The organism is Citrobacter sp. Cf072, assembly GCF_030334485.1.
Classification (GTDB): Bacteria; Pseudomonadota; Gammaproteobacteria; order Enterobacterales; family Enterobacteriaceae; genus Citrobacter; species Citrobacter freundii.
Genome location: NZ_JAOWDX010000047.1, coordinates 1 through 689,622, shown reverse-complemented (window position 1 = coordinate 689,622; position 689,622 = coordinate 1). Strand labels below are relative to the sequence as shown.

Below are 689,622 nucleotides of genomic sequence, written 5' to 3'. Positions count from 1 at the left end.
GCCCCAAATTCTTCCTATTCGGGAAGGATGAGAAGCTTCGACCAAGGTTCGATTCGAGCGTTAGCGAGAAAGCGTTGCCGCAGGCAACGACCCGAAGGGCGAAGCGCGCAGCGCTGAGTAATCCTTCCCCCACCACCATCACTTCATAAAGCACCAACACAAAATCAATCTGCAATGCCCCAAATTCTTCCTATTCGGGAAGGATGAGAAGCTTCGACCAAGGTTCGATTCGAGCGTTAGCGAGAAAGCGTTGCCGTAGGCAACGACCCGAAGGGCGAAGCGCGCAGCGCTAAGTAATCCTTCCCCCACCACCATCACTTCATAAAGCACCAACACAAAATCAATCTGCAATGCCCTTTATTTGCCTGATGCGCTGTGCTTATCAGACCTACAAACTCGACACATGCCCACAAATTGCCTGATGCACTACGCAGGCCTACGGCGCTCGCTTAAACCTGCGTAGGCTGGATAAGGCGCTTGCGCCGCCATCCGGCAAACAGACATAAAAAAACCCCGCCGAAGCAGGGTTTATCTTTCACAGAAATACGATTAGTGACGTGCACGAACAATCTGGTATTTGCGTGTCAGATATTCGACAGGGACGCTCCAGATGTGTACCAGACGCGAGAATGGGAACAACAGGAACAGCGTCATACCCAGCACAAGGTGCACACGGAAAATAAATGCGACGCCATCCAGATACTGAGACGCTCCGCCATGGAAGGTCACCACTGTCTGCGCCCAGTTCACCAGCTTCATCATCTCGCTGCCGTCCATATGCTGGGCGGAGAACGGAATGGTCAGCAGACCCAGCGCACACTGGATAACCAACAGAGAGAGGATCAGAATATCCGCTCCGGTGGTGGTGGCCCGCACTCGTGGGCTGAACAAACGACGTTTCAACAGCAGTACACCGCCAATCAGACACATTACGCCACTGGCGCCACCCGCGAACATCGCCATCTTTTGTTTCACTTCAAGCGGCAGCCACGCTTCATACATCCAGTGCGGCGTTAACATACCCAAGAAGTGCCCGGCAAAAATCCCCAGGATCCCGATGTGAAACAGGTTTGACGCCAGGTTCATCCCTTTGCGATCCAACATCTGACTGGAGGCCGCACGCCACGTATACTGCCCGTAGTCATAACGCAGCCAACTGCCGATCAGAAAGACAGAACCCGCGATGTACGGATAGATGTCAAAGAAGAACGTATTCAGGAAGTGCATTAGTGCTGTCCTCCGGTGGTGATATTCAGATACTGCGGCGCAACGGCCCCGGCAAAACGACGCTGGTGAGCGGAGATTTCCGACTCGCCACACCCCTGATCGGCGAAGAATTTTACCTGCTCTTCTTCCCAGACCGCATCCAGCGCTTGTGGGGTATCATCACGGGCTTCATCCGCAATTTTTTCAGCCACTTTATCGCTGTCGATAACGGTATTCGCCAGTTTTAACAGCAAATCGAACAGTACTGCATAACGGCTTCCACGCTGCTGCAAACGAGCGCTGAGCAAAGCCAGGATCGGCGCGATATCCTGCAAGCCACCTAGCGCTTCGCTTTTCGGCAGTTGCGCAAGATATTCCAGATACAACGGCAGATGATCGGGAAGTTCGCGGCTGTCGAGCTGCAAACCGTGCTGTTCATACTGTGCCATCAGGTCAACCATTGCCTGACCGCGATCGCGGGATTCGCCGTGTACATGTTCAAACAGCAGCAGCGAGGTGGCACGGCCACGATCAAACAGTTCGCTGTAACTTGCCTGCACATCCAGCACGTCTTGCGCGATTAGATCGCGCAGGAAAACGCCCAGAGTCTGGGCATCCTCTTTATCCAGGTTCTCAGATGACGCGAGTGCATCGAAAAGTTCCTGCTGATGCTGCCACAGGGCAGCATCCGGGTACTCGAGCAAACGCGAAACAATGACGAGTTCAATCATTGGTGCGGCTCCGTTTTGCTGGTCACATCGACAGCGTCGATGCGGCGGCTGTTGAACAGATTGAATTTAGTATCAGAACCGTGGCAACCGTCACCGAAGGTAAAGCCACAACCGCTTTTCTCCGGGAACGCGTCACGCGCCAGTTCACGATGGCTGCTCGGTACCACGAAACGATCTTCGTAGTTCGCGATCGCCAGATAACGATACATTTCCTGTGCCTGCGCTTCGCTCAAGCCCACCTCTTCCAGCGCACGGGTATCGACTTTACCGTCAACGGTTTCCGTACGTTTGTAGTGACGCATTGCCAGCATACGTTTCAGCGCCAACAGCACCGGCTGAGTATCGCCTGCGGTCAGCAGGTTCGCCAGGTACTGAACCGGGATACGCAGACTGTCAACGTCCGGCAGTATACCGTTGCTGCCCAGCTCGCCCGCATCGGCGGCAGACTGAATCGGTGACAATGGCGGCACGTACCAAACCATCGGCAATGTGCGGTATTCCGGATGCAGCGGCAGCGCCAACTTCCAGTCCATCGCCATTTTATAAACCGGAGACTGCTGGGCGGCATCGATAACGCTCATCGGAATACCATCTTTTAGCGCTTGTTCAATAACAGCCGGATCGTTCGGATCGAGGAACACGTCCAGTTGACGCTGGTACAGATCTTTCTCATGCTCGGTGCTTGCCGCGCTTTCAATCGCATCCGCGTCATACAGCAGTACGCCGAGGTAACGGATACGACCGACGCAGGTTTCGGAACACACAGTCGGCTGACCGGCTTCAATACGTGGATAGCAGAAAATGCACTTCTCTGACTTACCGCTCTTCCAGTTGAAGTAGATTTTTTTATACGGGCAACCGGTGATGCACATACGCCAGCCGCGGCATTTGTCCTGATCGATCAGCACGATGCCATCTTCTTCACGCTTGTAGATGGCACCGCTCGGGCAAGTCGCCACGCACGCCGGGTTAAGGCAGTGCTCGCACAGACGCGGCAAATACATCATGAAGGTATTTTCGAACTGACCGTACATCGCCTTCTGCATGTTCTCGAAATTTTTGTCTTTCGCCAGCTTCTCGAACTCACCGCCGAGGTCATCTTCCCAGTTCGGACCTTTGGTGATTTTATCCATACGCTGACCGGTGATCAGCGAGCGCGGACGGGCAATCGGCTGCGCTTTGCTGTCTGCCGGGGTGTTGTGCAGAGTCTGGTAATCGAAGTCAAACGGTTCGTAGTAGTCATCAATACCTGGCAAATGCGGGTTAGCAAAAATTTTACCCAGCAGCAGCGCTTTGTTACCCATGCGCGGCACCAGCTTACCGTTGATTTTACGGATCCAACCGCCCTTCCATTTTTCCTGGTTTTCCCAATCAGTTGGGAAGCCAGTACCCGGCTTGGTTTCAACGTTGTTAAACCAGGCATACTCCGCACCTTCACGGCTGGTCCAGACGTTTTTACAGGTTACTGAACAGGTGTGGCAACCGATGCACTTATCGAGATTCAGCACCATGCCGACTTGTGAACGAATTTTCATTTTACGCTCTCCTGTACCTGGTCATTGCCTTCGCCATCCAACCAGTCAATGTTCTTCATCTTACGAACCACCACGAACTCATCACGGTTCGAACCTACGGTGCCGTAGTAGTTAAAGCCGTAGGCCAGGTGGGCATAACCACCAATCATGTGCGTCGGTTTCGGTGTGATACGGGTCACCGAGTTATGGATCCCGCCGCGCTGCTCGGTAATCTCCGACCCCGGAATATTCACAATACGTTCCTGGGCGTGGTACATCATGGTCATCCCGGCCGGGACACGTTGACTCACAACCGCACGAGCGGTGAGTGCCCCGTTACTGTTAAAGACTTCGATCCAGTCGTTATCCTCGATACCCAGATCTTTCGCATCCGCTTCGCTCATCCACACGATCGGACCGCCGCGACCTAACGTCAGCATCAGCAGGTTATCGCTGTAGGTGGAGTGGATACCCCACTTCTGGTGTGGCGTCAGGAAGTTGAGCGCTTTTTCTGGGTTACCATTTGATTTCTCGCCCATCACCTCTTTCACCGAACGAGTATCAATTGGTGGGCGGTAAACCAGCAGGCTTTCACCGAAGTCTCGCATCCACTGATGATCCTGATACAGCTGCTGGCGACCAGTCAGCGTACGCCATGGGATCAGCTCGTGAACGTTGGTGTAACCGGCGTTGTAAGAAACATGTTCATCTTCCAGTCCTGACCAGGTCGGGCTGGAGATAATTTTGCGCGGCTGCGCCTGAATATCGCGGAAGCGGATTTTCTCGTCTTCTTTATTCAGCGCCAGATGCGTATGGTCACGGCCGGTAAATTCACTCAGCGCAGCCCAGGCTTTCACCGCCACCTGACCGTTGGTTTCCGGTGCCAGGGTGAGGATCATCTCAGCGGCATCAATCGCCGTATTCAGCATCGGCTGGCCTTTTGCCGGGCCTTCAGCCTTGGTGTAGTTGAGTTTACGCAGCAGGTCCATTTCGCTCTGGGTGTTCCAGGCAATCCCTTTCCCGCCGTTCCCGACTTTATCCATCAGTGGGCCGATGGACGTGAAGCGTTCGTAGGTTGCCGGGTAATCACGCTCAACTGTCATGATGTGTGGCGCGGTAACGCCTGGAATCAGATCGCATTCGCCTTTCTTCCAGTCTTTAACATCCAACGGCTGCGCCAGTTCGGCGGCCGAGTCGTGCTGGATAGGCAGCGTCACTACGTCAGTTTCTTTGCCAAGGTGGCCCACGCAAACTTCAGAGAATTTCTTGGCGATAGCCTTGTAGATTTCCCAGTCGCTCTTCGATTCCCAGGCTGGATCAACGGCGGCAGACAACGGGTGAATAAACGGATGCATATCCGAGGTATTCATATCGTCTTTTTCATACCAGGTGGCGGTCGGCAGCACGATGTCGGAGTACAGACAGGTGCTCGACAGACGGAAGTCCAGGGTAACGACCAGATCCAGCTTGCCGTCCAGTCCGTTATCCTGCCATTCCACTTCTTCTGGCTTCACGCCCCCCTGTTTACCCAGATCCAGCCCCTGAATACCATGTTCAGTACCCAGCAGATACTTCAGCATGTACTCGTGGCCTTTACCGGAAGAGCCGAGCAGGTTAGAACGCCAGATAAACAGGTTACGCGGATGGTTTTTACCGTTCTCTGGTTGTTCAGCCGCAAAGCGAATAGAACCTTCCTTCAGAGATTTAACGGTGTAATCCACCGGTGTCATCCCGACTTTTTCTGCCTCACGCGCAATGTACAGCGGGTTAGTACCTAACTGCGGCGCAGATGGCAACCAGCCCATACGTTCAGCGCGAACGTTAAAGTCAATCAAATGACCACTGTAGCGGGATTTGTCTGCCATCGGGGACAGCAGTTCCTGTGCCGTAACCGTCTCATAGCGCCATTGGCTGGAGTGGTTATAGAAATAGGACGTACTGTTCATGTGACGCGCCGGACGCTGCCAGTCAAGGCCAAACGCCAGCGGCTGCCAACCGGTCTGCGGACGCAGTTTTTCCTGACCCACATAGTGGGCCCAACCGCCGCCGCTCTGACCGACGCAGCCGCAGAACACCAGCATGTTAATCAGACCACGATAGTTCATATCGAGGTGGTACCAGTGGTTCAGACCCGCGCCAACAATAATCATTGAGCGGCCGTGCGTTTTATCTGCGTTATCGGCAAATTCACGGGCAATACGCACGATCTGAGCGCGCGATACGCCAGTGATTTTCTCTGCCCATGCCGGGGTATACGCTTTGATATCGTCGTAACTGGAGGCGCAGTTTTCATCGTTCAGACCGCGTTCCAGACCGTAGTTGGCCATGGTCAGATCATAAACGGTCGTCACCAGCGCAGTAGAGCCATCGGCCAGTTGCAGGCGTTTTACCGGCAGTTTGTGCAGCAGAACATTTTCCAGTTCAACTTTGCTAAAGTGCTCGGTACCTTCACCGCCAAAATACGGGAAGCCGACTTCAGCGATGTCGTCCTGGCTGCCCAACAGGCTGAGCTGCAGTTCGGTTTCGTTACCGGACGTGCCGTCGCGCTGCTCGAGGTTCCATTTACCTTTTTCACCCCAGCGGAAACCAATTGAACCGTTTGGCGCAACCATTTCGCCGTCGGTATTGATGGCAACGGTTTTCCACTCGGGATTATTTTCCTGACCCAGGGAGTCAACCAGATCGGCGGCACGCAGCATACGACCCGCCGCATAATACCCGTCACGCTCTTCGAGCATCACCAGCATCGGGAAGTCGGTGTAACGACGCACGTAGTCGGTGAAGTATTGGCTCGGGTTATCAAGGTGGAACTCGCGTAGCATGACGTGGCCCATTGCCAGCGCCATTGCGGCATCGGTACCCTGCTTCGGAGCCAGCCACAGATCGCAGAGTTTAGCGATTTCAGCGTAATCCGGGGTAATGGCGACCGTTTTAGTCCCTTTGTAGCGAACTTCCGTGAAGAAGTGCGCATCTGGGGTACGGGTCTGCGGAACGTTTGAACCCCAGGCGATAATGTAACTGGAGTTATACCAGTCGGCAGATTCCGGAACGTCAGTCTGCTCACCCCAGGTCTGCGGAGACGCAGGCGGCAAGTCACAGTACCAATCGTAGAAGCTCAGACAGGTGCCGCCAATCAGCGACAGATATCGTGCACCGGAGGCGTAGGAAACCATCGACATCGCAGGGATCGGTGAGAAGCCCGCCACGCGGTCAGGACCGTAGGTTTTAACGGTGTAAACGTTAGAAGCGGCAATCAGCTCATTCACTTCCTGCCAGGAAGAACGCACGAAACCACCACGACCACGCGCTTGTTTGAAGCTTTTTGCTTTATCGGCGTCTTCGATGATGGAGGCCCATGCGTCTACCGGATCGCTGTGCAGTCTTTTCGCTTCACGCCACATTTTCATCAGGCGTTTGCGCATCAGCGGGTATTTCAGACGGTTAGCGCTGTAGAGATACCAGGAATAGCTTGCACCACGAGGGCAACCACGAGGCTCGTGGTTTGGCAGGTCCGGACGGGTACGCGGATAATCGGTTTGCTGGGTTTCCCAGGTCACCAGACCATTTTTCACATAGATTTTCCAGCTGCATGAGCCAGTGCAGTTTACCCCGTGGGTTGAACGCACGATTTTGTCATGCTGCCAACGCTGGCGGTATCCGTCCTCCCAGTCCCTGTTGGTATTGAGAAGCTGGCCATGCCCATCGGCAAAGGTTTCGCCCTTCTGCTTGAAGTAGCGAAACCGGTCCAGGAATTTACTCATCGGTTTTCTCCTGTAGGAGCCTGACGGCTCTCTGATAAATCGACATTGCTTGATTGAGAGCGAAGGTAACGCTCTGAAAGGGCGTGAGAATTGATAACGATCAAGGCAGGCAGGGATGAAAAATGAGGGTTGGTTTTTACATACCCCCAAAGTGGGATACTGACAATTAACGTAATAAATTGAATTTAAAGGTTTTTTAATAATTCAATTATCATGCAAATGTTAAATTCTTTATAAGTGGGTATTAAGGGGTATCCCCCCTGCTAGCAGGTTGCGTACGCCGTTCTCACAGGCTGTTGTCATGCCACAATATAAAAGTATGTTGTAACTAATTACAGTAAAAAAAAGCGCGGTCTAACACCGCGCAATGGATAATCAACTTACACTTCATCCTTCAAACTGCTTCGCGTTGGCTGCGTTCGTTCTCCCCAGTCACTTACTTCTGTTAGCTCCTGGGGATTTCTCACTTGCCGCCTTGATGCAGTTAGAATGATTTTGTGTATACCACTTTTTTACTTTTTAGAATGACGTCCGTATACCGCCCAGGTGATAACCACACAAGCGACATAGAAGATCAGAAATACTTTCATCGCACCGACCGGAGAACCGGTTAATGCCAGGGACGTGCCAAATGCTTTCGGGATAAAGAAGCCGCCGATCGCACCAATAGCAGAGATAAAGCCCAACGCTGCCGCCGTATCGGTTGCCGCCTCGCGCATCGCTTTCTCTTCTGAACCACCTTCAGCTTTCACTCTGTCCATCGTCAGTTTTCGGAAGATTACGGAGATCATCTGGAAGGTTGAACCACTCCCCAGTCCGGCCGTCAGGAACAACGCCAGGAACACAGCGAAGAAGGCAATGAAGTTGCCGCCGACACCGTTTGATGGCAGCGTCAGGAACAGTAAGGCACTGAAAATAGCCATCAGAATAAAGTTCACCAGCGTGACGCGGGTCCCGCCCAGACGGTCAGAGATTGCGCCGCCCGCAGAACGCGCCAACGCACCAATGAACGGGCCAAAGAAGGCGTAATGCAGGATCTGCACCTCAGGGAACTGCGTTTTCGACAGCATCGCGAAACCGGCAGAGAAACCGATAAAGGAACCGAAGGTCGCCAGATATAGCAGGCTCATAATCCACAAATGCCCGCGTTTCAGCACCGGCAATTGCTCTTTCAGCGAGGCTTTGGAGGTTGCCAGTTCGTTCATACCGAACCATGCGGCCAGCGTGAAAATAGCGAGGAACGGCACCCAAATCCATGCAGCGTTTGCCAGATACAGCTGCGTGCCATCCGGTTGTTCAACCCCGTGGCTACCAAATGCGGCAAAGATTGACAATGAAACCACCAGCGGCGCGACCAACTGCATCACGCTGACGCCCATGTTGCCCAGGCCACCATTCAGACCCAGCGCGCCGCCCTGTTTCTGTTTTGGAAAGAAGAAGCTGATGTTTGCCATACTGGACGCAAAGTTCGCACCAGCGAAGCCGCACAGCAGGGAGATAATAATAAAGGTACTAAACGGCGTGGAGGTATCCTGCACCGCAAAACCTAACCATACGCAAGGAATGATCAGGATGCCGGTGCTAAATGCCGTCCAGCGACGTCCACCAAACAGGGGGACCATAAAGGAGTACGGAACACGCAGCAGCGCGCCGGACACCGAAGGTAATGCCGTCAGCATGAACAGCTGCTCAGTGGTGAAATCAAATCCGACTTTCGGTAAGTTCACCGCCACGGCGCTAAATAACATCCACACGCAAAACGCCAGCAGCAAGCAAGGGACGGAAATCCACAGGTTACGGCTGGCGATTCGTTGACCACGCTGCTGCCAGAAGGCGGGATCTTCCGGTCGCCATTCGGTAATTACAGCTCCAGATGCCCTTTCCGGGGCAGATGAGTGACTCATAGACACCTCTGATACTTGTTTCGATGCCTGCAACATTAGGGTTTACAGCTGGAGGTAAGTTGATATAAATCAAAGGAAAAGGTGTCATTATTCATGCCTAAAATTTATTATTACCCTTAATGAGTACATAACTTCGGTAAAAAAGATGTGGTTTTTCACGCTTCTGTCGCCCCCTACTCCCCGTCGCCCAGGATCTCTCCCTCCACTGGCAATTAAGAGGTAGCCCGTTTGAGGTATGGGTATACTCCAGTGTATCGCCGAGAATAACGCCACTGCCTGCAGCAGAATCGTCATTCAATAAGGTTTTCTGTTCGACGAAAACCCGAAGGAACAAGTCACCATGTTTAAACGTTGTCTCTCCCCGCTTACGCTGGTCAACCAGGTGGCGCTGATTGTTTTATTGTCCACAGCCATCGGCGTGGCGGGTATGGCTGTCTCCGGCTGGCTGGTTCAGGGCGTTCAGGGTAGCGCCCATGCAATCAACAAAGCGGGATCGCTGCGCATGCAGAGTTATCGCCTGCTGGCTGCCGTACCACTGGACGCTAGCGATCAACCGCTGCTGGATGAAATGGAGCAAACGGCGTTTAGCCCGGAGTTGACGCGGGCCGCAAAACGAGACGGACAACAGGCGCAGTTAAAAGCATTACAGGATTACTGGCACACTGAACTTGCGCCGGGACTTGCGCATGCGCAAACGCCTGATGCGGTAGCGCAGGATGTGACGCGCTTTGTGGGCGGACTGGATAAATTGGTCACCGCCTTTGACCATACCACCGAATTACGCATTGAACGCGTCGTCCTGCTGCATCGCCTGATGGCCGTATTTATGGCATTGCTGCTGGTTTTCACCATTATCTGGCTGCGCGTGCGCCTGTTAGAGCCGTGGAAACAGCTGCTATCGATGGCGCGAGCCGTCAGCCAGCGTGATTTTACCCAACGCGCGCATATCAGCGGTCGTAATGAGATGGCGGCTCTGGGTTCGGCGCTAAATAATATGTCGGAAGAACTGGCCGAAAGTTACGCTGTGCTGGAACAGCGAGTACAGGAGAAAACGGCGGGGCTGGAGCACAAAAATCAGATTCTTTCTTTCCTGTGGCAAGCTAACCGCCGCCTGCACTCTCAGGTGCCGTTGTGCGAACGCCTCTCTCCGGTACTGAATGGTTTGCAAAATTTGACCTTGCTGCATGATATTGAGCTCCGGGTTTACGACCTGGAAGATGAAGACAATCATCAGGAATTTACCTGTCAGTCAAATGCCAGCTGTGATGAGAAAGGTTGCCATCTGTGTCCTCGCGGAACGCTGCCCGCGATTGACGGCGGGATTACATTGAAGTGGCGGCTGACCGATGCGCATACCCAGTATGGTATTCTGCTCGCCACCTTGCCGAACGGACGCCATCTCAGCCACGATCAGCAGCAGCTGGTTGATACTCTGGTTGAGCAACTGACCGCAACGCTTGCGCTCGACAGGCATCAGGAGCGTCAACAGCAGTTGATTGTGATGGAAGAGCGTGCCACCATTGCGCGCGAACTTCATGATTCTATTGCACAATCGCTCTCTTGTATGAAGATGCAGGTTAGCTGTTTACAGATGCAGGGCGATGCGCTTTCAGATAACTGTCGCGAGTTGCTCAGCCAGATTCGTAACGAGCTAAATGCTTCATGGGCACAACTGCGAGAACTGTTAACCACCTTCCGTTTACAGCTCACGGAACCTGGATTACGACCGGCGCTGGAAGCCAGCTGTCAGGAGTACAGCGCCCGTTTTGGATTTACGGTTAAGCTGGATTATCAGCTACCGCCACGCCTGGTCCCTTCGCATCAGGCGATTCACCTGCTACAAATTGCGCGCGAAGCCCTGAGCAACGCACTTAAACACTCTCAGGCCAATGAAGTGGTCGTGACGGTGGTGCAAAATGGCAAGCAGGTCAAACTGACAGTGCAAGATAACGGCTGCGGCGTACCGGAAAACGCCGAACGCAGTAACCACTACGGCATGATAATAATGCGCGACCGCGCGCAGAGCTTGCGCGGCGATTGCCGCGTACGCCGTCGCGAGACGGGCGGTACTGAAGTTGCTGTCACTTTTATTCCCGAAACAAACTTCACAGAAGTCCAAGGAGATACCCATGAGTAATCTGGAACCGGCAACTATCCTGTTGATCGACGATCATCCGATGCTGAGAACCGGTGTAAAACAGCTTGTCAGCATGGCGCCCGATATTACCGTTGTCGGCGAAGCCAGCAATGGTGAGCAGGGTATCGAGCTGGCTGAATCCCTTGATCCTGATCTGATCCTGCTTGATCTCAACATGCCCGGCATGAACGGTCTGGAAACCCTCGATAAGCTGCGTGAAAAATCATTGTCGGGCCGCATCGTTGTGTTTAGCGTATCCAATCATGAAGAAGATGTGGTTACCGCACTGAAGCGTGGTGCCGACGGTTACCTGCTGAAAGATATGGAGCCGGAAGATTTACTGAAAGCATTGCAGCAGGCTGCCGCTGGTGAAATGGTGCTGAGCGAAGCCTTAACCCCGGTTCTGGCCGCCAGCCTGCGCGCCAATCGCGCAACGTCCGACCGTGATGTTACTCAACTGACGCCGCGCGAACGCGATATTCTTAAACTCATCGCCCAGGGTCTGCCTAATAAGATGATCGCCCGCCGCCTCGACATCACCGAAAGCACAGTAAAAGTTCACGTGAAGCATATGCTGAAGAAAATGAAGCTCAAATCACGCGTTGAAGCCGCGGTATGGGTGCACCAGGAACGCATTTTCTGATAACGCGCTCATGCGTCATTGTTAACGAGGATCATTTTCCGAAACGGTAATAAACGGTTCGGTCAGTGATAGCGTGATCTCATTGGAAGAGACACGCTGGCCCTGCTCATCTTCTACCACCACAGACAACCGCCAGCGGTTTGTCGCACCTTCTCTGTTGTCCCACTTCGGCATAATAATCGTCCAACCCTGAGCGCTTCGGCTATTGCTGCCCGCCGTTAAGCTCAACGCCTGAGTATCACCTTGCCATGCCAGACGACGGATCCCATGCAAACTACGCACCTGCACCTTCAACGCCACCGTCTCACCAGGCTTGAGATCCCAGGGTGGCGTGGCCAAAAATACCGACAGTGTTTTACGCTGGCGATACTCCAGCGTCGGCAGATTGTTACGTTGTGGATCGTCATAACGACTGCCGCGCAGCGATCAGCTGTTTGCCACCTCGCTTACCATCAGCTGTTTTTTTAGCGGCACACCAAAACGATAATTTAGCGTTAATCCGAGGTTATTCTGACTGACGCCATTTTCACCCTGCTTATGCTGTGCTGTCACGGTGATCAGCGGCACCGGCGTATAGCTCAATCCCAGATTCACCGCCACAGGATTGTGGTACCCGGTTCCGGAATGAAACAGATCCACCTGGTCACCAAAATACTGCTCCACGCTGACGCTGGTATTGAGATGTTGATAGAACGGCATGCGCATTTGCGCGGTCAGGTCGTATCCCCGGGCCATCCGTTGTTCTTGAGTTGCAAAACGATCCTGCCAGGAGGACAACGGTTGATAGTAATTAGCAGATAAACGAAGGTATTCACCCCACGCCTCTGCCCCCACGCCTCCCCGAGGCAGATTCTCATCAAGCAGGTTGTCATAAAAGGTGTTGTAACCCAGTAACCAACCGTCACGAACCCAGCGCTGCCCAATCCCCGCATTACTGACCAGGCCTCCGTCCTGTTGCGTCAGCCCCAACTGGCTCCAGGTGAGATAACGTTGATTGTCCTGCCACGGGATAAACCAACTTCCCCGACTCCCGGTAAAGCTGCCTTCGTTATCCACCTGCAACCCGACGCTGGCGTTTCCCCAGGGAGAGAGCCAGGATTCCAGTTGCTGATTCACCTGTTCGCTGACCCTGTCGCGCACCTGGCCAAACGCAAACTGCTTCGCCTGTTCACCGGTATCAAGCCCGTTATCGGTCATGCTGGCTTCCCCAAACGCTTTGACCATTTCGGCAAAGTGCTTTTCACCTGCCCGCGACTCCGGCGCCATACCAAGATCGGGCAAGCCATCACTATTGTTATCGAAAGGGTTTTCCGCCTGGTGAATAAATGACGATTGCGCGCTGGCAGTACCGCCTGCCAACGGCAAGAGTGCAAATACAGCGAGAGATAAATAAATATTACGGCTCAAATCGTTAGTGGTTTCTTATATCTATTAGCCACAGAGGCATACTTATCTTAAACCATAACGTCTTCAGTATTGATTTTCAGCCCTTCCTTCCTTTTTCGGCATTATCCTGGCATCTAGAAATAGGTGTAACATACGTGTCAGTTTTTAACGCTCACATGCAGCAAAAGGAGTAAAAATGCAAAAGATAGTGATCGTCGCGAACGGTGCAGCCTATGGAAGCGAATCGTTATTTAACAGCCTACGTCTGGCTATCGCCTTGCGCGAGCAGGAAGAGGATCTCGATCTGCGTTTGTTTTTAATGTCGGACGCGGTAACCGCGGGATTGCGTGGTCAAAAACCCGCGGAAGGATACAATATTCAGCAAATGCTGGAGATTCTGACGGCGCAAAATGTGCCGGTCAAACTGTGCAAAACCTGCACCGATGGCCGTGGAATCACCACGCTGCCGTTAATTGACGGAGTAGCCGTCGGCACGCTGGTTGAACTGGCTCAATGGACGCTGGCTGCAGATAAAGTGCTGACCTTCTGATACACCGCTTTCAGGCAAGCACACTGAAAGTGTCGATAATTTCCGGATTTAATCGTAGATGGGCGCGGTTGCGTTGAACGTTAGCACGCCCTTTCAATCCTTTTGAGGGATTTTGTCACTTTTGTTTAATCGTTATGCCATTTTTTGATCAAAATCAGCATCCCGTTGCTCCCCCTTTGGTGTTATGCAATGAGTGAAATGTGAACAACATCACGCAGCACTTTCGACAGAAAGTACGTTGTTTTCAAGAACGGGGTGAAAAATGGCATTAGTGAAGGCAAGTTTAAAGTTATTTGGTGGCGATACGGTGGTTGTGCGCTGTTCCGAGCGCTGTCACATCCATCTGATGAGCGAGAAAAATCACGTCAAAGACACGCAGTCCGACATCTTAAGCGTGCAGGATCGTGATAACGCATGGTTGACCGTGCCCTACACCGGCATCTGGAATGTGCTGATCGACAGCCACAGCCAGTCGCTAGAGCATTCAATAAGTTATATTGCAGCCTAAGCGTTAATTGCCCGAAAAGCGCCTGGCTTTCGGGCATTCAGTTCCCGGCTGGATTCAGGCAAACCCTGGCCGCATAACGCCTTCCGGCAGATTCTCTCCCAACAATCGTTTGACCGTGATCACCAGATCGTTAAGACAGTCATCCTGCATCCCCAACTTGACCAGCTCTTGTTCCAGCGAGAACAAATACTGGGCGTTGGTGCCTAAAGGTCCGCTCGCCGCAGCGATAAGCGGCGCAATCACCTGCGCGCGCGTGTCTGACTCAAACAGCGGGTGGCGAGGATCCATAATAAAGACCAGCGCGTTCACCGTCCGACCATCATCCAGCGCCAACTGGCACCAGGTGGGCAGATAGCATCCGGTGATCATTTCACGCTTCCACAGTAAAGAAAGCTCTTGTTCGAGCGATGCGTTAGGTAAGCGGTAGGCTACACCGGTAGTGCGTCCGCCCTCTTTCAAGGCCAACATGCGTCCTGGCTGACCCGCCGTTCCTCGCCCCGCCGTCAGGCGCAGGCAAAAAGCACGGTGCCAGCCAACTAACGTCCCGGTACAGGACTCATCAAACTCTAAGGCCGGATTCCACATCAACGATCCATAACCGAAGATCCACACCGGTCCATCATCGGGTCGGCAAGCAAGCGTGGCCGCCAGTGAGGCTGCCCGTTGTTCCGCTGACCAGAGTAGTGATTCTTCAATAGCACCAAATGCCGTCTTACAGTCGGCATTCAATAAAAAATCACGCGTTAACACCTTACACCTCCGCCACTGCTGCTTCCCTGCGACAACTTTTTTGACGCCTTCCGGGCTTTTTTACTGCTCATTTTGAAACCAATAGCTGGACAATAGGCAATTCGCCGCTAGCTTGCAAGGCAACAAAGCGTCAACGGCACTTTATATCCTCTCGCGTTGCTAAGCTCTGCACTATCATTTGTATCAGTAGTATCAGCAATTTTTGTTGACGTTAAAATCTAATGCTTTGTTATTTAAATACTCTATAAACAAGATATGCAATTTTATCCGCTTGGATGCAAAAATTGGTCCATGCCGTAAAATTACGTAAAACTAGATCGGAAATACCGAAAGATCTGTTATTTTTTACATTCTTTAATACTTTTATAATTATAAATACCTGCAGAGATGGAGAATTAGTTCAATGACACAAGTACATGAGGCGGTAAAAACCCGCCACAAGGAGACCTCTCTCGTCTTCCCGATTTTGGCGCTGGTAGTCCTGTTCTTCTGGGGGAGCAGTCAGTCACTACCAGTGGTCATCGGTATTAATGCGCTGGCCCTTATTGGTATATTAAGCAGCGCATTCAGCGTTGTCCGTCATGCGGATGTATTAGCACATCGACTTGGCGAACCCTACGGGTCACTGATCCTCAGCCTGTCCGTCGTTATTCTCGAAGTCAGCTTAATCTCCGCATTAATGGCGACCGGTGATGCTGCACCTACGCTCATGCGCGACACGTTGTACTCAATCATTATGATCGTCACCGGCGGTCTGGTCGGTTTTTCATTACTATTGGGTGGCCGTAAATTTGCTACTCAGTATATGAATCTGTTTGGTATTAAACAGTATTTAATTGCCCTGTTCCCACTGGCCATTATTGTACTGGTGTTCCCAATGGCTTTACCGGGAGCGAATTTCACTACCGCCCAGGCGCTGCTGGTAGCATTAATTTCTGCAGCGATGTACGGCGTATTTTTACTGATTCAAACCAAAACGCACCAAAGCCTGTTCATTTACGAGCATGAAGATGAAGGCGACGATGACGACCCGCATCACGGCAAGCCATCAGCGCACAGCAATATGTGGCACGCCGCCTGGCTTATCATTCATCTGATCGCCGTTATTGCCGTAACCAAGATGAACGCCAGCCCACTGGAGACCTTGCTGACTGAACTGAATGCCCCAGTGGCCTTTACCGGTTTCCTGGTTGCGTTACTCATCCTCTCTCCTGAAGGGCTGGGCGCGCTGAAAGCGGTTCTGAGCAATCAGGTACAGCGGGCGATGAATTTGTTCTTCGGTTCAGTATTAGCCACTATTTCACTCACCGTACCAGTGGTGACGCTGATCGCATGGGCAACCGGGAATGATTTGGTGTTTGCGCTGGGCGCGCCAGAGATGATTGTGATGGTTTCTTCACTGGTACTGTGCCATATCTCTTTCTCCACCGGACGCACCAATGTGCTTAACGGTGCGGCACATCTGGCGCTGTTTATCGCCTATCTGATGACGATATTTGCCTGATGAAAAAAGCCGGACACCGACATAACTTGTCGGGTCCGGCTTCTTATTTCCTTTCGTATACCTGATAAGCGCAAGCTCTATCAGGCACACAAAATGAATTAGTTCTCAGTATCCAGCTCGTCGAAGCTTTTCACCAGGTCATCAATCGCTTTAATCTGCGTCAGGAACTGTTCCAGTTTTGCCAGCGGCAGCGCGGATGGGCCATCGCATTTCGCATTGGCTGGATCCGGATGCGCTTCAATAAACAGACCCGCCAGACCTACCGCCATACCGGCGCGAGCCAGTTCGGTAACCTGCGCACGACGACCGCCGCTTGCTGCGCCAAACGGATCACGGCATTGCAGCGCATGGGTAACGTCAAAAATCACCGGTGAGTTGCCGGAGACTTTCTTCATCACGCTGAAGCCCAGCATGTCTACAACCAGGTTGTCATAACCAAAGTTCGCGCCACGGTCGCACAGAATAACCTTATCGTTACCACCTTCATGGAATTTATCCACGATATTGCCCATCTGGCCAGGGCTTACGAACTGCGGTTTCTTCACGTTGATAACGGCACCGGTTTTCGCCATCGCTTCCACCAGATCGGTCTGACGCGCGAGGAATGCCGGCAGCTGAATCACATCCACCACGTCAGCAACAGGCTGCGCCTGGCTGGCTTCGTGAACGTCGGTGATCACTTTTACGCCAAAAGTCTGCTTCAGTTCCTGGAAGATTTTCATCCCTTCTTCAAGGCCCGGTCCACGGTAAGAGTGGATGGAAGAACGGTTGGCTTTATCAAAGGAGGCTTTGAACACGTAAGGGATACCCAGCTTTTGAGTAACGGTTACGTAGTGCTCACAAATGCGCATCGCCAGATCGCGGGATTCCAGCACGTTCATTCCGCCAAACAGCACGAACGGCAGGTCATTTGCCACGTTGATGTCGCCAATGCTAACCACTTTTTGTTTCATAGGATCGCCTTAAACGGTAGGTAAAGTGTCATTAATCAATGCAATACAATTTGCTTGTGCGAAATAGTATTAATCTGCGCACGAATCATTTCGCTGATCGGGTCTTCCGGACACTGCTCAACGAAATAACTTAAATCGGTCAGCGCAACATGTTCACACTCAAGCTGCGCGTAGATTAATCCACGATCGCGTATTTCATACGGATCTTCAGGATTAAACTGTAATAGTGCTTCGCTGGCACGCAGCGCCAGCTCCATTTGCCGCTCTTCCATCAGCGATGATTTCAGCGTGTCGAGCAGCTTGCGGATTACTTCTGCATTATCCGCCTCATCCAGGTCTTCGTTAAACAGCTCCGCGACCGGGCTGATATTCCCCTTCAGCCACACTTCCAGCGTGTGCTCATTTAACGTTTCGCCATTGAACGGATTGATTAGCCACATTTCGCCATCGAGCGATTCAATACGCAGGATGAGTTGTGTCGGGAAAATCACCGGCACCAACGGTAGCTCCAGTCGGTTGGCAATCCACAACAAGATAGCGCCCAGAGATACAGCGCTGCCCTGACGATTTTTCAGTACCTGGTCAAGCCATAATGCATCAGAAAGACGATAGACGCCGTGGGTATCCGTAAACCCCCATTCGCCGTAAAAAAGTGCCAGCAGTTTTTCCAGTTGCTCATCCTGAGACAGGAGCTGGCTAATTTCTTCTTGCGCCAGACTAACCAGACGTTCCAGTTCGTCATACACAGTTTGTGTTGGAAAATCCAGACGGATAGACTCCGACGCCAGGATCATCCCATCACACAATGGCGCTTTATTAAATTCGAAATCAGCTAACGACCTCATGCTTACCCCAGTAACGGTATTTTTGTGGTGGCGAGTTTAATGATGATGTACAGCACCACCAGCGCCAGCGGAAATGCGACTAATCGCGCCTGCTGACTGCGCGCCCGACGATAATCGAGCGCAATAAAACCCAAAACGATGTAAATGATAACCCCAAACAGCTTTTCAGTCAGCCATGTCCCGTGCTCAGTGAATGGCAGGATGTGCGCTTTAACCATTAACGTTATGCCGCTGAGTAATAAAACGGTATCGACAACCGGCGGCACGATGCGCGTCCAGCGCGCGCAGGCAAGGCGCGAGTCGGTGTAACGCCACCAAAAACGCAGCGTTAACAGACCAACTGAAAGCGCAATGCTGATGAGATGGACGTTGAGTAACACGCTGAAAGTACTCATGATGGGATGCGTCCAAGCGTAATTCGCTCGTTGCCGCCATAGTCGCGGCAGGTTTCAACCGCCTGGTAACCGGCATGAGTATAGGCGTCGCGGACTGCCTGTCCTTGCTGCCAGCCGTGCTCCAGCAACAAATAGCCGCCGGGCGTTAGCATGTGTCGAGACTCGTCAATGATATGCACGATATCCGCCATACCCTGCTCACCCGCCACCAGTGCCGATAGCGGCTCAAAACGTACATCGCCAAGCGCCAGGTGCGGGTCCTGTTCGTCGATATACGGCGGATTGCTGACAATCATGTCAAACTGCTGCCCCTGCAAAGCACTGAACCAGTCGCTTTGCAGCACACAAACATTGTCGATGGCCAGATGCTGTTTGTTGCGAGTTGCCAGCGCCACGGCATCAGGCATGCGGTCAACCGCGGTCACCGCGCAATCCGGACGCTCAGTTGCCAGCGCCAGCGCAATGGCGCCCGTACCGGTTCCCAAATCGAGAATACGACACGCAGAGGCAGGCAGACGAGCCAGCGCCTGCTCAACAAGACACTCAGTATCCGGGCGTGGAATAAGCGTAGCCGGAGAGACAAACAGCGGCAGCGACCAGAACTCGCGCACGCCGGTCAGATGTGCCACTGGCTCACCCCGCTGACGGCGTTCCAGTAATGTATCGAGCCGTTGACGCTGCGCCTCGGTTAACACCGTTTCGCCGAACGCCAGAATAAAGGTGCGCCCCTTACCGGTGACAAACTCGAGTAAAATCTCGGCGTCGCGGCGCGGGCTTTCGCTTGCCTGTAATTGGCTTATCGCTTCACGCAGCCAGTGCTGATAATCCATTAATCCTGCTCGGACAACGCCGCCAGTTGGTCGGCCTGGTATTCCTGGACAATCGGCTCAATCAGCATATCCAGTTTGCCTTCCATCGCTTCATCCAGACGGTAGAGCGTCAGGTTAATGCGGTGATCGGTCACACGACCCTGCGGGAAGTTATAGGTGCGGTTACGATCGCTGCGATCGCCGCTGCCCAACAGGTTACGACGTTCAGAGGCTTCCGCCTGTTGACGTCTTGCCACTTCGGCGGCACGAATTCGCGCCTCCAGCACCGACATCGCTTTGGCTTTGTTTTTATGCTGTGAACGTTCGTCCTGGCATTCCACTACGATACCGGTCGGTAAGTGGGTAATACGGATTGCGGAGTCTGTGGTGTTAACGTGCTGACCGCCCGCGCCTGATGAACGGAAGGTATCAATACGCAGATCGGCCGGGTTGATATCCGGCAGTTCGGCATCCGGCAGTTCCGGCATGACAGCGACCGTACAGGCAGAAGTATGAATACGCCCCTGCGATTCCGTCGCAGGTACGCGCTGCACGCGATGGCCGCCGGACTCAAACTTCAGTCGCCCGTAAACGCCTTCGCCGCTAATCTTGGCAATGACTTCTTTAAACCCGCCATGTTCGCCTTCGCTGGCGCTCATGATCTCTACCCGCCAGCGACGCGATTCAGCGTAACGGCTGTACATGCGGAACAGATCGCCGGCAAACAGCGCCGCTTCATCACTACCGGTTCCCGCACGCACTTCGAGGAAAGCGTTACGTTCGTCATCGGGGTCTTTAGGTAACAGCAGGACCTGCAGATGCTGTTCCAGCTGCTCGCATTTCTCTTTTGCTTCGCGCAGTTCATCCTGCGCCATTTCACGCATTTCAGGATCGTCGAGCATCATCTGAGCCGTCTCGATATCTTCCTGAACCTGTTGCCAGTCCGTAAAACAGCGAGAGACATCGCTTAATTGCGCATATTCGCGCGACAGCGCACGAAAGCGATCCTGGTCTGCGATAGTACCCGCATCACCGAGCAGCGCCTGAACTTCTTCATGGCGTTCATGCAGGGCTTCCAGTTTGGCAACGATAGAAGGCTTCATAGGCGTAAATGCACCCTGTAAAAAATAAGATTGGTGTGCTGCTACTCCAGCCCGAGGCTGTCGCGCAGAATATTCAGGCGTTCACTATCCCCGTCACGGGCAGCCTGTTGAAGTGATTTGGTTGGTGCATGGATCAGGCGGTTGGTCAGTTTCCAGGCCAAATCCTGCATAATGGCTTGCGCATCACCACCCTGTTGAAGAGCGGCCAACGCTTTAGCGGTCAGTTCATCACGGATCTGTTCTGACTGACTGCGATACTCGCGGATAGTGTCGCTTGCGCCCTGGGCGCGTAGCCAGGCCATAAACTCGCTGGCTTCCTGCTCCACAATCGTTTCGGCTTCCACCGCCGCCGCTTTGCGCTGGGCCAGGTTATGCGAAATGATGCTTTGCAGGTCATCAACGCTGTACAGATAGGCGTTAGACAATTTACCCACTTCCGGCTCGACATCGCGCGGTACGGCGATATCCACCAGTAACATAGGCTGATTGCGACGGTTTTTAAGCGCGCGTTCCACCATTCCTTTACCGATAATCGGCAGCGGACTGGCAGTAGAACTGATAATGATATCGGCATCCTGCAAACGCGCGTCGATATCACTCAGTGAAATCACCTCGGCGCCGACTTCATCCGCCAGCACCTGCGCACGCTCGCGCGTACGGTTGGCGATGATCATCTTCTTCACTTTATGCTCGCGCAAGTGTCGCGCTACCAGTTCGATGGTTTCGCCCGCACCGACTAACAGCACGGTTACCGTTGAGAGCGATTCAAATATCTGCCGCGCCAGAGTACAGGCGGCAAACGCCACCGACACGGCGCTGGCACCGATGTCAGTTTCTGTACGTACACGTTTAGCAACAGAGAATGATTTCTGGAACATGCGCTCCAGCGCACTGGCGTTCTGGTGGCCTTTTTGCGAATCCGCAAATGCTTTTTTCACCTGCCCCAAAATTTGCGGTTCACCGAGCACCAGTGAATCCAGCCCACTGGCAACGCGCATCAAATGACTGACGGCGTCGTTGTCCTGGTGCCAGTACAGGCTATTACGCAGGTCTTCTTCATTGAGGTTATGGTATTCGCACAGCCAGCGAATCAGCGCTTCTCGCAGGTTATCCTGCTCTTCCACGCTGAGGTAAATCTCTGTGCGGTTACACGTCGACAGCACTACCCCGCCCTGCACCATTGGCAGCGCTTGCAGGCTGTCCAGCGCCTGATCGAGCGTATCCGGCGAAAACGTTACGCGTTCTCGCAGCGATACAGGTGCCGTTTTATGGTTAATACCAAGCGCTAAAAGGGTCATGTGTGCGGGAATAGTACCAGCGTTGATAAGGTTAGACTGGGTGCATCATACAGGATGCGTGCGGTCAATAAAAGAGACTGCCCCCTTTTGGAGTAATAGCTTAGTGCACAAATTTAAGCGATTTAAGATAACTTGAACGTAGACGATGTCTGATGGCGGCGCTAGCATTAAGAGTTATAACTGCAACGTATCTCAAGGATTTGTCATCATTATGACCCTGCCTGATTTTCGCCTGATTCGCCTACTGCCCCTTGCGGCCCTGGTTCTTAGTGCCTGTACCCTCAACGCGCCGAAAGGTCCCGGCAAAAGCCCCGATTCCCCGCAGTGGCGCCAGCACCAGCAGGAAGTACGCGCCCTGAACCAATATCAGACGCGCGGTGCGTTTGCCTATATTTCCGATCAACAGAAAGTGTATGCCCGCTTTTTCTGGCAGCAAACCGGTCAGGATCGCTATCGTCTCCTGCTGACCAACCCACTGGGCAGCACTGAACTGGAACTCAATGCGCAGCCGGGCAACGTCGAACTGGTCGATAACAAAGGCAAGCACTACACTGCCGACGACGCTGAAGAGATGATCGGCAAACTGACTGGCATGCCTATCCCATTGAATAGCCTGCGCCAGTGGATCCTTGGTCTGCCGGGAGATGCCACCGATTACAAACTCGATGATCAATACCGTCTAAGTGAAGTGAACTACAGCAAAGACGGTAAAAACTGGAAAGTGGTCTATAGCGGCTACGACAGCAAAACCCAGCCAGCGATGCCGGCAAACATGGAGCTGTCGGACGGCTCCCAGCGTATTAAGCTGAAAATGGACAACTGGATTGTGAAATGATGACTCATTGGCCCTCTCCGGCAAAACTGAATCTGTTTTTATACATCACCGGGCAACGTGCGGACGGTTACCACTCGCTGCAAACGCTATTTCAGTTTCTTGATTATGGCGACACGATAGATATTGCGCTGCGTGGCGACGGCGAAATTCGCCTGTTAACCCCGGTGGAAGGCGTTGCGCACGAAGACAACCTGATCGTCCGTGCGGCACGTTTGCTGATGAAGGTAGCATCTGAAAGCAATCGCCTTCCCAAAGGGAGCGGTGCGGACATCAGTATCGACAAACGCCTGCCGATGGGTGGCGGCCTCGGCGGTGGTTCATCAAATGCGGCAACCGTTCTGGTGGCGCTTAACCATCTCTGGCAGTGTGGACTTTCGATTGATGAACTGGCGGCACTCGGTTTAACCCTAGGGGCGGATGTTCCCGTGTTCGTGCGCGGCCATGCGGCCTTTGCCGAAGGTGTTGGAGAAATTCTGACGCCGGTCGAGCCTGAAGAAAAGTGGTATCTGGTTGCTCACCCGGGAGTCAGCATTCCGACACCGGTGATTTTTAACGATCCCGACCTCCCGCGCAACACGCCAAAAAGGTCAATAAAAACGTTACTAAAATGTGAATTCGGCAATGATTGCGAGGTTATCGCAAGAAAACGTTTTCGCGAGGTTGATGCGGCGCTTTCCTGGCTGTTAGAATACGCGCCGTCGCGCCTGACTGGTACAGGGGCTTGTGTCTTTGCTGAATTTGACACTGAGTCTCGTGCTCGCCAGGTGCTTGAGCAAGCCCCGGAATGGCTCAAAGGCTTTGTGGCGAAAGGCGTCAACCTCTCCCCATTGCACAGAGCGTTACTCTAAATCCTTCTGGTTTCAGGAAGATGGCGAAATGACGAACCGCCAGGAGCATACAAAAGTATGTGACTGATGTGAGGAATTAATGCCAGCGAACATGAAACACGAAGGATAACGAGTAAGCCGGGCAAGCTGAGTTGCGGTGACAACGTCACCCTGTTCCAGACGTTGCATCGCGCTCTTTAATACACCGCATGGAGAGGATACTGCCTGGCCCGCACAGTTTTCGGCAGATTCTTTCCACCAATGGACGCATGCCTGAGGTTCTTCTCGTGCCTGATATGAAGCTTTTTGCTGGTAACGCCACCCCGGAACTAGCACAACGTATTGCCAACCGCCTGTACACTTCACTCGGCGACGCCGCTGTAGGTCGCTTTAGCGACGGCGAAGTCAGCGTACAAATTAATGAAAATGTACGCGGTGGTGATATTTTCATCATCCAGTCCACTTGTGCCCCTACTAACGACAACCTGATGGAATTGGTCGTTATGGTTGATGCGCTGCGCCGTGCTTCCGCAGGCCGTATCACCGCCGTTATTCCTTACTTCGGCTATGCACGTCAGGATCGTCGCGTACGTTCCGCTCGTGTACCGATTACCGCTAAAGTCGTCGCTGATTTCCTGTCCAGCGTTGGCGTTGACCGCGTCCTCACCGTTGACCTGCATGCTGAACAGATCCAGGGCTTCTTCGATGTACCGGTTGATAACGTATTCGGTAGCCCGATCCTGTTAGAAGACATGCTGCAGCTGAACCTGGACAACCCGATTGTGGTTTCTCCAGATATCGGTGGCGTCGTGCGTGCCCGCGCTATCGCTAAACTGCTGAACGATACCGATATGGCTATCATCGACAAACGTCGCCCGCGTGCGAACGTTTCTCAGGTGATGCACATTATTGGTGACGTTGCAGGTCGTGACTGCGTGCTGGTTGATGACATGATCGATACCGGCGGTACGCTGTGCAAAGCAGCAGAAGCACTGAAAGAACGTGGTGCAAAACGCGTATTTGCTTACGCAACCCACCCGATCTTCTCAGGTAATGCGGCAAACAACCTGCGCAACTCTGTTATTGATGAAGTCGTTGTCTGTGACACCATTCCACTGACTGACGAAATCAAAGCACTGCCAAACGTGCGTACATTGACCCTGTCGGGTATGCTGGCCGAAGCGATTCGTCGTATCAGCAACGAAGAATCCATCTCTGCTATGTTCGAGCATTAATCGAGCCCGGCTCAAAAACCCGCTGCGGCGGGTTTTTTTATCTGTAATATTTATTTGTATGACTTTTGCCTCCTTCACCTGCCATTCAGTTGACAGATGATGCGCCCATGGATGAAACATTATTGTGAACAGATTATTTTCCTCACATGTGATGCCTTTCCGCGCCCTCATCGACGCTTGTTGGAAAGAAAAATATACTGCTTCCCGCTTCACCCGCGACCTGATCGCCGGGATAACGGTTGGGATCATTGCCATTCCACTGGCGATGGCGCTGGCAATAGGCAGTGGCGTTGCTCCGCAGTACGGTCTGTATACCTCAGCCGTTGCTGGGATTGTTATCGCCCTTACCGGGGGCTCGCGCTTTAGCGTATCTGGCCCAACCGCCGCCTTCGTGGTGATTCTGTATCCGGTGTCGCAACAGTTTGGGCTGGCAGGCCTGCTGGTTGCCACGCTCATGTCCGGGATATTCCTGATCCTTTTCGGCCTCGCCCGCTTTGGTCGTTTGATCGAATATATTCCGGTCTCCGTGACGTTAGGTTTTACCTCAGGTATCGGTATCACCATCGGTACTATGCAGATTAAAGATTTTCTCGGCCTGCAAATGACCCACGTGCCAGAGCACTATTTGCAGAAGGTGGGCGCGCTATTTATGGCTTTGCCGACCATCAACGTGGGTGATGCCGCGATTGGCGTGGTGACACTGGGGATCCTGATTTTCTGGCCGCGTTTGGGTATCCGATTACCGGGCCACCTTCCCGCACTCCTGGCAGGCTGTGCGGTAATGGGTATCGTGAACCTGACCGGCGGCCATGTCGCCACCATCGGATCTCAGTTCCACTATATTCTGGCTGACGGCTCGCAGGGCAATGGTATCCCACAGTTGCTGCCGCAACTGGTATTACCGTGGAATATGCCAGAGTCAAACTTTACTCTGAGCTGGAGCTCGTTACAGGCGCTGTTACCGGCAGCCTTCTCGATGGCAATGCTCGGGGCGATCGAATCTCTGCTGTGCGCCGTCGTACTCGATGGGATGACCGGCACCAAACACAAAGCTAACAGTGAGCTGATTGGTCAGGGACTGGGCAACATCGTCGCACCGTTCTTTGGCGGTATCACCGCCACGGCGGCAATTGCCCGTTCTGCGGCAAACGTCCGCGCGGGTGCAACATCGCCAATCTCAGCGGTTATCCATGCGATTCTGGTGATCCTAGCCCTGTTGGTGCTTGCACCGCTGCTTTCCTGGTTACCGCTTTCCGCCATGGCCGCCCTGCTGCTAATGGTGGCATGGAACATGAGTGAAGCGCATAAAGTGGTGGATTTGCTGCGTCATGCGCCGAAAGACGACATCATCGTTATGCTGATGTGTATGTCGCTGACGGTGCTGTTCGATATGGTTATCGCCATCAGCGTCGGTATCGTTCTTGCATCTCTACTGTTTATGCGTCGTATTGCGCGCATGACGCGTCTGGCGCCGGTCAACGTAGACGTACCGGACGATGTGCTGGTGTTGCGCGTCATTGGCCCGCTATTCTTTGCCGCGGCGGAAGGATTATTTACCGATCTCGAGTCGCGTATTGAAGGTAAACGCATCGTAGTCTTGAAGTGGGACGCGGTCCCGGTACTGGATGCCGGTGGTCTGGACGCTTTCCAGCGTTTTGTGAAAAAACTGCCTGAAGGCTGCGAGCTGCGGGTATCTAACCTGGAATTTCAGCCGCTGCGCACCATGGCGCGCGCGGGTATTCAGCCGATCCCCGGTCGTCTGGCATTTTTCCCGAATAAAGACGCCGCTTTAGCGGATATTAAATAGCAAAAAGGCTCCCGTGAACGGGAGCCTTTTTATTGCCGGATGCGGTTCGCTTATCCGGCCCACAAAACCCAAACATTGCACCGAACCCGTAGGCCCGGTAAACGCAGTGCCACCGGGCAATTACGCGTTTAAAATGCTCAATGCCGTTGCCTTAACGCTGGCCAGCAGGACTTTCACATCCTCCAGGCACACCGTCGGGTTCAGCAGCGTCAGCTTCAGGCAGGTGATGCCATCCGCTTCGGTCACGCCGACGTTGGCGCTACCGGAAGCCAGCAGCACGTCGCCAATACGCTGGTTCAGCAGCGCAACGAACGCCATATCATCGCTTTCAGGACGGAAGCGGAACAGCACGCTTGCCAGCTGTGGTTCCATCACCAGTTCAAGATGCGACTGGGTTTTGACAAACTCAGCAACATCACGCGCCAGCGTTACGCCATTATCAATGATTTCGGCATACTGCTTTTTGCCCAGCGCTTCGAGGCCCATCCACAGCTTCAGCGCATCGAAACGACGCGTGGTCTGCAGCGACTTCGATACCAGGTTTGGTACGCCAGCCTCTTCATCGAAATCAGAGTTCAGGTACGCCGCCTGGTAACGCATCAGCTCGTAGTGGCGCGCATCTTTTAACAGGAACGCACCGCAGCTGATGGTCTGGAAGAACTGCTTGTGGAAATCCAGCGTCACGGAATCTGCCAGCTCAAGGCCGTTGAGGAAGTGACGATACTGCTCAGAAAGCAGTAACGCCCCGCCCCATGCCGCATCCACGTGCATCCAGATCTGATGTTCTGCCGCCAGCGTCGCAATATCCGCTAACGGATCGATGGCGCCCGCATCTGTCGTGCCAGCCGTCGCGACAATGGCCATCACCTGCTCGCCGTTGGCTTTCGCCTGGGCCAGCTTGTCTTTCAGGTCAGCCAGATCCATGCGTGAAAACGCATCGGTCTTCACCTGGGTGACGGAGCGGTAACCCAGCCCCATTAACGCCATGTTCTTCTGCACGGAAAAGTGCGCGCTTTCAGAGCAGAACACTTTAATTTTGCTCAGATCACCGGTCAGACCATCTTGCTGAATGGAATGTCCCTTGCGAGCGAAGAAGGCATCGCGCGCCAGCATCAGGCCCATCAGGTTACTCTGGGTGCCGCCGCTGGTGAATACGCCCGCATCGCCTGCCGCATAACCCACCTGCTCACGAAGCCATTCGATCAGTTTGATCTCAATGATCGTGGCCGACGGGCTTTGGTCCCAGGAGTCCATACTCTGGTTAGTGGCGTTGATCAGCACTTCCGCCGCCTGGCTAATCACCAGACTTGGGCAGTGCAGGTGCGCCACGCACTGAGCATGGTGAACCAACAGGCTGTCTTTGAGAAAGTATTCAACCGCACGCTCAATAGCGGCCTGGTTGCCCAGACCCTGAGACGTAAAATTCAGGTTGATACGTTCACGCAGTTGCTCAACGGTTTTGCCCTGATACATCTCAGGCTGCTTCAACCATTCAACGACCGCTTGCGTACTCTGCTCGATAGCGTCCTGATAGGCGGCGATGCTTTGCGCCGAGCCGGACAGAATCGGGTTTACGTCTGACATTCGATCCAACTCCGTTTAAACCGGCTTCACGCCAGCGCCCAGCAGGGCGTTTTCGAATTTATCGAGGAAAATTTCCAGCTCAGCGTTGGTGATCAGCAGAGACGGCAGCAGACGCAGCACGCAGCCGTTGCGGCCACCACGCTCCAGAATCAGCCCGTTTTCGAAGCATTTCTTCTGCAGCAACGCGGACAGCTCGCCATCAGCCGGGTAGCAACCCATGTGATCCTGCGCTTCGTTCGGATTCACGATTTCCAGGCCGATCATCAGGCCCAGACCACGCACCTGGCCGATAACCGGGTAGCGTTTCTGCAGGTCAGCCAGTTTGCCTTTCAGCCATTCGCCCTGGGCGGCAACTTTATCGGCAATCTTGTCGTCTTTGAGGATCTTCAGCGTTGTCAGACCGGTCGCCATCGCCAGTTGGTTGCCGCGGAAGGTGCCAGTGTGGTGGCCCGGAGCCCACGCATCGAATTGCTTTTTAATGCCCAGTATCGCCAGTGGCAGACCGCCGCCAACCGCTTTGGACATCACGATGATATCAGGTTCAATACCGGCGTGTTCGAAGGCGAACAGTTTACCGGTACGTGCAAATCCAGCCTGAACTTCATCGATGATCAGCAGAATGCCGTGTTCCTGAGTCACTTTACGAATGCGTTGCAGCCATTCGACCGGAGCCGGATTCACGCCACCTTCGCCCTGCACCGCTTCGAGGATTACGGCAGCCGGTTTACGCACGCCGCTTTCAACGTCGTTGATCAGGTTTTCGAAGTAGTAGGTTAATGCTTTGACGCCAGCGTCGCCGCCGATACCCAGCGGGCAACGGTACTGATGTGGATACGGCATAAACTGCACTTCCGCCATCATATTGCTGACCGCTTCTTTCGGCGACAGGTTGCCGGTCACGGACAGCGCGCCGTGGGTCATCCCGTGGTAGCCGCCGGAGAAACTAATGATGCTGGAACGGCCGGTCACTTTCTTCGCCAGCTTCAGCGCCGCTTCAACAGCATCTGCACCGGACGGACCGGTGAACTGCAGGCAATATTCTTTGCCCTGGCCCGGTAATAAGGACAGTAAATATGATGAGAATTCATCTTTTAATGGGGTAGTAAGATCAAGCGTATGTAACGGTAAGCCGCTTGTGATGACACTTTGAATGCTCTGCAGCACTTCAGGATGGTTATGACCAAGCGCCAGGGTTCCGGCACCTGCCAGGCAATCAAGATATTGATTATTTTCTACATCAGTAATCCAGACGCCCTGCGCTTTAGCGATTGCTAATGGCAGTTTACGTGGATAGCTGCGGACATTAGATTCAAACTCAGCCTGTCTTGCTAAAAAGGTATCATTGCTCTGTGGTAATGAATTAGCACTTAAAGTATCAATACGGACTTTATCCGTCATCATATCACTCCTACAACCAGGTGTAGATTAACGCCTGATTGAATAAATGGTTATAAGGATTACCTGTAAAAAAGCGCGGCTAATATATGTTGTTTTAGCTTGGGACTCAATCATTTATTTTTAGACGTCTCAAATAAGCATTTTTTCCTTAAATTTCAGCGCACAACCTTCTTCAATCATTACTAAATCCTAAACAAATATAGCTATTAAATTAACAATACTGTAGCCAATTGCAGCGCTTACGATGTTATAAAAACCATGAGATTTTCATGTTTTTATTATTTTTTTACACGTTTTTACCATTAATAATGTAGGCGCTTTCTTGTTACGACATGATTTTTCACTTATTTGCCTATAAATCGAATAAAAAAGTCGATCCCTTAATATAAATCACTTAGTATGGCGCGCTTATTTGCAGGCTTTGTAAATAAAATTAATGCGCAGCACCCGGTAACGCGTACAGGCGACACTCGTTATCGACAACAGGTATACCCTGGGTTGTCAGCAGAAATGTTCGCGGGCGGACATTTCGTAAGGCGAACTTTGTTCCCTTATGCCGAGAATGAAAATTTTCTAGCCATACTTTTATGGCGCCCTGATATGAGATTGTTATGACTCGCATTTATCCACCATCCGTCGTTGCCAAATTTGGCGGCACCAGCGTCGCTGATTTTGATGCGATGAACCGAAGCGCCAGCATTGTCCTTGCTGATCAAGATGTCCGTTTAGTCGTTTTGTCTGCTTCAGCAGGCGTGACAAACTTACTGGTCGAGCTTTCTGAAGGTCTGGAAACGCATCAACAATTAGATAAGCTTGAGACTTTACGCGCCATCCAATACAAAATTATTTCCCGCCTGAAGCAGCCTTCCGTTATCAGCACGGAAATCGATAATCTTCTCAACAACATACAGCGTCTTGCACAAACGGCGATGGTTTCACCGTCTGATGCGTTAAGCGATGAATTAGTCAGCCATGGCGAGCTGATGTCCTCACTACTGTTTACTGAAGTCTTACGTGAACGGCAGGCCGAGGCCGGGTGGTTTGATGCCCGCAGCGTGATGCGTACTAACGCGAACTTCGGCTGCGCCGAACCCGAGCTTGGCACACTGCACCACCAGGTGGAGACTCACCTGCGCCCTCGTCTTGAGCAAGCGATTATGGTGACTCAGGGATTTATCGGGCGAGATGCCGCAGGACACACCACAACGCTTGGACGCGGCGGTAGTGATTACACGGCTACGCTTCTCGGTGAGGCACTTCACGCCACACGCGTTGACATCTGGACCGACGTCGCAGGGATCTACACCACCGACCCACGCATTGCACCGCGGGCCAAACGAATCGACCATATCTCATTTTCCGAGGCCAGCGATATGGCCGCCTACGGTGCGAAGGTCCTCCACCCGGCTACGCTACTCCCGGCAATGCGTAAAAGCATTCCGGTCTTTGTTGGCTCAAGTAAGGATACTGCCGCCGGAGGTACGTTGGTGCACAACACCACCGATAATCCACCTCGCTATCGTGCGATCGCCGTGCGTCGTAAACAGACGCTGTTGAGGTTACACAGTCTGGAGAAGCAACCTTCCTGCTCTTTCCTGGCGCAGTCCTTCGCCATTTTAGCTCGCCACGCGGTTACGGTGGATTTGGTTACAACCTCAGAGAATAGTATTGCGCTGGTGCTGGACGCCACTCATGCAACCTCAGGTGAAGACCATGTGCTGACCACCGCATTGTTTACCGCATTATCCTCCCACTGTCGTGTAGAAGTGGAAACCGGGCTGGCGTTGGTCACTTTGGTGGGGAATCAACTCACACAGGCTGCGGGAGTTTGCAAAGACGTTTTTGCCTGGCTTGAAGAGCATACGGTACGAATGATTTGCCATGGAGCATCGAACGACAACCTGTGCATCCTGTTACCGGCTGACGATGCAGATAGCGCGGTTAGAGCATTACATTACCGATTATTCGAATAATTCTTCTCTTATTCTGTCGCATCCAGTTTAAGCAATGATCATGAACAAGCAGAGCCCTGGTTTTATAACCAAGGCTCTTCATTCTGACCCCCGCCCTTTCAACAGAGGGAGGATTTAGTTATGACGGTGATTGGTGTCACCACGACGACAGCGTTTGTCATAATGACGTACCCACCAGTAACGGTCACTGATTTGTTCGTGTCCACCCACTCTGGCACCTGCTAACCAGAGAATACCGCCAACAAAAATACTGAGCACCGCACCATGTGCGAAAAACTGCGGCAGATTAAATTGCGGCAACTGGTTTAAAATTGAATAACCCACACCCACAACCATTACCACCAACCCTAAAGCCATGAGCACGTTACCGAGTAGCGAAGCGTTTTTGCGTTTCATGTGTCACCTCCGGAACTTTGGGTTGTTACAGGGAATACCCCTAATCCTTATGTGTAAAGTATAGACAACACTGCCGTTCGCAAGTGCGGGAGCGATCACAATTACAAACACTCATGCAACAAAACTTTACAAATAAGCCACTGAACATACTCATTTTCTAATAGTCCACTTGTGCAATTATTCAGCTTTTGGCGATAAGCACGCAGTTTTTTGTCAAGCGCACCGTCAGACAGTAAACTACACGTCGTTTATCGAAACACTCAGGACAAAACACGTGGCGATTAAATTGATTGTCGGCCTGGCGAACCCCGGCGCAGAGTATGCGGCAACGCGACACAACGCAGGCGCATGGTATGTCGATCTACTGGCAGAGAGATTACGCGCCCCCCTGCGCGATGAGCCGAAATTCTTCGGTTACACCTCCCGAGTAACGCTTGAAGGTGAAGACGTCCGTCTGCTGGTACCGACCACATTTATGAATCTTAGCGGCAAGGCCGTCGGTGCGATGGCCAGTTTTTATCGTATCAACCCCGATGAAATTTTGGTCGCGCACGATGAATTAGACCTGCCTCCTGGCGTGGCCAAATTTAAGCTTGGCGGCGGTCATGGCGGACATAATGGCCTGAAAGACATCATTAGCAAATTAGGTAATAACCCCAACTTTCATCGTTTACGCGTTGGAATTGGCCATCCGGGCGATAAAAACAAAGTTGTCGGATTTGTTTTAGGCAAACCGCCTGTTTCAGAACAGAAGTTAATTGATGAAGCGATTGACGAAGCGGCACGTTGTACCGAGATTTTGTTCAAAGATGGCCTGACCAAAGCTACGAGCCGGTTACACACCTTTAAAGCGCAATAAGCAGTGATGTGCGGCATTTTTCTCGCGTGCTGTGTATAATAGGCAAAGTTATTTACATTTCTACAATCTGTTTTCCATAACAGGTTGAATATCAAAAGATTAAGGTGATTTAAACATGGGATTCAAATGCGGTATCGTCGGTTTGCCAAACGTAGGCAAATCCACCCTGTTCAACGCGCTCACAAAAGCGGGTATTGAAGCGGCAAACTTCCCGTTCTGTACTATCGAGCCGAACACGGGTGTTGTCCCGATGCCCGATCCGCGTCTGGATCAGCTGGCCGAAATCGTCAAACCACAGCGTATCCTACCTACAACGATGGAATTCGTCGACATTGCCGGTCTGGTAAAAGGCGCGTCCAAAGGCGAAGGTCTGGGTAACCAATTCCTGACCAACATCCGTGAAACCGAAGCGATCGGCCACGTTGTACGCTGCTTTGAAAACGACAACATCATCCACGTTAATAACAAAGTGGATCCGGCTGACGACATCGAGGTTATCAATACCGAGCTGGCGTTGTCCGACCTCGACACCTGTGAGCGCGCTATCCATCGTGTGCAGAAGAAGGCAAAAGGCGGCGACAAAGACGCTAAAGCAGAACTGGCTGCGCTGGAAAAATGCCTGCCAAAGCTGGAAAACGCCGGCATGCTGCGCGCGCTGAAAACGCTGACTGACGAAGACAAAGCGGCCATCAAATACCTGAGCTTCCTGACCCTGAAGCCAACCATGTATATCGCTAACGTCAACGAAGACGGTTTTGAGAACAACCCGTACCTCGACAAAGTGCGCGAAATCGCGGCTGCCGAAGGTTCTGTTGTGGTTGCCGTTTGTGCTGCCGTTGAAGCTGATATTGCAGAACTCGATGATGCTGACCGTGAAGAATTCATGGCTGAAATGGGTCTGGAAGAGCCGGGCCTGAACCGCGTTATCCGTGCTGGTTACGAATTGCTGAACCTGCAGACCTACTTCACCGCTGGCGTGAAAGAAGTCCGTGCATGGACCATTCCTGTCGGTGCCACGGCTCCGCAGGCAGCCGGTAAAATTCATACCGACTTCGAGAAAGGCTTTATCCGCGCACAAACCATCGCGTTTGAAGATTTCATCACTTATAAAGGTGAGCAAGGTGCGAAAGAAGCTGGGAAAATGCGTGCCGAAGGTAAGGACTATATCGTCAAAGATGGCGATATCATGAACTTCCTGTTCAACGTCTAAGCCGTTTCTATTGTCTCATGCGATCTCAGTGAATCGCATGAAAAATGGAAAACCCCATAAAATCCACGCAATTGCGTGGATTTTTTATTTCATAGCATCTCAGTGGTTCCCGCTGTTGTGCATCTGAAAGTTGGCACCAAACACGATGACCAAAAAGGCTGAGCTACTTTGGCAAAGCAGTAGTTGCCACGTGAACGTACTCATATTGAGGCGCGCGGAAGCCAGGGGCTGTCTACCCGCACGGTATCGCGGTGATCGAGCCCCTGGATAAGATGCAGTGCACTGAGACGGCCAATTTCATAATGCGGCAGCTGTACTGTGGATAGCGGCGGCAAAAACAGCTCGCCGGTGCCTACCATGTTGTCATAGCCCAGTACGGCAACATCCTGCGGAATGCGCAGCCCTCGCCCCAGCAAGACCTGGTAGATAACAAAAGCCACGCGGTCGTTACCGCATACCACCGCATCAAACATCGGACGCGTGCCACTCAGGTAATGCCCGGCAATCTCCGCCGCATCAATATGGTGACTCTCGCCCGCCGGAAGATAGTGGTGGAACATGGCATCAGGGTCGACGCCCGCTTCACGACAGGCGCGCTCCATTCCCGCCCGGCGGCGATCGGTGGCCACAATCCCTTTTGGCAGGTGGATACACAGCAGCCGACGGTAGCCTGCGGCCAACAGCGCTTTCACGCCAAGGTATTGCCCTTGCTCATCATCAGGAATATAGGTGGGAAAAGGGCCACTGATGCTTTCGCAGTTCGCCAGCACGCAGTGATACTTATGCAGCTTTTCCGGCACGGGAACCTGACGCAGCCCCATCGCGGTGTAGATAATGCCGTCAGGGCGATGCGCCAACAGCAGATCAACCATTTTCTCTGGCTGGTCATTGCTGAACATATTCACCACAAAGCTATTCCAACCGTGCGCCCGCGCCGTCTCTTCGATAGAGAGCGTTATCTCCACGGAAAATGGCGTGGTCATGGTGTCCAGCGCTAACACCCCGATAGTGTTAGCCGTGGTTTTCGCGCCACGAATTTTTTTCGCGGAGAGATCGGAGACATACCCCAGCGCATCTACCGCTTCCATCACCTTTTTATAGGTTTCTGGCCGCAATCGTTCGGGCTCGTTAATCGCTCGCGATACGGTCATTAACGAGACGTTAGCCCGTTGCGCCACATCCTTTAAAGATGCCATACCCTCTCCTTTGACGGCGTTCACCCTTCCGGGTCTGAAAATGCGATCTTGATAACACCCGCAAAATGTTAACGTTAACTTTTGTGATTAACATCGATATTACCATCAATTCCGCGAGAAAACCGAGAATGTTAACGTTATCTTTTGCTCAATTCACTTACAGGGACAAGCAAATGACGTCACTACTTTCCAAAGCCAACGAAGCCTTAAGCCAGCAGAAAGACCTTGTAAACCCGCGCTGGTATCCACGCTATCACCTCGCCCCTCCGGCGGGCTGGATGAATGACCCTAACGGCCTGTCCTGGTTTGATGGTTACTACCATGCGTTCTATCAGCACTATCCGTGGCAGCCGGTCTGGGGACCAATGCACTGGGGCCATGCGCGCAGCCGCGATATGGTGAACTGGGAGCACTTACCCATCGCACTGGCACCAGAAGGGCCGGAAGATAAAGACGGCTGTTTTTCCGGTTCAGCGGTGGTTGAAGGCAATAAGCTGGCCCTTATCTACACCGGACACAAGTTTGACGGCGAGGCGAAAGAGGAAAACCTGTATCAGGTACAGTGCCTGGCCACCAGCACCGACGGGATTCACTTTGAACGCCAGGGCATGATTATGGATACCCCGCGAGGCGTACACCATTTTCGCGATCCGAAAGTCTGGCAAGAGGGAGACAGCTGGTACATGGTGGTGGGTGCCCGGGTCGATGACGTAGGCGAAGTACAGCTCTATCGCTCGCAGGATCTACAGCACTGGCAGCTTGCCAGCACGCTCGGCAGGGCCGATGACGGCATGGGCTACATGTGGGAGTGCCCGGACCTCTTCCCACTGAACGATAAGCTCGTCTTCATGTTCTCGCCGCAGGGCATCGCCGCGGACGGATACGATTACCGTAACCTGTTCCAGAGCGGCTATATGGTCGGCGAATGGCAGGATAACCATCAGTTCCACGTTACCCAACCCTTCCAGGAGATGGATCACGGGCATGATTTTTACGCCCCTCAGTCATTTATCACTCCGGACGGTCGCCGCGTGGTGATCGGCTGGCTGTCGATGTGGGAATCGCCAATGCCAGAACAAGCCGACGGCTGGGCGGGCATGCTTACTCTTCCCCGGGAAGTGACGCTCGATGCAGATCTGCGGCTGCGCATGAACCCGGTCAAAGAGCTGGAGGCATTACGCGGTCAGCTTCATGTCTGGCCGGTCAGTGACCTGAACAATCGCACCCTGATGGTAGAAGAACAGGCGCACGCTCTCGAAGTCGAACTGAGCTTCGATATCGCCCGCAGCCATGCTGAACAGTATGGCATCGCGCTGGGTGACGGGCTGCGCGTCTTCGTCGATACCCAGGCTCAGCGTCTGGTGCTGGATCGTCGCTACCCGCAGCATGGTCTCTCTGGTTATCGCAGCGTGCCGCTGCCAGTTGGTGACCTGCTGGATCTGCGCTTATTTATTGACAGCTCCTCGGTAGAGGTATTTGTCAATCACGGTGAATATACCCTTAGCAGTCGTATTTATCCTGAACCGGACGATCGCCAACTGACCTTATTTAGCCAGAACGGACATGCCATTTTTAATAACGGGCATGCCTGGCCGCTCGCCGCCAATTAACCACCCGTCTCACTGCTTTGGGGAAAAATAATGACAATCTGGACGCTCGGAGATGCCGTGGTGGATTTGCTACCGCGCGACAATATGCAGTTTGAAGCCTGTGCGGGAGGCGCGCCCTTCAATGTGGCCATCGGCGTCGCCCGCCTCGGCCATGACAGCGGCTTTATCGGCCGTGTGGGCAATGACACTTTTGGCCGCTTTCTGCATCAGACGCTGGTAACAGCGCAGGTGGATACAGGAAGTCTGGAGTTTGATGCACAACAGCACACCAGTACCGTACTGGTTTCACTGGCTCCCAACGGTGAGCGGCAGTTTGAGTTTTTAGTTAATCCGTCTGCCGATCAATTTCTCAGCCCGGCGAGTCTGCCCGACTTTGGTGCCGATATTCTGCACTTCTGCTCGCTGGCGCTGGTCGCCCCTGACTGCCGCGCCACCCTCACCCAGGCAATGGCCGCATTGCGACAGGCCGGCGGTACGCTGAGCTTTGACATCAATCTGCGTCCGCAGATGTGGAGCAACGAGATGCAGATGTTTGACCTTGTCAGCGAGTTTGCCCGGCAGAGCGACATTCTGAAGATGTCGGAAGAAGAGCTGCTGTGGCTAACACAAACTGACTGTCTTAGTAGCGCCTGCGAACGCCTGGCTGATTTTCCCGCACGCCTGAAAATCATCACCCGCGGCGCCGATGGCGCAATCGCTTTCTGGCAAAACCATAGGCTGACTTTAAGCGGCTATCACGTCGACAGCATCGATACCACCGGCGCCGGTGATGCCTTTATGGCCGGGCTGCTGGCGGCACTCGCCGGAGAAAGCTGGCCCACATCGACGTCAACGCTACTTCCGCTTATCGAGCAGGCCAGCGCTTGTGGTGCTCTGGCGACTACCCGGCGTGGCGCGCTAAGCGCGTTTCCCGACAGCCAACACCTGAGCAGCTTTATTCAGTCGCAACCGTCGCTACGGAGAACGATCACCCCGTAATAAAGCGCACTCGTTACGTCGTATCAGAAAGACCTTACAATGACCTGATCTGGATTGGAAAAATCATGAAGATAAATATGCCGTTCAGTAATGATAAATATCGATACTCATCCGGGTATCTGCTCTTTTTCTTTGCCGCCTGGTCGTTGTGGTGGTCTTTTTATGCAATATGGCTAAAAAATAAACTTGGCCTGTCCGGAACGGAGCTGGGAATGCTGTATGCCGTAAACCAGTTTTTCAGCATGCTGTTTATGCTGGGCTACGGTTTTCTGCAGGATAAGCTCGGTACCCGCAAACCCCTTATCTGGATGATGGGGACTGTCATCACGCTCAGCGGTCCGTTCCTGATTTATGTTTATGAACCGCTGCTGGTCTCCAACTTCAAGCTTGGCATGGTGCTAGGCGCCATTTTCTTTGGCCTTGGCTATCTCGCCGGTTGCGGTCTGGTGGAAAGCTTCGTCGAGAAAGTGAGCCGTAAATTCAACTTTGAATTCGGCACTGCTCGTTTCTGGGGATCGCTTGGCTACGCCGCAGGGACTTTTGTTGGCGGTATCTTCTTCAGCATCAACCCACACATTAACTTCTGGTGCGTGTCGGTCATGGGGGTGTTATTCCTGGTGATTAACGTGGTGTTCAAAACCGACGCACCGGCCCCGGCATCCACGGATACACGTTCGCCCGAGCCAGACGCGCTGACCCGAAAGGATTTTCTCACCATCTTTAAAGATTCGCAGTTCTGGTTTTTCGTTATCTTTGTCGTCGGCACCTGGTCGTTCTATAGCATCTACGATCAGCAGATGTTCCCGGTGTTTTACGCCAGCTTATTTGACGATCCCGAACTGGCACCACGCGTATACGGCTACCTCAACTCGGTACAAGTCTTTATGGAGGCCGTCGGTATGGCGCTGGTTCCGTTCCTGATTAACCGCATCGGGCCTAAATCCGCATTGCTGCTGGGTGGAACAATCATGACCTGTCGAATCCTGGGTTCAGCACTGTTCACCGATATATATATTATCTCCTTGATTAAAATGCTCCATGCGCTGGAGGTCCCACTGTTTGTTATTTCAGTGTTTAAATTCAGCGTAGCGAATTTTGATAAGCGCCTGTCGTCAACGATATATCTTATTGGCTTCAATATCGCCAGTTCCATTGGCATCATCGTGCTGTCACTGCCTGTCGGTAAGTTGTTTGATAAAGTGGGCTATCAGGAAATCTTCCTGATTATGGCGAGCATCGTGGTAATAACACTAATATTTGGCTACTTCTCGCTGAGTAAAAAGCATCATCAGCAGAAGGGTATCAATGAACTGGTGACAGAATAGCGAAGTTTTATTAATATCGCGACAGGGCCATTAGCCCTGTCGTACCCTTCAACAGTAAGTACGAACTGTCGATTTACTCAGGCATGTTCCAGCCAGTTGCGGAATATTTGCGCTCGCAGTATTCCCTGAAAATCAATCAGCCCAGAACAACCAAGCTTTTTGATCAGATTCTGCCTGGCCTGGTAAATCGTTTTTAAGTGTAGATTTAACAATGCGGATATCTCAAAAATAGTTCGACCTTCTCCTAACTGCGTTAAAATATATTTATCTCTCGCGGTTAATGAGATATTTGAATCCGATTGATTCTCGTGATTACCACCAGCACGAGTAATATCAATAATAAATTGTTTGATTGAAGCAACTCCGATATCTACTGGTAGTCTGTAAAGCGAAACATCATTAAGATACTGATACAAATGACCATCAATCAGCAATACCAGACGATGCGTTTTCAGATTGTAATTTTGCTTTTTTACCGCCTCAAAGTGATTCGCGGTAAAGAATACAAGTCGCGCCTTGTCATCTTCAAAAACGATATCTGCAAGAATATTCTTTAACCCTTGCCTGATAAAAATATCATCAATCCATAACTCTGCGTTTAGAGTATGTTCCTGAACGATGTTCATCATTATGGCCTCAATGAAAAATCATAATTGATTTAGAGGGGTGCTATGTATAGTCTTAATCCAAAAAATGCTTAGCATAAGGGCTTTCAGCATATAACAAGGGTACTGTACATATTTTGTTAATATGAAGACTTATTAAACATCGTCAGCTGTGTAGCGCAATACTATTTCCAGGGTTTTTCTGATAACATCTGCCTGAATAACGTCAACCGTTGACTCCAGAGAACCAATCAGGCTTAAAATGATGTTTTTATTATTAACATTATCACCTGCAAGAATTACATTTGTTACCGCCTGCCCCAATACCACAGACTCATCTGCTAATAGCTCACCTGCATTATGGAAGTAACTTGATAAAGCTTTATCCGTCATTACGTTGTGGACATTAATTTCATGGAGCATGGTAACCTCGCTTGTATAGTCTGGAAGATTATCTTTAATGTAATTTAGGGTTTTTGCTGGCACTGAATGCACTCTCATCTCTGGTTTTATCCGGTTTTCTGCTTATTTTCTCCGGATTAATGTTTGTAAAATCATTGATAACGCTGTCAATTAATTGCTTGCGTGTGCCATCTATTTCACTGGCCTGCATAAGTCGCAATTGCTTAATCACTGCAGCTAACGAAACGTCTCTATGCATTCGCAGAATTTCCAGCACAGCCAAACCTGTAATTTCATGTTTCAAGCGTTCACTATCAGTTTTCTTCATAACGCCTTCACTACTTACCCCTATCATATAAGGGGTTTATTTTATTCAAAGAGCAGGCCAATTAACGCATTGTAATGTTTTTGTTCTTTCTCCCCTGATGCTTTTTCAAGACGACACAAAAGCTTAGTGCAAAGTGATTTGCGGTTCAGATTACGTCCATCTTTGAGTATCTCAGTGACGATTTCTCCCAATGTTTCCTGTTGAGTTGGCAGATGCGCCTTCGCAAAGTAACGAGAAATCGCGCTTGCAGTATCAGTGCGAACGTTATGCTGCTGCATGTCATGCTCCTGTATCAAAATGCTGGTGAATATTAAGTTTTATAACAGTAGCAAAGTTGTACCAAAAATGTGTACAACAAGATTAATTTGTTTTTACCAAAATGTGCTAAATAATATAAATCAATTACTTATAATTGTATCGATTGATATAAACATTAGGATCACTGTACAAATCACGTCGTAACATGGCTAAATTTCATCTTAATCAGACCGTTCAATTGTGAAGTTAAAGTTAGAATAATGTATTAAAATCAGGACATAACCTGGGTTGTCTGATACTGTCATATATCTTCCTCTCCCTTATTCCCGGACTGTCCATGCTCACGACCATTATTTACCGCAGCCATCTACGTGATGACGCCCCCATCAAAGCGCTTGAGGATATGGTGACAGCCGCAAATATCAAAAACAGGCGATCTGATGTTACGGGAATCTTACTCTTTAACGGTCACCACTTTTTCCAACTGCTTGAAGGCCCTGAGGAGCAGGTAAAAGAGATTTATTGTTGTATTTGTAACGATCCACGGCACCACAATATCGTTGAGCTGATGTGTGATTACGCTCCTGCGAGAAGATTCGGAAAAGTGGGAATGGAGTTATTTGATCTACAAAAACATGAACGCAATGACGTTCTGCAAGCTGTGCTGAATAAGGGAACATCAAAATTTCAGCTCACCTATGATGACAGGGCGTTACAGTTTTTCCGCACATTTGTCCTTGCGACGGAAAAATCGAGCTATTTTGAAATACCAGCGCCGGATTGCTGGAGTTTTATTGCCGACAACTCTTGTACTCTCCTGGGTGAAAACACACTCCCATCCGATATAGATTTCAGCTTTGCTTTTCAACCAATTATCGATCCTATGTCGCAACGCGTCATTGCCCTGGAAGCACTTATTCGTGGTAGAGACGGTGAAACGCCCGCAACTTATTTTGACAACTTAAATCCTGAGGAACTGTATACCGCGGATCTGCAGAGCAAAAAGACTGCTTTTGCAATGGCAAGCGCACTGGGACTTAACGACAAAATGCTGTCAGTCAATCTGCTCCCCATGACCCTGGTAAACAAACCCAATGCAGTCAGCTTTCTTATAAACGAAATCGCTGCGCACGGGCTAGTGCCTGAACAAATCATTGTAGAGTTTACCGAAAGTGAAGTTATTTCTCGCTTTGATACGTTCGCGCAGGCCGTGAAGTCACTCAAGGCTGCGGGGATCTGTGTGGCGATAGATCATTTTGGGGCAGGTTTTGCCGGGCTTCAGCTTCTGTCTCGTTTTCAACCCGACCGAATTAAGATAAGCCGCGAGCTGATCACGGATGTGCATAAAAGTGGACCGCGGCAGGCTATCATTCAGGCAATTATCAAATGCTGCGCGTCACTGGAAATTATGATTTCCGCAGTCGGCGTTGAAAAACCCGAAGAGTGGATGTGGCTTGAATCCGCGGGCATTGAAATCTTCCAGGGTAACCTTTTTGCACAAGCCTGCCTGAATGGTATTCCATCTGTTGCATGGCCAGAGAAAAATGATTTCTCAGCGTCAAAATAACTAACGCATTGTTATAAATCAACAATCACCACAACCGCCCTCATGCTGAACATAAAAAAACAGCATTTACTCCTTGTATGATAGTAAAGTAAATCTTAATTTTGCTAAAATCTTATATATGTTTTGTACAATTTGATGAATGTTGTACAAAGTAGCAGGAACCGCATATCGGTGACGGAGAATCAGGAGTGTCCGGGGGAACTATGGCTTATTACAGCATTGGGGATGTCGCAGAACGTTGCGGTATAAATCCTGTCACCCTTCGGGCATGGCAACGACGTTACGGTTTACTCAAACCTCAACGCAGTGAAGGTGGCCACCGACTCTTTGATGAAGAAGATATTCAGCGTATTGAAGAAATAAAACGTTGGATTAGCAATGGCATACCTGTTGGCAAAGTTAAGGCATTGCTGGAAACCAGTATCCGTCAAGCTGACGACGACTGGAATCAATTACAAGAAGAGATGATGAGCATTCTTCGCATGGCGCATCCACCGAAGCTGCGAGCCAAAATTACCGCACTCGGTCGCGTTCATCCCGTAGATGCGCTGATTGATCACGTTTATCTTCCCGTACGTCAACGGCTGATACTTGACCATAATACATCCCGCATAATGAACAGCATGCTTGATGGCGCATTGATTGAATATGTTGCAACACTGCTGTCTGAAACGCGGCGCAAGTCAGGAAAGGATGCTCTGCTGATGGCCTGGGATGTTGAAGACAGAACCCGTCTGTGGCTCGAAGCCTGGCGTTTATCGCAATCTGGTTGGCATATTGCCGTTCTGGCTGAACCCATTGAATCGCCAAGACCTGAACTTTTCCCTGGGCAAACGCTTTTTGTCTGGACCGGTATCGCGCCAACCCGCAGACAAAATGAACTGCTACAACACTGGAATGAGCAAGGTTATAAGGTCATTTTCCACAGCCCGTAGCCATTACGTAATACGTGTAAGATAAATCATACAACTCTCATTTTTTGGGTGGTTATTTTGAGTACCATCCAAGGAATATGTTGCCCCCTATTCTCCTGACTTAACACCCGCTATAGCATAAAAATAAAACAACATACTCACCCGTTGGTATTATTTTTTTGTCGACGACATCACCTTTTTCCTAAGTAAAATTCATTAGATCAACTGGCGTACACCTAATACTTATTCTAGGGTTAAATTATGTCTTCTTGCGCCACATTATTGTTTTTCTAAAGTAATAAATGTGGTTATTTGAAAAAGGTAAAGGATATGGCTCTAGTCTTAGACAAACGCTTAATTCTTTGTTGCTGCGCCTTTTCCATTATCTCTGTGGCAAATGCAGCAACCGTTAACGGAACATTTCAGGTGCTGATGACGATTCAAAAGGCCTGTACCGTGACTGCGGGTTCGGCTTCAAATATCACACTTGGTCCGGTGAATACCACGGCGACAAACACCAGTGCAAGCAACACTATTTCAATTAATTGCTCAAAAACCACGCCCTATTTTATCGGCCTGGCGCCGTCGGCTGCCAATGGAGGGACGACGACGGGCTCGGGCGCTATGTCCTCTGTGGCTAACGCTGCCACCAATACCGATAAAGTGCCCTATCAGCTAAATCGCACGTCAGCAACAGGTCCGGTATGGGGAAATACCGCCACCGACACCGCACCTGGGAATGGCGTAGCAGCGACAGGGACCGGTCTGGTGCAAACTTTTACTGTTTATGCCACCGCACCGAGCGCCAACTTCACTCCTGACGACTATGCCGACACGGTAACGGTTAACGTTAACTACTAACTTCAGGAAGCTAAATGAGAGTAAAACTGCCTGTTAAGCAGTGTGCCTGCGCATGCCTGCTAGGGATGGTTGCGAGCGCCAACCTTGCCACCGCCAGTGGGCTGCAAATAGCCCCGGTCACGTTAACGTTGCAAGCGACGCAAAATGCCGATGGTATCTGGCTGAGTAACGCAGGTGAAAATGTGCTCAATGCCCAGGTTCGGGTTTTTCGCTGGAGTCAAAGTGCTTATGACAACAAACTTTCCCCCTCTCAGGGGCTGGTGATAAGCCCGCCGATGTTGGCATTAGCCCCTGGAGAACGTCAGTTGATTCGAGTTATTCGCACAAGCCCTCCCTCGGCACATGCCGAAGACGCTTATCGTTTGTCGATAGATGAGTTACCGCCTGCAAAAGTTGAAAAAAATAAGCTTCAGTTTGTGCTGCATTATTCCGTTCCCGTTTTCATTCAGCCAACATCAGCGGCACAAACGCAGGCAAAACTGCAATGGAAATTACAACAACTGGATGGCAAAAAATTTATTGAAGTCAGTAATCAGGGAAATGGGCATGCACAGTTATCTGCTGCAACATTTATAAGCCCTGACGGTACTAAAAAAGTCATTACACCCGGACTATTAGGCTACGTTTTACCAGGCTCAACAATGCGCTGGATAGTCTCCCCGTCGGCCAGTAATAACCATTATGGCGGGAAAATTGAAGTCACAATCAATGGCCAAAAAACAGTACAAGATCTGTAACAGACTCTGGCTTCTGGTGAAATATTGCTTTCTCAATGGAGTATTAATATCGGGAATGGTTTGCGCACAAACGCTGAATAATAACCAGAGTGAGAATGGTGTTATTAATAGCACCTCACAAATTACGGGAGTCGATTTGTATCTCGATGTCACCTTGAATGGGAATCCCGTTGGGCTGGTACATTTTGGCTACGATAATGGAAAGCTTTATGCGGGAGCTGATACCCTGAGTAAAATGGGCTTTCGCTTTGCTCCAGACGCCACTAACGCCGTCTGCCTGAACGATATCCCCCAGCTAACCATTGACTACAACGTTCAGTTGCAAACGCTCTCGCTTACTGCGCCACTTAGTTCACTCGATCTTGCCACCACGCAGCTTAACTCGCCTACCGAAACCGCGCCAACGGCAACAACATCACGCGGAGCGCTGCTCAATTATGATATCTATACCCAGCAGGGGGATGAGAGCGCAATAAATACCTTCAGTGAACTTCGCGCCTTCAATGCTGCCGGCGTGCTCAGCACCACCCAGTTGACGCAGTACTCCACTGAGGAATACGCCGATAACAGCTTTGAGCGCCTTGATACCAGCTGGCGTACCTCATTTCCTGATACGATGTTGGCGTTAACCGTTGGCGATACCCTGACAAGCTCACTCATCTGGTCCCGACCTACGCGTATTGGCGGCATTCAGATAGGCACCGATTTTGGTTTACAGCCCTATATGCCAACCACCCCGCTCCCTGCATATCTGGGATCCGCGACGTTGCCATCAAACGTTGAGCTGTACGTGGACGGTGTCAGGTACTACAACGGAGAAGTCCCCGCAGGTAGTTTTCAGATCAACACCATGCCTAACATCAGCGGCGCGGGAACGGGTCAGGTGATGATGACAGACGCGCTGGGCAGAACGAGCGTACAAAATTTCTCGTTCTACAACGATCAACAACTCCTGCGGGAAGGATTAACCGCCTGGTCGGCAGAATTGGGCACGGTACGCGAAAATTATGGTTATTCCTCTTTTGATTATGCCAGCGCACCGGTATTGAGCGCTACATGGCGTCGCGGGTTTAGCAATACGTTGACCGCCGGGGCTCACGCGGAAACCAGCGATGGACTGATTAACGCAGGCTTCAGTAACGACTGGATCCCGGGAACCCGCAGCGGCACATTTTCGACATCACTTGCCGCAAGTAGCGATTCAGGGCAGAACGGATTTCTGTACAGTTTTGGTTATCGTTGGTCCGGCGAACGGTTTAATTTCAGTACCAGTACCACGGCAACTTCTGGCGATTACCGCGATGTCGCCACCCATTATGGTGAGCCGCCCCCAACGCTTAACAGCAACACGGTCATTGGCTATTCGCTGGAATCTGTCGGAAATGTCAGCCTGAGTTACCTGCAGTTTCGTTATCCACACGAAAATGCGGTGCGCTACGCTAACGCCAGCTGGTTCAAATCCGTTACAGACAACATCTCACTGAATGCCGGATTCAACCAGAACATTGACGATAACCGCGATCGCAGTCTCTATCTGATGGTAACGATTACCACTGATAACAATCTGAGCGCCAGCAGCACGCTACAACGCACCAACGATGAAACCGGCTATCAGCTCAACGCCAGCAAGACGCCACCTGCCGACGGCGGTTGGGGCTGGAATCTGGCCGCCAGTCAGCAGGCTTCCCGACAAAGTGGCCTGGGAGAAGTAGGATATCTGGGGCGTTATGGTAAAGCGTACGCGGGATTCAGCCGTTTACCAGATAACCATTACGGCTACGCAGGCGCAACCGGATCGCTGGTGACCATGGGAGGCGGCTTGTTTGCAGCCAGGGAAATCAACAATGGTTTTGCCGTCGTCTCAACTGACGGCGTGCCAGATGTTCCAGTCAAATTGCAAAATAACCTGATTGGTCGCAGCGATGACCAGGGACTACTGCTGGTCACGCCGCTCAACAGTTATCAAAAAAACCTGATCAGTATTGACCCGATGGATCTCCCCACCAATATGCGGATCGCACGCGTTGAGACGAATGCCACGCCTGCCGATCGTTCCGGCACTTTGGTTAGTTTTGGCATCACCCCCGTACGTGCTGCGCAGGTTATCCTCGTCGACAATCAGGGTAAGCCAATTCCTGAAGGCAGCATGGCTTACGCCATCAACGGAAAAGGACAGTCGTCTGTCGTTGGCTTTGATGGGATGACCTGGTTCGACACCCTGGAGCAGCACAACACGCTGCGCGTTGATACGGACACCGGTAGTTGTCGCGTGCAATTTGACTATCCCGTGTCAGCAAAGGGGATTATGCAAATAGGCCCACTGGTTTGTCGCCCACACTAACAGGAGTACGTTCATGAGGTTAAGACATCTGCTTCTCATCGCTGCCGTACTTTTTTGTCCGGCTATTAGCCATGCGGTTACCTGTTCGGTGAGCAATGTGCAACCCATAAATTTAGGTTCGGTCAATCCACTGTCTGCAACAGGCGCAACGTCATCAATGACGTTCAGTTACACCTGCACCAAAGAGCTTGGTGACGCGCTGGCAGGGATCAATCTCTGTTTTAATATTGGCGCCTCGGCCGTCAGCGGCCAGGTGACACCGCGAAATATGTCATTAAGCGGAACGCCTGCCAGTACACTGGCATACCAGCTTTACCAGGATAGCGGGCGCACCAAAGTTTGGGGCAGCCAGTATCAGTCGGGAACCACTTTTCCCATGGTACAGCTTAACCTGCTGAATCTGACGCCAGTGACGGGTTCACTCACGGTATCGGCGCAGATCGTCACACCACAAACCGCAGCCGTCCCCGGAAATTATCAGGATAACTATACGACGGCAACAGCCCTTGTCACTCTCAATCCCGGATTGCTTTTCCCGCCAACAACCTGTGGCGATACGGTTGCCGCCAGGCTGCCTTTCACCGTATCGGCGACCGTAAGCAAACAGTGCAATATCACCTCTGCAACCGATATTAGCTTTGCGCCAGCCAGGGCAACCGGGCGTAACCTTACGGCTTCAAATACCGTGGGCGTAGCATGTTCCAATAACACGCCTTACACCATCGGGCTTCAGCCCTCCAACGGAAATACGGCAGGCAGCGGCGTGATGGCGGGCACGGGGTCAAATACGGATAAAGTCCCCTACCAGCTTAGTTCGACGCCAGGTCCTTCCGGTACGGTCTGGGGCAATACATCACTCAATACCGTCGCGGGCAACGGTACGGGGACAACAACTACCTACCCGGTTTACGCCACCGTCCCCAGCGCGAACTACACGCCAGACAACTATGCCGATACCGTTACCATCGCCGTGACCTACTGACCTCATCTTAACCGCAATAAAGCAAATACATTTTGTTATCAAATTATTTACTTTTAGAGGTGCGTCATAAATCTAACAAATTACGATTTTTATATATTCTGCATATTAAATTACGCACCCTGCAAAACAACCCAGATACAAGCAAAAAAAAGAATAACTATTCAATCGCAAGTTAAAGCCCATACTAATCATGGCGATAATTCGTGCTGGCCGGGCAGGCCCTTCTATGAAAAAAATGTTAAATTTAGGTTTATATGGTGAGATTCACTGTATACCACGGCCAAATTAAGAACATATTACTTTTATAACTAAGGTTTATCATGGATAAGTTATCTTACGCTTCAGATAGCAGCACATCTGCCTGGAATACCTACCTGCAACAAATCGAGCGTGTGGCCCCTTACCTGGGCGAACTTTCCCATTGGGTGGATACCCTGCGCCACCCAAAACGCGCGCTGATTGTCGACATCCCGGTGCAGATGGATGACGGCACTATCCGTCATTTTGAAGGGTATCGCGTGCAACATAACCTCTCCCGCGGGCCGGGCAAAGGCGGTGTGCGTTATCATCCTGATGTTGATCTTAATGAAGTGATGGCCCTGTCCGCATGGATGACCATCAAATGCGCAGCGTTGAACCTGCCGTACGGCGGTGCCAAAGGTGGAGTGCGCGTCGATCCGTTCTCGCTGTCTGAAGGCGAACTGGAGCGTTTAACGCGTCGTTATACCAGCGAAATCGGCATTATCATTGGGCCGCAGAAAGACATTCCTGCGCCGGATGTAGGTACTAACGGAAAAGTCATGGCCTGGATGATGGATACCTACTCCATGAACCACGGCACCACCGTGACCAGCGTGGTCACCGGTAAACCTATTCACCTTGGCGGTTCATTAGGTCGTGATAAAGCCACCGGTCGCGGCGTTTTCGTCAGCGGTCTGGAAGTCGCGCGCCGTGCCAACATCGAAGTTGAAGGTGCTCGCGTTGCAGTGCAAGGTTTTGGTAATGTCGGCAGCGAAGCAGCCCGACTGTTCGCGGCAGCTGGTGCACGCGTAGTCGCGATTCAGGATCACACCGCTACGCTGTTTAACTCCACAGGTATCGACATGACCGCGTTGTCTGCCTGGCAGTTAGAGCACAAACAGATTGCCGGTTTCCCGGGCGCTGAAACCATCGCCAGCGAGGCCTTCTGGAGCCTGGATATGGATATTCTTATTCCGGCCGCGCTCGAGGGTCAGATCACCCGTCACCGTGCGGAAACCTTGAACTGTAAACTGGTACTTGAAGGCGCTAACGGCCCAACCTATCCGGATGCCGATGATGTGCTGGCAAGCCGTGGTATCGTGGTTGTGCCTGACGTGGTCTGTAACGCCGGCGGCGTAACCGTCAGCTACTTCGAATGGGTTCAGGATATGGCAAGCTTCTTCTGGAGTGAAGAAGAGATCAACAATCGCATGGACAAAATTATGACTGATGCGATGGTGCATGTTTGGGAAAAAGCAGCTGAGAAATCCTGCTCCCTGCGTACCGCAGCCTACATCGTTGCCTGCGAACGCATTCTGCTGGCACGAAAAGATCGCGGAATTTATCCGGGTTAACGCCGAAATCGACCATGCCTACAAACCACCTGTTCTGCAGGTGGTTTGTTTTCCATAAAAAATCGTTCAAAAACTTTCCGCACAAATACCGCCCGACCTCTCACTTTCGCTGTTTTATGCACCATGACGTTCCAATACGGAACATTATTATGCTGCTATGTTTCGTATTGAAACGCTCTTCACAGCAATTTTCTTTTGCATACCCGTGTGCAAAATTACCTTATCGGCAGCGAGCGGTCGCCGTAGCGTTGTACAAACCGATACCCTACATCAGATGCCTGCCCGAATTTGGCAGCCATCCAGGACTGTCTGCGGAGCATAAATAATGAAAAAATTGATCAACCGTGTTGAAGACGTACTGAATGAACAACTCGCCGGACTGGCGAAAGCGTATCCTTCCCTGGCACTGCATCAGGACCCAGTGTATGTCACCCGCGCAGATGCACCGGTGATGGGCAAAGTGGCGCTGCTTTCCGGCGGCGGCAGCGGGCACGAGCCTATGCATTGCGGCTACATTGGTCAGGGCATGCTCTCCGGTGCCTGCCCGGGTGAGATTTTTACCTCCCCCACGCCGGATAAAATGTTCGAATGCGCCATGCAAATTGATGGCGGCGAAGGCGTGCTGCTGATAATCAAAAATTATACCGGCGACATTCTTAATTTCGAAACCGCTACCGAGCTGCTGCACGAAAGCGGCGTCAAAGTCACCACCATGGTGGTGGATGACGATGTGGCGGTGAAAGACAGTTTGTATACCGCCGGACGTCGTGGTGTGGCTAATACCGTATTGATCGAAAAACTGGTCGGCGCGGCCGCCGAACGCGGTGACTCGCTGGAAGCCTGTGCGGCGCTGGGTCGTAAGCTGAATAACCAGGGCCACTCCATTGGCATAGCCATTGGCGCCTGTACCGTTCCTGCAGCCGGACAACCGTCGTTCACGTTACAGGATAACGAGATGGAGTTTGGCGTAGGTATCCACGGGGAACCGGGCATTGACCGCCGCACCTTCACCTCTCTCGATCAGACCGTTGATGAAATGTTCGATACCCTGCTGGAAAACGGTAACTACAGCCGTACGCTCCGCCACTGGGACAACGTCCAGGGCGCGTGGCATGAAGGTAAAGAAAGCAAGCGCGCGTTACAAAGTGGCGATCGGGTTATTGCGCTGGTCAATAATCTCGGTGCGACGCCGTTGTCTGAACTCTTCGGCGTGTATAACCGCCTCGAAAGCCGTTGCCAGGATGCAGGCATCGTCATTGAGCGCAACCTGATCGGTTCTTACTGTACCTCTCTGGATATGACCGGCTTCTCCATCACCCTGTTACAGGTGGATGACGAAACGCTGAACTTATGGGATGCACCGGTTCACACCCCTGCTCTCAACTGGGGTAAATAAGGAGATTCATGATGTCCCTCAACAGAACACAGATTGTTAATTGGCTCTATCGCTGCGGTGAGATATTCACCACTGAAAGTGATTTTCTCACCGGACTTGACCGGGAGATCGGCGATGCCGACCACGGTCTGAACATGCATCGTGGTTTCAGCAAAGTCGTTGAAAAGCTGCCTTCCATCGCGGACAAAGACATCGGCTTTATTTTGAAAAACACCGGTATGGTGCTGCTCTCAAGCGTCGGCGGGGCCAGTGGACCGCTGTTTGGCACGTTTTTTATCCGCGCCGCCCAGGTGACTCAGGCTCATCAAAGCCTGACGCTTGAAGAGCTGTATCAAATGATTCGTGATGGTGCAGAAGGTGTGATTAGCCGCGGTAAGGCTGAACCTGGCGATAAAACCATGTGCGATGTCTGGCTGCCGGTAGTGGAGTCTTTACGCCAGTCATGCGAACAGAAGCTGAGCGTCCAGGCAGCTCTGGAAGCGGCAAGCCAACAAGCGGAAGTCGCAGCGCAAAGCACCATCACCATGCAGGCTCGCAAAGGCCGCGCCAGCTATCTAGGTGAGCGCAGCATTGGGCATCAGGATCCCGGCGCAACGTCGGTCATGTTTATGATGCAAATGCTGGCTCAGGCGTCCAGAGAGTAAGGATAAAGCGATGGTAAACCTGGTTATTGTTTCTCACAGCGCCCAACTGGGCGAAGGCGTCGGCGTGCTGGCCCGGCAGATGTTAATGGGTGATGGTTGCAAAATCGCCATTGCCGCAGGCATTGACGATCCTGAGAATCCGATTGGCACCGATCCGATTAAGGTGATGGAAGCCATCGAGTCCGTGGCCGATACGGACCACGTGCTGGTGATGATGGATATCGGTAGTGCATTACTGAGTGCGGAAACCGCGCTGGAACTGCTCGACCCTAACATTGCCGCCAAAGTGCGTTTGTGCGCAGCACCACTGGTTGAAGGCACACTGGCCGCGACGGTTAGCGCCGCCGCAGGTGCTGATATCGATCGGGTTATCCGTGATGCCATGAACGCCCTCGACGCCAAATGTGAACAACTGGGTTTACCTTCGCCATCCGCAGCGAAACCCGCATCCGCAGAACTGTCTCCCGACGCTGATGCCCGTTCTGTTGCCATTGTGGTGAAAAACCCTAACGGCATCCACGTCCGCCCGGCTTCGCGGCTGGTTTCTGCGTTGTCTGGTTTTAACGCCGACATGTGGCTGGAGAAAAACGGCAAGTGTGTGGTCCCTGATAGCCTGAATCAAATAGCCCTGCTGCAGGTACGCTGTAATGACACGCTACGCCTGATTGCTAAGGGCGAACAGGCAGAGGATGCGCTGGCCGCATTTAAACAGTTGGCGGCAGAGAATTTTGGTGAATCGCTCGAGCCCGCGCATACTGATAACAAGGCAACTCTGGCTCCCTCAAAAGTCACGGGGACGGCATTTTGTCACACGCCGTTCTCGCCAAAGGTAAACCCGCAGTCCGCCGCATCACTGCAGGCTGAGCAGCAGCGATTACAGACCGCCATCCAAAGTACGCTGAACGATCTGAGCAAACTCACCGCTCTTGCTGAAGAACGATATTCCGCAGATATCGCCGCCATCTTCTCCGGTCACCACACGCTGTTGGACGATCCTGAACTGTTTGAAATGGCCTGCGATGTAATGCGTGAAAAACAATGCAGCGCCGCCTGGGCCTGGCATCAGGTGCTGAGCGATCTCAGCCAGCAGTATTTACAGCTCGATGACCCTTATCTGCAGGCGCGATACATTGATATTGAAGATTTGCTGTCTCGTTCACTGCAACATTTGACGGGAGAGAGCGCACAAATTCCCGCGTTCTTGCGCCCCACTATCCTGGTCGCTGATGTCATTTATCCGTCTACGGTACTGCAACTCGATCCGAAGACCATCAAAGGTATCTGCCTGCGGGACGGCAGCGAAGCCTCTCATCCGGCGATTATCGCTCGTGAAATGGGTCTGTGCTGGATGTGTCAGCAAGGCGCTGCTCTCGATAGCATAAAGATGGGCGATACTCTGACCATTGACTGTGTCACACAGCGGATAACCCGCGCAAACTGATACCGAAGCACACCCTTTTCGACAAAGGGTGTGCTTCTTCCCTATTCGCGTCGGGAAATGTCTGTTTGTTCGCAAAATGGGGTGTCGATCACGCGCAACGGTCGATCCTGAACTAAGGTTTTCTCATGGTAAATGCCGCTACTTCGGCACACCGCTAAGGAGATTAACCGATGATAACGCCTGCAACTCGCCATCCAGGCCTGCTTTCTGTTGCAATAAAACTGACTCTCGCCAGTACCTTTTTTGCCCTTTCCTCTTTTGCCGTCAATGCAGAAGACGCGCCAGCCGCTACACCGCAGCCGCCAGATATCCTGCTTGGACCTCTGTTTAACGATGTACAAACGGCTAAACTGTTTCCAGACCAGAAAACCTTTGCTGACGCAGTTCCTAACAGCGATCCTCTCATGATCCTTGCCGATTACCGGATGCAGAAAAATCAGTCCGGATTCGACTTACGCCATTTTGTGGAGGTGAATTTCACCTTGCCGAAAGAAGGCGAGAAATACGTTCCCCCGGCCGGGCAATCATTACGCGAACATATTGACGGACTGTGGCCGGTCCTCACCCGCTCGACAACTGACGCTGAAAAATGGGACTCGCTACTGCCACTTCCAGAGCCGTATGTGGTGCCTGGCGGGCGTTTTCGCGAAATATATTATTGGGACAGCTATTTCACCATGCTGGGGCTTGCCGAAAGCAATCACTGGGATAAGGTCTCGGATATGGTGGCAAACTTCGCTTACGAGATTGATTCCTGGGGACACATTCCTAACGGCAATCGCACCTACTACCTGAGCCGTTCGCAACCGCCGTTCTTTGCCTTTATGGTTGAACTGCTGGCGCAGCACGACGGGAATGACGCGCTGAAAAAATACCTCCCACAGATGCTCAAAGAGTACAGTTACTGGATGGAAGGTGTCGAAACACTCCAGCCCGGTCAGCAAAATAAGCGTGTGGTTAAACTGGATGACGGTACCATTTTGAACCGCTACTGGGATGACCGCGATACGCCGAGGCCAGAGTCCTGGGTAGAGGATATCGCCACCGCTAAAAGCAACCCAAATCGCCCTGCCACAGAAATCTACCGCGACCTGCGTTCAGCGGCTGCGTCCGGCTGGGATTTTAGCTCCCGCTGGATGGACAATCCTAATCAGCTGGGCACTCTGCGCACCACCAGCATCGTTCCAGTCGATCTCAATGCGTTGATGTACAAAATGGAAAAAATGATCGCCCTCGCCAGCAAGGCTGCCGGTGATGATGCCAAAGCGGCGCAGTACGATGGCTTCGCTAATGCCCGACAAAAAGGGATCGAAAAGTACCTGTGGAACGACAAAGAAGGCTGGTATGCCGACTACGATCTGAAAAGCCATAAAGTACGCAATCAGCTCACGGCCGCCGCCCTGTTCCCGCTGTATGTCAATGCGGCGGCAAAAGATCGCGCCGGTAAAGTCGCCATAGCCACCCAGGCACATCTGCTGCAACCGGGCGGCCTTGCTACCACGTCGGTGAAAAGCGGCCAGCAGTGGGATGCCCCCAACGGCTGGGCCCCGCTCCAGTGGGTCGCAGCATCCGGGTTACAGAATTACGGTCAGGATAACGTTGCGATGGATGTGACCTGGCGATTCCTTACCAATGTGCAGCACACCTACGATCGAGAGAAAAAGCTGGTTGAAAAATATGACGTGAGCACCACCGGCACCGGCGGTGGTGGCGGGGAATATCCATTGCAGGATGGTTTTGGCTGGACCAACGGCGTCACGCTAAAAATGCTTGACCTGATCTGCGCCAAAGAGAAGCCCTGTGACAGCGTACCCGCATCGCGGCCAACACCGACAAGTACACCACCAGCCGAGCCTAAAAAACAGACTCAACCGACGCCATAACATCATTACCTGAGCCGTTTTACTCCCCGAATCCGCGCTTCGTCGCGGATTTTTCTGTCATATTTTTCGCTATTTAAGCTGCCTCTATCCCCTCTAGCCCTTATGGGGTATCCGGTGTTTTCATCCGCGAGAATTTGATTCTGAACATGTTTTTATTCGATGTATATGTAAATATATAGCGAATTTGTAACCTTCAGGATACTGATAATGGCACTGACAAGACGGATGTTTGCCCAACTCGTGGCATCTGCACTGCTGCTACGCCATCTTCCCGCATTGGCGCAAACGCCGCTAACCGTTGCCGTTGGAGGCTCGCCAGGGCCGAATATAACCCAACGCGTGGTCAGCGCGGGGGCGCCCGCTGACATGCTGCTGCTGGCCGTCGCGCCGGAAAAACTGGTAGGGCTTTCCTCCTTTGATTTATCTCACCAGACCGCCATCCCGTTCCACGATGATATTCGGGCATTGCCGAAACTGGGCAGGCTGGCAGGACGCGCCAGTACCCTATCACTTGAAGCGTTACTGGCGCTTAAACCCGACCTGGTTGTTGACTGCGGCAATGCCGATGAAACCTGGCTTTCTCAGGCCAGACAAGTGAGCGCACAAACTCACATTCCCTGGCTGCTGATTAACGGCGAACTGCGCCATACCCCAGAACAGTTGCGCGCAGCCGGTGAAGCATTGGGCATCGTCTCGCGTACTGCAATGCAGGCCGCGCTGGCCCGTCGATTTATCGATAATGCAATAGCTTTCTCGCATACAGCTGCAGCGAATCTGCGTTTTTATGCCGCGCGCGGTGCCAGAGGACTGGAGACAGGTTTACAAGGTTCTTTGCATACCGAAGCGGCAGAACTGCTGGGGCTACAGAATGTGGCGCACATCCCCGGAAGACAGGGGCTCACACAGGTTTCAATGGAAAATCTGCTCAGTTGGCAGCCCGATATTATTTTGGTGCAGGATGCGATGACAGCGCAGCACCTACGAGAAGATCCGATCTGGCAAGGGGTCAAAGCGGTTGCTGACCGGCGCATTCTGTTTCTCAGCGGTCTGCCGTTTGGCTGGTTGGATGCACCTCCTGGCATCAACCGTTTACTGGGGTTACGCCGCCTGCACGCCTGGCTTGAACCGCAGGTTAACAAGAGCTTTAAAGCCGATATGCAGCGCTACAGCGAACTGTTCTGGCATACCACGCTAAGCGATGCACAGTATCAACGTCTGGTGGCAGTCTGATGAAAACATCTACCCTCGGTTTTCTGATGATTGCTGCGGTGGTGCTTTGCGCGAGCGTCGCTGCGGTATCGGGCGCGTACCGCCTGGATGCGCAACAGGTTGTGAATCTTATTACAGGTACTGATGACGTCCCGATGCAGGACAAAATCGTCTTCTGGCAAATCCGCCTGCCGCGCATTCTGGCTGCATTGCTGCTCGGCGCGGCGCTGGCAGGCGCAGGAACCACCTATCAGGGCATGTTCCGCAACCCGCTAGTCTCACCGGATATCCTCGGCGTGGCGGCGGGTGCCGGTTTAGGTGCCTGTACGGCAATCCTGTTTGGATTACCGATCCTGTTTATTCAACTGTATGCGTTCACGGGTGGTTTATTCGTGGTCGCCGGTGTCTGGTTGATTACCCGGCGAGTCAAGCGCCACGACCCGGTGTTAACGCTGGTGCTGGTCGGGATTGCGCTGGGCACGGTATGCGGCGCGGGAATTTCACTCATCAAAACGCTGGCCGACCCGTATACCCAACTTCCCTCCATCACTTTCTGGCTGCTCGGCGGTTTATCAACGATTACGCTGCACGATCTGTGGTTCTCGGCACCGCTGATCTTGGCAGGACTGGTCCCGCTATTGCTGCTGCGCTGGCGCATGAACCTGCTCACCCTTTCGGATGATGAAGCACGATCGCTTGGCATCAACGTCGCCCGACTACGTCTGGGACTGATCGTCTGCGCAACGTTAATCACCGCCTGCACCGTCGCCATCGCGGGCATCATCGGCTGGATTGGGCTGGTTGTGCCACATATCGGCCGACTCCTCAGTGGCAATAACCACCAGCAACTACTGCCGGTTTCCATGGGAGTCGGCGCCATTTTGCTGCTGCTCACCGATACCCTCGCCCGTACGCTGAGCAGCACGGAAATTCCGCTGGGGATCCTGACTGCATTTATTGGCGCACCGTTCTTTTTGCTGCTTTTGCTGCGAGGAAATCGACCATGACGCTATTAATCGTGCGCCAGGCGTCGCTGGGATACCACAGTCAACAGCCCGTGCTACGCGATGTCTCCTTTCAGGTTCCGCCCGGCTCCGTCTGTTGTCTGCTTGGTGCCAACGGTAGCGGAAAAACCACCCTGATGCGCACCATTCTCGGCGTTCTTTCGCCGCTTCACGGTGACATTCTTCTTGATGGCATCGCCATAAATCATCTCAACGATCGGCAACGCGCCGCCGCTATCGCCTGGGTTCCTCAGGCGCATGACGGCGCATTTGCCTTCACTGCGCTGGACATGGTGATGATGGGGCTGGCCCCGCAACTGGCGGCATTTGCGGTTCCCGGGGCTAAAGAACACGAAATTGCTCATCAACAACTGGCGATGCTGGGGATCTCTCACCTGGCGCCCCGGCGCTGGAACACTCTGAGCGGCGGAGAGCGCCAACTGGTATTGATTGCCCGCGCTCTGGCGCAACGTCCGCGCCTTTTGTTGCTGGATGAACCCGCTTCCAGCCTGGATTTTGGGCATCAGATCCGTCTGCTCGACACGCTGGTGACGCTGAAAAATTCGGGTATGGCCCTGCTGATGTCTACGCATCATCCGTTGCACGCCCGGGCAATCGCCGACAGCGTGGTACGCGTTGAACCGAACGGTGAGGTGTCGCAGGGGCTTCCTGAACACCAGCTCGCCACCGATCGCCTGGCTGCACTGTATCACGTTACACCGTCACAAATTGCCCACCACCTCTTTGGCTCTCACAATTAAGGAATAAGAATGCTCATTGACGACATTGATTTTGCCGATCTTTACCGTAAACAGTTACAACTGGCGAACAGAACCGAGAAAAAGCCGGAGCACTGGGATAAACGTGCGGAAAAAATGGCGGAGAATTGCGCCTCATTAACCGACAGCTATTTGCTACAGCTGTTGGGGAAAATCGACCTGCAAGGAGCGGAGTCACTATTTGATATGGGCTGCGGTCCCGGTACGGTCTCGCTGGCGCTGGCTAAAAAGATACCAATAATTTACGGCGTAGATTACAGCCAGGGAATGCTGAGCGTTGCTGCCCGCCGCGCTGTGCAAATGAACGCCCGTCACGTACAGTGAGTGCAGCGGGCCTGGGAAGAACACTGGGATGATTTACCCCAGTGCGATATCGCCGTCGCCTCGCGCTCTACGCTGGTTGCCGATATGCGCCAGGCAATGACCAAACTGAATAATCAGGCCCGGCTGCGGGTTTACACCACCCATCTCGTCAGTTCATCTTTCGTTTCCCCCTCCATTCAACGTGCGCTGGGCCGCGAGGTGATTGAGCTTCCCAACTATATCTATGCGCTTAATGTCCTGTATCAGATGGGGATCCACGCGCACGTCGATTTTATCCGCGGCCCCAACTGTCAGCAGGACAACAGTACCTGGACGCGCTTTCTGGAAAACGTGCGCTGGAGTATGGGCGAACTAAGCGCCGACGAGGTCGAACGTCTGGAAACCTGGTATCAGCAGCAGGATCCACGCGCGATTGCCCCCGCCAGCCGTGACTGGGCGCTTATCTGGTGGGACAGTGTGCCGCGGGAGGCGCTGCGATGATCTACTTTTCGCAGGCGCAAACCGACGCGCTGCTGCTGGAAGATATTCAGGGCGGCGATCTGACTACCCGCGCGTTGGGAATTGGCGCACAGCCCGGCGTTATGGAGTTTTACCATCGCCAGGGTGGGTGCGTTAGCGGCACCGCTGTTGCCAGACAAATGCTGACATCATTGGGCATAACCGTCAGCGATATTATGGCCGATGGCGAACGAGCGAGCGCGGGACAGAGAATAATTTGTGCGCACGGAAATGCGGCGGCACTACATCAGGGCTGGAAAGCGGTACAAAACGTTCTGGAGTGGAGCTGCGGAGTTTCGGGCTATCTTGAGAGCATGTTGAGCCAACTGCGCCAACGCTATCCTGATGGGCAGATTGCCTGCACCCGCAAAGCCATTCCCGGCACGCGTTCGTTGGCGACTCAGGCAATACTCGCTGCCGGGGGCATTATTCATCGCGGAGGATGCGCCGAAACGGTGCTGCTGTTCGCTAATCACCGCCGTTTTCTTACCAACCCAAACGACTGGACAAACGCGGTTGCGCGCTTACGCAGCCATGCGCCAGAAAAAAAGATCGTCGTCGAAGCGGATACGCCAGATGAAGCATTAGCCGCGCTACGCGCCGCGCCCGATGTTCTGCAACTCGACAAATTCACCCCTGAGCAGGCGACAGACATTGCCCGTCAGGCACCTTCACTGGCCCCTCATTGCACGCTGGCGCTGACTGGCGGCATTACCCTCGCCTCGCTGGCGAGTTATCTCGACTGTGGCATCAGGCTCTTTATCACTTCCGCACCTTATTACGCTCCACCTGCGGATATCAAAGTTAGCCTGAGCCCGGACGCACGTGGCATATAACATTAAAAAATGGACTAACAATAATGAATTTCAACAAAAGTTGTCTTTACACAGCCCTGTCGTTTGCTTTCGCGCACAGTGCTTTTGCTGGGCAAGAAAGCGAAACCATGACCGTCTGGTCAAGCCCGGCCTCTGCGGCAACCACTACGGTTCTCGGCCAGGAAACGATCCAACAGTTGGATAAACAAAACGTGGCGCAGGCGCTAAGCGTCGTCCCCGGCGTGGTGCTGCAAAAGTCGGGCAACCGCAATGAGCAGCAGGTGAAAGTACGCGGTTTTGACAGCCGTCAGGTTCCCGTCTTTTTTGACGGTGTGCCGGTGTACATCCCCTATGACGGCAACCTCGATTTAGGCCGTTTTCTGACATCCGATATCGCTTCAGTTGAAGTATCCAAAGGCTACTCATCTCTGCTACAAGGGCCTAACCAGATGGGCGGTGCCATTAATATCACCACCAAAAAGCCCACCAAACCAATTGAAGGCAGCATCGGTTATCGCCAGGGCTGGAGTCGTAGCAAAGACAACGCTCACGATATGCACGCTTCATTTGGCGCCAGTAACGATCTGGGTTACATTCAGCTCAGCGGCAGCCAGTTGAAGCAGGATTTCCTTGGCTTACCGCACGGCGTGGACAATCCGGTTGCGGGTAGTCACGGCAAGATTGCCAACTCGTCCGCCGATGATAAACGCGGCATCGTGAAGCTGGGCTTTACCCCTCGCGGCGATGATGAATATGTCCTGACCTATATTAATCAGGACGGTGAAAAAGATAACCCACCATATGCCGGAACCAGCAGTCAGAAATCACGCTACTGGCAATGGCCACAGTACGATAAAGAGAGCTATTACTATCAGGGCACCACCCATCTGGGCGATCGTTTCACTCTGAAAAGCCGTCTGTATCGCGATACCTTTGAAAATACGTTGATGATGTACAACTCGCTTGCCGATCTGAAAAACAAAAAAGGCAACTACAGTCATTATTCAGACTATAGCGATGGAGCTGGCCTGCAGCTCGCTGCGGATATGCGTGAAAACGACCTGCTCTCTTTCGCCGTAAACTGGAAGGATGATGTTCACCGCGAGAAAGGCGCACCGAATGCGGCTTACGACCGTTACGAAGACCGCACCTGGTCTGTTGCCAGTGAATATCAGTGGGCGGCGGCGGATAATGTCGATGTAGTGGCGGGAATAAGCTATGACTGGCGCGACAGTCTGGAAGGCATGAAGCACGAAAAAAATGGTAGCGTCACCCACTATGATGACAACAATCAGTCGGCCTTCAACTGGCAGATGATGACCAAATATCACTTCGAAAATGCAGACACATTAGCGCTTTCCTATTCTGACAGAACGCGTTTCCCTACGTTGAAAGAACGCTACACGACCTCAAAACCGGCCTATAACCAGGTGGCGCTGGTCAATCCGCAGCTTAAACCTGAACGCGCCCGCAGCGTGGATCTGACCTGGAATGGGTCACTTAGTCAGAACTGGGGATTCGAAGCCAGCGTGTATTACAACCGCATCAGCGACGCCATCCTTTCACACAATATTGATGCCGACACCATTCAGAATCAGAACAGCGGCCGGGTGGATTACACCGGTCTGGATGCAGGCGTTAAAGGTAAAGTCTTTGATATACTGGATGTGGGTCTGAGCTACGGCCTTATTCATGCAGACGTCAAACGCAGCGACATCGGCAAGATTACCGACCTGCCAACGCAAACCCTGACTGCCTGGATGACGCTGAAGCCATGGGATCCGCTCAGTATTACGCTGTCAGAAGAGGCCCGTTCGTCGAGCTATAGCAATAGCGACGGCTCACAGAAAGCCGCTGGTTTCGCCATTACCCATTTACGCGCTGACTACGCCATCGGTCACGGATTCAGCGTTAACGCGTCGGTCAATAACCTGTTCGATACGCAGTACGTTTATAGTGAAGGATTTATTGAAGAAGGCCGTAATTACTGGGCGGGGATTGAGTATCAGTTCTGACTTAGCAATACAGAGAAACGGCCCCCGCGGGGGCCGTTCGATTAATCTCGCCGCACCAGTCGGAAGACACCCAGCACAACAATCGCGCCGACCACGGCCACCAGGAAGCTGTGGAGATTAAACCCGCTGACATCGCCGCCGATACCAAACATCGTTGCCAGCCATCCACCGACCACAGCACCGACAACACCGAGAATACAGGTCAGGATAAATCCACCGCCATCGCGCCCCGGCATAATCAGTTTGGCGATAACCCCCGCAATCAGACCAAAAATAATCCAGGCAATAATTCCCATTTTCAGGCCCTCTTTCCAGTGAACGCACGCGCAAGACATTCTTGCGCCAGCCTTTAAAGTATAGGCAAACCATCGCTATATGCTGTTTTCACGCAGACTTAATTCATTGGCGTTGGTAAAAAATTTCATCCATTTGTATTAAGTTCCGTTGATTGATGCCGATAATCCAACGACAAACCAGGCATCCGGGAGTCATTAGGTGTGAGTAACTACAATGAGCAGTTCCTGAAGCAAAATCCGTTAGCGGTGTTAGGTGTACTTCGGGACTTAAAATCGCAGCAGGTTCCACTGCGTATCTCCTGGTCGGGCGGCCAGTTCATCAGCAAAGTTCTGGCCGTCAGCCCGGACGAGCTGGTCATGGATTTTGGTAGCCAGGAATATGAAAACCAGGCCGTACAGCGGGCCAGTCAGATCTCGATTATCGCCGAAACGCAGGGAGCCAAAGTAGAATTCACCCTGCCACAGTTAAAAAAAGGTGAGTATCAGCAACTGCCAGCGTTTATTTCATCCTTGCCGCCTTCCCTATGGTTTGTTCAGCGTCGGGAATATTTCCGCATCGGCGCTCCGCTGCATCCTCCCTATCGCTGCACGGCAAAAATGCCGGACAACAGCACGCTGTGCTTTCGCTTATTCGATTTGTCGCTTGGCGGTATGGGCGGGCTGTTAGAAACGGCAAAACCAGAAGGACTGGTAGAAGGTATACGCTTCGCGCAGGTTGAACTGAACATGGAACAATGGGGGGTGTATCACGTTGACGCCCAGCTTATTTCCATTAGCGAACGCAAAGTTATCGACAGTAAAAACGAAACCATTACCACTCCCCGCCTGAGCTTTCGTTTTCTCAACGTCGGCCCGGCGGTGGAGCGGAACTTACAGCGGATTATTTTTTCCCTTGAGCGCGAGGCCCGGGAAAAGTCGAACAAAGTGCGCGATTAACATCACCTGAATTACATTACATCCAGCGCTTGCTGAAGCTTCCAGATATAGCGCGGAGCTTGCGGCGCCGGATGATTGTCCGCAACATGTTCAATAAATTCATCCGGGCTGAGATCGTTGATCTTATTGATGGCTTTCTTCCTGTCGGAAGAGAACGTTCGCAGCAATGCTCCCGCTCCGTTAGCGTACGATACTACCAGCGCATACTGCATCACCTGTGGATCCTCAATCCCTGCCAGCGGCCCGGTCTCCAGAATGCTCAGGTATGCGGCCCCCATGGAGATATTGCGTTCGGGGTTTTTCAACTCGCTGGTCGACGGCTCTCCGCTCCATCCCATGCGACGATAAACATCGCGGCCTGAAGTCGAGGCTTTTAACTGCATCAGACCAATCGCATTAGACTTACTGACCGCATTCGGATTACCGCCTGATTCAATGGCAATAATAGCGGTAATCAATTGTGGACTGACACCCCAGGCCGCACCGGCTTTTTCACTAATCGGCATCCATTGCATTGCGCGTTTAACCGGAACTTCAGCATTCCACGGCGGGTTTTTGTAATCATGTTTTGAACTACAGCCCGCAAGTAATACAACCAAAAAAGCAAACCATCTCAATTTCACGTCATCTATCCTTATAGCCGGAACCTGTCGCTGAGGTGACAACGACATACCTACGCGGCATGATATACATTTGGTTTTAGTTGTAGCAAGGAAATGCCATGTCCCGGTTTCACTTAATTGCCCCGTCGGGCTACTGTATCAATCAGCAGGCTGCGTTACGTGGGCTTGCACGTCTTACTGAGGCCGGTCATCAGGTCGACAATTCAGCGGTCATTGCGCGCCGCTGCCAGCGTTTTGCGGGTACAGAGGCAGAAAGGCTTGCTGATGTGAACTCGCTCGTTAATCTGAAAACCCCCGATACCATTGTGATGGCGGTACGTGGCGGCTATGGCGCGAGCCGTTTACTGGAAGATATTGACTGGCAAGGGCTGGCAGCCCGCCAGCAACAAGATCCGCTGCTGCTGTGCGGGCACAGCGATTTTACGGCGATCCAGTGTGGTCTACTGGCTCAAGGGAATGTGATTAGCTTCAGCGGCCCGATGCTGGCGGCCAACTTCGGTGCCGAGGAGATAAACGCATTCACCGAGCACCATTTCTGGCAAGCATTGCGTAATGCCCAATTCACCCTCGAATGGCAGGGTGACGGTCCGCAGTGCGCGACTGAAGGTACACTGTGGGGCGGAAATCTGGCGATGATCATTTCGCTGATGGGTACACCGTGGATGCCGGCCATCAAAAACGGCATTTTGGTGCTGGAAGACATTAACGAGCATCCATTCCGTGTCGAGCGCATGCTGCTGCAGCTGTACCACGCGGGAATACTGGCCCAGCAAAACGCCATTATCCTCGGCAGTTTTAGCGGCAGCGCGCCGAATGATTACGACGCTGGTTACAATCTTGATTCAGTTTGTGATTTTCTGCGCACCAGACTGTCCGTTCCGTTGATCGGCGGCCTCGATTTTGGCCATGAACAACGCACTGTCACCCTGCCGTTGGGAGCCAGAGCGGTGCTGAAAAACGATAAAAACAGCACTCAGCTCACCTTAAGTGGGCATCCGGTACTAAAATCGTAAAAAAAGCGGCTAATAGGGCTAAGTAAAACGCTGTTTCTGTCGTTATTATGGTAGGGTTTATTAATACGAAACAGCGTAATTCAGGAGTAACCGAACGTTGGATGCCGCAGCAATTATTAGCCTTTTCATTTTGGGTTCCGTTCTCGTCACCTGCAGTATCTTACTCAGTTCATTCTCATCACGTCTCGGTATCCCAATTCTGGTGATATTTCTCGCTATCGGTATGTTAGCGGGTGTGGATGGTATTGGCGGCATACCTTTCGATAACTATCCTTTCGCCTACATGGTGAGTAACCTGGCACTGGCGGTTATCCTACTCGACGGCGGCATGCGCACTCAGGCCAGCTCTTTTCGCGTTGCGTTAGGCCCGGCGCTATCGTTGGCGACGGTCGGTGTGCTGATTACTTCCGGACTCACTGGCATGATGGCCGCGTGGCTGTTTCATCTGGATCTTATCGAAGGGCTGCTGATTGGCGCGATTGTTGGTTCAACTGACGCCGCGGCGGTCTTCTCCCTGCTTGGCGGTAAGGGGCTTAACGAACGCGTTGGCTCTACGCTGGAAATTGAATCCGGTAGTAATGACCCGATGGCCGTGTTTTTGACCATCACACTCATCGCCATGATCCAAAATCACGAGACCGGTTTAAGCTGGATGTTCGCGGTGCACATTATCCAGCAGTTTGGCTTAGGAATCGTTATCGGTCTTGGCGGTGGATATATGCTCCAGCAGATGATTAACCGCATTTCTCTGCCTGCCGGACTGTATCCACTCTTGGCGTTAAGCGGTGGGATCCTGATTTTTGCCCTGACCACTGCGCTGGAAGGCAGCGGTATTCTGGCGGTTTATCTGTGTGGTTTCCTGCTGGGTAATCGCCCCATCCGCAACCGATTTGGTATTCTGCAAAACTTCGACGGTCTGGCCTGGCTGGCGCAAATCGCCATGTTCCTGGTGCTTGGACTGCTGGTTACGCCGTCCGACCTGCTGCCTATCGCAATCCCTGCGCTGATTTTGTCTGCGTGGATGATATTCATTGCCCGCCCGCTTTCGGTCTTCGCCGGACTGCTACCGTTTCGTGGCTTTAATCTGCGTGAGCGTATTTTCATCAGTTGGGTGGGGTTGCGCGGCGCGGTGCCGATCATCCTCGCCGTCTTCCCAATGATGGCGGGCCTGGAGAACGCGCGCCTGTTCTTTAACGTCGCCTTCTTCGTGGTACTGATCTCGTTGCTGTTTCAGGGAACGTCACTTTCGTGGGCCGCGAAAAAAGCCAAAGTGGTGGTCCCTCCCGTCGGCTGGCCCGTTTCGCGCATTGGTCTCGATATTCACCCAGATAACCCGTGGGAGCAGTTTGTTTATCAGCTCAGCGCAGATAAGTGGTGTGTGGGTGCCGCGCTGCGCGACCTGCATATGCCGGAAGAAACGCGAATAGCCGCCCTGTTTCGTGACAACGTGCTGTTTCACCCCTCCGGCAGTACGCGTCTGCGCGAAGGCGACGTATTGTGTGTTATTGGTCGCGAACGCGATCTCCCGGCTCTCGGCAAGCTATTCAGCCAGTCACCACCGGTGTCGTTAGACCAGCGCTTCTTCGGTGATTTTATTCTTGAAGCCAGCGCGAAATATGCCGATGTGGCGCTGATTTATGGTCTGGATGATGGCACAGAGTATCGTGATAAGCAGCAAACGCTGGGTGAAATTGTCCAGCATCTGCTTGGTGCCGCGCCGGTCGTCGGTGACCAGGTGGAATTCGCTGGCATGATCTGGACGGTGGCCGAGAAGGAAGATAATGCAGTGCTGAAGGTCGGTGTTCGCGTTGCTGAAGACGAGGATGAGTAAAGCGGATGATGTTTGCCGGGTGGCGGCAGCGCCTTACCCGGCCTGTAAAATGCACTGAATCTACAGGCCCGATCAGCGCAGCGCCATCAGGCAACCCCATAAATGTTACACCGTCACAACCGGTACGCGCAGCGCCAAAGAACACATCAACTCGTAGCCCACCGTTCCTGCTGAGGTAGCTACATCGTCAATTTTAATCTCTTTGCCCCACAGCTCTACCGGTGTCCCGATCCCTGCCTGCGGGCACGGTGTCAGATCTACCGCCAGCATATCCATTGAGACTGTCCCTACCGTCCCGGTACGTACACCGTCCACCAGCACAGGCGTTCCGCTTGGCGCATGGCGCGGATAACCGTCTGCATAGCCGGTAGCCACTATTCCGATGCGCTGCTCGCCGCTGGCGGTGTAACGGCCACCGTAACCCACCCGATCGCCAGCTTTCAGCGTTTGTATGCCGATTATCTCGCTGCTCAGAGTCATCACTGGCTTCAGGCCGGTATTGGCGATGTCCCGCCATTGTCCCGAAGGTGACGCGCCATACAAAATAATGCCCGGACGAACCCAGTCATAATGCGCTTCAGGGTGCCACAGCGTGGCGGCCGAATTCGACAGTGACCGTCTGCACTCCAGTCCTTCTGTTGCCAGCGCAATACGCGCCATTGCTTCCTGGATACCTTCCGGGTGCTCTGCATCTGCAAAATGCGACATCAGCGTCATTTCGCCGACGTTGGGCATCGCCCGCAGCTGTTGCCAGACCGTTGGAACTCTTTCCGGTAAAAACCCAAGCCGGTTCATACCGCTGTTCACCTTCAGGTAAACGTCGAGCGGAGCCTTGAGGCGCGCATTCTGCAATGCTTTTAGCTGCCAGTTACTGTGTACACAGGTGGTCAGTCGATAATTGTCATATACCGTCAGGTCTTCAGCGTGGAAAAAACCCTCCAGCATGAGTATCGGGCCTTTCCATCCGCGCTCGCGCAGGGTTATCGCCTCTTCAAGATTGAGCATGGCAAAACCATCGGTTGTGCCCAGCGCATTCCAGACGCGTTCAATGCCGTGTCCATATGCATTGGCTTTCACCACCGACCAGACGCGAGCGTCCGGCGCTGCCTGGCGGGTAATGGTCAGATTTTGTTTCAACGCCTGCAGGTCAATGCTGGCCAGTATCGGGCGGGTCATCTCACGTCCTTATCAGTTATGTGCGCCATGTAAATGCCGTGGACGAGAGGGGGTAAACCCCGGACTGTAACGCGCCACGCTCAGATCGTCATAAGGTATGGCTGGCGTACGGCCAGAAAGGATATCGCTCAGCAACTGACCGGAACCGCAGGCCATGGTCCAGCCCAGCGTGCCGTGGCCGGTATTGAGCAGCAGATTCTTAAAGCGGGTGCGCCCCACCACCGGCGTACCGTCCGGCGTCATCGGACGAAGTCCGGTCCAGAAGGTTGCCTGCTCCACATGACCACCGCGCGGGAAGAGATCGCGTACGACCATTTCCAGCGTTTCACGACGAGGTTGTAGCAGCTCTGTATTAAAACCGACAATCTCCGCCATGCCGCCAACCCGAATACGATTGTCAAAGCGGGTAATAGCGATTTTGTAGGTTTCATCAAGGATAGTAGAAACCGGCGCGCCATCGTCTTGCGCTACCGGAATAGTCAACGAATAGCCTTTGAGCGGATAGACCGGGATATCAACGATCCCTTTCAGCATCGCCGTGGAGTACGACCCAAACGCCATCACATAGGCATCGGCTTTGATAATCTCTTCGCCGCACTGGACGCCATAAATCTGCTCACCATCGCTCAGCAGCTTATCGACCGGGGTGTTAAAGCGAAATTTAACGCCCGCCTGCTCCGCCATCTGCGCCAGACGCTGGGTAAACAACTGGCAGTCGCCGGTTTCATCATTCGGTAAACGCAGACCGCCGGTCAGTTTGTGCGCCACTTCTGCCAATGCCGGTTCGACTTCCGCCAGACGATTTGCTTCCAGGAGCTGATATGGCACGCCAGCGTCTTCGAGCACGGCGATGTCGCGAGTGGCGTTCTCATACTGTTGAGCGGTACGGAACAGTTGCAGGGTTCCGCCCTGACGTCCTTCATACTCAATACCGGTAGAGGCGCGCAGCGCTTTCAGACAATCACGGCTGTATTCCGCCAGTCGCACCATGCGCCCTTTATTTTCCATGTAGTGGCTGGTGTCGCAGTTGCGCAGCATCTGCCACATCCATTTCAACTGGAACTGGGTTCCGTCAAGACGAACGGCCAGCGGAGCGTGGCGCTGAAACATCCATTTGATTGCTTTAAGCGGTACGCCTGGTGCCGCCCATGGTGCCGCATAACCTGGAGATATTTGCCCCGCGTTCGCCGCACTGGTTTCCAGCGCCGGACCGGGCTCACGATCAATGACGGTGACATCGTGTCCAGCCTGACTTAAGTACCAGGCGCTGGTCACGCCAACGACACCACTTCCCAGTATGACAACTCGCATAGCCACTCCGTTAACAGTAAAAGAACAATCATCTAATTACATCTTGATAACTCAGTTGAAAATATTATTCAACATATGGCTTTTTTATGGTGACTTATCTCACATATAGCGGTGATGGCGGGGAACTCTCTGCTTTGGCATCTCCTGCTGTGCGTTATTTTTATCCAGCATAAAATTTTGCGGCAATGCCGTTTTTCAACGCCTCGCTAACGAGAAATCGCAAAGAAAAAATTTCTGCCGCAGCACGTTTTTTAACACCATGATCTATGCTTGAAATGAGGTACTCCAGACAGAGAGTGCCGCCAACAATGAGGGTGCGCGAATGGCTACGATTGATTCCATGAACAAGGACAGCACACGGTTAAGCGATGGACCCGACTGGACGTTTGATCTGTTGGATGTCTATCTGGCAGAGATAGACCGCGTGGCGAAACTCTACAGACTGGATACCTACCCGCACCAAATCGAGGTGATCACCTCCGAACAGATGATGGACGCTTACTCCAGCGTCGGGATGCCGATCAACTATCCTCACTGGTCGTTTGGTAAAAAGTTTATTGAAACCGAGCGCTTGTATAAGCATGGTCAGCAGGGACTGGCCTATGAGATTGTTATCAACTCCAATCCGTGTATCGCGTATCTGATGGAGGAGAACACCATCACCATGCAGGCGCTGGTGATGGCGCATGCCTGCTACGGACACAACTCCTTCTTCAAAAACAACTACCTGTTTCGTAGCTGGACGGATGCCAGTTCCATCGTCGATTACCTAATCTTCGCACGAAACTATATAACCCAGTGTGAAGAACGCTACGGGGTGGATGAAGTCGAAAAGCTCCTCGACTCCTGCCATGCGCTGATGAACTACGGCGTTGACCGTTACAAACGCCCGCAAAAAATCTCCCTACAGGAAGAGAAAGCCCGGCAGAAAAGTCGTGAAGAGTATCTGCAAAGTCAGGTCAATATGTTGTGGCGCACGCTGCCGAAGAAAGAGGAAGAGAAAACCATTTCCGAAGCGCGGCGATATCCTTCCGAGCCGCAAGAAAACCTGCTGTATTTTATGGAAAAAAACGCGCCGCTACTGGAGTCCTGGCAGCGTGAGGTGTTACGCATTGTACGCAAGGTCAGCCAGTATTTTTATCCGCAGAAACAGACGCAGGTGATGAACGAGGGCTGGGCCACTTTCTGGCATTACACCATCCTGAACCACCTTTATGATGAAGGTAAAGTCACCGAACGGTTTATGCTGGAGTTTCTGCATAGCCATACCAATGTGGTATTTCAGCCACCCTACAACAGCCCGTGGTATAGCGGGATAAACCCTTATGCCCTAGGGTTTGCCATGTTCCAGGATATCAAACGTATTTGTCAGTCGCCGACCGAGGAGGACAAATACTGGTTCCCGGATATAGCGGGTTCCGACTGGCTGGAAACCCTGCATTTCGCGATGCGCGATTTCAAAGATGAGAGTTTTATCAGCCAGTTCCTGTCACCGAAGGTAATGCGCGATTTCCGCCTGTTCACCGTGCTGGACGACGATCGTCACAACTATCTGGAGATTTCTGCGATTCATAACGAGGAAGGATATCGTGAGATCCGCAACAGGTTGTCGTCGCAATACAACCTGAGCAACCTGGAGCCGAATATTCAAATCTGGAATGTCGATCTGCGTGGCGACCGTTCGCTCACCTTGCGCTATATTCCGCATAACCGCGCACCGTTGGATAAAGGACGCAAAGAAGTGCTCAAGCATGTACACCGGCTTTGGGGTTTTGATGTGATGCTGGAGCAGCAGAATGAAGATGGCAGCGTGGAGCTGTTGGAGCGTTGTCCGCCAAGGATGAACGGTCTGTAAATCTTATTGCCTGAGGCGGTGTAAACACCTTATCCGGCCTACGAAGTGCATGCTTTGTAGGCCGGATAAGACGCTTTGGCGTCGCCATCCGGCTTTGAGCGATTAACGGCCCTGAATCGCCAAATCGCCCGGCAGATTTTTCTGCATACGATGCCAAATCTCGCCACTGTCGTGACCGTAGCGGCGCACCGTTTCATACACCTGCTCATGAGCACCCTGCTCGCAGAGTTCTGACAGCTTGTGGTAGAAGCTCAGCGCCAGCGCGCGCGCTTCCGGGTTGGCAAAATAATGGCGACCAATGCGGGTATATAATCCTTTCATACCGTTAAGGATCAAACCGTAAATCGGATTGCCGGAGGCAAATGCCAGACCGCGAAAAATGTTATAGTCCAGATCGGCAAATGCGTCAGCGTGGTCAGCCACCTGATTTGCCGTCGCCAGAACCTCCTGTGCTTTATCAGGATGCTGGCGAAACGCAGTACGAACAAAGATCGTCGAAATATTGGTACGCACAGACAGCAGATTATCAATCAGCTGCGGGACACTCTCGTGATCGAGGCGCGCCAGCGTTTCAAGAATATTCAGCCCGGAGGTTTCCCAGAAGTTATTTACCTTCGTCGGTTTGCCGTGTTGAATGGTCAACCAGCCATCTCGCGCCAGACGCTGCAATACTTCGCGTAGCGTGGTACGTGTCACCCCAATAAGTTCGGAGAGTTCACGTTCAGCGGGCAAAATAGTGCCAGGTGGGAAGCGGTTATTCCAGATACTTTCAATGATGTACTCTTCCGCGAACCCAGCCGGGCTTTGCGCCTTAATGACCATAGTAAAAATTCCATTACACAGCAAAACATAGTTACACACATCATACCAGATGGGTATCTTAGCTGATAGCTGACGCAATGAAGAAAAAGTGGATCAAGGCTTCATTTTCCAAATAACGCTACAATACAGCCAACCTTGCCAGTCTTGTGAATAGCTTGCCTGTACTCCCTCCTCCCGCTAAGCTTTGCGGTCAAACATAAAAATATGATTTCATTTTTAAAGGTAGGGAAATCACCATGGAGCTATCATGGGGCCGCGCGATGTGGCGCAATTTTTTAGGTCAATCACCAGACTGGTACAAACTTGCACTGCTTGTCTTCTTAGTCGTTAACCCGATTATTTTTTTCATCAACCCTTTTATCGCCGGCTGGTTGCTGGTGGCCGAGTTCATTTTCACGCTGGCGATGGCGTTAAAATGCTACCCACTGCTGCCTGGCGGGCTGTTGGCTATCGAAGCTGTCATTATTGGTATGACCAGCGCCACACATGTTCGTGAAGAGGTTGCCGCAAACCTTGAGGTGTTATTGCTGCTGATGTTTATGGTGGCAGGCATCTACTTTATGAAGCAGTTGCTACTGTTTATTTTCACGCGTCTGCTACTCACTATTCGCTCCAAAACGCTGCTGTCGCTGGCATTTTGTGTTGCGGCCGCTTTCCTCTCGGCGTTCCTTGATGCGCTGACCGTCGTGGCCGTGGTAATCAGCGTTGCGGTCGGTTTTTATGGCATCTACCATCGCGTTGCCTCTTCCCGCGCGGAAGACAACAACATGCTCGATGACAGCCATATCGATCAGCACAATAAGGTCGTTCTTGAGCAGTTCCGTGGTTTTCTGCGTAGCCTGATGATGCACGCGGGTGTCGGTACGGCGTTAGGCGGCGTGATGACCATGGTGGGCGAGCCACAAAACCTGATTATCGCCAAAGCGGCTGGCTGGCATTTTGGCGACTTCTTCCTACGCATGTCGCCGGTTACCGTCCCAGTACTGATTTGCGGCCTGTTAACCTGTGTACTGGTCGAGAAATTGCGCTGGTTTGGCTATGGCGAAACGCTGCCGGAGACCGTCCGTGATGTCCTGCAACAGTTTGACGATCAGAGCCGCCAGCAACGTACCCGCCAGGACAAAATCAAACTGATTGTCCAGGCTATTATTGGCGTCTGGCTGGTAGTTGCGTTGGCCCTGCATCTGGCAGAAGTCGGATTGATCGGTTTGTCGGTCATCATTCTGGCAACCTCCTTGACGGGAGTCACCGACGAACATGCGATAGGTAAAGCCTTTACCGAGTCGCTGCCCTTCACCGCCCTGCTGACCGTGTTCTTCTCTGTTGTTGCGGTGATTATCGATCAACAGCTCTTTTCGCCGATCATTCAGTTTGTATTGCAATCCTCCGAACATGCCCAACTGACGCTGTTCTACCTCTTCAATGGCCTGCTGTCTTCTATTTCTGATAACGTATTTGTCGGCACCATTTACATTAACGAGGCCAAAGCCGCGCTGGAACAGGGGACCATCAGCCTCAATCAGTATGAGCTGTTAGCGGTGGCGATCAATACCGGGACCAACCTGCCTTCGGTGGCAACTCCGAACGGCCAGGCTGCATTCCTGTTCCTGCTGACCTCTGCACTGGCGCCGTTAATTCGCCTCTCGTATGGTCGCATGGTGTGGATGGCTCTGCCTTATACTCTCGTCCTGACGCTCGTCGGTCTGCTTTGCGTCGAGTTCACGCTTGTCCCGGTGACCGAGTGGATGACCCAAACGGGCTGGTTAGCTACACTTTCATAACAATTAACCGGGCAAATCACTGCCCGGTTTGACTTTTTGCATGATAATTATCCGATTACGCAAATTTTCAATTCCCGCTAGTGGCGCATAAAGTGAATTGGTTTAAACTGCGGTCTCTACGCATGTTGCAGGGAAATGATTATGTTGCGATTTTTAAACCAGTGCTCCCGAGGTCGTGGGGCATGGTTATTGTTGGCGTTAACCGCCTTTGCGCTGGAGCTCGTTGCGCTGTGGTTCCAGCACGTCATGCTGCTAAAACCTTGCGTGTTGTGTATTTACGAACGTAGCGCATTATTTGGCGTGATGGGTGCAGGGCTGGTGGGTGCTATTGCACCAAAAACACCGCTGCGCTATGTGGCGATGATAATCTGGATTTACAGTGCCTGGCGCGGACTTCAGTTAGCATATGAGCACACCATGATTCAGCTGCACCCGTCCCCGTTTATGACCTGTGATTTTGCCGCACGCTTCCCAAGCTGGCTGCCACTGGACAAATGGCTGCCGCAGGTGTTTTTAGCGTCCGGTGACTGTGCTGAGCGCCAGTGGTCTTTTTTAACCCTGGAAATGCCGCAGTGGCTGTTGGGGATCTTCGCCGCCTACCTGGTAGTCGGCGTGCTGGTGGTGATAGCACAGCCGTTCAAACCGAAAAAACGTGACCTCTTCGGTCGCTAACAGAGACGCTCCTTCGGGAGCGTTTTTTTTGGCTTAAATTCATTGCCTGCTGGCATCTATAAGATGTATATTAAATACATCTTATAGATGCCACACCAAGGAGATGTCTTATGTCCCATTTACGCATCCCGGCAAACTGGAAAGTTAAACGCTCTACTCCCTTCTTTACCAAAGACAATGTCCCCGCAGCACTTCTTTCTCACCATAACACTGCAGCAGGCGTTTTTGGCCAGCTTTGTGTGATGGAAGGTACGGTAACGTATTACGGTTTTGCCAATGAAGACGCAAAAGAGCCTGAAGTAAAAGTGGTGATTAATGCCGGTCAGTTCGCGACCAGCCCGCCGCAGTACTGGCATCGCGTTGAATTAAGCGACGACGCCCAATTCAACATCAACTTCTGGGTTGAAGATGACAACCATGGAGATGAGATGTATCAGGCGAAAAAGTCTTAAGCCCTTACACCTGCTAATCGATGGGCGGCTTAGTCCGCCCATGAAGGTTTGTTCAAAATATGGTCCTGCCAGTCACGCACTTCCGATTCTTTCACCGCAATATGACGTACTGAAATACGCTCGCCGTGCATTGCCGCTTTGGACCCCGTCAGCAGTGGATGCCACTCCGGCAGCCCTTTACCTTCCGCTAACAGACGATAAGCACAGGTCATCGGCAGCCATTCAAAGGTAGGCAGATTATCGCGCGTCAGTTTGATACAGTCAGGCTCGTACTCGAATCGGCGTTCGTAATTACGGCATTGACAGGTTTTGATATTGAGCTGCTTACACGCGACGTTGGTAAAATAAATTTCGTCGGTGTCTTCATCCATCAGCTTATGCAGGCAGCATTGACCACACCCGTCACATAATGACTCCCACTCGGCATCGGTCATTTCATCCAGGGTTTTACTTTGCCAGAAAGGTATGTCGCTCATCAGGGTATCCGCTATTACAATAAAGCTGCACCTTATAACCAGTCTGGCACGCTGATGCAAGTTTTGCCGCCCGAAAAGGCGGCAAGAAGAGATTACAGCACGCGTGTCGTCAGCGTTTGACCATGAAAACTGATGGCCAGCTCATCACCGCTGTTTAACGGCCCAACACCTGCTGGCGTCCCCGTCAACACAACATCGCCCGCTTTGAGGGTAAAGAAACGGCTCATATAGGCAATCAAAGGAACGATTTGATGGATCATATCCGCCGTGGAGCCGTGCTGGCGTGTTTCACCGTTGACCGTTAACCCCAGCATCGTATCCTGCGGATCGCCGTTAAACTCGGCCACCGGAATAAAACCCGACAGCGGACAAGAGTTATCAAAACCCTTCGCTTTTTCCCACGGCTGCCCCGCTTTCTTCATTTTGCCCTGAATATCACGCAAGGTCAGATCCAACGCGACGCCATAGCCCGCGATGGCTTTGCGCACATGTTCTTCCGTCGCCTGACGTAGGGTCGCGCCAATCAGTACCGCCAGCTCAACTTCATGATGAACTGAACCCATATCAGATGGGATCACCAGCGGCTGGCGCAAATCGCACAGCGCAGTTTCCGGTTTGATAAACAACACCGGCTCTTCCGGAGGGGTTCCACCCATCTCTTTAATATGGTTGGCATAGTTACTCCCTACGCAAACCACCTTACTCACCGGATAATCCAGCAGAGCACCATGCCAGTTATGATGTTGATACATTATTTTCCCCTAACGTAGTTATCGATTTCAGGTACTGCATCGATGGGGCGTGCTGCTGCCGGATGCAGTTTAACGTTTAGCGTCTGGTGTATTTTGTTTCGCCGCAGCCAGATGCTGTTTAAGTAAATCTTCTGGCGGTGGTGGTATTTGTAAATAATAGCCCTGCTCGGTGAGTGCCTGTTTTACTTTTTCCAGATCGGCATTAACGAGCTTTTTACGGCCATCAAGCGGCAACATCATTGCCAGCGTCGGCTGACCAAATCCTTTCATCAGTTCTTCAGGAACTCGCGAGAAATCGTCTTTTTTTTCGACATATAAATAGGTCTGGTCACGTTTACTGCTTCGGTAGATCACACAAAACATATCTTTTACTCTGAATTCACGGAATGGTGGCTTGCCTCAATATAATACTGACTATAACATGCCTTATAGTCTTCGGAATATCACCCCGCGCTGGGGATGATAAATAGCAAATTGAGTAAGGCCAGGATGTCAAACACGCCAATCGAGCTTAAAGGCAGTAGCTTCACCTTATCAGTGGTTCACTTACATGAAGCAGAACCCGAGGTTATTCGTCAGGCGTTGGAAGACAAAATCGCGCAGGCACCTGCTTTTTTAAAACATGCTCCCGTCGTGGTTAACGTGAGTGGTCTTGAAAGCCCGGTAAACTGGTCAGCGTTGCAGAAAGTTGTCGCGTCTACTGGATTGCGAATTATCGGCGTTAGCGGATGCAAAGACGCCAGACTCAAGGCTGAAATCGACGAAATGGGTCTTCCTTTACTGACTGAAGGTAAAGAAAAAGCTATTCGTCCTGCGCCTGTTGAGGCCCCGGCTCACGTCGCTCCGCCGCAAAACGTTACTCCCATCACAAAAACACGATTAATAAATGTGCCGGTTCGTTCCGGTCAGCGCATTTATGCACCACAATGTGATCTGATTGTTACAAGCCACGTCAGTGCAGGCGCAGAGCTTATCGCTGATGGCAATATTCATGTTTATGGAATGATGAGAGGCCGTGCGTTGGCAGGCGCTAGCGGTGATCGGGAAGCGCAAATTTTTTGTACCCATCTGACGGCAGAACTGGTGTCTATCGCAGGTGTTTATTGGCTGAGTGATAAAATCCCAGCAGAATTTTATGGCAAAGCGGCACGTCTGCAATTAGCAGAGAACGCTTTGACAGTTCAACCGTTGAATTGATCCCTTTTTAACAAGGAATTTCTATGGCACGCATTATTGTTGTTACTTCGGGTAAAGGGGGCGTTGGCAAAACCACCTCCAGCGCGGCCATCGCTACAGGTTTGGCCCAGAAGGGAAAGAAAACTGTCGTTATTGATTTTGATATCGGCCTGCGTAACCTTGATCTGATTATGGGTTGTGAACGCCGCGTCGTTTATGACTTCGTCAACGTTATTCAGGGCGATGCGTCGTTAAATCAGGCGTTAATCAAAGATAAGCGTACCGAAAATCTCTTTATTCTTCCGGCCTCACAGACTCGCGATAAAGACGCGCTGACGCGTGAAGGCGTCGCGAAAGTTCTGGACGACCTGAAAACGATGGAATTCGACTTCATTGTCTGCGACTCTCCGGCGGGTATTGAAACCGGTGCGCTGATGGCCCTGTATTTTGCCGATGAAGCGATAATCACCACTAACCCGGAAGTTTCCTCTGTACGTGACTCTGACCGTATTCTGGGTATTCTGGCGTCGAAATCTCGTCGTGCGGAAAACGGTGAAGATCCGATTAAAGAGCATTTGTTGCTGACGCGCTACAACCCTGGCCGCGTAAATAAAGGTGACATGCTGAGCATGGAAGACGTACTGGAAATTCTGCGAATCAAGCTGGTTGGCGTGATTCCTGAAGATCAGTCAGTCCTGCGCGCGTCTAACCAGGGTGAGCCGGTTATTCTCGACATCAATGCTGATGCCGGTAAAGCCTATGCTGATACCGTAGACCGTCTGTTGGGAGAAGAACGTCCTTTCCGCTTCATTGAAGAAGAGAAGAAAGGTTTCCTCAAACGCCTGTTCGGAGGATAAGTTATGGCATTACTGGATTTTTTTCTCTCGCGGAAAAAGAGCACAGCGAACATCGCTAAAGAGCGACTGCAGATTATTGTTGCGGAACGCCGTCGTAGTGACGCCGAGCCACATTATTTACCGCAGTTGAGGAAAGATATTCTCGAGGTTATCTGCAAGTATGTACAAATTGATCCTGAAATGGTGACCGTACAGCTTGAGCAAAAAGACGGCGATATTTCTATCCTCGAACTTAACGTGACATTACCTGAAGCCGAAGAATCTAAATAACGGCTTTGCTCAGAGAGTCATCGTTACAAAAAAGGCAGATTATTCTGCCTTTTTTATTTTCTGTTTCTTGCCAACCTGTTGCACTTTTATTCCAAAGTAAACTTTGGATAGTTTTCGGTAAAATAGCGGCGCAAATACTCGACCGTAATACGGATTTTTGCCGACGTCGCCAGCCGGGAAACATACACCGCCCAAATATTTGCTGGTTGATAATACTCGGGCAATATGTGTATCAAGTTTCCGCTGGCAATGTTGTCGCAAACGTCCCACCATGACCGCAGGGCTATTCCCTGCCCATCAAGGCACCACTGATGTACCACTTCGCCATGATTAGACGACAGAGGCCCCGTAACTTTAATCGAATGCGCGCCCTCTTTATTGCGCATTTGCCAGATACCAAACGGATGGTCGCGCTCTTTGATGACCAGACAAGGAAGAGTGGCAAGATCGTTGAGTTGCTTCGGCGTCCCATGCTGCGTCAAAAATTCCGGCGAGGCGCACAAAATACGGTAGTTAGTCGCGAGCTTGCGGGCAATCAGGTTCGGCGCGATATCATCCCCGATACGAATATCAAGATCGATGCCCTCATTCACCATATCCACCAGACGATCTTCAACATCGAACCTCAGTTCTAACTGCGGGTACTCTTTTGCCAGCGCAGACAGCGCCGGAGCCACCACCCGGCGGCCAAAACCAAAGCTACTAATTATACGCAGCATCCCCCGCGGAACCTGCCTGGCATCAGAAAGCTCGTCCATCATTTGATCTACATCCTGTAGGATCCGCAGCGCCCATTCGTAGATCCGCTCCCCCTCTTCCGTGATTGTTACGCGCCGCGTTGTTCGATGCAGCAGCACTACATTCAGCGTTTGCTCCAGCAGGGCAACGCGCTTACTGATAAAAGCCGGTGATACGCCCAGTTCCTCGGCAACGGTGGCAAATCCTGCACGACGGGCAACCAGCATAAAGACGCGTAAATCATTTAGCAGCGGCAGATTATTCATGATCTGTGTTTTATGTTTCACCAGTTAGGGGGATTAACTATTAATCAGTCAATTATAGGATAAGGAGAAAGTCAATTTTGATGGCGCACAAGTGAGAGCTGCTATGAAGAAAACCTGGCGTATCGCCGCTATCCCCGGAGATGGCATTGGTAAAGAAGTCCTGCCTGAGGGCATTCATGTGTTGCAGGCAGCCGCCGAGCGTTGGGGGTTGTCGCTCAGCTTTGAGCAAATGGAATGGGCCAGCTGCGAATACTACGCCCATCACGGCAAGATGATGCCCGATGACTGGCATGAGCAGTTGCAATCCTTCGATGCTATCTATTTTGGCGCGGTTGGCTGGCCGGACACCGTGCCTGACCACATCTCATTATGGGGTTCGCTGCTTAAGTTTCGCCGCGAATTCGACCAGTACGTCAACCTGCGACCGGTGCGCCTGTTTCCGGGAGTTCCTTGCCCACTGGTTGGCAAGCAGCCTGGCGACATTGATTTCTACGTCGTACGCGAAAACACCGAGGGAGAATACTCTGCCCTCGGCGGACGCGTGAGCGAAGGTACTGAACACGAGATGGTGATCCAGGAGTCGGTCTTCACCCGCCGTGGCGTCGACCGAATTTTGCGTTTTGCCTTTGAACTGGCACAAAGTCGACCACGCAAAACGTTGACTTCGGCGACCAAATCCAATGGGCTGGCCATCAGCATGCCCTACTGGGATGAACGCGTCGAAGCGATGGCGTCACACTATCCTGAGATCCGCTGGGATAAACAGCATATTGATATTCTGTGCGCCCGCTTTGTCATGCAGCCTGAGCGATTTGACGTCGTGGTTGCTTCCAACCTGTTTGGTGACATCCTCTCCGATCTCGGTCCAGCCTGTACCGGAACGATTGGCATTGCGCCTTCTGCCAACTTAAATCCGGAACGCACCTTCCCGTCCCTGTTCGAGCCGGTACACGGTTCGGCCCCGGATATCTACGGTCAGAATATCGCCAACCCTATAGCGACTATCTGGGCTGGAGCCATGATGCTCGACTTCCTTGGCAACGGTGATGCCAACTATAAAGCCGCCCACGACGGTATTCTGGCGGCAATTGAGCAGGTCATTGCCAGCGGCCCGAAAACGCCAGATATGAAAGGCTTCGCCACCACCCAACAGGTAGGTGAAGCCATTCGTCAGGCACTGTGTCGCTAACGCGAATCCGATTAAAAACGGGAGCCCAGCTCCCGTTTTTTTAGGTTTTCTACTGTGGGTATCCTTGCAGCAGCGCGTTGAGTCGTTCTGCCATCAACTCGCCCCGCCAACCGGAAATCAGCTCCGGTAGAGTCTGCTGTGACTTTAATTTCCAGTGCCAGTTGAGTAGCTGGTTGATTTGACGGCGTGAAGCCAGCAGCTCGACGCTAAGATTATGTTCCGCACTCACTTCAGCAACCAGCGTCTTAATGGCTTTGAACGCCTTGCGATAGCCTGGCATATCCATCAAATTCAGCAGCGGCTGCGGCAGCGACTCTTCCGGTAAGGCCTGTGCCTTTTCTACCAGGGAGATCAGCGTCTTGCCGTGGAAGCGAATTTCGCTCCCGGAAAGTCCCAGACTATCCAGCTCGCCCAGACTGCCCGGCATATAACGAGCGACCGACCACAGATGTTCTTCACGCACCACAAAGTTCACCGCCAGATCGCGCTCACGTGCTTTACGCAGTCGCCAGTCGGCAAGCAGTTGCAGGCAGGCCAACTGACGGGTACGCAGCTGCCAGGCGTTGGTGATGTCGCGCCATGCGTCTTCAGGCGCCAGAACCTCCTGGCGACGCTGCTGCATTAAGCGACATTCGTCCAGTGCGGCTGGCAGCCAGCCGCTGGCTTCAGTTTCGACCATCAGTTTTGTGGTGATCGGTAATAGATACCAGACATCAGCCGCCGCGTACTCACACTGACGCTCGGTCAGCGGTCTGGCCAGCCAGTCAGTACGCGACTCGCTTTTGTCGAGCGCCACGCCCGTAAACTCTTCCACCATCGCGGCAAAACCCCACGACAGCGGACGACCGCAAAAAGCAGCCAGAATTTGTGTATCAATCAACGGCTGCGGCAGTTCGCCAAAAGTGTTGAGAAATACTTCCAGATCTTCGCTACCTGCATGTAGGAATTTGGTGATGGCAGTATCACGCAGAATATCACGCAGCGGCGACCAGTCGGTGATCCCCTGCGGATCAATCAGAGCAACGTGTTTGCCATCAAACAGCTGGATCAGCCCCAACTGCGGATAATAGGTACGCGTGCGAACAAATTCTGTATCCAGGGCTATCGCCGGAAATTCACGGACGGCTTCGCACAGCGTGGCCAACGCGTCGTCCGTGGTGATCATTTGATAATTCAAATCGTGCTCTCTTAGGTTTGCGCCAAAAAAAACGCCGGATTACCCGGCGTTTTCTGCTGGCTGACTTAACGCTCAGCCTTTATTGTCCACTTTGGCGCGCGCTTCGTCACGTAATTCTCGTCGCAAAATTTTACCGACGTTAGATTTCGGCAACTCATCGCGAAACTCCACCAGCTTCGGTACTTTATAGCCCGTCAGGTGACGACGACAGAAAGTGACCAGCGCTTCATCGGTTAACGAGGCGTCTTTCTTCACCACGAAAATTTTCACCGCTTCACCGCTGCTGCCGGACGGAACACCAACCGCAGCCACTTCCTGCACGCCAGGATGTTGCATAACCACGTCTTCAATTTCGTTCGGATAGACGTTAAAGCCGGACACGAGGATCATGTCCTTCTTACGATCGACAATACGCAGGAAACCTTCATCATCCATCACTGCAATATCGCCGGTGTGCAGCCAGCCGTCTTTGACGATTTCGTCAGTGGCGTCTGGTCGCTGCCAGTAGCCCAGCATCACCTGCGGGCCTTTCACGCAGAGCTCCCCCGGTTCTCCCGGCGGCACTTCGTTGTCGTCGTCGTCCACCAGCTTGACCTCGGTGGAAGGCACCGGTAACCCGATACTGCCGCTGTGGTAGTCGATATCGTGAGGGTTGACGCTTACCAACGGCGCGCACTCCGTCAGGCCGTAGCCTTCCAGCAGATACTGACCTGTCAGCTTCACCCAACGTTCAGCTACCGCCTGTTGAACCGGCATTCCGCCGCCTGCCGAGAGGTGGAGTGAAGAGAAATCCAGTTGCTGGAACTCTTTGTTATTCAGCAGCGCGTTAAACAACGTATTGACACCGGTCATCGCGGTAAATGGATACTTCGCCAGCTCTTTTACCAGCCCCGGAATATCACGCGGGTTAGTAATCAGCAGGTTTTGACCACCTAGCTCAATAAACAGCAGGCAGTTCATCGTTAGCGCAAAAATGTGATACAGCGGTAGGGCCGTTACCACCAGTTCTTTACCCGGATGCAGCAACGGGCCATAGGTGGCATTAACCTGCTCCAGGTTAGCCAGCATGTTGCGGTGTGTAAGCATCGCGCCTTTCGCCACGCCGGTTGTCCCGCCAGTATATTGCAGGAACGCCAAATCTTCCGACACGACTTCGGGCTTCACATACTGCATGCGATAACCGTTTTGCAGCGCACTGCGAAACGAGATGGCATCCGGCAGGTGATATTTCGGCACCAGACGCTTGATATACTTGACGACGAAGTTAACCAGCGTCCCTTTGGCGGTGGACAGCTGATCGCCCATACGCGTCAGGATCACGTGTTGCACAGACGTTTTGTCGACTACTTTTTCCAGCGTGTGGGCAAAGTTAGATACGATGACAATTGCCGACGCGCCGCTATCGTTGAGCTGATGTTCCAGCTCGCGAGGCGTGTACAGCGGGTTCACGTTCACGACAATCATGCCGGCACGTAAAATCCCAAACAGTGCGACCGGATATTGCAGCAAATTCGGCATCATCAGCGCGACGCGATCGCCCTTTTTCAGCCCGAGCCCCTGTTGCAAATAAGCGGCAAACGCACGGCTACGCTCTTCAAGCTTGCGGAAGGTCATCACCTCCCCCATGTTTACAAACGCGGGCTGATCGGCATACCGTCTTACTGAGTGTTCAAAGAGTTCCACCAGGGATTGATAACGGTCAGGATTGATCTCCGCAGGAACACCAGCGGGATAACGGTTAAGCCAAACCTTTTTCAATACATCACCTCTAAAATGCGTATTCGTCGTCATCACAACCCCAGGCAATAAACAAACTGTTAACATAATATTAACTCAGCGTACCAGTTTGTTTATTACACAACGACAAGGTTGCGAAGCACGTCACTATTTATTTTTCTTATATCCACGTTAATGCAGAAACAGCGGACGGGCCGCTGTTTCTTTTACCAATAAAACAAAGAGTTACTCTGTCACTATGGTCTGAACCTGTGCCGGGCCGGGATTGTACCAGCCCCATCCACCATAGCCACCGTAAGGCCAGCCACGCGCACCGTAGAACCAGGGGTCGATAGGCTGAGGCGGCATGACAATCTGCTGAGTAATATGCCAGCGTTTATAACCGGTTACCTGCATCAGCATGAATTTATACGGCGTATTACCTATTTTTCCGTCCACCGTACCGCTAATCGGGCCGACGACGGTGACCAGTTGCCCGCGAAAGTCCACCGGGTCGAGGAAGCCATTTACATCAGCATATATACGCCCGCGAGAGGCTTCACCCAGCACTGGACGCGCACCGCTATCGAGCGGAACGGTGGCAATTTCCAGACGGGATTTTCCCTGCTGGTTCTGAATGTCCACCACTTTGCCACCAAAACGCGCTTCCTGTCCGACATACAGCTGCGGCGCATTCATCACCCGCACCAGATCCTGCTGCGGCATCGGGCTCGAACCTTTAATCGCATCCGGGATGGTGACGCAGCCGCTAAGCATTAACGCCAAGGCCCCCGCCAACACACCTTTCAATAACTGCTTTTGCACCGCCATATTGCGACTCCCTTTTCTTAGCTTCTGCCCCGGCCTGTTCACAATGCTGTGCACCGACGTCTATGAAAATTAACCGGGGATGTACTACTAAGATTCATTCTTTACCGGGAAGTTTCTTCCACGCCACGGTGTTACGTAAATAAACCGGTTCCGCGTGTTCGACCGCTACGGTCTTACCCGCAGCCAGCATTTGCGCGGCGACAGGCAGCATATCTTCAGCCGCAGGAAGCAGCACGTCACCATCGCTGAGCGTCAGACCGCTGTCTTTACCAAGCTCAGGCCAGGCTGGCCAGCCCGTCCCAACAGTTACCCACTCGCCAGAAAGCTGCAGTAAACGCTCATGTACCTGCTCGGGGGTTAACACCGCTTCGGTTTCTTCACCGTGCCAGTTGCCGTTGTCATCACGCTGGTATTCGGCCCAGTAGACTTCGCCCATTCGCGCATCAATCGCCGCCAGTACACGAGTCGCGCCCGACTTACGCCAGGCGCCCTGCGCCATGGTCGCCAGGGTGGAGACGCCGATCATCGGTAAGTTTGCGCCTAACGCCAGCCCCTGAGCAATGCCAATACCGATACGCACGCCGGTGAAACTGCCGGGACCGCGACCAAACGCCAGGGCGTCGATATCGGTTAACGTGAGATCGCCAGCGGCCAGGATTTCCTGAACCATCGGTAAAATTCGTTGGGTGTGTTCTCGTGGGCAAAGCTCAAAGTGAGCCTTGATAGTACCGTCATTCCACAGGGCAACAGAGCACGCCTCTGTGGCGGTATCGATAGCCAGAATTCGCATGGGTGTTTGTGATCAGATCAATAAATTTGGCGCGCATCTTACCACACTCCGTAACAAATTACTCAGTCGTTGGTATGGCAAGAAAGCGAACCGCGCGAGCTATGTCACGCGTCCGCGGCGCAGGAGGAAGACTCGCCAGGAAGGTGGCGCCGTATGGCCGCATAACCAGACGATTGTCGCAAATCACCAGCACGCCGCGATCGTCGGCATCACGTATCAGACGCCCTACCCCCTGCTTCAGGGTGATTACCGCATCCGGCAACTGGACGTCTTCAAACGGATCGCCGCCGCGCAGTCGACAATCCTCCATTCGGGCTTTTAACAGCGGGTCGTCCGGCGAGGTAAACGGCAGTTTGTCGATTATCACCAGCGACAGCGTATCACCGCGCACGTCCACGCCTTCCCAGAAGCTGCTGGTGGCAACCAGTAGCGCATTACCTGCGCTGACAAACTGCTGTAACAGTTGCCCTTTACTGGTTTCGCCCTGCAGCAGAACGGGAAGCGTCATGGTGGCGCGGAATTGTTCCGCCAGATCGCGCATCATCGCGTGCGAAGTGCACAGCATAAAGCAGCGACCGTTGTTCGCTTCAATAATAGGTCGCAGCATGGATGCTAACTGGCGTGCAGCCCCCGGCTGGTTGGTTTGCGGGAGATTACGCGGCACGCATAGCAGCGCCTGGCGCGTGTAATCAAATGGACTCGGCAATAACATCGACTCGGCATCTTCAATCCCCAACCTCGCGGTGAAATGATGAAGGTCATCGTTTACCGACAACGTCGCGGAAGTAAAAATCCAGCAGCCCGGCTTTTGTTCCATCACTTCTTTGAATTTATCCGCCACAGTGAGCGGCGTCAGCGCGAGAGTGAAATGGCGGGAGGTGCATTCATACCAGTAGCTGAAGCCTGGCTGGTTGATCTCTTTCAGACGCTTCAGGCGCGCACGGTAAAGTGTGGCGCGTTCAAACGCGGCATCCAGCAACGCCGAACGCCCAAGAGACAGCTTCGCCACGTCATAACATAGCTCCAGCGTGTCATCGAGCAGCAAAAACGCGCGTTGTACGCGCTGGTCGGCCAGCAGTTCCCGCAGGTTTCCGCGATAGCCCGGCTCACCAAGTTGCAAGCGGAAGTCCTGAGCGCTTTGTGCAAGGCGATCGGCGCACTTTTGCAACTGCTGAGTGTCTTTCAGCTCGGTGCGATAGGCAATGGTGATGTCTTTCGCCAGGTCTAACAGCTGGCGACTGGAGAGCGATTGACCAAAGTACTGGCTGGCGATATCCGGTAGCTGATGCGCTTCATCGAAGATCATTACATCAGCTTCCGGGATCAGTTCGCCAAACCCGCTCTCTTTTACCACCATATCAGCGAGAAACAGATGGTGGTTAACCACGACGACATCCGCATCCATCGCTTTTTTACGCGCTTTCACGACAAAACACTCTTTATACAGCGGGCAGTCGCTGCCCAGACAGTTGTCATTAGTGCTGGTGACCAACGGCCAGGCCTGAGAGTCTTCCGCCACGCTGACGCAGGTGCTGATGTCCCCATCAAGGGTTTGATTTGACCAGGAGCGCAGCAGGATGACGTCGCTTAACGTTTGTACCGGCAAGTCACCACCCGCGAGTGCCTGCTGTTCGAGACGTTCAAGGCACAGATAGTTTGAACGCCCTTTCAGCAGCGCCAGTTTACCGGTGAACTTTAGTGCCTTAGCGACGGTCGGGAGATCGCGGCTGTATAGCTGATCCTGCAACGCCTTCGAGCCCGTGGAGACAATGACCTTCTTTCCGGCACGCAGCGCTGGGGCAAGATAAGCATAGGTTTTACCCGTCCCGGTTCCGGCTTCTACCACCAACGGTTGTGATTTTTCGATGGCATGACTGACGGCGATGGCCATCTGCCGCTGTGGTTCTCGCGGTTTAAAACCCGGTATTGCTTTAGCCAACTGACCGTCTGCTGCAAAATCGTCCGTCACACTACCCCCTGTTCATTTGAACAGGGATTATGTCAGGCCAGCAGCTCTTTCGCCAGTTGAAGAGGTGACGTGGGCACAACATTATGGCAGTCTTGGCGCAACCCAAAGCCATTTGAAAACACGTAAATGAGGAATGATTTATGACGATTGTGCGCATTGATGCCGAAGCGCGTTGGTCCGACGTGGTTATCCACAACAACACGCTGTATTACACTGGCGTGCCGGAAAATCTGGATGCAGACGCTTTTGAGCAAACGGCAAATACGCTGGCGCAAATTGATGCGGTGCTGGAAAAACAAGGCAGCAACAAGTCACGTATTCTTGATGCCACCCTGTTTTTGGCAGACAAAAACGATTTTGCCGCCATGAACAAAGCCTGGGACGCGTGGGTTGTTGCGGGTCACGCGCCGGTACGTTGTACCGTTCAAGCCGGGTTGATGAACCCGAAATACAAAGTTGAGATTAAGATTATCGCTGCAGTTTAAGCGGCGTTATTCGTCCTCATCTTCAAAACGCGCCACGATCCGCTCGCCGGTATGACTGGCGCGTAACTCTTCAGCAACAAGAGCAATGGCTTGTCCGCTGCTCATCCCCTGCGACATCAGCTCCTGAATACGCTCTACCGCTTTTTGCTGCTGCTCATGACTGAGTGAAGGTAAACCTGCAAACATTGTTAACTCCTGCTAAATTGTCTGCGCTAATTATTTCATGCTACCGGGCAGTTAGCCAGTAGAGTAGCAACGAGTCAGGACTGATGAAGACGTTATCTCCCGCAGTAATCACATTACCCTGGCGTCAGGACGCCGCTGAACGCTATTTTTCGACATTAAGCCATCTGCCCTGGGCGATGCTGCTGCATTCGGGTCAAGCCGACCATCCGCATAACCGCTTTGATATTCTGGTGGCGGATCCCGTCACCACGCTTGTTACGCGAGCTACAGAGACCGTAGTGCAGGACGGGCACGCAACCTCGCGCTCGCTTGATGATCCCATGACGGTATTACATTCCGCACTAACCGCACACAAGATTCACCCCGAATATCACCCCGACCTGCCGTTTCAGGGCGGTGCGTTAGGTCTGTTTGGCTACGATCTTGGCCGACGCTTCGAATCTCTGCCCACTATTGCAGAGCGCGATATTACGCTACCGGATATGGCCGTTGGCATTTACGACTGGGCACTGATTGTCGATCACCAGTTGCAGACCGTATCGCTGCTCAGCCATACCGATGTCGAGGCTCGCCTGAAATGGCTCGACGCGCAACAACCGCCAACGCGTGAGCCGTTTACATTAACTTCGGCGTGGCAGTCTAATATGAGCCGTGCTCAGTACGGCGAAAAATTCCGCCGGGTGCAGGATTATCTGCACAGCGGTGACTGTTACCAGGTCAATCTTGCCCAGCGTTTTCAGGCGCATTACCAGGGCGATGAGTGGCAGGCATTTGTCACTCTCAATCACGCCAACCGCGCCCCGTTTAGTGCATTTATTCGTCTTGAGGAAGGTGCAATCCTCAGCCTTTCGCCGGAACGATTTATTCTGCTGGAAAACCAGCACATCCAGACGCGTCCGATTAAAGGCACGCTACCGAGGCTTGAAGATACCGATGCCGATCGTGAGCAGGCCCGGCGACTGGCGAATTCGCCGAAGGATCGTGCGGAAAACCTGATGATCGTCGATTTGATGCGTAATGATATTGGCCGCGTTGCCGTACCGGGTTCGGTACAGGTTCCGGAGCTGTTTATCGTCGAACCGTTCCCTGCCGTTCATCATTTGGTCAGCACCATTACCGCACGTCTGCCAGAGTCATTATACGCCACCGATCTGTTACGCGCCGCCTTCCCCGGCGGCTCTATTACCGGCGCGCCGAAAGTGCGGGCGATGGAAATTATCGACGAACTTGAGCCGCAAAGACGCAACGCCTGGTGCGGCAGCATTGGTTATCTGAGCTTTTGCGGCAATATGGATACCAGCATTACCATTCGCACGCTGACAGCCACAAACGGACAAATTTATTGCTCCGCAGGCGGTGGTATTGTTGCAGACAGTCAGGAAGACGCTGAATATCAGGAAACATTTGATAAAGTGAATCGCATTTTGCACCAACTGGAGAATTGACACGTGGAATACAGCAGCCTGACGCTTGATGATTTTTTATCGCGCTTTCAACTCCTGCGCCCGCAGGTCAATCATGCCGCGTTAAACCAGCGCCAGGCCGCCGTACTGATCCCCGTCGTGCGTCGCCCACAGCCGGGGTTGCTGTTAACCCAGCGTTCCGTTCACCTGCGCAAGCACGCCGGACAGGTCGCATTCCCCGGTGGGGCGGTGGATAGCAGTGATGCCTCATTAATTGCCGCCGCCCTTCGCGAAGCACAGGAGGAGGTGGCGATCCCACCTTCATGCGTAGAAGTGATTGGCGTTCTGCCGCCTGTCGACAGCGTGACCGGTTTCCAGGTCACCCCAGTGGTAGGCATTATCCCGCCTAATCTGCCGTATCGCGCCAGTGAAGATGAAGTTTCCGCAGTGTTCGAAATGCCGCTGGCCCAGGCCCTGCATTTAGGTCGTTACCACCCGTTGGATATTTACCGTCGTGGCGATTCACATCGCGTATGGCTTTCCTGGTATGAGCAATATTTCGTCTGGGGAATGACTGCCGGAATAATTCGTGAGCTGGCGCTGCAAATTGGCGTCAAGCCCTGACTATACTTATCTTTACGCACACAATAGACAACTTGAAACTCAGGTCACAACATTAGTAAAACCGCGGTTATCTATTAGTTTAATTCATGTGAATAGTTAAGCCGATCGCCGCGTTCCCTCTTACACTATGCGCAGTTATAACATCGTTACTGGAAAGCCCAGTCGCCCTGTAGGAGTATTATCGTGATTAGTCTATTCGACATGTTTAAGGTGGGGATTGGTCCCTCATCTTCCCATACCGTAGGGCCTATGAAGGCGGGTAAACAGTTCGTCGATGACCTGGTCGAAAAAGGATTACTGGACAGCGTTACTCGTGTCGCCGTCGACGTGTATGGTTCACTGTCGCTCACGGGTAAAGGTCACCACACCGATATCGCCATTATTATGGGTCTGGCGGGCAATGAGCCTGCTACCGTGGATATTGATAGCATCCCCGGATTTATCCGCGACGTAGAAACGCGTGGACGCCTGCTGCTTGCGCAGGGTCAGCACGAAGTGGATTTCCCGCAGAATGAAGGGATGCGTTTTCACAACGGCAACCTGCCGCTGCATGAAAACGGAATGCAGATCCATGCGTACAATGGCGAAACCGTCATTTATAGCAAAACCTACTACTCAATCGGCGGTGGATTCATCGTTGATGAAGAACATTTTGGTCAGGATGCCTCGGGCGAGGTCAGCGTGCCTTATCCGTTCAAATCCGCTACTGAAATGCTGGAATATTGCAACAGCACCGGCCTGTCTCTCTCTGGCATGGCAATGCAGAACGAACTTGCGCTGCACAGTAAAAAAGAGATTGAAGAGTATTTTGGCCACGTCTGGCAAACCATGCAGGCATGTATCGATCGTGGCATGAACACCGAAGGTGTGTTGCCGGGTCCGCTGCGCGTTCCTCGCCGAGCTTCAGCCCTGCGTCGTATGCTGGTTTCCAGCGATAAGCTGTCTAACGATCCAATGAACGTGATCGACTGGGTGAACATGTTTGCGTTGGCCGTTAACGAAGAAAATGCCGCGGGCGGTCGCGTAGTGACAGCGCCAACCAACGGTGCCTGCGGTATCGTGCCTGCGGTACTGGCCTATTACGATCATTTCATTGAGTCCGTTAGCCCGGATATCTATACACGCTATTTCCTGGCGGCCGGTGCGATTGGCGCGTTGTACAAAATGAACGCCTCTATCTCTGGTGCAGAAGTAGGTTGTCAGGGTGAAGTGGGCGTAGCCTGCTCCATGGCTGCCGCGGGTCTGGCTGAACTGTTAGGCGCAAGCCCGGAGCAGGTGTGTGTTGCTGCTGAAATTGGCATGGAACATAACCTCGGGTTAACCTGCGATCCGGTTGCCGGTCAGGTACAGGTTCCGTGCATTGAGCGTAACGCAATTGCTTCAGTGAAGGCGATCAACGCTGCGCGTATGGCAATGCGCCGTACCAGCGCGCCGCGCGTCTCGCTGGATAAAGTCATTGAGACTATGTACGAAACGGGTAAAGACATGAACGCCAAATACCGCGAAACGTCACGCGGTGGCCTGGCAATCAAAGTTCAATGTGACTAATACTTAATTTTCGCCCATCTGCAACGGATGGGCGAATTTACCCCCTCTCCCTCGTCTACTGTAATTTTCCCCACTACACTTGCTCTGTTGCTGTTGGCTTCTGTGACCAACGGCTTATCGGGCGGCCCGCATGCAAACAGCACAACGGATCATTAAAAATTATCGCCGGAATCGCTTAATCGTCTGCACAGTATGTGCACTACTGACGCTCATCCTCACATTAACTGTCCGATTTATTTCGGAGCGTAATTTAAATCACCGAAATATCGTCACCTTTGCCAACCATGCTGTAGAAGAACTGGATGACGTGCTTTTACCCTTGCAGACCGGACGGGACGTATTGCTGCCGTTGATTGGCCTCCCCTGCTCAGTGGCGCGTTTACCCTTAAGCAAACATGCCGCAAGGTTGCAAACGGTGCGTTCTATTAATCTGATTCAAAGCGGGATCCTCTATTGCTCCAGCATTTTTGGTTATCGTAATGTTCCCATTAGTCAACTGCAGCCCGAATTACCCAGCAAGGAACCGCAACTGCTGCTGTCTACCGACCATTCGTTGATTAAAGGCAGTCCGATTCTGACTCAGTGGTATCCGTCTTCTGCCGATGGTGAAGATGGCGTACTGGAAATCGTCAATATTGACTTATTGTCGTCTATGTTGCTTGAACCCCAGCCGCCGCAGATCACCGATGCCAGCTTAACCGTTGGTAATCGGCATCTACTGTATGATCAAGGTGTTGTCGATACTCTGCCTAAGCTAAATGATGAAAAACGCTACCAGCTTTCATCTCAACATTTTCCGTTTACCATTAGCGTCACCGGCCCTGGTCCCAGTGAGTTGGCGGTAAAACACCTGCCAACACAGCTGCCGCTGGCGGTGATCCTAAGTTTATTAGTGGGTTATCTGGCATGGCTGGCTACCGCCAGCAGAATGAGTTTCTCATGGGAGATTAATCTGGCCCTTGCTGCTCGGGAATTCGAACTATTTTGCCAGCCGCTGCTTAATGCGCAAACCCAGCAATGCATGGGCGTGGAAATCCTTTTACGCTGGAATAACCCACGCCAGGGTTGGATCTCTCCGGAAGTGTTTATTCCCATCGCTGAGGAGCACAACCTGATTGTACCGCTTACCCGCCATGTCATCGCAGAAACCATTCAGCAACGACATGTTTTCCCGATGAGCAGCCAGTTTCATATTGGGATTAATGTCGCCGCCAGCCATTTTCGTAATGGCACGTTGCTAAAAGATCTTAATCAGTACTGGTTCAGCCAGCACCCAATCCAGCAATTGGTTATCGAACTGACCGAACGCGATGCGTTACTGGATGTGGATTATCGGGTCGTACGCGAATTAAATCGGCTTGGCGTAAAACTGGCGATTGATGATTTCGGTACCGGCAATAGCTCGCTCTCCTGGCTGGAAAAGCTCCGCCCGGATGTGCTGAAGATCGATAAATCATTTACTTCGGCAATAGGAACAGACGCCGTGAACTCAACCGTCACAGACATCATTATCGCTTTGGGGAAAAAATTGAATATAGAACTGGTGGCGGAAGGCGTTGAAACACAGGCGCAAGCTCAGCATTTGCGCCGACACGGCGTACATTTATTGCAAGGTTTTCTGTATGCCAAGCCAATGCCGCTGCGCGATTTTCCAAAATGGCTGGCGGGCAGCACGCCGCCGCCCACCCGGCATAACGGGAGACACAGTATGCCCGTCATGCCGTTTCGCTAAACCCGGTTACTCGTCTTCGTCGTGAGCGGGTTGTTCTTTAACAATGCGAACTAAATCCACACGATAGTCATTCGCTTCGACAATCGTAATGCTCAGCGGTGCGACCTCGATAACATCACCTACACGAGGAATATGGCCGTTAGCCGCAATGACTAAACCTGCCACCGTAGCGATGTCTTCGTCTTCATTCACTAACGTATCCACGTCCAGCGCCTGTTGCAACGCATGCAGATCGGTACCGCCTTTGACCAACCAACCGCCTGCATCAGCTATAATTTCAGGCGTTTCATCGGCATCAGGGAATTCACCGGCGATGGCTTCTAATACATCCAGCGGCGTGACCAGACCCTGTACTACGCCAAACTCGTTTGTGACGATAACGAAGCTACCGCGGGCACGACGCAGAACGCCTAACAGATTGATCGGGTCCAGCGTTTCCGGAACAACAATAGCCGGAGAAGCAGAGGCAATCGCCGCCACATCCACACCGTCTTCCAGCGCCACCAGCAGCTCTTTAGCACGCACGATACCGATGATTTCATCCAGTTCACCACGACATACCGGGAACAGGCTATGAGGTGACGAAAGCAACTGCTCGCGAATTTCCTCCACGCTCAGGTCTGCATCAACCCAGCTAATCTCCCCACGAGGCGTCATAATGCCGCGTAATGAACGCGACGCCAAAGAGAGGACGCCGTTGATCATATAGCGTTCTTCTTCTACAAATGCGCCTTCCGGGACGGGAACCGGTACCGGATTGTCGGATTCCATCTGCACGCTGGCCTGACGTTTACCGCCCATCAGACGGAGAATCGCATCGGCAGTACGCGCACGCAATGGCAGCGTCGACTGGTGGCGAATAAAGTTACGACGGGCAATCTGGTTAAACAGCTCAATGATGATTGAGAAGCCAATCGCCGCATACAGATAGCCTTTCGGAATGTGGAAGCCAAACCCTTCGGCAACCAGACTCAGACCAATCATCAACAGGAAGCTCAGACACAGCACCACCACCGTCGGGTGTTGGTTCACAAATCGGGTCAACGGCTTAGAGGCCAACAGCATCACGGCCATGGCAATCACTACTGCCGCCATCATCACTGGCAGATGGTTGACCATACCGACCGCCGTAATCACAGCATCCAGCGAGAACACTGCATCGAGGATGACAATCTGCGTTACGACAACCCAAAAGCTCGCATACCCTTTCGTCTGCCCGGTATCATGTTCACGGTTTTCCAGCCGCTCATGCAGCTCTGTCGTAGCCTTGAACAAGAGGAAGATACCCCCCAGCAGCATAATCAGATCGCGCCCCGAGAACGCATAGTCCATTACCGTGAACAGCGGCTTTGTCAGCGTCACCATCCACGAAATCACGGACAACAGGCCCAGACGCATAATCAGTGCCAGCGACAAACCGATTAAACGCGCTTTATCTCGCTGTTTCGGCGGCAGCTTATCAGCCAGGATCGCAATGAAGACCAGGTTATCAATACCCAGAACAATTTCAAGAACGACAAGCGTGAGCAAACCCACCCAAATCTGCGGGTCCATTAATAATTCCATGACAAGCTCCTGCTTAAGGAATGACCAAACTGCGCGCTGAGGATCTCAGGCGTGAAAGCGATATGCAGAGAAAATTTGTGGCAAAAAGTGCCAATCTGACAGGCTTGATACGGCCTGAAGGTGAAATGACGTCGGTGACGATCCATATGGTGGGCTACTGCCCTATACTCCTGAGTAATTAAACAGATGCTAAACATAACAGAGAGAAGCGGTTTTTAGCAAAGATTTACCTTCCTTTGCAATAAGTTGTTTCGGAGATATTTTACCCTTCGAAATTTCTTTTAATCGGAAGTTAAATTACGGATCTTCATCACATAAAATATTTTTTTCGATATCTAAAATAATTCACGAAAATCATAGGTTTTTCTTTGTAACCCTTATCTGAATCGATTCGATTGCGGACGACGATTCAAATACATCTTCACGTTGATGTGTTAACGATAATAAAGGAGGTAGCAAGTGACCATTGCTATTGTAATAGGCACACATGGTTGGGCTGCAGAGCAGTTACTTAAGACGGCAGAAATGCTGTTAGGCGAGCAGGAAAATGTCGGCTGGATAGATTTCGTTCCAGGCGAAAATGCCGAAACGCTGATCGAAAAGTACAACGCTCAGTTGGCAAAACTCGATACCAGTAAAGGCGTGCTGTTTCTCGTTGACACATGGGGAGGCAGCCCGTTTAACGCTGCAAGCCGCATTGTCGTCGATAAAGAGCATTACGAAGTTATCGCCGGTGTGAACATTCCCATGCTGGTTGAAACCTTCATGGCGCGTGATGACAACCCAAGCTTTGATGAATTAGTGGCACTGGCCGTTGAAACTGGTAGCGAAGGCGTGAAAGCGCTGAAAGCCAAACCGGTTGAGAAAGCCGCTCCTGCCCCAGTAGCAGCACCCAAAGCAGCAGCTCCCGCCAAACCGATGGGTCCGAACGATTATATGCAGATCGGCCTGGCGCGTATTGATGACCGTTTAATCCATGGTCAGGTGGCAACTCGCTGGACCAAAGAAACCAACGTAACACGCATTATCGTCGTCAGTGATGAAGTTGCCGCCGATACCGTGCGTAAAACGCTGCTGACTCAGGTAGCACCTCCGGGTGTGACAGCGCATGTGGTTGATGTCGCGAAAATGATCCGCGTCTACAACAACCCTAAATATGCAGGTGAGCGTGTGATGCTGTTGTTCACCAACCCAACCGACGTAGAACGTATCGTTGAAGGTGGTGTGAAAATTACCTCCGTAAACATTGGCGGTATGGCTTTCCGTCAGGGTAAAACGCAGGTAAACAACGCAATTTCTGTCGATGACAAAGACATCGAAGCCTTCAAGAAACTCAACGAACGCGGTATTGAGCTTGAGGCACGTAAGGTTTCTACCGATCAGAAACTGAAAATGATGGATTTGATTGCCAAGGTGAAATAATTCCCTGGCATTTACTTAGTTTTCACACTTAAGTCTGTATAGCAATAGGAGAAGTACAATGGAGATTACCACTCTTCAGATTGTGCTGGTGTTCATCGTCGCATGTATCGCGGGTATGGAGTCGGTACTCGATGAATTTCAGTTCCACCGTCCGTTGGTGGCCTGTACGCTGATTGGCGCCGTTCTCGGGGACATGAAAACCGGTATTATCATCGGTGGTACCCTGGAAATGATCGCCCTGGGCTGGATGAACATCGGTGCTGCGGTTGCACCAGATGCGGCACTGGCCTCAATTATCTCTACCGTTCTGGTTATCGCAGGTCACCAAAGCATTGGTGCCGGTATCGCGCTGGCTATCCCACTGGCAGCTGCAGGCCAGGTACTGACCATTATCGTTCGTACTATCACCGTAGCATTCCAGCACGCAGCGGATAAGGCGGCCGAAAACGGTAACCTGACAGCACTCTCCTGGCTGCATGTATCCTCTCTGTTCCTGCAGGCTATGCGTATCGCTATCCCAGCGGTAATCGTAGCGATTTCTGTTGGTACCAGTGAAGTTCAGAGCATGCTTAACGCCATTCCGGAAGTCGTGACCGGCGGTCTGAACATCGCAGGCGGTATGATCGTGGTGGTTGGTTATGCGATGGTCATCAACATGATGCGCGCAGGCTACCTGATGCCATTCTTCTACCTCGGCTTCGTCACCGCGGCATTTACTAACTTCAACCTGGTTGCTCTGGGTGTGATTGGCGCAGTAATGGCGATCCTCTACATTCAGCTGAGCCCGAAATATAACCGCGTAGCCGGTGCACCTGCTGCGGCGGCTGGCAATAACGATCTCGATAACGAACTGGACTAGCAGGTGAGCGAAATGGTTGATATGACTAAAACTACCACCGAGAAAAAACTCACTCCGAGTGACATTCGTGGCGTGTTCATTCGTTCTAACCTGTTTCAGGGTTCATGGAACTTCGAACGTATGCAGGCGCTGGGTTTCTGTTTCTCCATGGTGCCGGCTATCCGCCGCTTGTACCCGGAAAACAACGACGCACGTAAGCAAGCGATTAAGCGTCACCTGGAATTCTTTAACACCCATCCGTACGTAGCGGCTCCAGTACTGGGCGTTACGCTGGCGATGGAAGAACAGCGTGCAAACGGCGCAGAGATTGACGATGGTGCCATCAACGGTATCAAAGTTGGTCTGATGGGTCCGCTGGCAGGCGTCGGCGACCCGATCTTCTGGGGTACCGTTCGCCCAGTATTCGCCGCGCTCGGCGCAGGTATCGCGATGAGCGGCAGCCTGCTGGGGCCATTGCTGTTCTTCGTTCTGTTTAACCTGGTTCGTCTGGCAACCCGTTATTACGGTGTGGCATATGGCTACCGTAAAGGTGTCGATATCGTTAAAGATATGGGCGGCGGCTTCCTGCAGAAACTGACTGAGGGGGCGTCAATCCTCGGCCTGTTTGTCATGGGGGCATTGGTTAACAAGTGGACGCACGTAAACATTCCACTGGTGGTTTCTACTATCACCGGTCAGGATGGTCAGACTCGTGTTACCACTGTGCAGACTATCCTTGACCAGCTGATGCCGGGTCTGGTTCCTCTGCTGCTGACATTCGCCTGTATGTGGCTGCTGCGTAAGAAAGTGAACCCGCTGTGGATCATCGTTGGCTTCTTCGTCATCGGTATCGCGGGCTACGCTGTCGGACTGCTCGGCCTGTAAAACTGTTGTACATCACCGGGGGCTTGCCCCCGGTTTTTCTATTTAGAGGGTTGAGGATTCATGACTATCACGGACCTGGTGCTGGTTCTATTTATCTTTTCGCTGCTGGCGTATGCCATTTACGATCAGTTCATCATGCCCCGCCGTAATGGCCCTACTCTGCTTACTGTCGCCCTGCTTCCCCGCAGCAGAGTCGACAGCGTTATCTTCCTTGGCCTGGTAGCTATTCTTATCTACAACAACATCACCAGCCACGGGGCGCAATTTACCACATGGTTATTATGTGCACTGGTATTGATGGGTTTGTATCTGTTCTGGATCCGTACGCCAAAAATCATCTTCAAGCAGAAAGGCTTTTTCTTCGCCAACGTCTGGATTGAATATAACCGCATTAAAGAGATGAATTTATCTGAAGACGGTGTATTGGTGATGCAATTAGAACATCGAAGATTGTTGATTCGTGTACGAAATATAGATGATCTTGAGAAAATATATAAACTATTAATTTCAAATCAATAGCTTACAAATATAGCCTGAACTATGTTTTTATATATCAGTGTAAAAACAAACATAGCCAAGGCTATATTTCACTGTCCTCAATGTTATTTATTTTAACGTTTTATTTATAAATAAATCTAAATGAAAATCGTTTTCAACTAGAAGTCAAATATTATTTCTGCGTTTCTTGTTTTATATTCTCAAAATATGTTAAGGTTGCGCCCGTCGTTGGGGAGTAGCCGATTTCCAGACTCCGGAAATGTACGTGTCAACATACTCGTTGAAAAACGTGGCACGTACGGACTGAACTTACAGGTTCAGTCAGGCGAGACCATAGGCACATCAACTGCAATGCATATTTGAATGGCGCTGTATTTACAGTGATTCCAGCCTGTATGCATGGTTACTGGGGGCAGTGATGTGTTTTATGGATACCCCGGTCAGGACGCTGTTATGAATCTCACCGCTACCGTTCTTCTCGCTTTCGGCATGTCGATGGATGCTTTCGCCGCATCAATTGGCAAAGGCGCCACCCTGCATAAACCCAAATTTTCTGAAGCATTGCGCACCGGACTGATATTCGGCGCAGTTGAAACGCTTACGCCACTGATTGGCTGGGGCATGGGGATGCTGGCCAGCAAATTCGTGTTGGAGTGGAACCATTGGATCGCCTTCATTCTGCTGATCTTTTTAGGCGGGCGAATGATAATCGAAGGTTTTCGCGACAACGGCGATGAAGAGGAAGAACCGCAGCGCCGCCACGGTTTCTGGCTGCTGGTTACCACCGCCATTGCCACCAGTCTCGACGCAATGGCCGTCGGGGTGGGTCTGGCTTTCCTGCAGGTCAACATTATTGCTACAGCGCTGGCCATCGGCTGCGCCACATTGATTATGTCCACGCTCGGCATGATGATTGGTCGTTTCATTGGCCCAATGCTGGGCAAACGAGCTGAAATTTTGGGTGGGGTGGTGCTGATTGGTATCGGTGCCCAGATCCTCTGGGCACACTTCCACGGTTAATTCAGACGCTGCCAGACATGAATACTAAAGTCGGTCTGGCAGTCAAACGTCGTTTTCCCCGCTAACGTTTCCCACACTTCCGGCTTTGCCCGCCAGGCGAACGGCGTCATTTGCAGTAACGCAACGGCCTCGCTGCCCTGAAGCTGCATCTGATATCCCAGCGCAATGCTCTGTTGCAGAACAAAACCGTCCAGTTGCTCAGTATGGGGCGCATGCAAACGCACCTCATCATAAATCAGCCCTTTCAGTTCCATTAAATGGCGTGGTCCCGGCGTGGCGGTGATCACCCATCCACCCGGTTTAACCACGCGAGCCAGCTCTTGCGCTTTACAGGGCGCATAGATCCGGATGATGGCATCCATTGACTCGTCTGCGAACGGCAGACGATGGCTGGAGGCAACGCAAAAGATCACCTGCGGATAGCGTCTGGCTGCGGCTTTAATTGCCACTTTGGATACGTCAAGACCAAAGGTTGTACAGCCCGCCAGCGCGTCGGCAAACGCATGGGTGTAATACCCTTCCCCACAGCCAATATCCAGGATCGCTGCATCTTCTGAATTCGACTTTTCTTTAAGCACATTCACAATCGCATCACGCAACGGTTGATAGTGCCCAGCATCAAGAAATGCCCGTCTGGCTTGCATCATTTCAGCGCTATCACCCGGATCGCGCGACCGCTTATGCTGAACCGGCAATAAGTTGACATACCCTTCTTTCGCCACGTCAAACTGGTGCCGCCCGGGGCAGACAAAACTGTTATTCGCTTGAGTAAGAGGCTGGTGGCAAAGAGGACAGGAAAACGACATGACAACTCCGGCAGGTGACTTAAGGGCGCAAGTGTAACGCGTATTGCGCCCTGGGAAAATAACTTACAACGATGGCGAGGATACGTTGCTGCCGTGCATCACCAGCAGATGATCGGAGTCGGCAGGCATGCCATCTGGTTTAACGTTCTCCAGACGCAGGACATCACCCATTATCTGGCTGAAGACAGGCGCAGAGACAGCCCCACCATAATAAGCACTGTTTTGCGGATTATTGATGACGACCACCAGTGCAAATTTCGGGTCGCTCGCTGGCGCAACGCCTGCCGTGTAGGCCACGTATTTATCGACATACTTACCGTCATCACCAATTTTCTTTGCCGTTCCTGTTTTAACCGCCACGCGATAATCTCTGACCGCGGCTTTAGTTCCCCCACCACCGGGTAACGCGACGCTTTCCATCATATGTTCAACCTGGTGAACCAGCGCCTCCGGCATCACTCTGGTACCGATTACCGGCGGGTCAATACGGGTAATCGAAAGGGGTCGATAGATACCAAAACTACCAATGGTTGCATATACGTGCGCCAACTGCAGCGGCGTTACCATTAATCCATAGCCGAATGCAAAGGTCGCGCGATCCAAATCGCTCCAGTAGCGGCGTTGAGGCATTAAACCGCTACTTTCACCGGTTAATCCCAGTCCGGTTGGATCGCCAAAACCAAAGCTCTTATAGGTATCCAGCAACTTTTGAACAGGCATAGCCAGTGAAAGGTGCGACACGCCGGTATCGCTCGATTTCTGCAAAATTCCGGTCAACGACAGCTCCGGGTAAAATCCGACGTCGCGAATGCGATGTCCATCAAGGTAAAAAGGATGGGTATCAATCACGCTGTCCGGTTGTACTATCCCCTGCTGGAGTGCAGTCATGATCACCAGCGGTTTAACGGTTGAACCGGGTTCAAACGTATCGCTTATTGCACGGTTACGAAAATCATCCAGTACCGCGCCCTCACGGTTATTGGGGTTGAAGTCAGGAAAGCTTGCCATGGACAGTATTTCACCGGTAGCAATGTTGACCAGCACTGCGGCTCCTGATTCCGCTTTATTCCACGTAACGGCATTGTCCAACGCATCTTCGGTGACCGTCTGCAGGCGCTCATCGATGCTGAGCTGTAATTGGTGTGCAGGAACAGGCGTGACTTCGGTGATATTCTCGATTACATGGCCAAATTTGTCTTTACGTACCAGACGGGAGCCAGGTTTACCCATCAACTGGTTATTAAAGCTTTTTTCCAGCCCTTCAATGCCTTGTCCATCAATGTTGGTAAAACCTATGAGATTCGCCGCTACGTGGCCTGCAGGATAGAACCGGCGGGATTCCTCGCGCAGGTTAATGCCCGGGAGATTAAGATCATCGACCCACTCAGCCTGCTGAGGGGAAATTTGTCGTGCCAGGTAAATAAAACGTCCGCCAGGATTACTGTTAACGCGTTCCGCCAGCGTACTCAGTGACAGATGCAGAGCCCTTGCCAGAGCCTGCCACCGTTCGTTATAACCCACGCCTCCCTTGCTGATGATGGTCTTAGGATCGGCCCATACCGCGTTAACCGGAACACTTACCGCCAGTGGTCGCCCTTCTCTGTCGGTAATCATCCCGCGCGGCGAGCCAATAGTTACCTCACGTAATGAACGCATGTCTTCCTGTTTCACCAGACTCGTCGGCGTGACAATTTGCAGCCATGCAACCCGACCCAGCAGCAATCCCAGACTCAATAATATTGCCACACAAAGCAGGGCAAAACGTACGGGAGTAAAATTGCGCGCGTCGCCGTCGTTTTTCTTTTTCACCTGATCTCCAGCAAGATAGTTTTTCAGGTGTCTGATTTAACGAGAAATGTCGTAAGAAAGCGGGGAAAACTATGCTACGAACATCACGCCTTTGCAACAAAGCGCTAATGGGAGGGCATTTAGAAATATTTAGACGTATTTTGAATTAAAAAGCCCCGCATAGGCGAGGCTTTATATCTGAGATGGTTGCGCATATGCGCTTCAAATCAGTGGTGTCGATCAGATAGCTGTTACGTTAACAGCAGCCGGACCTTTCTGGCCGTCCTGAATTTCGAACTCAACGTTCTGGCCTTCAGCCAGAGTTTTGAAGCCGTTACCCTGGATAGCGGAGAAGTGTACGAACACGTCTTTGCTGCCATCTGCCGGAGTAATGAAACCAAAACCTTTAGACTCGTTGAACCACTTAACTTGACCTTTAATCTTTGCCATTTGCAAAATTCCTTAGAGTATTTTCTTCGCCCGCAGGCATAACATAGATAAAACTGAGACATTACTGCTTGAGGCACTAATATAAGGTTCGGCAGAGAAGCGGTATTCAACGTCAACGTGTTTACTCAGGACTTCTTTACTGAAAATGCCACACATAAACAGAACTGTACCTCGTTTAACCCAAAACGTGTTATCACATACAACGTTAATAATGGCAAGCCATTTTTAAACGTGTCTCGATCGGTCGCACAAATCCTGTCGTTCATCAAACAGCAACTGCACAGTTATGCGCCACACCGAGTAGTGTTATATTCCCGCCGCTCGCCCCATCCCCCGCCAGGCTTGCACCATAGCCGGGACATTTCTACCATAGCTCAATAGCTTCGGTTGTTCCAGATTAGCTGTTACAGGGTGTGCTGAATATCATTTTTTATGCTTAGTAATGCATAAAATGTCACAAGCGTAAAAATGAGATCTGCCTTCTGCTTTTGCACCAAAATAATGAAAGAATGATGACAATGCACAAAAAAAGTAAGAGAAACGTTTCGCTGTTAATAAAACGATCACTATCACAAAAATGACATAATCATATTTTTATCGTATGGGAAATTATATTTATATCAGACCGGGGATAAGATATTAATTGGCTGGAGCATCTGAAAATACTGAGTTAACATGAGAATCAGAGTGCTAATTACACGACATGTGCAGAAGAAAATAATCTGGCATGTTGGCGACAGGATGAAACATCTGAGAACGTAAGCAACAGATCCTCACCCTGTCATACCGTTTTTACCGCTCAGCTACCAGGCGGATGATGTCATCATCTTCGTCTTTCGCTGTGACCACAGCAGGCTCTGCCGCTTTTTCAGGTTCGTTAGCTTCACAAAGGCGACGGAGCAATGCGTTCTGTCTTTTTTGTTGATCTAACAATGCTTCAAGCAGCTCAATCTGCTCATTAGTACGCGAACTTGCCCTATTGACGAAAAACCACAGTACAAGCCCGACAACCAGAATCACCACCGATACAGCCAAAGACGCCAAACTCAACGCGCCAGAATTCAAAACTTCGTTCATTTCACCACCTCAATGTAGACAGCGTAGTTTACCACTGCCGCACAAGAAGGTAATCAACTGTGGCAAAAATGCGCTTACCAGGGAATAAATTTATTAATGGCACAAATACCGCTGAAAAATTGTACATCCTGATCGCACATGATGTTGAACACTTGCGCCCACATCAGTATGCATACCAGCACGACAACTATCAGCACTACCCAGCGAATTTTTTTCACTCCAGCTCCACTCTTCGAATCAACATCTTATGCCTATAAATTATCATGCGTTACCTAAACCCAGCGTTAACTGTATCGGCATTCAATCTTTTTAGGAATGATTCACTTGTTTCATCCCATGTACAGGCTAATCTAATAATAACGAGAAAAGATAAGAGGTTGTAATGCGTCTGTTAATCCGCGCTATTGTGTTGTTAGCTCTGGTTTGGATCGGTTTATTACTGAGCGGCTACGGAATTTTGATTGGAAGTAAGGAGAATGCAGCGGGCCTGGGCTTGCAATGCCAATATCTGACCGCACGCGGAACCAGCACCGCGCAATACGTCCACACAGACAGCGGTATCATTGGCCTGTCGGATTGCCCCTTGTTAAGAAAAAGCACCGTCATTATTGATAACGGTTAATATAGCAGCAATACATCCGCAACGTTATTTGCACCAACTAACATTATGACTGTTCATAAAAAACCCCAGATACAAAAATACCTGGGGTTTTTACGTTGACGCTATTACATCAGATTAGAACGGATAGTCGTTATAACCCATTTGTTCTGAAATTTTACGCGCAGCCGTATGCAACATCGCCACATACTCGTGCAAACGTTCTTCTGAGAAACGCAGCGTCGGGAATGAAATACTCAAGCCTGCAATCACTACACCGAAACGGTCAAACACCGGTACACCGATGCAGCGCAGACCTTCTTCCTGTTCTTCGTTATCTTCACCGTAGCCCTGCTCGCGTACTTTATCCAGCAATACCAGCAGCTCATCAGTATTGGTAATAGTACGGTCGGTGCTGCGCTTGTACTCGATACCATCCAGAATCTGCTTCACTTCATCGCGGTCACGCCATGCCAGCAAAACTTTACCGATAGCTGTGCTGTACAGCGGATTACGGCGACCTACGCGAGAATACATGCGCAGATTGTACATAGAGTCGATTTTATGGATGTAGACGATGCTGTCTTCATCCAGTGCACCAAGGTGCACTGTCTCTTTGGTCAGGCGCGAAAGTTCGCGCATCTGAATATCAGCGCTACGGATAAGATCGACGTTTTGTAATGCGCGAGCACCCAGCTCGAATAGTTTCAGGGTCAGTGAGTATTTCTCAGACTCCCCTTCTTGTGCCACATAACCCAGCGTTTTCATGGTCTGCAAAAAGCGATAAACGGTGCTTTTTGACATCATGACGCGTTGCGACAACTCGGTAATACCAATTTCGCGCTCTTCACCCAGCGCCTGCAGAATGCCAAAAACCTTCAGCACGGAAGATACAGAATCGGGTTGTTTATCCAGATCTGCGATTGCCATTTATCACCCCTTTCGAGTGTTTTATAAAAATCAGAACCGGTTTTTATTATAATTTCACGTATCAGCCCTCGCAATCGCTCTTTGCTTACTTAGTTACAAATCTGCGACCTAACGCCTGAATATCAATGCTAAAATTATTATTCTCATCATAAATTCCAACAGTATTGACTTCCTATGGAAAAAACTCAGACCGATGGTCTGCCATTGCCCCAGCGATATGGCGCAATTTTAACCATTGTTATTGGCATCTCTATGGCAGTACTCGACGGCGCAATAGCAAACGTTGCCCTCCCCACTATCGCCACCGATCTTCAGGCCTCACCCGCCAGCTCAATCTGGATTGTGAACGCCTACCAAATTGCGATCGTTGTTTCGCTGTTATCGCTCTCTTTTTTAGGTGATATGTTTGGCTACCGACGCATTTATAAGTGTGGTCTGGTCGTGTTTCTGTTGGCATCGCTGTTTTGTGCCTTGTCAGACTCGCTGCATATGCTGACGTTAGCGCGCGTGGCTCAGGGTTTTGGCGGCGCGGCGCTGATGAGCGTTAATACGGCATTGATCCGACTCATTTATCCTCAGCGCCAGCTTGGCCGCGGGATGGGTATTAACTCCTTTATCGTGGCTGTATCCTCGGCAGCGGGTCCGACTATTGCGGCGGCAATTCTTTCTATTGCCTCGTGGAAATGGCTATTTCTGATTAACGTTCCATTGGGGATCATCGCCCTGCTGCTGGCTATGCGTTTTTTGCCACCCAATTCATCACGTAGCAATAAACCGCGCTTTGATCTGCCCAGCGCAATAATGAACGCCTTAACATTCGGTTTGTTGATCACGGCACTCAGCGGATTTGCGCAGGGACAGTCACTAAAACTGATTGGTGCTGAACTTGTGGGGCTTCTCGTGGTAGGTTTTTTCTTTATCCGCCGCCAGCTCGCATTGCCAGTACCGTTATTACCGGTTGATCTACTACGCATTCCGCTGTTTTCACTCTCTATTTGCACCTCAATCTGTTCATTCAGCGCACAAATGCTGGCGATGGTTTCACTGCCCTTTTTTATGCAAACGGTTCTCGGACGCAGCGAAGTTGAAACGGGCCTGCTGCTGACGCCGTGGCCGCTGGCAACCATGGTGATGGCCCCACTAGCGGGATATTTGATTGAACGTGTTCATGCAGGTCTGCTTGGCGCGCTGGGCATGGCAGTAATGGCGTGTGGGCTGTTTTCGCTGGTGTTACTGCCCACATCACCTTCCGATTTTAATATCATCTGGCCAATGATTTTGTGTGGTGCAGGTTTTGGCTTGTTCCAGTCACCGAACAACCACACTATCATCACCTCCGCGCCGCGAGATCGTAGCGGAGGCGCGAGCGGTATGCTCGGAACGGCGCGCTTACTGGGTCAGAGTACCGGGGCCGCACTGGTTGCGCTGATGCTAAATCAGTTTGGTGACAGTGGAACGCACGTCTCGCTGATAACAGCGGGTATTCTGGCTTCGCTGGCCGCAATCGTAAGTGGCTTACGTATTACACAACCGCGGGTTCAGTCATAAAAAAAGCGCGTCTGTCGACGCGCTTTTTGTTGTTGTCTGCTGCAGATTATTTCAGGTACTCACCGCTGCGCAGCGCTTCAATACGTTTGTCCAACGGGGGGTGAGTCATAAACAGCTCACTCAACGATTTGGATTTACCATTGATGCAGAACGCCATCATACTGGTCGCTTCCTGCGGCTCATAGCTGGTTTTCAGGCGCTGCAGCGCGGCGATCATTTTTTCACGACCCACCAGTTTTGCAGAACCGGCATCCGCATGGAATTCACGATGACGTGAGAACCACATGGTAATGATGCTCGCCAGAATACCAAACACCAGTTCCAGCACCGTTGCCACCGCAAAGTAGATCAACGGGTTACCGTTGCTACCCTCACCCTCATCACGGTTTCCGCCCATAAAGCCAGCGGCAATTTGCGCCAGAATACGTGAGATAAAGATAACGAAGGTGTTTACTACCCCCTGAATGAGCGTCATGGTCACCATATCGCCATTGGCAATGTGGCTGATCTCATGCGCGATAACCGCTTCGGCTTCATCTGGGCTCATGTTTTGCAACAGGCCAGTACTTACAGCCACCAGCGAGGCATCCCGGCGGGCACCGGTCGCAAACGCGTTTATATCTGGCGCGTGGTAGATTGCAACCTGTGGCATAGCGATCCCGGCCTGGCGGGCCTGATTCGCAACTGTATTCATCAGCCAGCGTTCTCTTTCATTGCGAGGCTGTTCGATCACTTCCCCGCCAACGGACTTTAACGCCATCCATTTGGACATCAGCAGCGAAATGAAGGAACCACCAAAACCAAACAGCAGTGCCATGATCAACAAGCCTTGAACGCTGCTTGACTGGATCCCTGTCAGGCTCAATACCAGCCCGAAAACGACCATCACAGCCAGGTTCGTCAGCAGGAAGAGCGCGATTCGCATCATAATTTTCTTTTAACCTCAATTTAACAAAACGCACTATGCGATTACCCATATCGTATGGGTCTTATGACTATTTTCAAGCATCCATAGGTGCTAAGTCACCAGAAAGACACAACTTTACATTTTATCGTATCAGGCTGACGTCTTCATGCACTTGTTAAAAAAACAGGCACAATTTCTTGTGCCTGTTCGAGGTTATTGACTGGTTGCGGGCTGTTCCGCTGGCTTCTCTTTCTCAAGATGCGCCAGGTCGAGCGCGATTTTTACCGTTTCATCCAGGTACGGATCCGGCTCCTGGTAATCCTTCGGCAGATCGTCCAGTTTCTTCAATGGCGGCTTGCCTTCACGTTTAAACCGATCGTTGATACGCGCCAGACGCATTGCGTCATCTTCGTTATTCTCTTTTTCACGCTGAGCGTAATTCAGAGAAGCGATGTTGCGTTTATCCTTCATCGCATTGAAACGCGCAATGTCCTTCATGATGTACTGGAACTCAGGATCGTTCGCAATACGTGCATTGTGCTCTTTCAGCAATTCAGGTCCGAACGGCGTCAGATTATCTGACTTAGTGTAGGTCGCAGCATCAATGCTGTCCCACGGCAGTGCGTTATCTTCAAACTTCTCGCCGGTTTCAGTTTCTTCATTACCTGTCGGCATGATGATATCCGGCGTAACGCCCTTACGCTGCGTGCTGCCACCGTTTACGCGGTAGAATTTCTGGATCGTATACTGAACAGAGCCCAGCGCAGGCCATTCCGGACGCAGCATCTGATCGTAAATACGGTTCAGGGAGCGATACTGCTGGACAGTGCCTTTCCCAAAGGTTGGTTCACCAACGATCAACGCTCGGCCATAATCCTGCATTGCCGCCGCGAAAATCTCTGATGCTGAGGCGCTGAAGCGATCGACCAATACCACCAGCGGGCCTTTGTAGTACACAACGCCGTCGGTATCGCTGTCTTCACGCACTTTACCGTTATTATCACGAACCTGAACCACCGGGCCGGAAGGAATGAACAGACCGGAAAGCGAAACCGCTTCAGTCAGTGCTCCACCACCGTTGGTACGCAGATCGATGATAATACTGCTGACATTTTGTTTTTCCAGTTTCTGCAGTTGGACTTTGACATCATCAGTCAGACCTACATAGAAGCCAGGAATATCCAGTACGCCAACTTTTTCTTTACCAACGGTTTTCACGGACATTTTCACGGCGCGGTCTTCGAGACGAATACGTTCACGCGTTAGCGTCACGGTGCGCGTCTTGGTACCTTTACCGGCAGGCAGAATTTCAAGGCGTACCTTGCTGCCTTTAGGTCCTTTGATCAGTGCCACGACGTCATCCAGACGCCAGCCAATCACATCAACCATGCCCTTGCCTGTCTGCCCGACGCCGACAATACGATCGCCAACGCTGATCGACTTGCTCTTGGCTGCCGGACCACCTGCCACCATTGAGTTAATGACGGTGTAGTCATCATCCATTTGCAGAACCGCGCCAATACCTTCCAAAGACAAGCTCATTTCAGTATTGAACTGCTCGGTATTGCGCGGAGAGAGATAGTTAGTATGCGGGTCGATTTCACGGGCGAACGCTGTCATCGCCAGTGAGAACACATCTTCGCTGTTGGTCTGCGCCAGACGGCGAATCGCAAATTTGTAGCGGCGCGTCAGCGTTTCGCGAATTTCCGCATCGGTTTTACCGGTCAGCTTCAGGCTGAGTTCGTCAAATTTAACCTTACCGTCCCACAGTGCATTTAGCTCTGCTTCGCTCTTCGGCCACGGCGCTTTGCTTCGGTCGAGGTTAAACGTGTCGTTACCGGTAAAATCCATCGGACGTGCCAGTACGCTTAATGCGTACTGATAACGTTCAAATCGGCGTTTTTGCGCCAGATTATAGAGATCGTAAAAGACATCCAGCTTGCCGGTGCGTAGTTCATCGCCGAGGACCGTTTTCTTTTTTGCATACTGTTCGATATCGCTCGCCAACAGCACATTGTGGCTGTAGTCGAGCAAATTCAAATAGCGGTCAAAAATTTTTGCCGAAAACGCCTGATCCAGATCGAACTGGCGATAGTGTGATCGCGTAAAACGCGACGTCACACGTTCGCTTACCGTCGCATGCTGGGTTTCTTCCTTTAAAACGGGGATTTGATCGGCACGCGTGATGTCTTCCACAGCAAGTGCCTGGCCTGCTAATGCAAGCAGACCAGCTAACGCAGTAAGCCTAAAAAAAGTGTTCATGCCAGGCCTGGCCTCCGTTTCAGAACACCAGGTGTTCTGCGCGTACAATCAAAGACATACCCGAATTCAGCTGTACACGGACGCCATCTTTGGTGATTTCTAATACGGTGGCATCCATCGCATTATTTCCTGCTTTCACCTTCAGAGACTGCCCTACCGTCAGTACTGAAATATCAGATACCGGGGTATGCTGTTCTTCGCGAGGAGCACGCGGTGCTTTTGCTGCTGGTTTTTCAGCGCGAGGTTTACGCTCTGCACCTTCTTTACGACGCGGTGCAGGACGCGGCTTACGCTCGCGACGCGGTGCGCCTTCTTTTTCACCGGCAGCAGCTGCCGCTTCGCGTTTTTTCGCCTGTTGCTCTGCGCGTTGCGCCTGAACACGGGCTTTAGCTTCTTCCAGCTGTTTGCGCGCATGTTCAACATGTTGTTCATCCAGCTCACCACAAGGGTTGCCGTCGAGATCAACACGCGTTGCGCCCAATTTAACGCCGTACAGATAGCGCCAGCTTGAAGTATAGAGACGTAAGGCTGAACGGAGCTGAGTCTTGCTGAGGTTCATTTCGCCCTCAACACGCTCTACCAGATCCTGAAAAATGCCAATTTTCAGTGGGCGCGCTTCGCCTTCCGCACTAAAACACTGCGGGAAGCGTTCGGCCAGAAACGCGATGACTTCTTTACTACTATTCAACTTAGGTTGATTTTCCATGAAATTTCCTGATTACAACGGACGTAGCCAACAAGCGCAGGCATGAACAGGCGACATTATAATGACGTCATCAGTAATTGCTACGTTATCCGTTGATTATCCTGCGACGTGCGCAAAGAATTTTTTGTAATCCGTCGTTGCAAGCACGGTTTCAAGCTGTGCCACCAGTGTACGCAGACCTTGTTCATCTTCCTCAGTAAAGCGGCCAAACGCCGTGCTATCGATATCCAGCACGCCGATTATCTGATTTTCGACGGTGATTGGCAGGACGATTTCAGCGTTGCTGGCGGCATCACAAGCAATGTGCCCATCAAAAGCATGTACGTCCTCAATACGCTGAACCTGGTTCTGCGCCACTGCTGTACCGCACACACCACGCCCTACCGGGATCCGCACGCAGGCAATTTTGCCCTGGAAGGGACCAAGCACCAGCGTATCGTCCTCAAGCAGGTAAAAACCGGCCCAGTTCACTTCTGCAAGACGCTCGTACAACAATGCGCTGGTATTCGCCAGCGTTGCCAGAAAACTGGTTTCACCTGCCATCAATGCCTGAAAATCACGGTTCAGATCCGTGTATAGCTCTATTTTGTTCATTATGTAATCACTTAGTTGTCTTACTTAAAACTGCAGCCTACTAAAATAAACATTAAATGCGTTAATGCTCAAGATCATTCCCGTCATGAGTTAAGATAACATTACTTCAACAATTTGATTCGCGATACATGGCCTTAACGACACCACGCATCACGCCAACTAAAAAAATAGCCATCAGGTCCATCGGTGAGGCACTACCTCGTGCACATTATCATCGCTGCCCTGAATGTGACCTGATATTTAGCTTGCCTAAAATGCGTTCGCACCAAAGTGCCTTTTGCCCACGCTGCCAGGCAAAAATTCGCGACGGACGCGACTGGTCATTAACGCGACTGGCGGCAATGGCTTTCACCATGTTGCTGCTGATGCCCTTTGCCTGGGGAGAGCCACTCCTGCACATCTATTTATTAGGCGTGCGCATTGATGCCAATGTTATGCAAGGCATCTGGCAAATGACCCGACAAGGTGACCCCCTCACTGCTTCTTTCGTGCTTTTTTGCGTCGCTGGCGCGCCGCTAATTCTCGTGACCTCAATTGCTTATCTGTGGTTTGGCAATATTCTTGGGATGAACCTGCGCCCGGTGCTGCTGATGCTGGAAAGGCTCAAAGAGTGGGTGATGCTCGATATCTATCTTGTGGGCATTGGCGTCGCGTCAATCAAAGTTCAGGACTATGCATTTTTGCAACCCGGTGTGGGGCTGTTTGCTTTTATTGCGCTGGTGATCCTCAGTATTTTGACGCTGTCGCACCTCAACGTAGAGCAGCTTTGGGACCGATTTTACCCGCAAAGACCAGCCCGTCGCCCTGATGAAAAGCTCCGCGTCTGCCTCGGTTGTCACTTTACAGGTTATCCGGACGCTCGGGGTCGCTGCCCTCGTTGCCATATCCCGCTGCGCTGGCGCAGGAATCAAAGTATCCAAAAGTGTTGGGCGGCGCTACTGGCCTCGATTGTCCTGCTTTTGCCTGCTAATCTGCTGCCCATCTCGGTAATTTATGTCAACGGTGGTAGGCAGGAAGACACTATCCTGTCAGGCATAATGTCTTTGGCAAACAGCAACGTCGGCGTGGCGGCGATCGTTTTTATCGCCAGTATTCTGGTGCCATTCACCAAAGTGATTGTGATGTTTACGTTGCTCATCAGCATCCATTTTAACTGCGAGCAAGGATTGCGTACCCGCATAAAACTGCTGCGTATGGTGACCTGGATTGGCCGCTGGTCGATGCTGGATCTCTTTGTTATCGCTTTAACCATGTCGCTGATTAATCGCGATCAGATACTTGCTTTTACTATGGGACCGGCTGCGTTTTATTTCGGCGCGGCGGTAATATTGACTATTCTTGCTGTGGAATGGCTGGACAGCCGCTTACTTTGGGATGCACATGAGTCAGGAAACGCCCGCTTCGCAGACTGAAGCGCAGATTAAAACAAAACGCCGTATCTCTCCGTTCTGGCTGCTGCCGTTCATTGCACTGATGATCGCAGGATGGCTTATCTGGGGAAGCTATGAAGATCGCGGCAATACCGTAACCATTGACTTCATGTCCGCGGACGGCATTGTACCAGGACGCACGCCCGTTCGTTATCAGGGCGTTGAAGTGGGCACGGTGCAGGATATCAACCTCAGCAAAGATCTGCGTAAAATTGAAGTCCGCGTCAGCATCAAATCGAGCATGAAAGATGCACTGCGCAAAGATACCCAGTTCTGGCTGGTCACGCCGAAAGCGTCGCTGGCCGGAGTTTCGGGTCTGGATGCGTTGGTTGGTGGTAACTATATCGGCATGATGCCCGGAACCGGCGAGGAAGAAGATCATTTCGTTGCCCTCGACACGCAGCCCAAATACCGTCTGGATAATGGCGATTTGATGCTGCATCTGCGGGCGCCTGACCTCGGTTCGCTCAATAGCGGTTCGCTGGTTTATTTCCGTAAGATTCCGGTGGGCCGGGTGTATGACTACACTATCAACCCCAACAATCAGGGCGTAACTATCGACGTGCTGATTGAACGTCGGTTTACCAATCTGGTGAAAAAAGGCAGCCGCTTCTGGAACGTCTCCGGTGTGAATGCGGATGTCAGCCTCAGCGGCGCGAAGATCAAACTGGAGAGTCTGGCCGCGCTGGTCAATGGCGCCATTGCTTTTGATTCGCCTGAAGACTCAAAACCCGCCGCAGCCGACGACACGTTTGGTTTATATCAGGATCTCGCGCACAGCCAGCGCGGGGTGATCGTCAAGCTTGACTTACCCAGCGGGGACGGACTCAAAGCTGGCTCAACATCGCTGATGTATCAAGGATTACAAGTCGGCCAACTCACCAAACTGGATTTAAATCCAGGCGGTAAAGTGACTGGAGAAATGACGGTCGACCCCAGCGTCGTAACGCTGCTGCGCGACAACACGCGGATTGAATTACACAGCCCTAAATTATCGTTAAACGATGCCAATCTCAGCTCACTGCTGACGGGTAAAACGTTTGAACTGGTCCCCGGCGAAGGCGAGCCGCGTAGCCAGTTTGTGGTTATCCCCGCAGAGAAGTCGTTGTTACACGATCCAGGGGTCATGACATTTACGCTCACCGCACCGGAAAGTTACGGTATTGATGCTGGCCAGCCGCTGATTCTCCACGGCGTACAGGTCGGTCAGGTGATTGAGCGCACGCTTTCCAGCAAAGGCGTTTCATTTACCGTTGCCATCGAACCGCAGCATCGTGACCTGGTGCAAGGTGACAGTAAGTTCGTGGTCAACAGCCGCGTGGACGTCAAAGTCGGACTTGATGGCGTGGAGTTCCTTGGCGCCAGCGCCAGCGAGTGGCTCAGCGGCGGCATTCGTATTTTGCCCGGTACGAAGGGGGAAATGAAAAAAAGCTACCCGCTTTATGCCAACCTGGAAAAAGCAATTGAAAACAGCCTGAGCGATCTGCCAACCACCACGGTCAGCCTGAGCGCCGAAACGCTGCCTGATGTGCAGGCCGGCTCGGTGGTTCTATACCGCAAATTCGAGGTCGGTGAAGTGATCAGCGTTCGTCCTCGCGCCGATGCGTTTGATATCGATCTGCATATTAAACCGGAATATCGCAACCTGTTGACCAGCAACAGCGTGTTCTGGGCCGAAGGCGGAGCAAAAGTTCAGCTTAACGGCAGCGGATTAACCGTACAGGCATCTCCCCTTTCACGCGCGCTCAAAGGGGCAATTAGCTTCGATAATTTAAGCGGTGCCAGCGCCAGCCAACGCAAAGGCGACAAGCGCATTCTGTATGCTTCGGAAACCGCCGCGCGTGCGGTAGGCGGCCAGATAACGCTGCATGCGTTCGATGCCGGTAAACTCGCTGCTGGCATGCCGATTCGCTACCTGGGAATCGATATCGGCCAGATTCAGACGCTTGAGCTGATCACCGCCCGTAACGAAGTGCAGGCAAAAGCGGTTCTGTACCCGGAATACGTGCAGACCTTCGCGCGAAGCGGTACCCGTTTCTCCGTGATCACCCCGCAAATTTCGGCAGCTGGCGTGGAGCATCTGGATACAATCCTGCAGCCGTACATCAACGTTGAACCCGGACGCGGTAATCCGCGACGTGATTTTGAGCTGCAGGAAGCCACCATTACCGACTCTCGTTACCTCGATGGTCTGAGTATTGTGGTGGAAGCACCGGAAGCAGGTTCGCTGAATATCGGAACCCCGGTTTTGTTCAGAGGTATTGAAGTGGGGACCGTCACCGGGCTGACGCTGGGCTCGCTTTCCGATCGTGTGATGGTTGCCATGCGCATTAGCCAGCGCTATCAGCATCTGGTGCGCAACAACTCCGTGTTCTGGCTGGCATCCGGCTACAATCTTGACTTCGGCCTGACCGGCGGTGTCGTGAAGACCGGTACCTTCAATCAGTTCATCCGCGGCGGCATCGCCTTCGCGACTCCACCAGGCACACCGCTGGCTCCTAAAGCGCAGGCAGGTAAACACTTCCTGTTGCTCGAAAGCGAACCGAAAGAGTGGCGTGAATGGGGAACCGCCCTGCCACGATAATCTCTCCACTTGCTCCGGCGTACTCGCGCCGGAGCACTTATGCTACACTGCGCACCTGTTTTTTTGCCGGTGGTACCAAGTGGCTTATTTTCCCGACGCCTTTCTGACTAAAATGCGTGAAGCAATGCCTTCCACGCTCTCATTCGATGATTTTCTCGCTGCCTGTCAGCGCCCGTTGCGCCGCAGCATTCGCGTCAATACGCTGAAAATCTCCGTTGCCGATTTCCTCACACTGACAGCACCTTACAACTGGTCTCTCACTCCGGTTCCCTGGTGTGCTGAAGGTTTCTGGATCGAACGCGATGAAGAAGAGTCAGTGCCGCTCGGTAGCACAGCAGAACATTTAAGCGGCCTGTTTTATATTCAGGAAGCCAGCTCAATGCTGCCAGTCGCTGCGCTGTTTGCCGAAGGCAATACCCCGGAACGCGTAATGGATGTCGCGGCAGCCCCTGGCTCCAAAACCACGCAAATTGCCGCAAAAATGAATAATCGAGGCGCCATTCTGGCGAATGAATTTTCTGCCAGTCGCGTCAAAGTTCTGCATGCCAATATCAGCCGTTGCGGGATAGCCAACGTCGCCCTGACCCATTTTGACGGACGAGTATTTGGCGCTGCGTTGCCGGAATCATTTGATGCCATATTGCTCGACGCCCCGTGTTCCGGGGAAGGCGTAGTGCGTAAAGACCCCGATGCGCTAAAAAACTGGTCGCCAGAAAGTAATCTGGAAATTGCCGCAACTCAGCGCGAACTGCTCGACAGCGCCTTTCACGCTCTGCGCCCCGGCGGTACGTTGGTTTACTCCACCTGTACACTTAACCGTGACGAAAATGAAAACGTCATGCAGTGGTTGATTGAAACCTACCCGGACGCCGTCGAGTTTTTACCACTCGGCGATTTATTTCCACAGGCCGAACGCGCTCTGACGCCGGAAGGATTCCTGCATGTGTTTCCGCAAATTTACGATTGCGAAGGTTTCTTCGTTGCGCGTTTGCGCAAAACAGCCGCCATCCCTCCACTACCTGCGCCGACATATAAAGTCGGTAACTTCCCGTTTAGCCCGCTGAAAGGACGCGAGTCCGCGCTTGTCGCGCAAGCCGCGAGCGCTTGTGGACTGCAGTGGGAAGATAATTTACGCCTGTGGCAGCGCGATAAAGAGATTTGGCTATTCCCAACAGAAATTGAGCCACTGATCGGCAAAGTCCGCTTTTCCCGACTCGGCGTCAAATTAGCGGAAACGCACAATAAAGGCTACCGCTGGCAGCATGAAGCCGTCATCGCGTTCGCCAACCCAAATCACAGCAATGCGTTTGAACTGACGCTTGCCGAAGCTGAAGAGTGGTACCGCGGCCGGGATGTCTACCCACAAGCCACACCGACGAGTGACGACGTACTGGTTACATTCCAGCATCAGCCTATCGGTCTGGCAAAACGTATTGGATCGCGACTGAAGAATAGCTACCCACGCGATCTTGTCCGGGATGGCAAACTCTTTACGGGATAACGCACGTTTTTACTGGCGCTTTTGCTAACGTTGACTACGCTGAAAAATGGACGACCTAACTGGTCGTACCACAATTAGCAAATTAACGGAGAGCACGATGATGAAAACCAGTGTGCGCATTGGCGCTTTTGAAATCGACGACGCCGAGTTACATGGCGAATCGCCGGGGGACCGAACGTTAACCATTCCGTGTAAATCCGACCCGGATTTATGTATGCAACTGGATGCCTGGGATGCCGATACCAGCGTCCCGGCCCTGTTGAACGGAGAACATTCAGTACTATTTCGCGAACACTACGATCGTAAGTCAGATGCCTGGATCATGCGCCTTGCCTGATTCAAAAAGAACCCGTCGCCAGACGGGTTATTTCTTGGTTAATTTCCCTCATCTATCAACATCTTCTACACTACAGCTATGGCTTTACCATTTGAGGATGGAATGTTCACGCTGGTTCTTTTTGTGTGCTACCTGGATGGCGGTTGTGAAGATATCGTGGTTGATGTCTACAAAACTGAGCAGCAGTGCCTGATATCGATGGACGATCAACGTATTCGTAACGGAGGGTGTTTACCCGCGGATGACTACATTGATAGTTTCTGGCACCCGGCCCAGGAATACAGCGATTTTTGATTATTGCAGTTGTACCAGCGTTAACTCGCCGCCAAATACAGCACCGGTATCAATATAATGCAGATTCTCGCGATCCAGCCGATGGAGCAACGGCGTGTGGCCAAACCAAAAGTGATCCGCGCCGCGAATCCCACAACCGTTGTTCATTAGCCTCGAACGATCCCACAGCACACGCTGTAAATCGATCTTTTTTAGCCACAGATAATCATCATCCGGGTAATCGGCATGAGCAATAACGTGTATGCCGTTTTGACAATGCAGCTCCAGAATCCAGGGTAATTGCCAACACTCTTCAAGAGCGAATTTCGCTGCCGGTTGCTCCGCCTGCGCATACCACGAGCCACCATTCATTAACCACATGAATTTATCCCCCGTCGCCAGCGCGTCCAGCGCCATCTGTTCATGATTCCCCCTGACCGCGACAATCCAGCGTTTACGCAATAATTTCAGGCAACGCAAACTGTCTGGTCCACGGTCAATAACATCCCCCACTGAAACCAGCAGATCCTGCCAGGGATCAAAACGGTACTGGCGCAGTTTAGCCATCAGTATCGAGAAGCAGCCGTGGATATCCCCAACCACCCAGACGTGACGCCACTGCGTACCGTCGATTCGTTGATAGATATTGTCAGGTCGTCCCATGTCGCCTCCAGAGTACAAGGATACCTGATTATAATTTTAGCAATGATGGTAAAAAAGCCTGGACGATCGTGGGCAGGAGTATGGTATGGTTTACGGAGAATGCAGCATGCGATAAACCGTGTTTTGCCCTGGATGGCATCGCATTCGCCACATAAAAAGAGACCGAATACGATTCCTGTATTCGGTCCAGGGAAATGGCTCTTGGGAGAGAGCCGTGCGCTAAAAGTTGGCATTAATGCAGGCTAAGTTACCCTGCCATTTAAGAATAGATGACAGCGCCAGGTTTTCCAGTCCGCGACTAAAGTGGCCGGAAAAAAAGGACGTTTGTTACGCATCTAAACGCAAAAACCGCAAGTTCTCGTGCGAGATCCTTGCGGTTTTTTATTGGAAATCAGAGCGCTACATCTGACAATTAGCAGAGCTTTTCTGCACGCTCCACAAACGGTGCCAGGCTCATTTTTTCGCCCGGTTTCGCCGGGTCATCAATCTGGATAATCTCGATCGGCTTTGCCGTGGTTTTTCCGCTCTCCACCTGCTGTCTGGCAACATCATTCAACGGGTATTGCACCAGCGTACTGGGATTGATGACATACAGCGCGTTACCCGGGCGGCAGGTCAGCATCACCTCTTCCCGATTAAACGCCCACTTATCTTTGCCAACCTCAAAACGGCTGACGGTAATGACCTGCGGCGCAGCCAGCGCGGCTCCGGAGCTTGCCAGGAGTAATAAAGAGATAATGATTTTTTTCATGCGTTTCGCCAGTCCATCAATCAGAAAGGTTCAAGGGTTGCGAACAGGCTGACAATTGCCAGCACAACGGCTCCTATACCCCATTCCAGCTTGGTCATCCAAATAAAATAGAGAGTCATGCCGCGGTTATCCTGCCGCATGCGTGGTACCAGAACATACCGATTCACCAGCGCAATCGCCACCATTAGCATGACCAGAGCACCTTTTAACAAAAGTAGTCGCCCGTAAGCCATGTGCCAGGGAACAGAAAAACCGACAATAAACAGCGCATTCATAATACCGGTAAGTAAAACACCGATAACAAAAAGATGCCCATAGCGTGAGAAGCGCATCATGGTACAAATGGCAGGTTCCCGCCAGCGACCTTGCGCCATTCGCATACAGTAAAGTACGGGTAGCAGGCCACCGAACCAGGCGGCGGCGCATATCAGATGCAAGGCATGGTTAACCTGCTGGATTGCCCCAGTAATACCACTATGCAGCGTCGCATGCCCGACGCCAGCCAGCAAAATAAACTGCGCAATCGTCAGCATTAACAGCCGTCGCGGCATGCTACGCGGTACGATAATAACCACCACCAGAGTGACCAGCGCGAGGATAATCTGCCATAACCAGACGCCGCCAAACTGCGTTTGCAACACCGCGCCCCATACATCTGTAGAGATAACATCCCGCCAGCCTGAGCCCATTAACCCACCCTGGATCGCCAGCATCAGCGTCGCGCTGATAAAGCTCCACGTTGCGGCATGCCGTTGCAGACGCAAAAAACGACGCATCATTAAACGACGAACCGAAACGGGAGCAAGCCATGCGCCGTAAAGCGCCACCAGCATCAACGTGGTAAAATGGATAAACCGTAATGCAACCCAGGTAAATGCCAGCATCGGTTATTTCACGCTAAAGGTATATTGCCCCTTCGTCTTGTGACCATCCACGGAAACAACGTGCCAGTCGACCGTATATTTTCCAGCTTCAAGTGTTTGATCAAGCGGAACAATCAGCTGTGTTTTGTCCTGCTCACTGCGTGACGCCTTACCCGTTTTGATCTGTTCTTTGTTTGGACCTGTCAGCGTTGCGCCGCTGAATCCCGGCTCTACGCCTTCAGAAAAATTCAGCGTCAACGCCTGAGGAGATGCCGCAACCTCGGCATTAGCCGCCGGGCTTTGTTTTGTGAGGTGGGCATGCGCCAGGGCGGCGGGCGTTGCCAGCACGCTGGCGAGTACGATGAGAGCGCTGCGAAGCATAGATGCAGATGAAGCCATTTCAACTATTCCTTTTTGTTATGTCTAATCTATAGAGAATAACCTTCTACAATGATCGAGTCGAGAATCATCATTTCGGTCTTGCCATTAATGCACACTCTTAGTAACTTTGCGCGCCGAAAGACAGAGAAAAGGAGAAGCCCATGAACATCAATCTGGCCAAACTTGAGCAAGCGGAAATGGATAAGGTCAATGTCGATCTGGCTGCCGCGGGAGTGGCATTCAAGGAGCGATACAACATGCCGGTTGTTGCCGAAGTTGTTGAACGCGAACAGCCCGAACATTTACGCGACTGGTTTCGCGAAAGACTCATCGCGCACCGACTGGCATCCGTTTCCCTTTCACGTTTACCTTACGAGCCTAAAGTTAAATAAAACTTATACTACGTTACGATTCCTTACATGATGGCTGCTACAGTATAAGTATATTCTTAATCTATACTTTCAGGATGATTGTAGACACTATGAAAAGGAAATCATTATGTCACACTGGAAAATCGCAGCAGCGCAGTACGAACCTCTTCACACCTCAGTTACCGAGCATGTCGCACATCACCTGCAATTCATTCAGGCAGCCGCCCAATGCCAATGTGAATTGCTGGTCTTTCCTTCCCTCTCCTTGTTAGGTTGTGTTGATGAACATGACGCGCTTCCTGCCCCACCCGATGAAGCGCTGTTAGAACCTCTCGCCCATGCCGCCGTGACTTATCGTATGACAATCATTGCGGGACTACCGGTGGAACATAACAACCGGTTCGTAAAAGGCATCGCGCTCTTTTCTCCCTGGATGACCTCGCCCTTAACGTTTCATCAAAGTCACGGAGCCTGTATCGCCAGACAGCAAAATGCCATTAGCGTAGTGGATAGCCAACCGGAAGGAATCGATATCGACCCGGCTTACTCCCTGTTCACGAGCAGTCAGTCCATTAGCGAACCCGAATTGCTCTCCTCCACATCTCGTCTACAGAGTTTCTCGCATAAGTTTGCCATAGCTGTATTAATGGCCAATGCGCGTGGCAGCAGCGCGTTATGGGATGAGCGAGGCCGATTGATTGTTCGCGCAGACAGCGGTTCTTTGCTGTTAACCGGTCAACGCACGCCACGGGGTTGGCAAGGTGATATCATTCCATTACGCTAGTCGTTTTGGGTCAGGAGCATGGCATGTTGCGCATAATAGATACAGAAACCTGTGGTCTACAGGGAGGCATTGTTGAAATTGCTTCTGTCGATGTGGTTGACGGAAAAATAGTCAACCCAATGAGCCACCTGGTACGCCCTGACCGCCCCATCAGCCCACAGGCGATGGCTATCCATCGCATTACTGAAGCAATGGTGGCCGATAAGCCGTGGATTGAAGACATCATCCCGCAGTATTACGGCAGCGAGTGGTACGTGGCGCACAATGCCAGCTTTGACCGCCGCGTATTACCCGATATGCCCGGGGAGTGGATTTGCACCATGAAGCTCTCCCGTCGTTTGTGGCCGGGGATCAAATACAGCAACATGGCGCTGTATAAATCGCGCAAGCTGAGCGTACAGACGCCAGCGGGTCTCCACCATCACCGAGCCCTGTACGACTGCTACATCACTGCTGCACTTCTGATCGACATCATGCAGACGTCAGGCTGGACAGCCGATCAAATGGTCGATATTACCGGCCGTCCCGCGTTACTCACTACTTTCACTTTTGGTAAGTACCGCGGAAAACCGGTATCAGAAGTGGCTGAACGCGATCCGGGCTATCTGCGCTGGTTATTTAATAACCTTGATAATATGAGCCCGGAACTGCGATTAACGCTAAAACACTATTTGGATCACGCCTGAGCAGGCAGTGTTCCCTGCGCCAGTCCAATCAAAAAAGCGTACTCAAGAGCCACACCTTCGTAAGATTTAAAACGCCCGGATTTACCGCCGTGTCCGGAATCCATATCCGTGCAAAGTAGCAGCAAATGATCGTCCGTTTTCAGCTCACGCAGTTTTGCCACCCATTTTGCTGGTTCCCAGTATTGCACCTGGGAATCGTGTAATCCCGTCGTGACCAGCAGATGCGGATACGCCTGCGCGGTTACATTGTCATACGGACTGTAGCTTTTCATATAGGTGTAATACTCTTCGTCCTGCGGATTACCCCACTCTTCAAACTCACCGGTCGTCAGGGGAATTGATTCATCCAGCATTGTGGTCAGCACATCGACAAACGGCACCTGAGCAATAACACCATGGAAGCGTTCCGGGCGCTCATTAATGGCGACGCCCATTAACATGCCCCCGGCGCTTCCTCCCATGCCATAACATAACTCAGGCGCGCCATAGCCCATTTTTAGCAGCGCATCACAGACGTCGAGGTAATCATTAAAGGTATTTTTCTTGCGCAGAAACTTACCGTCCTCGTACCACTGTTGTCCTAATTCACCACCGCCACGCACATGGGCAATGGCGTAAACAAAGCCGCGATCCAGTAAGCTTAAACGGCTGCTGCTGAAATCGGCATCCATGCTGGCGCCATATGACCCATAGCCATAAACCAGTAACGGATTTTTTCCTTTCAGGAAATACTTTTGATGATAAACCAGCGAAACCGGAACCTCAGTGCCATCACGTGCCGTTATCCATACGTGTTCGCTACGGTAATTCGCCGCATCAAATCCGGGGACCTCCGTCTGCTTAAGCACACGACGTTCCCCGGTGTCCATATCCAGTTCAAACAATGTGTCCGGGGTAGTCATGGAGGAATAGCCATAGCGCAGGCGCGATGTCTCCGGTTCTGGATTATAGGCAAGCCAGGTCACATATGCCGGATCGTCAAAGGCGATCCCGACCACTTCGCGCGTTTTACGATTAATCTGCCGCAGGCTGGTTAAGCCCCGCTGACGCTCTTCTACCACCAGCCAGTCGGTGAATAACGTAAAGCCCTCCAGCATCACGTTGTCACGCGGTGGGATCAGCGTCTCCCAGGCTTGCTCATCACGAACACGGGTACGGTACAGGCCGAAATTTTTCCCCTGACGGTTGGAGCGCAGATAAAAATTGTGCTGATAGTGATCGAGACTGTATTCGTGGTCTTTGCGTCGCGCTAAAAAGACCAACGGTTCGGCATCTGCCAGTTCTGCATCAAGCAACAAAACTTCACTGGTGGTCGCACTGGCAATGTGGATAACCACATAATGCAATGATGTGGTTTTATGCAGACTGACATAAAACATGTCATCGGCTTCTTCATACACCAGCTCATCCAGTGACGATGGCGAGCCGACTGTATGTCGCCAGACCTGATACGGCAATAACGTCGTTTCGTGCTTGCGCACGTAATAGAAAGTCTGAGAATCATTCGCCCATACCAAATCCGCTTCGACGTTTTCCAGCACTTCCGGATACCAGTTGCCGCTTTGCAGGTTGCGAAAACGCACGCCATATTGCCGGCGAGAGAGATAATCTTCGGCCAGTGCCATGATGGTGTTATCCGGTGATATCGCCAGTCCTCCCAGCGTATAAAACTCGCTGTGTGCCGCGCGCTGGTTCCCATCCAATAGAGTATCCCAATCATCCCACTCTTCACTGAAGGCAGACTGACGCTGATAAATGGCATATTCGCACCCCGGTTCATAAATATGCCGGTAGCGATAACCATTCTTCACATAGGGGGCAGAAGCATCCTGAGGTGGGATGCGGTCGATAATCTCTTTCAGGACGCGATCCTGCAAAGCCTGCTGCGAGGCCATAATCTGACGGCCATACGCATTTTCTTGTTGCAGATAATCCAGCACTTCTGGCTGCGAGCGAGTGTCATCTCGCAACCAGTAATAATTATCAACACGAGTATCGCCATGCTGCGTCATGGCGTGGGGAATACGAGAAGCTTTTGGTAGCATGTCATTGTTCTTTTGCTTAAACATCCTATAAGGGTGGCAAAAGACAGCAATGATGCAAGCGAAACATGCGCCTTAGTGGTAAGTAATTAACCCGGTAACGCCTGTTTTTGTTCCTTGAGATCCTGTTCAATGCCTTCACGAACATCCTGCGGGATCTTCAACGCATCGCCCAGCGCATTGAGATAACTACGCTCCATAAAGTGGTCGATATCAATCGCCGCACAGCTGAGGAAGTAAATTTCTAGCGCTTCTTCTTCGTTACGGATCCCATGCGCCAGACGCTGAGGGTCTAACGGTTGTTCTATGGCGCGTTCAATCAGAATGCGGCCCTGCTCTTCCACGCCCGCTTCACGGAGCTGCTGCTCAATAGCGCTACGTTCTTTGGCATCAATATGGCCATCGCTTTTCGCCGCAAAAACCAGCGCCAGAATCAGGCGTTCGGTTCGCTCATCCAGCGGTGAGCTTTGTGCACCAAACTGCGGCTCATCCTGATGCGCTGCGCGAACTTTATCCTTGTACTTGTTCCATAACACAGTCCCGGCAACCGCGCCGCCGCCCACCAGAAGCGCGCTGGTGCCGTATTTACTGAGTAATTTACGAGAAGATTTGTTGGCAACCAGTAATCCTGCCAGACCGCCTAACGCGCCTGGAACCAGAAGTTTACTCAGCCCTTGCTCGCCAGAAGATGACGCGGAGGAACCCTTTTGCCCAAGAAGAGATTGTAGTTGATTTAGCCAGTTAGCCATTTTGCCCCTCAAGTACAGACGAATAATCATCAAAGCGTACCCGAGGGGATGTCAGGAAGTGTTCAGGTCATCAAAAGATGTGCAAATACCTCCGTTACTGCGGCTGATACTCCGCTGTTCCGGCTTTGCAGTCGACTTTTACCTGATAGTGAATATCCGCACTTTTACCGCGAACCGTCAGGGGAACTGACCATTTCCCGTCTTTGCCCGTAATATCGGGCGTGTTTACCCAGGCGACAGGATCGGCTTGCCCGACGCGCTTTTGATCGTCAGCCCAGCGCGCAATGCGATTTTGTTGATAATCACGTTTCACGCTCGCCGCAATACCGTTAGCGTCCAGTCCCTCACACTTGGGGAACTGGACGTTTTTGCTTTCCATATTTGCCGCAAATACAGATACGCTGGCAGACAGCAGCAGCAGGCTCAATAACGTTCTTTTTTTATACATTCTTTTCTCCTTAATCTCCCCTTCGTCATTCAGATTGCCTCTAGCAACGTGAAGTAACGTCAGGGATTGCACAATGATTCAGGGAAAAGCATGGTACAAAACGTCAGGAGCGCAAGTCGTTTCAGGCAGCCTGAGTATCATCCCCAGCGTGCGCATCGTTTTCGACAGCCTGCGGCGAAGGAAGCTTGCCATTTTTCAGAATGGCGCTCAGCACATCTTTTTGCTCAGCCAGCCACAGGGAAAGCGCTTCGCGCTGCTCGTCTTCAAGCGCTACCGGCGATTGCTCCAGCCATGTATCGAGCAGATCTGCTGTATCCAGCATTTTGTCATACGCATCGGCTTCCTTTTTGCTGGTAAACGACATTTTTTCCTCACCTTCCCGAATGACTACGTATTTAACTTCAACCGCCATTTTGCAGCCTCTTAAATTAACTGTATTTATGTACAGTATATTCTTTTTAAGCCCTGAAATCAACCTGGTAATAAAGACAGACGCAAACGTTTTCGTATATACTGCGCCCAGATAAAACAGGGGATTAATTTATGACGTTATTAGGCACAGCGCTGCGTCCAGCAGCAACGCGAGTGATGTTATTAGGTTCGGGAGAACTGGGTAAAGAAGTAGCAATTGAATGTCAACGCCTGGGTGTGGAAGTCATTGCCGTGGATCGTTACCCCGACGCGCCAGCCATGCACGTTGCCCATCGCTCATACATTATCAACATGCTGGATGGCGAAGCATTACGCCAGCTCGTCGAGCGTGAAAAACCACATTATATCGTGCCGGAAATTGAGGCGATCGCCACGGATATGCTGGTAAAACTGGAGCAGGAAGGCCAGCGTGTTGTGCCATGTGCAAGAGCAACGCAACTGACCATGAACCGGGAAGGAATCCGTCGCCTCGCCGCCGAAGAATTGTCTCTACCGACCTCTTCTTACCGCTTTGCTGACAGTGAAGTCCGCTTTCGCGAAGCCGTCGCTGAAATCGGCTACCCTTGCATCGTGAAACCGGTAATGAGTTCATCCGGTAAAGGACAAAGCTTTATCCGTTCAGCCGATCAGCTCGCTGCAGCCTGGGACTATGCTCAACAGGGCGGTCGGGCTGGTGCCGGACGCGTTATCGTCGAAGGCGTAGTGAATTTTGATTTTGAAATCACCCTGCTAACCGTTAGCGCCGTTGATGGCGTGCATTTCTGCGCGCCGGTTGGACATCGACAGGAAGATGGCGATTATCGCGAGTCCTGGCAGCCGCAACAGATGAGTGAACTGGCGCTGGCGCGCGCGCAGGAGATTGCCCGCAAGGTGGTTCTGGCGCTGGGTGGTCACGGACTGTTTGGCGTGGAGCTGTTTGTCTGCGGTGATGAGGTGATTTTCAGCGAAGTCTCCCCTCGCCCTCACGACACGGGTATGGTGACCTTAATTTCGCAGGATCTGTCTGAGTTTGCCCTGCACGTACGTGCATTTCTCGGTCTGCCCGTTGGCGAAATCCGCCAGTATGGGCCTTCTGCTTCCGCTGTTATTCTGCCGCAACTTACCAGTCAGAATATCACGTTTGATAACGTGCAGGCCGCTGTAGGTGCGGGTATGCAAGTTAGGTTCTTTGGCAAACCGGAAATCGACGGGAGCCGTCGTCTGGGCGTTGTGCTGGCCGCAGCACAGAGCATTGAAGATGCGGTGATACGCGCGAAAGACGCGGCCGCACAGGTGAAAGTTACTGGATAAAAAAACGGGCCGAATGGCCCGTTACAGATTCCCATGCCCGGTAGTGATTACCGGGCATTTTGCGCAATTATTGCTTCGCGCCTTCAACAGCCTCACGAGCCAGTTTGGTAATGCGATCGTAATCACCTGCTTCCAGCGCATCTGCCGGAACCAGCCAGGAACCACCGATGCACAGCACGCTTTTCAGTGCCAGGTAGTCGCGGTAATTCGCTGGAGAGATCCCACCGGTTGGGCAGAAACGGACCTGTGAGAACGGACCCGCAATCGCCTGCAGCGCTTTAGTACCGCCATTTGCTTCAGCAGGGAAGAATTTGAACTCTTTCAAACCGTAGTCCATACCCAGCATCAGTTCAGACACGGTGCTGATACCAGGGATCAACGGAATAGTGCCTTCAGTTGCGGCTTTCAGCAACGGCTCGGTCAGACCCGGACTGATAGCAAACTGTGCACCGGCTTCGGTAACTTCAGCCAGCTGTTGTGGATTCAGTACAGTACCTGCACCAACGATAGCGTCCGGAACTTCTTTTGCGATCGCGCGAATGGCATCCATCGCACATGCGGTACGTAGGGTCACTTCCAGAACGCGCACGCCGCCTGCAACCAGCGCTTTTGCCATCGGCACGGCGTGTTCCAGTTTATTAACCACGATAACCGGTACAACCGGGCCAGTGGTCAGGATTGCTTCTGCACTTGTCTTCCAGTTTTTCATCAGAGTTTTCTCTCGCCTGATTACAAAATAAGTCTTAAAAAGTGATACAGGTTGCGCCCTGTTCCGCACCGGACAGCTTTTCACGCAACGCGCTGAACATTTCACGGCCTGTGCCCACGCGCGATGCGCTGAGGTCAGGAATATGAGGCTGACGAGAAGCAAGTTCCTCTTCATCAACCAGCAGCGTCAATTCACCTGTCTGTCCATTCACACGAATGATGTCGCCATCGCGTACTTTTGCCAGCAGCCCGCCATCATAGGCTTCTGGGGTTACATGGATTGCTGAAGGCACTTTACCTGAAGCACCTGAAAGTCGTCCATCGGTAACTAACGCAATTTTGAAACAACGGTCCAATAATACACCAAGTGGCGGCATGAGTTTATGTAATTCTGGCATTCCGTTTGCTTTTGGTCCCTGATGGCGCACAACTACTACGCAATCACGGTCGAGCAGTCCCGCATCGAAGGCAGGCAATACATCATGCTGACTTTCGAAAACAACCGCGGGCGCTTCAATCACCTGATTTTCTACCGGTACCGCCGACGTTTTCATCACTGCGCGGCCGAGGTTTCCACTCAGCACTTTGGTGCCGCCGTGGTGGGAGAAAGGCTGGTCAAAGGTGGCTATCACGTTGCTGTCCAGCGACTTCGCCGCACCTTCACGCCAGTCCAGCTCACCCTCGTTGAGCCAAGGCTCCATGGTGTAGCGCGATAAACCAAACCCGGCAACGGTGTTCACATCTTCATGCAGCAGACCCGCGTTAAGCAGTTCGCGCATTAACACCGGCACGCCACCCGCCGCCTGGAAGTGGTTAATGTCTGCCGGACCATTCGGGTACAGACGCGCCATCAGCGGCACAATATCGGACAGATCGGAGAAGTCGTCCCAGTTAATCAGAATACCGGCTGCGCGCGCCATCGCGACCAGGTGCATTGTATGGTTAGTGGAGCCCCCGGTCGCCAGCAGCGCGACAATACCGTTGACCACTACTTTTTCATCGATCATTTTACCGATCGGCATCCATTCATTGCCGTTGCCGGTCAGACGCGTTACCTGACGAGCCGCAGCGGCGGTCAACGCTTCGCGCAGCGGCGCATCCGGGTGCACGAATGAGGAGCCTGGCAGTTGCATCCCCATAAACTCCACCACCATCTGGTTGGTGTTTGCCGTGCCATAGAACGTACAGGTACCCGGTGCGTGATAAGACGCAGCTTCGGATTCAAGCAGCGCCATACGATCGACTTTACCTTCAGCATACAACTGACGGATACGCACTTTTTCTTTGTTCGCCAGACCACTCGCCATCGGGCCGGAGGGAATAAAGATCGAAGGCAGATGACCAAATGACAGTGCCGCCATCACCAGACCCGGGACAATTTTGTCGCACACGCCAAGGAATAACGCGCCGTCGAACATATTATGTGAGAGGCCCACAGCAGCCGACATAGCAATCACTTCGCGACTCAACAGCGAAAGCTCCATCCCATCCTGTCCCTGGGTCACACCGTCGCACATCGCAGGAACACCGCCAGCAACCTGGCCTACCGCATTGGCTTCATGCAGCGCTTTACGAATGATGTCCGGGTAATGCTCGTACGGCTGATGTGCGGAAAGCATGTCGTTATAGGAGGTAATGATCGCGATATTGTTACGCAGCATGCTTTTCAGCGAAGCCTTGTCATCCGGCTGGCAGGCAGCAAAACCATGCGCCAGGTTACCGCACGCCAGTTGTGAACGATGAACGGTAGTCGATTTCGCTTGTTCAATACGGGCAAGGTAGGCGGAACGTGTGTCGCGAGAACGTTCGACGATACGTTGTGTTACGCGTAACAAATTCGGATTCATAGAGGCTCCTAAAATTTATCTGTCAGAGCGTTGGAAAAACAATGTGTTTCAGTTGGGTTAAAAACAGCTGAATCGCTTGTTAGCCGTAGCTCAGGGGCAAAATCGTTTCAGGCAGTGTAATAAAAAAAGCCCCGCGGGTGAATCCACGCGAGGCTTAAAAGTGCAAAAATTATTCTACAATCTGTGTTAGATCATGTTACCGGTAAAATAACACCTATGGGCTAGATGATATTTTACTCGAATTCGTTCCAGGAACGACCATCACGGGTAATCATGGCCACAGAGGCAACCGGTCCCCAAGTCCCGGCCTGATAAGGCTTCGGCGCGTCGTTGTCCATTGCCCAGGCTTCGGTAATAGAGTCGACCCACTTCCATGCTTCTTCAACTTCATCTCGACGCACAAACAGCGCCTGAATGCCGCGCATCGTTTCAAGCAGCAGACGCTCATAAGCGTCGGCCAGATGTGTTTGGTTGAAGGTTTCGGAGTAGCTCAGATCAAGTTTGGTAATTTGCAGGTTATGCTTGTGATCCAGACCCGGTACTTTGTTCAGTACCTGGATATCGACACCTTCATCAGGCTGCAAACGGATGGTCAGCTTGTTCTGTGGCAGGTCCTGCCAGGATTCTCTGAACAGGTTCAGCTCAGGCGTTTTGAAGTAAACCACGACTTCAGAGCACTTGGTCGGTAAACGTTTACCGGTACGCAGGTAGAATGGAACACCCGCCCAGCGCCAGTTATCGATATCCACACGGATTGCCACAAACGTTTCCGTGTTGCTGCTCTTGTTGGCACCTTCTTCTTCCAGGTATCCCGGAACTTTTTTGCCCTGGGCAAAACCGGCGGTGTACTGACCGCGAACCGTTTTTTCTCGCACGTTCGAACGATCGATGCGACGCAGTGATTTCAGTACCTTCACTTTTTCATCACGGATGCTGTCAGCGCTCAGATCGGACGGTGGAGACATCGCGATCATGCATAGGATTTGCAGCAGGTGGTTCTGGATCATGTCGCGCATCTGACCGGCCTGGTCGAAGTAGCCCCAACGCCCTTCAATGCCCACTTCTTCCGCCACGGTAATTTCTACGTGATCGATAGTGCGGTTATCCCAGTTGTTCACAAACAGGGAGTTGGCAAAACGCAGTGCCAACAGGTTCAGTACCGTCTCTTTGCCGAGATAGTGGTCGATGCGGTAAACTTGGCACTCTTCGAAATACTCGCCGACCTGATCGTTGATTTCGCGCGATGTTGCCAGTGACGTTCCTAACGGTTTTTCCATCACCACGCGGGCAGGCTTCGCATTCAGCTTTGCTTCACCCAAGCCTTTGCAGATTGCGCCAAAAGTGCTTGGTGGCATCGCGAAATAGTTAATAGTGGTACGTGATTTCTGATCCAGCATTTCACCCAGACGGCTAAATGCGGCGGTATCATTGACGTCCAGATTACAAAACTCCAGACGACCGCTGAGGGTCTCCCATAAACCTTCATCGATTTTTTCTTTCATGAAGGTTTCGAGCGCTTCGCGCACAACCTTGGTATAAGCTGCTTTGTCCCAGTCGGCACGCCCAACCCCAATGATACGGGTTTCCGGGTTAATCTGGCCGGCCTTTTCCAGTTGATACAGGGAAGGCAGCAATTTCCGTCGCGCCAGGTCGCCCTTCGCACCGAAAATGACCAGGTCACATGCCTGGGCTGTTTGCGTTACCGCCATGTCATTCTCCTCAATTAAGTGCCTGGTGCTTTTGCCAGACACTGGTTGTAATTTTATTACAGTGCACTGTACTGCTTTTACGTGAATCCGGAAACCGTAAACGCTTATCCAGCCGTGCTGTTACCGCGAACAGCCGCTTTATTGGCGTATAACCCATCAAAATGGATAAAAAAGTCGTATTTTTCGTACCCATGACGAAGTATGAAAATCCGACTCCGATCATGTAATGAAAAAAAACAACAACTATTCTGTCCATTTTGCCCCGTTGCTGCATTAGCAGGGGTAATATCTATACACTAAATTGTGTATCGGTTTCCCCGTATCGCTGAAATCGTTTTTGCCCATGACCCATGAGTCTACCTACATCATGAATATGCTGGAAAAAATCCAGTTAAAACTGGAACATTTGAGCAAGTCAGAGCGTAAAGTCGCCGACATTATTCTTGCCTCTCCCGAGCGGGCAATCCATTCAAGCATCGCCGCACTTGCTGTAGAAGCGAATGTCAGCGAGCCAACGGTGAACCGTTTTTGTCGCAGCATGGACACCCGCGGCTTTCCTGATTTTAAACTGCATCTGGCGCAAAGTCTGGCAAATGGCACCCCTTATGTTAATCGCAATGTGGATGAGGATGACAGCGTAGAATCTTACACGGGGAAAATCTTCGAGTCAGCGATGGCAAGCCTCGACCACGTTCGCCAGTCGCTGGATAACGCGGCGGTAAACCGGGCGGTAGATTTATTAACCCAGGCGAAGAAAATTGCCTTCTTTGGTTTAGGTTCTTCCGCCGCGGTAGCGCATGACGCGATGAATAAATTTTTCCGCTTTAACGTGCCGGTAATTTATTCCGACGATATTGTTCTGCAACGCATGAGTTGTATGAATTGTAGCGACGACGACGTCATTGTGCTTATTTCTCATACCGGAAGAACCAAAAGTCTGGTTGAACTGGCGCAGTTAGCGCGGGAAAACGATGCCATGGTTATCGCCCTCACCTCTCCCGGTACGCCACTGGCGCGGGAAGCCACGCTGGCAATTACCCTCGATGTACCGGAAGATACTGACATTTATATGCCCATGGTCTCTCGACTTGCTCAACTGACCGTGATAGATGTGCTGGCTACAGGATTTACTTTGCGCCGAGGGGCAAAATTTAGAGATAACTTGAAGCGTGTCAAGGAAGCGCTCAAGGAATCGCGTTTTGATAAAGAATTACTCATCAAGAGTGATGACCGCTAAAAGCAATAACAATGTTCTACCCTTTTATCATCCGGGTTGTTCATTTACCGTTAATGTTTGAGAACGGCCGGATCAATGTTCACGCAACACCAAGTTGTTTCAGTCAACGGAGTATTACATGTCCAGAAGGCTTCGCAGAACCAAAATCGTTACCACGTTAGGCCCGGCAACTGACCGCGATAACAACCTTGAGAAGATTATCGCCGCGGGTGCGAACGTCGTACGTATGAACTTTTCCCACGGCTCTCCAGAAGATCACAAACTGCGGGCGGATAAAGTCCGTGAAATTGCCGCAAAACTGGGACGTCATGTAGCTATTTTGGGTGACCTGCAGGGACCTAAAATCCGCGTATCCACCTTTAAAGAAGGTAAAGTATTTCTTAACGTTGGCGACAAGTTCCTGTTAGACGCCAACCTCGGCAAAGGCGAAGGCGACAAAGAAAAAGTCGGTATTGATTATAAAGGGCTGCCTGCTGACGTCGTGCCTGGCGATATCCTGCTGCTCGACGACGGTCGCGTACAGCTTAAGGTGCTGGAAGTTCAGGGCATGAAAGTCTTCACCGAAGTCACCGTCGGTGGCCCGCTATCCAATAACAAGGGCATCAACAAACTGGGCGGCGGTCTCTCTGCTGAAGCCCTGACCGAAAAAGACAAAGCCGACATCATTACCGCAGCACAAATCAGCGTTGACTATCTGGCTGTCTCCTTCCCGCGCTGCGGCGAAGATCTGAATTATGCCCGCCGTCTGGCGCGCGATGCCGGTTGCGATGCGAAAATTGTCGCCAAAGTAGAACGTGCAGAAGCCGTCTGCGACCAGAATGCGATGGATGACATCATCCTGGCTTCTGACGTAGTGATGGTAGCCCGTGGCGACCTGGGTGTTGAAATCGGTGACCCTGAGCTGGTAGGTATTCAGAAAGCGTTGATTCGTCGCGCGCGCCAGCTGAACCGTGCGGTCATCACCGCTACGCAGATGATGGAGTCGATGATTACCAACCCAATGCCGACTCGTGCGGAAGTGATGGATGTGGCTAACGCCGTCCTCGACGGCACCGATGCCGTGATGCTCTCTGCAGAAACAGCAGCAGGTCAGTACCCGGCGGAAACCGTCGCGGCAATGGCGCGCGTCTGTCTCGGCGCTGAAAAGATCCCGAGCATCAACGTCTCTAAACACCGCCTTGACGTGCAGTTTGATAACGTTGAAGAAGCGATTGCGATGTCAGCGATGTACGCTGCTAACCACCTGAAAGGAGTCACCGCTATCATTGCAATGACGGAGTCTGGTCGCACTGCGCTGATGACTTCTCGTATCAGTTCCGGCCTGCCGATTTTCGCGATGTCTCGTCATGAGCGTACGCTGAATCTGACCTCCCTGTACCGCGGTGTCACCCCGGTTCACTTCGACAGCGAAACTGACGGCGTCGTTGCCGCCAATGAAGCGGTGAACCTGCTGCGCGATAAAGGCTACCTGGTTTCTGGTGACCTGGTGATCGTGACCCAGGGCGATGTGATGAGCACCATTGGCTCAACCAACACCACGCGTATTCTGACCGTAGAATAAGTCGCTTAAATGTAAAAAAGCCTCTCGTTTGAGAGGCTTTTTTTTATTTCTTCGGATAGAGATCTTTGCGCTTATAGGGCTCAATCTCGCCGGGTTTACGCGTCTTAAGCAGTTTCAGAATCCAGGTGTATTGTTCGACATGAGGCGTGACAAAAATCTCCACCTCTTCGTTCATCCGTCTGGCAATGGTGTGGTCATCCGCCGTCAGGATGTCATCCATCGGTGGACGAACATGGATCGTCAGGCGGTGCGTTCTCCCATCGTATACGGGGAAAAGCGGTACCACGCGCGCGTGGCAGACCTTCATCAGACGTCCAATCGCCGGTAACGTTGCTTTATAGGTAGCAAAAAAATCAACAAACTCGCTGTGTTCAGGTCCATGGTCCTGATCCGGCAGGTAGTATCCCCAATATCCCTGACGGACAGACTGAATAAACGGTTTGATGCCATCATTACGCGCATGCAAACGACCACCAAAGCGACGGCGTACCGTGTTCCAGACGTAATCGAATACCGGGTTCCCCTGATTGTGGAACATCGCAGCCATTTTCTGTCCCTGGGATGCCATCAGCATCGCCGGGATATCTACCCCCCAGCCATGTGGAACGAGAAAAATAACTTTTTCATCGTTGCGCCGCATCTCTTCGATGATTTCCAGGCCCTGCCAGTCAACCCGACTCTGAATTTTCTCCGGGCCACGTATTGCTAATTCAGCCATCATGACCATCGCCTGAGGCGCAGTTGCATACATATCATCAACAATGGCTTCACGCTCAGCTTCGCTACGTTCAGGAAAGCAGAGGGATAAATTGATCAATGCTCTGCGACGGGAACTTTTTCCCAGTCTTCCGGCGAGCCGTCCGAGTTTTGCCAGAATAGGATCACGAAATGCTGCCGGCGTTAACGCAATACCAGCTATCGCCGCCCCCCCCAGCCAGGCGCCCCAGTAGCGCGGATGGCGAAATGATTTGTGAAACTCAGGGATATACTCAATATTCTTTTTTTTCGTTTCCATGCTCTTCCAGTGTCTGGTGCCGCGAAAAGTAAATCTGCTGATAGTGTAGCGGCGCACCGTGCGCCGTACAAAATAAAAAAGCCGGCACGCATAGCGTACCGGCTTTGTCAGTGTACTAATTAATCAAAACGTAGCTGAGGCATAACCTCTTTCACCTGCGCCAGGTAATCGGTGCGATCCGAGCCGGTCAGACCCTCTGTACGCGGCAGTTTCGCCGTCAAAGGGTTCACGGCCTGCTGGTTAACCCATACTTCATAGTGCAGATGCGGCCCCGTTGAACGCCCGGTGTTACCTGACAGCGCGATACGATCGCCACGTTTCACTTTTTGACCTGGTTTCACCAACAGCTTACGCAGGTGCATATAACGCGTGGTGTAGGTGCGACCATGACGAACCGCAACATAGTATCCGGCAGCGCCGCTACGCTTCGCTACAACCACTTCACCATCGCCCACCGACAGTACCGGCGTCCCCTGCGGCATCGCAAAGTCGACACCTTTGTGCGGCGCTACGCGTCCAGTCACCGGATTCAGGCGACGCGGGTTAAAGTTCGAGGAAATACGGAACTGTTTCGCCGTCGGGAAACGCATGAAGCCTTTCGCCAGCCCGGTACCATTACGGTCATAGAACTTACCGTCTGCTGCACGGATAGCATAATAGTCTTTGCCTTCAGAACGTAAACGCACGCCCAGCAGTTGGCTTTGCTCGCGCTTGCCGTCCAGCATTTCGCGAGACATCAGCACCGAGAACTCATCACCTTTTTTCAGTTTGCGGAAATCCATCTGCCACTGCATGGCCTTAATCACTGCGCTGATTTCAGAGCTGGTCAGCCCGGCATCTTTGGCGCTGGCGACGAAGCTTCCGCCCACCGTGCCTTTGATACGACTGTTAACCCAATCGCCCTGTTGCATTTCGCTGCTCATTTTGAAACCCGTCGCAGTGCGATCGTAAGTACGGGTTTCACGGCGGGATACTTCCCAGGTCAGACGCTGCAGGTCACCTTCCGCGCTTAAGGTCCAGGAAAGCTGCTGACCAATTTTCAGATTACGCAGCTCTTTATCGGAAGCAGCGAGTTGACTGATATCGCCCATATCGATGCCGTACTGATTCAGAATACTGCTCAGCGTATCGCCAGTGGAGACGACATACTCATGCACACCAGCTTCACCAGACGTTTTGTCATCCAGTTCATCCTGCGGAATGGCTTCGTCTTCCTGTGCAGCCTGATCAATAGGTTCGCTTGCCTCAGGCAACAGTGAACGAATCTCGCTTTTTTCCAGCTCGATAGTTTTAACGATGGGTGCAGAATCGGGATGGTAAACATAAGGCCGCCAGACGGCGACGGCCAATGTCAGTACGGTAAGCGACCCCAGCATAACGCGATGGGGTCGCGGCAGATTATTAAATGCCAGAGCGACAGAGCGGGCTATCTGTTGCACGTATTCACTTCCTCATTAATCTCCTTTCAGGCAGCTCGCATACTGGTTGGCTAATTGGTTCAAAAACGCTGAATAGCTTGTTTTACCCAGTTTGATATTCGTACCGAGCGGATCCAACGTTCCCATTCGAACGGATGTCCCTCTCGCGACGGCTTCAACGACCGCTGGCCTGAACTGTGGCTCAGCAAAAACGCAGGTTGCTTTTTGCTCAACCAACTGTGTTCTTATTTCATGTAAACGCTGCGCACCAGGTTGAATCTCAGGGTTCACGGTAAAGTGACCAAGCGGTGTTAGTCCGTAGTGTTTTTCGTAGTAGCCATAGGCGTCATGAAAAACGAAATAACCTTTTCCCTTGAGCGGTGCGAGCTCGTTACCTACCTGCTTATCGGTTGCGGCTAATTGTGCCTCAAAATCCTTCAGGTTGGCGTCAAGTTTGGCTCGACTTTGCGGCATAAGTTCCACTAATTTTTCATGGATTGCAACCGCTGAGGCCCGCGCTATCTCTGGAGAAAGCCAAAGATGCATGTTGTAATCGCCGTGATGGTGATGCTCGTCACTTTTTTCACTGCCAGCATCATTGTGTCCATGATCGTCATCGTCGTCGTCAGCACCTTTTATGAGTAACGGTTTCACGTCATTGAGCTGCGCAATCGTTACCTGTTTCGCGTTAGGAATATTCTTGACTGACTTTTCCATAAACGCTTCCATCTCAGGTCCAATCCAAACGACTAAGTCCGCGCCCTGTAAGCGTTTTACGTCTGATGGACGCAGTGAATAGTCATGTTCGGAAGCCCCGTCTGGCAGCAAAACCTCAGTGTCTGTTACCCCGTCCGCAATGGCCGAAGCAATAAATCCCAGCGGCTTGAGCGAGGCCACCACAGCAGCATTTGCTGCCTGTGTTGCACTACCCCAAAGAGCAGCGGATAATGCTGCGAAAAGAAGCGTATTTTTATGTAACATAATGCGACCAATCATCGTAATGAATGTAAGAAATGTGATATTATAACATTCTATAACTTCTGCAAGACTAAAATTGATATGACGACTTTGGTTTCACTGGAAAATGTCTCGGTCTCTTATGGTCAACGCCGCGTCCTGTCTGACGTATCGCTTGAACTTCGACCCGGTAAAATTTTAACGCTTCTCGGCCCGAATGGTGCCGGGAAGTCTACGCTGGTGCGCGTTGTATTAGGACTGGTAGCGGCTGATGAGGGAGTTATCAAGCGTAATGGCCAATTGCGGATTGGCTATGTACCGCAAAAACTGTACCTCGATACTACGCTTCCGCTGACGGTAAGTCGGTTTATGCGCTTACGTCCCGGCACCAAAAAAGAGGATATCCTTCCGGCACTGAAGCGCGTTCAGGCCGGACATCTGATGAATGCGCCGATGCAAAAGCTCTCTGGCGGGGAAACGCAACGCGTCCTGTTAGCCCGTGCTTTATTGAATAAACCTCAGCTACTGGTGCTCGATGAGCCGACCCAGGGCGTGGATGTCAATGGGCAGGTCGCACTGTACGACCTTATCGACCAGTTGCGACGTGAACTGGATTGCGCCGTACTGATGGTTTCCCATGACCTGCATCTGGTGATGGCCAAAACCGATGAAGTACTGTGCCTGAACCATCATATTTGCTGTTCCGGTGCGCCGGAAGTGGTTTCCATGCACCCGGAATTCATCTCAATGTTCGGACAACGCGGCGCCGAACAACTCGGAATTTACCGTCATAATCACAATCACCGCCACGATTTACAGGGTCGTATCGTCTTACGCCGGGGAAATGGTCACTCATGATTGAATTGTTATTACCCGGTTGGTTAGCCGGGATCATGCTGGCCTGTGCTGCTGGCCCACTCGGCTCGTTTGTGGTCTGGCGTCGAATGTCTTATTTCGGTGATACGCTGGCCCACGCTTCACTGCTGGGAGTCGCCTTTGGCCTGCTGCTGGATGTAAACCCTTTCTATGCGGTTATCGCCGTCACTTTGTTGCTGGCTGGCGGTCTGGTATGGCTTGAAAAGCGCCCTCACCTCGCGATCGATACCTTACTGGGCATTATGGCGCATAGTGCATTGTCGCTGGGGCTGGTTGTCGTCAGCCTGATGTCCAACATCCGTGTGGATCTGATGGCTTACCTGTTTGGTGATTTGCTCGCCGTGACGCCTGAAGATCTTATCTCCATCGCCATCGGCGTGGTTATTGTTCTGGCGATTCTGTTCTGGCAGTGGCGTAACCTGCTGTCGATGACCATCAGTCCGGATCTGGCATTTGTCGATGGCGTGAAGCTGCAACGCGTGAAGCTGCTGCTGATGCTGGTTACGGCGTTAACGATTGGCGTGGCGATGAAGTTTGTCGGGGCGTTGATTATCACCTCGCTGCTTATTATCCCTGCGGCGACCGCCCGTCGCTTTGCCCGTACGCCGGAACAGATGGCAGGAGTTGCCGTTGGTGTGGGAATGATAGCGGTTACAGGCGGGTTGACCTTCTCGGCCTTCTATGACACCCCGGCAGGTCCCTCCGTGGTGCTGTGTGCCGCACTGCTGTTTATTTTCAGCATGATGAAAAAACAAGCGAGCTAAGCATGCGTTGCCCGGTGGCGCTGCGCTTACCGGGCCTACAAAATCGCCCAGGCCTGGTGAGCGTAGCGACATCATGCATTAAGGCATTTGTGGCGGCGTAATGCCAAAATGGTTCCAGGCGCGCACGGTTGCCATACGTCCACGCGGCGTACGCTGCAGAAAACCTTGCTGAATCAGATATGGCTCAAGCACGTCCTCAATGGTTTCACGCTCTTCCCCGATCGCCGCAGCCAGGTTATCCAGTCCGACCGGTCCGCCAAAGAATTTGTCGATAACCGCCAGCAGCAACTTACGGTCCATATAATCAAATCCTTCCGCATCCACATTGAGCATATCCAGCGCCTGAGCGGCGATATCTGCTGAAATCGTGCCGTCATGCTTCACTTCGGCGAAATCACGTACCCGGCGTAATAAGCGGTTGGCAATACGCGGCGTACCGCGGGCGCGGCGTGCCACTTCCAGCGCGCCTTCATCGCTCATTTCCAGGCCCATAAAACGCGCACTGCGTCCTACAATGTGCTGCAGGTCAGCCACCTGATAGAATTCCAGGCGCTGTACAATACCAAAACGATCACGTAACGGAGACGTTAACGACCCGGCGCGCGTCGTCGCCCCGATTAGCGTAAACGGCGGCAGATCGATCTTGATCGAACGTGCAGCCGGTCCTTCACCAATCATGATATCCAGCTGATAATCTTCCATCGCCGGATACAGCACCTCTTCCACCACCGGTGAAAGACGATGGATTTCATCGATAAACAGCACATCATGGGGTTCAAGGTTGGTAAGCATTGCCGCCAGGTCACCCGCTTTTTCCAGTACCGGACCGGACGTGGTGCGCAGATTAACGCCCATTTCATTGGCGACAATATTGGCAAGCGTGGTTTTACCAAGACCTGGAGGACCGAAAATCAGCAGGTGATCGAGAGCGTCACCACGCAGCTTCGCCGCCTGGATAAAAATCTCCATTTGCGAACGGACCTGAGGCTGGCCAATATACTCTTCCAGCAATTTAGGGCGGATCGCACGATCCACCAGGTCTTCAGGGGTCGTGCTGACAGCCGAAATCAGGCGATCTGCTTCAATCATCCTTTACCTCACAATGCCGCGCGAAGCGCTTCACGAATCAGGGTTTCACTGCTGGCATCAGGGCGGGCAATTTTGCTCACCATGCGGCTGGCTTCTTGTGGTTTATAGCCCAACGCCACCAGCGCAGCAACCGCTTCCTGCTCGGCGTCGTCCGATGTCGGACTGGCCGGAGAGGTCAGAACCAGATCCGCCGCCGGGGTAAAGAGGTCACCATGCAGACCTTTAAAGCGGTCTTTCATTTCAACAATCAAACGCTCTGCGGTTTTCTTACCAATGCCCGGTAATTTCACTAACGCGCCAAGCTCTTCGCGCTCAACGGCATTAACAAACTGCTGCGCAGACATTCCGGAGAGGATCGCCAGCGCCAGCTTCGGCCCCACGCCATTGGTTTTGATTAACTCTTTAAACAGCGTGCGCTCTTGCTTGTTGTTAAAGCCATACAGCAGTTGAGCGTCTTCACGCACCACAAAATGGGTGAAGATAATCGCTTCCTGCCCGGCTTCCGGCAACTCGTAGAAACAGGTCATCGGCATATGCACTTCATAGCCTACCCCACCCGTTTCCAGAAGGACCAGCGGGGGTTGTTTTTCAATAATGATGCCTCTGAGTCTGCCTATCACGTGACGCTCCTGCGTTAAGGGCTAAAAGGTAATGCGCTATAATAAAAAAAGGCTGGATAGATATCCAGCCTCATTTGTCACTAACGTAATCGACCTCGCGCCAGATTCAGCCTCGACTCGCTCATTTGCATGGCATTCTGACTGACATGGCAGTGGGTAATAGCTATCGCCAGCGCATCCGCGGCATCCGCTTGCGGATTCGCCGGGAGTTTTAGCAGCGTGCGCACCATATGCTGGACCTGGCTTTTTTCCGCACTACCGATCCCCACCACAGTCTGTTTTACCTGGCGGGCCGCGTATTCAAAGACCGGTAGATCCTGATTGGTCGCCGCAACGATTGCCACGCCGCGTGCCTGTCCAAGCTTTAGCGCCGAGTCAGCGTTCTTCGCCATAAAGACCTGCTCAATGGCAAAATAGTCCGGCTGGAACTGGGTGATGATTTCCGTCACGCCCGCGTAAATTAACTTCAGACGTGACGGGAGATCGTCGACTTTGGTGCGGATACAACCGCTGCCGAGGTAGGTCAGCTGTCTGCCGACCTGACGAATAACGCCATAACCGGTGATGCGCGACCCCGGGTCAATGCCGAGAATGATAGACATCACGCACCTCCTGTCAGGTTGCGGTACAGCCACCTCATTCTAAGGTAGCTGCAACCTCATCAGAGATCTCGCCGTTATGGTAAACTTCCTGCACGTCGTCGCAGTCTTCCAGCATATCGATCAGACGCAACAACTTCGGCGCTGTTTCTGCATCCATATCTGCTTTGGTGGATGGAATCATAGACACTTCAGCCGCGTCCGCTTTCAGACCCGCCGCTTCCAGCGCGTCACGCACTTTACCCATCTCTTCCCACGCGGTGTAAACGTCAATTGCGCCGTCGTCGAAGGTCACCACGTCTTCAGCACCTGCTTCCAGCGCCGCTTCCATGATGGCGTCTTCGTCGCCTTGTTCAAAGGAGATCACGCCTTTTTTGCTGAACAGGTAAGCCACGGAACCGTCGGTACCGAGGTTGCCGCCCGTTTTCGTGAACGCGTGACGCACTTCCGCAACAGTACGGTTACGGTTGTCAGACAGACATTCAATCATAACGGCTGTACCGCCAGGACCATAACCTTCATAGATGATGGTTTCCATGTTGGAATCTTCATCACCACCCACACCGCGCGCGATTGCACGGTTCAGGGTGTCACGGGTCATGTTGTTAGCCAGCGCTTTATCAACCGCTGCACGCAGACGCGGGTTAGCGTCCGGATCGCCGCCGCCGAGTTTTGCCGCCGTCACCAGCTCACGAATTATTTTGGTGAAAATTTTACCGCGTTTAGCATCCTGCGCTGCTTTACGGTGTCTGGTGTTGGCCCATTTACTATGACCTGCCATAAATAATATCTCCAAAAAGCGCGCCTTTTCAGGCGACGTTAATTACAAACTCTTCAATCGCCTGCCGGTTACTCCACGACTTGGTTAATTGGGCGGCTTCAACCGCATTAACCCAACGATAGGTCAGATGTTCGGTGAACACGATCTCTCGTTCTGAGGGAAGTGCCAGGCAAAACCAGGACTCAGTATTTCGTTCAATTCCCGGTGCATAGCGATGACGTAAATGGCTAAAAATCTCAAACTCCACCGTGCGCTGACAGTCAATTAAGGTCAGTTGCTCAGATGCAACATCAATGGCGACCTCTTCCTTTACTTCGCGCATAGCGGCTTGCGACGCGGTTTCACCCTCTTCAAGGCTGCCGGTGACCGACTGCCAGAAATCAGGATCGTCGCGTCGCTGTAACATCAGCACTCTCCCGGTGTCCTTTGCATAAATCACGACTAACACCGAGACAGGCTGTTTGTATCTCATATCAGTTATTCTCGGCCTTCTTAACAACCTGAATGCTCAGTTCCGCCAGCGCAGCTTCGTTGGCAAAGCTCGGCGCTTCAGTCATCAGACACGCTGCAGCAGTGGTTTTCGGGAAAGCAATAACGTCACGAATGTTGTCAGTACCGGTCAGCAGCATAGTCAGACGGTCCAGACCGAACGCCAGGCCCGCATGCGGTGGTGTACCATATTTTAGCGCATCCAGCAGGAACCCGAATTTCTCACGCTGCTCTTGCTCGTTAATGCCCAGAATACCGAATACGGTCTGCTGCATGTCGCCGTTGTGAATACGCACGGAACCGCCGCCCACTTCGTAGCCGTTGATAACCATATCGTATGCGTTAGCAACCGCGTCTTCCGGCGCAGCTTTCAGCTCAGCGGCCGTCATATCTTTCGGCGCGGTGAACGGGTGGTGCATTGCGGTCAGTCCGCCTTCACCATCGTCTTCAAACATTGGGAAGTCGATAACCCACAGCGGCGCCCATTTGGCTTCGTCGGTAATGTTCAGGTCTTTACCCAGTTTCAGACGCAGCGCGCCCATCGCGTCGGCAACCACTTTCTTGTTGTCGGCACCGAAGAAAATCATGTCGCCGTCTTGCGCACCGGTACGCGCCAGAATCGCTTCCACGATTTCTGCGTTCAGGAACTTAGCAACCGGGCTGGTGATACCTTCCAGACCTTTCGCACGCTCGTTGACTTTGATGTAAGCCAGACCTTTCGCGCCGTAAATCTTAATAAAGTTACCGTAATCGTCAATTTGCTTACGGCTCAGTGCGGCACCGCCCGGTACACGCAGAGCAGCTACGCGGCCTTTCGCATCGTTTGCCGGACCAGAGAACACTGCGAACTCAACGTCTTTCACCAGATCGGCAACGTCAACCAGCTCCATCGGGTTACGCAGGTCTGGTTTATCAGAACCGTAACGACGCTCAGCTTCGGCAAAGGTCATGATCGGGAAATCACCCAGATCCACCCCTTTAACTTCCAGCCACAGATTACGCACCAGCGCTTCCATCACTTCACGCACCTGCGGTGCGGTCATGAAGGAAGTCTCAACGTCGATCTGGGTAAATTCAGGCTGACGGTCAGCACGTAAGTCTTCATCACGGAAGCATTTTACGATCTGATAGTAGCGGTCAAAGCCAGACATCATCAGCAGTTGTTTAAACAACTGAGGTGATTGCGGCAGCGCGTAGAATTTACCTTTATGTACGCGAGAAGGTACCAGGTAATCGCGCGCGCCTTCCGGCGTCGCTTTGGTCAGCATCGGTGTTTCAATGTCGAGGAAGCCGTGGTCGTCCATAAAACGACGCACCAGACTGGTAATTTTGGCACGCGTTTTCAGGCGCTGCGCCATTTCAGGGCGACGCAGATCTAAATAGCGATACTTCAGTCGCGCTTCTTCGGTGTTGACGTGGTTAGAGTCCAACGGCAGCGAGTCTGAACGGTTGATGATGGTCAGATCGGAGGCCAGCACTTCAATTTCGCCCGTCGCCATCTCGGCGTTGACGTTTTTCGCGTCACGCGCACGCACGGTGCCCGTAACCTGGATGCAGAACTCATTACGCAGTTCGGAGGCCAGCTTTAACGCGTCCGCACGGTCCGGATCGAAAAATACCTGCACGATACCTTCGCGGTCGCGCATATCGATAAAGATCAGGCTACCAAGATCACGACGACGGTTGACCCAACCACACAGAGTCACCTGCTGCCCCTCGTGGGACAGACGTAGCTGTCCGCAATATTCTGTACGCATGAGATATCCCTTAACTTTGCCGCAGGCGGATTGTCACCTGTCTCGCAGATGACGAAGTCGCAGCTTTAGCTGAATGTCACAACTGAATGAAAAAAGGCGGCTATTATACTGGAAATTCTGCCGCACGATAAGAGCCTACTGGGATAGACTCTTAGTCCGGTACTGACTGTACGCCTGTTTCCTGGACGGGCATTGCGTAATCTCACAAAAAATAACAAAAATTGTCGCCCCTTTCACACTGATTCGCGCTTAAGGTGTAACGGAATTCTATTTTTTACTGGAGTGAACATGCTGGAACTGAACGCAAAAACAACTGCCCTTGTCGTGATTGACTTACAGGAAGGGATCCTGCCTTTCGCTGGCGGACCTCATACGGCACACACTGTGGTTGCCCGCGCCGCGCAGTTGGCGGAAAAATTCCGTACCCACGGTTCCCCGGTGGTAATGGTGCGCGTCGGGTGGTCTGACGATTACGCCGAAGCGCTGAAACAACCAGTAGATGCTCAGACTCCAGCAAAAGCGTTGCCCGAAAACTGGTGGAATTACCCGGCTGCTCTGGGTAAATGCACCAGCGATCTCGAAGTAACCAAACGCCAGTGGGGCGCGTTCTACGGCACCGATCTGGAATTACAGCTGCGTCGCCGGGGTATCGATACCATCGTCCTGTGCGGCATCTCTACGAACATTGGCGTTGAGTCGACGGCGCGAAATGCGTGGGAGCTGGGTTTCAGTCTTATCATTGCAGAGGATGCCTGTAGCGCCGCCAGTGCTGAACAACACCAGGGCAGCATGACGCACATTTTCCCCCGCATTGCGCGCGTTCGCAGCGTGGAGGAGATTTTGCAAGCGCTATGATCTATATCGGTTTACCCCAATGGTCGCATCCAAAATGGGTGCGTTTGGGGATCACAAGCCTTGAAGAGTATGCCCGCCACTTTAACTGCGTGGAGGGCAATACCACGCTGTATGCGCTGCCTAAAGCCGATATTGTTGCCCGCTGGCAGGCACAGACCACCGATACGTTTCGATTTTGTTTTAAGTTTCCGGCGACCATTTCGCATAAGGCCGCGCTGCGTAATTGTGATGACCTGGTACAGGAATTTTTTATGCGCATGTCGCCGCTGGAATCGCGCATTGGACAATACTGGCTGCAATTACCCGCGACTTTTAGCCCACGCGACCTGCCTGCCCTGTGGCAGTTTCTCGATGCGCTCCCCAAATGCTTTACCTACGGTGTGGAAGTTCGCCATCCAGACTTCTTTGCCAAAGGCGAAGCCGAACAGCTATTTAATCGCGGGTTACACGAGCGTGGAGTAAACCGGGTGATTCTGGACAGCCGCCCGGTACATGCCGCAATCCCACATACCGAAGCGATACGTGACGCCCAGCGCAAGAAACCGAAGGTTCCGGTGCATGCGGTGGTGACGGCAAACCATCCGATGGTACGCTTTATCGGTAGCGATGATATGGCACAAAACAGCGCGCTTTTTGCCGTCTGGCTGACCAAGCTGTCGCTATGGCATCACACCACGACGCCGTATCTGTTTTTGCATACGCCGGACATCGCGCAGGCCCCGGAGCTTGTTGATACACTATGGTCAGATTTACGCAGTGCTCTGCCAGAGATCGGATCAGCACCGTCTATTCCACAGCAATCTTCTCTTTTCTGAAAATGCCACCTATCATAGTCAAGGCCATCAGCCATTTTAAAAGGGAGTTTGTATGGTAAGCGCGCTTTATGCCGTATTGGGTGCGTTATTGTTAATAAAGTTCTCCTTTGACGTTGTTCGCCTGCGCATGCAATATCGCGTTGCCTATGGCGATGGAGGTTTTAGCGAACTGCAAAGCGCTATCCGCATTCACGGTAACGCGGTGGAATATATTCCCGTCGCGTTAGTGCTGCTGTTATTTATGGAAATGAACGGCGCAGAGACGTGGATGGTGCATCTTTGCGGGCTGATGTTGATTGCCGGACGTCTGATGCATTATTACGGATTCCACCATCGGCTTTTCCGCTGGCGCCGTTCAGGCATGAGCGCAACCTGGTGTTCGCTGTTGCTAATGGTGCTGGCGAATCTTTGGTATATGCCCTGGGAGTTGGTTTTCTCCCTGCATTAGCGCACAATACGCCACTTTATTTTTCCCGGATTTTTACGTTATGTCTCACCGCGACACGCTTTTTTCTGCGCCTATCGCCAGTCTGGGTGACTGGACCTTTGATGAACGGGTAGCTGAAGTCTTCCCGGATATGATCCAGCGTTCCGTTCCTGGCTATTCCAATATTATTTCTATGATTGGCATGCTGGCCGAACGTTTCGTACAACCCAACACGCAGGTCTACGATCTGGGCTGTTCTCTGGGCGCGGCGACGCTCTCGGTGCGTCGCAATATTCATCACGAGAATTGCAAAATTATTGCTGTCGATAACTCCCCGGCGATGGTTGAGCGCTGCCGTCGTCACATCGACGCTTATAAAGCACCGACTCCGGTTGAGGTTGTCGAAGGCGATATTCGCAACATTACTATCGAAAATGCCTCGATGGTGGTGCTGAATTTTACCCTGCAATTCCTTGAGCCACCTGAGCGCCAGGCGTTGTTGGATAAGATTTATCAGGGGCTGAATCCCGGTGGCGCGTTGGTGCTATCTGAAAAATTTAGCTTCGAAGACGCGAACGTAGGCGAGTTGCTGTTCAACATGCACCACGACTTCAAACGAGCCAATGGCTATAGCGAACTGGAAATCAGCCAGAAGCGCAGCATGCTGGAGAACGTGATGCTCACCGACTCGGTCGAAACGCACAAAGCGCGACTGCATCAGGCCGGCTTTGAGCACAGTGAGTTGTGGTTCCAGTGCTTCAACTTTGGCTCTCTGGTGGCGTTGAAAGCTGAGGTTAGCGCATGATCGATTTTGGTAACTTTTATCAGTTGATTGCCAAAAATCATCTGTCCCATTGGCTGGAAACACTTCCGGCGCAAATCGCTGCCTGGCAGCGCGATCAGCACGGTCTTTTTAAACAATGGTCAAACGCCGTCGAGTTTCTGCCCGAGCTAACGCCGCATCGTCTGGACTTACTGCACAGCGTTACCGCAGAAAGCAAAGAGCCGCTCAGCGAAGGTCAGCTTAAACGCATAGACACCCTGATGCGTAACCTGATGCCATGGCGTAAAGGACCGTACTCGCTGTACGGCGTCAACATCGATACCGAATGGCGTTCCGACTGGAAGTGGGATCGCGTCCTGCCGCACTTGTCTGATCTCACCGGACGTACCATTCTTGATGTCGGCTGCGGCAGTGGCTATCACATGTGGCGCATGATTGGCGCGGGCGCACATCTGGCGGTCGGTATCGACCCGACCCAACTGTTCCTGTGCCAGTTTGAGGCGGTGCGTAAACTGCTGGGCAATGACCAGCGCGCGCATCTGCTGCCGCTGGGTATTGAACAGCTTCCGGCGCTCAACGCCTTTGATACCGTATTCTCCATGGGCGTGCTTTATCACCGCCGCTCGCCGCTGGAACACCTGTGGCAGTTAAAGGATCAGTTGGTTAAAGATGGCGAACTGGTACTGGAAACGCTGGTCGTCGAAGGCGATGAAAATACCGTGCTGGTGCCGGGCGATCGCTACGCCCAGATGCGTAACGTTTACTTTATCCCGTCTGCACTGGCGCTAAAAAACTGGCTGGAAAAATGCGGGTTTGTTGATGTGCGCATTGCCGACGTATGTGTGACCACTACCGAAGAACAGCGCCGCACCGAATGGATGATTACCGAATCGCTGGCCGACTTCCTTGACCCGAACGACCACAGCAAGACGGTGGAAGGCTACCCCGCCCCACTGCGTGCGGTATTGATTGCGCGTAAACCGTAGTCATTTTTGTCAAATGACTATTACGTATAGCACCATTTCTCCAAAATAGTTCGGTTTGCAACAAGGCGGCGACGCAGCAAATCCCTGGGAGCGTAGATAACTACGTGACCGGGGTGAGCGAGGAAAGCCAACACAGTTGCAGACCGAAATATGCAGGAGAAGGAGAAAAAAAGGCCCCTGTTGAAATTGCAGGGGCCTGGTACGAGCAAGCATCATATTGGGCGACATGATGCAACGGTAAAATCAGCTGGCCTGATGGTGTGCAATGATTGCTTTCATTTCAGCAACCGCCGCCCCGTCTACCGCATAGCGAGAATACTCATCCGCCTGCGCATCCGAAGACATCGACAACCCCGAATTGCGATAACGCATTGGTGAAGCCAGCCATACTCCGGCAGAACTGTGGACGTCCTGCACCCCAGCATCAAGGAACAGGGACAAATTCGAGGCGCGAACCCCCGCTCCGGCCATAATGATTGGAGCACCAGGCTGCGTAATAAGTTCCATTATTTTTGTTAAACCTTGCGCCGCATCTGATTTTTGCCCGGAGGTGAGTACTCTGGCGATGCCCAAATCAGCTAATTTTTTAAGCGTATTGAGTGGGTTAGCACACATATCAAAGGCACGATGAAAAGTGACTTGCAGTGAACCGGCGGCGATCATTATTTTCTCCATGCGCGGCATATCGACATCGCCATCCGCATCTAAAATGCCGGTCACCAGCCCTGAGAACCCTAGTTCTCTGACCATCGCTATATCATCCAGCATTGCAGCGAATTCACCTTCGGTGTAACAAAAGTCGCCTCCACGTGGACGAATAATGGGATTGACGGGAATCGAAATGTGCTGGCGAACAGAACGCAAGACGCCCAGTGAAGGCGTTAAGCCCCCTTCTTTGGGTGCCGAGCAAAGCTCAATACGATCCGCGCCGTTTTGCTGCGCCGTGCGCGCGCACTCCATGCTGTAACAGCAGATTTCCAGTATAGTCATGCTCACTCCTGACGTTCGCTTGCCACAATGGTTTCAATCGACCACGGGTGGAATTTTATCGTCACGCTACCATCGCTAACCGCCAGCGTCGGATTCGGTAAACGTTCACGTTCTCCTTTTGGCGAGCTGGTTTTCACAAATATACCAGGTTGACTCAGACCGTGATCGGAAAGCAGCGCCAGCGCTCGCGCATTCAGAGTTTGTGCCTCACCCGGCAGAACAATTTCAATATGTTCCCAGCCTTCATGTGGGTAACGTTTTTCGCCCGGCCACGGCAGTTCGACGATGGAAAATTGCCAATGTTGCACACAAACCGGCTCATGCAGTTTAAAAAGACAAATAGGTCTGCCGTTAATGATGTTTTCTGACAACAATTCACCGCACTGTTCAAACCCGCGACGCCAGCGTTCTGCAGTGGTATTTTGATGGCAACGCAAGGAAATGTGATCGGCTTCCAGGCCTGTGATATCCAGCCCAAGACGGGTAGAAAGTTCCGTTAATGCCTGCGTGAAATGCGGTAAATCTGCAGAAATATCCTGTAGTTCTGCAACGGTTTGCCAGTTCGCCATATTAAAAGCTCATATCCATGTTCAAAGTCGCTAATTTACTCTGTTGCGCTGCGCCATCCAACCGCTGTTTTCTCCGAACACATCATGGATAAATTTATGCCATTGCATGGTTTATATTTCAGGCTACTGGCGGTACACACAATGCTGACGGCAACGGGCATTTGCAGTATACTCCCGCCCTTAATTCTTAAACTGGTGCGGTGAATTTTAGGCCGCTTCATAAATGTAAGGTATTCCGGTGAATATTCAGGCTCTTCTCTCAGAAAAAGTCAGTCAGGCCATGATTGCTGCAGGCGCGCCTGCAGATTGCGAACCACAGGTTCGTCAGTCAGCAAAAGTACAGTTCGGCGACTATCAAGCTAACGGCATGATGGCTGTCGCTAAAAAACTGGGTATGGCGCCGCGACAACTGGCTGAGCAGGTGCTGACTCATCTGGATCTCAACGGGATTGCCAGCAAAGTTGAAATTGCAGGCCCGGGCTTTATCAACATTTTTCTCGACCCAGCATTTCTGGCGCAGCACGTTCAGCAGGCGCTGGCTTCCGATCGTCTGGGCGTCACCCAACCGACTAAACAAACCGTCGTGGTTGACTACTCCGCGCCTAACGTAGCGAAAGAGATGCACGTTGGTCACCTGCGTTCCACCATCATCGGTGACGCGGCGGTGCGTACGCTGGAATTCCTCGGTCACAAGGTTATCCGCGCCAACCACGTCGGTGACTGGGGTACTCAGTTCGGTATGCTCATCGCATGGCTGGAAAAACAGCAGCAGGAAAATGCCGGAGAGATGGCGCTGGCTGACCTGGAAGGTTTCTACCGTGACGCGAAAAAACATTACGACGAAGATGAAGCCTTCGCGGAACGCGCCCGTAGCTATGTCGTGAAGCTGCAAGGCGGCGACGAATACTTCCGTGAGATGTGGCGTAAACTGGTCGACATTACCATGTCGCAGAACCAGTTAACCTACGATCGCCTCAACGTTACCCTGACCCGTGACGACGTCATGGGCGAGAGCCTGTACAACCCGATGCTGCCTGGCATCGTGGCCGATCTCAAAGCCAAAGGCCTGGCTGTTGAAAGCGAAGGCGCTACCGTCGTATTCCTTGATGAGTATAAAAACAAGGAAGGCGAACCGATGGGCGTTATCATTCAGAAGAAAGATGGCGGCTATCTCTACACCACAACCGACATCGCCTGTGCCAAGTATCGTTACGAAACCCTGCATGCCGATCGCGTACTGTATTACATCGACTCTCGTCAGCATCAGCACTTAATGCAGGCCTGGACCATCGTACGTAAAGCTGGTTATGTGCCGGATTCGGTGCCGCTGGAACACCACATGTTCGGTATGATGCTGGGCAAAGACGGTAAACCGTTCAAAACCCGCGCTGGCGGCACGGTTAAACTGGCCGATCTGCTGGATGAAGCGCTGGAGCGCGCACGTCGTCTGGTCGCGGAGAAGAACCCGGACATGCCTGCCGATGAGCTGGAAAAGCTGGCAAATGCGGTCGGTATCGGCGCGGTGAAATACGCGGATCTGTCCAAAAACCGTACCACCGACTACATCTTCGACTGGGACAACATGCTGGCATTCGAAGGCAATACCGCGCCGTACATGCAGTATGCTTACACCCGCGTACTGTCCGTATTCCGTAAAGCGGATATCGACGAAAGCGCGCTGGCAAATGCGCAGGTGATTATCAACGAAGATCGCGAGGCTCAGCTGGCGGCGCGTCTACTGCAGTTTGAAGAAACGCTGACCGTCGTTGCACGTGAAGGTACACCGCACGTGATGTGTGCTTACCTGTACGACGTTGCCGGTCTGTTCTCCGGCTTCTACGAGCACTGCCCTATCCTCAGCGCTGAAAACGAAGAGATTCGTAACAGCCGGCTGAAACTGGCACAGCTGACGGCGAAAACCCTGAAGCTTGGTCTGGATACACTGGGTATCGAAACCGTAGAACGTATGTAATTACCTCAAGTAATGTGAAAGCCCGCGCTATGTCGCGGGCTTTTTTATTTTCCCTGACCCGTTCTCATAGGCAGCACAATCAGGCCTACGAGAAGCGGCGACGTTCACTGTAATTTGTAACAACCCACAAGGAATGACACATTTCCCTAGAGATATGGAACATTTTTTGCCTGTCATCCCGTTTAAGCCTCCGTATCATTAGGCGGCGAATTAATCGGGTACGGGTCAATGACATTCAGAGATTTTGAGGCGGAAGAAAAACTCTTTCAGCGGCGTGTGTTGGTGGCCTTTGGCCTGGTGGTCATCTGTTTTGGCATCCTGATTTACAATCTGTATAACTTACAAATCTGTCAGCACCAGTATTACACCACCCGGTCGAATGCAAACGACATCAAAATGCTACCCGTCGCCCCCACACGTGGCATGATTTACGATCGCAACGGCATCCCGCTGGTGCGCAACGTCACCTGGTACGATATTTCCGTTACGCCTTATAAAATCAGCGATATGAATGCGTTGATCCAGCAGCTCACGCCCATCGTTGACCTGACTCCTGATGATATTGATCAGTTTCGCCATGAGCTAAAAGCCAGCAGCCGCTATCGTCCGGTCGTGCTAAAAAATGCGCTTACCGATGTGGAAATCGCCCGTTTCTCGGTAAATCAGTTTCATTTTAGCGGCGTAAACATCAATAGCTACGAAGACCGCCAGTATCCCTATGGCGCGGCGCTGGCACATGTCCTTGGCTATGTTTCAAAAATCAATGACAACGACCTGAAAGCACTGGATCAAAAGGGTCAGGCAGAGAACTACGCCGCCGATCACAATATCGGTAAGCAAGGAATTGAGCGCTATTACGAAAATGAACTGCATGGAAAGACCGGTTATCAGGAGGTGGAAGTAGATAACCACGGACGCATCGTACGCCTGATCAAAGATGTGCCGCCCGTTGCCGGTAAAGATATCCATTTGACGCTGGATTTACATTTACAGCAATATATTGAGAGCTTGTTGGCTGGCCAGCGTGCCGCCGTTTTGGTTGAAGATCCACACGACGTTTCTGTACTGGCGATGGTCTCAAACCCCAGCTATGACCCTAATCCGTTTGTCAAAGGCATTAGCTATCAGGACTATAACAAGCTACTCCAGGATAAAGACCTGCCATTAATCAACCGCGTCACACAGGGATTATACCCCCCCGCTTCAACAGTCAAACCGTATATGGCGATGTCAGCATTACTAAACGGTGTGATCACGCCGCAGACCAGTTTCTTCGGTGCTCCTACCTGGACGCTACCCGGCACCGAGCGACATTACCGTGACTGGAAAAAAACAGGCCACGGTATGCTGGATGTCACCAAAGCGATAGAAGAGTCTGCCGATACGTTCTTCTATCAGGTAGCGTATATGATGGGGATCGACCGGATTAACAGCATGCTCAGCCAGTTTGGTTACGGTAAACCGACCGGCATCGATCTTGATGAGGAGTATAACGGCCTGCTCCCGAGCCGTGAATGGAAGCAAAAAGTGCATAAAAAAGCCTGGTATCAGGGGGATACTATCTCAGTTGGCATCGGCCAGGGCTACTGGATTGCCACTCCTATCCAGATGGTCAAAGCCATGGTCGCACTGATTAACAACGGCAAGGTTATCGTCCCTCACCTGCTACTCGATGAAGAAAATGGCAAAACCTTCACGCCGTATCAGGCTCCAGAAGCACCGTCACAAATCGCCTCAGCCTCGTCACCCTACTGGGGACTGGTGCGTCAGGCGATGTTCGGCATGGCGAATGAACCAAATGGTACAGGTTATAAGTTCTTTCACACCGCACCTTACGGCATTGCGGCGAAAAGCGGCACCTCGCAGGTCTTTAGTCTGAAAGAAAATCAGACCTACAATGCGAAGATGATCCCTGTCCGCTTGCGCGACCACGTGTTCTATACCGCATTTGCGCCCTATAAGAACCCGAAGGTCGCGGTGGCGTTAATTCTGGAAAACGGCGGCAGCGATGGTGTCACCGCCGCGCCGGTTATGCGTCAAATCATGGATCATCTCTTTGCCCCGCAGGACAACACGGTACACACAGTGACGACTCAACCATCGGGTCCGATAGCGGTAGCGCCATCGAATACCGATATCAAAAATACTTACGCAAGTATTCGGTAAGACACAGCATCGCCATCGCTTGTCCGTAAGGCATAGAAGTCCGAGGGATGTTGCGGTAGAAATCGAGATTGTGTCCCATCCCGGTACCAAACGAGGTGTGCAGCAGTTCACCTTCCGGTGAAATATGCTGCACAATGCCACGAATGGCTTTTTCGGCCACCAGCGTATACTCTTGCCCAACATAGCGTTTACGTACAGCTTTGAGGATCCCATAAGCAAATCCGGCAGTTGCCGATGCTTCCAGATACGACTGCGGGTCGTCCAGCAAGGTATGCCACAACCCACTTTCATCCTGGCATTTCGCCAGCGCCGCGATTTGTGCGTTCAGGACCTGAACCAGATAGCGGTGAACGGCATTGTTTTCTGGTAAATCAAGTAATTCGAGGAAGTCCGGGATCACGATAGTTAACCAACTGTTGCCACGCGCCCAGCGGGCATTGGCAAAGTTATGATTTCCTTCATAGCTCCAGCCGTGGAACCACAGCCCCGTGTCTTTATCCATCAGGTTTTGCACGTGCAGCAGGAACTGATACGTTGCCTCTTCGATGTAGTCAGGGCGATTGAGTAACTTGCCAATCTTCGCCAGCGGTAAAACCGTCATCATCAGCGTGTCATCCCACATCTGCTGGTGGTTTTCTTCCGCCAGCGTAATGTGTTGCATACCGCCGAACTCGGTACGCGGCATCTCATGCATTGCCCACTCAGCCCAGCAGTCGAGCCACGGTAGATACGCTGGATTACGCGTCTCTTCATAGCGATACGCCAACGTTAAAAATGGCGCCATGGTGTTAACGTTTTTGGTGGTTGCACCTTCAGCAAAGCGATCGGCAAACCAGCTATCGATGATATCGCGCATCGTTTCATCACCGGTTTGCAGATAGTACTGATACATCCCGTACAAGCCGACGCCGTGGGTCCACTCCCATCCCGCCCAGCCTTTGGTATCAATTACGCGTCCATCGTCCAGACGCAGCAAGAACTCACCAGTTTCGTCATGAATATTGACCAGGTTATGCGTCACCTTTTTGATCAGCGTTTTTAATTCATCCCTGGCAATAAAATGTTCTGGCTGGCGCAACAACGGGCTATGTTTAACCGGGTAAACAATCATTTACTTAACCTCTGTCAATGTCGGATTCAATGCTGTGACCTGCCCCTGTTGCGGCGCAGCAGCTGTATTTGGGAGGCCCCGCAATCCTCGCTTTGACAATGGGCATCCTTATAAGGGCACAGTAAAAGCAAACAGGAAGTGAAACCTTTCTATTTCTGCCAGAAGGGTTCGTGGAATGGCAACAATACAAAGAGTCCGGCAACGTACGTCACTTATTTTATAAAACTGCGTTTCTATTTAATTGAATGAGAGACTGGAATGTTGAAACAACCAGCAGTTTCAACTGCTGGTCTGAATGACGGAGGGTGTTAACGGTAGTTCACAATCACCTGATTGCTCTGAATGCGTAACGCGGGGATCAGGCGACCACCGCCGGGGACTTCCCAGACAAAATGCATCGGTTCAATGGCCGGAACATTATTGAACCCGTTGGTGGTCCCACTTTGCCCGTCCAGCTCGACACAACGGGACTGAGAACATAAACGTACCCGCAGACCTGCGGGCGTGGGGCCATTCAGCTCATAGCGCCAGGCTACCAGCGTCATTAAGCCTGAGACCGGCTGGCCAGGAACCAAAGGCTCAGACGAGGCTGACTGGCCACGGTGATTTAAGGTGATCCCCATACCGCTTGCCTGCCAGGCCCCTTCTCCGGCGGCCTGCGCCACCAGAGGAAAAAACAACAACCACAGTAACTTGCGCATTATTTACCTCCAATGGTCGCTGTCATGCGGATATGGCGGTTATCGGAAAGCTCCATGTTCGATAACACCACCAACTGCGGGATGCTGCGACGTAAAAACCGCGCCAGCAGCGGACGCAACGCGTGATTAACCAGCAAGACCGGCGGCGCGCCCAACATTTCCTGCCGGGACAGCGCTTCCTGTGTTTGGGCCAGCAGGCGGTCTGCAAGCCCAGGCTCCAGGCCACCCCCCCCCTGCAGCGCTTGCAGCAGCAAACGCTCGAGCGGAGTATCAAGACCGATAACCTGAACCTCTTCATTACCAGGGAACCACTGCTGAGTGATGGCGCGTCCCAACGCAACACGGACGACCGCGGTAAGCTCATGCGGATCGCTTTGCAGCGGCGCATGTTCCGCCAGCGTTTCAAGAATGGTGCGCATATCACGAATCGGTACTTTCTCGTCCAGTAAGTTCTGCAGCACTTTATGCAGCGTGGTGAGCGTCACAACGCCCGGCACCAGATCTTCCGTCAGCTTTGGCATTTCCTGCGACACTCGATCCAGTAACTGCTGCGCTTCCTGACGGCCAAACAGCTCAGCGGCAAACTGGCCAATCAGGTGATTTAGATGCGTAGCGACAACTGTACTGGCTTCAACCACCGTAAAGCCCTGAATCTGCGCCTGTTCCTTCAATGCGCTTTCAATCCAGATAGCGTCCAGTCCGAAAGCCGGATCGACCGTTTTCTCGCCCGGCAGCGACCCGGCAGCAGTACCCGGGTTAATGGCCAGCCAGCGTCCCGGATAGGCATCACCGCTGCCAATTTCTACCCCTTTCATCAAAATTCGATAGCGGGCCGGCTGCAGATCCATATTGTCACGGATGTGTACCACCGGCGGCAGGAAGCCCATATCCTGAGCGAATTTCTTACGAATACTGCGAATTCGCCCCAGTAACTCGCCATCCTGCTGAAAGTCCACCATTGGGATCAGGCGATAACCTACCTCCATTCCCAGCGAATCTTCCAACTGCACGTCGTTCCACGTGGCTTCCACCACGGAGTTGTTTTCCGGCATTTTCACCGGCTGCGGTTCATCTGGCACTTTTTGCTCACGACCGCGCATCCACCAGGCCAGGCCCAGCAATGCGGCAGTAAACATCAGAAACACCAGGTTCGGCATGCCCGGAACCAGGCCCAAAAGTCCAAGTACCGCCGCACTGAGCAACATGACACTAGGATTGCTGAACAGTTGGGTCACCATCTGTTCGCCTACGTCCTGGTCGGTACTCACGCGGGTCACGATAACGCCCGCCGCGGTAGAGATAACCAGCGCAGGAATTTGTGCCACCAGCCCGTCACCGATGGTCAGCAGGGTATAACTTTCCGCAGCGCTGCCCATGCTCATACCATGCTGCAACACCCCAACTAACAGACCGCCGACTACGTTGATCACCATGATCAAAATACCGGCAATGGCGTCTCCACGGACGAATTTACTCGCACCGTCCATTGAGCCGTAAAAATCCGCTTCCTGGGTCACTTCCGAGCGTCGTTTTTTAGCTTCATCTTCGCCAATCAGACCGGCATTCAAATCCGCATCAATCGCCATCTGCTTGCCGGGCATACCATCCAGCACGAAGCGCGCGCCAACCTCGGCGATACGCCCTGCACCTTTGGTGATTACCATAAAGTTAATGATGACGAGAATCACGAAGACCACGATGCCGATCGCAAAGTTACCGCCCACCAGGAAGTGACCAAAAGCTTCAACCACCTTCCCCGCCGCCGCCGCGCCGGTGTGTCCTTCCATCAAAATGATACGGGTCGACGCAACGTTCAGCGCCAGGCGTAATAATGTGGTAAACAGCAAAATCGTCGGGAATGCGGCAAATTCCAGCGTACGCTGGGTGAACATCGCCACCAGCAGCACCATGATCGACAGCGCAATGTTAAATGTGAACAGCAAATCGAGGACGAAAGCCGGCAGCGGCAGCACCATCATCGACAGGATCAGCAGGATGAGGATCGGTCCGGCAAGGATTTGCCATTGCGTGGATTTCAGGTTGCTGGGCAGACGCAGCATCGCGACCAGATTAGCCATCAGTATTCTTCTCGTTCATGAAATCCAGTGCTTCAGGCACCGGAAGGTTTTCAGGTTGTGGTGGACGTTTGCCGCCAGCCAGACGCCAGCGTTTTAGCTGCCATACCCATGCCAGCACTTCGGCAACGGCGGCATATAATTGACCCGGTATTTGCTGACCAATTTCAGCATGGCGATAGAGCGCACGCGCCAGTGGCGGCGCTTCTAACGTAGGGACACGGTGCTCTGCGCCAATTTCACGAATGCGCAGCGCAACCAGCCCGGCCCCCTTAGCGACAACTTTCGGCGCACTCATTTTGTTCTCGTCATACTTCAACGCCACTGAGTAGTGCGTAGGGTTAGTGACAATAACGTCTGCTTTTGGTACATCCGCCATCATGCGACGCTGAGCGGCCGCGCGCTGCATTTGGCGAATTTTGCCCTTAACGTGCGGGTCACCTTCGCTTTGCTTAAATTCGTCACGGATATCCTGGCGCGACATGCGCAGCTTTTTCAGATGGCTGTAGATCTGGAAAAAAACGTCGAATCCCACCATCGGAATGACGCCAAGCACCACCAACAACGCGCACATGCCGACTAAATCCAGGGCGTTGCCCATCGCCGTAATCGGAGATTCCGCCATCAGCCGCATCATCTCTGGCCACTTGTGCCAGAGATAAAACCCGGCCACGCTGCCCACTAACGTCGACTTCAGTATCGCTTTGAGCAGTTCTGCGCCGGTTTGCGCGGAAAACATGCGTTTTATGCCCGGCAACGGATTCAGCTTAGAGAATTTGGGTTGCAGGGATTTACCGCTGAAAATCAAGCCGCCAAGCATCACCGGGGAGATTAATGCCACCAGAACGACGCCGGTAATCAACGGCAACAGCGCAATCATCGCGTCTTTAATCAGCAGGATGATTTGGCTGAGGATCAGGTTTGGATCGTTGACCATACTGTGGTCAAAACGTAATCCGGCCGACAGCATACCGGCCAGCCTGCGGGCAAGCGACTCCCCGCCAATCCAGATAATGCACACGCCCACCAGCAAAATAAGTAGTGAGGTTAGCTCTTTGGATCGGGGGATCTGCCCTTCTTCCCGCGCTTTTTCAAGTCGGTGGGGTGTGGGGGCTTCTGTTTTGTCGTCGTCGCTTTCTTCTGCCACGCATCAGACCCTGGATAGAGATATAGGCGAGAATGATGCCAGAACAGCTATCCAGCAATGGGAAGAGTAAGCGGTAAAAAAGACGGGATTTATGGCTTTAAGCAGAATTGCGCGTAAGCCGGATGAGAGGCCCACGCCTCACATCCGGCAAATACTCATCAGAACCCGAGGCTATCCAGCAGGTCGTCAACCTGATCCTGGCTTGCCACTACGCCAGCTTTCGAGGCGTCAACCTGCGGGCCGTTCAGCAAGCTTTCGTTTTCACGTTTAGGACGAGCGCCCTGTTCCGGTATGTTTTCCAACAGAACCATCAACAGCTGACGTTCAATTTCCTGGATAACATCCATCATGCGCTTGATGACCTGTCCGGTGAGATCCTGGAAATCCTGCGCCATCATGATGTCCAGCAACTGGGCATTGGTAAAGCTGGTATGTCCGGGCACATCACCAAGGAACTGACGGGTATCGGTGACCAGTTCACGAGCGTCTGACAGTTCGATCGGATTTTCGAACCATTCATCCCAGCGTTTGGTCAGGTCTTTGGCCCCTTTTTCCATCGCGTCCTGGTGCGGCTGCGAAGCTTCGACGCTGTTCAGCGCGCGCTCTGCCGCCTGAGCGGTCATCTGTACAACGTAATCGAGACGATCGCGGGCATCGGGAATTGCTTCTGCCGCTTCGGCAATAGCCTGATCCAGCCCCAGTTCACGCAGGCTGTCGCGCAGCATTCGGGTCAAACTGCCGATGCGCGCGATGATGTCCCCTGCAGAGTGTTCGTCAGCAGGTTTAATTTGTGGTTGCATCATCATCACACCCTCACATGCCCAGTTTCTCAAAGATTTTATTCAGTTTTTCTTCCAGCGTCGCCGCCGTGAACGGTTTCACGACATAGCCACTGGCGCCTGCCTGTGCCGCCGCAATGATGTTCTCTTTTTTCGCTTCTGCCGTGACCATCAGCACCGGCAGAGAAGCCATCCCACCATCTGCACGGATGGTTTTCAGCAGTTCCAGTCCATCCATGTTCGGCATGTTCCAGTCAGAAATAACAAAACCGAATCCCCCTGCCTGCAGCTTGTTCAGCGCATCCACGCCATCTTCAGCCTCTTCAACATTGTTGAATCCCAGCTCTTTAAGCAGGTTACGCACGATGCGACGCATGGTGGAAAAGTCATCCACAACCAAAAACTTAAGCTCTTTATCCGCCATAAAAATAAACTCCTGATTCAAATACGTATTGCCTGTCCGGCACTAATTTTCACCAGCATTTGCTGGCTCACCTGGCTAAGATCGACCACTTCGCTTACGCCACCCATATTGATGGCCTCGCGCGGCATGCCGAACACCACACAACTTGCTTCGTTTTGCGCAATGGTCCAGGCACCCGCCTGGTTCATCGCTAGCATTCCGGCTGCGCCATCGTTGCCCATACCGGTCAGGATCACCCCAACGGCATTACGCCCCGCATGCTTCGCCACCGAATGAAACAGCACATCCACTGAGGGCCGGTGCCGGTTTACCGGCGGACCGTCATGAATTTTGATTTGATAGTTCGCGCCGCTGCGCGCCAGCTCCATATGCTTGTCGCCAGGCGCGATATACGCATGCCCAGGGAGAACGCGCTCTCCGTCCTCTGCCTCTTTCACGGTAATCTGACACAGTTTGTTCAGACGTTCGGCGAACGATCGGGTAAATCCTGGCGGCATATGCTGGGTAATAAGAATACCGGGACTTGAAAGCGGCAATGGCTGGAGTACATGGCGAATTGCCTCTGTTCCTCCGGTTGAGGCGCCGATGACCAGCAGTTTTTCTGAACTGAGTAATGGCCCCGATTTCAAGGTCGTCGGTGCCGCCAAGGGTTTGTGGGCGGCCAGTTTTGCCCGCGATGCGGTGCGGATTTTCTCCGCAATCATCTCGCTATACGCCAGCATTCCTTCGCGGATCCCCAACTGAGGCTTGGTGACAAAGTCAATCGCCCCCAGTTCCAGGGCCCGCAGCGTGACCTCAGAACCTTTACCGGTCAGTGAAGAAACCATAACCACCGGCATCGGACGCAGGCGCATCAACTTCTCAAGGAAATCGAGGCCGTCCATGCGCGGCATTTCCACGTCCAGCGTCAGGACGTCGGGATTGTATTTTTTGATTAAATCCCGGGCGACCAACGGATCCGGCGCCGTCGCCACCATTTCCATATCACTGTGGCTGTTAATAATTTCGGTCATGATTTGACGCATCAATGCAGAATCATCTACCGACAACACCCTGATTTTACTCATGCTTTATCCTTACCTGGCGCATGCGCATACACGGTCTGTCCACGCAGGCTAAACTCGCGCACAAGGTTGCTAAAGTTTTCTGAATGACCTGCAAACAGCAGTCCGTCAGGTTTAAGAAGTGGAACAAAACGGTGCAAAATGTCCTGCTGCGTCGTTTTATCGAAATAGATCATCACGTTACGGCAAAATATGGCATCAAAAGGGCCTGGCACGTTGTACTGCTTATCCAGTAAATTGACGCTGGAAAATTCAACATGACCTGCCAGTTCCTGCCGAACGCGTACCAGCCCTTCATGCGGACCGGTACCGCGCATGAAATAACGCTGCAACTGCTGGGGTGACAGCGTCTTTAGCTCATCGAGGCGGTAAATGCCGTTTCTGGCCTTTTCCAGCACTTCGGTATCAATGTCGCTGGCAAAAACGCGCCAGCGGCCCGGTGCCATACCTAAGGTATCGGCAAGCGTAATCGCAATGCTGTAGGGCTCTTCTCCGGTTGATGCCGCCGCGCTCCAGACGCGGTATTCACCGCTGCGCCGACGAGCATGATCTGACAGCACCGGAAAATGATGCCCTTCGCGAAAAAATGCGGTCAGGTTGGTAGTCAGGGAGTTAATAAAAGCTTGCCACTCAGCACTGTTCTGGTTAGCTTCCAGCATGCTGAGATAGCGACCAAAGTCATCCAGCCCCAGGGTACGCAAACGGCGGACCAGGCGGTTATAAACCATGTCCCGCTTATGGTCGGCCAGTACGATCCCCGCACGCTGGTAGATTAATTGACATATCCGACGAAAATGCGCGTCAGACAGCGCGAGGCGCTGTGTCATCTGTAACAATAATGACGTTTGCCCGGTGGGCAGAGATGATGTCATAGCGCCTTCTCAATCACATTCAGGATACAACGGACGCAACCTGCGGCTGCGCCAACTCTTGTTTTGCTACGGTTTGCTCTTCAAGCTTGAAAAATGCGACACAGGCGGAAAGATTATCGGCCTGTGTGGCGAGTTGTCCGGTGGCGGATGCGGCTTCTTCCACCAGCCCGGCGTTTTGCTGCGTCACTGAGTCCATCTGGCTGACGGCCTGCGCCACCTGCTCAATGCCTCTGCGCTGTTCATCGGATGCCGAGGCAATCTCGCCCATTATGTCGTTAACCCGGGTCACCGAACTGACAATTTCCGTCATCGTGCGCGACGCCATATCCACCAGTTGCGAGCCCTGATGCACCCGGGTGACTGACTCCTCAATGAGCCCCTTAATTTCTTTCGCCGCCTGCGCGCTACGGCTTGCCAGATTACGCACTTCACCAGCGACGACGGCAAAACCACGCCCTTGCTCCCCTGCCCTGGCGGCCTCGACCGCGGCATTCAACGCCAGGATATTGGTCTGGAAGGCAATGCTGTCAATCACGCCGATGATGTCGCCGATTTTCTGCGAGCTGGCAGAAATCTCATGCATGGTGCTGGCAACCCGGGACGTCTGCTCGCCACCTTTATGCGCTGTGTCTGCCGCACTTTTGGCGATCCCTGACGCCTGGCGCGCGTTATCAGCGTTCTGGCCGACAGTGGCGGTAAGTTGTTCCATGCTGGCTGCCGTTTGTGCCAGCGCGGCCGCCTGCTGTTCGGTTCGCGAAGATAAATCGTTATTGCCCATCGCGATTTCTGAAATACCGCTATGCATGGCTGAGCTGCCCTGACGAACGTCATTTACTGTTTCGCGTAATGCCTTTTGCATCTTCTGCAGGCTGGCAAAAATGGCCGAGATCTCATTGCGCCCATAAACCGCTACTGGCCGTGCCAGATTCCCCGCGGCAATACTGTCGAAATGGCTGCCAATAATCGCCAGCGGCTGAACAATCATCTTGCGTGACCAGAACAGCGCACCGCTGGTGAGCAGTGCTGCCAGGACCACCATGGTGGCGAAAATCACCCCCGACATATGGTAATTGCGCTGACTCTGCTCTCCTGCCGTTTGCAACACGCGGTCGATGTTGCTCTGCCACGCATTCACATTCGCATCAAAAGCATCTTGAGCCGCCTGCACCGGCGCGGTCAGAAAATCTGACAGCTGATTGTTTTCAAGCCAGGTGGCCTGATGCGCGAGATCGCTGTGCCACTGGTTGAAACTTTTCTCCGTCGCGCTAAACAGCGCCTTGCCTTGTTCCGTCGAATCCGACGTCGCCATAAAGCGTTTAAACATCAATTCAGACTGCGCCAGGCTGTCGCGCGCAAGAGTCATCAGGGTTTTGATGTCCTCTGGCGGATAGCTCAGGGCGGTCAGCGTCCCTGCCTTATTAAGGGCCGTACTGGCCTGTAATAACACAGCGCGGGTTTGGGCCAGCGCAGCGCGTTGCTGATTACTCCGTTCGACCTGATTCAGGTTCTGAAAACCGTCCCGAAATGCCCAGAAGGACAAGCCATTACTGCCAATCTGCAAAACACCGCAGAGGATTAAAATCAAAAACAGCGTGGTCGAAATTCGAATACGATTAAACATCAACGCTCCCATCAGGCGGCACTGGCCGCGGTTTAACTGTCAGTCAAAATGTTTCCCAATTCGTATCTTGTTCAATGCTCTGGCGCGGATAGGAGGCGCTCGGCGCTGCAGGTAATCGTGTATCGCGTGGTTTTGTCGAGGCCGGACGTGACGCAAGGCGGAAAGTCGATACCGACTGCGTCAGGCGACTGGCCTGTTCTTCAAGAGCGGCCGCTGCGGCAGCCGATTCCTGTACCAAAGAGGCGTTCTGCTGCGTAACGCGATCCATTTCAGAGACCGCGAGCGCAACCTGATCAATCCCCCGGCTTTGCTCGTCGGAGGCCGAGGCAATCTCACCCATGATATCGGTCACCCGCGTCACGGCATTGACGATGTCGTTCATCGTTTCCCCAGCGCTTTCTACCAGTACAGAACCGGTATCAACCCGGGAAACGGAATCTTCAATCAATGCTTTAATCTCTTTCGCCGCCTGCGCACTGCGGCTTGCCAGATTACGCACTTCGCCCGCCACCACGGCAAAGCCGCGGCCTTGCTCACCGGCGCGTGCAGCTTCAACCGCCGCGTTCAGTGCGAGAATGTTGGTCTGAAAGGCAATGCCATCGATGACGCTAATAATGTCGGCAATTTTCTTCGAGCTATCGGCAATTTCGTGCATGGTGTTCACCACGCTATCAACCACTTTGCCGCCATGCTGCGCGGTGTCCGAGGCGCTTTTCGCCAGTTGCGAGGCCTGACGCGCGTTGTCCGCGTTTTGCTTCACGGTTGCGGTCAGCTGTTCCATGCTGGCTGCGGTTTCTTCCAGCGCTGACGCCTGCTGTTCCGTACGAGATGAGAGATCCGTGTTTCCGCTGGCAATTTCGCTGGTACCAGAATAAATCGCATCAGAGCCTTCACGCACCAGAGTGACGGTTTCCGTCAGCGAGCGCTGCATATGATCAACCGTACTGGCCAGCTCGCCGATTTCGTTACGACCACTAACGGCGAGAGTTGCGGTCAGGTTACCGCTGGCGATTTCCCGAATATGGGCAATAACACGGGACAGAGGATTAAGCAGGGTATGACGGATGCCGTACCAGACCACCACCAGAATCAGCACCAGCACCACGGCCAGCACGCCAAGCTGCCATTGGGCGAAATGGTAATCCCGCGCGCTTTGATCAAATGCCTGAACGTAAAGCTTTTCGCTAACGCTGGCGTACTTGCCCAGCGCCTCGCCGAGCGCGTTTTGCATTCCCTGCGTAGGCTGCGCAAAGTAGGCGTCCATATTGCCGCTTTCCAGAAACTGAACCAGTTCTGCCAAGGCCGCATGGTACTGCTGATATTTTTCCTCAATGTTGCCGCTGGCTTCTGCCATTTCCGGCAACGGTGTGATGTTTTTAAATTTTGCGTAATGCGTTTCAGCCTGTGCCAGCGATGCTTTCGCATTCTTCAGCAGATCGTTTTTGGCGCTGCTTTGCTGGTTGGACGCATCCATCATCATGCGCGCAGAAGAACGGCTTAAATTGATTCGTGTTTGCAGCATCAGATCCCATGTTGAGGTGAGTTCACTTTGCTGCTGTCGAAGATCGTTAGAAATAACAAAACTTTGCTGATTCTGCTGCAATGAAGAAAACAACAGACCACCGGAAACAAGCTGTAGCAGTGCGAAAACCCCCAGCACCATCATCAGCATTGTGACAACGCGGATACGGTTAAACATAAGGCACCTTCCTGAAAACGAGTTATCAACGTTATCGGCAGTGGCTGAGATAACTTTACGTTTGCAAAAAGGAAATCCTGAAGGGATGTGAAGCCTGGCGAGGGGAAGGTAAAACGGGTGTGCAGCAACTACAAATTATTCACATAAAAACACCATAATTATCATGCAAATAACATTCATACTCATCGGTGTGCACGGCCAGATTGGCTGAAATACACTTTTTTGTGTGATTGAGATCACACATACGCATCGTAAATACCACAACAAAATGGATAAAAAATTAAAAAAAGTTGTATCCGTTTACGCTTTAATCCAATTTATATGATGAATACTTCGTTACCACTTAATAAGTATAAAAAATGAGTAACCGATCAATAAATGTTAAATCCTTACTGAGGGCTTTTTAGTGGCAAATGCAAACAAACTCACGTTGTTTATCGTGATCTTCATGCTGGCGGGGATCCTGTCGGGTGCGGTGATCCACTCTTATGCCTCCCCCGGCGTTGTGACCGCCTGGGCCGATAATATTACGCTTCTCACCGACATCTTTTTACGTCTGATTAAGATGGTGATTGCGCCTTTAGTATTCAGCACCCTGACCGTTGGTATTATGCGCCTGGGGGAAACGTCCACCATCGGTCGCGTGGGCGGCAAAGCGATGGTCTGGTTTATCAGCTCTTCTGTATTGTCTATTCTGGTCGGTCTGTTTGTGGTTTCCCTTGAGCAACCCGGGAGCGGGTTAAACCTTACGATCCCGCTGGAAGCCACCGACACCGGTCTGGCCGTAGGCGGCATGAGCCTGAAAGGTTTTCTGACACATACCATTCCAACCAGCATAGCCGGGGCAATGGCTAACAATGAGATCCTGCAAATCGTGGTGTTCTCAATGTTCTTCGGTATTGGTGGAGCATCGCTCGGAGAGAAATTTAACGCTCCGCTGGTTGCCGCGCTGGATGTGGTTTCCCACATTATGCTGAAGGTGACCGGCTACGTGATGTACGTCGCGCCGCTGGCAATTTTTGCCGCCATCTCTTCCGTAATCTCTACCCAGGGTCTGGGGATCCTGCTTAACTATGCATCGTTTATCGGCGGCTACTATGTGGCGATTTTGCTGACCTGCCTGGTTCTGTTGGCGGTGGGTTATGTCATGCTGAAAAAAGAGGTATTTCGCCTGGTGAGCATGCTGAAAGACCCGGTTCTGGTCGCATTCACCACCAGCAGCTCTGAGGCCGCTTATCCGAAAACGCTGGAGCAATTAACTAAATTTGGCTGCTCACCCAACATCGTGTCATTCGTGCTGCCTATCGGTTATTCGTTTAACCTGGTCGGTTCCATGGTCTACTGTTCATTTGCCTCCATGTTTATCGCGCAGGCCTATAATATTCACCTCTCTTTCGCAGAAATCACCGTCCTGATGCTGACGCTGATGCTGGCGTCCAAAGGAATTGCAGGTGTGCCACGTTCAGCACTGGTGGTGCTGGCGGCAACCATCCCAAGCTTCAATATTCCGGTTGCCGGAATTCTGCTACTGATGGGAATTGACCACTTCCTGGATATGGGACGTTCAGCAATCAACGTATTAGGTAACGGGATTGCAACGGCGATGCTGGCGCAGGATGAAGGTTTACTGGAAGAAGAACCTGAGCTGGTTGAGCGGGAAGCGTAAGAAGGAAATCTGCCGAATACGCTACGCTAATCCGGCCTACAACAGCAACCATTGTAGGCCGGATGAGTTATGACGATTATGCGACGTGGGAAGCGGCAATATCCAGCAGCGCCATTTCTTCGCTGTTCAGCAGCTTCTCAATGTTGACCAGAATCAGCATCCGGTCACCCAGCGCACCCAATCCCGTCAAATATTCCGTCGACAGCGTGACCGCAAACTCCGGTGCCGGACGGATTTGATCCGTTGTCAGAGACAGCACATCCGAAACGCCATCCACCACAATCCCAACCACCCGCTGACCCAGGTTCAGCACAATCACCACGGTGTTTTCGTTGTAATCCACATCGCTCTGGCTAAATTTCACGCGCAGGTCGACGATAGGCACAATCACACCACGCAGGTTCGTGACGCCTTTGATAAACGCAGGCGTGTTAGCGATGCGCGTCACCTGATCATAACCACGGATTTCCTGCACTTTCAGGATATCGATACCGTACTCTTCATCCCCCAGCGTAAACACGAGGAATTCCTGACCTGACGGTTCGCCGGCCAGTTTAGTTACATTACTCATACCGGTCATATTCTTCCCTTCTCACTCAATCAGGCGGCTGTGATCGCCACACGTTGTTCGCGGTTTAATCCCTGCAATGCAGAGACATCGACAATCAGCGCGACGCTGCCGTCGCCGAGGATCGTTGCTGCAGAAATACCTGGCACTTTGCGGTAGTTGCTTTCCAGGTTTTTGACCACTACCTGGTGTTGACCAATTAATTGATCGACCAGCAGCGCATAGCGACGCCCTGCACTTTGTAAAATAACCACAATGCCCTGAGTCGCTTCAGTTTTAGCGCCTTCAACCTCAAAGACTTTCCACAACTCAACCAGCGGTAAATATTCGCCACGCACTTCCAGAACGCGTTCGCCTCCGGCCAACGGATGGAGATCTTCTTCGCGCGGTTGCAGCGATTCCATAACGGCATTTAGTGGCAGAATGAAGACCTCATCCGCCACGCGCACGGACATCCCGTCGAGGATCGCCAGCGTCAGCGGCAGCAGAATGCGAATAGTGGTCCCCTGTCCCTGTTTGGACTGGATCTCAACATGGCCGCCCATCTCCTGGATATTTCGCTTCACCACATCCATACCCACGCCGCGTCCGGAGACATCCGTCACCTGTTCGGCGGTCGAAAAGCCTGGAGCGAAGATCAACATACCCACTTCGTCATCGCTCATGTTTTCGTGGATCGGCATGCCCTGGGAGATAGCTTTGGCCAGGATACGTTCGCGGTTCAGGCCAGCGCCATCATCGGTCACTTCAATACAAATATTCCCACCCTGGTGCTCGGCGGAAAGCGTCAGATTGCCGATTGGGCTTTTGCCGGATTCAAGGCGTTTTTCCGGCAGTTCGATACCATGGTCGAGGCTGTTACGCACCAGGTGCGTCAACGGATCGATGATGCGTTCAATCAGGCTCTTATCGAGTTCGGTTGAGCTACCTACCTGCGTCAGCTCGACCTGTTTACCCAGCTTACCGGCCAGATCGCGTACCAAACGAGGGAAACGACTGAACACATACTCCATTGGCATCATACGAATCGACATCACCGACTCTTGCAAATCGCGGGCGTTACGTTGTAACTGACCCATACTGGTGATGAGATCGCCATGATTGACGGGATCCAGTTCGTTAGAGCGCTGAGCCAGCATCGACTGGGTGATCACCAACTCACCGACCAGGTTAATGAGCTGATCGACCTTCTCAACCGCTACGCGGATGCTGGTCGACTCGCTGGCGCGGGCTGGTTTTTCACGCTCCGCGCGCCCATGTGGCGCTTCACTGGCGGCGGCTTTCACCGCTGGCGCAACGGCAATCGGCTGCGGCTTCGCGACAACGGCTACCTCTTCAGTTTCAACAGCCGCGGGCGCTGCGCTGACGGTTTCGAATTCAATTTGGTCAGCTTCAATGACAAAGCAGAGTACCGCAATGATGTCATCTTCTGCGAGGTTGCCATCAAGCGTAGCTGACAGCGTGTCGCTTCCTTTTACCACATCGGTTAAGGTCGCCAGATTCCCCAGTTCCTCTTCCAGCAAATCCACTTCGCTGGCTTTCAGACGCGAGAGAGTAATGCGTTTTTTACTCTCTTCACTGGCGAGTTCAGGCTTTGCAACCGCCTCTTCCTGCATAGAGGTGCTATCAACAACGCTCAGTTTTGCTGAGTTGACAACTGACGGTGCGGTTTCACCTTTCGCTTCGAGCGCTAACTGCCGTAACGCCTGGCAAATGTACTCAAAACTGTCGGCATCAGGCTCCACTGAGCTTTTATAGGCGTCGAGCTGTTCCTGCATAATATCTTTCGTTTCCAAAAACAGGTTGATAATGTCGGCATTGAGCTGCATCTCGCCACGCCGCGCTTCATCCAGCAGGTTTTCCATCAGATGGGTCGTTTCCTGCAAAATGGTAAAGCCGAAGGTGCCCGCCCCGCCTTTAATCGAGTGCGCTGCACGAAAAATGGCATTCAGCTGTTCGGAGTCCGGGGCTTCAGGAACCAAATCAAGAAGGTGTTGCTCCATATCAGCCAACAGTTCGTCAGCTTCATCAAAAAATGTCTGATAAAAATCGCTAATATCCATGCTCACGCTATCACCTCGGATTGGCTGGTGGCGATGTGGGAACGCTTACCGGCGGGAGTTCCGCTGGCCGTTGTAAGACACTTACCGGCTCATTCTGGCTTTCAGCGTTTTCATGCAAAATGGCCTCTTCTGCCTGCTTATTGAGAACCAGCAGGCTAATACGGCGGTTGATAGCGTCTTCAGGACCGCGATCGCTCAGACGCATCGTGGCGGCCATACCTACCACACGTAATACTTTTCCATCATCCAGACCGCCGCTAACCAGCTCGCGACGCGATGCATTTGCGCGATCGGCAGACAATTCCCAGTTGCTGTATCCTTTCTCACCATTCGCGTAAGGATAATCATCCGTGTGACCGGAAAGGCTGATCCGGTTAGGGATCCCGTTGAGCACTGGTGCAATCGCGCGCAGGATATCGCGCATGTACGGCTCAACTTCAGCACTACCGGTCTTAAACATTGGGCGATTCTGACTGTCGATAATCTGTATCCGCAGCCCTTCCTGAACTAAATCAATCTTTAAATGCGGACGCAGCGCTCGCAGTTTGGGATCGGATTCAATCAGTTGATCGAGATCGCCACGAAGTTTGCTCAAGCGGCTCTGTTCCATACGTTTTCTCAGGTCATCAATATTCGGCTGCTTGTTCACCTCACCCTGCTGCTGGGTGTAATCATCCCCGCCGCCTGGAATCGGGCTTTGGCTATTCGAAATACGATTTCCCCCGGTCACCGCGGTGGCCAGCGGTGTACGGAAATATTCGGCAATCTGGATCAATTCTTTAGGGCTGGATATAGAAATGAGCCACATCACCAGAAAGAAGGCCATCATCGCGGTCATAAAATCGGCGTAGGCGATTTTCCACGAGCCATGCGCCCCACCACCGTGATTCTTATGTTTGCGTCGCTTTACAACGATAATGGGATGGGCCTGATTTTTCATGCGTCCTCGGTCGTCTGTTGCGCAGTTGGATTTCTCACCGCACGAACATGTTCTTCCAGTTCGATAAACGAAGGACGTTCGCTGGAGTACAGAGTCTTACGACCGAATTCAACGGCAATCGGCGGCGCGTAGCCATTCAGATTGGAGAGCAGCGTTATCTTCACGCACTGCATCATTTTGGTTGTTTCAGCGCTTTTCTGGCGCAGAACGCTGGCAAGCGGAGAAATAAATCCATAGGCCAGCAAAATACCGAGGAATGTTCCCACCATCGCATGCGCAATCAACGCCCCCAACTCTGCTGCCGGGCGATCGGCAGAAGCCAGTGCATGCACAACACCCATAACGGCCGCGACGATCCCGAATGCCGGCAGTGAGTCGCCGACCATCGCCAGACTATTCGCCGGAACTTCGGCCTCACTCTCATGAGTCTCAATTTCTTCGTCCATCAGCGCTTCAATTTCAAACGTATTCATATTGCCGCTGATAATCAGGCGTAGATAATCGACAATAAAATCAAGCATTACGGCATCGGCAAGAATGCGCGGATAGCTAGCGAAGATTTCACTTTCTTTTGGGTTTTCGATGTCGCGCTCAAGCGAGAACATGCCCTGTTGACGTGACTTGGCCATCAGGCGATACAGGAGCGCCAGCAGATCCATATACATCGCTTTGGTGTATTTCGAACGACGGAAAAGCAACGGGATCGCTTTCATCGTCCCTTTGATGGCTTTCCCATTATTGCCGACGATGAATGCCCCAATACCCGCGCCACCGATAATCACCAGCTCAGCCGGTTGATAGAGTGCCCCAAGGTGTCCGCCGGTCATCATGTAACCGCCGAAAACTGTACCAATAACAACCAGGTAACCTAATAAGATAAGCACGACATCATCCTTTCGCAATTGACTATGACAGGATGCGCAGTCGGGCAATTAACGTAAGGTCAGGACAAAAAAAAGCAGCGGTAATCGCTTACCGCTGCTGGAGTGTTCATCCACACCGTATCAGTTAAACAGCCTGTTCGATCTGTTCATCCAGCAGTTGTGGAATAATATCGGCAGCATTCTGGGAAAGTTTACGTCTTTTTACGGCCCTTGATGGCGGCTGGCATAAACTACAGGCAAAGCTGCCTGCGGGTTGGTGTGCATGGGTGATAAAATTCCCACCGCAACAATTGCATAGGGACAACTCCAGCAATCCGCTGTCGACAAATCGTACCAGCGTCCACGCGCGAGTTAACGCCAGCAATGGCCCTTCTTCAGGCTGCGGACACTGCTCAAGATATAACCGATACGCCTTAATTACGGCATCCACGCCGCTACAGAGACCCGTTTTGAGCAGGAATTGCCATGCATTGCAAAACATCGACGCATGAATATTTTGTTCCCACGTCATAAACCAGTCGGTGGAAAACGGGAGCATCCCTTTTGGCGGAGGACTACCGCGTAATTCTTTGTACAGCTTGATTAATCGACCACGGCTTAATTGCGTTTCGCTTTCCAGCATTTGCAAACGGGCGCCCAATGTGATTAATTCCATTGCCAACTGGATATCACGCGCTTCCTGAACAATGCTTTTTTCGCTCATCATCAAGCCCTTTTCTTACGTGCTGCATCATCGATGTCGCTTAACAGGCGTGTGGAAAGCATAATACCAGTATGGATTTGCTGAAGATCGTCAACGCGGGAGTCTTGCGTCAGGCGAGTAACAGTCTGGTGATCGTCGAAACGGAAATGACATACCAGTTGGTTTGTTTCGGCCAGTTTGACCATTTGAGGAAGTGTTAATGTTGCCAACGTGTCCGCCATTTCCTCGCTGATACCAAGGCGAAACATCGCAGATGCTTTGTCCTGAACGATCAAACGCTGTGCAAGCAATAAATATGACAAATTGATGTCATAAATGTGTTTCAGCAACTCGGATGTATGCATTATTTGCATCCATAATAACCAACATTGTTTTCATGCGGTAAAACCGCACCCCGTGATGTCGCCGGGAAGGCCCGGTAAAAAAAAGCAAAAGGTCAAATACATAGCAACGTAACGACACTTACGCGTCGTCTAAACATTCCCTTTTAAGAAGGCAGCGTCCCTTACAAGCTCACATCAATTCTTACAAATGTCTAAGATTTTTCCTAATTCGACGCAACTCTACCCGCCGTCAGTTACACATACAACGGAGCTATGCTGCGAATTTAAAGAATATGTGATCAAGATCACATAAACCAGCCAAACACTTAACATAAATCCATCAGCGTGGCTTTTACTTTGTTTATTTCTTAACCTTCCATTATCCATTTCGATTCCTGATGTACGAATATTCTTGCAATAAAAGCGAATAGTATTATATTCACGACCGTTAATATCACGCCATGAAATAGCGAGCTGGATCACATATTTAACTCAAAAAACTTTTTTAATTAAATACTTTATAAACAATGACTTAAATATTTAGAGCGATTAATTAATACCGCGATGTGACGACCTTGCAAATGTTAATGTATGTTTATTTTTTATTAACACATTGTTTTCATTAGCCGTGGGTTTTACTTAAGTTACCTGAACATATCTGCAACCAATATGAATCGATTATTCTATTTATAAGAATAATTAATGAATAATCATGATGACATTCACACTATGAAGGAAGGAAACGTTGCAGTATGGAGTAAGCTGAGTAAAGCTGAGTAAAGCTGAAAAGCCCTCTCATAATTCTTGAAAAAAAGGAGCGAGTTATGAGCTATTCGCACATTCTTGTTGCTGTTGCCGCCACCCCTGAAAGTCAGCAGTTGTTAGACAAGGCGGTTTCTATCGCTCGCCCTGTCAACGCCCGAATTAGCCTGATTACACTGGTCTCAGACCCCGAACTTTATAACCAGTTTGCTGCCCCCATGCTGGAAGACCTGCGTGAAGTCATGCAGGAAGAAACTCAGGATTTTATCGACAAACTTAGCAAAGAAGCAGAATACCCCATTGAGCATACCTTTATTACCTATGGGGCTCTGAATGAACATATCCTAGATGTATGCCGCAAATACGCTATTGATCTGGTCATTTACGGCAACCATAACCACAGTTTTTTTTCACGCGCTTCCTGTTCCGCGAAAAGCGTGATTCATACCAGCCAGGTGGACGTTCTTCTGGTTCCGCTAGCCGGAGATTAATACACAGCGCCAGGACTTCATGCGAGTTTAGAACAGGATGAAATATTGTCTGGCAGTTGGCATTGACTCCGACGCGGCGTGACTGCTTTAAGATCACTAATGAACGTCGCCTGCCAGTTGTCGATATCGTTTTTAACGATAGTCTCAAGCATTTCAGCGTGGCGCGAAATGCGTTCGGTAAGTGGCATCGTCAGCGCCTGGTTTAATGCGCTTGCCACTTCATCCCGGTCATAAGGATTAACAATAAGCGCAGAGGTTAGCTCATTCGCCGCCCCGGCAAATTGCGATAAAACCAGCACGCCAGGGTTAGCAGGATCCTGTGCGGCCACAAACTCTTTCGCCACCAGGTTCATACCATCGCGCAACGGGGTCACCAATCCTACGTCAGAGTAGCGGAAGATCTTCATCAGCAATTTACGATCAAAATACTGGTTCAGATAGTAAAGCGGCGTCCAGCCCAGTTGCCCATATTTGCCGTTGATTCGCCCAGCTTCTGTTTCCAGTTGGTGGCGAATATCCTGATAGGCCTGCACCTCTTCACGCGAGGTCGGCGCTATCTGCGTATAGCGAATTTTACCGTGGTGCTGCGGATAATGTTCCAGTAAGGCCTCGTAGGCCTGAAAGCGCTCCGGCAAGCCTTTGGAGTAATCCAGACGCTCCACGGAGAAAATATTCTGCACATTTTTAAGCTCCGCTTTTAGCTGCGCCAGTTTTGGCGGCAGCGGTCCGGACGCCTGCCGTGCAATCTCATCAGGTTCGATACCGATGGGATAGACCTGAGTGCGAAACGCTTTTCCCCATGCCAGATGCTGCTTATCTTTATGCGTGGACATCCGAGTCTGGGCTGCGAGACAGTCCAGAAAAGCCTGGCGATCGTTTTCAGTCTGAAAACCAAGCAAATCAAAATCACACATTTGCTCAAGTAGCGCCAGATGTGGAGGGAGCGCATTAAAAATTTCCGGCGTCGGAAAAGGAATATGCAGGAAAAAACCGATGCGGTTATTCACACCGCGCTTACGTAACTCGCAGGCAAACGGCAACAGATGGTAATCATGAATCCAGATGATGTCGTCATCGCCAAGCAGCGGCAGAAGTTTATCTACCAGTAAGGCATTAACCCGTTGGTAGCCTTCCCAGGCAGAGCGCTGAAACTGAACTAAATCCAGTCGATAGTGAAATGCGGGCCATAAAACCGCATTTGAAAACTGGCAGTAATACTCTTCGTAATCTTGCTCACTCAAATTAAACGAGGCCCAGGTGATATTGCCACGCGTGACTTTTTTTAACGGTTTATCCTCATTACCTGTATCACCACTCCAGCCAAACCACAGACCACCAGCAGCTTTTAACGCGCCCAGTACACCGACCGCGAGCCCACCCGCGCTCCCTTTGTCATCTGGTGAGGCGATACGATTAGATACTACGACTAAACGACTCATAGCCACCTCTTCTGTTATTCGTTGCTTTCGATTCTTGCTGCGAAGAGTTAATTTGCTCCAGCCAGCGCCAGACATCCCTGACGCCATCCAGACGCCATGTCGCCTGCGTCGGCCCGCTCCCCACCTTCACGGAAATACCGCCAGCGCGGTTAACCACAGCAAATCCTGTTTCATCTGTCAGATCATCACCGAAAAACACAGGGATCCGGCCAGCAAAAGGCGCTTCCTGCATAAATGCAGCTATCGCGTCGCCTTTATTGCTGCCCTTAGGCTTTATTTCCACGACACATTTTCCGTGCTGCAGAGCAAGCTGCGGCCATCTGCGCGTGATGCGTTCAGCCAGGGTAATCAGCGCAGCTTCGTGTTCGGGTGCCTGACGATAGTGCAACGCGAAAGCCATACCTTTGGTTTCCAGCGTTGTCCCCGGTAACGTCACTAACGCTGCGTGTAATAAAGCCCCAGCTTCACGCTCGATACCTTCAGGCAGGTGTACTATGTGCGTTTGACCATTGATGTCACGGCGTTCTGCCCCATGCACTCCGGCAAGCGGAAAACGAAACGGAGTAGTGAGTGCGTCAAGCTCAACCATTGAGCGCCCTGAAATCAATGCCAGCGCATCCGCATTATGCGTCGCTAACTGTTGTAAACATTGCAGGATTGCCTTAGGGACAACGACCTGGTCGGGAAAGGGTTTAATCTCAGCAAGTGTCCCATCGAGATCAAAAAAGTAAGCACAGTTTACAGATTGTTCAGGGGGTAAGATCAGTGATGCTGTCACCCGGTTATCCTCCTCATCATGGTCAGAACGCCACGCGGATCGCGGCGTATAGATGATGTATGACGGATATAAGTATAGACAGTGTGACCATGCTCGCCATTTGGAAAAACAATCGCCAGCCGGGTAGCGGCTGGCGATGGGCAGAAGCTAGACTAAAAAGTTAGGGTTTAAATCATCAAACGGTACGCTTCGCTTTTTGCTTGTAACGGTCGAAGATCACCGCCGCCAGCAGGATGAGGCCACGTACCACATACTGCGCGAACGGAGAGATATTCAGCAGGTTCATCGCATTCTCAACCGTACCCAGGATCAACACCCCGGCCACCACATATGAGATTTTTCCGATGCCACCTTTAAGCGAAACGCCCCCTAACACGCAGGCTGAAATCACGATCAACTCATAACCAATTGAGGTCATTGGCTGGCCGCTGGTCATACGCGATGCGAGGATAATCCCGGCAATGGCGGATACCAGACCGGAAAGAATAAAGATAATAATCTTGGTACGAACAACCGGAACCCCTGCCAGGCGCGCCGCCTCTTCATTGCCCCCAATGGCCAGCGTATTACGACCAAACGTGGTTTTGTTCAGCAGTAAACCAAAGACAATAAAACAAACGACAGTGATCCAGATAGGCGCAGGCAGACCAAACCAGTTAGCATAACCGAGTGTAAAGAAACGCTCGTCTTCAATCCCGACTGCCTTACCGTCGGAGATAATATAAGCCAGACCACGTACAATCTGCATCGTCGCAAGAGTAGTGATCAGGGCGTTAATTTTTAACCGCGCAATCACGAACCCATTCACCAGGCCACACAGAATACCGAGCAGCAGTCCGGCAGCCACGCCAATCCACAAACTTTCAGTCATGTTAATGACTACGGCAGTGGTAACACCAGCACAAGCAATCACAGATGCGACAGACAGGTCGAAATCACCGGATGCCAAGCAAAACAGCATCCCACACGCGACCATACCCGACATCGATACTGCCAGCCCCAGTCCCTTCATATTGATGAAGGTGGCAAAGTTTGGCACAAACAGGGAACAAACGAGGAACAGCACGGCGAACACCACCAGCATACCGTATTGATCCCAAATGCGGCCCAGATTTAGCGCCGACTTCGCTGCGCCAGAACCCGATGTAGAAACGGAAGACATCATACTCTCCTTATTCAGGCTACAGCCTGGCTGACTTTAGGCATAGCAAGGCTCAACGCCTGGCGCTCATCCGCCTGTTCATGAAGTAACTCACCGGCAATTTCGCCTTCTCTCATCACTACAATACGGTCGGCGACACCGAGCACTTCTGGCAGGTCACTGGAAGCAAACAATACGGCCACACCGCGCGCTGCGAGGGCATAAATCACGTTGTAAATTTCATGCTTGGCGCCTACATCAATGCCGCGTGTAGGCTCATCCAACAAAATCACCTTCATCTCTTCCGATAACCAACGACCGAGGATAGCCTTCTGTTGATTACCGCCGGAGAGATTCATGATCAGTTGCTCTGCACCCGGTGTTTTGATGTTGAGTGAACGAATATGGTGATCGGCATTGGTCTCTTCCCAGCCGTTGTTGATCACGCATCCCCCCAGAACATGCTTACGTCGTGCACTAATGTTGATGTTGTTGCGCACTGAATGGACCGGAATGATCCCTTCGGCTTTGCGATCCTCCGGGCACAGCATCATCCCTGCTTCAATGGCATGGCTTGGTTTACGGATATCGATAGGCTGTTCATCAATAAATACCTGGCCCGCCGTGATACGCGTACCACCGAACAGTCCTTTCATTAATTCGCTACGTCCGGCCCCCACCAGGCCAAACAGCCCGACAATTTCACCGCTTCGCACGGATAAACTGATTGGCGTACGCACGCCCGGGGCTTTTACTTCATGCAACCGCAGACGCTCTGTGCCATACGGTCTGGATTTCCAGCCATAGATATCCCCGAGGTCGCGCCCGACCATCGCCTGCACCAGCGCGTCGTGATCGACCTGCTGCATATCCGTGAACGTTTTGACGTAATGACCATCTTTAAACACAGTGATGGCATCGCTGAGAGCAAAAATCTCCTCCATACGGTGCGAAACGTACAGAATGATGCGTCCTTCGTTGCGCAGCTCACGGATGACACGAAACAGATTCTCAATCTCGCGAGCCGACAGGGAGCTGGTTGGTTCATCAAAGGCGATAATTTTGGCATTTCGCGCCAGCGCTTTTGCAATCTCTACCATCTGCCACTGACCAATGGAGAGGTATTTCAATGGAGTATCGGGATCGATATCCATTCCCAGATGCTTCAGCTGGATTCCTGCTTCATAGTTCAGCAGCGAGCGGTTCACAATCCCGCCTTTGTGCGGTAACTGCCCTAAATAAATATTCTCGGCAACGGTCATTTCCGGGACGAGATGCAGTTCCTGATAAATAATGGCGACGCCGGCGTTGAGCGCGGCAGTGGTATCCGCGAAGGAAACTTCCTGTCCGCGGATCGTCAATGATCCCGTCGTTGGCGCATAGTTACCGCTGAGAATTTTTAAGAGTGTTGATTTCCCGGCGCCATTTTCGCCCATCAGCGCATGCACCTGTCCGGCATAGCAGTCGAAACTGATATCCGTCAGCGCCTTAACGCCGGGGAACGTTTTGCCAATGCCGCGAAATGAGAGATACGGGGTAGACTGTTGCATAACGTCTCCGTGAGTCAGATCTTTATGCCGGAGGGGGGCTTTGCCTCATCCGGCCTTCTGAGGACGCAATTCGTAGGCCGGATAAGACGCGTTGACGTCGCATCCGGCATTTGTGTTACTTACCGCCTAAGCCTTTCTTCGCCAGCTCTTCTTTGAAGTTATCGCGGGTAATCAGCACCACATCCGTCACTTCAGTGAATGCCGGTGGCTCTGCACCTTTCGTTACCCAGTTGTAGAGCATTTCACTGGACTTGTAGCCGTGAACGTCCGGGCTTGGCAGCAGTGAACCGTAGAACCCGGTCGCTTCGCCTTTAGACAGTTCGCTTACTGCGTCAACGCCGTTGATACCAATACCAATTACGTTTGGTGCTTTGAAGCCCTGCCCTTCGGTCGCACGTACGCCGCCCAGCACGGTATTGTCGTTCATACCGACAATCAGCCAGTGTTTGACTTCAGGATGCTGAACCAGCATAGAGTTAGCGGCATCGAATGCGCCGGGGATATCATTTGATTTAGTCGGGACCTGATAGATCTGTTTTTCCGGGAAGCCAGCGGCTTTAAGCGCTTCCATTGAACCAGAAGTACGACGACGTGCGGTATCCAGTTCGTTGGCTGTAATGGCCATTACGGCGGTGGATTTCACATCCCAACCGCGTTTTTGCATCTCCTTGTACAGCTCCTGGCCCTGGCGCTCACCAATTTTGGTTGCCGCCATCATCACCAGCGGTACGGTATCCATCGGTTTACCTTTGGCGTTGGCAAACTGGTCATCGACGGCAATGACTTTCATATCGTAGCCACGCGCCTTAGCCATAATGGCTGGCCCCAGTTTTGGGTCTGGCGTACAAATAACAAACCCTTTTGCTCCACTTGCCGCCAGGCTGTCGATGGCGTTAAGGGTTTTCTCACCATCCGGGACGGCAATTTTAATCACCTCAAAACCAAGGTCTTTACCGGCTTTATCGGCAAATTTCCATTCAGTCTGGAACCACGGTTCTTCCGGCTGTTTGACCAGGAAACCGAGCTTCATGGATTCAGCGATAGCGGATTGTGACATAATGGCCGCCAGACCGATGGCAGCCAGCGCTTTAGTGAATTTGTGCATGGTTAACTCCAGCTTTAACGTTCTTTTTATGTAGGATAAAATCAGACGATTTTTTGTAATTCGGACGTAAAACAAGGCATTACCTTTTATTGATAAGATCAATGCCAGTGCTGAGAGTATTTGTAGCGGGAAATTGATTCTCCATAAGAGAGCGGCATCACACCACAGAATTACAGTAATTGCGTACATAAATTCAGCGGGAAATGACATAAAAAAACGCGGTTTTGTCGACGGGAAAAAAGAGGAATAGCAGATTAGTCCATAACGTCAGCCAACGAATCCTTGTTCCCGAATACCGGAGTATTCGGGAAAATGATTACCATCGGTAATAAATGTGATCAGCGTGATCGCGAACCGGAATATCATCTCCCAATAGACGCGCCGCAAGCGTCAATGCAAAATCGAAAATATGCCCTAACCCTTTACCGCAAATCAGGTTGCCATCTTCCACAATCGGCGCATCGATATATTCCCCATCCGTTACGTTTTGCCACAGATCCCCCGAACACACGTAGCGACGCCCCTTCAGCAGGCCGTTGCCACCCAGCACGCGCGCAGCCGCGGAACACACCGGGCAAATGAGTTTTCCTGCCTCGTCATGGCGAGCGATAAACTGGATGACAGCCTTACTGGCGGCAAGATTAACGCTGCCCTGCGGCCCGCCCGGTAACACAACGGCATCGTAAAGATCCGTCTGACGCGCAGCCAGCGTGCTGTCCGTCACCATCGGCACGTCATGATAGCTCACCACCGCACGGGACTCGGCGCAGGCCAGTGTTTCAACTTCGATCTGCAGGCGGCGCAGAATATCAATGGTAACAATGGCTTCCGCCTCTTCAAAACCAGGTGCCAGTAGCACGGCAACCTTTTTCATACACACTCCTCGATTTTTCCAAATACACCAAACCATAAATGCCGAATCATTCAGGCGCTTAACTTTATTAATTTCCACAAAACTGATCTGGCGCAAAAAATTAGCCAGCAGATAACGTTCACCGACACGTCCCGATAATGAAATTTCTCCATCCCAAGGCCGGATAATCATCCGGTGAGAGACAATACCTGATTGTGAAATTCCATTTCGTGATATGAAACATCATTTCAATATTAATGCTTGGATTTAATCCCATAAATATCAATCTCTTATATTCACACCACTTATATACACAAGCAGAAAAATCACTAATATTGTTATGACAATATGTAAAAAATCATAAATACGCAGATTTAAGGATTTTCTTAAGTCGGAACAGGAGTTATGCTGAATCTCGATCGGGAGCGAATATAATTCGTGATCACTAAAGGACCGGCGGAACGGATTTATTCTGCTAACAGTTTTAATTGTACGTAGAGGTGATGTGTAGCGGCAGCCCGTTGCACTGACGTAAGTAACGTACATCCCCCTTTCTGGAAATAAGGATATTGATATGGCTGCAGTTGGAATTGTTCATAAACTCAACACACAAATGAACCTCGAGTTCTACGCATCGAATCTTTACCTGCATCTCAGTGAATGGTGTTACGAACACAGCCTGACTGGCACCGCAACCTTTCTACGCACTCAGGCACAATGTAACGTGACTCAAATGATGCGTATGTTCAATTTTATGAAAAGCGCCGGGGCTAACCCCATCGTCAAGGCAATTGATGTTCCGGGTGATGAACTAACTTCTCTTGAAGAACTGTTTCAGAAAACGCTGGATGAATACCAACAGCGTTACAGCAAGCTATCACGCTTGACCAATGAAGCAGAAGCCTTGAATGATGCAACAACCATTGATTTTCTTCACGATCTGGAAAAAGAGCAGCAGCAGGATGGCGTGCTGTTACAGACGATTCTTGATGAAGTCCGCAGCGCTAAACGTGCGGGACTGTGCATGGCGCAAACCGATAAGCATCTGCTGAACGTCGTGAACTATCAACATCACTAATCTTCAATTTTCATCATGTTAATGCCGGATAACGATGCGACGCACCTTATCCGGCTGGTGCTTAATTTTCTCTACGCTCACGCCTCTCATTCTGCGAGGCGCAAAAAAACCTTTCTAAAACCTGAAACAACGGTTTATTTTAGTGAGATTCATTCTGCGGCGTGAATTTCAACTCGATCAAGGCAACTGCTTTTTGTATTGCGCGCATAGTAACCGGATCGGCGCCCGCAGGATGGCTGGAGAAATCGATGCTTTTCAGTTGGCTGGACATTTTCTCCCGCACTTCTACTGGGGCAATAACATCAAGAACATCCAGAATCTGCTTGATAACCAGCTGACAGGCAACAACGTCCGAGAGCAGTTCCTGATCGGCATTCAGTGTTTGGGACATAGTGAGCTCCTTATAGAAAGGTCGTCATAGTACCTATTCAACGAACGAAACGATAGCCGCGCATGCATTACGAATGCGCTGGAAAATAAAAATAGATCCAGTCAGTTTCTTTTGAGATGGCAAGCACAACATGAGTGAACATTTAGCGGTTGAGAACAAACGCGGTCTATCCCCGGCTGCATTACTTGTTGCCGGGGCTTTCTTTATGGAGTTTATTGACGGCACGGTGATTGCCACCGCACTGCCCGACATGGCGAAGAGTTTTGCCGTGCAAGCGGTAGACCTGAACATAGGTATCAGCGCCTATCTGATCACCCTCGCGGTGCTGATTCCCGCCAGCGGCTGGATTGCGGATCGCTTCGGCGCCCGAAAGGTGTTTACCCTGGCGCTGGCGATATTTACTCTCGCCTCGGTTTTATGCGGTTTTTCCGAAAGCCTTGAGAGCTTTGTCGCCATGCGAATCTTACAGGGTGTAGGTGGCGCGCTAATGGTTCCGGTTGGCCGACTTGCGGTATTGCGTACCACGCCTAAACATCAGTTGATCACCGCTATTGCGACCCTGACCTGGCCCGCGTTAGTCGCCCCCATCATTGGCCCTCCCCTTGGCGGATTCATTACCAGCTATGCCAACTGGCGTTGGATCTTCTTCATCAATGTACCGCTCGGGATACTGGCGATTGCGCTGGCGCTACGTTTTATCCCGGATATTCATGACAACGAGCGCCGCCCATTTGATATAACGGGATTTATCGCAACCTCTGTTGCGATGGTAAGCCTGGTGTATGCCATGGAGTTACTGGGAACCCAACAGCCTCAGGGCTGGCTGACCGCCGGACTTTTGGCGCTAGGAACAGTGACATTTCTGTTTGCCCTGCATCATTTTCGTCGCGCCGCATGGCCAATGATTCGCCTTGATGCCATGAACGTCCCTACTTTTCGCGTCACCATGTATGGCGGATCGCTGTTTCGTGCCTCTATCAGCGCCGTGCCGTTTCTGCTGCCGTTAATGTTTCAGGTAGGTTTTGGCATGAACGCTTTTCACGCGGGTTCGCTGGTGCTGGCGGTATTTGTGGGCAATCTGACGATTAAACCGGCCACCACACCGTTGATACGTTGGCTGGGCTTTAAGAAACTGCTGTTGATTAACGGTGCGCTTAACGTTCTGGCGCTGCTGGCCTGTGCATTAATTACGCCGCAGACTCCCGTGTGGGTTATTTTGCTGGTGTTGTATCTGGGCGGTGTGTTCCGCTCAATTCAGTTTACCGGCGTCAGCACGCTTGCCTTCGCGGACGTCCCCGCGGCACAAATGAGCTACGCTAATACGCTGTTCAGTACAGCGACACAATTAGCGGTAGGATTGGGCATTTCTTTAGCCGCTATTGGGATCCGCATTGGCGATGTGGTGAGTGAAAGGCTGGCATTGGGCAATATTCCAGGGATCAGTTTCCGGCTGGCCTTTGTCGCTATTGCCATTATTTGTCTGGTAGGTATGGTGGATTCGCTGCGACTCACCCGTGATGCAGGAAGTGCAGTATCGAACAAGAACAAGTAGCCCGGAGGGTGAACGCTGCCGGGCCAACAGGATTTAGCCAATTACCTCGCGTACAAACGCTTCGATTGCTTTGTCCTGGCAGTTTTCAAAGAAGCACTGCTGGAAGCGCGGGCCCGATACAGCGGTTTTCACCAGCTCAGGATCGATAGCGCGCAGCGTGTCCAGATAATTTTCTTTTACTACAGCCGCTTTCACCTGATTCAGAATACCGGCGTTACGCACCTGCGGCTCTTTACGCTCCGGTGGGTAGCCTTCGCCGTTACGCCCGGTGAACGCTTTTTCAAACATATAGCGCACATTCAGCTCAGCACCCCAGCCAAAACCTTTGGCGAATGCCAGAGAAAGCGCGTTGCCGTTGTTGATCTGAGAGAACAAGAACGCATCTGCAGGATCGAGGCAATAACCACACACCACACCCGGATGGATATTCAGTGACATCATTGCCCCCTGGCCCGTGCCGCAACCGGTGACCACGAAATCAACCGCTTTGGAATTAAGCAGGATGCTGGCCATAATTCCTAAATGGATGTAGGTCAGATGATGATCATTTTCATCGCTCATCCCAACGTTATAGACCGGAAAACCTTTCTCATCCGCAACGGCTTTAAGCTCGTTATGGATGATGGCGTTTTTGCTTGCCTGGCTGTTTTCCATCATCAATGCAATTTTCATTCTGTACTCTCCTGAATGCGCTGCGGTAGCCCGCTGAAAGTCATAACATTCAGCCACATTACTATTTTGCAATCACACTTTCAAATTTAATGAAATTTAGTTTTAAAAAACAAAGTTGCGCTCACATTCTTGTCTGAACAGTTCAGAATTGCCTCAAACGAATGACCTCGTTGTGATTAATCACAGGTGATCTTCGGGCTATTCAAGCCATTGATGAGGGCCTCTGTATGCCATGATAGTGTATCTTCGAACTTTCAGAGCGATCTCATGAAGACCTTTATCCTAGCGCTTTTGCCGCTCGTGCTGACAGGATGCACAATTACAAAACAGGCGCAGGTCAGCGAAGCCAGCGCCATCACTGGTGTGGTTCGCCTGACTTATAATCAGGCCATGTTACAAACAGCACGTACCGATGACTACGTTACCCAAGGGACAGCCACCAAAGAGTGTCAGCGCCTGGGCTATGCCAGCGCTGAAGCGTTTGGTCAGCCGGTGTCAACCTGCAGCGTATATGCAGGCTCTCTGTGCTTAAATACCAAAATTACACTCGCCTGGCAGTGTCATGGTGTCGCAGTATCGCAATCCCCCTCATTCAATTATTAATATTTCCGACCAGCACATTTTTGCTGGTCTTTTAGCACTTTATTATTTATATCCCCCGCTTAATATCGTTAATGCGTTTTATTCCCATTCGCATTTTTAATAAATAAATTTATTATTTTACCTTTTGCAAATAATTAAATAACAAATTATAGTGACGCCACGTCAATATATAATAATGTTTGTGGAGCAGAACCATGCTGAAAACAGAAATGATCGACCAACTGAATGAGCAAATGAATCTTGAATTATATTCATCTCTGCTCTACCAACAGATGAGCGCGTGGTGCAGCTATCACAGCTTCGAAGGTGCCGCCGCGTTTTTGCGCCGTCACGCTCAGGAAGAGATGACGCACATGCAGCGTCTGTTCGATTACCTGACCGATACCGGCAGCTTGCCGCGTATTAATACCGTTTCTTCCCCTTTTGCTGAATATGCGTCTCTGGATGAACTGTTCCGTGTCACTTACGAACACGAGCAGCTGATCACCCAGAAAATTAATGAGCTGGCACACGCGGCAATGACCCACCAGGATTATCCAACCTTTAATTTCCTGCAATGGTATGTTGCCGAGCAGCATGAAGAAGAGAAATTATTTAAATCTGTTATTGATAAGCTGTCGCTGGCAGGGAAAAGCGGCGAAGGTCTTTATTTCATCGATAAAGAACTGGCTACGCTTGATACGCAGAATTAATATTTTGGGGTAATGAAGGCAACCCGCCATCATTACCCATTAAAATCAGTGACGGCAGATCTTGCTTTCGTGCGTAGAGAAGCCGTCTTCTTTTGCAATAAACTTTCCCTTCGCCGCTAAAAACGCCACCAGCTCGCCTGCCGTCATATCTGACGCGGAACAAGTGTGAAAACGCGCCTGCTCGCCGAAACGTGCCGTAATCGCCGCTTCAAGGCTGGCATTTGAATACTGCTCGCCAGATTCAATCATCATGTTGAGCACTTCGTGACCGTGAATAGATTCCATACTACCTCCTCAATAAAGACCGTAGCCTAATGTGAACCGCACGGCGCTGCTTTGCGCTAACGCAGGTTTATCCGCAGATAAATGTCATTTGTTATACATCTTAATGGTCAAAAACATCGTAAACATTAATGTACAACCATTGTAACGGCGATTTGACGAACATAGCGTTTTGCCTTAACCTGCGCCGCAGATATAACCGTTGATTATCTCTGGGACAGAGGAAAGCGTGAAAAACAGAACCCTGGGTAGTATTTTTATCGTGGCGGGAACCACGATTGGTGCCGGTATGTTGGCAATGCCGTTGGCTGCGGCAGGCGTGGGGTTTAGCGTCACGTTGGTATTGTTAGTCAGTCTTTGGGCGTTGATGTGCTACACCGCGCTGCTGCTGCTTGAAGTATATCAACATGTCCCGGCAGACACCGGGCTGGGTACACTGGCAAAACGTTATCTTGGTCGTTACGGACAATGGTTAACGGGCTTTAGCATGATGTTTTTAATGTATGCCCTGACGGCGGCGTACATCAGTGGTGCAGGTGAACTGCTGGCCTCCAGCATCAGCGACTGGACCGGAACAAATATATCTCCGACAACAGGCGTACTGCTGTTCACCTTTGTTGCCGGTGGCGTGGTTTGTGTTGGGACCTCGCTGGTTGATCTGTTCAACCGTCTGCTATTCAGCGCCAAGATAATCTTCCTGGTAGCGATGCTGGCTCTGTTAATGCCGCATATCCATAAAGTGAACCTGCTTACGCTGCCGCTGCAACAGGGGCTGGCGCTCTCCGCAATCCCGGTCATCTTCACCTCGTTCGGTTTTCACGGCAGTGTTCCCAGTATCGTCAGCTATATGAACGGTAACATCCGTAAACTGCGTTGGGTGTTTATTACGGGTAGCGCTATTCCACTGGTCGCCTATATCTTCTGGCAACTGGCGACGCTTGGCAGCATTAACTCGACAACGTTCATGGGGCTTTTAGCCAACCACGCAGGCTTAAACGGCTTATTGCAGGCATTGCGTGAAGTCGTGGCTTCGCCGCACGTCGAACTGGCGGTACATCTGTTTGCCGACCTCGCGCTGGCAACCTCTTTCCTCGGCGTTGCATTGGGATTATTTGACTACCTGGCTGACCTCTTCCAGCGCCGCAATACCGTAGCGGGAAGAATGCAAACCGGCGTGGTGACCTTCCTGCCGCCGCTGGCATTCGCGCTGTTCTATCCGCGTGGTTTTGTCATGGCATTAGGGTATGCGGGCGTTGCCCTGGCGGTGCTGGCGCTGCTCATTCCCTCGATGCTGGCCTGGCAGAGCAGAAAACATAATCCGCAGCCCAACTACCGCGTAGCCGGCGGTGCTCCGGCGCTGGCACTGGTATTTTTGTGCGGCATTGTGGTGATAGCAGTACAGTTTTCTATTGCAGCAGGATTACTACCAGAAGTAGGTTAAAACAAAGGGGCTTTCGCCCCTTTCTGTTAATGCAAACAGCACTGCTTATATTTCTTGCCGCTGCCACAGGGGCAAGGGTCATTGCGCCCTACTTTGGCATCCACTTTCACCGGTACTTTGACCGGCGTTTCCTGAGGATGCGCCATCCAGTAAGCATGCAGATCCAGCGCAGCCAGGCGGATGGCATCGACGCTCTCTTCAAACGCCTCAGGTGTCAATTTCTCAACCACCGCAAAGTTCTCTTCCGTACCGTGCAGCGCAATAGCCTCAAGTGCTGGTTTTAACGTGTCCGGTAACGCGGACCAGTCTGACAGTGCAACGCCGCGCATATAACCAAAGCACCACTCTTCAACGATGGTCAGTTCATGATCGTCAATTTCACGCAAACCAAACAACGGCTCAAACTGCTCAGGATATTCATCCAGACGATCGGCCGTATCCGCCATATGTTGAAACGCCAGGTTCATGAAACGCGTCATTTCTTTTTCGGAGGACCAGCGAGGGACATACTGCGCGCCCCCCCAAATAGCGACCAGCCACTGCTCTGGTTCAATTTCATACGGTGAACTCAGCACCGCCGTCAGCAAACCATCCAGTTCTGACACATCCAGAATAGCCTTGTCTGTATTGTACTTAGTCAGTACATCATCCAGCCATTCCAGTTCGCTCTCGTTTAATGGTCCCGTTTTCATAACGCTTTTCCTTAGTCAAAAAATCTTGCCTGTGATCATCCTACATGGCTGGAGGGATAACAGATACAAATGGGCATATGCGGCATACAGTAGCCGCCTGTTCAGGTTAACAGGAAACGAGGGGAATTCCGGAAGTTAACGCACAAAAGAGAACACGAAGCCGCCGAGCATCATACCGGGAAAACACAATAAAACCACCCGCAGGTGATTTACTGTTGTTCAATGCGGTTGAGCGTTGCGGTATAGCCCGTTTTCGCTACCGCATTAAGTAAAGTATCAGTTGGGAAACCTTCTGGCACAATCGCTTCTGCTTGTCGGGTTTTTAGGGAGGACTTTGCTTTAATCACGCCGTCGGTTTCACGTAGCGCCTGATTGACCGAAATAACGCATAGCGAGCAGGTCATATTTTGTATATCCAGCACCACTTTTTGATTGGTCGCCAGAGCCCACAGCGGCAGCAACAAGCATGCAACTAATGTGAAGATTTTCATTCAAATACCTCATAAAACCAGGCAACGAGCGTTGGATAAAATAGCACCGGCAAAATCAACGCCAGCGCGCACCAGTAGAGAACGCGCGCTTGCTTCAGAGTTAGCCACCCGGAGCACCACAGCCGCCTGGAGAAATAGAGCCGCCAGAAAACATGCAATAATAAGCCCAATGACACCAGCATCAAGGGAATTCGCAAAAACTCAAACTGGGTGAAAACAGCAAAGCTCGCCGCCGAAATACCAAACAGCAGGTAGAGCAGCGGTCCAACGCAGCATAAGCCCGCGGTGACGGCAGCTACCGCAGCCGTCAACAGGGTGAGTCCCGCCCCTTTAGCGTTGTTCTGTGGCGACATAGCTGTAGGAGAACGCTTTAGGATCGTAGAAATTGATCGGATCGCCATCGACTTCAGCGTAAGGATAGCCAAAGTTGTTCATGGCTCCCTGCTCCGTTGCCGGATACAGCTCGAAATCACGCCCGTAGTTGAATCCAACCCAGTTCATTTCCCAGTTACCAAACAGGTAAGTGTTTACCGCCTGGACATCGGCGTCCTGATGCGATTTTTTCTCTGCAAGACGCATTTTGGTCACATCAGCAGGATCGCAAGGTAACCAACCGTAACCGGCCAGATAGAACTCGGCACGACAATGTTGCCCACCGCTCACATCAGCAACGCCTGCGCTGTCTGCTTTGCCAAAAGCACTTTTCGAGTAACGTTCGAGCTTATTGGCTTTGCCCAGACGGATACCAAACAGTTCGCGCGCCGGAATGCCGCTGGCCCGCGCCAGAGCCACAAAAACGGAGCTCATGTCGGTGCATTTTCCTTTGAGCTTACCGCTTTTTAAGATCTCCGCTACATCCCCCGTGCCGCAGCCGATAACGTCGTTATCGCGCTCCATATGGCTACTCACCCACTCGTAAATCAGGCGTGCTTTTTTCAGCGGATCCTGCTCATTACCGGTGATTTTACGTGCGGTTTCCAGAACCAGCCCATCAACTGGGGTATGTGCTGTCGGCAAAAGGTACGGTTTTACATCCAGCGGGTAAATAATCTGCTCCGGCGCTTGCCAGGTTTTCAACGCGTCCTGCTTCAGCGGTTCCCAGTCGGCGGTTTCAATGTCGATATCAACGTTCATCAACAGTTCGCCCTGCGAGTCAGGCCAGGTGGCAAACAGCGTTTTCGCGCCATAAGTATTATTAGTGGTGACATACGCTTGCTTATAGTTTCCGCTAAAGGCAAGCGCCGTCATTTGTTGAAACGCGGTATCTACAGGAAGCGGGATCCACAGTTTCACTACACCGTTCGAGCCCTTAGGAGGGTTAAGTTTATAGGTCTGGGATAACACAAAGCGCCGACGCGCGACTGGTGCAACGGATGGCTCAGCGGCGTGAACCGTCTGACTAATAACCGCAGGACCGACTAAACCGGCGGCCGAAAGGAGAACGCTATTTTTGAGAAATTGTCGACGTTGCATTGCTGTCTGTCCATGTTGTAAGAGTTGAGCTACGGCTAAGAAGGTAAAAACCGTATACGATCATCACAGCAGACAGACGCTGACATAAAAAGGTGAGCCGATGGAGGTTATTCATCAATAACAGACCTGTTAACTGTGAATGAAATAAGATACTACAAGGTCGCTATTAAGCCATTTACAGGCAAAAAAGTACAGCAGTGAGCGGATATCAATCTGCCAGCCCCCTTCTTATGAAACAAACTCAGCGTAAATCCTGTCTATATTTAACTGCAGCCATAGCGGAAACAACCCTACCCCTAAATCCCGTTTCTTATCTTTGGAGGACATAAAAATGGCAATGAGAATACTGTCTATCGATGGTGGCGGGATCAGAGGCATCCTTCCGGGTATGCTACTTGTGGCACTGGAGAAGAAATTGCAGGATATATCACAAAATCCTGCCGCCAGAATTGCGGATTACTTCGATCTCGTTGCCGGTACCAGTACCGGGGCCATTCTGTGTTCTGCTTACGTTTGCCCTGATGCGAAAGGAAAGCCCAAGTTCTCCGCTCAGGAAGCCGTCAATTTCTATCTTCAGGATGGGGATGAAATTTTTGATGTCGGCGTCTGGAAAACAATCAGTTCACTGGGTGGTGCTAGCGATGAAAAATATTCTGCAAAGGAGCTGGAGAGGGTATTAAAAACAGCATTTGGTGAAACAAAAATCAGTGAATTATTAAGACCAACCTGCTTTGTTTCTTATGACGTGAGCAGTCGTCTTCCTGTTATTTTCAAACAACACTCCGCCCTCGCCAAGAATCGGGACTTCCTGGTCAGGGATGCTTTACGGGGTACCTCAGCAGCTCCCACCTATTTCGAGGCAGCGCGTATTTATTCATTACCCCCGGTACCCGAAAAATTTGTCCTGGTTGATGGCGGTGTGGTGGCAAACGACCCGGCACTCTGCGCCTATTCCGAAGCGATTAAATTCAGTAATGTCGCTGGCATTAAGGATATGATTATTGTCTCACTGGGCACCGGCAAGAAATTGCAGGGGTATTCTTATTCCGAAGTTAAGGACTGGGGCCCCTTTGGCTGGGCAAAACCAGCTATTGATATCGCGCTAGAGGGGGGGCCACAGATGACCGCGTATTATCTGCAACAAATTGCCTCAACGGTAAAAAACTCTAAATACTACAGAATTCAGCCTGAACTATACGGCGCCGATCCAACGCTGGATAACGCATCGCGTGAAAACTTAGAACTTCTGCGCAAGGCAGGCCTACAAAATGCCGCCGTGTATGATAAGAAATTGACTGAGATCGCTAAGTTATTAATCAGTAGTGGAGGCAATTTTAAATATCAGGACGCTAATTAATCCTCAACGCTGACTGAACTCAAAATATATGTACATTCGTTGCCAGCTTACGGGCTAACCCTCTGGCCCCTTCGCGCATGACCGTATCGTGATTCCAGCGAAAAACGGGTGCCGCCAGCGGGGCCAGGTAATTCATCCAACGAATCGTGGTGCGAACATTCCAGTCATATCTGACGATGGTCTCAGCGCCACTGGCAGAAAAATACCACACACCTCGCCCTTCTACCGCCCCACTGGCTTGTCCCTCAAGCAGCGAGCAAGGCAGAATATTTAACACGTTGATGTCAAAGGTTAAGCGATAGGGAAGCGCTCCTTTCCAGGTATAACGATGCAGCGCCCCAATGCCCTGTACATCACCTTTTTTAATTTCAACAATGCGTTCCAGACTTTCCCACCATTCAGGCCACTGATCGGGATGAGAAAAAACATCCCATACCTCCTGAATAGAAGCCTCAACCCGCCAGACGGTGGAAAACTGATAGTCAGCCATAATACAGCCTCCTTCAGGGTGAGAAGAAATTGGCAGGAAAACGGATATTAATGACAAAAGCATCCAGAAGCACAGTTTCTAATCGCTGCCCATCTGGCGCATAGCTGATCACTTTGGCAGGGAGTCCGTGATAATTATCCAGCCAGACGTCATAGCGGTGAACACCATCAACCACCATTGTTCCAGGCCCAACCACAGATACGTGCGTCGTCGCCCGTCCTGCAAGGTTTTCCTTACCAACAGTGGTCATTGTCCCTTCGCGTTGCAGATGACGAATATTGCCCAACAACACGCCGATATCAGAGTGATCCACCCGATGACCACGCTCATCCTGGATCAATGAATTAGTAGGCGACAGGTGCAAAATGGGCAAAGAACCCACACCAAATGGCCATAACGTCACTTTACCGCTGACAGGATTAAAGATAAGCACCGCTCCTGAATGCGGTTGGGTAAAATCCATCCGCACATACCCAGGCTTTTGAAAGCTATAGCCAATAATTTTGCTTTCATCGGATGGCGACGAAGAGCGCATCATGACCTGATAAGATGTCAGGTTATTAAATGACTGTTGAGAAAATGCGATGGGATCCATAGACCAGGCATTCTGCGAAAAGATATTCCCTTTTTCCACCGAATATGCTGCACAACTAAAGGTGAGCAATGCTGCGAACATGACTATCGGAGAAGATGAAATGTTCATAGCTGCCCCCTGAACCAGCGCGATTGGCAAACAGGAGTTATCACCTGCCGACTGTTTTTATTATAGTTCTTAACTGCGCGGCACTACTCTTCCGGCCCCTCAGACTCAGTATGGACAGCAGGTTTAAATTATTGGTTTTCTTTTCAGTTGAGATGACAACATAAAGCTATACTTTAATAGCCATACTTTTAATAGGTATTAATCATGAAACTGCCATCGGTATTTTCATGCACCGTTCTCATATTACTGCTGCTGTCGTCATCTTCTGCCACATCCAGCACGTTACAAAACCAGGCCGTCAGAGAGCAAGAGTTAAGCGCGGCACTTCAAGCCGGTAATGGCGTGATCATCATTGGCGGGACAGATGATTTCGTTTTCACGTTCAGGGCACGAAACCGAATCCACAGACACCTGGCGATACAGGATGGCTTTGGCGATCCCATCCTGATGAATGGTTTCCAGGACCACAACTATAATCCCGCCCGCGATGGTTTTATCAACAACCCTGCCCGAGGGGGCTTTTTGTTTAACGCGCCGATTCGGCGATAGATTGATGTGCAATAGTGAGTTCTATGCTTGTAAAAAACAGGCACAAAAAAACCACCCGTAGGTGGTTTCACGACACTGCTTATTGCTTTGATTATTCTGTTCTTTCCCATGGTACCCGGAGTGGGACTTGAACCCACACAGCGCGAACGCCGAGGGATTTTAAATCCCTTGTGTCTACCGATTCCACCATCCGGGCTCGGGAAGAAATTGGAGGCGCGTTCCGGAGTCGAACCGGACTAGACGGATTTGCAATCCGCTACATAACCGCTTTGCTAACGCGCCGAAATCTTCTGGCTTTTCAGCCGACATCCGCTATTGCCGATGTCTCTAATTTGGAGCGGGAAACGAGACTCGAACTCGCGACCCCGACCTTGGCAAGGTCGTGCTCTACCAACTGAGCTATTCCCGCATCACCAAGTAACTTTGTTAATCACTTGATTTTGTTATCGTCTGGCAATCAGTGCTGCCGTTCGATGCGTTGCATTCTACTTACCTGACGCAATGAGTCAACGATATTTTTCACCACTAACGATCGTTTGCTGAAATTTGCGTCGAAACGATCACTGATCAAGCAAATCTCCACGTGCAGCGCTCAAATACTGGAACATTGACCACAAAGTCAGTATCGCGGCGACGAAGAAAAGTGCGATCCCAGCATACTCAACCCAGATATTTGGACGCCACAGCAGCCAGGCCAGTGCAGCCATTTGTGAAGTGGTTTTCACTTTACCAATCCAGGATACGGCTACGCTGCTGCGTTTACCCAGTTCGGCCATCCATTCACGTAGTGCAGAGATGATGATTTCACGCGCAATCATTGTTGCAGCGGGGAGCGTCACCCACCAGCTGTGGTAATGCTCTGTCACCAGTACCATCGCAATAGCTACCAGCACTTTATCAGCGACCGGATCGAGGAAGGCGCCAAAACGCGTGCTTTGGTTCCAGCGGCGAGCCAGAAAACCGTCAAACCAGTCTGTGACCGCTGCGATACAGAAGATCAGCGCACAAACAAAGGGAGCCCAGGTGAATGGCAGGTAAAAAGCCAATACAAAGAATGGGATCAGGATGACGCGAAACAGCGTGAGCAACGTAGGGATATTAAATTGCATATGACGGATAACTATCTGTTGTCAGTGAAATTACCCCTATGTTGCTACAGAGGGCCTAATGTTTCAACGAGTAGAAGATCTTTTCTGCCAGAGCTTGCGAAATACCCGGCACTTTTGCAATTTCTTCGATACTTGCATTACGAAGACCTTGCAAACCTCCCATATATTTCAACAACATCTGGCGACGCTTCGGCCCGACACCTTCGATGGTCTCAAGCGTGCTGGTACTTTTCACTTTCGCCCGCTTTTTACGATGCCCGCTAATCGCATGATCGTGAGATTCATCGCGGATATGCTGGATAACGTGTAATGCAGGCGAATCCGGCGGCAGACTAAAGCCCTCACCTTCCGGCTCAAAGAACAGTGTTTCCAGACCGGCTTTACGATCGGCCCCTTTTGCCACCCCCAGCAAGAGTGGGTGCTGTTTGTCCCAGGGAACGTCCAGTTCAGCAAAAACGGCTTTCGCCTGCCCTAACTGACCTTTACCGCCGTCGATCAATATGACGTCCGGAATCTTACTTTCTTCAATCGCCTTACCATAACGCCGACGTAAAACCTGATTCATCGCCGCATAATCATCACCCGGCGTAATGCCGGTAATATTGTAACGCCGATATTCTGCACGCAGCGGGCCATTGGCATCAAAAACCACGCAGGAGGCTACCGTCTGCTCCCCCATCGTATGGCTAATGTCGAAGCACTCCATACGCTTCACCGCAGGTAACTTCAATACGGAGGCCAGCGCCGTCAGACGTTGCGTAATCGTCGACTGCTGAGAAAGTTTCGTGGTGAGCGCCACTGCCGCGTTGGTCCGCGCCAGCTTCAGATAACGCGCGCGATCCCCTCGCGGTTTCGTCTGCACGTTAATCTTCCGTCCGGCCAGTTCAGACAGAGAGTCTGCCAGCAGGGTTTTATCGCTAAGATTGAAATCGAGCAGGATCTCCCCGGGTAAGGTACGCATCTGGCTCCCCTGCAGATAAAACTGCCCGACAAAGGTTTCGACGACCTCGCCGAGTTCCGTACCACCGGGTACTTTAGGGAAATAGCTGCGGCTGCCCAGCACTTTACCCTGGCGAATAAACAGAACGTGCACACAGGCCATGCCGGCGTCAAACGCCACGCCAATGACGTCCAGATCGTCTCCGGTGTTAGAGACAAACTGTTTTTCGGTCACGCGGCGTACGGCCTGGATTTGGTCACGAATTCGCGCAGCCTCTTCAAATTCGAGATTTTGGCTGGCCTTTTCCATGCGGGTGATCAGCTGTGTTAATACCTGATCGTCTTTTCCGGACAGGAACAGACGAACATACTCGACTTGCTGAGCATACTCTTCCTCGCTCACCAGACCCGCGACACACGGGCCGAGACAGCGGCCAATCTGATATTGCAGACAAGGTCGAGAACGGTTGCGATAAACGCTGTTTTCGCACTGGCGGATAGGGAATATTTTCTGCAACAGCGCCAACGTTTCACGCACCGCATAACCGTTAGGGAACGGTCCAAAGTACTCGCCTTTGGCATGCTTTGCCCCACGATGCATCGCCAGACGCGGGTGGGTATCGCCGCTAAGGAATATAAAGGGGTAGGATTTATCATCACGCAGCAATACGTTATAACGCGGCTGATATAGCTTGATGTAGTTGTGCTCAAGCAATAACGCTTCGGTTTCAGTATGCGTTACCGTGACATCAATCTGCTGGATTTGCGCGACCAGCGCTTCGGTCTTGCGTGACGCAAGATTACTACGGAAGTAGCTGGAAAGCCTTTTTTTCAGGTCTTTCGCTTTCCCGACATAGATAACCGTTCCGGCGGTATCATACATACGATAGACGCCGGGCTGGCTGGTCACGGTTTTCAGGAACGCTTTGGCATCAAACTGATCTGTCACTGGCTTGCTAATGTCTCCGCATTACACAGGCCATGGCGAATTGCCAGGTGAGTCAGCTCTACATCGCCATGAATGTTTAATTTACTGAACATTCGATAGCGATAGCTGTTCACCGTTTTAGGACTAAGATTCAGTTGCTCTGAGATCTCATTAACCTTCTGACCTTTGGTGATCATCAGCATAATCTGCAACTCGCGTTCAGACAAACTGGCAAACGGGGTTTCCGTTTTCTCAGGCTCAATCTGGCTGAGCGCCATTTGCTGAGCGATATCGGAGGCAATGTACCGTTGCCCGGAAAAAACCGAACGAATCGCACTCACTACTTCCTGGGGGGCAGCGCCTTTGCTGAGATACCCTGCGGCCCCTGCCTGCATAACTTTTGCAGGTAATGGGTTTTCGGTGTGTACCGTCAACATGATCACTTTAATGTCTGCCGTGGAACGCGCAATTTTGCGGGTTGCTTCCAGACCGCCAATACCGGGCATATTCATATCCATCAGCACAACATCAACGGAATTTGAGCGGCACCATTTTACCGCATCTTCACCGCAGCACGCTTCGCCGACAACTTTTATGCCTTTTATATCTTCCAGAATGCGTCGTATCCCTGCGCGCACCAGTTCGTGGTCATCAACAAGAAAAACGTTGATCAAAGGAATATCTCCAGAATAGGGATAACGCTACCGATAGTTAATCGGTCCTATGTTAACGGGTTTTATCTCAACTTTGAAATGTAAAAAACGCCCGACTTTCGATTTTGCTCTCGTTTTTGGAAATTAGATTGTACGACGAGTGGAAACTTTCAGTACTGGTAACCTTTTGCCACGGTTATATCTGTGTAGCTGTTTCATAATGGTGACAAAAAGATCATATTCCTTCGCTGAATGCAAACCAGGCAGTCAAAGTTGTAACAATAATTAACGAGGAAAATACTCGAAATAAACAACATGTGGAGAAAATATATGCACTGCAACATGTTGTTTATTTTAATGTCCACAACATTGGTCCGCGCAAAAAACAACCACAGATATTTTTAGCCTCGCTTATGGTATACTCCGCCGCCTTAAGATTTGACATCGCACTTTTTCATTGAAACATAACGAGGAAAATAAATGAGTACGCCTGACTTTTCCACTGCTGAGAATAACCAGGAACTGGCCAATGAAGTCACCTGCCTGAAAGCCATGTTAACGCTGATGCTGCAGGCAATGGGTCAAGCCGATGCAGGCCGCGTGATTCTTAAAATGGAAAAACAGCTCGCGCTGATTGAAGATCAATCACAGGCTGCGGTATTTTCCAACACGGTTAAGCAAATTAAACAAGCTTACCGCCAGTAATAAGAAACCGGCTGATAGCAATGCTCTCAGCCGGTTTTGCGTCTGACACTCAGAACGATAATTTACTCAGATAAGCCCGGTTGCCGCGGCATAACAGGCTATCTGCGTTTTGTTTGGCGCATTGAATTTCTTTTGCATATTCTTCTGGTGGAAGTTCACGGTATTTTCAGAAATCGACAGAATGATGGCTATCTCTGAAGAGGTCTTCCCTTCTGCCGTCCATTTCAATATTTCCTTTTCCCGCTTGCTAAAACGCATCTCTGGCGCCATAACCATGTCATCTTCCAGCCGCGTCAGTACAGACAGACTTTCCCGTACCAGAAGCTGCATCCTGAGCTCCACTTCATCGCTCGCAAGACGACTGTTACGGATACTTGCACGCGATACAGATAAAAAGCCCAACGCCCGGTTAGGCAACATTAAGCATTGCGTCATCCCTTTGCGTAAACCGTGATTGCGCGCGGCGTCCCACAAAGGTTGCGCATCGCGAAAAAGTGTATCGTTCCAGGGTAAATGCCCCTGGCTGAAGTTTTCAGGTTTCAGCACCGGATCAATAGCAAAATAATTTTCGGACTGATAATGCGCCACCCATGCTTTGGGATAGGTCGTATGAAGTGACGTTTTAGGTCGGGTAAAAGGTACCGGATGACGAACACAGAGCGCGTAGAAATCAAACTCTAAGTGCTGCGTCTGTTGTTGTAATTCCGTATAGACATCCTCTGCCGTCGCCATTTCCTGAAAGCGTAACAGCATGCTCCGTCGCCAGGTGAAGAAATCAAGATCCTGCATACTAAGTGGTAATGCCCCTGAGATTGATAATCATCCAAACATATGAAACAAGCTAACACATAAATGTATTTTATATATGCAAATTATCGGACAAATGAACAATTACTTGAGTATTACTCAACAGCGGAAGGAAGTAACAGAATCAAATGTTAATAATAAAGCAATAGTTATAAATAGTTATGCGAAGAGCACTCGCCAGAAACAATCCCGGCGAGTGCCATATTCACTATTTATTGCATCAAAAACTTTTCAAGAAACTGACGGGTACGTGGCTGCTGCGGATGCGTGAATAAGGACTTTGCTGGTCCCTGCTCGACTATCCGTCCTTGATCCATAAATATCGCTCTATCGGCGACATCGCGAGCAAAGCTCATTTCATGCGTCACAATTACCATGGTGCGTTTTTCCTGCGCCAGTTGGCGGATGGTATTAAGTACCTCGCCAACCAGTTCAGGATCAAGCGCGGAGGTCGGTTCATCAAAAAGAATAACCTCAGGTCGCATCGCCAGCGCTCGGGCAATCGCTACGCGCTGCTGCTGTCCACCCGATAAACGCCGCGGATAGCTGGTTTCTTTACCTGCCAGCCCGACTTTCGCCAGCAATTCACGCGCACGAGCTGTCGCTTCAGCTTTTGGTTCACCTTTGACTATCACCGGCCCTTCAATAATGTTTTCCAGCACTGTCCGATGGGGAAACAAATTAAAGTTCTGGAACACAAAACCGACGTGCTGGCGTAACTGACGAATCAGCCCTTTCTGCTGGGTCAACGAACGCGCGGTATCAATGGTAATCTCACCCACTTTAATGGTGCCCGCCTCCGGTTGCTCCAGCAAATTAATGCTACGCAGCAGCGTGGTTTTGCCCGATCCGCTCGGCCCGATAATCGCTACTACTTCACCAGGTTTGACGTCAAGATCGATCCCATGCAGCACCGTTTGCCCATGAAATTTTTTGACCAGGTTTCTGACTTCGATAGCACTCATTTCGGCTCTCTCTCCTGGCGGTTCAGTTGTTCTTCAAAATAGTTTTGCAGCGCAGAAAGCACCGTCGCCATCACCCAGTAAATCAACGAGGCCGCCAGATACATCGTAAAGACTTCCAACGTACGCGAGGTAATCAGCTGCGCCTGACGGAACAGTTCCGGTACCTGAATAGTGGCGGCCAAAGAGGTATCTTTCACCAGACTGATAAAGCTGTTGCTCAGCGGCGGCAACGCAACGCGCGCAGCCTGCGGCAGGATTGCCCGACGCATGGTCTGCCAGCGCGTCATACCAATACTGGCACCCGCCTCCCACTGTCCTTTGTCGATGGAAGAGATTGCCGCACGCAGGGTTTCCGCAGCGTAGGCGGCTGTATTAAGCGACAAGCCAATCATCGCCGCCGGGATGGGATCAAGCTCAATTCCAAACTGCGGCAGACCGTAATAAATCATAAACAGCTGGGCAATCAACGGCGTTCCGCGAAAGATAGAGATATAAAAACGCGCCAGCCAGCGCACAGGCAGCAGCGGCGACAGACGCATCAACGCCAGGATAAACCCCAGCACGAGGCCAAAAAACATCCCGCCGATACTCAGTTGCAGCGTAAAAACCGCGCCTTTGAGCAGATACGGCAGGGAATCAATTACCAGTTGGATACTTTCATGCATTAGCGTTTTTCGACCTGGTTGTTACACGTGAGGATGGTAGGCAAACAGTGCAGGCGCCCCACCGGTATGAATAAAGAGGATTGGCCCTTCATCTTTGAAGCGCTTCTGGCTGATGCCGTCAATCAAACCCGCCATCGCCTTACCGGTATACACCGGATCCAACAAAATGCCTTCGAGGCGCGCCAGCAGTTTTACCGCCTCCATGCCCTCTTCGTTTGGCGTACCGTAGCCCGGCGCATAATAATCATCCCATAACAGGATATCCGCTGAGGCCGTCAGTTCCAGTTCACGGGCAATATCCTGCTGCAACGTGACAACTTTGGTTTTTTGATCGGCGACGCTGCGCGAAACGGTCACGCCGATAAGCTCGACGTCTGGCATCAGTTGTTCCAGGCCCACGGCCAGTCCGGCATGCGTTCCCGCACTGCCCGATGCGACCACCACGGAAGAGAGCGAAACGGCCCCTTCACACTGCTGGGTAATTTCCAGCGCGCTTTCCACATAACCCATCGCCCCCAGAGCATTAGAGCCCCCAACCGGGATCACATACGGGCGGAACCCTTGCGCTTCAATGCGCGTCGCCAGCTCCTGCAACTGCGCATTCGGATCGGTCAGCGCGTCACACATTTCGATCTGCGTATTAAACAGATCCAACAGCAGACGGTTGCCATTGGTGAGATAGTTTTCCGCCGTGGTGCCAATCGGATTTTCCAACAGCGCCACGCAGTGCAGGCCAAGCTTAGCCGCTACCGCCGCCGTCTGGCGAACATGGTTAGACTGGATGGCACCCGCGGTTATCAGCGTATCTGCGCCTTCACGCAGCGCGTCTGCGGCCAGAAACTCCAGCTTACGCAGCTTATTGCCGCCCATGGCCATCGGCGTGACGTCATCGCGTTTGATGAAAATATCGCGCCCGAGGTGGTCGGATAAACGTGGAAGATATTCGAGCGGCGTTGGCGCGCCAATAAATTCCAGACGTGGAAAGCGCGTTAAGTTATGCAGCGGCATACAGCCTCCGGTATTCGTTGTTGTGATGTTCTTTTTATTATGCACGCTCAGGCGCAATGAAATAAAAAAAGGCGCTGTTAAAGGCGCCTTTTTTTCAGCGGATGACGATTATTTCGTCACATCCGCTCCAAACCATTTTTCAGACAGGGCTTTCAGCGTACCGTCTTTTTGCATTTCAGCAATGGCCGCATCAACCGCTTTCAGCAGATCTTCATTGCCTTTACGCAGCGCCACGCCGGACTCCTGGCGGGAGAACGCTTCACCGGTCACAGCCAGCGTATCCTTGGTTTTCTTGACCAGATCCAGCGCAGCCAGACGGTCAACCAGAATGGCGTCGATACGGCCTACACGCAGATCCTGGTATTTGGTCGGGTCATCATCATAGGTACGAATATCCACGCCCTGCACGTTCTGGCGCAGCCACTCTTCATAGTTGGTGCCCAGACCAACGCCGACTTTTTTACCTTTCAGATCGGCAGCGGTCTTAATAACGCCTTCATTGCCTTTTTTCACCAGCGCCTGAATACCAGAAACCGTATACGGGGTAGAGAAATCGTATTTTTTCTTACGTTCGTCAGAGATGGTCACCTGGTTGATGACCACATCAATGCGCTTGGAATCAAGAGAGGCCAGCATACCGTCCCACTTGGTCGGCTTCAGGTTAGCTTTCACCCCAAGGTGCTTGGCCAGTTCCTCAGCGAATTCCACTTCGAAACCGGTCAGCTTGCCGTCATCGCCCTGAAAACTAAACGGGGGATAGGTCCCTTCCAGGCCCACCAGCAGCGTGCCGCGCTCTTTAACTTTATTTAACAGACCTTCATCTGCATAAGTCTTTACGCTCATTCCGGCGACAAGTGCAACAGCCATTACACCCATCAGAGCCTGACGTCCCAGAAGTGCTAATTTCATAGTTACCCCGAATATTGTCATTAGTGACTATCATTTATGACTACAGTGTAAAACGTTTGCTGTGATCCACAAACACGACTCTGTTACACCTTATTCGTTTTTAATATATATCAGAACTGGCTGTCCAGGAGGATTTCTGCATATGCCCTATATGCGTATGGGCTTTAAACTGCTCATACTTACGTAAGGCGATGCGGTAATTGTTGGTGCTGGTTTCCGGCAGCCACGGGGCAAGGTTTTCGTCGAGGAACCCTTCCTGTAGCAGATCGTGAGAGATATTTTGTTCGGTCAGGTGATTCCCGAGGCGACGCAGACGGACAACGTATTCACGTACCGTACCGTGACTCATTTCTGTCTGCTCAAATAAAAACTGTTTAAAACCGATAATATCGAAAAAGTCGCTCTGCTCTTTGCAATGCAAATCACCGCAAAAACGACACAGTGCCACCCACTCTTTTTTCTCCTGCTCCCACTCGGCTTCATCCAACAAAGTGTCCAGGCGGGCGATGGCGATTTTATTCACAATTTGCCCGCGACGAACCAGCGTGATCCTGTCGAGCAACTTAAAGCAATGGGCGCAATGCGTCTGGCTGTGTTTGAAATCTTTGAGGTAGCGGCTTAGAGGCCGTCTTTTTGATTGCTGCACCGTCATGAGAACTCCTGGTAGTCAATTCGTAATGCGGCATTGTTCAGGGGTAATAATGTACCCCTATAGCTTACCCAGCTTGGTGCGTAGACGTTTGATGGCCTGACTGTGCAACTGGCTGACCCGTGATTCCCCGACTTCCAGTACTGCGCCAATCTCTTTCAGATTCAGCTCTTCCTGGTAGTACAGCGTTAACACCAGCTTTTCGCGCTCCGGCAACGCCTCGATCGCGTCCATCACGCGCTGGCGGAGGTTACCCTCAAGAAGCTGTTGTAACGGGTTTTCCTGCTGATGTTCTTCCGTCACCAGCTCAATACTATCGCCATGCTCTTCCCGCCACTCGTCATAAGAGAAGAGTTGGCTGTTATTGGTATCGAGCAACATCTGACGATACTCTTGCACAGGAATAGCCAGACGCGCCGCCACTTCGGTTTCCGTCGCGTTGCGCCCTAATTCCTGCTCCAGTTGTCCCATCGCCTGTGCCACTTCGCGAGCATTGCGCCGAACGCTACGCGGCACCCAATCCCGGCTACGTAGTTCGTCCAGCATTGCCCCACGAATACGCTGCACTGCGTAAGTGGTAAATGCCGTTCCTTGCAAAGCGTCATATCGGTCAACGGCATTCAATAACCCGATGCCGCCCGCTTGTAGCAGGTCATCCAGTTCTACGCTCGCCGGCAAACGCACCTGAAGGCGCAATGCTTCGTGACGCACCAACGGTACATAACGCTGCCACAGCGAGTGTTTATCCATTACACCTTCAGCGGTATACAGTGAATTCACGATAAACAGCCCTGCGTTAAATGAGTTATCGGCATGATTATCCGTTTCTGCAGGGGTTTTAATTGGGTGAATAGTGGGTGAAATGGGGGGTTATTTGGGGGTTACGGGTAAAGCTAAATGTAAAAAACCCCGCCGGAGCGGGGTTTGCGCAGTAAGCGTAAATTAACGCAGCAGAGACAGAACGTTCTGCGTGGTCTGGTTAGCCTGTGCCAGTACAGAAGTACCTGCCTGTTGCAGAATGTTTGCACGAGACATGTTGGACACTTCGGTCGCGTAGTCAGCATCTTCGATACGGCTACGGGCTTCAGACAGGTTGTTTACGGTGTTACCCAGGTTGGTAATGGTAGAGTTGAAACGGTTCTGTACCGCACCCAGGTCGGAACGCAGGTCAGCAACTTTCGCCAGTGCCGCGTCGATTTTAGCCAGCGGGCTATCAGTTTTGGTGGTAGCCACTTCGTTCAGAGCTGCACCTGATTTGAAGTCGTGACCTTTAACGCTGGAGGCCAGGTACTGTTTACCAGCAACAGTTGCCACTTCAGTTTTGCCGTTCACACCACCAAACTGCACCGCTGCCTTCTGAGAAACACCAGCAGCATCCGTATAATCAACTGTTTTAGCGGTGATAGTACCGGTTTTAGCATCGTAATCAGCAGCGTAGTATTTGCCGTTGTTTTCCAGTGCATAACCGCCATCAATTGCTTTGCCGTTTTTGTCTTCAAAAGACATTTTAACCAGCGTGGTGTTACCCGCGGTAGCACCTGCAACGCCAGCACCAACTAAAGCTGTTGCTGCTGCAGTAGTGTCTGGTTTAGTGGCAGCGACGTCCACAACCTGGTTCTTAGTCACTGTTTTAGTATCAGCCAGGGTTACTGTATTTTCTTTAGCGCCAATAGTAACGGCAGTACCAGCAACAGTAGCTTTATACATCCCGTTACCAGCAGATGAACCGGTTACGTTAACGTAATAACTGCCATCTTTTTCATTAAACTGGACAGTTGCTGTACCCGTTGCACCGGTACCACCAGTAGCCGTGTCAATATCGGCACCAGTAATCGCAGCAAAGGTATCTGTACCATCTTTATAGGTTGCAGCAGTACCAACAGCAGTTGCTTTAGTGGTGTAAGCATCCTGCACGCTCAGGCTATCCAGACCCAGCGTTTTGGAGTTGATTTCTTTCAGATTGATATCGATGGTTTCGCCATCGTTGGCACCGACCTGGATGGTCAGGGTGTTGTCTTTCGCCAGCACTTTCACGCCGTTGAACTGGGTCTGACCGGATACGCGGTCGATTTCGTTCAGACGCTGAGTGATTTCAGCCTGGATGGAGTCGAGGTCAGACTGGGAGTTAGTACCAGTAGAAGACTGAACCGCCAGCTCACGAACACGCTGCAGGTTGTTGTTGATTTCAGACAGAGAACCTTCAGTGGTCTGCGCGATGGAGATACCATCGTTGGCGTTACGGGACGCCTGAGTCAGACCTTTGATGTTAGAGGTGAAGCGGTTAGCAATCGCCTGACCAGCAGCATCATCTTTCGCGCTGTTGATACGCAGACCAGAGGACAGACGCTCGATAGCGGAGCTCAGAGAAGACTGAGATTTGTTCAGGTTATTCTGGGTCAACAGCGACAGGCTGTTTGTATTGATGACTTGTGCCATGATCTTTTCCTTATCAATTACAACTTGATGTTATTGGGCTGTTGCCCACGGTTTCTCACCGTAACCCTTGTATCGGCACCTTAATTTCGAACTTTAGAAAATTTTTACTTTCCGTCGTTTTTTTTCTTAGCCGCTGAAATACCCTCTATATGCACCACTATTCCGCGCATTATTTTTGCAAAACTATTATTAAACTTTGCGCGCAGATTGCCGATAAAGCGGTTAACTACTGTTTGCAATCACAAGGAATTAGGCATGCCTTCATTTACATCACTGGGCGTTGGTTCGAACTTACCGCTGGATACATTGCTGACAAACTTAACCACTGCTGAGAAAAAGCGTTTAACGCCGATTACCCAGCAGCAGAGCGCTAACACCTCGCGTCTGACCGCGTATGGCACGCTGAAAAGTGCATTAGAAAAATTTCAGACGGCGAACACCGCACTAAACAGTGCCGATCTGTTTAAAAGCACCACAGCCACCAGCAGCACAGAAGATTTAAAAGTCAGTACCACCGCAGGCGCTGCTCCAGGGAAATACACCGTCAGCGTCACTCAACTGGCGCAAGCACAGTCATTATCGACTACGGCAAAAATTACCTCGACTAAAGAACAGTTAGGCGATACCAGCGTCGATGAACGTACGATTACGATTTCGCAGCCAGGCCGTAAAGAACCACTGGAAATCAAATTAGGCAAAGGTGAAACCTCTCTGGAGGATATTCGTGATGCCATTAACGACGCGGACAGCGGTATTTCCGCCAGCCTGGTGAAGGTTAAAGAAGGCGACTACCAATTGGTGTTAACCGCAGAAAGCGGCACTGAAAGCGAAATGACCATCTCAGTATCAAATGATTCGAAACTGAGCGATTTACTGTCCTATGACAGCAAAGCGGGCAGTGGGAAAATGAAGCAACTGGTCGGGGCGCAAAATGCGCAATTGACCGTCAACGGCATTGATATTGAACGTCAAAGCAATACCGTAACTGACGCACCGCAGGGCATCACGCTCCAACTAACCAAAGAAGTAAAAGATGCGTCGATCACTGTAACAAAAAGTGATGAAAAGGCCACAACGGCAATTAAGGCCTGGGTAGAAGCCTATAACTCGCTGGTGGATACCTTTGGCACGCTGACTAAATATAAAGAAGTAGAACCGGGTGAAGCGGCCAGCGCAGACAACGGCGCGTTACTGGGTGATAGCGTTCTCCGTACCATTCAAAACGGCATTCGCGCGCCATTTGCTAACAGCGGCAGCGAATCCCCGTTTAAAACCATGTCTGAGATCGGCATTACGCAGGACGGTGGTACCGGCAAGCTAAAAATCGATGAAGAAAAGCTGGCTAAAGCTCTGAAAGATAATACCGCTGCCACTCGCGAACTGTTGGTTGGCGACGGCAAAGAGACCGGTATTACCACTAAGATTGCCACCGAAGTAAAAAGCTATCTGGCCGATGACGGCATTATCGATAATGCGCAAGACAATATTAACGCCAACCTGAAACTGCTGACTAAGCAGTATCTGACCGTAAGCAACAGTATTGATGAAGTCGTGGCACGTTATAAAGCCCAGTTTACCCAACTGGATTCCATGATGAGTAAGCTGAACAGCACCAGTACGTATTTGGGTCAACAATTTGCTGCGATGAGTAATTCCTGATAACACGAGGTAAGCATGTACACCGCGAGCGGTACCAAAGCCTATGCACAGATCAGTGTGGAAAGCGCCGTAATGAGCGCCAACCCACATCAGTTGATCGAAATGTTGTTTGATGGCGCGAACAGCGCCCTGGTGCGCGCTCGCCTGTTTATGCAGCAGGGTGATATCGTCGCCAAAGGTGAAGCGTTAAGTAAAGCCATCAATATTATTGATAATGGCCTGAAAGCCGGCCTGGACCACGAAAAAGGGGGAGAACTCGCCACCAATCTCTCTTCATTGTATGACTATATGGTTCGCCGTTTACTGCACGCTAATCTGAATAATGATTGTCAAGCCATTGAAGAAGTCGAAGGGTTACTCGGCAACATTGCGGATGCCTGGAAACAGATCTCACCGAACGCGTCGTCCCAGGAGTCTCGTTAATGACCTCAGCCGTGGAGTTTATCAACCGTTGGCAGCGCATCGCGCTACTCAGTCACTCGTTGCTGGAACTGGCGCAGCGCGGTGAATGGGACCTTTTACTGGAACAGGAAGTTACCTATCTGCAAAGTATTGAAGTGGTCATGGAAGAGCAAACTCCACCGGGCATTACGCGAAGTATTCAGGACTTAGTCGCCGGGTACATTAAACAGACGCTGGATAACGAGCAACTGCTCAAAACATTATTGCAGCAACGCCTCGATGAACTCAGCAATCTTATCGGTCAGTCGACGCGCCAAAAGACGTTGAATAACGCCTATGGCCGTCTTTCCGGCATGCTGTTAGTCCCCGACGCCCCCACTGCCCCACAATAATTTCCCGTCTCGTCTGAATTATCTTCCATACTCCAGAGGTCGGCCAAACGACTTCTGGAGCACGGAAGATGAAAAATCCCACGTTATTGCAGTACTTCCACTGGTATTACCCTGATGGCGGTCAACTCTGGCCCGAACTTGCCGAACGCGCAGGCGGACTCAATGATATCGGCATCAATATGGTATGGCTGCCTCCCGCCTATAAAGGCGCGTCCGGCGGCTATTCCGTTGGCTACGACTCCTACGATCTGTTTGATCTGGGCGAATTCGACCAAAAGGGAACCGTCGCCACCAAATACGGCGATAAAAACCAGCTGCTGGCGGCGATTGACGCGCTGAAACACAATGATATTGCCGTACTGCTGGACGTGGTGGTTAACCACAAAATGGGCGCGGATGAGAAAGAAAAGATCCGCGTCCAACGGGTTAACGCCGAGGATCGCACGCAAATAGACGATGAGATTATCGAATGCGAAGGCTGGACGCGCTACACCTTCCCTGCCCGCGCAGGCCAGTACTCGCAATTCATTTGGGATTTCAAATGCTTCAGCGGCATTGACCATATAGAGAATCCCACCGAAGACGGCATTTTCAAAATCGTTAACGATTACACCGGCGAAGGCTGGAACGATCAGGTTGATGATGAGTTGGGTAATTTTGATTATCTGATGGGAGAAAATATCGATTTTCGTAATCACGCCGTCACCGAGGAAATCAAATACTGGGCGCGCTGGGTGATGGATCAAACCCATTGCGACGGCTTTCGCCTGGATGCCGTCAAGCACATTCCGGCCTGGTTTTATAAAGAGTGGATTGAGCACGTGCAGGAAGTCGCGCCAAAACCGCTGTTTATCGTCGCGGAATACTGGTCCCACGAAGTCGATAAGCTACAAACCTACATCAACCAGGTAGAGGGGAAAACCATGCTGTTCGACGCCCCCCTACAGATGAAGTTTCACGAAGCGTCCCGTCAGGGCCGCGATTATGACATGAGCCAGATTTTCACCGACACCCTGGTAGAAGCCGATCCGTTTCATGCCGTCACGCTGGTGGCCAATCACGACACCCAACCTTTACAGGCACTCGAAGCCCCTGTCGAGCCGTGGTTTAAGCCGCTGGCCTATGCGCTGATCTTGCTGCGTGAAAATGGCGTACCGTCGGTGTTTTACCCTGACCTCTACGGAGCGCATTACGAAGACACCGGCGGCGATGGCGAAACCTATCCTATCGACATGCCGATCATTGAACAGCTTGATGAACTGATCCTCGCGCGCCAGCGCTTCGCACACGGGGTACAGACACTCTTTTTCGATCATCCTAACTGTATCGCTTTTAGCCGCAGCGGAACGGACGACGATCCCGGCTGTGTGGTTGTTCTGTCTAACGGCGATGACGGGGAAAAGACCATCAATCTCGGCGCGAATTACGGCAATAAAACCTGGCGTGACTATCTGGGAAATCGCGAGGAAAGCGTAGTCACCGATGAAAACGGCGAAGCAACGTTTTATTGTAACGGCGGGAGCGTCAGCGTGTGGGTCATTGAAGAAGTGATATAAAACTCAACCCCGGTGGCCATGGGCTACCGGGGCATACGGTTTATGGCAGCGGTGTGGCCAGCGGCGTTTTCTTTAACGCATCAGCACATTCCTGCGTCGGGCGATCGACCCGTTGCAGCGTCATACCGTCATATTCCAGCGTATTGCCTTCGCGTTCGATCTCATACAGCTCGCGTTTCACCGTCACGTTGGTGAGATCGCCAGAGAGCATCGTCAGTTTCCCCGGCAGCGCGATCACCCGCTGCCACTGGCGACAATCCAGCGTATCGCCCTCTTTCGTTATCACCAGGCTGGCAATCGCTTCCGGGCTTACCAGACTGCGTTGCGGACCTTTTGACTGCCAGTATCCTTCCAGACCGGCTGGCGCTGGCGTTTTCACCACGTCGTTATAATTTTCTACTTCGGCGCATCCGGTAAGCGCCAGAAATACACCAACGATTGCTAATTTTTTCATCATTCATCCTGCATGCGAAGAAAATGGGATTGTGGCATTAAAGGCCTGATGTCGCCAGCCTTTCGGCAGCGTTGAGAAAGATTGATCCAGACGGTATTACCTCTTATTACTCATAGTCAAAAATTATGAACGGTGTAGTATCCACACTTCTTGTTACATACCTTCTGAGTTCAGAGGCGCAACGCATGTCATGGCAACACTTCAAACAGGCCTGGTTAATTAAATTTTGGGCCCCCGCCCCTGCGGTCATCGCAGCGGGTATTCTCTCCACTTATTATTTCGGCATTACGGGAACCTTCTGGGCCGTTACCGGTGAATTCACCCGTTGGGGTGGGCAAATCCTGCAACTGTTTGGCGTGCACGCCGAAGAGTGGGGATACTACAAGCTGATTCATCTCGAAGGCTCGCCCCTGACCCGCATTGACGGCATGATGATCCTCGGTATGTTCGGTGGCTGTTTTGCTGCCGCACTGTGGGCTAACAACGTCAAGTTACGCATGCCGCGCAGTCGGGTGCGCATTATGCAGGCGATAGTCGGCGGGATGATCGCCGGATTCGGCGCCCGGCTCGCGATGGGCTGCAACCTGGCCGCATTCTTCACCGGCATTCCACAGTTCTCGCTACATGCCTGGTTTTTCGCGCTGGCAACGGCAATCGGCTCATGGTTTGGCGCACGCTTTACCCTGCTGCCGATGTTTCGTATTCCGGTCAAAATGCAGAAAGTCTCCGCCGCTTCGCCGTTGACGCAAAAGCCGGATCAGGCCCGTCGCCGTTTCCGCCTTGGCATGCTGGTGTTTATCGGCATGATCGGCTGGGCGCTGCTCACCGCGATGGATAAACCCAAGCTCGGTCTGGCGATGCTATTTGGCGTTGGGTTCGGTCTGCTGATCGAACGGGCGCAAATCTGCTTCACCTCCGCCTTCCGCGACCTGTGGATTTCCGGTCGCACCCATATGGCAAAAGCGATCATCTTCGGGATGGCAGTCAGCGCCATCGGTATCTTTAGCTACGTGCAACTGGGCGTCGAGCCTAAAATCATGTGGGCGGGTCCAAATGCGGTGATCGGCGGCTTGCTGTTCGGCTTTGGCATCGTTTTAGCGGGCGGATGTGAAACCGGCTGGATGTACCGCGCCGTTGAAGGCCAGGTGCATTACTGGTGGGTTGGTCTGGGCAACGTTATTGGCTCGACCATTCTGGCCTACTACTGGGATGATTTTGCTCCCGCGCTTGCCACCAACTGGGACAAAGTGAATCTGCTCAACACCTTCGGTCCGCTCGGTGGTCTGCTGGTAACCTATCTGCTGTTGTTTGCCGCGCTGATGCTCATTATCGGCTGGGAAAAACGCTTCTTCCGTCGCGCAGGACTGACGCCTGCCAAGGAGTCTGTATGAAAAATATCGTGCCTGATTATCGCCTCGATATGGTCGGCGAACCGTGTCCATACCCGGCTGTCGCCACGCTGGAAGCGATGCCGCAATTGAAGAAAGGTGAAATTCTGGAAGTGGTGAGCGATTGCCCGCAGTCAATCAACAATATTCCACTGGATGCGCGTAATCACGGCTATACGGTGCTGGATATTCAGCAGGATGGCCCAACGATCCGCTATTTGATTCAGAAGTAATGCGATTCTCCCGTTGCCTGGCGCGGCGGGAGAATGTTCAGTGACTAAACATGCCTCGACATCAGGTGCATGACTTTGCGCTCCCGCCTTTGTTTCCTCTACTTAACATCACAGGTCGATCGTTCCATTCTCAGATGGTAAACTGTCGGACTCTAAGAATTCGCTGATTTTTATAATGTTTAAACTATTCGCAAAGTACACATCAATAGGGGTCATCAACACGATGATTCACTGGATTGTCTTTGCTATATGCATATACGGACTGCACACCGGACAAGCTCTCGGTAATTTTTCTGGTTTCCTCGTGGCGGTATCGTTCAGCTTCTTTGCAAACGCAAGATTCACTTTCAAGTCATCGACTACAACCATGCGCTACATGCTCTATGTTGGCTTCATGGGCACACTCAGCGCTGCTGTAGGATTGTGTGCTGATAAGTCAGGTATGGCACCTATCATCACTTTAATCTTATTCTCAGCCATCAGTTTGGTATGCGGTTTCATTTATTCTAAGTTCATTGTCTTTAGGGATGCGAAATGAAAATATCTTTGGTCGTTCCGGTCTTTAACGAAGAGGACGCGATACTAATTTTCTATAAAAATGTTCGCGAATTTGAAGAACTCAAAAAGCATGATGTAGAAATCGTATTCATCAATGACGGAAGCAAAGACGCAACAGAATCAATGATCAACGCGCTTGCGATATCTGATAAGCTCGTGGTTCCTGTTTCATTTACCCGTAATTTTGGAAAAGAGCCAGCCATATGCGCGGGGCTTGACTATGCCACTGGTGAAGCCGTCATTCCGATTGATGTTGACCTACAAGATCCCATTGACGTTATTCCGGCCATGATAGAGAAATGGCAGTCAGGTGCAGATATTGTACTGGCAAAGCGTTCTGACCGCTCTACAGATGGGAAACTAAAGCGTAAAACCGCTGAATGGTTTTATAAATTACACAATAAAATCAGTGACCCCAAAATAGAAGAGAACGTTGGCGACTTTAGACTCCTGTCCCGCCATGTAGTAGAGAACATAAAACTCATGCCAGAACGTAACCTATTTATGAAAGGCATTCTGAGCTGGGTTGGTGGTCGTACTGATGTCGTCGAATACACACGAGCCGGGCGTATTGCGGGCAACTCAAAATTTAACGGTTGGAAATTGTGGAATCTCGCACTAGAGGGCATTACCAGTTTTTCGACGTTTCCACTCCGGATTTGGACTTACATTGGTTTTTTTGTCGCTGCTTTATCCTTCTTGTACGGAGCGTGGATGATTGCCGATAAAATATTTTGGGGAAACCCGGTGGCGGGATATCCATCTATTATTGTTTCTATTCTCTTCCTTGGTGGTGTTCAGCTAATTGGAATAGGTGTGTTAGGAGAGTACATAGGCAGAATATACATCGAAAGCAAGCAACGTCCACGCTATATAGTTAAAAAACAAGATGGAAATAAAAATGTTCTCTAAACTCGACAAGAAATTACTCTTAATTTACTCAGGACTGGCTCTATTATTCATCTATCCTTTAATACAAGCTGGAATATACTATAGGGACGACTTAGATAGATCCATAAGTGGGTATTATGGTTGGCGTGGCTTAGGCCGTCCTTTTGCAGATATTTTAGCAAGATTTTTTTCTGCAAGTGGTCATTACAATCTTGACTTATTTCCGTACACGATGCTCGCGTCCTGTGTATTTTTAGGTGCATCTTCACTTGCGCTCAGTAAACATTTGATCAGATCAGATGTTGCAAATGCAAAAATGGTTGCCGCACTTTTAATATTCAATCCATTCATTCTGCAAAATATCTCTTATCGATACGATAGTTTGGGAATGTCTATCGCTTTTTTCCTTGCAGTAATTGCGTATACATATTCAAATAAAAATTTGGCACTAGAGATTGCGACAAAACTAATATCAGGAGTATTAGCTTTAACATTGTATCAGCCATGTGCAAACGTTTTTATTGGTTTACTTGCTATTGACGTAATAATTATAGCGATAAAACAACACGTAAAAGTCAAAGAATTCGTAATCTTTTTATTCAAGAAAACAATTCTTTTTTTATCGTTTTACATTATCTATATACTTTTCCTTTCTCCAAAAAACAACTCTCGTGCAGAGCTAATACCTTTGGATAAAGGAGGATTGGATTACCTCATAGGAACATTAGCTTCTTTAAAAGCGTTAGTCCTTTCTTATCTTTATCATCCGGTTTACATCTATTTCGCAATCCCGATATTAATATGCTGTGTTTTTATGTTCATTTCCTATCGCGCACGCATAGGAAATATCGTGTCTTTTATTCTATATGGGGCCATTTCCTTTTTAATATTTATTGTGTCTCTTATGGGGCCAACCATATTGCTTCAGGATGCACCTGTACTTCCACGTACTTTAGTTTCCTTTTCAGTTATAATGGTTATAATTGCTATACCAATCATGCATTTTGCCCCTCGCCTCAAATATGCAGCACTGATTCCTGTTATTGCCTCACTTGCCTTTAGCGCTCAACTGGGCAACACAATGAAAGCACAACAAGAATATGAAGATTTTGTTTTCAACATGATTGCGCAGGATATTGCAAATCATAAGAACATCGTTTCGATTGGGACTGTAGGCCAGTTAAATGCAAATGAAAGAGCAAAACTGATAATAGAAAACAAACCGCTTGTAGGTCATTTCGTTTTTCCAGCCACTGAGTTTTTAGCATCCTTCCAATTAATTAACAAAGGATTATTACAAACACAGCATGGTTATAGTGATGTGCAAGAAAACAAAAATAAACTGGCTAATATGATAAGCAAAGGAATCAAACCGGTATCCTCTAACCAGTATTACTCATTATTTATTTCAGATAACACCGCCATAGTCTTTTTGGGGAAATACAATAATTAGCTATTACGAGCCCTCATACTGAAATTTGAGGGCTTTTTATTCGGCAAGATGGGATTCATGACGACGGCTCAGCATCAGGCATACCTTACGGTACATACAGGAAACTTCACTGAGATAAAATGCCGGGAGTTTGACCGATGTGATGTGCATCCATGCACTTTTATATTAAACCGCAGATTTAGGTTAGTGAACCTACACCTGCATCGACATCACTTCCTGGTAGGCCGACACCAGTTTGTTACGCACCTGAATACCCATCTGCATCGAGACCGACGCTTTTTGCATATCGGTCATCACATCATTTAACGCAATACCCGGTTCACCGAGGGTAAATTTCTCAGCCTGCGTACGGGACGCGGTTTGCACATCGCTGATTCGGTCTAACGCCGCATGCAGCTGACCGGCAAAACTCACGGTCGGTTGTGGCTGCATATCCTGCATTTTTGCTGACATCGCCGTGGCCTGTAACTGGCTGATGACCCCTTCAATCCCCTGTATTGCCGACATTCTGATCCCCTGGATGATTTTTTACTTAGCTGAGATTACCAGTTAGTCAATAAGATAAAGGCGTTAAATAACGATAAAAAACCACGGTTTTTAACGCATAGAAAAATTCGAAACCGCAAATAATGAGACCGTCAATTTTTCGAGTTTGCTGACCCGGGAGTGAGTCTTGTTCCACTTTGCAAAAAACGCCGTCCACGATAAGCCACGAGGTGCGAGATGAGTGCGACAGCATCGACTGCAACCCAGCTTAAACCTCTCGAGTGGTTAAACCGCCTGCGCGCGAATCCCAGAATTCCTCTGATTGTGGCGGGAGCCGCTGCCGTCGCTATCATCGTGGCTATGGTCCTGTGGGCCAAAACACCTGACTACCGCACACTGTTCAGCAACCTATCCGATCAGGATGGTGGCGCGATTGTCACCCAACTGACGCAGATGAACGTTCCCTATCGTTTTACTGAGGGAAGCGGTGCTATAGAAGTTCCTGCCGATAAAGTTCACGAATTGCGATTACGTCTGGCACAACAAGGTCTGCCGAAGGGCGGCGCCGTTGGCTTTGAGCTGCTGGACCAGGAAAAGTTTGGTATTAGCCAGTTTAGCGAGCAGGTCAACTACCAGCGTGCGCTGGAAGGTGAATTAGCCAGTACCATTGAAACGCTGGGACCGGTAAAACGCGCCCGCGTGCATCTGGCAATGCCAAAACCGTCGCTGTTTGTGCGTGAGCAAAAAGCACCTTCAGCCTCCGTGACCGTTAACCTTGAACCTGGCCGCGCACTGGATGAAGGTCAAATCAGTGCGGTCACGCATCTGGTTTCCAGCGCTGTTGCAGGCTTGCCGCCGGGTAACGTTACGCTGGTCGACCAGGCGGGTCATCTGTTAACTCAGTCGAACACCAGCAGCCGCGATCTTAACGATGCGCAGTTGAAATACGCCAGCGATGTCGAAGGGCGCGTTCAACGTCGTATCGAATCGATCCTGTCGCCGATTGTCGGCAACGGTAACGTACATGCGCAGGTCACCGCGCAACTGGATTTTGCTAATAAAGAGCAAACCGAAGAACAGTACCGTCCAAACGGTGATGATTCCCAGGCCGTGCTGCGTTCACGCCAGTTAAACGTCAGCGAGCAGATCGGTAGCGGAGCGCCAGGCGGCGTACCGGGCGCATTGTCTAATCAACCAGCACCGGCTAATACCGCGCCAATCGCCACCCCTCCGGCTAATCAGCAAAATGCGCAAACCGCGCAAACGGCAAATAACAACAATAATGCTGGTCCACGCAGTACGCAGCGTAATGAAACCAGCAACTATGAAGTCGACCGTACCATTCGCCACACCAAAATGAACGTCGGCGATGTGCAGCGTCTCTCGGTTGCAGTGGTGGTCAACTATAAAACGTTGCCGGACGGTAAACCGCTGCCGTTAACCGCAGATCAGATGAAACAGATTGAGGACCTGACCCGCGAAGCGATGGGCTTCTCCGACAAACGTGGCGATACCCTGAACGTGGTGAACTCTCCGTTCACGGCGACCGACGATTCCATAGGTGAGCTGCCGTTCTGGAAACAGCAGGTCTTTATTGAACAGTTGATGACCGCAGGCCGTTGGTTGCTGGTGCTGCTTGTTGCCTGGATCCTGTGGCGTAAGGCTGTTCGCCCGCAGTTGGTTCGCCGCAGCGAAGAAGCAAAAGCGGTACAGGAACAAACGCGTATCCGTCAGGAAACCGAAGAAGCGGTAGAAGTTCGCCTCAGCAAAGACGAACAAACCCAGCAGCGTCGTACGAATCAACGTCTGGGTGCAGAAGTGATGAGCCAGCGTATTCGTGAAATGTCAGATAACGATCCGCGCGTCGTGGCGCTGGTCATTCGCCAGTGGATGAGTAACGATCATGAGTAATGCCCTTACCGGTACCGATAAAAGCGTCATCCTGCTGATGACCATTGGCGAAGATCGCGCGGCTGAGGTATTTAAACACCTTTCCACGCGCGAAGTTCAGGCGCTCAGTACAGCGATGGCGAACGTACGCCAGATCTCCAACAAACAGTTGACGGAAGTGCTGGCCGAGTTTGAGCAAGAAGCAGAACAATTTGCCGCGCTGAATATCAACGCCAACGAATATCTGCGCTCCGTGCTGGTGAAAGCGCTGGGCGAGGAACGCGCCTCCAGCCTGCTGGAAGATATTCTGGAAACCCGCGATACCACCAGCGGCATTGAAACGCTCAACTTTATGGAGCCACAAAGCGCCGCCGACCTTATCCGCGACGAGCATCCACAGATTATCGCCACCATTCTGGTGCACCTCAAACGGGGCCAGGCCGCCGATATTCTGGCGCTGTTCGACGAGCGTTTACGTCACGACGTGATGCTGCGTATCGCCACCTTCGGCGGCGTGCAGCCTGCCGCGCTGGCAGAACTGACCGAGGTACTGAACGGTCTGCTCGATGGTCAGAACCTCAAGCGCAGCAAAATGGGCGGCGTGAGAACGGCAGCAGAAATTATCAACCTGATGAAAACCCAGCAGGAAGAAGCGGTTATTACCGCCGTACGCGAATTCGACGGCGAGCTGGCACAGAAAATTATCGACGAGATGTTCCTGTTCGAAAACCTGGTGGACGTCGACGATCGCAGTATCCAGCGCCTGTTGCAGGAAGTGGATTCCGAATCGCTGCTGATTGCCCTGAAAGGTGCCGAACAGCCGCTACGCGAGAAGTTCCTGCGCAACATGTCGCAACGTGCTGCCGATATTCTGCGCGACGACCTTGCCAACCGCGGCCCGGTGCGTTTGTCGCAAGTGGAAAACGAACAGAAAGCCATTCTGCTTATTGTGCGTCGTCTGGCGGAAACCGGCGAGATGGTGATAGGCAGCGGCGAGGATACCTATGTCTAACGAACTGCCGTGGAAAGTCTGGACTCCGGACGACCTCGCCCCACCGATGGCGGAGTTCGTACTGGCCGACCACAGCGAAACGCCGCTGTCAGAAGAAGCTGAAGAGCCACAGCTTTCCGCAGAGCAACAGCTTGAACAGCAGCTCGCACAGCTGCAAATGCAGGCCCATGAGCAAGGGTATAACGCGGGGCTGGCGGAAGGTCGACAGAAAGGTCACGAACAAGGCTATCAGGAAGGTCTGAGCCAGGGGCTGGAGCAAGGCCAGAACCAGGCGCGAGCACAGCATGCGCCGATCCATGCCCGCATGCAGCAGCTGGTGAGTGAGTTTCAGAATACGCTGGACGCGCTGGATAGCGTCATTGCCTCGCGACTGATGCAAATGGCGCTGGAAGCTGCGCGTCAGGTGATTGGTCAGACGCCAATCGTGGATAACGCGGCGCTGATTAAGCAAATCCAACAGTTATTGCAACAGGAACCGCTGTTTAGCGGTAAACCGCAGCTGCGCGTACATCCGGACGATCTCCAGCGTGTGGAGGAGATGCTCGGTGCCACTCTCAGCCTGCACGGCTGGCGGCTACGCGGCGATCCCACGCTGCATCACGGCGGTTGTAAAGTCTCAGCTGATGAAGGCGATCTGGATGCCAGCGTCGCCACGCGCTGGCAAGAACTCTGCCGTCTGGCAGCGCCGGGGGTCGTGTAATGACCACTCGCCTGACTCGCTGGCTCAATACGCTGGACAACTTCGAAGAGAAAATGTCACTGCTGCCTGCGGTGCGTCGTTATGGTCGCCTGACCCGCGCAACCGGGCTGGTGCTGGAAGCCACGGGGTTACAGCTGCCGCTCGGTGCCACCTGCGTCATTGAACGTCAGGACGGCAATGAAACCCAGGAGGTCGAAAGCGAAGTCGTGGGCTTTAACGGTCAACGTCTGTTTCTGATGCCGCTCGAAGAAGTCGAAGGCGTTCTGCCCGGCGCACGCGTATACGCGAAGAACATTGCCGGAGAAGGTCTGCAAAGCGGGAAGCAATTACCGCTTGGCCCTGCTCTGCTGGGTCGTGTGCTGGACGGTAGCGGCAAACCGCTCGACGGACTGCCCGCCCCGGATACCACCGAAACCGGCGCGCTGATTACACCGCCGTTTAACCCGCTGCAACGGACCGCAATTGAACACGTCCTGGATACCGGCGTACGCCCCATCAACGCGTTGTTAACCGTTGGCCGCGGCCAGCGTATGGGGCTTTTCGCAGGTTCCGGCGTCGGTAAAAGCGTCCTGCTCGGCATGATGGCGCGCTATACCCAGGCCGATGTTATCGTCGTGGGTCTGATTGGCGAGCGTGGTCGCGAAGTTAAAGATTTTATTGAAAATATTCTCGGCGCTGACGGTCGCGCACGCTCGGTAGTGATTGCCGCTCCGGCGGACGTCTCGCCGCTGTTACGTATGCAAGGTGCGGCCTACGCCACGCGCATCGCCGAAGATTTTCGCGATCGCGGACTGCATGTATTGCTGATTATGGACTCCCTCACCCGCTACGCGATGGCACAACGTGAGATAGCCCTGGCGATCGGCGAGCCACCGGCAACCAAAGGTTATCCACCCTCAGTATTCGCTAAGTTACCGGCGCTGGTCGAACGGGCCGGTAACGGTATCCATGGAGGCGGTTCAGTTACCGCGTTTTATACGGTACTGACCGAGGGTGACGACCAACAGGACCCGATTGCCGATTCCGCGCGCGCGATTCTGGACGGTCACATTGTGCTGTCTCGTCATCTGGCCGAGGCGGGTCACTATCCGGCCATCGATATTGAAGCCTCGATCAGCCGTGCCATGACCGCGCTCATTAGTGAAAAACACTATGCACGGGTGCGTAACTTTAAACAGTTGCTGTCCAGTTTCCAGCGTAACCGCGATCTGGTCAGCGTGGGGGCGTATGCCAAAGGCAGCGATCCGATGCTGGATAAAGCCATCGCCTTATGGCCGCAGCTGGAAGCATTCTTACAGCAAGGTATTTTTGAACGGGCTGACTGGGAAGATTCTCTACAAGCTTTGGAACTGATTTTCCCTGGTGTGTGATTAAGCAGGAGAGCATAGGTCATGGCACAACATGGTGCATTAGCAACATTGAAAGACCTGGCTGAAAAAGAGGTAGATGACGCTGCTGTCTTATTGGGAGAGATGCGTCGTGGCTGTCAGCAGGCGGAAGAACAGTTAAAAATGCTGATCGATTATCAGCATGAGTATCGCAACAATCTGAATACCGATATGGGCCAGGGTATTACCAGCAATCGCTGGATCAATTACCAACAATTTATTCAGACGCTGGAAAAAGCGATTGAGCAACATCGCCAACAGCTCAATCAATGGACACAGAAAGTAGACCAGGCATTGAACAGTTGGCGCGACAAAAAACAACGATTACAGGCGTGGCAGACGTTGCAGGACAGACAAACCTCGGCGGCGTTACTGGCCGAAAACCGTCTGGATCAGAAAAAAATGGATGAATTTGCTCAGCGCGCAGCTATGAGGAAACCCGAATGATTACTTTACCCCAACTGATTACCACCGACACCGATGTAGCCGCAGGTCTTCAGTCAGGCAAAGCGGTAGATTCACCCGAGGATTTTTTAGCGCTACTGGCTGGCGCATTAGGTGCGGGCGACGCACAAGGTAAAGACGCCCCGCTGTCGCTTGCCGACTTACAGGCGGCCAGCAGTAAGCTGCAAAAAGGGTTGCTGCAAAAAAATGGCGATGCCACACCGTCGGTCAAATTAACCGATCTGCTGGCGCAACAGGAGCTGCAAACCGAGACTTCTCTTGCCGACATGACTGACGCTCAGCAACTGTTGTCCGCTCTCACGCCTTCACTGAAAGCGAATGCCCTGACGACACTGGGCAAAGTCGCTCAGCAGGACGAAAAAAACACTACGCTGAGTGATGACGATCTCGCCAACCTGAGCGCGTTGTTCGCCATGCTGCCAGGACAACCACTGGCTACGCCTGCCGTCGACAGCGCACCAGCCCCTGTTGATGCGGCGCTTTCCGCATTGTCACGAGGCGCGGTACACGGCGCGGCGACTGATAATGCAGACGAATTACTGCCGGGCGATGCCAAAAAAGGCAAAGCGGATGTCACGATTGCTGGCGGTGGTGCTAATCAGGCAAACAATCCAACATTAACCCCGCTGACGGCAGCAGTGAACGCCAGAGCTGAAATCGACAGCACCCCGTCACCGACCAGCATTGGCATGACTGTGGCCCCGCTAAGTGGTCCACAAACACACGCACAACCGTTACCGACGGCCGCGCCGGTGTTAAGCGCTCCGTTAGGTAGCCATGAATGGCAGCAATCGCTGAGCCAGCACGTCACCTTGTTCACGCGCCAGGGCCAGCAAAGCGCAGAGCTGCGTCTGCATCCGCAGGACCTGGGTCAGGTACATATTTCGCTCAAGCTGGACGATAACCTCGCACAGTTACAAATGGTTTCACCGCACAGTCACGTGCGCGCCGCACTGGAAGCCGCATTACCGATGCTGCGTACACAGTTGGCTGAAAGCGGGATCCAACTGGGGCAAAGCAACATCAGCAGTGAAAGCTTCGCTGGCCATCAGCAGTCTTCCGGACAGCAACAGCAGTCTGGTCGCGCTCAAGGACAAGACATTTTTGCCGCTGAAGATGACGCAATACTGGCAACCCCAGCCTCGCTGCAAGCCGCTGCCCGCGGCAATGGCGCAGTAGACATCTTCGCCTAACGCCAGAGGTAGCATGATTATCCGCGTCTTTTCCACGCTTTGTCGTGGACAGGACACGGGATAATCAGCCCATAAGCTGTACCGAAACAGGAAGCCCGTATCTGATGACTGACTCCGCGATTAACAAAAAAAGTAAACGCGCTATTTGGATCCCTCTGCTGGTATTAATTACCCTCGCCGCCTGCGCAACTGCAGGTTATAGCTACTGGCGCATGCAGCAGCAGCCTTCCGCCAGCGTCAAAGCGGAACCGGCTCCACCGCCAGCCCCGGTGTTCTTTGCGCTGGATACCTTTACCGTCAATCTGGGTGATGCAGACCGTGTGCTGTATATCGGTATCACACTGCGCATGAAAGATGAGGCGACACGTTCACGTCTTAACGAATATCTGCCGGAAGTGCGCAGCCGCTTGCTGCTGCTATTTTCTCGTCAGAATGCGGCCACACTCGCCACCGAGGAAGGTAAGCAACAGCTGATTACCGCCATCAAAGAGACGCTGGCGACTCCGCTTGTTGTTGGGCAACCGAAACAGGTTGTCACCGACGTTCTTTATACAGCTTTTATTCTGCGGTAAAGACATGGGCGACAGTATTCTTTCTCAGGCAGAAATCGACGCATTGCTGAACGGCGATAGCGAAACCAAAGACGAACCAATTTCAGGTATCGCAAAAGAAAGCGATATTCGTCCTTATGATCCCAACACTCAGCGTCGCGTAGTACGTGAGCGTTTACAGGCGTTGGAGATCATTAACGAACGCTTCGCGCGCCAGTTCCGTATGGGGTTATTTAACCTGTTGCGCCGTAGCCCAGATATTACCGTGGGGGCGATCCGTATCCAGCCTTACCACGAATTTGCGCGCAACTTACCGGTTCCGACCAACCTGAACTTAATCCACCTGAAGCCGCTGCGCGGTACGGGTCTGGTGGTGTTCTCACCAAGTCTGGTATTTATCGCCGTAGACAACCTGTTCGGTGGTGACGGTCGTTTCCCGACGAAAGTGGAAGGCCGCGAATTTACGCACACGGAACAGCGCGTTATCAACCGCATGCTGAAGCTGGCGCTGGAAAGCTACAGCGACGCGTGGAAGGCCATCAACCCGCTGGAAGTGGAATACGTCCGTTCCGAGATGCAGGTGAAATTTACCAATATCACCACCTCCCCGAACGATATTGTGGTGAACACCCCGTTCCACGTTGAAATTGGCAACCTGACCGGTGAATTTAACATCTGTCTGCCATTCAGCATGATTGAGCCGTTGCGTGAGCTGCTGGTGAATCCGCCGCTGGAAAACTCGCGTAATGAAGATCAGAACTGGCGCAATAATCTGGTGCGTCAGGTTCAGCATTCTGAGCTGGAGCTGGTGGCAAACTTTGCCGACATTCCGCTGCGGCTATCCCAGATTTTAAAACTGAAACCCGGCGATGTACTGCCGATTGAAAAACCCGACCGCATTATTGCTCATGTGGACGGCGTGCCTGTGCTGACCAGCCAGTATGGCACTGTAAACGGTCAGTATGCGTTACGCGTAGAACATCTGATAAACCCGATTTTGAATTCGCTGAATGAGGAACAGCCCAAATGAGTGATATGAATAATCCGTCCGATGAGAACACTGGCGCATTGGACGATCTGTGGGCTGACGCGTTAAACGAGCAAAAAACCACGCCCACCAAAAGTGCGGCCGATGCGGTATTCCAGCAGTTAGGTGGCGGCGACGTCAGCGGTGCTTTGCAGGACATCGACCTGATCATGGACATTCCGGTCAAACTGACCGTCGAACTGGGCCGTACCCGCATGACCATCAAAGAGCTGCTGCGCCTGACGCAGGGGTCGGTTGTCGCACTGGATGGTCTGGCAGGCGAACCGCTGGATATCCTGATCAACGGTTATCTGATTGCCCAGGGCGAAGTCGTCGTGGTCGCGGATAAATACGGTGTGCGTATCACTGACATTATCACCCCGTCTGAACGTATGCGCCGTCTGAGCCGTTAATCATGAATACCCAGGCTACCGTTTCTCAACCCGCCGCCGTTCCCGGTTCACCGCTGGTGCAGGTAAGCGGCGCGCTGCTCGGGATCATCGTCTTGATCCTGGCGGTGGCCTGGGTCATTAAACGTCTGGGATTTGCCCCCAAAAGTGCCGGTACTCGCGGGCTGAAAGTCGCAGCCAGCACCTCATTGGGTCCACGTGAGCGCGTGGTGATTGTCGAGGTCGAAGATGCCCGTCTGGTACTGGGTGTCACAGCCTCGCAGATTAACGTCCTGCACACCCTGCCCCCGGCACCTGCCGATGCAGAAGAAAAAACGGCCTCCCCTGCGGATTTCCAGGCCATGATGAAGAGTTTGCTTAAGCGTCCTGGGAGATCCTGATGCGCCGTTTGTTATCCCTCACGCTGGCAGGCTTGTGGCTTTTCAGTCCCGTTGCCCTCGCCCAACTCCCGGGTCTGGTTAGTCAGCCATTGCCGGGCGGCGGACAAAGCTGGTCTTTGCCCGTGCAGACACTGGTGTTCATCACCTCGCTGACGTTCCTGCCTGCAATTTTGCTGATGATGACCAGCTTCACCCGCATCATCATTGTTTTCGGTCTCCTGCGAAATGCGCTGGGTACCCCCTCTGCACCACCTAACCAGGTGCTACTGGGCCTGGCGCTCTTTTTGACCTTTTTCATCATGTCGCCGGTGATCGATAAAATCTACGTCGACGCATATCAACCGTTCAGCGAAGAGAAGATCTCCATGCAGGAAGCTATGGAGAAAGGCGCCCAGCCGCTGCGTGAGTTTATGTTGCGCCAGACCCGTGAAGCCGATCTGGCCCTCTTCGCGCGCTTAGCAAACAGCGGTCCATTACAGGGACCAGAAGCCGTGCCGATGCGAATTTTGCTACCCGCTTATGTCACCAGTGAGTTGAAAACAGCATTCCAGATAGGTTTTACCATTTTTATTCCGTTTCTGATTATCGACCTGGTGATCGCCAGCGTACTGATGGCGCTCGGGATGATGATGGTACCGCCAGCCACAATCGCGTTGCCGTTTAAGCTGATGCTGTTTGTGTTGGTAGACGGTTGGCAGCTACTTGTCGGCTCGCTAGCACAAAGCTTTTACAGTTAGAGGCGCGAAATGACTCCTGAATCGGTCATGATGATGGGCACAGAGGCGATGAAAGTCGCCCTGGCCCTTGCTGCGCCTTTGCTGTTGGTCGCTCTCGTCACAGGTCTTATCATCAGTATTCTGCAGGCGGCGACCCAGATTAACGAAATGACGCTGTCCTTCATTCCCAAAATTGTCGCGGTGTTTATTGCCATCATTGTTGCTGGCCCGTGGATGCTTAACCTGCTGCTCGACTACGTGCGTACGCTGTTCAGCAATATCCCCTACATCATCGGGTAGACAACGTTATGTTGCAGGTGACCAGCGTTGAGTGGCTCCACTGGCTGAATTTATACTTCTGGCCTTTGCTGCGCATACTGGCGCTCATCTCAACGGCCCCCATCCTCAGTGAACGAGCCATCCCCAAACGGGTAAAGCTGGGGCTGGGGTTGATGATAACCGTCGTTATCGCCCCGTCAATTCCCGCCGTTGACGTCCCCATCTTTTCGATCGGCGCACTATGGCAGGCAATGCAACAAATCCTGATCGGTATCGCTTTAGGCTTCACCATGCAGTTTGCGTTTGCCGCGGTACGTACCGCCGGGGAATTAATTGGCCTGCAAATGGGCCTTTCCTTCGCGACGTTCTTCGATCCCGGTAGCCGTCTGAATATGCCGGTTCTGGCACGACTGATCGACATGCTCGCCATGCTGCTGTTCCTGACCTTTAACGGTCATTTATGGCTGATTTCGCTGCTGGTAGATACTTTTCATACTCTGCCCATCGGTGGCAATCCGGTGAACAGCAATGCGTTTCTCGCGCTGGCACGGGCGGGCAGCCTGATTTTCCTCAACGGGCTAATGCTGGCCCTGCCGGTAATGACGCTGCTACTCACGCTGAACCTCGCACTTGGTTTGTTAAATCGCATGGCGCCACAGCTGTCGGTTTTCGTCATCGGCTTTCCTCTCACTCTGACCGTAGGTATTTCACTGATGGCGGCGCTAATGCCATTAATTGCGCCATTCTGCGAACGATTATTCAGTGAGATTTTTAATTTACTGGCCGATATCGTTAGCGAAATGCCTGGAAAATAATAACCCTTAATTTTTATCCTGTTTTACTAAGGATTGTCCTAATTTTAAAAAGTGACAACATCCACCAGGATATCTCTGTCGCGGCTTATTTGTTTTTGCCTCACTCACATAACGCAACATTCACTTTACTTTAAGATGTTTCCTGGCAAATTATACGCAACTTTACGGGATAGTAAATTCGCCTGAAAAACAGCGAAAGCGTCATCTTGGGTCGTTATTATTCCGTTTAGTTGTGATGAAATAATCAGGTAAGGGGAATTATCGTTACGCATTGAGTGAGGGTATGCCATGTCAACGATTATTATGGATTTATGCAGTTACACCCGACTAGGGTTAACCGGGTATCTGGTAAGTCGGGGAGTGAAAAAAAGGGAAATCAACAACATTTCCAACGTTGATGAACTCAGTCTCGCCTGTGTCTCTCAACAACCCGCTGTGGTGTTTATTAATGAGGACTGCTTTATCCACGATCCTGCTAATAGCCAGCAAATAAAGCAAATCATTAATCAGCATCCCAGCACATTATTTATTGTGTTTATGGCAATTGCCAACGTGCATTTTGATGAATATCTACTCGTCAGAAAAAACTTATTGATTAGTTCTAAATCGATTAAACCTGACTCACTGGATAAACTACTTGGCGATATTCTGAAAAAAGAAGTAGATATTGCTATTGATGTGAATCTGCCGACATTATCATTAAGTCGAACCGAATCCAGCATGCTGCGTATGTGGATGGAGGGTCAGGGAACAATACAGATATCGGATCAAATGAATATCAAAGCCAAGACGGTGTCATCCCATAAGGGGAATATAAAACGAAAGATTAAGACGCATAATAAGCAAGTTATCTATCACGTGGTGAGACTTACGGATAACGTCACCAATGGTATCTTTGTGAATATGCGCTAAGACGTTCTGACTGGTGGCGACTCCACCAGTCAGAATCAAACAGCGGAACTCATCTCACTCCACTTTTTCCACAAAGATACCATCCTGATGACCTGATTCATTAAAGAACCAGATACCGAGCGGGTAGTCTTCCAGCGAAACCAGGTACATGGTGCCTTCACTAAACTCTTCGATTGCCAGTACCACGCCCGGTCGACGAGGACCGCCGTCCGTTTTGACTGTGACCCGATCATTCACCTTCATAGTTTTCCTCCTGTGGCTTTGTGCCAGTGTAGAACAAATTCCTTTTTCTGGCAGCGCTCTGCACGCGCGATTGCGGGTTTTATCGACGGTCTATACTTAAGTTGTGCGTATCTGATGTTTGGGTACGCTCCCCCGGTATCCTTAACGGTTGAGAGGTATGAGGATGAAAACCGCGAAAGAGTACAGCGATACGGCCAAACGTGAAGTCAGCGTCGATGTCGACGCGCTGCTAAAGGCAATCAACGAAATCTGCGAGAGTGAAATTCATCGCAGCCAGGATGACCCGGAGCGCGTTAGCGTCGACGGCCGAGATTACCATACATGGCATGAACTGGCCGACGCGTTCGAGCTTGATATCCATGACTTTAGCGTATCGGAGATCAATCGCTGACTGAGGGCGAAAAAAATCCCGGCCCTTATCGGGTCGGGATCAAGCTTGCTTATGCAAGAAGCACTTGTAAATTCGTTACACCAGAAAATCTGATGTGAACCAAACCTTATCTGCAATTTTTTTGCCTGACAAGTAAATAATTCTCACAAAAATGATAAATATAACTAATGGGTGAGAGATCACCAGGTTACGGTCGAGTCAAATGTTCAGGCATCCTGACAGAGCTGTCTTCGCTCGCCCGGCACCACCAGTTCATCTTCACGGAATGCTTCCCGTTTAACGCCAAAGCCGTCGTACCAGCGACACTCCACCATTCCGCTGGCATACCCGGTAACGATCATACGTGGGCCACCCTCTTTGGAGGTGACTTCCTCACTGACAGAAAAGACCATACCTGCCTCCTGTATCAAGAGAAACCTTTACACCTTAGATGACAAAGAGGCGTTTTGCATAATCAGTCCTGTAACAATTAGTGCGAAACTCCGCGCAGTCTGGCGACAGCTTTCACCAGCAGAACGACAATCCCACCGATGATAAAGCCGAGCACCAGGTTAAGCAGGGTCGGAAGCATTAGCGAAATCAATGTACTTTGCTGTTGAGCAAAATGTTCAATCGCATGATGCAGCGGTGATATTCCGTGTACCACAATACCGCCCCCCACCAAAAACATCGCCAATGTACCGACCACAGAAAGTGTTTTCATCAGCCAGGGAGCAACCACCAACAACCCTTTCCCCAGCGACTGGGCAAGTTGGCTACGTTTTTCTGCCAGCCAGTACCCGATGTCGTCAAGCTTAACGATAATCCCGACCAGGCCATACACGCCCACGGTCACCACTAACGAGATACCCGATAACACCAACACCTGATTCAGCAAAGGTGCATCCGCTACAATACCCAGCGTAATCGCAACAATCTCGGCAGACAAAATGAAGTCAGTACGTATTGCCCCTTTGATTTTATCTTTCTCAAAGGTGAGTGGATCCTGTGCGGCCAGAGCAGCCAGACGCTGCTGACGCTCTTCCGGGCTTTCTTTGTGCTTACGCGCCTCCAGGGTATGCAGAACCTTTTCTACCCCTTCAAAACAGAGAAACGCCCCACCTACCATTAATAATGGGGTGATCGCCCAGGGAATAAATGCGCTTATCAATAGCGCCAACGGTACAAGGATAACTTTGTTTACAAACGACCCCTTCGCCACGCTCCAGACCACCGGGAGTTCACGGTTCGCCCGCACGCCCGATACCTGCTGCGCATTAAGCGACAGGTCATCTCCCAGCACGCCCGCGGTTTTTTTCGCGGCCAATTTTCCCATCACTGATATATCATCCAGCAGCGTGGCGATATCATCGAGTAAGGTTAGTAAGCTACTTCCTGCCAAAATTTTGACCCTCAATATTATTTTTTTGCAGTCATAAGTATGAAGTAAAACACGCCATGCTGAAACTGACCTTTCTGGTCAACAAGTTTTTAACATCGACACGTAATTATAAATCTCGCCAGTAAGATAGTTTTGACATTTACTATGTTGCACCTTTTTATTTCTACCGTGAGGGATTATGCGTTTCAGGCAATTGTTACCGCTTTTCAGTGCGCTATTCGCGCTGTACATCATTTGGGGTTCCACGTACTTCGTTATTCGCATTGGTGTTGAAAGCTGGCCGCCGTTAATGATGGCAGCCGTACGTTTTCTCTCTGCGGGAATTTTATTAACAAGTTTTTTACTTATTCGCGGGCATAAGCTCCCCCCCTTACGCTTAATCCTGAACGCCGCGTTAATTGGTATCCTGCTGTTGGCTGTGGGTAATGGACTGGTCACCGTCGCCGAACATCAAAATGTCCCTTCCGGTATTGCCGCCGTGGTGGTCGCCACCGTCCCGCTATTTACGCTGTGTTTTAGCCACTTTTTTGGCATCAAAACGCGCAAACTGGAATGGTTGGGGATAGCGATTGGGCTCGCAGGGATCATCATGCTGAACAGCGGAGGCAATTTAAGTGGCAATCCGTGGGGCGCTATTTTAATCCTGATCGGTTCGATAAGCTGGGCATTTGGCTCGGTGTACGGTTCACGCATTACGCTACCCGTTGGCATGATGGCCGGAGCCATTGAAATGTTAGCAGCCGGTATTGTGCTGATGTGCGCATCGTTACTCTCCGGGGAAAAACTGACCACCATGCCAACATTTTCAGGCTTTATGGCGGTGGCTTACCTGGCCCTGTTTGGCTCCATTATTGCCATTAATGCGTATATGTTCTTGATCCGCAATGTCAGCCCGGCGCTAGCCACCAGCTATGCCTACGTCAATCCGGTTGTTGCGGTGCTGTTAGGTACCGGTCTGGGGGGAGAAAGACTAGCCCCTATCGAATGGCTGGCGCTCGGCGTGATCGTGTTTGCTGTGGTGCTGGTAACGTTGGGGAAATACCTGTTCCCTGTTAAAGCGGATGCCGTCGCGAGTTCGTCGGAAAAGACATTACAGTAAATGAATACCGAGAGTGTCGATCTGCGCGGTGTCGCCACCGCCGCAGATCCACTCGATGACACGTTCAGATAACGCTTCATCATCCAGCTTTTCGCGACCACGCAGAGCGCACTCCCAGACAATCAGTACGCGCCAGCCAAGAACCTGCAATTTTTCACAATCCCGCGCATCGCGTTGGACATTTTTGCCTATTTTTTCCAGCCAGAATTCCGTTCGTGTCGCGGGGACTTTAAACAAATAGCAATTGTGGTGGTGCCAGAAACAACCGTGAGTAAAAATCACACAATGATAATCATCCACCACAAAATCGGGGCGACCGGGTAACGTCGCATCCTGCACGCGAAACGTTACCCCCTGCTCTGTCAGCACGCTGGCAAGGCGTTTTTCAATTGCGGTATCGCGGGTGGCTATCGCCCGCATATTTTTACTGCGTGTTGCTTTATCGTGAACGTCTGCCATGCAGGTTCTCTTTCTCGCGAATAGCAACTGCCTGCCTGATTTTTGGCTCCAGCAGCCTGGCCACCGCCGCAAATGCCGGAACGATCACCGAATTACCAAACTGGCGATAAGCCTGAGTATCTGACACGGGGATCCTGAACTGATAGCCTTGCGGAGATTCAAACCCCATCAGGCGCGCGCACTCTCTGGGCGTAAGTCTGCGTGGGCGGTGTCGCTGATTCTGCGGATCGTCAAAATCTTTTTCACCCAGCGCCATATCCCAGCCACGGTCAATCAGGATCTCCGCCCCATCCTTATAATAACGCGCAGATAATGTGCGCGTTACGCTATCAGGGTTACCGGGATACACCATGCCATAGCCAAATCCATTTCCCCGCGCCTGATGCTTTTTCGCATAGCGGTAGAGGTATTTCCACAGCACCGGCGTCAGCACATATTTCGCATCGACGTTCGGCTCAAGCAGTTCCGCCAGGGTAGTACGCCGCTGCGGATAACGCGTGACAATATCCCGCAGCGTGAAGTCTGATTTCAAATTCAGATCGCGTCGGAAGCCGACAAGCACGATACGTTCGCGATGTTGAGGCAAAAAATGTTGCCCATCGATAATTTTCGGATCATCCGGACCGTTATCTGCCGCATCTGCCACGTCATACCCCAGCTCGTCCAGCGTCTGCATAATGATGCGAAACGTTTTGCCTTGATCGTGACTCTTCAGGTTTTTGACGTTTTCGAGCACAAATATTGCAGGTCGACGAGCGTCGATAATGCGCACCACGTCAAAAAAAAGTGTGCCTTGTGTATCACAGGCAAAACCGTGGGCCCGCCCTAACGCATTTTTCTTTGACACCCCGGCCAGGGAGAAGGGCTGACAAGGAAATCCCGCCAGCAGTACATCGTGTTCTGGAATGTGCTGGCGAATATGTTCTGCCGCCTGCTGGTCGCTCACCCCATCCTGATGGCTCAGCGTGACATCACGAATATCTTCATTAAAGTGATGCTGGAAGGGATCGCAATAGTTGTTCGCTTTGTAGGTACGCACCGCATGCTTGTTCCACTCGCTGGTAAACACGCACTGCCCACCAATTGCCTCAAAGCCGCGACGAATCCCGCCAATGCCGGCAAACAGATCGATAAATCGAAAGGCATAATGCGGATGATGCGCAGGTGGCGTCGGCAGCAAGGAATTCAGATAAGTAAACTCATTGTCGCTGAGGCGATGCCATGTTTCGTTCGCCACCACTCGCTTAAAGATGGCCGGACTCCAGCGGTTCTCGCCAACACCGTTCAGATAAGCAACCAGGGTTTTCACGTCATATATTTCAAGCAACTTAGCCAAAATCACCTGCGCGGCGGCCTTGTTATCATCTGTCATCGGGTTCATGGAGCCTGCTACTGAAAAATTATCCTGCATACATTTAACCGGCCGAAATGGATAACCGACAGATTAACATAAAATAGTGCGGTTGACGTTGCGGCTGTACTGCCGACTAACGTGCTTTAAAGGGTTGAATCGCGTCAAGATCCAGCATTTCATACTCTCCTTTTAACTCCGCACTCAGCTTCGCCATATACGTCAGTAAGAAGTCAGCATTATGCTGCGCTAAATGTCGTCCTTGTTCAGTTTGCATCGTCGACGGCAACGTCAATAACTTGGTCTGGAAGTGATCGAGCGCGTACTGTTTGTCGTCAAGGCCACGCTGGCGGGCAAACGGATCTTCCGCATCAAATAGCGCCACGCCTAACGCACCAGACACAGCAAATACGCGCGCTAGACCGATAGCCCCCAACGCCTCAAGCCGGTCCGCATCCTGCACGATTTTCGCTTCAAGGGTTTCTGGTGCAATTTTGGCGCTAAAACTGTGCGCCTCGATGGCATGGCACACGGCAGGTATTCTTTGTTGTGGAAAATCCGGAAAATCGCGCATCAAAATGCGACGCGTTTCCAGAGCTGCCAGTACCGACGAACGATGACGCTCAGGATGGTTCTTTGGCAGGCTGACGAGATCATGGAAGTAGCACGCGGTCAACACCACTAGCCAGTCTACAGTAGCATCTGTACTCAGCTTTTGCGCCGTCATCCACACACGACGAAAGTGAAAGATGTCATGCGCAGCATCTTGTCCGGAATGGTTATCAGCTAACCAAGCTTCAAATTGCGACTGCCAGTCGTGCAGTTTCATGCTATCTCCCTTTGTAGAAAGAAAATCACCTTAGCAACAATTTTCATTGCAAACCACTGCCTGCCCCATTACATAATTAACTTTTATTATCGCACCAAAAACAAAATCCACATGAATTTATAGAAACCATAATATCAATATCAACAACTATATTATATGAATAACAAAAACAAATACTCCGCACAAATAAAATTCAAGTTTCAAATAAATAACTAGATATACATAAAATATTGATTAAAAATGATTTATGTGACAAATAACAATTTATCCAACATATATTTTTAGTTATAAAAACACATCAATGAAACATTTAGAAATATTTTAAATACATTTGTTACATGTTATATTTTAAATTAAATGAACTTCATAGATAGTATCCAAATGTAGTTGCTTGGATAGTACTACATATTCATTTTAATTATCATGCAAAGGGAATACATAATGAAAAGAAAAGTATTGGCACTGCTTCTCCCTGCTTTATTAGCTGCAGGCGCAGCAAATGCGGCTGAAATCTATAATAAAAACGGCAATAAACTGGATCTGTATGGAAAAGTCGATGGTCTGCGTTATTTCTCTGATGATGCAGGCAGCGACGGCGACATGACCTATGCGCGTCTGGGCTTTAAGGGCGAAACGCAGATCAACGATATGCTGACTGGCTATGGTCAGTGGGAATATAACATTCAGGCCAACGGTACCGAAGGTGACAAAGGCGATTCATGGACTCGTCTGGCCTTTGCCGGTTTAGGTTTTGGTCAAAACGGTACTTTCGACTACGGTCGTAACTACGGCGTCGTGTACGACGTTGAGGCCTGGACCGATATGCTGCCAGAATTCGGTGGTGATACCTACACTCAGACCGACTTTACATGCTGGGCCGTACCAACGGCGTTGCTACCTATCGTAATAAAGGCTTCTTTGGTCAGGTTGATGGCCTGAACTTTGCCCTGCAGTATCAGGGTAATAATGAAAATGGTGACAGTCGGTGGAGTGGTCAGGAAGGTTCCGGTAACAGTGAAGGCCGCAAACTGGCGAAAGAAAACGGCGACGGTTTCGGTATGTCTACTTCCTATGACTTCGACTTCGGTTTAAGCCTCGGTGCGGCATACTCCGCATCTGACCGTACCGACTCTCAAGTTGCTCGCGGTTACCAGGACGGTATGAACAAGCGCAATAACTACGCTGGCGGCGAAACAGCTGAAGCCTGGACTGTTGGCGCGAAGTATGACGCTAACAACGTTTACCTGGCAGCCATGTATGCAGAAACCCGCAATATGACCTATTACGGCGGCGGCAACGGCGAGAATAATGGTGGCATTGCTAACCAAACCCAGAACTTTGAAGTTGTGGCTCAGTATCAGTTCGATTTCGGTCTGCGTCCATCCATCGCTTACCTGCAGTCTAAAGGCAAGGATTTAGGTGGTCAGGAAGTGAGCCATGGTAACTGGCGTTACGTCGACAAAGATCTGGTCAAATATGTTGAAGTGGGTATGACTTACTACTTCAACAAAAACATGTCCACCTACGTTGATTATAAAATCAACCTGCTGGACGAAGACGACAGCTTCTATGAAAGCAATGGTATCGCAACTGACGACATCGTTGCCGTTGGTTTAGTCTACCAGTTCTAATTACGACAAAAATACGCAAGCCCGCTTCATACCAAGCGGGCTTTTTCACCGCACAGGGATAAGCTCTGCTAACAGCGCCAGATATCCGACATTCTTTTAGAATTAATGCGGGGAAGATTTTGAAAAAATATTGATAACCAGAACCCCAGCGCAAATCAGGAACATGCCTGCGATCGCCGGGAAATCCAGCTTTTGCCCACTTACCAACCAGCCCAAAAGGCTGATTAATACGATTCCAGCACCAGACCAAATTGCGTACGCAATACCCGTTGGAATCGTCGACAGCGTCTGAGCGAGAAGATAAAAAGCAGTGCAGTAGCACACAATGGTTGCGACAGATGGCCATAGACGTGTAAACCCGTCAGAGAACTTCATCAGGGTTGTACCTATTACTTCAGCTACAATGGCCCCGGCAAGGAAAATGTATGAATTCAAAATCTGGCCCCATGTGACAATCTAAGATAATTATCGTATCACAAAGGGTTAAGTGAGTTTATCCAAAACAAGTCGTGGGCATAACCCCAACAAATATTGCAATCTTGTCACCGTCTTGTGCGCCCGCTCATCGCTCAAAGATAACTGTCAGATTTATTCTCGAGGCTTGTTGCTAATTTCTCTAACGGCCTGGTTTCTGGGGCTATCTTCTTCTAGCATAAAAGCCAAAATAACGTTAGCTACCCTGCCCCTGGTTTAACTTTGAGCCGCAGGAAAAAAACTTGATAGAAACGAGAAAGGACAAACAACTATTCTCAGATCACAAAACTGAACGCCAGGTTGCGGTTTATGACAGAAAAGTGAAAATTTCCCCCACACTGGATCTTCCAGTATTGGGCAAATCAGAACATGATGATGGCGAGCTTTATACTAAACGAATATACCGACACTATACCAAGTGTGACATGAGTCGTTGAAAGGAATTGAGCTAAGTGTTTGAATAGTGGCGGAGAGAGGGGGATTTGAACCCCCGGTAGAGTTGCCCCTACTCCGGTTTTCGAGACCGGTCCATTCAGCCGCTCTGGCATCTCTCCGTTTTGGCGGTTGCCATGATGCCAGGTAATTTGGCATTTTAACAGACCCCGTTCCGTCAATTTCGTTCAAGTGACGAGTTTGCGAGCAAAACGATGATTAAGTGGCCCTGGAAAGAGCAAGAAACAACCCGGAGTGACGACTGGCCGTGGGACGACGCCCAGGCTATTCCTCTTCTGGTGAATCTCACCGAGCAAGAACAAGCCAGACTTATCGCCCTGGCCGAGCGCTTTTTACAGCAAAAAAGATTGGTAGCGCTTCAGGGGTTTGAACTTGACCCACTAAAAAGTGCGCGCATTGCGCTACTTTTCTGTTTGCCTGTCCTGGAATTAGGGGTCGAGTGGCTCGACGGGTTTCATGAAGTTCTCATCTACCCTGCCCCGTTTGTCGTTGACGATGAATGGGAAGACGATATTGGGCTGGTGCATAATCAACGGGTTGTACAGTCCGGGCAGAGCTGGCAGCAAGGTCCGATAATCCTTAACTGGCTCGACATTCAGGATTCTTTTGATGCCTCCGGCTTTAATCTGATCATCCATGAAGTGGCACATAAGCTTGATATGCGTAATGGCGACCGCGCCAGCGGTATTCCGGCGATCCCTCTGCGAGATATTGCCGGTTGGGAGCACGACCTGTATGCCGCAATGAATAACATTCAGGATGAAATTGATCTGGTCGGTGAAACCGCGTGCAGTATAGATGCTTACGCAGCAACCGACCCGGCCGAATGCTTTGCCGTTCTTTCGGAGTATTTCTTCAGTGCTCCTGAATTATTTGCGCCACGTTTTCCGGCCTTATGGCAGCGTTTTATTCAGTTTTACCGCCAGAACCCCATGGAGCGGTTACGCGATACCCGCTAAGATGGTCATTATCGCTCACCAAATGTGCATTAACGCTGAATTTGAAGATTAATTAAGCAATTGAAATGACGCGCTAATTTTACTGTTGACACCTCATGGTGAGGTCAGTAATATGCGCCTCGTTCACACGATTCCTCTGTAGTTCAGTCGGTAGAACGGCGGACTGTTAATCCGTATGTCACTGGTTCGAGTCCAGTCAGAGGAGCCATATTTAAGAAGCCTGCTTAGGAAACTAAGCAGGCTTTTTGCTTTTCGGTCGCTATAAAATCCCCTCTCATAAGCACCCTGCCTGCTCTGCACCCCGTTACATGCCGCATCACAACGTTGATTAAAGTTATGTAAATGTAAATCGTTTAAACTTTGCAATTATTGTAAGTGCTAGTGATTATCATTTATTGTACGCGAGCCAAAGGAACGAGCCCTCGCTCGGTTCACTGTACGTTCCAATTACTCTGGGATATAAACGATGAATTCTCTGCCTCGCGCCGGACTGCGCCGTATCACACTTGCCTCTTCCCTGGTCTTCTCAGTTAGCCTACCGGCTTTCGCTCAGGAAACGTTAACGCTCTATACCACCCGTGAACCAGGTCTGATCCAGCCTTTGCTTGATAGCTGGACCAAAACCAGCGGCATCAAAGTCAGTACGGTCTATATCAAGGACGGTATGCTTGAGCGCGTTAAAGCTGAAGGTAAAAATTCACCTGCCGACCTGCTGATGACCGTCGATGCCGGTAATCTCATTGATTTAGTGGAAGCGGGTGTAACTCAGCCAGTAGAGTCAGAAGCACTGAAAACCGCTATTCCGGCTAATCTGCGCGGTGCAGATAATCAGTGGTTTGCGCTATCGATGCGTGCCCGCGTGCTGTATGCCGAGAAGTCACTGCCAATCGATAACTGGCATTACGAAAAACTCGCCAGCCCTGAGTACAAAGGTAAAGTCTGTATTCGTTCCGGACAGCACCCGTATAACACGGCGCTGATCGCCGCAATGATTGCTCATCACGGCGAAGCAAAGACCGAAGAATGGCTGCGCGGTGTGAAAGCTAACCTGGCGCGTAAAGCTACTGGTGGCGATCGCGATGTTGCTCGCGATATCCTCGGCGGCATTTGCGATATTGGTCTCGCCAACTCCTATTACGTCGGCCATATGAAAAATGCCAAAGAAGGCAGCGATGCGCGTCAATGGGGCGATGCGATTAAAGTCGTTAAACCTACCTTTGAAAATGGCGGTACACACGTCAACATCAGTGGTGCAGCTGTAGCCCGCTATGCGCCAAATAAAGCCGATGCCGTTAAGCTGATGGAATATCTGGTTTCAGCACCTGCCCAACAGCAGTATGCGAAAGCGAACTTCGAATACCCGGTACTGAAAGGCGTGACGCTTGACCCGGTTATCAACGCAACTATTGGCGAAATCGACGTCGATAAAACACCATTAACCGAAATCGTTAAATATCGTAAACAAGCTAGTCTGCTGGTAGATAAAGTTGGATTCGATCAATAAACCTCTGCAGTTTCCGACGTTACGCGGCCTGGTTTCCGGGCCGCAGTCATTATTAACGCCGCTACATCTTGGCGCACTGTGCGTAGCGCTTGGCGTTCTGACACCGATCATTGCGCTGATTTGGCAGGCTACCCAGGCCGATTTATCTCACTGGGATAATCTCCTGACGTATGTACTACCTGCCGCACTAAAAAATACCGTGCTGTTATTAGCCGGTGTCGCGGTGATGGTCGGCGTGATTGGCGTAGGCAGCGCATGGGCGGTAACGGCATGGGATTTCCCCGGACGTAAAATACTTAGCTGGGCGTTACTGTTGCCGCTGGCGATGCCGACCTACATTGTGGCCTTTGCGTGGCTTGATCTGCTGCATCCGATTGGCCCCCTGCAAACCTTTATCCGTTTTTTACTGGGTTTTGACAGCCCAAGACAGTTCCGTCTGCCAGATTTACGCTCACTTTCCGGCGCAATCATCCTACTCGGATTGGTGCTTTACCCATACGTGTATCTGACAACCCGTGCCATGTTTATTAGCCAACCGGCCCATTTACTGGAAGCCGCACGCACACTGGGATGCAGCGCGACCGGAACCTTCTTTCGTGTTGCATTGCCCATGGCCCGTCCGGCACTGGCCGTTGGGATCAGCCTGGCACTACTGGAAACGCTCAACGATATCGGCGCATCGGAGTTTCTCGGGGTACAGACGTTAACCGTTACCGTGTACACCACATGGATCTCGCGTTCTGATTTATCTGCCGCGGCACAAATTGCCTGCATGATGCTGATGTTTATATTCCTTATTCTGACGCTGGAATTTTATGGTCGCAGAAAACAAGGATTCAGCAGTCGCAGCCTGCGGGAAATTCAACCTACGCGCGTGCAGGGCTGGCGTGGCTGGCTGCTCGGTGGTGTTATTTCACTGCCTGTCCTGCTGGGTTTTCTGGCTCCGGTTCTGTTTTTAATGTGGGAAAGCGCCAAACGCATAGGTGATGAGAATCCGCTTTCCTCTTCGTTACTGTCAGCATTACAAAATACGCTATCGCTGGCGGCGGGAACCACGCTGGTGGTGGTTTGCGTCAGTATGTTAGTGGCCTGGAGCGCGCGTCATAGCGCCGCCGACAATGCCATGCCAGGATTTCGTCGCGGCGTGATGCGTCTGGCTTCTTTAGGCTATGCAGTCCCCGGCACAATTCTGGCAATTGGTTTTTTGACCCCCGCCATGGCGGTCGACCGCTGGCTGGCCGATTTACTGGATGTTCGTGGTCTGCCGCTGATGTCCGCCGGGATCCTGCTGGTAATTTGTTGTGCCATGCGATTCCAGGCGATTGCCATTGGCGCACTGGATTCTGGTCTGGGCCGTATCCCCCCCTCGCTGGAACAGGCGTCTCGTCTGTTGGGTGAGAATGGCGCGGGGACGTTTGCACGGGTCCATTTTCCCCTGCTGCGCCCAGCGTTAGTCAGCAGTGCCCTGCTGGTTTTTGCCGATGCCATGAAAGAACTGCCAACAACGTTGCTTTTGCGCCCGGTCAATTTCGAAACGCTGGCAACATTGTTGTATGCGGAAGCCGCCCGTGGAACCTATGAAGAAGGTGCTATCGCCGCGCTAATGATTGTTTTAGCTGGCACGCTACCGGTTATTTTGTTGGTGCGTCACCAAATGACTCGCCGTGGTTAAGAGAGCAACAATGTCAGAAATTGCATTACGACTCCAGGATGTACACGTTACTTATGGCAACAGCCAGCAATCGGTACTGAGCGGATTTTCAATGTCGGTACATAAAGGTGAAATCGCCTGTCTGCTGGGCGCTTCAGGCTGCGGGAAAACCACGGTGCTACGCGCAGTTGCCGGATTTGAACGCCTGCAAAACGGAGAGATCTATGTGTCACAGCGCCGTGTTGCCGGTCCCGGCATTCATCTGCCACCGGAAAAACGTCATGTCGGCATGGTCTTCCAGGAATATGCGTTATTCCCCCATCTGACCGCGCAGCAAAATGTGGCCTTTGGATTGCGTCGCATGCCGCGTGAGGAACAACAGGCCAGAGTGACTGAGCTGCTGAAAATGGTGGAGTTACACAGCCATGCCAACCGCTATCCGCATGAGCTTTCCGGCGGGCAACAACAGCGTATCGCCCTTGCGCGCGCGTTGGCGCCACATCCGGAAATCCTGTTGCTCGATGAACCCTTCTCCAGCCTTGATAAGCGCACACGTGAACGTCTTGGCAACGAGGTACGGGATATTTTGCGCGCAGCCGGGCAAACGGCGCTGTTGGTTACCCACAGTGAACACGAAGCTCAACTAATGGCAGACCATATTGGCGTGGTAAAAATGGGGCAGTATCAAATAAAAAAAGCGACCCATCCGAACTGAAGGTCACCGGGGTCGCCCTGAAAATTAATAATGTTTCTGTACCAGGCTGATGTTCACCGGCATACCGGAACGTCTTTCCAGTGCCTGGTTCCCACGGCTCACATCCACGTCATTCCCGCTGATAAAGGTACGCAGAGCGGGAGTGACTGGCAAAGGTACCTTTCTGTCAGACTCGTATTCCGAACGATTTCGTGACAGCGGCTCATGTACTTCCACCCAGCGACTACCGTCCGGCTCTTCGCTGTATTTCACCGGTCGGTCAATTAATTGTACACGGGTCCCTACAGGCACCGTATCAAACAGGTACTTGATGTCGTCATTCCGCAAACGGATACACCCCTGGCTTACCCGCAGACCAATACCGAAATTGGCATTTGTCCCGTGAATGGCATAAAGCCTGCCGATATAAATTGCATACAGGCCCATCGGATTTTCTGGCCCGGCAGGAACAAATGCTGGCAAGCTTTCCCCGCGAGCGGCGTATTCGCGTCGGGTATTTGGCGTCGGTGTCCAGCTTGGTGCTTCCTGCTTACGCTCTACCGCCGTCACCCAGTTGCGCGGCGTTTCTCTACCCGCCTGACCAATGCCAATGGGTAAAACCTCAACCGTATTGCTGCCAGCAGGATAATAGTAAAGCCGCATCTCGGCGACGTTGATGACAATCCCCTCGCGTACGGTATCCGGTAATATCAGTTGCTGCGGCACAACCAGCGTTGAACCCGATTTAGGCAGAAAAACATCGACGCCCGGATTGGCTTCAAGCATATTGCTCAACCCCTGCCCGTACTGAGCGGCAAATGCCTCCAGCGGCTTGGTATTACCTGGTGGAATCGTAATAGTCAAAGGGCTACCCACCAGGCGACTGCCCTCTGGCGGCAGTGGATAACTTACCGCCTGCGCGCCCTGACTCGCAAGCAGCATAATGAGTGAACAAAGCAGTTTTACACGACGCATCTTTTTCCTTTCCTTCGTCGCAGCAGATATCCGTTAATTATAGCTTTTATTATCTGTTTTAGTGGGTTACGACATATTTGCGCATAAAAAAACCTCGCCAACAGGCGAGGTTCAGGTTGAGCGGTAACTACGCTTCCTTACCATCCGGAAGCACGATGTTACTGGCGGCTAACTGCCCCATATTGTTGTACATCGCACAAGCAGCCTCAACAATTGGCATCGCCAACGCGGCCCCACTGCCTTCGCCCAAACGCATCCCCATATTCAGATACGGATCCAATTCAAGATGCGCCAGCGCGGTACGGGCGCCCTTCTCAGCGGAGAAATGTGACGGGATTAGGTAGGGTTTAATTTGTGGTGCAATCTGGCAGGCCGCCAGCGCAGCAGAATAAGAAAGAAAACCATCCAGCACGACCGGCAGGCCGCAGGAGGCCGCCCCCAACATTACCCCTGCCATGCCGACAAGATCGAACCCACCAACTTTAGCCAGCACATCGACACCGTCATGGCGATCCGGCTGATTGACGGCAATTGCCCGACGCACAACGTCTACCTTATTCCCCACCCGAGAAAGAGGAAGGTTAGCGCCAATACCCACGACTTCCTCAGCATCACTGCCGGTAAGCACGCTAACAATGGCCGCCGCAGGTGTAGTATTTGCCATACCAAGCTCACCGACACCAAACAGCGTCACACCGTCTTTGGCCAGTTCATGGGTATAGCGAATGACTTCCAGCAACAGCTCCTCGGCCTGCGAACGGCTCATTGCCGGGCCTTCGGCTATATTGCCGCAGCCGCGTGCCACACGCATATTCACCACGCCGGGAATAGGTTCAGCATCAATCCCCACATCTATCACATGGACCTTCGCCCCCGCCTGAGCGGCGAGGACGCAGACGCCGGTCGTTCCACGCGTCATATTGGCAGCCTGTATAGCCGTGACAACTTTAGGTGAAACGGCAACCCCTTCATCCCACACGCCGTGATCGGCGCACATCACCAGCATCGCTTTGCCATTCACATGCGGCACACCCTTCAGGCCAGGCATCCCGGCCAATTGCACGGCGAGAGATTCGAGTCGCCCCAAGCTTCCCGGCGGCTTAAGCAAACCGTCGATATGCTGCTGCGCGCGCAGCATCGCGGCACTGTCAGGTAATGGGATCGCGCGGTGTAAAGAGGTTAAAGTCTGCATAAGGGTTCCAGTATGTGGGCTGACTCAGAGCAGAGCCAGCAAGAAAATCAACTCGCCAAGTTCAATGGCAGCGCCCAGCGTATCGCCGGTTTGCCCACCCAACGTGCGTTTTAATAACTGCCCAAGAATAAAAATCGCCACCATTGTGACAACCAGCGCTGCCACGCCGCGCATGCCGGGAAGCAGCACGGCGGCAAGGATCGCCGCCAATCCCAACGTAACGCAGGTTTGACGCCCGGTGACTTTACCAATAAAAACGTTGCCCAGCCCTTCTTCGCGGGCATAGCGATGCCGATACATCAGCAACACCGCCGTTCCTCGCCCGGCGACACATGCCGCCGCCAGCGCAGCCAGCATCGGCGTGCCACGCAAAGCCAGTTCGCTCACCACCAGCACCTTCGCCAGTAAAACGAAAATTAACGCCAGTCCACCGTGGGTTCCCAGACGACTGTCGCGCATGATTTCCAGCATCCGCTCGCGTCGACGCGCCGAAAATATGCCGTCACAGGTATCCGCCAGACCATCCAGATGAAATCCCCCGGTCAATAACGCCAGCGTCAGCACCGCAAAAAGGGCGGCCAACGGTATACCGCACCAGGTCTGGAGCGCCATGAAGACCAGCCCCGTCAACCCTCCCAACACGACGCCAATCAGGGGGAACATCACAATACCGCGGGAATAGTGCTCGAAATCCAGTCCTTGCGACCAGCGAGCAGGAACGGGCAAGCGACTGATAAAAGAGAGCATTGCCCAGAACAACTTACTCATTTAATTTTGACTCCAATTCCTGATACCACCAGCCAGACCTCATCAGCCGCCGCCGCCAGTCGCTGGTTCACGCGTCCTGCAATATCACGAAAATGCCGCGCCAGACGGTTCTCCGGCACAATCCCCATTCCCACTTCGTTAGTGACCAACACGATCTTTGCCGGGCAGCGCTGACAGGCTGCAATCAGCGAACGGATTTCACCTTCGATAGACTGCTCCATCGCCGCGTAATCCCAGCTATCCGGATCGCTGTCACCGCCCAGAGCAAACAGCAGGTTGGTCACCATCGTAGTGATGCATTCAAGCAGAATGGCTTCCTGAGGATCGTTCGCTGCCGTGATCAGTTCATCAAGATGTTGCCAACGTTCGGCTGTACGCCAGTGCGCAGGACGTCCATCGCGATGATGCTGAATTCGCGCAGCCATCTCCTCATCAAAAATCTGCGAAGTCGCAATATACAAAACGTTTGGGGAATCAGCGATCAGCGCTTCCGCATGCCGACTCTTACCGCTTCGCGCGCCGCCAGTAACCAGAATCATCATACTGGCTCCCGGTGTTGCTGCATGATGGTATAAATTTTCTCAATATCGATGTGTTGCCGCATCGCATCCGCCAGCAGATCAAACTGCTGCGATTTATATTGCGCGTAATGGAAGGTGGAATCCAGCGGAGCTAACCCTTTACGTTCTCGCAGGCCATTGACCAACGCACGGGTGAAATCATCGCTGTCGAAAAGACCGTGAAGATAGGTGCCGAACGCCAGACCATCCGCAGTGACCGCGCCGTCAACCACGTTGCCGCCGTCTTTGTGCAACGTCATCACCGACTGACATTCATCGGTTAATGCTGTTTCGCCCATATGAATTTCATAACCGCGAACGGATAGCCCCGCCGTGCCCGCCAGCCAGTCAGGCAGCGATGAGGACATTTGCCCCTCAACCAGGGTCGTGGTTTTGTGCTGGGCAAAATGGGTTACGGTATTGAGCAAGCCCAGCCCCGGCAGCGTACCGAGTCCTGACTCCACTTCATCAATGATGGTATCGCCGAGCATTTGATAACCGCCGCAAATCCCCACCACCGGTACGTTATTACGATGCAATTGCACGACGCCATGCGCCATCCCGCTTTCACGCAGCCACACCAGATCGCCAAGGGTATTTTTGCTGCCGGGCAAAATCACCAGATCGGCCCCCGCCAGCTCTTCAGGCTGGCGAACATAGCGCACACGCACATCCGGCTGCGCAGCAAGCGCATTGAAATCCGTAAAGTTAGAAATGTGCGGTATTTGCACAACGGCGATGTCGATGTCGCGTTTATCAGTGCGCAAATACTTGCCCTTTTGCAGCGCAACGCCATCTTCATCTTCCAGATCAACATCCAGCCATGGCATCACGCCCAGCACCGGAACACCGGTCAGCGCTTCAATTTGCTCGATACCGGAGTGCAGCAGCGTCACATCACCGCGAAACTTATTGATGATCACCCCTTTTACGCGTGCGCGTTCGTGATCGTGCAACAGCGCCAGCGTGCCGTAAATGGAGGCGAATACCCCACCACGATCGATATCCGCCACCAAAACGACAGGGCACTGCGCCATTTCTGCCATGCCCATATTGACGATATCGCGATCGCGCAGGTTAATCTCTGCCGGGCTCCCCGCACCTTCCAGCACCAGCACATCGAACTCCTGCGCCAGGCTGTTATAAACTGACAGGATCTGTTCCCGCAGACGTGGTTTGTACTCGTGGTAACTCACCGCGTCCATATCCGTCGCTACTTTGCCCATCAGCACTACCTGCGCTTTGCGATCGCTGGTCGGTTTAAGCAGAACCGGGTTCATACGCACATCTGGCGTAATACCTGCGGCTTCAGCCTGAAAAATTTGCGCGCGGCCCATTTCTTTTCCCTCTGGCGTAATGCCAGAGTTCAGCGCCATGTTCTGCGATTTGAACGGTGCGGTATGCAGTCCATCCTGATAAAAAATACGACACAGCCCGGCGACCAATACGCTTTTACCCACATCAGATGCCGTTCCCTGCAACATTATTGCCTGCGTCATGACGCCTCCTTCAGTGCGTTCTCTCGCATACAGCTAAAAAATTCAGCCTCTGTTTTACACAGCGGGAAGCCCAACTCGGTATGCAGCTTCACCAGCCAGGGCTGAGTTAATCCCGCTTGTTCAATAAGATCCGTACGGGCGAAAACGTCACCTGGCGTGCCGTGCGTGAGTACTTCGCCCCGGCGTAAAACGTACACCGCATCGCTGACTTCATAGATAAGATCGATATCATGGCTTGAAATTACGACATGGTTTCCTTGCGCTACGATGCGTTTGATAATCTCAATCATCTGCGTGCGGCCTGACGGGTCGAGGCCCGCAGTAGGTTCATCCAGCAGCAGATACTGCGCCTGCAACACCAACGCCCCGGCTATCGCTACGCGTTTTTTTTGCCCATGGCTTAAACACTGAATGGGCTGATGGCGAAAATGCTGGGCGTCGACCAGCGTAAGCGCATCTTCCACGCGTCGGGCGATTTCAGCCTCATCCACCCCGAGATTGCGCAGGCTAAAGGCGATATCGCTGTCGATATCGGTATAAAAAATTTGCTGATCGGGGTCCTGAAATACCGTTGCCACCTGTTGACGCAGCGCCAGCAGGCCGCGTTTACTGTAATCCAGCGGTTTGCCCTGCCACATCACCGCGCCTTGCTGTGGGCGCAATAAGCCACTCAGGTTCATAAACAGCGTGGATTTCCCGCAACCATTAGCGCCTACCAACCCGGTGACGGCATGCGTAGAAAAATCCAGCGTTAGCCCTTTGAGGATCGGGTCATCCTGATAGCGAAACCAAAGCGCTGAGGTGGCAAGCATACTTTTCCTTACAGGTGAAAATCACCCTGATAAAGTTTGATATCCAGTGTGGTGGTCATTTGCTGGTAGCGGATCAACACGCGAGTGAACAGCAATCCCACCAGCATTGCCAGAGAGCGGTAGCCCAACGGCAAGCTACGATAACCAAAACGCAGCGTTTGTGCGCGGTGAATAGCCAGCGCCTCGTCTAACAGAATAAAAATAAACCGCCAGGTCAGCAGGATCTGCTCAGTTAGCAGGCGAGGAACGTGCGCGCGTTTGAGTAGGATAATTAATTGCGGAAACGGCAGATTCAGTACCAGCCAGAAGGTTGCCGCCAGCGCTGCAAGGCTGCGCCAGAATGTTTCATTCGCTGTCACCAGACCTGGTGCGCTGATCCCCAACCAGTAACTTCCCACAGGTATGCTGGCCAACAGCGTCTGTGGATCGCGGCTGATGCTAAACAGGATGGTCACTACGCCAACCGCCAGAAAACCAAACGGTAATGCCATCCAACGGCACCAGCGCCAGAAGGAAATACGCAGCAGCCAGCAGCTCAGCGCGGCAATCAATAACAGCTCAATACCCTGCCCCAACGGGGGCAGAGTAAACGCCAGAATCATCATCACCAGCCAGAGCAGAAATTTCCGCACTGGCGAGACATGAACCCAACGGCTTTGATAGCTAAGCCTGTCAAGTCCGGTCATCACGGCGTTGCCTGCCCTTGGTATAACCCAGAATATAGAAAATCACGGCTGCGCCCAGCGATCCCTGAAGTGTAAACAGCAGACTTTCAATTTCACCGCTTGCCGGTTCATACAGCGGCTGGAACCAGGGTTCATAATGCGGGGCAATAGCCTGAATCTGACTCTCCGCCTCACCGTCTGAACCGCCGTACTCTCCACCGTGGTTGATAAAGAACGGCAGGATCACCAGCGCCACTACCATGCCCAATATAATCAGCGTCTTTTTCATCGTTAATGTCCTTGTGCGGTTATTAACTGGCGTTTGGTTAGCTGATCGTAAATCAGCACGGTGAGTAACCCTTCCGCAATCGCGATTGGGATCTGCGTCAGACAGAAAATCCCCATGAACTTAATGATTGAACCGGTAGCGCCAGCAGAGGGATCCGGGAACGCCACGCCCAGCTGTACCGACGTCACGAAATAGGTGACGAGATCCGCCAGCATCGCGCACAAGAAGACGCAAACATCACGACGCAGCCCTGCACGGCAGGCCATTTTCCACACCATGTAACCCACTACCGGGCCAATTACCGCCATCGACATGCCGTTCGCGCCAAGCGTCGTTAAACCACCGTGTGCCAGCAGCAGTGCCTGGAACAGCAGAACGATCGCCCCGAGGATGGCCACTACGCCAGGTCCAAACAGGATAACTGCCAGGCCTACGCCGGTAGGGTGTGAACAACTTCCGGTAACGGAAGGAATTTTCAGCGCCGACAGCACAAAAATAAAGGCGCCGCACAGTGCCAGTAAAACTTTCTGGTGGTTATCTTCCTGCACGATTTGGCGCAAGCGCACCAGACCGTACCACAGGCAGGGTAAAAACAGCAGCCACCATGCCAGCGCCCACATCGGCGGCAAGAAGCCTTCCATAATGTGCATGGCGAACGCTTGCTCAGGAACAATCATCAGTAATAGCGCCGCAGCCAACCCGCTGAAAGACAGCTGTTTTAGCTGTTGTTCAAGCTTCATTGTGCATACTCCCACTGTTTGTTGACCAGAATGGTCGAGAAATAAGGCAGCGGCTGATCGTCGCTCACCTCATCGAGATGACGCCAGCACTGTTCACCTGGCAGCGTGGCTTCAGACATCATTAATGCGCAGCCCAACAAACCTTCTTGTTGCAGCAGCGCTTTGATACGCGCAAAACGACCGTACACTTTCATCAACACCAGGCTGTCATGCTGCTTTAACGCCTGCTGAATTTCAGCTTCCGGCGCGGTACAGGAGACCACTGCCAGCGATTGTTGCTCCATGGCGAGCGGGGTTTTCGAACGCGCGGCAATCGCAGCGAAAGAAGTCACGCCCGGGACGATTTCTAACCAGTCAGGCGAACCAATGCGCTGCAGTAAAAAGACCCAGGTACTGAACAGCATGGCGTCGCCGAGCGTAATAAAACCTACTTTTTTTCCAGCTTCGACTTCCTGAACCAGCGCGGTTGCAACCTCATCCCAGACGGCCTCTTTTTCCGCGCTGTCGGCACTCATGGGAAAATGGCAGCAGCGGACCTCGGTCTGCTCGCCGATATACTCCCGTACAATCGACAGCGCCAGGCTATCGCCGCCTTTACGCCCGGCAGGCGCATAGAGAATATCCAGCATGCCCAGCGTACGTGCAGCACGTACGGTGATCAGATCGGAAGCGCCAGGTCCGGTGCTTAATGCGTACAGTTTCCCGCTCATGCTGCTTCCTCCAGCGCCACATTAAGCGCCTGCTGTAAATGTGCCACGAACATGGCGCGAACCGCCGGATTCTCACCCAGTCCACTGAGCCATGGCGTAGCCTTTATCCCGGCCGCATTGAACAATGTTTTCCACGAATCATCTTCGTCAGAGGCCATATCATTGATGGCATGGTCACCAGCAACTAACATCAGCGGCATCAGATGCACCGCCGTCACCCCTTCCTGAGATAAACTTTCAATCAGCACATCTACTTCCGGATAGCTTTCCACCGCCCCAACCCGCGCCGGAAAGCGCTGCGCCGTCATCATATGGTCGAGACAGGCATAGGCGGCAAAGGCATGATGGCTGGCGCCGTGTCCCATAAACACCACTTTTTCATTTTCTCTAAGCGTCGGCATTTGCTGTTGCAGCGCCAGCATCAGCTGGGCGTAATCTTCATGGCTGCTCAGTAGCGGTACACCCAACGTCAGGCGTGAAAACAGCGGACGCATACTTTGCACTTCGCGGACAATTTTTTCGTATTCGTCGCCATTGATAATGTGCAGCGACTGAATAGCCACATCCTGATACCCCTGCTCCGCCAGTTTTTGCAGCGCCTGCAGCGGTGTGTCGATTTCAATGCCGTCACGCTGCTTGAGCTTGCGGATAATCATCCCGGAGGTAAACGCCCGGAACAGGTCGCGATCAGGGCAACTGGCTGCGAGATCGCGCTCACAGGCCACAATATTTTTTTCACAGGTGTCGTGATAGCTGGTGCCAAAGCTGACCACCAGAAGCGCCTTTTTCATCTCTAACTCCTTAAGCCGCGGCCAGCCAGCGCGTTAAACGCGCCGCAAAGGCGGCCTGACTTTCCAGTAACTCGTCTCCCGTCACCAACGGTGCCGGACGTGTAATCACGATGCAGGGGATACCGGCATCCAGACAGGGTTGAACTTTTTCCTGATAACCACCTTCAGCGCCTGAAGCCTTAGTGATCACCACATCAGCCTGACACTGGCGATAAAACGCGGCGTTGAACTCGGCGCTAAACGGCCCACACAGTGCGAAGATTTCACCGACGCCAAATCCCAGATCCGCGCATTGCTGAATGACCTCAGGAACAGGCAGAACACGCGCCAGCAGCGTTTTTTCAGGCAACCCTTCGCGCCAGGTGGCCAGATCTTTACTACCGGTCGTCAGCAGCACGCGATCGCCGAAGCGTCGCGCCACCTCACAGGCTTGCGGAATACTTTGTACGGTATAAAGCTGCGGGTGAGTTAATCCGCTCAACTGCTCAGGGCGCTGGTAGCGGCTCAGCAGTACGCCCGCCGCTTCGCAGGCATTCATAATGTTGCGACTCACCACCTCGGCGTACGGATGCGAGGCATCGATCACCCAGCGCGTCTGATTTTCCTGCAGCCAGGCAATCATTTGCTCGCGTTCCAGACGCCCGCAGCGCACCTGGCCTTTGATGTCTCCCGCCAGCTGCTTTCCCGTCGGGGTCGCAACGGACAGGGTGTAGGCCACGTTTGCTGCATCCAGTTGCTGGCACAGCATGCGCGCGTCGCTGGTGCCGCCCATGACCAGCACATCACCATAATTCACAGCACATAACCTCGTGGCGTGATCATCAGGCCGTCCTGAACATAGGTTGTTTTATTGCCCACGATCACAAGACTGGTCATATCAACCGGCTCAAAGTCCATTTCACCCAGCGTGGTCAGCCATTTTTCCTGCTTTTTACGTCCGGCTGACTTCACAATACCAACCGGCGTTTGTGCGCTCTTGCTGGCAGATAACAGCTCAAATGCGCGCGCCAGATGTCCTTCGCGACCCCGACTGCGTGGGTTGTAGAAACAGATAACAAAATCGGCCTCACCGGCGGCAACGATGCGTTTTTCGATAACCGGCCACGGCGTTAACAGATCGCTTAAGCTGATGTGGCAGAAATCGTGCATCAACGGCGCACCCAGCAAAGAGGCGGCGGCAATGCTGGCGGTCATCCCTGGGATTAGCCTGACCCCAACGTCCAGCTTTTGCTTGCTGACCAGTTCGAGCACCAGCCCGGCCATACCGTAAATCCCCGCGTCACCGCTGCTGATCAGCGCCACGTTGTGCCCCGCCTGCGCCAGTTCGATCGCCGCCTGACAGCGTTCAATCTCTTTGCACATCCCGGTTTTGATCACCTGCTTGTCGCCAGTGAACGCTTTTACCAGATGGGTGTAGGTTTTATAGCCCACGATGATTTCCGCTGCCTGCAGTGCTTCAACGGCTTCCATGGTCATCATTGCCTGCGAGCCAGGGCCAATTCCAATTACGCTTAACATCAGTGTGAAACTCCCAAAGTGATAGTGACGCCCTGTTCTCGCAGGGTCTCGCCTAACAGTTGTCCGTGGCTCAACAGCCAGGCTGCAGGACCAGAAACGCTTCCTGTACCCACCGTTTTGCGAACAAACGATGAGGCCGGAAAACGGTGCTCATGCTCACGCAGCGCGTCAGCAGTAAAGGTTTCGAAAGGAACGCGGCAGCATGAAGCCAGTTGGATAAGTCCCTGTTCATCTTTTTTCAGCGTGATGCTGCCAATCGCTTTTAGCGCCAGCGGATCGAGCTGTTGGGCTTCGAGTTGGCGGGCAAGCAGCGCAGCCAGCAGCGGGAACGGCGTATCACGGCGACAACCAATTCCGGCCACAACCCGCTGCGGCACCAGCTTCCAGTGCGGAACAGGCAGCTCAGGTAAATTGGTGCGTAAGGTGATGCACACCAAAGCATCCAGTTCAGGGAGTTGGTTGAGATCGGTGACCGTAATAAATCCGCGCCGGTCGCAATGGCTGACATCCTGCGTCAGTTCGTCATCCCACCACAGCCCAACCCGCTTATTGCTGACCAACATCTGATTGACGATCTTCACCGCCGAACGGAAATCACTCATTCGGGCATTCAGTTGAAATGCCAGCGTATCCAGTGCCGCCATATCGTTCACATCCGTCGCGGTGGTGATAACCGGGTCGGCACCCAACATGCCCGCCAGATAACGAGCCAACGCATTAGCACCGCCCGCATGACCGGAGAGCAGGCTGATGACATGCTGGGCACGTTCATCAATGACCACCACCGCCGGATCGCAAAACTTGTCGTTGACCAGCGGGGCCAGTACGCGCACCGCAATGCCGGTCGCCCCGATAAAAATCAGCGCCGAATAATTCGTAAACGCTTCGCGAGCGGTATTCGCAAAGCCGTTTTCGAAGGGAATAAACCCCTCCTCCAGCAGCTTTTCACTGGTAAAACAGGTAACCGGCAGCATAGCTGCCAGACGTTTCGCCAGCACAACGCCGCCAGGAGTCAGGCAAAAAAGCGCAATTGACTCAGGCTTTACGGTATTCATGGCTAAAGTCCGCCGCATAGAGTTTGGAGTAGTGATACTCCGAGCCCAGGAAATTACCGACCAGAATAAGGGCCGTTTTACGGATGCCAGCATCGCGAACCTTGTCGCCAATATCCGCCAGGGTCCCGCGCACGGTCTGGCTTTCCGGCCAGGTCGCTTTATAGATCACCGCTACGGGCGTGGTCGCCGGATAGCCGCCTTCAATCAGACGCTCAGCCACCCGATGAATACGCTGGACGGAAAGATATATCGCCATTGATGTCTGGTGGCTGGCAAAAGACTCCAGCTGTTCACGCTCTGGTACCGGGGTGCGGCCTTCCAGGCGCGTAATGATCAGGCTCTGTGACACTTCGGGCACGGTATACTCAACACCCAGCTCCGCCGCCGCGCCGAGGAACGCGCTGACGCCGGGCACCACCTGCCAGTCAATCCCGCGTTTGGTCAGCTCCTCGCCCTGCTCGCGCACGGAACCATACAACGAGACATCGCCGGTTTGCAGACGCACAACGGTCTTACCCGCTTTCACTCCGGCTTCCATCAGATCAAGGATCTGCTCCAGATGCAGTTCGGCACTGTCGTGACATTCAGCACCAGCAGGGCAATACTCCAGCAGTTCGGTGTTAATCAGCGATCCGGCGTAGATAACAACCTGCGCCTGTTGCAGCAACCGGTAACCTTTGAGGGTAATCAGCTCGCGATCGCCAGGACCTGCGCCAACAAACCACACGCTACGGGGATCAAAAATCTCAGACATGGTTTCCTTCCTTCTGACAGGCGATAACAAATACGGGGTTATTCGGTTTAAAATAGTGACCACTGCCAAGCGCGGTAAGCGAGGAAACCTGTAGCTGCAGGCAATCCACTCCCTGTACGCCAAGATGGTCCAGATGTGTTAGCGCGGTGTTGAGGTTTTCCTGGAGGATAAATGTCATCACCAAACGCCCTGCGGGATGCAATTGACGCATCGACCAGTCAATCAGGTCGGTCAGATGACCACCGCTGCCGCCCATAAAAATGGCATCGGCTTTTTCCGCGATGGTCATGGGAGCAACGCCGGGAAAAATATCGATATTTGCGCAGGCAAAATGCTGGCGGTTTTCATCCAACAACCTGAGCGCCGCCGGGTTACGTTCGATGGCCGTTACACGTAATCCGGGATATTGCAACGCCGCCTCTATCGACACGCTGCCGGTTCCGGCGCCTATATCAATCAGGTGACTGGCGCGGTGTAATTCAAGTTTTGAGAGGGCAAGTGCGCGTACCGCTTCTTTGGTCATCGGCACTTTCTCTCCACGCAGAAACAGCTCATCTTTCATCGAGGATCACCACTGCATTCATGTCATAGTCGGCGTTAACTTCACGCACAGGCAGGAAATGGATCTTTTCGTTTTCCATCGCCAGGTTTTCGCCAATCACCATCCAGCGATGCCCCTTGCCTCGGGCAATGAGCTGCTGCGCGATTTCACGCGGGCCACACAGCGCATCAGTCACCATCGCTACCTTGTTATGTCGCGCCAGCTCATCAAAACAGACGCTGCGGCCATGGCTACTGGTCAGCCACATATCGTTCATATCAATACCGGACTGCGCACACAGGTACTGCACCGCACTAATGCCGGGAATAATCCGCACATTCTCAATACCAAAATGCGCCACCATGCGCGTCCCGATGCCGTAAAACAGCGGATCGCCAGATGCCAGTACCACAACATGCTTCTCCTGGTGCGCGCTAATCCAGCTCAGGAGTTCCGGGATATTGGCGCCAAGAGCAAACTGTTCACCGGCAAAATCCGTGAATTGCTGCAAATGCCGCTTTCCACCGACCAGAACATCCGCCGCCGCGACCGCTTCACGTGCCGCAGGCGTCATCAAATGCAAACCGGCGGGGCCCATCCCTACAACGGTTAACATTGCATCTCCTCAGCAATTTCTGCGACCGGACGATTACTGCCAAGAACCTGATTATCAAAGGAAAACATGATGGCATCGCAGGTCGGCGGATTTTTGGTAAAGCGCAATGTTTGCAGAACACGCATACAAATGCGCTGAGCCAGATGGTCATAAATGTGCTGGAAACCGTATGCGTCGATATGTTCCATCGCCGCTTCGGTGGTATCGCACTCGCTGACCAGCGTCAGCAGCTCCAGCGGTGCGCCAAGTAATGCGAGGTGGGCCACCAGCGTTTCCATGCGGGCATCGGCAATATGGCTATGGGTATGGAAGATCCCCGCCGCGATTTTGACGAGCTTACCGGGATGTCCCACCAGCACAATTTGCCGGAATCCAAGACGTACGGCTTCTTCAATCATGTAGCCGACAAAGTTGCTCATGGTGACCACAACCTGGGTGTCGATACCCATCTGCTCGCGCACAAAACGCTCGCCGTGGTTTCCCGGCACCAGTACGACACGCTCCAGCCCAGCCGCCCGCTTAATTTCCAGCTCCAGCGACAGAGAACGTTTCCAGCTCTCTTCCGACATCGGCGTGACAATACCCGTGGTGCCGATAATCGAAATGCCGCCCAGAATGCCAAGGCGGGAGTTGTAGGTTTTTTGCGCCCGTTCTTCACCTTCTGGCGCGAAGATTTCAATCTGCGCCCCACGATTTGGGCCAATCGCTTCGCGGACGGCAGATTCAATGGTCTGGCGAGGTGTACGGTTAATCGCCGAACTACCGACCGGTAGGCCAATCCCTTTGCGGGTTACCGTACCAACCCCTTCACCGCCCTGTAAGGCAATCACGCCACTATCGTCTAACGTCACGCGCGCAAAAATCAGCATCCCATGTGTGGCGTCCACATCATCACCACCGTCTTTGCGGATGGCGGCTATCGCCTGCTGCCCTTCGATATGTGGCGACTCAACGTTCAGGCACAACGTCACCCCGGAAGGCGTGACGATGGAAACCTGATGGATGAGGTGTTGGCGCAATACCATCAACGCTGCCACTTTTGCCGCCGCCGTGGCGCACGATCCCGTGGTATATCCTTTACGCAGCGCTTTACCGTTGTGCCACACCGGCGTATCGAAGGCCTCGCTCATCGCGCCCCCTGCATGTGATAAAGCATGGCGTTGACGATAGCGGCAGCGACATTACTCCCCCCTTTACGGCCTAACGCGGCAATGGCGGGCAACTTGCTTTGGGTCAAGGCATCTTTCGACTCTTCTGCACCAACGAACCCGACCGGTACGCCAACCACACCGCTGACAGCGACATCATGCTCAAGCAGGCGAAACAGCGCTGTCGGCGCGTTGCCAAAGACAAACAGCTTTTCCCCCTCTTCCTTCACCGCAATGTCGACAGCAGCCATGGACCGGGTAATACCCTGCTCTTTTGCCGTACGCACAACCCTCGGGTCACTGATGTAACAGCGGCATTCACCGCCGAATTTTGCCAGCAGCGTTTTATTGATCCCGGAAAGCGCCATCGTGGTGTCGGTATAAATCACGCTCGAACGGCTAAGCGCCGCACAAAACTGCTCCAGCACATCACTGGAAAACCACAGAATGTCCAGCCAGTCGAAATCTGCCGTCGTGTGAATGACCCGCTTGATAATGGCTTCATGTAACGGACTGGCAAACTGATAGTCCGGACGGGTTTCACGGATGATCTCGCCAATAATGTCGAAACTTTTGGCTTCAATCGCCTGGGGTTGCTGGATATATTGCATTATGTTGTCCTCAGGCTACACCGGCCCACAGCCACCGCAGCGCAATAAACAGCGCCAGTGCCAGCGTCGATGCCACCCACATCAGTCGAATCGTATGGGAAATGTCGTCTACCGAAATGTCGCGTTGTGCATCACCGATCCACGGTTTCTCAACGCGCTCGCCAAAGTAGTCATTAGGACCACCCAGACGAATGCCTAATGCCCCGGCTACGGATGCCTCTGACCACGCGCAGTTTGGGCTGCTGTGGTTGTAGCGATCGCGCCAGCCAATCTGTAAAGCTCGCGAGCCGTCTTTACGGCATAAAAATGCCGCCACGCCCAGCAGCAGCCAGCTCAGTCTTGCAGGAATAAAGTTCGCGACATCGTCCAGACGCGCGCTGACCATACCGATAGCGCGGTATTTTTCATGTTTGTAGCCCACCATGGAGTCAAGGGTGTTTACCGCTTTGTAGGCCATCGCCAGGGGCGCACCGCCGAGAAGGAGAAAGAACAGCGGCGCGATAATGCCGTCGACGGTGTTTTCAGCCACGGTTTCCACCACCGCGCGATTGATCTGTTGCGGTTGCAGTTGCGAGGTATCACGCCCCACTATCCACGACAGTTTTTCCCGACTCGCGGCAAGGTCACCGGCCCGTAGAGGACGTTCGACATCCTGTGCGGCATTCGCCAGGCATCGCCCGGCCAGCACGGTAAAGATCATCCATACCTCTACCACCCAACCCAACCAGGGATGAACAGATTTTGCCAGTACCAGCACGCCCCAGGACGCAGCCCAGGTCAGACCAACCACCACAATCCACATCACCGCGCCACCAATGCGCAGCGCACGGTCGCTATGACAATAACGCCGAATAATTCGCTGCACTGCAGAAATCAGATTGCCAATCCAGCGCACCGGATGCGGCCAGTTCTGCGGATCGCCGATGATAAAATCAAGCAGCCAGGCAACACACCACGCAAGGATCGTCATAGCGCGCTCCTCGCGGCTGTCAGCCAGTGGTTAAGCATCTGCGGACGTTGAGCAAAATGAACGTGTAGATAGCTGGCGAAGGTGTTTCCGACCTGCCAGCCGCCGGACCAGGCTTGCAGCGTTTTACCATCGCGCACTTTGCGACAGTTCATCACCGCTGGCGTTTCAGGGGTAAAATCGGAATAGTGGAATTCATGCCCGCGCAGCACTTCCCCTTCTGCTGCTAACAATGTTTGCTGCGCGGCCTGCGCTTCGCAGTAGCCAAATCGGGTCAGACGTTTTCCCATTTTGCTGTGGCCGGGAATGATATCCGCCATCAGCCAGGTATCGCCGTTACTGTCCTCAAGCGAACTGCCGAGATACATCAGCCCCCCACACTCTGCGTAAATCGCGACGCCACGTTGATGCGCCGCTCGCAGTTGCTTCAGCATCGAGACATTGCGAGCCAGCGCCGCAGCGTGTAGCTCAGGATATCCGCCACCTAACCAGATCATCTGACAGTCGGGTAAGCAGGTGTCGTGCAACGGGCTAAAACGAACAATATTAAGCCCCGTACGTTCCAGCAGCGTAATGTTGTCCGGGTAGTAGAAGTTGAAGGCTTCGTCATCGGCAATTGCAAGCGTTAGCCCTGCTCCAGCATCTGCGGCAGGCAGCGCGGGCCATTCGCCAGCAGGAAGATTGGTTGACTGGCTTAATGTCAGCAGTGCGTCAATAGCAAGGGTTTGCTCCAGCGTGGCAGCAAACTCCTGCCACGGTTGCTGATTGATAACCGACTCACGTGCGGTGACTAAACCCAAATGTCGTTCGGGAAGGGCAACCCCATCCATACGGGGTACGTAACCTAAGACGGGTACATCGCAGTAACGTTCGATTGCGACTTTCAGTAACTGGTAATGCGTTTCGCTGTTAACCCGATTAACAATAACGCCGGCGATGTTCAGGGTGGGATCAAAATGCTGAAAACCCATTACCGTTGCGGCGATTGAGGTGGAAACAGCTTTGCCATCAACCAGTAAGATGACCGGACAGCCTAACTGTTTAGCCATCGCGGCGGTGCTGCAGTAGTTTGGGTCGGTACCATAGCCGTCATACAGCCCCATCACACCTTCAATAACGGCGATATCCGCATGTCGCATCTGCTCGTTGAATAGAGCGTTCAGCGTGGGGGCGGGAAGCATGAAGCTATCAAGATTGCGGGAAGCGGTACCGCATACCGCTGTATGCCAACCGGTATCAAGGTAATCAGGCCCCACTTTGCAAGGCTGGACGCGCAAACCGCGTTTTTTCAACAAGCTCAACAAGCCCAGCGTCACCGTGGTTTTACCACAGCCGCTTCCGGTACCTGCAAGAACAAATGCGTGAAAATTGGCCGCCATACCCTGATCCTGTTCAGGGTGGTAGGGGTGTAGAGATACCCAGTCTCTCGACTGTATGCATCTGAACCACCCACTTCCCACCGAAGTTGTTGGTAGTCACTGACAGGCAGGTCTTCTGGCTTAGCGTCATCCTCACCCGTCCTTCCCAATCTTGCGATCAGTGGTCCATACGGGGTCGTCAGCATCACAGCAGCGGGGGCTGCGGGGGATTCTCACCCCCTTCCCTACCACAAATGTGGCAAACCTGTCAGTTCAAGAGCCTGGTTAATTAAGCTCTCTGTTATGAGGTAAATTCACGACCTCATGACAATAATTCAGTTTAATATCTTTCCAAATTCATTCAGCCAATTTCCTGGCCTTTTCCCACATATTCATACGTTCACTTTTTGAATGAAAGTATCAGCTAAGAATAAAGAAAGTCATTCACACAGACACTGTATCTCATCACAAAAATAAAAACTGGTGCAGTTTATCCCTCTAATACCATTATTTTGTTGCGCTATGACAATTTATTGGCAGCTGTCATTATTTTTCATTTTATAATGACGGGCATAGCACCACATATCAAAAATCGGCAATAGCAAAATATTGCTATTTAAGCGGACTCTCCACGTGAAATGACATTAATTTGCTGGCGAAATGCCTGCGGCGTAACCTGATACGTTTGACGGAACACTTTGCAAAAATAGCTGGTTTGCGAAAAGCCTAAATTACGCGCAATGCTGGCTATGCTCCAGTCACTGTGGCAAAGCAACTCTTTGGCACTTGCCATTCTCTGTTGGTTTACCCATGCGTTAAAACCGATACCCTGATATTTTTTGAACAATTTGCTGAAATAGTACGGGCTAAGGAAAACATGAGAGGCAACATCTTCCAGACGTAGCTCGTCTGATAAATGTGCATCAATATAGCGCAGGGCTTTTTTCATTTTACTGTCATGCGGATTGGTACTGCGGTTAGCGCGTACAGGTTCTGACTGCTGCGGGTTATCTTTGATAACAACAAAATTGAGTTGTTTCTTAAGGCAATTTTCGACGATGAGCTTGAGTAAATCCGCTGAGGCAATGACTCGAGAATAGTCCATCTCAGGTACATTACGGAACTCGTTGACCAGCTCTGGATCGGCTTGCCAGCGGTCATCGACGTTCAGAATATCAACGAGGCCTACATCGTTACTTAAGCGTACTTGTCCACAAAGCACAAACCCTACCAGGTGTCCCGCGATGACCAGCGGAATTGAGAAATCGGTAAGCCCGGCATGGCAGCGATAAATGCAGGGCTGATCGGACTTAGAGGCTTCCAACCCGCCACAGCGGTCGCTCATACGACAACGCGTACTATGCTGAGGATGCTGGCGCATCAACTGGCAAAAAGGAGTGAAATTAAAAAGCTCAGAAATTTCATCACCGTGAATATTGACAACCACAACAGCCAGACTGGTGGCCTGTGCAAAATCCTGTGCGATTTTATTAATGAGTTCTGAGTTCAGGGCACTCGCAGAAATCATGATAAAACCTCTCAGTTAATTTATTGTTATAAATAAAACATATTATTCACACATTCATTTTCATCTCGCGATCCAGCGCTCTGATGAAAGTCAGCATTGAACATAACAAAAGTCTCCCATTCTTGGGAGACTTTTTAAGCCGTTCAGGAAACCGGATCACGAAAACAGTTTTTACCTTTCAATAATAAACATCTTTCATGAAGCTAGCTCTCGTTTTCCTCCAACTTACACGAATTACACGGTAAATTTTTGCCAATAAAATAACGATAAATTGCTGCGCCCGCACAGGCGCCGATGATGGGAGCCACAATCGGCACGATGAAATAAGGGATATCGCGCCCGCCGGTCATCGCAACATCACCCCACCCGGCCATCCAGGCAAACAATTTAGGACCAAAATCACGTGCCGGGTTCATCGCAAAGCCGGTAAGTGGGCCGGTTGATGCGCCGATAACAGCAACCAGAATACCAATCAACAGTGGTGCCAGAGGGCCTTTGGGAACGCCGTTACCGTCGTCCGTTAGCGCCATAATCATCCCCATCAGAATGGAGGTAATCACCACTTCGACCAGTGCGGCCTGCCAGACACTCAGTGCGGCGGCAGGATACGTGCTAAAAATACTGGCAAGTTGCAGGCTTTCCAGACTGCCGCGTACCATTTGGTGGGCTGATTCATATTCAATAAATAAACTGCCGTACAACAAATAGGCCAGCATAGCGCCACCAAAGGCACCCGCTATCTGAGCGACAGAATAAGGCAGTACTTTACGGCCAGGAAAACAGGCAAACAACCAAAGTGCGATGGTAATAGCGGGATTGAGATGGGCCCCAGAAATCCCGGCTGTCAGGTAAACTGCAAGCGAGATCCCCAAGCCCCATATGATACAGATCTCCCACAATCCCAAACTGGCACCCGCGACCTTCAGGGCGCTCAGGCACCCAATACCAAAAAACAAAAATAGCCCGGTACCCAAAAACTCAGCAATACATTGCGCTCTTAGTGAATCGTTCATTGTGACACCTTCTAAGCAGAGTTCGTGTCTTTACCAGCGGACTCCTTGCTGGCAGGAAGGTTACTTCAAGACTTACTATAAAAATCTGTATCGGCAAATTGTTGGCAATCTGCAAGCGACATACCCTTAAAAATCGTGTTGTGATAGCAAATTTTTGCTATCACCTTTATTAAAACAGGCGACAAAACGTGGATTCACCCAATTAAAAGTACATTTTCAAAATAATAAAATATTGCGAACAGCAGAATTCCATTTTCAAACGATCATCACAATTTCATTTTTCTCGCATAGCAAATGATATTTAAACTGTCACTCAGAAAAGTGTAAATATGGAATTAACATAACCAAATAGTCATATCGATTAAGATTAAAATAACCAATAAAAACATAGCATTACAATAACTCACAGCAATTTTATCTCACCGTTACCCCACTATTTTTTCACTCTTACTTTCAACTCAGCCATTCTTTTTCCTCGCTTCTTTTTATAGTCATGAAAATCGGGACAACCCAGGCGAGGTCTTTATGCAACAAGAAGCGTTAGGAATGGTAGAAACCAAAGGCTTAACTGCAGCCATAGAGGCCGCAGATGCAATGGTGAAGTCAGCCAATGTAATGCTGGTCGGCTACGAAAAAATTGGTTCGGGGCTGGTAACAGTTATTGTCCGCGGCGATGTCGGCGCAGTCAAAGCAGCAACAGATGCCGGTGCCGCCGCAGCCCGTAATGTGGGAGAAGTGAAAGCCGTACACGTTATCCCACGCCCGCATACCGATGTAGAAAAAATCTTACCGAAGGGAATTAGCTAATGAGCAGCAATGAACTGGTTGAACAGATCATGGCGCAGGTGATTGCTCGTGTGGCAACGCCAGAACAGCAGGCTATCCCAGAAAATAATCACCCAACACGAGAAACGGCTATGGCAGAGAAAAGCTGCAGTTTAACGGAGTTTGTCGGTACCGCGATTGGCGACACCGTCGGTCTGGTAATCGCCAACGTAGACAGTGCCCTACTGGACGCAATGAAACTTGAAAAACGCTATCGCTCCATTGGCATCCTTGGCGCCCGTACTGGCGCAGGCCCGCACATCATGGCCGCCGATGAAGCGGTGAAAGCCACCAATACTGAAGTCGTCAGTATTGAGTTACCACGTGATACCAAAGGCGGCGCAGGTCATGGCTCGCTGATTATCCTTGGCGGCAACGATGTTTCCGACGTGAAACGCGGCATTGAAGTCGCACTGAAAGAACTGGATCGCACCTTTGGCGACGTTTATGCCAACGAAGCCGGTCACATCGAAATGCAGTACACCGCACGCGCCAGCTACGCACTGGAAAAAGCCTTTGGCGCACCGATTGGTCGTGCCTGTGGCGTCATCGTCGGCGCACCAGCATCCGTTGGTGTCCTGATGGCTGATACTGCCCTGAAATCCGCCAACGTGGAAGTTGTGGCTTACAGCTCCCCTGCTCATGGCACCAGCTTCAGTAACGAAGCCATTCTGGTTATTTCGGGTGACTCTGGCGCTGTTCGTCAGGCTGTTATCTCCGCCCGTGAAATCGGTAAAACCGTACTCGGGACCCTCGGCTCAGAGCCGAAAAACGATCGTCCGTCCTACATCTGATATCAGTGAGGCTGATTCATGAGATCGAAAAGATTTGAAGCACTGGCGAAGCGCCCTGTGAATCAGGATGGCTTCGTTAAGGAGTGGATCGAAGAAGGCTTCATTGCGATGGAAAGCCCGAACGACCCCAAACCGTCGATTAAAATCGTCAACGGTACAGTCACTGAACTGGACGGTAAATCCGCCAGTGAATTTGACTTAATCGACCATTTCATTGCCCGCTACGGCATTAACCTGGCGCGCGCTGAAGAAGTCATGGCGATGGATTCGGTCAAACTGGCCAATATGCTTTGCGATCCCAACGTGAAGCGCAAAGACATTGTGCCGCTGACCACCGCAATGACGCCGGCAAAAATCGTCGAAGTCGTATCCCATATGAACGTCGTTGAGATGATGATGGCCATGCAGAAAATGCGTGCTCGTCGTACACCATCTCAACAAGCGCACGTCACTAATGTCAAAGATAACCCCGTGCAAATTGCCGCTGATGCCGCTGAAGGCGCATGGCGCGGGTTTGACGAACAGGAAACGACCGTTGCCGTTGCGCGTTATGCGCCATTTAACGCCATTGCGCTGTTAGTCGGCTCACAGGTTGGACGCCCGGGCGTGTTAACTCAGTGTTCTCTGGAAGAAGCAACCGAACTCAAACTCGGGATGCTAGGCCACACTTGCTACGCTGAAACCATCTCCGTCTATGGTACTGAACCCGTCTTTACCGACGGCGATGACACGCCATGGTCTAAAGGCTTCCTCGCCTCGTCCTACGCATCCCGTGGTCTGAAAATGCGCTTTACCTCCGGCTCTGGTTCAGAAGTTCAGATGGGTTACGCCGAAGGCAAATCGATGCTTTATCTGGAAGCCCGCTGTATTTACATCACCAAAGCTGCTGGCGTACAGGGTCTGCAAAACGGTTCCGTAAGCTGCATCGGAGTCCCTTCCGCCGTGCCGTCAGGAATTCGTGCAGTGCTGGCTGAAAACCTGATCTGCTCCTCTCTGGATCTGGAATGCGCCTCCAGCAACGACCAAACCTTTACCCACTCGGATATGCGTCGTACTGCGCGTCTGCTGATGCAGTTCCTGCCGGGTACTGACTTCATTTCTTCTGGTTATTCCGCAGTGCCGAACTACGACAACATGTTTGCGGGTTCGAACGAGGATGCTGAAGATTTTGACGACTACAACGTTCTCCAGCGTGACCTGAAAGTAGACGGTGGTCTGCGCCCGGTTCGTGAAGAAGACGTTATCGCCATTCGTAACAAAGCGGCGCGTGCGCTGCAGGCCGTCTTTGCCGGGATGGGATTACCGCCAATCACTGATGAAGAAGTGGAAGCGGCGACCTACGCCCACGGTTCGAAAGATATGCCGGAACGTAACATCGTTGAAGATATCAAGTTTGCACAAGAGATCATCAACAAAAACCGTAACGGTCTGGAAGTGGTGAAAGCCCTTGCTCAGGGCGGATTTACCGATGTCGCTCAGGACATGCTCAACATCCAGAAAGCCAAGTTAACCGGGGATTACCTGCATACCTCCGCCATTATCGTTGGCGACGGACAGGTGCTATCCGCTGTCAATGATGTTAACGACTATGCCGGTCCGGCAACAGGTTATCGCCTGCAAGGCGAACGCTGGGAAGAGATCAAAAACATCCCTGGCGCACTTGATCCCAACGAGCTTGGCTAAGGGGTGAAAAATGGAAATTAATGAAAAACTGCTGCGCCAGATAATTGAAGATGTGTTGTCTGAAATGCAGACCAGCGACAAACCCGTCTCTTTCCGCGCATCTACAGCGGCAAGCGCACCTCAGGCTGCTGCGGCACAGGGCGACAGCTTTCTGACCGAGATTGGTGAAGCCAAACAAGGCCAGCAACAGGACGAAGTGATTATTGCCGTAGGGCCGGCGTTTGGCCTGTCACAAACCGTCAATATTGTAGGGATCCCGCATAAGAATATCTTGCGCGAAGTGATTGCCGGTATTGAAGAAGAAGGCATTAAAGCGCGCGTTATCCGCTGCTTTAAATCCTCCGATGTGGCGTTTGTTGCCGTTGAGGGTAACCGTCTGAGCGGTTCCGGGATCTCTATCGGTATCCAGTCAAAAGGCACGACGGTTATCCACCAGCAGGGGTTACCGCCGCTTTCAAACCTGGAGCTGTTCCCTCAGGCACCGCTTCTGACGCTGGAAACCTATCGTCAGATCGGTAAAAACGCCGCGCGTTATGCCAAGCGTGAATCTCCGCAACCGGTCCCGACTCTGAATGACCAGATGGCTCGTCCTAAGTACCAGGCGAAATCAGCCATTCTGCACATTAAAGAGACCAAATACGTTGTGACAGGCAAAAACCCGCAGGAACTGCGCGTGACGCTTTGATAAAGGATACCTCCATGAATACCGACGCAATTGAATCGATGGTTCGGGATGTGTTGAGCCGGATGAACAGCCTGCAAGGCGAGTCCGCGACTCCGCCCGCGGCGAGTTCATCAGCACATACCGCGAAAGTCACGGATTACCCTCTCGCGAATAAACATCCTGAGTGGGTAAAAACTGCGACCAACAAAACGCTGGACGACTTCACGCTTGAAAATGTTCTGAGCAACAAAGTGACCGCGCAGGACATGCGCATCACTCCTGAAACACTGCGCCTCCAGGCGGAAATCGCCAAAGATGCCGGACGTGACAGGCTGGCGATGAACTTTGAGCGCGCTGCCGAGCTAACCGCTGTTCCTGACGATCGCATTCTTGAGATCTACAACGCGCTGCGCCCGTACCGCTCAACAAAAGATGAGCTGATGGCTATCGCCGACGATCTCGAAAATCGTTATCAGGCAAAAATCTGTGCAGCTTTCGTTCGTGAAGCGGCAGCGCTGTACGTTGAGCGTAAAAAACTCAAAGGCGACGACTAACTCAGGGACAGGATCATGCGATATATAGCTGGCATTGACATAGGTAACTCATCAACGGAAGTCGCTCTGGCTACTCTGGATGAGTCTGGCGTGCTGAGCATCACCGGCAGCGCGCTGGCAGAAACCACCGGAATTAAGGGCACATTACGTAATGTGTTTGGCATTCAGGAGGCCCTTACGCTGGCGGCAAAAAACGCCGGTATCAATGTCAGCGATATTTCGCTCATCCGTATTAACGAAGCCACCCCGGTCATTGGCGACGTGGCGATGGAAACAATAACCGAAACCATCATCACTGAATCCACCATGATCGGCCATAACCCTAAAACACCGGGCGGTGTCGGGTTAGGCGTGGGCGTCACTATTACGCCGGAAGACCTTCTCAGTCGCCCGGCGGATACGCCCTATATTCTGGTGGTGTCATCGGCATTTGATTTCGCCGATGTTGCTACGATGATTAATGCCTCCGTCCGTGCCGGATACCAGTTGACTGGTGTTATTTTGCAGCAGGACGATGGTGTGTTGGTCAGTAATCGTCTGACTCATTCCCTGCCCATAGTCGATGAAGTCCTTCATATTGATCGTATCCCGTTGGGGATGCTGGCTGCCATTGAGGTCGCCGTACCAGGAAAGGTTATTGAAACGCTTTCTAACCCCTACGGTATTGCAACTGTCTTTGGCCTCAATGCCGATGAGACTAAAAACATTGTTCCGATGGCACGGGCGCTGATCGGCAACCGTTCAGCCGTGGTGGTGAAAACGCCGTCAGGTGATGTGAAAGCGCGAGCGATTCCTGCCGGAAATCTGGAGCTACAGTCTCAGGGTCGTACAGTACGGGTCGACGTTGCAGCGGGCGCCGAAGCGATTATGAAAGCGGTTGGTGAATGCCCGAAACTGGATAACGTTACTGGAGAAGCTGGCACCAATATTGGCGGCATGCTGGAGCATGTGCGCCAGACGATGGCTGAATTAACCAATAAACCCAGTCATGAAATTTTTATTCAGGATCTGCTGGCGGTCGATACCTCGGTTCCTGTCAGCGTGACGGGTGGACTTGCCGGTGAGTTCTCGCTGGAACAGGCTGTCGGCATAGCCTCCATGGTGAAATCAGACCGCCTGCAAATGGCGATGATTGCCCAGGAGATCACGCAAAAGCTCAACATTGACGTCCAGGTTGGCGGGGCCGAAGCCGAAGCTGCCATTCTGGGGGCCTTAACTACTCCGGGCACCACGCGACCACTGGCTATTCTGGACCTCGGCGCGGGTTCAACCGACGCTTCTATCATCAATCCTAAGGGCGAAATTATTGCCACGCACCTGGCGGGTGCAGGCGATATGGTCACGATGATCATTGCCCGTGAACTGGGTCTGGATGACCGTTACCTCGCGGAAGAGATTAAAAAGTATCCGTTGGCGAAAGTTGAGAGCTTGTTCCATCTTCGCCACGAAGACGGCAGCGTTCAGTTCTTCCCTACGCCTCTCCCGCCAACGGTTTTTGCGCGCGTGTGCGTAGTGAAGCCCGATGAACTGGTGCCACTGCCGGGTGAACTGGCGCTGGAGAAAATACGGGCCATTCGTCGAAGTGCTAAGGAACGCGTTTTCGTTACTAACGCACTCAGAGCGCTACGTCAGGTGAGTCCGACGGGGAACATTCGGGATATTCCCTTTGTGGTACTGGTTGGCGGCTCATCCCTGGATTTTGAAGTTCCGCAGCTGGTCACCGATGCTCTGGCGCATTATCGACTGGTTGCCGGACGCGGCAATATTCGTGGTACCGAAGGTCCGCGCAATGCGGTTGCAACAGGGCTGATTCTCTCCTGGCATAAGGCATTCGCTCATGGAAAGTAATCTCACCACGCCAGCCATCGTTATCTTCACCAGTGCTGACTGCGCTGACGTCTGGAATGACGTACTGCTGGGTATTGAAGAAGAAGGGATCCCCTTTGTGATTCAGGAGAATGACTCAACTGACGTTATCCACAACGCATGGTTGGCCGCCTGCCAATCACCATTGCTGGTTGGTATTGGCTGTAGCCGTGAAAAACTGGTCGTGCACTACAAAAACTTACCCTCATCAGCACCGCTTTTTACGCTGACGTATCAACAAAATAGCCACGATCGCCGCAGCATTGGTAACAACGCTGCGCGGCTGGTTAAAGGCATTCCGTTCCGGGAATGCCACTCATAACCCACAGGAGAAAAGCAGTATGAATAACGCACTGGGACTGGTTGAAACAAAAGGGCTTGTCGGCGCTATTGAAGCCGCTGATGCCATGGTGAAATCCGCAAACGTGCAGTTGGTTGGTTACGAAAAAATCGGCTCTGGCCTGATCACCGTTATGGTTCGCGGTGATGTCGGCGCGGTGAAAGCAGCCGTAGATGCTGGAAGCGCAGCCGCAAGCGCCGTTGGCGAGGTGAAATCCTGCCACGTTATCCCGCGTCCGCACAGCGACGTTGAAGCCATTTTACCTAAATCCGCATAAGTCGTTGCAACCAAGGAGCACAGCGTGAAGCAATCACTGGGATTACTTGAAGTTAGTGGTCTGGCATTAGCCATCAGTTGCGCGGACGTCATGGCGAAAGCCGCCTCCATCACGCTGGTGGGCCTCGAAAAAACCAACGGCTCAGGCTGGACGGTGATCAAGATAATCGGGGATGTGGCCTCCGTCCAGGCGGCCATTTCCACCGGTGTCAGTTTCGCTGACCAGCGAGATGGACTGGTGGCTCACAAAGTCATTTCCAGACCCGGGGACGGGATCCTGTCGCATAGTGTTGTCCTGGAGCCTGAACCAACGCCCGAACCCATACCAGCCATACCGCATGAAGAGATAATTGTAGACCATGCGGCACCCGAAGCGCCTCAAGATGCAGAATTGATTAGCTGCAATTTGTGTCTTGATCCTGCCTGCCCTCGCCAAAAAGGTGAGCCGCGCACACTTTGTCTTCACTCCGGCAAACGAGGTGAAGCGTGATGGATAAACAGCAACTGGAAACCACTGTCGCTAAGGTTCTGGATGAAATGCGCGAGCGCCCGATTCCGCTGGGGATCTCTAATCGGCATATTCATCTGTGCGCTGAAGATTACGGTCGCTTGTTTCCCAATCACCCAATTAGTGAGAAAAAAGAGCTGCTGCAGCCAGGGCAATATGCAGCAGAGCAGACTGTCACGCTGGTGGGGCCAAAAGGTCAGTTAAAAAATGTGCGTTTACTCGGTCCGCTGCGCAATACCAGCCAGGTCGAAATTTCCCGTACTGACGCCCGCACGTTGGGAATTGCTGCTCCGCTGCGGATGTCGGGCAATATTCAGGGCACACCCGGTGTTCGTCTTGTCAGCCCATTTGCTGAACTGGACTTAGCATCCGGGGTGATCGTTGCCCAACGGCATATCCATATGTCGCCGCTCGATGCTCTGATTCTGCGAGTTTCCCATGGTGATAAAGTCTCGGTCGCCATTAATGGCGATGAACGTCGACTGATTTTCGATAACGTCGCCGTACGCGTTTCGCCGGATATGCGCCTCGAAATGCATATCGATACAGACGAAGCCAATGCTGCAGGCGCTGATAATCCCCAGGCATTCGCCACACTGGTGACCTCACGATGAACAACGAACTGCTGCAACGCATTATCGAGGAGGTTGTTTCCCGATTAAAAAAACGCGCGGAAAGCACGCTCACTCTTAGCGTCGCGCAGTTACGGGAAATCGATTCACGGACAGTATGCTGCCAGTACTCGTCGCTCCATCTCCAGCAAGTGGACCTGCCATTACTGGAGCAAATTGCCGAAGGCTGCCCAGTCAACATGTCGGTGGTAACGATTCACGACGTGCTGGCATGCGGAGTCCGCGTGAAGATTTCACTACAACACCGATTGTTACCCGCAATCCCCGTGAAAAAACTAGCGCGTCTGCCGCTGGAATTCAGTGACGAACTGGGGCGAATCATCTTTTTGCATCCTGAGAAGCTTCTCAGCTATGCCGACGTCGCCCAATTGAGGGATGGCGTACTGGTGCTACGCCGTCGATGTGTCGTGACGGCTCTGGCTCAGGAAGCTGTCAGTCTGCGAAATGTCCAACTAATTAAGCAGGAGTGAGCTATGCATCTGGCACGGGTTACAGGCGTTGTGGTTTCCACGCAAAAATCTCCATCACTGGTGGGAAAAAAACTGTTGCTGGTACGTCGGGTAAGTGCTGACGGAGAGCTTCCTGCGTCTCCAGTGAGTGGAGATGAAGTCGCTGTTGATTCTGTCGGCGCGGGGACCGGCGAACTGGTATTACTCAGCAGCGGGTCCAGCGCCAGACACGTTTTCTCCGGCCCTAATGAGGCCATTGATCTGGCTATCGTCGGCATTGTCGACACGCTTTCTCGTTAGGAGGAACTATGGCGATTTATACCCGCACAGGTGATGCCGGAACAACAGCCCTATTTACCGGACAGCGCGTGAGCAAAACGCATCCGCGCGTGGAAGCCTACGGTACGCTGGACGAACTGAATGCGGCGCTTAGCCTGTGCGTTTGCGCGGCGAAAAACCCTCAGCACCGGCAGTTACTTGATAATATCCAGCTGCAGCTTTTTTGGTTCAGCGCCGAACTGGCAAGCGAAAGCGAAGAACCGACGCCAGAGCAGCGCTACATCAGCTCAGAAGAAATTGCGGCACTGGAAGCTGCCATCGATATCGCAATGGGAAGAGTACCGCCCCTGCGCAGCTTTATTTTACCAGGCCGCAGCGAAGCCGCCAGCCGACTGCACTTTGCCCGAACTCTGACACGCCGCGCAGAGAGACGACTGGTCGAGCTGTCCACCGAGATCTCCGTCAGACACGTGCTGATGCGTTATATCAACCGCCTGTCCGACTGCTTATATGCGCTTGCACGAGCAGAAGATCATGACGCCCATCAAAACGAAATCATTGAGAAAGTGGCTGAGCGCTATCTCGCTGCCGTTCAACCACCAGCCACAAAGGAGCCGACTATGTCTCTGTCTTTTCAGGAGCTCCACCAACTCACTCGCGCTGCGGTGACGAGAGCAGAAGAACTTCAGGTTCCGGTCGTCATTAGTATTGTTGATGCGAATGGGACCCAAACGGTGGCCTGGCGCATGCCTGACGCATTACTCGTGAGTAGCGAACTGGCACCGAAAAAAGCCTGGACTGCCGTGGCGATGAAAACCGCCACTCATGAGCTGACATCAGTAGTACAACCAGGCGCCGCGCTTTACGGTCTGGAAAGCCATATGCAGGGAAAAGTCGTCACCTTCGGTGGCGGGTACGCATTATGGCGTGAGGGTTTACTCCTCGGGGGTCTTGGCATCAGCGGAGGAAGCGTTGAACAGGATATGGACATTGCAGAAACGGCCATTGCGGCGATTAACGTGAGAACACATCAATGAATACTTCAGAACTTGAAACCCTTATTCGTAACATTTTGAGTGAGCAACTCGCCCCGGCAAAAGCAGAAGTTAAGGGTAACGGTATTTTTCCGTCCGTTGGCGAAGCGATCGATGCCGCTCATCAGGCTTTTCTGCGTTACCAGCAATGTCCATTGAAAACCCGCAGCGCCATCATAAACGCCCTACGCGAAGAACTGACGCCTCATCTTGCTTCACTGGCCGCTGAGAGCGCTGCCGAAACGGGTATGGGCAACAAAGAGGATAAGTTCCTTAAAAATAAAGCCGCGCTGGACAACACTCCGGGTATCGAAGATCTCACCACCACGGCGCTAACCGGCGATGGCGGTATGGTGTTATTCGAGTATTCACCGTTTGGCGTGATTGGTTCTGTCGCCCCCAGTACTAATCCGACAGAGACCATTATTAACAACAGCATCAGCATGCTGGCGGCAGGGAATAGCGTTTACTTCAGTCCGCATCCGGGTGCTAAAAAGGTTTCACTCAAGCTGATTGCCATGATTGAAGATATCGCTTTCCGTTGCTGCGGAATTCGTAATCTTGTCGTCACTGTCACAGAACCCACTTTTGAGGCTACCCAGCAGATGATGGCGCACCCTAAAATCGCAGTTCTGGCGATTACCGGTGGCCCAGGCATTGTTGCTATGGGCATGAAAAGCGGGAAAAAAGTCATCGGCGCAGGTGCAGGAAATCCACCCTGCATTGTTGATGAAACGGCTGACCTGGTTAAGGCGGCGGAAGATATCATCAATGGCGCATCCTTTGATTACAACCTCCCCTGCATTGCTGAGAAGAGCCTGATTGTTGTTGATGCCGTTGCCGAACGACTGGTTCAACAGATGCAGTCTTTTGGTGCGATGCTTCTCAATAGAGAAGAGGTAGACAAACTGCGAGCCGTCTGTCTACCAGAAGGCATAGCCAATAAAAAACTGGTAGGTAAAAGCCCGGCAACCTTACTGGAAGCAGCAGGAATACCAGTTCCGGCAAAAGCACCTCGATTACTGATAGGCATCGTCCAGGCGGACGACCCGTGGGTTACCAGCGAGCAACTGATGCCAATGCTCCCCGTCGTAACGGTGAGCGATTTTGATAGTGCATTAACGTTGGCCCTGAAGGTTGAAGAGGGATTGCATCACACGGCCATTATGCATTCGCAAAATGTGTCACGTTTGAACCTTGCCGCGCGCACGCTTCAGACCTCCATCTTTGTGAAAAATGGCCCCTCTTACGCCGGGATCGGCGTTGGTGGTGAAGGCTTTACAACCTTCACTATTGCGACGCCAACCGGTGAAGGAACAACATCTGCGCGCACTTTCGCACGCTCTCGTCGTTGCGTGCTAACAAACGGTTTTTCTATTCGTTAATGGGGCCGTTATGAATAGCTTTTCACTGCAAACTCGATTGTACAGCGGCCAGGGAAGTCTGGATGTGCTCAAGCGCTTCACGAATAAGCATATCTGGATTATTTGCGATGGTTTTCTCGCGCGTTCTCCCCTGATTGAAAAGCTGCGCAACGCTCTGCCAGCGGATAACCGCATCAGCATTTTCAGAGATATCACCCCCGATCCCACCATCAGCACTGTAGTTCAAGGGATTGCACAAATGCAGTCCCTGCGGCCGGACATCGTGATGGGTTTTGGTGGCGGCTCAGCACTGGACGCCGCAAAAGCCATCGTCTGGTTCAGCCGCCAGTTCGGTATTGAAATTGAAACCTGTGTCGCAATTCCCACTACCAGCGGTACGGGCTCCGAGGTAACCAGCGCCTGCGTGATTAGCGATCCGGATAAAGGCATTAAATATCCATTGTTTAATAATGCGCTTTATCCAGACATGGCCATCCTTGACCCAACGCTGGTCGTCAGCGTACCGCCAGCCATAACCGCGAATACCGGCATGGACGTGTTAACGCATGCGTTGGAGGCATACGTGTCCACGAAGGCCAGCGACTTCACCGATGCACTAGCTGAAAAAGCGGCTCAAATCGTCTTCCAGTATCTGCCTGTCGCCGTCAGCAAAGGCGAATGCCTGGCAACCAGAGGGAAAATGCACAATGCGTCAACGCTCGCGGGAATGGCATTTAGTCAGGCTGGACTGGGGATCAATCATGCGATTGCCCATCAGTTGGGCGGTCAGTTTCATCTGCCACACGGACTTGCCAATGCGCTGCTGCTGACCCATGTCATTCATTTTAATGCTCGCGATCCGCGGGCTGCGAAGCGCTATGCCCGTTTCGCTAAAGCCTGCCATTTATGCCCGGATAACGCGAACGATACAGCGGCATTGAATGCGCTCATTCATCATATCGAGCTACTCAAAAAACAGTGTGCGTTGCCTTCTTTAGTTGACGCGTTTAAAGACGGAAAGCAAGCCTGGTCGCAACGTATCCCGTCGATGGTTCAGGCCGCGCTGGCTGATGTCACGCTGCAAACCAATCCTCGTGTTGCCGACGCCAGTGCCATGCAGGAACTGCTTGAGGAATTATTATGAAGACAGCCATGACGGCAGAGTCCACGCTCTATGATGCGCAGACAATTCGCGAACGCGTTCGCGCAGCGGGTGTTGTCGGAGCCGGAGGCGCAGGCTTTCCTGCTCACGTAAAATTACAGGCGCAGGTCGATACTTTTCTGGTCAATGCGGCTGAATGTGAGCCAATGCTGAAAGTTGACCAGCAGTTGATGGCCGTCCAGGCTGAGCGACTTATCCACGGCGTTCAATATGCCATGACGGCTACCGGAGCCAGTTCCGGAATTATTGCGCTCAAAGAGAAATACCAACAGGCTATCAATGCATTAACGCCCCTTCTGCCTGCCGGGATCCGCTTACATATTTTGCCCGATGTCTACCCGGCAGGTGACGAGGTTCTGACCATCTGGATGGCAACAGGCCGGAGAGTTCCGCCTGCCGCGCTGCCTGTCAGCGTCGGCGTAGTGGTTAATAACGTCCAGACAGTGCTCAACATCGCGAGAGCAGTTGAGCAGCAGTACCCGGTTACGCGTCGTACCTTGACCGTTAACGGCGCAGTCGCCAGTCCCATCACACTCACAGTCCCTATCGGAATGTCTTTACGTGACGTTCTGGCGCTGGCCGGGGGTGCAACCGTTGACGATCCCGGCTTTATTAACGGTGGTCCGATGATGGGCGGCCTGATTACTTCACTGGATACCCCAGTCAGCAAGACCACCGGGGGCCTGCTGGTTTTGCCTAAATCTCATGCGTTGATTCAGCGGCGGATGCAGGATGAACGTACCGTGCTTTCCGTTGCAAAAACCGTTTGCGAGCAGTGCCGTTTGTGTACGGATTTGTGCCCAAGGCATTTGATCGGTCATGAATTATCCCCGCATCTGCTGGTTCGTGCGGTTAATTATCAGCAGGCAGCCACGCCGCAATTGCTGCTCACGGCCCTGACCTGCTCAGAATGCAATGTGTGTGAAAGCGTTGCCTGCCCAGTTGGGATTTCGCCGATGCGAATCAACCGCATGCTTAAACGCGAGCTGCGGGCGCTCAACCATCGTTATGAAGGGCCGCTAAATCCTGAGGATGAAATGGCGAAGTACCGGCTGATCCCGGTTAAGCGCCTTATTACCAAACTGGGCCTTAGCGACTGGTATCACGATGCGCCACTGGCTGAGACTGACTACTCCACAGACAAAACGACGCTGTTGTTACGCCAGCATATAGGTGCCAGCGCTATCCCATGTGTAGAACAAGGCGAACGCGTTGTTCGCGGTCAATGCGTTGCCGATGTGCCGTCCGGTGCATTAGGCGCGCCTGTTCACGCCAGTATTGACGGTATTGTCAGCGAAATCACTGAGCAATCCATCACGGTAATAAGAGGTTAATCATGTCTCAGGCTATAGGGATTTTAGAACTCACCAGCATTGCCAAAGGAATGGAAGCTGGCGATGCCATGTTAAAAAGCGCGAATGTGAATTTACTGGTCAGCAAGACCATCTGCCCGGGAAAATTTCTACTCATGCTCGGTGGTGACGTAGGTGCCGTACAACAGGCGATTGCCACTGGAACATCTCTTGCTGGCGATATGCTCGTTGATAGTCTGGTACTCCCCAACATTCATGCCAGCGTACTCCCCGCAATCAGCGGACTAAACAGCGTAGATAAGCGCCAGGCAGTTGGTATTGTCGAAACATGGAGCGTTGCTGCCTGCATCTGCGCCGCCGACAGGGCGGTTAAAGCCTCCAACGTCACGCTGGTCCGCGTCCATATGGCATTTGGTATTGGCGGCAAGTGCTACATGGTCGTTGCCGGCGATGTATCCGATGTGAATAACGCGGTAACGGTTGCCAGTGAAAGTGCGGGTGAAAAAGGCCTGCTGGTTTACCGCTCGGTCATTCCTCGCCCGCATGAAAGCATGTGGCGACAGATGGTGGAGGGATAATGGAAAGGCAACCCACCACGGATCGAATGATTCAGGAATATGTACCTGGCAAACAGGTCACATTAGCGCATCTTATCGCTAATCCGGGTAAGGATTTGTTCAAGAAACTGGGATTACCTGATTCGGTTTCTGCGATCGGTATTCTGACCATTACCCCTAGCGAAGCCTCAATCATCGCCTGTGATATCGCCACGAAATCAGGGGCGGTAGAGATTGGTTTTCTCGACCGGTTTACCGGCGCGGTGGTACTGACGGGCGATGTTTCAGCCGTTGAGTACGCGCTGAAACAGGTAACCCGAACGCTGGGCGAAATGATGCGTTTTACCGCGTGTCCCATCACCCGGACGTAATCTCATGAAACGTATCATGCTAATTGGTCCCAGCCAGTGCGGTAAAACGTCGCTCACGCAGTGCATGCGCGGAGAGGTGCTCCACTATCAGAAGACCCAGGCCATAGTCTGGTCTCCTACGACAATAGACACACCGGGTGAATATCTTGAGAACCGCTGCCTGTACAGTGCGCTGCTGGTCAGCGCCTGTGAAGCGGACATTATTGCGCTGGTACTCAATGCTGACGCGCCGTGGTCACCATTTTCTCCCGGTTTTACCGGACCAATGAACCGACCCGTTATTGGCCTCATTACCAAAGCCGATTTAGCCAACCCGCAGCGTATTTCTCTTGTGGAGAGCTGGTTAGTTCAGGCTGGCGCGCAAAAAGTATTTGTCACCAGCGCGCTGGAGAATACCGGGGTCGATGAGATGTTCATTTTTCTGAATGCAAAGGAACCTTCATGTCTCACAAAATAATGGCCATTAATGCAGGTAGTTCCTCGCTTAAGTTTCAACTACTGGCGATGCCGCAGGGTGAAATGATCTGCCAGGGGTTGATAGAACGTATCGGTTTGTCTGATGCACAGGTCACCCTAAAAACACCAGCGCAGAAATGGCAGGAGACTTTGCCTGTAGCAGATCACCGTGAAGCCGTAACGTTGCTTCTGGAAAAACTGCTCAACCACCACATTATCAGCAGTCTGGAAGAGATCGACGGCGTGGGCCACCGCGTCGCACACGGCGGGGAATCCTTTAAAGACTCCGCCCTGGTAACTGATGAAACGCTGGCAGAAATCGAGCGCCTCGCGGAACTGGCTCCTCTGCATAACCCAGTAAATGCGTTGGGGATCGCGGTATTCCGCCAGCTATTGCCCAAAACGCCAGCCGTTGCAGTGTTCGACACCGCGTTTCATCAAACGCTTGATGAGCCTTCTTTCATCTATCCCCTGCCCTGGCGTTACTATGTCGAGTTGGGTATTCGTCGTTACGGTTTTCATGGTACCAGCCACAAATACGTTAGCTCACAGCTTGCTGAAAAACTGGGTGTGCCACTCAGCGCCCTGCGCGTTGTTTGTTGTCATCTGGGCAACGGCAGCAGCATCTGCGCGATCAAAGGCGGACAATCGGTGAATACGTCAATGGGCTTTACACCACAGTCTGGCGTGATGATGGGCACGCGAAGTGGCGATATTGATCCATCCATTTTGCCCTGGATAGCCCTGCGAGAAGGCAAAACACCCCAGCAGCTCAACCAATTGCTCAACAATGAGTCCGGATTGCTCGGTGTTTCTGGCATCTCACCTGACTACCGCGACGTTGAACATGCCGCAGATACGGGCAATCACCAGGCTGCGCTGGCGTTGACGCTTTTTGCTGAGCGCATTCGTGCCACCATTGGTAGCTATATTATGCAGATGGGCGGTCTGGATGCCCTGGTGTTTACCGGTGGTATTGGCGAAAACTCCGCACGGGCGCGCGCTGCGATTTGCCGTAACCTGAATTTCCTGGGTCTGGCCGTTGATGAGGAAAAAAATCAGCGTAATGCCACCTTCATTCAAACGGAAAATGCGATGGTCAAAGTAGCAGTGATTAATACCAATGAAGAGCTAATGATTGCGCAAGACGTTATGCGTTTAGCGATATCTGAAACTGTGACATTGGGCATTCCTGCATAATACTGCCGCACCGCAAATTGCGGCAAATCATGGTAATAGCGCGATCGCCATGACACTATGCGCCGAGGATTGCTGATCACATAGGTGAAGACGTGGCTGTTGCGCAATGTCCCGCATCGTGCGGAGAACTTATCCAGGGCTGGATTCTGGGCAGTGAGAAATTGGTCTCCTGCCCGGTTGAATGGTATAGCACCGTTGAGGTCACTTCAGGTTCACCGCTGACAGATGAACGTCCACTTTCGCGGGCAATGGTTGAGAGGTTATTGCTGCACTGGCAATACCCGGCACACATGAGTCAGGATATCCGAATAGATGTCCAGTCAACCATTCCTGTCGCTAAAGGGATGGCCAGCAGCACAGCGGATATCGCCGCCACGGCAATCGCCACGGCACAGTATCTGGGGCATCAGCTAGACGAATCCACTCTGGCGCAGCTTTGCGTTTCGCTGGAACCTACCGACAGCACCGTTTTCCGCCAGCTTACGCTGTTCGATCATAACGACGCCTCCACGCAAATTGCCTGTGAATCCCAGCCACAACTCGATCTGCTGGTTCTCGAAAGCCCGGAAACCTTGCTTACTGCTGATTATCACCGTACTCCACGTCAGTCAGGGCTACTGGCGGGCGCCCCAGCTCTGAAACGCGCATGGGAAAAGGTACAGGAAGCCTGTATCAGTCAAAACCCTTATCGGATGGGCGAAGCCGCCACGCTGAGCGCGATCGCCAGCCAGTTGCTGTTACCTAAACCAGATTTTGATTCACTATTAGCACTGGTAGAAGAATGTGATTTATACGGCGTCAACGTCGCGCACAGCGGCAGCGTCGTCGGTCTGATGCTCGACAGAAGGCGTCATGATGTGGACTACATTAAATGGATGCTGACGCAGAAAAAATTGACAGTGCACTGGCCGGAACAACATTTGTTGCGGATGGTAACTGGCGGGGTCGAACTGCAATAAGGGCCGCCGCTAAGCAGCGACCCAAACGAGCATAAAATCGTTACTCAGCTTTCGCATCGGCGTTTTTCACTTCGCCCATCGCTTTCAGCTTTTTAGAGATGTCGCGGCGCTCTTTAGAGATCTCAGCGTTTTTGATGATGTAATCATCAACACGATCTTCATAATCGCTTTTCATGCTGGCGATAATGCCCTGAATCGCTTCCACGCTCATTCCAGGCTTGATGTAGTCGCTCAGGTTGTCCAACAGCAGAACGCGTTTCTGGTTGTCACGGATCTTTTTCTCAACGTCCTGAATTTCACGTTGCAGTTTGTTTTTACGACGGAACAGACGAACAAATTCCAGCACGTCCTGGAAAGAAGGCTTGGTAGTTTCCATTTTTACACCCCTGATAATGTGAGATTCGGATTCGTTAAAACAACGGCTAAAGTGGGTCAACATTACTTTCATGCCCGCCATACTTCAAGTTGCATCTGCATCGACAATGCATGGTTGAAACCTGAATTATCGAGGGTAAAGCCATTGCAGTTACCAATGGTTTTAGCCTTTTTCAGTATCATACCTCTAATCTTTGCTGAATCGAAGCAGCAGTAGAACCTATCGCCTCATCTGCTCTTTATTTGCGCAGCGCGCGACAGATTAAATGTGAGAGCAACTCCAGCTGTCGCGCCATTTCCATGTTCAACCAAACGTAGCCGTGAATGGGCGTTTCTGCGACATTATCGCCTTTATGCTCAGCAATGAGCTGACGCAACTCCGCCACGGTGTCATTGAGCTTTTCCGTATTGGCAAGCACCGGCTGCGGATTTCCTTCGTACAAGGCGTGGGTTATGGTCAGTAGCGCCTGCTGCGTCCTGAGCTGAGTTTCACGCAAAGTTTGTGCATTCAGCATGACAAAATGGCTGGTGCGGCTGGCCCAAAGCGCATTAATTTGCAGCTCAAGCATGCAGACCAGATTGCGGTTAACCGTTTGAATAGCCTCAAAAATGGATTTTTGAATACGGGTTTCTTTACTGGCGGGAACGATGAGTCCGCGCATTTTGACAACGTCGCTTAAGAGCTGCTGTAAATGCTTCTCAAGCCGCGGTTGCTCAAGCAAATTAGGGGATAGCGCGGCCTGATACACCCGATTGTATCCCGTCACACAATGTGCCAATTGGATACGCCAGTGTATAAATGCCCGCTGCGGCCAGATGCCAGTAAACAGCATCGCCAGTAACGAACCCAAAATAACGTCGCCACCGCGCCATAACGCGGTATTCATATCTCCGGCAGGCGCCCCCACGACCACGGCAAGCGTAATGCCAATCAGCAGCGCCTGATACGGCCTTTTACCCAACGCCAACCAGCCACAGAGGAACATCGCCACCGCGCACCAGATCAGCATTAGCGGAAGCGAAAAGAGTTCCAGACGCAGGGCAATCAATCCAAGCACCGAGCCCAGGATCGTTCCGCCTATACGCTCAAACGCTCTGGGAACAACGTTACCCCAAAAAGAAATTGGCCCCATAATCACCACCAGCGTGATCAGAGGCCATGTACCTTCGGGAATGTTTAACAGGCGTACCAACAGAAAAGTAAGAAGAAACGCCAGCGCAATGCGAATGCCATGCACCACACGATAATGACGATACAAACGAATTTCAAAAGGACTCAGCGACTTATCTGCACGCACTCATGCACTCCGTCAGGGAATAGCAAAGAAGCGAATTGTACCTGTTTTTACGGTGAAAACATCATCCTGATGACCAGGACATTCATCCTGATTTACACCAAAAACAGTTACTTCAACTGTACCGGCACGTACATTTCAATGTCCCAGTAACCGTCCTCCATGCCGTTGTTCAGATAAACTTCAAAACAGGGTTTAGCGGCTATCGCATACGTCGAATCCTGCATCAGGCGCTCAAAAAACTGATACCACGGCGTCGCGAAGTCATGATTTTCAACGCGCGCAACGGCTATAGCATAGTCGCCACCTGCCAGCTCGGTCTGGATCACCCCTTCACTGTTTTCCGGGATCTCAAAACCTTCAGGCACAGACACCACGGTATCACAACGCAGTTTTTCCGCCGGAACAACGTCAGGATTGTCGTAATAAACGGCTATCCATTCCAGCGGTACGATCTGCTTACCGTCGACCCACATCATTAACTGTTCGAAACCTTGCTTTACCGTTTGTTCCCACGGTCCAACCATATGGAAACCGGCAATTATGCGTTTCTCGACCTGCTTTATCTCGTACTCCATATAACCTCCGTTATTACACTGTATTTATATACAGTGTAATTTTTAGGTATGACGGCCACAAGGAATCAGTGATTATTATGTGAGCAGATTCGCACTCTTGCCATTCAGGCACATCAGGAAAAACTACGCCTTATGGCGGAAGTAATCGCTCAGACGCGAGAAGACGCCACCTTCGTTGACAGACTCCAGCGTAACCAGAGGCCAGTGCGCCACCAGTTTATCCCGATCGTAGAGTTCAATTTCCCCCACACGTTGATGGGCAGCGATGGGGGCGACCAGTTCTTTCTTATCAAGAACATATTTTGCCTTGATATTCGCGACTTCGGCTTTAGGCAGGGCCATCCAGAAATCCTGCTCTGTGCCAAGGCTAATTTTTTCTTTATCGCCATACCAGATCCGTTCAATACCGACCTGCTTACCGCTACGTAAAACCTGCACGGTATCGAAGTTCTTTTGTCCCCATTGCAGCAGTTTTCTCGCCTGGGCTTCACGTCCTTTCGCACTCTCCGCCCCCATCACAACCGCAATCAGGCGGCGCTGCCCATCAACAGCAGAAGCAATCAGGTTGAATCCAGCGCCGGAGGTATGTCCAGTCTTCAGACCGTCGACGTTCATGGTTTTATCCCACAACAAACCGTTACGGTTTTGCTGCGTGATTCCGTTCCAGGTAAGGCTTTTTTCACTGTACATATGGTAGAAATCCGGCTCTCCATGGATGATAGCTCGCGACAGAACGGCCAGATCGTAAGCTGAGCTATGCTGACCTGGCGCATCCAGACCATGTACCGTTTCAAAATGCGTGTCACGCAGGTTCAGCTTTTGCACATAGTTGTTCATCATCGCGACAAACTGTGGCTGCCCTCCGGCGATGTAATCCGCCAGCGCCACACAGGCATCATTACCGGAATCAACAATTAACCCGCGACTCAGGTCGCGCACAGAAACGCGATCCCCTTCTTTCAGGAACATTAAGGATGAACCGACGAATACCGGATTATCTTTCGCCCAGGCGTCGCGCCCAACGGTGACAATATCTGTCGGACTAATACGCTTGCTGTCGATTGCGCGATCGACAACATAGCCAGTCATCAGCTTGGTCAGGCTGGCAGGGTTGCGCTGCTGGTGTTCATTTCCGGCTGTCAGGATTTGGCCCGTGGTGTAATCCATTAATACCCACGCTCCGGCATTAATCGCAGGTGGCTGTGGGGAAAAGCTTACGACCTCGGTCGCGTACGCGGGCGAAAAACTCATCGCAAAGAGTGAAGCGGCAATAAACAAACGGCGTTTCAACAGCATGTCCTCAGGAAATGGAAAAATAGCCGTTCTTTTTACGGAAGTTCTGGCGAACAAACATGGATAAATTGCAAGAAAATGTGACATAAGGCACATTTTCTTGCTGTAAGGAAAGGTTTTCAGATATCAACCGCGGCGGGCATTAGCCTTTGCGCGGTGCTGTATCTGCGTGATGGCTGCGATGACGATGATAGCCATCTATCATGCTGCGGAAAATTTGCCCCGGTGTGTCACCCAGCGTGCACAGGTAAATATGTGCACAGATGAACAGTAAGCCGACAATCGCCAACACCATATGCAGCACCAGCATCACAGGCCCTGCCCCTATTACCTGCGGGTAGAGACATAACAACCCGGTAATGATCAACAGCGGAACCAGCGCATACATGATGGCCAGATAAGCCAACTGTTGTAGCGGGTTAAATTTACTCTCTGCCGTTGCTGCAAACGGGTGCGGCTCACCTTTCATGATGCCATACAGATAAAAGCGCGTTTGCAACAAGCAGCGTGATATCAACCCGTTAAACTTCACCCGATAATGACAACCGTTGCCGCTGGTTGCGTTGATTAGCACAAAACCAACCCAGAAGGCCAACAGGGCGAAACCGCACCAGGTATGTACCTGCACCATCAATACCACCGGTCCGACAGAGAAGTGTCCAAACAGGCCACTCAGCAGAAGCAGGATAAAAAGCAGCGCATTACCCCAGTGCCAGCGGCGAACTGCCAGCGAATAGAGGTAATCCCGATGTTCTTCTCCAGTTGCTGTTTTGGGTGACAACATCCGACGTAACAGCGCGTGTATAACCAGGCCCGCAATCATCAGCACAATAACAACGCCTGCATAAATGAGCCACAGCGGCCAGTAGTCCGGCGCATAGTTAAGCTCTGCTCCCCAGATAGAATTCATGCTTTACCCTCCTGATGGATCTCTTTACGCCGATAAACACTCACCGGGCCGCTACGCGTATCCTGCTGGCGATAAACCTCTTTTTGATTTATCCAGTGCTGAATTTCCGGGTCGTCACGACGACCAAATTTCAGCGCATCTGTCGGGCAAACGGAAACGCAGGCGGGCGATTGTCCAGTCTCCAGTCGGGTATCTGCACAGAAGTTACATTTGTCGGCAATTCCCGTTTGCGGATTGAGATAACGGACGTGGAACGGACAAGCGGCAACGCAATAGTCACAGCCAATACAGCGAGACTTATCCACTTGCACAATGCCATTTTCGTCGCGAAATGACGCACCGGTCGGACAAACGCTGACACACGGCGCATCTTCACAATGCTGACAGGAAACGCGAACAAACTGGAAGTGGGATAGCACCTCGGGTTCATGTTCGGGTGAACGGATCTGCACCTGTAGACGGCTAAATCCCTCTGGCACGTCATTCAAAACTTTGCAGGCAACCGTACATGCCTGACAGCCGATACAGCGTTTCTCGTCATGCAGCATGACATAAGGGTTTGTTGCTTGATTCATGATGTTCTCCTTTCTCATGCCCGACGAAGCGTAACGCCAGCGGTGTGCACCACTGTACCGGAAACCGGACTGGTGACATGCGGAAGCAAATTACCGCAATGGATACCGTGCGTTGTCGCCGCGGTTTTGGCTCCCGCCTTGGCGCCAAACCCCATATAAACAAACAGCGTATCGGGCCGAATTCCGGCGGTGACCAGCGCTTTGCCTTTTTCTTTACCGGTCGCATTCTCCAGCCAGATGTCATCGCCGCTTTTGATGCCTTTTTCACGGGCCGTTTGCGGGTGGATCCACACCGCGTTGTCCCACATCAACTCACTAAGCAGTGGCACGTATTGCGTCGCACCGTTGGTATGAACCGCCACTTTTCCCTGGATAAAATAGAGCTCACTGTCGCCTTTGAGCGCAAAATTGCGCGCGCGCGGAATACCGTAGCCAGGCAGGAGCGTTTCCAGCTCTTCAGAATAAAGTTCTATTTTTCCTGACGGAGATTTAAAGCGCAGTTGCTCGCCATAGGTACCATCGCTGTCAACCGCCACCGCGCCCGGATAGCGTTCCACAAACTGACGCACCGCTTCAGGTTCACGCAGCAGTAACGGAACACCCCACTCCCGATACCCTTTCTCACGCAGTTCAGCAGACAGCGCATGATCGCCATTAAGCTGGTATAACTGACGCGTTTGCATATCCTGCCATGGGTAGAATTGCCCAAGGCCTAACTGCACGGCCAGCTCTTTCCAGATTTGCCAGCTTGGACGCGCATCACCAATAGGTTCTACTACCTGCTGGCGCAGGGCATAAGCTGGGTTCAGACCCGACATGTCTGAAACTTCTTCATCGCGCTCAAGGTAAGTACATTCAGGCAAAAGGTAGTCGGCATACGCCGCGCTTTCGCTTAGATAGACATCACAACTGACCACAAGGTCGAGCTGTTCAACGGTTTTGACCAGATCCGGTCGGCAGGTAACGGTTTGGAAAGGGTTGTGTCGGGACATAATCCATCCCTTCACCGGATAAGGCGTCTGGTTTAACACAGCATCAATGATGCTTTGCACCACACCACCGCCCGCCGCGATGTACTTAAACTGCGGGGCTACCAGATCGATACGCTGCGCCGTTGGCTTGGGTAATTTGACATCGGGTTTTGCCAGCACCGGAGCGACCTTCTCTCCGGCCAGCTTATTATAAGTTGCCGCCGCTTTTTTCTGGTATAAACCGCCTTCACGCTCAATATTGCCAAGCAGCACATTGAGGGTAAAAATCATGCGCCGCATATCAATTTCTTCTTGCGAGAACGTCGCACGATGGCCCGGGCTGACGATAGCATGAGGCGCGCAGGCGGCCATTTCTCGGGTGACCCGAACAATGACATCAGCAGGCACATCAGCTTGCTTTTGCGCCCATTCCGGCGTGGTCTCTTGTACTGCTTCTGCCAGTTGGTCAAACCCTGTGGTGTAGCGCGCAACGAAGTCCGCGTCATACAATTTTTCATTGATCATGACGTGACACATGGCCATCAACACCGGCAAGTCGCCGCCCGGTTTGAGCGCATGCCATTCATCCGCCTTGCTGGAGAAGACGGACAGACGAGGGTCGAAGCTGACCATTTTTGCGCCCTTTTCCTGCGCCATCATCAGTTCATGCGTTTCGGCAACCTCAATTCCTTCATAAAGGTTGTGACCAAAAGAGACCATATAACGGGTATTGGCGATATCCATGGCCAAATCGCCGCCCATCATCACTTTGGCGGCAATCGATTTTCCGGCCGGGCATGTCGACGCGTGCGTAAAGGTGTTTGGCGATCCGAAAGCCGTCGCCAGTTGAAATAAATGCCCTGAAAGCGAACCGGATTTAGAAGAAAACACGACGCCCTGAGGACCATGTTGCGTTTTGATTGCCGTCATTTTTTCGGCAATTTCTTTATACGCTTGTTCCCAGCTAATAACCTGCCATTCTCCGCTCCCGCGAGGTCCTGTGCGTTTCATGGGTTTAACAATGCGATGAGGGTCGTTGACCAGGCTAACGCCGCTGCCGCCACGAGCGCAGACACGCGTGCCTTGTTGAGGAGCATTAGGGTTCCCTTGAATAAAAACCGTTTTGTTATTAATTACCTGCGCCTGTATCGGGCAACGATAAGAACACATTTCACACAAACTTGGCGTCAGGGATGTTTTCCCTTTGATACTCTCAGGAGAATTTCGTGCCAGTGCGCCTGGCGGAAAACTGCCTATCGCACAGGCTGAACAGCCTATACCCACTCCTCGCAAAAAATTACGCCGACTAATGCTCATATAACCTCCTGTTATTAGATATATCCAATGATTATATGGCGTTTAGAATATTTATTTTTTACATCAATCACATTTCATTACAATGCATGACAGCGAATTGACACAAATAAAAACTCTTTGTTTATAAAAGACTTTTAAAGTTTCCAGAACACAATAAAAGAAGAAGAAAATAACAATAATGGTTATCAATTAGATTGTTTACAAATCCGCAACTCCAAGATATTTTATTTCCGTAATTTATTTTAACAGTGCGGAATTTATTTATTAATTCTATAAAAGTCCTGTTTATCTCAACTTTATTGCGTACACAATCCAGCTTCGATAATACCATAGCTGATTATCTCACTATTTTTTGGTATTCTTGGACGAGCGCTAAATTGATCCCGGACATAACTGAACAATGAATGACGGCAAGCAGCAACCTGGTTTTCTCTTCCACGATTACGAGACCTTTGGCACCCATCCGGCGCTGGACAGACCCGCGCAATTTGCGGCTATCCGCACAGATAATGATTTCAACATCATCGGTGAACCAGAAGTCTTTTATTGCAAACCCGCGGACGATTATCTGCCGCAGCCTGAGGCGGTGTTGATTACGGGTATCACACCGCAGGAAGCACGTGAAAAGGGAGAGAATGAAGCCGCTTTTGCTGCGCGCATCCACGCCCTGTTCACCGTGCCGAAAACCTGTATCCTGGGCTATAACAACGTGCGCTTCGATGATGAGGTGACGCGCAACATCCTGTATCGCAATTTCTACGATCCCTATGCCTGGAGTTGGCAGAACGATAATTCGCGTTGGGATCTGCTGGATGTGATGCGCGCCTGCTATGCCCTGCGCCCTGAAGGCATTAACTGGCCGGAAAACGACGACGGCTTACCCAGCTTCCGCCTGGAGCATTTGACTAAAGCCAACGGTATTGAGCATGCCAATGCTCACGATGCGATGGCGGACGTATACGCCACGATCGCAATGGCGCAATTAGTGAAGTCGCGCCAGCCGCGTCTGTTTGATTATCTCTACAGCCATCGTAATAAGCACAAGCTGGCCGCACTGGTTGATGTCCCGCAAATGAAACCGCTGGTCCATGTCTCTGGTATGTTCGGCGCATGGCGCGGTAACACCAGTTGGGTGGCGCCATTGGCGTGGCATCCGGAGAATCGTAACGCAGTTATTATGGTCGACTTAGCTGGTGATATTTCGCCGCTGCTCGAACTCGACAGCGACGCCCTGCGCGAGCGGCTCTACACGTCTAAAGCGGATCTGGGTGATAACCCGGCCGTACCGGTTAAATTGGTGCACATCAACAAATGCCCGGTACTGGCACAGGCGAATACCCTGCGTCCGGAAGACGCCGACCGTCTTGGCATTAACCGCCAGCATTGTCTGGATAATCTTAAAGTTCTGCGCGAAAACCCGCAGATACGCGACAAAGTGGTCGCGATCTTTGCCGATGCGGAACCCTTTACACCATCAGATAACGTGGATGCCCAACTGTACAACGGCTTTTTCAGCGATGCTGACCGTGCAGCGATGAAAATCGTTCTGGAAACCGAACCACGCAATTTACCGGCGCTGGGTATCTCCTTTGTCGATAAGCGCATTGAAAAACTGTTGTTTAATTACCGTGCACGTAACTTCCCGGGAACGCTGGACGAAGCTGAACAGCAGCGCTGGCTGGACCATCGTCGCCAGGTATTCACACCGGAGTTTTTGCAAAATTACGCCAATGAATTGCAGCTATTGAGCCAGCAATATGCGGATAACAAAGAAAAGTTGATGCTGCTGAAATCACTCTGGCAGTATGCCGAAGAGATTGTATAAATCCCACGTATAAAAAAACGGAGAACATGTCTCCGTTTTTTTTCAGCTAAATGCAGTTATTACGCGATATCTTCGTCGTACTGTGGGACCGGGTTGCGGAAGCTTTTGGTCACGCAAGCAAGGTAGATCAGACCGATACCCGCCCAGATCAGGCCCAGAACCATTGAGCTTTCTTCTAGGTTCACCCACAGCGCGCCAACGGTCAGCGCACCGCACATTGGCAGGAACAGGTACTGGAAGTGATCTTTCAGCGTCTTGTTACGCTTCTCACGGATCCAGAACTGGGAGATTACCGACAGGTTAACGAAGGTAAATGCCACCAGCGCACCAAAGTTAATCAGCGCCGTCGCCATCACCAGGTCGAAGTTGATTGCCAACAGAGCAATCGCCCCAACCAGAATGATGTTCATGGACGGAGTACGCCATTTCGGGTGTACATAACCGAAGAAGCTTTTCGGGAATACGCCGTCACGACCCATCACGTACATCAGACGCGCAACGCCTGCATGCGCCGCCATACCGGACGCCAGTACGGTAATGGTAGAGAAAATCAGCGCGCCGACCTGGAAGAACTTACCGGCAACATACAGCATGATTTCCGGCTGCGAAGCATCTGGATCCTTAAAGCGCGAAATATCCGGGAAGTACAACTGCAGCAGATAGGTGGAGACGATAAAGATCAGGCCACCAATCAGCGCAGTCAGGAAAATCGCACGCGGGATCACGCGCTCAGCGTCTTTGGTTTCTTCTGACAGGTTGCTGATACCGTCAAAACCGGTGAACGAGAAGCACAGGATGGTCGCACCGGTGATCATCGGGATCACGTGCGCATCACCGGACCAGAATGGACGACTGCTCGCCAGCGTACCGGCACCTTCCCCTTCGAACACGCCATAAACGACCATGCCGAGGATCACCGCAATCAGCACCACCTGCAACAACACGATCACGGTGTTGAAATTCGCAACGGATTTAAGGCTGCGCAGGTTGAAGGCTGTCATAAAGGCCACCAGCGCCACCACGAACATCCAGGATGGAATCGAGGGCACCAGCGCTTCAAAATAAATTTTCGCTAACAGAATGTTGATCATCGGGGCGAACAGGTAGTCCAGCAGTGATGACCAACCCACCATAAAGCCAACTGTCGGGCTAATGGATTTCTGGGCGTAAGTGTAGGCAGAGCCTGCAGACGGATAGCGGCGTACCAGTTTACCGTAGCTCAGTGCGGTAAAAAGGATGGCGATCAGTGCAAAGGCGTAAGCTGTCGGGACGTGACCATCGGTCATTCCTGATACGATACCGAATGTATCGAACAGCGTCATCGGCTGCATATAGGCAAGGCCCATCATGACAACCGGAACCAGCGTAAGCGTTTTACGTAATTCCACGCGAGAGGTGTTTGGAGTAGCGTTATGCGACATGGTTATCCCCCATTACGGCGAAAACCGTCGCGTAAGCAAAAAATTGCCCCATTTTTTGTTAATCCTCAGCGACAACAACTGTCGATTTTTAAGTAAGTATCTATCCGGTACGAAGCCCGGCCTCTTTTATGAATGATTGGTTTGATGCAAAAAAATAACCGACGCGTATTAAAACGTCGGTTAATGTCATTTTTTGCAAGCGGCGTATTTTGCACTAAATTGGGGAGAAATAACAAGAGATTGAAGTGGCCACAAAAGAATATTTTTTCTTAACTGATTGATTTGTCAGCAGCCGTTTTAACATACACCCCCGCAATAGCACTATTTGCTAAAATTTCATCTCGCCACCAGGCACTGGCCAACCCGGCGGTCTGTTCATTCCAGCCTATCCACACGGGTTCAAGGACAATTTGCGCAACCACTTTTTTCTCAATCAGTGCGCCGCTCTCCAGAAATCGCTGCGCCAGATAGCGCGGAATATAGCCACATCCCAGGCCGCTGATTTGTAGTTCCAGCTTGGTTTTGAAGTCAAAAACGGTAATGGCTTCCTGATCGTCAAGCACCTGAGAACCTGAGACATTGGCATGCTGCGCATTGTCGCCCACTACAATGGCGCGAAAACGGCGAATAGTGCGACGATTTAACGGTTCCTGTTCCTGCGCCAGCGGGTGATGCGGCGCAACCACAAACACCTGTTCCAGAACCCCCAGCCGTGCAAAGCCAAATTCGCTCGCTGCAGGGGGTTCATGCATGGCACCGACAATAATATCCGCCCGGCCCTGAATTAGGGCATCCCATGAGCCGCCCAGCACGCCATTGATAAATTTCAGACGCGTCACGCTGTGGTGTTGATAGAAAGACTCGATGAGTGGGGCCAGCAATGAAAAGGGAAAGGTATCATCTACGCCAATAACCAGTTCATTCTCCCAGCCTTCGTGTAGTTTAATGGCCTGCTTTTCGAGTTCACGGACGGTATGCAGCACCTCCCGCCCCTTTTCCAGCAGCATCTGTCCGGTGCGGGTGAACTTAGCCCGGTGCCCGCTGCGATCGAGTATCTGAATATTAAGATCGCTTTCCAGCTTATGGACGGTGTAGCTAAGCGCAGACGGCGTCTTAAATAATTTTGCCGACGCCGCCGCGAAACTGCCCTCTTTTTCTAAGGCATCGAGGATGATAAGAACGTCCAGCAGTGGTTTCATACTCGCCCCCTGGCGGTATACAGCGGCACTCTGCTGGCTTGTCACTCCATCGGCATCACCAGCGGATCAGGATACTGGTACTCAAACCCAAGCTCATTACAAATACGGTTGCCATCAATGACTTTACCTTTACCGTTATCCGTACCGTCGCGAAATTCCGGCGGCTCCATCCCCAACTGGCGGGCCATCTGCGGATAGAACACGTTACGCGCCGGATGCATAGGCGCACATATATTATAGATGTGTCCCCCTTTAGGCGCTTGCAGCAGTAACGTGATGGCAGAAACCACATCGTCCAGATGCACCAGATTGACGCCATGATGTCCGTCTGGCGCCGTCTTGCCGGCAAAGAAGCGACCAGGATGTCTTCCCGGACCAACTAACCCGGCCAGACGCAAAATATCCACCGACGTGCCAGGTAAATTGTGCAACCAGTCTTCAAGTTCTTTCAGAACACGACCACTTACCGTGACCGGATTACGCGGCGTCCCCTCTTTCACTGTTCCTTGAACGTCACCATAGACTGACGTAGAACTGGTAAAAATAATCCGAGGGATCCGATACGCCAGCGCGCTGTCGACCAGTTCCTGCATTGCCTGCAGGTAAAATGCTTCCCCAGGACCGCTACGGCGTGCAGGCAGCGTAATAACCAACGCATCGGCGTCCATCAGTGCGTCGAGATCGTCAGCCTCACAGACCAGTTCAGGTTCCAGGCGCAGCGAGTAACTCTCGATACCGCTCATGCGGGCCGCTTCCACCCCATCCAATGTGGTTTTGCTGCCGGTAACCTGCCAGCCTCTCGCCGCCAGCGACATGGCTAACGGCATGCCTAACCAACCTAATCCGACAATTGCGACCTTTTTCATGCCTTCTCTCCTGACTTTTGGCCTATAACGCAAGGCTACGCCAGCCCACGGTGGCTGACAATTCATAGTATCAATATGAAATGAATTAATGATCAAAAAAAGCCCTTGCTTTCCGTAGCTAAAGTGGTTTAGGTTAAAAGACATCAAATGAATAAACATTCATCGAGAAAATTTATGACACGCGCTCAATTCAAACACCATCATCACCATCATCCTGACTAGTCTTTCAGGCGATGTGTGCTGGGAGACATTTAAATCTTCCAGCGGTGCATGAGCGTATGAGAAAGCCCCCGGAAGATTTCTTCCGGGGGCTTTTTTTTGTGCGTGACCCAAACTGATTCAGACAGGATAACGAGGAATAAAGAATGTTAGACAACACCCGTTTACGCATAGCTATGCAGAAATCTGGCCGTTTAAGCGATGATTCACGCGAATTGCTGGCCCGTTGCGGCATTAAAATTAATCTTCACACCCAGCGCCTGATTGCAATGGCAGAGAATATGCCTATCGATATTCTGCGCGTACGTGATGACGATATCCCGGGTCTGGTGATGGATGGCGTTGTTGACCTCGGCATCATCGGGGAAAACGTTCTCGAAGAGGAACTGCTCAACCGCCGCGCACAGGGTGAAGACCCTCGCTATTTTACCCTGCGCCGTCTTGACTTCGGCGGCTGCCGTCTCTCGCTGGCTACCCCGGTTGATGAAGCCTGGGATGGCCCGGCAGCGCTGAACGGTAAGCGTATCGCTACCTCTTACCCACACCTGCTCAAACGCTATCTCGATCAGAAAGGGGTGTCGTTTAAATCCTGTCTGTTGAATGGCTCTGTAGAAGTCGCACCTCGTGCAGGCCTGGCAGATGCGATTTGCGATCTGGTGTCCACCGGCGCAACGCTTGAAGCCAACGGTCTGCGTGAAGTGGAAGTCATTTACCGCTCTAAAGCCTGCCTGATTCAGCGCGACGGCGAAATGGCCGAAGCCAAGCAACAACTGATCGACAAACTGCTGACCCGTATCCAGGGGGTGATTCAGGCACGCGAATCCAAATACATTATGATGCACGCGCCGAGCGAGCGTCTGGACGAAGTTATCGCCCTGCTGCCTGGCGCTGAGCGCCCGACCATTCTGCCGCTGGCCGGCGACCAGCAGCGTGTTGCCATGCACATGGTCAGCAGCGAAACCCTGTTCTGGGAAACAATGGAAAAACTGAAAGCGCTCGGTGCCAGCTCAATTCTGGTGCTGCCAATTGAGAAGATGATGGAGTGATAGCCATGAGCTTCAATACCCTGATTGACTGGAATAGCTGTAGCCCCGAGCAGCAACGCGAACTGCTGATGCGCCCGGCTATTTCCGCCTCGAAAAGCATCAGCCGTACGGTGGCCGAGATCCTTGAGAACGTCAAAAATAACGGCGACCGGGCGCTCCGTGAATACAGCGCGAAGTTTGATAAAACCGAGGTCGGCGCGCTGCGCGTCACCGAGGAAGAAATCCAGCAAGCCAGTAGTCGCCTGAGCGACGAACTGAAACAAGCTATGCAGGCGGCGGTGCGTAATATTGATACTTTCCACACCGCGCAGATCCTGCCGCCGGTGGATATCGAAACTCAGCCGGGTGTGCGCTGCCAGCAGGTTACCCGCCCTATCGCTTCCGTGGGCCTGTATATTCCTGGAGGTTCGGCGCCGCTGTTCTCTACCGTATTAATGCTGGCGACCCCGGCGCGCATCGCCGGCTGCAAAAAAGTGGTGTTGTGCTCACCGCCGCCGATTGCCGATGAAATTCTCTACGCCGCGCAGCTGTGTGGTGTAAAAGAGGTGTTTAATGTGGGCGGCGCGCAGGCTATTGCCGCGCTGGCGTTGGGCACCGAATCCATTCCTAAGGTCGATAAAATCTTCGGGCCGGGCAATGCGTATGTGACCGAAGCCAAACGTCAGGTCAGCCAGCGTCTTGACGGCGCGGCCATCGACATGCCTGCTGGTCCGTCCGAAGTGCTGGTTATCGCCGACAGCGGCGCAACGCCAGATTTTGTCGCCTCCGACCTGCTCTCTCAGGCCGAGCACGGCCCGGACTCGCAGGTGATCCTGCTGACGCCGGACGCTAAGCTTGCCGAAGGCGTGGCCGAAGCCGTTGAACGCCAGCTCGCTGAGCTTTCCCGCGCTGAGACCGCCCGCCAGGCGCTCAGTGCCAGTCGGCTGATTATCGCCAAAGATCTGGCGCAGTGCGTGGCCATTTCTAACGCCTACGGTCCGGAACACCTGATTATTCAGACCCGCAACGCACGTGAACTGGTTGATGAGATCACCAGCGCCGGTTCGGTGTTCCTCGGCGACTGGTCGCCGGAATCCGCAGGCGACTACGCTTCCGGTACCAACCACGTGCTGCCAACCTACGGTTATACCGCAACCTGTTCCAGTCTGGGGCTCGCTGATTTCCAGAAACGCATGACCGTACAGGAATTAACACCACAAGGTTTCTCTGCGCTGGCCGCCACCATTGAAACCCTGGCCGCGGCTGAGCTACTGACCGCCCACAAAAATGCCGTTACCCTGCGCGTTAACGCCCTGAAGGAGCAAGCATGAGCACTGACAACTTTCTCAGCGTCACTGATTTAGCCCGTAAGAATGTTCGCGAATTAACGCCCTATCAGTCTGCCCGTCGTCTCGGCGGTAACGGCGATGTCTGGCTCAACGCGAATGAATATCCCACCGCCGTGGAGTTCCATCTCAGTCAACAAACGCTGAACCGCTACCCGGAGTGTCAGCCGAAAGCGGTGATTGAGAATTACGCGCAGTATGCTGGCGTCAAACCGGAGCAGGTGCTGGTCAGCCGCGGCGCAGATGAAGGGATCGAGCTGCTGGTGCGCGCGTTTTGCGAACCCGGTAAAGATGCCATTCTCTACTGCCCGCCGACTTACGGCATGTACAGCGTCAGCGCCGAAACGATTGGCGTCGAATGCCGCACCGTTCCGACCCTTGAAAACTGGCAGCTGGATTTGCAAGGCATCGCGGACAAGATTGATGGCGTGAAGGTGGTCTACGTTTGCAGCCCTAATAACCCAACCGGCCAGTTGATTAACCCGCAGGAGCTGCGTTCACTGCTCGAAATGACGCAGGGTAAAGCTATTGTGGTCGCTGATGAGGCCTATATTGAGTTTTGCCCGCAAGCCACGCTGGCAGGCTGGCTGTCTGAGTATCCGCATCTGGTGATATTACGCACGTTGTCAAAAGCGTTTGCTCTCGCCGGTTTACGCTGCGGGTTTACGCTGGCGAATGAAGAGGTTATCAATCTGCTGTTAAAGGTGATTGCCCCTTACCCACTCTCTACGCCGGTGGCAGATATCGCCGCCCAAGCCCTGACGCCGCAAGGGATTTCCGCCATGCGTAAACGCGTAGAGCAGATCCTGGAAGAGCGTCAGTATCTGGTAGATAACCTGAAAACGATTCGCTGTGTAGAACAGGTTTTCGACTCTGAAACCAACTATGTTCTGGCGCGCTTCACCGCATCAAGTAGCGTATTTAAATCTTTGTGGGATCAGGGCATTATCTTACGAGATCAGAATAAACAACCTTCGTTAAGCGGCTGCCTGCGAATTACTGTCGGAACCCGTGAAGAGAGCCAGCGCGTCATTGACGCCTTACGTGCGGAGCAAGTATGAGCCAGAAGTATCTTTTTATTGACCGTGATGGAACCCTGATTTCCGAACCGCCGAGTGACTTTCAGGTCGATCGCTTTGACAAACTCGCCTTCGAGCCGGAAGTTGTTCCCGTTTTGCTGAAACTGCAAAAAGCAGGTTTTAAGCTGGTTATGATCACTAACCAGGATGGACTCGGAACGCAGAGTTTCCCACAGGCTGATTTTGACGGTCCGCATAACCTGATGATGCAAATTTTCACCTCTCAGGGTGTGACATTTGATGAGGTACTGATTTGCCCGCACCTGCCAGCGGACGAGTGCGATTGCCGTAAGCCAAAAGTGAAGCTGGTTGAACAGTATCTGGTTGAACAGGCCATGGATATGGCGAACAGCTACGTCATTGGCGACCGGGCGACCGATATTCAGCTCGCTGAAAACATGGGCATTAGCGGATTGCGTTACCATCGCGACACCCTGAACTGGGTGATGATCGGCGAGCAGCTGACCAAACGTGACCGCTACGCGCACGTTGAGCGTAATACCAAAGAAACGCAGATTGACGTCAAAGTCTGGCTGGACCGCGAAGGTCAAAGCAAAATCAACACAGGCGTTGGCTTCTTTGACCACATGCTGGACCAAATCGCCACCCATGGCGGTTTTCGCATGGAGATAGCCGTCAAGGGCGATCTATATATAGACGATCACCACACCGTTGAAGATACCGGTCTGGCGCTGGGTGAAGCTTTAAAGCTGGCATTAGGCGATAAACGCGGCATCAATCGTTTTGGTTTTGTGCTGCCGATGGACGAGTGCCTGGCGCGTTGCGCACTGGATATCTCCGGCCGCCCGCACCTGGAATACCGCGCGGAGTTTACCTACCAGCGTGTTGGCGATCTGAGCACAGAGATGATCGAACACTTCTTCCGCTCACTCTCTTACACCATGGGCGTCACCCTGCACCTGAAAACCAAAGGCAAAAATGACCACCACAGAGTGGAAAGTCTTTTTAAAGCCTTTGGTCGTACGTTGCGTCAGGCGATTCGCGTCGAAGGCGACACGCTGCCCTCTTCAAAAGGAGTGCTGTAATGGACGTGGTGATTCTGGACACCGGCTGCGCCAACCTGCACTCGGTAAAATCCGCCGTCGCACGCCATGGATACGATCCTGTTGTCAGCCGCGACCCGGACGTAGTGCTGCGAGCCGATAAGCTGTTTCTGCCAGGCGTCGGTACCGCCCAGGCGGCGATGGACCAGTTGCACGAACGTGAACTGATTGAGCTGATCAAAGCCTGTACGCAACCAGTGCTGGGGATCTGCTTAGGCATGCAACTGCTTGGTCGTCGCAGTGAAGAGAGTAACGGCGTATCCCTGCTGGGCATTATTGAGCAGGATGTCCCGAAGATGACCGATTTCGGTCTGCCGCTGCCGCACATGGGCTGGAATCGCGTCTATCCACAAGCGGGAAATCGTCTGTTCCAGGGCATTGAAGATGGCGCATATTTCTACTTTGTACACAGCTACGCTATGCCGGTAAACCCGTGGACCATCGCCCAGTGCAATTACGGCGAACCGTTTACCGCGGCAGTACAAAAAGACAATTTCTTTGGCGTACAGTTTCACCCGGAACGTTCGGGCGCGGCTGGGGCGCAGTTGCTGAAAAACTTTCTGGAGATGTAATGATTATTCCGGCATTAGATTTAATCGACGGCACGGTAGTGCGTCTTCATCAGGGCGATTACGCAACGCAACGTGATTACGGCAACGATCCGCTCCCCCGTTTGCAGGATTACGCCGCCCAGGGTGCCGAAGTACTGCACCTGGTTGATTTAACCGGCGCGAAAGACCCGGCGCTGCGCCAGCTCCCGCTGATTAAAACGCTGGTCGCTGGCGTCAACGTTCCAGTGCAGGTTGGCGGCGGCGTGCGTACCGAAGCGGATATTGAAGCGCTGCTTAACGCTGGTGTTGCACGTGTAGTGGTGGGTTCGACGGCGGTAAAATCTCCCGAAGTCGTCAAGAACTGGTTTGCCCGTTTTGGTGCCGACGCGCTGGTGCTGGCACTGGACGTTCGTATTGACGAGCGCGGGAACAAACAGGTGGCGGTTAGCGGCTGGCAGGAAGATTCCGGGGTTTCACTGGAAGAACTGGTTGAGACCTATTTACCCGTCGGCCTGAAACACGTGCTGTGCACCGATATTTCCCGCGACGGTACGCTGGCAGGTTCAAACGTCGCGCTTTATGAAGAAGTGTGCGCCAAATATCCGCAAGTGGCGTTTCAGTCATCTGGTGGTATTGGTGGAATCGAGGACGTAGCGGCCCTGCGCGGGACCGGTGTTCGTGGTGTTATCGTCGGACGAGCCTTGCTGGAAGGTAAGTTCACCGTTGAGGAGGCCATTCAATGCTGGCAAAACGCATAATTCCTTGTCTGGACGTCCGCGATGGGCAGGTAGTAAAAGGCGTTCAGTTCCGCAATCACGAGATTATTGGCGACATTGTCCCACTGGCAAAACGCTATGCCGATGAAGGCGCAGATGAACTGGTGTTCTACGATATCACCGCTTCCAGCGATGGCCGCGTAGTGGATAAAAGCTGGGTATCACGCGTGGCGGAAGTGATCGATATTCCGTTCTGTGTTGCCGGTGGCATTAAATCCATCGACGATGCGGCACGTATCCTCTCTTTCGGGGCGGACAAAATCTCCATCAACTCCCCGGCGCTGGCCGAACCGGAACTTATCACCCGTCTGGCGGATCGCTTTGGCGTGCAGTGCATCGTGGTGGGCATTGATACGTGGTATGACGTCGAAACCGGCAAATATCACGTTAATCAGTATACCGGGGATGAAAGCCGTACCCGCGTCACGCAATGGGAAACACTGGACTGGGTGCAGGAAGTCCAAAAACGCGGCGCGGGCGAAATCGTCCTGAACATGATGAATCAGGACGGCGTACGTAACGGTTATGACCTGGAACAGTTGAAAAAAGTACGTGACGTTTGTCACGTCCCGCTGATTGCCTCCGGCGGCGCGGGCACCATGGAACACTTTCTCGAAGCCTTCCGGGATGCCGACGTTGACGGCGCGCTTGCCGCCTCCGTCTTCCACAAGCAAATCATCAATATTGGCGAATTAAAAGCGTACCTGGCAACACAGGGCGTGGAGATCAGGATATGTTAACGAAGCAACAATGCCGCGAGCTGGACTGGGAAAAAACCGACGGGCTGATGCCAGTCGTCGTGCAGCATGCGGTTTCCGGTGAGGTGCTGATGCTGGGTTATATGAACCCGGAAGCGCTGGATAAAACGCTCGAAAGCGGCAAAGTGACCTTTTTCTCGCGGACCAAGCAGCGCCTGTGGACCAAAGGAGAGACCTCAGGTCACTTCCTGAATGTGGTGAGCATTGCGCCTGACTGCGACAACGACACTCTGCTAGTGCTGGTTAACCCGATTGGCCCGACCTGCCATAAAGGGACTTCAAGCTGCTTTGGCGACGCCAGCCACCAGTGGCTGTTCCTGTATCAGCTTGAGCAACTGCTGGCCGAACGTAAAACCGCTGACCCAGCCAGTTCCTACACCGCGAAACTGTATGCCAGCGGCACCAAACGCATCGCACAGAAAGTGGGTGAAGAAGGCGTAGAAACCGCGCTGGCTGCGACGGTGAACGACCGCTTTGAGCTGACAAACGAAGCCTCTGATCTGATGTATCACCTGCTGGTGCTGCTGCAGGATCAGGACCTTGACCTGACGACGGTGATTGAGAATTTACGTAAGCGTCATCAGTAAGTTGCAGAGCAGATATGAAAAAACCGGGCACTGCCCGGTTTTTTGTTGTCAGGTTCAGGTTTACTCTGCTTTTGCGTTGTAACCACGCAGAGCATTTCGCCCCAGCACCACGCCAGCCCCAATCATCCCGCCGAGCAGAACCGCCAGCACCAAGGTAATCGCTTTTTTCGGACTGTCACGACGAACCGGTAACGTTGGTTTCATCACGTAGCGGTAGGCGTGTAACTCAGCCCCATCAAGCTTAAGGCTTTTAATATCCAACAGTTTTTGTTTTGTCTGGAAATAATTGTCAGATAATATCAACGGACGCGTAGATTCGTGCTCAATCATGGACTTCAGGGCATCGCTACCCAACAGGAACATGCTGTCCTGCGTAACATCCTGAGTTTGCTGAATCTGCGGCTTGGTCACACCCGCCTGCACTGCATACCGCAGCGCTTCCTGGATTTGCTTGATTCGCAGATCTTTTTGCTCCTGAGCGACCACTTCCTGAGTTTTCAGAGAGTCTTGCAACGTAGTTGTTTGCAATTTGATGTTATCAACCAGGTCAAGTTCCAGCTCTTTGGCAACCTTTTCATCTGTTTGTTGAATGTATTTGGCGAGTTGACGCTGAGCGTCTTCTGGTGAGCCACCCACATAAGAAACCGCCAACGGTAATGGTTGCCCTTTTACAGACTGCTCAATCGATAGTTTTTCAGGCTTTTCCTGATTATCCAGCGTTTCCGCCAATGCAGAAAATGACGTGCTAAAACGGCCAATCACGTTTGCCTGTAACTCAGTAACCTTAGGGGCGCTGACACCATACAACACGTTGAGGGCGTTGTTATATGTGGCTATCTGACCAACATCCGGTTGAGTGATAATTGCTGTAGAGGTCCATTTCTCCTTAGCAACTGCCAGATAGCCCACAGCAAGCACTATGGCAATAACAATCGCAATAACGATTGTTACTTTCCCGCGCCACAACTGTACTAGTAAATCAATCAGATCAATCTGTTCCGGATCATGACTGCTCCCGGACATGTTGTTATCACTTACAGACATAGAAACCCTAGATAAGGAAAGACTTAAACTGGGATTAGTTTAGCTATAAATTGAGGCAATGCCATAGGATTAATGATAAAAAAATCAAATTGTTTGAGGGATTTTGATTGGTATTTCAATCACTACTGAAAATCAATACGATTAAACAAAAGTGTAAATACTCAAAGAACACTTTCATGAGCAAAAAAACAGCAATAATCAGATTTCATGCCCGCCAATCGTTGCACTTTACAATTCATTTTAATGAATTCATGTCGTGAATACTTACCGTCTAACCAGTAAAGATGGTAAGCGTAAAAAATATAACAATTAGCTTTTTTACCATCTAACGGTATCATTCCACTTTTTAGTAGCGCCTGTTGGTGCTTGGCTATTATTTAGCCAAAAAGAGGAATAAACATGAAATACCTGGTTACGGGTGCCGCTGGTTTCATCGGCTTCCACGTTAGCAAACGCCTCCTTGAGGCTGGCCATCAAGTAGTCGGTATTGATAATCTGAACGATTACTACGACGTCAGCCTTAAGCAGGCTCGTCTGGCGTTACTGGTACATCCCGGTTTCCATTTTCATAAGATTGATTTAGCCGACCGGGAAGGCATGGCTTCGCTCTTCGCATCAGAGCATTTTGAACGCGTAATTCATCTCGCCGCCCAGGCTGGCGTACGTTATTCACTCGAAAACCCGCATGCCTATGCAGACTCAAATCTCACAGGCTTTCTGAACATACTGGAAGGGTGTCGCCATAATAAAATTCAGCATTTACTCTATGCCTCATCCAGTTCAGTTTACGGCCTGAATCGCAAAATGCCTTTCTCTACGGATGATTCCGTCGATCATCCCGTGTCGCTGTATGCAGCAACCAAAAAAGCCAACGAGCTGATGGCTCATACTTATTCCCACCTGTACGGATTGCCCACCACCGGGTTGCGTTTTTTCACCGTGTACGGCCCATGGGGTCGACCGGATATGGCGCTGTTCAAGTTCACCAAAGCGATGCTGGAAGGGAAAAGTATTGACGTCTATAACTACGGCAAAATGAAGCGTGACTTTACCTATATCGATGATATCGCAGAAGCGATCATTCGCCTGCAGGATGTCATTCCACACGCAGACACACAATGGACCGTTGAAACAGGCACGCCAGCAGCCAGCATTGCGCCCTATCGCGTCTACAATATCGGCAATAGTTCACCGGTTGAGCTAATGGACTATATCCAGGCTTTGGAAGATGCTCTGGGTATTGAAGCGAAGAAAAACATGCTACCACTACAGCCAGGTGATGTACTGGAAACCAGCGCAGACACTAAAGCACTGTATGAGGTAATTGGTTTTAAACCTGAAACCACGGTAAAAGATGGGGTGAAGAACTTTGTTGACTGGTATCGTAATTTCTACAAAGTTTAATTACTGACCTGATTAAAATAAAAAGGCCTTTTATAAGGCCTTTTTTATGGAGACGAGATTAATCACTACCAAACAAATCGCGGGTATAAACTTTATCGGCAACATCAGCTAATTCTGACGTCATGCGGTTAGAAATAATAATATCCGCTTCATTTTTGAACGCATTAAGATCACGCACAACTCGGGAATGGAAAAATTCATCCTCTTCCATGACCGGTTCATAGATAATAACGGGTACGCCCTTGGCTTTAATGCGCTTCATGATGCCCTGAATCGATGATGCCCGGAAATTATCGGAACCACTTTTCATGATCAAACGGTACACGCCGACCACCTTAGGCTTACGCGCAAGAATAGAATCTGCAATGAAGTCCTTACGCGTACGGTTAGCATCAACGATCGCGCCAATAATGTTATTCGGTACAGACGCGTAGTTAGCCAGCAACTGCTTAGTATCTTTCGGCAGACAGTAGCCGCCATAGCCGAATGACGGATTGTTGTAGTGATTACCGATACGCGGATCCAGGCACACACCTTCAATAATCTGCCGTGAGTTCAAGCCAAGACTTTCTGCATAGCTATCCAGCTCGTTAAAGTAGGCCACACGTAACGCCAGATAGGTGTTAGCGAACAACTTGATGGCTTCGGCTTCAGTCGAGTCGGTAAACAGCGTCGGAATGTCCTTTTTAACCGCTCCTTCCTGCAGCAGCGCCGCAAAACGCTCGGCTCGTTCGGAACGTTCACCAATAACGATACGGGACGGATGCAGGTTGTCGTATAGCGCACGACCTTCACGCAGGAATTCTGGCGAGAAGAATATATTGTCGATACCTAACTGTTCTTTAATCGAGTTCGTAAAGCCAACCGGAATCGTTGATTTAATTACCATCACCGCATTTGGGTTGATTTCGACCACATCGCGGATCACTGACTCGACGCTTGAGGTGTTAAAGTAGTTAGTTTTCGGATCGTAATCAGTCGGTGTCGCAATGATAACGTAGTCCGCGTCACGGTAAGCATCGTACTTATCGGTCGTTGCACGGAAATTCAGCTGTTTTGTCGCCAGATATTCTTCGATCTCCTTATCAACGATCGGCGATTTTTTCTGATTCAGCATCTCGACCTTCGTCGGAACGATATCAAGAGCGACCACTTCGTGGTGCTGGGCAATCAGAATACCGTTCGACAAACCTACATAACCTGTTCCTGAGATAGTTATCTTCATTCGCTGTGTAACTTCTTCCGGTTGAACATTTTAGGGTGAACACGCTGCCAACAACGTGGCGCATCGGCTCTGCATCGCGCCAGTATATCGTGATTTGCTACAACACCGGATATCGGACCTGACTGAATCCCATTTTTTGGCAATAAAAAAGCCCGGAGGAGCGCTCCGGGCCTGGATTCACAGTTTGACTAAATCAGATTAATCCAGCCATTCGGTGTGGAACACACCTTCTTTATCAGTACGTTTATACGTGTGCGCACCGAAGTAGTCACGCTGGGCCTGGATCAGGTTAGCCGGCAGTACCGCAGAGCGGTAGCTGTCGTAGTAGGCTACCGCTGCAGAGAAGGTCGGTACCGGAATACCGTTCTGCACAGCATAAGCCACTACATCACGCAGCGCTTGCTGATATTCGTCAGCGATATTTTTGAAATACGGGGCCAGCAGCAGGTTCGCGATGCCTTTGTTTTCAGCATAGGCGTCGGTGATTTTCTGCAGGAACTGCGCACGAATGATGCAGCCCGCGCGGAAGATCTTCGCGATTTCGCCGTAGTTCAGATCCCAGTTGTATTCGTCAGATGCGGCACGCAGTTGAGAGAAGCCCTGAGCATAAGAGACGATTTTGCCCAAATACAGCGCGCGACGGACCTTCTCAACAAACTCTGCTTTATCACCAGCCAGTTTAGCCTGCGGGCCAGACAGCACTTTAGATGCCGCAACGCGCTGGTCTTTCAGAGAAGAGATGTAGCGAGCGAATACGGATTCGGTGATCAGCGACAGCGGTTCGCCCAGATCCAGAGAGCTCTGGCTGGTCCATTTACCGGTGCCTTTGTTCGCCGCTTCGTCCAGGATCACATCAACAAGGTATTTACCCTCTTCGTCTTTCTTGGTGAAGATATCTTTGGTGATGTCGATCAGATAACTGCTCAACTCGCCTTCATTCCACTCGGTGAAAGTAGTTGCCAGCTCTTCGTTAGACAGGTTCAGACCGCCTTTCAGCAGAGAATAGGCTTCCGCAATCAGCTGCATATCGCCGTATTCAATCCCGTTGTGCACCATCTTCACATAGTGACCTGCGCCATCGGCACCGATATAGGTCACGCACGGTTCGCCATCTTCAGCAACAGCGGCGATTTTAGTCAGAATCGGCGCAACCAGTTCGTACGCTTCTTTCTGCCCGCCAGGCATAATAGACGGACCTTTCAAGGCCCCCTCCTCGCCGCCGGACACGCCGGTACCGATGAAGTTGAAGCCTTCAGCTGACAGTTCACGATTACGACGAATGGTGTCCTGGTAGAAAGTGTTACCACCATCAATGATGATATCGCCTTTGTCCAGATAAGGCTTCAGGGAATCAATGGCAGCATCGGTGCCAGCACCCGCTTTCACCATTAACAGGATACGACGTGGGGTTTCAAGAGACTCGACGAACTCTTTCACCGCGTAATAAGGAACCAGTTTCTTACCCGGGTTCTCGGCAACAACTTCTTCAGTTTTCTCGCGGGAGCGGTTGAAGATAGAGACGGTATAACCACGGCTTTCGATGTTGAGCGCCAGGTTGCGCCCCATCACTGCCATACCGACGACGCCGATCTGTTGCTTGGACATTACATACTCCTGTCAGGTGTGGTCACCGCGCGACGTATGCGCGGCTTGAATGTGTTCTAGATGTTAACTCAGGTTAATGTCACTGAATAGAGATAGGTTCACTTATGGTTCTTTTTGACTTAAAAATAATTATTGTTTGGCAGGTTGAATATCGCATATTTTCTACGACAAAAACTCAATTCCTGAACGGCAATCTAATTTTGAGCTTATAAGCTAATTTTCTAAATACGTTACTAAATCTGTATTTGACTATTTTCCCGTCAAAAACAATATATTCATCTTTTACTGATAGGGTATGAATTCCATTATTGTAAGGCGACAATGGAAGAATCTCCATATGCTCTTTTTCTTTATAATCACTTGGGTTAATATACAGTATTTTACTTACAACAAGACTACCGCCATATGTTTTAGAACAGTTTTGAGATACTCTGTATAGCTTATCATCAAAGCAAAGCATACCCCCTCCATTTCGCCCAACCCTACTGTTTTTTACAATAGGGGACATTTTATGCTCGACAAAATCATTTAGAAGTGAATCAGAGTAGAACAATCTTTGTTTGAAAGGCTCGTTTATAGTCGAAGTAAATAAATAATAGACGCCATTTACATTATGAATAAAGGAGTCAACATACATATCATCACACAATATCTTTCTAACAAATTCAAAACATTTTAATTCACTATTAAATTTATACAGATAAATGCCATTACGGTCTCCTTCTTCCGGGATACAATATAAACCGTCTTCGGCCTCAAATATATATGGAAAAGACTTATGGCCTAAGTTCTTATTTATCTCATCAAAAAAAGGATACTCATTCCCATTTAGATCTATACACTTTAGCTTCGCATTACCTGATATGTAGTTAAAATCTTCGTACGCAACATAATATACTTCAGAAATTTTAAATATGAATGGATCTGCTTCATAATCGCTTTTAACATTAATATCAAGCCATTTAACTTTCTGTTTTGATAGTTCTCCATCTAAAACAAGCGACAAGTCGCAAGATGCGATACCTATACGCCAAATATCTTGTCCGAATAACTTATAGAAAATTTTATTTAACAAACTCATAATCAATTATCACAAGCAGCAAATGAAATGTAACGACCGTCAGCACAAGGAGATTCAGAACTGAAATCTGTCATAAAGTAATTTATATTGGAGCCAATTCGTCTGTCATAAAAATACTGCTTATAATTATCATCCTCTTCTAGTCCACTGAAAGAAAAAATTCTTGGACAAATTTTTGAATTGAAAACTTTACCTTCAGAGCCAGGATTTACGATATAATGGATAACCCTATCGATAATACCTTTAAATTTTACAGAAACGATCACACCAACAAGTTTAAATTTATCGTAAATAAATTCAACATTATACTTTTTAACCGGATGATTTATATAGCGCCATGTTAAAAAATCCATGTCACTAGCAACTATTAAATTGCTACTGCTACAAAGTATATTAATTATATCTTGTTTTTCAGACGTTCTGACTTGTGCAACGTCTATAATGACTTTTCTTTTATTGCATAGCGATGGTTTAGATAAAAAAGAATTTATAATAGGCTGAAAATTCATTTTCGTCCTTTTCCATCCCGGTAGCGCATTACTATTTGGATGACCAATAAGACAAGCACTTTGCTCTTTCAAATACTCAATGCTTCGACGGATCAATTTCACAAAAAGGTTTTTATCACGATGGTGTGGATGAGTCAAAACATCAGTAGCATAGTAAGCATATTTTTCATTGCCATCCTGAATTAGCCTCACAGGAATCAAGAACATATTTGCAACAAGCTCATTGTCAATTTTGATATTTACGCTAATACCTTCTCCATGCGGATTGTTATGCAAGAGCCATGGCAAATACATCTCATTAAAAATCTTATTATCTGCAGCATAGTAACATTTATAAAAAACTTTAAGTTCAGTAATTAGTTTTAAGTCAACTTTTTCTAAAGCAATTATCATACCCCTCCTCCAATACATGAATTAAAAAATAAATAATGATAGAAACAGCCAAGCGATTATATTATTTACTCACATATATTTAAAAAATCAGCTTATGCCTTTAGTATTAATGTAGATAGACTCCCATTGCACCACTATATTATCAATGGAAAAATTCCGCTGTACTCTATCCCTATTCAGCGTACCAATGTGCAACAATTCTTCATTATTTAAATTTAAAATTGATTTTATTTTATGCATTAGTAAGTCAGATCGGGATGGCGGAACTAAGAAATTAGCATCACCAACTACCTCTTCCACCCCACCAACGTTTGTAGCAATAACAATCCTTTCACATGCCATTGCTTCAGCGAGTACAATTCCAAAACCTTCCCATACAGAACTCAAAACAAACAAATCGCATGCTGATAACCACTCTTCAATATTATTTTGTTTACCTAACCAAAAAATATTACTGTCAACTTTCAGGTTTATCGCTAATTCCTTCAAGCTAGAATTTAGTTCGCCATCACCTATTATTGCAAGATAAGTGGAACTTTTGCATTCAAGCGATGCAAAAGCATTGATTAAATTCGGGTAGTCTTTTGCCTCTGTCAGTCTCCCAACTGTCATAATCAAGCGAGCATCATCAGGAATATTCAGTAATTCCCTCATTACTCTACGGTTTTTACTACTATAACAAAACTTATGAGTATCCACTCCATTATAGATCGGTATCATTCGTCCAAGCTTAGAAGCTTTCTTAGCAATAAATTCATTGACTGCTTTTTCACTAACATTAGTAGATATCTCAGCCAATGAATCAGTAAGTCTGTATGCCAACATCCTTAAGGAGCCACCTTCATTATTGCTATGAGCGGTAGATATCAACTTTTTAAATGGTAACGTCAGACGAATTAATCGAGCAAAGATATTCGCATGAAACATGTGACTATGCACAACATCAGGGTTGAATTCCTTTATTATTTTACGAACACCCCAGTATGTTTTTATAATTGAAACTATTCCCTTGGTCATATTCATTTCAATGACGTTTACTTCTGAGGGAGTTTTCATTAACTTATCCCCAGTCAAGGAGATAATTAAAACTTCATGTTGATTATTTACTAGTTTTTCTGAAAGATCACTAACGATTTTTTCAGCGCCGCCAATACCCAGTCCAGTGATAATCTGAATAATTTTCATTTCAGCATCCCATAATATTTGCACTGAATATATCGCACGAGCATTTTTCCTTTTTTCAGCAAATCACTTTCACGATAAAATTGGTTTCGGTAATACTCAGAAAAGCCTCTATAATTATTTTTAAGGTGTTTTTTAAAATTCATGGTAAGACCATCATCAAGATAACCATAAAGATAGATAACCTTATTGATATAAAATCTCACACAGGCAAAATCTGTGATTTGCGTCCAAATTAAGCCTTCCGGTACAAATTTTTCACCAGCATGCAATGGAAATGGGATCTTCAGCATTAAATCTCTTTTGAAACAAAATGCCATTTCACCTTTTAGCAAATTTGAAGCATCAGTCGCATTAAGATACAAGGCATGATCAAGAGAATGATTATCGAATGCTATCCCTGATAAAGTTCCATTAAATTCGCTTTTTCGGAAGCCAACGCCAGAATACTCAATTCCTTCAGCCTCAGCTTCTTTAATACCTTTAAGTACCCATTCAATTGCATCATTAGTTAAGCAATCATCACTATCAACAATTAAAATATAATCACATCTTGAAAGTCTGCATCCATGATTAATAGCACTGGGTTTTCCTTGATTGACCTGAAAAGCAGTTACTATATCGAAATCGGAGTTTTTCTTGTATTCTTCAATTTTATCTGAAGTCGCATCACTACTCCCATCATCAATAATTATCCACTCAAAATTCTTATTGGTTTGCTGTTGTAGTGAATAATACAAATTATCAAGTGTGTTTGCTCTGTTGTATGCGGGTGTTAATACCGTAACCATTAATGATACCTATAAAAATTTCAAATTATTATCTATCTAAACCATATAGGTACTATAGATAAACCCACCGTCGAAATGAGTTAAGAAGACATTCAATCTAACAGCACAGTAGATAAATAATGCAACGAACAAAAGCACTTTATTTGCTATCTTTTCTTGTCTTGATATATAACTGACGGTCATTAGTATATAAAAGAATTTAATATATTCGCTTAACCTTGCCATAACAGGCAGCAAGTATGAAACAAGTAAAATACCAACTCCAAGAACCATTATTACCTGATAGATTTTCTTTTCTTTTTCATGTATTAACGTTCTTTGATTTGTTGAAAGGAAATATATAAAACAAGCAAACAAAAAATCGATTAGTAAAGAACCGCTAATAAAAGGTGGCTCACTCAAATATGCTTCAATATTACCATTATGAAGAATGGTTTGATTCAGATAAACGACAATTATCTTTATCCACCATAATGAAACTACACTAACTAGTAGAATTTTAATATAATGCCTTGAGTTTGTTTTATATAAAATAACACCAGCGATTGCTATTACAACTGTAACCTCGTGAAACATAGTGGCAAAAGTTAAAAATATAAGAGCCAGCAGATTTTTCCTTCTAAAGAAAAAATCTGCTGCAATCAATAGCAAACCTGCAGCTATCGACTGTCTAATCAAAACCATATCGAGCCAGATAAAACTAACTGCATAAAACATCATCAAGCATAAAGTTGGTTTATTCGAGTTTTTATAAAAATACCAACCTTGCATGAGTACTGCAGACATACCAGAAACAGCAATTAAAAGATTAAAGTCATCACAGAACAATTTAACAACATAGTTTAATCCAAAATAGCCAAGTCCATAAGAGTATATAGCATCAGGTATCGATTCAAAATACAACTTATACACATCGTAATCAGTTCCGCCAACGCTTCTAATACCAACAAAGATGACCATAGCGACTAGTGGAATTAAAAATATAAAGAAGTTTTTTCTACTACAGAATAGTTCCAGAAGTGAAAAAAAAACGACCAGTATAAATATAGCATTAACAATCATTTAATCAACCATTATTCCTTTTTATGACCTTTACTTGATCTTCTCATCAAAACAAGATAATAAATAGAAGTCAATAAAACCATAACTAAATAGTTTAAATTATAAATGAGATAGACACTTTTCTGGCCCATAAGACCAAGCCAAATATAATACGAGGTACATGATAAAATCATCATAAAAGTCCATTTGAAGAGTATAAATCCGTTTTCTCTAAACCTATACATGATTTGCATCAGTACTAAATCAATGCCATAGAAAGTAATAGCTGGTAGTAACATCAACGCCATCTGTCCTGACATTTGAAACTTCATACCAAAGATCAGCAATATTAGTTTACTCAAGATTAATAAACAGCCTAATTGAATTACTGTTGAAACAGCAACAACTGTCCATATACACTTTTTCACATTAAGCTGTAATGTCATACGATCGACTGTCGCAAATAAATATCTCGGAGCTACAGACTGGACAATTATGCTTAAAAGTAAAAAAGCCTGCTCCAAAAACTGCACAGATACGCCATATATTGCAAGATAATCATAAGTTAAATAATGTTCGATAAAAAAACGATCAACCCTAAGATAAATCATCATAGTTACCAAAGGCACCCATAGCTTAATGCCTCTGAAGAATACTATTTTTAACACTGTTGCATTGAGGGTTATTTTTAGCTTTGAAATAAAAAAAAGGCCACCTAAAAATACAGCGAGGGCCAATGTTTCGGCACTTCGAGAGAAATATATATAGTAATTATTCGCTGTGTGAAATGCGAGCATCACACAGAACACACGGATAGCCAAAGCTACACAACGACAAATTACTGCTCTTTTTATTTTTATAATCGATTGTAAATAATTGGTAACGACACCAAATGGTTCATTTAACAGGAGAACAAATGACAAACAATATAATATTCGTTTTATTTCTTCGTCTGTAACGAAAAACACAGCATATGTCCATATAAAGATGAAAGCCAATAAGGCTCCTATCATCCTTATGAGAAAAGCAGCACTAATAAGCTCATTGACTATCTTTTTATGACGGCTCAATGCTGGAATTAAAACTTCACTACCAGCAACAAGAGCTACGGATGATACAACCACAACCCAATTTACTGAGTAAACCCATTTACCATAATCTGTAACACCAAGACTTCGGCTTATCATTGCCTCACTAAGAAAAACAAGAATAACGAAGTACATTTTCTCAATAATAAGCCATATGATATTTTTAAAAATATCTGAAGAAAAGAAAATACGCTTAAGCATAAACTAGCAACCTATTATTTGGATATAATAATCATTCTAATAATAGTATTGTTTTCATAAAAGCAGCTAAAGGATGTGGTTCTAAATAAAACCACAACAGAATTAAACTGTCAAAAGCACTCAACAATATATTACATGAAAATCATTAATACAGTAGACAGTAGATTGAATACATTAATTTAATATCAGCTTCTTATAATCATCAGCATATGAGTCAAAGACAAACTTCCCTTTTACCTCTCGTGACTTAAGTAAATAATCATCATAATTATCAAATATACTAATGATACTACGTTCAACATCTTGTTCGGTATTGTTAACAAGGAGACCATTGCCTTCTATTAACTCAGTACATCCACCAACGTTACTTAAGACAAGTGGGATTCCTGCAGTATGCGCTTCTAAACCTGACATCGGTAATCCTTCACTATCAGATACCAAAACAAACAAGTCATAATTAGAATAATTATTAAATCCTTTAACTTCTCCCACAAAATTGATATTAGAAATATCTTTGTTAGTTTCTTTTAGGGTCTTTAGGTATTCACCCCCACCTACTATATCCAACTTCATATCTGGATGCTTCGCTACTACATTAATAAGCAAATCAGGTCTTTTGGGGTAAGTAAGACGCCCCACAAAGATAATTCTCTTCTGACAATCATTACCTTCTTTTTCTTTCATCTGCACTACTGAATTTGTTAATGTCTTGATCTTACATTTGTTAATACCAATAATTCTTATAGCTTTATCTTCATCGCTTCTGGATACACACCAAATAACATCCGTTATGTATGATAGATACTTTTCTATTTTTATAAAGACAGATTTCAGCATCCCTCCATTGTATATACATGACCATCCATGTGATACATAGATACATTTAAACTTGGAAATTAACCTTGCCATTCTGGAGTAAATACCAGCATTTGCTGAACTGGCGATCATAACGTCAATATTTTCCTTTCTTATAAATTTAAGTAAGGAAATATATCCAGAGAAACTGAAATGTTTTTTAAGCTGAGGTAAAATCAAGACCTTCTCAAAGTTATTTTGTTCAGTTAACCAACCATCCTCTGAGGTTATCAAATAAACAGAACCTTCATTTTTTACTAATTTCATCATCTCATTTGTCCAAGTCTGAGCTCCACCGATTTCAGACTTGGTAACAATAAAAGCTATTTTTTTCATGTGTTATTTTAAATATCAAGGTTAGTTGATTATATAGTATCTGTATGTGGCTGAAATCTATTGCAGACTTTAATTATTTAACTTATTGCACGCTACCGCCCCTGGCTCACAAGCTACCAGAGTACTTCACACATTGCTCTTCGATGTTCGGCCCTCAAACAGAACCTTTTAATAATTTTCTTACCAAATACAGCGCTACAGAGAAAGAATACTACATTCCGAAGAATATTTCCTAAGCTTACTCTTTTAAGTAAATTGTACAAAACAAAAACGGCAGCGCCTCCCCATATGCAACCAGACTAATATTCAGGGTGTTCACTACCGTTTGTTTAACAATTTATTATCAAGCAGATATTTGATGATCTATTCGCTTAACAATTTCTCAATACTCTTACGAAACTTCGGACCTTCTTTCAGGTTACGCAGCCCATACTTAACGAATGCCTGCATGTAGCCCATCTTTTTACCGCAGTCGTAGCTGTCACCCGTCATCAGCATGGCATCAACAGACTGTTTTTTAGCCAACTCTGCAATGGCATCAGTCAGCTGAATACGTCCCCAGGCACCTGGAACAGTTTTTTCCAGCTCTGCCCAGATATCAGCAGAAAGCACATAGCGTCCTACGGCCATCAGATCGGAATCCAGCGTTTGCGGCTGATCCGGTTTTTCGATGAACTCAACGATACGGCTGACTTTACCTTCGTTGTCCAAAGCCTCTTTGGTTTGAATAACAGAGTATTCAGACAGATCGCCCTCCATACGCTTAGCCAGCACCTGGCTGCGCCCGGTTTCATTAAAACGAGCAACCATAGCAGCGAGGTTGTAGCGCAACGGATCCGCACTTGCGGTATCCAGAACAACGTCAGGTAATACCACGACAAACGGGTTATCACCAATGATAGGGCGAGCACAAAGAATTGAATGACCCAGCCCCAGCAGTTGAGCCTGACGAACGTTCATGATAGTCACGCCCGGAGGACAGATAGACTGCACCTCGGCTAATAACTGGCGCTTAACACGCTGCTCAAGCAACGATTCGAGTTCGTAAGAGGTGTCGAAGTGGTTCTCAACCGCGTTCTTAGACGCATGAGTTACCAGAACGATTTCTTTGATACCTGCAGCTACAATTTCGTCGACAATGTATTGAATCATCGGCTTGTCAACGATCGGCAGCATCTCTTTAGGGATTGCCTTCGTGGCTGGCAACATGTGCATCCCCAGGCCCGCTACCGGGATAACTGCTTTCAAATTAGTCATTCTATCTCCTACCTCCAAACGGCTGATAAAGTATAGACTTTAGCCGTACGTTAGCCAGTATTGCTGGCTCCATCCTCAACACGATATAACCAGGTTGAGGTAAACCGAATGCAAACTCTACACTTCACCAGCGCCGAGGTGAACTCGGATTCCTCGGAAACAAACTCATCTCGTCAGTTTTATAGCATTCCCGAAAAATCGAAGTTAACTAAGCCCCAGACACTCTACAAACAACAATCACTCAGAGACAAACGTAATGTCATCTTTCTTATCGTGCAAAAATTCGTATTTTAAAGTGCGATCCAGTCCCTGAGATAATGTGTAAGGAGCAACAAAACCGGATGAGTGGACTTTCGTTGCATCAAACTGTGTGGTGGCACAGAACTTCTTCACGCGCACAGAGCTGACGGCATATTTTTTGCCGGTCACTTTACCCAAAATATCAAAGCAATAGCCACCTAACATGCCTAAAGCGTAAGGTAAGTGTGCTGAGGGGATTTTTTTACTTAAGCTCTGTTCAACTTCGGTAACCAGTTGATTCATATTGAGATCAGGTTTATCAACGTAATTATAAACCTCATAACCAGCAGTCACATTCTTCAGTTTATACTTGATAAACTCAACAATATTACCCACATAAGCCATTGATTTATAATTCGTACCCGCCCCAACCATCATAAACTTACCGCCAGCAATCTGTTTCAGCAGATTATAAACGTTACCGCGGTTGCGTTCGCCAAAGATAACCGTCGGGCGGATGATGGTCAGCGAACGTTCATCTGGAGCTTTAGCATGCCATTCACGCAGGACCTCTTCCGCTTGCCACTTGCTTTTACCATAGTGGTTGAAGGGATCGTGAGGATGATTTTCATTAGGGTTGGTTTTGTTCAGGCCATAGACCGCAACAGAACTGGTGAAAATGATGTTCTTAACATCATTTTTCTCCATAGCGGCCAATACATTGCGCGTCCCCTGAACATTCACATCATAGTAGAGTGAAGTAGGACTGACATCATCACGATGTTCTGCCGCCAGCAAAACGACCGTATCATAGCCTGAAAGCGCCTGATCCAGAACTTGTTGGTCGCGAACATCGCCGATTTGCGTGATTTGCGGATAGAAATGACTCTGCTGTTTATCCAGATTCTTGATATCAAAATCCGCAACAGCCGTCTCCAGGAGTCTGGTCCCCACGAATCCGGAGGCACCGATGAGCAAAACTTTATCGTTCATAAATCACTTTGTCTGTTCGTAACACAAGAAACATATGATAAAGATGAGCGTCTTCCCTGAGTAGTCAATGCTGCCCAGCCCCAGCTTTAACAGTAATTGAGTGATTATAATCTTTTAGCCAATGATATCCAGTAAGATTATAGTGGGGTTACCTCCCCTGCCCCGGTAGTCGAAAATTCACCGCTTCTACATTCACTACCTGATGGTTTATACGGTCGATGTCAACTGAACTTTGCCCAGCTTCGTTTACTGCATGTACGTTGGCCAGTGAGAGTAATGTGTCCTGCCTGGCCATAAACTTACCGCGTACGTCCTGGCGCAGATCGAAGTGCATCTTAAGTGCGGGACCCGTAGCCGATTGCTGCATCACCCTGACGTTACGTAAAAAAAGGTGCTGCGGTTGGTTGTGCAACTCAAGCGTGGCATGTTTCATCTCCACGTTGGTGATGGCCACGAATGACGTTGCATTACCAGAGGAGATCTGAATTCCGCGTAATTTGTATTCACGTTTGGTGTTATCGAGATGGATATTATTTAGCTTAAAGTTTTGTGGAATGGATAAATATCGACCTTTGATAACGCCATAACCAATGAGCATACCTGCGCTGTTCTCCATATTGATATTATCGATCACGAAGTTATCACATCCATAAATAGCAACCGTCGCATTATCAATGCCTGCTTTCTTACTGAAATCCGGGGTGATATTTCGCGCGGTAATATTACGAATGATAAAGTGTTTGCCGTTCTCAACATGAACTAACTGCCGACAGTCGGTACCGGTGATGTTCGCCACCACGAAGTTTTTTACCGCCAGTTCATCGGGATAGCTATTGTCATAGGTACTGCCCGCCAGCCCGATACCGATGCCCCAGTTCACATTGCCATTGGTACAGTTAATACGTTCAATGACGTGGTCAGAAATGAGGATGTTGCTGTCGTTGATAGCCACATTCCACTCAATGGCATCTCCCTGGAGATCGCTAAATCGGCAGTTTGTAATCTTTACGCCATCCATTCGGTTATGAAAACCCTGACGCAAAATCCCATAGTTTGCGCGTGTGACAGTAATATCATCGATAATCAGATTACGCATCAACCTTGAAGTTTTACCGCCGATATAAATTTGCGTCACCGGACCGAAGCCGCTCATGGCAATCCTTTTTATTACACAGTCCGAACCACGCACATCCAGGGTAACGTTCTTCAGGCTCCCGCCCTGCTCGCCCACCACTTTGCATCTATCCTGCAGAATAAAGCGCCCACGGCCATTGCCACTTATTCGCCCTTGTATGAAGAGCGTTTTGCCTGTCGGAATAACAATAGCAGTATTGAGATCCTTACATTCCAGGCCTTTTGGTACGACGACCATTTGCCCTTCTTTGAACGCCTGCCTGAAAGAGGCCACCCAATCCTGTGGGTTGTAATCCTGAATGTTGACGCTGCCCGACGATTCAAGCGCGCGAACAACGGGAGAATGCAGCATGACAAGCGCAGAGCCCGCCGTCAGAAAAGTACGGCGTGAGAGTTTGTTCTCTGACATACAACCTCGATTTACATCGTTTGCAGCAGACTGGCTAACTGTTTATTGATAGCTAACTGATTAAATTCATTTTCAATTTTTTCACGCGCACACTGAACAATCGACTGTACCTGCTCACTGTCGAGCAGGCTAAATGCCGCTAAACGCTCTGCCAGTGCCTGCGCGTCGTTTTCCGGTACCAGCCAGCCTGATTTACCCGACTCGACCAGCTCCGGGATCCCGCTGTGAACGGTGGAAATCACCGGAATACCCACCGCCATCGCCTCCATCAGTGCCACCGGGATCCCTTCCATATCGCCGTCTCTTCCGGTGATCGAAGGCAGCAAAAATACATCCGCCTGTTCAAGCATCTCCTTTACCTGATGACTGGGCTTAAAGCCGGGCATCTCAATAACGCCATCGAGTTGATATTGCTCGATCAGCGTACGTAAACGACGCTCCCAAGGGCCGATACCCAGAATTCGATAACGAAATGAAACGCCCTGCTCTTTTAACTGACGACAAGCTTCGATGGCGAGGTGCAGTCCTTTTTTCTCGGTTAACCGGGCAACAGAGATTATTTCCAGCGGTGCAGTTGGCGATTTCAACTGGCGTGGCGTAAAGCGTGTCATATCGATTCCCATACGCGAGACAGCAATTTTTTGCGGCGGGCATCCCATGTTTTTTAAACGTCCGGCCCAGAGATTGCTGATGGGCAACATTAAATCACCGCGTTGAAACAGCTGCTGATACTCAGGGGTATAGCGGGCCAAAACGCCCCGGTGCGAAACATCAATCCCATGAAATACCGTGGCGATTTTTCCGCGGATCATCCCAAGCTCACGCAGCTTGGCGGCCGTTACGCCTGCGGGCCCAAAATGAGCAATAAAAACATCCGCCTCAAACGCTCGCGGATTCCCGCCGCAAATAGCTGCCAAAATCAGATTGCGCGCCTCCTCACCATAGCGTGCAACATTAAGCGCTTTCCAGGTCGCTGCGCGGGTAATACCGTGCAGAGCCGCCGCTGCCCTATATTTCAGTTTCGCCAGTTTGCTTTCCGGTTCATTCAGCAACCAGCGCGTTTTTTCACCCAGACGGTAGGTATTAAAGGAGGCATGAGTATTTTCAAGATCGCCCTTCTGCAAAGCGACAATCTCCACGTCGTAGCCCATATCGATAAATGCGGTTATCTGATTGAGTACAAATGTCTCGGAGGAGAGCGGAAATTTAAGCAGGAAAAAACCAATCTTCATTTATCCCCCTCAATACGCGTTAAAACCGACTGCACCATGCGTACCCCACGTTCGCGTTCGCGCATAACCGCGTCGCCGAGACGTATGCGCAGCTCAGGTAACTGTCCGAGAGTATCGGCAACCTTCCCTTCGAGACTGCCATCGAGAAGATGACGAATATCAACAGCCATCTCCGGTAACCCCAGTTGTTGCATGATCCCGGCCGATTTGTGCTCGTAGTTAATGGCGATGGCAGGCGTCATAAAATTCATCGAGATGATGGCAGAATGCAAGCGAGTCCCCACCGTCAGATCGCATGCGCCCAGAATCTTCCCCATCTCCAGATCGTTAAGTTCATCCATCACCACGTGATATCGGGCCGGATCGTTAACATACTGGCGCAGGTTTAACGCCACCATGCGGTCATCTTTGTTGTAACTATCAATACCGGTGCAAGTTGACAGCGCTATCACCTGGTAACCTTCGTCGAGGATGCGGTTCACCACCCCGGAAAAGGCTTGCTCATAGGCCTGCTGCGTTGTCCCCAGACGCTTATCAAAAGGAGCCAGCTCACGCAATGTAATGGCAACGGTCTTCTGTTTAGCCGCCATGTCTAACCAGTGCTGTACCGCATAACCTGGCTCAAAATCCTCATGATGGTTGTCAACCAGCCAGGCCGTATCCACGCCTGTTTCGACTTTATCCGTGGTAATTGCGCTGCGCTTCATCAGATCCAGACTGACGGATTCACGTAAAATCAGCGCATTACAGTGACCAAACACGTAGTTCGCCAGTTGATTAAACTGCTCATCCTGGAATGGCCCCACGCTGTGACCAATCATGTACAGCGGTTTTTTCGCCATAAACGAACACAGGGCATGTTCAAACTGCGGCACGCCATACAGATCGACAAAGAACGATCCGCCGACCTGGATGATGGCGTCATAGCGCGACAGCAGACGGACAAAATCGGTAAAGCCCTGGGCGATAGCGATATTGCGCAGATTACCGGAATCGGTAACACGCGAGAGCAGTACCTGATGCTGATAGCGACGACGCAGCACTTTCTTCACGCGCCCCATAACCCCTGCTGCGTTGTTATGTTGCTTCATCTGCAAATACAGCGGGTCGCCCATCACCGGGCGGTTTAGCAACCACGAAGAGCTCACCGGGTAACGGCTCATCACATCCACTTCGGTCTCGGGACGCAACGCGTTAATGGCATCCAGCAAACCGCGCAGGATCGCGCTATCCCCTCGGTTCCCGCAGGTATGGTTGCCTAAAATTAGTAATTTCATTATGACCTCTTAAAACGTTGTTCTTATCCCGCACGGAGCAAGGTTTTCATTTTTTCACTGCGACAGAGTTGGCGTTTTATTTCCACCACCAGCGGATGGCGCGACAGCACAATCATTAGCGCAAACACCAGTGCTCCTGCCGCTATCTGGATCCCCAGCAGCGCGCTTAATGGCACCTGGTTACGCAGGGTTAGGCCCAACGCATAGCTCACCACAAGGGTTGGTAAGGAGAGATACAACGGCAGCCACAGGCTGAGCATGTACTGACGGTAGCTGGAGCCAAGAACAGGTTTGATCATCACGAAGTAGCTGAGGATCGTATTAATCACCTGAACCAGCAAAAAGCCCAGCGTCACGCCAATCGCCCCCGCCAGATGACCGCCAATGAAAATGGCAGGAATAAACAGAAAGGTTTTGAAAACATTGAATTTGAAGCTGATATCGACCCGGGCTTTCGCCATCAAGAGCGATCCTATTGGATTCCCCACGGATCGCAGCAAACCCACAATGCACAACAATTGCAGGACTGGAATAATGCCGTTCCACTTATCGCCGAATACCAGCGGCACCACGTTATTCGACACCACCATCAGTCCCAGTAGCGCTGGGAAGTTGATAATCCCAACCACTGACAGCAGCTTGTAAAAATTCACCCGTAGTTTTTCGCTGTCGTCCTGGATTTTGGCAAACGCCGGAAACAGCACGCGGGTGATAATCGGGTTCAGTTTGATCGGCGGGACAACCGCCACGTTCCAGGCGAGATTGAATCCGCCCGCCACGCCAGCTCCCAACGTGCGAGCTAAAACCAGCGTGGAAAGGTTGGTATTGATGTAATTGATGATGCTGTCTGCCGTCAGCCATGCGCCAAAACGCAGGTTCGACGAAACGGATGCCAGCGAAAAATGCAGCCCGGGTCGGTAAATCCGGCGGCCAAAATAGCCGAACAGCAGCGTACGTAGCGTACTATTCACCAGATACCCAAGAATGGCCGTCAGCGCGAGCGGCCAGAAATGGGCGCTGACCACGGTAAAGGTAAATCCAGCCAGCACCGAACTGGTTTCAATCATGCCAATTTTGTTGAAGGCCAGCTCTTTTTGCATCAGCGCGCGAAACTGCTGCCCGTGCGGTATCACCACAAACACCAGTGATAAGGTTTTGATGAGCGGTGCCAGTTCTGGATTATTGAGCACATGGGCAATCGTCTCGCTCAGCAGAAACATCGCCACGCATACCACGATACCCAGCCCAACGTTTAGCCAGTACAGCGTCGTCAGCTCCAGATAACCAATCTCTTTGCGTTGAATAATTGAGTTGGCGATACCGAAATCCGACAGCGTATCGGCCAGCGCTATGATCACCAGCGACACGGTTAACAACCCGAACTGGTGGTTATCAATAATTCGCGCCAGGACAGTCATCTGAATAAGTCCGAGCCCAATAATGATCACCGTGGCAATCGCCGACCACTTTGCGCCATTAAGCGTTTTTTCTCGTAAGCTCATGTTAATACGCCGCTTTGTTAACAAAGCCTTTGAATATCGTCAGAAAAACAATTTTGATATCGAACCACACGCTCCACTCGCGAATGTATTCGAGGTCAAACTCCACACGTTTCTCCATTTTTTCCAGCGTATCGGTTTCACCGCGCCAGCCGTTGATTTGCGCCCAGCCGGTAATACCCGGTTTCACCTTATGGCGTAACATGTATCCCTCAATCAGTTGGCGGTACTGTTCGTTATGCGCCACCGCATGCGGACGTGGTCCGACGATAGACATCCCCCCGGTGAGCACGTTAATAAACTGCGGCAGTTCATCAAGCGACGTCCGACGCAGGAAATTTCCCACAGGGGTAACGCGCGGATCGTTTTGCGTCGCCTGCGTCACCACCGCATCGTTTTCCATCACTTTCATTGAGCGAAACTTCCAGACTTTGATCGGCTTCCCATCCATGCCATAGCGAGTCTGGCGGAAAATCACCGGTCCTTTGGAGGTCAGTTTTACCAGTAGTGCTATGCCACACAGCACCGGGGAAATAAGTAGCAGGATCAGTGAAGCCAGCACGATATCTTCCGCGCGTTTTAACAGACGATTAATCCCCGAGAGTGGCGTGTCATACAGCGGCACCACCGGAATGCCGTTCATCTCTTCAATCCGGGAATGCAGAATGTTGAAGGTAAAGACATCAGGAATAAGGATCACTGAACAGGTGGTATCGGCCAGCTCGCGCACCAATTTTTTGACGCTGGCACCATCGCTCATCGACATGGCGATATAAACGTTATGAATGCGTGAGGCTTTGGCGTCATCCACCAGTTGTTGCAGATTACCGGCCCAGTCGCGGGAGTTTTTTCCAGGGATAGGGTCGTGATAGACCCCCGCTACTTCAAACCCCAGCCACGGTTCATGGCGAAAACTGTCCAGCAGCATTTGTCCAGCTGGCAGGTCCCCTGCCACCGCCACCCGACGAGTGTTGTACCCGCGATTACGCAGCCATCCCGCACCGTAGCGAATAAACGAACGACTCAACACCAGGCCAACACTGGACAGCAGATACCACGCCAGCCAGACGGCGAGACGGTTATCAAAATCGTTATTAAAGGCGATCAGACCTGCGCAAAAAATCAGGCTCAGCGTCCAGTTTTGCAGCAACAGCACCAGCTCAGTGGTCATTTTGACACCACGCCAGGAGCGATAAAAATCCGTTATGCCACCGAGCATCTGAAAAACGACCAGCGTGATCAGCGCCACCAGCAGGTGCATGTACAGGAAAGGCAAACCGCTTAATTCGCAGATTACCCACAACCCGCCAAACATGATGGTGATATCTGAAAAGCGTTGCACCATCGAAATTAACGACGCATTGGTTTTGGCGCGCTCGCGCTTCTTTAGATGTGTCATCGTGGTTCCTGTTAGTCACCCTTTGCCCAGAATCGGGCAAAGGAAGCACCAGCATTACTGATTCAGTAACGCCAGAAGAGTGCGCGTTCGCGCTTCCATCAACGGAATATCTCCGCGCGATTCCACGTTCAGGCGCACCACCGGTTCGGTATTGGAAGAGCGTAAATTGAAGCGCCAGTCGACAAACGACATGCTGATACCGTCCGTTCTGTCTACCGTCAGCGCCTCACGGGAAAAATGCTGCTCCACGCGCGCAATCGCTGCCGCCGGCTCTGCCAGCGTGCTGTTTATTTCACCACTCGCCGGGTAGGCCACCATCCGGTCGCGGACCAGTTCGCCCAGCGACTGCCCTTTCAGACACAGCAACTCCGCGACCAGCAGCCACGGGATCATGCCGCTGTCACAGTAGGCAAAGTCACGGAAATAGTGATGCGCACTCATTTCACCGCCGTAGACGGCATCTTCGTGGCGCATCCGCTCTTTGATAAACGCGTGCCCGGTTTTTGACATCACCGGTTTACCGCCTGCCGCCGTCACCACGTCCACGGTGTTCCAGGACAGACGCGGGTCGTGGATAATCTTCGCCCCCGGATTCTTCTCCAGAAACGCCTCCGCCAGCAGGCCGACAATGTAGTAGCCCTCAATGAACTGACCTTTTTCATCGAACAGGAAGCAGCGGTCAAAATCACCGTCGAAGGCAATTCCCATATCGGCGCCATGTTCAATCACCGCATTGTGGGTGTCGGCCCGGCATTCCGGCAGCAGAGGATTGGGAATACCGTTGGGGAAGTTGCCATCCGGCGTATTGTGGATTTTGATGAACTCGACCGGCACGCCCAATGTTTTAAAACGGGCTTCAATGGCGTCAACCACCGGACCTGCCGCGCCGTTGCCGGAATTGAGCACCAGCTTCATCGGTTTCAGATTGGCGGGATTGATGTAACCCAGCAGGTGGTCAATGTAGGCATCACGGATAGTAATACGCTGGTAGCGGCCACGTTTTGTCTCATCAACCGCCGGGAAGTCGTTGGCTTCCGCCAGGCGCTGTACGTCGCGCAGACCGGTATCACCGCTGATGGGCCGTGCCCCTTCCCGCACCAGCTTCATGCCGTTGTAATCCATCGGATTATGGCTGGCGGTCACTTCAATACCGCCGTCAATACCCAGGTGGAAGGTGGCAAAATAAATCTCTTCGGTACCCGACATGCCAATATCCAGCACATCCACCCCCGCATCCTGTAGTCCTTTCGCCAGCGCCAGCTTTAGCGTCTTGCTGGTCAGGCGCACATCACCGCCGAGGACAATCGTTTTTGGCTTCAGGAACTCGCCGTAAGCGCGGCCAATACGCCACGCGATATCTTCATTCAGCTCTTCGCCCAGCCTGCCGCGAATATCGTAGGCTTTGAAACAGGTTAATTTCGTCATGATTTACCCTTCTTCAGGCAACAGGAGGCCCTGACTCTTAATGAGCCTTTTAATGAGTGTTAAATGCATTTCCCGGCGCGCTTCGCTTACCGGGCCTACGGTGTTGTAGGCTGGATAAGCGAAGCGCATCCTGCATCAGGCGCGCCCGTATCTGTCCGCAAACCGCACCACATCATCCTCATCGAGGTAAGATCCGGAGCGCACTTCAATCAGATCGAGCGGGATTTTCCCGGGATTCTCCAGACAATGGGTCGCCCCAAGCGGAATATAGACAGACTCGTTTTCAGCGAGCAGTTTGATGTCATCATTGATCGTCACTTTCGCGGTACCGGCCACCACTACCCAGTGTTCAGCCCGGTGATGATGCATCTGCACGGACAATCCTTCACCGGGTTTAACGGTAATTCGCTTCACCTGGTAACGGTCTCCGGCATCAATGGAGTCGTACTTGCCCCACGGACGGTAAACTTCACGGTGAATATGGTGTTCATGTCGTCCGTCAGCTTTAATTTGCTCCACCACTTTTTTGACGTCCTGCACCGCGTTGCGATCGGCTATCAGCACCGCATCTTTGGTCTGCACCACCACCAGGTCCTTCACCCCGACGGTCGTCACCAGGCCAGATTCGGCATACACGTAGCTGTTCTCCGTTTTGTGGCTAATGACGTCGCCATGATGCACATTGCCTTCGGCGGTATGGGCGCTGATTTCCCACAGCGATGACCAGGAGCCAACATCGCTCCAGCCTGCGTTCATGGGCATTACCACCGCATCGGCCGTACGTTCCATTACCGCATAGTCCACAGACTCTTCCGGACAGGCGAGAAACGCCTGTTCATCAACGCGGATAAAATCGAGATCGGGGTCGACCGTACTCATGGCATTCACACAAGCCTCAAGAATGTCGGTGCGGTACTTTTCCAGTTCTTCCAGGTAACGTCCGGCGCGGAACAAGAACATGCCGCTGTTCCAGTAGTAATCGCCGTTCGCCACATAAGCCTGCGCGGTTTCGAGATTGGGCTTTTCAACAAACTGCGCCACTTCGAACGCCACGGCGTCGGTATTCGTTGGCGAAACCACGCCACGGCGGATATAGCCATAGCCCGTTTCCGGCTGGTCCGGCACGATACCAAACGTCACCAGCTTACCCGCACTGGCATAGGGCATAGCATTGCGAACCGCCTCGCGAAATGCCTCTTCGTCGACAATCATGTGATCGGCCGCCAATACCAGCAGCAGCGGATCTTCCTCCGGGCTTTGACGTTTTGCCGCCAGCGCGGCCAATGCTATCGCCGGTGCCGTGTTACGTCCGGCGGGTTCGAGAATAATGTTCTCAGTCAGCTTGTGCAGTTGTCGTAGCTGTTCCGCGACGATGAAACGGTGTTGTTCATTACAGATAACCACCGGGCTTTCACACTCCACACCGTTCAGACGACAGATCGTTGTCTGCAGCATGGTGAGATCACCTTTCAGGCACAGGAACTGCTTTGGATACAATACGCGGGACAGAGGCCATAAACGGCTACCCGAGCCACCGGCCATCACTACCGGAAAGAGTTTGCTTTGACTCATCATTAACCCCGAATATCAGCAATAAATTGGCTAAGCACGTTATCTTTATCCAGCGTGCGTTCGGCATAGTCACGTGCCACCGTATTGACTTTTGGCATCCTCAACGCTTGTTGGATACCGCAAACCAGCGCGTTTACCGATTCCGGCTCCACGCATACTGCGATGCCTGGAACAATGTTACAGAGCTGCCCCAGCTCGGTTTCCGGCTCGGCGGTAATCACAGCGTTACCACCAACGGCGAGGATATTGGTCAGTTTGGAGGGCAGTACGGCATCCGCCGCACCGCGCTTTTGTACCACCAGATGACAGTCCGCCATTTTGAGCAGTGCAGGCAGCGCGTCATAAGATTGCAGCGGAAAGAACATCACATTGTTCAGGCCGCGTTCGCTGGTCATATTCTCCAGCCGCGCTTTACCCCCGCCCTGCCCGACAATCACAAACAGCCAGGGCCGCTCGCTCAACAAGGCCGCTGCGTCGATTACACTCTCCAGTCCTTGCTTTTCACCAATATTGCCAGAGTAGAGAATGATTTTTTTTCCATCAGGCAAGCCCAGCTGCTGGCGCAACGCCAGAGCATCGGCGGCGTCCACATCGCGAAAACGCGCTACTTCTGACCAGTTCGGAAAGAAAATAACCTTCTGTGCATCAACGCCCTTTTCCTGTGCTTTATTCATCATTGAGCGAGAAATGGTCGAAATATAATCCATATTCAACAGCCCACTGCGCTCAAAGGCGCTGGCCAGTTTTGCCACCATGCCGCGCTTGCCTTTGCCCGCCATGCCAAGTCCCAACATGGCATCAACTTCGTAATCCTGAATATGCAGCAGCGTGCGCGCCCCGGACAGCTTCGCCAGCAGGCGCATTCCCGGCGTACAAAACAGCGTCGGTACTACCCCAATGATGCGATCCGGCTTCCAGCGGCGCTGCGCCAGCAGCGGGAAGAAACTGCTCAGGGCGAAACTGCCTAAATGCAGTAGACGCTTGAGCGTGGAGGGCTGCTCAGGCACATACAGCGGGCAACGCCAGACGATGGCATCGCCCTCTTCACGACGGTAGCGCCAGGATGAATAGCGACCGTTGACTTTCCACTGCGGATAATAAGGCGGCGCAGTGATCACCCGTACGTCATGCCCCTGTTGCGCCATCCACGCCACCATTTCACCGGTGTATTTACCGATACCGGTCAACTCCGGCGAATAGTTGATGCCATACACAAGGATCTTCATAGCCCGGGTGCTCCGGCCTGACTCTTCTCACAGAAGTAAGCCCGGCTGTTGTCGTGCACATGGTCACTGGCCAGAATCTCTTCAATTGCCAGCCAGCGGTACGCGTCATGTTGAACGTCAGGCAGTTGCAGGTCGTTTTCCGACACCCGCAGACGAAATCCCAGCACGATGTAATGCGTTGAGAAATCTTCCCCGGAAAAGTTGTCGTCATAGAAGTGCTGCCAGACACCGTAAAACTGCGCAGCGGACAGCGGTAAACGTAACCCCAGCTCAGCTTCAGTAAGCCGCTCAAAGGCCGCGTGCAACGGTTCATCTTTTTGCACCCGACCGCCGGGCACAAACCAGTACCCCTGCGCAGGACGATTGAGGCGCTTGCCAAGCAGAAATTCACCGTGGGCGTTTTCCACGATCAAATCGATGGAAATCAGCGGAGTTGAACGTACCACGGTGGCAAAATCCTCATGACGTAAAAACATGCTTACCCCCGGTAACGCTGCTGGTTTTCAAGAAACCACTGATATGTACTGGCAAGTCCCGCTTGCAGAGATATCTCGTGATACCAGCCCAACTGATGCAGACGCGTAACGTCAAGCAATTTGCGCGGCGTGCCGTCCGGTTTGCTGGCGTCAAACACCACGCGCCCCTTGTAACCCACGACCTCCGCAATAGTCTGCGCCAGTTCACGGATGGTGCAGTCCACGCCGGTACCCACGTTGATATGCGACAGCATCGGCTGGGTATATTCCTGCAACACTTCCTGAGCCAACTCCATCACGTGGATACTGGCCGCCGCCATATCGTCGACATGCAGAAATTCACGCATTGGCGTCCCGCTGCCCCATACCACCACATCCGGCGCATTTTGCCCGCGAGCTTCATGAAAGCGGCGCAGCAGCGCCGGGATCACATGCGAATTACTCGGATGAAAGTTGTCATGCGGCCCATACAGATTGGTCGGCATCACCGAGCGATAATCACGGCCATACTGTCGGTTATAGGATTCACACAGCTTGATACCGGCAATTTTGGCAATCGCATACGGCTCATTGGTCGGTTCAAGTGTCCCCTGCAACAGTTCACTCTCGGCGATTGGCTGGGTAGCTTGCTTGGGATAAATACAGGATGACCCGAGAAACAACAGTTTATTCACGTTATGCAGATGTGCAGCATGAATAATGTTGCTCTCAATCATCATGTTTTCATAAATAAAATCAGCAGGATAAGTATTGTTTGCCACAATCCCTCCTACTTTTGCCGCCGCCAGATAAACCTGGTCAATACGTTCAGCGGCAAAAAACGCCTGCACCGCACTGGCGTCCAGCAGATTAAGCTGGTCGCGGGTACGCAGCACCAGCTCCACATTATTTCGCTGCGACAATTGTCTGACGATGGCGGACCCCACCATCCCGCGATGGCCCGCCACAAAAATACGTTGTGTCTTCATCCTCAGTACTCCAGCGCGATGGCAACCTCGTAACCGTGCGACTTAAGCAGGGAATGTTTCTTCGCCGCAGCAAGATCGTTAGCAACCATTTCCGAGATCATCTGGCGCAGCGTGATTTCCGGTTTCCAGCCCAGTTTTTCATGTGCTTTGGCCGGATCGCCCAGCAGCGTTTCCACCTCAGCCGGACGGAAGTAGCGCGGGTCAACGGCAATCATGACATCGCCTGGCTTCACGCCCGGCGCATCATGTCCGGTCACGGAAACCACGATGCCTTTTTCATTCACGCCCTCACCTTCAAAGCGCAATTTAATCCCCAGCTGAGCAGCCGCCATTTCTACAAACTGGCGCACGGAATACTGCACGCCGGTGGCAATCACGAAATCTTCCGGCTTATCCTGCTGCAGCATCATCCACTGCATCCTGACGTAATCTTTGGCATGCCCCCAGTCGCGCAGTGAATCCATGTTGCCCAGGTACAGGCAAGACTCCAGCCCCTGAGCGATGTTGGCGATCGCCCGGGTAATTTTGCGAGTGACAAAGGTTTCGCCGCGGCGCGGAGACTCGTGGTTAAACAGAATGCCGTTACAGGCATACATCCCGTAAGACTCACGGTAGTTGACGGTTATCCAGTAGGCATACAGCTTAGCAACGGCATACGGTGAACGCGGATAGAACGGCGTGCTCTCTTTCTGCGGGATTTCCTGAACCAGACCGTACAGCTCAGAGGTGGACGCCTGATAAAAACGGGTCTTTTTTTCCAGACCAAGGAAGCGGATCGCCTCCAGCAAGCGCAAGGTGCCGATCGCATCAACGTCTGCGGTGTATTCCGGTGAATCAAACGACACCGCAACGTGGCTCATGGCACCCAGGTTATAGACTTCATCCGGTTGGACTTCCTGTAAAATACGGGTCAGATTGGAGGAGTCCGTCAAATCGCCATAGTGCAGATGAAATTTGGGATTGCCTGAATGCGGATCCTGGTAGATGTGGTCCACACGTTCGGTGTTGAATGATGAAGCGCGACGCTTAATACCGTGTACTTCGTACCCTTTTTCCAGCAGGAGTTCTGCCAGGTAAGAACCATCCTGCCCGGTTACGCCAGTAATGAGAGCGACTTTTGACATGTTATAACCTCTTCAGTGATCCCCTCAGGGAGTAACTTTCTCGACGCGTTCGCGCGTGACTACTGCGGGATTTCCCCGACAAATGACATTTGCTGGCAGCGATTTAAATACGCTGCTTCGTGCTCCGACGACGGTGCCATCGCCAATCGTTACGCCAGGCGCGACAAAGACATCTGTCGCCAGCCAGCATTTATCGCCAACCACTATCGGTGTGGCGTTAATATCAAAATGTTGGCTGGCATAATCATGACTCCCGGTGCATAAATAACTTTTTTGCGAAATAACTGCGTGGGCCCCAATCGTAATATCACCTAACGTATATAAAACCGCGTCATCACCCACCCAGGCATAATCTCCCAGAGTTAGTTTCCACGGATAAGTAATTTTTACTGAAGGCCGAATGACTACGTTTTTTCCTATTTTCGCGCCAAACATCCGTAATAAAAATGCACGCCAGCGATACATGACCTGTGGAGACCAGCGAAATAATGTTGCTTGCACCGCCCACCATAATTGCACTTTAATAGCGCCGCCGCCGCGAAAACCTCCTGGCACTTTAAATCCGCTTAAGTCTTGCATATTGTGCCCTTACGTTTTTCCATATAAGGTTTTTGCTTTATCGGTTGTGCGCAGACGTAAATATTCTGACAAACCGGTCCAAAAACCAGGCATATGTAATATCTGGCGCTGTACTTTTTTGGCATCCCGGCACAATTCCAGATTATTCGTCGTTGACACTCCGCCCATAGAAAATTCCGACACCAACCCGCGCAGCTTTTTAAAAGCGTAGCCGGACTTGTATAATTTGGCTGCCAACGCGTAATCTGACGATATTTTATATTGCAAATCATAATGCCAGACATTCAGTCCTGAGAGAGGAAAGAATATTGCCTGATGGCTGGCGGGCAGGCTGTGATAAATATACCAACCCGGTTTTGCCCGACGCTTAATTTTGTTGCCATTGCCGAAATTCAGCAACGCATCGCCAATGACCATAGTTTGGTCACTCTGCATTTTTAGCTGGCGGATAAAACAAGCCGCATTCGCATGCAGAATATCCCCGGAGTTGAGGAACAATGCAAACCGCCCGCGCGCCATGGCGATGCCTTTGTTCATCGCATCATAGATGCCGTTATCCGGTTCGCTGACAAACCGTAACCGGTGTTCTCCACTGAGTCCTTCAAGAAACGCCGACGTACCATCCGAGGAGCCGCCATCAACAACAATCCACTCAAAACTGATATCACCCGCTTGCGCCAGATGTGCCAGCGACGCGTGAGTTTTGACGATCCCTTCCAGATTGCGAAAGGCGACGGTAATGATACTGAGCAGCATGTGAGTTACCTCGCGATATTCAGCGCCTTGCGCAAAATAAACGGACACACAATTAAAAATGCGTATTCCGGACTAAATACTGAACCTGTAAAAAACAGTGACAATGGTGTAAAAAGATAAAGCTGCACCCGATAATTCTGATTATCGCCAAACGCATTGATCATCATTTTCATGACCTTCCCCATGTACCATAGGGCTAATATCACCGCAAACCATGAAAAATAAATAATCAGCAGATACAAGCCATTGTCTATTGTTTTACCGACATCTGCACCGTTAAAAATTCCGAATGACGCGACGTATTCATAAAGTGAGCCAAATCTCACTACGCCATCAACGTTCAGTAACGAATAACCGACCATCACTAATGGCCCTACGATACGATAATACGATGACGAACCTTCAGTTCCTAAATCACCAAGCCGCGTTGCGATGTACGGAAAAGCAAATATCACACCAACTAAAAACACGCTCAATGAGATTATCGCCAGAGGTAGCTTCTTTTTTATCGCATCCTTATTTAGGTACTGAAACGCCCATTCCAGGAGGTAAAACAAAATAAACGTCATTACTCCTGAAAACGATCCCGATAATATTATCCCTACCAGAATCATAGCATCGGACTTAGGTGTTTTGATACCAAACTGTTTGATACTGAGCCAAATTGAGATTAATGCCAGAGCGAAGAATGCCGGTTCGAAATAGAGCGCCGTGGTTCGTTTCCCACCAAACTTAATAAAGTTCAGAACATAGCTGTTACTGTAAATAAGATATTTCGAAATAACTTCCATTAAACTGCTGCCGCCGCTGAGAATTATCTGCGCCATTTCAGCTGCAGCTAACCCCACCACCAGTCCCACAACCAGCCAGAAAAAGCGCAAGATTTTAATGTAGTTATGCGATGAAATGGTTTTGAAGCGAATACTCCATACCATGCCAATAATCACCACGGTATAGATAAACAACATGGCGGACGTCACGTACTTGCTGGCATCCATTGACTGACCGAACAGATAGTTAAATGCCGTCAGTCCGCCCCCTACGCCCAGCGCGATCATTAATTTTTTGATATTGATGCGTTCGATAAACAGCAACAGCAGAACGGGTAAAAAGGTAACGATAGTGATCGGGAAGCTCTCGCCAAGCTGGGCGAGTTTGACGTTTACCAGCAGATAAAGCAGCGGTAGCACCAGATAGCTACAGATTCTGATAGAACGAGACATATTCCTCCAGCATCTGTTGTCCACTGTATGCCAACCGGCTGCGCTGGCTAAATGCGGCAAGCGACGTGTCAAAAACCGCCTGCGCAATGTCTGATTTTTTCAGCTGCACCAGTTGCAACACTTCAGCTTCGCTGAACGTTTTTCCGCCTGATTTAGCCAGCACTTCCTGCGCGGCATCGCTGTGCGTGGCTATTACCGGTACGCCGATGGACAGCGCTTCGCACAGAATCAGCGGGTAGTTATCGACACGGGAGCTGAACACCAATCCATCCATCTGATTAAGCGCACTCATCAGCGTGCGCTTATCGCTCTCAAAACCGTGATTGATGACGTTATCTCCCGCAAATGGCGAAAATTTGCCGAAGGTATGCAACTCAATTTTGTCTCCGAGCGCGGTAATCGCTCGCACCAGTTGCTGACTGGTTTTGCCGTCATAGCGCAGGTCATGAGCCACCACGGCAATTTTCGGCCGGCCGCTCTCCTCATGCATCGCGGGTAGTTCGGCAAGAATGGCTTCAGTTGCCACATCAATGCCATTATTGATAATGCGGCAGCGTCCCGCGCCATACAGGCTGTTGAATGCGTCGGCCACATGCTGACTGGGCGAGATAAACTGGCAACCCAGCGCCAGCATCGCACGAAACATCTGCCGCTTAACGGGCAACTGTTGATGGGCTTTATCGATTTTTACCGGCGGATAGTTGCTCAGCGTTGGGCATTGCAGACAGCCCGTTTTCCAGCCTTCGCAGCCATCGGTAAAGGCACAGCGTCCGGTCACACTCCAGTGATCGTGCAGCGTCCAGACGAAGGTGATATCCGGTTTATGCGCTTTCACTTTTTGGCAAAAGGAGACTACCTCTTCCAGGTTCAACCAGTAGCTGTGCAACACATGAAAATGCAGTACCAGCGGGCCGTTAGTGCGGGTAACCGTACGATATAGCTTGTCGAGATTGCCGAACATGTCGCGGTTCGCGAAACGAAACAGCGCAATGTTCGCCGCCGACGTCAGGCGCGGCGTATATTTGATAACCTGCGGGTATTTCGCATGGCTGGCGCTTTTTTTACCGCCTTTGCCATAGCCATAGACAAAACGCGACGACAGCCCTTTTTCCAGCGACCTCAGATGCAAATCTAACGCCACGCCTGCCGCCCCACCTTCTGCGAGTCGCACATTAAATTGTAATATCTTCATTTTATTACCTTCACCCGTGCCTTCTCGCCCACGACCAGCGCATTGTCCGGAACGCTATCCACCACGACGCTCCCGGCACCAATCGTCACGTTATCGCCAATAGCAACGTCGCCAAGCAGAGTGACATTGGCCCCCAGCTCAACGCTGTTACCGATTACCGGGCAGGACAAATCGTTGGTGCCAAGATTGCCGATGGTGACGCCGTGACGTAGGGTAAAATCATCCCCCACAACCACGTGTTTATTGATAACCACCCCATAGCCATGATGGATGGTGAAACGACGACCGATTGATGCAGCGGCCTGAATTTCATAGCCAAACAGGCATTCGGTGATAAGGCGGTACATCACCAGTACCGGTGCGGCCCACAGGTTGTTTAAGATGTTTTTTTTACGCCAGACGGAGCAAAAATGGGCAATCCGATAGGCCACCACCATGCAGCAGGGGCGCAGACTCCAGCCGTTCACGCGTAAATCTTCCAGCATAATTAGCGTCCTCGCAGTCCGTCGGCCAGACGCTTACTGTTGCGAACAGAAAGCAGCGTCAGCAGCGTGCGCCAGTTCATCCGTTTGTTGCGGATCTGATAGAGGGTAAACAGCTGATACTTCTTGCTGGCCCGGTCAAATTTGCCTTTGTGCTTGCGGTAAAACTGAAAGTAGCCGGAGAATTTATTCGGCGATGAGGTAATGCGCATCTCACCGTGATTTACATGCAGGATCTGCGTCGCCTCTTTGACCTTCCACGGTTTGCCATACGCCACCACCATGCGCAGGAAGATGTCGTAATCCTGCGCCGCTTTCAGCGTGGTATCGAACAGACATGCTTTAAACCGCCATGCCCAGGTAAATACCTGGTTACCAATGATGTTGCGCTTATAAAACCTGCGGCGTGAATAAACGGACTTAGGATAGAGCGGCAGACTGGTCGGCTGCGAATACACTTCGCCCTCACAGACATAGTCATTGGCATACAGAAACGCCCGCGTGACCAAATGATGGCGATAGTTGAGAAATACACTCAGTCGGTTCGGCGTCCATTCATCATCATCATCAATCCCCGTAATGTATTGTCCGTTGGCCTGCATAATGGCCTGATTACGCACCGCGCAGGCCCCGGAGTTGGTGGAATTATGCGTATACGACACGCGCGGATCGTTGAGTTCCTCAACAAACTGCTGCAACTGCTCATAGGAGGAAGAGCAATCATCCACAATGATCATCTCCCAGTGAGGATAGTCCTGGCGCAACACCGATTTAATCGCCCGAATGGCCAGCTGCTGGCGGTTCCAGGTTGGCATGTAAATTGAAATTAGCGGGTTTTCTGTGGTCATTTTCGTTTCCAAAAAAAGTTGCCTGATGGCACTACGCTTATCAGGCCTACATTCGATATGCGTTGCTGTTAGTTATTTCGAATCCGACGTGTATTCGTATTCGTAGTAGCCGTAATCCTGATACCCGCTCGCGCGGCGGAAGATCGAGTTGAGGATCACCCCTTTCACCTGAATGCCATTTTGCTCGAAGCGGCCCAGGCTGGTTTCCACCTCTTTCAGCGTGTTGACCGCATAACGCGCTACCATCAGCGTGGTTCCGACGTGGCGCCCTACGATAGCCGCATCGGTCACCGCCAGAATTGGTGGGGTGTCAATCAACACCAGGTCATAGTGCGAACTGGCCCAGGCAATCAGTTCGCCGAAGCGCTCGCTCATCAACAGTTCGGAAGGATTGGGAGGAATTTGACCGCGAGGGATCAGATCAAAATGCGGAATCGATGTCGGTTTAGCGCTGGATGAAATATCCCCTTTGCCAATGAGGATCTCAGACAGGCCGTTAACATTATTGGTCCCCAGCAGTTCGTGGGTATAGCCTTTGCGCATGTCGCAGTCGATCAATAGCACGCGTTTGTTAGTCTGGCTAATAACTGCCGCCAGGTTAGCGCAGACAAATGTTTTACCTATCGACGGGCTGACGCCGGTCAGCATCAATACGTTGTTACGCGCCTGCATCATGGCAAAGTGCAGGCTGGTACGCAGGCTACGGACCGCTTCTATGGCGAGATCCGTTGGATTCCCCACGGCCAGCAGTTGGCTTTGCTTGTAGCGTTTCACACCTTTAATGGTCTGAACGTTATCACGCGCTTTTTGCCATTCAGACAGCGGAATACTGGCATACACGCTGATACCATGCTCTTCCAGCGCCTGGGGGCTTTCAATACCGCGATTAAACAGAGAACGCAGCAGTACGCCCACCACGGAAAGCATTAAACCGAGAATGATACTGCCGAGAATAATCAGCGCCGTTTTCGGCTTCAGCACGCCAGGCTGGGCAATCGCTGGATCGACAATGCGCACATCACCGACCGTACTGGCCTCGGTAATCTTCAGTTCCTGTTGCTTGTTCAGCAACTGCATATAGACCTGCTGACCGGACTCCACATCACGCGTCAGGCGAACAATTTCCTGCTGTGTTTTCGGCATCGCCGTTACACGCCCGTTCAGCTTACTTTTCTCATCTTCCAGCGCCTGGCGTTTTTCCAGCAGCGTGCGGTACGCCGGGTGCGCTTTGGTGAACAGCTTGGAAATCTCCGCTTCTTTAAAGGTCAGTTCATTCAGCTGCGCGTCGATATTCACCATCGAATCCAGCACCGCTTTGGCTTCCAGCGGCAAATCCACGGAGTCTTTATCCTGACGGAAGGCGTTCAGCTTGTTTTCAGCAACATCCAGGTGGTTACGCACTTCGGGCAACTGTCTGGCCAGAAACGCCAGACTTTTGGCGGCCTCTTCGGATTTACGTTCCACGTTTTGTTGCAGATAGTTACGGGTAATACTGTCGAGGATCTGGCGGATTTGCTCGCGGTCTTCACCGGTAAAAGTCAGGCTCAATACACCAGTATCTTTGCCTGTTTCCGTCACCATCAGGTTATTTTGCAGGGTGTTTATCATGCCCAGCGTGGAGAATTTACGGACGGTAAATTGGCTCTCCGGGCTGGCATGAATCGCCTCAACCAGCATCGTCACGCCATCGTGTTCCAACACCTTGCCGACTTGCCCCCGAACGCTAAAACCCCCGTCACTCACCAGTTGATAGCTTTTGTCATTCAGCACATTGAGCGTGAAGGTCTGTTCATTCATTGCCTTTGGCAGCGTGAAGGTAGTCACATTAACCGTTTCGTTCTGACGGCCCATCAGCCGGTCCCAGCCCGCGCCAAAAATAGGGAACGTATCTTTGGTAACGCCGATATCGAGGTTGAGATCGTCTACCGTTTTCCCTAATACCAGTCGTGACTGAATGAGCTGAATTTCCGCTTCCGAGGCCGGGGGTTTGTTCGACAACGCCGAGCCAATATCCTGCACCAGTGAATTCCCAGTATTTTGCTCAATTTGCACCAGCGCGTCCGCACTATAGATGGGGGTGGCGAACAGTGTGTAGACCGCGGCACACAATGCAAAAGCCGCGGTAATGCCAAGTACCCACCAGCGGGCTTCCACCACCGTTGCGACCAGACGACCAATATCGATTTCATCATTGCCCGTTACCGGCGCAGCAGACTGTTTTACTTTTTCTGTCATCGTTTTCCCTGCTCTGCGTTCAGTGCCTGAGCCCATTGGCGGGCAGACCGTTCAAGTAATGTGTACACCGCGTCAAACGCATCACGGCTTTTACGATATGGATCGGGAATTTCGCGCTCGCTGTCCCAGTGACCAAAAAGCATCACTTTGCCGCGCATCTCCGGCACCATTTCACACAGGGCAGAGATATGGCGCTTTTCCATGGCCAGGATCAGGTCATACTCCCGGCACATTCGTCCCGAGATCTGCCGGGCACAATGATTATCCAGTGACAGGTTGTGCGCCTGCGCAACGCTAATGGCGCACGGATCCGCGCCTTTCCCCACCAGCGCCCCAAGACCGGCAGAAGAGACCGTCAACGCCGGGTGAAATTGCCTTAACAAGCGCTCTGCCGTCGGGGAACGGCAAATGTTCCCCACACAGACAACTAAGATTTTGTTAAACATGACGATTACCAGTTGTGAAGGTCGCTGGCCGTGTCCGTCATATAGCGAACACCGCTAATAGTCGGCAGCAACTGATTGATCAAACGGTTCCAGCGAGCAACCGGCGCAGTAGTGACGTACACCACATCGTATGGCTGGAGTCGGAATGATGTTGCCATCACCAGCGACGTCGCATCGGACATATCAAGCTGATAGATATTGGCGATCTTGCCGTTGTTCCCGCCCTCGCCTTTCAATGGTCGAATAACGAAAATACCGCTGGCATTGGAGGTGGTCAGGTCAATACCTTCGGCATTGCCAAGCGCTTCGGTAAGCGTCATGCCACTGAAGTCCATTTTGAGGGTGCTCTGTTTTTTCACTTCCCCCATTACAAAGACTTTCAGATCGTCATTACGCGGGACAAACAGAATGTCGCCAGGATAGAGCAGTCGGTTCTGGCTCAGGTCGCCATTTTGCATCAGTGCTTGCAGTGAAATGCGTTGCTCCTGCCCTTTATGAGTCAGCACAACGTTGCGCCAGTCTGCCGCTTCGGTGAGACCGCCAGCGGCGTTAATGGCATCGAGAACGGTAAGTGGCACGTTGGTGATGGCCTGCTGACCGGATTTGTTCACCTGTCCGGAGACATAGACCTTCTGCGAGCGGAAAGCGGCGATATTAACGTCCACCTGCGGGTCAGCAATGTACTTCGCTAAGCGCCCGGTAATATCACTACGAATCTCTGCCAACGTTTTCCCTACCACGCTGACTTTGCCGATGTAGGGGTAAAACATCGTGCCATCAGGTTGCACCCAGTTGCCGGTATCGCTTGAGCTACGGTACTGCCCGGCTGGTGTGGTGAGTTCAGGATGGTCCCAGACGGTCACATTCAGGACATCCCCCGGACCGACCCGGTACTGATACCCGGCAATCTCCTGGTCCAGCGACATATTAGGTTGTGCAACATTTGGTCGAGGACGTAATTGTTCTACCAGTCGTGGGGTGAGTGGATAAACATTCACCATGCGATCGATATCAAAATCAGCGTCCTGCTGTTTAATCACATCTTTGCCCATCGTAGACATATTGCTGCCCGGAAGCACGGTACAACCGTTTATCAAGATTACCGATACCAATACTGGTATCAATTTAAGTTTGGATTTCATCATTGATTATTTATCACTTTGGCAGAGTAATTATCACATGCAATCTAAATAGCGACTTCGCCTGTACGTATTTACCTTGCCGTTAATTGAAATGGAATTTAACTGGCATCAGTCCTAAAAAAAATGAATTCATCTGCGGTCTCTTGACAGAATAATTTAGGCTTGTTTCAGGCGACCAGACACGCTACCGCCCCTGGCTTCACTAGCTACCAATGCACTGATTAATTTAAATTTTTATCTTCTCCTTTATTTTCATCACATTTACAGCGGCAACGCATCGGGAATACGTGCCACTGGTTAATGAGGAAATATTTATCTTTTGATTATTACCGCAAGAATTGTTGCAGCTAAGCGAATATCAGGCAAGATAACAAACCACCGATACCAAGCTTTTAAGATTAATATTAAGCGTTGGATTTGTATATTTTTAGGATTTTATTGATGTTGACAATATTGATATAAAAACATTTTACCTGCGATATTTCCTAAATATATCTAGATTAATGAAATAATTTCCTGTAGTTACATTAAGGCTATTATCCTGCATCTGTTCTAATATAATCGACAGAGAAATCCCCTCTCGCCATTGCATTTTTCGCCAGTTTTACCCATGATCGAATTGTGACAATTGTCATACAACTATGGGTATAGCATTTACTATGGAATGGATTGCCGATCCGTCAATCTGGGCCGGACTGGTCACGTTAATCGTGATCGAACTTGTTCTTGGCATTGATAATCTTGTTTTTATTGCCATCCTCGCGGAGAAACTACCTCCTGCCCAGCGGGATAAGGCGCGTATTACCGGGCTACTGCTGGCGATGGTTATGCGCCTGCTGCTGCTGGCATCAATATCCTGGCTGGTAACACTGACCACGCCGCTGTTCAGCATTCGCGATCTCAGCTTCAGCGCCCGCGATCTGATCATGCTGTTCGGCGGTTTCTTCCTGCTGTTTAAAGCCACTATGGAGCTCAACGAACGGCTGGAAGGAAAAGACAGCGACAATCCCACCCAGCGTAAAGGTGCTAAGTTCTGGGGTGTGGTCGCGCAGATCGTGGTGCTGGACGCCATATTCTCTCTCGATTCCGTCATTACCGCTGTTGGGATGGTCGATCACCTGGCCGTGATGATGGCTGCGGTGATTATTGCCATCAGCCTGATGGTGCTGGCGAGCAAGTCGCTGACGCGCTTTGTCAACAGTCATCCAACTATCGTTATTCTGTGCCTGAGCTTCTTGCTGATGATTGGTTTTAGCCTGGTGGCCGAAGGGTTTGGTTTCCATATCCCGAAAGGTTACCTGTACGCGGCTATCGGCTTCTCGGTGATGATCGAAGCATTGAACCAGTTGGCTATTTTTAACCGTCGTCGCTTCCTCTCAGCCAACCATACTCTGCGCCAGCGCACCGCCGAAGCGGTAATGCGGCTGCTGAGCGGGCAAAAAGAAGATGCCGAACTGGATGCCGAAACCGCGGCAATGCTGGCGGACCATCATGAAGGTCAGATTTTCGCGCCTCAGGAGCGGAGGATGATTGAACGTGTGCTGAACCTTAATCAGCGTACCGTCAGCAGTATCATGACCTCGCGTCACGATATTGAACACATAGACCTCAATGCTCCCGAAGCAGAAATCCGCGCCTTACTGGAAAAAAACCAGCATACGCGTCTGGTGGTCACTGGCGAAGACGGGCAGGAAGAACTGCTTGGCGTGGTGCATGTCATCGATTTGCTGCAACAGTCTCTGCGCGGCGAGCCGCTCGACCTGCGCGCCCTGATTCGCCAGCCGCTGGTGTTCCCGGAAACTCTGCCGCTACTTCCGGCGCTTGAGCAGTTCCGAAACGCCCGAACGCACTTCGCGTTTGTAGCCGATGAATTTGGTTCCGTCGAAGGGATTGTGACGCTGAGTGATGTGATGGAAACCATCGCCGGCAATCTGCCAAACGAGGTAGAGGAAATCGACGCCCGCCATGATATTCAGAAAAACGCCGATGGTTCATGGACCGCTAACGGGCATATGCCGCTGGAAGACCTTGTGCAGTACGTCCCTATCCCATTAGATGAAAAACGTGAGTATCACACCATTGCCGGGCTTTTAATGGAATATTTGCAGCGCATCCCAAAAACCGGGGAGGAAGTCCAGGTTGGCGACTATCGGCTAAAAACCCTGCAGGTGGAAAATCATCGCGTGCAAAAAGTCCAGCTGATACCGCTACACAGTGAAGAAGAGATGGATTACGAGGTGTAAGTCACGAGCCGGATGGGGCATTAGCCACCATCCGGCAATATGAATCAGAGCTTATCCAGCAACTTTTTAACATCTTTGCCGTTGCGGGAATCTTTATTGCGATCGGCCCAGTCATTCAGGCGACGTTTTGCTTCATCCTGCAGATGTTTACGCAAAAGCTGATCAACTTGCAGACTGTAGTTCAGTGACTGCCATTGACCATAGACTCTGAGAGGAACCGGGGTGGCCTTCAGGAAATTAATCAACTTACTTTCGCCATCCCAACCGCCCAGAACGCGAATGTTAAACAGCGTGTCGCAATTCTGCTTCACCAGATCTAACGTTCCTTTGCCGGTCAGTGCCAACATAGCGGACTCCCCTACCATGTTATCCAGCGTTACCTCACCGTTATCCAGCGTCATATCGGTTACAAAACGATCCAGACGGGTCACGTTCTCCATATTTTGCTGGGCTTTAGCATCTCCACCGCTACGCTCGACGGCCTGCTGTATCATCTGCTGGAAGTTCATCCCTTCCATTCGCGTATCGTTCATTTCGACATGGGCCTGCCCTTGCCAGCTGTGACGAAACGCCTGGGCGTCAATATCCGAGCCGGAAAAATCTCCCGCCAACGACAGCTTGCCGGTGAGTGCGATGGGGTAATCAAAGGCCTTCAGAATAGTGCCAATTTCAACACCTTCCAGGCGCGGATGAAATACCGCTCGCGGTTCTCCCTTTCTGGCATCCAGCGTACCGGGCAATGAGATCAGCCCGCCATCACTTTTTCCCTGCAACTGTGCAATGTTCAGTAAGCCGAACCGGTTGTCTATTTTTGCCGAGACATTCTCAAACGCCATTTTCCGCCACAGCACCTTGTCAGCCTGCAAAGCGATGTCTGCCGAAAAACCCTTGAGTCCCTGATACGAAACAGCATCAACCTGGGAAGCAATAACGGGGCGCGCCAGCGTTGACTGACTCTGACCTTGCTGAACTTCACCTTTTGCTGTCACCGCTGCGTCATGTTGTACGAGCAGGTTATCCAGATTGAGCTGACCAAATTTTAGGTCAACGGCCCATTCCGGTTTTTCCAACAAGGCCACATGCGCTTGCCCGGAGAAAGAAGAGTCATTAGCGGTCAAATTTATCTGGCTAAATGAAAGCTGTTTTTTCTCTTCCAGCCATTGCGCCTGAAGATGTCCCTGACCGTTGATCCCCTGCGGCGGCAGATCGGCCCCCTGCAGTTGCCAGCTTAACTGTTCAATATTCGCAGATAAGTTGTGCGGATAATCGGAGGCATCGACCGTACCGTTAAAGGATAACGCGAGATCGCGCTGATCGCGGTTCACACGCCCGGAGAAATCAAACGTGCCGCGGTGCTGGCTATCTTGTTCCATCTCCAGACGAATATCGCGAACGGTAACCTGTTCATCGTCTTCATGTTGGAACACCAGAACACTGTCGGCAACGCGCAGACGGGCGATATCAAACGACCATCCTTTGTCTTCCGCCAGATCGGGCAACATATTGTCTTTTGGGGCAACGGGTGCATCTTTGCCGCGTACCGCCTCAGTTTGCGGGGTCAATTGAATCACTGCGCCTTTGAGCATCACCTGCTTCACGCTGAGCTGGTGGCTCAACAGCGGCCACAATGCAACGTCGAGACGCATATTATCAGCACGAACCAGGGGTTCGCTGGCGCCTTCAGCCGTTAACATCACTCGCCCTGAGAGGATACTCAGTTGCGGCCATACGTGCCAACGCAGGGGGCCATCCAACTGCAGCTGATACCCGCTACGTACGGCAACCTGCTTGACCATATACGCGCGGAAATCATTCGGATTCACCAACAGTACTAACGCAGAAAAACCGGCCACCAGCACGACCAGAAGAATCATCAGCGTCGTCAGAAATCGTCTCATGCTATCCCCAATAGACTGATAAACACTCAGTCTTTATCGATCCGGCTGGCAACGGCGCCCTGCTGGTCGCGATATTTCGCATCCTGACGACGGTTGTAGGGTCGCGCTGCCGGACCGGAAAGCGGTTCGAAACTTAACGCGCCAATCGGCATCCCCGGACGCAGAGCCAGCGGTAATTTTCCGGAGTTGTAAAACTCCAGTACGATACAGCCAGACCAGCCCGGATCGATACGGTGAGCGGTGACGTGTACCATCAGTCCCAGACGAGCCAGCGAAGAACGACCATCTAACCAACCGACGAGATCGGAAGGCAGCGTCACGGATTCGAATGTTACCGCCAGTGCAAGTTCCCCCGGATGCAGGAAAAATGCTTCGCCGTCCTTAAGGACGATTTCATCACTCATCACGCGATCCAGCGCGGCGCTGACTTCATCTTTCGGTCCGCTTAAATCGATATACGCCGCCGTATGACCGCGGAACGTACGGAATTTATTGCCAAGGCGCACATCTACCGTGGCGCCATTGATTCGCTCGACAGGAGGGCGTGGATTGATCGACAGGCGACCTTCATCCAACCAGGCTTCAATATCTCGGTCACATAAACGCATGGCACTTTCTCCTTTCGTGCTTCAAACCCTTAATGCCAGGTGCGTTAAGGGTGAACCAGGTTATCACTGAACGGTACACAATTCGCTGAACTTATTCAAAGAACTGACTGATTTTAGCCTTCAGAATATCGATGGCGATGCGGTTTTTACCCCCGCGCGGCACAATGATGTCGGCGTATTGTTTTGAAGGCTCAATAAATTGCAGGAACATTGGGCGGACGGTTTTCTGGTATTGCGCCATCACCGAATCCATTGAACGACCACGTTCGTTCACGTCCCGCTTGATACGGCGCATCAGGCAAATATCCAACGGCGTATCAACAAAAATAGAGAAGTTCATCTCGTCACGCAAACGCGCATCCGTCAGCAGCAAAATGCCTTCCAGGATGATGACTTTCTTGGGTTCGATATGAATAGTGTCTTGCGTACGCGTGTGCTCAACATAGCTATATACCGGCAGCTCAATGGCAGAGCCGCGTTTCAGCGTTTGCAGATGTTGAAACAGCAGGCTATGGTCCATCGCGTTCGGATGGTCGTAGTTGGTTTTTACACGTTCTTCCATCGACAGATGGCTTTGATCTTTGTAATAGCTGTCTTCGGGAATAACGCCAATATGTTCGTCACCGACTTGTTCACGCAATTCGCGATAAAGAGTACTGGCAATAAGGCTCTTGCCGGAAGCCGATGCGCCGGCAATGCCGATAATGACGCACTGATGGGACTGATCAGTCATAAATTTAGCGACCTGATTAACCTGGATGTAAGGAAGGGCGGCGCCGAAACGCCAAACGCGGCAATTATAGGGATTTCAGCGGCGCGATGCCACCCCAGGCTGCACCAATGCTGTCCCTGTCGCAAATTAAAATGGTCAGATTTAGAACAGCCGCTATATTTATTCACCTGCCTTAGGAATTAATAGCTTGGGAGTGTTAATTTATGAGCAGCTGGCGTATAAATTGTAAATTGTTTGTACTAGCATAATCCCAGATTAAATGTGATGCGTCCGGCATCTCTGCTGGGCGACAACGGCTATTTGGGTAGAGTGGTAATGAGTAAACAATCCCAACATGTTTTAGTTACCTTACCCCATCCTCTACTGCGCCTGGCCAGTTTAGGTCTGGTGGCTTTCATCTTTACGTTGTTTTCGCTGGAACTGTCACGTTACGGCGCACAGCTTGCACCGCTGTGGTTTCCAACCTCTATCATGATGGTGGCTTTTTACCGTCACGCTGGAAAGATGTGGCCTGGGATCGCGCTGGCTTGCTCATTCGGTAGCATCGGCGCCTCTTTACTCTTCTTCCCCGGACAGTCGCTTAATTTCGCCTATACGGTCATTAACATTATTGAGGCTGTTGTTGGCGCAATGTTATTGCGTAAACTGCTGCCCTGGTACAATCCCTTACAAAATCTTAACGACTGGGCGCGTCTGGCATTTGGCAGCGCGGTTGTTCCGCCACTGCTGGGCGGCGTATTGATGTGGATGTTGCTGCCGAAGGAAACTACATTAAATACCTTTCTCATTTGGGTACTGTCAGAATCCATTGGCGCACTGGCGTTGGTGCCGTTAGGTTTGCTGTTTAAACCACATTACCTGCTGCGCCATCGCGACCCGCGATTATTGCTTGAGACCCTGATTACGCTTCTGGTGACCTTAACGTTCAGTTGGCTATCCATGATGTACATTCCATGGCCATTTACCTGCGTTATTGTCCTGCTGATGTGGAGCGCTGTCCGTCTGCCGCGTATGGAGGCGTTTTTAATATTCCTCAGCACCGTGATGATGGTTTCGCTGATGCTGGCCGCCGACCCTTCACTGCTTTACACCCCGAAACAGAACATGATGACGGACATCCCCTGGTTGCCGTTTTTGATGATCCTGTTGCCCGCCAACATGATGACCATGGTGATGTACGCGTTTCGAGCCGAACGCAAGAACATTTCAGAAAGCGAGTCACGCTTTCGCAACGCCATGGAATATTCCGCGATTGGCATGGCACTGGTTGGCACCGAGGGGCAATGGCTACAGGCCAATAAAGCCTTGTGCCAGTTTCTGGGCTATAGCCAGGAGGAGCTACGTTCGCTGACCTTCCAGCAGTTAACCTGGCCGGAAGATCTGAACAACGACCTTGAACAACTCAACATGCTGGCACGCGGAGAGATTAATAGCTATTCCATGGAAAAACGCTATTACACCCGCGCGGGCGACGTCGTCTGGGCGTTGCTGGCCGTTTCGCTGGTGCGTCATAGCGACAACACTCCACTCTACTTTATCGCGCAGGTTGAGGACATTAACGACCTGAAGCATACCGAGTGGATTAACAAACGGTTGATGGAACGCATTACCCTCGCCAATGAAGCCGGGGGTATTGGGATTTGGGAATGGGAACTGCAGCCTGACGTGATCAGTTGGGATAAACGGATGTTCGATCTGTATGAAGTTCCCGCACATATCAAACCCAGTTGGCAAGTCTGGTATGAGTGCGTTGTACCCGAAGATCGCGAGTACGCCGAAAATGTGATTCGTGATTCGCTGGCCGCGCGGGTTCCGTTTAAGCTTGAGTTTCGTATCGCAGTAAAAGATGGCATACGCCATATCCGCTCGTTGGCCAACCGGGTGCTGAATAAAGACGGTGAAGTTGAACGCTTACTTGGTATCAATATGGATATGACCGAAGTGAAGCAGCTTAACGAAGCGCTGTATCAGGAAAAAGAGCGCCTGCACATTACGCTGGACTCAATCGGCGAAGCGGTAATTTGTATTGATGTCTATATGAACGTGACCTTTATGAATCCGGTCGCTGAGAAAATGAGCGGCTGGCAGCAGGACAGTGCCATCGGCATTCCGCTATTGACGGTACTACATATTACTTTTGGCGAGAACGGTCCGCTGATGGAAAATATCTACAGTGCTGACATGTCGCGTACGGCAATCGAGCAGGAAGTGGTCCTGCATTGTCGTAATGGCAACAGTTATGACATTCAGTACAGCATCACGCCCCTCAGCACCCTTGACGGCGGCAGCATTGGTTCGGTGTTGGTTATTCAGGACGTCACAGAGTCACGGAAGATGCTCCGCCAGCTTAGCTACAGTGCCTCACATGATGACCTGACGCAGTTGGCAAACCGGGTCAGCTTCGAAAACCATCTAAAACAATTGCTGCATTCAGTACACGACACGCGCCAGTGCCATGTACTGGTTTTTATCGATTTGGATCGTTTTAAAGCGGTGAACGACAGCGCGGGTCATGCCGCCGGCGATGCCCTGCTGCGTGAACTCTCTGCGCTTATGCTCAGCATGTTGCGATCCAGCGATATGCTGGCGCGCCTTGGCGGCGACGAGTTTGGTCTGTTGCTGCCGGATTGTAATATCGAAAGCGCCCGCTTTATCTCAGGACGCATCATCAGTGCTATTAACAATTACCAATTTATGTGGGAAGGCCGTTTGCACCGTATTGGCGCCAGTGCGGGAATTACGCTGATTGATGAGAAAAACCATGTCGCGACTGACGTTATGTCTCAGGCCGATATCGCCTGCTACGCGGCGAAAAACAGCGGCCGTGGGCGAGTCTGTGTCTATGAGCCTCAGCAAAGCCAGGCCCATGCCGCGCGTAGCCAACTGTCATTGGATGAACAAAGACACACTATTACACACAACCCTATGCTGATGATCGCCAGAGGTGTTGCTTCTCCGCGTATACCGGAGACTTTTAGCTTCTGGATTATCTCGCTTCGCTTAGGCACCGCTGAGGGTGAAGTCATTGAAGATCAAGCCTTCCATGCCGGGTTGGTCGATCCCACGTTGAGTCAAGCGCTCGATCGTCGGGTGTTCGGCGAGTTCTTCCAGAGTGCTGCCCCGGCTGTCGCCAACAAGGGCCTCAGTATTGCCCTGCCCCTTTCCGCCGCCGGCCTGCTCAACACAGAGCTGGTAGATGAGCTGCTGGAGCAATTGCAACGCAGCCCGCTACCGCCACGATTGCTGCATCTGACCGTTCCATCAAGCGTCATCAAAACAAACCCAACGCAGGCGGTATCCGCACTGCATCGACTGCGCCAGTACGGTTGTCGAATTGTGTTAAGTCAGGTTGGTCGCGACTTAGAGCTTTTTGACAACCTGAAATATCACATTGTCGATTACCTGTTGCTCGACAGCGAGCTAAGTGCCAGCGCTCCCGGCAACTTGATCGACGAAATGTGGGTGTCCATTATCCAGGGTCATGCTCAGCGCCTGGACATTAAAACCATCGCCGGTCCGGTGCAACTGCCGCTCATCATGGATACGCTTTCAGGCATCGGTATTGATATGATTTATGGCGATATTATTGCCGACGCCCAACCGCTGGATCTGCTACTGAATACCAGCAATTTCGCCATCAACTGACGGTTGCCAACCATCCGTATACCAGATATGCAACAGCGCATAGGAGCGCCAGGGTTTCCAGCGCTCTGCATACCGCCGGATCTGGGCTGGTGTCATGCCGGGAAAACGCTGCTTAATCAGATAATCATCCGGCAGAAAAACGTCCTTCGCCTGCCAGCCGCGCAGCGCAAAGTAGTTGGCGGTCCAGCGCCCTATCCCGGGAAATGTTTGTAGCTGCTTAACGCCTTGTTCGATATCGGCAGGGGCTGTTGTCGCGAGCGTTCCTTCAAGGGTTGCATGAGCAAGGTGAATCAACGCTTCAGCGCGTTTGAGCGGCATTCCTAACGTTTTCAGGTGCAGCGGATCGGCGTTGGCAAGCTCTTCTGGAGAGGGAAAACACACATACTCGGGCGCATCCTCCAGCGTATTGCCATAAGCGTGCGCTACTTTCGCTGTCAGTTTTGCGGCCATCGCCACGCTGACTAACTGCCCTAAAATCGCCCGTACCCCTTGCTCAAAAGCATCGACACATCCCGGCAGGCGCAATCCCGGACGCGCCGCGCCGAGGTTACCCAGCGCGCCGACAATTTGCTGCGGGCAACAGGAAAGATCGAACAAGCGCGTTATTTTTGCCAGGCACTCAGAGGCTACAGGCTGTAACCCTGAGCTCAACGTCACGTGTAGCACGTTGGCGTGCAGATCCGGGACAACGCTCACCAGACCACGATGCTCCCCTACGGACAGACTTCGGACATAACTCAGTTCTTCTACGGTTTCGACACCTTCAACCGCACGGGCGGCAAGAAATCCCAGCATCCAGGGCCAGTCATAAGGCGGTTGCCAGCTCAGCGTGAACATTCGGTTTTCCTTTTAAAGCAAACTTACAGCATAAACGGTATTCAATCAGTACGCCTTGCTTTCATATTCCAGTTGTCGGGGCGTCAACTATTCGTTAAAGTCACGCCCCTTCTTCACTGGCATGGGGATTTTTACGGTGTTTATTGGTTTTGACTACGGTACGGCAAACTGTTCAGTGGCCGTTATGCGTGATGGGCAGCCCCACCTGCTCAAAATGGAAAATAACAGCATGCTGCTACCCTCAATGCTGTGCGCACCAACGCGCGAAGCGGTTAGCGAGTGGCTGTATCGCCATCACGACGTTCCAACCACGGACGATGAAACACAGGCGCTGCTTCGCCGTGCGATGCGCTACAATCGCGAAGAGGACATCGACGTTAACGCCAACAGCGTGCAGTTCGGTCTGACATCGCTGGGTCAGTATATTGAAGATCCGGAAGAGGTGTACTTCGTTAAATCGCCAAAATCATTTTTGGGTGCCAGCGGTCTGAAGCCGCAGCAAGTTGCGCTTTTTGAAGATCTGGTCTGTGCAATGATGCTGCACATTCGCAACCAGGCGCAAAGCCAATTGCCGGAAGCTATCACTCAGGCCGTAATTGGTCGCCCCATCAACTTCCAGGGATTAGGTGGCGATGACGCCAACATCCAGGCGCAGGGGATTCTTGAACGTGCGGCCAAACGTGCCGGTTTTCAGGATGTCGTCTTCCAGTACGAGCCGGTAGCAGCGGGGCTGGATTACGAAGCCACACTGCAGGATGAGAAACGCGTGCTGGTGGTAGATATTGGCGGGGGTACGACCGACTGTTCACTGCTGCTGATGGGGCCGCAATGGCATCAGCGCGCCGATCGCGAAAACAGCCTGCTGGGACACAGTGGCTGCCGTGTAGGCGGGAACGATCTGGATATCGCGCTGGCGTTTAAACACCTGATGCCGCTGCTAGGTATGGGCGGTGAGACTGAAAAAGGGATCGCCTTACCGATTCTCCCCTGGTGGAACGCGGTCGCGATCAACGATGTTCCCGCGCAAAGTGATTTCTACAGCAGCGCCAACGGTCGTTTACTGAACGATCTTGTCCGCGACGCGAAAGAAGCCGATAAAGTAGCCTTGCTGCTCAAAGTCTGGCGCGAGCGTCTGAGCTATCGCCTGGTGCGCAGCGCAGAAGAGAGCAAGATCGCGCTTTCCGACCAGACCATTGTAACGGCGGCGATACCGTTTATCAGCGACACGCTGGCAACCGATATTAGTCAACATGGATTGGAGGCCGCGCTCAATCAGCCCCTGGCGCGCATTCTGGAGCAGGTCCAACTGGCGCTGGACAACGCGCAGGAAAAACCGGACGTGATTTATCTGACCGGCGGCAGCGCGCGTTCACCGCTGATTAAAAAAGCCCTCGCCCAGCAGCTTCCTGGGATCCCTATCGCGGGTGGCGATGACTTCGGTTCTGTCACCGCCGGTCTGGCCCGCTGGGCTGACGTTGTTTTCCGCTAAGCCGCTCGCAAGCTGAAAGGTGTGCGTATTGACATCACCGTTGCTGTGGCTTATTTTCAGGAGTGAGGGTTAGGGAAGGTTTCCCCTCCCCCTGGTGTCTTAGTAAGCCGGTAAGCTAATGACTAAGAGTATCACCAGTATGATGACGTACTTCATCATAACCCTTTCCTTATTTTGGCCCCTTCCTCGGGAGGGGCTTTCCCGTTCCAGCGTCCCGCTGAAATCTCTGGCTTACCTCCTTTTGCCTTGACCGCACTCTAACGCACAATGACGCATTCGCTATTTTCGCCGCAAATTGTTGCGTAACGCCTCGCAAAGCCGCGTCAGCATTCAGACGAATCCCGACAGTGTTTCATAATTCCTCCATTTTTCTCCCTTGTTCGCTGGCTAAACTAGTATCATTCCGCGAATCGTTTCAGGATGAGAAACTCATAACAATGAAAGGCAGTAATAAATCCCGCTGGGTGATAGCAATCGTGATCGTCGTGGCCGCCGTCGCCGCCATCTGGTTCTGGCAAAGCCACAGCGCTTCCCAGGAAACCGCACCGGGCGCTACCAAACCAGCGCAGCACACGCCTGGGTCGGCACGCCGTGGAATGCGCTCCGGACCGTTGGCTCCCGTGCAGGCTGCCACCGCCACCGAGGAAGCCGTTCCACGTTACCTGACAGGGCTGGGTACCATTACTGCCGCCAATACCGCCACGGTACGTAGCCGGGTGGACGGTCAGCTCATTGCCTTACACTTTGAGGAAGGACAACAGGTAAAAGCCGGCGACCTGCTGGCAGAGATAGATCCCAGCCAGTTCAAAGTCGCTCTGGCTCAGGCGCAGGGACAACTGGCAAAAGATAAAGCCACGCTGGCGAATGCCCGTCGCGATCTTGCCCGCTATCAACAGTTGGTTAAAACCAATCTGGTCTCCCGCCAGGAGCTGGATGCCCAGCAGGCGCTGGTCAATGAGACGTTAGGCACAATCAAAGCGGATGAAGCCAGTGTCGCCAGCGCTCAGTTGCAGCTCGACTGGAGTCGGATAACCGCACCTGTCGATGGTCGTGTCGGCCTGAAGCAGGTCGATGTCGGTAACCAAATTTCCAGCGGCGATACCACCGGGATCGTCGTCATTACGCAAACTCATCCCATCGACCTGATATTTACTTTGCCTGAAAACGACATTGCTACCGTGTTGCAGGCACAAAAATCGGGGAGCCAGGTGAAGGTCGAAGCCTGGGACCGAACCAATTCACAAAAACTGAGTGAAGGCGTCCTGCTCAGTCTCGACAATCAGATTGATGCCACTACAGGAACCATCAAAGTTAAAGCCCGTTTTAACAATCAGGATGATGCGTTATTCCCTAACCAGTTCGTCAACGCCCGCATGCTGGTCGACACACAGCAAAATGCCGTTGTGATCCCAACAGCAGCCCTGCAGATGGGCAACGAAGGGCACTTTGTCTGGGTACTGAATAGCGACAACAAAGTGAGTAAGCATCTGGTTAAACCGGGTATTCAGGACAGCCAAAAAGTGGTGATCGCCGCTGGGTTGTCCGCAGGCGATCGGGTCGTGACTGACGGTATTGACCGTCTGACGGAAGGCGCAAAAGTCGAAGTCGTTGAGGCGCACGACGCCTCTGTTTCCGATGAGAAAACAGCGCCACGCGGATACGGCAAAAAAGGAGCCAACTCCTGATGCAGGTGTTACCTCCGGACAACACAGGCGGACCATCGCGCCTGTTCATTCTGCGCCCCGTCGCCACTACGCTGCTGATGGTCGCGATTTTGCTTGCCGGTATTATCGGTTATCGCTTTCTGCCAATCGCCGCCTTACCTGAAGTGGATTACCCCACGATTCAGGTCGTGACGCTCTACCCTGGCGCCAGCCCGGACGTTATGACCTCGGCGGTAACCGCGCCGCTTGAACGTCAGTTTGGCCAGATGTCTGGCTTAAAACAGATGTCATCACAAAGCTCCGGTGGCGCATCGGTCGTTACGTTACAGTTTCAACTGACGCTCCCGCTGGATGTTGCCGAGCAAGAAGTTCAGGCCGCGATTAACGCCGCCACCAATTTATTACCTAGCGATCTACCTAACCCTCCGGTCTACAGCAAGGTAAACCCGGCAGATCCGCCGATCATGACGCTGGCGGTCACTTCCAGCGCCATGCCGATGACGCAGGTGGAAGATATGGTCGAAACCCGCGTCGCGCAGAAAATCTCTCAGGTATCCGGCGTGGGTCTGGTAACACTTTCCGGTGGGCAACGTCCGGCGGTCCGCGTGAAACTTAACGCTCAGGCCATTGCCGCACTCGGTCTTACCAGCGAAACCATCCGTACGGCCATTACCGGTGCCAACGTCAATTCAGCAAAAGGGAGTCTTGATGGCCCAACGCGCGCCGTTACCCTTTCAGCTAACGACCAAATGCAGTCCGCAGATGAATATCGTCAGCTCATTATTGCCTATAAAAACGGTGCACCGGTTCGCTTGGGCGATGTCGCTACCGTCGAACAAGGAGCAGAAAACAGCTGGCTAGGTGCATGGGCAAATAAGCAACAAGCTATAGTGATGAATGTGCAGCGCCAGCCTGGGGCGAACATCATCGCCACGGCAGACAGTATCCGCCAGATGCTGCCACAGCTCACCGAAAGCCTGCCCAAATCGGTTAAGGTCAGCGTACTTTCCGATCGCACCACCAATATTCGTGCCTCTGTTGCAGACACCCAGTTCGAGTTGATGCTGGCGATAGCGCTGGTGGTGATGATTATCTACCTGTTTCTGCGCAATGTTCCGGCGACGATTATTCCTGCAGTCGCCGTACCGTTGTCGTTAATCGGCACCTTCGCGGTGATGGTATTTCTTGATTTCTCCATCAACAACCTGACCTTAATGGCGCTAACCATCGCGACAGGCTTTGTTGTGGATGACGCTATCGTGGTTATCGAGAATATTTCACGCTATATCGAAAAAGGCGAAAAACCTCTGACTGCTGCCCTGAAGGGCGCAGGCGAGATTGGTTTTACCATCATCTCTCTGACGTTTTCATTGATTGCGGTATTGATCCCACTGCTATTCATGGGCGATATCGTCGGGCGTTTGTTCCGTGAATTCGCCGTTACGCTGGCGGTGGCGATTCTGATTTCTGCCGTTGTCTCGCTCACTCTTACGCCGATGATGTGCGCGCGTATGCTGAATCAGGCCTCATTGCGTAAGCAGAATCGCTTCTCCCGCGCCTCAGAGCGAATGTTTGATCGCGTCATCGCCGGGTACGGTCATTGGCTGGCAAAAGTACTTAACCACCCGTGGCTCACACTTAGCGTAGCGCTCGGCACGCTGGCATTGAGCGTCATGCTATGGGTTTTCATCCCCAAAGGTTTCTTCCCAATCCAGGACAACGGCATTATCCAGGGTACGCTACAGGCGCCGCAGTCCAGCTCATTCGCCAGCATGGCCGAGCGCCAGCGTCAGGTTTCAGATGTCATCCTTAAAGATCCGGCGGTAGAGAGCCTGACCGCTTTTGTCGGTGTGGATGGTACTAATCCGGCATTGAACAGTGCGCGTTTGCAAATCAACCTTAAACCACTGGATGAACGTGACGATCGGGTGCAGAAAGTGATTGCGCGCTTACAGGACGCGGTTGACAGGGTTCCCGGAGTTGACCTTTATCTTCAGCCTACTCAGGATCTGACGATTGATACTCAGGTGAGCCGGACGCAATATCAATTCACGCTGCAAGCGACATCCCTTGATGCCCTCAGCACCTGGGTTCCACAGCTGATAGCAAAACTAAATCAGCTACCGCAACTGTCCGACGTCAGCAGCGACTGGCAGGACAAAGGGCTGGTAGCGTATGTGAACGTCAATCGCGACAGTGCAAGCCGTTTGGGCATCAGCATGTCAGATGTCGACAACGCCCTGTACAACGCCTTCGGCCAGCGTTTGATTTCGACTATTTACACCCAGGCAAATCAATATCGCGTGGTGTTAGAACATAACACCAACAATACGCCGGGGCTTGCGGCACTGGATACAATACGTCTGACCAGTAGCGACGGTGGCATAGTACCGCTCAGCGCGATCGCCAGTATTGAACAGCGTTTTGCCCCGCTGTCGATTAACCACCTCGATCAGTTCCCGGTCACCACCATCTCGTTCAACGTGCCAGACGAACATTCGCTGGGTGATGCGGTACAGGCGATTCTGGATGCCGAAAAAACGCTTAACCTGCCCGCAAATATTACTACCCAGTTCCAGGGTAGCACGCTCGCCTTCCAGGCCGCGCTGGGAAATACCATCTGGTTGATTGTGGCTGCAGTTGTCGCGATGTATATCGTCCTCGGCGTGCTGTATGAGAGCTTTATTCACCCAATTACTATTCTCTCCACGCTGCCGACGGCAGGCGTCGGGGCACTGCTGGCGTTAATGATTGCCGGCAGCGAACTGGACGTCATCGCGATTATTGGCATTATTTTGCTCATCGGTATCGTCAAGAAAAACGCCATCATGATGATCGACTTTGCCCTTGCCGCGGAGCGCGAACAAGGCATGGCGCCGCGCGATGCTATTTTCCAGGCCTGTCTGCTGCGTTTCCGCCCAATTCTGATGACTACGCTGGCGGCACTGCTCGGCGCGTTGCCGCTGATGTTAAGTACCGGTGTGGGCGCAGAGTTACGCCGTCCGTTAGGCATTGGCATGGTCGGTGGACTGCTTGTGAGTCAGGTATTAACCCTGTTTACCACCCCGGTAATTTATCTGCTGTTTGACCGTCTGTCGCTGTATGTGAAAAGCCGTTTCCCGCGTCAGGAAGAGGAAGCGTAAATGAAATTTTTCGCGCTTTTCATTCATCGGCCGGTGGCGACCATTCTCATTTCGGTGGCTATCACCCTGTGCGGTATTCTGGGCTTTCGTCTGCTGCCGGTCGCTCCGCTGCCGCAGGTGGATTTTCCGGTGATTATGGTCAGCGCATCATTACCCGGTGCCTCCCCTGAAACGTTGGCGTCTTCGGTCGCAACTCCGCTGGAGCGCTCGCTGGGCCGCATCGCGGGCGTAAACGAAATGACTTCGAGTAGTTCGCTTGGCAGTACGCGTATTATTCTCGAATTCAAATTCGACCGTGACATCAATGGCGCGGCGCGGGACGTTCAGGCCGCGATTAACGCCGCGCAAAGCCTGCTGCCCAGCGGGATGCCGAGCCGACCAACGTATCGCAAAGCTAACCCTTCCGATGCGCCAATCATGATCCTGACGCTGACGTCGGACACTTACTCGCAGGGTGAACTGTACGATTTCGCATCAACACAACTGGCGCAGACCATCGCGCAAATCGACGGTGTGGGCGACGTGGACGTTGGAGGCAGTTCTCTGCCTGCCGTGCGGGTAGGACTCAACCCGCAGGCGCTGTTTAACCAGGGCGTGTCGCTGGACGACGTGCGTAGCGCGATCGACAATGCCAACGTGCGTAAGCCGCAGGGTGCTATCGAGAATGATACCCATCGCTGGCAGGTACAAACTAACGATGAGCTGAAAACCGCCGCCGAATATCAACCTATTATCATCCACTATAACAACGGCGCAGCGGTGCGACTGGGTGATGTTGCGTCTATAACCGACTCTGTACAGGACGTTCGTAACGCGGGGATGACCAACGCCAAACCGGCCATTCTGCTGATGATCCGCAAGCTGCCGGAAGCCAATATTATTCAGACGGTAGATAGCATTCGCGCCAAATTACCGGAGTTACAAACGCTGGTCCCGGCCGCCATCGATCTGCAAATCGCCCAGGACCGTTCACCGACCATTCGCGCTTCACTAGAGGAAGTCGAACAGACGCTGATTATCTCCGTGGCGCTGGTTATCCTGGTGGTCTTTGTTTTCCTGCGATCCGGGCGTGCGACTCTGATCCCCGCGGTAGCGGTTCCGGTCTCGCTGATCGGTACCTTTGCCGCCATGTATCTGTGCGGATTCAGCCTGAACAACCTGTCGTTGATGGCGTTAACCATTGCCACGGGATTTGTCGTAGATGACGCCATCGTGGTGCTGGAAAATATTGCCCGCCACCTGGAAGCGGGAATGAAGCCACTCCAGGCGGCGTTACAGGGTACGCGCGAAGTGGGATTCACTGTGCTTTCCATGAGCCTGTCGCTGGTGGCGGTATTCCTGCCGCTGCTGTTAATGGGCGGATTGCCTGGACGCCTGCTGCGCGAATTTGCCGTCACGCTGTCGGTTGCCATCGGTATCTCGCTGCTGGTGTCGCTGACATTAACGCCAATGATGTGCGGCTGGATGCTTAAATCCAGTGCCCCGCGTGAACAGTCGCGTAAACGGGGATTTGGTCGCATGCTGGTAGCGCTGCAGCAAAGCTACGGCACTTCACTTAAATGGGTACTGCGCCACACGCGACTGGTGGGCGTGGTATTACTCGGCACCATTGCGCTGAATATCTGGCTTTATATTTCCATCCCCAAAACCTTCTTCCCGGAGCAGGATACGGGCGTATTGATGGGAGGGATCCAGGCTGACCAGAGCATCTCTTTCCAGGCGATGCGCGGTAAACTGCAGGATTTTATGAAGATCATCCGCGACGATCCCGCGGTGAACAATGTCACCGGCTTTACCGGTGGGTCACGGGTTAACAGCGGGATGATGTTTATTACCCTCAAGCCACGCGATGAGCGCCGTGAAACCGCTCAGCAGGTGATCGACCGCCTACGCGTTGCGCTTTCAAAAGAACCAGGTGCGAATCTGTTTCTGATGGCGGTGCAGGACATCCGCGTTGGCGGACGGCAGGCCAACGCCAGCTATCAATACACATTACTGTCCGACGATCTGGCGGCGCTGCGTGAGTGGGAACCGAAGATCCGTAAGGCGCTTGCCGCCCTGCCCCAACTGGCGGACGTCAACTCCGATCAGCAGGACAATGGCGCGGAGATGAATCTGATTTACGATCGCGACACCATGTCTCGTCTTGGGATCGACGTGGCGGCCGCCAACAGCCTGCTGAATAACGCCTTTGGTCAGCGACAAATTTCAACCATCTATCAGCCGATGAACCAGTACAAAGTGGTGATGGAGGTCGATCGACGTTACACCCAGGACATCAGCGCACTGGACAAAATGTTCGTCATCAACAATGACGGTAAAGCGATCCCGTTATCGTACTTTGCCAAATGGCAGCCAGCGAATGCCCCACTGTCGGTAAACCATCAGGGATTATCTGCCGCCTCAACCGTGTCGTTTAACCTGCCGACAGGTTCTTCACTGTCAGAAGCGACAGAGGCCATCAACAGAACCATGACCCAGCTCGGCGTCCCCTCCACGGTTCGTGGCAGCTTTGCCGGTACCGCCCAGGTATTTCAGGACACGATGAACTCGCAGGTGATCCTGATTATCGCCGCCATCGCCACCGTCTATATCGTGCTGGGTATGCTGTATGAAAGCTATGTACATCCGCTGACCATTCTCTCCACGCTACCTTCGGCAGGGGTCGGGGCTTTGCTGGCGCTGGAGCTGTTCAATGCCCCGTTCAGCCTAATCGCCCTGATAGGGATCATGCTATTAATTGGAATTGTGAAGAAAAACGCCATCATGATGGTCGATTTTGCGCTGGAAGCGCAGAGAAACGGTAGGCTGCAGCCGGAAGAAGCTATTTTCCAGGCCTGCCTGTTGCGCTTTCGCCCAATAATGATGACCACGCTGGCGGCGTTGTTTGGTGCACTGCCGTTGGTGTTATCCGCAGGGGATGGCTCCGAGCTGCGCCAGCCGTTGGGGATAACCATTGTCGGTGGACTGGTCGTGAGCCAGCTCCTGACGCTGTACACTACGCCTGTGGTCTATCTCTTTTTCGACCGTCTGCGTCTGCAGTTTTCGCGTAAAAACAGCAAACCGGTAGCAGAGTTATGACAGAACTTCCCGACAGCACCCGCTGGCAACTTTGGATTGTGGCATTTGGTTTTTTTATGCAGTCGCTGGATACCACCATCGTTAATACCGCGCTTCCCTCGATGGCGGCAAGCCTCGGGGAAAGCCCGTTACACATGCATATGGTCATAGTGTCATATGTTTTAACCGTTGCCGTGATGCTGCCCGCCAGCGGATGGCTGGCGGACAAAGTTGGCGTGCGTAATATCTTCTTCACCGCCATTATCCTGTTTACGCTTGGTTCGCTGTTTTGCGCCTGGTCCAGCACGCTCAACGAGCTGGTGATGGCGCGCGTCTTACAAGGCGTTGGCGGTGCGATGATGGTGCCAGTCGGCAGGCTGACGGTGATGAAAATCGTCCCGCGTGAGCAATATATGGCGGCGATGACGTTTGTCACTTTACCCGGTCAAATCGGCCCGCTGCTGGGCCCAGCGTTAGGCGGAATTCTGGTTGAATACGCCTCCTGGCACTGGATCTTTTTGATTAACATTCCGGTAGGCATTGTCGGCGCGATAGCGACGTTAATGCTGATGCCCAACTACACCATGCAAACCCGACGCTTCGACCTCTCCGGATTCGCGATGCTGGCGGTCGGTATGGCGGTTCTGACGCTGGCGCTCGATGGCAGCAAAGGAACAGGCCTCTCCAGTATCACGCTGGCGGCGTTGGTTATCTGCGGGGTGCTGGCTATTGCGCTGTATCTGAAACACGCCCATCGAAATCCCCGCGCGCTGTTTAGCCTGAATCTGTTTCGCACATCGACCTTCTCGCTAGGTCTGTTCGGCAGTTTTGCCGGTCGCATCGGCAGCGGTATGCTGCCGTTTATGACGCCGGTGTTTTTACAGATTGGCCTCGGTTTTTCACCGTTTCATGCCGGACTGATGATGATCCCGATGGTGCTGGGCAGTATGGGCATGAAGCGCATTGTGGTGCAGGTCGTTAACCGCTTTGGTTATCGTCGCGTACTGATTACCACCACGCTTGGCCTGTCGCTGGTCAGTCTGTTGCTAATGACCACGGCACTGCTGGGCTGGTATTACGCCCTGCCCTTCGTGCTGTTTTTACAGGGAATGGTCAACTCAACGCGCTTTTCATCCATGAATACCCTGACGTTAAAAGATCTGCCTGACGATCTCGCCAGCAGCGGCAACAGCTTGCTGTCGATGATCATGCAGCTGTCGATGAGTATCGGGGTGACCATCGCGGGTCTGCTGTTAGGCATGTTTGGCCAGCAGCATATCGCCATCGACAGCGGTAGTACGCATAGCGTCTTTATGTATACCTGGTTGTGCATTGCATTCATTATTGCGCTGCCCGCCATTATTTTTGCCCGCGTGCCGAACGACACGCAAACCAATGCGGTGATTTCACGACGCAAAAGGAGCACCTGATGAAGTTCTGGCGGCCCGGTATCACCGGCAAACTGTTTCTGGCGATTTTCGCCACCTGCATTGTGTTGCTGATCAGCATGCACTGGGCCGTACGCATAAGCTTCGAACGCGGTTTTATCGACTATATTAAGCACGGTAACGAACAGCGGCTGCAAATGCTCAGCGACGCGTTAAGCGAGCAGTACGCGCAGCACGGCAACTGGCGATTCTTACGCAATAACGATCGTTTCGTTTTCCAGATCCTGCGCTCTTTTGAACACGACAACGACGATGATAAACCGGGTCCAGGCATGCCGCCACACGGCTGGCGTACACAGTTTTGGGTTGTCGATCAAAATGCCCACGTACTGGTCGGCCCGCGGGCTCCTGTCCCCCGCGACGGTATGCGCCATCCCATCCGCGTCAACGGTAGCGAAGTGGGTGCTGTGATTGCCTCTCCGGTGGAGCGTTTAACGCGTAATACCGATATCAATTTCGACATGCAGCAAAGACGTTCCAGCTGGCTTATCGTCGCGCTCTCCACGATTCTGGCTGCGCTGGCAACGTTTACGCTGGCGCGCAGCCTGCTGGCCCCGGTTAAACGGTTGGTGGAAGGCACGCACAAACTGGCGGCGGGCGATTTCACCACTCGCGTTACGCCAACCAGTACGGATGAGCTAGGCAAGCTGGCGCAGGACTTCAACCAGCTCGCCAGTACGTTGGAAAAAAACCAGCAGATGCGTCGTGACTTTATGGCCGACATTTCTCACGAACTGCGCACGCCGTTGGCGGTGTTGCGCGGTGAACTGGAGGCCATTCAGGATGGTGTCCGCCAGTTCACGCCCGACTCCGTTGCCTCTTTGCAGGCTGAAGTGGGTACGCTCACCAAACTGGTTGACGACCTTCATCAGCTCTCCATGTCAGATGAAGGTGCGCTGGCCTATCAGAAATCATCGCTGGATCTTATCCCGCTGCTTGAGGTGGCAAGCGGCGCATTTCGTGAACGCTTTGCCAGCCGTGGACTGACGATTCAACTCTCGCTCCCGGACAGCATGACGGTATTTGGCGACAGGGATCGTCTGATGCAGTTGTTCAACAATCTGCTGGAAAACAGTCTGCGTTATACCGACAGCGGTGGCGGGCTGCACATCAGCGCCGAACAACGCGAACGTATGGTGTTATTAACCTTCGCAGATTCCGCTCCCGGCGTAAGTGACGAGCAGTTACAGAAGCTGTTTGAACGATTTTATCGCACCGAAGGCTCGCGTAACCGCGCCAGCGGAGGTTCCGGGCTGGGGCTGGCGATTTGCGTCAATATCGTACAAGCGCATAATGGTCTGATCCGCGCCGCCCATTCGCCTTTTGGTGGGGTTAGCATTACAGTAGAGTTACCGCTGGAACGCGATTTACAGAGAGATGTATGACTGAGTTACCCATTGATGAAAACACGCCGCGTATTCTGATCGTGGAAGACGAACCCAAGCTGGGGCAACTGCTCATCGACTACCTGCGGGCAGCGAGCTACGCTCCTACGCTCATCAGCCACGGCGACCTGGTTCTGCCTTACGTGCGCCAAACACCGCCCGATCTGATCTTGTTGGATCTGATGCTGCCCGGTACCGATGGTCTGACCCTGTGTCGGGAAATCCGCCGCTTCTCAGAAGTCCCCATCATGATGGTAACCGCTAAAATCGAAGAGATTGATCGCCTGCTGGGGCTGGAGATCGGTGCAGATGATTATATTTGTAAACCGTACAGCCCGCGCGAAGTCGTCGCGCGCGTTAAAACGATCCTGCGCCGATGCAAACCGCAGCGCGAACTACAACAAATGGATGCAGAAAGCCCGCTTATCGTCGATGAAGGCCGTTTTCAGGCCTCCTGGCGTGGGAAGATGCTCGATTTAACGCCCGCCGAATTCCGCTTACTTAAAACGTTGTCACATGAGCCGGGAAAAGTATTCTCCCGAGAACAATTACTTAACCATCTCTATGACGATTATCGCGTCGTTACCGACCGCACCATCGACAGCCATATTAAGAACCTGCGACGCAAGCTGGAGTCACTGGATGCTGAGCAGTCGTTTATCCGCGCGGTCTATGGCGTGGGGTATCGCTGGGAAGCCGACGCCTGCCGAATTGCTTAAACACTCCTGCCCTTCAGGGCCCGCTGCTCCATGGGGCCCTGGTGACTAGCAACTCTCCAAATATCGCTCATACTCTTTCTGACAACACTGTCGTCAATAACTGTTTGATCTAAAACTTTTAATCAAGGAGTTCATATGGCTGGTTGGTTTGAATTAAGTAAAAGTAGCGATGATCAGTACCGCTTTGTTCTTAAAGCTGGGAACGGGGAAATAATCCTTACCAGCGAGCTTTACACTACCAAAGGCGCTGCGGAAAAAGGGATCGCATCTGTCCAGGCTAACAGCCCTCTGGATGAGCGTTATGAGAAAAAAACAGCGGCTAATGGAAAATTACATTTCAACCTGAAAGCTGCAAACCACCAGATTATTGGTAGCAGTCAACTGTATGCGAATGAACAGTCACGCGAGACCGGTATTACTTCGGTTAAGACCAATGGTGTCAGTCAGACGATAAAAGATAAGACCTGATAATTACTCGCTCAGCCGGGTAACGCAACGCTGTCGCCCGGCGTTTTTCTTTACCTGCCTTCCCTGCAGCGCTACAATGCCCGCCCTTAATATGGGGGCACTCCCCTAACCGCCTCATTGAGTGAGGCGAGTCTGACCTGTCATCAGAACGAGAAAATTATGTTTAAACCGGAACTCCTTTCCCCGGCGGGAACGCTGAAAAACATGCGTTACGCTTTCGCCTATGGCGCAGACGCTGTGTATGCGGGCCAACCGCGTTACTCACTGCGCGTACGCAACAACGAATTCAACCACGAAAACCTGCAGCTCGGTATTAATGAAGCCCATGAATTGGGTAAAAAATTCTATGTGGTGGTTAACATTGCCCCACATAATGCCAAGCTGAAGACCTTCATTCGTGATCTGAAACCGGTGGTGGAAATGGGGCCGGATGCACTGATCATGTCAGACCCTGGTCTGATTATGCTGGTGCGCGAAAACTTCCCTGACATGGACATTCACCTTTCGGTACAGGCTAACGCCGTAAACTGGGCGACGGTGAAATTCTGGAAGCAGATGGGGCTAACCCGCGTGATCCTCTCCCGTGAGCTGTCGCTGGAAGAAATTGAAGAGATCCGCACCCAGGTGCCGGATATGGAGCTTGAGATCTTCGTTCACGGCGCGCTGTGCATGGCTTACTCCGGCCGTTGCCTGCTCTCTGGCTACATCAACAAGCGTGACCCAAACCAGGGTACCTGTACCAATGCCTGCCGCTGGGAATACAACGTACAGGAAGGGAAAGAAGATGTAGTGGGCAATATCGTGCATAAGTACGAGCCTATCCCGGTACAAAACGTCGAACCCACGCTGGGTATTGGCGCACCAACAGACAAAGTCTTTATGATTGAGGAAGCCCAGCGCCCGGGTGAGTACATGACCGCATTCGAAGACGAGCACGGCACTTACATCATGAACTCGAAGGATTTGCGTGCCATTGCCCACGTTGAGCGCCTGACGCAGATGGGCGTGCATTCCCTGAAGATCGAAGGCCGCACCAAGTCGTACTATTACTGTGCACGTACCGCGCAGGTCTATCGTAAAGCCATTGATGATGCCGCAGCCGGTAAACCGTTCGACCCGCAACTGCTGGAAACGCTGGAAGGCCTGGCGCATCGTGGTTACACCGAAGGGTTCCTGCGCCGCCATACACATGACGACTATCAAAACTACGAATACGGCTTCTCTGTTTCCGAGCGTCAGCAGTTTGTCGGCGAATTCACCGGCGAACGTAAAGGTGAACTGGCGGCCGTGCTGGTAAAAAACAAATTCACCGTCGGCGACAGCCTGGAGCTGATGACCCCACAGGGCAACATCAACTTTACTCTCGAGCAGATGGAAAACGCGAAAGGCGAAGCCATGCCAGTTGCGCCGGGCGATGGTTACACCGTGTGGATGCCTGTACCAGAGGATATCGATCTGAATTATGCATTGTTGATGCGTAATTTTGCCAGCGAGTCCACACGAAACCCGCATGCTAAGTAGTTAATTACGGTTATTTTTCAGCGTTCGGAAGATTCTTAGAAATCGATCACATACCGTTTCGTTCATTAAGGGTATTATCCCCTCCGCTGAAAAACATAACCCATAAATGCTAGCTGTACCAGGAACCACCTCCTTAGCCTGCGTAATCTCCCTTACGCAGGCTTATTTTTTGCCTGCCATTTAAACTCTCCGAATCTCCCCAATTCAAATCTTTACTTTCAGGCGAAAAAAAACCGGGCATTACGCCCGGCTCATTAGGTGATTAAAGATTAATGTGCTGCTTCTGGCTTGTGCTTTTGTGCACTCTGGAAACCATAGGTCAGCTCATTTTTCTCTTTATCCAGCGCAACGGTCACTTGGCCACCATCCACAAGCGAACCGAACAGCAGTTCGTTAGCCAATGGTTTTTTCAGGTTATCCTGGACAACACGCGTCATTGGACGTGCGCCCATTGCGCGGTCATAGCCTTTCTCTGCCAGCCAGTCACGTGCTTCCTGACTCACTTCAAGAGAGACACCTTTCTGATCCAGCTGAACCTGAAGCTCGACGATAAACTTATCAACAACCTGATGAATCACCTCGGTAGAGAGATGATCGAACCAGATAATGTTGTCGAGACGGTTACGGAATTCCGGCGTAAACACTTTTTTGATTTCGCCCATCGCATCAGTACTGTTGTCCTGATGAATCAACCCAATCGATTTACGCTCAGTTTCACGTACACCAGCGTTGGTGGTCATGACCAGCACCACGTTGCGGAAATCCGCTTTACGCCCGTTATTGTCGGTCAGCGTGCCGTTATCCATCACCTGCAGCAACAGGTTAAAGACATCCGGGTGCGCTTTTTCGATTTCATCCAGCAGCAGTACCGCATGCGGATGCTTAATAACAGCATCAGTCAGCAAACCGCCCTGGTCAAAACCGACATATCCTGGAGGCGCACCAATCAGACGGCTGACTGTGTGGCGTTCCATGTACTCGGACATATCAAAACGCAGCAGTTCAATGCCGAGGGCTTTGGAGAGCTGCACCGTGACTTCGGTCTTACCGACGCCAGTTGGTCCGGCAAACAGGAACGAACCGACAGGCTTATGCTCGTGTCCCAGACCGGCACGGCTCATTTTGATCGCTTCAGTCAGCGCCTCAATGGCTTTATCCTGTCCGAATACCAGCATTTTCAGACGGTTGCCCAAATTTTTCAGCGTGTCGCGATCGCTCTGCGATACGCTCTTCTCCGGGATCCGCGCAATGCGGGCCACTACGGACTCAATATCCGCCACGTTGACGGTTTTCTTGCGCTTGCTGACCGGCATCAGACGCGCACGTGCGCCCGCCTCATCAATCACGTCAATCGCTTTATCCGGCAGATGACGATCGTTAATGTATTTCACCGCCAGTTCGACCGCTGCACGCACCGCTTTGGCGGTATAGCGGACGTCATGGTGCGCTTCGTATTTCGGCTTCAGACCATTGATTATCTGCACGGTCTCTTCTACCGATGGTTCAGTGACATCGATTTTCTGGAAACGGCGCGCTAACGCACGGTCCTTTTCAAAGATATTGCTGAATTCCTGATAGGTTGTGGAGCCTATAACACGGATCTTACCGCTGGAGAGCAGCGGCTTGATCAGGTTAGCCGCATCCACCTGGCCGCCCGATGCCGCACCCGCACCGATAATGGTGTGGATCTCATCGATAAACAGAATGCTGTTAGTATCCTGTTCCAGCTGTTTCAGCAGCGCCTTAAAGCGTTTCTCAAAATCACCGCGATATTTAGTGCCTGCCAGCAGCGAGCCGATATCCAGGGAGTAAAGGGTACAATCAGCCATGATTTCAGGCACATCACCCTGGACGATACGCCAGGCGAGGCCTTCGGCAATGGCGGTTTTACCGACACCGGACTCTCCCACCAGCAGCGGATTGTTTTTTCTGCGACGGCACAGTACCTGAATGGCGCGCTCCAGCTCTTTGTCCCGGCCAATGAGCGGATCAATTCCGCCCACTCGGGCAAGCTGGTTAAGGTTAGTCGTGAAGTTCTCCATACGGTCCTCCCCGCCAGCTTGCTCTTCGTTATTTGGCTGATTCCCAGAGTCAGAAGACTGGCTGGGTTCGTCTTTACGCGTGCCATGAGAGATAAAATTCACCACATCAAGACGACTTACTTCATGCTTACGCAGCAGATAAGCCGCCTGAGATTCCTGCTCGCTGAAGATAGCAACCAGCACATTTGCGCCGGTAACTTCATTACGTCCGGAGGACTGAACATGAAAGACCGCACGTTGCAGTACACGCTGAAAACTCAACGTCGGCTGCGTGTCGCGCTCTTCCTCACTGGCAGGCAATACAGGTGTGGTCTGTTCAATGAAGGCTTCGAGTTCCTGACGGAGCGCCACCAGATCCACAGAACACGCTTCCAGCGCTTCGCGGGCCGACGGGTTACTGAGCAACGCCAGTAACAAGTGCTCGACGGTCATAAACTCATGTCGGTGCTCGCGCGCTCTGGCGAAAGCCATGTTTAAACTGAGTTCCAGTTCTTGATTGAGCATAGGCACCTCCCCCAATGTTTATGCCTGCATTCAGGCTTTTTCCAGCGTACACAGCAACGGATGCTCGTTCTCCCTCGCATATTTGTTCACCATCGCTACTTTGGTTTCAGCCACTTCGGCAGTAAACACGCCGCAAATCGCTTTGCCTTGATAGTGAACTGCAAGCATCAGTTGCGTTGCACGTTCTACATCATAAGAAAAGAATTTTTGTAACACGTCAATAACAAACTCCATCGGAGTGTAATCATCATTGACTAATATCACTTTATACATAGATGGCGGTTTTAGCGCGTCGCGCAATTTGTCTTCCGCCAGCAGATCGAAATCCAGCCAGTCGTTCGTCTTACCCATTGTCAGTCGTCATCTTCAGTTACGGTTTCCGGCAGAAAATTTTGCCGCTGACAAGCAGCCTATGCGCACAATCAATCTACCTCAAGTATTAGATAACTATCATCTATTAGTGCCATCCGCGACATCTGTCACATAACCGACAATAGCGTTAACTGCTTCAAATTTTGATGCATTTTTACCCTATTCTGTCTGCCTGGCGCTTGACGCCCCGCCTGATTTCTCTAAATTGTAGTTTCGAGAGTTGGCGAGGTTTTGAACAGCCCCCACTCCGCCACCGGTTCATTCCATCTTACTTATATAAGATTTACGAAGGATGTCGAAGTATGGAAACGGGTACTGTTAAGTGGTTCAACAACGCCAAAGGGTTTGGTTTCATTTGCCCCGAAGGCGGCGGCGAAGATATTTTCGCCCATTATTCCACCATTCAGATGGATGGTTACAGAACGCTAAAAGCCGGACAGTCTGTCCAGTTTGATGTCCACCAGGGGCCAAAAGGCAATCATGCCAGTGTCATCGTGCCTGTCATTGAAGCAGAAGCTGTCGCATAGCTCTTCTGTCTCATTGTGTACATCCTGCAGTCAAAATGCCAGCCTTTGCGGCTGGCATTTTTATCTCTGTGGCATTATTCCCGCGCCAGAGCATCTACTGGATCCAGACGTGCCGCATTCCGCGCCGGTAGCCAGCCAAACAACACCCCTGTTGCAGTCGAACACAGGAACGCCGTCAACAGCGCGACGGGTGAGAATCCAATTTCCCAGCCCGGCAGGAATAGCTGAAGTGTAAAGGCGATCAGCATCGACAGGCTAATGCCCAACGCGCCGCCAACCAGACACACTAACACCGCTTCAATTAAGAACTGTTGCAGCACATCACTGGCACGCGCGCCTACCGCCATACGAATGCCAATCTCACGCGTTCGTTCGGTTACCGAAACCAGCATAATATTCATCACGCCAATCCCACCAACCACCAGCGAAATCACCGCCACCAGCGTCAGGAAGAGTTGTAATGTACGTGTGGTCTTTTCAGCGGTTTTCAAGACACCGTCCATATTCCAGGTGAAGAAATCCTTCTTACCGTGGCGCAACGTCAACAGTCGGGTCAGTTGCTGTTCGGCCTGGGCACTGTCAAAACCATCCTTTACTCGCACGGTGATCGAGTTCAGCCACGACTGCCCCATAATTCGCCCGGACATGGTGCTGTAGGGCAGCCAGACCCGCAGGATCTTGCTACTGCCGAACATCGACTGTTTCTCTTCTGCAACGCCAATTACCGTGGCCGGCATATTTCCCACCAGCACGACTTCGCCGACAACTTTCGCTTTATTGGGGAACAACTGGCGCCGGGTATTACTGTCGAGCACCACCACCTGAGCGCGCCCCGCCAGTTGCTCGGCGTTAAAGGTGGTCCCTTCGCTAAATGTCATGCCATAGACGTTGAAATAGTCGCCGCTAACGCCGTTAGCACTGGCAGCAACGTCGATATTGCCATAGCGTAACCGCAGGTTCTTCGACACTGCAGGTGTTACCGAACTGACCCAGGGCTGCTTCTGTAGCGCCGTCAAATCGTCATACTTCAATGCCTGTTGATATTGCGGATCGTCGTCGCCGAAATCTTTGCCAGGATAGATATCAATGGTGTTAGTACCAATAGCGCGAATATCTGCCAGTACCAGTTGTTTAGCCGCATCGCCTACCACCACGATCGACACCACAGAAGCAATACCGATGATGATCCCAAGCATGGTGAGTAGCGTTCGCATCTTATTCGCAGCCATTGCCAGCCAGGCCATGGTAAGCGCTTCACGAAATCCGCTGACAAACTGGCTCCAGCCGGATGCCGTTTTCACCGTTGGCTCCGCGATATCGCGTCCACCAGAGGGTTTCTGTGGCGGCGGATTGCGCACAATCTCGCCGTCACGAATTTCAATGACCCGCTCGGCCTGTGCGGCAACCTGCGGGTCATGCGTGACGATAATTACCGTGTGTCCGCGATCGCGCAGCTGATGCAAAATCGCCATCACCTCTTCGCCGGAATGGCTATCCAGTGCACCGGTGGGTTCGTCGGCAAGAATAACCTGTCCCCCGTTCATCAGTGCACGTGCGATACTGACCCGCTGCTGCTGACCACCGGAAAGTTGAGAAGGTTGATAATCAACCCTGTCGCCCAGCCCCAGCCGCTGGAGTAATTCCTGCGCACGCGCCAGGCGCTGCTTACGCTCGGTGCCAGCGTAGACCGCAGGCACCTCGACATTTTGCGCCGCGGTTAAATGTGACAGCAAATGATAGCGCTGGAAGATAAAGCCGAAATGCTCACGGCGCAGCTGTGCCAGCGCATCGCTATCCAGCGTGGAGACATCCCGTCCGGCAACCCGATACGTACCGCTGGTAGGTTTGTCCAGACAGCCGAGAATGTTCATCAGCGTCGATTTACCCGAACCCGACGCCCCGACAATCGCCACCATTTCCCCGGCCTGAATGCTCAAGGATACGTCCTTCAACACCTCAACCTGGCCTTCACCTGAGGGATAGCTGCGGCGGATATGGCTCAGTTCAAGCAATGCTGTCATTTTGCAGCTCCAGCGTTGCCCTCGCCGGTAATGACTTCATCACCCTCTTCCAGCCCTTTCACGATCTCCACATCGGTATCATTCCGCGCGCCGATAACCACTTCACGTTCGCGGGTTTCGCCGTTACGCAGTAGCTTGACGTTATAGCGGTTGTTACCAATAGGATCGCCCAGTGCCGACAGCGGGATCGTCAGAACATTTTTGACATCAGTGAGCTGGATATGGACCTGCGCGGTCATATCCAGACGCAGGATCCCTTTCGGATTGGGAACTTCGAAGCGGGCATAGTAGAAAATCGCATCATTCACTTTCTCTGGCGTCGGAAGAACATCTTTCAGCGTGCCTTCGTAGCGCGTCTGCGGATCGCCCAGTACGGTAAACCAGGCTTTTTGCCCAGGTTGCAGGTGAATTACATCAGCCTCAGAAACTTGCGCTTTTACCAGCATGGTGCTCATATCCGCCAGCGTCAGAATATTAGGTGCCTGCTGAGCGGCAATAACGGTTTGCCCTTGCAGGGTAGTAATTTGCGTTACTTCGCCTGCCATTGGCGCGACAATGCGGGTGTAATCAAGGTTGGTTTTTGCCGTATCGAGAGAAGCCTGATTACGTTTAATTTGCGCGTCAATTGTGCCAATTTGCGCCTGTTTGACCGCCATTTCGGTGGCCGCCGTGTCGAGATCCTGCTGTGAAACGGCCTGGGTTTTTGCCAGCTGTTGCTGACGGGAAAGCGTCACCCGCGCCAGTTTCCACTCAGCTTCTGCCTGTAAACGCTGGGCGCGCAATTCCATTAGCGTCGCTTCAACCTCTTTGATTTGGTTTTGCGCCTGTTCAGGATCGATTACGCCGAGCAACTGATCTTTTTTGACTTTATCGCCAATCGCGACCGACAGCGTTTTTAACTGCCCGCTGACCTGCGCCCCGACGTCAACTTTACGCAGCGCATCCAGTTTACCGGTAGCCAGCACGCTTTGCTGCAGATCGCCCGGACGAACAATTAATGTTTGATACTGAGGTAAAGGCGCATTAAGCGTTCGCCAAAGTGCAATTACCGCCACAATAAGGATGATGGCGAACAGAAAATAGCGTTTTTTGATTTTTCCCTTGAGCTTCATAAATGTCCCAATTCCCCCAATACGTCCACCAGAGTGGAGTGCTAAACATCAACGTTAAATAAATCGCCGTTGAAAAGCGCAAGAATAACAGAGTTATTGATGAATGGTTAAGATCCGCTGTGCTGAAATTAGTACCAGGGTATCAATCGGATTTATATTATGAGTCAACTAACTGAAAGCACTTTTCTTTCCACCAAACCCGTCACCAGCTTTGGTCTTTTTTACAGCCTGAGCAGCGGTCATTTACGTCCCGCACATTGCTGGGATAAGCGGAGCTTTCGTCGTAAGTTTATCTGGCGCTCACTCTTGATACCTCGCCTCACCCAGGAATGGATGACAGAACTGGCCCAATGGCCGGATCTTGAAAACCTGCTATCCCACCAACCCCGACTGCCGGTGCGTTTGCATCGTCCTTACCTTGCCGCAAACTTCACCCGTAAAATGCGTTTAGACGCGGTGCGTTTTCATTATAATGTTATCCGCCATGCATTTTTACCCGCAGAATTTAACGCCTTATTAAGCAATGACGGCTTACAGCTCGCGCAAATTGAAGGCAAAGATGGCGATATATTTACCGTAACCATGATGATGTTCCCGGTGCTGGATAAAGAGGGAGAGAGCACTATTCAGGTGCAAAATGGCGACGGCGACGTGCTGACTAAAATGACGTTTACGTTCTGCGAATATAATGGCAAAAGTACATTATTTATTGGCGGTGTGCAGGGCAATGCGCAACTTCCTCACGAAGCAATCCAAAAAGCGACCAAGTCCTGTCACGGGATATTCCCAAAACGTATTGTAATGGAAGCCATTTGCCGGTTAGCAGAACGATTGAACATCGATAATGTTATGGCAGTCAGCAATGAACAGCATATCTTTCGCAGCCAACGCTACCACGATAAAAATAAGGTAATTCATTCCGACTACAACGCATTTTGGGAATCGGTTGGCGGCGAGTGCGACAGACACGGGTACTATCATATTCCGCGCACGCTGGCGCGAAAAAGCGAGGCGGATATTGCCAGCAAAAAACGCGCAGAATACCGCCGCCGCTATCAGCTACTGGACAGCATCCATTCGCAGCTGTCGTCGATGTTTCACCACTAATCCGCTCTGCCGCGTGCCAGCCACAGCACGCGGGAAAACATTTTTCGCAGCAGCGTTGGCACTGCGTCAACGCCGCGCCGCCCGGCTTCCATCGCTACCTCAATGGCTAAATCCGGTTTTGACGAACGATGTATCGCCTTGGAGATAATTTTTCGCATGTTCATGGGCACGTTCTCCGGGATTTGCGCCACCCGGTGAAAGACATCAGCAAACCCCTGGCGATACATAAAGTGTTCCATATCCAGCGCGGGGAGCATGGTTAAATGATCGCGTTCTTCCTCTCTGTCGTTATTCAACAAACCGCGCACCGTGGCCGCATACTTTTTCCCGGCTTCATCACCATCGACCAACACATGCCACTCGATACCCATCCGGCGGGCGAATTTAACCAGCGGCTTAAGACCGGACTGGGCGAATTCAATTACCTTAATCCCTTCTGCATCAAAGTGATGTCCGCACTGACGGGCCAGTTCGTTAATAACCCAGGTTTCCGTTTCGCCTTCTACCAGCAACCAGCAGCGGGCAAACAACGATGACGCACGATTAAAACGAATATGAAATGCGATTCGCCGACTATCTTCTGCACTGATCCCACCCGGCCCCAGCCGCCATGCGGCGACGCGGGATGATTCACGAACCAGACGAACAACATGTTCCACGGGCGTAAGGGATAACAGCTCACCGGAGTTGGTTGTCGCCACTCGCTGCAGAGGCAGTAAATTCAACAAGTGCCAGGCCACCGAAAGCATGATGGGATGTAAACGCGTTTCCGGATCTTCCACCAGCAATAAAGGTCGGGCGTCTTTATCCAGCCTCAGCGTGCCTTTGGCCTGCAACAGGGTCGAAAACAGGCCCAACAGAATAACCCGGTGCGTACGTCCGCCGGGTTTATCAATCATGCGGTTAATAATGTCCAGATAGCGCCAGCTCCGTTGTTCGTTATTGGAGCGACGGCGCATCAGACGGTAACGGGACTGGCCAGCCCCCTGCTCGGAAAAATAGTGCTCCAACAACTGCACCATGGCCGATAACCCCTGGCGGATCTGTCCGTCGGTCAGGTTTTGCGGTCGGGTAGCCAGCTCACGCGCCAGAAAATCCAGTTGGCGGGCGGTGACTTCGACGTCCGCCGAATCCGGCACGGTACCGTTGCGGATCCGGCGCATAAATCGCGCGTCGCGCAGACGCAGAACCGGCATCAGGCGCACAAGATGCCGCGCCTGATCGTTAATGTCATCGAGAGGTAATGGATGGCCGTCGCCGTCAAGAAAACTGCGCAAGGTCAGAACGCTACCGTCATCCGCACACTCGCCTTCCAGACGGTAAAAAATGCGGTGATAGCCATCCTGGCACGGCGTCCAGCTGGCTTCCAGAGGGCGATAGCGACGTACCCGGTAACGACCCGGCTGGGATTCACGAAACGTCAGGATAATGTGCAGGTGGTGTTCCCGGCCCTGTATATCGCCCGGCGGGAACCAGAAATCCTCGCGGACAAAATGATACAAGTCTGGCTCCGGCGACAGCAGCAGGGTTAAGGCATCCAGCAGACTGGATTTACCCCACGCGTTCTCCCCAATCAGCACGTTGCTCTGCTCCAGCATCAACGACAGACGGTTAATACCACGAAATCCAACAATCTCAACGCGTTCGAGAATCATATAGCCTCCGGAAATGCTAACTTTTTCCTTCAAGTTATCAGGAGTATAACGGCAAGCGGGGGCTCAGGACACCCGATATCAATCTGGCGTGAATCGCAAAAGCAAAAAAAATAAGAATATTCTTCTTATGTTTTCTCCTGAATATAATTTCAGAACTTAATCATCGTCCTTTCGCTAATTGGACTATGCTTCATTCACCCAAGATTCAAAAAGGAATCGCAACATATTGCCTTAAATCAAATTTTTTCATCAATTTAACTGGCGAAGGGATGATATTTTTTTCTAAAATACCCGCTCTTTCATCATCGTCCCTTTTAGCGATGAATTACCGGGCAAGGAATACGAACCCGGAACTTTTAATTGAGGTGGTTATGTTCAGGAAATTAGCAGCTGAATTCTTCGGTACGTTTTGGCTCGTTTTTGGTGGGTGCGGTAGTGCAGTGCTGGCAGCCGCATTCCCGGAATTGGGAATTGGATTTGCCGGTGTCGCGCTGGCATTCGGCCTGACCGTATTAACCATGGCATTCGCCGTGGGTCATATTTCAGGTGGGCATTTTAACCCGGCGGTAACCTTCGGTTTATGGGCTGGCGGTCGTTTCCCGGCAAAAGATGTTATTGGTTACGTTATTGCTCAGGTTGTAGGCGGTATTGTTGCAGCAGCGGCACTGTATCTTATTGCCAGCGGTAAAGCGGGTTTTGATGCAACGGCCAGTGGTTTTGCATCAAACGGCTTTGGTGAACATTCACCAGGCGGTTATTCCATGCTTTCTGCCGTCGTCATTGAAATTATTCTGACCGCAGGCTTCTTATTAGTGATCCACGGCGCGACCGATAAACATGCTCCGGCAGGTTTTGCACCTATCACAATTGGTCTGGCGTTAACTTTGATCCACTTGATCAGTATTCCAGTCACCAACACCTCCGTAAACCCGGCACGTAGTACCGCAGTAGCCATTTTCCAGGGCGGCTGGGCATTGCAACAATTGTGGTTCTTCTGGGTTATGCCGATTATCGGTGGGGTACTCGGCGGCCTTATTTACCGCACTCTGCTGGAAAAACGCGATTAATCGCTAACAAAAAAGGCCTGGCGCAAGTCAGGTCTTTTTTATCCTCTCTATATTTCCTTTTATTTGCAACTTTACTCCCCTCTTTGCTTTGAGTAGTGTGTGCTAGCGCATTTCGTCTTACTTCTCAGCAAGGATCTGGTTTTCATGTTTTCAGGGCTGTTAATCATTCTGGTTCCCCTTATTGTGGGCTACCTTATTCCGCTCCGGCACAGGACTGCATTACAACTTATCAATCGCCTGTTGAGCTGGATCGTCTACCTTATTCTCTTTTTTATGGGTATTAGCCTGGCGTTTCTGGATAATCTCGCCAGCAACCTGTTAGCTATTCTTCATTATTCTGCGGTCAGCGTGACGGTCATTATACTGTGTAATATTGCGGCGCTGTTCTGGCTGGAGCGTTCGCTGCCCTGGAGACACAACCACAAGCAAGAAAAACTCCCCTCGCGAATTGCAATGGCGCTTGAGTCGCTCCAGCTTTGCGGCGTCGTCGTCATCGGTTTCCTGCTCGGCCTCACTGGGCTTCCCATTCTGCAGCATGCCACCGAAGCCAGCGAATATACGTTAATCTTTTTACTGTTCCTGGTGGGGATCCAACTGCGCAACAGCGGTATGACCTTAAAGCAAATTGTACTGAACCGTCGGGGGATGATCGTAGCCGTCGTCGTCGTCGCCAGTTCGATGCTGGCGGGGGTTATCAATGCATTGATCCTCGGTCTGCCGCTGAAAACCGCGCTGGCGATGGCATCAGGTTTTGGCTGGTATTCCCTGTCCGGTATTCTGTTGACCGAATCGTTCGGACCCGTAATTGGTAGTGCCGCCTTCTTTAACGACCTGGCCCGTGAACTGATCGCCATTATGTTGATTCCAGGAATGGTGGGCCGCAGCCGCTCTACCGCGCTGGGATTATGCGGCGCGACATCAATGGATTTCACCCTGCCCGTTTTACAACGCAGCGGCGGCCTGGAAATGGTCCCGGCAGCCATCGTCCACGGCTTTATTTTGAGTCTGTTAGTGCCTCTGCTGATGGCGTTTTTCTCCGCCTGACGCTCGGGCAAATACCTCTCTGGCGGTAGTCAGCTACCGCCAAAATTGCGCTAAATCAATCTCCCTGCAAGTAGTAGCAGAAATCCCTTTTATCCCTACGCGCACAGGCATAATCTTAAACATGTATATTAAATATAACTTTAAAAGGTGTGACCATGTTTTGTGTGCAATGTGAACAAACCATCCGTACTCCGGCAGGAAACGGCTGCTCTTACGCGCAGGGTATGTGCGGTAAAACGGCTGAAACCTCCGATTTGCAGGATCTGCTGATTGCTTCCCTACAAGGTCTGTCTGCATGGGCTGTTAAAGCACGTGAATACGGCATCATCGACCATGAGGTTGATAACTTTGCGCCGCGTGCGTTCTTCTCCACGCTGACTAACGTAAACTTCGATTCCCCGCGTATTGTTGGCTATGCCCGTGAAGCTATCGCCATGCGAGACGCCCTGAAAGCACAATGCCTGAACATCGACGCGAACGCAGCTGTCACCAACCCGATGGCCGATCTGCAACTGGTCAGCGACGATCTGGGCGACCTGCAACGTCAGGCCGCTGAATTCACCCCGAATAAAGACAAAGCGACCATCGGCGATAATATCCTCGGCCTGCGTCTGCTGTGTCTGTACGGCCTGAAAGGTGCGGCAGCTTACATGGAGCACGCCCACGTTCTTGGTCAGTACGACAACGATATCTATGCTCAGTACCACAAAATCATGGCGTGGCTGGGTACCTGGCCTTCCGATATGAACGCTCTGCTGGAGTGTTCAATGGAAATCGGCCAAATGAACTTCAAAGTAATGAGCATTCTGGACGCCGGTGAAACCACTAAATACGGTCACCCGACCCCGACTCAGGTCAACGTAAAAGCAACCGAAGGTAAGTGCATCCTGATCTCCGGTCACGACCTGAAAGATTTGTACAACCTGCTTGAGCAGACTGAAGGCACCGGTGTTAACGTTTATACCCACGGTGAAATGCTGCCAGCACACGGCTATCCGGAACTGCGTAAGTTCAAACACCTAATCGGTAACTACGGCAGCGGCTGGCAGAACCAGCAGGTTGAATTCGCCCGCTTCCCTGGCCCAATCGTGATGACCTCTAACTGCATCATCGACCCAACCGTTGGCGCCTACGACGACCGTATCTGGACCCGTAGCATCGTCGGCTGGCCGGGCGTGAGCCACCTTGAAGGTGACGATTTTGGTCCGGTTATCGCACAGGCGCAGCAGATGGCTGGCTTCCCGTACAGTGAAATTCCGCACCTGATCACCGTAGGTTTCGGTCGTCAGACCCTGCTGGGCGCTGCTGATACCCTGATCGACCTGGTGAGCCGTGAAAAACTGCGTCACATCTTCCTGGTTGGCGGTTGTGACGGCGCACGTGGTGAACGTAACTACTTCACCGACTTCGCCACCAGCGTGCCGGATGACTGCCTGATCTTGACCCTTGCTTGCGGTAAATACCGTTTCAACAAACTGGAATTCGGCGATATCGAAGGTCTGCCGCGTCTGGTCGATGCCGGTCAGTGTAACGATGCTTACTCTGCCATTATCCTGGCGGTAACCCTGGCTGAGAAACTGGGCTGTGGCGTGAACGATCTGCCGCTGTCTCTGGTACTCTCCTGGTTCGAACAGAAAGCGATTGTTATTCTGCTGACCCTGCTGTCTCTGGGCGTGAAAAACATCGTAACTGGCCCGACTGCGCCTGGTTTCTTCACACCGGATCTGCTGGCAGTTCTCAACGAGAAATTTGGTCTGCGTTCCGTGACCACCGTTGAAGAAGACATGAAGCAACTGCTGAGCGCGTAAGGAGTAAAGAATGACAATGCCAACTCATCAGTGCCCATGGCGGATGCAGGTTCACCACATCCATCAGGAAACGCCGGATGTATGGACAATTTCGTTGCTGTGCCACGATTATTATCCTTACCGCGCCGGGCAGTATGCACTGGTCAGCGTACGTAATTCAGCGGATACGCTGCGTGCTTACACCATTTCCTCAACGCCGGGCGTTAGCGAGTACATTACGTTGACCATCCGCCGGATTGACGATGGTGCAGGTTCACAGTGGCTAACCCGCGACGTGAAGCGCGGCGACTATATCTGGCTGTCCGATGCCATGGGTGAGTTCACCTGTGAAGATAAAGCGGAAGACAAGTTCCTGATGCTGGCCGCAGGCTGTGGTGTTACGCCAATCATGTCAATGCGTCGCTGGTTGGCAAAGTACCGCCCGCAAGCGGATGTACAGGTAATCTTTAACGTGCGCTCGCCGCAAGATGTCATTTTTGCCGACGAGTGGCGTGAATATCCGGTGACATTAGTTGCTGAAAACAATGCCACCGAAGGTTTTGTTTCCGGCCGACTGACTACCGAACTGCTGAAAAGCGTACCGGATCTGACCTCGCGTACCGTGATGACCTGTGGCCCGGCACCGTATATGGATCTGGTCGAGAAAGAAGTCAAAGCACTGGGTGTGACGCGCTTCTTTAAAGAGCAGTTCTTCACACCTGTTGCCGAAGCCGCCACCAGTGGTCTGAAGTTTACTAAGCTACAGCCGGCGAAAGAGTTCTATGCGCCGGTGGGCAGTACGCTGCTGGAAGCGCTGGAAAGCAACAAGGTTCCGGTTGTCGCCGCATGCCGTGCAGGCGTTTGCGGCTGCTGCAAAACCAAAGTGGTTGACGGTAACTACACGGTCAGCAGCACCATGACGCTGACCGACGCAGAAATCGCTGAAGGTTATGTGCTGGCCTGTTCCTGCCATCCGCAGGGTGATTTAGTGCTGGCGTAATTGGCCGGTATCTGATGTGCAAAAGGCTGCCTGGCTGTACCGGGTGGCCTTTTTTTATGCTCTCAGGCGCTGCAAAATTCTGATATTTTCACTCTCCCCGGCAAAATACCTCCTTCCCCCCGTAAATTATCGACCACACTTACACTTCGCAGATTAAGCATAATCCCCGACTACCACGTCGAACTTTCTACAAGGATCCCCATGAAAAAAGTGGCCATTGTCGGCGTCGGTCCCACCGGCATTTATACGTTTCATGCCCTGGTTGAGCGCGGTGAACCGCTGGAAATAGAGCTTTATGAGCAAGCTGAACAGGCGGGCGTTGGCATGCCTTATAACAGCGACAACAACGCAGACTTCATGCTGGCAAATATAGCCAGCATAGAGATCCCACCGATTTATATCAGTTATCTGACGTGGCTACAGAATCAAAGTGATGACTATCTGGCGCAGTTTCGGATTGAACGTAATTCTTTGCATGAACGGCAATTTTTGCCCCGCGTGATCCTCGGTGACTATTATCGCGATCGTTTATTCGCTATCGTCGAGAAAGCGCGAGGCTCAGGCTTCGCGATTAGCATAAACGAATCAAGCGAAGTCACCGACCTGCGCGCAAACCCGAATGGGGTCTCTCTGTGGATCAATCATGCTTCACAGCCTGTCGAGGTGGACTTCGCCGCTATCGCCACCGGCCATCTGTGGCCTGAAACGGATGTACAGACACGGAAGTTTTTCCCCAGCCCGTGGACAGGTCTAATGGACGTCCAGATTAGCGCTTGCCGGGTAGGAATTCTCGGCACCTCGCTCAGCGCGATTGACGCAGCGATGGCCGTGGCCTGCCAACACGGTGCCTTCACCACCGGGGCTGATAACGCACTCCAGTTTATCTGTAAATCCGACAGCCAAAGCCTGAAGCTGACCCTAATGTCGCGCAGCGGTGTGCTGCCTGAAGCGGATTTTTACTGCCCTCTGCCCTATGAATCGTTGAACATCGCAACGCCTGAAGCAATTGAAGACGTCATTGTCCATGGGCAAAAAGGATTACTGGACCGCATTTTCCGGATTATTGTACAACAACTGCAAGATGCAGCCCCGCAATGGAGCCAAGAGATAGCACTTGAGACACTCAACGCCGACACATTCCCCGAGGCCTACTTTGCCGACAGGCTTGAGCACGATCCTTTTGAATGGGCGAAGCGCAACCTGATTGAAGTTGAACGCAACAAACAGGAACAGCGTACCGTCGCATGGCGCTATACCCTGCTGCGGCTACACGAGGTAATCGAAGAGATCGTCCCACATCTTGATCCGCCTGATGAAAAGCGATTTAAGCAAGGACTGGCGCGCGTGTTTATCGATAATTATGCGGCAATCCCGTCTGAATCAGTCCGCCGACTGCTGGCTCTGCACGACGCAGGGATGATTGAGATCCTCACACTTGGTGCGGATTATGAGCGTACGAATGAGCAGGAAATGACGGTAATTTACCACCACGGTCGACGCAGCAAATTCGATGTGTTTATTGACGCCCGAGGGCAACGGGCATTGCAGAGCAAAGATATCCCTTTCCCAACGCTACGCGATCAACTGCTGGCCTGTGGCGATGAGATCCCGGATATCGGCGAAGATTACACGCTGCAAGCGCCGGAAAACGCCCGCAATCGCATCGCTTTTGGCGGGCTGCCGTGGTTGATGCACGATCGTCCGTTTATTCAGGGACTGGTTGTCAGTGCTGAAATAGGCGCCGCGATGGCAAGGGCATTGACGCAGCGAGCGCTGAGACGTCGGCACAAACTATGGAACAGTGATGACATATAGATTAGCGACAGATTGAACGACGAGGCGGGCAAACCGTTAGCGCACCCCCGCCTCGGTATTGACTCTCAAATGGTAACTATCGCCAGGCTGAATTTCCTGCAACGGAGTAACGCCCCGCCCCCAAAAACGCCACGGCCAGCGCACCGATGAAGAAATACACCAGACTTTCAATCGCCCATGCACCGGTTTTATCCAGTGTCCAGGTTTCGCCCATCCCGACCATCAGCCATGCCACAACCATCGTAAACGCCAGCCCCAACGCAGCCGGACGCGTCAGGATGCCTAGAATAATCAGACACGGCGCTACAACCTCTCCCAGCAGAACGCCGTACGCAATAAAGCCCGGGAAACCTTTCGCTATCAACATACCGCTGATGCCATCAATACCAGCAAACAGTTTATGCAGCCCATGAAACAGCATCAGCCCACCGACGGCAAGGCGTAACAAAAACTTGCCAAAATCTTCGTGAGTCAGTACTCGGTTAACTGAATTTAATAGTTTTATAACCATTTGAATTTATTCCTTGTTTCACCATGTCCAATAACAAACTACGCTTAATACAGGTTAAATGAAACCTGCCGGAAATAAGGGGGAAATGAGAAGCATAACGATTATCTTCATCTAAACTTGTAACCGGTATCACATTAGAGGAGAAGGAAAACCATGAAACAAACGGTTGCCGCTTTTATTGCTAAAACACTCGAACAGGCTGGCGTAAAACGCATTTGGGGTGTAACGGGTGACTCGCTAAATGGTCTGAGTGATAGTCTGAATCGTATGGGAACAATTGACTGGATGCCAACCCGTCATGAAGAGGTTGCTGCCTTCGCCGCGGGCGCTGAAGCGCAGTTGACGGGCGAACTGGCCGTCTGCGCAGGTTCGTGTGGGCCAGGCAACCTGCACCTAATTAACGGCCTGTTTGATTGCCACCGCAACCACGTTCCGGTGCTGGCAATCGCCGCGCATATTCCATCCAGTGAAATAGGCAGCGGTTATTTTCAGGAGACCCACCCGCAAGAGTTGTTCCGTGAATGTAGCCACTATTGCGAGCTGGTCTCCAGCCCTGAGCAGATCCCCCAGGTGCTGGCTATAGCTATGCGTAAAGCGGTGCTCAACCGTGGCGTCTCCGTGGTGGTATTACCCGGCGACGTGGCGCTGAAGCCCGCCCCTGAAAGCGCCACCACGCACTGGTATCATGCGCCGCTCCCGGTAGTCACCCCGGAAGAGGAAGAGCTGAGAAAACTGGCGCAACTGCTGCGCTACTCCAGCAACATCGCCCTGATGTGCGGCAGCGGCTGCGCCGGTGCGCATAAAGAGCTGGTTGAGTTTGCGGCTAAAATCAAAGCCCCGATCGTGCACGCTCTGCGCGGGAAAGAGCATGTTGAGTACGATAACCCCTATGACGTGGGTATGACCGGGCTGATTGGCTTTTCATCCGGCTTCCATACCATGATGAATGCCGACACGCTGATCCTGCTCGGTACCCAGTTCCCCTATCGCCCGTTCTACCCCACCGACGCCAAAATTATTCAGATTGATATCAATCCGGCGAGTATTGGCGCGCACAGTAAAGTTGATATGGCGCTGGTAGGCGATATTAAATCCACGTTACGTGCCCTACTACCTCTGGTGGAAGAGAAAACCGAGCGGCAGTTCCTGGACAAAGCACTGGAGCACTACCGCGAGGCGCGCAAAGGGCTGGATGATTTAGCCAAGCCCAGCGATAAAGCCATTCACCCGCAATATCTGGCGCAACAGATCAGCCACTTTGCCGCTGACGATGCCATCTTTACCTGCGACGTTGGCACGCCAACGGTGTGGGCAGCACGCTATCTGAAAATGAACGGCAAACGTCGCCTGCTCGGATCGTTTAACCACGGGTCGATGGCTAATGCCATGCCGCAGGCACTCGGCGCACAAGCGACCGAACCAGGACGTCAGGTTGTGGCAATGTGCGGTGACGGCGGCTTTAGCATGCTGATGGGCGATTTTCTGTCGGTGGTACAAATGAAGTTACCGGTGAAGATTATTGTCTTCAACAACAGCGTGCTGGGATTTGTGGCGATGGAGATGAAAGCTGGTGGTTATCTGACTGACGGCACCGAACTGTACGACACGAATTTCGCGCGGATTGCCGAGGCCTGTGGCATCACGGGCATTCGCGTGGAGAAATCTTCAGAGGTTGATGAGGCGCTGCAAAGGGCGATGTCAATTGACGGTCCAGTGCTGGTCGATGTGGTGGTGGCGAAAGAAGAGCTGGCGATCCCGCCGCAGATCAAGCTCGAACAAGCCAAAGGTTTTAGCCTGTATATGCTGCGCGCAATCATCAGCGGACGCGGTGATGAAGTGATCGAACTGGCGAAAACTAACTGGCTCAGGTAAAACAGAGGGCATTACCTCACTTAAAAAGGAATGCCCGTGATTGATTTACGCAGTGATACTGTCACCCGACCCAGTCGCGCCATGCTCGAAGAGATGATGGCCGCCCCGGTCGGGGACGACGTCTACGGTGATGATCCTACCGTTAATGCCCTCCAGCAATACGCGGCCGAGCTTTCTGGCAAAGAAGCCGCCATTTTCTTACCTACCGGCACTCAGGCGAACCTGGTTGCACTGCTCAGCCATTGTCAGCGCGGCGAAGAGTATATCGCCGGTCAGGGCGCGCATAACTATCTCTACGAAGCGGGTGGCGCAGCGGTGCTCGGCAGCATTCAACCGCAACCCATCGATGCCGCGCCGGATGGATCCCTGCCGCTGGACAAAGTGGCAGCAAAAATCAAAGCAGACGATATCCATTTTGCCCGCACCCGTCTGCTCAGTCTGGAAAACACGCATAACGGCAAAGTGCTGCCGCGCGAGTATCTGAAAGAGGCCTGGGAATTCACCCGGGAGCGCAATCTTGCCCTGCACGTCGACGGCGCGCGTATTTTTAACGCCGTCGTCGCCTATGGCTGTGAGCTTAAAGATGTCACGCAATACTGCGACTCGTTCACCATTTGTCTTTCCAAAGGTCTGGGAACGCCGGTAGGCTCGCTGCTTGTCGGCAGCCACGAGTACATCAAGCGTGCCATTCGCTGGCGCAAAATGACCGGCGGCGGAATGCGCCAGGCGGGTATTTTGGCGGCGGCCGGACTGTATGCGCTGAAAAATAACGTGGCGCGTTTGCAGGAAGACCATGACAACGCCGCCTGGATGGCGGAGCAACTGCGCGAAGCAGGGGCGGACGTCATGCGCCACGACACCAACATGCTGTTTGTGCGCGTTGGCGAAGAGCACGCGGCCGCGCTGGGTGAATATATGAAAGCGCAGGGTGTGCTGATTAACGCCTCCCCGATTGTGCGCCTGGTGATGCATCTTGACGTATCACTTGAACAACTTGCTGAAGTCGTCGCCCACTGGCGCACTTTTTTAACCCAATAAGGAGATGGGCGTGCCGCAACGGATTTTGGTTCTTGGCGCCAGTGGCTACATTGGTCAGCATTTGGTACAGGCGCTCAGTCAGCAAGGGCATCAGGTGTTGGCTGCGGCACGTCGCATTGAACGACTGGAAAAGCAGCAACTGGCCAACGTCAGTTGCCATAAGGTCGATTTGAATTGGCCAGATAACCTCACCCCGCTACTGGTGGGTGTTGATACGGTTTATTACCTGGTCCATGGCATGGGTGAAGGCGGTGATTTTATCGCCCACGAACGTCAGGTGGCGATGAACGTCCGCGATGCACTGCGTAATACAGCGGTCAAACAGCTTATTTTCCTGAGCTCATTACAGGCTCCCCGGCATGAACAATCCGATCATCTGCGTGCGCGACAGATAACCGCAGATACTCTGCGTGAATCAGGCGTGCCAATGACGGAATTGCGCGCGGGCATTATCGTGGGGGCAGGTTCCGCTGCCTTTGAAGTGATGCGCGACATGGTCTACAACCTGCCGGTACTCACCCCTCCGCGCTGGGTGCGCTCACGTACCACACCCATCGCGCTGGAGAATTTGATGTACTACCTGGTGGCGTTGTTGGATCATCCCACGCAACATCACCGCGTACTCGAAGCAGCCGGCCCGCAGGTGTTGAGCTATCAGGAACAGTTCGAGCATTTTATGGCGGTCAGCGGTAAACATCGCCTGCTCATCCCCATCCCCTTCCCTACCCGCTGGATTTCGGTCTGGTTTTTAAACGTCATTACGTCAGTGCCGCCAACCACGGCCAAGGCGCTGATCCAGGGCTTAAAACACGACCTGCTGGCCGATGACACCGAACTACGTGCGCTGATCCCGCAAAAGCTGATTGCCTTTGATGACGCGGTGCGCAGTACGTTGAAGGAAGAAGAAAAGCTGGTCAACTCCAGCGACTGGGGTTACGACGCGCAGGCGTTTGCCCGCTGGCGTCCAGAATATGGCTATTTCGCCAAACAAGCTGGCTTTAGCGTTGAAACCGCCGCCAGCAAAAAAGCACTGTGGCAGGTAGTGAATCGACTCGGCGGCAAAGAAGGCTATTTCTTTGGCAATATTCTATGGAAGACGCGCGCGGCCTTGGACCTGCTGGTCGGCCATAAGCTGGCAAAAGGTCGTCCCGAACACCCACTATTGCAAGTTGGCGACACCGTTGATAGCTGGAAAGTCATCATCGTTGAGCCGGAGAAACAGCTGACGCTGCTGTTTGGGATGAAAGCGCCGGGATTGGGTCGCCTGAGCTTCACACTGGAAGATAAAGGCGATCATCGACGCATTGATGTACGCGCCTGGTGGCATCCGCACGGTATGCCTGGCCTCTTCTACTGGCTGTTGATGATCCCCGCGCACCTGTTCATTTTCAGGGGGATGGCGAAGCGTATAGCCAAACTTGCAGAACAAATCACAGACTAATGATAAAAAGAGCCTGTATTCTTTCATGTTTCCCATTGCATACAGGCGTATTTCACGGAAGAATGCGCACGACGTTTTTTAAACACAGTGGATTGATATGAAGGTACTGGTTACCGGAGCCACCAGCGGCTTGGGCCGAAACGCGGTTGAGTTTTTATGCAGCAAAGGCGTCAGCGTCAGAGCCACCGGTCGCAACGAAGCGATGGGCAAGCTGCTGGAGAAAATGGGCGCAGAATTTGTGCATGCGGATTTGACCGAGCTGGTTTCTTCGCAAGCAAAAGTGATGCTTGCCGGCATCGACACGCTGTGGCACTGCTCCAGTTTTACCTCACCGTGGGGAACTCAGGAAGCCTTCGATCTGGCCAACGTTCGCGCAACTCGCCGTCTGGGCGAGTGGGCCGTGGCCTGGGGCGTTCGCAACTTCATTCATATCTCCTCGCCGTCGCTCTATTTTGATTATCACCACCATCGCGATATCAAAGAGGACTTTCGTCCGCACCGCTTCGCCAATGAATTTGCCCGCAGCAAAGCAGCTGGCGAAGACGTGATCGCGTTGCTGGCGCAGGCCAACCCGCAGACGCGTTTTACGGTATTGCGTCCGCAAAGCCTGTTCGGACCACACGATAAGGTCTTTATCCCGCGCCTGGCCCATATGATGTACCACTATGGCAGCATCCTGTTGCCGCACGGCGGAAGTGCGCTGGTAGATATGACCTACTACGAAAATGCAGTGCACGCGATGTGGCTGGCAAGTCAGCAAGCCTGCGATAAGCTGCCGTCAGGTCGCGCGTACAACATTACCAACGGCGAGCATCGCACTCTGCGCAGCATTGTGCAGAAACTCATCGACGAGCTGAATATTGATTGTCGGATCCGCTCCGTTCCCTACCCGATGCTGGACATGATTGCCCGCAGCATGGAGCGCTTAGGCAATAAATCGGCAAAAGAGCCAAAGCTGACGCATTACGGCGTATCGAAGCTAAATTTTGATTTTACGCTGGATACTACCCGCGCTCAGGAAGAGTTGGGTTATCAGCCCATTGTGACGCTGGATGCAGGGATTGAACGTACCGCGGCCTGGTTGCGCGACCACGGTAAGCTGCCGCGTTAACCATTGCCGGATGGCGGCGCAAGCGCCTTATCCGGCCTACAAAATCCAGCCTAAATTAGCCGTAGGCCTGATAAGCGAAGCACCATCAGGCATTGGTGTTCTGCGTTAACCCTGCCCGTATTTTTCCAGTAACGCTTCGGCAATCGCCTGAGTTTCCGCATCCGCCACGCCGTTCCACAGCGTCGGGCGGAAGTGCATCTGGAAGGCCATAATCACCCGCTGCTGTTCGCGCGGCGTCATATCAGATTTTATCTCATAGCCGTAACGCGACAGCAGATCGAGTAAAGATTCGGTTGCTACCGGCGTATGAGGCGCTCGCCCGGCAAGATAAAACGCTACGCGCTGAGTGTCCGGCCACGCGCCAATTCCCTGTTCGGCCAGCACTTTCCATGGGAAAAGCGGTCCAGGATCGTCCTTACGTTGCGGCGCGATGTCCGCATGGGCTAACACGTTCTGCGGTTTTATGTCGTAGCGGGCGATAATATCTTTCGCCAATGGGATCAGCGCCTGAATCTGCGCGGGCTCAAACGGCGCAAAATATTTTATCCCTGCCGATTTTTGCCAGCCGCGGTTTTCCAGCTCAATGCCAATTGAGGTATCGTTAATACGCGTAGCGCCACGCCAGAAGCTAATCCCCGCATGCCAGGCCAGATCTTTTTCCGGCACCAGTTGCCAGATACGCGGTTTGCCGTGGTAGAGCGGCGGCACAGCCGGGATCAAATAGTGCGAGCTGACGTTTTTATCGGTCAGCGTAGCCAGAGAAGAGTCAAAATCATCGGCCGTGTAATGGATAACCAGCACTTTAATGCGTGGATAAGCAGCCTGTGCCTGACGGCGGGTATCTAACTGATACCCGTCTTTGTCGACAATCCCTTTTTCGCCAGCACATCCCACCAGCAACAGCGTAAATGCCAGCAGACACAACAGACGCTTCATCGGCGAGTTTTCACCGCGGTACCGCTGACGCTCACCATTAGCATACTGCCGTCTTTGCCCACGGTTTCGTAATCAATATCAATACCGACCACCGCATCAGCACCCAGCGCTTTGGCCTGTTCGCCCAACTCCTGGAAAGCAATTTCACGCGCTTTACGCAGCTCTTTTTCATACGCGCCGGAGCGACCGCCGACAATATCGCGAATGCCGGCGAAAAAATCGCGGAAGATATTCGCGCCTAAAATGGCTTCGCCAGTCACAACACCGCAGTATTCCACGATGCTCTGTCCTTCCAGCGTAGGGGTAGTCGAAAACTGCATGGTTAATCTCCTTTTTGCGCTAAGAGCACGATCTCAAAAGCATTATCGAACCGATCCACTATCATTGAAAGGATATATTCTATCAACGTAGAACACTAATAGTAGAAAGCTAATAAGGAAATCATTATGCGCTACTCGAAACTCTCTCTGCTGGTTCCCTGTGCACTCCTTCTCAGCGCCTGTACGACCGTGACGCCGGTCTATAAAGATAACGGCACGCGTAGCGGTTCATGCGTAGAAGGCGGGCCAGACAGCGTGGCTCAACAATTCTATGATTACCGTATTCAGCATCGAAACAATGATCTTACCCCACTTCGTCCATACCTTAGCGACAACCTGGCTAAACTGCTGACCGACGCCAGCCGCGATAATGCACACCGCGACCTGTTTAACAGCGATCCGTTCTCCAGTCGGGCTACGTTACCGGACAGTGCCAGCGTCGCCAGCGCATCGACTATTCCGAATAGTGATGCACGCAACATTCCGCTACGCGTAGAGCTGAAACAGGGTGACCAGAGCTGGCGTGATGAAGTGCTGATGATCCGCGAAGGCCAGTGCTGGGTCGTTGATGATGTACGCTATCTGGGCGGCAGCGTACACGCGCCAGCCGGGACGTTGCGCCAGTCTGTCGAAAACCGTTAATCGCGCCATTTACTCGCCCAAATCATAACCCCCATTAATTGTCTGGCATTCTGCATAGAATGCCGACAATTATTCTTGCCCACTGGTGGCCCCGCTATTTTGTGCTATGTTTAGAGAAGAATGCGGTTTGCATTTAACTTTTAACGCATAAATATTGCATAACTATTCTGTCAAAGGTAGTATCTGCGGCTTCAATAGCTATCAGACTGCCAGTATCGAGTGTCAATGAGTATTCAATTAAACGGCATTAACTGCTTCTACGGCGCACATCAGGCGCTGTTCGATATCACGCTGGATTGCCCTCAGGGTGAAACACTGGTGTTACTTGGCCCAAGTGGAGCCGGGAAAAGCTCGCTACTGCGCGTACTCAACCTGCTTGAGATGCCGCGCTCGGGCACGCTCTCTATTGCGGGTAACCGTTTCGACTTCACGAAAACCCCGTCAGATAAAGCCATTCGGGATCTGCGTCAAAACGTGGGCATGGTCTTCCAGCAATATAATCTTTGGCCGCATCTCACGGTGGTGCAGAACCTGATTGAAGCGCCCTGCCGCGTACTGGGTCTGACAAAAGAGCAAGCGATGGCGCGTGCCGAGAAACTGCTGGAACGACTGCGTCTGAAGCCGTACAGCGATCGCTATCCACTGCATCTGTCCGGCGGCCAGCAGCAGCGTGTGGCCATTGCCCGCGCGTTGATGATGGAACCACAGGTGCTGCTGTTTGATGAGCCTACCGCAGCGCTTGACCCGGAAATCACCGCCCAAATCGTCAGCATCATTCGTGAGCTGGCGGAAACCAATATTACTCAGGTGATCGTCACCCACGAAGTGGAAGTTGCTCGTAAAACGGCCAGTCGCGTGGTGTACATGGAAAACGGTCATATCGTCGAGTTTGGGGATGCGAGCTGCTTTGCCAACCCGCAAACCGAAGCGTTTAAAAACTATCTTTCTCACTAAGATTCGGGACAATACAATGAAAAAAGTTCTGATTGCCGCGCTAATCGCAGGTTTTAGTCTTTCCGCTACCGCAGCCCAAACCATTCGTTTCGCCACCGAAGCGTCTTATCCTCCGTTTGAATCGATCGATGCTAACAACAAGATCGTAGGGTTTGACGTTGATCTGGCGAATGCGCTGTGTAAAGAGATTGACGCTACCTGTACCTTCACCAATCAGGCCTTCGACAGCCTGATCCCGAGCCTGAAATTCCGTCGTTTTGACGCGGTGATGGCCGGTATGGACATCACGCCTGAGCGTGAAAAACAGGTTCTGTTCACCACCCCTTACTACGACAACTCTGCGCTGTTTGTTGGCCAACAGGGTAAATACACCAGCATTGATCAGCTGAAAGGCAAAAAAGTCGGCGTTCAAAACGGGACGACGCACCAGAAATTCATCATGGATAAACATCCGGAAGTGACTACCGTGCCGTATGACAGCTATCAGAATGCCAAACTCGATCTGCAAAACGGTCGTATTGACGGCGTCTTTGGTGATACCGCAGTAGTAACAGAGTGGCTGAAAGACAATCCAAAACTGGCCGCGGTTGGCGACAAAGTCACGGATAAAGATTACTTCGGTACTGGTCTGGGCATCGCTGTGCGCCAGGGCAATACCGAGCTGCAGCAGAAATTTAACGCTGCGCTGGAAAAAGTGAAGAAAGATGGGACTTACGAGACCATCTACAACAAATGGTTCCAGAAGTAATATTTGATGAATGAATTTTTTCCTTTAGCAAGCGCCGCCGGGATGACCGTCGGCCTTGCCGTTTGTGCGCTGATTATTGGCCTTGCACTCGCCATGTTTTTTGCCGTCTGGGAGTCAGTAAAATGGCGCCCGGTGGCATGGGCGGGCTCGGCCCTGGTCACCATCCTGCGCGGTCTGCCAGAAATTCTGGTGGTTCTGTTTATCTATTTCGGCTCCTCACAACTGCTGCTGACGCTGGCCGATGGCTTTACGATCAATCTCGGGTTTGTACAAATCCCGGTTCAGATGCAGATCGAAAACTTCGACGTCAGCCCGTTCCTGTGCGGTGTCATTGCACTGTCATTGCTGTATGCCGCTTACGCGTCGCAAACGCTGCGTGGCGCGCTGAAGGCCGTGCCACTCGGGCAATGGGAGTCAGGTCAGGCGTTAGGTTTGTCTAAAGCAGCGATCTTCTTTCGTCTGGTGATGCCGCAGATGTGGCGTCATGCCTTACCGGGACTGGGTAACCAGTGGCTGGTATTGCTGAAAGATACCGCGCTGGTCAGCCTTATCAGCGTGAACGATCTGATGCTGCAAACGAAGAGTATTGCCACCCGTACCCAGGAGCCGTTTACCTGGTACATTGTGGCAGCCGCTATTTACCTGGTGATTACGCTGGTGAGTCAGTACATTCTCAAACGCATTGACCTGCGCGCGACACGTTTTGAGCGGAGACCAGGCTGATGCTTGAGTATTTACCTGAATTGTTGAAAGGGCTGCATACCAGCCTGACGCTGACAGTCGCCTCCATCGTAGTTGCTCTGGTGCTGGCGCTGATCTTCACCGTCATCCTGACGCTGAAAACGCCGGTGCTGGTGTGGCTGGTTCGCGCCTATATCACGCTGTTTACCGGTACACCGCTGCTGGTGCAAATCTTCCTGATCTACTACGGACCAGGACAGTTTCCGGCATTGCAAGAATATCCGGTGCTGTGGCATCTGCTCTCTGAACCCTGGTTATGCGCCTTAATTGCGCTGTCGTTAAACAGTGCGGCCTACACTACGCAACTGTTCTACGGCGCTATCCGTGCAATCCCGGAAGGCCAGTGGCAGTCCTGCGGTGCATTGGGGATGAGCAAAAAGGATACGCTGGCGATTCTGTTGCCGTACGCCTTTAAACGCGCCCTCTCCTCATATTCCAACGAAGTGGTGCTGGTATTTAAAAGTACCTCACTGGCTTACACCATCACCCTGATGGAAGTCATGGGTTATAGCCAGCTGCTGTACGGTCGTACTTATGACGTTATGGTATTCGGTGCTGCGGGTGTGATTTACCTGATCGTCAACGGCTTGCTGACGCTGATGATGCGCCTAATCGAACGTAAAGCGCTGGCGTTTGAACACCGGAATTAAGCATATGCCTGATGGCGCTACGCTTATCAGGCCTACGGTTCATGCACCTTTTGTAGGCCGGATAAGGTGCTAGCACCACCATCCGGCAAATATGCATAAATTAAAATAATAAAGACGGACAACAACCTAAATTGTCCGTCTTTTTTTATGCCATTAAAAATATTTAATCATTTTTATTGCATATAAATTCATTAAATGGCATTGTTAATCCACGCCGCAGACACGGTAAATAATCATAAGATTGACAGACGGGAGTTCCACCATGAAAAAGTTAGTACTGGCCGCATTACTTGCTACTTTCGCCGCTGGCGCCTCAGCTGCTGATAAAATTAGTTTCGGTGTATCAGCCACGTATCCGCCATTTGAATCACTGGACGCTAGTAATAAAATTGTCGGTTTTGACATCGACCTGGCAACGGCGCTGTGCAAACAAATGCAGGCAGAATGTACTTTCACCAATCACGCTTTCGATAGCCTGATCCCCGCGCTGAAATTCAAGAAATATGATGCGGTTATTTCCGGAATGGATATCACACCTGAGCGTAGCAAGCAGGTTGCATTTACTCAGCCTTACTATGCCAACTCCGCGCTGGTGATTGCGAAAAAAGACACCTATAAAACCTTTGCCGACCTGAAAGGTAAGCGCATCGGTATGGAAAACGGCACCACCCATCAGAAATACCTGCAGGATAAACATCCTGAGGTGAAAACCGTGGCCTACGATAGCTATCAGAATGCGATTATCGACCTGAAAAATGGCCGTATTGATGGCGTATTTGGCGATACTGCTGTGGTTAACGAGTGGCTGAAAACCAACCCGCAGTTAGGCGTAGCCACTGACAAAGTAACCGACCCGCAATACTTCGGTACTGGCCTTGGCATCGCGGTTCGCCCGGATAACAAAGCCCTGCTGGAAAAACTGAACAGCGCGCTGGCGGCAATCAAAGCTGACGGCACGTACCAGAAAATCAGCGATCAGTGGTTCCCGCAGTAACGTCTGCCCAATCTGAAAAGCCGCGCTCTGCGGCTTTTTTTTATCTCTTCGCCTGCGCTTTCAGTCAGTTCTTACGCCATAAACACTTTCCTGGCATACACTTGTTAAAACGAAAAAAAGTGAGGCAAACGGATGATAGCGTTCCCTGCCAGTTTACTGATCCTCAATGGAAAAAGTGCTGATAATCTCCCCCTGCGTGATGCCATTGCGAAGCTTCGCGATGAAGGCGTGGAAATCCATGTTCGCGTGACCTGGGAAAAAGGCGATGCCCAACGCTACGTTGATGAAGCTCGTCAGCTAGGCGTTGAAACGGTGATTGCCGGCGGCGGCGACGGCACCATCAACGAAGTTTCGACGGCGCTGATCCAGTCGCAGGGCGGCAATATTCCGGCGCTGGGTATTTTACCGTTGGGAACGGCAAATGATTTTGCCACCAGCGTGGGGATACCCGACGACCTCGATAAGGCATTAAAGCTGGCTATCGCCGCAAATGCGACAGCGATCGATATGGTGCAGGTCAATGATAAAACCTGTTTTATCAACATGGCGACCGGCGGCTTTGGCACACGTATCACTACCGAAACGCCGGAAAAACTCAAAGCTGCGTTGGGTGGCGTATCATACTTTATCCACGGATTAATGCGCATGGATACGCTCAAACCCGACGTCTGCGATATTCGTGGGGAAGATTTTCACTGGCAAGGTAAGGCGCTGGTGATTGGTATCGGTAATGGTCGTCAGGCTGGAGGCGGGCAACAGCTTTGCCCAACGGCGCTGATCAACGATGGTCTGTTGCAACTGCGCATTTTTACCGGCGAAGAACTGTTGCCAGGGCTGCTTTCGGCGTTAACGCAATCCGAAGACAACCCTAACATCATCGAGGGCGCATCATCGTGGTTTGATATCCGCGCCCCACACGAAATTACCTTTAATCTTGACGGCGAACCGCTCAGCGGACAGGAGTTTCATATTGAAATCCTGCCTGAGGCGTTACGTTGCAGACTGCCGCCGGGTTGTCCACTGTTGCGCTAACACAACGACACCCCGGCTGTAATCAGGCGATGGTAACTTTGCTGTCCAGATAAACATCCTGCACGGCGTTAATCAGCTTAACGCCGTCGGCCATGGTTTTCTTGAATGCTTTGCGTCCAAGAATCAGCCCCATGCCGCCTGCTCGTTTGTTAATCACCGCCGTACGTACCGCATCACTGAGATCGGTTTCGCCGCCAGCCGCGCCGCCGGAGTTAATTAACCCGGCGCGCCCCATATAACAGTTCGCCAGTTGATAACGTACCAGGTCAATTGGATTCTCGCTGGTCAACTTGGTGTAGACGCGATCGTCGGTGTAGCCAAAATTAACCGCTTTATACCCACCGTTATTTTCCGCCATTTTCTGCTTAACGATATCCGCTCCGATAGTGGCAGCCAGATGGTTAGCCTGTCCGGTAAGATCGGCAGAAACATGGTAATCCACGCCATCTTTTTTAAACGCGGAGTTACGCAGATACGCCCACAACACGGTAACCATACCCAGCTCATGGGCGCGCTCAAACGCGGCCGAAATCTCCTCAATCTGGCGACGGGACTCTTCTGAACCGAAATAGATGGTTGCCCCTACCGCAACCGCGCCCATATTGAACGCCTGCTCTACGCTGGCATACAGCGTCTGGTCGAACGTATTCGGATAGCTCAGCGTTTCGTTGTGGTTAATTTTAACGAGGAACGGAATGCGGTGCGCGTAGCGACGGGAGACAGAAGCCAGCACGCCATAGGTCGATGCCACGCAGTTACACCCTGCTTCGATAGCCAGCTCCACAATATTCTTCGGATCAAAGTACAGCGGGTTAGCCGCAAACGATGCGCCAGCGGAGTGCTCCACCCCCTGGTCCACCGGCAGAATCGACAGATACCCTGTCCCGGCCAGTCGCCCGGTGTTATACAGCGTCTGCATGTTACGCAGCACGGCAGGCGGCCGGTTGTTATCCACCATCACACGGTCGACGTAATCATGTCCAGGCAGGTAAAGTTGATCAGAAGGAATGGTCATACAACGATGCTGTAAAAGGTTGTCGGCGTCTTTGCCAAGCAACTGCGCAATATCAGTCATAGCTATGCTCCCGTAATTTCCGATTTGAAACCGGAATGTGGATTGTCCTGACCCGCCTTTTTGCGGGCAGCATTAAGCCTGGTACCGACTGCGTATTTTTTCCATCTTTAGCGCACTTTTCAGCAACTTCTGCTGGCTCGATTCAAGAAGAAATAATGTTAAGGCGGTCAAATTTAGACCACAAAGGTATTTTAAAGGTATTACCTAATGGTACTATCAATGCGTACCTTACCTGTCATGAAGGATTTAAAGATGAAAACTACAGTTAAGCTGTCGTTCATGATGTTTGTAGAGTGGTTTATCTGGGGCGCCTGGTTTGTACCGCTGTGGCTGTGGCTGAGTAAAAGCGGCTTTAGCGCCGGGGAGATCGGCTGGTCCTACGCTTGTACCGCGATCGCCGCGATCCTGTCGCCCATTCTGGTCGGTTCAATCACTGACCGCTTTTTCTCCGCGCAAAAAGTGCTGGCGGTGTTGATGTTCGTCGGCGCTATTCTGATGTACTTCGCCGCCCAGCAAACAACCTTCAACGGATTCTTCCCGCTGTTACTGGCCTATTCGTTGACCTATATGCCGACGATTGCGCTGACTAACAGTATTGCTTTTGCCAACGTACCGGACGTTGAGCGTGATTTCCCGCGCATACGAGTGATGGGAACCATCGGCTGGATTGCCTCTGGTTTGGCCTGTGGTTTCTTACCGCAAATGCTTGGCTATAGCGACATTTCACCCACCAATATTCCCCTGCTGATCACTGCCGGAAGCTCTGCACTGTTGGGCGTCTTTGCGTTCTTCTTACCGGATACGCCGCCAAAAAGTACCGGCAAAATGGATTTCAAAGTCATGCTGGGTCTGGATGCGCTGATCCTGCTGCGCGATAAAAATTTCCTCGTCTTTTTCTTTTGTTCTTTCCTGTTTGCGATGCCACTGGCGTTCTATTACATCTTCGCCAACGGCTACCTGACAGAAGTCGGAATGAAAAACGCCACCGGTTGGATGACGCTGGGCCAGTTCTCTGAAATCTTCTTTATGCTGGCACTACCGTTTTTCACCAAACGATTTGGCATTAAAAAGGTATTATTGCTTGGTCTTATTACTGCGGCGATCCGCTACGGATTTTTCGTTTACGGTGGTGCGGAAGAATATTTCACTTACGCCCTGCTGTTTCTCGGCATTCTGCTGCACGGTGTCAGTTACGACTTCTATTACGTCACGGCCTACATCTATGTCGATAAAAAAGCTCCGGTTCACATGCGCACTGCAGCGCAAGGGCTTATCACCCTCTGCTGTCAGGGATTCGGCAGCCTGCTCGGTTACCGTCTGGGCGGCGTGATGATGGAAAAAATGTTTGCTTACCAGGAACCGGTTAATGGTCTCACCTTTAACTGGGCTGGCATGTGGGGATTTGGCGCGGTCATGATTGCCGTCATTGCCGTGATGTTTATGATTTTCTTTCGCGAATCTGACAAAGAAATCACCGCCATTAAGGTGGACGTTCGCGATGTAGCGTTGAAACAAGGGGAAGTAAAATGAAAGCAGAACGTATTCTCGGTGCTCTTTATGGGCAGGCGTTAGGGGATGCGATGGGCATGCCGTCGGAACTGTGGCCAAGAACCCGGGTTAAAGCCCATTTCGGTTGGATCGACAGTTTTTTGCCTGGTCCGGCGGAAAATAATGCCGCCTGCTACTTTAACCAGGCAGAGTTTACTGATGACACGTCTATGGCGCTGTGTCTGGCAGATGCCCTGCTTGAGTGCGACGGAGAGATTGTACCCGACGTTATTGGTCGCAATATTCTGGCCTGGGCAGAGCGTTTTGATGCCTTTAATAAAAACGTGCTCGGCCCGACCTCAAAAATTGCGCTCAAAGCCATTCGCGACGGCAAACCTGTCGCCGAACTGGAGAATAATGGCGTGACCAACGGTGCGGCAATGCGCGTTTCGCCACTGGGATGCCTGCTACCCGCCCGCAATCTTGATGCCTTTATCGATGATGTGGCACTGGCCTCCAGCCCGACGCATAAATCGGATCTGGCTATCGCGGGAGCCGTTGTCGTCGCGTGGGCGGTATCTCGCGCCATCGACGGAGGAACATGGTCGGAGATTGTCGACGCACTACCTGCCATTGCCCTGCACGCGCAGCAAAAACGAATCACCACCTTTAGCGCATCGCTTTGTGCACGCCTTGAACTGGCGCTGAAAATCGTCCGTAACGCCGACGGCATTGAGTCCGCCAGCGAGCAGTTGTATCAGGTTGTGGGGGCAGGAACCAGCACCATTGAGTCTGTGCCTTGCGCCATCGCGATGGTCGAACTGGCGCAGACCGATCCCAACCGCTGCGCCATTCTGTGCGCGAACCTCGGCGGCGATACCGATACCATCGGAGCGATGGCAACCGCCATTTGTGGCGCGCTGCACGGCGTCGACGCGATTGACCCGGCATTGAAGCAGGAGTTGGATGCGGTTAATGAGCTGGACTTTACCCGCTACGCCAACGGGTTAATTCGACTGCGTGAGCAGCGGGAGGCACTATGAGCACCACGCGCCTGCAACAACTTCTCCCGCAGTTACGTACACAGCGGCCTGTAACGGTGGTGGGTGCAGCGGTGATTGATGTCATTGCCGATGCGTATGCCCTCCCCTGGCGAGGCTGTGATATCGAACTCAAACAGCAAGGCGTGAACGTTGGCGGCTGCGCGCTGAATATTGCCGTAGCGCTCAAGCGTTTAGGTATCGACGCCAGTAATGCGTTACCGCTGGGTCAGGGGGTGTGGGCCGACATTATCCGCAATCGGATGGCAAAAGAGGGGCTGCACAGCCTGATCGACAACGCCGAAGGCGATAACGGCTGGTGTCTGGCGCTGGTGGAACCGGATGGCGAACGTACCTTTATGTCCTTTAGCGGCGTTGAGAATCAGTGGAATGCCGCCTGGCTGGCACAGCTGGATATCCCGCGTCATAGCCTGGTGTATCTCTCGGGTTATCAGCTAGCGTCCCCGTGCGGTGAATTGCTGGTGCAGTGGCTGGAAGGACTGGAAGAGGTGACACCGTTTATCGATTTTGGCCCGCGCATCGGCGACATTCCCGAGCCCTTACTGGTACGAATTATGGCCTGCCGTCCGCTGGTGTCACTTAATCGTCAGGAGGCGGAAATTGCTGCCGAGCGATTTGCATTGAGTCAGGATGTGGAAGGTTTTGGCGCAGAATGGGTGCAGCGTTTCACCGCACCGGTGGTAGTGCGTCAGGATAAAGACGGCGCATGGTATTTCAGCGCACAGACATCCGGCTGCGTACCGGCATTTGCAACGGCGGTCATTGATACTATCGGCGCAGGAGACAGCCATGCCGGCGGCATGCTGGCCGGACTAGCGTCTGGCTGGACGCTGGCCGACTCAGTGCTGTTAGGTAACGCGGTGGCGTCCTGGGTAGTTGGGCATCGTGGCGGCGATTGCGCCCCATCACGCGAGGCGCTACTCCTCGCACACAAAAACGTATAGATCGCTACGACAGTAACTGATGCTGTATTCAATAGGCCGTTGCTGCTGGTCAAGCGCTACCTGCTTGATCACCAGTACCGGCACTTTACTATCCATTTGAATGTGCGCCTGGAACTCTGCATCCGGCATTCTGGCGCTAACGCGTGAGCGCGTACGCTGTGGGAAAATATGATGGCTACGAAAATAGTCATACAGAGAAACACCAATGGCATCCACATCATGAATTAGATGTGCGGGTACCCAGGACTCTTCAATAGATACTGCGTCTTCGTCAACGTAACGAATGCGTTTGAGCAGAAAGACATCACTTCCTGTGACAACTGCCAACTGCTGTGCCACCTCTTCCGGGCAAGGTACAATTCTTTTGTTAACCCACAACGTATCCGGTTTTTTACCGCGCAACACCACCTGCTGAGAAAAACCGCGCGCTTCTTTGAGCGAATACTCGAAGATATTGTTGATTTGCGTTCCGTAACCGCGGGCACGTGTTACTACACCCTCTTCTTCCAGGGCCTGCATCGCCTTGCGTACCGTAATCCGAGAAACGCCGGTCAACTGGCTGAGGTCGCGCTCGCCGGGCAGGATATTGCCGTGCTCCAGGATCCCACTGCGCACAGCATTCTTCACCGTCTGCGCAAATTTCATATACAGCGGCGTGTTATCCGCCGCTGAAATACGTTCATTCAGTTGTGCGATAAGCTGGGTATGCGCTTGTTCCATTTATCTTTTCCCTGGCCGCCGTTTCTGCAGCCAGTATACCCATTACCACCACGCGTGAAAATGATGCACCGGACCAATTCCCTCGCCAACTTCCAGCGTGTCTGCCTGTGCCAGCGCCGCTGAAAGCCACAGTTTGGCTTCCTGTACGGTATCGGCCCAGTTGTTATGGCGCGGACGCAGGGCTGCCAACGCCGCCGATAGCGTACAGCCGGTGCCATGGGTATTTTTGGTCATCACCCTCGGCGCGGTAAAACGCTGCTCACCTTTGCGAGTAAAGAGCCAATCGGGGCTTTGCGCGTCATCCAGATGACCGCCCTTCATCAACACCGCCTCGCAACCCAGCGCCCGTAGCGCTCTTCCCTGCTCTAACATCTCCTGCTCAGTCTGCGCATGCGATGCCCCGAGCAGTGCAGCAGCTTCGGGTAAATTAGGGGTGATAATCGAAACCTGTGGCAGCAAACGGGTACGCAGCGTTTCTACCGCCGAGGGTGACAGCAACGGATCGCCGCTTTTTGCCAACATCACCGTGTCCAGCACCACATTTTGTACCCGATGGCGACGCAAACGTTCGGAGACCGCTTCAACAATATCCGTCTCCGCCAACATACCAATTTTTGTGGTGTCGATACGCACATCATTCAACACAGAGTCCAGCTGCGCAGCGACAAAGTCAGGTTCAATACGATACACCGACTGCACCCCGCGCGTATTTTGCGCCACCAACGCCGTAATAACGGAACAGCCGTATGCGCCCAGCGCCGAGAAGGTTTTTAAATCGGCCTGAATACCCGCGCCACCGCTTGGATCGGTTCCGGCGATCGTTAATGCGTTAATCCGTTTCATGCTTACTCCTGGGCGTTCAGGTTATAAAGGGCGTCGAGAAATGCCGGGACAAAGCTGCCCGGTCCGTTTGATTGCTCGGTGGCGATTTGCCCGGCCTGTTTCATCCAGCTACAGGCGGAGGCGACGTTATCAAGTCGGTCACCACGCAAGGCACAACTGGCTGCAACAACCGCTGATAGCGCGCATCCGGTGCCCACCACGCGAGTCATTAACGGGTCGCCGCCGTCCACGCCAACGGTACGCTGACCATCGGTGACGTAATCCACTTCGCCGGTAACCACGACAATGGTCCCAATCTGACGAGCCAGCGCCTGCGCTGCCGGAAGCGCAGCGACAGCTGTATCGGTTGTATCCACGCCGCGTCCCCCACCGTTCATGCCGGCGAGAGCAAGTATTTCCGAAGCGTTGCCACGAATAGCAGCAGGCTGTAGCGACAGTAAATCCAGACAAAAGCGTCGGCGAAACTCAAGCGCGCCTACGGCAACGGGATCGAGCGTCCACGGGGTTTTAGCATGATAAGCCCGCTCAACGGCGGCGCGCATCGCCGTGGCACGCTCCTGAGTTAAGGTGCCGACATTAACCAGCAATGCACTGGCAATAGCGGCGAATTGGCTGGCTTCTTCAGGTTCGATCACCATCGCCGGCGATGCGCCCAGCGCCAGTAATGTATTGGCAGTAAAGCTTTGCACGACCTCATTGGTCATACAGTGTGTGAGCGGGGATAGGGTTCTAAATTGGTGCAAAGTGTGAGCCGCGAGCGCGCGGCTGTGCAGGTCAGGCTGCATGGTTCAGCTCCTGCCCGCGCGAAGAAGGGACACGGGCAGTGTCAGACTTCCCTACGCTGGCATTATCCAGATCAGGTGGTACGGGTATTTCTCAGCCTTCACTAGGAAGGGCACCCCGAGTCGTTGAAACACAAACGTAATATGCTGGTTTCAGTAACAGGATACTGCCTGTGCTTAGCGATGTAAATTGGCGTACTACCCGCCCTCACAGTGAAACTACTGGTCAAGGTTGCTGCAATTCTGTACTTTCATTTACACTTTTTACGAAATGACTGGAGTGATCACAAAATAGTGCTTGTCAGACATCCGGTATGCCAGGAATGATACATGACTGATTTTGATGACCCGAAGAGGTAGAGAGGATGGGTATGAAGAATAAAATGTTGCTGGGTGCACTTCTGCTTGCAAGCAGCGTCGTCTGGGCCGCGCCAACCGCAACAGCTGCCCCCACCGGTATCGATAAATATGAACTGAGCAGCTTTATTGCTGACTTCACCCATTTCAAACCCGGTGACAAGGTCCCACCACTGTATCTCACCGAAGAATACACCATTAAACAGTGGAATCTACGCAATCTGCCCGCGCCGACGGCAGGCACCCACTGGACCTACATGGGCGGCGCGTATGTGCTGGTCAATGATGCCGATGCTAAGATCATTAAAGCTTACGATGGCGAGATTTTTTATCACCGGTAAAATAAACGCACCCAGTATAGTTGGGTGCGTGAATTTCCTGCTTTGCTTACTTTTTAATTATAGTCAATAACGACCTTTACCCGACTCATTGTTTCTCCCGCAGTGACTTTCCCTGCATACGTTCTGGTGCGGGCGTAAATATTGATTGGTACTGTATTCCCTTTCACAGTGTCAGAACGATACAGGTTACTTCTGCCATAGCCAATACTGGTTGAACCGTCCATTGATAACTGAAATCCTACCGACCCTGCGCTATTCGCCGCAGTACCATAATCGTTGGTCAGGGTTATCGAATCCTCCGCCAACGGACTCATCGGTTCAAAATAAAATAATAGATTAACAGGCGTAAACTTCAGATTCCCGGCCCCACTTGCCTGACAGGTGAATATTACCGGGTGAAGCTCAAATTCTTTCTTATCAAGATCATTAATATTTATCCTCCCCAGATCAATTTCCTGATTACCAAAATAGCAGGTTGTGATATCGACCATAATCGTAACATTTAAATTATAATTTAATTTTTTTGAACTACAGTTATCCTTATTTCCCTGACAGTATTCAAGGCTCAACTCAGTAACGAGAGGGATAGTCGCACCAGGGGCGATGATCGTTGCGGCCCCGCGGTCTGGGGCCGCAACAATTGAATAGTTAAGTACTAAACCCGCCATGTCAAAAAAATCTGACAATGTATACTTTGCTTTATTTGCAACAATATCCTTTGCTTGATAACTCACTGAAAAGGAAACAATATAATATTGACTGCCTACCTTAAAAGCATATTCACTGCTATGCAAGATGGCCATTGCGGCCTTCAACCATGCCCTCTCCTGTGACTTACAGTCCAGTACAACAGTGCCATCCTGGCCAGAAGCAAAAACGCTACCATCAAGTACACCGGACATCGAATCTGGGGTGAAAGAATATGCTCCCGTAATATTTGGCGGAGGAACAAAATCACATTTATCAGCCTGTGCCCAAAAAGAGCATAATGTTAATACCGTTAACAGTATCCATCTCATCATCATTATCCTTTTATTGACATGAGTATGTCTTACTGACATCAATTTCCTGATTGAAGGAGATTGTGCAGTAACGTCCTTGTTGTTTATCAATGGCAACTTTTATTTTTGCAGGTACGTCATTAGTACGAATAAACAACATACTGCCTTGCCCAACCAGACCAATATTTTCGCCCTGTTCGCTTTCCACTTCATAACCAAAGGTTAATGGGGAACCATCCGGTCGCAGTGCTTTAAAATACCAGGGCTTACGCTGGTCGGTATCAAATTGCGCTTTGACCACTGCCCCACGATATGGCGCAACACTTTTACGGTTACCCTGTAATTCTGTTTCACTATTGGTATTAGAGACATCCAGTGTCAGCATATTCTCACGGTACGCACTCATCCCATCATATACCACCGTACCTTTACTGTTGGTCTCCCGATATTTCTGCCCATTGATATAAGCACCTTCAAGTCCGGGGGCATTTATGATGGCGAAAGTCTCAGAAAGGTGGTTTGCCAGGTTTATACCACCAGCCCACGCCACAACCCCACCGGAGATGCTGCCACTGCTTTGTTTATATTTTGTAGATTGACTATAACTACCGTTAACCGTTGCAACAGGAGCACGCCACGTAACGTTTGCCCCAGCGCTGGTTTCGCTGTCTTGTCGCTGATGGCTCAGGTTTAAACCATAGTTAAATTGATCGCGATCGCCTGCAATCCCACTGATACCGGTATTATTTGATGCGAAACCATCATCATCAAATGTGGTCGAGTTCGAGAGATATACCTGTCGCCGTGGCGTGGATATGCCATCTCCCCAGTTAAAGGGTATGGAGATAAAGATGTTGAAACGTTTATCTTCATTATGATCTTCATCGTAGGTTTGGCTAGCAGAAAGCGTATAGCTAATCCGTTGCCAACTATTGGTGTAGCTCAGTTGATAATCTTTATTACTACCGCTACGTCCCCAGTAGTCACGCCATAATGTGCTTAGCGATACGGCTCCCCACCCCTCAGGAAGCGACTGATTGATGTTGGCTGTAAAACTGTTTTTACGACCGAAATCATACTGATAATAATCAGCAATATCGTAGACATCATTTTCATCACGATGATAACTGTTTTTGTTATTCGCCCATACGTGATCGTTAAATGTACGATAGTCACGAGAAGAATATCGGTATGCCGCTAAACTAAATCGCGTCCCTGTCTGCGTAACATATTTATTCCACGCAACCTGGTAACTCTGGCCATCAAAAATGTCACCATTATCCTGTTTACTATGTGACTGCGTGGCGTCAAAAGAAACAGCACCAATGCGCGTATTCCAGCCAGTTCCCAGCGTAAAAGCATTATAGTTATCCCCCAGCATTGTACCGCCATACAGCGTTAATAGATTATTAAAGCCATACTGATAACTGGCCTGAACGAAATCACTTTGGTTGCTGGCGCCTTCAATATGGCTGCGACCCGCAACAAAATCATACTTAGACACGCCAGGCTGTAACATATTAGGTACAGACGAATAAGGAACCAGATAGGTCGTAACGGTACCATCCGCTTCTTTCACGCTAACGTCGAGGTCCGACCCGCCGCCTGCTAACTGCAAATCGGCAATCGAGAAGGGGCCCGGCGGTACCTCTTTTTGATAGACAACAAAACCATTTTGTTCAATAGTGACAAGGGCATTACTTTGTGCAATCCCTTGAACTAACGGCGTAAAATTCTGTTTTGAGTTCGGCAGCATCTGCATATCGCGATACAAGCGCACCCCGCAAAACCGAACGGTATCAAAAATATCTGATGATGTGTACATATCACCCGCGCGCAATGTGCCCAATATTTCCGGGATGCCGCGCTCCAGATAAAGCGTATTACTCTTCCACTCACCATTACTATCATCAGTCTTATTGTAACTGGCATCAGAATGTAGTTGCCAACCAAATAAATTCAACCCGCTATTAAAACGAGCAAAAGTATTTTTACTGTTACCGGAGTCTTTATAATCGCTATAGTATTGGCTCACATAATAGGAAGTATACAGCGCATTAATCCCCCGGTCCCAGTTTTCAGGCTCGACGTAACCGTATTCAAGTTCATTGACAAAAGCCTGCGGGACATTGAGATCAAGGCGAAATCGGCTCACATCAAAAGTCGAAGTTCCCCCTTTAAGTGCAGTTTTTAAAGGCACACATTGTGCTTCTTTATCGACTTTAATCCTTTCAGACTTAATCCCAAGACGATGAATGAGATCCCATGTCAAACACGTGTCATCAGGTTCATCTTTGACATTCAACTCATATTTTCCACGCCATTGGTTGTTAAGATAGATATCTAGATCATAGGTTCCAGAAATCGGTTTTTCACCATCAAATCTAAAATCACTGACCTTTTCACCCTTTAATCCCCCCATCATAAAATGGGTATCAAATGTTTCTTCTTCAGCAAATAGCTGACCCGAGAACAACAGAAAAAATATCGTGGAAGCAAGTGGAGTTATCCTTAACATGGCCACACCTCATATTATTTAACTCTGAGCGTATCGCTAACATAATTACCGCGATCATCAATAATGGTCACAACATACTGATTGCTACCATTATTTCTCAGTTGGAGCAGTTGACTGGATAACGGTGGTAATAAAATAGTTTTACCATTTAGCTGATTTCTGTTCGCTTCAATCTTGGGAATGGTAATCCAATTCGCAGTAGCATTATTTAAATTTAGCCCACCGTTGCTGCGAGAAAAACTTAACTTTTTAATACTATTTTGTGTGACTGACTCGACGCTCTTAGGTCGGTACAGCAATTTCAATCTGTTCTGCATGGCAAATTTTAGCGTATTCTTCCCATCTTGATTATTTGTATTTGGGGGTATATCCAGCACATTAAAATAAAAAAGACTTTCTTTATCACTTGGTAAGTTATTGGCAATTTTTTTGATTTTTATTTGCTGCCCTGAATTACCTTTAACACGGATAACTGGCGGAGTCAGCAAAAATGGTACATCTATTTTTTCCGGAGGTAATGTAGTATCGCCATCATCAATCCAGGATTGTACCAGTGATGCCCTGGTACTCTCATTCATCAACTGAACGATAATCTCTTTTTTCTCTGCCGGATATATAACACGGGTGCCATAAATCACGATATCAGCGTGTGCCGGGAGCGTCAAGGCTATCAGGCCTGAAAGTAAAATCCGTTTCATAATACACTACCTTATTGATAGCGCTATATTGTCGAGTCATCCCGACAATATAGCCATTTAGAATTAATCAGTTTCAACAGTAAATTTTATCGTAGATTTTACATCGCCAGCGTTAACAACCTGAGCCAGTCGTGCCCATCGGGCATCAAATTTTAAGGTGTACTTGACACCTTCATTTCCAATGGACTCACCTTTCAACCCGCTAACATCCACAACCTGGTGTTTCTCGTTGATATTAACGAAACTCGTGGTGGTGTTATAAAAATCAACAGCGAACCCTACGCCGGTAGTATCGTCCCCATCATCCTGTAATAGTCCCGGATGTTCCGAGAATTTAGTTGGTGAAAAGGTAATATTTTTTAACTCTACCGTAGACGGACAAATAATTTCAATTGAATCTGCATCGGTATTCCAAACTTTTGTATTGCTAATAGCTCCGATACCAATTTTATACACATCAGAAGTTGAAATTGTACCCATGTCAATAATTGCCGAGTCACCACCATTGGAATTAAAATGACAAGAAGACCCTTCTACAGTCGCTTGAATGATTAACTGTCCCTCATCAGTGATATCCGCAGCATGCGCCATTCCGACAGATAAAAATGGTAACATTGCCGAAAAAATAATGGATCTTTTCATAGGTCATTCCTTATTAATTTTAATAAACACATCCTTTTAACAACTTCGAAATCAAAATGTCACGAGAATAATTTTACCGCAATGTGAAATGATGTTTTATTTGATTTAAAGCAAATTTCACTAAGCATTATTTAAGAATTAGATAATACATATTTAAGTTATTCACGATAATAATAAATAACGGAAAGCAAATGTAATAGAAGGGAAAATTAAAGAAGCGGCAGTATTACGCTGGGTAAAACTGCCGTTTGACAAGATTCATTCTGAGGTCATTAATCGTAGGTATTGAGCACTATTTGCCGTGTCGTATCACCCGGTAACATCACACGTTTCGTATTGACCCCTTGGTAGTTTGGTTTGTCGTTTCCAGCCGTCAATCGAGCCGCATCTGACTGGCAATCATTTTGAGGCTCGCCACCTGTCATATCGATATGGCATGTGGACTCAACAACATGCCCGATGATTGTTAGCTTTCCATCGATTGTATCAGAAGCCAAAGCCTGCAAACTCATTCCATAAGCCAGAGTAATAACTCCCAAGAATAAACTTTTCTTCATTGTGTTCATTATTCCTGTAATGGGTGGAAAACAGCATACAAACTGCCTGCACTGTGAATTATGGGTTAACTACCTTGTTTGAACCAATTGAAATTGTAGATTAATGAGATAGATTTGATCAATTACAATGATGCATTGAGATGATTTATTCGGAAAAAGGTATGAATTATAAACGCAGAATGAACAATATCGTAATATTTTTAAATTTAATATATTCACCGCATCAATAATACATTAATGCGGTGAATATCTGTAACGCTATAAATTACACCGCGCGGAAAGCAATCTCGCCCGGAATAACTTCTCCCTGCCAATACAGCTGTGCCGCCACACGCCCTGCAAGGTCGCGGTAAATGGCGGTAAATTCGCTGTCTGGACGGCTGATAACCGTCGGCGTACCGCGATCGAGGTCTTCACGCAGAGAAATATGCAGCGGCATTTGTCCCAGCAGTTGGGTGTGGTACTGCTCGGCCAGTTTCTGCGCGCCACCGGTGCCAAAGATTGGCTCATGATGGCCACAATTGCTGCAAATATGCATACTCATATTCTCAACAATACCCAATACCGGCACTTCGACTTTTTCGAACATCACAATGCCTTTTTTCGCATCGATCAGCGCGATGTCCTGCGGCGTAGTGACAACAACCGCGCCCGTTACCGGAATGTTCTGCGCCAGCGTCAACTGGATGTCACCAGTGCCCGGCGGCATATCCAGTACCAGATAATCAAGATCCGGCCATAAGGTTTCCTGCAACATCTGCAACAGCGCTTTACTGGCCATCGGGCCGCGCCACACCATCGCGTTATCGTCAGTGACCAGATAACCAATGGAGTTCGTTGCCAGACCATGAGACATGATCGGCGCCATGTGGGTACCATCTGGCGAGGTTGGACGCTGGTTTTCCGCGCCAAGCATTGTCGGGATAGACGGACCATAAATATCGGCGTCCAGAATCCCCACCTTCGCCCCTTCTGCAGCCAGCGCCAGCGCCAGGTTCACGGCGGTAGAGGATTTACCCACGCCACCTTTACCTGAACTGACGGCGATGATGTTTTTCACACCATTAATACCTGGCTGGTTTTTCACGCGTTTCAGCGTCGCGATGTTATGCGACAGTTTCCAGTCGATCGCTTTCGCGCCGGTAATACGCAGCAGATCGGCGCTACATTGCTCTTTTAAGTCCTCAAACGCGCTATGCCAGACGAACGGCATGACCAGCTCAACGTGCAACGTGTCATCCATCCAGGCGACGTGGTGCAACGCTTTAAGCGTCGTCAGATTATGCTTCAGGGTTGAATGCTGAAAATTCGCCAGCGTCCCGGCAACCATGGCGCGCAGGGTCTCTGGTGATTTGGCCTGGGATTGTGCGTTCATCCCGACTCCTTTTTGTTGTTCTGAATATACAATAGTCACCAGGTAGTTTACTCCAACCGCAACAATTATTCATTTACGGATAAATGCCCTTATCGCTTGGCGCAGTAATTACCATTTTGGTACTATCAAAGCCCTTTTCACTACAAAAGAAGTAATTGCCCACTATGACTCAAGTCGCGAAGAAAATTCTGGTAACGTGCGCGCTGCCGTACGCCAACGGCTCAATCCACCTCGGCCATATGCTGGAGCACATCCAGGCTGATGTCTGGGTCCGTTACCAGCGAATGCGCGGCCACCAGGTTAACTTCATCTGCGCGGACGACGCACACGGTACGCCAATCATGCTGAAAGCACAGCAGCTTGGGATCACGCCAGAGCAGATGATCGGTGAAATGAGTCAGGAGCATCAGACTGATTTTGCAGGTTTTGACATCAGCTATGACAACTACCACTCGACGCACAGCGAAGAGAACCGTGAGCTGTCTGAGCTGATTTACACGCGCCTGAAGGAAAACGGTTTTATTAAGAACCGTACAATCTCCCAGCTTTACGATCCGGAAAAAGGCATGTTCCTGCCGGATCGTTTTGTTAAAGGCACCTGCCCGAAATGTAAGTCTCCGGATCAGTACGGCGATAACTGTGAAGTCTGCGGCGCAACCTACAGCCCGACCGAACTTATCGAGCCGAAATCCGTTGTGTCTGGCGCGACGCCGGTGATGCGTGACTCCGAACACTTCTTCTTTGATCTGCCGTCATTCAGCGAAATGCTGCAGGCGTGGACGCGCAGCGGCGCGTTACAGGAGCAGGTCGCCAACAAAATGCAGGAATGGTTCGAATCCGGCCTGCAACAGTGGGATATTTCCCGCGATTCCCCGTACTTCGGTTTTGAAATCCCGAATGCGCCTGGCAAATACTTCTACGTCTGGCTGGACGCGCCAATTGGCTATATGGGTTCATTCAAAAACCTGTGCGATAAGCGCGGTGACACCACCAGCTTTGATGAATACTGGAAGAAAGATTCCGACGCCGAGCTGTATCACTTCATCGGTAAGGATATCGTTTACTTCCACAGCCTATTCTGGCCTGCCATGCTGGAAGGCAGTAACTTCCGTAAGCCGACCAACCTGTTCGTCCACGGTTATGTGACAGTGAACGGCGCGAAGATGTCTAAATCTCGTGGCACCTTCATTAAGGCAAGCACCTGGCTGAAGCACTTCGATGCCGACAGTCTGCGCTATTACTACACGGCGAAACTATCTTCACGTATTGATGACATCGACCTGAACCTGGAGGACTTTGTCCAGCGCGTTAATGCCGATATCGTCAACAAAGTAGTCAACCTGGCATCCCGGAATGCAGGCTTTATTGCTAAGCGTTTTGACGGCATTCTGGCGACTGAGCTGGCCGACCCGGCGCTGTATAAAACCTTCACCGACGCCGCAGCAGCGATCGGCGAAGCATGGGAAAGCCGTGAATTTGGTAAAGCTATTCGTGAAATCATGGCGCTGGCCGACGTGGCAAACCGCTACGTTGACGAACAAGCACCGTGGGTTGTGGCTAAACAGGAAGGCCGCGATGCCGACCTGCAGGCAATTTGCTCCATGGGCATTAACCTGTTCCGTGTGCTGATGACCTACCTGAAGCCGGTTCTGCCAACGCTTGCTGAACGTGTGGAAGCGTTCCTGAACTGCGAACTGAGCTGGGATGCCATTGAGCAGCCACTGCTCGGTCACAAGGTCAACACCTTTAAAGCGCTGTACAATCGCATCGACATGAAACAAGTTGAAGCGCTGGTGGAAGCGTCGAAAGAAGAAGTGAAAGCCGCTGCCGCACCAGTAACCGGTCCGCTGGCGGATGACCCGATTCAGGAAACCATCACCTTTGACGATTTCGCCAAAGTTGACCTGCGCGTAGCGTTGATTGAAAACGCCGAATTCGTGGAAGGTTCCGACAAACTGCTGCGTCTGACGCTGGATCTCGGTGGTGAGAAACGAAACGTCTTCTCTGGTATTCGTTCTGCGTATCCGGATCCACAAACCCTGATTGGCCGCCAGACCATTATGGTTGCTAACCTGGCTCCTCGTAAGATGCGCTTCGGCATTTCTGAAGGGATGGTAATGGCCGCAGGTCCTGGCGGGAAAGATATCTTCCTGTTAAGCCCGGATGAAGGTGCAAAACCAGGCCAACAGGTGAAGTAAGTCAAGTATCTCAAGCGCTGCAACCGCAGCGCTTTTTTTTTGCTACGTGAGTGCTTCCTCTAATCTTAACCCTTAATCCATTTTCGGACTGCTCAGTTGTTAATATTAGATTTATTCTATACTGCACTGGGATCAAGATAGTCCGGGCTTACCAGATTCGTGGAGGTTATTGTTTAACATCCGATATTCATGAAATGGAGTTTTACATGAAAGCGTTACAAAAATTTTTCTCTCTCGCCGTGGTATCGGTTGTGGTTTTTTCCCTGGCAGGATGCGGTGATAAAGTAGAGACAAAAACATTTAATGCCAACCTCAACGGTTCGGATATCACTGTCTCTTACACCTATAAAGGTGATAAGGTCCTGAAGCAAATCTCTGAAAGTAAAATCAGCTATGCGTCAGTCGGTGCCAGCAATAAAGAAGAAGCAGCAAAAGTATTCGACGCATTAAGCGCCAAATATCAAAACATTACTGGTATAGAAGAAAAACTCACCTATTCAGATACCTACGCGCAAGAAAATGTCACTATCGATATGGAAAAAGTTGATATAAAAGCGTTGCAGGCCATTTCAGGGATGAAACTATCTGAAAACGCCGATAAAAACATCAGCATGAAGCAAATGCAAACGGTAATGGAATCGGCGGGTTTTAAAGAAGTGAAGTAAAGCATCGGCGACCCGATTTTGATCGTGGTCGCCAGCGCTGCTTTACGCTTTCTTTTTATGCTCTCGCGACGTTAAACCACGCAGAAAATAACGCAGGAACTGATCGCCGCATTCGCGATAATTCTTATGGTCCGGCGCGCGCATCATGGCGGTAATTTCCGGCATCGACACACGGAATTTCTGCTCGGTCATAATTGCCAGAATATCATCGGTTTTCAGTGAAAAAGCGATACGCAGTTTTTTCAGCACCGTATTATTGTTAACACGACGCTCAAGCGCCAGTTCCGGTGCAGAATCATCTTTACCACGCAGATGATAAATCAGACCGTTTAAAAAACCGGAGAGAATGATATCCGGGCAGCGAACAAACCCGTCTTCATCTTCTTTTGTCGTCCAGGTATCGAAATTTGCGGAGATGGATTCCATGTCAGCAAGCGCAAGAATACGCACCATGTCGTTATTGTTCGCTTTCAGGGTGTAGCGCAGGCTACGAAGAATATCGTTACTTAGCATAGAGCCTTCAACTGTCGGTGATGCAATGGCGCGCAGTGTATCAGTTTTACAGTCCAATCGCCTCTTTTAGACTTTTAAGATAACGACGACTCACCGGAACAGTCAGCCCGTTACGCAAAATCAGTTCCGCCTGGCCGTTGTCTTCCAGACGGATCTCCTGCAATTGCGCCATATTTACTAGATATTGTCTATGACAACGCAGCAGAGGAGTACGGCTCTCCAGCGTCCTGAGCGTCAACTCAGTGAAGCCTTCTTTACCATCACTGCTGGTCACATATACGCCACTCATACGGCTGCTGATAAACGCCACGTCATCCATTTGCAACAAATAAATTCGGCTGTGACCGCTGCACGGAATAAACTTCAGCGCCTGCTGATTTTCTGGCAGGAGTGATACATCCTGCTTCGTGCGCTCCTGACGCAAACGGATCAGCGTTTTTTCCAGCCGAGCTTCTTCGATCGGCTTGAGCAGATAATCAAACGCATGTTCTTCAAAGGCTTTCACCGCATACTCATCAAAGGCGGTCAGAAAAACAATGTACGGACGATGCTCGGGATCAAGCATGCCAACCATTTCCAGGCCGCTGATTCGCGGCATCTGAATATCAAGGAACAGAACATCCGGACGCAATTTATGTACCGCGCCAATGGCTTCCACCGCATTCGAACATTCGCCGACAATCTCGATGTCGCTTTGCTCCTGCAACAGGATCCGCAGATTCTCCCGGGCTAACGGTTCGTCATCGACAATTAGCACTTTGATCATGCCAGTTCCTCCAGGGGAAGTCGTAAAGTGATTCGGGTAAAGCGGTCAGGTTCACACGCTACGCTAATGCCAAAATCATCGCCAAACCGCTCGCGCAGTCGTTTATCGACCAGATTCATACCCAGTCCACTGGCTTCTGATGTTGGCTGATACAACCCGGCATTGTCTTCGATATCCAGCATCAGATATTGCCCTTCTCGACGGGCGGTAATCGATACTTCACCGGTATCTAATAACTGAGAAGTACCGTGTTTGATGGCATTCTCCACGATGGGTTGCAGAGTAAAAGCGGGTAATTGCTGATGCGAAAGTTCTTCTGGCACTGTCAAGGTCACCTGAAGACGCGATTGGAACCGTGCCTTTTCAATTTGCAGATAAGCATTAACGTGTTCAATTTCATCGGCCAGCGTCACAATTTCCGACGGGCGTTTTAAATTTTTACGAAAGAACGTCGACAGATACTGCACCAGTTGGCTGGCCTGCTCGCTATCACGTCGGATCACAGCTTTGATGGTGTTGAGCGCATTAAACAGAAAATGGGGATTGACCTGGGCGTGCAGGAGTTTTATTTCCGACTGCGTGAGCATCGCTTTTTGCCGCTCATACTGTCCGGCCAGAATCTGCGCCGAAAGCAGTTGGGCGATCCCTTCCCCCAGCGTGCGGTTGATTGAGCTAAAGAGACGGTTTTTGGCTTCATACAGTTTGATGGTCCCCATCACCCGCTGGTTTTCACCCCGCAAGGGGATCACCAGCGTCGAACCTAATTTGCATTGCGGATGCAAAGAGCAGCGATAAGGGACTTCATTGCCGTCGGCATAAACCACCTCTCCGGTTTCAATCGCCCGCTGGGTGTACGAGGAAGAGATAGGTTTGCCCGGCAGATGATGGTCGTCACCAATACCGGTAAATGCCAGCAGTTTCTCACGATCGGTAATCGCCACCGCACCGATATCCAGCTCTTCATACAGCACCTGAGCAACCTTCATGCTGTTAACCTCGTTGAACCCCTGGCGCAAAATCCCTTCCGTTGAAGCGGCAACTTTGAGCGCGGTGGCGGAAAAAGCGGAGGTATATTTTTCAAACATCGCCCGTTTATCGAGCAAAATACGCATAAATAAGGCGGCGCCGACGGTATTGGTCACCATCATAGGCGCGGCAATATTGCTGACCAGTCGATAGGCATCATCAAACGGCCTGGCGATCAATAAGATGATCAACATCTGCACCAGTTCAGCAACAAAGGTAATGGCGCCCGCCGTCAGCGGGCTGAATACTTTATCGGTACGACCACGACGGGTGAGCACGCTGTGCACCAGTCCGCCGAGCAACCCTTCCACAATGGTCGAGATCATGCAGCTAAGCGCCGTCATTCCGCCCATTGAATAACGATGTAAACCACCGGTCAGACCGACTAAGCCGCCAACCACAGGGCCGCCAAGCAGCCCGCCCATTACCGCACCAATAGCGCGAGTATTCGCAATGGAGTCATCAATGTGCAGCCCGAAATAGGTGCCCAAAATGCAGAAAATGGAAAAGGTAACGTAGCAAAGCAGTTTGTGCGGCAGCCGGATAGTCACCTGCATCAGCGGAATAAACAAACGCGTTTTGCTCATGAGCCACGCGATAACGAGAAACACGCACATCTGCTGAAGCAGCAGCAACACCAGATTAAACTCGTACATACCCGCCAACCACACATCTCTTAAAAGCGCGTAACATACATGGGCTGCGCGTAACTTTCTTTGAAGTGTTGCAAAAAAAAAGGAATTTGTGAGAACGATCACTCGAAAGCGCGATCATGACTACAAACCCACCCATTTATTGATCAAAAAACAGGCAAAACTACCTGGTTCGCAAAAGAGCGTCTAAAGTAAAACTGGGACCTCGCAAGCATAAGTGAGACGACGATGGCGCTTTACACAATAGGTGAAGTGGCTTTGCTTTGTGATATCAACCCTGTCACTTTACGCGCGTGGCAGAGGCGTTACGGATTACTGAAACCGCAACGGACAGACGGCGGACATCGCCTGTTTAACGACGCGGATATCGATCGGATCCGTGAGATAAAACGCTGGATCAACAACGGTGTCCAGGTCAGCAAGGTTAAAATGTTGCTCAGCAATGAGAGCATTGATGTGCATAACGGTTGGCGTGAACAACAAGAGACGCTGTTGAACTATTTGCAAAGTAATAATCTGCATAGTCTCAGACTGTGGATAAAAGAGCGTGGTCAGGATTATCCCGCACAAACGCTCAACACCCATTTATTCATTCCGTTACGCCGACGTCTGCAATGTCAGCAGCCGATCCTCCAGGCGTTACTGGGGATCCTCGACGGCGTACTAATCAACTACATCGCGATTTGTCTTGCCTCAGCACGCAAGAAACAGGGCAAAGATGCTCTGGTGGTTGGCTGGAACATTCAGGATACGACCCGCTTATGGCTGGAAGGTTGGGTCGCCAGCCAGCAGGGGTGGCGCATTGACGTCCTTGCTCATTCGCTGAACCAACTGCGACCGGAGCTGTTTGAAGGTCGTACCTTGCTTGTCTGGTGCGGCGATAACCAAACGCCCGCTCAGCAACAACAGCTGAATGAATGGCGCGCGTTGGGTCACGATATTTATCCACTCGGTATTTAATATTCTATTAACAAACGTGTACAATCCTTGGATTCACATAAGGAGTGCATAATGAGCGCAGCTAAAATCGGTGTCATTACCCTCTTCCTGCTGATGGCCATCGGCGGTATCGGCGGTGTCATGCTGGCAGGTTATACCTTTATTTTACGTGCCGGGTAAGATGTCTCGCTAATTTCTCAAAACCGCGGTCAACAATTACCGCTGCCAGCGCGACCAACAGCGCCCCCTGAATCACATAGGCGGTATTGAACCCACTCAGCCCGATAATAATCGGCGTACCCAGCGTGTTCGCTCCAACGGTTGAGGCGATGGTTGCAGTGCCTATATTAATAATCACCGACGTGCGAATCCCGGCCAGAATAACCGGGGCCGCCAGCGGTAACTCTACTTTACGCAGCCGCTGCCCCTGACTCATGCCCATTCCACTGGCGATATCCATCACGCTGGAAGAAATGCCGCCAAGTCCCGCCAGGGTTGCCTGCAAGATCGGTAATACCCCATACAGGATCAGCGCAATAATTGCCGGTTCAGGACCAAATCCCATCACCGGTACAGCGATCGCCAACACCGCAACTGGCGGAAATGTCTGCCCCACGGCGGCAATCGTTTCCACTATCGGCCTGAATTCCGCGCCCCAGGGTCGGGTTACCGCAATTCCCGCCCCAACGCCAATCAATACGGCGATAAGGCTTGAGATCCCTACCAGTGTAAAATGGGCCAGCGCCAACGCTGTAAAACTTTCCTGCTGATACACGGGACGTGGCAGCTCAGGAAATAGCGAACTAAACAGGGTCTGACTGTGAGGCAATCCAACCAACAGGATCAGAAACAACGCAACAAGCCACAGCAGTGGATCAGCAAGACGTTTCACGGGTCGGCATCTCCGAAAGCAAATCGCGAAAATGGAGCGTTCCGCAGGATAACCCCTGCAGCGTCACAACCGGTAAAACGTCGCAACCGCGCGCCACGAACACCGATAACGCATCACGAAGCGTCATCTCATCCACCAGCGGCTCGCCGTCTGAGTGTTCTCCTCGACGGATAAAATCGCCTACCGTACGCAGCGACAACAGACGTACGCCCAGTTCACTGCGGCCAAAAAAGGTTTGTACGAAATCATTCGCTGGCGCAGTGAGCATCGACAGCGGCGTGCCTTGCTGCACGACCTTTCCTGCATCCATCAGCACCAGATGTTCCGCCAGTCTTAGCGCCTCGTCGATATCATGCGTCACTAACACAATGGTACGCCCCAACAAACGGTGAATACGCGTCATCTCCTGCTGCAGCGCACCGCGGGTGACCGGGTCCAGCGCGCCAAAAGGCTCATCCATCAATAGCACCTGCGGATCCGCCGCCAGGGCACGCGCAACCCCGACCCGCTGCTGCTGTCCGCCGGAAAGCTGATGCGGATAACGGTGGCGCAAACTTTCCTCAAGACCCAGCAGCGCCATCAGTTCATCTGTTCGGTCATCAATACGTGAGCGCGACCACTTTTGCAGTTGCGGTACGGTGGCGATGTTCTGCGCGACGGTCCAGTGGGGAAACAAGCCAATAGACTGAATCGCGTACCCCATGCGCCGTCGTAGCTCCAGCACCGGCAGGCTACGAATTTCTTCTCCGGCAAAGCGGATCTGCCCGCTGTCGTGTTCAACCAGCCGATTGATCATCTTTAGCGTGGTGGACTTCCCCGAACCTGACGTGCCGATTAGCACCGAAAAGCTGCCCTCCCCTAACTGCAGGTTAAGGTCATCAACGGCTTTTTGCTGACCATAGGTTTTACTGACGTGGCGAAATTCAATCATTATTCGATACCTTTAGCAGCGCGAGACCTAAATCAAACAGCGCATCAATCAACACTGCCAGCACAACGACTGGGATCACGCCCAACAGCACTAAATCGACGGCGCTACTGAGCAATCCCTGAAAGACCAGCGCGCCAAATCCCCCTGCTCCAATCAGCGCAGCAATCACCGCCATTCCCACGGTTTGCACCATCACTACCCGTAAACTGCGTAAGAAGACCGGCAATGCCAGCGGGAACTGCACCGAGACAAATCGCTGGAAAGTGTTCATTCCCATTGCTCGAGCGCTTTCCAGTACATCCCGCGGTACCTGATTCATCCCAGCCACAACGCCACGTACCAGCGGTAACAACGCATACAGCACCAACGCAATAAGCGCAGGCGTCATACCGGTTCCCGCGACGCCGAACTTGCCCAATAAAGGAAAGTGCTTCACCAACCCGGCAAGCGGCGCAATTAACAGGCCAAACAGCGCGACGGAGGGAATGGTTTGGATGATATTCAGTAGTGCAAATACCGGCCCCTGACGGGTGACAGAGAAAGCACACCAGATGCCCAGTGGCACACCAATAAGCAGCGCGGGCACCACGGTAGCGAACAGAATTGTCAGATGCTGCGCCAGCGCGTCGTTGAAGACATCCTGGCGGTTGGCATATTCTTTAAGCAGAGAAAGATCGTTAAACGTGCCGGAGAACAAAAGCACCAGCGGCACAATGAATATTTGAGCATGCAGCGCCCAACGCCACAGTGCCTGAACGGTAATGCGACGAATAGCGTCACTGGCGGCCAGCAGTATCAGCCCCACGCCCAACCAGAATCCACTGCCCAGACTGGTTCTGGCCAGCGGACTCCCCGTCTTCGCCAGATACGTTGCCGTTGTACCTGCGGTTACCAGCGCGGCGATCACCAACAGTTGGCAAACAATAAGCGCCAATATATTGCCGGACCTTCCCGGTACAACGCTCAGAAGACACAGCAGCAAACAGGCCACCGCCAATCCCCATGCCGTGTCGGAGCTGATATCCCAGAGTTGACGACCTTCGCCGGACACCAGACGATTAGGGGCATAGCTAATGAAAGGCAGCGCTGCCGCCGCGAAAGTAAGAAGCACCAGCAACAACAGCACCCGATTGACCGAAATATTCGACAAAACACCCACCCGCTGCAAACGCCGTTACTTCACCCATCCTTTTTGCTTCAGGTAATCTGCTGCGACTTTTTTCGCATCCAGCCCCTCCACGGCAATACTGGCATTCAGCTGCTGCAACGTTTTTTCATCCAGACTGGCAAAAACCGGCTGTAGCCACTCTCCCATTTGCGGATAGTCTTTCAGCACAGATTCACGTACGACGGGTGCTGGCGCATAAATGGGCTGGACACCTTTTGGATCGCTTAAAGTTTGCAGACCGAGCGCCGCAACCGGGCCATCGGTGCCATAAGCCATCGCCGCATTGACTCCAGAAGTCTGCTGCGCCGCCGCTTTAATCGTCACCGCGGTATCCCCCCCAGCCAGCGACAACAGCTGATTTTGATTCAGTTTGAAATCATAGGCTTTTTCAAACGCTGGCAGCGCGTCAGCCCGTTCGATGAATTCCGCAGAGGCGGCAAGTTTGAACGTTCCTCCGTCCTTCAGGTAACGGCCTAAATCAGCAAGGGACTCAAGTTTGTTCTTTTGCGCGACATCCTGGCGTACTGCAATAGTCCAGGTGTTGTTGGCGGGTGCAGGGGTTAGCCAGACCAGCTTATTTTGCTCTGCATCCAGCTTTTTCACTTTGTCGAATCCAGCCTGCGCATTTTTCCACGCGGGATCATTTTCATCTTTAAAAAAGAATGCGCCATTACCGGTATATTCCGGATAAATATCCAGCTCACCGGAGGTGATTGCCCCACGCACCACTGGGGTGGTACCAAGCTGTATTTTATTGACGGTTTTCACGCCATGGCTTTCGAGCACCTGCAAAATAATGTTGCCGAGCAGCGCCCCTTCGGTATCTATTTTTGAACCGACCGTGACGGGTGACGCGGCCTGTAAGGGTAGGCTTATCGCAGCTAACAGCGCCAGCGAACCCACCGATACTTTTGAGATTATCATGCTGTACTCCTCATCCTTTTGCGGCCCTTTTCAGAGACTTGAGGAAAAAGCATAGTCGAAAAATCAGGGCTTAACCTGGCAATTGGGGAGTAAGAGAGGGATTCGTTAGCAATAACGTGATGAGAAATAAGAAGCAGACGCGGCGCATACACCTAAAGATAAAGGCCGGAAACCCGGCCTTTACTCGCTAATCAATTACAGCAGCTCAAATTCGCCCTGCTTCACTCTGGCGGAATCCACGCCGATAAAGACGTTAAACTTGCCCGGTTCTGCATCGTATTGCATACGCTGATTCCAGAACTTCAGCGCGTCAATGTCAATCGGGAAGCTGACGGTCTGGGTTTCACCCGGCTTAAGATTCACTTTCTCAAAACCTTTCAGCTGTTTTACCGGACGACTCATGGAAGCGGTCACGTCCTGCAAATACATCTGAATCACCGTCGCACCTTCGCGCTTGCCGGTGTTGGTCACCTGCACGCTGGCCGTCACGGTCCCGTCACGCTTCATCGTTGGAGAAGAGAGCTTCACATCAGAAACCGTGAACGTGGTGTAGCTCAGGCCATAACCAAAGGGATACAACGGACCATTCGCTTCATCAAAGTAGCGCGACGTGTACTTGTTCGGCTTATCTGCGTTATACGGACGACCGGTATTGAGATGGCTGTAATAGACCGGGATCTGTCCGACAGAGCGCGGGAAAGACATCGGCAGCTTGCCTGACGGGTTGTAATCACCAAACAGCACATCGGCGATGGCGTTACCGCCTTCCGTCCCGGCAAACCAGGTTTCGAGGATCGCATCGGCCTGTTGATCTTCTTTAACCAACGCCAGCGGACGTCCGTTCATCAGTACCAGAACCAGAGGTTTACCGGTGGCTTTCAGCGCGGCAATCAGGTCACGCTGACTCTGTGGAATGGTGATATCGGTGCGGCTGGAAGCTTCATGCGCCATACCCTGCGCTTCGCCGACTACCGCAACCACCACGTCAGACTGCTTCGCTGCGTTCACGGCTTCATCGATCATCGCCTGCGGCGAGCGCGGGTCAACCTTCACCGCCTCTTCATACAGATTGAGGAAATCGACAATGCCTTTGTCGTTGGTGATATTCGCCCCTTTGGCGTACAGCACTTTGCCCTGATCGCCGACGGCATTTTTAATCCCCGTCAGTACCGTTACCGACTGATCGGCAACACCGGCAGCGGACCAACTGCCCATCACATCACGCTTGCTGTCGGCCAACGGACCGACGACTGCCACGGTGGCGGATTTTTTCAGCGGCAACGTTTCCAGACGGTTTTTCAGCAGCACCAGGCTTTCTCGCGCTACTTCACGCGCCTCTTTACGGTGCAAACGGCTTTCCGCGTTGGTGTCCTGTGGGTCAGATTCTTTGGCCCCCAGATGACTGTACGGGTCGTTAAACAGCCCCATATCATATTTCACGTTCAGCACGTGGCGCGCGGCGTCATCCAGCTCCGCCATCGTCACTTTGCCGGATTTAATCAAGCCCGGAAGATATTTGCTGTAATACTCATCGCTCATACTCATATTGATGCCGGACTTGATCGCCACACGCACCGCATCTTCAGGATCGGAGGCAGTACCGTGCTTAATCAGTTCCTTAATCGCGCCGTGATCGGAAACGGTAATACCCTTAAAGCCCCATTCATCACGCAGCACGTCTTTGAGCAGCCATGCATCTGAGGTTGCAGGCGTACCGTTTAGCGAATTAAGTCCTACCATTACCGCACCGCTACCAGCGTCCAGCCCGGCTTTATACGGCGGCATATAGTCGTTGAACAGACGCTGTGGGCTCATATCGACGGTGTTATATTCCTTGCCACCTTCAACCGCGCCATAAGCAGCGAAGTGCTTGACGCTGGTCATCACCGAATAGCGATCCGCCGGGCTTTTACCCTGCATCGCTTCTACCATGGTTTTACCCATCGTAGCCGTTAAATACGTGTCTTCACCAAAACCTTCTGAAGCACGGCCCCAACGCGGATCGCGAGAGACATCGACCATTGGCGCCCAGGTCATATTCAGACCATCATCGGCGGCTTCATACGCGGAAATACGGCCAACGGTTCTGACCGCATCGAGATTAAAAGAGGATGCCAGGCCGAGACTTATCGGGAACACGGTACGTTGGCCGTGCAATACGTCGTAGGCAAAAAAGAGAGGAATTTTCAGGCGGCTGAGTTCCATCACCTGATCCTGCATTTTGCGGATATCCTGGCGCGTGACGGTGTTAAAAATTGCCCCAACCTGCCCGTCTTTGATCATCTCGCGGATGGCTTCTTTCGGGTTATCAGGCCCGACGCTTATCAAGCGTAGTTGCCCAATTTTCTCATCCACGGTCATCTGTTTAAGTAAATCGGTAACGAATGCATCCCGCGCTTCTGGCGTCAGAGGATGGTTACCAAACAGCGTGTCCGCCTGCGCTGGTTGCAACGCCAGACTCACCGCGACACCTACAGAACATAGCCATTTCATGTTGATTCTCTCTTTATTTTTTCCCGACGAGGCAGCGAAAATATAACAAAAACCGCAGTTTGCCGTAAGACTAAACGGGAGCGATAAAGAAAGCTAAGGTTATTCTCCTAATTTTCAAAACCAGCGCAAATCATTAGAAGACGAACCAGAGACAATATGAATGAGAAAGCGTATTGTCATACAAAGCGCTATGCTTGTTCCTGATATTGAGTCCCACCACAAGGAGTGGAGAATGTCTTCCATTACAACAGATAATAAAGCTTTCCTGAATGAACTGACCCGTCTGGTTGGTCATTCTCACCTGCTCACTGAACCTGCTAAAACGGCCCGCTATCGCAAGGGATTCCGCTCCGGCCAGGGCGAAGCGCTCGCCGTTGTGTTCCCCGGCTCGCTTTTAGAGCTGTGGCGCGTTCTCAATGCTTGCGTCGCCGCAGATAAAATTATCCTGATGCAGGCCGCCAATACCGGCCTGACCGAAGGCTCTACGCCGAGCGGAAATGATTACGACCGCGAAATTGTCATTATCAGCACCCTGCGCCTGGATAAACTGCACGTCATCGGCAAAGGCGAACAAGTGCTGGCTTATCCCGGTACAACGTTGTATTCGCTGGAAAAGGCGCTCAAACCGTTTGGCCGTGAGCCACATTCTGTGATCGGGTCATCCTGTATTGGCGCTTCGGTAATTGGCGGCATTTGCAACAACTCCGGCGGCTCGCTGGTACAGCGCGGCCCGGCATATACCGAGATGTCGCTGTTTGCGCGTATTGACGAACAAGGTAAATTGCAGCTGGTCAACCATCTGGGTATCGAGCTGGGCCAGACCCCGGAACAGATCCTGAGCAAACTTGATGACGAGCGGATTAAAGATGACGATGTCCGCCACGACGGGCGACACGCGCACGATCACGACTATGTCACCCGCGTCAGAGATATTGAGGCGGACACGCCCGCCCGCTATAACGCCGATCCGGATCGCTTGTTTGAATCATCCGGTTGTGCAGGTAAGCTCGCGGTTTTCGCCGTGCGTCTGGACACCTTCGAAGCCGAAAAAAATCAGCAGGTCTTTTACATCGGTACCAATCAGCCTGAAGTGCTGACGGAAATCCGCCGTCATATTCTGGCAAAATTTGAGCACCTGCCGGTCGCCGGTGAATATATGCACCGCGATATTTACGACATCGCCGAGCAATATGGCAAAGATACGTTTCTGATGATCGACAAGCTCGGCACCGACAAAATGCCGTTCTTTTTCACCCTGAAAGGTCGCACCGATGCGATGCTGGAAAAAGTGAAAATTTTCCGTCCGCATTTCACCGACCGGGCAATGCAGAAATTTGGTCATTTGTTCCCCAGCCACTTACCGGCACGCATGAAAAGCTGGCGCGATAAGTACGAGCATCACCTGCTGTTAAAAATGGCCGGTGGCGGCGTGGCTGAAGCGCAAAACTGGCTCAGCGAGTATTTCAAAACCGCTGAAGGCGACTTCTTTGCCTGTACCCCAGAAGAAGGCAGCAAGGCGTTTTTGCATCGCTTTGCGGCGGCTGGCGCGGCGATTCGTTATCAGGCCGTACATGCCGATGAAGTAGAAGATATTCTGGCGCTGGATATCGCGCTGCGTCGTAACGACACCGAATGGTATGAGCATCTGCCGCCAGAAATCGACAGTCAACTGGTGCATAAGCTCTATTACGGTCACTTTATGTGCTATGTATTCCATCAGGATTACATCGTGAAAAAAGGCGTGGATGCACATGCGCTGAAAGAGCAGATGCTGGAGCTTCTGCACGAACGCGGAGCACAGTATCCGGCAGAGCATAACGTCGGACATCTGTATAAAGCACCGGAAACATTAACCCGTTTTTACCGCGAGAATGACCCCACCAACAGTATGAATCCGGGTATTGGTAAAACAAGTAAGCAAAAGTTCTGGAAAGAATCGTAGGCCCGATAAGCGTAAGCGCCATCGGGCACGTTGCCGGGGGCGCTTCGCTTGGCCAACCTACGGTTTAATCGTTCTGCGCGGTTTGCTCACCCGTAGCTGAACCTGCCGCCGCCATCTGCGCCGCTTTTTGCTTTTTGTAGCTCAGCGCTGCCGCCGGAACCGGCATCACCTTGCCGGTTTCAATCCAGGTGCGTAAACGGCTGGCATCGGCAAAGTGGGTATATTTACCGAACGCATCCATCACCACCAGCGCCACCGGTTTGTTATTGATCACGGTGCGCATCACCAGACAGTGGCCTGCCGCATTGGTAAATCCGGTTTTGGTTAACTGAATATTCCAGTTATCGCGGTATACCAGATGGTTGGTGTTACGGAATGGCAGCGTATAAGCCGGGTTGGCAAAGGTCGCCATATCTTCACGCGTAGTGCTTAACTGGCCAATCAGCGGATACTGCTTGCTGGCGATCAGCAGCTTGGTTAAATCACGAGCTGTCGAGACGTTATGAATCGATAAGCCGGTTGGTTCCACAAAGCGTGTCTGAGTCATGCCGAGCGCTTTCGCTTTGGCATTCATGGCTTTAATAAACGCGTTATAACCGCCAGGGTAATGATGCGCCAGACTGGCTGCCGCACGGTTTTCTGACGACATCAGCGCCAGCAGCAGCATGTCTTTACGGCTAATTTCACTGTTCAGTCGCACACGAGAGTAGATGCCTTTCATTTCCGGTGTCTGACTGATATCAACTTTCAGTTTCTCATCCAACGGCAGTCGTGCATCAAGCACCACCATCGCGGTCATTAATTTGGTAATCGACGCAATCGGACGCACAAGGTCCGGGTGGTTCGAATAGATAACTTTGTTGGTATTCAGATCAACAATCATCGCGCTACCGGACGCTATCTCAGGTTGAGAAGCCGCTGCGGTAGTTGCCGTTTTCGCCACGGCTTGGGGTGCAAAAGGAACGGCCAGCACCAGGGCAAGGCTTAATAATGAAACTCGGAATTTCAGCATGATGAGATTTCTGATAATGGTTCACGCACGTCACAACGCACACCGCCAGAGACTAAGTATTATCTCAAGCTAGCTCAGGCATCATAGCGATCCGGCAGGTTTGCCGCCACAGGAGAATCGTCTCGAAATGCTGCGTTGCTGACTTTTACGTCAACAACGCAGCGCAGACAGGTTTATCCGTCAGAATAATCGGTAGCCGTAACCCCACAGGATTACCGTAATAGCCAGTAGAACTTCCAGCACCAACACACCGATCGCCAGCGTCGAACTGGAAAAACTTAACCCTTCCTCGCGTGTGATATTCAGGAATGTCGGTATGCCGAGATAAAGTAAATAGCCGGTGTAAAACAACGCGATGGTCCCCACCAATGCGCACAGCCAGACCAGCGGATAAAGTGCGACCAGTCCGCTTAAAAACAGCGGCGTCGCGACATATCCTGCAAAAACCATACAATGCGCCAGCGACGGGCGCTGCGGGTAATTACGCGCCATCCACCAGATAACCCGCCCCATAACGGCGACGCCCGCCAGCATCACCCCGTAAAACAGAATTGCCATCGCAAATCCGGTCAACAGAGATAGCTTCAGGATATTGCCATCGCCAAAATTCCAGCCGATTTGTGTAGTACCGATAAACGCGCAAACCACCGGGATTGCCGCCATCAGCAGTACATGGTGGGTATAGTGATGCGAAACGCTTTCGTTTTCGCTGTTGATCACGTGCATTTCACGATCGGGATGGGAAAACAGCCCCCAGACATGGTTCATACCGCCCCCTTGTTGTCAGCTCCGGACCTCAACACTTCAAGTATAATTCAGCTTTTGATTATTTTATGTACACAGAAAAAATACCGAAGCGCCGGGTAAAAAGTTTGTTCAGGCGTAGGCATGATAAGCGAAGCGCCATCAGGCACTGGAGAGCTGAGCGACCTTAAGCGCTACTACGCGGCTTTTCCGGCATCAAATAATCATAGGGTGTATGCTATTAGCAGTGGAGGTCATACAATCGTATGGATATAAATCATTATGTTGCGCAATACGGCTATGCTGCGTTAATCATCGGCAGTCTGGCGGAAGGCGAAACCATTACCCTGTTAGGCGGCGTTGCGGCGCATCAGGGCGTCCTGAAATTTCCCCTGGTGGTACTCTCGGTCGCGCTGGGCGGGATGATTGGCGATCAGTTGCTTTATTTACTCGGACGTCGTTTTGGCGGCAAAATTTTGCAGCGTTTCTCGCGCCACCAGGCGAAAATTGATTACGCACAGAAGATAATCCAGCGACGTCCTTACCTGTTTGTAGTCGGTACGCGCTTTATGTACGGCTTTCGCGTTATTGGTCCCTTACTGATTGGCGCCAGTCACCTGCCGCCGAAGATCTTTTTACCGCTAAATATTCTTGGCGCGTTTGTCTGGGCATCGTTATTTACTACTCTGGGCTACATCGGTGGTGAAGTGATAGCGCCGTGGCTGCACAGCCTTGACCAGCATATCAAGCATGGCATCTGGCTGGTGCTGGTTATCGGGATTGTCGCGGGCGTCCGCTGGTGGATGAAACGGCGAAGCACGCGTAAAGCGCAATGAAGATGGCCCGACAGCAGAACACCGTCGGGCCGATTAATCAGGACGCGTGATAACCGCCGCCCAGCGCACTGGTCAACTGAATTGAGGCATCCAGCCATTGGCCCTGCAAAAGCAGACCGTTGCACTGCTCACGTAATGCCGGGATCTTTGCCTTGCTGACCCTGGAGCCCGCAATAATACCCGCATTAAAGCGTGCCTGAGCCAGCCCCACTACGCGCTGAGCGTCATGTTCAATCTGCTGCTGATGCTGATTTTTCTGCGCTAATGTTTCTACCTGCGATGCAGCACGTGCCACGTCATTCACCGCATCCACCACCGCTTTGTTGTAATTCGCCACCGTCAGGTTGCTTTGCGCTTTCGTAATATCGAGATTTGCGTTCAGCCTGCCGCTGTCAAAGATAGGCAGTGTCAGCCCGGCGGTTACGCCCATTTGCTGCGCGGAATGGCGGAACAGGTCACTCAGATGTAACGCATCCTGTTGTAAAAATGCCATCAGATTCACATCGGGATAAAAAGCCGCTTTCGCCGCATCAATGCTGCTCAGCGATGATTCAATGTACCAGTGCGCCGCCTGTAAATCCGGGCGGCGGGCCAGTAGCGAGTAACCCAATTGTGACGGGAGCTGGCTTTCGACCGCGGGCAGTGGGGTCGAATGGAGCTTCAGGGCAGTGGACTGGGCATTGGTCAGCGCGCTCAGCCGTGCTTCAATCACCTTCATTTTACCGCTGACATCATTCAACTGCTGCTCTGTTTTGCTGGAATCAATATCAGTTTCAACGCCTTCCACTGAAGAAGTTAGACCGTTTTGATACAGCTGACGATCGACGGTTATCACATTTTGCTGCTCGCTTTCGATTTGCGTCAGTACGGTTTTCAGCGCCGCCTGCGTCTGCCATTCCCAGTAAAGGCGGGAGACACCGCTCGCCAGCAGCTGCCGGGTTTGCTCGCGCTCAGCCTCACGTGCCTTAACGGCCCCAATGCGCGCCGTCACTTCAGCCCGATTTTTACCCCACAGATCCAGATTCCAGCCAGCGGTTAAACCAAAGGTTCCGTTGGTGTACCACGGTCCTGTTGTTCCGGCGGCCGGATCGGTAATGGCAAACGGTCCCATCAGCCCCTCAGCTGACATTCTCTGACGCTCAACGTCTGCGGAGAAGTCGATCTCCGGGCCATCCTGTGCTTCCACGGCCTTAGCCTGCGCCTCCGCCAGTTGAATGCGCTGTTCCGCTACCTGCATATCAGGAGAATTTCGCAACGTGCTGTCAATCAACGCATTAAGTTGTGGGTCGTGATATGCCCTCCACCACTGGCTGTCCGGCCAGCCATTTTTTAACGCGGCAGGCAATGTGGTATCGACATTCGCAGCAGGGGTCTGCTGTGACAGAGACTGGCGGTCATCATGCATAGGCGCACAGCCTGCCATCAGAACAAAAAGCGGCAACAATGCCGTGGTGATAAACACAGAATTACGATTCATGGATATATACAGGTAAGAAAAGATGTGCAGAGATTACGACTTGTCGCTTTTGCTTTTTTAGTTACGCGTGGCAATACATCTTTGGCAATAAAAATATAAAATCAGAAAAATATACACCTCGCGAATAATATAGGTTAAATAGTTTTAATAATTAATGGATGGAGATTTTATGTCACAGAATATCTATGACGATCCTGAGTTCTTTGCCGGATATGCCACGCTGGATCGTTCAGTAAAGGGGCTCGACGGCGCGCCAGAATGGCCGACAATACAAGCGATGCTCCCCTCTCTTCAAGGCAAAAACATTCTTGATTTGGGCTGTGGATATGGCTGGTTTTGCCGCTACGCACGCGATAATCAGGCTGCCAGTGTAATGGGACTGGATATTTCACAAAAAATGTTAACTCAGGCGCACAGTATGACGCAGGGTAATGGCATCGTTTATCAGCGTGAAGATATCGAAACGCTTACCTTGCCCCCAAATTCCTTTGATCTGGTTTATAGCTCGCTTGCCCTGCACTATTTGCACGATATAGAACGATTATTCGTAACCATTTACCAGTCATTAACACCGGGAGGTATGTTGGTTTTCTCTGCTGAGCATCCAATTTATACCGCACCGCTTAACCAGGGCTGGATCAAAGATAAAACCGGGCAACTCTCCTGGCCGATTAATCATTATCAGCAGGAAGGTGAGCGCATCAGTAACTGGTTTGCTGAGGGCGTCAAAAAACAGCATCGTAAGCTGGCGACCTGGATTAATGCGCTGATTGGGGCCGGATTCGACATCGTTTGTGTCGATGAGTGGGGACCTTCCGCGCAACAGATTGCTGAAAACCCAGCGTTAGATGAAGAAAAAGAGCGGCCGATGGTGTTTCTGCTCAGCGCACGTAAACCAGCATAACAGCGCCTCCAGGCAGAATGATTAATACTTTCCTATACTCAATCTGAACTTACCAAAAAAAGGAAAGTTAATGAAAATTCTGCTGTGGGTTATTCTGATTATTTTTCTGATTGGACTGTTGGTGGTAACAGGCGTGTTTAAGATGATTTTTTGATATTGCTGCCTATCAGCCAGTCCGGATAAGGCATTAGCATTTAATCCGGTCTGGCGCATCAGCTGTGTTCAAAGGGTAATAGCCTGAATCGCACGCGCGATATCCGGCGAACTGTTTAACGCACGAATTTCCTGAAACAGCGCGGTTGCCTCTGAATATTCTTTTCGCAGATACCCTAACCACTGCTTAATCCGCGCTACATGATACAGCCCGGTGTCCCCCTGCTTTTCAAGACGGGTATATTTTTGCAACAGCGTCACGACATCAGGCCACGGCATACGCGGTTCGTTGTATTTCACCACGCGGCTCAGGTTTGGAATATTTAATGCGCCACGTCCGATCATCACCGCATCGCATCCGCTGATGGCCATACAATCCTGGGCGCTCTGCCAGTCCCAGATTTCGCCATTCGCGATAACCGGAATAGTCAGTCGCTGGCGGATCTCGCCAATCGCCTGCCAGTTAATATGTTCTGCCTTATAGCCCTGTTCCTTGGTTCGACCATGCACCGCCAGTTCGCTGGCGCCAGCCTGCTGCACGGCATCGGCAATTTCAAACTGCCGATCGCTGTTATCCCAGCCCAGACGCACTTTCACCGTCACCGGGAGATGAGCCGGGACCGCCTCGCGCATAGCTTTTGCGCCCCGGTAGATAAGCTCAGGATCTTTCAGTAACGTTGCGCCACCGCCGCTGCCGTTCACCAGCTTCGACGGACAACCACAGTTCAGATCGACACCGTACGATCCCAGTTCTACCGCGCGCGCGGCATTCTCCGCCAGCCACTGCGGATACTGTCCTAACAGCTGAATGCGAACCAACGTGCCGGATGGCGTCCGGCTGTTGTTATGCAGTTCCGGGCAGAGTCGATGAAATACTTTTGCCGGCAGGAGCTGATCCACCACGCGCACAAACTCGGTGATGCACAGATCGTAATCATTCACTTCAGTCAGCAGCTCGCGCACCAGTGAGTCGAGCACGCCTTCCATCGGCGCCAGTAAAACACGCATATCGTCACCCGCAAAAAAAGAGGCGCTATGGTAGCGCCTCCGTTCGGGAGATTAAAGAGGCTCAACGTGGCAGCAGGCAGTTATCTTCTTTCCAGCCGTATAACCATTCCATACCGCGATAAAATTCCGCCTGCGATTTGTCTTTCCACAACAGATTACGCACCTGACGCTCGACACCTGCGGCATGGTAGACGCGTCCCATTTCGCGCGTTGACCAGACGATGCGTGCGGTACGCGGAATACGCACCGACTCATACAGCGCAAAGGCATCAGCCGCATCGCCGTCACACTGCTGTAACGCTTTACCTAGCGTGACAGCATCTTCCAGCGCCATACAGGCTCCTTGCGCCATATATTGCGCCACCGGGTGCGCGGCATCTCCCACCAGCGTGATGCGGTCGGTTCCCCATTTCTCTACCGGCTCACGATCGGCGGTTGACCAGCGCCGCCATGACGTCGGTTTATCCAGCATCTGACGGGGGCGTGGATGAATACCCGCAAAATAGGAGAGCACTTCCTCTTTGCTACCATCCTTCACCCCCCACTCCTCCTGCTGACGACTGTGGAAGGTCACCACCAGGTTGTACTGTTTGCCGCCGCGCAGTGGATAGTGCACCAGATGACAATGCGGTCCGGCCCACAATACCGGCGCGTTAATGCGCAAATCTTCCGGCATATCATCGCAATCAATCACGGCGCGATAGACCACGTGCCCGGTAACCCGCGGAGCATCGCCAATCAGAGACTGACGAACAACCGATTTTACACCGTCACAGCCCACCAGAATATCCGCCGTCCAGTTGTTGCCGTGCTCGTCAAATACCGTCACGTCATTCTCTGTCTGGCGAATATCAACCACATTAGTTGAAGTGCGATACTCAACGTTAGGATGCACCAGCGCCGCTTCCCAAACGCTGGCGTGAATATCAACTCGATGGATAACCGCATAAGGACCGCCAAAGTGATCGCGGAACGCCTGCCCGGTTTCAATCCGTACTACCTCTTTCGCATTTACCGCATCCATCATCGTGATGTGGTCGGTAAAAACGGCGCGTTGACGGGCAACTTCCCCCACGCCAAGGCTGTCCAGAGCAGAGAATGCATTCGGCCCGAGCTGAATACCTGCGCCAATTTCACCAATCTCGTGCGCTTTCTCCAGCAACATCACTTTAATGCCCTGACGGGCCAGCGATAGCGCGGTCGCCGCGCCGCCAATCCCGCCACCCACGATAATTGCGCGTGTCACTTTAGCCATTGTCGTTCTCCTTATCAGGCTGGAATTTTGTCTTGTTGATTCTCGGGCGCGGCGGCGATAAACGCCGGAAGTTGGGTACAGGCATCATATACCGCCTGACAGCGCGGATATCCGCTCAGATCGCAACCCATCCGCAACGCATTTGCCCACTGCGGGATCAGACAACAATCCGCCAGCGTCGGTGCGTCCCCCACGCAAAACGTCCCCGAGTGACTCTGGCGCAGCATTTGTTCCACCGCGCTTAACCCTTGCTGGATCCAGTGCGCATACCAGCGTTTTTTATCTTCTTCACTGACTTTTAACTCTTCGCTCAGGTAGCGCAGTACCCGCATGTTATTTACGGGATGGATATCACAGGCGATGGCATAAACAATTTCCAGCACCTTACTGCGCGTCGGGAAGTCAGCAGGCAGCAGCGGCGACTGCGGAAAGTGATGATCCAGCCAGTCGGTTATCGCCAGAGACTGCCCGAGTGATTCTCCGTCATCGGTCACCAGCGTAGGCACCAGCCCCAACGGGTTCATCCGCCGGTAGGCCAGTTCGTTCTGCTGACCAATGCGAATATTGACGCCCACCGTTTGGTAATCGAGCCCCTTCAGCGCCAGCGCAATGCGTACACGATATGACGCGGAGCTATTAAAGAAACTGTACAGCTTCATTATCCACCTCAGACAATCTTCACGGCGATGGGGGTTAAACCGTCTACGTTTCCGGTGATCACATCCCCTTTCACTACCGCCCCTACGCCTTCGGGTGTACCGGTGTAGATCAGATCGCCTGGCTGCAGTTCGAAAAAGCCTGACAGATAGCTGATGGTTTCATTCACAGACCAGATGAGGTGGCGAATATCGCTACGCTGGTGATCGTCGCCGTTGACCTGCAACCAGATTGGCGCATGGTTAACATCCACACTTTCGCTGGCTTTATGCAACGGCGCGATGGGCGCGGAGAGATCAAACGCTTTGCCGATTTCCCACGGACGCCCCATCTGACGCATCTCCATCTGCCGGTCACGGCGGGTCATATCCAGACCGGTGGCATAGCCCCAGATATATTCGTGCGCTTTTTCCAGCGGAATATCGCTGCCCTTTTTACCAATCGCCACCACCAGCTCTATCTCATAGTGATAGTTATCGGTCTGCGATGGGTACGGCAGTTCAAGGATCTGACCAGCTGCCACCGGGACTACCGCATCAGCAGGTTTACAGAAGAAGAATGGGGGTTCGCGATCCGGATCAAAGCCCATTTCACGCGCATGAGCGGCATAGTTACGGCCCACACAGTAAACGCGGCGCACAGGAAATTGTTCATCGCAGCCAACCACCGGAACGGTAACAGGCGCTTGTGGTTCGAATACATATTGCGTCATTTTCTCTCTCCCAAATTAATAGCGTGCTTCACGGAACAGCCCCAGCGCTTCCTGAACCGGTCTGTCCGAAAAACTGAATAAGACGGTATCTTCGTGGGTCTGGAACGACACGCCGTGCCAGGTCGGTACCACAAAAATATCTTTTGGCGAAAAGTTGAAGGTCTCGTTACCGATGGTGACCTGCCCACTTCCTTCCACCACGTGATAGATAGTGCTGTCAGTGGTACGCGCCATTCGTGAGGAAAAGCCCTGCGGCAACAGTTGCAGGAAGGTTCCCATCGAAGGCATGGGATAACCGCCGGTTACCGGGTTGACGTAACGCATCTTGTAACCGTCCCACTCATCGGCGTCGCCCATACGGGTCAGGTCATGTAGCGCTTCACGGCTGCGATCGTAGCGATAGTTAAAAATCGGCGATGAGTTACCCTTCTGATGACGCAGCGGCAACATATTGGCCGCGTAGCGCGGTAAGTAATCCCCTTCCTGGCGCGTGACCGGCTGCTGATCTTCCGGGTAGTCTTCCGCAAAGCCGCAGCCCAGCAGGTTCACCAGCGGCAGATCCAGACCGTCCAGCCACACCACCGGTTCACTGCCCGGGTTGCCGTGATCGTGCCAGCGCCACTGCGGCGTCAGAATAAAATCGCCTTCATGCATCTGGGTGCGCTCGCCATCCACGGCGGTAAATGCCCCTTTCCCTTCGACAATAAAGCGCAGTGCAGACTGGTTGTGGCGGTGACTCGGCGCAACCTCGCCCGGCATAATTAACTGCAATCCTGCGTACAGCGTTGGAGTGATTGAAGACTGTCCGCGCAACATTGGGTTTTCCAGCACCAGCACGCGGCGAATCGCCTCTTTCGCGCCAATCAGATCGCCACTTTCTAACAGCAGAGGGCGGATCTCCTGATAGTTCCAGTACGCAGGCGCGCAATGTGCGTTCGGTGTTGGCGGCACCAGGCGGTGCAGCGACTCCCACAGAGGGGTCAGATTCTGCCCGGAAATATGCTGGTAAAACTGCTGACGGCTGTTCTTAACATCCTGATTCAGTTCAGACATAGGGATTCTCCTTATTCATTCACAACACCTGCGCGAGGCAGAGTATTTGAGGCAGAGGCCGACTGGCGGATAACAACCGTCAGCAGCGTAAGCATCACCGCGCTGATGGCCGCCGGGACGGAAATAATGAAAAACAGGTTATCGAATGAGAAATTCATCGCCATCATCACGCCGCCAGAAAGCGAGCCGACAATCGCGCCGCAGCGCCCCACCGCATTAGACCAGCTGACGCCCGTTGCCCGGCTTTGTGTCGGATATAGCGTGGCGGTTAACGCATTTAGACCAACCTGAGAACCGCTGATACCAATGCCGGTGCCAAAAATAGCCAGAGCCATCAACCACAGACCGCTCTCGCTCAGGCCAATCATGACGATGCACACTGCGCCCAGTGCATAACTCACGGCCAGCACGCGGAAAGGATTGTATTTATCCATCAGCATGCCCAGTGCCAGCGCCCCCAGCGTTCCTCCAATCTGGAAGGCGGCAGTTACCCATGAGGCATGCTGCAGATCAATTCCACGATGGTTTAACAGCGTTGGCATCCAACTGGAGAGCAGATAAATAATCAGCAAGCTCATAAAGAACACTACCCATAGCATCAGGGTAATGGGCAGCTGTCGCCCGACGAACAGCTGGCGAATGCTTCCTTTAGCAATCGCTGTGTCCTCGTTGAGATAAAAATGGGTAGTGTCATAACGTTCCCGGGTGATGGCGCTAACGGTTCTGGCAATCACGTTTTGCGGCAGTTGGCGACGAACCTGCCAGCGCGGGGATTCCGGTAGCGCAAACAGCAGAGCCACAAACAGCATTAGTGGTAGAACGCCTCCCAGCACCAGAATGCCGTGCCAGCCAATAACCGGCACCAGTTGCGCGCTCACAATTCCACCCATCGCCGACCCCAGGGTAAATCCACAAAACATCATGGTCACCAGCGCGCCACGCCGCCGCGCTGGCAGGTACTCTGACGTCATGGTGATGGTATTTGGCATCGCGCCGCCCAGACCTAACCCGGTAAGAAAGCGCAAAATAACCAGCGTTTGTAGATCGGGAGAAAAAGCCGAAATCAGGCTCAGGGCGCCGAACAGCGCCACGCAGAGTTCAATCACCCGTTTACGGCCAAAACGGTCAGACAATGGGCCGCAGAGCAATGCGCCAGCGGTTAGCCCCAACAGGCCTGCGCCAAACAACGGCGCCAGATCGCCGGCAGTCAGCTGCCAGTGAGTACGAATGTCGGGAGCGATAAAGCCAATAGCTGCGGTATCAAATCCGTCGAGCATGACGACCAGAAAACAGCAAATGATAACGCGCCACTGGGTCTTACCGACGGGAGCGGAATCGATCAGTGCTTGTAGATCACGTTGATGAGTCATAGTGAATGCCTCAGTGCAGGTAGAGTAGATGTCTGTTTTGTTTTAGGTATGTTGCGACTTTGTATGTTTGGAGATGAAATGTACAATGGCTTTTCATGCAGAGGCATAACCTGGAGGTTATAGCAAATGGCAAATTGGGCGCAGAAACTTAAGTTGCAACACCTGCAAACGCTTATCGCGCTGGGCGAACAGGGAAATCTGACTCACGTCGCACGGATGATGAATATCACCCAGCCAGCGTTGTCAAAATGGTTATCACAGCTCGAAGATGAGATTGGCATCACCCTCTTTGAACGTCACAGCAAAGGCTTGCGTCCTTCCGAAGGCGGCAAGCTGTTACTGCAGCATGCCCAACGCCTGCTCAATGATATGGAACGTTCGCAATATGAAATCGCCCGTTTTAAGCAAGGCGGCCTGGTGGGAAGTCTGAAGATTGGCTGCTCACCCGTAGCGACCGACTGCGTTTCACTGGCAATACTGGGTTTGCTCAAAGAGTTGCCAACCCTGAACCTTAATATCGAAGAGAAAGTGATGACCCCGCTGCTGCACGATCTGCTCGCGGGTTCGGTGGATGTCGTCGTCGGTCGCGTCGGTGGCCGGGCGCTTCAGTTGCCGCTCAATTACCAGGTGCTGTATACCGAGCCGGTCTGTTTCGTCGCCCGTCCCGATCATCCCTTGGCAAAATATCCCTTGCTCACCTGGCACGATCTGGCGAACTGGCGCTGGATTGTCTGGCCAACAGGAACCCCTATCCGGATAAGCATTGATAACGCGCTGGTTGATAACGGCGTCATGTTGCCGGAAAACATCATTGAATCGGCGTCGATCAACGTCAGTACCAACCTGCTGCAAAGTAGCGATATGATCTCTATTCTTTCTTTGCGTCTGGCACAACGGTATGCCGCCCAGGGGCAGTTGGCTATTCTGAATCTGCCGAAGATTGAACAAAAAGGCAGCGTCGGCGTATTCTGGCGCAACAACGAAACACCTACTACCGCCCTGAATCGTTTTTTGTATTATCTGGCACAGGCTTAGCGCGGAGAGTTAGGGCCATCGCCCGATGTTCCAGATATCTATTTCCTCTATGCTTAGAATTCATGATGTGATCGGTAGCACGTTTTTAAGTTTAATTGTATGATGAATCAGTCTCGTCAAGGGTTTCAACTATGAGCAAAGCACTGAACGTTATCTGGCAATATTTGCGCGCATTCGTCCTGATTTATGCCTGCCTCTACGCAGGTATTTTTCTTGCGTCGCTACTTCCTATCACCATTCCGGGCAGCATTATCGGCATGCTGATTCTGTTTGTCTTACTGGCTTTGCAGGTGTTACCGGCAAAATGGGTTAACCCTGGCTGCTACGTGCTGATTCGTTATATGGCCCTGCTGTTTGTCCCGATTGGTGTGGGGATCATGCAGTACTTTGACCTGCTCCGCGCACAATTTGGTCCGGTAGTGGTGTCCTGTACCATCAGTACGCTGGTCGTTTTCCTGGTGGTGAGTTGGAGCTCGCACATTGTGCACGGTGAACGCAAAATCGTTGGGCAAAAAGGGTCAAAAGAATGATGTCGTATATCTGGTGGTCGTTACCTCTTACGCTGGCGGTATTTTTTGGCGCACGTAAGCTGGCTGCACGATTTAAAATGCCGCTATTGAACCCGCTGCTGGTTGCCATGGTTGTGATTATTCCCATTCTGCTGCTGACCGGCATTCCCTACGATCACTATTTCAAAGGCAGCGAAGTACTGAACGATTTACTGCAACCTGCCGTGGTCGCGCTGGCCTATCCGTTATACGAACAGTTGCACCAAATTCGCGCCCGCTGGAAATCAATCATTGCTATCTGTTTTGCCGGGAGCGTTGTGGCGATGGTAACAGGTACAACAATCGCTTTGTTGATGGGCGCATCACCGCAAATTGCCGCGTCTATCATGCCAAAATCGGTCACCACGCCTATCGCTATGGCCGTGGGAGGCAGTATTGGCGGTATTCCGGCTATCAGCGCCGTATGCGTTATTTTTGTCGGTATCCTCGGGGCAGTATTTGGTCATACGTTGCTTAATGCGATGCGTATTCGCACCAAGGCCGCTCGGGGGCTGGCAATGGGCACCGCGTCGCACGCCCTGGGTACCGCACGCTGTGCAGAACTGGACTACCAGGAAGGCGCGTTTAGCTCTCTGGCACTGGTTATTTGCGGCATTATCACCTCGTTGGTTGCCCCATTCCTGTTCCCGATTATTCTGGCGGTGGTGGGTTAACCTTCATTTTTTAGCTATTTATTTGCGATGCGTTGCACATTTTTCATTTAAGTTTCATAAGTTGCATACACAATGGGATTTGGATCACATATAAAGCCATAACGGGCCCGTAAACTACGATTCCATTACATTGTTATGAGGCATCGCCATGCATCCACGTTTTCAAACTGCTTTTGCCCAACTCGCGGATAACTTGCAATCAGCCCTGGCCCCTGTTCTGGCGGATGCGCATTTCCCCGCCATGCTGACTGCTGAGCAGGTCTCTTTGCTGAAACGCGAATCGGGACTGGACGAAGACGCGCTGGCATTCGCTCTGCTGCCGCTGGCTGCGGCCTGCGCGCGTACTCCACTGTCCAATTTCAACGTTGGGGCTATTTCTCGCGGCATCAGCGGCAACTGGTACTTCGGTGGGAACATGGAGTTCCTGGGCGCGACCATGCAGCAAACTGTTCATGCCGAGCAAAGCGCTATCAGCCACGCCTGGCTGCGCGGTGAAAAAGGGCTCGCCGCCATCACCGTCAACTACACGCCGTGCGGCCACTGTCGCCAGTTTATGAACGAACTAAACAGCGGACTGGATTTACGTATTCATCTGCCGGGACGTGCGCCACATGTGCTGCGCGATTACCTGCCAGATGCCTTCGGCCCGAAAGATCTGGAGATTAAAACGCTGCTGATGGACGATCAGGATCACGGCTTCGCACTGCAGGGCGATGCGTTGACCCAGGCAGCAATCACCGCTGCCAACAGATGTCATATGCCGTACAGCAAATCCCCAAGCGGCGTGGCGCTGGAGTGTAAAGATGGTCGTATTTTTAGCGGCAGCTATGCTGAAAATGCTGCTTTTAACCCAACCCTGCCACCACTGCAAGGCGCGTTGAACCTGTTGAATCTGAACGGTTATGATTATCCAGATATCCAACGCGCCGTGCTGGCTGAAAAAGCCGATGCGCCGTTAATTCAGTGGGATGCGACGTCTGCCACACTGAAAGCACTGGGCTGCGACAATATAGAGCGCGTGCTACTCGACTAAGTCGTGTTGCCCGATGGCGTAACGTCATCGGGCAACAGTGACTAAAATCCCCTCAATCAGATTGCTGTTTCTTGCGCTACGTCTTCGGGTAAAGTAGCCTGATTGAAATTCCATCCAAATAACGAGTTTTCTGCATGTTAAAGCGCGTGTTTTACAGCCTGTTAGTCCTGCTAGGCTTGCTGCTTTTGACTGTGCTTGGACTCGATCGGTGGATGAGCTGGAAGACTGCTCCCTACATTTACGACGAACTGCAGGATTTACCCTACCGCCAGGTAGGAGTGGTTCTGGGCACGGCGAAGTATTACCGCACCGGCGTCATCAATCAGTATTACCGCTACCGCATTCAGGGCGCATTGAACGCCTATAACAGCGGGAAGGTAAACTATCTGCTGTTAAGCGGCGACAACGCACAGCAAAGCTACAACGAACCCATGACGATGCGTAAAGATCTGATTGCCGCAGGCGTCGATCCCGCTGACATCGTGCTTGATTACGCCGGGTTCCGAACGCTCGACTCCATCGTGCGTACCCGTAAGGTGTTCGATACCAACGATTTCATCATTATTACCCAGCGATTCCACTGTGAGCGTGCCTTGTTTATTGCGCTCCATATGGGTATCCAGGCCCAGTGCTACGCCGTACCTTCGCCAAAAGATATGCTCACCGTGCGGGTACGTGAATTTGGTGCCCGTTTTGGCGCACTTGCCGATCTCTACATTTTTAAACGTGAACCCCGCTTTTTAGGCCCACTGGTCCCTATCCCTACCATGCATCAGGTACCGGACGATGCACAGGGATATCCGGCAGTCACGCCTGAACAACTGCTCGAATTACAAAAGAAACAAGGAAAATAAGCATGGATGTACAAACCCTTTTCGTCGTGTTGGCCTTTCTGCTCATTCCCGTGTTTTGTTTTCGTGAAGCCTGGAAAGGCTGGCGCTCGGGAGCCGTAGATAAAATTAAAAAGAATGCGCGCGAACCGGTTTTCGCTTATCGCAATCAAGAGCCGCTGCAATTTTGGTCTTACGTACTGGTTTATGCTGGATGCGGGTGCTTATCCTTCGGTATGGTTATTTACTTAGTTTTTTATCGATAACGCATTTGCCTTTATATTAGCGTTTGAGAATAGCTAATATTTTGATAATAGTTACCATTTCAAGATAAGGGATTAATGCTGCCCGTCAGCATTTCCCTCAAACTATCTTCTATTTGTGAATCCTTTCACAGAATACTCTTCCTGCAGTGCTTAGCCTTAAGAATAGCCTTTCACTTTTTATATTTTGTTATTAACGGTTTGCCTTAATTTACTCAAGCATTAAGGAAGAAAATATGCCACAACAAAATTATCTGGATGAGCTCACGCCTGCTTTTACCCCATTATTAGCAATAAAAGAGGCTTCCCGCTGTTTATTATGTCACGATGCCCCCTGTAGTCAGGATTGCCCAGCGCAAACCGACCCGGGGAAATTTATTCGCTCCATTTATTTCCGTAATTTTAAAGGCGCAGCCGAAACTATCCGCGAAAATAATGCGCTCGGTGCGGTGTGCGCTCGAGTTTGCCCAACCGAAAAATTATGCCAGCGCGGGTGTACGCGTTCAGGAATTGATAAACCTATCGATATTGCGCGTCTGCAGCGCTTTATTACCGATTTTGAACAGCAAACCGCGATGAAAATCTATCAGCCGGCAACAAAAACGCTGGGCAAGGTCGCTATTATCGGTGCAGGTCCGGCAGGATTACAGGCCAGCGTAACGCTGAGCAATCTTGGTTATGACGTAACCATCTTCGAAAAACAGGCTCAGCCAGGCGGCTGGTTGCGCTATGGCATCCCAGAGTTTCGTTTGCCGCATTCGGTTTTGGATCATGAAATTGCCCGTATCGTTGAAATGGGCGTGACCATCAAGTGCAATTGTGAAGTCGGCAATGCCCTTTCCGTTGAGCAACTCAAAGCAGAATATCGCGCCGTACTGGTTACCCCAGGTATGTCTTACGGCTCAACATTGCCTCTTTTTGAGAAAGCGAATCACGTTGAAATTGCCGTCGATTTTCTGCAACGCGCCCGACAAGCCAGCGGCGATATTACCGTCGCCAAAAGTGTATTGATCATCGGCGGTGGCGATGTGGCGATGGATGTCGCCAGTACGTTGAAACTGCTGGGCTGCCCGTCAGTCACCTGTGTCGCGCGTGAAGAACTGGCTGATTTTCCGGCCAGCGATAAAGAATTCAGCAGCACCCAGGCATTAGGCGTGTCGATTATTGACGGTTTCACGCCCGTGGCGGTAAGCGGAAATCAAGTTACCTTTAAGCACGTACGCCTGCCAGGCGAACTCATGCTAGAAGCCGAGCACATTATTCTTGCCGTCGGTCAACACGCTCAGCTTGATAATTTCGCCACGTTAAAGCCACAGCGCAATCTAATCAATACGCAAAACTACCAAACTGCTGATCCGGTTCTGTTTGCTGCAGGCGATATTGTTGAAGGCGATAAAACGGTCGTTTACGCCGTGAAAACCGGAAAAGAAGCCGCTCAGGCCATTCATCACTATTTAGAGGGAGCTTGCTCATGTTAACGAAAGATCTTTCTATTACCTTTTGCGGCGTCAAATTTCCCAACCCGTTCTGCCTCTCTTCCTCCCCGGTGGGCAACTGTTATGAAATGTGCGCCAAAGCCTATGATAGCGGTTGGGGCGGCATTGTTTTTAAAACGATCGGTTTCTTTATTGCGAATGAAGTTTCCCCACGTTTTGACCATCTCAGCAAAGAAGATACCGGCTTTATTGGCTTCAAAAACATGGAGCAAATTGCCGAGCATCCGCTGGAGGAGAATCTGGCTGCTATTCGGCGACTGAAACAAGACTACCCGGATAAGGTCCTGATTGCGTCGGTCATGGGGGAAAATGAGCAGCAATGGCAGGAACTGGCCCGCCTGGTTGAAGAAGCGGGTGCAGATATGATCGAGTGTAACTTCTCCTGCCCGCAAATGACCTCGCATGCTATGGGCAGCGATGTAGGACAAAGCCCTGAGCTGGTTGAAAAATACTGTCGGGCGGTTAAACGCGGTTCGTCCCTGCCAATGCTGGCTAAAATGACACCAAATATTGGTGATATGTGTGAGGTGGCGCTGGCGGCAAAACGCGGAGGAGCCGACGGTATCGCGACCATCAATACGGTTAAATCCATCACTAATATCGACCTGAACAGGAAAATCGGGATGCCGGTCGTCAACGGTAAATCTAGTATTTCCGGCTACTCCGGCAAGGCCGTTAAACCTATTGCTTTGAGATTTATCCAACAACTACGCATGCACCCTGAACTGCGGGATTTTCCGATTAGCGGCATTGGAGGAATTGAGACCTGGGAAGATGCCGCCGAGTTTTTACTGTTAGGCGCGGCCACGCTGCAGGTGACCACCGGGATCATGCAATATGGATATCGGATTGTGGAGGACATGATCAGCGGGCTGTCACATTACCTCGCCGATCAAGGGTTTGACTCACTGGAGGAGATGGTGGGTCTGGCCAATGCCAATATCATCCCCGCCGAGGAGCTTGACCGTAGCTACATTGTCTATCCGAACATCCATCTTGATAAATGCGTCGGCTGTGGTCGTTGCTACATCTCCTGCTATGACGGCGGGCATCAGGCGATGGAATGGAATGAGGAAACCCGTACACCGCACTGCAATACAGAAAAATGTGTGGGATGTTTATTGTGCGGTCACGTTTGCCCGGTAGCCTGTATTGATCTGGGCGAGGTGAAATTTAAACCCGGAGAGAAAGAACATGCGTTAACGTTGTAACGCAGATAAAAAAGCCCGGTGCAGGTTGCGCTGCACCGGGCTTTTTACATTGTACGATTACTTCTTACGCGCGTACTTCAGTGAGTCCAGCGCGACCGCGAAGATGATAATGCCGCCCTTGATAATATACTGCCAGTAAGGGTTTACGCCGATGTAGGTCAGACCGTAGTTGATGACGGTGAAGATAATCACACCGGTCACCACGCCAAACACGGTACCTACCCCGCCGCTGAACGACACGCCACCAACCACGCACGCCGCAATCGCATCCAGCTCATACATAAAGCCGAGGTTGTTGGTCGCCGAGCCGATACGCCCGGCTTCCAGCAAACCACCGAAGGCATAGAACACGCCAGACAACGCATAGATAATCAACAGGTTCAGCGCAACGTTTACCCCAGACACTTTCGCTGCTTCCGGATTTCCGCCGATGGCGAAAATGTTTTTACCGAAGCGGGTCTTGTTCCACAGCACCCACACAAAGGCCACGGCAATCAACGCGTAGAAGGTGATGTAGGAGAGTCGGAAACTGCCCAGTGCAATAAAGCCCTGTGCAAAGGTTGAAAATCCGCTGTCAAAGCCAGAGATTGGCGATGCGCCGACGAAGTCGTAGTACAGGGAGTTGATCCCATAAACGATAATCATCGTACCCAGGGTGGTGATAAACGGCGTCACGTTCAGGTAAGCAATGATAATACCGTTCACCAGACCGATAATGGCACCAATCACGCAGACAATCAGCACCACTACAATGATCGGCATCGTCGCCATTTCCGGGAACACCTTGTTGGCATTCTCCATCGACTGCAACAAAGTCGCTGCCACCACTGCCGCCAAGCCAACCTGACGCCCCGCCGACAGGTCGGTCCCTTGGGTAACAATCAGTCCAGCCACACCCAATGCGATAATAATACGCACCGAGGATTGTGTGAGAATATTACTCAGGTTTAGTAAGCTTAAGAAAGTGGGATCCTGGAAAATAATAATCGCCAGCAAAACCAAAAGAACAACGTAAATTCCGCCTTCTTTCAGGTAAGTAAGAAAACTTTTCTTATTTAACGCACTCATGAGGAGCCCCTAATCTTAAAGGTGCAAAGACGCAAGACGGAGGATTTCGTTTTGCGTTGTTGTTTTAGTGTCAACAATTCCGGCAACGAGACCATTGCTCATCACCAGAATACGATCGGTAATACCCAGCAGCTCCGGCATTTCAGAGGAAATAATAATAATCCCCTTATCCTTTTTCGCGAGTTCGGCAATTAACTGGTAAATTTCAAATTTCGCGCCAACATCGATTCCACGCGTCGGTTCATCCAGCATCAGAATTTCTGGCTGCGTTAATAACCAACGACCAATAACCACCTTTTGCTGATTACCGCCAGAAAGTGAACCGATTTGCGTACGATGGCCCGGTGTTTTCACCCTCATGGAGTCAATTACCCACTGGGTGTCACTCTTCATGCGGGAATTATCCAACAGACCGACTTTGTTTTTGTAATTTTGGATATTAGAAATTAACGAGTTAAAACCAATGTCCAGATACGCATAAATACCGGTTGAGCGGCGCTCTTCCGTGACCAGCGCAAAACCATGGTTGATGGCTTCATTTGCACTGTGGTTATTAATCTTTTTGCCGTGTAGCGTAATTGTACCCGATGATTTCTCACGAATACCAAAAAGCGTTTCAACAATATCCGTGCGTTTTGCACCCACCAGACCGGCAATCCCGAGAATTTCCCCTTTGTGTAAATCAAACGAGATATCACGAATCGACGGCTGACGCAGCGAGGTCAGGTTACGCACTTGCAGAATGACTTCACCAGGTTTGTTTTCTTTATCCGGAAAACGTTGGTTCAGTGAACGCCCTACCATCATGGCGATGATCTTATCCATATCCAGCCCTTCCAGCGGCTGGGTCGCAATCCACTGGCCGTCGCGTAGAACGGTAATTTCATCACACAGCTGGAAGATTTCTTCCATTTTGTGAGAAATATAAACAATACCGCATCCACGCTCTTTCAGCTTACGGATGATGGTGAACAGATGATTAACTTCTTTCTCGGTTAACGATGACGTTGGTTCATCCATGATGACGATTTTGGCGTCATAGGAGAACGCCTTCGCAATTTCAATCATCTGCATTTGTGAAACGGATAATGTGCCGACGCGCGCACGCGGATCGATATCAATATCCAGTTCATCAAATATCGCTTTGGTATCGCGGTACATTTTTTCCTGATCGACAAACATGCCTTTGGTGGGATAGCGTCCCAGCCACATGTTGTCCATCACAGAGCGTTGTAATACCAGGTTTAATTCCTGGTGTACCATCGAAATACCATTCTCAAGCGCTTCCTTAGCAGAATGAAAGTCGATTTCTTTACCCTGAAATAAAATACTGCCGGAATCTTTTTGATAGATGCCGAAAAGACATTTCAATAATGTTGATTTCCCCGCGCCATTCTCCCCCATTAAGGCGTGAATAGAATGCGGGCGGACTTTTAAATTGACATTATCAAGCGCCTTAACGCCGGGGAAGGACTTGTTGATGCCGGTCATTTCCAATAAGTATTCGCCTGACGACTGAGTATGTGTGCTGACCATAATTATACCTTGTTGGCCTTGCAGAGTGCGTTATTAAGGGCGCAATGAAATTGCGCCCACAGACGGAGTATTTACTTATTGGTGAACTCGGCCAGATTATCTTTATCGACACCTACGTACGGAACGCGAACAATCTTGTTCTCAATTTTCCAGTTAGTGCCATCTGCCGCACCTTTGCCATCAGCCAGGTTTTTCGCCAGATCAAAGGTGGCTTTCGCCTGGTTATTCGCATCGTTCAGCACGGTACCGGCCATAGCGCCAGATTTCACCAGCGCCAGTGCTTCAGGCAGGGCATCCACGCCAAATACCGGTACGCTGGTTTTATTGTGTGCCTTCAGCGCTTCAACTGCGCCCATTGCCATCGCATCGTTGTTGGCGATAACGACTTCGATTTTGTTCGCGTTCGGACCGGACATCCACGCATCCATCTTATCTTTCGCCTGAGCGGTATCCCACATTGCAGTATCTAACTGCAGTTGCTCAGTTTTAATGCCTTTGTCGTTCAGCTCTTTAATCACGTAAGTAGTACGTGCTTCAGCATCCGGGTGTCCCGGTTCGCCTTTCAGCAGAACAAACTGAATTTTGCCGTCTTTGTTCAGGTCCCAGTTCGGGTTAGCTGCCCAGTGTTTGGCAATCAAATCACCCTGAATAATACCGGACTCTTTAGAGTCAGTACCGACGTAATACGCTTTGTCATAGCTGTCCAGCGCCTTGCGAGAAGGTTCTTTGTTGAAGAACACGATCGGTACGTTCTGTCCGCGTGCTTTTTCAATGACCGTGCCTGCAGCTGCCGGGTCAACCAGGTTAATCGCCAGTGCTTTAACGCCTTTTGCCAGCAGCACGTCGATCTGATCGTTTTGTTTGGACTGGTCGTTCTGCGAGTCGTTCATCAGCAGTTGTACATCTGGCGCCGCTTTGGCATCTTTTTCAATAGCCTTACGTACCACTGACATAAAGTTATCGTCATACTTATAGATAGTCACACCAATACGGGTATCAGCAGCGTGCGCAGCCGCGCCGAATAACATGCTTGCCATTACAGCAGACAGGGTCAACACCTTCTTATTCATGGTATCTCCGGTTTTATTATGCAGGGTAGTACTTGAGATAAATGCTCGGCAGGCAGAACGTTACTGAAGTGTTACTGAACGCCGAAGCTCACTTTTAAAAATATTTCTTCCGTGTCTGGCAACGCTCCCAAAACAGGCTTTAATTATCGTTTAAGGCAGCTATACCTCGATGAAAGTGATTATTCACCGTTACATAGTAGTTACAGCGCAACAAACAGTGTCATCATAGCTATCGCATTGTTAATATACTGTGAATTTACTCACATATTGAAAGCGGTTACATCGCGATGCGTTATAAGTTAGTGATCGGTGCCGCATTCTGCCGCAGCGCCACTGAATGGCGACGTACCAGCGTCGGCATAAAGCAATGCGTCGCCTGCGGATCCAGCGTGCCAGCCGCGCCCTGTAGTGCAAGCTCCGTCGCCATTTTTGCCATAGAGGCAATGGGATAGCGCACGGTGGTTAGCTGCGGATCGGTGTAACGCGCGATGGGAATATCATCGAAGCCAATGATTGAAAGGTGTAATGGAATAGCGATACCGTTATCTTTTAGCGCTGTCAGCGCGCCAGCGGCCATATTGTCGTTATAAGCGAAGACTGCCGTCAGTTGTAAATTGCGCCCCAGCAGTTCCACCATCGCAGACTCTCCGCCCTGCATATCGGGCGAACCGGTGCCGACCCAACTTTCTGCCGCAACAATCCCCTGCTCTTTCAGAGCAGTTAACCACCCTTCTTTGCGCATGGTGTCATCTTCAATGCGATGGCTTGATGCCAGATAACCGATGCGTTGATGACCATTATTCAGCAACATACGGGTCGCCATTTTAGCGCCGCTGATGTTATCCAGGCAGACGCAACGGTGGGCGTAACCCGGTACCAGGCGATTGATCAGCACCATGCCGGGGATTTGATCCATAAACTCGGCCAGTTCCCGATCGCTCAGTGCTTTAGAGTGTACAATCAATGCGTTACAGCGTTGGCGAATCAACACCTCAATGGCATGACGTTCTTTTTCCGCCTCATGGTAGCTGTTGCCAATCAGGACATACTTCTGATGCTGTTGGGCAACCATATCCACGGCTTTTACCAGCGCGCCAAAAAACGCATCTGATACATCCATGACGACAACACCAATCGTGTCGCTTACCTGCGTCGCCAGCGCTTGTGCGTTGGCATTAGGTCGATAGCCAAGCTGAGTGACTGCTTTCATTACCGCTTCACGCGTATCGGGACTCACCAGCGCACTGTTGTTCAATACGCGGGAAACGGTCGCTACAGAAACGCCAGACTGCCGTGCCACATCACGAATGGTTACCATATTCACTGCCCTGTTTTAGATTGCGGCTGCCCGCAGACACCCCAGGCTGGGTATTTTGTCAGCACAATGAAACGGACTGCGTGAGTGATGTCACAGGAATGAAAGCGCTTACATCCATTTTGTTAATGAATGTGATCCAGATCGTTATCTGGATGTTCGCGGTAATGATGTCCCTGCAGCACGCAGGGTTAATTGACGCCACAGCCATTCCACCGGGCCCTGGCGGTAATAACGTAGCCATATCACTGAGAAAAGTAAGTTAATGACCCAGACCGGGATGACGAAATACTGCAGCTCCAGTCGGTCGAATTTCATAAATAAGCCGAATTGATAGAACAGCGTGGTACAGATTAAGGTTTGTAACAGATAGTTGGTTAATGCCATGCGTCCCACACAGGCGACGGCAATGACCCATTTTAAGCGATTAAGCTGAGGCCAGAAACCAAACATCAACGCGGCATAACCAATGGTTTGCAAAGGGGCACCCAGCTCTCGCGGGGCTTGCAACAGGAAGGCACACCAGCGGTAAGCCCAGTCCAGTTGCCACTGGGCGATAATAGCAGGCAGGTTAATGAGCATCCCAACGATGACCAGCAACACGCCAGTGCGACGATAATGCTGCAAACTGTATTGCCCTTTTAGCCAGCCGCTGCGCATTAATGCCGCGCCGAGCAGCATCATGCCCGCCAATTGCCAGCCGTACTGAGCACCCAACGCCAGCAAGCTATTGGACATCATATCCACGCGATTGCTGATTGCTTCCATTCCGCCGTTCACTTTCCAGTATTTTTCATACAGCAACGCTGAAGCATCCGGCGTCCAGGCGCGGCTGGTTTCGCTCCCGGAGATCACACCCAACAGCAGCAGTACGCCAACGCCCACCAGATACAGCAGCACACCAGTATTAAATAAGCTTTTTACCGACGGCGCATCCCGGATCAGCCGCCAGCAAATCAGGCCGATCAAGCCATATGCCAGCAGGATATCGCCATCCCAGAAGAGTAAACCGTGAATAAAACCCAATAACACCAGCAGCGTAAGCCGTGACTGGATCCAGCGTTTACCGCGTGGGAGCAGCATTTGCAGACCGGCACCGAACAGCAGCGCAAACAGCGTGAGGAATTTTACCTGCGCAAAGAGATCGAGCAGCGCCCAGGTCCAGGCATCGGATAAGGTGATGTCGCCATACCACGCAGGATTGAGATATGCCGCCTTTGGCAAGCCAAAGGCGCTAATATTGAGAAGCAGGATACCTAGAATGGCGACGCCACGAATAAAATCCAGCGTGACATTACGCTCCATGGTTCCTGCCCTAATCAGTTGTGATGACGTACTGCGCGCAGGAATTCCTGACGCGTGTTCTGGCTGGACTTAAACAATCCACCAAGAGAAGTGGTGGTGGTCGCACTGGTCGCATCACGAATGCCGCGCGCTTTCACACAGTAATGCACCGCATCAATCGACACCGCCACATTATTCGTCCCGAGCAGCGTTTGCAGCGCGGTGAGAATTTGCTGGGTCAGGCGTTCCTGTACCTGTGGGCGCTGGGCGAAGAACTGCACAATGCGGTTAATCTTCGACAGACCAATAACCGAATCTTTCGGAATATACGCCACCGTCGCTTTGCCATCGATAGTGACAAAGTGGTGTTCGCAGGTGCTGGTCAACGTAATATCGCGGACCGTGACCATCTCGTCCACCTTCATTTTATTTTCAATGACGGTGATTTTCGGGAAGTTGGCGTAATCGAGGCCGGAGAAAATCTCATCGACATACATTTTCGCAATGCGATGCGGAGTTTCCATCAGACTGTCATCGCTCAAATCGAGATTGAGCAATTGCATAATCTCGGTCATATGGCCAGAGATAAGACGTTTGCGTGTTTCGTTATCCATCTCTTGCACGGGCGGGCGCAGCGGGGTTTCGAGACCACGCGCAACCAGCGCTTCATGAACCAGTGCCGCTTCTTTACTGAGTGATGACATTTCTTCTTCTCCTGCAGGTGGGGCGCCTCTGCCCTGCATGGGGCAAAGTTTTTAGGCTGTATCACAGCCAGAACATTGTGCGTGAGGCGGCGCACATAATCCAGTATTCACCGCGATAATTATTGAAATTGGCACAGCCTTTCAGCTGTAGCAACTTCACTTTCTGTTCAGCCCGGTGACGTCGAGTGTTAATGTAAAGTTATATAGATGATGAAGTATGTTTGCTCAATGCGGAAGTGAAAGTTACTCACAGTGCAATGAATAATCTGTATTATGGTGAGTTCGCAAACACATACAGGTTCAACACAACAAGGAGCCACGCATGGAAATGCTTGAAGAGCACCGCTGTTTTGAAGGCTGGCAGCAACGCTGGCGTCACGACTCCGCCACGTTAAATTGCGCCATGACCTTCAGTATTTATCTTCCACCACCCCGCGATAACGCCCCGCCTCCGGTGCTGTACTGGCTGTCGGGCCTGACCTGCAATGATGAAAACTTCACCACCAAAGCCGGCGCACAGCGCATCGCGGCTGAGCTCGGTATTGTTCTGGTGATGCCAGACACCAGCCCGCGCGGCGAGCAGGTTGCCAACGATGATGGCTACGATTTAGGCCAGGGCGCGGGATTTTACCTCAATGCCACTCAGCAGCCATGGGCAACGCATTTTCGTATGTATGACTATCTGCGTGATGAGCTTCCGGCACTGATTCATTCGCAGTTTAACGTCAGCGATCGCTGCGCCATCAGCGGGCACTCTATGGGGGGTCACGGCGCATTGATTATGGCGCTGAAAAATCCCGGGAAATACACCAGCGTTTCAGCCTTTGCGCCGATCGTAAACCCTTGTCGCGTTCCGTGGGGCGAGAAGGCTTTTAGCGCTTATCTGGGTGAAGATAAAACACAATGGACTGAGTGGGATAGCTGCGCGTTAATGCTGGCCAGTAAGCCCACAGACGCGATTCCGACGCTAATTGATCAAGGAGACAGCGATCAGTTTCTTGCCGATCAGTTGCAGCCCGCAGTGCTGGCGGAAATAGCCCGTCAGACTGCATGGCCAATGACGCTACGCATCCAGCCAGGTTACGACCACAGCTATTACTTTATTGCGTCGTTTATTGAGGATCACCTGCGCTTCCACGCCCAGTATTTGCTGAAGTGATCACCAGTAAAGCGTATTTTCTATTGCCGCGCTGTAGCTCATCTCTTCTGACTGCGGCGCGGACGCTTTACGATTTAGATCGGCCGCCTGTTGGCGTACCTGTAATCTCCCCACGCTCTCACCGCCTTCATAACCTTCGTTAAAATTACGCACTTCAGACTCGAATAAGATTGCATCCAGGTGATGCAACTTATTCAGTGCACGCAACAGGGAGATAAGCGTGTCCAGATTGAGGCCGCCGCCTTTCTCAATGCGTTTAATGGTCGCAATGCCGACCTGTGCGCGGTCAGCAAGTTGCTGCTGCGTTAGCGCCAGAGAAATCCGCGTTTCTCTGATGCGAGCGCATAATGACAAGATGATTTCATCATTATTCATGGTGTTATATTTCATGCCGCCCTCCCCGATTTTTGGGCTGAATTTTCCCAAGGCAGCCGTGATACGTCTCACGGTACTTCGCGCTCATGTCTTTACCCGTTTCATACATGGCGGCAATCACCTCATCGAGCGAAACGCATGGCTCGCTGACACGGCTCATCGCCATCGTTGCGGCGTTAATCGCTTTTACGGACGAAATCGCGTTTCGTTCGACGCAGGGAATTTGTACCTGCCCGCCAACCGGATCGCAGGTCAGTCCGAGATGGTGCTCCATGGTGATTTCTGCGGCATTCAGCACCTGAGCAACTGACGCCCCCATCAGTTCCGCTAATCCGGCTGCGGCCATCGAACTGGCCACGCCGATCTCTCCCTGACACCCAACCTCAGAACCTAAAATAGACGCGTTTTGTTTGAACAGTAGCGCGATGGCGCCAGCGGTGAGGAAAAAGCGGATAACCGATGCGCTATCCAACTTACAGACAAACTTATCGTACCAACTGAGGACCGCAGGGATGATACCGCTCGCACCATTGGTCGGCGCGGTCACCACTCGCCCTCCAGCGGCGTTTTCCTCGCTGACGGCAATCGCAAACGCATTCACCCAGTTGAGGTTGGTGAGAAAGTCGTTAGCAGAGGGTTTCATTGCCAGTAATTTATAGAGCGAGCAGGCCCTGCGCGGCACCTGATATGAGCCTGGCAGTAGGCCTTCAGTATGCAGACCACGATGGACGGCCTGCTGCATTATCGCCCAAACGTACGCGAAATAGTCATGCAACGCCGCCTGGGAATGCACCTGTAATTCATTTTTCATCATTAATGCCGCAACGGATAGTCCATTACGCTGACACAGTTCCTGCAGCTGCGCGGCATTTTGAAACGCAAAAGGAAATGCGTTTTTTTGCGCGGCTCTCTCGGGCGCCGGCTCGCCGGGTTTGCGAACCTGTCCGGCGCCGGTTGAAAACCATGTTTCTTCATACAACGTAAAATAATCATCCCTGGCACGAAACGTCATCGCATAGGGATGGCCAGAATGCGGTTGTTGATTCGGCTTAATCGCGACCGTCACGGTAACTGAAGGAGAAAGCGTCAGGGTGCCGTCCTGTTCAGCACGTTTAATGAGATCCATCTGCTGGAGTAAATCAACATCATCCGGCTGATTGCCCAACAGCCCCAGATAAAGAGCGATATCAACGTTATGACACTTGCGGCTTAATGAGAGCGCGCCGTATAGCTCAACCTCGATTTCTCGCGTTAGCGGTAAGATCTCCTGTAGCTTTAATTGTGAAATGAAGTTAAACGCGGCACGCATTGGCCCTACTGTTCTTGAACTGGAAGGCCCTATGACGACTTTAAAAATATCAATACAACTTTCCATTTTAGACCCATCCCTGTTAGTTAAAATAGAATATACCGCCAGTAGCAACAGACCGTGACGTGTATATCAAAAATGATACCTTTCAGACTTTGTTTATTTATTGGTATAAAAAACAATACTATTTTATCTTTTTTTTAACATTCACATCTGTGATAAAGCAGGATTCAATCGTCACCCCCTACTATTAAAATAACCTTAATTTACAGGAGTGACATAATGGCAATTATTTATTTTATTAGTGCAAAAGATCCTGAAAAACTTCAGGCATGGTTGCACAATACATTTCTAAATACCGAGACCAAACAATATCCGTGCGCACTGGAACAATTATCTATAGCCGCATTCAATAAACCGTATTTAAAATTATCAATACCCGATGAAATATTCACCGATGACATATACAAGAAACTAAGGGCTACATCGTTCACTCAGCAATTTGATTTTTTCCTAAAACCGCAAATCATCCCGACGAACGGGATCATCGCCTTTGACATGGACTCGACGTTTATCGAGGAAGAAGGTGTGGATGAGATCGCCCGCGCGCTAGGCATCACCGATCGGATAACAGAACTGACGCAGCAAGCGATGGAAGGAAAACTGGATTTCAATAACAGTTTCACCCGGCGCATCGGAATGTTAAAAGGGACACACATCCATGTCATTAATGCCGTATGCGATCGGATGACGGCCTCTCCCGGCATCACCACCATTTTGCCATTCCTCAAGCAGAAAGGATTTAAAACAGCGATCATTTCCGGCGGACTGGATATTTTCACCCACCGCTTACAACAGAAATATCAGCTGGACTATATATTTTCAAATACCGTTGAAGTCAGTAATGGCATGCTGACAGATAATATTTCCGCGCCAATCATGAATGCAGAAAATAAGCAAAAAACATTGGCCATGATTGCCGACTCTCTGCAGATGCCTCAGCATAATATTATCGCCTGCGGTGATGGCGCCAACGATATTCCCATGCTCACGTATGCTGGCACTGGTATTGCCTGGCGAGCAAAACCCGCGGTCAGAAATTTAATTACAAATCAGATTAATTTTCACGGATTCGAGTCGCTTTTGTTCTTTATCGAAAATGAATTATAACCCCACAAGCACTGTCTGAAGGGAAGATCATATGAGCTTGAAATCATTTATATTCAGCCAGGCTGATAAGCCGGTTGTAAAAGAAAAAAAAGAGATTGACCATACTTACAAAAAATTCAGGATAGAGATTATTACCTCGGTTTTTATCTCTTACGCGGTCTTTTATTTAACACGTAAAAACTTCTCAGCCGCCATGCCGGCCATGCTGTCAGATACCACTCTGACCGCAGAAGATTTTGCCATCATGTCTTCACTGTTTTACATCCTGTATGGCTCAATGAAGTTTGTTGGCGGCATGCTGGTTGATAAAATCAATCCGAAAGCCATGACCGGCCCGGTGCTCATTGGCGTGGGGATCGTTAATATTCTGTTTGGTTTTTCCGACAGCGTTGCCGCGTTTTATGTGTTGTACAGCCTCAATGCTATCCTCCAGGGCACCAGTTTTCCACCAATGGCAAAGATCATGGCATCCTGGTTTTCCAAGAATGAACGCGGACGTTGGTGGGCGGTCGTTGAAGCGGCGCATAATATTGGCGGTAGTCTCGCCCCACTGCTGACAAGTTTCGCGATTGTCTGGAGCGGTAGCTGGAAAATGGGTTTTTATGTACCGGGCGCAATCTCCTTGCTGATGGGGATCGTAGCGCTCTTTACGATTAAAGACCGTCCCGGGACCTTAGGTTTGCCTAACGTTGGCGAATGGCGTAAGGATCCAACAGAGCTTGCCCAAGTGAAAGCCAGTCCGGTAAATCTCTCCTTTTGGCTGATTTTCGTCAAATATATCCTGATTAACCCATTAGTGTGGATTATTATCATTGGCGATATGTCCGTTTATATTGCCCGCACCATCCTCAATGACTGGCCGCAAATTTACTATTCTCAGGTGCATGGCTGGAGTCTGATTAAAGCCAACTCCATTATCTCGTGGTTTGAAGCCGGTGGACTTGCCGGAGGGCTACTGGCGGGTTACTTATCTGACTTTATGTTTAAAAGTAACCGCTGGATGACAGGCTTAATATTCGCATTAATGCTGTGCGTATGTATTACCTTAATCCCACTGGTTCAGGATACCTCATATACCATTACGGCCATTCTCTTCACCATAATGGGTTTCGCCCTGTACGGGCCGCATATGCTTTTTGCCGTAGGTTGTCTGGACGTCACTCACAAAGATGCGGCGGGATCGATAACTGGCTTCCGCGGATTGTTTAGCTATGTCGGCGCGGCGTTAGCAGGCGTACCGGTGATATTAGTGAAGAACAACTGGGAGTGGTCTGGAGTCTATCTCTATGCCGTGATCGCAATCCTGTTAACCACCTTGTCACTGGCCTTACTCGCCAAATTCCATCGACTATAAGCCAGCCATAACAGGACAGTGGCGCCATCGCCGCTGTCTTTCGGTTGGGTTCTTTCAGCGTCAAAAAGGTGTCCATCTTCTTCATCCCTCCATCATTCCTTCACTTTTTCTCCTTTTTTCTTCCTTCACTATCTTATTGATTAAAAAAGTATTTCACCCCAAATCATATCAAACACAAATGATTTCTATTATCATTTGTGTTTACAAATATTCATACTTTTGTACAATCCTCCCGCTTCTTTACTGAAAAGAGTCCTTAAAAGACAAATACATACAATTGTCATGGCCTTTCACATGACGCGCAGTTTGATTCATTTAAATGGAATGATACAAATGACTATACCTCACGTTAAGGCTGTAGCTGCCGCAGTATGCGTCGCCAGTCTCCCATCACTCGGCCATGCCGCTGAACAAGATACCGTGGTAGTTACCGCTACCGGCTTTGAGCAGAAAATTCAGGATGCCCCGGCTTCGATATCTGTTATTACCAAGCAGCAGATTGAGGACAAAGCCTATCGCGATGTCACCGATGCGCTAAAAGATGTCCCTGGCGTCGTCGTCACCGGCGGGGGGAGCAGCAGCGATATCAGTATTCGCGGTATGGCTTCGCAATACACGCTCTTCCTGGTCAACGGTAAACGCATCAGCACCCGCGGCACACGTCCTAATAGCGACAACTCAGGTATTGAACAAGGTTGGCTGCCGCCGCTTGAATCCATCGAGCGTATCGAAGTCATCCGTGGCCCGATGTCATCCCTGTACGGCTCCGACGCGATGGGCGGTGTCATTAACGTCATCACCAAGAAAGTGTCGAATACCAAAGCCTGGACCGGTTCTCTGCACGGCGATGCCACTTTCCAGGAAGACAGAGACTCCGGCGATATTTACCAGACCAACGCCTATGCGTCTGGGCCACTGATTGACGGATTACTTGGCGCGAAGGTGACCGGGTTATTCTCCCATCGGGCGGAAGATAAAATCCTCAATGGCTACAATGAACAGCGTATGCGTAACGGGGGCTTAACCCTGAACTTTACGCCAGACGATAAAAACGATATCGATTTCGATTACGCACGTGAATTGCAGGATCGCGACAGTACCCCAGGCAAATCTATGGCTGAGGAAAACTGTCGTAACGGAAGCTGTAAGCCGAACAGCAAAAGCGAAAGCAAGTATGTGCACACGACGTATTCTTTAACCCATAGCGGTTATTACGATGACTTCAACTCCACCAGCTATGTCCAGCAGGAAGAGAGCGAAAACCCGGGTCGCAAAATGAAGTCTTACAATACGATTTTCAATAGCCAGAACCAGGTCTTCCTTGGGGCGCATACCCTGACGCTAGGTGGGCAATACCGTTATGAGAAACTGCGTGATAACGGCAACCAGCTGCAAGCGGCTGATGGGCTGAACAAATTGACCCGCTGGAGCTGGGCGTTGTTTGCTGAAGATGAATGGGCCGTTACCGATACCTTCTCGCTGACCGGCGGTCTGCGTATGGATAAAGATGAGAACTACGGTGACAACTGGACGCCACGCGGCTATGGCGTATGGCATCTGAGCGATCAATGGACCTTAAAAGGCGGCGTTTCGGCGGGCTACCGTGCGCCAGACCTGCGCCAGTCATCAGCAAACTGGGGACAGGTCACCGGTGGCGGTCGTCTGAACGGAATCATTGTCGGCAACCCGGACCTGAAGCCGGAGAAAAGCCTCAGCGAAGAAATCGGCTTACTGTGGGATAACGGCGATAACCTCAACGCAGGCGTCACCCTGTTCAATACCGACTTCAAGAACAAAATCACTGAAGTGCGCCGTTGTAACAGCAGTTCCGATCCGGCCTGCACCATCGGCAATACCCATTATGACTTCGTCAGCGATCGCGTTAACGTCGATAAAGCCAATATGCGTGGCGTAGAATCCACCTTCGGCTGGAAGATTACGTCAGACGTCAACTGGACTGCGAACTACACCTACACGGAATCTGAGCAGAAAAGCGGTCAGTTCTCCGGCCAGCCGTTGAACAAAATGCCGAAGCATATGTTTAACACGACGCTGGACTGGCAGGCCACGCAGGATCTCGGTTTCTGGAGCCGCCTGAATCTGCGTGGAAAAACGTCTGAATACCTGAGCCGTACTTCCATGGCGCAGGGTACGCCGTCCTATACGCAGGTCGATGTGGGTTTACGTTACTATGCCACCAAGGATTTGTTGATGACCGCTGGCGTGTATAACGTGCTGGATAAGCAAATCGATTACGATACCTACGACACCGTTCTCGATGGTCGTCGTTACACGGTTGGCATGACTTACAGCTTCTAAGTTTGACGCAATAAAAAACCCCGGCACTCATCATGCCGGAGTTTTTGTTATGCTTTTTATACTGTTATTTCTTCACGCGACCCGGGAATTTCATTTCGCTGTAGCGGACAAAATGGGTTCCTTTGGTCAGCTTATAGCCAAACCAGATAATCAGGAACAGCGGGATACCAATATAGGTAGCCATCACGCCGCCCCAGTCAATGCTGTCTTTCAGGAACGCTTCGTAGTTCTGGCCGAGAGTGATAATCAGGCACAGCACAAAGGCGAAGATCGGACCCAGCGGAAAGAAGCCAGAACGGTACGGCAGATCCTTCACATCGTGGCCCTGCAGCACATAACCGCGACGGAAGCGATAGTGGCTAATGGCGATCCCCAGCCAGGCGATAAAGCCCGTCATCCCGGAAGTATTCAGCAGCCACAGGTATACGGTCTGATTGCCAAACATCGAGGTCAGGAAGCACAGCCCCGCCACCACGGTGGTCGCATACAGCGCGTTACGCGGTACGCCGCCACGAGACAGTTTACCGAAAATACGTGGCGCTTTACCGTCACATGCCAGGGTGTAAAGCATACGCGTGGAAGCGTACATCCCGGAGTTACCTGCAGACAGCACCGCCGTCAGGATAACTGCGTTCATTACCGCTGCCGCGGACAGCAGACCCGCATGCTGGAATACCAGCGTGAACGGGCTAACGCTGATGTCTTTCACATCGTTGCGCAGCAGGCTCGGATCGGTGTACGGAATAATCAGGCTGATAATCAAAATCGCGAACACATAGAACAGCAGGATTCGCCAGAATACCTGACGTACCGCACGTGGAATGTTCTTTTCAGGATCTTCAGATTCACCTGCCGCGATACCGATCAGTTCCGTCCCCTGGAAGGAGAAGCCGACGATCATCGCCACGCCAATCATCGCAGCAAAACCACCGGCAAACGGTGCATCACCGGTCGTCCAGTTGCTCCAGCCCACCGGCTGAGCGCCTTTGAAGATACCGAAAATCATCATTACGCCAACTACGATGAAGATAATGACGGTGGTAACTTTGATCAGTGAGAACCAATATTCCGCTTCACCAAATCCGCGAACAGAAATGTAGTTCAGCAGGAAGATCACGCCGAGGAACAGCGCACTCCAGATCCAACCCGGCGTGTCCGGGAACCACCAGCTCATCACCAGCTGTGCGGCCACCAGGTCAACGGCAATCGTTACCGCCCAGTTGTACCAGTAGTTCCAGCCCAGCGCGAAGCCAAAGCCTTCTTCTACGTAGTTCTGACCGTAGGTGGAAAACGAGCCAGAAACCGGCATATAGGCCGCCAGTTCACCGAGGCTGGTCATCAGGAAATACACCATCAGACCGATCAGAATATAAGAGAACAACGCGCCGCCAGGACCCGCTGCAGAAATAGTTGCACCAGATGCAACGAAAAGACCTGTACCGATGGAGCCTCCAATGGCAATCATCGTCAGGTGACGCGCCTTCAGTTCACGACGTAGCGTGGGCGCTTCTGTGGTTTTAGTTTCGGAAACCATGTGAAAATGCTATCCATCCAAAAAATGAGGCGCGATTGTAGCAGACGAAACGGCATTCTTCCGGCACAAATGCGCTGTTATAAGAGACCTTCATGACTGGCCGCGGATTATAAGTAAAGCAGAAAATAGAGGGTGCAAGGCGGTTAAAACGTAACCGCCATTATGCAAAAAGGAGTCGCTACGACAGTGAACGTCCTATTCCCCCTGCTCTACCTGGTCGCTGTAGTGCAAAAAGCGCGTAATGGCATTGGAGATATGTTTTTGTCGATGATGAACACGCCACAGCGTGCGGACCAAACGTGGAAGCGGCACAGGAACTTCGCTCAGCGTTCCCGCCTGTAACTGCTCGGCAATGACCCGCCGTGACAAACAGCTGATCCCAAGGCCATGGCGCACTGCATGCTTAATGGCCTCGGAGTTACCCAACTCCATTGCCATCTGAAATCTCGGCAAATGAGACAACAGCAGGTAATCCACCAGTTCACGCGTACCCGATCCTCGTTCACGCAGGATCCACGGCGAAGCAGCCAGTTGTTCCAGCGTAACGGGTCCCTTTGTAAGCGGTGACGACGGTGCGGCGAACACCACCAGCTCGTCTTCCAGCCACGGTTCAGAGATAATTTCCGTACTGTGACACGGCCCTTCAATCAGCCCGATGTCTACCCGGAAATCCAGCACCGCATTGATCACGTCCTGGCTGTTGCCCACGCTAAGCTCCAGCGGCAAATCGGGGAAATCATGCCGATAGCGGGCGATCATGGCAGGGAGAATATAGTTGCCAATGGTGCTACTGGCATAAACCCGGATAGCGCCATTATCTTCGCGGAAAAGCTGTTCGATTTCGGTCGTTTGCTCAAGTAGCGCCAGCGCCCGTGGGTAGAGCAAGCGCCCGTGTTCGTTGACCACCAGTCGTTTACCAACACGGTCAAACAGTTGCACGCCGAGTTGCCCTTCCAGATCGGTAAGTGCCGCACTCACCGCCGACTGCGACAATGCCAGCATGACAGACGCCTGGGTCGTTGAGCCGCTTTTTAATACCTCAGCAAACACTTCAAGTTGTCGCAGGGTGATATGCATAGTCGTTTTCCACCGGATAACCGTTACTTATACCCTAAATAATTCGAGTTGCAGCCAGCGCACATGCAACCTGAAGTATGACGGGTATACCACTTATATAGATTAATTATAAATATATAATCAATTTTATTTTTAAACCACTTCGCCGTACTCTTTTACCCAGATAAAGGAGAAGGATATGACAGAACTCACCTTGCAGACTCATCGTCGTACAGCGTGGCATTTTATTCCGGGGCTCGCCCTGAGTGCAGTTATCACTGGGGTCGCCTTATGGGGTGGATCCATTCCCGCCGTTGCAGGTGCCGGGTTCAGCGCCCTCACCTTAGCAATCTTACTGGGGATGGTTCTCGGCAACACCGTCTATCCGCACATCTGGAAAAGCTGTGACGGCGGTGTGCTGTTTGCTAAACAACATTTATTACGTCTGGGGATCATCCTCTACGGCTTCCGCCTCACCTTCGCGCAAATTGCTGACGTCGGCGTCAGCGGTATCGTGATTGATGTGTTAACGCTAAGCAGTACCTTTATGATTGCCTGTTTCCTGGGGCAAAAAGTGTTTGGTCTGGACCGCCACACCAGTTGGCTGATTGGCGCGGGGAGCAGCATTTGTGGTGCCGCCGCCGTGTTGGCAACCGAGCCTGTAGTGAAAGCGGAAGCCAGTAAGGTAACCGTCGCTGTCGCCACCGTAGTGATCTTCGGTACCATCGCTATCTTCCTGTATCCGGCAATGTATCCGCTGCTGGCACACTGGTTTAGCCCGGAAACCTACGGCATTTACATTGGTTCCACCATGCATGAAGTGGCACAGGTAGTGGCTGCCGGGCACGCCATTAACCCGGATGCGGAAAATGCCGCAGTTATTGCCAAAATGCTGCGCGTCATGATGCTGGCACCGTTTCTTATCCTGTTGGCCGCCCGCGTTAAACAGCTGTCTCCGGCCTCCGGTGGTGAGAAGAGCAAAATCACCATTCCGTGGTTTGCCATCCTGTTCATTGTGGTCGCGATTTTTAACTCGTTCCACTTTCTGCCGCAGTCGATAGTGAACATGCTGGTAACACTGGATACCATTTTGCTGGCAATGGCGATGGCCGCACTGGGGCTGACCACTCACGTTAGCGCCCTGAAAAAAGCCGGTGCTAAACCGTTACTGATGGCCCTGCTGCTGTTTGTCTGGCTGATTGTAGGCGGTGGCGCGATTAACCTCGCTATCCACGCGCTGATGGCATAAACGAGCACGACTCACCTCCATTAACCCGCTATACTTCCTCCTTTTGCATTTGAGTATGGCGGGTTTAATTTATGAAATACATCGGAGCGCACGTAAGCGCCGCTGGCGGTCTGGCTAACGCCGCTATTCGAGCCGCAGAAATCGAAGCGACCGCATTCGCCCTGTTCACCAAGAATCAGCGTCAGTGGCGTGCCGCGCCGCTGACCACCGAAATCATTGATGATTTCAAATCTGCCTGCGAGAAGTATCACTATACTTCCGCGCAAATCCTGCCTCACGACAGCTACCTGATTAACCTCGGTCACCCGGTCAGCGATGCGCTGGAAAAATCGCGTGACGCGTTTCTTGACGAAATGCAACGCTGCGAACAGCTTGGCTTATCCCTGCTTAACTTTCACCCGGGTAGCCATTTGATGCAGATTCCGGAAGATGAATGTCTGGCGCGCATTGCGGAATCGATCAATATCGCCCTCGCCCAGACCCAGGGCGTTACGGCGGTCATTGAAAATACCGCCGGACAGGGCAGCAACCTTGGCTTTAAGTTTGAGCACCTGGCCGCCATTATCGACGGCGTAGAAGATAAATCCCGTGTCGGCGTCTGTATTGATACCTGCCACGCCTTCGCGGCCGGTTACGATTTGCGATCCGTTGAGGAATGCGAAAAGACCTTTGCGGAATTTGAACGAATTGTCGGCTTCAAGTATCTGCGCGGTATGCACCTGAACGACGCCAAGAGCACGTTTGGCAGCCGCGTTGACCGTCACCACAGCTTAGGTGAAGGCAATATTGGCCACGATGCCTTCCGTTGGATCATGCAGGACAATCGTTTTGACGGCATTCCGCTGGTGTTGGAAACCATTAATCCAGATATCTGGGCAGAAGAGATTGCCTGGCTGAAAGCCCAGCAAACTGAAAAAGCGGTGGCCTAATCATGAACGACAGGGAAAAGCAGATCCTTAAGATCTTGCGCCGCAATCCGTTGATTCAGCAGAATGAAATCGCCGATATTTTGCAGATCAGCCGTTCACGCGTCGCTGCGCATATTATGGATTTAATGCGTAAAGGCATGATCAAAGGTAAAGGTTATATCCTTACCGAACAGGATTATTGCGTGGTTGTCGGTGCTATCAACATGGATATCCGGGGGGTTGCAGACATCCATTATCCGCAGGCAGCCTCTAACCCTGGCAGCATTCATTGCTCAGCAGGCGGTGTAGGACGTAACATCGCCCACAACCTGGCGCTGTTGGGCCGCGACGTACATTTAATTTCCGCTGTTGGCAGTGACTTCTATGGCGAAACATTGCTGGAACAAACGCGTCAGGCTGGGGTTAACGTTTCCAGCTGCATTCGTCTGCATGGACACAACACCTCAACCTACCTGTCGATCGCTAATCAACAGGAAGAGACCGTACTGGCCATTAACGATACCCATATCCTGCAACAATTGACGCCGCAGTTGCTTAACGGTTCGCGAGATTTGATTCGCCATTCCGGTGTCGTACTGGCCGATTGCAATCTGACCGCCGAAGCCATTGAGTGGGTCTTTACTATTGCCGATGATATTCCGGTATTTATTGACACCGTTTCAGAGTTCAAAGCGGAAAAAATGAAAACCTGGTTTACGCGTATTCATACGCTAAAACCCACGCAGAAAGAGCTGGCGATTTTATGGGGCCAACCTATTCATACTGATGCGGATCGCGTACTGGCCGTCAATAGCCTGCATCAGCAAGGGGTAAAACGCATTTTTGTCTGCCTGGAAGATGAATCCGTTTTTTGCAGCGAAAAGGACGGCGAACAGTTTTTATTGACGCCGCCTGAGCATACGGTGGTAGACAGTTTTGGTGCCGATGACGCTTTTATGGCGGGATTACTGTACAGCTTTCTGGAAGGCAGTGAGTTTCGTGAAAGCGCGCGCTTTGCCATGGCCTGCGCGGCATTATCGCGGGCCAGCGTCAGTATCAACAACCCAACGCTCTCTGCGGATAACGCTCTGTATTTGCTGCAAACAGCTTGAATGTCTGCCGGATAGCGCTACGCTTATCCGGCCTACAAACTTTATTTTATGCCAGTCCGATAAAGAAACCGGCTATTGTCGCGCTCATCAGGTTTGACAGCGTTGCTGCTGCCAGCGCACGCATTCCAAGTTGCGCGATTTCCGGCGCACGCTGTGGCGCAATCGCCGAAAATGCCCCGACCACGACGCCAATCGAACCGAAGTTCGCGAAACCACACAACGCAAACGAGATAATCGCGATGGTCTTCACGTCCAGCGTTCCGCCCGTTTGCAGATACGGCGAGAAGTTGAGATAAGCAACAAATTCGTTGATCGCCAGCTTCTGTCCAATCAGACTACCTGCCAGCGTCGCATCGCTCCAGTCCACGCCCATAATCCACGCCAGCGGGGCTAACGCATAGCCAAAGATCCCTTCCAGAGTGGCGTGGCCAAAACCAAACCAACCGCCAATTCCGCCGATAATGCCGTTAATCAGCGCGATAATGGCGACAAATGCCATTACCACCGTCGCAACGCCTGCGGCGATCTTCAGCCCGGTCATAGCCCCACTGGCCGCCGCTTCGATGATGCTTTTCGGTGGTGTTTCAGTAAATGACAGGTTTTCAAAGGTGACGCGAGATTCTTCCGTTGCCGGACTCAGCATACGCGCGAACAAAATACCGCCAGGGATTGCCATCAATGATGCCGCCAGCAAATAGTCAATCGGGACGCCCATTCCGGCGTAACCAATCATCATTGAGCCAGCAATCGAGGCCATCCCGCTACAAATAGCGGTAAACAGTTCATTACGATTAAGGCGGTCAATAAACGGTTTCACGATTGCCGGGATCTCGTTTTGCCCGAGGAAAATCGTGGTTACTGCGACAAATGACTCGATCTTACTGATGTTCAACGCCTTCTGGAAAATACCGCCGAGGATGCGGATCAATAGCCCCATCACGCCAATGTAATAGAGCAGACTGATGAGTGCGGTCACAAAAATGATGGCCGGGAGCACCCGGAAGGCGAAAATAAACCCTGCCCCGTCAAACAGCACATCCATTTTTGGCCCAACCAGGGAGCCGAAGATAAATGCGCTACCCGCGTCACTATATGACATCACCTTGTGGACGCCGAGCGCGGCCTGTTCAACCAGCCATTTTCCCGGCGGGAAATAGAGCATAATACCGCCGATGGCAATTTGCAGTACCAGCGCAGCCCCAACGGTGCGCAGACTAATACGTTTTTTATTTACTGACAGCAGAAACGCGATGGCCAGTAATACCACCATACCCACAACACTTCTCATTATATCCATAATGAAATTCCCTTCATGCCAGGAAACCCGGCGTTATCGCCAGGTTTTGGTAGGTTTGATATTCGCGGGCGACCGCATTCTGCCCGGGAAATTCTGTCAGGCGAGGCGTTGATACTCCTTCGCAATTTCACAGGCCAGCACTGCGTTGTTGAACACCAGTTGAATATTTGATTTCAGGCTGTCGCCACCGGTCAGCTCCGCAACTCGCGCCAGCAGGAACGGCGTACTTTCTTTACCCACGACGCCCTGCTCTTCCGCTTCTTTTACCGCCCGATCTATTGCCGCATTAATTTTCTCTTCTGCCATGGCAAACTGCTCCGGGATTGGATTAGCGACAACCAGGCCTCCATTAAGACCCGTTTGCCATTTCACCGCCATCGCGCGGGCAATCTCTTTAGCGCTGTCCAGACGGATACTGACTTCAAACGGACTGGTACGACAGAAAAATGCCGGTAACGCTTGGGTTCGATATCCAATTAACGGCACGCCAAAGGTTTCTAAATATTCAGTCGTTAAGCCAAGATCCAGAATAGATTTAGCACCAGCACAAATTACCGTGACATTGGTATGTGCCAGTTCCTGCAGATCCGCGGAAATATCAAACGTATGTTCAGCACCACGATGAACGCCACCAATTCCCCCGGTCGCAAATACTTTAATTCCAGCCAGGGCGGCAATAATCATCGTAGAGGCAACGGTGGTGGCACCATTTTTCCCTGCCGCGACCACAAATGGCAAATCACGACGACTTACTTTCGTAACGCTATGTCCTTCTCGTCCAAGCAATTCAATTTCATCTTTACTTAAACCTACTTTCATTATTCCGCCGATAATGGCGATGGTCGCAGGAACAGCGCCGTGCTTACGAATAGTCTCTTCTACTTCAATCGCTGTCTGAGCATTCTGCGGAAATGGCATTCCATGAGAAATAATGGTTGATTCAAGCGCAACAATCGGTTTTTTACTGTTTAATGCTTCCTGGACTTCTGGTGATATTTGTAATAATTCAGAGGAAAGAGTTAATTCAGACATTCTGTGTTCTCCACTATTGAGCTAACATTCGCAACAGACAAATCAGGGTTATTGGTATATTCACAGGCTAATGCCATTGATGAACACCCCTGCGCAAATCGAACCGAATCAATAAAGGGCATGCCGTCTACCCAGCAGGCGGCCAGTCCAGCCATCATCGCATCACCAGCCCCTGTGACATTAATGACGCGAGTTTTAATGGGGAGCGACCAACCACAACTCCCCGCAATATCACTGTAATAAACGCCGTCGCCGCCCATGCTGAGCACCAGCCGGTTTAAGCCGCGATCATGAAACCACGCGGCGACTTTGCTAACGTCATCACGCCCAGAAAGCGCAATACCGCTGAGCGTTTCGGCTTCAAGGCGGTTTGGTTTGAGGGTGTGAATTTTTGCAAAGCGGCCGCGAATTTTTACGCACTTCCAGGCCGACACCGGGTCAACAAACACCGGAACATCTCCGGCGTTTTCCAGTACCCATGCCAGAGCGTCTTCGCTGATATTGCAATCGGCGATAATGACTTTTGCCTGCCTAATAAAATCAAAATGCTGTGATAAAAATTCTGCTGAAATATGCTCGGTGATACTCATATCATTAATAGCCACCAGCATTTCACCAGTATTATCAAGCAGCGATAAATAACTGGATGTATTCTCTCCGGAAACGATAAGACACTTGTCGACATGTACTCCTGATTGATTGGTTTGTGCCAATAATGATTGACCATAAAAATCGTTACCAACCGCTGTTAGCAACCAAGAATTTTTACCCAGCAGCGCGAGATTATGTGCAATATTGCGTCCAACGCCACCGGGAGTGAATTTTATCTTACCTGGATTCGAATCCGCATAATTTAGAGAAGCATGCGAATACCCAGCAACATCCATATTGGCCGAGCCAATCGTTACGATGTATTCCTTTTCACGCATAGCACGTCCCCTGGCAATTAATTTGCCACAAATGAGTTCGTTAAAAATAACCAACGCCACACATCATGTTATTAGAGCATATGTTCACTATCAAACACGTGTTCATAGTAGGCGTGTTTTTGACAAAGTAAATCCATCCACAAGCTATAAAGTCGATAGATATGAACAGAATCACAATTTTTTATAGATACAGTTTGTCAGGGAGAGAGAAAATGAGAGGTAGTACACAAATTGATCAGGTTAAAAAGCATCTTTGGTCATAACCGAAGGTTTTTCAGACGCGCCAGGCGAACTGGCGCGTATCAACTAAGCGAAACCAGATCCTCTGGCATATGGTTGTACAAAATCCGCCAGAAGTGCTCAGCGGTTTTATTCAAACGTGTATCCATTCTATAAATATAGGCCTGAATAGGCACCATCAACTCCGGCGTGTCCAGACAAACCAGGCGTTTATCCCGTAGTTCGTTTACGATCGTCCACGCTGGCAGCCAGGCAATACCATGCCCATCCAATGCCATATTCTTCAATAGCTCACTCATCGAAGACATAAACAGCGTACGCGCCGAAATACTACCCACCTCCGCCAGGTGACGGTTAACCAATCTTCCCATGTAGGATGTGCTGGTATAGTTCAGTATCGGCACCTGCGGCTGATAGATATCAAACAACGCCTGACCCTGTGAATCCGCAGCACAGACGGGATACAGCTCAGACTCAAACACCTTCAAGCCGCAGAAAGGTGACTGCATTAAGTCTTCATCGCGAAAGGAGATAATGAAATCACTTTTCCCCTCGCGCAGCGTATTCACCGCCTGAACAACATCGATAGCTTCGACGTGGTACACAAACTCCTCGCCCCATGCCGACATTGAATGTACTAATCTGGGCAACATCGTCAGCGACAGAGAATGCGCTGCCGCTATTTTGATATTGGGAACGCCAAGCAGATTGTGACCACTAAGCTCATCTAAGTTACATTCCAGCTGTTGCAACAGGCTACGGGTCTGCGAATGGAATAACTTACCCTCCTCCGTCAACTGCAGTGGGCTCGTCGTACGGTCAAACAGCAGCACGCCAACGGCGGACTCGAGCGCCTTGATCCGTCGGCTAAATGCCGGTTGGGATAGGTTGCGCTCCTCCGCGGCCTGGGAAAAATGACGACACGCTTCCAGCGTCAAAAAATCATATAACCATTTTGTCTCGATATTTTTCATGCCTGTCACGCGGATGTTTAAATATGTCAATTAGTCTTAAGCATCATGCCTGAATATGCCCGGAGATGATATTCAACATCAGCATCTGGTGATTCGTTTTTTGCATAACACCTTCGTTTTTGACATTAACATGTTTCTTTACCCATCGACCACGACCGCTTATCGCCGCGGAATTTCAGACACCAGCCTGATTACTGGCCTGCTGAGGTGGCAAAAGAAACTGCACCCATGCAGTTTTTGCATTGAACCATACATTATTGCATTTCTCCTCACGACACACTGCTGTTAAACATAGACACCAGACACACACCAGCCCTGATATTAAATATCGGTAATAGAGGTATATATTGTGAAAGGTTTAATTGGCGTACTTGGTGGTATGGGACCTGCTGCAACCGTCGATCTTTTTAATAAATTCGTCACCTTTACCGCAGCGCAACGCGATCAGGAACATATCCCATTAATTATTTCATCCATCCCTGATATTCCAGATCGAACTGATGCGTTAATGCATCATGGTCATTCCCCACTTCCGGCAATGCGTGATTATATGCATAAACTGGAAGATGCTGGTGCGGAGTGTATTGTGATCCCCTGTAATACTGCCCACTTTTGGTTTAATGAATTAAAAGAGTGCTGTCATACAGAGTTACTCAGTATCGTTGAAACCACCATGAATGAAGTCAAAAACTGCGGAAAATCGCGTATCGGTTTACTTGCTACCAACGCCACCCTTTACATGGGACTCTACCAAAAAGGCATAGAATCTCTTGGCTTAACCTGTGTCAGCCCTGATTCATCCGGTCAGGAAAAAGTCATGGATAGTATTTATTGCTTAAAAGCCGGCGATCTTAAGCGGGCACAAACGCTGATGAATGAACAGGCTGAAATGCTCTTTTCACGCGGTGCAGAAGTCATTGTACTGGGATGTACTGAAGTCCCCGTCATTCTTGCCAACGCAGTCAAAAACTCCCCAGATAAATATATTGACTCAACCGGTTCATTAGTACGTGCCGGTATTAAATGGTACGAAAAACGGGTTGGTAAACATCATCTTCTGGCGCAATAACAGCCGTCACCAGATTAATAAAGCATTAAACAAACACTTATTTTAATAACAAATTATTCTCTGGCGGAGGCCATTATGGTTTGGTTAGAAATTATCGTCGTGTTGGGTGCAATATTTTTTGGTATCCGCCTCGGCGGAATAGGTATCGGTTTATGCGGCGGGCTGGGGCTGGCTATTTTAACGTTGGGATTTGATCTACAAATTGGTTCGCCCCCCGTTGACGTTATTCTCATTATTATGACAGTTGTCGTGGCAGCATCGGCGCTACAGGCCGCCGGAGGTATGGATTATCTGGTTCGCGTAGCCGGTAATTTCATGCGGCGTAATCCTAAATATATCAATATTATTGCACCGATTATCACCTGGTCGATGACCATTATGGCCGGAACAGGGTTCATTGTATTTTCTACCCTACCGGTGATTGCCGAAGTCGCCAAAGAGTCCGGTATCCGCCCTTCTCGTACGCTCGCCGGCTCCGTGGTCGCCTCTCAGGTGGCGATATCCGGTTCGCCGATCAGTGCCGCAATGGCGGCGATGCTGACCATTATGGAAGGCAACGGTGTTACCTTTATCCAGGTTATGGCGGTATGTCTGCCAGCTTCGTTTGTTGCCGCGATGGTCGCCGCTTTTATCGCCTCACGTCAGGGATGCGAGCTACAAGATGATGAAGTCTATCTTGAACGCCTGCAAAAAGGGTTGGTGCGTAAATATGAAGGGCAAAACAGCACTGTACCGGGTGCCAAACTCTCAGTCGCCTTGTTCATGTTGGCAACGGTCGTCATCGTTATTCTTGCCGCCTGCCCGCAGCTACGCCCCGGATTTGATGCCGGCAACCCAATGAATACCCGGGATATCATCATTATTTGTATGTTATCTGCCGCTTGCCTGATGGTGGTGTTATGCAAAACATCAACCGATGCTATTGTCCTGACCTCCACATTTCGAGCAGGGATGAGTTCACTGGCCGTCATTCTCGGGATTGTTACATTGGGAACGACCTTCATTGATGCCCACTTAGCGGAGATTAAGGATATCGCAGGCGATATTCTACGGGCTTATCCGATGCTGTTGGCGCTGGTGCTGTTTGGTACCTGCGCACTTCTCTACTCGCAAGGCGCCACAACGCCGCTGATTATCCCTCTGGCCGTTGCGCTCGGCGTACCTACATGGGCGATTCTGGCCTCCTATGTGGCGGTAACCGGGGTGTTTGTTCTACCAACATACCCGACTTCGCTGGCGGCAATGGAGTTCGACACCACAGGGACAACACGCGTGGGCAAGTATGTCTTAAACCATCCGTTTATGCTGCCAGGACTGGGTGGGATCATTGCTGGCGTTGCCTTTGGTTTTATCATCGCGCCAATGATTGCCTGAACCGTTTTACATATCTATCTTCAGGCAGCAGTTAATCAATAAAAAAAGGGGCAGAGAAATCTCTGCCCCTGATGTCAGCATTAAATCATGCCGCTTTTGCCACAACCTCATCTTCCGGGCGCTTCAGCACCGCGTAGGAGAGACCGGCTACCAGCGTACCGGCAATAATGGCCAGCAGGTAGCCCAGTACCGGCGTAATTGCGCCTGGAATTAACAGGACGAAAAGCCCGCCGTGTGGCGCCATCAGTTTCGCACCCACTGCCATCGAGATAGCACCGGTAATCGCACCACCAACGATACAGCAAGGCAGAACGCGCATCGGGTCACGGGCAGCGAATGGAATAGCCCCTTCGGTGATAAAGCACAGGCCCAGTACCAGCGCTGCTTTGCCGCCTTCCTGCTGCGCTTTGTCGAACTTACGGCGCGCAACCAGCGTTGCCAAACCCAGAGCCAGCGGGGGAACCATACCTGCCGCCATGATGGCCGCCATCGGCGCATAAGTTTGCGTACTCAGCAGACCCACACCGAAAGCATACGCCGCCTTGTTAACCGGACCACCCATATCGGTACACATCATGCCGCCAAGAATCGCTCCAAGCAGCACCGCATTCGCCGTACCCATGGTTTGCAGCCAGTGGGTCAGACCTTCCAGAATGCCAGCCACCGGTTTGCCGATCAGGTAAATCATGGCCAGACCAACTACCAGGCTTGAGAACAGCGGAATGATCAGGATCGGTTTCAGCGCTTCCATACTCTGCGGGAGTTTCAACTTCGTGCTGATAAGCTTCGCCACATAACCGGCAAGGAAACCAGCAATAATCCCGCCAATAAAGCCGGAACCGGTGCTCACCGCCAGCATACCGCCGATAAGACCCGGCGTCAGACCAGGACGGTCAGCGATGGAAAACGCGATATAACCTGCCAAAACCGGCACCATCAGCGCAAAAGCTGAACCACCGCCAATCTGCATCAGCGCCGCCGCCAGCGTACCCTGCTCTTTAAACGCTTCGATACCAAAAGCGAACGAGAGTGCAATACACAGACCGCCAGCAACCACCATCGGCAGCATGTAAGAGACGCCCGTCAGCAGGTGACGATATGCCCCCGCGCTCTCTTTCTTACTTTCGGTTGCTGAAGTCTGCGCTTTACCGGTTGGCTGGTACGGTGTTGCTTCTTCCAGCGCTTTGTCCAGCTCCTGCTTGGTTTTCTTCAACGCAAGACCCGTAGAGGTGCGGTACATCGGTTTGCCGGCAAACTTCGCCAGATCAACTTCAATGTCAGCTGCCACAATCACCAGATCCGCCTGAGCCACTTCTTCCGGCGTAATGGCATTGCCTGCGCCAACAGAACCTCGGGTTTCAACCTTCACCCACCAGCCACGTTTTTTCGCTTCTGTTTCAATCGCTTCAGCAGCCATAAACGTATGAGCAACACCGGTCGGACACGCCGTCACTGCCACTACGCGTTTTGGACCACTGCTGGCCACAGGTGCTGTTGCAACCGGGGCACTGTAAGGTTTTGCATGGCCCTTCGCTTCGCTGAGGAACAGTTCAGGGTGCGCAACCGCACGACCAATGTCGCCCAGCCAGACTTTTTTGCCGTTCAGCGAACTGTCGGCAGGAAGCGTATCGCCCAGAACAATTGCCAGTTCGGCATCATTCGGATTATCAATAATTTCCAGATGTGCTTTCTGTGCCGCCGCTCCAAGCAGGGTTTTCGCCATGTAAGCGCGAGCCTGGCCGAGATTAGCGTCAATAATCAGCAGCGTTTTCATTATGCCTCTCCTGCTGTCAGTTAAACGGTTTTAAGTCGACACGCGCCATCATTGCGGCCAACTGAGGACGATCGGTAATGCCTACATTACTTTGGCTTACTGCCAGGGCGGCAACAGCCGTCGCCAGACGCAGGGTATGTTCACTGGACTCACGCATCAGCAGGCCGTAAATCAGACCGCCAACCATTGAATCACCCGCGCCGACGGTGCTGACCACCTCAACTGACGGCGGTTTAGCAATCCATTCACCTGAAGCGTTAACCCACAGCGCACCTTCCGCGCCGAGTGAAATCACCACGTGAGCAATACCCTGCTCGCGCAGCGCATGCGCCGCATCAATCACATCTTTCATTTCCGGCAGTTTGCGGCCTGCCCAGATTTCCAGCTCACGACGGTTTGGTTTTACCAGCCACGGTGCCGCTTTCAGACCCGCCACCAACGCTTCACGACTACTATCAAAGATAATGCAAGGACACTGACTGCGCAGGCGCGTCATCCAGTCGGTGAAGGCTTCCGGGCTCACGCCGGTCGGCAAACTGCCGCTGACGCACACCATGTCGAACTGGCCCAGCCAGCTCAGCGAGTCATTCACAAAGCGTTCCCAGTCAGCCGGGGTGACTTCAAAGCCGGAGAAATTAAAGTCAGATACTTCACCGTCTTTTTCGGTCAGTTTGACGTTGATACGGGTACGCCCTTGTACAACCTGAAAACGGTTGGCAATACCCAGCTCGCTGAACAACTGCTGAAAACCATCCTGGTTGTCTTTACCCAGGAAGCCGCCCACAGTGACATCGATACCTAAATCCTTCAAAACCTTAGCGACGTTAATTCCTTTCCCTGCCGCGTGCAGACCGGTAGTTTTAACCAGGTTCACTTCACCGCGTTCAATTTCCGGGCAAAAACCCACCAGGTCGTAAGCCGGGTTAAGGGTTATAGTCGCAACACGTCTGCTCATTACGCGCCCTCCCCCAGACCTGCCGCGATGGCTTCGCCAATCGCCTTCAGCGCCTGTTCAGCATCTTCGCCCTGGGCGGTAAAGCGCAGGTGATGTCCTTTTTTCACACCTAATGCCACAACTTTCATCAGACTGCGTCCATTCGCCGGTTTGCCGGTTCCATCAAGATTTATCACGGTAATTTCACTGTTAAATTGTTTAATCGTATTCACCAGCATGGTGCCCGGGCGGGCATGTAAACCATGCTCATTGCGCACAATAAATTCGGCGCTCAGTACATCATCAGTTAAGGCGTCATCGCTGGTCAGCAGCGCCAGCACCGTTGCCGCATCGGCTTTCAACAAACGGTCAGCTTTATTATTCAGCAGCAGATCGCCAAGGCGCTTCAGCACGGCAACCGGTTGATCGTCATTCATGGCGACGGTCACCAGCAGGGCTGCCGCTTCACCTTCTACATCGAATGTTGTTGCTGCACGGCTGACCGCAACAGCGCTACGCACGTTGCCTTCAGCACAGTCATTCAGCCAGATCCCCTGACCGAGATTCATCGGCTGCTCATTGATTGCTCTGGCCACAAAGGTGGCGTCAACCGCACCGACTTCTTTCAGTCGTGCCGCGTTGAGTGCCTGCAGCGTCACCAGCGAGTTGGCCACGACATCCAGCGACAGCGTTTCGTTATCAAGCTTCAGCTGTTCGCTTTGCTTTTCGCCCATCAGCAGCGCACGCAGTTCTTCCGCCGTGGTCGCAGATTTCAGCTGTTCAGCGACGGAGTCATCGCTCAGCACGTGTGTCAGCTGACGCAGTAAACCGAGATGTTCATCAGAGCTTGCGGCTATGCCGATTGCCACATAAGCAACCTGCCCTTCGCCCCAGGTCACGCCCTGCGGAAACTGAAAAACCTGCACACCGGTTTTCAGCACCTGATCGCGCGTGTCCGTCGTACCGTGAGGAATCGCAATACCGTTGCCGAGGAACGTGGACGTCTGTTGTTCGCGCGCCAGCATGCCATCGACGTAGCCTTCCCCGACGTTACCCGCCTGCACTAAGGCAGCGGCAACCTGGCGAATAGCCTCTTCTTTATTCCCGGCCTGTTCGCCCGGGTGAATATCCTGAACAGATAACTGGAACATGGTTCTCCTCTCCCGCTGATTTGAAACGATTCAGCTAACATGAGAAAAAAGGCGTCACCTGACTCCATCAGTTATGGCGAGATGACGCTGAAACGTTTCAAGAAGTCTTGCTCTTTTTTCTTCAGCACACAAGTAAAGTTGACAAATTACTTGCTGAATTTAGAGATAACGCACATTTTCTCTGCGAGGGAGAAAAAACTGCTGACGGAAAAACGGCGTCAGCTTGTCAGATTCAGCAACGTCAGCAAACAGCATTCTTTGACTGAAATGCTATTTTGATTTTTGATGCCGATTTTGATTTGGCTCCCTGTTTATTTTCTGACAAGCGGCGTAAACTCCGCGTCTCTTCACATCATTGATATCAAAACATGCATAACACCCCCGTAGCCGCCACACCCAAGGCGTTTGATTTAACGTCTTCGGCGTTCCTGCTTGTCGCATTTCTGACGGGTATCGCCGGTGCGTTGCAGACGCCAACGCTTAGCCTTTTTCTGACGGATGAAGTCCATGCCCGTCCCGGCATGGTCGGGTTCTTTTTTACCGGCAGCGCCGTGATCGGCATTTTGGTGAGTCAGTTTCTGGCCGGGCGCTCGGATAAAAAAGGCGATCGCAAAAACCTGATTGTGTTTTGCTGCGTGCTGGGGATGCTGGCCTGCGTGCTGTTCGCCTGGAACCGTAACTATTTTATTCTGCTGTTTATCGGGGTATTCCTCAGCAGCTTTGGATCGACTGCCAACCCGCAAATGTTCGCTCTCGCCCGTGAACACGCCGACCGCACAGGTCGGGAAGCCGTCATGTTCAGCTCAATATTACGTGCGCAGGTTTCGCTGGCCTGGGTAATTGGCCCACCGCTGGCCTACGCGCTGGCCATGGGGTTCAGCTTTACGGTGATGTATCTCAGCGCAGCGGTGGCGTTTGTTGTCTGCGGCGTAATGGTCTGGTTATTTTTACCTTCGATGAGTAAAAACGTGCCGCTCGCAACAGGCGCAGTTGAGGCCCCACGCCGCAATCGATGCGACACGCTGCTGCTGTTTGTTATCTGCACATTAATGTGGGGCACTAATAGTCTCTATATCATTAATATGCCGCTGTTTATCATCAACGAACTGCATCTGCCGGAAAAACTGGCTGGCATCATGATGGGTACCGCAGCCGGACTGGAAATCCCGACCATGTTGATTGCTGGCTATTTTGCAAAGCGTCTGGGCAAACGTCTGTTGATGAGAATTGCTGTCGTCGCCGGGTTCTTCTTTTATGCCGGTATGCTGCTGGCTCACTCTCCGGCGATATTACTTGGCTTACAGCTGCTGAACGCGATTTACATCGGCATCCTCGGCGGAATTGGCATGCTCTATTTCCAGGATCTGATGCCAGGACAGGCAGGCTCAGCAACGACCCTGTATACGAATACCATTCGCGTGGGCTGGATTATTGCCGGATCGCTGGCAGGGATTGCCGCTGAAATCTGGAACTATCACGCGGTGTTCTGGTTTGCGCTGGTGATGATCGTCGCCACCGTCGTGTGCCTGGCGCGCATCAAGGACGTTTAAGGCGCGGTCAGCGCTTCAAGCTCGATGAGATAAACCATGGCATGGTGCGTCGTCTGTCCGCACATTTCCGCACTGGGCTGTAAACCGCCACACACTTTTGGTCGTAGCGGCGAAGCAAAAATTTTGCAACGCAGGGATTCATCCAGCTGAACGCATGGCGTATTAGCAGGTTTGCCATCAGGCATGCCAGGGATGGGACTGGAGATTGAAGGCGCGGTGCAGCATGCACCACAATCCGGACGGCATTCCATACAGTACTCTCTTTATCGTAAACCATCGGATTGTGCGGGAAGCGCACAGTACCACCTTTTTGGCACCAGCAAAAGCATCAATTCCGCTTGCCTGAATGCCCCGGCGCGAGTAGTTTTACGCGATATTTTAGACACTCCTCACTACAGGATTTTTTCGATGCCAAGAGCGAACGAAATTAAAAAAGGTATGGTACTAAACTACAACGGCAAGCTGCTGATTGTAAAAGATATCGATATTCAATCACCATCCGCACGTGGTGCAGCTACTCTGTACAAAATGCGTTTTTCTGATGTGCGTACCGGTCTGAAAGTTGAAGAACGCTTCAAAGGCGACGATATCGTGGATACCGTCACCCTGAGCCGCCGCGGGGTTGATTTCTCCTACGTCGATGGCAACGAATACATCTTTATGGATAAAGAAGACTATACCCCGTATACCTTCACCAAAGACCAGATTGAAGAAGAGCTGCTGTTCATGCCGGAAGGCGGTATGCCGGATATGCAGGTACTGACCTGGGACGGCCAACTGCTGGCGCTTGAACTGCCGCAGACCGTAGACCTGGAAATCGTTGAAACCTCACCGGGTATTAAAGGTGCTTCAGCGAGTGCGCGCAACAAGCCCGCAACCCTGAGCACCGGTCTGGTGATCCAGGTTCCTGAGTATTTGAGTGCGGGTGAAAAAATCCGTATTCATATCGAAGAGCGTCGCTATATGGGCCGTGCAGATTAATCTCCTGTCGTTACAGGTGAACCAAAGATAATGGTATGTTATCTCTGGCAAAATGTTCCGATCACTTTAGTGGTATCACTTCTCTGAAACCATACTGCCTGTGAACGTGTTAAGGGTACTATCGCCGTACCCTTAACAATCCCGGCTCCCGGCGGGAAAATTGCCACTTCGTGGTTCCCTCCGCTTATTCCTCCAGGCTACCGGGCCGGGCGCGAGGTAGCGTCCCTGCAAAACGCGCCCTGAACCCGCATCCATGCGGGTTCTCCCGGCCTTACGGAAACACGTCGGCAATTTTCAGCCGGACCAGCCCACACCTGACCACCTGCGTTTTTTGTTTAAACAGCAAAACAGATTTAACTGGAAGCCAGAGCGTTAAAGCGATGACCCCGGTCCGGCTGAAAATCGATGAGGCGTTGACGGCTGACCGGGGCTGCCCGCAGGGATGCGGGCAGAGGGGACGGCCTGCAAGGATGCAGGCTCGGCACCGACCCGACAGGCAGACGGCATAAGACGAATAACTCGCGCAGCGACGATTTTCCCGCCGGGAGCCTGGGATGCAAGGGAGGCGGCGGTGAGCCTCCCTTGCACGTTCACGGGTAACGGCGTTTCAGAGAAATGACTCCACTGAGGTGAACGGAACCCTATGCCGCAATCAAATATTCTCCATAATGCTTTACTGACTGGCATTACAGCGCAGGCTGTCCCTTTGTCATTTTCAGCGCTGACTGCTGAAATAAAAATCATCCATCAGCAGCGACTCCAGATACTGTTCATCCTCTTGCATAAAACGCACTATCAGATTAACCGCCTGAGGATAAAACCCCTCGTTATCCCGCACCAGACAAGCGTCGCGAAATAAAGGTGCCCAGCACAGAATATGATGATGCAAAAAGTAATACTGCGCGGAGAATTTCTCCTCTTTAGCAACCATCCTCGCCATTAATGCCAACTGTACGGCAATATGATCGGAAGGTTCATTCTCCCGCGCCGCCAGCCCTTGCTCAACCAGCAGCACATTCATTTGCCGACGTTCTTCTGCCGCCGTCGTGTGTGGATAGTGCCCCGCATAGGGAGAAACACTAGCCGGCGGGGCCAGCAGAAACAACGAGGCAAAATCTGCGGCCAGCTCCAGCTGTCGGGAGTCGCGCCGCAGAACCCGGCCCAGGGTACGCTCAAAACGTTTAACATTGGCAGATAATCCGGGGATCGCCTCGAGTGAGGCAATCCATGCCTGGCTATTGCCATTTTCCAGACTGGCGAGCTGTTTTTCATCCAGCTCACGAAATAACAGTTGCGAAAACCACTGGTACACAGCCGCCCGCTGCTGATGAATTTGATTATGCTGCACTGGTCCCCTCCTCTTTCACAATCTGCGGACCACCGAAAGCCGTCACCTGCGGGGCTTTCTGCTGATAACGCTCGACCTCCACCAGCACGGTATGTGCTGAAGGCCCCTGGGCCAGCTGTGAAGTACCGATATCCGCACTCAGCACGTTCGGGTCGCCATAGGTGCATAATGTCCCGGCTTTCCCCCCTTCCTGCGGGGAGTACCACGCGCCTTCATGAATACGGACCACTCCAGGGGTAAAATCCGGACTGATTACCACGCCAGCCAGTACCTGACCACGAGCGTTAAAAACGCGGGCGATATCACCGGCTTTTAAGCCACGAGTGGTGGCATCCTGTTCGCTGATATAAAGCGGCTCTCTTCCGGCAACTGCATAAGTGTTGCGAAACGCCTCGCTTGAGCACAACTGGGAATGTAGACGTTTATCCGGATGGCAGGATTGCAAATGCAGCGGGTATTTATCTTTTTTGCCGCTATGGGTACGCTCAAAGGGTTCCATCCACACCGGATGCCCCGGACAATCCTCATAGGCAAAGCCCGCGATGGTTTTGCTGTAGATTTCAATAAGACCTGACGGCGTTCCCAGCGGATTCAGGTCTGGCTGCTCACGAAACTCACCGTGACGTACCCACGGCTGACCCGGCGGATATTCAATATATCCGTCACCCTGCCAGAACGTTGTAAAGTCCGGTAAGGTAACACCGAGCGACGCCCCCATCTTCACACCTTCGTCATAAAGCGCCTGTATCCACTGCATTTCATTCCGGTTTTCACGGTACACCGCTTCCTTATCAAATCGCTTACACAGCCCGGCAAAGATGTCAAAATCATGCCGCGCTTCGTATTGCGGTTTAACAATCTGATGCAGCGCCATCAGCCCTTTATTCGAATGCGTGCCAAACTGCTCAATATCGTTACGTTCAAAACGGGTAGTCACAGGCAGAACGATATCGGCAAAACGGCACGACGCGGTCCATTGGTGATCTAACACCACCACGGTTTCCAGCTTCTTCCATGCCTCAATCATACGGTTCCTGTCCTGCTGGGCGTGGAATGGATTGGCCGCACTGTAGATCGCCATTTTGATGTCAGGATACGTTAACGTCTCACCGTTGAAGGCAATCTTGTTACCTGGCGCAAGCAGGCAGTCAACGATACGCGAAGTGGGGATATGCTCCGATGCGCCGCGAAAATCCGCTTTGTACTTCGCCTGCGGGGGATTAGTAATACTCCCCAGCCCGGAGAGCACTGGCCCGGTCGATGTTACCGTTCCACCGCCGTTATAGTGCCAGCCAAATCCGACCCCGCCGCCGGGCAAACCAATTTGACCGACCATACTGGCCAGTACCACCAGCATCCACGGATACTGCTCACCGTGGTGCATGCGTTGTACGCACCAACCGGCCATAAACTGTGTCCGGCCTTTCACCAACAGGCGGGCGAAGTCTCGGATCTGCTCTGCTGTCAGCCCGCAGATTTCTGCCGCCCATTCGGCATTTTTCGGCTGTTTATCACTCTCGCCCAGCAGGTACGGTAAAAACTGTTCAAAGCCGACGGTGTAATCGGTAATAAACGCCGTGTCGTACAGTTTTTCTTCGTACAGGGTATGCGCCAGTGCCAGCATTAACGCGACGTCGGTTTGTGGCCGCAACGCCAATTGCTCGCAGCCAAGATAGTTTTGAGATTTGCTACGCACTGGATCAACGCTGATAACGCGCATCTTATTCTGCGCTACCGCCTCTTTAATCTGCTGCCAGTAGCCAAACGCATCGTGATCGGGAACCAAAAACTCGATCTGCAAGTTCTTGATCGGATCGCAACCCCACAACACGATGGTATTGCTGTTTTGAATCACCAGCGGGAGTGACGTCTGCTGCTCATAAACTTCCAGTGAACCAATCACATGCGGTAAAATGACCTGGGCCGCTGCCGCAGAATAGTCGCCGACAGTTGTCACATAGCTACCATGCAGGCCAAGTCCCCGGTCCATCGCCCCCCCCGCTTTATGGTATTTGCCTACCATTTGCCAGTCAGCAAGCCCGGTAAATACGCCTGATGAACCATAGGTTTTTTGCACCCGCTCCAGCTCTTCGTAAAACAAATCCAGCGCCTGATCCCAACTGACCCGTACAAAACGGTTATCTCCGCGCTGGCTGCGATCCGACTTCTCACGTTTAAGCAGCCAGTCCAGACGCACCATCGGGTAGCGCACCCGCGACGGGTTGTAGACCACTTCACGCACCGCGTTCAGCATATCGCAGGGATATTTGTCATGTTTGAACGGACGGATTTCGGTCCACTCACCGTTGACCACTTTGGCTTCAAAAGCGCCATAGTGCGAACCTGATTGAATCCACTGTTCGGGATTTTCCCCCGCCGCCCACACTTTTGATATCAGCGGATTAGGCGCCAGTACGCTGGCAGCACCCACCGCCAACATACCGCTGAGAAAACGGCGGCGGGACGGATTAAAGTCATGAATATCCATACATTATCCTTACTTTTTGTTGGTGTCAGACACATCGCTGGCGTGGGTCTGGAGGTATTTCAACAACGTACGTTCCTCCACCGGATTAAGCCGGTAATAGGTCGACATGGCTTTCAATCCAGCGATCCAGCCATTAGCGGTATATCGGGTCGTAGGAGGAGTGCTATGACAGGCGCTACAGGTGGATTGCAGCATTTGATCTGAGTACTCCCAGATTGGCGCAAGTGTGCTGATAAAGTCCTGATCGGTGGTCCAGGCGGTGACGCTCACCTGCTGCCATTCCTGATGTGAATCAGGATCGACCTGGGTTTGTAGCACTTTTACGTTCGCCATCAGGGGCTCATCGAGCACGGCGGAGAAAACGCGTTTCCCCATATACTGGGTGATCACCCGTCCACGCCCTTTGCTTTCACGCCAGCCCGTAATTTCGAGCTGGACGTTACTGCCTTCTTTTTTCAGCACCTTGGCCTCGGTGGCGGGAAATAACAGCGCCTTCCCTGCCGGACTTTCTGCCGTTGCCGCCAATGATTTTTCGCTTAATGAGAACAGTGTGGACACATCCGTTGGCGTATCTCCCTGACGCTGTAGCTGCTTAAAGCGATCGCGAAAACCGCTGCTCATATCAGGTTTGTGATGGGCTATTCCTTTGTGACAATCGATACAGTTACTGTCTTTTGCTGCCGCCGCGGTCATTTGCGCCGCCGCATTTGCCGATTGCTTGCCGTGATCCATTGCCTCATAGCTATGGCAGGATTTACACGCCGCTGAATTATTCGCGCTCATGCGCGCCCACTCCCGTTGGGCCAGCTCCGAGCGTTTGGCAGCAAACTTTTCCGGAGTGTCGATAGAAGGAGAAATAAAGGTGTGATAGAGATCGTTTAAGGCTTCAGTTTTACGAATAAGCGTTGGCACAACGCCCGGTGGAATATGACAATCCTTACACTCAGCCCGCACGCCAGACGCGTTGCGAAAATGCACGCTGGTTTTATATTCCTCTCCTGCTGTGCGCATCGAGTGACACGATAAACAAAATTCGGTGGTACTGGTGTAATGAACGCCTTGCCACGTTCCCCAAATAGCCAAGGCCATTACTACCGCCCCGACGAATGCGCACCACAATGCGTTCTTTCTTATCCACGACATGCTTGCCTCCATTTTTTAATAGCGACACGCTAGGGGATAATAAAAATCAAAAATAGAGACAGCGATGGCAAGCTATAGGAACAGCCGCTACTCCATGAGGTGCATCAAATAGTAAAAACAAGAAATTCGTAATATAGTGGCTATATATTAATAAGGGATCCCTCATGCTTACATTAACGCTCAATAGAGAACTCCGCACTCCGCTGCAATTGCAAATTTTTCAATTTTATTTCCAGGCAATTCAGCAGGGTGATTTGCTTTGTGGAGACAAACTCCCCTCTATTCGCGAGCAGGCTCAGGTATTGCACGTTGCTAAAATAACGGTAGTGATGGCCTATGATAAGCTGATGGCGGCTGGGTTAATCAAGAGCCGACACGGCATTGGCTATGAAGTGATATTCACCACGCCTGTACGCATAACCCCAACTCATGTGCCCGTAACCCAAGGCTCCCCACCGGTAAAACCTAAAGCTGCCGGGGTATCTACCGATGTTTACGCCGAGCCTGGACGAGAGTGCTACTGCCGGATGGGCGTCCCCGACCCCAACGCTTTTCCCTGGTCAAGCTGGCGGAAATGGAATAATGCTCCAAGCATACTTAAAGAACAATTATTTACCCGGTATCATTCACCAAATGGATTATTTTCACTACGTGAGCAACTGGTCAGATACCTTAATTTATCCCGCGGAATTAATACCCGAGCAGAGAACATCATCATTACCAACGGGATTCAGGAAGGATTATCACTGCTCAGCCAAATATTTATTATTCATCATGCTGTCAGTCAGCAAAAAAAGTGCCATATTGTGACCGAATCCCCTTGTTATTCTGGCGCATGGCATCTTTTTAATTATTACGGTGCAGACATTACGTCAATTGCCGTAGATAACCACGGGCTGCAAACAGATAATTTACCCGAGTATGAAACCCAGCTTTGTTATGTTACTCCAGCTCATCAGTATCCGATGGGAAGTGTGCTTTCGCTGGAGCGCCGTCAGTCATTATTAACGTGGGCGCAACGCGTCGGCGCTTACATCATTGAAGACGATTACGATGCCGTTTTTACCTATGGGGACAATCCCCTTCCCGCGCTGAAAGCCATGGATTATCACAACCGGGTTATCTATATGGGGACATTTTCTAAAACGCTGGGGCCAGGCGCACGGCTTGGCTATCTTATTTGCCCTGATGAACTGCTTCCGGCGGTACAGAATATGAAAGCGCTCAATAACAACGGCAGTCAGTGGTTGTTGCAGCAATTTTTAGCCGAACTGATGCAAAATCAGGTTTTTTATACGCATATCAGCAAGCTGGCCTGCAGCTATGCGACGTGCCTCACTCTGTTACGCGATGGCCTGTCCACTCTGTTTCCCGAAGGGAAAATCGCTGGTGCAACGGCAGGTCTGCACCTCTCGTTACGCATTGCCAGACATACCGAATTCATCGTCAGGTTGCAACAAAGTTGTCTGTTGGCTGGGATCCGTTTCGATACTCTGTCGGATATAGAAAATGGATCAGAAGCCGCATGGCGCAAAGAAAACAGCGATGCTGTTATGTTTTTTGGATTTGGTGGATTGCAGATACAGCAGATCAATAAAGTGCTGACAGTGCTGGAGCAGGCGCTCGCGCAGCCTTGATGAACAACAGGGATTGCACCTGTAGCGCAATCCCTGTTGTTAGACTTACAGCAGGTCGCGGAACTGCGTTTGTTTCAGCGCCAGCTCAACGCCGCGGACTTCTGCCAGTCCTTTCAGGCGACCAATCGCCGAGTAGCCCGGATTGGTTTTTTTGTGCAAATCGTCAAGCATCTGGTGTCCATGATCCGGACGCATTGGGATAGGACGCAGGTCGCCCGCCTTTTTACGCCGCTGCTCTTCGCTCAAAATGGCAGCCACCACCGATACCATATCCACATCACCCTGCAGGTGCGCACCTTCGTGGAACGTTTTCGGGTTATCTTCACGACAGGTCGAGCGCAGGTGCGTGAAGTGGATACGATCGCCAAAGGTTTCGATCATTTTCACCAGATCGTTATCAGCGCGCACGCCGTAAGAGCCGGTACACATGGTGAAACCATTATGAATACTGTCGACGGTTTCTTTCAGCCACTGCATATCTTCGATAGTCGAAACGATACGCGGCAGACCGAGGATCGGGCGCGGCGGATCGTCAGGATGCACGGCCAGACGCACGCCGACTTCTTCTGCCACTGGCACAATCGCCCGCAGGAATACCGCCATATTTTCGCGCAGATCGTCTTTACTGATGCCGTCATATTCAGCAAGGCGCGCACGAAACTGATCCAGCGTATAGCCCTCTTCTGCACCAGGCAGGCCAGCAATGATATTGCGTGTCAGCTTTTCAATTTCTGCATCGCTCATAGCATTGAAGTAGTCCAGCGCCTGGCGTTGTTCTTCGTCGGTATAATCCGCTTCAGCTCCCGGGCGTTGCAGAATATGCAGTTCGAAAGCCGCAAAGGCAATCTGGTCAAAACGCAGCGCTTTGGAACCATCCGGCAGCTGATATTCGAGGTCGGTACGCGTCCAGTCGAGGATCGGCATGAAGTTATAGCACACGGTATCGATGCCGCAGGTCGCCAGATTACGGATACTCTGCTGATAGTTGGCAATCCACGTTTGATACTGACCTGAACGCGTTTTGATATCTTCGTGGACAGGGATACTTTCCACCACCGACCAGGTCAGCCCTTTTTCAGCCAAAATGGCCTGACGCTGTTGAATTTCTTCTACCGGCCACACTTCACCGTTAGGAATATGGTGCAAGGCGGTTACAACACCCGTTGCGCCAGCCTGACGCACATCATCAAGCGATACCGGATCGTTAGGTCCGTACCAACGCCAGGTTTGTTCCATTGTTTCACCCCACAAGTTGTTATACCAAATTAAATCACCTTAATGATGACTACCATACAGGCATCCGTTAGATGATCAACACATTGCCGATGATTGGTTGATCAAGCTCACATTCCCCGGATAAATGAGGCACACCAATTCAATTTGCTGTCATATAACTTTATACTGCCATTGTTAATTAATGGTTAATCAGGTGTATTTAATGAAAACTATTGCCTCAGCGCCACTGGCGGAAAATGTCATGATGCCGCAGTACGACCGCCAGCAATTAAAAACGCGGATTGTACATTTTGGTTTCGGTGCTTTTCACCGCGCCCATCAGGCGTTACTCACCGACAGGGTGCTGAATGCGCAGGGTGGAGACTGGGGTATTTGTGAGATCAGTCTGTTCAGCGGCGATCGTCTGATGAGCCAACTGCGCGAACAGGATCATTTATTTACCGTGCTGGAGAAAGGGGCCAACGGCAACCAACCGATTGTTATCGGCTCCGTCAACGAATGTCTCAACGCCAGGCTGGATTCACTGGCGGCTATTATTGAAAAATTCTGCGAGCCTCAGGTGGCTATTGTTTCGTTAACCATTACGGAAAAAGGCTACTGCATCGATCCGGCTACAGGCTCGTTAGACCTCAGTAATCCACGTATTGCTCACGATCTGCAAACACCGACTGAACCGCACTCTGTCCCAGGAATTATTGTTGAAGCGCTACACCGCCGGCGTGAACGCGGGCTACAGCCGTTTACCGTCCTCTCTTGCGATAATATCCCGGACAATGGTCATGTGGTAAAAAACGCCGTACTGGGAATGGCGGAAAAACGTTCACCAGAACTGGCAACCTGGATTCAGGAGCATGTCAGCTTCCCGGGTACCATGGTGGATCGCATTGTTCCTGCCGCTACCGAAGAGTCACTGGCTGAAATCGCACGCGAGCTGGGCGTTGCCGATCCTTGCGCAATCAGCTGCGAACCGTTTATCCAGTGGGTGATTGAAGATAATTTTGTGTGTGGCCGCCCAGAATGGGAAACGGCGGGCGTCCAGATGGTCGAAAACGTCTTGCCGTGGGAACAAATGAAACTGAGGATGCTGAACGGCAGTCATTCGTTTCTCGCTTATCTCGGTTATCTGGCCGGGTTCCAGCACATCAGCGACTGTATGCAGGACAGCGCATTTCGTGAAGCCGCCTACCGTCTGATGCTCAACGAACAGGCGCCTACGCTGCAAATTACCGACGTTGATTTAGACCAGTATGCCCTAAGCCTGTTGGAGCGTTTTGCCAACCCAGCGTTGAAACATAAAACCTGGCAAATTGCGATGGACGGTAGCCAGAAATTACCCCAGCGCATGTTGGAAGGGATCCGCGTACATTTAGCCCGCCAAAGCGAATGGCCGCTGCTGGCGCTCGGTGTCGCAGGCTGGATGCGTTACGTGAGCGGCGTGGATGACTCAGGCGCCGCAATTGATATTCGTGACCCACTAAGTGAGAAAATTGCCGCTCTGGTTAAACAGAGCACAGAGTCAGAACGTGTCAGCGCCCTGCTTTCGCTGCGCGAGATTTTCGCCACCGATCTCGTCCAGAATCCGCAGTTTGTCGCGGCCATTCAGCAGGCCTGGCAACGCATTGCCCAATACGGTGCGCATCAGGCTGTCATTGATACGTTAAAAAGTTAACGATTTCTGCCATTAAACAGGACGAAGCGCGTCTTCGTCCTCTCACCCCTTCTCTTTTTCACCGTTTTTCGCCAGGATTGTTAAATGCCATTACGGTAATTTATGAATCTGGAGTAAATGTGACTAAAACCAATCTCATCACCGGTTTTCTCGGCAGTGGCAAAACCACCTCTATTCTTCATTTATTGGCAAACAAAGATCCTGCTGAGAAGTGGGCCGTGCTGGTTAATGAGTTTGGCGAAGTTGGCATTGATGGCGCGCTACTGGCTAACAGCGGTGCGCTGTTAAAAGAGATCCCCGGCGGCTGTATGTGCTGCGTTAACGGTCTGCCGATGCAGGTTGGTCTCAATACGCTGCTGCGTCAGGGAAAACCTGACCGTCTGCTCATTGAACCCACCGGCCTCGGCCACCCTAAACAGATTCTGGATTTACTCACCGCACCGGTTTACGAACCGTGGATCGATCTGCGTGCGACCCTCTGTATTCTTGACCCGCGGCTGTTACTGGATGAAAAAAGCGTCGCCAATGACAATTTCCGCGACCAGCTGGCCGCCGCAGATATCATTGTTGCCAACAAAACCGACCGTGCTACGACGGAAAGCGAAAACGCCCTGCAAAGCTGGTGGCAACACTATGGAGGTAATCGCCAGTTAGTTCATGCCGACCATGGACAAATTGACGGACAGCTACTGGATTTGCCCCGACTAAACCTGGCAGAGCTTCCTGCAAGCGCGGAGCACGCCCATAGTCATGCCGACAAAAAGGGGCTAGCAGCGTTGAGTCTACCCGCACAGCAGCGCTGGCGTCGTAGCCTGAACAGCGGACAGGGCCATCAGGCCTGCGGTTGGATTTTTGACGCCGATACTGTGTTCGATACTATCGGTCTGCTGGAATGGTCTCGTCTTGCTCCTGTTGGACGAGTGAAGGGGGTAATGCGTATTAAAGAAGGACTGGTACGCATTAACCGCCAGGGAGACGACTGGCATATAGAGACGCAAAACGTCGCGCCACCAGATAGTCGTATTGAACTCATCGCCGATACCGAGACCGACTGGAATGCGCTACAGAGCGCATTGTTGAGACTTCGTTTAGGCGCTAGCGCGTAAGGTTGCCTTCGTTTTTTAGCAATGGTAAACGACGATGAAAACCCGATACCCTCTAATCCTCCTGCTTAATATTGTGGGCCTGGCACTGTTTCTGTCCTGGTATATTCCAGCCGGGCATGGGTTCTGGTCTTCACTGGATACGGGCGTTTTCCGCTTCTTTAATCATAAACTGGTGGAAAGTCCGCTGTTCTTATGGGTTGTTGCTATAACCAATAACCGGGCATTTGATGGCTGCTCATTGCTGGCAATGGGCGCATTGATGCTGCACTTTTGGCTCAAAGAGACATCGGAAGGTCGCCGACGCATTGTGGCTATCGGTTTGGTTATGCTGCTTACCGCAGTGATATTAAATCAGCTGGGCCAGGCGCTTATTCCCGTTAAACGTGCCAGCCCAACCCTGATGCTGGATAATATTTATCGCGTCAGCGAACTGCTGCATATTCCGACCAAAGATGCGTCGAAAGACAGTTTTCCTGGCGATCACGGCATGATGTTGCTTATTTTTTCCGCATTCATGCTGCGTTATTTCGGAAAAGTCGCAGGAATAATCGGCCTTATTATCGCTGTGGTTTTTGCCTTCCCACGCGTAATGATTGGCGCCCACTGGCTCACCGATATCGTGGTTGGTTCCATGACGGTGGTCTTGATTGGCCTTCCCTGGTGGCTAATGACGCCATTAAGCGACCGATTAGTCACTCTGTTCGTGAATTATCTACCCGGCAAAAACAAACAATTTTTAAACAAATAACGCAGAGTAATTAACATCATCAGGGATACTTCTGATTCCCTGATGATGCCTGGCAATATTTCATCATTCTGATTGTCATTCTCCTGTCATCTTATTCATGTTTAAAATGAGTAAGTTGCGTGTTTTTTACCCTGATTGTTCTTAATTTAGACAATGCCGTTTATTCACTTTCTGTATCAATTTTTCTTATAAGAAATCACGTAAAATCACTCGCATTGACCGGAACGATCGGGTAATCTCGAACACGTTTTGCCTCGCGGGATAATTATTCCCTTTCAGAATAAATTTGTGCGTTCTGCCACAGATTTGACCTTAAGGAATTGTCTCATCGTGCGATGGTAATTAGTCTCGTCACGTTTGGCATTTTTTATAACGATATTTATCGTTAAGGACTTCAAGGGAAAACAAACAAAATGGTCAAATCTCAACCGATTTTGAGATATATCTTGCGGGGCATACCCGCGATAGCAGTTGCGGTTCTGCTTTCTGCATGTAGCACAACGAACACCGCCAGGAATATGCATTCTGAGACGCATGCTGTGGGCAATGGAGATAACTCTTCACTGCAAGCCTCTCAGGATGAATTTGAAAATATGGTACGTAATATCGATGTTAAATCACGTATTATGGACCAATATGCTGACTGGAAAGGCGTGCGTTACCGCCTTGGCGGCAGCACCAAAAAAGGTATTGATTGTTCAAGCTTCGTACAACGTACGTTTCGTGAGCAATTTGGTTTAGAGCTTCCTCGCTCAACCTATGAACAACAGGAAACGGGTAAATCCGTTTCGCGCACTAATCTGCGTACAGGCGATCTGGTTCTGTTCCGTGCTGGCTCTACTGGCCGACACGTCGGTATTTATATCGGCAACAACCAGTTCGTACATGCCTCGACCAGCAGTGGCGTTATCATTTCCAGCATGAACGAGCCTTACTGGAAAAAACGTTACAACGAAGCTCGCCGGGTTCTGAGCCGCAGTTAATTTCGTTTGGCAGCTATCCCTTGGCTATCCTGATGAGACATATAAAAAAGCACTGCTACGGCGGTGCTTTTTTTTGCTTTGCCCTTGTGACTAAGAAAAATCTCACAACATGAGTCATTTCAGGTTATATTCATACAGTATAAGTGGTTACTTCAGGTAAACATAAGGAACTATGTTAAGGCGCTCCTCTTCTTCCGATCGGAAACTCCTGCTCACCTGCGTTATAACGGGGATAGTCGTCGCGTTACTCGTCAGCTCACTGCAGTTTTTTATGTCATGGCATCAACGAAACGCAAAGTACGACACGCTAACGTCTAACATACAAAACTATATTGAAAGTTTCTTCGCTGACCTTGAAACCACCACCAACACACTGCAACCTCTGGTAAAAGACACCTGCTCGCAAGCTTCAGCTCAACTCACTTCCAGCGCCGCGTTTAGCCTGAATGTGCGGGCCTTTTTGCTGGTAAAAGACGGTATCGCTTTCTGCTCTTCAGCAACCGGTTCAATGAATACGCCTCTTCAGCAATTGGTTCCCGTGCTGGACATGACGAAAGATATCGATATGGATCTCCAGCCCGGTACGCCAATGATGCCGAATAAACCGGCAATACTCATTTGGTATCGCAATCATTCATTACAGAACAGCGGCGTTTTTGCCACCCTGAATGTTAACCTGGCACCCTATCTTCTCTATAACGCCCGGCAAGATGATTTCAACGGTGTGGCACTCGTCGTCGGGAAGACGGCTATCACCACGTTTTCCAAACAATTAATCCCCATGTCTGAACTCCCTGCTCTCCCATCATATAATGCAGCCTTGTCTACATTCCCGTTGGAGGTGCGTTTTTACGCGGATCGGTGGACGTATAAAGATGTTGGATACGCCATCATGCTCGGATGCATGGCCGGGATCATGACCGCCCTCCTTCTCTGGTACTACATCTACAGCATCCGTTTACGCCCAGGCAAAGATATCCTCAACGCCATTAAACATAACCAGTTTTATGTGGTGTACCAGCCAGTCGTAGAGATGCAAACGCTCGAGGTGAAAGGCGTCGAGGTCCTGTTACGTTGGAATCACCCAACAACGGGTGAGATCCCACCGGATGCCTTTATTCATTACGCTGAATCACAGAAAATGATTGTGCCGCTAACTCAGCACCTCTTCAAGCTGATAGCCCAGGACGCGCCGGCGCTGCAAAAAGTGTTACCCGTTGGCGCAAAATTGGGGATCAATATCGCGCCAACGCACTTACACGGCGAGACGTTTAAGGACGACATTCGGCACCTGCACGCTTCGCTTCCCGCAAACTATTTTCAGATAGTACTGGAAATCACTGAACGAGATATGCTCAATCAGCACGAGGCTACAAAGCTATTTGAATGGCTGCATTCCGCAGGTTTTGAGATTGCCATTGATGATTTTGGCACCGGTCATAGTGCGCTTATTTATCTGGAACGCTTTACCGTTGACTACCTGAAAATCGATCGCGGCTTTATTAACGCCATTGGGACGGAAACCCTGACCTCTCCGGTTCTGGACGCCGTGTTGACACTCTCTAAACGTCTTAATATGCTGACGGTTGCTGAAGGGGTAGAAACACCTGAGCAAGCCCATTGGCTGCGCGATCGTGGGGTGCATTTTTTCCAGGGGTACTGGATTAGCCGACCATTAAAGCTTGCTGATTTCGTGCGTTGGATGGCACAGCCCAATAAGCCGACGTGGTGATCGCAGTATGCGATTCATATACTCTCACTCGCCGCTACATCCCTTATCTTTCAGGCATGATGCCCGTCGGGTTGTGGCAGGAAAAGGAAATCGCTTTTACATGATCCCTCGCGTATTGCTGCTGTTTATCGCCCTCATCGGGTTTAGCGCCGAGGCGCAGTCCATCAAAGAAAGCTATGCTTTTGCCGTGCTGGGTGAACCGAAGTACGCGTTTAACTTTAATCACTTCGATTATGTTAATCCCGCAGCCCCTAAAGGTGGTCAAATCACCCTCTCCGCCATTGGCACATTTGACAACTTTAACCGCTATGCAATGCGAGGTAATCCCGGCGCACGTACCGAAACGCTTTACGATACGCTGTTTACGACCTCTGACGATGAACCTGGTAGCTATTACCCGCTCATTGCCGACAGCGCACGCTATGCTGACGACTATTCCTGGGTAGAAATTGCCATTAATCCACGAGCGCGTTTTCACGATGGATCACCCATTACCGCCCGCGACGTCGCATTCACCTTCCACAAATTTATGACTGAAGGCGTGCCGCAGTTTCGTCTGGTCTACAAGGGAACAACGGTAAAAGCCATCGCGCCATTAACCGTACGCATTGAATTAGCCAAACCGGGTAAAGAGGACATGCTCAGCCTGTTTTCATTACCCGTGATGCCAGAGAAGTACTGGAAAGATCATAAGCTCAGCGATCCCTTATCCTCGCCACCGCTCGCCAGCGGCCCTTATCGCATTACCAAATGGAAGATGGGCCAGTATATTGTCTATTCGCGCGTCAAAGATTATTGGGCCGCTAATCTCCCCGTCAATCGTGGACGCTGGAACTTCGATACCATCCGCTACGACTATTATCTGGATGATAACGTCGCCTTTGAAGCGTTTAAGGCCGGTGCGTTTGATCTGCGTCTTGAAAATGATGCCAAAAACTGGGCGACGCGTTATACCGGGAAAAATTTTGCGAATCATTACATCATCAAAGATGAACAAAAAAATGAATCCGCCCAGGATACGCGCTGGCTGGCCTTTAATATTCAGCGTCCGGTGTTCAGTGACCGACGGGTGCGGGAAGCCATCACGCTGGCCTTTGATTTTGAATGGATGAATAAAGCCCTGTTCTATAACGCCTGGAGCCGGACCAACAGCTATTTTCAGAATACCGAATATGCTGCGACAAAATACCCCGATGCAGATGAACTGGTGATTCTCGCGCCCTTGAAAAAAGATCTCCCTCCTGAGGTCTTCAGCCAAATCTATCAGCCGCCAAAATCAAAAGGCGATGGCTACGATCGTGAGAACTTGCTGAAAGCCGATACCTTACTGGAACAAGCCGGATGGGTACTCAAGGGGCAGCAGCGCGTAAACAGCGTCAGCGGTAAACCTCTGAGCTTTGAACTATTGCTCCCGGCGGGCAGCAACAGTCAGTGGGTGTTGCCGTTCCAGCACAACCTGCAACGCTTAGGCATTACCATGAACATCCGCCAGGTTGATAACTCACAAATCACCAACCGCTTACGCAGTCGCGACTATGACATGATGCCAAGGTTGTATCGCGCAATGCCGTGGCCGAGTTCAGACCTGCAAATTCTGTGGGCTTCTCAATATATTGACTCCAGCTATAACGCCCCCGGTGTGCAAAGCCCTGTTATCGATAAGCTGATCGGTCAAATCATTGCCGCGCAAGGTGATAAAGCCAAACTGATCCCACTCGGCCGGGCACTGGACAGAGTTTTAACCTGGAATTACTACATGTTGCCGATGTGGTTTATGGCCGAGGATCGTATCGCCTGGTGGGACAAATTTTCGCATCCGGCTATTCGCCCAATTTATACCATTGGCCTCGACAACTGGTGGTATGACGTCAACAAAGCGGCGAAACTGCCCGCAGCCAGACGGCAGGGAGAATAGATGGGCGCTTATCTGATTCGACGTCTGCTGCTGGTGATCCCAACGCTTTGGGCCATCATCACCATCAACTTTTTTATCGTGCAAATTGCCCCCGGCGGTCCGGTTGAACAGGCCGTCGCCGCCATTGAGTTCGGGCAAAGCGGGGCATTACCTGGCGCGGGTAGCGAAGGCGTTCGCGCCAGCCATGCGCAAACTGGCGTTGGTAACATCAGCGACAGTAATTATCGCGGCGGCCGGGGTCTGGACCCGGAAGTTATCGCGGAAATCACTCGGCGCTACGGGTTCGATAAGCCCATTCATGAGCGTTATTTCAAAATGCTTTGGGACTATATTCGTTTCGATTTCGGCGACAGCCTGTTTCGTAGCGCCTCTGTGCTGACGCTTATCAAAGACAGCCTGCCGGTTTCCGTTACGCTGGGCCTATGGAGTACGCTCATCATCTATCTGGTGTCGATACCGCTTGGGATCCGCAAAGCGGTTCACAATGGCAGCCGGTTTGATGTCTGGAGTAGCGCATTTATTATTATTGGCTATGCCATTCCGGCCTTTCTGTTTGCCATTTTGCTGATCGTCTTTTTTGCCGGGGGCAGCTACTACGACCTGTTCCCGCTGCGCGGGCTGGTTTCCGCCAATTTTGACTCCCTGCCCTGGTATCAGAAAGTGACCGACTACCTTTGGCACATTACCCTGCCGGTGCTGGCGACGGTAGTTGGTGGGTTTGCCGCGCTGACTATGCTGACCAAGAACTCATTTCTGGATGAGGTGCGCAAACAGTATGTCGTCACCGCACGCGCTAAAGGAGTCAGCGAGAAAAATATTCTGTGGAAACATGTGTTTCGCAATGCCATGTTGCTGGTGATCGCCGGCTTCCCGGCGACGTTTATCAGCATGTTTTTTACCGGTTCGCTGCTGATTGAAGTGATGTTCTCGCTTAACGGTCTGGGACTACTGGGGTATGAATCCACCGTATCACGCGACTACCCGGTAATGTTTGGCACACTCTATATCTTTACCCTGATCGGTCTGCTGCTGAATATCCTCAGCGACATCAGCTATACGCTGGTCGATCCCCGTATTGATTTTGAGGGACGCTAATGTCGCGATTAAGCCCCGTCAATCAGGCCCGCTGGGCGCGCTTTCGCCACAACCGTCGCGGCTACTGGTCGCTGTGGATTTTTCTGGTGCTGTTCGGTCTTAGTCTGTGTTCAGAGCTGATTGCCAATGATAAGCCGTTACTGGTGCGCTACGACAATAGCTGGTATTTCCCCCTGTTCAAAAACAACAGTGAAAGCGACTTCGGCGGACCGCTGGCGACCCGGGCTGATTATCAGGATCCGTGGCTACAGCAGCGCCTGGAAAACCAGGGCTGGATCCTGTGGGCACCAATACGCTTTGGGGCCACCAGCATTAACTTTGCCACCGATAAGCCCTTCCCTTCCCCGCCTTCTGCACAAAACTGGCTGGGAACAGACGCCAACGGCGGTGATGTACTGGCACGGATCCTCTACGGCACACGTATTTCTGTCTTATTTGGCTTAATGCTCACCCTATGTTCGAGCGTGATGGGCATTATGGCTGGCGCAATACAGGGCTATTATGGCGGCAAGGTGGACCTGTGGGGGCAACGATTCATTGAAGTTTGGTCCGGTATGCCAACGCTGTTTCTCATCATTCTACTGTCGAGCGTTGTCCAGCCTAACTTCTGGTGGCTGCTGGGTATTACCGTGCTGTTTGGCTGGATGAGCCTGGTTGGCGTGGTGCGCGCGGAGTTTTTACGTACCCGAAACTTTGATTATATTCGTGCCGCTCAGGCGCTCGGCGTGAGCGATAGCAGTATTATTCTGCGCCATATGCTACCCAATGCGATGGTTGCCGCTCTGACCTTTTTACCGTTTATTTTGTGCGCCTCGATAACCACTCTAACCTCGCTGGATTTTCTTGGGTTTGGCTTACCGCTTGGCTCGCCATCGCTCGGAGAACTTCTGTTACAGGGTAAAAACAACCTGCAGGCGCCGTGGCTTGGCATCACCGCGTTCATCTCCGTTGCCCTGCTCTTATCGCTTCTGATCTTTATTGGTGAAGCGGTACGCGACGCGTTCGATCCCAACAAGGCGATTTAAGATGACACAACCTCTGTTAGCTATTGACAATTTATCGGTAGGTTTTCGTCAACAAGAGACCGTGCGCACCGTGGTCAACAGTCTGTCACTGCGCGTTGATGCCGGACAAACGCTGGCGCTGGTGGGTGAGTCCGGCTCAGGTAAAAGCGTGACCGCGCTATCTATTTTACGGTTATTGCCCTCCCCTCCGGTCGTCTACCTTTCCGGCGACATCCGTTTTCATGGTGAATCATTACTTCACGCCGATGAGCAAACGCTTCGCGGCGTGCGGGGGAATAAAATCGCCATGATTTTCCAGGAACCAATGGTGTCACTGAACCCGCTTCACAATCTGGAAAAACAGCTTTATGAAGTGCTGTCGCTGCATAGGGGAATGCGTCGGGAGGCCGCGCGAGCAGAAATCCTGACCTGTCTGGATCGCGTTGGCATCCGTCAGGCGGCCAAACGTCTCGCAGACTACCCGCACCAACTGTCCGGCGGGGAACGCCAGCGCGTGATGATCGCCATGGCATTGCTAACACGACCGGAGCTGCTGATTGCCGATGAACCGACTACCGCGCTGGACGTTTCCGTTCAGGCACAGATCCTGCAACTGCTGAGGGAACTACAGCGCGAGCTGAACATGGGATTACTGTTCATCACCCACAACCTCAGCATTGTGAAAAAGCTGGCCGATACCGTGGCGGTCATGCAAAACGGTCAGTGCGTTGAGCAAAATAAAGCAGCACAGTTGCTCACTGCGCCCACGCATCCCTACACGCAGAAATTGCTAAACAGTGAACCTTCCGGCGACCCGGTACCTTTACCGGCCGGACAAGCCCCGCTGCTGGAAGTGGAAAAACTGCACGTCGCCTTCCCCATCCGCAAAGGTATCCTGAAGCGTGTGGTGGACCACAACGTCGTGGTTAACAATATCAGTTTCTCTCTGCGGCCCGGTGAAACGCTGGGGTTGGTAGGTGAGTCTGGGTCGGGGAAAAGCACTACCGGACTGGCGCTCCTGAGGTTAATCTCCTCACAGGGAAGTATTGTGTTCGATGGTCAGGCGCTGCATACCTTAAATCGTCGCCAGCTGTTGCCGGTCCGTCACCGTATTCAGGTGGTATTTCAGGATCCCAACTCCTCGCTTAACCCACGCCTGAGCGTGCTACAGATTATCGAGGAGGGGTTACGCGTTCATCAGCCAACCCTGTCAGCCGAACAACGCGAGGCGCAGGTGAAAGCGGTGATGACGGAAGTGGGACTGGATAGCGAAACGCGGCATCGTTACCCGGCTGAGTTTTCCGGCGGTCAGCGTCAACGTATTGCCATCGCCAGAGCATTGATTCTCAAACCTTCCTTGATTATCCTGGATGAGCCAACATCATCGCTAGACAGAACCGTACAGGCGCAAATCCTGACGTTATTAAAGTCCTTACAGGAAAAGCATCGGCTGGCTTATATTTTTATCAGCCATGATTTGCACGTAGTACGCGCGTTATGCCATCAGGTTATTGTGCTACGTCAGGGAGAGGTCGTGGAGCAAGGGCAATGCGAGCACGTATTTAACGCGCCACAGCAAGCCTATACGCGTCAGCTGCTTGCGCTAAGCTGACGCTCAAAACGGATTGTTATTTGAAAACGGCTCTGCGATGGCCACGCCGAAGTTTTTCAGTCTGCAGGTCGCGGCAAATTCATCCTGGCGATTCACAAACAGGCACGGCTCCCCTTCGCATTCCAGTACGGAACAAGGAACCTCAATGTCGCTGAGGGCCTGGCTGAGCTTATGCATGACTGACCATGCGCTGTCACCATCAGGGCTGAGCAATTTGAGCGCCACCAGACTGTTCTCATTGCTCTGACCGTTTTGCGGAATCGGTTCAACCTTTGAACCTGCGAAACCCACCGACCAACGATAGCTCTGCGGCAGACGATGAACGATTGAGAGTTGTAATGTCATCACTTTCTTTCCCTGGAAGCACAATCACTTCACAATTATTTTACATCAATATTAACACATCATTGACAATACGTCTTCAGACAGTTGGTAAACGTTTACACCCTGTCTTTATGCCGCTTTCCGAACCAGGTAATTAAAATTATTCAATGGTTCCGGCATATTTCCGGGCTATATGTACTCGTTTCTGCGATCTAACTCAACCTTTTTAACTACAATGATGTGACTTTTTACATAAATTGATTTTACATAAAATAAACATAACCAGGGGAACTGATAGATTTGCGGTTGATGTATATCAACTCTGGAGGCCTTATGGCCCCCAGGATGTGTAATAGATCACCGTTTTTGGGCGCGACTGGCGTAAAGACAGAAGAGAATTGAACAGGTAGCGCAAAATGCGATCGACCATATCATTGGCCAGGCCGAGTTAAAGGTCGCCAGAGACAACAGCGCCCCAACGATGGCACCAATGCCGAAGCGGAATGTCCCTGCCAGCGATGACGCCGTTCCCGCCATATGTGGAAATTCATCCAGAATAACCGCCATAGCGTTAGATGACACCATCGACACACAGCCAACAAACGCCGCAACGCCCACGACCAGGGCCCAGAACCCCAACCCAAACAGTGTGCTAAAGACCATCCAGCCTGCCATCACGAACTGGATCCACAGACCGGTACGGAACATATTCAATGCCCCAACCCGACGCACAAAGCGGCTGTTGATGATAGTCATCACGAACAGGAATACGATGTTCAGTGCGAAGTAATAACCGAAATGTTGCGGTGAAACGTGGTTGATCTCAATGTAGACAAAGGGTCCGGCGCTCAAAAACGAGAACATCCCGGCAAAACTGAATCCGCTGGCCAGCATATAGCTCAGCACACGTTTATGACGAAACAGCGAGGCAAAGTTGCCAATAGTAGTACGCAGGCGAAACGGCTGGCGACGCTCTACCGGCAGAGTCTCTTTGATCAGTGTAAGGATCATCACTGACGCCAGAATAGCCGCCATGGCGAGGATCCAAAAGATATAGTGCCAGCTCAGCCATACCAGCACCCAGCCACCGATAATCGGTGCCATTAATGGCGCAATTGTCGTGACCAGCATGACGAATGACATCATGCGCGAAAACTCTTCTTTCGGATAGATATCACGCATCAGGGCGTTGATAACCACGCTCGCTGCAGCAGCAGCCAGGCCGTGGAAGAAACGCATCACGATCAGTTGATCGATGGTTTGCGCCAGTGCGCAGGCCACAGCCGCCGCCGCAAACACCAGCGTCCCGCCCAGGATCACTGGCTTGCGTCCAAGGCTGTCTGCCATTGGCCCGTAGAACAGTTGCCCCACTGCGAACCCCAGAATATAGGTACTGAGGGTCATCTGCGCGCTACCTGCTGGCACACCAAACTGTTCAGAGATAACAGGCAGCGCCGGAAGATACATATCAATCGACAACGGCATCAACATGGCTAACAAGCCAAGGATAAAGACAATGGCAATTGACGAGTTCTGCCGGGTGGTCACATTTAGCTCCTGAAATTAACGCGGGGTTAAGTTAACGCTGGCGATTTCTTCTTCAGTCAAAGGACGGTATTCACCCGGCGCCAGATCCTCATCAAGCCTGATGTCACCAATCCGTTCACGGTGCAGTTCCACAACGTGGTTACCCACCGCGGCAAACATACGTTTAACCTGATGATAGCGCCCTTCGCTGATGGTCAAACGCACCTGAGTTGGCGTAATCACTTCCAGCACGGCCGGTTTGGTCAGGTCTTTCTCATTGTGCAACTGTACACCATGGGCAAACTGTTCGGCGGTATCATCTGCCACTGGCGACTCCAGCGTCACCAGATAGGTTTTCTCACAATGGTGACGAGGAGAGGTGATGCGATGCGACCACTGTCCGTCATCGGTCATCAGCACCAGTCCAGTGGTGTCGATATCCAGACGCCCTGCCGCATGCAGTTTGTAGGCAACCGGTTCATCAAGGAAATAGAGCACCGTCGGGTGATCGGGATCATCCGTTGAGCAAACATAACCCTGAGGCTTATTCAGCATAAAATAGCGCGGGCCATTTTGTTGAACCAGGGAATTACCGTCATATTCTACGTCGTGTTCTGGCAGCAGCTTAAAAGCGCTATTTCTGACGATTTCACCGTCGACGGTAACGCGGTTAGCACGGATCTCACGCCCGGCAATAGCGCGGCTGACGCCGAGTTGCTGAGCGATAAATTTATCAAGTCGCATGTGTGTGATTTTGCCTGTAAAAATACGAGAATCGGGTTTACGCCCGAAAAGTGGGACCGTTATCCGCCCAGTATAGCGGCGTTATACCATCCCTCAAGAGAAATGATTCATGGCATACTACTCCTTGTTATTGTTTATTTTAGTGAGCCCATGATTTTTACTCTTCGCCCGTACCAAAAAGAAGCCGTGGACGCCACGCTCAACCATTTTCGCCACCACCGCACCCCGGCGGTTATCGTCCTGCCAACCGGCGCGGGCAAAAGTCTGGTGATTGCCGAGCTGGCCCGCGTGGCGCGTGGTCGCGTACTGGTACTGGCGCACGTCAAAGAACTGGTCGCACAAAACCATGCGAAATATTGTGCGCTGGGGCTGGAAGCCGATATTTTTGCCGCTGGCCTGAAGCGTAAAGAGAGCCACGGGAAAGTGGTATTTGGCAGCGTACAGTCGGTAGCGCGTAATCTGGACGCCTTTCAGGGAGAATTCTCCCTGCTTATCGTCGATGAATGCCATCGCATTGGCGATGATGAAGAGAGTCAGTATCAGCAAATCCTCACTCACCTGACCAAAGTAAATCCTCTCTTACGCCTGCTCGGACTTACCGCCACACCTTTTCGTTTGGGCAAAGGCTGGATTTATCATTTTCATTATCACGGAATGGTGCGCGGCGACGAAAAAGCACTGTTTCGCGACTGCATTTATGAATTACCGCTGCGCTACATGATTAAACACGGCTACCTGACACCGCCAGAACGCCTCGACATGCCGGTAGTGCAATATGACTTCAGCCGCCTGCAGGCACAAAGTAACGGCCTGTTTAGCGAAGCGGACCTGAATCAGGAACTGAAAAAGCAGCAGCGAATAACGCCGCATATCATCAGCCAGATTGTCGAGTTTGCCCAGACGCGTAAAGGGGTGATGATTTTCGCCGCCACAGTTGAACACGCCAAAGAAATTCTGGGTCTGCTGCCTGCTGACGACGCCGCACTTATCACCGGAGACACGCCTGGCGCCGAACGCGACGTGCTGATTGAAGAGTTCAAAGCCCAACGTTTTCGCTATCTGGTGAATGTGTCGGTCCTGACCACTGGCTTCGATGCCCCGCACGTCGACCTTATCGCCATTCTTCGCCCGACCGAGTCAGTTAGCCTTTACCAACAAATTGTCGGTCGTGGGCTGCGCCTGGCGCCGGGTAAAACCGACTGTCTGATCCTCGATTACGCTGGTAACCCGCACGACCTGTACGCGCCGGAAGTTGGTGCGCCGAAAGGGAAAAGCGACAACGTTCCGGTACAGGTGTTCTGTCCTGCCTGCGGCTTTGCCAACACCTTCTGGGGCAAAACAACGGCCGACGGCACGCTGATTGAGCACTTTGGCCGCCGCTGTCAGGGATGGTTTGAAGATGATGACGGCCATCGCGAACAGTGCGATTTTCGTTTCCGTTTTAAAAACTGCCCGCAGTGCAACGCGGAAAATGACATCGCCGCCCGCCGTTGTCGGGAGTGCGACGCAGTACTGGTTGACCCGGATGACATGCTGAAAGCCGCGCTCAGGCTTAAAGATGCGCTGGTCCTGCGCTGCAGCGGGATGGCGCTACAAAATGGGCAGGATGAAAAAGGCGAATGGCTGAAAATTACCTATTACGATGAAGATGGCGCCGACGTCAGCGAACGCTTTCGCCTGCATACTCCCGCGCAGCGAACGGCCTTCGAGCAACTGTTTATTCGCCCGCACACCCGAACGCCCGGCATTCCCTTACGCTGGATAACCGCCGCCGATATCCTCGCCCAGCAGGCGCTGTTACGTCATCCTGATTTCGTGGTCGCGCGCATGAAAGGTCAGTACTGGCAGGTCCGTGAAAAGGTCTTCGATTATGAAGGACGCTTTCGTCGGGCACATGAATTACGCGGTTAATCGTACTTTTGATTGATGTACCAGCCGTTTGAGTATAGAATCTCGCCCGCTTTTGCATACGCAAAGCAGATCACTTACCTGTTGCTGGGTCGCCTGTAGCAGGAATTATTAAAGAGAGATTTAAATGTTTACTATCAACGCTGAAGTACGTAAAGAGCAGGGTAAGGGTGCGAGCCGCCGCCTGCGTGCCGCTAACAAGTTCCCGGCAATCATCTACGGTGGCGCAGAAGCCCCGATTGCTATCGAACTGGATCACGATGCAGTTATGAACATGCAAGCTAAAGCTGAATTCTACAGCGAAGTTCTGACCATCGTTGTTGACGGTAAAGAAGTTAAAGTTAAAGCTCAGGCTGTACAGCGTCACCCGTTCAAGCCGAAGCTGTCTCACATCGACTTCGTTCGCGCGTAATCGCAAACAAGTTGAAGAAAAACCCCGCCAAGGCGGGGTTTTTTTATGGGATTTTGTAATCGATACTGATGGTTCTCGTCGACCGGATAAGGCGTTTACGCTCTCACCCGGCAAACGGTTTTATTTCCCGCCCGACGTGCGACGCTGCAGCTGGTCGCGCAGGTTCGGCGGCGTACCTTTGATGGTCAAAGTATCTGTAGCCGGATCCCAGAAAATACGTTCACCCAGTAGCATGGCGTCGAAGTTGATGGTTAACCCACCGCCGCTTCCGGCAAATTTGGTTAACTGACGCAGCGTACTGCGATCTGCCGGGAAGCTCTCTTCCAGCTCGTAGCCTTTATCAGCGGTAAATTCGCTGAAGCTAACTTCACTGACGCCGGAAAGCTCTTTGGACAGCGACTCCAGCTCGATCTCTTCACCGGCTTGTAGCTGTTCGTTGCAGTAGCTGTACACCTGCTGACGCACGTTCTGGCGTTCAGCTTTATCGAGCTGCGCCTCGGCAGTAAAGTCATCGACCGCCTGCAGCAGGCCACGGTTTTGCGCTTTGGCATTCAGACCTTCGCTGGCACCGAGGAAATCCATAAAGAAATCGGCGACTTTGCGCCCTACCCGCCCTTTCAGGAACGTCAGATAGCGCGTGGACTCCGGATTGGTTTCCCATTCGGTTAAATCAATACGCGCCACGATATCCGCATGATTGATGTCCAGATAGTGCGTCGGATTGATATCCAGATTTTCATTGACGCGCATGCTGCTTAAATTGTTCAGCACGGCGACCAACAGATACTCTACCGCCAGATAGCGGTAATGGCAGAACAGGACAATGCCGCCGTCGGCAAAAGGATATTTCGCCAGCTCGTCCCGCAAGCGTCCGGTCGCGGCACGACTAAATGCCAGAAAATCCTCTTCGCCCTGACGCTGTAAACGCAGCGTTTGTGCCAGTTCACTCTCTTCGCTAAACAGGCCATAAGCTTTATTCTTGGCGCTATATACCCGATGCAGCTCAGCCATCATATCGACAACCGTCGCTGTCGGTTCCAGTAATGAATCGCGCAAGACCAGCTCAAGGTTCTGCTCGTCACGTTTGATAAGCTGGTGCAGGGCAATCTGGTTGATATCCAGACTCATGATAAACTCTCCTTTTAGACCGGGCGGTATTCAACCACCTGCCGGGCAGTGACGCAATAGAAGATAAAAAAGCAGAAAAAAAACTGTCTGTACGGTAATATGTTGCCCTTTCATGAACAGACTGATTTCGATTTATGCCACAAATTTCCCGCTATAGTGACGAACACGTTGAACAACTGCTGAATGAGATGCTCAACGTACTGGAAAAACATAAGGCGCCGACCGACCTTTCCCTGATGGTACTGGGAAATATGGTGACTAACCTTATCAATACAAGCATCGCACCGGCCCAGCGCCAGGCGATTGCCAACTCTTTTGCCCGCGCATTACAGTCTTCGGTAAACGACGACCAAGCGCATTAAGAGCCTGCTCCGGGGAAACGAACAACAGTTTATGGTAACTCATCGTCAGCGCTACCGTGAGAAAGTCTCCCAGATGGTTAGCTGGGGGCACTGGTTTGCCTTGTTCAACATTCTGTTGGCCGTGGTACTCGGTAGCCGTTACCTGTTTGTCGCCGACTGGCCGACAACGCTTGCAGGTCGTATTTATTCCTATGTAAGCCTGGTCGGACATTTTAGTTTTTTGGTGTTTGCCACCTATCTGCTAATCCTGTTTCCCCTGACGTTTATCGTCATGTCCCAGAGGCTGATGCGATTCTTATCAGCTATTCTGGCGACGGTGGGCATGACGCTGTTGCTAATCGACAGCGAAGTTTTCACCCGCTTCCATTTGCACCTCAACCCGATCGTCTGGGAACTGGTCATCAACCCTGACCAGAATGAAGCGGCGCGTGACTGGCAACTGATGTTTATCAGCGTGCCAGTGATTCTGTTAATTGAAATGCTGTTTGCGACCTGGAGTTGGCAAAAGCTGCGTAGCCTGACGCGTCGTCGCCACTTCGCCAAACCGTTAGCCGCATTCTTCTTCATTTGCTTTATCGCCTCGCACGTGGTGTATATCTGGGCGGATGCCAATTTCTATCGCCCGATTACCATGCAGCGCGCGAATCTGCCGCTCTCCTACCCGATGACGGCGCGTAAGTTCCTGGAAAAACATGGTCTGCTGGATGCGCAAGAGTATCAGCGTCGCCTGATCGAGCAGGGGAATCCGGAAGCAGTTTCCGTGCAGTACCCGCTGAGCGAACTGCGCTATCGCGATATGGGCACCGGCCAGAACGTCCTGCTGATCACCGTCGACGGCCTGAACTATTCACGCTTTGAAAAGCAGATGCCTGCGCTGGCTGAATTCGCCGGGCAGAATATCTCCTTTACGCGTCACATGAGCACTGGCAACACCACGGATAACGGGATTTTTGGCCTGTTTTACGGCGTCTCACCAAGCTACATGGATGGGATTTTATCGACCCGAACGCCTGCGGCGTTGATTTCCGCGCTGAACCAGCAGGGCTATCAGTTAGGGCTATTCTCTTCGGATGGCTTTACCAGCCCGCTTTATCGCCAGGCGCTGCTGTCAGATTTCTCCATGCCAAGCGTGCAGACGCAATCTGACGACCAAACCGCAAGCCAGTGGATTAACTGGCTGGGACGCTACGCGCAGGAAGATAACCGCTGGTTCTCGTGGGTCTCCTTTAACGGGACCAACCTTGATGAGAGTAACCAGAAGAATTTTGCCAAACGCTATGCCAGCGCCGCTCAGGATGTGGATGCCAACATCAACCGCGTTATTAGCGCCCTGCGCGACTCCGGCAAACTGAACAACACGGTGGTGATTATTACCGCTGGTCGGGGCGTGCCGCTGACGCAGGAAGAGAACAGCTTTGCCTGGTCGCGAGGCCATCTGCAGGTTCCTCTGGTTATTCACTGGCCGGGAACGCCAGCACAGCGCATCAATAGTCTGACCGATCATACGGACCTGATGACAACGCTGATGCAGCGCCTACTGCACGTCAGTACACCTGCTAACGAATACTCACAGGGGCAGGATCTGTTCAATGCAACTCGCCGCCATTACTGGGTTACTGCCGCTGACGGCAGCACGATGGCCGTTACCACACCCGAGATGACGCTGGTGCTGAACAACAACGGTAATTATCAGACCTATAATTTGCGCGGCGAGAAAATAAAAGATCAGAAACCGCAGCTAAGTCTGCTGTTACAGGTTCTGACGGATGAGAAGCGATTTATTGCTAACTGATTAATTATAAATCAGTTAGCGAGACATGCTCTTGCATTCGTAGCGGAAAGCAGTAGTATTAGCAGCCATAGCGTCGGCACGTAGCGCAGCCTGGTAGCGCACCGTCATGGGGTGTCGGGGGTCGGAGGTTCAAATCCTCTCGTGCCGACCAAAAATCCCCAAAAAAACCAACCTTAGGGTTGGTTTTTTTATGTCTGAGATTCATCATTCCTGAGTATTACTACGGCTTTCAGTACAGGTTTTACTACTTACCCATGCACAAATTGGGGTAAAATTTATCCTCTCATCAGCGTGATGAATCTGGACGATTGATGCGCTGAAAACAATAATGATACTAATAAAAACTCAGGAGAATAGTATGCCTGAAGCAACGCCTTTTCGGGTGCTGATTGTTGACGACCACCCACTGATGCGGCGAGGAATTAGTCAATTATTGCAACTTGATCCCGCCTTTAACGTAGTCGCGGAAGCGGGTGATGGCGCCAGCGCTATCGACCTGGCAAACCGCCTGGACCTTGATGTGATCCTACTGGATCTCAATATGAAAGGGATGAGCGGACTGGATACCCTGAATGCGCTGCGTCGGGACGGCGTCACGGCGCAAATTATTATTCTTACCGTATCGGATGCCGCCAACGATGTGTACGCTCTAATTGATGCCGGCGCGGATGGTTATTTGCTTAAAGACAGCGATCCTGAAGTCCTGCTGGAGGCTATTCGCAGTGGTGCCAAAGGTGGTAAAGCCTTTAGTACCCGCGTCAGCGAATATTTGCGCGAGCGCGACCTGTTTGGCGCTCAGGAAGACCCATTCAGCGTTCTCACCGAACGCGAACTGGATGTGTTACATGAACTTGCTCAGGGGCTGTCGAACAAACAGATTGCATCAGTGCTGAATATTTCTGAACAGACGGTGAAGGTGCATATTCGCAATCTGCTGCGCAAACTCAACGTGCGTTCTCGTGTAGCTGCCACCATTCTATTTTTACAAACACGCGGCATGCAGTAATCAGATATTGCCCGATGGCGCTACGCTTATCGGGCCTACAAGTCACGTGCATCAGTAGGCCGGATAAGACGCTTTGCGTCGCCATCCGGCATCTTCCACTCTTACTTCTCCTGCGGCGTTAGCTGCTCCATCGCCTGCTTAATGCTGCGTTCTATCACCGCCCGACGGGTATCATTGGCCGGTAATAATTTCAGCATCATCTCCCACGCCGCAACCGCCTCGCCAAAGCGCTGCTGTTCAAAAGCGTTAAACGCATACATGCTGAGAACCCGCACGTTGGCATGTTCGCCGCGTACCAACTGGCGTAGCAGCTCCCCTCCCCGACGGTTATCATCAGGATCGGAAGAACGGGTCAGCGCTTCCGCATAGCCCAGCGCAGCATCGCTGTTTTTCGGATCCAGTCGATAAGCATTGGCATAGGCTTCAGTGGCCGTACTGGCGTTACCAAGTACCATGCCAATGCGCCCAAGCATGATCCAACCTTCAACGTTGGCAGGATCGGCTTGTAAGCGAGTGCGCAGACCCAACGCCAGACGCGTCATATCTTCTTCATTGAGCGGATCAGCTTTTGGATCCAACGCCCGCTCCAGCAGCGCCGGAGCCTGAGCGGTGGCCTGTTGCCAGACCTGAACCTGCTTATAGTTGCCGGTTTCATAATAGCTCACTGCGCCAACCCCCAGCGCCACCACGATGCCGGGCACAAACAACCCGAACCCACCGCGTTTGCCATCCGGGATAACGTCATCAGGAAACTCTTCCTGTTTTACCCGGACACGTCGGCGAGTACGGGCGAAAATAATCCAGCCACCCAGACCAATCGCAACCACCGGCATCACCCACAAAAGTACAGTAAGCGGCGTCAACGGCGGATCGTAAGTGACGAAGTTGCCGTAGCGGGCCACCATGTAGTCGACAATCTCTTTCTGACTTTTTCCTTCCTGCATCAGTTCGTACACTTTCTGACGCAGGTCGGTGGCAATCATCGAGTTAGAATCGGCAATACTGTTGTTCTGACATTTAGGACAGCGCAACTGTTCGGTAAGCTGACGGAACTGCTGCTCCTGCGCTTCATCCTTAAACTGCATCACATCGATGGTCGCAAGGGCGGATCCCGAGATAACCAGCATCAGCAGGCCCAGTAAAAATCTCATTGCGCAGCCTCCTTACTGTACTTATCCCACAACGGTTTGATCTCGCTCTCCCACACCCTGGCATTCAAATCGCCGGCATGGCGATAGCGAATAATACCTTTCCCGTCGATCAGGAACGTCTCCGGCGCGCCGTACACGCCAAGATCCAGACCAAGCATACCGTCGCCGTCAAACAGGCTTAATGAGTAAGGATTGCCCAGCTCCTTCAACCAGACAATGGCTTTCTGACGATCGTCTTTATAGTTCAGACCCACTACCCGCACGCCCTGCGCAGACAGCTGATTCAGGTACTGATGTTCGGCGCGACAGGTCGGACACCAGGTCGCCCAGACGTTCAGCAGTACCGGTTTGCCCTGGGTCAGCACATCGGCCTGATAATGCTGACCCGGATTTTCCAGCGACTCCAGGCGGAATGTCGGAACGGGTTTGCCGATCAGCGCCGACTCCAGATTAGTGGGATCGTCCCCCTGAGCGTTACGCGCCAGCTGCCACAGCAGCGCCGCCGCAATGATCAGAAAAATAATAAACGGAATTAACAGTGCGTTGCGCTTCATACAGCCTCCGACGCATTTTTTTGCACCGCGGCACGAGGACGCGTGCGCTGACGATAGCGTGGATCAAACAGGCAGAACAATCCGCCCAGCGCCATCAGCAATCCTCCGGCCCAAATCCAGCGAATAAACGGTTTGTAGTACAGACGCACAGCCCATGCGCCGTTATCCAGTTCTTCACCCAGCGCAGCGTACAGATCGCGTGTGAATCCGCCGTCAATTGCCGCTTCAGTCATCATCGAACTGGTGCTGTTATAGAAGCGTTTTTCCGCATGCAGCGTGGCTTCTGGTTTACCATCTCGGGTAACGCCAATAATGGCGACACCGCCCCGGTAGTTAGGTCCGGTAATATCTTTCACTTCGCGGAACGTGAACTGATAGTTATGGATACTGACGCTATCACCTGCCTTCATGCGCACATCGCGTTCAACACTGTAGTTCTGGCTAAAGGCAATACCGACAATAGTAATCGCCAGCCCAACGTGGCCCGACACCATGCCCCAATAGCTTGGTGTTAACTTCGTTCCGCGGGAAACACGCAGGAACGCTTCGGACACCGCCAGCACGAATATCCAGCATGCCATCGCCAGACCCACCACCGTCATAGCGGCAATGCGATCCTCAAACAGCCACGGCAGCAGCAGCGACATAACAAGCGTGGTGACAAACGCGATAATCAGTAACGTTTTCAGTTTACGCGGTCGGTCACGGCCCCAGCGCACTAATGGCCCTATTCCCAGCAACAGCGCGAACGGTGCCATCAGCCAGGTAAACATGGTGTTGAAGAACGGCTCGCCAATCGAAATGCTGCCCAGCCCCAGCTGTTTGTGCACCAACGGCAGCAGCGTACCCAATAGCACCACCAGCATGGCGGCAATCAGCAGAACGTTGTTGCCCAACAGCAGAGATTCACGCGACCACAGCGCGTTATTTACCCGTGAGCGGACCTTGTGACCGCGAACCGCAAACAGCAGCAGGGAGCCGCCAATCACTAATACCATAAAGGCCAGAATAAACATCCCGCGCGACGGATCGGAGGCAAAAGCATGCACCGATACCAGCACGCCGGAGCGCACCAGGAAAGTCCCCAACAGGCAAAGCGAGAATGCGCAGATTGACAGCAGCAGCGTCCAGGCTTTAAAGCTGGCACGCTGTTCGGTGACCGACAACGAGTGCATCAGCGCCGTTCCCACCAGCCATGGCATAAACGAGGCATTTTCAACTGGATCCCAGAACCACCAGCCGCCCCAGCCCAGCTCGTAATAGGCCCAGGCGGAACCGAGCACAATACCCAGCGTCAGGAACACCCACGCCGCCAGCGTCCACGGACGCGAAAAACGGGCGAAGGTACTGTCCAGTCGGCCACTCATCAACGCGGCAATCGCAAACGCAAAGGCCACGGAGAAACCGACATACCCCATGTACAGCAACGGCGGATGGAAAATCAGCCCCGGATCCTGCAACAGCGGGTTCAGGTCGCGCCCTTCAATAGGGAAGTTGGGCAACGTACGGGCAAATGGATTGGAGGTAAACAGAATAAACAGCAGAAAGCCAACGCTGACCATCCCCATCACCGCCAGCACGCGGGCGACGATGTCCAGCGGCATACGCTGGCTGAATGCCGCAACGGCGAACGTCCAGCCGCTCATCAACAGTACCCACAGCAGCAGAGAGCCTTCATGCGCGCCCCAGGTTGCTGCCACCCGATACCAGACCGGAAGCTGGGTATTGGAGTTGCTGGCAACGTAGGTGACGGTAAAGTCATTAACCACGAAGGCGTTGACCAGAATCAGGAATGCGCCCATCACACAGATAAACAACACCCAGGCAAAGGGCCGCGCGGAAGCCATCATCCGTACATCGCCGCGCGCTACACCCCACAGCGGATAGACCGACAGCAGTAACGCCACGCCTAGCGCAAGGCACAACAGCGCATTGCCAATTTCAGGCATCATGACGTTTTATCCTTATACACGCTTTCCGGACGACGATGGTTTTCCTGCATCGCTTTTTCAACTTCCGGCGGGGTGTAATTTTCATCATGTTTGGCCAGAACCTCTTTGGCCTGTACATGATTTCCCTCGTCCAGTTCGCCCTGAACAACAACACCCTGCCCTTCGCGGAACAGATCCGGCAGAATACCTTCATAGGTTACATCCACCACACCTTCGGCGTCATAGATGCTGAAATTCACCTTTAATGACTGCGGATCGCGCTTTACGCTACCGGGCATCACCATACCGCCCACGCGCAGACGCTGACCGACTTCAGGCATCTGCTGCGTTTCGCGCTTACCGTAGAGTATCTCTCCCGGCGTATAGAACAGGTCAATATTGGAACGCAGCGCATAAAGCACTAGCGTAATGGTCAAAGCCAGACCCGCCAGTACCGCACAGGCTATCCATAACCGATTTTTACGTCGAATATTCACGCCGCCTCCCGTTGCACTTGCGCCGCACGCATACGTGCTTCTCTCGCCCGCTGCTGCGCTACACCGCGTAAAATTGCGCGATGCTGTAACGTGGAATGCACTACCAGCACCACCAGCGGGATAACGCTCATCGCTACGGCAAGCCAGACATACAAGGCGTAGCCGCCCATCGCGAAAAAATCACTCCATGATGCAAATGCAGGGGTCATTGGCGGCCTCTTTTTAAGATCAGTTCGCTCACCCACGGGCGGCGTTTTTCCATCATCAAAATCAGGTTACGCATGCGCATCAGCGCCAGCGTGACAAACAGTAACAGGTAGCCGACGATCGCCAGACGCAGCGGCGTACGCATCGCCGGATCGATGCTTTGCTGCATGCGGGTAGAACCCTGATGCAGCGTATTCCACCACTCAACCGAGTAGTGGATAATCGGTAAGTTGACCACGCCAATCAGCACCAGAATACCGGCGGCACGACCTGCCAGACGGCGGTCATCAAAGGCATGCCACAGCGCAATGGCGCCAACGTAGAGAAACAGCAGCACCAGTTCAGAGGTGAGTCGGGCATCCCAAACCCACCAGGTTCCCCACATCGGTTTGCCCCATGCGGAACCTGTCACCAGCGCAATAAAGGTAAACACTGCACCAATCGGCGCCATCGCAGCCAGCGCCAGATTGGCCATTTTCATCTGCCAGACCAGGCCGATAAACGCGGCAACGGCCATCGAGGCGTAAATGCCCATCGACCAGATTGCCGCCGGAACGTGCAGATAAATAATGCGATAGCTCTGCCCCTGCTGATAGTCTGCAGGGGCAAAACCAAAGCCCCAGGCCCATCCCGTTATCAGTACCACCGCGCTGGCAATCGCCAGCCACGGGATAAACCAGCCACAGATCTGATAGAGCCGAGGGGGCATCGCCAATTGATGAAGTGTTTTCCACATAGTTCAGTCACCAGACTCCATAAATTAAAATCCGTTGTGCCGGAGCGCCTTGCCCGGCCTGCACATCTAATTCTCGTTACTGCACGCTTATCCGTAACGCCGCGGCTGTGGCAAACGGGCTTAACGTGGCGCTGCCGACCAGCAACGCCCCCAGAATCGCCATGTACCCTTCAACCGGTAAGTGCATAGAAGCCGCATCCATCGCGGCGGTCGCAAAAATCAGTAAGGGTATGGTGAGCGGGAGTACCAGCACGCTTAACAGCACGCCGCCGCGCTTTAAGCCCACCGTCAACCCCACGCCCGGCGCGCCGAGAAAACCCAGCGTCGGCGTTCCGAGTAACAAGGTCAGCGCCATAATTTTCCAGCCGTACATATCCATGCCCAGCAACAGCGCCACCAGCGGCGATAGGATCAGCAGCGGCAGACCTGTCACGACCCAGTGCGCCATCACTTTCGCCAGCACCACGGCCGGTAGCGGTAACGGCAGCAGCATCAGTTGCTCAAGGCTGCCATCCTGTAAGTCATCACGAAATAGCCGTTCCAGCGCCAGCAATGACGCCAGTAGCGCCGCAACCCAGATGATGCCCGGCGCTATGCGCGCCAGCAGCTGTGGCTCCGGCCCAATACTCAGGGGGAACAGCGTAATAACAATCAGGAAGAACCATAAAGGATTAGCAATTTCCGCACTATGACGAAACGCAACTCGCAGTTCTAAACGAAAGATTCGCCACATCATTGCGTTGCCCTCTCACTGGTCAGCGCAATACGTCGCACTTTATCGGTTTCAACATTGAGCGGTTGGTGGGTGGTGAGAATAATAATACCGCCCTGCTCCGTATGCTGCGCCATACGCAGAGTCAGTCGCTCAACGCCGTTAACATCAATGGCGGTAAAGGGTTCATCGAGGATCCACAGTCGGGCGCGGGTCAGCCACAAACGGGCCAGCGCCACGCGCCGCTGTTGTCCGGCGGAAAGTTGGTTCACTGGGATATCTTCATATCCGGCAAGTCCCGCCTGCGCCAGCGCAGCCAGACACTGCGCGATGTCGCCGTCATGATGGAAGAAACGCAGGTTCTCCAACGCCGAAAGCCGGGTTTTTATCCCCGGCTGATGTCCGATCCACAGTAGTTGCTGATGGTAGCTGTCCCGCACGTGATGCAGAGGTTGCTCTTGCCAGCAAACCTCCCCTGCGTCGGGACGCGCCAGCCCGGTAAGCAACCGCAGCAGAGTGGTTTTCCCTGCGCCGTTGCTGCCGGTAATTTGTACCCATTCCCCTGCGTTGACGCGAAATGACAACTCGCTGAACAGTATTCTGTCATCCCGCTCGCAAAGTAATTCTCTGGCTTCAAGCATACCTGGTTATCTACATCCTGTTAAAAGCCCGGTTTGACTTCGCGCATATCAGGCAGTTTGTGCGCTATCCCTTTATGGCAGTCAATACAGGTTTGCCCGTCTTTCACGGCCTGGTCGTGCATTTTGGCCGCGACGCCTTTCTGGGCGGTTAAATCCATAAACTCGAAGTTGTGACAGTTTCGACACTCTTGCGAATTGTTATCTTTCATACGCCGCCACTCATTTTGCGCCATCGTTAAACGATGATCTTCAAATTTCTGCGGTGTATCTATTAACCCCAGTGCTTTCGCGTACAGCTCTTTACTGGCCTTGATCTTACGGATCATTTTCGGGCCCCACTCGTGTGGGACATGGCAATCAGGGCAAGTCGCTCGCACACCACTGCGGTTGTTGTAGTGTACGGTTTCCATGTATTCCTGGTACACCGTATTGCGCATTTCGTGACAGCTAATGCAGAACTCTTCTGTATTGGCCTTTTCCATACCGGTATTAAAGCCGCCCCAGAAAATAATGCCGCCCACAAAGCCGATTAACAACAGCGTGCCGAGCGCCAGACGGCTGGGGCGACGCCACCATTGCCAGACGCGCTTAATCCAGCCTGGTTTACGGTTAGAATTTTCCATAATGACCTCTTATTTCCCGTAACCTTTCGAGGGGGTGAAGGTATTTTCAACAATCGGCGCGGCGTCAGCCTGCGGAACGTGACATTGCAGACAGAAATAACGACGCGGCGCGACTTCAGCCAATACCTTGCCGTCGCTATCCATAAAGTGCGTCGGACTGATGCGCGGCGCACCGGTGGTACGATAGCTTTCCACACCGTGGCATTGCAGGCAGCGGTTGGTGTTAGTCGTCACCTGATATCCTTCAACGCTGTGCGGAACCATCGGCGGCTGATTCACATAGTTCAGCGGCATACGCACTTGCTCTTTCGGCATGCGAATCGCCCCTTCCTGTGTTCCTGAGACTTCCGGTGACTGGCTCAGATCCACTCCGTTTGCAGCCCAAACTGCCCCACTGACTAGCAAGGCCAGCGCGGCCATCCATTGACTCAGCGCTTTAATCAGGTCATGGCTTTTCATGATTTCGCTCCCGAACTCCATCGTGTTGTTATTGTAAAAACATCCTCAGAACAGACATCCACACAGCGACCGCAGGCCATGCAATCGCGACTGGTTACCTGCACCGGACTTTGCTCATCCAGCACCGGCGCACGTAGCACATGCGGTTCCGGGCAAACATGAAAACAATCCATACAGCGGTTACATCTGTTACGTTCTTTTGCCGAAACGGTTAATGCACCTTTGCTTCCCACCACGCTATACAGCGCACCCAGTGGGCAGAGATGCCCGCACCAGCCATGCTCAACGACCAGTAAATCAAATAAAAACAGCGCGAGGATCAGCAACGCTCCGCTACCGAATCCCATTACCAGGCTACGTCCCAGCAAAGAAACCGGGTTTATCCACTCCCACAGCAGCGTACCAGTCAGCGCTGAACCAACCAGAATGACTACCAGCAGGACGTACCGTATATGGCGCGGCAGGGTTGCGGACTGATTCAGGTCAAACCTTCTGCGCAGCCAGCTGGCTAAATCGGTGACCGGGTTCATGGGACAAACCCAACTGCAAAACAGTCGCTTACCGGCCAGGGCATACAGCACCGTAATGATGGCTGCCCCCGTTAACGCCACCGTCGCTGGCAGATGCCCGCTGGCCAGGCTTTGCAGAGTAATCAGCGGATCGGTGAACGGGATAGCGTCCAGCAACAGGCTGCTACTGTAGTTGCCATGCAGAATCCAAACACCAAGCCACGGGCCGCTAAGGAACATCGCCAGTATCAGAAACTGACTCAGACGACGCAGCAGCAGCCAACGATGACTCTTCCACCATCCTTTTTTTGCCTGCGCTTCACGCCCGGCATCACGTTTACGATTTGCCATTGTTCCCCTCCAGCCAACCGAAGCGGTAATGGTGTCCTAACTCCCCTTTCGCCAGCGACAACGGCAGCACTTTTATTGCTGGCTGCTCCAGTACGCAGACTTTTTCGCATTTCCCACAGCCGGTACAGGCATCGCTGTGCACGGTAGGAATAAACCGCGCATGCTTGCCGGTACGCATGTTACGGTCCAGCTCCAGGGTGATCGCCTCATCGATTTTCGGGCACTCGCGATAGCAAACGTCACAGCGTAATCCCTGATAGTTGAGGCAGTTTTCGTGATCCAGCAGTACCGCCAGCCCCATACGCGAATCGTCAATGGATTCAATTTCTCTGTCCAACGCGCCGCTGGGGCAGACTTTGGCGCATGGAATGTCCTCACACATTTCGCAGGGAATATCACGGGCGATGAAATATGGCGTACCAGCCGCCAGCCCGGAGGCCAGCGTCGCCAGCTTCAGCGTGTCATACGGACATGCCTGAACGCACTGACCGCAACGTACGCAAGCGCTGGCAAATGCCTCCTCGCTTAGTGCACCTGGCGGACGCAACCGCACGCCGGTTGCGCGTGCGGTTTGTTGTTGCAACCCCAGCGCCACGCCAACGACGGCCAACCCACCCGCTGCGCGAACCATATCGCGCAGAAAGCGGCGGCGGCCATTTTGGGGTTTTGCTGACCGAGACATAACGCGTTACACCTTCGCCAGTTTCACGGCGCACTTCTTGAAATCCGTCTCTTTGGAGAGCGGATCCGTCGCATCCAGCGTCAGGTTGTTCACCAGCTGTGCGGCGTCGAAGAACGGCATGTACACCAGCCCCTGCGGCGGACGGTTACGACCGCGTGTTTCAACAATCGAAATCACTTCGCCACGACGGGAAATCACTTTGACCTTATCGCCACGACGCAGATCGCGTGCTTTTGCATCCAGCGGGTGGATAAACAGCACGGCTTCCGGGAAAGCGCGGTGCAGTTCAGGCACACGACGCGTCATACTGCCGGTATGCCAGTGTTCCAGAACACGTCCGGTGGATAGCCACAGGTCATATTCTTTATCCGGCGCTTCAGCAGCAGGCTCAAACGGCAGCGCGAAGATAACCGCTTTACCGTCCGGTTTACCGTAGAACTTGTAGCTTTCACCTGCTTTCACGTAAGGGTCGTTGCCTTCGCTGTAGCGCCACTGGGTCTCTTTGCCTTCAACGACCGGCCAGCGTAAACCGCGGGCTTTGTGGTAATCGTCAAATGGCGCAAGGTCATGCCCGTGGCCGCGACCAAACCAGGCGTACTCTTCGAACAACCCTTTTTGCAGATAGAAACCCAGCTCGCGGGATTCATCATTCAGTTGATCTTCAGCCAGTTCAGTCACCGGGAATTTTGTCACTGCTGGCGTGGCAAACAGCACGTCATACAGCGTTTTGCCACGCAACTCCGGTTTTTGTGCCAGCAGTTCTTCGGGCCACACTTCTTCTGTTTTGAAGCGACGAGAGAACTGCACCAGTTGCCACAGATCCGACTTCGATTCGCCCGGTGCTTTAATCTGCTGACGCCAGAACTGTGTACGGCGTTCAGCGTTACCGTAGGCACCTTCTTTCTCTACCCACATCGCAGTCGGCAGGATCAGGTCAGCAGACAAGGCGCTGACCGTCGGGTACGGATCGGAGACAATGATGAAGTTGCGCGGATCGCGCCAGCCCGGCATACGCTCCTCATTGATGTTCGGACCAGCCTGCATGTTGTTGGTACACATCGCCCAGTAGACATTGAGCTTGCCATCTTTCAGCGCGCGGTCTTGCGCCACGGCGTGCAGACCGATTTTTGCCGGAATGGTCCCTGACGGAATATTCCAGTGCTTCTCGCAGATATCGCGGTGTTTTTCGTTTGTCACCACCATGTCCGCAGGCAGACGATGGGAGAATGTACCGACTTCACGCGCGGTGCCGCAGGCGGAAGGCTGGCCGGTCAGAGAGAACGGGCCGCAGCCTGGCTGGGAGATTTTGCCAGTCAGCAAGTGCAGGTTATAGACCAGGTTGTTGGCCCATACACCGCGGGTGTGCTGGTTAAAGCCCATCGTCCAGTAGGAGATGACTTTTTTCTTCGGATCGGCATACAGCTGCGCCAGTTGTTCCAGCTGATCTTTTGGTACGCCGGTCATTTCGACGGTTTTATCCAGCGTGTACTCAGCAACGAAGGCTTTGTAATCCTCAAAGCTCATCGGTTCAGAGGCATCGGATCCCGGGTTTTTCGCCGCTTTTTCCAGCGGATGGGTCGGACGCAGACCGTAGCCGATGTCCGTCACGCCTTTACGCAGGTTGACGTGCTTGCTAAAGAAATCCTGGTTAATCGCATTGTTTTGAATGATGTAGTTCGCGATGTAGTTGAGGATCACCAGATCGGTTTGCGGCGTGAAGACCATACCGTTATCCGCCAGCTCAAAGCTGCGGTGCTGGAAAGTGGAGAGAACTGCGACGTTGACGTTAGGATCGGACAGACGACGGTTGGTGATGCGCGACCACAGGATCGGGTGCATCTCTGCCATATTCGCGCCCCACAGAACGAAGGCGTCTGCATGTTCGATATCGTCATAGCAGCCCATCGGTTCATCCATACCGAAGGTACGCATGAAGCCGACTACCGCTGAGGCCATGCAGTGACGTGCGTTCGGGTCGATGTTATTGGAACGGAAACCCGCTTTAAACAATTTGGCAGCGGCATAACCTTCCCAAATCGTCCACTGGCCAGAGCCGAACATGCCGATAGATTCCGGGCCTTTCTCTTTCATCGACGTTTTGAATTTCTCTTCCATCACGTCAAAAGCCTGGTCCCAGCTAATCGGGGTGAACTCGCCTTCTTTGTGATATTTGCCGTCTTTCATGCGCAGCATCGGCTGCGTTAAACGGTCTTTCCCGTACATGATTTTCGGCAGGAAGTAACCTTTGATGCAGTTAAGCCCACGGTTAACCGGCGCATCCGGATCGCCCTGGCATGCCACAACACGCCCTTGCTGCGTTCCGACCAATACGCCGCAGCCCGTCCCGCAAAAACGGCACGGGGCTTTGTCCCATTTGATGGCTTCTTGCTGACCGACTACCGCGCGGGCAACGCCCGGCACGCTTAACCCGGCAGCCGCCGCAGCGGCCGCAACGGCGTTAGCTTTCATAAAGCTACGACGACTGAGTTTCATGGTGTTTCCTCACCTTGCTCATCCTGCTGGTGATAAACCAGCGACACCGCCAGCACGCCCGCAACGTTGCGCACTGACTCAATTGTTTTCATTAGCGTTTCACTTTGCTCAGCTTCCACCACCACAATCAACTGACCACTTTCCACATCGCTGAGGGCAACTTCGCAACCGGGAAAGGAACGCAACTGCGTGGCGATATCGTTGATATGCTGGCTTTTGGCCTGAACGACCAGGCTGCAGACCTGCCAGTTATTGTCCATGGTTGTACTCCGCGTTAATGGCTGATACCGGGCAGATAGCGACACAGGCGCCACATCCGTTACAGTCCTGATTGTCGAGCTGCGGCTGATAAATACCGGACAGCGTGGGGCGAAAGGTTATTGCCATGGGCTCACAGCTATCCTGACAGCGGTGACATTCAACGGACTGATGTGCGAGACAGTTTTCCCCAATCGTAAAGTTCAGATCCCATGCCCTGGTGTGGCGCGGAAGAAAAAGTGATTCGGGACAGGCTTCTGCGCAGGCATAGCAAAAGCTGCACTCGCCGTGTTTGAAATTTACGCTCGGGTAACCACCCTGGCCTCGCTGCAGGATGTCGGTTTCGCACGCCTGGATGCAGGCGTCACAACGGAGGCAATGGGCCAGAAAGTGAGAGTCTTCCTTGCTCCACGGCGGACGGATCCCTGAGCTGGCGTTTCGCCAACTGCCTGTCAACATGCCTCGACGGGATAAATCAACCATGACATTGTCCTTCCATAATGACGCCCTCCCTCGGCGGGTTGAACGACATAAAAAACTGCACTATTTATGAGTAGTTATTTTTAGCCGTAAGATATTTCAGGATGTGTTAGAGGTGCATACCCCAATTGGGGTAAATGCTGTTGCCGGATCAAAGGAGTGTTGAGTTGGCGGGAAAAAATGCGCTTTTGCTCACATTTCAACGAGTTATATAGTCTCGTATATAGCGATTCAATATTAAGAGAATAATCTTCTGTTTAAGATGATTCTTAGAATATATAGCTACATTGCACGTAAACCATTGCTAGATACACTTAAAATATAAGTAAATACAGATTAATTGATGATGCGAATATGTTAACCTGCCCCAGACTCGTTCAAAAGACAGAAGAAAGGAAACACTGTGAACAATAAGATGAAGACAATTGTCCCTGCCGTACTTTTCGCCGCCTTTGCCAGCACCTCTGCATGGGCTGCCAGTAACGAAGCCGGCGCTCAACCGCTGGAAAAAGTCGCCCCTTATCCTAAGGCGGAAAAGGGTATGAAGCGCCAGGTTATCCAGCTTACCCCTGAGAAAGATGAATCTACTCTGAAAGTAGAACTGCTGATCGGACAAACGCTGGAAGTTGACTGCAACCAACACCGCCTGGGTGGCGAACTGGACAGCAAAACGCTGGAAGGTTGGGGATATGACTACTACGTCTTCGACAAAGTCACATCTCCGGTTTCAACCATGATGGCCTGCCCGGACGGTAAGAAAGAGAAGAAATTCATTACTGCGTATCTGGGTGATGACGGCATGCTCCGTTACAACAGCAAGCTGCCGATTGTGGTCTACACCCCGGAAAACGTGGACGTTAAATACCGTATCTGGAAAGCAGAAGATAAAATTCAGGACGCAGTCGCGCGCTAAGTCAGGATGTGCCGGATGGCGGCGTTCCGCCTTATCCGGCCTACAGACGCATAAAACAGGCCGGATAAGCGCAGCGCCATCCGGCATTGTATTTACAGTGCGATATCCGCGACGGCTTTCTGTTCAGGCTGCGGTTGTGCCTGAGGTTTCAGCTGTGGTTTCGGTGCTTCATCAGCAACCTGCGGCTTGTCATATTTCAGACCCAGAACCTCACTGGTGTACTGCAACTCTTGTTCCGTAGCCTCAACGTTACCGTTCAGCTTAGTACCATAAGACGGAATGATGGTTTTCAGCTTCGCCTGCCACTCGGGGCTGGCCACTTTATCTTTAAACACTTTTTCCATCAGATGCAGCATGATCGGTGCCGCGGTTGATGCGCCCGGAGAAGCTCCCAGCAGCGCAGCAATCGTGCCTTCTTTATCGCTGACGACTTCAGTACCCAGACGCAACACGCCGCCCTTCTCCGCATCGCTTTTGATGATCTGTACACGCTGGCCCGCCTGCCATAAACGCCAGTCTTCTTTTTTCGCTTGCGGATAGTACTCTTGCAGCGCAGCAAAACGGTCGTCGTCGCTGAGCATCACCTGGCTCACCAGATATTTCACCAGATCGAAGTTATCCAGACCCACGTTGACCATCGGCATAAAGTTCGACGTGGTGGTCGAGCTGAGCAGATCCCACAATGAACCGTTTTTCAGGAACTTGGTGGAGAATGTCGCGAATGGCCCAAACAGCACAACGCGCTTGCCATCAAGGATACGCGTGTCGATGTGCGGTACGGACATCGGCGGCGCGCCAACGGAGGCCTGACCATACACTTTCGCCAGGTGGCGATTGACTACGTCCGGATTGTCCGCAACCAGGAACTGCCCGCCCACCGGGAATCCGGCATAGCCTTTCGCTTCCGGAATGTCGGTTTCCTGCAACAGCTTCAGCGCAGCGCCACCGGCACCGATAAAGACAAACTTCGCCTTGATATCATGTTCCGCTTCGTTATTTTTCAGATCGGCAACCGTGACCGTCCAGCTATTGTCGGCATTACGCTTAAAACCGCGCACTTCGGTGCTCAACTGCAGCGCAAAGTTGGGCTTTTTCTGCAATGAGGTAATCAACTGGCGCGTGATTTCGCCGTAGTTCACGTCAGTACCGATCTCGGTACGCGTTGCCGCAACTTTCTGCTGCGGATCGCGACCTTCCATAACCAAAGGCGCCCATTCTTTAATCTGCGCGTGATCTTCAGAGTAGCGCATACCGCGGAACAGGGTGCTTTGCTGGAGTGCCGTGTAACGGGCACGCAGGAAATTCACGTTCTCGTCACCCCAGACAAAACTCATGTGCGGAACGGTGGTGATAAATGAACGCGGGTCATGCATCACGCCATTATTGACCTGCCAGGCCCAAAACTGGCGGGAAATCTGGAAGGCTTCGTTAATTTCGACTGCCTTTTCAATGCTGATGCTACCGTCGGCCTTTTTAGGCGTGTAGTTCAGCTCCATCAGTGCGGAGTGTCCCGTTCCGGCGTTATTCCAGCCATTTGAGCTTTCCTGCGCTACACCATCCAGTCGCTCAACCATGGTCATTGACCATTGCGGCTCCAGCTCCTGTAAATAGGTTCCCAGCGTGGCGCTCATGATACCGCCGCCAATCAACAGTACATCCGTTTCCTGCTCTTCCGCCGCTTTCGCTTTTGCCGCCATCGAGACAACATTCAGCCCTACAGCCATGGTGAAGAGCATGGCAGTCACTTTTTTCATAATGTTAATGCCTTACTTTTAGTATCGCTTTTTTGCTTTTAATGCAGGTGAAAATCGAGCGGCATCAACGGTAACACTTAAGTAAAAATAATTAAATATTGTTTATAAATTATATTTAATTTTTAAAAATGTTATTAATACGTTGATGGTTTATACGGTTATTGACAATCATTTCTGGAAACCAGTCCGTCAGACGGGTACTATGCTGCGCTTTGCTATTCACCGCACGGATGCCTGTCGGTCTGCTGTATCAGGCCATTTTTGACCTGAGTGTAATTATGTCTGCAACTCAACATTCCTCTGTCGCAGTCGCGGAAAACGCGACCTGTGCCGTGCTGCGCCAACCCCGTCTGCTGGTTCGCGAAACACTGGCCGGTGTGGTAACCGCCCTGGCGCTGATCCCGGAAGTGATCTCGTTTTCCGTTATCGCAGGCGTTGATCCTAAAGTCAGTCTGATCGCCTCCGTCGTACTGTGCCTGGCGATGTCCTTTTTAGGTGGTCGTCCGGCAATGGTTACCGCCGCTGCAGGATCGGTTGCGCTGGTGATTGGTCCGATGGTGCATCAACACGGCGTGCAATACATCCTGCCTGCAGTGGTGCTGGCCGGGATGATTCAGATCCTGTTTGGTGTATTGGGAATGGCACGTCTGATGCGATTCATCCCTACGGCCGTGATGACCGGATTTGTCAACGCACTAGGTGTTTTGATTTTCTTTGCCCAGGTCCCTCATTTCTGGGGGAAAAGCCCGCTCATCTGGGGGCTGTTTGTCCTGACGCTGCTGATTGTGCTGTGGGTTCCGCGGTTTATTAAAGCTATCCCCGCACCGCTTATCGCCATCGTGCTGCTGACCGTGTTCACTGTCACCAGCGGGCAACTGTTACCGACCGTCGGTGACGAAGGTTCGATGAGCGGCGGCCTGCCGGGTTTCACCCAGTTGTTGGTTCCGCTCAACCTGCAAACGCTGGCGATTATCTGGCCCTGCGCGCTGAGTATCGCTTTTGTCGGTTTGATGGAGTCGCTGTTGACCGCCCGTCTGGTGGATGACCTGACGGTGACGCCGTCGAATAAGAATCGCGAGAGTGCCGGGCTGGGGATAGCCAATATTCTGGCCGGATTTTATGGCGGCATCGCCGGGTGCGCGATGATTGGTCAAACCATCGTTAACGTCGAGATGGGCAAAGGACGCAGCCGCGTCTCGACGGTTGCCGCCGGACTGGTATTACTACTGTTAGTCACTGGGTTAAGCGAAGTGATGGCAGAAATACCCATGTCGGTGCTGGCGGGAATTATGGTGATTGTGGCGGTAAAAACCTTCAGTTGGCACAGCATCCAGCCCGCCACGCTGAGGAAACTCCCCGTCACTGAAACGCTGGTGATGCTGGTGACCGTCGCTGCCACGGTATCCACCGGCAACCTGGCGATTGGCGTGGTTGCCGGGGTGATGGCAATGCTCATTCTGCCACGTATCGTCAGAAGCAAACGCGCGGCTACATCAGAAACAGCGTTGCCAGACCGAGAAAAATAAAGAAACCGCCGGTATCGGTAATAGCCGTAATCATGACGCTCGAGCCAACCGCCGGGTCGCGCCCGAGCTTCACCATCGTCATCGGAATGATGACCCCCATTAATGCTGCCATCAACAAATTAAGCATCATCGCCAGGGTCATTACTCCGCCGAGCGCCATGTCATCGTACAGCCACCAGGTAATACCGCCCATAATTCCGCCCCATACGAGGCCATTAATCACTGCAACGCCCATTTCGCGCAGGATCAAAAACGTCAGGTTCCCCGGCTGAATATTTTGTAGCGCCAGCGCGCGGACGATCATGGTGATGGTTTGATTCCCGGTATTGCCGCCAATTCCCGCCACAATTGGCATCAGCGAGGCCAGCGCCACCAGTTGCGAAATCGTATGTTCAAAACCGTCGATCACCCGCGAGGCGATAAAGGCGGTACAGAGGTTAACGGCCAGCCACGCCCAACGGGTTTTTACCGCTTTGGTAACGGGCGCAAACACATCCTCTCCGGCGCTTAAGCCCCCCATTCGACGCAAATCGGTATCAGTTTCTTCATAGACCACATCGACGATCTCATCGATAGTTAAGCGGCCCATCAGCTTGCCTGAAGGGTCAACGACTGCAGCACTGACCAGGTCGTCACGTTCGAAGGTACGTGCAGCGTTTTCAGCGATATCGTCCGGAGAAAAGGTGAGCGGGTCATCTTCCATCACCTCGCTGACTTTGCGTTGCACATCATTGAGCAGAATGCAGGTTAGCGTCAGTTCTCCAACCAGCACTTTATTGCGATCGGTCACGAAGAGTTTATCGGTGTTCTCCGGCATTTTGCCCAACCGTCGCAGGTAGCGTTGCACCACTTCCAGCGTCACGTCCGGACGCACGGTGATGACTTCGAACTCCATAATCGCGCCGACGCGATTCTTCTCGTAATGCATTACCTGGCGGACACGCGCCCGCTCTTCGGCTGGTAACGTCGCCAGCAACCGTCCAGTGAGGTTACGCGGGAGATGCTGCACCAGATAAATCTGTTCATCGATATCGAGATATTGCAGCGCATCCAGTATTTCGCGGTCGCTCATCTCATCGATCAGGTCGTCCCAGACGTTTTCAGACGCCTCAAGCAGGACGTTACCACGCTTTTCACTTTCGACCAGTCGCCACAGGGCGTGACGCTCTTCTGAAGGTAATGCTTCGAGGGTATCGGCTAAATCGGGAGGCGGCAGGTGGGCGACCAGCGCCCCTACCTCAGCAATATCGTCGGCTAACGTACCGACGTCATATTGCTCAGCCAGGGTAAGCTTGCCCAACAGTGTTGAAATAATGGCTTTATCAGTGGTCAGCAGCCAGATAAGGCGCGCACGCTCTTCATCACGCAGCCTGGCGCTGTTTTTGTTTATTACGGACATTAATCATAAATCCATGATATGAAATATCATTAATCATGATGCTGATTTATGTAAATAACAATAAACAGTGCCGCCGGGTGGCTAAAAAACCGGCGGCACGTAGGATCAGGCTGTGCGAGCCACCGCGTCACGCGAGGCGGCTTCACGTTCATCGCCCAGCAGTTCACTCAACTGTCCGTTACGCATTTCCAGCAGCCTGTCGGCATGAATAAAATAGTGATCGTCGTGGCTAATGGCGAAAATGGTTTTGCCCATTTCCTGCATCAAAGGCAATAGCACCTGATAGAACTCCCGGCGGAAATGGGGATCCTGATCGGCAGCCCATTCGTCCAACAGAATGATGTCGCGCTCCTCCGCCAGGGCCAGCAGCAGCGCCACGCGTTTCTTCTGCCCTTTCGACAGTTTCAGATTGAGGATACGGCCATCGCTCAGCTCCAGCTTGTGCCCCATCTTCAGATGTTCCAGCCACTTCGCGACCAGCTGCGGATTAGCCTCTTTACCTTCCGGCCCCAGCAGTTTGTCGAACAGCCAGACGTCGGTAAACACGGCGGAGAATAGCTTGCGGTAGTCTTCCGGTTTTTCAACGGCAACGGCCTTACCATCAAGCAATATTTCGCCTGACTGCGGCTGGTATAGACCAGTCAGTAACATCGCCAGCGTAGATTTCCCGCTACCGTTACCGCCAATCAGAAAGATCAGTTCACCGCGATGAATCGTCAGATTCACGGGTCCAACGGAGAAGGCGTTATCCTGATAGTGGAAAACCACGTTACGTAACTCCAACGTCTGCCAGTTCGGAAACGCATTTGGACGTGGGAATTCGGCCTTAAAGGGCGCAAGGGCAAACCTGTTCAGCTTGTTGAACGCTACCTGCGCGGTGAGCAGCGTCGGTAGCGCGCCAACGGCAGAGAGCAGCGGCGTGCGCAAAAATAGCAGCGTCAGCGAATAGGTCGCCGCCACGGCGGTATCCGCCCAGCCCAGACTGTTGGCCATCCAGAACACCAAACCAATGGCGCCCAGCATCATAATGTTCGACCAGTTGACTGCGCTCAGGTGGAAAGTATCGGCGCGAATAATATGGTGACGGTACTCTTTGGCATCCGGGACGTACATCTGATTAAAGATATGCTCGGCACGCTCACGGTTGAGCGTCAGCTCTTTGCGCCCTTCCAGCACCGTTTGATAATCGTTGTACAACTTATCTTCAGTTTCGCGCAAGGTGGCCATGTGTTTATACACCCGCGCCACCAGCACAAATCCGCCCCAGATGGTGATTGCCATCCAGATTGCCGTCACCAGCAACATTTTAGTCGACAGCATCGCCAGATACGCCGCCGATCCGACTGTCAGGATAATCCCCTGTACCAGCTCAGGCAGACGAACAAAGGCGATGGTGATGTTGCGGATATCACTGGTTAAACCCGCCAGCAACGAGGCGCTGCCAAGCTGTTCGATGCGCTCGACGTGGGTGTCCAGAATCCGTTTGATAAATTCGCTACGCAGTCGGTAGACAAAGTGGTGTCCCAGCGTGGTGAGCGCCAGTTGTGAACCGAGGGTGACGGCCATCAATAACAGCAGCAGGCCAAGAAACTCCGGTAGCACCATCAGCGTGGTGTCGACCGTTTCAATCAGACGCTGGTTGATAAACGCAATCAGCCCAATCCCCAACGCGGCGCTGGCGAGGCTGAGCGCCATCACGCTGATAAATGGCCAGCGATACTGCCGCCAGACAAGAAGTAAAAGTTCCATGCACACAACCCGGACAAGTAATAACAGCCCGCAGTTTAAACATCTCTTCGCTGACAGCAATAATAATTCTTATTTTTATTCTTTTTTACCTGCCTGACGAAACGTCAGATTGTAACGACAGTCTCCGGTCAACGGATGATACCCCGTTTTAAGCGGCTGGATCCCATGATAAAACAGCCGTGAATTACCGCCCCACACCACGACATCGCCATGTTCCAGCAGCAAACGCTTTAAAGGGTCATTACGGCGCAATCCGCCAAATTGAAAGATGGCCGGTAGCCCCAGCGATACAGAGACAATCGGCGCCCGCAGGTCGGGCTCGTCTTTATCCTGATGTAAGGACAGTTTTGCCCCTGGCGTGTAGCGGTTAATCAGGCAGGCATCGGGTTGAAAATCAGCATAGCCCGCCGCCGTCGCCGCCTGTTGACACAGGTCAGCAAATGCATCCGGCAGCGGCGGCCAGTGCACGCCGGTGAGTGGATCAAACGGAGAATAAAGATAGCCATGCTGATCCGTCGTCCAGCCCAGATGGCCGCAGTTGGTCATTGCCACCGACATCGTATAGCCGCCGGGCGTTACCATCTGACGAAATGGCGACTGTCCGCTATCGCCTGCAGTAAAGTGGGTGCAGAGTCAAAAGCGAAACGTCGCAGAATAACCGCACCTGAAGCCAGCGGCTCCTGCCAGGGTTTAGCATCCGCAAAAAGATCGAGCATTATGTTTCCTCGCCAGTAGTTTCCCGTTGCAGTAACTGCGCCTTGCGCGCAATACCCCATCGGTAGCCCGAAAGTGCGCCATCACCACGGATCACCCGGTGACACGGAATAACAACCGCCAGTTTGTTGGCCCCACAGGCACTGGCCACCGCGCGTACCGCCTTCGGTTTGCCGATGGCGCTGGCCATCTGTTGGTAGCTCATTGTTTCGCCGCACGGAATTGCGCGCAGCGCCTGCCACACCAGCTGCTGAAATGCGGTGCCCCGGATATCCAGGGGTAGCGATAGCGACGCGTCACGCGAGTTGATCGCGGCGATCACTTCGCGCACGCGCTGCTGAAAATCGGCATCTGCAGGAACATCCTGCGCGGCGGGAAACAGCTCATGCAGATCCGCAACTAACGTGGCGTCATCATCACCAAGTAAGATCGCACAGATACCCCGCTCGCTTTCTGCCACCAGACAACGACCCAGAGCGCAATCTGCGAGGGTATAGCGTACAGAAACGTTGTCGCCACCTTTACGAAATTGCTTTGCGGTCATGCCTAATGTCTGATCCGCTTTGCGGTAATAGCTGCTGCTGTCGGGGAATCCGGCGTTGAGAATCGCCTGCGTAACCGGAACACCTTTCGCCAGAGCATCGCGCAGACGGCGGGCACGCCAGGACTGCTGCCACGCTTTCGGGGTCATGCCTGTCGTAGCTTTGAACAAGCGATGTAAGTGATACGGACTCATTGCCACCTGTTGTGCCAACTCGTCCAGCGTAAGAGGTGACTCTTGCTCCAACAACTGGCAGGCGCGGGCAATTTTGTCCAGCCGATGCTGCTGCGCGCTGTCTTTATCCGGCTGGCAGCGCTTACAGGGGCGAAACCCGGCAGCCTGCGCCTGCTGAGCATCAGAGAAAAAGCAGACATTTTTGCGCAGCGCATGTTTTGCCCGACAGGACGGACGGCAGAAAATACCGGTGGTCTGGACGGCAAAAACAAAATGACCGTCGGCGTCGGCGTCACGAGCCAAAACGGACTGCCAACGGTCATCGTCAGTGATGCGTAAACGATTTTTCATTTCGGACTCCTTTGTTAAGCATAGCGCTTAGCCTCAGTGTGTCCCCATAGCCGGATACAAAAACCCGCAATCTTGCTTTTTAATTTTTTTCGCTGACCAGAAAGCTTTTGAACTGCGGCGACATCCAGGTGTTAAACCCCTCGCCCTCTTTCATAATCATATAGACCGCCAGCCCTTCACGACGCACAACTTCTTTGGCCTTTTCCGGGCCGAGCACCATCAATCCAGTATCCCAGCCGTCAGCTTCCAGCGCCGTTGGCGCAATGACCGTTACGGACACCAGGTTGTGTTCAATCGGACGACCGGTTTGCGGATCGATAACATGGGAAAGACGCTTGCCATCCAGCTCATAATAGTTACGGTAGCTGCCGGAGGTGCTAATGCCATGCCCGTTAATGTCTACAATCGCCTGCACCGCGTTTTCACGATCGGTCGGTTTCTGAATTGCGACTCGCCACGGATGCCCTTCAGCATTCATACCGCGGCTGTTTAGCGCACCACCAACGGAAACCAGATAACGGGCGATCCCTTCCTGCTCCATTAATCGTGCCAGATGATCGGCGGCGTACCCTTCGCCAACGGTAGAGAGATCCACATACAGATCCGGCAAGTCTTTTTGCAGGTAATTCCGATGCGCTTCATTCACGACCTTTAGATGTGAAAGTCCGGTTTGCGCTTTTGCAGCGTCAATTTGCTCTTGGGTGGGAATATGCAACGGTTGCTGATCCGGGCCAAAGCCCCACAGATTGACTAACGGCCCCACGGTGATATCCATAGCCCCATCGGTTTTTGCGCCAATGCGTAGCGCCGAGGTCACGATATCCGCCATGGCGTCGCTAACCGGCCATGGTGACAAACTATTCGATAAGTTAAAGCGCATCAATGCAGAGTCATTTTTATAGGTGGAGAGCAGTTGATCATCGGCATCAAGCTGAGTCTGGATCTTCACCTGTAGTTCTGCGGCGCGTTTTGCATCGACGCCCACGACACTGACCCGCCAGAAAGTGCCCATGGTTTTACCTTCCAGAACGGTGGCTGGCGTTGTGGTCTGAGCAGGTTTCGGGGCTTCATCGCACCCGACAAAAAAAATCGTCACCGCCAGCAGCGCTGCGCGATAAAATTTCATTTCCATACGTAATTATCCTCATGCGAACGCGCGCAAGAGTACACCAAAAATCGTTGTTTGTACGGCGGAAAAACAGCATTAAAAAAGGCCCCGCAGGGCCTTTGATAACAATAAATGTAGATTAGAACTGGTAAACCAGACCCAGCGCTACGATATCATCGGTACCGATACCTGCGTCACGGGTGAACTGATTGTCATCCAGCAGGTTGATTTTGTAATCAACATAGGTGGACATGTTTTTGTTGAAGTAGTAAGTCGCACCAACATCAACATATTTCACGATGTCTTCGTCGCCATAGCCACGGCCCAGGTCTTTACCTTTAGACTGCAGGTAAGCCACGGACGGACGCAGACCGAAGTCGAACTGGTACTGAGCAACCGCTTCGAAGTTCTGTGCTTTGTTAGCCCAACCCATGGAGCCTGCACGCGTTGCGTTGTAGGTCTGAGTGTACTGAGTTGCAAAGTAGAAGTTGTTCGCGTCGTATTTAATACCACCGGTATAGGTTTCAGCACGGTCGCCGGTACCGAAGTTCAAACGGTTCTGTTCGTCGGTACGTTTGGAACTGGTGACTGCAGTACCCAGAGAGAAGCCTTCGCCGATATCATAAGTGATAGATCCGCCAACGCCGTCGCCATTCTGACGCAGTGCTTCACGACCGTTGTTGGTCACGCCGGTCATGCCTTCGCCTTCCGGGCTACCGTTTTTACCCTGATACTGCAGGGCAAAGTTCAGGCCATCAACCAGACCGAAGAAGTCGGTGTTACGGTAGGTCGCGAAACCGTTACCACGCTGCTGCATGAAGTTGTCAGAACCGTAGGTGTCGCCGCCGAATTCCGGCAGAACGTCGGTCCAGGACGTTACATCGTAAACTACGCCGTAGTTACGACCGTAGTCGAAAGAACCAACATCAGCGAATTTCAGACCCGCAAACGCCACACGCGTCCAGGAGTTGTTCTGAGATTCAGGCGCGTTACCCTGAATCTGGTATTCCCACTGGCCGTAACCGGTCAGTTGGTCATTAACCTGAGTTTCGCCTTTGAAGCCGATACGCATATAGGTTTGGTCACCGTCAGCGCTTTTGTCATCGGAGAAATAGTGCAGACCGTCGACTTTGCCGTACAGGTCTAATTTGTTGCCGTCTTTGTTATAAATTTCAGCCGCATTCGCTGCGCCTGCTACCAGCAGTGCTGGTACCAGGAGGGACAGTACTTTAACTTTCATGTTATTAACCCTCTGTTATATGCCTTTATTGCTTTTTTATGCCACTGCATACTGATTAAGGTCATTAACCAGTCGGCAACTTCATTCTCCGCAAAAACACAGAATAATCCAACACGAATATGATACTAAAACTTTTAAGGTGTTTCATTTATCTGCATAGATGTTTCAAAATATTAATACAAGGGAACTTTTTTAAAATCAAAAAATAGGCAAAATAAGCACAAATAATCAAGAATCATATAAATAATCTTTAAAATCAACAGATTACATGAAAAATTCTTATAGCACTGAATGACAAAAAAAAATCTTCACTCGCAACTAAAATAGACCCGCTATCATCATTAACTTTATTTATTACCGTCATTCATTTATGAATGTCTGTTTACCCCTATTTCAGCCGAATGCTCAGCGTTCGGTTTTTTTTTACCCTTCTTTACACAAAACTTACCTTTCTGTGCTACCGATGCAAAACTATAACGACTATTAACTATCTCATAGCACTGCGCTCAGATATAAGCCTGACAAATAATTGATTGTTATTTAATGCTAAATGTATACTTTCCGTACGAATATTTGTACCCGCCGTTATCCACTGTACACCTTTGCACCGTCACGGGTGCAACCAAATGAGGCGTAAAAAATGCAACCTCTGCCGCGCGGTGTAAGTGTGGTAATTCATACATTACCCTTTATACTGCCCCTTCATCTTTCGCGTCGTTTAACAGGTCATAAACACGAATGAGTCAGTCTGACACAACGGTTTCCACCCGATTCTCCCTGTTGCCAGGAAGTATTACCCGTTTCTTCTTATTACTGATCGTTGTGCTGTTGGTGATGATGGGTGTTATGGTCCAGAGCGCCGTCAACACCTGGTTAAAAGATAAGAGCTATCAGATCGTCGATATTACCCATGCCATTCATAAAAGGGTCGATACCTGGCGATACGTGACCTGGCAAATCTATGACAACATTGCCGCCTCAACCAGTTCGCCGGGTGCAGAAGGGCTGCAGGAAACGCGTCTGAAACAAGACGTCTATTATCTTGAGAAGCCGCGCAGAAAGACCGAGGCGCTGATTTTCGGCTCGCATGACAGTTCTACATTGGAAATGACCCAGCGCATTTCAACATATCTGGATACGTTGTGGGGCGCAGAGAATGTCCCATGGTCAATGTATTACCTGAATGGTCAGGACAACAGCCTGATCCTAATCTCGACGTTACCGCTGAAAGATCTTACATCCGGTTTTAAAGAATCGACGATTGGGAATATTGTCGATTCCCGGCGCGCTGAGATGCTGCAACAGGCTAATGCGCTAGATGAACGTGAAAGCTTCTCTTCACTGCGCCGTCTGGCCTGGCAGAACGGGCATTACTTCACGCTACGCACGACCTTTAATCAGCCAGGACATCTGGCAACGGTTGTCGCCTTTGACCTGCCGATTAATGACTTGATCCCGCCCGGTATGCCGCTGGACAGTTTCTATCTGGAACCTGATGCCACCTCAACTACCGAGCACCTGAATGAAAAAGAGTCGCCTGACAGCGTCAGCATTAATTTCAACAACAGTAAAATTGAGATCTCTTCGGCGCTAAACTCAACGGATATGCGGCTGGTATGGCAGGTTCCGTTTGGCTCATTGCTGCTCGACACATTGCAAAGCATTCTGCTACCGCTTTTGCTGAACATTGCGTTGCTGGCCCTGGCGCTATTTGGCTATACCACTTTTCGCCACCTCCCAGTCCGTTCCACCCAAGTGGCGCCAAACCTTGCGGCAAATAATGAACTGCGCGTTCTTCGCGCAATCAATGAAGAGATTGTTTCCCTTCTGCCACTGGGATTACTGGTACACGATCAGGAAGCAAATCGTACGGTTATCAGCAACAAAATTGCCGATCACCTGCTGCCGCATTTAAATCTGCAAAACATTACCAACATGGCAGAGCAGCATCAGGGAATCATTCAAGCCACCATCAATAATGAACTGTATGAAATCAGACTGTTTCGCAGCCAGATCTCCCCGAGAACGCAGATCTTTATCATTCGTGACCAGGACCGCGAAGTGCTGGTCAATAAGAAGCTGAAACAAGCGCAGCGGCTGTATGAGAAAAATCAGCAGGCCCGCGCGGCCTTTATGCAGAATATTGGCAGCGCGCTGAAAGACCCCGCGAAAACGTTGGCTGCCAATGCCGCCGCGCTCAATACACCGGACAGCCAGAAACTGGCAAATCAGGCCGACGTTCTGGTGCGAATGGTGGACGAAATCCAGCTAGCCAACCTGCTGGAGAACGATGCCTGGAAAGGTGAATCCACACTGTTTTCCGTGCAGGCATTAATTGACGACGTAGTTCCGGAGGTTCTGCCAGCCATTAAGCGTAAGGGGCTGCAGCTACTGATTAAAAATCACCTTAGCGCCCATGATGAACGCCGTGGCGATCGCGATGCCTTGCGCCGTATTTTGCTGCTGTTGATCCAATATGCGGTAACCACCACGCAGATTGGTAAAATCACGCTGGAAGTCGACCAGGATGAGTCAGAGGCTGAACGCCTGACCTTCCGCATTCTGGATACCGGGCAAGGCGTCACATTGAATGAAGTTGATAATCTCCATTTCCCGTTCATCAATGACACGCAGGGCGATCGGTATGGCAAAGCCAACCCTCTGACGTTCTGGTTGTGCGATCAGTTAGCCCGTAAGCTTGGCGGACACCTGAATATCAAAGCGCGGGAAGAACTTGGAACACGTTATATCGTCCATGTTAAAATGCCGCTGCACGATCAACATGCTGATAGTGAAGAGCGCCTGTTGGATGACGTCTGCGTAATGGTTGATGTCACCTCAAATGACGTACGTAGCATTGTATTACGTCAGCTGGAAAACTGGGGGGCAACCTGCATCACGCCCGATGAACGGTTGAATAGTCAAGAATATGATCTCTTTTTAACGGATAATCCGTCTAATCTTACTGCTTCAGGCCTACTTTTAAGCGATGATGAGTCTGGCGTGCGGAAAATTGGCCCTGGCCAACTGCGCGTTAACTTTAATATGAGCAATGCTATGCAGGAAGCTGTCCTTGAGCTGATTGAAGAGCAACTGGCGCAAGAAGGGTTCCAGGAACTCCCCCTCGGCGGAGATGAAAACGCCGAACTTCATGCCAGTGGTTACTACGCTCTCTTTGTAGACACAGTACCAGATGATGTTAAGAGGTTGTATACTGAGGCGGCTATCAGCGATTTCGCTGCGTTAGCCCAAACGGCCCATCGCCTGAAAGGCGTGTTTGCCATGCTTAATCTGGTACCCGGCAAGCAGTTATGTGAAGCGCTGGAACATCTTATTCAAGAGAAAGATGCTCCAGGTATAGAAAAATACATCAGCGACATTGACGTTTACGTCAAGAGCTTGCTGTAGCAAGGTAGCCCAATACATGAACACTATGAACGTAATTATTGCCGATGACCACCCGATTGTACTGTTCGGTATTCGTAAATCACTTGAGCAAATCGAGTGGGTAAATGTTGTCGGCGAATTTGAAGACTCCACTGCACTGATCAACAATTTGCCTAAGTTGGATGCGCATGTGTTGATTACCGACCTCTCCATGCCGGGAGATAAATACGGTGATGGGATCACGTTAATTAAATACATCAAGCGTCATTTCCCGAGCCTGTCGATTATCGTTCTGACCATGAACAACAATCCGGCTATTCTGAGCGCGGTACTGGATCTCGATATTGAAGGGATCGTACTGAAGCAAGGTGCGCCAACCGATCTGCCGAAAGCGCTTGCCGCACTGCAGAAAGGTAAGAAATTCACCCCGGAAAGCGTGTCTCGTCTGCTGGAAAAAATCAGCGCCAGCGGCTATGGCGACAAACGTCTGTCACCGAAAGAGAGTGAAGTTCTGCGTCTGTTTGCCGAAGGTTTCCTGGTTACTGAAATCGCGAAAAAACTCAACCGCAGTATTAAAACCATCAGCAGCCAGAAAAAGTCGGCAATGATGAAACTCGGTGTGGAAAACGATATCGCCCTGTTGAATTACCTCTCTTCCGTAACGCTGAGTCCCTCAGACAAAGAGTAATTCTTTTAACACCAAAGTGCCTGATGGCACGCCGTTTATCAGGCCTACGAATGACACTGCTTGGTGCGTGTTCCGTAGGCCGGATAAGGCAAGCGCCGCCATCCGGCATCTGTTATTCCCGCGCCTTCCTCACCCTTTCCGCATAGACCGTCAGCGTTTGCTTCAATACATCCAACGTCACTGGCTTAGACAGACAGCTATCCATACCCGATTCCAGGCAACGCTGCTTCTCTTCGGCCAGCGCGTTGGCCGTCACGCCGACAACCGGCAGCGTTAACCCTAACTGGCGGATACGCTGGGTCAGGCGATAACCATCCATGTTTGGCATGTTGACGTCACTCAGCACAATGTCGATATGATTTTTGCTGAGCACATTGAGCGCATCCACACCGTCATTCGCGGTTTTACACTGATATCCCAACGATCCCAATTGATCGGCCAGTAAGCGCCGGTTTATAGGATGATCGTCAACAACCAGGATCATCATGTCATCGTTCGTCGCACCGGCTTTATCCGGGGTTGGCAGCGCCGTGGAGAGATCTTCACTCCCCAACTCTACACTGTAGATATGTGCCAACAGCGCAGGCAGTTCGTGCGGTGACGCCACGCTGTGTACCCATTCTCCAGGCTCTCTTTCCAGCGGAATGCCAATATGTCGGCGGCAGAAAATCACCGCTGCTCGCCCCTGCCAGGCCTGTTCCAGCACATCGTCGGCCACCAACAGGTCATCCGCATCGGGCTGTTGTCCCTCATATCGCAGCACCGTCATCCCATTACGCGTCAGGCTGGATTCGAGAAAGTGGTACAGTGACGCATTACGTACTGCCAGCCAGCAACGCGTGCCAGCCAATCCTTCAACACCCTTTTTCAGCGGATACTGTGCGCCATAAAGCGGAATACGCAGCGTAAACTGGCTCCCCATTCCCGGCTCGGAATCGACGGAAATATCCCCATCCATCATGCTGATCAGTTTTTCACAGATCGCCAAACCAAGTCCCGTTCCCTGGAAATTACGCTGTACGCCAGTCCCCACCTGGAAGAAAGGATCGAACAACCGAACCACCTCTTTGGCAGGGATCCCTACACCGGTATCACGCACTCGAATGCTCAGATAGTCGCCGCTGCACTGCACGTGCAACACAATACAACCGGTATCGGTAAACTTGATTGCGTTACTCAGTAGATTAGAAATCACCTGTTGTAAACGCATCGGATCGCCATTCAGCGCCACTGGCACATCCGGATCGATAAAGCAGTACAACCCCAACTGCTTGCGGACCACCAGCGGCAAATAGTTAGCCGTAATATGGTTCATGACTTCACGCGGTGAAAACTCTCGCGGTTCAATCTTCAGCTGTTCAGATTCAATCTTTGAGAAGTCGAGAATATCGCTGATAATTTTCAGCAGCAGGCTGGAAGAGTTATTCATCGCCGTTACCAGACGATCCACCCCACTCGGTAACTCTTTGGTTTGCAACAAATCAAGGTTACCGATAATGCCATACAGCGGTGTACGTAGCTCATGGCTCACCGTCGCAAGGAACATTGATTTTGACTGGCTAGCCTGTTCCGCCGCCTGTGCCATCTCCTGCAACGACTCTTCCATTTTAACGCGCGCACTGACATCAACAAGGACACAAATTGCCACGTTTTCATTACGATAGCGCGAGTGCACAAAGCTGATTTGCAGATTGGTATTGTTGCTGGTCAGCACATCAACAAAATTGACCTGTTGGCCGCAAATAATTTGCGTTAACCGCTGACGGTCTTCATGCGTCAGCATGTTCAGATAGGTGTGCGCCAGTTCGTTACTCAGTATATTAATGCCATCCATCGTGCGCAGAATACAAATACCCACCGGCGCAGAAGCCACGATTTTACGGTTAAACTGCTCATGTTCTTCCAGCCGCTGAGCATCACTTTCCGCTGGAATAAAAATGCGCCGTTCATACATGCGCGTGAGCATAAACAATGCCGCCCCGACCAGCACGTTCAGCAAGATAGCGTTCAGGATCATCATGCGGATCCGCTCCAGCACCAGGTCGACAGGAACGGAGTACACGATGCTCAGGGAGGACGGAGGCAGATTTTTCTTCAGTACCAGCTCGCGGAAACCTGGCGTGTAACCAAACCAGGAGCGCTCCTGCATCCAGTGGGGCTCAGCCTTAATATTCCCTTCAGGGCCGGTGAGAGAAATTAGCGCATGGCCATTTTCGTCGAGGATGGTCACGCCCATAGGTAAGCTACCCGGTGTGAAGAAATTCTCCATGCGAATAGGCTGCTCTACGCCCAACAGCGCCTGGAGACGATTGGCGAGGTAAACCGGCGTCAGTGCATAGAAATACCCTACTCCCGGACGCGGCCCCTGGCTAATCCAGAACAAGTTGTTGCCGTTTTCTTCTTGCGTAGCATTGCGATACTTAATAATGCGCTCATGCAGAGCCTTCAGGGCCTCGTCTCGTTCGACGGGCATATCACGCAAACCGAAATTGGCCATACAGAGGTTGTCGCTGCCGATCAGGAACACTCGATTTAAATCATAAGCGGCGGAAAAGTTGTCGCGCCAGTAGCGCATAAACCATGCCAGTGATTCCAGAGAACCTCGCCAGGCGTTGCCCATTACGGAACAGTCGGAGTCGGCAAACAGCGGCTCAAAATTAGGCACGACGGTTTTATCATCTCGCGCCCGCAGCGACATCACGCCGTTTTCCGCCGTTAAGCGATTTTCGGCAATATATTTCAGCTCTTTAATCACATCAGAGGTGCGCTGAATGTAACGTTGGGCCTGATCGGAGCTGAGATTAAGCTCCTGATGGATTTCAGACTCTCGCTGGTGCAGCGCATTCACAATGTAGAACACGGAGGCAAACGCAATCAGACACCAGATAACGAGCGCCAGCGCTCTGAACAGGTAGCGTGAGACTTTTAGGGTTGAATGAACGGAAGCAAGGTATTTCAAAGGGGCGAAGCTCCGCCTCAGGGCATTAATAGAGTGTGGTTAAGGTAGCGGTAAATGTCTTTTGTCGCAATGCCATTAAAAAAAGGGCCGGAGTTCTCCGGCCCTTCTTATTACGTTTTAATTACTCTTCAGCGTCATCCGCTGCATCATCATCGCTTTCCGCTTCAGGCGCGATATCCTCGTCACCTTCAGCTGCACTTCCGTCGATGGAGTCGAGCTCTTCATCATCAACCGGTTCAGCAACGCGTTGCAGACCCACAACGTTTTCGTCTTCCGCAGTACGGATAAGGATAACACCCTGGGTATTACGCCCTACCACGCTGATTTCCGACACGCGAGTACGTACCAGCGTACCTGCATCGGTGATCATCATAATCTGGTCGGTATCTTCAACCTGTACTGCGCCAACAACGGAGCCATTACGCTCGGTGACTTTGATGGAGATAACACCCTGCGTGCCACGAGACTTGGTTGGGTATTCGCTTTCCGCTGTACGCTTACCGTAACCGTTCTGCGTGACGGTCAGGATTGCCCCTTCACCGCGTGGAACGATCAGGGAAACAACGGAGTCTTCACCTGCCAGTTTGATCCCGCGAACACCGGTCGCCGTACGACCCATCGCGCGAACTGCGTTCTCTTTAAAACGCACCACTTTACCGGCAGCAGAGAACAGCATAACTTCGTCATTACCGGACGTCAGATCAACGCCAATCAGTTCGTCGCCTTCGTTCAGGTTGACGGCGATAATACCGGCAGAACGCGGACGGCTGAATTCGGTCAATGCCGTTTTCTTCACGGTACCGCTGGCGGTTGCCATGAAGACGTTGACGCCCTCTTCGTACTCGCGTACCGGCAGAATTGCGGTGATACGTTCGTTAGCTTCCAGCGGCAGCAGGTTAACGATTGGACGTCCACGCGCACCACGGCTCGCTTCCGGCAGTTGATAAACCTTCATCCAGTACAGACGACCACGGCTGGAGAAGCAGAGGATCGTGTCATGGGTGTTGGCCACCAGCAGGCGGTCGATAAAGTCTTCTTCTTTAATGCGTGCTGCAGATTTGCCTTTACCGCCACGACGCTGCGCTTCGTAATCGGTTAACGGCTGATATTTCACGTAGCCCTGATGAGACAAGGTCACGACAACATCTTCCTGGTTAATCAGATCTTCGATGTTGATGTCAGCGCTGTTCGCGGTAATTTCGGTCCGACGCGCGTCGCCGAACTGTTCACGAATCAGCTCCATCTCTTCACGGATAACTTCCATCAGACGATCTGCGCTGCCCAGAATGTGCAGCAGTTCAGCGATCTGTTCCAGCAGCTCTTTGTATTCGTCGAGCAGTTTTTCGTGCTCAAGGCCGGTCAGTTTCTGCAAACGCAGATCCAGAATAGCCTGAGCCTGCTGTTCAGTCAGGTAGTACTGACCGTCACGCACGCCAAATTCCGGCTCCAGCCACTCAGGGCGCGCGGCGTCATCACCAGCACGTTCCAGCATGGCGGAAACGTTGCCCAGTTCCCACGAACGCGCAACCAACGCGGCTTTCGCTTCTGCCGGGGTCGGTGCACGGCGGATCAGTTCGATGATCGGATCGATGTTCGCCAGCGCAATCGCCAGCGCTTCAAGGATGTGCGCACGGTCGCGGGCTTTACGCAGTTCAAAGATAGTACGACGAGTTACGACTTCACGGCGGTGACGTACGAACGCGGCAATAATATCTTTCAGGTTCATGATCTTCGGCTGGCCATGGTGCAATGCAACCATGTTGATACCGAAGGAAACCTGCAATTGGGTCTGGGAGTAAAGGTTGTTCAGAACCACTTCCCCGACCGCATCGCGTTTCACTTCAATCACGATGCGCATACCGTCTTTGTCAGACTCGTCACGCAGCGCGCTGATGCCTTCTACGCGTTTGTCTTTTACCAGTTCGGCGATTTTCTCAATCAGGCGCGCTTTGTTTACCTGATACGGAATTTCGTGGACGATGATGGTTTCACGACCCGTTTTGGCATCCGCTTCGACTTCCGCGCGTGCGCGAATGTACACTTTGCCACGGCCGGTACGGTAGGCTTCTTCGATACCACGACGACCGTTGATGATCGCTGCAGTCGGGAAGTCCGGACCCGGAATATGTTCCATCAGCCCTTCAATGCTGATGTCTTCATCGTCAATATATGCCAGACAGCCGTTGATCACTTCAGTCAGGTTGTGCGGCGGAATGTTGGTCGCCATACCTACCGCGATACCGGACGAACCGTTCACCAGCAGGTTAGGAATTTTGGTCGGCATGACGTCAGGAATTTGTTCGGTGCCGTCGTAGTTATCGACGAAATCAACCGTTTCTTTTTCCAGGTCAGCCATCAGCTCATGGGCGATTTTCGACATACGGATTTCCGTATAACGCATCGCCGCTGCGGAGTCGCCATCGACAGAACCAAAGTTACCCTGACCATCTACCAGCATGTAACGCAAGGAGAATGGCTGCGCCATACGAACAATGGTGTCGTAAACGGCGATATCACCATGAGGGTGATATTTACCGATTACGTCACCAACGACACGGGCAGATTTTTTATAGGCTTTATTCCAGTCGTTGCCCAATACGTTCATGGCGTAAAGTACGCGACGGTGAACCGGCTTCAGGCCATCTCGGACGTCTGGCAGCGCACGGCCAACAATGACCGACATCGCATAATCCAGATAGGAGCTCTTCAGCTCTTCCTCAATGTTGACCGGTGTAATTTCTCTCGCAAGGTCGCTCATCTAACCGCTATCCCTCTACTGTATCCCGGATTCAAAGGTCGCAAATTATAACACATACGTGAAGATTCAGGTAAATGGATTCCCCCTGACAGAGGCTTTATTCATCCCGTCAGGCTGATATACTCATTTGCATCGCAAATTTAGGAGTAGAAGCCCCAATGAATGCCGAAAAACCCCCGGTTACTCACAACGTTGACCATGAAGAAATTGCCAAGTTTGAAGCAGTCGCGTCACGCTGGTGGGATCTTGAGGGTGAATTTAAGCCACTGCACCGTATTAACCCGCTGCGTCTGGGCTACATTACTGAGCGCTCAGGTGGCCTGTTTGGTAAAAAGGTTCTCGACGTCGGCTGCGGCGGCGGCATTCTGGCGGAAAGCATGGCGCGCGAAGGCGCAACCGTCACCGGGCTGGACATGGGCTTTGAACCGTTACAAGTCGCAAAACTGCATGCGCTGGAGAGCGGCATCCAGGTGGAGTACGTACAAGAAACTGTCGAAGAACATGCGGATAAGCATGCGCATCAGTATGACGTTGTGACCTGCATGGAAATGCTGGAGCACGTACCAGATCCGCAGTCGGTGGTCAGGGCCTGCGCCAGACTGGTTAAACCGGGCGGCGAAGTCTTTTTTTCCACGCTTAACCGCAACGGCAAATCCTGGCTGATGGCGGTGGTCGGAGCGGAATATATTCTGCGGATGGTGCCGAAAGGTACGCATGATGTGAAAAAATTTATTAAGCCCGCTGAACTGTTAGAGTGGGTTGATCAGACCGTGCTGAAAGAGCGACATATGACCGGCCTGCACTACAACCCCATCACCAACACCTTCAAACTCGGTCCGGGCGTTGATGTGAACTATATGGTGCATACCACCGCCAAAAGCGAATAAACCAGCGCTCATGGCCTTATGACACTGGATTGTAGGCCGGATAAAGCGCGCCAGCGCCGCCATCCGGCACGACTCCGGGCTTTAACGCCTGATGGCGCTTCGCTTACCAGGCCTACGTTATTACGCATCGCCTACCAATCCTGAGTAGTACCGGCACAGCAATTTTTGCGCCAGATCATAAGAACTTTCCTTACCTTAGATGAAGAAATCAGCACTCGATCAAAATTTCTATTTTTTTTCTCAATTATTGACATCCCCGCCAGGCCTTATAAGACGCGCACTTAGCGATTCTCACCCTTTTGCAACCTCAATTTAACCTCAAAATCAACTCTTGTGCTGAAAAGAATCCCTACTAGAATACTCACCATATAGCGTCTATTTTATCAAACAACCCCTACATATAGTATTTATCCACAGACTTAGTCACAACATGACTCTGTGGATAATATGGGGGATATTTTTTCTTTCACGGACAGGTAAAAAACCACATGAATCAGAGTCTGCTGGTGACAAAGCGTGATGGTAGTACAGAGCGCATCAATCTCGACAAAATCCACCGAGTTCTGGATTGGGCGGCAGAAGGACTGAATAACGTATCGATCTCTCAGGTCGAGCTGCGCTCCCACATTCAGTTTTATGACGGTATCAAGACCTCCGATATCCATGAAACAATCATCAAAGCTGCCGCCGACCTGATCTCCCGCGAAGCGCCGGATTATCAGTATCTGGCCGCCCGTCTGGCGATTTTCCATCTGCGCAAAAAAGCCTACGGCGAGTTTGAACCGCCAAAACTGTTTGACCATGTCGTGAAAATGGTTGAAATGGGCAAATACGACAATCATCTGCTGGAAGACTACACGGAAGAAGAGTTCAAGCAGATGGACTCGTTCATCGTACACGATCGTGATATGACCTTCTCCTACGCTGCGGTGAAGCAGTTAGAAGGCAAATATCTGGTGCAAAACCGTGTTACCGGTGAAATCTATGAAAGCGCACAGTTCCTCTACATTTTGGTAGCAGCCTGCCTGTTTTCTAACTATCCGCGTGAAACACGTCTGCAATATGTAAAACGTTTCTACGACGCCGTTTCTACGTTCAAAATCTCGCTGCCGACGCCGATTATGTCCGGCGTGCGTACCCCAACGCGTCAGTTCAGCTCCTGCGTACTGATCGAGTGCGGCGACAGCCTTGACTCCATCAACGCAACCTCCAGCGCGATTGTGAAATACGTTTCTCAGCGTGCCGGTATCGGCATTAACGCCGGTCGCATCCGTGCGCTGGGTAGCCCGATTCGCGGCGGTGAAGCGTTCCACACTGGCTGTATTCCGTTCTACAAGCATTTCCAGACTGCGGTGAAATCCTGCTCTCAGGGTGGCGTACGCGGCGGTGCAGCCACGCTGTTCTACCCAATGTGGCACCTGGAAGTTGAAAGCCTGCTGGTCCTGAAAAACAACCGTGGCGTCGAAGGCAACCGCGTTCGTCACATGGACTACGGCGTACAGATCAACAAACTGATGTACACCCGTTTGCTGAAAGGCGGCGACATCACCCTCTTTAGCCCGTCCGACGTCCCGGGTCTGTATGACGCGTTCTTCGCCGATCAGGATGAGTTCGAACGTCTGTACACCCAATATGAAAACGACGACAGCATCCGCAAACAGCGCGTGAAAGCGGTTGAGCTGTTCTCACTGATGATGCAGGAACGTGCCTCTACTGGTCGTATCTATATTCAGAACGTTGACCACTGCAACACCCATAGCCCGTTTGATCCGGTTGTCGCGCCGGTACGCCAGTCCAACCTGTGCCTGGAAATCGCCCTGCCGACCAAACCGCTGACCGACGTTAACGATGAAAACGGCGAAATTGCGCTGTGTACGCTGTCCGCATTTAACCTGGGCGCTATCGAAAGTCTGGACGAACTGGAAGAACTGGCCGTACTGGCGGTACGTGCGTTGGATGCGTTGCTCGATTACCAGGATTATCCGATTCCGGCCGCCAAACGCGGTGCGATGGGGCGTCGTACGCTGGGTATTGGCGTTATCAACTATGCCTACTGGCTGGCGAAAAACGGTAAACGCTACTCTGACGGCAGCGCCAATAACCTGACTCACAAAACCTTTGAAGCGATTCAGTATTACCTGCTGAAAGCGTCTAACGAGCTGGCGAAAGAGCAAGGCGCATGCCCGTGGTTTAACGAAACCACCTATGCGAAAGGCATTCTGCCGATCGATACCTATAAAAAAGACCTGGATGCTATCGTCAGCGAATCCCTGCATTACGACTGGGAAAGCCTGCGCGAATCAATTAAAACTCACGGTCTGCGTAACTCCACGCTCTCCGCTCTGATGCCGTCCGAGACCTCTTCGCAGATCTCCAACGCCACCAACGGTATTGAACCACCACGCGGTTACGTGAGCATCAAAGCATCGAAAGATGGAATTCTGCGTCAGGTCGTGCCGGACTACGAACACCTGCACGACGCATACGAACTGCTGTGGGAAATGCCGAACAACGACGGCTATCTGCAGCTGGTAGGTATCATGCAGAAATTTATTGATCAGTCGATTTCTGCCAACACCAACTACGATCCGTCGCGCTTCCCGTCCGGAAAAGTACCGATGCAGCAGTTGCTGAAAGACCTGCTCACCGCCTACAAATTTGGTGTCAAAACGCTGTATTATCAGAACACCCGTGACGGTGCGGAAGACTCTCAGGACGATCTGGTACCGTCCATTCAGGACGATGGCTGCGAAAGCGGCGCATGTAAGATTTAATCTTTTGCCGGGTGGCGTAGCGCTTACCCGGCCTACAAATTAATTCGCGGTATTGTAGGCCGGATAAGCAAAGCGCATCCGGCAGTACATTCCAGACAGGATTCTCATCAATGGCATACACCACTTTTTCACAGACGAAAAATGATCAGCTTCTGGAACCGATGTTCTTCGGCCAGCCGGTGAACGTCGCCCGCTACGATCAGCAAAAATATGACATCTTTGAAAAACTGATCGAAAAGCAGCTCTCTTTCTTCTGGCGTCCGGAAGAGGTCGATGTTTCTCGCGATCGTATCGATTTCCAGGCATTGCCGGAACATGAAAAACATATCTTCATCAGCAACCTGAAGTATCAGACGCTGCTGGACTCCATTCAGGGACGTAGTCCAAACGTCGCGCTGCTGCCGTTAATCTCGATCCCTGAACTGGAAACCTGGGTGGAAACGTGGGCGTTTTCTGAAACAATCCATTCCCGCTCCTACACCCATATTATTCGCAATATCGTTAACGATCCGGCGGTGGTGTTTGACGATATCGTCACTAATGAGCAAATCCAGAAACGCGCAGAAGGTATTTCCAGCTACTACGACGAATTGATCGAGATGACCAGCTACTGGCATTTGCTCGGTGAAGGTACGCATACCGTTAATGGCAAAACGGTTGTCGTAAACCTGCGTGAGCTGAAGAAGAAGCTGTATCTGTGCCTGATGAGCGTCAACGCGCTGGAAGCGATCCGCTTTTATGTCAGCTTCGCCTGCTCCTTCGCATTCGCCGAACGTGAACTAATGGAAGGCAACGCGAAAATTATTCGTCTGATCGCCCGCGACGAAGCCCTGCATCTGACCGGTACTCAGCATATGCTGAACCTTCTGCGCAGCGGTGTAGACGATCCGGAGATGGCGGAAATTGCCGAAGAGTGCAAACAAGAATGCTACGACCTGTTCGTACAGGCCGCGCTGCAGGAAAAAGAGTGGGCGGACTATCTGTTCCGTGACGGCTCAATGATTGGCCTGAACAAAGACATTCTGTGCCAGTACGTTGAGTACATCACCAACATCCGTATGCAGGCTGTCGGACTCGATCTGCCATTCCAGACACGCTCTAACCCGATCCCTTGGATCAATACCTGGCTGGTGTCTGACAACGTCCAGGTCGCACCGCAGGAAGTGGAAGTCAGCTCTTACCTGGTCGGTCAGATCGATTCGGAAGTTGATACCGACGACCTGAGTAACTTCCAGCTCTGATGGGCCGCGTGACTTTGCGCATCTCTGGCACACAACTGCTGTGCCAGGATGAACATCCTTCCCTACTTGCCGCACTCGAGTCGCACGATGTTGAAGTCGAATATCAGTGTCGTGAAGGCTACTGCGGCTCCTGCCGTACCCGCCTGGTGGCGGGACAGGTTGACTGGATTGCAGAACCTCTGGCCTTCATTCAACCGGGTGAAATATTGCCCTGCTGTTGCCGGGCAAAAGGCGATATTGAAATAGAGCTGTAACGCAAGGCGGGATAAAAATTGTTACTGGTAAAAGAGCCGCCGATGAACGGCAGCCCTTTATTTCTCCTGCAGGCATGTAGGAAAACGTTAACAGCAGACGGCCTTATCTAGCAGTTAATCACGTTTCGTCCAATAAGGCCTGTGACCGGAGGTGCATCACAGGCCTTATGCCATTACTCTTTATTCAGGAATTTCACTGCTTTGTCGGGGAAGTCGGTGAACAGCCCGTCAACACCCGCTTTGTTATAAAGAATGTCATACAGCTGGTTTACGTCAGTGGTGTAATCCGGCAGTTGATCGGCGCGAACGGTATAAGGATGCACCACCATCTTATTCTGATGTGCGTCCTGCACCATGCCAGTTAACGAGATATTGCCCTTCTTCGACTTCTCATCAATCAGCATGTGGTAGTCCGGCCCAATGCCGTCCGCATACTGCGCAACCTGCTTCATGGCACCCGGTTTAAACATCCAGTCGTAGTTGTAATTAACCCAACTGCCGTCTGGCTTTTTCTCCTGAGTTTCATTCCAGTCTGTATATGCAATCAACTGTACCAGATTGAGATCCATCCCCATCTTCGGTTCCAGTTCATTCTTAATGCGCTTTAACTCTGCGACATCAAAACACTGCAGATAGACCTTGTCGTTCTTGTCGGTGTACCCGTACTTTTTCAGTACTTCCAGCGTCTTAGCCGCAATGTCCTTCCCTTCCTGATGATGGAACCACGGCGCTTTCATTTCCGGGTAAATGCCGATGTTTTTACCGGTTGAATGATTTAATCCCTGAACGAACTCAATTTCTTCTTCGAAAGTGTGCACACGGAAATCAGATTTACCCATCGGGAAACGCCCCGGGTAGGTCTGGACCTTTTTGCCATTTTCGATATCAAAGCCTTCAGTAAACTTCAGCGACTTGATCTCATCCAGCGTAAAGTCGATAGCGTAGTAACGCCCATCTTTACGCGCGCGATCCGGGAAACGCTCGGCAACATCGGTGACGCGGTCAAGATAGTGGTCATGCAGGACGACCAGATGGTCGTCCTTAGTCATCACCAAATCCTGTTCCAGGTAATCCGCTCCCTGAGCATAGGCCATCGCTTTCGCAGGTAACGTATGCTCCGGTAGATAACCGCTGGCGCCACGGTGCGCAATCACGACTTTATCTGCGGCAACCGCCGCGCTGCTCACAACCATACCTGCCAGCATCAGCGCCACGCTGAGACTTTTCAATGTGGTTTTCATCTATTAGCCCCCGTTACGCTTGAGCTGGATCTCTTCGTGATGGCGTTTTTCGCCAATCATGACGACTACCAGCAGAATAACCGCCAGCACACTACCGCCAATCATCACCATAAAGCCGCCGTCCCAACCGAAGAAGTCAACGGTGTAGCCGACAATGGCGCTCGCAGCCACAGAACCGCCGAGATAACCGAACAGACCAGTAAAGCCAGCCGCCGTACCTGCCGCTTTTTTCGGTGCCAGTTCCAGCGCATGCAGACCAATCAACATGACCGGGCCGTAGATCAGGAAGCCGATGATAATCATACAAGCCATATCTACGTTCGGGTTGCCTGCCGGGTTCATCCAGTAAACGATGGTCGCAATCGTCACCAGCGTCATAAAGAACACGCCGGTCGCGCCACGGTTTCCACGGAAGACTTTATCCGACATCCAGCCACACAGCAGCGTGCCCGGAATACCCGCATATTCATACAGGAAGTAGGCCCAGGATGATTTATCCAGTGCAAAATGCTTCACTTCTTTCAGGTAAGTCGGCGACCAGTCCAGGATGCCGTAGCGCAGCAGATAAACAAACACGTTAGCGATAGCGATGTACCACAACAGTTTGTTCGGCAGTACGTACTGCATGAAGATCTGCTTCGCAGTAAGCTCTTCTTCCGCTTTCTCGTTGTAATCGTCCGGATAATCGTTCTTGTACTCTTCGATTGGCGGCAGACCACAGGACTGCGGCGTATCACGCATCAAAGCAAAAGCAAACAGCGCGACAACGATCGCACCGAAAGCAGGCATGTACAGCGCCGCTTTCCAGTCATTGAACCAGGCCATACCCAGCAGGAATAACAGAGGAGGCAGACCGCCACCCACGTTATGCGCACAGTTCCAAACGGAAACGATGCCGCCACGCTCTTTCTGCGACCACCAGTGCACCATGGTACGACCACACGGCGGCCATCCCATCCCCTGGAACCATCCGCAGAGGAACAGCAGCACAAACATAATCGCAATGCTCGATGTCGCCCACGGTACAAAGCCCATAAACAACATCACTGCCGCAGCCAGTATCAGACCCGCTGGCAGGAAAACGCGCGGATTCGAGCGATCCGAAACGGACCCCATGATGAATTTCGAAAATCCGTAAGCAATGGAGATACCGGACAACGCAAAACCCAGATCGCCACGCGAGAACCCCTGCTCAACCAGATACGGCATCGCAAGGGCAAAGTTCTTACGTACCAGATAGTACGCGGCATAACCAAAGAAAATCCCCAGAAAAATCTGCCAACGTAATCGACGATATGTCGGGTCGATCTCCGCTGCAGGTAAACGCGCCGTGTGTGACGCTGGTTTAAAAATGCTCAACATAGTGTAGCCTCCGTGGCCGTCTTTCATTCGAAGTAAACACTGCAGTTCGTCATTACTACCCTACCGCTCCCAGTGTGGCCGCGATGTTAAGGAAAGATACATAACAAAAATGTGAAACGCAGCACATATTGTTACAGATTTATGACAAATGTTCATAAAGGCGCACGAAATCACGTTTCATTTTCGAATAATGAGCGATTATGCGCGAAATCAAACAATCCATGTTTTTTATGTGGCTAAATGATAAAAAACGAACTGTGAGGAAAAACAATGAAAACTCGCGACTCGCAAACAAGTGACGTGATTATCATTGGTGGAGGAGCAACAGGTGCAGGGATCGCACGCGATTGTGCGCTGCGCGGGTTGCGCGTCATCTTAGTGGAACGCCACGATATCGCCACAGGTGCGACCGGGCGCAACAATGGCCTGCTGCACAGCGGTGCACGCTACGCCGTCACCGATGCTGAATCTGCCCGTGAGTGCATCAGCGAAAACCAAATTCTGAAACGTATCGCCCGCCATTGCGTTGAGCCAACGGACGGTCTGTTTATTACCCTGCCGGAGGATGAGCTCTCCTTTCAGGCGACCTTTATTCGCGCCTGTGAAGAAGCAGGGATTCGCGCAGAAGCGATTGACCCTCAGCAGGCACGTATTATCGAACCTTCCGTGAATCCACAGCTGATTGGTGCGGTAAAAGTGCCTGACGGCACGGTTGATCCTTTCCGCTTAACCGCCGCCAACATGCTGGATGCGCGTGAGCATGGCGCGGTTATCTTAACGGCGCATGAAGTGACAGGGCTGATTCGCGAAGGCGCGACGGTTTGCGGCGTTAATGTGCGCAATCATCTGACGGGCGAAATGCAGTCCCTGCATGCACCGGTTGTCGTTAACGCCGCCGGGATCTGGGGTCAACACATTGCGGAATATGCCGATCTGAGCATCCGTATGTTCCCGGCCAAAGGTTCGTTGCTGATTATGGATCATCGCATTAACCAACATGTCATCAACCGCTGCCGTAAACCGTCTGACGCCGATATTCTGGTGCCAGGCGATACCATCTCATTGATCGGTACCACCTCGCAGCACATTGATTACGATGATATCGACAGCAACCGCGTCACCGCAGAAGAAGTCGACATTCTGCTGCGTGAAGGCGAGAAACTGGCGCCGATTATGGCGAAAACACGCATTTTACGCGCCTACTCCGGCGTGCGTCCGCTGGTGGCCAGCGACGACGATCCCACCGGTCGTAACGTCAGCCGTGGGATTGTACTGTTCGATCACGCAGAGCGTGACGGACTGGAAGGGTTTATCACCATTACCGGCGGCAAACTGATGACTTACCGCCTGATGGCGGAATGGGCTACCGATGCTGTTTGCCGTAAGCTGGGCAATACCCAGCCTTGCACAACCGCAGACACCGCGTTGCCTGGCTCACAGGAATCTACCGAGCATACGCTTAAACGCGTTATTTCGTTACCTGCGCCGCTACGCGGTTCGGCAGTCTATCGCCATGGGGATCGTACCCCAGCGTGGCTGAGCGAAGGCCGTCAACATCGCAGCCTGGTCTGTGAATGCGAAGCGGTCACCGCAGGCGAAGTGCAATACGCCGTCGAGAATCTAACCGTCAACAGTCTGCTCGATTTACGTCGCCGTACCCGCGTCGGAATGGGGACCTGCCAGGGCGAATTGTGTGCCTGTCGCGCTGCAGGTTTGCTGCAACGTTTTAATGTCACTACCGCGGCACAATCCATTACTCAGCTTTCCGACTTCCTCAACGAACGCTGGAAAGGTGTGCAGCCTATCGCCTGGGGAGATGCACTGCGCGAAAGCGAATTCACTCGCTGGGTTTATCAAGGGTTGTGTGGTCTGGAAAAGGAGCACCAGGATGAAATTTGATACCGTCATTATCGGCGGCGGCCTCGCTGGACTGCTATGCGGCCTGCAACTGCAAAAAAGCGGACTGCGCTGCACGATTGTTACCCGCGGCCAAAGCGCCCTGCATTTTTCCTCCGGCTCACTGGATTTGCTCAGCAGCTTACCCGATGGTCAACCAGTGACGGATATAGAAGCGGGTTTGAATGCGCTGCACACTCAGGCACCCGCACATCCGTATAGCACCATCGGAACGCAGAACGTTTTGGAACTGGCCCAGCAGGCGCAAAATTTACTGGAAGAATGCGGAACGCATTTGCAAGGCAACGTGCATCAGGCACATCAACGTGTTACCCCGCTGGGCACCCTGCGCTCAACCTGGTTAAGTTCCCCGGAAGTGCCGGTCTGGCCGCTATCCGCGCAGCGTATATGTGTTGTAGGGATTAGCGGGTTACTGGATTTTCAGGCGCATCTCGCCGCGGCGTCATTACGCCAACGTAATCTCAGCGTCGAGACGGCAGAAATCGAACTGCCGGAACTGGATGTCCTGCGTGATAACCCAACCGAGTTTCGCGCCGTCAATATTGCGCGCCTGCTGGATAACGAAGATAAATGGTCGCTGCTCTATGACGCATTGCTGCCAATGGCAAAAGCCTGCGACATGATAATCATGCCGGCCTGCTTTGGTCTGGCAGATGAGCGGCTCTGGCAGTGGCTTAACGAGCGCCTCCCCTGCTCGCTGACACTGTTACCGACCCTACCTCCTTCGGTACTGGGCATGCGTTTACACAACAAATTGCAGCGCCAGTTTGTGCGCCAGGGCGGTGTGTGGATGCCGGGTGATGAAGTGAAGAAAATCACCTGTCAGGACGGCGTAGTCAGTGAAATCTGGACCCGTAACCATGCCGATATCCCGTTGCGTCCACGCTTCGCCGTACTCGCCAGCGGCAGCTTTTTCAGCAGCGGTCTGGTCGCCACGCGCGAGGCCATCCACGAACCGATCCTCGGACTGGATGTACAGCAAACCGCCACCCGCGCCGAGTGGTATCAACGCGACGTCTTCGATCCGCAACCGTGGCAAAAGTTTGGCGTCACAACCGACGCTACGCTGCGCCCGTCACTGGCGGGTAAAACGGTAGAAAATATGTATGCCATCGGTTCTGTTCTCGGTGGTTTCGACCCTATTGCCGAGGGTTGCGGAGGCGGCGTATGCGCAGTCAGCGCCTTACACGCCGCACATGACATTGCGAAACGTGCAGGAGGACAGCAATGAGCGACACACGTTTTGAAAGTTGTATCAAATGCACGGTGTGCACCACCGCCTGCCCGGTAAGCCGCGTCAACCCTAGCTACCCGGGCCCTAAGCAGGCCGGCCCGGACGGTGAGCGTCTGCGCCTGAAAGATGGCGCGCTATATGACGATGCGCTGAAATACTGCATCAACTGTAAACGCTGCGAAGTGGCCTGTCCGTCAGACGTGAAAATCGGCGATATCATCCAGCGCGCGCGCGCCAAATACGACACGACGCGCCCATCGCTGCGTAACTTCGTCTTAAGCCATACCGATTTAATGGGTAGCGTTTCCACCCCCTTTGCCCCAATAGTGAATACCGCCACCTCACTAAAACCGGTACGTCAGTTGCTGGATTACGCGCTAAAAATCGATCATCGCCGTACGCTGCCGAAGTACTCCTTTGGCACCTTCCGCCGCTGGTATCGCAGCATTGCCGCACAGCAGGCGCAGTATCAGGATCAGGTCGCCTTTTTCCACGGCTGTTTTGTGAATTACAACCATCCCCAGCTTGGCAAAGACCTGATCAAGGTGTTGAATGCGATGGGAACCGGCGTGCAACTGCTGAGTAAAGAGAAATGCTGTGGCGTGCCGCTGATTGCTAACGGATTTACAGATAAAGCGCGTAAGCAGGCGGTCAGCAACGTGGCCTCACTCCGGGAAGCGATTGATGGCAAAGGCATTCCGGTGATCGCCACCTCATCAACCTGTACCTTTGCGCTACGTGATGAATATCCGGAAGTGCTGGATGTCGACAACTCAGGCCTGCGAGAACACATTGAACTGGCAACCCGCTGGCTGTGGCGCAAGCTGGATGAAGGTAAAACGCTGCCGCTGAAAACGCTGCCACTGAAAGTGGTCTATCACACGCCATGTCATATGGAGAAAATGGGCTGGACGCTTTACACGCTGGAGCTACTGCGACAAATTCCGGGGCTGGAGCTGACAGTGCTGGATTCTCAGTGTTGTGGGATTGCCGGGACTTACGGCTTTAAAAAGGAAAACTATCCGACTTCACAGTCTATTGGCGCACCGTTATTCCGCCAAATTGAAGAAAGCGGCGCTGATATCGTCGTCACCGACTGCGAAACCTGTAAATGGCAGATTGAGATGTCTACCAGTAAGCGTTGCGAACATCCCATCACCCTGCTTGCCAAAGCGTTGGGTTAAACCTGTTGCCCGGTGGTATTTGCTGCCGGGCATTTTTTGCGTAGCCCATTCCGCTTAATTGAATACGTTGCAATCGGACATATTTTTCTCTGATTCATCCACGCAAAGACCCCATTTCCCGCATGCAGCGCATATTAAAAGTGGATACCGTCACGCCATCTTCTCTATCAGTTACAAGCACCATTAGTTACAAGCACCGCTAATGACAGCCAGCTACAAACGCTATTTAATTACCTGCTACGGTACGGTGACGTTTCTCACGTCAGCGAATTTATTCATGAAGTTGCCGAACGTTCCCCCCATCATAAGAAGAGGTTGATGACAATCGCAGAGAGGCTAAAACAAGAAGGTCACCACAATGGGCTACAACAAGGGATAAAACAAGGGTTAGAGCAAGGGGGGCAAAAAGGAACGCAAGAAGAAGCCTTACGTATCGCGCGCATGATGCTGGAAAATGGAATTGATCGTGATTTGGTTAGGTTAATTACTGGGCTATTGCCTGACGATGTCACAGAATGAGTCAGATTGGGAAGGTTTGTAACCTTCCCTGTTAATAATTAAATCGTGAGCGACTCAACCACTTCGATCCAGCCGTGCTCGCTGGCAAGATCCTGATTGTTAAGCCAACGGCGCAGCATATTTAGCGCCATCATTGCGCACACTTCCTGACGAATCGACAAGCTGTAGCGATTAGCGTTCAGCCGAACGCGCAAACCATATGTCCCATTGGGGGTGGCCAGCGCAAAGTTAATATGTTCGTTTTCGAAAGCTGATATCGCCAAAGCCAGCCCGGCATAATGTTTGCTACGTCGCTCGGTTACCCAATGCGCCGTTTGCGCCAGCGTTTCTTCCTGGGGCGGAACAACTTCGCTCGCCAACAACGGAGCATTAGCGCGAGAAAGCTGCAACGCGACCAGACCACCGGTAAATTGTTCGCTCAGCGTCAGGCTATATTGCCGTTCCTGCAACGTGCGGGCGATTTGCGCAGGCAAACCTTCCGTACCTTCAAAAATCATGTTTTGCCCGGCAACCTTTTTCACCTCAGGCCACAGCGCCAGCATCGCTTCCCGTTGTGAATCCGGCCCGGTCAGCTTCAGCTCAATAATCGGCATTGAGGAGCGATATCCCATTGTTACACCCGGTGGCAAAGTCAGCGGATCCAGGCTTTGTGCCAGCTCGCTTTCAGAACGGCCAAAGGTGGTTAATCGCAGGCATAACGGGGGCTGAGCCAAAGAGAAACGCTCACGCAAACGCGGCAGAATCTCATGCTCAACCATGACTTTGAATTCTGACGGTACACCCGGTGTAAAGAACATCAGGCAGCGGTTAAGCTTCAGGGCGAACCCGCACGCGGTACCCACCGGATTATTGATAAACTCCGCGCTGGCGGGAAGTTCAGCCTGTTTGCGGTTGCTCGGCGCCATCACGCGGCCACGATCGCGGAAATATCGCTCCATCTCGGTCAGCCATGCGTCATGCAACACCAGCCCTTCGCCTTTTGCCGTTGCCGCTGCCAGCGCGCTCAAATCATCGCTGGTTGGCCCCAAACCGCCATTAACGATCAGTATATCGGCGTGTTCGCTACGCTCACGCAAAACGGCGACTAAATCGTTAAGATTGTCACCTACCGTGTTGCGGCGTGTTAGCGGTAAACCCTGATTAAAGAAAAAATCGGCCAGCCAGGCGGCATTGGTGTCGACGATTTGTCCGTGCAACACTTCATCCCCGGTGGATAGCATCTCCACGTTTAACATCGTGTTCTCCTGCTTTTATGATGAAAACACTATAACGCATGGAGGGGGGAAGGCGCGACTGAACGCCGCGCCAGAAATGTTAGAAGCTGGCGTTAACCCCAACGTACGGGCCATCAGCAATTGCGTTATCACGGTTACCATCTTTACCTGCCAGGTTCAGGTAACGATAACCGGCTTCGATGCTCAGCGGACGCATAATAGTCAAACGCGCACCGGCATTTGCTTCTTCATAGCTGTCGATACCGCTGGAAAGCGAATCAGGCGAGTAATAGTACTCACCAAACAGACGAATGCTGTCGCCGATCGGCCACTGTAAACCACCACCGACAGCCGCAGCATAACCTTCATCGCCATCGTTTGGATTGGTATATACACCTTTACCACCAACGGTCGCCAACAGTGGACCCAGCGGGATATTCAGCCCCAGGCCCAGCCCAGCAACATCGCCGTCGTCATCATTATGCATCCAGTTGCCGCTGACGGCCAGACCGGTGGTCTCAGTACCCATACCGAATCCAAGGTTGGTGTAGTCTTCGCCAGCCTGACCGTTGATGCTAATCGCGTTTGCCGAAGCAGAAACAAACAGCATTCCGGCAAAACCCAACAGTAAACTTTTTTTCATTTTCTATCCTTTCCTGCAAGAATCAAAACATAGCCCCAAAACCGGTGAATTGTACTGTCAGATGACGAGGAATCAATGAGCTAAAAAAGCGATGCAAGACCATATTGTAACTAAATACTACTTAATGAGATTAGATAAGGTTAAATTTTTGTATGTAATCTATCGTTTGCATCCTTAATCGCCATTTTCAACAACAATCAATTTTTCCTCGCCCGTACGGACTTAATCGTCGATGAAGCGTTTTTTCTCCAGCCAGCAAAAGGTAAGATAGGTGGATGATGGAATTCTTAATACCCGCCCCTGGAAGGACTTGACCTATGCGCCAAAGAACAATTGTTTGCCCATTAATTCAAAACGATGGCTGCTATTTACTCTGCAAAATGGCTGACGACCGCGGCGTGTTTCCCGGTCAGTGGGCGCTGTCTGGCGGTGGCGTTGAGCCGGGTGAGCGCATCGAAGAAGCTTTGCGTCGGGAAGTGAGAGAGGGGCTGGGCGAGCAGCTGGTGTTATCAGAAATTACGCCATGGACATTCAGTGACGATATTCGTACTAAAACGTACGCGGATGGCAGCCAGGAAGAGATTTATATGATTTATCTCATCTTCGATTGTGTGGCAGCTAATCGTGAAGTGAACATTAACGAAGAGTTCCAGGCGTTCGCCTGGGTTAAAGCGGAAGATCTCGGCACCTACGACTTAAATATCGCCACACGTAAAACGTTAACCTTGAAAGGGTTACTGTAAGTCCCCCGAGTTTAAACGTAATATAAACAATGATCACATTAGCGGTATTGCTCTCAGCATTCAGCAACAGAGAACAATACCGCCATAATGACTAAAAACTCTTTATATTCAAACAAATAAATCACTCCCCACTGTCTTTGTTATTATCTCCCAAACCTTAAACCCTTAAGGATAAATTAACCTTCGGCCATTAACCTTTGTAGCCTGATGAAATAATTAACGACGCCCCTGTTTAGTCCCAAAAATAAAACTTCGGTAGCGTTAAATGGCTTGAAGGAATAATGATGTCTGACTTTTTGCCTTTCTCTCGCCCGGCAATGGGTGCTGAAGAGCTTGCCGCTGTAAAAGCGGTGCTGGACTCTGGATGGATAACCACTGGCCCGAAGAACCAACAGTTGGAAGAAGCCTTCTGCCAGCTCACAGGAAATAAACACGCCGTCGCCGTCTGCTCTGCCACGGCGGGTATGCACATCACACTGATGGCGTTGGGCATAGGTGCAGGCGATGAGGTCATTACGCCGTCAATGACGTGGGTTTCCACCCTCAACATGATTGTCCTGCTGGATGCGACGCCAGTCATGGTCGACGTCGACCGCGATACACTTATGGTCACACCTGAGCAAATTGAAGCCGCTATTACCCCACGAACTAAAGCAATTGTTCCAGTACATTACGCAGGCGCCCCCGTCGATCTTGACGCGATTTATGCCATTGGCGAGCGTTATGGCATCCCGGTAATAGAAGATGCCGCCCATGCCGTAGGGACATTGTATAAGGGCCGTCATGTCGGAGCGCGCGGTACGGCAATCTTCTCGTTTCACGCCATCAAAAATATCACCTGCGCAGAAGGTGGACTGATTGTTACCGACGACAGCCAGCTTGCCCAGCGGCTTCGCAGCCTGAAGTTTCACGGTCTGGGCGTTGATGCTTTTGATCGACAAACCTATGGCCGGGCACCGCAGGCCGAAGTGCTTGCGCCAGGATACAAATACAACCTGACGGATATCAATGCCGCTATTGCGTTGGTACAGCTGAATAAGCTGGAGCAACTGAATTCACGCCGGGCGCAAATTGCCCAGCAATATCAGCAGGCGCTGGCTGATACGCCCTTTCAACCGCTGAGCCGGCCTCAGTGGTCGCATGTTCATGCCTGGCATCTGTTCATCATTCGCGTTGACGAAGCGCGCTGCGGGCTGAGCAGAGATGCCCTGATGGAAGCGCTGAAGACCAAAGATATCGGCACCGGTCTGCATTTTCGTGCAGCCCATACGCAAAAATATTATCGCGAACGCTTCACTACCCTTTCGCTCCCAAATACTGAATGGAACAGCGCGCGCATCTGCTCGCTGCCGTTATTCCCAGACATGACCGAAGCGGATACCCAGCGGGTCATTACGGCACTTCGCGAGATTGCAGGACAATAATCATGTTTGAAGCAGCACCAATCAAAAAAGTCTCGGTGGTCATTCCCGTTTTTAATGAACAGGAAAGCCTGCCAGAGTTAATCAGACGCACCAGCGCCGCCTGCGAGAAATTGGGTAAAGACTATGAAATTCTGCTAATCGACGACGGTAGCAGTGACAATTCCGCTCAGTTGATGATGAACGCCTCCCAGGCACCAAACAGCCATATTGTTTCTATTTTGCTAAACCGCAATTACGGACAGCACTCGGCGATTATGGCCGGTTTCAGCCATGTCACCGGAGACTTGATCATCACACTGGATGCCGATTTGCAAAACCCACCGGAGGAGATCCCTCGGTTGGTCGCCACAGCAGATGAGGGGTTCGATGTGGTGGGCACGGTGCGCCAGAACCGGCAGGACAGCGTATTTCGTAAGACCGCCTCACGAATGATCAACCATCTGATCCAACGAACCACCGGTAAAGCAATGGGCGACTACGGCTGCATGCTACGCGCCTATCGCCGTCACATCGTCGATGCCATGCTGCATTGCCAGGAGCGCAGCACCTTTATCCCGATTCTGGCCAACATTTTTGCCCGTCGCGCGACGGAGATCCCGGTACATCATGCAGAGCGCGAATTTGGTGACTCCAAATACAGCTTCATGCGTCTGATCAACCTGATGTATGACCTGGTGACTTGCCTTACCACAACACCGCTTCGCATGCTGAGTCTGTTAGGCAGCGTGATCGCCGCCACGGGCTTTACCTTATCAGTCTTGCTTGTTGTTCTGCGCCTGACGCTCGGCCCACAGTGGGCAGCGGAAGGGGTATTCATGCTGTTTGCCGTCCTGTTTACCTTTATCGGCGCACAGTTTATTGGCATGGGTTTACTCGGCGAATATATCGGTCGCATCTATAACGATGTCCGCGCCCGCCCCCGCTATTTTGTTCAACACGTTATCCGCCCACAAACCACGCAGTCAACCGAGGAAAACCGCGCATGAAAGCCGTCGTATTTGCCTATCACGATATGGGATGTCAGGGTGTCCAGGCCTTGTTGGATGCAGGTTATGAAATCGCTGCCATTTTTACGCACACCGACAATCCGGGTGAAAAAGCGTTTTTTGGATCTGTTTCCCGCCTCGCGGCCAGCGCCGGTATTCCGGTTTACGCCCCTGACGAGGTTAATCATCCCCTGTGGATTGAGCGCATTAGCCAACTGGCACCTGATGTTATCTTCTCGTTCTACTATCGCCATTTACTGAGTGATGAGATCCTCAGCCTTGCCCCTAAGGGTGCATTTAATCTGCACGGCTCGCTGCTGCCGAAATACCGTGGCCGCGCGCCGCTGAACTGGGTACTGGTCAATGGTGAAACCGAAACCGGCGTCACGCTTCACCGGATGGTCAAACGCGCGGATGCCGGTGCCATTGTTGCCCAGCTGCGGGTTGCTATTTCGCCCGATGATGTGGCGTTAACGCTGCACCATAAATTGTGCCAGGCAGCGCGTCAGTTACTGGAAGAGGCGCTGCCCGCGATTAAAACGGGAGATTATGCAGAACACCCCCAACAGGAAGCAGAGGCGACCTGTTTTGGTCGCCGTACGCCGGAAGATAGCTTCCTCGACTGGAACAAACCAGCCGCAGAGTTGCATAACCAGGTACGCGCCGTCAGCGATCCATGGCCGGGCGCATTTAGCTATGTTGGTACGCAAAAATTCACCGTCTGGTCGTCACGTGTTTGCAAAAATGACCGCGCAGCCCAGCCTGGAACCGTCATCTCCGTTTCTCCTTTGCTGATCGCCTGCGCTGATGGCGCACTGGAGATTATTACCGGGCAAGCTGGCGATGGTATTGCCATGCAGGGGTCACAGCTCGCGCAGGTTCTGGGCCTGGTACCAGGTTCTCGCCTGAACAGCCAGTCAGTTACTACCGCTAAACGCCGTACTCGCGTGCTGATCCTTGGCGTCAATGGCTTCATTGGTAACCATCTGACCGAGCGCCTGTTGCAAGAGGACAATTACGAAGTGTATGGACTCGACATTGGCAGCGACGCCATTAGTCGTTTTCTGCAACATCCACGATTCCATTTCGTCGAAGGCGATATCAGCATTCACTCCGAATGGATTGAATATCATGTGAAAAAATGCGACGTCGTGCTGCCGCTGGTAGCAATCGCCACGCCAATCGAATATACCCGCAACCCGCTGCGCGTGTTTGAGCTCGATTTTGAAGAGAACCTGAAAATCATTCGCTACTGCGTGAAATACCGTAAGCGCATCATTTTCCCGTCAACCTCCGAAGTCTACGGCATGTGTACCGACAAAGTTTTTGATGAAGACAGCTCGAACCTGATCGTCGGCCCGGTGAATAAACCACGCTGGATCTACTCCGTTTCCAAGCAGTTGCTGGACCGCGTAATCTGGGCATACGGCGAAAAAGAGGGATTGCGATTCACCCTGTTCCGTCCGTTTAACTGGATGGGACCGCGTCTGGACAGCCTTAACGCCGCGCGTATCGGCAGCTCACGCGCCATTACCCAACTGATCCTCAATTTGGTGGAAGGTTCACCGATTAAGCTGATTGAAGGCGGTAAGCAAAAACGCTGCTTTACTGATATTCGCGATGGTATCGAAGCCCTGTACCGCATCATTGAAAACGAAGGCGGACGCTGCGATGGCGAAATTATCAACATCGGTAACCCGGAGAATGAGGCCAGTATTCAGGAACTGGCAGAAATGCTGCTTACTTGCTTTGAAAAACACCCATTACGCAACCACTTCCCGCCGTTTGCCGGTTTCCGTGACGTCGAAAGTAGTAGCTACTATGGTAAAGGTTATCAGGACGTTGAGCATCGTAAGCCCAACATTCGTAATGCAAAACGCTGCCTGAACTGGGAGCCCACCATTGAGATGCAGGAAACGGTAGAAGAGACGCTGGACTTCTTCTTACGCAGTGTGGATATCACGGAACACACATCATGACCAAAGTAGGCTTGCGAATTGATGTCGATACTTTCCGGGGGACGCGCGAAGGTGTGCCCCGCCTGTTGGAGACATTGAACCGGCATAACGTTCGGGCAAGTTTTTTCTTTAGCGTTGGACCTGACAACATGGGGCGCCATCTCTGGCGTCTTGTGAAGCCACAATTTCTGTGGAAGATGCTGCGTTCAAACGCAGCATCGCTCTACGGATGGGATATATTGCTCGCGGGAACCGCGTGGCCGGGAAAAGAGATTGGCCAGGCCAATGCGGCGATCATTGCCCAAACCGCCCTGATTCATGAAACCGGTTTGCATGCCTGGGATCACCATGCCTGGCAAGCGCGAAGCGGAAACTGGAATGATAAACAGCTGATTGATGATATTTCACGAGGCATTACCGCCCTTGAAGCCATCATCGGACAACCGGTTACCTGTTCTGCGGTTGCCGGATGGCGTGCCGACAACCGCGTCGTCGAGGCAAAAGAAACGTTCCATTTACGCTATAACAGCGACTGTCGGGGAACGTCGCTATTTCGCCCTGTACTGGCGTCCGGGAAAACAGGTACGCCGCAAATTCCCGTCACGTTACCAACATGGGATGAAGTGGTTGGTCAGGAGGTCCAGGCGGTGGACTTCAACGCTTATATTCTCTCCCACATCCAGATGAGCAGAGGAACACCGGTGTACACCATTCATGCGGAAGTTGAAGGCATCGCCTTTCATCAGAATTTTGACGAGCTGCTTACTCGCGCCGCGGACATGGGGATGACATTTTGCCCGCTTGGCGAGCTGTTACCAGACGATATCAGCACCCTGCCAACAGGGCAGATCGTGCGGGGAAAAATACCGGGCAGAGAGGGATGGCTCGGCTGCCAACAACCGGTGAGTGCGACACAATGAAACCTGTTGCCCGCTACACTCTGGCCTGTATCGCGTTTATTGCGCTGTATTTTATTCTCCCCATCAACAGTCGCCTGCTCTGGCAGCCTGATGAAACGCGCTATGCCGAAATCAGTCGGGAAATGCTGACGTCCGGCGACTGGATCGTGCCGCACTTTTTAGGGCTTCGTTACTTTGAAAAACCGATTGCCGGATACTGGTTAAACAGCATCGGGCAATGGTTATTTGGCGCTAATAATTTTGGCGTCAGAGCGGGGGCTATATTTGCCACCTTGCTGACGGCGCTACTGGTAGCCTGGCTTGCCATGCGGTTATGGCAGGATAAGCGTACCGCCGTACTCTCTTCTGCTATCTTTTTAACGTTTTTCTCGGTTTACAGCATCGGCACCTACGCGGTACTTGATCCCATAATTGCGCTTTGGCTGATGGCAGGCATGTGCTGTTTTTGGGAAGGCATGCAGGCCACCACCAGAACGCGCAAAATCATCGCTTTTTTGCTGTTAGGGTTAACCTGCGGCATGGGCGTGATGACCAAGGGCTTCCTGGCGCTTGCCGTTCCTGTGCTCAGCGTACTGCCGTGGGTTTTCGCGCAAAAGCGCTGGAAAGATCTCATACTCTACGGTCTGCTGGCGGTTATCGGCTGCGTCGTGATTGTGCTGCCGTGGGGAATAGCGATTGCCCAGCGTGAGCCGGATTTCTGGCATTACTTCTTCTGGGTTGAACATATTCAACGCTTCGCACAGGATGATGCCCAACACAAGGCTCCCATCTGGTACTACATTCCGGTATTCGTGGCTGGCGCATTACCATGGCTCGGGCTGCTTCCTGGCGCGCTGCGTACGGGCTGGCGTGAGCGGGATGTTCCGCGCAGCGCACTGTACCTGTTAAGCTGGATTGTCATGCCAATCCTGTTTTTCAGCATCGCCAAAGGAAAACTGCCGACCTATATTCTTTCTTGCTTCGCCCCGCTGGCGATATTAACGGCGCGTTTCGGCCTGCAGGCCGCGGAAAAAGGCTCCGCCGCACTGCGTGTGAATGGCTGGATCAACGTGCTGTTCGGCGTGACCGGCATTGTCGCCACATTTATTGTTTCCACATTGGGTCCGTTAAAGACGCCGGTCTGGTCGCATATCGAAACGTATAAGGTGTTTTGCGCGTGGGGTATTTTTATCACCTGGGCACTGTTCGGCTGGTATACGCTAAATAACCGCGAGAAGAACTGGAAATTCGCCGCGCTGTGTCCGCTGGGACTCGCACTGTTGTTTGGTTTCTCAGTCCCTGACCGGGTGATGGAGTCTAAACAGCCGCAGTTTTTTGTCGAGATGACTAAAGAGTCGCTGGAGTCGAGCCGTTACATTCTCACCGACAACGTTGGCGTTGCCGCAGGGCTGGCCTGGAGCCTGAAGCGTGACGACATCATGATGTACGGCCAAACGGGAGAGTTAAAATATGGCCTCAACTACCCGGATGCTCAGGGGCGCTTTGTTAGTCGGGAAGACTTTGCCGACTGGTTAGCGCAACATCGTCAGCAAGGAAATATTACGCTCGTGCTCACGATTGATAAGGATGAAGATATTAATCATCTCGCTCTCCCTCCCGCTGATTACATTGATAATCAGGGGCGACTGGTCCTGATTCAGTATCGGCCAAAATGATCTGGATAGCCTTAGTTCTCGCCAGCCTGCTCAGCGTCTGCGGCCAGCTATGCCAGAAGCAGGCGACCCGACCGGTGTCCGTTCGTGCGCGAAAACGCCACGTCACGCAATGGATTGGGCTTGCTCTGACAAGCCTCGGTCTGGCCATGCTGCTATGGCTGGCGGTACTGCAGAACATTCCTGTCGGCATCGCCTACCCCATGCTGAGTCTTAACTTTGTATGGGTGACGCTGGCCGCGTGGAAAATCTGGCGCGAACCCGTCACTACACGCCACTGGCTGGGGGTTGGGCTGATCATTACCGGCATCTTTATTCTTGGGAGCGCAGTGTAATGGGCATCTTTTGGGGATTATGTAGCGTTATTATCACCTCCGCAGCCCAGTTGAGCCTCGGCTTCGCAATGGATAATCTGCCGCCAATGATGCAGCCGCTGGCGTTCATCTCCGCCGTATTCTCTCTCAGTATTGGAGCGTTTGCTTTATCTGCCGGGCTGGCAGGCTATTTGCTGTCGGTTATTTGCTGGCATAAAGCCCTGCACCAGCTCGCGCTGAGCAAAGCTTATGCCCTGCTCAGCCTGAGCTATGTGCTGGTTTGGGTTGCATCAATGATTCTGCCCGGCTGGCAGGGAACATTTTCAGTAAAGGCGCTGGTTGGGGTACTGTGCATCATGGCGGGTTTAATGACGATTTTTCTGCCTGCAGACAAGCACCGGCGCTGAGCTCATTTATCTGCCGACAGTCGTAACAGGCGCTCCCATTCGTCACATATGTACTGTCTGGCATCGATTATTTTAATCACGCGGGATACATCGCGATTAACACAATACTGCGCATCTTTCAGCGGTGAAAGAAGATCGCCAGGTTTAACCCGCTCGAAAGATTGCGCCTCAGCGAGCATCTTAAGCGAACCACCACTATCGCAAAGTACAATATAGAGCCTCTCTGCTTTCTTGTGACAGCAAGACTTCTTCACATGCCATTCCATAGCGCACCTTTTGTTAAAAAATTTCACAATAGGTTACACTTCAGCAGATAAACAAAAGGACAATAGCTGCGGAATGACAAAAATGAGAAATGTAATTAATGCTTTCTTAATGTTAATGATGAAGCACTTACCCAATCCGACAACGCACGACGCGAGATTTTAATCCCTCCGGCTTTAAGCTCGGGTGGCAATGTCAACCAACATACCGGTTGCTGAAAGCGTGCCAGCTTATCTTTTACCCACTCTGCCAGATTAGTTTCTCCAGCATTAGCGTCATACTCAACGACCGCCACCGGGCGATGGCCAAATTCTTTGTCTTCTATCGGCACAATAAAGGCCTGCAGAACATGTGGATGTGCGGCAATCACGCGTTCCACCTCTTCCGGCTGTATGCCTTCCCCGCCGCTAAAGAACAGATTGTCCATACGACCGACAATGGTTAACTTGCCGTCCTTCAACACGCCGCGATCGCGGGTTGCAAACCAGCCTTCCGCGTTCACTAAAGGCATAAGCTGTCCGTTACGCCAGTAACCTTGCGCCATGCTGGCGGCTCGTAGCCAAACTTCGTCATTAACGATCCTGACTTCCCGCCCCGGTAAAGCAGAGCCCACATCCGCCAGGCCATCTGCCTCTTTCGCACAAACCGTAGAAGCAAACTCCGTCAATCCGTAACCGCACCAGCAACGAATCCCCTGTTCACGCGCCTGTTCCGTCAACTCAACAGGAATTGCCGCACCGCCCAGCAGTACCGCTTTTAGCGTGACTGGCGTGTTATTAACAAGTAAGCGCCACAGTTGCGTGGGCACCAGTGAAGCGTGAGTGCATCCAGCCAGCATTTGATCCAGCGGCTGTTTGTCGCGCACGGTCATTCGCGCCCCGGCGAACAACCATCGCCACAAAATGCCTTGCCCGGAAACATGAAACAGCGGCAGTGAGAGCAGCCAGTCATCCTCAACATCAAACGGCATTAATGACAGTACGCCCTGCGCGCTTGCCAGATGCGCCTGACAGGTATGCACCGCCGCCTTTGGTAATCCGGTAGAACCTGAGGTTAACGTCATCGTGCTCAAACGCTCGGGCAACCATGCAGCGGCGTGATCGCCTGGCAACGACTGCATCTGTAACGGACTGAGTTCCGGGAGTGCGATAGCAGCCTCCAGATCCAGCGCAAAACGTAGCGTTAAGTCCGGGACCAGCGCATCAAGCAGCGACTGAGGCAACTGTGGGTTCACAGGTAAAACCCGCGCCCCACACTGCAGCAGCGCGAGCCAGGCCAGCAAAGCGCGCGGATGATTCCAGGCGCGAAGCAGGACGCCATCGCCTTCTTCCACGCCCTGAGCGGCAAAACCGCTGGCCAGATGGTCGATGCGCGCGCAGAGCTCGCTCCAGCTTAATGCCTCATCGTTGAGGCGTAAGGCTGGCGCCTTCGCACGAACCTGTCGCCAGTGACGCCACGGCCAGTCACTGGGTTGTATCAGGCCCGATAAGCTCACGCTATCGGGCCTTTCCTGCTGGGTCATAGCAGACGTTCCAGCGCATCAACGTCGATACACGGCAACGCGCTACCCGGCCAGGTGCGTACCTGCTGGCACTGCATCAGGCTCAGGGTATCCAGACCCGGGATGGTTTGCGGCGTCAACCAGGCGGCAATTCGCGCCAGCTGGGTTAAGCCCAGACTCGACTCGATTGACGAACTGATAACGGCAGTAAGACCAAGCGCATGCGCCGCTGCCACCTGTTCACGGACTTTATCGAGACTGCCGGTCAGCGTAGGTTTGATAACCACAGCCTTGACGCCCTCTTCGGCTTCGAAGGTGAAATCCGCTTCACGCAAACTTTCATCCCAGGCGATGGCAATGCCGGTTTCACGCGCGAAGGCACGAGAATCATCACGGGTTTTGCACGGTTCTTCGAGGAAGGCAATGCGTCCGCGATACTCCGGATTAACGTATTTCGCGAACTGCTGAGCTTTCAACGGCGTCCAGGCCCGGTTGGCGTCAAGTCGTAAATGCAGCTCCGGGATCGCCTCAAGTAACAGATTGGCTACCATGCCGTCGCGAACCGCTTCATACAGACCGACCTTAATCTTCGCCACTTTTTCGCCCGGCATGTCCGCCAGTTGCAGTACCAGATCGTCAGGATCGCCCGTACACAGCGGTGCAGCACGATAGTCTGCGTCCTGTGGCAATACGCCAGCCAGTTCGGCCAGCGCACAGCTTACGCCAAAGGCGACTGAAGGCAGTTGCGGTAAGGAGGCATCCCCTTGCAGCCAGCCTTTCACCCAAGCCAGCAACTCGGTTTGCGCTTCTTCCCAGCTTTCCTGACTGAAGCCCGGCAGCGGGGAGATTTCTCCCCACCCTTCACGCTCACCGTCACGAAGACATACGTATAACCCGTCACGCGTTTTTAACCGCCTGTCGCGCAGAATCACCCCCGCGTCCATGGGGATCTGCCAGCGGTATACCTGCGCGCTACGCATTACGGATTCCGTTTGAATTTGCTGAAATCAGGCTGACGTTTCTGGTTAAAGGCGTTACGGCCTTCCTGACCTTCTTCCGTCATGTAGAACAGCATAGTGGCGTTACCTGCCAGCTCCTGCAGACCTGCCTGACCATCACAGTCGGCGTTCAGTGCAGCTTTCAGGCAGCGCAGCGCCATTGGGCTGTTTTGCAGCATTTCGCGACACCAGCGTACTGTCTCTTTTTCCAGATCCGCCAGCGGAACCACGGTGTTGACCAGCCCCATATCCAGCGCCTGTTTCGCATCGTACTGACGGCACAGGAACCAGATTTCACGCGCTTTTTTCTGACCGACGATGCGCGCCATATAGGAAGCGCCCCAACCGCCGTCGAAGGAACCGACTTTTGGACCGGTCTGACCGAAGATGGCGTTTTCAGCCGCAATGGTCAGGTCACACATCATGTGCAGCACATGACCGCCGCCAATGGAGAAACCTGCAACCATCGCTACTACCGGTTTCGGACAGGTACGAATCTGACGCTGGAAGTCCAGTACGTTCAGGTGATGCACACCGGAGTCATCCTGGTATCCGCCGTAGTCGCCACGTACCTTCTGATCGCCGCCTGCACAGAACGCTTTATCGCCCGCACCGGTCAGAATAATCACGCCGATGTTGTCATCATAGCGAGCATCCGCCAGCGCCTGGATCATCTCTTTCACGGTGACCGGACGGAAGGCATTGCGTACCTGCGGACGATTAATGGTGATTTTTGCGATACCGTCGGTGGATTTCTCGTAAAGAATGTCGGTATAGCCTTCAGAGCAATCGTGCCATTCTACCGGTGCGTAAAGCATTGTTTCATCAGGATAGATCATAAAATGTCCTATAGTCAGCGACGCAGAATCTGAGCCAGACAGTCCACTACACCCGCGGGGTTGTCCCGATGCGCGTTGTGTCCGGCATTACGAATCACATGGTTTGGTACTGATATTTCCGCCGCCAGAGCGCGGAATTTATCGTCACGTTCACCACATAAATAATAAAACGGAAATGTGCGCGTCGTGAGTTGCGCACGTAAATCAGGTTGTACGGCAAGCGAGGTGGCCTCCAGCATTGCCGCCAGCGTTTGCCCATTATTCTGGCTACGCAGAGCGACCAGCGCCTCTCTTTGTGCCGTGTTCAGCGAGGAAAAAACGGGCTGTAGATACCAGTCATTAAACACCTCACGTAGCGGCTCTGCGCGAAAACGCGCAGCCCAGCGGCCATCCGAGAGACGACGCTGAACGCGCGCCTCTTCGCCTTGCAAGCCTGGATGTCCACCTTCAACCACCAGACCACAAAGCCCTGGCATCTCCTGACAGGCCGCCATCATCGCGACTCTGCCACCAAGAGAGTATCCCACCAGCCAGTACTTAAGTATGTTGTAACTAAACAGAGTGTTACGCAGCAAAACGTTTACGTCATCGAATCCGCTCACGCTGATGTCAGCGGAGCCACCGTGTCCCGGCAGATCGATGTATAGCCGCGAATAATCCTGAAACGCTTCGCCGACCGTCTGCCATTCCCGACAATCGCCAGAAAAACCGTGCAGGAAAACCAGCCAGGGAAATCCCGTCTGGCCCTCTTTCGCCTGCGCATGCAGGATCATAGATGACTTACCTGCGCCAGCAGTTGCTGCAAGGTTTGCGCCCCGTCAGTTTCATTCACCACCAGCTCAATCACCGTGGCCGCAGGAGTACGCCAGGCGTTAGTCAACGCGCTCTCCAGTTGCTCCCAGTTTTCCGGGCGCTGGTATTTAAGGTTAAACATGGCGGCAGCATGCTCGAAATGTACGTTCTGCGGCATCAGATAGAACCGTTCGCGTTCGCTCGCTGGCGTCGGCAGCAGAGAAAAAATCTGTCCGCCGTTATTGTTGACCACTATCAGGACAAACGGTGCAGAAACCTTGCGCAATAACGCCAGCGCATTCAGGTCATACAATGCAGATAAATCGCCAACAATCGCCAGCGTCGATTTCGCGCTGGCACGCTGTACACCTGCTGCCGAAGACAGCAGGCCGTCAATACCGCTCGCGCCACGGTTGCTATAGACCGGGTAACCAGCCGGAAGCTGCGACAGCGCATCAATCAGGCGTACCACCAGACTGTTACCCACGAACAGCTGCCCCTGCTCCGGCAAGTATTCGCGAATACGGTGGGCTAATTGCGCTTCACCAAACGCCTCACGACGGGCTTCTACCGCCTGCCAGGCCAGTTGTGCCAGGCGAGGGATTTCCACGTACCAGGGCTGACGTTTCTCCGCCGGATGCAGCTCCAGCCAGTCGCCAACTTTCGCCACCAGCCTGCGGCCACGATGGTGAGCCGGATCGAGGCGGCCTTCGATATTATCGACAATCCAGTATTCCTGCGGATCGCAGTTAGCCTGCCATTGCAGGAGTCGTTTTCCGGTCAGGCTGCTACCAAGCTGCACCACAATCTGCGCCTGCTGTAACTCAGCTACCGCTTTCGCATTTCCCAGCCACAGGTCGGCGCACGGCAGCGGTTGTCCGGTTTGCGACAGAACATCACCAATCAGCGGCCAGCCTAACGTCTGCGCCCACTGCGCAACCTTCTTACCTTCTTCAGCGCTCATGCGGCCCGCAATGACTACGCCGCGTTTTTGTCGCCAGAAAAACCAGTCGCGCTGTTTGTCGCTTTCCAGCCGACGCGCTTCTCGCAGCCAAGGTTTATCGTCCTGCCACCAGTCGCCGAGGCGCTGCTGCCAGGCAATCCCCGTTTCGTCCATATCGCCATACAGCGGTTCCGCAAACGGGCAATTGATATGAACCGCCCCGCTATGCAGGGTTGCTAACGCATTATCAATAGTGGACACCAGCCAGCTTGCCGGAATGTCCTGAGTCGGACGCGGTAAAGAGAGCGTTTGCGATGGATGCGAGGCAAACATTCCGGCCTGACGAATCGCCTGGTTCGCGCCACAGTCGATAAGCTCTGGCGGTCGGTCTGCCGTAAGTAAAATTAGTTTTTCACCGGTCAGGCCCGCTTCAATCAACGCGGGATATAAATTCGCCACCGCGGTACCGGACGTCACAATCACGGCGACAGGCTGACGGCTAACTTTTGCCAGACCTAAGGCCAGATGCCCAAGACCACGCTCGTCAAAATGGGTGTGGTGGATGAATGCGGGGTTTTCCGCTGCCGCCAGCGTCAACGGTGTAGAACGAGAGCCAGGGGCAATGCAGACATGCCTGACGCCGTGGCGAGTGAGAGCTTCCAGAATGACCGCCGCCCAGCGTCGGTTAAATGCGCTTACTGACATGAGATTGTCCGGTATCAATATTGCGACACAGTATAAAGAATCGAATAAATGGATTTTTGATATGAGTCGGTAATGTGTGACTCATTAGGCTTCCATCTGTAATAAAGTACGTAAACCCGCCGCTTTGTTGTCTATTTCTTGCCATTCCTGCTCAGGATCTGAACCACGTACGATCCCTGCCCCGGCATACAGGCGCACCACGTTTGCGCTAATTTTCGCCGAACGTAGTGACACGCAAAACTCACTTTGGCGCCGTGAAAGATAACCCGCAGAACCGGCATACCACTCACGTTCAAAGGGTTCATTTTGTTGGATGAATTCACGTGCCAGCTCTCGCGGAATACCGGCGACAGCCGCCGTGGGCTGGAGTTGCATCAGGCAAAGCATATCGTCGGCCTGATTCAGTTCCGTCCAGATGCAACGGCGCAGGTGCTGCACTTTACGCAGTCTCAGCACCTGTGGCGGCAGCACATCAAGAGTTTGCGTACAGCCTTGCAGGCGCTGGCAAATATCTTCAACCACCAGCATATTCTCACGCTGGTTTTTATCATCTTTCATTAGCCATTCACCCAACTGCCAGGCGCGATGATCCTCAGGGTGGTTAGCAACGGTTCCGGCCAGCGCCTCGGTGCGCAGCGCCGTGTCTCGCCGCCGATACAGACGCTCAGGGGAAGAGCCAAGAAAAGCGGAGTCGGCAGAGAATGCCATAAAGAAATGGTAGCAGTTCAGGTTTAAGCGACGGCTGGAAGCCATCACGGCCGCGGCATTAACCGACTGAGAAAACTGTAAGTCGGTCGCCCGTGCCAGCACAACCTTATCGAGTTCTTCCCTATTGATCGTTTGCGTGGCGAGTTTTATCAGATTTGTCCAGCCCGCTTTATCTGGCCAGTTCTGTTCTCCCGTCAAACTGAGACGCAATGCGGGTAGCGGCTTAACGTTGGCAAGCGAGGTGATAAACGCCACCGCCTGCGCGGCGTCGTCTCGCAGCGATACGTCGCTATAGAGATGTAAGCGTAAGCTCGCCACCCCGGCACAACGTCGCCACTCCAGCCGCGGCAGCAGCAAATTGCCGCGCTGAGGCTCAAAGGCATTCAGGCCCCAGATACGCAGGTCGGGATGATTATCATGCTGGCGTAAAAACTGCTGAGCTGATTCCAGCGAGGAAAATGCGGCGACGGCTCCCAGTACGGCAGCCTCTTCGTCGCCGTTACGCTGCTGCCAGTAAAACTGGGGCCAGACGGGTTGGCTAGCCAGCCATCCTAAAGCGTCAAACGCATCATTCAGTGGGAAAGGTATGTCGTAAATACGAATTCCAGGTGCTGCTGGCATCTCTTGCGATAAATGACGCATCAGACTTTCCAGCGCAGTAGTGATTGAATGCACGCGGACCTCTCCCTGTTAAAAACCTCACATTATACGGGGTACTGAGCAGAAAAAGCAGTACCCCCAGTTAGGGAGTACGTACAAATGCGATGACAGAACGGAATTTATCGCCGTGCTAACAATAATCCCATCACTAAACCGACTGTGGCGCCAACGCCAATCCCGCGCCAGGGTTTTTCGTGCACATAATCATCCGCCCGACAAACAGCTTTTTTCGCACGGTAATAGTAGCTGTCAGAAGCATGGCTGACGCGATTTCTCACCTCTTCTAACGCCCGTTCTGCCCGCGCTTTTAACTCAAGGTATTTTTGATCTGCTGGGTCGCCAGAAGAACGCAGCACCTCTTCCAGCGTTTCACTCAATAATTCCAGATCATCATCGATACGTGATTCATAAGAATGAAAAGACATTATATTCTCCCTTTCAATTGACGTACCCGCTAACTATAGACAACCTGGACTGTTTGTGCCTGTTTACGCCTGATGTGCTTCCCGCGCCATTCCGACGTGTGGAATACCGTCTTCGTCATAGATATCCGTTACCGGAACAAAGCCAAAGCGCGCATAGAACGATTGCAGATGCGCCTGCGCGCCCAGATATAACGCCTTGTGTGGCCAGTGTTGCGCGCAGGATGCCAGCGTCTGGGCCATCAGCTGTTGCCCCAGTTTTTCACCACGCAGCGCTTCGCTTACAATCACCCGACCAATCACCACCGGCTCCAGCTCGTCATCGCTTTTCAGAATCCTCGCATACGCCACCAGCTCATCGTTATGCCAGCCCAGAATATGGCGATTCTCTCCAACCAGGTCATCGCCATCCACATCCTGGTACGGACACTGTTGCTCAACTACAAACACCGCGCATCGCAACTGAAGTAGTGCGTACAGTTGTTGGGTACTAAGCTTTGCATGGTGGAGATCTTGCCAGTGAATCATTGTCTGCCCCTATGTTGTGATAACCTGAACACCCTGCCTTATTGATGGCGAAAAGTGTAACGCGAAGATGGAATTACTATTTTTAGGCACGTCAGCGGGAGTCCCCACTCGCTCACGCAATGTAACGGCAATTTTACTGAATCTGCAACACCCGACTCAGGCGGGGCTGTGGCTTTTTGATTGCGGTGAAGGGACGCAGCATCAGATGCTCACCACCCCTTTCAATCCAGGAAAACTCGATCGTATTTTTATCAGCCATCTGCACGGCGATCACCTGTTTGGTTTACCGGGACTACTGTGCAGTCGCTCAATGGCCGGCAATGTCCAGCCTCTGACGCTTTACGGGCCAAAAGGGTTGCGAGAGTTTACCGAAACCGCATTACGTCTGAGCGGCTCCTGGACCGATTATCCGATGGAAATTGTGGAAATCACCGCAGGTGAGATTGTCGATGACGGCCTGCGTAAAGTCACGGCGTACCCGCTGGCGCATCCGCTGGAGTGCTACGGTTTTCGCATTCAAGAGCATGACAAACCCGGTGCGCTTGACGCTAACGCCCTGAAGGCGGCAGGTGTTAAAGCGGGCCCGTGGTTTCAGGATTTGAAAGCCGGGAAAACTATCGTGCTGGAGGATGGACGTACGATCCACGGCGCCGACTTCCTCGCCCCGGCCACCAGGGGAAAATCAGTCGCTATTTTCGGTGACACAGGACCCTGCGCGTCCGCCATTGAACTGGCTCGAGGTGTAGATGTCATGGTACACGAAACCACGCTGGATGCCTCAATGGAGGAGAAAGCGAACAGTCGCGGGCACAGCTCAACCCGACAAGCCGCACAGCTGGCGCTGGATGCCGGAGTGGGACGCCTGATCATGACCCACGTTAGCTCACGCTATGATGAAAAAGGCTGTCAGCGTTTGCTTGAAGAGTGCAAAGCGATTTTTCCAGACACGGAACTGGCACACGATTTCGCCATTTTCAGCGTTTAACGCTTTATTTTTCCGCCTCAGTGCCGATAACAGTGGAAAGGCTGGCTTTCACACTGAGGACAGGATGAACAATTTCCAGAAAGATATTGATGACAGGACAAACCTAACCCTGTCTAACCGTTTTGAACTGCTGCTATTTCGCCTCGGCAAATCTGTTGAGGAGCAGAAATCAGAGCTATTTGGCATTAACGTATTCAAGCTGCGTGAAATCGTGCCGATGCCGACCTTTACGCGTCCGGCTGGTATGAAGGCCCCGCTGCTGGGTATGGTTAATATTCGCGATCAGGTGATCCCGGTGATTGACCTGCCCGCCGTCGCGGGCTGTAAACCAGAGACCGGACTCAACATCCTGTTGATCACAGAATATGCCCGCAGCGTCCAGGCGTTTGCGGTGGAGTCAGTGGAAAACATTATGCGCCTGGACTGGCAACAGGTGCATACCGCCGAGAAAGCCGTCAATGGTCGCTATATCACCAGTATCGCTTGCCTGGACGACAACAAAGAGACCAACAACCTGGCGCTGGTGCTCGACGTTGAGCAGATCTTGTATGACATAGTACCGGCGAACCACGACCTGCGTGCAACCGATCTGAAAACCAATAAATTCAACATCACGCCGGGTGCGGTGGCGATTGTGGCAGATGATTCCAAAGTGGCCCGCGCAATGCTGGAAAAAGGGCTTAACGCCATGGAAATCCCGCATCTGATGCATGTAACGGGCCAGGATGCGTGGGAAAAAATACAGCAGCTTTCCGCAGAAGCGCTGGCGGAGGGCAAGCCTATTAGCGAGAAGATCGCCCTGGTACTCACCGATCTCGAAATGCCGGAGATGGACGGTTTTACGCTTACCCGCAAAATAAAAACCGACGAACGCCTGAAGAAGATCCCGGTCGTTATCCACTCTTCGCTTTCCGGTAGTGCGAACGAAGATCACGTTCGCCGAGTAAAAGCGGATGGCTACGTGGCCAAATTCGAAGTCAATGAGCTTTCTTCAGTGATCCAGGAAGTGATGGATCGCACAGCAAAAGGCATCAGCGGTCCGCTGGTAAGCCGTCAGCTATTGAACTGACCCGTATTTCACGCATAAAAAAACCCGCCGAGGCGGGTTTTTTCGTTACTGCATGTAGCCTTACATCAGCGGAGTCGCTAACTGCACAATGCTGATCAGCGGTTGCGGGTAAATACCCAGCACCAGTACCAGCAGTGCAGAAATCAGCACTACGATACCGCCCGCGCTGTACTGCCAGTTAGACGGCGCATCGCGGTTCAGCTGTTGCGGTGCGCTCAGGTACAGGCTCACGGCAACACGCAGGTAGTAGTACAAACCAATCGCCGAACCGACCACCACAGCGGCAACCAGCCACCACAGGTTAGCCTGCACACCGACTGCCAGTACGTAGAACTTACCGATAAAGCCCAGCGTCATCGGGATACCGGCCAGAGACAGCATCATTACCGTCATCACTGCCGCGAGGATCGGACGATGCCAGAACAGACCACGGTAGGAGAACAGAGAGTCCGCATCCGGGCCACGGTACGGGCTGGACATCAGGCTGACCACACCGAACGCGCCGAGGCTGCTGAACAGGTAGCCGGCCAGGTAAACGCCAACCGCTTCCATCGACATCTCGCCGCTCTGCAGAGCAATCAGCGCCACCAGCAGGTAACCGAGATGAGAGATAGAAGAGTAACCGAGCAGACGTTTAATATTGGTCTGGCTCAGCGCCATCAGGTTACCGAAGATGATGGAAGCAAAGGCAATCACGCCCAGTACGATACGTACCGCTTCGCTATCCCCTACCGGTGCGTACAGGAACAGACGCATCACCACGCCGAAGATAGCGATTTTGCTCGCCGTCGCCAGGAAGGTGGAAACCGGAGCCGGAGCGCCCTGGTAAACGTCTGGCGTCCACAGGTGGAACGGAACCAGCGAAAGTTTAAAGCCGAGGCCAACAATCATCAGACCGAAGCCCGCCAGCAGCAGCGGTTCGTGCAGCATGCCGTCGCCGAGGCTCTTACCAAGCGCAACAAACGACAGATTGCCAGACTGCGCGTACACCAGCGCCATACCGAACAGCAGGAAGGAAGACGCTGCGGCAGACAGAATGGTGTATTTGATACTGGCTTCCAGCGAACGTTTCTGACGGAACGCATAGCCAACCAGACCAAACAGCGGCAGAGAGATCAGCTCAATACCAAGGAACAGCGCCGCCAGATGGTTAGCGTTAGCCAGCAGAATACCGCCGAGTGCGGCAATCAGTACCAACAGGTAGAACTCTTCCCGGTTGTCGTCGTAGCCTTCCAGCCACGGGTAAGCAAAGGTACAGGTGGCAAGACTGGCCAGCAGCACCAGTCCGGTGTAGAGCATGGCGAAACCGTCAACCCGCATCAGCGGGGTGACGTCCATGGCGCCCGCCTGGCCAACAAACCAGAGCGAAACCAGCGCGGCGTTAAGCCCAATGACCGATAACGTGGCATTGAGGAAGTGATTGCGTCGCCACGCAATGGAGAGCATCACAACCACCACCGTCAAGCCGACGATCAGCAGCGGTAGCAGCGCAATCAGGTGTTGTGGAGTTATTGTCATGGCGATTTACGGCCTTGTAGTAGTAACGGAATTAACAAACCACTGCTGGATGTTGCTCATCGCAGAATGCGAGGTATCCAGAATCGGCTGCGGATAGAAGCCAAGCAGTACCAGAAGCACGACCAGCAACAGGATGATAAACAGCTCACGCAGCGACATCCCTGGCAGTTCAACACTGGCAATCTGGCTCTTCGCTTTACCGAAGTAAGCGCGATGCAACATCGCCAGCGAGTAAACAGAGGCAAACACCAGACCAAAGGTCGAGATCACGGTAATGACCGGAACCACCTGGTAGCTGCCGAACAGAATCATAAATTCGCCAACGAAGTTACCTGTACCCGGCATACCCAGCGTACACACGGCGAAGAACATTGACAGCGCAGGCAACCATTTCATTTTGCCCCACAGGCCGCCCATCATACGCATATCACGCGTGTGCAGACGTTCGTACAGCTGACCACACAGAATGAACAGACCGGCTGCGGACAGACCGTGCGCGATCATCTGAATAACCGCACCCTGGTACGCCAGCTGGCTGCCGGTGTAGATAGCAATCAGTACGAAGCCCATGTGCGATACGGAGGTGTAAGCGATCAGGCGTTTGATATCGTACTGATTAAAGGCCATCCACGCGCCGTAGAAGATACCGATAACGCCCAGCCACATTGCGATAGGTGCAAACTCCGCCGACGCGTTCGGGAACAGCGGCAGGGAGAAGCGCAGCAGACCGTAAGCCGCGGTTTTCAGCAAAATCCCCGCCAGGTCAACGGAACCTGCGGTCGGCGCCTGGGAGTGTGCATCCGGCAACCAGCCGTGCAGCGGAACCACCGGCATTTTCACCGCGAAGGCGATGAAGAAGCCCAGCATCAGCAGATATTCCACACCGTGGGACATCGGGGTATTCAGCAGCTCTTCATAGTTGAAGGTCCACACACCGGTCGCTTTATAGTGCACAAACACCAGCGCCAGGATGGCAATCAACATCACCAGACCACTCGCCTGGGTATAAATGAAGAACTTGGTCGCCGCCGTGATACGCGTTTTACCGTCAGAGGCTTTATGCCCCCACAACGCGATCAGGAAGTACATCGGCACCAGCATCATTTCCCAGAAGAAGAAGAACAGGAACATGTCGATGGCAAGGAACACGCCGATCACGCCGCCTAAGATCCACATCAGGTTCAGATGGAAGAAGCCCTGGTATTTTTCGATTTCATTCCAGGAGCAAAGTACCGCCAGAACACCGAGCAGACCGGTCAGCACTACCATCAGCAGCGACAGACCATCGATAGCCAGATGAATAGAGATGCCAAAACGTGGGATCCACGGCAGGACAAACTCAGACTGCCACTGCGGAATGCCAGCGGATTGCGTCAGTGAATAGCCGCCCTGCAACCACAGTTGCAGGCCAAGCGCCAGCGTCAATCCCATGGTAATCAGCGCGATCCAGCGCGGCACCTTCACGCCAAAGCGTTCGGTCTGCCAGCACAGGAAGCCACCGATAAAGGGAATTAATATTAGCCAGGGTAGTAACATGGCGATCTTTATTCCTTGTTAAAGTCCCATCAGGACCTGATTTTCAACGAATTCTCAAAACAGAAAATTCACTTCGGATTGCGGCTTTTTTTGCCCGGTGGCGCGAACGCTTACCGGGCCTACAGATTCCCGTAGGTCGGATAAGCGCGAGCGCCATCCGACATCAACCCCACAATCCTCAAACTCAACGCAGTACCATCAACAGTGCCAGCACAACGACGGCGCCGATGCTCATTGATGCCACATACCAGCGCAGATAACCGTTCTCGCTCAACAGCAGGCCTTTACCTGCAAAGCGGGAAAGGATCGCCGGAATGTTCATCATTGAGTTGAGCGGATCGCGTTTCAGCAACCAGGCAACACCCAGGAACGGCTTGACGAACACTTTGTCGTACAGCCAGTCGAAGCCCCAGGCGTTATACCACCAGGTACCCAGCAGGCGGCCCGGCGCACTGTTGGCAATCGATGTCACAAGCTGGCGTTTACCCAGCCACAGCCATGCTGCGATCAGGATGCCCGCAATCGCTACGATACCGGAGGTAATTTCCAGCGTCATAACGCGACCATGCTCAAGCTCGGTCGTCGCAGGCAGTACCCCCTGCAGCGGTGGCACAATCAGCGCGCCAACGAAGGTGGACAGGATCATCAGCACAATCAGCGGCAGATGATGGGTAATCCCCTTCCCTGCATGAGCGTGAATTTGTTCTTTACCGTGGAACACGATGAAAATCATACGGAAGGTGTACAGAGAGGTCATGAACGCACCGACCAGACCTGCAACCATCAGATTAATATGACCATTCGCCATTGCACCGGCCAGAATCTCATCCTTACTGAAGAAGCCAGCGGTAATCAGCGGCAGAGCCGACAGCGCCGCGCCACCGATCAGGAAGCAGAGATACACCAGCGGAATTGACTTACGCAGTCCGCCCATCTTGAAGATGTTCTGTTCGTGGTGGCAAGCCAGGATAACCGAGCCCGATGCCAGGAACAGCAGCGCTTTAAAGAAGGCGTGCGTCATCAGGTGGAAAATCGCCGCATCCCACGCCTGTACACCGAGAGCCAGGAACATATAACCAATCTGGCTCATGGTGGAGTACGCAAGAACGCGTTTGATGTCGGTCTGTACCAGCGCAGCAAAACCCGCCAGCACCAGAGTGATGGCACCGATAATCCCCACCAGGTGCAGGATTTCCGGGGTCATCAGGAACAGGCCGTGCGTACGTGCAATCAGGTAGACACCGGCGGTAACCATCGTCGCAGCGTGGATAAGCGCAGAGACAGGCGTCGGGCCGGCCATCGCATCAGCAAGCCATGTTTGCAACGGCAACTGCGCAGATTTACCGACCGCACCGCCCAGCAGCATCAGGGTTGCCCACATCAGCATGTTGTTACCATCTGCAAAGTGCGCAGGCGCCAGTTCCACCATTTCGCGGAAGTTCAGCGTGCCCAGCTCGTTGTAGAGGATGAACAGCGCGAACGCCAGGAATACGTCACCAACACGGGTTACCACAAAGGCTTTCATTGCCGCAGCGCCATTCTTCGGATCGGTATAGTAGAAACCAATCAGCAGATAGGAGCACAGGCCCACGCCTTCCCAGCCGAGGTACATCAGCAGCAGGTTATCCGCCAGCACCAGAACCACCATGCTGGCGATAAACAGGTTGGTGTAGGCGAAGAAACGAGAATAGCCCTCTTCTCCGCGCATATACCAGGAGGCGAACATGTGGATCAGGAAACCAACGCCGGTCACCACGGAGAGCATAGTCAGCGACAGGCCATCCAGCACCAGGTTAAAACCGATGTTGAAGTCGCCGACTGACATCCAGGTCCACAGCGGCTGGCTATAAGCCTGCTGGCCATTGGCAAAGAAATCAACGCCAACAAACGCAGTCACCAGCGCGGCCAGACCAATCGACCCGACACCCACGGTAGCGGACAGATTTTCTGACCAACGACCACGGGAAAACGCCAGTAATACAAAGCCAATAAATGGCAGAATAATGGTTAAGGCAAGCATGTTCATCCACGCATCTCACTTACTGAATCGATGTTCAGGTTCTGGCGACGGCGATGAAGTTGCAGCAACAGCGCAAGTCCAATGCTCGCTTCCGCAGCCGCAAGGCTGATGGCGAGAATGTACATCACCTGACCATCGGTCTGGCCCCAGTAGCTTCCGGCGACCACAAAGGCCAGCGCGGAGGCGTTAATCATGATTTCCAGCCCGATCAGCATAAACAGCAGATTGCGGCGGATAACCAGACCGGTCAAACCCAGGACGAATAAAATCGCAGCGAGGATCAGTCCATGTTGTAAGGGGATCATGCGTGCTCCTCCGTTTTTCTTTTCGCGCGGTCATCAGTGCGATTGCTCAGCACTTCACCTGAACGCTCTTCGCGCCCCACGTGGAAGGCCACAACCAGGCCCGCCAGCAGCAGCATCGAAGCCAGTTCGACCGCCAGTACATACGGTCCGAACAGGGAAATACCGACTGCTTTCGCGCTAATTGGCGTCCCGTCGATGCCCTGATCGTTTACGCCCAGAATGGCGTAAACAATGACCACCAGCATGATGGCCGACAGAATCGCCGGACCAATCCACACCTGAGGTTTCAGCCACTGGCGTTCCTGTTCAATTTCAGAACCACCGAGGTTGAGCATCATTACCACGAATACGAACAGCACCATGATAGCGCCCGCGTAGACGATAATTTCCAGCGCACCGGCGAAGTAAGCGCCTAACGAGAAGAACACCCCGGAAATCGCCAGCAGCGAAATAATCAGATACAGCAGTGCGTGTACCGGATTGGTGTGGGTGATCACCCGCAAGGTTGCGAGAATGGCTATCAGGCCACAGATATAAAAAGCGAACTCCATTGCCCCTCTCCTTACGGTAACAGGCTCTTGACGTCGATAGGCTTGGCTTCGTTCTCTGCTTCGCCCTTATCTTTGCCGTCGATTGCCATACCTGCCATCCGGTAGAAGTTATATTCCGGGTATTTGCCCGGACCGGAGATCAGCAGATCCTCTTTCTCGTAAACCAGGTCCTGGCGCTTGTACTCACCCAGCTCGAAATCTGGAGTCAGCTGAATAGCCGTTGTCGGACAGGCTTCTTCGCACAGGCCGCAGAAAATGCAGCGTGAGAAGTTAATGCGGAAAAACTCCGGATACCAGCGGCCATCTTTGGTCTCTGCTTTTTGCAAAGAGATACAGCCTACCGGACACGCTACCGCACACAGGTTACAGGCAACGCAGCGCTCTTCACCGTCTGGATCACGAGTCAGAACGATACGACCACGAAAACGGGGCGGTAGATAGACCGGCTCTTCCGGGTACATCTGCGTTTCGCGTTTCGCGAACGCATGCAGGCCGATCATCCAGATACTGCGTACCTGGGTGCCGAAACCTACGAACAATTCTTTTAAGGTCATGGTCTTTGTGTCCCTTATTGCGCCTGCCAGAGAATGACAGCCGCAGTTACCAGCAAGTTGACGAGCGTCAGCGGCAGACAGACTTTCCAGCCGAAGGACATTACCTGGTCATAACGAGGACGCGGTAACGACGCACGAATCAAAATGAACATCATCATGAAGAACGCGGTTTTCAGCGCGAACCAGACGAATGGCGGTAAGAACGGGCCATGCCAGCCACCGAAGAACAGGGTAACCATCAGTGCAGAAATGGTGACGATACCGATGTATTCACCCACGAAGAACAGACCGAATTTCATACCGGAATATTCAATGTGGTAACCGTCGGCCAGTTCCTGCTCGGCTTCTGGCTGGTCAAACGGGTGACGGTGACACACCGCCACGCCCGCGATGGCAAAGGTGACAAAACCAAAGAACTGCGGAATAACGTTCCAGATATCAGCCTGGTTGTTGACGATGTCGGTCATGTTAAATGAACCGGCCTGCGCCACCACGCCCATCAGGGAAAGTCCGAGGAACACTTCGTAGCTCAGGGTCTGCGCAGACGCACGCATCGCACCGAGCAGGGAGTATTTGTTGTTACTGGACCAGCCGGCGAACAGCACTGCGTATACCGCGAGGCCCGCCATCATCAGGAAGAACAGGATCCCGATGTTCAGGTCAGCAACCACCCAGTTCGGACTCACCGGCACGATGGCGAAAGCCAGCAGCAGCGAGGTGAAGGCGATCATCGGTGCCAGGGTAAAGATGACGCGATCCGAGAATTTCGGGATCCAGTCTTCTTTAAAGAACATCTTGATCATGTCCGCAACCAGCTGGAGCGAACCGCCCCAGCCAACACGGTTCGGTCCGTAACGGTTCTGGAACAGACCCAGCAGACGACGTTCGCCAAAGCTCATGAATGCCCCGCAGGTGACCACCACCAGCAGGATCACCACCGCTTTGAGAATGCTCAGCAGGATCTCAATCAGATCGGGTGTAATCCAACTCATTGTTGTGCCTCCTGCAGATCCTCAAGACGCGCACCTGCCAGAACCGGCGCGATGCCAGGCATGCCCATCGGTAAACCAACCTGCCCTGCCGTTAATCCTTCAGCGATTTCAACCGGCAGCGTAACCGTGTTGCCATCGTAGCTGAAAGAAACGCGCGTACCGGCATTAACACCCAACTTCGCGGCATCAGCCGGGTTGAGTTTGATGTACGGCTGCGGCATACGGGTCTGGAAGACCGGCGCACGCTGGGACATTTCGTCACTACCAAACAGATGGTAGTACGGCGCGACACGCCACTGACCATCCTGAGCCTGGAAGCTCGCCGGAACGGTAGTGAAGTAATCCATACCATCCGCAGAAGCTTCGATCAGGCGCACGCCCGGATCGCCATGACGCAGTTTACCGCCCACTTCATCCTGGAACTTGTTCCACGCCTGTGGGGAGTTCCAGCCCGGAGCCCAGGCAAACGGAATTTGTGAACGCGGTGCAGACGGCTGGTTGTTCCCTTCCATAGAGAAAGCGAACATGGTGTCTTTGTCCTGCGGTTGACGCGGTTCGTGTACGCTGATGTTGGCGCGCATTGCGGTACGCCCACTGTAGCGGTGCGGTTCACGCGCCAGCTTCTGTCCACGGATACGGAAGCTTGCGTCCGGCGCGGCATCTTTAATGCCCGCCAGCTGCGGCAACTTCTCAACAACCGCGTCGATAACGTGGTCGAGCTGCGTCCAGTCCACTTCACGGCTCTGCACGGTGCTGTGCAGCGAGTGCAGCCAGCGCCAGCTTTCCAGCATTACGGTGTTGCTGTCGTAGTAGGATGGGTCATAAACCTGGAAGAAACGCTGGGCGCGGCCTTCGTTGTTAATCACCGTACCATCGCTTTCGGCGAAGCTTGCAGCGGAAAGCACCAGATGGGCGTTTTCCATAATTGCCGTACGCTGATGGTCAACGACCAGTACCAGCGGCGCTTTCGCCAGCGCGGCATCAACGCGAGCGGCTGAAGCATGGCGATGCAGGTCATTTTCCAGCACCACAACAGCGTCAGCGCGGCCTGTTTCCAGCTCGGTCAGCGCATCGTCAAGGGAACCACCGCCAATCATGCCGAGGCCCATGCTGTTAACCGAGCGAGCAATCATGGTGATGCCAACGTCTGCGCCACGGCCTTTCAGCGCCTTCGCCACGTTGGCAGCCGCCTGAATCACTTCGGCGCTACCGGCGTTGGTGCCGGAAATAATCAGTGGTTTCTTCGCCCCGGCTAGTGCCTGAACGATAACGTCAATTTTGTTCTGCAGGTCACGGTCAATACCGTCAACCGCCGGCGCGTTGTTATCCAGCGCGTGGGCGATAGCGAAACCTAAACGCGCCTGATCTTCAACCGGTGCGCGATAGGTCCAAGCGGCGATATCGTCCAGACGGGTGTTATCGACGTTGGTAACGAATAGCGGATGCTTAGCACGCTGGCCGATATTAAGGATTGCTGCGATCTGCCAGTCAGCCACTTTCTGTGCCGCCGCCATTTCACGCGCTTTACCTTTCACCGCCTGACGCACCGCCAGCGCAACGCGTGCGCCGGTCTGGGTGACATCTTCGCCCAGCACCAGAACCGCATCATAAGATTCGATTTCGCGCAGTGCCGGAGTATGAATCCCGCCGTCACGCAGTACGCTCAACGCCAGTTGCAGACGATCCAGTTCGCCCTGAGCGATACCGGTATAGAAGTTATCCGCACCGACCAGTTCACGCAGCGCGAAGTTACTTTCAACGCTGGCGCGCGGGGAGCCGATACCAATCACTTTCTTCGACTGACGCAGAATATCTGCCGCGCCCTGCATCGCCTGCTCGGCGTTCAGCGTGATCAGGTCATCGCCACGACGCTGTACCGGCTGACGCGGACGGTCTTTCAGATTCACGTAACCATAGCCGAAACGACCACGGTCGCAGAGGAAGTAGTGGTTAACGGTACCGTTATAACGGTTTTCGATACGACGCAGTTCACCGTAGCGCTCGCCCGGGCTGGTGTTACAGCCGATGGAACACTGCTGGCAGATGCTCGGCGCAAACTGCATGTCCCATTTACGGTTATAACGCTCGGAGTGCGTTTTATCGGTGAAGACGCCGGTTGGACAAATTTCGACCAGGTTGCCAGAGAATTCGCTTTCGAGCGTACCGTCTTCCGGACGACCGAAGTAGACGTTGTCATGTGCGCCATACACGCCCAGATCCGCACCATCGGCGTAATCTTTGTAGTAACGTACACAGCGATAGCAGGCGATGCAGCGGTTCATTTCGTGAGAGATGAACGGCCCCAGGTCCTGGTTACGGTGAGTACGCTTCGTGAAGCGGTAGCGACGGAAGCTGTGACCGGTCATGACGGTCATATCCTGCAGGTGGCAGTTGCCGCCCTCTTCACAGACCGGACAGTCGTGCGGGTGGTTAGTCATCAACCACTCCACGACGCTTTCGCGAAACTGCTTCGCTTCTTCGTCATCAATAGAAATAAAGGTGCCTTCGGTGGCCGGTGTCATACAAGACATCACCAGGCGACCACGCGTGTCTTCCGCGTTCTGATATTGCTTTACCGCACACTGGCGGCAAGCACCGACGCTTCCCAGCGCCGGGTGCCAGCAAAAGTACGGAATATCAAGGCCAAGAGACAGACAAGCTTCCAGCAGGTTGTCCGCTCCGTTGACCTCATATTCTTTGCCGTCTACATGAATCGTAGCCATAGTCAGCATGCTTCCAGTTGGCTCGGTCGTAACCGAGCGTTAATCGAATTTCTTATCGCGACACAGGGCTAACCCTGTGATCACCAGCGCTCTTTCAGCAGGTTCGGCTGAATACCACCAATAGCGTGGGTATTGCTGAAGGTCTGCTTGATGCCAGCTTCGAATTCTTCGCGGAAATATTTAATCGCGCTCTGCAGCGGTTCCACTGCACCCGGTGCGTGTGCACAGAAGGTTTTACCCGGGCCGAGGAAACGACACAGTTGCTCAAGTGTCTCGATATCCCCAGGCTGGCCTTCGCCACGCTCAAGCGCGCGCAGAATTTTCACACTCCACGGCAGACCATCACGGCACGGCGTACACCAGCCACAGGACTCGCGGGCAAAGAACTCTTCGAGGTTACGCACCAGAGGAACCATGCCAATCTCGTGATCGACAGCCATTGCCAGCGCGGTGCCCAGACGGCTACCTGCTTTACCAATGCTTTCGAATTCCATCGGCAGATCGAGGTGTGCTTCGGTCAGGAAGTCAGTCCCCGCGCCGCCAGGTTGCCAGGCTTTGAACTTCAGGCCATCGCGCATGCCACCCGCGTAATCTTCGAGGATCTCACGCGCGGTAGTACCGAAAGGCAGTTCCCACAGGCCAGGGTTCTTCACACGACCGGAGAAGCCCATCAGCTTGGTGCCCGCGTCTTTGCTCTTCGAAATGTTCTGGTACCACTCCACGCCGTTCGCGAGGATAGCCGGTACGTTACACAGGGTTTCGACGTTGTTTACGCAGGTCGGCTTACCCCATGCGCCAGAGCTTGCCGGGAACGGCGGCTTAGAGCGTGGGTTAGCACGGCGACCTTCGAGGGAGTTGATCAGCGCGGTTTCTTCACCGCAGATGTAACGCCCTGCCCCAGTGTGGACAAACAGTTCAAAGTCGAAACCGGTGCCCATAATGTTTTTGCCAAGCAGACCGGCTTCGGTCGCTTCGGCGATTGCGCGACGCAGATGCACGGCTGCTTCGATATATTCACCGCGCAGGAAGATATAACCACGGTACGCTTTCAGCGCAAACGCGGAAATCAGCATGCCTTCCACCAGCAGGTGCGGCAGCTGTTCCATCAGCAGACGGTCTTTATAGGTGCCCGGCTCCATTTCATCGGCGTTACACAGCAGGTAACGGATGTTCATGGATTCGTCTTTCGGCATCAGGCTCCACTTCAGACCGGTGGAAAAGCCCGCGCCGCCGCGCCCTTTCAGGCCAGCGTCTTTTACCTGATTAACGATTTCATCCGGTGACAGCCCGGTCAGGGCCTTACGCGCACCTTCGTAGCCGTTCTTGCTACGGTATTCGTCCAGCCAGACCGGCTGTTTGTCATCACGCAGACGCCAGGTCAGCGGATGGGTTTCGGGAGTACGGATAATGTCTTTCATTTATACCGCTCCAGCAGTTCGGGAATGCCTTCTGGGGTCAGATGAGCGTGAGTATCCTCATCGATCATCATGTTTGGCCCTTTGTCGCAGTTCCCCAGGCAACAGGTCGGCAGCAGCGTAAAGCGACCATCAAAAGTCGTCTGCCCCGGCTTGATGTTGAGTTTTTTCTCAAGCGCGGCCTGGATCCCCTGGTAGCCGTTGATATGGCACACCACGCTGTCGCAATAGCGGATCACGTGGCGACCTACCGGCTGGCGGAAGATCTGGCTATAAAACGTAGCAACACCTTCTACGTCACTTGCCGGAATACCCAGCACATCAGCGATCGCATAGATCGCCCCATCCGGCACCCAGCCACGCTGTTTCTGAACGATTTTCAGCGCTTCAATGGACGCCGCACGCGGGTCTTCGTAGTGGTGCTTCTCGTGCTCAATCGCTTCACGCTCAGCCGCACTCAGCTCAAAAGCCTCGGTTTGTGGTTGTTGATTCTCGTGCATAATTAGCGGTCCACATCTGACATAACAAAATCGATACTACCCAGATGGACGATCAGGTCGGACACCAGGCTGCCACGTACCGCTACCGGGATCTGCTGCAGGTGCGCATAGCTCGGGGTACGGATACGGGTACGGTAACTCATGGTGCTGCCATCGCTGGTCAGGTAGTAACTGTTGATACCCTTGGTCGCTTCCACCATCTGGAAGGACTCGTTTGCCGGCATAACCGGACCCCACGAAACCTGCAGGAAGTGGGTGATAAGGGTTTCGATATGTTGCAGCGTGCGCTCTTTCGGTGGCGGCGTCGTCAGCGGGTGATCCGCTTTGAACGGGCCTTCCGGCATGTTATTGAGGCACTGCTCAAGGATGCGCAGACTCTGGCGCAGCTCTTCAACTTTCAGCATCACGCGGGTATAGCAGTCGGACACACCGCCGCCAACCGGGACCTCAAAGTCAAAGTTTTCATAGCCAGAGTACGGACGCGCTTTACGCACGTCGAAATCAATACCGGTCGCACGCAGCGCAGCACCGGTACAACCCCAGTCCAGCGCTTCTTTCTTACCGTAAGCGGCAACACCCTGCGAACGGCCTTTCAGGATGGTGTTACGCAGCGCGGCTTTCTCGTAAGAATCCAGACGTTTTGGCATCCAGTCGAGGAAATCACGCAGCAGTTTGTCCCAACCGCGCGGCAGATCGTGTGCCACACCGCCGATACGGAACCAGGCCGGGTGCATACGGAAACCGGTGATCGCTTCCACGACGTCGTAGATTTTCTGACGGTCGGTAAAGGCGAAAAATACCGGGGTCATCGCGCCGACGTCCTGAATGAACGTGGAGATGTACAGCAGATGACTGTTGATACGGAACAATTCAGACAGCATGACGCGAATCACGTTGACGCGATCCGGCGTGGTGATGCCTGCCAGTTTCTCAACCGCCAGTACGTAAGGCATTTCGTTAACGCAGCCGCCGAGGTACTCGATACGGTCGGTGTAAGGAATGTAGCTGTGCCAGGACTGACGTTCGCCCATCTTTTCAGCGCCACGGTGGTGGTAGCCGATGTCAGGTACGCAGTCGACGATTTCTTCGCCATCAAGCTGCAGCACAATACGGAACGCACCGTGGGAAGACGGGTGGTTAGGACCGAGGTTGAGGAACATGAAGTCCTCATTTTCGGTGCTACGCTTCATGCCCCAATCTTCAGGTTTGAAGGTCAGCGCTTCCATTTCCAGATCCTGTTTGGCTTTAGTCAGCTCAAACGGGTCGAATTCGGTTGCACGCGCCGGGTAGTCTTTACGCAGCGGATGGCCTTCCCAGGTATGCGGCATCAGCAGACGCGTCAGGTGCGGGTGACCTTCGATATCGATGCCAAACATTTCCCAGGTTTCACGCTCATACCAGTTGGCGTTCGGGAACAGTTTGGTGAAAGTCGGTACGCGCAGATCGTTTTCAGACAAAGCCACCTTGAGCATGATATCGCGATTGCGTTCAATGGAGATCAGGTGATAGAAAACGGAAAAATCCGCGGCGGGTAACCCTTCGCGGTGCGTACGCAGACGTTCGTCCATGCCGTGTAAGTCAAACAGCATGACGTAAGGTTTCGGCAGTCTCTTTAAGAAATCGCCAACTTCCAGTAATTGTTCACGCTTGACCCAAACAACGGGTACCCCGGTGCGAGTCGCCTGAACGGTAAAGGCATCCGGCCCAAAACGGTTGCGCAGTTCGCCAATGACCGGGTCATCAAGGTGATCCCGTGTTTGCCATGCGGCGTCTTGCGCGGTTAAGTCGGTCATATTGTTCACCATTGCAAATGGTCCGTGGTGGTCGGCAGTGCTTCGCGCTATTTATTTAGTGATAAGCGAAGGAAGTGCTGCTGCCGACAGGCGCAAATTAAATCTCGTCTGGTGTACGAAGATTCGTTACAGCAATACGTTCGCCGCGTTTACGCTCGCGTTCTGACTGCATATTGGCGCGATAAACGCCCTGATCGCCAACCACCCAGGAGAGCGGACGGCGTTCTTTGCCAATGGAATCTTGCAGCAGCATCAGAGCCTGCATATACGCTTCTGGGCGCGGCGGACATCCCGGGATGTACACATCGACCGGAATAAATTTATCAACGCCCTGCACCACAGAATAGATGTCGTACATCCCGCCGGAGTTGGCGCATGCGCCCATGGAAATAACCCATTTCGGTTCCAGCATCTGATCGTAGAGGCGCTGAATAACTGGCGCCATTTTGGTAAAGCAGGTTCCGGCTACGACCATCAGGTCAGCCTGACGCGGCGATGCACGCAGTACTTCCGCACCAAAACGGGCCACATCGTGCACGGCGGTAAACGAGGTCACCATCTCAACGTAGCAGCAGGAAAGGCCAAAGTTATATGGCCAAATTGAGTTTTTACGGCCCCAGTTAACCATGTCATGCAGTTTGCCCATGAACACGTTTTTGTTAACTTCTTGTTCCAGGGGGTCGGTTACGATCTCCTGTTTTTGCAGGGGGTAACGGTCGTTCTCACCGTTAGGATCTATGCGGGTGAGCGTATAATCCATCTTAATGCCTCGCGGTTAGCGTTGACGATTAGCGATACTGTTCGTTTCCGGGTTCATACGCTCGCGGCGTGAACGCGCGGGCGTCCAGTCCAGCGCGCCAATACGCACCAGATAAACCAGACCTGCCAGTAACACAAAAATAAAAATTGCAGCTTCCACAAAGCCAATCCAACCGCTTTCACGGATAGAAGTTGACCATGCGAACAGATACAGCGCTTCAACGTCGAAGATAACGAAGAACATGGCTACCAGATAAAACTTGGCAGACAGGCGCAGGCGGGCGGTGCCGACCGAGTCGATACCTGATTCAAACGGCACGTTTTTAGATCTCGCGCGTGCGCGACCCCCTAAAAACCAGCCGCCGACGAGCATCAGGCAGCACAGGCCAATGGCAACGATAAGAAAGATAGCGAATGCCCAGTGATGAGCGATGATTTCAGTGGATGTTGACATACTCATTGCTTACTCATCAAAAGTAGCGCCAAATTCTCTGCTCTTTTCGGCAGATGAACGCCACATCGATTCATGGGGAGGAATAAAAAAAACCTTACAATCACTGTGAAAAATCATTTTATACAGCTAATTGATGGGGTTTTTTACTCCTTTCTATAACCTTTTGTCAACTTTAACAAAAGTTTCCTCACATTATTTTACACTACTCCAACTCCATTAACATAAAGTGCTCTTTAGACCCATTTCGATTGCATCATCGGTCATTTTTAATGTTGTTGAATCGTGTCCGTAGTGAAGTAAAAAAGATAATACACGTCTATTTTGACAGGAATTCACCCAGATGCCTCCCCCTAAATGGGAGTATTTTCTTGATCTGTGACACGCTTTTGTTAATTCACCATAAAAAACAGCAACAATTTCTCTAGTTTTTTAACATGGAAACATTTAGCAACGCGGCTGATTATTTTTCACCCTATTGTCAGTCTGTTTTTTTACCTGCTGATTTTGTTAAGTTTTAGTATATGAATGAACAGAAAGCAGTAATATTTGCATAAAAAAAGAGCCGCTGGATGTTTTTTCATCATCAGTGGCCCTTTTTTACACTTACATTTTTAAACGTTTTTTTGTGACGCTTTACTCAAAGTCGCCTTCAACAATCAGCGAATCATCTCCCCCTTCAGGGGTAAACTGATTGTATTGCCAAGGATTTTGATATGTCTGCATCGACTTAAAGATAGCCTGAGCTAATTCATTTTGCGTGCCCGGATCGCTGCACAACAGATACTCGGTATCAGGCAGAGGTGGCAATCCGTCCGCCGCACCCAGTACGCGTAAATCCGGGCTCATCATTTCTACAGGACGCGCAGTGACGCCAAGCCCTGCTTTTACCGCCGCGCGGACCGCAGGCAATGTTGAAGCGACATAAGCCAGACGCCACGGGATCTGTGCGGCATTCAACGTCGCCAGCACGATATCGCGAAACGGGCTGGGATCGTCCAGCAGAACTAACGGCACCGGTTCGCCTTTTTGCAGGATATATTCGGCTGCGCAATACCAGTGCGTCGGTGAAGTCCGCAAATTCAGGCATTCAAAATCGTCAGGGCGATTCGTGGTGACCACTAAATCCACTTCTTGCGACTTAAGCATCTCCACCATGTAAGCATTGCGTTTCACTCTTACATCAAGCGCAAGTTTCGGATAAACCGAACTAATGCGGTTAAGCAGAAATGGGAGTATGGTGTCGGCGGATTCATCAGAAGCACCGATAGTTAACACCCCCTGAAGATTGTTAAACATCAATGATGAGCATGCCTCATCATTAAATCGCAGTATTTTCCTGGCGTAACCCAACAGCTGGATACCATGTTCGGTCAGCAGTTTGTTGCGTCCATGACGCGCGAACAACTCTTTCCCCACAAGTTGCTCAAGGCGCTGCATTTGCTGACTTACCGCAGACTGAGTTCGACATACCGCAGCTGCCGCAGCCGCGAAGGTATTTAGGTCGGCAACAGCAACAAAGGTTCTCAGCAGATCGAGGTCGAGGTTAATTATCGGACGATTTGCATTTATCATAGTTTTTCACTTACTCGCGGGTCATACCGGGTTAATGCTGTGCATTCAGAATCAAACAACTCCATTTGTAATGTGCCTCCCTTCAGTTTCGCTTAGTGTAACCAAGTGAAAATAAGGATGTATTTGGTTTAACAAACGAAACAATTCTCTTTCTGAGCTATTTTAAAACCCGTGATATTCATCGGAATATAGCAACGAGAAAGAGCCGTATTTTTAGCTGCCGTATGATTCTGACTAATGGAAAACATGTAAATTTTGTAAATTTAAAAAATAGTTAACGAACAATAATTTACACATTAAAAACTAACTTTTCAGTATGTTATGAACAACCAACAAACATTTGAATTATCGTAAAACTCGTACTACAAACCATTTCATAGGAGTTATCTTAACCTAAAACCACTATATTTATAAGTGTTATTGCGAATAATTCCGGGCGAATTGGTGTTATGTCAGTGCAACGGTTTTCGTATTATTAGCCCACTCAATTTGATGTCGTTTAAATAATAAATAATAATTAATTAAGAATCTCTCAATTCATTAATTATGCTTAACAATGGATTCACACCGTATCACGTAGGGATCAGACCGATAACAGAATTCGTGGATGAAACCTCAGTATTTTCGAATCGCGCCGTATCACACAGATATCGACTGCATTTTGTTTTATAGGGGTAACTTTTTTCGACCAGACAAATCACCATACCAAAGCCAACAAAGCAAAACATAAACCATAAAAAACACAACAATCCAGATTATTACACTGTAATAATTGCATAATTTAGTTATTAAAAGTTAATTATCGTCCTCCTGCTTTCCAAAATCTTCTACTAAAGACCCTTCAAAACTCACCGTCGTGGGAGTACATTGTGCTGGGCTGACTTCCACGGCAGGGAGTGGCATTCACAGCTAAAAAGGTCAACGTTCATGTCCCCCATTGAAAAATCCAGCAAATTAGAAAACGTCTGTTATGACATTCGCGGCCCGGTTCTGAAGGAAGCAAAGCGCCTGGAAGAAGAAGGCAACAAAGTTCTGAAACTGAACATCGGCAACCCTGCGCCTTTCGGGTTTGAAGCACCAGATGAAATTTTAGTGGATGTGATCCGCAATTTGCCAACAGCGCAAGGATATTGCGATTCCAAAGGCCTTTATTCAGCCCGCAAAGCAATCATGCAGCATTACCAGGCCCGCGGGATGCGCGATGTAACCGTAGAAGATATCTATATCGGTAACGGCGTATCCGAATTGATTGTGCAGGCCATGCAGGCATTGCTGAACAGTGGGGACGAAATGCTGGTTCCTGCACCTGATTATCCACTGTGGACGGCGGCGGTTTCGCTCTCTGGTGGTAATGCCGTGCACTACCTGTGTGATGAATCGTCAGACTGGTTCCCGGACCTGGATGATATCCGCGCCAAAATTACGCCGCGTACGCGTGGGATCGTCATCATCAACCCCAACAACCCAACCGGCGCTGTTTATTCTAAAGAGCTGCTGATGGAGATTGTTGAGATTGCTCGCCAGAACAACCTCATCATCTTTGCAGATGAGATTTACGACAAAATTCTCTACGATGACGCCGAGCACCACTCGATTGCGGCAATGGCCCCGGATCTGCTGACTATTACCTTTAACGGCCTGTCAAAAACCTATCGTGTTGCCGGTTTCCGTCAGGGCTGGATGGTACTGAACGGACCGAAGAAACATGCCAAAGGGTATATCGAAGGCCTTGAGATGCTGGCTTCTATGCGCCTGTGTGCGAACGTCCCTGCACAACATGCCATTCAGACCGCGCTGGGTGGATATCAGAGCATCAGCGAATTCATTATGCCTGGCGGACGTCTGTATGAGCAACGTAACCGCGCCTGGGAACTGCTCAATGATATTCCTGGCGTCTCTTGCGTAAAACCGCGCGGTGCACTGTATATGTTCCCGAAAATTGACGCCAAGCGCTTCAATATTCATGACGACCAGAAGATGGTGCTCGACTTCCTGTTGCAGGAAAAAGTACTGCTGGTCCAGGGGACAGCATTCAACTGGCCGTGGCCGGATCATTTCCGCATCGTTACGCTGCCGCGAATTGATGATATCGAAATGTCGTTGAGTAAATTTGAGCGTTTCCTGTCAGGGTATCGCCAGCTGTAACCACGCAAAGTGCTACCGGGTTTGCATCCGGTAGCACTCTCTGCGCAAAATACCGTTACTGAAGTCACTGAGTAAGGGTCGTTATGAAGCAGAGCCACTTTTTTGCCCACCTCTCCCGTCTGAAACTCATTAACCGCTGGCCGCTGATGCGCAACGTGCGCACTGAAAACGTGTCCGAACACAGTCTGCAGGTTGCCATGGTTGCTCATGCGCTGGCCGCGATCAAAAACCGTAAATTTGGTGGTCAGGTAAATGCTGAGCGTATTGCCCTGCTGGCGATGTACCACGATGCGTCAGAGGTGTTAACCGGCGATCTCCCTACCCCAGTGAAATATTTCAACTCGCAGATTGCTCAGGAATATAAAGCGATAGAGAAAATTGCCCAGCAAAAACTGGTCGATATGGTTCCCGATGAGTTGCGCGATATTTTTGCACCGCTCATTGATGAACATGCCTTAAGTGAAGAAGAAAGATCGATTGTTAAACAGGCCGATGCCCTGTGCGCGTATCTGAAGTGCCTGGAAGAACTCTCCGCCGGTAACAACGAATTTCTGCTGGCGAAAACACGTCTGGAAAAAACGCTGGAGTCACGACGCAGCGAAGAGATGGACTACTTTATGGACGTGTTTGTCCCAAGCTTTCACCTTTCATTAGATGAAATCAGCCAGGATTCACCGCTTTAAACGATTTTGCCGGATGGCGGCTAACGCCTTATCCGGCCTACAGGTAACGTGATATCCGTAGGCCTGATAAGCGCAGCGCCATCAGGCGTTTACTGCGGCGGTCAAAACGGGAACAGCATCGGGATCATCACCACGCACACAGCCATGACAATCACCGTAAACGGTACGCCAATCTTCACGAAGTCGCTAAAGCTGTAGTTACCCGGCCCGAGCACCAGTGTGTTTACCGGTGAAGACACTGGCGTCATAAAGGCTGCGGAAGCCGCCATCGCAATCACCATCGCAAACGGATACGGCGAAACGCCCATCGACTTTGCCGCCGCCAGCGCAATCGGCGCCATCAGTACCGCCGTCGCGGTGTTAGAGATAAATAACCCAATGGTCGCGCACAGCACGAACAGGCAGCCCAGCATCATATACGGGCCATACCCACCACCAACGTCCATTAGCCCTTTCACCACCAGATCGACGCCGCCCGTTTTCTGTAACGCCAGCGCAAAAGGCATCATCCCGACAATCAAAATAATGCTTGGCCAGTGAATGGCTTTGTAGGCGCTTTCGGCATCGATGCAGCGGAATTTTCCCATCAGCAAACATGCGATAATCGCGGCAACCGTATTAGGGATTTCATCGGTGAGCATTAACGCGACCATCAGTACCAGACAGAAAATCGCATGCGGCGCCTGGCTGTGCGCCGGAGAAGCTTCACTGACTTCCACAGGCATATTTAGCACCACAAAATCGCGCCCTTTTTGTCCAAGCAGCGTGATCAGCTTCCAGTTGCCCACCACTAAAATGATATCGCCCATCAACAGCGGCTCATCAACCACCGCCCCGGCCAGCGCCGTACCATCGCGCTTCAGCCCAACGACATTCAGCCCGTAACGCGTACGAAAAGCGATTTCCCGTACCGTTTTGCCGATCAATTCCGACTCAGGGATCAGAGAGATTTCGGCCATGCCCACATCAAGTGCCTGCTCGGAGAAGTATTCTCCACGCAGCACCATCGGTTCCAACAGTTGCTCAGCGCAAAATTCACGCAGGTCGACATCGGCCGCAGACATATCAATCAGCAATACGTCACGAGCACGAAACTCAGAAACCCCGTTTACGTCAACGATCACGCGACGAAAGCGACGCCAGCGCTCCACGCCAATCACGTTTGCCCCGTAGCGCTCACGCAGTTTCAGGTCGTCCAGACGCTGGCCTATCATAGGAGAACCCGGGCGAATCGCCAGGCGACGCGCGCGCCCGGTCAGGCGATATTCTTTAATCAGATCGCGAAAAGTCCGGCGCTTCCAGCCGTCGCCCGGCTGCCCGGAGTCTTCACCCTTCAGCATAAAACGCATCACCAGCATATAAATTATGCCAAGTACCAACACCACCAATCCCAGTGGGGTTACGCTAAAAAAGCTAAAACCATTAAGTCCTTCACGTAACAGTTCACTGTTGACGACCAGGTTTGGCGGCGTTGCCACCAGCGTCATCATGCCGCTTATCAAGCCGGCAAAACTTAGCGGCATCATCAGGCGTGAAGGAGAAATTTCCATGCGCATGGAAACACTTAAGACAACCGGAATAAAGATGGCGACCACACCGGTCGAACTCATGAATGCACCGAGTCCAGCTACGGTTATCATCAGCAACACCAGCATTTTAACTTCACTGCTACCGGCGACCTTCACCAGCCAGGCACCCATTACTGTCGCCACACCGGTACGCACGAGACCGTCACCGATAATGAATAAAGCCGCTATCAAAATAACGTTAGGATCGCTGAACCCGGAAAAAGCCTCTGTGATGCTCAATGTTCCACTCAGAACAAAGGCAATAATGACCAGCAAAGCGATCGCGTCCATACGCACTCTGCCAGTTGCAAACAAGACGACGGCAATCGCCAGCAATGAGAGAACCCATATCAATTCACCGTTCACAACATATCCTTGTTAAATGAGAGGGATGGACTGATTCTGCCATAAAAAAGCCCCAACAATCTGGGGCTAAATCATGATCAGGTATTTCTTATAACGACCACATTTCCGTTGGGTTGTTTGGTCACAGAAATATGTTCCAGACTGGTCAGCGAAAAATCAACCTCGTTCAGACGCGGCGTATCCGCTGGCGCGTTGACCGCGATGACATGACACCCAGCAGCTAGTCCTGAAAGCACCCCGGCGGGGGCATCTTCCACCACGGCACATTCCTGCGGTGCCAGGCCCAGAAGCTGAGCGCCTAACAGATACGCGTCTGGCTCTGGTTTCCCTCTTTTTACCCGCTCGGCAGTGACAAACACTTCGGGAGCAGGAAGCCCAGCAACACGATGGCGCGCCCGTGCGACCGGCATAGAGCCGGAGGTCACAATCGCCCATGGAATACCCGCTTTATTGAGATGGTTGAGTAAATCAACAGCCCCAGGCAGCGCAGTGATCCCGGCGGTTTCCGTCGCTTCGATCTGCTCCAGGCGGGTAAACTCCGCGGCGATCTCTGCCTCAGATTTGCCCACCATAAAGTGTCGCAGGGAGGTAATGGCCTGCTTGCCATGAATAAAGCCGAGCACCTCGGCGTGATCGAGGCCAAAACGATCGGCCCAGTTGCACCACGCACGTTCTACTGCGGGTAAGGAATCGACCAGCGTTCCATCCAGATCAAACAGAAAACCTTTGCACTGCACGCTCGCCCCCTCAGGCATTAATGATTTGGTTAATTTCATTCGCGCTCAGGTGATACTGGCGCGGGCAAGAGTGCCAGACGTTCAACATACGCTGATATTTTTCCCACATCGGGGTCTGGGCGTTGAAGCCATGCGTACCCGCATCAAAGTGGGTATAGCGACCTTCCACATTCACCATAAAGCGAACGTATCCGAGGAAACGGGCTTCCGTTGCGGCGTCAAAACCGAGGAAAGTCACGCGGCGCTCATCAATAGCCTGTGCATCCTTAAGATTAGTCCAGGACACATGTAATGCGTGATACATCTCCATAATATCGATAATCGTACGACAGGTTTCTTCCGTCAGTTCACCAAACTCACGATCCAGCTCACGCATCTGCAAGCCGTAACCGCGTTCAATAATCGTCTGCAAACGACGATAACGCTCGGCGTTAGTTGGGTCGAGCATAGTCATCATTTTGTACTGATTCGACAAAATCAGACGTTGAGCGTTGGTCATTTCCATTTGGGACTCCTGTATCACTACTACTGCGATGAAAAAAAAGAAGGCATCTTGTGCCTTCTTTTATATGCGTAATCAGGGGTCAATTACAAATCATCAAGGAAAGTTTTATCCAGTTGTTTGAAGGCGCGCTTAAGCGTGTCAGCCAGCGCCTGGTAATCCGGCTTTCCTTCTACCGGAGAGAGCGCCTGCCCGGCTTCTTGCAATTTACCCCGAACTTCGTAGAACCAGTTGAGTATTGAAGGCGGCAGCGGCGTCACGGAACGTTTACCCAGCCACCACATGCCCTGCATCGGCAGGCTGAGCGCAAACAGCGCGGTCGCCACGGCCGGTCCCAACTGTCCCCCTAGCGCAATTTGCCAGCATAAGGTGAAGACGGCGATAGGCGGCATAAAACGGATTGCGTAACGTGTCATACGGATCACACGGTTCTCTACAAACACGGGCGCGAGGCGCTTTTCCATTGGCCACGTCTTCGCGTAGTGCTGCCCCCGGCGAAACAAGCTAAAAAAATTGACGGAACGATTATCCGGTGTCGACATGGCGGTTACCTCAACTTCACATATAAAAATTAAAAAATTTGTGCAAAACAACAACTACAAGGGACATCGTTCAAAACATTTTGTCTTTGATACCCACATTCAGGTATCCTGTGCCGGCCTGTAAGGCCTTTAGTCCAAAATCATTGAGTCGTCAAATTGACACATAGTATGCCATTGGCTGAAAAATACGCAAAATGACATAGACTCAAAGGTATTTATTCCATCGTGCCCAAAAAGACCATGGCGCATGATGTTAATCATAAACGTCGGTGTCATCATGCGCTACGCTCTATGACTCCCTGACGTTTTTTTAGCCACGTATCATAAATAGGTACTTCCATGTCGAGTAAGTTAGTACTGGTTCTGAACTGCGGTAGCTCCTCACTGAAATTTGCCATCATCGATGCAGTAAACGGTGAAGAATACCTTTCTGGTTTAGCCGAATGTTTCCATCTCCCAGAAGCACGTATCAAATGGAAAATGGATGGCGGTAAACAAGAAGCGGCTTTAGGTGCAGGCGCCGCTCACAGTGAAGCGCTGAATTTTATCGTTAATACTATTCTGGCACAAAAACCAGAACTGTCTGCTCAGCTGACTGCGATTGGTCACCGTGTTGTTCACGGCGGCGAAAAATACACCGGCTCTGTAGTTATCGACGATTCCGTTATTCAGGGTATCAAAGATGCAGCCTCTTTTGCACCGCTGCACAACCCTGCACACCTGATCGGTATCGCTGAAGCGCTGAAATCCTTCCCGAATCTGAAAGACAAAAACGTGGCCGTATTCGACACCGCGTTCCATCAGACTATGCCGGAAGAATCTTACCTCTACGCCCTGCCGTACAGCCTGTACAAAGAACATGGCGTTCGTCGTTACGGCGCGCACGGTACCAGCCACTTCTTCGTTACTCAGGAAGCGGCTAAAGTGCTGAACAAACCGGTTGATGAGCTGAACATCATCACTTGCCACCTGGGCAACGGCGGTTCTGTATCTGCTATCCGTAACGGTAAATGTGTTGATACCTCCATGGGTCTGACCCCACTGGAAGGTCTGGTGATGGGTACACGTTCCGGTGACATCGACCCGGCGATCATCTTCCACCTGCACGACACCCTGGGCATGAGCGTTGACCAGATCAACAAAATGCTGACCAAAGAGTCCGGCCTGCTGGGTCTGACCGAAGTCACCAGCGACTGCCGCTATGTTGAAGATAACTACGCGACTAAAGAAGACGCTAAACGTGCAATGGACGTTTACTGCCACCGTCTGGCGAAATACATCGGTTCTTACACTGCGCTGATGGATGGTCGTCTGGATGCCGTTGTCTTCACCGGTGGTATCGGTGAAAACGCCGCGATGGTTCGTGAACTGTCTCTGGGCAAACTGGGCGTTCTGGGCTTTGAAGTAGACCACGAACGTAACCTGGCCGCACGTTTCGGCAAATCTGGTTTCATCAACAAAGAAGGTACCCGTCCTGCGTTGGTTATCCCAACCAACGAAGAACTGGTTATCGCGCAAGACGCGAGCCGTCTGACCGCCTGATTTCACACCGCCAGCCTAGCTGGCGGTGCTGTTTTGTAACCCGCCTGAAACGGGCGGTAACGAAAGAGGATAAACCGTGTCCCGTATTATTATGCTGATCCCTACCGGAACCAGCGTCGGTCTGACCAGCGTCAGCCTTGGCGTGATCCGCGCAATGGAACGCAAAGGCGTTCGTCTGAGCGTCTTCAAGCCGATCGCTCAACCGCGTGCCGGTGGCGATGCGCCAGACCAGACTACCAGCATCGTCCGTGCTAACTCTTCTCTGCCAGCCGCTGAGCCGCTGAAGATGAGCCACGTTGAATCTCTGCTGTCCAGCAATCAGAAAGATGTGCTGATGGAAGAGATCATCGCGAACTACCACGCGAACACTAAAGACGCTGAAGTTGTCCTGGTTGAAGGCCTGGTCCCAACCCGTAAACATCAGTTCGCGCAGTCTCTGAACTACGAAATCGCGAAAACGCTGAATGCAGAAATCGTCTTCGTTATGTCTCAGGGCACCGATACCCCGGAACAACTGAACGAGCGTATTGAACTGACTCGCAGCAGCTTCGGTGGCGCGAAAAACACCAACATCACCGGCGTAATTGTTAACAAACTGAACGCACCGGTTGATGAGCAGGGCCGTACTCGCCCGGATCTGTCCGAGATTTTCGACGACTCTTCCAAAGCGAAAGTGATCAAAGTTGATCCGGCTAAACTGCAAGAATCCAGCCCGCTGCCGGTTCTGGGCGCGGTGCCATGGAGCTTCGATCTGATCGCTACCCGTGCAATCGATATGGCGCGTCACCTGAACGCCACCATCGTAAACGAAGGCGATATCAATACCCGTCGCGTGAAGTCTGTGACTTTCTGCGCACGCAGCATTCCGCACATGCTGGAACACTTCCGCGCAGGTTCCCTGCTGGTGACCTCCGCTGACCGTCCGGACGTGCTGGTTGCTGCATGCCTGGCAGCGATGAACGGCGTAGAAATTGGCGCCCTGCTGCTGACCGGTGGCTACGAAATGGACGCGCGCATTACCAAACTGTGCGAACGTGCATTCGAAACCGGCCTGCCGGTATTCATGGTAAACACCAACACCTGGCAGACCTCTCTGAGCCTGCAGAGCTTCAACCTGGAAGTTCCGGTTGACGATCACGAGCGTATCGAAAAAGTTCAGGAATACGTTGCTAACTTCATCAACGCTGACTGGATTGAATCTCTGACCGCAACATCTGAGCGCAGCCGTCGTCTGTCTCCACCAGCGTTCCGTTATCAGTTGACCGAGCTGGCACGTAAAGCGGGCAAACGCGTTGTTCTGCCGGAAGGCGACGAACCGCGTACCGTTAAAGCGGCAGCCATCTGTGCTGAACGTGGTATCGCAACCTGCGTACTGCTGGGTAACCCGGATGAGATCACCCGCGTTGCGGCCTCTCAGGGCGTTGAACTTGGCGCTGGCGTAGAAATCGTTGATCCAGATGTGGTTCGCGAAAGCTACGTTGCTCGTCTGGTCGAACTGCGTAAGAACAAAGGCATGACCGAAACCGTTGCCCGCGAACAGCTGGAAGACAACGTCGTTCTCGGTACCCTGATGCTGGAACAGGACGACGTTGACGGTTTGGTTTCCGGTGCCGTTCACACTACTGCGAACACCATTCGTCCACCGCTGCAGCTGATCAAAACTGCACCGGGTAGTTCCCTGGTGTCTTCTGTGTTCTTCATGCTGCTGCCGGATCAGGTTTACGTTTACGGCGACTGCGCGATCAACCCGGATCCAACCGCAGAACAGCTGGCAGAAATCGCTATTCAGTCCGCTGAATCCGCGATTGCCTTCGGTATCGAACCGCGCGTTGCGATGCTCTCCTACTCCACCGGTACCTCTGGTGCAGGTAGCGACGTAGAGAAAGTTCGTGAAGCGACTCGTCTGGCGCAGGAAAAACGTCCTGACCTGATGATCGACGGACCGCTGCAGTACGACGCCGCCGTTATGGCTGACGTTGCGAAATCCAAAGCGCCGAACTCTCCGGTTGCAGGTCGCGCTACCGTGTTCATCTTCCCGGATCTGAACACCGGTAACACCACCTACAAAGCGGTACAGCGTTCTGCCGACCTGATCTCCATTGGGCCGATGCTGCAGGGTATGCGCAAGCCGGTGAACGACCTGTCTCGTGGCGCGCTGGTAGACGATATCGTCTATACCATCGCACTGACCGCGATCCAGTCTTCCCATCAGCAGCAGTAATCTGCCGAGTGTGCCGGATCTCTTATCCGGCAACATATCTACTTATCAAACCGGAAATAGCTGATATTTCCGGTTTTTTTATGTCTGTTTCCCCTTTGGCATAATCTGAAATATTTGCCTGAATGCGCTGCATCAATGAATAACTATTCTTCTGTTCGCATACTTACCCTCTTTTGCATTGCAACAGGGATAGTCTTTCATGTCAGCAGTAACAGAATCACAGCCAGCCAAAAAATGGGCGATGCCCGACACGCTGGTGATTATTTTTTTCGTCGCCATTTTAACCAGTCTGGCGACATGGGTTGTTCCCGTCGGGATGTTCGACAGCCAGGAAGTGCAATATCAGGTTGATGGACAAACCAAAACCCGTAAGGTGGTTGACCCCCATTCCTTTCGTATTCTGACCAATGAAGCTGGTGAAGAGCAGTATCATCCGGTTAAGTTCTTTACCACCGGAGATGAGCGCCCAGGCCTGATGAATTTTCCGTTCGAAGGCTTAACCTCCGGCTCGAAATTCGGCACTGCGGTCGGCATCATTATGTTTATGCTGGTCATTGGCGGCGCATTTGGCATCGTTATGCGTACCGGCACCATTGATAACGGCATCCTGGCGCTCATCCGCCATACGCGGGGCAAAGAGGTCCTCTTTATCCCAGTGCTGTTTATTCTCTTCTCCTTAGGCGGCGCGGTGTTTGGCATGGGGGAAGAGGCGGTTGCCTTTGCCATTATCATCGCGCCGCTGATGGTCCGGCTAGGTTACGACAGTATCACCACCGTTCTGGTTACCTATATCGCGACTCAGATTGGTTTCGCCAGCTCATGGATGAACCCATTTTGCGTGGTGGTCGCGCAAGGTATTGCGGGGGTGCCAGTGCTCTCTGGTTCCGGTCTGCGCATCGTGGTCTGGGTGGTCGCTACGCTAATAGGACTAACCTTCACGCTGGCCTATGCGGCACGCATCAAAAAGAATCCGCTTTTGTCCCGGGTACATGAATCCGACCGCTTCTTTCGCGAGCAGCAGGACGAGGTCGTGGAACGACGCTTCACGCTCGGTGACTGGCTGGTACTGATGGTGCTGACGGGCGTGATCGTGTGGGTCATTTGGGGCGTTATCGTCCACGCATGGTTTATTCCTGAGATCGCCAGTCAGTTCTTCACGATGGGCCTGGTGATTGGCATTATCGGCGTCGTGTTTCGGCTCAACGGCATGACGGTCAACATCATGGCCTCCTCATTCACTGAGGGAGCACGAATGATGATTGCCCCTGCCCTGCTGGTTGGTTTTGCCAAGGGCATTTTACTGCTGGTCGGTAATGGAGAGGCGGGTGAAGCCAGCGTGTTAAACACTCTGCTGCACAGTATTGCCAACGGCATTAGCGGGCTGGATAACGCCATAGCGGCGTGGTTTATGCTGTTGTTCCAGGCGGTGTTTAATTTCTTCGTCACCTCCGGCTCCGGTCAGGCAGCATTGACCATGCCGCTGTTAGCGCCGCTGGGCGATCTGGTTGGCGTCAACCGTCAGGTTACCGTGCTGGCCTTCCAGTTTGGCGACGGATTCAGCCATATTATCTATCCGACATCGGCATCTCTGATGGCTACGTTAGGTGTTTGTCGGGTGGATTTTCGTAACTGGCTGAAGGTAGGTGCTACGCTGTTGGGGCTGCTGTTTATTATGTCCAGCGTGGTGGTGATTGGTGCGCAGATAATGGGTTACCATTGAGAGTAACGTGCTGAAATAAAAGCCGCAGGCTAATCATCTGCGGTTTTTTATTTTCGGCAGAAAACACATTCATTAAATGAATTAAAATTTAAAATAAATTATATATATAAATATATTTATATATTCTTAAAGCGCGTCCCGTCATTATATCCAGACAATTAACCTGTGTTATTCTTTGCAATTATTTACTCATATTCGAAATAAATTTTATGATACAACAAAATTTGTTACTACTGTCATTACTGTTAGCAACAACCCAATCTGTATGGGCTGCTTGCTATGTTGAATTAGGTAATAGTAGCAGTTCCAGCGGAGTCACAGCCGCCGATCTCAATTTAACAACAACCCCTCAAAAGCCTCTCCCAAATGAATCCGACCTTATGGCAACTGTGAGAAACAGCACAATTACTTACTGGGTAGATGCGGACGGTAAAGGCAATGCAGGTGATTCCGGATCGCTTACGTTTACCCCGGCAGGAACGACGTTCACCGCCGACAGTGGCAATAAAAAAGGTTGGCTGGCTGATGCCTCAATCCCTGGGCTCTATTTTACGCTAGAGGCAGCCCTACCCAAGCCGCCACAAGGCCCTTTTACCGCATGGAACACAACAACAATTTATTTGTCTAACGATGCCGACGTTAACAAAGCTACCGCCTCCGGCTGGGGATGCTCAAGCTTTGATGAGAAGAAGATGGAGAACGCCACGGTAACATTCAATCTCAGCTTCTACACAACCTCAGCATTTGATCCAGCAAAAGCGTCCGGCAAAAAACTTTTTACAAGCCGGCAGCAAGTCGGGGTTCTTCAAAATAAAACCGGCATGGGGGGGGAAATTGACGTATATATTAATGGTCCACTGACAATAGCGACCGCAGGCTGTGCCGCATTTGTCGTTGATACTCAAACAGTAAACCTGGGTGACATCAATTACAGTATCCTGAAAAGAGTGCCCTATCCGCCTTATAACGATACGCCATTTAATATCAAACTGGAAAATTGCTATGCCACATCCGATCTGGTGCTCAATTTTTCCAATAATCAGACAAAAGCAATTAACAGCTATACCTCCACCCTCGTTAATACCCAGGGTACCTCCAGAGGCGTGGGTGTTGCCTTACAATATCTTACGGACCAGGGTGGCTCGGACGTAGCATTTAACATTGATGTGACACAGCCCAGTACTGTACCTGCTAAATATTTAAATTACTATAATGGCAACGGGCTGCTAAGACTTAAAGCTCAACTGTATGTGAACGATGTGGATGCCTTAGCTCCCGGGACACTTTACATCCCTACGATAATAACAATATCCCTTCCATAACTCTGTCGATGCCCGCTATCGTAACGTTCAGAGTGCTGCGATAGCGGTTCAGGTTTTATTCCGTCTCTTCTTCCTTCAGTGATTCATTTTTGGCGTTGCGGGTCATCCACAGCGACAGGGCTTTCAGCGAATCCGGAGTGAACTCGTCGCAACGCGCGGTAATTTCTTCCGGCGTCAGCCAACAAACTTCGCTAATTTCTTCTTCCTGTAGCGCGAACGGTCCGTGGGAAACACAGCTAAACAGCCCGCCCCATACGCGACAGTTTTGGTCTTCAAAGTAAAACTGACCATGCTCGGCAAACGGCACGCCCGCAATCCCCAGTTCCTCTTCTGCTTCACGGCGCGCTGATTCCAGCATCTGCTCGTCAGCCTGAACAACACCGCCTGCGGTGGCATCCAGCATACCGGGCAAAAAATCTTTTGTCTCAGTGCGACGTTGAACCAGAATTTTGCCCATACCATCATGCACAACGATATACGTTGCACGATGGCGTAAGCGTTGCGCTCGCATTTGTTCCCGGCTGGACTGTGCAATGACTTCGTTGTCTTCATTCACAATATCCACCCATTCAGTACTTGCCAAACGACGCTGTTCCACCATCAGGAAACCTTCTTTTTTCTGGCGCTCTTACGGCGCGTTTATGTTTGTGGGGTAAATTACGGATTAATCTCGACCTGTGCAATAACACTTTGATCATTGAGTGCCATTACGCTGAGAACATTATCATCCAGAATCCCGTAACTTGCCGCAAAACCCCCTTTAGGGATGCTTACCGAGCCGGGATTGAAATAATAGATATCCTCGCGCAGCTCAGCAACCGGCAGATGAGTATGCCCATAAACCAGAACATCGCCCGCATTGAGCGCCGGCATATTTTGCGGGCCAAAAAGATGTCCGTGCGTCAAAAAGAGTCGCAGGTTTTCTGTCAGAATTTGCTGCCACGGCGCAGTCATCGGAAAATGCAGGAGCATCTGATCCACTTCGCTGTCGCAATTACCACGCACCGCAATAATTCGCGATGCCTGTTCATTCAGCCGTTCTGCAACCTGCGCAGGCGCATAGCCTTCTGGAAGCGCATTACGCGGCCCGTGGTTTAAAACATCACCCAATATCACCAGCCATTGCGCACAGCTTGCAGCAAACCGTTCGAGTACGCGTTCCGTGGCTGGCAACGAACCATGAATGTCCGATGCGAACATCAGTTTCATCACTCACTCCTCGCTGAAAAGTACCTTGTAATGATACTGGATTACGGCCCGTTTTTCAGCAGGAACGCTTCGCTGAAAGCGCGATAAAACGCTGTACTGAAGCGCGCTGCCACTGGAAGGTGGCGTATTCCGCAAGCGCTTCCGGAACCTCATCGCCATTCAGGACCAGGCGATTAAGCATTAGCGCTAAATCACAGTCAGCGATACACCATTCGCCAAATAAATTCTGCTTACCGTGGCTCAGTAAACTGCCGGCAGTAGCGAACAATTTTTCCGCACTGGCTTTTCCCGCTTCGCTTAACGGTCCTTTCTTCACGCCAGCAAAAACGACATCCGTTGAGCGTTCTTCACGGATAGGCATTAAATCGCTGCGGATCCACGCCTGAACCTGGCGCGCCCGCGCGCGTTTTTGCACATCGTGCGGATAGATACGCTCCCACTGTGGCGGCGCGAAGCTCTCTTCCAGGAATTCCGTAATCGCTGATGATTCGCTCAGTTCAAAACCATCGATCTCAAGAACCGGCACGCGGCGCGTCAAGGCGTAACCTTGCCATGAAGGTTGCAAATGTTCGCCACTGTTGAGATCAACAGTTTTCAGCGTAAAGGGCAGCCCTTTCTCTTGCAGAGCGACATAAACAGACAGCACGTAAGGGGAGAAAAAATTGGCATCTGACCACAGCGTAATTGCAGGTTTGCTCATAATGTCCTCTGAAGTGTATTAGCTTGCCTTCAAAATATAGAGTCTTTCTCTCGCTGTCACTTGATGAAAACTCAAGCACGCCAACAGGCTCTATACTTGTTATGACCCGGTTCATGACAAAACGGATGCTGAAAATGATCGATCTCTATTACACGCCATCGCCAAACGGTCACAAAATCACGTTGTTTCTTGAAGAGGCGCAGCTGCAATACCGTCTGATTCATATCGATATCAGCAAAGGTAGCCAGTTTCACCCCGATTTTCTGCAGATCTCGCCGAACAATAAAATCCCGGCCATTATCGATCATGCCCCGGTGGACGGCGGAAGGCCCATCAGCTTGTTTGAGTCCGGAGAAATTTTACTCTATCTGGCGGAAAAGAGCGGTAAGCTGCTCAGCGGTGAATTACGCGAACGCCACACCACGCTGCAGTGGCTGTTCTGGCAGGTCAGCGGTCTGGGTCCTATGCTGGGGCAGAATCATCATTTCAGTCATTACGCTCCGCAAACGATCCCTTACGCCATTGAAAGATACCAGGTTGAAACCCAGCGCCTGTACAACGTGATGAATAAACGTCTGGAATCGTCACCCTGGCTGGGAGGCGATCACTACAGCATTGCCGACATTGCCAGCTGGCCGTGGATCCACGCCCATCAGCGTCAGCGCATCGACCTCGACAACTATCCGGCGGTCAATAACTGGCACGAACGCATCCGTACGCGTCCCGCGACTGAACGCGCCATGCAGCACGCACAAAGCGAGAAGCGATGACGCAATTCGGTTCTCGTGTATCATGCAAAGGTTCATACATGGAGGAAACCTGCAATGTCACAACCTGACGCTATTATTCGTATAAAAAACCTTCGTCTGCGCACTTTTATCGGCATCAAAGAAGAGGAGATCCTTAACCGCCAGGATATCGTCATCAACATTGCCATTCACTATCCGGCAGACAAAGCCCGTACCAGCGAAGATATCAACGACGCGCTGAATTATCGCACAATCACCAAAAGCATCATTGCCCACGTGGAGGGTAACCGCTTCTCATTATTAGAAAAATTAACTCAAGATGTGCTCGATATCGCACGCGAACATCACTGGGTCACTTATGCTGAAGTGGAGATAGATAAACTTCACGCATTGCGTTACGCCGACTCAGTTTCTATGACGCTGAGCTGGCAGCGCTAAAACGTAACCCGGGAGGCGACATGCAGATTCTGATTACCGGCGGTACTGGCCTGATTGGACGTCATCTGATCCCCTGCCTGCTGGAACTGGGGCATCAGATAATTGTAGTGACACGTACCCCTGATAAGGCTCGTCAGATTCTCGACTCTCGGGTCACGTTATGGAAAGGACTGGAAGAGCGGCAACATCTCAATGACATTGATGCCGTGATTAACCTTGCCGGAGAACCTATTGCAGATAAGCGCTGGAGCGCACAGCAAAAGGAACGCCTGTGCCAGAGCCGTTGGGGCATTACGCAGAAACTGGTCGATTTAATCAATGCCAGCGAGACGCCGCCCTCAGTGTTAATCTCCGGTTCCGCTACCGGTTACTACGGCGATTTGGGCGAAGTTGTGGTTACGGAAGAAGAGCCACCGCATAACGAATTTACCCATAAGCTATGTGCCCGCTGGGAGCAAATTGCCAGCACTGCGCAAAGCGACAAAACCCGCGTGTGTATGCTGCGTACCGGCGTGGTACTAGCCTCTGCTGGCGGTATTCTGGCGAAAATGGTCCCGCCGTTTCGTCTTGGCTTAGGCGGCCCAATCGGTAACGGACGACAGTATATGGCCTGGATCCATGTTGATGATATGGTCAACGGAATTATCTGGCTGCTGAATAATGATCTACGCGGTCCCTTCAATATGGTTTCGCCATACCCGGTGCACAATGAGCAGTTTGCCCACGCGCTGGGACACGCTCTAAACCGCCCTGCCATTCTGCGCATTCCCGCCACCGCTATGCGGCTGCTGATGGGCGAGTCTTCGGTGCTGGTCCTCGGCGGGCAGCGAGCATTGCCCAAACGCCTGGAAGCGTCCGGTTTTGCATTTCGCTGGTACGATTTAGAAGAAGCGTTGGCGGATGTGATCCGATAATCCCGTAGCTCTATTCACGGTCGCTGTTGTGGTGGTAAGGTTATAGGCCAGATTTCCGCAATGGCGACGTTATGGCGATAATTTCGACTCCCCGACTTACCCTCTCCTTATTTAAATTTTCTGACTGGTCATTTTTCCAGAGATTACGTGAATGCCCGGAAGTCATGCGCTATATGGGTGATATTGCCCCAGCGAAAGACACGCGTCTGTTATTCGCCAGACGCCTGGCTGCACAGCATACTTTTGTCATCCGCGAGCATAACAAATCAACACCTCTCGGTGATATTGGTCTGCAAATCAGCCATTTATACCCACACGAGGCCGACCTCGGCTACGCCATTTTGCCAGAAGCTCAGGGGAAAGGGATTGCCAGCGAAGCCGTGACGGCAGTGTGCCAGTACGCTTTCGAGCGCACGGACGTCACGGCGATAAACGCTTACGCACTCGCGGAGAATAAGGGTTCTGTTCGTATTCTGGAAAAAACGGGGTTTGTGCGTACCCAGGTACTGGAAAAGGCGTATGAGATTGATGGCATCGCCTACGACGACTGGGTGTTTCGGCTGGAGCGCGACGCGCTAAAATTGTAAGCCCGGAAAACGTAACGCCTCCGGGCAGGTGATTTACTTCAACGAACCTTTGAGGAACTGCTGCAAACGTGGGCTTTGCGGATTACCGAATACCTGCTCCGGGTCGCCCTCTTCCTCAATTTTCCCCTGATGCAGGAAAATCACGTGCGTGGAAACATGACGGGCAAACCCCATTTCGTGAGTCACCACCACCATGGTTTTCCCCTCTTCGGCCAGCTGTTGCATAATGCGCAGCACTTCACCCACCAGCTCAGGATCTAGTGCCGATGTGGGTTCATCAAACAGCAACACTTCCGGCTCCATCGCCAGCGCACGGGCAATGGAAACACGCTGCTGCTGACCACCGGACAGATGCACCGGATATTTGCCCTGCGCGCGCTCATCAATGCCCACTTTAGCCAGATACTTCACCGCACGGTCGCGGGCTTCCTGTTTGCTCAGCCCCAACACCTGGATCGGCGCTTCCATGACGTTTTCCAGCACCGTCATGTGGCTCCACAGATTAAAGTGCTGAAAGACCATCGTCAGACGCGTGCGCAGCAGGCGCAGCTGGTTTTTATCCGCAACCTTGAGCTGACCGTCTTTGTCGCGCACCAGACCAATATTCTGACCACTGACTACAATCGACCCGGCACTTGGTTTCTCAAGAAAGTTAATGCAGCGCAGGAAGGTACTTTTACCGGAACCTGATGAGCCAATAATACTGATAACATCACCAGCGTTGGCCTGCAGCGACACCCCTTTCAGCACTTCATGTTCGCCGTAGTGCTTATGTAAATCGATAACGTTTAATTTATTTTCAGACATCGTGTTACTCGAATCATTTAGAGGATACATGCTGCAACCAGCGTTTTTCCGCTTTACGGAACAGACTGATCAGGACATACGAAATAATCAAATACAGTACAGCGGCAATACCGAAGGCGGTAAACGGCTGATACGTTGCCGAGTTGATATCGCGGGCGATTTTCAACAGGTCTGGTACCGTTGCGGTAAACGCCAGCGCCGTGGAGTGCAGCATTAAAATGACTTCATTGCTGTAAGCCGGCAACGCAATACGCAGCGCGGAAGGTAAAATAATGCATCGATACAGTTTGAATGACGAGAAACCGTATGCGCGAGCAGCCTCAATCTCACCGTGAGGCACAGAACGGATAGCCCCGGCGAAAATCTCAGTGGTATAGGCGCAGGTATTCAGCGTCAACGCCAGCACGGTGCAATTCAGCCCGCTGCGGAAAAACGCGTTGAGGAAGTCCGTGCCTTTGACGATCTCCAGCGTATACATCCCGGAATAAAACACCAGTAGCTGAACGTACAGCGGCGTGCCACGAAAAATATAGGTGAACAGCCAGATAGGAAACTGGATAAATTTATTACTGGAAACGCGGCCAATAGCCAAAAAGAGCGCAAGTATTCCGCCCATCACTACTGACGAAATCAAAAGCCACAGGGTGATAGCGACGCCAGTGTAGCGATATCCGTCGGTCCACAGCAGGGACTTCCAGTATTCCTGAATAATCTCGATCACAGGTCAGCCCTCTTTACACCCACGGAATAGCGGCGCTCAAGGTACAGCAGCACACCATTAGAAACAGTGGTAAACACCAGATAGATGACCCCGCACACGACGGCAAAATAGAACGGCTCCCAGGTACTCTTCCCGGCAAGCTGGGTCGCTTTCACCACGTCTTCCAGGCCGAGCAGCGACACCAGTGCCGTAGCCTTAAGAATAACCTGCCAGTTATTACCGATTCCCGGTAATGCATAACGCATCATCGCCGGGAACATAATGCGACGAAATATTTGTGAGCTGGTAAAGCCAAACGCCGTCGCGGCTTCAATATGGCCTTTTGGTACAGCCATAAACGCACCGCGAAAAGTTTCGGTAAAGTAGGCGCCGTAGATAAATCCAAGGGTGATAATGCCCGCAACCATCGGATCGATATCAATCTGGCCGATACCGATGGCATCGGTAATGGTATTCAGCGCGATTTGTAATCCGTAGAAGATGAGCAGCATTAAGACCAGATCGGGCACGCCGCGGATTAGGGTTGTGTACCCTTCGAAAATAAGCCCCATTGCCCGGCTTTGCGACAGCTTTGCTGCTGCGCCGACAAGACCTATCAGAACCGCCAGTACCACCGAGCTGAGTGCCAGCTCCAGCGTAACAATTGCGCCCTGTAAAATAACACCTGAAAAGCCATACAACATGCTGCCTGTCCTGTCGTGTGTGGTGGAGTAGTAAGCCTCTTTTGATATTTTGTCTCGTCACTTTATGCCTGATGGCGCTTCGCTTATCAGGCCTACAAGCTTTCGTCGTAGGCCTGATAAGACGCAGCCGCCATCAGGCAATAAGTCGATCAAAAATCTACGGGCTTTATCAGCACCTGCGGTAATTAACCGCCGTAAACATCAAAATCGAAGTACTTTTTCGCCAGCTTCTCGTAAGTACCGTCAGCTCGCATTTCGGCAAAGGCTTTGTTCAGCGCTTCGCGCAGCTCGTTATCGTCTTTGCGCAGCCCCATACCGGTACCCACGCCGAACAACTTCTCGTCTTTCACAGACGGACCGCCAAATTTGTAATCTTTACCGACTGGCTGTTTCAGGAAGCCTTCGCTGGCCGCGACTTCATCCTGGAACGCGGCGTCAATACGCCCGGCAGTCAGGTCAGAATAGATATTGTCCTGCCCCTGATAAGAGACAATCTCAATACCTTTTGGCGCCCAGTGTTCGTTGCCGAACGTTTCCTGGGTGGTGCCCTGCAGCACACCAACACGTTTACCTTTCAGCGACTCAATGGTCGGCTGAATAGCTGAATCTTTAGCGACAACCAGACGCGAGTCGGCTGCATAAAGCTTGTCAGTAAAAGCGATTTCCTGCTGACGTTTTTCAGTAATGGAAAGCGAGGACATGATGGCATCGATTTTCTTCGCTTTTAACGAAGGGATCAGCGCGTCCAGCGGGTTTTCCACGAAAGTACATTGCGTATTAATACGTTTGCACAGCTCTTTAGCCAGATCGATATCAAAACCGACTAATTCACCCTGTGCATTTTTCGATTCGAACGGCGCATAAGTAGGATCGGTACCGATACGAATTTTTTGCGGAATGGCTGCAAATGCTGCGGTAGCACTGGAGAAAGCCAGAACCAGAGAAAGAGACAACACCAGTTTTTTCATAACTATCCTCAACAGACTGTCTTTTATAGGGGATCTTTACAGGACCAGGTGCAGTTATCGTGCCATTAATCAGGCCGACAAGGCAAAGTATTCTACCCTGCCGGCGGTATTTATTTGCATGAAAAGCGCTTAAGTATGCACTCATGCTTATTAAGTCAGCGATAAAAGCACCAAAACAGTGCACTGAATGTATTATGCACCGTAATGGTTACCCGCAATGGTGCAGTCAATTCCCCACGCCGCTGTATTAATCGCCGTAGACATTAAAATTAAAATATTTGCTCGCCATTTTGTCGTAGGTGCCGTCTTTGCGCAGTTCACCCAGCGCTTTATCAAAAGCGGCTTTCAGCTCGGTGTCATCTTTGCGCAAACCAATCCCGGTTCCGTCACCAAAGTATTTTTTATCTTTCACCGAAGGACCTGCAAAGTCGTAGTCCTTACCGGCAGGTTGCTTCAGGAAGCCTTCGCTGGCCGCGACTTCATCCTGCAGTGCTGCGTCGAGACGACCCGCCGTCAGGTCAGAATAGATAAGATCCTGGTTCGCATAGGCCACCACATCCACGCCTTTGCTACGCCAGTTGTCATTGGCATAGGCTTCCTGAGTAGAGCCTTGCAGCACGCCAACGTGTTTACCCTTGAGGGAGTCCAGAGTCGGTTTAATTGGGGAACCTTTTGCGGCGATCAGCCGTGAGTCTGCTGCGTAAAGTTTGTCTGAGAATGCAATCTCTTGCTGACGCTTCTCGGTGATAGAAAGCGAGGAGATAATGGCATCAATTTTTTTCGCTTTCAGCGACGGGATCAGCGCATCAAAGTCGCTGGCAACCCAGGTACATTTGATCTGCATGCGCTTACACATCTCATTTCCCAGATCGATATCAAAGCCGACAAAGTCGCCTTTGGCATCTTTAGAGGAAAAAGGTGCGTACGTTGTATCTGTACCAATACGAACCGTCTGCGGAAGTGCTGCGTAGCTGGCCGCGGTGGCGGAGAGTCCTACCAGCAAAGACAAAGCAAGAACCGTCTTCTTCATACATAACCCTCAAGTGGCGTAATTTTATTATGTTTTACGTTGTGTTGTGTGTTTGCAGACTTTTTCATGCAGGTCTTATGCCATTTTCGCGTCGATGAGGATATTCGACGTTAAATATGTTAATAAAACGTTGCAATAATGTCCTGATTTTGAAGATAGCAGGTCTGACGGTTGAACCGCAGCGTTTCGTTGAGTTTTAACGAATTAAATGTTGAGGATATGATCGCGGTTACAAAATTGCCCTGAAACAGGGCAACGGATATTTCTTTGCACGCTGATGGAACGGCTTACGCCCCTTGCCAGCGGGTGAACAGGTCCTGCGGAAGGGTAATATCAAACTGGTCAAGCACGCGATTAACCGTTTGATTAATCACATCATCGAGCGTTTGTGGACGATGATAGAACGCCGGGACTGGTGGCATAATCACTGCGCCAATTTCTGCCGCCTGAGTCATGAGGCGCAGATGCCCCAGATGCAGCGGCGTTTCGCGTACACACAGCACCAGCGGACGACGTTCTTTCAACACCACATCTGCCGCACGGGTAAGCAACCCATCGGTGTAACTGTGGACAATGCCAGAAAGGGTTTTGATTGAACACGGCAGGATGACCATGCCGGCGGTCTGAAAAGAGCCGGAGGAGATACTGGCGGCGATATCGCGCGTATCATGATTCACATTTGCCAGCGCCTGCACGTCACGCACAGAGAGGTCCGTTTCCAGTGCCAGCGTCTGCCGGGCAGCGGCACTCATCACCAGATGGGTTTCCACATCGGTAATGTCACGCAAAACCTGCAGCAGGCGCACGCCGTAAATTGCCCCGCTTGCGCCAGAAATACCAATGATGAGTCGTTTCATGTGTAATAGCCCTTACTTGCTCAGGGCCGACTTTGCAGGAAATTACGGTGAGTTGCAAGCAAGGGTGCAGGTTGCGCCCTTGCTTGCGAGCAAACATTAACCTTCGTTGTGCATTTCAAGGTTTTCCGCTTCGTTCTGACGCAATACCGCTTTAGCATCATCATTACGCAGGGAGTCGAGGAAATCGAGATATTGCTGGTCGACGTCTTTGGTGACGTACACACCGTTAAACACTGAACATTCAAACTGCTGAATATCCGGATTCTCAGCACGGACAGCTTCAATCAGATCGTTCAGGTCCTGGAAGATCAGACCATCTGCGCCGATTATCTGGCGAATCTCGTCCACTTCACGACCATGCGCAATCAGCTCCGTCGCGGTAGGCATATCGATGCCATAAACGTTCGGGAAGCGAATTTCCGGGGCGGCAGATGCCAGATACACCTTCTTCGCTCCGGCTTCACGCGCCATCTCGATAATCTGTTCTGAAGTGGTGCCGCGCACGATGGAGTCATCCACCAGCAGCACGTTTTTATCACGGAATTCCGCACGGTTAGCGTTCAGCTTACGGCGCACTGATTTACGGCGCAGCTGCTGGCCCGGCATGATAAAGGTGCGTCCCACATAGCGGTTTTTCACAAACCCCTGACGGTACGGCTTACCGAGAATGCGGGCAATTTCCAGCGCGATATCGCAGGAGGTTTCCGGGATTGGGATTACTACGTCGATGTCCAGATCTTCCCACTCACGGGCAATTTTTTCGCCAAGCTTAGTCCCCATATTCACACGGGCGCTGTAGACGGAAATCTTGTCGATAAAGGAGTCAGGACGAGCGAAGTAAACGTATTCAAACAGACACGGATTGCTCACCGGGTTATCAGCACACTGACGGGTAAACAGCTGGCCTTTTTCGGTGATATACACCGCTTCGCCAGGGGCTACGTCGCGCAGGAATTCAAAGCCCAACGTGTCCAGCGCTACGCTCTCAGACGCCACCATGTACTCGGTACGGCCATCGCCAATATCGCGTTTGCCCATTACCAGCGGACGGATACCGTTAGGGTCGCGGAAGGCAACCATACCGTGACCGATAATCATCGCCACGCAGGCATAGGCGCCGCGAATCTGGCGGTTGGTTGCCGCAATGGCAGCAAAAATATTGTCGGCCTCCAGCGGGTAATGGCGGAAGTTATCCAGCTCGCTGGCGAAAATATTCAGCAGAATTTCAGAATCTGAAGTGGTATTGATGTGGCGGCGCTTTTCTTCAAACAGCTTTTTACGCAACTCATGCGCGTTGGTCAGGTTGCCATTATGGGCAAGAGTGATGCCATACGGTGAGTTGACGTAAAAAGGTTGAGCTTCGGAGGCGCTGGAGCTGCCAGCCGTTGGGTAACGCACATGACCGATGCCCATATTGCCCTGCAAACGCTGCATATGGCGCGCTTCAAAAATATCGCTCACCATTCCGTTTGCTTTACGCAAGCGGAAGCAGTTGTTGGCATCAATGGTGATGATGCCCGCAGCATCCTGACCACGATGCTGGAGCACCGTTAACGCGTCATAAATCGACTGGTTTACCGGCATAACACCGGCGATACCGACAATACCGCACATACGTCTTTTCCTCGTTCAGCAACGACCCAAAGTTTATACTTTGGGCAAGAAACTTGACGAGCTTTGCAGATAGTCAAAGAACCATCTGATGATGAAACTGAACTGCGGAATCAGCTGCGACTTACCCCAGTCTTCACTTTTCGACAGACCGGTAAAGGTATCGAGAAAGAACAGTATGGCGGCAACGATCAACGCTCCACGCAAAGCACCGAAGCAGATCCCCAACACCCTGTCGGTACCCGACAGTCCTGTTTTCTCTACCAGTTGGCCTATCACAAAGTTAACGATAGCGCCGACGATAAGTGTCGCGATGAACAGTATCGCGATAGCAATCCCATTTCGAACCAGTTCGTCTTCAAAGCCCGTAAACCAGACAGACAGGTAAGTGTAGTAATGGCTGGCGACAAAGAAAGCACAACCCCAAGTCACCAACGATAATGCTTCACGAACAAAGCCACGGATCAGGCTAACCAGACAGGAAAAACCAATCACCGCGATAATGGCGTAATCAATCCAGACCATATGTGTCCCACGATTTTACGCCCTGTCGTCCTGTTCGGGGCGCATTCTAACAGAAAAAGAAAACGTTTGCGTAGGGATTTCCTTTCCACGCGTAAATAAAAATGGCGCTGAAAAAATCTTCAACGCCATACCGTTTTATGCCTCTTCGGGCACTACCGGATAGCGGTAAAAACACCGTATCCGGCCTGAATCAGGGCTGCGCCGTAAACAGCGCAATCCCTTAATTAGGGGTGTACCCCATCACGACGCCACTCAGACCAGAGATCTTCTGCAGCTCGTCCAGCGAGTTCTTTAGCTTATCTTTGGAGGCGTCCGGCCCGACGAGAATGCGGGTTATTTTACCCTGCACCGGCGTTGACGGGGAAGTATATACCCGGAAGCCCGCGCCACGAAGTTTACCCACGATCTCATTGACCTTATCCGCATTTTTCAGCGCACCGAGCTGTACAACGTACGCTTTGCCGGTTGGGGCTGGCGGTTCCTCAACAGCCGGTTTCGGCGCTGGGGCCGGCGCAGGCGTCGGAGCGACGGCAACAGGCTGCGGTTTCGGTTTAGGTTTCGGTGGTTCCACAGGCGCAGGGACAGGATCTAATTCCGCGCTGTTTGCCGTCGTCAAACGTGATGGATCCAACGATGGCGCGGCAGCATCACCCGCACGCACCTCTTCTGCCGCCCCTTCCGGCGGCTGAGTCGGCAGCGCCTGCGTTGCTGCAGGCATCATGTCTGGTTCATCGCGATCACCGGGTTTAGGCACCAGTGGGATCGCTGCAAATTCATCCTGATAATGCTTTTTCTGCCCGTCAAGCAGCCCGGGAAGCACAATTACCCCGAGCGCGACTAGCACAATTGTGCCGACTAATCGATTCTGAAACTTACTCGCCACCGCTTCTCCCCACGTCTATTACTTCCATGACATGTGCGACAGTGTGAAAGGATCCACACACCAACACGGTATCTTCTGGCTTCGCCTCAGCAAGTGCTGCAGACCATGCCTGCGCCACGCTGTCATAAGCGTTGCCTTTGCCCAGGTGCTCCAGCAGTTGTTCTGCCGTTGCGCCACGCGGCCCTTCCAGGGGCGCACAGTACCAGACGTCAACCACGCTTTTTAACCAGGCTAACGTACCGGCAATATCTTTATCATGTAGCATACCGATAACCGCAAGTACACGCCCGCTTTTCACTAACTTTTTCAGACGTCCGGTCAGATACTCTGCCGCATGCGGGTTATGGGCAACATCGAAAATCACTCGCGGCGACTCGCTCACAATCTGGAAGCGCCCAGGTAAAATCGCGCGTTCGATGCCGTCACGAATCGCCTGCTCGCTAACGTTCAGCCCGCTTGCGCGCAGCGCAGCCAGTGCGGTAGCAGCATTAGGTTGTGGCACCTGAGGCAACGGCAAATGCGCCAACGTTCCATAAGCATCCGTAAACGACCAGTCGTTCTCAGTAACCGCATAGCGCCAGTCTACGCCGCAGCGTTGCAAAATCGCCCCGCACTCTTGCGCGACATCCGCGATGGTGTAAGGCATTTCAGGCTCGCCGACGATAGCCGGTTTCTCTGCACGGAAAATGCCTGCCTTCTCACGACCAATACTTTCACGATCCGGGCCCAGCCAGTCAGTATGGTCAAGCGCAATACTGGTGACTACAGCGACATCGGCATCGACGATATTGGTGGCGTCAAGGCGGCCGCCTAATCCCACTTCCAGAATAACGACATCCAGTTGGGCCTGTTTAAACAGCCAGAGTGCCGATAACGTACCGTATTCAAAGTAAGTCAGGGAAATATCACCACGAGCGTCTTCAATCTCAGCAAACGAGGCGGTATGGGCTGATTCCGGCAGTTCCCCCCCCTGCACGCGTACGCGTTCCGTGTAGCGCACCAGATGAGGCGAACTATATACCCCAACTTTATATCCTGCCGCAGTCAGCACAGATTCCAGCGTACGACAGGTCGTGCCTTTTCCGTTGGTTCCTGCCACCGTAAACACAAATGGCGCGGGTTTCAATACACCCAGTTTGCGCGCTACCTGGCTTACGCGCTCAAGGCCAAGATCGATGGTTTTACTGTGCAGGTTTTCCAGATAAGAAAGCCACGACGCCAGGGGCGACGCGGCTTGAGGAATACGTTTATTGTCCATGATGCCTGTAATTTTATTACGTAGATTAAAGCAAAAGGCAGCGCCAGTTGGCCCTGCCCTTTTTTACTCGTCGTCTTACAAGCTGCAGGTGTGTTGGCTGCTCTCGCTCACCCGAATCACTTGCCCGTGCAAGCTCATCGGGGTTCACTCTCTTGCCGTCTTCCTGCAACTCGAAATCCATAGAGTAAGTTATCAGGCTTCTGATTCCTGATCGGGTACCGGAGATACCACCTCGCCTTCACGCGGCTCATCCGGATTCGGCGCAGGAAGATTCATCAGCTTCGCCAGGATGCTTGCCAGTTTCAGGCGCATTTCCGGACGGCGGACGATCATATCGATAGCGCCTTTTTCAATCAGGAACTCGCTGCGCTGGAATCCCGGCGGCAGTTTCTCACGTACGGTTTGCTCGATAACACGCGGACCCGCGAAGCCGATCAGTGCTTTCGGTTCTGCAATGTTGAGATCGCCCAGCATCGCGAAGCTTGCGGAAACACCACCCATTGTTGGGTCGGTCAGTACAGAAATATACGGTAAACCGCGTTCCTGCATTTTCGCCAGCGCAGCAGAGGTTTTTGCCATCTGCATCAGAGACATCAGCGCTTCCTGCATACGCGCCCCGCCAGAAGCGGAGAAGCAGATCAGCGGACAGTTGTCTTCCAGTGCCTGCTCAACGGCACGGACAAAACGCGCACCGACCACAGAGCCCATGGAGCCGCCCATAAACGCGAACTCGAATGCCGCAGCAACGACCGGCATACCATGCAGCGTGCCTTTCATCACCACCAGCGCATCTTTCTCGCCGGTTTCTTTCTGCGCAGAAGCCAGTCTGTCTTTGTATTTTTTGGAGTCACGAAACTTCAGCACGTCTTTCGGCTCAAGCTCGCTACCCAGTTCCACAAGAGAACCTTCATCTAACAGGCTATGCAGGCGATTGCGCGCCGACATGCGCATATGATGGTCACACTTCGGACAGACCTCAAGATTACGTTCCAGCTCAGCACGGTATAAAACCTGACCGCAGCTATCACACTTGGTCCACACCCCTTCAGGAATGCTTGCCTTGCGGGTGGGAGTAATGTTGCTTTTAATTCGTTCAATCCAGCTCATTGGTGACCTTTCTGCCTGAACCCTAGTCAGCTTTGTTATAAGGGGCGCATAATGCCATTTTTGCCCCTAACAGACCATGAATGTTGCACATTAAAACATAACAGCCCGAAACTTTGGATAAAAAAGTGGTCGAACCGCTGAGTTACTTTCTATTTTGCAGCCCGTGACGCAGCACGTTTATGGCGAATTACTTCAATCACCCCCGGCAATACGGAAAGGACGATAATCGCCACAATCAGTAATTTCAGGTTTTCCTGGACAATCGGCAGATCGCCGAACAGGTAGCCTGCGTAGGTGAACAACAATACCCACAGCAATGCACCTACGACGTTATACATCGCAAAGTGACGGTAGGACATATGTCCCATACCGGCAACAAACGGCGCAAATGTGCGCACGATAGGCACGAAACGCGCCAGGATAATCGTCTTACCGCCATGACGCTCGTAGAACGCATGGGTTTTATCCAGGTAGCTGCGACGGAAAATTTTGGAGTTCGGGTTACTGAAAAGTTTTTCCCCGAACAATCGGCCAATCGTGTAGTTCACTGCATCGCCCACAATCGCCGCCACAATCATCAGCGCCACCATCAGATGAACATTGAGATCATTGGTCGGCAGCGCAGAAAGCGCACCAGCAACAAACAGCAGCGAGTCTCCCGGCAGGAACGGCGTCACCACCAGCCCGGTTTCGCAGAACAGGATCAGAAACAGAATCGCGTATACCCAGATACCGTATTCCGCAACCAGCTCCGCCAGGTGCACATCAATGTGCAGGATAAAATCAATAAGAAAGTAAATCAGGTCCATAGTTATGCCTTTATACGACTCAAATTAGTCCGCCAGAAATAGCGGGCCCATAGGCGGTTTTGGCAGGTCGAACCGGTCCGGGTAATCTACTGCAACCAGATACAGTCCTTCCGCTTTCGCCGTTGCCGCTGCCAGCGTTCTGTCCTTTGCCGCTAACAGTTCTGCTATCCAGCTCTCCGGCTGGTTGTTGGCGCCAACTTCCATCAGGCTGCCGACAATATTCCTGACCATATGATGTACAAAGGCATTCGCTTTAATATCCACCACCACATATGCACCGAAACGTTCGACGTTAATGTGCATCACGTTACGCCACGGTGTGCGCGACTGGCACTGTACCGCCCGGAACGAGGTAAAATCATTTTCGCCAATCAGACACTGGGCTGCACGATGCATACGCTCAGCGTCCAGCGGTTCATAATAATGGGTTACCCCTTTACCCAAAACCGCAGGGCGCAACCGATGATTGTAGATGATGTAGCGATAACGGCGAGCCGTAGCGCTAAATCTGGCATGAAAATCATCAGGTACAGCTTTCACCCAGCGCACGGCGATGTCACCAGGTAAATTCGCATTTACCCCCAGTGTCCAGGCCGCATCTTTACGCTGAGCAGTGGTTTCAAAATGCACGACCTGCCCAGTGCCATGAACGCCCGCATCCGTGCGACCTGCACAAAAAACATTAATGCGTTCATTCGCCACCTGAGAAAGCGCTTTTTCCAGTTTTTCCTGAACGCTACGCACTTCGTTCTGGCGCTGCCAGCCATAATATTTGCTGCCGTCATACTCAATGCCCAGCGCAATTTTATGGGTTGACGGCTGTTGCTGGTCAGACATTAGTACAGGTACTCCTGCACCAGTTTTTCCGCAATTTTCACCGCCATTAACGCGCCGCCAAAGCGTACGTTGTCTGCCACAGACCAGAACTGAACTTGCTCCGGCATACCGTAATCGTTATGCACGCAGCCAATAGAAAGGTGCGGAGTACCTGACGCGTCGCCAACCTGGGTAGGGAAGTCGGTCTCTTCCGACAACACCACATCTTCGCCGCGTGAAAACGCATCACGTGCTTCTTCCGCCGCCAACGGGCGCAGGGCTTCAAAATTCACCATCTGCGCATGGCCATAAAACACCGGGGACTGCACGATGCTGGCGGAGATCAGCAGGCCGTCATCCTGCATAATTTTGCGCACTTCATCAACAATACGACGCTCTTCACGCACGCTGCCTTCGCGATCGGGCAGCAGCGGCAGCATATTGAACGCCAGCTGACGACCAAAGAAATCATCTTCGTCAATCGGGATGCCGTTAAGCAATTTCGCGCTTTGTCCGGCCAGTGCGTCTACGGCTTTTTTGCCGTGAGCGGAAGCCGAAATAATATTGGTCACCGTAATCCGTGACAGCCCGCCGTCATCAATCAATGGTTTCAGCGCAGACAGCAACTGGCTTGTCAGGCTGTTTGGTACCGCAATCACATTGCGGTTACGGTAATCTGCCAGCACGAACGGGTTAACGTCCGGAACCACCAGCGGAACGTCTGGCTCAAGCGCGAACAGACCGCTGCTGTCAATCACCAGGCAACCCGCATTTGTTGCTTCTTCTACCCATGCGGCGGTGGCTTCAGTGCCCGCAACAAAAAATGCCAACTGTGCCTGCGTCCAGTCAAATTCTGCAACGTCCTGCACTATGACCGATTTACCGTTAAAACGCAGATGCTCACCGGCGCTTTCATTACGCGCCAGCGCATAAATTTCACCGACCGGGAACTGGCGTTCAGCCAGCGTATCGAGCAGGGCTTCGCCTACGGCGCCCGTTGCGCCCAGAATGGCAATATTCCAGCCTTCAGACATGGTGATTTACTCCAAGAAATACGTAAGCGTCCCTGTCGCATTATTCGACAGGGAGCATTAAGAAGACATTAATGTGCCGGATGATGAACAGCGTTAAAACCCAGCTTACACAATAAGGCAGCAGCCGTTGCGTCGTCACACATCACATATAAAGACGACCACTCACGACGCTCAAGGTAATTTTTACGCAGTTTATCAAACTCACCCGGAATTCCAGCGACTTTACGCAGCGGCGCATCATCGCGGCGCACATCATACACTAAATGCACCAGCCTTTTCAGCGTTGGCTGATCTAACGGGCCATGCAGGGTGATACGACCAAATTCCGGCGCGGGTAACAGGGTACTGAGCGCAACGTGCTGCTCGTGACCAATAAACTTACTATAGGCCTCAAAGACCTGCGTGGTGCCACGCGCTTTTCCTTCGAGGGTATACCCGGCAATGTGCGCCGTGCCGATATCGGCTTTTTCCAGCAACGCCACATTGAGATCCGGCTCTCCTTCCCAGACATCCAGCACAACGCTCAGCGACTGACCGGCATTCAACCGGTTCAGCAATGCTGTATTGTCGATGACCGGCCCACGGCAGGCATTGATCAGAATAGTGCCCGGCTTCAGTCGGCTAATCAGCGCATCATCCGCCATGTGCAGCGTTTTGTAGGGTCCGTCTTTAAACAGTGGCGTATGGAAAGTCAGCACATCGGCTTGCTCTACCAGTTCGTCCAGCGAGCGGAAATCGCCCTCGTCACCGCGATCGGCTCGCGGTGGATCGCACAGCAGCGTGCGGATCCCCAGCGCGTCCAGACGCGCCTGCAAACGCCCACCCACGTTGCCCACACCCACAATGCCTACGGTACGATCGCGTAACGAAAACCCGTCACGCTCCGCCAGCATCAGCAACGCTGAAAAAACATATTCTACGACCGCTATCGCGTTACAACCGGGCGCGGCGGAAAAACCGATCCCAGCCTGCGCAAGCCAGGCGTCATCCACATGGTCTGTACCAGCGGTTGCCGTACCGACAAATTTAACCGGTTTTCCTCCAAGCAGTGATTCATTTACTTTCGTCACCGAGCGCACCATTAAAGCATCCGCATCATCCAGTTCAGCAACGGGAATCGGACGACCGGGAACCGCTTTGACCTCCCCCAAACGACTGAACAGTTCGCGGGCATAGGGCATATTTTCATCAACGAGGATTTTCACGTCTTTCGCACCTGTTTGAGAACGAGAGTTAACCGGGCAAGTGTGCCATAATCTCGCCGCCAGGCATACTGCGAGACCTGGTCAGCACAGATTTAAGGAACAGAGATGATGCAGCCCATTTCAGGTACGCCCGCACGCCCTCCCGGCGAAGGCCAAAATGCCCCTTCCGCTGCGGGTGAACAACCGTTATCCACACAACAACGTACTGTGTTGGAACGACTAATTACCCGTTTGATTTCACTCACCCAGCAGCAAAGTGCTGAGGTGTGGGCCGGAATGAAGCACGATCTGGGCGTCAAAAGTGATACTCCGCTGCAGTCACGTCACTTTCCAGCCGCTGAGCAAAACCTTAACCAACGGCTGGGAGTTGCTCAGCAAAATCATGTTAATCGTCAGGTGCTTTCGCAGCTCACTGAATTACTGAGCCAGGGAAATAATCGCCAGGCGGTGAGTGATTTTATCCGTCAGCAGTATGGGCAAACGGCGCTCAGCCAGCTCACGCCTGAGCAGTTGAAAAACGTGCTCACGCTGCTGCAACAAGGGCAGCTGTCGATACCACAGCCGCAGCAGCGCCCGGCAACCGATCGCCCGTTGCTCCCCGCAGAGCACAATACGCTGAACCAGTTAGTTACTAAACTGGCGGCGGCCACGGGAGAATCCGGGAAGATGATCTGGCAGTCGATGCTGGAGTTGTCTGGCGTAAAAAGCGGTGAGCTGATCCCTGCCAAACAGTTTACGCACCTGGTCACCTGGCTGCAGGCGCGCCAGACGCTCAGCCTGCAAAGCGCCCCGACGCTACAAACGCTCCAGGCTGCGCTGAAGCTGCCATTAGAGCCGAATGAGCTGACAGCAATAAAAGAGTACGCGCAGCAGACGTATCAGATCCAACCACAATCGATTCTGACCACGGTGCAGGTGCAGGACTTGCTCAATCAAATTTTCCTGCGTCGCGTGGAACGAGAACGCGAGCTCAGCGATCCGCGTCATCTGCAGCCCATTTACAGCCCGTTCGCGCCGATGATTGAAACGGTTAAATCTCTGTCGGCACGACCGGGACTGTTGTTTGTTGCATTGATGATTGCGTTAGCCATTTTCTGGCTGGTCGCTTAACCTTTACGCAGCGTAAGCAACGTTACAATAATCCCCACCACGGCGGATATCGCCCCGGCAAGGAACACTGAGGGATAACCGTACGCGGTGGCCAGCACCCCGGCGACCGGCCCGCTTATGCCGTAGGAGATATCCTGAAATGCGGCGTAACCGCCAAGCGCCGTACCGCGAACCTGCGCGGGTACTCGCTTCACCACCTCGACGCCCAAGGCCGGGAAGATAAGCGAACACCCGGCCCCGGTTAATGCCGCTCCAAGCAGTGCAACCCAGGCTGTTGGGGCCTGCCACAGCAGAATCAGTCCTGCGATTTCCACCAGCAAAGAGACAACGGCAACCTTCACGCCGCCAAACCGGTCCGGCATCCAGCCAAACAGAATGCGCATCAGCACAAACGCCCCGCCAAACGCGGTCAGGGTGAACCCCGCCATCGTCCAGCCATTGCTGACAAAATAGAGTGAAATAAATGTACCGATCACCGCAAAGCCAACGCCCTGCAGCGCCAGGCCCAGGCCCGGTTTCCAGATAAGCCCTACCACGCTCCATAACGAAGGGCGTTCTCCTGCATGTGCAGGCACTTTACGCACGGTGCCGTTGAATACCCATGCCAGCAGCGGTAATACCATCGTGGTTCCCGCCAGCGCCGCGAAGCCAAAGTGGCTGTGGATCAGAAGTCCCAACGGTGCACCGGCGGCCAGCGCGCCGTAAATCGCCATTCCGTTCCATGACATCACCTTACCGGAGCGTGTTGGACCGACCAGCCCCAGCCCCCAGGTCAACGTTCCGGTGAGCAGTTGGCTTTCGCCAAAACCGAGGATCAAACGACCGACGATTAGCAACGCAAATTTTACGGGAACAGAAACGGGCAATAGCGCGGCTAACAGCCACGCCGCACCCGCCAGCCCACAGGCAAACATCCCCTGTAGCGCCGAGCGTTTGGCACCATATTGATCGGCTAACCGCCCGGCGTAGCCGCGTGTTAATACCGTCGCCAGAAACTGTACGCCGACGGCGATGCCGACCATGGTATTGCCATAGCCCAGTTCCTGGTGCACAAACAGAGGAATGACGGGCAAAGGTAAACCGACCGTCATATAGGTCAGGAAAACCGCAAAAGCGATGCGAAACAGCGAAAAGTTCGCCGAAGGTGTTTTTTCTTGTTGGGTTACAGCTGTCATGCGTTACTCCAAAATGCAGAGTAAGGCGAGGAATGCCCACGCCCCCTCTACCTGACTATCAGGATTAAGGTGCGTTGGATAACGTTAAACGCTTACGCATTATCAAGAGGATAATGTTGAAGCTGGAGTCTGCCTGTAAACCAGAGCGGTTGTCAACGATATAAAAAAGGGAGCCATCAGGCTCCCCTCTTGCATAATCTTTCAGTCTTACGCTTACAGCTTACGCATAACCAGCGTGGCGTTGGTGCCGCCAAAACCGAAGCTGTTGGACATTACAGTCGTCAGCGCCTGCTCGGTCGGTTTGGTCACGATGTTCAGACCTGCCGCCTGCTCGTCCAGCTCTTCAATGTTGATGCTTGGCGCGATAAAACCGTGTTCCAGCATCAGCAGAGAGTAGATAGCTTCCTGAACGCCAGCCGCGCCCAGTGAGTGACCGGTCATCGCTTTGGTTGCGGAGATTGCCGGGCTGTTGTCGCCAAACACTTCACGAATCGCACCCAGCTCTTTCACGTCGCCTACCGGAGTAGAGGTACCGTGGGAGTTCAGGTAGTCGATCGGCGTGTCTACGCCGTGCATCGCCATCTGCATGCAACGTACTGCGCCTTCGCCAGACGGAGCAACCATGTCTGCGCCATCGGACGTTGCGCCATAACCGACGATTTCCGCATAGATGTGCGCGCCACGTGCCAGAGCGTGTTCCAGCTCTTCGACCACGACCATACCGCCGCCGCCAGCAATAACGAAACCGTCACGGTGTGCGTCATAGGTACGGGAAGCTTTGGATGGATCGTCGTTATATTTGGTAGACAGCGCGCCCATGGCGTCGAATTCACACGCCATTTCCCAGCACAGCTCTTCGCCGCCGCCAGCGAAAACGATGTCTTGTTTGCCCAGCTGAATTTGTTCTACTGCGTTGCCGATACAGTGCGCAGATGTCGCACAGGCAGAGCTGATAGAGTAGTTTACGCCGTGGATCTTGAACGGCGTTGCGAGGCAGGCAGAAACGCCGGACGCCATCGCTTTGGTGACCACATACGGGCCAACCGCTTTCAGGCCACGCGGGCTACGCATTGCGTCAGCACCGAACACCTGAAAACGCGGGGAGCCGCCGCCGGAACCTGCAATCAGGCCAACGCGCGGGTTGTTCTGGTAATCTTCTGCTGCAAGGCCGGCATCAGCCACTGCCTGTTCCATAGAAAGGAATGCATAGATGGATGCGTCGCTCATGAAGCGCACTACTTTGCGGTCAATGAGGCCAGTGGTATCCAGTTTTACGTTGCCCCAAACGTGGCTACGCATGCCGGAGTCCTTCAGCTCCTGAGAGAAAGTGATCCCTGAACGTCCTTCACGCAGAGATGCCAGGACTTCCTGCTGGTTATTACCGATGCTGGAAACGATGCCCAAGCCAGTAATCACTGCACGTTTCATTCAATACCTCTGTAAGTCGCACTATTTTAAAGTTTCGAGTGGCACAATAGCGTACACTTGTACGCCGAACAAGTCCGATCAGCCATTTAATGTGGAAATTTGCGCAGCCAGGCACTCATCGCTAAGATCGGGGCACAGCCTGCCAGACGAGTAACTTACGTGAAACAATACGCTATACAACCTGCCAACCTTGAATTCAACGCTGAGGGTACACCTGTTTCCCGAGATTTTGACGATGTCTATTTTTCTAATGATAACGGGCTGGAAGAGACACGTTACGTCTTTCTCGGCGGGAATCATCTCGCCCAGCGATTCCCTGCGCATTCACGTCCCCTCTTCGTGGTGGCCGAAAGCGGGTTTGGCACCGGACTTAACTTCCTGACACTCTGGCAGGCGTTTGCCGAATTCCTCGATACCCACCCTGACGCTACCCTGGAAAGATTACATTTCATCAGTTTTGAAAAATTTCCGCTGACGCGTGAAGATCTGACCTTAGCCCATCAGCACTGGCCAGAACTTGCCCCGTGGGCCACGGCGCTGCAAGAGCAATGGCCGCTGCCGCTGGCGGGATGCCATCGCCTGCTCCTTGATGAAGGACGCGTCACGCTGGATCTGTGGTTTGGCGATATTAACGAACTGACCAGCAAGCTGGATGACTCCCTGAATCAAAAAGTGGATGCCTGGTTTCTGGACGGTTTCGCGCCGGCAAAAAATCCGGATATGTGGACGCCAACGCTGTTTAACGCAATGGCCCGTCTGGCTCGCCCCGGCGGCACGCTGGCGACCTTCACCTCAGCAGGCTTTGTGCGTCGGGGATTGCAGGAAGCCGGGTTTACGATGCAAAAATGCAAAGGCTTTGGTCGCAAACGAGAAATGCTTTGTGGCGTAATGGATAAGACGCTGGCGCTCCCCTCCTCGGCCCCCTGGTTTGCACGTACCGGAACAGATAAGCGCGAAGCCGCTATAATTGGCGGAGGCATCGCCAGCGCATTGCTGTCGCTGGCACTCCTGCGCCGTGGCTGGCAGGTCACGCTCTATTGCGCAGACGCGAAACCAGCCGAAGGCGCATCAGGTAATCGCCAGGGCGCTCTTTATCCGCTACTGAGCAAGCATGACGCGGCCATTAATCTCTTTTTTCCCACCGCGTTTACCTTCGCCCGCCGGCTGTATGACGCCCTCCCAGTTGAGTTCGCGCATGACTGGTGCGGCGTGACGCAACTGGCGTGGGATGAGAAAAGCCAGCAAAAAATCGACCAAATGTTGTCCCTTGAATTGCCCGATGCGCTCGCCGTCGGGGTTGACGCAGAGCAGGTTTTACAAACGACCGGCGTAAAAACCGGATGCGACGGGATTCAGTACCCCGCCGGAGGATGGCTGTGTCCGGCACAGTTAACCGCCGCCGTATTCGACTATGCCGCAACGCTGGGATTACGCACCCGGTATCAACATACTCTGGCCTCACTGTCTCGACAGACAGAAAACTGGAAATTGGCGTTTGCCAGTGGATCAACCGCCACTCACGCTGCGGTAGTTCTGGCTAACGGGCATCGCATTAACAGCGTTGAACAGACGCAGTCGCTACCGGTGTACTCCGTAGGCGGTCAGGTGAGTCACATTCCTACTACGCCTTCGCTTTCAGCGCTGCGTCAGGTGCTGTGCTATGACGGCTACCTCACGCCGCACAACCCGCAAAACCAGCAGCACTGCATTGGCGCCAGTTATCATCGCGGAAGTGAAGAAACGGTGTATCGTGCTGACGATCAGCAGCAAAACCGTCAGCGCTTAATAGATTGTTTCCCGAATGCCGCGTGGGCAAAAGAAGTAGACGTTAGTGGCAATGCCGCCCGTTGTGGAGTGCGCTGCGCCACGCGCGATCACATGCCGATGGTCGGCAACGTCGCGGATTATGACACCACGCTCAGCCAGTATGCCACTCTTGCCGAAGACAGAGAGCACGCCGTAAACGCCCCGGTTTATTCCGATTTATTTATGTTGGGTGCGCTGGGCTCGCGCGGGCTGTGTACTGCCCCGCTGTGTGCAGAAATTCTGGCATCGCAAATGAGCGATGAACCTATCCCTATGGATGCCAGCACGCTGGCTGCGCTGAATCCGAATCGTCTGTGGGTAAGGAAGTTATTGAAGGGTAAAGCGGTGAAATAAGATACCATCTCATCATTGCCTGATGGCGCTACGCTTATCAGGCCAACAACCCCCGTCCACGTAGGCCGGATAAGACGCCTTCGCGTCGCCATCCGGCACAATCCACTGCAATTATTATTGCGTTGCCTTTTGAAATAAAGTGTCCCACATCTCTTTCACTAACGCCTGGTCACGCGGCGAGAGTTCGCCTGCGCTGATGGCTTTTTCCAGGCTGCTGGTCACATTGGCGTACAATGCCTCAGCGGAATGGTCCTCGCCAGCATCCAACTCAGCCACAGCCAGCGTCAGGTGTCCACGCAAATAGCCACTGGCAAACAACTCATCATCGCTGGCGTGCTCTACCATATCGTCGATTAATGCCAGAATGCGTGATTCAAACTCCGCGATCATCTTCTTTCCTCATTGTAAACGTGGCAGCGGCTTCAGTTGAGCGCTTCGGGCCACGGGAATTGTTCCGCCGTAAGTTCAGGCGTGTGATAATAATTCTGTAACGCGTTAATAAAACGCGCCGGACGTTCAGGGATCCCCTTTTCCAGGTACTCCATTACCTGAGCATGAACACGGCGCTGGAATACCACGCGGTCCGGTTCAAAGTCCCCTTCGAGGTTGTCGCAACTGACGTTAAACGGGTACCCCGCCGCCATGCAAAACAACCAGTCAAACGCCTGCGGCTTCACTTCCACATCTTCAAACTGGCATTGTGTCTTCGCGTCGCGTCCGTCCGGGCAGTACCAGTAACCAAAATCGACCAGCTCACGACGAGCTTTACCGGCGATGCACCAGTGTGAAATTTCGTGTAACGCACTGGCGTAATAACCATGCGCAAAAACGATACGGTGATACGGTAATTCCGCATCCGCAGGAAGATAGATCGGTTCGTCGTCGCCTTTAATCAGACGGGTATTAAATTCATCGGCAAAGCAGCCGTTAAAAATCTCAATTAACTGTTCGTAGTGGTGCGTATTATTCATTAATTCATCCCCAGCCAGTGGAGAATCTCCTGTCCATGATTATCATAAAGTAGCTTGGCGCTCATCACGGCGGAGACAATAACGATCATTGGCCGAATGAGTTTTTGTCCTTTGCTGAGCACCAGTCGAGAGCCCATCCGTGCGCCAATAAACTGGCCAATGAGCATCACAAAACCTGTCGCCCAAATCACTTTGCCGCCGAGGGCAAACAACAACAACCCACCGATATTCGATGTGGCATTTAATACTTTGGCGTGGGCCGTCGATTTCGCCAGGTTGTATCCGCACAGCATGACAAAGGCCAGCGCGTAGAACGACCCTGCCGCCGGACCAAAAAAGCCATCGTAAAAACCGACGCAGCCTCCCGCCACCAGCGCGAAAGGTAAACCGTGCAATCGATGCTGTCGGTCCTCTTCCCCCACTTTCGGCATCAACAGAAAGTAAAGGCCAATACAGATAACCAGAACCGGCAGGATCTGGCGCAGAACATCTGACTGCACGTGCTGAACCAATAGCGCCCCGCTCATTGATCCGACAAACGTCATGAAGATATTGAGCTTCTGATCCGCCAGATTAACCACGCCACGACGAATAAAATAGAGGGAGGAAGAGATAGATCCCCCGCAGGCCTGCAGCTTATTGGTCGCCAGCGCTTGCGCTGGTGGCATCCCGGCCGCCATCAATGCCGGGATGGTGAGTAGACCACCGCCTCCGGCCAGAGAATCAATAAAACCTGCCAGCATCGCCACAAAAAACAGCACACCTAGCAGCAGTGGCGACACCATAAACAGAGAGGCAAAATGATCCATTAGAGTACATGCTCGTCCAGTAGCGCCTGGCAGGAAGGCGGCAACGGCGGCGGTGTCTTCTTCTCAGGCTTGGTGGTTCCAGGTTTTGGAGGTTCGAACCAGCTTTGCAGCTCTGCGCCACAGCCGTCACCCGGTGGCGGTAACGGTTGATCTTCGCACTCAAGGCTGTCGGCAGGGCAACGTAACCGCACGTGCATATGCGCACGATGCTGGAACCATGGCCGCACTTTACGCAACCAGTCCCTGTCGGTCCCTGCATCCAGACAAAGTTGTTGCTTAATCGCTGGATTCACGAAAATACGCGTTACTTCATTATCTTTTGCAGCCAGCCTTACCAGGCTAAAAATCTCCGGTTTCCACAGTGATGGCACAACACGTTTGCCGTCCTGTGAGACCAGATCTAACGCCTGCGGCCGCAGCAGTTGCGACTGGGTCCAGCGCGTTTTCGGCAGTTGCAGGAAAATATCCACATCCAGTCCCGTCTGGTGGCTGGCGTGACCGCCATTGAATCGCCCACCGGCCGGCATACCCATATCGCCGATTAACACCGTGCCTAGCCCCTGACTATTAGCCTGATTACTCAGACGCTGGATAAACCTCACCAGATCCGGATGGCCAAAGTAACGACGCTGATCGGTGCGCATCACCTGATAATGTTCTGACTGTACAGGCAGCGTATCTGCGCCAACAATACAGCCATTGGAAAACGCGCCGATAGACTGCGCGCTGCCCGCAACCGGATGGGTAATTTTCTGCCAGGGCGTCGCCGCCAGACAGGCGGTACTGGCAAACAGAGCCAGCACCGCAAGTGCCGTTTTTTTCATCTATTACCAGCGTGGAATATCGGTCTTCACGTCCGCATTTTGCGCCCGCTGACGCAGCAGGTGATCCATCAATACGATCGCCAGCATCGCCTCGGCGATCGGTACGGCGCGGATCCCAACGCACGGATCGTGACGACCTTTAGTGATCATTTCGACTTCTTCACCAAAGCGGTTAATGGTGCGCCCTGGAACGGTAATACTGGACGTCGGTTTCAGCGCCATATGAGCAATGATTTGTTGCCCGCTGCTGATCCCACCCAGAATGCCGCCCGCATGGTTACTCTGGAAACCTTCTTTGGTGATTTCATCTCGGTTCTGGCTGCCACGCAGCGCAACAACGTCAAATCCGTCGCCAATCTCAACGCCCTTAACGGCGTTAATGCTCATCAGCGCATGGGCGATGTCGGCATCCAGGCGGTCGAATACAGGTTCGCCAAGACCCGCAGGCACACCGCTTGCAACAACGGTCACCTTCGCCCCGATGGAGTCGCCCTCTTTCTTCAGCCCGCGCATCAGTTCGTCCAGCGCTTCGAGTTTATCCGGGTCCGGACAAAAGAACGGGTTAAGTTCCACCTGGGACCAGTCTTTGATCTCCAAAGGAATATCACCCATCTGCGTCAGGCAACCGCGAATCTCAACGCCGAACTTTTCCGCCAGATATTTTTTGGCAATCGCTCCGGCCGCCACGCGCATCGCTGTTTCACGTGCGGACGAACGTCCGCCACCACGGTAGTCGCGCAGGCCATATTTTTGCTCATAGGTATAGTCGGCGTGTCCTGGACGAAAAACGTCCTTAATCGCGCCGTAATCCTGTGAGCGCTGATCGGTATTTTCGATCAGCAGGCCAATGCTGGTGCCAGTGGTAACGCCCTCGAACACCCCGGAGAGGATTTTCACCTGATCCGGCTCACGACGCTGCGTAGTGTAGCGCGATGTGCCTGGACGCCGTCTGTCGAGATCGTGCTGCAGGTCAGCTTCTGTCAGAGAAATGCCCGGCGGAACACCATCGACAATACAACCGAGCGCCAGCCCGTGTGATTCGCCGAAAGTGGTTACGCGAAAGAGTTGTCCAATTGTGTTTCCTGCCATCACGGCTCCGTTATGAGTGTTGTGTATGTGCGCGTGTAATTAGTCTTTATAAATGCTGAAGTGCTCACGAGCAGCAACTAACTGCTCTTTGGTCAGCATGAATACGCCGTCACCGCCGTTGTCGAACTCCAGCCAGGTGAACGGTACATCCGGATATTGCTCTATCAGATGTACCATGCTGTTTCCGACTTCACAAATCAGAATACCGTTATCTGACAGGTAGTCTGGGGCGTTCCCCAGAATGCGACGGGTAAGTTTCAGCCCATCACTGCCGGACGCCAGACCCAGCTCAGGTTCGTGACGATATTCGTTTGGCAGATCGGACATATCTTCCGCATCGACATACGGCGGGTTGGTCACAATCAGGTCATACTGGACTTTCAGCAGATCGCGGAACAGATCGGAACGGATCGGCGTGACGTGATGGATCAGGCCGTGTTCTTCAATATTGTGTTCGGTCACCGCCAGCGCGTCAGTGGAGATATCCACCGCATCAACTTCGGCTTCCGGGAAGGCATACGCGCAGGCAATGGCAATACAACCGCTGCCGGTACACATATCGAGGATATGCTGCGGCTGCTCATTAATAAGGCCCGCAAAGCGGTTATTGATAAGCTCGCCAATCGGTGAACGCGGAACCAGCACGCGTTCATCAACATAAAACTCATGCCCGCAGAACCAGGCTTTGTTGGTCAGATAAGCAACCGGAATGCGCTCGTTTACGCGGCGAATCACGCGTTCAACAATACGATGACGCTCGCTGGAGGTCAGACGCGCTGTACGCATGTCTTCCGGAATATCCAACGGCAAATAAAGTGACGGCAGCACCAGTTGTACGGCCTCGTCCCATGGGTTATCCGTGCCATGGCCATACCAGATGTTCGCCGCGCTAAAACGGCTGACCGCCCAACGCAACATGTCCTGAATGGTATGCAGTTCACTTACTGCTTCATCGACGAAAATTTTATCCACGTATTCCTCCAGGGCATGCTCGTATTAATTTCGGCGGCTAGTTTGCCACGAAGACGGCGATAAATCAGCATTCACACAGGGCCTGAGCGCGAAAATTGCGTTTTAAGCGATCGGATGCCCGCCGAGTCGGGTTAAACTAATGGAAAATAAAAGTTGAGACTCTCGAATGAAAAAGAAAACATCGCTCAGCGAGGAGGATCAGACGCTGTTTCGCCAGCTGATGACCGGCACGCGTAAAATTAAACAGGACACCATTGTTCACCGACCTCCACGTAAAAAAATTGCCGAGGTTCCGGTTAAAAGACTGCTACAGGAGCAGGCTGATGCCAGCCACTATTTCTCGGATGAGTTTCAGCCGCTGCTGAATACGGACGGCCCGGTAAGATACCTGCGTGTCGACGTCAGCCATTTCGAACTGAAGAAAATGCGCCGTGGCGATTACTCTCCGGAGCTGTTTCTCGATCTGCATGGGCTGACCCAGCAGCAGGCCAAACAAGAGTTAGGCGCGCTGATTGCCGCCTGTCGTCGTGAGCATGTATTTTGCGCCTGCGTGATGCATGGCCACGGAAAACATATTCTGAAACAGCAAACGCCGCTTTGGCTGGCCCAGCATCCGCACGTGATGGCTTTTCATCAGGCACCGAAAGAGTACGGTGGCGACGCCGCGCTGCTGGTGCTAATTGAAGTAGAAGAGTGGCTACCGCCCGAACTTCCGTGATGCAGAAAAACAGAAAGAGCCGCGTTTGCGGCTCTTTGCATTTTCGGATGACGGCTGCGCCTTATCCGATACCAACCTTTTTAAATCGCTTTTGCCATTTTCAGGTTACACGGGCTCATCTGCCAGTTAAAAGTCCCCTTCCCGCTCTCATCAAGCGTTACGCTGGCAATCGCTGATGTGGTAAACATCGGCGGTGTTTCACCTGGGCAAAGCTCAGACACCAGATACCCCACTAAAGGCAAGTGAGAGATAACCAGTGCCGTGGCGATACCTTCATTGGCCAGAGCCTGTAAATAGGCACTGACCAGACCGACATCGCCGCAAGGAGTCAACTCCGGCAAAACATCCACACCGGTTGGCAGGTTCATACACTCCCCCACCACATCCAGCGTTTGTTCGGCTCGTAGGAACGGGCTCACCAGAACACGTTCGATATCCACTTTTTGACCTTTCAGCCAGTTCGCCATCAGGCGAGATTCGTCACAACCACAGGAGGTTAAGGGACGAACCGAATCACTGGCGGCATCGAGGGCCGCGTCGCCGTGACGCATGATAAAAACTTGCATATTGCACCGCTTTTGTTAACCAGAATCACCAATACCTTTATTCACAGCCCCTATTGGCTGTGATAACGATATGGTGGCCGGCATTGTGCCTTATCCATTCACCGAATGAAACGCTGTTTTTTACCTCAACGGCGTAAGTATAGTCAATCTCTGTTTACATTTTGAGCGCGAGCCATACATTCAGTGCGGATTCATCCTACCTTTGACCTCATGAATTCAGGTCAGTTTCCCCAATATTCCAGAATTTTTCACTGTGTGCCGCCATCTGCAATAACTGTTCACACGGCGCAAACCGCGAGCCGTATTGCGTGGTCAGCCGTTGCAGAGTCGCAACCACTTCTCCCGCGCCGAGTGAATCCATATACCGGAACGGGCCGCCGAGGAATGGCGGAAAACCAATACCAAATACAGCGCCGATGTCGCCATCACGTGCGCTACGGACTATCTTCTCGTCGAAACAACGAGCAGCTTCATTGAGCATTAACATGACGCACCGCTCTGCTACCTGCGTAGCGGTAAGTCGGCCCTGACCCTGAACGCCAATAAGCGTATAAATTGCAGGGTCGACCTGTTTTTTGCTTTTACGCCCTTTCACACCATAAAGATAGAAACCCCGACCATTTTTTCTACCTTTGCGATCGTCATTCAAAATTGAAGCAACAACATTTGCAGGCGCGCTAAAACGTTCTCCATATGCAGCCTCAAGCACTGGTATAATTTTAGTGCCCGTATCAATTCCGACCTCATCCAAAAGTTGGATTGGCCCAACTGGAAAACCAAACTTAACCAGCGCGGCGTCTATGGTTTCGACCCGCTCGCCCTCGGTCAACATACGAATCGCTTCGTTAATATAAGGCGCTAAAATGCGGTTAACGTAAAAGCCGGCCTTATCTCTGACCACTATCGGCGTTTTGCCCTGTTTTTTCGCTAACTTAACGGTAGTTGCAATCGTCTGCTCGGAGGTCGTGGCATGTGGGATCACTTCGACCAACGGCATTTTTTCCACCGGACTAAAAAAGTGTAAACCAATCACTTGTTCAGGCCTGGTAGCATTCGCAGCAATATCGCCAATCGGCAAAGATGAGGTGTTAGAAGCAAAAACGGTATGAGGTGCGCAATTTTGCTCAACTTCTGCCACCATCCGTTGTTTTAGCGACAGATCTTCAAACACGGCTTCAATAATCAAATCGCGATGCGCAAAGCCACCGTAGTCGATCGATCCCGAAATCAGCGCCAGTTGTTTATCGCGTTCGCAGGCTTTGATATGACGGCGGCGAACCTTCGTTTCAAGCTGATCCCAGCTATACTTCAGCGCATGGTTGATTCCCTTAGCGTTTATATCTTTGATGCGCACAGGCAAGCCGCCTTTACAGGCCGTCACATAAGCAATACCGCCCCCCATCAGACCGCCGCCCAAAATGCCAACGCTGTCCAGCGGACCGGGCTTCGCATCGCTTCCCGGATCCTTTTTCACGTCGGTGTTGGCAAAAAAGATGTGCCGTAGCGCCTGAGACTGGGATGTCATCGCCAGCTCACCAAACGCGCGGGCCTCTGCGTCGTAACCACTACTGCTGCCTTGCGCTAGCCCGGTTTCGATGACCTCAAGGATACGTTCTGTTGCAGGGTAGTTACCTTGCGTTTTTTGCGCCGTCTTTTTACTGGCCATGCGGAACAACAGCGCCCGCCCCAGCGGCCCCGCCAACACTCGCTCTCTTACGGGCAGTGTTCGTTGCGCAGAACTGTCCTTTTTAGCCAGTTCAACGGCCGCTTCCAGCAAAATGGAATGCGGTACAACTTCATCCACTAAACCAACTTTCAGCGCCTGTTTTGCGCGTAATTGTTTTCCGGTGAGGATCATATCCAGTGCGGTACTGACGCCAATCAGGCGCGGCAGCCGCTGCGTACCACCGGAGCCGGGCAACAAGCCAAGTTGTACTTCCGGTAAACCCAGTACGGTTTTAGCATCATCGGTACAAATACGGTTGTGGCACGCCAGCGCCATCTCCAGGCCACCGCCGAGGCATGCACCATGAATCGCGGCGATAACCGGGATCGGTAAAGCATTAATTTCCGCCATCATCTGCTGCCCCTGACGGGCCAGCGTTTCGGCTTCCTGCGCGCTGCGACAGCTACCAATCATGTTGATATCCGCCCCGGCAATGAAGTTATCGGGTTTAGCCGAAATAAACACCACACCACGCAATGCTTTGTTATCGCGGATTTGTTTCAGAATGGCCCGCACCTGAGAAGCAAACTCTGCTTTCAGGGTGTTCATTTTCTCTCCGGGCACATCAATGGTGACAACAGCAACGTTATCCAGACGTACGTTTAGTGTAAAAGCCGATGTCATTTCCATTATTCCGCCTCCAGAACCATTGCCGCACCCAGACCACCAGCTGCACAGGCTGTCACTAAACCAAAACCGCCGCCACGACGACGCAGCTCATGGAGGGTTTGAGTGATCATGCGCGCACCGGTGGCAGCAAAGGGGTGTCCATAGGCAATCGATCCGCCCAGCACGTTAAATTTACTGTCATCAACCTCGCCAGTGGCATGCCTCCTGCCCAGCACGTCGCGGGCAAAACGTTCGCTACCCAACAGCTGAAGATTCGCCAGCGTTTGCGCGGCAAAGGCTTCATGCATATCGATCAGGGTTAAATCTGCCATCGTCAGACCGGCTCTCTCCAGGGCAAGCGGTGTTGACCACGCCGGTCCCAGCAGCATGTCCTGCCAGACATCGATGGCGGTAAAAGCAAAACTACGCAAGTACCCCAGCGGCACCAGCCCCAACTCTTTCGCACGCGACTCCGTCATCATGATCACGGCGGCTGCGCCGTCCGTTAGCGGGGTACTGTTTGCCGCGGTGACGGTGCCGTGCTTGCGGTCAAACGCCGGACGTAGTTTGGCGTAATCGGCCAGCGTAGAGTTACCGCGAATGTTGTTATCTTCTGAAAAAGGATCTTTAAATGGTGGCGCGTAGGTAGTCATTACCTCATCAGCCAGCTTTCCTTCAGCCCATGCCTGAGCGGCACGCTGATGAGAGCGGTGCGCCAGAGCATCCTGCTGCTCTCGGGTAATACCATAGGTTTTGGCCATTTGCTCAGCCGTATCCCCCATACGCAAACCGGTGGAATACTCGGCGACGGCCGGCGGCACAGGCATCAGGTCACGTAAGCGCAATCGGGAAAAGAGTTTAAGGCGTTGACCGGTTGTCCGGGCCTTATTGACATCCACCAGCACCCGCGCCAGCTTTTTACTAACGCCAATAGGCAAGACTGACGAGGAGTCCGCACCACCCGCAATTCCAGCACGAATAGACCCCCCCATCAGGCTTTCCGCGACATTCGCCACCGCCTGGAAACTGGTCGCGCAGGCCCTGCTCACGCTATATGCATCGGTATGTACATTCATGCCGGTTCCCAGCACAATTTCACGAGCAATATTTGGTGCTTCAGGCATTTGCACCACCTGACCAAAAACCAGTTGCTCGATCACATCGGCAGGAATTTCGCTGCGCGCCAGCAGCTCACCGACGACCATTTTTCCTAAATCAACGGCGGGAATGCCATGAAACGCGGTAGCCTGACGAGCAAATGGCGTACGCAATCCACTTACAATGGCAATACGGTCGCCCTGGCGGGTAACCAGCGGTAAAGCCTGACTCATAACACTCCCCTGTAAAAAAATAAAATAAGTGGTCTGACCTGATCATAGTCTTAACCAATTTTTTACATTTAGCCAAGCGGAGAGAAAAGAAAGTGGGAGCTAAGACACAGTGAATAATCACTGACAGTTACGAAAAAGCCCTTGCTATCAGATAGCAAGGGCTTTTGCAGAGGGGGATTAACGCAGGCCCAGCTGGAAAATCAGCGTTTCAGCTTCACAGGCAAAAACAAAGTCGATATCCAGACGCACACCTTCTGACTCTTCAGTAAAGGTCGAAGTGATTTGGCAAGGCTCAGATTCCACGCCACGTGCCTTTTCAGTCAGAGCGGCCAGTGTTTCTTCTGCCTCTGCGCGATTCGCGAACACACGGCTGTAGGACGCGGTGCAATCGGAGTTGTCCATGATGGTGCCAACATCCATACAGCAGCAAACCGGGGTTTCATCAGCACTGCATTTACTCATTGTAGATTTCCTCTGTATTCGCACCTGAGGTGCCAGATAAACGATGGGGATATTTTACGCTCCCATTATTCGCCTCTCCAGTCGTTAATTGTACGAAATGCGATAAGTGACCGAAATCACACTTAAAAATGATCTAAAACAAAAATCGCCCAAACAGGTGAGTGCGCACCTCCGCAATTTTGCCAGCTGGATCGCGTTTCTCTGATCAAATTTGAAAATATTTATAAACATACTTGCAACATTCCAGCTGGTCCGACCTATACTCACGCCACTGGTCTGATTTCTAAGTCGTACCTCAGACCCTACACTTCGCGCTCCTGTTACGGTATGTAACATTGTTTGTATAAAAATAAATCTATGAGGTTATGGTCATGAGCCAGAAAACCCTGTTTACAAAGTCTGCTCTCGCAGTCGCAGTGGCAATTATCTCCACACAGGCCTGGTCTGCAGGCTTTCAGTTAAACGAATTTTCTTCCTCTGGCCTTGGCCGGGCATATTCGGGTGAAGGCGCAATTGCGGATGATGCAGGAAACGCCAGTCGTAACCCGGCACTGATTATGATGTTCGATCGCCCTACTTTTTCTGCGGGTGCAATTTTCGTTGACCCGGATGTAGATATTTCCGGTCGCTCGCGTATTGGCAATGACGCCAGCCAGGATAATATCGCCCCAACAGCCTGGATACCGAACGTGCATTTTGTTGCTCCGATTAACGATCAGTTTGGTTGGGGGGCCTCAGTCACCTCTAACTACGGCCTGGCTACGGAGTTTAACAATAATTACACAGCAGGCTCGATGGGCGGAAAAACCGATTTGGAAACGCTCAATTTAAACCTGAGCGGTGCTTATCGCCTGAACAATCATTTTAGCTTCGGTCTCGGTTTAAACGCCATCTATGCCAAAGCGAAGCTTGAACGCTATGCAGGCGATTTACCACAGCAGATCGTTGCAGGCTCCGGGGGTAGAATTCCTCCATCACTGGCTGCGCAATATCCGGCAGATACACAGATTGCGCGCTTGAAAGGTGACGAATGGGGCTTCGGTTGGAATGCTGGTCTTCTTTATGAAGTAGACAAAGATAACCGCTACGGTTTCACCTACCGTTCTGAAGTAAAAATTGACTTCAACGGTGATTACCGCAGCAATCTGCCATCAATGGATCGTATTCCTGCGCAGTTGCGTCCAGTGTTCGCCAGCCTGCCAGCAGGAACCAACGGCAGTACGATCGATGGTTCACTTGATCTGAACCTGCCGGAAATGTGGGAGTTTTCAGGTTATAACCGCGTTGCACCACAGTGGGCGGTTCACTACAGCATGGCTTATACCAGCTGGAGTCAGTTTCAGGAGCTGAAAGCAAAAGGCAACAACGGCCAAACCTTGTTCTATAAAGAAGAAGGCTTCAAAGACTCCTATCGCATCGCGCTCGGTACTACTTATTACTATGATGATACCTGGACGTTCCGTACCGGTATCGCCTTTGATGATAGCCCGGTTCCGGCAAACCGTCGTTCCATCTCTATTCCGGATCAGGACCGCTTCTGGCTGAGCGCGGGCACAACCTACGCCTTTAATAAGGATGCCTCGTTGGATGTTGGCATCTCTTATATGCACGGTCAGAAAGTGAAGTTCGAAGAAGGCCCATACTCCTTTGAATCTGAAGGGAAAGCCTGGTTGTACGGTATGAACTTGAACTACGCATTCTGATTATCTTCAGACGTAAAAAAGGTGAGCTTTTTAGCTCACCTTTTTATTTGCCCAATTCCTTACTCAGAATCGATCTCTTTTAAATCGTCCTGAATGTCTTTCGCGTTCGGGTTTTCTTCTGGTTTGAGTTTCCCACCGTTCGCAATAAAGTCATGGCGCTGGAAGTAAGCTTCACGCACCATAATGTAAGGATCGGAAGACTGACGCAGCAGACCGTCAGAGTCGAGCAATTGCGCGCGAGTTTCAATCCCTTCAACCGTCCATTTGCCTATCGACAACGGCCAGGTCAGCCAGGACAGTACCGGATACAGGGTATCGACCATATCGCCGCCGTCATCACGCAGTGTGAAACTACCGTAGAACGGAAGCTGCATATACGGCCCGTAACCCACGTCATAGTGGCCTAACGTACTGCCAAAGCGGTGTGGTTCAACGCGCTGCAACTTCGGATTAGCCATACCTGCCACATCGATAAAGCCGCCCATACCTAACAGGGTATTCAGGAAGAAACGGGTAAAGTGCACCATCCCCTGATAAGGATCGCCTTGCAGGAAATAGTTGACCATGACGGCCGGTTCTTCAAGGTTCCCCGTAAAGTTGCTTAAACCATTACGCGCCGGCTGCGGAACATAATCACGCCAGGCCACTGCTACCGGTCGAACAACATAGGGATCCAACACGTTAAAGTTGAAGTTGTACATGGTACGGTTGAACCCTTCAAATGGGTCCGAACGCCCCTGCTGTTCAGTACCGGAGCTCGCACACCCCACCAAAAGTGAGGTTCCCAGCGCAAGCGCCGACAGGCGAAGCTTCATAAGTATCTCCCTGTGTTTTATGGCTATCGCTGATTGCCATCCATGACGGAACGATGACGTATCCGCCTGTTTAGATGTGAGCGATTGTAACAGCACGTCAAATGATGTCTATATACCCTGTCTTACTGATTTGATCATAGCCTGGTAATACGCACTCCGCGGCGGTTCTATTCTAACTAACCCGATAAAAACAAACGTTACCATTTTTGCTATCTCAGACTTTCTCCCGCTGATTTTCAGACAAAAGCCGCTACGCTTTAGCAATACGTGCTTATTCAGGATTCGGCCATGAATGACATCAAGAAAGATAAGATTGATCGACACAGCGACGAACTCGAAGTGGAAAGCGATGAAAAACTAACAGGGAAAAAGATAGAGCTTGATGAGGACAGACTCCCCTCCCGCGCCATGGCGATCCATGAACATATTCGCCAGGATGGGGAGAAAGAGATGGAGCGCGACGCAATGGCCCTGCTGTGGTCAGCCATCGCAGCCGGACTGTCGATGGGCGCCTCGCTACTGGCTAAAGGGATTTTTCACGTACAGCTGGAAGGTGTGCCAGGGGGATTTTTACTCGAGAACCTCGGTTATACTTTCGGCTTTATTATTGTCATTATGGCCCGCCAACAACTCTTTACCGAAAATACCGTCACCGCCGTACTGCCGGTGATGCAAAACCCTACCCTCGGCAATTTTGGCCTGTTGATGCGCCTGTGGAGCGTGGTACTGCTGGGTAATATTATTGGCACCGGGGTTGCAGCATGGGCGTTTGAACATATGCCGATTTTTGATGAAGAGACCCGCGATGCTTTCGTCAAAATTGGCATGGATGTGATGAAAAACACTCCTGTGGAGATGTTTTCCAACGCCATCATTTCTGGCTGGTTAATTGCCACCATGGTGTGGATGTTCCCCGCCGCCGGGGCGGCAAAAATTGTGGTCATTATTCTGATGACCTGGCTGATTGCGTTAGGCGATACCACGCATATCGTCGTTGGCTCGGTGGAAATTCTCTATCTGGTCTTTAATGGCACGCTGCACTGGAGTGATTTTTTCTGGCCCTTTGCGCTACCAACGCTCGCCGGGAATATCTGTGGCGGAACGTTTATTTTCGCGCTGATGAGCCATGCGCAGATCCGCAATGATATGAGCAACAAACGCAAGGAAGAAGCCCGGTTACAAGCAAAGCGTGATGAGCAAACGCAGAAAAACCAGAAAAAACAGGCCTGAATGGTGACTGTTTGAGCAGTCGGGCGGCCTGAGACTTACCGTTGTGAGTAAAAAACGCTATACTCGTGCCGCTTCGTCCCCTTAGTTAAATGGATATAACGAGCCCCTCCTAAGGGCTAGTTGCAGGTTCGATTCCTGCAGGGGACACTCTGAAATTAATGCATCCTGTTTAAATCCAATCAATTACCAGCCAGTTCATCACTGGGCCAGGCGGTAGAACGGCACATTCCTCACTGTTGCAGTAAGATTGTCGGACACCATTGTCTGCTTTGTAGCTATCCGCATCCCTGCTTTTCTCAGCCTCAACACATCAGCGGCAATACGCTGGCTGCCAAACCAGAAAAGCCCATCCAGCGCAGTGACATCAAGGCCCGATTCAAGTGCCAGCTTCAGACGTTCGCGTGGTGCTTTTACTGTTTTAGCAATCTGCTGATATGGCGCTTCGCTTGAACCTGCAGGACTAATGCGCCGGATTCGATGCGACAGGCGGTACTGAAATTCATCCGGTATCCCACCGAGACTCGCTTTCAGGCTGTAAACACAACCAAAGCGTTTGCCGTTAAAGATGACGTTTTTCTGACTAAGCTGCAGCTCTTCACGCACGCTGGCAATCAGTTGCGGAGTACGGAGTAATAACAGGCGGAAAGGCAACTCAAAACTGGTCACGTAGTCCACATTCAATAAAGCAATACGCAGACGCTCTTGCGGTCCCGCCTTCAATTCGCGACATTCAGTAATAACATCAGCCCACTGGCCGGTAAGGCGGGAACTCTCAGTCGCCTCAGTAAAGCTGTATTTTTCAGTCTCATAATCAATACGTTCAGTCACACGGCATTCCCTTCTGGCCACATCTCGGTATCGGTTGTTCACTTTACCAGCGACAAGATTGCTATGTCAGGAATCTTTGCTTAACCCACCCAATATTTGCTTCATACCATCACACTAAGATGACGACAACTGACCGATCCGGCGCGTTTACCGGATCGGTACAGCGGCGTCATGTCAGACAACAAAACGATTGACCAGCCCCTTCATGGTGACCGACAGATTGTCCAGCCGCTGGCTGTCGCTCGCGGCCTGAGAAACCAGCGCCGCATTTTGCTGCGTAACCTGCTCCATCGGTCGCAGAGCCTGGTTTATCTGGGTTACCCCTTGCGACTGTTCTGTCGCCACGCGCGCGATATCCGCAATATATTGCTTCATACTGGTGGTATTGTCCGCTGCCGCTTCCAGCGCGGTAGCTGATGCCGTGACCCGCTCAACGCCCTCACTAATTTTAACCATGTTCTGCGCAACCAGCTCGCGGATCTGGTTAGCTTCTTTGGCGCAACGCTGGGAAAGATTCCGCACTTCACTGGTCACAACCGCAAACCCCCTGCCCATCTCTCCTGCCCGCGCAGCTTCCACTGCCGCATTCAGCGCCAGTAAGTTAGTCTGAAACGAGATATCATCAATTGAGGTCACAATATTCGATATTTTCTCACTGGAAGCGCGAATATCCCCCATACTCTGGTTCGCCGCAGTGGCAACGTTACTGGCCTGTCGGACCTCTTTTTCCAACCTGATTGTCAGATGCTCCGCTTCGCGGGCATTATCCGCTGTTTGCGTAATCGCAGTTGATAACTGCTCCATACTGGCCACGGCTTGTACTATTGATGCAGCCTGTTCATCTGTACGTTGAGCCAAATCCTGATTTCCCACCGTAATACTGCTGCTGGCATCGGACAAAACCACGGCGCCTTGTTTAATCTCCTGTACGATATGCTGAATACTTTCCAGCATCGTGTTATAGGCACGATTAAGTGAGGAAAGCTCATCTTTACCCGGCGTCGCCAGACGTTGAGTCAGATCGCCATTCATCCCCGCAATCTTGCGCAGCGTGTCGCTGAATTGTCGATGCATATTGATTGCGATGGCTCCAGCGAAGGTCAATGATGCCAGTAGCGCTAACAAGCTGACGACCATATACATTTGCCAGTTTTTTCGTGCATCCTGCGCGAGTTTTTCTGCATTCGCCAACAGAAGATTCGCCGTCACATTTTCTATCTGCCGCATCACTTCAATACGCTGGGTTTGTACTTTGAACCAGGTAGTAGGATCGACACCAAATCCACCGTTCTCGACATGATTAAACGCGGTTTCACGAAATGAGAGGGCTTTTGACGCTTCTGCAGATTGTAAGCGATTTTTCAACATGGCCGCCTGTTCCGGCGAGCTCAGCCGCAACGATTGTGCCAGCCAGACGTTCTGTTTACTGACGACATCACTGAGCTGATGTAACTGTCCGTCGGCGAAATGACCGGAGGAAAAGATATTTGATAACAGTGCCCGTTCAATACCCGCTTGTTCTTTCAAATTCAGCAGATTGTAGTAGGCGGCAAATGCGTTTGCCATTTCGCCAGAATCCGTCAACTGCCCCAACTTGCCGACAAAACTCAGCACATCAGCAATGACGTTGGTGTAAAACTTAACCACATCTGCGGCCGGAAGCCCCAACTGCGTGACATTTTCCCGGATGGTGGCGAGCGAAAGAATGTTTTTCTTAAACGCAGCGACAGAGGTAGCAACATCCCCTTCCGGTAATGCAGTATCGGACAACGAGCGCACGAATACCTCGATCTCGCGATCGGTCAAAGCCCGCTGCGCGTTTAACTCATCTTTGAACGTAGTCCCTGCAGCCCCCAGAAATCCGACACTCATTCCCCGTTCTTTTTGCAGTTCATGCACCACATTTCCGGCACTGCGTGCGAGCGCTGTCAGTTGGGCAATATTCTCCATCTGCCGTTCTGTCTCAATACGCGCCAATATTCCTGAACCTGCAAACCAACACAACGCCAGCAATAGGGGTTGTAGCGCGATTATTAACTTCATTTTCATCGGCATTCGATAAACCCACCACATGCCACTTCCCTCCATTAACCATATTTTCACCATGGTTATCGGCATCAAACAGCCTCTCTTTAAAATCCCCCATGAGACAAGTGATTGTTTTTAGGCCTAATATTCACCAACATACCTCTATTGGGCTATATTACTCAGAATTAATGTTTGCCCAACCACAGTAATTCAAACTTATATTTCATCTTTCTGAATAATATAGATTATTATTTTATTCTTGTTGCGCGTTTATCCGTTCGATACAGGCACAGACATCCGGTTTATCTCGTGTTCCCTTAAACAATGATCAAAAGAGCAGTAATTTAATTGATGCAATACACAATACACTTTGCAAAGTGCTATTATCATTCTGCATTAAGATTATTATATTAAATATTCAACTAGAGAAAAACACATTCAAATCAAATAATTATTAGCATAATGAATTACTATTGGTAAATCCGAACAACATTTATATTGAATTAAAAAATAAGTTATCTAACATAATTATTGCTTATCACTAATCTATAAGAGAATAAACTTATGAAAAAAATCAGTATTATTGCATTGTTAGGTTCAACATTAGCATTTTCAGCATATGCCGCTGAACAAATCTCACCAGAGCAAGCCAGCAAATATACAAAAATAGGAGAACTTAGCGTAACTGAAGACGGCTTTACAATGACAGATGACGGGCTCAGCAAAAAGGTGGATGAAAAGGGTGGCAAATACTATGTAATTACCTCAATTGAAGGGCAATCGGAACACAAAACGATCAATGCTGATATTTATAAATAAACCATAATAGAAATAAATCATTACCAATCTGCACCGCCATGATTACTTGACCCTCCCTAAACAGGAGAGTCAAGTAATTGCATGTAATTATTGTTTTTCGTTGAATATATTTAAGGAGATAATATGCCCAGAATTTATATCTCTGGAAAACTGACGTATATCGCCTTCTCCGCGATGACACTCTTGCTATCAGGTTGTGCCTCCATTCCTTCATCAATTAAAGGTAATGGCCAACCAGACCTGCAGAAAGATTTTCTAAAACTGAAGCAAACTCCCAATCTCTATGTAGGACAGCAAGCGCGACTGGGTGGACTGGTTATCAATGTCGTTAACCAACCGCATGAAACGTTGCTCGAAATAGCGGTACTACCGCTTAATTATAATGCGAAACCAGAAATCGGGACACCATATCAAGGACGATTATTAGCCCGGAGTTCAACTTTTCTCGACCCTGTTAATTTCCGCAATCACTACGTTACCGTTTTGGGTAACCTGACCGGGAGCCGTTCTGGTCGGGTCGGTAATTCCAGTTACCCATTTGTTACAATGAATATTCTTGGGTATCAGGTATGGCAGGAAGAAACACGTATTATGCCAGCACCGGGTTTTGATTACGGTATTGGACCCGTTTGGCCTGCCGACTGGAATGGTATGATGTATCCTGGCTGGGGATGGTACGATCCGCCGCTGCAAGTGGAAAAGACGCTATCTCCTTAAGTTTCGGTACCTCCCCCTTCATAACCTCGTCTCCATTCAATGCCTGGATGGCCCACGTTTCCGGGCATTATCAGTAATCATCCGTTAATTATCTTGTTAAAGATGAATAAAAAAAGCTGGCGAATCCATCGCCAGCAAAAGTCTGTAAAGGAGTCTCGAGTTTGTCACCAATACAAGTGACATAGTAATCCTAATACTCTGGCAGATACACAACAAGTTACTCTTATATAAATTAATCCTGGATAAGATAAAACATAATATCTCATAGTAATACCTAAGGAGTATTTGTAATACCAGGATTATTCTTATACTAAAAACAAAAAACCATATATTTTGCAGGATTAAGAATTTTACTTAGGATTATTATATAGGTACATCTCTGGATAAATTATAAAAATAGATTATGTTTATATTATTATCTAAGCATAACACGGGATAATTACCCCTACATATCAAACTCGATCACCAATGTTAAAACTCTGTTTTCTACAAACATTATAACTAGACATCTGCACCAAAGGAGCATTTTTATGATTTTCATTATCACAAAGGATTTTTTCCTTTTCCAGGGTGTTTTTAACCTACAGGAAAAGGAAAAAACCATCAAAATCAATCAACTTTCAGATATTAACTTTAATGATCTTGATCACAATGTAAAAATAATTATTGACACTTATCATAATAATATTATTGATGAAACTACGGTCAAGCTACTCAATGACATCAATGTTGAAAGGATCATCATCCTGGCCCCCTTTCACATTAGCAAATTAAAAAGCCAGTCGCCTTTACTGTTCGTAAGCAGAAAAGAGCAGATATTAAATTTACTCTCCCTCATCATAGATGAAAAAATTTCATATCAAAAACCTAACGTGGCACTCTCGCACAACCAACTTAAACTTGTCAACTCCATAATTAACCAACATAACATACATGAAATTACGCAGTCCCTGAACATTTCAGAGCAAACAATGCGCATTCAAAAATTTAATATCATGCTCAAGCTAAAACTTAGAAGAATAAGCGATCTTGTTACCTTGAAGATATCACCTTATTTTTAGAATACAAGTGATTGACATTCAAAAACATCCATTAGAAAAGAAGGTTTTATGCTCGCATCTTTAATTGCCATTATGGTTGGTGGTGGTGTCGGTAGTGCTTTACGTTGGGGCATTTCCCAGCGATTGAATGCACTATTCCCTTTATTACCCCCCGGAACGCTCGTTTCAAATATAATTGCCGGATTCATTATTGGATTTGCTACAGTTTTTTTTACCCGACTAACATCATTTTCTCCGGCAGTGAAGCTGATGGTCACCACAGGGCTATGTGGTGGTTTATCGACATTTTCTACTTTTTCAGAGGAGGTATTTTCGCATTTGCAAAACGAAGATTACATTTGGGCCGGTACTGAAATCGCGGTTCACGTGCTGTTCTCCTTACTCGCCGTGTATACCGGCTTCTTAATTGCGTCATTTATTACCTATTGGTACCGATGAACCGTAAACCTTCGTAACGTATATGTGAGGGATATAATGCAGATAAAAAGAAAATTTGCGGTAATTGGCCTGGTTAATATTCTATTCGTTGTGGGGTGTGATGATAGTAAGAATGCCCCACCACATACCGTGATACCGGATGTCGGTATTATTACGCTTAAAGAAGAATCCGTGAATATCACCAGTAAATTACCCGGGCGAATTGTACCTTATGAAGTTGCTGAGATACGCCCGCAGGTTGGGGGGATTATTCTCAGCCGTCAGTTTAAAGAAGGCAGCACGGTTAATGCCGGAGAACCGCTGTACCAGATTGACCCTGCCCCTTTACTGGTAGAACTGGATCGGGCGAAGGGAAGTCTGGCTAAGGCTCAATCAGCAGCAGATAACAGCCGCTTAACGTTGAATCGTTTTACGTCATTGTTTAAATCACATTATGTCAGCCAACAAGACTACGACGAGGCCCAGACTAACGCGAAGGAAGCGCAGGCAAACTTGCAAGTGGCGAAAGCGGCGGTTGAAAGTGCCAGAATCAACCTGAACTATGCCAGCGTCACCTCGCCGCTGAGTGGATTAAGCGGCAAGTCAACTGTCACCATCGGCGCACTTGTCACCGCCAATCAGGGGCAAGCACTGGTCACAGTTCAACGTCTTGATCCTATATACGTGGATGTTACCCAGTCCGCCAATGATTTTCTCCGGCTAAAAACAGACATGGAGCAAGGCATAATAGAGCAAAGCCAGGGTCAGGCAACGGCCATATTAGAGTTTGATAACGGTAAGCAATATGCTCACACAGGGAAATTACAGTTTTCCGACCTCACAGTGGATGAAACAACGGGGTCTGTTACGCTCAGAGCAATTTTTCCTAATCCAGATAACACGCTATTACCTGGCATGTACGTCACTGCCGTGCTCAGTGAGGGTATCCAGCGCAATGTATTGTTGGTTCCACAAGAAGCGGTAACTCGCAATGCCAGCGGCAAAGCAACAACGCTTATTCTTGATCCGGAAAACATTGTCCAGTCGCGTGAAATTATTGCCACCAAAGCAATAGGAGATAAGTGGCTGGTGACTTCCGGTTTGCACCCTGGCGATAGGGTCATTATTTCTGGGCTCCAACAGATTCGGCCTGGCATTAAAGCTCATGCTCTCCCCTCCCCTTTAGATTCAAACCCCCCTTTACCTCAGTAAGGCCGGGTAACAGGAGTTTTTTCTATGGCTAATTTTTTTATTGAGCGCCCGGTCTTCGCCTGGGTTCTTGCTATTATCATGATGCTAAGCGGCGTCATTGCTATTACTCAGTTGCCCATTGCTCAATACCCCAACATTGCCCCACCGGCGGTAACTATCAGCGCATCATACCCAGGAGCCGATGCACAGACTGTACAAAACTCGGTGACGCAGATTATTGAACAGAATATGAATGGTCTGGATGGATTAATGTATATGTCCTCAACCAGCGACTCCTCTGGCAATGCCACCCTGACCCTCACGTTCGAGTCGGGGACCAACCCTGATATCGCTCAGGTACAGGTGCAGAATAAATTACAATTGGCGATCCCGTCATTACCGCAGCAAGTACAACAGCAAGGTATTAGTGTTGATAAAGCCAGCAGCAATATTTTACTGGTTGCCGCATTTATTTCAGAGGATGGGGCGCTTAACCAGTACGATATTGCCGACTATGTTGCGTCCAATATCAAAGATCCGCTTAGCAGAATCGCAGGGGTGGGCAGCATTCAACTATTTGGTTCACAGCATGCCATGCGAATTTGGCTTGATCCGGTCAAACTCAACCAATATCAGCTTGTCCCTCAGGATGTCATTCGGAAAGTCAAAATACAGAATAATCAAATATCGGGAGGACAGTTAGGTGGTGCACCTCAGGCAAATAACCAGCAGTTGAATGCTTCAATTATCGTCCAGACCCGATTACAAAACACACAGGAGTTTGGAAATATTCTACTGAAAGTTCAACAAGATGGCTCACACATTACATTGAACGACGTTGCTCACATTGAACTGGGTGCTGAAAGTTATGGCACTGTAGCAAAATACAACGGGAACCCTGCAGCAGGGATTGCGATTAAGTTGGCCACAGGTGCCAATGCCCTGGATACCGCAAAGTTAGTCAAAGAGGAAATAGCCCGACTTTCGCCCTGGTTCCCGCCAGGTCTCAAAACCGTCTATCCCTATGACACCACGCCCTTCATTAAGATATCCATACAAGAAGTCGTTAAAACGCTGGTTGAGGCCATTGTTTTAGTTTTCATTGTTATGTATTTATTCTTACAAAATTTTCGGGCAACACTTATTCCAACAATAGCAGTCCCGGTTGTCATACTAGGCACATTTGCCGTTCTCTCCGTTGCTGGCTTTACCATCAATACTCTGACAATGTTTGGCCTTGTCCTGGCCATTGGTCTGCTCGTTGATGATGCTATTGTGGTGGTGGAAAATGTTGAGCGCGTGATTGCAGAGGAACACCTTTCCCCCAAAGAAGCTACGCATAAATCAATGTCACAAATACAAGGGGCGCTGGTAGGAATTGTACTGGTCCTCTCGGCTGTATTTGTACCGATGGCGTTACTGGGCGGTTCAACCGGAGAGATATACCGGCAATTCTCGGTAACGATTGTCGCCGCCATGGCGCTTTCTTTATTAACCGCATTATCGTTAACGCCCGCATTATGTGCCACGCTGCTCAAACCAGCGCATCATGATACCTCCCATTCTGCACCTCGTTTTTTCACACTGTTTAACCAGCACTTTGAGCGTTTTACCCAGCATTACAGCGACAGTACGCGCAAGATTCTGCGAGTCACTTCTCGATATATGATTCTGTATTTACTGATCATTATTGCCATGGTGCTACTGTTTCTACGCATTCCGACCTCATTTTTACCTGAGGAGGATCAGGGCGTTTTGCTGACCATGGCCCAGTTGCCACCGGGTGCTACGCTGGTGAAAACTAATAAAGTACTTGAAGACGTCAGCCACTATTACCTGACGCAAGAAAAAAGTAATGTGGAATCAGTTTTTACTGTCAGCGGTTTTGGATTTAGCGGGCAAGGTCAGAACAACGGGTTGGCCTTTGTAAGCCTGAAACCCTGGTCTGAACGCACGGCAAGTGCCGATGGTATTAATGCGATCATTCAACGTGCCACCAGAGGTCTGGCTACAATAAATCAGGCTATTGTTTATCCCTTCAATTTACCCGCCGTCCCGGAACTTGGCACGGCCTCAGGTTTTGATCTGGAACTTATAGATAAAGCCAATCTGGGTCACCAAAAGCTCACTCAGGCAAGAAATCAGCTCCTCGGAATGGCAAAACAGCATCCCGAACAGGTGGTCGGCGTTCGCCCCAATGGACTGGAAGATACGCCCATGTTTCGGGTGCATGTCAATGCGGCAAAAGCAGAATCTATGGGCGTATCTCTCAACGATATAAATCAGACGATCTCAACCGCGTTTGGTAGCAGCTACGTTAATGACTTCCTGGATAATGGACGCGTCAAAAAGGTCTTCGTACAGGCAGCCATTCCTTATCGCATGCTTCCGGAAAGTATTGATAGCTGGTATGTCCGTAACGCTTCTGGGGACATGGTACCGTTTAGCGCATTTGCCTATACAGATTGGACTTATGGTTCACCGCGTCTTGAACGCTATAACGGCTCTCCTTCAATGGAGATTCTTGGCGAAGCCGCACCGGGAAAAAGCACCGGAGATGCCATGGCATTTATGGCCTCACTCATCGAAAAACTGCCTGCTGGCATCGGATATGACTGGACAGGAATGTCGTACCAGGAGCGCTTATCCACCGACCAGGCCCCTATGCTGTACCTTATTTCAATCGTCGTTGTTTTTCTGTGTCTGGCAGCGCTCTATGAAAGCTGGTCAATTCCCTTTGCCGTAATGCTGGTTGTTCCACTTGGCGTTGTTGGCGCCTTATCAGCGACCTGGTTGCGTGGGTTATCCAACGATGTCTACTTTCAGGTTGGTCTACTGACAACAATTGGGTTATCGGCTAAAAACGCGATTTTGATTGTAGAATTTGCCGTTGAAATTATGCAAAAACAGGGTAAAAGCGATATTGAAGCGACATTAGACGCAGCCAGAATGCGCTTAAGACCGATTCTGATGACCTCTTTGGCATTCATTCTTGGTGTGCTTCCATTAGTCATTAGCAACGGCGCGGGTTCAGGCGCACAAAACGCAGTAGGCACAGGCGTGATGGGCGGAATGATTGCCGCAACGGTCCTGGCGATATTCTTTGTTCCCGTATTTTTTATTGTTGTACATCGTTTTTTTACAAAAATAGTGATAAGAAAATAAACAATGTTAGTTAGGATTTATTTATTAAATAATACGTACTGGAGGTTTTGCAACATATCGCAAGAGTGTTTACGATAATATCGGTATCAGTGCAGACTGATCCCCTGAGAAAACATTTGGTATGCTTCCGATTTTAACTGCCCGCAAGGGCAGTTTTTTTTAATGTAATGACTCCGCTATCGGGGCCAGATAATAGTAACAACTAACTACTTAGTTTCAGGTTTTACGAAACTGATTAGCAATATATGCGCAACTAATACCACTCAGCATAAGCTCAATTCCCGTCACCATTGACACCATATAAATTGATGCCTGCGGAGTGGCAGTAATAAAACACCATGCAATAAAGAGATCCAATATACCTATAACACCCTGTAACCATACCTTTTTCTCTTTTCTGTGCTTAAAAAAGTTAGTCAGTCGGATAATTCCACCTAAACAAAATAGACATGCCAAAAAAGTTGCGATAGCAAAAACACCCAATTCAGGTGCAGTAATAAAAAAATACCCCATCAAAAAATATGCAATACTGACGACTACCCCAGAAACAACTGGCCAAAAATTATGCACCCTGTTTTTAAACATACCCACTGCTAACGCTACACCACTGCACATCAAAATCCCACCGACAATGATACTGAGCACGCCTCCAGACACATAAGGGAAAAGGATAAAAAGCACCCCACCCAAGAACATCAGGCATGCCAAGAACTTAAGAAACCGCCGCTGTTTGACCAGCACATCATCGTCAAGCTTAGATAGAATATCTCGTGTTACATTTAACATTTGCTTCTCCTGTTAGTCAGAGTACTACTGACAACATTAATTTATTCTAAATATCATCAATAAATACTACGTCATTAATAATATAGTCCGATGATTTCTTCTTAAACGCCTTACAACTATCTAATAACAAAAGAGAATATTGGACATATTAAAAACCCCATTCAATTCAAAATATGACATCCACGCTGTTCCAGGATATATATTTAATGTCGCAATCAGACTTTTCACCCATAGATATTAATTGATACACGAGGTACGTTAGATGAATAAAACATTAAGCATGATCGTTGGCTCCCTACTCATGATCCCTGCTCTGGGTCAGGCGGCAGAAAATCACAAACCCGTCAGTCAATGGACGTGTGAAGATTTTCTTGCCACAGATACCACATTCCAACCCACAGTGGTTGGCTTTGCCGAGGCGTTGAATAAAAAGGACAAACCAGAAGACGCGGTACTGGATGTTAAAGGGGTTGAAACAGTGACCCCTGCACTGGTGCAGGCATGTATGCAGGATAAAAAAGCCAATTTTAAGAAAAAAGCTGACAGTGAGTGGGACAAAATCAAAAAAGATCTGTAATTAAACCAATACCAGTAATTTTTTTATTGATATCACTGAAGCGAGAACTGTACCACAACAGTTCCCGCTTCAGTAAATTAATTGTACTAAAGACACTATGAGGTTATATATGAAACGCGTACTTATCACACTTACTCCCCTGTTATCCTTATTTATGCTAAACGTCCCTGTTACGCATGCGGCAGACAACAGTCTTGATAAAATGACCTGTCAGGAGTTTATCAATCTGAATCCTAAGGCCATGCTTCCAGTTGCATGGTGGATGCTCAATGAAGAAACGGTTTATAAGGGTGGTGATTCTGTTTCTCTGAATGAAACAGACCTTACCAGCATCCCGCAAGTCATTGAATATTGCAAACGCAACCCACAATCAAAATTATATTCATTCAAAGACAAGTAATTATCCATTAATAAATTAAGTAGTAATTTATCCTTCGTATGAAAAATAGCCAAGTTACATCTTTTTATAAACCTTAAGCAAGGGGCACAGGGTATATGGGAATATTACCTGTACAATTTCAAATACTGGATCCAGCGAATACAGCATTTATGCTGTTATGCACCAGTCTGGTCATGTTAATGACACCGGGACTCGCTTTTTTTTACGGGGGGTTAGTCCAGCGTAAAGGCATACTCACCATTATGTTTCAGAGTTTTGTCTCTATGAGCTGGGTAGCCATATTATGGTTTGCTGTGGGTTATTCCCTGGCCTTCGGTCCCAGCCTCAATGGCATTATTGGCAATCCGCTTCACTATGCATTTTTACAAAATATCAATGCGAACACGCTATTCACCGGCAATGAGGCAGGGATCCCAATCCTGGTACATTTCGTCTACCAGATGATGTTCGCCATTATCACTCCGGCCCTTATTACTGGCGCTTTTGTCGGACGGGTAAAATTCAGGGCGTACCTGATTTTTATTACCCTTTGGACATTATTCGTTTACTGCCCGTTTGTGCATATGGTCTGGAGCCCGCAGGGCGTGATGGCTAAATGGGGAGTAGTTGATTTTGCCGGTGGTATTGTTGTCCACGCGACAGCAGGATTCGCTGCGCTTGCTTCCGCTTTATACGTCGGGCGTCGAGTCATTCAACCCGATGGTAGCCACAACATTCCTTATATTGCTCTGGGGGCGGGATTACTGTGGTTTGGCTGGTATGGGTTTAACGCAGGCTCTGAATTACAGGTTAACACAATTACTGTTTCTGCATTTGTCACCACCGACATTGCAGCTGCTTTTGCCGGTGCGACATGGCTACTCATTGAGAAAATGCATACCGGTAAACCAAAGTTTGTTGGCTTTCTGACAGGAGCTGTCGCAGGCCTTGCCACCATAACCCCTGCTGCGGGGTATGTTTCAATTCAATCAGCCGCATTAATTGGCATTATTGCCGGTTTTGTCTGCTACTACTGCGCACTGTTCGTTAAAAAGTATGTTGATGATGCACTGGACGTTTTTGGCGTACATGGTATGGGAGGAATTACAGGCTCAATCCTGCTTGGTGTTTTCGCATCACAGGCATGGAATAGCAAAGGACCTTCAGGTTTGCTGGAAGGTGGTGGCATTTTGCAAGTTGCAAAACAACTCGCCGCTGTGCTTATTACCAGCATATGGTCTTTTATCTTTACCCTTCTAATCTTGTGGATAATTAACAAATTCACCCCAGTGCGAATTTCGACCAATGACGCCCGCCAATCTCCTGATTATTCAGCGTTTGGCGAAGATGCCTATACCCTTTCAGGTAAGGAGTAATTTATGAAACTTAGCCCCAGAGAAATAGAGAAAATCATGATTTACTCACTTGCCAACGTGGCGCAAAGTCGGAAAGAAAAAGGAATTAAGTTAAATTATCCGGAAGCCGTTTCTATTATTGCGTCAACTGCCATGGAAAGTGCCAGAGAAGGAAATGATCTGGAAACCGTCATGAATAAATCAAGAGATGTTTTGACTAAAGACGACGTTATGGAAGGCGTCGCTGACCTTATCCCACAAATACAGGTTGAGGCTATTTTTACCGATGGCAGCAGACTGGTAACCGTGCACGACCCTATTCGTTAAGAGCGGGAGAAATAGACTATGTCGCAGAACAAAGAAGCAGAAAATGTACCCTATGGTGGCTACGTTCTGGGAGCCTCCCCTATTTCATTTAATACCGAGAAACCTGTAACCAAAGTACGTGTCAAGAATACAGGGGATCGACCGGTCCAGGTAGGATCACATTTTCATTTCTTTGAAGTTAATAAAGAACTGGAGTTTGATCGCGAAAGCGCACTGGGTAAACGCTTAAATATTACCGCCACAACAGCCATACGCTTTGAACCCGGTGATGAGATAGAAATAGAACTTATCCCCTATAGCGGTAATAACGATATTTTTGGTTTTAATAACCTTGTCGACATGACCGGTGAACAGCTCGCTGAAGTGATCAACGATCCCACGAAGTTAAAATCACTCATTGATAACGCCCGGCAAGCCGGTTTCAAAATGCCTACTAATCCTAGCTGAGGACCTATTATGCCAACAATATCCAGAAAGGAATATGCCAGCCTGTTTGGTCCAACGATCGGTGATAAAATTCGTTTAGGTGAAACTGATTTATATATTGAAATCGAACAAGATCTACGCGGTTATGGTGACGAATCGGTTTATGGCGGCGGAAAATCATTACGCGATGGTATGGGTGCTAATAATCAGTGTTCCCGCGACCAGGGCGTTCTCGATCTAGTTATTACCAATGTCACGATAGTTGATGCCAAACTAGGGGTTATTAAAGCAGATGTTGGTATTAAGGATGGATTGATATCGGGCATTGGTAAAAGCGGCAACCCAGCAATTATGTCTGGCGTCACGCCAGGGATGACGGTCGGGCTTAGTACCGACGCTATTTCTGGTGAGCACTTGATTCTGACTGCGGCAGGTATCGACTCTCATATTCATCTGATCTCCCCTCAGCAAGCATATGCCGCATTGTCTAACGGTATCACCACCTTCTTCGGTGGAGGAATTGGGCCAACTGATGGTACAAATGGTACCACTGTGACCGCTGGACCAAAGAATATGCGTGCCATGCTACGTGCATGGGAAGGTATTCCAGTCAACATTGGCCTACTGGGCAAAGGCAATGCCTACAGTAAAGCTCCCCTGCAGGAGCAAATTATTGCCGGTGCCGTTGGGCTGAAAGTGCATGAGGACTGGGGTGCCACACCAAACTCGCTCCGCCACGCACTTCGCACCGCCGATGATATGGATATTCAGGTCTCCGTACATACTGACAGCCTCAATGAAGCTGGATATGTTGAAAATACGATTGCGGCCTTTGAAGGACGGACAATTCACACCTTTCATACAGAAGGCGCTGGCGGTGGTCATGCTCCGGATATTATTAAGGTCGCCAGCCAACCAAACGTTCTGCCAAGTTCGACCAATCCAACGTTACCTTTTGGTATTAACAGCCAGGCAGAACTGTTCGATATGATTGTGGTGTGCCACAACCTGAATCCTAACGTTGCTGCCGATGTTTCATTTGCAGAAAGCCGCGTTCGTCCTGAAACGATTGCAGCAGAAAACATTCTGCATGATATGGGTGTTATATCCATGTTCTCCAGCGATTCTCAGGCAATGGGTCGCGTAGGAGAAAACTGGCTGCGTCTGGTGCAAACTGCGCATGCGATGAAAGTCGCTCGCGGGAAATTACCGGAAGACAATCCGAATAACGACAATTTCCGTGTTCTTCGATACGTTGCCAAAATTACGATCAACCCTGCCATTACACAAGGTGTTAGCCATATTCTTGGTTCTGTTGAAGTGGGTAAGATGGCTGACCTTGTACTCTGGGAACCTCAATTTTTTGGGGCCAAGCCGAAACTTATTATTAAAGGGGGGATGATTAACTGGTCATTAATGGGTGATCCTAACGCTTCTCTGCCAACTCCTCAGCCCGTCTTCTATCGCCCTATGTTTGGTGCTATGGGAAAAACGTTGCAGGATACCTGCATTACCTTCGTATCACAGGCTGCCCTTGAGGATGGTGTTAAAGAAAAAGCCGGGCTTGAGAGACAGGTGGTTGCAGTTAATAACTGTCGTAGCATTAGCAAACATGACCTTATCAGAAACAATGCAACCCCACACATTGATGTGAACCCAGAAACATTTGCCGTAAAGGTTGATGGTGTGCATGCAACCTGCCAGCCCATTCAAACTGCTGTTATGAATCAAAAATATTTCTTTGGTTAAAAGGAAAGCTGTTATGTATTTAATCGAAAAAACCCTCGGAAATATAAATTCCCGTGGCGAGCTTGATCTCTCCGCTGAAGGAATTAAACACGATGTACTGGTTCTTGAACAATGGGAAGCACAGAAAAGCCGTTGCCGGAAAAAAAGTCAATTCGGCTACGATATCGGTTTATCGCTGGACCGTCATATCCGCCTAAATGATGGTGATATTCTTTTATATGATAAAGCCAAGCGATATTTACTTACGGTAAAAATACAGCTACGGCGCGTAATGGTTGTCGATCTTGGATTATTTGGCGTAGAAAAAATCACTGACCTTCTCACCCGAGCGTTTGAACTAGGTCACGCTTTAGGAAATCAGCACTGGAAAGCCGTCATAAAAGGATACTGTGTTTTTATTCCTATTGTTGTAGCCGACAAAATGTTGGCTTCAGTCATGAAATCTCATGGTTACATTGAAGGGCAATACTATTTTACGGAAGGTGAAAAAGTCATCCCGCTCTTAACACCGTCTGAATCCCGACTTCTTTTTGGTGGCACAGAAGAAGCGCATACGCATGTACACATTGACCACTAACGTAATAAGGTTGGCAATCATGTCAGAGAGCTCACATAGGTTACTTAATATCGCTCGGATACTACAATTTGGCGATTCAGTCCTTCCTGTCGGGGCATTTACTTTTTCCTGTGGAGTTGAATCTGCCATATCTTGCGGCATTGTCTACAATCGGCAAACCCTGAAGCAGTATGTCTGTACCGCCCTATTGCAGGCCGCAAAGTGCGATGCTGTCGCGCAAATACAAACCATGCGCGCCTGCCGCAGTAACAGGTTAAATGAGCTTATCTCAATTGATAATGATTTGATCAGTAGAAAATTATCTCCAGAACCCAGACTGATGACCCAAAGAATGGGAAAAAAATTAACTGAACTTTCAGCCGCTATTTACCCTGATCCGGTATTTAACTGGTGGCTCGAGCAAATTCGCCAGGGAACGGTTGTTGGCACCTACCCTGTTTCCCATGGGCTACTCATGAGCCATTTAGATCTTGATGAAGATGCGATGCTGGCCATGCATTTTTATGGCGTAGCAATGACCATTCTCAGTGCCGCGCAAAGACTGATGCGGATCACACATCTGGATAGCCAAAAAATTCTGGCCGAAGTCACGTCACTTTTTCCTGATTACGCTGAAATGGCGCTCAACACCCGACCGGAAGAAATGTCTTCTTTTTCACCGATGATCGACATTCTGGCAGCTGTTCATGTCGATGCCCATGTACGTTTGTTTATGAATTAACTGAGGTTAGAAATGAAAAAAATTACTCGAATTGGCATTGGTGGTCCCGTGGGTTCAGGAAAAACGGCCATTATTGAAGTTATTACTCCCGTTCTTATTCGTCGCGGATATAAACCTCTGATTGTGACTAATGATGTGGTCACTACGGAGGATGCAAAGCAGGTCAAAAGAACACTGAAAGGAATATTAGAAGAAGAAAAAATCATTGGCGTTGAAACAGGGGCATGTCCACACACAGCAGTGCGCGAAGATCCCAGTATGAATATTGCGGCCGTGGAAGAAATGGAAGATAAATTCCCGGATAGCGATTTAATCATGATTGAAAGCGGTGGAGATAACCTTACCCTCACTTTCAGTCCTGCATTAGCTGACTTTTATATCTATGTTATTGACGTCGCTGAAGGTGAAAAGATTCCACGTAAAAATGGTCCAGGCCTGATACAGGCCGATATATTAATCATCAATAAAATTGATTTAGCGCCCTATGTAGGTGCCAGTCTGGAGGTAATGGAAGCGGATACCCGTTATGTCAGAAATAATCGTCCTTATATTTTAACTAACTGTAAAACAGGTGAAGGCATTGAACAACTGGTGGATATGATTGAGCGCGATTTTTTATTTGGTCACACTATTGAAGGAAAACAAGATGACTCATCCACAGAATATAAATGACGAGGTAGAGAAGACCCGGAAACGTTGGGACAAGCAAATCCCAAAAGAGTATCGTCAGGAGCCGGAGCAAATGCCCAGTGGGGCAATCGGTAAAGATGGTTTTTTGTACCTAGGTTTCACGCGTTCCGGGAGAAAAAGCATTCTTCATCGTATGGAAAAGCGCACACCATTATTTGCGCAAAAGGCATTGTATCATGACGAGGCACTGCCTGATCTTCCCTGCGTGACCGTGATATCGACTTCAGGCTGTGTTCTGCAGGGAGATCGCATGGTGTTATCCATTAATGTGGGTGAAAATGCTTTCGCCAGCGTCAACACACAATCAGCAACCAAAGTACATTCGATGGATAAAAACTATGGCGCGCAGATTCAATTTATCCAACTTAACGAGAATTCCTATCTGGAATACCTACCCGATCCTTTAATCCTGCATCGCAATGCAAGATTTATTAACGATACCGTTATTGATTATAAAAGAAACGCAACACTTATTTATTCAGAAGTTATTATACCGGGACGTCGTTATCATCATAAAAACGAGCTTAATGGTTTTGATTATTATTCCTCAACTGTATCTGCAAAAGATGAGTCGGGGAATATCCTTTTCAAGGAACAGATTGTGCTAAGCCCCAAGGAGCATCCCATGACAGAAATTGGGATTATTGGAAGTTTTCAAATTATCGGCACTATTTTTATATTAACCCCAGTAGAAAATATTGCATCTATTCTGTCGACCTTCAAAGCTCATTACGGCAAAGATTGTTGCTATGGGATGTCAACACTCCCTGCGGAATCAGGTCTTATATTCAAGATATTAGCTAATGACAGTAGCATTATAAAAAAACATATTCGTACAGTGTGGGCCACGACCAGAAAAGTCGTTCTGAATGCAGAATTACCGGCCCCCTTTATCTGGAAAAAATAATCCTCGCCCCTACTTTACCCTGGTAAATAATGATGACAACACATCCAATCCCAGTATTATGGAAGAATAATATTGATAAGCACTACATTCTCAAAATCATTGATATATCACTACGAGGTTGTGCCCAGGTAATGTTTCAAAACAACCCCATCACAGGGGTATTGTTTTTTATTGCTATATTTATCGCTGCTTATAGCAATAATAATCCTTTGGCTGCATGGGGATGCGTAATTGGAACTGTCCTTGCTTCAATAACAGGAGCCATAACTCATGATGTAAAAGGTTGGCGGGACGGCCTCTATAGCTATAATGGCTGTCTGGTAGGCATTGCTATTCCGGTATTTATCACTGCAACGCCGTTAATGTGGTTCTGCCTGATCGTTGGTAGTGTCGTGTCAGTTATTGCTACGGTGTGTATTGCCGATATATTAAAAACGTGGAAAATAGCTGCATTAACAGCGCCGTTTGTGCTAACAACTTGGGTAATTCTACTGGCCAGCTACGCCTTTCATGAAATCTATGGTTCGGGTTTGCCCTTACCAGAGCTGCCCCAACATTATATCCCGACAACTCCAAGCAGTTACTCGTTTAGCTTTTTTATTGACGGCACCCTGCATGGGATATCACAGGTATTTTTGTTTCCTGGGATCCTTGCAAGTTTATTCTTCATTGCAGGTCTGGCCGTAGAATCTGTTGTATGCGCCTGCTATGCCGTCGTCGGCTCTCTAATCGCGACACTGCTTGCTTATTATCTGGGTGCTAATGCTCATGACATTTCTTCAGGGTTGTATGCCTTTAGTGCCGTTCTGACATCAGTTGCCTTGGGCACCGTATTTAATCAACCTGGTTGGCGAGTATTTATTTATACTATCTCAGGGATCATTTTTACAGTTTTTATTCAGGCCGCCATGAATGTGCTTTTAATGCCTTTTGGTATACCAACATTAACCATGCCATTTGTTATTTCATCATGGTTATTCCTGGTACCAAATAAAGAATTTATGCCCGAGCATCGTCATTCCTGAATCAATGAGAGAATCATCATGACTGAAGAATTTCTTTTCCGACTTATATTAGCCAGTCTGCTCGGTGGCGTAATTGGTCTGGAGCGTCAAATTCGCGCTAAAGAAGCAGGTGTACGCACACATATCTTGATTGGTATTGGTAGTGCTATGTTCATGATAGTTTCTAAATACGGTTTCTATGATGTTATTGAACATACCCATATAGGATTAGATCCCAGCAGAATCGCAGCTCAGGTTGTCACGGGCGTGGGATTTCTCGGTGCAGGAAATATTCTGGTACAAAAACAAACCATCAAAGGATTAACAACAGCCGCGGATGTGTGGGTCACCGCGGCAATAGGCCTGGTTATCGGCAGTGGAATGTATGAAGTTGGCATCATAGGTACGATTATGGCGCTCATCGTGCTGGAGTTGTTCCGTCAGCTTACCTACCGCTTTTTAAATCGCCATCTGCATCTACGTATGCGAATTGCAGCCGGGACTACGCAGGTTGTTCTGGCCTGGATTACTGAACAGGGATATCGCATCCAATTGCGTTCACTGGCTAATGATACGTCCGATTGTCATGTTCTCACGGCAAACGTTGAGTATACGGACGCAACCTCAGTGAATCAGATACTTTCTTCACTTAAAGAAAACCCTGCAATTAAAGAGGTTTCTGTGGCATAACACTATTCACATGTTAATTATATTATGTGCGATAGTTATCTTATTTATCATTGGTTGTTTTTACATTTAAAATAGGATTTAACTATTATATTAGGAGATACATGCTTTGAAAGCTGTGTTATACAATACGTGCTTTCCCCTGCACTTTAACAACTTAATCCTGGTCTTTAAAAATGACCTGCGGTGTTTTTTCACAATAGATAACATGAAATCTTATGCCGTACTAAATCACTCATTTTTCTGAGTTTAAGCAGTAACATTATATTATACTTATGGCAATGATAGGTCTTCAATGTGATATGCATTTGCTCAGCAATTGAAGAACATGACCTTTGCTGCAGAATATAGGTAAGAATCTGGTGCTGTCGTCGAGAAAGCGATAATTCCGGAGTAATAGCATAATTTTCATTGCAATTTAGCAAAGAAATGAAGTTACTCAGCGAAACGTTTCGATTTACAAAAAAAACGGGGGTATCACCGAAGCAACGTTTGATTCTAAACGGTGAGAGTATATAAATTTTTGAGGGCTTAATTTTCTCCAATTGATACGCTAAACGAGTATGGAAAATATTGTTATTCAATGTATCAATGATCACTTTCGCATTGTGATTTTCTACAGCACATAGCTCATGTACGTGCTGAACATGAACGATCACATCATTCTTAAAAAGATGATAAATAGCCTGTAACAACATAATATCTTTAGTAAATATCAGAAACACTATCCTCTCCTGTAATGCGTATCTTAGTTAACAAATCTTATAATCACTAATGGCAACTATCTATACACCATCGTTTCAAAATCAGTCTATTAATGACAATATTGGGGAAAATATGAATACTGCAGGCTGGCTACTAAAGGGAGGAGAAGCGAAAACATCCGTCTTCCACCTCGGTAGGTATTGTAGCGAATGGAAAGCATCAACATACTCCTATGGTGAACCGAGTTTTCATATCGTCCTGAGTGGGGAGTGCTGGCTGGATTTGTTTAACCAAAAGCCACGTATTAAGCTGGAAAAGGGAGATATCCTCTTCTTTTTTAATAACTTCCCTTTTTTTCTGGCCTCATCTCCTGATATAAACCTTGATGATTTACCCCGCAAACAGATGAGTAAAATTGAAGACTCATCTTCAGAATCCACCGATCTACTTTGTGGTTTCATTCAACCCAGAACCATCGCCAGCCAATTGCTATTTGCCTTACTTCCGGACATTTTTGTGATCAAACAAAAAGACGACGTCAGCAATAAAATACACTCTCTCTTTGAGTTACTACTGACTGAAGTAAACGCATCTGCCGATGAAAACAATTGCATTATTGCACACCTGACCGATGCTATATTGCATTATGTCATTAGCGAATCATCTTCCTTATATGATATTGACGTAAATCTCTTGAATGCCGCAAATGATGAAGCCTTAGCCAAATTAATCATTGCGATAAGAGACAACCCACAATATTCATGGTCACTGGATGATATGGCTCGCTTCACCTATATGTCGCGCTCGACATTTATTCGCCGTATATTGAAAGCGACAAGCTACACACCGAATCTGGTATTAAGTAAATTAAGGATTTATGTCTCATTAAACCTGCTTAGAAGAGGTATAAAAAATGAGGATATTTACAGCAGAGTCGGATATGAATCATTATCTGGATTCTATCAGGCATTTAAGCGCGTTATGGGTACCGCGCCTGGAGACCATCTCTCATCTTGCAAATAAACTACCCATGGGGTAAATCCCTGGTCTATCTGGAGAACGCTTCCACATTCTGGCATCCCGCCGAACGTTAAGGTTATAATCCTTACAACAATTTTTTGGATTAGAAGCGACAATGACAAAACTTACCCTACAAGAACAGATGCTTAAAGCGGGTCTGGTCAGCAGCAAAAAAATGGCGAAAGTGCAGAGAACGGCGAAAAAATCGCGCGTTCAGGCTCGTGAAGCCAGAGAAGCGGTTGAAGAGAATAAAAAAGCGCAAATCGAGCGTGATAAGCAACTCAGCGAACAACAGAAGCAGGCCACGTTGTCTAAAGAGTATAAAGCGCAGATCAAGCAACTAATTGAAATGAATAAAATCACCATTACCCGTGGCGATATTGGTTACAACTTTACTGACAATAATCTGATCAAAAAAGTCTATGTTGATAAGGTGACTCAGTCTCAGTTGATCAAGGGCCGTCTGGCTATTGCCCGTCTGACGGCTGAAAGTGGTAGCGAGAGCGAATACGCCATCATTCCGGCAGTCGTCGCCGACAAGATTGCCCAGCGCGATGCAAGCTATATCGTGCTTAATTGCGAACTGAGCCAGGAAGCTAAGGATGAAGACGATCCGTATGCTGATTTTGTCATTCCTGATGATCTGATGTGGTAAGCAAAACCCCTCAATAATCACCCGGAATTTCGTCACATATTTCGGTGAACGCTCACGCCGCCACCGAAATACTGTCAACGTCTCTTCATCCCCACATTCCGCCTGCTAAAACTTATAGTGTTCTTTGCTCAGTCCGTATTTTCTCATGCGTAAATAGAGTTTTTTACGCGGGATTTGTAGATACTCCGCGACTTCATTAATACGCCCCTGATGGATATTTAGCGCTTCAGTAATGATCTGCCGCTCGTACTCGTCGACCCGACGATCGAGCGGTGTCGGTTGAGGCAAATGCAGTTGCGGATTCGCGGTTTCAGCCAGTGGCAATAGCCCAACGGCAAAAAGCTCGGCGGCATTGGCCAGTTCCCGAACATTGCTTAACCACACGCGACGCCGCATACCTTTTAGTAATTCCCCGTCAATCTCAGGCACAGGATGGTTCAGACGCAGACAGGCTTTCTGCAGATAATGGCGAAACAGCGGTTCAACATCATCCGGGCGCTGAGACAACGGCTGGCAACCAATTTGCGTCATCGCAAAACAGTAATAGAGTTCGGCCACAATCTGGTTGGTTGCCGCCAGTTCCACCAACGAAGTGGCGCCAATGCCAATTAGGCGAAACGGACGTCGCTCCTGGCTTTGCAAATGCACCAGATGGTGCTGCTGTTCACGCGTCAGGCACTCAATATGGCTCAGAACCAGCGTTCCCCCTTGCGCCTGGGCAATAAGGTCATTGAGTTGTTCCGAGTTCCCGGGTGTCAGTTCACCGCGAATAAACGCGCCTTCAGCGCTGCGCCCAAGTTGATGTAAATAACGGGCCCCGGTCATACGCCCGGTTCCCGGCTCGCCATAAAACCAGACGGCAATATCCGTTTCCGCCAGTTGCCGTAAACGCTGGCGATACTGATTAACCCAGTCACTGTAGCCGACCAGTTCAACTTGTAGCTTTTGCTGGCAATAGTGACGACGTGCAATCACAGATTTTCTCTGACGCAACGCATCCTCTACCAACACCAGCAGTTTGCCAGGATCAACCGGTTTTTGCAGAAAGTCCCACGCCCCTTTCTTCACCGCGTCCACCGCCATCGGAACATCGCCATGCCCGGTGATCAACAGGATCGGAAGCTGATTGTCATCCTGATGAAACAACGTCATCAAGTCGATTCCATTACAGCCAGGCATACACACATCGCTCAGGACAATCCCTGGCCAGTCGGCCTGCAACCAATTTCGGGCATCAAAAGGGTTACTGCATGCGAATACATGATATCCCTCCTGTTCAAGCAACAGGGTGTAAGCGTCGAGAACATCGGCATCATCATCAATAAGCAGAACAGAATATTCATCACTCAACATCGTTTACATCCGTCAGATTAAATTGCAGAACAACGCAGGCATTGCGCCCCGGGGTTGACGCCAGGCGCAGTTCGCCGTTCATTTGCATCATTAACGATACACAAATCGATAAGCCAATACCGAGGCCAACATCCTTACTGGTGGTAAACGGTTTTAACAGTGATGGTAATAATGCCCCAGGCCAGCCGGGGCCGTTATCGCTGATAAATACGCACAACCGGCTGCCTTCGGCCTGCCAGTGAACATCTATTTTCGCCGCTACCGGACAGGCATCCAGCGCATTTGCCAGGACGTTTACCAGCACCTGCTGAATACGCACTTCATCACCAGCCACCCACACGCTCCGATCTGGGAGCGTCAGCGTACCCTGCTGTGGCTTATGCCGCATGGACAACAGTTCCCAGGCAGCATTGAACGTTTGTCGGAGATCGACCGGATGCAGAGGCGTACCTGGCTCGGCCCGGCGCGCAAACTGACGCAGCGAACGGATAATGGCATCAATGCGAGTAATCAGTCCCTCCGCTTTGGTTAATGTGCTTCTGGCCTGAGCGGATTGCCCCTGTTCAATTGCCCTCCCCGCCGTAAACAGGTACATCGACAGCGCATTCAGCGGTTGATTAATCTCGTGCGCCAGCGTGGTCATAGTCTGGCCGACCACCGCCAGTTTTGCGGTTTGGATCAGCTCATCCTGCGTTGCGCGAAGATCGGATTCAATCTCTTTGCGCTCGGTCACTTCCTGCTCCAGCTGATTTTTTTGCGCGCTCAACTGGCCCAGAGTATGGCGCAGCAAGCCTGCGATACGCCCCAGTTCATCGCGTCCATATACCGGGATAGTGGCATCCGTTCTGCCAAGACCAATTTGCACCACGGCCTGGTTGAGCGCAGTAAAACGTTTCACCAGACGCGAACGAATGAAGTAGTGATTAAGCCCCCAGGCGAGAAGTAGCGCCAGCAGCGTCGCCAGCAGGATAAGTCCACCGCTGACACGAACAATTTGTTCCAACCGTTGGTTAAACGTCTGCATTTGCTGATGGCTACTCCCCAGTTGCGCTTCAAGCAGTGTTCGAAAGCGCCCAAGTGTGGCCTCTCTGGCATGGCTGGCATCAACGAGCGCTTTTTGCGCTGCGACATAATCGCGCATGGTATCGGGCATTTTATTTTTCATCATCCCGATTTCCAGCAGCTCATCGATAGTTTGTCGCAGGGTGATAGTGCTGGGCCAGTCATCAAGGGTACGGATATTTTCATCCGCCGTTTTCTTCAGATTTTCCAGGTAGCGGATGTGATTCTCCACCAGCATTCCGTCGTCGCTACCCGATTTCAGTTCATTAAGCCTGTCACGTAAATCATCAACGATCTGGTTTTCAATTCTTGCCAGGGTGTAAACCTGCTGCTGCTCGTTTTGCACCTCTCGGGCACGTTTGAGATACAGCGCCGCATCACCATTTTTGGCCTCGATTTGATCCAGCAACGTCCCCTGCTGCCAGGTAAAATCCTGCACCAGTGAATTCAGCTCAGTAGTAAAATCATCATGTAGCCAATCAATGCGCGCGGAAAGTTCGCTCACTTTTTCGCGTACAAGGAACATGTTGTAGAGCACCCGATCCAGTTCCGCCATCAGCGCCCGGCTGTCTTGCAAAATCACCGCCAGTTGCTGCTGTTCTGCTGGTTGCAATCCCCTGCTCAGCACTTCGATTTTATCCAGATGCGAGATTATCTGATTGCGCAGTTGCAGCCTTACCGTCGTATTGGGAGCCAGCAGGAATTCATTAAGCTGGTCCACAACCAGGTTGAGATTCCCTTCAATCAAAAAAGCGGAATGCACGCGCGGGAAGTAATCATCAAGCGAATAGCGTATCTGCGAGCTCTGCTCATGCCAGGAGTACAAACTGACGCAGCTTACGCTCAACGTCAGTAATGCGCCCGTCAGAAAGGCTCCTCGCAGACTGCTGCTGATGCTGAGCTGACGCAGACGGTGCAGTATCGATCCACCTTTCATTTTAATTCTTCCAGTTTTGATATCGCCTGACGCTGATTTTTAAGAAACCAGAGCTGCCACTCCATCATCTGCTGTTCGGCAACGCTTTTATTATCAAACTGCGCAAGCCAGGCTTCATCTTCACTACTTTTGGCATCTATCGGAACGCTGGTCAGTAAGGCTCTAATTTCGGGTAGCGGGCGTTTCAGGCGAGCTTCCGCACTGTATAGCGCCCGCCATGCATCCTTTAGTTGCGCAAGACGAAAACTGATGGCGGTATCAAACATCCGCTGCACCAACTGTTGCCGCTTAAGGATCAGCCGATAATTAAGCGCAGGCTGGTTCATTAAAATAGCCTGCTGAGCAGCGCGGGGATTATCAGATGCGAGCTGCGTTACCGGGTATTTCCCCGTATTCGCATCCGCAAGGATCCGCTGTCCCTCCGGGCTTAACAAATAGCGGATAAAACGACGCGCTTCATTGGGATGCTGGCTGTTATTGAGAACAGCAACATAGGTTGGCGATACCGCCGAGCGTGGAAAATAGGTAAACGCCAGGTGAGGATCGTTAAGCAACAAGTTGGCATAATTATCAATGACCGGCCCCGCAACGCCAAGGCCGCTCTTAATTTTGTCGGCTACGCCAAAACTGCGTGATGAAATCGTCACCAAATTTCCAGCACTCGCCAGTAATGTCGCCCAGCCCTCTTCCCACCCTTTTTGCTGTAGCAACGACTCAACCATCAGATGGTTGGTATCGGAACGCGACGGGCTACTCATTAACAAAGCGTTCTGATATTTAGGATGCGTTAAATCCCCCCAGTCAGCAGGAGGCGACAAATGACGCGCCGCCAGCGCAGAACGGTTAATCAACAGGCCAAAACCAGATATCGCAACAGCCACGGAGGTAGAACGAATCGAGTCCGGCACCAGCCGCTGGCTTTCCGGCAGCACATTATCGAAGGGCGCCAGCTTCTGATGCTCCTGAAGATGCTGCAACAGCATGGGCGACGAGGTCAAAATTAAATCGACGTTCTCCGCATTGGCAGTATCAAGCAGTTGTTCCAGTGAACTGCTGGTCCGGTTTAATGTGCGAATCATCACCGACCCCGGTTCCGTCTGCCAACGCTGAATAATCCAGGCCGTTGCCCCCGGTGAAAAGGTTGTTGCCATTACCAGCTCTTTACCCTGCGCCAGACAACTCACCGACAGCGACATAAAACAGAGCGAGATCGCCCAACAACGGCCCCGGTCCAAAAGTCTGTTTGTGATCCCGTTCATAAATACCAACATGTGCAAAAAATAATATTGAGACAAAACTTACCCGTTTATCACTGCCAGAGTGAAGAATAAGGTTATTCGTAGACTAACCAAACGGAAAGTGACGGCATCGGTAAAGAATACCCGAAAATGCAGCCTGAATTTGTTAATATCCGCACACGCCGATGATAAAAACGTCCGTAAAAGAATAGAATTGAAAATCCATTATTTAAAAAGAGTCAAAATCAGCCACGCAATCCACAAATTGTGTCAATAGTGACTCATTTCATCAACTTGAGTTTCTCTGCCGTCTATTTCACTCTTCACTGCGAAAAATCCTGATATTCACATCAATATAAATTTAGGTGATGATATGTTATCAATATTTAAAGCAGGGCCAGCGGCAAATAAAGTCCCGGCGGAGAAAGTCCAGGAAACGTATGGCCGATACCGCATTCAGGCATTACTCAGCGTATTTCTTGGCTATCTTGCGTACTATATTGTGCGCAATAACTTCACGCTCTCAACACCGTACCTGAAGGAACATCTGGATCTCAGTGCCACACAAATTGGTCTACTCAGCAGCTGCATGCTTATTGCTTATGGGATCAGTAAAGGCATTATGAGCAGCCTGGCAGACAAGGCCAGCCCTAAGGTCTTTATGGCATGCGGCCTGATTCTGTGCGCCATTGTAAACGTCGGTTTAGGATTCAGTACCGGATTCTGGATTTTTGCCGCTCTGGTCGTTTTCAATGGTTTGTTCCAGGGTATGGGCGTTGGCCCTTCATTTATTACCATTGCCAACTGGTTTCCGCGTAAAGAACGTGGACGCGTTGGCGCATTCTGGAATATCTCTCACAATGTTGGCGGTGGTATTGTTGCCCCGATCGTGGGTGCCGCCTTTGCCATTTTGGGGAGCGAGCACTGGCAAAGTGCCAGCTATATTGTTCCGGCCGGTGTGGCCGTCCTGTTCGCTTTTATTGTGCTAATGCTGGGGAAAGGTTCACCACGCCAGGAAGGCTTACCGGCTCTGGAACAAATGATGCCGGAAGAAAAAGTCGTATTAAATTCCCGACACACTGTCCAGGCGCCAGAAAATATGAGTGCCTTCCAGATCTTCTGCACCTATGTGCTGCGTAATAAGAATGCCTGGTATGTTTCACTGGTAGATGTCTTCGTCTATATGGTGCGTTTTGGCATGATTAGCTGGTTGCCAATTTATTTATTAACCGAAAAACATTTCTCGAAAGAGCAAATGAGCATCGCTTTTCTGTTTTTTGAATGGGCAGCAATCCCTTCCACATTACTGGCGGGTTGGCTTACCGATAAACTGTTTAAAGGCCGTCGCATGCCGCTGGCCATGATTTGTATGGCGCTGATTTTCGTCTGTTTGATCGGCTACTGGAAAAGTGAATCCCTGCTGATGGTCACTATTTTTGCCGCCATTGTGGGTTGCCTGATCTATGTTCCACAGTTCCTCGCTTCTGTTCAGACGATGGAAATCGTCCCCAGCTTCGCAGTGGGGTCAGCGGTAGGTTTACGCGGATTTATGAGCTACATTTTTGGCGCGTCGCTGGGAACCAGCCTGTTTGGCGTAATGGTCGACAAAATGGGATGGCATGGCGGATTCTATCTGTTGATGGGTGGGATTGTCTGCTGCATCCTGTTTTGCTACCTCTCTCATCGTGGCGCGCTGGAGCTCGAACAGCAGCGAAAAAATGCTCAGCAAGAGGAAGCCTCACTCCAGTTGGCGGATGCCCGGTAATTCATTTCGCTCTTACAAAAAAGTGCCAGCGATGCTGGCACTTCAATAACTCAGATAAATAAAAAAGCTCAACGTGATAATTTATTGCTAAACGTAACATTCCAAATTATTGCTTACCGTAACCCACCATAAAGCGAATAATTAAACCGCAAGCAGGAGCAAGAAACAGGAATAACCCGGTTACCATTTCGTTACCATTGGTCAATCGCATAGTAAAAAAGTAAATTAATGCCGTAAGGATGGCCATGCCGAGAAAAGCGCTGATTGACGCCGCAGCGCCCATAACCTGCCAGATATAGCAACTGACGCACAAAATGCTCAGAGCGAGAAAGATCCAGAAATAGAGCATAGCGATACCTCCTGTTTGCCGTAAACTTAACGTAAGTCCTTACACTCCCTTAACTTTATATTCTAAGACAATTCCTATCCTCGTGCAATTTCAGCAACATCTTAGTTACAAAAATCCTTCACCTGCATACTATTACTCTCTCGGGCAGACATTTATTTAATCTGCATAAAAACAACGGATTATATATAGGTTAATTTTTGTTCTTAATCGCCTTAAAAACATTTACGAATCTTGAGTAATTATTTCTGGCTGACATTAATTTTCGGGTGTACATTGTGCGTCCGATCATTCATGCCCCCTCGTGGTTTTGTCCTGACTCAGTTTTACACTCTTTACAGGAACCAATGTCGTTCATGGCGGCCTAACGATCAGTAAAGAGAGTAAAGCGAAAGACAAAGAATCTTCGCGATACATCTATTTCGTATCAACAACAGGTGCTTATGTTCCCCCAATGTAAATTTTCACGCGCGTTTTTGCATCCGCGCTACTGGCTCACGTGGTTTGGTGTTGGAGTGCTCTGGTTACTGGTACAGCTTCCCTATCCCGTATTGTGTTTTCTTGGTACCCGTACAGGAACGCTGGCTCGTCCATTTTTAAAACGCCGTGAATCTATTGCACGTAAAAATCTCGAACTCTGTTTCCCAAATTTGTCGCAGGAAGAAAGAGACAAACTGGTCGATGAGAATTTCCGTTCACTCGGCATGGGGCTACTTGAAACAGGTATGGCCTGGTTCTGGCCGGACCGTCGGGTGCGTAAATGGTTTGATGTAGAAGGACTGGACAACCTGAAACGCGCCCAGTTGCAAAATCGTGGTGTGATGGTTGTAGGTGTACACTTTATGTCGCTCGAGTTGGGTGGCCGCGTAATGGGACTTTGTCAGCCAATGATGGCGACCTATCGCCCGCACAACAATAAGTTGATGGAGTGGATCCAAACCCGCGGTCGTATGCGCTCCAACAAGGCGATGATCGGCAGAAATAATCTGCGTGGTATCGTCGGCGCTCTGAAAAAAGGAGAAGCCGTATGGTTTGCCCCCGATCAGGACTACGGTCGTAAAGGAAGCTCATTTGCCCCCTTCTTTGCCGTCAAAGATGTGGCAACCACCAACGGTACCTACGTGCTGTCGCGTTTGTCGGGTGCAGCGATGCTGACCGTAACCATGGTGAGAAAAGCAGATAACTCTGGTTATCGCCTGTTCATCACGCCTGAAATGGAAGGTTACCCGTCTGATGAGTGCCAGGCAGCGGCCTATATGAATAAAATTATCGAAAAAGAGATCATGCGCGCCCCCGAGCAGTATCTCTGGATCCACCGTCGCTTCAAAACGCGCCCGATGGGTGAAGCCTCGTTATATATCTGAAAAGAAAGGCCGCAAGGCCTTTCTTTTTTTCTACGGCTGAATTACTTCACGCCCCATTTATTGTGGAGTTCAGTCATTCGTTCGCTGTAGCTTCGGGCAATGCAGGCTGGCTCATCATCCTTCTCCTTCCAGCACTCGTTGCGTCCTTTGATCCAACCGCGCTGCTCTGCTTTTAACATCGGATCATTCTTCGATTTAGCCAGTGCCTGTTTAAAAATTTCGTTCAATTTCAGATCCATTGCAGAGAGCGATGGGCTCTGGCAAATAATATCTTCCGCACTTCCCTTTTGAACAGCAGAGCAGGAGTAAGACGGACCTGCGTTGGTCGATTTTTTCGCTGGAGAATAATCAATATTATCCTCCGGCAGGCAAACCCCGTGCTTACGATTAGGTCCAGTCCAGGATACGTCCGGATTTCCGTCATCTTTGCGGGAGATAGAAACGGTATTTTTACCACTTGTCGCCTCCCAATAGTTTTCATTGAAAGCCTTCACCGTCGCCTTCCCGCCATCAATCCAGACATTGCCTTTACCATCACTATTCACACCACCAATACTTGCGCAGCTGAAATTGAACGCCAGCGGCGAGGCCGCCATCGACGTCAACGGCGTAAGAGCGAGTGCTAACATCATTAACCTGGTCATTTTTAACCTTTTCATTATTAAATTCCGCGAAAAATTAACCGCACTAACATCATGGCGATATGAGAACTATCCGAGTAAGCATTCCGTCGCTCAATAGCAATTTATTACCGAAAGAAATTAAACTGTCGCCGAATCACGACACTTGTAAGTTATTAAAATTAAATAAAAAAATGCCTCTTGTCTCACCTCATTTTTAGGCGTACATTAGCGCCGTCTGGAGCATTAAAGCTCAGAATTCTGAGGTGATGCAGCCAAGTAAACGAGGGGAATTCTCCATTTCGTTTATGCGTGCATCAGCTCTCTGTCAGGTAAGCATATGTTCATTTAGACATACCCAAGGTATGCGGAGAGATGAAAAGTGAAATATTTCTTTATGGGCATTTCTTTTATGGTCATCGTTTGGGCCGGTACTTTCGCCCTGATGATCTAAATTAAAAGACGCAGCAAAAAACAGGAGCCATAAGGCTCCTGTTTGCATTTTGGGGGAACATTCGGTCAGTCGGTACTTTCAGAAGTCGATTTTGCACTGGTCGGTAACAGGCCATCTGCGCGGAACATTGCTTTGATACCGCGAATAGCCTGGCGGGTACGGTCACGGTTTTCAATCAACGCAAAACGCACATGCGTATCACCATAATCACCAAACCCAATCCCCGGTGAAACACATACCTTCGCTTCGTTCAGCAGTTTCTTGGCAAACTCAAGTGACCCCATCCCGGCGTATTGCTCTGGAATTTTCGCCCAAACGTACATCGAGGCTTTTGGCACCTCGACCATCCAGCCAGCTTCATGCAGCCCTTTGACCAGCACATCACGACGACGTTTATATTGCTCTGCAATATCTCGCACGCACTGCTGATCGCCTTCCAGCGCGGCGATAGCCGCAACCTGTAACGGTGTAAAGGTCCCGTAATCGTGATAGCTCTTAATTCGCGCCAGCGCGTTCACCAGCGTTTTGTTGCCCACCATAAAACCGATACGCCATCCCGCCATGTTGTAGCTTTTCGACAGGGTGAAAAATTCAACTGCGACATCGCGAGCGCCCGGTACCTGCATAATCGACGGCGCTTTCCAGCCGTCGTAGACAATATCGGCATAGGCAAGATCATGAACCACCAGCACGTCATAGCGTTTAGCCAGAGCCACAACTTTTTCGAAGAACTCCAGCTCGACGCATTGCGCAGTCGGGTTCGACGGGAAACCTAAGATCATCATCTTCGGTTTCGGATAGCTTTCGCGAATCGCGCGCTCCAGCTCATTAAAGAAATCGACGCCTTCGACCAGCGGCACAGATCGTACCTGCGCGCCGGCAATCACCGCGCCATAAATATGGATGGGATAACTTGGGTTGGGTACGAGGACCGTATCACCGTGATCGAGCGTTGCCAGCATCAGGTGCGCAAGTCCCTCTTTGGAACCGATGGTCACAATGGCTTCGGATTCAGGATCGATCTCAACGTCATAGCGTTCCTGGTACCAGCGGGAAATCGCCCGACGCAGACGCGGAATACCGCGAGAGGTGGAATAACCGTGCGTATCCGGGCGCTGCGCTACGGTACACAGTTTTTCAACAATGTGAGGAGGCGTGGCCCCATCCGGGTTCCCCATGCTGAAGTCGATAATATCTTCGCCGCGCCGACGCGCAGCCATCTTCAGTTCAGCCGTGATGTTAAAAACGTACGGGGGAAGGCGATCAATACGCGTAAAGCGACGTTCAGGGCGGGAGTCAGCCATAATATCCTCAGATTAACGTTAGCGCCCGGACCGTCCGAGCGACGCTGCCACGATGGTGGCACGTTTAGAAAATAGCCTGAATAATTTCCTTCTGTCGAGAGGCAAAACAAAATATTTTTTCCTGACAAAAAAGAGGAACAACATAGTAAAATGAGGAAATATTCATTTTCACAACCCGCTTAAAATTACCATCATTTAACATTTTGTTGTTAAATACATTACCTTGAACGCAGCGCCGACAGGACAGGTATTGTAAATACAACAATCATGCAACAATCCCCTTTTAATATTATGGTTTTTCCTCATTAGGCACAGGCTACGTGGGCGCTGGTCATCCTGGCCCAGGTTACCTATCATAGAGGTTTAACCCTTGCGCAAGAGTCACCCGTGCACGAAATATTCAATATGCTGCTGGCGGTATTTGACCGGGCAGCACTGATGCTGTTCTGTCTGTTTTTCCTGATTCGTATCCGCCTGTTCCGCGAACTGTTGCACAAATCAGCCCACTCCCCAAAAGAGCTGCTCGCCGTTACCGCGATTTTCTCAATGTTTGCCCTGTTCAGTACCTGGTCCGGCGTACCGGTTGAAGGCTCACTGGTTAACGTGCGTATTATCGCGGTCATGTCAGGGGGGATTCTGTTTGGTCCGTGGGTCGGTATCATTACGGGCCTCATCGCGGGTACCCACCGCTATCTGATCGACATCGGCGGCGTCACCGCCCTGCCCTGTTTTATCACCAGTATTCTGGCAGGCTGTATTGCCGGGTGGATCAACCGTAAGATCCCTAAAGCACAGCACTGGCGAGCTGGCATTTTAGGCGGAATGCTTTGCGAATCCCTGACGATGATCCTCGTCGTCGTCTGGGCCCCCTCTACCGCACTGGGGCTGGATATTGTCTCAAAAATCGGTATCCCAATGATCCTGGGCAGCGTCTGCATTGGCTTTATCGTCATGCTAGTGCAAAGCGTGGAGGGCGAGAAAGAGGCCAGCGCCGCGAAGCAGGCCAAGCTGGCGCTGGATATTGCCAACAAAACCTTGCCGCTTTTTCGGCAGGTTAACAGCGAGTCGCTCCGCCAGGTATGCGAAATTATTCGCCATGACATCCATGCGGACGCCGTCGCAATTACCAATACCCAGCACGTTCTGGCCTACGTTGGCGTGGGGGAACTTAACTACCGTGATAACGATGATTTCGTCAGTCCTACCACGCAGCAGGCGATCAATTACGGAAAAATCATCATTAAAAACAATGATGAAGCGCATCGCACACCGGAAATACACTCCATGCTGGTGATCCCGCTGTGGGAGAAAGGCGTTGTCACCGGTACGCTAAAAATCTACTACTGTCACGCCCACCAGATAACCTCCTCGCTGCAGGAAATGGCTATTGGCCTGTCGCAAATTATCTCGACTCAGCTTGAAGTTTCCCGGGCGGAACAGCTACGTGAAATGGCAAATAAGGCAGAGCTACGCGCACTACAAAGTAAAATAAATCCCCATTTCCTGTTTAACGCCCTGAACGCAATTTCGTCGTCGGTGCGACTTAACCCGGACACCGCACGCCAGCTCATTTTTAATTTGTCGCGTTATCTTCGCTACAATATCGAATTAAAAGACGATGAGCAGATCGACATCAAAAAAGAGCTGTATCAAATCAAGGATTACATCGCCATCGAACAAGCGCGTTTTGGCGACAAACTAACGGTTATTTATGATATCGATGAAGAGGTAAGCTGTTATATCCCCAGCCTGCTGATTCAGCCGCTGGTAGAAAACGCTATCGTCCATGGGATTCAGCCCTGCAAAGGGAAAGGCGTGGTTACCATCAGCGTGGCGGAGTGTGGTAACCGGGTTCGTATTGCTGTGCGGGATACGGGCCACGGTATCGATCCAAAAGTGATTGAACGGGTCGAATCCAATGAAATGCCGGGCAATAAAATTGGTCTGTTGAATGTACACCATCGCGTTAAGCTGCTCTACGGTGAGGGATTACATATCCGCCGTCTGGAGCCAGGCACTGAGATTGCCTTTTATGTACCGAATCAGCATTCGCCCGCAGCCGCACCGGCCACATTGTTGCTTTAACCAGGAGTGAAGTCGTGAAAGTCATCATTGTTGAAGATGAATTCCTGGCCCAACAGGAACTGAGCTGGCTGATAAAAGAGCACAGCCAGATGGAGATTGTCGGCACGTTTGACGATGGTCTGGACGTGCTGAAATATCTCCAGCACAACCGCGTTGACGCCATTTTTCTGGATATTAATATTCCCTCGCTGGACGGCGTATTGCTGGCACAAAATATCAGCCAGTTCGCGCATAAACCCTTTATTGTGTTTATTACCGCGTGGAAAGAGCACGCCGTTGAAGCCTTCGAACTGGAAGCTTTTGACTACATTCTGAAGCCGTACCAGGAATCACGCATTGTCAGCATGCTGCAAAAGCTGGAAGCCGCCTGGCAACAGCAGCAAACGGGAACTTCGCCCGCCAGTCCGGTGGCCCGCGAAAACGATACGATCAACCTGATCAAAGATGAGCGGATCATCGTGACCCCGATCAACGACATCTACTACGCAGAAGCCCATGAAAAGATGACGTTTGTCTACACCCGGCGCGAATCGTACGTGATGCCGATGAACATCACCGAATTTTGCAGCAAACTGCCGGCTTCGCATTTCTTCCGCTGCCACCGCTCGTTCTGCGTGAATCTGAATAAAATCCGCGAGATCGAACCCTGGTTTAACAATACCTATATTTTGCGCTTAAAAGATCTGGAATTTGAAATCCCGGTTAGTCGGAGTAAAGTGAAAGAGTTCAGACAGTTAATGCACTTATAGCGCAGAGAAAGAGCGATGAAAGAGCCAGGCCTTCCCGCAGACCAACAGTTTTTCGCCGATCTGTTCAGTGGCCTGGTGTTAAACCCACAGCGTCTGGGGCACGTGTGGTTCGCAACCCAGCCCACCACGTTACCGACCGGCAGTTTATGTATTGATCTTCCGCGCCTTGATATCGTGCTACGTGGGGAATACAGCAACCAACTGCAAAAACAGCAGCATAACCTGGCAGAAGGCGACATGCTGTTTATCCCGGCGAAAGCGGCCAATCTGCCCGGCGGCGACAAACCCGTGATGCTGCTGAGCCTGGTTTTTTCTCCGGCATGGCTGGGACTCTCTTTTTACGATAATCGAACCGCATCGCTGCTTCGTCCGGTACGCCGTATTGAGTTACCCCATCCACAGCGCGGCGAAGGCGAGGCGATGCTCACCGCATTAACGCATTTAAGCCGCTCTCCTCAGGCCCAGGATATCATTCAGCCGTTGGTGCTTAGTCTGCTGCATCTGTGTCGTAGCGTGGTGAATACCCGCCCAGACACAGAGCGCCCACGCGCTGAATTTCTCTATCATAGTATGTGTAATTGGATACAAGATAACTATGCCCAGCCGCTGACTCGCGAAAGCGTGGCGCAGTTTTTTAATATCACACCCAATCACCTGTCAAAAGTGTTTGCCCAGCACGGCACTATGGGGTTCGTCGAGTATCTGCGGTGGGTAAGAATGGCGAAGGCGCGCATTATCTTGCAGAAATACCATCTGTCGATTAGCGAAGTCGCACAGCGGTGTGGATACCATGACAGTGATTATTTCTGCCGCCTGTTCCGGCGTCAGTTTGGCCTGACGCCGGGAGAGTACGGCGCGCGTTTTCAGTCAGCGCGTTGATTATGTCAACACCTGCCAGGGCCGCCGCATCTTTGCTTTATGGTGAGTCGTTACAGCCGATGCCTGTGTGTTTAGCCCAATTGACCATTCCCTGGAAATCAACAATCACCACGGATTCATCGCCAACCACCCAGGCATCATGGCCTGGAGGAATGCGCGACAGCTCACCGGGCTTACAATCAAATTCGCTGCCATCATCCATTTTTACCCGCAGCACACCGGAAACGTGGTACTGAAAATGAGGGGCTTCGCAACTCTTCGTTCCAGCGATAGGTTGAACTGACGTAGACCACCGCCAGCCTGGTTCCAGGACCGCACGGCCGACGATTGCACCTCCCACATCGAGAAGCTCCAGTCGCCCGTGAGGGAACTCACGAACTTCGTCTGGAAGACCAAATGACTTCACTTCTGCTTTGTCCATTGCGCACCTCCTTAGGTTGATTACGCGCATGGCCGCTCTTAAATTATATCAGCAGCGGTCATTTATTGTACGATTCGTAATCTCAGCCAGGATCGTTGTAAAATAACGGCCTTTAGCTAAACCCTGCAGGCTTACTCAATAAAGTGAATATACGATGAAGAACAGACGTGCACTCTCCCTGATGTGTTTTCAGATGCTGGAATCAGGTGCGGATCGTCGGACCGTGAAAAGAGCCCTGACCTCCCGCCGTGTTAAAGGTCGCCAGGCGGTAGTGCTGCTCTGCAAACAAGAGATGACGTTGTTGAGGGCCGGGAAACTACCGTTCTCTGATTGATAATTTCCCTTTCTGACCCTCTTATCCACTCTTGCTGTCAAACTTAAAACGTCAGTTCTGCCTCCAGCAGCGCAAGAATGCTCTCAGCATTTTCAGCGGCAAACAACGACTGGCGGAACTGCTTGTTCACCAGCTTGCGCGCCAGCTGCGAGAAGACCTTCACGTGGTTTATGCCTTCATCGGCACCCAGCGTCAGCATGATCACCAGTTCCACATCACCCATATCAGACTGCCAGTCAACGGGCTGCAGAAGCCGGGCAATGCTGATGCTGGAATGGCGGATCCACTGAGATTTCGTGTGCGGAATAGCCACACCGAAGCCGACGGCGGTGGTGACGATCTCTTCGCGCTGCCAGACATCCTCTTCCAGTTCAAACGGATGTTCAGTCCGTCCATTAACGCCAAGATTGCCGCACAGGAACTGGATCACCTGCTCTTTGTTACTCAGAGATTCGCCGACAAAGATGTTCTCCAGCGCCAGCAGCGGACGCACATCTTTCTGCGGTGCAAACTGGTTTAGCAGATCTTCTATCTCCTGAGCGCTACGGCATTCGCAGGCCTGCATGGCGAGCTCACGACATGCCCGGCTGTCCAGTTGACGAAGCTGGCTTTTTACCGCCGGAATACGTGGGCTGCTCATGCTCAGCTCGTCCAGCCCGAGGCCCAGAAGCAGCGGTAAATAACGTCCTTCACCGCCCAGTTCGCCGCAAATACCCACCCATTTACCGCGTTCGTGCGCCACGTGAACAATCTGCTGTAACATGCGCAGGAACGACGGCGTAATCGGGTTGTACAGCGGCGAAACGCGCGGGTTATTGCGATCAACGGCGTACAAATACTGGGTCATGTCATTTGAGCCAATACTGAAGAAATCCACCTCATCACAGAAATGGTCGATGATGTAACACACCGAAGGGACTTCAACCATAATTCCCAGTGAGATTGTCGGAGCATGACGTAAGCCGTCCGCTTTCAGCGCCACCAACGCTTTTTGCAGTTCGCTTTTTACCCATAAAATCTGGTCGAGGCTGTGCACCATCGGGATCATCAGTTGCGCATTGCCGAAGGTCGCCGCCCGTAAAATCGCGCGCAATTGAGTGCGAAAAAGCCCGGCAAACTCCGGATAAATCCGCACCGCGCGATAACCCAGGAACGGATTCTCTTCCTGCGGAATATTAAGATAGCGGATGTTCTTATCGCCGCCGATATCCATGGTGCGAAAGATAACCGGCTTGTCGCCCGCGGCCAGTAAGACCTGCTGGTAGGCTTCAAACTGTTCCTGCTCATCAGGTGCGCTGTCGCGGTCCATAAACAGCATTTCAGTACGAAACAGCCCAATCCCTTCCGCACCATTGGCAAACGCTCCCGGCGCTTCCAGCGCGGTACCGATATTCGCTGCAACGTCAATACGCTGATGATCTTTGGTCAACGCAGGCTGGGCGGCATCAAGCGCCTGCCGCCGCTGGCATTCATCGGCCAGCTTCTGCGCAATCGCGTAATAGCCGCGAACGGCATCGTCTGGATTGATGGCTAATACCCCACATCGGGCATCCAGTACCGCATGCTGCCCGGAATACCGGTTAAAGACCGCCAGCGGCAAGCCGCTAAGTACTGGAATAGCTGACGCACGGGCAAGGATCAGGGTATGCGAAGTGCGCCCCGTTTTCTCCAGGATCATGCCAGACAGATGCTGCAAATCGAGGCTTAAAAACTGGCTGGGCGTCAGATCCTCAGCAACCAGAATTGTCGGTTTATTCAGCACCAACGCATTACGCGGCCGTCTTTCAGGCCAGGTGATGTGCAGCAACTGTTCGCTGATATCACGGATATCACTGACGCGTTCGCGCAGGTAATCACTACCGGAGGCCGACAGCTTGTCGCACACCAGCTCCATATTGGCAATGATTGCCGCCCCTAGCCCCAGATGTTGCTCCAGCATTAAGCGGCGAATATTCCCGGCAAACTCGTCATCCTGAATCAGAGACAGATGCGCGCTAAGGATGGTTTTACTCTCGCCGTCGCGCTCGCGCAGCTGCTGATTGAGCTGTTCGGCAAGCGTCGCCAGACTATGCTCCAGCCGGGTATTGTCTTCCGCACTCGCCGCAATCTCACGATAACTTTCCAAGTTATCACTCTGCCAAAGCGTGAGCGTACCTGCTCCCACGCCCCCTGCCAGCACGCTGCCGTACAGCAGGTCCGGGTTGAGGCGAATCAGCGAACGCGGCAACGGGTGCGCCGCCAGTTCCGCCGGGGTCGGCTGAACGCTATCGCTGTCAATAAACCGGTGCTGCAGGTACTCCTCCAGCGCTCGCCGGGCCTGTTCTTCATCGCGACCAGTAATGGACAGGCTGCAACTGTCGTTAAAAAGCGTTCCGGTGCCTATCAGCGCCAGCGAGCTTTTCGCATCCGCCCGCGCATTCTGGCGATGATTAATAAATATCACCTCACTTTGCCACTGGCAGCACTGTTCTTTCAGCTCCCACGCCGGACGTGCATGCAGACCATTGGGTAACGGGCAAAGAAATTGAATCGTTAGCATAACAACTCCTGATTAGCGCGAAATCAGCACCTGAAATCCGTCAGATGAGCCACGGTTTCGCACGTAAGATGTGAAATAAGAGCCGACAACAGCTGCTGCGTCTGGATGATGTCCCGGCAGTCGGCAATCGACGCCGCGCAATGTCCATACCGTGTGGCGGGTCCCATGACAACCGTTGGGATCCCTGTACCGCTTACGTGCACCGCCCCGCCGTCGGTGCCGCCGTTACTGAACATATCGAGCTGCAGGGAAATACCCGCGTCAGCGGCCACGCTTTCAACCCACACAGTCAGCTTTGGCGGTGCAATCAGCGATTTATCGCTCAGCACCAGCATCGGACCTTTGCCGAGCTGCCGATGGTTGGCCACACTGTAATCAAAGTTTTTGGCCCAGCAGGCAGTATCCAGCACAAACGCCACATCCGGTGCGACAACGCGTGCAGCCGTTTGTCCTCCGCGCAGTCCCACTTCTTCACTGGAACTGGCCACCAGCCAGACCTCGCAAGGAAGTATGGCGTTATGCCATTCACGCAGTAGCGCCACCAGCAAATAACATCCAAGACGGTCATCAAAGGCTTTGCCCATGATTCGCTGGTGCGGCAAGACCTGAAAGGTTGTGTCGAATGTGACGCGATCGCCGGGGCGTACGCCGGCCTGGAGTACCTCATCATAAGATCGCGCGCCAATATCTACCCGCAGCGTATTGACCTCATTACCGCAGCGCTCTCCGTCGAGCAGACCGGGAATTTTGCTCTCTTCACGGGTGGTGATCCGCACCGGCTGCAGTTGTCTGGCCGCCATACGCACATTTCCCACCGGTAATACATCGATCGCCCCTTCGCTGGAAATACTACGCACGATAAATCCCACTTCATCCATATGCGCGCAGATCATCACCTTCGGACCGGTTGATTCATTGAGACGGATCAGCACCGATCCCAGACCATCGAAGCGCACCTCTTTATTAAGACGATCCGCCTCCTCAAGCAGGATCTGCCGCACTTCCTGTTCTGACGAGGCGATCGCGTCCGCCTCGCTCAGCGCCTTTAGTAACGATAAATCCATTACGCCTCTCCCGTGTGTAGCAATGTTTTCGCCATGGTATAGAGCACCTCGCCGCCGTCAGGCGTAACCAGCACAACATCTTCAATACGCACACCCCCCTGCCCCGGCAGATAAATACCCGGCTCAACGGTGAGCAGCATGCCAGCGACCAGAGGTGTTGTGTCAGCGGGGGAAAAACGTGGGTTTTCATGCACTTCAATACCGATAGCATGTCCGGTGTTGTGACCAAACCCATCACCATAGCCCGCAAGGGTAATGACCCGCCTGGCTGCGGCGTCTACCTCATTGCATCGCACACCTGGTCGAATTGCCGCCACCGCGGCACGCTGCGCCGCAAGGACAATCTGGTACACGGCAAACAGCGCGCTTTCTTCCGCTGGCTGGTTCGCATCGGGGATGCGAAAGGTTCGCGTCATATCCGAACAATAACCCTGATACAGCGCGCCAAAATCCAGCGTGATGAACTCACCCGCCTCAACACGTTTGTCGCTGGCTTTGCCGTGTGGCAGCGCACCGCGCCAGCCGCTGGCGACAATGGTGTCAAAAGAAGCTTTATCTGCGCCGAGCGTGCGCATAAACCACTCCAGTTCAGCGGCAATTTCGCGCTCACTGAGACCGGGTTGAATAAAGCGTCGTATATGTTCCGCGCTGAGGTCAGCTATCCGGCAGGCTTCGCGGATGTAGGCTATTTCCTGTGCCGTTTTCACCTGCCGGAGCACATCCGGTACGGCGCTCACCAGTCGGGCACGCAGTTTGTCCGACCACGCGTTCGCCGTTTCCCAGCTTACTTGCTCACCTTCGAATCCCACCGTCTGCAGCTTTTCGTGCGCAATAATGTGATTCACCTGCGAATACAGCGTCTGCGTTCCATCGAGCCGATGGATCTGATAGCCCTGAGTACGCGTGGCAACATCGGTGTAGTAACGGGCATCAACCAGGATATGCGCACTTTCATGGCTGATAAACACAAACCCTGAACTGCTGGAGATCCCCATATGCGGCTGTTTGTTCTGCCGTGATGACAACAGCATCGCGTCGAGATGTTGCGCCGTTAACCAGTCGCGCAGTGAAGCAAGTAAGCTCATAGTTACAATCCTTTTAATCAGAGGCTTTCAATCAGCAACTTGCCTTTGCGATACATCAGATGGCGAAGGAACACCACCATCAGCGCCGTAATCACCGCGCCTAACAGGATCCCCGCCATATAGACGCCGAGGTTAGTCACCAGCGGCCACGCCCAGATAGCGGATTCCGGGAACCACTGCACGGCCCCCAGCCAGACGGCAGCCGTCGACCCGACAATGGCGCCAACCATATAAGAAGGAATTGCGGTGATGGGACTTTCCAGTGCAAACGGGATCGCCCCTTCGCTGATGCCCATAAATGCGAGGAACATTGCCGTTTTCCCCTGCGGGTAAAGCTGTGCGCTGAACAGGCGTTTGCCGGTTAAGCGACGGTCAATAAGCGTGGCCAGTCCGAGGCCAATCGGCGGAATGACAATCGCAATAGAGCGCGCGGTGACCGGCAGAACGTGATCGGTAGTAAAGCTGAAGGCGACAAAACCTGCGGCTTTATTAATCGGGCCGCCGAGGTCAATCGCCGTTGCCGCGGAAATCCCCATCGCGTACATCAGCGTGCCTTTCTCGCCAGCCGCCGTCAGCAAAGTACGGATCCCGCCGTTAATCCAGCCGCCAAACGGCGTTATCACGTAATACATCGCCAGCATGACGAAAATGGCGGAGAGAATGGGCAGTAAAAAGGTGGTTTTGAATGCCAGCAGGAAATCAGGCAGCTGGATTTTTTGGTTCATCCACTTCACCAGATACCCGGCGACAATCGAGATAATCAGCGCACCAATAAAGGTTGACGGAACCGGAGCACTGGTTACCCATTGCAGCGTTGATGGGTCAAAATTCAGTATCTGTGTCGGCTGAGTAGACATCAGCCCGCCGATGAACCCCGCCGGAAACGCCAGCTTGCCGCCTATGGAGTTGGCAACGAACGCGGCAAACATCGGAATAGCAAAACCAAACAGCACGCCGCCAAAAGATTGCGACAGCCAGGCAAACTTCAGTAATGAGAGATTAAAACCGGTAAATTTTCCGCTGTTCAGCGCATCCATGATGCCAGTGTCAGCAGGAATATCGAGCCAGCTATAGGCGATCAGTTGCGAGAAGGCGAGAATTACCCCGCCCATAATTAACGTCGGCACCATGCGTGAAATACCCGACATCACATGTTGCGGAAGTTCGCCCCAGAAGCTATTGCGGGAGGCCGGTGGATTTTTTATTGCCGCTGCCGCACCAGATGCGCCAGGCACAACGGTTGCACTGCGTTTTTTAATGGCCATACGTAATTCCCTGTCGATGATTATTGTTGTTCAGCGGCAACCATCTCTTCGATCTCTTTAATGATGCCGGCAGCATTTTTTATCGCGTCCTGTAGCGTAATTTCGTAGACATCACGCGACTCAAAACGCTCGTTATCTTCCGGAGTTACGGCAACTGAATGGATGATTAACGTCGCCTCAGCAATATCCTGCGCCGTCAGGCGATTTTGTATTCCGTCAGCGCCTTGGGTTTCGATTTTCACTTCATAACCGGCTTCAACCGCGGCTTCTTCCAGCGCCTGAGCCGCCATAAAGGTGTGGGCCAGCCCCATTGGGCACGCGCAGACGGCAATTAATTTTTTGCTCATAATTATTTCCTCGTAATAGTTAACGAGTGAAATTATGGTCCGAGGAAAGTAACAACCGTTATCAGACAAATAATGCTTTTACTGGACAAATAATCCAGCAATCAGGAAGTGTGACGAAGGTCGGAAAGGTGGGCGGCAGGCATAAAAAAACCGCGTGATTTACGCGGTTTTGCAGATTTCTGATGAAGAATTAAAGAATATGGCCCAGCGTCTGACGCAAATGCGCACCTGCGCCAAGTAGTCCAGGATTATCGTGCACAATCAGGTACACCGGAATATCCTGCACGTAGGCTTTAAAACGGCCTTTATCTTCAAAACCACCGCGGAAGCCTGAAGCCTTAAAGAAGTCGAGGAAGCGCGGTACGATACCACCAGCGATGTACACACCGCCAAACGTGCCCAGCGTTAACGCCAGATCGCCGCCAAAACGCCCCATAATGACGCAGAACAGCGACAGCGCCCGACGACAGTCAATGCAGGAATCTTCCAGCGCCCGTGCGGTGATATCCTTCGGCTGCAGATTTTCCGGCAACCGCCCGTCTGATTTGACGATGGCGCGATACAGATTCACCAGCCCCGGACCGGACAGCACGCGTTCTGCGGAAACATGGCCAATTTCGGCGCGCAGGACTTCAAGGATAATTCCTTCTTCTTCGCTGTTAGGCGCAAAATCTACATGACCGCCTTCACCGGGCAGGCTCACCCAGCGTTTGTCCACGTGCACCAGATGCGCCACGCCGAGCCCGGTTCCTGCGCCATAGACGGCTATCGGTTTACCTTCAACAGGTTCCGCGCCACCAAACTGGATCAAATGCTCTTTTTTCAGCATCGGGATCGCCATCGACACGGCGGTGAAATCATTGATGATTTCCAGATGGCTAAAGCCCAGATTTTTTTTCATCTCAGCAATAGAGAATGCCCAGGTATGGTTGGTCATTGCCACCCAGTCGCCAGTAATCGGACAGGCAATGGCAATGCAGCCATCTTCGACGCTGACGCTATGCTCATCCAGGTACACGCGCACCACGGCTTCCAGACTAGGGTAATCCAGCCCGGAATAGGTTTTTGCCTGCGAAATCTCGCCGCTGGCAATATCGCACAGAGCAAGACGCGCGTTGGTGCCGCCAACATCCCCTACTAAAGCATATTTTGTCATTCTTCCACTGCTCCGCTAAAGTCAGATTAAATCTTTGCCACACTGTAAATTCATGGGGACATAACAACAACGGTCTGAAGGCTGATGCCCGTGGAAAATCGATCCAGATCACACAATTACTTTATCGTTTCAGCATCATTTGCAGCAATGCCGTCAGGCATGCTGTGCAAACTATGTCTATGACTCTGTTTTAAGGAATAGAAAATGCTCCATCCGCGAGCCAGAACGATGCTCTTGCTATCAACCCCAGCGCTAATCATTGGCATAGCGTCCAGCCTGGTGTTGATCGTTGTGATGAAAGTGGCTTCCGTTTTACAGCAGTTTTTGTGGGAACGTCTGCCTGTTAGCATCGGTATAGCCCAGGACTCTCCGGTCTGGATTATCGGTATGCTGACGCTCACGGGAATCATGGTCGGGTTAGTTATCCGTTACAGCCATGGTCACGCAGGTCCGGATCCGGCCTGTGAACCGTTAATTGGTATGCCGGTGCCAGCGTCAGCACTACCGGGCCTGCTGGCAGCGCTAATCCTTGGCCTCGCGGGTGGCGTCAGTCTGGGTCCGGAACACCCCATCATGACCGTAAATATCGCTCTGGCAGTGGCACTTGGTAGCCGCATGTTTCCCCGCATTGCGAAACTGGACTGGACCATTCTCGCCTCTGCCGGCACCATCGGCGCGCTATTTGGCACCCCCGTTGCCGCTGCGCTGATATTTTCGCAAACGCTGAATAGCTCAAACGATGTGCCCTTGTGGGATCGCCTGTTTGCGCCGTTAATGGCCGCGGCCGCGGGTTCGCTAACCACCAGCCTGTTTTTTCACCCCCATTTTTCACTGCCCATCGCGCACTATACGCAGATGCACTTGATCGATATCCTCAGCGGCGCGGTTGTTGCCGCCATCGCTATTGCTGCCGGAATGGTAGCCGTCTGGTGTCTGCCACGTTTGCACCATTTAATGCATCGATTAAAACACCCGGTACTGATCCTCGGGGCAGGCGGTTTTATCCTTGGAATTTTGGGTGTTATCGGCGGGCCGCTTACCTTGTTTAAGGGACTGGACGAAATGCAGCAGATGGCGTTTAGCCAAACGCTGGGGACATCGGATTATTTCATGCTCGCCGTAATTAAGCTGGCGGCGTTAGTAGTTGCGGCAGCGAGTGGTTTTCGCGGAGGACGAATCTTCCCGGCGGTATTCGTTGGTGTCGCCTTGGGTCTGATGCTGCACGCCCATGTTGAAGCGGTGCCGGCTGCCATCACGGTTTCTTGCTCTATCCTCGGGCTGGTGCTGGTCGTCACCCGCGACGCCTGGCTGAGCCTGTTTATGGCAGCAGTAGTGGTACCAGATTCCACCCTGCTGCCGCTGCTGTGCATCGTCATGCTGCCCGCCTGGCTGCTGCTGGCAGGCAAGCCGTTGATGGTCGCTGAACGCCCTGATAAATAGCTATCCGCCGTTGCGAGATTCCAGCGCACGGGTCACCGTGCGCAATAATTCAGGAAGATCAGCTTTCGGTAGCACCACCTCAATTAACGACAATCGTTGCGGATGGGACAGCCTGGCCAAAACTTCCTCCAGCTGTACCGCCTGCCTCACCCGCCAACATTCCGCCTGGCATTCACGACTAAACGCCTGCGGCACCATCGTCCAGCTCCAGGCGGCGATATCGTTATAGCGCTGATTTGCCCCGTGTATAGCCCGCTCCACGGTATAGCCGTCATTGTTGAGGAGTAAAATAACGGGTGATTGCCCGTCTCTGAGCATGGAGCCCAGCTCCTGAATGGTGAGCTGCGCCGCGCCATCGCCAATAATCAGGATCACCCGACGGTCCGGACAGGCCGTTTGCGCGCCGAATGCCGCCGGTAGCGCATAGCCAATAGATCCCCACAACGGTTGAACCAATACTTCCGCCCCGCAAGGTAATGAGAGCGCAGCCGCGCCAAAGGCGGCGGTTCCCTGATCGACGAGGATAATGTCATTAGGCGCCAGATACTGCTGCACCGTATGCCAGAAGTTTTCCTGCGTCAGAGGCCCCTTCTCAACCTGAATGCGCGCAACTGGCGGACGTTCTGGCGGCAGTGAAAACGACATTTCCAGACACAGCTCCCGCAATGTGGTGACCGCCTGCTCCATCGGGATGTTAAACCAGCTGGTTCCAATCCGTGAGGCATGTGGCTGAACCTCAATGGTGCGCTCCTGCGGTAGCTGTTGCGTAAACCCGGCGGTCAGGGTGTCGACAAATTGTGTGCCGACACAAAATATCGTGTCGGCATCTTCGATAGCCAGACGAACATAATCGCTACTGGCTCCGGCACTGTAAGTGCCAACAAACGCCGGATGACGTTCATCGAACAGCCCTTTGCCCATCAACAACGTAGCGTGGGCCATCGGCGTTTCCGCCATCCAGCGCTGTAAAACCGGCTGCAAACCAAAACGTAGCGCGAGAAAGTCCGCGAGCAGCGCGACGCGCGGGCTGTCCAACAATCGTTCACGGGCATGGTAGCGAAACGCTTCTGCCACACTGCTCTCCGGCTCGCTCAGAGGAACAATCAGGATGTCATTCGGTGGTGTGGCGGGCTGTTTTGCCACATCAGCAGGCAACATCAGATAGCCCGGCCTGCGTTCGATGAGCATTGCTCGCAACACGCGGTCAATTTCATAACAGGCGTTTTGTTCATCCAGTACCGCGCTCGCCGTCGTCACCGCCTGCTGCATACGGTAAAAATGTTGAAAGTCACCATCACCCAGCGTGTGATGCATCAACTCCCCACGACGCTGTGCACCGCGACAGGGCGCGCCAACAATATGCAAAACAGGAACATATTCCGCATAACTTCCTGCAATACCGTTAATCGCACTTAACTCGCCCACACCAAACGTGGTGAGCAGCGCCCCTACCCCGGAGACCCGTGCATAGCCATCTGCCGCATAAGCCGCATTCAACTCGTTCGCACACCCGACCCAACATACGTTGGGATGTTCAATCACGTGGTCAAGAAACTGCAAATTATAATCGCCAGGCACACCAAAGAGATGGCCGACGCCACAGCCTGCCAGCCTGTCCAGCAGATAATCAGCAACGGAATACTGGGTTTGCATGACAGCTATCCTTCTGACGGTAACCTCATGTTGAGTATCGAAGAACTGTGATGACTGTCCAGGAAAGTCGCTGTGAAGGGGTGGAAAGCAGGATTTACAGTTTTGGCGGTAAAAATTCATTGAAGAATAGACGGTGTAACCGTATACACTGAAAGACACACGCATTGTGGAAGGGGGTGACATGGTTTATCACGCAGATGAAAATCGTTATCAGACAATGGAGTACCGCCGCTGCGGTCAGAGCGGCCTTAAACTGCCGATTGTCTCGCTGGGTTTGTGGCACAATTTTGGCGATACCACACAGGTCGAAAACAGTCGGGCATTATTACAGCGCGCATTCGATCTGGGGATCAACCATTTTGATCTGGCAAATAACTATGGTCCACCGCCGGGTTCGGCAGAACGGAATTTTGGTCGGATCCTGCAGGAAGATTTTTTACCGTGGCGAGATGAGCTTATTATCTCCACTAAAGCGGGCTACACCATGTGGGAAGGTCCCTACGGTGATTGGGGTTCACGCAAATATCTGATTGCCAGTCTCGATCAAAGCCTGAAGCGCCTGGGACTGGAGTATGTCGATATTTTCTACCACCATCGCCCCGACCCTGAAACACCGCTCAAAGAAACCATGCGCGCACTGGATCACATCGTCCGTCAGGGCAAAGCCCTGTACGTCGGGTTATCTAACTATCCGGCAGATCTTGCCAGGCAGGCGATTGAAATACTCGACGATTTAGGTACGCCATGCCTTATTCACCAGCCCAAATATTCCATGTTTGAACGTTGGGTCGAAGGCGGTCTGCTGTCGTTGTTACAGGAAAAAGGTGTCGGCAGCATCGCCTTCTCACCGCTGGCAGGCGGGCAGTTAACCGACCGCTACCTGAACGGCATTCCTGCGGATTCTCGTGCGGCAAGCGGCAGCCGTTTCCTGAACCCGGATCACATTACGCCAGAGAAACTGGAGAAGGTGCGGGCGCTGAATGCGCTGGCAGAACGACGCGGGCAAAAGCTTTCCCAGATGGCGCTGGCATGGGTGTTACGGGATGACAAAGTCACGTCAGTGCTGATTGGCGCGAGTAAAACGGCGCAGATTGAAGACGCTGTCGGCATGCTGGCAAACCGTCACTTTACGTCTGAAGAGTGCGCGGAGATTGATGCTATCCTGAGTTGATTGAAATAAAGACACATTTATTAACAAAAAGTGCTCTCACTTGCGATTTAAGAGTTAAGGCGATGAAACGGGGCTTTACTGCCCCGTAATATTGTATTAACAGGCCGGCTACGGCTCGATCGTGAAGGAGAGAAAACATGTTCAGGTCACTGATTCTGGCGGCAGTCTTATTGGCTTTTACACCGCTGGCCGCGAACGCCGGCGAAATCACCCTGCTGCCATCAATAAAATTGCAAATTGGCGATCGCGATAACTACGGTAACTACTGGGATGGCGGCCGCTGGCGCGACCGGGATTACTGGCACCATAACTATGAGTGGCGCAAAAATCGCTGGTGGCGTCATGACAATGGCTATCATCGCGGTTGGGATAAACGCAAAGCTTATGAGCGCGGCTACCGTGAAGGCTGGAATGACCGTGACGACCACCGCGGTCGCGGAAAGGGCCGAGGCCATGGCCACCATCATTAATGTAACAAAAGGGCCCGCAGGCCCTTTTGTTTTTACAAACCGAGAGCGGTTCCTACCAACAGCCAGATATTGAGCGTCACCACCAGCACAACAATCACCCAGCCTACCTGTTTTACCCATCGGGTATTCACCAAATCGCCCATCAGCTGACTGTTGCTGGTGAAAATCAACAGCGGCACCAGCGCCAGTGCAATACCAAAACTGAGCAACACCTGGCTCATCACCAGAATACGCGTTGGATCTAATCCCATCAGAATCACAATAAAGGATGGCATCATGGTAACCGTACGGCGAACCCAAAGCGGAATGTGAAAACGGATAAACCCTTGCATCACCACCTGCCCCGCCAGCGTACCGACCACGGTAGAAGAAAGTCCCGCAGCCACCAGGCTTAAACCGAACACTGTCGCCGCAGCGTGACTCAACAGCGGTTCAAGGGTCAGATACGCTTGATCGAGATCGGCAATACCGGTATGCCCGCTAAAATGAAATGCAGCGGCAGCCGTCGCCATCATCGCCAGATTGACAAATCCGGCAATCGTCATGGCGATAGCCACATCCCATTTAGTGGCCGCATAGCGCTGTTGACGTGTTCCGCCGTGCAGATGCTGGGTTAAGGAAGAGTGCAGATAAATGACATGCGGCATGATAGTCGCGCCGAGCACGCCAGCGGCGAGGAACACCGCTTCGGAATTAGGTAGGCTCGGGATAACCATCCCCTTGCTAAGTTGCGCGAAGTTCGGCTGGGAAAAGATCAATTCCACAATGTAAGCCGCAGCCACAAACAGCAGCAAGCCGCCAATCACTTTTTCCAGCGGTTTTTGCCCGCGGCGCTGCAACATCAGAATCAAAAAAGTCGCGATACCGGTGAGCACGGCCCCCTGCAATAACGACACGCCGAGGATCAACTTAAAGCCAATCGCGGCACCAATGAATTCAGCAAGGTCTGTCGCCATGGCGATAATTTCGGCCTGCACCCAGTAGAACCACACCACCGGACGAGGATAGTGATCGCGAATTTGTTCCGCCAGATTTTTACCCGTGGCAATGCCAAGCTTTGCCGATAGCACCTGGATCAGCATCGCCATCAGGTTTGCCCAGACCACCACCCACAACAGTTTATAGCCAAAGCTGGCCCCTGCCTGGATGTTGGTGGCGAAGTTGCCCGGATCGATATAGCCGATCGCTGCGATGAACGCAGGTCCCATTAATGCGAGCTTCAACTTGCGCGCTGCCCGTCCACTGCTACTCTCAACGCGATCGTTAGTCATTTTAGTGCCTCAGAAACATAGCCTTTGCTATGTTTCAAGCTACGCCTATTGAGAATGATTATCAAATTCATTTTGATGGGTGAAGTTGATTTCTCTGATAGTGTTTGTCTATGGATCGATAAGGATTCTGGGAAAAACGGTAAAATGTTTAATTATTGTTATAGATTAGCACAATGACATAACTTTTCACTTCGATACAAAGCATAACGGAAGTGTATCACCGATCACTAATTTTGAATCTCGTCACAGGTCCTTATTATAGTGTGTGTTTGATCTCGTTTTCTTTATGGTTGTTACATAGAATGTGCACGAAAACTAAACCTGCCTCATATTTGGAGCAAATATGGACCGCGTCCTTCATTTTGTATTGGCATTGGCCGTTGTTGCGATCCTTGCGCTGCTGGTAAGCAGTGACCGTAAAAAGATTCGCATTCGTTATGTTATTCAACTGCTTGTTATTGAAGTGTTACTGGCGTGGTTCTTCCTGAACTCCAACGTCGGCCTGGGCTTCGTAAAAGGCTTCTCCGAAATGTTCGAAAAACTGCTCGGTTTTGCCAACGAGGGGACGAACTTCGTCTTCGGCAGCATGAATGATCAAGGCCTGGCATTTTTCTTCCTGAAAGTGCTGTGCCCTATCGTCTTTATCTCCGCCCTGATCGGTATCCTTCAGCATATCCGTGTGCTGCCGGTTATTATCCGCGCAATTGGTTACCTGCTTTCCAAAGTGAACGGTATGGGCAAGCTGGAATCCTTCAACGCCGTCAGCTCTCTGATCCTGGGTCAGTCCGAGAACTTTATCGCCTATAAAGATATTCTCGGCAAAATGTCTCGCAACCGTATGTACACCATGGCTGCAACGGCGATGTCTACCGTTTCCATGTCTATCGTCGGCGCGTACATGACCATGCTGGAGCCGAAGTACGTTGTTGCGGCGCTGGTACTGAACATGTTCAGCACCTTTATCGTGCTGTCGCTGATCAACCCTTACCGCGTTGATGCCAGCGAAGAAAATATCCAGATGTCTAACCTGCATGAAGGTCAGAGCTTCTTCGAAATGCTGGGTGAATACATCCTGGCAGGTTTCAAAGTGGCAATTATCGTTGCGGCGATGCTGATTGGTTTCATCGCGCTGATTGCTGCCCTGAACGCCCTGTTTGCCACCGTGACCGGCTGGTTTGGCTACAGCATCTCCTTCCAGGGCATCCTGGGTTACATCTTCTATCCGGTTGCATGGGTAATGGGTGTTCCGTCCAGCGAAGCGCTGCAGGTGGGCAGTATCATGGCGACAAAACTTGTTTCCAACGAATTCGTTGCGATGATGGACCTGCAGAAAATCGCCTCTACGCTCTCTCCGCGCGCTGAAGGCATCATCTCTGTGTTCCTGGTCTCCTTCGCTAACTTCTCTTCTATCGGTATTATCGCCGGTGCGATTAAAGGCCTGAACGAAGAGCAAGGTAACGTAGTTTCCCGCTTTGGTCTGAAGCTGGTGTACGGCTCTACGCTGGTGAGCGTACTGTCTGCATCTATCGCAGCACTGGTGCTGTAAGCGTAAGACAACGTCGTAGTGATAAGGCCGGGGAATTTCCCCGGCTTTTTTATGCCTGCTATTCAGCAGAGCAGGGAGATATCGGTAAGAATCGACAGGATGCAGAAACAAAAAACCCCCGCTTTTCAGCGAGGGTTTAAATTTTGGTGGAGCTAAGCGGGATCGAACCGCTGACCTCTTGCATGCCATGCAAGCGCTCTCCCAGCTGAGCTATAGCCCCACGATGCTTTTACGTATATACCAAATTCGTTGGGATAAAATTTGGTGGAGCTAAGCGGGATCGAACCGCTGACCTCTTGCATGCCATGCAAGCGCTCTCCCAGCTGAGCTATAGCCCCATTACGTAAAGCTTGTCGAGTTGACGGGCGGCATCATATGAATTCCCTTCGCGTGTGTCAACGGCAAAATTAACTCATAGAATTCAATCGCTGAAAAAGCAGTCAAATGAAGAACATTGCGCAACAACTCGCATTCAGTAGTTAAACGCGTCACGGTTTCTACTAAAATGGTGCTATAAAATGAGCCACTAATTAACCCCACGACTATTCAGGGAATCGTTATGTTCAAGGAACGGATGACGCCAGAAGAACTTGCTAATCTGACCGGATACAGCCGACAGACCATCAATAAATGGGTGCGCAAGGAGGGTTGGGCTACATCACCAAAACCAGGCGTACAGGGCGGTAAAGCGCGTCTGGTTCACGTCACCGAACAAGTTCGTGAATACATTCGCAGTGCTGAGCGTTCAGCCGAAGGTTTATCAGATAATTTATCGTTATCAGGCGATACCTCTATCGAAGCTCTACTGATTAGGCTCGCCAAAGAGATGACTCCGTCAGAACAGAAAATGTTTACGTCACTGATCCTGCGTGAAGGCATTACGGGTTTATTACAACGCTTAGGGATCCGCGACAACAAATAATATGAAAAAATTACGCAGCAAAATGACGACCGAAGAACTGGCGGACTGTCTCGGAGTTGCCAAACAAACCGTCAATCGTTGGATCAGAGAACAAAACTGGACCACCGAAAAGTTTCCCGGCGTTAAAGGGGGTCGTGCAAGGCTGATTCATATCGACTCCAGCGTCCGCACGTTTCTGCTCAATATTCCGGCTTTTCGCAAAGTACCTGAAATTTATCAGGCAGAGGAACCGTTGGCAGAATACAACCACGTGGTGCGTAGCCACGCCTGTCGCCAGATAATTAGCGCACTGGACAACATGTCCCCAACGGAACAAGAAAAGCTGGCAATGTATATTTCTCGCGAAGGTATTCGCACTTTCCTTACCCGTCTGGGTATTGATGAGTCTGAATAACAGGCAAAAAAAACGGCAGGATGCGCTCCTGCCGTTGTTTCATCGCTCAACCGAGCTTACTGCTGGCTTTCACGCTCAGCAATAAACGCCAGCGCTTTATTAATACGCTCAATGCTGCGGGATTTACCAATCGCATGCACTGTGACGTCTAACGCCGGAGACTGACCCGCACCGGTTACGGCTACGCGCAGCGGCATCCCAACTTTACCCATACCCACTTCCAGCTCATCAGCGGTCGCCTGAATCGCGTGGTGCACGTTTTCTGCCGTCCACTCGCTGATAGCAGCCAGTTTATCGCGAACCACTTCCAGCGGCTGACGTGCTACCGGACGCAGGTGTTTCTTCGCGGCGTCCGCGTCGAACTCAGCAAAATCTTCGTAGAAGTAACGGCAGCTCTGCGCCATCTCTTTCAGCGTTTTGCAGCGCTCACCCAGCAGTTTAACCAGCTCAGACAGCTGCGGGCCGACGCGAGTGTCGATATTTTGCTGCTCAATGTGCCATTGCAGATGCGTTGCCACATATTCCGGTGCCAGCGCATTAATGTAGTGATGGTTCAGCCACTGCAGTTTTTCGGTGTTGAACGCACTGGCAGACTTACTCACCGCACCAAGGGAAAACAGTTTGATCATCTCTTCACGGGTGAAGATTTCCTGATCGCCGCTGGACCAGCCCAGACGCACCAGATAGTTCAGCAGCGCTTCCGGAAGGTAACCGTCGTCGCGATACTGCATAACGCTGACCGCACCGTGACGTTTAGAAAGTTTTTTACCATCGTCGCCGTTGATCATCGACACGTGTGCATAAACCGGTACCGGCGCATTCAGCGCTTTCAGGATGTTTATCTGACGCGGAGTGTTGTTGATATGGTCTTCACCACGAATAACGTGAGTGATTTCCATATCCCAGTCGTCGACCACCACACAGAAGTTGTAGGTCGGGGAACCGTCGGTACGGCGGATGATCAGATCGTCCAGCTCCTGGTTGCTGAATTCGATCGGCCCACGGATCTGGTCATCAAAAATAACGGATCCATCCTGCGGGTTGGCAAAACGCACCACGCATGGTTCATCATCAGCATGATGTTCATGACCGTGGCGGCAGCGACCGTCGTAACGAGGCTTCTCACCGTTTGCCATCTGCTCTTCACGCAGCGCGTCCAGACGTTCTTTGGAGCAGTAGCATTTATACGCGGTACCGGCTTCCAGCATCTCATCAATCACGGCGTTGTAGCGATCAAAACGTTTGGTCTGGAAGTACGGGCCTTCATCCCATTCCAGATTCAGCCAGTTCATGCCATCCATAATGGCTTCAATAGCTTCCGGAGTGGAGCGTTCGAGATCGGTGTCTTCAATACGCAGCACAAACTCACCGTCATGGTTACGTGCAAAAAGCCAGGAATATAGAGCAGTACGCGCACCACCGACGTGCAGGTAACCTGTCGGGCTTGGCGCGAAGCGAGTTTTGATTTTCATGAAATGGCCTTACGTTTATAAAGATGCCGACAACCGGCAAATCCTGGGAAGATTATCAGGCTCGTATTCTATCACTGTGGTCTGATTCCTCAATGTTGTTCAGGTTGGAACATCACGCTTTGCCATTTTCGTATACAAATCATGCTGCATGGATTGATTTGCGATCGTTTTGTTTAAATTTACGACGAACGAACAAATTCTTTAGAAAATGCGTTGACTCATTTTCAACTCTCCCTATAATGCGACTCCACACAGCGGGGGTGATTAGCTCAGCTGGGAGAGCACCTCCCTTACAAGGAGGGGGTCGGCGGTTCGA

At 51.5% G+C, this 689,622-nt stretch carries 648 protein-coding genes, 9 tRNA genes, 2 other RNA genes, 8 pseudogenes, 3 riboswitches and 1 other annotated feature; of the genes and pseudogenes, 300 read left to right on the top strand and 367 right to left on the bottom strand.

Annotated elements, in window-relative coordinates:
- Window positions 1-6: 6 nt before the first annotated feature.
- Both OGX66_RS22045 and OGX66_RS22040 read left to right on the top strand, forming a co-directional pair.
- A non-coding RNA gene (locus OGX66_RS22045) (RtT sRNA) lies at window positions 7-138 on the top strand.
- Between the two features lie 44 nt (window positions 139-182).
- Window positions 183-314: non-coding RNA, RtT sRNA (locus OGX66_RS22040), on the top strand.
- 235 nt (window positions 315-549) lie between these two features.
- Here OGX66_RS22040 and narI read toward each other — a convergent pair.
- The 5 genes from narI to OGX66_RS22015 all read right to left on the bottom strand — a co-directional run bounded on the left by narI (window position 550) and on the right by OGX66_RS22015 (window position 9,116).
- Complete coding sequence (gene narI, locus OGX66_RS22035) at window positions 550-1,227, bottom strand: respiratory nitrate reductase subunit gamma (protein ID WP_003020743.1); 678 nt, start codon at window positions 1,225-1,227, stop codon at window positions 550-552.
- Window positions 1,227-1,937, bottom strand: coding sequence for a nitrate reductase molybdenum cofactor assembly chaperone (gene narJ / locus OGX66_RS22030; protein WP_003020745.1), 711 nt, complete (start codon window positions 1,935-1,937; stop codon window positions 1,227-1,229). The genes narI and narJ overlap by 1 nt, the downstream gene beginning before the upstream one ends.
- Entirely contained in the window at window positions 1,934-3,472 is a 1,539-nt protein-coding gene (gene narH, locus OGX66_RS22025) for a nitrate reductase subunit beta (RefSeq protein WP_088902205.1), read from the bottom strand. The genes narJ and narH overlap by 4 nt, the downstream gene beginning before the upstream one ends.
- Window positions 3,469-7,212, bottom strand: a complete 3,744-nt coding sequence (locus tag OGX66_RS22020; protein ID WP_016150348.1) for a nitrate reductase subunit alpha — start codon at window positions 7,210-7,212, stop codon at window positions 3,469-3,471. The genes narH and OGX66_RS22020 overlap by 4 nt, the downstream gene beginning before the upstream one ends.
- Before the next feature lie 512 nt (window positions 7,213-7,724).
- Window positions 7,725-9,116 (bottom strand): NarK family nitrate/nitrite MFS transporter, encoded by a 1,392-nt coding sequence (locus OGX66_RS22015; protein WP_003020752.1) that lies wholly within the window; start codon window positions 9,114-9,116, stop codon window positions 7,725-7,727.
- A 340-nt stretch (window positions 9,117-9,456) separates the two neighbouring features.
- On the opposite strand from OGX66_RS22015, the gene narX reads away from it, so the two are divergent.
- On the top strand, window positions 9,457-11,253 hold the full coding sequence (narX, locus tag OGX66_RS22010; RefSeq protein ID WP_003020754.1) for a nitrate/nitrite two-component system sensor histidine kinase NarX: 1,797 nt from the start codon (window positions 9,457-9,459) through the stop codon (window positions 11,251-11,253).
- Window positions 11,246-11,896, top strand: coding sequence for a two-component system response regulator NarL (gene narL / locus OGX66_RS22005; protein WP_003020756.1), 651 nt, complete (start codon window positions 11,246-11,248; stop codon window positions 11,894-11,896). The genes narX and narL overlap by 8 nt, the downstream gene beginning before the upstream one ends.
- Window positions 11,897-11,917: 21 nt before the next feature.
- Here narL and OGX66_RS22000 read toward each other — a convergent pair.
- Window positions 11,918-13,303, bottom strand: a pseudogene (locus OGX66_RS22000) (YchO/YchP family invasin).
- 175 nt (window positions 13,304-13,478) lie between these two features.
- On the opposite strand from OGX66_RS22000, the gene OGX66_RS21995 reads away from it, so the two are divergent.
- Together OGX66_RS21995 and OGX66_RS21990 are read left to right on the top strand one after the other, a co-directional pair.
- On the top strand, window positions 13,479-13,832 hold the full coding sequence (locus OGX66_RS21995) for a DsrE/DsrF/TusD sulfur relay family protein (RefSeq protein ID WP_088902203.1): 354 nt from the start codon (window positions 13,479-13,481) through the stop codon (window positions 13,830-13,832).
- A gap of 262 nt (window positions 13,833-14,094) precedes the next feature.
- Window positions 14,095-14,340, top strand: coding sequence for a DUF1883 domain-containing protein (locus tag OGX66_RS21990; protein ID WP_003020763.1), 246 nt, complete (start codon window positions 14,095-14,097; stop codon window positions 14,338-14,340).
- 54 nt (window positions 14,341-14,394) lie between these two features.
- Here OGX66_RS21990 and OGX66_RS21985 read toward each other — a convergent pair whose 3' ends face one another.
- Window positions 14,395-15,090, bottom strand: coding sequence for a gamma-glutamylcyclotransferase (locus tag OGX66_RS21985; RefSeq protein ID WP_003020766.1), 696 nt, complete (start codon window positions 15,088-15,090; stop codon window positions 14,395-14,397).
- 403 nt (window positions 15,091-15,493) lie between these two features.
- Here OGX66_RS21985 and chaA point away from each other — a divergent pair, with 403 nt between their 5' ends.
- Entirely contained in the window at window positions 15,494-16,594 is a 1,101-nt protein-coding gene (gene chaA, locus OGX66_RS21980; RefSeq protein ID WP_003020769.1) for a sodium-potassium/proton antiporter ChaA, read from the top strand.
- Between the two features lie 98 nt (window positions 16,595-16,692).
- Here chaA and kdsA read toward each other — a convergent pair whose 3' ends face one another.
- The 6 genes from kdsA to hemA are packed head-to-tail and all read right to left on the bottom strand — an operon-like array spanning window position 16,693 to window position 21,997.
- On the bottom strand, window positions 16,693-17,547 hold the full coding sequence (kdsA, locus tag OGX66_RS21975) for a 3-deoxy-8-phosphooctulonate synthase (protein ID WP_003020772.1): 855 nt from the start codon (window positions 17,545-17,547) through the stop codon (window positions 16,693-16,695).
- A 35-nt stretch (window positions 17,548-17,582) separates the two neighbouring features.
- Window positions 17,583-18,392 carry an invasion regulator SirB1 gene (gene sirB1, locus OGX66_RS21970; RefSeq protein ID WP_003020775.1) on the bottom strand — a complete coding sequence of 270 codons (810 nt, stop codon included), beginning with the start codon at window positions 18,390-18,392 and terminating at the stop codon, window positions 17,583-17,585.
- Between the two features lie 2 nt (window positions 18,393-18,394).
- Window positions 18,395-18,787: an invasion regulator SirB2 gene (gene sirB2 / locus OGX66_RS21965; protein ID WP_048232144.1), complete on the bottom strand. Its 393-nt coding sequence runs from the start codon at window positions 18,785-18,787 to the stop codon at window positions 18,395-18,397.
- Window positions 18,784-19,617 (bottom strand): peptide chain release factor N(5)-glutamine methyltransferase, encoded by an 834-nt coding sequence (gene prmC / locus OGX66_RS21960; RefSeq protein ID WP_032949424.1) that lies wholly within the window; start codon window positions 19,615-19,617, stop codon window positions 18,784-18,786. Before prmC ends, sirB2 begins: the two co-directional genes overlap by 4 nt.
- On the bottom strand, window positions 19,617-20,699 hold the full coding sequence (gene prfA / locus OGX66_RS21955; RefSeq protein ID WP_286512251.1) for a peptide chain release factor 1: 1,083 nt from the start codon (window positions 20,697-20,699) through the stop codon (window positions 19,617-19,619). Before prfA ends, prmC begins: the two co-directional genes overlap by 1 nt.
- A 41-nt stretch (window positions 20,700-20,740) precedes the next feature.
- Window positions 20,741-21,997, bottom strand: a complete 1,257-nt coding sequence (gene hemA, locus OGX66_RS21950) for a glutamyl-tRNA reductase (protein ID WP_003020789.1) — start codon at window positions 21,995-21,997, stop codon at window positions 20,741-20,743.
- Between the two features lie 211 nt (window positions 21,998-22,208).
- On the opposite strand from hemA, the gene lolB reads away from it, so the two are divergent.
- The 4 genes from lolB (at window position 22,209) to dauA (ending at window position 26,701) form a co-directional block, all read left to right on the top strand.
- Window positions 22,209-22,832: a lipoprotein insertase outer membrane protein LolB gene (lolB, locus tag OGX66_RS21945; protein ID WP_032935449.1), complete on the top strand. Its 624-nt coding sequence runs from the start codon at window positions 22,209-22,211 to the stop codon at window positions 22,830-22,832.
- The gene (gene ispE, locus OGX66_RS21940) at window positions 22,829-23,680 is read left to right on the top strand and encodes a 4-(cytidine 5'-diphospho)-2-C-methyl-D-erythritol kinase (protein ID WP_032935447.1); all 852 of its coding nucleotides are present in this window, start codon (window positions 22,829-22,831) and stop codon (window positions 23,678-23,680) included. Before lolB ends, ispE begins: the two co-directional genes overlap by 4 nt.
- Window positions 23,681-23,946: 266 nt before the next feature.
- A complete protein-coding gene (gene prs / locus OGX66_RS21935; RefSeq protein WP_001518537.1) occupies window positions 23,947-24,894 on the top strand; it encodes a ribose-phosphate diphosphokinase in 948 nt (315 codons plus the stop codon).
- A gap of 124 nt (window positions 24,895-25,018) precedes the next feature.
- Window positions 25,019-26,701: a C4-dicarboxylic acid transporter DauA gene (gene dauA / locus OGX66_RS21930; protein WP_003020797.1), complete on the top strand. Its 1,683-nt coding sequence runs from the start codon at window positions 25,019-25,021 to the stop codon at window positions 26,699-26,701.
- 120 nt (window positions 26,702-26,821) lie between these two features.
- On the opposite strand, the gene OGX66_RS21925 is transcribed toward dauA, so the two are convergent.
- Window positions 26,822-28,285: a pyridoxal phosphate-dependent decarboxylase family protein gene (locus OGX66_RS21925; RefSeq protein ID WP_003841330.1), complete on the bottom strand. Its 1,464-nt coding sequence runs from the start codon at window positions 28,283-28,285 to the stop codon at window positions 26,822-26,824.
- Window positions 28,286-28,300: 15 nt separating this feature from the next.
- A complete protein-coding gene (locus OGX66_RS21920) occupies window positions 28,301-29,686 on the bottom strand; it encodes a diaminobutyrate--2-oxoglutarate transaminase (RefSeq protein ID WP_088902201.1) in 1,386 nt (461 codons plus the stop codon).
- A gap of 608 nt (window positions 29,687-30,294) precedes the next feature.
- Between OGX66_RS21920 and lysC the strand changes: the two genes are divergently transcribed.
- A complete protein-coding gene (gene lysC / locus OGX66_RS21915) occupies window positions 30,295-31,656 on the top strand; it encodes a lysine-sensitive aspartokinase 3 (protein ID WP_057101418.1) in 1,362 nt (453 codons plus the stop codon).
- A gap of 114 nt (window positions 31,657-31,770) precedes the next feature.
- On the opposite strand, the gene ychH is transcribed toward lysC, so the two are convergent.
- Window positions 31,771-32,052 carry a stress-induced protein YchH gene (ychH, locus tag OGX66_RS21910; RefSeq protein ID WP_003020810.1) on the bottom strand — a complete coding sequence of 94 codons (282 nt, stop codon included), beginning with the start codon at window positions 32,050-32,052 and terminating at the stop codon, window positions 31,771-31,773.
- Between the two features lie 274 nt (window positions 32,053-32,326).
- On the opposite strand from ychH, the gene pth reads away from it, so the two are divergent.
- Together pth and ychF are read left to right on the top strand one after the other, a co-directional pair.
- Window positions 32,327-32,911 (top strand): aminoacyl-tRNA hydrolase, encoded by a 585-nt coding sequence (gene pth, locus OGX66_RS21905; protein WP_003020814.1) that lies wholly within the window; start codon window positions 32,327-32,329, stop codon window positions 32,909-32,911.
- 115 nt (window positions 32,912-33,026) lie between these two features.
- Window positions 33,027-34,121 (top strand): redox-regulated ATPase YchF, encoded by a 1,095-nt coding sequence (gene ychF / locus OGX66_RS21900; RefSeq protein ID WP_270921848.1) that lies wholly within the window; start codon window positions 33,027-33,029, stop codon window positions 34,119-34,121.
- Between the two features lie 200 nt (window positions 34,122-34,321).
- Here the strand turns inward: ychF and OGX66_RS21895 are convergent, their stop codons facing one another.
- A complete protein-coding gene (locus OGX66_RS21895; protein ID WP_088902200.1) occupies window positions 34,322-35,317 on the bottom strand; it encodes a LacI family DNA-binding transcriptional regulator in 996 nt (331 codons plus the stop codon).
- Window positions 35,318-35,490: 173 nt separating this feature from the next.
- Between OGX66_RS21895 and OGX66_RS21890 the strand changes: the two genes are divergently transcribed.
- The 3 genes from OGX66_RS21890 (at window position 35,491) to OGX66_RS21880 (ending at window position 39,230) form a co-directional block, all read left to right on the top strand.
- Window positions 35,491-36,927, top strand: a complete 1,437-nt coding sequence (locus tag OGX66_RS21890) for a glycoside hydrolase family 32 protein (RefSeq protein ID WP_088902199.1) — start codon at window positions 35,491-35,493, stop codon at window positions 36,925-36,927.
- 30 nt (window positions 36,928-36,957) lie between these two features.
- The gene (locus OGX66_RS21885; RefSeq protein WP_286512246.1) at window positions 36,958-37,905 is read left to right on the top strand and encodes a PfkB family carbohydrate kinase; all 948 of its coding nucleotides are present in this window, start codon (window positions 36,958-36,960) and stop codon (window positions 37,903-37,905) included.
- 65 nt (window positions 37,906-37,970) lie between these two features.
- A complete protein-coding gene (locus tag OGX66_RS21880; protein ID WP_016150363.1) occupies window positions 37,971-39,230 on the top strand; it encodes an MFS transporter in 1,260 nt (419 codons plus the stop codon).
- Between the two features lie 77 nt (window positions 39,231-39,307).
- On the opposite strand, the gene OGX66_RS21875 is transcribed toward OGX66_RS21880, so the two are convergent.
- The 4 genes from OGX66_RS21875 to ycgZ all read right to left on the bottom strand — a co-directional run bounded on the left by OGX66_RS21875 (window position 39,308) and on the right by ycgZ (window position 40,843).
- Window positions 39,308-39,859, bottom strand: coding sequence for a LuxR C-terminal-related transcriptional regulator (locus OGX66_RS21875; RefSeq protein WP_003841344.1), 552 nt, complete (start codon window positions 39,857-39,859; stop codon window positions 39,308-39,310).
- Window positions 39,860-39,991: 132 nt separating this feature from the next.
- Complete coding sequence (locus OGX66_RS21870; RefSeq protein WP_270921877.1) at window positions 39,992-40,258, bottom strand: biofilm development regulator YmgB/AriR family protein; 267 nt, start codon at window positions 40,256-40,258, stop codon at window positions 39,992-39,994.
- A gap of 34 nt (window positions 40,259-40,292) precedes the next feature.
- Entirely contained in the window at window positions 40,293-40,565 is a 273-nt protein-coding gene (locus OGX66_RS21865; RefSeq protein WP_003844030.1) for a hypothetical protein, read from the bottom strand.
- Between the two features lie 41 nt (window positions 40,566-40,606).
- Window positions 40,607-40,843: a regulatory protein YcgZ gene (gene ycgZ, locus OGX66_RS21860; protein ID WP_003020856.1), complete on the bottom strand. Its 237-nt coding sequence runs from the start codon at window positions 40,841-40,843 to the stop codon at window positions 40,607-40,609.
- Between the two features lie 317 nt (window positions 40,844-41,160).
- Here ycgZ and OGX66_RS21855 point away from each other — a divergent pair, with 317 nt between their 5' ends.
- From OGX66_RS21855 to OGX66_RS21775, 17 genes and pseudogenes are all read left to right on the top strand, one after another.
- Window positions 41,161-42,390 carry a diguanylate phosphodiesterase gene (locus OGX66_RS21855; RefSeq protein WP_138828595.1) on the top strand — a complete coding sequence of 410 codons (1,230 nt, stop codon included), beginning with the start codon at window positions 41,161-41,163 and terminating at the stop codon, window positions 42,388-42,390.
- Window positions 42,391-42,593: 203 nt separating this feature from the next.
- Complete coding sequence (locus OGX66_RS21850) at window positions 42,594-43,325, top strand: MerR family transcriptional regulator (protein WP_174500842.1); 732 nt, start codon at window positions 42,594-42,596, stop codon at window positions 43,323-43,325.
- 309 nt (window positions 43,326-43,634) lie between these two features.
- Complete coding sequence (locus tag OGX66_RS21845) at window positions 43,635-44,165, top strand: Csu type fimbrial protein (protein WP_003020867.1); 531 nt, start codon at window positions 43,635-43,637, stop codon at window positions 44,163-44,165.
- A gap of 14 nt (window positions 44,166-44,179) precedes the next feature.
- On the top strand, window positions 44,180-44,902 hold the full coding sequence (locus OGX66_RS21840; RefSeq protein ID WP_003020869.1) for a fimbrial biogenesis chaperone: 723 nt from the start codon (window positions 44,180-44,182) through the stop codon (window positions 44,900-44,902).
- Between the two features lie 55 nt (window positions 44,903-44,957).
- Window positions 44,958-47,243 (top strand): fimbria/pilus outer membrane usher protein, encoded by a 2,286-nt coding sequence (locus tag OGX66_RS21835; protein WP_270921849.1) that lies wholly within the window; start codon window positions 44,958-44,960, stop codon window positions 47,241-47,243.
- A gap of 13 nt (window positions 47,244-47,256) precedes the next feature.
- Window positions 47,257-48,225 carry a Csu type fimbrial protein gene (locus OGX66_RS21830; protein ID WP_032941266.1) on the top strand — a complete coding sequence of 323 codons (969 nt, stop codon included), beginning with the start codon at window positions 47,257-47,259 and terminating at the stop codon, window positions 48,223-48,225.
- A gap of 320 nt (window positions 48,226-48,545) precedes the next feature.
- Window positions 48,546-49,820, top strand: a complete 1,275-nt coding sequence (locus OGX66_RS21825; protein ID WP_286512238.1) for a Glu/Leu/Phe/Val family dehydrogenase — start codon at window positions 48,546-48,548, stop codon at window positions 49,818-49,820.
- 325 nt (window positions 49,821-50,145) lie between these two features.
- The gene (gene dhaK / locus OGX66_RS21820) at window positions 50,146-51,216 is read left to right on the top strand and encodes a dihydroxyacetone kinase subunit DhaK (protein ID WP_003020880.1); all 1,071 of its coding nucleotides are present in this window, start codon (window positions 50,146-50,148) and stop codon (window positions 51,214-51,216) included.
- A gap of 11 nt (window positions 51,217-51,227) precedes the next feature.
- Window positions 51,228-51,860, top strand: coding sequence for a dihydroxyacetone kinase subunit DhaL (dhaL, locus tag OGX66_RS21815; protein WP_003020881.1), 633 nt, complete (start codon window positions 51,228-51,230; stop codon window positions 51,858-51,860).
- 10 nt (window positions 51,861-51,870) lie between these two features.
- On the top strand, window positions 51,871-53,301 hold the full coding sequence (gene dhaM, locus OGX66_RS21810; RefSeq protein WP_016150370.1) for a dihydroxyacetone kinase phosphoryl donor subunit DhaM: 1,431 nt from the start codon (window positions 51,871-51,873) through the stop codon (window positions 53,299-53,301).
- A 170-nt stretch (window positions 53,302-53,471) separates the two neighbouring features.
- Window positions 53,472-55,184, top strand: coding sequence for an alpha,alpha-trehalase (locus tag OGX66_RS21805; RefSeq protein WP_088902195.1), 1,713 nt, complete (start codon window positions 53,472-53,474; stop codon window positions 55,182-55,184).
- Window positions 55,185-55,391: 207 nt separating this feature from the next.
- Window positions 55,392-56,414 carry an ABC transporter substrate-binding protein gene (locus OGX66_RS21800; RefSeq protein WP_016150371.1) on the top strand — a complete coding sequence of 341 codons (1,023 nt, stop codon included), beginning with the start codon at window positions 55,392-55,394 and terminating at the stop codon, window positions 56,412-56,414.
- A 26-nt stretch (window positions 56,415-56,440) separates the two neighbouring features.
- The gene (locus tag OGX66_RS21795; protein ID WP_369707389.1) at window positions 56,441-57,400 is read left to right on the top strand and encodes a FecCD family ABC transporter permease; all 960 of its coding nucleotides are present in this window, start codon (window positions 56,441-56,443) and stop codon (window positions 57,398-57,400) included.
- Window positions 57,397-58,158, top strand: coding sequence for an ABC transporter ATP-binding protein (locus OGX66_RS21790; RefSeq protein ID WP_088902194.1), 762 nt, complete (start codon window positions 57,397-57,399; stop codon window positions 58,156-58,158). Before OGX66_RS21795 ends, OGX66_RS21790 begins: the two co-directional genes overlap by 4 nt.
- A 9-nt stretch (window positions 58,159-58,167) precedes the next feature.
- A pseudogene (locus OGX66_RS21785) lies at window positions 58,168-58,980 on the top strand (class I SAM-dependent methyltransferase).
- Window positions 58,977-59,834: a ModD protein gene (gene modD, locus OGX66_RS21780; protein WP_016150375.1), complete on the top strand. Its 858-nt coding sequence runs from the start codon at window positions 58,977-58,979 to the stop codon at window positions 59,832-59,834. Before OGX66_RS21785 ends, modD begins: the two are co-directional and overlap by 4 nt.
- 23 nt (window positions 59,835-59,857) lie before the next feature.
- Window positions 59,858-61,828 carry a TonB-dependent receptor plug domain-containing protein gene (locus tag OGX66_RS21775; protein WP_016150376.1) on the top strand — a complete coding sequence of 657 codons (1,971 nt, stop codon included), beginning with the start codon at window positions 59,858-59,860 and terminating at the stop codon, window positions 61,826-61,828.
- Window positions 61,829-61,869: 41 nt separating this feature from the next.
- Here OGX66_RS21775 and OGX66_RS21770 read toward each other — a convergent pair whose 3' ends face one another.
- A complete protein-coding gene (locus OGX66_RS21770) occupies window positions 61,870-62,124 on the bottom strand; it encodes a GlsB/YeaQ/YmgE family stress response membrane protein (protein ID WP_003020908.1) in 255 nt (84 codons plus the stop codon).
- A gap of 201 nt (window positions 62,125-62,325) precedes the next feature.
- On the opposite strand from OGX66_RS21770, the gene ycgR reads away from it, so the two are divergent.
- On the top strand, window positions 62,326-63,060 hold the full coding sequence (gene ycgR / locus OGX66_RS21765; protein ID WP_003020911.1) for a flagellar brake protein YcgR: 735 nt from the start codon (window positions 62,326-62,328) through the stop codon (window positions 63,058-63,060).
- 11 nt (window positions 63,061-63,071) lie between these two features.
- Here the strand turns inward: ycgR and emtA are convergent, their stop codons facing one another.
- Complete coding sequence (gene emtA, locus OGX66_RS21760) at window positions 63,072-63,683, bottom strand: membrane-bound lytic murein transglycosylase EmtA (protein ID WP_003020914.1); 612 nt, start codon at window positions 63,681-63,683, stop codon at window positions 63,072-63,074.
- A 98-nt stretch (window positions 63,684-63,781) separates the two neighbouring features.
- On the opposite strand from emtA, the gene ldcA reads away from it, so the two are divergent.
- Both ldcA and OGX66_RS21750 read left to right on the top strand, forming a co-directional pair.
- Window positions 63,782-64,696, top strand: a complete 915-nt coding sequence (gene ldcA / locus OGX66_RS21755; RefSeq protein WP_088902192.1) for a muramoyltetrapeptide carboxypeptidase — start codon at window positions 63,782-63,784, stop codon at window positions 64,694-64,696.
- Between the two features lie 97 nt (window positions 64,697-64,793).
- A complete protein-coding gene (locus OGX66_RS21750; RefSeq protein ID WP_049016299.1) occupies window positions 64,794-66,527 on the top strand; it encodes a potassium/proton antiporter in 1,734 nt (577 codons plus the stop codon).
- 105 nt (window positions 66,528-66,632) lie between these two features.
- Here OGX66_RS21750 and dadX read toward each other — a convergent pair whose 3' ends face one another.
- Window positions 66,633-67,703, bottom strand: a complete 1,071-nt coding sequence (gene dadX, locus OGX66_RS21745) for a catabolic alanine racemase DadX (protein ID WP_003020922.1) — start codon at window positions 67,701-67,703, stop codon at window positions 66,633-66,635.
- A 12-nt stretch (window positions 67,704-67,715) separates the two neighbouring features.
- A complete protein-coding gene (locus tag OGX66_RS21740) occupies window positions 67,716-69,014 on the bottom strand; it encodes a D-amino acid dehydrogenase (protein WP_003841565.1) in 1,299 nt (432 codons plus the stop codon).
- A 322-nt stretch (window positions 69,015-69,336) separates the two neighbouring features.
- On the opposite strand from OGX66_RS21740, the gene OGX66_RS21735 reads away from it, so the two are divergent.
- Window positions 69,337-70,869 (top strand): SpoVR family protein, encoded by a 1,533-nt coding sequence (locus OGX66_RS21735; RefSeq protein WP_044711046.1) that lies wholly within the window; start codon window positions 69,337-69,339, stop codon window positions 70,867-70,869.
- A 102-nt stretch (window positions 70,870-70,971) separates the two neighbouring features.
- Here the strand turns inward: OGX66_RS21735 and fadR are convergent, their stop codons facing one another.
- Complete coding sequence (fadR, locus tag OGX66_RS21730) at window positions 70,972-71,691, bottom strand: fatty acid metabolism transcriptional regulator FadR (RefSeq protein WP_003020931.1); 720 nt, start codon at window positions 71,689-71,691, stop codon at window positions 70,972-70,974.
- Between the two features lie 236 nt (window positions 71,692-71,927).
- Between fadR and nhaB the strand changes: the two genes are divergently transcribed.
- From nhaB to OGX66_RS21715, 3 genes are all read left to right on the top strand, one after another.
- Window positions 71,928-73,472: a Na(+)/H(+) antiporter NhaB gene (gene nhaB / locus OGX66_RS21725; RefSeq protein WP_003020934.1), complete on the top strand. Its 1,545-nt coding sequence runs from the start codon at window positions 71,928-71,930 to the stop codon at window positions 73,470-73,472.
- Between the two features lie 141 nt (window positions 73,473-73,613).
- The gene (dsbB, locus tag OGX66_RS21720; protein WP_057101928.1) at window positions 73,614-74,144 is read left to right on the top strand and encodes a disulfide bond formation protein DsbB; all 531 of its coding nucleotides are present in this window, start codon (window positions 73,614-73,616) and stop codon (window positions 74,142-74,144) included.
- 110 nt (window positions 74,145-74,254) lie between these two features.
- Window positions 74,255-74,596, top strand: coding sequence for a TehB family protein (locus tag OGX66_RS21715; RefSeq protein ID WP_003020940.1), 342 nt, complete (start codon window positions 74,255-74,257; stop codon window positions 74,594-74,596).
- Window positions 74,597-74,625: 29 nt separating this feature from the next.
- On the opposite strand, the gene ycgN is transcribed toward OGX66_RS21715, so the two are convergent.
- The 3 genes from ycgN to OGX66_RS21700 form a co-directional block, all read right to left on the bottom strand.
- Window positions 74,626-75,072: a cysteine cluster protein YcgN gene (gene ycgN, locus OGX66_RS21710; protein WP_003020944.1), complete on the bottom strand. Its 447-nt coding sequence runs from the start codon at window positions 75,070-75,072 to the stop codon at window positions 74,626-74,628.
- 92 nt (window positions 75,073-75,164) lie between these two features.
- A complete protein-coding gene (locus OGX66_RS21705; protein ID WP_003020947.1) occupies window positions 75,165-75,824 on the bottom strand; it encodes a fumarylacetoacetate hydrolase family protein in 660 nt (219 codons plus the stop codon).
- A gap of 69 nt (window positions 75,825-75,893) precedes the next feature.
- Window positions 75,894-76,187 carry a YcgL domain-containing protein gene (locus OGX66_RS21700; RefSeq protein WP_003020949.1) on the bottom strand — a complete coding sequence of 98 codons (294 nt, stop codon included), beginning with the start codon at window positions 76,185-76,187 and terminating at the stop codon, window positions 75,894-75,896.
- Between the two features lie 126 nt (window positions 76,188-76,313).
- Here OGX66_RS21700 and minC point away from each other — a divergent pair, with 126 nt between their 5' ends.
- Genes minC through minE form a run of 3 tightly spaced genes read left to right on the top strand, consistent with a single transcriptional unit; the run spans window position 76,314 to window position 78,127 of the window.
- Entirely contained in the window at window positions 76,314-77,021 is a 708-nt protein-coding gene (gene minC / locus OGX66_RS21695; protein ID WP_003844062.1) for a septum site-determining protein MinC, read from the top strand.
- Between the two features lie 23 nt (window positions 77,022-77,044).
- Window positions 77,045-77,857, top strand: a complete 813-nt coding sequence (minD, locus tag OGX66_RS21690) for a septum site-determining protein MinD (protein WP_003020956.1) — start codon at window positions 77,045-77,047, stop codon at window positions 77,855-77,857.
- 3 nt (window positions 77,858-77,860) lie between these two features.
- Window positions 77,861-78,127 (top strand): cell division topological specificity factor MinE, encoded by a 267-nt coding sequence (gene minE / locus OGX66_RS21685; RefSeq protein ID WP_001185666.1) that lies wholly within the window; start codon window positions 77,861-77,863, stop codon window positions 78,125-78,127.
- An 86-nt stretch (window positions 78,128-78,213) separates the two neighbouring features.
- Here minE and OGX66_RS21680 read toward each other — a convergent pair whose 3' ends face one another.
- Window positions 78,214-79,131 (bottom strand): LysR family transcriptional regulator, encoded by a 918-nt coding sequence (locus tag OGX66_RS21680; protein WP_057101930.1) that lies wholly within the window; start codon window positions 79,129-79,131, stop codon window positions 78,214-78,216.
- A gap of 103 nt (window positions 79,132-79,234) precedes the next feature.
- On the opposite strand from OGX66_RS21680, the gene OGX66_RS21675 reads away from it, so the two are divergent.
- Window positions 79,235-80,320 carry a tartrate dehydrogenase gene (locus OGX66_RS21675; protein WP_088902191.1) on the top strand — a complete coding sequence of 362 codons (1,086 nt, stop codon included), beginning with the start codon at window positions 79,235-79,237 and terminating at the stop codon, window positions 80,318-80,320.
- A gap of 49 nt (window positions 80,321-80,369) precedes the next feature.
- Here OGX66_RS21675 and rnd read toward each other — a convergent pair whose 3' ends face one another.
- From rnd to yoaA, 5 genes are all read right to left on the bottom strand, one after another.
- On the bottom strand, window positions 80,370-81,485 hold the full coding sequence (gene rnd, locus OGX66_RS21670) for a ribonuclease D (protein ID WP_136345690.1): 1,116 nt from the start codon (window positions 81,483-81,485) through the stop codon (window positions 80,370-80,372).
- Window positions 81,486-81,569: 84 nt separating this feature from the next.
- Entirely contained in the window at window positions 81,570-83,255 is a 1,686-nt protein-coding gene (gene fadD, locus OGX66_RS21665) for a long-chain-fatty-acid--CoA ligase FadD (RefSeq protein ID WP_003020970.1), read from the bottom strand.
- Window positions 83,256-83,459: 204 nt separating this feature from the next.
- The gene (locus OGX66_RS21660) at window positions 83,460-84,044 is read right to left on the bottom strand and encodes a Slp family lipoprotein (protein ID WP_003020975.1); all 585 of its coding nucleotides are present in this window, start codon (window positions 84,042-84,044) and stop codon (window positions 83,460-83,462) included.
- Window positions 84,045-84,138: 94 nt separating this feature from the next.
- Window positions 84,139-84,834, bottom strand: a complete 696-nt coding sequence (tsaB, locus tag OGX66_RS21655; RefSeq protein ID WP_049002324.1) for a tRNA (adenosine(37)-N6)-threonylcarbamoyltransferase complex dimerization subunit type 1 TsaB — start codon at window positions 84,832-84,834, stop codon at window positions 84,139-84,141.
- Window positions 84,835-84,892: 58 nt separating this feature from the next.
- Window positions 84,893-86,803: a DNA repair helicase YoaA gene (yoaA, locus tag OGX66_RS21650; RefSeq protein WP_003020980.1), complete on the bottom strand. Its 1,911-nt coding sequence runs from the start codon at window positions 86,801-86,803 to the stop codon at window positions 84,893-84,895.
- Between the two features lie 140 nt (window positions 86,804-86,943).
- On the opposite strand from yoaA, the gene OGX66_RS21645 reads away from it, so the two are divergent.
- Window positions 86,944-87,288 (top strand): RidA family protein, encoded by a 345-nt coding sequence (locus OGX66_RS21645; protein WP_003020984.1) that lies wholly within the window; start codon window positions 86,944-86,946, stop codon window positions 87,286-87,288.
- Window positions 87,289-87,294: 6 nt separating this feature from the next.
- Here OGX66_RS21645 and OGX66_RS21640 read toward each other — a convergent pair whose 3' ends face one another.
- On the bottom strand, window positions 87,295-87,474 hold the full coding sequence (locus OGX66_RS21640) for a YoaH family protein (protein ID WP_003020986.1): 180 nt from the start codon (window positions 87,472-87,474) through the stop codon (window positions 87,295-87,297).
- Window positions 87,475-87,557: 83 nt separating this feature from the next.
- Here OGX66_RS21640 and pabB point away from each other — a divergent pair, with 83 nt between their 5' ends.
- From pabB to pdeD, 4 genes are all read left to right on the top strand, one after another.
- Window positions 87,558-88,919: an aminodeoxychorismate synthase component 1 gene (pabB, locus tag OGX66_RS21635; protein WP_044711058.1), complete on the top strand. Its 1,362-nt coding sequence runs from the start codon at window positions 87,558-87,560 to the stop codon at window positions 88,917-88,919.
- Window positions 88,920-88,922: 3 nt separating this feature from the next.
- The gene (locus OGX66_RS21630) at window positions 88,923-89,501 is read left to right on the top strand and encodes a CoA pyrophosphatase (RefSeq protein ID WP_003020991.1); all 579 of its coding nucleotides are present in this window, start codon (window positions 88,923-88,925) and stop codon (window positions 89,499-89,501) included.
- A gap of 183 nt (window positions 89,502-89,684) precedes the next feature.
- On the top strand, window positions 89,685-91,049 hold the full coding sequence (gene sdaA, locus OGX66_RS21625; protein ID WP_046671127.1) for an L-serine ammonia-lyase: 1,365 nt from the start codon (window positions 89,685-89,687) through the stop codon (window positions 91,047-91,049).
- A gap of 130 nt (window positions 91,050-91,179) precedes the next feature.
- Window positions 91,180-92,781: a cyclic di-3',5'-guanosine monophosphate phosphodiesterase PdeD gene (gene pdeD / locus OGX66_RS21620; RefSeq protein ID WP_057101931.1), complete on the top strand. Its 1,602-nt coding sequence runs from the start codon at window positions 91,180-91,182 to the stop codon at window positions 92,779-92,781.
- A gap of 6 nt (window positions 92,782-92,787) precedes the next feature.
- On the opposite strand, the gene yoaE is transcribed toward pdeD, so the two are convergent.
- Complete coding sequence (yoaE, locus tag OGX66_RS21615; protein ID WP_003844070.1) at window positions 92,788-94,347, bottom strand: CNNM family cation transport protein YoaE; 1,560 nt, start codon at window positions 94,345-94,347, stop codon at window positions 92,788-92,790.
- Entirely contained in the window at window positions 94,335-94,493 is a 159-nt protein-coding gene (locus OGX66_RS24645) for a protein YoaL (RefSeq protein WP_371302741.1), read from the bottom strand. The genes yoaE and OGX66_RS24645 overlap by 13 nt, the downstream gene beginning before the upstream one ends.
- Before the next feature lie 313 nt (window positions 94,494-94,806).
- On the opposite strand from OGX66_RS24645, the gene manX reads away from it, so the two are divergent.
- The 5 genes from manX to mntP all read left to right on the top strand — a co-directional run bounded on the left by manX (window position 94,807) and on the right by mntP (window position 99,010).
- Complete coding sequence (gene manX, locus OGX66_RS21610) at window positions 94,807-95,769, top strand: PTS mannose transporter subunit IIAB (protein WP_003841624.1); 963 nt, start codon at window positions 94,807-94,809, stop codon at window positions 95,767-95,769.
- Window positions 95,770-95,827: 58 nt separating this feature from the next.
- Window positions 95,828-96,628 (top strand): PTS mannose/fructose/sorbose transporter subunit IIC, encoded by an 801-nt coding sequence (locus OGX66_RS21605; protein ID WP_003021004.1) that lies wholly within the window; start codon window positions 95,828-95,830, stop codon window positions 96,626-96,628.
- A gap of 12 nt (window positions 96,629-96,640) precedes the next feature.
- Window positions 96,641-97,492: a PTS mannose transporter subunit IID gene (locus OGX66_RS21600; RefSeq protein WP_008322630.1), complete on the top strand. Its 852-nt coding sequence runs from the start codon at window positions 96,641-96,643 to the stop codon at window positions 97,490-97,492.
- 60 nt (window positions 97,493-97,552) lie between these two features.
- On the top strand, window positions 97,553-98,011 hold the full coding sequence (locus tag OGX66_RS21595) for a DUF986 family protein (RefSeq protein ID WP_048216190.1): 459 nt from the start codon (window positions 97,553-97,555) through the stop codon (window positions 98,009-98,011).
- 197 nt (window positions 98,012-98,208) lie between these two features.
- A riboswitch (yybP-ykoY riboswitch) is annotated at window positions 98,209-98,313 on the top strand.
- 130 nt (window positions 98,314-98,443) lie between these two features.
- On the top strand, window positions 98,444-99,010 hold the full coding sequence (mntP, locus tag OGX66_RS21590; protein WP_003021013.1) for a manganese efflux pump MntP: 567 nt from the start codon (window positions 98,444-98,446) through the stop codon (window positions 99,008-99,010).
- On the opposite strand, the gene rlmA is transcribed toward mntP, so the two are convergent.
- The 6 genes from rlmA to mgrB all read right to left on the bottom strand — a co-directional run bounded on the left by rlmA (window position 99,007) and on the right by mgrB (window position 103,349).
- A complete protein-coding gene (gene rlmA, locus OGX66_RS21585) occupies window positions 99,007-99,816 on the bottom strand; it encodes a 23S rRNA (guanine(745)-N(1))-methyltransferase (RefSeq protein ID WP_003841628.1) in 810 nt (269 codons plus the stop codon). The genes mntP and rlmA overlap by 4 nt on opposite strands.
- A 63-nt stretch (window positions 99,817-99,879) precedes the next feature.
- Window positions 99,880-101,625, bottom strand: a complete 1,746-nt coding sequence (gene ftsI2, locus OGX66_RS21580) for a peptidoglycan DD-transpeptidase FtsI2/PBP3(PARA) (protein WP_286512231.1) — start codon at window positions 101,623-101,625, stop codon at window positions 99,880-99,882.
- A gap of 219 nt (window positions 101,626-101,844) precedes the next feature.
- A complete protein-coding gene (gene cspE / locus OGX66_RS21575) occupies window positions 101,845-102,054 on the bottom strand; it encodes a transcription antiterminator/RNA stability regulator CspE (protein ID WP_001062678.1) in 210 nt (69 codons plus the stop codon).
- A gap of 12 nt (window positions 102,055-102,066) precedes the next feature.
- Complete coding sequence (locus OGX66_RS21570; RefSeq protein WP_003034983.1) at window positions 102,067-102,210, bottom strand: DUF2627 domain-containing protein; 144 nt, start codon at window positions 102,208-102,210, stop codon at window positions 102,067-102,069.
- Window positions 102,211-102,846: 636 nt separating this feature from the next.
- Window positions 102,847-103,131, bottom strand: a complete 285-nt coding sequence (locus tag OGX66_RS21565; protein ID WP_003841991.1) for a YebO family protein — start codon at window positions 103,129-103,131, stop codon at window positions 102,847-102,849.
- A gap of 74 nt (window positions 103,132-103,205) precedes the next feature.
- The gene (mgrB, locus tag OGX66_RS21560) at window positions 103,206-103,349 is read right to left on the bottom strand and encodes a PhoP/PhoQ regulatory lipoprotein MgrB (protein ID WP_003034977.1); all 144 of its coding nucleotides are present in this window, start codon (window positions 103,347-103,349) and stop codon (window positions 103,206-103,208) included.
- Between the two features lie 164 nt (window positions 103,350-103,513).
- Here mgrB and OGX66_RS21555 point away from each other — a divergent pair, with 164 nt between their 5' ends.
- Window positions 103,514-103,753, top strand: coding sequence for a YobH family protein (locus OGX66_RS21555; protein WP_088902182.1), 240 nt, complete (start codon window positions 103,514-103,516; stop codon window positions 103,751-103,753).
- Window positions 103,754-103,867: 114 nt separating this feature from the next.
- Here OGX66_RS21555 and kdgR read toward each other — a convergent pair whose 3' ends face one another.
- Entirely contained in the window at window positions 103,868-104,659 is a 792-nt protein-coding gene (gene kdgR / locus OGX66_RS21550; protein WP_003833778.1) for a DNA-binding transcriptional regulator KdgR, read from the bottom strand.
- A gap of 174 nt (window positions 104,660-104,833) precedes the next feature.
- On the opposite strand from kdgR, the gene OGX66_RS21545 reads away from it, so the two are divergent.
- The gene (locus OGX66_RS21545; protein ID WP_143113817.1) at window positions 104,834-106,207 is read left to right on the top strand and encodes an MFS transporter; all 1,374 of its coding nucleotides are present in this window, start codon (window positions 104,834-104,836) and stop codon (window positions 106,205-106,207) included.
- 46 nt (window positions 106,208-106,253) lie between these two features.
- Here OGX66_RS21545 and htpX read toward each other — a convergent pair whose 3' ends face one another.
- From htpX to msrC, 4 genes are all read right to left on the bottom strand, one after another.
- Window positions 106,254-107,135: a protease HtpX gene (gene htpX, locus OGX66_RS21540; protein ID WP_003034964.1), complete on the bottom strand. Its 882-nt coding sequence runs from the start codon at window positions 107,133-107,135 to the stop codon at window positions 106,254-106,256.
- 192 nt (window positions 107,136-107,327) lie between these two features.
- Window positions 107,328-109,376 (bottom strand): carboxy terminal-processing peptidase, encoded by a 2,049-nt coding sequence (gene prc, locus OGX66_RS21535; RefSeq protein ID WP_003034960.1) that lies wholly within the window; start codon window positions 109,374-109,376, stop codon window positions 107,328-107,330.
- A gap of 19 nt (window positions 109,377-109,395) precedes the next feature.
- Window positions 109,396-110,082, bottom strand: a complete 687-nt coding sequence (proQ, locus tag OGX66_RS21530; protein ID WP_003034957.1) for an RNA chaperone ProQ — start codon at window positions 110,080-110,082, stop codon at window positions 109,396-109,398.
- 96 nt (window positions 110,083-110,178) lie between these two features.
- Window positions 110,179-110,676 (bottom strand): free L-methionine (R)-S-oxide reductase MsrC, encoded by a 498-nt coding sequence (gene msrC, locus OGX66_RS21525; protein WP_003034953.1) that lies wholly within the window; start codon window positions 110,674-110,676, stop codon window positions 110,179-110,181.
- A gap of 128 nt (window positions 110,677-110,804) precedes the next feature.
- On the opposite strand from msrC, the gene yebS reads away from it, so the two are divergent.
- From yebS to OGX66_RS21500, 5 genes are all read left to right on the top strand, one after another.
- Window positions 110,805-112,088, top strand: coding sequence for a membrane integrity lipid transport subunit YebS (gene yebS, locus OGX66_RS21520; protein ID WP_003841983.1), 1,284 nt, complete (start codon window positions 110,805-110,807; stop codon window positions 112,086-112,088).
- Window positions 112,057-114,690 carry a PqiB family protein gene (locus tag OGX66_RS21515; protein WP_003034947.1) on the top strand — a complete coding sequence of 878 codons (2,634 nt, stop codon included), beginning with the start codon at window positions 112,057-112,059 and terminating at the stop codon, window positions 114,688-114,690. The genes yebS and OGX66_RS21515 overlap by 32 nt, the downstream gene beginning before the upstream one ends.
- A gap of 79 nt (window positions 114,691-114,769) precedes the next feature.
- Window positions 114,770-116,191, top strand: coding sequence for a 16S rRNA (cytosine(1407)-C(5))-methyltransferase RsmF (rsmF, locus tag OGX66_RS21510; protein WP_086529330.1), 1,422 nt, complete (start codon window positions 114,770-114,772; stop codon window positions 116,189-116,191).
- A 100-nt stretch (window positions 116,192-116,291) separates the two neighbouring features.
- On the top strand, window positions 116,292-116,528 hold the full coding sequence (locus tag OGX66_RS21505) for a YebV family protein (protein ID WP_029139506.1): 237 nt from the start codon (window positions 116,292-116,294) through the stop codon (window positions 116,526-116,528).
- A gap of 102 nt (window positions 116,529-116,630) precedes the next feature.
- Window positions 116,631-116,822: a YdfD/YebW family protein gene (locus OGX66_RS21500; protein ID WP_003034941.1), complete on the top strand. Its 192-nt coding sequence runs from the start codon at window positions 116,631-116,633 to the stop codon at window positions 116,820-116,822.
- On the opposite strand, the gene pphA is transcribed toward OGX66_RS21500, so the two are convergent.
- From pphA to yobA, 4 genes are all read right to left on the bottom strand, one after another.
- Window positions 116,823-117,464 carry a protein-serine/threonine phosphatase gene (gene pphA, locus OGX66_RS21495; RefSeq protein ID WP_057101933.1) on the bottom strand — a complete coding sequence of 214 codons (642 nt, stop codon included), beginning with the start codon at window positions 117,462-117,464 and terminating at the stop codon, window positions 116,823-116,825.
- Window positions 117,465-117,876: 412 nt separating this feature from the next.
- Window positions 117,877-118,215 (bottom strand): YebY family protein, encoded by a 339-nt coding sequence (locus OGX66_RS21490; protein WP_003833793.1) that lies wholly within the window; start codon window positions 118,213-118,215, stop codon window positions 117,877-117,879.
- Window positions 118,216-118,235: 20 nt separating this feature from the next.
- Window positions 118,236-119,099 (bottom strand): copper homeostasis membrane protein CopD, encoded by an 864-nt coding sequence (gene copD, locus OGX66_RS21485; RefSeq protein ID WP_286512226.1) that lies wholly within the window; start codon window positions 119,097-119,099, stop codon window positions 118,236-118,238.
- 3 nt (window positions 119,100-119,102) lie between these two features.
- On the bottom strand, window positions 119,103-119,477 hold the full coding sequence (gene yobA, locus OGX66_RS21480; protein WP_044711069.1) for a CopC domain-containing protein YobA: 375 nt from the start codon (window positions 119,475-119,477) through the stop codon (window positions 119,103-119,105).
- Between the two features lie 143 nt (window positions 119,478-119,620).
- On the opposite strand from yobA, the gene OGX66_RS21475 reads away from it, so the two are divergent.
- From OGX66_RS21475 to exoX, 3 genes are all read left to right on the top strand, one after another.
- The gene (locus OGX66_RS21475) at window positions 119,621-119,851 is read left to right on the top strand and encodes a DNA polymerase III subunit theta (RefSeq protein WP_003034925.1); all 231 of its coding nucleotides are present in this window, start codon (window positions 119,621-119,623) and stop codon (window positions 119,849-119,851) included.
- Between the two features lie 106 nt (window positions 119,852-119,957).
- Window positions 119,958-120,614 (top strand): carbon-nitrogen hydrolase family protein, encoded by a 657-nt coding sequence (locus tag OGX66_RS21470; protein ID WP_003841657.1) that lies wholly within the window; start codon window positions 119,958-119,960, stop codon window positions 120,612-120,614.
- A gap of 23 nt (window positions 120,615-120,637) precedes the next feature.
- The gene (gene exoX, locus OGX66_RS21465; protein ID WP_003841659.1) at window positions 120,638-121,300 is read left to right on the top strand and encodes an exodeoxyribonuclease X; all 663 of its coding nucleotides are present in this window, start codon (window positions 120,638-120,640) and stop codon (window positions 121,298-121,300) included.
- Here exoX and ptrB read toward each other — a convergent pair.
- From ptrB to yebG, 4 genes are all read right to left on the bottom strand, one after another.
- The gene (gene ptrB / locus OGX66_RS21460) at window positions 121,291-123,345 is read right to left on the bottom strand and encodes an oligopeptidase B (RefSeq protein ID WP_174335232.1); all 2,055 of its coding nucleotides are present in this window, start codon (window positions 123,343-123,345) and stop codon (window positions 121,291-121,293) included. The genes exoX and ptrB overlap by 10 nt on opposite strands.
- Window positions 123,346-123,431: 86 nt before the next feature.
- The gene (locus OGX66_RS21455; RefSeq protein ID WP_054528502.1) at window positions 123,432-124,091 is read right to left on the bottom strand and encodes a tellurite resistance TerB family protein; all 660 of its coding nucleotides are present in this window, start codon (window positions 124,089-124,091) and stop codon (window positions 123,432-123,434) included.
- A gap of 94 nt (window positions 124,092-124,185) precedes the next feature.
- Window positions 124,186-124,539 carry a protein YebF gene (gene yebF, locus OGX66_RS21450; protein ID WP_003034909.1) on the bottom strand — a complete coding sequence of 118 codons (354 nt, stop codon included), beginning with the start codon at window positions 124,537-124,539 and terminating at the stop codon, window positions 124,186-124,188.
- 121 nt (window positions 124,540-124,660) lie between these two features.
- A complete protein-coding gene (gene yebG, locus OGX66_RS21445) occupies window positions 124,661-124,951 on the bottom strand; it encodes a DNA damage-inducible protein YebG (RefSeq protein WP_003034906.1) in 291 nt (96 codons plus the stop codon).
- A 131-nt stretch (window positions 124,952-125,082) separates the two neighbouring features.
- Between yebG and purT the strand changes: the two genes are divergently transcribed.
- The gene (gene purT / locus OGX66_RS21440) at window positions 125,083-126,261 is read left to right on the top strand and encodes a formate-dependent phosphoribosylglycinamide formyltransferase (RefSeq protein ID WP_270921868.1); all 1,179 of its coding nucleotides are present in this window, start codon (window positions 125,083-125,085) and stop codon (window positions 126,259-126,261) included.
- Between the two features lie 67 nt (window positions 126,262-126,328).
- Here the strand turns inward: purT and kdgA are convergent, their stop codons facing one another.
- From kdgA to zwf, 3 genes are all read right to left on the bottom strand, one after another.
- Window positions 126,329-126,970, bottom strand: a complete 642-nt coding sequence (gene kdgA, locus OGX66_RS21435) for a bifunctional 4-hydroxy-2-oxoglutarate aldolase/2-dehydro-3-deoxy-phosphogluconate aldolase (RefSeq protein WP_003034901.1) — start codon at window positions 126,968-126,970, stop codon at window positions 126,329-126,331.
- A gap of 34 nt (window positions 126,971-127,004) precedes the next feature.
- Complete coding sequence (edd, locus tag OGX66_RS21430) at window positions 127,005-128,816, bottom strand: phosphogluconate dehydratase (protein WP_003841668.1); 1,812 nt, start codon at window positions 128,814-128,816, stop codon at window positions 127,005-127,007.
- 233 nt (window positions 128,817-129,049) lie between these two features.
- Window positions 129,050-130,525 (bottom strand): glucose-6-phosphate dehydrogenase, encoded by a 1,476-nt coding sequence (gene zwf / locus OGX66_RS21425; protein WP_003034896.1) that lies wholly within the window; start codon window positions 130,523-130,525, stop codon window positions 129,050-129,052.
- Window positions 130,526-130,892: 367 nt separating this feature from the next.
- On the opposite strand from zwf, the gene OGX66_RS21420 reads away from it, so the two are divergent.
- A complete protein-coding gene (locus OGX66_RS21420; RefSeq protein WP_003034893.1) occupies window positions 130,893-131,762 on the top strand; it encodes a MurR/RpiR family transcriptional regulator in 870 nt (289 codons plus the stop codon).
- Between the two features lie 118 nt (window positions 131,763-131,880).
- Window positions 131,881-133,323, top strand: a complete 1,443-nt coding sequence (pyk, locus tag OGX66_RS21415) for a pyruvate kinase (RefSeq protein WP_003034890.1) — start codon at window positions 131,881-131,883, stop codon at window positions 133,321-133,323.
- A 43-nt stretch (window positions 133,324-133,366) separates the two neighbouring features.
- Here pyk and lpxM read toward each other — a convergent pair whose 3' ends face one another.
- From lpxM to znuA, 3 genes are all read right to left on the bottom strand, one after another.
- Window positions 133,367-134,338, bottom strand: coding sequence for a lauroyl-Kdo(2)-lipid IV(A) myristoyltransferase (lpxM, locus tag OGX66_RS21410; protein WP_270921869.1), 972 nt, complete (start codon window positions 134,336-134,338; stop codon window positions 133,367-133,369).
- 119 nt (window positions 134,339-134,457) lie between these two features.
- Window positions 134,458-135,777, bottom strand: a complete 1,320-nt coding sequence (mepM, locus tag OGX66_RS21405) for a murein DD-endopeptidase MepM (protein ID WP_003034883.1) — start codon at window positions 135,775-135,777, stop codon at window positions 134,458-134,460.
- Window positions 135,778-135,792: 15 nt separating this feature from the next.
- The gene (gene znuA / locus OGX66_RS21400) at window positions 135,793-136,737 is read right to left on the bottom strand and encodes a zinc ABC transporter substrate-binding protein ZnuA (RefSeq protein WP_049002353.1); all 945 of its coding nucleotides are present in this window, start codon (window positions 136,735-136,737) and stop codon (window positions 135,793-135,795) included.
- Window positions 136,738-136,815: 78 nt separating this feature from the next.
- On the opposite strand from znuA, the gene znuC reads away from it, so the two are divergent.
- Window positions 136,816-137,571, top strand: coding sequence for a zinc ABC transporter ATP-binding protein ZnuC (gene znuC, locus OGX66_RS21395; RefSeq protein WP_003034877.1), 756 nt, complete (start codon window positions 136,816-136,818; stop codon window positions 137,569-137,571).
- Complete coding sequence (gene znuB, locus OGX66_RS21390; protein ID WP_003034874.1) at window positions 137,568-138,353, top strand: zinc ABC transporter permease subunit ZnuB; 786 nt, start codon at window positions 137,568-137,570, stop codon at window positions 138,351-138,353. The genes znuC and znuB overlap by 4 nt, the downstream gene beginning before the upstream one ends.
- 78 nt (window positions 138,354-138,431) lie before the next feature.
- Here znuB and ruvB read toward each other — a convergent pair whose 3' ends face one another.
- The 6 genes from ruvB to aspS all read right to left on the bottom strand — a co-directional run bounded on the left by ruvB (window position 138,432) and on the right by aspS (window position 143,688).
- Complete coding sequence (gene ruvB / locus OGX66_RS21385; RefSeq protein ID WP_003034872.1) at window positions 138,432-139,442, bottom strand: Holliday junction branch migration DNA helicase RuvB; 1,011 nt, start codon at window positions 139,440-139,442, stop codon at window positions 138,432-138,434.
- An 8-nt stretch (window positions 139,443-139,450) separates the two neighbouring features.
- Entirely contained in the window at window positions 139,451-140,062 is a 612-nt protein-coding gene (gene ruvA, locus OGX66_RS21380) for a Holliday junction branch migration protein RuvA (RefSeq protein ID WP_003844153.1), read from the bottom strand.
- Window positions 140,063-140,142: 80 nt separating this feature from the next.
- Entirely contained in the window at window positions 140,143-140,664 is a 522-nt protein-coding gene (ruvC, locus tag OGX66_RS21375; RefSeq protein WP_003034867.1) for a crossover junction endodeoxyribonuclease RuvC, read from the bottom strand.
- Between the two features lie 34 nt (window positions 140,665-140,698).
- A complete protein-coding gene (locus tag OGX66_RS21370; RefSeq protein WP_003034865.1) occupies window positions 140,699-141,442 on the bottom strand; it encodes a YebC/PmpR family DNA-binding transcriptional regulator in 744 nt (247 codons plus the stop codon).
- A 28-nt stretch (window positions 141,443-141,470) separates the two neighbouring features.
- Window positions 141,471-141,914, bottom strand: coding sequence for a dihydroneopterin triphosphate diphosphatase (gene nudB, locus OGX66_RS21365; RefSeq protein WP_003844155.1), 444 nt, complete (start codon window positions 141,912-141,914; stop codon window positions 141,471-141,473).
- A 1-nt stretch (window position 141,915) separates the two neighbouring features.
- Complete coding sequence (aspS, locus tag OGX66_RS21360; protein WP_032935372.1) at window positions 141,916-143,688, bottom strand: aspartate--tRNA ligase; 1,773 nt, start codon at window positions 143,686-143,688, stop codon at window positions 141,916-141,918.
- Between the two features lie 288 nt (window positions 143,689-143,976).
- Between aspS and OGX66_RS21355 the strand changes: the two genes are divergently transcribed.
- Genes OGX66_RS21355 through cmoB form a run of 5 tightly spaced genes read left to right on the top strand, consistent with a single transcriptional unit; the run spans window position 143,977 to window position 147,555 of the window.
- Window positions 143,977-144,543, top strand: coding sequence for a hydrolase (locus tag OGX66_RS21355; protein WP_088902177.1), 567 nt, complete (start codon window positions 143,977-143,979; stop codon window positions 144,541-144,543).
- Complete coding sequence (locus tag OGX66_RS21350) at window positions 144,540-145,358, top strand: DUF72 domain-containing protein (RefSeq protein WP_136345685.1); 819 nt, start codon at window positions 144,540-144,542, stop codon at window positions 145,356-145,358. Before OGX66_RS21355 ends, OGX66_RS21350 begins: the two co-directional genes overlap by 4 nt.
- A gap of 52 nt (window positions 145,359-145,410) precedes the next feature.
- On the top strand, window positions 145,411-145,806 hold the full coding sequence (locus OGX66_RS21345) for an MAPEG family protein (RefSeq protein WP_003034689.1): 396 nt from the start codon (window positions 145,411-145,413) through the stop codon (window positions 145,804-145,806).
- A gap of 40 nt (window positions 145,807-145,846) precedes the next feature.
- The gene (cmoA, locus tag OGX66_RS21340) at window positions 145,847-146,590 is read left to right on the top strand and encodes a carboxy-S-adenosyl-L-methionine synthase CmoA (protein WP_003034686.1); all 744 of its coding nucleotides are present in this window, start codon (window positions 145,847-145,849) and stop codon (window positions 146,588-146,590) included.
- Window positions 146,587-147,555, top strand: a complete 969-nt coding sequence (cmoB, locus tag OGX66_RS21335; protein WP_003839177.1) for a tRNA 5-methoxyuridine(34)/uridine 5-oxyacetic acid(34) synthase CmoB — start codon at window positions 146,587-146,589, stop codon at window positions 147,553-147,555. The genes cmoA and cmoB overlap by 4 nt, the downstream gene beginning before the upstream one ends.
- A gap of 243 nt (window positions 147,556-147,798) precedes the next feature.
- On the opposite strand, the gene cutC is transcribed toward cmoB, so the two are convergent.
- Window positions 147,799-148,545 (bottom strand): copper homeostasis protein CutC, encoded by a 747-nt coding sequence (cutC, locus tag OGX66_RS21330; protein ID WP_193339173.1) that lies wholly within the window; start codon window positions 148,543-148,545, stop codon window positions 147,799-147,801.
- 2 nt (window positions 148,546-148,547) lie between these two features.
- Window positions 148,548-149,114, bottom strand: a complete 567-nt coding sequence (locus OGX66_RS21325) for a VOC family protein (RefSeq protein ID WP_003034677.1) — start codon at window positions 149,112-149,114, stop codon at window positions 148,548-148,550.
- Window positions 149,115-149,352: 238 nt separating this feature from the next.
- Between OGX66_RS21325 and argS the strand changes: the two genes are divergently transcribed.
- Both argS and mrdA2 read left to right on the top strand, forming a co-directional pair.
- The gene (gene argS, locus OGX66_RS21320) at window positions 149,353-151,086 is read left to right on the top strand and encodes an arginine--tRNA ligase (RefSeq protein WP_003034673.1); all 1,734 of its coding nucleotides are present in this window, start codon (window positions 149,353-149,355) and stop codon (window positions 151,084-151,086) included.
- Window positions 151,087-151,314: 228 nt separating this feature from the next.
- Window positions 151,315-153,252 carry a peptidoglycan DD-transpeptidase MrdA2 gene (gene mrdA2 / locus OGX66_RS21315; protein WP_286512220.1) on the top strand — a complete coding sequence of 646 codons (1,938 nt, stop codon included), beginning with the start codon at window positions 151,315-151,317 and terminating at the stop codon, window positions 153,250-153,252.
- Here mrdA2 and bglB read toward each other — a convergent pair.
- From bglB to tar, 10 genes are all read right to left on the bottom strand, one after another.
- Window positions 153,224-154,363, bottom strand: coding sequence for a beta-galactosidase BglB (gene bglB, locus OGX66_RS21310; protein ID WP_270921871.1), 1,140 nt, complete (start codon window positions 154,361-154,363; stop codon window positions 153,224-153,226). The genes mrdA2 and bglB overlap by 29 nt on opposite strands.
- A gap of 308 nt (window positions 154,364-154,671) precedes the next feature.
- Window positions 154,672-155,064: a flagellar protein FlhE gene (gene flhE / locus OGX66_RS21305; RefSeq protein ID WP_016150530.1), complete on the bottom strand. Its 393-nt coding sequence runs from the start codon at window positions 155,062-155,064 to the stop codon at window positions 154,672-154,674.
- Complete coding sequence (gene flhA / locus OGX66_RS21300) at window positions 155,064-157,142, bottom strand: flagellar biosynthesis protein FlhA (RefSeq protein WP_088902151.1); 2,079 nt, start codon at window positions 157,140-157,142, stop codon at window positions 155,064-155,066. Before flhA ends, flhE begins: the two co-directional genes overlap by 1 nt.
- Window positions 157,135-158,286 (bottom strand): flagellar biosynthesis protein FlhB, encoded by a 1,152-nt coding sequence (gene flhB / locus OGX66_RS21295; RefSeq protein ID WP_003034664.1) that lies wholly within the window; start codon window positions 158,284-158,286, stop codon window positions 157,135-157,137. Before flhB ends, flhA begins: the two co-directional genes overlap by 8 nt.
- Window positions 158,287-158,444: 158 nt before the next feature.
- Window positions 158,445-159,089: a protein phosphatase CheZ gene (gene cheZ, locus OGX66_RS21290; RefSeq protein ID WP_003034659.1), complete on the bottom strand. Its 645-nt coding sequence runs from the start codon at window positions 159,087-159,089 to the stop codon at window positions 158,445-158,447.
- A 10-nt stretch (window positions 159,090-159,099) separates the two neighbouring features.
- Window positions 159,100-159,489, bottom strand: coding sequence for a chemotaxis response regulator CheY (gene cheY, locus OGX66_RS21285; RefSeq protein WP_003034656.1), 390 nt, complete (start codon window positions 159,487-159,489; stop codon window positions 159,100-159,102).
- 17 nt (window positions 159,490-159,506) lie between these two features.
- Window positions 159,507-160,556: a protein-glutamate methylesterase/protein-glutamine glutaminase gene (locus OGX66_RS21280; protein ID WP_003839158.1), complete on the bottom strand. Its 1,050-nt coding sequence runs from the start codon at window positions 160,554-160,556 to the stop codon at window positions 159,507-159,509.
- Window positions 160,553-161,425, bottom strand: coding sequence for a protein-glutamate O-methyltransferase CheR (gene cheR / locus OGX66_RS21275; RefSeq protein ID WP_003034649.1), 873 nt, complete (start codon window positions 161,423-161,425; stop codon window positions 160,553-160,555). Before cheR ends, OGX66_RS21280 begins: the two co-directional genes overlap by 4 nt.
- A gap of 19 nt (window positions 161,426-161,444) precedes the next feature.
- On the bottom strand, window positions 161,445-163,046 hold the full coding sequence (gene tap / locus OGX66_RS21270; RefSeq protein WP_003034646.1) for a methyl-accepting chemotaxis protein IV: 1,602 nt from the start codon (window positions 163,044-163,046) through the stop codon (window positions 161,445-161,447).
- Window positions 163,047-163,089: 43 nt separating this feature from the next.
- Window positions 163,090-164,745 (bottom strand): methyl-accepting chemotaxis protein II, encoded by a 1,656-nt coding sequence (gene tar, locus OGX66_RS21265; RefSeq protein WP_032936849.1) that lies wholly within the window; start codon window positions 164,743-164,745, stop codon window positions 163,090-163,092.
- Between the two features lie 406 nt (window positions 164,746-165,151).
- On the opposite strand from tar, the gene OGX66_RS21260 reads away from it, so the two are divergent.
- Window positions 165,152-166,411, top strand: coding sequence for a dicarboxylate/amino acid:cation symporter (locus OGX66_RS21260; protein ID WP_088902150.1), 1,260 nt, complete (start codon window positions 165,152-165,154; stop codon window positions 166,409-166,411).
- 76 nt (window positions 166,412-166,487) lie between these two features.
- Here OGX66_RS21260 and cheW read toward each other — a convergent pair whose 3' ends face one another.
- The 6 genes from cheW to flhD all read right to left on the bottom strand — a co-directional run bounded on the left by cheW (window position 166,488) and on the right by flhD (window position 171,913).
- Window positions 166,488-166,991: a chemotaxis protein CheW gene (gene cheW / locus OGX66_RS21255; protein WP_003034638.1), complete on the bottom strand. Its 504-nt coding sequence runs from the start codon at window positions 166,989-166,991 to the stop codon at window positions 166,488-166,490.
- Between the two features lie 20 nt (window positions 166,992-167,011).
- A complete protein-coding gene (gene cheA / locus OGX66_RS21250) occupies window positions 167,012-169,042 on the bottom strand; it encodes a chemotaxis protein CheA (RefSeq protein ID WP_270921878.1) in 2,031 nt (676 codons plus the stop codon).
- Window positions 169,043-169,052: 10 nt separating this feature from the next.
- Window positions 169,053-169,982, bottom strand: a complete 930-nt coding sequence (gene motB, locus OGX66_RS21245) for a flagellar motor protein MotB (protein WP_003034631.1) — start codon at window positions 169,980-169,982, stop codon at window positions 169,053-169,055.
- Window positions 169,979-170,866, bottom strand: a complete 888-nt coding sequence (gene motA / locus OGX66_RS21240; RefSeq protein WP_003034628.1) for a flagellar motor stator protein MotA — start codon at window positions 170,864-170,866, stop codon at window positions 169,979-169,981. Before motA ends, motB begins: the two co-directional genes overlap by 4 nt.
- Window positions 170,867-170,990: 124 nt before the next feature.
- Complete coding sequence (gene flhC, locus OGX66_RS21235) at window positions 170,991-171,575, bottom strand: flagellar transcriptional regulator FlhC (protein ID WP_193134122.1); 585 nt, start codon at window positions 171,573-171,575, stop codon at window positions 170,991-170,993.
- Complete coding sequence (gene flhD, locus OGX66_RS21230; protein WP_003034622.1) at window positions 171,572-171,913, bottom strand: flagellar transcriptional regulator FlhD; 342 nt, start codon at window positions 171,911-171,913, stop codon at window positions 171,572-171,574. Before flhD ends, flhC begins: the two co-directional genes overlap by 4 nt.
- Before the next feature lie 803 nt (window positions 171,914-172,716).
- Here flhD and uspC point away from each other — a divergent pair.
- Complete coding sequence (gene uspC / locus OGX66_RS21225) at window positions 172,717-173,145, top strand: universal stress protein UspC (RefSeq protein WP_003034619.1); 429 nt, start codon at window positions 172,717-172,719, stop codon at window positions 173,143-173,145.
- 17 nt (window positions 173,146-173,162) lie between these two features.
- On the opposite strand, the gene otsA is transcribed toward uspC, so the two are convergent.
- The 6 genes from otsA to OGX66_RS21195 all read right to left on the bottom strand — a co-directional run bounded on the left by otsA (window position 173,163) and on the right by OGX66_RS21195 (window position 180,032).
- Window positions 173,163-174,584: an alpha,alpha-trehalose-phosphate synthase gene (otsA, locus tag OGX66_RS21220; protein WP_088902148.1), complete on the bottom strand. Its 1,422-nt coding sequence runs from the start codon at window positions 174,582-174,584 to the stop codon at window positions 173,163-173,165.
- Complete coding sequence (otsB, locus tag OGX66_RS21215) at window positions 174,559-175,362, bottom strand: trehalose-phosphatase (protein ID WP_057101307.1); 804 nt, start codon at window positions 175,360-175,362, stop codon at window positions 174,559-174,561. Before otsB ends, otsA begins: the two co-directional genes overlap by 26 nt.
- A 175-nt stretch (window positions 175,363-175,537) precedes the next feature.
- Window positions 175,538-176,524: an L-arabinose ABC transporter permease AraH gene (gene araH / locus OGX66_RS21210; RefSeq protein ID WP_003034609.1), complete on the bottom strand. Its 987-nt coding sequence runs from the start codon at window positions 176,522-176,524 to the stop codon at window positions 175,538-175,540.
- 14 nt (window positions 176,525-176,538) lie between these two features.
- On the bottom strand, window positions 176,539-178,053 hold the full coding sequence (araG, locus tag OGX66_RS21205) for an arabinose ABC transporter ATP-binding protein AraG (RefSeq protein ID WP_003839135.1): 1,515 nt from the start codon (window positions 178,051-178,053) through the stop codon (window positions 176,539-176,541).
- A gap of 115 nt (window positions 178,054-178,168) precedes the next feature.
- Window positions 178,169-179,158, bottom strand: a complete 990-nt coding sequence (locus tag OGX66_RS21200; protein ID WP_003034602.1) for an arabinose ABC transporter substrate-binding protein — start codon at window positions 179,156-179,158, stop codon at window positions 178,169-178,171.
- A 316-nt stretch (window positions 179,159-179,474) separates the two neighbouring features.
- Window positions 179,475-180,032 carry a DJ-1/PfpI family protein gene (locus OGX66_RS21195; protein ID WP_003844182.1) on the bottom strand — a complete coding sequence of 186 codons (558 nt, stop codon included), beginning with the start codon at window positions 180,030-180,032 and terminating at the stop codon, window positions 179,475-179,477.
- 553 nt (window positions 180,033-180,585) lie between these two features.
- Here OGX66_RS21195 and OGX66_RS21190 point away from each other — a divergent pair.
- The gene (locus tag OGX66_RS21190) at window positions 180,586-181,089 is read left to right on the top strand and encodes a non-heme ferritin-like protein (RefSeq protein WP_003839130.1); all 504 of its coding nucleotides are present in this window, start codon (window positions 180,586-180,588) and stop codon (window positions 181,087-181,089) included.
- Between the two features lie 139 nt (window positions 181,090-181,228).
- Here the strand turns inward: OGX66_RS21190 and OGX66_RS21185 are convergent, their stop codons facing one another.
- Window positions 181,229-181,480, bottom strand: coding sequence for a DUF2766 family protein (locus OGX66_RS21185; RefSeq protein ID WP_003034595.1), 252 nt, complete (start codon window positions 181,478-181,480; stop codon window positions 181,229-181,231).
- A 130-nt stretch (window positions 181,481-181,610) separates the two neighbouring features.
- Here OGX66_RS21185 and OGX66_RS21180 point away from each other — a divergent pair, with 130 nt between their 5' ends.
- Window positions 181,611-183,032 carry an MFS transporter gene (locus OGX66_RS21180; RefSeq protein ID WP_088902146.1) on the top strand — a complete coding sequence of 474 codons (1,422 nt, stop codon included), beginning with the start codon at window positions 181,611-181,613 and terminating at the stop codon, window positions 183,030-183,032.
- A 33-nt stretch (window positions 183,033-183,065) separates the two neighbouring features.
- Here OGX66_RS21180 and OGX66_RS21175 read toward each other — a convergent pair whose 3' ends face one another.
- Window positions 183,066-183,704: an RpiB/LacA/LacB family sugar-phosphate isomerase gene (locus OGX66_RS21175; RefSeq protein ID WP_003034591.1), complete on the bottom strand. Its 639-nt coding sequence runs from the start codon at window positions 183,702-183,704 to the stop codon at window positions 183,066-183,068.
- Window positions 183,705-183,971: 267 nt separating this feature from the next.
- Here OGX66_RS21175 and yecR point away from each other — a divergent pair, with 267 nt between their 5' ends.
- Window positions 183,972-184,307 (top strand): YecR family lipoprotein, encoded by a 336-nt coding sequence (gene yecR, locus OGX66_RS21170; RefSeq protein ID WP_003034590.1) that lies wholly within the window; start codon window positions 183,972-183,974, stop codon window positions 184,305-184,307.
- Window positions 184,308-184,501: 194 nt separating this feature from the next.
- Window positions 184,502-184,999: a non-heme ferritin gene (gene ftnA, locus OGX66_RS21165; RefSeq protein ID WP_003034588.1), complete on the top strand. Its 498-nt coding sequence runs from the start codon at window positions 184,502-184,504 to the stop codon at window positions 184,997-184,999.
- A gap of 45 nt (window positions 185,000-185,044) precedes the next feature.
- On the opposite strand, the gene OGX66_RS21160 is transcribed toward ftnA, so the two are convergent.
- A complete protein-coding gene (locus OGX66_RS21160) occupies window positions 185,045-185,284 on the bottom strand; it encodes a YecH family metal-binding protein (RefSeq protein WP_044711100.1) in 240 nt (79 codons plus the stop codon).
- 226 nt (window positions 185,285-185,510) lie between these two features.
- Between OGX66_RS21160 and tyrP the strand changes: the two genes are divergently transcribed.
- The gene (tyrP, locus tag OGX66_RS21155; RefSeq protein WP_136345688.1) at window positions 185,511-186,722 is read left to right on the top strand and encodes a tyrosine transporter TyrP; all 1,212 of its coding nucleotides are present in this window, start codon (window positions 185,511-185,513) and stop codon (window positions 186,720-186,722) included.
- A 26-nt stretch (window positions 186,723-186,748) separates the two neighbouring features.
- On the opposite strand, the gene OGX66_RS21150 is transcribed toward tyrP, so the two are convergent.
- The 4 genes from OGX66_RS21150 to OGX66_RS21135 all read right to left on the bottom strand — a co-directional run bounded on the left by OGX66_RS21150 (window position 186,749) and on the right by OGX66_RS21135 (window position 189,378).
- Window positions 186,749-187,414: a YecA/YgfB family protein gene (locus OGX66_RS21150; protein WP_044701508.1), complete on the bottom strand. Its 666-nt coding sequence runs from the start codon at window positions 187,412-187,414 to the stop codon at window positions 186,749-186,751.
- A 209-nt stretch (window positions 187,415-187,623) separates the two neighbouring features.
- The gene (locus OGX66_RS21145) at window positions 187,624-187,905 is read right to left on the bottom strand and encodes a heavy-metal-associated domain-containing protein (RefSeq protein WP_286512209.1); all 282 of its coding nucleotides are present in this window, start codon (window positions 187,903-187,905) and stop codon (window positions 187,624-187,626) included.
- Window positions 187,902-188,258: a mercuric transporter MerT family protein gene (locus OGX66_RS21140; protein ID WP_016150541.1), complete on the bottom strand. Its 357-nt coding sequence runs from the start codon at window positions 188,256-188,258 to the stop codon at window positions 187,902-187,904. Before OGX66_RS21140 ends, OGX66_RS21145 begins: the two co-directional genes overlap by 4 nt.
- The gene (locus OGX66_RS21135; protein WP_270921872.1) at window positions 188,236-189,378 is read right to left on the bottom strand and encodes a transglutaminase-like domain-containing protein; all 1,143 of its coding nucleotides are present in this window, start codon (window positions 189,376-189,378) and stop codon (window positions 188,236-188,238) included. The genes OGX66_RS21140 and OGX66_RS21135 overlap by 23 nt, the downstream gene beginning before the upstream one ends.
- A gap of 331 nt (window positions 189,379-189,709) precedes the next feature.
- Here OGX66_RS21135 and OGX66_RS21130 point away from each other — a divergent pair, with 331 nt between their 5' ends.
- A complete protein-coding gene (locus OGX66_RS21130; RefSeq protein ID WP_003839115.1) occupies window positions 189,710-190,735 on the top strand; it encodes a patatin-like phospholipase family protein in 1,026 nt (341 codons plus the stop codon).
- Between the two features lie 19 nt (window positions 190,736-190,754).
- Here OGX66_RS21130 and OGX66_RS21125 read toward each other — a convergent pair whose 3' ends face one another.
- A complete protein-coding gene (locus OGX66_RS21125; protein ID WP_003839113.1) occupies window positions 190,755-191,225 on the bottom strand; it encodes an SRPBCC family protein in 471 nt (156 codons plus the stop codon).
- Window positions 191,226-191,238: 13 nt separating this feature from the next.
- Window positions 191,239-191,928: a LolA family protein gene (locus tag OGX66_RS21120; protein WP_270921873.1), complete on the bottom strand. Its 690-nt coding sequence runs from the start codon at window positions 191,926-191,928 to the stop codon at window positions 191,239-191,241.
- A 204-nt stretch (window positions 191,929-192,132) separates the two neighbouring features.
- On the opposite strand from OGX66_RS21120, the gene OGX66_RS21115 reads away from it, so the two are divergent.
- Window positions 192,133-192,477: a hypothetical protein gene (locus tag OGX66_RS21115; protein ID WP_088902142.1), complete on the top strand. Its 345-nt coding sequence runs from the start codon at window positions 192,133-192,135 to the stop codon at window positions 192,475-192,477.
- Window positions 192,478-192,586: 109 nt separating this feature from the next.
- Here OGX66_RS21115 and OGX66_RS21110 read toward each other — a convergent pair.
- From OGX66_RS21110 to uvrY, 6 genes are all read right to left on the bottom strand, one after another.
- Window positions 192,587-192,673 (bottom strand) — tRNA-Leu (locus OGX66_RS21110).
- 12 nt (window positions 192,674-192,685) lie between these two features.
- Window positions 192,686-192,759 (bottom strand) — tRNA-Cys (locus tag OGX66_RS21105).
- A gap of 51 nt (window positions 192,760-192,810) precedes the next feature.
- Window positions 192,811-192,886: transfer RNA gene (locus OGX66_RS21100), tRNA-Gly, on the bottom strand.
- A gap of 151 nt (window positions 192,887-193,037) precedes the next feature.
- Window positions 193,038-193,586, bottom strand: coding sequence for a CDP-diacylglycerol--glycerol-3-phosphate 3-phosphatidyltransferase (gene pgsA / locus OGX66_RS21095; RefSeq protein WP_003030490.1), 549 nt, complete (start codon window positions 193,584-193,586; stop codon window positions 193,038-193,040).
- Between the two features lie 55 nt (window positions 193,587-193,641).
- Window positions 193,642-195,474: an excinuclease ABC subunit UvrC gene (uvrC, locus tag OGX66_RS21090; protein ID WP_003030488.1), complete on the bottom strand. Its 1,833-nt coding sequence runs from the start codon at window positions 195,472-195,474 to the stop codon at window positions 193,642-193,644.
- Window positions 195,471-196,127 carry a UvrY/SirA/GacA family response regulator transcription factor gene (gene uvrY, locus OGX66_RS21085; RefSeq protein WP_003030486.1) on the bottom strand — a complete coding sequence of 219 codons (657 nt, stop codon included), beginning with the start codon at window positions 196,125-196,127 and terminating at the stop codon, window positions 195,471-195,473. The genes uvrC and uvrY overlap by 4 nt, the downstream gene beginning before the upstream one ends.
- A gap of 296 nt (window positions 196,128-196,423) precedes the next feature.
- Here uvrY and OGX66_RS24640 point away from each other — a divergent pair, with 296 nt between their 5' ends.
- The gene (locus OGX66_RS24640; protein WP_418219448.1) at window positions 196,424-196,567 is read left to right on the top strand and encodes a hypothetical protein; all 144 of its coding nucleotides are present in this window, start codon (window positions 196,424-196,426) and stop codon (window positions 196,565-196,567) included.
- 19 nt (window positions 196,568-196,586) lie between these two features.
- Entirely contained in the window at window positions 196,587-196,811 is a 225-nt protein-coding gene (locus OGX66_RS21080; RefSeq protein WP_003030482.1) for a DUF2594 family protein, read from the top strand.
- A gap of 66 nt (window positions 196,812-196,877) precedes the next feature.
- Here the strand turns inward: OGX66_RS21080 and sdiA are convergent, their stop codons facing one another.
- From sdiA to OGX66_RS21040, 8 genes are all read right to left on the bottom strand, one after another.
- The gene (gene sdiA / locus OGX66_RS21075) at window positions 196,878-197,600 is read right to left on the bottom strand and encodes a quorum-sensing transcriptional regulator SdiA (RefSeq protein WP_003030480.1); all 723 of its coding nucleotides are present in this window, start codon (window positions 197,598-197,600) and stop codon (window positions 196,878-196,880) included.
- A gap of 230 nt (window positions 197,601-197,830) precedes the next feature.
- A complete protein-coding gene (tcyN, locus tag OGX66_RS21070) occupies window positions 197,831-198,583 on the bottom strand; it encodes an L-cystine ABC transporter ATP-binding protein TcyN (protein ID WP_003030477.1) in 753 nt (250 codons plus the stop codon).
- Window positions 198,580-199,248, bottom strand: a complete 669-nt coding sequence (gene tcyL / locus OGX66_RS21065; RefSeq protein ID WP_003030474.1) for a cystine ABC transporter permease — start codon at window positions 199,246-199,248, stop codon at window positions 198,580-198,582. The genes tcyN and tcyL overlap by 4 nt, the downstream gene beginning before the upstream one ends.
- Window positions 199,249-199,269: 21 nt before the next feature.
- Window positions 199,270-200,256, bottom strand: a complete 987-nt coding sequence (gene dcyD, locus OGX66_RS21060; RefSeq protein ID WP_044711116.1) for a D-cysteine desulfhydrase — start codon at window positions 200,254-200,256, stop codon at window positions 199,270-199,272.
- Between the two features lie 108 nt (window positions 200,257-200,364).
- Window positions 200,365-201,165: a cystine ABC transporter substrate-binding protein gene (tcyJ, locus tag OGX66_RS21055; protein WP_003030469.1), complete on the bottom strand. Its 801-nt coding sequence runs from the start codon at window positions 201,163-201,165 to the stop codon at window positions 200,365-200,367.
- A 100-nt stretch (window positions 201,166-201,265) separates the two neighbouring features.
- Window positions 201,266-201,817, bottom strand: a complete 552-nt coding sequence (gene fliZ / locus OGX66_RS21050; RefSeq protein WP_016150547.1) for a flagella biosynthesis regulatory protein FliZ — start codon at window positions 201,815-201,817, stop codon at window positions 201,266-201,268.
- 57 nt (window positions 201,818-201,874) lie between these two features.
- Window positions 201,875-202,594, bottom strand: coding sequence for an RNA polymerase sigma factor FliA (locus tag OGX66_RS21045; RefSeq protein WP_003030465.1), 720 nt, complete (start codon window positions 202,592-202,594; stop codon window positions 201,875-201,877).
- Window positions 202,595-202,756: 162 nt separating this feature from the next.
- Window positions 202,757-204,250 carry a FliC/FljB family flagellin gene (locus OGX66_RS21040; protein ID WP_044711118.1) on the bottom strand — a complete coding sequence of 498 codons (1,494 nt, stop codon included), beginning with the start codon at window positions 204,248-204,250 and terminating at the stop codon, window positions 202,757-202,759.
- A 255-nt stretch (window positions 204,251-204,505) separates the two neighbouring features.
- Between OGX66_RS21040 and fliD the strand changes: the two genes are divergently transcribed.
- From fliD to amyA, 4 genes are all read left to right on the top strand, one after another.
- The gene (gene fliD, locus OGX66_RS21035; RefSeq protein ID WP_044711120.1) at window positions 204,506-205,909 is read left to right on the top strand and encodes a flagellar filament capping protein FliD; all 1,404 of its coding nucleotides are present in this window, start codon (window positions 204,506-204,508) and stop codon (window positions 205,907-205,909) included.
- Between the two features lie 15 nt (window positions 205,910-205,924).
- Window positions 205,925-206,332 carry a flagellar export chaperone FliS gene (fliS, locus tag OGX66_RS21030; protein WP_003834041.1) on the top strand — a complete coding sequence of 136 codons (408 nt, stop codon included), beginning with the start codon at window positions 205,925-205,927 and terminating at the stop codon, window positions 206,330-206,332.
- Complete coding sequence (gene fliT, locus OGX66_RS21025; RefSeq protein ID WP_003030458.1) at window positions 206,332-206,703, top strand: flagella biosynthesis regulatory protein FliT; 372 nt, start codon at window positions 206,332-206,334, stop codon at window positions 206,701-206,703. The genes fliS and fliT overlap by 1 nt, the downstream gene beginning before the upstream one ends.
- A gap of 68 nt (window positions 206,704-206,771) precedes the next feature.
- Entirely contained in the window at window positions 206,772-208,259 is a 1,488-nt protein-coding gene (gene amyA / locus OGX66_RS21020) for an alpha-amylase (protein ID WP_003834042.1), read from the top strand.
- Between the two features lie 40 nt (window positions 208,260-208,299).
- Here the strand turns inward: amyA and yedD are convergent, their stop codons facing one another.
- Window positions 208,300-208,713 carry a lipoprotein YedD gene (gene yedD, locus OGX66_RS21015; protein ID WP_003030454.1) on the bottom strand — a complete coding sequence of 138 codons (414 nt, stop codon included), beginning with the start codon at window positions 208,711-208,713 and terminating at the stop codon, window positions 208,300-208,302.
- A gap of 185 nt (window positions 208,714-208,898) precedes the next feature.
- Between yedD and yedE the strand changes: the two genes are divergently transcribed.
- From yedE to OGX66_RS20990, 5 genes are all read left to right on the top strand, one after another.
- A complete protein-coding gene (gene yedE / locus OGX66_RS21010) occupies window positions 208,899-210,104 on the top strand; it encodes a selenium metabolism membrane protein YedE/FdhT (RefSeq protein WP_003839093.1) in 1,206 nt (401 codons plus the stop codon).
- Entirely contained in the window at window positions 210,101-210,334 is a 234-nt protein-coding gene (gene yedF / locus OGX66_RS21005; protein ID WP_000790504.1) for a sulfurtransferase-like selenium metabolism protein YedF, read from the top strand. Before yedE ends, yedF begins: the two co-directional genes overlap by 4 nt.
- Window positions 210,335-210,509: 175 nt before the next feature.
- Entirely contained in the window at window positions 210,510-210,872 is a 363-nt protein-coding gene (locus OGX66_RS21000) for a GtrA family protein (RefSeq protein WP_032949546.1), read from the top strand.
- Window positions 210,869-211,804, top strand: coding sequence for a glycosyltransferase family 2 protein (locus OGX66_RS20995; RefSeq protein ID WP_088902125.1), 936 nt, complete (start codon window positions 210,869-210,871; stop codon window positions 211,802-211,804). Before OGX66_RS21000 ends, OGX66_RS20995 begins: the two co-directional genes overlap by 4 nt.
- Window positions 211,794-213,236: a glucosyltransferase domain-containing protein gene (locus OGX66_RS20990; RefSeq protein WP_087878944.1), complete on the top strand. Its 1,443-nt coding sequence runs from the start codon at window positions 211,794-211,796 to the stop codon at window positions 213,234-213,236. Before OGX66_RS20995 ends, OGX66_RS20990 begins: the two co-directional genes overlap by 11 nt.
- 192 nt (window positions 213,237-213,428) lie before the next feature.
- Here OGX66_RS20990 and fliE read toward each other — a convergent pair whose 3' ends face one another.
- Window positions 213,429-213,743, bottom strand: a complete 315-nt coding sequence (fliE, locus tag OGX66_RS20985; RefSeq protein ID WP_003030448.1) for a flagellar hook-basal body complex protein FliE — start codon at window positions 213,741-213,743, stop codon at window positions 213,429-213,431.
- A 216-nt stretch (window positions 213,744-213,959) separates the two neighbouring features.
- Between fliE and fliF the strand changes: the two genes are divergently transcribed.
- The 14 genes and pseudogenes from fliF to rcsA all read left to right on the top strand — a co-directional run bounded on the left by fliF (window position 213,960) and on the right by rcsA (window position 225,460).
- Complete coding sequence (gene fliF, locus OGX66_RS20980; protein WP_286512204.1) at window positions 213,960-215,633, top strand: flagellar basal-body MS-ring/collar protein FliF; 1,674 nt, start codon at window positions 213,960-213,962, stop codon at window positions 215,631-215,633.
- Window positions 215,626-216,624, top strand: a complete 999-nt coding sequence (gene fliG, locus OGX66_RS20975) for a flagellar motor switch protein FliG (RefSeq protein WP_003030443.1) — start codon at window positions 215,626-215,628, stop codon at window positions 216,622-216,624. Before fliF ends, fliG begins: the two co-directional genes overlap by 8 nt.
- A complete protein-coding gene (gene fliH, locus OGX66_RS20970) occupies window positions 216,617-217,324 on the top strand; it encodes a flagellar assembly protein FliH (protein WP_003030441.1) in 708 nt (235 codons plus the stop codon). Before fliG ends, fliH begins: the two co-directional genes overlap by 8 nt.
- Complete coding sequence (gene fliI / locus OGX66_RS20965) at window positions 217,324-218,694, top strand: flagellar protein export ATPase FliI (RefSeq protein ID WP_088902124.1); 1,371 nt, start codon at window positions 217,324-217,326, stop codon at window positions 218,692-218,694. The genes fliH and fliI overlap by 1 nt, the downstream gene beginning before the upstream one ends.
- Before the next feature lie 21 nt (window positions 218,695-218,715).
- Window positions 218,716-219,159: a flagellar export protein FliJ gene (fliJ, locus tag OGX66_RS20960; protein WP_003839084.1), complete on the top strand. Its 444-nt coding sequence runs from the start codon at window positions 218,716-218,718 to the stop codon at window positions 219,157-219,159.
- Complete coding sequence (fliK, locus tag OGX66_RS20955; RefSeq protein WP_270932350.1) at window positions 219,156-220,370, top strand: flagellar hook length control protein FliK; 1,215 nt, start codon at window positions 219,156-219,158, stop codon at window positions 220,368-220,370. The genes fliJ and fliK overlap by 4 nt, the downstream gene beginning before the upstream one ends.
- A gap of 104 nt (window positions 220,371-220,474) precedes the next feature.
- Window positions 220,475-220,942, top strand: a complete 468-nt coding sequence (gene fliL, locus OGX66_RS20950) for a flagellar basal body-associated protein FliL (RefSeq protein ID WP_003030435.1) — start codon at window positions 220,475-220,477, stop codon at window positions 220,940-220,942.
- Between the two features lie 4 nt (window positions 220,943-220,946).
- Entirely contained in the window at window positions 220,947-221,951 is a 1,005-nt protein-coding gene (gene fliM, locus OGX66_RS20945) for a flagellar motor switch protein FliM (RefSeq protein ID WP_003030434.1), read from the top strand.
- Window positions 221,948-222,361: a flagellar motor switch protein FliN gene (gene fliN / locus OGX66_RS20940; RefSeq protein WP_003030433.1), complete on the top strand. Its 414-nt coding sequence runs from the start codon at window positions 221,948-221,950 to the stop codon at window positions 222,359-222,361. The genes fliM and fliN overlap by 4 nt, the downstream gene beginning before the upstream one ends.
- On the top strand, window positions 222,361-222,738 hold the full coding sequence (fliO, locus tag OGX66_RS20935) for a flagellar biosynthetic protein FliO (protein WP_085951576.1): 378 nt from the start codon (window positions 222,361-222,363) through the stop codon (window positions 222,736-222,738). The genes fliN and fliO overlap by 1 nt, the downstream gene beginning before the upstream one ends.
- Entirely contained in the window at window positions 222,738-223,475 is a 738-nt protein-coding gene (gene fliP / locus OGX66_RS20930; RefSeq protein WP_003030427.1) for a flagellar type III secretion system pore protein FliP, read from the top strand. Before fliO ends, fliP begins: the two co-directional genes overlap by 1 nt.
- Window positions 223,476-223,484: 9 nt before the next feature.
- Entirely contained in the window at window positions 223,485-223,754 is a 270-nt protein-coding gene (gene fliQ, locus OGX66_RS20925; RefSeq protein ID WP_003030425.1) for a flagellar biosynthesis protein FliQ, read from the top strand.
- A gap of 8 nt (window positions 223,755-223,762) precedes the next feature.
- A pseudogene (gene fliR / locus OGX66_RS20920) lies at window positions 223,763-224,558 on the top strand (flagellar biosynthetic protein FliR).
- Between the two features lie 278 nt (window positions 224,559-224,836).
- Window positions 224,837-225,460, top strand: coding sequence for a transcriptional regulator RcsA (gene rcsA, locus OGX66_RS20915; RefSeq protein ID WP_003030421.1), 624 nt, complete (start codon window positions 224,837-224,839; stop codon window positions 225,458-225,460).
- Between the two features lie 54 nt (window positions 225,461-225,514).
- Here rcsA and dsrB read toward each other — a convergent pair whose 3' ends face one another.
- Entirely contained in the window at window positions 225,515-225,703 is a 189-nt protein-coding gene (gene dsrB / locus OGX66_RS20910; RefSeq protein ID WP_003030419.1) for a protein DsrB, read from the bottom strand.
- A 163-nt stretch (window positions 225,704-225,866) separates the two neighbouring features.
- On the opposite strand from dsrB, the gene yodD reads away from it, so the two are divergent.
- Complete coding sequence (yodD, locus tag OGX66_RS20905) at window positions 225,867-226,094, top strand: YodD family peroxide/acid resistance protein (RefSeq protein ID WP_003030417.1); 228 nt, start codon at window positions 225,867-225,869, stop codon at window positions 226,092-226,094.
- Window positions 226,095-226,300: 206 nt separating this feature from the next.
- On the opposite strand, the gene OGX66_RS20900 is transcribed toward yodD, so the two are convergent.
- Together OGX66_RS20900 and OGX66_RS20895 are read right to left on the bottom strand one after the other, a co-directional pair.
- Window positions 226,301-226,486, bottom strand: a complete 186-nt coding sequence (locus OGX66_RS20900; protein ID WP_003030415.1) for a YodC family protein — start codon at window positions 226,484-226,486, stop codon at window positions 226,301-226,303.
- A gap of 77 nt (window positions 226,487-226,563) precedes the next feature.
- Window positions 226,564-227,478 carry a DUF808 domain-containing protein gene (locus OGX66_RS20895; RefSeq protein ID WP_179239903.1) on the bottom strand — a complete coding sequence of 305 codons (915 nt, stop codon included), beginning with the start codon at window positions 227,476-227,478 and terminating at the stop codon, window positions 226,564-226,566.
- Window positions 227,479-227,653: 175 nt separating this feature from the next.
- Between OGX66_RS20895 and yedA the strand changes: the two genes are divergently transcribed.
- The gene (yedA, locus tag OGX66_RS20890) at window positions 227,654-228,574 is read left to right on the top strand and encodes a drug/metabolite exporter YedA (protein WP_003839069.1); all 921 of its coding nucleotides are present in this window, start codon (window positions 227,654-227,656) and stop codon (window positions 228,572-228,574) included.
- On the opposite strand, the gene OGX66_RS20885 is transcribed toward yedA, so the two are convergent.
- The 3 genes from OGX66_RS20885 to OGX66_RS20875 all read right to left on the bottom strand — a co-directional run bounded on the left by OGX66_RS20885 (window position 228,566) and on the right by OGX66_RS20875 (window position 231,213).
- A complete protein-coding gene (locus tag OGX66_RS20885; RefSeq protein WP_044711129.1) occupies window positions 228,566-229,033 on the bottom strand; it encodes a very short patch repair endonuclease in 468 nt (155 codons plus the stop codon). The genes yedA and OGX66_RS20885 overlap by 9 nt on opposite strands.
- A complete protein-coding gene (locus OGX66_RS20880; RefSeq protein WP_044711130.1) occupies window positions 229,014-230,444 on the bottom strand; it encodes a DNA cytosine methyltransferase in 1,431 nt (476 codons plus the stop codon). The genes OGX66_RS20885 and OGX66_RS20880 overlap by 20 nt, the downstream gene beginning before the upstream one ends.
- A gap of 76 nt (window positions 230,445-230,520) precedes the next feature.
- On the bottom strand, window positions 230,521-231,213 hold the full coding sequence (locus OGX66_RS20875; protein WP_003839062.1) for a phosphohydrolase: 693 nt from the start codon (window positions 231,211-231,213) through the stop codon (window positions 230,521-230,523).
- A 441-nt stretch (window positions 231,214-231,654) separates the two neighbouring features.
- On the opposite strand from OGX66_RS20875, the pseudogene ompC reads away from it, so the two are divergent.
- Window positions 231,655-232,844: pseudogene (gene ompC / locus OGX66_RS20870) on the top strand (porin OmpC).
- 102 nt (window positions 232,845-232,946) lie between these two features.
- Here ompC and OGX66_RS20865 read toward each other — a convergent pair.
- Window positions 232,947-233,279: an EmrE family multidrug efflux SMR transporter gene (locus OGX66_RS20865; protein ID WP_003839058.1), complete on the bottom strand. Its 333-nt coding sequence runs from the start codon at window positions 233,277-233,279 to the stop codon at window positions 232,947-232,949.
- 296 nt (window positions 233,280-233,575) lie between these two features.
- Here OGX66_RS20865 and OGX66_RS20860 point away from each other — a divergent pair.
- Window positions 233,576-233,755 (top strand): annotated as a pseudogene (locus tag OGX66_RS20860) (hypothetical protein); the annotation flags it as partial.
- 27 nt (window positions 233,756-233,782) lie between these two features.
- On the opposite strand, the gene OGX66_RS20855 reads toward OGX66_RS20860, so the two are convergent.
- Window positions 233,783-233,872 (bottom strand) — tRNA-Ser (locus OGX66_RS20855).
- 93 nt (window positions 233,873-233,965) lie between these two features.
- Here OGX66_RS20855 and mtfA point away from each other — a divergent pair.
- The 5 genes from mtfA to OGX66_RS20830 all read left to right on the top strand — a co-directional run bounded on the left by mtfA (window position 233,966) and on the right by OGX66_RS20830 (window position 238,600).
- Window positions 233,966-234,730 carry a DgsA anti-repressor MtfA gene (gene mtfA, locus OGX66_RS20850; RefSeq protein ID WP_061548023.1) on the top strand — a complete coding sequence of 255 codons (765 nt, stop codon included), beginning with the start codon at window positions 233,966-233,968 and terminating at the stop codon, window positions 234,728-234,730.
- 132 nt (window positions 234,731-234,862) lie between these two features.
- Window positions 234,863-234,938 (top strand) — tRNA-Asn (locus OGX66_RS20845).
- Between the two features lie 258 nt (window positions 234,939-235,196).
- Window positions 235,197-236,234 (top strand): extracellular solute-binding protein, encoded by a 1,038-nt coding sequence (locus tag OGX66_RS20840; protein ID WP_046670003.1) that lies wholly within the window; start codon window positions 235,197-235,199, stop codon window positions 236,232-236,234.
- Entirely contained in the window at window positions 236,218-237,906 is a 1,689-nt protein-coding gene (locus tag OGX66_RS20835; protein WP_003844223.1) for an ABC transporter permease, read from the top strand. Before OGX66_RS20840 ends, OGX66_RS20835 begins: the two co-directional genes overlap by 17 nt.
- Window positions 237,907-237,916: 10 nt before the next feature.
- Window positions 237,917-238,600 carry an ABC transporter ATP-binding protein gene (locus tag OGX66_RS20830; protein ID WP_193339209.1) on the top strand — a complete coding sequence of 228 codons (684 nt, stop codon included), beginning with the start codon at window positions 237,917-237,919 and terminating at the stop codon, window positions 238,598-238,600.
- A 24-nt stretch (window positions 238,601-238,624) separates the two neighbouring features.
- Here OGX66_RS20830 and ldtA read toward each other — a convergent pair whose 3' ends face one another.
- The 23 genes from ldtA to pduF form a co-directional block, all read right to left on the bottom strand.
- Window positions 238,625-239,554, bottom strand: coding sequence for a L,D-transpeptidase (gene ldtA, locus OGX66_RS20825; RefSeq protein ID WP_032936776.1), 930 nt, complete (start codon window positions 239,552-239,554; stop codon window positions 238,625-238,627).
- A gap of 127 nt (window positions 239,555-239,681) precedes the next feature.
- A complete protein-coding gene (gene cobT / locus OGX66_RS20820) occupies window positions 239,682-240,746 on the bottom strand; it encodes a nicotinate-nucleotide--dimethylbenzimidazole phosphoribosyltransferase (protein WP_103848419.1) in 1,065 nt (354 codons plus the stop codon).
- Window positions 240,747-240,770: 24 nt separating this feature from the next.
- On the bottom strand, window positions 240,771-241,514 hold the full coding sequence (cobS, locus tag OGX66_RS20815) for an adenosylcobinamide-GDP ribazoletransferase (RefSeq protein WP_003844226.1): 744 nt from the start codon (window positions 241,512-241,514) through the stop codon (window positions 240,771-240,773).
- On the bottom strand, window positions 241,511-242,056 hold the full coding sequence (gene cobU / locus OGX66_RS20810; protein ID WP_003030294.1) for a bifunctional adenosylcobinamide kinase/adenosylcobinamide-phosphate guanylyltransferase: 546 nt from the start codon (window positions 242,054-242,056) through the stop codon (window positions 241,511-241,513). Before cobU ends, cobS begins: the two co-directional genes overlap by 4 nt.
- Window positions 242,053-243,573 carry a cobyric acid synthase gene (locus OGX66_RS20805; RefSeq protein WP_003844229.1) on the bottom strand — a complete coding sequence of 507 codons (1,521 nt, stop codon included), beginning with the start codon at window positions 243,571-243,573 and terminating at the stop codon, window positions 242,053-242,055. The genes cobU and OGX66_RS20805 overlap by 4 nt, the downstream gene beginning before the upstream one ends.
- Window positions 243,570-244,385, bottom strand: a complete 816-nt coding sequence (locus OGX66_RS20800) for an energy-coupling factor ABC transporter ATP-binding protein (RefSeq protein ID WP_003839037.1) — start codon at window positions 244,383-244,385, stop codon at window positions 243,570-243,572. Before OGX66_RS20800 ends, OGX66_RS20805 begins: the two co-directional genes overlap by 4 nt.
- Before the next feature lie 8 nt (window positions 244,386-244,393).
- Window positions 244,394-245,071 (bottom strand): energy-coupling factor ABC transporter transmembrane protein, encoded by a 678-nt coding sequence (locus tag OGX66_RS20795; RefSeq protein WP_003030290.1) that lies wholly within the window; start codon window positions 245,069-245,071, stop codon window positions 244,394-244,396.
- Complete coding sequence (locus OGX66_RS20790; RefSeq protein WP_087878939.1) at window positions 245,058-245,339, bottom strand: energy-coupling factor ABC transporter substrate-binding protein; 282 nt, start codon at window positions 245,337-245,339, stop codon at window positions 245,058-245,060. Before OGX66_RS20790 ends, OGX66_RS20795 begins: the two co-directional genes overlap by 14 nt.
- Window positions 245,340-245,341: 2 nt before the next feature.
- Window positions 245,342-246,079 carry a cobalt ECF transporter S component CbiM gene (cbiM, locus tag OGX66_RS20785; protein WP_003834098.1) on the bottom strand — a complete coding sequence of 246 codons (738 nt, stop codon included), beginning with the start codon at window positions 246,077-246,079 and terminating at the stop codon, window positions 245,342-245,344.
- Window positions 246,076-246,789: a cobalt-factor II C(20)-methyltransferase gene (locus tag OGX66_RS20780; RefSeq protein WP_003839034.1), complete on the bottom strand. Its 714-nt coding sequence runs from the start codon at window positions 246,787-246,789 to the stop codon at window positions 246,076-246,078. The genes cbiM and OGX66_RS20780 overlap by 4 nt, the downstream gene beginning before the upstream one ends.
- Window positions 246,786-247,580, bottom strand: coding sequence for a sirohydrochlorin cobaltochelatase (cbiK, locus tag OGX66_RS20775; RefSeq protein WP_003030283.1), 795 nt, complete (start codon window positions 247,578-247,580; stop codon window positions 246,786-246,788). The genes OGX66_RS20780 and cbiK overlap by 4 nt, the downstream gene beginning before the upstream one ends.
- A gap of 10 nt (window positions 247,581-247,590) precedes the next feature.
- Window positions 247,591-248,376, bottom strand: coding sequence for a cobalt-precorrin-6A reductase (locus OGX66_RS20770; RefSeq protein WP_048217360.1), 786 nt, complete (start codon window positions 248,374-248,376; stop codon window positions 247,591-247,593).
- Window positions 248,373-249,098 carry a precorrin-3B C(17)-methyltransferase gene (locus OGX66_RS20765; protein WP_200054503.1) on the bottom strand — a complete coding sequence of 242 codons (726 nt, stop codon included), beginning with the start codon at window positions 249,096-249,098 and terminating at the stop codon, window positions 248,373-248,375. The genes OGX66_RS20770 and OGX66_RS20765 overlap by 4 nt, the downstream gene beginning before the upstream one ends.
- A complete protein-coding gene (cbiG, locus tag OGX66_RS20760) occupies window positions 249,098-250,153 on the bottom strand; it encodes a cobalt-precorrin 5A hydrolase (RefSeq protein WP_003030276.1) in 1,056 nt (351 codons plus the stop codon). The genes OGX66_RS20765 and cbiG overlap by 1 nt, the downstream gene beginning before the upstream one ends.
- Window positions 250,134-250,907: a cobalt-precorrin-4 methyltransferase gene (locus tag OGX66_RS20755; RefSeq protein WP_003030275.1), complete on the bottom strand. Its 774-nt coding sequence runs from the start codon at window positions 250,905-250,907 to the stop codon at window positions 250,134-250,136. The genes cbiG and OGX66_RS20755 overlap by 20 nt, the downstream gene beginning before the upstream one ends.
- A complete protein-coding gene (locus OGX66_RS20750; RefSeq protein ID WP_003030273.1) occupies window positions 250,900-251,469 on the bottom strand; it encodes a decarboxylating cobalt-precorrin-6B (C(15))-methyltransferase in 570 nt (189 codons plus the stop codon). Before OGX66_RS20750 ends, OGX66_RS20755 begins: the two co-directional genes overlap by 8 nt.
- Window positions 251,459-252,064, bottom strand: coding sequence for a cobalt-precorrin-7 (C(5))-methyltransferase (locus OGX66_RS20745; RefSeq protein WP_016150568.1), 606 nt, complete (start codon window positions 252,062-252,064; stop codon window positions 251,459-251,461). The genes OGX66_RS20750 and OGX66_RS20745 overlap by 11 nt, the downstream gene beginning before the upstream one ends.
- A complete protein-coding gene (cbiD, locus tag OGX66_RS20740; RefSeq protein ID WP_003030269.1) occupies window positions 252,058-253,194 on the bottom strand; it encodes a cobalt-precorrin-5B (C(1))-methyltransferase CbiD in 1,137 nt (378 codons plus the stop codon). The genes OGX66_RS20745 and cbiD overlap by 7 nt, the downstream gene beginning before the upstream one ends.
- On the bottom strand, window positions 253,191-253,823 hold the full coding sequence (locus OGX66_RS20735) for a cobalt-precorrin-8 methylmutase (protein ID WP_003030267.1): 633 nt from the start codon (window positions 253,821-253,823) through the stop codon (window positions 253,191-253,193). The genes cbiD and OGX66_RS20735 overlap by 4 nt, the downstream gene beginning before the upstream one ends.
- Window positions 253,824-253,833: 10 nt before the next feature.
- Complete coding sequence (gene cbiB / locus OGX66_RS20730) at window positions 253,834-254,793, bottom strand: adenosylcobinamide-phosphate synthase CbiB (RefSeq protein ID WP_003839024.1); 960 nt, start codon at window positions 254,791-254,793, stop codon at window positions 253,834-253,836.
- Window positions 254,790-256,169 (bottom strand): cobyrinic acid a,c-diamide synthase CobB, encoded by a 1,380-nt coding sequence (locus OGX66_RS20725; RefSeq protein ID WP_088903320.1) that lies wholly within the window; start codon window positions 256,167-256,169, stop codon window positions 254,790-254,792. Before OGX66_RS20725 ends, cbiB begins: the two co-directional genes overlap by 4 nt.
- A gap of 88 nt (window positions 256,170-256,257) precedes the next feature.
- A riboswitch (cobalamin riboswitch) is annotated at window positions 256,258-256,432 on the bottom strand.
- Between the two features lie 332 nt (window positions 256,433-256,764).
- A complete protein-coding gene (gene pocR, locus OGX66_RS20720) occupies window positions 256,765-257,676 on the bottom strand; it encodes a transcriptional regulator PocR (protein ID WP_003030260.1) in 912 nt (303 codons plus the stop codon).
- Between the two features lie 203 nt (window positions 257,677-257,879).
- Window positions 257,880-258,689, bottom strand: a complete 810-nt coding sequence (pduF, locus tag OGX66_RS20715) for a propanediol diffusion facilitator PduF (protein ID WP_003030258.1) — start codon at window positions 258,687-258,689, stop codon at window positions 257,880-257,882.
- A 525-nt stretch (window positions 258,690-259,214) separates the two neighbouring features.
- Between pduF and pduA the strand changes: the two genes are divergently transcribed.
- From pduA to OGX66_RS20610, 21 genes are all read left to right on the top strand, one after another.
- Window positions 259,215-259,496 carry a propanediol utilization microcompartment protein PduA gene (gene pduA, locus OGX66_RS20710; RefSeq protein WP_003030255.1) on the top strand — a complete coding sequence of 94 codons (282 nt, stop codon included), beginning with the start codon at window positions 259,215-259,217 and terminating at the stop codon, window positions 259,494-259,496.
- On the top strand, window positions 259,496-260,308 hold the full coding sequence (gene pduB / locus OGX66_RS20705) for a propanediol utilization microcompartment protein PduB (RefSeq protein ID WP_003030252.1): 813 nt from the start codon (window positions 259,496-259,498) through the stop codon (window positions 260,306-260,308). Before pduA ends, pduB begins: the two co-directional genes overlap by 1 nt.
- Window positions 260,309-260,326: 18 nt before the next feature.
- Entirely contained in the window at window positions 260,327-261,991 is a 1,665-nt protein-coding gene (gene pduC, locus OGX66_RS20700; RefSeq protein WP_003030249.1) for a propanediol dehydratase large subunit PduC, read from the top strand.
- A gap of 10 nt (window positions 261,992-262,001) precedes the next feature.
- A complete protein-coding gene (gene pduD / locus OGX66_RS20695) occupies window positions 262,002-262,676 on the top strand; it encodes a propanediol dehydratase medium subunit PduD (protein WP_032949568.1) in 675 nt (224 codons plus the stop codon).
- A 14-nt stretch (window positions 262,677-262,690) separates the two neighbouring features.
- Entirely contained in the window at window positions 262,691-263,209 is a 519-nt protein-coding gene (pduE, locus tag OGX66_RS20690) for a propanediol dehydratase small subunit PduE (RefSeq protein WP_003030243.1), read from the top strand.
- Window positions 263,210-263,224: 15 nt separating this feature from the next.
- Window positions 263,225-265,057, top strand: coding sequence for a diol dehydratase reactivase subunit alpha (locus tag OGX66_RS20685; RefSeq protein ID WP_270932351.1), 1,833 nt, complete (start codon window positions 263,225-263,227; stop codon window positions 265,055-265,057).
- Window positions 265,047-265,397: a glycerol dehydratase reactivase beta/small subunit family protein gene (locus OGX66_RS20680; RefSeq protein WP_003844243.1), complete on the top strand. Its 351-nt coding sequence runs from the start codon at window positions 265,047-265,049 to the stop codon at window positions 265,395-265,397. Before OGX66_RS20685 ends, OGX66_RS20680 begins: the two co-directional genes overlap by 11 nt.
- A 19-nt stretch (window positions 265,398-265,416) precedes the next feature.
- Window positions 265,417-265,692 (top strand): propanediol utilization microcompartment protein PduJ, encoded by a 276-nt coding sequence (gene pduJ, locus OGX66_RS20675; protein ID WP_001057752.1) that lies wholly within the window; start codon window positions 265,417-265,419, stop codon window positions 265,690-265,692.
- A gap of 24 nt (window positions 265,693-265,716) precedes the next feature.
- Window positions 265,717-266,181 (top strand): BMC domain-containing protein, encoded by a 465-nt coding sequence (locus OGX66_RS20670; RefSeq protein ID WP_049002267.1) that lies wholly within the window; start codon window positions 265,717-265,719, stop codon window positions 266,179-266,181.
- A complete protein-coding gene (locus tag OGX66_RS20665; protein ID WP_003839005.1) occupies window positions 266,181-266,813 on the top strand; it encodes a phosphate propanoyltransferase in 633 nt (210 codons plus the stop codon). Before OGX66_RS20670 ends, OGX66_RS20665 begins: the two co-directional genes overlap by 1 nt.
- Window positions 266,810-267,301 (top strand): microcompartment protein PduM, encoded by a 492-nt coding sequence (gene pduM / locus OGX66_RS20660; RefSeq protein WP_003844248.1) that lies wholly within the window; start codon window positions 266,810-266,812, stop codon window positions 267,299-267,301. The genes OGX66_RS20665 and pduM overlap by 4 nt, the downstream gene beginning before the upstream one ends.
- A 3-nt stretch (window positions 267,302-267,304) precedes the next feature.
- A complete protein-coding gene (locus OGX66_RS20655) occupies window positions 267,305-267,580 on the top strand; it encodes a EutN/CcmL family microcompartment protein (protein ID WP_003030211.1) in 276 nt (91 codons plus the stop codon).
- An 8-nt stretch (window positions 267,581-267,588) separates the two neighbouring features.
- The gene (gene pduO, locus OGX66_RS20650) at window positions 267,589-268,596 is read left to right on the top strand and encodes a two-domain cob(I)yrinic acid a,c-diamide adenosyltransferase PduO (RefSeq protein WP_088903318.1); all 1,008 of its coding nucleotides are present in this window, start codon (window positions 267,589-267,591) and stop codon (window positions 268,594-268,596) included.
- Window positions 268,593-269,978, top strand: a complete 1,386-nt coding sequence (gene pduP, locus OGX66_RS20645; protein ID WP_003844250.1) for a CoA-acylating propionaldehyde dehydrogenase PduP — start codon at window positions 268,593-268,595, stop codon at window positions 269,976-269,978. The genes pduO and pduP overlap by 4 nt, the downstream gene beginning before the upstream one ends.
- A gap of 10 nt (window positions 269,979-269,988) precedes the next feature.
- The gene (locus OGX66_RS20640; RefSeq protein ID WP_088903316.1) at window positions 269,989-271,101 is read left to right on the top strand and encodes a 1-propanol dehydrogenase PduQ; all 1,113 of its coding nucleotides are present in this window, start codon (window positions 269,989-269,991) and stop codon (window positions 271,099-271,101) included.
- The gene (pduS, locus tag OGX66_RS20635; RefSeq protein ID WP_003838995.1) at window positions 271,098-272,453 is read left to right on the top strand and encodes a cobalamin reductase PduS; all 1,356 of its coding nucleotides are present in this window, start codon (window positions 271,098-271,100) and stop codon (window positions 272,451-272,453) included. Before OGX66_RS20640 ends, pduS begins: the two co-directional genes overlap by 4 nt.
- A 2-nt stretch (window positions 272,454-272,455) precedes the next feature.
- The gene (gene pduT / locus OGX66_RS20630) at window positions 272,456-273,010 is read left to right on the top strand and encodes a propanediol utilization microcompartment protein PduT (protein ID WP_003030201.1); all 555 of its coding nucleotides are present in this window, start codon (window positions 272,456-272,458) and stop codon (window positions 273,008-273,010) included.
- Window positions 273,010-273,360 (top strand): propanediol utilization microcompartment protein PduU, encoded by a 351-nt coding sequence (gene pduU, locus OGX66_RS20625; protein WP_003030198.1) that lies wholly within the window; start codon window positions 273,010-273,012, stop codon window positions 273,358-273,360. The genes pduT and pduU overlap by 1 nt, the downstream gene beginning before the upstream one ends.
- 4 nt (window positions 273,361-273,364) lie before the next feature.
- Complete coding sequence (pduV, locus tag OGX66_RS20620) at window positions 273,365-273,817, top strand: propanediol utilization protein PduV (RefSeq protein WP_270932359.1); 453 nt, start codon at window positions 273,365-273,367, stop codon at window positions 273,815-273,817.
- Window positions 273,802-275,016, top strand: a complete 1,215-nt coding sequence (locus tag OGX66_RS20615) for an acetate/propionate family kinase (RefSeq protein WP_003030191.1) — start codon at window positions 273,802-273,804, stop codon at window positions 275,014-275,016. The genes pduV and OGX66_RS20615 overlap by 16 nt, the downstream gene beginning before the upstream one ends.
- Before the next feature lie 92 nt (window positions 275,017-275,108).
- On the top strand, window positions 275,109-275,975 hold the full coding sequence (locus OGX66_RS20610; protein ID WP_003844259.1) for a GHMP family kinase ATP-binding protein: 867 nt from the start codon (window positions 275,109-275,111) through the stop codon (window positions 275,973-275,975).
- A gap of 40 nt (window positions 275,976-276,015) precedes the next feature.
- Here the strand turns inward: OGX66_RS20610 and OGX66_RS20605 are convergent, their stop codons facing one another.
- From OGX66_RS20605 to phsA, 7 genes are all read right to left on the bottom strand, one after another.
- Window positions 276,016-276,351, bottom strand: coding sequence for a DUF496 family protein (locus OGX66_RS20605; RefSeq protein WP_003030187.1), 336 nt, complete (start codon window positions 276,349-276,351; stop codon window positions 276,016-276,018).
- A 238-nt stretch (window positions 276,352-276,589) separates the two neighbouring features.
- On the bottom strand, window positions 276,590-277,648 hold the full coding sequence (locus OGX66_RS20600) for an FUSC family protein (RefSeq protein ID WP_003844262.1): 1,059 nt from the start codon (window positions 277,646-277,648) through the stop codon (window positions 276,590-276,592).
- Window positions 277,649-277,755: 107 nt separating this feature from the next.
- Window positions 277,756-278,223 (bottom strand): DNA gyrase inhibitor SbmC, encoded by a 468-nt coding sequence (gene sbmC, locus OGX66_RS20595; protein ID WP_003838984.1) that lies wholly within the window; start codon window positions 278,221-278,223, stop codon window positions 277,756-277,758.
- 123 nt (window positions 278,224-278,346) lie between these two features.
- Window positions 278,347-279,519, bottom strand: coding sequence for a serine-type D-Ala-D-Ala carboxypeptidase DacD (gene dacD, locus OGX66_RS20590; protein ID WP_049002261.1), 1,173 nt, complete (start codon window positions 279,517-279,519; stop codon window positions 278,347-278,349).
- A 139-nt stretch (window positions 279,520-279,658) separates the two neighbouring features.
- Window positions 279,659-280,426, bottom strand: coding sequence for a thiosulfate reductase cytochrome B subunit (gene phsC / locus OGX66_RS20585; protein WP_049002260.1), 768 nt, complete (start codon window positions 280,424-280,426; stop codon window positions 279,659-279,661).
- Window positions 280,423-281,001, bottom strand: coding sequence for a thiosulfate reductase electron transport protein PhsB (phsB, locus tag OGX66_RS20580; RefSeq protein ID WP_003838976.1), 579 nt, complete (start codon window positions 280,999-281,001; stop codon window positions 280,423-280,425). Before phsB ends, phsC begins: the two co-directional genes overlap by 4 nt.
- A gap of 14 nt (window positions 281,002-281,015) precedes the next feature.
- Window positions 281,016-283,289 carry a thiosulfate reductase PhsA gene (phsA, locus tag OGX66_RS20575; RefSeq protein ID WP_003838975.1) on the bottom strand — a complete coding sequence of 758 codons (2,274 nt, stop codon included), beginning with the start codon at window positions 283,287-283,289 and terminating at the stop codon, window positions 281,016-281,018.
- A gap of 400 nt (window positions 283,290-283,689) precedes the next feature.
- Between phsA and sbcB the strand changes: the two genes are divergently transcribed.
- Window positions 283,690-285,114, top strand: coding sequence for an exodeoxyribonuclease I (gene sbcB, locus OGX66_RS20570; RefSeq protein WP_049002259.1), 1,425 nt, complete (start codon window positions 283,690-283,692; stop codon window positions 285,112-285,114).
- 59 nt (window positions 285,115-285,173) lie between these two features.
- Here sbcB and plaP read toward each other — a convergent pair whose 3' ends face one another.
- The 4 genes and pseudogenes from plaP to OGX66_RS20555 form a co-directional block, all read right to left on the bottom strand.
- Window positions 285,174-286,535 carry a putrescine/proton symporter PlaP gene (gene plaP, locus OGX66_RS20565; protein WP_003030167.1) on the bottom strand — a complete coding sequence of 454 codons (1,362 nt, stop codon included), beginning with the start codon at window positions 286,533-286,535 and terminating at the stop codon, window positions 285,174-285,176.
- A complete protein-coding gene (gene yoeI / locus OGX66_RS24560; protein WP_099045591.1) occupies window positions 286,525-286,587 on the bottom strand; it encodes a membrane protein YoeI in 63 nt (20 codons plus the stop codon). The genes plaP and yoeI overlap by 11 nt, the downstream gene beginning before the upstream one ends.
- A gap of 162 nt (window positions 286,588-286,749) precedes the next feature.
- Window positions 286,750-287,734, bottom strand: a pseudogene (locus OGX66_RS20560) (LysR family transcriptional regulator).
- A 41-nt stretch (window positions 287,735-287,775) separates the two neighbouring features.
- A complete protein-coding gene (locus OGX66_RS20555) occupies window positions 287,776-288,600 on the bottom strand; it encodes an SDR family oxidoreductase (protein WP_088903313.1) in 825 nt (274 codons plus the stop codon).
- Window positions 288,601-288,774: 174 nt separating this feature from the next.
- Between OGX66_RS20555 and hisL the strand changes: the two genes are divergently transcribed.
- The 9 genes from hisL to hisIE all read left to right on the top strand — a co-directional run bounded on the left by hisL (window position 288,775) and on the right by hisIE (window position 296,005).
- Complete coding sequence (gene hisL / locus OGX66_RS20550) at window positions 288,775-288,822, top strand: his operon leader peptide (protein WP_100250077.1); 48 nt, start codon at window positions 288,775-288,777, stop codon at window positions 288,820-288,822.
- Window positions 288,798-288,920, top strand: a sequence feature (His leader region). (Overlaps the previous gene by 25 nt.)
- Window positions 288,921-288,965: 45 nt before the next feature.
- A complete protein-coding gene (hisG, locus tag OGX66_RS20545; RefSeq protein ID WP_003834191.1) occupies window positions 288,966-289,865 on the top strand; it encodes an ATP phosphoribosyltransferase in 900 nt (299 codons plus the stop codon).
- A gap of 5 nt (window positions 289,866-289,870) precedes the next feature.
- Window positions 289,871-291,175, top strand: coding sequence for a histidinol dehydrogenase (gene hisD, locus OGX66_RS20540; protein WP_088903312.1), 1,305 nt, complete (start codon window positions 289,871-289,873; stop codon window positions 291,173-291,175).
- Window positions 291,172-292,251 carry a histidinol-phosphate transaminase gene (gene hisC / locus OGX66_RS20535; RefSeq protein WP_088903311.1) on the top strand — a complete coding sequence of 360 codons (1,080 nt, stop codon included), beginning with the start codon at window positions 291,172-291,174 and terminating at the stop codon, window positions 292,249-292,251. The genes hisD and hisC overlap by 4 nt, the downstream gene beginning before the upstream one ends.
- Window positions 292,248-293,315: a bifunctional histidinol-phosphatase/imidazoleglycerol-phosphate dehydratase HisB gene (gene hisB / locus OGX66_RS20530; RefSeq protein ID WP_049002718.1), complete on the top strand. Its 1,068-nt coding sequence runs from the start codon at window positions 292,248-292,250 to the stop codon at window positions 293,313-293,315. The genes hisC and hisB overlap by 4 nt, the downstream gene beginning before the upstream one ends.
- A complete protein-coding gene (gene hisH, locus OGX66_RS20525; RefSeq protein ID WP_048218057.1) occupies window positions 293,315-293,905 on the top strand; it encodes an imidazole glycerol phosphate synthase subunit HisH in 591 nt (196 codons plus the stop codon). Before hisB ends, hisH begins: the two co-directional genes overlap by 1 nt.
- Window positions 293,905-294,642 carry a 1-(5-phosphoribosyl)-5-[(5-phosphoribosylamino)methylideneamino]imidazole-4-carboxamide isomerase gene (gene hisA / locus OGX66_RS20520; RefSeq protein ID WP_088903310.1) on the top strand — a complete coding sequence of 246 codons (738 nt, stop codon included), beginning with the start codon at window positions 293,905-293,907 and terminating at the stop codon, window positions 294,640-294,642. The genes hisH and hisA overlap by 1 nt, the downstream gene beginning before the upstream one ends.
- The gene (hisF, locus tag OGX66_RS20515; RefSeq protein ID WP_003838956.1) at window positions 294,624-295,400 is read left to right on the top strand and encodes an imidazole glycerol phosphate synthase subunit HisF; all 777 of its coding nucleotides are present in this window, start codon (window positions 294,624-294,626) and stop codon (window positions 295,398-295,400) included. Before hisA ends, hisF begins: the two co-directional genes overlap by 19 nt.
- Window positions 295,394-296,005 (top strand): bifunctional phosphoribosyl-AMP cyclohydrolase/phosphoribosyl-ATP diphosphatase HisIE, encoded by a 612-nt coding sequence (gene hisIE / locus OGX66_RS20510; protein WP_003838954.1) that lies wholly within the window; start codon window positions 295,394-295,396, stop codon window positions 296,003-296,005. Before hisF ends, hisIE begins: the two co-directional genes overlap by 7 nt.
- A gap of 60 nt (window positions 296,006-296,065) precedes the next feature.
- Here the strand turns inward: hisIE and wzzB are convergent, their stop codons facing one another.
- Window positions 296,066-297,049 (bottom strand): LPS O-antigen chain length determinant protein WzzB, encoded by a 984-nt coding sequence (gene wzzB / locus OGX66_RS20505; protein ID WP_088903309.1) that lies wholly within the window; start codon window positions 297,047-297,049, stop codon window positions 296,066-296,068.
- 399 nt (window positions 297,050-297,448) lie between these two features.
- On the opposite strand from wzzB, the gene OGX66_RS20500 reads away from it, so the two are divergent.
- Complete coding sequence (locus tag OGX66_RS20500) at window positions 297,449-298,453, top strand: NAD-dependent epimerase (RefSeq protein ID WP_103798173.1); 1,005 nt, start codon at window positions 297,449-297,451, stop codon at window positions 298,451-298,453.
- Window positions 298,454-298,511: 58 nt separating this feature from the next.
- Here the strand turns inward: OGX66_RS20500 and ugd are convergent, their stop codons facing one another.
- The 31 genes from ugd to OGX66_RS20345 form a co-directional block, all read right to left on the bottom strand.
- Complete coding sequence (gene ugd / locus OGX66_RS20495; RefSeq protein ID WP_003030115.1) at window positions 298,512-299,678, bottom strand: UDP-glucose 6-dehydrogenase; 1,167 nt, start codon at window positions 299,676-299,678, stop codon at window positions 298,512-298,514.
- Between the two features lie 198 nt (window positions 299,679-299,876).
- Window positions 299,877-301,283, bottom strand: coding sequence for an NADP-dependent phosphogluconate dehydrogenase (gnd, locus tag OGX66_RS20490; protein WP_088903306.1), 1,407 nt, complete (start codon window positions 301,281-301,283; stop codon window positions 299,877-299,879).
- Between the two features lie 175 nt (window positions 301,284-301,458).
- A complete protein-coding gene (locus OGX66_RS20485; RefSeq protein ID WP_048232307.1) occupies window positions 301,459-302,364 on the bottom strand; it encodes a glucosamine inositolphosphorylceramide transferase family protein in 906 nt (301 codons plus the stop codon).
- Between the two features lie 2 nt (window positions 302,365-302,366).
- Complete coding sequence (locus OGX66_RS20480; protein WP_157676230.1) at window positions 302,367-303,266, bottom strand: GNAT family N-acetyltransferase; 900 nt, start codon at window positions 303,264-303,266, stop codon at window positions 302,367-302,369.
- An 87-nt stretch (window positions 303,267-303,353) separates the two neighbouring features.
- Window positions 303,354-304,451, bottom strand: coding sequence for a glycosyltransferase (locus tag OGX66_RS20475; RefSeq protein ID WP_048232311.1), 1,098 nt, complete (start codon window positions 304,449-304,451; stop codon window positions 303,354-303,356).
- Window positions 304,448-305,239 (bottom strand): glycosyltransferase family 2 protein, encoded by a 792-nt coding sequence (locus OGX66_RS20470; protein WP_088903304.1) that lies wholly within the window; start codon window positions 305,237-305,239, stop codon window positions 304,448-304,450. The genes OGX66_RS20475 and OGX66_RS20470 overlap by 4 nt, the downstream gene beginning before the upstream one ends.
- 36 nt (window positions 305,240-305,275) lie before the next feature.
- Complete coding sequence (locus OGX66_RS20465) at window positions 305,276-306,301, bottom strand: EpsG family protein (RefSeq protein ID WP_048232314.1); 1,026 nt, start codon at window positions 306,299-306,301, stop codon at window positions 305,276-305,278.
- A gap of 11 nt (window positions 306,302-306,312) precedes the next feature.
- Entirely contained in the window at window positions 306,313-307,569 is a 1,257-nt protein-coding gene (locus tag OGX66_RS20460) for a lipopolysaccharide biosynthesis protein (RefSeq protein ID WP_088903303.1), read from the bottom strand.
- 174 nt (window positions 307,570-307,743) lie between these two features.
- Window positions 307,744-308,760 (bottom strand): glycosyltransferase, encoded by a 1,017-nt coding sequence (locus OGX66_RS20455; protein WP_048232318.1) that lies wholly within the window; start codon window positions 308,758-308,760, stop codon window positions 307,744-307,746.
- A gap of 363 nt (window positions 308,761-309,123) precedes the next feature.
- Window positions 309,124-310,017 (bottom strand): UTP--glucose-1-phosphate uridylyltransferase GalF, encoded by an 894-nt coding sequence (gene galF / locus OGX66_RS20450; protein ID WP_088903302.1) that lies wholly within the window; start codon window positions 310,015-310,017, stop codon window positions 309,124-309,126.
- A gap of 237 nt (window positions 310,018-310,254) precedes the next feature.
- Window positions 310,255-311,250: an SDR family oxidoreductase gene (locus tag OGX66_RS20445; RefSeq protein WP_049014367.1), complete on the bottom strand. Its 996-nt coding sequence runs from the start codon at window positions 311,248-311,250 to the stop codon at window positions 310,255-310,257.
- A gap of 148 nt (window positions 311,251-311,398) precedes the next feature.
- Window positions 311,399-312,793, bottom strand: coding sequence for a colanic acid biosynthesis protein WcaM (wcaM, locus tag OGX66_RS20440; RefSeq protein ID WP_270932368.1), 1,395 nt, complete (start codon window positions 312,791-312,793; stop codon window positions 311,399-311,401).
- 11 nt (window positions 312,794-312,804) lie between these two features.
- The gene (wcaL, locus tag OGX66_RS20435) at window positions 312,805-314,025 is read right to left on the bottom strand and encodes a colanic acid biosynthesis glycosyltransferase WcaL (RefSeq protein WP_003844312.1); all 1,221 of its coding nucleotides are present in this window, start codon (window positions 314,023-314,025) and stop codon (window positions 312,805-312,807) included.
- A complete protein-coding gene (wcaK, locus tag OGX66_RS20430; protein ID WP_086529378.1) occupies window positions 314,022-315,302 on the bottom strand; it encodes a colanic acid biosynthesis pyruvyl transferase WcaK in 1,281 nt (426 codons plus the stop codon). The genes wcaL and wcaK overlap by 4 nt, the downstream gene beginning before the upstream one ends.
- 23 nt (window positions 315,303-315,325) lie before the next feature.
- Window positions 315,326-316,804, bottom strand: a complete 1,479-nt coding sequence (gene wzxC / locus OGX66_RS20425; protein WP_088903300.1) for a colanic acid undecaprenyl disphosphate flippase WzxC — start codon at window positions 316,802-316,804, stop codon at window positions 315,326-315,328.
- A 1-nt stretch (window position 316,805) separates the two neighbouring features.
- Window positions 316,806-318,200, bottom strand: coding sequence for an undecaprenyl-phosphate glucose phosphotransferase (gene wcaJ / locus OGX66_RS20420; protein ID WP_061549040.1), 1,395 nt, complete (start codon window positions 318,198-318,200; stop codon window positions 316,806-316,808).
- Between the two features lie 54 nt (window positions 318,201-318,254).
- Window positions 318,255-319,625 carry a colanic acid biosynthesis phosphomannomutase CpsG gene (gene cpsG / locus OGX66_RS20415; protein WP_088903299.1) on the bottom strand — a complete coding sequence of 457 codons (1,371 nt, stop codon included), beginning with the start codon at window positions 319,623-319,625 and terminating at the stop codon, window positions 318,255-318,257.
- Between the two features lie 135 nt (window positions 319,626-319,760).
- On the bottom strand, window positions 319,761-321,197 hold the full coding sequence (cpsB, locus tag OGX66_RS20410; RefSeq protein ID WP_286512177.1) for a mannose-1-phosphate guanyltransferase: 1,437 nt from the start codon (window positions 321,195-321,197) through the stop codon (window positions 319,761-319,763).
- A gap of 2 nt (window positions 321,198-321,199) precedes the next feature.
- Window positions 321,200-322,423, bottom strand: a complete 1,224-nt coding sequence (gene wcaI / locus OGX66_RS20405; RefSeq protein ID WP_049002527.1) for a colanic acid biosynthesis fucosyltransferase WcaI — start codon at window positions 322,421-322,423, stop codon at window positions 321,200-321,202.
- Complete coding sequence (locus OGX66_RS20400) at window positions 322,420-322,899, bottom strand: GDP-mannose mannosyl hydrolase (protein WP_016150604.1); 480 nt, start codon at window positions 322,897-322,899, stop codon at window positions 322,420-322,422. The genes wcaI and OGX66_RS20400 overlap by 4 nt, the downstream gene beginning before the upstream one ends.
- A gap of 2 nt (window positions 322,900-322,901) precedes the next feature.
- Window positions 322,902-323,867 (bottom strand): GDP-L-fucose synthase, encoded by a 966-nt coding sequence (fcl, locus tag OGX66_RS20395; protein ID WP_003841801.1) that lies wholly within the window; start codon window positions 323,865-323,867, stop codon window positions 322,902-322,904.
- Window positions 323,868-323,869: 2 nt separating this feature from the next.
- Window positions 323,870-324,991 carry a GDP-mannose 4,6-dehydratase gene (gene gmd / locus OGX66_RS20390; RefSeq protein ID WP_088903297.1) on the bottom strand — a complete coding sequence of 374 codons (1,122 nt, stop codon included), beginning with the start codon at window positions 324,989-324,991 and terminating at the stop codon, window positions 323,870-323,872.
- Between the two features lie 24 nt (window positions 324,992-325,015).
- Window positions 325,016-325,570, bottom strand: a complete 555-nt coding sequence (gene wcaF, locus OGX66_RS20385; RefSeq protein ID WP_003036750.1) for a colanic acid biosynthesis acetyltransferase WcaF — start codon at window positions 325,568-325,570, stop codon at window positions 325,016-325,018.
- 9 nt (window positions 325,571-325,579) lie between these two features.
- Entirely contained in the window at window positions 325,580-326,326 is a 747-nt protein-coding gene (gene wcaE / locus OGX66_RS20380) for a colanic acid biosynthesis glycosyltransferase WcaE (protein WP_088903296.1), read from the bottom strand.
- A gap of 5 nt (window positions 326,327-326,331) precedes the next feature.
- Window positions 326,332-327,549 (bottom strand): colanic acid polymerase WcaD, encoded by a 1,218-nt coding sequence (gene wcaD, locus OGX66_RS20375; protein WP_270932373.1) that lies wholly within the window; start codon window positions 327,547-327,549, stop codon window positions 326,332-326,334.
- Window positions 327,524-328,741, bottom strand: coding sequence for a colanic acid biosynthesis glycosyltransferase WcaC (wcaC, locus tag OGX66_RS20370; RefSeq protein WP_044711334.1), 1,218 nt, complete (start codon window positions 328,739-328,741; stop codon window positions 327,524-327,526). Before wcaC ends, wcaD begins: the two co-directional genes overlap by 26 nt.
- Window positions 328,738-329,226 carry a colanic acid biosynthesis acetyltransferase WcaB gene (wcaB, locus tag OGX66_RS20365; RefSeq protein WP_003844327.1) on the bottom strand — a complete coding sequence of 163 codons (489 nt, stop codon included), beginning with the start codon at window positions 329,224-329,226 and terminating at the stop codon, window positions 328,738-328,740. Before wcaB ends, wcaC begins: the two co-directional genes overlap by 4 nt.
- A 2-nt stretch (window positions 329,227-329,228) precedes the next feature.
- Window positions 329,229-330,071 carry a colanic acid biosynthesis glycosyltransferase WcaA gene (gene wcaA / locus OGX66_RS20360; RefSeq protein ID WP_003036760.1) on the bottom strand — a complete coding sequence of 281 codons (843 nt, stop codon included), beginning with the start codon at window positions 330,069-330,071 and terminating at the stop codon, window positions 329,229-329,231.
- Window positions 330,072-330,143: 72 nt separating this feature from the next.
- Entirely contained in the window at window positions 330,144-332,306 is a 2,163-nt protein-coding gene (gene wzc, locus OGX66_RS20355) for a tyrosine-protein kinase Wzc (protein ID WP_048232343.1), read from the bottom strand.
- Window positions 332,303-332,752 carry a low molecular weight protein-tyrosine-phosphatase Wzb gene (wzb, locus tag OGX66_RS20350; RefSeq protein WP_003036763.1) on the bottom strand — a complete coding sequence of 150 codons (450 nt, stop codon included), beginning with the start codon at window positions 332,750-332,752 and terminating at the stop codon, window positions 332,303-332,305. Before wzb ends, wzc begins: the two co-directional genes overlap by 4 nt.
- Before the next feature lie 5 nt (window positions 332,753-332,757).
- Window positions 332,758-333,897 (bottom strand): polysaccharide export protein, encoded by a 1,140-nt coding sequence (locus OGX66_RS20345; protein ID WP_044711342.1) that lies wholly within the window; start codon window positions 333,895-333,897, stop codon window positions 332,758-332,760.
- A 656-nt stretch (window positions 333,898-334,553) separates the two neighbouring features.
- Here OGX66_RS20345 and OGX66_RS20340 point away from each other — a divergent pair.
- The gene (locus OGX66_RS20340) at window positions 334,554-336,137 is read left to right on the top strand and encodes a TerC family protein (protein WP_270932375.1); all 1,584 of its coding nucleotides are present in this window, start codon (window positions 334,554-334,556) and stop codon (window positions 336,135-336,137) included.
- Between the two features lie 44 nt (window positions 336,138-336,181).
- Here the strand turns inward: OGX66_RS20340 and asmA are convergent, their stop codons facing one another.
- The 3 genes from asmA to udk form a co-directional block, all read right to left on the bottom strand.
- Window positions 336,182-338,035 (bottom strand): outer membrane assembly protein AsmA, encoded by a 1,854-nt coding sequence (gene asmA, locus OGX66_RS20335; protein WP_003844331.1) that lies wholly within the window; start codon window positions 338,033-338,035, stop codon window positions 336,182-336,184.
- Between the two features lie 26 nt (window positions 338,036-338,061).
- On the bottom strand, window positions 338,062-338,643 hold the full coding sequence (gene dcd, locus OGX66_RS20330; RefSeq protein WP_003036774.1) for a dCTP deaminase: 582 nt from the start codon (window positions 338,641-338,643) through the stop codon (window positions 338,062-338,064).
- A gap of 91 nt (window positions 338,644-338,734) precedes the next feature.
- Window positions 338,735-339,376, bottom strand: coding sequence for a uridine kinase (gene udk / locus OGX66_RS20325; protein ID WP_003036776.1), 642 nt, complete (start codon window positions 339,374-339,376; stop codon window positions 338,735-338,737).
- Between the two features lie 315 nt (window positions 339,377-339,691).
- On the opposite strand from udk, the gene OGX66_RS20320 reads away from it, so the two are divergent.
- Window positions 339,692-343,021 (top strand): diguanylate cyclase, encoded by a 3,330-nt coding sequence (locus OGX66_RS20320; RefSeq protein ID WP_088903406.1) that lies wholly within the window; start codon window positions 339,692-339,694, stop codon window positions 343,019-343,021.
- On the opposite strand, the gene alkA is transcribed toward OGX66_RS20320, so the two are convergent.
- Entirely contained in the window at window positions 342,989-343,858 is an 870-nt protein-coding gene (gene alkA, locus OGX66_RS20315) for a DNA-3-methyladenine glycosylase 2 (protein ID WP_003841772.1), read from the bottom strand. The two genes, OGX66_RS20320 and alkA, sit on opposite strands and share 33 nt — an antisense overlap.
- Before the next feature lie 136 nt (window positions 343,859-343,994).
- Here alkA and yegD point away from each other — a divergent pair, with 136 nt between their 5' ends.
- Window positions 343,995-345,347: a molecular chaperone gene (yegD, locus tag OGX66_RS20310; RefSeq protein WP_088903292.1), complete on the top strand. Its 1,353-nt coding sequence runs from the start codon at window positions 343,995-343,997 to the stop codon at window positions 345,345-345,347.
- A gap of 99 nt (window positions 345,348-345,446) precedes the next feature.
- Here yegD and OGX66_RS20305 read toward each other — a convergent pair whose 3' ends face one another.
- Entirely contained in the window at window positions 345,447-345,506 is a 60-nt protein-coding gene (locus tag OGX66_RS20305) for a type I toxin-antitoxin system Ibs family toxin (RefSeq protein WP_106672390.1), read from the bottom strand.
- Window positions 345,507-345,784: 278 nt separating this feature from the next.
- Here OGX66_RS20305 and OGX66_RS20300 point away from each other — a divergent pair, with 278 nt between their 5' ends.
- The 8 genes from OGX66_RS20300 to trhP all read left to right on the top strand — a co-directional run bounded on the left by OGX66_RS20300 (window position 345,785) and on the right by trhP (window position 358,755).
- Complete coding sequence (locus OGX66_RS20300) at window positions 345,785-347,032, top strand: MdtA/MuxA family multidrug efflux RND transporter periplasmic adaptor subunit (protein WP_044711353.1); 1,248 nt, start codon at window positions 345,785-345,787, stop codon at window positions 347,030-347,032.
- Window positions 347,032-350,154, top strand: a complete 3,123-nt coding sequence (locus OGX66_RS20295; RefSeq protein ID WP_003844339.1) for an MdtB/MuxB family multidrug efflux RND transporter permease subunit — start codon at window positions 347,032-347,034, stop codon at window positions 350,152-350,154. The genes OGX66_RS20300 and OGX66_RS20295 overlap by 1 nt, the downstream gene beginning before the upstream one ends.
- Complete coding sequence (mdtC, locus tag OGX66_RS20290) at window positions 350,155-353,235, top strand: multidrug efflux RND transporter permease subunit MdtC (protein WP_044711355.1); 3,081 nt, start codon at window positions 350,155-350,157, stop codon at window positions 353,233-353,235.
- Window positions 353,232-354,644: an MFS transporter gene (locus OGX66_RS20285; protein WP_044711356.1), complete on the top strand. Its 1,413-nt coding sequence runs from the start codon at window positions 353,232-353,234 to the stop codon at window positions 354,642-354,644. Before mdtC ends, OGX66_RS20285 begins: the two co-directional genes overlap by 4 nt.
- A complete protein-coding gene (gene baeS, locus OGX66_RS20280) occupies window positions 354,644-356,047 on the top strand; it encodes an envelope stress sensor histidine kinase BaeS (RefSeq protein ID WP_003844344.1) in 1,404 nt (467 codons plus the stop codon). Before OGX66_RS20285 ends, baeS begins: the two co-directional genes overlap by 1 nt.
- Window positions 356,044-356,766, top strand: coding sequence for an envelope stress response regulator BaeR (baeR, locus tag OGX66_RS20275; RefSeq protein ID WP_003036797.1), 723 nt, complete (start codon window positions 356,044-356,046; stop codon window positions 356,764-356,766). The genes baeS and baeR overlap by 4 nt, the downstream gene beginning before the upstream one ends.
- A 135-nt stretch (window positions 356,767-356,901) precedes the next feature.
- Window positions 356,902-357,234 carry a YegP family protein gene (locus tag OGX66_RS20270; protein WP_003841759.1) on the top strand — a complete coding sequence of 111 codons (333 nt, stop codon included), beginning with the start codon at window positions 356,902-356,904 and terminating at the stop codon, window positions 357,232-357,234.
- Between the two features lie 159 nt (window positions 357,235-357,393).
- Window positions 357,394-358,755, top strand: a complete 1,362-nt coding sequence (gene trhP, locus OGX66_RS20265) for a prephenate-dependent tRNA uridine(34) hydroxylase TrhP (protein WP_003844346.1) — start codon at window positions 357,394-357,396, stop codon at window positions 358,753-358,755.
- A 269-nt stretch (window positions 358,756-359,024) separates the two neighbouring features.
- Here trhP and clpA read toward each other — a convergent pair whose 3' ends face one another.
- Together clpA and clpS are read right to left on the bottom strand one after the other, a co-directional pair.
- Window positions 359,025-361,301 (bottom strand): ATP-dependent Clp protease ATP-binding subunit ClpA, encoded by a 2,277-nt coding sequence (gene clpA, locus OGX66_RS20260; RefSeq protein ID WP_003036804.1) that lies wholly within the window; start codon window positions 361,299-361,301, stop codon window positions 359,025-359,027.
- A 30-nt stretch (window positions 361,302-361,331) separates the two neighbouring features.
- A complete protein-coding gene (clpS, locus tag OGX66_RS20255; RefSeq protein WP_003036810.1) occupies window positions 361,332-361,652 on the bottom strand; it encodes an ATP-dependent Clp protease adapter ClpS in 321 nt (106 codons plus the stop codon).
- 323 nt (window positions 361,653-361,975) lie between these two features.
- Between clpS and cspD the strand changes: the two genes are divergently transcribed.
- Complete coding sequence (cspD, locus tag OGX66_RS20250; protein WP_003036813.1) at window positions 361,976-362,200, top strand: cold shock-like protein CspD; 225 nt, start codon at window positions 361,976-361,978, stop codon at window positions 362,198-362,200.
- Between the two features lie 74 nt (window positions 362,201-362,274).
- On the opposite strand, the gene macB is transcribed toward cspD, so the two are convergent.
- Window positions 362,275-364,221, bottom strand: coding sequence for a macrolide ABC transporter ATP-binding protein/permease MacB (macB, locus tag OGX66_RS20245; RefSeq protein ID WP_003840216.1), 1,947 nt, complete (start codon window positions 364,219-364,221; stop codon window positions 362,275-362,277).
- Complete coding sequence (gene macA / locus OGX66_RS20240; RefSeq protein WP_088903290.1) at window positions 364,218-365,333, bottom strand: macrolide transporter subunit MacA; 1,116 nt, start codon at window positions 365,331-365,333, stop codon at window positions 364,218-364,220. The genes macB and macA overlap by 4 nt, the downstream gene beginning before the upstream one ends.
- Before the next feature lie 159 nt (window positions 365,334-365,492).
- Between macA and OGX66_RS20235 the strand changes: the two genes are divergently transcribed.
- Complete coding sequence (locus OGX66_RS20235; RefSeq protein ID WP_032939152.1) at window positions 365,493-366,440, top strand: VirK/YbjX family protein; 948 nt, start codon at window positions 365,493-365,495, stop codon at window positions 366,438-366,440.
- Here the strand turns inward: OGX66_RS20235 and OGX66_RS20230 are convergent.
- Entirely contained in the window at window positions 366,437-368,095 is a 1,659-nt protein-coding gene (locus OGX66_RS20230) for an ATP-dependent endonuclease (protein ID WP_286512162.1), read from the bottom strand. The two genes, OGX66_RS20235 and OGX66_RS20230, sit on opposite strands and share 4 nt — an antisense overlap.
- 371 nt (window positions 368,096-368,466) lie before the next feature.
- On the opposite strand from OGX66_RS20230, the gene aqpZ reads away from it, so the two are divergent.
- The 5 genes from aqpZ (at window position 368,467) to OGX66_RS20205 (ending at window position 374,808) form a co-directional block, all read left to right on the top strand.
- Window positions 368,467-369,162, top strand: coding sequence for an aquaporin Z (gene aqpZ / locus OGX66_RS20225; RefSeq protein WP_270932388.1), 696 nt, complete (start codon window positions 368,467-368,469; stop codon window positions 369,160-369,162).
- Window positions 369,163-369,306: 144 nt separating this feature from the next.
- Window positions 369,307-370,206 carry a LysO family transporter gene (locus OGX66_RS20220; RefSeq protein WP_016150624.1) on the top strand — a complete coding sequence of 300 codons (900 nt, stop codon included), beginning with the start codon at window positions 369,307-369,309 and terminating at the stop codon, window positions 370,204-370,206.
- Between the two features lie 155 nt (window positions 370,207-370,361).
- Window positions 370,362-372,014 (top strand): hydroxylamine reductase, encoded by a 1,653-nt coding sequence (hcp, locus tag OGX66_RS20215; protein ID WP_003840204.1) that lies wholly within the window; start codon window positions 370,362-370,364, stop codon window positions 372,012-372,014.
- 10 nt (window positions 372,015-372,024) lie between these two features.
- Window positions 372,025-372,993 (top strand): NADH oxidoreductase, encoded by a 969-nt coding sequence (gene hcr, locus OGX66_RS20210; protein WP_003027256.1) that lies wholly within the window; start codon window positions 372,025-372,027, stop codon window positions 372,991-372,993.
- A 201-nt stretch (window positions 372,994-373,194) separates the two neighbouring features.
- Window positions 373,195-374,808: an FAD-NAD(P)-binding protein gene (locus OGX66_RS20205; RefSeq protein ID WP_044711362.1), complete on the top strand. Its 1,614-nt coding sequence runs from the start codon at window positions 373,195-373,197 to the stop codon at window positions 374,806-374,808.
- A 76-nt stretch (window positions 374,809-374,884) separates the two neighbouring features.
- On the opposite strand, the gene OGX66_RS20200 is transcribed toward OGX66_RS20205, so the two are convergent.
- Window positions 374,885-375,319, bottom strand: coding sequence for a DoxX family protein (locus tag OGX66_RS20200; RefSeq protein WP_003840198.1), 435 nt, complete (start codon window positions 375,317-375,319; stop codon window positions 374,885-374,887).
- Between the two features lie 153 nt (window positions 375,320-375,472).
- Between OGX66_RS20200 and poxB the strand changes: the two genes are divergently transcribed.
- The 4 genes from poxB (at window position 375,473) to OGX66_RS20180 (ending at window position 380,781) form a co-directional block, all read left to right on the top strand.
- Window positions 375,473-377,191 (top strand): ubiquinone-dependent pyruvate dehydrogenase, encoded by a 1,719-nt coding sequence (gene poxB, locus OGX66_RS20195; RefSeq protein ID WP_044711364.1) that lies wholly within the window; start codon window positions 375,473-375,475, stop codon window positions 377,189-377,191.
- Window positions 377,192-377,227: 36 nt separating this feature from the next.
- Window positions 377,228-378,229, top strand: a complete 1,002-nt coding sequence (gene ltaE / locus OGX66_RS20190; protein WP_270932390.1) for a low-specificity L-threonine aldolase — start codon at window positions 377,228-377,230, stop codon at window positions 378,227-378,229.
- A 10-nt stretch (window positions 378,230-378,239) separates the two neighbouring features.
- The gene (locus OGX66_RS20185; protein ID WP_003840194.1) at window positions 378,240-379,670 is read left to right on the top strand and encodes an SDR family oxidoreductase; all 1,431 of its coding nucleotides are present in this window, start codon (window positions 378,240-378,242) and stop codon (window positions 379,668-379,670) included.
- Window positions 379,671-379,767: 97 nt separating this feature from the next.
- Window positions 379,768-380,781, top strand: a complete 1,014-nt coding sequence (locus OGX66_RS20180; RefSeq protein WP_003840192.1) for a 3-beta-hydroxysteroid dehydrogenase — start codon at window positions 379,768-379,770, stop codon at window positions 380,779-380,781.
- Window positions 380,782-380,886: 105 nt separating this feature from the next.
- Here OGX66_RS20180 and OGX66_RS20175 read toward each other — a convergent pair whose 3' ends face one another.
- Both OGX66_RS20175 and OGX66_RS20170 read right to left on the bottom strand, forming a co-directional pair.
- Complete coding sequence (locus tag OGX66_RS20175) at window positions 380,887-381,717, bottom strand: N-acetylmuramoyl-L-alanine amidase (RefSeq protein ID WP_044711369.1); 831 nt, start codon at window positions 381,715-381,717, stop codon at window positions 380,887-380,889.
- The gene (locus tag OGX66_RS20170; protein ID WP_001160725.1) at window positions 381,714-382,037 is read right to left on the bottom strand and encodes a heavy metal-binding domain-containing protein; all 324 of its coding nucleotides are present in this window, start codon (window positions 382,035-382,037) and stop codon (window positions 381,714-381,716) included. The genes OGX66_RS20175 and OGX66_RS20170 overlap by 4 nt, the downstream gene beginning before the upstream one ends.
- Before the next feature lie 126 nt (window positions 382,038-382,163).
- Here OGX66_RS20170 and OGX66_RS20165 point away from each other — a divergent pair, with 126 nt between their 5' ends.
- The 7 genes from OGX66_RS20165 to yegS all read left to right on the top strand — a co-directional run bounded on the left by OGX66_RS20165 (window position 382,164) and on the right by yegS (window position 387,798).
- Window positions 382,164-382,679: a lipoprotein gene (locus OGX66_RS20165; RefSeq protein ID WP_016150628.1), complete on the top strand. Its 516-nt coding sequence runs from the start codon at window positions 382,164-382,166 to the stop codon at window positions 382,677-382,679.
- 225 nt (window positions 382,680-382,904) lie between these two features.
- A complete protein-coding gene (artP, locus tag OGX66_RS20160) occupies window positions 382,905-383,633 on the top strand; it encodes an arginine ABC transporter ATP-binding protein ArtP (protein ID WP_003027295.1) in 729 nt (242 codons plus the stop codon).
- A gap of 16 nt (window positions 383,634-383,649) precedes the next feature.
- Window positions 383,650-384,381, top strand: coding sequence for an arginine ABC transporter substrate-binding protein ArtI (gene artI, locus OGX66_RS20155; protein ID WP_003027298.1), 732 nt, complete (start codon window positions 383,650-383,652; stop codon window positions 384,379-384,381).
- A gap of 6 nt (window positions 384,382-384,387) precedes the next feature.
- On the top strand, window positions 384,388-385,104 hold the full coding sequence (gene artQ, locus OGX66_RS20150; RefSeq protein WP_003027301.1) for an arginine ABC transporter permease ArtQ: 717 nt from the start codon (window positions 384,388-384,390) through the stop codon (window positions 385,102-385,104).
- On the top strand, window positions 385,104-385,772 hold the full coding sequence (gene artM / locus OGX66_RS20145; RefSeq protein ID WP_003840185.1) for an arginine ABC transporter permease ArtM: 669 nt from the start codon (window positions 385,104-385,106) through the stop codon (window positions 385,770-385,772). The genes artQ and artM overlap by 1 nt, the downstream gene beginning before the upstream one ends.
- A gap of 262 nt (window positions 385,773-386,034) precedes the next feature.
- Window positions 386,035-386,766 (top strand): arginine ABC transporter substrate-binding protein ArtJ, encoded by a 732-nt coding sequence (gene artJ, locus OGX66_RS20140; RefSeq protein ID WP_003027308.1) that lies wholly within the window; start codon window positions 386,035-386,037, stop codon window positions 386,764-386,766.
- 132 nt (window positions 386,767-386,898) lie between these two features.
- Window positions 386,899-387,798 (top strand): lipid kinase YegS, encoded by a 900-nt coding sequence (gene yegS, locus OGX66_RS20135; RefSeq protein WP_044711374.1) that lies wholly within the window; start codon window positions 386,899-386,901, stop codon window positions 387,796-387,798.
- 22 nt (window positions 387,799-387,820) lie between these two features.
- On the opposite strand, the gene fbaB is transcribed toward yegS, so the two are convergent.
- Window positions 387,821-388,873, bottom strand: coding sequence for a class I fructose-bisphosphate aldolase (fbaB, locus tag OGX66_RS20130; RefSeq protein ID WP_003027312.1), 1,053 nt, complete (start codon window positions 388,871-388,873; stop codon window positions 387,821-387,823).
- Window positions 388,874-389,125: 252 nt separating this feature from the next.
- On the opposite strand from fbaB, the gene OGX66_RS20125 reads away from it, so the two are divergent.
- Genes OGX66_RS20125 through OGX66_RS20115 form a run of 3 tightly spaced genes read left to right on the top strand, consistent with a single transcriptional unit; the run spans window position 389,126 to window position 392,366 of the window.
- Window positions 389,126-390,403, top strand: a complete 1,278-nt coding sequence (locus OGX66_RS20125; protein ID WP_088903289.1) for a nucleoside permease — start codon at window positions 389,126-389,128, stop codon at window positions 390,401-390,403.
- On the top strand, window positions 390,400-391,404 hold the full coding sequence (locus tag OGX66_RS20120; protein ID WP_060854713.1) for an ADP-ribosylglycohydrolase family protein: 1,005 nt from the start codon (window positions 390,400-390,402) through the stop codon (window positions 391,402-391,404). Before OGX66_RS20125 ends, OGX66_RS20120 begins: the two co-directional genes overlap by 4 nt.
- Window positions 391,401-392,366 (top strand): PfkB family carbohydrate kinase, encoded by a 966-nt coding sequence (locus OGX66_RS20115; protein WP_088903288.1) that lies wholly within the window; start codon window positions 391,401-391,403, stop codon window positions 392,364-392,366. Before OGX66_RS20120 ends, OGX66_RS20115 begins: the two co-directional genes overlap by 4 nt.
- Here OGX66_RS20115 and OGX66_RS20110 read toward each other — a convergent pair.
- From OGX66_RS20110 to thiM, 3 genes are read right to left on the bottom strand one after another with little or no spacing between them, the layout of a single operon-like run.
- Window positions 392,340-393,086 carry a GntR family transcriptional regulator gene (locus OGX66_RS20110; RefSeq protein WP_088903287.1) on the bottom strand — a complete coding sequence of 249 codons (747 nt, stop codon included), beginning with the start codon at window positions 393,084-393,086 and terminating at the stop codon, window positions 392,340-392,342. The two genes, OGX66_RS20115 and OGX66_RS20110, sit on opposite strands and share 27 nt — an antisense overlap.
- A 42-nt stretch (window positions 393,087-393,128) precedes the next feature.
- Window positions 393,129-393,929, bottom strand: coding sequence for a bifunctional hydroxymethylpyrimidine kinase/phosphomethylpyrimidine kinase (thiD, locus tag OGX66_RS20105; protein ID WP_088903286.1), 801 nt, complete (start codon window positions 393,927-393,929; stop codon window positions 393,129-393,131).
- A gap of 2 nt (window positions 393,930-393,931) precedes the next feature.
- Window positions 393,932-394,714 (bottom strand): hydroxyethylthiazole kinase, encoded by a 783-nt coding sequence (gene thiM, locus OGX66_RS20100; RefSeq protein WP_060854715.1) that lies wholly within the window; start codon window positions 394,712-394,714, stop codon window positions 393,932-393,934.
- Between the two features lie 31 nt (window positions 394,715-394,745).
- Window positions 394,746-394,842, bottom strand: a riboswitch (TPP riboswitch).
- Between the two features lie 234 nt (window positions 394,843-395,076).
- Between thiM and OGX66_RS20095 the strand changes: the two genes are divergently transcribed.
- On the top strand, window positions 395,077-395,409 hold the full coding sequence (locus OGX66_RS20095) for an RcnB family protein (protein ID WP_016150637.1): 333 nt from the start codon (window positions 395,077-395,079) through the stop codon (window positions 395,407-395,409).
- A gap of 53 nt (window positions 395,410-395,462) precedes the next feature.
- On the opposite strand, the gene OGX66_RS20090 is transcribed toward OGX66_RS20095, so the two are convergent.
- From OGX66_RS20090 to apbC, 6 genes are all read right to left on the bottom strand, one after another.
- Window positions 395,463-396,470: a fimbrial protein gene (locus OGX66_RS20090; protein WP_136345868.1), complete on the bottom strand. Its 1,008-nt coding sequence runs from the start codon at window positions 396,468-396,470 to the stop codon at window positions 395,463-395,465.
- Complete coding sequence (locus OGX66_RS20085; protein WP_136345869.1) at window positions 396,442-398,928, bottom strand: fimbrial biogenesis outer membrane usher protein; 2,487 nt, start codon at window positions 398,926-398,928, stop codon at window positions 396,442-396,444. Before OGX66_RS20085 ends, OGX66_RS20090 begins: the two co-directional genes overlap by 29 nt.
- 14 nt (window positions 398,929-398,942) lie before the next feature.
- The gene (locus tag OGX66_RS20080; protein WP_048240680.1) at window positions 398,943-399,626 is read right to left on the bottom strand and encodes a fimbria/pilus periplasmic chaperone; all 684 of its coding nucleotides are present in this window, start codon (window positions 399,624-399,626) and stop codon (window positions 398,943-398,945) included.
- A gap of 63 nt (window positions 399,627-399,689) precedes the next feature.
- Window positions 399,690-400,268 carry a fimbrial protein gene (locus OGX66_RS20075; RefSeq protein ID WP_032936683.1) on the bottom strand — a complete coding sequence of 193 codons (579 nt, stop codon included), beginning with the start codon at window positions 400,266-400,268 and terminating at the stop codon, window positions 399,690-399,692.
- A 272-nt stretch (window positions 400,269-400,540) separates the two neighbouring features.
- The gene (locus OGX66_RS20070; RefSeq protein ID WP_225990940.1) at window positions 400,541-400,834 is read right to left on the bottom strand and encodes a DUF2574 family protein; all 294 of its coding nucleotides are present in this window, start codon (window positions 400,832-400,834) and stop codon (window positions 400,541-400,543) included.
- A 256-nt stretch (window positions 400,835-401,090) separates the two neighbouring features.
- A complete protein-coding gene (apbC, locus tag OGX66_RS20065) occupies window positions 401,091-402,200 on the bottom strand; it encodes an iron-sulfur cluster carrier protein ApbC (protein ID WP_003027343.1) in 1,110 nt (369 codons plus the stop codon).
- A gap of 164 nt (window positions 402,201-402,364) precedes the next feature.
- On the opposite strand from apbC, the gene metG reads away from it, so the two are divergent.
- Complete coding sequence (gene metG / locus OGX66_RS20060) at window positions 402,365-404,398, top strand: methionine--tRNA ligase (protein ID WP_003027344.1); 2,034 nt, start codon at window positions 402,365-402,367, stop codon at window positions 404,396-404,398.
- Between the two features lie 206 nt (window positions 404,399-404,604).
- Entirely contained in the window at window positions 404,605-405,063 is a 459-nt protein-coding gene (locus OGX66_RS20055; RefSeq protein ID WP_071697500.1) for a YehR family lipoprotein, read from the top strand.
- A gap of 42 nt (window positions 405,064-405,105) precedes the next feature.
- On the opposite strand, the gene OGX66_RS20050 is transcribed toward OGX66_RS20055, so the two are convergent.
- From OGX66_RS20050 to OGX66_RS20040, 3 genes are read right to left on the bottom strand one after another with little or no spacing between them, the layout of a single operon-like run.
- Window positions 405,106-405,576, bottom strand: coding sequence for a YehS family protein (locus tag OGX66_RS20050; protein WP_003027346.1), 471 nt, complete (start codon window positions 405,574-405,576; stop codon window positions 405,106-405,108).
- A gap of 46 nt (window positions 405,577-405,622) precedes the next feature.
- Window positions 405,623-406,342 (bottom strand): two-component system response regulator BtsR, encoded by a 720-nt coding sequence (gene btsR / locus OGX66_RS20045; RefSeq protein ID WP_003840155.1) that lies wholly within the window; start codon window positions 406,340-406,342, stop codon window positions 405,623-405,625.
- Entirely contained in the window at window positions 406,339-408,024 is a 1,686-nt protein-coding gene (locus OGX66_RS20040; RefSeq protein WP_003027348.1) for a sensor histidine kinase, read from the bottom strand. Before OGX66_RS20040 ends, btsR begins: the two co-directional genes overlap by 4 nt.
- Window positions 408,025-408,249: 225 nt before the next feature.
- Between OGX66_RS20040 and mlrA the strand changes: the two genes are divergently transcribed.
- A complete protein-coding gene (gene mlrA / locus OGX66_RS20035) occupies window positions 408,250-408,981 on the top strand; it encodes an HTH-type transcriptional regulator MlrA (protein WP_049002964.1) in 732 nt (243 codons plus the stop codon).
- Window positions 408,982-409,032: 51 nt separating this feature from the next.
- Window positions 409,033-409,140 carry a protein YohO gene (locus tag OGX66_RS20030; RefSeq protein ID WP_003027354.1) on the top strand — a complete coding sequence of 36 codons (108 nt, stop codon included), beginning with the start codon at window positions 409,033-409,035 and terminating at the stop codon, window positions 409,138-409,140.
- Here the strand turns inward: OGX66_RS20030 and OGX66_RS20025 are convergent.
- The 5 genes from OGX66_RS20025 to bglX all read right to left on the bottom strand — a co-directional run bounded on the left by OGX66_RS20025 (window position 409,121) and on the right by bglX (window position 415,368).
- Window positions 409,121-409,852: an ABC transporter permease gene (locus tag OGX66_RS20025; RefSeq protein ID WP_003844383.1), complete on the bottom strand. Its 732-nt coding sequence runs from the start codon at window positions 409,850-409,852 to the stop codon at window positions 409,121-409,123. The genes OGX66_RS20030 and OGX66_RS20025 overlap by 20 nt on opposite strands.
- Window positions 409,836-410,783, bottom strand: coding sequence for an ABC transporter ATP-binding protein (locus tag OGX66_RS20020; protein ID WP_044711387.1), 948 nt, complete (start codon window positions 410,781-410,783; stop codon window positions 409,836-409,838). Before OGX66_RS20020 ends, OGX66_RS20025 begins: the two co-directional genes overlap by 17 nt.
- Window positions 410,776-411,942 (bottom strand): ABC transporter permease, encoded by a 1,167-nt coding sequence (locus tag OGX66_RS20015; RefSeq protein ID WP_088903272.1) that lies wholly within the window; start codon window positions 411,940-411,942, stop codon window positions 410,776-410,778. Before OGX66_RS20015 ends, OGX66_RS20020 begins: the two co-directional genes overlap by 8 nt.
- Before the next feature lie 15 nt (window positions 411,943-411,957).
- Complete coding sequence (gene osmF / locus OGX66_RS20010) at window positions 411,958-412,875, bottom strand: glycine betaine ABC transporter substrate-binding protein OsmF (protein WP_003840148.1); 918 nt, start codon at window positions 412,873-412,875, stop codon at window positions 411,958-411,960.
- Window positions 412,876-413,070: 195 nt separating this feature from the next.
- The gene (gene bglX, locus OGX66_RS20005; protein WP_049015356.1) at window positions 413,071-415,368 is read right to left on the bottom strand and encodes a beta-glucosidase BglX; all 2,298 of its coding nucleotides are present in this window, start codon (window positions 415,366-415,368) and stop codon (window positions 413,071-413,073) included.
- A 232-nt stretch (window positions 415,369-415,600) separates the two neighbouring features.
- Here bglX and dld point away from each other — a divergent pair, with 232 nt between their 5' ends.
- The gene (gene dld / locus OGX66_RS20000; protein ID WP_003027361.1) at window positions 415,601-417,310 is read left to right on the top strand and encodes a D-lactate dehydrogenase; all 1,710 of its coding nucleotides are present in this window, start codon (window positions 415,601-415,603) and stop codon (window positions 417,308-417,310) included.
- Window positions 417,311-417,374: 64 nt separating this feature from the next.
- On the opposite strand, the gene pbpG is transcribed toward dld, so the two are convergent.
- Window positions 417,375-418,322, bottom strand: a complete 948-nt coding sequence (gene pbpG, locus OGX66_RS19995) for a D-alanyl-D-alanine endopeptidase (protein ID WP_003027363.1) — start codon at window positions 418,320-418,322, stop codon at window positions 417,375-417,377.
- A 180-nt stretch (window positions 418,323-418,502) separates the two neighbouring features.
- Window positions 418,503-419,090, bottom strand: coding sequence for a Yip1 family protein (locus tag OGX66_RS19990; RefSeq protein ID WP_003840142.1), 588 nt, complete (start codon window positions 419,088-419,090; stop codon window positions 418,503-418,505).
- 242 nt (window positions 419,091-419,332) lie between these two features.
- Here OGX66_RS19990 and OGX66_RS19985 point away from each other — a divergent pair, with 242 nt between their 5' ends.
- Complete coding sequence (locus OGX66_RS19985) at window positions 419,333-419,902, top strand: DedA family protein (RefSeq protein WP_003027365.1); 570 nt, start codon at window positions 419,333-419,335, stop codon at window positions 419,900-419,902.
- Window positions 419,903-419,939: 37 nt separating this feature from the next.
- On the opposite strand, the gene mdtQ is transcribed toward OGX66_RS19985, so the two are convergent.
- On the bottom strand, window positions 419,940-421,379 hold the full coding sequence (mdtQ, locus tag OGX66_RS19980) for a multidrug resistance outer membrane protein MdtQ (protein ID WP_003840138.1): 1,440 nt from the start codon (window positions 421,377-421,379) through the stop codon (window positions 419,940-419,942).
- 169 nt (window positions 421,380-421,548) lie between these two features.
- Between mdtQ and OGX66_RS19975 the strand changes: the two genes are divergently transcribed.
- Together OGX66_RS19975 and yohP are read left to right on the top strand one after the other, a co-directional pair.
- Window positions 421,549-422,283 (top strand): class I SAM-dependent methyltransferase, encoded by a 735-nt coding sequence (locus tag OGX66_RS19975; RefSeq protein ID WP_088903270.1) that lies wholly within the window; start codon window positions 421,549-421,551, stop codon window positions 422,281-422,283.
- 70 nt (window positions 422,284-422,353) lie between these two features.
- Window positions 422,354-422,437 carry a small membrane protein YohP gene (gene yohP / locus OGX66_RS24635; protein WP_015572324.1) on the top strand — a complete coding sequence of 28 codons (84 nt, stop codon included), beginning with the start codon at window positions 422,354-422,356 and terminating at the stop codon, window positions 422,435-422,437.
- A 68-nt stretch (window positions 422,438-422,505) separates the two neighbouring features.
- Here yohP and dusC read toward each other — a convergent pair whose 3' ends face one another.
- From dusC to mhbT, 6 genes are all read right to left on the bottom strand, one after another.
- On the bottom strand, window positions 422,506-423,444 hold the full coding sequence (dusC, locus tag OGX66_RS19970) for a tRNA dihydrouridine(16) synthase DusC (protein WP_048232377.1): 939 nt from the start codon (window positions 423,442-423,444) through the stop codon (window positions 422,506-422,508).
- 61 nt (window positions 423,445-423,505) lie between these two features.
- On the bottom strand, window positions 423,506-424,699 hold the full coding sequence (locus tag OGX66_RS19965) for a 3-hydroxybenzoate 6-monooxygenase (RefSeq protein ID WP_003840133.1): 1,194 nt from the start codon (window positions 424,697-424,699) through the stop codon (window positions 423,506-423,508).
- Window positions 424,700-424,713: 14 nt separating this feature from the next.
- Window positions 424,714-425,358: a maleylacetoacetate isomerase gene (maiA, locus tag OGX66_RS19960; protein ID WP_003840131.1), complete on the bottom strand. Its 645-nt coding sequence runs from the start codon at window positions 425,356-425,358 to the stop codon at window positions 424,714-424,716.
- An 8-nt stretch (window positions 425,359-425,366) separates the two neighbouring features.
- The gene (locus OGX66_RS19955; RefSeq protein WP_003845199.1) at window positions 425,367-426,068 is read right to left on the bottom strand and encodes a fumarylacetoacetate hydrolase family protein; all 702 of its coding nucleotides are present in this window, start codon (window positions 426,066-426,068) and stop codon (window positions 425,367-425,369) included.
- A 15-nt stretch (window positions 426,069-426,083) separates the two neighbouring features.
- Window positions 426,084-427,121: a gentisate 1,2-dioxygenase gene (gtdA, locus tag OGX66_RS19950; protein WP_003840127.1), complete on the bottom strand. Its 1,038-nt coding sequence runs from the start codon at window positions 427,119-427,121 to the stop codon at window positions 426,084-426,086.
- 11 nt (window positions 427,122-427,132) lie between these two features.
- Window positions 427,133-428,491, bottom strand: coding sequence for a 3-hydroxybenzoate transporter MhbT (mhbT, locus tag OGX66_RS19945; RefSeq protein ID WP_088903268.1), 1,359 nt, complete (start codon window positions 428,489-428,491; stop codon window positions 427,133-427,135).
- A gap of 126 nt (window positions 428,492-428,617) precedes the next feature.
- Between mhbT and OGX66_RS19940 the strand changes: the two genes are divergently transcribed.
- The 8 genes from OGX66_RS19940 to preA all read left to right on the top strand — a co-directional run bounded on the left by OGX66_RS19940 (window position 428,618) and on the right by preA (window position 435,581).
- Window positions 428,618-429,526 carry a LysR substrate-binding domain-containing protein gene (locus tag OGX66_RS19940; protein WP_003840122.1) on the top strand — a complete coding sequence of 303 codons (909 nt, stop codon included), beginning with the start codon at window positions 428,618-428,620 and terminating at the stop codon, window positions 429,524-429,526.
- 131 nt (window positions 429,527-429,657) lie between these two features.
- On the top strand, window positions 429,658-430,056 hold the full coding sequence (locus OGX66_RS19935) for a CidA/LrgA family protein (protein ID WP_003027379.1): 399 nt from the start codon (window positions 429,658-429,660) through the stop codon (window positions 430,054-430,056).
- Window positions 430,053-430,748 carry a CidB/LrgB family autolysis modulator gene (locus tag OGX66_RS19930; protein WP_003027380.1) on the top strand — a complete coding sequence of 232 codons (696 nt, stop codon included), beginning with the start codon at window positions 430,053-430,055 and terminating at the stop codon, window positions 430,746-430,748. The genes OGX66_RS19935 and OGX66_RS19930 overlap by 4 nt, the downstream gene beginning before the upstream one ends.
- A 148-nt stretch (window positions 430,749-430,896) precedes the next feature.
- Window positions 430,897-431,781 carry a cytidine deaminase gene (gene cdd, locus OGX66_RS19925; RefSeq protein WP_003027381.1) on the top strand — a complete coding sequence of 295 codons (885 nt, stop codon included), beginning with the start codon at window positions 430,897-430,899 and terminating at the stop codon, window positions 431,779-431,781.
- Window positions 431,782-431,915: 134 nt separating this feature from the next.
- Window positions 431,916-432,635, top strand: coding sequence for an outer membrane permeability protein SanA (gene sanA / locus OGX66_RS19920; protein ID WP_003027383.1), 720 nt, complete (start codon window positions 431,916-431,918; stop codon window positions 432,633-432,635).
- Window positions 432,636-432,637: 2 nt separating this feature from the next.
- Window positions 432,638-432,877, top strand: a complete 240-nt coding sequence (locus OGX66_RS19915) for a DUF2542 family protein (protein WP_003027385.1) — start codon at window positions 432,638-432,640, stop codon at window positions 432,875-432,877.
- A gap of 233 nt (window positions 432,878-433,110) precedes the next feature.
- Window positions 433,111-434,352: an NAD(P)-dependent oxidoreductase gene (locus tag OGX66_RS19910; protein ID WP_016150652.1), complete on the top strand. Its 1,242-nt coding sequence runs from the start codon at window positions 433,111-433,113 to the stop codon at window positions 434,350-434,352.
- Window positions 434,346-435,581: an NAD-dependent dihydropyrimidine dehydrogenase subunit PreA gene (gene preA / locus OGX66_RS19905; protein WP_088903267.1), complete on the top strand. Its 1,236-nt coding sequence runs from the start codon at window positions 434,346-434,348 to the stop codon at window positions 435,579-435,581. Before OGX66_RS19910 ends, preA begins: the two co-directional genes overlap by 7 nt.
- Before the next feature lie 57 nt (window positions 435,582-435,638).
- Here the strand turns inward: preA and mglC are convergent, their stop codons facing one another.
- The 6 genes from mglC to folE all read right to left on the bottom strand — a co-directional run bounded on the left by mglC (window position 435,639) and on the right by folE (window position 442,558).
- The gene (gene mglC / locus OGX66_RS19900) at window positions 435,639-436,649 is read right to left on the bottom strand and encodes a galactose/methyl galactoside ABC transporter permease MglC (RefSeq protein WP_003027393.1); all 1,011 of its coding nucleotides are present in this window, start codon (window positions 436,647-436,649) and stop codon (window positions 435,639-435,641) included.
- Between the two features lie 15 nt (window positions 436,650-436,664).
- On the bottom strand, window positions 436,665-438,185 hold the full coding sequence (mglA, locus tag OGX66_RS19895) for a galactose/methyl galactoside ABC transporter ATP-binding protein MglA (protein ID WP_003027396.1): 1,521 nt from the start codon (window positions 438,183-438,185) through the stop codon (window positions 436,665-436,667).
- 71 nt (window positions 438,186-438,256) lie between these two features.
- The gene (mglB, locus tag OGX66_RS19890) at window positions 438,257-439,255 is read right to left on the bottom strand and encodes a galactose/glucose ABC transporter substrate-binding protein MglB (RefSeq protein WP_003027399.1); all 999 of its coding nucleotides are present in this window, start codon (window positions 439,253-439,255) and stop codon (window positions 438,257-438,259) included.
- Window positions 439,256-439,547: 292 nt separating this feature from the next.
- Window positions 439,548-440,573 carry an HTH-type transcriptional regulator GalS gene (gene galS, locus OGX66_RS19885; RefSeq protein WP_003027402.1) on the bottom strand — a complete coding sequence of 342 codons (1,026 nt, stop codon included), beginning with the start codon at window positions 440,571-440,573 and terminating at the stop codon, window positions 439,548-439,550.
- Between the two features lie 144 nt (window positions 440,574-440,717).
- On the bottom strand, window positions 440,718-441,875 hold the full coding sequence (gene yeiB, locus OGX66_RS19880; RefSeq protein WP_088903266.1) for a DUF418 domain-containing protein YeiB: 1,158 nt from the start codon (window positions 441,873-441,875) through the stop codon (window positions 440,718-440,720).
- Window positions 441,876-441,889: 14 nt separating this feature from the next.
- Window positions 441,890-442,558, bottom strand: coding sequence for a GTP cyclohydrolase I FolE (gene folE, locus OGX66_RS19875; RefSeq protein WP_003027410.1), 669 nt, complete (start codon window positions 442,556-442,558; stop codon window positions 441,890-441,892).
- A 322-nt stretch (window positions 442,559-442,880) separates the two neighbouring features.
- Between folE and fghA the strand changes: the two genes are divergently transcribed.
- Window positions 442,881-443,717, top strand: coding sequence for an S-formylglutathione hydrolase (gene fghA / locus OGX66_RS19870; RefSeq protein ID WP_003027413.1), 837 nt, complete (start codon window positions 442,881-442,883; stop codon window positions 443,715-443,717).
- Here the strand turns inward: fghA and OGX66_RS19865 are convergent, their stop codons facing one another.
- Together OGX66_RS19865 and OGX66_RS19860 are read right to left on the bottom strand one after the other, a co-directional pair.
- Window positions 443,718-444,107: a helix-turn-helix domain-containing protein gene (locus OGX66_RS19865; RefSeq protein WP_003840109.1), complete on the bottom strand. Its 390-nt coding sequence runs from the start codon at window positions 444,105-444,107 to the stop codon at window positions 443,718-443,720.
- The gene (locus OGX66_RS19860) at window positions 444,097-445,467 is read right to left on the bottom strand and encodes an L-serine ammonia-lyase (protein WP_071687535.1); all 1,371 of its coding nucleotides are present in this window, start codon (window positions 445,465-445,467) and stop codon (window positions 444,097-444,099) included. Before OGX66_RS19860 ends, OGX66_RS19865 begins: the two co-directional genes overlap by 11 nt.
- A 216-nt stretch (window positions 445,468-445,683) precedes the next feature.
- Here OGX66_RS19860 and serB point away from each other — a divergent pair, with 216 nt between their 5' ends.
- The 3 genes from serB (at window position 445,684) to OGX66_RS19845 (ending at window position 450,244) form a co-directional block, all read left to right on the top strand.
- Entirely contained in the window at window positions 445,684-446,571 is an 888-nt protein-coding gene (gene serB / locus OGX66_RS19855; RefSeq protein WP_057101371.1) for a phosphoserine phosphatase SerB, read from the top strand.
- 31 nt (window positions 446,572-446,602) lie between these two features.
- Complete coding sequence (locus OGX66_RS19850) at window positions 446,603-447,925, top strand: MFS transporter (protein ID WP_270932497.1); 1,323 nt, start codon at window positions 446,603-446,605, stop codon at window positions 447,923-447,925.
- A gap of 333 nt (window positions 447,926-448,258) precedes the next feature.
- The gene (locus OGX66_RS19845) at window positions 448,259-450,244 is read left to right on the top strand and encodes a ligand-gated channel protein (protein WP_048217325.1); all 1,986 of its coding nucleotides are present in this window, start codon (window positions 448,259-448,261) and stop codon (window positions 450,242-450,244) included.
- A 64-nt stretch (window positions 450,245-450,308) separates the two neighbouring features.
- On the opposite strand, the gene lysP is transcribed toward OGX66_RS19845, so the two are convergent.
- Together lysP and yieE are read right to left on the bottom strand one after the other, a co-directional pair.
- Window positions 450,309-451,778, bottom strand: coding sequence for a lysine-specific permease (lysP, locus tag OGX66_RS19840; protein WP_003027419.1), 1,470 nt, complete (start codon window positions 451,776-451,778; stop codon window positions 450,309-450,311).
- A 195-nt stretch (window positions 451,779-451,973) separates the two neighbouring features.
- Complete coding sequence (gene yieE / locus OGX66_RS19835; protein WP_003840099.1) at window positions 451,974-452,855, bottom strand: DNA-binding transcriptional regulator YeiE; 882 nt, start codon at window positions 452,853-452,855, stop codon at window positions 451,974-451,976.
- Between the two features lie 178 nt (window positions 452,856-453,033).
- Here yieE and OGX66_RS19830 point away from each other — a divergent pair, with 178 nt between their 5' ends.
- The 3 genes from OGX66_RS19830 to OGX66_RS19820 all read left to right on the top strand — a co-directional run bounded on the left by OGX66_RS19830 (window position 453,034) and on the right by OGX66_RS19820 (window position 456,103).
- Window positions 453,034-454,083 (top strand): YeiH family protein, encoded by a 1,050-nt coding sequence (locus OGX66_RS19830; RefSeq protein ID WP_003840098.1) that lies wholly within the window; start codon window positions 453,034-453,036, stop codon window positions 454,081-454,083.
- Between the two features lie 71 nt (window positions 454,084-454,154).
- Entirely contained in the window at window positions 454,155-455,012 is an 858-nt protein-coding gene (nfo, locus tag OGX66_RS19825; protein ID WP_003027428.1) for a deoxyribonuclease IV, read from the top strand.
- A 2-nt stretch (window positions 455,013-455,014) separates the two neighbouring features.
- On the top strand, window positions 455,015-456,103 hold the full coding sequence (locus OGX66_RS19820) for a sugar kinase (protein ID WP_003027430.1): 1,089 nt from the start codon (window positions 455,015-455,017) through the stop codon (window positions 456,101-456,103).
- A 46-nt stretch (window positions 456,104-456,149) separates the two neighbouring features.
- Here OGX66_RS19820 and OGX66_RS19815 read toward each other — a convergent pair whose 3' ends face one another.
- The 4 genes from OGX66_RS19815 to hypT form a co-directional block, all read right to left on the bottom strand.
- Entirely contained in the window at window positions 456,150-457,400 is a 1,251-nt protein-coding gene (locus OGX66_RS19815) for a NupC/NupG family nucleoside CNT transporter (RefSeq protein ID WP_003027431.1), read from the bottom strand.
- A 96-nt stretch (window positions 457,401-457,496) separates the two neighbouring features.
- Window positions 457,497-458,432: a pseudouridine-5'-phosphate glycosidase gene (locus tag OGX66_RS19810; protein ID WP_003027432.1), complete on the bottom strand. Its 936-nt coding sequence runs from the start codon at window positions 458,430-458,432 to the stop codon at window positions 457,497-457,499.
- The gene (locus OGX66_RS19805) at window positions 458,420-459,361 is read right to left on the bottom strand and encodes a pseudouridine kinase (protein WP_003027434.1); all 942 of its coding nucleotides are present in this window, start codon (window positions 459,359-459,361) and stop codon (window positions 458,420-458,422) included. The genes OGX66_RS19810 and OGX66_RS19805 overlap by 13 nt, the downstream gene beginning before the upstream one ends.
- A 302-nt stretch (window positions 459,362-459,663) precedes the next feature.
- A complete protein-coding gene (hypT, locus tag OGX66_RS19800; RefSeq protein WP_044711435.1) occupies window positions 459,664-460,575 on the bottom strand; it encodes a hypochlorite stress DNA-binding transcriptional regulator HypT in 912 nt (303 codons plus the stop codon).
- Between the two features lie 349 nt (window positions 460,576-460,924).
- Here hypT and cuyB point away from each other — a divergent pair, with 349 nt between their 5' ends.
- Together cuyB and OGX66_RS19790 are read left to right on the top strand one after the other, a co-directional pair.
- Entirely contained in the window at window positions 460,925-461,644 is a 720-nt protein-coding gene (gene cuyB / locus OGX66_RS19795) for a cysteate racemase (protein ID WP_003027440.1), read from the top strand.
- 75 nt (window positions 461,645-461,719) lie between these two features.
- Entirely contained in the window at window positions 461,720-463,018 is a 1,299-nt protein-coding gene (locus tag OGX66_RS19790; protein WP_061549330.1) for an anaerobic C4-dicarboxylate transporter, read from the top strand.
- A gap of 85 nt (window positions 463,019-463,103) precedes the next feature.
- Here OGX66_RS19790 and fruA read toward each other — a convergent pair whose 3' ends face one another.
- Genes fruA through fruB form a run of 3 tightly spaced genes read right to left on the bottom strand, consistent with a single transcriptional unit; the run spans window position 463,104 to window position 466,877 of the window.
- The gene (fruA, locus tag OGX66_RS19785; RefSeq protein WP_003840084.1) at window positions 463,104-464,792 is read right to left on the bottom strand and encodes a PTS fructose transporter subunit IIBC; all 1,689 of its coding nucleotides are present in this window, start codon (window positions 464,790-464,792) and stop codon (window positions 463,104-463,106) included.
- A gap of 16 nt (window positions 464,793-464,808) precedes the next feature.
- On the bottom strand, window positions 464,809-465,747 hold the full coding sequence (gene fruK, locus OGX66_RS19780; RefSeq protein WP_003027446.1) for a 1-phosphofructokinase: 939 nt from the start codon (window positions 465,745-465,747) through the stop codon (window positions 464,809-464,811).
- Complete coding sequence (fruB, locus tag OGX66_RS19775; RefSeq protein WP_270932500.1) at window positions 465,747-466,877, bottom strand: fused PTS fructose transporter subunit IIA/HPr protein; 1,131 nt, start codon at window positions 466,875-466,877, stop codon at window positions 465,747-465,749. Before fruB ends, fruK begins: the two co-directional genes overlap by 1 nt.
- A gap of 368 nt (window positions 466,878-467,245) precedes the next feature.
- Between fruB and setB the strand changes: the two genes are divergently transcribed.
- On the top strand, window positions 467,246-468,427 hold the full coding sequence (gene setB / locus OGX66_RS19770) for a sugar efflux transporter SetB (protein WP_270932501.1): 1,182 nt from the start codon (window positions 467,246-467,248) through the stop codon (window positions 468,425-468,427).
- Here the strand turns inward: setB and OGX66_RS19765 are convergent.
- Entirely contained in the window at window positions 468,424-468,678 is a 255-nt protein-coding gene (locus tag OGX66_RS19765; protein ID WP_003840078.1) for a YkgJ family cysteine cluster protein, read from the bottom strand. The genes setB and OGX66_RS19765 overlap by 4 nt on opposite strands.
- A gap of 157 nt (window positions 468,679-468,835) precedes the next feature.
- Here OGX66_RS19765 and yeiP point away from each other — a divergent pair, with 157 nt between their 5' ends.
- Window positions 468,836-469,408 (top strand): elongation factor P-like protein YeiP, encoded by a 573-nt coding sequence (yeiP, locus tag OGX66_RS19760; RefSeq protein ID WP_003027452.1) that lies wholly within the window; start codon window positions 468,836-468,838, stop codon window positions 469,406-469,408.
- A 715-nt stretch (window positions 469,409-470,123) separates the two neighbouring features.
- Here yeiP and torD read toward each other — a convergent pair.
- Genes torD through torC form a run of 3 tightly spaced genes read right to left on the bottom strand, consistent with a single transcriptional unit; the run spans window position 470,124 to window position 474,387 of the window.
- Window positions 470,124-470,756 (bottom strand): molecular chaperone TorD, encoded by a 633-nt coding sequence (torD, locus tag OGX66_RS19755; protein WP_088903264.1) that lies wholly within the window; start codon window positions 470,754-470,756, stop codon window positions 470,124-470,126.
- Window positions 470,746-473,244, bottom strand: a complete 2,499-nt coding sequence (torA, locus tag OGX66_RS19750) for a trimethylamine-N-oxide reductase TorA (protein WP_136345875.1) — start codon at window positions 473,242-473,244, stop codon at window positions 470,746-470,748. Before torA ends, torD begins: the two co-directional genes overlap by 11 nt.
- A 9-nt stretch (window positions 473,245-473,253) precedes the next feature.
- Complete coding sequence (gene torC / locus OGX66_RS19745; protein ID WP_088903262.1) at window positions 473,254-474,387, bottom strand: pentaheme c-type cytochrome TorC; 1,134 nt, start codon at window positions 474,385-474,387, stop codon at window positions 473,254-473,256.
- A 164-nt stretch (window positions 474,388-474,551) separates the two neighbouring features.
- On the opposite strand from torC, the gene pdxR reads away from it, so the two are divergent.
- The gene (gene pdxR, locus OGX66_RS19740; protein ID WP_270932502.1) at window positions 474,552-476,024 is read left to right on the top strand and encodes a MocR-like pyridoxine biosynthesis transcription factor PdxR; all 1,473 of its coding nucleotides are present in this window, start codon (window positions 474,552-474,554) and stop codon (window positions 476,022-476,024) included.
- A 45-nt stretch (window positions 476,025-476,069) separates the two neighbouring features.
- Here the strand turns inward: pdxR and uxuA are convergent, their stop codons facing one another.
- Window positions 476,070-477,260 carry a mannonate dehydratase gene (gene uxuA, locus OGX66_RS19735; protein WP_088903260.1) on the bottom strand — a complete coding sequence of 397 codons (1,191 nt, stop codon included), beginning with the start codon at window positions 477,258-477,260 and terminating at the stop codon, window positions 476,070-476,072.
- 202 nt (window positions 477,261-477,462) lie between these two features.
- Here uxuA and OGX66_RS19730 point away from each other — a divergent pair, with 202 nt between their 5' ends.
- From OGX66_RS19730 to yejF, 9 genes are all read left to right on the top strand, one after another.
- Window positions 477,463-478,929 (top strand): mannitol dehydrogenase family protein, encoded by a 1,467-nt coding sequence (locus tag OGX66_RS19730; protein ID WP_016150668.1) that lies wholly within the window; start codon window positions 477,463-477,465, stop codon window positions 478,927-478,929.
- 119 nt (window positions 478,930-479,048) lie between these two features.
- A complete protein-coding gene (locus tag OGX66_RS19725) occupies window positions 479,049-480,035 on the top strand; it encodes a CobW family GTP-binding protein (RefSeq protein ID WP_003027465.1) in 987 nt (328 codons plus the stop codon).
- Window positions 480,036-480,069: 34 nt separating this feature from the next.
- On the top strand, window positions 480,070-480,783 hold the full coding sequence (locus OGX66_RS19720) for a phosphatase PAP2 family protein (RefSeq protein ID WP_003840063.1): 714 nt from the start codon (window positions 480,070-480,072) through the stop codon (window positions 480,781-480,783).
- Between the two features lie 413 nt (window positions 480,784-481,196).
- Window positions 481,197-481,766 carry a bifunctional murein DD-endopeptidase/murein LD-carboxypeptidase gene (gene mepS / locus OGX66_RS19715; RefSeq protein ID WP_003027474.1) on the top strand — a complete coding sequence of 190 codons (570 nt, stop codon included), beginning with the start codon at window positions 481,197-481,199 and terminating at the stop codon, window positions 481,764-481,766.
- A gap of 172 nt (window positions 481,767-481,938) precedes the next feature.
- Entirely contained in the window at window positions 481,939-483,498 is a 1,560-nt protein-coding gene (locus tag OGX66_RS19710; RefSeq protein WP_103798150.1) for a cyclic di-GMP phosphodiesterase, read from the top strand.
- 100 nt (window positions 483,499-483,598) lie between these two features.
- The gene (locus tag OGX66_RS19705) at window positions 483,599-485,413 is read left to right on the top strand and encodes an extracellular solute-binding protein (RefSeq protein ID WP_003027480.1); all 1,815 of its coding nucleotides are present in this window, start codon (window positions 483,599-483,601) and stop codon (window positions 485,411-485,413) included.
- Complete coding sequence (locus OGX66_RS19700) at window positions 485,414-486,508, top strand: microcin C ABC transporter permease YejB (protein ID WP_003834575.1); 1,095 nt, start codon at window positions 485,414-485,416, stop codon at window positions 486,506-486,508. It abuts the gene before it with no gap.
- A complete protein-coding gene (locus OGX66_RS19695; RefSeq protein ID WP_286512129.1) occupies window positions 486,508-487,533 on the top strand; it encodes an ABC transporter permease in 1,026 nt (341 codons plus the stop codon). Before OGX66_RS19700 ends, OGX66_RS19695 begins: the two co-directional genes overlap by 1 nt.
- A 1-nt stretch (window position 487,534) precedes the next feature.
- Entirely contained in the window at window positions 487,535-489,124 is a 1,590-nt protein-coding gene (yejF, locus tag OGX66_RS19690; protein ID WP_044701144.1) for a microcin C ABC transporter ATP-binding protein YejF, read from the top strand.
- A gap of 3 nt (window positions 489,125-489,127) precedes the next feature.
- Here yejF and OGX66_RS19685 read toward each other — a convergent pair whose 3' ends face one another.
- From OGX66_RS19685 to rsuA, 3 genes are all read right to left on the bottom strand, one after another.
- A complete protein-coding gene (locus OGX66_RS19685; protein ID WP_085951589.1) occupies window positions 489,128-489,472 on the bottom strand; it encodes a YejG family protein in 345 nt (114 codons plus the stop codon).
- Window positions 489,473-489,805: 333 nt separating this feature from the next.
- Entirely contained in the window at window positions 489,806-490,996 is a 1,191-nt protein-coding gene (locus tag OGX66_RS19680) for a Bcr/CflA family multidrug efflux MFS transporter (protein ID WP_003027494.1), read from the bottom strand.
- Window positions 490,997-491,011: 15 nt separating this feature from the next.
- Window positions 491,012-491,719, bottom strand: coding sequence for a 16S rRNA pseudouridine(516) synthase RsuA (gene rsuA, locus OGX66_RS19675; protein WP_003027496.1), 708 nt, complete (start codon window positions 491,717-491,719; stop codon window positions 491,012-491,014).
- Between the two features lie 150 nt (window positions 491,720-491,869).
- Here rsuA and radD point away from each other — a divergent pair, with 150 nt between their 5' ends.
- Together radD and rplY are read left to right on the top strand one after the other, a co-directional pair.
- On the top strand, window positions 491,870-493,630 hold the full coding sequence (radD, locus tag OGX66_RS19670; RefSeq protein ID WP_057101415.1) for a DNA repair helicase RadD: 1,761 nt from the start codon (window positions 491,870-491,872) through the stop codon (window positions 493,628-493,630).
- A gap of 124 nt (window positions 493,631-493,754) precedes the next feature.
- Complete coding sequence (rplY, locus tag OGX66_RS19665; protein WP_003027502.1) at window positions 493,755-494,039, top strand: 50S ribosomal protein L25; 285 nt, start codon at window positions 493,755-493,757, stop codon at window positions 494,037-494,039.
- 120 nt (window positions 494,040-494,159) lie between these two features.
- Here rplY and yejK read toward each other — a convergent pair whose 3' ends face one another.
- Entirely contained in the window at window positions 494,160-495,167 is a 1,008-nt protein-coding gene (gene yejK / locus OGX66_RS19660) for a nucleoid-associated protein YejK (RefSeq protein ID WP_003027504.1), read from the bottom strand.
- A gap of 134 nt (window positions 495,168-495,301) precedes the next feature.
- Between yejK and OGX66_RS19655 the strand changes: the two genes are divergently transcribed.
- From OGX66_RS19655 to narP, 4 genes are all read left to right on the top strand, one after another.
- The gene (locus OGX66_RS19655) at window positions 495,302-495,529 is read left to right on the top strand and encodes a YejL family protein (protein WP_003027506.1); all 228 of its coding nucleotides are present in this window, start codon (window positions 495,302-495,304) and stop codon (window positions 495,527-495,529) included.
- 31 nt (window positions 495,530-495,560) lie between these two features.
- A complete protein-coding gene (gene yejM, locus OGX66_RS19650; RefSeq protein WP_121540256.1) occupies window positions 495,561-497,321 on the top strand; it encodes an LPS biosynthesis-modulating metalloenzyme YejM in 1,761 nt (586 codons plus the stop codon).
- Window positions 497,322-497,395: 74 nt separating this feature from the next.
- Window positions 497,396-497,472 (top strand) — tRNA-Pro (locus OGX66_RS19645).
- A 207-nt stretch (window positions 497,473-497,679) separates the two neighbouring features.
- Window positions 497,680-498,327, top strand: coding sequence for a nitrate/nitrite response regulator protein NarP (gene narP / locus OGX66_RS19640; RefSeq protein ID WP_003027518.1), 648 nt, complete (start codon window positions 497,680-497,682; stop codon window positions 498,325-498,327).
- A 101-nt stretch (window positions 498,328-498,428) separates the two neighbouring features.
- On the opposite strand, the gene OGX66_RS19635 is transcribed toward narP, so the two are convergent.
- The 15 genes from OGX66_RS19635 to napF form a co-directional block, all read right to left on the bottom strand.
- The gene (locus OGX66_RS19635) at window positions 498,429-499,478 is read right to left on the bottom strand and encodes a cytochrome c-type biogenesis protein CcmH (protein WP_049002051.1); all 1,050 of its coding nucleotides are present in this window, start codon (window positions 499,476-499,478) and stop codon (window positions 498,429-498,431) included.
- Window positions 499,475-500,032 carry a thiol:disulfide interchange protein DsbE gene (gene dsbE / locus OGX66_RS19630; protein WP_003834613.1) on the bottom strand — a complete coding sequence of 186 codons (558 nt, stop codon included), beginning with the start codon at window positions 500,030-500,032 and terminating at the stop codon, window positions 499,475-499,477. The genes OGX66_RS19635 and dsbE overlap by 4 nt, the downstream gene beginning before the upstream one ends.
- On the bottom strand, window positions 500,029-501,984 hold the full coding sequence (locus tag OGX66_RS19625) for a heme lyase CcmF/NrfE family subunit (RefSeq protein ID WP_003839444.1): 1,956 nt from the start codon (window positions 501,982-501,984) through the stop codon (window positions 500,029-500,031). The genes dsbE and OGX66_RS19625 overlap by 4 nt, the downstream gene beginning before the upstream one ends.
- The gene (ccmE, locus tag OGX66_RS19620) at window positions 501,981-502,460 is read right to left on the bottom strand and encodes a cytochrome c maturation protein CcmE (RefSeq protein ID WP_003834619.1); all 480 of its coding nucleotides are present in this window, start codon (window positions 502,458-502,460) and stop codon (window positions 501,981-501,983) included. Before ccmE ends, OGX66_RS19625 begins: the two co-directional genes overlap by 4 nt.
- Complete coding sequence (ccmD, locus tag OGX66_RS19615) at window positions 502,457-502,669, bottom strand: heme exporter protein CcmD (protein ID WP_003027536.1); 213 nt, start codon at window positions 502,667-502,669, stop codon at window positions 502,457-502,459. The genes ccmE and ccmD overlap by 4 nt, the downstream gene beginning before the upstream one ends.
- The gene (locus OGX66_RS19610) at window positions 502,666-503,403 is read right to left on the bottom strand and encodes a heme ABC transporter permease (RefSeq protein WP_286512125.1); all 738 of its coding nucleotides are present in this window, start codon (window positions 503,401-503,403) and stop codon (window positions 502,666-502,668) included. Before OGX66_RS19610 ends, ccmD begins: the two co-directional genes overlap by 4 nt.
- A gap of 76 nt (window positions 503,404-503,479) precedes the next feature.
- Window positions 503,480-504,139: a heme exporter protein CcmB gene (gene ccmB, locus OGX66_RS19605; protein ID WP_003027542.1), complete on the bottom strand. Its 660-nt coding sequence runs from the start codon at window positions 504,137-504,139 to the stop codon at window positions 503,480-503,482.
- Window positions 504,136-504,756: a cytochrome c biogenesis heme-transporting ATPase CcmA gene (gene ccmA, locus OGX66_RS19600; protein WP_270932506.1), complete on the bottom strand. Its 621-nt coding sequence runs from the start codon at window positions 504,754-504,756 to the stop codon at window positions 504,136-504,138. The genes ccmB and ccmA overlap by 4 nt, the downstream gene beginning before the upstream one ends.
- A gap of 20 nt (window positions 504,757-504,776) precedes the next feature.
- Window positions 504,777-505,379, bottom strand: a complete 603-nt coding sequence (gene napC / locus OGX66_RS19595) for a cytochrome c-type protein NapC (RefSeq protein ID WP_003027548.1) — start codon at window positions 505,377-505,379, stop codon at window positions 504,777-504,779.
- Between the two features lie 9 nt (window positions 505,380-505,388).
- A complete protein-coding gene (napB, locus tag OGX66_RS19590) occupies window positions 505,389-505,838 on the bottom strand; it encodes a nitrate reductase cytochrome c-type subunit (protein ID WP_003839442.1) in 450 nt (149 codons plus the stop codon).
- Entirely contained in the window at window positions 505,835-506,698 is an 864-nt protein-coding gene (napH, locus tag OGX66_RS19585) for a quinol dehydrogenase ferredoxin subunit NapH (RefSeq protein WP_003027552.1), read from the bottom strand. Before napH ends, napB begins: the two co-directional genes overlap by 4 nt.
- Window positions 506,685-507,380 carry a ferredoxin-type protein NapG gene (napG, locus tag OGX66_RS19580; RefSeq protein WP_003027555.1) on the bottom strand — a complete coding sequence of 232 codons (696 nt, stop codon included), beginning with the start codon at window positions 507,378-507,380 and terminating at the stop codon, window positions 506,685-506,687. The genes napH and napG overlap by 14 nt, the downstream gene beginning before the upstream one ends.
- A gap of 6 nt (window positions 507,381-507,386) precedes the next feature.
- The gene (gene napA / locus OGX66_RS19575; RefSeq protein WP_270932507.1) at window positions 507,387-509,873 is read right to left on the bottom strand and encodes a nitrate reductase catalytic subunit NapA; all 2,487 of its coding nucleotides are present in this window, start codon (window positions 509,871-509,873) and stop codon (window positions 507,387-507,389) included.
- Complete coding sequence (gene napD / locus OGX66_RS19570) at window positions 509,870-510,133, bottom strand: chaperone NapD (protein ID WP_003027560.1); 264 nt, start codon at window positions 510,131-510,133, stop codon at window positions 509,870-509,872. The genes napA and napD overlap by 4 nt, the downstream gene beginning before the upstream one ends.
- Window positions 510,123-510,614 carry a ferredoxin-type protein NapF gene (gene napF, locus OGX66_RS19565; protein WP_044701160.1) on the bottom strand — a complete coding sequence of 164 codons (492 nt, stop codon included), beginning with the start codon at window positions 510,612-510,614 and terminating at the stop codon, window positions 510,123-510,125. Before napF ends, napD begins: the two co-directional genes overlap by 11 nt.
- A gap of 412 nt (window positions 510,615-511,026) precedes the next feature.
- Between napF and eco the strand changes: the two genes are divergently transcribed.
- A complete protein-coding gene (gene eco, locus OGX66_RS19560; protein ID WP_003027568.1) occupies window positions 511,027-511,524 on the top strand; it encodes a serine protease inhibitor ecotin in 498 nt (165 codons plus the stop codon).
- A 92-nt stretch (window positions 511,525-511,616) separates the two neighbouring features.
- On the opposite strand, the gene mqo is transcribed toward eco, so the two are convergent.
- Window positions 511,617-513,278, bottom strand: coding sequence for a malate dehydrogenase (quinone) (gene mqo / locus OGX66_RS19555; RefSeq protein ID WP_044711494.1), 1,662 nt, complete (start codon window positions 513,276-513,278; stop codon window positions 511,617-511,619).
- 278 nt (window positions 513,279-513,556) lie between these two features.
- Between mqo and OGX66_RS19550 the strand changes: the two genes are divergently transcribed.
- A complete protein-coding gene (locus OGX66_RS19550; RefSeq protein WP_088903402.1) occupies window positions 513,557-514,804 on the top strand; it encodes a SulP family inorganic anion transporter in 1,248 nt (415 codons plus the stop codon).
- On the opposite strand, the gene mgtE is transcribed toward OGX66_RS19550, so the two are convergent.
- The 6 genes and pseudogenes from mgtE to OGX66_RS19520 all read right to left on the bottom strand — a co-directional run bounded on the left by mgtE (window position 514,767) and on the right by OGX66_RS19520 (window position 522,080).
- The gene (mgtE, locus tag OGX66_RS19545) at window positions 514,767-516,203 is read right to left on the bottom strand and encodes a magnesium transporter (RefSeq protein ID WP_003027576.1); all 1,437 of its coding nucleotides are present in this window, start codon (window positions 516,201-516,203) and stop codon (window positions 514,767-514,769) included. The two genes, OGX66_RS19550 and mgtE, sit on opposite strands and share 38 nt — an antisense overlap.
- A gap of 105 nt (window positions 516,204-516,308) precedes the next feature.
- Window positions 516,309-517,952 carry a multidrug ABC transporter permease/ATP-binding protein gene (locus OGX66_RS19540; protein WP_003027580.1) on the bottom strand — a complete coding sequence of 548 codons (1,644 nt, stop codon included), beginning with the start codon at window positions 517,950-517,952 and terminating at the stop codon, window positions 516,309-516,311.
- A 75-nt stretch (window positions 517,953-518,027) separates the two neighbouring features.
- A pseudogene (gene alkB / locus OGX66_RS19535) lies at window positions 518,028-518,668 on the bottom strand (DNA oxidative demethylase AlkB).
- Window positions 518,668-519,732, bottom strand: coding sequence for a bifunctional DNA-binding transcriptional regulator/O6-methylguanine-DNA methyltransferase Ada (gene ada / locus OGX66_RS19530; RefSeq protein ID WP_088903251.1), 1,065 nt, complete (start codon window positions 519,730-519,732; stop codon window positions 518,668-518,670). Before ada ends, alkB begins: the two are co-directional and overlap by 1 nt.
- A 79-nt stretch (window positions 519,733-519,811) precedes the next feature.
- Window positions 519,812-520,864 (bottom strand): FAD:protein FMN transferase ApbE, encoded by a 1,053-nt coding sequence (apbE, locus tag OGX66_RS19525; protein ID WP_044711498.1) that lies wholly within the window; start codon window positions 520,862-520,864, stop codon window positions 519,812-519,814.
- Between the two features lie 115 nt (window positions 520,865-520,979).
- The gene (locus OGX66_RS19520) at window positions 520,980-522,080 is read right to left on the bottom strand and encodes a porin OmpC (protein WP_057101391.1); all 1,101 of its coding nucleotides are present in this window, start codon (window positions 522,078-522,080) and stop codon (window positions 520,980-520,982) included.
- Between the two features lie 738 nt (window positions 522,081-522,818).
- On the opposite strand from OGX66_RS19520, the gene rcsD reads away from it, so the two are divergent.
- Together rcsD and rcsB are read left to right on the top strand one after the other, a co-directional pair.
- Window positions 522,819-525,488: a phosphotransferase RcsD gene (gene rcsD, locus OGX66_RS19515; protein WP_003845134.1), complete on the top strand. Its 2,670-nt coding sequence runs from the start codon at window positions 522,819-522,821 to the stop codon at window positions 525,486-525,488.
- Window positions 525,489-525,504: 16 nt separating this feature from the next.
- Window positions 525,505-526,155 carry a response regulator transcription factor RcsB gene (gene rcsB, locus OGX66_RS19510; protein WP_003027592.1) on the top strand — a complete coding sequence of 217 codons (651 nt, stop codon included), beginning with the start codon at window positions 525,505-525,507 and terminating at the stop codon, window positions 526,153-526,155.
- A gap of 112 nt (window positions 526,156-526,267) precedes the next feature.
- On the opposite strand, the gene rcsC is transcribed toward rcsB, so the two are convergent.
- Together rcsC and gyrA are read right to left on the bottom strand one after the other, a co-directional pair.
- Window positions 526,268-529,114 carry a two-component system sensor histidine kinase RcsC gene (gene rcsC, locus OGX66_RS19505; RefSeq protein ID WP_057101392.1) on the bottom strand — a complete coding sequence of 949 codons (2,847 nt, stop codon included), beginning with the start codon at window positions 529,112-529,114 and terminating at the stop codon, window positions 526,268-526,270.
- A gap of 121 nt (window positions 529,115-529,235) precedes the next feature.
- Window positions 529,236-531,872 (bottom strand): DNA topoisomerase (ATP-hydrolyzing) subunit A, encoded by a 2,637-nt coding sequence (gene gyrA / locus OGX66_RS19500; RefSeq protein ID WP_044701169.1) that lies wholly within the window; start codon window positions 531,870-531,872, stop codon window positions 529,236-529,238.
- A 158-nt stretch (window positions 531,873-532,030) separates the two neighbouring features.
- On the opposite strand from gyrA, the gene ubiG reads away from it, so the two are divergent.
- From ubiG to OGX66_RS24555, 5 genes and pseudogenes are all read left to right on the top strand, one after another.
- The gene (ubiG, locus tag OGX66_RS19495) at window positions 532,031-532,759 is read left to right on the top strand and encodes a bifunctional 2-polyprenyl-6-hydroxyphenol methylase/3-demethylubiquinol 3-O-methyltransferase UbiG (protein WP_003027601.1); all 729 of its coding nucleotides are present in this window, start codon (window positions 532,031-532,033) and stop codon (window positions 532,757-532,759) included.
- A 488-nt stretch (window positions 532,760-533,247) separates the two neighbouring features.
- Window positions 533,248-535,533 (top strand): class 1a ribonucleoside-diphosphate reductase subunit alpha, encoded by a 2,286-nt coding sequence (nrdA, locus tag OGX66_RS19490; RefSeq protein WP_048215880.1) that lies wholly within the window; start codon window positions 533,248-533,250, stop codon window positions 535,531-535,533.
- Window positions 535,534-535,643: 110 nt separating this feature from the next.
- Window positions 535,644-536,774: a class Ia ribonucleoside-diphosphate reductase subunit beta gene (gene nrdB / locus OGX66_RS19485; RefSeq protein ID WP_003027605.1), complete on the top strand. Its 1,131-nt coding sequence runs from the start codon at window positions 535,644-535,646 to the stop codon at window positions 536,772-536,774.
- Window positions 536,774-537,028 (top strand): ferredoxin-like diferric-tyrosyl radical cofactor maintenance protein YfaE, encoded by a 255-nt coding sequence (gene yfaE / locus OGX66_RS19480; protein ID WP_003027609.1) that lies wholly within the window; start codon window positions 536,774-536,776, stop codon window positions 537,026-537,028. Before nrdB ends, yfaE begins: the two co-directional genes overlap by 1 nt.
- Window positions 537,029-537,049: 21 nt before the next feature.
- Window positions 537,050-537,139 (top strand): annotated as a pseudogene (locus OGX66_RS24555) (hypothetical protein); the annotation flags it as partial.
- Between the two features lie 62 nt (window positions 537,140-537,201).
- Here the strand turns inward: OGX66_RS24555 and glpQ are convergent.
- Both glpQ and glpT read right to left on the bottom strand, forming a co-directional pair.
- Complete coding sequence (gene glpQ, locus OGX66_RS19475; RefSeq protein ID WP_003839410.1) at window positions 537,202-538,269, bottom strand: glycerophosphodiester phosphodiesterase; 1,068 nt, start codon at window positions 538,267-538,269, stop codon at window positions 537,202-537,204.
- A gap of 3 nt (window positions 538,270-538,272) precedes the next feature.
- Window positions 538,273-539,631, bottom strand: a complete 1,359-nt coding sequence (glpT, locus tag OGX66_RS19470; protein ID WP_003845119.1) for a glycerol-3-phosphate transporter — start codon at window positions 539,629-539,631, stop codon at window positions 538,273-538,275.
- 270 nt (window positions 539,632-539,901) lie between these two features.
- On the opposite strand from glpT, the gene glpA reads away from it, so the two are divergent.
- The 4 genes from glpA to OGX66_RS19450 all read left to right on the top strand — a co-directional run bounded on the left by glpA (window position 539,902) and on the right by OGX66_RS19450 (window position 544,485).
- The gene (gene glpA / locus OGX66_RS19465) at window positions 539,902-541,530 is read left to right on the top strand and encodes an anaerobic glycerol-3-phosphate dehydrogenase subunit A (protein ID WP_286512113.1); all 1,629 of its coding nucleotides are present in this window, start codon (window positions 539,902-539,904) and stop codon (window positions 541,528-541,530) included.
- Entirely contained in the window at window positions 541,520-542,779 is a 1,260-nt protein-coding gene (gene glpB / locus OGX66_RS19460; protein ID WP_044714025.1) for a glycerol-3-phosphate dehydrogenase subunit GlpB, read from the top strand. The genes glpA and glpB overlap by 11 nt, the downstream gene beginning before the upstream one ends.
- The gene (gene glpC / locus OGX66_RS19455; RefSeq protein WP_003027620.1) at window positions 542,776-543,966 is read left to right on the top strand and encodes an anaerobic glycerol-3-phosphate dehydrogenase subunit GlpC; all 1,191 of its coding nucleotides are present in this window, start codon (window positions 542,776-542,778) and stop codon (window positions 543,964-543,966) included. The genes glpB and glpC overlap by 4 nt, the downstream gene beginning before the upstream one ends.
- Window positions 543,967-544,284: 318 nt before the next feature.
- The gene (locus OGX66_RS19450) at window positions 544,285-544,485 is read left to right on the top strand and encodes an Rpn/YhgA-type helix-turn-helix domain-containing protein (protein WP_088903248.1); all 201 of its coding nucleotides are present in this window, start codon (window positions 544,285-544,287) and stop codon (window positions 544,483-544,485) included.
- A gap of 38 nt (window positions 544,486-544,523) precedes the next feature.
- Here the strand turns inward: OGX66_RS19450 and OGX66_RS19445 are convergent, their stop codons facing one another.
- Entirely contained in the window at window positions 544,524-545,720 is a 1,197-nt protein-coding gene (locus OGX66_RS19445) for a nicotinamide mononucleotide deamidase-related protein YfaY (protein ID WP_088903247.1), read from the bottom strand.
- Between the two features lie 79 nt (window positions 545,721-545,799).
- Complete coding sequence (locus OGX66_RS19440) at window positions 545,800-546,342, bottom strand: YfaZ family protein (RefSeq protein WP_003027640.1); 543 nt, start codon at window positions 546,340-546,342, stop codon at window positions 545,800-545,802.
- Window positions 546,343-546,659: 317 nt separating this feature from the next.
- On the opposite strand from OGX66_RS19440, the gene nudI reads away from it, so the two are divergent.
- The 8 genes from nudI (at window position 546,660) to arnF (ending at window position 554,746) form a co-directional block, all read left to right on the top strand.
- The gene (gene nudI / locus OGX66_RS19435; protein WP_286512109.1) at window positions 546,660-547,085 is read left to right on the top strand and encodes a nucleoside triphosphatase NudI; all 426 of its coding nucleotides are present in this window, start codon (window positions 546,660-546,662) and stop codon (window positions 547,083-547,085) included.
- 284 nt (window positions 547,086-547,369) lie between these two features.
- Window positions 547,370-548,509 (top strand): UDP-4-amino-4-deoxy-L-arabinose aminotransferase, encoded by a 1,140-nt coding sequence (arnB, locus tag OGX66_RS19430; RefSeq protein WP_088903246.1) that lies wholly within the window; start codon window positions 547,370-547,372, stop codon window positions 548,507-548,509.
- Between the two features lie 2 nt (window positions 548,510-548,511).
- A complete protein-coding gene (gene arnC / locus OGX66_RS19425; protein WP_003027648.1) occupies window positions 548,512-549,495 on the top strand; it encodes an undecaprenyl-phosphate 4-deoxy-4-formamido-L-arabinose transferase in 984 nt (327 codons plus the stop codon).
- Window positions 549,492-551,474, top strand: coding sequence for a bifunctional UDP-4-amino-4-deoxy-L-arabinose formyltransferase/UDP-glucuronic acid oxidase ArnA (gene arnA, locus OGX66_RS19420; RefSeq protein WP_088903245.1), 1,983 nt, complete (start codon window positions 549,492-549,494; stop codon window positions 551,472-551,474). Before arnC ends, arnA begins: the two co-directional genes overlap by 4 nt.
- Window positions 551,471-552,373 (top strand): 4-deoxy-4-formamido-L-arabinose-phosphoundecaprenol deformylase, encoded by a 903-nt coding sequence (gene arnD, locus OGX66_RS19415; protein ID WP_003027653.1) that lies wholly within the window; start codon window positions 551,471-551,473, stop codon window positions 552,371-552,373. The genes arnA and arnD overlap by 4 nt, the downstream gene beginning before the upstream one ends.
- Window positions 552,370-554,028, top strand: a complete 1,659-nt coding sequence (gene arnT / locus OGX66_RS19410) for a lipid IV(A) 4-amino-4-deoxy-L-arabinosyltransferase (protein WP_088903244.1) — start codon at window positions 552,370-552,372, stop codon at window positions 554,026-554,028. Before arnD ends, arnT begins: the two co-directional genes overlap by 4 nt.
- Window positions 554,025-554,360 (top strand): 4-amino-4-deoxy-L-arabinose-phosphoundecaprenol flippase subunit ArnE, encoded by a 336-nt coding sequence (gene arnE, locus OGX66_RS19405; RefSeq protein WP_003839381.1) that lies wholly within the window; start codon window positions 554,025-554,027, stop codon window positions 554,358-554,360. The genes arnT and arnE overlap by 4 nt, the downstream gene beginning before the upstream one ends.
- Window positions 554,360-554,746 carry a 4-amino-4-deoxy-L-arabinose-phosphoundecaprenol flippase subunit ArnF gene (arnF, locus tag OGX66_RS19400; protein ID WP_003027663.1) on the top strand — a complete coding sequence of 129 codons (387 nt, stop codon included), beginning with the start codon at window positions 554,360-554,362 and terminating at the stop codon, window positions 554,744-554,746. The genes arnE and arnF overlap by 1 nt, the downstream gene beginning before the upstream one ends.
- A gap of 2 nt (window positions 554,747-554,748) precedes the next feature.
- Here arnF and pmrD read toward each other — a convergent pair whose 3' ends face one another.
- From pmrD to OGX66_RS19355, 9 genes are all read right to left on the bottom strand, one after another.
- Complete coding sequence (gene pmrD, locus OGX66_RS19395) at window positions 554,749-555,012, bottom strand: signal transduction protein PmrD (RefSeq protein WP_003839377.1); 264 nt, start codon at window positions 555,010-555,012, stop codon at window positions 554,749-554,751.
- Window positions 555,013-555,107: 95 nt separating this feature from the next.
- Entirely contained in the window at window positions 555,108-556,532 is a 1,425-nt protein-coding gene (gene menE / locus OGX66_RS19390) for an o-succinylbenzoate--CoA ligase (RefSeq protein ID WP_088903243.1), read from the bottom strand.
- Window positions 556,529-557,491: an o-succinylbenzoate synthase gene (gene menC / locus OGX66_RS19385; protein WP_003027669.1), complete on the bottom strand. Its 963-nt coding sequence runs from the start codon at window positions 557,489-557,491 to the stop codon at window positions 556,529-556,531. The genes menE and menC overlap by 4 nt, the downstream gene beginning before the upstream one ends.
- A complete protein-coding gene (gene menB / locus OGX66_RS19380) occupies window positions 557,491-558,348 on the bottom strand; it encodes a 1,4-dihydroxy-2-naphthoyl-CoA synthase (protein WP_003027671.1) in 858 nt (285 codons plus the stop codon). Before menB ends, menC begins: the two co-directional genes overlap by 1 nt.
- 14 nt (window positions 558,349-558,362) lie before the next feature.
- Window positions 558,363-559,121: a 2-succinyl-6-hydroxy-2,4-cyclohexadiene-1-carboxylate synthase gene (menH, locus tag OGX66_RS19375; RefSeq protein ID WP_088903242.1), complete on the bottom strand. Its 759-nt coding sequence runs from the start codon at window positions 559,119-559,121 to the stop codon at window positions 558,363-558,365.
- Complete coding sequence (gene menD, locus OGX66_RS19370) at window positions 559,118-560,788, bottom strand: 2-succinyl-5-enolpyruvyl-6-hydroxy-3-cyclohexene-1-carboxylic-acid synthase (RefSeq protein ID WP_088903241.1); 1,671 nt, start codon at window positions 560,786-560,788, stop codon at window positions 559,118-559,120. The genes menH and menD overlap by 4 nt, the downstream gene beginning before the upstream one ends.
- A gap of 84 nt (window positions 560,789-560,872) precedes the next feature.
- Window positions 560,873-562,171, bottom strand: coding sequence for an isochorismate synthase MenF (gene menF / locus OGX66_RS19365; RefSeq protein ID WP_088903240.1), 1,299 nt, complete (start codon window positions 562,169-562,171; stop codon window positions 560,873-560,875).
- A gap of 104 nt (window positions 562,172-562,275) precedes the next feature.
- Window positions 562,276-562,581, bottom strand: coding sequence for a stress response protein ElaB (gene elaB, locus OGX66_RS19360; RefSeq protein WP_003027683.1), 306 nt, complete (start codon window positions 562,579-562,581; stop codon window positions 562,276-562,278).
- A gap of 63 nt (window positions 562,582-562,644) precedes the next feature.
- Complete coding sequence (locus tag OGX66_RS19355; RefSeq protein WP_003027684.1) at window positions 562,645-563,106, bottom strand: GNAT family N-acetyltransferase; 462 nt, start codon at window positions 563,104-563,106, stop codon at window positions 562,645-562,647.
- A 67-nt stretch (window positions 563,107-563,173) separates the two neighbouring features.
- Here OGX66_RS19355 and rbn point away from each other — a divergent pair, with 67 nt between their 5' ends.
- Window positions 563,174-564,091 carry a ribonuclease BN gene (rbn, locus tag OGX66_RS19350; protein WP_032949697.1) on the top strand — a complete coding sequence of 306 codons (918 nt, stop codon included), beginning with the start codon at window positions 563,174-563,176 and terminating at the stop codon, window positions 564,089-564,091.
- A gap of 64 nt (window positions 564,092-564,155) precedes the next feature.
- Window positions 564,156-565,160 carry a chemotaxis protein gene (locus tag OGX66_RS19345; protein ID WP_003839364.1) on the top strand — a complete coding sequence of 335 codons (1,005 nt, stop codon included), beginning with the start codon at window positions 564,156-564,158 and terminating at the stop codon, window positions 565,158-565,160.
- A gap of 60 nt (window positions 565,161-565,220) precedes the next feature.
- Here the strand turns inward: OGX66_RS19345 and nuoN are convergent, their stop codons facing one another.
- The 14 genes from nuoN to lrhA all read right to left on the bottom strand — a co-directional run bounded on the left by nuoN (window position 565,221) and on the right by lrhA (window position 581,852).
- Complete coding sequence (gene nuoN, locus OGX66_RS19340) at window positions 565,221-566,678, bottom strand: NADH-quinone oxidoreductase subunit NuoN (protein WP_003027689.1); 1,458 nt, start codon at window positions 566,676-566,678, stop codon at window positions 565,221-565,223.
- A 6-nt stretch (window positions 566,679-566,684) separates the two neighbouring features.
- Entirely contained in the window at window positions 566,685-568,214 is a 1,530-nt protein-coding gene (gene nuoM / locus OGX66_RS19335; protein WP_003027692.1) for an NADH-quinone oxidoreductase subunit M, read from the bottom strand.
- Between the two features lie 184 nt (window positions 568,215-568,398).
- Window positions 568,399-570,240, bottom strand: coding sequence for an NADH-quinone oxidoreductase subunit L (gene nuoL, locus OGX66_RS19330; protein ID WP_003027695.1), 1,842 nt, complete (start codon window positions 570,238-570,240; stop codon window positions 568,399-568,401).
- Window positions 570,237-570,539 carry an NADH-quinone oxidoreductase subunit NuoK gene (gene nuoK, locus OGX66_RS19325; RefSeq protein WP_000612644.1) on the bottom strand — a complete coding sequence of 101 codons (303 nt, stop codon included), beginning with the start codon at window positions 570,537-570,539 and terminating at the stop codon, window positions 570,237-570,239. Before nuoK ends, nuoL begins: the two co-directional genes overlap by 4 nt.
- Window positions 570,536-571,090 carry an NADH-quinone oxidoreductase subunit J gene (nuoJ, locus tag OGX66_RS19320; RefSeq protein WP_003028059.1) on the bottom strand — a complete coding sequence of 185 codons (555 nt, stop codon included), beginning with the start codon at window positions 571,088-571,090 and terminating at the stop codon, window positions 570,536-570,538. Before nuoJ ends, nuoK begins: the two co-directional genes overlap by 4 nt.
- A gap of 11 nt (window positions 571,091-571,101) precedes the next feature.
- Window positions 571,102-571,644, bottom strand: a complete 543-nt coding sequence (gene nuoI / locus OGX66_RS19315) for an NADH-quinone oxidoreductase subunit NuoI (protein WP_003028062.1) — start codon at window positions 571,642-571,644, stop codon at window positions 571,102-571,104.
- Window positions 571,645-571,658: 14 nt separating this feature from the next.
- Window positions 571,659-572,636, bottom strand: a complete 978-nt coding sequence (gene nuoH, locus OGX66_RS19310) for an NADH-quinone oxidoreductase subunit NuoH (RefSeq protein WP_003028063.1) — start codon at window positions 572,634-572,636, stop codon at window positions 571,659-571,661.
- A complete protein-coding gene (gene nuoG, locus OGX66_RS19305) occupies window positions 572,633-575,359 on the bottom strand; it encodes an NADH-quinone oxidoreductase subunit NuoG (protein ID WP_057101417.1) in 2,727 nt (908 codons plus the stop codon). The genes nuoH and nuoG overlap by 4 nt, the downstream gene beginning before the upstream one ends.
- A gap of 80 nt (window positions 575,360-575,439) precedes the next feature.
- Entirely contained in the window at window positions 575,440-576,777 is a 1,338-nt protein-coding gene (gene nuoF, locus OGX66_RS19300) for an NADH-quinone oxidoreductase subunit NuoF (protein ID WP_003839356.1), read from the bottom strand.
- Window positions 576,774-577,274 carry an NADH-quinone oxidoreductase subunit NuoE gene (nuoE, locus tag OGX66_RS19295; protein ID WP_003028069.1) on the bottom strand — a complete coding sequence of 167 codons (501 nt, stop codon included), beginning with the start codon at window positions 577,272-577,274 and terminating at the stop codon, window positions 576,774-576,776. Before nuoE ends, nuoF begins: the two co-directional genes overlap by 4 nt.
- Before the next feature lie 2 nt (window positions 577,275-577,276).
- Complete coding sequence (gene nuoC, locus OGX66_RS19290; RefSeq protein WP_003028072.1) at window positions 577,277-579,079, bottom strand: NADH-quinone oxidoreductase subunit C/D; 1,803 nt, start codon at window positions 579,077-579,079, stop codon at window positions 577,277-577,279.
- An 85-nt stretch (window positions 579,080-579,164) separates the two neighbouring features.
- Window positions 579,165-579,827 (bottom strand): NADH-quinone oxidoreductase subunit NuoB, encoded by a 663-nt coding sequence (gene nuoB / locus OGX66_RS19285; protein WP_003028075.1) that lies wholly within the window; start codon window positions 579,825-579,827, stop codon window positions 579,165-579,167.
- Window positions 579,828-579,842: 15 nt separating this feature from the next.
- On the bottom strand, window positions 579,843-580,286 hold the full coding sequence (nuoA, locus tag OGX66_RS19280) for an NADH-quinone oxidoreductase subunit NuoA (protein WP_003028077.1): 444 nt from the start codon (window positions 580,284-580,286) through the stop codon (window positions 579,843-579,845).
- Window positions 580,287-580,913: 627 nt separating this feature from the next.
- Complete coding sequence (lrhA, locus tag OGX66_RS19275) at window positions 580,914-581,852, bottom strand: transcriptional regulator LrhA (protein ID WP_044701192.1); 939 nt, start codon at window positions 581,850-581,852, stop codon at window positions 580,914-580,916.
- A 927-nt stretch (window positions 581,853-582,779) separates the two neighbouring features.
- Between lrhA and alaA the strand changes: the two genes are divergently transcribed.
- Both alaA and yfbR read left to right on the top strand, forming a co-directional pair.
- Window positions 582,780-583,997, top strand: a complete 1,218-nt coding sequence (gene alaA, locus OGX66_RS19270) for an alanine transaminase AlaA (protein WP_003028082.1) — start codon at window positions 582,780-582,782, stop codon at window positions 583,995-583,997.
- A gap of 83 nt (window positions 583,998-584,080) precedes the next feature.
- The gene (gene yfbR, locus OGX66_RS19265; RefSeq protein WP_003028083.1) at window positions 584,081-584,680 is read left to right on the top strand and encodes a 5'-deoxynucleotidase; all 600 of its coding nucleotides are present in this window, start codon (window positions 584,081-584,083) and stop codon (window positions 584,678-584,680) included.
- A gap of 101 nt (window positions 584,681-584,781) precedes the next feature.
- On the opposite strand, the gene OGX66_RS19260 is transcribed toward yfbR, so the two are convergent.
- From OGX66_RS19260 to yfbV, 4 genes are all read right to left on the bottom strand, one after another.
- Window positions 584,782-586,614 (bottom strand): SLC13 family permease, encoded by a 1,833-nt coding sequence (locus OGX66_RS19260; protein WP_003028084.1) that lies wholly within the window; start codon window positions 586,612-586,614, stop codon window positions 584,782-584,784.
- Between the two features lie 77 nt (window positions 586,615-586,691).
- Window positions 586,692-587,369 carry a sugar phosphatase gene (locus tag OGX66_RS19255; RefSeq protein WP_085951580.1) on the bottom strand — a complete coding sequence of 226 codons (678 nt, stop codon included), beginning with the start codon at window positions 587,367-587,369 and terminating at the stop codon, window positions 586,692-586,694.
- Window positions 587,362-587,856 (bottom strand): YfbU family protein, encoded by a 495-nt coding sequence (locus OGX66_RS19250; RefSeq protein ID WP_003028086.1) that lies wholly within the window; start codon window positions 587,854-587,856, stop codon window positions 587,362-587,364. Before OGX66_RS19250 ends, OGX66_RS19255 begins: the two co-directional genes overlap by 8 nt.
- A gap of 83 nt (window positions 587,857-587,939) precedes the next feature.
- Window positions 587,940-588,395: a terminus macrodomain insulation protein YfbV gene (gene yfbV / locus OGX66_RS19245; protein ID WP_003028087.1), complete on the bottom strand. Its 456-nt coding sequence runs from the start codon at window positions 588,393-588,395 to the stop codon at window positions 587,940-587,942.
- Window positions 588,396-588,734: 339 nt separating this feature from the next.
- Between yfbV and ackA the strand changes: the two genes are divergently transcribed.
- The 4 genes from ackA (at window position 588,735) to OGX66_RS19225 (ending at window position 595,200) form a co-directional block, all read left to right on the top strand.
- Window positions 588,735-589,937: an acetate kinase gene (gene ackA / locus OGX66_RS19240; protein ID WP_003839347.1), complete on the top strand. Its 1,203-nt coding sequence runs from the start codon at window positions 588,735-588,737 to the stop codon at window positions 589,935-589,937.
- 76 nt (window positions 589,938-590,013) lie between these two features.
- Complete coding sequence (gene pta, locus OGX66_RS19235; protein ID WP_286512101.1) at window positions 590,014-592,158, top strand: phosphate acetyltransferase; 2,145 nt, start codon at window positions 590,014-590,016, stop codon at window positions 592,156-592,158.
- Between the two features lie 199 nt (window positions 592,159-592,357).
- Entirely contained in the window at window positions 592,358-593,878 is a 1,521-nt protein-coding gene (yfcC, locus tag OGX66_RS19230; RefSeq protein WP_270932808.1) for a putative basic amino acid antiporter YfcC, read from the top strand.
- A gap of 380 nt (window positions 593,879-594,258) precedes the next feature.
- Window positions 594,259-595,200, top strand: coding sequence for a fimbrial protein (locus OGX66_RS19225; RefSeq protein WP_044714046.1), 942 nt, complete (start codon window positions 594,259-594,261; stop codon window positions 595,198-595,200).
- Between the two features lie 55 nt (window positions 595,201-595,255).
- On the opposite strand, the gene yfcD is transcribed toward OGX66_RS19225, so the two are convergent.
- From yfcD to yfcF, 3 genes are read right to left on the bottom strand one after another with little or no spacing between them, the layout of a single operon-like run.
- The gene (gene yfcD / locus OGX66_RS19220; RefSeq protein WP_044714048.1) at window positions 595,256-595,801 is read right to left on the bottom strand and encodes an NUDIX hydrolase YfcD; all 546 of its coding nucleotides are present in this window, start codon (window positions 595,799-595,801) and stop codon (window positions 595,256-595,258) included.
- Window positions 595,802-595,857: 56 nt separating this feature from the next.
- Window positions 595,858-596,409 (bottom strand): phosphodiesterase, encoded by a 552-nt coding sequence (gene yfcE / locus OGX66_RS19215; RefSeq protein WP_286512097.1) that lies wholly within the window; start codon window positions 596,407-596,409, stop codon window positions 595,858-595,860.
- A 55-nt stretch (window positions 596,410-596,464) separates the two neighbouring features.
- A complete protein-coding gene (yfcF, locus tag OGX66_RS19210) occupies window positions 596,465-597,109 on the bottom strand; it encodes a glutathione transferase (protein WP_003839339.1) in 645 nt (214 codons plus the stop codon).
- A 134-nt stretch (window positions 597,110-597,243) separates the two neighbouring features.
- On the opposite strand from yfcF, the gene yfcG reads away from it, so the two are divergent.
- The 4 genes from yfcG (at window position 597,244) to OGX66_RS19190 (ending at window position 599,797) form a co-directional block, all read left to right on the top strand.
- Window positions 597,244-597,879 carry a GSH-dependent disulfide bond oxidoreductase gene (yfcG, locus tag OGX66_RS19205; RefSeq protein WP_016150706.1) on the top strand — a complete coding sequence of 212 codons (636 nt, stop codon included), beginning with the start codon at window positions 597,244-597,246 and terminating at the stop codon, window positions 597,877-597,879.
- A 54-nt stretch (window positions 597,880-597,933) separates the two neighbouring features.
- Window positions 597,934-598,296 (top strand): dihydroneopterin triphosphate 2'-epimerase, encoded by a 363-nt coding sequence (folX, locus tag OGX66_RS19200; protein ID WP_003028107.1) that lies wholly within the window; start codon window positions 597,934-597,936, stop codon window positions 598,294-598,296.
- Window positions 598,297-598,316: 20 nt separating this feature from the next.
- Window positions 598,317-599,210, top strand: a complete 894-nt coding sequence (locus OGX66_RS19195; RefSeq protein WP_003028110.1) for a TIGR01777 family oxidoreductase — start codon at window positions 598,317-598,319, stop codon at window positions 599,208-599,210.
- A gap of 71 nt (window positions 599,211-599,281) precedes the next feature.
- Complete coding sequence (locus OGX66_RS19190) at window positions 599,282-599,797, top strand: GNAT family N-acetyltransferase (RefSeq protein WP_016150708.1); 516 nt, start codon at window positions 599,282-599,284, stop codon at window positions 599,795-599,797.
- 33 nt (window positions 599,798-599,830) lie between these two features.
- Here OGX66_RS19190 and hisP read toward each other — a convergent pair whose 3' ends face one another.
- The 15 genes from hisP to pdxB form a co-directional block, all read right to left on the bottom strand.
- Window positions 599,831-600,604, bottom strand: a complete 774-nt coding sequence (hisP, locus tag OGX66_RS19185) for a histidine ABC transporter ATP-binding protein HisP (RefSeq protein ID WP_003028114.1) — start codon at window positions 600,602-600,604, stop codon at window positions 599,831-599,833.
- Between the two features lie 13 nt (window positions 600,605-600,617).
- Window positions 600,618-601,325, bottom strand: a complete 708-nt coding sequence (gene hisM / locus OGX66_RS19180; protein ID WP_003028116.1) for a histidine ABC transporter permease HisM — start codon at window positions 601,323-601,325, stop codon at window positions 600,618-600,620.
- On the bottom strand, window positions 601,322-602,008 hold the full coding sequence (locus OGX66_RS19175; protein ID WP_003028118.1) for a histidine ABC transporter permease HisQ: 687 nt from the start codon (window positions 602,006-602,008) through the stop codon (window positions 601,322-601,324). Before OGX66_RS19175 ends, hisM begins: the two co-directional genes overlap by 4 nt.
- A gap of 185 nt (window positions 602,009-602,193) precedes the next feature.
- Window positions 602,194-602,976 carry a histidine ABC transporter substrate-binding protein HisJ gene (gene hisJ / locus OGX66_RS19170; RefSeq protein WP_003028120.1) on the bottom strand — a complete coding sequence of 261 codons (783 nt, stop codon included), beginning with the start codon at window positions 602,974-602,976 and terminating at the stop codon, window positions 602,194-602,196.
- A 247-nt stretch (window positions 602,977-603,223) separates the two neighbouring features.
- Complete coding sequence (argT, locus tag OGX66_RS19165) at window positions 603,224-604,006, bottom strand: lysine/arginine/ornithine ABC transporter substrate-binding protein ArgT (protein ID WP_003028123.1); 783 nt, start codon at window positions 604,004-604,006, stop codon at window positions 603,224-603,226.
- A gap of 287 nt (window positions 604,007-604,293) precedes the next feature.
- Window positions 604,294-604,863 (bottom strand): UbiX family flavin prenyltransferase, encoded by a 570-nt coding sequence (locus OGX66_RS19160; RefSeq protein WP_088903238.1) that lies wholly within the window; start codon window positions 604,861-604,863, stop codon window positions 604,294-604,296.
- A 96-nt stretch (window positions 604,864-604,959) separates the two neighbouring features.
- Window positions 604,960-606,477 carry an amidophosphoribosyltransferase gene (gene purF, locus OGX66_RS19155; RefSeq protein WP_003028127.1) on the bottom strand — a complete coding sequence of 506 codons (1,518 nt, stop codon included), beginning with the start codon at window positions 606,475-606,477 and terminating at the stop codon, window positions 604,960-604,962.
- 33 nt (window positions 606,478-606,510) lie between these two features.
- A complete protein-coding gene (gene cvpA, locus OGX66_RS19150) occupies window positions 606,511-606,999 on the bottom strand; it encodes a colicin V production protein (RefSeq protein ID WP_003028129.1) in 489 nt (162 codons plus the stop codon).
- A gap of 220 nt (window positions 607,000-607,219) precedes the next feature.
- Window positions 607,220-607,882 carry a cell division protein DedD gene (dedD, locus tag OGX66_RS19145; protein WP_286512090.1) on the bottom strand — a complete coding sequence of 221 codons (663 nt, stop codon included), beginning with the start codon at window positions 607,880-607,882 and terminating at the stop codon, window positions 607,220-607,222.
- On the bottom strand, window positions 607,872-609,140 hold the full coding sequence (gene folC, locus OGX66_RS19140) for a bifunctional tetrahydrofolate synthase/dihydrofolate synthase (RefSeq protein WP_044714056.1): 1,269 nt from the start codon (window positions 609,138-609,140) through the stop codon (window positions 607,872-607,874). Before folC ends, dedD begins: the two co-directional genes overlap by 11 nt.
- 192 nt (window positions 609,141-609,332) lie before the next feature.
- Complete coding sequence (gene accD / locus OGX66_RS19135; protein ID WP_003839317.1) at window positions 609,333-610,247, bottom strand: acetyl-CoA carboxylase, carboxyltransferase subunit beta; 915 nt, start codon at window positions 610,245-610,247, stop codon at window positions 609,333-609,335.
- Window positions 610,248-610,396: 149 nt separating this feature from the next.
- On the bottom strand, window positions 610,397-611,056 hold the full coding sequence (locus tag OGX66_RS19130; RefSeq protein ID WP_003028140.1) for a DedA family protein: 660 nt from the start codon (window positions 611,054-611,056) through the stop codon (window positions 610,397-610,399).
- A 24-nt stretch (window positions 611,057-611,080) separates the two neighbouring features.
- Window positions 611,081-611,893 (bottom strand): tRNA pseudouridine(38-40) synthase TruA, encoded by an 813-nt coding sequence (gene truA, locus OGX66_RS19125; protein ID WP_003028142.1) that lies wholly within the window; start codon window positions 611,891-611,893, stop codon window positions 611,081-611,083.
- Window positions 611,893-612,906: an aspartate-semialdehyde dehydrogenase gene (locus tag OGX66_RS19120; RefSeq protein ID WP_003839313.1), complete on the bottom strand. Its 1,014-nt coding sequence runs from the start codon at window positions 612,904-612,906 to the stop codon at window positions 611,893-611,895. Before OGX66_RS19120 ends, truA begins: the two co-directional genes overlap by 1 nt.
- A 68-nt stretch (window positions 612,907-612,974) precedes the next feature.
- The gene (gene pdxB, locus OGX66_RS19115) at window positions 612,975-614,111 is read right to left on the bottom strand and encodes a 4-phosphoerythronate dehydrogenase PdxB (protein WP_049002855.1); all 1,137 of its coding nucleotides are present in this window, start codon (window positions 614,109-614,111) and stop codon (window positions 612,975-612,977) included.
- A 108-nt stretch (window positions 614,112-614,219) separates the two neighbouring features.
- On the opposite strand from pdxB, the gene flk reads away from it, so the two are divergent.
- Window positions 614,220-615,221 carry a flagella biosynthesis regulator Flk gene (gene flk / locus OGX66_RS19110; protein ID WP_003845068.1) on the top strand — a complete coding sequence of 334 codons (1,002 nt, stop codon included), beginning with the start codon at window positions 614,220-614,222 and terminating at the stop codon, window positions 615,219-615,221.
- Here flk and OGX66_RS19105 read toward each other — a convergent pair.
- Both OGX66_RS19105 and fabB read right to left on the bottom strand, forming a co-directional pair.
- The gene (locus tag OGX66_RS19105; RefSeq protein ID WP_088903235.1) at window positions 615,218-616,396 is read right to left on the bottom strand and encodes an MFS transporter; all 1,179 of its coding nucleotides are present in this window, start codon (window positions 616,394-616,396) and stop codon (window positions 615,218-615,220) included. The two genes, flk and OGX66_RS19105, sit on opposite strands and share 4 nt — an antisense overlap.
- 213 nt (window positions 616,397-616,609) lie before the next feature.
- Window positions 616,610-617,824, bottom strand: coding sequence for a beta-ketoacyl-ACP synthase I (fabB, locus tag OGX66_RS19100; protein WP_003834815.1), 1,215 nt, complete (start codon window positions 617,822-617,824; stop codon window positions 616,610-616,612).
- Between the two features lie 159 nt (window positions 617,825-617,983).
- On the opposite strand from fabB, the gene mnmC reads away from it, so the two are divergent.
- Window positions 617,984-619,984, top strand: a complete 2,001-nt coding sequence (gene mnmC / locus OGX66_RS19095) for a bifunctional tRNA (5-methylaminomethyl-2-thiouridine)(34)-methyltransferase MnmC2/FAD-dependent 5-carboxymethylaminomethyl-2-thiouridine(34) oxidoreductase MnmC1 (protein ID WP_174335245.1) — start codon at window positions 617,984-617,986, stop codon at window positions 619,982-619,984.
- 114 nt (window positions 619,985-620,098) lie between these two features.
- Here the strand turns inward: mnmC and OGX66_RS19090 are convergent, their stop codons facing one another.
- The 6 genes from OGX66_RS19090 to prmB are packed head-to-tail and all read right to left on the bottom strand — an operon-like array spanning window position 620,099 to window position 624,649.
- Window positions 620,099-620,374: a YfcL family protein gene (locus OGX66_RS19090; protein WP_003028163.1), complete on the bottom strand. Its 276-nt coding sequence runs from the start codon at window positions 620,372-620,374 to the stop codon at window positions 620,099-620,101.
- A 32-nt stretch (window positions 620,375-620,406) separates the two neighbouring features.
- Window positions 620,407-620,955, bottom strand: coding sequence for an elongation factor P hydroxylase (locus tag OGX66_RS19085; protein ID WP_003834819.1), 549 nt, complete (start codon window positions 620,953-620,955; stop codon window positions 620,407-620,409).
- On the bottom strand, window positions 620,955-621,764 hold the full coding sequence (locus OGX66_RS19080) for a sulfite exporter TauE/SafE family protein (protein WP_088903233.1): 810 nt from the start codon (window positions 621,762-621,764) through the stop codon (window positions 620,955-620,957). The genes OGX66_RS19085 and OGX66_RS19080 overlap by 1 nt, the downstream gene beginning before the upstream one ends.
- On the bottom strand, window positions 621,764-622,588 hold the full coding sequence (gene mepA, locus OGX66_RS19075) for a penicillin-insensitive murein endopeptidase (protein ID WP_088903232.1): 825 nt from the start codon (window positions 622,586-622,588) through the stop codon (window positions 621,764-621,766). The genes OGX66_RS19080 and mepA overlap by 1 nt, the downstream gene beginning before the upstream one ends.
- 3 nt (window positions 622,589-622,591) lie before the next feature.
- Window positions 622,592-623,677 (bottom strand): chorismate synthase, encoded by a 1,086-nt coding sequence (gene aroC / locus OGX66_RS19070; RefSeq protein ID WP_003028170.1) that lies wholly within the window; start codon window positions 623,675-623,677, stop codon window positions 622,592-622,594.
- Window positions 623,678-623,716: 39 nt separating this feature from the next.
- Window positions 623,717-624,649 (bottom strand): 50S ribosomal protein L3 N(5)-glutamine methyltransferase, encoded by a 933-nt coding sequence (gene prmB, locus OGX66_RS19065; protein ID WP_003028173.1) that lies wholly within the window; start codon window positions 624,647-624,649, stop codon window positions 623,717-623,719.
- A 166-nt stretch (window positions 624,650-624,815) separates the two neighbouring features.
- Here prmB and smrB point away from each other — a divergent pair, with 166 nt between their 5' ends.
- Complete coding sequence (smrB, locus tag OGX66_RS19060) at window positions 624,816-625,367, top strand: endonuclease SmrB (protein WP_088903231.1); 552 nt, start codon at window positions 624,816-624,818, stop codon at window positions 625,365-625,367.
- An 80-nt stretch (window positions 625,368-625,447) separates the two neighbouring features.
- Here the strand turns inward: smrB and sixA are convergent, their stop codons facing one another.
- From sixA to OGX66_RS19040, 4 genes are all read right to left on the bottom strand, one after another.
- Window positions 625,448-625,933: a phosphohistidine phosphatase SixA gene (sixA, locus tag OGX66_RS19055; RefSeq protein WP_003028179.1), complete on the bottom strand. Its 486-nt coding sequence runs from the start codon at window positions 625,931-625,933 to the stop codon at window positions 625,448-625,450.
- A gap of 208 nt (window positions 625,934-626,141) precedes the next feature.
- The gene (gene fadJ / locus OGX66_RS19050; RefSeq protein WP_136345882.1) at window positions 626,142-628,289 is read right to left on the bottom strand and encodes a fatty acid oxidation complex subunit alpha FadJ; all 2,148 of its coding nucleotides are present in this window, start codon (window positions 628,287-628,289) and stop codon (window positions 626,142-626,144) included.
- Entirely contained in the window at window positions 628,289-629,599 is a 1,311-nt protein-coding gene (gene fadI, locus OGX66_RS19045) for an acetyl-CoA C-acyltransferase FadI (RefSeq protein ID WP_286512085.1), read from the bottom strand. Before fadI ends, fadJ begins: the two co-directional genes overlap by 1 nt.
- Before the next feature lie 177 nt (window positions 629,600-629,776).
- A complete protein-coding gene (locus OGX66_RS19040; protein ID WP_003834838.1) occupies window positions 629,777-630,061 on the bottom strand; it encodes a YfcZ/YiiS family protein in 285 nt (94 codons plus the stop codon).
- A 371-nt stretch (window positions 630,062-630,432) separates the two neighbouring features.
- On the opposite strand from OGX66_RS19040, the gene fadL reads away from it, so the two are divergent.
- Window positions 630,433-631,764 carry a long-chain fatty acid transporter FadL gene (gene fadL / locus OGX66_RS19035; protein ID WP_032941151.1) on the top strand — a complete coding sequence of 444 codons (1,332 nt, stop codon included), beginning with the start codon at window positions 630,433-630,435 and terminating at the stop codon, window positions 631,762-631,764.
- Window positions 631,765-631,823: 59 nt separating this feature from the next.
- On the opposite strand, the gene mlaA is transcribed toward fadL, so the two are convergent.
- Window positions 631,824-632,579, bottom strand: a complete 756-nt coding sequence (mlaA, locus tag OGX66_RS19030; RefSeq protein WP_270932809.1) for a phospholipid-binding lipoprotein MlaA — start codon at window positions 632,577-632,579, stop codon at window positions 631,824-631,826.
- A 288-nt stretch (window positions 632,580-632,867) separates the two neighbouring features.
- Here mlaA and OGX66_RS19025 point away from each other — a divergent pair, with 288 nt between their 5' ends.
- Together OGX66_RS19025 and OGX66_RS19020 are read left to right on the top strand one after the other, a co-directional pair.
- The gene (locus tag OGX66_RS19025) at window positions 632,868-633,809 is read left to right on the top strand and encodes a formate/nitrite transporter family protein (protein WP_046670109.1); all 942 of its coding nucleotides are present in this window, start codon (window positions 632,868-632,870) and stop codon (window positions 633,807-633,809) included.
- A 75-nt stretch (window positions 633,810-633,884) separates the two neighbouring features.
- Window positions 633,885-633,956 (top strand) — tRNA-Arg (locus OGX66_RS19020).
- 51 nt (window positions 633,957-634,007) lie between these two features.
- Here OGX66_RS19020 and OGX66_RS19015 read toward each other — a convergent pair.
- Entirely contained in the window at window positions 634,008-634,637 is a 630-nt protein-coding gene (locus OGX66_RS19015; RefSeq protein WP_003028217.1) for an ECs1377 family protein, read from the bottom strand.
- Window positions 634,638-634,811: 174 nt separating this feature from the next.
- Window positions 634,812-636,710, bottom strand: coding sequence for a methyl-accepting chemotaxis protein (locus OGX66_RS19010; RefSeq protein WP_286512084.1), 1,899 nt, complete (start codon window positions 636,708-636,710; stop codon window positions 634,812-634,814).
- A gap of 519 nt (window positions 636,711-637,229) precedes the next feature.
- Here OGX66_RS19010 and OGX66_RS19005 point away from each other — a divergent pair.
- The 6 genes from OGX66_RS19005 to OGX66_RS18980 all read left to right on the top strand — a co-directional run bounded on the left by OGX66_RS19005 (window position 637,230) and on the right by OGX66_RS18980 (window position 644,035).
- Entirely contained in the window at window positions 637,230-637,484 is a 255-nt protein-coding gene (locus tag OGX66_RS19005; RefSeq protein ID WP_003845055.1) for a YdgH/BhsA/McbA family protein, read from the top strand.
- A 123-nt stretch (window positions 637,485-637,607) separates the two neighbouring features.
- Window positions 637,608-638,201 (top strand): Slp family lipoprotein, encoded by a 594-nt coding sequence (locus OGX66_RS19000; protein ID WP_003845054.1) that lies wholly within the window; start codon window positions 637,608-637,610, stop codon window positions 638,199-638,201.
- A 530-nt stretch (window positions 638,202-638,731) separates the two neighbouring features.
- On the top strand, window positions 638,732-639,262 hold the full coding sequence (locus OGX66_RS18995; RefSeq protein ID WP_088903226.1) for a helix-turn-helix transcriptional regulator: 531 nt from the start codon (window positions 638,732-638,734) through the stop codon (window positions 639,260-639,262).
- Between the two features lie 48 nt (window positions 639,263-639,310).
- Window positions 639,311-639,700, top strand: coding sequence for a fluoride efflux transporter CrcB (crcB, locus tag OGX66_RS18990; RefSeq protein WP_088903225.1), 390 nt, complete (start codon window positions 639,311-639,313; stop codon window positions 639,698-639,700).
- A 36-nt stretch (window positions 639,701-639,736) separates the two neighbouring features.
- Window positions 639,737-640,891 (top strand): efflux RND transporter periplasmic adaptor subunit, encoded by a 1,155-nt coding sequence (locus tag OGX66_RS18985; RefSeq protein WP_088903224.1) that lies wholly within the window; start codon window positions 639,737-639,739, stop codon window positions 640,889-640,891.
- Between the two features lie 24 nt (window positions 640,892-640,915).
- Entirely contained in the window at window positions 640,916-644,035 is a 3,120-nt protein-coding gene (locus tag OGX66_RS18980; RefSeq protein ID WP_088903223.1) for an efflux RND transporter permease subunit, read from the top strand.
- A 216-nt stretch (window positions 644,036-644,251) separates the two neighbouring features.
- Here the strand turns inward: OGX66_RS18980 and OGX66_RS18975 are convergent, their stop codons facing one another.
- Window positions 644,252-644,821, bottom strand: coding sequence for an HdeD family acid-resistance protein (locus OGX66_RS18975; RefSeq protein WP_003845049.1), 570 nt, complete (start codon window positions 644,819-644,821; stop codon window positions 644,252-644,254).
- Window positions 644,822-645,083: 262 nt separating this feature from the next.
- Between OGX66_RS18975 and hdeA the strand changes: the two genes are divergently transcribed.
- The 12 genes from hdeA (at window position 645,084) to OGX66_RS18915 (ending at window position 654,223) form a co-directional block, all read left to right on the top strand.
- A complete protein-coding gene (gene hdeA, locus OGX66_RS18970) occupies window positions 645,084-645,398 on the top strand; it encodes an acid-activated periplasmic chaperone HdeA (protein WP_057102354.1) in 315 nt (104 codons plus the stop codon).
- Between the two features lie 109 nt (window positions 645,399-645,507).
- Window positions 645,508-645,798, top strand: a complete 291-nt coding sequence (gene hdeB, locus OGX66_RS18965) for an acid-activated periplasmic chaperone HdeB (RefSeq protein WP_121540277.1) — start codon at window positions 645,508-645,510, stop codon at window positions 645,796-645,798.
- 95 nt (window positions 645,799-645,893) lie between these two features.
- Window positions 645,894-647,153, top strand: coding sequence for an ammonium transporter (locus OGX66_RS18960; RefSeq protein WP_270935465.1), 1,260 nt, complete (start codon window positions 645,894-645,896; stop codon window positions 647,151-647,153).
- 3 nt (window positions 647,154-647,156) lie between these two features.
- Window positions 647,157-647,459: an urease subunit gamma gene (locus OGX66_RS18955; RefSeq protein ID WP_044714083.1), complete on the top strand. Its 303-nt coding sequence runs from the start codon at window positions 647,157-647,159 to the stop codon at window positions 647,457-647,459.
- Between the two features lie 18 nt (window positions 647,460-647,477).
- The gene (locus OGX66_RS18950; protein ID WP_044714084.1) at window positions 647,478-647,906 is read left to right on the top strand and encodes an urease subunit beta; all 429 of its coding nucleotides are present in this window, start codon (window positions 647,478-647,480) and stop codon (window positions 647,904-647,906) included.
- Between the two features lie 9 nt (window positions 647,907-647,915).
- Window positions 647,916-649,634 carry an urease subunit alpha gene (locus OGX66_RS18945; protein ID WP_192468534.1) on the top strand — a complete coding sequence of 573 codons (1,719 nt, stop codon included), beginning with the start codon at window positions 647,916-647,918 and terminating at the stop codon, window positions 649,632-649,634.
- A 13-nt stretch (window positions 649,635-649,647) separates the two neighbouring features.
- Window positions 649,648-650,211 carry an urease accessory protein UreE gene (locus OGX66_RS18940; protein WP_136346160.1) on the top strand — a complete coding sequence of 188 codons (564 nt, stop codon included), beginning with the start codon at window positions 649,648-649,650 and terminating at the stop codon, window positions 650,209-650,211.
- A 19-nt stretch (window positions 650,212-650,230) separates the two neighbouring features.
- The gene (locus tag OGX66_RS18935; RefSeq protein ID WP_032939218.1) at window positions 650,231-650,932 is read left to right on the top strand and encodes an urease accessory protein UreF; all 702 of its coding nucleotides are present in this window, start codon (window positions 650,231-650,233) and stop codon (window positions 650,930-650,932) included.
- Window positions 650,933-650,944: 12 nt separating this feature from the next.
- Window positions 650,945-651,604, top strand: coding sequence for an urease accessory protein UreG (gene ureG / locus OGX66_RS18930; protein WP_270935459.1), 660 nt, complete (start codon window positions 650,945-650,947; stop codon window positions 651,602-651,604).
- On the top strand, window positions 651,579-652,529 hold the full coding sequence (locus OGX66_RS18925) for an urease accessory protein UreD (RefSeq protein WP_102190561.1): 951 nt from the start codon (window positions 651,579-651,581) through the stop codon (window positions 652,527-652,529). The genes ureG and OGX66_RS18925 overlap by 26 nt, the downstream gene beginning before the upstream one ends.
- Window positions 652,530-652,561: 32 nt before the next feature.
- Complete coding sequence (gene yut / locus OGX66_RS18920) at window positions 652,562-653,554, top strand: urea transporter (protein ID WP_080953310.1); 993 nt, start codon at window positions 652,562-652,564, stop codon at window positions 653,552-653,554.
- Window positions 653,555-653,572: 18 nt separating this feature from the next.
- Window positions 653,573-654,223, top strand: a complete 651-nt coding sequence (locus tag OGX66_RS18915) for an MgtC/SapB family protein (protein WP_003845032.1) — start codon at window positions 653,573-653,575, stop codon at window positions 654,221-654,223.
- A 191-nt stretch (window positions 654,224-654,414) separates the two neighbouring features.
- Here OGX66_RS18915 and OGX66_RS24550 read toward each other — a convergent pair whose 3' ends face one another.
- Window positions 654,415-654,945 carry a helix-turn-helix domain-containing protein gene (locus tag OGX66_RS24550; RefSeq protein ID WP_203398381.1) on the bottom strand — a complete coding sequence of 177 codons (531 nt, stop codon included), beginning with the start codon at window positions 654,943-654,945 and terminating at the stop codon, window positions 654,415-654,417.
- A 49-nt stretch (window positions 654,946-654,994) separates the two neighbouring features.
- On the opposite strand from OGX66_RS24550, the gene OGX66_RS18910 reads away from it, so the two are divergent.
- Window positions 654,995-655,948, top strand: coding sequence for an AraC family transcriptional regulator (locus tag OGX66_RS18910; protein ID WP_270935456.1), 954 nt, complete (start codon window positions 654,995-654,997; stop codon window positions 655,946-655,948).
- 112 nt (window positions 655,949-656,060) lie between these two features.
- Window positions 656,061-656,600 (top strand): DUF2058 domain-containing protein, encoded by a 540-nt coding sequence (locus OGX66_RS18905; protein WP_003839289.1) that lies wholly within the window; start codon window positions 656,061-656,063, stop codon window positions 656,598-656,600.
- Window positions 656,601-656,705: 105 nt separating this feature from the next.
- On the opposite strand, the gene pgtA is transcribed toward OGX66_RS18905, so the two are convergent.
- The 3 genes from pgtA to pgtC are packed head-to-tail and all read right to left on the bottom strand — an operon-like array spanning window position 656,706 to window position 661,148.
- Complete coding sequence (pgtA, locus tag OGX66_RS18900; RefSeq protein WP_003839279.1) at window positions 656,706-657,953, bottom strand: two-component system response regulator PgtA; 1,248 nt, start codon at window positions 657,951-657,953, stop codon at window positions 656,706-656,708.
- Window positions 657,943-659,937: a two-component system sensor histidine kinase PgtB gene (pgtB, locus tag OGX66_RS18895; RefSeq protein WP_170973537.1), complete on the bottom strand. Its 1,995-nt coding sequence runs from the start codon at window positions 659,935-659,937 to the stop codon at window positions 657,943-657,945. Before pgtB ends, pgtA begins: the two co-directional genes overlap by 11 nt.
- Window positions 659,938-659,948: 11 nt before the next feature.
- Entirely contained in the window at window positions 659,949-661,148 is a 1,200-nt protein-coding gene (pgtC, locus tag OGX66_RS18890) for a phosphoglycerate transport regulator PgtC (RefSeq protein WP_103790837.1), read from the bottom strand.
- A gap of 415 nt (window positions 661,149-661,563) precedes the next feature.
- Between pgtC and pgtP the strand changes: the two genes are divergently transcribed.
- Window positions 661,564-662,955: a phosphoglycerate transporter PgtP gene (gene pgtP, locus OGX66_RS18885; protein WP_003839270.1), complete on the top strand. Its 1,392-nt coding sequence runs from the start codon at window positions 661,564-661,566 to the stop codon at window positions 662,953-662,955.
- A 106-nt stretch (window positions 662,956-663,061) separates the two neighbouring features.
- Here pgtP and OGX66_RS18880 read toward each other — a convergent pair whose 3' ends face one another.
- Window positions 663,062-663,304 (bottom strand): YfdY family protein, encoded by a 243-nt coding sequence (locus OGX66_RS18880; protein ID WP_003028231.1) that lies wholly within the window; start codon window positions 663,302-663,304, stop codon window positions 663,062-663,064.
- Between the two features lie 440 nt (window positions 663,305-663,744).
- Between OGX66_RS18880 and lpxP the strand changes: the two genes are divergently transcribed.
- Window positions 663,745-664,665 (top strand): kdo(2)-lipid IV(A) palmitoleoyltransferase, encoded by a 921-nt coding sequence (gene lpxP, locus OGX66_RS18875; RefSeq protein WP_003839269.1) that lies wholly within the window; start codon window positions 663,745-663,747, stop codon window positions 664,663-664,665.
- A 41-nt stretch (window positions 664,666-664,706) separates the two neighbouring features.
- Here lpxP and OGX66_RS18870 read toward each other — a convergent pair whose 3' ends face one another.
- Window positions 664,707-665,324 carry a lysozyme inhibitor LprI family protein gene (locus OGX66_RS18870; RefSeq protein WP_003839265.1) on the bottom strand — a complete coding sequence of 206 codons (618 nt, stop codon included), beginning with the start codon at window positions 665,322-665,324 and terminating at the stop codon, window positions 664,707-664,709.
- A 343-nt stretch (window positions 665,325-665,667) separates the two neighbouring features.
- Between OGX66_RS18870 and ypdK the strand changes: the two genes are divergently transcribed.
- Entirely contained in the window at window positions 665,668-665,739 is a 72-nt protein-coding gene (gene ypdK / locus OGX66_RS18865; RefSeq protein ID WP_010723117.1) for a membrane protein YpdK, read from the top strand.
- Between the two features lie 65 nt (window positions 665,740-665,804).
- Here the strand turns inward: ypdK and alaC are convergent, their stop codons facing one another.
- A complete protein-coding gene (gene alaC, locus OGX66_RS18860; RefSeq protein WP_003028236.1) occupies window positions 665,805-667,043 on the bottom strand; it encodes an alanine transaminase in 1,239 nt (412 codons plus the stop codon).
- A 387-nt stretch (window positions 667,044-667,430) separates the two neighbouring features.
- Here alaC and OGX66_RS18855 point away from each other — a divergent pair, with 387 nt between their 5' ends.
- From OGX66_RS18855 to OGX66_RS18845, 3 genes are read left to right on the top strand one after another with little or no spacing between them, the layout of a single operon-like run.
- The gene (locus tag OGX66_RS18855) at window positions 667,431-669,128 is read left to right on the top strand and encodes a sensor histidine kinase (RefSeq protein ID WP_003028239.1); all 1,698 of its coding nucleotides are present in this window, start codon (window positions 667,431-667,433) and stop codon (window positions 669,126-669,128) included.
- 14 nt (window positions 669,129-669,142) lie between these two features.
- A complete protein-coding gene (gene ypdB, locus OGX66_RS18850; RefSeq protein ID WP_032936528.1) occupies window positions 669,143-669,877 on the top strand; it encodes a two-component system response regulator YpdB in 735 nt (244 codons plus the stop codon).
- A gap of 15 nt (window positions 669,878-669,892) precedes the next feature.
- On the top strand, window positions 669,893-670,756 hold the full coding sequence (locus tag OGX66_RS18845) for an AraC family transcriptional regulator (RefSeq protein WP_003839254.1): 864 nt from the start codon (window positions 669,893-669,895) through the stop codon (window positions 670,754-670,756).
- A 37-nt stretch (window positions 670,757-670,793) separates the two neighbouring features.
- Here the strand turns inward: OGX66_RS18845 and OGX66_RS18840 are convergent, their stop codons facing one another.
- Entirely contained in the window at window positions 670,794-671,177 is a 384-nt protein-coding gene (locus tag OGX66_RS18840; protein ID WP_032936527.1) for a cupin domain-containing protein, read from the bottom strand.
- 154 nt (window positions 671,178-671,331) lie between these two features.
- Here OGX66_RS18840 and OGX66_RS18835 point away from each other — a divergent pair, with 154 nt between their 5' ends.
- On the top strand, window positions 671,332-671,511 hold the full coding sequence (locus OGX66_RS18835) for a hypothetical protein (protein WP_071524306.1): 180 nt from the start codon (window positions 671,332-671,334) through the stop codon (window positions 671,509-671,511).
- A 43-nt stretch (window positions 671,512-671,554) separates the two neighbouring features.
- Here the strand turns inward: OGX66_RS18835 and ptsP are convergent, their stop codons facing one another.
- The 6 genes from ptsP to glk form a co-directional block, all read right to left on the bottom strand.
- A complete protein-coding gene (gene ptsP / locus OGX66_RS18830; RefSeq protein WP_270935447.1) occupies window positions 671,555-674,050 on the bottom strand; it encodes a phosphoenolpyruvate--protein phosphotransferase in 2,496 nt (831 codons plus the stop codon).
- A gap of 23 nt (window positions 674,051-674,073) precedes the next feature.
- Window positions 674,074-675,114, bottom strand: a complete 1,041-nt coding sequence (ypdE, locus tag OGX66_RS18825) for an aminopeptidase (protein WP_016150724.1) — start codon at window positions 675,112-675,114, stop codon at window positions 674,074-674,076.
- Window positions 675,114-676,199 (bottom strand): aminopeptidase, encoded by a 1,086-nt coding sequence (gene ypdF / locus OGX66_RS18820; RefSeq protein ID WP_088903210.1) that lies wholly within the window; start codon window positions 676,197-676,199, stop codon window positions 675,114-675,116. The genes ypdE and ypdF overlap by 1 nt, the downstream gene beginning before the upstream one ends.
- A 17-nt stretch (window positions 676,200-676,216) precedes the next feature.
- Window positions 676,217-677,464 carry a PTS fructose transporter subunit IIC gene (locus OGX66_RS18815; RefSeq protein ID WP_003028252.1) on the bottom strand — a complete coding sequence of 416 codons (1,248 nt, stop codon included), beginning with the start codon at window positions 677,462-677,464 and terminating at the stop codon, window positions 676,217-676,219.
- Between the two features lie 20 nt (window positions 677,465-677,484).
- Window positions 677,485-677,811, bottom strand: a complete 327-nt coding sequence (locus OGX66_RS18810) for a PTS fructose transporter subunit IIB (RefSeq protein WP_003028254.1) — start codon at window positions 677,809-677,811, stop codon at window positions 677,485-677,487.
- A gap of 190 nt (window positions 677,812-678,001) precedes the next feature.
- Window positions 678,002-678,967 (bottom strand): glucokinase, encoded by a 966-nt coding sequence (glk, locus tag OGX66_RS18805; RefSeq protein WP_003028256.1) that lies wholly within the window; start codon window positions 678,965-678,967, stop codon window positions 678,002-678,004.
- 204 nt (window positions 678,968-679,171) lie between these two features.
- Between glk and OGX66_RS18800 the strand changes: the two genes are divergently transcribed.
- Window positions 679,172-680,407 carry an ion channel protein gene (locus tag OGX66_RS18800; protein ID WP_270935440.1) on the top strand — a complete coding sequence of 412 codons (1,236 nt, stop codon included), beginning with the start codon at window positions 679,172-679,174 and terminating at the stop codon, window positions 680,405-680,407.
- Here the strand turns inward: OGX66_RS18800 and OGX66_RS18795 are convergent, their stop codons facing one another.
- Entirely contained in the window at window positions 680,408-682,060 is a 1,653-nt protein-coding gene (locus OGX66_RS18795) for an alpha-keto acid decarboxylase family protein (RefSeq protein WP_136346140.1), read from the bottom strand.
- A gap of 181 nt (window positions 682,061-682,241) precedes the next feature.
- On the opposite strand from OGX66_RS18795, the gene mgrA reads away from it, so the two are divergent.
- Both mgrA and ypeC read left to right on the top strand, forming a co-directional pair.
- Window positions 682,242-683,231, top strand: coding sequence for an L-glyceraldehyde 3-phosphate reductase (gene mgrA, locus OGX66_RS18790; RefSeq protein WP_003845004.1), 990 nt, complete (start codon window positions 682,242-682,244; stop codon window positions 683,229-683,231).
- A 137-nt stretch (window positions 683,232-683,368) separates the two neighbouring features.
- Entirely contained in the window at window positions 683,369-683,701 is a 333-nt protein-coding gene (ypeC, locus tag OGX66_RS18785; protein ID WP_003839243.1) for a DUF2502 domain-containing protein YpeC, read from the top strand.
- A 32-nt stretch (window positions 683,702-683,733) separates the two neighbouring features.
- Here the strand turns inward: ypeC and OGX66_RS18780 are convergent, their stop codons facing one another.
- Both OGX66_RS18780 and OGX66_RS24630 read right to left on the bottom strand, forming a co-directional pair.
- Window positions 683,734-684,972 (bottom strand): Nramp family divalent metal transporter, encoded by a 1,239-nt coding sequence (locus tag OGX66_RS18780; RefSeq protein ID WP_003028272.1) that lies wholly within the window; start codon window positions 684,970-684,972, stop codon window positions 683,734-683,736.
- Entirely contained in the window at window positions 684,969-685,043 is a 75-nt protein-coding gene (locus OGX66_RS24630; protein ID WP_418219455.1) for a hypothetical protein, read from the bottom strand. Before OGX66_RS24630 ends, OGX66_RS18780 begins: the two co-directional genes overlap by 4 nt.
- A 272-nt stretch (window positions 685,044-685,315) precedes the next feature.
- On the opposite strand from OGX66_RS24630, the gene nupC reads away from it, so the two are divergent.
- Entirely contained in the window at window positions 685,316-686,518 is a 1,203-nt protein-coding gene (nupC, locus tag OGX66_RS18775) for a nucleoside permease NupC (protein WP_003028275.1), read from the top strand.
- Window positions 686,519-686,662: 144 nt separating this feature from the next.
- Here nupC and OGX66_RS18770 read toward each other — a convergent pair.
- A tRNA-Ala gene (locus tag OGX66_RS18770) sits at window positions 686,663-686,738 on the bottom strand.
- A gap of 42 nt (window positions 686,739-686,780) precedes the next feature.
- Window positions 686,781-686,856: transfer RNA gene (locus OGX66_RS18765), tRNA-Ala, on the bottom strand.
- 221 nt (window positions 686,857-687,077) lie between these two features.
- On the opposite strand from OGX66_RS18765, the gene OGX66_RS18760 reads away from it, so the two are divergent.
- Together OGX66_RS18760 and OGX66_RS18755 are read left to right on the top strand one after the other, a co-directional pair.
- A complete protein-coding gene (locus OGX66_RS18760; RefSeq protein ID WP_003028277.1) occupies window positions 687,078-687,440 on the top strand; it encodes a YfeC-like transcriptional regulator in 363 nt (120 codons plus the stop codon).
- Between the two features lies 1 nt (window position 687,441).
- A complete protein-coding gene (locus tag OGX66_RS18755) occupies window positions 687,442-687,834 on the top strand; it encodes a MerR family transcriptional regulator (protein ID WP_003028279.1) in 393 nt (130 codons plus the stop codon).
- A gap of 56 nt (window positions 687,835-687,890) precedes the next feature.
- On the opposite strand, the gene gltX is transcribed toward OGX66_RS18755, so the two are convergent.
- A complete protein-coding gene (gene gltX, locus OGX66_RS18750; RefSeq protein ID WP_088903206.1) occupies window positions 687,891-689,306 on the bottom strand; it encodes a glutamate--tRNA ligase in 1,416 nt (471 codons plus the stop codon).
- Window positions 689,307-689,622 lie beyond the last annotated feature (316 nt).

Excerpts from the sequence above, each read along its gene's own strand:
- OGX66_RS19830 (WP_003840098.1), top strand. The coding sequence starts at position 453,034 with ATGACAGAACTCACCTTGCAGACTCATCGTCGTACAGCGTGGCATTTT.
- pgtC (WP_103790837.1), bottom strand. The coding sequence starts at position 661,148 with ATGTCGCTGTCGGTGAGTTGTCTGGCGCAGGGTAAAGAGCTGGTAATG.
- pduV (WP_270932359.1), top strand. The coding sequence starts at position 273,365 with ATGAAACGTATCATGCTAATTGGTCCCAGCCAGTGCGGTAAAACGTCG.
- OGX66_RS20110 (WP_088903287.1), bottom strand. The coding sequence starts at position 393,086 with ATGGAACAAGCGCATACCCAGCTTATCGCACAACTGAATGAACGTATT.
- OGX66_RS18840 (WP_032936527.1), bottom strand. The coding sequence starts at position 671,177 with ATGGACAAAGCAGAAGTGAAGTCATTTGGTCTTCCAGACGAAGTTCGT.
- OGX66_RS20055 (WP_071697500.1), top strand. The coding sequence starts at position 404,605 with ATGAAAGCGTTACAAAAATTTTTCTCTCTCGCCGTGGTATCGGTTGTG.
- nudB (WP_003844155.1), bottom strand. The coding sequence starts at position 141,914 with ATGAGATACAAACAGCCTGTCTCGGTGTTAGTCGTGATTTATGCAAAG.
- OGX66_RS21355 (WP_088902177.1), top strand. The coding sequence starts at position 143,977 with ATGCTGGAACTGAACGCAAAAACAACTGCCCTTGTCGTGATTGACTTA.
- smrB (WP_088903231.1), top strand. The coding sequence starts at position 624,816 with ATGAAAAAGAAAACATCGCTCAGCGAGGAGGATCAGACGCTGTTTCGC.
- artJ (WP_003027308.1), top strand. The coding sequence starts at position 386,035 with ATGAAAAAGTTAGTACTGGCCGCATTACTTGCTACTTTCGCCGCTGGC.
- prc (WP_003034960.1), bottom strand. The coding sequence starts at position 109,376 with ATGAACACTTTTTTTAGGCTTACTGCGTTAGCTGGTCTGCTTGCATTA.
- lysP (WP_003027419.1), bottom strand. The coding sequence starts at position 451,778 with ATGGTTTCCGAAACTAAAACCACAGAAGCGCCCACGCTACGTCGTGAA.
- yegS (WP_044711374.1), top strand. The coding sequence starts at position 386,899 with ATGATAGCGTTCCCTGCCAGTTTACTGATCCTCAATGGAAAAAGTGCT.
- napH (WP_003027552.1), bottom strand. The coding sequence starts at position 506,698 with ATGGCAAATCGTAAACGTGATGCCGGGCGTGAAGCGCAGGCAAAAAAA.
- otsA (WP_088902148.1), bottom strand. The coding sequence starts at position 174,584 with ATGAGTCGTTTAGTCGTAGTATCTAATCGTATCGCCTCACCAGATGAC.
- OGX66_RS20900 (WP_003030415.1), bottom strand. The coding sequence starts at position 226,486 with ATGGTCTTTTCTGTCAGTGAGGAAGTCACCTCCAAAGAGGGTGGCCCA.
- cobS (WP_003844226.1), bottom strand. The coding sequence starts at position 241,514 with ATGAGTAAGTTGTTCTGGGCAATGCTCTCTTTTATCAGTCGCTTGCCC.
- pduA (WP_003030255.1), top strand. The coding sequence starts at position 259,215 with ATGCAACAAGAAGCGTTAGGAATGGTAGAAACCAAAGGCTTAACTGCA.
- OGX66_RS21595 (WP_048216190.1), top strand. The coding sequence starts at position 97,553 with ATGACTATCACGGACCTGGTGCTGGTTCTATTTATCTTTTCGCTGCTG.
- pdxR (WP_270932502.1), top strand. The coding sequence starts at position 474,552 with ATGCTTACATTAACGCTCAATAGAGAACTCCGCACTCCGCTGCAATTG.
- ccmA (WP_270932506.1), bottom strand. The coding sequence starts at position 504,756 with ATGCTTGAAGCCAGAGAATTACTTTGCGAGCGGGATGACAGAATACTG.
- artQ (WP_003027301.1), top strand. The coding sequence starts at position 384,388 with ATGAATGAATTTTTTCCTTTAGCAAGCGCCGCCGGGATGACCGTCGGC.
- osmF (WP_003840148.1), bottom strand. The coding sequence starts at position 412,875 with ATGATAATCTCAAAAGTATCGGTGGGTTCGCTGGCGCTGTTAGCTGCG.
- OGX66_RS21790 (WP_088902194.1), top strand. The coding sequence starts at position 57,397 with ATGACGCTATTAATCGTGCGCCAGGCGTCGCTGGGATACCACAGTCAA.
- OGX66_RS20640 (WP_088903316.1), top strand. The coding sequence starts at position 269,989 with ATGAATAGCTTTTCACTGCAAACTCGATTGTACAGCGGCCAGGGAAGT.
- OGX66_RS19805 (WP_003027434.1), bottom strand. The coding sequence starts at position 459,361 with ATGCGTGAAAAGGAATACATCGTAACGATTGGCTCGGCCAATATGGAT.
- OGX66_RS21770 (WP_003020908.1), bottom strand. The coding sequence starts at position 62,124 with ATGGGAATTATTGCCTGGATTATTTTTGGTCTGATTGCGGGGGTTATC.
- OGX66_RS20075 (WP_032936683.1), bottom strand. The coding sequence starts at position 400,268 with ATGAAAAGATCCATTATTTTTTCGGCAATGTTACCATTTTTATCTGTC.
- mglA (WP_003027396.1), bottom strand. The coding sequence starts at position 438,185 with ATGGTCAGCACACATACTCAGTCGTCAGGCGAATACTTATTGGAAATG.
- arnT (WP_088903244.1), top strand. The coding sequence starts at position 552,370 with ATGAAACCTGTTGCCCGCTACACTCTGGCCTGTATCGCGTTTATTGCG.
- arnB (WP_088903246.1), top strand. The coding sequence starts at position 547,370 with ATGTCTGACTTTTTGCCTTTCTCTCGCCCGGCAATGGGTGCTGAAGAG.
- mqo (WP_044711494.1), bottom strand. The coding sequence starts at position 513,278 with ATGAAAAAAGTGACTGCCATGCTCTTCACCATGGCTGTAGGGCTGAAT.
- OGX66_RS19250 (WP_003028086.1), bottom strand. The coding sequence starts at position 587,856 with ATGGAAATGACCAACGCTCAACGTCTGATTTTGTCGAATCAGTACAAA.
- OGX66_RS21350 (WP_136345685.1), top strand. The coding sequence starts at position 144,540 with ATGATCTATATCGGTTTACCCCAATGGTCGCATCCAAAATGGGTGCGT.
- yfcE (WP_286512097.1), bottom strand. The coding sequence starts at position 596,409 with ATGAAACTGATGTTCGCATCGGACATTCATGGTTCGTTGCCAGCCACG.
- apbE (WP_044711498.1), bottom strand. The coding sequence starts at position 520,864 with ATGGAAATGAAATTTTATCGCGCAGCGCTGCTGGCGGTGACGATTTTT.
- yebG (WP_003034906.1), bottom strand. The coding sequence starts at position 124,951 with ATGGCGGTTGAAGTTAAATACGTAGTCATTCGGGAAGGTGAGGAAAAA.
- OGX66_RS18935 (WP_032939218.1), top strand. The coding sequence starts at position 650,231 with ATGTCAGAGAGCTCACATAGGTTACTTAATATCGCTCGGATACTACAA.
- artI (WP_003027298.1), top strand. The coding sequence starts at position 383,650 with ATGAAAAAAGTTCTGATTGCCGCGCTAATCGCAGGTTTTAGTCTTTCC.
- cspD (WP_003036813.1), top strand. The coding sequence starts at position 361,976 with ATGGAAACGGGTACTGTTAAGTGGTTCAACAACGCCAAAGGGTTTGGT.
- yedA (WP_003839069.1), top strand. The coding sequence starts at position 227,654 with ATGCGTTTCAGGCAATTGTTACCGCTTTTCAGTGCGCTATTCGCGCTG.
- napB (WP_003839442.1), bottom strand. The coding sequence starts at position 505,838 with ATGAAAAGCCATGACCTGATTAAAGCGCTGAGTCAATGGATGGCCGCG.
- cheZ (WP_003034659.1), bottom strand. The coding sequence starts at position 159,089 with ATGATGCAACCACAAATTAAACCTGCTGACGAACACTCTGCAGGGGAC.
- OGX66_RS21370 (WP_003034865.1), bottom strand. The coding sequence starts at position 141,442 with ATGGCAGGTCATAGTAAATGGGCCAACACCAGACACCGTAAAGCAGCG.
- OGX66_RS19765 (WP_003840078.1), bottom strand. The coding sequence starts at position 468,678 with ATGGAATGCCGTCCGGATTGTGGTGCATGCTGCACCGCGCCTTCAATC.
- fadR (WP_003020931.1), bottom strand. The coding sequence starts at position 71,691 with ATGGTCATTAAGGCGCAAAGCCCGGCTGGGTTCGCGGAAGAGTACATC.
- tap (WP_003034646.1), bottom strand. The coding sequence starts at position 163,046 with ATGTTTAATCGTATTCGAATTTCGACCACGCTGTTTTTGATTTTAATC.
- OGX66_RS20790 (WP_087878939.1), bottom strand. The coding sequence starts at position 245,339 with ATGAAAAAGACGCTGATTATATTGGGCATGGTAGTGGCGCTGGTGATC.
- OGX66_RS21470 (WP_003841657.1), top strand. The coding sequence starts at position 119,958 with ATGTCACACTGGAAAATCGCAGCAGCGCAGTACGAACCTCTTCACACC.
- OGX66_RS18755 (WP_003028279.1), top strand. The coding sequence starts at position 687,442 with ATGAAAAAATTACGCAGCAAAATGACGACCGAAGAACTGGCGGACTGT.
- gnd (WP_088903306.1), bottom strand. The coding sequence starts at position 301,283 with ATGTCCAAGCAACAGATCGGCGTCGTCGGTATGGCAGTGATGGGGCGC.
- mepS (WP_003027474.1), top strand. The coding sequence starts at position 481,197 with ATGGTCAAATCTCAACCGATTTTGAGATATATCTTGCGGGGCATACCC.
- alaA (WP_003028082.1), top strand. The coding sequence starts at position 582,780 with ATGTCCCCCATTGAAAAATCCAGCAAATTAGAAAACGTCTGTTATGAC.
- tar (WP_032936849.1), bottom strand. The coding sequence starts at position 164,745 with ATGTTTAACCGTATCCGCGTTGTCACAATGCTGATGATGGTGCTGGGG.
- wcaE (WP_088903296.1), bottom strand. The coding sequence starts at position 326,326 with ATGCTGCTCAGTATCATTACCGTCGCCTTTCGCAATCTGGAAGGGATC.
- OGX66_RS21125 (WP_003839113.1), bottom strand. The coding sequence starts at position 191,225 with ATGGCTGACTATCAGTTTTCCACCGTCTGGCGGGTTGAGGCTTCTATT.
- uxuA (WP_088903260.1), bottom strand. The coding sequence starts at position 477,260 with ATGGAACAAACCTGGCGTTGGTACGGACCTAACGATCCGGTATCGCTT.
- OGX66_RS21000 (WP_032949546.1), top strand. The coding sequence starts at position 210,510 with ATGTTTAAACTATTCGCAAAGTACACATCAATAGGGGTCATCAACACG.
- napC (WP_003027548.1), bottom strand. The coding sequence starts at position 505,379 with ATGGAAAATTCTAACCGTAAACCAGGCTGGATTAAGCGCGTCTGGCAA.
- mglC (WP_003027393.1), bottom strand. The coding sequence starts at position 436,649 with ATGAGTGCGTTAAATAAGAAAAGTTTTCTTACTTACCTGAAAGAAGGC.
- OGX66_RS20300 (WP_044711353.1), top strand. The coding sequence starts at position 345,785 with ATGAAAGGCAGTAATAAATCCCGCTGGGTGATAGCAATCGTGATCGTC.
- wcaI (WP_049002527.1), bottom strand. The coding sequence starts at position 322,423 with ATGAAGATCCTTGTGTATGGCATCAACTATTCGCCGGAGTTGACCGGT.
- cpsB (WP_286512177.1), bottom strand. The coding sequence starts at position 321,197 with ATGAGTCAAAGCAAACTCTTTCCGGTAGTGATGGCCGGTGGCTCGGGT.
- OGX66_RS21850 (WP_174500842.1), top strand. The coding sequence starts at position 42,594 with ATGGCTTATTACAGCATTGGGGATGTCGCAGAACGTTGCGGTATAAAT.
- OGX66_RS19005 (WP_003845055.1), top strand. The coding sequence starts at position 637,230 with ATGAAAAAAATCAGTATTATTGCATTGTTAGGTTCAACATTAGCATTT.
- yeiP (WP_003027452.1), top strand. The coding sequence starts at position 468,836 with ATGCCAAGAGCGAACGAAATTAAAAAAGGTATGGTACTAAACTACAAC.
- trhP (WP_003844346.1), top strand. The coding sequence starts at position 357,394 with ATGTTTAAACCGGAACTCCTTTCCCCGGCGGGAACGCTGAAAAACATG.
- fruB (WP_270932500.1), bottom strand. The coding sequence starts at position 466,877 with ATGTTCCAGTTATCTGTTCAGGATATTCACCCGGGCGAACAGGCCGGG.
- bglB (WP_270921871.1), bottom strand. The coding sequence starts at position 154,363 with ATGATTGTTTACCCGGTTAAACATAGCCCGTTGTTGCGCCAGCCAGAA.
- wcaK (WP_086529378.1), bottom strand. The coding sequence starts at position 315,302 with ATGAAATTACTAATTTTAGGCAACCATACCTGCGGGAACCGAGGGGAT.
- asmA (WP_003844331.1), bottom strand. The coding sequence starts at position 338,035 with ATGAGACGATTTCTGACGACGCTGATGATTCTTCTGGTCGTGCTGGTG.
- OGX66_RS19625 (WP_003839444.1), bottom strand. The coding sequence starts at position 501,984 with ATGATGCCTGAAATTGGCAATGCGCTGTTGTGCCTTGCGCTAGGCGTG.
- OGX66_RS21160 (WP_044711100.1), bottom strand. The coding sequence starts at position 185,284 with ATGGAATCTATTCACGGTCACGAAGTGCTCAACATGATGATTGAATCT.
- nuoG (WP_057101417.1), bottom strand. The coding sequence starts at position 575,359 with ATGGCTACGATTCATGTAGACGGCAAAGAATATGAGGTCAACGGAGCG.
- setB (WP_270932501.1), top strand. The coding sequence starts at position 467,246 with ATGCATAACACCCCCGTAGCCGCCACACCCAAGGCGTTTGATTTAACG.
- kdgR (WP_003833778.1), bottom strand. The coding sequence starts at position 104,659 with ATGGCAATCGCAGATCTGGATAAACAACCCGATTCTGTATCTTCCGTG.
- menE (WP_088903243.1), bottom strand. The coding sequence starts at position 556,532 with ATGACCCAGCAGGAAAGGCCCGATAGCGTGAGCTTATCGGGCCTGATA.
- OGX66_RS21080 (WP_003030482.1), top strand. The coding sequence starts at position 196,587 with ATGAGTACGCCTGACTTTTCCACTGCTGAGAATAACCAGGAACTGGCC.
- lpxP (WP_003839269.1), top strand. The coding sequence starts at position 663,745 with ATGTTCCCCCAATGTAAATTTTCACGCGCGTTTTTGCATCCGCGCTAC.
- cheW (WP_003034638.1), bottom strand. The coding sequence starts at position 166,991 with ATGACCGGTATGAGTAATGTAACTAAACTGGCCGGCGAACCGTCAGGT.
- OGX66_RS20655 (WP_003030211.1), top strand. The coding sequence starts at position 267,305 with ATGCATCTGGCACGGGTTACAGGCGTTGTGGTTTCCACGCAAAAATCT.
- OGX66_RS20605 (WP_003030187.1), bottom strand. The coding sequence starts at position 276,351 with ATGGAAACTACCAAGCCTTCTTTCCAGGACGTGCTGGAATTTGTTCGT.
- OGX66_RS19175 (WP_003028118.1), bottom strand. The coding sequence starts at position 602,008 with ATGTTGTATGGCTTTTCAGGTGTTATTTTACAGGGCGCAATTGTTACG.
- dcyD (WP_044711116.1), bottom strand. The coding sequence starts at position 200,256 with ATGCCGCTGCATAACTTAACGCGCTTTCCACGTCTGGAATTTATTGGC.
- OGX66_RS21895 (WP_088902200.1), bottom strand. The coding sequence starts at position 35,317 with ATGGCATCTTTAAAGGATGTGGCGCAACGGGCTAACGTCTCGTTAATG.
- OGX66_RS18880 (WP_003028231.1), bottom strand. The coding sequence starts at position 663,304 with ATGCTCTATTTCTGGATCTTTCTCGCTCTGAGCATTTTGTGCGTCAGT.
- thiM (WP_060854715.1), bottom strand. The coding sequence starts at position 394,714 with ATGCAGCCTGACCTGCACAGCCGCGCGCTCGCGGCTCACACTTTGCAC.
- gltX (WP_088903206.1), bottom strand. The coding sequence starts at position 689,306 with ATGAAAATCAAAACTCGCTTCGCGCCAAGCCCGACAGGTTACCTGCAC.
- OGX66_RS20040 (WP_003027348.1), bottom strand. The coding sequence starts at position 408,024 with ATGTACGAGTTTAATCTGGTGTTGCTGCTGCTTCAGCAGATGTGCGTG.
- cheY (WP_003034656.1), bottom strand. The coding sequence starts at position 159,489 with ATGGCGGATAAAGAGCTTAAGTTTTTGGTTGTGGATGACTTTTCCACC.
- sbcB (WP_049002259.1), top strand. The coding sequence starts at position 283,690 with ATGAATGACGGCAAGCAGCAACCTGGTTTTCTCTTCCACGATTACGAG.
- OGX66_RS20205 (WP_044711362.1), top strand. The coding sequence starts at position 373,195 with ATGAAAAAAGTGGCCATTGTCGGCGTCGGTCCCACCGGCATTTATACG.
- OGX66_RS19120 (WP_003839313.1), bottom strand. The coding sequence starts at position 612,906 with ATGTCTGAAGGCTGGAATATTGCCATTCTGGGCGCAACGGGCGCCGTA.
- aspS (WP_032935372.1), bottom strand. The coding sequence starts at position 143,688 with ATGCGTACAGAATATTGCGGACAGCTACGTCTGTCCCACGAGGGGCAG.
- lrhA (WP_044701192.1), bottom strand. The coding sequence starts at position 581,852 with ATGATAAATGCAAATCGTCCGATAATTAACCTCGACCTCGATCTGCTG.
- OGX66_RS21180 (WP_088902146.1), top strand. The coding sequence starts at position 181,611 with ATGAGTGAACATTTAGCGGTTGAGAACAAACGCGGTCTATCCCCGGCT.
- elaB (WP_003027683.1), bottom strand. The coding sequence starts at position 562,581 with ATGTCTTTTCATTCTTATGAATCACGTATCGATGATGATCTGGAATTA.
- OGX66_RS19910 (WP_016150652.1), top strand. The coding sequence starts at position 433,111 with ATGCCACAACAAAATTATCTGGATGAGCTCACGCCTGCTTTTACCCCA.
- menD (WP_088903241.1), bottom strand. The coding sequence starts at position 560,788 with ATGTCAGTAAGCGCATTTAACCGACGCTGGGCGGCGGTCATTCTGGAA.
- fliN (WP_003030433.1), top strand. The coding sequence starts at position 221,948 with ATGAGTGATATGAATAATCCGTCCGATGAGAACACTGGCGCATTGGAC.
- ychF (WP_270921848.1), top strand. The coding sequence starts at position 33,027 with ATGGGATTCAAATGCGGTATCGTCGGTTTGCCAAACGTAGGCAAATCC.
- OGX66_RS19955 (WP_003845199.1), bottom strand. The coding sequence starts at position 426,068 with ATGACGCAATATGTATTCGAACCACAAGCGCCTGTTACCGTTCCGGTG.
- OGX66_RS21600 (WP_008322630.1), top strand. The coding sequence starts at position 96,641 with ATGGTTGATATGACTAAAACTACCACCGAGAAAAAACTCACTCCGAGT.
- OGX66_RS19160 (WP_088903238.1), bottom strand. The coding sequence starts at position 604,863 with ATGAAACGACTCATCATTGGTATTTCTGGCGCAAGCGGGGCAATTTAC.
- OGX66_RS19520 (WP_057101391.1), bottom strand. The coding sequence starts at position 522,080 with ATGAAAGTTAAAGTACTGTCCCTCCTGGTACCAGCACTGCTGGTAGCA.
- OGX66_RS21700 (WP_003020949.1), bottom strand. The coding sequence starts at position 76,187 with ATGTTTTGTGTGATCTACCGAAGCAGTAAACGTGACCAGACCTATTTA.
- OGX66_RS21680 (WP_057101930.1), bottom strand. The coding sequence starts at position 79,131 with ATGAATAATCTGCCGCTGCTAAATGATTTACGCGTCTTTATGCTGGTT.
- dsbE (WP_003834613.1), bottom strand. The coding sequence starts at position 500,032 with ATGAAGCGCAACGCACTGTTAATTCCGTTTATTATTTTTCTGATCATT.
- copD (WP_286512226.1), bottom strand. The coding sequence starts at position 119,099 with ATGCTGGCATTTACCTGGGTTGCATTACGGTTTATCCATTTTACCACG.
- OGX66_RS19610 (WP_286512125.1), bottom strand. The coding sequence starts at position 503,403 with ATGTGGAAAACACTTCATCAATTGGCGATGCCCCCTCGGCTCTATCAG.
- ycgZ (WP_003020856.1), bottom strand. The coding sequence starts at position 40,843 with ATGCAGCAGCATAACGTTCGCACTGATACTGCAAGCGCGATTTCTCGT.
- OGX66_RS21605 (WP_003021004.1), top strand. The coding sequence starts at position 95,828 with ATGGAGATTACCACTCTTCAGATTGTGCTGGTGTTCATCGTCGCATGT.
- alaC (WP_003028236.1), bottom strand. The coding sequence starts at position 667,043 with ATGGCTGACTCCCGCCCTGAACGTCGCTTTACGCGTATTGATCGCCTT.
- OGX66_RS19700 (WP_003834575.1), top strand. The coding sequence starts at position 485,414 with ATGGGCGCTTATCTGATTCGACGTCTGCTGCTGGTGATCCCAACGCTT.
- cbiK (WP_003030283.1), bottom strand. The coding sequence starts at position 247,580 with ATGAAAAAGGCGCTTCTGGTGGTCAGCTTTGGCACCAGCTATCACGAC.
- pbpG (WP_003027363.1), bottom strand. The coding sequence starts at position 418,322 with ATGCTGAAATTCCGAGTTTCATTATTAAGCCTTGCCCTGGTGCTGGCC.
- OGX66_RS19025 (WP_046670109.1), top strand. The coding sequence starts at position 632,868 with ATGAATGACATCAAGAAAGATAAGATTGATCGACACAGCGACGAACTC.
- tsaB (WP_049002324.1), bottom strand. The coding sequence starts at position 84,834 with ATGCGAATTCTGGCTATCGATACCGCCACAGAGGCGTGCTCTGTTGCC.
- wcaB (WP_003844327.1), bottom strand. The coding sequence starts at position 329,226 with ATGCTGGAAGATTTACGCGTGAACGGCTGGAGTCTGCGCCCCTGCTGC.
- OGX66_RS21195 (WP_003844182.1), bottom strand. The coding sequence starts at position 180,032 with ATGAAAAAGGTTGCCGTGCTACTGGCACCTGGTTTTGAAGAGGCGGAA.
- flhE (WP_016150530.1), bottom strand. The coding sequence starts at position 155,064 with ATGCGCAAGTTACTGTGGTTGTTGTTTTTTCCTCTGGTGGCGCAGGCC.
- radD (WP_057101415.1), top strand. The coding sequence starts at position 491,870 with ATGATTTTTACTCTTCGCCCGTACCAAAAAGAAGCCGTGGACGCCACG.
- sixA (WP_003028179.1), bottom strand. The coding sequence starts at position 625,933 with ATGCAAGTTTTTATCATGCGTCACGGCGACGCGGCCCTCGATGCCGCC.
- torC (WP_088903262.1), bottom strand. The coding sequence starts at position 474,387 with ATGTCGTGGATAAGAAAGAACGCATTGTGGTGCGCATTCGTCGGGGCG.
- wcaF (WP_003036750.1), bottom strand. The coding sequence starts at position 325,570 with ATGCAAGACTTAAGCGGATTTAAAGTGCCAGGAGGTTTTCGCGGCGGC.
- fruK (WP_003027446.1), bottom strand. The coding sequence starts at position 465,747 with ATGAGCAGACGTGTTGCGACTATAACCCTTAACCCGGCTTACGACCTG.
- argT (WP_003028123.1), bottom strand. The coding sequence starts at position 604,006 with ATGAAGAAGACGGTTCTTGCTTTGTCTTTGCTGGTAGGACTCTCCGCC.
- OGX66_RS19845 (WP_048217325.1), top strand. The coding sequence starts at position 448,259 with ATGACTATACCTCACGTTAAGGCTGTAGCTGCCGCAGTATGCGTCGCC.
- OGX66_RS18940 (WP_136346160.1), top strand. The coding sequence starts at position 649,648 with ATGTATTTAATCGAAAAAACCCTCGGAAATATAAATTCCCGTGGCGAG.
- aroC (WP_003028170.1), bottom strand. The coding sequence starts at position 623,677 with ATGGCAGGAAACACAATTGGACAACTCTTTCGCGTAACCACTTTCGGC.
- OGX66_RS19000 (WP_003845054.1), top strand. The coding sequence starts at position 637,608 with ATGCCCAGAATTTATATCTCTGGAAAACTGACGTATATCGCCTTCTCC.
- htpX (WP_003034964.1), bottom strand. The coding sequence starts at position 107,135 with ATGATGCGAATCGCGCTCTTCCTGCTGACGAACCTGGCTGTGATGGTC.
- OGX66_RS20485 (WP_048232307.1), bottom strand. The coding sequence starts at position 302,364 with ATGAGTTTGTTAAATAAAATTTTCTATAAGTTATTCGGACAAGATATT.
- OGX66_RS20115 (WP_088903288.1), top strand. The coding sequence starts at position 391,401 with ATGAGCACCACGCGCCTGCAACAACTTCTCCCGCAGTTACGTACACAG.
- OGX66_RS21420 (WP_003034893.1), top strand. The coding sequence starts at position 130,893 with ATGAATATGCTGGAAAAAATCCAGTTAAAACTGGAACATTTGAGCAAG.
- OGX66_RS21200 (WP_003034602.1), bottom strand. The coding sequence starts at position 179,158 with ATGCACAAATTCACTAAAGCGCTGGCTGCCATCGGTCTGGCGGCCATT.
- OGX66_RS20175 (WP_044711369.1), bottom strand. The coding sequence starts at position 381,717 with ATGAAGCGTCTGTTGTGTCTGCTGGCATTTACGCTGTTGCTGGTGGGA.
- menH (WP_088903242.1), bottom strand. The coding sequence starts at position 559,121 with ATGATCCTGCATGCGCAGGCGAAAGAGGGCCAGACGGGATTTCCCTGG.
- gmd (WP_088903297.1), bottom strand. The coding sequence starts at position 324,991 with ATGTCAAAAGTCGCTCTCATTACTGGCGTAACCGGGCAGGATGGTTCT.
- yohP (WP_015572324.1), top strand. The coding sequence starts at position 422,354 with ATGAAAATTCTGCTGTGGGTTATTCTGATTATTTTTCTGATTGGACTG.
- napG (WP_003027555.1), bottom strand. The coding sequence starts at position 507,380 with ATGTCTCGGTCAGCAAAACCCCAAAATGGCCGCCGCCGCTTTCTGCGC.
- OGX66_RS21640 (WP_003020986.1), bottom strand. The coding sequence starts at position 87,474 with ATGTTTGCAGGTTTACCTTCACTCAGTCATGAGCAGCAGCAAAAAGCG.
- glk (WP_003028256.1), bottom strand. The coding sequence starts at position 678,967 with ATGACAAAATATGCTTTAGTAGGGGATGTTGGCGGCACCAACGCGCGT.
- purT (WP_270921868.1), top strand. The coding sequence starts at position 125,083 with ATGACGTTATTAGGCACAGCGCTGCGTCCAGCAGCAACGCGAGTGATG.
- yejK (WP_003027504.1), bottom strand. The coding sequence starts at position 495,167 with ATGAGTCTGGATATCAACCAGATTGCCCTGCACCAGCTTATCAAACGT.
- glpC (WP_003027620.1), top strand. The coding sequence starts at position 542,776 with ATGAGCGACACACGTTTTGAAAGTTGTATCAAATGCACGGTGTGCACC.
- nuoB (WP_003028075.1), bottom strand. The coding sequence starts at position 579,827 with ATGGATTATACGCTCACCCGCATAGATCCTAACGGTGAGAACGACCGT.
- znuC (WP_003034877.1), top strand. The coding sequence starts at position 136,816 with ATGACGACTTTGGTTTCACTGGAAAATGTCTCGGTCTCTTATGGTCAA.
- mgtE (WP_003027576.1), bottom strand. The coding sequence starts at position 516,203 with ATGTCCGTAATAAACAAAAACAGCGCCAGGCTGCGTGATGAAGAGCGT.
- OGX66_RS20555 (WP_088903313.1), bottom strand. The coding sequence starts at position 288,600 with ATGAAAAAGGTCGCAATTGTCGGATTAGGTTGGTTAGGCATGCCGTTA.
- OGX66_RS20885 (WP_044711129.1), bottom strand. The coding sequence starts at position 229,033 with ATGGCAGACGTTCACGATAAAGCAACACGCAGTAAAAATATGCGGGCG.
- pocR (WP_003030260.1), bottom strand. The coding sequence starts at position 257,676 with ATGATTTCTGCGAGTGCCCTGAACTCAGAACTCATTAATAAAATCGCA.
- OGX66_RS20080 (WP_048240680.1), bottom strand. The coding sequence starts at position 399,626 with ATGAAACGGATTTTACTTTCAGGCCTGATAGCCTTGACGCTCCCGGCA.
- OGX66_RS19975 (WP_088903270.1), top strand. The coding sequence starts at position 421,549 with ATGTCACAGAATATCTATGACGATCCTGAGTTCTTTGCCGGATATGCC.
- purF (WP_003028127.1), bottom strand. The coding sequence starts at position 606,477 with ATGTGCGGTATTGTCGGTATCGCCGGTGTTATGCCGGTAAACCAGTCG.
- serB (WP_057101371.1), top strand. The coding sequence starts at position 445,684 with ATGGCAATTATTTATTTTATTAGTGCAAAAGATCCTGAAAAACTTCAG.
- OGX66_RS21845 (WP_003020867.1), top strand. The coding sequence starts at position 43,635 with ATGGCTCTAGTCTTAGACAAACGCTTAATTCTTTGTTGCTGCGCCTTT.
- yfbV (WP_003028087.1), bottom strand. The coding sequence starts at position 588,395 with ATGTCGACACCGGATAATCGTTCCGTCAATTTTTTTAGCTTGTTTCGC.
- mntP (WP_003021013.1), top strand. The coding sequence starts at position 98,444 with ATGAATCTCACCGCTACCGTTCTTCTCGCTTTCGGCATGTCGATGGAT.
- hisJ (WP_003028120.1), bottom strand. The coding sequence starts at position 602,976 with ATGAAAAAACTGGTGTTGTCTCTTTCTCTGGTTCTGGCTTTCTCCAGT.
- hisH (WP_048218057.1), top strand. The coding sequence starts at position 293,315 with ATGGACGTGGTGATTCTGGACACCGGCTGCGCCAACCTGCACTCGGTA.
- OGX66_RS21455 (WP_054528502.1), bottom strand. The coding sequence starts at position 124,091 with ATGGCTAACTGGCTAAATCAACTACAATCTCTTCTTGGGCAAAAGGGT.
- nuoF (WP_003839356.1), bottom strand. The coding sequence starts at position 576,777 with ATGAAAGACATTATCCGTACTCCCGAAACCCATCCGCTGACCTGGCGT.
- OGX66_RS20340 (WP_270932375.1), top strand. The coding sequence starts at position 334,554 with ATGGAATGGATTGCCGATCCGTCAATCTGGGCCGGACTGGTCACGTTA.
- yedE (WP_003839093.1), top strand. The coding sequence starts at position 208,899 with ATGTCATGGCAACACTTCAAACAGGCCTGGTTAATTAAATTTTGGGCC.
- pphA (WP_057101933.1), bottom strand. The coding sequence starts at position 117,464 with ATGGGACGACCTGACAATATCTATCAACGAATCGACGGTACGCAGTGG.
- yebF (WP_003034909.1), bottom strand. The coding sequence starts at position 124,539 with ATGTATAAAAAAAGAACGTTATTGAGCCTGCTGCTGCTGTCTGCCAGC.
- OGX66_RS19865 (WP_003840109.1), bottom strand. The coding sequence starts at position 444,107 with ATGAAATATAACACCATGAATAATGATGAAATCATCTTGTCATTATGC.
- OGX66_RS21115 (WP_088902142.1), top strand. The coding sequence starts at position 192,133 with ATGAAACTGCCATCGGTATTTTCATGCACCGTTCTCATATTACTGCTG.
- cobU (WP_003030294.1), bottom strand. The coding sequence starts at position 242,056 with ATGATGATTCTGGTTACTGGCGGCGCGCGAAGCGGTAAGAGTCGGCAT.
- narH (WP_088902205.1), bottom strand. The coding sequence starts at position 3,472 with ATGAAAATTCGTTCACAAGTCGGCATGGTGCTGAATCTCGATAAGTGC.
- OGX66_RS20480 (WP_157676230.1), bottom strand. The coding sequence starts at position 303,266 with ATGATAATTGCTTTAGAAAAAGTTGACTTAAAACTAATTACTGAACTT.
- OGX66_RS21150 (WP_044701508.1), bottom strand. The coding sequence starts at position 187,414 with ATGAAAACGGGACCATTAAACGAGAGCGAACTGGAATGGCTGGATGAT.
- OGX66_RS20470 (WP_088903304.1), bottom strand. The coding sequence starts at position 305,239 with ATGGTTACGGTATTAACACCCGCATACAACAGAGCAAACACACTTGAT.
- OGX66_RS18995 (WP_088903226.1), top strand. The coding sequence starts at position 638,732 with ATGATTTTCATTATCACAAAGGATTTTTTCCTTTTCCAGGGTGTTTTT.
- OGX66_RS22015 (WP_003020752.1), bottom strand. The coding sequence starts at position 9,116 with ATGAGTCACTCATCTGCCCCGGAAAGGGCATCTGGAGCTGTAATTACC.
- pduS (WP_003838995.1), top strand. The coding sequence starts at position 271,098 with ATGAAGACAGCCATGACGGCAGAGTCCACGCTCTATGATGCGCAGACA.
- hdeB (WP_121540277.1), top strand. The coding sequence starts at position 645,508 with ATGAAACGCGTACTTATCACACTTACTCCCCTGTTATCCTTATTTATG.
- pduU (WP_003030198.1), top strand. The coding sequence starts at position 273,010 with ATGGAAAGGCAACCCACCACGGATCGAATGATTCAGGAATATGTACCT.
- cheR (WP_003034649.1), bottom strand. The coding sequence starts at position 161,425 with ATGACATCATCTCTGCCCACCGGGCAAACGTCATTATTGTTACAGATG.
- hisD (WP_088903312.1), top strand. The coding sequence starts at position 289,871 with ATGAGCTTCAATACCCTGATTGACTGGAATAGCTGTAGCCCCGAGCAG.
- pgsA (WP_003030490.1), bottom strand. The coding sequence starts at position 193,586 with ATGCAATTTAATATCCCTACGTTGCTCACGCTGTTTCGCGTCATCCTG.
- OGX66_RS19985 (WP_003027365.1), top strand. The coding sequence starts at position 419,333 with ATGGATATAAATCATTATGTTGCGCAATACGGCTATGCTGCGTTAATC.
- yfcC (WP_270932808.1), top strand. The coding sequence starts at position 592,358 with ATGTCAGCAGTAACAGAATCACAGCCAGCCAAAAAATGGGCGATGCCC.
- wzzB (WP_088903309.1), bottom strand. The coding sequence starts at position 297,049 with ATGTCTGTAAGTGATAACAACATGTCCGGGAGCAGTCATGATCCGGAA.
- pmrD (WP_003839377.1), bottom strand. The coding sequence starts at position 555,012 with ATGGAATGGCATGTGAAGAAGTCTTGCTGTCACAAGAAAGCAGAGAGG.
- ruvC (WP_003034867.1), bottom strand. The coding sequence starts at position 140,664 with ATGTCTATCATTCTCGGCATTGACCCGGGGTCGCGCATCACCGGTTAT.
- znuA (WP_049002353.1), bottom strand. The coding sequence starts at position 136,737 with ATGTTACATAAAAATACGCTTCTTTTCGCAGCATTATCCGCTGCTCTT.
- plaP (WP_003030167.1), bottom strand. The coding sequence starts at position 286,535 with ATGTCGCATAACGCTACTCCAAACACCTCTCGCGTGGAATTACGTAAA.
- yobA (WP_044711069.1), bottom strand. The coding sequence starts at position 119,477 with ATGGCTTCATCTGCATCTATGCTTCGCAGCGCTCTCATCGTACTCGCC.
- OGX66_RS19935 (WP_003027379.1), top strand. The coding sequence starts at position 429,658 with ATGAGCAAAGCACTGAACGTTATCTGGCAATATTTGCGCGCATTCGTC.
- ldcA (WP_088902192.1), top strand. The coding sequence starts at position 63,782 with ATGTCCCGGTTTCACTTAATTGCCCCGTCGGGCTACTGTATCAATCAG.
- OGX66_RS21805 (WP_088902195.1), top strand. The coding sequence starts at position 53,472 with ATGATAACGCCTGCAACTCGCCATCCAGGCCTGCTTTCTGTTGCAATA.
- OGX66_RS19085 (WP_003834819.1), bottom strand. The coding sequence starts at position 620,955 with ATGAATAATACGCACCACTACGAACAGTTAATTGAGATTTTTAACGGC.
- yedF (WP_000790504.1), top strand. The coding sequence starts at position 210,101 with ATGAAAAATATCGTGCCTGATTATCGCCTCGATATGGTCGGCGAACCG.
- sanA (WP_003027383.1), top strand. The coding sequence starts at position 431,916 with ATGTTAAAGCGCGTGTTTTACAGCCTGTTAGTCCTGCTAGGCTTGCTG.
- OGX66_RS20125 (WP_088903289.1), top strand. The coding sequence starts at position 389,126 with ATGAAAACTACAGTTAAGCTGTCGTTCATGATGTTTGTAGAGTGGTTT.
- minE (WP_001185666.1), top strand. The coding sequence starts at position 77,861 with ATGGCATTACTGGATTTTTTTCTCTCGCGGAAAAAGAGCACAGCGAAC.
- mdtC (WP_044711355.1), top strand. The coding sequence starts at position 350,155 with ATGAAATTTTTCGCGCTTTTCATTCATCGGCCGGTGGCGACCATTCTC.
- mdtQ (WP_003840138.1), bottom strand. The coding sequence starts at position 421,379 with ATGAATCGTAATTCTGTGTTTATCACCACGGCATTGTTGCCGCTTTTT.
- napA (WP_270932507.1), bottom strand. The coding sequence starts at position 509,873 with ATGAAACTCAGTCGTCGTAGCTTTATGAAAGCTAACGCCGTTGCGGCC.
- ccmB (WP_003027542.1), bottom strand. The coding sequence starts at position 504,139 with ATGATGTGGCGAATCTTTCGTTTAGAACTGCGAGTTGCGTTTCGTCAT.
- pduO (WP_088903318.1), top strand. The coding sequence starts at position 267,589 with ATGGCGATTTATACCCGCACAGGTGATGCCGGAACAACAGCCCTATTT.
- rnd (WP_136345690.1), bottom strand. The coding sequence starts at position 81,485 with ATGATCACCACGGACGACGCGTTGGCCACGCTGTGCGAAGCCGTCCGT.
- nfo (WP_003027428.1), top strand. The coding sequence starts at position 454,155 with ATGAAATACATCGGAGCGCACGTAAGCGCCGCTGGCGGTCTGGCTAAC.
- OGX66_RS20295 (WP_003844339.1), top strand. The coding sequence starts at position 347,032 with ATGCAGGTGTTACCTCCGGACAACACAGGCGGACCATCGCGCCTGTTC.
- OGX66_RS19550 (WP_088903402.1), top strand. The coding sequence starts at position 513,557 with ATGTCTGCAACTCAACATTCCTCTGTCGCAGTCGCGGAAAACGCGACC.
- OGX66_RS20840 (WP_046670003.1), top strand. The coding sequence starts at position 235,197 with ATGAATTCTCTGCCTCGCGCCGGACTGCGCCGTATCACACTTGCCTCT.
- OGX66_RS18795 (WP_136346140.1), bottom strand. The coding sequence starts at position 682,060 with ATGCAAACCCAGTATTCCGTTGCTGATTATCTGCTGGACAGGCTGGCA.
- OGX66_RS20120 (WP_060854713.1), top strand. The coding sequence starts at position 390,400 with ATGAAAGCAGAACGTATTCTCGGTGCTCTTTATGGGCAGGCGTTAGGG.
- mtfA (WP_061548023.1), top strand. The coding sequence starts at position 233,966 with ATGATTAAGTGGCCCTGGAAAGAGCAAGAAACAACCCGGAGTGACGAC.
- OGX66_RS20765 (WP_200054503.1), bottom strand. The coding sequence starts at position 249,098 with ATGTTAAGCGTAATTGGAATTGGCCCTGGCTCGCAGGCAATGATGACC.
- OGX66_RS21140 (WP_016150541.1), bottom strand. The coding sequence starts at position 188,258 with ATGTCGCCACAGAACAACGCTAAAGGGGCGGGACTCACCCTGTTGACG.
- rcsA (WP_003030421.1), top strand. The coding sequence starts at position 224,837 with ATGTCAACGATTATTATGGATTTATGCAGTTACACCCGACTAGGGTTA.
- fliG (WP_003030443.1), top strand. The coding sequence starts at position 215,626 with ATGAGTAATGCCCTTACCGGTACCGATAAAAGCGTCATCCTGCTGATG.
- folC (WP_044714056.1), bottom strand. The coding sequence starts at position 609,140 with ATGGACAATAAACGTATTCCTCAAGCCGCGTCGCCCCTGGCGTCGTGG.
- cspE (WP_001062678.1), bottom strand. The coding sequence starts at position 102,054 with ATGGCAAAGATTAAAGGTCAAGTTAAGTGGTTCAACGAGTCTAAAGGT.
- OGX66_RS19820 (WP_003027430.1), top strand. The coding sequence starts at position 455,015 with ATGAACGACAGGGAAAAGCAGATCCTTAAGATCTTGCGCCGCAATCCG.
- arnE (WP_003839381.1), top strand. The coding sequence starts at position 554,025 with ATGATCTGGATAGCCTTAGTTCTCGCCAGCCTGCTCAGCGTCTGCGGC.
- cutC (WP_193339173.1), bottom strand. The coding sequence starts at position 148,545 with ATGACTATACTGGAAATCTGCTGTTACAGCATGGAGTGCGCGCGCACG.
- hisIE (WP_003838954.1), top strand. The coding sequence starts at position 295,394 with ATGTTAACGAAGCAACAATGCCGCGAGCTGGACTGGGAAAAAACCGAC.
- baeR (WP_003036797.1), top strand. The coding sequence starts at position 356,044 with ATGACTGAGTTACCCATTGATGAAAACACGCCGCGTATTCTGATCGTG.
- sdiA (WP_003030480.1), bottom strand. The coding sequence starts at position 197,600 with ATGCAGGATCTTGATTTCTTCACCTGGCGACGGAGCATGCTGTTACGC.
- pduC (WP_003030249.1), top strand. The coding sequence starts at position 260,327 with ATGAGATCGAAAAGATTTGAAGCACTGGCGAAGCGCCCTGTGAATCAG.
- artP (WP_003027295.1), top strand. The coding sequence starts at position 382,905 with ATGAGTATTCAATTAAACGGCATTAACTGCTTCTACGGCGCACATCAG.
- minD (WP_003020956.1), top strand. The coding sequence starts at position 77,045 with ATGGCACGCATTATTGTTGTTACTTCGGGTAAAGGGGGCGTTGGCAAA.
- cbiD (WP_003030269.1), bottom strand. The coding sequence starts at position 253,194 with ATGAGCGAGGCCTTCGATACGCCGGTGTGGCACAACGGTAAAGCGCTG.
- OGX66_RS21870 (WP_270921877.1), bottom strand. The coding sequence starts at position 40,258 with ATGCTCCATGAAATTAATGTCCACAACGTAATGACGGATAAAGCTTTA.
- fliE (WP_003030448.1), bottom strand. The coding sequence starts at position 213,743 with ATGTCGGCAATACAGGGGATTGAAGGGGTCATCAGCCAGTTACAGGCC.
- OGX66_RS18945 (WP_192468534.1), top strand. The coding sequence starts at position 647,916 with ATGCCAACAATATCCAGAAAGGAATATGCCAGCCTGTTTGGTCCAACG.
- hcp (WP_003840204.1), top strand. The coding sequence starts at position 370,362 with ATGTTTTGTGTGCAATGTGAACAAACCATCCGTACTCCGGCAGGAAAC.
- OGX66_RS20180 (WP_003840192.1), top strand. The coding sequence starts at position 379,768 with ATGAAGGTACTGGTTACCGGAGCCACCAGCGGCTTGGGCCGAAACGCG.
- OGX66_RS20050 (WP_003027346.1), bottom strand. The coding sequence starts at position 405,576 with ATGCTAAGTAACGATATTCTTCGTAGCCTGCGCTACACCCTGAAAGCG.
- wcaD (WP_270932373.1), bottom strand. The coding sequence starts at position 327,549 with ATGTCTCGTTCTATCAGAATCTGTAGCTATCTGGTGCTACCGCTGCTT.
- OGX66_RS20680 (WP_003844243.1), top strand. The coding sequence starts at position 265,047 with ATGGAAAGTAATCTCACCACGCCAGCCATCGTTATCTTCACCAGTGCT.
- OGX66_RS21675 (WP_088902191.1), top strand. The coding sequence starts at position 79,235 with ATGAAGAAAACCTGGCGTATCGCCGCTATCCCCGGAGATGGCATTGGT.
- fliF (WP_286512204.1), top strand. The coding sequence starts at position 213,960 with ATGAGTGCGACAGCATCGACTGCAACCCAGCTTAAACCTCTCGAGTGG.
- phsC (WP_049002260.1), bottom strand. The coding sequence starts at position 280,426 with ATGAATTCTATCTGGGGAGCAGAGCTTAACTATGCGCCGGACTACTGG.
- pduJ (WP_001057752.1), top strand. The coding sequence starts at position 265,417 with ATGAATAACGCACTGGGACTGGTTGAAACAAAAGGGCTTGTCGGCGCT.
- artM (WP_003840185.1), top strand. The coding sequence starts at position 385,104 with ATGCTTGAGTATTTACCTGAATTGTTGAAAGGGCTGCATACCAGCCTG.
- OGX66_RS21885 (WP_286512246.1), top strand. The coding sequence starts at position 36,958 with ATGACAATCTGGACGCTCGGAGATGCCGTGGTGGATTTGCTACCGCGC.
- ptsP (WP_270935447.1), bottom strand. The coding sequence starts at position 674,050 with ATGCTAACGATTCAATTTCTTTGCCCGTTACCCAATGGTCTGCATGCA.
- OGX66_RS18980 (WP_088903223.1), top strand. The coding sequence starts at position 640,916 with ATGGCTAATTTTTTTATTGAGCGCCCGGTCTTCGCCTGGGTTCTTGCT.
- flk (WP_003845068.1), top strand. The coding sequence starts at position 614,220 with ATGCAGCCCATTTCAGGTACGCCCGCACGCCCTCCCGGCGAAGGCCAA.
- fadI (WP_286512085.1), bottom strand. The coding sequence starts at position 629,599 with ATGAGTCAGGCTTTACCGCTGGTTACCCGCCAGGGCGACCGTATTGCC.
- OGX66_RS19195 (WP_003028110.1), top strand. The coding sequence starts at position 598,317 with ATGCAGATTCTGATTACCGGCGGTACTGGCCTGATTGGACGTCATCTG.
- hisP (WP_003028114.1), bottom strand. The coding sequence starts at position 600,604 with ATGTCTGAAAATAAATTAAACGTTATCGATTTACATAAGCACTACGGC.
- ychH (WP_003020810.1), bottom strand. The coding sequence starts at position 32,052 with ATGAAACGCAAAAACGCTTCGCTACTCGGTAACGTGCTCATGGCTTTA.
- sirB1 (WP_003020775.1), bottom strand. The coding sequence starts at position 18,392 with ATGAGGTCGTTAGCTGATTTCGAATTTAATAAAGCGCCATTGTGTGAT.
- proQ (WP_003034957.1), bottom strand. The coding sequence starts at position 110,082 with ATGGAAAATCAACCTAAGTTGAATAGTAGTAAAGAAGTCATCGCGTTT.
- yecR (WP_003034590.1), top strand. The coding sequence starts at position 183,972 with ATGAAGACCTTTATCCTAGCGCTTTTGCCGCTCGTGCTGACAGGATGC.
- nupC (WP_003028275.1), top strand. The coding sequence starts at position 685,316 with ATGGACCGCGTCCTTCATTTTGTATTGGCATTGGCCGTTGTTGCGATC.
- hisF (WP_003838956.1), top strand. The coding sequence starts at position 294,624 with ATGCTGGCAAAACGCATAATTCCTTGTCTGGACGTCCGCGATGGGCAG.
- OGX66_RS22020 (WP_016150348.1), bottom strand. The coding sequence starts at position 7,212 with ATGAGTAAATTCCTGGACCGGTTTCGCTACTTCAAGCAGAAGGGCGAA.
- dusC (WP_048232377.1), bottom strand. The coding sequence starts at position 423,444 with ATGCGTGTTTTACTGGCGCCGATGGAAGGCGTGCTCGACTCACTGGTG.
- mepA (WP_088903232.1), bottom strand. The coding sequence starts at position 622,588 with ATGAAAAAAACGGCACTTGCGGTGCTGGCTCTGTTTGCCAGTACCGCC.
- OGX66_RS21925 (WP_003841330.1), bottom strand. The coding sequence starts at position 28,285 with ATGTCAGACGTAAACCCGATTCTGTCCGGCTCGGCGCAAAGCATCGCC.
- OGX66_RS20755 (WP_003030275.1), bottom strand. The coding sequence starts at position 250,907 with ATGTCTGAGATTTTTGATCCCCGTAGCGTGTGGTTTGTTGGCGCAGGT.
- OGX66_RS21130 (WP_003839115.1), top strand. The coding sequence starts at position 189,710 with ATGGCAATGAGAATACTGTCTATCGATGGTGGCGGGATCAGAGGCATC.
- OGX66_RS19990 (WP_003840142.1), bottom strand. The coding sequence starts at position 419,090 with ATGAACCATGTCTGGGGGCTGTTTTCCCATCCCGATCGTGAAATGCAC.
- edd (WP_003841668.1), bottom strand. The coding sequence starts at position 128,816 with ATGAATCCGAATTTGTTACGCGTAACACAACGTATCGTCGAACGTTCT.
- ftnA (WP_003034588.1), top strand. The coding sequence starts at position 184,502 with ATGCTGAAAACAGAAATGATCGACCAACTGAATGAGCAAATGAATCTT.
- nuoN (WP_003027689.1), bottom strand. The coding sequence starts at position 566,678 with ATGACAATAACTCCACAACACCTGATTGCGCTGCTACCGCTGCTGATC.
- OGX66_RS18835 (WP_071524306.1), top strand. The coding sequence starts at position 671,332 with ATGAAGAACAGACGTGCACTCTCCCTGATGTGTTTTCAGATGCTGGAA.
- minC (WP_003844062.1), top strand. The coding sequence starts at position 76,314 with ATGTCAAACACGCCAATCGAGCTTAAAGGCAGTAGCTTCACCTTATCA.
- ycgN (WP_003020944.1), bottom strand. The coding sequence starts at position 75,072 with ATGAGCGACATACCTTTCTGGCAAAGTAAAACCCTGGATGAAATGACC.
- dld (WP_003027361.1), top strand. The coding sequence starts at position 415,601 with ATGTCTTCCATTACAACAGATAATAAAGCTTTCCTGAATGAACTGACC.
- OGX66_RS20725 (WP_088903320.1), bottom strand. The coding sequence starts at position 256,169 with ATGGCGGCCAATTTTCACGCATTTGTTCTTGCAGGTACCGGAAGCGGC.
- lpxM (WP_270921869.1), bottom strand. The coding sequence starts at position 134,338 with ATGGAAACGAAAAAAAAGAATATTGAGTATATCCCTGAGTTTCACAAA.
- OGX66_RS20500 (WP_103798173.1), top strand. The coding sequence starts at position 297,449 with ATGAAATACCTGGTTACGGGTGCCGCTGGTTTCATCGGCTTCCACGTT.
- dadX (WP_003020922.1), bottom strand. The coding sequence starts at position 67,703 with ATGACCCGCCCGATACTGGCCAGCATTGACCTGCAGGCGTTGAAACAA.
- zwf (WP_003034896.1), bottom strand. The coding sequence starts at position 130,525 with ATGGCGGTAACGCAAACAGCCCAGGCATGTGACCTGGTCATTTTCGGT.
- cbiG (WP_003030276.1), bottom strand. The coding sequence starts at position 250,153 with ATGAATACCGTAAAGCCTGAGTCAATTGCGCTTTTTTGCCTGACTCCT.
- OGX66_RS19705 (WP_003027480.1), top strand. The coding sequence starts at position 483,599 with ATGATCCCTCGCGTATTGCTGCTGTTTATCGCCCTCATCGGGTTTAGC.
- gtdA (WP_003840127.1), bottom strand. The coding sequence starts at position 427,121 with ATGTCTGAACTGAATCAGGATGTTAAGAACAGCCGTCAGCAGTTTTAC.
- OGX66_RS19355 (WP_003027684.1), bottom strand. The coding sequence starts at position 563,106 with ATGATTCACTGGCAAGATCTCCACCATGCAAAGCTTAGTACCCAACAA.
- yfcG (WP_016150706.1), top strand. The coding sequence starts at position 597,244 with ATGATCGATCTCTATTACACGCCATCGCCAAACGGTCACAAAATCACG.
- OGX66_RS20665 (WP_003839005.1), top strand. The coding sequence starts at position 266,181 with ATGGATAAACAGCAACTGGAAACCACTGTCGCTAAGGTTCTGGATGAA.
- modD (WP_016150375.1), top strand. The coding sequence starts at position 58,977 with ATGATCTACTTTTCGCAGGCGCAAACCGACGCGCTGCTGCTGGAAGAT.
- fliQ (WP_003030425.1), top strand. The coding sequence starts at position 223,485 with ATGACTCCTGAATCGGTCATGATGATGGGCACAGAGGCGATGAAAGTC.
- maiA (WP_003840131.1), bottom strand. The coding sequence starts at position 425,358 with ATGAAGCTGTACAGTTTCTTTAATAGCTCCGCGTCATATCGTGTACGC.
- ypdF (WP_088903210.1), bottom strand. The coding sequence starts at position 676,199 with ATGAGCTTACTTGCTTCACTGCGCGACTGGTTAACGGCGCAACATCTC.
- OGX66_RS20220 (WP_016150624.1), top strand. The coding sequence starts at position 369,307 with ATGTTTTCAGGGCTGTTAATCATTCTGGTTCCCCTTATTGTGGGCTAC.
- pduB (WP_003030252.1), top strand. The coding sequence starts at position 259,496 with ATGAGCAGCAATGAACTGGTTGAACAGATCATGGCGCAGGTGATTGCT.
- ptrB (WP_174335232.1), bottom strand. The coding sequence starts at position 123,345 with ATGCTACCAAAAGCTTCTCGTATTCCCCACGCCATGACGCAGCATGGC.
- kdsA (WP_003020772.1), bottom strand. The coding sequence starts at position 17,547 with ATGAAACAAAAAGTGGTTAGCATTGGCGACATCAACGTGGCAAATGAC.
- OGX66_RS18915 (WP_003845032.1), top strand. The coding sequence starts at position 653,573 with ATGACTGAAGAATTTCTTTTCCGACTTATATTAGCCAGTCTGCTCGGT.
- OGX66_RS21775 (WP_016150376.1), top strand. The coding sequence starts at position 59,858 with ATGAATTTCAACAAAAGTTGTCTTTACACAGCCCTGTCGTTTGCTTTC.
- ackA (WP_003839347.1), top strand. The coding sequence starts at position 588,735 with ATGTCGAGTAAGTTAGTACTGGTTCTGAACTGCGGTAGCTCCTCACTG.
- OGX66_RS18925 (WP_102190561.1), top strand. The coding sequence starts at position 651,579 with ATGACTCATCCACAGAATATAAATGACGAGGTAGAGAAGACCCGGAAA.
- OGX66_RS20095 (WP_016150637.1), top strand. The coding sequence starts at position 395,077 with ATGGGTATGAAGAATAAAATGTTGCTGGGTGCACTTCTGCTTGCAAGC.
- OGX66_RS18960 (WP_270935465.1), top strand. The coding sequence starts at position 645,894 with ATGGGAATATTACCTGTACAATTTCAAATACTGGATCCAGCGAATACA.
- dacD (WP_049002261.1), bottom strand. The coding sequence starts at position 279,519 with ATGCTGTTGAAACGCCGTTTGTTTATTGCCGCTTCACTCTTTGCGATG.
- OGX66_RS21145 (WP_286512209.1), bottom strand. The coding sequence starts at position 187,905 with ATGAAAATCTTCACATTAGTTGCATGCTTGTTGCTGCCGCTGTGGGCT.
- wzb (WP_003036763.1), bottom strand. The coding sequence starts at position 332,752 with ATGTTTAACAAAATCTTAGTTGTCTGTGTGGGGAACATTTGCCGTTCC.
- mlaA (WP_270932809.1), bottom strand. The coding sequence starts at position 632,579 with ATGAAGCTTCGCCTGTCGGCGCTTGCGCTGGGAACCTCACTTTTGGTG.
- fadJ (WP_136345882.1), bottom strand. The coding sequence starts at position 628,289 with ATGGAAATGACATCGGCTTTTACACTAAACGTACGTCTGGATAACGTT.
- OGX66_RS19930 (WP_003027380.1), top strand. The coding sequence starts at position 430,053 with ATGATGTCGTATATCTGGTGGTCGTTACCTCTTACGCTGGCGGTATTT.
- ubiG (WP_003027601.1), top strand. The coding sequence starts at position 532,031 with ATGAATGCCGAAAAACCCCCGGTTACTCACAACGTTGACCATGAAGAA.
- OGX66_RS21660 (WP_003020975.1), bottom strand. The coding sequence starts at position 84,044 with ATGGCGGTGCAAAAGCAGTTATTGAAAGGTGTGTTGGCGGGGGCCTTG.
- arnA (WP_088903245.1), top strand. The coding sequence starts at position 549,492 with ATGAAAGCCGTCGTATTTGCCTATCACGATATGGGATGTCAGGGTGTC.
- OGX66_RS20445 (WP_049014367.1), bottom strand. The coding sequence starts at position 311,250 with ATGAACGATAAAGTTTTGCTCATCGGTGCCTCCGGATTCGTGGGGACC.
- nuoA (WP_003028077.1), bottom strand. The coding sequence starts at position 580,286 with ATGAGTATGTCAACATCCACTGAAATCATCGCTCATCACTGGGCATTC.
- napF (WP_044701160.1), bottom strand. The coding sequence starts at position 510,614 with ATGGTTGATTTATCCCGTCGAGGCATGTTGACAGGCAGTTGGCGAAAC.
- OGX66_RS21505 (WP_029139506.1), top strand. The coding sequence starts at position 116,292 with ATGAAAACCAGTGTGCGCATTGGCGCTTTTGAAATCGACGACGCCGAG.
- phsA (WP_003838975.1), bottom strand. The coding sequence starts at position 283,289 with ATGAGCATTAGTCGGCGTAATTTTTTGCGAGGAGTGGGTATAGGCTGT.
- OGX66_RS20830 (WP_193339209.1), top strand. The coding sequence starts at position 237,917 with ATGTCAGAAATTGCATTACGACTCCAGGATGTACACGTTACTTATGGC.
- fruA (WP_003840084.1), bottom strand. The coding sequence starts at position 464,792 with ATGAAAACGCTGCTGATTATTGACGCTAATCTCGGCCAGGCTCGCGCT.
- menC (WP_003027669.1), bottom strand. The coding sequence starts at position 557,491 with ATGCGTAGCGCGCAGGTATACCGCTGGCAGATCCCCATGGACGCGGGG.
- OGX66_RS20170 (WP_001160725.1), bottom strand. The coding sequence starts at position 382,037 with ATGCAGTTTTCGACTACCCCTACGCTGGAAGGACAGAGCATCGTGGAA.
- OGX66_RS19225 (WP_044714046.1), top strand. The coding sequence starts at position 594,259 with ATGGCAACTGTGAGAAACAGCACAATTACTTACTGGGTAGATGCGGAC.
- OGX66_RS21565 (WP_003841991.1), bottom strand. The coding sequence starts at position 103,131 with ATGAACGAAGTTTTGAATTCTGGCGCGTTGAGTTTGGCGTCTTTGGCT.
- OGX66_RS20750 (WP_003030273.1), bottom strand. The coding sequence starts at position 251,469 with ATGAAAGATGAGCTGTTTCTGCGTGGAGAGAAAGTGCCGATGACCAAA.
- OGX66_RS19710 (WP_103798150.1), top strand. The coding sequence starts at position 481,939 with ATGTTAAGGCGCTCCTCTTCTTCCGATCGGAAACTCCTGCTCACCTGC.
- metG (WP_003027344.1), top strand. The coding sequence starts at position 402,365 with ATGACTCAAGTCGCGAAGAAAATTCTGGTAACGTGCGCGCTGCCGTAC.
- OGX66_RS18870 (WP_003839265.1), bottom strand. The coding sequence starts at position 665,324 with ATGAAAAGGTTAAAAATGACCAGGTTAATGATGTTAGCACTCGCTCTT.
- pduP (WP_003844250.1), top strand. The coding sequence starts at position 268,593 with ATGAATACTTCAGAACTTGAAACCCTTATTCGTAACATTTTGAGTGAG.
- OGX66_RS21990 (WP_003020763.1), top strand. The coding sequence starts at position 14,095 with ATGGCATTAGTGAAGGCAAGTTTAAAGTTATTTGGTGGCGATACGGTG.
- hisB (WP_049002718.1), top strand. The coding sequence starts at position 292,248 with ATGAGCCAGAAGTATCTTTTTATTGACCGTGATGGAACCCTGATTTCC.
- sbmC (WP_003838984.1), bottom strand. The coding sequence starts at position 278,223 with ATGGAGTACGAGATAAAGCAGGTCGAGAAACGCATAATTGCCGGTTTC.
- OGX66_RS21840 (WP_003020869.1), top strand. The coding sequence starts at position 44,180 with ATGAGAGTAAAACTGCCTGTTAAGCAGTGTGCCTGCGCATGCCTGCTA.
- macA (WP_088903290.1), bottom strand. The coding sequence starts at position 365,333 with ATGAAGCTCAAGGGAAAAATCAAAAAACGCTATTTTCTGTTCGCCATC.
- thiD (WP_088903286.1), bottom strand. The coding sequence starts at position 393,929 with ATGAAACGGATTAACGCATTAACGATCGCCGGAACCGATCCAAGCGGT.
- sirB2 (WP_048232144.1), bottom strand. The coding sequence starts at position 18,787 with ATGAGTACTTTCAGCGTGTTACTCAACGTCCATCTCATCAGCATTGCG.
- OGX66_RS21490 (WP_003833793.1), bottom strand. The coding sequence starts at position 118,215 with ATGAAAAAAATCATTATCTCTTTATTACTCCTGGCAAGCTCCGGAGCC.
- OGX66_RS20285 (WP_044711356.1), top strand. The coding sequence starts at position 353,232 with ATGACAGAACTTCCCGACAGCACCCGCTGGCAACTTTGGATTGTGGCA.
- ada (WP_088903251.1), bottom strand. The coding sequence starts at position 519,732 with ATGAAAAATCGTTTACGCATCACTGACGATGACCGTTGGCAGTCCGTT.
- dsrB (WP_003030419.1), bottom strand. The coding sequence starts at position 225,703 with ATGAAGGTGAATGATCGGGTCACAGTCAAAACGGACGGCGGTCCTCGT.
- folX (WP_003028107.1), top strand. The coding sequence starts at position 597,934 with ATGTCACAACCTGACGCTATTATTCGTATAAAAAACCTTCGTCTGCGC.
- OGX66_RS20875 (WP_003839062.1), bottom strand. The coding sequence starts at position 231,213 with ATGAAACTGCACGACTGGCAGTCGCAATTTGAAGCTTGGTTAGCTGAT.
- pyk (WP_003034890.1), top strand. The coding sequence starts at position 131,881 with ATGTCCAGAAGGCTTCGCAGAACCAAAATCGTTACCACGTTAGGCCCG.
- galS (WP_003027402.1), bottom strand. The coding sequence starts at position 440,573 with ATGGTAACCATTCGTGATGTGGCACGGCAGTCTGGCGTTTCTGTAGCG.
- OGX66_RS19655 (WP_003027506.1), top strand. The coding sequence starts at position 495,302 with ATGCCACAAATTTCCCGCTATAGTGACGAACACGTTGAACAACTGCTG.
- hisG (WP_003834191.1), top strand. The coding sequence starts at position 288,966 with ATGTTAGACAACACCCGTTTACGCATAGCTATGCAGAAATCTGGCCGT.
- wcaC (WP_044711334.1), bottom strand. The coding sequence starts at position 328,741 with ATGAAGATATTACAATTTAATGTGCGACTCGCAGAAGGTGGGGCGGCA.
- OGX66_RS20800 (WP_003839037.1), bottom strand. The coding sequence starts at position 244,385 with ATGCTTGCCACCTCAGCGCTTTGGTTTCGCTATCAGGATGACCCGATC.
- arnD (WP_003027653.1), top strand. The coding sequence starts at position 551,471 with ATGACCAAAGTAGGCTTGCGAATTGATGTCGATACTTTCCGGGGGACG.
- OGX66_RS21995 (WP_088902203.1), top strand. The coding sequence starts at position 13,479 with ATGCAAAAGATAGTGATCGTCGCGAACGGTGCAGCCTATGGAAGCGAA.
- narI (WP_003020743.1), bottom strand. The coding sequence starts at position 1,227 with ATGCACTTCCTGAATACGTTCTTCTTTGACATCTATCCGTACATCGCG.
- OGX66_RS18955 (WP_044714083.1), top strand. The coding sequence starts at position 647,157 with ATGAAACTTAGCCCCAGAGAAATAGAGAAAATCATGATTTACTCACTT.
- OGX66_RS18910 (WP_270935456.1), top strand. The coding sequence starts at position 654,995 with ATGGCAACTATCTATACACCATCGTTTCAAAATCAGTCTATTAATGAC.
- prmC (WP_032949424.1), bottom strand. The coding sequence starts at position 19,617 with ATGGATTATCAGCACTGGCTGCGTGAAGCGATAAGCCAATTACAGGCA.
- OGX66_RS19010 (WP_286512084.1), bottom strand. The coding sequence starts at position 636,710 with ATGTGGTGGGTTTATCGAATGCCGATGAAAATGAAGTTAATAATCGCG.
- OGX66_RS20400 (WP_016150604.1), bottom strand. The coding sequence starts at position 322,899 with ATGTTTTTACGTCATGAGGATTTTGCCACCGTGGTACGTTCAACTCCG.
- crcB (WP_088903225.1), top strand. The coding sequence starts at position 639,311 with ATGCTCGCATCTTTAATTGCCATTATGGTTGGTGGTGGTGTCGGTAGT.
- OGX66_RS18985 (WP_088903224.1), top strand. The coding sequence starts at position 639,737 with ATGCAGATAAAAAGAAAATTTGCGGTAATTGGCCTGGTTAATATTCTA.
- dsbB (WP_057101928.1), top strand. The coding sequence starts at position 73,614 with ATGTTGCGATTTTTAAACCAGTGCTCCCGAGGTCGTGGGGCATGGTTA.
- yieE (WP_003840099.1), bottom strand. The coding sequence starts at position 452,855 with ATGCATATCACCCTGCGACAACTTGAAGTGTTTGCTGAGGTATTAAAA.
- OGX66_RS18975 (WP_003845049.1), bottom strand. The coding sequence starts at position 644,821 with ATGTTAAATGTAACACGAGATATTCTATCTAAGCTTGACGATGATGTG.
- OGX66_RS21345 (WP_003034689.1), top strand. The coding sequence starts at position 145,411 with ATGGTAAGCGCGCTTTATGCCGTATTGGGTGCGTTATTGTTAATAAAG.
- araG (WP_003839135.1), bottom strand. The coding sequence starts at position 178,053 with ATGCAACAGTCTACCCCGTATCTCTCATTTCGCGGCATTGGCAAAACG.
- pduF (WP_003030258.1), bottom strand. The coding sequence starts at position 258,689 with ATGAACGATTCACTAAGAGCGCAATGTATTGCTGAGTTTTTGGGTACC.
- OGX66_RS20200 (WP_003840198.1), bottom strand. The coding sequence starts at position 375,319 with ATGGTTATAAAACTATTAAATTCAGTTAACCGAGTACTGACTCACGAA.
- rlmA (WP_003841628.1), bottom strand. The coding sequence starts at position 99,816 with ATGTCGTTTTCCTGTCCTCTTTGCCACCAGCCTCTTACTCAAGCGAAT.
- OGX66_RS21475 (WP_003034925.1), top strand. The coding sequence starts at position 119,621 with ATGAACATCAATCTGGCCAAACTTGAGCAAGCGGAAATGGATAAGGTC.
- OGX66_RS19810 (WP_003027432.1), bottom strand. The coding sequence starts at position 458,432 with ATGTCTGAATTAACTCTTTCCTCTGAATTATTACAAATATCACCAGAA.
- OGX66_RS19965 (WP_003840133.1), bottom strand. The coding sequence starts at position 424,699 with ATGGCTAAAGTGACACGCGCAATTATCGTGGGTGGCGGGATTGGCGGC.
- yodD (WP_003030417.1), top strand. The coding sequence starts at position 225,867 with ATGAAAACCGCGAAAGAGTACAGCGATACGGCCAAACGTGAAGTCAGC.
- chaA (WP_003020769.1), top strand. The coding sequence starts at position 15,494 with ATGACACAAGTACATGAGGCGGTAAAAACCCGCCACAAGGAGACCTCT.
- cobT (WP_103848419.1), bottom strand. The coding sequence starts at position 240,746 with ATGCAGACTTTAACCTCTTTACACCGCGCGATCCCATTACCTGACAGT.
- cdd (WP_003027381.1), top strand. The coding sequence starts at position 430,897 with ATGCATCCACGTTTTCAAACTGCTTTTGCCCAACTCGCGGATAACTTG.
- kdgA (WP_003034901.1), bottom strand. The coding sequence starts at position 126,970 with ATGAAAAACTGGAAGACAAGTGCAGAAGCAATCCTGACCACTGGCCCG.
- arnC (WP_003027648.1), top strand. The coding sequence starts at position 548,512 with ATGTTTGAAGCAGCACCAATCAAAAAAGTCTCGGTGGTCATTCCCGTT.
- nuoJ (WP_003028059.1), bottom strand. The coding sequence starts at position 571,090 with ATGGAGTTCGCTTTTTATATCTGTGGCCTGATAGCCATTCTCGCAACC.
- hypT (WP_044711435.1), bottom strand. The coding sequence starts at position 460,575 with ATGAAAAATATCGAGACAAAATGGTTATATGATTTTTTGACGCTGGAA.
- ispE (WP_032935447.1), top strand. The coding sequence starts at position 22,829 with ATGATGACTCATTGGCCCTCTCCGGCAAAACTGAATCTGTTTTTATAC.
- OGX66_RS21865 (WP_003844030.1), bottom strand. The coding sequence starts at position 40,565 with ATGAAGAAAACTGATAGTGAACGCTTGAAACATGAAATTACAGGTTTG.
- OGX66_RS19915 (WP_003027385.1), top strand. The coding sequence starts at position 432,638 with ATGGATGTACAAACCCTTTTCGTCGTGTTGGCCTTTCTGCTCATTCCC.
- OGX66_RS21835 (WP_270921849.1), top strand. The coding sequence starts at position 44,958 with ATGGTTTGCGCACAAACGCTGAATAATAACCAGAGTGAGAATGGTGTT.
- hemA (WP_003020789.1), bottom strand. The coding sequence starts at position 21,997 with ATGACCCTTTTAGCGCTTGGTATTAACCATAAAACGGCACCTGTATCG.
- OGX66_RS20230 (WP_286512162.1), bottom strand. The coding sequence starts at position 368,095 with ATGATTCTCGAACGCGTTGAGATTGTTGGATTTCGTGGTATTAACCGT.
- nuoK (WP_000612644.1), bottom strand. The coding sequence starts at position 570,539 with ATGATCCCCTTACAACATGGACTGATCCTCGCTGCGATTTTATTCGTC.
- OGX66_RS19730 (WP_016150668.1), top strand. The coding sequence starts at position 477,463 with ATGAAAACTATTGCCTCAGCGCCACTGGCGGAAAATGTCATGATGCCG.
- OGX66_RS20090 (WP_136345868.1), bottom strand. The coding sequence starts at position 396,470 with ATGTCAGTAAGACATACTCATGTCAATAAAAGGATAATGATGATGAGA.
- mgrA (WP_003845004.1), top strand. The coding sequence starts at position 682,242 with ATGGTTTATCACGCAGATGAAAATCGTTATCAGACAATGGAGTACCGC.
- dcd (WP_003036774.1), bottom strand. The coding sequence starts at position 338,643 with ATGCGTTTATGTGACCGAGATATTGAAGCCTGGTTGGATGAAGGTCGC.
- cvpA (WP_003028129.1), bottom strand. The coding sequence starts at position 606,999 with ATGGTCTGGATTGATTACGCCATTATCGCGGTGATTGGTTTTTCCTGT.
- yejF (WP_044701144.1), top strand. The coding sequence starts at position 487,535 with ATGACACAACCTCTGTTAGCTATTGACAATTTATCGGTAGGTTTTCGT.
- yoaE (WP_003844070.1), bottom strand. The coding sequence starts at position 94,347 with ATGGAATTATTAATGGACCCGCAGATTTGGGTGGGTTTGCTCACGCTT.
- accD (WP_003839317.1), bottom strand. The coding sequence starts at position 610,247 with ATGAGCTGGATTGAACGAATTAAAAGCAACATTACTCCCACCCGCAAG.
- dhaL (WP_003020881.1), top strand. The coding sequence starts at position 51,228 with ATGTCCCTCAACAGAACACAGATTGTTAATTGGCTCTATCGCTGCGGT.
- ldtA (WP_032936776.1), bottom strand. The coding sequence starts at position 239,554 with ATGCGTCGTGTAAAACTGCTTTGTTCACTCATTATGCTGCTTGCGAGT.
- motB (WP_003034631.1), bottom strand. The coding sequence starts at position 169,982 with ATGAAAAATCAGGCCCATCCCATTATCGTTGTAAAGCGACGCAAACAT.
- wzxC (WP_088903300.1), bottom strand. The coding sequence starts at position 316,804 with ATGAGCTTACGAGAAAAAACGCTTAATGGCGCAAAGTGGTCGGCGATT.
- cmoB (WP_003839177.1), top strand. The coding sequence starts at position 146,587 with ATGATCGATTTTGGTAACTTTTATCAGTTGATTGCCAAAAATCATCTG.
- nuoC (WP_003028072.1), bottom strand. The coding sequence starts at position 579,079 with ATGGTGAACAATATGACCGACTTAACCGCGCAAGACGCCGCATGGCAA.
- hisC (WP_088903311.1), top strand. The coding sequence starts at position 291,172 with ATGAGCACTGACAACTTTCTCAGCGTCACTGATTTAGCCCGTAAGAAT.
- hcr (WP_003027256.1), top strand. The coding sequence starts at position 372,025 with ATGACAATGCCAACTCATCAGTGCCCATGGCGGATGCAGGTTCACCAC.
- lolB (WP_032935449.1), top strand. The coding sequence starts at position 22,209 with ATGACCCTGCCTGATTTTCGCCTGATTCGCCTACTGCCCCTTGCGGCC.
- OGX66_RS20345 (WP_044711342.1), bottom strand. The coding sequence starts at position 333,897 with ATGATGAAATCCAAACTTAAATTGATACCAGTATTGGTATCGGTAATC.
- OGX66_RS21890 (WP_088902199.1), top strand. The coding sequence starts at position 35,491 with ATGACGTCACTACTTTCCAAAGCCAACGAAGCCTTAAGCCAGCAGAAA.
- flhD (WP_003034622.1), bottom strand. The coding sequence starts at position 171,913 with ATGCATACATCCGAGTTGCTGAAACACATTTATGACATCAATTTGTCA.
- rsuA (WP_003027496.1), bottom strand. The coding sequence starts at position 491,719 with ATGCGACTTGATAAATTTATCGCTCAGCAACTCGGCGTCAGCCGCGCT.
- OGX66_RS20235 (WP_032939152.1), top strand. The coding sequence starts at position 365,493 with ATGAGTCAACTAACTGAAAGCACTTTTCTTTCCACCAAACCCGTCACC.
- tcyN (WP_003030477.1), bottom strand. The coding sequence starts at position 198,583 with ATGAGTGCTATCGAAGTCAGAAACCTGGTCAAAAAATTTCATGGGCAA.
- aqpZ (WP_270932388.1), top strand. The coding sequence starts at position 368,467 with ATGTTCAGGAAATTAGCAGCTGAATTCTTCGGTACGTTTTGGCTCGTT.
- tcyL (WP_003030474.1), bottom strand. The coding sequence starts at position 199,248 with ATGCATGAAAGTATCCAACTGGTAATTGATTCCCTGCCGTATCTGCTC.
- cheA (WP_270921878.1), bottom strand. The coding sequence starts at position 169,042 with ATGGATATTAGCGATTTTTATCAGACATTTTTTGATGAAGCTGACGAA.
- ypdE (WP_016150724.1), bottom strand. The coding sequence starts at position 675,114 with ATGGATTTATCGTTACTAAAGGCGCTGAGCGAGGCGGACGCGATCGCC.
- mglB (WP_003027399.1), bottom strand. The coding sequence starts at position 439,255 with ATGAATAAGAAGGTGTTGACCCTGTCTGCTGTAATGGCAAGCATGTTA.
- OGX66_RS20165 (WP_016150628.1), top strand. The coding sequence starts at position 382,164 with ATGCGCTACTCGAAACTCTCTCTGCTGGTTCCCTGTGCACTCCTTCTC.
- OGX66_RS21740 (WP_003841565.1), bottom strand. The coding sequence starts at position 69,014 with ATGCGAGTTGTCATACTGGGAAGTGGTGTCGTTGGCGTGACCAGCGCC.
- OGX66_RS19255 (WP_085951580.1), bottom strand. The coding sequence starts at position 587,369 with ATGCCTGAGGGGGCGAGCGTGCAGTGCAAAGGTTTTCTGTTTGATCTG.
- OGX66_RS24645 (WP_371302741.1), bottom strand. The coding sequence starts at position 94,493 with ATGGATCGTCACCGACGTCATTTCACCTTCAGGCCGTATCAAGCCTGT.
- OGX66_RS21555 (WP_088902182.1), top strand. The coding sequence starts at position 103,514 with ATGCGTCTGTTAATCCGCGCTATTGTGTTGTTAGCTCTGGTTTGGATC.
- exoX (WP_003841659.1), top strand. The coding sequence starts at position 120,638 with ATGTTGCGCATAATAGATACAGAAACCTGTGGTCTACAGGGAGGCATT.
- fliP (WP_003030427.1), top strand. The coding sequence starts at position 222,738 with ATGCGCCGTTTGTTATCCCTCACGCTGGCAGGCTTGTGGCTTTTCAGT.
- glpT (WP_003845119.1), bottom strand. The coding sequence starts at position 539,631 with ATGTTGAGCATTTTTAAACCAGCGTCACACACGGCGCGTTTACCTGCA.
- OGX66_RS20995 (WP_088902125.1), top strand. The coding sequence starts at position 210,869 with ATGAAAATATCTTTGGTCGTTCCGGTCTTTAACGAAGAGGACGCGATA.
- cbiM (WP_003834098.1), bottom strand. The coding sequence starts at position 246,079 with ATGAAGCTTGAACAACAGCTAAAACAGCTGTCTTTCAGCGGGTTGGCT.
- OGX66_RS18760 (WP_003028277.1), top strand. The coding sequence starts at position 687,078 with ATGTTCAAGGAACGGATGACGCCAGAAGAACTTGCTAATCTGACCGGA.
- OGX66_RS21515 (WP_003034947.1), top strand. The coding sequence starts at position 112,057 with ATGAGTCAGGAAACGCCCGCTTCGCAGACTGAAGCGCAGATTAAAACA.
- OGX66_RS20735 (WP_003030267.1), bottom strand. The coding sequence starts at position 253,823 with ATGCAATATATCCAGCAACCCCAGGCGATTGAAGCCAAAAGTTTCGAC.
- btsR (WP_003840155.1), bottom strand. The coding sequence starts at position 406,342 with ATGATCAAAGTGCTAATTGTCGATGACGAACCGTTAGCCCGGGAGAAT.
- OGX66_RS20795 (WP_003030290.1), bottom strand. The coding sequence starts at position 245,071 with ATGACCGGACTTGACAGGCTTAGCTATCAAAGCCGTTGGGTTCATGTC.
- OGX66_RS19720 (WP_003840063.1), top strand. The coding sequence starts at position 480,070 with ATGAAAACCCGATACCCTCTAATCCTCCTGCTTAATATTGTGGGCCTG.
- OGX66_RS21735 (WP_044711046.1), top strand. The coding sequence starts at position 69,337 with ATGGCTACGATTGATTCCATGAACAAGGACAGCACACGGTTAAGCGAT.
- fliH (WP_003030441.1), top strand. The coding sequence starts at position 216,617 with ATGTCTAACGAACTGCCGTGGAAAGTCTGGACTCCGGACGACCTCGCC.
- nrdB (WP_003027605.1), top strand. The coding sequence starts at position 535,644 with ATGGCATACACCACTTTTTCACAGACGAAAAATGATCAGCTTCTGGAA.
- nuoE (WP_003028069.1), bottom strand. The coding sequence starts at position 577,274 with ATGCACGAGAATCAACAACCACAAACCGAGGCTTTTGAGCTGAGTGCG.
- OGX66_RS20805 (WP_003844229.1), bottom strand. The coding sequence starts at position 243,573 with ATGACGCAGGCAATAATGTTGCAGGGAACGGCATCTGATGTGGGTAAA.
- OGX66_RS18905 (WP_003839289.1), top strand. The coding sequence starts at position 656,061 with ATGACAAAACTTACCCTACAAGAACAGATGCTTAAAGCGGGTCTGGTC.
- OGX66_RS19940 (WP_003840122.1), top strand. The coding sequence starts at position 428,618 with ATGGCAAATTGGGCGCAGAAACTTAAGTTGCAACACCTGCAAACGCTT.
- galF (WP_088903302.1), bottom strand. The coding sequence starts at position 310,017 with ATGACTAATTTGAAAGCAGTTATCCCGGTAGCGGGCCTGGGGATGCAC.
- rplY (WP_003027502.1), top strand. The coding sequence starts at position 493,755 with ATGTTTACTATCAACGCTGAAGTACGTAAAGAGCAGGGTAAGGGTGCG.
- OGX66_RS18815 (WP_003028252.1), bottom strand. The coding sequence starts at position 677,464 with ATGGCCATTAAAAAACGCAGTGCAACCGTTGTGCCTGGCGCATCTGGT.
- OGX66_RS20780 (WP_003839034.1), bottom strand. The coding sequence starts at position 246,789 with ATGAGCGGGAAACTGTACGCATTAAGCACCGGACCTGGCGCTTCCGAT.
- OGX66_RS19445 (WP_088903247.1), bottom strand. The coding sequence starts at position 545,720 with ATGTTAAACGTGGAGATGCTATCCACCGGGGATGAAGTGTTGCACGGA.
- fliI (WP_088902124.1), top strand. The coding sequence starts at position 217,324 with ATGACCACTCGCCTGACTCGCTGGCTCAATACGCTGGACAACTTCGAA.
- wcaJ (WP_061549040.1), bottom strand. The coding sequence starts at position 318,200 with ATGACACATCTAAAGAAGCGCGAGCGCGCCAAAACCAATGCGTCGTTA.
- OGX66_RS19440 (WP_003027640.1), bottom strand. The coding sequence starts at position 546,342 with ATGAAAAAAAGTTTACTGTTGGGTTTTGCCGGAATGCTGTTTGTTTCT.
- pabB (WP_044711058.1), top strand. The coding sequence starts at position 87,558 with ATGAAGACGTTATCTCCCGCAGTAATCACATTACCCTGGCGTCAGGAC.
- OGX66_RS20020 (WP_044711387.1), bottom strand. The coding sequence starts at position 410,783 with ATGATTGAATTTCGCCACGTCAGTAAAACCTATGGTCAGCAAAAAGCC.
- apbC (WP_003027343.1), bottom strand. The coding sequence starts at position 402,200 with ATGAACGCACAATCCCAGGCCAAATCACCAGAGACCCTGCGCGCCATG.
- OGX66_RS20085 (WP_136345869.1), bottom strand. The coding sequence starts at position 398,928 with ATGTTAAGGATAACTCCACTTGCTTCCACGATATTTTTTCTGTTGTTC.
- OGX66_RS21875 (WP_003841344.1), bottom strand. The coding sequence starts at position 39,859 with ATGATGAACATCGTTCAGGAACATACTCTAAACGCAGAGTTATGGATT.
- OGX66_RS20460 (WP_088903303.1), bottom strand. The coding sequence starts at position 307,569 with ATGCTTAAGCGTATTTTCTTTTCTTCAGATATTTTTAAAAATATCATA.
- clpS (WP_003036810.1), bottom strand. The coding sequence starts at position 361,652 with ATGGGTAAGACGAACGACTGGCTGGATTTCGATCTGCTGGCGGAAGAC.
- msrC (WP_003034953.1), bottom strand. The coding sequence starts at position 110,676 with ATGAACAAAATAGAGCTATACACGGATCTGAACCGTGATTTTCAGGCA.
- yedD (WP_003030454.1), bottom strand. The coding sequence starts at position 208,713 with ATGAAAAAATTAGCAATCGTTGGTGTATTTCTGGCGCTTACCGGATGC.
- OGX66_RS19850 (WP_270932497.1), top strand. The coding sequence starts at position 446,603 with ATGAGCTTGAAATCATTTATATTCAGCCAGGCTGATAAGCCGGTTGTA.
- prfA (WP_286512251.1), bottom strand. The coding sequence starts at position 20,699 with ATGAAGCCTTCTATCGTTGCCAAACTGGAAGCCCTGCATGAACGCCAT.
- yut (WP_080953310.1), top strand. The coding sequence starts at position 652,562 with ATGACAACACATCCAATCCCAGTATTATGGAAGAATAATATTGATAAG.
- OGX66_RS21190 (WP_003839130.1), top strand. The coding sequence starts at position 180,586 with ATGGCTGCAGTTGGAATTGTTCATAAACTCAACACACAAATGAACCTC.
- fliZ (WP_016150547.1), bottom strand. The coding sequence starts at position 201,817 with ATGACGGTGCAGCAATCAAAAAGACGGCCTCTAAGCCGCTACCTCAAA.
- OGX66_RS19090 (WP_003028163.1), bottom strand. The coding sequence starts at position 620,374 with ATGATCGCGGAGTTTGAATCACGCATTCTGGCATTAATCGACGATATG.
- ruvB (WP_003034872.1), bottom strand. The coding sequence starts at position 139,442 with ATGATTGAAGCAGATCGCCTGATTTCGGCTGTCAGCACGACCCCTGAA.
- rbn (WP_032949697.1), top strand. The coding sequence starts at position 563,174 with ATGGAATTACTATTTTTAGGCACGTCAGCGGGAGTCCCCACTCGCTCA.
- menB (WP_003027671.1), bottom strand. The coding sequence starts at position 558,348 with ATGATCTATCCTGATGAAACAATGCTTTACGCACCGGTAGAATGGCAC.
- OGX66_RS19540 (WP_003027580.1), bottom strand. The coding sequence starts at position 517,952 with ATGGAACTTTTACTTCTTGTCTGGCGGCAGTATCGCTGGCCATTTATC.
- OGX66_RS20070 (WP_225990940.1), bottom strand. The coding sequence starts at position 400,834 with ATGAACACAATGAAGAAAAGTTTATTCTTGGGAGTTATTACTCTGGCT.
- OGX66_RS19450 (WP_088903248.1), top strand. The coding sequence starts at position 544,285 with ATGACAATCGCAGAGAGGCTAAAACAAGAAGGTCACCACAATGGGCTA.
- udk (WP_003036776.1), bottom strand. The coding sequence starts at position 339,376 with ATGACTGATCAGTCCCATCAGTGCGTCATTATCGGCATTGCCGGCGCA.
- nhaB (WP_003020934.1), top strand. The coding sequence starts at position 71,928 with ATGGAGCTATCATGGGGCCGCGCGATGTGGCGCAATTTTTTAGGTCAA.
- flhA (WP_088902151.1), bottom strand. The coding sequence starts at position 157,142 with ATGGCTAATCTGGTCGCGATGCTGCGTCTGCCCAGCAACCTGAAATCC.
- OGX66_RS18780 (WP_003028272.1), bottom strand. The coding sequence starts at position 684,972 with ATGACTAACGATCGCGTTGAGAGTAGCAGTGGACGGGCAGCGCGCAAG.
- fliS (WP_003834041.1), top strand. The coding sequence starts at position 205,925 with ATGTACACCGCGAGCGGTACCAAAGCCTATGCACAGATCAGTGTGGAA.
- yfcF (WP_003839339.1), bottom strand. The coding sequence starts at position 597,109 with ATGAGCAAACCTGCAATTACGCTGTGGTCAGATGCCAATTTTTTCTCC.
- cbiB (WP_003839024.1), bottom strand. The coding sequence starts at position 254,793 with ATGACGATCCTTGCGTGGTGTGTTGCCTGGCTGCTTGATTTTATCATC.
- OGX66_RS20320 (WP_088903406.1), top strand. The coding sequence starts at position 339,692 with ATGAGTAAACAATCCCAACATGTTTTAGTTACCTTACCCCATCCTCTA.
- wcaA (WP_003036760.1), bottom strand. The coding sequence starts at position 330,071 with ATGACCACAGAAAACCCGCTAATTTCAATTTACATGCCAACCTGGAAC.
- lysC (WP_057101418.1), top strand. The coding sequence starts at position 30,295 with ATGACTCGCATTTATCCACCATCCGTCGTTGCCAAATTTGGCGGCACC.
- OGX66_RS18800 (WP_270935440.1), top strand. The coding sequence starts at position 679,172 with ATGCTCCATCCGCGAGCCAGAACGATGCTCTTGCTATCAACCCCAGCG.
- glpQ (WP_003839410.1), bottom strand. The coding sequence starts at position 538,269 with ATGAAAACCACATTGAAAAGTCTCAGCGTGGCGCTGATGCTGGCAGGT.
- OGX66_RS21040 (WP_044711118.1), bottom strand. The coding sequence starts at position 204,250 with ATGGCACAAGTCATCAATACAAACAGCCTGTCGCTGTTGACCCAGAAT.
- OGX66_RS19790 (WP_061549330.1), top strand. The coding sequence starts at position 461,720 with ATGGTTTGGTTAGAAATTATCGTCGTGTTGGGTGCAATATTTTTTGGT.
- yfbR (WP_003028083.1), top strand. The coding sequence starts at position 584,081 with ATGAAGCAGAGCCACTTTTTTGCCCACCTCTCCCGTCTGAAACTCATT.
- fliT (WP_003030458.1), top strand. The coding sequence starts at position 206,332 with ATGACCTCAGCCGTGGAGTTTATCAACCGTTGGCAGCGCATCGCGCTA.
- OGX66_RS21325 (WP_003034677.1), bottom strand. The coding sequence starts at position 149,114 with ATGGCGAACTGGCAAACCGTTGCAGAACTACAGGATATTTCTGCAGAT.
- ypeC (WP_003839243.1), top strand. The coding sequence starts at position 683,369 with ATGTTCAGGTCACTGATTCTGGCGGCAGTCTTATTGGCTTTTACACCG.
- eco (WP_003027568.1), top strand. The coding sequence starts at position 511,027 with ATGAAGACAATTGTCCCTGCCGTACTTTTCGCCGCCTTTGCCAGCACC.
- OGX66_RS19080 (WP_088903233.1), bottom strand. The coding sequence starts at position 621,764 with ATGGATCATTTTGCCTCTCTGTTTATGGTGTCGCCACTGCTGCTAGGT.
- narL (WP_003020756.1), top strand. The coding sequence starts at position 11,246 with ATGAGTAATCTGGAACCGGCAACTATCCTGTTGATCGACGATCATCCG.
- OGX66_RS18845 (WP_003839254.1), top strand. The coding sequence starts at position 669,893 with ATGAAAGAGCCAGGCCTTCCCGCAGACCAACAGTTTTTCGCCGATCTG.
- wcaL (WP_003844312.1), bottom strand. The coding sequence starts at position 314,025 with ATGAAGATTGGTTTTTTCCTGCTTAAATTTCCGCTCTCCTCCGAGACA.
- OGX66_RS21715 (WP_003020940.1), top strand. The coding sequence starts at position 74,255 with ATGTCCCATTTACGCATCCCGGCAAACTGGAAAGTTAAACGCTCTACT.
- OGX66_RS20745 (WP_016150568.1), bottom strand. The coding sequence starts at position 252,064 with ATGTTAACCGTTGTAGGGATGGGCCCCGCCGGTTTGCATTTGATGACG.
- OGX66_RS19635 (WP_049002051.1), bottom strand. The coding sequence starts at position 499,478 with ATGAGATTTTTACTGGGCCTGCTGATGCTGGTTATCTCGGGATCCGCC.
- gyrA (WP_044701169.1), bottom strand. The coding sequence starts at position 531,872 with ATGAGCGACCTTGCGAGAGAAATTACACCGGTCAACATTGAGGAAGAG.
- OGX66_RS20465 (WP_048232314.1), bottom strand. The coding sequence starts at position 306,301 with ATGATTGTTAATGCTATATTTATACTGGTCGTTTTTTTTTCACTTCTG.
- nudI (WP_286512109.1), top strand. The coding sequence starts at position 546,660 with ATGCGCCAAAGAACAATTGTTTGCCCATTAATTCAAAACGATGGCTGC.
- OGX66_RS20030 (WP_003027354.1), top strand. The coding sequence starts at position 409,033 with ATGAGCGCAGCTAAAATCGGTGTCATTACCCTCTTCCTGCTGATGGCC.
- hisA (WP_088903310.1), top strand. The coding sequence starts at position 293,905 with ATGATTATTCCGGCATTAGATTTAATCGACGGCACGGTAGTGCGTCTT.
- mhbT (WP_088903268.1), bottom strand. The coding sequence starts at position 428,491 with ATGACTCATCAACGTGATCTACAAGCACTGATCGATTCCGCTCCCGTC.
- OGX66_RS21800 (WP_016150371.1), top strand. The coding sequence starts at position 55,392 with ATGGCACTGACAAGACGGATGTTTGCCCAACTCGTGGCATCTGCACTG.
- znuB (WP_003034874.1), top strand. The coding sequence starts at position 137,568 with ATGATTGAATTGTTATTACCCGGTTGGTTAGCCGGGATCATGCTGGCC.
- ccmD (WP_003027536.1), bottom strand. The coding sequence starts at position 502,669 with ATGACCCCTGCATTTGCATCATGGAGTGATTTTTTCGCGATGGGCGGC.
- dhaK (WP_003020880.1), top strand. The coding sequence starts at position 50,146 with ATGAAAAAATTGATCAACCGTGTTGAAGACGTACTGAATGAACAACTC.
- fabB (WP_003834815.1), bottom strand. The coding sequence starts at position 617,824 with ATGAAACGTGCAGTGATTACTGGCTTGGGCATCGTTTCCAGCATCGGT.
- OGX66_RS21705 (WP_003020947.1), bottom strand. The coding sequence starts at position 75,824 with ATGTATCAACATCATAACTGGCATGGTGCTCTGCTGGATTATCCGGTG.
- bglX (WP_049015356.1), bottom strand. The coding sequence starts at position 415,368 with ATGAAATGGCTATGTTCTGTAGGTGTCGCGGTGAGTCTGGCGTTGCAA.
- OGX66_RS21120 (WP_270921873.1), bottom strand. The coding sequence starts at position 191,928 with ATGAACATTTCATCTTCTCCGATAGTCATGTTCGCAGCATTGCTCACC.
- araH (WP_003034609.1), bottom strand. The coding sequence starts at position 176,524 with ATGTCTTCCGTTTCTACATCGGGTTCTGGCGCAGCGAAGTCGGCGCTA.
- uspC (WP_003034619.1), top strand. The coding sequence starts at position 172,717 with ATGAGCTATTCGCACATTCTTGTTGCTGTTGCCGCCACCCCTGAAAGT.
- nuoL (WP_003027695.1), bottom strand. The coding sequence starts at position 570,240 with ATGAACATGCTTGCCTTAACCATTATTCTGCCATTTATTGGCTTTGTA.
- narX (WP_003020754.1), top strand. The coding sequence starts at position 9,457 with ATGTTTAAACGTTGTCTCTCCCCGCTTACGCTGGTCAACCAGGTGGCG.
- OGX66_RS19695 (WP_286512129.1), top strand. The coding sequence starts at position 486,508 with ATGTCGCGATTAAGCCCCGTCAATCAGGCCCGCTGGGCGCGCTTTCGC.
- tcyJ (WP_003030469.1), bottom strand. The coding sequence starts at position 201,165 with ATGAAATTAGCACTTCTGGGACGTCAGGCTCTGATGGGTGTAATGGCT.
- napD (WP_003027560.1), bottom strand. The coding sequence starts at position 510,133 with ATGGACAATAACTGGCAGGTCTGCAGCCTGGTCGTTCAGGCCAAAAGC.
- OGX66_RS21545 (WP_143113817.1), top strand. The coding sequence starts at position 104,834 with ATGGAAAAAACTCAGACCGATGGTCTGCCATTGCCCCAGCGATATGGC.
- folE (WP_003027410.1), bottom strand. The coding sequence starts at position 442,558 with ATGTCATCACTCAGTAAAGAAGCGGCACTGGTTCATGAAGCGCTGGTT.
- narP (WP_003027518.1), top strand. The coding sequence starts at position 497,680 with ATGCCTGAAGCAACGCCTTTTCGGGTGCTGATTGTTGACGACCACCCA.
- OGX66_RS20615 (WP_003030191.1), top strand. The coding sequence starts at position 273,802 with ATGTCTCACAAAATAATGGCCATTAATGCAGGTAGTTCCTCGCTTAAG.
- OGX66_RS21795 (WP_369707389.1), top strand. The coding sequence starts at position 56,441 with ATGATTGCTGCGGTGGTGCTTTGCGCGAGCGTCGCTGCGGTATCGGGC.
- OGX66_RS19130 (WP_003028140.1), bottom strand. The coding sequence starts at position 611,056 with ATGGACCTGATTTACTTTCTTATTGATTTTATCCTGCACATTGATGTG.
- pgtP (WP_003839270.1), top strand. The coding sequence starts at position 661,564 with ATGTTATCAATATTTAAAGCAGGGCCAGCGGCAAATAAAGTCCCGGCG.
- OGX66_RS21645 (WP_003020984.1), top strand. The coding sequence starts at position 86,944 with ATGACGATTGTGCGCATTGATGCCGAAGCGCGTTGGTCCGACGTGGTT.
- phsB (WP_003838976.1), bottom strand. The coding sequence starts at position 281,001 with ATGAATCAAGCAACAAACCCTTATGTCATGCTGCATGACGAGAAACGC.
- pduE (WP_003030243.1), top strand. The coding sequence starts at position 262,691 with ATGAATACCGACGCAATTGAATCGATGGTTCGGGATGTGTTGAGCCGG.
- amyA (WP_003834042.1), top strand. The coding sequence starts at position 206,772 with ATGAAAAATCCCACGTTATTGCAGTACTTCCACTGGTATTACCCTGAT.
- yfaE (WP_003027609.1), top strand. The coding sequence starts at position 536,774 with ATGGGCCGCGTGACTTTGCGCATCTCTGGCACACAACTGCTGTGCCAG.
- preA (WP_088903267.1), top strand. The coding sequence starts at position 434,346 with ATGTTAACGAAAGATCTTTCTATTACCTTTTGCGGCGTCAAATTTCCC.
- macB (WP_003840216.1), bottom strand. The coding sequence starts at position 364,221 with ATGACAGCATTGCTTGAACTGAGCCATATCCGCCGCAGCTATCCCTCA.
- nuoH (WP_003028063.1), bottom strand. The coding sequence starts at position 572,636 with ATGAGTTGGATTACACCCGATCTGATTGAGATCCTGCTGAGCATTCTC.
- cmoA (WP_003034686.1), top strand. The coding sequence starts at position 145,847 with ATGTCTCACCGCGACACGCTTTTTTCTGCGCCTATCGCCAGTCTGGGT.
- OGX66_RS20455 (WP_048232318.1), bottom strand. The coding sequence starts at position 308,760 with ATGAAAAAAATAGCTTTTATTGTTACCAAGTCTGAAATCGGTGGAGCT.
- OGX66_RS21855 (WP_138828595.1), top strand. The coding sequence starts at position 41,161 with ATGCTCACGACCATTATTTACCGCAGCCATCTACGTGATGACGCCCCC.
- OGX66_RS21185 (WP_003034595.1), bottom strand. The coding sequence starts at position 181,480 with ATGTCCCAAACACTGAATGCCGATCAGGAACTGCTCTCGGACGTTGTT.
- OGX66_RS20270 (WP_003841759.1), top strand. The coding sequence starts at position 356,902 with ATGGCTGGTTGGTTTGAATTAAGTAAAAGTAGCGATGATCAGTACCGC.
- fcl (WP_003841801.1), bottom strand. The coding sequence starts at position 323,867 with ATGAAGACACAACGTATTTTTGTGGCGGGCCATCGCGGGATGGTGGGG.
- mlrA (WP_049002964.1), top strand. The coding sequence starts at position 408,250 with ATGGCGCTTTACACAATAGGTGAAGTGGCTTTGCTTTGTGATATCAAC.
- OGX66_RS18950 (WP_044714084.1), top strand. The coding sequence starts at position 647,478 with ATGTCGCAGAACAAAGAAGCAGAAAATGTACCCTATGGTGGCTACGTT.
- wzc (WP_048232343.1), bottom strand. The coding sequence starts at position 332,306 with ATGACAGAAAAAGTAAAACAGTCTGCTGCGCCGGTAACGGGCAATGAT.
- OGX66_RS21280 (WP_003839158.1), bottom strand. The coding sequence starts at position 160,556 with ATGAGTAAAATCAGGGTGTTGTCGGTAGATGATTCTGCATTGATGCGT.
- OGX66_RS19815 (WP_003027431.1), bottom strand. The coding sequence starts at position 457,400 with ATGGATATAATGAGAAGTGTTGTGGGTATGGTGGTATTACTGGCCATC.
- poxB (WP_044711364.1), top strand. The coding sequence starts at position 375,473 with ATGAAACAAACGGTTGCCGCTTTTATTGCTAAAACACTCGAACAGGCT.
- pduD (WP_032949568.1), top strand. The coding sequence starts at position 262,002 with ATGGAAATTAATGAAAAACTGCTGCGCCAGATAATTGAAGATGTGTTG.
- OGX66_RS20880 (WP_044711130.1), bottom strand. The coding sequence starts at position 230,444 with ATGCAGGATAATTTTTCAGTAGCAGGCTCCATGAACCCGATGACAGAT.
- truA (WP_003028142.1), bottom strand. The coding sequence starts at position 611,893 with ATGTCTGACCAGCAACAGCCGTCAACCCATAAAATTGCGCTGGGCATT.
- OGX66_RS21135 (WP_270921872.1), bottom strand. The coding sequence starts at position 189,378 with ATGCAACGTCGACAATTTCTCAAAAATAGCGTTCTCCTTTCGGCCGCC.
- OGX66_RS20990 (WP_087878944.1), top strand. The coding sequence starts at position 211,794 with ATGTTCTCTAAACTCGACAAGAAATTACTCTTAATTTACTCAGGACTG.
- OGX66_RS19190 (WP_016150708.1), top strand. The coding sequence starts at position 599,282 with ATGGCGATAATTTCGACTCCCCGACTTACCCTCTCCTTATTTAAATTT.
- fliD (WP_044711120.1), top strand. The coding sequence starts at position 204,506 with ATGCCTTCATTTACATCACTGGGCGTTGGTTCGAACTTACCGCTGGAT.
- hdeA (WP_057102354.1), top strand. The coding sequence starts at position 645,084 with ATGAATAAAACATTAAGCATGATCGTTGGCTCCCTACTCATGATCCCT.
- fliK (WP_270932350.1), top strand. The coding sequence starts at position 219,156 with ATGATTACTTTACCCCAACTGATTACCACCGACACCGATGTAGCCGCA.
- fbaB (WP_003027312.1), bottom strand. The coding sequence starts at position 388,873 with ATGACTGATATTGCGCAGTTGCTTGGCAAAGACGCCGACAACCTTTTA.
- ugd (WP_003030115.1), bottom strand. The coding sequence starts at position 299,678 with ATGAAGATAACTATCTCAGGAACAGGTTATGTAGGTTTGTCGAACGGT.
- pduM (WP_003844248.1), top strand. The coding sequence starts at position 266,810 with ATGAACAACGAACTGCTGCAACGCATTATCGAGGAGGTTGTTTCCCGA.
- baeS (WP_003844344.1), top strand. The coding sequence starts at position 354,644 with ATGAAGTTCTGGCGGCCCGGTATCACCGGCAAACTGTTTCTGGCGATT.
- glpB (WP_044714025.1), top strand. The coding sequence starts at position 541,520 with ATGAAATTTGATACCGTCATTATCGGCGGCGGCCTCGCTGGACTGCTA.
- torA (WP_136345875.1), bottom strand. The coding sequence starts at position 473,244 with ATGGATATTCATGACTTTAATCCGTCCCGCCGCCGTTTTCTCAGCGGT.
- arnF (WP_003027663.1), top strand. The coding sequence starts at position 554,360 with ATGGGCATCTTTTGGGGATTATGTAGCGTTATTATCACCTCCGCAGCC.
- fliM (WP_003030434.1), top strand. The coding sequence starts at position 220,947 with ATGGGCGACAGTATTCTTTCTCAGGCAGAAATCGACGCATTGCTGAAC.
- nuoI (WP_003028062.1), bottom strand. The coding sequence starts at position 571,644 with ATGACCTTAAAAGAATTGTTCGTAGGTTTCGGCACCCAGGTACGCAGT.
- ureG (WP_270935459.1), top strand. The coding sequence starts at position 650,945 with ATGAAAAAAATTACTCGAATTGGCATTGGTGGTCCCGTGGGTTCAGGA.
- mrdA2 (WP_286512220.1), top strand. The coding sequence starts at position 151,315 with ATGACATTCAGAGATTTTGAGGCGGAAGAAAAACTCTTTCAGCGGCGT.
- fadL (WP_032941151.1), top strand. The coding sequence starts at position 630,433 with ATGAGCCAGAAAACCCTGTTTACAAAGTCTGCTCTCGCAGTCGCAGTG.
- yejM (WP_121540256.1), top strand. The coding sequence starts at position 495,561 with ATGGTAACTCATCGTCAGCGCTACCGTGAGAAAGTCTCCCAGATGGTT.
- fliJ (WP_003839084.1), top strand. The coding sequence starts at position 218,716 with ATGGCACAACATGGTGCATTAGCAACATTGAAAGACCTGGCTGAAAAA.
- nuoM (WP_003027692.1), bottom strand. The coding sequence starts at position 568,214 with ATGTTACTACCCTGGCTAATATTAATTCCCTTTATCGGTGGCTTCCTG.
- fliL (WP_003030435.1), top strand. The coding sequence starts at position 220,475 with ATGACTGACTCCGCGATTAACAAAAAAAGTAAACGCGCTATTTGGATC.
- rcsB (WP_003027592.1), top strand. The coding sequence starts at position 525,505 with ATGAACACTATGAACGTAATTATTGCCGATGACCACCCGATTGTACTG.
- nrdA (WP_048215880.1), top strand. The coding sequence starts at position 533,248 with ATGAATCAGAGTCTGCTGGTGACAAAGCGTGATGGTAGTACAGAGCGC.
- narJ (WP_003020745.1), bottom strand. The coding sequence starts at position 1,937 with ATGATTGAACTCGTCATTGTTTCGCGTTTGCTCGAGTACCCGGATGCT.
- OGX66_RS21570 (WP_003034983.1), bottom strand. The coding sequence starts at position 102,210 with ATGTGTGGCATTTTCAGTAAAGAAGTCCTGAGTAAACACGTTGACGTT.
- cpsG (WP_088903299.1), bottom strand. The coding sequence starts at position 319,625 with ATGACGAAATTAACCTGTTTCAAAGCCTACGATATTCGCGGCAGGCTG.
- OGX66_RS21500 (WP_003034941.1), top strand. The coding sequence starts at position 116,631 with ATGTTCACGCTGGTTCTTTTTGTGTGCTACCTGGATGGCGGTTGTGAA.
- OGX66_RS21830 (WP_032941266.1), top strand. The coding sequence starts at position 47,257 with ATGAGGTTAAGACATCTGCTTCTCATCGCTGCCGTACTTTTTTGTCCG.
- clpA (WP_003036804.1), bottom strand. The coding sequence starts at position 361,301 with ATGCTCAATCAAGAACTGGAACTCAGTTTAAACATGGCTTTCGCCAGA.
- yebS (WP_003841983.1), top strand. The coding sequence starts at position 110,805 with ATGGCCTTAACGACACCACGCATCACGCCAACTAAAAAAATAGCCATC.
- OGX66_RS18810 (WP_003028254.1), bottom strand. The coding sequence starts at position 677,811 with ATGAGCAAAAAATTAATTGCCGTCTGCGCGTGCCCAATGGGGCTGGCC.
- OGX66_RS21880 (WP_016150363.1), top strand. The coding sequence starts at position 37,971 with ATGAAGATAAATATGCCGTTCAGTAATGATAAATATCGATACTCATCC.
- OGX66_RS21175 (WP_003034591.1), bottom strand. The coding sequence starts at position 183,704 with ATGAAAATTGCATTGATGATGGAAAACAGCCAGGCAAGCAAAAACGCC.
- pgtA (WP_003839279.1), bottom strand. The coding sequence starts at position 657,953 with ATGTTGAGTGATGAATATTCTGTTCTGCTTATTGATGATGATGCCGAT.
- rcsD (WP_003845134.1), top strand. The coding sequence starts at position 522,819 with ATGAGTCAGTCTGACACAACGGTTTCCACCCGATTCTCCCTGTTGCCA.
- yfcD (WP_044714048.1), bottom strand. The coding sequence starts at position 595,801 with ATGGTGGAACAGCGTCGTTTGGCAAGTACTGAATGGGTGGATATTGTG.
- dhaM (WP_016150370.1), top strand. The coding sequence starts at position 51,871 with ATGGTAAACCTGGTTATTGTTTCTCACAGCGCCCAACTGGGCGAAGGC.
- OGX66_RS19105 (WP_088903235.1), bottom strand. The coding sequence starts at position 616,396 with ATGACAGCTGTAACCCAACAAGAAAAAACACCTTCGGCGAACTTTTCG.
- yeiB (WP_088903266.1), bottom strand. The coding sequence starts at position 441,875 with ATGGAGCGTAATGTCACGCTGGATTTTATTCGTGGCGTCGCCATTCTA.
- alkA (WP_003841772.1), bottom strand. The coding sequence starts at position 343,858 with ATGTTCACGCTGAGCTGGCAACCGCCTTATGACTGGCCCTGGATGCTG.
- OGX66_RS19860 (WP_071687535.1), bottom strand. The coding sequence starts at position 445,467 with ATGGAAAGTTGTATTGATATTTTTAAAGTCGTCATAGGGCCTTCCAGT.
- OGX66_RS20685 (WP_270932351.1), top strand. The coding sequence starts at position 263,225 with ATGCGATATATAGCTGGCATTGACATAGGTAACTCATCAACGGAAGTC.
- glpA (WP_286512113.1), top strand. The coding sequence starts at position 539,902 with ATGAAAACTCGCGACTCGCAAACAAGTGACGTGATTATCATTGGTGGA.
- pdeD (WP_057101931.1), top strand. The coding sequence starts at position 91,180 with ATGCAAACAGCACAACGGATCATTAAAAATTATCGCCGGAATCGCTTA.
- OGX66_RS19040 (WP_003834838.1), bottom strand. The coding sequence starts at position 630,061 with ATGAGTAAATGCAGTGCTGATGAAACCCCGGTTTGCTGCTGTATGGAT.
- OGX66_RS21920 (WP_088902201.1), bottom strand. The coding sequence starts at position 29,686 with ATGATGACGGATAAAGTCCGTATTGATACTTTAAGTGCTAATTCATTA.
- pduT (WP_003030201.1), top strand. The coding sequence starts at position 272,456 with ATGTCTCAGGCTATAGGGATTTTAGAACTCACCAGCATTGCCAAAGGA.
- wcaM (WP_270932368.1), bottom strand. The coding sequence starts at position 312,793 with ATGTCAGAGAACAAACTCTCACGCCGTACTTTTCTGACGGCGGGCTCT.
- OGX66_RS19345 (WP_003839364.1), top strand. The coding sequence starts at position 564,156 with ATGAACAATTTCCAGAAAGATATTGATGACAGGACAAACCTAACCCTG.
- OGX66_RS20475 (WP_048232311.1), bottom strand. The coding sequence starts at position 304,451 with ATGAAAATTATTCAGATTATCACTGGACTGGGTATTGGCGGCGCTGAA.
- fghA (WP_003027413.1), top strand. The coding sequence starts at position 442,881 with ATGGAAATGCTTGAAGAGCACCGCTGTTTTGAAGGCTGGCAGCAACGC.
- OGX66_RS21825 (WP_286512238.1), top strand. The coding sequence starts at position 48,546 with ATGGATAAGTTATCTTACGCTTCAGATAGCAGCACATCTGCCTGGAAT.